Here is a 902,923-nt window from a genome sequence, read left to right as displayed (position 1 = left end):
GGAAGGCGCCGGTGCCTTCGCGCATGTCCTGGGTGGAGAACATCAACCCGAACTGCGCGCTTTCGTACTCCAGCCCTTCCTCGATGCCGCATTCGCCGCCGACGTTGACCGCATCGAGCATGCCGCGCAGGGCCAGCGGCGCGGCCTTGGCCAGGTGCGTGGCGATCTTCAGGGTTTCCGCTTCCAGGTCGGCCGCGGCGACCACCCGGTTGACGATGCCCAGCTGCTGGGCGCGGGCGGCGTCGATCGGCGTGCCGAGCAGGCACAGTTCCAGGGTGGCGGCGCGCCCGGCCAGGCGCAGCAGGCGCTGGGTGCCACCGAAGCCGGGAATCAGGCCGAGGTTGATCTCCGGCTGGCCGAGCCTGGCGCTGTCGGCGGCGATGCGCAGGTGGCAGGCCATGGCCAGTTCCAGGCCGCCGCCCAGGGCAAACCCGTTCACCATCGCGATCACCGGCTTGGGCAGGCGCTCGATGCGCCGCATCAGGCGCTGGCCGAGCAGGGAGAAGTCGCGCCCCTGCACCGCGCTCAGGCCGTTCATCTCGGCGATGTCGGCTCCGGCCACGAAGGCCTTGGCGCCGGCGCCGGTCAGGATCACGACCCGGACGTCGCCGGCCGCGGCGGCCGCGGCGAATGCCGCGTCCAGCGCTTCCAGGGTCTGGCGGTTGAGCGCATTGAGCTTTTCCGGGCGCTGCACGGTAATGGTGCGCACGCCGTCGCGGGTGCTGATCGAAACCGGTGCCTCGGACATGCTGACTCCAGGAAAAAGTTAAGAAAAAGTGATTGGGGAACTCCAGCCGCGACCGTTGGTCAGAAGCCGTTGTCGTCAGTGGCGGTCCGCCGTTGTGACGGCTATCCTAACCCGTCGCCTCTAGCGGCATGGTTGCCCTGAGACATCTTTCCTGGAGAACTGTTTGATGAAGTTGCGTTCTATCGCGGTCGCCGTGGCCGCTCTGGCCGTCACCGGCACTGCAATCGCCCAGGACGTCTCGTCCGAGAAGGGCAAGCTGAGCTACTACTTCGGATACGACTACGGCAACAACCTGGCCGAGCTCACCGCGCGCGGCGAACAGCTGGACATCGCTTCGGTGGTGAAGGGCCTGCAGGACGCCTACGCGAAGAAGCAGCCGGCGATCACCGCCGAGCAGCTGAAGCCGGCCGTCGAAGCGTTCCAGAAGCGCGAGCAGGGCCGTGCCCAGGCCGCCAAGGCCGAATACGAGAAGGTGGCTGCGGAAAACAAGACCCGCAGCGACCAGTTCATGGCTGCCAACAAGGCCAAGGCCGGCGTGCAGACCCTGCCCAGCGGTGTCCAGTACCGCGTGATCGAGACCGGCAATGGCGCCAAGCCGACCCAGGCCAGCACGGTGCAGCTGCAGGTCGCCGGTCCGTTCGCCTACGGCCAGCGTCCGGAGAACGTGCAGGCGCATGACGTGCCGGCGCTGAAGCTCAGCGACGTCGAAATGCAGGCCATGCGCGAAGCGTTGCTGCAGATGCCGGCCGGCTCGAAGTGGGAGATTTCCCTGTCGCCGGACAAGGCCTTTGGTGCGGATCCGCGTACCGGCTTCCCGCCGAACGTGGCCGTCCAGTACGAAGTCAAGCTGGTCAGCGTCAAGTAATCGCTGTCCAGTAGCGGGAAAGACGAGTGCGCCGGCGGCCAGTACGCCGGCGCATTTTTCGTTGGGGCTTCCCGCCGGCGCCATGTTCGCCCTGTGTCCGCGCGCTGGCCGGTAGCGACCGGCGACGGGCGCGCGCCGCGCATGACCTTCCGCGGGACGCCCCATGCCCGCGTTCGCGCTAGGCTTGCCGGATGTCGCACTCGATGGATGCCATACGCCGTGTCATTTCCAGTCCCTGCATCGGAATCTGCTCGCTGGACCGGGCCGGCCGCTGTCGCGGCTGCCTGCGCACGCGCGAGGAGATCGGCGGCTGGATGGGCATGAGCGAACACCAGCGCCGGCAGCTGATGCAGGACGTGCTGCCGGCGCGCGCGCGCGACGCCGGTTCGCTGGCCGCGGCGTTGCCCGGGCACGAACGCCTGCTGCGCGCGTTGAACCCGCTCGCTGCCGCACCGACCGACAAGGGCTGGAACTACGGCGAACTGGCCGACCTGCTGCCGCCGGGGCCGCCGGCCGAGGCGGCGGTGCTGGCCGGGCTGGTGCCGCGGCCGCAGGGCGTGCAGGTGCTGCTGACCCGCCGTACCGAGACGCTGCGCAACCATGGCGGCCAGGTCGGCTTCCCCGGCGGGCGCATCGAACCCGGCGACCGCAACCCGGTGGCGGCGGCGCTGCGCGAGAGCGGCGAGGAGATCGCGCTGCCGTACGAGCGGGTGCAGGCGCTGGGCTACCTGGATCCGTTCGTCACCATTTCCAGCTTCCGGGTCACGCCGGTGGTGGCGGTGATCGACCCGGCGTTCGTGCCGGTACCGCAGCCGGCCGAAGTGGCCGAGGTGTTCGAGGTGCCGCTGGATTTCCTGATGGACCCGGCCAACCTGCGCCAGGTCGAGATCGACCATCGCGGGCGGGTCCGCCACGTGCTCGAGTACACCTGGCCGGGCCAGCGCATCTGGGGCGCCACCGCGGCCATCCTCTACAACCTGCGTCGCCGACTGGAGCAGACCCCATGAATGCCATCGACCCGCCGTGGACCACGCTGGTGGACGCCGCGTCGCTTGCCGCCGCCCTTGCCGCGGCAGCCCCGCGCCTGCTCGACGCGCGCGCCACCGCCAGCATCGCGCCGCGGCTGGTGGACGCGCGTTTCGCGCTGGCCGACCCGCAGTCCGGCGCCGCGCAGTACGCGGCCGGGCATCTGCCGGGTGCGGTGTACGCCGATCTCAACCGTGACCTGTCCGACCTGTCGCGGCAGGGCCATGGCCGGCATCCGCTGCCGGACAGCGATGCCTTCGCCGCCACCCTGGGGCGCTGGGGCATCGGCCCGGACACCCAGGTGGTGGTCTACGACGCCGGCGACGGCAGCATGGCCGCGGCGCGGCTGTGGTGGCTGCTGCGGCTGATCGGCCACCGCCGGGTCGCGGTGCTCGATGGCGGGCTGGCGGCCTGGCAGGCCGCCGCGCAGCCGGTGGTGGCCGATCCACCGCAGGTACAGGCGCTGCCGCCGTATCCGGGGCGTTTCGACCTGGCCCAGGTGGCCGATGCCGATGAAATCGCCGCGCGCCTGGGGCAGGCGCCCGGCTGGCTGATCGACGCGCGCGCTGGCGAGCGTTACCGCGGCGACGTCGAGCCGCTGGACCGTGTCGCCGGGCATGTGCCCGGTGCGTTGAACCGCCCGTTCGCGCTCAATCTGCGCGAGGGCCGGTTCCGCCCGGCGGCGGAGCTGCGCGCCGAACTGCAGCCGCTGCTGGGCGCGCACGCGCCGGGCGAGGCCGTGGTGATGTGCGGTTCCGGGGTCACCGCCTGCCACCTGCTGTTGGCCTTCGAAGTCGCCGGCCTGGGTGGCGTGCGGGTGTTCGCCGACTCCTGGAGCGGCTGGTCGTCCGATCCGGCGCGCCCGGTCGAGCGCTCCTAGCGGCGCGCGACGGCGCTGCGGCGAACCCCAGTGCGCGCGCCTACATGCGCTGCAGGGGTACCGCCGCCAGCACCTCGTCCCACGGGAAGCGCGGGCCGGGGTCGCGCTTGCGCGGCACCCGCAGCGACGGATCGTCGCTGGCCGCCACCTGCTCAGTGTCCAGGTCCTCGTGGCCGGCGATCCAGCGCAGCGCCGGCAGGCGCTGCGGCAGCCAGCGCAGCAGCGCCACCAGGGCGTCGACCTGCGCCTGCGGATACGGCTCGCGCATCGCCTGGTGGCGCGAATCCAGCCAATGCGGATAGCGGCCGCTGTTGACCAGTTCGATGCCGAGCGCGCGCGGATTGATGCCACGCACGTGGTGGGCGCTGCGTTCCGGCGCGATGTACTGGTGGATGCTGCCGTCGCGGTCGATGTAGTAATGGCCGCTGTTGCCGGTGCCGCTGTCGTACAGCACGCGTTCGCCGTACTGGCGCGCCATGGCCAGGTCCGGCAGCTCGGTGCAGTGGATCACCACCAGGTCGACCGCCGCTGCTTCGCGCAGCGCCAGCAGCGGCTCGTAGGGCAGGGGATCGATGTGGATCGCGGGCATGGCGTGCATCGACCGATGCTAGCATTGCCGCCCCGTTCCGCTTCGTCCTACGGTGCCCCATGAGCCGCGGCCACTGCATTCTTTCCCACGGTTTCGAGAGCGGTCCCGACGCGACCAAGGTCACCGCGCTGGCCGAGGTGGCGCAGCGCCTGGGCTGGAGCCACGAGCGCCCCGACTACACCGATCTCGATGCCCGCCGCGAGGTCAGCGAAGTGGGCGATGTGCCCGCGCGCCTGCAGCGCCTGGTCCGCCTGGCCGCCGATGCCGCCCGCCGTGGCCCGGTGGTGCTGGCCGGGTCCAGCCTTGGCGCCTACGTCTCGGCCATCGCCTCGCTGCAGGTACCGGTGCGGGGGCTGTTCCTGATGGTGCCGCCGACCCGGATGGGGCCGATGCCGGCGCTGGATGCCGCGGCGGTACCGACCAGCGTGGTGCATGCCTGGGGCGATGAACTGATCCCGCCGGCCGCAGTGATCGCCTGGGCGCAGGCCCGCGCCGCGCGGCTGCTGCTGGTCGATGACGGGCACCGCCTGGAGAACCACGTGCAGGCGGCCGCGCACGAGTTCGAGGCCCTGCTGCAGCGGGTCTAGGCAGTGCCCGGGCGCGTGGCCGGGCCGGCCCGCCGGCGTCGGCCCGGCGCCTGTCCGGGGCAGGCGGGCAATGCCCCGTACAATACGCGCCCCGGCGCCGCCGCCGTTCCTGTGATCGTTCCCCCGTGAAATTCTTCGTTTCCTGCGCCAAGGGCCTGGAGTACCTCCTGGCCGATGAACTGCTGGCGCTCGGTCTGCCCAGGGCCACCGCCACCATCGCCGGGGTCAATGCCGAAGGGGAACAGCGCGACGCCCAGCGCGTAGTGCTGTGGTCGCGCCTGGCCAGCCGCGTGCTGTGGCCGCTGGCCGAGTTCGATTGCCCGGACGAGGCCGCGCTGTACCAGGGCGTGCTGGCGATGCCGTGGGAAGCGCATCTCGATGCCGAGCTGACCCTGGCGGTGGACGCGCATGTTTCCGGTACCGCCATCACCCACGCGCGCTTCGCCGCGCAGCGGATCAAGGACGCGGTGGTGGACCGCCTGCGCGGGGAAGGGCTTGAGCGGCCGTCGGTGAACGTCGAGCTGCCGGACGTGCGCATCAACCTGTCGCTGCGCAAGGGCCGCGCCACGATCTCCATCGACCTCGGCGGCGGTTCGCTGCACCGGCGCGGCTGGCGCCTGGCGCAGAACGATGCGCCGCTCAAGGAGAACCTCGCCGCGGCGGTGCTGCTGCGCGCCGGCTGGCCGAAGATCCATGCCGAAGGCGGCGGCCTGCTCGACCCGATGTGCGGTGGTGGCACGCTGCTGATCGAAGGCGCGCTGATGGCCGCCGACGTCGCGCCCGGGCTGCAGCGCCATGGCAGCCTGCCGCCGAGCCGCTGGCGCGGTTTCGACCAGGTGCAGTGGCGCGAGCTGATGGCCGAGGCGCGCGAGCGCGAACGCATCGGCCGCGCCGCGCTCAGGCAGGTCATCCATGGCAGCGACCTGGATCCGCAGGCGATCCGCGCGGCCAGGCAGAACGCCGAGGAAGCCGGTGTCGGCGAGGCGATCTGGTTCGGCGTGCGCGACGTGGCCGACCTGCAGGTGCCGCCGCAGGAGAACGGCTGCGTGGTCTGCAACCCGCCCTATGACGAACGCCTGGCCGCCGACGCCGCGCTGTACCGGCGCCTGGGCGATGCGCTCAAGCGCACGGTGCCGCAGTGGCGCGCCAGCCTGCTGTGCGGCAATGCCGAGCTGGCCTTCGCCACCGGCCTGCGCGCGCGCAGGACCTACCAGCTGTTCAACGGTGCCATCGAGTGCACGCTGATCGTCTGCGACCCCATCGCGGTGGCCGGGCGCGCGGACGACGGCCAGCCGCGCGAGCTCAGCGAGGGCGCGCAGATGGTGGCCAACCGCCTGCGCAAGAACCTGAAGAAGTTCAAGAGCTGGCGCGCGCGCGAGAACGTGAGCTGCTTCCGTGCCTACGACGCCGACCTGCCGGAGTACGCGGCGGCGATCGACGTCTACCAGGAGGACGGCGGCAAGCGCCGCACCTTCCTGCACGTGCAGGAGTACGCGGCACCGGCGGCGATTCCGGATGCCGATGTGCGCCGCCGCCGCAACGAGCTGCTGGCCGCCGCGCGCGAGGTGTTCGAGGTGCCGCCCGAGCAGGTGGCGTTGAAGTCGCGCGAGCGCGGCAAGGGCGGCAGCAAGTACGGCCGCTTCGAACAGCGCGGCGAGTTCATCCTGGTGCGCGAGAACGACGCGCTGCTGCGGGTGAATCTGTTCGACTACCTGGATACCGGCCTGTTCCTCGACCACCGCCCGCTGCGCCGGCACATGGCCGAGCAGGCGCGCGGCAAGCGTTTCCTCAACCTGTTCTGCTACACCGGCGTGGCGAGCGTGGAAGCGGCGGTGGCCGGTGCGGCCTCGACCACCAGCGTCGACCTGTCCGGTACCTACCTGCAGTGGTGCGCCGACAACCTGGCCCTGAACGGCATGGGCGGCAGCCGCCACCAGCTGGTGCAGGCCGATGCGGTCAAGTGGCTGGAGGCCGAGCAGGGCCGCTACGACGTGATCTTCTGCGACCCGCCGACCTTCTCCAACTCCGCGCGCGCCGAGGACTTCGACGTGCAGCGCGAACAGCTGCGCCTGCTGCGCGCGGCGGTGGCGCGGCTGGCGCCGGGCGGCGTGCTGTATTTCTCCAACAACTTCCGCCGCTTCAAGCTGGAAGAGAACGCGATCGCCGGGTTCGCGCGCTGCCGCGAGATCAGTGCCAGGACCATCGGCCCGGATTTCGAACGCAACGCGCGCATCCACCGCGCGTGGGAGCTGCAGCGGCTCGAGTAAACGCTCCGCGATGACGCGCGCGCAACGCACCCGCTGCGCGCGCCTGTCATCTACGGGAAACGCGGTGCGCCGATCATGCGCGTCCCGGGTCGGCGCCGCCGGCCCGTTTCCCGCATACCGGAGTGCCCCGTGAAGCGTTGCCTGCTGCCGATGGCCGTTGCCGCCATCCTGTTTCCCCTTGCCTGCGCCGATGCGCGCGCCGATACCGCCGACTCGGCCACTGCCGTTGCCGGCGAAGTCGCCGCGCCGACCACGCTGGACGCGATGATCGTCACCGGCACGCGCGGCTCCAACCGTACCCAGTTCGATACGCTGGCGCCGGTGGACGTGTTCTCGCGGGAGGAAATCCAGGCGATCGAATCGACCGACCTGTCCGACGTGCTGGCGCAGCTGGTGCCGTCGTTCGTGGTGCAGCGCCTGCCGATGGCAGACGGCCAGGTGTTCGTGCGGCCGGCCACCCTGCGCGGCCTGTCGCCGGACCAGACCCTGGTGCTGGTCAACGGCCGCCGCATGCATCGCTCGGCGCTGCTCGGCTCGCGCGGTGCGCAGGGGCCGGATCTTTCGCAGATCCCGACCAGCGCGATCAAGCGCATCGAGGTGCTGCGCGACGGCGCTTCGGCACAATACGGTTCCGATGCCATCGCCGGCGTCATCAACATCATCCTCGACGACAGCATCGGCAGCGAGTTCACGCTGGGCGTGTCCGAGTATGCCGAGGGCGACGGCAGCGGCCGCCGCTTCGGGGCCCGCACCGGCGTCGGCCTGGGGCAGGCCGGCGTGCTGTCGCTGTTCCTCGACTACGACAGCTCCGATGCCACCTCGCGCAGCCGCCAGCGCCCGGACGCGATCGCGTTCCAGAACGCGCATCCCGAGCTGAAGGTGCCCGATCCGGTGCAGCGCTGGGGCCAGCCCGACCTGGAGAACCGGCGGCTGGGCTTCAACCTGAAGCTGCCGTTCGGGCAGACCGCCGAGGCCTATGCCCATGGCCTGTACAACAGCGGCGAGGGCGTCAGCGATTTCAACTGGCGCAATCCCGACGGCACCACCTCGGTGTACAAGCCGACCGCGGTGTTCCCCGGCTGGGACGTGCGCAGCCTGTACCCGACCGGCTTTTCGCCCAAGTACGGCAGCGATTACGACGACCTGCAGCTGGTGGCCGGCGTGCGCGGCCAGTTCACCCCCGACCTGAGCTGGGACGTCAGCGGCGCCTATGGCCGCAACCGCATCGAGTACACCCTGGACGAGTCGATCAACGCCTCGCTGGGCCCGGCCAGCCCGACCTCGTTCTACCTGGGGCGGCTGTCGCAGGTGGAGAAGAACCTCAACGCCGATTTCGTCTACGGCCTGCCGCTGGCGGTGCTGGCGGCGCCGCTGAACATCGCCTTCGGTGCCGAGTTCCGCGAGGAAACCTACGGCGTGGATGCCGGCGATCCGGCGTCGTACGCGATCGGCCCGGGCGCGGCGGCCGGACTGGCCGGCAATTCCAACGGCGCGCCGGGCTTCGGCCCGGACAACGCCGGGCGCTGGAGCCAGCGCAGCCATGCCGCCTATGTGGACGTGGAGGCGCCGTTGAGCACGCGCTGGAACGTCGGTGCGGCCGCGCGCTACGAGCGCTTCTCCAGCTTCGGCGGCACCCTCGACGGCAAGCTCTCCACCCGTTTCGAGGTCACCCCGGCGCTGGCGCTGCGCGGCTCGGTGTCCACCGGCTTCCGCGCACCGACCCCGGGCCAGCTGTACACCACCAGCACCGTGCAGGGCCTGGACACGGTGACGCTGCAGGTGTTCACCTCCGGCCGCCTGTCGCCGAGCGATCCGCTGGCGCGGCAGCTGGGCGCCAGCGCGCTCAAGCCGGAGCAGTCGCGCACCACCTCGCTGGGCCTGGCCTGGCGCAACGATGCGGGCCTTTCCGGCTCGGTGGACCTGTACGACATCAAGGTCACCGACCGTTTCAGCCAGTCCGCGGCGTTCCAGATCCCGGCCGGCATCCCCAACCCGATGGGGTACACCTCGGTCAGCTACTTCACCAACGATTTCGACACCACCACGCGCGGCGTGGACCTGGTCGGCAGCTGGGTGGGCGACGCCGGCCCGGGCCGGCTCAACCTGACCCTGGGCTGGAACTACAACCGCACGCAGGTGGACAAGGGCGCGACCAGCGTCGCCACCAGCCAGACCCAGCGGGTGATCTTCGAGGAACGCCTGCCGCGGCAGAAGGGCACGTTCAGCGCCGACTACGCCATCGGCAACTGGAGCGTGCTGGCCAAGCTGCGCCACTACGGCGCCTGGACCGACTCCACCGGCAACGCCACCGGCGACATCTTCCAGCGCTTCGGTGACATGCAGTTCTTCGACCTGGCGCTGGCCTACCGCTTCAACGCCGGCAACAGCCTGCGCATCGGTGCCGACAACCTGTTCGACCGCTATCCGGACGAGGCGGTGTTCCAGGCCAGCCGCGGCCTGGTGTATTCGCGCAACGCGCCGTACGACACCGACGGGCGCAATGTCTATGCCGAATACCGGGTGAAGTTCTGAGCATGGACGGCGGGCGACGACGCTTGCTGCGCGGTGCCGCGCTGATGCCACTGGCTGTCGGCGCGGTGACGGCGGCCACCGCGGATGTGCCGGACCTGCCGGAGGCGCCGGCCGGCCGGTCGCCGGCGCAACTGGCCGGCGACGAGGACTATTGGGCGGCGGTGGCCGCCCAGTACGACCTCGGCGACGAGGTGGTCATGCTCGACAACGGCTACTGGGGCGCGATGGCGCGGCCGGTGCTGCAGGCGTACACGCAGGCAACGGCCGAAGTGAACCGGGGCAACGCCTGGTTCGGGCGGGTGGCGTTCCCGCAACGCATGCGCGAGGTGCAGCGCCAGCTGGCCGGCTTCCTGGGCGTGGGCGAGGACGAGGTGGTGCTCACCCGCGGCGCGACCGAAGCGCTGCAGGCGCTGATCGGCGGCTACAACCGGCTGCGGCCGGGCGACCAGGTGCTGTATGCGGACATCGACTACGACAGCACCATCACCGCGATGCGCTGGCTGCGCGCGCGGCGCGGGGTCGAGCCGGTGGCGATCGCCCTGCCCGAGCCCTGCGGCCATGCGCAGGTGCTGGAAACCTACGCGCAGGCGCTGCAGCGCAACCCGCGCCTGAAACTGATGCTGCTGACCCAGGTGAACCACCGCAACGGCATGCTGCTGCCGGTGGCGGAGATAGCGGCCATGGCCCGCGCCCGCGGCGTGGACGTGATCGTCGATGCCGCCCACGCCATCGGCCAGGTCGAGACCCGCATCGATGCGCTGGGCGCGGATTTCGCCGGCATCAACCTGCACAAGTGGATCGGCGCCCCGGTGGGCGTGGGGGCGATGTACGTGCGCCGCGGGCGGGTAGCCGACATCGACCCCTTCATGGGCGATCCGGATCGTGGCATTGCCAGCCGCGTGCACACCGGCACCGCCAACTTCGCCGCGTTCCTGGCGCTGCCGGCGGCGCTGGCGTTCCACCAGCGGATCGGGACCGCGGCCAAGCGGGCACGCCTGCTGCGCCTGCGCGACCACTGGCGCGACGCGGTGCGCGCGCTGCCGGGGCTGCAGCTGGTGGGCCCGGACGAGCCGCGGCTGAGCAGCGCGATCGCGTCGTTCCGGCTGTCGGGGCAGGTCACGCTGGAGCAGAACATCGGCGTGGCCAGGCGCCTGCTCGAGGAGCACGGGGTGTTCACCGTGCACCGCGACGGACTGGCGCATGGCGCCTGCGTGCGGGTCACGCCGGGCATCTTCACCTCGCCGGCGCAGATGGACCGGCTGGTGGCGGGCCTGCGCGGGCTTGCCGGCGCCGCCTGAAGGAACGCATGGGGACGCGGGACGGCCGTGGGGCGGGGATACAGCCCCACGGCCGTGGGGCGGTCACGCCGGCTGCAGCACGATGCAATCCACCGGGCAGGGCGGGATGCACAGTTCGCAGCCGGTGCACAGCTCGGCCAGCACGGTGTGCATGAACCTGGCGCCGCCGACGATGGCATCCACCGGACAGGCCTGGATGCACTTGGTGCAGCCGATGCAGTCGGCTTCGACGATCAGCGCGACCTGCGCCGGGGTGTGCGCGCCGCGGCTGCGGTCGTAGGGCCGCGCCGGCACGCCGAGGATGTGCGCCAGCGTGCGTGCGCCGGCGTCGCCGCCGGGCGGGCAGTGGTCGATGCCGGCTTCGCCGCGCGCCATCGCCTCGGCATACGGGCGGCAGCCGTCGTAGCCGCATTGCCCGCACTGGGTCTGCGGCAGCACCCGGTCCAGGCGTTCGATCAGGTTGTCCTGCGTATCGTGCATGCGTGTGGTCAGGAAACGGGTCTGCCGCGGTACCAGCGCTCGTGCGCCAGTGCCAGCATCGGCCTGTCCTCGCCGCTGTCGCCATAGGCGTGGATGCGCCGGAATGCGCCCAGGTCGAACCGCTGCCGGATATGCGCGACCTTGCGCGGCCCGCAGTCGCCGTCGGCGTAGCGCCCGGTCAGGCGGTTGTCCTGCACCTCCAGCCGGTTGCAGATCAGCTGCAGGCCCCATTGCCGGCACCACGACTGCAGATACAGGTCGATGGAGGCCGAGACCACGGCCACGGTGTGGCCCTGCGCCTTGTGCCACTGGATCTGCTCCAGCATCTCCGGGCGCACCATGCCGGGCAGGTGGTCGCGCGCATAGTCGGCGGCCATCTGCGCGATCTCGCCGGCATGGCGGCCGCGGAACACCTGTGCGGTGACGCGGCGGCGGATGCGGGTGGCGGAGACCAGCTTCAGCCGGTAGCCCAGCAGCCACGGGCCGAGGCGCCACCACGCCTGCGCGCGCTGCTCGGGCGTGGCCACGCGGCGCAGGAACCGGCTGTAGGTATCGCAGGCGGTGATGGTGTGGTCGAAATCGAACAGGGCCAGTTCCATGGTTCCAGTGCCGATGCGGGGCCTTCTCTGGCAAAGGGGACGCGAAGCAGCCGGGGAAATGGCAGGCGCGGAGCGCGGCCCCGGGCCCGCATGCGCAGGCCCGGGACCCACGGCCGTACCGCGGCCGGCGTCAGCGTACCGGCATGCCCGGCTGCGCGCCGGCATCGGCGTCAAGCAGCGCCAGCGCGCCGCCATCGAAGCCGGCCGACAGGATCATGCCCTCGCTCAGGCCGAAACGCATCTTGCGCGGCGCCAGGTTGGCGATGAACACCACGCTGCGGCCCACCAGCTTCTCCGGCTCGCCGTAGCTGCCGCGGATGCCCGAGAAGATCTGCCGCTGGCCGAGGTCGCCGGCATCGAGCAGGAAGCGCAGCAGTTTGTCCGAGCCCTCGACGAAACCGCATTCGAGCACCTTGCCGATGCGCAGGTCGAGCTTGGCGAAGTCGTCGATGCCGATGTACGCGGAGGCCTCACCCCTTGCTTCGACCTTCGCAGGCTTTTCGGCCTTGGCCGGCTTGGCGTCGGCGGCGGGTGCGGCGGCGAGGGTGTCCCTGGAGGCGTCGGTCATGGCGTCGATCATCTTGGGGTCGATACGGGTGAACAGCGCCACGTAGGTGGCGATGGTGTGGGCGGTGAGCGGGGCGTCGATGTCGGCCCAGCCGTGCATCGGTGCATTGAGGAAACCTTCGGCCTGCAGTGCGGTGGCCGGCAGCACCGGCTTGAGTGCGGCCACCAGCACGCGGAACAGGTTCAGGCCCTGGGTGCAGACCGCCTGCAGTTCGGCCTCGGCGCCTGACCGGCCGTTATCAAGCTCCTTGGCGATCACCCACGGCTTGGTGTCGTCGATGTACTTGTTGGCCTCGTCGGCCAGCGCCATGGTCAGGCGGATCGCGGCGGCCGGGTCGTTGCGCTCGTATGCCTCGCGTACCGGCGCCAGCGCGGCGACGAAGCGGTCGTACTGGGCCGGATCCGGCAGCGCGTCGGCCAGGCGGCTGTCGAAGCGCTTGCTGATGAACCCGGCGCAGCGGCTGGCGAGGTTGACGAACTTGCCGACCAGGTCGGCGTTCACCCGCGCGCTGAAGTCGGCCAGGTTCAGGTCCAGGTCGTCGACGCCGCCGGAGGACTTGGCCGCGAAGTAGTAGCGCAGCGCCTCCGGCGCCAGGCCCACGTCCAGGTAGGTGCGGGCCATGACGAAGGTGCCGCGCGACTTGCTCATCTTGGCGCCGTCCACGGTCAGGTAGCCGTTGACGTGCAGCTTCGTCGGCGCGCGCAGGCCGGCGCCGTGCAGTACCGACGGCCAGAACAGGCCGTGGAAATTGACGATGTCCTTGCCGATGAAGTGGTGCAGCTCGGTGTCGCTGCCGGCGGCCAGCACCGCGTCGAAATCGTCGCCGGTCTTCGCGCACAGGTTGCGGAAGCTGGACAGGTAGCCGATCGGCGCGTCCAGCCACACGTAGAAGTACTTGCCCGGCGCGCCGGGGATCTCGAAGCCGAAATAGGGCGCGTCGCGGGAGATGTCCCAGGCGCGCAGGCCGCCCTCGGCGTCCAGCCATTCGGCCAGCTTGGCCTTCACCCCGGGCAGGGCGACGTCGCCGGCCAGCCAGTCGCGCAGGAAGTCCTGGAAGCGGCCGACCTCGAAGAAGTAGTGCTCCGAATCGCGGATCTCGGGCGTCGCGCCGGACACCACCGACTTCGGGTCGATCAGGTCGGTCGGGCCATAGGTGGCGCCACAGACCTCGCAGTTGTCGCCGTACTGGTCCGGCGACTTGCACTTCGGGCAGGTGCCCTTGATGTAGCGGTCGGGCAGGAACATGCCCTTGGCCGGGTCGTAGAACTGGGCCACCGAGCGGCGGCTGATGTGGCCGGCGGCGTCGAGCCGGTTGTACAGCGCCTCGGTCAGCTCGCGGTTGGCGGCCGAATTGGTCGAGTCGTAATGGTCGAAATCCACACCGAAAGCGGCGAAATCGCGCTCGTGGCCGGCCTGGATGTTGGCGATGAAGGTTTCCGGGCTGACCCCGGCCTTTTCCGCGGCCAGCATGATCGGCGTGCCGTGGGTGTCGTCGGCGCAGACGTACCAGACCTTGCCGCCCATCAGCCGGCGCGCGCGTACCCAGATGTCGGCCTGGATGTAGCCGACCAGGTGGCCCAGGTGCAGCGGGCCGTTGGCATAGGGCAGGGCGTTGGTGACGAGCGCGGTACGGGTCATGGCCGTTGGGGAGAACAGGGGGACCGCCGATTATCGCATGCCGCGCCGTGGCGACCGGTAAACCCGCCCCGCAAGCGCGAAACCCGGCCTGGGCCGGGTTTCGCGGGGTGCGTCGAGGGGGCGGGTTACATCCGCTCCCACACCTGCGACTTGCAGATGAAGGCGATGCAGCCGGAGACCTGCAGCTTGCGGCCGCCTTCGATCAGCTCCATCTTGGATTTGTAGACCTTGCCTTCGTCGGGCTTGAGGATGCTGCCGCCGCTCCACTTGTTGGCGCCATCGGCGCGCATGCCGCGGATGATCTCCATGCCGGTGATCGGCTTGCCCTTGCGGTCGTCGCTGCACTTGTCGCAGGTCGGGTTGGGGCGGCTGGGGTTGAGCAGCTCGATGATCCGGCCGTGCAGCGCGCCGTTGCTGGTGCGGCTGATCTCGACGATCGACTTGGCCCGGTGGGTGTCCGGGTCGATCTGCCGCCAGCGGCCTTCGGCACTGGCGTTGTCGGCCTGCGCGGCGGTGATGCCGGCCATGGCCAGCGGCAGGGCCAGCAACAGGGTCTTGAAGGTCTTGCGCATGTGTCCCCTCCCAGGGCGGATGGCGTGGTCCGGTGCAACCGGATGCTGGCGAATGTATACCCATTCGCTGCGGTACGGAATCCGCACCGCAGCACGCCCGGTCAGGATCGGATCAGCACCGTCAGCGGTAGCCGACCCGCTTGCGGTTGTCGGCCGACACGCGGTCGATCAGCTTGTTGTAGGGGTCGAAGCCCACCTCGTCCGGGCGCCCGTCGACGGTCACGGTGAACTCCGGCGCGGCCGTGGTGACGTGGTGGCGCTGCAGGTACAGCACCTTCTCGTCGCGCTCCTTGCCCGAGGGGCCCTTCGCGAACACGCCGACCTCGATCCAGTCGTCCAGCGTCCCCGGCGTCTCCTTGCCCACGCCGTCGGCGTAGCGCTTGTCGGCATGCAGCTTCATGGTCACGTCGTAGCGGCCGTCGGCACGCCGGGTCGCGGTCGCCTCGACCACGCGGTTGTCGTAGAAGCCGATCTTCTCGAACAGGTCGGTGATCAGCGCCTGGTGCGCCGGGCCGGCCTCGGCGCGGATGAACTCCAGCAGCTCGACCGAGGTGGTGTAGGGCGGCTGCTGGAAGGCCTTGGCCTGGATGAAGCGCGACAGGGCGCGGTTCAGGGCCTGCTCGCCCATTTCCTCGCGCAGGCGGTAGAACACCAGCGAGCCCTTCTGGTAGTGGATGTACTGCTGGTTCTCCACCCGGTACAGGGGCAGCTCCTCGACGTCCTCGCCACCGCGGCCGGAGAGGTACTTGTCCAGTTCATCCTTGAGGAACTGGCGCATGTGGCCGCGCCCGTACTCCTTCTCCATCACCATCAGCGCCGAATACTGCGACAGCGATTCGGACAGCACGGTCGCGCCCTGCATGTTGGCGCCGATCACCTGGTGCGCCCACCACTGGTGTGCCACCTCGTGCGCGGTGACGTAGAACACGTAGTCCACGTCATCCTTGTCGCGCAGGTCGGCGATGAAGCCGATCGATTCGGAGTACGGGATGGTGTTGGCGAAACTCTGCGCGAACGAGCGGTAGCCCGGGAATTCGATGATGCGCACCTGCTTGTGCTGGTACGGGCTGAAGTTGGCCTCGTAGTAGGCCAGCGACTTCTGCACGCCTTCGATCATCCGGTCCACGTTGTACGGATGCTTGGCGTCGTAGTAGATCTCGATCGGGATGCCGTTGTAGGCGGCCTTCTTCACTTCCCAGCGTGCCGACAGGTAGGCGTAGAAATTCAGCATCGGCCGGTCCATGGCATAGCTGAAGCAGCGGCGGCCATCGCGTTCGAACTCCTTCTGCAGGTAGCCCGGCGCCAGCGCGATCTGGTCCGGCGCGGTGCAGATGGTGCTGCGGAAATCCAGCCAGTCCGCGTCGTTGGAGATGTAGTTGTTGGCGCGCGCGGCCTGGTCCTCCAGCCGCGGCATGCGGGTGGGTTCGCCGAGATCGCGCTTGCGGCGTTCGTTGCGGTCGCTGATCTCCACGCCGCTGTCGTAGCCGAACGCCGGCAGCACGCGGCTGTTGAAGAAACTGCCGTTGTCGACGATCTCGGTCTGCGCCTGGCCGGCGGTGATGCCGTCGGGGTGGATGTCCACGGTGAAGGTGATGTCGCGCTCCTCGCCGGGCTGCATCGGCGCATCCAGCGTGTAGATGCGGTAGCCCAGCTGCGCGTCGTGGGTGGTCAGCCGGGCGCCGCCCAGCTCGATGCCGGCAAGCGTGCGGTCGTCGGCCATCGCCACATGGATGGCCGGGATGGCCGTGGCATGGGTGTTGCGCACCCGGTAGCGGCCGTCGATGCGCACGCTCTGGGTTTCCGGGTGCAGGTCGACGCGGTTGTCCACGGCGACGATGCGCGGCTGCGGCAGGTCCTTGTACTTGCGGTACTCGCGCTCGTAGCGGGCCTGGCGGTCCAGCACCTGGTCCGGCGACACGAACTCGTTGCGGATGTTGGTGCTCCAGTACAGCCAGCCGCCGCAGGCGATGAAAGCCAGCGTCGCGGTTGCCAGGCCCGCGCCCAGCGGGCCGCGCAGGCGCTGCCGGGCCAGGCGCAGGCGCTGGCGCCAGGCCGAGTCGACGCCGCGCACCCACAGCGCCGCGCACAGCAGCAGCAGGATCAGCAGGAACAGCGCCCAGTAGCCCTGGAAGGCCAGCTGCCCGGTCACGAAATGGCCGTAACCGTTCATGTCCGAGTACGGCGCGTTCGGCCAGCTGCCGAAGTTGTACAGGTTCTGGGTGTAGTCGAGCATGCCCAGCACCGACTGCCCGATCAGCAGCAGGATCAGCAGGGCATAGCCGACGAACTTGTTGTTGCTCAGTACCTGCAGCACCAGCGCCATCCCGCCCATCAGGATGTAGACCACCGAGTTCAGCGCCAGCGTCTTGACGTACAGCAGCGGCTCGACCTGGGTGTAGCCCTTGCCCAGCTGGATGGCGATGGCGGTGAGCCCGCCAATGGCCTGGAACGCGGCGACCACGGCGACCAGGGTGAGGAACTTGCCCAGCAGCGGCACCCAGTTGGGCACCGGCATGGCGTCGCTGATGCCGGCGATGCGCGCGCCACGCTCGCGCCATACCAGCTCGCCCGCATAGAACAGCACGATGATGATCAACAGGAAGCTGTAGCTGCCCTGCAGCGCCTCCAGCATCTGCGAGGTCACCGGCCAGCTGGGCGTGCCGTACATCGTGCGGCGGTGCAGGGCGCTGGGGATGAAGTTGGCCATGCCCAGCACCAGCAGCACCAGGAACGGCGCGCTGCGGAACACGCCCAGGGCATCGAAGCCGACCTGGCGCAGCAGCTGCCGCCAGCCGGTGGCGGCGGTGAACGCCGGGGTGACCCGGGGGGCGACCGCCTGGCTGCGCTTGCCGTCGGTGGTGGCGACGCTGGCGGTCTTCCTGCCGCGCCTGCGGCCGGTGCCGCTGCGCTCGGTGCGGAACAGGGCGAAGGTGGCGGCGAACAGGGCGGCGGTGACCGCCAGCCACAGCAGGCGGTTTTCCAGCAGGTAGCCGGTGAAGGCGGGCAGGCCGGTGTTGCGCTCCTCGGCCGACCAGTAGCGCATCGCCTGGCCCATCGCACGCATGCCCAGCGGGTCAAGCAGCGAGACGATGCGCAGGTTGTCGATGTCGGCCAGCAGCGCGCGGCTGACGCCATACAGCACGAAGAACACGATGACGCCGATGTAGACCCACAGGATGTTGCGGGTGGTCACCGCCAGCAGCGACAGCAGGGCGGTGGTGAACAGTACGTTCGGCAGCACCATGAACGCGAACGACCACAGGTACGGGCGCAGCGACACCGGGCCGAGCCGCGCCGCGTCGATCCATGGCATGAACTGGGCGGCGAACAGGCCGATGCCGATGATGGCGTACATCAGCAGGCTGGCCAGCAGGGCGGCGCCGAGCCGGCCCAGCAGGTAGTCGCGGCGCCGGATCGGGCTGGAGAACACCAGTTCCGAGGTGCCCAGCTCGAAGTCGCGCAGCAGCGCATTGCTGACGAACAGGGTGACCACCAGCAGCCCGATCAGGGTGAAGGAGGTCATGAAGGTGGCGATCACCGACGGTGCATTGCGGTGCACGTTGCCGATGCCGCCGCCGATCTGGACGGCATCGCTGGAGGCGGCGCCGAAGGCGAGCAGGGCGAACAGCGCCGCCAGCAGCCACAGCAAGGGGGAACGCAGCTGCTCGCGCAGCTCGAAGCGCAGGAAGGCCAGGGTCATGGTCGTCTCCGTCAGGCGGCCTGCGCCTGCAGGCGCAGACGCTGGAAGTAGACGTCCTCGAGGCCCGGCGCCACCGGCTCGAAGCCGGCTTCCGGGCAGCTGTCGGCGAACACATGGATCACCGGGTGGCCGCCCACCAGTCGCGTCGACAGCACGGTGAAGCGGCTTTCATAGTCCGCCAGCGCGGCCTTGGCCACCTGTTTGCGCCAGACCTGCGCCTGCAGCGCGGCGATCGCATCGACCGGCTTGCCGGTCAGCAGTACCTGACCCTTGTTCATGATGGCCATGGCCGGGCACAGGTCGGTGACGTCCTCGACGATGTGGGTGGACAGGATCACCACCACGTTCTCGCCGATCTCGGCGAGCAGGTTGAGGAAGCGGTTGCGCTCTTCCGGGTCCAGGCCCGCGGTCGGCTCGTCGACGATCACCAGCTGCGGATCGCCGAGCAGCGCCTGGGCGATGCCGAAGCGCTGGCGCATGCCGCCGGAATAGGTGCCGAGCTTGCGCTTGCGCGCATCCCACAGGTTCACCTGCTGCAGCAGGCCCTCGACCACTTCCCGGCGCTGCGCGCGCGCGGTCAGGCCCTTGAGCACCGCGAAATGGTCGAGCAGGTCCAGTGCGCTGACTTTCGGATAGACGCCGAAATCCTGCGGCAGGTAGCCCAGCCGGCGCCGCAGCGCGTCCTTGTCCTTGAGTACGTCGATACCGGCGCCGTCGGCGGTGGTCAGCGTGGCGCTGCCGGCATCGGCTTCCTGCAGCGTCGCCAGGGTGCGCATCAGCGACGACTTGCCCGCGCCGTTGGGACCGAGCAGCCCGAACATGCCGCGCGGAATGTCCAGGTCGACATTCCTGAGCGCATGCACGCCGTTGGCGTAGGTTTTGGACAGACCGCGGATCTGCAACATGGACGGGCACCCCCTGGAAGATATGGACATCTTTCCGGTGCCGCTGTTGGCCACGCAATGCGCCGGAAGTCATTGGGAGCAATGACGTGCCGGGGGCGGCGATGTGACCGCACGCGGCTCAGCCGCTTTCGTACAGTTCCAGCGGCAGGTCGTCGGGGTCGGCGAAGAAGGTGAAGCGGTGGCCGGTGTACTCGTCCACGCGCACCGGTTCGCAGGCCACGCCCTGGGCCTGCAGGTGGGCGATGGCCGGGTCCAGCGCGGCGACCCGGAACGCGAGGTGGCGCAGGCCCCGCGCTTCCGGGCGGCTGGGGCGCGCGGGGGGCGCGGGGAAGGAGAACAGTTCCAGCCCGGTGCCGTCGGGCAGGCGCAGGTCCAGCTTCCACGACTGCCGCTCGACACGGAAATGCTCGGCGACCACCTCCAGCCCGAGGATGCGGGTGTAGAAGTCGCGCGAGCGCGCGTAGTCCGACGCGATCAGCGCGACATGGTGGATCCCCGCCAGCTTCACTGCCCGGGGGCCAGCCAGCGCCGGGCGATCTGCAGCGCCAGCGCATAGGGTTCCGGGTCGTTGCGGTTGCTCAGCACGACCACCGTCAGCTTCTGCTTCGGGTAGCGCACGATCACGTTGCGGAAGCCGATGCTCTCGCCGCTGTGCCACAGCGCGTCGCCGTTGATGCGCCAGCCGAAGCCGTAGTGCGGCACGTCGGGTTCCGGCGTCGCCGTGGCCGCGCTGAAGGCCTGCTGCAGCGAGGCGCGGCGCAGCAGGCGCTCGTCGTAGAGCGCGGCGTCCCACTTGGCCAGGTCGTCGATGGAGGAATAGATGCCGCCGTCGCCGAGCACCGCGCTGGTGGTGCTCTGGTCGGTGCGCTGCCAGTGGCCGTCGATCTGGCTGTAGCCGTAGGCGCGCTCGGGCACCTCGTCGACGCCGTCCTGGTGGGCGAAGGTGGCGGTCATGCCCAGCGGCAGGAAGATGCGCTGGCGCAGGAAGCTGGCGAAGTCGCTGCCGGAGGCCTTGCCGACCACCAGCGCGAGCAGGGCATAGCCGCTGTTGCTGTAGCGGTAGCTGCTGCCCGGCGCGAAGTAGGTGCGGTTCTCCTTCTGCAGAAGATGCAGTACGTCGATGTCGTGTACCTGGCGCGTGTCGACCGGGTCCATCAGGTCTTCGTAGTCGAGCAGGCCGCTGGTGTGGCTGAGCAGCTGGCGCAGGGTCATCGCGTCGGCCACCGCCGGCAGGCCGGGCAGCCATTTCTTCAGCGGGTCGTCGATGGACAGCCGGCCGTCCTCGGCCAGCAGCAGGATGGCGGCGGCGGTGAACTGCTTGCTCACCGACGCCAGCCGGAAGTTGGTGGCCGGCGACACCGGCGTGCCGTCCTCCACCACCGCCAGCCCGTAGCCGCGGCGGAACACCGGCTGCCCGTCCTTCAGCACCAGTACCGCGGCGCCGGGCACGCGGCCGTCATAGCGCTGCATCAGGCCGTCGATGCCGGCATCGGGTGGCGCCAGCGGCGCGGCGCCGGCGACCGTGGACAACGCGAACAGGCACAGCGGGGCGAGTCGGGACATCCACGGCAGCATGGCGGCTCCTTGCAGGGTCAGTTCTGTTTGCTGGCGATCCAGCGGTCGATCTTCGCTTCCAGAATATCCAACGGCATCGAGCCGTCCTTCAATACTTCGTTGTGGAACTCGCGCGGATCGAAGCGCTCGCCCAGCGCCGCCTGCGCTTTCTCGCGCAGACGGCGGATCTTGATCTCGCCCACCCGGTAGGCCAGCGTCTGCCCGGGCAGGGCCATGAAGCGCTCGACCTCCGCGGCGGCGTCGGCGGCGCTGATGTCGGCGTTCCTCACCATGTAGTCGATCGCCTGCTGGCGGCTCCAGCCGGCCGCGTGCAGGCCGGTGTCGGCGACCAGCCGCACGGTGCGCAGCAGGGTGGTCTGCAGGTAGCCGAGGCGGTCGTAGGGGTCGCGGTACAGGCCCATTTCATCGCCGAGCGATTCGGCGTACAGGCCCCAGCCCTCGATGAAGGCGACGTCGCCGCCGAGCCGGCGGAAGCGCGGCAGCGTGGACAGTTCCTGCTGCAGGCCCAACTGCAGGTGGTGGCCGGGGATGGCTTCGTGCAGGTACTGCATCGGCACCGCCCAGCGCTTGCGCGACGCCAGGTCGCGGGTGTTGACCTGCAGCACCCCGGGCTGGCTGCCGTCGGCCGGCGACGGCGGCTGGTAGCTGGCGGCGCTGGCGGTCAGCGCGTGCTCGGCCGCCACCGGCTGGACCTGCAGCGCCGCCCTGGGACGGGTGGCGAACAATGCCGGCAGCGCCGCATCGACCTGCTGGCCGACCTCGCGGTAGCGCGCCAGCAGCGCGGCCTCGTCGCGGAAGGTGAACTGGCGGTCGTTGCGCATGGCGTTGAACGCCTTCTGCATCGAGCCGCGGATCTTCGCTTCCTTCATCACCCGGGCGACGCGCTCCTGCAGGTCCTTGACCTCCTGCTCGCCGAGCGCGTGGATCTCGGCTGGCGTGCGCGAGGCGCTGGTCAACCCGGCGATGGTGTGCGCGTACCAGGCCTGGCCACCGGGCAGGGCGCCGAGGCCGTCGCTGGCGCGGGTGGCCGGCAGGTACTGGGTGGCGATGAAGCCGCGCAGGGCGCGGTAGGCCGGCAGCAGCCGGTACTCGATCATGCGCTTGTACTCGGCGCTCAGCCGCTCCCGGTCCGCGGCCGGGAAATCCTCCGGCATGTTGCGGATCGGCGCCCAGAAGATGCTTTCCTCGGCGGTCGGGGTGATCACCGCATCCAGCTGCGGCAGCACCTTCTCCATCAGCGCGCGCGGCTGCACCACGCCGGCGGCCATGCCTTCGCGCATGTTGGCGATGGCCTGGTCGAACAATGCCGGCACCCCGAGCGAGCGCCGCGACCAGTTCTCATAGTCCTTCACCGTGCGGAACGGCTGCGCGCCGGCCCCCGAGCCGAGCACCGCGATGATGCTGGCGAGGTTGTTGTAGGGATTGATCGGCAGCATCCACGACGGGTACTGCTCGGCGGCCAGCGAGATGTGCGCATCGCGCACGAAGATCTCGTAGCTGAGCAGGTCCTGGCCCTGCAGGCCTTCCCTGCCCAGCGCCTCGGCCTTGCCCTGCCATTCGACCATGAAGTCATGCGCCTGCCGGCGCGAGGCCGGCGACAGGAAGTTGGGCAGCTGGTCGTTGAAGCGCGGGTCGCCCTGGAACGTGGCCTGCAGCGGGTTCAGCCGCATCGACGCATCCCAGTATTCATCGTAGAGCCGGTTCAGGCGGGTGGCCTTGTCCTGGGTGACCGGCAGCGGCGCGCGCGCCGGGCGCGGCGCCGGACGCGCCGGGGGCCTGCTGCCGCGCGCCTTGGGCTTGGCGGTGCGCGATTGCGTCGCGGTCGGGCGCTGGCTCTTCTTCTTCGCCGCCTCGGCGGGCGCGGCGGCGGAGAACATCAGGACGGAGGCCATGGCAAGCGCGAGAAGGCGAAGCGGGCTGGAGGTCATCGGTGGTTCCGGAAACGCACAGGCCCGGGAGCTTGCCTCAGCAGCAGGCACTAGTGAAGAGCAACCGGCAACGGATAAAGGCGGCAGTCACCCCATTGCCTGCCCGGCGCACCCTGTTCCTGCCCTGGCGGGCGGCGTTTCAGCGCTCGCCGGCGCGGGTGAACGGCACGCTGTCCGGGGCCACCGCACCGCCGGAGATGATGAAGCTCATGGCCTGGTCCACGGTCCAGTCGGTCGGGGTCAGCAGCTCCACCGGCACGATTTCCAGATAGCCGGAGGTCGGGTTCGGCGTGGTCGGCACGTACACCGCGGCCAGTTCGCGGCCGGTACCGTGTTCGCGGATGACGCGGGTCACCAGGCCCACCGATTTCATTTCGCGGTGCGGGAAGTCGATCAGCACCACGCGCTGGGTGCTGCCCGGCTGGGTCTGCAGGATGTCCAGCAGCTTCTTGGCGCTGTCGTAGATGATGCTGGCCAGCGGGATGCGGCGGATCACCGCGCCGAACCAGCGCAGCAGGCGCTGGCCGATGACGCGGCGGCTGAGCACGCCCACCAGCAGGATCACCAGCAGCGTGGCGAGCAGGGCGAACACGTCCTGCATCCATTCCACCCGTACCCAGCCCAGGTAATGCGGGAAGGAGGCGGCGATGCGTTCGGACAGTGGCACCACCAGCGGGCTGCTGATGCCGGACAGCAGCACGAACACGAACTTGATCACCACCCAGGTCAGCCATATCGGCAGCAGGGTCAGCAATCCGGTCAGGAACAGGCGCTGCAGGGAGGGGCGGTGGGGGACGGCGGAAGCTTCGGGCGACATCCTCCAATTGTAGCGGTGCGGCGATGCGCCGGGCATGACGCTTGCGCGCCGCTGCGTTGCCGGATATATAACAGTGCTGGCGCCGCGTCCGCCCGCGGAAGGCGGCATGACACCAGGGAGAAACGCAATGGGCAGGACGCTGGGACGCGTGGTGGCGGGTGTGGTCGGACTGGTGCTGCTGGTGCTGGTGGCGCTGCTGGTCTCCTGGGTATGGCCGCCATCCGCGGCGCAGCAGCGCGCGCTGGCCGCGTTGCGGGCGCCGCACGACCTGCCCGGCAGCAACGCCTACGTCACCCTGGCGACGCTGGAGATGCAAGCTCCGCTGGTGCACAGGCAGGCGCAGGTGGATGAACACGCCCGCCGGTTCCAGGCATGGTACGACGACAGCTACGCGCCCGGTTTCATCCGCGGCGACGCCGAAAGCGAAGCGGGCGTGCCGCCGCCACTGCCGATGGACGGGGCGGCGCGGACGCCCGCCGCGGACCCGGCGCTGTGCAGTTTCCGCGATGCCGCCACCTGCCTGGAGCGGGTGCGCCGCGCGCCCGAGGCCGTGGCCGCCGCATTGGCGACGCGGGCCACGCTGCTGTCGCGCATGGACGAACTGGCGGCGCATGGGCACTACCACTCGCCGCTGGTACAGGTGCCGCCCAGTCCCTGGCCGGTGCTGGGTCCGCTGGCGGTTCCCCTGGGCGCGCATGCACTGGCCCACGTGCAAGGCGACAGTGCGCGTGCCCTGGCCGGGCTGTGCCGTGATGCCGGGAGCGGACGCATGCTGATGGCGCACGGCGACAACCTGCTGGCCACGATGATGGGCATCGCCATGCTGCGGGCCAACGCGGAGCTGTTCGCTGCGGTGCTGGCCGAGCTCCCGGCGGATGCGCCGTTGCCATCGGGGTGCGCCACGGCGTTCGCGCCGCTGTCGGCGGACGAGGCCGCCGTCTGCAACGGCATGCGCGGGGAATTCGCCATGCAGCAACGCTTCGCGCTGTTGATGGACCGCAAGATCGAGGCTGGCCCGCGCTCGGGCAGGCTGTTCTACAACGGTCGCAAAACCCTTGCGAGGCAGGCCGAGGCGCTTGCCTGGCCCTGCCTCCCGGCTGCGCGCCAGGCCGTGGCCGAGGATCGCAGGGCGCCGCTACCATCCCTGCCGGCCGTGGCGTGGTGGCAGCCGCAGTGCCTGACCAACGCCATCGGCTGCATCCTCAGCGACATCGCCGGCCCCGCCTACACGGGATACCTGTACCGGGAACAGGATGCCGCCGCGCAGCTGCGGCTGCTGCAGGCGGTACTGTGGATGCGCGGACAGGCATTGCAGGACACCGAAGCGGTGAGCGCGCGCCTGCGCGAGCTGCCCGCCGGGCTGCGCAGCGTACACCGCCTCATCACCCTGTCCGCCGACGGCACCGCGCTGGAAACGCCGGCCTATGCCAGGCAGGGGCAGGTGCTGCGGATGCCGTTGCCGCTGGCCGCCTCCAGCCCCTGAAGCGCGGCCGGCGGGCCTGCGCCGCGGCCGTGCAATGCCGGCCGCGCGTCTCCGCGGTCACTGCCGTGACTACCCGCGCGCTTGGCGCGCTTCCGGCTTGGGGCGGACGTAGACCTGCTTGCGGACGCGTGCGACCACCTCGCCCTGCGCATCGAGCACGTCGTTGCTGAACCAGCGCAGGTGCTTGGCGCCCTCGGCGGTGGCCGCGCGCACCTCCTCGAGCGTGGCCGCGTCGAGCCGGAACTCGGTGGTGACGGTGCCCTTGCCGGGCTTAATGAACTCGATCTCCCCGGCCTTGTCCCACACGTAGTAGTCGCGCCCCAGGTTGTGCAGCAGGCACAGCATCCAGAACGGATCGGTCATGGCGAACAGGCTGCCGCCGAAATGGGTACGTACGTAATTGAGGTTCCACGGGCGCTCGCGCAGTTCCACGCGCACATAGCGGTAGTCGGCGTGGAGCTCGGCGACGTGGATGCCGGTAAACAGGAACGGCGGCCACAGGTTGATGCCGAGGCGGAACGTGCTGGCTTTCATGGCGGAGTGGGGCGTACGGGGGGACGGGAAGTCTAGCATTCGCACCCGTATGGTGAGGCGACTGGCGCCTCAGTCGGCTACCCGGTAGCCGTCCCTGCCGGCGGCCTTGGCCTGGTACAGCGAGGCATCGGCATCGCGGAACAGCTGTGCCGGCAGGCCATCGACGTCGGGGACGATGCTCGCCAGGCCGACGGTGACGCTGATCCTGGCCTGGCGCCCCTTGCCGACCGCGACACCGGCCTGGCGGACCCGGGCGACGAGCGCCTCGACCAGTTGGACCGCGCCCTCGCTGCCGGTGTCCGGCAGGATCAGCGCGAACTCGTCGCCGCCGAAGCGCGCGGCCAGGTCGCGCGGCCGCCGCGCCAGTTCGCCGATCATCTCCGCGGTCTGCTGCAGCACCAGGTCGCCGATGTGGTGGCCGAAGGTGTCGTTGTAGTGCTTGAAGTTGTCCAGGTCGATCAGGGCCAGGCTCAGCGGCCGGCCACTGCGCCGGGCCGCCTCGTATTCCAGCTGCAGCGCTTCTTCGAAGCGCATGCGGTTGGCCAGGCCGGTGAGCGGGTCGCGGTTGGCCTGGCGGCGCCAGTAGCGCAACTGCCACAGGCCCCAGCCCAGCAGCGTGAGCAGCGCACCGCCGATGGCCGCGGCCGGCGCGAACCACAGGTTGAAACCGCGCAGCAGCATCGCGCTGAGCAGCAGCGGGAGGACCAGCGACAGCACCGCGACCAGCCACGGCGACAGCCGGCGCTGGGTCATGCCCAGCGCGCACAGCGCCACCAGCACGAACACCGCGGCCAACTGCACCGGCGGGCGCAACGGCAGGATCACGTGCCCGCCGAGCAGCATCGAGGCGACGTTGGCCTGGTATTCGGTACCGCTCATCCAGTACTCGCGCGAGGTGGGCGTGAGCAGGCGCGGGGCGATGCCGCTGGCGGTCATGCCGACGATCACCAGCCGGTCGCGCAGCAGCCCGGGCGGCAGGCGGCCTTCGAGCACGTCGATGTAGGACACCTGCGGGAAGGTTCCCGGCGGCCCGGCGTAGCGCAGCCGCACGTAGTTGTCGCGTCGCCATTGATAGGGCGAGACCGTCTCCGGTGCCGGATCGACCAGCCCCGGGATCGGGCCGCTGCCGCCGTTCAGCGCCAGCCCCAGCGCCGGCCAGTAGGCCGAGCCCACGCCGGCCTTCAGGTACAGGCCGCGGGCCACGCCGTCGCCATCGACCTCGATGTCGGTATGCGCCAGGCCGTCGGCCACCGCAGCCAGCACCGGCACCGGCAGCAGTTCCTCGGGCACGGCTTCGTCGCTGGCCGCGGCCGCCAGCACCGGCAGCACGACGTTGCCGCTGCGCTTGATCGCCGCGGCCAGCTGCGCGTCCTGGCTGCCATCCTTGCGGTCGGGCTCGGGGAACATCAGGTCCAGCGCGACCCGGCGCACGCCGGCTTCGCGCAGGCGGTCGAGCAGCCGCGCATGGGTGCCGCGCGGCCACGGCCACTGCCCCAGCTGCTGCAGGCTGCGCTCGTCGATGGCGACCAGCGCCAGGCGGTCGTCGGGCGGGTAATCCCAGCCCCCCACCAGCCGGTCATAGACGTGTTCGTCCTGCTGCCAGAACAGGTGCGCCTGGCTGGCCCAACCGGCCAGCGCGCCCAGGGCGACGGCCAGCAGCAGCCGCCACGGCCAGGGCATCAGGAACAGCTTCACAGGGCCAACAGCAGCAGCGCGCCGGCGCCGGCGCCATAGCAGAGCTTGCAGGGCAGCCGGATCTGCTGGGCGGTCGAGAACGGGGCTGCGTAGCCATCATCGTCGATGTACTGGACGCGCACATGCAGGGTACCGCCGCGCCACGGCTGTTTCATCACCACCTCGGGCGCGCTGGTTTCGCGGTCCAGCAGGGGGGCGCTGAAATCGCCGCGGCGGTCCACCTGCACGCGATAGCGCTGGCCTTCGGCGCCTGCCTGCCAGCGCAGGGTCAGCTGGCCCTTGCCGGCCTGCGCCGGCTGCAGGCCGGACTCCGGCGGGGCGTCGCTGATGCGCAGCGGCAGGGCCTGCCCAAAGCGACCGCTGCGGCCCTGCGCGTCCACCGACGCGACCCGCCAGTAGTAGTCGCCGGGGGCGAGCGCGACGGGCGAGCGCAGGCGGGTGGCATCGGTACGACGCTCGACCAGCGGCTGGCGGAAATCCGTGTCCTGCGCGATCTGCAGCACGCTGCCGCTGGCGCCAGGCACCTGCGCCCAGGCAAAACGCGGCTGCGCCTGGGCCAGGGTCTGGCCATGCACCGGGGCGGTGGTCAGCGGCGGCGGCAGGCCGTCGGGCACCTGGAAGTCATGGGCGCTGTCATGGCCCTCGACACCCTCGGCGGTGACCGCGCGCACCAGCAGCCGCAGCTGGCCGGGAGGCAGGTCGTCGATACGGATGCTGGAATCGGGGGTGTCGCGCGCGAACAGCAGGATCTCGGGCGCATCGGCACGCACCACCTCCACGCGGTAGCCGCGCGCCTCCGGCACCGGCTGCCAGGCGGCCAGCAGCGGCAGGGGGTCGAGCCGCAGCCGCGCCGCGTCGATCACCGGCGCGGCCGGCAGCGGCTGGGCCGGTGCCGGTGCCCGCGCGGCCGATGCGCTGAGGCTGGCCTGGCCCGGATCGACCAGCCGCTGGCCGTGGCGGTTGCCGACCTGCACCCGGCCTTCGACCACTTCGGTGACGGCCGGGTCGCCGTCCTGCCCGGCACTGACCCGGAACACGGTGCCACGCACGCTGCTGGTGGCGGTGGGGGCGGTGATCATGTAGCGCGACGCCGGCCCCTGTGCCGGGGTCACCCGGCTGCCGCTGCGGCCGCGCTGCAGGCGCAGCCGGGTATCGACCATGCCGGTGGCGCCATAGCTGCTGAGCTGGTCCAGGCGCAGTTCCGAGTTTTCGCGCAGCAACAGGCGCGAGTCGTCGGCGAAGGCCAGGGTGATGCTGGCGTCGGCGCCGGTGCGGATGTGGCTGCCGATCGGCAGGCGCATGCCCTCGCGGACCGCGGCGGCCGGCTCGCCACCGGCGCTGACGTCGACCTGGCCGCGCACGGCCACCACGCGTGCCGGCGCCGGCTCCACCCGCAGCCAGGCGATGGGGAAGCGCAGTACCTGGCCCGGCGGCAGCCGGTAGGGGTTGGCGACCGCGTTGTGGTTCTGCAGCTCTTCCCAGGACACGGTGGGCTTGAGATAGCGGGTGCCCAGGTCCCACAGGGTGTCGCCGGGGCGTACGCGGTAGCTCCAGTCCTGGGCGCTGGCCGCCGCCGAGCACGACAGCGGCAGCGTCGCCAGCGCGATCTGCAGCAGAACGGTCAGGCGCAGCGCCCCCCGGTTGAACAACATCATCGGCAATCGGTCCTTCCGTCGCGGGAACCGGCGCCCTGCATCGCGCGCCCCCACTCCCCATGTGGCACGGCAGGAACTGCCGCGCGTCATCACCACGATGAACGGCGCATTATCCGGCAGGGCTTACTTCACCTGCATGAACGAGTAATGACGGGTCAGAACAGGAGCGACGACATCCGCCGGCGGTAACGGCCGACGAGGTCGTCGTCCTCGACCACCCGGAATGCATCGATCAGCGCCTTGCGTGGCGTGCCTTCGGCATAGTTGCGGTCGATCCGCAGCATTTCCAGGAACTGCTCCAGCGCCGCCTCGTCGTTGCCGTCCAGCAACTGGCGGATGCCCAGCAGGTGGCGGGCCTCCAGGTCGTTGCCATCGGCCTGGACACGGGCGGCCAGGGCGTCGGCCGGCGGCGCGTCGGCCACCGCGGCATGGAAATCCAGGCGCGCGCGGGCGCGGATGGCGCGGTCATCGGTGGCCAGGTTGGCGGGCAGGGCGTCGAGCAGCTGCCCGGCCTCGGCGACGTCGCCGGTGCGGATCAGCGTCAGCGCCAGGTCGAGCTTGAGCTCGGCCTTGTCCGGCTCGGCGGCGACGGCCTCGCGCAGCGCCGCGACCTGCGACAGCGGGTCCAGCGGGGCGGGTGCGTCCTCGATGGCGGCCGGTGCCTCGGCCGGGGCGATGCCGTGCTGGGCCAGGAACTCGCGCAGCTGGCCTTCCGGCAGCGCGCCGGGGAAGCCGTCCACGATCTGCCCGTCCTTGACCAGGAACACGGTCGGCACCGAACGGATCTGGAACGCGGCGGCGATCTGCTGCTCCTTGTCCACGTCGACCTTGGCTAGCTCGAACGCGCCGTGGTACTCGCCGGCCAGCTTCTCCAGGATCGGGCCCAGCGTCTTGCACGGGCCGCACCAGGTCGCCCAGAAGTCCACCAGTACCGGAGTCTGCAGCGACTTCTGCAGGACGTCGGTCTCGAAGGTCTCGGTGGTGGCATCGAAAACGTGGGGCAGGTCGGACATCGCGGGACTCGCAGTGGGAGGTTTCGTCGGAGATGGTGGCAGAGCGCGTGGATGCAAGTCGATGTAAACAATATCTGACATGGTGGCGGGCGAATGCCAACGTCGCATTCCATCGCGCCGGTGCTGCCAATCCGGCGTGCGTACCGCCGCGGCAACCTTCACAATCGCCGCCATCGGCTGGCGCCGCCCGCGCCGGCGTGCAGGGGATCGGATGTCGATGGTGTGGAAACAGATGGCGCGCTGGGCCGGACCGGCGTCGGTGGCGATATGGCTGGTGGCGCTGGCGGTGTTCGGCGCGCGGCTGCCGTTCTATGACCAGATGCGCCATCCGGTTTCGCTGCTGGGGGCGACCGGGGTTCCCGGCGCCGGCTCCTTCAATGCGCTGGGCTTCGTGCTGCCGGGGCTGCTGGCGGCGCTGGCCGCGCTCGGGCTGGTGCTGCGCATGCCGGCCACGGCCTCGCGTCCGCTGCGGGTGGCCGGGCAGATGCTGCTGCTGGCCGGGCTGGCGTTCGCCGCCATGGGCGTGTTCCCGCTGGATGCGCAGGACATCGAGAACCGGGCCAGCCAGGCCCACGCCAGCGTGTGGCTGCTGTGGCTGGTGGCGTTTTCCGGCGGTGCGGCGATGCTGCGCGTGGGCGCGGCGCGGGACGCGGCGTGGCGTCCGCTGGCCACCCTGGCGGTGGCCTGCGCGGTATGGATGCTGTGCAGCGCGTTCGTGTTCGGCAGCGTGATGCCGGTGGCGATGGCGCAGCGGCTGGCCTTCCTGGGCTGGGCGCTGTGGCTGGCGCTGCTGGCACGGCTGGCGCCGCGCTGAGGACGCGCGGCGCTTCCCTGCGGCCAGGCGCCGTCGTCACTGCTTGTAGATCACCCCGTCCTTCATCACGAAGCGCACGTCCAGCACCGCGTTGATGTCCTCCAGCGGGTCGCCGGCCAGGGCGATCACGTCGGCCCGCTTGCCGGGCTCCAGCACGCCCTGGTCGTCCACGCCGAGCACCTGCGCGGCATGCACGGTGGCGGCCTGCAACGCGTACGCGGCGGGGATGCCGGCTTCGACCATGTAGACGAATTCGCGCGCGTTGTCGCCGTGCGGGCCCACGCCCTGGTCGGTGCCGAACGCGATCCTGACGCCGTTGCGGTAGGCCTTGGCCGCGGTCTGGCTGATCAGCGCGCCGATGCGCGCGGCCTTGGGCCGGACGACTTCGGGGAAGTAACCGTCGATGGCCGCCTTCTCGGTGACGAAGCGCCCGGCGTAGAAGGTGGGCACGTACCAGGTGCCGTGCTGCTTCATCAGCCGCATGACCTCGTCGTCCATGTAGGTGCCATGCTCGATGCTGGTGACCCCGGCCTGCACCGCGCGCTTCATGCCCTCGGTGCCGTGGGCATGCGCGGCCACGCGGAAACCGTAGTCGCGCGCGGTATCGACCACGGCCTTGATCTCGTCCACCGTGAACTGCGGTGCATCGCCGGAGCGCGCGTAGCTGAGCACGCCGCCGGTGGCGGTGATCTTGATCAGGTCGCTGCCTTCCTTGTAGCGCTGTCGCACGGCCTGCCGCGCCTCGTCCACCGAGTTGACCACGCCTTCGGTGGGGCCGGGCGCGCCGACCAGGTGCGCGAGCCGCTCGTTCCAGCCGTTGGTCGGGTCGGCGTGGCCGCCGGTGGTGGCGATGGACTTGCCCGCGGCGAAGATCCGCGGGCCCCTCACCAGCCCCTGGTTGATCGCATCGCGCAGGTGCGGGCTGACTTCGCCGCCGAGGTCGCGCACGCTGGTGAAGCCGGCCATGAGGGTTTTCTCGGCATAGCCGACCGCACGGAAGGCATGGTCCACCGGGTCCAGGCGGAAGTCCTCGGAATAGCTCTGCGGGCTCGACTGGCTGCCCAGGTGCACGTGCAGGTCGGTCCAGCCCGGCAGGCAGACCTTGTCGCCCAGGTCGACCACGCGCGTACCCGCGGCGTCGGCACCGGTGCCGGGCAGCACCTGGCGGATGCGGCCATCGGCCACCAGCAGCGTGTGCGGTCCCTTGAGCTGGCCGCTGCGCGCGTCGAACAGGCGCCCGCACTGCACGGCGACGGGCTCGGCCCAGGCCGGTGCGCAGGCCAGCAGCAGGAGGGAGGCGAGGCGGCGGCGGATCGGCATCGGTGTCTTTCCCCTGGGGTGGAAGCGGCAGCATAGCGGGCCGGCGCGGGAAACCGGCGCGGCGCCCGGGGCTGCCGCGGCCGGTGCCGGGCGGCGACATGCAAGCGATTGATATTGCAGGGAACGGGTTTTTCCCGGGGGAGGCGGGGTGGGCCGGATTGGAGCACTCTGGTGCACTGCGGTACGCTGTCCCGCTTTGCCGCAGCCCCAACGCTTTCATGTCCAGCGTCGAAACCAACATCTACGATCCCCAGCAGGTCGAAACCGCTGCCCAGAAGTACTGGGACACCACCCGCGCGTTCGAGGTCGACGAAACCTCGGACAAGCCCAAGTACTACTGCCTGTCGATGCTGCCGTATCCGTCCGGCGCGCTGCACATGGGCCACGTGCGCAACTACACCATCGGCGACGTCATCAGCCGCTACAAGCGCATGACCGGGCACAACGTGCTGCAGCCGATGGGCTGGGACGCCTTCGGCCTGCCGGCCGAGAACGCGGCGATCAAGAACAACACCGCGCCGGCCAAGTGGACCTACGCCAACATCGACCACATGCGCGGCCAGCTCAAGTCGCTGGGCTACGCCATCGACTGGTCGCGCGAGTTCGCCACCTGCACGCCGGATTACTACGTGCATGAGCAGCGCATGTTCACCCGGCTGATGCGCAAGGGCCTGGCCTATCGCCGCAACGCGGTGGTGAACTGGGACCCGGTGGACCAGACCGTGCTGGCCAACGAGCAGGTCATCGACGGCCGCGGCTGGCGCTCGGGCGCGCTGGTGGAAAAGCGCGAGATCCCGCAGTGGTTCCTGCGCATCACCGACTACGCCCAGGAGCTGCTGGACGGCCTGGACGAGCTGGACGGCTGGCCGGAATCGGTCAAGACCATGCAGCGCAACTGGATCGGCCGTTCCGAAGGCCTGGAGATCCAGTTCGACGTGCGCGACGTGGACGGCAGCGTGCTGGATCCGCTGCGCGTGTTCACCACCCGCCCGGACACTGTGATGGGCGTGAGCTTCGTTTCCATCGCCGGCGAACACCCGCTGGCGGTGCACGCGGCCAGGAACAACCCGGCGCTGGCGGCGATGCTGGCCGAGCTGAAGCAGGGCGGCGTCTCCGAGGCCGAGCTGGAAACCCAGGAAAAGCGCGGCATGGACACCGGCCTGAAGGCGGTGCACCCGGTCAGCGGCGAGCAGGTGCCGATCTGGGTCGCCAACTTCGTGCTGATGGGCTACGGCACCGGCGCGGTGATGGCCGTACCCGGCCATGACCAGCGCGATTTCGAGTTCGCCGGCAAGTACGGCCTGCCGAAGAAGCAGGTCATCGCGCTCAAGCACCCGAAGAACGACGACGAGCGCAGCTACGACCCGGAACGCTGGCAGGACTGGTACGGCGACAAGTCCCGCGAGACCGAACTGGTCAATTCGGCCGAGTTCGACGGGCTGGATTTCCAGGGTGCCTTCGAGGCGCTGGCCGAGCGCTTCGAACGCAAGGCCCAGGGCCAGCGCCGCGTGAACTACCGCCTGCGCGACTGGGGCGTGAGCCGCCAGCGCTACTGGGGCTGCCCGATCCCGGTGATCTACTGCGACACGTGCGGCGCGGTGCCGGTGCCGGAAGACCAGTTGCCGGTGGTGCTGCCGGAGAACGTGCAGTTCACCGGTACCGGCTCGCCGATCAAGGCCGACCCGGAATGGCGCAAGTGCACCTGCCCGGAATGCGGCGCGGCCGCCGAGCGCGAGACCGACACCTTCGACACCTTCATGGAGTCGAGCTGGTACTACGCCCGCTACACCTCGCCGGGTGCGCGCGAGGCGGTGGACAAGCGCGGCAATTACTGGCTGCCGGTCGACCAGTACATCGGCGGCATCGAGCACGCGATCCTGCACCTGATGTACTTCCGCTTCTTCCACAAGCTGCTGCGCGACGCGCGCATGGTCGACAGCAACGAGCCGGCACGCAACCTGCTGTGCCAGGGCATGGTGATCGCCGACACCTTCTACCGGCTCAACGCCGATGGCTCCAGGGACTGGTTCAATCCGGCCGACGTGGACGTGGTGCGCGACGAGCGCGGCCGCATCACCGGCGCCACCCTGCGCAGCGACGGCCAGCCGGTGGTGATCGGCGGCACCGAGAAGATGTCCAAGTCCAAGAACAACGGCGTCGACCCGCAGGCGATGGTGGCCAAGTACGGCGCCGACACCGTGCGCCTGTTCTCGATGTTCGCCGCGCCGCCCGAGCAGTCGCTGGAGTGGAACGAGGCCGGCGTTGACGGCATGGCGCGCTTCCTGCGCCGGCTGTGGGCCATGGTGCACCGGCATGCCGCCGACGGCAGCGCGCCGGCGCTGGACGTCGCCGCACTGGACGCCGGGCAGAAGGCCATCCGCCGCAAGACCCACGAGACCATCGGCAAGGTCGGCGACGACTATGGCCGCCGCCACGCCTTCAATACCGCCATCGCCGCGGTGATGGAGCTGCTGAACGTGCTGGCCAAGTTCGACGATGCCAGCGCCCAGGGCCGTGCGGTGCGCCAGGAAGCCCTGCAGGCGGCGGTGCTGCTGCTCAACCCGATCACCCCGCACGCCTGCCATGCCATGTGGCAGGCGCTGGGCCACGGCGAGACCCTGCTGGAGGACCAGCCCTTCCCGCAGGTCGATGCCGGCGCGCTGGTCAAGGATGCGCTGACCCTGGCGGTGCAGGTCAACGGCAAGCTGCGCGGCACCATCGACGTTGCCGCCGACGCCAGCCGCGAGCTGATCGAGGCCGCGGCGAAGGACGAGCCCAACGCGGCCAAGTTCCTGGAAGGCCTGGCCGTGCGCAAGGTCATCATCGTGCCGGGCAAGATCGTCAACATCGTGGCGGGGTGATCCGCCTGCGGCGCGTCCTGATGGTTCGCCATCCGGGCGCGCGGCGGCGCGTTCGTCATCGGGCGCGGCGTGCGCGCCATTGCGGCGCCCCCATCCGCGCTGCGCGCGGATGGCCCCCCGACCGGGGGCTTGGGAGGGAAGAGCAGCTTTTCCGCAAATGCTTTCCCGGCAGCGCGGGCGCATGCTCCGGTTCTGTCCTGCCTTCGCACGCACCGGTGTCCGCTCCGGAACAGCTGAACCGGCGATCCCCGGTTTCATCCGCGCTCACGCCCGATGGGCGATGATGCCGGCGGTTTTCTGTTGCCGCTCCCGGCCGGCTCCGCCAGACTGTGCCCATGATCCGATACCTGACCGCCCTCGTCCTTGCCGTGAGCCTGACCGGTTGCGGCTTCCACCTGCGCAACAAGCTCACCCTGCCGGACGACACCCCCGCGGTGAAGGTCGAGTCGACGGTGCGCTACAGCGAACTGGTCAAGCTGCTCGAGCGCGGTCTGCATGCGTCCGGCGCGATCGTCGTCGGCGAGGACGCACCCGGCAAGGGCGCGGCCCGGCTGCAGATCCGCTCCGAGCGCTGGGGTGACCTGCCCATCGCCATCGATGCGCAGGGCCGCACGCAGGAATACAGCATGCGTTACGCGGTGGTGTTCGTATTCCAGCATCCCGACGGCAGCGTGCTGGTGCCCGAGCAGGTGATCGAACTGTCGCGCGACTACGTGTCCGAGCCGACCGATGCCACCGGCACCACCACCGAACGCGAGATCCTTGCCGACGAGCTGCGCCGGGAAATGTCCGCCTCGATCCTGCGCCGGATCGACAGCGTGGTGCGCGCGCAGATGGAAAAGCAACGCAGCGCCGCTCCCGCCACCTCCGGCAAGGACGGCTGAGCGATGCCGATTCTGGCGGCCCCGGCGCGCGGGCGCTGAGCGATGGAACTGCGTCCCGAGCAGCTCGCCAGCCAGGCCGGTGCCCAGCCGCTGGCGCCGGTCTACCTGATCGCCGGGCCGGAACTGCTGCGCGTGCTGGAAGCGGCCGATGCGGTGCGCGCGAAGGCGCGCGCCGAGGGCATCGGCGAGCGTGAGGTATTCGATGCCGACGGGCGCGATTTCGACTGGGGGCAACTGGCGTCCAGTTTCAACGCGCCGAGCCTGTTCAGTGCGCGGCGGCTGGTGGAGCTGCGGCTGCCCGGCGGCAAGCCGGGCAAGGAGGGCGCGGAAGTGATCAGCGCGTTCTGCGCGCAGCCGCCGGCCGACGTGGTGCTGCTGATCACCGCCGGCGAGTGGAGCAAGTCGCACCATGGCAAATGGGCCGATGCGGTGGCGCGCACCGGCGTGCTGTCGGTGGCCTGGTCGATCAAGCCGCACGAACTGGGCGACTGGATCGAGCGTCGCCTGCGCTCCAGGGGGCTGCGTGCCGAACCGGCCGCGGTGCAACGCCTGAGCGAGCGCGTGGAGGGCAACCTGCTGGCCGCCGCGCAGGAAATCGACAAACTGGCGCTGCTGGCCGAAGGGCAGACGCTGGACGTGGCGAAGATGGAAACGCTGGTCGCCGATGCCGCGCGCTACGACGTGTTCCGGCTGGTCGAGGCCGCGTTCTCCGGGCAGCCGCAGGCAGTGGTGCGGATGCTCGCCGGGCTGCGCGCCGAGGGCGAGGCGGTGGCCGCGCTGACCCCGATCCTGATCCGCGAGCTGCTGCTCACCGCCGGACTGGCGCGGGTGCAGGCCGCTGGCGGCAACCTCGCCGGCGAAATGAAGGCGCGCGGCATCTGGGAGTCGCGGCAGGCGCCGTTCAAGCGCGCGCTGCAGCGACACCCGGCGGCGCAGCGCTGGGAACGTTTCGTGGCCGAGGCGGGCCAGGTCGACCGCATGGCCAAGGGCCGCGCCGACGGCGATCCGTGGCTGGCGCTGGAGCGCCTGCTGCTGGCGGTGGCCGAGGCGCAGGCGGTGCGCCTGCTGGCGCGCGGGACGCGCTGAGCGTGGCGCCCATGCCGGGGCCGCGCCCGGATCGGCCCGGTGGCGGCCTGGTGCTGCTCTACGGCGGCACCTTCGACCCGGTCCACAACGGCCACCTGGCCATTGCCCGCTGCGCCCGCGACGAGCTGCATGCCCCGGTCCGGCTGATGCCGGCCGCCGATCCGCCGCACCGGCCGCCGCCGGGCGCCGATGCCGCCCAGCGCACGCGCATGCTGGAACTGGCGGTCGCCGGCGAGGACGGCCTGCGGGTCGACACCCGCGAACTGCGTCGCGCCGCCCGCCAGCCCGGGGTACCGTCGTGGACCGTGGACACCCTGCGGGAACTGCGCGCCGAAACCGGCGCCACGGCTCCGGTGGCGCTGCTGATGGGCGCCGACAGCCTGCTCGGCCTGCCGACCTGGCATGAATGGGAACACCTGCTGGACCTGGCGCATATCGTCGTCGCCGAACGCCCCGGCAATGCGCTGGACGGGCAGCTGCCCGCCGCGCTGGCCGCACGGCTGCGCGATGCCTGGGCGGACGATGCCGCGCGCCTGCGCGAGCACCCGGCCGGCCGGGTCTGGCGCCTGCGCCAGCCGTTGCAGGCCGAGTCGGCAACCGCCGTGCGCCGGCTGATCGCCAGTGGCGGCCGCTGGCGCGAGCTGGTGCCCGACGCCGTTGCCGGCTACATCGGCGCCCATGGCCTGTATGGCTGCGCCACGGCGTGAATGCCGGGCGCGGCCGGGTTCTCTATAATCGTCGCTTCATTCATCGAGTTCTGCCGCTTTGACCACCGAAGCCCAAGTCATCAAGACCCAGTTGCCCAATCCGCCGCCGTCCGTTCCCGCCCTGCTGGCCTCCGTGCATGCGGCGCTGGAAGAACTCAAGGCCAAGGACGCCGTGGAGATCGACGTCCGTGGCAAGTCCAGCGTGGCGGATTACCTGGTCATCGCTTCGGGCACCTCGACGCGCCACGTCAAGTCGATCGGCGACGAAGTGGTGCGGTTCGCCAAGGACCTGGGGGTGATGCCGCTGGGCGTGGAAGGCGAGCGAGAGGCCGAATGGGTGCTGGTGGACCTGGGCGACGTGATCGTGCACGTGATGCTGCCGCGCGTGCGCGAGTTCTACGCGCTCGAGCGCCTGTGGACGGTGGGCGACCAGCCGCCATCGTCCGCCGACGGGGAGCAGCAGGAAGCCGGCTGATCTGCCCGGCGACATGCCACGCGACGGCGCCGCAGGGCGCCGTCTTCGTTTCGACGCCATGCCGGGAGCCGCGCCATGAAAGCCAGACTGATCGCCACCGGGGAACGCGCGCCGTCTTGGGTGGCGCAGGGATTCGCCGAATACCAGAAGCGCCTGTCGCACTGGTTGCCGCTGGAGCTGGTGGAGATCGAGCCGGGCCTGCGTGGCAAGGGGCGCGACCCGAAGCGCGCCATCGACGACGAGGGCCGGCGCGTGCTGGCGGCGCTGCCGAAGAATCCGTACGTGGTGGCGCTGGACGTGCCCGGGCGCCAGCTCAGTTCCGAGCAGCTCGCGCAGCGGCTCGAGCACTGGCGCGCGCAGGGGCGCGACCTGGCGTTCCTGATCGGTGGCCCGGAAGGGCATTCGCCGGAGGTGTCGGCGATCGCCGACGAGAAATGGTCGATCGGCCCGCTGACCCTGCCGCACATGCTGGTGCGGCTGGTCGTGGCCGAGCAGCTGTACCGTGCCGCGGCGATGCTGGCCAATCACCCCTACCATCGCGCCTGACATGCGTATAGAATGCGCGTCCCCGCCCGAATAGCTCAGCCGGTTAGAGCACTTGACTGTTAATCAGGGGGTCGTTGGTTCGAGTCCAACTTCGGGCGCCAGATTCGAAGGCCTGCATCGCGCGATGCAGGCCTTTTTCGTTGTGGGCCCGGCGCCGGCCGGCAATGCGCAGGCCCGGGGAGCCCGGGCCTGCGCGATCGGCGATCCGTGGCCGATCAGTTGAACGTGTACTTCGCGCCCAGCGTGTAGTAACGGCCGATGGCGCCGCTGTAATGCAGCGGGTTGTAGTTCACTGCGCCATAGGTCAGCGGGTCGAGCGGGGCGATGCGGTCGGTCAGGTTCTGCACCGAGCCGAACACCTCGAACGCATCGGTGACGCGCCAGCGCCCGGACAGGTCGATGCTGTAGAACGAAGGCAGCTTGCAGCCGTCCGGGGCATCGCTGCCATCGGTGAAGTGGTTGGCGCAGCTGTCGCCCTTGAACGCGACGTTGTCGAGGCTGCCGATGTAGTTGGCGATGGCGCTGACGCTGAAGCGGTCCATGTCCCAGGTCAGGCCCAGGTTGACGCGGTCCTTGGGCGTGCCGATGCAGTTGGTGACGTCGCAGTTGCCGTGGGTGCCGGCGTATTCGTACACGGCGCCGGCGCCATCGTCGCGCTTGAACGAGTTGATGCGGGTCCACTGCAGGTCCGCCACCAGCCTGCCGTAATTGCCCAGCTGCACGCGCTGGCGGATGTCGAAGTCGAAGCCGCGTACCGTGGTCTGCGCCGAGTTGATGTAGTCCACGCTCACGGCCAGCAGGCTGCCGCTGTTGGGAATGCCGGGCAGGTCGTTGTCCGAGCGCACGCCACGGCCGGCGGCCAGGGCCTGGTCGGTATCGCCCTGGTTGATCTCGTTGGTGCGCTTGATCTGCCAGGCATCGAAGGTCAGCGTGGTGGTCGAGGTCGGGTCCAGCACCAGGCCGGCGGTGTAGCTCTTGGATTTCTCCGGCTTCAGGTTGGGATTGGCCGAGGTGATGATGGCCAGGTTGACCGCGCAGTCGGCCGCGGTCGCGCCCGGCGCCGGGGTGCCGCCGGGGCAGCGGACCGGGTCGCGGGCGGTGCTGAACGCCGCCAGCCCGCCATCGCCGGCTTCGGCCGCGCCCGGGGCGCGGAAGCCCTCGGCGTAGGTCGCGCGCAGCGCGATCCACTCGGCGGGCGTCCACTTCACGCCGAGCTTGGGCGTGGTGGCGGTATCGCCGCCCTCGTACTTGTCCACGCGGAAGGCGCCGGACAGTTCCAGCGACGGCAGTACCGGCGCCACCATTTCCACGTAGGCGTCGGTCACCTTCTGGGTGCCCCTGTAGGCCGAATAGCCCAGGCCGATGATGTCGCCGATATCGGTATAGGTCTGCGGATCGAGCTGCGCCTTCTGCCGCCGGTACTCGGCGCCGAAGGCCAGCCCCAACGGGCCGCCGCGCAGGTCGGTGAGGGTGCGCGAGGCCTTGAAGTCGATCATGTCCAGGCTGGTGGTGGCGTTGGCGTGGATCGTGGGCGAAATGTAGTCGTACAGGGCCTGCGAATTGAGTCCGGCATTGGCCCCCAGGCGCCACCAGCCGACCGGGCTGTTCGGGTCGGACAGCGCGGTGCGCACGTGGCTGTAGCGCAGGAAACCGGTGCGCTCGTTGACCAGCTGCGTGGCCGAGTGCAGGTAGGCGGTGTCGATGTCCCACGCACCGAGGGTGCCCTTCATGCCGACCAGGAAGCGGGTGAACTCGTTGGTGTTGCGGGTGATGCGCGGGCCAACGTCGAAGGCGGCGTAGCGCAGGCGCGCGTTGGCGCCCAGCGGATTGTCCGGGTGGCCGGCGCCGAGCACGGTGGCGCCACTGCCGCTGCTGGCGTTGACCGGCCCGCCGGGATAGCCCCAGGAGCCGGACACGCCGCTGGGGGTGTTGTAGAACTCGGTCTTCTTCTTCGAGTAGCCGAACTCGCCGTACAGCTCGAAGCTGTCGGACAGCGCGAAGGTGCCGCGCGCGAACAGATTGCCGAACTCCTCGCTCGGGCTCAGGCTGCGGAAGTCCTGGGTCTCCCACAGGCAGCCGCCACCGGGGTCGGCCGGGGTGATGCGGGAAAACTGCGCGCATCCCGGCAGCGACTGGTAGAGCCCGGTCAACGGATCGCGGATGCTGCCCACCGGCGAATTGCCGGCCACCGTGCCGCCGGCGGTGATGGCGCCGTTGAGCGGGAAGTTCTGGCCACCGGCGACGCGGTCGTAGCCATAGGGGCTGAGGTCGCCGTTGCCGATCCACTTGCGGTTGCGCCGGTCGGAAATGCGGATGCCGTCGGTCTTGCTGACGTCCAGGCTGATGAAGGCATTGAAGCCATCCTCGGCCAGGCTGCCGATGCCGGCGGTCAACGAGCCGCGGCGCGCATTGCCGTCGCTGTCGCCGGACATGCCGTAGGACGCCTTGGCGATGGCGCCGGTGAAGTCCGAGCGCAGGATGATGTTGACCACGCCGGCGATGGCGTCAGAGCCATAGATGGCCGAGGCGCCATCCTTCAGCACCTCCACCCGCTCGACCGCGTCCATCGGGATCACGCTGAGGTCGGTGAACACCTTCTGGCCGTCGTCGGCCAGGCCGTAGGGCGCCATGCGGCGGCCATTGAGCAGGACCAGGGTCGAGGCCGCGCCGAGGCCGCGCAGGGAGATGCCGGAACCGCCGCCGGCGAAGCCGGTACCGAAACTCTTGGGGATGGAGCCGGCGCCATCGCTGGTCAGGGTCTGCAGGTACTCGGCGATGGTGGCCTTGCCGGTGCGGTCGATTTCCTGGCGGGTGATCACCTGCACCGGCGAAGCGGTTTCGGTGGTGACCCGCGGAATGTTGGAGCCGGTGACGGTGATGCGGTCCAGGGTGGTGGGCTTTTCGGCCGGGGCGCTCTGCGCGAGCGCGGCCGGGGCGGCAATGGCCAGCGTGGCCGGGACAAGCAGCAGGCGCGCGAGGCTGGTGGCAATGCCGGCACAGAGGCGGTTCTGGCGGCAGGCGGGCTGCCGATGGGTCGGATGTTTCACAGTCTTCTCTCCAGGGGAACTGCGGCAGGAGACCGCCGGACCGGCGGCCAGGGACATCGACGGCCGCGAATCTATGTTTTCCCCCGGTGAGACAACTGTGAAAAATCGATTAATTAAAATGCAGGCTGCCGCGCCATGCCCGGGGGAAGCGTTCAACCGCGCTTCCCCGCGGGCGGATGGGGCTCAGTTCAGCCTGAAATCGACCGGCACCAGGCCATAGGCCTGCACCGCGCGGCCGTTGTCGGTGGCCGGCTGGAACTTCCACTGGCGCAGTACCTGGTTGCGTGCGGCGTTGTCGAGGCTGCGGTTGCCGCTGCTGCGCTCCACCCGCACTTCCAGCGGCGAGCCGTCGACGTCGACCAGCACCCGCAGGGTCACCGTTCCCTGCGCGCCCACGCGCAGGGCGTCACGCGGGTAGGCCGGTGCCGGCGCATGCAGGTAGCGCAGCTGTACGCCCGCCAGTGGCATGGGGGGCGCCACCGAATCGGCAACCGCGCCGGTATCGGTGGGGGTGGCGGCCGCGGCCGGTGGTGCGATGACCGCCTCGGTCGCGAAGACCGGCATCGGCGCGTTCTCCACCGGTGCCGGCAGGGCGTGGTGCGTCGGCGGCGGGGTGTGGCTGACCACCGGCACATCCGCCGGTGGCGGCACCGGCGCAACGGGGACGATTTCCCGCAGCTGCCAGCGCGGCTCCTGGCGGACGGCGTCGCTGCGGATGGGGGCCTGCGACAGCGGAATCAGCAGCAGTCCTGCCGCCAGCGCATGCAGGGCGATGGCCGTGCTGTAGGCGAGGATGCGGGAGGTGTCGAAACGGATCGGGGAACTGCCGGAATGCGTGCGGACCATGTACCACCTCCATGCAAGGGGCGTGTGCCGGATACAACGCTCGGTGACGCGGGGCGGGGTTGCAGGGGGTGCACCGGTCCGGCCCGCGTGGACCCAGTGCGCCCGTAAATCCACGATCCGGCAAGCGGGGGCGGAGTTCCCGGTCAGCCGCCAGACAGGAAAACGGCGCCCGCAGGCGCCGTTTCAGGGACGCAGGTGTCCGGGATTCAGCGGCCCAGTTCGAACACCACGTCCAGGCTGACCGACAGCGTGGTCTCGCCCGGCGCCACCGCCGTGTCCATTTCGGCCTTGCCTGCGCGCGCCATCGCCATCATCGGCATCGGCGGGCGGAAGCCGCCACTGCTGCCTTCGGAGATGCTGACGATGCGGCGCACGCGCAGGCCCAGCGACTTGGCATAGGTCTCGGCGCGGGCCTGGGCCTTCTTCAGTGCGGCCAGGCGGGCTTCGTCGTAGACCGGTTCGGGCTGGTCGATCTCGAAGCTCGGGCCGTTGATCTGGTTGGCGCCCTGCGCGGCCAGGCTGTCGAGCACCTTGCCCAGCCTGGTGATGTCGCGCACCTTCAGGCTGACGGTGTTGCTGGCCTGGTAGCCGGTGATCTTCGGCGCTTCGTTGTCGGCGTAGCGGTACTGCGGGCTCAGGTTGATGCCGCTGGTCTGGATGTCGCGTTCGGCGATGCCGGCGGCCTTGATCGCGGCCATCACCTTGTCCATCTGCACCGCGTTCTCGCGCATGGCGGTATTGCCGTCGGCGGCCTGGGTGACCACGCCGGCCGACAGCGTGGCCACGTCCGGGACGCGTCGCGCTTCGGCCTGGGCGGAAATGTTCAGCAGGGTGGCGTCGCTGGCCACGACGGCCGGGGCGTTCTGGGCGTGGGCGGTCATCGGGGCTCCCGAGGCGAAGGACAGGGCGAGCAGCAGCGGGGCGAGGGTGGAATGGCGCATGTGGATCCTCCTTGGATGGATGCGAGGGTGGTGTGGTGGCGATGAACGGGTAGTGAGGCCGCGCGGGGTCGCGACGGTGGCGGGGGCTTTGCCGATCGTTCAGCATGCGACCGCCCAAGCGTAGGCGGGAAGGGGCCGGTATGGCGAGCACGGGCATGCGCCGTCGATGACAGGCGCGGCCGCAACGGGCGCAGGTTATGCTTCGCCGATGCTCTATCTCGCTTCCCGCTCTCCCCGTCGCAACGAACTGCTCGCGCGGCTGGACATCCCGTTCCGCGCGCTCGATCTGGATGTCCCGGAAATCCGTGGCGCCGACGAATCGCCGCTGGCCTACGTGCGCCGCGTCGCCCTGGACAAGGCGCGCGCCGGGCTGGCGCGGGTCGCCGCCGAACCCCGCCCGGTGGTGCTCGGTTCGGACACCGAGGTGGTGCTCGGCGACCGCGTCTACGGCAAGCCCGCCGATGCCGCCGACGCCGCGGCGATGCTGCGCTCGCTGGCCGGGCGCACCCACCTGGTCATCACCGCGGTGGCCCTGGCGGCGCCCGCCCGCGAGGAACAGGTGGTGGTCGAATCGGAGGTGACGTTCGCGGCGATGGGCGAGGATGAGATCGCCGCCTACGTCGCCAGCGGCGAGCCGATGGGCAAGGCCGGGGGCTATGCCATACAGGGAGGCGCCGAGCGCTGGATCAGCCGGCTCTCGGGCAGCTATTCGGGCGTGATGGGATTGCCGTTGCAGCAGACCGCCGCGCTGCTGCGCGGGTTCGGCGTGACCGGAAAGGATTGAACCGATGTCCGAAGAAATACTGGTGAACGTCACCCCGCGCGAAACCCGGGTGGCGGTGATCGAGAACGGCATGCTGCAGGAGCTGCACATCGAGCGCGGCTGGCGCCGCGGCGTGGTCGGCAACATCTACAAGGGCCGGGTGCAGCGGGTGATGCCGGGCATGCAGGCCGCCTTCGTCGAGGTCGGGCTGGAGCGCGCCGCGTTCCTGCACGCCAACGACGTGGTGCGGCCGGCGCCGGTGGCCGCCGACACCGAGGAAACCGCGCCGAGCCTGCCGCTGCCGTCGTCGGTGCCGATCGTCGAGCTGCTGCGCGACGGCCAGGACGTGGTGGTGCAGGTGGTCAAGGACCCGATCGGCAGCAAGGGCGCGCGGCTGACCACCCAGGTCAGCATCCCGTCGCGCTACCTGGTGCTGCTGCCGCAGTCGAAGATGGTCGGGGTGTCGGCGCGGATCGAGGACGAGGCCGAGCGCGCCCGGCTCAAGACGCTGGTCACCGAGATATCCGCCCAGCATGGCGGCTACGGCTACATCGTGCGCACCAACGCCGAAGGCCAGCCGGCCGAGGCGCTGGCCGAGGACATCTCCTACCTGTCGCGGGTATGGAACGTGGTCGAGCGGCGTGGCCGCGAGGCGCCGCCGCGCAGCATCATCTACGAGGACCTGAGCCTGCCGCTGCGTTCGGTGCGCGACCTGATCCGCAAGGACGTGGAGAAGGTGAAGGTTGACTCGAAGGAAACCTTCGGCCAGCTGCAGGCCTTCGTCGCCAAGTACATGCCGGTGCTGGCCGAGAAGCTGGAGCTGTACACCGGCGACCGCCCGATCTTCGACCTGTACGGCGTGGAGGACGAGATCGGCCGCGCGCTGGACAAGCAGGTGCCGCTCAAGTCGGGCGGCTACCTGGTCATCGACCAGACCGAGGCGATGACCACCATCGACGTCAACACCGGCTCCTTCCTCGGCCAGCGCAACCTGGAAGAGACGGTGTTCCGCACCAACCTGGAGGCGGCGCAGGCGGTGGCGCGGCAGCTGCGGCTGCGCAACCTCGGCGGCATCATCATCATCGACTTCATCGACATGATCGATCCCGAGCACCGCCGCCAGGTGCTGCGCACGCTGGAGAAGTCGCTGGCCCGCGACCATGCCAAGACCACGGTCTACGATTTTTCGCCGCTGGGCCTGGTGGAGATGACCCGCAAGCGCACGGTCGAGAGCCTGGAGCGGCAGCTGTCCGAGCCCTGCCCGGAATGCGGCGGGCGCGGCAGCATCAAGACCACCGAGACCGTCACCTACGAGATCTTCCGCGAGATCACCCGCGCCGTGCGCCAGTTCGATGCCGCGCGGCTGCTGGTGATCGCCTCGACCAAGGTGGTGGCGCGCATCACCGACGAGGAGTCGGCGGCGGTGGCCGAGCTGGAGGAATTCCTCGGCAAGAGCATCCGCTTCCAGGCAGACGACCAGTACCTGCAGGAGCAGTTCGACGTGGTCCTGCTGTGAGCCGCGGCGCGGACGGCCCCGGGGGCGCCGGCCCGCGGCGGCGCGGGCCGCGTTCATTGCCGGTGTGGCAAGGTGGCGTGCTGCCTGCCGCCTGCCCCTGATCCCCAGCCCCTGCGAACCCGATGTCCGTGCTGTCGCGCTACCGCCTCCGCCATCTGCGCCGCCATGCGATCTATGCGCTGGCCGTGGTGCTGGTGGTCGTGGCCGTGCTGGTGGGCAGCCTCAACCAGCTGTTGCCGCTGGTCGAGCGGCACCCGGACAAGGTGGCCGCCTGGCTGAGCGAGCGTGCCGGCCAGCCGGTGGCGTTCGACCACCTGGATACCGCCTGGACCCGGCGCGGCCCGCTGCTGCGGCTCGATGGCCTGCGCGTCGGCCAGGGCGAGGGCGTGCGCATCGGCCAGGCCGAGGTGCTGGTGTCGCTGTATTCGGGCCTGCTGCCGGGCGCGCCGCTGACCGAACTGCGCCTGCGCGGGCTGGTGCTGACCCTGCAACGGGCCGATGACGGCCGCTGGTCGGTGCGTGGTCTGCCTGCCGCCGCTGATGCCGGCGATCCGTTGGAGACCGTGCGCCGGCTGGGCGAGCTGCAGGTGATCGGTGGCCGCCTGCGGCTGGATGCGCCGTCGCTCGGGCTGGACGCGGAACTGCCGCGCATCGACCTGCGCCTGCGCGTGGACGGCGAGCGCGTGCGCGCCGGTGCCCGCGCCTGGATCGCCCACGATGCCGCACCGGTGACCGCGGTGCTCGATTTCCAGCGCCAGCGCGGCGACGGCACCGCCTGGATATCGGCCACCCCGGCCGACCTGGCGGCGTGGCGCGGGCTGCTGCATTTCGGTGGGATCGACGTGCGCAGGGGCACCGGCACGATCCGCACCTGGGTGGCGTTGAACGACCACCGCGTGGCGTCGGTCATCGCCGATGCCACGCTGGAAAAGCTGGAACTGGCGGGCGCCCCCTTCGCCACCGGCGGCAAGCCGCCGAGCGCAGGCTTCGACAGCCTGCGGCTGCGTGCGCGCTGGCGCCAGGATGGCGACCGCTGGCGGGTGGATGCGCCGCAGTTGCGGGTCGCCACCGGGAAGGGCGGCACGCAGGTACTCGACGGCCTGCACCTGGGCGGCGGGCGCGACTTCGCGCTGCGCGGCCGGCGCATCGATGCGACCCCGCTGCTGCGGGTGGCCGCGCTCAGCGACGCGGTCGAGCCGGGGCTGCGCCATTGGCTGTACCGCGCCGCGCCGGTCCTGCGCTTTGCCGACGTGGATATCGGCGGGCGGACGGGCGGGGCCATGCATGGTGCCGGGGAGCTGGAGGAAGCCGCGTTTTCGGCGGTCGATGGCAGCCCGGGACTGAGCGGCCTGCGCGGGCGCTTCGAGGGCGATGGCCAGGCGGTGGCGCTGCGGTTGCTGCCGGCCCATGCCATGCGCTTCGACTGGCCGACCGGATTCGGCGTTGCCCACACCCTGAAGCTGGATGGCCAGGCGGTGGCCTGGCGCGAAGGCGATGGCTGGCATGTGGCCACGCCGGCCATGCGCGTGCAGGGCAACGACTACGCGGCCAACGTGCGCGGCGGCCTGTGGTTCCAGGGCGACGGCACGCGGCCATGGATCAGCCTGGCGGCGGCGCTGGACGACGTGCCGATCACCGCGGCCAAGGGATTCTGGGTGCGCTCGCACATGAGCCAGGCTTCGGTGGACTGGCTGGACGGCGCGCTGGTGGACGGGCAACTGCGCGGCGGCGTCGGCCTGGCCGTGGGCGATCTCGACGACTGGCCGTTCGACGGCAACGACGGCCGCTTCGAGGCGGGCGGGCGCATCGACAACGGGACCCTGCGTTTCTCGCACGGCTGGCCGGCCATGAGCGGCGTGGATGCCGATATCACCTTCATCGCCAATGGCTTCGCGCTGCAGGGCAAGGGCAACCTCGGCGGGGCCAAGGTCGATGCCTTCCGGGCCGGCATCGCCGATTTCCACGAGTCGCGGCTGAAGGTGGACGCGCGCACGCTCGACGACAGCAGGCACCTTCTGGCGTTGCTGCGGCAGAGTCCGTTGCATGGCACGTACGGCGAAACGCTCGACGCGCTCAGCGCCAGCGGCCCGGCCGCGGTCAATTTCGGCCTGTCGTTGCCGCTGCATGAAGGCGAGGGCCAGGTCAGCGGCGACGTGGAGCTGCGCGGTGCGACCCTGGCCGACAGCCGCTGGGACCTGCGCTTCGACAATGTGCGCGGCAAGGCCGAGTACGGCAGTGGTGGCTTCCATGCGGCGGCACTGCAGGTCAGGCACCGCGAGCACGACGGCGTGCTGTCGCTCAGCGCGGGCACGCCGGTGAACGATCCGGGCAATGCGTTCGAGGCGGAACTGACGTCTTCGCTGGCCGCCAGCGATCTGCTGGAGCGTGCGCCGGAACTGAAATGGCTGCAGCCCTATGTGCACGGCACCTCGCGCTGGACCATCGGCGTGGCCCTGCCGAAGGCGCCCGATGGCAGCCGCAGCGCGCCGCCGACCACGCTCAGCCTGCGCTCGGACCTGCAGGGCACGCGGCTGCAGTTGCCGGCGCCGCTGGACAAGCCGGCCGCCGACACCCTGCCGACCCGGGTAACGGCCAGTCTGCCGCTGGGCAGCGGGACCACCGAAGTCGCCTTCGGCCGGCGCCTGGCGCTGGCCGCGCGTACGCACAACGGCCGCACCGGCGTGCAGGTGACCCTGGGCAGCGACCGGGTCAGCCGCGAGCCGCCGGGCGACGGGCTGGTGGTGGACGGGCGCACGCCATCGCTGGACGCGCTGGAATGGATCGGCCTGGCGCGCGGGGGCGGCGACGGCGGCGATGCCGATGGCGTCGCGCTGAAGCAGGTGGACGTGCTGGCCGACCAGTTGCTGCTGGTCGGCGGCCGCTTCGAACAGACCCGGCTGCGCCTGCGCCCGGGCAAGGACGCGGTGGCGGTGCAGCTGGAAGGGCCTGCGCTGGCCGGCGACCTGCTGTTTCCCGCCGCCGATGGCGGCACCGTCAGCGGCACCCTGGCGCGGGTGCACTGGCAGGCGGCCACGGCCGCGGCCGGCGAGGCGGGCGACCGTCCCGCGGACCCGCTGGATCCGGCGAAGGTGCCGCCGCTGGCGCTGGACATCGGCGACCTGTCCTTCGGCAAGGCCGAACTGGGACAGACCACGCTGCGCACCCGGCCGCTGGCCGACGGCCTGCAGGTGTCGCAACTGCAGTTCCGCTCGCCCAAGCAGGCCATCGACGTGACCGGGCAATGGCGCGGCACCGGCGCCCAGGCCCGGACCCGGTTCGAGGCGGCCGTGCGCAGCGAGAACCTGGGCGGGTTGCTGGACAACCTGGGCTATGGCGGGCAGTTGCGCGGCGGCCAGGGGCAGCTTCAGTTCAACGCCGGCTGGGACGGCGCGCCGGCGGCGTTCAATCTGGCCGGACTGGAAGGCACGCTGGACATCGATATCCGCAACGGCCAGATCCTGGAGGTGGAGCCGGGGGCGGGACGGGTGCTGGGCCTGCTCAGCATCGCCCAGCTGCCGCGCCGGCTGATGCTGGATTTCCGCGACTTCTTCTCCAAGGGCCTGGCGTTCAACCATGCCGAGGGCCGGGTCGCCTTCGGCGACGGCCTGGCCCGTACCGACCGCATCGGCATGCAGGGGCCGGCGGCGGACATCACCATCCGCGGCCAGGCCGACCTGCGCGCGCAGCAGTTCGACCAGACCGTCGAGGTCAACCCGCGCTCGGGCAACCTGCTCACCGTGGTCGGTGCCGTCGCCGGCGGCCCGGTGGGCGCGGCGGTGGGCGCGGCCGCCAATGCGGTGCTGGGCAAGCCACTGGGCGAGATCGGCGCCAAGACCTATCGTGTCACCGGCCCGTGGTCCGACCCGAAGGTGGAAGTGGTCGACCGCGATGCCCCGCGCCCGCCGCCGCCGGCGCTGGGCCCGGCCGGCGCCGGCCCCCCCTGACCGCTGCTGCCGCAGGCTTGCGAACCCAGCGCCTGCCCCCATCTGGAAAGCCATGACCGACAACGCCCTGATGCTCGCCGAATCCCGCCTGCTGCTGCCGGCCGGGCTGGATGCCACCCGCCTCGAACGCACCTTCGGCACGCTGCTGGGCCCGGGCGTGGATTTCGGTGACCTGTACTTCCAGCATTCGCGGCGCGAGAGCTGGAGCGTGGAGGACGGCATCGTCAAGGACGGCGCCCATTCCATCGAGCAGGGCGTGGGCGTGCGCGCCATTGCTGGCGAGAAGACCGGCTTCGCCTATTCCGACGACATCCAGCCGGCGGCGCTGCTGGCGGCCGCGCAGTCGGCACGGGCGATCTCGCGTGACGGCGGCACCTGCGACGCGCGCGCGCTGGCGCATGGCCAGGCCCGCGCACCGGCCACCCGGCAGCTGTATCCGGCGCTGGATCCGGTGGACAGCCTTGGCAACGAGGCCAAGGTGGAGGTGCTCAAGCGCCTGGACCGTTACCTGCGCGCGGCCGACCCGCGCGTGCAGCAGGTGATGGTGAGCCTGTCCGGCGGCGTCGACACGGTGCTGATCGCGCGCAGCGACGGCGTGCTCGGCGCCGACGTGCGCCCGCTGGTGCGCTTGAACGTGCAGGTGATCGTCGAGCAGGACGGCCGTCGCGAGTCCGGCTACGCCGGTGGCGGCGGCCGCCATGGTTACCAGGAACTGTTCGCCGATGGCCGCCCCGAGGCCTTCGCCCGCGAAGCGCTGCGGCAGGCGCTGGTGAACCTGGAGGCGATCCCGGCGCCGGCCGGGGTGATGCCTGTGGTGCTGGGGCCGGGCTGGCCCGGCGTGCTGCTGCACGAGGCGGTGGGCCACGGCCTGGAAGGCGACTTCAACCGCAAGGGCACCAGTGTCTATGCCGGCCGCATCGGCGAGCGTGTCGCCGCCCGTGGCGTGACCATCGTCGACGACGGCACCCTGGATGGCCGCCGCGGCTCGCTCACCATCGACGACGAAGGCACCCCGACCCAGTGCACGCCGCTGATCGAGGACGGCATCCTGGTCGGCTACATGCAGGACACGCTCAATGCGCGGCTGATGGGCGTGGCGCCCACCGGCAACGGCCGCCGCGAATCGTTCGCGCACCTGACCATGCCGCGCATGACCAACACCTACATGCGCGCCGGCAGCCACGACCCGCAGGAAATGATCCGCTCGGTGAAGAAAGGGCTGTATGCGGTCAACTTCGGTGGCGGCCAGGTCGACATCACCAGCGGCAAGTACGTGTTCTCCGCGACCGAGGCCTACCTGATCGAGGACGGCCGGATCACCGCCCCGGTCAAGGGCGCGACGTTGATCGGCAACGGCCCGGAAACCATGCAGAAGGTGCGCATGGTCGGCAACGACCTGGCGCTGGACGAAGGCGTGGGCATCTGCGGCAAGGACGGCCAGAGCGTGCCGGTCGGCGTCGGCCAGCCGTCGCTGCTGATCGACGGGCTCACCGTGGGCGGCACCCAGGCGTGAGCCGTGGCGCGCTGGCCAGGGCCACGGCCACGGCCACGGCCACGGCCACGGCCTAGCCGTTGTACATGTAGATCACGCGTTGCCGCGCCGGGTCGATGACGATCACCCCGCTGCGGCCGATGGCGTAGTAGCTGCCGGGCGTGGAAATGGCGTGCCGCACCGCGCTCCAGACCCGGGCATCGACCGCGATGCAGAACCCCCCGTCGCCATCCTCGCAATGATGGGTGACATGGCGGCGCGCGTTTTCGTCGAGCGGCGTCTCATGCCAGTGTTCATAGCGGCCGCGGGTACGCGGGTCGTCCAGCCGCAGCGGCATGTCCGGCAGCCCGCGCAGGTAGGCGATGCCGTGCTGCCGCAGCGCCTGCGCCGCACGCGGAGGCAGGGGGAAGACGCGGATGCCGGTCTCGTTGTCGCCCGGCAAGGCGAGCAGCGGCAGCCCCCAGCGTCGTTCCTTGCGGTACGCGATGTCATGTACGTCCAGTTGCCAGGGCACCACGGCCAGATAGGCGCTGCGCAGCTTGAGCTGGACGCCCGCGGCCAGCGCCAGCGGTGGCAGCAGCAGCGCGCAGGCCAGCGCCAGCGCGAAGGTGCGTCGCGAACACCGGCGGTGGATGGCCGACAGGCCGGCGATGGCGACCCAGGTGATGGCCAGCAGCGCGGCCGCCCCCAGGCACAGCCCGCCGAGCACGGCGCCGAAAAACCCCGCCAGGGCGAACCGCAGCGCCAGGCCGAGGCCGGCCAGCAGCATCGCCGCCAGCAGCACGGGCAGGGCCCACGCGCGGCGCATGTCAGGCGGCCGGTTCGTCCGCGTCGTCCGCCTCGTCCCCGGCCATGTCGGCATCGGCAGCGGCGGCCTGCGCCGGCAGCATCAGGTCGCGCAGCGCCTGGTAGATCTCGCGGAAGGCGCGCGGCGGCTTGTTCCTGGCCTTTTCCGCCAGCGCATTGCGGACCAGGGTGCGCAGGGCCTGGCGGTCGGCGTCCGGATACTCGTCCAGCAGCTCGGCCAGGGCGGCGTCGCCTTCGGCCAGCAGGCGCTCGCGCCAGCGCTCGATGCGGTGCATCAGCGCCACCGCGCGCTTGGAGGTCTCGCTGTTGGCTTCCATCGCGTCGCGGATGGCGTCCAGGGTGGCGTCGTCCTCGCGGCGCATCTGCTTGGCCAGGAACGCCAGCTGGCGCTTGCGCGCGCCGTGCGAGGTGATGCGCTTGCTGTACTCGATGTGCTCGAGCAGCTCCGCGGGGATCGGCAGGCGCGCCAGCTGCGCGGCCGTCAGTTCCACCAGCTTCTCGCCCAGCGCCAGTACTTCCAGCGCCTCGCGCCGGTTCTGGCTGCGGCTCTCGCTGAAAAATTCGCCGGTATCTTCGTCGCGTCCGCGCATTGCCTTGTTACTCGATTAAAGTTGATCCGTTGTACCCCTCTGCCGCCGGGGAGAGGGGGGAATGGGCGAAGTCCCGCGATGCCGGGTGGCATGGCCCGTACCCGCATCCGGCGCTTCACGCCAGCCTCCCCCGCCGGGGGAGGAAACGGCCGGCTCCGGCCTGATTCGTTGAAAGGATAAAGCATTGAACACCATCACCACCGGAACCTTCGCCGCCGACGACAGCCTGCAACGGCTGGAGCACCTGGCCGGCATCTCGCAGCGGTTGCTGGAAAAGGCCCGCGCGCTGGGTGCCAGCCAGGCCGAAGTCAGCTGCAGCGAGGACCGCGGCCTGGACGTGAACGTACGCCTGGGCGAAGTGGAAACGGTCGAATCCACCCACGACCGCGGCATCGCCGTCACCGTGTATTTCGGCCAGCGCAAGGGCAGCGCCAGCACCGCCGACCTGCAGGAGGGCAGCCTGGAGGCGACCGTGGCCCAGGCGTGCGCCATCGCCCGCCACACCGAGGACGATGCGGCCGCGGGCCTGGCCGACGCGGTGCTGATGGCGCGCGACTTCCCCGACCTGGATACCTGGCACCCGTGGTCGCTGGACGCGCATGACGCGGTGGAGCTGGCCCTGGCCTGCGAAGCGGCCGGGCGTGGCGCCGATCCGCGCATCGCCAATTCCGACGGCGCCTCGGTGGCCACCGCGCAGAGCCTGTCGGTCTACGCCAACTCGCATGGTTTCATCGGCCGCGAACGCAGCAGCCACCACTCCATCGGCTGCGCACTGATCGCCGGGCAGGGCGACGGCATGCAGCGCGACGGCTGGTACAGCAGCGCGATCGCCCGTGCCGACCTGCAGGACCCGGAGGCCATCGGCCGCCGCGCGGCCGAGCGCACGCTGGCGCGCCTGCAGCCGCGCTCGCTGGCGACCGGGCAGGTGCCGGTGCTGTTCGCCGCGGAAGTGGCGCGCTCGCTGGTCGGCCACCTGTTGTCGGCCGTTTCCGGCGGCGCGCTGTACCGGCGCGCCAGTTTCCTGCTCGACAGTGCCGGGACGCAGTTGTTCCCGGAGTGGTTCGCCATCGACGAGCGGCCGCTGCTGCGCCACGGCCTGCGCTCGAGCGCGTTCGACGGCGAGGGCGTGGCCACGCGCGATTCGGCGCTGGTAAGTGGCGGCGTGCTGCAGCGTTACATCCTGGGCAGCTACTCGGCGCGCCGGCTGGGCCTGCAGACCACCGCCAACGCCGGTGGCGTGCACAACCTGGCGGTGGCGGCCAATGCCGGCGACCTGCGCTCCATGCTCTCGGGTATGGGCAGCGGCCTGCTGGTCACCGAGCTGATGGGCCAGGGGGTCAACGGCGTGACCGGCGACTACTCGCGCGGCGCCAGCGGTTTCTGGGTGGAGAACGGGCAGATCGCCTGGCCGGTGGACGGCATCACCATCGCAGGCAATCTGAAACAGATGTTCGCCAGCATCGAGGCGGTGGGCAGCGACATCGACCCGCGTTCACATATCTCGACAGGATCGATCCTTGTCGGGACAATGACGGTCGCGGGCGACGAGTGACGTAATTCTTCGGCTGCCGCCGCTGCGGGCAATCCGGGGGACCGCGGATGACAGCACCCCACACATTCCACAGACCAAGGTAAAGGGAAACACCATGAGCGATTACGAGAACACCGCGGCCAACGGCGTCAGTGCCGAAGAAAAGCAATGGGGCATGTTTGCGCACCTGGCCGCACTGGCCGGCATCGTCATCCCCCTGGGCAATCTGCTGGGGCCGCTGATCGTGTGGCTGGTCAAGAAGGACACGATGCCGTTCGTGGCCGACCAGGGCAAGGAAGCGCTGAACTTCAACATCACCGTGTTCATCGCCGCGTTCGTCTCGGGCATCCTGACGCTGGTGCTGATCGGCTTCCTGCTGCTGATCGTCGTGGGTATCGCATGGCTGGTGCTGACCATCCTCGCAGCGCTCGCCGCGAACAAGGGCGAAACCTACCGCTACCCGTTCACCCTGCGCCTGATCAAGTAATCCGGCGGCAGCATGCAGCAACGAAAAGGCCCGGGATTCCCGGGCCTTTTCGTTTTCGTCGCGTGGTGTGTGGCGGCCGTGCGCGCGATGCGTGCCCGGCGGGGCATCAATGCGAGCGCCGGATCGCCAGCTCGGCCAGCGCCGACAGTGCATCGGCACGCGCACCGAACGGTGCCAGCGCGTCGCGCATGTCGACCGCCAGTGCTTCCAGTCGCGCCTTGGCGCCGTCCATGCCCAGCAGTGCCGGGAAGGTGGACTTGTCCTGCGCCGCATCCTTGCCGGCGGTCTTGCCCAGCTGCTCGGAGCTGGCCTCGACGTCGAGGATGTCGTCGCGCACCTGGAAGGCCACGCCGAGCGCGTCGGCGAAGCCGTCCAGCCGCGCCAGTTCGGCATCGCCAGCGCCACCGCACAGTGCGCCCATGCGCACCGCGGCGCGGATCAGCGCGCCGGTCTTGAGCGCGTGCATGCGTTCCAGGCCGGACAGCGGCTGCCGGCGGCCGGTAGCGTCGATGTCCAGCGCCTGGCCACCGCACATGCCGGCCGCGCCGGCCGCGGTGGCCAGGGTGCGCAGGCAGGCCACCGCCAGCACCGGTGGCAGCGGGGCGTCGGCAAGCAGCTCGAAGGCGCGGGTCTGCAGCGCATCGCCGGCCAGGATCGCGGTGGCCTCGTCGAACGCGACGTGGGTGGTGGGGCGGCCGCGGCGCAGGGCGTCGTCGTCCATCGCCGGCAGGTCGTCATGCACCAGCGAATAGGCGTGGATCAGTTCGACCGCGCTGGCCGGTGCGTCGAGCAGCGCCGGGTCGGCGGCGAACAGGTGGCCGGCGGCACGCACCAGCAGCGGCCGCATGCGCTTGCCGCCGCCCAGCGCGGCGTAGCGCATGGCCTGGTGCAGGCGCTGCGGCGCGGCGTCGGGATCGGGCAGGGCGGTGTGCAGGTGCTGCTCGGTGCGTGCGATCCAGCCGGCGAACAGGGCCTCAGTCGACATCGCCGGCCTGTTCGAACGGTTCGGATTTCTCCGGCTGCGCCGGATCGGTGAGCAGGCGCACGCGCAGTTCGGCCTGCTCCAGCGCCTGCTGGCACTGGCGGTACAGGCCGACACCGCGTTCGTAGGCGGCCAGCGACTGCTCCAGGCTCAGTTCGCCGGTTTCCATCTTCTGCACCAGCTGCTCCAGCTCTTCCAGCGATTGCTCGAAGTGGGCGACCGGCGAGGTCTCGTTGGGGGACTTCTTGGGCATGGGGGAAGTGTGAGCGGCGGGCGCTGACCGGTCAATTCGCGCTGCCCGGGGGCTGCCAGTGCAACTGCGCGCCGCGGGCCCGCAGCCAGTCCTGCAGGGGGGCGGCGACGATGCCGTCGCCGGCGGCGAGCACCTGCGCGCCGTCGCACAGCAGCGGCAGGTGCGGGCGCAGCCACGGCGGGATGTCCGACGCCTGCAGGCGGTGCTTGAGCAGGTGCGAGTGGGCGCGGCCGGGCAGTTGGATGCGCTCGCCACCCCGGCGCTGGCGGACCCGCAACGGCGCATCGAAGCCGGGCGTGCCGCGCAGCGCCAGCACGCCGCCGTCGGGCAGTGCCAGCGGCGTGCGGCCATCCCAGTCTGCCTGCCAGCCAGGCGGCCACGGCGGGGCGTCGGCGACCGCGTGCAGGCGGTCGCGCCAGCGCACGACGCGGGCCTGTCGCCAACGGAACTCCGCCTGCCGGTCATGGCCGGCGACGAGCAGGTCGTGGCGGATGCGGTCCACGCCATGCCCCGGCAACGGCGGCAGCCCGCGCTGCCGCGCCCACAGGCGCAGCACGCGCGCGCACGCCGGCGCCGGCAGCGCCGCCAGCGCGGCGACCGACAACGTACCGGCGTGGTCGCTGCAGCCGGGCAGCCACTGCCCGTCCTGTGCCTGCAGCAGTGTTGCGGCCTCGCCAGCGAGTGCGGCGCTGCGGGCGAACTGCGCGGCGGCGTCGGGCCAGCGCGTGGCCAGCAACGGCATCAGCGTGTTGCGCAGGAAGTTGCGGTCGAATGCGTCCTGGTCGTTGCTGGGGTCCTCGATCCAGTGCAGGTGGTGCTGGCGGGCATGGGCTTCCAGCGCCGCGCGCGGGACGTGCAGCAGCGGCCGCCACAGCTGGCCGGCGCCGAAATCGCGGTGTTCGCGCATGGCCGCCAGGCCCTCCACGCCGGAGCCGCGCAGGGCGCGCAGCAGGAAGGTCTCGGCCTGGTCGTCGCGGTGATGCGCCAGCGCCAGGCGTTCGCCCGGGCGCAGGACAGCGGCGAACGCCGCATGGCGGGCGCGGCGCGCGGCCGCCTCGGGGCCCTCGCCGGTGTCCGTGTCCACCTGCACCCGCACCACCTGCAGCGGCACCTGCCATTGCCCGCAGACGTGCTGGCAGTGCGCGGCCCAGGCGTCGGCGGCGGGCTGCAGCCCGTGGTGCACATGCACCGCGCGCAGGCCGCGTGCGCGCACCGCCGGGGCATGCGCGAGAAGGTGCAGCAGCACGGTCGAATCCAGGCCGCCGCTGAAGCCGACCAGCACTGGCGTGGTGGCGTCCGGCAGCGGTGGCAGGCGCGATTCCATCGACGCCATTGTAGGCGGGGCGTCAGCCACGCAGGGACCGGCGGGCGCGGTGCGTCATCGCTGGCGGGCGCACAGGGCAGGTAATGGCGATGACGTGCGGGGAGTGTCGCCATGGGCACCGGTGCAGGCTGCCCGGGAACCTGCCCGCTCTGCCTGCGCGTCCCCGGCAGACGGTATCCATCGCGGCGCCGGCAGGTCAGCCCCGAGGGACCGGGAAAGGCGGCAGCGGCGGCCGTGGTGGCGGCCGCCGCCGCGCCGGGTCACGGTGCCTTGCGTTCGAACTTCGCCGGCTGCGGCAGCGCCACCGGCACGCCCTGCGCGTCACAGGTGCCCTGCGCGCACAGGCGCTCGCGCAGGCGCGGGGTGGCCTGCACGATCAGGTGGTAGATGGTGTTCTGCTCCAGCGTGCCGCGTACCGCGGTGCTGCCCGGGCCGCGCGCCCAGATGCCGACGTCCTCGCCGCCGTGCGACTCGGCCTTGGCCGGGACCAGCGCTTCCTGCATGTAGTCCGGGTGCTCGGTGTCGACATGGGTCAGGTCGGGGCGGCCGCGGGCCGGCTCGTAGCTGCTGGGGGCGTGCGGGAAGGTCTTCGGGCCGGCCGGCTGGCGGTTGCTGGCGCCGGTGTAGCCGGGGCCGTTGGCGTAGCTGAGCGTGGTGTAGGGCAGGCCGGTGGCGTCGCGCGCCAGCTCCAGGCCGCCGGCGCCGTCTTCGCCGCCCTTGTCCTTGACCTTGCCCAGGATCGGGTTGCCGCGCGCCGGGTAGCCGACGAAGTTGAGCGTGTGCGAGTGGTCGGCGGTGACGATGATCAGGGTGTCCTCGGCCGAGGTCGCCTCGACCGCCGCACGCACCGCGTCGGACAGGGCGATGGTGTCGCCCAGTGCGCGCGCGGCGTTGCCGCTGTGGTTGGCGTGGTCGATGCGCGCGCCTTCCACCATCAGCACGTAGCCTTCCGGATGCCGCGACAGGTTGGCGATGGCGGCGCGGGTCAGCTCGGCCAGCGACGGTTCGCCGGCCGGATCCCGCGCGCGGTCGTGCTCGTACTGCATGTGGTCCGGCTCGAACAGGCCCAGCAGCGCCGGGGCGTCGGCCGCGGCCTTGAGCTGCGCGGCGTTCCACACGTAGGCGCCCTGCGGGTGCGCGGCCTGCCACTCGGCCACCAGGTTGCGGCCGTCCAGGCGCAGGCCGACCTTGTCGGCGTATTCCGGGTCCTGCTCGTTGACGGTGGTGTACTGGGCGCGGCCGCCCCCCAGGGCGACCAGCGGGCCGCGGCCGTAGCGCGAGGTCGCCAGCAACTGCTGGGCGATGTCCACGCAGCCGGCGGCGCGGGCCGCTTCCGGCACGTCGGTGTCGTTCTCCCAGTTGCGGTCCGGCGAATGCGCGTAGGTCGCCGCCGGGGTGGCATGGGTCAGGCGCGCGGTGGAGACCATGCCGGTGGCCATGCCCGCGCTGTCGGCCAGCTGCAGCCAGGTCAGGGCATGCTTGCCCAGGCTGTCGGCGCAGTCGCTGCGGTTGCCGGCGCTGACGCCGATCGCGCCCATGTGGGTCTTCACGCCGGTGGTGATGGCGGTCATGGTGCCGGCCGAGTCCGGCGTCTGCGAGTCGGTGTTGTAGGTCTTGCTGAAGGCGGTGGCCGGGAAGCGCTCCCAGGACAGCAGGTTCTCCTCGCCCGGGTTGCCATGGCGCTGGCCTTCGAGGATGCGCGCGGCGGCCACGGTGGTCAGGCTCATGCCGTCACCCAGGAACAGGATCACGTTCTTCGCCTTGCCGGCCATCGCGCCGTTGCCGGCGGCCTGTGCGGCACCAGCGCGGTACCACCATTGCGGCGTCTCGCCCTGCGGGTGGCTGGCGGCCGGCACGTCGACGGCGAAGGCCTGCGGCGCCCTGGGCGCGGCGGTGCTGGCGCAGGCGCCGAGCAGCAGGGTGGACAGGGCGGCGAGCAGGGGTGTGGCGTGGCGCATGCGATCGACCATGAATCCGGGACAGGCGGCCATTATGACAATCCTGAAAAGGCATGCCGATGACACGCAGCTTTTCCGCCCGGGGATCGTGCCGCCAACGGGCTTGCGCTATCGTGCCGGTCCCTGAGAATTTCCCGGAACACCCTTATGAAGCTGGTTTCTGCCTGGTTGCGGATTCCGTTCTGGCAGCGCGTGGCGGGCGGCTTCGTGCTCGGCGCGCTGGCCGGCTGGGTGCTGGGCCCGGCCGCCGAGGTCTGGTTCGGCCCGCTGGGCGAGCTGTACGTCACCCTGATCAAGATGATCGCCGTGCCGCTGGTGTTCTTCGCGGTGATCAGCGCCATCGGCTCGCTGCACGGGCAGAAGTCGGTGGTGGCGCTGGGCGGGCGCACCTTCCTGTGGTTCATCATCACCGCCGCGCTGGCGGTATGCGTCGGCCTGGGCGTGGGCACGGTGATGCAGCCGGGCACCGGCGGCCTGAGCCTGGCCATGGACAGCGCCTACACCCCGCGCGACGTGCCTTCGGTGGCCAAGGTGCTGATGGACGTGGTGCCGTCCAACGTGTTCTACGCCCTGTCCGGCATCGGCACCCGGATCAATGCCGCCGGCGACACCGTGCTGGCCGCCGGGCGCGGTTCGATCCTGCCGGTGATCTTCTTCGCCGGCCTGGTCGGCTTTGCCATGGTCAAGCTCGGCGACAAGGTGGGAGAGGCGCGCAGGCTCACCGGGCAGATGAGCGAGATCATGATCCAGGTCACGCGCTTCGTGCTGGAAATGACCCCGCTGGGCACCTTCGGCCTGATCGCCGGCCTGGTCGGCAGCTATGGCTTCGAGAAGCTGCTGCCGCTGGGTAATTTCGTGCTGGCGCTGTACGTGGCCTGCGCGCTGCACATCGTGGTGGTCTACAGCGGCCTGCTGCTGGCGCACGGGCTGAACCCGATCAAGTTCTTCCGCGGCGCCGCGCCGGGCATGCAGGTGGCGTTCGTGGCCTCGTCCAGCTTCGCGGCGATGCCGGCGGCGATCCGCTCGATCACCGCCAACCTGGGCGTCAACAAGGACTACGCGTCGTTCGCGGTGCCGCTGGGCGCCAGCATCAAGATGGATGGCTGCGGGGCGATCTATCCGGCGCTGTGCGCGGTGTTCATCGCCCAGTACACCGGCGTCCCGCTCACCCCGGAGCAGTACGTGGTGGTGCTGATCGCATCGGTGCTGGGCAGCTTCGGCACCGCCGGCGTGCCGGGCACGGCGGTGGTCATGGCCACCGTGGTGCTGAGCGCGGCCAACCTGCCGCTGGAGACCATCGGCTACCTGTATGCCATCGACCGCGTGCTGGACATGATGCGCACCATGACCAACGTCACCGGGCAGATGGTGGTGCCGGTGATCGTGGCCAAGGAGACCGGGCTGCTCGACCGCCAGGTCTACGACGCCCCGGTGCGTCCCGGCGTCGGCGTGGACTGACCGCCCGTCGCCGGCGCGGGATCGCCGGCGGATATCCGCGCGACGCGGGTGCATCATGGGGGGCGGCGGCCGTCCGGCCTGCCTGCCCATGACAACGAAAGGAGTCGCTCCATGATGCTGCAACGAATGCTCCTGCTGGCCGGCTGTGCGCTGGCCGGCACGGCGGCTGCCGCCACTGCCGACCAGTGGCGGGTACCGGTGGCGGTCGAGAAACTCGACAACGGCCTGACCGTGGTGGTGTCCGAGGACCACAGCGCGCCGGTGGTCGGGATCAGCGTGGTCTACCGCGTCGGCATGCGCCTGGAACCGCGCAACCGTACCGGCTTCGCGCACCTGTTCGAGCACCTGATGTTCCAGGGCACGCCGCAGGCGCGCAAGGGCGTGTTCGACAGCGTGATCACCGGCGGCGGCGGGCGCAACAACGGCTCCACCCGCGCCGACTTCACCAACTACATCGAAACCGCGCCGGTCTCGGCGCTGGAACCGATGTTGTGGCTGGAAGCGGACCGGATGCGCACGCTGGACTTCAACCCGGAAACGCTGAAGAACCAGCAGGACGTGGTCAAGGAGGAAATCCGCAACAACGTCCAGAACCAGCCCTATGGCGGCTTCATGTGGATCGACATCGGCCAGCATGCGTTCTCCAAATGGGAGAACAACCATGACGGCTACGGCAGCTTCCACGACCTGGAGAACGCCAGCCTCGACGATGTCCGCGCGTTCCATCGCGACTACTACGGTCCCAACAACGCGGTGCTGGCCATTGCCGGCGACGTCACCCCGGCGCAGGGCTTCGCCCTGGCCAGGCGCTACTTCGGCGACATCCCGGCGCGGCCGACGCCGCCGCGCCCGGATTACCGGGAAGGGCTGAACACCCGCGAGGTCCGCCTGCAGCAGTCCGACGCACTGGCGCAGGTGCCGGCGCTGGCGGTGGGCTGGAAGATGCCCGACCGCGGCAGCCGCGACCAGGCGCCGATGGCGGTGCTGGGCGCGCTGCTGGCCAACGGCGAGGCATCGCGCCTGCACCAGGGGCTGGTCAAGGAACGCCAGCTGGCGCTGAACGTCGATTCGCTCTACGGCCTGACCAGTGCCTGGGAGTACGACGGTCCCACCCTGTTCGTGGTGTTCGCGCTGTACAAGCCCGACCACGACGCCGATGCGGTGTTGTCCGGGATCGACGCCGAGATCGCCCGGGTCGCCAGCGAAGGCGTGGACGCGGCGACCCTGGCGCGGGTCAAGACCCAGTTGCTGGCGCAGTGGTACGACGGCCTGGAGATGTTCCTGGACCGCGCCGACGCGCTGGCCAAGCTGCAGGCGCTGTGGGGCGATGCCCAGGTGGTCAACCGGATCCCGGGATGGATCGAGGCGGTGGACGCCGCCGACGTACAGCGCGCCGCGCGCACCTACCTGACCACCGCCAACCGCACCGTCATCGACCGCAAGCCGGCGGCGATGCTGGCCCCCGCCGAGCAGAAGTGAGGACACCGCCATGATCAAGCCGATACCCTGCCTGCTCGCGATGGGCCTGGCCCTGTCGCTCGCCTCGACCGGCGCGGGCGCCACCCCCGCGGCGCTGCCCGCCGGCCTGCCGGACTATGCCGCCGACAAACCGCTGCCGGTGCCCGAGATTTCGCGCAGGACCCTGGCCAACGGCCTGGAAGTGTGGGTCGTGCCGCGCCAGGGGTTGCCACGCGTGGACTACGTGCTGGCCATGCGCGGTGCCGGGCTGGCCGCCGATGCCGCCGCCACGCCCGGCTTCGCCACCGTGCTGGCGCGGCTGCTGAGCGCCGGCACCCAGTCGCACGACGCACGCCAGATCGCCGAGCTGGCCCAGGGCATGGGCGGCAGCCTCAGTGCCGCCGCCAGCGTCGACGGCCTGCTGCTCAGCGGCTCGGCACTGGCCTCGCAGGCCAAGCCGATGCTGGCGCTGCTCGCCGAAGTCGCACGCACCCCGGCCTTCGCCGACAACGAAGTGGAACTGGCCCGGGCCAATGCCGCCCAGGAACTGAAGGCGGCCGAGGCGCAGCCGGGTTTCCGCGCCTCGCGCGCGCTGTTGCAGGCGGTCTACGGCGACCACCCGTATGCGCGCAGGCAGCTCGACCACGCCACCTTGCCGGCCCTGACCCCGGCGGCGCTCAAGCGCGAGCACGTGCGCCGCTTCCATCCCGGGCATGGCCTGCTGGTGATCACCGGCAGGATCGATGCCGCCACCGTGTTCGCCGAGGCCGAACGGGCGTTCGGCGACTGGCGGGGGCAGGGCGAGGCGGTCGCCGACACGACGCCGGCTCCGCGGCAGGTGCCGGCACAGCGCACGCTGTTGCCGCGCCCCGGCAGCGTGCAGTCGACATTCCGGATCGGCCGCCCGGCCATCGCCGCCACCGACCCGGACTACGTGCCGCTGCAACTGGCCAGCACCGTGCTGGGCAGTGGCATCAGCAGCCGCCTCAACCAGAACCTGCGCGAGGAAAAGGGCTATACCTACGGTGCCGGCGCGGGTCTGGCGGCGCTGCGCGCCGGCGGCAACCTGGTGGCGTCGGCCGACGTGCGCAACGAGGTCACCGGCGCGTCCCTGCACGAGTTCATGACGGAGTTCGACCGGCTGGGCAAGGAACCGGTGCCGGCCGCCGAACTGGAGTCGACCAAGCGCTATGTCGCCGGCGGCTACCTGATCAGCAACCAGCTGCAGGCCGCGGTGGCCGGCACCCTGGCCAGCAACTGGCTCGCGGGGCTGCCGCCGGAATTCCTGGGCCAGTACGTGGGCAGGATCCGTGCGGTCGACGCGGCTGCGCTGCAGGCGGTGGCCGCGCGCTACTACGCACCGGATACGCAATCGGTGATCGTGGTCGGTGACCGCGACGCGGTCGCACCGCAGCTGGAGCCGTTCGGCCCGTTCGGCGTCGAGCAACGCTGAGGCACCCCCATCCGGGCCGGGGCGACTCCGGCCCGGATGCACGGCAGCCAGGGGCCGGCATCGCCCGTGGACAGGCATGAAAAAAGCCGCGGCGGGGCCGCGGCTCTGCAGGAGGCAATGCGGGTGCTGGCTACAGGTCCAGGCGGCGCGCCTGCATGAACTTGTCGCCCCAGTAACCGCTGAGCAAAGTGTCGGTGCGCACGTCCTTGCCGGTGCTCGGCGCATGCAGGAAGCGGCCTTCGCCGACGTAGATGCCGACATGGTCGACGCGGCCCCTGCGGCCGAAGAACACCAGGTCGCCAGCGACCAGGGCCGAACGGTCCTTGATCAGCTCGTTGCTGGCCTGGCTGGCCATCTCGCGCGACACCCGCGGCAGCTCGATGCCCAGCGCGGTGCGGAACACGTATCCGACCAGGCCGCTGCAGTCGAAACCGGCGTCCGGCGAGGTGCCGCCCCAGCGGTACGGGGTGCCCAGCAGGGTCATGGCGCGGCGCAGGATCGACTGCACCTTGCCGTCGCTGTCGTTGGCCAGCGCCGAGTCGGTGGCGCCGGCCACGCTCTTGGACGCGTCATAGGCCGAGAGCAGGCGGCCGAGGTCGCCGGCGAACATGGCCGAGCGGTCCATCAGCGGAATGGTGTCGTTGGCGGCCAGGTGCGGGAGCAGGGCGGCCAGGGTGGCGGTAGCGGCGGCGTCGGCCTTGCTGCGCTGGGTGTCGGGCTTGGCCGCGGCCGGCCGGGCGGCGGGCTCGGCTTCGGTGGCGCTCTGGGCGAACGCCGGCACGGCGGTGATGGCCAGGGCCGCGGCGCACAGCAGCCGGCGGAAGGCGGGAATTCGGTGACCGGGTTGACCCGGATGGGACGGATTTTCGTTCGTCACGCGGCAGTCACGGAAAAAATCGATGGGCGATCATGCCCTGTGAAAGGAGGGCATAGGTATAAATTTCGTTAAATTTTCATTATTCCCTATGACTTTTTTCACACTTCAGCGCAGCACGCGCTTGGCGCCGGTGTAGTGGTCCCGCCAGTAGGGGCCTTCCAGGTGATCCAGCCGGACCGTGCCGCCGGTGCTCGGCGCATGCACGAAACGGCCCTCGCCGACATAGATGCCGACGTGCCAGACGTTGCCCTTGTCGCCGAAGAACACCAGGTCGCCGGTGGCCAACTGGCGCGGCGCGATGCGGGGCCCCTGCAGGGCGGCCAGCTCGCGCGAGGTGCGCGGCAGGTTCAGCGCCAGCATGTCGCGGTAGACGTAGTTGACCAGTCCGCTGCAGTCGAAACCGGACTCGGGCGTGTTGCCGCCGTAGCGGTAAGGGGTGCCCACCAGTCCCAGCGCCCGCATCAGGACCGAGGCGGCCGCCGCCGGATCGGCCGGGGCCACCTGTGGCCAGGCATGGGCGGCCGGAGGCGGGGCGGGGTGCCTGGCGGGCGCATGGCCGCAGGCGGCGAGGACCGCGGCCGCGGCGAACAGGGCCGGCAGCCGCCAGCGGCGGTACCGGAAAACTGGCGTGATGTGCATGGAGCCCGGATAATGCGCCACCTCAAGACGGCTGCCATGATGGCCGCCTCCCCGTCGGCCGGCAAGGCCGTCCCAACGTCTGCCAGCGGGCAGCCACTGAAGAGTTGCGCATGAAGATCGAAAAAGACCGCGTCGTCCGTTTCCACTACACCGTGTCCGAAGTCGGCCAGGAGCCGATCGAAAGCTCCCGCGAGCGTGGTGAGCCGCTGGCGATCCTGATCGGCCACGGCAACATCATCCCGGGCCTGGAGACGGCGATGATGGACAAGGAGGCCGGCGAGAGCTTCGGCGTGGACGTGAAGTCGGCCGACGCCTACGGCGAGCGCCGCGAGGGCCTGACCCAGCGCGTGCCGAAGAAGCACTTCAGCAACACCCGCCTGGTGCCGGGCCAGCAGGTGATCCTGCAGACCAACTTCGGCCCGCGCGCGGTCACCGTCGAAAAGGTCGGCATGACCGTGGTCGACGTCGACCTGAACCACCCGATGGCCGGCAAGGACCTGCACTTCGACGTGGAGATCGTGGAAGTCCGCGAGGCCAACGAAGAAGAAGTGCAGCACGGCCACGTGCATGGCGACGGTGGCCACCACCACTGATCGCCCGCCCGGCGATCTCGCAGCGAACGGCCCGCCCTGTGCGGGCCGTTTCGTTTCCGTCGCCGCGGACGGGGGGAGTGGCCGCATGCTCTAATCGCCGGTCCATCCACGGGGGAACCACGGACGTGTCCAACGCCACTTTCCAGCCCATCGCGCCGGACGAGCGCATCGCCACGCTCGATGTCCTGCGTGGACTGGCGCTGCTGGGCATCCTGCTGATGAACATGGAGGCCTTCGTCGGCCCGCTGGACCTGTCCACCGGTGGTATCGATCCGCACTGGCAGGGCGTGGACCGCTGGGCGGACGCTTTCGTCTACATCTTCGTGCAGGGCAAGTTCTTCACCCTGTTCTCGCTGCTGTTCGGCGCCGGCTTCGCGGTGATGGCGCAGCGCGCCGAGGTCGCTGGGCGCGATTTCACCCGCTTCTACCTGCGCCGCAGCCTCGGCCTGCTGGGCATCGGCCTGGTGCATGCGCTGCTGCTGTGGTCCGGCGACATCCTGGTCGCCTACGCGCTGCTGTCGTTCCTGTTGCTGGCCTTCCGCGAAGCACCGCGTGCCTGGCTGCCGGTGATGGGCGTACTGGCCTACCTGGCGGCGGTCGGGTTGATGCTGTTGCTGGGCGCGCTGATGCTGCTGGTGCCGGACGAGGTCACCGCCGCGCAGGCGACCCATGCGCAGGCGGCGATCGAGGCGCAGCGGCAGGCCTACGGACACGGCACCTATGGCCAGGCGGTGCTGCAGCGGCTGCGTGATTTCGGCGCGTCGCTGGGTGCGCTGCTGGTGGTGGGGCCGCAGGTGCTGGGCATGTTCCTGATCGGCAGCTGGTTCGCGCGCAGCGGCGCCATCGCACATCCCGATGCGCACCAGCGGTTGTTCACCTGGCTGCGCCGGGGCGCGCTGCCGCTGGGGCTGGCGTTGATGCTGGCCTGCGCCTGGTACCAGCCGTGGCTGGCGCCGGGGCGCTTCGACCTGCGTTCGGCCGCCGCCTACGGCGGTACCGCGGTCGCCGGCCTGCTGATGTGCCTGGGCTACCTGGCCTGGGGCGTGCGCTGGAGCCACGCGCTGCGCTGGCTGGCGCCGGCCGGGCGCATGGCATTGAGCAACTACCTGGCACAGTCGCTGGTGTGCACGCTGCTGTTCTACGGCTATGGCCTGGGATGGTTCGAGCAGATGGGGCGTGCGTGGCAACTGCTGTTCGCGGTGGCGTTGTTCGCCACGCAGGTGGCCCTGAGCCGGGCCTGGCTGCGCCATTTCCGCTTCGGGCCGATGGAGTGGCTGTGGCGGGCCATCACCTACTGGCGGTTGCCGCCCCTGCGCCGCGACGCAGCGGGCGCACCGCAACGGTAGCCGCCTGGCGCCGGCCTCGCCGGTCGGTCTGCTCGGGGCGTGCACAGGTCGGCGACGGCACGGCATGGCATGCTCGGGACCTGCATGGGCAACAGGAGTGGACGACCGATGGCCGATTTCATCAGCAGACATGCGCCGGTGACCGATCCCTTGTCCCGCCGCACGGGGGCGTTCGGATGAGCCCGCCGTCGTTCGACGTCATCGTGCTCGGCGGCGGCTCCGGCGGACTGGCGGCTGCGTTCCGTGCCGCGTCCCACGGCGCGAAGGTGGCGATGCTGGAACCGGCGCTGCTGGGCGGTACCTGCGTCAACGTCGGCTGCGTGCCGAAGAAGGCGATGTGGCTGGCGGCCGACCTCGCCGGGCGCATCGCGCTGGCCGCCGGGCTGGGGTTCGAGGTGCCGGCGGCGCCGCGCCTGTCGTGGCCGCGGCTGCTGCAGCGCCGGCAGCGCTACATCGACGGCATCCACGCCAGCTACCGCCAGCGGCTGCAGGACAGCGGCGTGGCGCATATCGCCCAGCGCGGGCGGCTGCTCGACGCGCGCACCGTGGAGTGCGGCGACGGCACCTTGCTGCATGCACGCCACATCGTCATCGCCACCGGTTCGCATGCGCTCAAGCCGCAGTTGCCCGGCGCTGCGCTGGGCGGGACCTCGGACGATTTCTTCGCCCTGAAGGCGCCACCGGCGCGCGTGGCCATCGTCGGTGGCGGCTATATCGCGGTCGAACTGGCCGGCGTGCTGCAGGCGCTGGGCAGCGACGTGACGCTGCTGGTGCGCGGGCAGCGCCTGTTGACCGGATTCGATGCCGGCATGACCGAGCAGCTGGCGCGGAACCTGGTCGCGCAGGGCGTTGCCGTGCACTTCGCCTGCCAGGTGCAGGCGCTGCAGCGGCACCGGGACGGCATCCAGCCGCACCTGCAGGGCGGCCCGGCCAATGCGGTGTTCGACACCGTGCTGTTCGCCACCGGCCGTGCCCCGAGCACGCATGGGCTGGGGCTGGAGGCGGCGGGCGTGGCGCTCGACGGCAAGGGCGCCATCGTGGTCGATGCGTTCCAGGACACCTCGGTACCGGGCATCAGCGCGGTCGGCGACGTGACCGCGCAGGCGATGCTGACGCCGGTGGCGATCGCCGCCGCACGCCGGCTGATGGATCGCCTGTACGGCGGCCAGCCGGAGGCGCGGCTGGACTACGACAACATCCCCAGCGTGGTGTTCTCGCACCCGCCGCTGGGCAGCGTCGGCCTGAGCGAGGCGCAGGCACGCGAGCGCTTCGACAGCGTGAGCACGTACCACAGCCGGTTCCGGCCGATGCTGCAGGCGCTCGGCGACGGCGAAATGCGCTCGCTGTTCAAGATGGTCTGCGCCGGCGCGGACGAAAAGGTCGTCGGCATCCACCTGCTTGGCGAGGGCGCCGACGAGATCCTGCAGGGCTTCGCGGTGGCGCTCAAGGCGGGGGTGACCCGCCGGCAGATGGAGGATACGGTCGCGATCCACCCGACCTCGGCCGAGGAAGTGGTGCTGATGCGCTGAGCGCGCCGCAGGCCGGATAATGCCGGGCTCATCTCCCCCGGATGCGGTCATCCCGTGAATGCTTCCCCCAGGGGCGCCGCTGCGGCGGCGCCGCCGGCGCCTGTCGCCTCGCCGCTGCCGACCACGTCGCGGCGCCTGCTCGCCAGCGGCCTGCTGCTGGCCGGCGTGGGCGCCATCGCCGCGTCCGGCAAGGCGGTGATCGTCAAGCTGGCCTACCGTCATGGCGCCGACGCGACCACGCTGCTGGCGCTGCGCATGCTGGTCGCGCTGCCGTTCTTCGTGGCCATGGGCGCATGGGCGTCGCGCCGGGTACCGGCGCTGTCGCGCGGCGACCTGGGGCGGGTGGCGCTGCTGGGCTTCAGCGGCTACTACCTGTCCAGCTACCTGGATTTCCTGGGGCTGCAGTACATCAGCGCCACGCTGGAGCGGCTGATCCTCTACCTGAGCCCGACCCTGGTGGTGTTGATCGCGCTGGTGGTGCTGCGGCAGCGGCCGACGCGGCTGCAGGTGCTGGCGTTGCTGGTCAGCTACCTGGGCGTGCTGCTGGCCTTCGGCCACGACATCCAGCTCGATGGCCGGCGCACGCTGCTCGGCTCGGCGCTGGTGTTCGCCAGCGCGCTCAGCTATGCGGTCTACCTGTTCGGCAGCGGCCAGGCGGTGGTGCGGATCGGCGCGGTGCGCCTGACCGCCTACGCCAGCACCGTGGCCTGCGTGCTGTGCATCGGCCAGTACCTGCTGCTGCAGCCACTGGCGGCGCTCGGCAGGCAGCCGGCGCCGGTGTACTGGCTGTCGCTGCTCAACGGCACCGTGTGCACGGTGCTGCCGGTGCTGGTGATCATGCTCGGGGTCAAGCGCATCGGTTCCTCGCTGGCCGCGCAGGTGAGTATGCTGGGCCCGGTCTCCACCATTGTGCTGAGCGTATGGCTGCTGGACGAACCGATGGGCCCGTGGCAGGGCGCGGGCACCGTGCTGGTGCTGCTGGGCGTGCTGCTGGTGGGCAGCGGCGTGGCCCGCAAGCGGTGAGCGCGGCGACCGATGCGGCGGCGGCCCAGGCACGCATCCTCGCGGTGATCCGCGCCATCCCGCGCGGGCAGGTGATGGGCTACGGCGAGGTCGCGGCCAGGGCCGGGCTGCCGGGCCGCGCGCGGCTGGTGGCGCGGCTGCTCGGCGGCAACGATGACCGGACCCTGCCGTGGCACCGGGTGCTGCGTTCGGATGGGCGCATCGCCCTGCCCGAGGGGTCGGCCGGCTGGCGCGAACAGACACAACGCCTGCGTGCCGAGGGGGTCCCGGTCGAGAACGGCCGGGTCCGCCGCGTGCGGCCACGACGCGACCTGGATGCGGAGATCTGGGCGCCGGGCTAGGGGGATGGGCTGGCGGCCCGGCATCGTTCCAGCGGCCTGCACGGAATCGTCCCCCGCAGCGCCAGCGGTGTGCCGCCGGCGCGAGGGCGATGGCGCATCCCCGGCTATCATGGCGGCAGTTCCCAAGGATGCCGCCATGTTCCCCCGATTGCCCACCGTCACCAAGGCGCTGCTGATCGCCAACGTCGTGCTGTTCGTCCTGCAGCAGCCGTTCCTGCTGGGAATGCAGACGTTCGAGCCGTTCATGCTGTGGCCGCTCAACGGCGGCGGCTTCGATCCGTTCTCGCCCGGACAGAACTTCCAGCCCTGGCAGCTGCTGACCTACGGCTTCCTGCATGGCGGTTTCACCCACCTGCTGTTCAACATGCTGGCCCTGTACATGTTCGGTGCGCCGCTGGAGCTGACCTGGGGCGAGAAGCGCTTCGCCACCTATTACCTGGTGTGCGTGGCCGGCGCCGGCCTGTGCCAGCTGCTGGTGGCGGCGCTGATCGGCGAGGGCGGCCCGGTGCTGGGCGCGTCCGGCGGCGTGTTTGGCCTGCTGCTGGCGTTCGGCATGCTGTTCCCGAACCAGCGGGTGATGCTGCTGTTCCCGCCGATCCCGATGAAGGCGCGCACCTTCGTCATCGTGTTCGGCGCCATCGAGCTGATGCTGGGGTTCACCGGCTGGCAGCCGGGCGTGGCGCATTTCGCGCACCTGGGCGGCATGCTGTTCGGCTGGCTGCTGATCCGTTACTGGCGCGGGCAGCCGCCGTTCAACCGCCGCGGCGGTGGCGGGCGCCCCAACCACCTGCGCCGGGTGAAGTGAGCCGGCGCCGGCTGCGGCAGGAATGCCCGCGCGTGCGCTGAACAGGTCACGCGCGGGACGCGAAAAGGAAAAAGGCGCGGAATTCCGCGCCTTTTTCGTGGGCCCAGGGGGGCGTCAGCGCCAGATCCGGATCTGCTCGGCCTCGGTGCGCTGCATCGGCTGGCCCGGCTTGCACTGGAACGCCGCGCCGAAGGCCGGCAGGTTGGCCAGCGGGCCGTTGGTACGCCAGCGGCCCGGTGCACGGGGCTCGGCGGTCAGGCGCTGCACCGCCTCGTTGGGCGAGAGCTGCTGCGGCCACAGCGATGCCCAGGCGCGGAAGAAGGCCTGGCGGTCGGCCGGCTTGGCATCGGGCTGCGCGGCGGTGAACGCCTCCCAGGCGATTTCCACACCGGAGATGTCGGCCATGTTCTCGTCGCGGGTCAGTTCGCCGTTGACCCTGGCATCCTTCACCCCCGGGAACGGATAGGCGCCGTACTGCGCGGCGACGCGGTTGCCGATCAGGGTCCAGGCGCTCTTGTCGGCCGGCGTCCACCAGCTGCGCAGTTCGCCCTTGGCATCGACCAGCGCGCCCTTGGCGTCGATGGCGCGGCTGATCTCGTGCGCGACCAGGCCGCCGTAGGCGCCGAACTTGCCGGGCAGGCCGTCGGCATCGGTGAAGATCGGCCCCTGCAGCGCGGCGGCGGTGACGATCAGGCGGTTCTGCGCCAGGTCGTAGGACAGCGCCGGCTGCTGCGGCAGCACGTCCCAGCGGCGGTCGGCGTTGCCCTTGCCGATGCGCTTCATTTCCTGCGCGTGGCGCCAGGTCGAGGCGATCAGGATGTTGCCGCCGAAGCTGCCGCGGCCCATCGGCTGCACGGTGTAGTCCAGGTCGCGCAGCGGCTTGCCGATCTCGATCTTCAACGCGGCCAGCTTGGCCTCGGCCTCGCTCCTGGCCTCGGCGCTCATCCAGGTGCTGCGCTTGACCGCGGCGATCTGCGCTTCGCGGATCTGGTCGACCATCAGCCCGGCCTGGCGCAGCGCGTCGCGGCTGACATGGGCCGCGGCGTACTCGTGGCCCAGCATCGGGCCGGCGGCGACGTTGATCGCATCGAGCACCTGTTCCCAGCGCGCCGGAGCGATGGCCTGGCCGCGCAGCACGCGGCCGCGGAACTCGAATTCCGCATCGCGGTAGGCCTTGGACAGGTACGGCGCCATCGCATCGCCCACGCGCCAGCGCAGGTAGGCCTTCCACTGCTCGGCCGGCAGGCGGGTGATCATGCCGTTGAGCTGCTGGAACAGCGCCGGATCGGACAGCGACACCAGGTCGTCGTTGACGCCCTGCGCCTTGAGGAACGCGTCCAGCTGCAGGTTGCGGTAGCGGCTGTTCAGGTCCTTGGTGGAGACCGGCGCGTAGTTGTTGAACGGGTTGTTGATGCCGGCCAGCGACTGCGCGTTGCGCGCCAGCTCGGTCTCCAGCTGGATCACCAGCGCCGACTCGGCGTCGAGCTTGTTGGCCGGGGTACCGGTCAGCGCCAGGATCTGCTTCACGTAGGCGCGGTAACGGCCCATCAGCGCCACGGTGTCGGCGTCGGTGCGGGTGTAGAACGCCGGGTCGGGCAGGCCCATGCCGCCCTGCATGAAGTAGCCGATGTGGCGGTCCAATGCCTTGAGGTCGACGTCCGGGGCGAAGTTGAACGCCACCGGGATGCCGACCTGGTGCAGCGCGGCGATCGAGGCGGGGATGTCCTTGGCCTTCTTGATCGCGTTGATGCGGCCCAGCAGCGGCGCGATCGGCCTGGAGCCGTCGGCTTCCACCGCGGCTTCGTCCAGGCCGCTGGCCCAGAAGTCGCCCAGCAGCTTCTGCACGTTGCCCTGCGGCGCGGTCATCGCGCGCTCCAGCAGCTGGCGCTGCTGGGTGCGGGCGTTGTCGGCCAGTTGCCCCAGCGCCGTCACCGCACCGACCTGAGGTACCGGGTTCGCCTTCAGCCAGGCCGCGTTGGCCTGGTCGTGGAAATCGGTGCAGGCCGGACTGACCGCCGGTGCGGGAGCCGCCTTCTTGCGGGCCGCGTCGGCGCCGGGCGCCGACAGCAGGGCTGCCAGGCCGAAGGACAGTGCCAGGGAAAGCGGGCGAACGTTGGGCATGTGGAGCGAATCCATCGAGGATTGGAAGTGGGCGGAGTTTAACAAGCCGGCACCGGCGCGGGTGTGGGCCCGCTCCCACCGCGGAAACGCGAAGGCCCGGATCGCTCCGGGCCTTCGCGGGCAGCGTGCCGTCAGCCGCGGCTTACCAGATCACCACCTGCTTGTCGCCGGTGCGGACCATCGGCGCGCCGGCCTTGCACTGGAACGCGGCGGCGAAGGTCGGCAGGTTCGACGGCGCACCCATGGCGCGGAACTGCGCCGGGGCGTGCGGGTCGGTGGCCAGGCGGACCTTGGCGTTCTCCGGGGTGTACTTGGTGCGCCACACGGTCGCCCAGTTGAAGAAGAAGCGCTGGTCGCGGGTGAAGCCGTCGATCTTCGGGTCTTCCTTGCCGGCGCTGGCCTTCTGCAGGGCATCGTAGGCGGTGGCCAGGCCGCCGAGGTCGGCGATGTTCTCGCCCAGGGTCAGCGAACCGTTGACGTTCTGGTCGCCCACCTTGTACTCGTCGAACTGCTTGACCAGCTTGCCGGTGAGACCGGAGAAGCCCTTGGCATCGGCCTCGGTCCACCAGTTCTCGAAGTTGCCGGTCGGCCCGAAGCGGCTGCCCTGGTCGTCGTAGCCGTGGGTCATCTCGTGGCCGATCACCGCGCCGATGCCGCCGTAGTTGAGCGCGTCGTCGGCCTTGGGATCGAAGAACGGCGGCTGCAGGATGGCGGCCGGGAACACGATCTCGTTCTGCAGCGGGTTGTAGTAGGCATTGACCGTCTGCGGGGTCATGCCCCACTCGGTCTTGTCCACCGGCTGGCCGATCTTGGACAGCGCGAACTTGTAGTTGAACGCGTTGGCGGCGCGGATGTTGCCCAGGTAGTCGTCGTGCTTGGTCTGCAGGCCGCTCCAGTCGCGCCACTTGTCCGGGTAGCCGATCTTCGGGGTGAAGGTCTCCCACTTGGCGATGGCCTTGGCCTTGGTCTCGGCGCTCATCCACGGCAGGTTCTGGATGCGGTCCTTCAGCGCGGCGGCCAGGTTCTTCACCAGTTCTTCCATCTTGGCCTTGGCTTCCGGCGAGAACGCGACCTTGACGTACATCTGGCCGAAGGCTTCGCCGGCGTCGTTCTCGATGGTGCCCAGCACGCGCTTCCAGCGCGGCTTGATTTCCTTCTGGCCGTTGAGCTCCTTGCCGTAGAACGCGTAGTTCTCCTGCACGAACGCATCGCTCAGGTACGGCGAGGCGCCGTCGACGGTGTGGAAGCGCAGGTAGGCGCGCCATGCGGCCGGGTCGGTGTCGCCCAGCATCTTGCTCACTTCCTGGTGGAAGCCGGGGATGGCCAGCGAGAACTTCTCCGGCGCGGCGATGCCCTGCGCCTCGAAGAACTTGCTCCAGCTGAAGTTCGGGGTCAGCGTGTCGGCATCGGCCACGGTGACCGGGTTGTAGTACAGCGAGACATCGCGCGACAGCTCGACGCTGGACTTGGAGGCCTTGGCCAGGCGGGTCTCGAACTTGACCACGTCGCCGGCCTGCTTGGCGGCATCGGCGGCGGCCACGCCCGACAGCTCCAGCACCTTGGCCACGTGCGCCTGGTAGGCCTTGAGCTTGTCGGCCTTCTTCGCGTCGGTGTAGTAGGTGGTGTCCGGCAGGCCCAGGCCGCCCTGGCTGGCGTAGGCCATGTTCATCGACGAATTCTTGAAGTCCGCTTCGGGGCCGAAGCCGAACAGCACGTTCTCGCCCTTGGCCGCGCTGGTGCGCAGGTAGTTGGCGATGGCGTCCTTGTCGGCCAGCGCGTCGATGGCGTCCAGGTCGGCCTTCAGCGGGCTGATGCCCAGCGCGTTGATCTTGGCTTCATCCATGCCCGAGGCCCAGAAGTCGCCGACGATCTTTTCCACGCCGGTGGCGTTCTTCATCGCCGCGGCCTGTTCGGCCAGCTGGTGCTGCACGGCGACCGAGCGCTCGTCCAGGATGGTGAAGGCGCCCCAGCTGGTGCGGTCGCCGGGGATCTCGTTGGCGTTGAGCCACTTGTCGTTGACGTAGCCGCCGAAGTCGGTGCAGGCGTCCTTGCTGGGATCCAGGTCGGCCGCGGTGAAGGCGTTGTAGGCCGGCAGCTTGGACTCGTCCAGCTTCAGTTCGGCGGCGGCCTCGGGCGCCGGCGCGGGGGCGGCCGCGGCCGGGGCTTCTTCTTTCTTGCAGCCGACCAGCGCGGCCGAGACGGCCAGGGTCAGCAGGAGAATCTGGGGTTTGCGAACGATCACAGGAGGCCTCCGGGCCGGATTCGGTGCATGGGTTGAGACCCCGATCACAGGGGCGTGCGCAGAAGATACGCCTGTAACCGTCGTGGAAAGGGTGTCGAAGGTCATGCCGGTCGCCGGCGCCGGCGGCCGGCGCGGAGTGCTATACAGGCGTGATGACAGACAACGCTTCGCGGCAGTGGGATGCGCTCCTGGTCGGCGGCGGCCACAACGGGCTGGTGTGCGCGGCCTACCTGGCCAGGGCCGGCAAACGGGTACTGGTGCTGGAGCGGCGCGAGGTGGTCGGCGGCGCCGCGGTCACCGAGGAGTTCCACCCGGGGTTCCGCAATTCGGTGGCGTCCTACACGGTGTCGCTGCTGCAGCCGCGGGTGATCGAGGACCTGCAGCTCGAACGCCACGGCCTGCGCGTGGTCCCACGGCGGATCAACAACTTCCTGCCACTGCCCGGCGGCCGCTACCTGCTGGCCGGCGGCGGGCGCACAGGCGAGGAGCTGGCGAAGTTCTCCGCCCGCGATGCCGAGCGCCTGCCGGCGTACGAGCAGCGCCTGGAGATCTTCGCCGACGTGCTGCGCGCGGTGGCGCTGCAGTCGCCGCCGAACGTGACCGGCGGCGGCTGGCTGCACGCGCTGCCGGAGCTGTGGAAGGCCGGCCAGCTGGGGCGGCGCCTGCAGGACCTGGATACCGCCTTGAAACAGGAACTGCTGGACCTGTTCACCCTGTCTGCGGCCGAGTACCTGGAGCGCTGGTTCGAAAGCGAGCCGATCAAGGCGCTGTTCGGCTTCGACGGCATCGTCGGCAATTACGCCAGCCCGTATGCGCCGGGCACCGCCTATGTGCTGCTGCACCACGTATTCGGGCAGAGCAACGGGGTCAAGGGTGCCTGGGGCCATGCCATCGGCGGCATGGGCGCCATCACCCAGGCGATGGCGCGTTCGGCGCGCGAGGCCGGCGCGGTGATCCGCACCGGGACCGGCGTGGAGCGGGTGCTGGTGGAGGGCGGGCGCGCCACCGGCGTGGTGACCACCGGCGGCGAGGTGATCCGCGCCCGCGCGGTGGTCGCCAACGTGAACCCGAAACTGCTGTACGAACGGTTGCTGGAACCGGCGGACGTGCCGGTGGCCACCCGCGAGCGGATGGCGAACTGGCGCTGCGGTTCGGGCACGTTCCGCATGAACGTGGCGCTGTCGCGGCTGCCCGATTTCAGCGTGCTGCCGGGGCAGGGCGACCATCTCACCGCCGGCATCATCATCGCCCCGAGCCTGGATTACATGGACCGTGCCTGGCAGGACGCGCGCCGCCACGGCTGGTCGCGCGAGCCGGTGGTGGAGATGCTGATTCCCAGCACGCTGGACGATTCGCTGGCGCCACCGGGCCAGCACGTGGCCAGCCTGTTCTGCCAGCATGTGGCGCCGCAGCTGCCTGACGGGCGCAACTGGGACGACTACCGCGAGGAGGTGGCCGACCTGATGATCGCCACCGTCGAGCGTCATGCGCCCGGCTTCGCCGCCTCGGTGCTGGGCCGGCAGATCCTCAGTCCGCTGGACCTGGAGCGCACCTTCGGCCTGGTGGGGGGCGACATCTTCCACGGCGCGCTGAGCCTCAACCAGCTGTTCAGCGCGAGGCCGATGCTGGGCCAGGCCAATTACCGCGGCGCGATCCCCGGGTTGTACCTGTGCGGCTCCGGTACCCATCCCGGCGGCGGCGTGACCGGGGCGCCGGGGCACAATGCGGCGCGGGAGATACTGAAAGACAACGGCCGCTGACGCGGCCGTTGGGGGATCAGGGCTTGTCGCCCATCCGGGGCATCGCGTCCTCTGTTTTCGGTTCCTCCGCATCGATGATCGGGGAAACCTCGGGAATGCGGCTTTCCGGCTTGGGCTGCTCGACCTGGGTCAGTTCGCCCACGTCGACCTTGGCGATACGCGGTTCCATCCAGATGTCGTCATGCCACTGCAGGTACTTGTCCGGATTCCAGTAGCGCTCGTCGTAGAACTTGGAGCCATCGATCGCTATGCCTTCGCCGTCTGGGCCGGGAACATAGATCTTGAGATTGCCGACGGTACCCAGCCGGCTGCCGGTCATGCGCATGCGCTCGCGCCGCAGCACGGTGGCCAGGCGAGGCTTGGCGGCCTCGTCGCCATAGGTTGCGTAGACGGTCCGCCCTTCTTCAACGGCGCGCGCGCGTTGCTGCTCGTCCAGCCTGGACCAGTAGCGCTCGCGCAACCCGGCGAATCCCTTGTAGCCCCGCTCGGCGGCCAGGTCCATCCAGGCATAGGCCAGGGCCGGATCGGCCTCGGTTCCCTGGCCGTTCCACAGCATCTCAGCGACCATGCCCTGCGCCGGCTTGTCTGCATAGTAGGCGGCGCGCTTGAAGAACTCGAAGGCTTCCTTGGCCTTGCCGTCGCGCATGCGCTCCAGGCCCAGCAAGCGGTAGCGCAGGTCAGGGTGGCTTGAGAGAAAGCCCGCGGTGGTCATCAGCGGATCGCGGGTAGGGTCCGGCGGCGCTTTGCCTGGTTGGGCGGCACTGGCGGTCGGTGCGGCCGCGATACAGGCCAGCAGCAGAGCCGCCGCCAGCGATGACTTCACTGTCATGTGTACTTGTTCCTGTGTGGGCGGCCGTGGGAGTGGTCGCAGTCCTGCTAGGTTTGCAGATCACCCGGGGCAGGACACCTGCCATCAGTTGGGGCCGATGGCAGGTGCGGCGACCTCAGCGCTTCCCGCCGATGTGCCGGTTGAAGAAGCCGAGCATCTCGCTATAGAGGTTGAGGCGTGCCTCGTCACCATAGAACCCGTGCATTTCGCCCGGCTGGATGATCATGCCTTCGGGCGGGTTGCCGGCCGCGGCCAGGGCTTTGCCCATCAGCTCGGTCTGTTCCGGCACCGCGCGCGCATCGCGGGCGCCGGCTGCCAGGTAGACCGGGATCTTGACTTCGGCGGCACGCTGCGCCGGCGAGGCGCGGGTCCAGTCGGCCTTGTCGCTGCCGTGGGTCCGGCGCAGGTAGCGCAGGCCCGAATCGCGTGCGGGGATGTCACCCTTGGTGAACAGCATCGGCACGTCGTAGACACCGACGTAGCCGAAAGCGCACTTGAACAATCCCGGCTCCCGGATCGGCGCCATCAGCGAGGAATAACCGCCGAAACTGCCACCGTAGATGCAGATCCGCTCCTTGTCGACGTAGCCACGGTCGATGGCCCAATGGGTGGCGTCGAGGATGTCGTTCTGGATGCCTTCGTCCCACTGGCGATGGCCCGCGTCCTGGAACTCCTTGCCGTAACCGCTCGAGCCGCGGAAGTTGACCTGCAGCGTGGCGTAACCGCGGCTGGCGAACAGCTGGGCTTCGGGGTTGAACGACCAGTCGTCGCGCGGGCCGATCGGGCCCCCGTGCGGATTGACGATCAGCGGCATGCGCTTGCCTTCCGATTCCTGCGGGAGGGTCAGGTAGGCATGGATCAGGCGCCCATCGCGTGCGGTGAAGGAGAACGGCATGGTGCGCGCCATCTTCTTCGGGTCGATCTGCGGCCTGCGTGCCAGCAGCGGACGGGCCGTGCCGGCGTCGCGGTCGAACAGGTACAGCTGGCCGGGGTTGTGGTCGCTGGTCACCGAAACGAGGATTTTCCTGCCGTCGTTGGTATAGCTGGCGAAATCCACCTTCTGTCCCTCGAACGCCGAGGCCAGGGACATGTACAACGCGGCGTCGGGGTGTTCCTCGTCCAGCAGCGTGACCTTCGGGGCGCCGGCCTCGGTCACCACGCCGAGCAGGGTGGTCTGGTCGGTGGACCAGATCCGTTGCGATACCTCCGCTACCGGGTCGCTGAACAGCTGCGTGTACTCGCCGCTGCTGGTATCCAGGGTTCCGATCGAAGCAGGCGATTTGTTGTCGCTCTGCATCGCGTAGACCGTTCCGTTCTCGGTGGTACGCAGGACGCTGAGGTGCTTGCCCGCGGTCTTGGAAGCATTGACCAGTGTCCACGACTGGTCGTCGCGGCGATACAGTTCGGTTCGTTCCTCGTACTCGCCGAACTCGTCGCGTGTCGAGGAACAGACGGCAAATCGCGGCTGCTTGGTGGCATCCAGCGTGACGCTGCAGTTTTCCTTGGGGGCCCGGCCCAGCGATGTCCGGCGGCCGTTGAGGACGTCCATCTTCACCAGTTCGGTACCGACGCCCTCGCTGGAGCGCGCGCTGGTCGCCTCCATGATGACGTACTGGTCGTCGTTGCGGAGCGTATCGACCAGCGAATAGCGCTCGTTGCCAACGGCCTTGCTTGCCTGGGTGGCGTCGCGGGTTCCATAGAACACCAGCGGCCGCGGTTGGCTGCCATCGGCGTTGACCGCAAACCACTCGCCAGTGCTGAACGGCTGGGCGTAGCCGCCCATCTTCTTGATGGCGGTGAACATCAACCGCTCGCCGCTGACCCAGTGGAAGTCGCCGATGCTCTTCTTGTCGGGCAACTGGTTGATCTTGATGGGGCCCATGTCGGCGGTGCGGAGTACCACCAGCACGTCCTGCTCGCCCTTGTCCACGGTCATGGCCAGATACCTGCCATCAGGCGAGATCTTGGCGGTTCCGTATGCGGGGCGGCCGACGAAGTCGGCGATCGGCTGTTGGGCGGTTGCCAGGGCCGGCGCGATGCAGGCCGCCAGGCACAGCAGTGCCTTGCTGCGAATTCTCATGTGTGCTCCTTGCAATCTTCTGTCTCGAAACAGAGACGGGGCTGGCGCGGCGTGCCGCCAATGCGGGCGTTGCTGAAGTCCCCGCGTGCGCATGAGAGAAAGCCCGGCGGGGGCCGGGCTTTCTCCTTGTTGCCAGGTACTCTCGTACGATCAGAACTTGTAGTTCAGCTCGGCCGAGATCTGGCGGCCCACTGCCGAGTAGGCGCGCCAGAAGTACGGGTACGAGTTGAAGGTGTCGTCGTTGCCGCCGGCCTTGTCGAACAGGTTGACGACCTGGATGCCCACCGAAGCCTTGTTGGTGATCTTCTTGTTCACCGTCAGGTTCCAGGTGAAGTACGGCGAGACGCGGCCGGTTTCGGCCCAGTTCGGCAGCGAGCCGGCACGGGTGCCGTACACCGAGGCGCTCCAGTCGTCCTTGCTCCACGCACTGTTCAGGGTGACCTTGCTGCGGTAGTTGAAGTACTGCAGGTCGTCACGGGCGTTGTGGAGTTCGCTGTCGGGCAGGTCACGCTCTTCCAGCTTCAGGACATGGGTGTACTTCATGCCGAAGGAGAAGCGGCCCCAACGATCGGTGTCGAACTTGTAGTCCAGCGAGGCGTCGATGCCCGAGGTGCGCATCATGGCCTGGTTGAACGGAACCGACAGCTTCTCGGTCACCTTGTTGGTGCCCAGGTCGGTGTTGTCGCGGGTGATCAGGCTGGTGAAGTACTTGCACGCCTGGGAGTTGCCGTCGACCGGATTGCCGTTGATGTCCTTGCCCAGGAGGCAGTCCGCTTCGTTGCGGAACAGGTAATCGGAGTCGATGTCGGAAACCGCGCCTTCCAGCTTGATGTTGTAGTAGTCGACGGTCATCGCCAGGTCATCGATGATGTCCCACACGAAGCCGACGGTGAACGACTTGCCGGTCTCTTCCTCAAGCGCGCGGCTGCCCTGGCGGGTGCTGAACACCTGGTAGTAGTAGTCGGTGTTGCCGGTGCAGGCGGTGGACTTGGGGTCCAGGTTCGCCTGGCGGCAGCGCAGCTGGTCGACGATGTAGGAATACGAGCCCGACGGACCGGCGAACACGTAGTGCATGTCCGGCGCGCGGAAGCTGGTGGAGTAGTTGCCGCGCAGCAGCAGGCTGTTGAACGGACGCCATTCCAGGCCGGCCGACCAGGTGCCAGCGCCGTCGACGTTGGTGACGTCGTCGTACTTGTCGAAGCGGCCGGCCACGCTTGCCTTCAGCGAATCGAAGATCGGGATGCTGAGTTCCAGGCCCATCGCGTAACGGTCGCGCTCGCCGCCGCCGCCGGTGGCGGTCAGGTTGTAGATCTTGTCGGCACCGGTGTAGGTGACGGTGGAGCGGATGTCCGGATCCAGGGTGTACTCCTGGGTCGCGGCTTCCACCACCAGCGCCGCACCCAGCGGGCCGGCCGGCAGGTCGAACAGGTCGCCGCTGATGGTGAAGCTACCCGTGGTGTTCTTCGACGAACCGCTGTTGCGCACGTTGGTGATCAGCGAGTTGTAGACGTCCGGGGTCAGCGGGCTGAACAGGCGATCCACGTTCATCTTGTAGATCGGGTAGCTGCCCTGCATGCCGTCCTGGGGGCCCAGGAAGTAGTCGTTGATCTTGTTGGTCAGGAAGCGCGGGCGGGTGGTGTCGTAGTCGAACCTGGAGTGCGAGATGCTGGCATCCCAGTCGAAACGGTCGGCGATGATGCCGCGCACGCCACCGACCACGTTGATCGAGGTTTCGTCATAGACGGTGGCCTGCGGGCCGCCGACTTCCTCCGGGGTGAAGATGCGCTGGGCCTGGACGTATCCCAGGGTCCGGTCGTAGACGTAACCCGGGGTCTGCCAGAACTGCGTGGAGCTGTAGCCCTTGTTGGTGCTGTCGGTGACCAGCGCCTGGGCGTATGCCTGCAGGCCATTGCTGAAGTCATAGGTGCCGGCGACGTAGCCCGAGAGCTTGTCGAACGAGTTCTGCACCGACTGGGTCGCCGGGTAGCCGAAGTAACCGCAGCGGTTCGGGGTGCTGTTGGAGACGCTGGCCGAGCTGTTGTACGGGGTGAATTCGGACGAGGTGGCCGCGCAGGCTTCACGCAGGTTCTTCACCGAATTGTTGATGCTGCCGTCGCTGCCCTTCCACACGTACTGCGCGCCGGTATTGCGGTACAGGTACACGCCGCTGGTGGCGGTGGCGAAGTCCGGGCGGCCCTTGAAATCCGGGTTGTCGTAGTACGAATCCATGAAGTCGCGCTGCGACGCCTGGATCTCTTCACGGTTCAGGTACTCGGCCGCGTAGGTCACGCTCCAGTTGTCGCCGCTCTTGCCGCCGGTGAACTGGAACAGGCCGGTGTCGCCACCGCCACGGGTGGAGGTGCCGGCGCGGATCTTGACCGCGTTGCCGTCGTAGTTGCTCTTGGTGATGATGTTCACCACGCCGGCCACGGCGTCGGAGCCGTAGATGGCCGAGGCGCCGCCGGTCAGCACTTCGATGCGCTCGACGGCCGCACCCGGGATGCTGCTCAGGCTGACCGCGTTCGAACGGCTGTTGTAAGGCTGCGGATAGTCCGCCATGCGCTTGCCGTTGATCAGGATCAGGGTATAGCCCGGACCCATGCCGCGCATGTTCAGGAACTGGGCGTTCGGGGTGAAGCCGCTCTGGGTCAGCTCGTTCTGCACGTCGCCGGTGATCTGGCTCAGGGTGGTGAGCGCCTCATAGACGGTGTTGAAGCCTTCCTTTTCGATGTCCGCAGCCGTCAGGACCACGACAGGAGTCGGGCCTTCGACGTCGGCACGCTTGATGCGGGAGCCGGTGACCGTGACCTTGTCGAGGTTCGTGGCGCGCTCGGCGGAGGCGTTGCCGGCCTGAGCGGTTGCGTCCTGCGCGAATGCGGCGGGGGCGCTCATTACGCCCAGCAGGGCGCTGGCCAGAACGGTACGCTTGAATGTGGTTTTGCGAATCACTTTAGTGAATCCCCTGAAGTTGGCTAGGATGACAGCACCGGGCCGGAAGCGTTCCGGAATCACGGGAGTAGCTGAACGGCAGCCGGCTGTAGGTTGAACGTAACATGACTTTAACGATATGTGCACGTTGTCGCGGCAAGTTATGCACATTTTTTTTATGTGAACAGGTATAAGAGCTGCGAATTCTGTTCCAGCGTCGAGCTCAAACGCCTGTAATGACAGGCGCCGGCATTGCCACAGGGGCTTCCGGCACCGACGTGATGATTTTTGTGCATATCAGGCCGCGGTTTTTCGCCGATGCGGTGCGCATTGGCGGCGTGCGCGGGCAACCCGCCTGGCACGGCGGGCATGGCTGCTACCATTTCCGGCCCCCCCAGTACGGTCCTTGATCATGTCCCAGCCAATGTCACGGGTTGCCGCCCATGCCGTCCAGAAGGGCCTTTCGCCCCATCCCCGCATCCGCAACGTCATTGCCGTGGGCTCCGGCAAGGGCGGGGTCGGCAAGTCGACGACGGCGGTGAACCTGGCCGTGGCGCTGCAGCAACTGGGCGCGCGGGTGGGGGTGCTGGATGCCGATATCTACGGGCCCAGCATGCCGGCGATGCTGGGGCTCAGCGGGCGCCCGGAGAGCCCGGACAACAAGTCGATCGAGCCGATGCGGGCGTTCGGGGTGGAGACCATGTCGATCGGGTTCCTGGTCGAGCAGGATTCGCCGATGATCTGGCGCGGGCCGATGGCGACGTCGGCGCTGACCCAACTGTTCAACGACACCCGCTGGGACGACCTGGACTACCTGCTGGTCGACCTGCCGCCGGGCACCGGCGACATCCAGCTGACCCTGGCGCAGAAGATCCCGGTGGCCGGCGCGGTGATCGTGACCACGCCGCAGGACATCGCCACCCTGGACGCGCGCAAGGCGCTGAAGATGTTCGAGAAGGTCGAAGTGCCGGTGCTGGGCATCATCGAGAACATGGCGGTGCATACCTGCTCCAGCTGCGGCCACGTCGAGCACCTGTTCGGCGAAGGCGGTGGCCAGCGCATGGCCGCCCAGTACGGCGTGCCGCTGCTGGGTTCGCTGCCGCTGGAGATCGGCATCCGCGAGCAGGGCGACGCCGGCACCCCGATCGTGGCGGCAGCGCCTGATTCGGCGGCCGCCAAAGCCTATGTGGCCGCGGCGCGGCGCATGGTCGAGGAGCTGGGCAAGCGTCCGCGGGCGGGCATTCCCATCGTTTCCTCGCTGGTCTGAACCGGCCGCCGCGACGACCCGGCCGCCATGCCGGGCGCCGGGCTTGGGCTAGAATCGCTGTCCCTCCGGCCTGCGGGCCGGGTTCCATCGCCACCAGGAACGTCGAATGAGCATCAAGAGTGACCGCTGGATCCGCCGCATGTCCGAGCAGCACGGCATGATCGAGCCGTACGAAGCCGGGCAGGTCAAGCAGCTTGATGGCCAGCGCATCGTCAGCTACGGCACTTCCAGCTACGGCTACGACGTGCGCTGTTCGCGCGAATTCAAGGTGTTCACCAACATCAACTCGACCATCGTCGACCCCAAGCACTTCGACCCGAAGAGCTTCGTCGACATCGAGGCCGACGAGTGCATCATCCCGCCGAACTCGTTCGCGCTGGCGCGCACGGTGGAGTACTTCCGCATCCCGCGCGACACGCTGGTGGTGTGCCTGGGCAAGAGCACCTATGCGCGCTGCGGGATCATCGTCAACGTCACCCCGCTGGAGCCGGAATGGGAAGGCCACGTGACCCTGGAGTTCTCCAACACCACGCCGCTGCCGGCGCGCATCTACGCCAACGAGGGCGTGGCGCAGATGCTGTTCTTCCAGGCCGACAAGGACGACGTCTGCGAAACGTCGTACCGCGATCGCGGCGGCAAGTACCAGGGCCAGACCGGGGTGACCCTGCCGCGTACCTGAGCGCGGGACCCTGCGGCACGCGAAAAGGGCGCGGAATTCCGCGCCCTTCGTGTTTCCATCGGTCGCCGGGGCCTACTTGCCGCGCCCGAACAGCATGCCGATGCCCACGGCCACCAGGATGGCCGGCCACCAGGTGGCCAGCATCGAGCCGATGTTGCCGTTGATCCAGCCCAGGTTCTTGGCCAGGAAGAACAGGCCGACGACGATCAGGATCAGGGCGGCGATCAGGTTGGAGCGCATCGACTTGCGGGTCCTTGGATGAAGTGGCGGCTATCGTAGCCGCTGGCGCCAGATTTCGACACGCTCGGCCAGCACCCCGGGGTCGAAGCGCTGCGCCGGGCCGCTGCCCCAGACCGGACCGGGCCAGGCGGCATCGCCTTCGTGGCGGCCGACCAGGTGGATGTGCAGCTGCGGCACGATGTTGCCCAGCGCGCCGATGTTGAGCTTGGTGACGTTGGGTTTCTGCTTCAGGTGGCGCGAGACCTGGTTGATCTCGGCCAGCAGCAGGCGCTGCTGGCTGCCGTCCAGGTCGATCCACTCGCTGGCGCCGGGGACGCGCGGGACCAGCACGACCCAGGGGAAGCGGTCGTCGTTCATCAGGCGGATCTGGGACAGCGGGCCGTCGGCGATCAGGACGCTGTCGGCGGCAAGGCGGGTGTCAAGCTCGAAATCGGACGTCACAACTTCGGTCATCGCAGGTTCTCGCTGAGGAAGGCCAAGGTGCGTTCGCGCGCCAGCGCGGCGCTCGGAGCGTGGTAATGCGCGCCGACCTCGCGGTTGAAGGCGTGGCCGGCCGGGTACACGTATACCTGCATCGACGGTTGCTTTTCACGGTGCGCTGCAACGGCAGCCGGTGGGATCGAGGGGTCCTGCGCGCCGAAATGGAAGATCGCCGGGGCCTTGAACGGCGCATCCAGGAACGGCACGTTGCGTGCGCCGTAATAGCTGGCCGAGGGCAGGCCAAGCCGCTGCGCGGCGAGCAGGGCGATGGTGCCGCCCCAGCAGTAACCCACGGTCCCGACCCTGCCGTGGCCGGCCAGGGCGCGCGCGGCGGCATCGACGATGTCCACGGCGCGGTCCACGCCCAGCGCGTCCGCCAGCGCCTTGCCCCGGGTGGTGCCGGCGGCGTCGTAGTCCAGTTCCAGCCCCGGTTCGAGCGGGTCGAAGAACGCGGGGGCCAGCACCGCGTAGCCCTCGCCTGCGTACTGGTCGGCGACGTGGCGGACATGGGCGTTGGCGCCGAATATCTCCTGGATCACCACCAGCCCGCCACGCGCGGGGCCGTCGGGCAGGGCCTGCCAGGCGCGTACCGGGCCATGGGCGGTTGCGAGGGTGATCCAGTGGTTCATGGGCGACTCCGTGGCGCGCGGGGAATGATCGATGCCCATGTTAAGGCCGCTGCCGGGTAGCGCCGGCACCCGGCCGGTATAATCGCCGCCCTCACGGCCCCGCGGCCATTCCGGCCCCGGCCCTACAGAACCGCCAGACCCCATGTCCCAGCTGAACCCAAAAGTCGGCTTCGTCAGCCTTGGCTGCCCGAAGGCCCTCGTCGATTCCGAGCGCATCCTCACCCAGTTGCGGGTGGAGGGCTACGACATCGTGCCGTCCTACGACTCGGCCGACGTCGTGGTGGTCAATACCTGCGGCTTCATCGACTCGGCCGTGGCCGAATCGCTGGACGCCATCGGCGAGGCGATGAACGAGAATGGCAAGGTCATCGTCACCGGCTGCCTGGGCAAGAAGTCGGAGATGATCCGCGAGCATTACCCGGACGTGCTGTCGGTGTCCGGGCCGCAGGACTACACCAGCGTGATGGACGCGGTGCATGCCGCGCTGCCGCCCAGGCACGACCCGTTCGTGGACCTGGTGCCGGATTACGGGATCAAGCTGACCCCGCGCCACTATGCGTACCTGAAGATTTCCGAGGGCTGCAACCACCGCTGCAGCTTCTGCATCATCCCGTCGATGCGCGGCGACCTGGTGTCGCGCCCGGTGGAGGACGTGCTGCGCGAGGCCGAGCGCCTGGTCAAGGGCGGCGTGCGCGAACTGCTGGTGGTGTCGCAGGACACCTCGGCCTACGGCGTGGACCGCAAGTACGCGCCGGGCACCTGGCGCGGCAGGGAGTACGCCACGCGCATGAAGGCGCTGTGCGAGGGGCTGTCCGAGCTGGACGCATGGACCCGCCTGCACTACGTCTACCCGTATCCGCACGTGGACGACATCGTGCCGCTGATGGCCGAGGGCAGGGTCCTGCCGTACCTGGACATCCCGTTCCAGCACGCCAGCCCGCGCATCCTCAAGCTGATGAAGCGCCCGGGCGCGGTCGACAAGACCCTGGAGCGGGTGCTGCGCTGGCGCGAAACCTGCCCGGACATCACCGTGCGCTCGACCTTCATCGTCGGCTTCCCGGGCGAGACCGAGGCCGAGTTCGAGCAGCTGCTCGAGTTCCTCGATGCCGCCCAGCTCGACCGCGTCGGCGCCTTCGCCTACTCGCCGGTGGAAGGGGCGACCGCCAACCAGCTGCCGGACCCGGTGCCTGAAGCAGTGAAGCAGGAGCGTCTGGCCCGTTTCATGGAAAAGCAGGCGGCCATTTCCGCGGCCAAGCTCGAGGCCAAGGTCGGCAGCGTGCAGCAATGCCTGGTGGACGCCATCGAGGACGGCATCGCAGTGGCGCGCTCCAAGGCCGATGCGCCGGAGATCGACGGCCTGGTGCATATCCAGAATGCCGACGCGGCGGGGCTGCGCGTGGGCGATTTCGTCGACGTGGACATTACCGACAGCGATGAGCACGACCTGTTCGGCGACGCGCGCGTCAGGCCGGCCGCCACGCCGTTCGACCTCAAGGTGCTGTGACCGGCCAGCCGCGTGGCGCGCGCGCGGCGCAGGACGATACCGGCGCCGGCATCGGTCCGGATCGACGGCGCTTCGTCGCGCCGCCGCGCGGGCAGGTCGATCCGGCGTGTTTCGGGCATCCGTTGCTGGAGTGCGATGCCGCTCACCGCGCGCTGCTGGCGGCGACGGAATGGCCGGATATCGATGCGCTCAACGCGGCGCTGCCGCTGCCTGGGCGGCGCTTCGTGGTGCAGGACAAGGCGCTGCTCGGCGATGGCCTGCACTATGAAACGCGCATCGCCGCGCAGGGGCGCATCGCCACCCGCCCGGAGAACTGGCACGACCTGTTCAACGCGCTGGTCTGGGCGCGTTTCCCGGCGATCAAGTCGGCGCTCAACGCGCGCCAGTGCCTGCATATCGACGCGATGGGTCCGCAGCGGCGCAACCGTGCGCAGCAGGCGCTGACCCAATTCGACGAATGCGGGGTGATCGTACGCATTGCCGACCCGGCCCTGCTGCCGCTGTGGGATGGCCATCGCTGGCACGCGCTGTTCGCCGCGCAGGCCGCACGCTGGCATGACGGCGGCATCGGCGTGGCCGCGGTGATCGGGCACGCGCTGATGGAGCAGGTGCTGGTGCCCGGGCGGCGCCTGGTCGGGCGCTGCGTGGCGGTACACGGCGCGGACGATGCGGCCTGCGTGGCGCGCGTGGCCGCGGCGATAGCCGCCGGCGAGATCCTCGGCGATCCGCTGCAGCTGCGTCCGCTGCCGCTGGCCGGGGTGCCGGGCTGGCAACCGCGGCAGGATGACGCCTTCTACGCCGAAGCCGGCTATTTCCGGCCGCTGCGCGAAGGGCGCACGTACCCCGCGCCGCTGCGCTGACGCATCCCGGGTTCGTCGGCCACGATCCGCTCGACCGCGCTCGCGGGGGATGCCGGACAGGCGTGCAGTCCCGGTGGCCTGGCCGGCGCGAAGCCGGGGGCGGGGCCCGGTCGCACGGCCGTTGCGGGCCGGCGCGCGGTGCCGTGGCGGGGCATCACCCGGCGTCGTAGTCGATGCCGATGATGGCGAACCCCTGCCGTCCGCCGGGCAGTTCCACCTCGAATTCGTCGTCGATGCGCTTTTTCAGCAGCGCGCGGGCCAGCGGCGAATCGATGCTGATCCAGCCAGCGGTCGCATCGGTTTCATCCGGGCCGACGATGCGGTAGACGTGGACCTGGCCGGACTGGACGTTCTCCAGTTCCACCGTGGCGCCGAAGAACACCGCCTGCGGGTCGCTGGGGCGGGTATCCACCACGCGCAGCGCTTCCAGGCGCTTGCTCAGGTAGCGCACGCGGCGGTCGATCTCGCCGAGCTGCTTCTTGCGGTAGGTGTACTCGGCGTTCTCCGAGCGGTCGCCTTCGGCCGCGGCGGCGGCCAGCGCCTTGACCACTTCGGGCCGGCGCTGGCGCCACAGCTCGTCCAGTTCGGCCTTCAGCCGCGCATGGCCCCGGGCGGTGATCAGGGCGGTACTTTTTTCTGCAGGGGGGCGCCAGCGGCTCATTGCGATGGAACATCGGGAAGACCGGGCGCATGGTAGCCGCGCACGCTTGCGCCAGGCCAATCGATGGCCGAAGCTGCGGCGCATCGACATGGATGCCGGACGATGCTGATCCTGCCGTTGCACAAGCCGTTCACGCTGGCGACGCTGCCACTGGTGACGCTGCTGCTGGTCGTGGCCAATGCACTGGTCTATTTCGGCTGGCAGCTGGGGGACGCGCGCCGGCTCGAGGCGGCCCAGGCCTGGTACCTGCAATCGGGGCTGGGCGGGTACGAAGTGCCGGCTTACGAAAAATACCTGCGGCAGGCCGCACGGCGCGATGCGCTGGCCGCGTTCGAGGCCCTGCCGGAAGCGCGGCGCGCCGGCTTCGTGGGCATGTCCACCCTGAGCGACGTGGCGTTCGTCACCGCGATGGAGGAGGGGCGGCTGCTCGAATCGGCACAACGGCATGCCGCCTGGCAGGCATTGCGTCGGCCGTACCAGGCTCGCCTGGACGAGGTGTTCACCCTGCGCCACGTCATGCGCAGCTCCGAGTGGTCGCCGGCGCGGATGTTGTCCTCGGCGTTCCTGCATGGCGGGTTCATGCACCTGCTCGGCAACATGCTGTTCCTGGTCGTCCTGGGGCTGTTGCTGGAAGGCGCGCTGGGTGGGTGGCGTTTTCTCGGTGTCTACCTGCTGGGCGCGTTCGGCGCCAGCCTCGCCAGCCTGTGGTGGCGCTGGGGGGAGAGTGGCAGCGGGCTGGGGGCGTCGGGCGCGGTTGCCGCGCTGATGGGGGCGTTCTGCGTGGTCTGGGGGCGGCGCCCGGTGCGCTTCTTCTACTGGTTCGCGGTGGTGTTCGACTACGTGCGGGCACCGGCGATCTGGCTGTTGCCGCTGTGGCTGGGCTGGGAGGTCTACAACCTGCTGGCCAACACGGACGCCGGCATCGGCTTCGATGCGCATGCCGGCGGACTGGTCTGCGGCGCCGCGCTGGGCGGCCTGCTGGTGGCCACGGGCCAGGTCCGCGAGGATTACATGGCCGACGATGCGCGCGCGGGAGCCATCGTCGACGGACGCTGGGAGCAGGCGCTGCAGCACATGGGGCGGTTGCAGAATGGCGCCGCCGAGCGGCTGCTGGGCGAGCTGGCCGGCGAGCAGCCGCAGCGCCTGGACGTGGCGGTCGCGCGCTACCGGGTGGCCTGCAACGCCGGCCGCCCCGCCGATATGCAGGCCCGCGCACTGGATGTGCTGCGGCTGGATGCCGGTGCGGACGCCGCAAGCCAGGCGGTGCAGCACCAGATCGCAAAGACGTGGCTGGCCGGGGCCATGCCGCTGAACGCCGAAGCCGGGCGGCTGCTGTTCGAGCGCTGCCTGGCGGCCGGGTGGCTGCGGGAGGCCGAAGCCGCGCTCGAACGCGATACGCCGCGCCCCGGCGGCGAGCCGGCGCAGGCATGGCTGCGGCTGGCATTGCGCCACGGCGAGCTGCACGCCCGCGAGCAACAGCGGCGCCTGCTGGCGCTGCTGGAACGGCGCTACCCGCAGGCGCCACAGGCGGCCAAGGCGCGGTTCCTGCTGGAGAACGACTAGCGCCGTACCCGGTGCCCGGGCACGCCGGTCGTCAGCGGGCGGGGCTCATGGCGGATCGCACACCGGTTCCCGGGGCGTCCGGGGCCGCAGGGCGTCGCGCGCGCTGGCGAGCCGGTGGCGCTGCGCGTCGTCGTCGCAGCGCGCAAGCGCATCGTCCAGCAGCTGCAGGGCTTCGGCGTCGCGGTTGTAGCGTTCGCCAAGCAGCATTGCGGCCTGCAGCGCCCACTGCGGCGCCTGGGCCGCACGTGGCCAGGCCCGCAGCATGGCGCGCAGCAGGTCCATCTGCAGGGCGAACTGGCCGCCCATGGCGGCGCGCGCGGCCAGCAGTTCGGCCTGCTCCGGCTCGGCGGGCGTGAAGTCCGGGTCGTGTTCCAGTATTTCCCGCAGCACGCTCATCGCCACCCGTTCCTGCTTTTCCATCAGCAGCCGGCTGATGTACTGGCGGCCATGCTCGCGCAGTTCGCCGGACGCGCCGTCGCGCACCAGTAGCCGCTGGTAGAGCGCATGTACGGGCAGGCCCACCGCGCGGCTGCGGATCGCGCCGCGCAGCGTCTCCAGCGCTGCCTGCCGGTGGCCTTCGCGGATGAAGTGTTCGGCCTCGTCCAGCAGCGCGCGATCCGGATCGTGGCGCGACAGCGGCTCGGCGGCGCCCTCCGGGTCGAAGCCGAGCACGCCGTGGTACTGGTAGACCAGGTAGCCCAGCAGATGGAACGCGGAGAACAGCCCCCAGATGGCGAACAAGTTCAACGCGAGCTCGCCGACGACCGGTGGCATCCACGCGTGCAGCCAGCGCCCGGCGGTCAGCGCGCTGGCCTGGATCACGAACAGCAGCAGGAAGGCCGCCAGATACGGCCAGCCGATGCGGGTGGCCAGGGCGATCGACGTGGCCGGGTTGGCGGCGGTGCGCAGGCTGCCATCCAGCGCCAGCGAAATCACGCAGCCGGGCTGCAGGAATACCACAACCGCCAGCGCCAGCAGGCCGGCGACCGGACCGAGGAACACCGTCATCGCGACCACGAAGATGCCCATCAGGATCATCAGCCCGAGCAGGCGCAGCACGGTGCCGTCGCTGCTGCCCAGGGTGTGCTCGGGCGAGCGCATGCGGCCATTGGCGGTCTCGCGCAGGATCTCGAACGCGTAGCGGTAGATCGCCACCCAGGTGATGAGGTTGAGGATCCAGCCGATGCCCGGCAGCAGCTCCAGCAGGGTGCACAGGGTCAGCGCGACCAGCGAGTACAGCGCCGGCCCGCGCAGCGGGTACAGGGTGATGGCGCGCAGCCGCTGCCAGAACGGCTGCGGTGCGTGTGCGGGTGCGCGGGTGCGCAGGCGGTCTTCCATGATGTCCCCTTGTGCGTGCGGTGGTGTCTGCCGGTATCGGTCAGCGCTTGCCGCCGAATATCCCGCCGAGGATGCCGCGCACGATCTGGTTGCCCAGTTTGGTGCCGACCGTGCGCGTGGTCTGCTTGGCCATGGTCTCGATCATGCCCTGGCGGCGCCTGGTGCCGAAGATGGCGTCCTTGATGGCCTGGCTGAAGCCGCCTTCCTGGCCATCGTCCTGTTCGCGGGTGCGGGCGGCCGGCGCCTTGGCCTGTTCGGCCGCCTGCTGTGTGCGCCGCGCCAGGATCTCGGCCGCCGATTCGCGGTTGACCGCATTGTCGTAGCGTCCCCCCACCGGGCTGCCGGCACGCACCTGGGCGCGTTCGGCGTCGGTGATCGCCCCCATGCGACAGCGTGGCGGGGCCACCAGGGTCTTCTGCACGGGCGAGGGCACCCCCTTGTCCTGCAGGGTAGAGACCAGTGCCTCGCCGGTGCCCAGCTGCGACAGCGTGGCGACCACGTCGAGCCGGGGGTTCGGGACGAAGGTCTCGGCCGCGGTCTTCACCGCCTTCTGGTCGCGCGGGGTGAAGGCGCGCAGCGCGTGTTGCACGCGGTTGCCGAGCTGGCCGAGGATGTTGGCCGGGACATCGTCGGGGAACTGCGAGCAGAAATACACGCCCACGCCCTTGGAGCGGATCAGCCGCACCACCTGCTCGATGCGCTGCACCAGTGCGGCCGGGGCGTCGTCGAACAGCAGGTGCGCCTCGTCGAAGATGAAGACCAGCTTCGGCTTCTCCAGGTCGCCCACTTCCGGCAGTTTCTCGAACAGCTCGGACAGCAGCCACAGCAGGAAGGTCGAGTACAGGCGCGGCTTGAGGATCAGCTGCGCGGCGGCGAGGATGCCGATCACCCCGCGGCCGTCGTGGTTGACGCGCATGATGTCGGCCAGTTCCAGCGCCGGTTCGCCGAAGAACTTCTCGCCGCCGTCCTGCGACAGGCGCAGCAGCGCACGCTGGATCGCCGCCACCGACTGCGCGCTGACCAGCCCGTACTCGGTGGACACGTCCTTGCGCTCCTCGGCCACCAGGTTGAGCAGGGCGCGCAGGTCGTCAAGATCGAGCAGCAGCAGGCCGCGGTCGTCGGCCAGCTTGAACACGATGTCGAGCACCCCGGCCTGGGTGTCGTTGAGTTCGAGGATGCGCGCCAGCAGGGTCGGCCCCATCTCGCTGACCGTGGTCCGCACCGGGTGGCCGAGCTGGCCGTACAGGTCCCAGAACACCACCGGGCTGGCGGCCGGGGCATAGCCGGCCACGCCGATGTCGGCGGCGCGCTGGGCCAGCTTCTCGCCGCCGTCGCCGGGCACGGCCAGGCCGGCCACGTCACCCTTCACGTCGGCCAGGAACACCGGCACGCCCAGCCGCGAGAAGCCCTCGGCCAGGGTCATCAGCGTCACCGTCTTGCCGGTGCCGGTGGCGCCGGCCACCAGGCCATGGCGGTTGCCGAAGCGCGGAAGCAGGGTGACGGCGATGTCGTCGGTGATGCCCTTGCCGATCAGGATGGGGTCCATGCAGTGCTCCCGGATGTTCGTGGGTGGATTCTAGCTGCCGACTGTATCGCCTGATCGTTCCGGTTGCCGGGCAACGAGGCCGGCGGCTACCCTGCCAGCCTTTCCGCCCGTAATGCCGCAGATGCCCGCTTCCGTTCCGTCCGCCCGTCGTTGCTCGCTGCTGGTCGCCGCCTCGCTGCTGATCGCCATTCCCACCGCGCATGCGCAGCGCGTGTCCGCCCGCGACAAGGGGCGGATCGAGGCGATCGAACAGCGCATGGCCGCGGCCGAGAAGCGTTATACCGACGCGCTGCTGCTGGTCGCCAACGCCGACCCCAAGGGCACCGCCGAGGGCAATGCGGCGCTGGAGGACATGGAGGACGTGATCGACGCCTGCATCGGCCAGAAGGGCTGCCAGGTGGGCAACCTGTTGTCCACTTACAAGCGGCTGCTGAAAAAGCAGGCCGATGACAGCGCCGGCGATGCCGCGGACGAGGCCGGCGACACGCTGGAGGCAGACCCCGACCATGTCGGCCCGCTGGTGGCCGATGTGCCGGAGGCCGCCCGCGCGGCGGCGCTGCTCAACGACCACCGCCATGCCTTCGACGAGATGGTCGAATACAACCCGGCCATCCAGGCCGGTATCCGCCGCTGGCTGACCGACATGCGCCCGGCGCTGCTGACCAGCTACGAGAACTACATGAACCTGCGTGCGGTGATGTGGCCGGAGTGGGAAAAACGCGGCCTGCCGGAGGCGATGCTGTTCGGCATCATGGCCAAGGAGTCCAACGGCCGCGTGCACGCCTCCTCGCGCGCGGGCGCGGCGGGGCTGATGCAGTTCATGCCGGCCACCGGCCGCCGCTTCGGCCTCGGCCCGGACGGCACCGGCTTCGATACCCGCTTCGACGCGCGCAGTGCCGCCGAGGCCAGCGCCTCCTACATGAACGAGCGCATGGGCCAGCTCAACCGCAACATCGAGCTGGCGCTGGCCGCCTACAACGGTGGCGAAGGCCGCGCGCAGCGGGTATTCAACCAGGGCGGCGGGCAGGGCTTCTGGACCGATTCGATCTACAACCAGTTCCCGGGCGAGACCAAGGACTACGTGCCGATGGTGATCGCCGCGGCGTGGATCTTCCTGCACCCGCAGCAGTATGGCGTCGAGTTCCCGAAGGTCAGCGCGCAGCCGGCGACGATCCGCCTGGCCAGGTCCACCACGATCTACGAACTGACGATCTGCCTGGGCAGCGCCGGTACCCGCGACGGCTACATGCGCGTGCTGCGCAACCTCAACCCGCGCTACGAGGCCGATGGCTGGATTCCCGCCGGCACCACCATCAATGCCACCACCCGCATCGCCGGGCTGTACAACCGGCATTGCGTGAACGGGCCGCGCGCGGACCTGGCGCGGGCATTGATCACCGCCGACGTGAATGCCGCGATCAAGCGGCCGCAGGCCGCCAGCTATACCGGCAACGTGGCGGTGGGCGACGTGCAGGCGATGCAGGCGGCCGCGCCTGCCGCCACCGCGCCGGTCGCGCCGGCACGCGCGGCGCGGCGCCCGGCCGCGCGCAGCTACAAGGTCGCCAAGGGCGACACCCTCGGTCGCATCGCGGCACGTTTCCAGTGCGAGGTGCCGGCCCTGGCGCGTGCCAATGGACTGCGTGCGCCGGCCTATGCGATCAAGCCCGGGCAGACACTGAAGCTGGAAGGCTGCGACCGCTGAGCGCGGCGGACGCGGCGGCGGTTTCGCCGCCGCGCGTTTTTCGTTACAACGGGACAACCGTTCACGCAGGCGACGACATGGCCACCACGCCCGACGATCTCGAACTGGAGCGACTCGCCACCCGCATCGGCGAGCGCCTGCGCGCTGCGCGCGACCGCGTGGTCACCGCCGAGAGCTGTACCGGCGGCTGGATCGCCAAGGCCATGACCGGCGTGGCCGGCTCCTCGGACTGGTTCGACAGCGGCATGGTCGCCTACAGCTACGAAGCCAAGCAGGCGCTGCTCGGGGTGCGCCCGCAGACGCTGGAAAGCCAGGGCGCGGTGAGCCGCGAGACGGTGATCGAGATGGTTTCCGGTGCGCTGGTGCATTCCGGCGCCAGCGTCGCGGTGGCCGTCACCGGCATCGCCGGGCCGGGCGGCGGCAGCGCCGACAAGCCGGTCGGCACGGTGTGGATCGGCTGGAAGCGGCGCGGCGGCTACACCCATGCCGAGCGCTTCCACTTCGATGGCGACCGCGATGCGGTGCGACGGCAGACCGTGGCCCGCGCGCTGGAGGGGTTGGAGGCCCTGCTGTGATGCGTGGCCAGCGGCCCCGCTGCGGAGGGCGCGCCTGATGTGGGAGGCGCTGGGTACGGTGCGCGACCTGGGGCGGCTGCAGGAAATCGCCGCCGTCCTGATCCGTTACGGCTTCGGCGACGTGGTCCGCCGCGTCGGCCTGGCCGATGTCCTGCAGCGCGCCGGGCGCCTGCTGCACTGGAATGATCCCGGCCAGATCCTGCAGATGTCCGCGCCGGTGCGGGTGCGGCGGGCGATGGAAGACCTCGGCCCGACCTTCGTCAAACTGGGGCAGGTGCTGGCCACGCGCGTGGACCTGTTCCCGCCGGAGTGGATCGCCGAGTTCAGCGAGCTGCAGAACGCGGTGCCGGCATTGCCCTACGAACAGGTGCGCGGGCAGCTGGAAGCCGACCTCGGGCAGCCGCCGGAACAGGCCTTCGCCCGGCTGGAGCAGCGGCCGATGGCCGCCGCCTCGCTGGCGCAGGCGCACCGGGCCTGGCTGCACGACGGCACGCCGGTGGTGCTGAAGGTGCGCCGGCCCGGCATCCGCGAGGTGATCGAGGCCGACCTGCGCCTGCTGGCGCGGCTGGCCGTGATCATCGAGGCGCGCTTGCCGGACCTGCGCCGCTACCGGCCAGCGGAAGTGGTGGAGCAGTTCACCCGGTCGCTGCGCCGCGAGCTGGATTTCGCCGCCGAATGCCGCAATGCCGAGCGCATCGCCGGCAACTTCGCCGGTCATCCGGAGGTGCTGATCCCGCGCGTGCACTGGCAGTGGACCTGCGAGAGCCTCAACGTGCAGGATTTCGTCGACGGCATTCCCGGGCGCGACCTGGACGCGGTCGATGCCGCCGGCCTGGACCGCGTGGCGCTGGCGCACACCGGTGCGTCGATCATCCTCAAGATGGTGCTCGACGACGGCTGTTTCCACGCCGATCCACACCCGGGCAACATTTTCTACATGCCCGATGGCCGCATCGGCATCATCGATTTCGGCATGGTCGGGCGATTGTCCGAGCAGCGCCGCTTCCAGGTCGCGCGGTTGCTGCACGGGCTGGTGACCCAGGACCCCGAAGCGGTGACCGACGTGCTGCTGGAGTGGGCCGGTGGCGTGGAGGTGGACGAATCGCGCCTGCAGCAGGACCTGGGCAGTTTCGTCGACCAGTACCGCGGGGTGCCGCTCAAGGACCTGCGCATCGGCCTGATGCTGGGCGAGGTGACCGCCCTGCTGCGCCAGTACGGGCTGACCCTGCCGGCCGACCTGGCGTTGATGATCAAGACCTTCCTGACCCTGGAGGGCATGGGCCGGCAGCTGGACCCGGACTTCGACATGGCCGGCGCCGCGCGTCCGTTCCTGGAGCGGATCATGCGCCGCCGTTATGCGCCGCGCGCGGTACTGCGGCGCAGTCGCCGCAGCCTGCTCGGCGCGCTGGACCTGGCCGGCGACCTGCCGCGCGACATGCGCCGCCTGCTGCAGGCCGCGCGGCGTGGGCGCATGCGCCTGATGGTCGACACGCCGGGACTGAAGGGCTTCGGCGACCAGGTCAACCGCGCCGCCAACCGCCTTACCGTCGGCATCGTCACCGCTGCCCTGATCATCGGCTCGTCCATCGTCATGAACAGCATCGGCAGCGGCAGCAACCGCTGGCTGCTGGCGCTGGGCGTGGCCGGTTTCCTCGGCGCCGGCCTGTGCGGGGTGTGGATCCTGTTCTCGATCTGGCGCAGCGGCAGGCGCCCCTAGGTGTGTAAACCCAGTATGTTGTTCAGCGGGATTCGGGAGATGGGCGGCTTGTAGCCTAGGCTGGCGTGGAGCCGGTGCCAGTTGTAGTGGTGCAGCCAGTCATGGAGGGCGCCGGCCCGCTGCACGGAGTTGTCGTAGGCGCGGGCATAGGCCCACTCGCGCAGGCTGGTCTGCACCAGGCGCTCGGCCTTGCCGTTGGTGCGCGGGGTGTAGGGGCGCGTGCGCAGGTGGCGCAGGCCGAGGCGACGGAGCAGGCGCTGGAAGCGGCGCGACCTGTAGCACGTGCCGTTGTCGGTCAACACCCGCTCGAAGCGCACGCCCAGGCTGCGGTAGTAACGCACCGTGCGGATCAGAGCCTTGCAGGCACTGGTTCCGCGCTCGTCCGGTGCGATGGAGGCGAAGGCCACGCGCGAGTGGTCGTCGATGGCCAGGTGGACGTATTCCCAGCCGATGCCCCGGTGCCGGCGCGAGCGGTCGCCGGTCACACGGTGGCCCGGGGAACCGATCCGCCCCAGCTTCTTGATGTCCAGATGCAGCAGTTGGCCGGGCCGGGCGTACTCGTAGCGGTTCTCCGGCAGCGCCGGTTCCAGTTCGGCCAGGCGATGCAGCCCGGCACGGCGCAGTAACCGGGCGATGGTGCTGGGCGCCACGGGCAGTCGCTGGGCGATCTGGCGATAGGTCCGGCGCGAGCGACGCTGCTCCAGCACCTGCGCCACGATGGCCGGCGGCGTGGCATGGGGGCAGGTCTGCGGCCGGGAGCTGCGGTCAACCAGACCCGCAGGGCCTTCCTCCCGGTATCGCTTGAGCCACTTGTAGGCCGTGCGCACGCTCACGCCGGCCGCGTGGGCGGCCTCTTCGATGCGCAGGCCCTGCACGAGGATGCGCTCCACAAGCAGGGCTCGACCGCGAGGCGTCAAACGGGCATGTTTATGCAGGTTCATCCGGGGCTCCTGGGGGCTGGGTTGGTGTCGTAACCCCCATCTTCCAGCGATGCCCCGGATGAACAACCTACTGAGAGATCACACCTAGGCCGGCCTGCCGGCGGCCCTTGAGCGGGTGGGAACCCGGCCGTCACGAGGTACTTGCGGTGGCGTTCGTTAGTAGTAATACTACTAACCATGGACCTGACCCAGACCCAGCAGGCGATCCTGCAGATGATCGCCGAGCGCATCGATGCGGAAGGCATGCCGCCGTCGCAGACCGAGATCGCCCGCGCCTTCGGCTTCAAGGGGGTGCGCTCGGCGCAATACCACCTGGATGCACTGGAAGCGGCCGGCGCCATCGAGCGGGTGCCGGGCCGGGCGCGGGGCATCCGCCTGGTACGCCCGGCCGGGGAGGCCGATGCTGCCGCGCAGCCGGCAGCGTCGGCGGCCGCCGAGCAGGTGCTGCGGCTGCCGGTACTGGGGCGCGTGGCCGCCGGCCTGCCGATCGGCGCGGACATCGGATCGGACGATTTCGTGGTGCTCGACAAGGTGTTCTTTTCACCGGCGCCGGACTACCTGCTGAAGGTGCAGGGCGATTCGATGATCGACGAAGGCATCTTCGACGGCGACCTGATCGGCGTGCACCGTACCCGCGACGCACGCTCCGGGCAGATCGTGGTGGCGCGCATCGACGACGAGATCACGGTCAAGCTGCTCAAGGTCGGCAAGGACCGCATCCGTCTGCTGCCGCGCAATCCGGACTACGCGCCCATCGAGGTCCTCCCGGACCAGGATTTCGCCATCGAAGGGCTGTATTGCGGGCTGCTGAGGCCGAACCGGTGACGGCATTTTCCCCATCGCAGGGGCGATGGTTTTCCTACGGGCGATGGGCGTCGGCGCGGCTGCCGGTATCCTTCCCGTCCCGATAATCTGGCCGCATCGCTAACAGTCTCAGCCTGTGCGATACGCCCCCGCTACAGTGGACCCATGACGAAATCCATGACATCAACGACGAGGAAGACCCCGATGGACGATAACAAGAAGCGTGCGCTCGCTGCCGCCCTGGGCCAGATCGAAAAGCAGTTCGGCAAGGGGTCGGTGATGCGCATGGGCGACCGCGTGGTCGAGCCCGTCGAGGCCATTCCCACCGGCTCGCTGATGCTGGACATCGCGCTGGGCATCGGCGGCCTGCCCAAGGGCCGCGTGGTCGAGATCTATGGTCCCGAATCCTCGGGCAAGACCACCCTGACCCTGCAGGCCATCGCCGAGTGCCAGAAGCAGGGCGGCACCGCGGCCTTCATCGACGCCGAGCATGCGCTGGACCCGATCTACGCCGCCAAGCTGGGCGTGAACGTGGACGACCTGCTGCTGTCGCAGCCGGACACCGGCGAGCAGGCGCTGGAAATCGCCGACATGCTGGTCCGTTCGGGCTCGGTGGACATCCTGGTGATCGACTCGGTCGCCGCGCTGACCCCCAAGGCTGAAATCGAAGGCGAGATGGGCGACCAGCTGCCCGGCCTGCAGGCGCGACTGATGAGCCAGGCGCTGCGCAAGCTGACCGGCAACATCAAGCGCTCCAACACCCTGGTGATCTTCATCAACCAGCTGCGCATGAAGATCGGCGTGATGATGCCCGGCCAGAGCCCGGAAACCACCACCGGCGGCAACGCGCTGAAGTTCTACGCTTCGGTGCGCCTGGACATCCGCCGCATCGGCGCGATCAAGAAGGGCGACGAGATCATCGGCAACCAGACCAAGATCAAGGTGGTCAAGAACAAGCTGGCGCCCCCGTTCAAGCAGGTGATCACCGAGATCCTGTACGGCGAAGGCATCAGCCGCGAAGGCGAACTGATCGACATGGGCGTGGATGCCAAGCTCGTGGAGAAGGCCGGCGCCTGGTACAGCTACGGCGACGAGCGCATCGGCCAGGGCAAGGACAACGCCCGCGGTTACCTGCGCGACAACCCGCAGGTGGCCGCCAGGCTCGAAGCCGAGCTGCGCGAGAAGTTCCAGCCCGCCGATGCCGCGCGTGAAGCCGGTGACGACGCGGACGAGGAGTGATTTTCCCGCGGGGACGGGCGGCGCATCGTCAGTGACGTCGCCCGGTCCCCGCGGTTTTCGCCGGTGCAGGGCGTGCCCGGCACCCATGCAGGGTGATGGCCGGCAATGAACGACAGCGAGGAACGGCCGGGGCGCCGCACCCGGCGGCCGCGTGAACAGACGCCGTTGCAGCGCGCGCTCGGGCTGCTGGTGCGGCGGGAACATTCGCGCAAGGAGCTGGGGCGCAAGCTCAAGGCCCGCGGGGTCGATTCCGACGCGGTGGACGCCGCGGTGGCGCGGCTGGCCGAGGACGGCTGGCAGGACGACACCCGGTTCGCCGAGGCCCTGGTGCGCAACCGCACCGGGGGCGGCTACGGCCCCCTGCACATCCGTGCCGAACTGGGTACGCATGGCCTGGACAGCGAGTCGATCGAGGCGGCGCTGGCTACCTTCGAGGGCGACTGGGCGGAGCTGGCCAGGGACCTGGTCCGCCGCCGTTTCGGCCCCGACGGGCCCCAGGACCTGGCGCAGCGCCGCAAGGCCGCGGACATGCTGGCCCGGCGCGGCTTCGACGGCGGCTGCATCCGCAAGGCCACCCGCTACGATCCTGAGGACTGAACGGACCGGGCCTGATACCCTTTCAGGGTTTCGGCCGTCCCGGGTCCACGCACCGCGTGGGGAGCCGGCTGCCGCCAGCCCGCCTATCGCCAGTCCTCATGAATACACCCGTAAAGTTCACCACCTCTCAGATCCGCGCCGACTTCCTCGAATTCTTCAAGGGGAAGGGCCACACCATCGTGCCTTCGGCGCCGCTGGTGCCGGGCAACGACCCGACCCTGCTGTTCACCAACTCCGGCATGGTGCAGTTCAAGGATGTGTTCCTGGGCGCGGAGAAGCGCAGCTACGTGCGCGCAGCCGATGTCCAGCGCTGCCTGCGTGCAGGCGGCAAGCACAACGACCTCGACTCGGTCGGCTACACCGCCCGCCACCACACCTTCTTCGAGATGCTGGGCAACTGGTCCTTCGGCGACTACTTCAAGAAGGACGCCATCGCCTGGGCATGGGAGCTGCTGACCCAGGTCTGGAAGCTGCCGGCCGAGCGCCTGCTGGTCACCGTCTACCACAACGACGACGAAGCCTATGCGCTGTGGCGCGACATGATCGGCGTGCCGGAAGCGCGCATCGTGCGCATCGGCGACAACAAGGGCGCGCCGTATGCCTCGGACAATTTCTGGCAGATGGCCGATACCGGCCCGTGCGGCCCGTGCACCGAGATCTTCTTCGACCATGGCGAGCACATCGCCGGTGGCCCGCCGGGCTCGCCGGATGAGGATGGCGACCGCTTCATCGAGATCTGGAACCTGGTGTTCATGCAGTTCGACCGCCAGCCCGACGGCACCCTGGTGCCGTTGCCGGCGCCGTGCGTCGACACCGGCATGGGCCTGGAGCGCCTGGCGGCGATCCTGCAGCACGTGCACACCAACTACGAGATCGACCTGTTCCAGGCGCTGATCCGCCAGGCGGCCGGGCTGACCGGCACCGCCGACCTGGAGAACAAGTCGCTGCGCGTGATCGCCGACCATATCCGCGCCTGTTCGTTCCTCATCGTCGATGGCGTGCTGCCGTCCAACGAAGGCCGCGGCTATGTGCTGCGCCGGATCATCCGCCGCGCCCTGCGCCATGGCTGGATGCTGGGCGTGCGCCAGCCGTTCTTCCACAAACTGGTGCCGACCCTGGTCGAGCAGATGGGCGAGGCCTATCCGGAGCTGCCGGCCGCCACCACCACGGTGCACAAGGCGCTGCTGGCCGAGGAAGAGCGTTTCGCCGAGACGCTGGATGCGGGCATGAAGATCTTCGACGACGTCGCGGCCAAGGTCGACGATGGCGTCATTCCGGGTGGTGATGCCTTCCGCCTGTACGACACCTATGGTTTCCCGGTCGACCTGACCGCCGACATCGCCCGCGAGCGCGGCATGACGGTGGACATGGCCGGCTTCGACAGCGCCATGGAGCACCAGCGCGAGATGGCGCGCGCCGCCGGCAAGTTCGGCGGTGGCGTGACGCTGCCCGCCGAACTGGTCGCGACCCTGTCGCCCACCGTCTTCCTCGGGTACGACCAGCAGCAGGCCGACGGCCTCAAGGTGGTTGCCCTGCTCAAGGGGGGCCGCCCGGTGGAGGGTGTGCAGGCCGGCGACGAGGTGATCGTGTTCACCGACAGGACGCCGTTCTATGCCGAATCCGGCGGCCAGGTTGGCGATACCGGCATGCTGTCCGGCAACGGCGTGGAGCTTTCGGTCTCTGATACGCAGAAGTTCGCCGGCCAGTTCCACGGCCACGTCGGTACCGTGAAGCAGGGCGTGATCAAGCTCGGCGACATGCTTGCCGGCGGAATCGACAGCGCCCGTCGCGGTGCCACCATCCTCAACCACTCGGCGACCCACCTGCTGCATGCCGCGCTGCGCGAAGTGCTGGGCAGCCATGTGCAGCAGAAGGGCTCGCTGGTGGCGCCGGACCGCCTGCGCTTCGATTTCTCGCATTTCCAGCCGATCAGCAGCGAGGAGCTGGCGCTCATCGAGCGCAAGGTCAACGAGCAGGTCCGTGCCAACAATGCCGCCGAAGTGCACCACATGGGCATGCAGGAGGCGCTGGATTTCGGGGCGATGGCGCTGTTCGGCGAAAAGTACGGCGAGAACGTGCGCGTGCTGAAGATGGGCGACTACTCGACCGAGTTGTGTGGTGGCACCCACGTGTCGCGCACCGGCGACATCGGCCTGTTCAAGATCACTGCCGAGGGGGGCGTCTCGTCCGGCGTGCGCCGCATCGAGGCGGTGACCGGGCAGGGGGCGCTGGACCATGTGGATGCCGAGGAAGCCCGCCTGGCCGAGGCCGCGAGCCTGCTGGGCGGGGCGGCGACCGACGTGGTGGAGAAGATCCGCCAGCTCGGCGAGCGGCAGAAGCGGCTTGAGCGCGAGCTGGAGGCACTCAAGGACAAGCTGGCCTCGGGCGCGACCGCCGACCTGGGCGCTTCGGCGGTCGAGATCGGCGGTGTGAAGGTGCTGGCCGCGCGCCTGGAGGGTTTCGACGCCAAGGCGCTGCGCGAGGCGATGGACCGGCTCAAGCAGCAGCTGGGCGACGCGGTGATCCTGTTGGCCGGTACCCAGGACGGCAAGGCCTCCCTGGTCGCAGGCGTGAATGGCTCGGCAATGGGCAGGGTCAAGGCCGGGGAACTGTTGTCCCATGTCGCCGGTCAGATCGGGGGCAAGGGCGGTGGTCGTCCCGATCTGGCACAGGGTGGCGGTGAAGACGGTCCCAGGCTGGTCGCCGCGCTCGACGGCGTGCTGGAATGGATCAAGCCACACTTGGCATGAACGTAGGCAGCCGCGCGCCTTGAAGGCGCCTGCTGCCTGCCATTAACATTGGGAGTCTTTTCCCTTTGTCGTGGGGCGCAGGTTCTTGGCGCGCCAATGCCGGTGGGAAACCCCCACCGGTTCCATGGAGACTCGCACAATGTTGATCCTGACTCGCCGTGTAGGCGAAACCCTGATGATTGGTGACTCGGTCAGCGTGACCGTGCTCGGCGTCAAGGGCAACCAGGTACGTATCGGTATCACCGCGCCCAAGGACGTGGCGGTGCACCGTGAGGAAATTTTCCAGCGTATCCAGCGCGGCGACGAGCCGGCTGCACAGGGAAGTGAAGAAACTTCCGAATAAGGGTTTACCTTTCACCCCGTTAAACGGTATTCTTCGCGCCCTGCCACGGAACACGCGGCAGGGCAAAGAGAAAACGGAGTGATGCCCGAGAGGCCGAAGGGGCTCCCCTGCTAAGGGAGTATAGGGTCAAAAGCTCTATCGAGGGTTCGAATCCCTCTCACTCCGCCAACCTCTAACTTATTGATATTGCATAAGTGTAGAGCGTTGCGTTGGACAATCGCATGGACACTTCCATGCGACTTCCCCAGTACATCATCCGCCAGCGTGGCGGCTTCTATTTCCGCCTTGTCGTTCCGGCTCGCCTGCGGCCGCGCGTCGGCTTGCGCGTCGTCAAGCGCTCGCTGTGCACGCGCGAACCCCTCATTGCCCAGGTGCGCGCACTGGCGCTGGCCAGTCGCTACCATCGGGCTTTCCGGGCAATGGAGAAGGCGATGACAAAATCGCTTGACGAACTGCTAGCAGGGGCTGAGGCCGCCTTTCAGGAGGGCCGGACCAGGGACCTGACCCTGACCCTGCCCAACGGTGCGCGACTGGAAACCTCGCCCAACGATCCGCCCGAGGTCCACGCCGAACTGTTGAACATGGCCCGCAACCTGGCCGCCGCAGGTCTTGCCCCCGCAACGGCCACACCCGCGCAGGCGCCGGCAGTACCGGCGACGAATGGCCCTGGGCCCACCCTGGGCCAGGCCATCGCCGACTTTATCCCCTACAAGCGCCAGTCAGTCACCGGCAAGACCGCCGACAGTTACGCCGAGCGGTTGGCCGCGTTCCGCGACCATGTGGGCGCGGATGTCCTTTTGCGCGACATCGGGCCGGATATCTGCGGCGCGTACTACTTGGCCCTGATTTCGCCGCCGACCTCCTACACCAAGAACTACGCGGGCAATATCTTGTCCGCGATTTCCGGGCTGTTTGCGTGGGCGATGACGCACCGGCATTACCCGAAGGGCGCCAACCCCACTCATGGGCACAAGGAACTTTCACGCGAGGAGTTGAACGCCAAGGCGAACGGTATGGGCTGGGAGCCGTTCGACGCGATCCAGTTGATCGACATTTTCAACCCCCTACGCTTCTCCATGCTGCCCACGCACCATCGCTGGTTGCCGGTGTGCCTGCTCTATACCGGGGCAAGGCCTGACGAACTGGCCGCGCTGGAACTGGCGAAGATCAAGCGGGCAGGTGATTGGGATTACATCGAAATCAACCGGGGCAAGACGGCCAGCGGTATGCGACTGGTGCCACTCCACCCGGAACTGGTTGAACTGGGTTTCATGGAGCACGTCGAACAGTTACGGGCGGCCGGTGAAGTGCGCCTGTTCCCGCAATACGAGCAGGCCGAAGGCTCGACCACCAGCACAAGCAACGCAGGCGGCAAGGCGTTCTCTACCTACCTGGCGCGCACGGGCGTGGTGAAGGAGAACGAGGGCGCGAAGATCGGGCTGCGTTCGTTCCGCACGACGGTGGCGGCCGTTATGGCCTTCTCCGGCACTGACCATGGGCTACAAGAGCGCTTCATGGGGCACCAGGAGACGACCGGCCCCCTGACGATTGACCCAGGGGCTGCGAAGAAGGGGGCCATCACCCAGTCCGTCCATCACGCGAACTACGCGGGCAAGGCCATGCTGAAAAAGCAGATGATCGGGCCGTGGCTGGACGCACTGGCGAAGGCGTGTCACCCGGCGCTGAACTGGGCGGACCAAGGGGTGGTTGATATCGAGCGCTTGCGGCACCTTCTCGGCCAGGTCGAGGAGCGCCGCGACGGCGTGGAGTGACTCCGCCGGGGCATAATGGCCACACCAGGGGACGCGAACGGTGGGGAGCCGATGACGCCACAGGATTTCATCGCCAAATGGCGTAACGGCGGCGACGAGCGCCGGGACTTCCAGTCCTTCTTTGATGACCTGTGCCGGCTCCTGGGCCACCCCACCCCCCGCGAGGCGGACCCGGAGCACACCTGGTTCACCTACGAGTACGGGGCCAGCAAGACCAGCGGCGGCGAAGGCTGGGCCGACGCCTGGAAGCGCGGATTTTTCGGGTTCGAGGCCAAGGGCACCGGCAAGGATCTGGGCAAGGCCTATGCGCAGTTGAAGATGTACGCGGACGCGCTGGAAAATCCGCCGCTGTTGATCGTCAGTGACCTCCAACGCTTCGAGATCCACACCAACTTCACCAACGCGGTGAAACAGGTCCACCGGTTCACGGTGGAGGACCTGGCCAACCACGACACGCGCCGCCTGCTGGCCGCCGCGTTCAACGATCCGCAGCAACTGCGCCCAGGGACGAGCCGCGCGGACATTACGAAAGAAGCGGCGGCGAAGTTCGCCACCCTGGCCGACGCCCTGCGCAAGCGCGGACACGAGCCGCACGCGGTGGCGCATTTCCTCAACCGCCTGCTGTTCTGTATGTTCGCCGAGGACATTGGCCTGCTGCCCGACCACATCTTTTCCAAGTTGGTGCGCAGCGTCCAGGACAAGCCCGACCAGTTCGAGGCCCGCGCCGCTGCGCTGTTCGCGGCGATGAAGGATGGCGGTGATTTTGCGCTGACCGAAATCGAACACTTCAACGGCGGCCTGTTCGAGGACGCCAGCACGTTGCGTCTGGAAGCGCCGGAACTGGCGACCTTGGACCAGGCGGCCCGCCTGGACTGGTCCGAGATCGATCCGAGCATTTTCGGCACGCTGTTCGAACGTGGCCTGGACCCGAGCAAGCGCAGCCAGTTGGGCGCGCACTACACAGACCCCGATACGATCATGAAGATCGTTGGGCCGGTGGTGGTGGACCCACTGCTGGCGGAGTGGGAGACGGAGAAGGCGGCCATCGCCGCCACCTTGGCCAAGGCCAAGACCAAGGGCATACCGAAGGCTGCCCAGCAGCGGTTCAATGCGTTCCTGGAGCGGCTGCGCGGGCTCCGTGTGCTTGATCCGGCTTGTGGCTCCGGTAACTTCCTGTTCCTGGCCCTGCGTGCATTGAAGGGGTTGGAGGCGCGCGTTCTGTGGGAGGGCGAAGCCCTGGGACTGGGCCGACAAGCGCCGAGCGTCGGCCCGGCCAACGTTCTGGGCATTGAGTTGAACGAGTACGCCGCCGACCTAGCACGGCTGACCGTCTGGATCGGTGAAATCCAGTGGATGATCCAGAACGGCTATGGCGTGCGACGTAATCCGATCCTTCAAGCCCTGGGCGGGATCGAGAACCGCGACGCGCTGATGAACCAGGATGGGAGCGAAGCCGCCTGGCCGGCGGCGGATGTGATCGTAGGCAACCCGCCTTTTCTGGGCACGAAGAAGCAATGGGGCGAGTTGGGCCGCGACTACACCGACCGCATGCGGGCGCTGTACAGCGGGCGTGTGCCTGGGTTTGCTGATTTGGTGTGCTACTGGTTCGAAAAGTCTACCGACGCAATCAAGGCAGGCCGGACGCAACGCGTTGGACTTGTTGCTACCAACAGCATTCGCGGCGGCGCTAATCGCGAGGTCTTGAAGCACGCTACGGAAGCCGCGCGCATTTTTGAAGCATGGAGCGATGAGCCGTGGACCAACGAGGGCGCAGCCGTTCGCGTGTCCTTGGTCTGCTACGGAAACAGCACCCAGGGCGCAGCACTTGACGGCCAGCCGGTGGCCGAGATATTCGCCGACCTGACGGCAAGCGATGGCGCAGGCGGTGGCGTTGACCTGACCAGCGCCGCCAAGTTGCCGGAGAACGCAGGGGCCGCATTCGTCGCCACTGTGAAGGCGGGGCCGTTCGACATTCCAGGCGCGACCGCGCGCGAGTGGCTGAAACTCCCGAACCCGAACGGACGCCCTAACGCCGACGTTGTGCGGCCCTGGGCCAACGGCATGGACATGACGCGGAGGCCGTCGGATACCTGGATCATCGATTACGGCGTAGACATGCCGGAGGCTGACGCCGCGCTGTATGAGGTTCCCTTTGAGCATGTTCAACACGCTGTCCACAGCAAGCGCGAAGCGAGCACCAAGGAGACGAAGTACAAGCGTTTTTGGCAGATGGCGCGGCCCATTCCCGCAATGCGTGCGGCGCTGGTGGGCCTCCCGCGCTATATCGCTACGCCAGTCCTGGCCAAACATCGCCTGTTTGTCTGGATGGACGCCGGAATACTGGCCGACCACCAACTAATCGCTATTGCCCGAGATGATGACACCGCCCTAGGCGTTCTTCATTCGCGGTTCCATGAACTGTGGGCGCTGCGCATGGGCACTAGCCTTGAAGATCGACCGCGCTATACGCCAACGACCACATTCGAAACCTTCCCGTTTCCGGAAGGCTTGACGCCGAACATTCCCGCTCAGGATTACGCGGAAAATCCGCACGCCCAGGCCATTGGCGATGCCGCGCGGGCGCTGGTGGAAGCCCGCGACCGCTGGCTAAACCCGCCGGAGTGGGTGGACTGGCAACGCACGCCAGAGGAAGAAGCCGCCGGTTTCCCCGCGCGTCCCGTTGCCAAGCCTGGGCACGAGACGGCGTTGAAAAAGCGCACGCTAACCAATCTCTATAACGAGCGCCCGGCCTGGCTGGACATGCTCCATCGCGTCCTGGATAAAGCCGTGGCCGCCGCCTACGGCTGGGAATGGCCGCTGACCGATGACAGAATCCTGCGCCGCCTGTTCGAGTTGAATCAGGCGCGCAGTGGCGCAGCCTCATAACGCCACACGGGCGCGCGATGACGCCGCGAGTTGTGCGGCGTCCAGGTGGCGCACATGCGCCGACTTGGACGCCTTAGCCTGGCTGTCGAGCAGTAGCACGCGCGTCGGTTCCTTGTGGAGCGTTAGCACGCCGTGGGCGATTTCGTAGCGGGTGAAGAACGAGGCCGAGGCCTGGACCTGATCCAGGGCGCGCCTCAGGCGTGGCTTGAAGTGATGGGCGGTCAGGCTGGACCCGCACAGTTCGCGCAGCGCTTCTAGTTCGATTTCATACGCCCGGCGATGGGTGGCGATGTAGTCATGTAACCAGGTTGCCAGCGGGTACGCGCCTAGGGCTGCGCGCCCGTCCAGGGGCAGATAAACGGCCTCATCTTCCAGCAGGTCACGCATGCCAGGCGGCCAGGTCATGGACACGCGCCCCCTGGGCAGTTTGCGATAGGCGAACAACGGCCCCTGGTAATCCTGGCGGCGCGTGTTGATCTCCACGCGACTGGTGGCCAGGTCATCGAACAGGGCAAGCAGGCGGCGCTTTGCGGAGGTCTGGACCGAGGTCAGGCCGAGCGCGCGGAGCGCGTCGATCAACCGCACTTCATCGCGCGGGGACTTGGCGGCCAGGGTGGTGGCGACTTGCCAGGCCGCGGCATGGGCCTGGGTCAGGCAAGGCCCGGAGTGGCGGAGCGTGATCCGGTAATCCTGGGCGGCGGGGATGACGCGAAGCGGAAGCACTGGCACCCCTGGGCGGTAGGGCTTGGGCGCGAACAACGCGGAACGCGCGAAGGCGAACGGGACATGGGTAATCAATGACATGGGGCAGGCCAGGCAGCGGAGGGACTGCGCTTGTAATCGCTCCCAGCGTGTTGTCCAGCCCGGACTGGTTGGCGCGTGCGATGGTCCGCATTGGCCCGTGCGAGAAATCGGATGGCGCGTGCGAGCGTGGACCGGTTAGGGCGTGCGAGCGAATGCGCCGCAACCCGTTGAGGCCTCGCGGAAAACGGCGCAGGAGGCTAATGCTCTTTCAGGCTTTGGAGTACTAAAAGCAAGGGGCCGCATACGCGGCCCGGGTCCCCACTGCGTGGGGTGTAAAAGCAAAAGCCCGTGAGCCAGGGCCGCCCTTTCGGCATGGCTACATCGTCTCCATTCACAGCGGGGGCCATGCCCCCGCGCCCCCGACTCTTGGGAAAAGCAACGACCTGGCAAGCGCTACGCGCTTGCGCCTCCGGCCTGATCTGCTAGGTAACGTCCTCCCGTCCCGAGTACGACCATGCCCGACAGCACGAAGGAAACCCGCGCCGCGTTGCGCTTGCTCCTGGACCAGATGGCCAAGGCCCTGGCGAAGCCGAAGCCGCAACCGACAGAAGGCGAGGAGTTCATCCCGCCGCCTGGCTACCGCACGCGCGTGAATGTGCGCGAGTTCCTGCGGGGCCAGAAAGGCGACGGCGAGGAAAGTTGGTGGGATAGCGGCAGCGACGGCGACCCGCTGATCGGCTTGCGCCCCCCGCGCAGGCGGCGCGGTCCGCGCCCGCGTCGCTGACTACCAGCCAGGCCTGGGCAGGCGTCGCCTGGGTGGCGATGCATTAGTTGCAGATTGCGAAGAAGTCCGCGCGGCCAGCCGTGTGGCCACCTGGGCGAAGCGTTCGGCCAGGGTGGGCGGCAGGGTCTTGGTCCGCCGTACCGGGCGCGAGGCGGTGGCGGCCTTGATCGCCACCGCGCCCCTGGCGCTGCGCGCGTGGCCATAGCCCTGCTGTGTCCTATCGTTCGCATGGCCGAGCCAGGCCGCCGCACCGGCCCGCCCCTGGGTGGCCTTGGCGTCGCTCGCTCGGGCGTGTCGGTACGCGTAGGGGCTTAGCCCCGGCTGGGCCTGGCGCATGGCCCGGCGGACGGCCACCACATCGGCAGGGCTGGCGTCCAGGTCGCCGCCTGTTTCGTCCACATAGGCCCGCAGGAAGGCCACCGCCAGGCCGGACTGGCCGCGCCGTGTCGGCTCCACTTCCAAGACCCGCAGCGGCTGGCCGCGCACGGCGTCCACCTTCGCCCCGGCCACCGCCAGCCGCAGGCCGGTGGCGGTCTTGTCCAGGACCAGGCCCCGCGTGGCCTCAGCGGGGCGAATGCCGAACAGGGCGAACACCATGGCCAAGGCCTCCACCCTGGCGCAGCGCCCAGGCTGTTGGGCCAGGGCCACCAGCAAGCGATCCGGGGACAGCGCACGCCGCCCCGCCTGGCGCTTGGACTTACACGCCGAGCGCAGCCCCTCCGCGCGTAACGCCGCCGCCTTCTGCGCCCAGGTGGGCCGATCCTGGGCCAGGTACAGCGCCCGGTAGACCGTCGCCCGCTCGAAGGCGGCCAGCGTGTAACCGCGCATGGCGTCCAGGTCCTTGGCCTTGCGTGCCGACTCGGCCAGGGACCGAAGCCGGGCGATTTCCTGCGCCTCTACCCACCGGCAGGCGCTGCGCAGCCGGTCGAAATGCGCCCGCGTGCTGGCCTGGTCCAGGGGCGTAGCCCCAGCGATCGACAGCCGCGCATGGTCGCGCCGGTACGCGGCCACCGTCGCGGGCGACGGGTTCGCCCCGCTGGCGTTGGCCAGGTCCAGGACCGCGCGGATAGCGCGATCCTGCGCCACCCCCACCGGCACCCGGTAGCGCAGCCCCTCGGCCTGGGCCAGGGCGTGTGCCTCGCCCAGGGTGTCGGCGTAGCGTGCCCGCAGCCCATCCGGCAGCCCATCGCCTGGGCTGGGGCGTGTCGTCTCGGCGGCTGGCGCGCTGTTGCTCCTCATCTCCTCCCCACCCCAAACACCCCGGGACGGCGAAGCCGTCCCGCGTCGTCGGGCGTCAGCCCGACGACAGGCCCCAGGCTCCCGCCTGGGGCCCAGCGGCCTGCGCTGGTGCGCAGGCCGTGGCCCGGTCGCTCCCGCTTTCCCCTTGGCCTGCTGGACGCAGCCCAAGGGCCGGGCCGCCTCCCTGCGTCCTAGTGCTACGCGCCAGGACTTCGAGAGGCCACATTGTCGGCCAGTGCCGACAATGTGAGGACCGTTCCCCAGTGTGTGGCGGTGATGGGTAAAGGCAAGACGAGCCGAGCCGGCCAGGAATAAGCCGCGCTTGTTTCGCAGGTCGGCGGAGTGTCAGACTGTTGGACACCTTGTTGGACACTCTCACTCGAGCGATTGTCTGGCGCAAACGATTGATAGGATTAGGATTTTCAATCGCGGGCGGGGTGGTGTTGGACACTTTCGGTCTGTCCCTCTCACTCCGCCAAGACCTGATCTAAGCCGCTGATTCCAGCGGCTTTTTTCATGCCGCGAGGTCTTGCCCCATGTTTTGCCCCATGTTCGGGGACCAGGGTTTGCCGGCCGCAACGGCGAGGATGAATTCCTCGATCTCCGGCGAGAACCACAGCGATTTCGTGCCGATCTTGCGCGGCTTCGGGAACAGGCCCTTGGCCATCATCCGGTAGATCGTGGCCGTGCTGAGGCCGACCCGGAGCTTGACCTCCTTCAGCGGCCACAGGGCGATCTCGTCAGCCATGTCGGCTACCTCCATTGCGTTGCAAGTTGGGGGTCATGCTGCAGCCCTCAGTGCTTCGATCACATCGCGCACAACCGGCGGGCAGACCGCGTTGCCGAGCATGTGCATGGCGTCCCGTTGGCGATCGGGCAGCTGGTAGGTCGCGCGGAAGCCCATGGCGCGGCGGGCCTCATCGACCGAGAGCATGCGCATCCTGCTGCCGTCCACCACTGCCCAGCGATCCCGGGTCGTGATCGTGCCGACCGGCCGCGACAGGCTCCGTCCGCCTCGCTCCTTGCCGTAGAACGCCGTCAGGAACCGGTCGCCGTGCTGGCGCCGACCGTTCTGCACGCGCCCCAGGGTCGCGGCGCTGCGGCCTGGTTTCTCGACTGCGGACCAGCGGCCCGCGTCGAAGTCGATGATGCTTGCAGCCGGCACATGCTCGCGCCTGGGCAGCGCCAACTGGATCGGGTGCTTGCTGCGGGTCAACGCGATCAGCACGCGCTCCCGGTTCTGGGGCACGCCGTGGTCCGCGGCATCGACCAGATGCGGCGAGATTGCGTAGCCGAGCGCGTTGATGGCCGAACACCACGCGGGGAACAGCTGCCACCGGGTGAACTCTGGAACGTTCTCGATCAGGCCGAGCGCCGGACGGTGGCATTCCAGCGCCGAGACAACAGCCCATGCCGTGGCTCGGGTGGCATCGTGGTGCGGGCGCTCCTTGCCGCGCGCGCGGGTGTGGCCTTGGCAGGCCGGCGACGCCAGCAGCAGATCGTGTGCTGGCACCAGTGTCCAGTCGGCCTGCTGCAGGTCCTGGCAGACGTGCGCCGTCGCCGGATGGTTGTTGGCGTGGACCTGGACGGCAGCCGGCCAGTGGTTCGCCGCCCACACGACCTGGCAGCCTGCCTGCTCGGCGCCCTCGCTGAAACCGCCCAGGCCGGCGAAGAGGTCAATTGCTCGCATCGCTCGCCTCCTGCGGGCGGGCCGCTTGAGCGCGCGGACGCATGGCAGAATGCCGCCCAATCCACAGGGGGATCAGGGAATGAGCATGCTGGATGGTGTGAGCCAGTGCTGGTTGTTGAGCAAGAGCTGTGTCGTGAACTGGGATGCTTGGGGCGTGGTTGTGGCGCTTGCTTCTGCTGTTGCCGTCGCTTTTCTTGGTTGGCAAACATATAGAGTCACTTCCGCTACAGCGAAGCTTGCAAAGGACGTAAAAGAGCGGGACGACGCAAAAGCTCGACGGGAGGAACAGATCCTTGCCGCGCATATCTTTCCTGAGATTGTCCGCGCCGCTGTCCACTACAGGGGGCTCGCAGAAGAGCTCAAGCAGCCTAGTAAGCTTGAAGATATTTATGAAATTGCTGAGGGCCGTGCAATTTTGTTGGCTGCAGTGGGGGACGTAGGCCTTGATGTGGTTTCGGAGTCTGTCCCGCGCCTCTCCTCGCTGTCTATTGGCATTGCGAGTGCAGTGACACAGGCTATTGGACACGTGACGGTGGCTAAGGACATAGCACAGCGCTTCCAAAGCTACCTTCCGAAAGATCATGATCGTGTTCGATTCAATATCATCGTCCGCTCGGTTGAGAATGCGGCTGAAGCCTTCGAGAGGGCTCAAATTGCAATCCGCGGGGATACGATTGGTGTTGCCTAAGAGCTCAATCATGCAGCTACTCCCAAGGCCTGAAGGTCGATGGTGTCCACGCGGTCGTGCAGCTGGCGCTTGGCGTGGCGCAGGACCTTGGCGATGTAGGTGGGAGCGGCGCTGGTGAAGAAGGTCCGGGCCTCGAAGTGCAGGCGGCCGGTGTGGTCGCGCCGGAACAGGCGGTAGGTCACCGCGGATCCGTCGTCGGTCGGGAACCGGCCCCAGCTGAGCCCTTCGTTGCGCTTCGGGGCGCGGCGGGTGAAGTGGCGGCTCATGCAGCCTTCCTCCGCTTGCTGGCCAGGGCGTCCCAGGTGAGGGGGAACGGTCCCCGCTTGGCCCGGCCCAGCGCCGCGTGTTCGGTGATGCCCAACCGGCGCGCGATCTGCGCGGTGGTGACGTTCTTGCCCTCGACCACGTGCGCATACAGCGCAGCCCGAGCAGCACTGCCGCGGCGCGATCCGGCGCGGCTCTCTTCGGGTTGGAAGGTGACGGTGCCCATCAGGCCGCCTCCGGCATCTGGCGCAGTTCGGCGACGATCTTCTCCACCTCCAGATCGGCCGCCTTGATCGCGGCGCGAAGCTCGGCGATGGCCGCCTCGTCGCGCTCCACGCGGGTGATGGCCAGCTGCAGACGGTCGGGGAAGCGCGGGTCGTAGCTCACCGCGTCCACCCAGGGCGCGCCGACGACCAGCATCTGGTGCTGCAGCTGCCAGCGGTACTCGACCGCATGCGCGCCGGTGCGCAGGGCCTCCAGGTGCTTCTGCATGCTGGCCGGGCACTTGATCTCCACCAGCCCGTCGCCCACCAGCCCATCGGGGCTGCAGCCGGTGTTCGGGAGCTCGCTGCACAGCACGAAGCCGGCTTCCTCGACAGCGCGCCCGGTGGTGAAGCTGTAGGCGTCACGCGCCTCGGCCTCCAGTTCGATGCCCCGGTCCATCGCCGAGTTGCGGTAGGTCTCCACCGGCTGGCCAGTCAGGCGCTCAACGGCCAGCAGTGCGAGCAGGTTGGCCCGGGACGCGCTCGGGCCAGACTTCGTTCGGGCCATCAGGTCGGCGGCGCGGGACGCGGTGAACATGCCGCAGCGGGCCAGCATCCAGTCCTGCGACTCCTGAGCCTCGTTCGCCTTCATGCCTTGACCTCCTTCGCCCGGGAGGCCCACAGGGCGCGGACCTGGCGCATGGCAGGAGCAGGGATGCCGGTCTTGGTGCGCAGGTCCGCGGCGATCCGGTCCAGGCCATCCTTGTCCAAGGCGTCCTTGATCGCGTCCGCCCAGCTGGTGATGTCGAAGCCGGTGGAGGCAGTGAAGGCGTCGTCGTCCTCGCCGTGGCTGGTGAGGTTGAGCAGCGCGCCTGCGGTGTACCGCTTGCCGTAGCTCACGCTGGAGGCCACTGCCTGCACAGCGTTCTTGTTGCCGCTCGCGTCGGCGGGCAGCTTGATCGTGGTTTCCTCCCGGTCAATTGGCCTGGCTTGCTAGCGGGCGTGTTTGCCGGTCGAACGGTAGGCCGCGCGTTGAATAATCCGCGCTTGGCGGACTTCATCGTCAGCAACGAGGCGCGGCCTGCAGTCGCCAATGCGCTGGCAACGGTCCCGTCACCCCTCAGTCTTGCCCTCGCCAGCGCCCTCCGCGGGGCTCCGGTCACCGTCGAAACCGATCCGAGGCGGCCCAACAACGGTCGCTGAGGTATAGCGCGGATCCTTGGCGGCCAGCTTGGCCGCCTTTTGTGCCGCCTTCTCGGCCTTCTTCCTGGCGACCTTCTCTTCGTGAGCAGCCATCCGTCGGTTGTCGTAGTCGTCAACCTTCTTCCACCACCGGGTGATGATGGGCGCGAGCATGAGTGCGAGAGCCACGCCCAGCCCAGCCGAGATGCCGTTCCAGTTCACTTCGCCGCCCTGATCCGTAGACCTGGCGATCCTACCACCGGGCCGGCGGGTCGCTAGAACGGACTCCCCGTTGATCAACAGGAAGTAGCCGGTAGCGTTGGCTCATCACAGCCGCCAGCGCAGGTGAAGCCCATGGAAGCCATAGTCCTAGCCCCGCGCGGGCTGTTCTTCGACGGCGTTCGCGCCGAAGAGGATGAGTTCGTCGTAAAGCTGAATGCGGAGAGCTACATCCGGTTTCGCCGGATGGCGTCTATCCCAACATGCTTTGAAGCAGTGGAAGTGCTTTCTGCCAGTTCTCCAGGCCAGCATCAACCATCTTCAGTACAAGGTGTTTGGTGGTCTCGGCAGGCAGCTCTCGCAGCCGATCGAGATATCGCTTCTTGTCGGGCGGGGCTAGGTCAGACGCGTTGATCTGCCTCGCAATCAGCTGCTTGATGGAGTCTTCGTGGAGCCGAATGGTAAGCACGCCAAGGATGGCGCCAAGGCCACCATCGTCAGCGAGAAAGTCCAGCCCCTTGGCCGTGATCTTGGCCGTCAGGAGTGGATTCCCCATATCCAGGCTCCCCATGAACGTCGCAACGACAAGCTCGTGTTCGCCTAGGTAGGCGATGTTCACCTCTAGTTCGGAGCCGGGCGCATGCTGACGAAGGAAGTCCGCATAGACCGGCTCGGGGTAAGAGGCGGCAAGTGCTTCCAATAGCGTCCGTTGCAGGTCGCGGTTGAGCTTATCCATAAGTCTGTCCGTGGTGGGCTGGCTGGGTCGTGCCTGCCAGCTTACTCCTTGGCGGCCTTGCGTCTTTCAACATCTGTTGGTGCTGGTATGAAATCGGTAGGTGCAGTGGTGCCGTGCACATCCAAGCGGGCTTTGGTCACCTGCAATCTGAGAAGCTCATCGTGAAGCGGCTGCTCCTTGATCCAGCGGTAGAAGCCGAATCCGAAGAGAGCGAGGCCCATACCGCCAGGGAGGGCGAGGACCTTCAGGTAAAAGCCCCTGTCCGACGCGGCGATCTCAGCGCGACGATCATGGATGGCCTGCATGGCCATGTCTTCCTCCTGAAGCGCTTTGGTGATCTGTTTGGAGTCAGCTTTGCGCGCAGCGAGATATACTGTCAGCCGGTACTTGGCTTCAGCAATGGCCAGCAGCTCGTCGTTCGTTGACTTGTGCACATACACCGTCGAGACCACGGTGGTAACAAGCAACATGAACCCGAAAAGGGTCATGAATTTGTAGATGCTATCGGTGGGAATCGGGACGTTCGGCTGCATCCTTGCCGCTCCTGGTTACTTGGCCTTCTTGGGCTTGCTGTTGGCACGCTCGGTGAGGTCTTGGGGCGGGGTGTAGTGGGCGGTCGCCTTGTCGGATAGCACGATGCCACTTTGGGATTTGAGCAGGACATCTGCTTCTTTGAACATGTCTATCAGCCGCTGCTGCTCATCGGCGTAGTGCCGTTCAGCTTGGGCTTTGGCTTGTACGATGGCAACAAGTTCTTCTGGAGTTTCTGGAGTGAACTTTTCACCTTTCCCCAATGCACCTCTGATGGATGAGACGACCTCACGGAGATTGGCGGCAATCTTCTCGTTCATGAGTGCTGAGAGTCGCTCTTGGAGCATTTCTTTCAGAAGGCGGTCTTCAATCGGCTGGGGGAAGGTGCGCTCCAAGCGGCCGATGATCTCAGCGTTCATCGACTTGGAGGTCCGCGCGGCCTCCTCGGTCAACTTGGCGTGGAGGTCATCAGGGATGCGCAGGGTGATCCGGGTGTAGCCGTCGTCGCTCATAACTTTGGTTGTAGTAAAGCACTCGGCCGGCATTCCACCATTTTCGTGTCGGAAAGTCTTGACACCGTTTCGGTGTCATTCGTCAATGTGATTGACACGGAAATGGTGTCACGTTGGCGCGGACAGCTATCAACTCGACTATCTCCGTTGACTGCGTTCGCCGCTATTTGATAGTGCGCGCACCAGGCCGCCGGCTTGGGCAAAAACCGAGGATTTCCGATGAAAGATGAGATCGTCCCCCTCGTTCTGAGGGTTCCCGAGTCGCTGCGTGACTGGCTTCGCAAGAAGGCCGAGGCCGACACCCGCAGCATGAACTTCCTCACCAATCGCCTGCTTCGCGAGGCGATGGAGGCAGACCAGGAGAAGGCCGCATGAACGAGATGATCCTGTCGCCCGGCGAGGCTGCCATCACCAGCCGGGAGATTGCCGAGCTGGTGGAGAAGCGCCACGACAACGTGAAGCGCACCATCGAGACCCTTGTAGAGCAGAGGGTAATTGCTTCTCCTCAAATTGAGGAAAAGCCCACCGCAGGTCGACCAGCAGCCGAATTCGTGTTCTCGGGCGAGCAGGGCAAGCGGGACAGCATCATCGTGGTGGCCCAGCTCTCGCCGGAGTTCACGGCCCGGCTGGTGGACCGCTGGCAGGAGCTGGAGGCCAGGGTCGCCAAGTTCGACCCGGTGGCGGTGCTGGCCGACCCGGCAGCGATGCGTGGGCTGCTGCTGACCTACACCGAAAAGGTGCTGGCGCTGGAGCAGGTGGTGCAGGTCCAGGCGCCGAAGGTCGAGGCCCATGACCGGATCGCGGCGGCGGAAGGCTCGCTCTGTATGCGAGACGCGGCGAAGGTACTCCAGATGCGCCCCATCGACCTGCGGAACTGGCTCATCGTGAATCGCTGGATTTACGGCCGGCCGGGCCATAGCGGCTGGCTGGCATACCAAGATCGCATCCAGCAGGGTGTGATGTGCCACAAGGTCACGACGGTGCAGCGCGAGGATGGCACCGAAAAGGTGGTCGAGCAGCCCCGGATTACCCCGAAGGGCTTGACCCGGATCGGCAACGAGCTGGCGAAAACGCCGGTTGCAGCATGAAGAAGCGGCCGAACCGGGAGCGACAACTCCCGGCCCGGCCTACCACAACCGTCTAATGGGAGACGATCATGGCAACGGCAAGTGTAAAGCAGCGGGTGATGGCGGGCGACGAGGTGGTGGCAGAGGTCGACGGCGACGTAGTGACCCTCCACCTGGGCGAGAGGCCACGCCTTTTCACGGAGAGCGAGAACCCGCGGCTCGCCCCATACGAGAACCAAAGCGTTCAGTACATCCGCGAGGCGATCGAAGGAGCCGATGCGGTGGCGGATTTACTGATGACGGACGCCATCCATGCCGCGCAGGTGGAGAGCGAGGATGGATATGCCTATCAGCCGCTGCCCAGCTTGGCGGCCGAAGGGCTGCACATCGCGCTGCGGTCGCTGCTCCGCGATGCTCGGGGGAGGCTGGAGCGCCTGGCCAGTAAGTGATCCAGCGGCCCGAAGCCCCAAACGAAGAACCCGCCTCTCGGCGGGTTTCTTATCTAAGGATGATACTGCGGCTGGTCTTTAGCTGTGATAGAAGGCCCCCAGCGGCAGCATGTCGCTGCCGGTACAGGGGGCAAGGATGAAGGTGTTTCCAGCAGTTGTGCTAGGCGTATGTGCGTTGGTATCAGGCTGCGGGGTTTACAAGATCACAAGGCAAGATGCGAAGGAAGCAGGCACTGAGACTACCCTTGGGGGCGTGCCATTTCTTACTCGAGTCCCTGCGACTTATCAGGTAACGAAGCTGGTCCAGACCCGTTGGAAGGTCCAGTACGTGATGAAAGTTGGTGGGGAGGAATACCGCGCGCCTGCGGCTCCATTCGACATGCTGCTTAGCGAAGATGGGACGGCTGCACTGTTAAAGATCAACCGTGATCTTGATAGCAAGGGGGCGCAATTAACCCCTAAGTCGTTCCATGAGGCGGTTGAAAAGCTTGTCAATGAGAACGCGCAAGCTTGGCACACGTGCGGGGTATCGAAAGCTTATGACAGGGTTTGTGCAGATGGCGCGGATGCTAACTCAACACTCATTTCAAATGCGCTGGTAATAAAGACGGAAATTTCCAGCCAGCAGCACTACATCAATGTGCGGCGGCCTTGGGTAGGAAAGGCCTCGGCCTCAGTAGAGCTTGCGTCTGATGGCACGCTGACCAAGTCCACGGGTGAAATAGAGAGCAAGACGGTCGAAACAATAGCGGGCATCATCCCGTTCGCTGACTACGCAAAAAAAGTGCTGAAGCTCGGGGATTATGCAGTTGGATTGGGTAATGCAAGCAATGCGTACTCGTTGTTCTCAGAGGGTACGGCCCCATTGGCGAGTAGGAAGATTTCTATCTCATACGAGATGACGCCGGAGCCTTGGCTGTACGTTCTTCAGAAGAAAGGCAAAACACTTGAGGGCTCGCTGTCTTACAGCCCTACTGGGCAGGTGGAACTAGTGGAGGCGAGCAAGGTAGCCGCGGCCCCTGCCAAGAAGGATGAAGAAGCCCCCAAGGGGTGGAGCATCAGCGGAACCGTGACGCCACCAGCGGCCAAAGGGAAGTAACAGAGACTAAGAAGCCCCGCACTCGCGGGGCTTTTCATTTCCCCGTTGAAGCCTTGCCAAGCCCTGCCAGCATGTCCGAAACGGAACGGGGCAGGGCATGAAAGATCAGGCGGCGGAAGCAACTATTGCGGCGGTGGCGCAGAAGGTCGCCTATGGCGGCGGCGTTGCGTTCTTCGGCGGGCTGACGGCGAACGAAATTGCTGCGTTCGGCGGCCTCTTCATCGCCTTCCTGGGCCTGCTGGTGCAGGTCTACTTCAAGGTCCTGGACAACCGCCGGAAGAGTGAGCTGCACAAGCTGATGCTCTCCGGCCGCCGGTTCGATCCGGTGCAGGGGGACTCCGATGACTGACGCCAAGACCAAGGCGGTTGGCGGAGGCGTCGCCGCGGTGGCGCTTGCGGGTGTCTTGGCCCTGGCTGCGCCGCTGATCCAGAAGTGGGAGGGCGTCCGCTACGAGCCCTACCGTGACAGCGTCGGGGTGCTGACGGTCTGCTACGGGCACACCAAGACCGTGCAGGCCGGCAAGCGATATACCCGTGCCGAGTGCGACGCGCTGCTGGCCCAGGACATGGCTGAGGCGAACGGGTACGTCCGCCGGTGCATGGGCGTGCCGATGCTGCGGCATGTCGAGGCGGCCCTGACGAGTGCGGCCTTCAACCTGGGCCCGAAGGTCGTCTGCGGCTCGACCCTTCAGCGCAAGGCCCAAGCCAACGACTGGCCAGGGGCGTGTGCGGAGCTCGACCGATGGAACAAGGCAGGCGGCCGCGAGCTCCGTGGGCTGACCCTGCGGCGGGGCGATGAGCGCGCGATGTGCGAGGGGCCGCAGTGAACCGGGTCTACGCCGCTGCCGCCGCCCTGCTCGTCGGGCTGTCCTTCTGGGCGGGCTGGGAATGGCGCGACCGCTCCGCCGACCTGGCCCAGAGCCGGCAGGCCACCAAGCAGGCCCAGGCCGAGACCAAGGCCGTAGAAACCGCTCGCAGCGCCGAGCACCAGCAGGCCGACACCCTGGCCACCATCGGAGAGACCCATGAGCAAGCCCGCGCCGCGGCCCCGGCCGTCGCTGATGCTGTTGTTGCTGACCTGCGTGCTGGCAATCTCCGGCTGCGCGACGGCTGGGCGAGCTGCGAAACCCAGCGTCTGTCCGACGCCAGTACCGCCGCCCGCGAACGTGATGCGGCCGCCGAGCGCCGAGCGGAATTTGCGGGGGCTGTTGTTCGAGCCGGCCGAGACGCCGACGACCAGCTCGCGGCCTGCCAGGCCGTAATCCGGGCCTACGTGGCGCAGTGATGGCCGGCACCAAGATCAAGCTGAAGGACCAGCTCGGGCGCGTCGTCCGGGTCGGGGGCGATGGCACCAACGGGGCGACCGTCGGCAAGGATCTGCGCTGGCCGGACGGCTCGCTGGTGCAGGAGTCGCAAGTCCGCAACTCCGGCGGCCAGGCCGGCGGGAGCTCGGGCAGCAGTACCGGTGGCTCCACGGGCGGCATCGCGTCGACCGTCTGGAGGCTTGTCCGCGAGGTGCCGGCGAACCTGCAGAAGCTGGCCGCTCTGGTGGGGGCGGGCCTGGCCGTGCGCGGGAGCGATGGGACCTGGCACCAGCGATCGATCGCTGCCGGCGAGGGCATCCAGGTCGAGAACGCCGACGGCGCCGCCGGTGATCCGGTCGTCTCGCTGGCACCTCTGGTTCGCCCTGCTGCGGCCACGGTATCGGCCCTGCGGCTGGTCTCGGAGGGCGCCGATGGCGTCCGCCACCTGGATCCCACTGACGCGGCGTCGGTCGCCGGGATGCTGGGCATCTCGATCACCGCGGGCGATGCAGGCGCCGCGATCAGCATCAAGGCCGGCGGATCGATCGATGACGCTGGCTGGTCCTGGTCCCCCGGATTCGTGTTCGCCGGGCCCAACGGCGCGCTCACCCAGGCCCCGCCGACCACCGGCTGGGAAATCGTGGTCGGGTACGCCCCTGCGCCGACCCGCCTGAACCTCACTTTCGATGAGCCAGTGAAGCTGGCATAGGAGCAAGCAAATGGTGGACAAGGTCCTCTATCGGAACGCCGGCGAGACCAAGCAGTACACGCCGATCACCGCGTCGGCTGGTGCTGGCGATGCCGGCAAGATCCCGGCCCTGGGCAGCGACGGCAAGCTGGATCCGTCGATGTACGACCCGGGCGCAGATCCCAGCGAGCCGATCACCGCCAGCGAGGCGATCGGCGCCGGCAAGTTCTACAACCGCTTCTCCGACGGCGGGGTTCTCAAGGCGCGCCTGGCTGACAACTCCAACGCGCGCCCGGCCCACGGCTTCGTGCGCGAGTCCATCGCCGCGGATGCGGAGGGGACGGGCTACCCGCTCGACTCGGTCAACGACGCACTCACCGGCCTGGCCGTGGGGACCAACTACTACCTGGGCACTGCCGGGGGCGTCATCGCAGTGCCCCTGGACGCGGCCGACGCCGGCAACACCGGCAAGATCGACCAGAAGCTGGGCATGGCCAAGAGCGCCACGGAGCTGGTCACGGACGACTACGACTACGTGGTGCTGTAAATGGCCGAGCGTCGCCCGTTGGTCCGCATCAACGGCCAGAGCGTGCAGCTCCCAATGGGTGACTTTCTGCCGCACCGGCCGCTGTACCCCAAGACGTACGTGGGCACGACCAGCGGCACGTTCACACTGCCGGCAACCGCGCTTCCGGCGGTAGATGCACTGGCCGTTGGGGGCGGTAGCGGCGGGCACACCAATGGCGGCACCGGTGGCAACACCACCATCTCGGATGCCCTCGGTAACGTGCTCCTGGAAGCCGAGGGTGGCGCGGCCAACCGGCCTGGCCGCGGCGGTGGAATCGGCGCATACCAAGGCACGGCCAATGCAACGTCAGGCGGCGCTCCTGCGCAGCGCGGCGTCATGGGCTACGGCAACGGTGGCGGCGTGGGCAACTGGACGGCTGCCGGCAGTGGGTTGAGCGCCACCAATGCCGCCGCTGGCACCGGTGACGGAGGTGGGGGAAACCCTGGCGCCACGTCACGAGGTGGATGCGGGGGCGGGGTGGCCAAAAAGACCCTCTCTCTTACCCCCGGAGCCACCTACACGCACGCCATCGGGAGTGGGGGAACTGCTGGAACATCGGCCGGCGCCGGCGGTTCCGGTCGAGTGGAGTATCAGTACTGGGACACTGTGCCATGAGTCGCATCGCGCTGATCCGTGGCGGATGGGTCGCCAACGTCATCGAGGCAGAGCTTGCGTTCGCGCAGGCGCTGCCGGGCTACGACCACGTGATGGAGGCCGGGAGCGCCGGCCCAGGCTGGCTTCTGGTCGATGGCGTGCTGGTGCACCCTGCGCAGGTCAGCACCGAGGACCTGGCGGAGGCGAAACGCCGGCTTCGCGAACGCGCCACCGCGCTGCGCTGGGAGCGAGAGACCGGCGGCATCACGGTCGGCGGGGTGCGGGTGCTGACCGGCATCGAGGACCAGAACCGGATCGCCACCGCCTTGATCGGTGCGCCGGCCACGCTTGATTTCAAGGCGGAGAGTGGTTGGGTGACACTCACCCTGGCCGATCTTCAGGGCATCGCCGACGCGATCACCACCCATGTGCAGGCGTGCTTCAGCGCTGAGCGTGCGCATCACGAAGCGATCGACGCCATCGCTTCGATCGAAGCCGCCGCGCAGTACGATCTGGATAGCGGATGGCCAACCCCGTCGGGCTCCCGCATGGACGCGGGGGCAGCTGACGCCTAGCGTCGGCTAGGTCCGACCGATAGCGGTTCGCCTACACTAGCTACCCATCCAATGGGGGGGAGGCGCATGGCCAGACCGGGCAAGGGAACTACGAGTATCGGGTTCACGAACGGGAACAAGCAGAAGAACATCCGTGCCACTGGCCTGCCTGGCACGGATCATGGTCAATCGGTCTATGTCATGCACTGCCAAGAGTGCGGCGAGATCTATGGTGCAAACGGCAGCGATATCCATCTTCGGAAGTGTCCTGTATGCCAAGGCGGCCGCCCTGGGCTGCCCTATGAAGTTGCATGACCATGCCTGACGGTTCGCCAGCGGCCCGCCAAGACTTCCCGTTGGACATATTCGGCATACGCCTTGGAGTCGGGTGGAACCGGAAGGCGGTGGCGTTGCTGATTGCAGTACCAACATGCTGCCGCGATGTTTCCTCTGGAATTCGAACCGCCATCGCACCTAGCCTGTAGGTGCTCAGCGGTGCACCGTCGCTCCTTAGCTTGGCGTTTACCGATGGAAGCAATTGCAGCGAATGCCTTGAGATGGGCGCCATTCCACATGGGCTGCTTGCAATAGTAGCAACTGCCATTCTGGCGATTGAACGCTAATACGCGGAGTGTCGATATTTTGGTCGGCATGGGTTCGGACTCTTGAGGTGAAGAGTCCTGGTAGCCCGTGCCGTGGCTCCGCAGGAGGCAGCCCGGGTATCCCGGGCAAGCGTTCGCAGACGCAAGGTCGCCTTGCTGGTGTCCGCGTTACTGCGCCACTCATTTCTGGCGCAAGCCCGATCATAGCGCTGCTTTTGCCGAAGCGCTACGCAGATGGTGTTGGCGCCAGTCAGCGGGGGGGCTTGCTTCTCGCTTGGTGCGATTGGCGCCTGCCAAACTGCAGGCCATGGACGCATCGACCAAGAAGCAGGCGTGGCATCCCGGCAAACTCATATGGGCAAGTGGGGGCTGTGGCGGCGACAATCGCTGATCGGATAGGATTCGTTTCGTGGCTCTGTCGTCAGTTTTGAGTCTGGTCGATGCCGTTTATTTCAACAGGGGGTTTCAATGTCTTCAGATAATTACCAATCAGCTTATTCAGATGCGAGCTTTTGGGATAAGGCGAAGAGCCATGCCAAGAGCGCAGGCAAGTCTGCGATGGAGCCCGCTTTGAAGATGTATTACGCCGCTCAAGATCCGGAAACTCCCGCTTGGGCCAAGGCCGTCATCTATTCTGCGCTGGGGTATTTCATCCTTCCTTTGGATGTGATCCCAGATGTTGCGCCTGTCGTCGGGTATAGCGACGATGTCGCTGTTCTGGCTGCCGCACTCGCCACCACCGCGGCCAACATCAAAGATGTGCATGTAACTAAGGCCAAGGAAACACTGGCAAGGTGGTTCTCGTAGCACAGTATCTAGGTCGCTGGGTGCACCGATTTCCTGCAGATGGTGCAGGAGCGGCACCGGCGTTAGTAGCCGCAGAACGTGGCCCGTGCTTCCATCAGGACGCGCCGCCGGTCTAGAAGTGCGCCGCGCCGATAGGCAGCCTCGGCCTTGTTCCGGATCGCATGGGCCAGAGCCATCTCGACCACTTCGTTCGGCGTCTCGGTCGTCTCGGCCGCCCAGTCGCGGAAGGTGGAACGGAAACCGTGGACGGTGAAGGGGAGCTCCAAGCCCTTCGGTGCCGGCTTTTGGACCAGGTACAGCATGGCGTTCTCCGACAGCCGGAAGGGCGGCTCCTTCCGGCTCAGTGGCTTCAGGATCGCCAACGCGGCCGATGTCAGCGGCACCGAGTGTTCCCGACCGCCCTTCATCCGGCCTGCAGGGATCGTCCAGACCGCGGAGTCCAGGTCGAACTCAGACCACTGCGCCCCGACCACTTCCTCAGTTCGGGCGGCGGTGAGGATCGTGAAGCGGAGCGCACGCCTGGATCTGGCGTCCCGCTCGGCGAGCGTGGCCATGAATGCCGGCACCTCGGTATAGGGCATGGCCGCGTGGTGCCGCCCCTTGGTGACCTTGGACGGCTTGGGCAGGAGGTTCTGCAGGTGCCCCCGCCATCTGGCCGGGTTCTCGCCTTCACGCATGCCATGGACCTTGGCCCAGTCCAGAACCCGCTCGATGCGGCCGCGAACGCGGGTGGCCGTGACCGTCTTCTTCTCCCAGATCGGGCGCAGGCAGGCCATCACCATCTGGGTGTCGACCTCGGCCACCGGCGTGGCTCGGGCCGGGCCGTAGTCCCTCAGGGACTGGATCCACTGTTCGGCCTGGGCGTCGTTCTTCCAGCCGGAACGGTGCGCGGCGATGTAGGCATCCGCCGCCTCACCAAACGTCGCGCCGGCGGACTTGGCGGCCCGCCGGGTAGCGATGGGGTCGTCTCCGGTCACCAGCAGCTTGCGCTGGGCCACGGTCGCCTGCCTGGCTTCTGCCAGCGACACGACGGCCGCTGATCCCAGCCCCATCTCGCGACGCCTGCCGGCGCGCTGGTAGCGCAACACCCAGGACTTTGCTCCGGTCGGGCCGATGAGCAGGTACAGGCCGCCGCCGTCCGCGTGGTAGCCTTGCTTGGTCAGGGTCTGAACCGCCCGGGCACTCAGGCGGTGGATCGGTCGAGCCATCGAATCTGCCCCATCATCTGCCCCATGTTTCGGGCCGGGATTGTATGAGAAGGCAGGATAAGGGTGCGGAGTCGCAGGCCTTGATACTGCTGGGTTTTGAGCCTCGCAGAGAATGCTAGGGAAGGCCGAATCGGCCTCTCACTCCGCCAGTTGAAAAACGTCTGCAAACCCAGGGTTTGCGGACGTTTTTCGTTTCAGGGGATCTGTTCGTGCCGCGCCCCTGGATTGGGCGGGCAGGGCGCATGACTGGAAGATGTCCGCCCGGTCGCGTGCAGGTGACGCATCACGCCGCATCGCGTACCATGGCTACTGTCGAGCATCGACCGGACCGCATCGTGGATCCGGGCGATCAGGACGGAAGAATTCTTGAAGAAATCGGGGGTGCACTGGTTTCGACGGGGGTTGTGAAGTCGCTTGGCGCATGCCGAGGGGGTAGCTTTCCTCGTAAATCCAGCTGCACAACTCATAGTTGCCAACGACGACAACTACGCTCTGGCCGCTTAAGGCCTAAGCCCCGAAACAGCTTGTGTCCGTGCTCGCTGCGTAGGGTCATCATCACGGAATCGCATGGGGTGGCTGCCCGTCAGCCCCAAGCTAGATAAAGCGGGCTGGTTCCGGGATGCGCTTTGCGCGCCGTGCTGTTCCGGGGCGAGATACAACGGCGAGCTAAGCATGTAGTGCCGGGGATGGAGTGCCTTCGGACGGCGGTTCAATTCCGCCCACCTCCACCATATTGAGATGCCGGGATTTCCCGGGAAGTCACGAAACCCCTGGGAAACCAGGGGTTTTTCTTTGCTCGTTGTTCGTCAGTGTACGTGGCGGTCGCCGGGGTGCCGGGGGCCGAGGAGTGGTGGTAGGCAGTGGGCAGGCGGCCTGGGAGGCGCGTGCCGCCCGGCCGGATCCCGGTGGTGACCGGGGCGTGCACAGCCCGCAGCCCGCATGGCGTGCGGGCGTCCTTGCCGATGCCCTGTCTCCTGGTTGGCGAGCCCATGCGGGTTGGCAGTGACCGCCGTCGACAGTGCCGGTGGTCGCCCGCTTCTGCCCGCCGCCGAAGCCGGGCGGGCGCGTCGGCATGTTTTCCGTGCGCCTTGTTGACCGGGGCGCCGGCAGCACCGCGTCGGGGCAGGTCCCGGGCCTGCGAACAGGGTGGCCCCGGCTTCCGCGGACGTATCCGTGGACACGGGGCGCCAGCCCGGTTTTGCCCGTGCCGGCCGCGTCCGCGACAGGGCAGAGCGGTCATGGTTCCTGGCGTGGCTGGCGGGCGTTGGGCAGGGTGGGGTTCCGCGCAGCGATTTCCGTTGCGATTCCACGTTCTGGCGCCGCGCCGGGCCACCGGGGCGGGGCGGCAATGCAAACAAACGCTATCGCGTGAATGTCCGGGGATACACATTTTTCAGCGTTCCGAATCGCGCAGACTGCCCCGCAGGATGAGGGGAAACCATGCGTAGCAAGCTGTTCGTGCCCGGCGCACGCCCGGAACTGTTCGACAAGGCGATGGCCGGCGCGGCCGATGTCCTGTCATTCGACCTGGAGGACTCGGTCCCCGAGGCGGGCAAGGCCGCCGCACGTGCGCAGGTCGCCGGCTTCCTCTCCCGGCCAGGGGTCGCGGACAGCGGCCGCCTGCTGATCGTGCGCAGCAACGGTACCGACACGCCCCATTTCGCTGCCGACGTTGCAGCGGTGGCGCTGCAGTCGGTGTGGCTGCTCAACCTCCCCAAGGTCGAAACGGTGGCGCAGGTGCACGCGGCGGTCGCGTCGCTGGAGCGCGCGGAGGCCGCCAACGGCGTCACCCGCCCCATCGGCCTGCTGCTCAATATCGAAACGCCATGCGGCCTGCGCATGGCCCCCGCGCTGGCCGCCGCGCATCCGCGCGTGGCCGGGCTGCAGCTCGGGTTGGGCGATCTGTTCGCGCCGCACGGCATCGCCCGCACCGCCGCCAATGTCCACGCCACCCTGTTCGCGCTGCGCATGGCGGCTGCCGAAGCGGGCGTGTTCGCCTGCGATGGCGCCTTCCCCGATGTCGGCGACGACGATGGCTTCCGCGCCGAGGCCAGGCTGGCCCACACGCTGGGCTTCATCGGCAAGAGCTGCATCCACCCGCGCCAGGTCGGACTGGCCAACGAGGTATTCGGCGCGTCCGATGCGGCGCTCGACGAGGCTTGCCGTATCGTCGCTGCCGCCGCGGATGCCGCTGCCCAGGGACGCGGCGCGTTCCTGTTCGAGGGACGCATGATCGACCTGCCTTTCCTGCGTCGCGCCGAAGCACTGCTGGCCGGCGCCGCCCGCCGCGCGCCCGCCGCGTCCTGATTCCCATGCCCTGCCGAGCCACATCGATGCCGATACCCGCAGTAGCGCACGCCTCCTCCCTGTCCCGACGCCTGCTGCGCGGGTTGCGCCTGTTCACTGCAGCGACGCTGCTGGCGCTGGGCGGAACCGCGGCGGCGGACAACCTGACCAGCGTCGCGTCCGGCACGCTGGCGCCATTGCCGGCGGAGGCCACCCAGCCACGGCTGCTGGTGGTCGATGGGCGTGACCTGGCGCTGTCCGTCGATGGAGCCTGGGCACTGGCCGGCGACGGCAAGACCTGGCAGCCGCTGGCGCTGGCGCCGGCCGGGGCCGGCGCCGACATCCGCATGGCGGTCAACGCCGGTGGCCAGGCCTGGTTGCTGCGCGGCGGCGACAGCGACAGCAGCGACCGCCTGCAGAGCGCCCGCCTGCAGGGCAATACGCTGTCGCTGGGGCGCACGCTGGCGCTGCCGGCGACGCTGCGCCAGGCGCAGGTCACCGCGCTCGGGGACGTGCTGTACGTGGCCGGTACCGGTGCCGACGGTTCGATGCACCTGTATCGGCACGCGCTGGCGGTCGAGGGGGGCGGCTGGCAGGCGCAGCCGGCGTGGCCTGCCGCCGGGCGCCTGGTGGCGCTGCAGGGCCAGAAGGGTGGCCTGTACGCGGTCGTCGGCGATGCCACCGGCGACGCGCTGTGGCGCTGGACCGCGGATAACGGCTGGCAGGAAGCGCCGGCGCCGGCGGGTCACATCCTGCCCGGCTCGCTGCGCGCGCTCGGCCAGGCGCACCTGCTGATGCTGGTGCGCGATGCCAACGGCATCGGCCTGCGCACCTTCCACACCATCACCAGTGCCTGGGCCACGCTCGACGCACCGGCCATGCCGGCCGACGCGGCGCCGCTGGCGATCGCCGCGCGCGGCAACGGCCTGGCCTGGGCCGGCGCCGACGGTGGCATGCACTACGCCGAGGTGCAGGGCGGCAAGCACCTGCTCGGGTGGCTGGACTGGAGCGTGATCGTCATCTACCTGGCCGGCATGATCGGCATCGGCGTGTACTTCTACCTGAAGGACCAGACCGCGTCGGAATCGGAGTTCTTCGTCGGCGGCCGCAGCATCCCGTTCTGGGCCGCCGGCATCAGCCTGTATGCCACCAACACCAGCTCGATCAGCTTCATCGCCATCCCGGCCAAGGCCTATGAGACCAACTGGCAGTACCTGACCAACAACCTGGTGGCGGTGCTGGGGCTGATGTTCGTGGCGGTGTGGATCGTGCCGCTGCTGCGGCGGCTGGACCTGATGAGCGTGTTCTCCTACCTGGAGACCCGCTTCCACCCGGCCATCCGCATGCTCGCCAGCGCCCTGGCCATCGCCATGCAGGTCGGCAGCCGGCTGAGCGTGATCCTGTTCCTGCCGGCGCTGGCGATTGCCACCATCACCGGCATCGACGTGGTCTGGAGCATCCTGATCATGGGCGTGTTCACCATCATCTACACGGTGATGGGCGGCATGCGCGCGGTGGTGTGGACCGATTTCGTGCAGGTGTTCGTGAAGATGGGCGGCGCGATCTTCGCCATCGGTTTCATCGTGTGGACCCTGGGCGCCGATTTCGACGGCATCCGCGAAGCGGCGATGGCCGAGCACAAGACCAAGCTGCTGGACTTCAGTTTCGACCTGACCAAGGCCACGGTGTGGGGCTTCATCTTCCTGGTGGTGTTCGACGTGGTGTTGACCTTCCCCAAGGACCAGGTGCTGATGCAGCGCACGCTGGCGACCAAGTCGGACAAGGAGGCCGGGCGTTCGATCTGGATCTTCGCCGCGATCATGATCCCCGGCGGCTTCATCTTCTACAGCATCGGCACCGCGCTGTGGATGTACTACAAGCACAACCCGGGCCGGCTGGACCCGCTGCTGCCGATCGACGCGACGTTCCCGCTGTTCATCGCCGCCGAACTGCCGCCGGGCGTCACCGGCCTGATCATCGCCGGCATCTTCGCCGCGGCCATGTCCACGCTGTCGAGCATCATCAACAGCGTGGCGACGCTGCTGTCGGTGGACTTCTACGACAAGCTGGCGAAGAACCCGACCGAACGCGGCAGCGTGCGCTTCGCCGAGATCATGACCGTGGTCGTCGGCCTGGCCGGCATGGGCCTGGCGCTGGTGCTCTCGCGCTATGACATCCACTCGCTGTTCGACGTCTCGATCGAACTGGCCGGCCTGCTCGGCGGCGGCTTCGCCGGTGCCTACACGCTGGGCATGTTCACCCGCCGCGCCAACTCGCCGGGCGTGGCCATCGGCATCGCCGGCAGCATCGCGCTGACCCTGGTGGCATGGTCGCTGGACCTGGTGCACCCGTACTTCTACCTGGGCATCTCGATCCTGCTGTGCATCGTGATCGGCTACCTCGCCAGCCTGTGCTTCCCGGCGCCGGCGCGCTCGCTCAAGGGCCTGACCATCTACCGCCAGGACGCCACGTGAACGGCCGGCGCGCGACCGTGACGTTGGTCGGATGCCGCGCGCCGTGGCCTGCTGTAGCGTTGCCCCGGATCCAGAGGGCATAGTCGTGGAAACCCAGTTCCTCAACACGTTCGTCACCGTGGTCGATCGCGGCTCGATGGCCGCGGCGGCGCGCATGCTGCACATCACCCCGGCGGCGGTGGCGCAGCAGATCCGCACGCTGGAACGCGAGCTCGGCGCGCCGCTGATCGCGCGCGCCGGGCGCACCGTCAGCGTCACCGCCGAGGGTGCGCGCATCCTGCAGCGTGCGCGCGACCTGCTGCGCGACGTGTCCGACCTGCGCAGCGTGGCCAACGAGAGCGGCATGGCCGGCGAACTGCGGCTGGGGGCCTGCCCGACCGCGCTGGCCGGGCTGGTGCCGGACATCCTGGCGCGGATGGTGGCCAAGTTTCCCGAGATCAACGTATTCATCCGTCCCGGCTATTCGGCCGACCTGTACGGCGCGGTGGAAGCCGGCGACCTGGACGCGGCGATGGTACTGCAGGCGCCGTTCTCGCTGCCCAAGACCTGCGACTGGCAGCTGCTGCGCGAAGAGCCGATGGTGGTGCTGGCACCGGCGCGGCTGGCCGCGCGCGACCCGCACGACCTGCTGCGCGACGAACCGCTGATCCGCTATGACCGCCATGAATGGGGCGGGCGCCAGGCCGACGAGTACCTGCGCCGCGTGGGCATCGTGCCGCGCGAGCGTTTCGAGCTCAACGCGCTCAACGCCATCGCGGTGATGGTGGACCGTGGCCTGGGAGTGTCGCTGGTGCCCGACTGGGCGCGGCCATGGCCCGAAGGGCTGGCGGTGGCGCGGCTGCCGCTGCCCGAGCCGTGCGAGCCGCGTCGCATCGGCATGGTCTGGTCGCGTTCGTCGGTACGCATCCGCCAGGTCAACGCGCTGCTGGAAGAAGGCCGCGCCGAACTGTTGCCCGGCAGGGCCTAGTCGCGCCTGCCGGCGCGGCCCGGGCGCCTTTGCCGCACGCCCGCGACCGGCACGATCCGCAACAAATCCTAGGCAGTGAACATACGATTGCGCGCTTCTATCGTCATGAAGTCGCACCTAGTCTTCGGCCAAGACCGGCCGGTGCGTGACCAGATCCCGTAGAGGATCGTCCTCCACCCCGGCCCGACGGGCGCGAGCCCGGACGCGATATCCGGCACGTGCGACTCCCCGGTCGTCGGTGCCGCAATCCACTTCGGGGGGAGAGAATCAATGATCAAGCCACTTACGGCCGCCATCGGCATGGCCCTGCTCGCCGGCATGAACGGTGCCGCCTGGGCGCAGGACGCCCAGGACAAGAACCAGGACAAGGCCGTCGACCTGGACCAGGTGATCGTCACCGGTACCCGCACCGCCACCGCCATCGACAAGATTCCCGGCGCCATCACCCTGGTGTCCAGGGAAGAAGTGCAGCGCACGCTGAGCCTGACCGAAGACGCGACCGCGGTGCTGGCCCGCACCGTCCCCGGCTACGCCGAGTCCTCGCAGGCCATGAGCAACACCGGCGAAACCCTGCGCGGCCGCATCGCGCTGCGCCTGTTCGACGGCATCCCGCAGGGCTCGCCGCTGCGCGAAGGCAACCGCAACGGCACCTTCACCGACATGGGCGTGGTGGGACGCATCGAGGTGATCAACGGCCCGTCCGCTTCCGAAGGCATCGGCGCGGCCGGCGGCATCATCAACTACATCTCCAAGGTGCCGACCGTCGAAGGCCACGAGACGGAAGTGATCTCGCGCTACTCCACCCAGTTCGGCGACGACAGCGCCGGCTGGAAGCTGGGCGTGAACCATGCCTACAAGGGCGATGACGTGGATGCGCTGCTGAGCGCCTCGTACATCGACCGCGGCATCTCCTACGACGGCAATGGCCGCCGCATCGGCATGAACACCAGCGGCTCGACCTCCGACTCGGAGGCCCGCAACCTGTTCCTGAAGGCCGGCTACAACTTCGGCGAATCCGGCGCGCAGCGCCTGCAGGCCAGCTACAGCCGCTTCAAGATCGACGGCAAGGCCAACTACCACCAGGTCGAAGGCTGCCGCTACGACCCGGTGTCGTGCCCGGTGCCGACCACCAATACCTCCGAGCGTGGCGCCATCGCCGGCTCGCTGGCCGAATTCAACGATTTCAAGCAGTTCGCGCTGAACTACAGCAACGGCGACCTGTTCGGCGGCACCCTGGTGGCCGACTACTACTGGGCCGACCAGGCCATGCGCTACCTGCCGGAGAACGGTGACGACAAGCAGCTGGTCAAGGTCGGCGCCGGCTTCGACGAAAGCCAGCGCATCTACGACCAGTCCGAGATCACCTCGAAGAAGCAGGGCCTGCGCAGCTCGTGGACCCGCGGCGACATATTCGGCCTGGAAGGGCTGCAGCTGCGTGCCGGCGTGGACCTGGTCAAGGACGAGGCCGCGCAGCGGCTGGCGCTGACCAACCGCCTGTGGGTGCCGCCGATGAAGTACACCAGCACCGCGCCGTATGCGCAGCTGACCTGGGACATCGGCCCGGTGACCGTCAGCGGCGGCCTGCGCCGCGAAGACGGCGAGCTCAAGGTCGACAGCTACACCACCACCGCCTACCGCAACGGCGTGTTCGTGCAGGGCGGGGGGCTCAAGTACGCCGAGAACATGAAGAACCTCGGTGCGATCTGGCGCGTGACCGACGAGCTGTCGGTGTTCGCGTCCTACGGCGAGGGCTTCGGCCTGCCCAACATCGGCATCCCGCTGCGCAACATCAACGTGCCGGGGCAGTCGGTGGACCGCATCTCCGACCTGCAGGCGATCATCGTCGACAACCGCGAGTACGGGTTCAACTGGCGCGGCGACCGCGGCGCGCTGGGCATGTCCTACTACGACAGCCGCTCCGAGTTCGGCACCTCGCTGGCCATCGATCCGCGCAGCAATGACTTCATCCTCAGCCGCGCACCGACCCGCATCAAGGGCTTCGAGGCCAACGGCGAGTGGCGCTTCAGCGATGCCTGGAAGGTGACGGCGCTGTATTCGCGCATCCGCGGCACCACCGAGTACTACCCGGGCTCGGGCCTGATCAAGAAGATGGGCGTGCTGGACATCAACCCGGACAAGATCGGCGCCTCGGTGGCCTGGAACTTCCTGCCCGAGGCCAATGTCACCCTCGGCGCGACCAAGCTGCTCGACCGCGACCTGCGCGCCACCCACACCCGCCCGAGCGATGGCGCGGTGTATACCAACGCGGAGAAGACCGAAGGCTACGTGCTGTTCGACCTGGTGGTGAACTACGACACCGGCCGCTACGGCAAGCTGTCGCTGGGCATCGAGAACCTGTTCGACAAGCAGTACATCCTGAGCTGGTCGCAGTTGCCCGGTTGGCAGAACTACTGGTCCGGCCGTGGTCGCATGGTCTCGCTGAGCCACAGCATCAAGTTCTGATCGTTTCACCCCCAGCGGCGTCCCGGTTCTCCGGGGCGCCGCTTTCGTTTGCAGGACCCGGCGCTGCCGCCATCACCCCGGGATCGGTGTGGCCTGAAGCAAGCGGAGTTCCCTTTGCACCGGCGCGCCCTGCGTCTAGGCTGGTCCCGGCAAAGCGCACCCGGCGCCAACGCACGCCCCGCTCCCTCCCGCGCCTGCACGGCCGGGCCATACGGAACCGCAGCATGCACTCCACGGCATCCACAACCGGCACCGCAGCATACCCGGCATGGCGATCGCCAGCGCGCTGGCTGCTTTGCTGGATGCTCGCGGCCGCCTGCATCGCCCCGGCCGGCGCCCGCGACGATGACCGCTGGCAGCGGCTGGACGGTTTCCTCCAGGACAGTACCGGCAGCGGTCGCTTCCCCGGCGCGGTGGCGCTGGTCGAGCACCGCGGCCGCATCGTTTTCCATGGCCACTGGGGCCATGCCGACAGCGCGGGCACCCGGCCGCTGCGCGAAGACGCCATTTTCCGCATCTACTCGATGACCAAGCCGGTGACCTCGGTCGCGGTGCTGATGCTGATGGAGGAGGGGCGGCTGGCGCTGGACGATCCGCTGTCGCGTTACCTGCCGGCATTCGCAGACCGCCAGGTCGTGGTCGGCGGTGACGCGCGGCATCCGCAACTGGCGCCTTCGCCGCGGGCGATCACCCTGCGCCACCTGCTGACCCATACCAGCGGGCTGGCGGCGGACTCGGCCGCGCACCCGGTCGCGACCGGGCTGCTGGATGCCGCCGGCATCGATGCGGCCACGTCGCTGGAGGACGTAGCCGCACGTCTGGCGACGCTGCCGCTGGCCGATGCGCCCGGTACCCATTTCCATTACGAAGGCAGCAACACCGAACTGCTGGCGCGGGTGGTGGAAGTCGTGAGCGGGCAGCCGTTCGCGCAGTTCCTGCAACACCGCATCTTCGATCCGCTGGCGATGCGCGATACCGGTTTCGTCGTGCCCGTCGCACAGCGCGGGCGCGTGGTGGAGCTGCCGACCGGCACCGACGATGGCCGCCTGCGCGTGGCCGGCACGCCCAGCGCGCTCAGCCCCGGCGTGCGCCTGAAGGGCTATGACAGCGGTGCCGGCGGCCTGTACTCCACGGCCGCCGACTACCTGGCATTCGCGCGCATGCTCCGCGACGATGGCCGTGCGGGCGGGCGCCGGCTGCTGGCGCGCAAGACCGTGGACCTGATGATGGCCGACCAGCTCGGCGGCTTCGTACCCGCCGTGCGTGGCCCGGCGCCCGGCGAAGGCTTCGGCCTCGGCGGCTACGTCGTCGTCGACCCGGCCGCGCGCGGCAAGCTGGGCAGTGCCGGGCAGTTCGGCTGGTCCGGCGCCGCCTCGACCTACTTCACCATCGACCGCCGGGAACGACTGGTGGCGATCCTGATGCTGCAGTACCTGCCCGCCGGCCCACGGCCGCTGGCGTCGCCTTCGACCCGCTTCTACAACCTCGTCTACCAGGCCATCCCATGAGCTCCACCGTCCTCGTCGCCGGCTCGGCCAATCTCGATTTCGTGGTGCGCGCCGCGCATGTGCCGGCGCCGGGAGAAACCGTGCTCGGTCGCCAGTTCCGTACCTTCCCCGGTGGCAAGGGCGCCAACCAGGCGGTGGCCTGCGCGCGCGCCGGCGGCGCCGATACCCGCATGCTGCTGGCCCTGGGCGAGGACGATTTCGCCAGACCGATCGAGGCCTCGCTGGGCGACGCCGGGGTGCGGCTGCATGTGGTGCGCGACGCGCAGCTGCCGACCGGCACCGCCTTCATCTGCCTGTCCGACGATGCCGAGAACGCCATCACCGTCGCGCCCGGCGCCAACATGGCCCTGCAGCCGATGCACCTGCCGCCGCTGGACGGCGTGCAGTGGCTGCTGCTGCAGCTGGAAACCCCGCTCGATGCCGTGCTGGCTTACGCACGCACCGCACGCGCGGCCGGGATCAAGGTGGCGCTCAACGCCGCACCGGCGCAGGTGCTGCCGGCCGCGCTGCTGGCGCAACTGGACATGCTGATCGTCAACGAGGGCGAACTGGACGTGGTCGCCGGCCACCCGCCGGACCTGGCCACCGGCCTGGCGCGACTGCAGGTGCCGTGCGTGATCGTCACCCTCGGCGCGCGCGGCTGCCTGGCGCGCAGCGAGGGCCACATCCTGCTGCAGCCGGCATTTTCCATCGAGCCGGTGGACACCACCGCTGCCGGCGATACCTTCTGCGGCACGCTGGTGGCATCGCTGGCGCGCGGCCAGACGCTGCAACAGGCGCTGCTCCGCGCCAGCGCCGCGTCCGCGCTGGCCTGCACCCGGCTGGGTGCGCAGTCCAGCATCCCCGACCATGCCGAGGTCGCCGCAATGCTGGCCGATACCGCACGCGTCCCCGGTGCCGCCGCCCATGCCGCGCTGGCGACCGCCTGCGCGCTCTGACCCTTTCCGCTTTCCGTTGGATGAATGCCATGACCACGCCGTACACCACGCCCGATTACGACAACGAAGCCGCCGACCACGGGCGTGAGGCGATCACCACCGAATACAAGTTCTCCCACGTCACCACCGGCCGCTACCTGCCCACCCCGGGCAAGGCGCCGGCGTGGCCGTTCGCCGACATCGGCAGCTGGATGATCGACGCCAATGCCAGCGCCGCCGACTGGCTGACCGAACTGAAGGACTGGCGCCGCGAGCACCTGGTGCGCATCGGCTACACCGACGCCAACTACCGGCGCCCGGAACTGCAATGGGCGCAGCGCAACTTCGTGCATGCGCAGATGATGGTCGAGGACCGCTACTTCTTCGACGTGGATACCGCGCAGTACACCGTGGACCGCTACCTGGACGACCTGGTCGCGCGCTTCGGCGGGCTGGACTCGGTGCTGATCTGGTACATCTATCCGAACATCGGCATCGACGACCGCAACCAGTTCGACCTGGCGCACACGCTGCCCGGTGGCATCGAGGGCCTGAAGGCCGCTGTGCAGGCTTTCCAGAAGCGCGGCGTGCGCGTCTTCCTGCCGGCCAAGCCTTGGGACCACGGCACCCGCGACCCGGGCGTGACGCACTGGGACGGCATGGCCGCGATCATCAAGGCCACCGGCGCCGACGGCATCAACGGCGATACCTTCAACGGCGTGCCGCGCGCGTTCTTCGATGCGTGCGACGCCAACGGCACCCCGGTGGTGGTGCAGCCGGAGTCGACCATCAGCTCCGAGGAGCAGCTGATCTGGAACGTGCAGAGCTGGGGCAAGAAGGCGCCGGACGGCCCGGTGCCGCCGGTGTCCAAGTGGAAGTGGCTGGAACCCCGGCACATGGTCAACTACGAGAACCGCTGGGGCCGCAACCGCAACCACGACCTGCAGTACTGCTTCTTCAACGGCATCGGCTACAACGCGTGGGAGAACATCTGGGGCATCTGGAATGCGTTCACCCCGCGCGACGGCGAGACCCTGCGGCGCATCGCGGCGATCTACCGCCAGTTCCCGCAGCTGGTGGTGTCGCTGGACTGGGAGCCATACCAGGTCTGCTTCCAGGGCGGCATCTTCGCCAGCAGGTTCCCGGTCCAGGGCCTGACCCTGCATACCCTGGTCAACCGCAACGAGTACCCGGTCGACGGCGAGCAGATCGGCCTGGCGCACGTGGAGGGCACCCGCTACTACGACGTGTGGCATGGCGTGGAGCTGTCGCCGGTGGTGCGTGACGGCGTGGCGGTGATCGAGCTGCCGATGGAGGCGCGCGGCTTCGGCGCGGTACTCAGCGTGCAGCCGGGCGTGGTGGTGGATGGTTTCGACGCCTTCATGGCCGCGGCCGCCACGCGCGCCCGGCAGCCGCTCAACAGCTACTCCGGCGCCTGGAAGGCGGCCCCGCAGCAGCTGCGCGAGATCCCGCCGACCGCGGCGCAGGCGGTCGCGCCGGACGGCATGGTCAGCATTCCCGCCGGCGAATTCGTGTTCGCCGTCGGCGGCGTCGAGATCGAGGGCTTCAACTGGGCCGGGCAGGACGTGCAGTTCCCCTGGGAAGACTGCCCACGCCGCCACCACCGCCGGCGCATGCAGATGGCGGCGTTCCACATCGACCGCCACCCGGTCACCAACGCGCAGTTCAAGGCGTTCATCGACGCCACCGGTTACCACCCGGCCGACGACATCAACTTCCTCGCCCACTGGGTGGACGCTGCGCCGCGCGCCGGCTGGGACAACAAGCCGGTGACCTGGGTATCGCTGGAAGACGCGCGCGCCTATGCCGCCTGGGCCGGCAAGCGCCTGCCGCACGAATGGGAATGGCAGTACGCCGCACAGGGCAGCGATGGCCGGCTGTATCCGTGGGGCAACGACTGGGACCCGGCCCGGGTGCCGCGGGTGAACCGCGGCCGCCGCATCCTGCCGCCGGACGACGTCGACGCGCACCCGGACGGCGCCAGCCCGTTCGGGGTGGAGGACCTGGTCGGCAACGTGTGGCAGTGGACCGACGAGTTCGTCGACGACCATACCCGCGCGGCGATCCTGCGCGGCGGTTCCAGCTACCAGCCGCAGACCTCGCACTGGTATTTCCCGCAGGCATACCGGCTTGACCAGCACGGCAAGTACCTGCTGATGGCGCCGGCCAAGGACCGCAGCGGCATGCTCGGCTTCCGCTGCGTGGTGGACGCGGCATGAGCGCGGCCATTGCCTGCGGCCAGCAGTGGGTGGGCCCGGCGGCGGTACGGCTCGACGGCCTGTTCGGGCAGATGCTGGCCGCCAACCGTGGCGGCCGGCTGAGCCACTTCATCGTCGATGAGGACAGCCCGTCGATCAGCATCTTCGGCCAGGCGCACAAGTGCCGGAACCAGGAAGGCGACTGGTACGGCGAGCATGCCGGCAAATGGCTCTCCGCCACCGCCCGGGCGGTGGCGCAGGGCGCGCAGCCGCAGCTGGAGGCCAACCTGCGCCGCGTGGCCGACTGGCTGGTCAGCCAGCAGGACGAGGACGGCTACCTCGGCAACTACGCCGCCGACCGCCGCTTCACCGTGCCGCAGCCGCCCAGGCCCGAAAGCTGGAACGGCGAACCGGCGCTGCGCACCTGGGACATCTGGACCCACAGCTACCTGGTCCTGGGTTTCCTGGAAACCTGGCGCGCGCTGGGCGAGGTGCGCTACCTGCAGGCCGCGTGCCGCATTGCCGACCTGTGCTGGCAGGCGCTGGAATCGGGCATCGACATCACCACGCTCGGCAACCACCATGGCATGTCCGCCACGGTGCTGCTGGACCCGGCCGCCGACCTGTACCTGGTCACCGGCGAGCCCCGCTATCTGGCGCTGGCCGAGAAGATCCTGCAGCAGGCCAACGCCAGCCCGCGCCTGGCCCTGCTCGACAAGGCACTGGCCGGCGAGGACGCGGCCTTCATCGCCACCGGCAAGGCCTACCAGCTGTGCTGGAACCTGGTCGGGCTGGCCAAGCTGTACAAGGCCACCGGCAAGGACGAATACCGCGTCGCCGTCGATGCGCTGTGGAACAGCATCCGCACCCACCATCTCACCCTGGGCGGCGGCCCGTGGGGCGGGGTGGCGCACCGGTCGCGCGAAGTGTTCAACGCGCCGCGCACGTTCTTCCCGCAGGCCTACGTGGAGACCTGCTCGGTGCTGGCATGGATGCAGTTGAACCGCGAACTGCTCGCGATCACCGGGCATGCGCGCCATGCCGACGAGCTCGAACGCACCGCCTACAACGACCTGCTGGCGGCGATGGCGCCCGATGGCGAGGACTGGTGCTACTACACCTTCCCCAACGGCAGGCGGGTGCACACCACCTACTGGCGCTGCTGCAAGTCCTCCGGTGCGATGGCGGTGGAGGAACTGCCGCAGGTCGCCTACGGCACCACCGCCGACGGCAGCCTGCGGGTCAACCTGTATGGCGCCGGGGAGGCGACCCTGCACCACGCCGAGGCCGGCGCGGTGACGCTGCAGCAGCAGACGCGCTATCCGTTCGACGGCCGGATCACGCTGCGGGTGACGCCGGAAAACCGCGCCACCTTCGGCATCGGCCTGCGCATCCCGGCCTGGGCCGGGGATGCGCGCATCCGGGTCAACGGCATCGAGGTGCCGGTGCAGGCAGGCGCCGATGGCTTCGTGCAGCTGCGGCGGCAATGGCAGGCCGGCGACAGCATCGCCGTGGTGCTGCCGATGCAGCCGCAGCTGCAGCGTGCGGCCAACCTCAACGTCCAGGAGTCGCGTGCCCCGGATGGCTCGCCGGTGGCGCAGGAAGTGCTGCGCTGGGAGTACGTCGGCCTGACCTACGGCCCGCTGGTCTACGCCACCACGCTGATCGACGGCTACAAGACCGACGAGACGGTGAAACTGCCGGCGGGCGACCCGTCGCAATGGTTGCAGGTCGGCGAGGACGCGGGCGAGGGCGCGCCGCTGACGATGCAGCTGGAATGCCGCGCACCGCTTCGGTTCGAGCCTTACTACCGCTGCGGTGGACGCGTGCACGGTGCCTGGCGGCTGACCTGGCTGTCGCTGGCGCCGGCGCCCTGACCGCGCCGCGCCACGGCCATTCGCCGCTTTAAGTCCTCGCTGAAAATACCCGCACGATATGTTTCTTCCCGGCCCCGCGGAGGAAACTGCAATCAAGGAATCGAGTGCGCCCCATGTCCGCAAGCCCCAGCCCGTCACCCTTCGACATCGCCCGCCGCGACGGCGCCAGTGGCCCGCTGAGCGGCGTGCGCGTGCTCGATCTCAGCGCGTACATCGCCGGCCCCTATGGCTGCACGCTGCTGGCCGACCAGGGGGCGGAAGTGATCAAGGTGGAGCCGCCGGCCGGCGACAACCTGCGCAAGTATCCATCCACGCTGGAAGCGGAAAGCCGCGCCTTCCTCGGCGTCAACCGATCCAAGCGCGGCGTGGTGCTCGACCTGAAGCAGCCCGACCAGCGCGCGGTGCTGATGCGGCTGGTGCGCGAGGCCGACGTGCTGGTGCACAACTTTCGCCCCGGCGTGCCGGCGCGGCTGGGCATCGACTTCGACAGCCTGCAGCGGCTCAACCCGCGGCTGGTGTACTGCGCGGTCACCGGCTACGGCGAGACCGGCCCGCTGCGCGACAAGGCCGGCTACGACCAGGTGCTGCAGACCATGACCGGCATGTGCGCGATGCAGGGCAAGCCCGGCGGCGCACCGGAAATCCTGTATGGCTCGGTGGTGGACTACTACGCCGCCGCGCTGGTGGCCGCGGGCGTGTCCTCGGCGCTGTACGAGCGCGAGCGCAGCGGCGAGGGCCAGTACGTGGGCGTGTCGCTGCTGCGCAGCGCGCTGACCATGCAGTCGGCACGGATGATCTGGGCCGAGGGCGAACCGGAAGCGGTCGGCCGCGACATGCGCTCGGGGGGTGTCACCGGCATCCATCCCACCGCCGATGGCTGGCTCTACATCTCGGCCAATACGCCGCATTTCTGGCAGGCGCTGTGCGAAAAGACCGGACTGCCGGAACTGGCCGCCGACCCGCGCTACGACACCGTGCGCAAGCGCGCCGCGCACTCGGACGAGCTGCTGGCGCGGTTGCACGCGGCGCTGGCCGCGCGCAGCGCGCTGGAATGGGAAGCGCTGTTCGGCGAGGACGTGCCGTGCGCGGCCGCGCGCAAGGTCGAGGACATGTTCGAGCACCCGCAGGTGCAGGCCGGCGAGATGATCGCATCGCTGCCGCACCCGGTGCTGGGCAGTTACCGCGGCATCACCCGTCCCATCGTGTTCGGCCGCACCCCGGGCCCGCACCCCTTCGCCGCGCCGGTATTCGACCAGGACACCGCCTCGGTCCTCGCCCGCGTCGCCGAAGACGGCGCCACGCCCTGACCTGGAACCTGCAATGACCCGATCCAAGCTCGCCCAGCTGCGCGGACTGTCCGTCGTGGTCGCCGATACCGGCGACTACGACGCCATCAAGCGCCTGCGCCCGGTCGACTGCACCACCAACCCGACGCTGGTGCGCAAGGCCCTGGACCTGCCGGTGTACGCCGGGCTGATCGAACGCGAGCTGCAATGGGGCCGCGCCCAGGCCGGCGACCGCGCCGAGGTCGCCAGGGCCGTGGTCGACCGCCTGACCATCGGCGTGGGCGCGATGCTGGCCGAGCTGGTGCCGGGCCGCGTCTCCACCGAGGTCGATGCCGACCAGGCCCACGACACCGCCGCGACCATCGCCAAGGCGCGCCAGTTCATCGCCATGTACGCAGCGGCCGGCGTGCCGCGCGACAAGGTGCTGATCAAGATCGCCGCCACCTGGGCCGGGGTGGAAGCCACCCGCGTGCTGCAGGCCGAGGGCATCGACTGCAACCTGACGCTGATCTTCAACCCGACCCAGGCGCTGGCCTGTTCGGAAGCCGGCGCGTTCCTGATCTCGCCGTTCGTCGGCCGCATCCTGGACTGGTACGTGGCCCACGGCCAGGCGCCGGCCAGCATCGACGAGGACCCGGGCGTGAGGTTCGTGCGCGGCGTGTACGCCGAGTTCAAGCGCCGCGGCTCGCCGACGGTGGTGATGGGCGCCTCGTTCCGCTCGACCGCGCAGATCGAGGCGCTGGCCGGCTGCGACCGCCTGACCATCTCGCCGGACCTGCTGGAAAAGCTCGACGCCGACCTGGGCGAGCTGCCGCGCAGGCTGGTGCCGGGCGCCGCCGAAGCGGTGGACGTCGCGCCGATCGACCAGGCGAAGTTCGACGCCGACATGGCCGCCGACCCGATGGCCACCGAGAAGCTGGCCACCGGCATCGACGCTTTCGCCAAGGACCTGCAGGCGCTGCGCCAGCGCATTGCCGACGAACTTGCCTGAGCCGGCCATGATGGCAATGCGCCCGCGGCTCCCGCGCCTGCTCGCCACCGGCCTGTGCCTGCTGGCCAGCGCCTGTGCCACGCCGGCCGCGCGCGAGCCGGTGGCCGAGCTCCGCCCCGGCATCGCCCGCGGTTACCTGGAGCCGGGACAACTGCCCGACAGCATCGCCCTGCTGCCACCGCCGCCGGCGCCCGGATCGGCGGCGTTCGCGCTGGACGAGCAGGTCAACCAGGCGCGCGCGCTGCGTGGCACGCCGCGCTGGCGGCAGGCCGCCGCCGACGCCAACCTGCGCTTTCCCGAGGCTGCCTCGGTCTTCGCCTGCGCGATCGGCAGCAGCGTCGACCAGGCCACCACACCCGGCCTGTACGGCCTGCTGCGACGTACCCTCACCGACGCGGCGGTGGCCAGCGATGCCGCCAAGCACCGCTATGACCGCCAGCGGCCATTCGTGGTCAACGGCGATCCGACCTGCACGCCGGACGAACAGGCCGGGCTGGCGCGCAATGGCTCGTATCCTTCCGGCCACGCCGCCATCGGCTGGGCCTGGGCGCTGATCCTGGCCGAGCTGGCCCCGGACCGGGGCGATGCCATCCTCGCCCGCGGCCGCCGCTACGGCGAGAGCCGGCTGGTGTGCAACGCGCATTGGCACAGCGATGTGCTGTCAGGGCGCTTCATGGGGTCGGCGGTGGTCGCGCGCCTGCATGCCGATCCGCAGTTCCGCCGCGACATGGACGCCGCACGCACGGAACTGGCCATGGCGCGTGCGCGCGGCGTCGCGGTACCCACTGACTGCGATGCCATCGCGGCGGCGTTGGCGCAGCCGTTGCCGGCCGCGGCCTACTGATTTCCACCAGGTTACGTTACCGGTTGCTCTCTCCCTCCCTCCGGTATCGCCACGACCGTGCCGGCATGGCACGGTCGTTTTTTTTGCCGGGGAAGAACCGGGGGCCGCGTCGGATTGCCCGAGGCCACCGGCGTCCGCGGGGGGAGTGGAAAATTCGACTCCACCCGCAGGTTTTGCCGCGCTCCCGGTTTTACCGGTTTCATGGCGGAGCCAGCGGCCGCCGCCTCACTCAGGCATTGCGGTTGTGGGCACGCAGCGCGCGCTGCTTCTCGCGGGCCCAGTCGCGGTCCTTGGCCGCATCGCGCTTGTCATGGGCCTGCTTGCCCTTGGCCAGTGCGATTTCCAGCTTGATCCGGTTCTTGCTCCAGTACATCGCGGTCGGTACCAGGGTGTAGCCGTCGCGCTCCACCCGCCCGATGAGCTTGTCGATCTCGCGCCGGTGCAGCAGCAGCTTGCGCTGGCGCCGGTCCTCCGGGATGGTATGGGTGGATGCCTGGATCAATGGCGTGATCTGCGCGCCGATCAGGAAGATCTCGCCGTCCTTCACGTAGGCGTAGGCGTCGGTCATGTTGCCGCGCCCGGCGCGGATGGCCTTGATCTCCCAGCCCTGCAGCACCAGCCCGGCCTCGAAACGCTCCTCCAGGTGGTATTCATGGCGCGCGCGCTTGTTCAGCGCGATGGTTTTGTCGGCCTGCGCGTTCTTTGCTTTATCCTTACCGGGTTTCTTGCTCATTTCCGTATTGTCTCCGATTCGGAGGCGTTCCGAACATCCGTCCGTATCCCGCATGCCTATCATCCGCCGCAGCGCCCTGGTCGAACAGTCGGCCGAGCGCATGTTCGACCTGGTCAACGACGTTGCCGCCTATCCGCGGCGTTTCCGCTGGTGCGAAGCGGCGCAGATCCTGGAATCGGGCCCGGAGCGCCTGGTGGCCCGCCTGGATCTGGGGCTGGGGTCGTTCCGCACCTGGTTCATGACCGAGAACACGCTGCAGCGCCCGGGCAGCATCGACATGCAGTTGAAGGACGGCCCGTTCAAGCGCCTGCATGGCCGCTGGCAGTTCCAGCCATTGTCCGACGCCGCCTGCAAGGTGAGCCTGGAGCTGGAGTTCGAGCCGACCTCGCGCCTGCTCGGGCCGGCGCTGGCACTGGGCTTCCAGGGGCTGGCCGACCGCATGGTCAATGACTTCGTGCGCGTGGCCGAGCAGGGGGACTGAGGCATGCGTGTGGAGGTGGTGCTGGCCTGGCCGGAGCGCTGCCTGCGGCGGGAGCTGGTGCTGCCGGAAGGGAGCACGGTCGCCGATGCGGTGGCGGCGGCGGCGCTGGATGCCACTGCTGAATCCGTGGCCATGGCGGTGCATGGCGTGTTGGCACGGCCGCAACAGGTGCTGCACGACGGCGACCGCGTCGAACTGCTCAGGCCACTGCTGGCCGACCCCAAAGAGAATCGCCGCCGGCGGGCACGCGGCGGCGATTGATGCGATGCGTGGCGCCTGGAATCAGCGGCCGCCGCGCTTCTTCTTGTCGCGGTTCAGGTTGGGGCCGAACTGGCGCACGCTGCGCTTCGCCAGTTCCCCGTCCTGATTGGGGAAGTAGTCGCCTTCCCAGCGGGTGACGCGGTCGTTCTCGAAGAACACGGTGAAGTTCTTCACCTCGGTCTTGCCCAGGCGGTTCACGCGCTGGCTGGAGGTGTAATCCCAGCGCTGCGCATGGAACGGGTCGGGGATGGACGGCGTTCCCAGCAGCGCATTGACCTGCTGCTTGCTCTGGCCCGCCTGCAGTTGCGCGACGGACTTTTCTTGAAGCAGGTTGCCCTGGTAGATGGGCTGCTTGTAGATGATGCCGCAGCCGGTGGTGGACAGGGCGACAACGGCGATCAGCAGGAGGTTGCGCATTGGGACGGGCGAATGAGGAAATCCCGGCGATGATACACTCCCCGGCACCCAGCGCGATCTGACCGGAGGCAACTGGCGTCAAACCGCCAATGAACACGATGGCCATGGAATCCAACGACCTGCGCAAAGTCGGCCTCAAGGTGACGCATCCGCGGATGCGCATCCTTGCGCTGCTCGAGCAGAATACCCCCCACCACCACCTGACCGCCGAGGACATCTACCGGCAGCTGCTCGACTGCGGCGACGAGATCGGCCTGGCGACGGTGTACCGCGTGCTGACCCAGTTCGAGGCGGCCGGCCTGGTACTCAAGCACAATTTCGAAGGTGGGCAGGCGGTCTACGAACTGGACCGTGGCGGTCACCACGACCACATGGTCGACGTGGACACCGGCAAGATCATCGAATTCGAGAGCCGCGAGATCGAGGAACTGCAGAAAAGGATCGCGGCCGAGCACGGCTACGAGCTGGAAGAGCACTCGCTGGTGCTGTACGTGCGCAAGAAGCGGCGCTGAGCCGCCCGCACCGCCTGCATGCGTGAAGACACCGGCCTTGCGCCGGTGTTGTCGTTTCCAGGGGGCTTCACGCCTTTCCGCCGCCAGGGCCGGGGGAAGGGCGCGGCGGGCGGGGCCCCGGCGGCATTCGCCGGCGCCGGGGCATGGCGCCCGGCTGGCCCCACGCGTGCGGCCAGCCCGCGCGAGGGGGCTCAGGCCTCGGCCAGCAGTTTGCGGGCCGCGGCGCGGGCTTCCCTGCTGACTTCGGCGCCGCCGAGCATGCGCGCCAGTTCTTCCTCGCGGCCCTTGGCGTCGAGCAGTTCCACCGCGCTCTGGGTCATGCCCTCCACCGGGGCCTTGCTGACCCGGTAATGGGCGTGGCCCTTGGAGGCGACCTGCGGCAGGTGGGTCACGCACAGCACCTGGCGGCGCTCGCCCAGGGCGCGCAGTTTCTTGCCGACGATGTCGGCCACGGCACCGCCGATGCCCGAGTCGACCTCGTCGAACACCATGGTCGGCACGGCATCCAGGCCCAGTGCCGCCACCTCGATGGCCAGCGATATGCGCGACAGCTCGCCGCCGGAGGCGACCTTGCGCAGCGCCCTGGGGGGCTGCCCGGCGTTGGCGGCGACCAGGAACTCGAGCCGTTCGGCGCCATTCGGGTCCGGGCGCAGCTGCGGCTGGGGCTCCAGTTCGATCAGGAACTGGCCGCCGCCCATGCCCAGTTCGCCGATCAGCGCGGTGGTGGTGTCCGACAGCGACCTGGCCGCGGTGGCGCGGCTGGCGGTAAGCAGGGCGGCCTGCGCCTGCCAGTGCGCGGCGGCCTTGTCGATCTCGCCCGCCAGCTGCGACAGCCGGGCGTCGGCGCCCCGCAGTTGTTCCAGTTCCCCGGCGATGCGCTCGCGGGTGGCCGCCAGCTCCTCCATCGACACCCGGTGCTTGCGCGCCAGGTCGTGCAGGCGGCCAAGCCGGCGCTCGATGTCCTCGAACGCTTCCGGGTCGCTGTCCAGGTCGTCCTGGACCCGGTCCAGCTGGGCCAGGGCTTCGTGCAGCTGGATGCCGGCGGCGTCGAGCATGCCGTCGATCTCGCCCAGCCGCGGGTCGTGCTGGCTGACCCGCGACAGCTCGTGCCGTACCTGCTGCAGCAGGCCGAGCAGGGATGGGCCGTCATCGCCGTTGAGCGCGGCGCCGGCGTACTGGCAGGCGTCGATCAGCGCGGTGGAATGCGCCTGGCGGCGGTGGCTGGCGGCCAGCGCGGCCACCGCCGCCGGCTCCAGTTCCTCGCGCTGCAGCTCGCCGAGCTGGTGTTCCAGGAAGGCGATGCGGTCGGAGACGTCGCCCTGCTGCGACAGCGCGTCGCGCTCGTCGATCAGCGCCTGCCAGCGGCTGCTGGCGGCGCGTACCGCGGCGCGCTCGGCGTCGTTGCGGGCATAGGCATCGAGCAGGGCCAGCTGGCTGGGGCGCGACAGCAGCGCCTGCTGCTCGTGCTGGCCATGGATCTCGACCAGGAAAGCGGCCAGCTCGGCCAACTGCGACACCGGCACCGGGCGGCCGTTGATGAAGGCGCGCGAGCCGCCATCGGCGCGGATCACCCGGCGCAGCTGGCACTGTTCCTCGTCGTCGAGCTCGTTGTCCCGCAGCCAGCGGCGGGCAGGGGCCTGGTCGTCGAGGTCGAACTCGGCCGAAAGCTCGGCCCGGCTGGCGCCGTGGCGGACCACGCCGCTGTCGGCGCGCAGCCCGGACAGGAAGCCCAGGGCATCGACCATCAGCGATTTGCCGGCGCCGGTTTCGCCGGAAACCACGGTCATGCCTGGCCCGAACTCCAGTTCGGTGGCGCGGACAACGGCGAAATCCTTGATCGAGAGATGTCTGAGCATGGTCGGCAGTGTGTGTGGCCGCGCAAAACTAGCATGTGCATGCTGCGGGTCAATCCGGAAAGGGCGTTCCGGGCGTCACATTAATGCGCGCCGGTCGCACCGGATGAGCCGCAGCCTTGAAACCCGGGGGGCAGCCCACATACGGGTGAGCAGGCAGGCGGCAGAACGACCGCCAGGGAACCGGAAATGAACCAAGACCACCCCGAATTCGAGACCGACAACAGCGCCGACGGCATGGCCGGGGCGCAGGACGCGCAGGTCCAGGCGCTGCGCGCCGAGATCGAGCAGCTCAAGGGCGAGTCGCTGCGCGAGCGCGCCGACCTGGAAAACCAGCGCAGGCGCGTGGCGCGTGATATCGAGCAGGCGCGCAAGTTCGCCAACGAGAAGCTGCTGGGCGAACTGCTGCCCGTGTTCGACAGCCTGGACGCCGGGCTGGCCGCCGCCGGCAGCGAACCCAGCCCGCTGCGCGAAGGGCTGGAGCTGACCTACAAGCAACTGCTCAAGGTCGCTGCCGACAACGGCCTGACCCTGCTCGACCCGGTGGGCCAGGCCTTCAATCCGGAGCACCACCAGGCCATCAGCCAGGTCGATGCCCCGGCCGGGACGGCCCCGGGCGCGGTGGTCACCGTGTTCCAGAAGGGCTACCTGCTCAACGAGCGCCTGCTGCGGCCGGCGCTGGTGGTGGTGGCCCGGGTCGACTGACCCCGGCTGGCTGGCCGCTGCCTTAACGCGGGCGGCCGGCGGCAAACAGCGTTCCGGGGGTGGCTTGAATGTCATCCGGCCATCCCCCACATCCCGTTCATACCCGGCGGCTGCCGGCACACGAATCCTCAGGAGTCCCCCATGGGCAAGATCATTGGTATCGACCTCGGCACCACCAACTCGTGCGTGGCGATCATGGACGGCGGCAAGGCCCGCGTCATCGAGAACTCGGAAGGCGACCGCACCACGCCTTCCATCGTCGCCTACACCAAGGACGGCGAAGTGCTGGTGGGTGCCTCGGCCAAGCGCCAGGCCGTCACCAATCCGAAGAACACCTTCTATGCGGTGAAGCGCCTGATCGGCCGCAAGTTCACCGACGGCGAGGTGCAGAAGGACATCGCCCACGTGCCGTACGGCATCCTGGCCCATGACAACGGCGACGCCTGGGTGCAGACCAGCGACGGCCGCAAGATGGCGCCGCAGGAAATCTCGGCCAAGGTGCTGGAGAAGATGAAGAAGACCGCCGAGGACTTCCTGGGCGAGAAGGTCACCGAGGCGGTCATCACCGTTCCGGCGTACTTCAACGACAGCCAGCGCCAGGCGACCAAGGACGCCGGCCGCATCGCCGGCCTGGACGTCAAGCGCATCATCAACGAGCCGACCGCCGCGGCCCTGGCCTATGGCCTGGACAAGGGCGACAACAAGGACCGCAAGATCGTCGTCTACGACCTGGGCGGCGGCACCTTCGACGTGTCGATCATCGAGATCGCCAACGTCGACGGCGAGAAGCAGTTCGAAGTGCTGGCCACCAACGGCGACACCTTCCTCGGCGGCGAGGACTTCGACAACCGCGTCATCGAGTACCTGGTGGACGAGTTCAACAAGGACCAGGGCATCGACCTGCGCAAGGACCCGCTGGCGCTGCAGCGCCTGAAGGACGCGGCCGAGCGCGCCAAGATCGAGCTGTCCAGCGCGCAGCAGACCGAGGTCAACCTGCCCTACGTCACCGCCGACGCGTCCGGTCCGAAGCACCTGAACATCAAGCTGACCCGCGCCAAGCTCGAAGCGCTGGTGGAAGACCTGATCAAGAAGTCGATCGAGCCGTGCCGCACCGCGCTGAACGATGCCGGCCTGCGTTCGAGCGACATCAACGAAGTGATCCTGGTCGGTGGCCAGACCCGCATGCCGAAGGTGCAGCAGGCGGTCAGCGAGTTCTTCGGCAAGGAGCCGCGCAAGGACGTCAACCCGGACGAGGCCGTGGCGCTGGGCGCCGCGATCCAGGGCGGCGTGCTGGGCGGCGACGTCAAGGACGTGCTGCTGCTGGACGTGACCCCGCTGTCGCTGGGCATCGAGACCCTGGGCGGCGTGTTCACCAAGATCATCGAGAAGAACACCACCATCCCGACCAAGGCCTCGCAGGTGTTCTCCACCGCCGAGGACAACCAGTCGGCGGTGACCGTGCACGTGCTGCAGGGCGAGCGCGAACAGGCCCGCTACAACAAGTCGCTGGCCAAGTTCGACCTGACCGGCATCGAGCCGGCGCCGCGCGGCCTGCCGCAGGTCGAGGTGTCCTTCGACATCGACGCCAACGGCATCCTGCACGTCTCGGCCAAGGACAAGAAGACCAACAAGGAGCAGAAGGTCGAGATCAAGGCCGGCTCGGGCCTGTCCGAGGACGAGATCAACCGCATGGTCGCCGACGCCGAGGCGCACCGCGAGGAAGACAAGAAGTTCCAGGAACTGGTGCAGGCGCGCAACCAGGCCGACGGCCTGATCCACGCCACCCGCAGCGCCATCACCGAGCACGGCAGCAAGGTCGGCGGCGATGTCATCGGCAAGGTGGAAGCGGCCCTGGCCGACCTGGAAACCGCGATGAAGGGCGACGACAAGGCGCAGATCGAGGCGCGTTCCAAGGCGCTGGAGGAAGCCGGCCAGTCGCTGTACGCCGCCGCTTCGGCCGGCGAGCAGGGCGCCCCGTCGCAGGGTGCCGGCGCCACGGGCACGCCGAACGACGACGTGGTCGATGCCGAGTTCACCGAGGTCAAGGACGACAAGAAGTCCTGACGTCCAGTGCCCCTCTCCGTGCGCGGAGAGGGGTTGGGGTGAGGGTTCGGGAACGCATCGCGGTCCCGGGCCCTTGTCGCATCAACGAACCCCCGCCGCAGCCCTCCCCTGGAGGGGGAGGGAGAGGTAAAGCATGAGCAAGCGCGATTACTACGAAGTACTGGGTGTCTCCCGCGACGCCGGCGACGAGGAGCTGAAGAAGGCCTACCGTCGCTGCGCGATGAAGCACCACCCGGACCGCAATCCGGGCGATGCCGCGGCCGAGGCCGCCTTCAAGGAGTGCAAGGAGGCCTACGAGGTCCTGTCCGACGGCAACAAGCGGCGCATGTACGACGCCCACGGCCACGCCGCGTTCGAACACGGCATGGGCGGCATGGGTGGCGGCCCCGGCGGCCCGGACATGGGCGACATCTTCGGCGACATCTTCGGCAACATCTTCGGGGGCGGCGGCGGCGCCCGCCAGGCCCGTCGCGGCGCCGACGTCGGCTACGTGATGGAACTGGACCTGGAAGAGGCGGTGGCCGGCGTGGAGCGCCGCATCGAGATCCCGACCCTGGTCGAATGCGGCGACTGCGATGGCAGCGGCTCCGAGGACGGCAAGGTCGAGACCTGCAACGTCTGCGGCGGCCGCGGCCAGGTCCGCATGCAGCGCGGGATATTCGCCATGCAGCAGGCCTGCCACAACTGCGGCGGCCGCGGCCAGATCGTCGCCCGCCCGTGCAGGACGTGCCATGGCAACGGCCGCGTCGAGGAAGACAAGGTGCTGTCGGTCAAGGTGCCTGCCGGCGTCGATACCGGCGACCGCATCCGCCTGCAGGGCGAGGGCGAGGCCGGCCCGGCCGGTACCCCGCCGGGCGACCTGTACGTGGAAGTGCGCGTGCGCGAGCATGCGATCTTCACCCGCGATGGCGACGACCTGCACTGCGAGGTGCCGATCCGCATTTCGCAGGCGGCGCTGGGCGACGCCGTGCGCGTGGCCACGCTGGGCGGCGAGGCGGAGATCCGCATTCCCGCCGAGACCCAGACCGGCAAGCTGTTCCGCCTGCGCGGCAAGGGCGTCCGCTCGGTGCGCAGCCGTACCGAGGGCGACCTGTACTGCCGCATCGTGGTGGAAACGCCGGTCAACCTGACCGCCGAGCAGCGCCGGCTGCTGGAGCAGTTCGAGGCCACCTTCGGCGGCGAGGAGGCGCGCAAGCATTCGCCCAAGTCGGCCACCTTCCTGGATGGCGTGAAGGGCTTCTGGGACCGCATGACCTCGTCCTGACCCGGCGCGATCGATGCAATGCGATCACGAAGCCGCAGTCCGCTGCGGCTTCGTCGTTTCCGGTATTTGGTTGCGTGCGCATCCATGCCGCCGGCCGCCGTTTGCGCAGGCGTAGAATGCGGCGATGAACGACGTCGACCACAGCCATCTCGTGCACGGTCGCCGGCAACGCCCGGACGGGCCCTCGCCGGTGGACGTGATTTCCGTACAGTCGCAGCTGGTCTACGGCCATGCCGGCAACAGCGCGGCAGTGCCGCCGCTGCGCGCGCTGGGCCTGCGCGTGGCGGAGATTCCCACCACCCTGCTCAGCAACGCGCCGTTCTATGCGACGCTGCGCGGCCGCGTGCTGCCGGCGGACTGGTTCGCCGAACTGCTGCAGGGGGCCAGCGAGCGCGGCCTGCCGCAGCGCGCCGGTGCGCTGGTGTCCGGTTATTTCGGCAGCGTGGCCAACGGCGCGGCGTTCGCCGACTGGCTGGACACGGTGCTGCCGTCCTGCCCGGGCCTGCGCTACTGCCTGGACCCGGTGATCGGCGATACCCACACCGGCCCCTATGTCGAGCCGGGGCTGGAGCGCATCTTCGCCGAGCGGCTGCTGCCGCACGCCTGGCTGGTCACGCCCAATGCCTTCGAGCTGGGGCGCCTGACCGGCATGCCGGCGCTGCAGCAGGACGATGCCATCGCCGCTTCGCGCGTGCTGCTCGAGCGCGGCCCGCAGTGGGTGATCGCGCATTCGGTGTCCGGGGTGCCGGGCGAACTGGTGACGCTGGCGATCGGCCGCGAGGAAGTCTGGCGCTGGGCATCGCCGCACCTGCCGGTGGACGTGGCCGGCACCGGTGACGTGCTGATGTCGCTGCTGGTGGCGTTCCTGCTCAAGGGCCATCGCTTCGAGGATGCGGTGGGGCGCGCGATCGCCGGCGTGCATGCCGCGCTGGAGGCGACGCTGGCGCATGGCGTGGAGGAGTTCGACGTATTGGCGGCGGCGCCGGCGGCGCTGGGCACGCCGCACCGCTTCCGCGCCGAGCGGCTGGCGTGAGCGCAGTGCAGGCGCCGGTCGTCGGCATCGTCGGCAGCGGTGGCGCCTATGGCCGCTGGCTGCGGGGGTTCTTCCAGTCGCGCATGGGGCTGGAGGTGATCGGCCATGATCCGGTCGACGCCGCTTCGCAGACGCCGGAACAACTGCTCGAGCGCGCCGACGTGCTGTTGTTCTCGGCGCCGATCCGGCATACGCCGGCCCTGATCGACGCGTACGCGCGGCGTTCGGATGGGCGCGAACGCGGCAGGCTGTGGCTGGACGTGACCTCGATCAAGAGCGCGCCGATGGCGGCGATGCTGCGGTCGCAGGCGTCCGTGGCCGGGTTGCATCCGATGACCGCGCCGCCCAAGGCGCCCACGCTCAAGGGCCGGGTGATGGTGGTCTGCGAGGCACGCGTGCAGCCGCACTGGCAACCGTGGCTGCAACGCCTGTATGCCGCGCTGGAGGCCGAATGCGTGCCGGCCACGCCCGAGCACCACGACCGGGTGATGGCGCTGGTGCAGGCGCTGGTGCATGCCAGCCACCTGGCCCAGGCCGGCGTACTGCGCGGTTACGCGCCGCTGCTTGGCGAACTGCAGGCACTGATGCCGTACCGCTCGACCGCCTTCGAGCTGGATGCGGCGGTGATCTCGCGCATCCTGTCGCTCAACCCGGCGATCTACGAGGACATCCAGTTCGGCAATCCGCACGCGGGAGAGGTGCTCGATCGCCTGCTGGAGCAGCTGCAGCAACTGCGCGCGCAGCTGGCCGATGGCAGCGACGCGGCGCGGGCGGCCTTCCGCAGGCAGTTCCTCGACGACAACCGCCAGGCGGTGGGCGAGCAGGCGCTGCGCGATGGCAACTACAGCTTCGAGCGCCTGGGCTACCTGCTGGCCGACCTGACCGACACGCGCGCGATGAGCGTGCACCTGCCCGAGGATCGAGCCGGTTCGCTGCGCGAGCTGCTGCATGTATTCGAACGGCATGGCATCAGCCTGTCCTCGATCCACTCCTCGCGTACGCCCGGCGGCGAAGTGCATTTCCGCATGGGCTTTGCCCAGCGCTATGCGCCGGAAGTGCTGGAAGCGGCCGCGCGCGAAATCGACCACAGCGGCATCGGCCGGGTACTGGATCGCTGAGCCGGCGTCATCCACAGCGGGTGTGGATGACCTGCGCACAAGCCTGTGGATGAACGCCGGCAGCCCTTGCGGCGCAAGGCTGTCAAGATGGATGGCGAAATATTGACCGGGCATCGCCCGCGTCGCGGCGATGGCATCGGATGTGGCCGCGCGGACCACGAATGCGCGCGCGCCGGCATGGCCGTCGTCGCCATGCGCATTCATCCACAGCGGGTGTGGATGACCTGCGCACAAGCCTGTGGATGAACGCCGGCAGCCGTTGCGGCACAAGGCTGTCAAGATGGCTGGTCAATTATTGGCCAGGCGGATGCGCGCAGCGGTGGCGATGCCAGCGGGTACGGCGGCAAGGCTGGCGTGCGGGCGGCAGTCGCGCGCGGGTCGCTGCCGCCGGCTGTTCAGATGTGCAGCCGCACCTGTCCGTCGAAGGTGACGAATTCGCGCGCGTTGCGCCGCAGGTGGCGGCCATCGTCCAGTTCATAACGCGGCGTGGTATCGCCGTTGCCGGCGCTTCCGGGCTCGGGAACGAACTCGATGATGATGCGGCTCTCGCCGTTGCTGTCGGTGGCGGGGAACTGGCGGAACGACATCGGCAACCTCCTGCGTGGCATGCAACCCGGTACGTCCGGGCCAGCCTGCATCGGCGCGCGTTAGCGCGGCGTCGTCAGTCGATGAACTGCAGCCGCGCCAGCTCGGCGTACAGGCCGCCCTCGCGCAGCAGCTGCTCGTGGGTGCCCTGCGCCACGATGCGGCCATGGTCCATCACCACGATGCGGTCGGCCTTGAGCACGGTGGCCAGGCGATGCGCGATCACCAGCGTGGTGCGGCCGGCCATCAGCCGTTCCAGCGCCTGCTGCACCGCGCGCTCGCTCTGCGCGTCCAGCGCGCTGGTGGCTTCGTCCAGCAGCAGGATCGGCGCGTCCTTGAGCAGCGCGCGGGCGATGGCGATGCGCTGCTGCTGGCCGCCGGACAGGCGCGCGCCGCGCTCGCCCAGTTCGCTGGCATAGCCCTCGGGCAGGGCACGGATGAAGTCGTCGGCCTCGGCGGCGCGGGCGGCGGCGTACACCTCCTCGTCGCTGGCCTGCAGGCGTCCGTAGCGGATGTTCTCGGCGGCACTGGAGGCGAACAGGGCCGGTTGCTGCGGCACCAGCGCGATGCGTTCGCGCAGCGCCGCCGGTTCGGCCTGGCGCAGGTCGATGCCGTCGATGCTGATGGTCCCCGCCTCGGGGTCGTGGAAGCGCAGCAGCAGCGACAGCACCGTGCTCTTGCCGGCGCCCGAGGGGCCGACCAGGGCCACGGTCTCGCCCGGCCGTACGTGCAGGGTGAAGCCATCCAGCGCCGGGTGCCCGGGGCGCTGCGGGTAGTGGAAGACCACGTCCTGGAAGCGGATGTCGCCGCGCAACGGCGTGGGCAGCGCCAGCGGCGCGGCCGGCGCGTGCACGCCGGGGCGTTCCTGCAGCAGCTCGGCGATGCGGCCCATGCCGCCGGCGGCGCGCTGCAGTTCGTTCCAGACCTCGGCGAGCGCGCCGACCGAGCCGCCGCCGATCAGCGCATAGAACACGAACTGGCCCAGTTCGCCCTTGCTGATGCGCCCGGCGATCACGTCGTGCGCGCCGGACCACAGCACCAGCACCACCGCGCCGAACACCAGGGTGATGACGATGGCGGTGACCAGCGACTGGGTGCGGATACGCCCGCGCGCGGTGGCCACCGCCACCGCCACCGCGTCGGCGAAGCGGCCGGTCTCGTAGCCTTCGCGCGCGTGCGCCTGCACGGTACGGACCGCGCCGAGGGTCTCGCTGGCGAGGTTGTTGGCATCGGCGACGCGGTCCTGGCTGGCGCGCGAGGCCTTCTCCAGCCGGCGCGCGCCGAAGATGATCGGCAGCACCGCCAGTGGAATGCCGACCAGGGTGAAGGCGGCCAGTCGCGGACTGGTGACGAACAGCATCGCCAGGCTGCCGACCACGGTGACGGTGCTGCGCAGCGCCACCGACATGCTGCTGCCGACCACGCTGCGCAGCAGTTCGCTGTCGGCCGACAACCGCGAGACCAGTTCGCCGCTGCGGTTGCGGTCGTGGAACTGCGCGTCCAGCGCGATCAGGTGCGCGTAGAGCTGGCGCCGCAGGTCGGCCACCACCTTCTCGCCCAGCAGCGATACGAAGAAAAAGCGCGCGGCGCTCGCCACGGCCAGCACCACCACCACCGCGAACACCAGCAGGAACACCTGGTCGATGTTGCTGCCGTTGCTGAAGCCGTCGTCGATCATGCGCCGGAACGCGACCGGGAAACTCAGCGTGGCCACCGAGGCCACCGCCAGTGCCACCAGCCAGGCGGTGAACAGCCCCATGTGGCGGCGCACGAACGGCCACAACGCCCGCAGCGTGCCCAGCCGTGCCTTGGCGGAAGAAGAGGGAGCGACGGCGGTATCGGTCATGGGCGTGGCAGTGGGAAGGGAAAGGGCGGTGCCGGCATCAGCCGCCGGCGTCGAGCCAGCGCACCCTGTCACGGGTGGCGTCGCGCAGGTGGGTTTTCAAGCCGTCCACGCGCTCGGCGGGCAGTTCGATGGCCAGTTGCGCGCCGTGCTCGTCGAATGCCTCGCCCAGCTTGTCCGCCGCGTGCGTGGCCAGTTGCGTGTACACGGTGCCGAGTTCGTCGAACGGGCAGGCCAGCCGCAACCGGCACATCGCCACCAGCGGCAGGCGCGGCGCCAGCCGCAGGCATTCGGCCGCGGTGCCACCGTAGGCGCGCACCAGGCCGCCGGCGCCGAGCTTGATGCCGCCGTACCAGCGGGTCACCACCACCGCGACGCGGTCATAGCCCTGGCCGTCGATCGCGGCCAGGATCGGGCGACCGGCGGTGCCGGCCGGCTCGCCGTCGTCGCTGGAGCGGTACTCGTTGCCGCAGCGGTATGCCCAGCAGTTGTGGGTGGCATCGGCCACCGAGACCGCGGCGACGAAGGACAGCGCATCGGCCGCGTTGCCGATCGGCGTGGCCTGGGCAAGAAAACGGCTGTGCTTGATCTCCAGCAGGTGGCTGGCGGGCGCGGCGAGGGTATCGGGCATCGTCCCCATTCTAGGCCGCTGGCCGATGGTTTGCCGCCCTGGCCAGGCGCGGTCGCCGCGGCCGCCGGCCCGGCGCCGCTCAGTTGCCCAGCAGCGGCCGCAGATCGCGCGGGATGCGGGCTTCCGGGTAGGTCTGCACGAAGCGCTCCAGGCTGGCACGTGCGCCGTCCAGGTCGCCCTCTGCACGACGCGCGCGGATGCGCTCCAGCCATTGCCGGCGCGGAAGCCGCGCGTCCGCGTCCGCGTCGACAGCGGCCGGTGCCGCCGGCACGACCGCGACCCGGGCCTGCTCGCGCAGCGCCGGGGCGGAGGTGCGCACCGGTGCATCGGCGGGTGCGGCCGCCGGGGCGGCGCGCAGACGCATCTCCGGCTGCGCCGCTGCCTTCTCCGCGGCAACCGGAGCCGGTTCCAGCGCGTAGGTGGATGCGGCCGGTTCCGGCGCGGTCGCCGCTGCCGGCGGAGGCGGCGCGGGTGCGACCGGCACGCGCACCGGTGAAGGTGCGGCCCGGGAGGGCGCTGCCGGTTTCCGTGCGGGGGTGTCGGCGGGGGGGCGCGCGGGTGCTGCCGCCACCCCGGGCGCGGGGATGAAGGGCGCTGGCGCGGGCATCGACGCCGCCGGTGCGGCCGCGTCGCGCGCATCCGCGGCGGCCGTTGGGGCTGGCAGCGTGGCCGCGGGCAGCGCTGGCGGCGCGGGCCGCAACTGCCAGGCCAGGCCGACAACCAGCACCAGCGAGGCGGCGACGGCCAGCGACGACACCAGTCCGCGGCGCCAGCCGCGCCGTGTCGGGCCGCCGGCGCTGAACATGGCCGGTGGCGCGGAGGGGCGCGGGGCCGGCGCGGATGCGGCGGGTTCGCGCGCGAGCGCGGCGATGGCCGCATCGATCCGCGCCGACGGCGCGATGCCTGCGGCGGGACGGCCCAGCAGCCGTGCCAGTTCGCGCTCTTCGGGAGTCAGGGGTTCGGACGTGTTCATTCGCTCAACCTCGCGCGCAGCTTGTCCATCGCATAGCGCAGCCGCGACTTGACGGTTTCCCGGCCCACGCCGGTGATCTGCCCGATCTCCTCCAGGCTCAGTTCCTGCTCCAGGCGCAGGATCAGGACTTCCTGCTGCTCCTGCGGCAATTCGGCCATGGCCTGGCGCAGCCGCAGCCGCTCGTCCTGCTCGTCGGCCAGCAGTTCCGGGGTGCAGGCGTCGGCCAGGCGCGCGGTGCGCTGGTCGGCATCGTCCGGGGCGGCGGGCCGGTGCCGCGCCGCGCGCCAGTGGTCGTTCAGGCGGTTGTGGGCGATGCGGAACAGCCAGGTGGCGAAGCTCGCCTCCGGCTTCCAGCGCGAGCGGGCCAGGATCATCCGCTGCCACACGTCCTGGAACAATTCCTCGGCCAGCGAGCGGTCGCGCAGCTGGCCCAGCAGGTAGTGGAACAGCCGCGCGCGATGGCGCGCATACAGCTCGGCGAAGGCTTCGCCGTCGCCTTCGGCGTAGGCCAGCATCAGCGCTTCGTCGGTCGGGGCTTGCAGGGCGGTATCCACGCGCCCCAGCCTAAGCGCTCGCCGCGCCACTGCCTAGTCGCCGCCGGGCAGGGGGCGGGGCGGGTTCAGCCAATCCCGATGCGGGCGCACCGGAGGCGGGGGTTGCGGCATTATGCTGCGACAGGGGAGTTCCGGAGTGCCGGAACCCGGAACACGCATGGAGATCATGTCCCACAGCCAACTCGACGTGCATGCCGGCAACGGCCGCGTGGACACCGATTCGCCCACCAACCGCGTGGTGGCGACGCTGCATGGCCTGCTGCCACAGGGCAGCGCCGTGGCGTTGGCCTGGGACGACGCGGTGCTCGGGCAGGGCGATTGCGTCAGCCCGGGAGCGGATGGATTGCGCGGGGCCGTGCGCGGGCTGCTGGCCGGCGCGCCGTTGCCGGGCGGCCTGCGGCAGCCGCTGGTGGAACGCTGGACCGACGGTGACGACGGTGCCCGCATCGTGGTGCTGGCCGAGATCGACGCCAGCTTCTCCGATGCGCAGCGACAGGCCTGGCTGGGTACCGCGCACGCCCTGGTCGCGGCGGTGCTGGTGTCGTTGCGGCAGGGCGTGCAGATCGAACAGCTCGAGCGCGCCAAGCGCCTGCAGCGGGCCCTGTTCGAGATCGCCGACCTGGCCGGCAGCGACCTGGAAATGCCGCAGATGCTGGCCCAGTTCCATCGCATCCTGTGCACGCTGATGTATGCGGACAACTGCTACATCGTCGAATGCGACGAGCACCAGAGCAGCCTGCGTTTCCTGTACTTCGCGGACAACCTGGACAACTTCGCGCCGCATCCGGAGCGGCGTTTCCGCTTCGAGGAAATGCAGGACAGCCTGACCTTCGCGGTGCTGCGCCTGGGCAAGACGATGCATGGCCCCTCGCGCGAGCTGCTGCAGGTGCTGGACCGGCAGCATTCGGTGCATAGCGGCCCGGACAGCGCCGACTGGCTGGGCGTGCCGATGTGGCGCGACGGTACCGTGTGCGGCGCGATCGTGGTGCAGAGCTACGAGAGCGGCGTGCAGTACGGCGACGAGGACCGGGCGGTGCTCAATTTCGTGGCCAAGCACATCCTGACCGCGATGGACCGGCGCCAGGCGCATGTGCAGTTGGAGCAGCACGTGCAGCGGCGCACGCTGGAACTGGAACGGGCCAATGCCAGCCTGCAGGAGGAGATCCAGGAGCGGCGGCGCGCCGAGGCGCTGCAGGCGGCGCTGTTCAATGTTTCCGAACTGGCGATGAGCGGTGGCAGCCAGGCGGTGTTCCATGCCGAAGTGCACCGGGTGATCGGCGGCCTGCTGGACGCGAGCAATTTCTACATCGCGCTGGTCAACGAGCAGGGCGACGGGCTGGATTTCGTCTATTCGGTGGACGAGTTCAACCGGGTGCGCGCCTCGCGCGCGTTCAGCGGCGGCCTGACCGAGTACACCATCCGCAGCGGCCAGCCGCTGCTGGCGACGCGGGCGGAGATCGACCAGCTGATCGCGCGCGGCGAGGTGCGCGAGTTCGGCGCCAAGTCGCAGTGCTGGCTGGGTGTTCCGCTGTTCAGCGACGACGAAGTGGTGGGCGTGATCGCGGTGCAGAGCTACAGCCCGCAGGTCAGCTTCACCGCGCACGACCAGCGGCTGCTGGCGTTCGTGGCGCGCAACATCGGCAACAGCCTGGCGCGGCAGCGCGACCGCAACCGCCTGCTGCAGGCGCATGCCGAACTGGAGCGGCGCGTGGCCGAGCGCACCCGCGAACTGGGCGAGGTCAACCAGAAGCTGCTGGCGCAGATCGGCGAACGCATGCGCGTGGAGCAGCGCCTGACCCACCTGGCGATGCACGACGTGCTGACCGGCCTGCCGAACCGCCTGCAGTTGCTGGAAAAGCTGGAAGAAGCCATCGAGCACGCGCAACTGGGCATGGGCCCGTTGTTCGCGCTGCTGTTCCTCGACCTGGACCGCTTCAAGTGGGTCAACGACAGCATTGGCCACGCCGCCGGCGACCGCATGCTGGTGGAGGTGGCGCAGCGCCTGGTCGGCATGCTGCGCAGCGACGACGTGGTGGCGCGCCTGGGTGGCGACGAGTTCGCGCTGCTGGTGCGCTGCGACGGCGCCAAGAGCGCGATGGAGGTGGGCCGCCGGCTGTTGCGCTCGCTGGAACATTCGATGTGGGTCGACGGGCGCGAACTGTTTCCTTCCGGCAGCATCGGCATTGCACTGTGGAGCCCGCGCTACACGTCCGGCGCCGAACTGCTGCGTGACGCCGATGCCGCGATGTACCGGGCCAAGGGCATGGGCCAGGACCGCTGCATGCTGTTCGACGAGGCCATGCGCGAGCAGTCGCTGCAGAGCCTGGAGCTGGAAGCGGACCTGCGCCGGGCCATCATCAACAACGATTTCCTGCCGTTCTACCAGCCCATCGTGTCGCTGGCCGACGGCAGCGTGGTCGGCCACGAGGCGCTGCTGCGCTGGCAGCACGAGGGCAGGGGGCTGCTGCTGCCGGGCGAGTTCATCTCGCTGGGCGAGGAAAGCGGCCTGATCGAACAGGTGGACTGGCTGATCTACGAGCAGGTGGTGCGCGACCTGGCCGGTACCGCCTCGGGCTACGTTTCGGTGAATGTCTCGCCGCGCCACTTCCGTTCGTCCGAGTTCGCCGCGCGCCTGCTCGGGCTGCTGGATGCGGCCGCCGCCGACCCGGGCCGGCTGCGGGTGGAAATCACCGAGATGGCGCTGCTGGAGGATGCCCCGCGCACGCTGCGCACGCTCTACCAGCTGCGCGAGCGCGGTATCGTGGTGCAGCTGGACGATTTCGGCACCGGCTATTCGGCGCTGTCCTACCTGCACCGGTTCCCGATCAGTGCGCTGAAGATCGACCGCAGCTTCGTGGCCGGGCTGCATGCCGACAACGGCAAGAGCACGCAGGCGCTGGTCGAGGGCGTGGTGTCGCTGGCGCGGACCCTCGGCATCGAGACCATCGGCGAGGGCGTGGAGGACGAGCGCCAGCTGCGCACCCTGTTCGAGATGGGCTGCAATTTCGGCCAGGGCTATCTGCTGGGCCACCCGATGCCGCGCGAGGTGACGCTGCACAAGACAGCGTGAGCCGCTGCGTCGTCGCGTGGCGGATGCCGCGCCACGGATGGAACCAGGCGCGGGCGAAGCCTGCCGCGTCGCTGCGCGCCAATGGGCTTGCCGCAACGCAGCGCGCAGTTTCTCGTCCAACCGCGCCCTGCTGGAAGCGAGGCGCCGTTGATGCCGGCCGCGTCGCCACGTGACAGTGGACTTACCGCAACGCTGCGCGCAGTCTTTCGTCGAACCGCGCCAGGCAGGGAAGGAGGCGCCAGCGAAGTCCACCGCGTCGCCACGCGCCAGTGGGCTTGCCGCAACGTCGTGCCAGTGGGCTTACCGCAACGCTGCGCGCAGTTTTTCGTCGAACCGCGCCAGGCAGGGAAGGAGGCGCCAGCGAAGTCCACCGCGTCGCCACGCGCCAGTGGGCTTACCGCAACGCTGCGCGCAGTTTTTCGTCGAACCGCGCCAGGCAGGGAAGGAGGCGCCAGCGAAGTCCACCGCGTCGCCACGCGCCAGTGGACCTGCCGCAACGTCGTGCCAGTGGGCTTACCGCAACGCTGCGCGCAGTTTTTCGTCGAACCACTTCTCCGCCTGCGCCGGCGAGTACGCGCGCATCCATGCCAGCATCTGCCCGGCATCCTCGCCGTACCACAGGTCCTGGCGCTGCTCGGGGTGCAGGAAGCGTTCTTCCACCATGTGGTCGATCATGCCGATCAGCTGCGCGTAGAAGCCGTCGACGTCGAGGAAGGCGCAGGGCTTCTTGCCGATGCCGAGCTGGCGCCAGGTCAGCATCTCGAAGATCTCTTCCGCGGTGCCGAAGCCGCCGGGCAGGGCGACGAAGGCATCGGACAGGTCGAACATGCGCGATTTGCGCTCGTGCATGGAGCCGACGATTTCCAGCGTGGTCACGCCCTGGTGCGCGACTTCCATGTCCACCAGGTGCTGCGGGATCACGCCGGTGACCTCGCCGCCGGCGGCCAGTACGCCATCGGCCACCGCGCCCATCAGCCCGGTGCGGCCGCCACCGTAGATCAGGCGCAGGCCTTCATGGGCGATGCGCGTGCCCAGTGCGGTGGCGCGCTCGATGTACAGGGGATTGGCGCCGGGGTTGGAGCCGCAGTAGACGCAGATGGATTTCATGGAGGTTCCTGCCGGGGAGGTGTGCGGATCGCGTAGATGGACAGGGCGCGATCTGGGGAATGCAAAAGCAAGAAGGCTCCGCCGGGGCGGAGCCTTCTCGGTCAGGCCGGTGTCGCTCAGTTGGCCTTGTGGATGGCGCGCTTGCTGACCGCCATCGCCGCGTCGTGGATCACTTCCGACAGCGACGGGTGGGCGTGGCAGATGCGGGCCAGGTCATCGGCCGAGCCGCTGAACTCCATGGTCAGCACGCCCTCGTGCACCAGTTCGGAGACATTGGCGCCGACCAGGTGCATGCCCAGCACGCGGTCGGTTTCGGCATGGGCCAGCACCTTGACGAAGCCGGCCGGCTCGATCATCGCCACGGCACGGCCGTTGGCGGCGAACGGGAAGCTGCCGGCCTTGTACGGGATGCCCTCGGCCTTGAGCTGGGCTTCGGTCTTGCCGACCCAGGCCAGTTCCGGCTCGGTGTAGATGACCCACGGGATGGTGTCGAAATTGACATGGCCCGGCAGGCCGGCGATCAGCTCGGCAACCGCGATGCCTTCCTCGAAGCCCTTGTGCGCCAGCATCGGGCCGCGCACGCAGTCGCCGACCGCCCAGACGCCGTCGACGCCGGTGTGGCAGTGCTCGTCGACCACGATCTGGCCGCGCTCGTTGACCTGCACGCCGGTGCCATCGGCCAGCAGGCCCTTGGTCGCGGCGCGGCGGCCCACGGCCACCAGCAGCTTGTCCACGGTCAGGGTCTTCTCGCCTTCACCGTCGGTGTAGGTGACCACCACTTCCTTCTTCTTGCCCTTGCCGGTCACGTCGGTCTTGCTGACCTTGGCGCCGAGCTTGATGTCCAGGCCCTGCTTCTTGAACTCGCGTGCGGCGACCTTGGCCACTTCGGCATCGGCGGCGGCCAGGAACTCCGGCAGCGCCTCGAGGATGGTCACTTCGGCGCCCAGGCGCTTCCACACGCTGCCCAGTTCCAGGCCGATCACGCCGGCGCCGATCACCGCCAGGCGGCCCGGCACTTCGGTGAAATCCAGCGCGCCGACGTTGTCGACGATGGTCTCGCCGTCGAACTTGGCGAACGGCAGTTCGATCGAGTCCGAGCCGGCGGCGATGATGACGTTGGTGCCCTTCAGCTCGACCTCGGTGCCGTCATGCTGCTTGACCTTGACGACGTTGCCGGCCTGCAGCTGGCCGAAGCCGTAGTAGGCGGCGACCTTGTTGGCCTTGAACAGCTGGGCGATGCCACCGGTGAACTGCTTCACGATGGCGTCCTTGCGGCCGACCATCTTCTCGACGTCCATCTTGGCGTCCTTGAAGCTGATGCCGTGGTCGCCAAAGATGTGGCCCATGTTCCAGTACTGGCGCGAGGAATCCAGCAGTGCCTTGGACGGGATGCAGCCCACGCGCAGGCAGGTGCCGCCCAGTGCCGGCTTGCCGTCCTTGCCCAGCGCCGCGTCGATGCAGGCGGTCTTCAGGCCCAGTTGGGCGGCGCGGATGGCGGCGTGGTAGCCGGCCGGGCCGGCACCGATGACGACGACGTCGAATTGTTCAGCCATTTGAGGTTCCTTGGTGCTTTCCTTCGGCCTCGGGGGCGAAGCCGGTGGCGCGGGGCGCCGGGGAAGGGGCGGGCGCTGGGCCGGCCCCGGAGCGACCGACCCCTCCGCCGGGGGAGGGGTCGGCGGGTCTTACAGACCGAACAGCATGCGGCCCGGGTTTTCCAGCTGGTTCTTGATGTCCACCAGGAACTGCACCGCGTCCTTGCCGTCGATGATGCGGTGGTCGTAGGACAGCGCGATGTACATCATCGGCGCGATCACGACCTGGCCGTTCTCGGCGATCGGGCGCTCCTTGATCGTGTGCATGCCGAGGATGGCGCTCTGCGGCGGGTTGACGATCGGGGTCGACATCAGCGAGCCGAAGGTGCCGCCGTTGGTGACGGTGAAGGTGCCGCCCTGCAGGTCGTCCAGGGCCAGCTTGCCGTCACGCGCCTTCTTGGCGTAGTCGGCGATGCCCTGCTCGATCTCGGCGAAGGACATGCGCTCGACGTTGCGCAGCACCGGGGTCACCAGGCCCTTGTCGGTGGACACGGCGATGGAGATGTCCGAATAGCCGTGGTAGATGATGTCGTCGCCGTCGACCGAGGCGTTGACCAGCGGGAAGCGCTGCAGCGCATTGGCAGCGGCCTTCACGAAGAAGCTCATGAAGCCCAGCTTGATGCCATGGGCCTTCTGGAACTCGTCCTGCAGTTCCTTGCGCGCGGCCGAGACCTTGGCCAGGTTGACTTCGTTGAACGAAGTCAGCATGGCGATGGATTCCTTGGACTGCATCAGGCGCTCGGCGATGCGCTTGCGCATGCGGGTCATCGGCACGCGTTCTTCCGGACGCGCGCCACCGGCCTTGCCGACGCCGCCGTTGCGGGCGAAGTTGACGATGTCTTCCTTGGTCACCGCGCCATGGCGGCCGGTGCCGGCGACATCGGCCGGGTTCACGCCTTCGGTGATGGCCGAGAAGCGGGCGCCCGGCGGCAGGCTGTCGGCGGCCGACTTGGCGGCCGGGGCCGGCGCGGCGGCGGCAGCAGCCGGGGCCGGGGCCGCAGCCGCAGCCTTCGGTGCCTCGGCGGCAGCCGGGGCCGGAGCGGCGGCAACCGCGCCTTCCTCGATGATCGCCACGACCTGGCTGCTGGTCACGGTGGCGCCTTCGGCGAACTTGATCTCCTTGATCACGCCATCGACCGGCGACGGGACCTCGAGTACGACCTTGTCGGTTTCCAGGTCAAGCAGGTTTTCGTCGCGCTTGACGGCGTCGCCGACCTTCTTGTGCCAGGTGGCGATGGTGCCGTCAGCGACGGATTCGGGCAGTACCGGGGCTTTGACTTCGGTGGCCATGCAGGGGCTTCCTGGTTCGTATTCTTGGTGAAAGGGGGAGAGTTATTCAGCGAACTGGTCGTTGAAGAGATTGACCAGCGCATCGGCAAGCAGCTGCTGCAGTTCGCGCAGGTGGTCGGCCATGTGGCCGACGGCCGGCGACGGCGAACGCGGGCGGCCAGCGTAGTGCAGGTTCTGGCCGTCGGCCAGGCAGGCCTGCAGGTGGTGGCGGATCTGGTACCAGGCGCCCTGGTTCATCGGCTCCTCCTGGCACCACACCACGTCCGCGGCCTTGCCGTACTTGTTCAGTTCGGCGGCCAGCAGCGTGCGCGGGAACGGGTACAGCTGCTCCACGCGGATGATGGCCACGTCGTCCTGGCCGCGCTTGGTCTGGTCTTCCAGCAGGTCGTAGTAGACCTTGCCCGAGCACAGCACCACGCGCTTGACCTTCTTGGCGTCGGCGTTGGCGTCGCCGATCAGGTGCTGGAATTCGCCATTGGCCAGCTCGTCCAGGGTCGAGACCGCCAGCTTGTGGCGCAGCAGCGACTTGGGCGACATCACCACCAGCGGCTTGCGGGTGGTCATGCACAGCTGGCGGCGCAGCATGTGGAACGCCTGAGCCGGGGTCGACGGCACGCAGACCAGCATGTTCTCCAGCGCGCACAGCTGCAGGAAGCGCTCCAGGCGCGCCGAGCTGTGTTCCGGGCCCTGGCCTTCGTAGCCGTGCGGCAGCAGCAGGGTCAGGCCGGAGATGCGGCCCCACTTGGCCTCGCCGGAGGCGATGAACTGGTCGATCACCACCTGGGCGCCGTTGGCGAAGTCGCCGAACTGGCCTTCCCAGATGCACAGCGTGTTCGGATCGGTGGTGGAGAAGCCGTATTCATAGGCCATCACCGCTTCCTCGCTGAGCAGCGAATCGATGATGGTGGCCTGCTCCGGCGACTGCACCAGCTGGCGCAGCGGCAGGTAATAGGCGTCGGTCTTCTGGTCGTGCAGGATCGCGTGGCGGTGGGTGAAGGTGCCACGGCCGACGTCCTGGCCGACCAGGCGCAGGCCATGGCCCTGGTCGAGCAGGGTGGCGTAGGCCAGGTTTTCGGCAAAGCCCCAGTCGCCCGGGATCTCGCCGGCGGCCATCCTGCGGCGGTCGTCATAGACCTTGGCCACGCGCGAGTGCAGTTCCACGCCCTCGGGGATGGTGTTGATCAGCTTGGCCAGGCGGGCCAGCTCGGCCATCGGCACCTGGGTGCTGACCGGGTCGGACAGCTTGCCGGCCAGCAGCTTCGGCCAGTCCACGTACAGCTTGCTGGTCGGCGGGGTCTTCTCGACCTGCGCCAGCTCGGTGGTGACTTCGCCCGAATCGAGCTTGTCGCGGTAGGCATCGACCAGCGCCTTGCCGCCGTTGGCGGGGATCACGCCGGCGGCCTCGAGCTTCTCGGCATACAGCTCGCGGGTGGTCTTGTGCTTGCGGATCACCTGGTACATCAGCGGCTGGGTGATCGCCGGCTCGTCGGCTTCGTTGTGGCCCCAGCGGCGGTAGCACACCAGGTCGATCACGACGTCCTTGTGGAACTGCTGGCGGAAGTCGTAGGCCAGCTGCGCGGCGAACACCACCGCTTCCGGGTCGTCGCCGTTCACGTGCAGGACCGGTGCGCCGACCATCTTGGCGATGTCGGTGCAGTACAGGGTCGAGCGCGAGTCGTCGCGGTTGGAGGTGGTGAAGCCGACCTGGTTGTTGATGACGATGTGCATGGTGCCGCCGACGGCGAAGCCGCGCGCCTGCGACATCTGGAACAGCTCCATCACCACGCCCTGGCCGGCGAACGCGGCGTCGCCGTGGATCAGGATCGGCATGACCTGCTTGCGCGCGGCGTCGCCGCGGCGTTCCTGGCGCGAACGCACCGAGCCGGCGACCACCGGGTCGACGATCTCCAGGTGCGACGGGTTGAATGCCAGTGCCAGGTGCACCGGGCCGCCGGCGGTGGCGACGTCGGCCGAGAAGCCCATGTGGTACTTCACGTCGCCGGCGACGGCACGGTCGTCGTGCTCGAAGCGGCCTTCGAATTCGTCGAACAGCTTGCGCGGGTTCTTGCCCAGGGTGTTGACCAGCACGTTCAGGCGGCCGCGGTGGGCCATGCCGATCACCACGTCCTTGACGCCGTCCTTGCCGGCGCCGCGGATCACCGTGTCCATCATCGGGATCAGCGAGTCGCCGCCTTCCAGCGAGAAGCGCTTCTGGCCGACGTACTTGGTGTGCAGGTAGCGTTCCAGGCCCTCGGCGGCGGTCAGGCGCTCGAGCGTGCGGCGCTGGGTGTCGGCATCGAGGTGGTAGTTGCCGCCGGCGTTTTCCAGGCGCTGGTACAGCCACTGGCGCTGGTCGACTTCGGCGATGTACATGAACTCGGCGCCGATGGAGCCGGTGTAGGTCGCCTTCAGGCGCGCCAGCAGGTCGCGCAGCTTCATGCGCGGCTGGCCGCCGACGCCGCCGGTGCTGAACTCGTCGTTGAGGTCGGCGTCGGACAGGTGGTGGAAGGCGAGGCCCAGGTCGGGCGGGTTGACCGGCGGGGTCAGGCCCAGCGGGTCGAGCTGCGCGCCGAGGTGGCCGCGCGAGCGGTAGGCGGTGATCAGGCGTCCGACGTTGCGCTCGCGCTCGTCGCCGCCGGCGCTGCCGGCCACGGCGCTGGAGGCGTTGCGGCCGGCTTCGGCGATGTGGGCGATGACGGCCGAATGCGGGACATCACCTGCCTCGCGGCCCTTGAAACCGTCGAAGTAGGACTTCCATTTGGGGTCCACACTGTCCGGGGAGACGAGGTACTGCTCGTACAGGTCCTCGATATAGGAGGCGTTGCCGCCGGCGAGTTGCGATGACTGCGCAAACTGCTTCAGGAGATTGTCCACGATGGAGGGTCGGATTCGCTTGTGGGGTATGGCTTCTGGAACCGGCGGGGACCTTGCAGCAGGGCGCCGCGCGGGCGTGTTGAAACCGCTGAATTATACCCTCGCGGGGACAGGAAGGGGCACACACGCTGTCCCCCGGGTTAATGTCGGGCCATGCGTTGACCGCACCCGACAGCGCTCAGATGCCGAGCGTCCGGAACCCTTCGCAGACCGTCGCCGCGTCCCATGCGCGCTGGAACAGCGCGTCCTGCTGGCGGGCCGGTGCGGGCATGTCCAGGCACAGCTCGCCCTCGAAGCGGTCGCCCATTGGACGAAAGTAGCAGTCGCCGTTGTCATTGATGACGCTGGCCGGCGCCAGCGACGGGTCGCCCGGGTCCGCCGGCAGGCGCAGCGCGAACACGCTGGGCAGTCGCTGCAACAGCGCCAGCAGCGCCGTGGGCATGGCCGCGGGCTCGCCATCGTGGAGCAGTACCAGGGCCTGCTTGTCGTGGCGGCGGGTGGCGAAGTGGCGCAGCGCCTGCAGCACCGCCGGTTGCGCGAGCAGCGCGGTATCGCCGCCGCGGCAGCCGAGCAGGAGCCTGCGGCGGGCGCGGTGGATCACCGTCGCCATGGCCGCCTCGGCCTGGTCGGCATCCTGCACGCGCATGGCGCCATCCATGCGGCGGCGCATGGTCTGGTGGACGATGCCGGCCTCGGTGAACGGCGCGCCCTCGGGCAGGAAGCCGTTGCGGGCATAGAAATCGCGGGCGTGGACCTGGGCATGCAGGGTCACCTCGCCCCAGCCACGGCGTGCCGCCTCGGCCACCAGGGCCTGCAGCAGCGCCTCGCCGACGCCCTTGCCGCGCCATCCGGCCAGCACCGCCATGCGGCCGATGCGATGCTGCGGCGTCAGCCGGCCGGTGCCGATGGCATGGCCATCGGCATCCAGCGCCAGGACGTGATGGCTGAGCGGGTCCAGGTCATCGCGTTCCAGCGTGGCCGGGACCTGCTGTTCGCCGACGAACACGGCGTGGCGCACGCCGTGCAGCAGCGCCTGCCGCGTGGCGTAGTCGGCCGCCTCGACATGGAACGCCGCCGGCGTCATGCCGCCGGGCCGTCCTCGTCGTCGCCGTCGTCGCAGATCACCACGACCTCGACGCCTTCCTCGTTCACCTGCACGGTGTCGATGGCGCCGCTGGCCGGCTCGCCTTCGCCGGCCTGGGCGTACTCGAACACCTCGATTTCCAGCTCGGGTGCGTCGGCTTCGTCGTCGAACGCGTCATCGAACGCTTCTTCCATGACGTCGAGCGCGTCCTGCTCGGCCTGCATCGCCGCCAGGGTCTCGGCGTCGAGCAACTGGTAGTGGCCGCCGGCAAGCAGTTCCATCACCGCGCTGCGGCCCTTGGCCGACAACTTGCGGAACAGCGGCGCATCGATCCGTTCGGCCGCGGCCAGGCCCTGCGCGTCCTTGACCGGCAACGGGAAGGCATGGCCGCTGCTGTACAGCACGGCACCGCGGGTGGCGCGACGCCAGGCCAGCCGCGCCCACGGATGGCGCTCGAGCAGGCCACCCTCGTCCAGCACCCCGTCCACGTCCGTGGGGGCGGGCGGGGCCTGCGAGGGCAGGATGTCGCCGGCGGCGCGGTAGGTGGTGATGAAGCGGCCGAACCAGTCGCCCAGGCGGTCGGGGTCGTTCATGCGCAGCGCATTGAGCGCGGTGACCACGCGCTTCATCGCTGCCGCGTCGATCTCGTTGGGGTCTTCCGGCAGCTTCAGGTCCGGGTCCTGGTAGCGGATGGCCTCGTCGGCGTCGGCCACCAGGTCATCCAGCCAGTCGCTGATCAGCTCGGCCGAGGACGGCGCGCGCATGCCGAAGGAGAACGTCAGGCAGGGATCTTCGGCGACGCCGTGGTGCGGCACGTTCGGCGGCAGGTACAGCATGTCGCCCGGTTCCAGCACCCAGTCGTGGGTCGGCTTGAACTTGCGCAGCAGCTTCAGTTCGACGTCGGGGCGGAAATCCAGCGGCGGGCGCTTGCCTTTGGTCGATTCACTGGCGTCGATCTGCCAGCGGCGGTGGCCGTGGGCCTGCAGCAGGAATACGTCGTACTGGTCGACATGGGCGCCGACCGAGCCGCCGGTGGCGGCGAAGCTGATCATCACGTCGTCCATGCGCCAGCGCGGCAGGAAGTTGAAGTGCTCGATCAGCGCGCGCACGTCCGGGTCCCATTTGTCCACGTCCTGCACCAGCAGGGTCCAGTCGTGGTCGGGCATGCCCGGGAAATCCTCTTCGCGGAACGGGCCGTTGCGCAGCGTCCAGCCGTCGGTGGCGCGGTCGTGGGTGACCAGGCGCGCCAGCGAGCCTTCTTCGCAGGCCAGCCCGGCCAGGTCTTCGGGCATCACCGGGGTCTGGAAATCCGGGAACGCGCCACGGATCAGCAGCGGGCGCTTCTGCCAGTAGTCGCGCAGGAAGCGCTCGGCGGGCATGCCCAGCGGATGGCGGGCGCTGGCCCTGATCTCGAGGGGCAGGGAGGAGGAGGTCTTTTTCATCGCGCGCAATACCATTGGAAAACGGGGGCGGCGGTGTCCGCCGACGGAAACCGCATTGTCACCCAGTCGCCGCCGACGCGCCTAGCGCCGCCGGATGCGGGGCCGCCAGCGGCGGTGACGCAGCACCGTCCTGGAGCAGGCGCTCCAGCACCGCGGCCGGGCAGGGCGGGCTGAAGCCGTAGCCCTGGGCCAGCGGGCAGCCCTCGGCGCGCAGGAACTCCAGGTGGCGGGCGTGCTCGACGCCCTCGGCCACCACCTCCAGGCCGAGGCTGTGGCCGAGGCCGATGATGGCGCGGCTGATCACCCCCAGCTCGGCGTCGCCGGGCAGGCCGGCGATGAAGCTCTTGTCGATCTTCAGCATGTGCAGCGGGAAGCGCTTGAGGTAACCCAGCGATGAATAGCCGGTGCCGAAGTCGTCCAGCGCCAGCCGCACGCCCAGCGCGGCCAGGCGCCGCAGCGCGCCCAGGGTGGCGTTGCTGTCCTGCATCAGGTGGGTCTCGGTGATTTCCAGCACCAGGCTGGCCGCGGGCAGGCCGGTGTCATCGAGGATGGCGACCACCCGCGCGACGAAATCGTCCTGCTGCAGCTGGCGCCGGGACAGGTTGACCGAACAGTACAGGTGGCGGTGCCCGGCCAGCTGCCAGGCCCGCGTCTGCCGGCAGGCCTCGCGCAGCACCCAGTCGCCGACCTGGACGATTTCCCCGGATTCCTCCAGCGAGGGGATGAACTCCAGCGGCGGAACCAGGCGCCCGTCGTGGCGCCAGCGCAGCAGCGCCTCGACCCCGACCATCGGCGGGTCGTGCGCGTCCAGGCGGTGGATCGGCTGGTAGTGCAGCACGAACTCGCTGCGTGCCAGCGCCTGGCCCAGCGCGCTCTCCAGTTCCAGCTGGCGCTGCGCGCTGGCCTGCAGCCCGGCGCTGTAGTGGGCGAACTGGGCCTTGCCGGCCTGCTTGGCCTGGTGCAGGGCGAGGTCGGCGGCCTGCAGGGCGTCGTTCAGGTCGGCGCTGGCCTGCAGGGTGGCGATGCCGATGCTGGCGTTGACCACCAGGGTGCGTTCGTCCACGCGCATCGGCTGGTGCAGGTGGCCGAGGATGCGCTGGGCGACCTGTTCGGCGCGCCCGGCGCTGCCGGGGTCGGCCAGCAGCACCACGAATTCGTCGCCGCCGAAACGGAACAGGTGGTCGTCGGCGCGCAGGCACTGCGCGAGCCGGCGGCCGACCTCGACCAGCACGCCGTCGCCGAACAGGTGGCCGAAGCTGTCGTTGATGAGCTTGAAGCGGTCCAGGTCGATGAACAGCACCGCGGCCTGGCCGTTGCCGGTTTCGTGCAGTTGGCGCTGGGTGTGCAGGAGCAGTTCGTCCAGGCGCAGGCGGTTGGCCAGCCCGGTCAGCGGATCGTGGCGGGCGGCGTGGTGCAACTGGTGCTCGACGGCCTTGCGCCGGCTGATGTCGCTCTGCGAGCCGGTGATGCGCAGCTGCCCGTCGCGTTCGGCCTCGGCCACGCCGCGGCTGAGCACCCACAGCCAGTCGCCATTGCGGCAGCGGATGCGGTACTCGTGGTGGATCCAGTGCGATTCGCCGTGCAGGTGCGCATTGATGGCCTGGTGCAGGCCCGGCAGGTCATCGGGATGGACGCGGGAAAACCAGGCGTCGCTGGTCTGGCCGAGGTTGCGCCGCTCCAGCCCGATCATTTCGGCCCAGCGTTCGGAGACGTAGAGCGTGTCCGCGCCCGGGTGCCAGTCCCAGATCCCGTCATGGGCGCCGCGCAGGGCGCGCGCGAAGCGGGCCTCGCTGTCCTCCAGCGCCTTGCGCTGGGCGGCGCTGTAGGTGTCGATGGCCAGGGTCATGTCGAAAAACACCGCCTTGAGCAGGCTGGAAAACAGCTGCGCGTCGGCGCCCTGGCCGCACAGCGGGGCCAGCATCTGTTCCAGGTACAGCCGGTAGGCGGCCAGGTACCACTTCAGTTCGACCCCGTTGATGTGGTGGATCAGGCCGATGCGCAGGCGGTTGTCGATGTAGTCGCGGTCGTAGGGGCCCTGCCACAGCCGCTGGTAGTACTCCAGCTGCCGTTGCTTGAGCCGGTGCACGGTGCCCGCGTCGCCGAGCAGCGCGGCCGGGGCGGGAAAGTCGTCGAGATGGCGGTAGAGCCGCTCGATGAAGGCGGCCTGCGCGTCGGCCATGCGCGCGGCGTTTTCGTTCAGGCGCTGCGCATCGTCCTGCCGCCATTCCAGCAGGCGGCCGCGTTCACTGATCTCTGCCTGCCCCAGGCCAATGCGCCGCATCAGCTCCTGCAGTGTGTCGACGGCACCCATGGTTTCCTCTTGCGTTGAAGACCAGCATGAAAAAAGCGCCGTGGCGGCCGTCCCGTCGGGAACGGCCGTCGCAGCGCTTCGTCTTGCAGGCCCGTGCGTCCTGCCCGGCAAAGCGGGTCCGCGCGCGGCGCGGCACCCGGGTCAAGCGGCGCCTGCCAGATCCTCCAGCAGGCGGGTAAGGCGTTGCCGCAGCTGCCCCATCTCGCGCGAGCGGAAGGCGTGCCGGCTGCGCTCCAGGGTTTCGATGGCCTCGTACAGCGTGGCCTGCACCTGCCCGCTGGGCCCCAGCGGATCGGGGTCGAGCCAACGGCACAGCGGTGCGCGGTCGCAGTCGCAGCTCTGCTGGATGACCTCGGCCTCGCCGGTCTCGGCCAGGAGCGTGCGCAGCCGCGTGGCCAGCCCCGGGTCAGTGCAGATGATCCGGGCCATGCCGCATTCCTGTGGTGGGGGGCGCGGGCGGTGCCGCGGGCGCGGCGTCCGGTTCCGGATCGGGCCGGCCGCGTCCGGCGCCGGTCGTGGGGTGGGGCATGCTCGACATCTGTTCCTGTTCCATGTTTGCGTGAAAAGCTTCCATCGTTTCCCGGCATGCGGGCATCCTTTCACCATGCCATCGCCGGTGCCGCGCGGGCGACCTCCGGCGCGGCGCCCGGCAACGGGGCAGCCAGCCGGAAGCGGGCCGCGGCGTGCGCCAGCCCGGCGGCCTCGTGCTCCATGTCATGGGTGGCGCGGCCGGTTTCCTGCACCAGCAGCGCATTCTGCTGCGTGCTCCTGTCCATCTGCGCGATGGTCTGGTTGAGCTGCGCGATGCCCGCGCTCTGTTCGCGCGAGGCGGTCGATATCTCGGCGGTGAGGGCGGTGACGTGCTGCACCGAGGACACGATGTCGACCATGGTGCGGCGCGCCCTCTCCACCAGCACCGAGCCGTCGGCGACCCTGTCCACCGAGTTGCCGATCAGGTCCTTGATCTCATGGGCGGCGATGGCCGAGCGCTGCGCCAGCGTGCGTACTTCGGCGGCGACCACGGCGAAGCCACGCCCGCTGTCGCCGGCGCGGGCGGCCTCGACCGCCGCGTTCAGGGCCAGGATGTTGGTCTGGAAGGCGATGCCGTCGATCACCCCGATGATCTCGCCGATCCTGCGCGAGGCGGTTTCGATGGCGCGCATGGTCAGCACCACCTCATCGACCACCTCGCCGCCCTGGCGGGCGACCGTCGCTGCGCCCTCGGCCAGTTGGCTGGCGTGGTGCGCCGCCCCGGCGTTGTCGCCGATGGTGGCGGTGAGCCGGTCCATCGAGGCGGCCGCCTCGCGCAGCGTGGCCGCCTGCCGCTCGGTGCGCGCCGACAGTTCGTCGTTGCCGGCGGCGATGCGGGTGGCGGCCGCCGAGATGTGGTCGGCCGATTGCTGGATGCCGGCGACGATGGCGGCCAGTTGTTCGGCGGTGGCATTGGCATCGGTCTTCATCTGCCCGAACACCCCCTCGAAATCGCGGGTGATGCGCCGGCCCAGGTCGCCGCGGGACAACGCCGACAGCAGCTGGCACATTTCGTCGGCGCTCTCGGCGGTGGCGTCGAGCAGGCGGTTCACGCCCAGCGACAGGCGTCCCATCAGGCCGGCCTCGCCGGTGGCGTGCAGGCGCTGGTCCAGCCGGCCCTGCGCGGCGCCATCGATGATGGTGGCGATGTCGTGCTCCATGCGGGTTTCGGCGGTGCGGTCGTGCCATTCGACGACGAAGCCATGGCGCTGGCCGTCGCCATCGACCATCGGCGTGACGTTCAGGCTGAAATGCGCCTCGCCGATCTGGATGCGCCCGGAATGGGGGCCGTCGAGCGTATCCAGCAGGGCGCGGATACGCGCAGGATCACGGTGGAAGCAGTGGATGCTGGCGCCGATCAGGCGCTCGGGATCGAAGTCGGGAAAGGCCTTGAGCAGTTCCCCGCGCTGGTTGCGCAGGATCGCGATGACGGCCTGGTTGGCGTAGACGATGTGATGCTCGCGGTCGGCGATCATCATGCCGGTGCGCAGCGCGCACAGCGCGGCCTCGACATGGAAGCCGGCGGGGGCGGCGCCCGCTGCGGCGGGTGCCGGCGCGGTCGCCGGCGGCTCCTCGTGGGCAGGCTGGCGCACCGCCGCACCGGAACGCCGCAGCCGCACGGCGACCATGCAGGCGAACCCCGCCATGGCTGCGGCCCAGGCGATATGCGGCCATGCCACCGTGGCGGCCGGCTGCAATGCCAACTGCGGCAGCAGCAGGCCCGTCGCCGCCAGTGCCAGCGGCACCCAGTCGCGATAGCACAGCAGCATGGCAACGACGGCCAGGCCGCCGGCATCGCCCAGGGCGGGCGGGGCGGCGGCCAGCGCCGCCGCCAGTGCCAGTGCGATCGCCAGGCGGCTGCGCCGGGTGCCGGGCGACCGCCAGGCCTGGAATCCGGCGAACCCGGCCGTGGGCAGGCACGCCACCACGAACAGGCTCCACCTGCCCGAATCCAGTGCATGGGCCAGCGCCGCCATCCCCAGAAGCGCCAGCATCAGCAGGAACAGCCGGTCCGCCTCGATAGCCTCCGCATCCCGCGTCCACGATGTGTCGACAGCACCCATGAATCCCCCCTGTTGAAAACCTGGGCATGAAAAAAGCGCCATGACAGCCACCCCGGGGGAGTGGCTGTCATGGCGCTTCGTCTTGCAGGCCCGTGCGTCCTGCCCGGCAAAGCCGGTCACCGCGGCTGGCGGTACCTCAACCGCGCTTTTCTACACGATTGGCGGCGATTGTTCCAGATGCCGGCTGCGTGCCGGTGGCAGGCCGGCGTGGGGGGGGGGGGCGCCGCCGGGTGGGGCCGGCAGTGGCGATGGCCCCGGCGGATACGACAACGGCCAGGCGCTGGCCTGGCCATTGTACGCGCGGCGAACCCCGATACCCGCGGGATATCGGCCGGGCCGCGGTCAGATCGCCCGGGCCAGCTGCGCGGCCAGGCCGGCGTAGCCGCCGGGGGTGAGCTCGCGCAGGCGCTGCTTGGCATCGGCCGGCAGGTCCAGCGATTCGATGAAGCCGCGCATCGATTCGGCGGTGATGCCCTGGCCGCGCGTCAGCGCCTTGAGCTGCTCGTACGGATTGGGCAGGCCGTGGCGGCGCATCACCGTCTGCACGGCTTCGGCCAGGACTTCCCAGGCCGCGTCCAGATCGGCGTCCAGGCGCTGCGGGTTCACTTCCAGCTTGCCCAGGCCCTTGGCCAGCGATTCCAGCGCCACCTGGGTGTGGCCGAACGCGGTGCCCAGCGCGCGCAGCACGGTGGAGTCGGTCAGGTCGCGCTGCCAGCGGCTGATCGGCAGCTTGGCGCTGAAGTGTTCGAACAGCGCGTTGGCCACGCCGAAGTTGCCCTCGGCGTTCTCGAAGTCGATCGGGTTGACCTTGTGCGGCATGGTCGAGGAGCCGACTTCGCCTTCCTTGAGCTTCTGCTTGAAATAGCCCAGCGAGACATAGCCCCAGATGTCGCGGGCCAGGTCGATCAGGATGGTATTGGCGCGGCGCGTGGCATCGCCGATCTCGGCGACGTTGTCATGCGGTTCGATCTGGGTGGTGTAGGGGTTGAACACCAGGCCCAGCGAGCTGACGAAGCGTTCGGCGAAGGCCGGCCAGTCCACGTCCGGGTACGACACGAGGTGGGCGTTGTAGTTGCCCACCGCGCCGTTGATCTTGCCGGTCAGCTCGACTGCGCCGATCTGGCGGATCTGCCGCTCCAGGCGCGCGACGACATTGGCCACTTCCTTGCCCAGCGTGGTCGGCGAGGCGGTCTGGCCGTGGGTGCGCGAGAGCATCGGCTGCGCGGCCTGGGCATGGGCCAGCTGGCGCAGCGAGGCGGCGATGCCCTGCAGGGTCGGCAGCAGCACCTGGCTGCGCGCCTCGGCCAGCATCAGGCCGTAGGACAGGTTGTTGATGTCCTCGCTGGTGCAGGCGAAATGCACGAACTCCAGCGCCGGCGCCAGTTCGGCGTCGTCCTTGAGCCGCTCCTTGATGAAGTACTCCACCGCCTTGACGTCGTGGTTGGTGGTGCGCTCGATGTCCTTGACGCGGGCGGCGTCGGTCACCGAGAAACCATCGGCCAGTGCGCGCAGGCGCGCCTTGGCGGCGTCGGAAAAGCCAGCCAGCTCGCCGATGCCGGGCTCGGCGGCCAGCGCCAGCAGCCACTCGATCTCCACTTTCACCCGCGCGCGGATCAGGCCGTACTCGGAGAAGATCGGGCGCAGCGCGTCGACCTTGGACGCATAGCGGCCGTCGAGCGGGGACAGGGCGAGCAGGGCGGCTTCCGGGCGGGACGTTTCGGTCATGTCGGCGGGCAGGGGCTGGGGCGGGGGCGCATATTCTACGGCCTGCGTGGACCGGCCGCCCGCGACGCCGGTCCAGGCGCAGCGCGCACCCCGGCGTGCGCGCGTGCGGCGTATCCTCGGGCCCTTCCTTGGGCAATGGCTGGGAGAATGCCGATGAGCGGGAAATACCGGATCGAACACGACAGCATGGGCGAGCTGCAGGTGCCGGCCGAGGCCTTGTGGGGCGCGCAGACCCAGCGCGCCGTGGAGAACTTCCCGGTATCGGGGCAGCGCATGCCGCGCGCCTTCATCCGCGCGCTGGGGCTGATCAAGGCCAGTGCCGCCGAGGTCAATACCGGGCTCGGGCTGCTGCCCAAGGGCGTGGGCCGGGCGATCCGCGCGGCGGCGCTGGACGTGGCCGCCGGTGGTCACGACGCGCATTTCCCGATCGATGTCTACCAGACCGGCTCGGGCACGTCCTCGAACATGAATGCCAACGAGGTGATCGCCACGCTGGCCAACCAGGGCGGCAAGGCCGGCAAGACCCGCGTGCACCCCAACGACCACGTCAACCTCGGCCAGAGTTCCAACGACGTGATTCCCACCGCCATCCGGGTCTCGGCGCAACTGCAGACGGTGGAGACGCTGCTGCCGGCGCTCCGGCACCTGCGCCGCACCATCGACCGGCGCGGGCGCGCGCTGGGCAAGGTGGTCAAGACCGGCCGCACCCACCTGATGGACGCGATGCCGCTGACCTTCGCGCAGGAGTTCGGCGCGTGGTCGGCGCAGCTGGAATCGGCGCAGGGACGCATCGAGGATGCCCTGAAACGGCTGCGCCGGCTGCCGCTGGGCGGCACCGCGATCGGCACCGGCATCAACGCCGATCCGCGCTTCGGCGGCAAGGTGGCGCGCGCGCTGTCGGCCGCGACCGGCACCCGCTTCGAGAGCGCCCAGAACAAGTTCGAAGGGCTGGCCGCGCAGGATGACGCGGTGGAACTGTCCGGCCAGTTCAACGCGCTGGCGGTGGCGCTGATCAAGATCGCCAACGACCTGCGCTGGATGAACTCGGGGCCGCTGGCCGGGCTGGGCGAGGTCGAGCTGCCGGCGCTGCAGCCGGGCAGTTCAATCATGCCGGGCAAGGTCAACCCGGTGATCCCGGAGGCGACGGTGATGGCCGCGGCGCAGGTGATCGGGCACCACACCGCGATCACCGTGGCCGGGCAGACCGGCAACTTCCAGTTGAACGTGGCGCTGCCGCTGATCGCGGCCAACCTGCTCGATTCGATCCAGCTGCTGTCCAGCGTGATGACCCTGCTGGCCGACAAGGTGTTCGCCGGGCTGGTGGTCAAGCAGGAGCGGGTGCGCGAAGCGCTGGCGCGCAACCCGATCCTGGTGACCGCACTCAACCCGATCATCGGTTACGAGAAGGCCGCGGCCATCGCCAAGCGCGCCTACCGGGAACAGCGTCCGGTACTGGAAATCGCCCGCGAGGACAGCGGCCTGCCGGAAGCGGAGCTCAGGCGCCTGCTGGACCCGGCGGCGTTGACCCGCGGCGGCATCCACGACCATTGATGCGCTGGCCGGTTTGCGCCGCCGTGCGGCGGCGCGGACCTGCGGGGCGGTATCGCGGGTATCCCGGGTGTGCTACATGGACAGCCGGTGGCCACCATGGAAGACAGGGGAATTCATGGCGTTCCTGGCATTCGCGCTGTATTCGGCACTCTGCTTCTGGGTGGTCTTCATGGACGGTGCCGACATCCTTGAAGGGGGGAAGTCCTTCTTCCTGTTCGGTGGGTTCGCCGCTTCGCTGACCGCCAGGGAGCTCAGGTTCTACGCCGGCATTTCATGGCTGGCCTCGCTGGCCATCCTGTTGTTCGCGAGCCTGGGCGGCGGGTGAGGCACTCGCGCAGGCCGGTCAGCGCAGCGCGCGCGGATTGGCCAGCGCTTCGCTGTACTGCTTGAACTCGGGAATGCGCTCGGCCAGGTCCGGCGGGAACGGGGTCTGCCCGGCGGGCACGTCCAGCGGGAGGGTGCGGCCGCTGGCATCGGCCGGCGCGCTCGATTCGGTCAACGTGTTCTGGCGCAGGATCTGCAGCTTGACGAAGCTGGTCCGCAGCATTTCGCGCTGCCCGTCGTCGAGCGGGATCTCGATGTCGTCCACGCGCAGCCTGCCATCGGGCAGGATGTCCAGGTTCGGGTACGGCGCACGCCGCACCGACACCATGTTGGCGCCCACTTCCATCTTCGGCTTGCTGCGCTCGGCGCGGTGGGCGGTGTACTGCTCGCGGTCGCCGCAACCGGCGACGGTGGCGATGCAGGCCAGCAGGAGGGACAGCAGCAGCTTGTTCATGGCGGGGTGCAACGGTACGGCGGGGGAGCGGCGATTCTACCGCTCCCCCGCCGCGGGCGGTCAGCGCGCGGTCACCCGGCCGTCGCGGCATTGATCGATGTCGCTCTGGTCCATCTTGGCGTAGGGCTTGAACTCGGGGATGGCCGCGGCCAGCCGCTGCTGGGTGGCGAGCATCGCCGGCAGCTGGTCGCAGATCCGGGTGGCGCTTTCCTCCAGCTTCCTGGCCTCGGCCTCGATCCGCTTCTCGATCTGGTCGGTGTCGCCGGACAGGACGCCCTTGAGCGCCTCGCCGGCGGCGCGCACGCCGAGGTTGGCGCCCTGCACGCCGATCTCGATGCCCGCCTCGGCCACCTGGACGACCTGCGCGCGGTATTCCAGCAGGAGCTTGCGCTGGCCCTCGTCGACTGCGATCGCGCGGCCGTCGATCAGCAGGTCGCCGGTGGGCGAGATCTCGACCTTGGCACCGCCGTCGCTGGAAATGCTGATGTTCTTCTCGGTGATTTCCTTGCGTGCGCGGTTGGTCGCTTCGCGTACTTTCTGACCGATGCCGGCTTCGGCCAGCGGGTCGTCGGCCTGGGGGCGTTCGCCGCAGGCGGCCAGCGGCAGGCACAGCAGCAGCGCGAACAGGGGGGCTTTGAGCGTTTTCATGTGGGTGCTTCCGTGGCGGACGGGAAAGGGAGTGGGATCAACGCTTTTTCGGCAGTTCCACGGCACCGCGGATGCCGGAGTGGTCGACCGAGCCGCTGCCGGTGTGCCGTACCCGCAGGCTGCCGGCATCGCGTACGCGCAGGTCGCCCGAGCCCAGGGTGCCCAGGGTGACCGTGCCGCGGACGGCACCGACGTCGGCGTCGCCCGAGCCGATGCTGGCGATGTCGACGTTGCCCTGCACGTCGCGCAGTTCCAGGTCGCCCGAGCCGATGCTGCCGATCCTGGCGTCGCCGCGCACGCCGCCGACGCGGACATCGCCCGAGCCGATCGAGACCACGTGCAGCGCGCCGACGTTGTCCAGCTCGATGTCGCCGGAGCCGACCGCGGCGGTGGCCAGCGCCTTGATGTCGCGCGCCTTCACGTCGCCGGAGCCGACGTCGGCGCTCATCGCCTGGGCGCCACTGAGCGAGGCATCGCCGGAGCCGACCTTGAGCTGCACCATCATCGTGTCGGGCAGGGTGCCGGCGATGTCCAGCCAGGCGTAGCTGGAGCCGAAGCTGATGTTCATCCCGCGGCTCTCGCGCTGCAGGCGGACCACGAGCTTGTCGCCGGCTTTTTCCTGGGTGAGCGACAGCTGGCCGAGCAGGTCCTGGCTGGAGGCGCAGGCGCGGCCGGACAGCGCGGCGCGGGCAGCGGGCGATGCCTGCAGCCTGAGGTCATGGCTGTTGACCTCGAACACCACCGCCTTGACGCCGGCCAGGTCCAGGTCAAGCGACTTGGGCTGGCTGAACTTGCAGTGGTCGTCGGCCAGGGCCACGCCCGGCAGCAGGGCCAGGGCGAGCAGCAGGGGCTTGATCGTCGTGTGCTTGATGTTCATCGGGGTTCCTCGGGATAGCGGCAGGCGGGAAAGGCGGCTCAGGTGTCGTCGCGGCGCTGGCGCAGCCAGATCGCCGCGACGATGAACACGGCGCCGACCACCACGCCGATCCACAGCTCGGGGTTGGCCAGGCCGGCCAGCTGCACGCTGGGCGAGAAGCCGTTGAGCATCGACTTGACCGACTCGCCGGTGGGCGTGGGGCTGCGGTAGGCCAGCTCGATGCCCGGGGTGGCGCTGAGCAGCAGGCGGCTGACCACGTGGCCCCAGAACCAGCCGCTGTTCAGGCCGAACAGCTTCATCACGTCGAACCAGCTGACGATGACGCCGGCGAACACCGGCAGCATCACCGCCCACAGGAACGGCTTGCTGCGGGCCCAGGCCGAGCACAGCAGCAGCCAGCCGGCGGTGGGCATCGCCCACAGGGCGTAGACCGGGATCCATGCCAGGTGGCTGGCGGCGATCGAGAACGGGTTGGACGAAGCCCAGATCAGGGTGACCGGGTTGCCGCCGTGGAACAGCACCACCAGGCTGATCATGATCATGAAGCCGAACATGGTGATGATGGCCGCGACCACCGCCAGCAGCGGGGCGATGACCAGCGCGCCGACCAGCTTGGACAGCACCGTCTGCGTATCGGAGATCGGCATCGATTTCCAGAACAGCACGCTGCGGTCGCGGCGGTCGTCGTACAGCGCACCCAGGCAGTAGAAGAACACCACGAACGCCAGGGTGATGAACGGCCACGCCGAGCTGAGCAGCAGGGTCATGTTCATGCCCTCGCCGAACTTGGCCATGTCCGCCGGGGTCATGTGCTGGGTCAGCATGCCCAGGTCCAGGCCGTTGACCTGGATGCCGTTGATGTGCAGGTCGCCCTTCTCGGCGGCACGGCGGGCGGCGATCAGGCCGGCGACGATCGCCATCAGCGACAGCAGCAGCGAGATGCCGCCGGCCACGAGCGGCGCGCGCAGGAAGCCGCCGCGGTTTTCCCAGTATTCGCGCTTGAGCAGCCACTTGAACCTGCCCAGCGGGGTGATGTGATGGACGGCGTTCATGCGTAGGTTCCCTTCATGATGGCCACGAACAGGTCGGCAAGGCCGGGGTTGCGGGTTTCGCCCAGGGCGTCGAGCTGGTTGCGGTCGGCGCCGTCGTAGAGCAGCACGGTCTTGCCGAACGGCAGCGAACGCTCGTCGATGGGCGCCAGCTCGCGCGCGGCCTGCAGGGTATCGGCCGACGCCAGCAGCTCGACGTAGCGCTCGGATACGCTCTCCATGTCGGCCGAGAGCACGATCCTGCCGTCGCGGATGAACAGCACGTCGGTGAGGATGTGCTCGATCTCCTCGACCTGGTGGGTGGTGACGATGATCGTCTTCTGCTCGTCGAAGTAGTCCTCCAGCAGGCGCTGGTAGAACTCCTTGCGGTAGAGGATGTCCAGGCCCAGGGTCGGCTCGTCCAGCACCAGCACGCGCGCGTCGATGGCCATCACCAGCGCCAGGTGCAGCTGCACCACCATGCCCTTGGACATCTCGCTCACCCGCTGCTTCGGCTGCAGCTTGGTGTTGGCGAGGAAGCGCTCGCAGCGGGCGCGGTCGAAGCGCGGATGCACGCCGGCGACGAAATCGATGGCTTCCTTGACCCGGATCCAGCGCGGCAGCACCGCCACGTCGGCGATGAAGCACACATCGTTCATCAATGCGTTGCGCTGGGTGCGCGGGTCCATGCCGAGCACGCGCAGGTCGCCCTCGACCGCGGTCAGCCCGAGCAGCGCCTTGAGCGCGGTGGTCTTGCCGGCGCCGTTGGGGCCGATCAGGCCGACGATGCGGCCCGGGGCGATGGTGAAACTGGTGTTGTCCAGTGCCGGCTTCTGCTTGTAGGCCTTGCGCAGGCCCTGGGCGGAAACGACGGCTTCGACGGCGGCATTCATGGTGTGGTCCCCGGTGGCAGCAGATCTTCCAAGGTCAGGCCCAGGCGCTGGATGCGTTCCAGCACGCCGGGCCACTCTTCATTGAGAAAACGGTCGCGCTCGCTGCCGCGCAGTTTGCGCGCGGCTTCCTCGGTCATGAACATGCCCAGGCCGCGGCGCTTCTCGACCAGGTTCTCGTCGGCCAGTTCCTGGTAGGCGCGCGAGACCGTGATCGGGTTCAACTGGTACTCGGCCGCCACCTGGCGTACCGAGGGCAGGGCGTCACCCGGCTTGATGACCCCGTCCAGCATCATCGCGATCACGCGATCCTTCAGCTGGCGGTAGATGGGAGCGCCATCGCTCCACTGGATATCGCTCATGGTCAGCTCCGTGGGTTCAGCGACTGTGCGAATGAGAAGTAGGGCAGGGAAAGGCTGGTCCGCATCCGCCGGATCGGGCGCTTCTTTTCCTGCGCGTTGGCCTCCTGCTCTTCGCCGGTGGTCCCGGCGGCATAATCCTGGACCTGGCCACGGCCGGCAGGCAGGGACAGCGTGCAACCGATCAGCAACAACGTGCCGGCAGCGGTCAGTGCCGGGAGAAGATGTCGGTGGTGCCTTCGGTTCATGGCGGTCCCCCTGTGTAGGGTGGCTGGTGTTGTATGCAACTATAACACCGACACGCCGGCATGCAACTCCCCTGTAACCCAACTGATGGCCTAGTCTGCGCACGCCGCTGCCACACCCCCCAGGAGAACTCCGATGTCCATCCGCAAGTGTCTGATTGGAATTATTTTTTTCCCTGTCCGTGGCAGGCGCGGCCGGCGCCGCCGATGGCGCGTTGCTGGATCGCGACTACCGGCCGCTGGCCGGAAAGGACCCGGTGAACCTGAACCGTGAGTACGGCGGCAAGGTGCTGCTGGTGGTGAACACCGCCTCCAAGTGCGGCTACACCCCGCAGTACGAGGGGCTGGAGGCCCTGCACCAGGCGCTTGCCGGGCGTGGGTTCTCGGTGCTGGGCTTTCCCTCCAACGACTTCAAGGGCCAGGAGCCGGGCAGCGAGGCGGAGATCCAGGAATTCTGCACGCTGACCTACGGGGTGAAGTTCCCGATGTTCCAGAAAGTGCACGTGACCGGCGCGGAGGCCACCCCGCTGTACCGCGACCTCGCCCGCCTGACCGGCGTGGCGCCGGGCTGGAACTTCCACAAGTACCTGATCGCGCGCGACGGCCGGGTGGTGGCGCAGTTCCCCAGCAAGGTGCGGCCGGACGACCCGGAACTGCGCGCGGCGATCGAGCGCGAACTCGCGCGGCCGGTGCCGGGCCGCCGCTGATGCGCGCGGCGGCGTACCGCCTCGACATCGCCGGTGTGCGTGCGACAATGACGCCCCCCACGCCGATGCCGGCGTCTGTTCACTTCCAGGAAAGCAGCGAATGAAGATGGGAAAGCGCGGCGCCGTGGCGTCGCTGATGATTCTGGCGATGGCGGTCCCCGCGGCCGTGATCGCGCAACAACCTGCCGCTCCGGCGGCCACCAAGGAGAAGTCCGTTTTGACCTCGGAACGTGAAAAGATCGGCTATGCCATCGGCGTGGACGTCGCCAGTTCGTTCGAACCCATCGCCTCGGAAGTCGACGTCGCCGCGCTGCGCCGTGCCGTGGAGAACGCCTTCGCCGGCGGCCAGCCGCTGCTGTCGCAGGAAGAAGCGCAGAAGACCGACCAGGCGCTGCGCATGGCGATGATGATCCGTTCCGGCCAGCAGGTGCCGGGCATGGCGCCGGGCAGCCAGCCGCCGGCGGTCGACCGCGAGAAGGTCGGCCTGATGCTGGGCAGCTACGCGGTCGGCCCGTCGCTGGCGCCGATCCGTGGCGACCTCGACCTGGACTCGGTGTTCCAGGCCATCGGCACGATCTTCGCCAAGGGCACGCCGCTGATGGACCGCCAGCAGGCGCAGGCCACGCTGCAGGCGTTCAGCACCGCCAAGCAGGCCGCCGCCGCCGGCAAGAACCGCGAGGAAGGCAATGCGTTCCTGGCCAAGAACAAGACCCAGCCGGGCGTGGTGACCACCGCCTCGGGTTTGCAGTACCAGGTGCTGCGCGCCGGCAGCGGCGAGCGCCCGGTGGCCACCAGCCGCGTGCGCGTGAACTATGAAGGCAAGCTGCTCGACGGCACCGTGTTCGACAGCAGCTACCAGCGCGGCCAGCCGGCCGATTTCGGCCTGAACCAGGTGATCAAGGGCTGGACCGAAGGCGTGTCGCTGATGCCGGTCGGCTCCAAGTACCGCTTCTGGGTCCCGTCGGAACTGGCCTATGGCAGCAACGGTACCCCGGGCGGCCCGATCGGGCCGGACGCGACGCTGACCTTCGACGTCGAGCTGCTGGGCGTCCTGCAGTAAATCCCACGGAGCCACTGCACCCATGCGCGTTGCGATTTTCGGTACCGGCTACGTCGGACTCGTCACCGGGACCTGCCTGGCCGAGGTAGGGCACGACGTGGTCTGCGTCGACATCGACCAGGCCAAGGTCGACGGCCTGAACCGGGGCGTCATCCCGATCTACGAACCGGGACTGGAACCGATGGTCAAGGCCAACCATGCCGCGTCGCGGCTGGCCTTCACCACCGACGCCGCCAGCGCGATCGCGCATGGGCAGGTGGTCTTCATCGCGGTCGGCACGCCGCCGGACGAGGACGGCAGCGCCGACCTGCAGTACGTGCTGGCCGTGGCCCGCACCATCGGCCGGCACCTGCAGGTGCCGACCGTGGTGGTCAACAAGTCGACGGTGCCGGTGGGCACCGCCGACAAGGTGCGCGCGGCGATCGCCGAAGAGCTGGCCGCGCGTGGCGTCGAGATCGCCTTCGACGTGGTTTCCAACCCCGAATTCCTCAAGGAGGGCGATGCCGTGGCCGACTGCATGCGCCCGGACCGCATCATCATCGGTGCGGCCAGCGACGCGCCGGTGGCGGTGATGCGCCGCCTGTACGCGCCGTTCAACCGCAACCACGACCGCGTGGTGGAAATGGACGTGCGTTCGGCCGAGCTGACCAAGTACGCGGCCAACGCGATGCTGGCGACCAAGATTTCGTTCATGAACGAAATCGCCAACATCGCCGAGCGCGTCGGCGCGGACATCGAGCATGTCCGCCAGGGCATCGGCTCGGACCCGCGCATCGGCTGGCATTTCATCTACCCCGGCGCCGGCTATGGCGGCTCGTGCTTCCCCAAGGACGTGCAGGCGCTGGCCCGCACCGCCGCGCAGTACGGCCATGCGCCCCTTCTGCTGCAGGCCGTGGAAGCGGTGAACGAGGCCCAGAAGGGACACCTGTTCGAACTGGTCCAGCGTCATTACGACCGTGGCGAGGACGAAGGCGTGCGCGGCAAGACCTTCGCGGTGTGGGGGCTGGCGTTCAAGCCCAACACCGACGACATGCGCGAAGCCTCCAGCCGGCGCCTGCTGGCGCAGCTGTGGGAGGCCGGCGCGCAGGTACGCGCCTACGACCCGGAGGCGATGCACGAGGCGCGCCGCGTCTTCGGCGAGCGCGACGACCTGGTGCTGTGCGACTCCGCGTTCGAAGCGCTGGAAGGCGCCGATGCGCTGATCGTGGTCACCGAATGGAAGCAGTTCCGCAGCCCGGACTTCGCCCGCATCCGCCAGGCACTGGGCGACGCGGTGGTGTTCGACGGGCGCAACCTGTACGACCCGCGCGAGATCGAAGCGGCGGGGCTGGCCTACTACGGCATCGGCAGGGGGCGCTCCCTGCATGTCTGACCTGCTGCCGAGCGCCCGCGAACAGGCACTGGAAGAGCGCCTGATCGAACTTGAAATGCGCGTGTCCTTCCAGGAACAGGCGCTGGCCGAACTGAGCGAAGCCCTGGCCGATGCGCGCATGCAGGGCAGCCGCAACGCCGACGTGCTGCGCGTGCTGCTCGAGGACCTGGGCAAGGTGCGCAACGCGCTGAACGCCTCCGATCCGGCGAGCGAACCGCCGCCCCCGCACTACTGATACGACGTACTCCACGCATGAGCGACACTCTCCGCGACCAGCTCCTGGGGCTGGGTTTCAAACCCGCGCCCGAACCCGAGCGCAAGTCCGAGCGCAAACCCGATACCCGCCGCGACGGCCGCCCGCAGGGCAGGCCGGCGCAGGCCCGTCCGCAGGCTGGCAACACGCCCGGCCATGCCGGCAGGCCGGCGCACGGCCCCAAGGCCGCGCACGGCGGCCCGCAGGGGCCGCGCAAGCCGCGCTCGCAGGAAGACATCGACCTGGCCAAGGCGTATGCGATCCGCGCGCAGCGCGAGAAGGACGAACGCATCGAGGCCGAGCGGCAGAAGCAGGAAGAAGCCCGCCTGCGCCGCGAAGCCAAGGCCCGGCTGGACGAACTGATCAAGGACAAGGGCCTCAACGACCCGGCTGCCGACATCGCCCGCCACTTCCCCTATGGCGGCAAGATCAAGCGCATCTATGTCACCGCCGACCAGCTCAAGGCGCTCAATGCCGGGCAGCTGGGCGTGCTGCAACAGAACGGCCGCTACCTGCTGGTGACCGCCGAACTGCTGGCCGAGGCCGAGCGCATCTTCGCCCCGGCCGTGGCGTTGAAGGTCGACCCCGACGCGCCGGCCGAGGACGACCCCTACGCCGACCCGATGTACCAGGTGCCCGACGACCTGGTCTGGTGAGTCCGCAGGTGCGGGGCGCGCCTGCGCACCCCGCCGATCGCGATGTGCGCAGGTGCGCTCCGGTCCCGATGGGGCGTTCCTGGCGCGGCCGGTCGCGGTAGAGGCCGCTGCTACTTGCGCCGTTCCGGCACGAAGCAGAACGCGATCACCGCACCGGCCAGCGCAAAGCAGCCGCCGGCGATGAAGGCCACCCTGCCATCGCCGAACGGCCACAGCTGGCCGGCGATCAGCGCGCCGAGCACGCCGCCCAGGCCCGACGAGAACCCGTAGAACAGCCCCTGGCCGTGGCCGTTGAGGTTGCCCGGGAAGTAGCGCGCCAGCAGCTGCATCGCCGAGGCGAAGAACGCGGCGAAGCCCAGGCAGTGGGTGGCCTGCGCCACCAGCATCACCGGCAGGTTCTCCGGCCACAGCGCGGTGGCCCACCAGCGCAGCGCGGCGCTGGCCATGGAGATGATCAGCAGCCAGCTGGCATCCCAGCGCCGGAAGAAGCGGGCGATCAGGAAGAACACCGCCACCTCGAACACCACGCCAACGGTCCACATCAGGCCCAGCAGCGAGGTGCTGTAGCCATGCTGGTCCATGTACAGCGAGAAGAACGTGTAGTACGGCCCGAACGAGAGCTGCTCGAGGAACGCGGCGATGAAGAACGCCAGCACCGGTGGCCGCCGCACGATCGACCAGAAGCCCTGCACGTGCGCGGCATGGGTGCCGACATGGCGGGCATAGCGGTTGACGAAGGACGCGCCGGTCATCAGCACGAACAGCGGCAGCATCAGCCATGGCAGCAGGCCGGCGCCGTGGCGTTCGATGACCCAGCCGAACAGCGTGACCACGGCGATGAAGCCCAGCGAGCCCCAGACCCGGATCATGCCGTAGCGATGGCTGTCGCTGCCCAGGTGGGTGAGGGTGATGGACTCGAACTGCGGCATCACCGCGTTGTAGAAAAAGCAGAACCCGACCATCACCGCGTACAGCGTCCATGTCGGCTGCGGCAGCAGGAAGCCGGTGAAGCTGAGCACGGTCAACACGCAGCCGATGCGCAGCCAATGGATCGGGTGCGGCGATACCGCCGCCAGCGAGGTCCAGGTGCTGGGCGCGACCACCCGGGTGGCGTACCACAGGCTCATCATCACGCTGATCGCGGTCACGCCCATGCCGCGCGACTGCAGGTACAGGCTCCAGTACGGGGTGAACGCGCCCAGTGCGGCGTAGTAGAAGAAATAGAAGCTGGACAGCCGGGCGACGGGAACCGCTGGCTGCAGCGTGGTCGGGGAGGTCATGAACGGGCGCGCGGGCGCGGAAAGCAGGGCGCCTATTGTGCGCCCTGCGCCGCGCTTCGTCCCGTCGAAGGCGTGCCGTCGCCTGCCGGCCGGGAACGGGTCCGGAGCGGCTGCGCCCGCATCGTGGGCGGCGGGGGATCAGCGGGCGGCTTCGGCGTTCCAGGCCGCGACCCGGGCGCGGACCCCGGCGAGCATGGCGTCCAGCGCGGCACGGTCGTACACGACGCCGCGCATCACCACCGTGTCGATGCCGCGGGTGGCACCGATGTCCTGCAGCGGGTTGCGTTCCAGCAGTACCAGGTCGGCGGCCCTGCCGGCGGCGATGGCACCGTAGCGGTCGAGCCTGCCGAACCAGGCCGGGCCGTTGCGGGTGGCCGTGGCCAGTGCCTGCGCGGGCGTCAGCCCGTGGCGGACATACAGCGCCAGCTCGTTGTGCAGGCCGATGCCGGGGTAGTTGTAGGAATTGAGGAAGCCGGCGTCGGTGCCGGCCATGATGCGTACGCCGGCCTCCTGCAGCAGCGGCAGCACCGCCGCGACCCGGGCATGGCGCGCATGGCGCGCCTGGATCTGTTCGGGCGTGGCGCTGGCGGCGCGCTCCACGCGCCAGGCGTAGGTCCTGCGCAGGCCGGGGCCGATGTAGGCCAGGTACGGGTCGTCGGCGTGCGTTTCGCTGTCGAGGAAGCTGAGGATCCGGCTGCCGTCGAGCGTGGGCGTGACCGCGACCCCGCGTTCGGCGAAACGGCGATAGGCGGCCATCGCGGTGGCGCGGTCGAAGCCTTCGTGCAGGCGGCGGCTGGCCTCGGCGCGGTCGATGCGGCCGGCGGCGAAATCGGCGGCGATCGCAGCCTCGTCCGGGATCCCGGCCTGGAACGCGTAGTCCAGGTGTTCGATGGAACTGATGCCGGCATCGACGGCCTGGCCGACGGTCAAGGCCATCGGGATATGGCCGGAGGTGCGCAGGCCGCGCTTCTTCGCTTCGGACAGCGCGTACAGGAACAGCTCCGGCTTGAGCGTGCTGTCGGTGATCTTGACGAAATCCACCCGGTCGCGCTGTTCGCGGTCCAGCGCGGCGTCCACGCCGGCCTCGTCGCCGGCTTCTAGGGTGCCCTTCCACACCGGTGCGATGCCCTCGATCTTGGCGCCGGAGGTGAACAGCTGCGGCCCGAACAACTGGCCGTTGGCGATCTGCGCGCGCCACGCCAGCACCTGCCCGGGCAGGTCGCCGGACGCGTCGCGCACGCTGGTGATGCCGTGGGCGACGTACAGCGGCAGCAACGCCTTGTTTTCTTCGACCAGCGCCGGGCCGCCGCCGAAGTGCACGTGCATGTCCCACAGCCCCGGAATCAGGTAGCGGCCGCGTGCGTCGACGGTCCTGCGCGCGCGCCACTGCGCGGCCAGCGTCGCGTCCTCGCCCACCGCGACGATGTCCGCGCCGCGGATCGCCACGGCCTGGCCGGGCAGGGCGCGGGCGTGCTCGACATCGACGAGGGTGGCGTGGCGGACCAGTACATCGGCGTCCTGGCGCGCCGCCAGGGCGGGTGACGCCAGCGCCAGCAGCGAGAAAAGGGCGAGGCAGAGCGTGGTTTTCATTGGGCAGGTTCCAGTGGCGCGCGGCGGGCCGCACGACGGGCAGGGGAGACCGGTGGATGCCGGCCGGTCACGTGGCGGGCATCGGCGCAGCCAGGTGGTAATGGCCGGGCATCGCCTGTCCCGGTCGGCATCGCGTGCGGGTGCGCCGTGAGGGGGGCGGGCCGGTGTTTGCGTGCGGTCCGGGTCGATGCTACAAGCCGTTGCCTCCATCCAGAAATGAAATGTGTCGATGGAAAACAGTCCGAAATCGAATAGGGTGCTGTTCGACCTCGACCTGCTGCGTGCCCTGTTGACGGTGGCCGACTGCGGCAGCTTCACCGCCGCCGCCGCGCGTCTGCATTCCACCCAGTCGACGATCAGCCAGAAGGTGCGGCGGCTGGAGGAGCTGGCCGGGCACCGCCTGCTCGACCGCGGCGTGCGCGACGTGCGTCCCACCGATACCGGCGAGACCGTGCTGGGCTATGCGCGGCGCCTGCTGGCACTGAACGAGGAACTGGGCGAGGCGCTGTCCGGCGCGCACGTGGCCACCACCCTGCGGCTGGGCGTACCGGAGGATTTCGCCGGCGGCCGGACCACGCACCTGCTGGCCGATTTCAGCCGGCGCCACCCGCGGGTGAAGCTGGAGGTGAGCAGTGGCCTGAGCCGTGCGCTGGCCGAGGGCTACGACCGTGGCGAACTGGACCTGGCGCTGGTCAAGCAGCGCCGCGGCAGCCGCGAGGCGCTTGCGCGCTGGCCCGAGCCGATGCGCTGGATCGACAGCGCGGCCAGCCCCGCGTTCGCGCTGGACCCGGTGCCGCTGGTGGCGTTCCCGCCACGCGGCCTGTACCGCGAGGACATGATCGACGCGATCGAGGCGCTGGGCCGGCGCTGGCGCATCAGCTTCACCAGCTCCAGTCTCGGCGGCATCCAGGCGGCGGTCGCCGATGGCCTCGGCATCAGCCTGCTGCCGGCGCGCACGGTGACGCCGGCGCACGTCGTGCTGGGAGCGGAAAGCGGCCTGCCGGAGATCGACAGCATCGAGCTGGCGATCCTGATGCGGCCCTCGGCCGACCCCGAGGTGCGGGTGTTGGCCGACATGCTGGTGGAGATGCTGGGCCAGTCGCGCGTCTGAGGCGCGGCCGGATCAGGACACGGTTGTGTCCACTGCCCATTGGCCGCGGCGGACGATGCGCCGGCGGCCTGGCACCCCGGCCACCGCGGCCGCGGCATTGGGTGCATCCAGCACCAGGAAGGTGGCCTCGTTGCCGACTGCCAGGCCATGGCCCTGCAGGCCGATCACGCGCGCGCCGGCGCCGCTGGCCATTTCCAGTGCCATGCACAGCTCCTCGTCGGCATGGAATCCGCAGCGGTAGCCGAGCAGCATGGCCCGTTGCAGCATGTCGCCGTTGCCATAGGGCCACCAGGCGTCGCGGATGTTGTCGTTGCCCAGGAACACCTCCACGCCGGCCGCGCGCAGATACCGCACCGGCGGGAACGGGCGGTCGCCCGGGGCGTTGGTCATGATCGCCACGCCGGCATCGGCAAGCGTCGTGGCGATGCGCTCCAGCTGTGCCTGGCCGACCTCACCCAGCGCATAGGCGTGGCTGACCGCAACCCGCCCCTGCATGCCCAGGGCGCGGCTGCGTTCGGCGATGCGCCGCAACTGTTCGATGCCGCCCAGGCCGGGTTCGTGCAGATGGATGTCGACCTTGGCGGCGTAGCGCCCGGCGATGCCGAAGACCACGTCGAGCTGGCCCGCGCTGTCGCCATCGAGCGTGTCCGGGTCGATACCGCCGACCACCTGCGCGCCTTCGCGCATCGCCGCATCCAGCACCTGTGCGGTGCCGGGGCAGGACAGCACCCCGGCCTGCGGGAACGCGACCAGCTCGATGTCGACGGTGCCGCGCCAGCGTTCGCGCACCGCGTTCACCGCGTGCAGGTTGTCCAGCCCGGTGGTGGCGTCGACGTCGACATGGCTGCGCATCGCCACCGTGCCGAACCCGGCCGCCTGCGCCACCAGCGCGTCGGCGCGTTCGACGATGGAGGGCGATACCGCCAGCTCCTGCTTTTCGATGGCCAGGCGCTCGCGCAGGGTGCGTGCGGGGCGATGCGGATGCCAGCGGTCGCCGACGAAACTCTTGTCCAGGTGGATATGGCCATCGACCAGGCCCGGCAGCACCAGCTGCCCGCCTAGGTCGATCTGTTGCACGCCATCAATACGTGGCAGGGCCGGACCGATGGCGGCGAAACGGCCGCTGGCGACGGCCAGCTCCAGCGGCGCACCGTCGGCACCGACGGCGTTGGTGAACAGGTGGTCGAACATGGCGGTGTCGTGGGCGAGGACTCGGGGCCGCCACCATAGGCCCGCGGCCGACGCACCGGAAATGAAGTATCGCGATGGGGGCCATTCGGCCCGGCACTGGCCGGCCGCCGGGGCCGCGGGTCCGGGCATGCCCGCCCATCGACGGCCATGCGCGCTGCCATCAGCGCCGCGCGGAGACACTCACTCCGGGGCGTGGTCGACGCCGTGGGAAAACCGGGGCGCCGAGCGCGCCGGGTGCGCCGCCACGTGCGCGGCGCCGACACCGGCTGCGAGCTGCCTGCTCATTCGGGGTCGTAGTCCAGGTTCGATGCCAGCCACCGCTCGGCCTGCGCGCGGTCCACGCCCTTGCGCCGCGCATAGTCGGCCACCTGCTCCCGCGACACCCGCCCGACCACGAAGTACTGGCTCTGCGGATGGCTGAAGTAATAGCCCGACACCGCCGCGGTGGGCAGCATGGCGAAGCTCTCGGTCAGCGACATGCCGATGTCTTCGGCGCCGAGCAGGGCGAACAGCGTGCGCTTCTCGCTGTGTTCCGGGCAGGCCGGGTAGCCGGGCGCGGGGCGGATGCCGACGTAGCGCTCGGCGATCAGCGCCTCGTTATCCAGCGCTTCGTCGGCCGCATAGCCCCAGTACCCGGTGCGCACGCGATGGTGCAGGCGCTCGGCCAGCGCCTCGGCCAGGCGGTCGGCCAGGGCCTTGAGCAGGATCGCGTTGTAGTCGTCGTGGTCGGCCTCGAAGCGCGCCACGTGCGGCTCGATGCCGATGCCGGCGGTGACCGCGAAGGCACCGATCCAGTCCTGCCTGCCGCTGTCTTCCGGGGCGATGAAGTCGGCCAGGCAGAAGTCCGGGCGCTCGGCCGGCTTGTCCACCTGCTGGCGCAGGAAGTGCAGGGTGGCCTGGCCATCGGGCAGCGATACCACCACGTCGTCGCCGCGGCTGTTCGCCGGCCACAGCCCGAACACGGCGCGCGCGGTCAGCCATTTTTCCTTGATGATCGTGTCCAGCATCGCGCGCGCGTCGCGGTACAGCGCGCTGGCCTGGGCGCCGACGATCTCGTCGTCGAGGATCGCCGGGAACTTGCCGGCCAGCTCCCAGGCGCTGAAGAACGGGCTCCAGTCCAGGAACGGCAGCAGGTCCTGCAGCGGCCAGTCCTCGAACACATGCAGGCCCGGCTGCGCCGGTACCGGTGGCGCGTACTGCGCCCAGTCGCAGCTGAAGCGCTGGCCGCGCGCATGTTCCAGCGAGACCAGGCGCTTGGCGTCGCCGCGGTTGCGGTGGCGCTGGCGGATGTCGGCGTAATCGGCATCGTTGGCCGCGACGAACGCGCCGCGCAGCTCCTGCGAGATCAGCGACTGCGCCACGCCCACCGCGCGCGAGGCGTCCTTCACCCACACCGTGGGCGCGCTGTAGTGCGGGTCGATCTTCAGCGCGGTATGCGCGCGCGAGGTGGTGGCGCCGCCGATCAGCAGTGGCGTGCTGAAGCCCTGGCGCTGCATCTCGCGGGCGACGTGGCTCATCTCCTCCAGCGAGGGCGTGATCAACCCGGACAGGCCGATCAGGTCGGCATTCTCGGCGCGCGCGGTGTCCAGGATCTTCTGCGCCGGGACCATCACGCCCAGGTCGATCACCTCGAAATTGTTGCAGGCCAGGACCACGCCGACGATGTTCTTGCCGATGTCGTGCACGTCGCCCTTGACCGTGGCCATGACGATCTTGCCGTTGCTCTTGCCGGCGTCGCCGGTGCGCAGCTTCTCGGCCTCGATGAAGGGCAGCAGGTAGGCCACCGCCTTCTTCATCACCCGCGCCGACTTGACCACCTGCGGCAGGAACATCTTGCCGGCGCCGAACAGGTCGCCGACCACGTTCATGCCGTCCATCAGCGGGCCTTCGATCACGTCCAGCGGCCGGCTGGCCTGCTGCCGCGCTTCCTCGGTGTCCTCTTCGACCCAGCTGTCCAGGCCATGTACCAGCGCATGCGCCAGCCGCTCGCGCACCGGCTTGCGGCGCCAGGCCAGGTCCTCGGCCTTCTTCTCGCCCTTCCTGCCCTTGTAGCGCTCGGCGATCTCCAGCAGGCGCTCGGTGCCGTCGCGGCGGCGGTTGAGGATCACGTCCTCCACGCGCTCGCGCAGTTCCGGTTCCAGTTCGTCGTAGATCGGCAGCGCACCGGCGTTGACGATGCCCATGTCCATGCCGGCGCGGATGGCGTGGTACAGGAACACCGCGTGGATCGCCTGGCGCACGGTCTCGTTGCCGCGGAAGGAGAACGAGACGTTGGACACACCGCCGGACACGTGGCAGTGCGGCAGCGTGCGCTTGATGATGCGGGTGGCTTCGATGAAGTCCACCGCATAGTTGTCGTGTTCCTCGATGCCGGTGGCGACGGCGAAGATGTTCGGGTCGAAGATGATGTCCTGCGGCGGGAAGCCGACCTGCTCGACCAGGATGCGGTAGGCGCGGGTGCAGATTTCCACCTTGCGCGCGCAGGTGTCGGCCTGGCCGTCCTCGTCGAAGGCCATCACCACCGCGGCCGCGCCATAGCGGCGCACCAGCCGGGCGTGCTCGATGAACGCCGCTTCGCCCTCCTTGAGCGAGATCGAGTTGACCACGCTCTTGCCCTGCAGGCACTTCAGCCCGGCCTCGATCACGCTCCACCTGGACGAATCGACCATCACCGGGATGCGCGCGATGTCCGGCTCGGACATGATCAGGTTGAGGAAGCGGGTCATCGCTTTCTCGGAGTCGATCAGGCCCTCGTCCATGTTGACGTCCAGGATCTGCGCGCCGCTGGCGACCTGCTGGCGCGCCACCTCCACCGCTTCCTCGTAGCGCTCTTCCTTGATCAGCTTGCGGAACTGCGCGCTGCCGGTGACGTTGGTGCGTTCGCCGACGTTGACGAACAGCAGGTCCGGGGTGACGACCAGCGGTTCCAGGCCGGACAGGCGGGTATATGGCAGGGTGTTCATGCGGTCTGCTCCCGGGCCTGCGGCAGCGCCCGCGGCGGCACCCCGGCCACGGCCTCGGCGATCGCCTTGATATGCGCAGGAGTAGTGCCGCAGCAGCCGCCGACCAGGTTCAGCAGCCCGGAGGTAGCGAACTCCTTCAGCGTGGCGGCCATTTCCTCCGGCGTCTCGTCGTACTCGCCGAAGGCGTTGGGCAGGCCGGCGTTGGGGTGGGCGCTGACGTAGCCGTCCGATACCTGCGCCAGCGTCTCCACGTGCGGACGCATGTCGCTGGCGCCCAGCGCGCAGTTGAAGCCGATCGACAGTGGCTGGCCGTGCGCGACCGAAGCGTGGAAGGCCTCGGCGGTCTGCCCGGACAGGGTGCGGCCGGAGGCGTCGGTGATGGTGCCGGAGATCATCACCGGCAGGCGCCCGCCCCGCGCGTCGAAGGCCTCCTCGATGGCGAACAGCGCGGCCTTGGCGTTGAGCGTGTCGAAAATGGTCTCCACCATCAGCGTGTCGGCACCGCCGTCGATCAGGCCGTCGATGGCCTCGCGGTAGGTCGCGCGCAGTTCGTCGAAGCTGGTGTTGCGGAAGCCCGGGTCGTTGACGTCGGGGCTGATCGAGGCGGTGCGGCTGGTCGGGCCGAGCACGCCGATCACGAAGCGCGGCTTGTCCGGGGTCTTCGCCTCGATGGCGTCGCAGCATTGCCGCGCCACCTGCGCGCCGGCCTTGTTCAGTTCGTACACCAGGTGCTGCAGGTGGTAGTCGGCCTGGCTCACCGAGGTGGCGTTGAAGGTATTGGTCTCCACCAGGTCGGCGCCGGCTTCCAGGTAAGCGGTGTGGATGCCGGCGATGATGTCCGGCCGGGTCAGCAGCAGCAGGTCGTTGTTGCCCTTCAGGTCATGGCCGCAGCCGGCGCCGTGCACGTGGGCGCTGTCGAAACCCTCCACGAAGCGCTGCCCGCGGTAGTCGTCCTCTTCCAGCCCATGGCGCTGGATCATCGTGCCCATGGCGCCGTCGATGACCAGGATGCGCCGGGCGAGGGCGTGCAGCAGCTTGGCGACGCGTTCGGGATGGAGCCAGGGGAGGGCGTGCATGGGCGGACCGTGGGGGGAATCAGGGAGAGGACGGGTACGCCCACTCAGGGGCGGTGGGCGATCAGCGAGATCACCTCGAAATGCGGCGGGCGCTTCTCGCGGGTGACGGTTTCCAGGCTGGACACCTCCAGCCCGGCCTTTTCGACGAACCTGCGCAGTTCCTTGCCGGTGAAGCCGAGGTTGACGTGGCCGTAGGCTTCCACCGCGGCCTTGTGCTCGTGGCGGGCCAGGCTGCACAGCATCAGCCGCCCGCCCGGGCGCAGCACCCGCGCGCCTTCGGCCACCGCCCTGGACGGGTGGCTGGCGTAGGTGAGGGCATGCATCAGCACCACCAGGTCGAAGCTGCCGTCGTCGAACGGCAGCTGGTGCATGTCGCCCTCGCGCACTTCCACGTTGGGCAGCCTGCGCAGGCGCTCGCTGGCCGCGGCGACCACGCGCGCGCTGGTGTCGATGCAGACATAGCGCTGCGCGTGCGGGGCCAGCAGTTCGGCCAGCACGCCGTCGCCGGAGGCGATGTCGAGCACGTCGCCGGTTTCCAGCAGCGGCAGCGCGCTGCGTGCCAGCGCTTCCCAGGTGCGTCCGGGCGAGTAGTGGCGTTCCATGTCGCCGGCCACGCTGTCGGCCCAGTTCTGGTCGGCCGCGCGCATCGCCAGCACCGACGGCACCCGCTCGGCGTCCTGGCGCAGCAGCGGGTCGTCGCTGCCGTTGCTCAGCGCATGCCACAATGCGCGCTGCGCCGGATCCAGCGCGGCGTCGTCGAAGCGGTAGTAGGCCGATACCCCGGCGCGGCGATCGCGCACCAGCCCGGCTTCCTTCAGGCGGGCCAGGTGGGTGGACACGCGCGGCTGCGCCAGCGTGGTGATGGCCGACAGCTCGGCCACGGTCAGCTCTTCCTGTTCCAGCAGCGTCAGCAGGCGCACGCGGGTGGCGTCGGCGAACACCTTCAGGCGGGTCGACCAGTCTTCCAGATCCATAAATATCTACCTATCGAGATAGAGAGATATTTTGCTGCTGCGGCGCGGCAGGGTCAAGGCGCGGCCTGCGTGGGCCGGGTGAACGGGCTCGCAGGTCGACGTGAATGGCGCTGCCCACCCAGCGCCGTCTGCCGCGGCCGGACCCCCTCTTTGCCGATCACGGCAACAGTTACAATCGCAACTTCGTAATGCCCTGGGAGGGGTGTAGTGGATTTCAGCTTTTCCGACGAACAACTGATGCTGCAGGATGTCGCCCGCCGCATCGCCCAAGAGAAGATCGGCCCCAGTGCCGAGCACCACGATGCCACCGGCGAATATCCGCTGGAGAACATCCGCCTGCTCGGCGAGAACGGCCTGATGGGCATCGAGGTACCCGTCGAGTACGGCGGTGCGGGCATGGACCCGGTGTCCAGCGTGCTGGCGATCATCGAGGTGTCCGCCGCCGATGCCGCGCACGCAACCATCATGTCGGTCAACAACTCGCTGTTCTGCAACGCCGTGCTCAGCCACGGCAGCGAGGAACAGAAGCAGCTGTACGTGCGCGCGATCGCCGAGGGCCGCGAGATCGGCGCCTTCGCCCTGACCGAATCGCAGTCCGGCTCCGACGCCACCGCCATGCGCTGCCGCGCGGTGAAGCAGGCCGACGGCTCGTATGTGATCAACGGCCAGAAGAGCTGGATCACCTCCGGCCCGGTGGCACGCTACATCGTGCTGTTCGCGATGACCGACCCGTCGCAGGGCGCGCGCGGCATCACCGCCTTCATGATCGACACCACCCGCCCGGGCTTCGGCCGCGGCAAGACCGAGCCCAAGCTCGGCGTGCGCGCCTCGGCCACCTGCGAGATCGAGTTCCAGGACTACGTGGCCCGCGCCGAGGACGTGATCGGTGCCGAGGGGCAGGGCTTCAAGATCGCCATGGGCCTGCTCGACTCCGGCCGCATCGGCATCGCCGCGCAGGCGGTGGGCATCGCCCGCGCCGCCTACGAGGCGTCGCTGGCCTACGTGCGCGAGCGCAAGTCCTTCGGCGCGCCGATCGGCAGCTTCCAGATGATCCAGGCCAAGATCGCCGACATGAAGTGCAAGCTGGACGCGGCGCTGCTGCTGACCCTGCGCGCGGCCTGGACCAAGGCCCAGGGCAAGCGCTTCTCCACCGAAGCCGCGGTCGCCAAGCTCACCGCCTCGGAAGCGGCGATGTGGATCGCCCACCAGGCCGTGCAGATCCATGGCGGCATGGGCTATTCCAGGGAAATGCCGCTGGAGCGCTACTTCCGCGACGCCAAGATCACCGAGATCTACGAAGGCACCAGCGAGATCCAGCGCCTGGTCATCGCCCGCAACGAAACCGGCGTGCGCTGAGCCGCCGGCGGATGCCGGGCGGGCCCCGGCGTAGCGGGAGTCGGCGGTCCAGCCGCCGGTTGAGGAACAAACAAGAAGCCCCGGCATTGCCGGGGCTTCGTCGTTTCAGGATCCAGGTCCGGTCAACGGTCCTGCTGCACCGTACGCACCTTGTGCTGCTCGATGAACTGCCTGGACGGCTCGTCCAGCTTGTCGCCGAGCACGCGGCGCACGGTGACGAAGAACAGCGGGATCAGCAGCACGCCGATGACGGTGGCGAACAGCATGCCGCCGATGACGCCGGTACCCAGCGAGTGGCGGGCGTTGGCGCCGGCGCCGGTGGAGATGGCCATCGGCAGCACGCCCAGGATGAACGCGAACGAGGTCATCAGGATCGGCCGGAAGCGCAGGTGCGCCGCTTCGATCGCGGCCTCGCGCAACGTCTTGCCGGCGGCGCGCTGTTCCACCGCGAACTCCACGATCAGGATCGCGTTCTTCGCGGCCAGGCCAATGACCGTCACCATGCCGATCTTGAAGTACAGGTCGTTGGGCAGGCCGCGCAGCAGCGAGAACACCACCGCGCCGAGGATGCCGACCGGCACCACCAGCAGCACCGAGACCGGGATCGACCAGCTTTCGTACAGCGCGGCCAGGCACAGGAACACCACCACCACCGACAGCACCATCAGCAGCGCCGCGGCGTTGCCGGCCAGGATTTCCTGGTAGGACATGCCGCTCCAGTCGTAGCCGAAGCCGTTGGGCAGGTCGTTGCGCACCAGGTTCTCCATGGTCGCCATCGCCTGTCCGGAGCTGCCGCCCGGGGCCGGCGAGCCGACGATGTTCACCGCCGAGTAGCCGTTGTAGCGGCTCAGCGCCGGCGGCGCGTAGATCCACTCGGACTTGACCACCGTGCTGAGCGGGATCATCGAGCGCTGGCCGTCGGCGTCCTTGCTCAGCGCGCTGGGCACGTAGTAGCTGCGCAGCGATTCGGGCCCGGTGCGGTAGGCGGCATCGGCCTGCATGTTCACGCGCTTGATGCGGCCGCCGTAGAAGAAGTCGTTGACGTACACCGGTGCCAGCATCATCTGGATCGCGGTGTAGACGTCGTTGACCGACACACCCATGGCCTGGGCCTGCACGCGGTCCACCTTCAGCTGCAGTTGCGGCGCGTTCTCCAGCGTGTTGGGGCGCACGCCGACCAGCGACTTGTCGGCCGATGCCGCGCCGATGAGGGTGTTGCGCGCCTCCATCAGGGCATCCTGGCCGGCGCCGGCGCGGTCCTGCAGCCACATGTCGAAACCGCCGAACTGGCCCAGGCCCTGCACGGTGGGCAGGTTGACGAAGAACACCTGCGCGTCCTTGATGCCGACGAACGCCTTGCCGTTCATCTTCTGGATGAACTCCGGCGCGGTCTCCTTGCGCGCGTCCCAGTCCTTGAGGCGGATGAAGGCCATGCCGACGTTCTCGCCGGAACCGACGAAGCTGAAGCCGGTGACCTGCATCATGCCCTCGAAGGACGGGTCGTCCTTCATCATCCCCAGCAACTGGTCGAACACCACCGAGGTGCGGGTCTTGGTCGCGCCCGGCGGCAACTGCACGATGGCCAGCGCATAGCCCTGGTCCTCTTCCGGCAGGAAGCTGCCGGGCAGGCGGGTGAACAGGAAGCCGCACAGCACCAGCAGCAGCGCGAACACCATCAGCCAGCGCGGGCTGTGGCGGATGACGCTGCCGACGCTGCCGACATAGCTTTTTTCCAGCTTGCCGTAATAGGTGTTGAAGGTGCGGTAGATCCAGTTCGGCCTGTCGTTGTGGGTCGGCTTGAGGAAGGCCGCGCACAGTGCCGGGGTGAAGCTCAGCGCCAGCAGCGCCGAGAAGCCCATCGACATGGCGATGGTCAGCGCGAACTGCTTGTAGATCTCGCCCGAGGCGCCGGGCTGCATGGCGCTGGGAATGAACACCGCGGCCAGCACCACGGTGATCGCCACCACCGCGCCGGTGATCTGGCCCATCGCCTTCTGCGTGGCCGGCTTGGGGTCGAGCTTGTCCTCGCTCATGATGCGTTCGACGTTCTCGATCACCACGATCGCGTCGTCGACCACGATGCCGATCGCCAGCACCATCGCGAACAGGGTCAGCTGGTTGATGGTGAAGCCGATCGCCAGCATGCCCATGAAGGTGCCGAGCAGGGCCACCGGGATGACCAGGGTGGGGATGATCGTCGCGCGGAAGTTCTGCAGGAAGATCAGCATCACCAGGAACACCAGCACGACGGCTTCCACCAGCGTGTTGACCACCTCCTTGATGGAGATGTTGACGAAGGTGGTGCTGTCGAACGGGGTGAACCAGCTCACCCCCGGCGGGAAGCTGGGGGCGAGGTCGTCCATCTTGGCGCGTACCGCCTTGGACACGTCCAGGGCATTGGCGCCGGGCAGCAGCTGCACCGCGAACGCGGCCACCGGCTTGCCGTTGTAGCGGGTGTCGAAGCCATAGTTGGAGGCGCCGAAGGCGACGCTGGCAACGTCCTTGAGGCGCACCACGCTGCCGTCGGCGTTCGCCCGCAGGATGGTGTTCTCGAACTCCTCCGGCGAGCTGTAGCGGCCCTCGGCGGCGACGGTGGCGGTGAACGCCTGGCCGTTCGGGGCGGGGTCGCCGCCCACCGAACCGGCGGCGAACTGCAGGTTCTGGGTGCCGATGGCGTTGTACACGTCGGTGGCCGACAGGTGGTAGCCCTGCAGCTTCTCCGGGTTGAGCCAGATGCGCATGGCGTACTCGGAACCGAACTGCTGGGTACTGCCGACGCCCGGCACGCGCGAGATCTGGTCGAGCACGCGCGAACCGACGATGTCGTTGAGCGCGTCGCGGTCCACCGAGCCGTCGTCCGAGCGCACGCCGATGGCCATCAGGAAGCCGGCGTTGGCCTTGGCCACCACCACGCCCTGCTTGGTCACTTCCGAGGGCAGCCGCGGGGTCGCCAGCGCGACCTTGTTCTGCACCTGCACCTGGGCGATGTCCGGGTCGGTGCCGCTGTCGAAGGTCAGGGTGATGGAGACGCGGCCGGTCGAGGACGAGGACGAGCTGAAGTAGACCAGGTTGTCGATGCCGGTCAGCTGCTGCTCGATCACCTGGGTGACCGATTTCTCCGCGGTGGCGGCACTGGCGCCGGGATAGGTGGCGCTGACGGTGACCTGCGGCGGGGCGACGCTGGGGTAGGACTCCACGCCCAGGTTGAGGATCGAGATCACGCCCGCCGAGCGAGATCAGGATGGCCACCACCCAGGCGAATACCGGGTGGTCGATGAAGAATTTAGGCATGGCGGGTTCCCGTTTCCCTTACTTGGCCGGAGCCGGCGCGGCGGCGGGCTTGGCGGCGGGCTTGGCCGCGGCCGGCTGCCACGGCGAGGGCTTGGCCGGCGCGCCTTCCTTGACCTTCTGCACGCCCGAGACGATGACCTTGTCGCCGCCGGCCAGGCCGGAGGAGACCAGCCAGCTGCCGTTCTGCTGGCCGTCCAGCACCACGTCCTTGCGGACCACGTTGCCGTCGCTGCCCACGACCAGCACGTAGCCACCGCGGGTGTCGCGCAGTACCGCCTGCTGCGGGATCAGGAAGGCGTTCTTGCGCTCGCCCAGGTTGGCCTTGAAGCTGACGAACGAGCCAGGCAGCAGGGTGCGTTCGGGGTTGGGCAGCTGCGCGCGCAGCGAGACCGCGCCGGTGGCCGGGTCGACCGTGGTGGCCGAGAAGTCCAGCGTGCCCTGGTGGGTGTACGGGGTACCGTCGGGCAGGTTCACCTGCACCGTGGTCCTGCCATCGCCGGCCAGGGCCACCGCGCCCTTGTCCTGGGCGGCACGCAGCGCGCTCAGTTCGTCGGCGGTCATCGAGAAGTTGACGTACAGCGGATCGACCTGGTCGACGGTGGTCAGCAGGGTCGCCTCGCCCTGTCCAACCAGTGCGCCCTCGGTCACCTGCTGCTTGCCGGCCACGCCGGCGATGGGCGAGGTGACGTTGGCATAGCCCAGGTTGATGCGGGCGGTGGCCACGGCGGCCTGCGCCTGCTGCACGGCCGCGGCGGTGGTGCGTTCGGCGGCCTCGGCGTTGTCCAGGTCGGACTTGGACACGTAGCTCTGCGGCGCCAGCGAGCGCGCGCGCTCGGCGGTGGTCCTGGCGTTGGCATGGCTGGCACGGGCCGCGGCCAGCGCCGCTTCGGCCGAGGCCAGCGAGGCGCGCAGCGGCGCCGGGTCGATCTGGAACAGCAACTGGCCTTCCTTCACCGCGCTGCCTTCTTCATAGGCGCGCTTGAGCAGCACCCCGGAAACCCGTGCGCGCACATCGGCCGAGCGGAACGGCGACAGCCGGCCGACCAGTTCCCGCTGCAGCGGCAGGGTCTGCGCCCTGGCTTCGATGACACCGACGTCCGGCGGCGGCGGGGCGGCCTGTTCCTGGGGCTTCTTGCAGGCGGTCAGGCCCAGGGCCAGGGCGCCGGTAAGGGCGAGGATGCGGAGCGGGGAGGTCATCGTGAAACTCCGGAGGTTGTTTAGCGAGTGCCGGGGATGCCGGCCGGCGGCGCCGGGAAGGCGCGCAGGAAGGCATCAACGGCGAATTCGGCCCACCGGCGGCGCAACTCTGGGGCGTCGCGGTAGGGAGCGTGGAACCGTTGTCGTTCGAAATCCTGGCCAGCGATCATGCTTATTAACATTTCAGCCATGAAATGCGCATCGTCATGGATGACGCGGCCGCGGGCCATCTCGGTTCGCATCCATTCAGCCAACTGGTCGCGGAGCACGTCGGCACTGTCGTGGTAGAGCGCGCGCGCCTCCTCGCGGAACTCCAGGGTGCCGCTGGCGATCACCTGCGCGGCCTGGCGGACGCGCGGCTGGTTGCGGTGTTCCAGATAGTGCACGGCGAAATCCAACAGTACCTCACGCAACGGGCGCGCGTCGCCGGCGGCCAGCGGGGCGGCGGCGACGCTGGCATGCCGCCGCATCGCCAGGCTGAGCAGTTCGCGCTTGCTGCCATAGCGGCTGTAGAGGGTCTGTTTGGAGCAGCCCACGTAGGCGGCCACCGCGTCCATGCTCAGGTGCATGCCCTGGGTCGCGAGCAGCTCGCGCACGGCGTCGAAAACGCGCTGGTCGCGCGCCTCGGCAGGCGTGGGTCGGGAGGGGGTGGAATGCACGATTTGGACTATACCGTCCAGTTTACAATTGGTAAAGCGGCGCGAAAACGGGTTTTTCCAGGCTGGGCGTGGTTCGTCGGACAAAGCGTAATGCGCGTCATTTTGTTGTTTAAAAACAATAATTTGCATTGATTTTCGGGGGTGTTTCGAGGGGCCGATTGCGGCCCTGCAACAATGCTCTTCGAATGGCGGGAGCTACAATCGCGCCTCCCCAGGAGCCCACTGAAAGCTCAACCATGAAATCGCAAAACAACGCTGCCAAGTCCGCAAAAACGAAATCCCAACCGGCTGCCAAGCAGAGTGTCTCCGAGGCCGGCCTGTCCCTGGAGCCGGTTTTTGCGGCTTTGCGCAAGCGTTACCCCGCCGCGGCCCAGGCCCAGGCGGTGGCCTTCGCCTCGGCGTTCTACAAGCGCATGGAGACTGATGAGTTCGGCGCGCATCGCGCCGAGGACTGGGCGGCGCTGGCCGCCGGCATGCTCGAGTTCGCCCGCGTGCGCAAGCCGGGCAAGGCCAATGTCCGCGTGTTCAATCCGGGCCTGAAGACCGACGGCTGGGAAACCGCCCACACCGTGCTGCAGATCGTCAATGACGACATGCCGTTCCTGGTGGATACGGTGTCGCTGGCGCTGGCCGACATGGGCGTTGGCGTGCACGTGCTGGGCCACCCGGTGATCGCGCTGGGTCGCGACAAGGCCGGCAAGCTCACCGCCGTGGGCGAGGGCGCGCTGGAGTCGGTGATGCTGCTGGAGATCGACCGGCAGCCGGCCGACGCCATGGAAGCAGTGGCCAGGCGCGTGAACGAGGCGCTGGAAGACGTGCGCGCCATCGTCAAGGACTGGGAGCCGATGCGCGACAAGGCGCTGGCCCTGGCCGACGACCTGGGCCAGCGCACCCTGCCGGTGAGCGATGAGTCGCGCCAGGAGGCGCAGGAGTTCCTGCGCTGGGCCGCGGACAACCATTTCACCTTCTTCGGCTACCGTGAATACAAGGTCGAGAAGCAGGGCCGCGAGGACGTGCTGGCGGCGCAGAACGGCACCGGCCTGGGCCTGATGCGCGGCAAGGACACCTCGGTGGCGCGCCCGGTCAAGGGGCTGGCGGCGCAGGGCCTGAACACCACCAGCGGCCTGACCGACGCGCTGATCCTGACCAAGACCAACGCCCGTTCGCGGATCCACCGCGGCGGCTACATGGATTACATCGGCGTGCTGGAATTCGACGCCAAGGGCCGCATCATCGGCGAGCAGCGCTTCCTCGGCCTGTTCACCTCCAGCGCCTACAACCGCCGCCCGTGGGAAATCCCGCTGGTGCGCCAGCGCTACGAGAACGTGATGAAGCGCTCGGGCCTGAGCCCGTCCAGCCACAGCGGCAAGGCGCTGCGCCACATCCTCGAATCGCTGCCGCGCGAGGAGCTGTTCCAGTCCAGCGAGGACGAACTGTTCCGCACCGCGATCGGCGTGCTGGGCCTGCAGGAGCGCGTGCGCAGCCGCCTGTTCCTGCGCCGCGACAAGTTCAGCCGCTTCATTTCCGCGCTGGTGTTCCTGCCGCGCGAACGCTTCAACACCGACGTGCGCCTGCGCATCGAGGGCCTGCTGCGCGATGCGCTGCAGGGTGAGTACGTGGATTCCAGCGTGGTGCTGGGCGACTCGCCGCTGGCGCAGGTGCACCTGATCGTGCGCCCGAAGGCCGGGCAGAGCCTGGACCTGGACACCGACGGCCTGGAGAAGCGCCTGGCCCACGTGCTGCGCAACTGGCAGGACGACCTGCGCGAGGCGCTGGTCGGCCGCCACGGCGAAAGCGAAGGCCTGCGCATCGCCTCGCGCATCGGCAAGGCGCTGCCGGCCGGTTACATCGAGGACTCCAGCGCCGAGATCGCCGCCGCCGACGTGGTCCAGCTCGACGCGCTGACCGGTCCGGACGACCTGCGCCTGAGCCTGCAGACCATCCACCGCGAAGGTGCCGATGGCCTGCGCATGAAGCTGTACCGCCAGCTCAAGGACATCCCGCTGTCCGACGTGCTGCCGATGATGGAGAACATGGGCCTGCGCGTGATCGCCGAACGTCCGTACCGCCTGATGGTGGACGACGCGCCGGTCTACGTGCAGGACTTCGAGGTCGAATCGACCGTCGGCGCCATCGATGCGACCGCCGCCAGCGCGGCCTTCGCCGACGCCTTCGCCCGGGTGTGGCACGGCGAGGCCGAGAACGACGGCTTCAACCGCCTGGTGCTGGCCACCGGCCTGGACTGGCGCCAGGTCTCGATGCTGCGCGGCTACTGCAAGTACCTGCTGCAGATCGGCGTGCCGTTCTCGCAGGCCTACGTCGAAGGCACCTTCAACCGCTACCCGCTGCTGGCGCGGCTGATCGTGGAGCTGTTCGAAGCCCGCTTCGACCCGGCACCGGCCACCGACAAGGCCACGGCCGATGCGCAGTTGGCGCAGTTCAAGGCGCTGGCCGGCGGCGATGCCGCCACCATCAAGCTGCTCGAGGGCGTGGTCAAGGCGCGCGGCGGCAGCCGCGACGCGCGCATGGCGCTGGTCCACGACACCCTGGTCAAGCTGCTGGACGGCGTGTCCAGCCTGGACGAGGACCGCATCCTGCGCAGCTTCATCGGCGTGATCCAGGCCACGCTGCGCACCAGCTACTACATGCCGCGCAAGGACGGTCTGCGCGCCGACGGCGGCCCGGCCGACTACATCAGCTTCAAGTTCGATGCGGCCAAGGTGCCGGACCTGCCCAAGCCGCGCCCGTACCGCGAGATCTTCGTGTGCGGCCCGCGCGTGGAAGGCACCCACCTGCGCTTCGGCCCGGTGGCCCGTGGCGGCCTGCGCTGGTCCGACCGCCGCGAGGATTTCCGCACCGAGGTGCTGGGCCTGGTCAAGGCGCAGATGGTGAAGAACACGGTGATCGTGCCGGTCGGCTCCAAGGGCGGTTTCTACGCCAAGCAGCTGCCGGATCCGGCGCTGGACCGCGATGCATGGTTCGCCGAGGGCGTGGCCTGCTACAAGCGCTTCATCAACGGCCTGCTGGACATCACCGACAACATCGTCGGCAACAAGATCGTGCCGCCGCAGGGCGTGGTGCGCCACGACCAGGACGATCCGTACCTGGTGGTCGCCGCCGACAAGGGCACCGCGACGTTCTCCGACACCGCCAACGGCATCGCCCGCGCGCATGGCTTCTGGCTGGACGACGCCTTCGCCTCGGGCGGCTCGGTGGGCTATGACCACAAGGGCATGGGCATCACCGCGCGCGGTGCGTGGGAGTCGGTCAAGCGCCACTTCCGTGCGCTGGGCCGCGACTGCCAGAAGCAGGACTTCACCGTGGTCGGCATCGGCGACATGTCCGGCGACGTGTTCGGCAACGGCATGCTGCTGTCCGAGCACATCCGCCTGGTGTGCGCGTTCGACCACCGCCACATCTTCCTCGATCCGAACCCGGTGGCGGCGTCGTCCTTCAAGGAACGCGCGCGCATGTTCAAGGTGCCGCGTTCGAGCTGGGCGGACTACGATGCCAAGCTGATCAGCAAGGGTGGCGGCGTGTACCCGCGCTCGCTCAAGTCGATCGAGATCACCCCGCAGGTGCGCGAGGCGCTGGGCATCGACGCCGGCATCAAGTCGATGACCCCGACCGATCTGATCAACGCCGCGCTCAAGGCGCCGGTGGACCTGGTGTGGAACGGCGGCATCGGCACCTACGTGAAGTCGGCCAGCGAGAGCAACGCCGACGTCGGCGACCGCGCCAACAATGGCCTGCGCGTCAATGGCGGCGAGCTGCGCTGCAAGATCGTGGGCGAGGGCGGCAACCTGGGCATGACCCAGCTCGGCCGCATCGAGGCCGCGCACAACGGCGTGCTGCTCAACACCGACTTCATCGACAACTCCGCCGGCGTTGATACCTCCGACCACGAGGTCAACATCAAGATCCTGCTCAACGACGTGGTGCGGGCCAAGAAGCTCACCGTCGAACAGCGCAACAAGCTGCTGGCGTCGATGACCGACGAGGTCGCCGGGCTGGTGCTGATGGACAATTACCGCCAGAACCAGGCCATCAGCCTGATGGAGCGGATGAGCGTCAAGCGCCTGGGCTCCAAGCAGCACTTCATCCGCACGCTGGAGCAGCAGGGCCTGCTCGATCGCCAGATCGAGTTCCTGCCCTCCGACGCCGAGCTGTCCGCGCGCAAGGTGCGTGGCCAGGGCCTGACCCGTCCGGAACTGGCGGTGCTGCTGTCCTATTCCAAGATCGTCGCCTTCCAGCAGCTGCTGGAATCGGACATCCCGGAAGATCCGTACCTGTCCAAGGAGCTGCTGCGCTACTTCCCGCAGCCGTTGCAGAAGAAGTACGCCGACGCGATGAACGGCCACCGCCTGAAGCGCGAGATCATCGCCACCGCGGTGACCAACCAGACCATCAACCGCATGGGCGCCACCTTCCTGATGCGCATGCAGGAAGACACCGGCCGCAGCGTGGCCGAGGTCGCCAAGGCCTACACCATCAGCCGCGAGACGCTGGATGCGCGCGCGCTGTGGACGCAGATCGACGCGCTCGACGGCACCCTGCCCGAGGCCGTGCAGGTCGATGCCCTGGAAGTGATCTGGAAGCTGCAGCGTTCGTTCGTGCGCTGGCTGCTGAACCGTCCGGGCGCGATGCCGGGCATCACCGCCGCGGTCGAGCGCTACCAGGGGCCGTTCAACGACATCCGCGTCGCTTCGGGCGTGCTGCCGGATTCGCAGCGCCCGGCCTACGAGGCCAGCGTCAAGCAGTGGAAGGAGAAGGGCCTGCCGGCGGCACTGGCGCAGCAGCTGTCCGAGCTGCAGTTCCTGGAGCCGGCGTTCGACATCATCGAGCTGGCCCGTACCCGCAAGCTCAAGCCGGTGGACGTGTCCAAGGTCCATTTCCGCCTGGGCGAAGCCCTGCAGATGCCGTGGCTGTTCGAGCAGATCGACGCGCTGGAGGTCAACGGCCGCTGGCACGCGGTCGCCCGTGGCGTGCTGCGCGACGAACTGGCCGCGCACCAGCGCAACCTGGCCGGCCAGGTGCTGTCGATGAAGGGCGGCAACGCCGAGGCCAAGGTGGCCGCGTGGCTGGGCCGCGACGACAGCAGCCTGCGCTTCACCCTGGCGATGCTGGCCGAACTGGCCGAGCAGAAGACGCTGGACTACCCGACCGTCTCGGTCGCGGTGCAGCGCCTGGGCCAGTTGGCCGCGCACGGGGTTTGACCCCGTGGTCGGGCCGGTTTTACCGGCCCGACCCAAAAATTCGCGCCGCGAACTGTTGGCACCGCCCTCGGTTTGCCTATCTCCGCGGCTGTCGCCGCACCCCCTTAACAAAGGGGGCTTTGCTCCAGAACGTTGACAGAGAGGTGCCGACCGTTGGTCGGCACCTGCCGGATGAAGCACTGCGGCCAGGGCCGCTTCTGTGCAGGCAACGGATGTTGCGGCAGGAGCGGCCCCGGCCGCGGTGCTTTCCGGCTCCCGGCTCCCGGCAAAGGCAGGGTTCGCGATTGCGGGTTATCCTCGGTAATCCTCACCGCAACCGACGATGGCCATGTCCCCCCGCATCGCCTTTCTCGCCAGCAGTACCGACGCCGCGCAGCAGGCGCGTGAACGCCTGGCCGCACGCTATGGCGACCACGCCCCGGATGCGGCCGACGTGCTCTGCCCGCTGGGCGGCGATGGCTTCATGCTGCAGACGCTGCACCGCTTCGGCAGCATGGGCAAGCCGGTGTTCGGCATGAAGCTGGGCACGGTCGGCTTCCTCATGAACCACCATCGCGACGACGACCTGCTGCATCGGCTGTCGCAGGCGGAGCCGGCGCACCTGCGCCCGCTGGAGATGATCGCGCGCACCGAATCCGGCACCACGGTCGGCTCGCTGGCCTATAACGACGTGTCGATGCTGCGGCAGACGCGGCAGGCGGCGCACATCGGCATCGACCTCAACGGCCAGCAGCGCGTGGAGGAGCTGATCTGCGACGGCGTGCTGGTCTCCACCCCGGCCGGCAGCACCGCCTACAATTACTCGGCGCACGGGCCGATCCTGCCGCTGGGTTCGAACACCATCGCCTTGACGCCGCTGGCACCGTACCGGCCGCGGCGCTGGCGCGGGGCCATCCTCAAGGCCGAGACCGAGGTGCGCTTCCGGGTGCTCGACCCCTACAAGCGGCCGGTCAGCGTCACCGCCGACTCGCACGAGACCCGCGACGTGGTGGAAGTCACCATCCGCGAGTCGCGCGAACGCCAGGTGACGCTGCTGTTCGACCCCGAACACAATCTGGAAGAACGCATCCTCAGCGAACAGTTCATGTTCTGAGCGGGTGCGCGGGCAACAACGCCGGCAACGGCAAGGCAATGGATCAGGAACATGGGTGACAACACTCCCAGGCTGTTGACGGTGGCAGTGACCTCGCGGGCGCTGTTCGACCTCGAGGAAGGGCATGCGCTGTTCGAGCGCGAGGGCGTGGAGGCCTACGCCGCATACCAGCGCGAACACGAGGACGACGTGCTCAAGCCGGGGGTGGCCTTCCCGGTGGTGCGCAAGCTGCTGGCGCTGAACGAGGGCGCTCCCATGGAGACGCCGCGGGTGGAGGTGATCCTGCTCTCGCGCAATTCGGCCGATACCGGGCTGCGCATCTTCAATTCGATCCAGCACTACGGGCTGGGCATCGTGCGCGCGACCTTCACCGCCGGCGAGCCGACCTGGCCGTACGTCAAACCGTTCGGTACCGACCTGTTCCTGTCCGCCAACCCTGAATCGGTGCGGCGCGCGCTGGTGCACGGCATCGCCGCGGCCACCATCCTGCCGCGCGGTCCCGGCGAGGTATCCGCGGCGGCGGCCACCGACACCGGCCGGCCGCCGGCGCAGCTGCGCATCGCCTTCGATGGCGATGCGGTGATCTTCGGCGACGAGGGCGAGCGCATCTCGCGCGAGCACGGCGTGGAAGCCTTCGGCCGCCACGAGCGCGAGAACGCGCACGCGCCGCTCAGCGGCGGGCCGTTCCGCAGCTTCCTGTCGGCCCTGCACGCGTTGCAGGCCGCGTTCCCGGCGGGCGAGGAGGCGCCGATCCGCACCGCGCTGGTCACCGCGCGCTCGGCGCCGGCGCATGAGCGGGTGATCCGCACCCTGCGCGAGTGGGGCGTGCGCCTGGACGAGGCGTTGTTCCTCGGCGGACGCCACAAGGGGCCGTTCCTGGAAGCCTTCGGCGCCGACATCTTCTTCGACGACTCCCAGCACAACATCGACAGCGCGCGCCAGCACCACAGCGTCGCCGCCGGTCACGTGCCGCACGGTATCGCCAACGCCGACCGCGCCGGATGAGCGGCGGCGGAGGCGCGCACGTGCACCGTACCTGGCGGCACGTGGAGCTGCAGTTCCAGGGCGACGTCACCCAGACCCGGATGTCGCGCTGGTTCCCGCAGCGCCTGCACGTCGGTTACACCCGCACCATGCTCGCCGCGCTGTGGCTGCATCCGGCACCGCAGCGCATCGGCATCATCGGGCTCGGTGGTGGTGCGCAGGCCAAGTTCTGCCATCGTCACCTGCCGCAGGCATGCATCGAGGTGGCCGAGAACAATGCCGGGGTGATCGCGCTGCGCGATGCGTTCCGCATCCCGGCCGACGACGCGCGGTTGCACGTGGCATGCGTCGATGGCGCGCGCTGGCTGCGTGGCCAGCGCGGCCGCTTCGACCTGCTGCTGCTCGATGCCTACGATGCGCACGGCATTCCCGCGGCGCTGTCCACCCAGGCGTTCTATGACGATTGTCGCGCCGCGCTGGGTGCCGACGGGGTCATGGCCAGCAACCTCTACGACACCGACACCCGCGCGCACCTGGCGCGGCTGCGGCGCAGTTTCGACGGCCGCGTGCTGAAGCTGGACGAGCCGGGCATGAGCAACAAGGTCGCGATTGCGTGGAACGGCACGCCGCATCCGGCGCCGGTCGATGCCGCGCTGGCGGCGTTGCCATGGGCGGCACGGGGGCAGCTGCGTGCCGGTTTCCGGCGGCTGTCGCAGGCCTGGGCACGGTCCGCGCCGCACTGAGTTCCGCGCCGGCGGATGCGCGGCCGGCAGCCGGCGCGCCGGTCACGATGTAGTGCGTGCCTGGCGCCCGAGGCTGAACCGCGGCCAGCACCAGATTTGCTTTGCGCGCGCCAAGCCTCTACCGTGGTCGCGCTGAATGACAAGGGTCACCTTGAATCGTGGCCCGATGCTGTAGAGGTTGCCTTCTACACTGTTGCACCCGCTTCTCAATTCTCCTTGGAATCAGCGTCCTGCCGCAGTCCGCGGCGCCCATCCGCAACAAGGAGTATTGAAATGTCCCAGTCCCAGACCGGTACCGTGAAGTGGTTCAACGACGCCAAGGGTTTTGGTTTCATCACCCAGGACGGCGGCGGTGAAGACCTGTTCGTCCACTTCCGTTCGATCGAATCGTCCGGCTTCAAGTCGCTGCAGGAAGGCCAGAAGGTCACCTACGTGGCGGTGAAGGGCCAGAAGGGCATGCAGGCCGACCAGGTCCGCGTGGTCTGAACTGACCGGCAATCGCCGTGATCGGAAAGCCCGGCCTCGCGCCGGGCTTTTTCGTTGCGGTCGCGCGTGGCGCGCAGGCGCCATCGGGCGAGGGCCGCCCGCATCCGGCAGGCGCAGGCGTGGGCGGCATGCATGCGGCCGCCGGTCTTTGCCCGTGCCCGCTGGCTGGCGGATGCCGCCAGGGCACCGGCGCGCCGGTGGCGCTTCCATGCCACGCCCGCGCGTCAGCGTGGCATGGCGTCCGTCGATCCCGCGCCGCGGCGCGGTGCGGAGCCCTGCACCGGCCGGGCGGGCGTGGCCATGGCCGTCAGGACGCGGATGCCGGCGGGTCGGCCGGATCGGTTGCCTGGGGACCGTTTGGGGCGCGCTTCCTGGCGAGCTTTTCGTCCTTCTGCTTCTTCTTGGCCAGCTCGCGCTGGCGCTTTTCGTATGAGTAGTTGATCTTGGCCAAGGTCGTCGTCCGTCGGGGGAGGGGAGGGTCAGGTCTTTTCCGGGGTGCGCTCGGCAGCCGGCGCCTTGCCGCCACGGCCGGGCGGTTTCGGGCTTTCGACCTTGCCGCGCAACGGGGTGTTGCCGAGCGTTTCTATCTTTCCGCCGGCGCGGTCGAACGCGGCCAGGTCCTCGGCAATGCGCTCACGGGTCAAAGGTCCGGATGCGGAGGGGCCGGCGAAGGCCGACGTCGTTTTCCTCGGTGCGATGGAGCCGGATTTGCGCGGTGTACTCATGTGCTCTCCTCATGCCAGTGTCGATTCGATGGTGCGGCTTCCGGAGCGCGCGTATGCCGCGCGCACCGAGCGGCAGCAGGGCCCGCCCATGGCGAAGGATCTGCAGACCGCCGGCCGGCTTGCATGGATCCGGCAGTTCATCCGCTGCCCGTCCACGGCCACGCACCAGCCCTCCGGATCGCGGGCCATGACCCGCAGCCCGTGGAGCCGGGTGGTCATGTGCGCGGGCACGTCGTCTTCGCTGTCCAGCACCACGGTCAGGCGGCAGCAGACCGCGTCGCAGGACGTGCAGTGGACGCTGGCAGCAGCCTGCCTGGATGACGGGTTCAGGCCCCGTCTCCACGCAGGTCGTGCGCTGCCTGCGCCCTTGCGGGCAGATGCCTGGCGACGCCGATGCCGGGCCGGCGCGATGCCGGTGTTTCGCGGATGGAATGTGCGGTCATGGAGACTCCCGTTGAGCGGCCGCCCGGACGCACCGGAGCGGATGACGCAGGAAAGGGAGCGGAGCGGGCAACTGCCTGGGCGGCTGCGCGGAACGCGCGGGGCAGGCATTGCCTGCCCGGCCATGCTAACACCTTGCGGCAAGGCCGGTTTCACGCACCGTGCCGTTTCCGGCATGCGCAGGATCGATCGCGCCCGCGATCGATGTGGAGCGATGGCGAACGCAGTGCTCAGGCAACGCCATCCTGGCCCTGTCTCGTGCGCCAAGGCCCGAGCCCCCGGGGCGGCGCGGCAGGGGGCTCAGTGCGGTGCGTCCAGGGGCAGGGTGATGTCGGTCAGGCGCCAGCGCAGCCCCTGGCGGGACAGCACGAAAACCACGCTGCCGCCATCGTCGAGCGGCCGGGTAGCGGTGAAGCGGGACAGCGATTCGTAGCGCCCGCGCGCGCCCTGCAGCGGGCGGGCCGGCGCGGGCGGCCCCCAGGTGTCGCCGTCGGCGGTATCGCCAGTGGCGCGCTTCCACACTCCATGCCCCTGCAGCAGGGCGGAGATGCCGGCGGGGGTGACCATCACGTCCACCGCCGCGCCGGTCAGGCGGCCGGCCACGCCCAGCGCCATGACGCCGAACAGGCTGGACTGCATGTCGCTGCCGGCGCGCCGCACCAACTGGTCGTCGAGTTGCGCCTTGAGGTTGATCCGCAACGCCGGGAAATCGACATGCCGGGCAAGTCGCGCGGCGTCGCGCTGTTCGATCGCCTCGGAGATGCCGCGGATCGCCAGCCAGGGGCCGGCGGCCACGTAGCCGGCGAGCAGCGCCAGCAGCAGGGCGATGGTCGGCAGCAGCCATTTCTTCATCGTCGCGCTCCCCGGCTCAGGCCGGCCGTCCGGGGTGGGATTCGGCCCAGCGCCGCAGCAGCACCAGGGTCTCGGCCCACGCCTGGCTGCAGAAGCCGAGGAACTCGCTGTCCGGGTCCCAGCCCAGGTGGCGGAACTCGAGCACCGTCATCGGTTCGCCCTCATGCGGCAGGCCGCGCCAGGCGCCGGGACTGGCGCGGCGCGACAGTTCGAAGCGGATCTCGGTGCCGGTCCACGCCGAGGCCGGGCTCTGTACCGGGTGCCGGCTGATCACCTCCCAGCGCACGCAGTGCGCGGAGGTTTCCAGCACCTTCATGGCAACCACGCCATGCGCCGGCCCCGGGTTGTGGCTGAGCACGGCGTCGCCGTCGATCACGCTGGCGGTGTGGGCGACCCACCAGCGCCCGAGTCCCTGCGCGGTGGCCAGGCCGGCGTGTACGGTGGCCAGCGGTGCGTCGATCCAGATCTGGTGATGGATGGCGGCCATGGCGGCGGCTCCGTCGGGCGTTGCCCGCTAGGGTGCCGCAAATCCACCGGCGTGGCGTGAATCCCTGCGTGCGCTCAGAACTCCAGGTCCAGCGCCGCGCACAGGTAGTCGACGAACGGCCCCAGCGCGGCGAGGTCGGCGGCCAGGCTCTGGCGCAGCCGCGGGCCGGTCATGAGCGTGTCGTCCAACGGGCGCCACAGCACCCAGTTGCGATGCTTGAGGTCGTCGATGAACTCGAAATCGGCCGGGAACCCGCGCGGTGCGCGTACCAGTTTCTCGCTGGTTTCGAACGCGTAGCGGCGGCGCGTGGCCGGCGCATGCGCGGCTGCCTTCCAGCTGCCGGGGTTGTCGAAGATGAACTGGCGGATGCGGCGTTGCGTATCCGGCTCCGGGTGCCAGATGCCGGCACCCACGAAGCTCTCGCCCGGTGCCAGGTGGATGTAATACGACGGCGCCGGCACCTGCTTGCGGCGCTCATGGAACAGGCGCGCGCCCTGCCAGGTCTTGTACGGCGTCTTGTCGTTGGAGAAGCGCGAGTCGCGGTAGATGCGGAACAACGAGCCGCCGACGGTGCGCGGGTCTGCGCGGAAATGCGCGCTGACCTGCGCCAGGTCCGGTTGCAGGTCGGCGATCAGGCGCAGGAACGGCTGCCGCACGTGTTCCTCGTACGCGTGCTTGTGCTCGGCGAACCACGGCTTCTCGTTGTGGCGGGCGAGTCCGCGCAGGAAGGTGAAACTGGCGTCGCTGAAGTATCGGCTCATAGCGATTGCTGCAGGTTCTGGCCCCACTGGTCCAGCGCATCGAGCAGGGCCAGCGCGGCGGGGTTGTCGTGGTGTTCGGTACGCAGGGCAAGAACCTGCGCGAAGTAATCGGGCAGGGTCTGCTCGCCGAGCCCGGGGCTCTCCAGCAGGCGCTGGCGGCGATAGCCGTCCCAGCGCGCGCGCTCGCCGGCGTCCAGGGTCTGCGGGTGGTTGCGTGCGCGATAGCGGAACAACAGCTCCGGCAGGCGCGGGTCGCGGAAGCTGCCGGCCATCTGCGCCAGCGCCTCGGGCGGGCAGGCGCGCACGCGCGCCAGCTGTGCCCGGTCACCCTCGGCCAGGAAGCCGTCGTACAGCGCGCCATCGGGATCGGGCGGACCCTCGGCCGGACGCTCGCGGGCGAACACCCGGCGCACCTTCTCGGCCAGCGCCGGGCCGTGTGCGCGCAACTGCGCGGCGCGTGACTCGGTCGCCACCGGGTCGATGCCCAGCCGCTCGAAGTCGGGCGCGCGCAGATGATTCCAGGCCACCAGCGCCGGCACCTTGTTCAGGTGCACTTCCTTGAGCGGAATGCGCTGCTGGCCCTCGGGCAGGTCGGCGGCGCGGGTGTACAGCCGCTGCGCGATCTCCTCCACGGACAGGTCGAGCAGCATCTGCGGATCGCCGTCCAGGTCGAACACGATCACCCGGTTGCCGATGTGCGGGTGGGTCGCCAACGGCAGCACCGGCGCCGCGCACAGGCGGCTGGCGGGGTAGCGCATCGAGATGTGCAGCGCCGGCTGCATCGCCACCACGTCCAGCAGGCTGGCGGTGAAGCGCTTGTCGCGCAGCTTCAGCGCGTAGTCCCACATGCGCGGCTGCGCCTGCCGGAACGCGCGGGCCATGCCGATGGTGGCGTGCACGTCGGACAGCGCCTCATGCGCATCGCCCTGGCGCACGCCGTTGGCCAGCGCCAGGTGCTCGAGCTTGAACGAGGTGGCGCCATCCTCGCGCCGTGGCCAGTGGATGCCCTCAGGGCGCAGCGCGTGCACCAGCCGCAGCATGTCCAGCAGGTCCCAGCGCGAATTGCCGCCGCGCCACTCGCGCTCGTACGGATCGAAGAAGTTGCGGAACAGGCCGTGGCGGACGAATTCGTCGTCGAAACGCAGCGTGTTGTAGCCCAGCGTGCAGGTCTGCGGACGCGCCATCAGTTCGTTGATGCGCGCGAACGCCTCGGCTTCGCCCAGGCCCTCGGTCAGCGCGTGCTGCGGGGTGATGCCGGTGATCAGGGTGGCGATGGGCGAGGGCAGCAGGTCGTCGGCCGGCCTGACGAAGAAGCTCACCGGCTCCTCCACCACCTGCAGTTGCGCATCGGTGCGCACCGCCGCGAACTGCGCGATGCGGGTGCGGCGCGGGTCCTGGCCGAAGGTCTCGAGGTCGTAGAACAGGAAGGTGTCGGGCATGGGAGGTTACCGTGGCCGCGATGCCGGTGCGATGGGGCGCTGGCCGATGCGTGCCATCAGTGCGCGCCCTCCAGGACCGGCAGCTGGGCGAAGATGGTGCGCTCCAGCGCGGGCCAGTCGATGCCGGCCAGGCTGGCATGGCCGGCGGTGGCCTCGGCCAGGATCCGCTGCTGCAGCCGGGTGCGTTCCAGCGCCAGCGCATACGGCGTGTGCAGGAAGGTCACCATGGTGTAGTGCGGCACGAAGCGCGTCGGCCAGCGCCGCTGCAACTCCTGCTCCAGTTCGCGCTGCAGCAGGAAGGCCGGGTCGGCGACGTGGTCGCGCATCTCCAGGTAGTTGTCCAGCGCCATCTGCTGGATCGCCGCGGCGTTGGGCTTGCGCTCGCTCTCGAACGCGGCGAATGCCTGCGCGGTGTCCGGGTGCGCCTCCAGCAGTTCCGCCAGTGCGACGCAGTCCTCGAAGGCGCAGTTCATGCCCTGGCCGTGGAACGGCACCATCGCGTGCGCGGCGTCGCCCAGCAGCACCGCCTTGCCGCCCAGGTGCCAGCGTTCCAGGTACAGGGTGCCCAGCAGCCCGGGCGGATGCTGCTCCCAATCCCGGCGCAGGTGCGGGATCAACGGCAGCGCATCGGCGAACTCGCGGGCGAACAGCGCCTCGGCCTCGGCGCCGCTGCGTACGCTGGAGAAACCCGGGTCGCCTTCGTTGGGCAGGAACAGGGTGACGGTGAAGGTGCCTTCGTCGTTGGGCAGGGCGATGCACATGTAGCGGCCGCGCGGCCAGATGTGCAGGGCGTTGGCCTCGATCTGGAAGCCGCCATCGGCGCCGGGCGGGATCTCCAGTTCCTTGTAGGAGTGGTCCAGGAACTCGGTGCGCTCGCCCAGCGGCGACTTGCGGTTCATCGCCGCGCGCAGCGCCGAACCGGCGCCGTCGGCGCCGACCAGCGGGGTGTCGAAGTGGATGTCGTGCGGGCTGTCGTCGCGGTCGTCGATGAAGCGCGCATAGCCGGCATCGAAATCCACCGTATGCAGGCGGCGGTGGAAATGGAAGCGTGCGCCGGCGTCCTCGGCCAGTTGCAGCAGGGTGACGTTGAGGTCCTTGCGGTGCACCGACCAGATCACTTCGCTGTCGTCGCGGCCGTAGCGCTGCAGTTGCGGCGGGCCGCCATCGCGCGGGTGCACCATGCGCCCGCGCATCATCACCGTGCGCGCCATCACCGCGTCCTCGACGCCGGCATGGCGCAGCGCGTTGCGCCCGCGCTCGGCCAGCGCCAGGTTGATCGAGCGGCCGCTTTCGTAGTCGGCCACCCGCGGATCGCCACGGCGCTCGTAGACGGTGACGCGCCAGCCGCGGCGGGAGAGCAGGATGGCGAGCAGCGAGCCGGCCAGGCCGGCGCCGATCAGGGTCAGGTGACGCGGGGGGGAAGGGTTCAATTCAGTGTTTCCGGTGGATCAGGGGCCGGCCCAGGCTTCCACTTCCTCGACGAAGCGCAGCACGTCGCGGTAGCGGTTGTACATCGGGGTCGGGGAAATGCGGATCACGTCGGGTTCGCGCCAGTCGCCGAGCACGCCGACCGACTGCAGGTACTCGAACAGCGAGCGTCCCTGTTCGCGCCCGCCGGCCACGCGCAGCGACAGCTGGCAGCCGCGCCGCTCCGGCTCGGCGGGGGTGATGATCTGCAGCACGCTGGACAGGCGCGCGCGTACCAGCGTTTCCAGGTAGCCGGTCAGCCGCAGCGACTTGGCCCGCAGCGCCTGCATGCCGGCCTGGTCGAACAGCTCCAGCGACGCGCGCAGCGGCGCCAGTCCCAGTACCGGCGGATTGCTCAGCTGCCACCCCTCGGCGCCGAGCTCGGGTACGAACTCCGGGGCCATGCGGAAGCGCGTGGCCTGCTCATGGCCCCACCAGCCGGCGAAGCGCGGCAGGGTGGTGTCACGGGCATGGCGCTCATGCACGAAGCAGCCGGCGACCGCGCCCGGGCCGCCGTTGAGATACTTGTAGTGGCACCACACCGCGAAGTCGGGGGCCACGTCATGCAGCGCCAGCGGCACGTTGCCGACCGAATGGGCGAGGTCGAAACCGATATTGGCGCCGTGCGCGCGCGCCAGCCGGGTGATCGCGTCCAGGTCGAACGCCTGGCCGGTGCGGTACTGCACGCCCGGCCACAGCACCAGCGCCACGCGCCGGCCGTGCTCGGCCCAATGCGCGCTCGACCGCGGCCATCGACAGCGTGCCGTTGGTCTGGTCCGGCTGCACTTCGATCAGGTCGGTGGCCGGGTCGAAACCGTGGAAGCGGATCTGCGCTTCGACCGCATGGCGGTCGGTGGGAAACGCGCCGGCTTCCATCAGGATCGCCGGGCGCTCGCGGGTCGGCCGGTAGAAACTGACCATCATCAGGTGCAGGTTCACGCTCAGCGTGTTCATCGCCACCACTTCCACGGGCTGCGCACCGACCACGCGGGCCAGCGCGTCGCGCACCAGGCGGTGGTAGTTCATCCAGTGGGTCGGGCCGGTGAAATGGCCTTCGACCGCGATGCGCGCCCACAGGTCCATCACCTCCTGCACCATCGCCTGCGCGCCGCGCGGCTGCAGGCCGAGCGAGTTGCCGACGAAGTAGGCCTGGTCGGCCCCCTGGTGTTGCGGGAACAGGAACTGGCCGCGCAGGTGGCGCAGGGGATCGGCGGCATCGAGCGCAGTGGCGTGGGCCGGGGACAGGAGTTCGTTCATCGGGGCGCGCGCATTGAAAACGTGCCCGCAGTGTACCGCCCGGCCGCGGGACACGGTTGCAACCCCGGCAGTGGCCGCGCTCGTCGTGCGCGCCGGCCGTTCAGTCCTGCGCGGCGGGCAGCGGATGCAGCGCGCCGCATGCCCCGCAGGTGCGGTGCGCCAGCGAGGAATGGAAGCGGTCGAACACCTTGGGCAGGTCGGTCTCGATGTTGCCCAGGTGGAAGAACTCCTCGTACAGCTTGTGGTTGCATTGCTCGCAATGCCAGGCCACGCCGTCGAGCTCGTGCGGCAGGCGCTTGCGCTCGACCACCAGGCCGATGCCGCCGGGCGGGCGCCGCGGCGAATGCGGCACCCGCGGCGGCAGCAGGAAGATCTCGCCGGCGCGGATCGGGATATCGCGTACCGCGCCGTCCTCCTGCACCTTGAGCACCATCTCGCCCTCGAGCTGGTAGAACCACTCCGGGCCTTCGTCGTAGTGGAAGTCGGTGCGCGCGTTGGGGCCGCCGACCACCATGACGATGAAGTCGCCGTTGTCGATCATCCTGTTGCCCACCGGCGGCTTGAGCAGGTGGCGGTTGTCCTCGATCCAGGCGTGCAGGTTGATGGGCGCGGCGAGCATGGTCGGTTCCGGTCGGTCAGTCGCGCCGGCCCTGGCGCGGTACGAAGGCCAGGGCGTTCTCGTAGGCCTGCTTCAGGTCTTCGGACGCGCCCACGTCGATCCCCATCTCGCTGACGCGGCCGTCCTTGAGGCTGTACACCCAGCCGTGCACCATCAGCTTCTGGCCGCGGGCCCAGGCGTCTTCGACGATGGTCGAGCGGCACAGGTTGGCGACCTGCTCGATCACGTTCAGTTCGCACAGGCGCGCATGCTTGAGCTCGTCGTCCTCGATCGCGTCGAGGATCGCCGCGTGCTTCTGCACCACGTCGCCGACATGGCGCAGCCAGTTGTCGGCCAGGCCGACGCGGGTGTTGTGCAGGCAGGCGTGGACGCCGCCGCAGCCATAGTGGCCGACGATCAGGATGTGCTTCACCTTGAGCTGGTCGACCGCGTACTGGACCACGCTAAGGCAGTTCAGGTCGCTGTGCGCCACCACGTTGGCGACGTTGCGGTGCACGAACACCTCGCCCGGCGCCATGCCGATGATCTGGTTGGCGGGCACGCGCGAATCGGAGCAGCCGATCCACAGGTATTCCGGGTGCTGCTGCTTGGCCAGGTGCTGGAAGAACTCGGGGTCTTCCCGGGCGATCCGGTCGGCCCATTCGCGGTTGTTCTGCAGCAGCTTGCGGATGTCTTTCATTTCGGGTGTCCCTGACGTTGATGGGAAGGAAGGCGCGGCCGCGGTGGCCGCGTCGTCGGGAATCGGGGCGCTCAGTCGCCGGTGGCGGCCTGTTCGCGGTGCCGGCGCATCCATTGCGCCAGCTCATGGGAAGCGGGGTCCGGCAGCCGTTCCAGTGCGGCGATCACCGCCTGCTGGTTGGCGTCTGGATGGTTCTGGCTCAGTTTCAGCTTGATCTGGACCTGTTCGACCTGAAAGCGGAAGCCGACGATGCCGCGCAGCTGGCGGCGCTGCTCGTCGCGCTCCGGTTCGAAGCGCCAGGCCTGGCCGACCCCGGCCTCGAACCGCGCGCTGAGCGTGCCGACCAGCGCGGCCAGCGCATCCTCGCCGTCGAAGGGTTCCAGGCGGCCGCGCAGTTCGGCGCTGGCGTAGTTCCAGGTCGGCACCCGCGCGGCGCTGTCCTTGTCCGGATACCAGCTGGCCGACACATAACCGTGCGGGCCATCGACCAGCACTTTGGCCGCGCCGGCATCGCGCGCCTGCGGATTCGCCCGGGCCCAGTGGCCGCGCAATTCGATGCGTTCGCCGTCGCGCCGGTACAGCACCGGCAGCCGGGTCAGTTCGGGCAGACCGTCGGCGCCGGTGGTCAGCAGCGTGACGAACGGATCGCGCTCCAGCAGGCGATCCAGCCAGACCAGATCATGCTCGGCGAAGGCGCGCGGGGTGAACATCGGCCGCTCAGGCGCGCCCACCCAGCGACTGCACCATGCGTCCGCGCAGTTCGGCGTCGCTGGCCGCCTGCGGCGGCTGCACCTCGTGCAGCGAGAAGCCGCGCGCAAGCGCATCTTCCTCGTCCAGCCCGTCCCAGGCGACGAATTCGGCGTCGAACAGCTGCGCGCGCGCGGTGTCTTCGCTGTCGTAGCTCAGGGTGTTGCCGTCGCTGTCCAGCACTTCGGCGGTACCCGCCGGGCGCACGCGCAGGCGCGCCCAGACCAGGGTGGTGCCGAGGCTGGCCAGCCACCATTGGTCGGCGCAGGTGTCGATGTCGTTCATTTCAGTACCAGGGAATAGAGCCAGAGCAGTCCGGCCATGCCCAGCCCCGCCCAGATCACCCACATGGCGATCCGCGCCGGGGTGGCCAGGCCGCTGAGCGCACGGTCGTCGAGCGCGCGGTAACCGCCGCCGACCAGCCAGCGCAGCGCGCTGCCGTCGAGGAAGGCGAAGTCGCCGAAGCCGGCGGCGACCGCCGGGTGGCGGTCGCGGACATGCACCAGGGTGAGTGGCCAGAAGATCAGGAATGCGCTGAACCCGGCGATGGCCACGCCGACGAAGCACAGGGCCAGGAACAGGGTCATGGCCGGCGCGGGAACGGGGAGGCGGACAACGAGGGAAGGGCGCGCCGCCGCGCCGGTCTGGCTGTTGTTCGTTCCGTGTTCCTCATCATTCCTTCCTCGTTGTCAGAATTCCGCCGAGCCCGGCGCGCGCGGGTAGGGGATGGCGTCGCGGATGTTGGACAGGCCGCAGACATATACCACCAGCCGCTCGAAGCCCAGCCCGAAGCCGGCGTGCGGCACCGAACCGTAGCGACGGAAGTCGCGGTACCACTGGTAGTGCTCCGGATCCAGGCCGAACTGCGCCATGCGCGCGTCGAGGATGTCCAGGCGCTCCTCGCGCTGGCTGCCGCCGATGATCTCGCCGATGCCCGGGGCCAGCACGTCCATCGCCGCGACGGTCTTGCCGTCGTCGTTCAGGCGCATGTAGAAGGCCTTGATGTGCTCGGGGTAGTTGGTCACCACCACCGGGCGGCCGACATGCTCCTCGGTCAGCCAGCGCTCGTGCTCGGTCTGCAGGTCCAGGCCCCACTCGACCGGGTAGTCGAACTTCCTGCCCGACTTCTGCAGCAGGCTGACCGCATCGGTGTACTCGATGCGCTCGAACGGCGCGTTGACGAAGGTCTCCAGGCGGGTGATGGCGTCCTTCTGCACGCGCTCGGCGATGAAGGCCATGTCGTCGGCGCGCTCGTCGAGCACGGCGCGGAACAGGTACTTCAGGAAGTCCTCGGCCACGCGCGCGTCCTCGGCCAGGTCGGCGAAGGCGATCTCCGGCTCCACCATCCAGAACTCGGCCAGGTGGCGGGTGGTGTGGCTGTTCTCGGCACGGAAGGTCGGGCCGAAGGTATAGACCTTGCTCAGCGCCAGGCAGTAGGCCTCGACGTTGAGCTGGCCGGACACGGTCAGGAAGGTTTCCTTGCCGAAGAAGTCGCGGCTGAAGTCGATGCCGCCGTTCTCGCCGCGCGGCAGGTTGGCCATGTCCAGGGTGGAGACGCGGAACATCTGCCCGGCGCCCTCGGCGTCGGACGTGGTGATGATCGGCGTGCTGATCCAGTAGTAGCCGTTCTCGTGGAAGTAGCGGTGCACGGCCTTGGCCAGGCAGTCGCGGATGCGGGTGACGGCGCCGAACAGGTTGGTGCGCGGGCGCAGGTGCGCCACTTCGCGCAGGAACTCGGGCGACATCGGCTTGGGCTGGATCGGATAGGTCAGCGGGTCCTCGACCCAGCCGACGATCTCCAGGCCCTGGCCCTGGATCTCGAAGCTCTGGCCCTTGCCCTGCGACTTGACCAGCTTGCCGGTGGCGATGACCGAGCAGCCCGGGGTCAGGCGCTTGATGTCGTCGAAATTGGCCAGCGCGTCGGTGGCCACGACCTGGATCGGGGCGAAGCCGGAGCCGTCGCTGACATTGACGAAGGCCAGCCCGTTGGAGGCACGGACCGTGCGAACCCAACCGCGAACCGTGACTTCTCCGCCTTCCGGGATCTTCCCGGCCAGGGCGTGCGCAACGCTGACCACCGTCATGACTTGAATCCTCTGCTGATCGACTCGATCTGTGAACACGGAATTCTAGCGGCTGCGCGGCCGGACAGGCGAGGGATCCGCCATCCGGGGCCGGTACAGCCGGGTTTTCCTATAATCGCCCCGCAATCCCCGGAGTCGCATGCCCATGGCCATCCATCTCACTCCCGTCGCCTTCGCCCGCGTCCAGCGCTTCGTCGAGCAGACCCCCGGCGCGCTGGGCCTGCGTTTCGGCGTGTCCCGCACCGGCTGCTCCGGCTGGGGCCATACCACCGACCTGGCGCGCGAACAGCGCGAGGACGACACCGTGTTCGAACAGGACGGCGTGCGCATCTTCGTCGACGCCGAGAGCCTGGCGCTGGTGGACGGCACCGAGATCGATTTCGGCAAGCAGGGCCTGAGCGAGACCTTTTTGTTCAGGAACCCGAACGCCACCGCCGAGTGCGGGTGCGGCGAGAGCTTCACCACCGACGAAACCCACCGCTGAGGCCATTGCCCGCCTGGCCGGTGCCTGGCGCCGGCCTACCGGCGGTGCGCGGTCGCGGCGTGCCGGGCGGCCGGCAGGTCCGGGTGGAAGGCTGTCCGGCACGGGGTGACTTGCCCGCAGGCCGGGGGCGGTGGATAATGCGCGGCTCCCTGCGCCTCCGGTGCGGGGGGTCCTTGCCCCACCGCGTCGCATGGCGGGGGGCTGTCCGGCCCAACAGGGCTACATCCGAAAGGTAGAAAAACATGAGTCGTCATTACGAAGTCGTGTTCCTGGTCCACCCGGACCAGAGCGAACAGGTCCCGGCCATGGTCGAGCGCTACAAGGCGCTGGTCGAGGGCGGCAACGGCAAGATCCACCGCCTGGAAGACTGGGGCCGCCGCCAGCTGGCGTACCCGATCCAGAACCTGGTCAAGGCCCACTATGTTCTGATGAACATCGAAGCCGACCAGTCGGTGCTGAACGAACTGACCGAAAGCTTCCGTTTCAACGACGCCGTGCTGCGCAACCTGGTCATCAAGCGTGACGAGGCCGAGACCGAGCAGTCGCTGATCATGAAGAGCAAGGACGAGAAGGGTGACAAGCCCGAGCGTGGCGAGCGCCGTCGTCGTGACGACGAAGAAGCTGCCAATTCCAACAATGAAGAAGCCGGCGACGACGCCGCCTCTGCCGAATAAGGAGTCAGCTCATGTCCAAGTTCTTCCGTCGCCGCAAGTTCTGCAAGTTCACGGCTGAAGGTGTGAAGGAGATCGACTACAAGGATCTCAACACCCTGCGCCAGTACCTGACCGAGAACGGCAAGATCGTGCCGAGCCGCGTCACCGGCACCAAGTCCAAGTACCAGCGCCAGCTGTCCACGGCGGTCAAGCGCGCCCGTTTCCTGGCGCTGATCCCGTACACGGACAACCACGACGTCTGATACGTCCAACCGTCCATTCGGACAGCAAGCGTTGCGGTGTCCCTCGCGGGACATCGCTAACGAATAACGGAGCAATAAAATGAAGCTGATTCTGCTGCAGAAGGTGACCAACCTGGGCAACCTGGGTGACCTGGTCGACGTGAAGCCGGGCTACGGCCGCAACTTCCTGGTGCCGCATGGCAAGGCCGTGCCGGCCACCGAAGCCAACGTCGCCGCCTTCGAAGCCAAGCGCGCCGAGTACGAGGCCAAGGCCAAGGCGTCGCATGACGATGCCGAAGCCCGCGCCGCCAAGTTCGCCGACGCCAGCGTCACCATCGGTGCCCACGCCTCGACCGAAGGCAAGCTGTACGGCTCGGTCGGCCCGCGCGACATCGCCGAAGCCTTCACCGCTGCCGGCCTGCCGCTGGAGAAGAGCGAAGTCATCCTCGGCGAAGGCGCTTTCCGTGCCGTCGGCGAGTACGACGTCCTGATCAAGCTGCATGCCGACGTGGAAGCCACCGTCAAGGTCATCGTCGAAGCCGACGCCTGATCCCTGCGGTTCAAGCTGTACCCGGAACGGGCGCCGCAAGGCGCCCGTTCTTTTTGCCCCTCCCCGGGCCCCGGCGGCCCGCCGCCGCGCCCCCCCGCGCCACGGCGGAAGAGGGGCTTATACTCCCCGCAGACTGCTGTTCCCAAGCCCTGATCCCCCGCAGAACCCACGGTGCCGCCCCCGGCCCGGCACTGGAACCTTGCCTGCCCCATGCGTCTATCCACGATCAAGCTCTCCGGTTTCAAGTCGTTCGTCGATCCCACGACGCTGCACCTGCCGACCAACATGACCGGCGTGGTCGGGCCCAACGGCTGCGGCAAGTCCAACATCATCGATGCGGTGCGCTGGGTGATGGGCGAGAGCTCGGCCAGCCGCCTGCGCGGCGACTCGCTGACCGACGTGATCTTCTCCGGTTCGGCCGGGCGCAAGCCGGTGTCGCAGGCCACGGTCGAGCTGATCTTCGACAACACCGACCACACCATTGCCGGCGAGTACGCCTCGTTCAACGAGATCTCGGTCAAGCGCACGGTCAGCCGCGACGGCAGCAGCAACTACTACCTCAACGGCACCAAGTGCCGGCGCCGCGACATCACCGACCTGTTCCTCGGCACCGGGCTGGGCCCGCGCAGCTACTCGATCATCGAGCAGGGCATGATCAGCCAGATCATCGAGGCGCGCCCGGAAGACCTGCGCGTCTACCTGGAAGAGGCCGCCGGCATCTCCAAGTACAAGGAACGCCGCAAGGAGACCGAAACCCGCATCCGCCACACCCGCGAGAACCTGGACCGCCTGAACGACCTGCGCGAGGAGATCGGCAAGCAGCTCGAACACCTGCGCCGGCAGGCGCGCCAGGCCGAGCAGTACCAGGCGCTGCAGGAAGAGCGCCGGGTCAAGGATGCCGAATGGAAGGCGCTGGAGTACCGCGGGCTGGACGCGCGCCTGGGCGGCCTGCGCGAAGCGCTGGCGCGCGAGGAAACCCGGCTGCAGCAGCTGGTGGCCGAGCAGCGCGACGCCGAGAGCCGCATCGAAACCGGGCGCGTGCGCCGCGAGGAGGCCGCCGAAACGCTGTCCCGCGCGCAGGCCGATGTCTACCAGGTCGGCAGCACCCTGGCGCGGCTTGAACAGCAGATCCAGCACCAGCGCGAGATGGCGCAGCGCCTGCACAAGGCGCGCGACGAGACCCGCCAGGCCCTGGCCGAGCTGGGCCAGCACATCAGTGGCGACGAAGCGCGGCTGATGGTGCTGCGCGAGGCGGTGGAGAACGCCGAACCGCAGCTGGAACAGCTGCAGGAAGAAAACGAATTCCGCCAGGAAGGGCTGCGCGAGGCCGAGGCCGCGCTGCACGACTGGCAGCAGCGCTGGGAAGCGCACAACCGCAACACCTCCGAAGCCACGCGCTCGGGCGAGGTGGAGCGCACCCGCGTCGATTATCTCGACCGGCAGATCCTGGAGGCCGACCGCCGCCGCGAGGCGCTGGCGGCCGAGCGCGCCGGGCTCGACGTCGAAGCCCTGGCCGAGGCGTTCGAGCAGCTGCAGCTGCAGCACGAATCGCAGGCCGCGGTGCTGGACGAGCTGAACGAGCAGGTGGAGCTGCGCAAGGAAGGCGCGGCGACGCTGCAGGAACGGCAGCGCGCCAGCCAGGCCGAACTGGCCGAGGTACGCAAGCAGGCACAGGCCGCGCGCGGCCGCCTGTCCTCGCTGGAAACCCTGCAGCAGGCCGCGCTGGGCCAGGAACAGGGCGCCGCGGTGGCCTGGCTGAAGGCGCACGGGCTCGACTCGGCCGCCCGCGTGGGCGAACGCATCAGCGTCGAAAGCGGCTGGGAAAACGCGGTGGAAAGCGCACTGGGCCAGCTGATCGAGGGCGTGCTGGTCGAGGCCCCCGAAGCGCTGGTCGATGCGCTGGGCGAACTGGGCGAAGGCCGCATCGCGCTGGTGTCCGGCGCCGAGGGCAGCGCCGACTTCGCACCGACCTCGCTGGCCGCGCGCGTGCAGGGCCCGCTGGCGATCCGCCGGCTGCTGGCGCGCCTGCATGGTGCGCCGGACCTGGCCGCCGCACGCGAGCTGCAGCAACGGCTGGACGACGGCGATTCGGTCATCACCCGCAACGGCGAGCGCCTGGGCGAGGGCTGGGTGCGGGTGTCGCGGCAGGGGGCGGCCAAGCAGGGCGCGCTGCTGCGCGAGCGCGAGATCGTCACCCTGCGCGGGCAGATCGAGGAACTGCAGGAGCGCGAGGGCGAGCTCGAACGCCAGCTCGGCGCGTTCCGCGAACAGTTGCTGGCGGCCGAGCAGCAGCGCGAGGAAGCGCAGCGGGCGCTGTACCAGGCGCATCGCAGCGTGTCCGAGCTGGCCGGGCAGGTGCAGAGCCAGCGTGGCCGGCTGGAATCGGCGCGTACGCGCATCGAGCGCATCGAGGCCGAGCTTGCGCAGTTACTGGAAGCGCTGGACGCCAGCCGCGAGCAGGCCGGCGAGGCCCGCGTGCGCCTGGAGGACGCCGTTTCCAGCATGGGCGACCTGGAGACCTCGCGGCAGGCGCTGGAGGGCGAGCGCCGCCAGCTGACCGAAGCCCGCGACCTGGCCCGCGACGCGGCGCGCAACGTGCGCGACAGCATGCATGCGCTGGCGCTCACACTGGAGTCGCAACGCGCGCAGATCGCCTCGCTGTCGCAGTCGCTGGAGCGCATGAGTACCCAGCGCGGGCAGCTGGATTCGCGCCTGGGCGAGCTGCATTCGCAGCTGGACCAGGGCGACACGCCGGTGCAGGCGCTGGAGGCCGAACACCAGAACGCCCTGGCCGAGCGCGTGCGCGTGGACCGGGTGCTGGCCGAGGCGCGCGCACACCTGGATGGCATCGATGCCGAACTGCGCACGCTGGAACAGACCCGCCACCAGCGCGACGAGCAGGCCCTGGCGCAGCGCGAGCGCATTTCCCAGCGCAGGCTCGACCAGCAGGCGCTGGTGCTCAGCGCCGAGCAGCTGCAGGCGGCCGTGGAGAAGGCCGGCTTCGTGCTGGAGGACGTGGTCAATACCCTGCCCGAGGACGCGCGCATCGGCGAATGGGAGCAGGCGGTGCAGCAGATCGACGCGCGCATGCGCCGGCTGGAGCCGGTCAACCTCGCCGCCATCCACGAGTACGGCGAGGCCTCGCAGCGCTCGGAATACCTGGAATCGCAGAACGTGGACCTGACCACCGCGCTGGAAACGCTGGAAGAGGCGATCCGCAAGATCGACCGCGAGACCCGCGGCCGCTTTAAGGACACCTTCGACCGGGTCAACGCCGGTGTCCAGGCGCTGTATCCGCGCCTGTTCGGTGGCGGCCATGCCTACCTGGAGCTGACCGGCGAGGACCTGCTCGATACCGGCGTGACCATCATGGCGCGCCCGCCCGGCAAGCGCGTATCGAGCATCTCGCTGCTGTCCGGCGGCGAGAAGGCGATGACCGCGGTGGCGCTGGTGTTCGCCATCTTCCAGCTCAACCCGGCGCCGTTCTGCCTGCTCGACGAGGTGGACGCGCCGCTGGACGAGGCCAACGTCGGCCGCCTGGCCAACATGGTCAAGGAAATGAGCGAAAAAGTGCAGTTCCTGTTCGTCAGCCACAACAAGGCGACGATGGAGGCCGCGCACCAGCTCTCCGGCGTCACCATGCGCGAGCCGGGCGTCAGCCGCCTGGTCAGCGTGGACCTGGAAGAGGCGGCGCGTTTGGCGGGCGCGGCCTGACGTGCCATTCTAGTTACCTGAACGAACCAGCCGGAGAACCTATCGAATGTCCGACACGGCACTGTTGCGTATCGGCATCCTTGCCGCCGGAGTGCTGCTGATCGCGGCGATCCTCCTGTTCGGACGGCCCCGGAAGCCGGCGCAGGGCAAGCGCCGCGAGCCGGCCGAGAGCGGCGAGCGGCCACGGCGCGAGCCGGTGCTGGGCGCGGGCGAGGAGACGGGCGAGGGCGTCGCCGGGGCCGAGGCGGGCGAGGTGGCAGCCCAGCAGGAACTGGGGTTGCCTGACGTGGAAGCGCCCGGCAGCGAACTGGGCAGGCGCGCCACCCAGGATTTCGACAAGATCGTCTCACTGTACGTGGCCGCGCGCGCCGGGTTGTCGCTGCGCGGCGAGGACATCGTGGTCGCCGCGGAGAAGACCGGGCTGGTGTTCGGCTACATGAACGTGTTCCACCGCATGGTTGAAGGCCATCCCGAGCGCGGGCCGATCTTCAGCATGGCCAGCATCATGAAGCCGGGCAGTTTCGACATGGCCCACATCCGCGAGATGGAAACCCCGGCCATCGCCTTCTTCCTGACCCTGCCGGCGCCGATGACCGCGCTCGATGCCTGGGAGAAGATGCTGCCCACCGTGCAGCGCATGGCCGAGCTGCTCGACGGCGTGGTCCTGGACGACAGCCGCAACGCGCTGGGGCGCCAGCGCATCGCCCACATCCGCGACGAACTGCGGGCCTACGACCGCCAGCACCAGGCGCCACCGCTGACCAAGCCGCCGCGCTGGTGAGCGCGGCGCGGTAGCCACGGCAAGGGGCGTCGCGTGCGGCGCCCCTTGCCGTTTGCGCGGGCGGCCACACGCGTTGCATGCACCCGTGCGCGGGTAAAATCCGGGGATGACTTCCGAAGCCACCGCCCGCCGCCGCATCGCCGAACTCCGCCAGCAGCTGGCCACGGCCGCGCAGGCCTACCACGAGCACGACGAGCAGCTGATTCCCGATGCCGATTACGACCGGCTGCTGCGCGAACTCGAAGCGCTGGAGGCCGCCCATCCGCAGCTGGACAGCGACGATTCCCCGACCCACCAGATCGGCGGCAGGCCGTCGTCGCGGTTTCCCGAGGTGGTGCACGCGATGCCGATGCTGTCGCTGGGCAATGCCTTCAGTGACGAGGAAGTGCGCGACTTCGTGCGCCGCATCGACGAGCGCCTGCAGCGCCGCACGCTGGTGTTTTCGGCCGAGCCCAAGCTCGACGGGCTGGCGATCAGCCTGCGCTACGAGGACGGCGTGTTCGTGCAGGGCGCGACCCGCGGCGACGGCAGCCGCGGCGAGGACGTCACCGGCAACCTGCGCCAGATCAAGGTGATCCCGGCCCGGCTCGAAGGCGCGGGCTGGCCGGCGGTGCTGGAAGTGCGCGGCGAGGTGTACATGCCGCGCGCCGATTTCGAGAAGTACAACGAGCAGGCGCGGCTGCACGGCGGCAAGGTGCTGGCCAACCCGCGCAACGGCGCCGCCGGCTCGCTGCGCCAGCTCGACCCGAAGGTCAGCGCGCAGCGTCCGCTGAGCTTCTACGCCTATGGCACCGGCGAGGTCGACGGCGGCCAGCTGCCGCCCACCCATTCGGCGACGCTGGCACGGCTGGCGCAGTGGGGGTTCCCGGTGAGCGAACTGTGCCGGGTGGTCGAGGGTGTCGATGGCCTGCTGGACTATTACCGCGACATCGGCGCGCGCCGCGACGGGCTGGCGTTCGACATCGACGGCGTGGTCTACAAGCTCGACGACCGCGACGGCCAGCGCGAGATGGGCTTCGTCGCCCGCGCGCCGCGCTGGGCCATCGCCCACAAGTTCCCGGCGCAGGAGCAGACCACCACGGTCGAGGCGATCGAGATCCAGATCGGCCGCACCGGCGCGGCCACGCCGGTGGCGCGCCTGCAGCCGGTGCAGGTGGCCGGGGTGACCGTCACCAACGCCACCCTGCACAACGCCGACCAGATCGCGCGCCTGGACGTGCGCGTGGGCGACAGCGTCATCGTGCGCCGCGCCGGCGACGTGATCCCCGAAGTGGTCAGCGTCATTCCCGGGCGCCGCCCGCCCGGCGCGCTGCCGTGGACGATGCCGCCGGCGTGCCCGGTATGCGGCGCCGAGATCGTGCGCGAGGAGGGGGCGGCGGTGTGGCGCTGCTCGGGCGAGCTGAGCTGCCCGGCGCAGCGCAAGGAGGCCATCGCGCATTTCGCCTCGCGCCGCGCGATGGACATCGACGGGCTCGGCGACAGGTACATCGAAATTCTGGTCGACGCCGGCATCGTGCGCGGCGTGGCCGATCTGTACCGGCTGCAGCGCGACACCCTGCTGCTGCTGAAGCTGGCGCTGGACGCGGCCGATCCCTCGGCGCTGGCCAACGGCATCGCCCCGCACCTGCCGGCCGAGGGCAGCGGCGACTGGCTCAAGGCGCTGCTGCGCCTGGACGGCAACGATCCGGGGTGGCGCGCGCAGGCGCTGGCGTTGCCGGCACGCTTCGAGTGGAACCCGAAGAAGATCGCCACCCGCTGGGCCGACAACCTGATCGCGGCCATCGACGCCAGCCGCACCACCACGCTGGAGCGGCTGCTGTTCGCGCTGGGCATCGAGCATGTCGGCGAGAGCACCGCCAAGGCGCTGGCGCAGTGGTTCGGCGACCTGGAACTGATCCGCCAACTGCCGTGGCCGCTGTTCAAGCGCGTGCCCGATATCGGCGGCGAGGTGGCGCGCTCGCTCGGCCATTTCTTCGAGCAGGAAGGCAACCAGCAGGCGATCGACGCGCTGCTGCAGGTCGGGCGGGTACGCATCGGCGACGTCCACCCGCCGTCGCCGCGGCTGCGCGAAGGGCTGGACCTGGCGCAACTGCTGGTCGAGGCCGAGATTCCGGGCATCACCCGGCTGCGCGCGGAGAAACTGGTGGCGGCGCTGCCGTCGGCGCAGCAGATCCTGGATGCCGAGCCGCAGCACCTGCTTGCCGCCGGCCTGCCAGAGGACACCGCGCACGGCCTGGCGCAGTGGCTGGACAGCGACAACCACGGGCAATTGCTGCTCAGGGGCGAGGCGCAGATGCAGCGCCTGCTGGAACTGGCCCCGGTGGCGGCCGCGCAGCCGGCCGGGCCGCTGGACGGCCAGACCGTGGTGCTGACCGGCACGCTGTCGGCGCTGACCCGCGACGCCGCCAAGGCGCGGCTGGAAGCGCTGGGCGCCAAGGTCGCCGGCAGCGTTTCGAAGAAGACCGCCTTCGTGGTTGCCGGCAGCGAAGCCGGCTCCAAGCTGGACAAGGCCACCGAACTGGGCGTGGAGGTGTGGGACGAACCGCGCCTGCTCGCCTTCCTCACCGAACACGGACACCACCCATGAACCTGCGTTTCCGCCTCGCCACGCCCGAGGATTTCCCGCGCCTGCTCGCCATGGTGCGCGCGTTCTATGCCGAGGACCAGATCGCCTACGACGCGGCGCTGGTCGAGCCCGGCCTGCGTACGCTGCTGGCCGAGCCGGCCTGCGGCGCGGCCCTGCTGCTGGAGGGCGGCGACGTGGCCGAGGCCGGCTACATCACCCTGGGCTGGTGCTTCAGCGTGGAGCAGGGCGGTCGCTTCGTGCTGCTGGACGAACTGTACCTGGCCCCTGCCGCGCGTGGCCGCGGCTGGGGGCGGCAGGCGCTGGCGCTGGCGCGCGACTGGGCGATTGTCGAGGGCGCCAGCGTGATGCGGCTGGAAGTGAACCACCACAATGCCAGGGCCAAGGCGCTGTACCTGTCGGCCGGCTACCGCGACGACGAGCGCGACATCCTGACCCTGCCGCTGGCGGTGTCGCCGGCGGGCCTGCATCCGTGATCGAGGCGCTGCGCCGGCGCGCGCGCCTGAACGCGCTGATCCGCGATTTCTTCGCGCGCCGCGAGGTGTTGGAAGTGGAAACGCCGATCCTGTCCGCGGCCGGCAACACCGAGCCCAACATCGAGGGTTTCCAGACCCGCTTCAGCGGCCATGTCGATGCGGGTTCGGCGGTGCGCTGGCTGCGCACCTCGCCGGAGTATCCGCTCAAGCGGCTGCTCGCCGCCGGCGTCGGCGACTGCTACGAGCTCGGCCGGGTGTTCCGCAACGGCGAGGCCGGCGGCCGCCATAACCCCGAGTTCACCATGCTCGAGTGGTACCGCGTCGGCTGGGATCACCATCGCCTGGTCGAGGAGACGGTGGAACTGGTGCGTGCGGCGCTGGCGATGGTCGGGCGCGAGGCGGCGCTGCAGGTAATGACCTACCGCGAGCTGTTCGTCGGCACGCTGGGCGTGGATCCATTCAGCGCCGACGAGGCGCAGCTGCGTGCACCGCTGGCCGGCGTCGGCATCACTGCCGACGGCCTCACCCGCGACGACTGGCTCGACCTGCTGATGACCCACCGCATCCAGCCGCACTTTCCCGTCGACCGCATCACCGTGATCCATGACTGGCCGGCCACGCAGGCCGCGCTGGCGCGCATCCGCCCGGGCCAGCCGCCACTGGCCGAGCGTTTCGAGCTCTATCTGGGCGCGGTGGAACTGGCCAACGGCTACCACGAGCTGAACGATGCGGTGGAGCAGCGCCAGCGCTTCCAGCGCGACCTGGCGGTACGTGCCGCGCGCGGCGACGTGCAGCCTCCGCTGGACGAGCCATTCCTGGCGGCATTGCCGACGTTGCCGCGCTGCGCCGGCGTGGCGGTGGGCGTGGACCGGCTGTTGATGGCGCTGGCCGGGACCGGCCGCATCGCCGACGTGCTGGCCTTCGATTTCGCCAACGCCTGAGCGCCGTTCCAGTGGCGGCGGGCCCGTGAAACGGGCGGCGATCGCTGCCCGTGCGTCGTTGTCCGCGCGGCATGCCGCGCACGCACGTATTGCCTGCGCACCGCCGATGATGCTCTGATCATGCCTGCGGACGCAGCGTCTGTGCCGGCGGCGTCCATCGGATTGCAGGGTGGGAAGGTCTGATGAAAGGTGTGTGCGGCCTGTTGCCAACGCTGTGGCTGTTGCCGATGCCGGCCCTGGCGGGGCAGGACGGCGCGACGCCGGCGGAGACCCCGGTGGTGCGTTGCGAATCGGACGAAGGTACGCGCCAGCGCTGCGCGATGGACGTCTCGCGCGGCGTGCAGCTCGTGCGCCAGCTTTCCACCCAGAGCTGCATCCGCGAGACCAGCTGGGGCATGGACGAGCAGGGTATCTGGGTCAGCCGTGGCTGCCGTGCCGAGTTCGCTCCCGAGCAGCCTGCGCCCGGGCAGCGCCTGGTGCGGCGCATGGTGCGCTGCGAATCCAAGGGCCGCACCGTGACCTGCCCGGTGCTGCTGCGCGGCGCGCCGGTACGCCTGATCCGCCAGCAGTCGCTGCTGCCCTGCCGCGAAGGGCGCACCTGGGGATACGGGCGCAACGAGATCTGGGTGAGCCGCGGCTGCCAGGGGCAGTTCGAAGTGGGCGCCGAGGACGGCTCCGGTTTCGTGGACGTCCCGCGCCAGGTCATCTGCGAATCCAAGAGCGAGCTGCGCCGGGAGTGCGGGGTCAGCGTCGAGCGCAAGGTCACGCTGGTCCGGCAGCTGTCCAATGCGCCCTGCGAGGAAGGGCGCAGCTGGGGCTGGGACCGTGCCGGCGTCTGGGTGGACAAGGGCTGCCGCGCCGAGTTTTCCGCCGACTGACGACGGCCCCGTACAATGGCGCGATGAACGACAACCACGCCATCGATTACGCCCGTTACGACCATATCCGCCCGATCCGCTGGACCGGCGACGCACTGGAACTGCTGGACCAGCGCAAGCTGCCGTTCGTCGTCGAGCACGTGCTGTGCAGCGACAGCGACGCGGTCGCCGCGGCCATCCATGCGCTCACCGTGCGCGGCGCGCCGGCGATCGGCATCGCCGCGGCCTGGGGCGTGGTGCTGGCCGCGCGGGGGCTCGATGCCGGCGCCGGCGCCGCCGCGCTGCAGGCGCTGGAACCGGCGATGGCGCGGCTCAATGCCGCGCGCCCGACCGCGGTCAACCTGGCCTGGGCGCTGGCGCGCATGCGCGGTGTTCTGGCCGCCGCCGGCAGCGACTGGAAGCAGGTGCTGGCGCTGGAAGCGCAGGCCATTGCCGACGAGGACCTCGCTGCCAACCGCCACATGGGCGAGCGGGGCGCGGGCCTGATCGCGCCGGGCAGCGGCGTGCTGACCCACTGCAACACCGGCTCGCTGGCCACCGCCGGCTTCGGCACCGCGCTGGGCGTGATCCGTGCCGGCGTCGCCCAGGGCCGCATCGCCCGGGTGTTCGCCGGCGAGACCCGGCCATGGCTGCAGGGCGCGCGCCTGACCGTGTGGGAACTGCAGCAGGATGGCATCGACGCGACCCTGGTCGCCGACTCGGCGGCATCGCACCTGATGAAGACCGATGCGGTGCAGTGGGTGGTGGTCGGCGCCGACCGCATCTGCGCCAACGGCGATACCGCCAACAAGATCGGCACCTACCAGCTGGCCATCGCCGCGCGCCACCACGGCGTGAAGTTCATGGTGGTGGCGCCGTCCTCGACCGTGGACATGGGCACCGCGCATGGTGACGCGATCGAGATCGAACAGCGCGATCCGGGCGAACTGTTCGGCGTCGGTGGCGTGCGCACCGTGGCCGAGGGCATCCAGGCCTGGAACCCGGTGTTCGACGTGACCCCGGGCAGCCTGATCGACGCCATCGTGACCGAAAAGGGCGTGATCCTGGACCCGGACGCCGCGGCCATGCGGGCGGCTTTCGGCGGCTGAACCCGGGCCCGGTCCCGGTACCGGCGGCGGTATCTGCGCGGCGGTTCGTGGAAACCGCCGCCCACCCCCGCGGACAGCGGCTAAGTCCCTGATTTGCTCAGTTAAAAGTACTGCTTCCCGAGGCGGCAGACGGCGCCGTGTGGTAAACTCGGCGACTTGAATCGGGCTTGTGCCGGGACCGCCCACAAAGGCCGTCGGCGCTGCTCCGGACCGCTACCAGAATACGGAATCCGAATGGCAGAAACCGCCAAGGAAATCATCCAGGTCAACCTGGAAGACGAGATGCGCAAGAGCTACCTCGATTACGCCATGAGCGTGATCGTGGGGCGCGCGCTCCCCGACGCCCGCGACGGCCTCAAGCCGGTCCATCGCCGCGTCCTCTACGCGATGCAGGAGCTTGGCGCGCACGCCAACAAGCCGTATTACAAGTCGGCGCGTATCGTCGGTGACGTCATCGGCAAGTACCACCCGCACGGCGACAGCGCGGTCTACGACACGCTGGTGCGCATGGCGCAGCCGTTCTCGCTGCGCTACATGCAGATCGACGGCCAGGGCAACTTCGGTTCGGTCGATGGCGACAGCCCGGCGGCGATGCGTTACACCGAATCGCGCCTGTCGCGGATCAGCCACGAGATGCTGGCCGACATCGACAAGGAAACCGTCGATTTCCAGCCCAACTACGACGAGAAGGAGCTGGAGCCGACGGTCCTGCCGACGCGCTTCCCGAACCTGCTGGTCAACGGCTCGGCCGGCATCGCGGTGGGCATGGCCACCAACATCCCGCCGCACAACCTGACCGAGAGCATCAATGCCTGCATCGCGCTGATCGACAACCCGTCGATCGACGTGGACGGGTTGATGGAGTACATCCCCGGCCCTGACTTCCCGACCGCCGGCATCATCAACGGTACCGCCGGCATCATCGCCGGCTACCGCACCGGCCGTGGCCGCGTCCGCATCCGCGCCAAGGCCGATATCGAAGTGGCCGACAACGGCCGCGAGTCGATCATCGTCACCGAGATTCCCTACCAGGTGAACAAGGCGCGGCTGATCGAGAAGATCGCCGAGCTGGTGAAGGAAAAGAAGCTCGAGGGCATCAGCGAGCTGCGCGACGAGTCCGACAAGGACGGCATGCGCATCTACATCGAGGTCAAGCGCGGCGAATCGGCCGAGGTCGTGCTGAACAACCTGTACCAGCAGACCCAGATGGAGTCGGTGTTCGGCATCAACATGGTGGCGCTGGTCGACGGCCGCCCGAAGCTGCTGAACCTCAAGGAGATGCTGGAGGCGTTCGTCCGCCATCGTCGCGAGGTCGTCACCCGCCGCACCATCTTCGAGCTGCGCAAGGCGCGCGCCCGTGCGCACGTGCTGGAAGGCCTGACCGTCGCGCTGGCCAACATCGACGAGATGATCGAACTGATCAAGACCTCGTCCAACCCCGCCGAGGCCAAGGAGCGGATGCTCGCCAAGGTGTGGGAGCCGGGCCTGGTCGGCGCGCTGCTGGGCGCCGCCGGGGCCGAGGCCTCGCGTCCGGAGGACCTGCCCCGCGGCATCGGCCTGGTCGATGGCCGCTACCAGCTGTCCGACGTGCAGGCCACCCAGATCCTGGAAATGCGCCTGCATCGCCTCACCGGGCTGGAGCAGGACAAGCTCACCGAGGAATACAGGCAGCTGCTGGACGTGATCGCCGGGCTGATCCACATCCTGGAGAACCCCGACCGGCTGCTGCAGGTGATCCGCGAGGAGCTGGAGAGCGTGCGCGCCGAGTACGGCGACGAACGCCGTACCGAGATCCGCCACAGCGAGGAAGACCTGGACATTCTCGACCTGATCGCGCCGGAGGACGTGGTGGTGACGCTGTCGCGCGCCGGTTACGTCAAGCGCCAGCCGGTATCGGCGTACCGCGCGCAGAAGCGCGGCGGCCGCGGCCGCAGCGCGGCGGCGACCAAGGACGAGGATTCGATCGAGCAGCTGTGGCTGGTCAACACCCATGACACGCTGCTGACGTTCACCAGTTCCGGCAAGGTGTTCTGGCTGCCGGTGTACCAGTTGCCGGAGGCCGGCTCCAACGCGCGCGGCCGCCCGATCATCAACTGGATCGCGCTGGAGAACGGCGAGCGCGTGCAGGCGGTGCTGCCGGTGCGCGAGTACGACGACAACCACTTCGTGTTCTTCGCCACCCGCAACGGCACGGTGAAGAAGACCCCGCTGAGCGAATTCGCGTTCCGCCTGGCGCGCGGCAAGATCGCCATCAACCTCGACGAGGGCGATGCGCTGGTCGGCGTCGGCCTGACCGATGGCGAGCGCGACATCCTGCTGTTCGCCTCCAACGGCAAGACCGTGCGCTTCGGCGAGGACCGCGTGCGGTCGATGGGCCGGACCGCCACCGGCGTGCGCGGCATCAAGATGGCCAAGGGCGAGGAAGTGGTCAGCCTGATCGTGGCCGAAAGCGCCGGTGGCGCCGAGGACGAGAACGAGGACGACACCGGTGCCGAGGACATGCCGTTCGACACCGGCGAGATCATCGAGTCGGCCGACGATGCGGGCGTGCAGTACATCCTCACCGCCACCGAGAATGGCTACGGCAAGCGCACGCCGCTGGCCGACTACCCGCGCAAGGGCCGTGGCACGCAGGGCGTGATCGGCATCCAGACCAGCGAGCGCAACGGCAAGCTGGTCAGCGCGGTGCTGCTGGGCACGGGCGACGAGGTGCTGCTGATCTCCGATGGCGGCACCCTGGTGCGTACCCGCGGTTCGGAAATCTCGCGCGTGGGCCGCAACACCCAGGGCGTGACCCTGATCCGCCTGTCCAAGGGTGAGAAACTGCAGGCGGTCGAACGCCTGGATGCCTCGCTGCAGTCGGGCGACGATGCCGACGAGGATGTGGCGTCCGGGGACGCGGAGCCGGCCGTGGCGCCGCCGCAAAGCTGAAAGGCAGCGGTTCGCGTTGAATGAAAGCGCCGGCGCAAGCCGGCGTTTTTTTTGGGCGCTCGTCCATGCGCGGCGTCCTCGGGGAATCGCCAGGCAGGGTTGTGGGCGCGGCGCTTTCTGCCGGCGATGCGCGCGGTGGGGCGAGGGCGGGCGGCGGGCGCGGCGGCAGGTCCATGGTCGCGGTCGTGGCCGTCTGCAAGCGCAAAAAAAAAACAGCAGGCAAGGCCTGCTGTTCGGTGTAATGGCGCGCCCGGAGAGATTCGAACTCCCGACCGCCTGGTTCGTAGCCAGGTACTCTATCCAACTGAGCTACGGGCGCGTTTTACCTTTATTGTTCTGACGGGGAACGCTGCTGGTGCAGTGTTCCAAACTGGCGCGCCCGGAGAGATTCGAACTCCCGACCGCCTGGTTCGTAGCCAGGTACTCTATCCAACTGAGCTACGGGCGCGTCGTCAGGAGCGGAATTATGCGGATATGACGCGCATGCGTCAACGCTTTTGTGAAATTTTCCTATAACGATGCCGATGCCAGCGCATCGGCGACGATGGCGGGCGATTTCATCCAGCTGAAGTGGTCGGCACGCGCGCCCAGTTCGTCGCCGGACAGGATCCGCAGCGTCGCCGGCGCGGCCGGCATCTTGGACAACAGGTGGCGCATGGAGCCGGCCGGGGCGAGCCAGTCGGCGTCGAACAGCAGCGCCTGCACCGGCAGCGCGAGGGCATGCATCGCCGCATCCAGGTCGACCGCCAGCCCTGCCGCGGCGTAGTGCCCGCTGAGGCCGACCCGGGCCCAGTCGTGGATCAGGCTGCGTGCCTCGGTGCCGCCGAAGCCGAGCCGGCGTCCGGGCAGCGCCCCGCGCCGTTGCGCCAGCCAGGGCAGGAAGCGATAGGCCGGTGGCAACAGCCAGCGCCGCGGCGCCGGAAAGCCCTGCCACCACGGGGTGCCGCTGGCGACCAGCCAGAGCGCGGCGAAGGCGTCCGGATGCAGGCCGGCATGGCAGCACGCCAGTTGCCCGCCGAGGCTGTGCCCGCCCAGCCGCAGCGCGAGGCCGGGCAGCGCCGAGCGGACCGCTGCCTCGGCGGCAGGCAGGTCGTGCTGCAGCAGTTCGCGGTAACCCCAGTCGCCGTTCCTGCCGGCGCGCAGGCTGCTGCTGCCGTTGCCACGCCATTCATGCACGAACACGGCGGTGCCGCGCCCCGCCAGGGCGTCGGCCAGCGGCAGGTAGTGGCGGGCGGCCACACCCAGTGCGGGCAGCCACAGCACCGCCGCACGGGGCTGCGATGGCAGGTGGGCGAGCAGCTGGAAGCGGTGTCCGTCCGCCGCCGCGACGTCGAGGACGGAGTGCGCGCTCATGCCGGGCCGGCCGCGCCGAAGTGATCCAGCACCATGACCTCGCCGCGCCCCGGGTGGTAGCCGTTGCGCAGGCCGCGCGCCACGTAGTCGATGGCGGCGCCGCAGGCATTGGGCAGCGACAGCCCGCGGCACAGCTGCGCGGCGACGGCCGCGGCCAGGGTGCAGCCGGTGCCGTGCGCCTCCACCGGCAGCCGGGCGTGGCTGAATTCCTCGCCGGTGACGCCATCGAAGTAGCGGTCGATCACGCGCGGGCCTTCATCCAGGTGCCCGCCCTTGAGCAGGACCGCCCCGGCGCCGAGCCCGAGCAGCGCGGCGGCGGCGTCTTCGGCCTCGGCGGCATTGCCGATGCGGCGCCCGAGCAGCAGCTCGGCCTCGGGGGTATTCGGGGTGAGCAGCGTGGCCAGGGGCAGCAGGCGCTCGCGCAGCGCGCGCAGCGCGCTGGCTTCCAGCAGGCGGGCGCCGCTGGTGGCGACCATCACCGGGTCCAGCACCACCTGCGGCGGGCGGTGCGCCTCCAGCACGTCGGCGACCAGGTGGATGACGTCGGCGTTGGCGAGCATGCCGAGCTTGACCGCGTGGATGTCGAAATCATCGAAGCAGGCGTCGAGCTGGGCCTGCAGGAATTCCAGCGGCGGTACGTGCACGGCGGTGACGCCGCGGGTGTTCTGTGCGGTCAGCGCGGCGATCGCGGACAGGCCATGCACGCGATGCGCGGCGAAAGCCTTGAGGTCGGCCTGGATGCCGGCGCCGCCGCCCGAATCGGAGCCGGCGATGGTCAGGGCGGAAACGGGTGTGGACGGCGTCATTGCACGATTGTGCCGTGTTTGGCCTGCTGCTGCCGTCAGGGTGCGGTGTACAGGCGCTGGGACAGCCGGTAGATGATGTAGGTGGCACCGGTGCAGCCGGTCAGCAGCGCCGGTGCGAGCAGGGCGTCGTAGCCGTAGCGCTGGAACAGCCAGGCGCCGATGACGCCGCCGGCCAGGAAGCCGCTGATGATCAGGCCGCTGAGCGTCAATCGCCGCATCTGCAGCGGCAGCCCGCGCAGCAGGTGGCCCAGGCCGATGCCCAGGTCGGTGAACATGCCGCTGAGATGGGTGGTGCGCACCACCGCGCCGCTGAAGGTGGTGACCATGGCGTTCTGCAGGCCGCAGGCCATGGCCGCGGCCAGCGCGCCCCAGATCTGCTGCTGCTTGAACAGCGGGATCGCCACCAGCAGCAACAGCGATTCGATGGTCAGCACCACGCCGTAGCGACGGCCCAGCCGCAACGTGCCGTCCTGCACGATGAGCCCGCTCAGCATCGCTCCCAGCGAGAACGCGATCAGCATGCCCCACAGGTGCGCGACGCTGCGCCAGTCGTGCTGCACCAGCGCCATGCCGAGCTGGCTGGTGGTGCCGGTGAGGTGGCTGACCGCCTGGTGCTCGAAGCCGAGGAAGCCGACCACGTTGACCATGCCGGCCACGCAGGACAGCGCGATCGCGCCGATCCATACCCAACGGGGGAGCTGTATGCCCATGGCGCTGACGGTACGGCCGGCCCGCTCAGAAACCGCCGTTGGTGGCGATCCCGGAGAAGCTGCCGGTCTGCGGGTCGTACACCGCGCCCCAGAAGGCGGCGCCGCCATCGCAGACGCGCACCGCTTCGCGCGCCGGGTTGGTCTTGTCGTGGTCGGGCAGGGTGAAGGCGTTGATGTAGATCAGCTGCCGGCCGCCGGCGATGAAGCCCACGTACTGGCGGCCCGAGCGGGTGGGCTCGGCGATGGTGGGCTGCAGTTGCTGCAGGCGGCTTTCCAGCGCGTCGATCTGCGCACGGCTGGGCGCCCAGTAGCCGCTGATGCCGTCGGGTTGCCTGGCCGGGCTGTCGCGCGAGCAGGTGTCGAGCACCTGCGCGGCGATGATCGGGCGCGTGACCACCCACGATTGCCCGGCCTTGATCGCCGTTGGTACGGACGCGCCGGGCTTCACGTTGGCCGGCGTGCAGGCGGCCAGCGCGAGCAGGCAGGTGGCGAGCAGGGGCAGGGAATGGGCGGCTTTCACGGCGACTCCGGGCGGTGCATGGCGGGCTTCAGGCGGCGGGGGTGGGGGCGTAGCTCTCAAGGTAACCACAGCCCGTGCAGCGGTAGGTGCGCGTGGCCAGTTTCTCACGCGGCGTCTTCAGGCCCATCCAGAACGATTTCTGCGGCTGGCCTTCGACCCAGGCCGTGATCGAGCGTTCGTTGGCATGGCCTTCCTCCAGCAGGTAGCCGGGGTGCATCGGGGCGTGGCATTTGCAGCATTCCAGTTCGGGAGCGGTCATGGGCATGGGCGGTCGGGAGGGATGGGCATCGCGTCGGCGAGGTCACAGTACTTCGGATGCGTAGTCGGCCAGCCGCGAGCGTTCGCCCCGGCGCAGGGTGATGTGCGCGCTGTGCGGCCAGTTCTTGAAGCGGTCCACGGCGTAGGTCAGGCCCGAGGTGGTCTCGGTCAGGTAGGGCGTATCGATCTGCTCGACGTTGCCAAGGCAGACGATCTTGGTGCCCGGGCCGGCGCGGGTGATCAGCGTCTTCATCTGCTTCGGGGTGAGGTTCTGCGCCTCGTCCAGGATCAGGTAGCGCGACAGGAAGGTGCGCCCGCGCATGAAGTTCAGCGAGCGGATCTTGATGCGCGAGGCGAGCAGGTCGTTGGTGGCCGCACGGCCCCAGGCGCCGCCTTCCTGGTTGTGGGTGAGCACTTCCAGGTTGTCGGTGAGCGCGCCCATCCACGGCGTCATCTTCTCTTCCTCGGTGCCGGGCAGGAAGCCGATGTCCTCGCCGACGCTGACCGTGGCGCGGGTCATGATGATTTCCCGGTAGCGCTGGGTATCCATGGTCTGCGCCAGGCCGGCGGCCAGCGCCAGCAGGGTCTTGCCGGTGCCGGCGGTGCCGAGCAGGGTGACGAAGTCGATCTCCGGGTCCATCAGCGCGTTGAGCGCGAAATTCTGCTCGCGGTTGCGTGCGGTGATGCCCCATACCGAATGCGCGCCGTGGCGGAAGTCATCCACCAGGGTCAGGGTGATGCGGCCGTCGGCCTCGACCCTGGCGACCTTGAGTTCGACCTCGTCATCGCCCGGCAGGTAGACGTATTGGTTGGGGAACCACTGTTCGTCGTCGGTGGCGCGGATCTCGTAGCTGGTGCGGCCCTTGTCGCTCCAGCTGCGCAGGTCGCCCGCATGCTTCTTCCAGAAATCCTCCGGCAGGGCCGAGGCGCCGGTGTACAGCAGGCTGAAGTCGTCCAGCGCGCGGTCGTTCTCGTAGTCCTCCGAGTCGATGCCGGCGATGGCCGCCTTGATCCGCAGGTTGATGTCCTTGGAGACGAACACCACCGGCACGTCCGGGGTCTGTTCCTTCAGCGCGAGGATCGCGCCGAGGATCGCGTTGTCCGGGATCACCGCGCCGAAACTCTTGCCGGCCTCGAAATGGCTGGTCTGGAAGTACAGGTGGCCGGCGCTGCGCGCGCCGCGCAGCTGCAGTCCCTGCGGCAGCACCAGCGGGACGCCCTTGGCGATGCCGCCGATGCCGGAAGCCTCGATCAGCTCGTTGAGGAAGCGGCTGACCTGGCGCGCGTTGCGGCTGGCCTCGGAGGTGCCCTTCTTGCCGTTGTCCAGTTCCTCGATCACCTGCATCGGCAGGTAGACGTCGTGCTCCTCGAATTTGAACAGCGCGGTCGGATCGTGCATCAGCACGTTGGTATCCAGCACGTAGATGCGCTTGCCTCGGGTCATCGTCGATTCCTGGTTACGGGCAGGGAAAAACCGCCACGACCTGCGGGGCAGGGGCGCGGCGGACGAGGTGGGCGATGGGACTCACTTGGACCGGGCGGCCTTCAGGGCGTCGAGCACGGCCTGGGCATGGCCGGCGACCTTGACCTTGCGCCAGGCCTGCACCAGGGTGCCGTCGGGCGAGACCAGGAAGGTGCTGCGTTCGATGCCGCGCACCTGCTTGCCGTACATGTTCTTCATGCGGATCACGTCGAAGGCCGTGCACAACGCCTCGTCGGCATCGCTGACCAGCGGGAACCCGAAGCCCTGCTTCGCGCAGAAGTTGTCGTGCGACCTGACCGAGTCGCGCGAGACCCCGAACACCACGGCGCCGGCCCGCTTGAGCTGCGGCAGCAGGGCGTTGAAGTCGATGCCCTCGGTGGTGCAGCCGGGGGTGCTGTCCTTCGGGTAGAAGTAGAGCACCAGCCAGTGGCCGGCCTGCGCGGCGAGGGTGGTGGTGGCGCCGCCGGACAAGGCCAGCGGCAGCTCGAGGGTGGTGCGGTCCAGGGTATCGCCGATGTTCATCAGATCCTTTCCGGAGCCTGGGGTACTTCCATTGCAGCTACATGAAACGCCGCCCGCGCGTGACGGACGCGCGAATGTTCAGAACTTCATCGGGTCCATGATGGCGTCCAGGTTGAGGTGGTCGCAGAACTCGAGGAAATCGTCGCGCAGGGCGGCGATGTGCATGTTGGCCGGCACGCCGATGGTGATCTGCGCGGAGAACATCTCCGCGCCGGTCTGCATGGCCTGGTAACGGGTGCTCTGCAGGTTTTCGATGGTGATGCCCTGGCGGTCGAAGAAGTCGGCCAGCTGGAACAGGATGCCGGGCTTGTCCGCGGCGATCACTTCCACGATGTAGGGCAGCAGGTTGGACTGGGCCTGCTTGGCGGCGGTGCGGTACCACACCAGCTTCAGGCCTTCCTCGCGCTCCAGCCGGGTCAGCATCGCCTCGAGCTTGGCCACCGCGTCCCACGAACCGGTGGCCAGCGTGGTGACCGAGACATCGCGCCCCACCGTGGACAGCCGTGCATCGACCAGGTTGCAGCCGCTGTCGGCGATGCGGCGGGTGACGGACAGCAGGGGAGACTCCGGATGCGTCGTATAGGCGTTGATCAGGAGGTGGTTTTCGGTCGGCTGCGGCCGCGGGGTGCTGTTGGTCAAGGTGGTTCCGGGATGCTCTGTGAGTCTGAACGGCGCCGGCGCGGGCACGTTCGCTGGCACCCAGCATACTTGCCCGTGCTTTCGACCGGCAAGTAACATGCCCCCGGTCACGAACCCGCCGCCAGGCGGGATTCCCAGCCCCCTCGAAGAACGGCGTTTCCCTTGTCCATTTCCGGCCTCATCACCGCCCTGGCGACGCCATTCCTTGCCGACGGCGCGCTCGATGGCGAGGGTTGGCGGCGCCTGCTGGCGCGGCAGGTGGCCGGCGGTGCGCAGGGCGTCGTGGTGGCCGGGTCCACCGGCGAGGCGGCGACTCTGTCCGATGCCGAATACGACACCCTGCTGCGCACCGCCGTGGAGGCCCTCGGCGGCCGCATGCCGGTGCTGGCCGGGACCGGCCATTCCGGTACCGCCCGGACCATCGAGGCGACCCGCCGCGCCGCGCGCAACGGCGCCACCCATGCGCTGGTGGTGACTCCGCCCTATGTGCGCCCGACCCAGGAAGGCCTGCGCCAGCATTACCTGGCCGTGGCCGAACAGGGCGGGCTGCCGGTGGTGCTGTACAACGTGCCCGGCCGCACCGGCTGCGACCTGTTGCCCGACACCGTGGCGCAGCTGGCGGCGCATCCGCGGATCGTCGGCATCAAGGAGGCGGTCAGCGACATGACCCGCATGAAGGCGCTGCTGGCGCTGCGCGGCGATGGCTTTGCCATCCTCGGTGGCGACGACGCCAGCGCCGCGCGCGCGCTCCTGGCCGGTGCCGACGGCCTGGTGTCGGTCGGTTCCAATGTCCTGCCGGGCGCTTTCCGTACCCTGTGCGACCTGGCGCGCGCCGGCAACCATGCCGCCGCCGAAGCCTGGGATGCGCGCTTGCAGCCCTACCACGATTTCTTCACCCTCGAGTCCAACCCGGTCCCGGTCAAGGCATTGCTGCAGCGCCTGGGCATCGGTCATGGACTGCGCCTGCCGCTGTTGCCCCTTTCCGCTCCGCACCACGCCGCCGCCGACCACCTGGCGGCCGACGTGGGCGCGCTGGAAGAACTATCCAGCCACTGAACCTGCAGTGGCCAGAACCTGGAGATCCACCATGCGTCATTCCCGTTCCGCTGTCCGCGCACTTTCGCTGGCCCTGCTGGCCATCGCCACCACCGTCACCGCGACCGGCTGCTTCAAGCGTGGCGCGCGCGGCGACTATGCGCTGGCGCCGGAAATGCGTCCGCTCGAAGTGCCGCCGGACCTGACCCTGCCCAACACCGCCGGTGCATCGCAGGTGCCGGCGCTGGCATCCGCCGCGCGTCCGGCCCAGCCCGCCGCGGCCCAGCCGGCGCAGGGCGGTTTCACCGTCAGCGGCAGCCGCGACGAGGTGTTCGGCAAGGTCGGCGACGCGCTGGCCACGGTCGACGGGGTCACCATCGCCAGCCGTGCGCAGCTGCTGGGCTCGTACGACGTGGCCTATGAGGGCAGCAACTTCCTGGTGCGCGTGGTCGGCGTCGATGCCGGTGCCTACGTGTCGGCGGTCGATCCGCGTGGCCTGCCGGCCACCGACCCGGCGGCGGTCAAGCTGCTCGGCGCGCTGAAGGCCAAGCTGGCGCCGTAAGCGCCGCCGCCGCGACCCATGGCGGCGTGCCGCCATGGGCAGTGCCGCTTCCCGGGCCGGGCATCACCGGCGACCGGGCGCGGGAAACGAAAAGGGCGCCTATGGCGCCCTTTTTCGCGTGGCCTGTTGCCGGGTCAGCGTTCCAGCAGCTTGAGCTTGTCCGGCTTGCCATCCCATTCGGCGGCATCGGCCGGCGGGTCCTTGCGCACCGTCAACACCGGCCAGACCTTGGCCAGTTCGGCATTCAGCGCGACAAAGCCCTCCTGGCCGCCGGGCACGTCGTCTTCCGGATAGATGGCGTTGACCGGGCATTCCGGCTCGCACAGGGTGCAGTCGATGCACTCGTCCGGGTCGATCACCAGGAAGTTGGGGCCTTCATGGAAGCAGTCCACGGGGCAGACTTCGACGCAATCGGTGTGTTTGCACTTGATGCAGTTTTCGGTGACGACAAAGGGCATGACGGGGTCCGGCGTTGAACCCGGTAATTCTAGAGCAGGATGCGGGTGCCGGGCGGGACCATTTTCATTCGCGATGCCTGCCGGCGCGCATGCAGGCAGGCCGCGGTGGCGGAGTCACTGCATGGCGCTGGCGCGGCGTCGCGGCCGAAGCCGGTGGCGGCCGTCCTTGCGGCCGGCCGTGGCGCGGGCAACAAAAAACCCCGCACAGGCGGGGCTTTTTGATTTCGCGGACGGAGTTGGCGCTCCCTAGGGGACTCGAACCCCTGTTTTAGCCTTGAGAGGGCCACGTCCTAACCACTAGACGAAGGGAGCGTTTGGTCGCGTCCGGCGAGCGCGCTAGTATATGCACCTGTTTGCCGTCAGGCAACCCTGCAACCCCAACCGGAATCGCCAACATCAATTCCACAGTTACAACGCCGTTCACCCTGCGCGTCATCCCGCGCGACCAGCACACCATTTCGCGCAAGGACGTCAGTCCCAACGCGCTGCGTGTGCTCTACCGCCTGCGCGAGGCCGGGTTCGGCGCCTACCTGGTCGGCGGCGCCGTCCGCGACCTGCTGGTGGGGGGGCGGCCCAAGGATTTCGACGTGGCCACCGACGCCACGCCGGAGCAGATCAAGCAGCTGTTCCGCAACTGCCGCCTGATCGGCCGCCGCTTCCGCCTGGCGCACGTGGTGTTCGGCCGCGAGATCATCGAGGTCGCCACCTTCCGCGCCAACAGCGACGACGGCAGCGGCGACCGCGAGGTCGAGAACGGCATGCTGGTGCGCGACAACGTCTATGGCAGCATCGAGGACGATGCGCTGCGCCGCGACTTCAGCTGCAACGCCCTGTATTACGCCATCGAGGATTTCTCGGTGCGCGACTACGTCGGCGGGTTCGAGGACGTGCTGGCGCGGCGCATGAAGCTGATCGGCGACCCCGAGCAGCGCTACCGCGAGGACCCGGTGCGCATGCTGCGCGCGGTACGCCTGGCGGCCAAGCTCGATTTCGGGATCGAGCCGGCCACCGCCGCGCCGATCCCGCGCCTGGCCGGGCTGCTGGAAGAGGCCGCCCCGGCACGCCTGTTCGAGGAGGTGCTCAAGCTGTTCCTGTCCGGGCATGGCGTGGCCAGCTTCGAGGGGCTGGAGCGCCATGGCCTGCTGCCGGCCCTGTTCCCGGAAAGCGCGGCCGCGCTGAAGAGCAACCGCAGTGGCGCATTGCGCCGCTTCGTGGTCGAGGGGCTGCGCAGCACCGACGAGCGGGTGGCCAACGACGAGCCGGTGTCGCCGGCTTTCCTGTTCGCGCTGCTGCTGTGGCCGGCGTTCTGCCGCACCCTGATCGCGCTGCAGCGGCAGGGTCTGGCACCGGAAGAGGCACAGCGTCGCGCCGCCGACCGGGTCACCCTGCACCAGCTGAACACCATCGCGCTGCCGCGCCGGTTCTCGCTGCCGATGCAGGAGATCTGGCTGCTGCAGTCGCGCTTCGCCACGCGCCAGCGCAAGCGCGTGTTCCGCACCCTGACCCATCCGCGCTTCCGCGCGGCGTTCGATTTCCTGGTGCTGCGCCAGGCCGCCTCCAGCGAACATGCCGCCGACATCGCCTTCTGGCGCGAGGCGCAGCAGCAGTCCGGGCGCGAACTGGAGTCGGCGCTGGACTCGCTGCATGCCGAGGGCGTTGCCGAAGAGGGCGCGGCGCCGCGCCGTCGCCGCCGTCGCCGCCGCAGCAGCGCCGCCGCGGGCGAGTAAGCCACATGGTCATGGCGTGCGTCGGGCTGGGCGCCAACCTCGGCGACGCGCCGGCGACGGTGCGTGCGGCGGTGCAGGCGCTGGCGGCGCTGCCGCAGTGCCGGCTGCTCGCTGCCTCGCGGCTGTACCGCACCCCGGCCTGGGGCAACCCGGACCAGCCGGACTTCATCAATGCCGCGGTGGCGCTGGAGACCACGCTGCCGGCGCCGGTCCTGCTGGAGCGCCTGCTGGCCACCGAGCAGGCGTTCGGCCGCGTGCGCATGGCCGGCGAGCGCTGGGGGCCGCGCACGCTCGACCTGGACCTGCTGCTGTACGGGGAGCAGGTGATCGACCTGCCACAGCTCAAGGTGCCGCACCCCCACCTGCACGTGCGCGCATTCGCCCTGCTGCCGCTGGCCGAGGTGGCGCCGGAGGCGGTGATTCCCGGCCATGGAACGGTGCGTGGCGCGCTGGCCGCCACCGAAACCTGCGGTATCGCGCCGATAGGGGGATAATGCGCGGCTCATCACCGATCGTTATCCCCACATGAGCACCCACGCAGACAGCAAGCCCTGGACCGTCCCGGCGCTGGCCGAGGCCAAGCGCAACGGCCAGAAGCTGGTGATGTTGACCGCCTACGACGCCGGTTTCGCCCGCGCCTTCGACGCCAACGGGGTCGACCTGATCCTGATCGGCGATTCGCTGGGCATGGTGGTGCAGGGGCACGACTCGACCCTGCCGGTCACCGTCGCCGACATCGCCTACCACACCACCGCGGTCGCGCGCGTGCTGCAGCGCGCGCTGCTGGTGGCCGACCTGCCGTTCGGCGCCGACGCCACCCCCGAGCGCGCGTTCGAGGCCTCGCTGCAGCTGCTGCGCGCTGGCGCGGAGATGGTCAAGATCGAGGGCGCCGGCTTCAAGCTGGACGTGATCCGTTACCTGGTCGAGCGCGAGATCCCGGTGTGTTCGCACCTGGGCCTGACCCCGCAGTCGGTGCTGACCCTGGGCGGCTTCAAGGTGCAGGGCCGCGGTGAAGCCGCCGAGCGGCTGCGTGCCGACGCCCGCGCCGTGGCTGCCGCAGGCGCCGCGCTGCTGGTGCTCGAATGCGTGCCGTCGCCGCTGGCCGCGCAGGTCACCGCCGACGTGGCGATCCCCACCATCGGCATCGGTGCCGGCCCCGGCTGCGACGGCCAGGTGCTGGTGATGCACGATTTCCTCGGCCTGGACAGCGGCCACCGCCGGCCCAAGTTCGTCAAGGATTTCCTTGCCGAAGGCGGTTCGGTGGCCGGTGCGGTCCGCGCCTACGCCGACGCGGTCCGCGCCGGTACCTTCCCCGACGCGGAGCATGCGTACGCATCATGATCGAAACCGTCACCGAACTTTCCCGGCTGCGCGCCATCGTTGGCGGCTGGAAGCGCGAAGGGCTGCGGGTGGGCTTCGTGCCGACCATGGGCAACCTGCACGCCGGCCACTATTCGCTGGTCACGCTGGCGCGCCGGCATGCCGACCGCGTGGTGTCCAGCGTGTTCGTCAACCCGACCCAGTTCGGCCCGAACGAGGATTTCACCCGTTACCCGCGCACTCCCGAGGCGGACACCAGCGGGCTTGAGCAGGCCGGCTGCGACGTGCTGTGGCTGCCCACGGTCGAGTCGATGTATCCATTTGGCGTGGAACTGGCGGTCAAGGTGCACGTGCCGGGGGTCAGTGCGCTGCTCGAGGGCGCCCACCGCCCGGGCCATTTCGACGGCGTATGCACCGTTGTCTCGCGCCTGTTCAACCAGGTGCAGCCGGACATGGCCGCATTCGGCCGCAAGGACTACCAGCAGCTGGCGGTGATCCGGCAGATGGTGGCCGACCTGGCGTTCCCGATCGAGATCGTCGGTGGCGACATCGTGCGCGAGGACGATGGCCTGGCGATGAGCTCGCGCAACCAGTACCTCACCGCCGACACCCGCCCGCAGGCCGCGTTGATCCGGCGCGTGCTGCTGGGCATGCGCGACGCCAGCCTGGCCGGCACCCCGCGGGCGCAGGTCGAGGCCGAGGGCGCGGCGCGGCTGCAGGCGGCCGGCTTCCAGGTCGACTACGCGGTGGTGCGCCAGCCGGACCTGGGCGAGCCGGGCGAGGGCGCCAGCGGCGCGCGCGTGGCGCTGGTCGCCGCCCGGCTGGGTAACACCCGCCTGATCGACAACATCGAGTTCTGACCCGGCCCCGGCCGGGACTCCCATTGTCCTGGCCGAGGCGGCCCGATGTCCTGCAATGGCGCCCTCGTGGCGCCATTTTCATGCCCGTGCGGCCGGGCGCGGCCGCTCATGTTGCAGTGCGGGCGCGGGCCCCCGCCGGTGCTAGACTGCGTGCTTTCTTTCGCAGTTTTCCGGCATCGCCATGCAACTTTCCCTGCTCAAGACCAAGATCCACCGCGCCACCGTCACCCATTCGGAGCTGAACTACGAAGGCTCCATCGCGATCGACGGCGACCTGCTGGAAGCCACCGGCATCCGCGAGTTCGAACAGGTGCACATCTGGGACGTGACCAACGGCGCGCGTTTCTCCACCTATGCCATCCGCGCCGAAGCCGGCAGCGGGGTGATCTCGCTCAACGGCGGCGCCGCGCGCCACGTGCAGGTGGGTGACGTCATCATCATCGCCGCCTTCGCCAGCATGAGCGAGGCCGAGGCCGACAGCTTCCAGCCCAAGCTGGTCTACGTCGACGGCAACAACCGCATCACCCACACCAACCACTCCATCCCCACACAGGCCGCATGACCACGCACAACGGATTGACCGCATTGCACGCCCACGCCCAGCGTCTGCAGGGCACGGGTATTCCTTCGCTGTTGGCTGCCGAGCCGGACCGGGTGAAAGCCCTGGCGCTCAAGGTCGGTCCGTTGTACGTGAACTTCGCGCGGCAGAAATACGACCGCGCCGCCCTGCAGGCGCTGCTGCAGCTGGCCGCCGAGCGCGATGTCGCCGGCGGCTTCGCGCGCCTGTTCGGCGGCGAGCGGATCAACCTCACCGAGGACCGCGCGGTATTGCACAGCGCGTTGCGCGGTACGGCCAGCGAAGCCCCGGCAGCGGTCGCCGCGCATGCCGAAGCCACTGCCGTGCAGGCGCGCATGGGTGCCCTGGTGCAGGCGCTGGAGGCCAGCAATGTCACCGATATCGTCAGCGTCGGCATCGGCGGTTCCGACCTGGGCCCGCGGCTGGTGGCCGATGCGCTGCGCCCGGCCAGCGGCGCGCGCTTCCGCGTGCATTTCGTCTCCAACGTGGACGGCGCGGCGATGCAGCGCACGCTGGCCGCGCTGGACCCGGCGACCACCGCCGGCATCCTGATCTCCAAGACCTTCGGCACCCAGGAAACCCTGCTCAACGGCGCGATCCTGCGCGATTGGCTGGGCGGCAGCGAGCGCCTGTACGCGGTCAGCGCCAATCCAGAGCGCGCCGCCCGTGCCTTCGACATCGATGCCGCGCGGGTGCTGCCGATGTGGGACTGGGTCGGCGGCCGCTATTCGCTGTGGTCGGCGGTGGGTTTCCCGATCGCGCTGGCGATCGGCTTCGAGCGCTTCGGCCAGTTGCTGGCCGGTGCGGCGGCAATGGACGCGCATGCGGCCAGCGCGCCGCTGGAGCGCAACCTGCCGGTGCTGCATGCGCTGACCGACATCTGGAACCGCAACGTGCTTGGCTGCGCGACCCACGCGGTGATGACCTACGACCAGCGCCTGGCGCTGCTGCCGGCCTACCTGCAGCAGTTGGTGATGGAAAGCCTGGGCAAGCGGGTCAGGCTCGACGGCAGCCCGGTCGAGACCGACACCGTGCCGGTGTGGTGGGGCGGGGCGGGTACCGACGTGCAGCACAGCTTCTTCCAGGCGCTGCACCAGGGCACCAGCATCGTGCCGGCCGATTTCATCGGCTGCGTGCGCGGCGACGACCCGTACACCGTCAACCACCAGGCGCTGCTGGCCAACCTGCTGGCGCAGACCGAGGCCCTGGCCAACGGCCAGGACAGCGACGATCCGCACCGCCAGTACCCGGGGGGACGCCCGAGCACGCTGATCCTGCTCGATGCGCTCACCCCGCATGCGCTGGGCGCGCTGGTCGCCATGTACGAGCACGCGGTCTACGTGCAGTCGCTGATGTGGGGCATCAACGCCTTCGACCAGTTCGGCGTCGAACTGGGCAAGCAGCTGGCCAACCAGCTGTTGCCGGCGCTGCAGGGCGAGGCGGTGGAGATCGCCGACCCGATGACGCGCGAGGCGCTGGCCCAGCTGCGCGGCTGAGCGGTCGCGCCCGGTGCCGGGCCATGGGGGCAGGACCGACGCCGCGCAGTGATGCGCGGCGTTGTCCGTCCTGCCGCCGGCATCCGTCACGGTGCGCCGCACCCGCGGCCCTGCGTGCCTTCAATCGCCGGAGCGTCGTGCCTGGCTCGGCGCGCGTCCGGTCCAGCGCTTGAACGCGCGGCGGAACTCGCGGGCGTCGTTGAAGCCGAGCCGGCCGCCGATGGCGACGATGGACAGGCTCGGGTCGCGCAGCAGTTCCATCGCCCGCTTGGTGCGCACGCGGTCGTGGATCGCGCTGAACGAGGTGCCTTCCTCGGCCAGCTGCCGGCGCAGGGTGCGTTCGCTCAGGTGCAGCGCCGCGGCCATCTCGGCCATCTGCGGGTTCTCGCGCAGGCGGGTGCGCAGGTGGCTCTCCAGCGCGGCGGTGGTCTCGCCGCATGCCGGGCGGGCGTCCATCTGCATGCGGCACAGGGTCATCACCTGGTTCGACGTCACCGGGTTGTAGCTGGTGAATGGCAGTTCCAGCCAGCGCCGGTCGATCACCAGCGCGTGCCGCGGCTGGTCGAAGCGCACCTCGCAGCCGAACACGTCGCGGTAGCGCTGCGCATGGTGCGGCGCCGCGTATCCAAGCTCCAGGCGCTGCGGGCAGAACCCGGGGCCGACCAGTTCGCGCACCAGCTGCAGCACGCTGGAAAACAGTTCCTCGCACAGGAATGGCTGCAGGTCGCGGGCCTCCTCCGGCGCGCTGGCGACCGCCGCCACGCAGCCGTCGCCCTGTTCGGCCAGGGTGATGTCCATCAGCGCGCCGCTGTTGCGCTGGTAGGCCAGGCCGACGCGTACCGCCTCGCCGAAATCGGGCGCGGTCTTCATCGCCAGCCCGAGCAGGCCGAAGTTGCCCAGGTTCTGGCGGCCACCCAGCACCAGGCCCAGGCCCTCGACCGCCAGCGCGGCCAGCGCACGCCGGATCACCGTGCTCGCCTGCCGGTAGGAGATGCGGGTGTCGGGGTTGCTGATTTCCTCGGGCTGCAGGCGGGTTCCGGCGAACCAGGCGTTGCAGTCGGTTCCCCTCTCGGCGGCGAACTGCATCAGCCCGCAGAGGATGTTGGTCGGCCGGTCGGCGGAGGACAGGTCGTCGCCGATTGCGGTGTTCAAACGCATCCGAAGTCCTTCCGATTGTCCGTTTTGCCCCCCTTTGTATGCCGCTTATGCCCTTCGCGCAATGTGCCCCGGCGCACCAGACTGCGGCGCAGACTTGGCGAGCACGTACGGGAGAGAATTCATGCAATGCAGCATTCTTGTCGGCACGATCGGCGCTGTTGCGCTCGTCCTCTCCGGGTGCCGGAAGGCGCCCGAGGCACCGGTTCCGGCGCCCGCTGACGCCGGCTTCGCCAGGGTGCTGCAGGAGAAGCTGCTCGACGCCAGGCCCGGCGACGTGATCGAGGTGCCGGAGGGTACCTTCCAGTTCGACCGCAGCCTCAGCCTGCGCGTGGACAACGTCACCCTGCGCGGCAAGGGCATGGACAAGTCGATCCTCAGCTTCAAGGGCCAGAAGGCCGGCGCCGAGGGCCTGCTGGTGAACGCCAACGGTTTCACCCTGGAGAACCTGGCGATCGAGGACAGCAAGGGCGACGGCTTCAAGATCAGCCAGTGCGAGAACGTCACCGTCCGCGGCGTGCGCGTGGAGTGGACCGGCGGGCCGAAGACCAGCAACGGCGGCTATGGCCTGTACCCGGTGCTGTGCAGGAACGTGCTGATCGAGGACTCGGTGGCCATCGGCGCCTCGGATTCGGGCATCTACGTGGGCCAGTCGCGCGATGTCATCGTCCGCAACAACCGTGCCGAGCGCAACGTGGCCGGCATCGAGATCGAGAACACCATCAACGCCGACGTCCACGACAACCTGGCCACCGGCAACACCGGCGGCATCCTGGTGTTCAACATGCCGGCGCTGACCCAGCAGGGCGATGCGATCCGGGTGTTCCGGAACAAGGTGGTGGAGAACAACCACGACAATTTCGGCGCCAAGGGCACCCCGGTGGCCAGCGTGCCGGCCGGCAGTGGCGTGGTGATCAACTCCAACGACAACATCGAGATCTTCGACAACGACATCGGCGGCAACCGCACCGCCAACATCATCGTTTCCAGCGTGTACTCCACCGGCTACAAGGACGACAAGGCCTCCGACGGGTTCGATCCGTACCCGGAACGCATCCACGTGCATGGCAACCGCCTGTCCGGCGGCGGCGATTCGCCCGACCGCATGGACTTCAAGGCCCTGAAGGTGGCGATGTACGGCTTGACCGGGCATTTTCCGGACGTTCTGTTCGACGGCTACGTCAATCCGCGGCGTGCCGAAGGCCCGCAGATCTGCCTGCGCGGCGTCTCCGGCGTGCTCAATGCCGACGGTCCCGGCGGCTACAAGAACCCGAGCAAGGACGCCTCGCGCTACGACTGCACATTGCCGTCGCTGCCGGCGGTCGACCTGAAGCGCGGTTGAGGTGGGGCGCATGTCGCTGCATCGGATCCTGCTGGGACTGGCCGGACTGCTCGCCCTGGGCGCCTGCGCGCGTGCCCCGGCGCCCGTGCATTTCTTTGCCGAGGGCCAGCCCGAACACCTGTCCGACTGGAACGTGGTGTACGTGGCCGACGGCCGCCTGCGGCTCAATGCGCAGGTGCTGCCGTACGACCTGGACAGTGCGCTGTTCACCGACTACGCGCACAAGCTGCGCACGGTGTGGATGCCGGCCGGAACGCCCGCGCGCTACCGGCAGGACGGGGCGATCGATTTCCCGGTCGGCACCATCATCAGCAAGACCTTCTATTACCCGCGTGGCGAAGGCGACACGGTGCTGCGCAGCGACGACACCGGCGCGGACGCGGACGGCGGGCTGACGCTGGGCAAGGTGCGGCTGGTGGAGACGCGGCTGCTGGTGCGTCGTGCCTCGGGCTGGATCGCGCTGCCCTATGTGTGGAATGCCGGGCAGACCGAGGCACGGCTGATGCGCACCGGCGAACTGGTGCCGCTGACCCTGGCCGGCGCGGACGGCAGGCGCCAGCCGCTGGAGTACATGGTGCCCGACGAGAACCAGTGCGCCGGCTGCCACGGCACCGACCTCACCTCCCGGCAGATCTTCCCGATCGGCCCCAGGGCACGGCATCTCAACCATGACTTCGCCTATGCCGGCGGCAAGGCCAACCAACTGCGGCACTGGCAGGACGTGGGCTACCTGGGCGACCTGCCTGCCGGCGAACTGCCGCGGAACGTAGCCTGGAACGACCGCGCCGCGCCGCTGGAGGCGCGCGCGCGTTCGTACCTGGACATCAACTGCGGGCATTGCCACAGCCCGCGCGGCGCGGCACGCACCTCCGGCATGTGGCTGGACGCCGACACCCGCGATCCGCTGCGGCTGGGCCGCTGCAAGCTGCCGATCGCCGCGGGGCAGGGAACCGGCAACCGCGCCTGGGACATCGTGCCCGGCGCGCCGGACGATTCGATCCTGACCTACCGCATGCAGAGCGTGGACCCGGGCGTGATGATGCCGGAGCTGGGGCGCGGCCTGGTCCACGAAGAGGGCGTGGAGCTGATACGGCAGTGGATCGCGGCGATGTCCGCGCAGGACTGCGGCGCCTAGCGCCGGAACCGCACGTACGACGGGAAGGGCGCGGCCCGGGTATCGCCGCGCGCCAACGGTGGCAAGGGGGACTCACATGGGAAAGGGGAACGCGAAGACATACAACCGATTGTCGCGCGGCGTCCGCAGGGCGCTGCTGGGCTCGCTGCTGGCCACGCCGGCACTGGCCGTGCAGGCGCAGGTGCAGCATCCGCCGCCAGCGCCACCGGAGGCGATCGAGCTGGACCGGATCGTGGTGACCGCGCAGAGCCGCGAGCAGGAACTCAAGGATGTCCCCATCGCCCTGCAGGTGGTCGGCCAGAGCGTCATCGAACAGACCATGGCCGAGAATCTGGGCGACCTGGACAGTTTCGTCCCGGGCCTGTCGATCAGCGACGACCAGCCCACCCAGGCCAGCTTCAAGCTGCGCGGCCTGAGTACCGGTGACTTCGGCATCGGTACCGACCCGACCGTCGGCGTCTATGTCGATGGCGTCTACGCCGGCCGCGGCGGCGGCACCGTGCTGCCGTTCCTGGACGTCGAGCGCATCGAAGTGCTGAAGGGCCCGCAGGGCACCCTGTTCGGGCGCAACACCGCCGCCGGTGCGGTGTCCATCGTGACCCGGCGGCCCGACGACCAGTTCGGCGGCCGCGCGCGGGTGCGCGTGGGCAACCATGGCAAGCAGTACTTCGATGGCATGCTCAACCTGCCGGCCGGCGAGACCGCGGCCTTCCGCTTCAATGCGATGAACAGCCAGACCGACGGCTGGGTCAGGGACGCGGCCACCGGCAGGCCGCTCGACGACGGCCGCAACTGGGCCACGCGCGCGGCGTTGCGCTGGGACATCGACGACAACACGCAGATGCTGCTGAGCTGGGACCACGAGGACCTGGACCAGCGTTCACGCCCGGCCATCGGCATCGTCGCGCTGCCGCCGGCGCCGGGGCTGCCGCCGGTGCCCGCCGATCCGGCGCACTACCAGGACCCGATCGGCCACGCCGCCTATACCGACGTGGTGGACAACAACGAGACGCGCACGTTCGATGGCGCGACCCTGATCCTCGACCACGCGTTCGAATGGGGCCACCTGGTGTCGACCAGCGCCTGGCGCAGCTTCGATACCTACAACCGCGCCGAGGAAGACGGCACCCCGCGCCGCGAGCTGTACCTGGACACCATCAACATCGAGGACAACACCACCTGGTACCAGGAGTTCAAGTTCAGCGGCAACACCGGGCGGCTGGACTGGGTGGCCGGTGCCAGCTGGTTCCAGGAAAAGGCGCGCCAATCCAGCGTGGTCGACCTGACCAGCGACAGCATCAATACCGCGGCGGCCGGCCTGTACGGGATGCCGCTGTTCGGCATGCTGCAGGATGCGGCCGACTTCTACGGCCTCCCGGTGCAGCTGTTCGGCCACCCGTGGCGCGAAGCCTATGACAACACCGTCGATTCCACCGCCTACGCGCTGTTCGGCGACGTGATCTGGCACGCCACCGACACGCTCAACCTGACCTTCGGCCTGCGCTATACGCGCGACCGCAAGGCGTTCACCTGGTTCAACGACCACCACCGCGCCGATGCCCTCAACCAGGCGCTGCAGGCGCTGGAGCAGTACGGCGTGCTGCCGCAGCCGGTGCCGTGCCAGGCGCTGGGCCTGTGCGCCATGGACACCGATGGCGACGGCCTGATTCCGATCGATGCCGCGTTCCTGGCCGGTTTCGACCTGGCCTTCAGCGACCCGGTCTCGATGGCCAACAAGGGCGTGACCAACCGCGCCAGCCACGCGTGGAGCGACTGGAGCCCGCGCCTGGTCATCGACTACCACCCGTCCGCCGACACCATGCTGTTCGCCTCGGTGGCCAAGGGCTACAAGGCCGGCGGCTACAACGCGTTCTCGCCGGGCGCCAGCTTCGCCAACGAAAGCGTCTGGAACTTCGAGGCCGGCATCAAGCGCGACCTGCGCGACCTGCGCATCCAGTACGAGGCGTCGGTGTTCCACTACGTCTACGACAACCGCCAGGCGATCCGGCTGGACACGACGTCCGACATCCCGCGCTATGTGGTCAGCACCAGCGACCTGGCCGCGCGCGGTGTCGATTTCAGCGCGCGCTGGCAGGCCAGCGAGCATCTGAGCATGGATGTCGCCGTCGAATGGATCGACTCCACCTACAAGAACTACGTCACCCCGGAAGGGGTCGACCTGGGGGGGCAGCCGACTGGCGAGCCGAGCCTGTCCTTCGCCGCCGGGGCCGCCTACACCGTGCCGCTGGGCGCACATGGCGAGCTGATGTTCTCGGCACGCCATTCCTATGGCGGCAGCGCGCGCTGCAACGCCGGTTCCCTGAGCCAGGGCAACTGCGGGCGCTATCCCGCGTTCACCATCGGCGAGGAACGCAACCGCACCGACCTGTACCTGCGCTGGCGCTCGCCGTCCACGCACTGGAGCGTGGCTGCCTACGCCAACAATGTCTTCGACAACCGCTACGTGAACGGGCTGTACACCTATGGCACCACGGTGGTCGGCACCACCGCTGCCGGCGTCAGCGAGCCGCGGTTCTACGGCATGGAACTGATGTACCGGTTCTGACCGCCCGGCCAGCGGGGCGCCGGTGCGCTGCCGGTACCCCGCTGGCCCGGGCAGCCCCTGCTTCTGGCCCGCCACCGGCGCCGCGTCGCGCGCATCGCGGTGCAGCCACTAGACTCGAGCCCATGGACACCACCACCACGCCCATTTCCGAACTGCGCCCGACGCTGGATCGCCTGCGCGCCGCCTGGCAGGCGCGCAAGCCGGACCGCGCGCAGCGCAGCGCCGACCTGCTGCGCCTGCGCCAGGCCCTGAAACGGCGGCTCGAGGCGATGGCGCAGACCATTGCCGCCGATTTCGGCCACCGTTCACTGCACGAATCGCGCATCGCCGACGGCATGGCCGTGCTCAACGAGATCGACCACCTGCGCCGGCACCTGCGCCGCTGGATGAAGCCGCGCCGGGTCGGCGTGGGCTGGCGCTTCCTGCCGGCACGCGCGGAGATCCGCGCCGAGCCGGTGGGCGTGGTCGGCGTCATCTCGCCTTGGAACTACCCGGTCAACCTGGCGCTGATCCCGCTGGCCACGGCCATCGCCGCGGGCAACCACGTCTACCTGAAGCCTTCCGAGCACACGCCGCGCACCAGTGCCTTCCTGCGCGAGCTGCTGGCCGAGGTGTTCCCTGACGGGCGCGTCGCCGTCGCCGAGGGAGGGGCCGAGGTCGCCGCCGCGTTCGCCGCGCTGCCGTTCGACCACCTGGTGTTCACCGGCTCCACCGCGGTCGGGCGCAGGGTGATGGCCGCGGCCGCGCCGAACCTGACCCCGCTGACGCTGGAGCTGGGCGGCAAGTCGCCGGCGATCGTCTGCGACGACTATCCGCTGGAACTGGCCGCGGCGCGGCTGGCCACCGGCAAATGGTTCAACGGCGGGCAGACCTGCATCGCCCCGGACTACGTGCTGGTGGGGGCGGCGCGCCGCGACGCACTGGTGCAGGCGCTGCGCACCCAGGTGCGCGCGCGCTACGGCCAGGCGCTGGCCGGCAACGAGGACTACAGCCGCATCATCAACGCCGGCCAGTACGCGCGCCTGCAGGGGTATGTGGACGACGCCCGCGCCCGCGGCCTGGAGGTGATCGAACTGGGCCAGGCCGACCCGGCGCAGCGGCTGTTCCCGCCGACCCTGGTGCTGGAGCCCGGCGACGACGCCACGGTGATGCAGGAGGAGATCTTCGGCCCGGTGTTCCCGATCCGCAGCGTGCACTCGCTGGACGAGGCCATCGACTACGTCAACGCGCACGACCGGCCGCTGGCGCTGTACCCGTTCAGCCACGACCGCGCGCAGGTGGAGCGGATCCTGCGCGGTACCCTGGCCGGCGGCGTCTGCGTCAACGACACGCTGTTCCATTTCGCCATCAACGACCTGCCGTTCGGCGGCATCGGCCCCAGCGGGATGGGGGCCTATCACGGCCGCGCCGGTTTCGATGCGATGAGCAAGCAGCTGCCGATCCTGTGGCAGGCGCGGCGCAGCGGCGGCGACCTGCTGAAGCCGCCGTACCGGCAGGCGCAGTGGCTGATCGACCTGATCGTGCGCTGAGTCGCTCCCGGTCCGGGCCAGGCGGTCCGTGCGCCCCGGCGCCGGGCCTGCCGCGGCGGTGGGGGGGCGGGGGCGCCGTTCCCCGGGCGACAGGCACAAAAAACCCGCCATCCGGTGCCGTGAGGGGAGGGAGACAAACGGCGCGGTACTGCTGGCGGGTGAGTGGATTCTTGCTCAGTTGATGTTGCTTTGCAACATCAGGATTCGTCGGGGGCGGGCCTGGCGCTGGCCTGCGCTTCGGTGCGGTTCAGCCGCGCATTGAGCGCGTCCAGGCGCGCGTTGAGCGCCTCGATGTCCGAACGGCTGGGAATGTCCATGCGCCGCAGCACCCGCTGCACCCGGTCCTCGAAGGATTTCTCGACCCGGTCCCAGGTGCCGGCCGCGCGGTCGCGGGCGTTGCCTAGGGTGGTCTCGACCGAATCGCGCAGGCTTTCGCCGCGCGGCGATTCCTCGCGGCTGCGGGCCTCCATCGATTCGCCTTCGCGGACCAGCGACTCGAACAACCGGCTGCCCTCGGCCTGGGCCCGCGACAGCGCGCCAAGCCCGGCCAGCCAGACCTGCTGCGCCGATCCGCCGAGCGTGCGGCCGGCGCGCGTATCGCGCTCGGCGCCGCCCGCGTCCGCGGCGCGGCCTGCATTGCCGTGTTCATGGGTACTCATGGGGACGTTCCTCCGTTCGGGCAGTCACCGCTACCGTAGCGGCAGCGATGCCTGCACCGCGTGATGGAGCCGCGGTGCCATGCGCAACCGTTCAGCCGAGCTTTTCGGACAGTACCCGCCGGATCTCCGCTTCCACCATGCCCTTCATGGCCGACAGCAGGAAGCCGAGTTCGGCCTTCACCCGCACCGCACCGGGCAACAGTTCGATCACCCCGTCGACCCCGGAACGGGTGAAGTGCAGGTGGGCGCCCTCCCAGCGCGTGCTCACTTCGAAGCGCTCCTGCAGCTTCCGTGCGACTTCGCCGATGGCCTCGCGGGCGCGCTCGTCGGTCAGCGGGTGGGCGTGGTGGATATCGATGGTGGACATGCAGGGCTCCTGGCAGTGGGGCGTGGAACGCGGGTGCGGCATTGTGCGGACCGGCGCGGCGCAGTCCAAGCCCCGCGCCTACCTTATGCACGCTCTGCCAACCTGCTAGGCTGCCGCCGGTGCGCACCCTGCAAGTCCATTTCAGCAATCGCCAGCAACCGGATCAGCGCCTAGCGCCGGGGGTGCAGCGCATCGTCCGCGATGCCAGCGGGCAGGTCCGCCTGGGCGACGACAGCGTCGGCCCGCTGCTGCTGGCCCGGTTCTGCACCGACGAGCGCGGGGTCTGGCTGCAGGTGGCCAGCGGCAGCCGCGGCATCCACGTCAACGGCCGCCCGGTGCGGCGCATGGCGCTGCTGCGCGCCGGCGACTCGGTCTACGCCGATGGCGTGGAGATGCTGTTGCGTGGCGAGTCCGAACCGGTCGTGCAGCCGCCGGCGGCGAACGGCGAACAGAGCGACGACCTGCGCGTGCTGCTGCGTGGCGTCGGCGGCCAGCACCACGGCCGCTGCTACCCGCTCGACCGGCCCCGCACCATCGGCCGCGACCGCGCGGTGGACGTGGTGATCGACGACCCGGCCTTTCCCGAGCGGCATGCCCGGTTCGAGCGCCATGGCGACCGCGTGCTGCTGCGCGACCTCGGCTCGCCCGACGGCTGCCAGGTCAACGGCATCGCGGTCCGGCACTGCTGGTTGCAGGGGGGCGACCAGGTGGTCTTCGAGGGCAACCAGCGCTTCGTGCTGGAAGTCCCGCTGGACGCCCGCGCGGCCATGTTCTCCGCGGTGGCCGATGCGCCGGGCATGGCGCCGGAAGCGCGTACGGACGACGACCCGCCGCCGCGTGCGCGGCGCTGGCCCTGGCTGCTGCTCAGCGCGCTGCTGCTGGGCGGCGCGATCAGCGCGCTGCTGCTGTTCGGCGCCCGCTGAAGCCGGGCGCCGTTTCCGTGCGCGGCCGCCTGGCCGGCGGCTGTCGAACCCCGGGCAATTGGCTGCAGATGCAACCTTTTCCGCGTCCCCAAAGCCTGTTGCGCTGCGGCATACTTGGGGTTCCCCTCGGACAGGTGTGACATGACGCGCGCGTTCAATTTCAGTGCCGGCCCAGCGACCCTGCCGGAATCGGTCCTGCGCCAGGCGCAGGCGGAAATGTTGGAATGGAACGGCGTGGGCGCGTCCATCGTCGAGATCAGCCACCGCAGCGCCGACTTCATGCAGGTGGCGGCGCAGGCCGAAGCCGACCTGCGCACCCTGGTCGGCATTCCCGACGACTACGCCGTGCTGTTCCTGAGCGGCGGCGCGACCACCCAGCAGGCGCTGCTGCCGTTGAACCTGGCCGCGCCCGGGCAGCGCGTGGACTACGTGGTCAGCGGCCACTGGGGCAAGACCGCGGTCAGGCAGGCGCGGCCCTACGTGGACGTGAACATCGCCGCCGACAGCGAGGCCGGTGGTTTCCGCGACATTCCGGCACGCGCGCAGTGGCGGCTGTCCGCCGATGCGGCCTACGTGCACATCACCGCCAACGAGACCATCCATGGCGTCGAGTTCCGCGATGCGCCGGACGTGGGTGCGGTGCCGCTGGTAGCCGATTTCAGTTCGTCGATCGCGTCCGAGCCGATCGATGTCACCCGCTATGGTGTCATCTACGCCGGCGCGCAGAAGAATCTCGGCCCGGTCGGCATCGCCGTGGTCATCATCCGCCGCGACCTGCTCGAACGTGCCGGCCAGCCGCGCGCGGACATCTTCGATTACCGCCTGCACGCCGCGCGCGATTCCATGCTCAACACCCCGCCGACGTGGAACTGGTATCTGCTCGGCCTGACCGTGAAGTGGATGCTGGCGCAGGGCGGCACCGCCGAGTTCGCCCGCCGCAACGCCGCCAAGGCGTCGCTGGTCTACGCCGCCATCGACGGTTCGGGCGGGTTCTACCGCAACCTGGTCGCGCCGGCGGTACGTTCGCGCATGAACATCCCGTTCTTCCTGCCCAGCGCCGAACTGGACGCGCGTTTCGTCGCCGACGCCAAGGCCGCCGGCCTGTTGGCGCTCAAGGGCCACAAGGCGGTCGGCGGCATCCGCGCCTCGCTGTACAACGCCATGCCGCTGCAGGGCGCGCAGGCGCTGGCGTCGTTCATGCACGACTTCCAGCAGCGCAACGGTTGAAACACATGCCGCTGCCTGCGGGCAGCGGAAAGCAGACGTCATCGAGGAAGGCAACGTGGCCGCAAAGCCGAAGAAGTCCACCGTAGACAAGCCGCCGGCCAGGGCCGCCGACGCAGCGGCCGCTCCGCCGGCGCTGGCCGACGTGCGCGCCAAGATCGACCAGATCGACCGCAGCATCCAGTCGCTGATCGCCGAACGCGCGCGCTTCGCCCACCAGGTCGGCAAGGCCAAGGGCAAGCTCGCCGCCGCCGTCGATTACTACCGCCCCGAGCGCGAGGCGCAGGTGCTGCGCATGGTGGTCGACCGCAACGAAGGCCCGCTGTCGGACGAACTGCTGGTGCACGTGTTCCGCGAGATCATGTCGGCCTGCCTGGCGCAGCAGGAGCCGCTGAAGATCGGCTACCTCGGCCCCGAAGGCACGTTCAGCCAGCAGGCCGTGCTCAAGCATTTCGGGCGCTCGGCGCTGGGCCTGCCGCTGGCCAGCATCGAGGAAGTGTTCCAGGAAGTGGAGGCGGGTAACGCCGACTTCGGCGTGGTGCCGGTGGAAAATTCGGGGCAGGGCACCATCCAGATCACCCTGGACATGTTCCTGACCTCCTCGCTCAAGATCTGCGGCGAAGTGGAGCTGCGCGTGCAGCAGTTCCTGATGTCGCGCAACGGCCGGCTGGAGGACATCGAGCGGGTCTACGCGCACCCGCAGTCGTTCATGCAGACCTCGGCATGGCTGCGCGCCAACCTGCCCAAGGCCGAGAAGGTGCCGGTGTCGAGCAACGCCGAAGGCGCGCGCCGGGCGCGCAACGCCGACGACGCGGCGGCCATCGGCGGCGAGAGCGCCGGCCACGTGTACGGGCTGAAGAAAGTGGTGACCAAGCCGATCCAGAACGACGCGGACAACACCACGCGCTTCCTGGTGATCGGCCGCCAGTTCTTTCCCTCCTCGGGCCACGACCGCACCTCGGTGCTGGTGTTCATCCACGACAAGCCCGGCGCCCTGTTCGACGTGCTCAGCCCGTTCGCGCGGCACGGAATCAGCATGAACCGCATCGAATCGCGCCCTTCGCACCAGGCCAAGTGGGAGTACGCGTTCTTCATCGACCTGGCCGGGCATATCGAGGACGCCTCGATGCAGGCGGCGCTGGCCGAGCTCGAGGCCCATTCGGCGCAGATCAAGGTGCTCGGTTCCTACCCGGTCGCCGTGCCCTGATCTGAAGCCGCTTTCTTCCCGGCGTGCGGCGGCGGTCGGCGAACCTCTTCCGCTCCGCCACCGCGCACACGGCATCGCGCCGGCGCATGGCGCGGCGGACGGGCACGGGCCTGATCCGCCCTGCATGGCAATCGAACAACCAGAGAGACCCGCATGACCTCCCAGCCCCACTGGATCGCAAGCAAAGGCCAGCCCCTGCAGGGCGCGCTCGACATCCCCGGCGACAAGTCGGTTTCGCACCGGGCGGTGATGTTCGCCGCGCTGGCGGACGGCGTGTCGCGCATCGACGGCTTCCTCGAGGGCGAGGACACCCGCGCCACCGCCGCGATCTTCGCCCGCATGGGCGTGCGTTTCGAAACCCCGTCGCCGTCCACGCGCATCGTCCACGGTGTCGGTGTCGATGGCCTCAAGGCACCCGACGGCGAACTGGACTGCGGCAATGCCGGTACCGGCATGCGCCTGCTGGCCGGGTTGCTGGCCGCGCAGCCGTTCGACAGCGTGCTGGTCGGCGACGCGTCGCTGTCGCGGCGGCCGATGCGTCGCGTCACCGGCCCGCTGGCGCAGATGGGGGCCCGCATCGACACCCGCGACGACGGCACGCCGCCGCTGCGCATCCATGGCGGCCAGCCGCTGCACGGCATCGACTATGCGTTGCCGGTGGCCAGCGCGCAGGTGAAGTCGGCGGTGCTGCTGGCCGGCCTGTACGCCCGTGGCGAGACCTCGGTGGTCGAACCGCATCCGACCCGCGACTACACCGAGCGCATGCTGCGCGCCTTCGGCGTGGAGATCGAGTTCGAACCCGGCAGGGCACGCCTGCGCGGTGGCCAGCGGCTGCGCGCCACCGACATCGCGGTGCCGGCGGATTTCTCCTCGGCCGCGTTCTTCATCGTTGCCGCCAGTGTCATTCCCGGTTCGCGGGTGCGGCTGCGCTCGGTGGGCCTGAATCCGCGCCGCACCGGCCTGCTGGCGGCGTTGCGGCTGATGGGCGCGGACATCGTGGAGGAGAACCCCGCCGAACACGGGGGCGAGCCGGTGGCCGACCTGGTCGTGCGCCACGCACCGCTCAGGGGAGCCCTGATTCCCGAGGAACTGGTGCCGGACATGATCGACGAGTTCCCCGCGCTGTTCATCGCCGCGGCCGCGGCCGACGGCCCGACCGTGGTGCGTGGTGCGGCCGAGTTGCGGGTGAAGGAATCGGACCGCCTGGCGGCGATGGCCACCGGCCTGCGCACGCTGGGCCTGCGCATCGACGAGACCGACGACGGCGCCACCATCCACCCCGGCGCGCTGGGCGGCGGCACCATCGAGAGCCATGGCGACCATCGCATCGCCATGGCCTTCTCCATCGCCGGCCAGCTGAGCAGCGGGCAGGTGCGGATCAACGATGTCGCCAACGTCGCCACCTCGTTCCCGGGCTACGACCGGCTGGCGCGCGGGGCCGGCTTCGCGTTGACGGCCGGCTGAGCACGGAAGATTGCATGACGGGCCGGCCGTGGCATGCGGCCGGCCCGTCGTCGTTGCAGCGGCCTGCGGTCAGCGGCCGGTGCGGAAATCCACCGGCACCCGGACCACGGTCGCCACCGCGCGGCCGTCGCGCAGTGCCGGCTCGAAGCGCCAGCCACGCAGGGTGTCCAACACGGCGCGATCAAGGTCGCGGCTGCGCTGGCCGTCATGCGACACGATGCTGGCATCGGTGACCTTGCCCTGCGCGTCGACCTGCAGGCTGGCCACGACGCTGCCCTCGATCCCGGCGCGGAGCGCGGCCGGCGGGTAGGCTGGGGCGGGATTGTCCGCCAACGGCCGCGCCTGGCGGTCGCGCACCACCGCCGGCTTGCGCTGGAGGGGAGCGGGTGCCGTTGCCGGGGGTGCCGCATCCGTCGCGGGCGATACCGTGGTGGGGGTGACCGGATCGCTGGCCGGCAGCGCCGGTGCCGGCGCGTCATGGCGCCGGATCAGGGTGAACACGCCGAGTAGGATCGCCAGCAGCAGTCCCATCCACAACACGGGCGAGACGGCATGGTTGCGCGATTGTCCGCGCTGTGCGGCGGCATCCAGTTCATGGGCATGGGTGGCACTCATCGTCGGCTCCTTATGCGTCCAGTGACGCCTGGAGTCTGGCCCGATGCGCGCGGCGCTGGTGTAAGCGGGGCGTCAATCCAGTGCCGCCGGGTCCGCCGCAGTTCAGCGTGCGGCGTACGTACGGTTCAGCTTACTGGGCGGGCTGGAAGTCGATCGGGATTTCCAGGCTGCCGGCCATCGGCTGGCCGTTGCTCTGCGCCGGCTGGAAGCGCCAGCCGCGCACCGCTTCCAGTGCCGCGCGGTCGAGGTCGCGCGAACCGCTGCGCTGGATGATGCGGGCGTCCAGCGGCATGCCGCCGGCATCGACGTCGACGCGTATCACGACGGTGCCGCTTTCGCCGCGCCGCAGTGCGGCCGGCGGATAGGACGGGGGCGGGCTCTGGCCCGGCAGCGGCACCGGCCGGTCGCTCGGCGCGGCGGCGACCGGCGGCGCGGCCGGGTTGGCCGGTGCGGCCGCGGGTGCTTCGGGCAGCGGCTGCGGCGCGGCGGGTGCGGTCTCCAGCACCTGCGGCGCATCGTCGGCGACCGCTTCCGGGCGCGCGTCGGGCATGTCGCTGGCGCCGGTAGCGGCCGGCAGCGGCTCGGGCAGCGGCATCGCCTCGTTGGCCTGGACCTGCGGCTGTGCCGGGTCGGCCCGGTAGAAATCGTTGTGCCGGCGTGCGTTCAACCACACCACCGCGAACAGCAGCAGCCCGCCGCAGAAGGCGATGCCGGCGATCTTCAGGGCGTTGCGGGGCAACTGGAAGGTGATGGTCTGGTCGGAGCGGGAGGCGGGCATGGGCGGCGCGGGCAGGGGCGTGGCCGGAAGGAACGCCCGGATTCTGGCACAGGAACATGGTGGCGCGCGGCAGAGCGGCGCGGTTCGGGCGATAATCGCGTTCCGTATCCGTTTACAGTGCCGCCCCATGCTCGATCCCGCCCTTCTCCGACAGCAGCCCGCCGAACTGGCGCAACGCCTGCGCGACACGCGCGGCTTCGAACTCGACGTGGCCGCGATCGAGTCCCTTGAAGCCGACCGCAAGCGCATCCAGGTGCGTACCCAGGAACTGCAGAACCTGCGCAACAGCCGCTCCAAGGCGATCGGCCAGGCCAAGGCCAGGGGCGAGGACGTGTCGGCGATCATGGCCGAGGTGGCCGCCTTCGCCGATGAGCTGAAGGCATCGGAAGTCCAGCTGGACGAGCTGCGCGCGCGGATCGAGGCGATCTCGATGGGCATCCCGAACCTCCCGGCCGATGACGTGCCGGCCGGGGCCGACGAGAACGACAACGTCGAGCAGTCGCGCTGGGGCACGCCGCGCACGTTCGACTTCGCGGTGCTCGACCACGTCGAGCTGGGCGCCCGCAACAAGTGGCTCGATGGCGAGACCGCGGCCAAGCTGTCCGGTTCGCGCTTCACCGTGCTGCGCGGTCCGCTCGCGCGCCTGCACCGCGCGCTGGCCCAGTTCATGCTCGACCTGCACAGCGGCGCGCACGAGTACCAGGAAACCAACGTGCCGGTGATCGTCAATGCCGACAGCCTGTACGGCACCGGTCAGCTGCCCAAGTTCGAGGAAGACATGTTCATCACCCAGCTGGGTGAGCAGAAGCGTTATCTGATCTCGACGTCGGAGATCTCGCTGACCAACATCGTGCGCGACGAGATCGTCGAGGCCGAGCGCCTGCCGCTGCGCATGACCGCGCACTCGCTGTGCTTCCGTTCCGAGGCCGGCAGCGGTGGCCGCGACGTGCGCGGCATGATCCGCCAGCACCAGTTCGAGAAGGTCGAGCTGGTCTCGATCTGCCGCCCGGAAGAAAGCGATGCCGAGCACCAGCGCATGACCCGCTGCGCCGAAACCGTGCTGGAGAAGCTGGGCCTGCCGTACCGCAAGGTGCTGCTGTGCACCGGCGACATGGGCTTCTCGGCGGTGAAGACCTACGATCTGGAAGTCTGGTTGCCGTCGCAGCAGACCTACCGCGAGATTTCCTCGTGCTCCAACTGCGGCGACTTCCAGGCGCGGCGCATGCAGGCGCGCTGGCGCAACCCCGCCACCGGCAAGCCGGAGCTGGTGCACACGCTCAACGGCTCCGGCGTGGCCGTGGGCCGGGCGATGATCGCGGTCATGGAGAACTACCAGAACGCCGACGGCTCGATCACCGTTCCCGAGGCGCTGCGCCCGTACATGGGCGGCGTGGAGCGGATCGGCTGAGCCCGGCCGTCGTTTCCGTCCATTCCGGAGGCCCGCAGCGATGCGGGCCTCTGCGTTGTGGGGAGCGGGAAGGGACGGCGGGTTCGTTCATACAGGACCGTTTGAGGCCTGATTTGTAAAATCAGGACAAAGGTGGTTGAATTTCACCATTCGTTCCAGTTGTGGGATCAATCCATGCAGGACCTCAACGACCTCTACTACTTCGCGATGGTGGTGGATCATGGCGGTTTCGCCGCCGCCGAGCGTGCGCTGGGCATCCCCAAATCGCGCCTGAGCCGGCGCATCAGCCAGCTGGAAACCGACCTGGGCGTGCGCCTGCTGCAGCGCTCGACGCGCCGCTTCGCGGTGACCGACGTGGGCATGAGCGTGCACCGCCATGCCCAGACCATGCTGGCCGAGGCGCAGGCCGCGCGCGAGGTGGTGGACCGGCTCAGTGCCGAGCCGCGCGGGCTGGTACGCGCCAGCGTGCCGGTGTCGCTGGCGCAGATGCAGCTGCCCAAGCTGCTGCCGAAGTTCCTCGAGCAGTATCCGAAGGTGCGGCTGCAGCTGAACATCAGCAACCGCCGGGTGGACATCATCAACGAGGGCTACGACGTGGCGCTGCGGGTACGCTCGCGGCTGGACGACGACGGCAGCCTGGTGATGCGCAGCTTCGGCCAGGTGCAGGAACTGCTGGTGGCCAGCCCGAAGTACCTGGACCGCGCCGGCCGCCCGAAGACGCCCGAGGACCTTGCCCAGCACGTCACCCTGAGCATCAGCGAGGACGAGGCGCGGCAGCGCTGGGAACTGCACGGCCCGGGCGGCGTGGTCAGCCGCGTGGACCTGCAGCCGCGCGTGGCCGGTTTCGATTTCCCGCTGCTGCAGAGCATGGTCAAGGACGGCTTCGGCATCACCATGCTGCCGGAAACGGTCTGCGCCGAAGCGGTGCGCAGCGGCGAGCTGGAAGTGGTGCTGCCGGACTGGTCGCTGCCGCAGGGCATCTGCCATGCGGTGTTCGCCTCGCGGCGCGGGCTGTTGCCGGCGGTACGGGTGTTCATCGATTTCCTCGCCGAGCACCTGCCGCCGCAGCTGGAAGCCTCGCGCCTGGACTGCGGCGGCGCCTGCGAGCGCGCCAAGGAGAAGATCCGCGCCTCGACCATGGGCGCGCTGGCGATCGAGGCCGGTTGAGCAAAAGCAATGGCAGCGTGCGAGAATGCGCGCCGCTGGCCGGTGCGCAGGCATCGGCGCCACAGACAAGGGCAGATGGCCGAGCGGTTTAAGGCACCGGTCTTGAAAACCGGCGAAGGGTCAAACCTTCCGTGGGTTCGAATCCCACTCTGCCCGCCATTCCCGCGGCCCGGGCACGCAATGTCCGGTACCCGTTGCGGGACTCTTCCGGATTTCCGAAGCATGCCGACACTGCGTCCATCGCGCCCGCAAGACGGCGCCCGGGTCATCGACATCTGGCGCCGCGCCGTCGCTGCCACGCACCACTTCCTGGCCGACGCCGACCGCCAGGCCCTCGACGCCGAGGTCAGCGCCCTGCTGCCGCAGGCGCCGCTGCTGCTGGCGGTGGACGCCGACGACGTGCCGCTGGCCTTCATGTGGGTCGTGGACGGCCACATGGAAGCGTTGTTCGTCGATCCCCTGCATCACGGCCGCGGGCTGGGACGCCGCCTGGTGCAGCAGGCGCTGCGCGAACACCCGCGCCTGGGCACCGACGTCAATGCGCAGAACCCGCCGGCCATGGCGTTCTACGCGCGGCTTGGCTTCATCGAGACCGGGCGCTCGGCGCTTGATGGCCAGGGGCGGCCGTATCCGCTGGTGCACCTGCGCCATGCCGGTGCGACGGCCATGCCGGAACAGGCGGCATGAGCGACCCCGTCGTCGTGTCCGATGCGCAGGCCGACGAGCGCTGGATGCGCCACGCGCTGGCGCTGGCCGAGCGCGCGCAGCGCGAGTTCGACGAGATTCCGGTGGGGGCGGTACTGGTCGGTGCCGATGGGCAATTGCTGGGCGAGGGCTGGAACCTCAACATCGCCCGCCACGACCCCAGCGCGCATGCCGAGATCGTGGCGATGCGCGAGGCCGGCGCGCGGCTCGGCAACCACCGCCTGGTCGGCTGCACGCTGTACGTGACGCTGGAGCCGTGCGCGATGTGCGCGATGGCGCTGGTGCACGCGCGGGTGGCGCGGGTGGTGTATGCCGCCACCGATCCGAAGACCGGTGCCTGCGGCAGCGTGTTCGACCTGCTGGGCGACCCGCGCCACAACCACCGCGTCGCGGTGGCCGGTGGCGTGCTGGCGCGCGAGGCCAGCCTGCGCCTGACCAACTATTTCCGGGCCAAGCGCGGCCGCCCGCTGCTGCCCGCGGACGGCGGCTGAGGCATGGCCGCCGCGCACGCGGCGTGGTGAACCCGCGGCGTATCATGTGCGCCCGATACCACGGCCGGCAGCGTCGCCGCCGGCCCCCTGCACGAGGCGCCACATGACGGACAACAGCACAGGCAACGACCGGTTGATCTGGATCGATCTGGAAATGACCGGGCTGGACACGGACAACGATTCGATCATCGAGATCGCCACCGTGGTCACCGATGCCCAGCTCAACGTGCTGGCCGAAGGCCCCGAGTTCGCCATCGCCCACCCGCTGGCGACGCTGGAGGCGATGGACGAATGGAACCGCAACCAGCACCGCCGTTCCGGCCTGTGGCAGCGCGTGCTCGACAGCGAGGTCAGCCTGGGCCAGGCCGAGGCGCGGACCATCGCCTTCCTGCAGGACTGGATCAAGGCCGGCGCGTCGCCGATGTGCGGCAACTCCATCTGCCAGGACCGCCGCTTCCTGCACCGGCAGATGCCGCGCCTGGAACGCTATTTCCATTACCGCAACCTGGACGTGTCCACGGTCAAGGAACTGGCCAGGCGCTGGGCACCGGCCATCGCCGCCGGGGTGGGCAAGAATTCCAGCCACACCGCGCTGAGCGACGTGCACGATTCGATCGCCGAACTGCGCCACTACCGCCAGTACATGGGCGCGCTGGCCGGGTTGCCGGGCGCGGTGGAACCGGCCTGAGCGATGGGCTCACTGGCGCCGACCCTGGCCGACAGCCCGCAGGACATGGCCGACCTGCGGCGTGCGGTGGCGCTGCTGGAAGCGCCGACGCTCAGCGCACGCATGGCCAACCTGGTCGGCTCGCCGCTGGAGTTCGCCGTGCGCCGCTTGCCCGCGGGCGTTTCCAGGCGCATCCAGGGGGTTGCCGAGGCCGCCCTGCACAAGGCCGCGCAGGCCGCTTTCTGGAGCATGGACCGTACCCGGCCGGGCAAGCCGGCGTCGCCGCGCCTGCACAAGCTGGCGGCGGCCGCTTCCGGTGCGCTGGGCGGTGCCGGCGGGCTGCCGGCTCTGGCGATCGAGCTGCCGCTGTCGACCACCATCATCATGCGCGCGGTGGCCGACATCGCCCGCAGCGAAGGTTTCGACCTGGATGACTTCGCTACCCGCCAGGCCTGCCTGGAGGTGTTCGCGCTGGGCGGCAACTCGGGCGGCGACGACGCCAGCGAAACCGGCTACTACCTGGCACGTGGCTTCACCACCGAACTGATGCGGCACCTGTCGGCCGAGCTGGCCGGCACCACCCTCGGCGGCAGCCACGGCCTGCTGCTGGGGCTGGGGCCGAAGGAAGCCGGCAAATGGCTGGCACGGATCGTGGAAAAGGTCGCCGCGCGCTTCGGCGTGGTGGTGTCGGAGAAGTTCGCCGCGCAGGCGGTGCCGGTGCTCGGCGCGGTGGCCGGCGCCACCTTGAACACCCTGTTCACCGGCTACTACCAGGACATGGCGCGGGGCCATTTCATTGTCCGCCGGCTGGAACGCAGGTACGGCTTCGAGACCGTGCGCCTGGCCTACGGGGCGGTCAGCGGGCGCATGATCGCCTGAGCGCGGCGCGGTGGTAGCGTGGCCTGCCGGATACATGGAGAGCCCGCGATGAGCATTTTCGACCTGCGCCTGGAGACCGGGCGGCTGCTGCTGCGGCCACCCTGCGCGGAGGATTTCGCTGCGTTCGCCGCGTTCTGCGCCGACCCGTTGCCGATGCGGCACCTTGGGGGCGTGCAGGCGCCGTCGGTGGCGTGGCGCAGCCTGGCCACCCTCACCGGCAGCTGGCACCTGCTCGGCTATTCGATGTTCTCGGTGATCGAGAAGGACAGTGGGCGCTGGGTGGGCCGGGTCGGTCCCTGGCAGCCGCATGGCTGGCCGGGGCCGGAGGTGGGCTGGAGCATCGTGGCGGACCGGTGGGGCCGCGGCTACGCGGCGGAAGCCGCGCGCGCGGCCATCGACTGGGCCTTCGACACGCTGGGCTGGGAGCAGGTGATCCACACCATCGCCCCGGACAACTCCAACTCGCAGGCGGTCGCGCGCAAGCTGGGTTCGCAGGTGCTGCATGCCACGCGCCTGCCGCCGCCGCACGAGGTCGATGTCGAGGTGTGGGGCCAGTCGCGGCAGGCGTGGCAGGCGCGCCGCTGAGACATCGTTTCGGTTGTATCCATCGTGCCGGGCGAGGGCATGGCACGCGTCCATGATGGTGCCGGATCCGTGGCATCGCGACCGGCGGCGGATTTTGCTGCGGTCGCAGCTTTACCAAAGGGCCCCGATTCCGGTCATATGGCAGGATCGCCTGCCAGTCGGCAGTGTGGGGAATCGTGTCGTTGAGCAATCCACGTGCTGCGTTGACGGTGTATGGCATGTCCACTTCGGGCAACTGCCACAAGGTCCGTTTGCTGCTGGCGCAGCTGGGCACGCGCTACCGCTGGGTGGAGGTGGACAGTGCCGCCGGCCAGACCCGCACCGCGGCCTTCCTGGCGCTCAATCCGAACGGCAAGGTGCCGCTGGTCGAGCGCGGCGACGGGCGCGTGCTCACCGAATCCAACGCGATCCTGTTCTGGCTGGCCGAGGGCACGCCGTTCCTGCCGGCCGATGGCTGGCAGCGTGCGCAGGCGCTGTCGTGGATGTTCTTCGAGCAGTACAGCCATGAGCCGTATATCGCGGTGGCGCGTTTCATCCGGGGCTGGACGCCGCCGGATTCGCCGCGGCGGCAGGAGCTGCCACGGCTGCGCGAGCGTGGCCATGCGGCGCTGGCGGTGATGGAGCGGCACCTGGCCGACCATGCCTGGTTCACCGGGCCGGAGTACGGCATCGCCGACATCGCCCTGTTCGCCTATACCGCGGTCGCCGCCGACGGCGGCATCGAACTGTCTTCCTATCCGGCCATCGGCCGCTGGCTGCAGGCGCTGCGCGCCCGGCCCGGCTTCGTGGCCATGCCCGATCCATCCCCGGAGGTGCTGCGCAACTTCGCCGCGTCACCCTGATCCTTCCTTTCCCAACCTGTCTGCACCGTGGAGTCCTGCCTGATGTTCGCCCGTGTACCCAACCCCATCCCGGCCCGCATGAAGGGCCTGAACCGTGCCGAGATCTGCGATACCAATTTCATCGAATTCGTGAAGGGGCTGGGGCAGGGGCCGGCCGGCGCGCCGCAGGAGGGAGCCCCGGTGCTCCCGGGCAGCGCGCTGGACGTGCGTGGATTCCGCGAACTGTTCGAATCGCAGCTGGTGAGCCGCCATCTCGACCTGATGGCGCGCGTGCTGCGCGTGCAGAACAAGGTCTTCTACACCATCGGCTCGTCCGGGCATGAAGGCAATGCCATGGTGGCGCGCGCCGCCCGGCATACCGATCCGGCGTTCCTGCACTACCGCTCCGGCGGGTTCATGGCCGAGCGCTTCCGCAAGTTGCCGGGCATGGACCCGATCATGGACTCGGCGCTGAGCTTCGCCGCCAGCGCCGAGGACCCGGCCAGCGGTGGCCGCCACAAGGTGTGGGGCAGCAAGCCGTTGTGGGTGTTGCCGCAGACCTCGACCATCGCTTCGCACCTGCCCAAGGCGCTGGGCACGGCCATGGCGATCGAGGCCGGCAAGCGCCTCGGCCTGGAACTGCCGGTACCCGCGGACAGCATCGCCATCTGCTCTTTCGGCGACGCCTCGGCCAACCATGCCACCGCGCAGACCGCGTTCAACGCGGCCTCGTGGACGGCCTACCAGAAGCTGCCGGCGCCGGTGCTGTACGTGTGCGAGGACAATGGCATCGGCATCTCGGTGAAGACGCCCAGCGGCTGGATCGCCGAGAGCTTCCGCAACCGCCCGGACCTGGATTATTTCTTCGCCGACGGCCTGGACCTGGCCGCCGGCTACGCCGACGTGCAGCGCGCGGTCGAGCATTGCCGGCGCACGCGGCGGCCGACCTTCCTGCACCTGCGCACCACCCGCATCATGGGCCACGCCGGTACCGACTTCGAGATCGAATGGCGCGCGCTGGAGGAACTGTGCGCGGTGGAGGCGGGCGACCCGCTGCTGCGCTCGGCGCAGATCGCGGTCGAGTCCGGGGCGATGAGCGCCGACGAGGTGCTGGCGCTGTACGAGCGCACCCGCGCGCGCTGCTTCGCTGCCGCCGAGGATGCGGACACGCGTCCGCGGCTGACCTCGCTCAAGGACGTGATGGTGCCGCTGGCGCCGTATACCCCGGAACGGGTGCGCGCCGAGGCGACCCGCGCCGACTACGCGCCGCGCCGCCTGCAGGTGTTCGGCAGCGAGGCGTCGTTGCCGGAGAACCTGCCGCCGCGTCACCTTGCCATCCAGATCAACCAGGGCCTGCACGACCTGTTCTGCAAGTACCCGGACACCCTGCTGTTCGGCGAGGACGTGGCGCAGAAGGGCGGCGTGTACACGGTGACCAAGGGCCTGCACAAGGCGTTCGGCCCGCGCCGCGTGTTCAATACCCTGCTCGACGAAACCATGATCCTGGGCATGGCCCAGGGGTTCGCCAACATGGGCATGCTGCCGGTGCCTGAGATCCAGTACCTGGCCTACCTGCACAACGCCATCGACCAGGTGCGCGGCGAAGCCTGTTCGCTGCAGTTCTTCTCCAACGACCAGTACCGCAACCCGATGCTGATCCGCATCGCCGGGCTGGGTTACCAGAAGGGCTTCGGCGGCCATTTCCACAACGACAACTCGATCACCGCCATCCGCGACATCCCGGGGCTGGTGGTCGGTTGCCCGTCGCGCGGCGACGACGCGGCGATGATGCTGCGCACGCTGGCGGCGCTGTCCAGGGTCGACGGGCGCGTATGCGTGTTCCTCGAGCCGATCGCGCTGTACATGACCAAGGACCTGTACGAGCCGGGCGACGGCCAGTGGCTGTTCCCGTACCCGGCGCCGGAGCAGGCACTGGAGCTTGGCCAGGGCCGCGTCTACGGCGAGGGCAACGACGACCTGGTGGTGTTCACCTACGGCAACGGCGTGCCGATGGCCCTGCGCGCGGCCAGGGCCATCGAGGCGGCACAGGGCTGGAAGGTGCGGGTGGTGGACCTGCGCTGGCTGGTGCCGCTCAACGCCGCCTATGTCGCCGAGCAGGCCCGCGGCGCCAGGCGGATCATCGTGCTGGACGAGGGCCGGCACAGCGCGGGCGTCGGCGAGGGCGTGATCACCGCGCTGGCCGAGGCCGGCTTCGGTGCCGTGCCGCTGCGCCGGGTCACCGGCGCCGACACCTACACGCCGCTGGCCGGCGCGGCATTGCTGGTGCTTCCGGGCGACAATGACGTGGTGAGCGCCGCAGCCGAGCTGGCGCGTGGATAACGATCTGTATGTGCGGACTGGCAGGAATCCTGCAATCGCAGGCGCGGTTGCAGGAAGCGGAGTTGACGGCCCTGGCCGGCGCGATGGGCGATGCGCTGGCCCATCGCGGTCCCGATGACCGCGGCGTCTGGATCGATGCCGCCGCCGGGGTGGCGCTGGCGCACCGGCGGCTGAGCATCCTCGACCTGTCGCCGCTGGGCCACCAGCCGATGCGGTCCAGCGACGGCCGTTACTGGCTGGCCTACAACGGCGAGATCTACAACTTCGCCGCGCTGCGCGCCGAGCTGGAGCCGCTCGGCCACCGCTTCGGCGGCCACTCCGATACCGAGGTGCTGCTGGCCGCGGTCGTGCAGTGGGGGCTGGAGGCGACGCTGCGGCGTTGCAATGGCATGTTCGCCATCGCCCTGTGGGACCGCCGCGAGCAGCGCCTGTCGCTGGCCCGCGACCGGGTCGGCAAGAAGCCGCTGTACTACGGCTGGGCCGGCGACGCGCTGGTGTTCGGTTCCGAGCTGAAGGCGCTGTGGCGGCACCCGGCCTTCGACAACGGCATCGACCGCGATGCGCTGACCCTGCTGCTGCGGCTGGACTACATCCCGGCGCCGCACTGCATCCACGAGCGTGCGTTCAAGCTGATGCCGGGCCGGGTGCTGCACCTGGACGCGGCGGCGGTGGCGGCCGGTGCCGCCGCGCACCGGCCGGCGCAGGCGCAGGTGGCCTACTGGGACGCACGCGAGCGCATGGCCGCCTGCCTGGCCGCACCGTTCGCCGGCAGCGAGGCCGAGGCGGCCGATGCGCTGGACGGGCAGCTGCGCCAGGCCGTGGCGCTGCGCATGGTGGCCGACGTGCCGGTGGGGGTGTTCCTGTCCGGCGGCACCGATTCGGCCCTCGTCGCGTCGCTGATGCAGGCGCAGAGCGCGGCCCCGGTGCACAGTTTCAGCATCGGCTTCGAGGATTCCGACCACGACGAGGCGCCGCTGGCCAGGGAGGTGGCCGCCCACCTGGGCTGCGACCACACCGAGCTGTACGTCAGCGGCGCCGATGCGCTGGCGGTGGTCCCGGAGCTGCCGGCAATGTTCGACGAACCGTTCGCCGATGCCTCGCAGGTGCCGACCGCGCTGGTCGCGCGGCTGGCGCGGCGCGGGGTCACCGTGGCGCTGTCCGGCGATGGCGGCGACGAGCTGTTCTTCGGCTACACCCGCTACCAGCGCGCGCTGCGCAACTGGCGCGCACTGCAGCGCGTGCCGGCGCCATTGCGGCGCTGGCTGGGGCGCCATGCCCGCGCGCAGGGCGAGGCATCGCGTGCCGGCGGCCTGGCCGCGCTGCTGGCCGAGGCCGGCGCCACCGGCGTCGGCGATGTCTACCGCAACCGCATCTCGCGGTGGCGCGATCCCGCCGCGGTGGTGCGCGGGGCGCACGAGCCGGCCACGTTCTACAGCCTGCCCGATCCGCTGCAGGGGCGGGGCGGGGCGGCCGATGCGATGATGCTGGCCGACTTCACCACCTACCTGGCAGACGACCTGCTGTGCAAGGTCGACCGCACCAGCATGGCGGCCAGCCTGGAGGCGCGCGCGCCGCTGCTGGACTGGCAGGTGGCCGAGTTCGCCTGGTCGCTGCCGCTGGACATGAAGCTGCGCGACGGCATCACCAAATACCTGCCCAAGCAGGTGCTGCGGCGCTACCTGCCCGACGCGATGGTGTTCCGCGGCAAGCGCGGCTTCGGCGCGCCGGTGACGCAGTGGCTGCGCAGCGACCTGCGCGACTGGGCCGGCGACCTGCTCGATCCGCGGCGGCTGCGCCAGGACGGGGTGTTCGAAGAGGCCGCGGTTTCGGCGCTGTGGCAGCGCTTCGGCCAGGGCGAGCGCAAGTGGCATACCCACCTGTGGAACGTGCTGATGTTCCAGGCCTGGCAGGCCCACTGGCAGGCGCAGCGGGCGCAGGCCGGCACCGGCTGACGGCCCGCCGGCCTTCACCGGCCGCGAAGGCGCGGCCGGCTAGGCTGGCCCTCCCTTTCCGGAGTGAGGTCGTCATGCAACCGCATCGCATCGCCGTACTTGTCGGCAGCCTGCGCAAGGAGTCCCACAACCGTCGCCTGGCGCTGGCCCTGGAAAAGCTGGCCGGCGAGCGCGCGCGGTTCGACTACCTGCGCATCGACGACATCCCGCTCTACAACCAGGACCACGACGGCGACTTCCCGGCGCAGGGCACGCGCCTGAAGAATGCGATCCGCCAGGCCGACGCGGTGCTGTTCGTCACCGCCGAGTACAACCGCTCCATTCCCGGCGTGCTCAAGAACGCCATCGACACCGCCTCGCGTCCCTACGGCGACGGCGCTTTCGACGGCAAGCCGGCGGCGGTGATCGGCACCTCGCCCGGCGCGGCCGGCACGGCGATGGCGCAGCAGCACCTGCGCAACGTGCTGGTGTTCGTGAACCTGTCGGTGATGGCCCAGCCCGAAGCCTTCCTGCAGTACAAGGACGGGCTGATCGAGGCCGACGGCAGCGTGACCAACGACGGTACCCGCCGCTTCCTGCAGGCCTATGTCGACCGCTTCCTGGACTGGGTCGGGACGCACGCGCCAGGCTGAACACCCCAAGCTGAACGCCCCGACGGGACGCGAACAGGCGATAATGCGGGCCCCGGTAGCGGCAAGCGGCCGGGGCGCCCGTGCCGGTGGCGCGGCGGCCCTTGAGAAGCGGGCCCGGCGGCCACATCCACGGGCTGCCGACAACTTGTCCACGGACTTATCCCCACATTGCCGGCCTGCATCGGCCTACCATGGCCGGGTCGTTTCCCGCTGCACAAAGGTTTTCATGTCTGCCCGTCCTGGCTTCCGTTCCGACCGCAACGACCGCGCAGAGCGCGGCGAACAGCGCATCGACACCCTGCGCGTGCCCCCGCATTCGGTCGAGGCCGAACAGGCGGTGCTCGGTGGCCTGATGCTGGCACCGGAGGCGTTCGACCGGGTCAACGAGGCATTGACCGAAAAGGACTTCTACCGCCGTGACCACCAGCTGATCTACCGCGCCATCCGCGAACTGTCCGAGCGCGACCGCCCGTTCGACGCGGTGACGCTGGGCGAGTGGTTCGAATCGCAGGGCAAGCTGGAGCAGGTCGGCGACGGCGCCTATCTGATCGAACTGGCCAGTACCACGCCGTCGGCGGCCAACATCGGTGCCTATGCCGAGATCGTGCGCGACAAGGCGGTGCTGCGGCAGCTGATCCAGGTGGGGACCGACATCGTCAACGACGGCTTCCAGCCCGAGGGCCGCGACAGCACCGAACTGCTGGCGTCGGCGGAAAAATCGGTGTTCGCCATTGCCGAGCAGGGCGCGCGCGGGCGCACCGACTTCGTCGCCATGCCCGGTGCCCTGAAGGATGCGTTCGAGGAACTGCGCAACCGTTTCGAGAACGGCGGCAACATCACCGGCCTGCCGACCGGTTACAACGAATTCGATGCGATGACCGCCGGCCTGCAGCCGACCGACCTGATCATCCTGGCCGCGCGCCCGGCGATGGGCAAGACCACCTTCGCGCTGAACATCGCCGAGTACGCGGCGATCAAGTCGAAGAAGGGCGTGGCGGTGTTCTCCATGGAAATGTCGGCCTCGCAGCTGGCCATGCGCCTGATTTCCTCCAACGGCCGCATCAATGCCACGCGCCTGCGCACCGGCCAGCTCGAGGACGAGGACTGGAGCCGCGTCACCAGCGCCATCCGCATGCTCAAGGAGACCAAGATCTTCATCGACGACACCCCGGGCGTGTCGCCGGAAGTGCTGCGCTCCAAGTGCCGCCGGCTCAAGCGCGAGCACGACCTGGGGCTGGTGGTGATCGACTACCTGCAGCTGATGAGCGTGCCGGGCAACAGCGAGAACCGCGCCACCGAGATTTCCGAGATCAGCCGCTCGCTCAAGGGCCTGGCCAAGGAGCTGAACGTGCCGGTGATCGCCCTGTCCCAGCTCAACCGCTCGCTGGAAACGCGTACCGACAAGCGCCCGGTGATGGCCGACCTGCGCGAATCCGGCGCCATCGAGCAGGACGCGGACATGATCGTGTTCATCTACCGCGACGAGTACTACAACAAGGAAAACTCGCCGGACAAGGGCCTGGCCGAGATCATCATCGGCAAGCACCGCGGTGGCCCCACCGGCTCGTGCAAGCTGAAGTTCTTCGGCGAGTACACCCGCTTCGACAACCTCAGCCACGACAGCGTCGGCGCGTTCGAGTAACGCGCCGCGGCGGCGTCAGCCGTCGCTCCAGATGTCGCCGAAGGCGCGGGCGAAGTTCGCGCCCAGCACCTTGTCCACCACGCGCGGCGCATGCCCGCGGCGGAGAAGGGCATCGGCCACCTGCAGCAGCTTGCGCGGAGTATTGGCGTCGGGCAGGTAGGGCGTGCGGTTCTCGCCCGGCGCGCCGGTGCCGGCCAGCCTGCGCTCGCGCATCTGCCGGTCCATTTCGCGGATGTCCTCCTCATCGACAGGGAAGAACAGCGCGTCGGTGCCGATCCCGACGTGGTCTTCGCCACATACGCGCAGCGCATGCTCCAGATGCGCGATGTAGTCGGCCAGCAGCGGCTGGCGGCTGTCCTCGGTGAGGAACGGCAGCATGTAGATGCCAACCACGCCGCCCTTGTCGGCCATCGCCCGCAACTCGGTGTCGCGCTTGTTGCGCGGATGGTCGAACACCGCGCTGCAGCCGGCATGGGTGATCAGCGGTGGCGCGCGGCTGGCGTCGATGCCTTCGCGGGTGGTCAGGGCGCTGGAGTGGCTCAGGTCCAGCGCCACGCCGCAGGCGTTCATGCGGGCGATGGCCTCGCGCCCGAGCGGGCTCAGGCCGCTGGGTGCAGGGTCCAGGCAACCGCCGCCGAATGGCGAGGCATGGTTGTAGGACAGCTGCATGACGCGCACGCCGAGTCCGCGGAACAGGTCGATGCGCTCGACCTTGTCCTCGAGCATCGTGGCGGCCTCGAACGAGAAGATCAGCGCCACCTTGCCTTCGCGCTTGGCACGCGCCAGGTCGCCGTGGTGGGTGACCTTCAGGAACATCGCCGGCTGCGACTCGACCAGTTGCTGCGCGCGGGCGATGTCGGCGACGGTTTCCTCGAATGAACCGGCCGCGCCGCCGAGGGTGGTCTTGATCACGCTGATGCCCGACTCGCGGATCTGGCGCAGGTGCAGGGCCTGCGCGTCGTCGTGCAACAGCGCGCCGACCGAGGCCAGCGCATTGGCATCCAGGACCAGCGCGCTGGCGTAAAGCGCCGTGCTGTCCGGACCGGCGGCGAGGGGGGGCGCTGTGGCGGCCGTCGCGACGGCCGGTGGCAAGGCCAACCCCGCCAGCAGGCCGCTCCCCCATCCCAGCACGCGGCGACGCGATGCATCGATACCCATCGAACTCCCTTCGTGGCGATGACAGAAGGCGATGATGGCCCAGGGGGGCGCCCGGCACAAACCCGGGCCCGGGCCTGCGCGTTTCAGCAGGCGGTCGCGCCGCTTTCTTCGCTGCCAGCTGGCGGAGTACGTACTGCGGCAGGCCGCCATTGCGGGTGAGGGCGGACCGTCCGCGCTGCACTGCCGCGCGGTCCAGGCGAACGCCCCGCGCGCTGCGCGGGGCGGGTCTGCGTGTTTCAGCAGGCGATCACGCCGCCTTCTTCGCTGCCAGCTGGCGGAGTACGTACTGCAGCAGGCCGCCATTGCGGAAGTACTCGACTTCCTTCGGGGTCAGCAGCAGCACATGCGCCTGGAAGGTGGCCGTGCGGCCGTCGGCATGGGTCGCGGTGACGGTGGCGCGCCTGGAGTGGCCGTCTTCCAGTCCGCTGATGTCGAACACCTCCGAGCCGTCCAGCCCCAGCGTCTGCGCGTTCTCGCCCGGCAGGAACTGCAGCGGCAGCACGCCCATGCCGACCAGGTTGGAGCGGTGGATGCGCTCGAAGCTCTCGGCGATCACCGCCTTGACCCCGAGCAGGTTGGTGCCCTTTGCCGCCCAGTCGCGCGAGGAGCCGGTGCCGTACTCCTTGCCGGCCACCACCACCAGCGGCGTGCCGGCGGCCTTGTACTTCATCGCCGCGTCGTAGATGGACATCTTTTCCGGCGGCTGTGCGCCGAAGTACAGGGTGTTGCCGCCTTCCTCGCCACCGAACATCAGGTTCTTGATGCGGATGTTGGCGAAGGTGCCGCGCACCATCACGTCATCGTTGCCGCGACGGCTGCCATAGCTGTTGAAGTCGGCCGGCTGCACGCCGCGCGACTGCAGGAAGCGGCCCGCGGGCGAATCCTTCTTGATGTTGCCGGCCGGGGAGATGTGGTCGGTGGTGATCGAGTCCCCGAACAGGCCGAGCACGCGCGCGCCGTGGATGTCGGCGATGCGGCCCACGGCCATGGTCATGCCGTCGAAATACGGCGGGTTCTTGATGTAGGTCGACTCGGCGTTCCAGCGGTAGGCCTGGCCTTCCGGCGACTCGATCTGCGCCCAGCGGCTGTCGCCCTTGAACACGTCGGCATAGTTCTGCTTGAACATCTCCGGGCCGACGGTGGCGGCGATGACGTCGCCGATCTCCTTGTTGCTCGGCCAGATGTCGCGCAGGTAGACGTCGTTGCCGTCGCGGTCCTTGCCCAGCGGTTCGCGGGTCAGGTCGATGTTGACCGTGCCGGCGATGGCGTAGGCCACCACCAGCGGCGGCGAGGCCAGGTAGTTGGCCTTGACCTCCGGGTGCACGCGGCCTTCGAAGTTGCGGTTGCCCGACAGCACCGAGGCCACCACCAGGTCGCCGGCGGCGATGCCGGCGCTGACCTCGGTGGGCAGCGGGCCGGAGTTGCCGATGCAGGTGGTGCAGCCGTAGCCGACCACGTAGAAGCCCAGCTTCTCCAGTTCCTTCAGCACGCCGGCCTTTTCCAGGTAGTCGGTGACCACCCGCGAGCCCGGCCCGAGCGAGGTCTTGACCCAGGGCTGGCGGGTCAGGCCGCGCGCGGCGGCGTTGCGCGCCAGCAGGCCGGCACCGATCATCACCGCCGGGTTGGAAGTGTTGGTGCACGAAGTAATGGCCGCGATCACCACCGCGCCGTCCTTCAGCCGCACCTTGCGGCCGTCGATCTCGACGTCGGCATGGCCCTTGGCCAGCTGCTCGTTGCCCACCGCGGCGCCGCCGCCCTCGTTGATGAAGTCGGCGACCTCGCCGTTGCGCCGGTCACGGTTGGCGGTCAGCCCACCCAGCGCGTCGGCGAAGTTGCCGCGCACGTCCTGCAGCAGCACGCGGTCCTGCGGGCGCTTGGGCCCGGCCAGCGACGGCTGCACCGTGGACATGTCCAGTTCCAGCGTGGCGCTGTAGTGCGCGTGCGGCGACCCGGGCGCGTGCCACAGGCCCTGGGCCCGGGCATAGGCTTCCACCAGCGCGATCTGCGCCTCGCTGCGCCCGGACAGGCGCAGGTAGTTCAGCGATTCGGCATCGATCGGGAAGATGCCGCAGGTGGCGCCGTATTCCGGGGCCATGTTGGCGATGGTGGCGCGGTCGGCCAGCGGCAGGTGCTGCAGGCCATCGCCGTAGAACTCGACGAACTTGCCGACCACGCCCAGCCTGCGCAGCATCTGGGTGACGGTCAGCACCAGGTCGGTGGCGGTGGCGCCCTCGGGCAGGCGGCCGCTGAGCTTGAAGCCGACCACCTGCGGGATCAGCATCGAGGACGGCTGGCCGAGCATGGCCGCCTCGGCCTCGATGCCGCCCACGCCCCAGCCGAGCACGCCGATGCCGTTGATCATGGTGGTGTGCGAATCGGTGCCGAACACGGTGTCCGGGAAGGCCCAGCGGGTGCCGTCGACCTCGCGCTCCATCACCACCCGGGCCAGGTTCTCCAGGTTCACCTGGTGCACGATGCCGGTATTGGGCGGCACCACCTTGAAGTTCTCGAACGCCTTCTGGCCCCAGCGCAGGAAGCTGTAGCGCTCGCGGTTGCGCTCGAACTCGATGCGGCCGTTGAGGTCCAGCGCGTCGGCGCGGCCGAACACGTCCACCTGCACCGAGTGGTCGATCACCAGTTCCGAGGGGATCAGCGGATTGATCTGCTCGGCGCGCCCGCCCAGCCGGGTGACCGCGTCGCGCATCGCCGCCAGGTCCACCACGCAGGGCACGCCGGTGAAGTCCTGCAGCACCACCCGTGCCGGCATGAAGGCGATCTCGGTGTCCGGTTCGGCCTTCGGGTCCCAGGTGGCCACGGCCTCGATGTGCTCCGGGCCGACCGTCTGCCCCCCATCCTCGTGGCGGAGCAGGTTCTCCAGCAGGATCTTCATCGAGTAGGGCAGGTGCGAGATGTCGAAGCGCTCGCCCAGCCGGGGCAGGCTGCAGTACGTATAGGTCTGGTCGCCGACGGTGAGTTGGCTGCGGGTGGAGAACGAATCGCTCATGGCTGACTCCTGTGTTGCGGATGGCGTGCGGCGGCGCGCGGGGCGCCTGCTGGCTGGGGGCGGACCCCGTTCAGTAACGGCTGCCCGAGTATGGACGATCTTCCCCGGGGCGGGGCCGCGCATGCCATCGAGCATACGCACCGGTTTGTTGCAGCCGTGTCACGAGGCCGTTGCCGGCCCTTGCGCGGCAAGGGCTGCGCCGTCGCCGGCGGTACTGGCAGGGTTTGGGTATGCCCGTGCAGGTATGTATAATTCGTACATACTCAGGAGGGCGCCCGATGGAAGCCACCGTTGCTGAACGTGGACAGATCACCCTGCCCAAGGCCGTGCGCGACGCACTGGGCCTGACCAAGGGCACGCTGCTGAAGGTCGAGCTCGAAGGCAGCCGCATCATCCTGCGCAAGAGCGTGGACGACGCCATTTCCCGTGCCCGCGGCAAGTTCGCGCTGGACGGCTTCCCGTCGGCCGAACAGGCCGTGCGCACCGTCCGCGACGAGGCCGGCGAGGCATGATCGCGGTCGACTCCCCGGTACTGATCGAACTGCTCAGCGACGGCCCCCGCGCCGACGCGGTGGAGGCCTGCCTGCGGCAGGCGCTGGTCGGTGGCCGGGTGGTGGTCTGCGGCACCACGCTGGCCGAACTATGCGCCTCGCTGCGCGGCGGCGCGCAGGTGCAGGAGGCGCTGGAGGAAATGGGCATACATTTCAGTCCGCTGGAGGCCAAGTCGGCGCTGCGCGCCGGCGAGATGCACCGCCGCCACCGCCAGCGCAATGCCGGCGACACCCGCCGCATCGACGATTTCATGGTCGGCGCCCACGCACTGCTGCAGTGCGACGGCCTGATCACCTGGAACGACACGTTTTACCGCGACTACTTCAAGGGCCTGAAGCTGATCGTGCCGCAAGCCTGAGCCCATACCCCATTCCTCATCCGTACCACCCGGGAGTTGTCATGTTGGAAGCCTACCGCCACCACGTAGCCGAGCGCGCCGCGCTTGGCATCCCGCCGCTGCCGCTGAGCGCACAGCAGACGGCCGACGTCATCGAACTGCTGAAGAACCCGCCGGCGGGCGAGGCCGAGTTCCTGCTCGACCTGATCACCCACCGCGTGCCGGCCGGCGTGGACGATGCGGCCAAGGTCAAGGCGTCCTACCTGGCCGCCATTGCCTTCGGCACCGAGAAAAGTGCCCTGATCAGCCGCGAGCGCGCCACCGAGCTGCTGGGCACCATGCTCGGCGGCTACAACGTCGCGCCGCTGATCCAGCTGCTGGACGACGCCCAGGTCGGCGCCATCGCCGCCGGCGCGCTGAAACACACCCTGCTGGTGTTCGATGCGTTCCACGACGTGCAGGAAAAGGCCAAGGCCGGCAACGCCAACGCGCAGTCCGTGCTGCAGAGCTGGGCCGACGCCGAGTGGTTCACCAGCAAGCCGGAAGTGCCGCAGAGCCTGACCATCACCGTGTTCAAGGTGCCGGGCGAGACCAACACCGACGACCTGTCGCCGGCGCCCGACGCGACCACCCGCCCGGACATCCCGATGCACGCCCTGGCGATGCTGAAGAACAAGCGCGACGACGCGCCGTTCACCCCGGAGGAAGACGGCAAGCGCGGCCCGATCCAGCAGATCCTGTCGCTCAAGGACAAGGGCCACCTGGTCGCCTACGTCGGCGACGTGGTCGGCACCGGTTCCTCGCGCAAGTCGGCCACCAACAGCGTGCTGTGGTGGACCGGCGACGACATCCCGTACATTCCCAACAAGCGCGCCGGCGGCGTGTGCCTGGGCGGCAAGATCGCGCCGATCTTCTACAACACCATGGAAGACGCCGGTGCGCTGCCGATCGAGCTGGACGTGTCGAAGATGGAGCATGGCGACGTCGTCGAACTGCGTCCGTACGACGGCAAGGCGCTGAAGAACGGCGAAGTGATCGCCGAGTTCGAAGTGAAGTCCGAAGTGCTGTTCGACGAAGTGCGCGCCGGTGGCCGCATTCCGCTGATCATCGGCCGTGGCCTGACCGCCAAGGCGCGTGAGGCGCTGGGCCTGCCGGCCACCGACCTGTTCCGCCTGCCGGTGCAGCCGGCCGATACCGGCAAGGGCTACTCGCTGGCGCAGAAGATGGTCGGCCGCGCCTGTGGCCTGCCGGAAGGCAAGGGCATGCGCCCGGGCACCTACTGCGAACCGAAGATGACCTCGGTGGGCTCGCAGGACACCACCGGGCCGATGACCCGCGACGAGCTCAAGGACCTGGCCTGCCTGGGCTTCTCGGCCGACCTGGTGATGCAGTCGTTCTGCCACACCGCCGCCTATCCGAAGCCGGTGGACGTGAAGACCCACCACACCCTGCCGGAGTTCATCTCCACCCGCGGCGGCGTGTCGCTGCGTCCGGGCGACGGCGTGATCCACAGCTGGCTCAACCGCATGCTGCTGCCCGACACCGTCGGCACCGGTGGCGACTCGCATACCCGTTTCCCGGTGGGCATCTCGTTCCCGGCCGGTTCGGGCCTGGTCGCCTTCGCCGCCGCCACCGGCGTCATGCCGCTGGACATGCCCGAGTCGGTGCTGGTGCGCTTCAAGGGCCAGATGCAGCCGGGCGTGACCCTGCGTGACCTGGTCAACGCGATTCCGCTGTACGCCATCAAGCAGGGCCTGCTGACCGTGGCCAAGGCCGGCAAGAAGAACATCTTCTCCGGCCGCATCCTGGAGATCGAGGGCCTGCCGGACCTCAAGGTGGAGCAGGCGTTCGAGCTGTCCGACGCCTCGGCTGAGCGTTCCGCCGCCGGTTGCAGCGTGCGCCTGAACAAGGCACCGATCATCGAGTACCTCAACAGCAACATCACGCTGCTGAAGTGGATGATCGCCGAGGGCTACCAGGATGCCCGCTCGCTGGCGCGCCGCGTCGAGAAGATGGAAGCGTGGCTGGCCGACCCGCAGCTGCTCGAGCCCGATGCCGACGCCGAGTACGCCGCGGTCATCGAGATCGACCTGGCCGACATCCACGAGCCGATCGTGGCGTGCCCGAACGACCCGGACGACGTCAAGACCCTGTCCGAGGTGGCCGGCGCCAAGATCGACGAGGTGTTCATCGGCTCGTGCATGACCAACATCGGCCACTTCCGCGCGGCCGCCAAGCTGCTGGAAGGCAAGCGTGACATCCCGACCCGCCTGTGGGTGGCCCCGCCGACCAAGATGGATGCCTCCGAGCTGACCAAGGAAGGCGTGTACGGCACCTTCGGCAGCGCCGGCGCGCGCATGGAAATGCCGGGCTGCTCGCTGTGCATGGGCAACCAGGCGCAGATCCGCGAAGGCTCCACCGCGATGTCGACCTCGACCCGCAACTTCCCCAACCGCCTGGGCCGCAACACCAACGTGTACCTGGGCTCGGCGGAACTGGCGGCGATCTGCTCGCGCCTGGGCCGGATCCCGACCAAGGAGGAGTACATGGCCGACATCGGCGTGATCAACGCCAACGGCGCGCAGATCTACCGCTACATGAACTTCGACCAGATCGCGGACTACAAGGACGTGGCCGACACCGTCGCGGCGTAAGCCACGACGAATGCAGCACGCGGAAAGCCCGGCACATGCCGGGCTTTCCGTTTTCATGCGTGCGCCAATGCCATGTCCGATAGCGGCGAGCGCCATGCGCCGCGCGCCTTCATCCTGCGCGCTCCATCCATCGGGAGCAGGACATGAAGGCATTGCACGACAAGACCGTATTGATCACCGGCGCCAGTTCCGGCATCGGCCGCGCCGCCGCGCTGCTGTTCGCCGCCGAAGGCGCACGGGTGGTGCTGGGCGCACGCCGCGGCGCCGAGCTGGAGGCGCTGGTCGCGCGCATCCAGGCCGGGGGCGGGGCCGCTACCTGGCTGGCCGGCGACGTGCGCGAAGAAGCCTATGCGCAGGAGCTGGTGCGCCATGCCGAGGACACCTTCGGCCCGCTGCATGCGGCGTTCAACAACGCCGGCGTACTGGGGCCGCTGCAGCCCACGCCCGAGGTCGCGCTGGCCGACTGGCGCCACGCGCTGGAGGTCAACCTGACCGCTGCCTTCCTCGGCGCCAAGTACCAGATCCCGGCGCTGCTGCGCGCCGGCAGCGGCAGCAGCCTGGTGTTCACCTCGACCTTCGTCGGCCACACCGCCGGTTTTCCATGCACGGCCGCATATGCGGCCAGCAAGGCCGGGGTCATCGGCCTGGTGCAGTCGCTGGCCGCCGAGCTCGGGCCGTCCGGGGTGCGCGTCAACGCGCTGCTGCCCGGGGGGACCGACACGCCGATGGCCCGCGAGATGAACCCCGACGAGGCGGCGCTGGGCGCGGTGGCGCGACTGCATGCGCTGCGGCGGCTGGCGCAGCCGGAGGAAATCGCGGCCGCGGCGCTGTTCCTGGTCTCGCCGGCATCCTCGTTCGTCACCGGCACCGCGATGCGGGTCGATGGCGGGGTGTCCATCCAGCGCGGGTGAGGCGCGCCGTTTCCGGGGCGGCGGTGCGCAGCGTCAACGGTGCGGGTCGCGCTCCGGGCTCGGCCGCTTGAGCAGCTTGCGCTGCAGCGAGCGGCGGTGCATGCCGAGCAGGCGTGCGGCGGCCGAGACGTTGCCGCCGGTTTCGTGCAGCGCCTGCTGGATGTGTTCCCACTGCAGGCGGCTGATCGGCGTCATCGCGTCGGGGGGCTCGATGTCCTCGTGCTCCTCGCCGTTCTCGTCGGCCTCGCCGAGCGCGCGCAGGATCATCGGCACCGTCGCCGGCTTGGGCAGGTAATCGTCGGCGCCAAGCTTGATCGCTTCCACCGCGGTGGCGATGGAGGCGTAGCCGGTGACCAGCAGGATGCGCATGTCCGCGCGCAGCGTGCGCAGCGGCTGGATCAGCGCCAGTCCGGATTCGCCGCCGAGCTTGAGGTCGATCAGCGCGAACGCCGGCGGCGACCGCGTGGCCTGCTCCAGCGCGCTGGCGATGTCGTGGGCGGTGACGGTCTCGATCTCGCGGCGGGCGAGGCTGCGCTGCAGGGTGCGCACGTACAGCGGGTCGTCGTCGACCAGCAGGCCGTGGGAAGAGGAGGTCATGGATTCGCTTCCATAGTGACAAGGGGCAGGCGGAAACCGACGCGGGTACCGCGGCCTTCGGCCGGGCGCATCCACAGTTCCCCGTGCAGGCGTTCTATCGTGGCGTGCGACAGCGCCAGGCCCACGCCCATGCCGCCGCTCTTGCCGCTGTTGAACAGGGTACCCGGCAGCGCCGCGTGGGCGGCGTCGTTGGCCTTGAAGCCGGGGCCATAGTCGCGGACTTCGCCGTACAGGTGGTCGTCGCGGATGCGGATGTCCAGGTCCACCTGGCCATGGCCGGTCTGTTCGCCGGCGTCGGCGGCGTTGTTCAACAGTACCTGCAGCAGGTGGCCGACGCCCGGGTCCAGCGCCAGCTGCAGCGGTGCGTCGGCATTGCGCCGCAGGTGCACGGTCGGGCGCACCAGGCGCCATTGCTCGAGCACGTTGCCGATCGACACGCGGGCGCGGCTGCGCGCGCCTTCCGCCGGCGCCGCCAGCGCCAGGACCCGCTCGCGGCATTGCACCAGCAGGCCGCGCAGGGTGTCCATGTCCTCCAGCATCGCCGGGTCGTCGGCGTACTGCTCGGCGATGTCGTCGGCCAGCAGGGTCATGGTCGCCAGCGGCGTGTTCAGTTCATGCGCCACCGAGGCCGCGTGGGTGGCCAGGGCGACGATGCCCTCGTTGCGCACGAAGCGCTCGCGCAGCAGCGCCAGCTGGTTCTCGCGCTCGCGCAGCGCCGCGGCCAGCCGCGTGGAAAACACCAGCACGACCACGCTGGAGAGCAGGAAGTTGGCTGCCGCGCCCCACAGGTGCAGGCTCATCGAATCGAAGTAGCCGCCGTGCAGCGGCAGCCCGAAGATCGCGCTTACCGCATAGCCGGCCACGCAGGCCGCGGCCACCGCATGGGTCCAGCGCAGGGGCAGGGCCAGCGCGGCCAGCGCGATCAGGATCAGGAACAGCGAGCCGAACGGATTGGCGATGCCGCCGCTCCAGCCGACCATCCAGGTCAGCACGGTGACGTCCACCAGGATGTGGCCGAAGGCGGTGACCGGGGCAGGGTCGCTGTCGTGCACGCGCAGCTGCACGTAGAGGTTGAACAGCGCCAGCACGCACACGCCGCTCCACAGCGGCAGCTGCGGCAGGTCGAGCCCCAGCAGCCCGGTGGCGACCAGGATCGCGCTGGCCTGGCCGGCGGTGGCCAGCCAGCGCAGGCTGCACAGGGTGCGGAGGAACGAGGTATCCGGGGAATCCATGCGTGCATCGTAATGCGTCCCGGCCCGCCGGCGCTCGCCGTGGTTCATCCCGGGACGGCGGCCGGCGCGCTAAAATGCGCGCCATGCACGACGCCGTCACCCGCCCGACTCCTCCCGCCGACGCCACCGCCTGGCCCCGCCGCATCACCCATGCCGTCGATATCGGCGGAGTGAAGGTCGGTGGCGGCCACCCGGTGGTCGTCCAGTCGATGACCAATACCGACACCGCCGATGTCGCCGCCAGCGTCCGCCAGGTGGCCGAGCTGTGGCGCGCCGGTTCGGAAATGGTGCGGCTGACCGTCAACAACGCCGAATCGGCGGCGGCCATTCCGCGCATCGTCGACAAGCTGCGGATGATGGGCATCGACGTGCCGCTGATCGGCGACTTCCATTACAACGGCCACCAGCTGCTGGCACAGGAGCCGGCCTGCGCCGAGGCGCTGGCCAAGTACCGCATCAACCCGGGCAACGTGGGCTTCGGCAAGAAGAAGGACACCCAGTTCGCGCAGCTGATCGAGTTCGCCGTCCGCTACGACAAGCCGGTGCGCATCGGCGCCAACTGGGGCTCACTGGACCAGAGCCTGGCGGCCCGGCTGATGGACGAGAACAGCCAGCGCGAACAGCCGTGGGACGCCGGCCGGGTGCTGCGCGAGGCACTGATCCGCTCGGCGCTGGATTCGGCGCAGACCGCGGTGGAACTGGGCCTGCCGCGCGAGCGCATCGTGCTGTCGGCCAAGGTCAGCGGCGTGCAGGAGCTGATCGCGGTGTACCGCGACCTGGCCAACCGTTCCGATTTCGCCCTGCACCTGGGGCTGACCGAGGCCGGCATCGGCAGCAAGGGCATCGTCGCCTCGTCGGCGGCGCTGGCGGTGCTGCTGCAGGAAGGCATCGGCGACACCATTCGCATCTCGCTCACGCCCGAGCCGGGGCAGCCGCGCACGCAGGAAGTCATCGTCGCCCAGGAACTGCTGCAGACCACCGGGCAGCGTGCGTTCACGCCCATGGTCACGGCCTGCCCGGGCTGCGGCCGCACCACCTCCGAGTTCTTCCAGGAGCTGGCCAAGGTGGTGCAGAACCACGTGCGCGAGAAGATGCCGGTGTGGCGCGTCAGCCACCCGGGCGCGGAGAACATGACCCTGGCGGTCATGGGCTGCATCGTCAACGGCCCGGGCGAGTCGCGCCATGCCAACATCGGCATCTCGCTGCCGGGCACCGGCGAGGCGCCGGCCGCGCCGGTGTTCGTCGACGGCGAGAAGAAGGTGACGCTGCGGGGCGAGAACATCGCGCAGGAGTTCGTGGCGCTGATCGACGAGTATGTCGAGAACCGCTATGCGCGCGACGCAGGCTGAATCCCGCCGCGAAGCCGCCGGCGTGCGCGACTGGCTCGCGCACAACGCCTGGCGTCTGCTCGTGCTGTTCGTCTGCCTGCTGCTGCCGCTGGCCGGGTTCGTGGCCCTGGCCGAGGAAATCCACGAGGCCGAGTCGCTGTACTTCGACCAGGCGCTGCTGTGGCGCATGCATGGGCTTGCCTCACCCGCGCTGGATGCGTTCTTCCTGCTGATGTCGCGGCTGGGCTACCAGTGGGGCGTGATTCCGCTGGACCTGCTGCTGGTGGCCGTGCTCGCATTCCGGCGGCGCTGGCGCAACACGCTGTTCGCCGCCACCGCCTTCGCCGGCTCGGCGCTGTTGAACATCGGCAGCAAGCAGTTGTTCCAGCGCGAGCGCCCGGGCCTGTGGGAATCGATCGCGCCGGAAAGCACCTTCAGTTTTCCCAGCGGGCACGCGATGGGGTCGATGACGCTGGCCGCCACCGCGCTGTTCCTGGCATGGAACACGCGCTGGCGCTGGCCGGTGGCGATCACCGGCGGCATCTTCGTGTTCTGCGTCGGGTTGTCGCGCGTCCATCTGGGCGTGCATTACCCCTCCGATATCCTGGGCGGCTGGTGCGCTGCGCTGGCGTGGGTGACCGGCGTGCATGTACTGCTGTTCCGTCGCCGCTGGTCGCCATCGGCTGCGGCGAAACCCTAATTGCCTGCGAGGGATGCACTGATGGCCGCACAACGCTGCGGCGCACAGCATGTCATGGCCGGTCACCCGGCGCCGATCACGGCCGGGTCATGCGTGGACAGGGGAGTTGTCCAAGTGTGCCGTCCCCATGGGGCGGGACCGGCTTCTTGACTGATAATGGGCGCGGCCTGCGCGATGGCGGATCCACCGCCCGGCTCCGGATGGCGGAGCTGCATGGCCGGCTGCGACTGTCACTGGGTGTCGGGGGGAGGAAGCGGGTAGTGACGATAACGGTATTTCTCATTGACGACCACGCGCTGGTGCGCACCGGTCTGCAGATGATCCTTGCCGGTGAAACCGGTATCGAGGTGGTTGGCGCCGCGGACAGCGGCGAAGCGGCCCTGCCGCAGATCCGCCGGCTGAAACCGGACGTGGTGCTCTGCGACCTGAACCTGCCGGGGCTGAGCGGGCTGGAGATCACCGAGCGCATCGTCAAGGGCGACCACGGCACCCGCGTGATCATCGTGTCGGTACTGGAAGACGGGCCGATGCCCAAGCGGCTGCTGGAAGCCGGTGCCTCCGGTTATGTCGGCAAGGGCGGTGACGCCCGCGAACTGGTGCGCGCCATCCATGACGTGGCGCTGGGTCGACGCTATCTGGCCAGCAACATCGCCCAGAACCTGGCCCTGTCCAACATAGGCGGCGACGAATCGCCGTTCGATGGTCTCTCGCCGCGCGAACTGGAAGTGGCCCTGCTGCTGGTGCAGGGGCACCGCCAGGAGGAGATCGCCCGCCGCCTCAGCCTGAGCGCCAAGACCATCAACACGCACAAGTCGCGCCTGTTCCAGAAGACCGGCGTGCACGACAACATCGCACTGGCGCGCCTGGCTGCCCAGTACGGCGTGGGCGATCCATCGAAGGCGATATGACAGCCTCCGCCGGCGCCGGAGGCACATGAAAAAAGCGGCCCGTGGGCCGCTTTTTTCATTCCGGGACGCGCTGCCTTCAGGCGTTGCGGTGCGGCTCGTCCGGGTTCGCTGCGCTGACGCCGGCCTCTGCCTCTGCCTCGACTTCGGCGGTGGCGATCGTGTCAGCTGCGGATTCCACATCTGTGGCCAGCGGCGCCTGGTCGCCGGACGCGTGCTGCTCGCCGGTTGCCGGCGCCGTCACCGGTGCCTCGGCGAACAGCTGTCCGTTCTCCGGCAGGGCCGGTTCCGGCGTGGCAGCCGGGACCGGCATCGGCTCTACCGCAACCGCAACCGGTTCGACGGCCACCACCACTGCCTCGACCGGCGCCGCAGGCTCGGCGACGACCGCTGGCTCCGGGGCATCCTGCTGCACGGCTTCTTCCGCCACCGGTGCGGCGACCGGTGCGGCTTCCACTGCCGGTACGACGACGGGCGTGGCTTCCGCCGTTGCCACCACGGTCTCCAGCACGGGTTCCGGCTGCGCGATGGCCGTGGTTTCCGGTTCGGCGGCGATGCTCACCGCCGCGATCGCGGCGGCAGGCGCTGCAGCGGGCTCGGCCTGCGGCGCGACCGGCGCTTCGGCGCGCGCAGGGCGCGGTGCACGTGCGGGCGCATGGGCGATCGCCGGCTCGTCGTCGAAATCGAACTCCGGCTGGGCCGCGGCCGGTACGGCGTCCGTTCCGGTGGACTCGCTGCCGGCGTCCTCGCCCTCGTCGGCGATGTCGTCATCGTTGCCCAGCACGTCGGTATCGGCGTTGCCGGTGCCTTCGGCATTGCCGCGGCGGCGGCGGCGGCCGCCACGGCGACCACGGCGGCGGCGGCTGGCGCCGTCGCCAGTGCCATCGTCGGTGGCCGGAGCGATGGTCTCATCGGTCGCAACAATGGCCTGCTCGGCGGTGGTGGTCACCGCTGCGGTGTCCTCCACGACCGGCAGCTGCACCTTGGCCGGGGCTTCGGTGGCGTCCGTATCCACGGTGGCGACCACGGTTGCCGCGGCCATGGCCGGGGCGGCTGCCACGACCGGGCGCGGGGCCTCGGCCTGCGGCTGCCGTGCCGGCTTTTCGCTGGCCGGCTGCACGGCCTTGTCCGCGTCCTGCTGCGGCTTGGGCTGCTTGGGCTGCTTCTGCGGCTTGGGCTGCTGCTGTTCGTTGTTGCGCTGCTGCTTGCCCTGCGGGGCCTGCTGTTCGCCGCGCTGCTTGGGCTGCTGGCCGGCATTCTGCTGCTGCGGGTTGCCGCCGCCGCCCTGGCGACGGTCATCGCGACGCTCGTCGCGGCGCTGCTCGTCGCGACGGTTGCCGTTGCCGTTGCCATTGCCGCCGTTGCGTGCCGGCTGGCCGTTGGCGCCATTGTTGCCATTACGGCCGTCGCGGCGCGGATTGTTGCGGTCGTTGCGGTCGTTGCGGTTGCCGCGGCCGCTGTCCTGGCGCGGCTGCGGCTGGGCCGGTGCCGCCGGGGCGGTCTCGCCACCGAAGACCCGCTTGAGCCATCCCATCACACCGCCGCTCGCCGGCGCGGCGGGCGCGGGTGCGGCGACCGGGGCCGGTACCGGCGCCGGTTCCGGGACCTCGCGTACCGGGGCCGGCTGGCTGTGCTTGACGTGGGTCACCGCCGGGGCCGGCGGGATGTTCAGCTGCGCCTTGGTCAGGGCGTGCACCGGCAGCTTGCGCGGGGTGCCGCGCTGGTAGCTCGGCCTGCCCGACTCCTCGCCCAGCTCGTTCTCGCGCAGGCGGGTGACTTCGTAATGCGGGGTGTGCAGCTGCTCGTCGGCGACGATGATGATCGGCGCGTCGTGGCGGCGCTCGATCTCGCGCAGCGCGCTACGCTTCTCGTTGAGCAGGAAGTTGGCGATCTCGACCGGGGCCTGGACCAGCACCTGCCCGGTGTTTTCCTTCATCGCATGCTCTTCGGCGACGCGGATGATCGACAGCGACAGCGACTCGACGCTGCGCATGCGGCCCTGGCCGTCGCAGCGTGGGCACACGATCTGGCTGGACTCGCCCAGGCTCGGGCGCAGCCGCTGGCGGCTCATTTCCATCAGCCCGAAGCGCGAGATGCGGCCCAGCTGCACGCGCGCGCGGTCGTACTTGAGCGCGTTCTGCAGGCGGTTCTCGACTTCGCGCTGGTGCTTGTTGGAGGACATGTCGATGAAGTCGATCACCACCAGGCCACCCAGGTCGCGCAGGCGCAGCTGGCGGGCCACTTCCTCGGCGGCTTCCAGGTTGGTCTGGAACGCGGTGTCCTCGATGTCGCTGCCCTTGGTGGCGCGGGCCGAGTTCACGTCGATGGCGGTCAGCGCTTCGGTCTGGTCGACCACGATCGAGCCGCCGGACGGCAGGCGCACGTTGCGCTCGTAGATCGCCTCGATCTGCGATTCGATCTGGAAGCGGTTGAACAGCGGGATGTCGTCCTTGTAGTGCTTGAGCTTGCGCAGGGTCTGCGGCATCACCTGCTGCATGAACTCGCGCGCGGTCTCGTACAGCTCCTCGGTGTCCACCAGGATCTCGCCGATGTCGGCGCGCAGGTAGTCGCGCAGGGCGCGCACGATCAGGCGCGACTCCTGGTAGATAAGGAACGGCGCGGGCTTGGCCAGCGCGGCCTCGGCGATGGAGCGCCAGACCTGCAGCAGGTAGTCCAGGTCCCACTGCAGTTCCTCGGCATCGCGGCCGACGCCGGCGGTGCGGATGATCACGCCCATGTCGTCGGGGATGTTCAGCTTGTCGAGCGCGTCCTTGAGCGCGGCGCGATCCTCGCCCTCGATGCGGCGCGAGACGCCGCCGGCCGACGGCGAGTTCGGCATCAGCACCATGTAGCGGCCGGCCAGGGAGATGAACGTGGTCAGGGCGGCGCCCTTGTTGCCGCGCTCCTCCTTGTCGACCTGGACCACGACTTCCTGGCCCTCGCGCAACAGCTCGCGGATGCCGGCCTTGTTGTGGTCGACACCGGCCTGGAAGTAATCGCGGGAGATTTCCTTCAGCGGCAGGAAGCCATGCTTGTCACCGCCGTATTCGACGAAAGCCGCTTCGAGGGAGGGTTCGAGCCGGGTGATGCGGCCCTTGTAGATGTTGGACTTCTTCTGTTCCTTGGACGGCTGTTCGATGTCGATGTCGTACAGGGTCTGGCCGTCCACGATGGCCACGCGCAGCTCTTCGGCCTGCGTGGCATTGATCAGCATTCGCTTCATTGTGCGTTCCTCGCGCGCTGCTACCGCGCGGAACGCCATGGCGTTTCGCCTCTGGACACGGGTCGCCGCCCCTCGCGCAGGCGCGGGCAGGGGCGGCTTGGGTTTCCAGCGCTACGACACCACGGCAGGCCGCGGGAGCGCTTGTGTTCTTGGTTTCAGGTGTTTCGGGGCCGGCGGCCGCTCCGGCCGTGGCCGGGGCGTCGCACGGGACATGTTTTTTCGTCCAGCACGGATGCTTTTGGCATCCGGCGATGGCCGGGAGCGCCGACGAGCCGCTAACATGGCCGCCCCGGGGGCGGTGGCCGCGCACTGTGCCGGACCCGTCGGAAGCCGGGCTTCTGGCCCTGATCAACTTCCAACGAAATCAAACCCTTATATCGCTCCCCGAGTGTAACAGAATAAACAGGCAGATGACTGACTCCGAAGACCGCCGCATACCGCCTGCGGGCAAATCCAGCGTGCGCCTGATCAAGGTTCCGGAAGACCGGGCCGGGCAGCGGCTGGACAACTTCCTGCTCGGCCAGCTCAAGGGCGCCCCGCGCAGCCTGGTCTACAAACTGGTGCGCAGCGGCCAGGTGCGGGTCAATGGCGGCCGAGCCAAGGCCGAGCGCAAGCTGGAGGCGGGCGAGGAGGTGCGCGTGCCGCCGGTCAATCTCGCCGAGGTCGGAGACAAGGCGCCACCGCCGGCCGGCTTCCTGCAGCGCATGGAGCAGGCCATCGTGTTCGAGGACGCGCGGCTGCTGGTCATCAACAAGCCTTCCGGGGTGGCCAGCCATGGCGGCAGCGGCATCAGCCATGGCGCGATCGAAACCATGCGCGCCCTGCGTCCGAACCAGGGGCTGGAGCTGGTCCACCGTCTGGATCGCGACACCTCGGGGCTGCTGGTCATGGCCAAGAAGCGCTCGGCGCTGTCCGAGCTGCAGGCGCTGCTGCGCGAGGACCACGACGGCACCGGGCCCGGCGGCATCCGCAAGCGCTACCTGACCCTGCTGGTCGGGCGCATGCCCGATGGGGTGATGAGCGTGGATGCGCCGCTGCACGTGGGCCTGCGCCAGGGGGGCGAACGCCATGTGCAGGTGAATGCGGCCGGCAAGCCGTCACTGAGCCATTTCAGGGTGCTGGAGCGGCGCGGCGGTCATTCGTACTGCGAGGTGAAGATCGATACCGGGCGTACCCACCAGATCCGCGTGCATGCCCAGCACATCGGTCATCCGGTCGCCGGTGACGACAAGTACGGCGATCCTGCGGTCAACAAGCGGTTTCGCGAGCAGATCGGGCTGAAGCGGCTGTTCCTTCACGCCGCCTCGCTGGAGTTTGCGCTCGATGGCGGCAAGGTGCCCTATGTGCTCAACGCACCGCTGGCGCCGGAACTGGCCGAGGCGCTGGACCGGTTGCGCTGATCCGGCGCGCATGCGCTGACGCCGCTTGGGCGGCATCGGGTCTGGTGCCCGTGCCGCCGCGCCGCATCGATGCGGGGGCGGTCAGCCGCCGCGGCGCATGCGCTCCTCGATGGCGAAGCAGCTGTCCGGCTTCGGCTGCGGCGGGTTGAAGCTCACCGGAACCTGGATGGTGGTCGGCACCGCCTGGCCATTGCGGGTGGCGGCCTTGAACTTCCATTCGCGCACGCGCTGGATCGCCGCATCGTCGAGCTGGCTGTTGCCGCTGCTGGTGAGCAGCGTGACTTCGGTCGGGGTGCCCTGCGGCCCGACCACGACCTTGAGCACGCTCTGTCCGCCGACGCCGCTGCAGGCCAGTTCGACCGGGTAGTCCGGCGGTGGCGTCTGTACCGCGGCCACCTCGGTGGGGGCGATCACCGGCGCGGCCGGTTCGGAAGGGCCGCAGGCGCTGAGCGCGATGGCGGTGGCGAGGGAGCCCAGCAGGAGATGCGCTTTCATGTCATTGCTCCACAAGTGCGGATGCCTTGGCGGCACAGATGAAATCGTTCTCGCTCAGCCCGCCCACGTCGTGGGTGGAAAAGCGGACGATCGCGCGGTCGTAGTGCACCCCCAGGTCGGGGTGGTGGTCCTCGCGGTGCGCGACCCACGCCAGGGCATTCACGAACGCCATGGTGCCGTGGTAATTGTCGAAGCTGAACGTGCGCACCAGGGCGTGGCCGTCCTCGGCCAGCTCCCAGCCCGGGACCTGCGGCAGCAGTTCGGCCAGCCGCGCCGCCCCGAGCCGGTGCTCGCTGCCCCTGCGCGGAATGCAGTGCGCCTGCGCGAGTGGAATCAGATCGGCCATGGGAATCTCCATCGACAAGGGGCTGAACGGCGCTGCGCGTGGAATCAGTGTCCCATCAGCAGTTGCCAAGACACGGCTAGAATACCCCGCATGATCCAGATTTCAGATACCGCACAGAGCCATTTCCGCAAGTTGATCGAACGCGAGGCCGTGCCCGGCATGGGCGTGCGCCTGAGCGCGGTCGAACCGGGGACGCCACGCGCCGACGCGCGCCTTGAGTTCGCCGAGCCGGCCGATCTGCTGGGCGACGAATGGGCGGTGGACTGCGACGGCTTCACGCTCTACGTGGCGGCCACCAGCGTGGCCTGGCTGGACGGCGCCGAGATCGACTACGTCACCCAGGCGGCGGGTACCCAGCAGCTGACCATCAAGGCGCCGAAGATCAAGGGCGAAGCGCCCGGCGAGGCGGCGTCGATGGTCGAGCGCGTGCATTGGGTCATCGAGAACGAGGTCAACCCGCAGCTGGCTTCGCACGGCGGCCGCGTCGCGGTGCAAGAAGTGTCCGCCGACGGCGTGGTGCTGCTGCGCTTCGGCGGCGGCTGCCATGGGTGCGGCATGGCCGACGTGACCTTGAAGCAGGGCATCGAGAAGACCTTGATGGCCCGCGTGCCTGGCGTCACCGCGGTGCGCGACGCGACCGACCACGCCAGTGGCCAGGCCCCCTACATTCCGCGCGGCAGCGCGGGCTGAGCCTTTCCGCACGTGCCGGTGACGACGGTTGCCGACCTGATCGACCTGCTGGCCGCCCGGCGCAAGGGCAGCCTCCTGCATGACCGCCGCACCGGTTTCCCATACAGCTGGAGTGCCTGGCTGCGCGGTGGGTCGCCGGCGAAGGCGCTGGCATTCGCCGGCGCGGATGCGGCCGCCGCGGCGCCTGCATGGAATGGTCCGCGTTCCCGTGGAAGCGGACGGGCGACGTCGTTTCCGCATGCGCTGCTGCAGGTGCTGCGCTGGGCAGGCGACGATCCGCCTGCCGGCGACCAGCGTCGCCTCCGCTGGTTTTCCGCCGTGTGCAGCGTGGCCCTGCATCTGCTGTTCGCAGTGCTGCTGGTGTGGGTGGCGCTGGTCCGCAGCAACGTGCCCGAAGCGGGGACGGACGCGGGCGAGCGCGTCCGGATCGAGTACATGGGCCGCGGCACGCCGGAGGACCCGGGCGGCGGCGCGCCGCAGGCCGCAGGCGCGCCGGCCACCACGGTGCCGGGGGCGGCGGCCAGTGCCGTAGCCGCTGCCGCGTCGCCGCAATCCCGATCACGGCCGCAATCCGCAGCGCAGGACAGCAGCGCCGGCAGTGCGTCGGACGCAGCGCCGGCGGACGTGCCGCAGCCCGCGTCGGCCACGGAGGCGCCGCAGCCGCTGCAGGTCACCGAGGTGCCGCGGCCGACCGGCGATTTCGTGTTGCCGCCGGCCACGGTGGCCGCGCCGGCGCTACGGGTGCAGGCGCCGCAGGTACGCGAGCGCACCGTCGAGACCCTCCTGGAACGGCCGACTCAGGTGCGGGAGTTGCCGGTGCCCGATGTCGCCACGCGGGCCCCGGCGATGCCGCAGGTGCAGGTGCGCGAGCGCCCGGTCGAGACCGGGCCCGTGCAGCCGGTGGCGATGGCGCAGGTGCGCCCGCGCGAGGCCGAAGTGCGCCTGACGGGGGCGCCGGCGGTACGCGAGCGGCAGATCGAAGCCGCGCCGCGGCAGCAGGTGACGATGGCCACGGTGCCGGCGCGCGACAGCGGCGTGCAGGTGACGACGGCAGACCTGGCGGTGCGTGAGCGGCAGATACCCGGTGTGGCCGATGCCGTTGCCGTGCCTGCGGCCGGTTCCGGTGCGGCGGCGCCGATCAACCAGGGCGCCGCGGCGCAGGCGTCGCAGGGCGCGGCGGCGGGCGGGCAGGGGACGAAGAGCGCACCGCAACCAGGCACCAGCACGGGGGCCGGCCCGCGGTCGCAGGACCGCAGCGGTGGCTGGGCCGCACCGGTCCGTTCGGACGACTGGGGGGCTTCGCAGCGGCAGGCATCGGGTGGCAGCGGCGCCGCGTCCGACGCTGGCCGCGGCCTGTACAACAGCGACGGCAGCGTGCGCCTGGCGGGCGATGCCGGAAAGGATGCGGCGCCCGCCGGCCGCGGTGCGCCGGGCGGCGGGTCGGACAGCTGGAGCCGCGAGCAGATCGATCGTGCCGGCACCTGGCTCAAGCGTCCGCCCTATGACCACACGCCGACTTCATTCGACAAGTACTGGGTGCCCAACGAATCGCTGCTGGCCGAGTGGGTGCGCAAGGGCGTCAAGAGCATCGAGATCCCGATCCCGGGGACCGGCACCCGCATCTCCTGCGTGGTGTCCATCCTGCAGTTCGGCGGCGGCTGTGGCCTGAGCAACCCGAACATGCAGGAGCAGCCGGCCAGCGCGCGGCCGCCGCCGGACGTGCCGTTCAAGCAGGAACTGCAGGAAGACAACGGCAGCCGTTGAGCGCGCGAAGGCGTGCCTGTGCCGCTGTGCTGCGGGGCGTTGGCCGTTGCCGATCCCCGCCGCGCCGCAGGCTGCGCGCCACGGTATGCATCGGATGGGCATCAGACGGGCATCGGCAGCATGCCGCAGACGGGCAGCGCGACGCGTCCGGTCACTGCCGCCGGGCCGGCCCATGCCGGATCGGTGGCGGGCAGTGCCGGGTACATGGACGCCGGCGGATCCCGCCAGTGCCGCCCGCAGGGAAACCCGGGCGAAGGCAAGGCTGCCGTCCACGGGAGGGCTGCATCGGCGGTTCATGCGCGGCTGGGCGGTTCTCATGCCCAGCCAGCCCATGCCGCCTGGATCAGTGGCGCCGGCACCCGCACGGGCCGGCGCGCTGCGGCTACTTGAGGCCGTGCAGATCGCGCAGCTGGCTCGGGCGCGAGCCGAAGTAGGCCGCCAGGTCGGAGATGTCCTGGTCGCTCAGGCCGGCCGCCTGCGGCGACATCAGCATGTGCTCGCGGTCGCCGCTGCGATACGCCTGCAGGGCATGGGCGAGATAATCGCCATACTGGCCGCCGAGCCGCGGATAGCCCGGATCGATCGGGGCGTTGCCATCGGCGCCGTGGCAGTCGATGCAACTCTGGCCGGTGGCCTTGCCCTTGCTGTTGGCCAGCTGCTCGCCGGCGGCGATGCGCCCCTGCGGCAGGCCGGCCGAAGAACTGGAACCGTGTTCGCCGCTGGCATGGCCGGGGTCGGCGGCGGACTTGCCACTGGACTCCACCTCCGACTGGGTACAGGCGGCCACGGCGCAGGCAGCGAACAGTGCGATGGCGAGACGCGAAGCGTGCTTGGCTTTCGACATGAGCGGTGCTTACTTGAGAGTGGACAGGTAGGCGGCGAGATCAGCGATTTCCTGCGTGCTGAAGCTCATCGATTGCGCCTGCATAGTCGGATGCTTGCGCTTGCCTTCGCGGTATTCGGTCAACGCCTGGGTCAGGTACTGCGCCGACTGCCCGCCGATCTTGGGCACGCGGTAGCTCGGGTAGGCGTTCTTGTAGCCGGTGATGCCATGGCACCCCTGGCAGGTGTAGGCCAGGGTACGCCCGGTTTCGGCATCGCCCACGGCCGACGGCGCCGCGGCGGCAGGCGCAGCAGCGGGGGCCGGAGCAGGCGCGGGAGCGGAAGGTTCAGACTGCTGCGGGTCGGCTTGTGCGGCCCCGAAGGGCAGGGCCAGAGCCAGGGCGAGACATACGGCAAACGGCTGCGAGCGCATGGTTTCCTTGTCCGGTATGCGGGTCTGTTCGTTCCGCCGTGGGGACACGGAACGGGCCGAGTATAGCCCGCGTATTCACCGGTTCGGAACCATTCATGAATGCTGCGGTGCGGTATGCATGCATGACCTTTGGGGCATGGTGTCGTCGTGGGGTGGTGCAATACTTTGCTACAACACCAGCCACTGCATCTCCAGGGACCCCACGATGTCGCCACTCCTTACCCCGTACGGCCGCACCGGACGCTGCGCCGCCGCTCTCCTCGTCACCACGGTGCTGCTGCTGGGCGGCTGCAAGGCCGATGGCGAGGGCGCCAAGGACACGCCCAAGGAAGCGCAGAAGGCCAGCGATGCGGTCCCGGTCGAAGTGGCCAAGGTGGCACGCCGCGCCATCGCCGCCAGCTATACCGGTACCGCCTCGCTGGAGCCGCGCGCCGAGTCGCAGGTGGTCGCCAAGACCTCGGGCGTGGCGCTGGCGGTGATGGTCGAGGAAGGCCAGCGCGTCAGCGCCGGGCAGCCGCTGGTGCGGCTGGATCCGGACCGCGCGCGCCTGGCCGTGGCGCAGAGCGAAGCGCAGATGCGCAAGCTGGAAAACAGCTACCAGCGCGCACAGAAGCTGGTCCAGCAGCAGCTGGTCAGCGCCGCCGACGTCGACCAGCTGCGCTTCGACCTGGAAAACGCGCGCGCGCAGTACCGCATGACGGCACTGGAGCTGTCCTACACCACGGTGGTGGCGCCGATTTCCGGCGTGATCGCTTCGCGCGACATCAAGCCGGGCAACTTCGTGCAGATCAACTCGCCGATCATCCGCATCGTCGATGCCGGCAAGCTGGAAGCCACGCTCAACGTGCCCGAGCGCGAGATCGCCAAGCTCAAGCCGGGACAGGCGGTTGAACTGGTCGCCGACGCGTTGCCGGGACGCAGGTTCGGGGGTGTCGTGGACCGCGTGTCGCCGGTGGTGGACACCGGCACCGGCACGTTCCGCGTGGTGGCTTCGTTCTCGGGCGAGAGTGACCTGCAGGCGGGCATGTTCAGCCGCCTGAGCATCAATTACGACCAGCGCGCCGATGCGCTGGTGGTACCGCGCACCGCACTGCTCGAGGACGGCGGCGAGCCCGCCGTGTACGTGGTGCGCGACGGCAAGGCGATGCGCACCCGGCTCAAGCTGGGCTACGACGATGCCGGTTGGATCGAAGTGCGCGAAGGCCTGCAGCCCGGCGAGGAAGTGGTCGTGGCCGGCAAGGCGGCACTGCGCGAGGGCAGCGCGGTTCAGGTGATCGGCAAGGAAAAGGCGGTCGCCGCCGCCGTTCCCGCCAAGGCGCCGGCCGCACAGGCGGCCAAGCAATGAGTGCGCGTGATCCGTCGGTTCCCGGCGGTGGCGGCTTCGACCTGATCGAGTTCGCCACCCGCCGTCGCGTCACCATCGCGATGATGACGCTGACCCTGGTGTTGTTCGGCCTGATCTCGCTGTCGAGCCTGAAGGTCGAGCTGCTGCCCGACCTGAGCTATCCCACGCTCACCGTGCGCACCGACTACGAAGGAGCGGCGCCAGCAGAGGTGGAGACGCTGATCTCGCAGCCGGCCGAAGAAGCGCTGGGCATCGTCAAGGGGCTGCGCAAGCTCAAGTCGATCTCGCGCACCGGCCAGAGCGACGTGGTCCTGGAGTTCGCCTGGGGCACGGACATGCAGCAGGCCGGGCTGGACGTGCGCGACAAGATGGAGACGCTGCAGCTGCCGCTGGAGGCCAAGCCGCCGGTGCTGCTGCGCTTCAATCCGTCGACCCAGCCGATCATGCGCCTGGCGCTGTCTTCCAAGCAGGAGGGCGGCAGCGACGCCGACGCCGTGCGCCGGTTGATGGAGCTGCGCCGTTATGCCGACGACGACCTCAAGCGCAAGCTCGAGCCGGTCAGCGGCGTGGCCGCGGTCAAGGTCGGCGGTGGCCTGGAGGACGAGATCCAGGTGGACATCGACCAGCGCAAGCTGGCGCAGCTGGGGCTGTCGCTGGACAGCGTGATCCAGCGCCTGCAGCAGGAGAACGTCAATCTGTCCGGCGGCCGCCTGGAAGAGGGCTCGCAGCGCTACCTGGTGCGCACCGTCAACCAATTCGCCACGGTCGAGCAGATGCGCGAGATGCTGCTCAATACCGCCGCCGGCTCGGGGGCCTCCTCGGCCGGTGAGAACCGCCAGCTGATGACCGCCATCCTCGGCAGCCGCGATCCGAACGTGATCGCCGCGCTGCGCAGCGATGGCAGTGGCGGCGGCAGCTCGCCGGTACGCCTGAAGGACGTGGCCGACGTGCGCCAGGGCTACAAGGAGCGCGAGGCGGTGATCCGCGCCGGCGGCCACGAGGCCGTCGAGCTGGCCATCTACAAGGAAGGCGACGCCAACACCGTTTCCACCGCCGATGCGCTGGAAAAGAAGCTCGAGGCGATCCGCAAGCAGATGCCCAAGGACATCGAGATGACCACGGTGGAGGACCAGTCGGTCTTCATCCGCCATGCGATCAAGGACGTCAAGATCGATGCGGTGATCGGCGGCCTGCTGTCGGTGCTGATCATCTTCCTGTTCCTGCGCGATGGCTGGAGCACGTTCGTCATCTCGCTGTCGCTGCCGATCTCGATCATCGCCACGTTCTTCTTCATGGGCCAGCTCGGCCTGAGCCTGAACGTGATGTCGCTCGGCGGCCTGGCGCTGGCCACCGGCCTGGTGGTGGACGACTCGATCGTGGTGCTCGAATCGATCGCCAAGGCGCGCGAACGCGGCATGGGCATCCTCGAGGCCGCGATCAAGGGCACCCGCGAGGTGTTCATGGCGGTGGTCGCCTCGACCCTGACCACGATCGCGGTGTTCCTGCCGCTGGTGTTCGTCGAGGGCATCGCCGGGCAGCTGTTCCGCGACCAGGCGCTGACCGTGTCGATCGCCATCGCGGTGTCGCTGGTGGTGTCGATGACGCTGATCCCGATGCTCAGCGCACTGAAGGGCCGCCCGCCGCTGGAGTTCCCTGCCGAGGATCCGCGCCAGCCGTGGCGCCCGGAGCGCCGCTGGCAGAAGCCGGCCGCGTTCGCCGGCCGCGGCATCGGCGCGCTGGTCCGCTATGGCTTCTACGCCGCGGCATGGCTGGTGGTGCGGATCTTCCGTGGCATCGCCGCGGTGGTCGGCCCGGTCATGCGCAAGGCCAGCGACATCGCCATGGCGCCGTACGGGCGTGCCGAACGCACCTACCTGCGCCTGTTGCCCGCGGCGCTGGCGCGGCCCTGGCCGGTACTGGGCGGCGCGGCGCTGGCGTTCGCGCTGACCCTGGCGGCGTTGCCGATGCTGGGCGTGGACCTGATCCCGCAGCTGGCGCAGGACCGCTTCGAGATGACCGCCAAGCTGCCACCCGGCACGCCGCTGGCGCAGACCGACGCACTGGTGCGCGAAGTGCAGCGCAAGCATGCCGGCGAGGACGGCGTGCGCCTGTTGTACGGCGTGTCCGGCACCGGCACTCGGCTTGACGCCAGCCCGACCGAGAGCGGCGAGAACATCGGCAAGCTGTCGGTGGTGATGAGCGACACTTCGCGCGAGCCGGAGCTGACCGAGAAGCTGCGCCAGACCATGAAGGCATGGCCGGCCGCGCAGGTGGATTTCGCGCGCCCGGAGCTGTTCGCGCTGTCGCCGCCGCTGGAGATCGAGATCGAGGGCAACACGCTGGACGCGATCCGGGTGGCCGGCAACCGCCTGGCCGGCATGCTGCGGCAGAATCCGCACTACGCCGACGTCAAGTCGACGGTCGAGCAGGGCTTCCCGGAAATCCAGGTGGTGTTCGACCAGGACCGCGCCGCGGCGCTGGGCCTGACCACGCGCCAGATCGCCGATGCGGTGGTCAACAAGGTGCGCGGCAACGTCGCCACCCGCTACAGCTTCCGCGACCGCAAGATCGACGTGCTGGTGCGCGTGCAGGAGTCCGAGCGTTCCTCGGTCGAGGACATCCGCCGCCTGATCGTGCACCCGACCGGTGGCAAGCCGGTTGAGCTGTCGTCCGTGGCCGACGTGGTGGCGACCACCGGGCCCAGCGAGATCCACCGTGCCGACCTGCGCCGGGTGGCGATCGTCTCGGCCAACCTGCGCGGCATCGACCTGGGCACGGCGATCACCGAAGTGCAGAAGATGGTGGCCGACAACCCGCTGGGCACCGATGTCGGCATGCACATCGGCGGGCAGGGCCAGGAGCTGGGCGAATCGATCCGCTCGCTGCTGTTCGCCTTCGCCCTGGCGGTGTTCCTGGTGTACCTGGTGATGGCGTCGCAGTTCGAGTCGCTGCTGCACCCGTTCGTCATCCTGTTCACCATCCCGCTGGCGCTGGTCGGCGCGGTCGCGGCGCTGCTGCTGTCGCGTTCGCCGGTATCGGTGGTGGTGTTCATCGGCCTGATCCTGCTGGTCGGGCTGGTGGTGAAGAACGCCATCATCCTGATCGACAAGGTCAACCAGCTGCGCGAGGAAGGCCTGGGCAAGCGCCAGGCGCTGGTGGAGGGCGCACGCTCGCGCCTGCGCCCGATCATGATGACCACGCTGTGCGCGGTGTTCGGCTTCCTGCCGCTGGCGCTGGCCTTCGGCGAGGGCGCGGAAGTGCGCTCGCCGATGGCGATCACCGTGATCGGCGGCCTGCTGGTCTCGACCCTGTTGACGCTGCTGGTGATCCCGGTGGTGTACGACCTGCTGGACCGCAAGGCCGATGCGTTCTATGCCGAGCGTGGCCGCCGCGCGCGGCAGCAGGCGCAGCAGGTCGAGCAGGTGCTGGCGCACGAGCATGACGCGCTGGGCGAAGGCACTGCCGGCGGCGACGGGCTGAAGGGCTGATACGGATGAACATCACCGAGCTGTCCATCCGCCGCCCCGTCACCACCATCATGCTGTTCGTGTCGATGGTGGCGATCGGCCTGATCGCCGCTTTCCGGCTGCCGCTGGAAGCCGAGCCTGAAGCCACCATCCCCTTCTTCTTCGTGTCGCTGCCGTACCCGGGGTCGACGCCGGAGGAAGTGGAGCGCAACCTGCTGCGGCCGGTCGAGGAAGCCATCGCCACGATGCCGGGCATCAAGTCGATGAACGCCCGCGCCAATGCCGAGGGCGGGCAGATCCAGGTCGAATTCAGCGACTGGAACCGCGATATCGCCATGGCCGCGTCCGAGGCGCGCGAGCGCATCGATGCGGTGCGCGACCAGTTGCCGGACGATTTCCGCCGCTACTACGTGCAGCGCTGGAGCACCAGCGACCGCGAGGCGATGAGCCTGCGCCTGACCAGCGACGAGGACCTGACCGCGCGCGCGGACCTGATCGAGCGCAGCATCAAGCAGCGCCTGGAACGCCTGCCCGGGGTGGCCCGGGTCGAGGTCGAGGGCGTCGCCAAGCAGGAAGTGCTGGTGGCGCTGGACAAGGACCGGCTGAGCGCGCACGGGGTGGCGCTCAACGAACTGGTGCAGAAGCTGCAGGCGGCCAACTTCTCGGTGTCGGCCGGGCAGATCACCGAGGCCGGCCGGCGCCTGCGCGTGCAGCCGCGCGGCGAGCTGCTGGAACTGCAGGCGCTGCGCAACCTGCCGGTCGACAAGCGCGGTACCCGGCTGTCGGATATCGCCGAAGTCAGCCTGCAGCCGCAGCGCATGAACTACGTGCGGCAGATGGAGGGCAGGCCCAGCGTCGGCGTCGACGTGTACAAGGAGCGCTCGGCCAACCTGGTGGATCTCTCGCGCGCGGTGCGCGCCGAGATCGAGCGGCTGCAGGAAGACCCGGCGATGCGCGGCGTCGGCATCGAAGTCACCGACGACCAGGGGCAGGCGGTGACCAGTTCGTTGCTGGCGCTGGCCGAGGCCGGCGCGATCGGCCTGCTGCTGTCGGTAATCGTGCTGTACGCCTTCCTGCGCCACTGGCCGTCGACGCTGATGGTGTCGCTGGCCATCCCGATCTGCTTCATCATGACCCTGGGGTTCATGTACTTCGCCGGCATCACCATGAACATCATTTCGATGATGGGCCTGCTGCTGGCGGTGGGCATGCTGGTGGACAACGCGGTGGTGGTGGTGGAGAGCATCTACCAGGAGCGCGAGAAGTACCCCGACCAACCCTCGCTGGCCTCCATCATCGGTACCCGCCACGTGGCCATCGCGCTGTCGGCCGGCACCCTGTGCCACTGCGTGGTGTTCCTGCCGATGATGTTCGGCGAGAAGAACATCATCACCATCTACCTGTCGCAGCTGGCGGTGACGATCTCGGTCTCGCTGCTGGCCTCGTGGCTGGTGGCGGTGAGCCTGATCCCGATGCTTTCTGCGCGGATGAAGACCCCGCCGGCGCTGAAGTCGCCGCTGATCAACCGGATGCAGGAACGTTATGCGCGCGCGCTGCGCTGGACGCTGCAGCACCGCGGCTGGGCGGTGGGCGGCATCCTCGCCATCTCCCTGGCCAGCGTGTATCCGATGACGCATACCACCGGTGGCGGCGACGACGGCGATCCGAGCGAGATCAACATCTTCTACCAGTGGCGCGGCGCCTACTCCAAGGAGGAGATGGGCCGGGAAGTGGCGCGGGTGGAGGCGTTCGTCAATGCGCGCCGCAAGGAATTCCACGTCGAACGCGTGTTCAGCCGCTACAGCGAGCAGGGCTGGGCGCAGACGCGCCTGTTCCTGGACACCGAGGACCCGGCGCTGAGCGAGAAGATCAAGGAGGAGGTGCGCAAGGGGCTGCCGCAGTCGGCGCGCGCCAAGATCGGCATCGGCTGGCCCGGCGGCATGGGCAGCGACGGCCAGGGCATCCGCTTCAGCCTGGTGGGCGACTCGACCCAGACGCTGAAGGAGCTGGCCGAAGACATCGTGCCGATACTCGCACGCGATCCGAAGCTGCGCGACGTGCGCGTGGACACCGGCGACGCCAACACCGAACTGGCGGTGCGGGTGGATCGCGAGCGTGCCGCCGCCTATGGTTTCAGCGCGCAGCAGGTGGCGCAGTTCGTCGGCATGGCGCTGCGTGGCTCCTCGCTGCGCGACTTCCACCGCGACGACGTCGAGATCCCGGTCAACGTGCGCTTCGCCGGCTCGGAGAACTATGGCATCGAGGACCTGTCGTCGTTCATGGTGCGCACTGCCGGCGGCAAGGAAGTGCCGCTGCTGGCGATGGTGGACGTGAGCGTCACGCCGGCGGCCAGTTCGATCCAGCGCCTGAACCGGCAGACCATGCTGCGGGTCGAGGCGGGGCTGGCCAAGGACGTGCCGATGGACCAGGCGCGCAAGGCGATCGAGACCACGCTGGAAGGCGTGCAGTTCCCGCCCGGCTACGGCTACACCTTCGCCGGGGCCGGCTTCAACATCAACTTCGATGGCATGCAGCAGATGGTGAACAGCATCTTCATCGCGCTGATCCTGATGGTGGTGATCATGGCCGCGGTGTTCGAGTCGCTGCTGTTCCCGGCGGCGATCATGTCCTGCGTGCTGTTCTCGATCTTCGGCGTGTACTGGCTGTTCTGGCTGACCGGCACCGAGATGAACATCATGGCGGTGATCGGCATCCTGGTGCTGATGGGCGTGGTGGTCAACAACGGCATCGTGATGATCGAGCACATCAACAACCTGCGCCGGCGCGGCATGGCGCGTACCGATGCGCTGGTGGAAGGCAGCCGCGAGCGCCTGCGCCCGATCATGATGACGATGGGCACGGCGATCCTGGCGATGATCCCGATCGCGCTGAATACCAAGACCGCCGACGGCATGCCGCCGTACTACCCGATGGCACGCGCCATTGCCGGCGGCCTGGCGTTCTCGACCGTGGTCAGCCTGCTGTTCCTGCCGACCATCTACGCCATCCTCGACGACCTGCGCACGGGAACCGCGCGCCTGGTGCGGCGCGCGCGCGGTCTGGCGCCGCTGCCGGCGGCCGGGGCGGCGCCCGTGCAGGAGTAAGGCTGTCGCGCTCCCGCCACTCCGGCGGGAGCACTTTCCAGGGAGACCGCGGATGCCACATGCACTTCCCCCGGGCGGCCGGCTTGCCGGTGTCCTGTACCTGATCGTGGTCGTCACCGGCATCTTCTGCCTGGCTTACGTGCCGGCGCAGCTGGCCGGCGCCGACGCCGGCGCGATGCTGGACAACGTGGTCGCCAGGCAGGCGCTGTTCAAGCAGGGCGTGGCGGCTTTCGTCGTCGAGCAGGTGGCCTATCTGCTGCTGGCACTGGTGCTGTACCGCAGCTTCCAGGATGTCAGCCGCAGCGCGGCGACGCTGATGCTGGCGTTCGTGGCGATGGCGGTTCCGTTGGCGCTGGCGGCGTTGTCGCACCGGCTGCAGGCGCTGTCGCTGCTGACCGATGCCGACAGCGCGCAGCTGCTGTCGCCGGAGCAGCGCCAGCAGCTCGCGCACGCGGCGTTGAAGGCCTACCGCGGCGGCATGCAGCTGGTGCGCGTGTTCTGGGGGCTGTGGCTGTTGCCGCTGGGCTGGCTGGTGCTGCGCTCGCGGCGCCTGCCGCGCCTGCTGGGCGCGCTGCTGGTGCTGGGCGGGCTGGGCTATGTGCTGGATGTGCTGGCGGAACTGCTGGTACCCGGCTACGCGGATTGGTGGATATCGGCCCACCTGACGCTGCCGGCCTCCGTCGGCGAGATCGGCACCTGCCTGTGGCTGCTGCTGTTCGGCCTGCGCGCGGCGTGCCCCGCCGCATCCCATTCCCGTGCCCAGTGAGGTCATCATGCAGACCCGATCTTCCCGGACCGTGCTGTCCGATCCGCCGCTTCCCCTGCGCCTGAAGCTGTCCGCGCTGTGGGCCAGCCTGACCTTCTGCTACCTGTATGGCGATTACTTCGGCCTGTACCGGCCCGGCAAGCTGAAGTACATGCTCGATGGCGGCGGTCCGATGGGGCCGAGCAGCCAGGGCTCGCTGCTGTTCGTGGCCCTGCTGCTGGTCGTGCCCGGACTGATGGTGTTCCTGTCGCTGGCCCTGCCGGCGCGGGTGACGCGCTGGCTCGGCATCGGGCTGGCCCTGTTCTACGCCGCCTTCGTCGCGCTCACCATGCCGGGCGCATGGTGGTTCTACCTGGCCTACAGCAGCATCGAGATCGTGCTGTGCCTGCTGATCGTGGGCCTGTCCTGGCGCTGGCCGCGGGCCTGATGGCCGCGGTGGCGCCGTGGCCGGTCACACCAGCTTGCCGTAGACGGTAAAGCCGGTCAGCCACAGGCCGAGCATGCTGCCGAGGTTGGTGAGCATGAAGGTCAGCACGATGCGGGTGACCCGGTTGCGGTACCAGCCCTTGAGCGACTGTGCGTCGTCGCGCAGCCGCAGGAAGTCGGCATAGGCCGGCCGGCGCAGCCGCGTTTCCACCAGCGCGGAGAAAGCGCCGGTGGGGATGCTCAGGCGGAACGGCTTGAACGGCGCCACCACCACCGCGGTCAGGATGCTCAATGGATGGCTGCCGGCCAGCAGTGCGCCGAGGCCGGCCAGGCCGCCGGTGTAGAGCGCCCAGGTCGCGAGCATGTCAGCGCCCATGCCCATGCCGCCCTTCCAGAAGCCGACGCCGATGCCGGCCAGGATCACGGCCAGGATGGTCAGCGTGATCCACGGGACGTTGCGCTTCTTCGGTACCGCTTCCAGCGCCTGGCGCAGCGGGCCGGGGGCCACGGTGTCGGTTTCCAGGTAGCGCGCCAGCCCGGCCAGGTGGCCGGCGCCGACCACCGCGAGCACGTTGCGCTGGCTGTCGCTGCGCTCCTCGCGCAGGCGCGTGGCCATGTAGCGGTCGCGCTCGCCGATGATGCTCTCGTACAGCGCCGGGCTCTCGCTGGCGAATTCGCCGAAGCTGGATTCGAGCATGTCGCCCTGCTTGAGCTTCTCGATCTCGTCCTCGCCCACGTCCTCGGACGAGAACAGGCCGGCGCCGAGCCCGGCGACGAGCTTGAGCTTGCCGATGAAGCCCAGGCGCTGCGAGGCGCGGCGGAAGGTCAGGCCGACATCGCGGTCGATCAGGTGCACCGGCAGGCCGCGTTCCTGCGCCAGCGTCACCGCGCGCTTGAGCTCGGCGCCCGGTTCGATGCCCAGTTGTTCGGCGAGCCGGCGCTGGTAGGCGGCCAGGGCCAGGTTGGCGGCGAACAGGGCGACCCGGTTCTTGCGGATCACCTCGATCAGGTCCAGCTGCGCCAGCGCGTCCGGATTGGTCAGGGCCTGCAGCCGCTGCGGATCGAGCTCGACCGCGACGGCGTCGTACTGGCCGCTGCCGATGGCCTGTTCCACCGCCTGCACGCTGGCGGCGGAAACGTGGGCGGTGCCCAGCAGGGTGTAGCGCACGCCATCGCGTTCGACGATGCGCAGCGGCTGGCCGGCGAGCAGTTCGCTGCCGCTTTCGGAGTGGGTGTCGGTCATTGCGTCATTCATTGGAGGGGGCGCGCCCGCAGCCATCGCCGAGCGCGCGTTGCATCTGCACCGTGTCGAGCCAGCGGCCGTGTTTGCGGCCCAGGCCGCGGAACACGCCCACGAGCTGGAACCCGAAACGCTCGTGCAGCCTGATCGACGCGGTATTGGTCGGTTCGCCTATCACCGCGACCATCTGCCGGTAGCCGCGTGCGGTGCAGGCGTCGATCAGCGCCTGCAGCAGCGCGCTGCCCACGCCGCGGCCCTGGGAGCGCGCATCGACGTAGACCGAGTTCTCCACCGTCCACTGGTAGGCGATGCGGCTGCGGTAGGTGTTGGCGTAGGCATAACCGGCGACCTGGCCGTCGATCTCGGCGACCAGGTAGGGAAAGCCGCGGGCGAGGATGTCCTGCATGCGCCGCAGCATCTCGGCCTCGTCCGGCACCTCGTATTCGTAGGTGTTGACGAAGTCGGTCACTTCGACCGCGTAGATCGCGGTGATGGCGGCGATGTCGGCCGCGCCGGCATCACGGATGTGCACGGCCATGCGCAGGCGTCCCGGTCAGTCGATGTAGCGCTTGAGCAGGTCGCCGTAGGCGTCGATGCGGCGGTCGCGCAGGAACGGCCAGATGCGGCGCACGTGTTCGCTGCGCTGCAGGTCCACTTCGCAGACCATCACGGTCGGCTCGGCGCCGGCCTCGGCCAGGAACTCGCCCTGCGGGCCGAGCACGTGGCTGTTGCCCCAGAACTGGATGCCCGACGCGCCCAGCGGCGAAGGCTCGTGGCCGACGCGGTTGCACGACAGCACCGGCACGCCGTTGGCCACGGCATGGCCACGGTGGCTCAGTACCCAGGCGTCGCGCTGGCGGTTCTTCTCGTCCTGTACGTCGTCCGGATCCCAGCCGATGGCGGTGGGGTAGAGCAGCAGCTCGGCGCCGGCCAGCGCCATCAGGCGCGCGGCTTCCGGATACCACTGGTCCCAGCACACCAGCACGCCGAGGCGGCCCACCGAGGTGTCGATCGGCTTGAAGCCGATGTCGCCCGGGGTGAAGTAGAACTTCTCGTAGAAGCCCGGGTCGTCGGGGATGTGCATCTTGCGGTACTTGCCGAGCAGGGTGCCGTCCTTCTCGAACACCACCGCGGTGTTGTGGTACAGGCCGGCGGCGCGGCGCTCGAACAGCGAGCCGACGAGGACCACGCCGTGCCGCCTGGCCAGCGCGCCCAGGCGCTCGGTGCTCGGGCCGGGGATCGACTCGGCCAGGTCGAACTCGTCCACCGATTCGTGCTGGCAGAAATACGGGCCGTTGTGCAGTTCCTGCAGCAGCACCAGCTTGGCGCCCTGCGCCGCGGCTTCGGCGACGCGGGACTCGATCACGGCCAGATTGGCGGCGGCATCGCCGTGGTTGCGCTCCTGGATCAGGGCGACGGTCAGGGAATGGGTCTTCATGCGGGCATTGTAAACCGGGAGGAGCAACCGCCCCTGCACAGGGGGGCGGTTGGCGGCAAGGGCGTGAATGGGGGTGCGGCAAGCCGGGACCCCGGGCCTGCCAGGCAGGCCGGGGAAACAGGCGAGGGTGCCGGGTTTCAGTCGATCAGGCCGCTCGGCAACTGCATGGTGATGCAGTGCAGGCTGCCGTTCTGCCAGATCAGCGGGCGGCATGGCACCTGCACGATCTCGCGGTCCGGGAAGGCACGCGCCAGCACGTCGCGCGCGGTGTCGTCGGCGGGGTCGCCATAGGCCGGCATCAGCACCGCGCCGTTGATGATCAGGAAGTTCGCGTAGGACGCGGCCAGGCGGCGCCCCTCGTCGATCACCGGTTGCGCCCACGGCAGCGGGAACAGGCGGTAGGGCTGGCCATCGCGGGTGCGCAGCGCGGCCAGTTCGGCCCCCATCGCCTTGAGCTCTGCATGGTGCGAGTCCTGCGGGTCATCGCAGTCCTGGTAGACGATGCTGTCGGCCGAGGCGAAGCGGGCGAGGGTGTCGACGTGGGCGTCGGTGTCGTCGCCTTCCAGATAGCCGTGGTCCAGCCACAGCACGCGTTCCTGGTGCATCCACTGCGCCATGTCGGCGCCGAGCGATGCGCGGTCGCGCTCCGGGTGGCGCTCGTGCAGGCACTTCCAGGTGGTCAGCAGGGTGCCGTCGCCGTCGGTGTCGATGGCGCCGCCTTCCAGCGCGAAGGCGATGCTGCGTACCTGGGCGTTGTTGAAGGCGCCGGCCTCGTGCAGCGCGCCGACCAGCTGGTCGTCCAGGCTCGCCTCGAACTTGCCGCCCCAGCCGGTGAAGCGGAAATCCAGCAACTGGAAACCGCCGTCGGCCCGCCGGAGGGTGATCGGGCCGGAGTCGCGCAGCCAGGTGTCGTCGTACGGCGCGGTGATGAAGCGCACGCGCTGCATGTCGATGCGGTTGGAGCGCAGGCGCATTTCCGCATAGGTCTCGATGTCGTCGTCGGCCACGCAGATCAGCACCGGCTGGAAGCGGGTGATGGCGGCGACCAGCGCGATATAGGTCTCCTCGACCTCGGCCAGGCGTTCGGCCCAGTCGGTGTCGACGTGCGGCCAGGCGATCAGGACGCCGGACTGGGCCTCCCATTCGGCGGGAAAACGAAGTGCATCGGTCATTGCGGGTGGGTGCTCGGATCGTGCCCGGAGTGGCGTCCGGTGCGTTGGCGCACCTCCCGGTGCCGGGAGGTGCAGGGAGTAATGGCGTGCCGGCCGCCGACGTGGCGACGGGCGTGGATCAGCGGACCGGCGGTTTGGGGCCGATCTCGTCGGGGCCCGCCTGGTTGGCGACCACGTCGATCACCCGCTGCTTCTCGAAGTAGACGGTGAAGGCGGGATAGACCCAGCGGTTGATCGTCGGCCACTGGCGCTTCTGGCCGCCGCGCGGCTCGAGCCGCTCCTGCGGGGCGCCGAAGCGCGCCTGGACCTGCCCCATCGACTCGCCGCGCGCCGGGAGCGCGCCCGCCGGCTTTTCCTGCGCCCGCTCGATCAGCAGGGTGTCGGCCATCGCCGTGGTGGGTACCGCGATGATCGCGGCGGTCAGGGCCAGGGCCCGGATGGTCTGCTTCATGGTCGCTTCTCCCCGGAGGACAAGTGGCGATTACAGCAAAAAAACGGCGTCGATAAAGCGGCACGCAACCCTGTTCCGCGCTGCCGGGCGCGGCATGCGCGCGGCGGACACGGCGGGTGCAGGATACGCGGCCGGCCGTGAGCGGGGGACGAAGATGCAAAAAGCCGCCCGGGGGCGGCTTTCTGCGAATACCGGAATCCTCGCGGATTCCGCTGGCGGCGGGCGCCAGTCGGCTCAGCGCTGGCGAGCCTTGAAGCGCGGATTCGACTTGCAGATCACGAAGATCTTGCCGCGACGGCGAACCACCTTGCAGTCACGGTGACGGGCCTTCGCCGACTTCAGGGAGGACAGGACTTTCATGGCATACCTCGGCGGATACGTTGGAGTTCTACAGGGAGCGTAGCCGCGGATATGCAGGTTGACGCTCGTTCAAGCCCGCCATTCTACCGGGCAATTCCATGTGGGTTCAAGTGGTTGCGCGCAATCGGCGTCAGCCGGGCCGGAGCGGGCGCTAGAATGGCCCGATTCCCGTTCCCGTGCAGGCCGCAGATGAGTCCACTTCCCCCCGTTCTTACCATCGACGGCCCGTCCGGGGCCGGCAAGGGTACCGTCAGCCGCATCGTCGCGCACCGGCTGGGCTGGCATTACCTGGATTCGGGGGCGCTGTACCGGGCGGTGGGCGTGGCTGCCAGCTGGGCCGACATCGATACCTCCGACGCCTCGGCGCTGGTGCGCTGCACGTTCGACACCCGGATCCGCTTCGTCGAGCGCGGCGAGAGCCTGCGGGTGCTGGTCAACGATACCGACGCCACCGACGAGCTGCGCCTGGAGACCACCGGCGCCCTGGCCTCGGCGATCGCCGCCATCCCGGAGGTGCGGGCCGCGCTGAAGGAGCGCCAGCGCGCATTCAGGATGGCGCCGGGGCTGGTGGCCGACGGCCGCGACATGGGGACGGTGATCTTCCCGGACGCCCCGTTCAAGGTGTTCCTGACCGCCAGTGCCGAGGAGCGGGCGCACAGGCGGCATAAACAGTTGAAAGAAAAAGGGGTTTCGGTTAACTTTGATGACCTCCTGCGCGAGATCATGGCCCGCGACGCCCGTGATGCACAGCGCGCAGTGGCGCCCCTGAGGCCGGCCGATGACGCCGTTCTCATCGACACCAGCGGTATCGGCATCGACGACGTCGTTGCCAAGGTGCTGGGCCTGCTTCCTTCGCCGGAAGCGTGACCCGCGGTTCCGTGAGAGCGGCCGGTGACGGCCGCCGTCGCGCAAATCGAAGTCGTACAAGGCTCCGTCGTGCAGGGTGCACGGCGGTTTTACCACTCCACACACGGCCGCCGGCACGGGGTCGACCAACAGGCGGGCGGCACGCATTCCCCGAAGGGAGCGGCCTGCCCATGTGTTCAACTGAGTAAATCCAATGACCGAATCATTTGCAGAACTGTTTGAAGCCAGCCAGGCCAATCTGGCCAAGCTGAAGCCGGGCGCCATCGTCGTCGGCACCGTCGTCGACGTCCGCGGCGACGTGGTGGTGATCAACGCCGGTCTGAAGTCCGAAGGCATCGTGCCGATCGAACAGTTCCGTAACGACGCTGGCGAAATCGACGTGGGCGTGGGCGACCAGGTGAAGGTCGCGCTCGACTCGATCGAGAACGGCTTCGGCGAAACCGTCCTGTCGCGCGAGAAGGCCAAGCGCGCCATGGTGTGGGACGAGCTGGAAGAAGCGTTGGAGAAGAACGAGACCATCACCGGCCGCATCAGCGGCAAGGTCAAGGGTGGTTTCACCGTCGACATCAAGGATGTCCGCGCGTTCCTGCCGGGTTCGCTGGTCGATGTGCGCCCGGTGCGTGACCCGGCCTACCTGGAAGGCAAGGAGCTGGAGTTCAAGCTCATCAAGCTCGACCGCAAGCGCAACAACGTGGTCGTTTCCCGCCGTGCGGTCGTCGAGAGCGAGCACTCGGAAGAGCGCGAGCAGCTGATGGACAAGCTGCAGGAAGGCGCGATCCTGAAGGGTGTCGTCAAGAACCTGACCGACTACGGCGCGTTCGTGGACCTGGGTGGCATCGACGGCCTGCTGCACATCACCGACATGGCGTGGAAGCGCGTGCGCCATCCGTCCGAAGTCGTGAACGTCGGCGACGAGCTGGACGTGCGCGTGCTGAAGTTCGACCGCGAGCGCAACCGCGTTTCGCTGGGCCTGAAGCAGCTGGGCGAGGATCCGTGGGACAACATCTCGCGTCGTTACCCGGCCAACAGCCGCGTGTTCGGCAAGGTCTCCAACGTCACCGATTACGGCGCGTTCGTCGAGATCGAGCCGGGCGTGGAAGGCCTGGTGCACGTGTCCGAGATGGACTGGACCAACAAGAACGTCAACCCGTCCAAGGTCGTGCAGGTCGGTGACGAAGTCGAAGTGATGGTGCTGGACGTCGATGAAGAGCGTCGCCGCATCTCGCTGGGCATGAAGCAGGTTGCCGCCAATCCGTGGGAAACCTTCGCCGCCACCCACAAGAAGGGTGACAAGGTCTCCGGCCAGATCAAGTCGATCACCGACTTCGGCATCTTCATCGGCCTGGACGGCGGCATCGACGGCCTGGTCCACCTGTCCGACATCAGCTGGAACACCACCGGCGAAGACGTCGTTCGCAACTTCAAGAAGGGCGACACCCTGGACGCCGTCGTCCTGGCCGTCGATCCGGAGCGCGAGCGCATCTCCCTGGGCGTGAAGCAGCTGGAGCAGGATCCGTTCGGCCAGTACATGGCGGCCAATCCGAAGGGCTCCAAGGTCGAAGGCGTGGTGAAGGAAGTCGACGCCAAGGGCGCCGTGATCGAGCTGGCCGATGGCATCGAAGGCTACGTCTCGGCCCGCGACATCAGCCACGACCGCGTCGACGACGCTTCGCAGCACCTGAAGGTGGGCGACAAGGTCGAAGCCAAGTTCGTGGGCATGGACCGCAAGGGCCGTACCATGCAGCTGTCGATCAAGGCCAAGGACGAAGCCGAGACCGCCGAAGCGCTGGCCGAGTACAACAAGTCCTCGACCGAAGCCGCTGCCGGCACCACCAGCCTGGGTGCGCTGCTGCGCGCGCAGCTGGGTGGCAACAAGTCCGAGTAATCGGCCTTGAGCTTGTCGTAGATGCAACCTGGGCGGCCCGGACGAAAGTCCGGGCCGCTCCGGGGTTTACCTTCGTGACGAGTCCGCAATGACCAAATCCGAGCTGATCGAAATCCTTGCGCGCCACCAGGCGCACTTGAAGGCCGATGATGTCGATCTGGCCGTGAAGTCGTTGCTGGAGATGATGGGCGGCGCGCTGGCTTCCGGCGACCGCATCGAGATCCGTGGCTTCGGCAGCTTCTCGCTGCACTACCGGCCGCCGCGCATGGGACGCAACCCGAAGACCGGCGAATCGGTCGCCCTGCCGGGCAAGCACGTCCCCCATTTCAAGCCGGGCAAGGAGCTGCGCGAGCGCGTGAGCGACGTCGTGCCGCTGGAAAGCGACCCGGCCTGAGTTTCTTTGATCCGCCTGCTGCGGATCGACGCCACGGCCGTTAAGCTAGTGGCTCCGTGGACATGGAGCAGGCTGCCGCATGAAGGCTGTCCGTCTGTTGATTCTGCTGGCCGTACTGGTCGGCGGCTTGGTGATAGGCTCGCTCAATTCGCAGCCTGTCGATATCCGGCTGGCGTTCTGGGCGCTCCACACCACCTCCGGGCTCGCGATCATCGTGTCGCTGCTGCTGGGGGCGCTGGTGGGCGGAGGGCTGGTGCTGGCGGGCGTGGTCATTCCCCTTTATTCCAGGCTCCGGCGAGCCAACAAGGCCGCTGCAGCCCCTGCCGCCACGCCCGCGCCGCAGGCGCCTTCTCCCTTCGACGGACGCTGATCGACGATGGCCTTCATCAGTGAGTGGTTCTGGTTCTTCCTGTTCCTGCCGATCGCCGCGCTCTGCGGCTGGGTGATTGGCCGGCGTGGCGGGCAGCGCCACAGCGAGAACCAGGTCAGTCGGCTGTCGAGCACCTATTTCCGTGGCCTGAACTACCTGCTCAACGAGCAGCCGGACAAGGCCATCGAACTGTTCCTGCATATCGCCGAACTGGACAGGGAGACCTTCGAGACCCAGCTCGCGCTCGGCCACCTGTTCCGGCGCCGCGGCGAGGTGGACCGCGCCATCCGCCTGCACCAGGGGCTGGCCAACCGCCAGGACCTGTCGGACCACCAGCGTGTCCAGGCCCTGCTCGCGCTGGGCGAGGACTACATGAAATCCGGCCTGCTGGACCGTGCCGAGACCGTGTTCACCGATCTTGCGCGCATCGACCAGCGCGCGCCGCAGGCATTGAAGCACCTGATCGGCATCTACCAGGCGGAGCGCGACTGGGAAAAGGCGATAGAAAACGCGACCCGCTACGAGCAGGTCACCGACGAACCGATGGGCAAGCTGATCGGGCAGTTCGAGTGCGAGCTGGCCGAGCGCCATCGTGCCGCCGGCCGCCTGGACCAGGCGCGTGCGGCGATCGAGCGCGCCAACGCCGCCGACGCGATGAGCGTGCGTGCCGGCATCATCGAGGGTCGCCTGGAAAGCGATTTCGGCAACGATGAAGCGGCCGTGCGCGCATTCGAGCGGGCCGCGCGCAACGATCCCGACTACCTGCCCGAGATCCTGCCGCAACTGCTCAAGAACTACCGCAACGTCGGCGACCTGGCCGGTGCGCGCGCGTTCCTGGCGGAGATGACCGAGCATTACCGCGGCATCGCCCCGGTGCTGGCGCTGTCGCGGCTGATGGAGGAGCAGGAGGGCGTTGGTCCGGCGCGTGCCTACCTGGGGCGCCAGCTGAAGGACCGTCCGTCGGTACGCGGCGAATCGGCGCTCATCGACCTGACCCTGGCCGAGGGCGCCGACCCGGTGGCGACGCTGCAGGACCTGAAGCACATCACCGACCAGCTGCTGGTGCGCAATCCCGCCTATCGCTGCACCCGCTGCGGTTTCGGCGCGCGTACCCACCATTGGCAGTGCCCGAGCTGCAAGGAGTGGGGGACGGTCAAGCCGCTGCTGAACTACGCGGTGCTCTGATCCATGCAGCCGGCATGGATGGTCCCGGGGCTGCTTGCGGTCGTGCTGGTCGCGGCATGGCTGACGGCGATGGCGCGCGGCTATGCGCTGCGCCGGCAACTGCTGGACCAGCCCGGGGAGCGCAGGAGCCATGCGGTCGCGACGCCGCGCGGGGGGGGCATCGCCATCGTCGCTTCGCAGCTGCTCGCCTGCGCGTGCATCGGCCTCCTGTTCCCCGCGGCAGCGGCGACGCTTGCGGTATTTTCCGCCGGCCTGCTGCTGGTTGCGGGAATCGGCTGGTGGGACGATCACAGGCCCTTGCCGGCACTTCCGCGGTTGGCCGTGCATGTCCTGGCCGGCCTGCTGCTGGCGGGCCTGGTGTGGCATTGGACCGGCGATGCGTTCCGCGCCGTTTCCAGCGCAGTACTGGCCATCGGTCTGATCAACGTCTGGAACTTCATGGACGGGATCGATGGCCTGGCCGCCACGCAGGCGCTGCTGGCAGCGCTGGCCTACGCCCTGCTGCTGCCCACCCCGGTTGCCGGGCTGGCGCTGGTCCTGGCGGCGGGCGTAGCGGGGTTCCTCCCATTCAACTTCCCCAGGGCGCGGATCTTCATGGGCGACGTCGGCAGCGGCGCCCTCGGCTATCTGCTGGCCGGACTGGTCGCATTGGGGCTGGCGACGGACAGTGCGCCCCTGGCCGTGCTGCTGATCCCGCTGTCCGCGTTCCTCATCGATGCCGGGCTGACGCTGGCAGGGCGCATTCTCGCGGGGGAGCGCTGGATGCAGCCGCACACCCGGCATCTCTACCAGCGCTGGGTGAAATCCGGCCACAGTCACGTCACAGTCACGTTGTGCTACGCATTGTTCGGCGTTGCCGGAATCGGACTGACACTGGTGTCCCTCCGGCTTCCTTCGCCGTGGAACCAGCTGGCGGCCATCGCGTGGGGGGCGGCGGCAGCGGGTCTCTGGTTCGTTCTACGGAAAAAAGCTCATCGATAGGGAAGGGTGACCAATGGCGGTCTGGCGACAGCTGGCAGGAAATTTTCCGCGCATCGCGGTGATGCTGCATGACCTGGTCATGGTATGGGCGTGCTGGCAACTGCTGCACATTGCCCGCTATGCGATGCTGGAGGGCGCCCCGGCCATTCAGCCGCTCAGCTTCGATATTGCCATCGTGATGCTGCTGCAGGCCATGGCGTTCCATTACGTGGGCCTGTACCGCGGGCTTTGGCGCTTCGCCAGCGTCACCGACCTGGTCAACATCTTCAAGGCCTGCTTCATCGGCGTGGGCGCGATCGTCCTGGTGTTCAGCTACCGGCGCCTGAATGGCATTCCCATGTCCGTGCTCGCGATCTATCCGTTCGCGCTGGCGGCCCTGCTCGGCGGGCCACGCCTTCTGTACCGTGCATGGAAGGACCACCAGTCGATCCATTCCGATGCCCGGGCGCGGCGGGTGCTGGTGCTGGGGGCCGGGCATGCCGCCGAAGCGCTGGTCAAGGACCTGCGCCGATCGGGCGACTACGAACCCGTGGGCCTGCTTGACGACTCGCCGCACCTGAAAGGGGCCAAGCTGCAGGGCATCCCGATCCTGGGGACCATCGCCGACGTGGCGTCCGTTGCCAAGGAAACGGCGGCGAAACTGCTGGTGATCGCCATTCCCACCCTGGATGCGGCGGGTATGCAGCGGATCGTGGCGCTGTGCGAGAGCACCGGCCTGCCGTTCCGGACCGTGCCAAGGCTGAGCGATGTCCTGGAAGGAAACTCGCTGCCCGGGCAGCTCAAGGAAGTGGCGATCGAGGACCTGCTGGGTCGCAAGCCCATACAGCCGGACTGGGCGCTGATCCGGGGTTGGCTGCGCGGGCGCACGGTGATGGTGACCGGTGCCGGTGGATCCATCGGCTCCGAGCTCTGCCGCCAGTGCGCGCGCCATGGCGCGGGCAGGATCGTGCTGCTGGAAATCAGCGAGATTCTCATGCTGAACATCCAGAGCGAACTCTGCCGCAACTTCCCGCACCTGGAAATCGAGTGCGTGCTGGGCGACTGCGGCGATCCGGCGGTCGCCCGCCGTGCGCTGGGCCTGTACCGGCCGGATACCGTATTCCACGCCGCGGCCTACAAGCAGGTCCCGCTGCTCGAGGGGCAGATGCGGGAAGCCATCCGCAACAATACGTTGGCGACGGAGTGCATGGCCCGGGCCTGCCAGGAACACGGCGTGGACAATTTCGTGTTCATTTCCACCGACAAGGCGGTCGACCCGGCCAATGCGCTGGGTGCGACCAAGCGTTATGCGGAAATGATCTGCCAGAGCCTCAACGAGAAGAAGGGAACCCGCTTCGTCACCGTGCGCTTCGGCAATGTGCTGGGTTCGGTGGGCAGCGTGGTTCCGCTGTTCCGCGAACAGATCCGCAAGGGCGGGCCGGTGACCGTGACCCATCCCGAGGTCAGCCGCTATTTCATGACGATCCCCGAAGCCTGCCTGCTGATCCTGCAGGCGGCGGCCTCCTCGTCGCGTGGTGCGATCTACATGCTGGACATGGGCGAGCCGGTGCTGATCCGGGTGCTGGCCGAGCAGATGATCCGGCTGGCCGGGCACCAGCCGGGTACCGATATCGCCATCGTCTATACCGGGCTGCGTGCGGGCGAGAAACTGCATGAAAGCCTGTTCTATTCGGATGAGAACAGCCGGCCGACCGCCCACCCCAAGGTGCTCGAGGCCGGCGTCCGCGAATTTTCCGTCGAACGCGTGCTGGGCAGCCTGCCGCGCCTGCGCGAGGCGGTAGCCAGTTATGATGCCGAGGCCATGCAGGCCATTCTGTCCGCCGTCATTCCCGAGTATTCGCCAATGCGCGAAACGAAGGGCGCGAGCACGAAAACCAATATTGTCCCGTTTCCCAAAGAGGCTGGTAGGAACTGATGTCCCGACGCATTCGCAAGGCGGTTTTTCCTGTCGCAGGTCTCGGTACGCGCTTCCTGCCGGCCACCAAGACCGTTCCCAAGGAGATGCTGCCGATCATCGATCGCCCGTTGATCCAGTACGCCGTCGATGAGGCGATCGAGGCCGGGTGCGACACCCTGGTGTTCATCACCAACCGCTACAAGCACGCGGTCGCGGACTATTTCGACAAGGCTTACGAGCTGGAGCAGAAGCTCGAGCGCGCCGGCAAGCAGGAACAGCTGGAAATGATCCGCCACGTGCTGCCCGAGGGCGTGCGTGCGGTGTTCGTGACCCAGGCCGAAGCGCTGGGCCTGGGCCATGCGGTGCTGTGCGCCAGGGCAGTGGTCGGCGACGAGCCGTTCGCCGTGCTGCTGCCGGATGACCTGATCTGGAACCGTGGCGAGGGCGCGTTGAAGCAGATGGCCGATCTCAACGAGGCCAGCGGTGCGAGCGTGATCGCGGTCGAGGACGTGCCGCACGACAAGACTGCCAGCTACGGCATTGTCGCCACCGAGGCGTTCGACGGCCGCAAGGGCCGCATTTCGCAGATCGTGGAGAAGCCGAAGCCGGAGGATGCCCCCAGTGATCTGGCGGTGGTTGGTCGCTACGTGTTGAGCCCGAAGATCTTCGACCTGCTGGAGCAGACCGGCAGCGGCGCCGGCGGTGAGATCCAGCTGACCGATGCCATCGCACAGCTGCTGAAGACCGAAGAGGTCGATGCCTACCGCTTCGAGGGCACCCGCTTCGACTGCGGCACGCACCTGGGGCTGGTGGAGGCGACGATCCGCTTCGCGCTGGACAACCCCAAGCTGGCGGGCCCTGCCCGGGAGAAGCTGGCGGCGATGCTGGCGGAATAAGGGGGTTTCTGGCGCCCCGTCGGCGCCGTCCCGCCGGATGGGGGAGGCGTGCAGGCAGGCCCTGCAGGACATGCCATGACCCCATCGTCGGGGATTCGTTGGCGCCATCCATGGCGCCAATGGTCCTGCGGCGACCAGCGCACGCCTCTGGACAGTTGCCTGTGGGTGCTGAAGGGAAGGGCGGAATGAGGCGCAGCGCAGAAGCACGAAAGGCAGCCATTGGCTGCCTTTCATGTTTCCGGGGCGAGCGTTGAATCAGGGACGCATCCCTTCGCGTGGCAAAGGCCGCCGTCCCGGCGCCTGATCCTGCCTTTGCCCAGCCCGCCACCGCGTGGAATGTGGGGCGGCACGGGGGGGACGAGGCTGACCGGGGCTGTCAGCGGCAGGCGCGGGGCGGGTTGCGGCAGGAGCCCAACCCGGTTTTGCCGTGTATGGGGCGATGGCGCACGCGGGGAGGCCGCTGGCGAACCCCGATGGACGGGTTCGCGGCGTGTCCCGGGCGGTCTCGCCGCCCCGGGCTCCACCGCAGACCAGCACGCCCTTGAACGTCACAGCGCCTCGAAAATACCTGCTGCGCCCATGCCGGTACCGATGCACATGGTCACCATGCCGTACTTCTGCTGGCGACGGCGCAGGCCGTGCAGCAGGGTTGCGGTACGGATCGCGCCGGTGGCGCCGAGGGGATGTCCCAGCGCGATCGCGCCGCCCAGCGGGTTGACCTTGGCCGGGTCCAGGCCGCAATCGCGGATCACCGCCAGCGACTGCGCGGCGAAGGCTTCGTTGAGCTCGATCCAGTCCAGCTGGTCCTGGCTCAGGCCGGCCTGCTTCAGTGCCTTCGGGATCGCGGCGATCGGGCCGATGCCCATCACTTCCGGGCGCACGCCGGCCACCGAGAAGCTGACGAAGCGCGCCAGCGGAGTGAGGCCGTAGTCCTTGATCGCCTGCTCCGAGGCCAGCAGCACGGCACCGGCGCCATCGCTCATCTGCGACGAGTTGCCGGCGGTGACGGTGCCGCCGAACTGGCCGTTGCGGAACACCGGGCGCAGCTTGGCCAGGCCTTCGGCCGAGGAATCCGGGCGCGGGCCTTCGTCGGTGTCGGCGATCCTGTTGCGGGTGATGATGCGTTGGCCGTCGGCCAGGTCCGGCAGGTGCGAGACGATCTCGTACGGGCTGATCTCATCCTTGAATTCGCCGGCCTGGATCGCGGCCATGGCCTTCTGGTGCGAGGCCAGGGCGAACGCGTCCTGGTCTTCGCGCGAGACCTTCCACTCTTCGGCCACCTTCTCGGCGGTGATGCCCATGCCGTAGGCGATGGCCACGTGGTCGTTGTCGAACACGCTCGGCGCCATCGCGATCTTGTTGCCCATCATCGGCACCATCGACATCGATTCGGTGCCGCCGGCCAGCATCAGGTCGGCGTTGCCCAGGCGGATCGCGTCGGCGGCCTGGGCCACGGCCTGCAGGCCGGAGGAGCAGAAGCGGTTCACGGTCTGCGCGGCGATGGTGTTCGGCAGGCCGGCCAGCAGCACGCCGATGCGCGCCACGTTCATGCCCTGCTCGGCTTCCGGCATGGCGCAGCCGATGATCGCGTCATCGATGCGGTTGACGTCCACGCCCGGCGCCTGGGCCACGACGCTGCGCAGGACGTGCGCCAGCATATCGTCGGGGCGGGTATTGCGGAACATGCCCTTGGGCGCCTTGCCGACCGGGGTGCGGGTGGCGGCGACGATGTAGGCGTCCTGGATTTGCTTGGTCATTGCGGTGATCTCTCGAATAGGGGTTGGAAGAGGGGCCGGCCCGTGGCCGGCACTGCCGTTGTCTTCCGTCAGTTCCGCAGCGGCTTGCCGGTCTTGAGCATGTGCGCGATGCGGGCCTGGGTCTTTTCCTGCTGGGCCAGCTCGACGAAGTGCCTGCGCTCCAGGGCCAGCAGCCACTCTTCGTCCACCAGGGTGCCGCGGTCGACCTTGCCGCCGCACAGCACGGTGGCGATACGCTCGGCGATCTCGTAGTCGTACGGGCTGATGAAACGGCCTTCGAGCATGTTGACCAGCATCATCTTGAAGGTCGCGATGCCGACGTCGCCGGCGACCTGGATGCGGCGCGCCGGCAGCGGCGGACGGTAGCCGGCTTCGGCCAGCGCACGTGCTTCGGCCTTGGCGATGTACAGCGCCTCGTAGCTGTTGAACACCACCTTGTCGGTGCCGCGCAACAGGCCCAGCTCCTTGGCGTTGACCGCCGAGTTGGACACCTTGGCCATCGCCACGGTCTCGAAGGTCTTCTTCAGTTCGGCGAACACGTCGCCGCCCGGGCTCGCGGCCTGCGAGGCGCGCACGGCCAGTTCCTTCAGGCCGCCACCGGCCGGCAGCAGGCCAACGCCGGCCTCGACCAGGCCGATGTAGCTTTCCAGGAAGGCTACGGTCTTGGCGCTGTGCATCTGGAATTCGCAGCCGCCGCCCAGGGCCAGGCCGCGCACCGCCGCAACCACTGGCACCAGCGAGTACTTGATGCGCTGGCTGGTGCGCTGGAAGTTGGCGACCATCTGTTCGAACTGGTCGACCTTGCCGGCCTGCAGCAGGCCCAGCGCGCCGGCCAGGTCGGCGCCGGCGGAGAACGGCTCCTTCTGCTGCCAGATCACCAGGCCCTGGAAGTCCTTCTCGGCGCGGCTGACGCATTCCTGCAGGCCGTCCAGCACCTGGTCGGAGACGGTGTTCATCTTGGTCTTGAAGCTGACCACGGCGATGCCGTCGCCGTCGTGCCACATGCGCAGGCCGTCGTTCTCGAACACGGTCTCGCCCGGGGCGAACTTCTCGCCCAGCAGCGGGTCCGGGAAGCGCTGGCGCTGGTAAACCGGCAGCGACGAGCGCGGCAGCTTGGCGTTGCGCGATGGGCTGTAGCTGCCCTCGGCGGCATGCACGCCGTTGCGGCCGTCGAACACCCAGTCAGGCAGCGGCGCGCTGCTCATGCTCTTGCCGGCGACGATGTCATCGGCGATCCACTGCGCCACCTGCTTCCAGCCGGCGGCCTGCCAGGTTTCGAACGGGCCCAGCGACCAGCCGTAGCCCCAGCGGATGGCCAGGTCCACGTCGCGCGCGGTCTCGGCGATGTCGGCCAGGTGATAGGCGCTGTAGTGGAACAGGTCGCGGAAGGTCGCCCACAGGAACTGCGCCTGCGGGTGCTGGCTCTCGCGCAGCCTGGCGAATTTCTCGGCCGGGTTCCTGATCTTCAGGATCTCGACCACCTCCGGCGCGGCGGTGCGGTCGGCCGGGCGGTAGTCCTGCTTTTCCAGGTCCAGCACGACGATGTCCTTGCCGACCTTGCGGAAGATGCCGGCACCGGTCTTCTGGCCCAGCGCGCCCTTGGCGATCAGCGCCTCCAGCCACTTCGGCGACTTGAAGAACGCATGCCACGGGTCGTCCGGCAGGGTGTCGCCCATGGTCTTGATGACGTGGGCCATGGTGTCCAGGCCGACCACGTCGGAGGTGCGGTAGGTGGCCGACTTCGGGCGGCCGACCAGCGGGCCGGTCAGGCCGTCCACTTCATCGAAGCCCAGGCCGAACTGCTGGGTGTGGTGGATGGTGGACAGGATCGAGAACACGCCGATGCGGTTGCCGATGAAGTTCGGGGTGTCCTTGGCGTACACCACGCCCTTGCCCAGGGTGGTGACCAGGAATTCCTCCAGGCCTTCGAGCACGGCGGCGTCGGTGGTGGTGGCCGGGATCAGCTCGGCCAGGTGCATGTAGCGCGGCGGGTTGAAGAAGTGCACGCCGCAGAAGCGGTGGCGCAGCTGCTCGGGCAGCACGTCGGCCAGCTTGTTGATGCCCAGGCCCGAGGTGTTGGAGGCCAGCACCGCGTGGTCGGCCACGAACGGCGCGATCTTCCTGTACAGGTCCTGCTTCCAGTCCATGCGCTCGGCGATGGCCTCGATGATCAGGTCGCAGTCCTTCAGCTGCTCCAGCCCGGACTCATAGTTGGCCGGGGTGATGGCTTCGGCCAGCGAGGTGCTGGCCAGCGGCGCCGGGCTGAGCTTGCCCAGGTTGGCGATCGCCTTGAGCACGATGCCGTCGGCCGGGCCTTCCTTTGCAGGCAGGTCGAACAGCACGGTGTCGACGCCAGCATTGGTGAGGTGGGCGGCGATCTGGGCACCCATGACGCCGGCACCCAGCACGGCGGCGCGGCGGATCAGCAGGGAATTGGACATGGTGTAGGGCCTTTGTTGGTACCGGGTGGAATCAGGGGGAGGCGGGCGGGATGGCGCCATGCGCGCTGGCGCGGAACCCGGCCTCGGCGAAATGGATCAGTTCGTTGGCGGCCTTGCTGCGATGCGCGGCCTCGCTGATGCCGTGCGGGCGCTTGATCAGGCCGAAGTCGGCCATCGCATAGGTCAGCGCGCCGGCGAGGAAGTCGAGCCGCCAGTACAGTTCTTCCTTGCTCAGGCCGGGCACGCAGGCGCCGATGGCCTTGCCGAACTCGCGCAGGACATGGCCGTAGTGGTCGGACAGGAACTTGCGCAGGTTGTCGTTCTTCTCGGCATAGGCGCGGGCGATCACCCGTACGAACGCGCCGCCACTCTGCCGGTCCTGGGCCATCGCCAGCGCCGGCTCGACGAAGGCGGCCAGCACCGCGCGCAGGTCGCCCGGGCGGGTGGAGCGGGCCTGCTCCAGCTGCGCCAGGCGGGCGGCGGTCATCTCGTCCATGCGCCGGCGGAACACCTCGTTGACCAGGTTTTCCTTGGAGCCGAAGTGGTAGTTGACCGCGGCGATGTTGACGTCGGCGTGACTGGTCACCTGGCGCAGCGAGGTGCCGGAGAAGCCGTATTGCGCGAACAACTCCTCGGCGGCGCCGAGGATGCGGTCCTTGGTGGAGAAGCTGGCGGGTTTGCCCATGGCGATGGAATCAATCAAACGATTGTTTGGATGCTACGCCCGGTGGGTGCCCGGGTCATGCTGCTATGCAGCATCATTCATCTGGCGCTGTGCAAAGCCCCGGGCCACCCGTTAGAATTGGCGACCGCAATTCAGGCTAAGCCCGCGTCCGCACGCGGGTTTTTTTTCATGTACCCTCGGGCCGACCGGCCCCAAATCCGGAGAATTCCCATGGCGCTGGAGCGCACCCTTTCCATCATCAAGCCCGATGCCGTCGCCAAGAACGTGATCGGCGAGATCTACGCCCGCTTCGAGAAGGCCGGCCTGAAGGTCGTGGCCGCCAAGTACAAGCAGCTGTCGCGCCGCGAGGCCGAGGGCTTCTACGCCGTGCACCGCGAGCGTCCGTTCTTCAACGCGCTGGTCGAGTTCATGATCTCCGGCCCGGTGATGATCCAGGCCCTGGAAGGCGAGAACGCCGTGCTGGCCCACCGCGACCTGCTGGGCGCCACCAATCCGAAGGAAGCCGCGCCGGGCACCATCCGCGCCGACTTCGCCGAATCCATCGACGCCAATGCCGCCCACGGCTCGGACTCGGTCGAGAATGCCGCGATCGAGATCGCCTACTTCTTCGCCGCCACCGACGTGGTTTCGCGCTGAGCGGCAGGTAAAAGGTTGAATCCGTGAACGAGGTCGTACAGTCCCCCGCCATCCAGCCGCTGCCGAAAACCACGCCGGCGGCTGGCAAGCAGAACCTGCTCGACCTCGATCGCGCGGGCCTGGAGACGTTCTTCGTCGAGACCCTCGGCGAGCAGAAGTTCCGTGCCCACCAGGTGATGAAGTGGATCCATCATCGCTACGTCACCGATTTCGACCAGATGACCGACCTCGGCAAGTCGCTGCGCGCCAAGCTGCAGCAGCATGCCGAGGTCGTCGTCCCCAATGTCGTGTTCGACAAGCCTTCCGCCGACGGCACCCACAAGTGGCTGCTGGCGATGGGCGTGGATGGCAGGAATGCCATCGAGACCGTGTACATCCCCGACAAGACCCGCGGCACGCTGTGCGTGTCCTCGCAGGTCGGCTGCGGCCTGAACTGCACGTTCTGTTCGACCGCCACCCAGGGCTTCAACCGCAACCTGACCACCGCCGAGATCATCGGCCAGGTGTGGGTCGCGGCCCGCCACCTGGGCAACGTGCCGCACCAGATGCGCCGCCTCACCAACGTGGTGATGATGGGCATGGGCGAGCCGCTGATGAATTTCGACAACGTCGTGCGCGCCATGAGCATCATGCGCGACGACCTGGGTTACGGCCTGGCCAACAAGCGCGTGACCCTGTCCACCTCCGGGCTGGTGCCGCAGATCGACCGCCTCTCGGTCGAGAGCGACGTGTCGCTGGCGGTGTCGCTGCATGCGCCCAATGACGAGCTGCGCGAGACACTGGTGCCGCTCAACAAGAAGTATCCGATCGCCGAACTGATGGCGTCCTGCGCGCGCTACCTGCGCGGCAACAAGCGGCGCGATTCGGTGACCTTCGAATACACCCTGATGAAGGGCATCAATGACCAGCCCGAGCATGCCCGCCAGCTGGCGCGGCTGATGCGCCAGTTCGACAACGCCGTGCAGGCCCGGGACTCGGGCAAGGTCAACCTGATTCCGTTCAACCCGTTCCCCGGCACCCGCTACGAGCGTTCCGACGAAGAGCAGATCCGTGCCTTCCAGAAGATCCTGCTCGATGCGCAGGTGCTGACCATGGTGCGGCGGACCCGCGGCGACGACATCGATGCGGCCTGCGGCCAGCTCAAGGGGCAGGTGATGGACCGCACCCGCCGCCAGGCCGAGTTCAACCGCCTGCTGCAGGCCCAGGACGCGCTCCCGGCGCAGCGGGACGCGCTTGGCTGAGCGCCTGCTCGCGGCGGTGCTGGTCCTGCTGCTGCTTGCCGGCTGCGGGCATGGCACCAAGGCGACCCGGGTCCGCTGGGGCCAGGAGATGGCGCAGCCGGTCGAGGTGCATGACGACCGCCAGGTGCGCGCGCGTCTGCGCTACCAGGAGCTGTTGCGGTTGGTCGGCGACCGGCTGGGCCGCGGCGATCTGGATGGCGCCTTCAAGCACGCCCGCTCGGCGCAGAAACTGGCGCCGGACGATCCGGCGGCCTACACCCTGCAGGCGGTGATCGAAGGGCGGCGTGGCCACGTGGAGGCAGCCGGCAAGCTGTACCGGCGCGCCGCCGAGCTTGCGCCGGCCCAGGGCGACGTGCTCAACAACTATGGCGCCTGGCTGTGCGCCAACGGGCATCCGGCCGAAGCGCTGGTCTGGTTCGACCGCGCCGTGGCCGATCCCCGCTACCAGCAGCGTGCCGACGCGCTGGCAAATGCCGGCGGCTGCGCACTGGAGGCAGGGCAGGGCGAACGCGCCGGGCAGGACCTGCGGCAGGCGCTCGAGCTTGACCCGGACAATGCCTACGCGCTGGAGGCGATGGCGCGCAACGAGGTCCGGCTGGGGCGGTATTTCGAGGCGCGGGCCTTCTACCAGCGGCGGCTGGCGGCTGCGCCAGCAACGGTTTCCGTGTTACAACTTGCCATTCAGATAGAAGAACGGCTGGGCGACAGCAGTGCCGTCAGCCGATACCAGCAGCGGTTGCGTGAGGAATTTCCTGCCGGCGCAACCCCGAATTCCCAGGGCTGATGCATTGTGAGCAATGATCCGGGTATGAACGCTTTTGAGGGGGCGGTGGGCTGCGGGGAGCAGCTTCGCCAGGCGCGTCAAGCCGCCGGCCTGTCGCTGGAGGAGGTAGCAGGGCGGCTGCACATGCCGCTGCAGGTGGTTGCCGCGCTGGAGGAAGAGCGTTGGGAGCGGCTGGGGGCGCCGGTGTTCGTGCGCGGCCAGCTGCGCAGCTACGCGCGCCTGCTGGGCGTCAACCTGGACGGGCTGCTGCAGCAGGCACGGATCGCGCCGGTCGAGCCGCCCAGGCTGGTCAGTCATACGCATACCCCGCGCGTCCGCCGCGTGGCCGAAAGCCTTGGTCGCCGGGCGGTATACGTGGTGATCACCGCGGTGCTCGCGGTACCGGTCTGGTATGCCTTCCAGAGCAAGTTCGGCGATGCCGCGCCCAGTACCGCGTCGCTGGACGTGGTGCCGGATGCGGCCTCGGTGGCTGCCGCCAGCGCTGCCGATGGTACCGGCACCGATGAAGCGGCGGTGCGCCCGGCATCCGAGCGCGCGCCCTATATCGCATCGATGGCGCCGCTGGCGCGGCAGGCGGCCGAGCCGCAGCTGGTGGCGGCCTCGCCGGGCATGAGCCTGGAGTTCCGTGGCGACAGCTGGGTTGAGGTCTCCGCGCCGGACGGTTCCATCGTCGAGAAGGCGCTGATCCGCGCTGGCGAGAAGCGCAGTTACACCCCCGGCCAGGTCGGCCGGATGAAGGTAGGCAACGCCTCGGAAGTGGACTTCCGGCAGGGCGCTGGCAGCGTCGACCTGGCGCCGTATACAAGCGGTAATAATGTTGCCCGCTTTACGGTATCCTCTGACGGCTCCGTGGCGCCGGTTTCACACTGAAACAAGCGCAGATCAAAACACCAAGGCTCCCCCGGCAGGATTGGAGCGAGAGTTACGCATGGCGATTGACGACCTGCTCGACGAGCATGAACAAGGCGAACGTGTCCGCACCTGGCTGCGCCAGAACGGCGCTGGAATCATTGGCGGGGTGCTGCTTGCGCTGGCCTTGATCATGGGCTGGAAGTGGTGGCAGAACGAGCAGGTGAGCAAGCTGGCCCAGGCCAACAGCCGCTACGATGCCGTTTCCCGCAGCCTGCAGTCCAGGAACCTGGACGAGGCGGCCAAGGAAGTGGCGGCGCTGGAAGGCAGCAAGGCCGGCATCTATGCCGACCTGGCGGCGCTGGAACTGGCCAAGGCGCAGGTCGAGGCCGGCAAGAACGACGACGCGATCAAGACCCTGCGCGGGTTGAAGGTCGAGGGCGAGTTCAAGATGCTGATCGACCAGCGCATCGCGCGCCTGCTGATCGAGACCGGCAAGCCGGCCGAAGCGCAGGCCCTGCTCGGCAACGCCGACGACAGCGCCGGCCTCGAGATCCGCGCTGACGCACTGGTGGCGCAGGACAAGCGCGAGCAGGCACGCGAGCTGTACGCGCAGTCGCTGGCCAAGCTCGACGTCGCCGCGCCGCAGCGTCGCCTGCTCGAAATCAAGCTGATGGACGCCGGCGGTACCGTCGCCGACCCTGCGGCGGAGAAGAACTGATGAAACTCAAGCATGTGGCGGGCATCGCGCTGGTCGCGGTGGCGCTGAGCGGTTGCTCGACGGTGAAGGGCTGGTTCGCGGGCAAGGATGCCGAGGCCAAGAAGGCGCTGGAGCCGGCCGAACTGGTCAAGTTCGAGCCCACCCTCAAGGTCAACCGCATCTGGTCGGCCAACGTCGGCAAGGGCGAAGGCCGGATCGGCGTGCGCCAGGCGCCGGCCGTGGCCGATGGCCGGGTCTACGCCGCGGCGGTCGAAGGCGGCGTGCATGCGCTGGACCTGCAGACCGGCAAGCAGGTGTGGGAATACACCCCTGCCAAGGAAAAGAAGAAGGCCAGGCTGCGCCTGTCCGGTGGCCCGGGCGTGGGCGAGGGGCTGGTCGTCATCGGCACCCTGGACGGGCAGGTGATCGCGCTGGACGCGGCCAACGGCAGCGAAAAGTGGCGCGCGCGCGTGCCCGGCGAGATCATCGCCGCCCCGGCGGTTGCGCAGGGCCTGGTGTTCGTGCGCAGCAACGACGGCCGCACCACCGCGCTGGATGCCGGCAGCGGCGAGCGGCGCTGGTTCAATTCGCAGGAGCTGCCTTCGCTGACCGTGCGCGGCAACGCGCCGGTGGTGGCGGGGCCGGGCGTACTGTTCATCGGCAACGACGATGGCACCCTGGCGGCGCTGGCGATGCAGGATGGTCGTCCGCTGTGGGAGCAGACCATCGGCACGCCGGAAGGCCGCACCGAGCTGGAGCGCATGGCCGACGTGGACGGTGCCCCGGTGCTGGAAGGCAACAACCTGTACGTGACCAGCTTCAAGAACGAGACCATGGCGATCGAGGGCCCGAGCGGCCGTCCGCTGTGGTCGCGCGACCACGGCGGCGGTGGCGGCCTGGCCGTGTCCTCCGGCCACGTGCTGGTGACCGACGGCAAGGGCATCGTCTACGGCCTGGACAAGACCTCGGGCGCGGCGATGTGGTCGCAGCAGGCGCTGGCGCGGCGCTCGGTGACCGGCCCGGCGATCCAGGGCGACTACGTCGTGGTCGCCGATTACAAGGGATACCTGCACTGGCTGCAGATGGGCGATGGCGCCCTGGCAGCCCGCGAGAAGAGCGGGGGCGACCCGGTGGTCGCGCAACCCATCGTCGCCGAAGGCGTACTGCTGGTGCAGAACGTGGACGGCAAGCTGACCGCCTGGCGGTTGGCGAACTAAGGAGTCCAAGCGATGCTGCCTTTGGTCGCCCTGGTTGGACGGCCGAATGTCGGCAAGTCGACCATCTTCAATGCCTTGACGCGTACGCGCGACGCCCTGGTCCATGACCAGCCGGGCGTCACCCGCGACCGCAACTACGGCGTGTGCCGGCTCGACGAGGACAACCCGTTCCTGATCGTCGACACCGGTGGCATCGCCGAGCAGGAGGAGGGCCTTGCCGGCGCCACCGCGCGCCAGGCCCGTGCCGCCGCCGCCGAGGCGGACCTGATCCTGTTCGTGGTCGATGCCCGCGACGGTACCTCGGCGCTGGACGACGAGATCCTGGCCTGGCTGCGCAAGCTGTCGCGCCCGACGCTGCTGTTGATCAACAAGATCGACGGCACCGACGAGCAGGAAGTGCGTTCGGAATTCGCGCGCTATGGCTTCGGCGAGATGCTCACGGTCTCGGCCGCGCACCGCCAGGGCCTGGACGACCTGCTGGCGGAAGTCGTCGAGCGGCTGCCGGAAGAGGGCACGACCGAGACCCTGGACAACGATCCGGCACGGATCCGCATCGCGTTCGTCGGCCGTCCCAATGTCGGCAAGTCCACGCTGGTGAACCGCCTGCTCGGCGAGGAGCGCATGATCGCTTCCGACGTGCCCGGCACCACCCGCGATTCGATTTCCGTGGACCTCGAGCGCGACGGGCGGTTGTACCGGCTGATCGATACCGCCGGCCTGCGCCGCAAGTCGCGCGTGGACGAGGTGGTCGAGAAGTTCTCGGTGGTCAAGACCCTGCGCTCGATCGAGGAGTGCCAGGTCGCGGTGCTGATGCTCGATGCCAGCGAGGGCGTCACCGACCAGGACGCCAGCGTGCTGGGTGCGGTGCTCGATGCCGGCCGCGCACTGGTGATCGCGATCAACAAGTGGGACGGGCTGACCGACTACCAGCGCGAACAGGCCGAAACCCTGCTGTCGCTCAAGCTCGGCTTCGTGCCCTGGGCCGAGGTGGTGCGGATCTCCGCCAAGCACGGTTCGGGCCTGCGCGAACTGTTCCGCGCGGTGCACCGCGCGCATGCTTCGGCCACCCACGAATTCAGCACCAGCGAAGTGAACAAGGCGCTGGAAATCGCCTACGAGAGCAACCCGCCGCCGAGCATCCGCGGCCATGTCTCCAAGCTGCGCTACGTGCACCCGGGCGGCACCAATCCGCCGACCTTCATCGTGCACGGCACGCGCCTGAAGGAGCTGCCGGATTCGTACAAGCGCTACCTGGAGAACTTCTTCCGCAAGCGCTTCAAGCTGGTGGGCACGCCGGTGACCTTCCTGTTCCGCGAGGGCGCCAACCCCTACGAGGGCAAGAAGAACGTGCTGACCGAGCGCCAGGTCAAGGCCAAACGGCGCCTGATGAAGCACGTCAAGGGCAGGAAGTGAGCATCCCGGGGCGGCCGCAAGGCCGCCCTTTGCGGTAGTGGCCAGCGCTTGAAGGCCGCCGCTTCCGCCCACGGCGGGCGCATGACCGATAATCCCGGCATGAGCATTCGCGAGCTGACCCCGGAACAGGCCCGCGCCCGGCAACAGGCCGGCGCGGCGATGATCGACGTGCGCGCGGCGCACGAGCGCGCCGCCGGCATGGCCGAAGGCGCGCACGGGGTTGCCGGCGACGCGCTGCTGGCGGCGCCCGGCAGCGTCCTGCCATCGCCGGAACAGGAAATCATCCTGATCTGCCAGAGCGGCAGGCGCTCGCTGGAGGCGGCCGTGGCCTTGCAGGCGGTTGGCTACACGCAGCTGGCGTCGGTCGCTGGCGGAACGGTCGCGTGGCGGGCGGCGGGACTGCCGCTGGTGCAGCCCGGGCTCGATGCCGGCGAGCGCGACTTCCACGACCGCTATTCGCGGCACCTGCTGCTGCCGCAGGTGGGCGAGGCCGGGCAGCGGCGCCTGCAGCGCTCGTGCGTGCTGGTGGTCGGTGCCGGCGGGCTGGGCGCGCCGGCGGCGTTCTACCTGGCCGCGGCCGGGGTGGGGCGTCTGCGCATCGTCGACGACGACGTGGTGGAACGCAGCAACCTGCAGCGCCAGATCATCCACACCGATGCCGCGATCGGCAGCGCCAAGGTCGAATCGGCGCGCGGGCGACTGCTGGCGCTGAATCCGCACATCCAGGTGGAGGCAGTCGCGCAGCGGCTGACATCGGCCAACGTCGACGCGTTGATGCAGGGCGTGGACGTGGTGCTGGACGGCTCGGACAACTTCCCGCTGCGCTACCTGCTCAACGACGCCTGCATCAAGCACGCGCGGCCGCTGGTGTACGCCGCGATCGAGCGGTTCGACGGGCAGGTCGGCGTGTTCGATGCCGGCCGCCGGCGTGGCCACGCGCCATGCTACCGGTGCCTGTTCCCCGAGCCGCCGCCGCCTGAGTTCGCGCCCAACTGCGCCGAGGCCGGGGTGCTCGGCGTGCTGCCGGGGCTGGCCGGCGTGATCCAGGCCACCGAAGTGCTCAAGCTGCTGCTGGAGATCGGCCAGCCGCTGGCCGGGCGACTGCTGCGCTTCGATGCGCTGGGCATGCGCTTTGCCGAGACCCGCGTGCCTGCCGACCCCGGTTGCGCGGTGTGCGCGCCGGGCCGCGCGTTCCCCGGCTACATCGACTACGCCGCGTTCTGCGCCCATCGCGGCTGATCGCGGCCGTCGGCCACCCGCCGCGGCGCGGGATGTCGTGCCGCGCCGAATCGGGGACAATAGCCGGCCCGTTCCCGCCCCCACGCCCATGACCCTGCCTGCCGAAGCCTCCGCGGCCACCTCCCGCATTCTCGATGGCCGCCGCATCGCCGAAGAACTGCTCGACGACCTGAAGCTGCGCGTCGATGCGCGGATCGCGGCCGGGCGTTCGCGGCCGGGGCTGGCGGTGGTGCTGGTCGGCGGCGACCCGGCCTCGGCGGTGTACGTGCGCAACAAGCGCCGTGCCGCGCAGAAGGTCGGGATCGAAGCCTTCGACCATGACCTGCCCGAGGGCACCACCGAGGCGCAGCTGCTGGACCTGATCGACCGGCTCAACGCCGACCCGAAGATCCACGGCATCCTGATCCAGCTGCCGCTGCCGGGCATCGCCGACGCCAACCGGCTGATCCAGCGCATCGATCCGCGCAAGGACGTGGACGGCTTCCACCCGCAGAACGTGGGGCACCTGGCGCTGCGCGAATTCGGCCTGCGCCCGTGCACGCCGCGCGGGATCATCACCCTGCTGGCGCATACCGACCAGCCGGTGCGTGGCCGCAACGCCACCATCGTCGGGGTCAGCAACCACGTCGGCCGGCCGATGGGGCTGGAACTGCTGATCGCCGGCTGCACCGTCACCAGCTGCCACAAGTTCACCCCGCGCGAGGAACTGGAGCGGGCCGTGCGCAACGCCGACATCCTGGTGGTGGCGGTGGGCATCCCGCAGCTGGTGCCGGGCGAGTGGGTCAAGCCGGGTGCGGTGGTGATCGATGTCGGCATCAACCGCATGGACGACGGCCGCCTGGTCGGCGACGTGGGGTTCGAGGCGGCGTCGCGTCGCGCCAGCTGGATCACCCCGGTGCCGGGCGGCGTCGGCCCGATGACCGTGGCCACGCTGATGCAGAACACCATCGAGGCGGCCGACGCGGCGGGCTGAACCGCCGCCGTGGCGGCGGCCATCCACCGGCAATCGAGGTGATCCCCACGCCGGGCCGGATCGCCGGACGGCGGCGGGCCGGTCCCGCGGCCCTGAACCGCGGGACCGGCGCGACACTGCGTCGCACCGGCCCCCTGCCATCGGCGCCCGAACAAGGGTAAAATGACGCGCTTCCCCACATCTCGGGTATGCCGATGCTGCGCATCCAGGCTGAAGCACTGACCTACGACGACGTCTCGCTCGTCCCCGCCCACTCCACGATCCTGCCCAAGGATGTCGACCTCGGCACGCGCCTGACCCGCGACCTGCGGCTGAAGCTGCCGATCGTCTCGGCGGCCATGGATACGGTCACCGAAGCGCGCCTGGCCATCGCCATGGCCCAGCTCGGCGGCATCGGCATCATCCACAAGAACCTGCCGCTGGAGCAGCAGGCCGCCGAAGTGGCCAAGGTCAAGAAATTCGAATCCGGCGTGATCCGCGACCCGATCACGGTCGGTCCGGAAACCAGCATCCGCGAGGTGCTGGCGCTGACCCAGGCGCACAACATCTCCGGCGTGCCGGTGGTGGGCAGCGACGGCCAGCTGGCCGGCATCGTCACCCACCGCGACATGCGCTTCGAGACCGAGCTGGACGACCCGGTCCGCCACATCATGACCAAGAAGGACCGCCTGGTCACGGTCAAGGAAGGCGCGGCCTCGGACGAAGTGCTGTCGCTGCTGCACCGGAACCGCATCGAGAAGGTGCTGGTGGTCAACGACGCGTTCGAACTGCGCGGCCTGATCACCGTCAAGGACATCCAGAAGAAGAGCGACAACCCGAACGCGGCCAAGGACGCGGCGACGCGCCTGCTGGTCGGTGCCGCGGTGGGCGTCGGCGGCGACACCGACCGCCGTGTCGAGGCGCTGGTCGCCGCCGGCGTGGACGTGCTGGTGGTGGACACCGCCCACGGCCACTCGCAGGGCGTGCTGGACCGCGTGCGCTGGGTGAAGAAGCACTTCCCGCAGGTACAGGTCGTCGGCGGCAACATCTGCACCGGCGAAGCGGCGCTGGCGCTGCTGGACTGCGGCGCGGACGCGGTCAAGGTCGGCATCGGCCCGGGCTCGATCTGCACCACGCGCGTGGTCGCCGGCGTCGGCGTGCCGCAGGTCACCGCGATCGACCTGGTCGCCGAGGCGCTGCAGGACCGCATCCCGCTGATCGCCGACGGCGGCATCCGCTACTCCGGCGACATCGGCAAGGCGCTGGCCGCCGGTGCGTCGACGGTGATGATCGGCGGCCTGCTGGCCGGTACCGAGGAATCGCCGGGCGAGACCGAACTGTTCCAGGGCCGCTCGTACAAGAGCTACCGCGGCATGGGGTCGCTGGCGGCGATGGAAAAGGGCTCCAAGGACCGCTATTTCCAGGACGCGGCCACCGCCGACAAGCTGGTGCCGGAAGGCATCGAGGGCCGCGTGCCGTACCGTGGCCCGGTCGGCGGCATCATCCACCAGCTGGTCGGCGGCCTGCGCGCGACCATGGGCTACGTGGGCTGCGGCACCATCGAGGACATGCGCAGCAAGCCGAAGTTCGTGAAGATCAGCGGCGCCGGCCAGCGCGAGAGCCACGTCCACGACGTGCAGATCACCAAGGAACCGCCGAACTACCGCGCCTGACGCGGAACGAGCGAAGAGGAACGCGGACCCGGTCCCGTTCCTCTTTCTCTATACGCCGCCGGCACCCGCATCGCCCCGCAACCCGACTCATCGATCCGTTCCAGGCCCCATGACCAACATCCACAACGACAAGATCCTCATCCTCGATTTCGGCGCCCAGTACACGCAGCTGATCGCGCGCCGCATCCGCGAGTTCGGCGTGTATTGCGAAATCTGGGCCTGGGACCATGATCCGGCCGAGATCGCCGCTTTCGGCGCCAAGGGCATCATCCTGTCCGGTGGCCCGGAATCGACCACGCAGGCCGGTGCGCCGGCCGCGCCGCAGGAGGTGTTCGACAGCGGGCTGCCGCTGCTGGGCATCTGCTACGGCCTGCAGACCATGGCCAAGCAACTGGGCGGTGGCACCGAAGCCGCCGACCAGCGCGAATTCGGTCACGCCGAAGTGCGGCTGCTGGGCCACGACGGCCTGCTGGGCGGGCTGTCCGACCACAATGGCGAGCCGCGCCTGGACGTGTGGATGAGCCATGGCGACCACGTCACCCACGTGCCGCCGGGCTTCGTCATCACCGCGGTGACCGATCGCATCCCGGTGGCGGCGATGGCCAACGAGGAAAAGCGCTGGTACGGCGTGCAGTTCCATCCGGAAGTGACCCACACCCGGCAGGGCTCGGCGCTGCTCAAGCGTTTCGTCACCGAAATCTGCGGCTGCGCCACGCTGTGGACCGCGGCCAACATCATCGACGACCAGATCGCCCGCGTGCGCGAGCAGGTCGGCAGCGACGAGGTGATCCTGGGCCTGTCCGGTGGCGTCGATTCGTCGGTGGTCGCCGCGCTGCTGCACAAGGCCATCGGCCCGCAGCTGACCTGCGTGTTCGTCGACACCGGCCTGCTGCGCTTCCAGGAAGGCGACCAGGTCATGAAGATGATGGCCGAGAACATGGGCGTGAAGGTGGTGCGGGTCAATGCCGCAGACCGCTATTTCAAGGCGCTCGAAGGCGTGTCCGACCCGGAAGCCAAGCGCAAGATCATCGGCAACCTGTTCGTGGAGATCTTCGACGAGGAGTCGAACAAGCTCAGCAACGCCAAGTGGCTTGCGCAGGGCACGATCTACCCGGACGTGATCGAATCGGCCGGCAGCAAGACCGGCAAGGCGCACGTGATCAAGAGCCACCACAACGTGGGCGGCCTGCCGGAGGACATGAAGCTCAAGCTGGTCGAGCCGCTGCGCGAACTGTTCAAGGACGAGGTGCGCCGCCTTGGCGTCGAACTCGGCCTGCCGCGCGCCATGGTCTACCGCCACCCGTTCCCGGGCCCGGGCCTGGGCGTGCGCATCCTCGGCGAAGTGAAGCGCGAGTACGCCGAGCTGCTGGCCAGGGCCGATGCGATCTTCATCGAGGAGCTGCGTGCGGCCGACCTGTACGACAAGACCTCGCAGGCGTTCGCGGTGTTCCTGCCGGTGAAGTCGGTGGGCGTGGTCGGCGACGCGCGCGCCTACGAATGGGTGATCGCGCTGCGCGCGGTGGAGACCATCGACTTCATGACCGCGCACTGGGCGCACCTGCCGTACGATTTCCTCGGCCGCGTGTCCAACCGCATCATCAACGAACTGCGCGGCGTCTCGCGCGTGGTCTACGACATCTCCGGCAAGCCGCCGGCGACGATCGAGTGGGAGTGAATCCGGGCTGAGGGCCTGGCCCGGGCTGCACGGGGCAGGCCAGCCAGGGCCGCCTGCTGGCCCTGGCGTCCGCCACCCTCGTGGCCACGCGTACCTGTGGGGTGCCGCCGCCGGTCCGGCCCTCAGGGCGCCTGGGTCCGCCGACGGCGCGCCAGTACCGCCTCGCGGTGGGCGATGTAGGCGTTGGCGGCGAGGATGATGGCCGCGCCCAGCAGGGTCCAGCGGTCCAGGGTTTCACCGAACAGCAGCCAGCCCAGCAGCACCACCAGCGGCAGCTGGGTGAAGCTGATCGGGGTCAGTGCCGAGACTTCGCCCAGCCGCAGCGCGCGCGTCCACAGCAGTTGGCCCACGGTCCCGAGGATGCCGGTGGCGAGCAGCCACAGCCAGGCGATGCCGGTTGGCCAGGTCCACACGAACAGCGCCGGCAGCAGCGACAGCGGCACCCAGAACACATAGGTGTAGAACACCACCGTATCCGGGCCGTCGACGCGGGTGAGCTGCTTGATCTGGATCGATACCAGGGCGCTGAGCATGGCCGCCGACACCGCGATCAGGCTGCCGGCCTGGAAGCCGTGCGCGCCGGGCCGCACGATCACCAGCACGCCGATGAAGCCGGCGATCACCGCCGCCCAGCGGCGTACGCGCACGGTTTCGCCCAGCCACAGTACCGCGGCGATGGTCACGAACAACGGCGTCGAATAGGACAGCGAGACCGCCTGCGACAGCGGCAGGTGGCCCAGCGCCCAGAAGCCGCACAGCATCGAGGCCAGGCCGATCGCGCTGCGCAGCAGGTAGCGCGGCAGCTGCTGCGTGCGCAGCGGCGCGTGGCCCGGGCGCAGCAGCACCGGCAGCAGCGCGAGCAGGCCGAAGGCGTTGCGGAAGAACGCCACTTCCTGGGTTGGCACGTAGGCCGTTGCCAGGCGGATGGCGATGGCCATCAGGCCGAAAGCCATGGCACTGCCGAACATGAGCAGCGCCGCACGCAGCGGGGCAGGGCCGGGCGCGGCCGCGACGGCGTTCACCAGCGCGCGCCGACCAGCCGCGGTTCGGGTTCGATGGGGACGCCGAAGGTCTCCAGCACCGAGGCGGAGATGCGGCGGGCCAAGGCCAGCAGCTCGGCGCCGCTGGCGTTGCCATGGTTGACCAGCACCAGCGCATGGTCGGGCGAGACGCCGGCATCGCCCTCGCGCCGCCCCTTCCAGCCGCAGGCCTGGATCATCCACGCCGCCGACAGCTTGCGGTTGCCGTCGTCGTCGCCCGGGAACACCGGCAGCGCCGGATGCTGGCGGGACAGCAGCTCGGCCTGTTCGCGCGGCAGCATCGGGTTCTTGAAGAAGCTGCCGGCATTGCCGAGCACGTCCGGGTCGGGCAGTTTGCGGCGGCGGATGGCGATGACCGCGTTGGCGACGTCGGCGGCCACCGGCAGCTCCACTCCCATCGCCTGCAGCTCCTCGCGGATGCCGGCGTAATCCAGGCGCAGCTCGTGCAGCAGCGGCAGGCGGAACTGCACGGCGGTGATCAGGTAGCGGTCGGGCTCGTGCTTGAACAGGCTGTCGCGATAGCCGAAGCGGCAGGCCGCATGGTCCAGTTGCACCCACTGCGCGTGCAGCGTGTCCCAGGCCTCCACCGACTGGATGAACTCGCCGACCTGGGCACCGTAGGCGCCGATGTTCTGGATCGGCGCGGCGCCGACGGTGCCGGGAATCAGCGCCAGGTTTTCCAGCCCGGACAGGCCTTCGGCCAGCGACCACATCACCAGTTCGTGCCAGACCACGCCGGCACCGGCGCGGACCACGGCATGGTCGGCACGGTGCTCGAGGATCGCGATCTCGCGGTTGTCGAAGCACAGCACGGTGCCTTCCGGATCGGCGGCGAGCAGCACGTTGCTGCCGCTGCCCAGCACCAGCAGCGGCGACGGCGCCACCGCGGCCAGGGCCTCGGGCAGCGCGGCCGCGTCGCGCACGCGCAGCAGCCGTGGCGCGCGGGCGGCGACGTGGAAGGTATTGAGGGAATGCAGCGGGGCGTCTGTGGTCAGCGACCAGGGTGCAGCGTTTGTCATAGCGGGGCGACGGCGCCTCGGGACGGGGCCTCGCGGCGGCGGCGGATGGCATCGACGCATTCGCCGATCAGCGCCGGGCCGCGGAAGATCAGGCCGCTGTAGCACTGCACCAGGGTCGCGCCGGCGGACATCTTGGCCACCGCGTCGGCACCGGACTGGATGCCGCCCACGCCGATCAGCGGGATGCGCTCGGGCAGGCGCGCGCGCAGCCGGCGCAGCACCAGGGTGGACTGCCCCAGCAGCGGCGCACCGGACAGGCCGCCGCTCTCGGCCGCGCGGCGGTCGTGCTCAACGCCTTCGCGGCCGATGGTGGTGTTGGTGGCGATCACGCCGTCCACTTCCAGTTCGCTCAGCACCCGGGCGGCCGCTTCGATGTCGCGGTCGCTCAGGTCGGGCGCGACCTTGACCAGCATCGGCACGCGCCGGCCGTGCTGGGAGGCCAGGCGTTCCTGCGCCTCGCGCAGGCCGCCGACCAGCCGTCGCAGCGCCTGTTCCTCCTGCAGTTCGCGCAGGCCGGCGGTGTTGGGCGAGGAGATGTTGACGGTGACGTAGTCGGCCAGCGGGTACACCTTCTCCAGGCACGCCAGGTAGTCGGACAGCGCGTCCTCGTTGGGCGTGTCCTTGTTCTTGCCGATGTTGATGCCCAGCGGGCCGGTGCGCTGGCTGCTGCGCTCGACGTTGCGTACCAGCGCGTCGACGCCGGCATTGTTGAAGCCCATGCGGTTGATGATGGCCGCGTGCTGCGGCAGCCGGAACAGGCGCGGCTTCGGGTTGCCTGCCTGCGGCCGCGGGGTGACGGTGCCGATCTCGACGAAACCGAAGCCCAGGCCGAACAGCGCGTCGATATGCTCGCCGTTCTTGTCCAGTCCCGCGGCCAGCCCCACCGGGTTGGGAAAGTCCAGGCCGAACACCGACGTCGGCATCGGCGCCGGCCGCGCCGCCAGCAGCGGCGTGGTGCCGGTGCGCCACGCCAGCTCCAGCGCGGACAGCGCCAGGCCATGGGCGCGCTCGGCGTCGAAGGCGAACAGGAAGGGGCGTACAAGCGGATACATGGGGTTCAGTCCAGCGTGCCGACGAAGGCACGGGTTTGGTATTCGAAGGCGACCCGTCCGTCCACCGCATGGGTGTCGAACAGGCCGCGCAGGACGTCCAGCATCGGCGCATGCCGGGGATGGCCGGCCGGCGGTGCATAGGAGGAGGACAGCAGCCGGCCGCGCAGGCCGTCGAAGTCCAGATACTGCGTGTTGGGCAACCGCACCTGGCCGCGCAGGCCGTCGCCGAACCATGCGCGCATGGTGGCGTCGTCCTGGTAGCGTTCGGCCACCGCGCCGTAGTCGGTGCCGTAGTCGAGCAGCAACTGCTCATAGGCGGACAGGAAGGGCGAGCTGTCGAGCAGGCGCGAGTTCCAGTACACCAGCGCCATGCCGCCCGGGCGCAGGATGCGGCGCCATTCCGGCCGCAGCGCTTCGGTGTCGAACCAGTGGAAGGCCTGGGCAGCGCTGACCAGGCCGACGCTGGCGTCGCCCAGCGTGGTCGCTTCGGCGGTGCCGGCGACGAAGGCCAGCTGCGGATGACCGGCTGCCAGCCAGTGCTCGGCGGCCGCGCGCATCGCGACGTTGGGTTCGACCGCGATCACCGGGTGGCCGGCGTCGAGGAACAGGCGGGTGGAGATGCCGGTGCCGGCACCGATGTCGGCGACCGGCGTGGTGGCCGGGATGCCGATGTCGCGATGCAGCCAGTCCAGCAGCGCCGGCGGATAGCCGGGCCGGTAGCGGACGTAATCCGCCACCCGGTTGCTGAAACGCTCGGTCGGACTGGGGGGCTGCACGCCAGCCTCAGGAATTCAGCGCGGCCAGCCAGGCCAGACCGCCGAAGAACAGGATGAAGGCGAGGATGCCGATGACCCACAGCGCTACCGACACCCAGCCCAGCACCAGCCCGGTGATGGCCAGGCCGTCGCCATCGAGCTGGCCGTTGCTGCGGCGGATCTCGCCGCGTGCCATGTGGCCGAAGATGATGCCGCCGAGGCTGCCCAGGAACGGCAGCAGGGTCCAGCCGAGGATGCCGGCCACCAGGGCGATCACGGCATAGCTGCTGGTCTGGCGTGGTGCGGGAATGCTCATGGTTGCGACTCCGTTGCTGGGGATGGAGCCCCTCTCCGGGTGGGAGAGGGAAGGGGAAGGGGGCGGGTTTGCCCGCCCCCTCATCCAGTGCCTGGCGCCGCCATCGTGCGGCATGGTCCCGGCCACGCCTTGGACCATGCCCTGCCGGTGGCTTCGCCGTGCGACGCGGCCGCGTGGCCGCGTCGTCCTTTCAATCGGCGAAGGCCGACGCCATCACAGGTCGAACTTGATGCCCTGGGCCAGCGGCAGCGAGTCGGAGTAGTTGATGGTGTTGGTCTGGCGACGCATGTAGACCTTCCACGCGTCCGAGCCGGACTCGCGGCCACCGCCGGTTTCCTTCTCGCCGCCGAACGCGCCGCCGATCTCGGCGCCGGAGGTGCCGATGTTGACGTTGGCGATGCCGCAGTCGCTGCCGGCCGCGGACAGGAACTTCTCCGCCGACTTCAGGTTGGTGGTGAAGATCGACGAGGACAGGCCCTGCGGCACGCCGTTCTGCATGTCGATGGCTTCGTCCAGGGTCGTGTACTTCATCACGTACAGGATCGGGGCGAAGGTCTCGTGCTGGACGATCTCGTCGGTGTTCTTCAGGCCGGTGACGATGGCCGGCAGCACGAAGTTGCCCGGGCGGTCGATGGCGGTGCCGCCGGTCTCGACGGTGCCGCCGGCGGCCTTGGCCTTTTCGATCGAGGCCAGGAACTGCTGCACGGCCTCGGGGCTGTTCAGCGGGCCCATCAGGTTGGCCGGGTCGGTCGGGTCGCCGATCTTGCCTTCGACCTGCTTGTAGGCCTTGACCAGGGTGGCCAGCACGTTGTCATAGATCGATTCGTGCACGATCAGGCGGCGGGTGGTGGTGCAGCGCTGGCCGGCGGTGCCGACGGCGCCGAACACGATGCCCGGCACGGCCAGCTTCTGGTCGGCGGTCTCGTCCAGGATGATGGCGTTGTTGCCACCCAGCTCCAGCAGGCAGCGGCCCAGGCGGCGGGCGACGCGCTCATTGACGATGCGGCCGATCTGGGTCGAGCCGGTGAAGGAGATCAGCGGCACGCGCTTGTCGCCTACCAGCTTCTCCGACAGCGCGGTGCCGGCGTCGTTGATCAGGAAGAAGATGTCCGGGAAGCCGCCTTCCTTGAGCGCCTCGTTGCAGATCTTCATCGTGGCGATGGCGGTCAGCGGGGTCTTGTTGGACGGCTTCCAGATGCACACGTCACCGCAGATCGCGGCCAGGAACGCGTTCCAGGCCCACACCGCGACCGGGAAATTGAAGGCCGAGATGATGCCGACCAGGCCCAGCGGGTGGTACTGCTCGTACATGCGGTGGCCGGGGCGCTCGGAATGCATGGTGTAGCCATACAGCATGCGGCTCTGGCCCAGCGCGAAGTCGGCGATGTCGATCATCTCCTGTACTTCGCCGTCGCCTTCGGGCTTGGACTTGCCCATTTCCAGGGCGACCAGCGAACCCAGCGCGTCCTTGTGCTTGCGCAGCGCCTCGCCGCACAGGCGCACCGCCTCGCCGCGGCGCGGGGCCGGGGTGGTGCGCCACGCCTTGAAGGCTTCCTGCGCGCGGGCGACAACGGTCTCGTAATCGGCTTCGGTGGTGGCCTGCACCTGCGCGATGACCTCGCCGGTGGTCGGGTTGCGCGGCGAGAGCACGCCCGCGTCGGTGGCCGCTGACCACTGGCCATTGCCGAGGTAGGTGCCAGCGTTGGAAGCGTCGAGGCCGAGCGCCTTGAGCATTTCGAAGGACATGAAATCTCCTGATTGCTTTGCGTTGGGGGGCGCAGCCGCTGGCAACGGTGGGGTGCGGCATGCAGAACGTCGATTTTAGCAGAGCCGCGCACCCTTCTTGGGCCCGGGTGGATGCCGGATGTGGTGGCGGCATGCCACAATACGCGTCCGCAGGCCCCGTAGCTCAGCTGGATAGAGCGGTCCCCTCCTAAGGGACAGGTCGCACGTTCGAATCGTGTCGGGGCCGCCATCGTTCCGCCTGCCGCGCGATGCCCCGCGGCGGCGCCCCTGCGCAGACCGCCCGCATGTCCGCCAGCGCCAGCATCCCCCATCTGCGTCGCTACCTCCGGCCCACCGGGCTGGAGTGCCACGACCATGCGCAGTGGGTGCTGCCGGTGCACGGCGAGCTGCCATTCGAGGTGGGCGGTGCCGGCGCCCACCTGGACCGGTTGCTGGGCGCCTTCGTCGCCCCCGGCCAGAGCCATGACCTGGAGGTGCTGGGCGACAATTGCTGCCTGATCGTTGATTGCGCGGCCGGGGTGCTGGACGACGATACGCTCGAGCACCTGCGCCGCCGGCCCTGGCTGGCGGTGCCGGCGGACATGCGCCAGCGCCTGCAGGGATTGCCCGGCAGCCGGGCCATGGGCGACCCGCTGCCGCACCTGCTGCGGCATTTTGCCCCGGCCGGCAGCGGCGCGCGGCTGCACGGCGTGTGCATGGCCGTGGTCGCGGCGCCGGGCCTGGACTGGTCGGTGGCGCGCATGGCGGCCATGGCCGGGGTCAGCGGCAGCCGCCTGCATGCGCTGTTCGTCCGCGAGTTCGGGCTGCCGCCGCTGGCCTGGGTCAGTGCCGCGCGGCTGCGCTGGGCCAGGCAGCAACTGCTGGGCAGCGATGCCAGCATCAGCGACATCGCCCTGCGCGCCGGCTACTCCGAACACAGCGCGTTCGCCCGTGCGCTGCGGCGCGAGAGCGGACGCACGCCGCGGCAATGGCGCGCCCGGCAGTAGCCCGGGTCAAGACGCGGGCCGCCGGGGTGCCTACACTGCGCGCCGTTCTCCATGGCAATGGTGCGGCAGGCGTGAGTCGTTCGATGAGTGTCGGGATCGCCAACGGCGTGGCTTCCGGGGCGCTGTGGGGCGTGGTGTTCCTGGCCCCGGCGGTGCTGTCCGGGTTCGCGCCGCTGCAGCTGGCGGCTGCGCGCTACCTGGTCTACGGCGCCCTGGCGCTGGTGCTGCTGGTGCCGCGCTGGCCGGCCCTGCGTTCGCGCATCGGCCGTACCGAATGGACCGCGCTGGCCTGGCTCAGCCTGCTGGGCAACCTTTTGTATTACGTGCTGCTGTCGGTTTCGGTGCAGTGGAGCGGCGGGGCGGCGGCATCGCTGATCGTCGGCATGGTGCCGGTGCTGGTGGCGGTCACCGCCGCGCGCGAGCCGGGCGCGGTGCCGTTGTCGAAGCTGGCCCCGGCGCTGGCGCTGTGCGTGGCCGGGGTGGTGCTGATGGGCTGGGCGGCGATGGCATCCTCGCATGTGCATGCCAGTACCGGGCGGCGCCTGGTCGGCCTGCTGTGCGCGGTGGGCGCGCTGCTGTCATGGACGGTGTATTCGGTGGGCAATGCGCGCTGGCTGGCACGGTGCCCGGACGTGTCCGGGCATGACTGGTCGTTGTTGACCGGAGTGGCGACGGGCGGGCTGGCGCTGCTGGTGGCGCCGATCGCGTTCGCCGCCGGAGGGCAGGGCCGGCCTGGTGCCGAATGGGTGCAGTTCTGGCTGGTCGCCGCGGCGGTGGCGGTGCTGGCCTCGATCCTCGGCAACGCCTGCTGGAACCGTGCCAGCCGTGCCTTGCCGCTCAGCCTGGGCGGGCAGATGATCGTGTTCGAGACGCTGTTCGGCCTGCTCTATGGCTTCCTCTGGCAGCAGCGCTGGCCGTTGCCGCTGGAGCTGCTGGCGGCCGGCTGCCTCCTGGCCGGCGTGGTGCTGGCCGCCGCCGCGCACCGGCCCGCGCCCGCGGCGCTGGCACAGCACTGACGGCGCCACGACCCGGGCGGATGCGCGTGTTCCGCGCAGATCCGTGTGGAACACGCGGCCCGGGCCTGTCGGTCCGGTGTGCATGCGCCGCCGTGGGGCGGTGGGGCCTGGCGCACCGTTGCCACGTTCGTACCGGGCTTTTGTCGATGCTTGCGGTATAGATGGCCGATGATCGGCGTTGATGACATTTGCAACCGATAAGTGCGTGTTCGCCGACGATGGGCGCAAGTGCTCTTTTGCGTTGCAGCACTTGACAGCGCATTCACCCGTGTTGTCCTCTTGACCGCATGCACATGCCGTCGTCCCTCCTCGCCATCGACCCGCCGCCCGCAGGCGCGCTGCCGGGCGATTGCGGCGGCCTGTCCATTACCACCACCACCATTACCGTCACCACTCGCCCGGTGCGGCCCGTCGTCTTCGCGTAATTTCCGAAAACCACGGCCCCGCACCCGGATCAGGATGCGGGGGCTCCCATCCTGATGCGTGTCGGGGCCTCCAGCCGAGGTTCATCCGATGTCGCCAGTTGCCGCTCCCTCCCTCGCTCCCGCCACGGACGCCGTCGTCCGCCGCGTGGTCCACAAGTTCGGTGGTACCTCGGTGGCCGACGCCGACCGCTATCGCCACGTGGCGCGGCTGCTGCTGGCACGCGACGAGGACCTGCAGGTCACCGTGGTGTCGGCGATGAAGGGGGTGACCGACGCATTGATCGACCTGGCGCGGCTGGCGGCCGCCGCCGATGCCGGCTGGGACGAGCGCTGGCATGAGTTGCGCGCCCGCCACCGCGCGGCGGCGGTGGCGCTGCTGGCCGAGAACGCCGGGCCGAGCATCGAGTGGCTGGATGCACGCTTCAATCGCCTGCGCGAGATCCTCGCCGCGTTGGCGGTGATCGGCGAGTTGCCGCAGGAGGTGCTGGACCGCGTGCAGGGCCTGGGCGAGGTGTTCTCGGCGCACCTGCTCGGCCATCACCTGCAGGCGCTGGGCGAAGACGCCGACGTGCTCGACGCGCGCGAGGTGCTGGTGGTCGACCATGGCGAACTCGGCGTCGACGTGGACTGGAAGGCCAGCGCCGCCAAGCTGGCGCTGTGGCGCGACGCGCACCCGGCGCGGCGGCTGGTGGTGACCGGTTTCGTCGCCCGCGACCGCAAGGGCAACATCACCACGCTTGGCCGCAACGGCAGCGATTTCTCCGGCGCGATCTTCGCCGCGCTGTTCGCCGCCGACGAACTGCACATCTGGACCGATGTGGACGGGGTGCTCTCGGCCGATCCGCGGGTGGTGCCCGAGGCCGTGCAACTGGAAGCCCTGAGCTACGACGAAGCCTGCGAACTGGCCTATTTCGGGGCCAAGGTGGTACACCCGCAGACCATGTCCCCGGCGATCGAGCGCGGCCTGCCGATCATCATCCGCAACACCTTCCACCCCGAGCATCCGGGCACCCGCATCACCGCGGTCAGTGCCGGCAGGGGGCCGATCAAGGGGCTGACGCTCAGCCCCGACCTGGCGGTGCTGAACGTCGAGGGCACCGGCCTGATCGGCGTGCCGGGTACCGCCGAGCGTGTGTTCGCGGCGCTGCGCAACGCGCATGTGTCGGTGGTGATGATCTCGCAGGGCTCGTCCGAGCACTCGATCTGCTGCGTGGTGCGCCAGGCCGAAGCGGCGCGCGCGCGCGATGCGCTGGTGCAGGCGTTCTCGCATGAACTGGCTGCCGGCCAGGTGCAGCGCGTGCAGCTGACCGGGGACGTGAGCGTGCTGGCCGCGGTCGGCGACGGCATGGCCGGCCAGCCGGGCGTGGCCGCGCGCCTGTTCGAGGCGCTGGGGCGGGCGCAGGTCAATATCCTGGCCATCGCGCAGGGGTCGTCGGAACGCAACATTTCCGTGGCCATCGACGCCCGCGACGCGACCAAGGCGCTGCGTGCCGCGCATGCCGGGTTCTGGCTGTCGCCGCAGACCTTCTCGGTCGGGGTGATCGGGCCGGGCAACGTCGGCGCCGCGCTGCTGGAGCAGCTGCACCTGGCCCAGCCGCAGTTGCTGGCGCGGGCGAAGCTGGACCTGCGCCTGCGCGCGGTGTTGTCGCGCAACCGCATGCTGCTGGACGCACGCGGCGTGCAGGGCGACTGGAAGGCTGCGTTCGAGGCCGGCGCCGAGCCGGCCGACCTGGACCGTTTCACCGAGCACCTGCTGTCCGCGCGCCTGCCGCACGCCCTGGTCATCGACTGCAGCGGCAGCGCGGACGTGGCCGACCGCTATGCCGGCTGGCTCGCCGCCGGCATCCACGTGGTCACGCCCAACAAACAGGCCGGTTCCGGGCCGCTGGCGCGCTACCAGGCGATCCGCGAGGCGGCCACCGCCACCGGCGCGCGCTTCCGTTACGAGGCGACGGTAGGGGCCGGGTTGCCGGTCATCACCACCCTGCGCGACCTGGTCGATACCGGCGACGAGGTCACCGCGGTCGCCGGCATCTTCTCCGGCACGCTGGCCTGGCTGTTCAACAAATACGACGGCAGCGTGCCGTTCTCGCAGCTGGTCGCGCAGGCGCGGGCGATGGGCTACACCGAGCCGGACCCGCGCGACGACCTGTCCGGGGTGGACGTGGCGCGCAAGCTGGTGATCCTGGCGCGCGAGGCCGGGCACGCGCTCAGCCTGGAGGACGTGGCGGTGGAAGGCCTGGTGCCCGCGGACCTGCAGCAGGGCGGCGTGGAGGACTTCATGGCCCGCCTGCACGAGGTCGATGCCGGCTTCGGCCAGCGCCTGGCCGACGCCCGCGGGCGCGGCAACGTGCTGCGCTATGTCGCGCGCTTCGAGCCGGGGCAGCGGCCCACGGTCGGCCTGGTCGAGCTGCCCGCTGACCATGCCTTCGCCAACCTGCGCCTGACCGACAACGTGGTGCAGTTCCGCACCCGCCGCTACTGCGACAATCCGCTGGTGGTGCAGGGGCCGGGCGCCGGCCCGGAAGTGACGGCCGCCGGGGTGTTCGCCGACGTGCTGCGGGTGGCTGCGGGGGAGGGCGCGCGACTGTGAGCAGGCAAGCAATGCAGGCGGTGGCCGGCCGGGACCAGACGCGCGCCTTCGCGCCGGCCTCGGTGGCGAACGTGGCGGTCGGATTCGACCTGCTTGGCTATGCCGTGGCGGGTGTCGGCGACACGGTGACGGTACGCCGCATCGACGCCCCGGAGGTCCGCATCGCGGCGATCCGCGGCGCCGCCGTGGACCTGCCCAGGCAGGCGGCCGCCAACACCGCCGGCGCGGCGCTGATCGCGCTGAGGCAGGCATTGGCCGTGCCGTTCGGCTTCGAGATCGAGATCGACAAGGGTATTCCGCTCAGTTCCGGCATGGGCGGCTCGGCGGCCTCATGCGTGGCCGCGCTGGTCGCGGCCAATGCGCTGCTGGATACGCCGTTGGGCCGGGAGCAGCTGTACCTGCATGCGCTCGACGGCGAGGCCGTGGCCAGTGGCAGCCGCCATGGCGACAACCTCGGGCCGATGTTCCTGGGCGGACTGGTGCTTTCCACCCTGGAGCGGCTGGTGCCGGTGCCGGTGCCGCCAAACTGGCACAGCCTGCTGGTGCATCCGGATGCGCAGCTGGAAACCCGTCGCGCGCGCGCGGCGCTGCAGGGAAGCTATGCGCTCGGGGAATTCGTCGCGCAGAGCACCAACCTGGCGCTGGTGCTGGCCGGTTGCCATGCAGGCGACGCCGGGCTGGTCCGCGCAGGCCTGCGCGATGTGCTGGTCGAGCCGCGCCGCGCACCGCTGATCGCCGGCTTCGCCGCCGCCCAGCAGGCGGCACTGGCGGCCGGCGCCATGGGCGCCAGCATTTCCGGCGCCGGCCCCAGTGTGTTCGCATGGTTCGAGACCGCCGAAGCCGCGCAGGCCGCCGCAGCGGAGGTGCGGGCCGCTTTCGCCGCTGCCGGCTTCGACAGCCAGAGCTGGGTGACGCCGCTGGACAGCCCGGGCGCGCGCCTGCTTTGAATCCCCGCCCTCCCGCGGGGCGCTTTCACGGAATCCTCTCCCAATGCACTTCATCTCCACCCGCAACAACGCACCTGCCGCCACGCTCAGCCAGGCCATCGCCGCCGGCCTTGCGCCCGATGGCGGTCTCTACGTGCCGCAGCAGATGCCGGCGCCCCGGACCCTGCAGGCGGGCGCTTCGCTGGCCGATACCGCATCCACGCTGCTGCAGCCATTCTTCGCCGGCGACGGGCTGGAGCCGGAGCTGCCGCGGATCTGTGCCGAGGCGTTCGATTTCCCGGCGCCATTGCGCCGCCTGGCCACCCGCAACGATCACGTGCTCGAGCTGTTCCATGGCCCTACGGCCGCGTTCAAGGATTTCGGCGCGCGTTTCCTTGCCGCCAGCCTGTCGCGGCTGCGGGCCGACCAGACGCGGCCGCTGACCATCGTGGTCGCGACCTCCGGCGACACCGGCGCGGCCGTCGCCGCGGCATTCCACGGCCAGCCCGGGCTGGAGGTGGTGGTGCTGTACCCGGATGGGCGGGTGTCGCCGCGGCAGGCGCACCAGCTGGGCTGCCTGGGCGGCAACATCCGCACGCTGCGCGTGGCCGGCTCGTTCGATGATTGCCAGGCCATGGTCAAGCAGGCATTGAACGACGCGGACCTGCAGGCGCGGGTGCCGTTGAGTTCGGCCAACAGCATCAGCCTCGGCCGCCTGCTGCCGCAGATGGCCTACTACGCGCACGCGGCACTGGCCCACCAGGCCGCGCAGGACGCACTGCTGAACGTCGTGGTTCCCACCGGCAACCTTGGCAACGCGATGGCGGCGGTCATGGCGCGCGCACTGGGCGTGCCGCTGGGCCGGATCGTGCTGGCCACCAATGCCAACCGGGTGTTGCCGGACTACTTCGGTGGCGGCCCGTACCAGGCCCGTGCCAGCGTGGCCACCCTGGCCAATGCGATGGACGTCGGCGCACCCAGCAACTTCGAGCGGCTGCGCTGGCTGTATGCCGGCGACGACGCCGTGCTGCGCGGCCAGTTCGTCGCGCGCGCGGTCGATGACGAGGCCATCGCCGACACCATCGCCGCGCGCTATCGGCGGCACGGCGAAGTGCTGTGCCCGCATACCGCTACCGCGGTGCGGGTGCTGGAGCAGCTGCGCGCCAGCGGCGAGGCGGCGGCGCGCGAGCACTGGGCGGTGGTGGCAACGGCGCATCCGGCCAAGTTCGAGGCGGTGGTCGAGCCCCTGGTCGGCTGCGAGGTGCCGGTGCCGCCGGCACTGGCCGAGCTGCTGCGGCGCCCGGCCCATGCCGAGCCCTGCGCCCCGGAATACGCCGCGCTGCGCGACACGCTGCTGCGCTGACGCCGGCACCCGCCGCGTTGTCCACAGCGGATGTGGAGCGTGCCGAGGAAAGCCTGTGGACAAGTGCCCGCCGCGCCAGCAGCGGCGGGCGTTCGCGCCGGTCTGGCGAAAATGGCGCCAGACCGGCCTGCGGACTCAGGCCGCGCGTGGCCTGGGCAGGGGGCCGGAGGGCTGGTGCCGGTTGCCGCGCCCGCGCAGGCCCAGCAGCCAGGTCGCCAGCGGCAGTGCGGCCAGCATCAGCAGCCAGCCGGCAACGATGAAGCCGCCGGCGGAGAACACCGGCAGGCCGGCCGCGACCGTGAACGCGGTGGCGAAGGTCAGCGTCGCCAGCGCGCAGTGGAAGCGCAGCCGGTCGCGGCCCAGCCGCCGCAGCAGCCACGCCGCGGGCAGGGCGAGCAGCAGGTTGATCGCGAAGTCCTGCACGGTCAGCGCGCCGTACCAGGCGGTGCCGGACAACCCGGCCTGCGCCAGCCAGGCGGGGAGCGCGTTGTAGGCGGCGATGGCCGGCCAGGCGTAGAGGACCAGCAGCATGAAACCGATGCCGATGGCGATGGAGAGCAGTGTGGCGATCAGGCGCGACATGAGGCCTCCCGGGTCAGCCGCCGGCGGTGGCGCGGCGGTCGCACCCAGCTTGCAGGGCCGGGCGGGGGGGCGTCAAACGCGGGCCGGGGCTCAGCCGAGGTCGTCGTTGGCCAGCCGCTGCAGGCCGGTGAAGTCGAGGATCTCGACCACGTTCAGGTGCGGCAGGGCGATCAGCCCCTGCTGGCGCAGCTTGGTGAAGGTGCGGCTCACCGTTTCCATGGTCAGGCCAAGGTGGTCGGCGATGTCGCCACGGCCCATCGGCAGCGCCACGCGGTTGCCGACCTGGCCCAGCATCGCCTCGCGCGCGGCCAGGCGCAGCAGGAAATCGGCCAGCCGTTCCGGCGGCTGCAGCCGCGCCAGCGCCATGGCGTTGTCCTGGGCGGCATCCAGTTCCTGGCAGGCGCGTTGCAGCAGCTTGCGCTCCAGGTGCGGGTAACGCTGGCGCAGGTCGCGCATCTGCGAGGTCGCCACCCGGCACACCCGGCTGTCGGCGATGGCCTCGATATCGTAGCGGTGCAGGTCGCTGCCGCTCAGGCCCACGTAGTCGCCGGGCAGCACGAAACCGTTGACCTGGCGGCGGCCGTCGGCCAGCGTGCGGACCAGCCGCAGCGCGCCTTCGGTGACCGTGAACACATGCGCGCGGGGCTCGCCGCTGCGCGCCAGCGTGGTGCCCATCGGCACCGGCATGGACAGGGTGATCTGTTCCAGCGCCCGCACCTCGTCGCAGGAAAGCGCCGAGCACACCGACAGGTGCCGCACCGAACAGTGCAGGCACTCGCGCGCGCCGCTTCCTTCGGAAACGGGGGGCGGTACGGAGTTTGGCTCGGAACCGGGGACGGACCGGGTCATGGCGTCGCGGCGGGGGGTGTGCGCCCATGATACTTCATGCGGTCGGCGTGGGCGGGGTGGCGCTAGAATTGGCGTCCGCTCATCCCCACTGTTTGCAGGAGTTTCGCCCGTGATCAAGCCCCGTACCCCGCCCGGCATCATGGAATTGCTGCCGCGCGAGCAGATTGCGTTCCAGCGCATGCTGGACGTCATCCGCCGCAACTACGAGCGCTTCGGGTTCCTGCCGGTGGAGACCCCGGTGTTCGAGCTGTCCGACGTCCTGCTGACCAAGTCCGGCGGCGAGACCGAGCGCCAGGTCTATTTCGTGCAGTCCACCGGGGCCCTGGCCAATGCCGCCGGGTCCGCCGAGAAGGGGCTGCCGGAGATGGCGCTGCGCTTCGACCTGACCGTGCCGCTGGCGCGCTACGTGGCCGAGCACGAGCACGCGCTGACCTTCCCGTTCCGCCGCTACCAGATGCAGCGGGTGTACCGCGGCGAGCGCGCCCAGCGCGGCCGTTTCCGCGAGTTCTACCAATGCGACGTGGACGTGATCGGCAAGGATGCGCTGAGCATCCGCTACGACGCCGAGGTGCTGGCGGTGATCCACGCGGTGTTCTCGGAACTGCGCATCGGCAGCTTCGCGGTACAGCTGAACAACCGCAAGCTGATGCGCGGCTTCTTCGAGGCCCAGGGCGTGTCCGATCCGCAGCTGCAGGCACTGGTGCTGCGCGAGGTCGACAAGCTCGACAAGCGCGGTGCCGACTATGTGCGCGAGACCCTGGTCGGCGCGGATTTCGGCCTGCCAACCACCGCGGTGGAGCGCATCCTGGCCTTCGTCGAGGTGCGCTCGCAGTCGCATGCCGACGCGCTGGCCAGGATCGACGCGGTACTGGCCGATGCCGGTGCCGCCGCCAGCGAATCGCTGCGTGCCGGCGCCGCCGAGCTGCGCGAGGTGCTGGAACTGGTCAAGGCGCTGGGAGTGCCGGAAAGCGCCTATTGCCTGAATTTCTCCATCGCCCGCGGGCTGGACTACTACACCGGTACCGTCTACGAGACCACCCTGCTGGACCACCCGCAGATCGGTTCGATCTGTTCCGGCGGGCGCTACGAGGACCTGGCCAGCCACTACACCAAGAGCCGGCTGCCGGGCGTGGGCATTTCCATCGGCCTGACCCGGCTGTTCTGGCAGCTGCGCGAGGCCGGCCTGATCGAGGGCATCGCCGAGAGCAGCGTGCAGGCCATAGTGGCATTGATGGACGAGGCGGCGATGCCGCAGTCGCTGGACATCGCCCGCCGCCTGCGTGCCGGCGGCATCAACACCGAAGTGCAGATGGAGCCGAAGAAGATCGGCAAGCAGTTCCAGTACGCGGCCAAGGCCGGCATCCGCTTTGTGGTACTGGCCGGCGACGACGAGCTGGCGCGCGGCGTGGTCGCGGTCAAGGACCTGTTGCGCGAGCAGCAGTTCGAGGTCGCCCGCGACGAGCTGGCATCCACCCTGCAGGTGGAACTGGAACAGGCCCGCGCCATGGCGCGCTGAGCGCCCGCGCCGCGCCCGCACCCCAGGCCCCGCATCGCGGGGCCTTTTTCATGCCCGGAAGCCGGGCGCCGCGCCGGTTTGACCGGGCGCATGGTTTGGACTAATGTATTAGCACGCTATTACATTGGTACGTATGAAACCGCGCCCAGACCCCGACCGCGAAAAGGCCTCCGACGCTTCCCTCAAGGCGCTGGCGCGTGCGTTCGCCGCGCTGGAGCGGCCGCAGGACGTGCAGGCGTTCCTGCGCGACCTGTGCACGCCGGCGGAGCTGGAGGCGATGGCCGACCGCTGGCGGGTGGTTCCGTTGCTGCGCAAGGGCGTGCCGTATCGCGAAATCTACGACCTGACCGGGGTGAGCGTGACCACCATCGGCCGGGTTGCGCGCTCGCTCGAGCATGGCGCCGGCGGATATGCCGTCGCCATCGAGCGCCTGTCCGCGCGCAAAGCCGAATCCAACTGAGACAAGACCCATGAGTGCTTCCTCCTCCGCGCCGGCCCGCGACCGGCTGCGTATCGCCATCCAGAAGAGCGGGCGCCTGGCCGACCCGGCGCGCAGCCTGCTGGCCGCCTGCGGGCTGAGCTGGCGGCAGAGCCGCGACAAGCTGTTCTGCTTCGGCGAGTCGCTGCCGGTGGACCTGCTGCTGGTGCGCGACGACGATATTCCCGGGCTGATCGCCGATGGCGTCTGCGACCTCGGCGTGGTCGGCCTGAATGAACTGGACGAGCAGGCCAAGGCGCGCCGCCAGCTGGGCCTGCCCGATGCCTACCAGCCGCTGCGCGGGCTTGGCTTCGGCCAGTGCCGGCTGATGATCGCCGTGCCCGAGGACTGGGACTGGCAGGGCGTGGCGCAGCTGTCGGGCAAGCGCATCGCCACCAGCTATCCGGCCATCCTCGCCGCATGGCTGCGCGACAAGGGCGTGGACGCACAGGTGGTGGAACTGTCCGGTTCGGTGGAGATCGCGCCGAAGCTGGGTACCGCCGACCTGATCTGCGACCTGGTGTCCAGCGGCGCCACGCTCGCGGCCAACCAGCTCAGGCCGGTGGAAACGCTGCTGGACAGCGAGGCGGTACTGGCCGGCCCGGTGCACGAACTGGACGACGCCCGTGCCGGGCTGATGGCGATGCTGCTGCGCCGCCTGGATGGCCTGAGCAGGGTGCAGGACCGCAAGCTGCTGATGTTCTCGGCCGCCGAAGAACGCGTGGATGCGCTGGCGCGGCTGCTGCCCGACGCCGAGCCGCTGCTGCGGCTGCCGGGCGATGGCACGTCGGTGCGCCTGCAGACCATGTGCAACGGCGCGCTGAGCTGGCAGCGGCTGGAAGAACTCGAGCGCGCCGGCGCCCAGGGGCTGATGGTGCTGGCCGTGGAGAAGTCGCTGGCATGAACATCATCGACTGGAACGCACTGGATGCCGACGCGCAGGCACGCGCGCTGACCCGGCCGGCACAGGCGGTGGCCGCGCAGACCCGCGCCGCGGTGGAGGCACTGATCGGGCAGGTCCGCGACGGCGGCGACGCCGCGCTGCGCGACATCACCGCGCGCCTGGACGGGGTGGCGCTGGAATGCTTCGAGGTGAGCGAAGCCGAGTTCGCCGCCGCCGAGCAGGCGGTGCCGGCGGAACTGCGCATCGCCATGCAGCAGGCGGCCGAACGCATCGACACCTATCACCGCGCCGGCATGGCCCAGCCGTACTCGGTGGAGACCGCGCCGGGCGTGGTCTGCGGCAAGGTCGTCCGCGCCATCGCCCGCGTCGGCCTGTACGTACCGGCCGGCAGCGCGCCACTGCCGTCGACCGCGCTGATGCTGGGCGTGCCGGCGAAACTGGCCGGTTGCCGCCAGGTGGTGCTGTGCACGCCGCCGCGCCGCGATGGTACCGCCGACCCGGCGGTGCTGGTGGCCGCCCGGCTGACCGGCGTGCACCAGGTCTACAAGATCGGCGGCGCGCAGGCGATCGCGGCGATGGCCTGGGGCACCGCAACCGTTCCGTCCTGCGACAAGCTGTTCGGGCCGGGTAATGCCTACGTCACCGAGGCCAAGCAGCAGGTGGCGCAGGCCGGTGCCGCGGCCATCGACATGCCGGCGGGGCCGTCGGAGGTGCTGGTGATCGCCGATGCCGGTGCCAACCCGGCCTTCGTCGCCGCCGACCTGCTGTCGCAGGCCGAACACGGCCCCGACTCGCAGGTGCTGCTGCTCAGCGACGACGCCGCGTTGATCGCCGCGGTGCGCGACGAAGTGGAGCGCCAGGTGGCGCGGCTGCCGCGCGAAACCATCGCCCGGCAGGCGCTGGCGGCCTCGTTGCTGGTCCAGGTCGCGTCGATCGAGCAGGCATTCTCCATCTCCAACCGCTACGCGCCCGAGCACCTGATCCTGGCGCTGCGGCAGCCGCGCGACTGGCTGGAGCGGGTCGAGGCGGCCGGTTCGGTGTTCCTGGGCGACTACACGCCCGAAGCGCTCGGCGACTACTGCTCCGGCACCAACCACGTGCTGCCCACCGCCGGTGCCGCGCGCGCCTACAGCGGGGTCAGCGTGGCCAGCTTCCAGAACCAGATAAGCGTGCAGGCCGCCAGCGCGCAGGGCATTGCCGGGATCGGGCCGTGCGCGCTGGTGATGGCCCGCGCCGAAGGGCTGGACGCGCACGCCAACGCGGTCGCGCTGCGGCTGGAGGTGGCGCAATGAGCGGCGTGCTCGACCTGGTGCGCGAGGACCTGCGCGGCTTCGCCGGGTATGCGTCCGCGCGCAGCACCCGGCTGGAAGGCGAGATCTGGCTCAATGCCAATGAATCGGCGTGGCCCAACCCGGGCGATGCGGCGGCGCTGTGCCGGCGCTATCCCGAGCCGCAGCCGCAGGCGCTGCGCGAACGCCTGGCCGCGCTTTACGGGTGCAGGTCCGAGCAGTTGCTGATCGGGCGCGGCAGCGACGAAGCCATCGACCTGCTGGTGCGCGCGCTGTGCGCGCCCGGCCGCGATGGCGTGCTGTACACGCCGCCGGTGTTCGGCATGTATGCGGTCAGCGCGCGGCTGCAGAACGCGCCCGCGCTGGAGGTGCCGCTGCGCGATGACGATGCCGGGCTGGTGCCGGACATCGAGGCCATCATCGCCACCGCGAAACAGGGCAATGCACGCCTGGTGTTCCTGTGCTCGCCCTCCAACCCGGGCGGGTCGAGCATCGGCCTGGCGCAGGTCGAGCGGGTGGCCGCGGCGCTGCGCGGGCAGGCGCTGGTGGTGGTCGACGAGGCCTATGCCGAATTCGCCGACGAGCCTTCGGCGGCAAGCCTGCTGCCGCGGCATGACAACATCGCCGTGCTGCGCACGCTGTCCAAGGCGCATGCGCTGGCGGCGGCGCGCATCGGCTGCGTGATCGCCGATGCCGGGCTGATCGCGGTGCTGCGCAACTGCCAGGCACCGTACCCGATCCCGGCGCCGTGTTCGGCGCTGGCGCTGGCCGGGCTGGACGACGCGGCGCTGGCGCGCACGCGCGAACGCATCGCCCTGGTACGCGCCGAGCGCGAGCGCCTGCGCGCCGCGCTGGCGCAGTTGCCCGGCGTGCGCCGGGTGTACCCGTCCGACGCCAATTTCCTGCTGGTGCGCCTGGTCGACGCCGAGGCCGCGTTCCAGCGGCTGCTGGTCGCCGGGGTGGTGGTGCGCGACCAGCGCGGCGCGCCGCAGCTGCACGACGCGCTGCGCATCACCCTCGGTACCCCTGAACAGAACGCGCGCGTACTGGGCGTGCTCGCCACGCTGGAGCCTGCAGCATGACCCCCATCCTGTTCGTCGACCGCGACGGCACCCTGATCGAGGAGCCGGCTGATTTCCAGATCGACGCCTACGAGAAGATCCGCTTCGTCAGGAACGTGATCCCGGCGATGCTGCGCCTGCGCGACGCCGGCTACCAGTTCGTCATCGTCTCCAATCAGGACGGGCTGGGCAGCGACAGCTACCCGCAGGCCAGCTTCGACGGCCCCAACGACCTGATGCTGCAGATCTTCGCCAGCCAGGGCATCGTGTTCCGCGAGGTGCTCATCGACCCGAGTTGGCCGGCCGACAACAGCCCCAACCGCAAGCCGGGTATCGGCATGATGCTGCCCTACCTGCAGGACCGCTCGATCGACTGGGCGCGCTCGGCGGTGGTCGGCGACCGGCCCACCGACATCCAGTTCGCCGAGAACCTGCGGATCCGCGGCTTCCAGCTGCGCACCGCGCAGTTCGGCGGGCAATGGGACTGGGACGGCATCGCCCACGAGCTGGCCGATGCGCCGCGCCGCGCCGTCGTGCAGCGCGATACCCGGGAAACGCAGATCCGCGTCGCCGTCGACCTGGACCGGGCCGCGGCGTCGCAGGTGGACACCGGCCTGCCGTTCTTCGACCACATGCTCGACCAGATCGGCCGCCATGGCGGCTTCGCGCTGGAAGTGCAGGCCAGGGGCGACCTGCACATCGACGAACACCACACCATCGAGGACACCGGCCTGGCGCTGGGCCAGGCGCTGCGCGAGGCGCTGGGCGACAAGCGCGGCATCGGCCGCTACGGTTTCACCCTGCCGATGGACGAAACCCTGGCCAGCGCCGCGCTGGATTTCAGCGGCCGCCCGTACTTCGTGTTCGAGGGCGTGTTCAAGCGCGAGCGGGTCGGCGACATGCCCACCGAACTGGTGCCGCATTTCTTCCGCTCGCTGTGCGATGCGGCCGGGTTGAACCTGAACCTCAAGGTCGAGGGCGACAACGACCACCACAAGATCGAGGCCTGCTTCAAGGCGCTGGCCCGCGCCCTGCGCCAGGCGATCCGTCGCGAGGGCACCGAGCTGCCATCGACCAAGGGGGCGTTGTGACCACGGTCGGCCTGATTGATGCCGGCGGCGCCAACCTCGGCTCGGTGCGCTATGCGCTGGAGCGGCTGGGCGTGGCGGTGCGCATGGTGCGCGAGCCCGCCGGCCTGGAAGGCGCCTCGCGGGTGATCCTGCCCGGCGTCGGCGCCGCCGCCGAAGGCATGCGCCGGCTGCACGCGCAGGGGCTGGTGCAGCCGCTGCGCGAACTGCAGGTGCCGCTGCTGGGCATCTGCCTGGGCATGCAGCTGCTGTTCGAGGGGTCCGAGGAAGGCGGGGTGGAGTGCCTGGGGCTGCTGCCGGGGGTGGTGCGGCGCCTGCATCCGGCGGTGGGCGTGCGGGTGCCGCACATGGGCTGGAACAAGCTGCTGGCGCTGCGCGAGTCGCCGCTGCTGGACGGCGTGACGCCCGGCTCCAGCGCCTATTTCGTGCACAGCTACGCCGCACCGGTCACTTCCGATACCGTGGCCGCGTGCCACCACGGCGGCCTGTTCACCGCGGTGGTGCAGCGTGGCCGCCTGTGCGGTGCGCAGTTCCATCCCGAACGTTCGGCCGGCCCCGGCGCGCGCATCCTGCGCAATTTCATCGAGAGCGATCTTTCATGAGCTTTACCGTCTATCCCGCGCTCGATATCCGCGATGGGCAGGTGGTGCGCCTGTTGCAGGGCGACTATGCGCAGCAGACCACCTACGGCGACGATCCGTTGCCGCGCGCACAGGCCTTCGCCGCCGCCGGCGCGCAGTGGATGCACCTGGTCGACCTGGACGCGGCCAGGGCCGGTGGCTACACCCTGGCGCCCCTGCTGGCACGGATCGCCGCGGACACCCGGCTGCAGGTACAGACCGGTGGCGGCGTGCGTTGCCGCGACGACGTGGCCCGCATCCTCGATGCCGGCGCGAGCCGCGTGGTGGTCGGTTCGCTGGCGGTACGCGAGCCCGCGCAGGTGCTGGCGTGGCTGCACGAGTTCGGCGCCGCGCGGCTGACCATCGCGCTGGACACGCGGCAAGGCGACGATGGCGTGTGGCGGTTGCCGGTGCACGGCTGGACCGAGACCGCCGATGTCACCCTGGACGAACTCGCCGTGCGCTATGCGCAGGCGGGCATGCAGCACCTGCTGTGCACGGACATCGCCCGCGACGGCATGCTGTCCGGTCCCAACCTGGACCTGTACGCGCACCTGTCGCGGCTGTTGCCCGGGGTGGCGGTACAGGCTTCCGGTGGCGTGCGCGATGTCGCCGACGTGGCCGCGGCGCGCGCGGCCGGCTGCGCCGGCGCGGTACTGGGCAAGGCGCTGCTGGAAGGCCGGCTGCAGCTGCAGGAGGCGCTGGCATGTTGAGCCGCCGCATCATTCCCTGCCTGGACGTGCGCGATGGCCGCGTGGTCAAGGGCGTGCGCTTCCGCGACCATGTCGACATGGGCGGGATCACCGAGCTGGCGCTGCGCTACCGCGACCAGGGCGCCGACGAACTGGTGTTCTACGACATCTCGGCCAGCCCGGAGGGGCGCTCGGTGGACCGGGGCTGGATCGAGCGTGTCGCACGCCTGATCGACATCCCGTTCTGCGTGGCTGGCGGCATCCGCGACGTGGACACCGCGCGTGCGATCCTCAATGCCGGCGCCGACAAGATCTCGATCAACACCCCGGCGCTGGAGCGGCCGGCGCTGATCGGCGAGCTGGCCGCGGCATTCGGCCAGCAATGCGTGGTCGTCGGCATCGACTCGATCCGCGAACCCGACGGGCAGTGGCGCGTGCGCTCCTACACCGGCGACCCGGCGCGCACCCGCGACGAGGCACGGCTGACCCTGGACTGGCTGCGCGAGGCGCAGCAGCGCGGTGCCGGCGAGATCGTGCTCAACTGCATGGACAGCGACGGCGTGCGCAACGGCTACGACATCGCCCAGCTGCGCCAGGCCCGCGCCCTGTGCAGCGTGCCGCTGATCGCCTCAGGCGGCGCCGGCACGCCCGGGCATTTCGCCGACGTATTCGAACAGGCCGACGTCGACGGCGCGTTGGCGGCCAGTGTGTTCCACTCCGGGGCCATCGCCATTCCTGAACTCAAGCGGTTCCTGCGCGAACAACAGATCGAGGTACGCGATGTCTACTGAAACAACCTTCGACACGACCGCGCTGGACTGGGACAAGGTCGGCGGGCTGATGCCGGTCATCGTGCAGGACGCGGCGACATTGCGCGTGCTGATGCTCGGCTACATGGACCGCGCCGCGCTGGACCGGACCCTGCGCGACGGCCGGGTGACCTTCTTCAGCCGCAGCAAGCAGCGCCTGTGGACCAAGGGCGAGACCTCGGGCCACCACCTGGAGCTGGTGGCCATCCGTGCCGACTGCGACGGCGATACCCTGCTGGTCAGCGCGCACCCGCACGGGCCGACCTGCCACACCGGCAGCAACAGCTGTTTCGGCGACGCGCCGGGGCAGTTCCTGGGCGCGCTGGACGCACTGGTCCGGCAGCGCGAACACGACCGCCCGCTCAACAGCTACACCACCAAGCTGTTCGAGAAAGGCACCCGCCACATCGCCCAGAAAGTGGGCGAGGAGGGCGTGGAGACGGCGCTGGCCGGCGTGGTCCAGCGCGATGACGAGCTGCTGGGCGAGTCGGCCGACCTGCTGTTCCACCTGATCGTACTGCTGCGCGCGCGCGGGCTGTCGCTGGACGATGCGGTGGCGGTGCTGGAACAGCGCCACGCCAGGGCCGCGGAGAAGGCGGCACGCTGAACGCAGGTGTGGCGCGGGCGCCTGCCGTCCCTGGCCGGCCCGGCGCCATGCGCGCGTGGCATGACGGCGCGATAATGGCGGCCTGTCCGTTCGCCTGACGAGGCTCGCATGCGCCATTCCCTGTTCGCCGGCCTGTTGCTGGCCTGCGTACCGCTGACCGCGGCCGCGTCCTGCGTGGAGGGCGCGGTGTTCGACGATGCCAACGGCAATGGCGTGCGCGACCCGGGGGAACAGCCGCTGCCGGGCATCCGCGTGTCCGACGGCGAGCACATCGCCGTCACCGGCCGCGAGGGCCGCTACCGGCTGCCGGATTCGCCGCAGCCCGTCGTGTTCGTCATCAAGCCCGCGGGCCGTCGTGCCGCCGCGCGTGCCGATGGCCTGCCCGATATCTGGCGCCCGCGCGCGGGCGAGGTGGCGGGTACCCAATGCCGCCCGTTCGCGCTGGTGCCGCAGGCGGATGCGGCGGACAGTTTCCAGGCCCTGGTGATGGCCGACAGCCAGACCTCCAGCACGCTGGACGTGGACTACTTCGAGCGCGACATCGTCGCGCCGCTGCGTGGCCGCCACCAAGCGCGGCTGGGCATGACCCTGGGCGACATCAGCAACGACGACCCGGCGCTGTATCCGCTGCTGGTCAAGGCGGTGACCTCGCTGGGGGTGCCGTGGCTGCACGTGCCCGGCAACCACGACATGGACCTGGGCGCGCGCAGCGATGCCGACGCGCTGGACAGCTTCCACCGCCAGCTCGGCCCGGACACCTATGCCTGGGAAGAACCGTCGATGGTGTTCATCGGCCTGGACGACGTCATCGCCCTGCCGGGGCAGAAGCCGGCGTATGTCGGCGGCCTGCGCGAAGACCAGTTCGCCTTCCTCGAGCGCTACCTGCCGACCCTGCCCAGGGACCGGCTGGTGGTGCTGGGCCTGCACATCCCGCTGTTCGACCGCGGCTTCCGCGCCGAGGATCGCGCGCGCCTGTTCGCGCTGCTCGAGAAGCTGCCGCACCCGCTGGTGCTCAGCGGCCATACCCACAACCAGAGCCAGGTGTTCTGGAGCGCGGCGCAGGGCTGGAAGGGCGCACGGCCGCTGCACGAATACAACGTCGGTGCGGCCTGCGGTGCGTTCTGGTCCGGAGTGAAGGATGCGCAGGGCATTCCCGACACCACCATGTCCGATGGCACGCCCAACGGCTACGGCCTGCTCAACGTGCAGCCGCAGGGCCGCTACAGCGTGGAGTACCGCGTCGCCCGTGCGCCGGAGGACATGCAGATCGCGCTGCATGCGCCCCGGGTGCTGCGGCATGGCGCGTACCCGGCGTGGGGGGTGTACGCCAACGTGTTCATGGGCCATGACGGCCTGCCGGTGGAGTTCCGCGTCGACGGCGGCGACTGGCAGCCGATGAAGCGGGTCGAGCAGCCCGATCCGCGCCTGCTGGCCGAGAACGTGGCCGACGACCAGGCCGACCTGCTGCGCGGCTACGACCGTTCGCCCGAAGCCACGCCGTCCTCGCACCTGTGGCGCGCGGCGTTGCCGACCCGGCTGGAGGTGGGCGAACACACGGTCGAGGTGCGCACCACGCTCAACGGCAGGGAGTACCGCAGCCACACCACCTACCGGCTGCAGGACGCGCAACCCTGATGCAACTGGCGGGAGCGCAGGTCGGTCCGCGATATGGCTTTTCCATTTGCCCCACGCAAAGAATGTGCGGACTGTTGCAGAGGGAGTCGCGGCTCATCGCGCGCCAGCCTGTGCTTCTACGGGGATTCGTGCTTGCTGTTGCTTGCCAGCGGGGCATGCACACGAAGAGATAGCGCAGCGGCGCGCCCGCCGGTAGTCCGCCCTGTCAGCGCGCCAAATACGAGCGCAGGCAGGGAGCCATCACCAATGCAATCAAATATCTGCTGATGCCACGATGGATAATGGAAATTATGGATTTTTTTTCGCGCTGCGCCTGATCCAACCCGGCAAGCCGAACCGCACGCCTATGTCGAATCTTCTAAAGGCCGCCTGCGCGACGAGTGCCTCGACGAACACTGGTTCCTCCATCTGTTGCACGCCCGGGTCGCATTGAAACCTGGCATCGGGAATACAACGAGGAGCGGGTGAAGAAGGCACTCGACGGGCTGATGCCATCCGCCTACATTACCCCGGACTCTGAATCGTCCTGCTACTGAAGGCGGGGGCGTCGGCGCTGCGTCAGGTCAATTGGTGGGCTTGGGCTTCGTTTCCTTGTGCATCTGCCAACATCCAAAGGAAGAGTTGCGTTCCAAAACTGAACTTGCCGGGCGAAATCTCTTTTCTTGACAGTTGGGGGTAAATTGCATGGGGGATATGGGGTTGATAAATGGGATGTTGGATATTGCGGGGTGGTAGGTAAAATGAAATCTATGGAAATGGGTGGGGTGAGATTGCTGATTTATTATGTTTTGGCAGTGGCTTTTCTAACAACCCCGTATTTTCTGTCGAAAAGTTATGTGGAAAATTTAATAGCGGCCATGCAGGAGGGTGGGGTGCCGCTGGTAAGTTATTATGCAAATTTATTTGTAGGGCATGGATACGGGGATTGGAGGGAGCGATTGATATGCGCCTATTTGGCATTTCTGCTGTCTCCATTTCTTGTTTATCGGGCATTTAATTATTCTCGTTATGTTGTTTACCCCTTTGTTTCCGAGATTGAGGGGCGAAAGCAAAGGCGAAGCTGGATTGTTGTCGTGTGCTTTGTTCTTGTCGCGATGTGCCTGTTTGCGATAATTCGGCTACCTGGGGTCGATATAGTAATTACCCGGAGATATGAAAATATTTTCGGAATCAAGAGCGCGCTTATCCTTGTTTCCGAGATTATGGCTGTCGGTGTTGTTTTGGGTAGAGGTGTCTTTGAAGCCACATTGGTCAAGGAATGATGCAGAATGGGGGCGCCATCTATCTGCTCGCTGACGACTTGGACGCAGCAGGCCATTTCTGCTGGTTCCACGGCAAAGGGCGTGCAGCCAGAAGCTCAGGGCACCATGCCGATAGCAGGCATGCCCTAATGGACAGTCGACCACGGGGCGTCATGGCAGGAAAGTGACTTCTTGAGAACACGAAATCACCGAATCGACTGGTGGCGTGAGCACAAGCCTGACCGCCTCCAGCGGCCATACTTTGTAGACACGCTAGAAGTGCGCGAAATGCCTGCAATCGATTGGCTCTAAGGCATGGGGGTGAAATTCCCCTTGTCGACGCCAGTGGCTATGCAGCTGGCCGAGGATTTTTTCGGTTACGGTTTAAGCCTCGAATCGGATCAGATTGCGCTGGACTATGTTTACGATCTGAAGGGCGCCAAGGGTCTGTTCTATCCGTCGCGGGAGCAATTCGAAGTCGAAACGACGCAGGCAGCCGTGGCGGATTGCCAGTATCTCATTGGTGTTATGGCTCTTCAGGCGGAACGCCTCGCGCCGCTTGAAGGGCGTCAGCTTGCTAAGCAGCAGTATCCAGAACTCGCTACGATGTTCTGATCCCATCCTGTGTGCAGTAACGGTATGCATGAAGCCCGGGAAACCGGGCTTCATGCACAGGCTCTGCACCCGAATACGGTCCATGGACAGGGCTTGACCGCACGGGCTCAAGCGGGTTTATTCATGAAGGGTTATCCAGAATTTCTGGAGGCGGGTGGACTTCATGCCCTCTTCCCGATTTGCTATGGAAAGCGGCTTGCAGAGAGATCATTTCCAGCCTGGCGCCATACCGGGCCGACGGCGCATGCACGAACGGATAGGGTACCGGCGCACTTGCCGGCAGCCCGGCGCGCCAGTGCGCCAGCACCGGCGCGATCGCCTTGCCGGCGGCGAATTGGGGATGCGATGGCAACTCGCCTTCCTGCTTCTCGCGCCGGCGAACGCTGTCGCGGGCCATGGCGAAGGCGGCGGCGAAGTCGTCGGTGGCGTTCAGCGCCTCGACCAGGAACGCGCGGCCGAACCAGGTGGCGCTGTCGGTATTGCCGCAGCCGAAGGAGGGGCGGTCGCTGCGCGCAGCGGTGATGACCATGCGGTTGGCGGCCTTCAGCACCGGCACGAAGCCCCCCGAATAGCAGGCCGAGACCACGATCACCGCATTGCCGATGCCGGCCTCTTCGAGCAGCTGCGCCAGGTCCTCCGGCGTCAGGTAGTCCTCCTGGTCCGGCCCGGTGTGCAGGTAGAGGCTGCTGTCGTCCAGGCCATGGCTGCTCAGGTACACGAACAGCACGTCCTCGCGAGGGTCGAGCACCTGCCCCAGCCCGTCCAGCGCGCGGCCGATGCTTTCGTAGGTCGCCGGCGGCAGCGGCGCCTCATCCGGCAGCGTGTCCGGCTGGTTGACCAGCGCCAGCATGCGCCCGGGCGCATCCCAGCGCCGTGCCGACAGCTGCCGCAGGTAGGCGACCTCGTTGCGGAACACGTCCTCGTCGGCATCGCCGGCCACGCCCAGCACGTACACGTCGGCCACGCCCGGGCGCTGCGGCGGCAGCCGCGCAAGCATGTCCTCGAGCAGGGCCTGCTGGCGGTCGTCCAGCGCCGGCGTGGTCGGTTCCCAGGGCGGGGTGTCCGGGGTCTGTGCCAGCGCCGGCCAGATCGCGCAGGCCAGCGCGCAGGCCAAGGCGATGGCGCGCGGCTGCCGGGTGCGGCGGATCGAGGCGGTGAGGGCTGCGGGCATGGGCGCTGGGTCGGCGGAACCGGATGATCGTATGCATTATCAACCCGCCGCGGGAACCGCCGGTGCCTGGTCCAGCGCGTCGCGCCAGTTCAACCACCACGCCTTGGGGGGGCGCGGGATCTGTTCCCACCATAGGTTCATGGCCTGCACGTCGCCGTGCAGCCACGCCGCGCGGTGCCCTGGCGGAGGCGCGCTGTCGAACATTGTCGCCAGCCGGGTGTAGAGCGGCCCGGAGGCCAGCGCCGGATAGCGGGTAAGCAGGGTGAGCAGGCTGAACCGGTCCGCGGCCGTCGCCTCGCGTGCGACCCGGGCCTCGGCATCGGGGGGGCGCTGGCCGGCGGCCATCGCCTGGTCGAAGCGGATGACGGCCGTGCGGAAGCCGGCGCCCGCGTCGCTGGCCAGTGGAATGCCGCTGCGTTCGGCGCTGAAGTCGAGGGTCGAACCGGCCGGCACCAGGGTTTCCTGGCCTTCCACGCGGTGCATGACCCAGCCGCTGGTGACGCGCAGGGTGCCGTCGCCCTGTGGCGAGCGGCTCATCTCGAACGCGCATCCCAGGTCGACGGTTTCGCTGCTGCCGGTGGCGATGCCGAAATGCCCGGGTGGCGCCCAGATGCGCGCACGGATGCGACCTTCCAGCAGTTCGAGGCGGTGGTGGCCGGTGCGGGTGTCCGTAAGCCGGACCCGGGTCCCTGGCAGCACCTGCATCCGGCCGATGCGCGCCACCTGCAAAGTGGCCGACTGCGTTGCCGCCGTCGCCAGCGTCTGTCCGACCGCCAGCGTCGCCGGCAGGGTGCGGGCATCGGCTTCGACCTCGACCGCCCACTGCCGGTGCTCGCTCCACTGCAGGCGCCATGGCAGCCACGCGGCGACGATGGCAATGCCGGCAACCAGTGCGGCGGCCGCGGCCATCGGCAGGACCCGCCTGCTGCGCCTGCGGCGCAGCGTCGGTGCGGTGGGCAGCGGCCCGGGGACATGGCGGTAGCGGCCCAACAGTGTGGTCAGCCGCTCGAGTTCGTGGTCGCCCGGCAGGTCCGGGTCCCACAGCGGATCGGGTGTCTCAACCATCGCTCGTTTGCTCCTGCCGGGCGATGCCCAGCGCATCGCGCAGCCGCTGCATGCCGCGGTGAAGGTTCACCCGGACCGATTGCGGGGTCAGTCCGGTGAGGCTGGCGATCTCCGGTCCGCTGAGGCCTTCGACCAGGCGCAGGATCAGGGTCTCGCGGTAGGCCTCGGGCAGGGTGCGGATCGCGTGCAGTGCCTGGCCGGCCTGCGCCATCGCGTCCGGGCCCGCCCCAGGCCAGACCGGTTCGTCGGCGTCGGCCAGCGCATGTTCGTCGAGGGCGGTTGGGGGCCGGTTGCGGCGCGCGATCATCGCGATCCATGGCCCGAAGCGCGCCGGCTCGCGCAACTGCTCCAGCCTGCCGAAGGCGATGACGAAGGTTTCCTGGGTCAGCTCCTCCGCCCGCGCGCGCGGCGCCATGCCCAGGTGGATGGCATGCACCAGCGGGGCGAAGGTGCGGTAAAGCCAGGCGAACGCCGCCTGCGACCCGCGGCGGGCTTCCTGTACGTGCCGGGCGATGTCCAACGGGAGGGTCGCGGCCTTCATGTCCTGGAGGGTCGGGGGGACACGGGGAAAGAGGGAGCGGCGGTGTGGAGTGTTAACACGGCGACGCGGTTAACGCCGAGGCGGTGGCGGCGCTCTTCATCACAGCCCCCTGCCTGGAGCATCCGCATGCAACGATCCACCGGACTGTCGATCCCGTACCCTGCATCCCCCGCCGCACCGGCCGTGCGGGTGCCGCTGCTGTTTGTCCTGCTGGCCGCCTGCAGCGCTGCCGGCGCCGCTACCACGCCGGTCGTCGGTCGGCCCTGCGAGGACTGCGAGGTGGCGCTGATCGGGTTGCCGGCCGCGCCGGCGGCCAGCGCCCGGTTGGCGCCGGTCGACGAGCCCGGCCAGCGGCTGCGCCTGCATGGGCGCGTTACCGATGCGCACGGGCGGCCGCGCCCGGGTGTGGTCGTCTATGCGCACCAGACCAACCAGCAGGGCCTCTACCCGGGCGAGAAGACCGACCGCACACCGGGTGTCCGCCAGCACGGACGACTGCGCGGCTGGGCCGCCACCGATGCCGACGGGCGCTATGCGTTCCTCACCGTGCGCCCGGGCAGCTACCCGGGAACCCGCTTGCCCCGGCACATCCACCTGTACGTGATCGAGCGTGGCTGCGCGCTGTACTACATCGACGACGTGTTGTTCCGCGACGACCCGCACCTGACGCCCGCGGTCGCGCGCAAGGCGTCGCCGGGCCGTGGTGGCCCGGGCATCGTCACGCCGGTGCGGGTCGGCGATGGCTGGGAGGCGCAGCGCGACATCGTGCTGGGCCGGAACATCCCCGGATACCCGCAGTGCGCGCCGTGAGCGGCCGCCGCGTGCAGCGTTATCCGCTCGCCCTGCGCCTGCTGCACTGGCTGCTCGCGCTGCTGCTGACGCTGCAGATCGCGCTCGGGTTCGCGGCCGAACATGCGCCCACGCCGGCGCTGTCCGAGGCGCTGTTCCCGCTGCATTTCCGGCTGGGCATGCTGATCCTGTGCCTGACATTGCTGCGCCTGGCCCTGCGCCTGTGGCTGCCGGTGCCGGGAGCCGACGATGCCACGCCCTGGAGGGGATGGATCCGCAGCGGGGTCCATGGCCTGCTGTACGCGCTGGCGCTGCTGCTGCCGGTGAGCGGCCACGTGATCTGGGTCTGGATGGGCGCGGACCGGACCCTGTTCGCGGGCGTGCAGGTGCCGGCGCTGTTCGTCCCGCCGGCCGACGAAACAGGACGGGCGCTCGCCTGGTACGTGCATGTGTACGGCGCCTGGGCGCTGTCGGCCCTGGCCGGCCTGCATGTGGCGGCCGCGGTGTCGCGCCAGATCCGGCATGGTGACGGTTTCATCGTCCGGCGCATGGGGTTCGGTGCGTTGCCCGGAAAGGCCGCAGACGGCGGGCCGGCACGATGCACCGGCGCCGGCGCGGCGTCGCAGGTCGGGGAATGAAGTCGGCATCCGACGGAGGGCAGATGCCCGCCGCCTGCCGGCGGCGCATCAACCCCGTCGCAGCCAGAAATAGATCGGCAGCCCGGCCACGACCAGGCCGGCGCCCCACAGCAGCGCTTCGGCGCCGATGCCGCCCAGCGCGTAGAGGCTGAAGGCCAGCGCGCCGGCGGCGGCCAGCCGCGAGCCCCGGCCATCGCCGCGCCACAGCCAGGCGGCTGCGCCGGCAAGGTAGGGCAGCAGGGTGGCGGCGGTGGACAGCAGCACCGAGAACTTGAACAGGTCCACCAGCGAGCGGTTGTAGTTGCTGATCACCAGCACGCTGGCCAGCAGGCAGCTGACGATGACGCCGAAGGCCGGGGCGCCGCGCGCGTTCTCGCGGGCGAAGGCGCGCGGCAGCACGCCGTCGCGGGCCGCGGCCATCGGCAACTGCGCCGCCAGCAGGGTCCAGCCGTTGAGCGCGCCGACGCAGGACACCGCCATCACCACCGCCAGCAGCACGCCGGCCGCCGGGCCCCACAATGCCGCCGCAGCGTCGGCCATCGGGGCGCTGGAACGGGCCAGCACCTCCGCCGGCAGCAGGCCGAGCACGGTGGTGCAGGCCAGCACCGTGGCGATGCCGGCGATCGCGGTGCCGGCCACGGTGGCGCGGGCCACGGTCCGCGGGGCATCGTCCACCGATCCGGCCGGCACGGTCGCCGCTTCCAGCCCGATCATCGCCCACAGCGTCAGCGCCACGGTGGCGGCGGCCACGCTGCCCAGCGATTCACCGCTGGGATTGAACGGCACGTAGTGGCGGGTGTCGACGAACCACAGCGCCACCAGCCCGAACAGCAGCAGCGGCACCACTTTCAACACGGTGGTCAGCAGTTGCACGCGGCCGGCCTCGCGCAGCCCGGCCAGGTTCACGCCGGCGCACAGCCACAATGCGACCAGGCTGCAGCCGGCCGCGCGCACCGGGGTGGCGGTCAGGGACGGGAAGATGGCGCCGATGCTGCCGGCGAACGCCACCGCGATGGCGGCGATCGCGCACCACATCGAGATCCAGTAGCTCCACGCCACCACGAAGCCGGGCAGTTCGCCGAACGCGTTGCGCGCGAACACATACGGGCCACCGGTCTGCGGCCAGCGCCGCGCCAGGCGGGCGAAAGTGACCGCCAGCAGCAGTGCGCCGCACAGGGTGATGGCCCAGCCGACCAGGGTGGCGGCGCCGTAGGGGGCCAGCGTGGCCGGCAGCAGGAAGGTGCCCGAGCCGATCATGCTGCCCACGACCAGGGCGGTGGCGGACCAGAAGCCCAGCGGGCGGTGGGGGGTAGTCATCAGGAGCTAAGGAGCAGGGCGCGGCCGCGGGTACCGGGGCACCGGGTCGGGCGGAAGGGGGGAGGCGCCCGCCGCAACGGGCGCGGGAACGGGCGCGGATTATGACGCGTTGCCGGCGCGGCGGCGATGGTCGCCGCGGCAATGACCTTTGGCCCTTTCCCCGGCGGGAGCGCTGCGTGGACGCTGGTGGCTTCCTGCATCCGATGGATTCCCGATGACGCTGCGTCCCCTGGCCCTGTCCGTTTCGCTGTCCCTGGCCACCGTGCTGGCCGCCTGTTCCCCGTCCACGCAGCCGGCCGCGGGCGATGCCGCCAGCCAGGCGCCGCAGGCCGACAAGGCCGCCCGGCTCAACCAGCTCTATGCCGACTACTGGGAGGGCGTGCTGAAGCTGAACCCGTTGCAGGCGACCTTCCAGGGCGACAACCGCTACAACGACCAGCTGCCGGATTTCGGCTCGGCGCAGTTCCGCAAGCAGAGCCACGACTTCACCCGCGAATGGCTGGACAAGGCGGAGAAGATCGGCGATGCCGGGCTGGCCGGGCAGGACCTGCTCAGCTACCGCATCTTCGTCCAGGAGCAGAAGCAGTCGCTGGAAGGCGAGAAGTTCCCCGGCTGGATGATGCCGGTCAACCAGATGGGCTCGACCGTGAGCTACGCGGTGATGCTGGGCTCGGGCCAGGTCGCGCAGCCGTTCAAGACGGTGAAGGACTACGACAACTGGCTGGCGCGCGCCGCGCGCATCCCGGTGCTGCTGGATACCGAGATCGCCAACATGCGCGAAGGCATGAAGGCCGGAGTGGTGCAGCCGCGCGTGCTGATGGAAAAGGTGGTGCCGCAGTTCGATGAGATCCTGGCGGCCAAGGGCGCCGAGGACAGCCAGTTCTGGGGGCCGATCAAGGCGATGCCGGCCGATTTCGCGCAGGCCGACAAGGAACGCCTGGCCGCGGCCTACCGCACGCTGATCGAACAGCAGCTGCTGCCGGCGATCAGGAAGCAGCGTGACTTCATCGCCAACGAGTACCTGCCGGCGACCCGCGACACGGTGGGCCTGGACGCGTTGCCCGACGGCAAGGCGTGGTATGCCTTCAACGCCAAGGAGAGCACCACCACCGCGCAGACCCCGGAGCAGATCCACGAGATCGGCCTGAAGGAAGTGGAGCGCATCCACGGCGAGATCCGCACGGTGATGCAGCAGGTCGGCTTCAAGGGCTCGCTGCAGGACTTCTTCAAGTTCATGCAGCACGACAAGCAGTTCGAATTCGGCTCGGAGGCGGCGCTGCTGGAGCACTACCGTGGGCTGGAGGCGAAGATCAACGCCAACGTGCCCAAGCTGTTCTCGCTGACGCCGAAGGCCGGTTTCGAGATCCGCCCGATCGAGGCGTTCCGCGCCAAGTCGGCGGCCGGCGGCGAGTACATGCAGCCCAGCGAGGACGGCAGCCGCCCGGGCATCTTCTACGTCAACACCTACGATCTACCGACCCGCAAGACGTGGGACGCGGAGGACCTGTTCCTGCACGAGGCGATTCCGGGCCACCACTTCCAGCTGGCGCTGCAGCAGGAACTGCAGGGCGTGCCGGCGTTCCGCCGCTTCGGCGGCGAGACCGCCTTCATCGAAGGCTGGGGCCTGTACGCCGAAAGCTTGGGCAAGGACCTGGGCGTTTACACCGATCCGTACAGCTATTTTGGCCGCCTGCAGGGCGAGCTGTGGCGCGCGGTGCGGCTGGTGGTGGATACCGGGCTGCACGCCAAGGGCTGGAGCCGGCAGCAGGTGCTGGACTACATGTTCGCCAATTCCTCGGTGAGCGAGCCCGATGCGGTGGCCGAGGCCGAGCGCTACATTGCATGGCCGGGCCAGGCGCTGGCCTACAAGACCGGCGAGCTGAAGATCCAGGAGCTGCGGCGGCGCGCGGAACAGAAGCTGGGCGGCAAGTTCGACATCCGACAGTTCCATGCCGAGGTGCTGAAGGACGGTTCGGTGCCGCTGGACGTGCTGGAAGAAAAGGTCGACGGCTGGATCGCCACCCAGGGCGGCTGAGCAGCGCCGGGCGTGGACGGGGGCGGCCGTGTTGCCGCCTCCGTTGCCCGGTGATGCCGGCGGCGTCGCCAGCGTCAGCTGCCGCCGACGTCCGTCTGTCGCCACGCTGCAGCAACGCACTGGTGCAGCCGCCGCTCTCGCCGCCGGTGCGGCCGTGCCGCATGATTCCTGCTTCCTCTTGAACGACTCCATGGCGGCCGGACGGCAACGTCCGCGCCGGCCCGCCCGCTCTCCCCGCAGATGACCCTGATCGTATCGTTGCTCCTGCCGCTGCTTGCCCTGTGGTTGTGGTGGCCCGTGCAGTTTCCCGGAAGGCGGCAGCGCCGCTGGCACCTTGGCACCAGCGTGGCGCTGGCCCTGGTCGGAGTGGGCCTGGCCGCGCTGTGGCGGATGGACGTGCTGGCGTACGCGGCCGAAGCGTGGATCCAGTTGGTGCTCGGCTGGGTGCTGGCGATGTTCGTGATGCTGCTGGCCTGGCTGGCGCTGCGCGAGCTTGGCTGGCTGCTGTCGCGGCTGGCGCCCCGCACCTCCGCCCTGGCCACGTCGTGGCATGGCGCACGCGCCAACCAGGCCGCCGCCGCGCTGATCGTGCTGCTGGCCACGCTGGGCATCGTCAATGGCCTGAAGCCGCCAGCGGTGCATGAGCGTGCGCTGGTGGTGCCGGGCCTGCCGCAGGAACTGGACGGCCTGCGCATGGCGGTGATCGCCGACCTGCACGCCAGCCCGGTCAAGCGCACCTGGCGCACGCGCCGCGTCGTCGATGCGGTGATGGCCACGCACCCGGACCTGATCGTGCTGCCGGGCGACATGGTCGACGGCGAGGTCGAGGACACGGCGGCGTTCGTCGCCCCGCTGGCCGAACTGGCCGCGCCGCACGGCGTATGGGTGGCGCCGGGCAACCACGAGTACTACCACGGCTACCGGCGCTGGATGGCGCACTTCCGTGGCATGGGCCTGGGCGTGCTGGAGAACCAGACCGCCCGGCTCCACATCGGCGGCCGCACGCTGGCGGTGTCGGGCGTGGGCGACCTGGCCGCGCTGCGCCCCAGCGCCTACATGCGTGGCGGGCTTGCCCCCGACCTGCCGGCAGTGATCGCGGCGGGCAAGGGCAGCGACGCCCATATCCTGCTTGCCCACCAGCCGAAGCAGGCGCGCGCGGCGGCAGCCACCGGCGCGTTCGACCTGCAGGTATCCGGCCACACCCATGGCGGGCACATGCTCGGGTTCGACCGCTGGGTGGTGGCGCCAGCCAACCACGGTTACGTGCGCGGCGACTACCGGGTCGGGGCCATGACCCTGTTCGTCAGCAGCGGTGCCGGGCAGTGGGATGGCTTCAGCGTGCGCCTGGGCGTCCCGTCCAGTATCGATGTGCTGGTGTTGAAGGCCGGGCAGGCGCGCGCCCGTTGAGACGCCCGCGGTCCTAGTCCCCTGCGGCCATGCCGGCGGCCGCGGCCTTCCTGTCCGGCATCAGCCGCGGCAGCGCGCTGACCACCGCCAGCGCGGCCACGGTGGTGGCCAGCGCCACCATCTGCATGCCCATGCCGGCGGCCATGCCGATCGCCGCGGTCATCCAGATGCCGGCGGCGGTGGTCAGGCCCTGCACGCGTTCCTTGCGGTCCTGCTTGAGGATGGCACCGGCGCCAAGGAAACCGATGCCCGAGACGATGCCCTGCATGACCCGGGTGACATCGGCGCCGCTGATGCCCATCTGCAGCGGCGCCAGCACGAACAGCGCCGAGCCCACCGATACCAGGATATGGGTCTTCAGCCCTGCCGCGCGGCCCTTGCTCTCGCGTTCCAGCCCCAGCGCGCCGCCGAGCACGATGGCGGTGAGCAGGCGGGTGGCGACGACGGTCAGGGTGGCGACGTCGGGGATGGCGAATTCGGCGGCCAGCGCCTGGCCGACCTGCGCGGTGATGCTCATCGGATGCCTCCGGCACGGTTGCGGTGCGTGTCGACGCACGGGATGTCGGCGCACGCTAGCATCGCGCCGATGCGACCCGGGTGATGACCGCGCCGGTGCCGGCGCCAGCGGCCGGCCGGGAGCAAGCGCACCGGCAGCGGCCCGCAGACGGCAACGGCCCCGTGAGGGGCCGTCATGGTCCTGCGTGGAGAGCCGCCGGCTGCGCTCAGGGCGTGATCTGTTCGAAGTTCTCCACCCGGACGTGGCCATGCGTGGCGTTGCCGGTGCGTGGCATCGGGTAGTCGTCGCGGCGGTCCAGCAGCACCGTGCGCAGCCCGGCCTCGCGCGCCGCGTCCAGCTCCTCGACGATGTCGGACAGGAACAGGATGTCGTGCGCCGCGATGCCGATGGCACCGGCGATGCGCGCATAGCTGCCGGCCTCGCGCTTGCCGCCGACCTCGGTATCGAAATGGCCGGAGAACAGGCCGCTGAGGTCCCCGGCGTCGCTGTAGCCGAAGAACAGCTTCTGCGCCGGCACCGAGCCGGAGGAGTACACGTACAGCGGGATGCCGGCGGCATGCCAGCCACGCAGCACCGCGGCGACCTCCGGGTACAGGTGCGCGGTGTAGTCGCCGTTGCGGTAGCCGGCGTCCCAGATCATGCCCTGCAGCGCCTTGAGCGCGGTGTGCTTGCGGTCCTGGTCGATCCAGCCCTGCAGGGCCTCGACGACGACCTCGTCCTGGCAGGCGCTGGCGGCGATCTCGGTGGCGACCGCATCGAGCCAGCGGCGCACCTCCGGTTCCTGCCCGTGCGCGCGGACGAAGCCGGGCAGGGCGGCGCGTGCATAGGGGAACAGCACTTCCTTGACGAAGGAGATGCTGGAGGTGGTGCCTTCGATGTCGGTGAGGATGGCGCGGACGGTCATGACGGTGGTTCCGGTTCCTTCCCCTGCCGGGGGAAGCTGCCGCGTGGGGCAGTCAGGGCGATGGCAGCGCGCGGCGGCGGTGCGGGTGCGGGGTGGGGCAGGTGCGGCGCAGCACGCTGGCAGGCGTGAACCCGCCCCGCGCACGGCACCGCGCGGGCGTCCACGCTCAGGCCGGTTCCGGCGTGTAGCGCGGGAACTTGCGTGCGATGTCGGTGCCGGTGAAGTGGCCGACCCAGCCATCGGGCTCGGTGAAGAAGCGGATCGCGACGAAGCTCGGCTCCGGGCCCATGTCGAACCAGTGGGTGGCGCCATCGGGCACCGCGATCAGGTCGTCCTTGACGCACTCCACCTCGTAGACCTTGTCGCCCACGTGCAGGGTGAACAGGCCCGAGCCGGCGACGAAGAAACGCACTTCGTCCTCCTTGTGATAGTGCTCGTCGAGGAACTTGAGGCGGATCTGCTCGCGGGCGGGGTTGTCCGGCGCGATAGACGCCACGTCCACGCTCTTGAAACCATGCGCGGCGACCAGGCGGTCGATGTCCTCGCGGTAGGCGGCGAACACGTCCTCCTGGCTGGCGCCCGGCGCGACCGGATGCCGGGCCTGCCAGCGCTCGAAGGTGACGCCGATCTTCTCCAGTTCGGCGCGGATGACCGCGCCATCGCGGCTGTCCAGCAGCACGGTGTCGGGGTCGGTGTCGTTGAAGATGCGCAGTCGGCTCATGGCGGCGGCTCGAGGCGTGGGGAACGGGAAGGGTAGCAGGGCAGCCGGCCCCACCGGCGCGCGGATGCCCGCGGGAAACGGACTCAGACGGCGGCGCGCAGCCGGCGCAGCTCCAGTTCGCAGTGGAGCAGGAACTCGAACGCTTCCAGGTGGCGGCGCGCCTCGGCCATGTCGCGGCCCCAGGCGTACAGGCCGTGGCCATCGATCAGGTAGCCCCACATCGGGCCCTTGTCGAGTTCGGCTTCCACCTGCGCGGCGAGCACATCCATGTCCTGGGTGTTGGCGAACACCTTCAGGTCCACCGCGGTCTCGTGGGTGGCGTTGCCGTGCAGCGCCTTGAGCAGCTCGTAGCCCTCCAGGCGCACGTGGCCGTCGCCGCCATACAGGCGCGAGGCGATGGTCTGCACCGGCGAATGCGTGTGCAGCACGCAGTTCACCTCGGGAAAGCGCGCGTAGAGCTGGGTATGCAGCAGGGTCTCGGCCGACGGGCGCAGCGGCCTGCCCACGGCCTTGCCGTCGAAGTCCACGACCATGATGTCGGCCTCGACCAGCCGCCCCTTGTCCTTGCCGGACACGGTGATCGCCGCATGGCGGTCGTCCAGGCGGTGCGAGAAGTTGCTGCTGGTGGCCGGCGTCCAGCCGGCCCGGGCCAGTTCGCGGACGTTGTCGATCAGCAGCTGCGCCAGTTCGCTCAGCCGCTGGGCGTCATAGGGGACAGTGGGGGCATTCATGCCGCGCATTCTACCCAGCCGGGGACGTTCTTAGGGGCCGCGGGGCGCCAGGCCCGTGGCCCGGCATGCCATGCACGCGGCACCGTCCATGCCGCGGAGGCCATCGCGCCCCGCGCGCGGGATGTGCGGCGACGCGCATCGCCTGGGCAGAGAAGAAAAGCCCGGGTGTCTCCACCCGGGCTTCGAAGGGGCCGGCGCTGTGACCTGCTCAGCCGTTGCGGCCGCCCAGCTTGCTGTGGCGCATGCCGTAGGCGAAGTAGATGATGAAGCCGGTGGCGGTCCACAGGCCCATCAGCATCCAGTTGTGCAGGGTCATGGCGGTCAGCAGGGCGATGCAGCTGAGCACGCCGAGGCTGCAGATCAACCAGGCCATCGGGATGCGGAACGGGCGCGGCAGGTCCGGCTGGGTGCGGCGCAGGACCAGCACGCCGGCGCAGACCGCGGCGAAGGCGATCAGGGTGCCCATCGAGGTCAGTTCGCCGAGGATGTCCAGCGGGAACAGCGCGGCGAGCAGGGCGATGCCGATGCCGGTGATCACCGTGTTGATGTGCGGCGTGCGGTACTTGGGGTGGATCCTGGTGAACACCGGCGGCAGCAGGCCGTCGCGGCCCATGATCATGAAGATGCGCGGCTGGCCGATCACCATCACCAGCACCACCGAGGACAGGCCGATCAAGGCGCCGACCTCGACGATGATGCGCAGCCAGTCCAGCTGCGGATGCGCGGCGACCGCGGTCACCACCGGCTCGGCGGTGCCCAGCAGCTTGTACGGGACAAGGCCGGTCATCACCGCGGCCATGGCGATGTACAGCACGGTGCAGATCACCAGCGACAGCAGCATGCCGATCGGCAGGTCGCGCTGCGGGCGGTGCGATTCCTGGGCGGCTACCGAGACCGCTTCGAAGCCGATGTAGGCGAAGAACACCATCGCCGCACCACGCAGCACGCCATCGAAGCCGTACTTGCCCGGGCCTTCGTTGGCGGGAATGAACGGGGTCCAGTTGGCCGGGTCCACGTACTTCCAGCCAGCGATGATGACCAGCAGGATCAGGCCGGTCTTGAGGATGACCATGGCCATGTTCATCGCCGAGGACTTGCTGATGCCCACGTAGCACAGCCAGGTCAGCAGCAGCACCAGCACGGCGGCGGGGATGTTGGCGATGGCGCCGGTCGGGCGCAGCTGGGCGTCCAGTGGCGCGTTGACCAGCGCCGCCGGCAGGTAGATGTCGAAATGGCTGAGCAGGCTGAGGAAGTAGCCGGTCCAGCTCACCGCCACCGCCGAGGCGGAGACGCCGTACTCGAGTACCAGCATCCAGCCGATGAACCAGGCCGAAAGCTCGCCGAAGGTGGCGTAGGTGTAGGTGTAGGCGCTGCCGGAGACCGGCACCATCGAGGCGAATTCGGCGTAGGCCATCGCGCAGAACGCGCAGCACACTGCCGCCAGCACGAAGGACAGCATGATTGCCGGGCCGGCGTGGTTGGCCGCGGCCTGCCCGGTGATGACGAAGATGCCGCCGCCGATGACCGCGCCGATGCCCAGTGCGGTGAGGCCCCAGGGCCCCAGAGTGCGGCGCAGGCTCAGGCCATTGGCCTCTTCATGGGCGGCATGCGGATGTTTGGTGGCCCACAGTTGCTTGAACATGGTGCGTGTTCGCTCGTCGTGCGTACGGGAACGGCCGGCGCGGGGCCGGCCGGAAGGAATGGAATCAGGCGTTCCGGTTCAGTTTGCTGTGGCGCATGCCGTAGCCCAGGTAGATGGCCACGCCCAGTACGTTCCACAGCACGAACACCAGCCAGTGCGCGGCGAAGGCCATCGCGAACAGGCTCAGGCAGATCAGCGCGCCCAGCGGCGCGACCAGCCACACCGCGGGCACCCGGAACGCGCGCGGCATTTCCGGGCGGGTGCGACGCAGGATCAGCACGCCGATGCAGACCGTGGCGAACGCCAGCAGGGTGCCCATCGCGACCAGTTCGCCCAGTACGTTCAACGGCACCAGCCCGGCCAGCGTGGCAGCCAGCGCACCGACGATCACGGTGCTCAGGTGCGGCGTGCGGAACTTCGGATGCACCCGGCCGAACACCTGCGGCAGCAGGCCGTCGCGGGAAATGGTGTAGGCGATGCGGGTCTGGCCCATCATCATCACCAGCACCACCGAGGACAGGCCGGCGATGGCGCCGATCTCGACCCATGTCTTGAGCCACGCCAGGTTGGCATAGGCCTCCAGCGCGGTGGCCACCGGCTTGTCGGTGCCCAGCTTGGTGTAGTGCATGAGGCCGGTCATCACCGCGCAGACCACGATGTAGATGATCGTGCACACGGCCAGCGAGCCGAGCAGGCCGATCGGCATGTTCCGCTGCGGGTCCTTGGTCTCGCCGGCGGCGGTGGAGACCGCGTCGAAACCGATGTAGGCGAAGAAGACGATGGAGGCGGCGCGGAACACCCCGCTCCAGCCGAACTCACCGAACACGCCGGTGGTGTTGTCGGGGATGAAGGGCGTCCAGTTCTCCGGATTGACGTACATCGCGCCGAAGCCGACGAACAGGCAGATCACCGCCACCTTGATCGCGACGATCACCGCATTGACGAAGGTGGACTGGGTCACGCCGACGTACAGCAGCCCCGAGATCACCGCGATGATCAGCACCGCCGGCAGGTTGAGCAGTTTGCCGGAAGCGACGAACTGGCCGTTCTCCCACGCGATCGGCGCGGCGGTCAGCGCCTCGGGGAAGGGCAGGTGCAGGGTGCTGGTGAGGAAGCTGAGTAGATAGGCCGACCAGCCCACCGCCACCGACGAGGACGCGAACAGGTACTCCAGCACCAGGCACCAGCCGATGAACCAGGCCATGCCTTCGCCGAGGGTGGCGTACGAGTAGGAATAGGCGCTGCCGGAGACCGGCATCATCGCCGCGAACTCGGCGTAGCACAGGCCGGCGAAGGCGCAGGCCAGCCCGGCGAGCACGAACGACAGCATGATCGCGGGGCCGGCGTGGTGGGCCGCCGCCTGCCCGGTGATGACGAAGATGCCGGCGCCGATCACCGCGCCCATGCCCAACAGGATCAGGTGCCTGGCTGTGAGGGTGCGCTTGAGCGTGGCTTCGCCCTGCAGGCTGCCTTCGACCGGCTCGCCGGCGTCCACGTGTGCGGCCGGCTCGACCGGTTTGACCCTCAACAGTGTTTTGAGCATTCGCTGTTTTTCCAGACCTGATGGTGTTTCCGCGCATCCACCGGGGATGCGCATGGGTGTGGCAAGCTGAACCGCCGGCAACGGCCTACCTTGCCAAAGCGCGGCCAAACCGACAAGCGCAGGTGCAGCATGGGCGGTGATAATGGCCGCCTGGTCGGACCGATGGGATGTGCCTGCAGTCATGTACGAACACGATGGGAGCCTGCGCGATGCGTTGCAGGACTATGCGCGACGGGTGCCCGAGCATGCGGAGGTGGCCGCGGGATTCCTGGGCCTGCTGGACGGGCAGGGCGCGGATCCGTTCCAGCGCTCGCGCCTGGACGGGCACTTCACCGGTAGCGCCTGGCTGGTCAGTGCCGATGGCCGGCGCGCGCTGCTGACCCATCACCGCAAGCTGGGGCGCTGGCTGCAGTTGGGCGGGCATGCCGACGGCGAGCGCGACCTGGCGGCGGTGGCGCTGCGCGAGGCTCAGGAAGAATCGGGCCTGTCCGGGTTGTCGCTGCAGGCGCAGGCGCCGTTCGATCTTGACCGGCACTGGATTCCCGAGCGTGGCGACGTGCCGGGCCACTGGCACTACGACGTGCGCTATGTGGTGCGTGCCGGTGCGGACGAGCGCTTCCTGGTCAGCGAGGAGTCGCTGGACCTGGCATGGCGCGAGATCGATGCCATCGCCGCCGATGCGCAGGCCGACGCCTCGCTGCGGCGCATGGCGCTGCGCTGGCTGGCGCACGCGCGCTGAGGCCAGGCGCCGCGATCCCGGCGGCGCCGGACCGGGCCCGTGGCGGGATGGCGCCCGGTGGCGGGCGCCGTGCTCAGTACAGGATGCGGGTGCGCAGCGTGCCGTCGATCGCGGCCAGTTCGTCGCGGATCGCGTTGGCCTGTTCCACGGTGGCGGTGATGTCCACCACCACGTAGCCCAGCTTGGGGTTGGTGCGCAGGAACTGGCCGTCGATGTTGAGGTTGTGGCGCGAGAACACTTCGTTGAGCCGCGACAGCACGCCCGGTACGTTGCGGTGGATGTGCAGCAGGCGCAGGCTGCGCTCGTGCTCGGGCAGGGTCACTTCGGGGAAGTTGACCGCCGACAGGGTGCTGCCGTTGTCGCTGTAGCGCACCAGCTTGGCCGCCACCTCGACGCCGATGTTGTCCTGCGCCTCCAGCGTGCTGCCGCCCACGTGCGGGGTCAGGATCACGTTGTCGTGGGCGGCCAGCGGCGATTCGAAACGGTCGCCGTTGCCCTTCGGCTCGACCGGGAACACGTCCACCGCCGCGCCGCCGATGTGTCCCGAGCGCAACGCCGCGTCGAGCGCGTCGATCACCACCACGGTGCCGCGCGCGGCGTTGATCAGGTGCGCGCCGCGCTTCATCTTCGCCAGTTGCGGCGCACCGATCATCCATTGCGTGGCCGCGGTTTCAGGCACGTGCAGGGTGACGATGTCGGCGCGGGCGAGCAGGTCGTCCAGGCTGGCGGCCGGCTGTGCGTTGCCCAGCGACAGCTTGGTCTCGATGTCGTGGAAGATCACCTGCATGCCCAGCGCCTCGGCCAGCACGCCGACCTGGGTGCCGATGTGGCCATAGCCGATGATGCCCAGGGTCTTGCCGCGCACCTCGTGGCTGCCGTCGGCCGACTTGGACCAGCCGCCGCGGTGGCATTCGGCGTTCTTCTGCGGCACCCCGCGGGTGAGCATGATGGTCTCGGCGATCACCAGTTCGGCCACCGAGCGGGTGTTGGAATACGGGGCGTTGAACACCGGGATGCCGGCCAGTTCGGCCGCCTCCAGGTCCACCTGGTTGGTGCCGATGCAGAAGCACCCCACCGCGATCAGCCGCTTGGCATGGGCCAGGACGTCGGCGTCCAGCTGCGTGCGCGAGCGGATGCCGATGATGTGGGCCTCGGCGATGCGCGCCTTCAGCTCATCGTCGGGCAGCGACTTGGTGTGGTACTCGATCTGCGAATAGCCGGCCGCCTTGAAGGTATCCACGGCGGTCTGGCTGACCCCCTCCAGCAACAAAACGCGGATGTCCTGCTTCGGGAACGAGGTCTTCTTGGGCGACATGGCGGCCACGGCGGGTTGGAGGGGGATGGACTGTTCACTATGCCAGAACCGCACCGGATTTTGGTGCGCTGCGCCATATGGCAACGCCTTGAACACAAAAGGTTTCATCTGAATTTACCGCGGCCATCTCGGGCCCTGTCGCGGTGACTGGACGGGCCGCTGCCGGGCTGGCACGCTTGCCGGCTTTCACGCCTTCGAAGCAACGCCATGACCGACCCGCGCCTGGACACCCTGCTGCACGCCTGCCCGGGGCTGCGCCTGAAGACCGACCCGGCCGACCTGGAGCATTACGGGCGCGACTGGACCCGGCGCTGGGCGCCGGCACCGCTGGCCATCGCGCTGCCGGGCAGCGTCGAGGAGGTGCAGGCGGTGGTGCGCTGGGCCAACCAGAACACCGTGGCGGTGGTGCCCTCGGGAGGGCGTACCGGCCTGTCCGGCGGCGCGGTGGCGGCCAATGGCGAACTGGTGCTGAGCCTGGAACGCCTGAACAAGGCGCTGGATTTCAACGCGGTGGACCGTACCCTCACCGTGCAGGCCGGCATGCCGCTGGAGGCCGTGCACAACGCCGCCCGCGAGCACGGCCTGCAGTACCCGGTGGATTTCGCCGCGCGCGGGTCCTGCTCTATCGGCGGCAACATCGCCACCAACGCCGGCGGCATCCGCGTGATCCGCTACGGCAATACCCGCGAGTGGGTGGCCGGCCTCAAGGTCGTGGCCGGCAACGGCGAGCTGCTCGAGTTCAACAAGGGCCTGATCAAGAATTCCAGCGGCTATGACTTCCGCCAGCTGATGATCGGCTCGGAGGGCACGCTCGGCATCGTGGTCGAGGCGACGCTGAAGCTGGTCGATCCGCCGCCGGCGACCAACGTGATGCTGCTGGCGCTGCCTTCGTTCGAGGTGCTGATGCAGGTGTTCTCGGCGTTCCGCGAGCGCATGCAGCTGGAGGCGTTCGAATTCTTCACCGATCGCGCGGTGCACCACGTCAGCGCGCATGGCGCGCAGTATCCGTTCGCCGAGACCTACCCGTACTACGTGGTGACCGAGTACGCCGCGGCCGACGAGGCGGGCGAGGCCGCGGCGCTGGCCGCGTTCGAGCACTGCATGGAACAGGGCTGGGTGCTGGACGGGGTCATCAGCGCCAGCGAGGCCCAGGCGCAGCAGCTGTGGCGCCTGCGCGAGGGCATCACCGAGGCGCTGGCGCGCTACCGGCCGTACAAGAACGACGTGTCGGTGCGCATCTCGGCGATGCCGGCCTTCCTGGCCGAGGCGCAGGCGCTGATCGGTGGCGCGTACCCGCATTTCGACGTGGTCTGGTTCGGCCATATCGGTGACGGCAACCTGCACATCAACGTGCTCAAGCCCGAGGACAGCAGCGATGCCGAGTTCCTGGGCCAGTGCGAGCACGTGACCAAGCTGCTGGCGCAGGTGCTGCACCGTTTCCATGGCAGCATCTCGGCCGAACATGGCATCGGCCTGGTCAAGAAGCCCTATCTGTCCAGCACCCGCGATGCGGCGGAAATCGCGTTGATGCGCGGGGTGAAGCAGGCATTCGACCCGTTGGGTTTGATGAATCCGGGCAAGCTGTTCGACCTGTAGCCGGCGCCCGGTTACGCTCGCCTCCTGTCCCCCAGCGTTGCCTCCGCCGATGATCCGTCCGTTCCTGTCCTGCATCCTGCTCCTCGCCTCCGCGCCGCTGCTGGCCTCCAGTTTTGCCGGCAGCACCGCCGGCACCTCCGCGGGCGCCTCGTCCAAGGGGTCGAGCAGTTCCTCGGGCGATGACAAGGTGATCCAGGCCGCGCGCGAGGAAGCCGCCGGCTTCGTCGCCAGCGACGGCCGCCTGCGCGGCGCGCGCCTGCAGGCCGCGCTGCTGCACCTGCGCCAGCGCGATGCCGGCGCTGCCCAGGCCAGCGACATGCAACTGGCGCGGGCCATCCTCGCCCGCTGATGCGCCTGGCTGCGGGCCTGGCCGTCGCGCTGCTGCTGGCCAGCGGCAGTGGCCGGGCGCTGGAACTGGCGCTGGACCCGACCGGGCTGGACCCGGCGGCGCAGCAGCGCGCACGCGACCTGTTCGCCCGGGTCCGCGAACGCCTGCCCGAACGCTGGCAGGCCGACCCGCGGCGGCTGACGCTGCGCTTCGATCCGCGCCTGCCGGCCGACATTGCCGGACGCCACCGGCGTGGCCAGCTGCGGCTGTCGCCGGAACTGCTGGAGGTGGCGGCTACGGCCGCCGCGCACGACCTGGCCCGGGCCACCGTGCTGCATGAGATCGCCCACGCCTTCGACCGGGGCGAAGGCGGCGGCTGGTCGCGGCAAGCGGCGTTCCGTCGGCTTGCCGGATGGGACCGGCGGGGGTGCCAACCCGTACACGCTGCGCAGCCCGGATGGCTACGAGCGGCACAGCCCGGCCGAGGCATTCGCGGTCAACCTGGAGTGGTACCTGCTCGACCCGCAGTACCGCTGCCGGCGGCCGGCGCTGGCGGCGTGGTACCGGCAGCAGCTGGGGCCGGCGCCGGGGCCGGCGACGGCCTGCGGCACTGAACTGCCGCTGCTGGTGGCTGGCGCCGCGCCGGCGCAGCTGGAGCTGGAAACGCTGGATCCGGCGCGCGTCTACGCGGTGGATTACCTGCTGGCCGGCGCTGGCGACGCGGCGATGAGCCGTTTCGGCCATTCCATGCTGCGGCTGGTGGTCTGCGCGCCGGGCCGCGAGCCGGGCCCGCGCTGCCGGATGGACCTGGCCTACCACCGGGTGCTGTCCTTCCGCGCCTTCGTCAACGACGTGCAGATCTCCAACTGGCGCGGGCTGACCGGGGCCTACCCGGCACGGCTGTTCGTGCTGCCGCTGGACCAGGTGATCGACGAATACACCCGGATCGAACTGCGCGACCTGCAGGCCTGGCCGCTGTCGCTGTCGCCGGTGCAGATCGACGCGCTGCTGCAACTGGCCGCCCGCGCGCACTGGAGCTACGACGGGCGCTATCGCTTCATCGGCAACAACTGCGCGGTGGAGAGCGGGCGCCTGCTCGACCTGGCGTTGACCCCGCCGCGACGGCGGCTGCAGGCCACCACGCCGCGCGGCGTGCTGCGGCGCCTGCAGGACGCCGGCCTGGCCGCGCGCCTGGCGCCGTCACCGGACAGCGGCCAGGGCCTGTACTTCGCCTCGGCCCGGCAGGATTACGCGCAACTGCTGCATGGCCTGCAGCAGGCGGGCAGGGTGCCGCCGCTGCCGCTCGAACGCTGGCTGGAGAGCCCGCCACGACAACGCGGCGAGCCCGCGCCGGACCTGCCGCTGCAGGCCACCGCGGCCTGGTGGGTGCTGGAGACGGCGGCGCTGCGCCGTGCCGAACTGCGCGCGCTCGCCCAGCTCAAGCGGCACCTGGATGCCGCCCCGCCCGAACTGCAGGCGCAGGTGGCCGACTGGCAGCAGTTCAGCGGCCTGCTCGATGCGCCGGCAGTACTGCTGCCGGCCGGGGGCTACGGCATCGCCCAACCCGATGACCTGGGCGCGCTGGAGCAGACACTCGCGCGGCTTGGCGAAGACGGGCAGGCGCGCTGGCAGGCGCTGCATGAAAGCGCCGAACGGGCCCTGCCACCCGCACGGCGCCAGGAACTGGAGCAGACCCGGCAGCGGGTGCGCTGGCTGGCCGAACGCATGCGCGCGTTGGCGGCCGTGCCGGACTGAGCCGGGGCATCGGCGCCGTTCTTGACCCCGGTCAGGGCGACGGCGGCGGCGCGGCCTAGCATGGGCCGGGTTTCCCACGATGGAGTTCCCGCAATGCCTGTTTCCCTCGATCCGGCCCCGCACGTGCACGTCTTCGATGCGCGCGGCGTGGCGCGGCGGTTCCGCCACTCGGCGATCTTCGGTGCGCTGGGCGCGCTGCGCAACGGCGAGACCATGCGTTTCATCAACGACCACGACCCGATCCCGCTGCTGGACCAGCTTGGCCAGCGCTTCGGCGCGCACCTGTCGATCAGCTACCTGCAGCGCGGACCGGATGCGGTGGTGATCGATTTCGGCGTCCAGGGGCTGCCCGAGGCGTGATCTGCAGCGGGGGGCGCGGGCGCCAGTGGCGTGCCGCGGCTTCCGGCGCAGGCATCGGCGGGACCTGCTGACAGCGCCGGGTCGCGTACCGCCGCCGATGACCATGAACGACGACGGCGCCCGCGGGCGCCGTCGCATGGTGGCCAGCCGTGGATCAGTCGGCGCGGCCGCCGAACTCGCCGGTGGTGGTGTTGACCAGGATGCGCTCGCCGTTGGCGATGTACTCCGGGACCATGATCTCGATGCCGGTGTTGAGCTTGGCCGGCTTCGGGCGCTTGGTGGCGGTGCCGCCCTTGAGTTCCGGCGGGGTCTCGACCACTTCCAGGGTCACGTGCTGCGGCAACTGGATCGCCACCGGCTGCTCGTCGATCACCTGCACGTAGATGCCGGTCAGGCCCTCGGTGATGTAGCCGGCGTCGTCGCCGATCACGTCCGCGTCCAGCGTGTACGGGGTGTAGTCCTCGTCGTCCAGGAACACGAACGCATCGCCATCCATGTACGAGTAGGTGGACTGGCGGCGCAGCAGCTCGACCTCGCTCAGGTTGTCGTCGGCGTCGAAGCTGGCGTCGAGCTTGTTGCCGCCCGGCACGCTGTACATGATGAAACGGAAGCGGACGTTGCCGCCGCGGCCCTGCGGCGAGCTGCGCTCGATGTCGCGGATCTGGTAGACGCCGTTGTTGTATTCGACGACGTTGCCTTTCTTGATATCGCTGGCTTTCATGCTTGGAAAGTCGGTTGGGGTAAGGGTGGAATCGAAGCGGGCGCCTTGTGGGCGCCCGCGGGGTGGATCACTTGGGTGCCAGGCGCACGGCGCCATCCAGGCGGATGGTCTCGCCGTTGAGGTAGGTGTTGCCGATGATGTGGCCGACGAGCGCGGCGAAATCGTCCGGCTGGCCCAGGCGCGAGGGGAACGGGATCGAGGCGGCCAGCGACTCCTGCACGTTGGCCGGCATGCCGTCGACCATCGGCGTCCAGAACACGCCCGGGGCGATCGTCATCACGCGGATGCCGAAACGCGACAGCTCGCGCGCCATCGGCAGGGTCATGCCGACCACGCCGCCCTTGGAGGCGGAATAGGCGGCCTGGCCGATCTGGCCCTCGTAGGCGGCGACCGAGGCGGTGTTGATGATCACGCCGCGCTCGCCGTCGACGCCGGCCTCGTTGTGCTGCATCAGGTCGGCGGCGGCCTTGGCCACGTTGAAGCTGCCGACCAGGTTGACCATCACCGTGGCCTGGAAGTTGGACAGCGGCATCGGCGCCTCGCGGCCGAGCACGCGGCCGGCGCCGAGGATGCCGGCGCAGTTCATCACCACGTTCAGCCCGCCCAGGAACTCGCGCGCGGCGGCCAGGTTGGCGGCCACGCCGGCCTCGTCGGTGACGTTGGTGGTGAAGTAGCGGGCATTGTCCGTGCCCAGCTCGGCGACGGCGGCGGCGCCTTTTTCCTCGTTGAGGTCGAACAGGGCGACCTTGCCGCCGTTGGCGACCAGGTGCCGGGCCACGGCCAGGCCGAGGCCGGAAACGCCGCCGGTGACGACGGCGCGGACGGAGGACAGCTGCATCGGGACGCTACCTGCAATGGGTTGGTCGCTGATTCTAGCCGATGCGGCCGTCCCTACAGCAGGACGGCGGCCGCTCAGTACGGGCGGGGCGCGGGGACGGGCATCAGCGGGTGCGCAGGCAGGCGGAGGGTGGCGGGTACCGGCCGTTCCCGCCACAGGAACTCGATCTGGCAGTCGTCCGCCGCGCGCCGGCACATGGCCAGGGCCTTGTCGATCGCGGCGCGCTCGTCGCGCTCGCCCAGCGCATGGCCGAACGCGGCGCTGCCGCTGGCGATGGCCGAGTATCCGCTGTCGGCCGACGTGCTGGCCACTTCGGTGCAGTTGCCCGAGCGCCGCGCGCAGTGGCCGATGGCGGTCTGCAGGGCAACGCTTGCCGACGGCTGGTTGTAGCCGAAGCCGTAGGCGCCGGTATCGGAGAAGGCAACGGCCGAGGCGGCCATGACGCTGCCTGCGGGCAGCAGGGCGGCGATGAGCAGGGGGGTGCGGAGCATGCGGGAGCGTCCTTTCGTTGCGTTCATCAGGGGGGCGTCATGGCCTGGCCGGCCTTGCTGCCGTTGCCGCGGCCGAGCACGCCGGCCAGCCAGCGCCCGGTGTCGGCCAGTGCCGGCAGGTCGATGCCGGTGTCCATGCCCATGCCGTGCAGCATGTAGACCACGTCCTCGCTGGCGACGTTGCCGCTGGCGCCGCGCGCGTAGGGGCAGCCGCCGGTGCCGGCCACCGCCGAATCGACCACGCGCACGCCGTCCTCCAGGCAGGCGGCGATGTTGGCCAGGGCCTGCCCGTAGGTGTCGTGGAAGTGCACCGCCAGCGCCGCCATCGGCACTTCCGCGGCCACCGCGCGCAGCATCGCGCGCGCCTTGCGCGGGGTGCCGACGCCGATGGTGTCGCCCAGCGAGATTTCGTGGCAGCCCATCGCGTGCAGCGCGCGCGCCACGCGCACCACGTCGGCCAGCGGCACCTCGCCCTGGTAAGGGCAGCCCAGCACGGTGGATACGTAACCGCGTACCGCGATGCCGTCGGCCCTGGCCCGTTCCAGTACCGGTGCGAAGCGCTGCAGCGATTCGTCGATGCCGGCATTGGTGTTGGTGCGGTTGAACTGCTCGGAGGCGGCGGTGAACACCGCCACTTCGCTGGCCCCGGCCGCCAGCGCGCGCACGTAGCCCTGTTCGTTCGGCACCAGCACCGGATAGGCGATGCCGGGGCGGCGGGCGATGCCGGCCATGACCTCGGCGGCGTCGGCCAGTTGCGGCACCCATTTGGGGCTGACGAAGCTGGTGGCCTCGATGGTGCGCAGGCCGGTGGCCGACAGCCGGTCGATCAGCGCGATCTTGTCGGCGGTGGCGACCTGCTGCTTCTCGTTCTGCAGGCCATCGCGCGGGCCGACCTCGACGATGCGGACGAAATCGCTCATCGCCGATCCTCCGCGGCCCAGCGCGGCGGACGCTTCTCGAGGAACGCCGACAGGCCCTCGCGGCCCTCGTCCGAAGCCCGCAGCGCGGCGATCAGGCCGGCATTGGCGCGGTCGAGCGCATCGCGGTCGGCCGGGGCGGCGTGCACCTCGCGCACCAGCACCTTGGCCGACGCCGCGGCGACCGGGCCGGCCTTGCCGATCAGCTCCAGCTGCCGCTGCACCGCGGCGTCGAGCGCGTCGGCGGCGACCACCTGGTGCACCAGCCCCATGCGCAATGCGTCGGCGGCGTCGAAGTGTTCGCCGGTGGCGAACCAGCGCCGCGCCTGGCGCGGGCCGATGGCGGCCAGGACATACGGCGAGATCACCGCCGGCAGCAGGCCCAGGCGGCTTTCGGTCAGGCCGAAGCGGGCGCCCTCGGCGGCGATGGCGATATCGCAGCAGGCCACCAGCCCGACGCCCCCGCCGAAGCTGGCGCCGTGGACGCGGGCGATGGTCGGCTTGGGCAGTTCGTCCAGGGTGCGCATCAACCGCGCCAGCGCCAGTGCGTCCTGGCGGTTTTCCTCCTGCGAGGCGCCGGCCATGGTGCGCATCCACTGCAGGTCGGCGCCGGCCGAGAACGAGGGGCCATGCCCGGCCAGGACCACCGCGCGTACCGCCGGGTCGGCGGCGGCCGCTTCCAGTGCCGCGGTCAGGCTGAAAATCAAGCCGGCGTCGAACGCGTTGTGCAGCTCCGGACGGTTCAGGTAGAGCGTTGCCACGGCCGTGTCGTGGCGAACGAGCAGTGCCTCGCTCATCGGATTCCATGCATGTCTTGGGTGCACGGATCATAGCCGAGCGCCCAGGGCAGCAAGACGCCGTGCGACGGTGCTACAATTGATAACCATTCTTATCAACCTACTCAAAGGCGCCATTCAGTGACGTTGTCAGATTTGCCGCTGCATGCACCCGCGCAGGTGGAGGCGGTGCAGGACCTGCATCCCAACGATGCGATTGCGCGGCGGTTGAGGGAGCTGGGATTCGTCGATGGCGAGGACGTGCGGGTGGTCGCGCGCGGGCCGGTGGGCGGCGAGCCGCTGCTGGTGCAGATCGGCTTCACCCGCTTCGCGCTGCGGCGCAGCGAGGCCGCCCGCATCCGCATCAGGCAGGAGGACGTGGCATGAACGCAGCGACGACCGTGTCGCGGCTGGCGCTGGTGGGCAACCCGAACAGCGGCAAGACCGCGTTGTTCAACCAGCTCACCGGCAGCCGGCAGAAGGTGGCCAACTACGCCGGCGTCACCGTCGAGCGCAAGGAAGGGCGCATGCGCGCCCCGTCCGGGCGCGAATACGCGGTGCTGGACCTGCCCGGAGCCTACAGCCTGCAACCGGCGAGCCTGGACGAGGCCATCACCCGTGACCTGTGCCGCGGCTTCTATCCGGGCGAGCCGGCGCCCGATGCGCTGGTGTGCGTGGTCGACGCCACCAACCTGCGCCTGCACCTGCGCTTCGCGCTGGAAGTGCGCGAGCTGGGCAAGCCGATGATCGTGGCGCTGAACATGGTCGACGCGGCGCGCCGGCGCGGCATCGCCATCGACGTGGCGGCGCTGGAACGGGCGCTGGGCGTGCCGGTGGTGGAAACCGTCGCGGTGCGCCGCAACGGCGCCAGCGAACTGGTCGCGCGGATCGACGCGATGATGCCGCAGGTGGCGTCGATGGCGCCGCCGCAGGTGGTGCCGGCCGCCGACCACCACGCCCAGGTGCGCGACATCCTCGCCGCCGCGGTGAGCATGCCCACGCGCACGGCGAAGATCGACGACGCGCTGGACCGCTGGCTGCTGCACCCGGTGGTCGGGCTGCTGACCCTGGCGGTGGTGATGTTCCTGATCTTCCAGGCGGTCTATGCCTGGGCCACGCCGTTGATGGACGGCATCGAGGCCGGCTTCGCCTGGCTCGGCGCCCTGGTCGGCTCGACCCTGCCGGAAGGGCCGCTGAGCAGCCTGCTGGTGGACGGCATCATCGCCGGCGTCGGCGGCGTGCTGGTGTTCCTGCCACAGATCCTGATCCTGTTCTTCTTCATCCTCGCGCTCGAGGAATCCGGCTACCTGCCGCGCGCGGCGTTCCTGCTGGACCGGATGATGGCGGCGGCCGGCCTGTCCGGGCGCTCGTTCATCCCGCTGCTGTCCAGCTTCGCCTGCGCGGTGCCGGGCATCATGTCCACGCGCAGCATCCAGGACCCCCGCGACCGGCTGGCGACGATCCTGGTCGCGCCGCTGATGACCTGTTCGGCGCGGTTGCCGGTGTATGCGCTGCTGATCGGCGCCTTCATCCCGCAGAAGACCGTGTGGGGCGTGTTCAACCAGCAGGGGCTGGTGCTGTTCGGCCTGTACGCGGCCGGTATCTTCAGCGCGCTGGCGATGTCGTGGACGATGAAGAAGTTCCGCCGCGACAAGGCCGAGCACCCGCTGTTGCTGGAACTGCCGTCCTACCGCCTGCCGCACCTGCGCGACCTGGCGGTCGGGCTGTACGAGCGCGGCATGATCTTCCTCAAGCGGGTCGGCGGCATCATCCTGGCGCTGACCATCCTGCTGTGGTTCCTGTTGTCGTTCCCGGCGGCGCCGGCCGACGCCACCCTGCCGGCCATCGACTACAGCTTCGCCGGGCGCATCGGCCACGCGATGGCGGTGTTCTTCGCGCCGCTGGGCTTCAACTGGCAGATCTGCATCGCCTTGATTCCCGGACTGGCGGCGCGCGAAGTGGCGGTGGCCTCGCTGGCTACGGTGTACGCGCTGTCGGCGGCCGACGACGATGCCGCGGCGCAGGCGCTGACCCCGCTGATCAGCGATGGCTGGTCGCTGGCCACCGCGCTGTCGCTGCTGGTCTGGTACATCTACGCGCCGATGTGCATCTCCACGCTGGCCACGATCAAGCGCGAGACCAACTCGTGGAAGCAGATGGCGTTCGCCGCCGGCTACCTGTTCGCGGCGGCGTGGCTGGCCTCGCTGGTCACCTACCAGGTCGCCGTGGCGCTGGGGGCGGGCTGATGGACCGGGGCCTGCTGCTGCAGTACGCCATCATCGCCCTGGCCGTGCTGGCCAGCGCGTGGGTGGTGCTGAAGAAGCAGTTCCCCGGTACCGTGCGCCGGCTGCGCGGGGCATTGGTGCTGTGGCTGGTGAAGCCGCAGCGCTCGCCGCGGCTGCAGGCACTGGGGCGCCGGCTGGCGCCGCCGGCGGCCGGCGGCGATGATGGTTGTGGTGGCTGCGGCGGCTGCGGGCCGAATCCACCGCGGCAACACTGAATCGCGCGCCGGTGGCGATGGGTCCGGCCGGGCACGGCCCGGGCAGCGCCGCGGAGTCCGCGCTCGCGCCGCTCAGCCTGCGCGTGACCCGAGTTCGGACGCCAGCGCCAGCCACCGTTCGCGCTGCGCCGGGGTGCTGTTGCGCACCACGCCCAGCCGGCTGACCCGCACCGGGCGGATGCCACAGAATTCCAGGATGGTGGCGCGGACCTGGGCGATGCCCGGGTCGCGGTAGATCCAGCGGTAGTACCACGGCGGCGTGTCCAGGGTGGTGATCACCCGTGCGCTGCGACCGGCCAGCAGGCGATCCCACCAGGGCGAATCGCGCCGGTAGCGGAACGCGAAGCCCGGCAGCAGCACGCGATCGAAGAAGCCCTTCAGCAACGCCGGCATCCCGCCCCACCAGGTCGGGTAGACCAGTACCAGGTGGTCGCAGGCGCGGATCGCTTCGGCCGCATCCTCCAGGCCCGGTTCCAGCGGCTGGACCTGGTGGTAGCCATGGTGCAGCACCGGATCGAAGGCCAGCTCGCCCAGCGCGATCAGGCGCACCCGGTGGCCGGCAGCCCCGGCGGCGGTGGCGTAGTTGTGGGCGACGGCGCCGCACAGGCTGTCGCGGTCGGGATGGCCCAGCAGGATCAGGATGGAGCGGGACACGGCAACCTCCGGCAAGGGAAAGGACGCAATACAGGGCACTGCCCGCGGGGCAGGGCCACGCCGGGCGGGTGCGGCTGCCCGGGTGCGGTGTGCGGTGACTGCCTCGGCGACCGTGTGCAGGGCGAAGCCGACCCGGCGCGGTTGCGCATGTCCGGCCGCAGCATGTGTGTGCCCGGGTGCATGAATGGCCGGCCCTGCCGGCGTTGCGTGCCGGCCATGACGACCAGGCCGATGTCCCCGCGCCGGGGCCGGGCGGGTCGGCCGGCGCCATGCGGCATCCCGCGCAGTGCAGTCGCGGTACGTGTTCAGGCGCGGCACCGCGGTATCGGCGGGCCGTCATGCGCTGTGTCCACGCTGGCGCCGCGTGGTCCTGTGTCGCCGCTTGGCATCGGGCGATGGCCATCCGCTGCATGAAGGGATGTTCAGCGTAGCAGCGCCGGCGCTTGCCCGGGCGGGCATGCTGCCGCTAGCCTGCGGGCATGAACCAGACTCCGCTGCGATTGCTCATTCACGGCGCTTCCGGGCGCATGGGCCAGGCCCTGCTGCGGCTGGCCGCAGACGACCCTTCGCTGCAGGTGGTGGCCGCGGTGCTGCGCAAGGCGCCGGCACAGCGCGTGATCGACGGCGTGCCGCATTTCGCCGCCAGTGAAATGCCGGGCGCGCCCGAGTTCGACGTGGCCATCGATTTCAGCCTTCCGGCCGGGTTCGATCCGGTGCTGGCGCTGTGCGTGGACCGTGGCACGGCGTTCGTTTCCGGTACCACCGGCATCGATGCGGCGCAGCAGGCGGCGCTGGCGGCCGCGGCGCAGCGCATCCCGCTGACCTGGGCGACCAATTTCAGCCTGGGCGTGGCGGTGCTGGCCGAGCTGGTGGAACGGGCCGCGGCGAGCCTGCCGGGCTGGGACTGCGACATCGTCGAGTCGCACCACGTGCACAAGAAGGACGCGCCGTCCGGGACCGCGCTCACGCTCGGGGAGTCGGCACGGCATGGCGGCGCCGAGCCGCGCTACGCCAGCCTGCGCGCCGGCGACATCATCGGCGAGCACCTGGTCCAGTTCACCGGGCTGGGCGAGCGGGTGGAACTGGTGCATCGCGCCACCAACCGCGACATTTTCGCGCGCGGCGCCCTGCACGTGGCGCGGCAACTGCACGGGCGCGCCGCCGGACGCTATTCGGTGCGTGACCTGGTGGCGCCCGGCGCAAGCTGAACAGGCGCCGGGGCGGGGCGCGGGAGGACGACGCGGCGACGTACGCGGCGCTGGCGCCGATGGCACCCATGCCTTTACAATTCCCGCTCGCCGAATCACGTCAGCCGGACCGGTTTAACACCGCCGTCCGCGCTTTTTTGCAACCGGTTTTTGCCGTGAGCGCAGGCGTGGCTTCGGAGCCCCCTCGGTAGCCAAAGTGAGATTCCCGTGACCCAAGCCGCAATCCTCGTGCTCGAAGACGGCACCGTATTCGAGGGCGAATCCGTAGGCGCGCCCGGCCTGTCCGTGGGTGAGGTGGTGTTCAACACCGCCATGACCGGTTACCAGGAAATGCTGACCGATCCGTCCTACGCCCGGCAGATGATCACCCTGACGTACCCGCACATCGGCAATACCGGCACCACCGAACAGGACAACGAGGCGTCGCAGGTCTGGGCCGCGGGCCTGATCGTGCGCGACGTGCCGCGCCGTCCGAGCAGCTGGCGCAACCAGCGCTCGCTCCCGGACTGGCTGCAGCAGCGCGGCGTGGTCGCCATCGCCGGCATCGATACCCGCAAGCTCACCCGTATCCTGCGCGAGCGCGGCGCCCAGAACGGCGCGCTGATGGCCGGCCCCGGCCTTGACGTGGACAAGGCGCTGGAAGCGGCGCGCAAGTTCCCCGGGCTGAAGGGCATGGACCTGGCCAAGGTGGTCAGCACCGACAAGCCCTATGCCTGGCGCGAAGGCCAGCTGGACCTGGACCAGGGCCAGTTCGTCCAGGCCGAGCCGAAGTTCAAGGTCGTCGCCTACGATTTCGGGGTCAAGACCAACATCCTGCGCATGCTTGCCGAGCGCGGCTGCGACCTCACCGTGGTGCCGGCACAGACCCCGGCCGCCGAGGTGCTGGCGATGAATCCCGATGGCGTGTTCCTGTCCAACGGCCCGGGTGATCCGGAACCGTGCGACTACGCGATCGAGGCGATCAGGACCTTCCTCGAGAAGAAGATCCCGACCTTCGGCATCTGCCTGGGGCACCAGTTGCTGGGCCTGGCCTCGGGCGCCAACACCATGAAGATGGGCCACGGCCACCACGGCGCCAACCATCCGGTGCAGGACATCGACAGCGGCCGGGTGATGATCACGTCGCAGAACCACGGCTTCGCCATCGACGAGGCCACGCTGCCGCCCGGCCTGCGGGTCACCCATCGCTCGCTGTTCGACCAGACCATCCAGGGCGTGGAGCGCACCGACGCGCCGGCGTTCTCCTTCCAGGGCCATCCGGAAGCCTCGCCTGGCCCGCACGACGTCGCACCGCTGTTCGATCGCTTCATCGCGATGATGGCCCAGGCCAGTTAATCCAGCCGCCGGACCGGCCTCCCGTTCCGGCAAGGCCGCGACGGATGCGGCCATCCAGCGCACGTCTTCACTCACTGCGGCCCGCCGCAGCCCCCATGCGAGTACTGAAATGCCAAAGCGCACCGATCTAAAAACCATCCTGATCATCGGCGCCGGCCCGATCGTCATCGGCCAGGCCTGCGAGTTCGACTACTCCGGCGCGCAGGCGTGCAAGGCGCTGCGCGACGAGGGTTACCGCGTGGTGCTGGTCAACTCCAACCCGGCCACGATCATGACCGATCCGGAGATGGCCGACGCCGTCTACATCGAGCCGATCAACTGGCAGACCGTCGAGAAGATCATCGACAAGGAGCGCCCGGACGCGCTGCTGCCGACCATGGGCGGGCAGACCGCGCTGAACTGCGCGCTGGACCTGGCCGACCACGGCGTGCTGGAGAAGTACAACGTCGAGCTGATCGGCGCCAAGCGCGAGGCCATCCGCATGGCCGAGGACCGCGAGCTGTTCCGCGTGGCGATGCAGGAGATCGGGCTGGAGTGCCCGAAGGCCGCCGTCGCCCATACGCTGGAAGAGGCGCTGGAGATCCAGACCCGGGTCGGCTACCCGACCATCATCCGCCCGTCCTTCACCCTGGGCGGCAGCGGCGGCGGCATCGCCTACAACCGCGAAGAGCTGATCGAGATCGTCAACCGCGGCCTGGAACTGTCGCCGACCACCGAAGTGCTGGTCGAGGAGTCGGTGCTGGGCTGGAAGGAGTTCGAGATGGAAGTGGTCCGCGACACCGCGGACAACTGCATCATCGTCTGCTCGATCGAGAACCTCGACCCGATGGGCGTGCACACCGGTGATTCGATCACCGTGGCCCCGGCGCAGACCCTGACCGACAAGGAATACCAGCGCCTGCGCGACGCCTCGATCGCCGTGCTGCGCAAGATCGGGGTGGACACCGGCGGTTCCAACGTGCAGTTCGGCATCAGCCCGACCACCGGCCGGGTGGTGGTGATCGAGATGAACCCGCGCGTGTCGCGGTCCTCGGCGCTGGCCTCCAAGGCCACCGGTTTCCCGATCGCCAAGGTCGCGGCCAAGCTGGCCGTGGGCTACACCCTGGACGAGCTGAAGAACGAGATCACCGGCGGCCTGACCCCGGCCTCGTTCGAGCCGTCGATCGACTACGTGGTCACCAAGATCCCGCGCTTCGCCTTCGAGAAGTTCCCGGCCGCCGACGCGCGCCTGACCACGCAGATGAAGTCGGTGGGCGAGGTGATGGCGATGGGCCGCACCTTCAAGGAATCGCTGCAGAAGGCGCTGCGCGGCCTGGAGACCGGCAAGATCGGCCTGGACCCGACCGGCCTGGACCTGGGCAGCGAGGACGACATCGCCACGCTCAAGCGCGAGCTGAAGGCGCCGGGGCCCGAGCGCCTGTTCTACGTGGGCGACGCCTTCCGCGCCGGCATGGGCGTTGACGATGTCTACGGCCTGTCCTGGATCGACCCGTGGTTCCTGGACCAGATCGAGGACATCATCGCCGACGAGAAGCAGGTGCGCGCCGAGGGCATCGACGCGCTGGACGGCAAGCGCCTGCGCGCGCTCAAGCGCGCCGGCTTCTCCGACGCGCGGCTGGCGCAGCTGACCGGCACCAACGAAGCGGCGATCCGCGCCCTGCGCCGCGCGCACAAGGTGCGCCCGGTGTACAAGCGGGTGGATTCGTGCGCCGCCGAGTTCGCCACCAGCACCGCCTACCTGTATTCGACCTACGAGGACGAGTGCGAGGCCAACCCGAGCGACCGCGACAAGATCATGATCCTCGGCGGCGGCCCCAACCGCATCGGCCAGGGCATCGAGTTCGACTACTGCTGCGTGCATGCCGCGCTCGCCCTGCGCGAGGACGGCTATGAAACCATCATGGTCAACTGCAACCCGGAGACCGTCTCCACCGACTACGACACCTCCGACCGCCTGTACTTCGAGCCGCTGACGCTGGAAGACGTGCTGGAGATCGTCGAGCTGGAGCAGCCCAAGGGTGTGATCGTGCAGTACGGCGGGCAGACCCCGCTCAAGCTGGCGCGTGCGCTGGAAGCCAACGGCGTGCCGGTGATCGGCACCTCGCCGGACTCCATCGACCTGGCCGAGGACCGCGAGCGGTTCCAGAAGCTGGTGCAGGAACTGGGCCTGAAGCAGCCGCCGAACCGTACCGCGCGCACCGCCGACGAGGCGCTGGTGCTGGCCCGCGAGATCGGCTACCCGCTGGTGGTGCGCCCGAGCTACGTGCTCGGTGGCCGCGCCATGGAGATCGTCTACGGTGAATCCGACCTGGCGCGCTACGTGCGCGATGCGGTCAAGGTTTCCAACGACTCGCCGGTGCTGCTGGACCACTTCCTCGACGCGGCGGTGGAAGCGGACGTGGACATCATCTGCGACAAGGACGGCAACGTCCTGATCGGCGGGGTGATGGAGCACATCGAGGAAGCCGGCGTGCATTCGGGCGACTCTTCCTGCTCGCTGCCGCCGTACTCGCTGTCGCCGGCCACCCAGGACGAGCTGCGCCGCCAGGTGCGCGAGCTGGCCAAGGCACTGAACGTGATCGGGCTGATGAACACCCAGTTCGCGATCCAGCCCGACGCCGACGGCAACGACGTGATCTTCCTGCTGGAAGTGAACCCGCGCGCCTCGCGCACCGTGCCCTTCGTGTCCAAGGCCACCGGTGTGCCGCTGGCCAAGATCGCCGCCCGCTGCATGGCCGGCATGAGCCTGGCCGAGCAGGGCGCGACCGGCGAAGTGGTGCCGGACTACTACTCGGTGAAGGAAGCCATCTTCCCGTTCGCCAAGTTCCAGGGCGTGGACCCGATCCTGGGGCCGGAGATGCGCTCCACCGGCGAGGTGATGGGCGTGGGCCGCAGCTTCAGCGCCGCGTTCGCGCGCGCGCAGGAGGCCGGCGGCATCAAGACCCCGCCGCTGGGCAAGGCCTTCATCTCGGTGCGCGATGCCGACAAGCCGCGCGTGCTGCCGGCGGTGCAGGGCCTGGTCGAGCGCGGTTATTCGGTGGTAGCCACCCGTGGCACCGCGGCCTGGCTGCAGCAGCAGGGCATTGCCTGCGAGGTGGTCAACAAGGTGGTCGAAGGCCGCCCGCACATCGTCGACAGCATCAAGAACGGCGAGATCGTCTACATCGTCAACACGACCGAGGGCCGTGCCGCGATCAACGACTCGTTCTCGATCCGTCGTGAGGCGCTGCAGCAGCGCGTCACCTATTCGACCACGGTGGCCGGCGCCAAGGCGCTGGTGCAATCGCTGGAATTCCGCGGCACCGGCCCGGTCTGGTCGCTGCAGGAACTGCACAAGGAGTTGAACGCATGAGAGCCCCCATTACCCTGAAGGGCGCGCAGCGCCTGCGCGACGAGCTGGAGCACCTGAAGAGCGACAAGCGCCCGAAGGTGATCGCGGCCATCGCCGAGGCGCGCGAGCACGGCGACCTCAAGGAGAACGCCGAGTACCATGCCGCGCGCGAGGAGCAGGGCTTCATCGAGGGCCGCATCAAGCAGCTGGAAGGCGAACTGTCGCATGCCGAGATCATCGACATCAGCAAGCTCAATGCCGGCAGCCGCGTGGTGTTCGGCGCGACGGTGACGCTGGCCGACGTGGAGAGCGACGAGGAGAAGCGCTACCAGATCGTCGGCGACCTGGAAGCGGACATCAAACTGGGCCTGATCGCCATCTCCTCGCCGGTGGCGCGTGCACTGATCGGCAAGAACGAGGGCGACACCGTCGCCATCGCCGCGCCTGCCGGCCAGCGCGAGTACGAGATCGTCAGCGTCGAGTACCTCGATTGAGCGCAGCGGCGTGGGGCCTGCCCCGCGCCGCGCGTACAGGCTGACGCCACCTGCATGACCGCCGCCGCTCCGGCAAGGAGCGGTGGCCAGGGCGCCCGCCATCGGGCCATGGCCCCGGGGAACCGGGCGCGGTGCGGGGGGCGGCGGTGTTTGGCGGCCGATGGTTTCGCCCGTACCCTCGTCCATGCCCGCCGGGTCGGCTGCGTCGCGCACCCCGGCATCCTGCCAGGGCGTTTGTTGCAGGCAACAGGACCGCAGAGCCTTCCATGACCCACGCCAAAGCCACCTTGCTGCTCCCCGCCCGCAGCCGCTTCCCGGGCGGTTCCCTGCCGGCACGGGTGGCCAGCGCGCTTGGCCGCGCCGACCGCAGCACCGGCGACGCCGGCGAATCGGCGCAGCTGCGCCGGCATTTCCAGGCGCTGCCGGAGGACTGGTCGGCCGCCGCGTTGACCCGCCAGGTCGACGCCGGCGATGCCGCCGGCAGCCTGTGGCTGCGCGCCGACCCGGCCAACGTGATGCCGGACATGCAGGGCGCGCGGTTGATGGCGTCGGCCGAGAGCCTGCGCCTGGAGCCGGCCGATGCCGCCGCATTGCTGCCTGCGCTGCAGCCGCTGTTCGCCGGGTTCGGCTTCCAGCTCGACGCGCCTTCGCCATCGCGCTGGTACCTGCGCCTGCCCGACGACACGCCGCTGCCGGCCTTCACCGCGCCCGATGCCGCGCTCGGCGACGACCTGTTCGAACACCTGCCCGAGGGCGACAACGGCCGCCAGTGGCGGGCGCTGCTGACCGAAGCCCAGGTGGTCCTGCACCAGCATCCGTGGAACCAGCAACGCGTCGCCCAGGGCCGGCGCGCGGTCAATTCGCTGTGGTTCTGGGGCGCCGGCCGCCTGCCGCAGTCGGTGCGGACCGGGCATGCCCAGGTCCGCAGCCGCGACGCCCTGCTGCAGGGGCTGGCGGCCATGGCCGGCGTGCGCATCGACGGCGACCAGACGGTCGATGTGCTGGTGGACCTGCGCCAGCTGCGGTCGCTGGAGCAGCTCACCCGCGATGCCATCGCGCCGCTGCTCGATGCCATCGGCCGTGGCGAACTGCGCGAACTGCAGCTCGATTTCGAAGACGGTACCTGCTACCGCATCCACCGAGGCCAGCGCTGGTACTTCTGGAAGAAGCCGCTGGCGGCCCTGCACGATGCGTGATGCATTGAAGATCGTCCGCCGGCCCGCCGGCCCGGCCGGGCAGTGGGATGCGGCCACGCTGCCGCTGCTGCGTCGCATCTACGCCGCACGCGGCGTGTGCTGCATCGAGCAGGCGCAGCCGAAGCTGGCGCAGCTGCATGCGCCGGACCTGCTCGGCGGCATGCAGGCCGCGGTGCAGTTGCTGGCCGCGGCGATCGCTTCCGGCCGGCGCATCCTGGTCGTCGGCGATTTCGATTGCGACGGCGCCACCGCATGCGCGGTCGGCGTGCGCGGGTTGCGCCTGCTGGGCGCGCGCGACGTGGTGCATGCGGTGCCCAACCGCATGGTGCACGGCTACGGCCTGTCGCCGTCGCTGGTGGCCGAACTGGCCGTGCTGCAGCCGGACCTGCTGGTGACGGTGGACCATGGCATCGCCTGCCACGCCGGCGTGGCCGCGGCCAAGGCACTGGGCTGGCAGGTGCTGGTGACCGACCACCACCTGCCCGGCGAGCAGCTGCCGGCGGCCGATGCCATCGTCGATCCGAACCTGGACGGCGACGCGTTCCCGAGCAAGGCGCTGGCCGGTGTCGGGGTGATCTTCTACGTGCTGATGGCGTTGCGCCGGCACCTGCGCGAGGCCGGCGCGTTCGCCGATGGCAAGGGTCCGGACCTGACCCCGCTGCTGGACCTGGTGGCGGTGGGTACCGTTGCCGATCTGGTGGCGCTGGACGACAACAACCGTGCCCTGGTCGCGGCCGGCCTGCGCCGGCTGCGCGCCGGCCAGGGCTGCGTCGGCCTGCGGGCGCTGATCGAGGCCAGCGGCCGTGATCCACGGCGGCTGACCGCCAGCGATATCGGCTTCGCCTTGGGGCCGCGCCTGAACGCCGCCGGCCGGCTCGAGGACATGGCCCTGGGCATCGAACTGCTGCTGACCGAGGACCCGGCGCAGGCGCGCGAAATCGCCGCGTTGCTGGAAGAGATCAACGCCGAGCGCCGGGCGGTACAGCAGACGATGACCGACGACGCCGAGCTGGCGGTGTCACGGGCACTGCTGGACGGCAATGGCGGGCATCCGGTCGCGGCATGCCTGTTCGATGCGCAGTGGCATCCCGGCGTGGTCGGGCTGGTGGCCTCGAAGATGAAGGACCGCCTGCATCGCCCGGTGATCGCCTTCGCCCCGGCCGAACCGGGGGCACAGGCGCTGCGCGGGTCGGCGCGCTCGATTCCCGGCTTCCACATCCGCGATGCCCTGGCCGCGGTGGATGCGCGGCACCCCGGGCTGATCGACCGTTTCGGTGGCCATGCCATGGCCGCCGGCCTGAGCCTGCCGCTGGCACGGCTGGAGGCGTTCCGCGCCGCGTTCGAACAGCAGGTGCTGGCGACGCTGGACCCGGCGTTGCTGCAGCAGCAACTGCTCAGCGACGGCGAACTGTCCGTGGCCGAACTGGACTTCCACCACGCCGAGGCGCTGCGGCTGGCCGGGCCATGGGGGCAGGGGTTCCCGGAGCCGCTGTTCGATGGGTACTTCGAGGTGGCGCAATGGCGGGTGCTCAAGGAACGCCACCTGAAACTGGAACTGCGCCTGCCCGGCATGGCCGGTACCCTCAATGCCATCCACTTCGGCGGCTGGAGCGGCGCCGCCCCGGGCCGCCAGGTGCACCTGGCCTACCGCCTGGTCGGTGACGATTACCGCGGTGGCGGCGCGATCCAGTTGATCGTGGAGCACTGCCAGGCGGCCTAGCGGTGGCCGCCATCCGCAGCGCGGGTAGCGGCCGAAGCCGCGCTCAGCGGCGGCCATCGGCCAGCGCCGGCACCGGCGGGGCTGGCGCCACGGGCCTGAGCCCGAACAGCGGCCGCAGCCAATCGACGCGCCGGATCACCGCATAGGCGCCCAGGCACAGCGCGAAGGTCGCCACCACCAGCAGCACCGCCTCGGCTGCGGCGGGGATGTGCAGGGGCTTGAGCGCATGGGCCAGCACCACGATCACCGTCTGGTGGAGGATGTACAGCGGGAACACCGCCAGGCTCAGGTAGCGCAGCAGCGGACTGTCGACGTCGCGCCAGCGGTAGGCGAAGCCGAGCAGGGCGGCGATGGCGCACCACTGGTCCAGCGCCCAGGCCGCGCGCAGCCATTGGCGCAACGCTTCGGATACCGGATGGGTCTCGTCATGGCCGGCGAAGTACCAGGTATGGATCAGCAGCGCATAACTGGCGGCCGCCAGCAGCAGCGCCGGCCAGCGCAGGCGCTGCAGGGACAGCCAGAAGCCCTCGTTGAAGGCCACCAGGAAGCCGATCAGGAACACGCTCGCGTACTGCGCGTGGTTGTACCAGTCGTCCACCAGGGCGTGGGTCTGCTCGAAGCGCGCGGCCAGCAGCAGGCGTGCCGCCGCCAGCAGCAGCACCGGCAGCAGCAGCGCGCCCCAGCCCTGCAGCAGGCGGGCGGTGCCGTCGCGCAGCGCCGCCAGGGCCGGTGCCGGCAGCAGCCACAGCAGCCAGGCCAGCAGCGTGTAGCACCACAGGTAGGGCAGGAACCACAGGTGGTTCCAGGTCGGCAAGATCAGGCACTTGCCGTCGCTGCCGCAGAAGCCCTGGTAGGCGCTCAGGTATTTTCCATAGAAATCCAGCCCGCCGCCGGAATAGCCGCCGGGCAGCTGTTCGACCACCTGCAGGTAGGCCTGCGGCGGCACGATCACCAGCATGCCGAACAGCAGCGGCAGCAGCAGCTGGCGCGAGCGCCGGCGCACGAATCCCGCGGCGCTGCCGCGCAGCATGAAGGCGGTGGCCACGCCGGAGATCAGGAACAGCAGTGACATCCGCCAGGGGCTGGTGAGCAGCATGAACGGTTCCGGCATGGTGCTGGCCGCGGGGCTTTTCACATGCCAGCCCCAGCTTACGTAGTACATGCCCACGTGGTAGAGCACCAGCAGGCAGAAGGCGAAGACGCGGACCCGGTCCAGGTCGTGGCGGCGTTGCATCGTGGTTGCATCCGGTCGTGTCGGGAGGGGCGCCAGCCTTGCCGTGCCGGGCCCGCCGGGCCAGTGCGAGGGGACGGCCGGGGGGCGCGCAGGGACGAATGGTGCGCGCACGGGGACCGGCGGGACGGTGCCAGCGGCTAGAATGCGGCCGATGCGCGATGCCGAACCGATTCCATACGAACGTTATCTGCCATGGAAGCGCTGGGTCGAGATCGGCTTCTGGTTGGTGATGATCGGCGGCAACTGCCTCGGCAACAGCGTGGTCGCGCTGATGGACCTGCGTCGCCGCGGGTCGGATATCCCGGCATGGGAGCCCGCGCTGTGGGAAGCGAGCAGCGCGCTGATGTGGCTGCTGCTGATCCTGCCGGGCATGGCGTGGTTCACCCGCCGCCATCCGTTCCAGTGGGGCGGGTGGGCGCGCCAGGGGCTGCGCTATTTCGCCGCCAGCCTGGTGGTCTGCGCGGTGCACGTGCTGGGCATGGTCGCGCTGCGCGCATCCGTGTACGCCAGCGTGGGCATGGACTACGACTTCGGCCCCTGGGCGCGCGGGCTGTTCTACGAGTACCTGAAGGACATCCGCAGCTTCGCCTACATCGTGTTGACCATGGATGCCTATCGCGCCCTGTTGCGGCGCTGGCAGGGCGAGGCCAGCCTGCTGTCCGAGCCGGACGAAGGCCCGGCGCTGGAGCCGGTCGAGCGCCCGGAGCGTTTCCTGGTGCGCAAGCTCGGCCGCGAATTCCTGGTCGCCGCCGGCGACATCGAATGGCTGCAGGCCGCCGGCAACTACGTCAACCTGCGGGTACGCGGCCATGACTACCCGCTGCGCAGCACCATCGCCGGGATCGAGGCCCGGCTGGATCCGGACCGCTTCGTGCGCATCCACCGCAGCTACATGGTCCACCTGGCGCAGGTGGTGTCGATCGAACCGCTGGACAGCGGCGATGCACGCGTGCACCTGCGCGACGGCACGGTGCTGCCGTGCAGCCGCCGCTACCGCGCCGCGCTGCGCGCGCGCGGCGGCACGGAGTAGGCCGCCCGCGTGCGGCGGCCGGCCGGGTTCCGGGCGGCGATGACGACGCGGGCCGGCGGTCGCCCGCCGGCCCGCGCGGACCTGCCGCCGGTGGCTTACCTGCGGCGGACCAGCAGCCGGTAGGCGCCCGCCGCATACGGGTCGAAGCTGTGCGCCATCAGTACGTACCGGCCGGCGTCCAGCTCGATCTCCAGCTGCGGATCCAGGCTGGTGTCGCTGTCGTCCTGCGAGGCGACTTCCTCGCCGTCGCGCATCAGGGTGATCATGCCGTCCAGGCCGTTGCTGCCGGTCATGCTGATGACGTAGTGGCCCTTGCGCGGGACCTCGAGCGTGTACAGGCTGCGCGAGCCGGCGATCAGCTGGCCGCTGGTCTCGCGGCCGGGGACGAGCACCGGGCGGGTCGGGCCGTCCGGTGCCGGCGCGGTGCTGGTGGCCAGCTGGAAGATGCCGCCGCGGCCGTTCACCGAGCGCACCGAGACGTTGTACTCGCCCGGGTCCAGCACCTGCGACAGGCGCGCGTTGACCGCGCCGCCGCCATCATCGTCGGTGAGCGTGAAGTCGGCGCCCTGCAGGGTCAGGAACGGATCGATGTCGCGGCTGCTGGCATCGAACTGCACGCGGCGGCGCTCCGGCAGGGAGAACACGAAGCTGCGGGTCTGGTCGGCGCCGACGAAGCTGCTGGCCAGGCCTTCCAGCGGCAGCGCGCTGCCGTCCTCGAACACCAGGCCTTCCGGGAAATCGGCCCGTTCCACGCCCAGGTAGAACGCACCGCCGTTGCGCGAGAAGGCGTTGGCGGTGAGCGTGTAGCGTCCCGGCTGCAGCGGCGCCACCAGCCGCGAGTCGGTGCCGTTGCCGCCATCGTCGTCTTCCAGCGTCACGCCGTTGCCGCTGAGTTCCAGGCGGGTATCGAACGCGTCCGATTCCAGCGAGACGGTGTACAGGCCGGGCGCGTCGACCTGCAGGGTGTAGGTCTGGCGCTCGCCGACCAGCCAGTCGGTGATGCGCTGGCCGGCCGCCAGCGGCTTGCCGTCATAGGCGACGATCGGCGTGGCGGTGAGGTGGAACGGGCCGAACGCGCGGGCATCGGCGCCGCTGACAGCGATCAGGTACGGGCCGGCCTTGTCGGCGCGCACGCTGAGCTGGGCGCCTTCGCCGCAGCCGCATTCGGTGCGGCCGACCAGCATGTCGCGGTGGAACACCGCCAGCGTGCCGTTGAGCGGGCCGTCCAGCTTCAGCGATACCGCCTGGCCGGCCGCCAGTTGCAGGCTGAACAACTGGCTGCGGCTGCCGTCGCTGTAGTTGAGCGCGGTGGCCGAGGTGATTTCACCCGCGGCTTCGCCGTTGCCGGGGAGCGGGCGGATGGGGGGGGCGGCCTGGACGGGGGCGTTCAGGCCGGCGGCGATGGCGAGGGTCAGCAATCCAGCTGCGAGTCGCTTCACGGTGGTTTTCCTTGGTCTGTTGCAGGGGGACGGCCACTGCCGGACGCGACGTGCGCGAACCGACGGTACGTGTGGCCGGTGGGAAGCGTCCCGGTGGCGGTCGCGTGCGCGCCACCGGGGCGCGCTTCAGTTCGCGGCCGCCTCGGCCGCCGCGTCGGCAGCGTCCTTGCGGTTGCTGTTGGCCGGCGTGGCGGGGTCGCCGCCCAGGTCGATGGTCTCCAGCTCGAACACGCCCTGCTGGCTGCCGAAGCTGGAGACGGTCACGCTGTAGCGGCCCGGGCCCAGGCGCAGTCCCAGCCGCGCGTTGGTGCCGTTGCCGCCATCGTCGTCCTCGGCATCGATGCCGGGGCCGCTGATGCGCAGTACCGAATCGAAGTTGTCGGCGATGGCATCGAACTGCAGGTGGCGCGCGGCGTCCAGGTCGAGGACGAAGCTGCGGCGCCCGCGCGAATCGACCATGCCCTGCGCGGTCTGGCCGATCACCAGCGCACTGCCGTCGCGGATGATCAGGTCCTTGTCGACCGGGGTCAGGGCGACCTTCAGCTTGAACGCGCCGGTGCTGCCGTTCAGCGACGAGGTGCCGATGGTGTAGTCGCCCGGCTCCAGGTAGGCGCGGATCCGGGCATCGAGGTTGCCGCCGCCGTCGTCGTCCTCGATATCGACGCCGCGGCCGCTCAGGCGCAGGTAGGCATCGAGCGCCCCCGATTCCATGGTGACGGTGTAGATGCCGGCCTTGTCGACCTTGAGCGCGTAGTCCTGCTTGTCGCCCACGAGCCAGTCGATGGCTTCGCCGCCGGCGCCCAGTGGCTTGCCGTCGTAGGGAGTGACCTGGCTGCTCTTGAGCTTGAATGGCCCGAATGCGTCCGCGCTGGCGCTGTTCACCGCCACCAGGTAGGTGCCGTCCTTCGGTGCCCTGAACGCCAGGCTGACCTCGCCGGTGCCGGCCTCGCCCTCGTAGCCGCGCGAGGACGCGCTGGCCAGCAGGCTCTGGCCGTCGAACACCGACAGCTGGCCGTCGAGCGCGCCGCCGAGCTCCAGGGCCACGGCCTGGCCGCTCTTCAGGGTCACCCGGTAGCCCTGGTGGCGGCTGCCGTCGTTGTAGTTCAGGCGGCTGGAGGAGGTGATTTCACCGGAGACGCTGTCGCCGACGGCCAGGCTGGGATCGGTGTCGCCGCCGCTGCCGCCACCGCCGCCGGGCTTCTGGCAGGCGGCCAGGGCCAGGGTGAGGGAAAGGGCTGCGAACAGGCGGGTGGGGCGTGTATTCAAGCGAGAGTCCTTGATCGGTTGAAAGGGCCGCGCCGCGACGCGGCTGGCCTGAATTCTACCGGCAAGCGCGCGGGCTTCCCCGCGGATCGGTCCCGCTTCCGGCATCGCCGACGGCACCGGTGCGCGATGCTAGAATCGCCGGCTTGTCCGCACCTGCATGGACCGACCATGATCGAACTGAATCCGATCCGCCAGCGAATCACCGATCTGACCGATCGCGTGGTCTCGCTCAGGGGGTATCTTTGACTACGACGCGAAGAAAGAGCGTCTTGAGGAAGTAACCCGGGAGCTGGAAAGCCCCGATGTCTGGAACAACGCCGAATACGCGCAGAACCTGGGCCGCGAACGCGCCAGCCTGGAGAAGACCGTGCTCGGCATCGCCAGCGTGCTCGACGGCATGGCCGAGTGCGGCGAACTGCTGGACCTGGCCGAGAGCGAGCAGGACGAGGACACCGCGTTGGCGGTGGTCGCGGACCTGGACAAGTACCAGGCGCAGATCGAGAAGCTGGAGTTCCAGCGCATGTTCTCCGGCCAGATGGACTCGGCCAACGCCTTCGTCGACATCCAGGCCGGCGCCGGCGGCACCGAGGCCCAGGACTGGGCCGAGATCCTGCTGCGCATGTACCTGCGCTGGGCCGAGAGCCGCGGCTGGAAGACCGAACTGCTGGAAGTCTCCGGCGGCGAAGTGGCCGGCATCAAGTCGGCGACGTTCCGCGTGGAGGGCGATTTCGCCTACGGCTGGCTGAAGACCGAGATCGGCGTGCACCGCCTGGTGCGCAAGAGCCCGTTCGATTCGGACAACCGCCGTCACACCAGCTTCACCTCGGTGTTCGTGTCGCCGGAAGTGGATGACAACATCGACATCCAGATCAATCCGGCCGACCTGAAGACCGACGTGTACCGCTCCTCGGGCGCCGGTGGCCAGCACGTCAACAAGACCGAGTCGGCCGTGCGCATCACCCACGTCCCCAGCGGCGTGGTGGTCGCCTGCCAGACCGAGCGCAGCCAGCACGCCAACCGCGACCGCGCGATGAAGATGCTGGCCGCCAAGCTGTACGAGCTGGAGATCCAGAAGCGCAACGCCGAGAAGGACGCGGTGGAGGCCACCAAGTCCGACATCGGCTGGGGCAGCCAGATCCGCAACTACGTGCTGGACCAGAGCCGCATCAAGGACCTGCGCACCGGCATCGAGCGCAGCGACACCCAGAAGGTGCTCGACGGCGACCTGGACGAGTTCGTCGAGGCCAGCCTCAAGTCCGGCCTGGAAGCCGGCTCCAAGCGCATCGACGCGTAACCCGCGCGGCCGCGATGGCGGCCGCGCATTCGCCTTGCCGCCCGTCCATCGGCATGATGGCCGGGCCTGTTTTCTCCCCCGCAACCACCAAGCCAACGCCATGAACGACCAGACCCCCGCGCCGCAGCCCCCCGTCGACGAGAACAGCCTCATCGCCGAGCGCCGCGCGAAACTCACGGCGCTGCGCGGGCAGGGGATCGCCTACCCGAACGACTTCCGCCGCGAACACTTCGCCGGCGCGCTGCAGGCCGAGTTCGCCGATGCCGGCACCTGGACCGCCGAGGCGCTGGAAGCCTCCGGCCGTACCGTGAAGATGGCCGGCCGGCTGATGGCCAAGCGGATCATGGGCAAGGCCAGCTTCGCCCAGATCCAGGACGAATCCGGCCGCATCCAGCTGTTCCTGCAGGCCACCGCGCTGGACGAGGCCTATGCCGCGTTCAAGGGCTGGGACGTGGGCGACATCATCGCGGTCGAGGGCGGCCTGACCCGTACCAAGACCGGCGAGCTGTCGGTCAAGGCGACCGCGCTGCGGCTGCTGACCAAGTCGCTGCGCCCGCTGCCGGACAAGTGGCATGGCCTGGCCGACGTCGAGCAGCGCTACCGCCAGCGCTACGTGGACCTGATCGTGACCCCGGAGTCGCGCGAGGTGTTCATCAAGCGCTCCAGGATCATCCGCGCCATGCGCGCCTGGCTGGACGCGCGCGACTTCCTCGAAGTCGAGACGCCGATGATGCATTACATCCCCGGTGGCGCCACCGCCAAGCCGTTCACCACCCACCACAACGCGCTGGACCTGGACCTGTACCTGCGCGTGGCCCCGGAGCTGTACCTCAAGCGCCTGGTGGTCGGTGGCCTGGAGCGGGTGTACGAGATCAACCGCAACTTCCGCAACGAGGGCGTGAGCACCCGCCACAACCCGGAATTCACCATGATGGAGCTGTACGAGGCCTACGCCACGTACAACGAGGTGATGGACCTGACCGAGGGCGTGATCCGCGACGTGGCCCGGCAGGTGCTGGGCACCACCACGGTGGAGTGGGATGGCGCCAGCATCGACCTGGCCCCGGCCTTCCGCCGCTGGCGCATGGATGAGGCGGTCCGCCACCACAATCCGGAAATCAGCGTCGCCGACTGCACCGACCGCGACGCCCTGCTGCGCCATTGCGAGCGGCTGAAGATCAAGGTCAAGCCGTCCTGGGGCTGGGGCAAGCTGCTGCTGGAGATCTTCGAAGCCACGGTCGAGTCCACCCTGGTGCAGCCGACCTTCATCACCGACCACCCGGTGGAGGTGTCGCCGCTGGCCCGCGCCAGCGACACCGAGCCCGGCTATACCGACCGCTTCGAACTGTTCATCAACGGCAAGGAGATCGCCAACGGCTTCTCCGAGCTGAACGACCCCGAGGACCAGGCCGCGCGCTTCCAGGCGCAGGTGGAGGCCAAGCAGGGGGGGGACGACGAGGCCATGCACTACGACTCGGACTACATCCGCGCGCTGGAATACGGCATGGCACCGACCGGCGGGCTGGGCATCGGCATCGACCGCCTGGTGATGATGCTGACCGGCCGCGCCTCGATCCGCGACGTGCTGCTGTTCCCCTACATGCGCCCCGAGAACTGAGGGCAGGGCAGGCCCGCCCGGTGCCGTGCGCCGGCGTCCGGGCACCCCCCGGGCGTGGGTGTATTGCAGGGCCGGCGCATGCAGTTGATGATGCGATGTCGGCCGGACCGCGCCCGCTGGGGGCGGTGAGGAGGCGCGGCGTGCCGGGAGCCTATCTTCCCGGCAACAGCGGTTTCATCGGACAGACAGTCACATGCGCTTGGAAATCGTCATCGTCGACGACCAGACATCGGCCCGCAGCATGGTGCGGCATGTGCTGGAAGACATCTCGCCGGAACTGGGCGTGTACGACTTCGCCGATCCGCTGGAGGCGCTGGTCTGGTGCCAGTCGCACGATACCGACCTGCTGCTGCTCGACTACCGCATGCCGAACATGGACGGGCTGGAGTTCGCCCAGCGCTTCCGGCGCCTGCCCGGCAACCGCGACGTCCCCATCGTGCTGATCACCGTGGTCGGCGACGAACCGCTGCGGCAGAGCGCGCTGGAGGCCGGGGTCATCGATTTCCTGGTCAAGCCGATCCGCCCGCGCGAACTGCGCGCGCGCTGCAACAACCTGCTGCAGCTGCGGCGCCACAGCCAGAGCGTGCGCCAGCGGGCGTTGTCGCTGGAACAGCGGCTGCTGGCGAGCATGCACGAGGTCGAGGAGCGCGAGCGCGAGACCCTGTCGCGGCTGGCGCGCGCCATCGAGTACCGCGACGCCGGCACCAGCGCCTTCCTCGAGCGCATGGCCCACGTCGCCGGGCTGATCGCCGACGAACTGGGCCTGCCCAGCGAAGACGTGCGCACCATCGAGATGGCCGCGCCGCTGCACGACATGGGCAAGATCGCCATTCCCGACTCCATCCTGCTCAAGTCCGGCAAGCTGGACGAGGACGAGCTGGCGATCATGCGCCGCCATCCGCGCATCGGCCACGAGCTGCTCAGCGGCAGCAACAACCGCTTCATCCAGGTGGGCGCGACCATCGCCCTGCGTCATCACGAGCGCTACGACGGCAGCGGCTATCCTGATGGCCTGGAGGGCGAGGACATCCCGCTGGAAGCACGCATCGTGGCGGTGGCCGACGTGTTCGACGCACTGCTGTCGCCGCGCCCCTACAAGGAAGCCTGGTCGATGGACGCCGCACTTGCCTACCTCTATGCCCAGCGCGGGCGCCTGTTCTGCCCGCGCTGCGTCGATGCCCTGCTGCAGGCGCGCGAGCGCCTGGAGCAGGTCTGCGCCCGCTACTCGGCTGCGTTCCCGAGACCGGAAGCCTGACATGACAAGCGCGTTCGCCTGGCTCCGCCAGCGCCTGCGGCAACGCGGGGACAGCGAGCACGCGCAGGCGCTGGTGCGCATCGTGATGATCGCGCTGATCCTGTGTTACGTACTGTTGTCGGCCAACCGCTGGAGCCTGCCGCCGGGGCAGCTGCGGCTGGTGATCACCCTGATCCTGATCGCGCAGGGGCTGTCGCTGGTGCTCATGGGCTGGCTGCTGTGGAAGCCCGGGCGTTCGGACCTGCGCCGCATCCTCGGCATGGTCGACGACTACGCGCTGATGTGCACGGCGATGAGCGCCATCGGCGAGCCGATGGCCTGCATCTACGTGGTGGTGATGTGGGTGACCGTGGGCAACGGCATGCGGTTCGGCAACCGCTACCTGATGCTGGCCGTGGTGATGGCCACCGCCAGTTTCGGCATCACCCTGGCGCTGAGCGACTACTGGCAGCGCAATCTGGCGCTGGGCATCGGCCTGCTGGTCGGGCTGGCGGCCATCCCGCTGTACTTTTCCAGCCTGCTGCGGCAGTTGACCCGGGCCATGGCCGAGGCGCGCCGCGCCAGCGATGCCAAGAGCCGCTTCCTGGCCAACATGAGCCACGAGTTCCGCACCCCGCTCAATGGCCTGTCCGGCATGACCGAACTGCTCGCCACCACCCGCCTGGACGAGGAGCAGCGCGAGTGCCTGGGGACGATCCAGGCCTCGGCGCGGACCCTGCTGGCGCTGGTGGAGGAGGTGCTCGACATCTCCGCGATCGAGGCCGGCAAGCTGCGCATCAACGCCCGCGACTTCTCGCTGGCCGAGCTGGTGCACTCGATCGGCCTGATCCTGGCGCCGCAGGCGCGCGCCAAGCGCCTGGACTACCGGGTGTTCGTCGAATCCGGGGTGCCCGACGGGCTGCATGGCGACGTCGGCCACCTGCGCCAGATCCTGCTCAACCTGGCCGGCAATGCGGTCAAGTTCACCGACCATGGCCAGGTGGAAATCCGGGTATCGGTGAGCCAGTCGGGCGAGGGGCTGCCGCTGCGGCTGCGCTTCGAGATCCTCGATACCGGCATCGGCGTGCCGCCTTCGCTGCGGCCGCGGCTGTTCGACGCCTTCGAACAGGCCGACGTGTCCATGGCCCGGCGCCATGAGGGGACCGGGCTGGGCACGGCCATCGCCAAGGGCCTGGCCCAGGCCATGGGCGGCGACATCGGCTACCGCGAGAACCTGCCGGCCGGCAGCTGCTTCTGGGTGGAACTGCCGCTGGGACGTGCCCTGGCGCCGGTCGTGGCCGACGGCGGCCCGGCCGCGGGCGCCGAACCGGTGGCCGCCGAAGACCCCGGCAACGTCATTGCCTTCACCGATCCGTTCCGGCGTCACCGCGCGCGCGTGCGCAGCCTGGACATCCTGGTCGCCGACGACCACGAGGCCAACCGCATGGTGCTGCAGCGGCTGCTGCAGAAGGCCGGCCACCGCGTCACCTGCGTGCATGGCGCCGAGGAGGCGCTCGACGCGATGGCCGCGCGCGAGTTCGACGTGGCCATCACCGACCTGCACATGCCGGGCATGAGCGGCCTGGACCTGCTCAGGCAGCTGCGGGTGATGCAGGCCGGCGGCGGCCCGCGCACGCCGGTGGTGATCCTCAGCGCCGACGTCACGCCCGAGGCCATCCAGCGCTGCAACCAGGCCGGCGCGCATGCGTTCATGGCCAAGCCGGTGGTCGCGGCCAGGCTGCTGGAAACGATGGCCGACATCGCCAGCGGCGCGGCGGCGGGTACCCGCGACATGGCCGCGGTGATCCCCACCTTCGCCGATGGCGACGCCGTGCTCGATACCGGCGTGCTCGACGAGCTGACCGCGCTGGGCATGGGCAAGGGTTTCGAACGCGAGTTCGTGCGCCAGTGCCTGGAAGACCTGGAGAGCGGCATCGGCGCCTTGCCCGGCGACGCGCAGGGCGAGGACTGGGCGCGCCTGCGCGAACACGCCCATGCGATCAAGGGCGTGGCCGCCAACCTGGGGTTGCTGAAAGTCGCCCGGCAGGGGGGAGAGTTGATGCGCATGGCCGACTGGCAACTCAAGGGCGAATGGAAACCGCTGCACGCACGCATCGGTGCCGCGCTGCTGGAGGGGCGCCAGGCGCTGGATGCGCGCGCCCAGGGGCGCGCGCAATCGCACGACGACGTGACCGGCTGAGCTCCATCGCCGTCCCGCTGCCGTTCAACTCCGCACCTGGCCGCTGCGGCGGGTCTGCGCCTTGACCAGCCGGTCCATGGTGCGCAGCGACTTCTCGTCCAGCGCCAGCGCCGCATCCACCCAGACCCGGGTGATGTCCATCAGCTCCTGGTAGTCGACCCGGTTGGAAATGCCGCGTACCGCGTTCATCGCCAGGTACGACTGCGGGATGCGCTGCTGCTGGCGGATCAGGTCGTTGACCGCCTGTTCGCCCTGGCCGCGCGGCACCAGGATGTCGACCACGCCCATGGCGTGCATTTCCTCGGCGCTGTACACCCGGCCCTCCAGGATGATGCGCTCGGCCAGCTGCGGCGACACGCGCCGGCTCAGGAAGTTGTAGGCACCCATGCCCGGGAACAGGCCGAACAGCACCTCCGGCAGGCCCATGCCGACGCCTTCCTCGGCGACGATGGTGTGGCAGGACAGGGCCATTTCCAGGCCGCCGCCGAGCGCGTCGCCCTGCAGCAGGGCGATGGTGCGGAAGCTGCCGTCCAGGCCGGCATGGAAGCGGTACACGCCATCGACGCAGCTGCGCGCGTAGCGCAGCAGGCCGTCGCCGTCGCGCGCACGGATCAGGGCGGAGAACACGTCCAGGTCGCCGCCGAGGTTGAACGCGTCGGCCGCCGACGCCAGGACCAGGTGGCGCAGGCGCTCGGGCCTGGCCTGCGGGTCGCCGGTGATGCCGTCCAGATAGGCGTGCATCTCGGTCATCAGCGGTTTGCGGAAGCAGGGGCGCACGCCGGGGCCGGCGTCGGCGTGCATGTGCAGCCAATGCACGTCGCCGGCGGCGTCGTCGTGCACGCGGATGGTGGAGTAGGGGGTGGCGTAGGAGGTGGCGGGGGTGCCGACAGGCAACAGTTCGATCGCGTTCATGGGCTGGGTCCTTGCAGGAGGCCCGCAGAATCGGAAGCGTGGGCGGCGGGCCGGACGCTGGCACTCCGCGATCCTACACGCGGCGGGCGCCACGAATGCGCAAAGGCCCCGCCGGAGCCGGCGGGGCCTTCATGGAAACGGCGGGGGCGGCGGGCTTCAGCCGGCCGGCGGGGCGTCGCGCAGTTCGCGGCGCAGGATCTTGCCGACGTTGGTCTTGGGCAGCTCCTTGCGGAACTCGACGATGCGCGGATGCTTGTAGCCGGTCAGGTTGGCGCGGGCGAACTCCTTGACCTGCTCCTCGGTCAGGTTCGGGTCCTTCTTGACGATGACCACCTTGACCACCTCGCCGGACTTCTCGTTCGGCACGCCGACCGCGGCCACTTCCAGGACCCCCGGCATCATCGCGATCACGTCCTCGACCTCGTTCGGGTACACGTTGAAGCCGGACACCAGGATCATGTCCTTCTTGCGGTCGACGATGTAGAAGAAGCCCTTCTCGTCCATGCGCGCCATGTCGCCGGTATGCAGCCAGCCGCCGGCGTCCATCGCCTTGGCGGTCTCGTCGGGGCGGTGCCAGTAGCCCTTCATCACCTGCGGGCCGCGGATGCACAGCTCGCCGACTTCGCCGACGGCGAGCATGTTGCCGTCGTCGTCCTTCACGCAGGCGTCGGTGGAGGGGATGGGCAGGCCGATGGCGCCGTTGTACTCGGCCAGGTCCAGCGGGTTGATGCAGGCCGCCGGCGAGGTTTCGGTCAGGCCGTAGGCTTCCACCAGGGTGGTGCCGGTAATCTTCTTCCAGCGCTCGGCCACCGCCCGCTGCACCGCCATGCCGCCGCCCAGGGTGACCTTGAGCGAGGAGAAATCCACGTCCTCGAAGCCCGGCGTGTTGAGCAGGCCGTTGAACAGCGTGTTGACGCCGGTGATGGCGGTGAAGCGGTTGTTGCGCAGCTCCTTGACGAAGCCCTTCATGTCGCGCGGATTGGTGATCAGGTGGTTCAGGCCGCCCAGCTTCATGAAGACCAGGCCGTTGGCCGTCAGCGCGAAGATGTGGTACAGCGGCAGCGCGGTGATGATCACTTCCTCGCCGGGCTTGACCCCCGAGGCCGAGATCCACGCCGAGGCCTGCTGCATGTTCGCCACCAGGTTGCGGTGGGTGAGCATGGCGCCCTTGGCCACGCCGGTGGTGCCGCCGGTGTACTGCAGGAAGGCGATGTCGTCGTGGTTGATCTCCACCGGCGGCAGGGCATGGCGCGCGCCCAGGCGCAGCGCTTCGCGGAAGCGGATCGTGCCCTTGATGCGGTAGTCCGGCACCATCTTCTTGACGTACTTGAGCACGAAATTGACGATCGCGCCCTTGGGGAAGCCGAGCATGTCGCCCAGCCCGGTGGTGATCACCTGCTTGACCGGGGTCTCGGCGATGACCTGCTGCACGGTGTCGCCGAAGTTGTCCACCACCACCAGCGCCGAGGCGCCGCAATCGACCAGTTGGTGCTTCAGCTCGCGCGGGGTATAGAGCGGGTTGACGTTCACCACGGTCAGGCCGGCGCGCAGGATGCCGAAGGTGGCGATCGGGTACTGCAGGCAGTTGGGCATCATCACCGCCACGCGGTCGCCCTTCTTCAGCTGCAGCTCGCCCAGCAGGTAGGCGGCGAACTGGGTCACCAGGGCGTCGGCCTGGCCGTAGGTCAGCACCTTGCCGAAATTGGAGTAGGCGGGACGATCGCGGAACTTGGCCACGGAAGCATCGAACACCGCGGCCACGGAGCGGAATTCATCGACGTCGATCTCGGCAGGCACGCCAGCGGGGTAACTCTGCAGCCAGGGACGTTCCAGATTCATTTTCCCCTCCAGGAAATGGTTGTGGTCTAGTGGGCATGGCGGCCGTGCACCATGGGGGCCATTGCCGCAGCATACCGTCCAGAATGGAAAAGGCGAAGGGAGCGATGATCCGAACGGTCTTCAACTGCGCGCGTATTGCGCTGATCGTGCTGGCCGTCGGCGCCTGCGCGCGGCAGGCACCGGAGCAGCGCCTGCGCGACACGGTGGCGCGGATGCAGGCTGCGGTGGAGCAGGGCAGTCCGCGGGACTTCATGGCGGACGTGGCTGCCGACTTCATCGGCAACGACAGCCTGGACCATGCCGGCCTCGAGCGCCTGCTGCGCGGGCAGTTGCTGCTCAACGCCCGGGTCGGCGCACGCACCGGCCCGCTGCAGGTGGCGATGGGACAGGGCGGTACCGCCACGGTCCGCTTCAGCGTGCTGCTCACCGGCGGCGATGGCCGCTTCCTGCCCGAGCGCGGGCAGCTGCAGCAGGTCACCAGCCACTGGCGGGACAAGGACGGGCAGTGGCAGCTCTACAGCGCGACGTGGTCGCCGGCCGGTGGGTAGAACCGCCGCGGACGTGGGCGGGCACGGGGGCGAGTGCGGATCCGGTGACCCGAGGGTGCGCCGCGGCGGCACGTAGTGACGATTAGTGGCGATACGCGGCATGCCGCGACGCCAGCCGGCCAGATGCGGCGCGACGGGGTGCCAGCGTCGCGATTCCGTCCTTGGACAGCTACCTGAATGGAGCCCCGGCCGCGGGCGGCGTCGTCATGCGCCAATCGCACCGGGCTGTTTATCCTGCCTGCGCAATCCACGCTGGCACGGCCGGCCCTAGACGGAGATTCCCCCGATGAGCACCCGCACCGCTATCCGCAACCTTTCCATCGGCCTGGTGAGCGCCGCCGTGCTGTCGGCCTGCGCCACCGGCGGCTCCTATGTGCAGAGTGATCCGTACGGCAACCCCACCCAGCAGCAGAACCGCACCGGCAAGGGGGCCCTGATCGGTACCGCCATCGGCGTGGCCGCCGGCCTGCTCAGCGGCGACAACGCCACCGAGCGCCGCCAGCGGGCCATGGTCGGCGCCGGCATCGGCGCGCTGTCCGGCGCGGCCATCGGCAACTACCAGGACCGCCAGGAGCGCGCCCTGCGCGAGCGCACCGCCAACACCGGCATCGACGTGCAGCGCCAGGGCGACAACATCACCCTGAACCTGCCCGACGGCATCACCTTCGATTTCAACAAGACCGCGCTCAAGCCGCAGTTCTACGGCGCCCTCAATGGCGTGGCCGCGACCCTGGCCGAGTACAACCAGACCATGATCGAAGTGGTCGGCCACACCGACAGCATCGGTACCGACGCTGTCAACAACCGCATCTCCAAGGAACGCGCCGATGCCGTGGCCGCCTATCTCGCCGCACAGGGCGTGCAGCGCGAGCGCATCGAGACCCTGGGCGCCGGCAAGAACTACCCGATCGCCAGCAACGACACCGATGCCGGCCGCGCGCAGAACCGCCGCGTCGAGATCCGCGTCATCCCGCTGCGTTCGTGACCGTCGCGTAGTCCGTACCCCGGAAGAGCCGCGCATGCGGCTCTTTCCTTCTCCGCCGGGGGCGCTTGCGTTCAGCCCAGGTCGTCGGCGATCACCACGCTGTTGCGGCCGTTGCCCTTGGCCAGGTACAGCGCCGCGTCGGCGCGCGAGAACCAGTCCTGCCAGTACTGCTCGCCGGCGTACATGGCCGCGCCCAGCGAGATGGTGATGCCGCCGCCGGGGCCGTGCAGCGATTGCTGGACCGATTCGCGCACCCGCTCGGTGAAGCTGGCCAGTGCGTCGCGGTTGCCGGCCTCGGCCAGGATCACGAACTCCTCGCCACCGAAGCGGAAGACCCTGTCCTGCTCGCGCAGCTCCAGCCGCAGGATCGCCGCCAGCTCGACCAGCGCATTGTCGCCGGCGGTATGCCCGTAGTGGTCGTTGACGTCCTTGAAGTGGTCGATGTCCAGGATCACCAGCGCACTCCGGAAACGCCCGTTGCGGGCGCTGCCGATCTGCTGCATCAGGGTCTTTTCCAGCGCGCGGCGGTTGGGCAGGCCGGTCAGCTCGTCGAGCGAGGCCAGTAGTTCGAGCCGCGTGCGGTCGCCCTGCAGGCGCCGCGAGAAGTGGAAGCCGAAAGCCATGATCAGGCCCATCACCACCAGCGCCTGGATATCGAGCGCGGGGGCGCGCAGCACCCCCGGTATCGCCAGCAGGCCGGCCACCAGCAGCAGGTTCGCCGGCGTGGCGATGCGATTGTGGACCAGGAAGAAATTGGCCATCAGCGCCAGCAGCGACCAGGGCAGGGCGCGCTGGCCCAGCTCGCCGGCAGCGAGCAGGCACCCGGCCACGTTCACCAGGCACAGCAGCAGGCCGGCGCTGGACAGTTGCACGGCATGCTTGTGCACCAGCCAGGTGGCGACCGCGGCCGGCGTCGCGCAGGCCAGCGCCGCCAGTGACTGCAACGGCAGCCGCTGCCATGCCAGCCAGCCGGCGAACACCATCAAAGCCAGCGTGGCGACCGGGGCGATGGTACGCAGCGGTATGCTGCGCAGTTCGCGTGGCAGCGAGGGGGTCGTCGGCGTTCCGGCGGCAGGTTTCATGGCGTTGGCAACATAGCAAGTAAGAGGGCGTTGTTCTTTCACCCAGTGCGCATCTTCAGCAGGCATTCGGCAGGCCGCCCGCCATGCGGCCCCGGTTGCCGGCCGCGGCAGGCCCCCATCAGGCGATACCCCTTGCTTCTGGCCCATCCGTCGGCCACCCGCGCGGTGCTAGATTCGGCTGCCACCGGCCTGCGGCCGGCGTCTTTCCAGCGCATGAGGGAAACCATGAGCATCCGTTGCACCGCCTGGTCCGCGGCACTGGCCGCGACCGCCACCACCTTGTTGCTCAGCATGCCTGCGCATGCCGAATACGCCAAGCCGCCGGCCGAACTGTTGAAGGTACTGACGGCGCCGCCACCGCCGATGCCCAGCGTCGACCCCACCGGCAAGCGCCTGCTGCTGACCACCAGCCAGACCTATCCGTCGATCAGCCGCGTCGCGCGGCCCTACCTGAAACTGGCTGGCCTGCGCCTGGAGCCGGGCAACCGCAGCCGCCACGATACCCCGGGCGGCTACGGTATACCCGCCTGCGTCGCCGACTTCACCCTGGTGGACATCGCCAGTGGCGGGCAGGTCCGCGTGCCGCTGCCCGCCGATGCCTGCGCCGGCGGTGCGCTGTGGTCGCCGGACGGCCGGCGCTTCGCCTTCCAGAACGTGGCCGCCGATTCGGTGCAGCTGTGGGTGGGCGATGCCGCCAGCGGCCAGGTCCGGCAGATCCCCGGCGCACGCCTGAACCCCATGTTCGGCAGCACCGTGCAATGGCTGGACGGCGGCAACCGCCTGCTGGTCAAGCTGGTGCCGGCCAACCAGGGCCCGGCGCCGGCTGGCGACGATGTCTATGGCCCGGACGTGCAGGAATCGCTCGGTGCCAAGGGCCAGAGCAGCACCTACGAAACCCGCGACACCCTGGCTAGTGCCCATGACGAACGCCTGTTCGCCTACTACGGCCAGTCGCAGCTGGCGGTGGTCGATGCCGGCTCCGGCAAGCTCCGCCCGGTGGGCGCACCGCAGCTGTACAACGGGGTCAACGGCGCGCCAGATGGCGTGCACGTGCTTACCCAGACGCTCAAGCCGCCGTTCTCGCATGCGGTCACCTACCAGCGCTTCGCCTACGACGTGGATGTGCTGGACGTGGCCACCGGCAGCCACGTGCGCATCGCCTCGCTGCCGCTGGCCGAGCGCGTGCCGGTACACGGCGTGCCCGAAGGCCCGCGCGATTTCGACTGGCGCGCCACCGACCCGGCCACCCTGGTATGGGCCGAGGCGCTGGACAAGGGCGACTGGAACGTCAGCGTGCCGCAGCGCGACCGGCTGATGCTGCAGTCGGCGCCGTTCACCGCCGCACCGCGCGAAATCGCCCGCACCACCCAGCGCTACGCCGGCTTCGACTGGACCGCGCAGCCGCAGCGCAGCTTCCTCAGCGAGTACGACGAGAACCGTCACTGGCGGCAGACCCGCATCGTCGACATCGACGACCCGAAGCAGGCCGCGCGCCTGCTGTGGGACCTGTCCAGCGACGAGCTGTATGGCGACCCCGGCAACTTCGTCTACCAGCGCCTGGCCAATGGCGCGATGGTGGTGCGCGAGGAAGACGGCAAGGTGTTCCTGCGCGGGCAGGGCAGTTCGCCGCAGGGCGATCGCCCGTTCCTCGACCGCCTGGACCTGGCCACGCTCAGGAGCGAACGCCTGTTCCGCAGCGCGGCCGATGCCTACGACCAGTTCCTCGGCTTCACCGCCGAACCGGGCCGCTACCTCACCTGGCACCAGTCGGTGATCGACCCGCCCAATGCCTGGCTGCGCGAGCTGGGCGCGCGCGATGCCGCGGCCCGGGAAGGCGAGGCGCAGTACGCCGCCGAAGGCCGCCAGCTGACCCGCGTGGCCGACCCCACCCCGGAGGTGCGGCAGATCCAGAAGCGGCTGGTCACCTACAAGCGCGCCGACGGCATCGACCTGTCCTTCACCCTGTACACCCCGCCGGGCTACACGGAAGGCCAGCGCCTGCCGGCCATCCTCTATGCCTACCCGGCCGACTTCGCCAACAGCGCGCAGGCCGGGCAGGTGTCCGGATCGCAGCAGACGTTCACCCGCCTGGCGCCGTACCGGCTGATGCTGCTGGCCGGCTACGCGATCATCGACAACGCCTCGTTCCCGATCGTCGGCGACCCGAAGACGGCCTACGACACTTACCTGGAACAGCTCACCGCCGATGCCAGGGCCGCGGTGGACAAGGCCGTCGAACTGGGCGTGGTGGACCGCAACCGCATCGGCGTCACCGGCCACAGCCACGGTGGCCTGATGACCGCCAACCTGATCGCCCACACCGACCTGTTCAAGGCCGGCGTGGCCACCAGCGGCTCGTACAACAAGACCTTCACCCCGTTCGGCTTCCAGAACGAGCGCCGCTCGGTGTGGCAGGCGCAGGATGTGTACCTGAAGGCCTCGCCGTACTTCCATGCCGACAGGATCAAGCTGCCGCTGCTGCTGGTGCACGGCGAGGACGATGCCAACCCCGGCACCGAACCGTTCCAGTCGCGCAAGCTCTACCAGGCGATCCGCGGCAATGGCGGCACCACCCGGCTGGTGATGTTGCCGCACGAACCGCACTGGTACACCGCGCTGGAATCCAACTCGCAGCTGGTGGCCGAGATGCTGGCCTGGTTCGACCGCTACGTGAAGAACGCACCGGCGCAGGCGGCACCGACCCGGTGATCGTGTCGCGCTGATCGTGCATCACCAGGAAGCCCGCGTATGCGGGCTTCTTTATTGCGCGCGGGGCGGTCGGTGCCTGCCGCACGCAGCCGCACCCCTGAAGCGCCACTTCCGTGGCTTCACCTGTCTCACGCGCGTATCGGCATGCAGATGGCGCGGATCGTCAGTACCAGGAAGCTGCCGCGGGGCACCGCCCCGCCAGCGCAGGGCGTCGTCCTGGCGGTGGCCCGCAGAAAGTGCGGGCTCCTTCGTCAGCCATCCTTGGCGACGTGTCGGTCTGCACGCCGGCGCAGTGGCGTACCCCCTTGCTGCATGGCCGGGAACGCAGCCGTCGCGGTTGCGTCGATGGGGCCTTCATGCCGGGTAGCGGAACCCGTTGTCATGGTCATTGATGGCTCGCCAAGCGCACCGTGGATACCAGCGTTTGATCCCGATCAGTTCGATTGAGCCACAAGCGGTCATACTCATCGCGTACATTGAAAACGACTGGGGTTCGTCATGCGGCTGGGGTCGCGTTCACTGATCATTCCCGTGGTGATGGTCGGCTTCCTGCTGCCGGCATTGGCGGTTCCCCGCGGCACCTGGCCGACAACGGCCATGCTCAGCCTGGGCTCGGGCGTCACCGCGGTTTCGCTGATGGCGCTGGCCGCGGTGCTCGGTGCGCGCTGGAAGGCCGTCGAGTCGCTGTTCGATGGCCTGGACCGCGTCTACGAGACGCACAAGTGGCTGGGTGTGTGGGCGCTTGTGTTCGCCTCGATACACCTGGTCTTCAAGGCCGGTGTGCAGGAGTGGGAGGTGGCGCCGATCCTGGCCCTGCCCGGGCCAGTGACGCGCCTCGTTCGCCAGCTCAGCTTCGTGGCGATAATGCTGATCGTGCTGCTGGCACTGAACCGCAAGATTCCTTATCGCAATTGGCGCTGGTGGCACAGGTTGTCGGGGCCGCTGTTCCTGATCGTGATAGCGCACTGGCTCAGCTTCAAGTCGCCCATCGTGCTGGGCAGCCCGGCCGGCGTGTGGTTGGCACTGCTGTCGCTGCTCGGCGTGGCGGCGGCGTTCTACAAACTGTTGTTGTATCCGCTGTGGTCGCGGCATGCGCGCTACCGGCTGGATGCGGTGTCCTCGACCGGCAACGCGGTCTATCTGCAACTGCGGCCGGAGGGGAAGGCAATACCGTTCCAGCCCGGCCAGTTCGCCTTCCTGTCGTTCGAGCAGGATGGCCTGCGTGAGCCGCACCCCTTCACCATTGCCAGCGCGGGACGCACCGATGGAGGCATCGCCTTCATGGTACGTGCCCTGGGCGACTACACCGAGCGGTTGGTGCGCGAGGCAAGGCCAGGCCTGCTGGCGGAGGTATATGCGCCGTTCGGCCGTTTCCTGCGGGAGCCGGGTGATGGCCCGGAAATCTGGATTGCCGGCGGCGTCGGCGTGACGCCGTTCATTTCCTGGCTGCAGGATGCCGATGCGGTCGGGCTGGAGCGGGTCACCTTCTTCCATTTCTACACGCCGGGACGTGAGCTTCCGGAAGTGCTGGACCTGCAGGGGCTGGCCGCGCGGCGCGGGGTCGAGCTGGTCGAGATCGCCAGCGGCCCGGGCGATGCCGGGTTCCGCAAACGCTTTGCCCGGTCGGTCGAAGGCCGCGACGCATTGGCGCCGACGATCCATTTCTGTGGTCCCGCCGGACTGCTCAGGCAGGTACGCCAGTTGATGCGCGAAACCGGCGTGGCGGAAGAGTGCCTGCACCGCGAACTGTTCGAGTTCCGTTGATGCCGGGTGCAGCCCGGACAGGACATGCGCGGGGATGGCATGGCGGTAGCGAGGCGTTGGTTCTCTGAACGGAGCGCCGATGAGGCGCAATGACGGAACAACTGATCCCGTGCTGGGCTGCCCTGCGCAAGCAGGTGTTGGTCCGCGGGGAACATCCCGCGAAGGATGAAAGTGGTTGCGGGCAGTCGTCCGTTCGCCTGGATGCGCGCCGGGATCGTACGTCGTGTCGCGGGACGCAACAATCCGGAAAGGATGCGATGTGCGTGTTGGACATCGCGTCCCGGGAAACGTGCTGACGACGACCTCTGCCGGTGCACTGCCGGCACCTGGAACAGCGGGAGCGATCGATGCTGAATACCGGTCTTCAATTACCCGCAATCACCTCAGACAGGTTCGTGATGGCGTGTCGGGATGCTGCGCATTGCACGGTGAATTGCCGGATTGGAAGCGTGATTCCAGCATGTTTCCGCATCTTCACGGTCCATCCACGTGCAGCAACATCAGCTGAAGGCATGGTCATTGCTTCTTCGAAAAGGCCGCTATATTCCAAGCTCCCCGACGAAGCAGGAGTGGAATGTTCATGACCCGACAACATCTCAAGAGCGCAGGCATGCTGGGTGTCGCACTCGTCGCCACCCTCGGCCTTGGCGCCTGCGCGACCTACAAGAACGAGTTCGCCAACATCAACAGCCGCCTCGATCAGCTCGACGCGAAGGTGCAGGGCGCGGCGCAGAGCGCTGAATCGGCCAACCAGTCCGCACAGCGCGCCAACCAGCGCCTGGACCAGATCGAGGGCCGCGTCCAGCAGCTCGAATCCGCACCGCGCCGCGCGGCACGCGGTTGATCGTTTCCGCACCCTTCGTGGTGCGTCGATGAAGCCGGGATCCGGTGGCCGTCACCGGCCACTGGATTCCTTCCGCCAGTCAATTGCCGTACCCAGGGAGTCCCCCATACGCATGTACAAACACCCTGCGATCCGTACCGTCCAAGGCAGCGTGCTGGCGATGATGCTGGCCTGCGCGGGCATCGGCGTCACCCACGCCCAGGACGATGCAGGCGCGCAGCCGGCGGCCGCCGTCGATCAGCTGCCGCAGGGGCAGGAAGTGTCCGAGACGGTGATCGAACTGGCGGGCTGGGTGGTCGCCAGCCGCGACACCGAAGGCTATCCCTTCGCGATCATGGACAAGGCCGCGGCGCAGATCCTGGTGTTCGGTGGTGATGGCCGCCTGCGTGGCGCCGCGCCTGCGCTGTTCGGCTCGGCGGTCGGCGACCACATCGCCCCCGGCATCGCCGGCCTGGCGCTCCGCGAGATTCCCGGCCGCGACCGCACGACCCCCGCCGGTCGCTTCGTGGGGGGCTACGGCCCCTCGCTCGATGCCGGGCGCGTGTTGTGGGTGGACTACGAGTCCGCGGTGTCGATCCATCCGACCGCAACCGGTGTTCCCGCCGAGCGGCGCCCGGAACGGCTCGCCTCGCCGACGCCGGACGACAACCGCGTCACCCATGGTTGCATCAACGTCTCGCCGGAGTTCTACGAGCAGGTCGTGCGCCAGACGTTCGAGCGTGGCGGCGTTTTCTATATCCTGCCGGACAAGGAACCGCTGGCCGAGGTGTTCCCGGAGTTTGCGCAGAGCCGTCTGGCCACGCAGGGCAAAGGGGCAAAGGACGCCGGGCGCGCCCGCCATTGAGGGCCGCGCCGCCACGGTGGCGCCGGCGTGGCGGCTTCAACGCGGTGCATCGGCCTGTGTGGTGTGAGGGCTCATCTGCGTGCGGCGGCTGACGGTCCGCCGCGGCATCGTGACCCTGTCAGCTGCCCACGGCGAATGCCGCGTGATAGCCGACTTCGGCGGCCGGCAGTGCGCCGGCCAGCGGCAACGCCTGGAAGTACTCTGCTGGAACCCCGGGCAACACCAGTCGCGCGCAGGCGCTGAAGCCAAAGCGCGCGTAATAGCGTGGATCGCCCAGCAGCACGCAGCCGGCAGCGTGGCTGGCCTTGAGACGCTCGATGGCTTCGACCATCAGTGCCGAGCCGATGCCGTGGCCTTGCCGGTCCGGACGTACCGAGATCGGGCCCAATCCGTACCAGCCGCAGTCGCCGGAGGACAACGTCACCGGCGACAGTGCGACATGGCCGACGAGTTCATCGCCTTCCAGCGCCACCAGCGAAACGCTCAGCTGCCCGGCTTCGCGCAGCGCATCGACGATGCGGTGTTCGGTGCGGCTGGCATGCGGCGCGTTGGCAAACGCGGCCTCGGTGATGCGGGCGATGGCGTCCACGTCGCCCGGGGTTTCATCGCGGATGCTCAGATTCATGGAGGCTCCGGTGAATGCGTCGCCCTGGCCGTGGTTCCGGTTGCGCTGGGCGTTGCAGGCATGCGCGCAGGTACCGTCGGCGAGGGCTTTGCGTCGCGGCAGGGTGCCGTGGAGGTGGCTCCCTGTCCACACCCGGCTGGCGTTCAGCGTGACGCGGTTGCCGACAGTGCCCAGGCCGCCACCAGCCAGGCGATGCCCATCGCCATGAGCCACATGCCGATTCCGGCAGCCGAGAGCTGGCCCGCGAGCCAGTCCTGCCAGCCGATGCGGAGCAGGGGCGTGCGCGCAAGCGCCAGCCCGGCGGCGCTTGCGCCCACGGACAGCCCCAGCCACAGCGGCCAGCGCTGGTTGCGGCGGGGTGGCAACTGCCGCAGCACCCGGTCGCTGAAGCCATCGTCGGCAACCGGGCCTTCGAATTCGCGGCGCAGGAGCGTGTCCAGGTCGCGCTGTCGTGGATCACTCATGGGTGTGTTTCCTCACTGTCGTCATCGCGCCACGCCGCCAGGCATGCCTTGAGTTTGGCCTTGCCGCGCAAGGCATGGGTCTTGACCGTGCCCAGTGGCATGGCCAGCACATAGGCTGCCTGGTCATGGCTCAGGCCCAGCTGCACGCAATGCAGCAGTACGGCCTGTTCGGCGGCGGACAGGCGCCCCATGCAACGCTGCAGGTCCAGCTGCAGGTCGATGCCATGTGCCGGCGCCTGCAGCAGGTCCAGGCGTTCCGGTTCCGTGCGCTCGCGCTGCGCGGGCTGGCGGCGCGCCTGCAGGAAGCAGGTGTAGGCGATGCGGTACAGCCATGTCGAGAACTGCGCATCGCCGCGGAACTGCGCCAGCTTGCGCCAGGCCAGCAGAAAGGTCTCCTGGGCCAGGTCGTCGGCCAGGCTGTGGTCGCCGTGCAGCAGGCGCCGCAACTGCGCGCGCACCAGGCCCTGGTGCCGCCGCACCAGGTGCTCGAATGCCTGCCGGTCGCCGTGCCGGGCGCGTGCGGCCAGGGCCTGGTCGACGCGCGCGGCCGCGGCATCGTCAGCCACGCAAGCCGTCCCGGCGATCCAGGCAGGCGCTGGCCAGGTACCCCAGGCCGGTGGCCAGGGGCAGCAGGCCGATGCCCCACAGCCGGCTGACCGCCAGGCCGCTGTCGAAGCTGCCGGGCAGGGCCAGGAACATCGCCATCAGCCCGAGACCGCCACCGACCAGGACCAGCCCGTGGCGCCGCTGGACGTCGGCCGCGGGCGGCTCCAGCAGTTGTGCGCCCAGGTCCACGCCCTTGTCGGCCAGTGCCAGCAGGGCGGTGTAGCGGGCCTGGGCCTGCAGGTAACGGTAGCGCAGCACGATCAGCACGATCAGCACCGGCGCAAGCATGACGACAACGGGAATAAACAGAAAATCCATGGTTATGGCTCCGTGCAACGGTCGGGAGTAGGGGAAGGACGGGAACGGCAGGAAAGCGCGGGGCAGGGGGTCAGGGCCCGGGTGCGCTGGCGGCGAGCAGGTCCGCGATGCGCTCGGCCAGCATCCAGTTCTGGCTCTCCCCCTGGTTGCTGGTCAATGCCACGGTCGCCCCGGTTTCCCAGACCATGGCCAGGTTGGCCGTGGTGCCCTCGATGCCGCCGGCGTGCCCGCGGATGTGCCGGCCATGCGACAGCCGCTGGCCGAACCCGGCGGCATAGCCGCCGGGGCCCGCGGGCACCGGGTCGGCGAACATCCGCTCCAGGGTGGCCGGCGTGACCAGTTTGCCCGTGCGCAACGCCTGTGCGAACCGCAGCAGGTCGGCGTTGCTGGAGTAGCCCCCGCCGGCCGGGCCGCCCTTGTAGCCCAGCTTGAGCCAGGCCGCTTTCCAGGTGCTGGAGAAAAGCCCGTCGCGGTAATAGCCGACCGCCAGCCGCGGCACCACCTGGTCGAGCGTGTCGAAACCGCTGTCGTGCATCTGCGCGGGGGCGAAGACGTGGCGCTGCAGGTAGTGGTCATAGGGCTCGGCAGAGGCTTTTTCGACGATGCGGCCGAGCAGCATGTAGCCGGCGTTGCTGTAGTTCCATTGCGTACCGGGTTCGGCGACGCGCGGTTGCCGCGCGATCAGGTCCAGGTAGTCGCCCGGATCGACGAAGCGCTGCGAGTCTGCGAAGTACTCCGGCACCAGGAAATCCCCGAGCCCGGCGGTGTGGTGCAGCAGTTGCCACAGGGTGATCCTGCGCGCACCGGCCTGGTCGGGGTACTCGGGAAGGTGCCGTGCCAGGGTGTCGTCCCACGACAGCTTGCCGGCCTCCACCAGCTGCGCGATGGCCACGGCGGTGAACATCTTGTTGATCGAGCCGATATGGAAGCGGGTGCGGTGATCGGCCGGCACGCCGAAGTTGCGTTCGGCAAGGCCGCGGCATTCGTCGAACACCACGCTGCCGGCCTGCTGCACGGTCAGGCAGCCGGAGAAGTCCTCGTGCTGCGCGAGGCGGTCGAGCGCGCCCTGCAGCAGGCGGGTCAGCCCGGCCCCGGTGGCGCCGCCCTGCGCCGGCCAGCCGGCATACAGCGCCGGATCGTCCATCGGCAATGCCATCGCCTCGGACAACCGTCCCGGGGTGTCCGGATCAGCGGTCAACCACAGCAATGCCGGCCGACCGTCGCGGCGCGCCTTGACGGCGACGCCAAGCACGCCGGGGTGCCGCTTGTCGGCGCGCACATCGAACACCTCCAGCCCGCCGCCGTCGCGTGCCGCCGAGACCAGCCCGGCCACGAACGCGGCCTTGTCCTGGTTGCCGATGGTGTCGGACAGGATGCTGGGCAGCCACTGCTCGAGCTGTGCCGGCGCGGCGCTGTCCACCTGCTGGAGCAGTTGCCGGGCGACGCGGCCCGTGGGGTCGTCCGGCAGCGCCGGGGCGGTATCGGCGGCGGCCAGGGCGGGGCCGGCGAGCGCCAGCAGGGCCGCGGCGCGGCAACCGGCGGCGAGTCGCCGGCCGATCGGGCCCGCACGGTGGGAAGGGGGGCGGTGGGTGTGCATGCGTCCTCGCTGTCATGCCGCCATCGGGCGGGTTCATGGCTTGGATGCAGCGGGTGCGCGGTTTGGATTCAAGCGCTCCCGGGAAATGGCGGGACGCGGGCGGGCACCGGTCGGGTGGCGCCGCCGGTGCGCGGCCGGTCCCGGCTCCGCGCCCGGACCGCCGGCGGCCTGCCACGGGTGCGCCCCGCCAACGGGGCGCGCCGGTGGCAGGGGAGGATCAGCCGAGGATGCCCGGCAGGTCCAGCCCCTTTTCCCTCGCGCAGTCGATGGCGATGTCGTAGCCGGCATCGGCGTGGCGCATGACGCCGGTGCCGGGGTCGTTCCACAACACGCGGGCGATGCGCTGGTCGGCGGCTTCGCTGCCGTCGCAGACGATGACCACGCCGGAGTGCTGGCTGTAGCCCATGCCGACGCCGCCGCCGTGGTGCAGGCTGACCCAGGTGGCGCCGCCGGCGACGTTGAGCATGGCGTTGAGCAGCGGCCAGTCGGACACGGCATCGCTGCCGTCCTTCATCGCTTCGGTCTCGCGGTTGGGCGAGGCGACGCTGCCGCTGTCCAGGTGATCGCGGCCGATCACCACCGGCGCCTTCAGTTCGCCGTTGCGCACCATTTCGTTGAAGGCCAGGCCGAGCTTGTGGCGCAGGCCCAGGCCGACCCAGCAGATGCGCGCGGGCAGGCCCTGGAAGCTGATGCGCTCGCGCGCCATGTCCAGCCAGCGGTGCAGGTGCGGGTCGTCGGCGATGATTTCCTTGACCTTGGCATCGGTCCTGTAGATGTCCTCGGGGTCGCCGCTCAGCGCCACCCAGCGGAACGGGCCGACGCCGCGGCAGAACAGCGGGCGCACGTAGGCCGGCACGAAGCCGGGGAAATCGAAGGCATTCTTCAGGCCTTCGTCGAAGGCCATCTGGCGGATGTTGTTGCCGTAATCGACGGTCGGGATGCCGGCCGCATGGAACGCCAGCATGGCCTCCACGTGCACGCGCATGGCCGCCTTGGCGGCGTCGCGCACCTTCTCCGGGTCGGCCTTCTGTCCGGCCAGCCACTGTTCCACCGTCCAGCCGATCGGCAGGTAGCCGTGCACCGGGTCGTGGGCGCTGGTCTGGTCGGTGACGCAGTCCGGGCGCACGCCGCGGCGCACCAGCTCCGGCAGGATCTCGGCGGCGTTGCCGAGCAGGGCGATCGACCTGGCTTCGCCGGCGGCGGTGTACCTGGCGATGCGCGCCAGCGCGTCGTCGATGTCGCTGGCCTGTTCGTCCACGTAGCGGGTGCGCAGGCGGAAGTCGATGCTGCTCTGGCGGCATTCGATGGTCAGGCTGCTGGCGCCGGCCAGCGACGCGGCCAGCGGCTGCGCGCCGCCCATGCCGCCCAGGCCGGCGGTGAGGATCCACTTGCCGGCCAGGCTGCCGCCGTAATGCTGCCGGCCCATCTCCACGAAGGTCTCGTAGGTGCCCTGCACGATGCCCTGCGAGCCGATGTAGATCCACGAGCCGGCCGTCATCTGCCCGTACATCATCAGGCCCTTTTTATCGAGCTCGTTGAAGTGCTCCCAGTTGGCCCAGTGCGGCACCAGGTTGGAGTTGGCGATCAGCACGCGCGGCGCATCGGGATGGGTGGGGAACACACCCACCGGCTTGCCGGACTGCACCAGCAGGGTCTGGTTGTCGTCCAGGCGCTTGAGCGTTTCCAGGATCGTGTCGTAGCTCTCCCAGTCGCGCGCGGCGCGGCCGATGCCGCCGTAGACCACCAGCGAGGCGGGGTCCTCGGCCACTTCGGCGTCGAGGTTGTTCTGCAGCATGCGGAACGGCGCCTCGGTCTGCCAGGACTTGCAGTTGAGCGTATTGCCGCGCGGCGCGCGCGGGCTGCGGGAAGGATCGTGACGGGTCATGGGTTTCTCCGGGTAGCGAATTCCAGACAGGCGCTGAGTACCTGCTGCAGGGTGTTGCGTACGGGCGCGGCGTGTCCGGGGTCGTACGGCGTGGGCCAGCCGTGCTCGTCCATATCGGCCGGTTCGTGCATGTAGCCGCGGCAGCCCAGCTCCATCTGCAGGGTGTGCACGCCGCCGGGGATGTCGCTGTAGTGGCGGGTGATCCAGCCGCCCTTGAAGCGGCCGTTGCGCACATGGCCCAGGCCACTGAGCGCGCACAGGTTCTCGACCACGTCGGTCAGTGCGTTGTCGCAGGACGTGTCCGGCTCGCCGCCGGGGCCGGCGCTGCCGATGTTGAACTGCGGCAGCTCGCCGTCGAACAGGTGCGGGATGCGCGAGCGGATCGAATGCGCGTCATAGACCACCACGGTGGGGTGGCGGCGGCGCAGGCGCGCGATCTGCGCGGCCAGCGCGGCGTGGTAGGGCATGAAGTAGGCATCGCGGCGGCGCGCGATCTCGGCGGCGTCGGGCGCATGGCCGTCGCGGTACAGCGGCTGGTTGTCGAAGGTGGTCAGCGGGCACAGGCCGGTGGTGTTCTGGCCGGGGTACAGCGACACCCCGGACGGATCGCGGTTGACGTCGATCACCGAGCGCGAGACCGCGGTGCGCACGGTGGTGGCGCCCAGTCCGCGGGCGAACGCATACAGCTCGTGCACCCACCAGTCGGCATCGCGCCGCGCCAGCCACGGCGACACGAAATGCCCGGCCAGCGCGTCGGGCAGCTCGGTGCCGGTGTGCGGGAAGCTGACGATCAGCGGCGCATCGCCTTCGTGGATCTGCAGCCAGTCGGGGAGAGTGTTCATCGTGAAACCTTCGGGTTCGCGTGGATGCATGCGTCCGCCATCGGCACAGGGGCGGCGGAGGGTGGGCGAGGGTATGCAGGGCGCCGTGTGCAGGCAGGCAATGCCGCGCCTCGGTCCTTGCCTGGGTTCTTGCCCTCGCCGCAATCGCCGCGGCGGGGGAGAGGCGGCCCTAGGCCTCGACGCGTGGCAGCACCTCGTGCAGGCCGGTGGCCAGGGCGCCGCTGCGTACCAGTGCGGTGGCGGCCACCATGTCCGGGTGGAAGTAACGGTCGTCCTGCAGCGTCGGCACCTGCGCGCGCACGCTGGCGCGCACCCGCTCGAGCGCGTCGCTGGAGCGCAGCGGGGCATGGAAGTCGCAGCCCTGCGCGGCGGCCAGCAGTTCGATGCCGACGACGTGGGCGGCGTTGCCGGCCATCGCCAGCAGGCGCCGCGCTCCGTGCGCGGCCATCGACACGTGGTCTTCCTGGTTGGCCGAGGTCGGGATCGAGTCGACGCTGGCCGGGTAGGCGCGCTGCTTGTTCTCCGATACCAGCGCCGCGGCGGTCACCTGCGGGATCATGAAGCCGGAGTTCAGCCCCGGCTTCGGGGTCAGGAACGCCGGCAGGCCGCTCAGCGCCGGATCCACCAGCATGGCGGTGCGGCGTTCGCTGATCGAACCGATCTCGCACACGGCCATCGCCAGCATGTCGGCGGCGAAGGCCACCGGCTCGGCGTGGAAGTTGCCGCCGCTCAGTGCTTCGCCGGTATCGGTGAACACCAGCGGGTTGTCGGACACGCCGTTGGCCTCGATTTCCAGCGTGGTCGCGGCCTGGCGGATCACGTCCAGGGCCGCGCCCATCACCTGCGGCTGGCAGCGCAGGCAGTACGGGTCCTGCACGCGCACGTCGTTGTCGCGGTGCGATTCGCGGATGGCCGAACCGGCCATCAACGCGCGCAGCGCAGCGGCGGTGGCGATCTGCCCGCGCTGGCCACGGATCTGGTGGATGCGCGGGTCGAACGGCGTGTCCGAGCCCTTGGCCGCTTCCACCGACAGCGCGCCGGTGACCAGCGCGGCCTGGAACACGGTCTCGATCTCGAACAACCCGGCCAGCGCGTAGGCGGTCGAATACTGGGTGCCGTTGAGCAGGGCCAGGCCTTCCTTGGCGCCGAGTACCAGCGGCGCGTGGCCGATCCGTGCAAGCGCATCGACGGCCGGCATCCGCACGCCATCGACGATGGCTTCGCCGACGCCGATCATCACTGCCGCCAGGTGCGACAGCGGCGCCAGGTCGCCGGAGGCGCCGACCGAACCCTGGCACGGTATCACCGGCACGAAATCGTGCTGCAGCAGTGCTTCCAGCAGCGCCAGGGTCTGCGGGCGGATGCCCGAGGCGCCCTGCGCGAGGCTGGTGAGCTTGAGCGCCATCATCAGCCGCACCACGTCGCCGGGCATCGGCTCGCCGACGCCTGCGGCGTGCGACAACACGATGTTGCGCTGCAGGGTTTCCAGGTCCTCGCGCTCGATGCGCACGCTGGCCAGCTTGCCGAAGCCGGTGTTGATGCCATACACCGGCTCGCCCCTGGCGACGATGGCCTCCACCACCTGCGCGCTGCGCTGCACCGCGGCCTGCGCCGCTGCGTCCAGGCGCACCCGGGCGCCGCGGTGGATCTGGCGCCACTGGGCCAGCGGAACATGGCCGGGACGAAGCGTGAGGGGCGAATTCATCGGGTTACTCCAGGTTCTCAAGGTCAGGTGCGCGGCTTGCCGCGCACGGGTGTCTGCGATGTGCGGGACGGGCCCGCGCTAGGTGGTTGGTTCGCCGCGGAACACGCGCGCGTGCAGCGGGTTGAAGCCCATGCGGTAGACCAGGTCGGCCGGTGCGTCGATGTCCCACAGGGCAAGGTCGCAGTCCAAGCCGGCGGCGAGCCGGCCGATGCGGTCGAAGCGGCCGAGCGCGCGCGCCGCTTCGCGGGTGAAGCCGGCGATGCACTCGGCCACGGTCATGCGGAACAGGGTCGCGCCCATGTTCATCGCCAGCAGCGGGCTGGTCAGCGGCGAGGTCCCGGGGTTGCTGTCGGTGGCCAGCGCCAGCGGCACGCCGGCGGCGCGCAGTTTCCCGATCGGCGGCACGCGCGTGTCGCGGGTGAAATAGAACGCGGCCGGCAGCAGCACGGCGACGGTGCCGGCGGCGCGCATCGCGGCGATGCCGGCATCGTCCAGGTGTTCGATGTGGTCGGCGGACAGCGCGCCATGCCGCGCCGCCAGCTCGGCGCCGTGCTGGTTGCTCAGCTGTTCGGCATGGATCTTCAGCGCCAGCCCGTGGCGGTGCGCGGCTTCGAATACCTGCGCGGCCTGTTCGCGCGAGAAGGCGATGTTCTCGCAGAACACGTCCACCGCCTCGGCCAGGCCTTCGCCGGCGATGGCCGGGATCATGGCGTCGCAGATCTCGTCGATGTATTCCTGTGCCTGCCGGCCCGGCGGCACCGCGTGTGCGCCGAGGAAGGTGGGCACCACCTCGACCCGGCGCAGCCGTTCCAGCTGCCGGGCCACGCGCAGCTGCTTGCGCTCGTCGTCCAGCGTCAGGCCGTAGCCGGACTTGATCTCCAGCGTGGTCACGCCTTCGGCGAGCATCGCGTCCAGCCGCGGCAGGGTCGCCGCGAGCAGCGCGGCGTCGTCGGCATCGCGGGTGGCGCGCACGGTGGCGACGATGCCGCCGCCGGCACGCGCGATGTCCGCATAGCTCGCGCCCTGCAGGCGCTGTTCGAACTCGTTGGCGCGGTTGCCGGCGTAGACCAGGTGGGTGTGGCAGTCGACCAGCCCGGGGCCGATCCAGCGGCCGCCGCAATCGATGCGCCGGACGGCGTCGAAGGCCGGTGCGGACGCGGCCGGACCGGCATGCACGATGCGCCCGTCGCGGGCGGCGACGACGCCGTCGCGGACGATGCCCAGGCCGCCCGTGGCATCGTCGAGGGTCATCAGGTGGGCGTTGTGCCAGACCGTATCGCAGTGCATGTGCACCCTTCCGCGTTTATTTGTATATACAATAATCACCACCCACGCAGAGTGTCCAGTGATGGCGAACGAAGTTTCCAGCCCGCACCGTTTCCATGCCGCGCAGGCGTTGCTGCCGCAGGGCTGGGCGGACAACGTGCGCATCGATTGCCAGGATGGGCGCATCGTGTCGGTGACGGCCGCGGCGCCGGCCGCCCCCGGTGCGCAGCCGCTGGGCGTGGTGGTGCCGGGGCTGGGCAACCTGCACAGCCATGCCTTCCAGCGCGCCATGGCCGGCCTGACCGAAGTCGGCGGGCGTTCGGGCGACAGCTTCTGGAGCTGGCGCGAACTGATGTACCGCTTCCTGGACCGGCTCGGTCCGGCCGAGTGCCAGGCGGTGGCGGAACAGGCCTACATGGAAATGCTGGAATCGGGGTTCACCCGGGTCGGCGAATTCCACTACCTGCACCACGCGCCCGATGGCCAGCGCTACGCCGGGCACGCGGAGATGGCCGCGCGCATTGCCGCCGCCGCATCGGCCACCGGGCTGGGCCTGACCCTGCTGCCGGTGTTCTACGCGCACAGCGATTTCGGCGGCGCCGCGCCGCTGCCTGCGCAGCGCCGGTTCCTGCACGATATCGACGGTTTCGCCGCGCTGCTGGACGGCTGCCGGCAGGCGCTGCGCGAGGTGCCGGGCGCGGTGCTCGGGCTGGCGCCGCACAGCCTGCGCGCGTGCACCCCGCAGGAACTGCAGGCGCTGGTGGAGCTGGCGCCGGGCCCGATCCATATCCATATCGCCGAGCAGGTGCGCGAGGTCGAGGCCTGCCTGGCCTGGAGCGGCCAGCGTCCGGTGCGCTGGTTGCTGGAGCATGCGCCGGTGGACCCGCGCTGGTGCCTGGTGCACGCCACCCACCTGGAGCAGGACGAGGTGCGTGGCATCGCCGCCAGTGGCGCGGTCGCCGGGCTGTGCCCGGTCACCGAGGCCAACCTCGGCGACGGCCTGTTCCCGATGCGCGATTTCGTACACCACGGCGGGCGTTTCGGCGTCGGCTCGGACTCCAACGTGCTGATCGACGCGGCCGAGGAACTGCGCCTGCTCGAGTACGGCCAGCGGCTGGCGCTGCGCGGCCGCAACGTGGTTTCGCCGGGCCCGCTGTCCAGCGGCCGCTGGCTGTACCAGCAGGCCCACGCAGGCGCCGCGCAGGCGCTGGGCGTGGCTGCCGGCCTGGCCGTCGGTGCACCGGCGGACCTGGTCGAGCTGGACCCCGGGCATCCGTCGCTGCATGGCCGCAGCGGCGACGCGCTGCTGGACAGCTGGGTGTTCGCCGCGCGCGGCGGGGCGGTGCGTTCGGTGTGGCGCGACGGCCGGCAGTGGGTGCGCGACGGCCGCCATGTGCGCCGCGACGAGATCGCCGGGCGCTATCGGATGGCGTTGCAGCGGATACTGGGCTGACTCCAGGCAGGAATCACGTGTGAAGAACAGGAAGGCGCCGAGCCTCAACCAGCGCATCCGCGGCGATATCGAAGGCCGCATCCTCAGTGGCGAGTGGGCGCCGGGCTTCCGTATTCCCTACGAACACGAGCTGATGGCGCAGTACGGCTGTTCGCGGATGACGGTGAACAAGGTGCTCACCGCGCTGGCCGAGAGCGGCATGATCGAGCGCCGCCGCCGCGCCGGCTCCTTCGTCGCGCGGCAGCCGCCGCACCTGGAGCAGGTGGCACTGGAGATTCCCGACATCGCGCTGGCGGTGAACGAGCGTGGCCACCGCTACGGTTTCAGGCTGCTGGAGCGGCAGCTGCGCCGAGCCGACGCGGCGGCGCCGGAGGAGGCGCGGCTGGTCGGCGCGGGCGAGCTGCTGGCCATGCGCTGCCTGCACCTGGCCGACGACCGCCCGCTGGCGCTGGAGCGGCGCCTGATCAACCCCGAGGCCGTGCCGGAAACGCTGGCGGTGGATTTTTCCACCCACGCCCCCGGCAGCTGGCTGCTGCAGAACGTGTCGTGGACGCGCGGCCAGCACCGCATCAGCGCGGTGGCGGCGACCGCCGCCGAGGCCGCGTTGCTGGAGGTGCCGGTGGGCACCGCCTGCCTGGTGATCGACCGCCAGACCTGGCGCGGCGAGATGCCCATCACCTGGGTGCGGCAGAAATTCCTGGGCGATGCCTACGACCTGGTGGCGCGCTTCGCGCCCGGCAGCAAGCTCTAGGAGCCGGCGCCGCGGACGCGCTCAGAACGTGCGGCACTGGCGCCAGCGCACCGGCTCGCCGGTGCCGGGGCGCGGGTTGAGCTGGATGCGCACGGTGCGCAGTGCCGGGTAATGCTCGACTTCGCGGCAGATCAGCGGCCACACCGTGGCGTCGTCGGCGCTGCGTTCGATCGACAGCGTGGAGCGGGTCAGCCAGACCCCGCTGATGACCCCGGGCGTGGCGGCCAGTTTCTTGGAAACGGCCTGCTGGTAGCGCAGCAGGGTGTCCGGGTCGGGATCTTCCTGCAGGTCGGCCGCTGCGGCTTTGTCGACGCGGGCCGCGGCCGGGGTGGCGGCCGCTGCAGGTGCGCTCGCGGCGGGAGCGGGGGCGGCGAGCGTGGCCGTTGCAGCGGGTTCGCTCTTCGCTGGCGCCTGCGCGGGGGCCGCGGTGGCGGGGGCCGGGCGTGGCGCGGGGGCGGGCGAGGCTGCCGCGACGGAGGCATCCGCGGCGCGCGTGGTCAGGTTCTGGTCGACCTGCAGGGTCATGTAGCCCAGGCCGGCCAGCAGGCCCACCGCCAACGCGCCGAGGGCGGCGATGCCGGTCTGCCGCACGGCCTCGCGGCGGGCGATGCCTTCCACCATCGTGCGCATGTCCGCCGGAACGCAGGGAGCAAGCACCTGCCACAGCACGCGCCCGTCCAGCACCTCGATGGATTCCTTCTCGGCCGCGGCCAGGCCGTCGCGTTCGACCCGGCCCTCGGTGATGAGGATGCCGGCGGTCGCGCCGGTCAGGTGCAGGGCCGCACCCAGTTCGGTGATCGCCGGCGCGCCGATGCGGTAGGCGCGGCCATGCTTGCACGACAGCAGCCAGCGCTGGCCATCGCGCTCCATCAGGAAATCGCTGCTGGTGCCGCGGTCGCTGCTGTCCTCGCCGGACAGGTCGCGCAGGCCGCGCTGTTCGCCCATGGCGCGCCGCACGATCTGCGAGAACTCGCGCCAGCGCATCCCCGCCAGCGCGGCCAGGCCGTGCTGGGTTTCGGTCTTCCGGCGCTTGATCATCCACAGCCAGGCGGAGGTCAGGCCAAAGACGAACAATGCCAGCAGCAGGGCCAGGATCCAGGAAAACATCGTCGCGTCCGGTGAGCAAGCGTGAGTGAAGGCGCGCAGTTTATAGCGCTTCGTGCGAAGCCGACGCGACGCCGGCGATCCCTGTTCAGCCGGTGCCACCCGGCCAGTAGTGGCTGTCCGGCACCGCACGCGCGCCGAAGATGGCCTGGCCGACGCGCACCACGGTGGCGCCCTCCTCGATGGCGATCTCGAAATCGCCGGACATGCCCATCGACAGCGCGTCCAGGCCGATGCCGTCCGGCGCCTGCTGGCGCAGGCGGTCGCGCAGTTCGCGCAGGCGCACGAAGCAGGCGCGCACCCGCGCGGCATCGTCGGAGAACAGCGCCAGGGTCATCAGCCCGCGTACCCGCAGGCACTGAAACCGCGGCAGTCCGGCGATGAAACCGGGCACGTCGGCCGGCGCCAGCCCGTACTTGCTGTCCTCGCCGGAGGTGTTGACCTGCACGAACACGTCCAGCTGGCGGCCTTCCAGCTGCAGGCGGCGGTCCAGGGTCTCGGCCAGGCGCAGGCTGTCCAGCGCCTGGAACTCGCTGGCGAAGCGCGCCACCAGCTTGGCCTTGTTGGTCTGCAGGTGGCCGATCACCGACCAGTGCAGGTCGGTCAGGTCCTGCATCGCCTCCCACTTGTGGTGCGCTTCCTGCACCTTGTTTTCGCCGAGGAAGCGGCAGCCGGCGGCATAGGCCTGGCGGATGCGGGCCTCGTCGATGGTCTTGCTGACCGGCAGCAGGCGTACGTCGGCCGGGTCGCGGCCGGCGCGGTGGCAGGCCGCGGCGATGCGCGCCTGCACCGCCGCCAGGTTGTGGCGGAAATCGTCGGCGGTCTCGGCGCGGGGATAGCGACCATGCTGGTCGTGGCGGGTGGGGGTGTCCGTCATGGGGCGTTCCTGGGGCAACGGCAGTGCAGGCGCATTATCGGCCTTCCGCGCCGCGTGTGGAGCAGTGCATACGGTCTTGCCCCGGCAACGCCGGCGGCCGCGATCAGTACCGGGGCGACGGTGTGTACGCGCGCTCGCCCAGCCATTGTTCGAGGGCGCCCGGGGAAAGCGCCGGCGAGAACAGGTAGCCCTGCAGCACCGGTGAACCGTTATCGATCAGGAACCGGCGCTGGGCATCGGTTTCCACGCCCTCGGCGACGACATGCTTGCCCAGGCTCTCGCCGATGCGCAGCACCGACAGGATCAGGGCGCTGGCGGCCGGGTCGTGCCCGATCTCGCTGATGAAGCTGCGGTCCAGCTTCATTTCGCTGATCGGCAGGCGGTGCAGGTGGCTGAGGCTGGAATAGCCGGTGCCGAAATCATCCAGCGACAGGCGTACGCCCAGCGCGTGCAGCGCGTGCAGGTTGGCCGATACCTGCGGCTGTGCGGAGAGCATGACGCTCTCGGTGATCTCCAGCACCAGCGCGCCGGGCGCCATGCCATGGCGCTCGAGCAGCTGGCGCACCTGCTCGACCAGCGAGGGCAGTTCGAAGGCGCTGGCCGACAGGTTGACCGCGACCCGCGGGATGGCCAGGCCGCGCCGGCGCCAGTCGGCATGCTGGTGGCAGGCCTCTTCCATCACCCAGTGGCTGAGCTCGGCCATCAGCCCGCATTCTTCGGCCAGCGGCACGAAACGGTTGGGCGGAATGTCGCCCAGGTGGGGGTGGCGCCAGCGCAGCAGCGCTTCCACGCTGTACAGGCCGCGGCCGTCACCGCGCACCTGCGGCTGGTAGTGCAGGCGCAGCCCGCCCTGGCGCAGCGACTCGCGCAGGGTGGCTTCCAGCAGCAGCCGTTCCTGCGCCAGTTGGTTCATGTCCGCGCTGAAGAAACGGAAGCGCCCGCCGCCCTCGTCCTTGGCCCGGCGCATGGCCAGGTCGGCGTGGCGCAGCAGGGTCTCCATGGCGCGCCCGTCTTCCGGGAACATCGCCACGCCGATGCTGGCGCTGGCGTGCAGGGTCATGCTGCCGACCACGATGGGCGTGGCGATCATCGCCAGCAGCTGCTCGCACAGCGCCGCGGCCTGGTGTTGCGCACAGCACGGGACCAGCACGGTGAACTCGTCGGCGACCTGGCGGGCCACCACCGACTCGGGGCCGACGATGTCGTGCAGGCGCCGCGCCAGGTCGCGCAGCAGGCCGTCGGCGGCGGCATGGCCCTGGCTTTCGTTGATGCGCTTGAAGCGGTCCAGGGTCACGAACAGCAGCGCCATCGGCGTCCCCTGTTGTTCGGCCTGGATCAGCGGCTGTTCGCTGAGCGCGTTGAACATCAGTCGGTTGGGCAGCCCGGTGAGCACGTCGTAGAACGCCAGGCGATGCATGCGCGAACGCGCCTGTTCGCGTTCCAGCGCCAGCGCGCACAGGTGCAGGCACAGGTCGGCAAGGCGGCGGTGCCAGGCGGTGGGCGGGCCCGGGCGGTGGCAGTGGAAGGCCAGCGTGCCCAGGACCTGGCCGGCGGTGGAGCGGATCGGGTTGGACCAGCAGGCGCGCAGGCCCAGCGCCAGCAGCGCGTCGCGCTGGCTGTCGAACAGCGGGGCGCTGGCGATGTCCTCGATGACCACCGCGCGCCCGCGGCGCAGCGCCTGCATGCAGGCCGGGTGCTCCCAGCCGGAGGCGCCGGCCGTCATCAGTGGTGCGGGTGCGGCGAGGGTACACAGCTGCCCGTCGGCCTCGCCGCGGGTCACCACCACGCGCAGGTCGGGGGCGACCCGCTCGACCTCCTGGCACATCAGCGCCATGGTCATCGCCAGCGGTTCCTCGCGCACCAGTGCGTCCAGCACCTTGCCGTTGAGGACCTCGTGGGTCTTGGCCTCGGTGATGTCGGTGAAGACGTTGACCAGGCTGCCGCTGGCATCGGCCAGGGGCGTGGCGACCACCGACAGCCACAGCGGGCTGCCGTCCTTGCAGTAGCCGAGCAGGTGGTCGCGGTGAGCGCGACCGGCATGGTGCTGCTCGCCCAGCCGGTCCAGCGTCGCCATGTCGGTATGCGGGCCGCGGATCAACTCGCGCGGCTGCTTGCCCAGGGCTTCTTCCGGGGCATAGCCGAGCATGCGCACGAACCCGGCGTTGACGTAGCGGATGCGCGACTGGCTGTCGCACAGGAAGATCGCGTTGTCGCTGCTGTCCAGCGCCTGCGACAGCAGGTGGATGTGCGCCTGTTCGTACATGCGCGCGTCGGCCGGGCGCAGCACCGCCATGCCCTGCAGGCAGCCTTCGCCGGCGCACAGCCACAGGTCGCCGGGGCGGCCCGGGCGCGCCTGCGCCGCCAGCAGCAGCGGTGCAGGGGGCGATTCGAGCCAGCGCTCGCGCTCCTCGGGCGTCAGCAGTTCAGGCAGCGCGAGCGGTGCCGCGCTCTCGCCGATGCCGAGCAGTTCGCAGGCCTTGCCGTTGCCGAATACCACGCGCCCGTCGCGGTCGAGCAGCACGATGCCATCCGGCGCATTCTGCAGGCATTGCCGCAACGCCGTTTCGGCAGCCGCGGCGGCCGGCTCTGGGGGCGCTGCCTGTGGCCCGGGCGGGTCGGCGGGCGACATGCGTTACCCCTGTTGCGCCCAGGCCAGCAGGCGCGCGGCGACCTGGTCCAGTGGCACCACCTCGTCGGCGGCGCCCAGCTTGAACGCCGCGCCGGGCATGCCCCAGACCACGCTGCTGGCCTCGTCCTGCACCAGGGTGCGGGCGCCGGCCTGCTTCATTTCCAGCAGCCCGCGGGCGCCGTCGTCGCCCATGCCGGTGAGGATGGCGCCGATGGCGTTGGCGCCGGCATTCTGCGCGACCGAACGGAACAGCACGTCCACCGCCGGCTTGTGCAGGTTGACCGGCGGGGTGTCGTCGATGCGGCAACGCCAGCGCGCACCGTCGCGGATGATGCGCAGGTGGCGGCCGCCCACCGGCAGGTAGGCATGGCCGGGCAGGATCGCCTCGCCATCACTGGCCTCGCGCACCGACATCGCCGAATGGCGGTCCAGGCGCTCGGCGAAGGCGGTGCTGAAACTGGCCGGCAGGTGCTGGGTGAGGACGATGGCAGGGGCGTCGGCGGGCATCATTTCCAGCACCACGCGCAGGGCTTCGGTGCCGCCGGCCGAGGCGCCGATGGCGATCAGGCGGTCGGTGGTGCGGAATTTGAGCGACGAAGCGCCGGTGGCGGCCGGGGCGATCGTGTCCAGCGTGCGCCTGGCCTGTGCCGGCACCGCCAGTGCGCGGACCCGCGAGCGGGCGGCCATCTTGACCTTGGCGCAGATCTCGGCAGCGTAGCTTTCCAGCCCGCGGGCCACGTCGAGCTTGGGCTTGGCGACGAAATCCACCGCGCCCAGCGCCAGCGCCTGCAGCGTGGTGTCGGCGCCGCGTTCGGTCAGCGACGAGACCATCACCACCGGCAGCGGATGCAGGCGCATCAGGTTTTCGAGGAATGCCAGCCCGTCCATGCGTGGCATTTCCACGTCCAGGGTCAGCACGTCCGGGTTCAGGCGCTTGATCTTCTCGCGCGCGATCAGCGGGTCGGAGGCGGTGCCGACGACTTCGATGCCGGGGTCGCGGGCCAGCAGATCGGAGAGGATCTGCCGGACCAGCGCCGAATCGTCCACCACCAGGACCCGGCAGGGGGCTTGCAGGCTCATTCGAACAACTCCACGCCACCGGTGACCGGGGCCTTGGCCAGGCGGGCGCGCACGGCCGATTCGGCGGCGGCGACTTCGGCTTCGTGGGCGTGCGGCAGGCGCTGCACCACCACCCGGCCGGTCTGCGGGAAGAACCAGACCTTGCGCGGATGGATGCCGAGCAGGTCCTCGGCGATCACCGGGATATGTTCGGCGCGCAGGTACTGGCGCACGAACTCGGCATTGCGGGTGCCGACCGGGTTGCTGGTGAAGCCCTTGAGCACGTTGGCGCCGCCGAACACCTTGGCTTCCAGGCGCTTGCGGTGGGCGCCGCGCTTGAGCAGGTCGTTGATCAGCAGTTCCATCGCATAGCTGCCATAGCGCGCGGGGGCGCCGTCGCCGACGTTGCCGTCGGGCAGCAGGAAGTGGTTCATGCCGCCGATCTTGAGTACCGGGTCGCGGATGCAGGCGGCCACGCACGAGCCCAGGGTGGTGGTCAGCGCGGTGTCGTCGTCCACCACCAGGTACTGGGTGGGCAGCAGCTTGGCGGCGATGGTCTGGAAGCGCGTGTCGCGGTAGCGCATCACCTCGTCGGCGTGGGCGGCCATGCTCATGCGCCGGCCCCGCGCACGCGGCGGTACAGGGTGCGGCCGCATGGCTGGATCAGGTCGGCCGCGTGCAGGTAGTTCTCGGAATGGCCGGTGTAGAGCAGGCCGTCATCGCCCATGTGCTGCACCAGCCGCGACAGGATGGCGCGCTGGGTCGGCTTGTCGAAATAGATCATCACGTTGCGGCAGAACAGGGCGTCGTAGGGCCCGCCGACGTCGTAGCGCGGGGCCAGCAGGTTGAGCTGGCGGAACTCGATCAGCTTGCGCAGCGCCGGCACTACCCGGCACTTGCCTTCATTGGGTCCGGTGCCGCGCTGGAAATAGCGGCGCTTGAGCGCCGGATCGAGGCCGGCGATGCGCTCGACCGGGTACACGCCCTGGGCGCCGGTGGCCAGCACCTGGGTGTCGACGTCGGTGGCCAGGATGCGTACCGGCGGGGTGAGGCTGCCGAACGTTTCGCAGGCGGTGATCGCCAGCGAGTAGGGCTCCTCGCCGGTGGATGCCGCGCACGACCAGATCTGCAGCGGCGCGCGGTGGGCGCGCGCCAGCAGTTCCTCGCGCAGTTTTTCGAAATGATGCGGTTCGCGGAAGAACGAGGTCAGGTTGGTGGTCAGGGCGTTGGTGAATGCCTGCCACTCGTCGCCGCCGTCGCGCTCGAGCTGGTCCAGGTAGTCCTGGAACGAATGCATGCCCAGCGCACGCAGCCGGCGCGACAGGCGTCCGTACACCATGTCGCGCTTGGCCGGTACCAGCGCGATGCCGGCGCGCTTGTGGATCAGTTCGCAGACGCGGCGGAAATCGCGGTCATTGAACTCGAAGTCGCGGGAGGCGGGAGCGGGCAGGGACACCGTGGGACCTCAGCTGGCCAGTGCCAGGTCGCGGGGGGCGCGGGACGATGCCTGCAGGCGGAAGGCCGACACCGCATCGGTCAGCAGCATGGCCTGTTCCTCCATGGCACGCGCGGCGGCGGTGGCTTCCTCCACCAGCGCGGCGTTCTGCTGGGTGGTCTCGTCCATCTGGGTGACGGTCTGGTTGACCTGTTCGATGCCGGCGCTCTGTTCCTGCGAGGCGGCGGAGATCTCGGCCATGATGTCGGTCACCCGCTGCACCGAGGTCACGATCTCGCCCATGGTGCTGCCGGCCTGGTGCACCAGCGCCGAGCCTTCGGCGACCTTGTCCACTGAGTTCCCGATCAGTTCCTTGATCTCCTTGGCGGCCCCGGCCGAACGCTGCGCCAGGGTGCGTACTTCCGAGGCGACCACGGCGAAGCCGCGGCCCTGTTCGCCGGCGCGGGCGGCTTCCACCGCGGCGTTGAGCGCCAGGATGTTGGTCTGGAAGGCGATGCCGTCGATGACGCTGATGATGTCGGCGATCTTCTTCGACGAGGCCTCGATGTCGGCCATGGTGGTGACCACCTGGCCGACCACCTGGCCGCCCTGCGAGGCGACCCCGGCCGCGCCCTGCGCCAGCTGGTTGGCCTGGCGGGCGTGCTCGGCGTTCTGGCGCACGGTGGAGGTCAGTTCCTCCATCGAGGCGGCGGTTTCCTCCAGGTTGGCGGCCTGCTGCTCGGTGCGGCGCGAGAGGTCGTTGTTGCCGGTGGCGATCTCCGAGGCGGCCAGGTTGATGCTGGAGGCGGCCTGCTGGATGCGGCCGACGATCGAGGTCAGCTGCGCGACGGTGGCGTTGGCGTCGTCGCGCATCCTGGCGAACACGCCCTGGAAATCACCCTGCATGCGCGCGGTCAGGTCGCCGCGGGCGATGGCCTGCAGCAGGCTGGAGGTCTGCGCCAGGCTGTGGTCGGTGGCCTCCATCATCGCGTTGAGGTTGTGCACCATCTGCCGGAAATCATGCTCGAAGCGCTGCTCGTCACCGCGCTGGCTGAAATCGCCCTCGGCCGCGGCGCCGCTCAGGCGGCGGATCTCGCTGCTGATGGCGGTGAGGTTGCGCTTGATGGTGGCCATGGTCTCGGTGATCTCGGCCTTCTCGCCGGGCAGCGGCGGCATGTCGCGGCTCAGGTCGCCCACGGCATAGCGCTGGGCCAGCTCGATCACCTGCATCTTCACGCCGATGTGGTTGCCGACCAGCTGGTTGGTGCCGGCGACCATCACCCCGTAGTCGCCGGGGAAGGCGGCCTGGTCCATGCGGTAGCTGATGATGCCGGCGTCATGCTGGCGCCCCATTTCCTGCTGCGCCGCGATCACCGCCTGCAGCTGCGCCTGCATGCGCTGCATGCTGCCCAGCAGCTGGCCCGGCTCGTCACGCGAGGTCTGGGCGATGGCGTTGTCCAGGCGTCCGCCGGCGATGGCATCGGCGACGGCCGTGGCCTTGCGCAGCGGCAGCACGATGCGGCTGCCGATCACCCAGCTCAGCGCGAACACCAGCAGCACCAGCACGCCGCCGGCGACCGTCATGATGCCGGTGAAGCGCAGCGCCTGGGACTGCACGTCGTCCATGTAGACGCCGGTGGAGACCACCCAGTTCCAGGGCTTGTACATGCCGGCATAGGCGAGCTTGGGTATCGGCTTGCTCTGGCCGGGCTTGGGCCATGCGTAGCCGACGTAGCCGCCGCCGCTCTTGGCCGCCTCGACCTGGTCGTGGTACATGCGCACGCCATCCTCGCTGCGGAAATCGGCCATGTCCTTGCCGACCAGGTCCTTGCGGAACGGATGCATCAGCACCACGTAGTCGGCGCTGTAGATATTGAAGTAGCTGGAGTCGCCCTTGGTGCGCATGGCCTCCAGCGCGGCCATGGCCTCGGACTGCGCGCGCTCCAGCGGCAGGGTGCCGTCCTTGGCGCGGGCCGCGTAGTGGTCCAGCACGCCATAGGCCAGTTCCACGTCGCTCTGCAGCGCGACCTTGCGGGTCTCGTAGAGATCCACGTACTGCATGCGCGCCGCGACCACCGCCAGCGTGACCACGCCGACGGCGATGATGACCGTGAGCAGATTGAGCTTGGCGCGCACGGTGATGTTGGAGATGAAGCTCGACCAGGTACGGAGAATGTTCATGCGCGATAGGGAATGTGGGGGAATGGCGGCCGCGACGTGGAGCGCGGCGTCGGGGCTTCACTTGTGGATATCGGCCAGGTGCCGCGCAAGTTGAGCGATGCCGGTGTGGGGGCGCGGCGCTGGCCTGCGCCGCCGGCCAGCGTGGGCGACGGCCGACAGCAGAACCCCGGCATGCGCCGGGGTTCTGTGGGGTGGATCAGAATTCCTGCCAGTCCGAATCAACGGCCTCGGCGACGGCCACGCGGGCCGTGGCGCGTGGCCTCGGCTGCGGCGTGTTGGCCACCGCTGCTGCCGGCGCTGCGCTGGCGACCGCCACCGGCGCCACCTTGGCCGCGGCGGCCGGTGCGTCGTTCGCATCGAGGCGGAACAGCGACACCGCTTCGGCCAGGTGCGCGGCCTGTTCTTCCATGGAACGCGCGGCGGCGGTGGCTTCCTCCACCAGCGCGGCGTTCTGCTGGGTGGTCTCGTCCATCTGGGTGACGGTCTGGTTGACCTGCTCGATGCCGGCGCTCTGTTCCTGCGAGGCCGCGGAGATCTCGGCCATGATGTCGGTCACGCGCTGCACGGAGCTGACGATCTCGCCCATGGTGCTGCCGGCGCGACGCACCAGCTGCGAACCTTCGCCGACCTTGCCGACCGAATCCTGGATGAGCTCCTTGATCTCCTTGGCGGCCCCGGCCGAACGCTGCGCCAGGGTGCGCACTTCCGAGGCGACCACGGCGAAGCCGCGGCCCTGTTCGCCGGCGCGGGCGGCTTCCACCGCGGCGTTGAGCGCCAGGATGTTGGTCTGGAAGGCGATGCCGTCGATGACGCTGATGATGTCGGCGATCTTCTTCGACGAGGCTTCGATGGCCGACATCGTGGTGACCACCTGGCCGACCACTTCGCCGCCCTGCGATGCGACCCCGGCTGCACCCTGGGCCAGCTGGTTGGCCTGGCGGGCGTGTTCGGCGTTCTGGCGCACGGTGGAGGTCAGTTCCTCCATCGAGGCGGCGGTTTCCTCCAGGTTGGCGGCCTGCTGCTCGGTGCGGCGCGACAGGTCGTTGTTGCCCGACGCGATCTCGCCGGCCGCGGAATTGATCGCGGCGGTGGACTGCTTGATGCGGCCGACAATGGCGGTCAGCTGCTCGGTGGTGGCGTTGGCGTCGTCGCGCATTCTGGCGAACACGCCCTGGAAATCGCCCTGCATGCGCACGGTCAGGTCGCCCTGCGACAGTGCCGACAGCAGGCCGGAGATCTGCGCCAGGCTGGTGGCGTTGGCATCGAGCAGGCTGTTGAGCTGGCGCGCCAGTTCCAGGAAGAAGCCGTCCTTGCCCTCGGTGCCGATGCGGCCGCTGAGGTCGCCCGCGGCGGCGGCGTCGATCACCTGCGCCACCTCGCGTTCCACCATGGCTTCGGTGGTGCGGTCGCGCCATTCGACGACATGGCCGACCACGCTGCCGGCGTCGTCGCGGATGGCCGAGATGGTCTGCGCGAACTGGGCATCGCCGTAACGCATCTCGCGCGAGGCCACGCCGGTGCGCTGCAGCGCGTCGAGCACGCCGTGGTCCATCTCGCCGCGGAACTCCAGTGCGGTCACGTGCTGGCCGACCAGCGGACGCGAGGCATCGTAATGGTCCAGTGCGGTCCTGACGTCGTCGGCGTAACGCTCCAGCGTATGCGCCAGCGCCCGGTTGGCATAGACGATCTGCAGGTCGTTGTTGGTCAGGTAGACGCCGGTGGAGGAGTAATCCAGCGCGGTACGGATGCGCAGGTTCTCGGCGGCCACGGCCTGGTCGCGCTCGATGCGCTCGCGCAGGTCGCGCTGCATGCGCTGCATGGCGCGCAGCAGCTCGCCGACTTCATCGGCGCGGCGGGTGTCGATGGTGCCGTCGAGCTTGCCGCTGGCGATCTCGGTGGCCACGTCCACCGCACCGCGCATCGAACCGACCAGCGAGCGCGCGAACAGCCAGGCCAGCAGCAGGCCGGCGCCGACGCCGACCAGCACCGCGATCACGGTGACGATGACGGAGGCGGAGTAGGTGTCGGCGGCACGGTCGCTGGCGGCCAGGGCGCGGGCGTTCTCGTCGGCCGACAGCGCTTCGAGCGAGGCATAGGCCTTGCGATGCAGGTCGCGGGTTTCGCCAACGAAGGTGTCGATGGCGTCGTCGGGCAGGTCGAGCTCCAGCAGCTCGGCCACCGAATCGTAGGATTTCTTGGCGGCTTCCCAGTCGGCGACGAAGGTGTCGAGCAGCTTGCGCTGCTGCGGATTGTCCACCAGCTCCGAATACTTCGCGATGGATTCGTCGATGTGCTTGCGCAGCTCGGTGGCGCGGGTCCTGGCCTCGGCCTTCACCTCGGTGCTGGCGCGGATCAGGCTCTGGTAGGAGGCGTTGCGGTACTCGCTGACCATGCCGGCCAGCTCGCCGCCGGTGCGCAGGCCCGCCATGCGCTTGTCCGCGATCTCGGTGGTGACGCCATCCAGCGAGTGCAGGCCGCGGTACGCCACGATGCCCTGGATCAGCATCACGAGCAGGACGACGCCGAAGGTGAGCATCAGCTTCGGCATCAGGTTGAGGTTCTTGATCCACTGCATGGGTGCACGGTCTCCTGCTGCGTTCCCCGGCATGGATGCACCGGGACCGCGCCGGCCGGGCCAGCGCGGCATCGACGGGATGGATTACTTGATGTTGGCCAGCTTCAGGCTCGACGGCGAGGTGACTTCGATCTCGGCGCGCGAGGAATCGCGCTGGATCTTGCCGATCGCGCACACGGTCTTGCCCTCAAGCGTCATCAGGTCGAAGCCGAAGTTGCCGCGCGCCGAGCCCGGGATGCGCGCCGAGAAGGTATGGCGCGGGAACGCGCCGCCCATGTGCAGGAACGTCGGCTGGCCTTCGGAGCCTTCGGCGTAGCGGGCCTTCTCGACTTTGCCGCAGACCATGCCGTCCTTGCCGGCGAAGCGGGACGCGCTCTCCGGCGGGATCATCTCGTCGGCGGCGGCGACCAGGGAGACGCTTGCCAGCAGGGCCGCGGACATCAGCGAAATGAAGGGCTTGGACATCTTTTTCTCCGGATTGGGTTGCACCGGCAAACAGCCGGCCATGCGCTGGGTATCGGCCGGCGCTGGCGATGATTGATAGGCCGTGCCTGGAAGTGTGATGCGTGCCACGCTTTGTCAGGCGGCGACTTCTTCAGTGGCCGCGGCCTGGCCGAGGTCGGCGGTGTCGAGCAGGGTCTCGATGTCCAGCAGGATCAGCATGCGCTCGTCCTGGGTGCCGATGCCCGAGATGAAGCGGGTGTCCACCGCGGCACCGAACTCCGGCTTGGGGCGGATCTGCTCGGCGCTCAGCGGGATCACGTCCGAGACGCTGTCCACGACGATGCCGACCACGCGGTCTTCGACGTTGAGCACGATCATCACGGTGAAGGCGTCGTAGCGGGCTTCGTCCAGGCGCAGCTTCAGGCGCAGGTCGATGACCGGCACGATGGTGCCGCGCAGGTTGATCACGCCCTTGATGTAATCCGGGGCGTCGGGCACGCGGGTGACCGCGTCGTAGCCGCGGATTTCCTGCACTTTGAGGATGTCCACCCCGTAGTGCTCGTTGCCGAGCGTGAAGCTGAGGTACTCGCCGCCGGAAGTGGCAGCGTGGGCGCTGGTGTCGTTCATCTGGGGTCCTGATCCTGGCGGCATGCGGCTGCGGAGATGCGTCCCCCGGTGTATCGGCAATGGCCGCCGGAACTTTAGGCGTCCCCTAGGCGCCGCCGTTCTTGCGCGCCTTGCGCTCGCGGTCGACCCGGAAGATGTAGCGCTGGATGGCGGCATCGGCGCCGCGTGGCAGGTCCTCGAAGCGCAGGCCCACGCGCTGCTGCTCCATGCCGTTGGCCTGCTTGCGCACCAGCTGGCTGCAGACCACCAGGCTGACCGCGATCGGGGCCGAGTCGGGCAGCTGCAGTTCGCAGCCGGCCAGCCGCTGCTGCAGGCGCAGCAGGTTCAGGTCGGGCGGCAGCAGCACGGCGATGCCGCCGGCGCTGATGTCGACCACGCGCCAGCGCAGCGGGTCCGCGCCCTGCGGGTCGGGGAACACGCACCAGGGCGAATCGCCGACCGGGGTCTCCAGCCGGTACAGCTCGCGGCGCTGCAGGTGGTAGGCATCTTCCGGCAATGCGAGGCGGAACGCGGTGCGCCCATCCTCGACCAGCACCTGCGGGTGTTCCAGGCGGAACCGCACCATGACCCGGTCCACCTGCGCGAAGCACAGCAGGTGGGAGGCTTCGCCGACGCTGCGGTTGACCGCCGGCAGCGGGCTGCCGTCGAGCAGCAGGGTGTCCTCGTCCACCTCCAGCACCGCGCTGGGATAGGACTGCTCGTGGCCATCGGGATGGACCGCGATCGTGGCGCGCTGGTCGATCATCGCCTGCAGCAGCAGGCGGATCTGGCGCGGATTGCGAACCATGTACTTCTCGTCGGCATACAGGCTGCCGTCGAAGGAGGAAGGGGCGGATTCCGTCGGTTCGCGCTCTGACATGATCTCTGGAACAGGGAGGGCGGTGGCCTGGAGGCAACAGCATACCGGCAGGGTACCTCCGTGTATCGGCCCCCATCGCGTGGCTCTTTAGCGCCGGGGCGATGGCGCCGGCGCGATCGGCCGGTGCCGGCGGCTCAGAATTCCTGCCAGTTGCCGCCGTCGGCGGGGGCGGGACGTGGACGCGCCGATGGTTGCGATTTCACCGCCGTCACCCCCTTGAGTGCCGGGCGCGCCGGAGGCGTGGCACGGGCCGTCGTGGTGCGGAACATCGATACCGCCGTGGCCAGGGCGTTGGCCTGGTTCTCCATGGTGCGCGCGGCGGCGGTGGCTTCCTCCACCAGCGCGGCGTTCTGCTGGGTGGTCTCGTCCATCTGGGTGACGGTCTGGTTGACCTGTTCGATGCCGGCGCTCTGCTCCTGCGAGGCGGCGGAGATCTCGGCCATGATGTCGGTCACCCGCTGCACCGAACTGACGATCTCGCCCATGGTGCTGCCGGCCTGGTGCACCAGCGCCGAGCCTTCGGTGACCTTGTCCACCGAGTTTTCGATCAGTTCCTTGATCTCCTTGGCGGCCCCGGCCGAACGCTGCGCCAGGGTGCGTACTTCCGAGGCGACCACGGCGAAGCCGCGGCCCTGCTCGCCGGCGCGGGCGGCTTCCACCGCGGCGTTGAGCGCCAGGATGTTGGTCTGGAAGGCGATGCCGTCGATGACGCTGATGATGTCGGCGATCTTCTTCGACGAGGCTTCGATGGCCGACATGGTGGTGACCACCTGGCCGACCACTTCGCCGCCCTGCGAGGCGACCCCGGCCGCACCCTGCGCCAGCTGGTTGGCCTGGCGGGCGTGCTCGGCGTTCTGGCGCACGGTGGAGGTCAGCTCTTCCATCGAGGCGGCGGTTTCCTCGAGGTTGGCGGCCTGCTGTTCGGTGCGGCGCGACAGGTCGTTGTTGCCGACGGAGATCTCCGCCGCGGCGCGGTGGATGCTGGATGCCGCGGTCTGGATGCGGTCGATGATGCCGGTGAGCTGGATGACCGTGGCGTTGGCGTCGTCGCGCATGTCGGCGAAGGTGCCGCGGTAGTCGCCCTCCATCTGCACGGTGAGATCCCCCTGCGAGAGTGCGCGCAGCACGCCGGATACCTGTTCGACGCTGCTGCCGATGGCCGCCAGCAGGCCATTGAGCTGTCCGGAAATCTGCAGCAGGAAGCCGCTCTTGTCCTCCAGTCGGATGCGGCCGGAGAGGTCCCCGTGCGACGCGGCCACGATGATGTCGCTGACTTCCTTCTCGATCTGTACTTCGAGGGTACGGTCGTCCCATTCCACCACGTAGCCGATGCGCCGCCCCTCGGCGTCGGTCACCGGGTTGATGATCTGGCGCATGACATGCCCGCCGACCGTGATCTGCGCGCGATGGGTGCCATTCAACCCGCCGAGCAGCTTGCGCTGGTGCGGCGGGTGCCTGTGGAAGATGTCGATGTTGCTGCCGATCAGCGTCTGCATGTCGAAGTGGGGCAGGTCGCGGCGCATGTCCTGTTCGGCCCTGCCCAGCATCTCCATCAGCGGCCGGTTGGCATAGATGATGGTGAGGTCGGCGTCGGCGATCATCACACTGGTGGTGACATCGTCCAGCGCGGTGCGGATGCGCAGGTCCTCGGCGGCACGGGCGCGGTCCTGCCCGGCACGGGTCTTGAGCTGCACGATCATCTCGCCGATCGCGGCGTACATCTGCCCGATCTCGTCGCGCGAACGGTAGTCCACGCGCACGTCCAGCTCGCCGTGCGAAACTGCCTTGATCGCACCGAGCGCACCGGACAGCGGGCGCAGAATCGAGCGGGCGATCAGCCAGCACGCCAACAGCGCCGACAACAGCACCAGCACGCCGGCCAGGATCAGTACCCTGCCGAAGCTCCAGGCGCGCGCGGCGATGTCGTCGGTATATTCGCCGCTGCCGATGATCCAGCCCCAGCGCTTGTGCAGGCCGACGTAGGAAATCTTCTGCACCGGGCGATCGACGCCGGGCTTGGGCCAGGTGTAGTCGAGAAAGCCGCCGCCGTTGCGCTGGGCAAGCCTGACCATCTCGACGAAGATCTTCTTGCCGTCGGCACTGGTGGCGTCGCTGAGGTCCTTGCCGTTCAGCGCGGTCTGGTACGGGTGCATCAGCATCGTGGGGTGTTCGTCGTTCACCCACAGGTAGTCGCTGCCGTCGGCGCTGCGCAGGGACTCGATGGCCGCCAGCGCCTGGCGGCGGGCCGCGTCCTCGTCCAGTTCGCCGGTGGCGGCGCGGTCGGCATAGCGGTTGGCCAGCGCCAGCGCCGCTTCCACGCGGGTGTGCAGGGCGTTGCGCTCGTTGCGCAGCAGTTCGTCGTGGTTGCGCTGGGCCGTGACCAGGCACAGGGCGATGATCCCGGCTGCCAGGATCGCGAGCATCAGTACGAATTTCCGACGCAGCGGCAGGTCGCTGAAGATGCGCAGGGCGGGATGGGTGTTCATGCGTCTGTTTCCTTTTCCGTCACCGTGCATGGAAGAACAGGCCCTGCGCCCCGTGCCATGACATGGCCGCCTGCCTTCCCGTGGTATCGGCGCCACGTCCCGCGGCTGCAGCGCGGGTGACGGGAGCGTTGCATTTCCATGACCGCATGCGGGATTGCAGTGCGATCAGGATCACGGAACAGGTGGTGCGCGGGATGACGCGCCGCCGGCGGTACGCCCCGTCCCCCTGCGGGGCAGGCGCCGACGGGCCCCGCCGGTCAGGGCCCGTCGGCGTTGGATCAGAACTCCTGCCAGTCGTCGCCGTCGGCCAGTGCCGCCTCGGCCCTGCGTGCGCCCGCGGGCGCCGGGCGCCGCGGCGTCGCCGCGGGACGGGTGTCGTCGCGCCGGGGAGCCGGAGGCGTGCCGGCGGAGGCACGGGCCGGCGGCGCGGCGGCATCGTCGAGCTGGAACAGGGCGACCGCTGCCGCCAGCTGGTTGGCCTGTTCCTCCATCGAGCGCGCGGCGGCGGTGGCTTCCTCCACCAGCGCGGCGTTCTGCTGGGTGGTCTCGTCCATCTGCATCACGGTCTGGTTGACCTGCTCGATGCCGGCGCTCTGTTCCTGCGAGGCGGCGGAGATCTCGGCCATGATGTCGGTCACCCGCTGCACCGAGGTCACGATCTCGCCCATGGTGCTGCCGGCCTGGTGCACCAGCGCCGAGCCTTCGGCGACCTTGTCCACCGAGTTCTCGATCAGTTCCTTGATCTCCTTGGCGGCCCCGGCCGAACGCTGCGCCAGGGTGCGTACTTCCGAGGCGACCACGGCGAAGCCGCGGCCCTGTTCGCCGGCGCGGGCGGCTTCCACCGCGGCGTTGAGCGCCAGGATGTTGGTCTGGAAGGCGATGCCGTCGATGACGCTGATGATGTCGGCGATCTTCTTCGACGAGGCCTCGATGTCGGCCATGGTGGTGACCACCTGGCCGACCACCTGGCCGCCCTGCGAGGCGACGCCGGCCGCGCCCTGCGCCAGCTGGTTGGCCTGGCGGGCGTGCTCGGCGTTCTGGCGCACGGTGGAGGTCAGTTCCTCCATCGAGGCGGCGGTTTCCTCCAGGTTGGCGGCCTGCTGTTCGGTGCGGCGCGACAGGTCGTTGTTGCCGGTGGCGATCTCCGAGGCGGCCAGGTTGATGCTGGAGGCGGCCTGCTGGATGCGGCCGACGATCGAGGTCAGCTGCGCGACGGTGGCGTTGGCATCGTCGCGCATCCTGGCGAACACGCCCTGGAAATCACCCTGCATGCGCGCGGTCAGGTCGCCGCGGGCGATGGCCTGCAGCAGGGCGGAAACGTCGGACAGGTTGCCGTCGGTGGTTTCCATCAGGCGGTTGAGCCCGGCCACCATCTCGCGGAAGTCGTGCTCGAAGCGGGCGGTGTCGCCGCGCACGCTGAAATCACCTGCGGCGGCGGCACCGGCCAAGCGCCTGATCTCGGCGTTGATCGCCGACAGGCTGGCCTTGGTTTCGTCCATGGCGCGGGTGATGGCGGCCTTTTCGCCGGGCAGGCGGTCCATGTCCACCGACAGGTCGCCATGCGCGTAGCGCTGCATCACTTCCACGATCCGCCCGGTCACGTCCAGGTGGCTGGACACCAGCTGGTTGGTGCCGGCGACCATCACCCCGTAGTCGCCGGGGAAGCGGGAGGCGTCGATGCGGTGGCTCACGCTGCCGGCGTCATGGCGCGCGGCCATCTCGCCCTGGGCATGGATCACCGCCCGGATCTGGTCGCGCATGTGCGACTGCGCCCGCAGCAGCTGGCCGAGTTCGTCGTTGCGGCGCGCGGGGATGGTGGTGTCGAGCTTGCCTTGGGCGACGTCGGCGGACACGCGCACGGCCTCGGCCAGCGGGCGCAGCACCATCGCCCGCAGCAGCAGCCACAGGCCGGCACAGAGCGAGGCGGCGGCGAGCAGCCCGACCAGGGCCACCAGCTCCAGCAGCGAGCGCGCCTGCGCGGTGAGCAGGTCGCGCGGCACCATCACCCCCAGCGCGAAGCGACGGTCGCTCTTGCCGATGCGCAGCGGCGCATAGACCTGCACCATCCCGTTCCCGTCGGCCTGGAAGTTGCTGTAGAGCTTGTCCTCGGCGACGGCCGCCAGGATCGCCCGGGTGGTGTCGTCGTCGCGGGTCTTGCCGACGTTGGCCGCATCGGGCGAGGCCACCACCATGCCCATCGGCGACAGCAGTTCGGTACGGCCCTGGCCCATCGGCCGGAGCTGGGCGATGCGCTCCTGCAGGGCGGAAAGCTCGAAGTCGGAGGTGACCACGCCCAGCACCTTGTCGCCGTCCATGATCGGGATGGCGATGGTGGTCAGCATCAGCGTCTTGCCGCCGACCTCGTAGGGATACGGCTCGATGATGACCGGCTTCTTCAGCGTCCGCGGGGTCACGTACCAGGCGCCGAGCCTGGGGTCCTCGTAATCGCGCAGCGGCTCGCTGACCAGCTCGCCGCCGACCCGCGCCCAATAGCTCATGAAGCGGCCGGTGGCGTCGTGTTCCGGGGCATCGACGAACTGCGCGTCGTTGCCGTCGAACGCATCCGGCTCCCACAGGACGCACATGCCGGCACGCTCGGGATGCAGTTCCATCTGCTGCCTGAAGGTCTGCGAGATGGCGGCGCGGCTGATCTGCCCGCGCTGGGTCCCCAGGTTCTCGGCCAGCGTCTGCACCGCGTCGTAGGTCTGGCTCATCTCGGTGGAAAGATGCTGGGCCTCGTAGCGGGCCAGGTTCTCCAGGGTGGCCTGCGAGGAGGCCAGCAGTGCGCGGCTGCTCTTCCAGTAGCTGATGGCGGCGGTGAGGCCGAAGGCCGCCAGGGCGATCAGGGCGATGCCCAGCATCAGGCGGGTGGCGACGCTGCTCTTGCGTTCGCTGGAGATGGAACGGGGGGGCGTGGCGGACATGGATGGACCGATGAGGACGGAATCCCCAGCTTCATCGGTCGGTGACGGCGGTTCTTGAGGGCCTGCGCTGCCGTCCGTCGGAAAATCCGCGCCAGGCCGCCGGCTTCATTCGAAGCCGGCGGCGGCTTGTTGCGTGGATCCGCTCAGAACTCCTGCCAGTCGCCGGCATCGGCGATGATCGTCGAATCGATCGCGCGGGGGGCGGGCGCCAGCTTCGGCACCGGGGCCTTGGGCGCGGCGGCAGCGCGCCGGGGCGCCGGCTGTGCACTGGCCGGCGTCGCCGCGGCATCGTCGAGGTGGAACAGGGCGACCGCCTCGGACAGGTGCGCGGCCTGTTCTTCCATCGAGCGCGCGGCGGCGGTGGCTTCCTCCACCAGCGCGGCGTTCTGCTGGGTGGTTTCGTCCATCTGCATCACGGTCTGGTTGACCTGCTCGATGCCGGCCGTCTGTTCCTGCGAGGCGGCGGAGATCTCGGCCATGATGTCGGTCACGCGCTGCACCGAACTGACGATCTCGCCCATGGTGCTGCCGGCCTGGTGCACCAGCGCCGAGCCTTCGGCGACCTTGTCCACCGAGTTTTCGATCAGCTCCTTGATCTCCTTGGCGGCCCCGGCCGAACGCTGCGCCAGGGTGCGTACTTCCGAGGCGACCACGGCGAAGCCGCGGCCCTGCTCGCCGGCGCGGGCGGCTTCCACCGCGGCGTTGAGCGCCAGGATGTTGGTCTGGAAGGCGATGCCGTCGATGACGCTGATGATGTCGGCGATCTTCTTCGACGAGGCCTCGATGTCGGTCATGGTGGTGACCACCTGGCTGACCACCTGGCCGCCCTGCGAGGCGACCCCGGCCGCACCCTGGGCCAGCTGGTTGGCCTGGCGGGCGTGTTCGGCGTTCTGGCGCACGGTGGAGGTCAGTTCCTCCATCGAGGCGGCGGTTTCCTCCAGGTTGGCGGCCTGCTGTTCGGTGCGGCGCGACAGGTCGTTGTTGCCGGTGGCGATTTCCGAGGCGGCCAGGTTGATGCTCGATGCCGACTGCTGGATGCGGCCGACGATCGAGGTCAGCTGCGCGACGGTGGCGTTGGCGTCGTCGCGGATGCGCGCGAATACGCCCTGGTAGCTGCCCTCCATGCGCGCCGTCAGGTCGCCGCGCGACAGCGCGCCGAGCAGGGTGGAGACCTGGCCGACGCTGCTCGCGAAGCTGTCCAGCAGGTCGTTCAACTGTTCCGACAACTGCAGCAGGAAGCCGCTCTTGCCTTCCAGCATGATCCGCCCGGAAAGCTCGCCGTTGGCGGCGGCGGCGACGATGCCGCTGACCTCGCGCTCGACCTGCACTTCGGCGGTGCGGTCGTCCCACTCCACCACGTAGCCCAGGCGGCGGCCGTCGCCGTCGGTCACCGGATTGATGATCTGGCGCATGATGTGGTTGCCGACGGTGATCTGCGCGCGATGGGTGCCGTGCAGCTCGCCGAGCAGCTTGCGCTGGTGCGGCGGATGCTTGTGGAACACATCGATGTTGCTGCCGATCAGCGTCTTCATGTCGAAGTTCGGCAGGTCGCGGCGCATGTCCTGCTCGGCCTTGCCGAGCATCTGGAACAGCGGCCGGTTGGCGTAGATGATGGTGAGGTCGGCATCGGCGATCATCACGCTGGTGGTGACGTCGTCGAGCGCGGAACGGATGCGCAGGTTCTCGGCGGCGAGGGCGGCATCGCGCTCGATGCGCTCGCGCAGGTTGCCCTGCATGGTCTGCATGGAGCGCATCAGGGTGCCGATCTCGTCCTGGCGCGTGGTATCGATGCGGCCGTCGAGCTTGCCGTGGGCGATGTCGTTGGCGACGCCGGCGGCGGCGGCCAGCGGCAGCACCACCTGGCGACGCAGCAGCACGAACAGCGCCGTGCACAGCGCCAGCGCCGCCAGCAGGCCCACCGCGGCGACGATGTACAGCAGCACGTCCGCCTGCCGGGTCAGCAGCGACTGCGGGACGATCACGCCGAGGGCGAAGTGCTGGGCGGCATCGCCCACCTTGATCGGCACGTACACCGCGACATTGCCGTCGGCGTCGGGCTCGAATGCCTCGGCGACCTCGCCCTTGGCGATGCGCGCGAGCAGGGTGCCGGTGGCCGCATCCTGGCGCTGGGTGCCGATCCCGGCGGGGTCGCGACTGGCCAGTACGCGGCCTGCCGGCGACAGCAGTTCGACGTGGCCTTCGCCCATCGGCGACAGCCGCGACAGGTGCTCCTGCAGCGAAGACAGGGCGAAGTCCACCGTCACCACGCCGAGGAAGCGCTCCTGTTCGACGATCGGGATCGACAGGGTCGTCATCAGCACCTGCTTGCCGTTGATCGTGTAGCTGTACGGCTCGACCAGCGTGGGCTGGCGGCTTTCGCGTGGCTTGAGATACCAGTCGCCATCGCCCGCCACGTCATAGCCGCGCAGGGCCTCGGTGACGGGTTTTCCGTCGGCCCAGGCCCAGTAGCTCATGAAGCGGCCGCTCGAATCGTGTCCCTCGTCGTCCGCATGCGCGGCATCGGCGCCATCGAACGCGTCCGGCTCCCACAGCGTGCTGACCCCGACCCACTCCGGGTGCGCGAGCAGCTGCTGCTTGAGCAGCGCCGATACCGCCTGGCGGGTCAGGATGCCTTGTTGCTGCTGCAGGCGCAGGGTGCCGGCCAGGGTAGTGGCGGTGTCGTAGGCCTCGCCCAGCCCGGCCGAGACCCGCTGCGCCTCGAGGCCGGCCAGGTTGCGCATTGCATCCTGCGACGACGAGAGCAGGGCGCGGCTGCTCTTCCAGTAGCTGATCGCGGCGGTGACACCGAAGGAAATCAACGCGATCAGCGCCACGCCCAGCATCAGGCGGGTGACGATGCTGGAACCGGAACGGGGATGGGACACAGCTCTCTCCTGCGGCCATGCGCCCCTGGATATCGGGACACCGGCTCATGACTTTGGTAAGAAGGGGCGGCGCGGATGTTGGATCACCGCCCCTGTAATGCCGGCGCGCAGCCCATAGGGGGCTACGCGACGGATGCCTCAGAACGCCTGCACGCCGCCGGCCGCCAGGCCGATGCCGCGCCCGGCAGCCACGGCCGGGGCGTGGGCGTGGGCGGCGACCCGAGTGGCTGCCGGTGCGATGGCCGCCAGCCGGAACTGCGAGACGGCCTCGCTCAGCTGCTGCGCCTGTTCCTCCATGGCACGCGCGGCGGCGGTGGCTTCCTCCACCAGCGCGGCGTTCTGCTGGGTGGTCTCGTCCATCTGGGTGACGGTCTGGTTGACCTGTTCGATGCCGGCGCTCTGTTCCTGCGAGGCGGCGGAGATCTCGGCCATGATGTCGGTCACCCGCTGCACCGAGGTCACGATCTCGCCCATGGTGCTGCCGGCCTGGTGCACCAGCGCCGAGCCTTCGGCGACCTTGTCCACCGAGTTCCCGATCAGTTCCTTGATCTCCTTGGCGGCCCCGGCCGAACGCTGCGCCAGGGTGCGTACTTCCGAGGCGACCACGGCGAAGCCGCGGCCCTGCTCACCGGCGCGGGCGGCTTCCACCGCGGCGTTGAGCGCCAGGATGTTGGTCTGGAAGGCGATGCCGTCGATGACGCTGATGATGTCGGCGATCTTCTTCGACGAGGCCTCGATGTCGGCCATGGTGGTGACCACCTGGCCGACCACCTGGCCGCCCTGCGAGGCGACGCCGGCCGCGCCCTGCGCCAGCTGGTTGGCCTGGCGGGCGTGCTCGGCGTTCTGGCGCACGGTGGAGGTCAGTTCCTCCATCGAGGCGGCGGTTTCCTCCAGGTTGGCGGCCTGCTGTTCGGTGCGGCGCGAGAGGTCGTTGTTGCCGGTGGCGATCTCCGAGGCGGCCAGGTTGATGCTGGAGGCGGCCTGCTGGATGCGGCCGACGATCGAGGTCAGCTGCGCGACGGTGGCGTTGGCGTCGTCGCGCATCCTGGCGAACACGCCCTGGAAATCACCCTGCATGCGCGCGGTCAGGTCGCCGCGGGCGATGGCCTGCAGCAGGCTGGAGGTCTGCGCCAGGCTGTGGTCGGTGGCCTCCATCATCGCGTTGAGGTTGTGCACCATCTGCCGGAAATCATGCTCGAAGCGCTGCTCGTCACCGCGCTGGCTGAAATCACCCTCGGCCGCGGCGCCGCTCAGGCGGCGGATCTCGCTGCTGATGGCGGTGAGGTTGCGCTTGATGGTGGCCATGGTCTCGGTGATCTCGGCCTTCTCGCCGGGCAGCGGCGGCATGTCGCGGCTCAGGTCGCCCACGGCATAGCGCTGGGCCAGCTCGATCACCTGCATCTTCACGCCGATGTGGTTGCCGACCAACTGGTTGGTGCCGGCGACCATCACCCCGTAGTCGCCGGGGAAGGCGGCCTGGTCCATGCGGTAGCTGATGATGCCGGCGTCATGCTGGCGCCCCATTTCCTGCTGCGCCGCGATCACCGCCTGCAGCTGCGCCTGCATGCGCTGCATCGAGGACAGCAGTTTGCCGACTTCGTCGCGGCGCGAGGCGTCGATGCGGCGGTCGAGCTTGCCCGCGGCGACATCGTCGGCCACGCGCACCGCCTCGCCCAGCGGCTGTACGATCGAGCGGATGATGGCCCAGCCCAGCAGGGCGGCAAGTACCAGCGACAGCGCCATGCCGGCGGCCACCGCCATCAACGAACGCTGGTAGGCCTGCCTGGACGCGGCCACATCCCTGGCCAGCTGCTCCTGGTTGTACTGCGACATCAGCTTGAGCTGGTCGAACAGCAGGCGGCGCAGCTTGCGCGATTCGTCCGAGGAGATGTTCCGGGCGGTGTCGAAATCGTCGGCGGCAATGGCCGCGGCAATGCGCTCGTGCGCGGTGAAGTACGCCGCACGGTGCTCCTTGAGTTTCTCGTACATCGCCTGTTCTTCCGGCGTGTAGTCGGTATCGATGTCGTCGTAGGCCTTCTCGGCGGCCTCGATCAGGCCGCGCGTGTCGGCCAGGCGCTTGTCGTAGTCGGCCAGCTGCTCGGGGTTGCCCTGGTAGTTCAGCTGCGCCTGCTCATAGGTGCGGAACTCGCCGAGCTGCGCGCGCATCTCGCCCAGTTGCTGGACCGCCGGCATCCAGTTGTTGTTGATCTGCTCGATCTGGGTGTTGGCGAGCATCATCCGCCACAGCGAGAAGCCCCCCATCAGCAGGGTGATCATGCAGGTGATGCAGAAAGCGAGGACAAGCTTCCGCGTGATCGAAAGGTTCTGGAACCATTTCATCGCAGATATCTCCAGTGACAGGCTCAGCGACAGGCAGGCCCGGCGCACCTGCGCGACGTCATCAATTTGGAATGGCCGCGGCGGGAGGCCCGCACCCTGGGGTGCACATTTGCGGTATCGGCGCCGGCGTCCGCTTCTTGACGCCTGTGCGGTCGCCCGGCAGCGGAATCCCGACAGGCGGCGGACCGGTACCTGCCGGTGCCGTCAGAAATGCAGCTGCGCGCGCAGCTGCACCCCCTCGGGCTGCCAGTGCCGGGGCCCGCGCCGCGCATCGGCGTGGACGTAGTTGGCCTGGAACTTCAGGTGGTTGCCGAGGTACCAGTTGGCGCCCACGGTCCAGTTGTGTTCGCGGCCGCCACGGATCAGGCCGTCGTCCAGGTCGATGCGGCTGTAGCGTGCCAGCAGCTCGATGGCGCCGCGCTTGCCGGCCGGGCGCGGATTGGCGACGTTGCCGCCGCTGTAGGTGCGCGATTCGCCGGTAAGCAGCCAGCTGCCGGCCAGGTACCAGCCGTCGCCACGGTAGTGCGGCAGGGCGTGGCGGCGGGTGGTCTGCTGCAGGTATTCGCCCTGCAGCGACCACGGGCCTTCGATCCACAGCGCCTCCAGGCCGCGGCGGTCGATGCGTTCGACCTCGCGCAGGGTGCCCGAGTCGACCAGCCGCAGCGAAGTCAGCGACGCTTCCGGCCTGGCGCGCCAGCGCACGCTCGGCGCGAGCTCCACGCCGAGGCCATTGGTTTCGGCGTCGGGACGTTCGCGGGTGCTGGATACGCCCAGGTGCAGCACGTGCGAGGGCTGTTTGCGCGGGGTCCACGCCAGCCGCGCGGCCACGCTGTCGCCGCGGTTGTTGCCCTGCAGGTCGTGGCTGTAGGCGCCGGCGTTGAACAGCCAGCGCGGCCGCTCCAGGGCCCAGTCCACACCGATGCGGCGGCCCTCGTAGAACGCCTGTGTCGGCAGCGCGTTCTCCATGAAGGCGCCGCTGCGGGTGGCGGTATTGCCCTCGAAGCCCAGCGGCAGCTTCATCTGGCCGATGCGCCATTTGCCGAGGTCGTGGCCGGTCAGGCCCTTGCTCTCCAGGCGCAGCGCCACGTCCATCCAGGTGTCGGATTGGAAGTCGTAGGACGCGGTGAAGTCGTACAGGCCCTTGCGCTTGATGGCGAGGCCGAATTCCTTGCGGCGCCAGTCCTGGTCATCGTCCAGGGCAGCGCCGTCGGCGTCGAAGCGGTTGATGTCCCAGGCGAAGTTGCCGGTGAGGGTGGCTTCGGTGCCATCGGCCAGCGCCAGTCGCGGGGGCCATGCGTCGGCCTGCGTGCCGGCCAGGGCCGGAGCGGCGAGGGTGAGCAGGGCGAGCGGGGCTAGGCGGTGCATGCGGATGTCCTGGAGCGAGGGGGCGGCACGCCGGGGCGTGGGCCGGGTTCGGTGTGGCGCCCCCGGTCCTGCGGCAGGAGGGCGCGCGTAGTGGTTGCACGGGGGAACGGGCGACAGCGGGGTCGCCCGGGCATGCCGGCGGCAGGCGCCGGTGCGGCGTGCCTGCCGTGGGCACGGCCTGTGCGGGATGAAACGGTGGTGGCCCCCGCCGCGAATGGCGAGGGCGCCGGGTCAGGCGGCCTGCGGCAGGCGCAGCGAGCGCACCAGGCCGCCGACATCGACGATCAGCGCGACCCGGCCATCGCCGAGGATGGTGGCCCCGGAAACGCCGCCGATGCGGCGGTAGTTGTTCTCGATGTTCTTGACCACGACCTGCTGCTGGCCGAGCAGTTCGTCCACTTCCAGGGCGATCTTCTGGCCGTCGCCCTCGACCACCACCACCAACGGGTCGGCATGGCTGTCCCGGCGGTAGCCGTAGTACTGGCCCAGCGACAGGATCGGCAGGTACTCGCCGCGCACGCGCAGCACGCGGCCTTCGCCGGCCATGGTGCGGATGTCTTCGGCCTTGGGCTGCAGCGCCTCGAGCACGTAGGCCAGCGGCAGGATCAGGGTCTCGCCGGCGACCGACACGGTCATGCCGTCGAGGATGGCCAGGGTCAGCGGCAGGCGGATCAGCACCCGGGTCCCGGCGCCGGTCTGGCTTTCCAGCTGCACTTCGCCGCCGAGCGCCTGGATGTTGCGGCGGACCACGTCCATGCCCACGCCGCGGCCGGACAGGTCGGTGACCGCATCGGCGGTGGAGAAGCCGGGCTGGAAGATCAGGTCCCAGACCTGGGTATCGGTCGGGTTGTCGGGAATCGCCAGGCCGCGTTCGTGGGCCTTGGCCAGGATCTTGTCGCGGTTCAGGCCGCGCCCGTCGTCGCTGACCTCGATGACGATGTGCCCGCCCTGGTGCGAGGCGGCCAGGGTGATGGTGCCCATCTCGTCCTTGCCGGCCTGGCGGCGTACGTCGGGCATTTCCAGGCCGTGGTCGATCGAGTTGCGCACCAGGTGTACCAGCGGGTCGGCGATCTTCTCGATCAGGCCCTTGTCCAGTTCGGTGCCTTCGCCGATGGTGCGCAGCCGGACCTGCTTGCCCAGGCGCGAGGACAGGTCGCGCACCAGCCGCGGGAAGCGGCGGAACACCGCGTCCACCGGCAGCATGCGCACGCCGATCACCGCTTCCTGCAGGTCGCGGGTATTGCGTTCGAGCAGGTCCAGGCCGGCCAGCAGGCGTTCGGCGTGCGACGGGTCCAGGCCGCCGGAGACCTGCTTGAGCATGGCCTGGGTGATGACCAGCTCGCCGACCAGGTTGATCAGCGCATCGACCTTGTCGACGCTGACGCGGATCGAGCTTTCAGCCTCGTGCGTGGCGCCCGCCGCGGTGGCCGCGGCGGCGGCCGGGCGTGCGCCCGTGGCGACCTCGGCGGCCACTTCCTGTGCCGCGGTCGGGGCGTGGGTGGCCAGGCTCGGCGGGGCGATGATCGGCTGGATGTCCAGCTCGCAGTCGTCCACGACCCAGGCGAAGGTATCTTCGATCTTGCTGCGCGGGATGCGTCCGGTCAGGCCCAGGTCCCAGGCGATGTAGGCTTCCAGCGGGTCCATCTGCTCGAATCCGGGCAGGCGCTGCATGCGCGCCTCGACCTGCAGCGGGCCGAGGGTTTCCAGCTCGCGGATGATGCGCAGCGGATCGTTGCCGCTCATGAACAGCGAGGGCGCCGGGACGAAGCCGATCTGCCAGCCTTCCGGTTCGGCCGCGGGGTGTTCCTGGCGGGCCGCGACCGGCGCGGCGGCGGTGCCGGAGAGCACCGCTTCCAGCCGCGCCTTGACCGCGGCGACCGCGGCCGGGTCGGCGGCCTGGCCGTGTTCGGCCTCGCGCAGCAGTGCGCGCAGCACGTCCACCGAGGACAGCATGGCATCGACCGCGGCGCTTTCCAGCACCCGCTTGCCGGCACGCAGCTCGTCCAGCAGCGTCTCCAGCACGTGGGTCAGGCCGGCGATGGCCTCGAAGCCGAAGGTGCCGGCGCCGCCCTTGATCGAATGCGCGGCGCGGAACACCGAGTTGATGATTTCCGGATCCTGCTGCCCGTCCTCCAGTGCCAGCAGCCCGGCCTCCATGGCGTCCAGCCCTTCGCGGCTTTCCTCGAAGAAGGTGGCGTGGAAACGTTGCAGGTCCATGCTCATCGGCGCGCTATCCGGTCGGGGTTCGGGGCGGTGGGAGGGCGATCAGCCCAGGACTTTCTGGACGGTGGCGACCAGCTGTTCCGGGTTGAACGGCTTGACCAGCCAGCCGGTCGCGCCGGCGGCCTTGCCCTCGGACTTCTTGTCGGCGGCCGACTCGGTGGTCAGCATCAGCATCGGGGTGAACTTGTAGTCCGGCAGCTGGCGCAGTTCGCGGATGAGCGCGATGCCGTCCATGTTGGGCATGTTCACGTCGGTGACCACCGCATTGAACTTGGCGCCCTTGGCGCGGCCCAGGGCAATGGCGCCGTCTTCGGCCTCCTCCACGGAAAAGCCGGCCGAGGTGAGGGCGAAGGCCACCATCTGGCGCATCGACGCCGAGTCGTCCACCACCAGGATTCGAGCGCTCATGCAACGTTCTCCACAGAATTCGATTTGTCAGGGGTTGCGTCCAGACCCAGGGTCTGGAGGACGCCGAGCAGGCGCGCGGCGTCGCGGAAGGTGTCGGTAGCGTCGTCGAAGACGGTGGCATGGCCGGCCTGGCGGCGGGCCAGGACGAAGGCACACAGCACCTGGATGGCGGCCGTATGCACCCGGCCCACCTGGCTGGCATCCACGCGCAACGCGCCGCTCTGGCCCAGGTGCGGGGTCAGGTGTTGCTTCAGGTCGCTGGTGGACTCGATGCCCAGGTCCTGCGCCAGTGCCACAGTGCTCATCGTTGCTCCGGAGAGACGGTACTGGACCAGTTAACGGCAGTGCCTGGGCGATCTTTAAGGGGCGGGATCAAATGCGCGTGAATCCGTGAACTGGCGCACGGAACGCGGCCTGCGCCGGGCACGGGCTCAGCGCCGGGCGGCATGCCGTTTCAGCGCTCGCACTGCAGCAGTTCGGACGCATCGAGCAGGATCATCGGCTGCTGGCCGATGCGGGCCACGCCGCGGAACAGGGTGTTGGAGATCTGGCAGATGCGCGCGGTATCGGGCGGCTCGATCTGCGACTCGGTCAGGTTGGCCACGTCCTCCACCGCGGACACCCGCAGGCCCAGCACCTCGCCCTTTTCCTCGAGCACCACGATGCGGGTCTGGCTGCCTTCGCCCACCGCGGCGAAGCCCAGGTGCAGGCCCAGGTCGATCACCGGTACCACCTGGCCGCGCAGGTTCATGATGCCGAGCATCGAGGCGGCGGTGCCGCGCAGGCCCAGCAGCGGTACCGGCAGCACCACTTCCTGCACCTTGAGCAGCTCCAGCGCATAGGCCTGGGTGCCGCAGCGCAGGCGCAGCCAGCGCGAGGTGCGTTCGCTGGCCCGGCGCTGCGGCCGTTGTGGCTCGCGTGCCTGCGCCTGCAGTGCGGCCCAGACATTGTCGCCGTCGGCCACTGCCGGCGGCGCGGCTTCGTCGACCGCCGGTGCGGCGGCGCTGCGTGCAGGGGCCGGCGCAGGGGCAGGCGCGGGGGCCGGCACCGGCGCTGCCACAGCGGGCACGACAACCGGCGTCACCGGGCTGGCCGCCGTGGCCGCAGGCGCTGCCGGGGCGGGGGTGGCTGGGAGGGGCGGCGGCGGGACGGCATCTGGCGCGACCGGCGCGACCGGCGCCGTCGCAGCCGCGCGGGCGGGCGCTGCCGGCACCTGTATCGGTGCCGGCGCGGGCATCGCGTCGAGCAATAGTTCGCCCAGATAGTCGTCCAGCACGTCGGTGCCGTTCATGCCGCGCGCTCCAGTTGCGCGGCGTCTTCGGCACGCAGCCATTCGAGTGCGCGGCGGTAGGCCGACAGGCCGCGCCCCGGGTAGGCGTCGTCATGCGCCGGGGCGGTGAGGGTGGCCGGCGTGCTGATCCGGGTATCGATCGGAATCGCGTCTTCCCAGACGCGCTCGCCATGCCGGTCCTGCATCTGCCTGAGGGTTTCGTTGCCGGTCCGGGTACGGCGGTCGAACAGGGTCGGCAGGATCGACACCGGCAGCGGCCGGCCGCGCGAGCGCTCGACCATCTGCCCGGTGCGCACCATGCCTTCCAGCCCGTGCAGCGCCAGCGGTTCGGCCTGGGTGGGAATGATCAGGCGGTCGGCGGCGGCCAGCGCGTTGATCATCAGCAGGCCCAGGGTCGGCGCGCAGTCGAGCAGGATGTAGTCGTGGCGCTGCCCGTGCTGGGCCAGCGCGTGCTGCAGGGCCAGGCCCAGGCCCGGCTGGTTGGCGCTGCGCCGTTCCAGGGTGGCCAGCGCGGCCTGCGCGCACAGGTAGTCCAGTCCGGGGATGGCGCTGTCGCGGGCCAGCGCGGCGATCTCGCCGGGCGGGGTGGCGAACAGTTCCAGCACACCCGGCGGCGGCGGATCCAGCGGCACGCCGAAGGCCCGGGTCAGCGAGGCATGCGGGTCGAGGTCGATCAGCAGCACGCGCTGGCCGAGCGCGGCCAGGCCGCGGCCCAGCGCCAGTGTCGTGGTGGTCTTGCCGACGCCGCCCTTCTGGTTGGCAATGGCCCAGATACGCATCAGTGCACTCCTTCTATTGCTGCCGGCAATGCCGGTCCGGACGTGCGCGCGGGCGCCTCGGCGCCGGCGGCATCGCGGGTGGGTTGTGCGGCGCCGACCGTGGTCGCGCCGTCGGCCAGCGCGTCGGCGCTGGCGGCCGAATCGGCCAGGATGATGACCATGACCCGGCGGTTGCGGTTGCGGCCCTCGGCCTGCGCGTTGCTCTCGCGCGGGCGGAACTCGCCGTAGCCCATCATCGCCAGCCGCTGCGGCTGCACGCCGTGGTCGGCGAACAGGTGAACCACGCTGGCCGCACGTGCCGCCGACAGTTCCCAGTTGGACGGGTACTGCGCGGTGGCGATCGGCATGGTGTCGGTATGGCCTTCCACGCGCACGCCGTTGGGCACGTCCTGCAGCACGTCGGCCAGCTTGCCCAGGGTCTGCCGCGCCTGCGCGTCCAGTGCCGCCGAACCGGTGGCGAACAGGATGTCGCTGTTGATCTCGACCTCGATCCACAGTTCGGTGCGGCGCACGGTGATCACGCCCTGGTCGACCAGCGGCGCCAGCGCCCGGGTCAGCTTCTCGGCGATCTGCCCGAGCTGGCGTTCGGCGCGCTGCAGCTGCTCGCGGTCGCGCAGCGATACCGGGCGCGTCATCTGCGACGCCATCGACGGCAGCCGGGTCGGGTCGGAGACCGCGCCGCCGGTCATGCTGGGGGCGCGGATCACCGCCGGCGTGTCGTGGCCGCCGCCCTGCAGCTGCTGGTGGCCGACCTGGACCTGGGTGATGGTGCGCGGCGCGCCGCCGAAGGCGGTGGTCAGGGCATCGGCCATTACCCGGTACTTGCCTTCGTTGAGCGAGGAAATGGCGTACATCACCACGAAGAAAGCCAGCAGCAGCGTCATCAGGTCGGCATAGGGGATGGCCCATGCCTCGTGGTTGGCGTGCTCTTCGTGGGACCTGCGGCGTGCCATGGTTCAGCCCACGAAGCCGGCCAGGCTGGTTTCGATGTTGCGCGGATTCTCGCCATGGGCGATGGCGATCAGTCCTTCGATGATCATCTCGCGCTCGCGGCTGTTGTGCGCGATCACGCTCTTGAGCTTGGCCGCGACCGGCAGGAACAGCAGGTTGGCCGAGGCGATGCCGTAGATGGTGGCGGTGAACGCGGCGGCGATGCCGTGGCCGAGCTTGCTCGGGTCGGCCAGGTTCTTCATCACCGCGATCAGGCCCAGCACCGCGCCGATGATGCCCAGGGTCGGGGCATAGATGCCCATGCCCTCGAACACCTTGGCCGCGGCCAGGTCGCGGTGTTCCTGGCCGCTGAGTTCGATTTCCAGCATGTGCCGGATCGCGTCGGGCTCCACGCCGTCCACCACCAGCTGCAGGCCCTTGCGCAGGAACGGGTCGTCCTGCATTTCCACCTGCGGCTCCAGCCCGAGCAGGCCCTGGCGGCGGGCGATGTTGCTCCACTCCACGATCTGCCGGATCAGTGCCTGGCGGTCGCTGGCCGGCGGCTGCACCACCCAGCGCACGATCCTGAAGGCGTGGCGGAAGATCGCCGGCGAAGTGTGCAGCAGGATCGCCGCCACGGTGCCGACGATGACGATGACGAATGCCGCCGGCGACCACAGCGAGGACAGGCCGGCTCCCTTGAGTATGCTGCCACCCACCAGCGAGGCCAGTGCGAGGAAGAGTCCGATGATGCTGAGTCTGTCCATTTAACGAATATCGGCGCGTGCGCGGGGTACTTGAACGGGTGGGGGGGCGGCCGCGGGCGCGGCGGGCGGGTGTGGCCGCGGGCTGCGGCGGTCATGCGCCGCTACCGGCGCGACCGGCGGGCTTACTCCTGGCTGCGCAGCCCGTCCACGTCCAGGATCAGCGCCATGCGGCCGTCGCCGATCAGGGTGGCGCCGGCATAGCCCTTCAGCCCGCGCAGCGCCTTGGGCAGCGGCTTGATCACCACTTCCTCGCGGCCGCGCACCTGGTCCACGACCAGGCCGAAGCGGGCCTCGCCGATCTGCAGCACCACGATGGTGAGCAGGGTCGACTGCGCCGGTTCCACGTCCAGCCACTGGCGCAGGTCCACCAGCGCCAGCGTGTGCGACTTGCGATCAAGCACGGCGCGGCCGTCGAACCAGCCCAGCGAGGTGCGCGGTGCGTGCAGCACTTCCATCACCCGTGCCAGCGGCAGCGCGTAGATGTCCTCGCCGGCCTGCACCAGCAGGGTCGGCAGGATCGCCAGGGTCAGCGGCACGCGGATCAGGAAGCGGCTGCCGCGGCCCAGTTCCGACTGGATCTGGATCTGCCCGCTCAGTTCGCGGATGCGCGACTGCACCACGTCCATGCCGACGCCGCGGCCGGAAATATCGGTGACCTGCTGCTTGGTCGAGAAGCCGGGCAGGAACACCAGGTGCAGGCATTCCTCGCTGCTCAGCCGTGCCGCCGCCTCCGGGTCCAGCAGGCCCTTCTCGCGGGCCTTGGCGCGCAGCCGCTCGGGATCGATGCCGGCGCCGTCGTCCTGCACCTCGATGCTGACGTAGTCGCCTTCCTGCTGCGCCGACAGCCGCACCCGGCCCATGCGCGGCTTGCCCTGCGCTTCGCGCAGGTCGGGCATTTCCACGCCATGGTCGATGGCGTTGCGGACCAGGTGCACCAGCGGATCGGCCAGCGCCTCGACCAGGTTGCGGTCGAGTTCGGTCTCGGCGCCGATCAGTTCCAGGTCCACTTCCTTCTTCAGGCTGCGGGCGACGTCGCGGGCGACCTTGGGAAAGCGCGAGAACACCTTGCCGACCGGCTGCATGCGGGTGCGCATCACCGCCGACTGCAGGCGCGCGGTGGCGATGTCCAGGGTGGACACGGCCCGGTCGAGTTCTTCGTCCTTCAGCCGTGCGCGCAGGGTCTTGAGCCGGTTGCGCGAGAGCACCAGTTCGCCGATCAGGTTGACGATGGCATCCAGGCGCTTGGTGTCCACGCGCACGGTCTGTTCCGGCTCGACCGCAGCCTTGGCCGCGGCCGGTACCGGGGGGGCCGCGCGTGCCGGGGCGGCCGGAGCCGGTGCCGGGGGCACGGCGGCTGCGGCGGCCGGCAGTGTACGGGCGCCGGGAGCGGCGCCGGCATGCAGGGTGTCGAGCAGGGCCTCGAATTCGTCCTCGCTGATCAGGTCGTCGCCGCCCCGGGCCGGTGCGGCCGGGCGGGCGGTGGCCGCGACGGGGCGGGTGCCGGGGGCGGCGCCGCCATGCAGCTGGTCGAGCAGGCTCTCGAACTCGTCCTCGGTGATCAGGTCGCCGCCCGTGCGGCTGGCGGCTGGCGCGGTGCTGGCCGCTGCCGGGCGGGTGCCGGGAGCGGCGCCGCCGTGCAGCTGGTCGAGCAGGTTCTCGAATTCGTCTTCGGTGATCAGGTCGCCGGCCGGCGCCGCGACCGGCGCGGCCGCCGCGACCGGCGCCGCGGGGGCCGGGGTCGCATCGACGTCGAACAGCGCGATCAGCGACGGCGGCGCGTGCTGCGGATCGGTGCCGGCCGACACCGCGTCGAGCATCGCCTGCAGCCAGTCCAGCGACTGCTGCGCGGCGTCGAAGTGGTGCGCCTGCAGTACCGCCTTGCCCGAGCGCGCCATGCCCAGGGTTTCCTCGGCGGCGTGGCACAGCTCGACCATGGCGTTGATGCCGAGGAAGCCGGCGCCGCCCTTGAGCGTGTGGAAGCCGCGGAACACCGCGTTGAGCTGGTCGTTGTCCTGGGGCGACTGCTCCAGGGCGACCAGCTGTTCGCCGAGGCGATCCAGGATTTCCTGGGCCTCGATGATGAAATCGGCGGCGATGTCGTCGGCGAAGGCGCTCATGGCATCACAGCCCCAGGTTGGAGAGCAGGTCGTCGGCGTCGTTCTGGCTGACGGCGTGGCGGTCGATGCCTTCCAGCGCCGGGCCGGCGAGGCCGCGACCGCGCGCCTCGTCTTCCGGTGGCGGCAGGCCGAGCGCGCCGAAACCCTCGTGCACGCGGCGCACGATGCCGACCACGCGGCGGATGATCTGGCCGGTCAGGTCCTGGTAGCTCTGGGTCAGGGCGATCTCGGTGAGGTTGTGGCGGATGCGCTCCAGCGCCTGCTCGTGTTCGATCGCCGGCACGCTGCCCTCGCGCAGCCCGCTGACCAGCTCGCGGCACTGCTCGGCCAGGTCCAGGGTGCGGTGGGTCGCTTTTTCGGTCATCTCCACCACGTGGTCCAGGCGCGCGCAGGCATCGTCCAGCTCGCCGGCCTCGGTGGGGACCGTCGGCAGCTCGCCCAGGGCCTGGCCCAGCTCGCGCGCAAGGCGCCCCAGCCCGGCCATCATCGGCTGCGTGCGCAGCGCGGCCAGCGCGTCGATTTCACGGCGCCAGCCGTTCTCGTCGCCGCCTTCCAGCGCTGCCAGCGCGTCCTGCAGGTGCTGCACCAGGACCGATTTCTCGCTCGGAGTTCCGCTGGACATGGTCATCAGGCGCTCGCTGCCAGCCGCTCGAAGATCTTGCCCAGCTTCTCTTCCAGGGTCTGCGCGGTGAACGGCTTGATGATGTAGCCGTTCACGCCGCACTGCGCGGCCTCGATGATCTGCTCGCGCTTGGCCTCGGCGGTGACCATCAGCACCGGCAGGGTCTTGAGCCTGGCATCGGCGCGGATCGCCTTGAGCAGTTCGATGCCGGTCATCACCGGCATGTTCCAGTCGGTGATCACGAAATCGAACGGCTGGCTGTTCAACAGCGCCAGCGCGGCATGCCCGTCCTCGGCTTCGGCGGTGTTGGTGAAGCCCAGGTCGCCCAGCAGGTTCTTGACGATGCGCCGCATGGTCGAGAAGTCGTCGACGATCAGGATCCGCATGTTCTTGTTCAAAAGGTGTTCCTCTTCATGGTTCGACGAGGCCGGCGTCGGCCGCCTCGAAAATCTTCAGCCGGCCACGCAGCCGCAGCATGGCCTGGCCGTGGATCTGGCACACGCGCGACTCGCTGACCCCGAGCACCGCGCCGATCTCCTTCAGGTTCAGCTCCTGCTCGTAGTACAGCGACAGCACCAGCTGTTCGCGCTCGGGCAGCTGGCCGATGGCCTTGCCCAGTTCCTCGCCGAACTGGCTGCGCTCGAGCACCTGCTGCGGGGTCGGGCCGCCGGTGGCCGGCGTGTCCAGCTCGCCCTGGTCCTCGATCCGCGATTCCAGGCTCAGCACCTGGCCGCGCGCGGCGTCCTCGATCAGCCGCATGTACTCGGGCAGCGGCATGTCCATGGCCTGCGCCACCTCGGTCGCGCTGGCGGCGCGGCCGGTGCTCTGTTCGATGCGGCGGATGGTGGCGGCGGCATCGCGGGCGCGGCGATGCACCGAGCGCGGCACCCAGTCGCCACGGCGGATCTCGTCGATCATCGAGCCGCGGATGCGGATCGAGGCGTAGGTCTCGAACGAGGCGCCCTGTTCGGCGTCGTAGCTGCGCGAGGCTTCGATCAGGCCCATCATGCCGGCCTGGATCAGGTCGTCGATCTCGACGCTGGCCGGCAGGCGCGCCGCCAGGTGGTGGGCGATGCGCCGCACCAGGTCCGAATGGCGGGCGATGCAGTCGTTGGCGCTGGCGCGCTGGACTTCGCGGTAATGGGCGGCCGGGTTCATGTCGCCACCCCGCGCTGGATGATGCGCTCCAGGAAGAACTCGACGCCGCCGCGCGGCTCGGTCGGCGCCTGCCAGCGGGCGGTGCGGCGGGCGATCTCCTGCAGCGCCAGCGCCGCCGGCGCCGACGGGTACAGCTTGACCACCGGCTGCTGGCGCTGCACCGACAGGCGCAGCCAGTCGTCCTGCGGCACGCAGCCCAGGTAGTTGAGCGAGACGTCGGTCAGGAACTTCTCGCACACCCGCACCAGCTTCTCGTACAGCATGCGGCCTTCGTTGGGGTCGCGGGCCATGTTGGCCACGACCTGGATCCGGTCGACCCCGCGCTCGCGCGAGAGCACCTTGATCAGCGCGTAGGCGTCGGTGATCGAGGCCGGCTCGTCGCAGACCACCACCACGGTGTCCTGCGCGGCCTGGCAGAAGGTCAACACGCTGTCGGTGATGCCGGCGGCGGTGTCGATGATCATCACGTCCAGGTCGCGTTCCAGCTCGGAGAACACGTTGACCAGGCCGACGTGCTCGGCCGGCTGCAGTTCGGCCATGTGCCGGCGGCCGGACGCGGCCGGCACCACCAGCAGGCCGTCGGGGCCTTCGATGATGACGTCCTCCAGCGTGCAGCGCCCGGCGACCAGGTCGGCCAGGGTGTGCTTGGGCTGCAGGCCGAGGATGACGTCGATGTTGGCCAGGCCGAGGTCGGCGTCCAGCAGCAGCGTGCGCTTGCCCATGCCGGCCAGCGCCACGGCCAGGTTGGCCGAGACGTTGGTCTTGCCCACGCCGCCCTTGCCGCCGGTCACCGCGATGGTGCGCACGGGGCCCGCGGGCTGGCGGCGGGTGGCCGACAGCGGGAAGGCATTGGTCAGCTTGGCGTACTCACGCGACGGCATGGTTCAACTCCGGGTTGCAGGGCATATCGGCCGCGCGGCGCAAATCTTCAAGGCGAAGCACCAGATTGGCCGCCGAGGCGCGGTGCAGGTCTTCCGGCACGTCCTGTCCGTCGGTCACCCAGGTGATCGGCAGGCGATGGTCCACGGCCACCGAAAGGGCCGAGCCGAAGCGGCCGGTCTCGTCCAGCTTGGTCAGTACCAGGCCCTGCGGGTTGGCCGCGCCGAAGCGGCGCACCACCTCGTCCATGTCCTGGAAGCTGGTGTTGGCCGGCAGCACCAGCAGGGTGCGGATCTGGCCGGCGGCGCGCAGCCACTGCAGCTGCGCGGTCAGGGCGCGGTCGCGCTGGCCCAGTCCGGCGGTGTCGATCAGCACCAGCTTGTAGTCGGCCAGGCGCTCCAGCAGCTGGTTGAGGTTGGTGCCGCTGCTGGCTTCGTGCACGGCGATGCCGAGCTGGCGGCCGAAGCCGTACAGCTGCTCGCGGGCGCCGATGCGCTGGGTGTCGGTGGTGACCAGGGCCACGTCGCGGGCGGCGTGGGCTTCGGCGAAGCGCGAGGCCAGCTTTGCGATGGTGGTGGTCTTGCCGGCGCCGGTCGGGCCGACCAGGGCGATGACCCCGCCGGCCTCGATCGGGTCGACCGGGGCGATCGGCAGTTTCTTGGAGATCAGCCCCAGCATCAGCCCGCGGGCGCGTGCCGGGTCGATATCGGCCGGCATCTGTACCGCCACGTCGCGGGCCAGGCCGGCGTCGAAGCCGTACTCGTCCATCAGGTCCAGGGCGTTGGCGCGCACCGGGCTGCCGCGCAGGCGTTCGTCGGTGAAGCGGTTCATTTCGCGCTCGATCAGCTGGCGCATGCCGGCCACTTCCTGGCGCAGCTCGGCCAGCTGGCGGTCGTCGCGCGGCGCCGCGGCCACCACGCTCAGCACGGGCGCGGCGACGGCGGTGTCCACGGCCGGCGCCGGAACATTGACGGTGGCTGCGGCCGGGGAGGCGACGGGCGCTGCCGGTTCGGCCGGCAGTGCCGGTGCGACGGCATCCGGCATGGCGGGCGGGACGATGGCCGCCTCGATCCGTGTGGCCGCCGCGGCCACCTGCCGGGCCGGTGCCTCCGGTGGCGGATCGATCGCGAAGTGGGCGCGGTTGCCGGCGGCGGGCGCCACTGCCGGTGCGGCGACGGCGAAGCCCTCCGGGCGGAATGCCGGCACTACCGGCGTATCGTCCGGCACCGCCGGGAAGGTCGCGAAGATCTGTTCCGGCAGCGCGGGCTGGCGTGCGACGGCGGGGGCAGGGGCGTGGGCGGGCTGCGGCTTGAGCAGCGAGGAAAAGCGGCTGCCCGGGGCCAGCTCGACGCTGCTGTCGATGGAGCGGCCGGTGGCGCCGACCGCCGAGCGGGCGAGGGCGGCAACGGCCGAGGCGGTGGCCACCACCGGTTCCGGTTCCGGGGTCTTGCGGCGGGTCACCGCGGCGATGATCGCCTCGGCGGCGCTGCGCGGCTTGGGCGCCGGCGGCGGTGCCGGGCGGGCGGCTTCCAGGGCGCGCTGCACGACGCTTTCGTCGTAGTGGGCGGCCGCCACGATCTCGACGCCTTCCTCGATCCGGCGATTGGACAGGATGACGGCGTCGGGGCCATGTTCCTTGCGCACCAGGTTCATGGCGGTGCGCATGTCGGCGGCGACGAAACGTTTGATCTTCATGCTGGAGTACCGGGAATTCGTGTGCGGGTGCGACGCGGGAGCAGTGGCGTTGGCGGTGTCGTGCATGGCGGTGCGTGCTCCTCGTCCTTCGTGTGTGGCGGTGGCCGGCTAGGTGTCCGTTCTTTGACGTCGTCCTGCGCCGCCGCCGGTTTCCAGGCTGTCCTCAGCTGATCGTGCCGACCAGCTTCAGGCGCTTGTCTTCCGGTACCTCGCTGTAGGCCAGCACCGACAGCGAGGGGACGCTGTGGCGGACCATCCGCGCGAGGGCGGCGCGGACCGGGCCCGGTACCAGCACCACGGCCGGCTCGTTCCGCGCCTCCTGCTTGCCGACACATTCGGCAAGACTCTGGTGGAGGCGCTCGGCGAGACCGGGTTCCAGCGCGGCACCGTTGCCCTGCGTGGATTCCTGCAAGACCCGTTCCAGTTGCGGGTTCAGGGTGAACACCGGCAGTTCCGGCGACATGCCGGCGATCTCCTGCACGATGAACCGGCCCAGCGCGTTGCGCACCGCCACGGTCAGCGCGGTCGGGTCCTGGCTGAGCGGGGCGTTCTCGACCAGCGCCTCGGCGATCTTGCGCAGCTGCCGGATCGGAATGCGCTCGATCAGCAGGTTCTGCAGCACCCGCGCCACCACCGAGATCGGCAGCGCCTTGGGGGTCAGGTCCTCGACCAGCTTGGGCGCGCTCTTGGCCAGGGTCGCCAGCAGCTGCTGCACTTCCTCGTGGCCCAGCAGTTCCGGCGCGTGCTCGCGGATCAGGTGCGACAGGTGGGTGGCGACCACCGTGGCCGGGTCGACCACGGTGTAGCCCAGCGACTCGGCATGGGCGCGCTGGTGCGGCTGGATCCAGGTGGCGTCCAGGCCGAAGGCCGGGTCCTTGCCGGGAATGCCGTCCAACTGGCCCATCGCGCTGCCGGGGTCCAGTGCCAGCTCGCGGTCGGGATGGATCTCGGCGCTGGCGACCGGCACGCCGTGGATCAGCACCCGGTAGGTGGTGGGCGCCAGCTCGAGGTTGTCGCGGATGTGCACCGACGGGATCAGGAAGCCCACGTCCTGGGTGAGCTTGCGGCGCACGCCCTTGATGCGTGCCATCAGTTCGCCGCCCTGGGCCTTGTCCACCAGCGGGATCAGCCGGTAACCGACCTCCAGCCCCAGCGGGTCGACCGGGCGCAGTTCGTCCCAGCTCAGTTCGGCGGTCGGCGCCGGCTGCGCGCCGAGCAGGCCGGGGATCTCGCCGGCGGCGGCCGCGCCGGCCTCGGCGCTGGCGGCCGCTGCGGCAGCCGTGTCGCGCTTCCACAGTTTCCAGGCCAGGAAGCCGAGGATCGACGCCAGCACCAGGAACGCCAGGTTGGGCATGCCCGGGACCAGCCCGACCAGGCCGATGATGGCCGCGGCGATGGCCAGCGCCCGGTACTGGCCGAATACCTGGCCCATCATGGCCTGGCTCATGTCCTGGGCGCGCGAGGCGCGCGTCACCAGCATCGCCACCGCGCTGGACACCAGCAGCGCCGGCAGCTGCGCCACCAGGCCGTCGCCGATGGACAGCAGGGTGTAGGTGGAGGCTGCGTCGGCGAACGGCATGCCGTGCTGGAGCACGCCCACCGCCAGGCCGCCGAGCAGGTTGATGAACAGGATCAGGATGCCGGCGATGGCGTCGCCGCGGATGAACTTGCTGGCGCCGTCCATCGCACCGTAGAAGTCGGCTTCCTCGCGCACTTCCTCGCGCCGCGCCTTGGCTTCCTCGCGGGTCAGCAGGCCGGCGTTGAGGTCGGCGTCGATCGCCATCTGCTTGCCGGGCATGGCGTCGAGGATGAAGCGCGCGGTCACTTCCGACACGCGTCCGGCGCCCTTGGTGATGACCACGAAGTTGATGATGGTCAGGATCGCGAACACCACGATGCCGACCGCGTAGTTGCCGCCGATCACGAACTCGCCGAACGAGGCGATGACCTTGCCCGCGGCCTCGTGGCCATTCTGGCCGTTGAGCAGGATGACGCGGGTGGAGGCCACGTTCAGCGCCAGCCGCAGCATGGTGGTGACCAGCAGCACGATCGGGAAGATGGTGAAGTCCAGCGGCCGCTTCACGTACACCACCGCCAGCAGCACCATCAGCGAAATGGCGATGTTGAAGGTGAACAGCGCGTCCAGCACCGGTGCGGCCAGCGGCACCACCACCATCGCCAGCAGCGCCAGCACGATCAGCGGCGCGCCGAACCCCTGGCGGATCGCATCGAGCAGGCGGCGCGCGGTGGCGGGCATGGGCTGGGCGCTCATGGGCGGGCCCCCTTGCCGAACTCGTCGATGTCGATGGCCGGCTGCTGCGGCATCGGCCCGCCGCGCCAGGTGCGCAGCTGGTAGACGTAGGACAGGATCTGGGCGACGGCCGAATACAGTCTCACGGGGATTTCCTTGCCGAGTTGGCTTTCCCTATACAAGGCGCGTGCCAACGGCGGTGCCGAGACGATGGCCACGCGGTTGCCGTCGGCGACCTGGCGGATCCGCAGGGCCAGCTCGTCCACGCCGCGGGCCACCACGGTCGGCGCGTTCATGCGCCCGGCCTCGTACTTGAGCGCCACCGCATAGTGGGTCGGGTTGACCACGACCACGTCGGCACCGGGAACGGCCTCCATCATCCGCCGCTGCGAGAGCTGCATCTGCATCTGGCGGATGCGGCCCTTGACCTCGGGGCTGCCCTCGCTTTCCTTCATCTCGCGGCGGACCTCGTCGCGGGTCATCTTCAGCTTGCGCAGCCAGTTCCAGTGCTGGTACGGCGCATCGATCGCGGCCAGCAGCAGCAGCGCCCCGGCCGTGGCCAGCAGCAGCCGCAGGGTGAAGCCCAGGCCGTCGAGCACCGCCCGTTCCAGCGGCATCTGCGGCAGCGTGCGCAGGGCGTCGAAGCCGTGCCAGATGCACAGCCCGGCGGCGCTGCCGACGAACAGCATGCGCAGCAGCGACTTGGCCAGTTCCGCCAGCGACTGCATGCCATAGATGCGCTTGAGCCCGGACATCGGGTTCATGCGGTTCAGGTCGGGCATGAGCGCCTTGGACGACACCCGCAGCCCGCCCATGATCAGCGGCGAGACGAAACTGGCGAGCAGGCACGCCAGCAGCAGCGGCCAGGTCGCCAGCAGCAGCCGCAGCAACAGCATCCCGGCATGGCCGAACAGCGCGTCGGGGGTCTGCAACAGGCCCGGCTCGGGGGCCAGCGCCGTGCGCATCCAGGCACGCGCATTGCCGCCGATCACCCCGGACAGGGTGGCGACGGCGATCACGCCGGCACCGAACACCGCGGCGGTGGCCAGTTCGCGCGAACGCGGTATGTCGCCCTTCTCGCGGGCATCGCGCAGGCGTTTGCCGGTAGGTTGTTCGGTTTTTTCGGTGCCGTCTTCGTTTTCAGCCATGGCCTGGCGCGGGTACTGGATCCGGCCTGGGGCGTGCAAGAACCGGGCCAGCGCACCGGGGCCGGCGGTGGGCCGGCGGGGGGCGCGTGCCGGGCCCGGTCAGGCGCCGGGGGTCAGAGCCCGCCGCCGGCGTACAGGCACATGAAGCTCTCCGGGCCGACCGGCCGCCCCAACTGGTAGCCCTGCAGGTGGTCGCAGCCCAGGCGTTCGGCATAGGTGCGCTGGCCCGGGGTCTCGATGCCCTTGGCCACCACCTCCATGTTCAGGGCGTGGCCCAGCGCCACGATCGCCGCGACCACCACCACGTCCTCGTCGCTGTCTTCCAGCGCCATCACGAAGGCGCTGTCGATCTTGATCTCGGTGGCGGGCAGCCGGCGCAGCTGCAGCAGGCTGGAGAAGCCGGTGCCGAAGTCGTCTATGGAAATGCCCACGCCCAGGGCGGCGATGGCGCGCAGCACGGCAACCGCGGCGTCGGCGTCGCGGGTCACCGCGTTCTCGCTGACTTCCAGCACCAGCCGCGACGGCTCCAGTTCATGGCGCTGCAGGACCTGGCGCACGTCCTGGACCAGGCGCTGCGAACCGAGCTGCAGCCCCGACAGGTTCACCGACACCTGCCAGCTGGAATGGCCGGCATCGTGCCAGCAGCGCATCTGCCGGCACGCCTCGTCCAGTACCCACTGGCCGATTCCCTCCATCAGCCCGTTCTGTTCGGCCAGGCGGATGATGCGCCCGCTGGGTACCGGCCCGTGCGCGGGATGGCGCCAGCGCAGCAGCGCCTCGGCGCCGGTGACCAGGCCGCTGTCGGCGTGCACCCGCGGCTGGTAATGCAGGCTCAGCTGCGGCGTGCCGACGGCCTGGCGTAGGTCCTGCAGCAGGCGCCGGTCCTGCTCGGCGTCGGCGCTCATCCATTCGGCGAACCGGGCATGGGTGTTGCGGCCGGCCAGCTTGGCGTGGCCGGTGGCGATCTCGGCATGCGCCACCAGCGGCGCGGCCGTGGCGCCATGCGCCGGGTACAGCGCCAGCCCCAGGCTGGCGGTGACGCGCATGTCGCGCCCGCCCACGCGCACCGCGCCGAGCGCGACGAGGATGCGCTCGGCCAGTGGCGCGGCGCCGGCATCGTCGGCCAGCGGCAGCGCGATGACGTACTTGTCGCCGCCCAGGCGGCCGACCAGGCCGCCGTCCGGCAACAGCCGGCGCAGCTGTTCGGCCACGTCGACCATCACCGTGTCGCCGGCCTGCGCGCCGAATGCGCTGTTGATATGGCGGAACTCATCCAGGTCCAGGGCCATCACCGCGCATGCGAGCCGGGCCGCGTGGCAGTGCTGCAGCAGCTGGTCGATGCGCTCGTGCGAGAGCTGGCGGTTGGGCAGGCCGGTCAGCGAGTCGTGGCGGCTGGCATGGAACAGCTCCTTGCGGGCATCGTCCAGCGAGGCCGACAACGTCGAGTTGCGCCGCCGCAGCAGGCGTGCCTGCATGCGCTGCTCGAACAGCGAGATGACCAGCACCACCGCCATCATCGTCACGGTCAGCAGCACCACGCAGGCCGCCAGCCATTCCACGCCGATCCCGCCGCTGCTCGCCGCGGCGCACACCGAGCCAGCCGGGAACCGTGCCGCGGCCATGCCGGTGTAGTGCATGCCGACGATGGCCAGGCCCATCACCACGGCGGCAGCCACGCGCTGCGGCAACGCGCCTTGCCGCGCGCGCATGCGCAAGGCGATGTGCAGCGCCGCCCACGAGGCAAGCACCGCGATCGCGATGGAAAGCGCGACCCGCGATGGCACGTAGTCGATGGCCGGGTGCATGCGCAGCGCGGCCATGCCCACGTAATGCATCCAGGCGATGCCCAGGCCCATGAGCAGCGCGCCCAGCGCCAGCCGCGGGTGCGGCAGGGTGGGGCGGGATACCAGCCACAGCGCGAACAGCGAGGTGGCGATGGCGACCAGCAGCGATTCGATGGTCGGCCAGAGGGCATAGCCGAGCGGAATCGGCAGGCGGAAGGCGAGCATGCCGACGAAGTGCATCGACCAGATGCCGGTGCCCATGGCGACGGCGCCCGCGAGCAGCCAGCCGGTGGCCGCGCCGCGATGACGCGAGGCCGATACCCGCGACGCCATGTCCAGCGCGGTGAACGAAGCGAGCACCGCGACCAGGACCGACAGCACGACCAGCAACGGGTTGTAGCTTCCTGCAAGCATGGCATCCTCCCTCTGCGCCCGATGGCACGCAGGGCGTGCCACGCTTCCGTGGATGCCGGCCGAATCCATGCCGGCACGGGTTCCAGACTATCCCGGGCCGGCGTGCGACAGGCAAGCGGGCGGGTGCTGAATGCGCCCGCCGGCACGCTGCCGGCTCAGCCCGCCACTTGCCGTGCCGCGTCGAACGCGCTGTCGAACAGGCGCTGCACCGGCGTGGCCATTTCCCCGGCCAGCAGCGCCAGCAGGAACAACCCCAGCAGCAGCGATACCGGCAGGCCCAGCTGCATCGGGTGCAGGGCCGGCGCGGCCCGGGCCAGCACGCCGAAGGCCAGGTTCACCGCCAGCATCGCCACTACCAGCGGCAGCGCCAGGGTCAGCGCGCCGCGGAACACCTGCAGGAACAGGGTCGGGGCCAGTGCGGCCATCGCGTGCGGGTCGGGCAGCGCGGTGCCGATCGGCAATGTCCTGTAGCTGTCCACCAGCAGCGAGATCAGCGCCAGGTGGCCGTTGCTGGTGAAGAACAGCAGCCCGAACAGCAGGTAGAACCATTGCCCGACCACGCCGGAACTGCCGCCGCGCAGCGGGTCGCTCATCTGCGCGAACGCCAGGCCGGTGCCCTGTGCGACCAGCTCGCCGGCCATCGCGCCGGCCTCGAAGATCAGCCGCAGCAGGAAGCCGATGCTCACCCCGACCGCCAGCTCGCGGGCGATGCCCAGCACCGTGGCCGCATCGAAGCCGCTCCATGCCGGTACCGCCGGCAGCACCGGTGCCAGCGCCACCGACAACGCCACGGCGAGCAGCGCCCGCACCCGCGCCGGGACCGCGCGCGAGCCCACCATCGGCATGGCCATCAGCATCGCGCCGATGCGCAGCATGACCCACAGCGTGGTGCCGATGATGGCGAAGGCCTGCTGGCCGTCGATCATCATCCGGGTGATCGGATCCATGGCGCCGCCTAGCCGATCAGGTGCGGAATGCGCTGGAACAGCAGGGTGGTGAATTCCACCAGGTGGCCAAGCAGCAGGCTGCCCAGCGCGAACAGCGCCGCGGTCAGCGCCGCGGCCTTGGCGATGAAGGCGATGGTCGGCTCGTTGAGCTGGGTGGCAGCCTGGATGATGCCGATGACCACGCCGACCACCAGTACCACGACCAGCAGCGGTCCGGCGATCCAGAGGGTGGCGACCAGGCCGCCGCGCAGTTCGGTAAGGGCAAGTTCGGGGGACATGGAAAGCCGGAGATCAGGAGGGAGCGGGGCCGCGGCGCGGACGTGTGGACGACAGGGACGGGCGCGCGGTGCTTCAGACCGCGTTGAAACTGGCCGCCAGCGTGCCCACCACCAGCACCCAGCCATCGACCAGTACGAACAGCAGGATCTTGAACGGCGCCGAGATCAGCATCGGCGAGAGCATCATCATGCCCATCGACATCAGCACGCTGGACACCACCAGGTCGATGATCACGAACGGGATGAAGATCAGGAAGCCGATCTCGAACGCGGTCTTCAGCTCGCTGGTGACGAACGAGGCCACCAGCACCGGGAACGGGATCGCGTCCGGGCCCGCGTAGGGCCCCTGGCCGGCCAGCCCGGCGAAGGTCATCAGGTCGGTCTCGCGCACCTGCGCCAGCATGAACGCACGCAGCGGCTGGGTGGTCAGCGTCCACGCGGTCTGGAAGTCGATCTTGCCGTCCAGATACGGGGCCATGCCGGTGGACCACGCCTTGTCCCAGACCGGCATCATGATCATCGCGGTCAGGAACAGCGCCAGCCCGAGCAATACCTGGTTGGAAGGCGTCTGCCCGGTGCCCATCGCCTGCCGCAGCAGGCCCAGCACGATGATGATGCGGGTGAAGGCGGTCAGTACCAGCAGCAGCGACGGCAGCAGGGTGATCGCCGTCATCAGCAGCAGCGTCTGCAGCGGCAGGCTGACCGGGGCGCCGCCGATCCTGCCGACGTTCACGTCGGGCAGGGTCGGCATCTGCGGCGCGGCGGGGGTCGCCCAGGCCAGCAGCGGCAGGGCCAGCAGCGCGAACACGATCGCCAGCTGGCAGCAGAAACGGGAATTGAAGCGTTGCGGCAGCATGCTCAGGCGTCCTTGCGCAGCTTCTGTTGCAGCAGCTGCGCGAAATTCGGTAGGTGTTTCAGGTTGGGCAGGGTGGCCGGCGCCAGCGGGGGCAGCGGCTCGGGCAGGGTATGCAGGGCGCTGATGCCGCCGCCGGTCACGCCCAGCAGCAGTTGCTGGCCGTTGACCTCGACCACCACCACGCGTTCCTTGGCGCCGACGTTGAGGCTGGCCACCAGCTTCAGCCCTTCGGCGGGACGGAACCCGCTGCCGGGCATGCGCTTGAGCAGCCAGCCCAGACCGACGATCAGCGCCAGCACCGCCAGCAGCGCCATCACCGCGCCGAACAGGCCCGGCGCGGTGGCCGCGTGCTGGCCGACCGGCGCCGCCTGCGGATGGCCCTGGGCCATCGCGGCGACGGCCAGGGCGGCGGCCGGCAGCAGGCTCAACGCAGTCTCCGGATGCGCTCGCTGGGGCTGACCACGTCGGTCAGGCGCACGCCGAAGCGGTCGTTGATGACCACCACCTCGCCGTGTGCGATCAGGGTGCCATTGACGAACACGTCCAGCGATTCGCCGGCGCCGCGCTCCAGTTCCACCACCGAGCCCTGGTTGAGCTGCAGCAGGTTGCGGATCGGCACCCGCGCGCGCCCGACTTCCAGCGACAGCGTCACCGGCACGTCCAGGATCACGTCCAGGTTGAGGTCGGTGTTGCCGTCGCCCTCGGCCTGCAGGTTGGCGAACTGCGCCGGCTCGGCGGCGGGCGCGGCGGGTGCGGTGGTCTCGGAGGGATCGTGCTCAGTCATGGGAGTTTTCCTGGGACGCGGACGGGCGCGGCGGCCTGCCCGGCGGATGGGTAGCGGTGATCTTGATGGCGTTGCGGTCGCCGGCGATGCCGAACTCGCCGGTGAACACCGGGATGCCCTCGACGCACAACGGCACTTCCTTGAGCATCTCGATGGGCAGGATGTCGCCGACCTTCAGCCGGCTGAGCTCGCGCAGGCTCATGCGCCGGCGCGCGATCACGCTGGACAGCTCCACCTCGGCGGTGTCCAGCTGCTCGCGCAGCATGATCGCCCAGCTCTCGTCGCGGTCGTTGCGGTCGCTCTGGATGCCGGCGTCGAGCAGTTCGCGGATCGGTTCCAGCATCGAGTACGGCAGGGTGATGTGGATGTCGCCGCCACCGCTTTCCAGCTCGACGTGGAAGCGGCACACCACCACGTACTCGCGCGGGCTGACGATGTTGGCGAAGTGCGGGTTGATCTCGGAATTGATGTAGTCGAAATCGACGTTCATCACCGGGCTCCAGGCCTCGCGCAGGTCGACGAAGGCCTGCTTGAGCATCAACTGGATCACGCGCATCTCGGTGGCGGTGAACTCGCGGCCCTCGATGCGGGTGTGGTAACGCCCGTCGCCGCCGAAGAAGTTGTCCACCACCGCGAACACCAGGGTCGGCTCGAACACGATCAGGCCGGTGCCGCGCAGCGGCTTGAAGCGGACCAGGTTGAGGTTGGTGGGCACGTACAGCGAATGCAGGTAATCGCCGAACTTGATCAGCTCGATGCCGCGCACCGAGATTTCGGCCGAGCGCCGGATCAGGTTGAACAGGCCGATGCGCCACAGGCGCACGAAGCGTTCGTTGACCATCTCCAGCGTGGGCATGCGCCCGCGGATGATGCGGTCCTGGCTGGCGAAATCGTAGGGCCGCGCCTCGCCCGGGGGCGGTTCGGGTTCCACGGTGTCCACCGTACCGGAATCGACACCATGCAGCAGGGCGTCGATTTCATCCTGGGACAGCAGGTCGTTGATGCTCATCGGCGTCGCCTTACTGGGTGACGAAGCTGGTGAACAGCAGGTCGTCGGCGGTCTTCTTGCCGGTCTCGGCCTTCATCAGCTTCTGCACTTCGGCCAGCGCGGCGGCCTGCAGGCGCTCCTTGCCGGCGCGGTCGGCGATCTGCTCGGGCTCGACCTGGGAGAACAGCATCAGCAGCTTGGCGCGGATCGCCGGCGCGTGCGTCTGCAGCGCGGGCAGCGCTTCCGGATCGCGGGTCATCAGCTGCACTTCGACCTGCAGGTAGCGCGGTCCGTCCACGCGTCCGTTGAGGTTGACCACGAACGCCGGGTCGAGCGCGAAGTACTGTGCCGGCGCCGGCGTGGCCGGGGCTGCGGCCTTGGCCTTGGACGGCGCCGCGTCGGCGCGGCCCTGGGTGAAATACCAGACGGCACCACCGGCGCCACCGGCGGCGATCACGGCGATCAGGATGGTCGCCAGCAGCGAGCGGCGCGGCTTGCCGGTGGTGTCCTTGTCCTTGTCCTTGGAAGTGTCTGGCTTGCGGGATTTGTCGGCGGCGGCTGCCACGTTGTGCTCCTCAGGGTTGCTGTCCCTGAACATGCAATACGCGTGCCGCAGCGCAGGCCGGTGGCAATGACGGAAAGTTGACGGGCCAGCGCCGGGGGCGGGCGCCCCGGCGCGCAGGGCCCACGTCCCCGGGGGCCCTGCCTACGACTCAGGCATAGGCGTCGAGCAGGCCGCGCAGACGCAGGGGGCGGGCAGTGTGCTCGGGCAGGGAGCCGGCATCGCCGGGCTCGCCGTCGTGGCCCGTGCCGGCGCCGCCGGCGTTGGGCGAACCGGACTCGGACTGACGGTGGCCGACATCGGCCTGGGCCAGCTGCAGGCCCTGTTCGCCGAGCATTTCACGCAACCGCGGCAGGCCGCTTTCCAGCGCCTGGCGGACCTCGGCATGGGCGCTGGAGAAGGTGGCGTGGACGCGATCGCCCTCCAGCTGCAGCTTCACTTCCACCGGCCCCAGATCGTTCGGGGTGACGCGGATGTGGGCGTGGCCGATCTTCTGGTCGGCCAGCCAGCCGACGCGCGCGCCGATGGCCTCGTCGAAATCCGCGCCCTGCATGTCCACCGGCGCGGACAGCGCCGGCGGGAAGGCCGGCGCCGGGCGGGCGTCGGCCACGGCCGCCAGGTTCTGCAGCAGCGGGCCGAACAAGGCCGCGCCGGCGCCGGGATCCATCGGCGCTGGCGCATTCCCGGCGCCACCGCGTGGCAGCTCCGGCGCGGCATCCAGGCTGGCCAGCTGCGCCAGGACCTCGACGTCGGTCGCGGCCGCGGGGGCGGCGGTGGCGGCGGCCTGCGGGAGGGGGGCTGCCGGCGGTGGCGCGGCTGCCGGTGGCAGCGGGGTGGCCGGCACGGATGTCCCTGGCGCCGGCGTGGCGGCGAACCGCGGCAGGTCGGTGCCGTCGTCGGCGACCGCCGGGGCGGGGGCCGTCGCCGTGGCGGCCGTGGACGCGGCCGGCAGCAGTCCGGCAAGACCGGGCGGCGGCCATTGCGGCGCGTCGGCGTCGCTGTCGTCCTGGCCGCGACCGTCGCCGCTGGCTGCCGGTTTCCCGGCGTCGCCGGCCGCGGGGGCCTCGCTGCCCGGCGGCGTGTCCGCAGGCGCGGCCGGCGCGGCGGCCGGATCGCTGCCGTCACGGCCCTGCGTGTCCGCGGCCGGCTTGGCCGCGGCCTTCGCGCGCGGCGCCGGCTGCGGCGTGGCCTGCAGCAGCGCATCGAAGCCACTGGCCTGCTTGTCGCTGCCGGCGGTGGCCCGCGCGGGGGTGCCCGCCGCGGGCGGCGCGGCGGCCGCGGTGGCGCCCAGGGACAATGGCGTCATGGGGTGTCGTCCTCGCCCGACAGCTGGGCCTGGCGGGCGCGGCGCGCACCCAGGTCGTCCATCTCGCGCTGGTCGCGGCGCTCCTCCACCTGCTTTTCGCGGGCGCGGTAGCTGGCCGCCAGCTGTTCCAGTACCTGCTTGTCGCGGCTGGCCAGCAGCAGCCGTGCGCGCTCGGCATCGACGCGTTCGCGGTTGCGGTCCACGGTCTGGCTCTGTTGCTGCACGGCACTGTCCAGGCGGTCGAGGAACGCGCGCCGGTTCATCAGCTGCGACGGACTGGTGGCGGCCATCTGCGCGCCGGCGTATTCGTCGGCGTAGCGGCGCAGTTCCTCCAGGCGCGACAGGTGCATGTCCAGCGCCTGCTGGCGTTCGGCCAGGGCGCGGGCGACCTCGTCTTCGTGATCCTGCGCACGGCGCAGCAGGGGGTCCAGGCGACGGGATTGCTTCATGGGACGTTCTCGCTTTCGACCAGGCGTTTCAAGGCGGCAAGGCTATGGGGTAGGTCGGCGGCCAGGCTCACGTCCTGGCCGAGGAATTCGAGGATTTCCGGCCAGCGTTCGAGCGCTTCGTCGGTGGCCGCATCGTTGCCGCGCTGGTAGGCGCCGATGGCGATCAGGTCGCGGTTGGCCGAGTAGGCCGCCACCAGCCGCTTGAGCTTGCGGATGCGCAGGCGCCAGGCGTCGTCGGCGATATCCTGGACCACGCGGCTGACCGACGATTCGACGTCGATGGCCGGGTACAGGCCGGAATCGGCGACCCGGCGCGAGAGCAGGATGTGGCCGTCGAGGATGGCGCGGGCCGCATCGGCGATCGGGTCCTGCGGGTCGTCGCCCTCGGTGAGCACGGTGTAGAAGGCGGTGATCGAGCCGCGCCCCTTGGCGCCGTTGCCGGCGCGTTCCACCAGCGCCGGCAGTTTGGCGAACACGCTGGGCGGGTAGCCGCGGGTGGTCGGCGGTTCGCCGACGGACAGGCCGATCTCGCGCTGCGCCTGGGCAAAGCGGGTCAGCGAATCCATCAGCAGCAGCACGTTCAGGCCCTGGTCGCGGAACCACTCGGCGATCGCGGTGGCGCGGTAGGCACCATGCAGGCGCGCCAGCGGCGGGCGGTCGGCCGGCGCGGCCACGACCACGGCGCGGCGCAGGCCTTCCTCGCCCAGGGTGGTCTCGACGAAGTCGCGCACTTCGCGGCCGCGTTCGCCGATCAGCCCGACCACGATCACGTCGGCCGAGGTGAAGCGGGTCATCATTCCCAGCAGCGTCGATTTGCCGACGCCGGAACCGGCGAACAGGCCCACGCGCTGGCCGCGGCCGATCGGCAGCAGCGCGTTGATCGCGCGCACGCCCACGTCCAGCGGCTGGGTGATGGGTTCGCGCGCCAACGGGTTGATCGACACGCCGGCCATGCTGGCGCTGCCTTCGGCACGGATCGGGCCCTTGCCGTCCAGCGGCACGCCGTCGCTGTCGATGACGCGGCCGAGCAGGCCTTCGCCGACCTCCACGCCGCCGTGCCGGTAGGACGGCACCACGCGCGCGTTCGGCAGCAGCCCGTGCAGTTCGGCGCTGGGCATCAGGTAGGTGCGTTCGCTGGCGAAGCCGACCACCTCGGCGTCGACCCAGCCGCCGTCGACCTCGACCTTGCAGGTGGCGCCCATCGGCGCCTCGCAGCCGACCGCTTCCAGGGTCAGGCCCACCGCGCGGCGCAGCACGCCTTCGCGGATCAGGCCGCGCCCGTGGCCCGGTTCGATGTCGATGGCGTCCAGCCGTGCCGCCAGCCGCAGGTTGCGCGCGGCCGACCAGGCCGCGGGTGCCGGCGGCGGCCGGTCGGTCGGCGGGGTATCGGTGAAGGCGGGGCTCATTGGCTGGCTCCGGCCTTGCGCATCACCGTGGACAGGGCCGCGCGCAGGCGTGCCTCCAGGGTGCCGTCGATGCGCACGCTCTCGGCGTGCACGCGCAGGTCGCCGCGGCTCAGGCCGGGGTCGGGGCTCAGGCGCTGGCCGGGTGCCAGCTTCAGCAGCGGCGCCAGCGCGGCGATGTCGTCCGGGTGCAGGCGTACCTCGACCTCGCGGCTGCTGCCGCCCACCGCTTCGAGGGCCTCGTTGACCAGCTCCTGCAGCAGCGCCGGCTCGGCCTGGTAGGCGCGACCCAGCAGTTGCCCGGCCACGCGCACGGACAACTCGCCCAGCGCGGCCACCACCTCGCCTTCCAGGCGCAGCAGCGGGCGGCTGAAGTTGTCCAGGATGCCTTCGATCTGCGCCACCAGCCGGCGTACCTCGGCCTGGCCCTGGGCGAGGCCTTCGGCATGGCCCTCGGCGTGTCCCTGCTCCAGCCCTTCCTGGCGGGCGGCGTCCTGGATGGCCTGTATTTCCTCCAGCGTCGGCGGCTGCAGCAACGGTTCCGGCGGCATGTCCGGCGCATCGGCCGGGTAGCCGTCGGCCAGGTTCTGCGCCGAGGCCTGCGCGGCGGTGAGGTCGGGGGCCATCCAGCGCACGACGGGACTCACAGCATGGTCTCCGCATTGCCACCGATGGTGACCGTGCCTTCATCGGCCATGCGCTTGACGATGGCCAGAATCTCGCGCTGCGCGGCTTCCACGTCGGACAGCTTGACCGGGCCGCGGGCCTCCATGTCCTCGAGCAGGATCTCGGCGGCGCGCTGGGACATGTTGCGGGTGATCTTGTCGCGCACCTTGATGTCGGCGCCGCGCAGGGCCAGGCCCAGGCGTTCGCCGCTGACTTCGCGCAGCACCAGCTGCATCTCGCGGTCGTCCAGGTCCACCAGGTCGTCGAACACGAACATCAGGTCCTGGATGCGGCTGCCCAGCGGCGCATCGACCTGCGCGATCGAGCTGAGGATCGCTTGGTCCTGGCCGCCGTCCATGAAGTTGAGGATGTTGGCCGCGCACTGCACGCCGCCGATGTTGGACGACTTCAGGTTCTGGTTGCCGGCGAACTGGCGCTCCATGATCTCGTTGAGTTCGTTCAGCGCGTTGGGCGGGATGCCGTCGAGCGTGGCGATGCGCAGCAGCACGTCGACGCGGGTGCGCTCGGGCAGCAGCTTCAGCGCTTCGGCGGCCTGGTCGTTCTCCAGGTGCGACATGACGATGGCGATGATCTGCGGATGCTCGTTGCGCACCAGGTCGGCGACCGCGCGCGGGTCCATCCACTTCAGCGTGTCCAGGCCGGTGGTGTTGCGGCCCAGCAGGATGCGGTCGATCAGGTTGTTGGCCTTCTCGTTGCCCAGTGCCTGCACCAGCATGTTGCGGATGTAGTCGTCCGAGCCGACGCTGAGCGAGGTCTTGTTGCCGAGTTCGTTGCTGAACTCGTCCATGACCTGCTGCACCTGCTCGCGGCTGACGTCGGTCAGGGTGGCCATGGCGATGCCGATCTTCTGCACCTCCTTGGGCTCCATATGGCGCAGCACTTCGGCCGCGTCGGCTTCGCCCAGCGACAGCAGCAGCACGGCGGCGCGCTGCACGCCGTTCATGGGCACGATGGACTCAGTCATTGGCCACCCATCCCTTCACCACCTGGGCCACGCGCTTGGAGTCCGAGCGCACCGCCTCGCGCGCCATGCGCAGGCGTTCCTCGTAGGCATCCAGCGGCAACGCCAGCGGCGCCGCGCCGCCCAGCTGCAGGTGGTCGTTGGCCAGCCCGGGCAGTCCGTCGCCGTTGTCGACCAGGTGTACGTCGGCGCGCAGCGGATCTTCGTCCGGCGCGGACAGGGCCTTCGGCGGGCCGGCGATCTGGCGCAGCGCCGGGCGCAGCACGCCGAACAGCAGCGCCAGCACCACGATCGCGCCCAGCACCAGGCGCAGGCCGTCGCGGACCTGCGGCATTTCCCACCACTTGACCGGCTCGACCGGGGTGGCGTCGCGCACGAACGGCGCGTTCATCACCGACACCGTGTCGCCGCGTGCGGCATCGAAGCCGACCGCCTGCTTGACCAGCGCCTCGACCCGGGTGAGTTCGGCGGCGCTGAGCGCCTGGTCGCTGATCTTGCCGTTGCTGCCGGGGCGCGGCACGTGGTCGACCAGCACCGCCACCGACACGCGCTTGACCCGCCCGGCCGGCTGCCGGGTGTGCTGCAGGGTGCGGTCCAGCTCGTAGTTGCGGGTGGCGTTCTTGCTGCTCTCGCTCGGCGTGGCGGCCGTGGCTGGCGCGGCTTCGGCGCCGGGCGGGGTGTTGCTGGCCGCGCCGGGAACGCCCTGCGGCCCCTGGGTGCTGGTGGTGTTCTCGCTGATCTGCTCGCTGCGCACCTTCTGCGGCTCGCCGTTGTACAGCTCGCGTGCTTCCTCGGTGACCGAGAAATCCATGTCCACGCTGACTTCCGGATTGACCCGGCCGGGGCCGGTCATCGGCTCCAGCAGCTCGCGGATGCGCTGGTTGTAGGAGGTCTCCAGGCGCCGCACCTGGTCGAACTGCGCGGCGTTCATGGCCGCATCGCTGTTGGGGTCGGCGATGGTCAGCATGCGCCCGCTCTGGTCGACCACGGTGACCCGTTCCGGCGCCAGGTCCGGAATGCTGGAGGCGACCATGTGCACGATCGCGTCGACCTGGTTGCGCTCCAGCTGCTGGCCGGGGCGCAGTTCCAGCACCACCGAGGCGCTGGCGACATCGCGCTGGCGGGTGAAGGCACTGGGCTTGGGAATGGCCAGGTGCACGCGCGCGTCGCGCACCGGGCGCAGGGTGGTGATGGTGCGCACCAGCTCGGTTTCCAGCGCGTGCTGGTAACGGGCGGTTTCCATGAACTGGCTGACGCCGAAACCGGGGTCGCGCTCCATCAGCTCGAAACCGAGCCGGCCGCTGTCGGTCAGGCCGGAGCCGGCCAGCTTGAGGCGGGCGTCGTGGATGTTCTTCTCCGGCACGCTGATCGCGCCGGTGGACGCATCCAGCTCGAACGGGATCTGCGCGGCGCGCAGCAGGTCGGTCGCCTCGGCGGTCGCCTTCTGGTCAAGGCCGGTGTACAGCGGCGCCATCGGCGACTTCTGCGCCCAGAAGAACACGAACAGGCCGGCGGCCACGGCGATGCTGATCATCGCCATCAACCCCAGCCGCCGGGTGATCTGCAGACTCTGCAGCCGGTCGAACCAGGCGCCGGCCTTTTCCGAATTGAGTGAATCCTTGGACAGCGCGAGTGCCATGGCGACCGGTTCCTTACAGCGGCATGTTCATCACGTCCTGGTAAGCCTGGACGAGACGGTTGCGGACTTCCACGGTGGCGCGGAACGCCAGCTGGGACTGCTGCGACGCGACCATGACCTTGGCCAGGTCGGCGCCGGGCTCGCCGCGCTCGAAGGCGGCGGCCAGTGCGCCGGAGACCTGCTGGGCGCGGTTGACGTCGGCCAGTGCGCCCTGCAGCGTGTCGGTGAAGCTGGCCACCGGCGCGCTGGCGGGGCGGACTCCGGCCAATCCTTCGATGGCATTGCTGCGCGCGACGTCGGCGGCCGGCAACGGCTGGCTGGCCTGGGTCTGGTAGCTGCGGATCTGGGACAGGATGGAATTGACGGAGTGGGACATCGACAAGGTTCCGGAACAGGGGAGTGCTGCCTGTTCATGTGCAAGTCGCGTGCCGGAACCCACAGGCTGGGAAAACCGCGGGATGACGCCTGCGGACGCGCGCGGCGGCGGCCCGGGCGACGGTTTTCCGTCGGCGGAGCCGGAGAACCGTGGTGCCAGCGATACGGAGGAAAAACGAGAGCCGGATCGAAGTCATCGGCGACGGGAAGCCGGCACCGGGGCCGGCGGGCGCGCACAGGGCGCCGGTGCTGCCGGCGCCGCCGCGCGTATTCATCCGCGCATTCAGGGCAGCCAGGCAGCCTGCCACTGCGCCAGCCCGGCGTCGGCCAGCATCCAGTCGCGGTGTACCGCCGCACGCAGCGCGTCGCCGGCGTCGGCACGGGCGCCGGCGTCGGCCAGGTGCGCGCGGATCGCCGCGATCCAGTCGCGGTGGCGGTTGCGCACCCGGGTCACCGGCAGGCTTTCGTCGCGGTAGGGGCCGACGTCGCTGCAGACCACCGGAACCGCGCAGGCGCCGTACTCCAGCAGGCGCAGGTTGCTCTTGCACTCGTTGAAGCGGTTCTGCTCGAGCGGCGCGATCGCCAGGTCCAGGTCGAGGCGGGCCAGGTAGCGCGGATACGCTTCGATGTCGACACCGGGATGGAACTCGGCCACGTGCGGGCGCAGCCGTTCCGGGCACATGCCGAAGAACACCCAGTCCACTTCCCCGGCCAGTTCCGCCACCACGTCGGCCACCATCTCCAGGTCGCCGGTATGGCCCACGCCGCCGGCCCAGCCCACCCGCGGCCGCGTACCGGTGCCGCGGCGCGGTGCCGGCAGGCCCTTCCACCAGCCCGGCGGCAGGCGGTTGTGGGCGATGCGGATGTCCGGGTGCAGGCCGGCAAGGGCCTCGGCCAGCGCCGGGGTGGAGACCACGACCCGGTCGACCCGTGCGAACGCCTGCCGCAGGGTGCGCAGAATGTCGCGCGGCATGTGTTCGCGATGCGCGCTCTTGGCCGGCAGGTTCGGCAGGTAGTCGTCCAGCTCGTAGATCTTCAGCGCACGCGAGAAGCGCGGCATGCGCCGCATGCGTTCCAGGTCCTCGTCGGAAATCCGGCGCTGCAGCACCACCACGTCGGGATCGATGCGTGCCTGTTCGACCGGGTCCAGCAGCGTGGCGTAGAGCGCGCCCTCGGCATGGCCGGCGCCGCGCAGCGCCTCGAACGGCTGGATCACCCGGTACTGGCCGCTGCCCCACGGGTCGGCCGGATGCGCGAGCACGCGCGGGATCGGCCGCCACGGCAGCGGCTGCCAGGAAAAGTCCGATTCGCCCAGGCTGAAGCCGCCGGTCACGTCCAGCCGCAGGCTCGGGTTGTAGGCCGGGTCGTGGGCGAGCGCCGGCAGCCAGCGCCCCAGCAAGGCGTCGCTGGCGGCGTCCGGCAGCGGTGCCGCCTGCACCGAATGCAGCAGCAGCGCGTGCGGGGTCCACACCGTGAGGCAGCCACGCTGGCGTGCGCGCAGGCACAGGTCGACGTCGGCGCCGGCGTCGGCGAAGGCGGCATGGTCGAAGCCGTCCAGTTCGGCGAACAGCGCCTTGCCGACCAGCAGGCAGCTGTCGGCCACGGCCGAATAGTTCTGCGCCACCTGCAGCCGGTGCAGGTAGCCCGGGGCGTCCATCCGCGCGCCGGCGAAGGCGCGGCCGCCGCAGTCCCGCAGGCCGGGCACCAGCCCGGCGTGGGTGATCGCGCCATCGGCGGAGATGGTCTTGCCGCCGACGATCCCCACTTCCGGACGCAGCCCGTGGTTGAGCAGTTCGTGCAGCCACTGTGGCTGCAGCGCCGCCACCTCCGGGCGCAGGAACAGCAGGAACTCGCCGGCGGCCTGGGTGGCGGCCACGTTGCAGGCGGCGGCGTGGGCCAGCGGCGGGTCGAAGGCGAACGCGCGCACCCGGCCGGCGGCCAGCGCCTCCACCTGCTGCATCCACTGGCGGACGTCGGCGCTGGCGCCGTTGTCGACCAGCAGCAGCTCGTAGTTCGGATAGGCGGTTTTTTCCAGCAGCGACACCACGCAGCGTTCCAGCGTGGCCAGCGTGGTGTCCGCCGCGACCACCAGCAGCATCGAAACCGCCGGCTGCCGGTCGTGGCCGTAGTCGATCCGGTGCAGGCCGTCGCCGGCGCTTTCCAGCGTCGCCGCGGCATAGCCGCGGGCGTGCAGATGGCGCAGGATGACGCGCCGCTGCGCCTGCGCGTCCAGGCGCGGCGGCGCGCAGGCCAGCAGCGGCTCGGGCAGGTGCACGATGCCGTCGAAGCCGTGCTTCTGGATCAGGCGCAGGATCAGGTCCAGTTCCGCGGCGTCGCCGGCGTCCGCATCGAACCCGCCGGCCGCGCGCACCGCATCGCGGCGGAACACCCAGTGCCCGGCCAGCATCGCCGGGTTGCCGAGCAGCAGGTCGAGGTTGAGGTCGGGGCGCAGCGCCGGCGCCAGGTCGGCCGGGCTCGCGCGGTGCCATTCGTCGGCGAAGACCGCGCGCAGCCCGTCGTCGGCCACCGCCAGCTGCAGCAACAGGCGGATCATGCCGCCGGGGGTGAACGTCGCCTCGGCATCGACATGCAGCAGCCAGTCCACGTCCCAGTCCGCACACAGCGCTTGCAGCGGCGCTGCGGACGCGGCATCGCCCAGCCACTGGATCGCATGCACGGTGGCCGGCGGCGCGTAGCGGGGCGGCGGCGCGCCGGTCGCCCTGACACTGATCCGCGCGGCCAGTTCCGCCGGCAGGAACGCCAGGCTGGACAGGATGCGGCGCATCGCGGCGGGGTCGCCGCCGGCGCGGATCGCCACCCCCAGGCGGCCGGGCCGCCCATGGCCGGCTACGAACTCGCGCGCGATCCGCAGCTGCGCGGCATTGGGACGCCGGCGGCCATGCCATGCCCGCAACGGGTGCGTGGCGTGCGCGATGGCCAGGGCCTGTTCCAGGGCCTGGCCCAGGTCGATCCGCGCCGCCGGCCGCGTGCCGTCCAGCGGGGCGACCGCGACCTGGCGGGTGTCCCCGCCGCGGTACCAGCCCAGGGCGCGGATCGCCTGGCGGAACGCGTCGTGGTGGTCCTGGCCGATGCCGGGGGTGTCGCGCCCGTGCTGGCTGAACTGGTGCCGGGAGATGCGGAAGCCCAGCAGCGGGCGGCAGCTCATCGCCACCGGGCCGCTGCGCATCAGCTTGACGTACATCGCCAGGTCGGCAACCCAGGCGATGCGGGTGTCGCCGAGGAACGGCAGCCGGTCGCCCAGCGCCAGCACCTGCGCGCGCCGGCACATCGCCGCACTCGGTTCGCCGAGGAAGTTGAGCGTGTGGTCGGCGAGGAAATCGACCAGGTCGTGGCCGTCGATCAGCACGTCCTCGGTCGCCGGGAAGGCGGTCGCCAGTTCGTCGCGGATCAGCCCGGAGCGCTCGTCGATCAGGTGGCGACGGGCGAAGGCCAGGGCCAGCCCAGGAACACGCGCGAAAGCGTCGACCAGGGTGGCGATGCAGTCGTCGTACAGCACGTCGTCGTCGTGCAGGAACTTGATGAACTCGCCGCTGGCCAGGGCGATGCCGCGCGCGGTACTGCCGGTTTCGCCCAGGTGCGAAGGGTTGCGCGCATAATGCACCGGGAAATCGACCCGCGCGGCGAATGCCTGGACGATGTCCCTGACGCGATCGCCCCTGGAGTCATCGCAGACCACCAGCTCCAGCGGGCGATGGGTCTGCCGGCGCACGCTCTCCAGCGCATGCGGCAGCCATGCCGCCTTGTAGGCGGGCATCACCACGCTGACCAGGGCGTTGGCGGGGGAAGCATTCATCGGGCGTGGGTTCCGGCAAGGGTGGCGTGTATCCGCTCCACCAGCCGCTGCGCATTGCGGGCGTCGTCGTGGCGGAAGAACAGGCGGCGGGCGGTGCGGTAGCGCTCGTCGGGCGCGAAGCCAGGCGCCGACAGGCGCGCTTCCAGCGCATCCAGCAGGGCGTCGAAGGTGGTCGTCACCGGCCCCGGGAACGCCAGGTCCAGGTCGTACAGCAGGCCGTTCTGGCGCTCGCGGTAGTCGTCCAGGTCGTGGGCAAAGCCGATCACCGGCAGGTCCAGGCACAGCGCGTCGATGTAGACCGAGGAGTAGTCGGTCAGTACCAGGCTGCTCTCGCGCAGCAGCGGCGCGATCTCCTGGAAGTCGGCGTGGCCAAGGTCGACGATGGCATCGCCGTCGGCGTGGCGCGCCAGGCCCGGCTCCGCCCTGGCGGCCGTCACGTAGTGGCCGCGGAATCCCAGTACCGCATCGTGGCGCCGCAGCAGGCGCTTCAGCTGCGCCACTTCGGCGTCGCTGAAGGCATAGTCGCGCTCGCCTGCGGCGCTGGCGTCGCGGTAAGTGGGCGCATAGAGCAGCAGCCGGCGGCCGCGGCGCAGGGCGCGCACCCGCGCCAGCTCGGTGCGCAGCGTGGGCGGCAGCTCGGCCTCGGGCATGCGCAGGAAATCGGTGCGCGGCAGTCCGGTGACCCAGACGTTGGCCGGCGGAATCGGATGGAAGATCGCCGCCATCGCATTGGCATCCACTTCCGATGACGCCACCAGCCCGGCGTAGAAGCGGCGCTCGCGGCGGCGGAAACGGTCGCGGTCGCCGTGCCGGCGCTGGCCGGGGTTGGCCAGCGCGAACAGCCGTTTGAGCGGAATGCCGTGCCAGAGGTTGACCACCAGCCTGCGGCGCAGTGCCGGCCGCGGCGCGCCATGGCCGCCGTCGCGCCAGGCCAGCGACATGTCCAGCGCGGTCGAGTTGGTCAGCAGCAGGACCCCGCAGCGGGCCAGTTCCAGCAGCCCGGCCAGGGTGTCCAGCGCCACGATCCGCACGCGCGCCGATTCCTCGATGCCGCGGGGGCGATGGCCGCCGCGCACGAATATGCGGATCTGCACGCGCGGGTCGTCGCGTACCTGTTCGTACACCGCACGGGCGTTCTCGATGAACTGCCCGCGCTTGAGCGGGTGATCGAAAAACGCCCAGCGTTCACTGCGCTTGGGCAGCACCCAGTCCAGCACCCGCCACAGCACCAGCAGGGGTACGCCCAGCCGGGCATCCACGATCCGGCGGTGGCGCAGCGATGGGCGTGTCCCGGGCCGGGTCATGCCGCATGCATGCGCAGCTGCGCAACGATCAGGTCGCAGACCCGGTCGACCTCGGCGGAGGCGAGGTCCGGGTGGATCGGCAGGCACAGCACGCGGCGTGCGGCGGCGTGCGCGACCGGCAGGTTGCCCGGGGTTGCCGAGGGCAGGCCCCGGTACATCGGGAACTCGCTGATCAGCGGGTGGAAATAGCGCCTTACCAGGATGTTCTGCGCGCGCATGAGCTGGTAGAGCGCATCGCGGCTGATCGGGAAATCCTCGTCGATCATCACCGGGAAGTAGGCATGGTTGCCCATGTCCCGGCTGACTTTGGGCAGGCAGTGCAGGCCGCGGATCGCGGACAGGCGCTGGCGGTACTGCGCATCGATCTCGGCACGCCGCGCCAGGGCACGGTCGATGTGCCGGAGCTGCAGCAGCCCGAAGGCGGCGCTGACCTCGTGCATCTTGCCGTTGATGCCGGGGGCGACCACGGTGGTCTCGTTGACGAAGCCGAAGTTCTTGAGATGGTCGATGCGCTGCTTGGTACGCGCGTCCGGGCACACGATGGCGCCGCCTTCGAAGGTGTTGAACACCTTGGTGGCGTGGAAGCTGAGGATCGACAGGTCGCCGTGGCGCAGCACGCTGCCGCGCGTGTCGCGCACGGCAAAGGCGTGCGCCGCATCGTAGATGACCTTCAGGTTGTAGGTGTCGGCGATGCCGGCGATGGCCGATACGTCGCAGGGCGTGCCGTAGCAGTGCACCGGCATGATCGCCGTGGTCTGCGGGGTGATCGCCGCCTCGATCTTGGCCGGATCCAGGTTGAGTGTCTCCGGGTCGATGTCCACGAACACCGGCTTGACGCCGTTCCACAGCAGCGAGTGCGCGGTGGCCACGAAGGAATAGGGGGTGGTGATGACCTCGCCGGTGATGCGCAGCGCCTGCAGCGCGGTGACCAGGGCCAGCGTGCCGTTGGCGAACAGGGCGATGTGCTTGACCCCGAGATAGCTGCACAACGCCTTCTCCAGAGCCTGGTGCATGCTGCCGGCATTGGTCAGGATGCGGCTTTCCCAGATCCGCTCCAGGTACGGGATGAACTCCTCCAGCGGTGGCAGGAGGGGGCTGGTGACGTGGACGGGCTTGGTTTTCATCCAGGGCTCGGGTTCGGCATGCCTGCGCGGCGCCTGGTTGCGATGCAAGACCCGTTCCAGCAGCCCCGCACGTGCGCGCCGGGCCGGGGCGCTGTCAGCCGCGGGTGTCCAGCAGCTGCTCGACGGCATCCAGGTCGAAGACCGGGATGCCGGTGGCCTCCCGCACCTGGCGGCGTTCGCTGAAGGCGTCGTCGATGAAGATCGCCGGCAGGTCGCTGGCGATGGCGGCACTTTTCGCCGAGCCGTCGCGCAGGTGCACGATCCGCGCGAACAGCGCCGGGCACAGCCGGTGCTGTTCCAGGGTCTGGCGCGGGCAGCCGCGGTGGCGGGTCAGCAGCACCACCTCGATGTCCGCCGCGCTCCACTGGTAGAGCAGGGCGGCGATGAGCGGGTTGACCCTGCCGTCGAGGATCAGGGTGTCGTCCAGGTCCAGGTAGACCCGGCGGTAATGCAGCCCGGTGCGGTAGCGGTTGCCGAGCGCGCGGTCGAGCTGGACCGCATGGTCCAGCGGCAGCACCGAGAACGGGCGGTCCAGGTACGCATAGACATGGAGCAGGGCGAAGTTGACGCCGCGCATCCGCGACAGCGCCATGGAACCGGCGATCCGCGGCGCGACCTCGAGCAGCCTGGGCACGCCGTGGACGTCGCGGCGCGCCTGGAAGAACCAGGCCCCGCGCAGCCGCAGCTCTCCGGCGATCGCCGCGGCCATCGCGACCAGGGCCGGCTCGGCGGCCGGTTCGGTGCGCACGCTGATGCCGTTGCGGGTGCGGGCCCGGCGCCGCGGCGCGGCATGCAGCAGGCGGCCGTCGGCGGCCGACAGGCAGTCCACGGTGTATTCCTCGCCGGGCAGGTATTCGCTGAACACGTAGGGTTCGCCGGCCTCCAGCAGCTGGCGGTGGCGGTGCGCGTCGTCGACGCGTTCGGCGCCGCGGCTGCCCTGGCCGATGGCCGGCTTGGCGAACAGCGGATAGTCGCCGCCCACCGTGCCTGCGTCCGCCGGCACGATGCCCAGTGGGCGCAGGCGTGCGTAGGTCGCGCGTTTGTCCCGGCACAGCATCGCCAGGGCGGCGTCCGGCACCGCGGCGGCAGCGCGCAGCCGCCCGCGCTGCGCGGCCAGCAGCGGAATCACGCCGTCGTGCGCCGGCACCACCAGGTCGATGTCCCACGCGTCGATCAGGGCGTTGAGTTCGGCGACGAGATCGCCGGAACCGGTATCGGCCGCGATGCGCCGGTAGCGTCGGTAGACGAACTCGCCGTGATCGTCCACCGACGATGCCCCGTGCAGGACGATGTCCTTGGCCTGGCGCAGGGCGGCATGGATCTCCAGCCCGATCTCCGAACCGCAGGGGAACACCAGCACATGGATGCGTGCGGCCATCTCAGCCGATGCCCGCCACGGCACGCTCGAACTGGGCCAGTGCGCGTTGCGAGTAGGCATCGGCGTCCCACGCCGCGGCCACGTGCGGGTGCTCCAGCCAGGCGCCCATGCCCTCGGCCAGTCCTTCGGTCGAGTCGGGTACCAGTGCGCCGCAGCCCCCGCCCAGTACGCTGCGCGGGCCGGGAATGTCGGTGGACAGCACCGGGCGGCCGAGCGTCAGTGCCTCGAGCAGGACGATGCCCTGGCCTTCGTAGTGCGAGGACAGCACGAACAGGTCGAGCGCGCGCATTACCGGGTAGGGGTTGGCCAGCGCACCGGTGAGCAGCACGTCGTGCTCCAGTCCCAACTCGGCGATGCGCTGCTGCAGCAGCGGCCGTTCCGGGCCCTCGCCGACGATCACCAGGCGCACCCGCGGGTGGCGGCGGCGCACCTGCGCGAATGCGTCCAGCAACCGGCGATGGCCTTTCTCCGGTGACAGCCGGCCCACCGTGCCGAGCAGCACATGGCCGTCACGCCAGTCGGCGAACCCGGCCGGGAGCGGCTCGCGCGCATGGCGCCGGATGAAACCGGGATCGATGCAGTTGTCGACGCTGTGGAAGCGCTCGGCCTGCTGGCCCGGCACCGGGCCAAAGCGGCGCCGGTTGACCGCATCCAGGCTGTCGGACACCGATATCAGCGCGTCGCACAGCGGGTACTGCTCGAACACCTTGGCCAGCTGCGGGTGACGGCTGCGGTATTCCTGTTCCATGTCGTTGTGCAGGTACGCCACGCAGCGGGTTCCCGGCGGCCGGCCACGCGCGAACAAGGCGGTCCAGAACGCGGCATAGCCGGAAAAATCCACCACCACGTCGAAATCGGCGTTGCCGAACTGGCGCGCGTACTCGCGGACGTAGTAGGTCTGCAGCAATGCCATCTGCCGCGGGTTGAGCACTTCGCGGCTGCCCTGGCGGGCACTGAGCCACGCCTGCTCGCGGTTGGCCACCGGGAAGCTGATGCGCCCCCAGCGCGCCACGTGCGCGGGCAGCTCGGCGAAGCGTTCCATGCGCTGCGGGTAGCTTTCCAGCGTCCAGGGGTCGACGATCACCGTCAACGCCATCTTCGACGGATCGATCGCCCCGGCCAGGCGGTTGAACGAGGCGGTCACCCCGTTGGGGCTGAAGTTGCCGACCTGGAACAACAGGGTGCGCTTGCTCCGTGGCGGCCTGGCGATCTCATGGCGGGTATCGCCGTCGAAGAAGAAGCGGACGGTCCGCGCCGCCGATCCACCGTCCTCCAGCGGCCAGTAGGCCTGGCGCGCGGCCTCGCGCCGGGCCGCTTCGCCCTGTCCGGGCGTGCGCGTGGCCAGCGCCTGCGACAGCGCCTGCTCGAGCGCGTCGGCGGTGTGGCAGGCCTGCACCGGCAGGGTGTCGATGTCGAAGTACAGCCCGCGCTCGCGGCGGTATTGCTCCAGGTCCGGAACGTACAGCACCACCGGGCGGCCGCTGGGCAGGAAATCGAACAGGATCGAGGAGTAGTCGGTGACCAGGACGTCCACTACCGCCATCAGTTCGGTGATGTCGGTTCCGGCCGGCACCGGCATCGCGCCTTGCGGCAACGGCCCGAGCCTGCGGGCCACCATGTGGTGGCCACTGAACAGCACGGTGGCGCCATGCCCGGCCAGGCGTGCGATCGCGCCGGACACCAGCTCCGCATCCAGCGACGCGCCGTCCAGGCTGCCGCGCCAGGTAGGGGCGTACAGGACGATGCGCGCGTCCGCATCCAGGCCCAGGCGCTGCCTGATCCGGGCACGGGCGTGGGCGTCCGCGCCGAGCATCAGGTCGATCCGCGGCTGGCCGGTGTCGGCGATGCGGCCGCCGATCACCTCGGCGACCTGCATCGACTCGAGCAGTACCTGCCGGGTGAAGGCGTTGGGCATCGCCAGGTGCGTGGCCTGCAGCAGGTTGCGCACGGCGTTCTTGTGGTCGAACAGCGCACCGGGAATATCGGCGCCCAGCTTCTTCAGCGGCGTGCCGTGCCAGGTGTTGAGATAGCGCTGCTGCGGGCGCCGCACGAAGTACGGCATGAAGGTGTTGTTGTTCACCAGCCAGCCGGCGGTGGCCAGGTAACGCGCGTACAGGGGGCTGCCATGGCGGACGAAGACCACGTCCGGCGCAGCGGCCAGGTCCGGCGGAATGACCGCGTGCGGCTTGACCGCCCAGACATGCAGCATGCCGCGCCCGGCCAGGTGCGCGCGCGCCGCGCGGAACACCGCCAGCGGGTTGCAGCTCACCGAATCGCCGTGGAAGCTCTCGTACAGCACCACCTCGTCGCGGACCGGCAGGGTCTCGATGAACTCGGCGTACTCGAGCTTGATGTCGCGCGCGGCCTGGGCCGGGTTGGCGGCGTCCTCGGGAATCAGGTCGAAGTCGCGCCGGAACAGGCGGGTGTCGAGGAACGCCAGGCAGGCTTCGGCATCGCGCCCGGCGCGGTGCAGGACCACGCCCAGGCGGTAGTGCAGGCGCGGGCAGTGGGTGTCATGGCGGGCAGCGGCGGCGTGGTAGGCCGCGGCGGCCTCGGCGTCCAGGCCCAGGCGCTCGCAGGCCTGGCCGAGCTCGACGTGCGCGTGCGCGTCGACCCTGTCGATGCACAGCCGCTCGCTCCACGCCTGGCGCTGCCGTGCCGTATCCGGGTCCGCTGCGGGCAGGGCCCGCGGCTCCTGCGGCAGGCATTGCAGCCATGCCGCGATCGCCGCGCCGGTGTCGCCGCTGGCATGCAGGCATACGCCCTGCCGGTAGCGCCAGTCGCCATCCTCGCGCAGCGCCAGGGCGCGTGCGTAGGCCGCGGCTGCGTCGGCCGGACGCTGCAGGCGCTCCAGCATCCAGCCGTGGCGGTAGTGCCATTCCGGTTGCGATGGCTGCAGCGCGAGCGCGGCGCCGTAGGCCTCCACGGCCGCTTCCCAGCGGTGCAGCATCTCCAGCAGGCGGCCGTGGGCGAAACGCAGTGGCGCATTGTCGGCTTGGCCCGGCTGCTGCAGGCGCTGGCGGTAGGCACACTCGGCGCCGGCCCAGTCCTTCTCCCGCTCATGCCACAGGCCGATGCCCAGTACCGCCGCATCTGCATCCGCAGCGATGGCGCGGGCGTAGCAGGCCTCGGCGGCCTGGGGGTGCCCGCGCCGTTCTTCCACGCGGCCGAGCCGGTAATGGGTATCGGTGTTACGTTGGTCCAGCGCCAGTGCCCGGGCATAGGCGCTGGCGGCATCGTCCAGCCAGCCCAGGCGCTCGCAGGCCACGCCCAGCTCATGGAACCAGTCGGCGCGGTCGTCCTGCAGGGTGGTGGCGGTGCGCAGCGCGGTCACCACCCGCCGCCAGCCATTGCGCCGGGCCACGATCGAGCCGAGCAGCGCGTGGTGCGCGGCGACCCCGGGCTGCAGGTCGCAGGCGCGCACCGCGAACATGTCGGCCACGTCCCACAACTGCATCCGCGCCAGGTTGGCGGCGATGCGGGCGAACACCGTGCCCGGTGCGTCCAGTGCCTCGAGCAGCGCCAGCGTGCGCAGGTTGAAACGGGTCTTGGCGGCCACCTCCAGGCGTTCGCCGGGGGCCAGGCAGGTCTGCAGGCCCTGCGCGCGCCCGACGCGGGCGTAGTGCGCCACCGGGTCGCGGCGATGGTCGCCCTCCAGGTGCATGGCCTGGTACCACCACAGGTCGAACGTGGCCGACGGGTTGCGGTACTCGCGCCAGCCGTGGTCGCGGAAATGGTTCCACGCGCCGTCGTCGGCACCGGCAACATCCGGGTTGCCGGCGCGGTAGAAGTCCGCGTCGAACCATGCCGGCACGGCCGGCTGCTGGGCAGCGCCGGCCCCGGCGGCGGCCAGGACCGGGGACGGGATGGCGGTGGTGTCGTTCATCGGGATGCGGCCACTCACTGCATCGAGCGGATGCTGGCCTTGAGGGCGGAGCTGGAGATGTTCTCGGTACGCGGCAGGTAGCGGACCTGGCAGTAGCGCGACAGCTCGTCGAAATGGCCGCGCCAGTCCGAGCCCATCACCAGGACGTCGGCGCCGAGCCGGCGGATGTCGCCGGCCTTCTGCTCCCAGCTGTCCTCCGGAAACACGTCGTCGACGTAGCGGATGGCGCGCAGCACCGCCTCGCGGTCGGAATAGCTCTGCGTCGCGCGCTTGTCCTTGATCGCATTGAAGCTGTCCGAGGACAGGCCCACGACCAGCGAACTGCCCAGTGCCCGCGCGCGCCGCAGCAGGTTGACATGACCGATATGCAGCAGGTCGAAGGTGCCGTAGGTCAGGACGATGGTCATGCCGGATTCCGTGCGAACGTTGATGGGCCGGGGCATGCAAGGCGCATGCCGGCGTCCGCCGCAGGGGGTCAGCGGGTGATCCGGACCGCCACCTGGACCCATTCCGATTTCCACAGGTATTCGAAGTCGCGGTCGTACCGCTGGCACCAGTCGAGCAGGGCGCGGTGCTCGTCGTCGCGGAAGTCGTCCCCGGCCTGCATGAAGTACTCGTCGAACAGGATCACCGTGCCCGGCGCGATCCGCGCGTCCAGGCCGGCCAGCGCTTCCAGCGTGGAGCTGTACAGGTCGGCATCGGCATGGATCAGCGCCAGCGGGGCGTCCAGCCGTGCGGCCACGCCGTCGACGGTGTCGCTGAACCAGCCCGGCACCACCTCGACATTGGCGGCCTCGAACACCGGGATGTCCTCCGGCGCCAGCGCGAAGGCGCCTTTGCGCCACGCGCCCATCCAGTCCTCGGGCAGCCCCTCGAAGCTGTCCAGCAGGTACAGCGTGCGCCCGGGCGGCATGCGCGCATGCAGGAAGCGCGCGCATTGGCCCTTGAACACGCCCAGTTGCAGGAAATCGCCCGGCAGGCGCACGTCGCGTATCGCCTCGTCCAGCGCGGTGAACTTGTAGCTGTACCAGCGGTCCTCGTCCGGACCGAAGCAGCGGGTGGGCAGCTCGGGCACGCCGGGCAGGCGCGTGCGCACGCGCAGGAAGCGCTCGGCCAGGCGGGGATCGACGGTCATCGGCGGCTCCACTCAGGACCGGTTCGAGGCGCGCAGCGCGTCGAGCTGGGCGGGGTCGACGTCCACCCCGCACAGCAGCTGGTTGAGCAGGGTCACCTGCAGCCCCAGCGACGCCGGCGCGACGTCCGGGTGGTCGCTGATGGCCGGGTTCTGCACGTCGATGAAGGCGATGTTCCGGCCTTCCGCCGAGGCCATGGCGATATCGCGGATGTAGGGCAGCTGCGGCGACTGGCTGGAGTAGATCAGCAGCCGGCGGGCAGGCGGGCAGGCCGTGGCCAGGGCGGCGCTGAACAGCTCGCGCTTGTCGCGCGGGAACACGCCGCAGGTGAAATGCGAGTCGCGATAGCGGCGCACGTAGTAATCGTCGGACAGGATCGGCTCCACGCAGACCGCGTTCAACCCCGTGCGCAGCGAATGCAGCAGGGCGCCGGAGCCGCCCTTGGAGGCGCCGTACAGGACCGTGTGCCGCGGCTCGATGTCCAGCTCGGCCATCACCCGGGTGATCAGTGCGGACACGCGGGCCTCGTTGTCCGGCTGCGCCAGCGTATCGGTGTAGAACGCGCCGACCACGCCGCCCAGGTCGGCGATGCGCAGGATCGCCGTATCCCACGGCATGTACTTCGGCGCCTGGCTCAGGTTCCGTGCGAGGTAGCGCGCCGAGAACCCGGCTTCGTACATCTGGTCGACCGGCGGGATGCTGGAAAAGACCACCAGCAGGCGCCGTGCCGGGGCATGCGCCGGTTTCTCCAGCAGGTAGCAGACGCCGTCGTGCTCGCGCAGGCCGAAATGGGTATGCCGGGCCCAGAACCGGGGCGCCGCCTTGGCCTGCACGAACGAGGTCACCGCGCCGTCGTCGTTGCGGAACTTGTAGACCAGGAAGCCCTGGCCGACCAGGTGCAGCAGCAGCGCCTTCAGTTGCGGGTCCCTGCGCGACAGGTGGATCAGGTTGCTGTCGCCGGGGTGCCGCAGGTGCACGAACCGGGTCTCGGCCAGGTCGGCATGGGCCGCGTCGTCGGCATCAAGGTCCATGGCAAGCGCCATTGTTCGGTATCTCCTGCGATCGTATGGGGCGTACGCCTCCCGCCCTTGTCCGGTACGGGCCAAGGGCGCCGATCGATGTCCTGCAAGCGGCGTGCCCGGCGGCGGGAGGCGGCTCCCGCGGCGCGGGGGTCACGGGGTTTCGTTCTGCTCGCGGTCGATCCCGTACTTGCGCAGCTTCTCCACCAGGGTGGTGCGGCGCAGGCCGAGCAGCTGCGCGGCGTGGGCGACCACGCCCTGGGTGCGTTCGAGTGCCTCGTTGATCAGCTTCAGCTCGATGCCGGCCATGTGGTCGCGCAGGTCCAGGCCGTCGTCGGGCAACCGCGCCGGCGCCGGGGCGCCCGCGGCGGCGGCCGGGGCGGGCGCCGCCGCGCTGGCCGACAGGCTGGCCAGCGGCCGCTCGTCATCCAGCGCCACCGGCGGCGGTGCCGCCTCGCTGCGGTAGCGCGCGGGCAGGTCCTGCACCCGCACCAGCCCGCCCGGGTGCAGCACCGCCAGGCGTTCGACCAGGTTGGTCAGTTCGCGCACGTTGCCCGGCCAGCGATAGGCGGCCAGCGCCTGCAGCGCTTCGGCGGCGAAGCGGACCTCGCCACGGCCGGTACGCGCCAGCTGCGCGGCGATGGTCTCCACCAGCGCCGGGATGTCGCTGATGCGTTCGCGCAGCGCCGGCACGTCGATCGGGAACACATTGAGGCGGTAGAACAGGTCCTCGCGGAACTTGCCCTCGGCGATGCGGGTTTCCAGGTTGCGGTGGGTGGCGGCGATCACCCGCACGTTGCAGCGGATGGTCTGGTTGCCGCCGACGCGCTCGAAGCTGCGTTCCTGCAGCACGCGCAGCAGCTTGACCTGCATCGGCAGGCTCATGTCGCCGATCTCGTCCAGCAGCAGGGTGCCGCCCTCGGCCATCTCGAAACGGCCCTTGCGCGCGCTCAACGCACCGGTGAAGGCGCCCTTCTCGTGGCCGAACAGCTCGCTCTCCAGCAGGTCCGGCGGGATCGCGCCGCAGTTGATGGCCACGAACGGGCCGTCGCGGCGCGGCGAGCGCTGGTGGATGGCGCGCGAGACCACTTCCTTGCCGGTGCCCGATTCGCCCAGCACCAGCACCGTGGTGTCGAACCCGGCGACCTGTTCGATCAACTGGCGCAGCTCGGTCACCGCCGGGCTGGTGCCGGTGGGGCCGGTGTCCTCGCCGCCGCCGGAATGGTGCTCGGCGTCCAGCCGCTTGAGGCTGGCGCGGCGCAGCAGTGCTTCCATCTGCGCGTGGCGCATGGGCTGTTCCAGCGGCCAGACATTGGCCTCGTGCAGGCCGTAATGGCGTGCGAACGCCAGCGGGTCGCTCTCGGCCAGCAGCACCGGTGGCATGCCGGTGCCGGCCAGCCAGTTGAAGAACGGTGCGGCCCGCGCCGGATCCTCGATGGTGCCCACCACCAGCGCCATCCAGTCGTTGACCCGGTGGCGGCTGGTGTCGATGTCGCCCACGTCGGTGACCCAGCGCGGGTTGAGGTCCATGAACTCCAGCAGCGCCACCGTGCGCTCGGCACGGACGCCCTCGCTGTCGATCACGAGGATGCGCGATTCACTCATGGCCCTGTTCCTGCCTGACGCGTTCCAGGATCGGCATGACCTCCTGGATGTAGGACAGCTTGCTGACGAAATTGTCGGCGCCGGCGCGCTGGGCGTGCTCGCGGTGCTCGGCGTCGTCGAAATGGCTGGCGATCACGATGTAGGGCGGCTCGTCCTGGGTCTTGATCAGGCGCGTGGCCTGCAGCCCGCCCATCTCCGGCATCGCCAGGTCCATCAGCACTACCTGCGGGCGCAACGCCTCGGAGCGCTCGATGGCCTCCAGCCCGTTGGCGGCGCTGCCGACGACCTGCAGCCAGTCGACCTTCCGGAAATGGCGCATGGCCGCGTTGATGAAGCCTTCATGGTCGTCGACCAGCAGAACGGTGAGCTTGCTCATGGAATTCCTCGGATCAGCCTGCGCGGGCCAGCAACGGACGCGCATTGTGCCGCTTCCGCTCGCGCGCCGGGGCGATGTCCAGCTGTTCGCGGTACTTGGCCACGGTGCGGCGGGCGATGTTGACCCCCTGCCGCGACAGCAGCTCGGCGATGGCCTCGTCGGCAAGCGGGCGCGCCGGCGGCTCGGATTCGATCAGCCGCCGCACCATCGCCTTGACCGCCTGCCCGGAGATGCTGGCGCCGTCCAGGCGCACGGCGAAGAAGTGCTTCAGCTCGAAGGTGCCGCGCGGGGTCTGCATGAACTTGCCGGAGGTGATGCGCGAGACGGTGGACTCGTGCATGCCGATGGCATCGGCCACTTCCTTCAGGGTCAGCGGCGCCATGGCTTCCTCGCCCTCGGCCAGGAACGCGGCCTGGCGTTCGACGATGACCCGCGCGGTGCGCAGCAGGGTGTCGTAGCGCATGGACAGGCCGCGGGTGAACCAGCGCGCCTCCTGCAGCATCTCGCGCATCGGCTGGGTGGCGCTGCCTTCGCTGGCGCCCAGGGCGCGCTCGTAGGCCGGGTTGAGGCTCACGCGCGGCGTGGTGGCCGGGTTCAGCGCCACCCGCCACTGGCCGTCGGCGCGCCAGGCCACCACTTCCGGGATGACCGCCGCGTCGGCCTGCGCCTGCAGCGTGTCGCCGGGGCGCGGCTGCAGCGACAGGACCAGCCGGAACGCCTCGAGCACGTCGGCCTGTTCGGCATCGAGCTGGCCGGCGATGGCGGCGTAGTCGTGGCTGGCGAGCAGTTGCAGGTCCTCGCCCAGCAGCCGTGCCGCCAGGTGCCGGGCGGGCACCGTGCCGGGCAGGGCGGCCAGCTGCGCCTGCAGGCATTCGCGCAGGTCGCGCGCGGCCATGCCGGCCGGCTCGCCCTGCTGCAGGCGCTGGCGGATGCGCTCCACGTGCGCGCCGTCGCGGTCGAAGCGGGCGCTGGCCAGCAGGGTCAGCTGCGGCAGCGGCGCCTGCAGGTAGCCGGCGTCGTCGCAATGCTCCAGCCAGAACGCGGCGATCGCCAGGTCGCCCTCGTCCAGGTCCAGCGACAGCGCCTGCAGGATGCGCAGGTGCGGGTCGCTGGACTCGCCCATCGCCAGGCGCGCGGTACGGTCCTCGTCGGCGTCGTTCCAGCTGGCGCCGGCCACGTCCCACATCGAGCTCTCCGGCAGTTCGTCGAACGCCGCGGTCTCCAGCTGCGGGTCGCCGTCGGCGGCGGCTTCGGCCACGCCGGGGGCGGCGTCCTCCTCGATCTCCAGCAGCGGGTTGTTCTCCAGCACCTGGCGGATCTCCTGCTCCAGCTGCAGGCCATTGAGCTGCAGCAGGCGGATGGACTGCAGCAGGGCGGGCGTGAGGTGGAGCTGCTGCCCGAGCTGGGTGGCGAGCGTGGCTTTCATGTCGTCTGATCCCCGTGGCCGCCATGTGAAGCGACCGTGATGGAACACATCTTGCGTAGGGGGTGTCAGGGAATGAATAGGAGAAAACCCGGTGCTTCCAGGGACTTTCCCTACGGGGTGTAGGGGATTCCCTTACTTTCCGTCATGAAACCGTCGCGACTGCAGGGCCTGGGATTTGCTTATCAAGGACTTACGGATTTCTGACGCGGCACGCGACGGATTCCCGAATCTGTGACGCGATTCCAACGCTGACCCGGCGGCAACGGCTCAGGCGAGTTCCTGCTGGTGGCGTACCGCCAGCAGCAGCAGGTCGTTTGCGCGACGGCAGCCCAGGGCCTCCATCATGCGCGCGCGGTGGGTCTCGACCGTCTTCACGCTGATCCCGAGCTCGGCGGCGATTTCCTTGGTGGTGCGGCCATTGCCAAGCTGGCGCAGGATCTGCCGCTGGCGTGGCGACAGTGCGGCGATGCCGGTGGGGCGTTCGCGCCCGAGCATCGGTGCGAGCATCCGCGTGGAAATCTGCGGGCTCAGGAACACCTGCCCGGAATGAGCCGCGCGCAGGGCGACCTCCAGCTCCTGCGGGGCGGCGTCCTTGACCACGAACCCGACCGCGCCGCGGTCCAGCGCATCGCGCACGTGCGCGGTGTCGTCGTGCATCGACATCATCACCACGCGCGCCTGCGGCACCCGGCGGCGGATGTCGGACAGGGCTTCGAGGCCGCTGCGGCCGGGCAGGGAAAGGTCCATCAGCACCACCTCGGGGTGATGCTGCACGGCCAGTTCCAGCGCCTGGTCGGCGTTGCTGGCTTCGCCGACCACGAGCACCCCGCCGAACGTCTGCAGCAGGCGGCACAGGCCGGCACGCACCAGCGTATGGTCATCGACGATCAGGACACGCACGGGCACGGGCATCGCTTGGGGATGGCCGCACCTTAGCCGAGCGCGCGCGCGCGCGCCAAGCGGCAAAGGTCATGAACGGGCGGATTCAACGCGTGCGCCGGCTGTCGGCGATCTGGCGCCGGTGCAGGCGGAACAGGTGGCGTTCCAGCGCGGTGTCCAGCGCGTCGCCGGTACTCTGCAGGCGCAGCCACAGGTACAGGCCGCCGTTGCCCGAGGCGGCTTCGCCCAGCACCTGTACCGGCAGCTCGATATGGTCGGGCAGCCAGTCGGCCGGCTGCAGGCGCACGATGCCGGCGCTGCCCTGGACCGCGCCGGTGCGCTGGCCCAGTTCGAGCCGCAGGCCCCGGCGCGACCAGCGCACCGGGCGCAGCGGCAGCGCCTGGGTGGATTGCCGCAGCAGGCGCCCCAGCAGCACCAGGGCCAGGTCCATGCGCGCTTCCAGCCGCGCCAGCTGCTGGCTGCCTTCGGCACCGCGCTCGTCGGAGTCGTCGGTGCCGCGCGAGTCCTCCACCAGCGCCACGCTGCGCAACAGCATCTCCGCCGCGCCGGCGCGGATCGCACCGCTGCCGGGTTCGAACACCGCCGGCAGCGAGACATCGCAGGTCAGCGTGTCCTCGAACAGCTCGACCTCGGCCGGGTGGTGCACGATGCTGGCGCCGGGCGCGTTCATGCCAGCGATTCGGCCTGCTGGTAGGCGTGCGCGGCGCGTACCGACTGGCGTCCGGCGCGCAGCCGCGCGGCGGCGATGTCGCGGCGGACCAGCATGTCGGCCATCAGCGACTGCTGCAGCGCCAGCAGGTTGCGCAGGCCGTTGGCCGCGGACTGGGCGCCGCAGGCCTCCACGAACTCGCGCAGGCGGCGGTCATGGCCGGTGACGATGCGCTCGGCCTGGGCGTGGTCTTCCTGCTCCACCGCCACGCGCAGCGCTTCCAGGTCGTCGTGCAGGGCCTTCAGGGTGTGATCGGGGTCCATCATGGTCCTCAGGCTCCGGTGGCGGCGGGACGCTGGCGCTGGTCGGGCGGGATCGCGTTCCAGGCCGATTCGATCTCGCCCATGAGCGACAGCGACTCCTGCAGCGCCACCACGTCGTTGTTGAGGTTGGCTTCGGTCAGGCGCTGGATGACGTAGTCGTACAGCGCCGAGAGGTTGCCGGCGATCTCGCCGCCCGCCTCGTGGTCGAGCGAGCCGTTGAGGTGGCCGATGATGGCGCAGGCTTCGCCGATGGCCTTGCCCTTCATCGCCTGGTCGCCCTGGGCAAGAAACGCCTCGGCGCGACGGATGCGTTCGCCGGCCCCTTCGAACAGCAGGGCCACCAGCTTGTGCGGATCGGCATCCACAACCTTGGTGGACACGCCGACCTTGCGGTACTGCTCGGCGTAGTTGCGGCTGGAACCGTACATGGTGAGAGTCTCCTGGGACCTGTCCGGCGCGCGGTCCGGGCGGCGTCGGCAATGATGGGGTGGTATCCGTGTATCGGCCGTCATGGCCGTTTACTTGAATGACGGACGATTATTTCTGCAGCGCAGCAAGCTGCTGGGCCAGGTAGTTGCTGGTGCCCTGCATCTGCGCCACCAGCGAGTCCATGGCGGTGAACTGCCGGGTGTAGCGCGCCGACACCTTCTCCATGCGTGCGTCGAGGTCGTCCAGGTCCTTTTCCAGCTTCTTGATCTGCTTGTTGAGCGCGTCGGTACGCAGGGTCAAGGTGCCGCTGCCGGTGTCCAGGTTGCTCTTGAGCAGCTTGGACAGGCCATCGGACAGGGTGCCGTCCTTGCCCAGCAGGCGCGTGGCCGCGTTCGGGTTCTCGGCCAGGGTCTTGTCGAAGGTGCTGGCATTCAGCGCCAGGGTGCCGTCGGTGTTGATGGTCAGCCCCAGCGCCTTCATGTCCACGACGTTGGCGCTGAGCTGGCCGCGCAGCTGCTGCTGCAGGCCGCGCACCAGCGAGTCGCCGGTCAGGGTCGATGCGCGCTTGTTGGTGGCGTCGTAGGCGCTGGAGTTCTTGAGCAGGTTGACCGAGGCGTTGTAGGCGCTGACGAAGGCCTGCAGGTTGATCTTCAGCGGTGCGTTGTCCTGGCTGACGGTCAGGGTCTTGGTGGTGCCTTCCTCGGCCTTGTTCAGGTTGAGGGTGATGCCGGGGATCAGGTCGCTGATGCTGTTGCTGCTGGACTCGCGTTCGAAGCCGTCCACCCGTACCCGGGCATTGGTGGCGGCCACGGTCTGGGCGAGGCCGCCGCTGGTGCCGTTCCAGGTCAGGGCGGAAAGCCCGCCGTTGCCGCCGCTGGTCGAGACGGTCAAGGCGCCCTTGGTGCCTGCGTCCACGGCATTGAGCACCAGGTGCTGGCCGTCGCTGGCGGTGATGACGGTGGCGTTGACGCCCTTGCCGTTGGCGCTCTTGTTGATGGCCGCGGCGATGTCGGCCAGGGTGCTGTCGGGCTTGATCTCGACATCGATCGATTTGTCGTCCCAGGCGATCTTCAGGGTCCCGTCACCGACCGCCGCATCGGCGGCGAACGCCCCGGAACTGAGCTTCTGCGGTTGCGCCAGGCTCAGCACTTCGACGTTGTAGGTGCCGGCCACCGCCAGGGTCTTGCCGGTGGTGGCATCGGTCACCACGGTCGCGCCGAAGCCGCTGCCCTCCGGCACCGAAGTCTTGTAGGCCTGGTTGCTGGCGCCCTTGATCAGCGCGTCCAACGCCGACTGCATGCTGCTCAGCGAGCTCTTGATGCTGCCCAGCGCCGAAAGTTTGGCGGTGACCGTCGATCCCTGGGTATTGATGCGGTCGGCGGCCGGCTTGCGCTCGTTGGCGACCAGCTGCGAGACGAGGGTGGGGATGTCCAGGCCGGAGCCGACGACGGAGAGGGAAGACGAGGCCATCTGGATTCCTTTTGCGCAAATGGACACCCTTGCAGGCATCCCGGATATCGGCACGTCCCGGGGCTTCTTTAGCCCCCGGACGGCTTTGGGTCCCGCCTTGGCTGCAAGTCCCGTGCCGGGAGCGCGCCGGTGGCCCACCGGCGGACCGGGCGGCGGCGCTCGCGGCCGCAAATGGATGAAGCCCCCGCCATTGCTGGCGGGGGCTTCGGGTCATGGCCTGGTCGGGCTGACCCCGACGGATCAGCGCAGCAGGCTGAGCACGTTCTGGGTCGAGCTGTTGGCCTGGCTCAGCATCGCGGTACCGGCCTGCTGCAGGATCTGCGTGCGGGTCATCTCGGCCGTTTCCTTGGCGTAGTCGGCGTCGCGGATGCGGCTGCGCGAAGCGGACAGGTTTTCCGAGGTGGTGGCCAGGTTGGCGATGGTGGAGCTGAAACGGTTCTGGATCGCACCCATGTCGGCGCGCGAGCTGTTGACCGCGGTCAGCGCCTTGTCCACCACTTCCAGGGCGCGCTGGGCGCCGACGAAGGAGGAGATGTCCATCTTGCCGGCGACCGTTTCCTGGGCCGGGGCGGTCACCGCGGCGGCGGTCTGGGCGGTGAAGGCGGTCGCACCCGCGGTCATGCCGGTGGCCTGGCCGGTGACGGCGTCGGTGATGGTGCCGAAGGTGAAGCCGGTGGTGTACTGGTTGCCCTTGACCGCCTGCAGCTTGACCGCGCCGGCGCTGTCCAGGGTGGCGTAGACGCCGGTCTGGTCCATCTTGTCGTTGATGGCGGTGGCGACCTTCTGGTTGATGGTCTTCACGCTGTCGCCGGCGTTGAACTTGACGTCGTCGATGTTGATCGTCTGCGCCGAGGTCGCGCCGACCTGCTGCACGCTGATCTTGACGCCCGAGATCTTGCCGGCGGCGGCGGCCACGCCCGAGGCGGTCGCGGCAACCACGTTGACGGCGGTGGTGTCGGAGGCAAAGTTCATCTTGCCCAGGTTGGCGGTGCGCGAATCGACGATGTTGTTGATGCCGATGGTCTGGCCGGCGTCGGCGCCGACCTGGAACAGCGCGCCGGTGAAGCTGCCGTCCAGCAGCTTGGTGCCGTTGAAGCTGGTCTGGTTGGCGACGCGGTCGATTTCCTTCAGCAGCTGGTTGACTTCGGCGTTCAGCGCGTCGCGGTCGGTGCCGGAGTTGGTGGCGTTGGCCGACTGCACGGCCAGTTCGCGGATACGCTGCAGGTTGTTGCCGATCTCGACCATCGCGCCTTCGGCGGTCTGCGCCAGCGAGATGCCGTCGTTGGCGTTGCGGGTGGCAACGTCCAGGCCGCGGATCTGGGTGGTGAAGCGCTCGGAAATCGCCAGGCCGGCGGCGTCATCCTTGGCGCTGTTGATGCGCATGCCCGAGGACAGGCGCTGGATGCTGGTCGCCAGGCTGGTGGCGCTGGTGTTCAGGTTGCGCTGGGCGTTCAGCGACATGATGTTGGTGTTGATGACTTGTGCCATGATTCGGATTCCTTTTTGGCGTTTGATCCGGCAGCTCAACCTGACCGGTACTGAGTGCAGTGGAGTGGCGTAGGGCGCCGCAGTACCGCTGCTGATACCAATAACGGCAGCATCCCCGGCAGCTTTAGGGCTTGCCAGAAAACGGATCGCACGATCCGGGGGTGCTTCCGGATGCGGGCGTCATACGGAAACGGCGCTGGAACCCTGGGTTCCAGCGCCGTTGTTTTTTCCATAGCCGGTCCGGGCGGCCACCCCGGCAGGGACGCGCGCCCCCGGAACGACAGAGCCCCGGACATGCCGGGGCTCTGGTTCCTGCCGGTGCCGGTACCCGCTTACTTGAGCAGGTTGAGCACGTTCTGCGGGACCTGGTTGGCCTGGGCCAGCATCGCGGTGCCGGCCTGCTGCAGGATCTGCGTGCGGGTCATCTCGGCCGTTTCCTTGGCGTAGTCGGCATCGCGGATGCGGCTGCGCGAAGCGGACAGGTTTTCCGAGGTGGTGGACAGGTTGGCGATGGTGGAGGTGAAGCGGTTCTGGATGGCGCCCATCTCGGCGCGCGAGCCGCTCACCGCGGTCAGCGACTTGTCCACGATTTCGAGAGCGCGCTGGGCGCCGGCGAAATTGGAGATGTCCAGGTTCTCCAGGTGGTTGATGCCGCCGCCGGCGGCAGCGGTGCCGGCCGCGGCCAGCGAGGCCGGCAGGTCGGCGGCCAGCGACAGGGTGATGCCGGTGCCGCCGCTGAGGGTGCCGTTGCTCACGCCCTCGAAGTCCTGCCCGGCCTTGAGCGAGGTCAGCTTGATGTTGCCGCCGCTGACTTCGGCATACAGGCCGGTCTGGTCGAGCTTGTTGTTGAACGCCTGGGCGATCTTCTTCTGCACGGCCGCGGCATCGTCGCCCACTTCGATCTTGACGTCGTCCAGGGTGATGGTGGTCAGGCCCGCGGCGCCGGCCGGCGCGCCGGCGGCGCGGATCGACACGGCAATGCCCTTGATCGCGCCCGAAGCGGTGGCCGCGGTGCCGCCGACGCCGGCGCCGCTGACGGTGTCGGCGAAGCCGGCACGGCCCAGCTGGTCGATATTGGCATCGACGATGCTGTTCACGGCGATGGTCTGGCCGGCGTCGGCGCCGACCTGGAACAGCGCGCCGGTGAAGCTGCCGTCCAGCAGCTTGGTGCCGTTGAAGCTGGTCTGGTTGGCGACGCGGTCGATCTCGCTCAGCAACTGCTGCACTTCGGCGTTGAGCGCGTCGCGGTCGCTGCTGGAATTGGTGGCGTTGGCCGACTGCACCGCCAGTTCGCGGATGCGCTGCAGGTTGCTGCTGATCTCGACCATCGCGCCTTCGGCGGTCTGCGCCAGCGAGATGCCGTCGTTGGCGTTGCGGGTGGCAACGTCCAGGCCGCGGATCTGGGTGGTGAAGCGCTCGGAAATCGCCAGGCCGGCGGCGTCGTCCTTGGCGCTGTTGATGCGCAGGCCCGAGGACAGACGCTGGATGCTGGTCGCCAGGCTGCTGCCGCTGGTGTTCAGGTTGCGCTGGGCGTTCAGCGACATGATATTGGTGTTGATGACTTGTGCCATGGGACTTCTCCGTTGTGCTCGGGTCTTGCGTGATATGGGAAGGCGGTTTGCGTTTGTCTGGATCAGCGGATCATGTTGAACAGCGACATGGACTGCATTTGCGTGAAGACGGTCTGTGCGGCCTGCAGGGCGGCGCCTTCGAGCTTGTACTGGCCGATGGCCTCGGCGTAGTCGAGGTCACGCAGCTGCGAAAGCGAATCCTTCAGGGTGATGGCATTGGCCTCGCGCAGCGAGGCGGCGTTGTCGATGGCGCTGAGCTGGGCACCACCGGATGCGCGCGAATCGATCATCTTTTCCGAAGCGCGGGCCACGTCGCGCAGGCTCGACTGCAGCAGGTTCTGCTGCGCGGTGCGGCCGGCGAGGGTGGAGGTGTCCATCTGCAGCGCCTGCGACAGGCGGTCGATGGTGGAGAACACATCGCGGTTGCCGGCCTGGCCGACCGTGAACTCGTCGCCGGCGGCCGGCACGCCGCTCATGCGTACGCGCAGGCCCTGGAAGACGATGTCGTCGCCCTCGGCATAGGTGCCGCTGCCGCTCGTGGCGCCGCCGCTGTCGAGGATGTCGTAGGCGCCGGGGCCGGTGAAGCGCACCGTGTAGCTGTCGCCGGTCCATGTCGCGCTGCCGTCGCGGCTGGCGCCGGTCAGCACCGCCTGGCCGGTGTTGCCGGCCGCGGCACTGCCGTCGACGGTGCCGTCGCCGGTACGGATGCGCATGAAGATCTCGCTGCCCGGAAGGGCGTCCTGCACGAAGCTGCCGGGCGCGACCTCGACCTGGCGCTGGGTCTGGTCGCCGTTGTAGAGGATGCTGCCGTTGCTGGCCGAGAACGGGGCGACGCCGTCGGCGGTACCGCCGAACAGGAAGCGGCCGTTGCCGTCGGTGCTGTTGGCCAGCGACAGCAGCGACTCGCGGATCGAGCGCAGCTCGGCCGACACGCTCTTGCGGTCCTCGGCCGACAACGCGGCGTTGTTGGACTGGATGGCCAGGTCGGAGACCCGCTGCAGCAGTTCGCCGGCCTGCGCCAGCGCGTTCTCCTGCAGGCCCAGGCGGTTCTGCACGTTCGCCGCGTTCGAACCCAGCTGGTCCAGTTCGGCCAGGATGCGGTCCATGCCCACGGCGGTGCCGGAGGCGACCGGGTCGTCCTTGGCGGAGACCAGTTTCTGGCCGGTGGCCAGCTGGCGTTCCAGGTGGTTGAGCTTGCTCTGCTTGGAGAGCATCAGGAACACCGACTGGTCGTACATCATGCTGCTGGAGATGCGGTTGTTCATCAGCCCACCGCCCGCAGGATCGACTGGAACATGGTGTCCGCCGTGGAGATCAGCTGCGAGGCGGCCTGGTAGGCCTGCTGCAGGCGGAGCATGTCCGCCGCTTCCTCGTCCAGGTTCACCCCGGAGATCGAATCGCGCGTAGCCTGCGCGTTCTCGTTGATGGCCTGCTGCGCCTGCAGCGAGTAATCGGCCGCACGCGCGGCCGCGCCGATCTGCGTGGTCAGCCCGCCCAGCGCGCCGTTGAGCGTGACGGTACCGCCATTGAACGCCTTGGCATCCTCGACGCCGGCCATGCGCGTGGCGTTGCCGTTGTCGCTGGAGCCGGCCGGGGTGCGCGACACGGTGAAGGTATCGCCGGCGGCGGGCTTGCCGTCGAGGACCAGGCTCCAGCCGTTGGCGGCGATGGTCTGGCCGGGCGTGTAGGGCAGCGGCGGGCCGCCGTTGATGGTGTAGTTGTTGGCATCGATGAAGTCGATGCTGACCGGGTCGAGGAGGGCGCCATTGGCGGCATCGGTGATGTCGAGCTTGCCGGCCACGCCGGTGCCGACGTTGCCGAGGTCGGCCTGGGCACGCACCGGATTGGCGGCGGCGATGCGCGACGGATCGGTGATCGCCACCGCCAGTCCGCCGGGGGCGGCCGCGGTGGGCTGCACCAGGAAGCGGTCGTTCAGCGCCGGGGTGCCGCCGACCACCAGTTCGATGCCGTTGACCACGAACGGGTCGGCGGCGCTGCCGCTGCCGCTCATCGGTACCTGGGCGCCGGTGTCGGTGCGGGTGGCCACCCAGGCGCTGCCATTGAAACGCAGCTGCAGGTTCTGGCCGTCGAGCGCGGCGACGTCGCCATAGCTGGCACTGACGGTGGCGGTGCTGGTGCTGCTGTTGCCGCTGTGCGCGGCGACCTTCGGCGGGGCGAGGCTGAAGAAGTCCACGCCCATGTCGCCGTACAGGTCCATGCCTTCGCGGTGGCTCTCGTTGAACGCCTGCGCCAGGCCCACGGCGATGCGGCCGAGTTCGGCCTGTGCCGGAGTCAGCACGGTGTCGCGGAACTCCAGCAGGCCGCCGATGCTGCCGCCCAGCGCCTTGCCGTCCAGGACGATGGTCTGGCCCTGGGTCTTGAGCGCCAGCTGCAGGCGCTCGGGCTGGTACGGATCGGCCACGGTGGTGACCTGCGAAGCGGTGCCGCCGACCACCAGCGCATGGCCGCCGGCCGAGTACACGTTCATGATGCCGCCATCCTGGATGACGGCGGTGCCACCGGTGTAGCCCACCAGCTGGGTGATCAGCTGGTCGCGGCGATCGAGCAGGTCCGGCGCGACGCCGGTGATGTCGGCACCGATGGCGCTGTTGATCTGTGCGACCTCGCGGGCCAGGCGGTTGATCTCGCCGGTGCCGGCGATCAGGCCGTTGTTGACCTCGTTGCCGAGGGTGTCCAGGTTGCCGTTCAACTGCTTGAAGCGGTTGACCAGGTCGTTGGCGTTGTCGAGCATGCTGCGGCGGTCGGCGGTGCCGGCGGCGTTGGCCGACAGGCCGCTGACCGAATCGAAGAAATTGGACCAGATGCCGTTGAGGTTGGTCGCGCTGTCCGAGAACAGCCCATCCACCCGGTCGGCCAGCCCGGAAAGCTGCTTCAGCCGGGCCAGCTCGCCGCTGCTGTCGAGCAGGCGCGAGATCGCCAGCTGGTCGGCCACGCGGCGGATGTCGGTGATGCGGGTGCCGTTGCCGACGTCGCCATAGCCCATGTCGGTGGGGTTGCGCGTGGCGAAGTCGACCTTCTGCCGGCTGTAGCCGTCGGTCTTGATGTTGGCCACGTTGTGGCTGACGGTCGCCAGCGCCCGCTGGAAGGCGATGAGGGCGCTGCTACCGGTGGAGAGGACGCTGGACATCGGGTTCTATCTCAACGGCGGGTGATGCCGGCCAGGCCGGCGGCTTGGGCGAAGGTCTGGCCGAGGCGGGTGCCGGCCTGGCCGATGGCGGCCACCGCACGGTCGATGGTCGGACCGGCGGCGATGGCGGCGATCTTGGCGGCGTAGCCCGGATCGGTGGCATACCCGGCACGTTGCAGGCCCTGTGCAAAACCGCGCACGTCGCTGCCGGCCTGGAGCGCGGCCTGGTAGCGCGGGCTGTTCTTGAGCATGCGCACGTAGTCGCCGAAGCTCTCGGCCGGCGAGCCGTAGGCGCGGAAGCGCGCGGTCTGGCTCTGGCGCTGGCCATCGACGTATTCGTGGGTCGCGGCGCTGGCGCTTTCGCCCTTCCAGCCGCTGGCCTTGATGCCGAACAGGTTGTGGCTGCTGCTGCCGTTGTCGCGCTTGATGTGGCGGCGGCCCCAGCCGGTCTCCAGCGCGGCCTGCGCGACCAGCGCACGCGGATCGACGCCGAGTTCGCGCGCGGCCTTCTCGGCATGCGGCCAGATGCTGGCGACGAAGCCTTCCGGGGTGTGCTTGCCGAGCTGGTCGGCGGCGGCGTTGGCGGTAGCCACGTCCACCCCGTCGCTGTGGGGGGCCGCCGGACCGACGCCGCTCCAGCGGTCGTTGGCCAGGGCCCAGTCGGCCGTTGCCGGCGCGGCTTCCGGCGCTGTGCCACGGCCGCCGATGGCCGCGTGCAGGCTGCCGCTGTCGCGGCCGGCGATCAGGTCCAGCATCTGTTCCTGCGGCATGGCCGGGGCGCTGGCGGCCACGGCCTGCAGCGGGTCGGCCTGCAGCGCGGCCTGGGGCGCAGGCAGCGCCATCGGCGCCGTCGTTGCGGGGGCGGGGGCCAGCAGCCGGTAGGCCTGCGCGGCCTTCGCCGCCGGCACCAGCGAGGTGTCCAGCGGCTGGGCCGCCTTGTCGGCGCCGCCGAGCTGGCGCGCGATCATCGACGACAGGCCCAGGCCGCGGCCCTTGGTCATGGCCTCGGCAATGCGCTGGTCGTACATCTCGCGGAACATCTGGTTCTCGCCGGGGAACAGCGAGTCGCCGAAGCTGGCCGCGCGCATGCTCTTGATCAGCATCTGCGCGAACTGGCCTTCGAGCTGGCGCGAGACCTTGTCGATCTTCGCCGGGTCGTTGCCGGTGACCGCGTTGAGCTCCAGTGACGGGGCAGCGATGCGCATGCTCAGATCACCTCCAGCTCGGCGCTGAGCGCACCGGCCTGCTTGAGGGCCTCCAGGATCGCGATCAGGTCGCCGGGCGCGGCGCCGACCTCGTTCACCGCACGCACGATCTCGTCCAGCGTGGTGCCGCCATCGAAGCGGAACATGCGGCTGCCTTCGTTGCTGGCGGTGATCGTGGACTGCGGCGCGGTCACGGTCTGGCCGCCACCGAAGGCATTGGGCTGGCTGACCTGGGTGGCCTCGTTGATCGTCACCGTCAACGAGCCGTGCGCGATCGCCGCCGGGCTGACCCGTACCTGCGAACCGATCACCACGGTGCCGGTACGCGAATTGACCACCACCCGCGCCGGCGCGGCGCCGGGCGAGAGTTCGATGTTCTCGATGCGCGCCAGCAGGCCGATGCGCGCGCCCTGGTCGCTCGGCGCCTGCACCGCGACGGTGACGCCGTCGACCGCGCGCGCGGCGCCCTCGCCGAACGCGTTGTTGAGCGCGGCCACCATGCGCGCGACGGTGGTGAAGTCGTTCTGGTGCAGGTTCAGGGTGATCTCGCCGCTGGCGCCGAACACGTCGGGCAGGGCGCGCTCGACGGTCGCGCCGCCGGGGACGCGGCCGACGCTGGGCACGTTCACCGATACCCGCGAACCGTCCTTGCCCTGTGCACCGAAGCCGCCCACCACCAGGTTGCCCTGGGCGATGGCGTAGACCTGCCCGTCGGCGCCCTTGAGCGGCGCCATCAGCAGCGAGCCGCCGCGCAGCGAGATCGCGTTGCCGATGGACGACACGGTGATGTCGATGGTCTGTCCGGGCTTGGCGAACGGCGGCAGCTCGGCGTGGATCGCCACCGCGGCCACGTTCTTGAGCTGCGGGTTGACGTTCGGCGGAACATTGACGCCCAGCTCGCCGAGCATGTTCTTCAGGCTCTGCACGGTGAACGGCGCCTGGCTGGTACGGTCGCCGCTGCCATCCAGGCCAACCACCAGGCCGTAGCCGACCAGCGCGTTGCCACGTACGCCGCCGACCTGGGCCAGGTCCTTGATGCGTTCGGCATGCGCCGGCAGCGCCAGCGCCAGCAGCAGCGCGGCCAGGCCCAGGGGAGTGCAGGTGCCGCGGAGGCCGTGCACGAAGCGCCGCAGGCGCCCGTGCCGGTCAGGTGCCGGTGGCCGGCCCGCGGCCAATGTCCGGGAGGTATCCGTCATCATCCGATCCGCCTCAGTACGGCGCCAGGCGCGAGTTGAAGAACCGCCCCAGCCAGCCCATCGCGTTGGACTGCGCCACCGCGCCGCGGCCGCCATAGGCGATGCGCGCGTCGGCGACCTTGCTGGAAGGAATGGTGTTGTCGGTGGCGATGTCGGCCGCGCGCACGATGCCCTGGATCTGCACCAGCTCGTCGCCCTGGTTCAGACGCAGGTTCTTCTGGCCATGCACCACCAGGTTGCCGTTGGGCAGGCGCTGGATCACGGTCACGGTCACGCTGCCCTGCAGGCGGTTGCTCTGCGCGCTGCTGCCCTTGCCGTTGAAGTCGCGTTCGCCCTTGGCGCTGGCGGCGAGCACGTCCTTGCCGCCCAGGGTGACCGGTGCGCCGAACAGGCTCGGCGAGCCGATGTCCATGCTCGACTTCTTGCCGATGGCGGTATTGGCGCTGGTGGTGGCCGAGGTGCTTTCGACCAGGGTGATGGTCAGCAGGTCGCCGACGTCGCGGGCACGACGGTCGCCGTAGAGGTTCAGGCCCGGGCCGGCGGCGTAGATCGCGCCGGCCGTGGCCTCGGCCGCGGGTGCGACCACCGGCACCACCGGCGCCATGGCCGGGTAGGGGCGGATGTCGCCGGCGACCACGCAGCCGCCCAGCAGTACCAGGCTGGCGGCGGCGCAGGAAAGGCGGATGACGTTGGACAGGCGGGCCATGGCAGGTTCCGTAAGCGGCACGATCAGACGTTGTTGTTGAGGTAGCCGAGCATCGAATCGGTGGTGGAGATGGCCTTGGCGTTCATTTCGTAGGCGCGCTGGGTTTCGATCATCGCCACCAGTTCCTCGACCACGTTGACGTTGCTGCCTTCCAGCGCGCCCTGGACGATGCCGCCGAGGCCGTTGAGGCCGGGGGTGCCGTTCTGCGCGGGGCCGGAAGCCGTGGTTTCCAGGTACAGGTTCTCGCCCTTGGCCTGCAGGCCGGCGGGATTGATGAAGTCGGTCAGGGTCAGCGAGCCGATCTCGACCGATGCCGCATCGCCGGCCATCTTCACGCTGACGGTGCCGTCCGCGCCGATGGTCAGCGACTGCGCGCCTTCCGGGATCTGGATGCCCGGCTGCACCGGATAGCCGCTGCTGGTGACCAGTTCGCCCTGCGGACTCATCTGGAAGCTGCCGTCGCGGGTGTAGGCCGAGCTGCCGTCGGGCAGCATCACTTCGAAGAAACCGCGGCCGTTGACCATCACGTCCAGGGCGCGGCCGGTCTGCTGCTGGCCACCCTGCTGGAAGTTCTTGGACGTGGCCACCACGCGCACGCCGGTGCCCAGCTGCAGGCCGGTCGGCAACTGCGTCTGCGCCGAGGACGAGCCGCCGGGCTGGCGCACCTGCTGGTACAGCAGGTCCTCGAAACTGGCGCGGTCCTGCTTGAAGCCGGTGGTGTTGGTGTTGGCGAGGTTGTTGGAGACAACGGACATGCGCGTCTGCTGCGCATCCAGGCCGGTCTTGGCGACCCACAGTGCCTGATTCATGAGCGGTTCCTCTGCTGCTGGTGCCGGCCCTCAGGGCCGTTGCAGGATGTAATGCATGGCCTGTGCCAGAACCGCGCGCCAATCGGCCGGCGCAGCGGCATCAGCCGTTCAGGCGCAGCAGCGTGTTGGCGCTGCGCGCGTTCTCGTCGCCGTGCTTGATGACCTTGACCTGCATCTCGAACTGGCGCTGCAGCTGGATCATCTGCACCAGCGCGCCGGCCGCGTCGACGTTGCTCGATTCGAGCATGCCGCTGTCCAGCGCCTTGCCCTGGACCTGCGCGAACGGCTGTTGCGGGTCGGTGTTGCGCATCAGCCCGTCGAGGCCGCGCTGCAGCCGTGCGTCGGGCGCCTGCACCACGCGCAACCGCCCGACCATGGCCATGGTCTGCGGCCCTTCGCCCAGCGGGATGACCGACAGCGTGCCGTCGTGGCCGATCTCGATGGCCTGGTGCGGGGGCACCGCCACCGGGTTGCCGTTCTCGTCGAGCACGGCATTGCCGTCGGCGGTGACCAGCTGGCCGTTGGGGGTGAGCGTCAACGCACCGGCGCGGGTATAGGCCTCGCTGCCGTCGCGCGACTGCACCGCCAGCCAGTTACCCGGCTGCAACGACAGGTCCAGCGCGCTGCCGGTGATCTGCTGCGCGCCGATGCGGCGGTTGAACCCGGCATCGACATGCAGGGCATCGATGCGCGAGGCATAGCCCTGGCCCTGGATCGGGAACGCCTCGGTATTGGCCAGCGCTTCCTTGAAACCGGGCGTATCGGAGTTGGCCAGGTTGTGGGACACGGTGGCCTGCGCCTGCAGCGAGGCGCGGGCACCGGTCATGGCGACGTAGAGGGCTTTGTCCATCGGGGGCGGGGACCTGGAAGCGGGGAGCGGGAGGTGGCGCGGCGGCGGAGGCGGAAGACCCGGGAGCGGGGCGCGGCGCGCGGATCACGCGCGCACGCACCGCCGCTCCCGGCGGGGCCGGCTTAGCGGATGTTGATCACCGTCTGGGTGATCTGGTCCTGGGTCGAGAGCATCTGCGCATTGGCCTGGAAGTTGCGCTGCGCGGTGATCATGTTCACCAGCTGCTGGGTCAGGTCGACGGTGGAGGCCTCCAGCGAACCGGCCTGGATCTGGCCCAGGTCGGAGCTGTCCGGCGCGCCGGTACGCGGCGTGCCCGAGGCATAGGTCTCCGACCACAGGTTGTTGCCTTCGCCCAGCAGGCCCTGCGGGTTGTTGAAGTTGGTCAGCGCGACCTGGCCGAGCGCGACGTCCACGCCGTTGGAGTAGCGCGCATACACCACGCCCTTCTCCGAGATGTTGATCTCGTTGAGCTTGCCCGAGGCATAGCCGTCCTGGCCGGTGTTGTGCTGGTTGAACTTCTCGCCGTACTGGGTGGAGCCGGACACATCCAGGCTCATCGCCAGCTGGCCGGCGCCGGTGCTCGGGGTGAACGAGCCCAGGGTGATCTTGCCGTCGGCCGGCGTGATCAGCGCGCCGCTGTCGGAGAACTGCAGCAGGGTCGGGGTGCCGATGACCGCCGGGACCGGCGGGGTGGCGGTGGGATCGCCCGGCACGCTGCCGTTGTTGACCGGCACGCCGTCGACGAAGTTGTAGACCGCCCACTCGTTGGGGTTGGCGGTCTTGACGAAGTACGAGGTCTGGATGTGGCTGACGCCCAGCGAGTCGAACACGGTGATGCCGCCACTGGAGTGGCTGTAGCTGTTGCTGACGGCCGGGTCGAACGGCGTGATCGTCGGTTCCTTGGCGTTGGCCGGCAGGGTGAAGGCCAGCTCGAGCTGGCTGGTCGGGCGCGGCGCGCTGTCGCCGGACAGCAGGCGCAGGTCGGTCAGGGCGCCATCGAAGCGGGTGCCGTCGGCACTGGGGGCGTAGACCTGCAGGCGTGCGCCCTGCGGATTGACCACGTAGCCGTTCTTGTCGGCCTGGAAGTTGCCGGCGCGCGAGTACACCCGCGAGCCGTTCATGTTCAGGGTGAAGAAGCCTTCGCCGGCGATCGCCAGGTCCAGGCTGCGGCCGGTCTGGTCGATGTTGCCCTGCGAGAACTGCTGGGCCACGTTGGTCAGGCGCGCACCCGAACCCATGGCGTTGTTCTGCAGGCCATAGCCGGTCGCGGTCAGGACGTTGGCGAACTCGGCGCGCGATTCCTTGAAGCCGACGGTGTTGACGTTGGCGATGTTGTTGGCGGTGACGCTCAGGTCGGCGTTGGCGGTGCTGATGCCGGACAGGGAGGCGTTGAAGCCCATGGCGATACTCCTGGGAATCCGTGGAAGAGGGGGCTCAGCTGACGCGGAGCACGTAGTCGAGCGGGGCCGCGCCGAGCCCCTTGAGGTTCAGGTAGAGGCCGTCGGATCCGACCGTCACGCTCTCCACCTCGGCCTCGACGTAGGTGCTGAGCTTGGTCTGCTTGCCGCTGGCATCGGTGTAGGTGGCGGCGATGGTGTAGGCGCCGGCCGGCATGCGCTTGCCGTTGGCGTCGGTGCCGTCCCACTCGAACGGCACTTCGCCCGAGGCATCGGCCGCAACGCTGATCTGGTCGACCTTGTTGCCGTTGGCATCGGTGATGTCGACGACGATCGTGCCGGCGCCCGGCGCGGCCAGGGTGCCGCCGGTGGTGCCGTCGTCGCCGAGCATGAACTTGGTCGAGGGCACCAGCACGTCGTGGCCGACCATGGCCGCGCCGCGCAGGATCTGGTCGCCGGCCATCGATTCCTGGAAGCCGGTGACGCTCTTGTTCAGGTCGCTGATGCCCTGCACCGTGGACAGCTGCGCCATCTGCGCGACCATCTGGCTGTTGTCCATCGGCTTGAGCGGATCCTGGTGCTGCAGCTGGGTGGTCATCAGCCGCAGGAAGTCGGCCTGGTCCAGCGCGTCCTTCTTCTTGGTGCTCTTCGCGGCCGGGGCGTTGAGCCCGAGCGCGCCGAACAGGTCGGTATTGGTGTTGATGCTGCTCATGACGGAATCCTGTGGCGGCCGGCTCAGCGGCCCATGGTCAGGGTGGCCAGGGTCAGTTCCTTGGCCGTGTTGAGCATCTCCACGCCGGCCTGGTAGTTGCGCGAGGTGGAGATGAGATTGACCATCTGCGCCACCGGGTCGATGTCCGGCGAATACACGTAGCCGTCGCCGTCGGCCAGCGGATGGTGGGGTTCGTAGCGCTTGAGCGGCGGGGCTTCGCTCTGCGTGACCTGCTTGACCTCCACCCGGGTCAGGCGCGGGTCCTCGCGGCTGGTGACCGCCTGGAAGATCGGTTCCAGCGGCTTGTAGGCGGCGTCGGCCGAACCGGCCACGGTGTCGGCGTTGGACAGGTTGGAGGCGATGGTGCTCATGCGCACCGACTGCGCCTGCAGCGCCGAGCCGGCGATGTCGAAGATGGGCAGGTTGCTCATGGCGCTCCCCTTACTGGCCGGTGATGGCGGTGGTCAGGGTGCGTACCTTCGACTCGACGAAGCTCAGCGAGGCGCGGTACTCCAGCGCGGCGCGGCCGTAGGCGGCGCGCTCGGCATCCGGATCCACGGTGTTGCCGTCCAGGCTCGGCTGCACGCCGGGGCGCAGCACCTGGAAGGGATTGAGGCCGTCACCGCCGATGCGGTAGTGCTGTTCGGCGGTGGTGGTCAGCAGGCCGTTGCCATCGGCGCCGCTGGCGCTGCGCAGGGCGGCATCGAAATCCAGGTCGCGGGCCTTGTAGCCCGGGGTGTCGGCGTTGGCCAGGTTGCCGGCGATCAGCTTCATGCGCTGCTCGCGCAACGGCATGGCCTGGGCATGGATGCCCAGGTAGTTGGAAATCAGGTTGGGCATGGCGCGCCTCCCGGGGGAACGATGCCCGGGAGGCTGCAAGCGGCGTGCCAGAAGACGGCCGCGGGGGGCAGGCAGGCGCGGGCATGCCCCGCGGCCGGTTCACCCCGGCGGCCGCCCCGGTGGCCGCGGTGGAGGGGCCAGGCCGCGCCGCGGCGCCGGGGCCGGCGGCGGCATCACGCCGCCGCGGCTACCTGGCGCAGGCGCTGCAGGACGAAGTCGGCCAGTTCGTGGGCGCTGTACTTGGGCACGAAGGCATTGGCGCCGACCCGCTCGACCATGGCGTTGTTGAACACGCCCGACAGCGAGGTGTGCAGCAGCACGAACAGCCCGGCCAGCCCCGGATGGCGGCGGATTTCCGTCGTCAGGGTGTAGCCGTCCATGGCCGGCATCTCGATGTCCGAGATGACCATGGCATAGCGTTCGGCGGGGTTTTCGCCCGCGGCGTGGATCTGCAGCAGATGCTCCAGGGCCTGCTTGCCGTCGGACAGCAGGGTGGCGGTGACCCCCAGCTGGTCGAGCACGCTGCGGATCTGCTGGCGGGCGACGCGCGAGTCGTCCACCACCAGCACCTGCATCGGCGGTGCGCCGGCGGGCAGGACCATCGACGGATCGAGCACCGCATCCTTGCTGATCTGGGCGATGTCGGCCAGCACGCTTTCCACGTCGATCACCTGGATCAGTTCGCCCTGGAAGCGGGTGACCGCGGTCAGGTAGCTGGCCTCGGCGCCCAGTTCCGGCGGCGGCTGGATGTCCTCCACCGCGATGTTGACGATCCGTTCCACGCCGCTGACCAGGAAGCCCTGTACCGAGCGGTTGAACTCGGTGACCACCAGATAGCCCGGCGAGGTGTCCGCGTCGGGCTCGCGCTCGGGGTGGCCGATCGCCAGCCCCAGGTCCAGCACCGGCACCGAGCGGCCGCGCACGTCGGCCACCCCGGAGAACTGCGACGGCAGGCCGGGCACCTGGAACAGGGACGGGCGCCGCAGCACTTCCTGCACCTTGAAGACGTTGACGCCAAAAAGCTGACGGCCACCGAGGCGGAACAGCAGCAGGGCCAGTCGGTTGTGGCCGGCCAGCCGGGTGCGCTGGTCGATGCGGTTGAGCAGGTCATGTGACATGCAGCCGGTATCGGCAGGGCGGGGGCGGGACTTGAGGGCAGGCGCGAACGATCGCGCGGGTGCCGGGCCGACAGCCGTCCCCGGCCACGGCGCGGTACCCGCAGCCATTCCGCGCGGCGCCGGCCCGGGCAACGCGGCAGCGGCCCTGTCGCCGGGCGCGGGCGCGTTCCGGCACGCCACTTGCAGGGCAGTGGCCATTGTTTCCGTGGCGGAGTTTCCCCATGCGCCTGCCGGTCCTGTTATGCCTGCTGCTGGCCCTGCCGGTCCAGGCCGCCGATTTCCAGTCGGTGGCCTCGATCCGCGCGGCCGCGCTGTCCACGCTCGACCCGGCCACCGAAGCCGAGGCCAGTGTCGATGCCGGGCTGCGCCTGCCGGCCTGTCCGGCGCCCCTGCAGGCCCGCGCCACCGGCAACCGGACCGTGGAAGTGGCCTGTCCCCAGGCCGGCGGCTGGAAGCTGTTCGTACCGGTGACGGTGCGGCGCGAGCAGGACGTGCTGGTGCTGGCCCGCGGCGTCGCCGCTGGAGAAGTGCTGTCCGCCGCCGATATCGGCAGTGTGCGTCGTGACACCGCGCGCATCGCCGGGGCGGTACTGTCCGATCCGCAGGCGGCCATCGGCCGGGTGGCCCGGCGCGCAATGGGCGCCGGCAGCCTGCTGTCGGCCGGCGATCTGGTCTCCCCGCGTATCATCCGGCGTGGAGACAGCGTCGCGCTGGTATCCCGGCGCGGCGGGGTCGAGGTGCGGGTGGCGGGCAAGGCGCTCGCCGATGCGGGCGAGGCCGACCGGGTGCCGGTCGAGAACCTGTCCTCGCGGCGGGTGGTGCAGGGCGTGGCCACGGCCAGCGGCGATGTTCTGGTTTCCCGTTAGATTCCACTAAAGATCAGTGCCCCGTTGCCGTTAACCCTTGTGTACCGAATCAGGACTTCCATCACATGAGCCAGAAAATCGACGGCGGGATCACGGCAAGCGCCCAGTTGCGCCCGGTCGCCACGCCCGCCAAGGCCACCCCCGCCGGCAGCGGCGAGGCGCGTCCGGTCGAGGCCGCCGACAGCGTGCGCCTGACCGGCGAAGCCACCAGCCTGCAGGCCATGCAGCGCGAACTGTCCGCCGCCCCGGCGATCGACACCGCGCGCGTGCAGGCCGTCCGCGAAGCGCTGGAAAACGGCAGCTACCGGATCAACCCGGACGCCATTGCCAAGCGCATGCTGGATCTGGACGGACAGCTGCAGGCATGAAGCTGGGCGTGGCCGATCCACTGCAGCAGTTGAGCGACGCGCTCGATGGCGAGCGCCAGGCGCTGGTCGAGCACGACGTGCAGGCGCTGGTGGCGGCCACGAGCCTGAAACTGGAGGCGCTGCGCGTCCTCGAGGCGCGGCCGCCGCTGGAACACGCCGAACGCCTGCGCGAGCTGGCCGAGCGCAACCGCGCCAACGGCGTACTGCTGGCCCGGCGCCGCCGCGAGGTCAGCTGGGCACTGCGCCAGCTGGGCCGCAGCGAGGCCTCGTCGGCCTACGACGCCAAGGGCCAGGCGCACCTGCTGCACACCCGCAAGCCGCTCGCCGTCGCCTGACGGAAGCCCCCGCCAGGCCTCTCGTGCCTGCGCCTGCGCGGTTATAGTGGGCGACCGTCCCGCCGACCCGTCGCCCCGTGGCCGATACCGCATCCCCTCCGTTCGCGCCCTTTCCGTCTCCCGTCGTGCTGCGTGCGCTGAGCGACCGCATGCGTGACGGCATGCTGCTGTTCAACGACAGGGGCGAGGTCGCCCTGGCCAACGGCGTGGTGCGCGACCTGTTCGGCGCGCAGCCCGGCGAAGTGGCCGAGCTGGCCCGGCGCCTGATGGACCTGCTGCCGGCGGTGGCGCTGGGCCAGGCCCGCGAATCGGGGTGCTGGAGCGGCAGCCTGCCGTTGGGCGCGCGCGCGGTGATCGTCCACCTGTACCACCACGAACACCAGGGCGAACAGGCCTTCCTGGCGCTGTTCCGCCACATCGACGGCCAGGAAGACTACGAGAACGAGCTGCAGCGCCGCCATGCCGAACTGCGCCAGGCCTACCTGCGGCTCAATGGTGCCCAGGAGAAGCTGCTGCAGTCGGAAAAAATGGCGTCGATCGGCCAGCTTGCGGCCGGCGTGGCCCACGAGATCAACAACCCGATCGGCTATGTCCACTCCAACCTGGGCAGCCTGCAGGAATACCTGCGCAGCCTGTTCACCGTCATCGAGGCCTACGAGCGCGCCCTGCGCGCGCCGGATCCGAAGGCGTTGATCCCGGAGATCGACGACATCCGCGACCGCCTGGACATCGACTTCATCAGCCGCGACCTGCCGCAGCTGATGGCCGAGTCGCGCGAGGGCATCGAGCGGGTGACGCGCATCGTGCGCGACCTGAAGGATTTCTCGTACTCCGGGCGCGACGAGTCGTGGAAGCTGGCCGACCTGCACGCGGGGCTGGAATCGACGATCAACATCATCTGGAACGAGCTCAAGTACAAGGTCACCCTGGAGCGCCACTACGGCGAGCTGCCGATGGTCGAGTGCCTGCCGTCGGAGTTGAACCAGGTGTACATGAACATGCTGCTCAACGCCGGCCATGCCATCGCCGACCGCGGGCATATCGTGGTCAGCACCGGCGTGGACGGCGACGAGGTGTGGATCGAGTTCCAGGACAACGGCTCGGGCATTTCCCCGGAGCTGCGCCAGCGCATCTTCGACCCGTTCTTCACCACCAAGCCGGTGGGCAGCGGTACCGGGCTGGGCCTGTCGATCTCCTACGGCATCGTCAACAAGCACCACGGCCGCATCGACCTGGACAGCACGGTGGGCGAGGGCTCGCGCTTCCGCATCGTGCTGCCGATCCGCCAGCCGAAGGGCTGAGCGCCAGCGGCGCCCGGGCCGGTCGGCGCGCGCGCCTCATTCCACGCCGTTGATCGACCGGCCCTGGCGGCCGCCGCGCTTCTCGTCGTGGGTGCGGAACGCCTGGCGTATGTGCTCGCGCAGTTCGTCGTCGTTCCAGGGCTTGGTCAGGAAACGGTAGATCGCGCCGCGGTTGATCGCGTCGGTGACGGTATTGAGGTCGGTATAGCCGGACAGCACCAGCCGGATCGTGTCCGGGTAGAGCATCTTCACCCGGCCCAGGAACTCGGTGCCGCTCATGTCGCTCATGCGCTGGTCGGACAGGATCACCTGCACGTCGTTGATCGCCAGCAGGTCGAAGGCGTCGCGCACGTTGCCGGCGGCGAGGATGCGGTACCCGTCGCGGCGGAACAGGCGCACCAGCGAGCGCAGCACGTTCTCCTCGTCGTCCAGCAGCAGCAGGGTGCGGTCCGGGCGGGTCTCGGCGAATGCCTCCGGGCGCAGGTAGCGGCGGCGCAGGGTCATGCCGGCGGCTTCGACCGACATCGGCTCGCCGAACAGATAGCCCTGGAACACATCGCAGTCGTTGCGGCGCAGGAAACCCAGCTGCGCCTGCGACTCGACCCCGTTGGCGATCACCGTCATGCCCAGCTGGTGGCCCATGGCGATGATCGCGCGCGAGATGGCCGCCTCGCGATTGGCCGCCGGCGCGCTCTTGATGAAGCTGCGGTCGATCTTCAGCTTGTCCACCGGGTAGCGCACCAGCGCGCTGAGGCTGGAATCGCCGGTGCCGAAATTGTCCAGGCTCAGGCTGATGCCCTCGTTGCGCAGGTTGGCCAGGGTCTCGTAGACGAAGTTGACGTTGTTGGTCAGCGCGCTCTCGTTGATTTCCAGGGTCAGCATGCGCGCCGGCACCCCGGTGGACTGCAGCATCGCCATGGTCTCGGCGAAGAAGCTCGGCCGCAGCAGCTGCAGGGTGGACACGTTGACCGCGATGTTGAAGTCGTCGAAGCCCTGGTCGCGCCAGATGCGCGCCTGGCGCAGGGTCATTTCCAGCACCCAGGCGCCGATCTGGACGATGATGCCCAGCCGTTCGGCGGTGCGCATGAAGCGTTCCGGCACCAGCATGCCCAGCGTCGGCGACTGCCAGCGCAGCAGCGCCTCCATGCCTACGACGTGGCCGTCGCGGGCGCTGACCAGCGGCTGGTAGCGCAGGCGCAGTTCGCCGTTGTCGATGGCGTCCACCAGCTGCCGGGAAATGATGCTCTCGCTGTGCGCGCTGAGCGGCTTGTGCAGCATGTGCACCTGCACCACGTTGCCGCCCTCGCGGCCGGCCTGGTGCAGCGCATCCTCGGCCAGGTCGAGCAGGCGGCTCGGGTCGGTGGCATGTTCCGGGCTGAGCGACACGCCGATCTTGGCGGTCAGGAACAGGGTGTAGGGCAGCACCGAAAGCGGCAGCTCCATCTGCTGGCGCAGCTGTTCGGCCATTTCCTCGGGCAACGGCACCCCGTCCGCGCGCGGGATCGCCAGCACGAACTCATCGCTGCCGTGCCGCCACAGCCGGCCGCGGCCGCGCAGGTGGTCGCCCAGCCGCTGCGCGATCAGGACCAGCGCCTGGTCGCCGACATCGGCGCTCATGTTCTCGTTGACCGAGGCGAAGTGGTCGATGTCCAGGTGCAGCAGCATCAGCGGCGTGCCGCCGGCGGCCGCATCGGCGACCATGGCCGCCAGCTCCGGGTTGCCGGCACCCAGGCGGGGCGGGGCGGGCATCCCGGCGGCCGGCAGCGGGGCAGGGTTCCACATCTTCAGGCTCCCTGGCAGGCGGCCGCCTGCGGCATGCGGTAGGGCAGGTGCAGTTCGACCTGGGTGCCTTCGCCCGGCGCGGTGTGGATGCGCAGCCAGCCGCCGACGCTCTGCGCGCGTTCGCGCATCACCACCAGCCCCAGTCCGCGCGGGCCGTGGGGATCGAAACCTTCGCCGTCGTCGGTCACGCGCAGCCGCAGGCGGCCGCCGCCATCGTCCTCGAGGCACAGCCGCACCTGGCTGGCCAGCGCATGCCGCAGGGCATTGGTCAGGCTCTCCTGGGCAATCCGGAAACAGGCCTGCTCGACCTCGTTGTCGGGGCGTTGCGGCAGGTCTTCCACATCCATCTGCAGTTCCACCGGCGAGGAGCGGAACAGCTGCCCGGCCTGCCAGCGCAGTGCCGCCTCCAGCCCGAGCGCATCGAGCTGCGGCGGGCGCAGCAGCATCGACAGGTTGCGCAGCCGCACCACCGTGCTGTCGACCAGTTCCACGATCTGTCCCAGGTCCTCGCGACGGCGCTGGGCGTCGTCCTCGTCCATCGCCGCGTGCGCCGCCAGCTTGATCGCGGTGACCGCCTGGCCGATATCGTCGTGCAGGTCGCGGGAAATCGCCCGGCGCTCGTCTTCCTGCACCGAGAACAGGCGCCCGGCCATGGCCTGCAGCTCCCGGTTTCCCGTCTCCAGCGCCTTGCGACTGGTCTCGAGCTCGCTGACGTCGCGCGCCGCCAGCACCCGCACCCGGGCCAGCCGCGGCAGGAGCAGGAGCAGCGCCAGGGCCATGTAGGCGGCCACAAGGATGACGGAGGTCACACTCCAGGCCAGCGGATGGGCCGGGATCGCCTGCCAGGTCCAGGGCAACAGGCCGCATAGCAGGATCAGTACGCCGCCTGTCGCCACCACACCATATGTAGTGCGTTGCAGGCCGGCCATTGCCGACTCCGTGGGGGCCGGATGCCGCGAAGGGAGGGAGCCGTTGTGCATGTGCCGTGGCAGGGTGCCGTGTTCGATCCGGAGACATCTTAACGGGCCATCGCAAACCGCGATGACGCAGTACTCAATTTCCATGCACGGCTGCCGTTATCCATAGAGTTCCCGGACCTCGGGTGTTTGACTGGAGCGGTAGCGCGTGGATCAGGGCGTGATTGCTAGCATGATGAGCCATCCGCTGGAGGGGGCGATCGTGCTGCTCGATCCGGAGGGTCATCCGCTGGCCGCCAATGCCACGGCCCGCACCCTGGACCTGCCGCGCGGCCTGCAGGCGCACCGCCAGGCCCTGCTGGGCCTGCGCGACCGGGTCGCCGGCCAGGGGCTGCTGCCCTGTTCGGTGCCCGCCGGTGAGCAGCGCGTGGATGGCTTCCTGAGCGCCGCGCGCGCGCAGGACGGCACGGTCTGCGCCTATATCTTCACTGCCGCCCCGGCCGCCGCGCTGGCCGACGGGCGCTGGCCGCAGCTGCTGCATGACGCCGGCCACGGCGTCTGGGAGTGGGACGTGCCGGCGCACCTGCTGGCTTCCCTGGAGCGGCAGGCCGGAGCCGGCCCTGTCGCCGGCTCCGTGCACGAATGGCTGGAACGCACCCATCCCGATGACCGCGCCGTGCAGCGCGCCGCCCTGCGGGCGCACCTGCACGATGCTGCCGTGGCGTATGCCTGCCGGCTGCGCGTGCGCCGCGCCGATGGCGGATGGCAACGGGTGCAGGATCGTGGCCAGGTGGTGGCGCGGACGGCCGACGGCCAGCCACTGCGCATGGCCGGCATCCGCATCGGGATCGCCGCGGCGGATGCGCTGGGCGCCGACGTCGACGAACAGCAGGTGCAACTGCGCCACCTGCAGCGCATCGCGGGCCTGGGAACCTGGTCGTGGGAGCGCGACGGTGGCTTTTCCTGGTCGGACGAGATGCTCGCCGCCATCGGCCGTCCCCCGGGCAGCATGCCGCCGGGCCGACGCTGGCTGGACATGCTCGACGCCGATGCCCGCGCCCAGGTGCTGGCAGCGTGGCGGCGCCTGCAGCGCGAAGGCCAGCCGCATGCATTCGAGCTGGTACTGCCGGCAGCACCGATGGAAGTCCCCGGCATCCACCTGCGGATCTGGATGCACCCCCAGCACGATGCCGGCGGGCGCGTGCGGCGCGTGGCCGGGCAGCTGCAGAACGTGACCGAGCAGCGCCAGACCGACGCCCTGATCCGCTGGCGCACCGAACTGCTCAACCGCGTTTCGGCGCTGGGCCGCATCGGCGGCTGCGAGATCGAGGTGACCACCCGCGGCATGCTCTGGACCGATGAGTGCTACCGCATCCACGGCCTGCGCAAGGAGCCGGTGACGCTGGAGCAGACGCTGGCGCTGTACACGCCCGATTCGCGCGACAGCTTCGAAGCCGCGCTTACCCGTATCGCCGAAGGTGGCCTGCCCGAACAGCTGGACCTGTGCTTTTACCGGCATTCCGGACAGCGGGTGTGGGTGCAGGTGCAGATCGAGCTGGACCGGCGCGAAGGCCTGCCGGAGCGCTTCGTGGTGCTGTTCCGCGACATCACCCGCGAACGCGAGGCCAACGAGCGCATCGAGCTGCTGGCCCATTACGACCTCCTGACCGGGCTGCCCAACCGCATCCTGCTGCGCGAGCAGACCGAGGAAGCGATCGCCGAGTCGCGCCGCAACGGCAAGATCCTGGCGATGCTGTTCGTCGATCTGGACGGCTTCAAGTCGATCAACGACACCTTCGGCCACGCCACCGGCGACATGCTGCTCAAGGCGGCCGCGGCGCGGCTGCACCAGAACCTGCGCAACGCCGACCTGTTCGGGCGCTTCAATGGCGACGAGTTCGTCGTGGTGCTGCGCCACCTCGCCGACCCGGCCGATGCCGGCCATGTCGCGCGCAAGCTGATCGCCTCGCTGGCCTCGCCGCTGCACCGTGGCGACACCACGCTGAAGGTGGGGGCCAGCGTCGGCATCGCGCTCGCCGACGACAGCCATCGCGATTTCGACACCCTGCTGCGCGCGGCCGACGCCGCCATGCACGCGGCCAAGGAAGCCGGTCGCAACACCTACCAGTACTACAGCCAGGACGTGCTGGCCGGCATCCAGCGCCGCCTGCAGATCGAGCACGCGCTGCACGGCGCGCTCGAGCGCGAGGAGTTCCAGCTGGTCTACCAGCCCCTGGTCAACGTCGACGGCACGCGGCCGCCGGCGATCGAGGCGCTGCTGCGCTGGGCCTGCCCGGAACTGGGGCCGTGCAGCCCGGCCGAGTTCATCCCGGTGGCGGAGAAGTGCGGCGAGATCGCGCGCATCGGCGAGTGGGTGCTCAACGAGGCCTGCCGCCAGGCGTCCGCCTGGCATGCCGCGGGGCTGATGTTCGAACGCGTCGCGGTCAATGTATCGGCCATGCAGCTGCGCGAGCGCGGCTTCGCCGAGCAGGTGATCGCCCTCTGCGAACGCCACCGCTGGCCACCGCACCGGCTGGAACTGGAACTGACCGAGTCGGCCCTGATCCGCGACAGCGATGCGCTGCGGCAGTGCTTCGACACCTTCGAACGCAACGGCGTGCTGCTGGCCGTGGACGATTTCGGTACCGGCTTCTCCAACCTGCACTACCTCAACCGATTCCCGGTGCAGCGCCTCAAGATCGACCGCAGCTTCGTCCAGCGCATGCTGCACGATGCCGGCACCGCCGAGGTCACCCAGGCCATCGTCCACCTCGGCCACGCGCTGGGCATGCAGGTGGTGGCCGAGGGCGTGGAAACGCGCCAGGAAGAGGCGATGCTGCTGCGCCAGGGCTGCGACGAGATCCAGGGCTACCTGTACTCGCGCCCGCTGCCTTCGCGGGACATGGCGCAGTGGCTGCGCCGCTGCGACGAGGGCGACGGCCCGGGCCCGCAGGCGCCCACGCAGGCGGACGTCCCGGCCGCCGTCAGCTGAGCAACGGCCCGGCCCCCACACGCCGCTTCCTGCTGCGTCCTGCCACGTCCGGTGGAGCGGGCCGCCACGCCCGTGCCCGGCGCCGGGCACGGCGCTTCCATCCTCCAGGCCGCAGCCGTGGCCGAAGAGCGCCCGTCGGGCGCACCCGGTGAACCGCCCGCGCCCCGTCCCGGGGCGCAACAGGCCGTGCCGGCCACGCGCGGCCGGCTGCGGGCACTGCGCTGATGCCGCCGGCAACACGCGTGCATGACACCTGCCGGCCAAGGGCGATCACGGCGCCGGCGGGTCCATGCAAGGAGAGCGCACTGGCCGGCGCCGCGTCCGCCAGGCCGTGGGCAGGCGGCAGCGCGGTGAAGGTCGGCCAGCCCGGGCTGCAAAGTGTCCGGGTGGCCGGCCACGCCAGCATGCACCGGGGAAGGCAGGCGGCGCGGCGCGGGTACGGCCGCTGCAGATGGCAGATGCGGGTGCGGGTGCGGCTCGCCGCGATGCGGCAGTCACGCCGTGGCGCGGTCACTCGATCGCAGGGGGGGGCGCACGCCTGCAGAACGCCAGGTCCCAGGCTACCAGGGTCGCTGGCGGATCATCCTGCCCGGGAGCTTCGCCCGTGGGCAGCCGCGGGGTGCATACCAGTTCCTGCTGCAGCATGGCTTCCAGCGCCGCCAGGCGGCTGCGCGCAACAGCGCTGCCGGGCACGGCTTCGGTCGTCTGCGGGTTCGCCGCCGCTGCCGCTGCCGCCCAGCCGGCCGGCAACGACAAAACCCCGGCCGGGGCCGGGGTCGTTGTCGCATCGTAGCGGGAATCAGAACAGCTCAACCGTTCCCGCGCCCATGCTCTGCTGCGCCACCGGCTTGTGCGGCGGGCGTTCCCACTCGCTGCGCATTTCGCGCAGGCGGCTGCCGGTGCGCTGCAGCGCAAGCACCAGTTCGCCGTCGAGCGCGCCGCCACTGCGATGCAGCAGCTCCTGCAGCGCCACGGCTTCGCGGTTGATTGCGGTCAGGCGGTCCAGGTGGGTGTGCACGCCGCCCAGCGCCTGGGTGGCGATGTCCTCGAACTGCAGGGCGCGCACCGCGTCGGCGACGCTGCTGTCGATGGCGCGGCCGCATTCGGAGATCTCGCGCATGCCATCGCCCAGCGAGCTGTTGATCGCCGCCACGTTCTCCAGCATGGCCGCAGCCTCGTGGCGCGCCTCGCGGGAGCGGTCCATGTCGCGCGAGGCCATGTGCGAGACGGTCTCGCGGACCTTGGCGATGGCGTCCTTGGAGCTGTGCGCGAGCTTGCGGATCTGCTCGTTGAAGGTGGTCGAGCGCTCGGACAGGTTGCGCACCTCGTCGGCGACCACCGCAAACCCGCGCCCGGCTTCGCCGGCACGTGCGGCCTCGATGGCGGCGTTCAGCGCCAGCAGGTTGGTCTGGTCGGCGATCGACTTCACGTCTTCCAGCAGGGCGAAGATGCCGTCCAGGTGCTGCGCCATCTGGTCGATGTGCTGCACGGTGTTGCTGCTCTGGCCGCTGACCTGTTCCAGCGCCTCGACCAGCTGCTCCATCTGGTGGCTGGCGTGCTGGGCGAAACGCGCCACGTCCACGCCGCCACCGCCATCCTCGCCGGCGCGGTCGACGATGCGGGCCAGCGCCTGGCTCTGCTGGCGCGACTTGCGGTTCATCGCATCGAAGCTGCTGCCCAGCCCGGCGACCGCCTGGCGGATCAGTTCGCGGGCGCGTTCGATCTCGCCGCGCGAACCATCGATCTCGTTGCTGACGAAGCTGCGCAGCTCGTTGAGCAGCTGGTCCTGCTCCTTGAGCACGCGGGCGTGCTCGGGCGAACGCTGCGACTGGCTGTAGGCGCTCCAGTAGGCGAACACCAGCCAGCTCAGCGCCATGGTGGTCAGGACCGCCCACACCACGGCCGCGGGCCAGGCGAAGGCCAGCGCCAATGCCAGCAGGAAGGTAAGGGCCAGCGGGGCGGCCAGGCGGATTGCAATGCGTGAATACATGGACGTTCTCGGGAGAGTCACGATTGCAGTATCGGCCGTGCCGGTCGGGTCTTTAGCCGCCGCCGCGTAACCGTCGCGAGATCGCTTCGAGCATGGCCTTGCGCGAGAACAGGAAGTCCCAGTAGCTGCCGCCGAGCTGGCGCCACAGCACCGCCGAGCGCACCGCCGCCAGCAGCAGGGCACGGATCTCGGCGACCACGCCCGCCTGGCCCAGGTAGTGCGGATTGCCCTGCACCATGATCCGCGGCTTGAGCTGGCTGATGGTGTCCGCGTACAGGCCGCCCATGGCGCCGAGCACCTCGGGGTGGGCCGGGTCGCCCAGCTCGCGGGCCTGCGCGGCGGCACGCTCGATGCCGGCCTGGACCTTGTCCACGGTGGCGCGCTCGCGCACGAAGCGGCGTTCGAGCTGCATCACCGACAGCGCCAGGCGCGGCAGCAGCGCGTCCTTGCCCTGGTTGCCGAAGTAGTCGCGCAGCAGGCGCAGCCCCGGTTCGAGCTGGTGGCTGTCGCCGTATACCGCGGCAGGGGACGGTGCGTTGATGCGCATCACGCTGTCCATCGCGGTGCGGACCACCGCGTTGTCGGAATGGCCGGTTTCGGCGATGCGCCGCACCTGCTGCAGGGCCTGGGCGATGCCGGCCAGTGCCAGGACACGGTCGTCGAAGGAAGAACTCATGCTTGCCTCTCAAGGGAAACGGGGCAGGGCGCACGCTGCTCCAGCGGTGCGTCGGTGGCGGCGATGACCGCGCCGCCCAGGCATTCGGGGCCGTCATACAGCACCAGCGACTGGCCGGGCGTGACTGCCCGCTGCGGCCGCTCGAACTGCACCTGCACGGTGCCGTCGTCGCCGACGCTCACGCGGCAGGGTTCGTCCGGCTGCCGGTAGCGGGTCTGCGCGGTACAGGTGAAGGTGGCGGCAGGCGCGCTGCCGGCGATCCAGTGCATGGCTTCGGTGCGCAGCCGGCTGGACTGCAGCCAGGGGCTGTCGTGGCCCTGGTCGACATACAGGATGTTGGCCGCCACGTCCTTGCCGACCACATACCAGGGGGCCGCCGGCCGCCCGCGCACGCCGCCGATATTCAGGCCCTCGCGCTGGCCCAGGGTGAAATAGAAAACGCCCGGGTGGCGGCCGATGGGCTGTCCGTGCGGATCGCGGATCTCGCCTTCGCGGGCGGGCAGGTACTGGCCCAGGAACTGGCGGAAATCGCGCTCGCCGATGAAACAGATACCGGTCGAGTCCTTCTTGGCGTGGGTCGGCAGCCCGCTTTCCCGGGCGATCCGGCGCAATTGGCTCTTTTCCAGGTGGCCGATCGGGAACACGGTGGCGGCCAGCTGCGCCTGGCCCAGCTGGTGCAGGAAGTAGCTCTGGTCCTTGCCGCGGTCGGCGCCGCGCAACAACCGCCAGCGCCCGCCCGCCTGTTCCACCCGGGCATAGTGGCCGGTGGCGATGCGTCCGGCGCCCAGTTCGCGGGCGGCGTCCAGGAAGTGCTTGAACTTGACCTCGCGGTTGCACAGCACGTCCGGGTTCGGCGTGCGCCCGGCCGCGTACTCGGCCAGGAAATGCTCGAACACGCCCTGCCAGTACTCGGCCGAGAAATCGCGGAAATGGAACGGGATGCCCAGCCGCCCGCACACGGCCACCGCGTCGCGGCGGTCGTCCTCGGCGCGGCAATGCCCGCTGCCATCGTCCGCCCAGTTCTGCATGAACAGGCCGGCGACATCCAGCCCCTGCTGCACCAGCAGCAGGGCGGCGACGGAGGAATCGACCCCGCCGGAGACCCCCACCACCACATCCGGGCGGCTCATCGCAGCTGCCTCACGAGGGAAAGCGGATGACGCTGCCCGGCCAGCCAGTCCGAAACGGTCTGCCACACCAGCGGGCTGCGCAGCCGCGCCATGTCCGCCTGCAACGCGGCCGGGGTCAGCCACAGCGCCTGCACGATACCGCTGTCCAGCGGCTGCTCCGGATGCTGCCGCAGCGGTTCGGCGGCAAAGGCGAAGCGCAGGAACGGCGTGCCGTCGGGCGCGTTCCATTGGTAGGCGCCGATGAACGCGGTGGGCCGCACCTCCCAGCCGGTTTCCTCGCGGGTTTCGCGCACGGCCGCCTCGACCAGGCTCTCGCCGGCATCGAGGTGTCCGGCCGGCTGGTTCAACACCCGCCGCCCGTCCTTTTCCTCTTCCACCAGCAGCAGTTGCCCGGCGCGGCACACCACGGTGGCCACGGTGACGTGCGGCGCCCAGCGCTGGGAGCTCAACGCATTCACCCTCAGTACTCGTCCTTCGCCGTCAGTTCCAGTTCCATCGCATCGGCGCTCTTGATCGCCGCGTCGATCGCGTCGCTGAGCACGTCGGCCTTGGCGTCGGCATCGATCTTGACCACGAACATGGCCAGGTCGCCCTGCTTTACCCAGCCGCCGAGCTTGGAGTCGTTGGCATCCTCCAGCAGGCGGTTGGCGACCAGTGCCGGAAACTGCGGGCCGGGGGCCTTGTAGCCCGGCGACCAGATCTCGCGCACGCGATGGGCGCCATAGGTCTCGACCGACGAGCGCACGAACACCAGCTGGGTGCGTTCGTCCTCCATGTCGAACACCAGGCGGTAATCGCCATCCTCGTCGACCTCATACTTGTATTCCAGCGAGTCGAGCAGCCGGCCGACGGCGGCATCGGGCTCGCCGGCGAGGGCGTTCCCGGCCATGCCGGCGCACATGCCCGCCACCATCATTGCTGCCACGTACTTCTTCATGCGTTCCCTGCGGGATTGGTTGATCAGGCGCAAATTGTGCGGCGGCCGGGGTGTTCACGTCCAATTTGGCGCAGCTGCGCCGGGCCAGCCGCTATAATTCCGGGCATGCCCCGCAAGCTCCAACACGAGAACGACCATGGCCTGCTGGTGGAACCCGGCAAGCCCGAGGTCGCGCCGCCGCCGCTGTACCAGGTGATGCTGCTGAACGACGACTACACCCCGATGGATTTCGTGGTGGCCGTACTGCAGAACTTCTTCGCCATGGACCTGGACAAGGCCACCCAGGTGATGCTGCACGTCCACACCCGCGGCCGCGGCATCTGCGGGGTCTACAGCCGCGAAGTCGCCGAAACCAAGGTCGCGCAGGTCAACGAGTTCTCGCGCATGAACCAGCATCCGCTGCTGTGCACGATGGAGAAGGCCTGAGCGTCCGCCGCGCCGGCGCGTCCGGCACCGCGCGCCAGTCGCGCCGCCAGCGGTCCGCACTGTTCCGGGCATGGCGATGGCGGCCGTATTGGCTGTCGCCCGCCGCGCATCCATTGTTCGACAGGTCGCCCCGGCGGCTGGCATCGGCCTCGGTGGAAGCCGCTTTCCGCTGTGGGAACCGGCCGCCGCCGACCCCGTCCGGCCACTGCTAACGCCGTCTGAACACCGGCATCCGGTAGGGTGATGGAAAACGTGCAGTCAGGCCGCATATTGTCTCCAACCGCAGTCGGAGTCCCCCATGTTCAGCAAAGACCTCGAACAGACGATTGGCCAGTGCTACAAGCGCGCCCGCGAGGCACGTCATGAGTTCATGACGGTCGAACACCTGCTGCTCGCCCTGCTCGAAAACCCCTCCGCCCAGGCCGTGCTCAAGGCCTGCGGCGCCGACCTGGACCGCCTGCGCCGGGACCTGGAACAGGCCGTGGAGACCTCGGTCTCGCGCCTGGCCGACGATGATGGCCGCGATACCCAGCCCACGCTCGGTTTCCAGCGCGTGCTGCAGCGCGCTGTCTACCACGTGCAGTCCTCGGGCAAGAAGGAGGTCACCGGTGCCAACGTGCTGGTGGCGATCTTCGGCGAGAAGGATTCGCACGCGGTCTACTACCTCAACCAGCAGGACGTGACCCGGCTGGACATCGTCAACTACCTGTCCCATGGCATCGCCAAGTCCGGCGACGAGGGCGACGCCTCGCCCTCCATCGAGGGCGAGGGCCGCGCCGAGGGCGGGGAGGGCGAGGCCAAGGGCGATGCCCTGGCCGAATACGCCAGCAACCTCAACGAGCAGGCCCGTGCCGGTCGCATCGACCCGCTGGTCGGCCGCCGCGACGAGATCGAGCGCACCATCCAGGTACTGTGCCGCCGCCGCAAGAACAACCCGCTGTACGTGGGCGAAGCCGGTGTCGGCAAGACCGCCATCGCCGAGGGCCTGGCCAAGCGCATCGTCGACGGCGAGGTGCCGGAGGTGCTGGCCGATGCGGTCATCTACTCGCTCGACCTGGGCGCGCTGGTGGCCGGCACCAAGTACCGCGGCGATTTCGAGAAGCGGCTGAAGGGCGTGATCGGCGCCTTGAAGAAGCTGCCCAACGCGGTGCTGTTCATCGACGAGATCCACACCATCATCGGTGCCGGGTCGGCGTCCGGCGGCACCATGGACGCCAGCAACCTGATCAAGCCGGCGCTGGCCTCCGGCGACCTGCGCTGCATCGGCTCGACCACGTTCCAGGAGTACCGCGGCATCTTCGAGAAGGACCGGGCGCTGGCGCGCCGCTTCCAGAAGATCGACATCGTCGAGCCCACCGTGGGCGAGGCCTACGAGATCCTCAAGGGCCTGCGCCCGAAGTACGAGGCGCACCACAGCGTCACCTACGCCGATGACGCGCTGCAGGCGGCGGTGGACCTGTCGGTGAAGCACATCGGCGACCGCCTGTTGCCGGACAAGGCCATCGATGTCATCGACGAGGCCGGCGCGCGCCAGCGCCTGCTGCCGGTGGCCGAGCGCAAGGCGACCATCGACGTCGAGGAAGTCGAGGCCATCGTCGCCAAGATGGCGCGCATCCCCGCCAAGCAGGTCACCGCCACCGACAAGGACGTGCTGCGGCACCTGGAGCGCAACCTGAAGATGGTGATCTTCGGCCAGGACCCGGCGATCGAATCGCTGGCCTCGGCGATCAAGCTCTCGCGCTCGGGGCTGGGCAACCCGGAAAAGCCGATCGGCAACTTCCTGTTCGCCGGCCCCACCGGCGTGGGCAAGACCGAGGTCACCCGCCAGCTCGCGCTGCAGCTGGGCATCGAACTGGTGCGCTTCGACATGAGCGAGTACATGGAGCCGCACTCGGTCAGCCGCCTGATCGGTGCGCCCCCGGGCTATGTCGGCTTCGACCAGGGCGGGCTGCTGACCGAGAAGATCGTCAAGACGCCGCACTGCGTGCTGCTGCTGGATGAGGTCGAGAAGGCGCACCCGGACATCTTCAACATCCTGCTGCAGGTCATGGACCGGGGCATCCTCACCGACACCAATGGCCGCGAAGCCAACTTCAAGAACGTGATCCTGGTGATGACCACCAATGCCGGCGCGGCGCAGGCCTCGCGGCGTTCGATCGGCTTCACCCGCCAGGACCATGCCACCGATGCGATGGAAGTGATCCGCAAGAGCTTCACCCCGGAGTTCCGCAACCGCCTCGATGCGGTGGTGCAGTTCCAGGCGCTGGGGCTGGACCACATCCTGCGGGTGGTGGACAAGTTCCTGATCGAGCTGGAGATGCTGCTGCAGGACAAGCACGTCTCGCTGTCGGCGACCGCGGCCGCGCGCGACTGGCTGGCCCGCCACGGCTTCGATCCGCAGATGGGTGCGCGGCCGATGGCCCGCGTCATCCAGGACCAGATCAAGCGCCCGCTGGCCGACGAACTGCTGTTCGGCAAGCTGGTGGGCGGCGGCAAGGTCAGCATCGACGTGCGCGACGGCGAACTGGTGGTCGAGACCGAGGCCGAGCCGGAGCATCTGCTGCCGGCCACGGTCTGAGGCGGGCAGGGCCCTGCCTGGCGACGGCGGCCGCGGTGCCGTCGTCGTTTCCGGCCGGGTTCACGCGGATCGCAGGCACGCAAAAAAGCCAGCCCAGGGCTGGCTTCGGGGATGCACGGCTACCGCGCTTACTTCATGCGGTAGGTGATGCGGCCCTTGGTCAGGTCGTACGGCGTCATTTCAACCTTGACGCGGTCGCCGGTAAGGATGCGGATGTAGTTCTTGCGCATGCGGCCGGAAATGTGGGCGATGATCTCATGCCCGTTTTCCAGTCGAACGCGGAAAGTGGTGTTCGGCAGCGTCTCGCTGACGGTGCCCTCGAACTCGATGGAGTCGTCTTTCGACATGTAATCCTGTGCGGTTCTGCGGATGGCCTTTTCAGGCCCGGAAGCCGCGCATTTTACCCCGCGCCGCGCCATCATGCAAAGTTTGCGTTAAACCGCGTTCCCGCCCGCCAGAACCGCGGCCGGCCAGCGGCCGAAACGCCGGGTCCAGCGCCCGGCCGGCGCGCTCTGCGCCTCCCGGACCAGCGCCCGTACCCGGGCCAGGAACGCATCGCGTGGCAGGTGCACGGCCCCCATGCGCAGCAGGTGCGGGTTTTCCACCTGGGCGTCGATCAACGGCCAGCCCCAGCCATGCAGCCCATGCGCCAGCGCCGCCAGGGCGACCTTGGAGCCCCCGCTGCGGCCACTGAACATGCTTTCGCCGAAGAACATGCGGCCGATGGCCACGCCATAGATGCCGCCGACCAGTTGCGGGCCGTCGAACACCTCCACCGAATGCGCATGCCCGAGCCGGTGCAGTTCCACGTAGGCGCGATGCATGCCGGCGGTGATCCAAGTGCCGTCCTGGCCCGGCCGCGGCGCCTGGGCGCAGGCCTGCATCACCTCGGCGAACGCGGTGTCCGCGGTCACCGTCCAGGGACTGGAGCGCAGCGCCCGGCGGAAGCGCGAGGACAGGTGTACGCCATCGGTGCGGAACACCATGCGCGGGTCCGGCGACCACCACAGGATCGGCTGGCCCTCGGAAAACCACGGAAAGATGCCGCCTGCATAGGCGTTGAGCAGGCGCACCGGCGTCAGATCGCCGCCGACGGCCAGCAGGCCATCGGGCTCGGCCAGTGCAAGCTCCGCCGGCGGGAACGCCGCGTCGGGCTGCGCGGCAAGCAGAAACGGATGCGCGGCGCGGCTCATGCGCCGTGGCCGTCGCGGAAGGGGGAATGCTGCCGCGGCACCCGCGGGCAGCGCCTGGACGGCACCGCCATCGGCGGGTACGGCGGCACCGCTGCGCAGGAGAACTCTGCGGCCAGCAGAGCGCGGTTCACGGGGTGATCGCCGCATGCTCGAGAGCACCATGCCCGGCCCGGCGGGCGGGAAGAAGCCGCCGGGCGGGACGCTGGAGGTCCCGGCGAAGCTGTTGCCTCGGCGGCGGACGCCGGACGCGAAGTAAGGGGAGTGCGCATCCTGGGGTTGGTTGACCTGTGCCTGTTCGCGCGATCCCGGGCACGCAGTCGCCCCGATGCGGATCGGCATCATAAATGGCTTTCCAGCGCGTTGCGGAATGCCGATGCCCTGATTGAACGGGTTGGCGCGGGCAGACGGTCACGGACACGGCGTTTCGAGCCGGGAGTCGATTGGCCCGGAACGCGCCCGCGCATGCCTTGCCCGGCCATCCTCCGTCCGGGAGCCGGGCGTGCCTGGGCCTGCCGGGCCCGGCTTGCCGAGTCCGGCCTGCGTTCCATCGATGCCAGGGAATCATCGAACAGCGCGAGTGCTTCGGGCGGAGGCGGAGACGCGCCGCGGGTTCCCTGCGCGCCGCGAAGGCCGGCCGTGTACCGGGATGGAGCAGGATTCTCGTGGCCTCGCCGCCGCCCCCCGGGCCGCATCCGCGGACCCGCCGGCCCCGAGGCTGCCAGGAAAGCGCGCCTCCGCGGCATTCTTCCGTTCCAGCCCCGGGTCCGGCGTCCGCGTTCAATGCGGGGGCGATGCGCCCGATGCGGACAACCAGGCCGTGGGTGACGTGCCCGCATGTCGTGCCGCGAAAGCGCGTGCGAATGCCGATGCGCTCGCATAGCCGACGTCGAGCGCCACGTTCTTCAGCGGATGCCCGCGCTTGAGCAGCGTCTTGGCGACGCTGATGCGCCAGTCGGCGAGATAGTCGCCGGGCGGCGTGCCGACGACATGGTGGAAGTGCGCCGCGAAGCGGGCGCGCGACATGCCGCTGACCCGCGCCAGGCCGTCCAGGGTCCAGGCGTCGCCCGGGGCGCCGTGCATGGCGTTCAGCGCTTTCGCCAGGCGCGGATCGGCGAGGCCGGCGAGCACGCCCTGCGCGACCACGCCAGCGGTCATGCAGTGGCGCAGCAACTGCAGGATCATCAGTTCGCTCAGCCGGTCCAGCGCCGCCTGCCGTCCGCAGTGCCGGGCAAAGGCCTCCTCGAACAGCAGCTCAAGCGTGCCGCGCAGCAGCGCGTTGTCGCGCAGCGGCAGCACCAGCCGCGCGGGCAGGCTGCGGGTCAGCGGGTTGCCGGCATCGGCCCCCAGCTCGATGGACGAGCACACCAGGTCCGCGCCCTGCGCACCTTCGCCGCGAATCCAGTGCGGGGCCGGTCGCGGATAGAAGATCAGGCTCGGCGCGTCGATCGTGGTCTCGCCGGCAACGGCGTCGCCGATCCGCAGCGTGCCGCCGCGCAGCACGTGAAGGTGGCCGACGCCGTCGCGGGCGTCGAAGTCGGCGGTGTCGCACAGGCTTCCGGTATGGAAGACCCGCGCGCGCAGGCGGAAGCAGTCGAGTAGTGCGCTGAGTCGGTCGTGCATGTCGAGACGATCTGTGATCTTTACTGGACGCAATGATACCTGGGGTATCGCAAGGGCAGGCACAGTGACGCCTCCTTCCCACGGCTTCCAAGGAGCCCGCCATGACTGCCGCATCCCCCCGCATCGCCCCGCTCGACCCGGCCTCGGCCGATCCCGCTGTCGCCGCCACCCTCGCTTCGGTCAAGGCCAAGCTCGGTGTGGTGCCCAATCTGTTCCGCACGTTTGCCCGCTCGCCGGCGGCGCTCGACGGTTACCTCGCCCTGTCGGACGCCCTGGCGGGCGGTCGCCTGAGCGCCGGCCAACGCGAGATCGTCGCGCTCTCGGTCGGGCAGGCCAACCGCTGCGGCTATTGCCTGGCCGCGCATACGCTCATCGGCAAGGGCACCGGCCTGTCCGAGGCGGACATCCATGCGGCGCGCACCGGTACCGGCGCCGATCCGCACGACACCGCGCTGGCAGCATTCGCACGGCGCCTGACCGAACAGCGGGGCGTCGTCAGCGACGACGAACTGGCGGCGTTCCGGCGCGCCGGTTTCGATGACGCCGTCGCGCTGGAAGTGGTGGCGCTGGTCGCGCTCAATACGCTGACCAACTACACCAACCACCTCGCCGGGACGGCAGTGGACTTCCCGCCGGTGCCGCTGGAAATCGCGGGCTGAGCGACGCCCGCCACGACGATGCGGGACGCGCTTGCCGGCGCGTCCCGCGTCACGGCGTCTAGCGGCCGTCCGGCTTGGCCGGGCGCAAGCCGAAGGCCAAGCCCGTCGCCGCGCGCATCGGCACAGGTAACGTCATGGCCGTTGCGCACGAGTACGTGCTGGGCTGCGCGGCTCGAGGCGTTGGCACCGTGCGCTGCGGATGCCGGTCGCAGGTGGCCGGCAGTGCCGTAGCCGCCAACGCAACGGCATGCAGTGCCCGTGCGCCTGCGGCGCGCGCGCCGACAGGTTGCCGCCAACGGCGGCCCGGCAAGCGCCCGTTACGCCTGCGCGAACGCCGCGTCGGGCAGCGCGGGACGCACAGTCGGATGCGCTGCCCGGCTCAAGTGCCGTCCTCGTCGCCTTCGCGGAACGGGGAATGCTCCCGCAGCGCCTGCATGTAGCGCGCGACATCACGCTCCTCGCGTGCGCACCACCCGCGCAGTGCCTGGCGGAACTGCGGGTCGGCGATCCAGTGCCGGCTGCGCACCGGTACCGGCAGGAACCCGCGTGCCAGCTTGTGTTCGCCCTGCGCACCCGGCTCGAAGCGCTGCAGCCCTTCGCGCAGGCAGTACTCGATGCCCTGGTAATAGCAGGTCTCGAAGTGCAGGCCGGGCAGGGCGGCGCCTCCCCAGTAGCGGCCGAACAGCGTGTCGCCGCCGCGCAGGCACAGCGCACCGGCGATCGGTCGTTGGTCCTGGAGGGCGAGGAACAGCACCAGCTGGCGTGGCATGGTGCTGGCCAGGTGCTGCAGGAACGGCAGGGTCAACGCCGGTGCGTTGCCATACCCGGCGAAGGTCTGCAGGTAGAAGCCGTGCATCGCCTCCAGGTCGCCGGCCGTCGCCTCGTCGCCATGGACCACGCGGAAATCGATGCCGCTGCGCGCCACCCGGGCGCGCTCCTGGCGGATGTTCTTGCGGCGCTTGTGGTCCATCGCACCGAGGAAATCATCGAAGCTCCGCCAGCCCGGCCGGCGCTGCCACTGGAACTGCACGTCCACGCGCCGCAGCCACTCCGCGTCGAACAGCGCATCCTCGGGGCCGGAATGGAAATTGACATGGGCCGAGGACAGCCCGGTCTCCTGTACGTGGCCGGCGATGGCCTGCAGCAACTGCCGGCGCCGCGTGTCGTCGCCGGCCAGCAGGCGCGGGCCGGTGACCGGCGAATAGGGAACCGCGCCCAGCCACTTCGGGAAATAATCCAGCCCCTGCCGCGCGTAGGCATTGGCCCAGGCATGGTCGAACACGAACTCGCCATGCGAGTTGTCCTTCAGGTAGCCCGGCACCGCCGCCACCAGCGCATCGTCGTGCCACAGGGTGAGGTGCCGGGGTTGCCAGCCCCACTCCGGGCGCAGGCAGCCGTGCTGCTCCAGCCCGGCAAGGAAGGCATGGCTGACGAAGGGATTGCGCCGGTCGTGCAGGGCATCCCATTGCGCCGCTTCCACCTGTGCCAGGGACGGGAGTACGCGCAGTCGCGGGGGCAGGGTCATGGCCGCAGCTGCAGCACGTCGATGGTGGGCGGGTTGAACAGGCGCAGCGGCAGGCCGACTTCGCCCACGCCGCGGGTGGTGAACACACGCACCGGGCCGGCCGCCGCCGGCGCCACCTGTTCGCCGCGGTCGAACCCGTGGGCGCTCGGGATGACCTTGCGGTACAGCCACGGGATGCGGATCTGCCCGCCATGGGTGTGGCCGGCCAGGACGATGGCCGCATCGCCCGGCAGCAGGTCCATGGCACTGTCGGGATTGTGCGCGACGACGATCGCCGGCAGGTGCCCGGGTACCTCGCGCAGGAAGCGCGGGTCGTCCTTGCCGGCCCAGCGGTCGCCCAGGCCGGCCCAGCGGATGCCGCCGGCATCGGTGAAGCGCATGCCTTCGATGATGCGCACGCCATTGGCGCGCAATGCAGTGCGCAGGGCGGCATCGATGTCCGGGCCCGGCGCCTGCTGGTCGTGGTTGCCGAGCACCGCGTAGACCGGCACCCGCAGCGCCGACAGCGGCGAGAACGCCTCGGACAGCGTCAGCCGCTGCGGTTCATAGGTCAGGTCGCCGGCGATGACCACCGCGTCCACCGGCAACGCATCGAGCCGCGCCACCAGCCGCTGGAGGAAGCGGCGGTCCTTGTAGACCCCCAGGTGGATGTCGCTGACCAGGGCGATGCGGACCTGCATGCCGGTACCAGGCAGCTCGGTATGGGCCACCCGGATCCACTGCGGCTCGATGAACCGCGCCCACGCGAACAGGCCGCAGCCGAGCAGCAGGACCCCGAGCACGGGGCGGTACCGGCGCTCGCGGCGCCAGCGCCACAGCAGCCAGGCGATGGCGGGGAGCACCAGCCAGCTGCCGTGGAACAGCAGTTGCTTGGCGAGCACCTTGTCCATGCCCGACTGCCGGAACGGCGGGGGCTCAGTTGCCCTGGGCGTCGAGGAAACGCTCGGCGTCGAGTGCGGCCATGCAGCCGAAGCCGGCCGAAGTGATGGCCTGGCGGTAATGCTGGTCGGCGACGTCGCCGGCCGCGAACACGCCCTCCACCGAGGTCTGGGTGGCGTTGCCGCCCAGACCCGAGCGGATTTCCAGGTAGCCGTTGTTCATGGCCAGCTGGCCCTTGAACAGGTCAGTGTTGGGCTGGTGGCCGATGGCGACGAAGAAGCCGTGCGCGGCGATGTCGCGGGTGCTGCCGTCCTGGGTGGACTTCACCCGTACCCCGGTCACGCCCATCTCGTTGCCCAGCACTTCGTCGACCTGGTGGTGCCACACGGTTTCGATCTTGCCGGCGGCGACCTTGGCGAACAGCTTGTCCTGCATGATCTTTTCCGCCTTGAGCGTGTCGCGGCGATGCACCAGGTAGACCTTGCGGGCGATGTTGGACAGGTACAGCGCCTCTTCCACGGCGGTGTTGCCGCCACCGACCACGACCACGTCCTGGTCCTTGTAGAAGAAGCCATCGCAGGTGGCGCAGGCCGACACGCCGCGGCCCTTGAACGCGTCCTCGGACGGGATGCCCAGGTACTTGGCGGTGGCGCCGGTGGCGATGATCAGCGCATCGCAGGTGTACCGGGCGCTGTCGCCGGTGAGCGTGAACGGCCGCTGCGACAGGTCGGCGGTATGGATGTGGTCGAACACCACCTCGGTGTCGAAGCGCTCGGCGTGGGCCTGCATGCGCGCCATCAGGTCCGGCCCCATCAGGCCGTGGGCATCGCCCGGCCAGTTGTCCACCTCGGTGGTGGTCATCAGCTGCCCACCCTGCTGCAGGCCGGTGATCACCACCGGCTTGAGGTTGGCGCGCGCGGCATAGACCGCGGCGGTCCAGCCGGCGGGGCCGGAGCCCAGGATGACGAGCTTCTGGTGGCGGGTGGGCAGGGACGGGGCGCTGGAAGTGCTCATGTATACTCGCGGGAAGTCGGGATTGGCGGCGCGATCGCGGTACATGGCGACCGTCCGGGCTGGTAATAGAGTGGAGACCGGGCTCCGGTGAATCAAGGCGCAGGGATGGAACTGCGCGGCCCGCCCGGCCACTCCCGTCGCCGCCCGCAGCCCGTTCCCCGTGCTCCGCCCGCGCTCCGATGTCCTTGCGCCCCCCGTCCCGTCGCCCGCCGGAACAGGCGGATGAAACGGCGCCGCCTGTCGTTTAATATCAATCACTAACCATGCATTTCTAAGGTCTGGTCCAAGGTGGCGAAACAGGTCCCGGAACGTGACAAGGGCGCTGGCCCGAGCGGCAACGCGCGCAAGCAGGCGGCCGCCGCGGACAATCCACGCCGCAACAAGCTGTGGCGCGATCTGGCGCTGATCGCGATCGCGCCGGCACTGCTGTACCTGCTGGCCAGCCTGTTCACCTATTCGCCGGCCGACCCGGGCTGGTCGCAGGCCGGGTCGGTGGTCGCCCCGATCCACAACATGGGCGGCCGGGTGGGGGCGTGGATCGCCGACGTACTGCGCCAGCTGTTCGGCTACGTCGCCTATCTCATCCCGCTGATGCTGGCGGCGGTCGCCTGGATCGCCATGTTCGGGCTCAACCGCGAGAACCGCGGCAACGATGACCTCGGCCCGGCGTTGCGCCTGGTCGGTATCGTCGGCTTCCTGATCGGCGCCACCGGTTTCCTCTATCTGCGCCTGCCGCCGGGCGATGTCGCCCGCGCCGGCGGCGGCCTTGGCGTGCTGGTGGGCAAATCGCTGCAGAGCGGCTTCGGCCCGGTCGGCAGCAACCTGTTCCTGCTGGTGCTGCTGCTGACCTCGATCACCCTGGCCACGGGGCTGTCGTGGTTCTGGGTGATGGAGAAGATCGGCAAGTGGGTGCTGGCGCTGGGCCCGCTGCTGGACCGCAAGAAGGAGCAGGCCAGCGCCTGGCAACAGACCCGTGCGCTGCGCGAGGAGCGCGAGGAAGTGCGCAAGGTCGATGCCGAGGTACGCGCCAGGCGCGAGCCGGTGAAGATCGAGCCGCGCCCGGTGCCCGTGATCGAGAAGAGCGAACGCGCCAAGCGCGAGACCCAGATCCCGATGTTCCAGGGCGTCAACGGCGACGGTTCGGACGTGCCGCCGCTGGCCCTGCTGGACGACCCCAAGCCGCAACCCAAGGGCTACGACGAGCAGACCCTGGAAACGCTGTCGCGGCAGATCGAGTTCAAGCTCAAGGATTTCCGCATCGATGCGCTGGTGGTCGGCGCCTATCCGGGCCCGGTCATCACCCGTTTCGAGATCGAGCCGGCGCCGGGCATCAAGGTCAGCCAGATCAGCTCGCTGGACAAGGACATCGCCCGCGGCCTGTCGGTGAAATCGGTGCGCGTGGTCGACGTGATCCCGGGCAAGTCGGTGATCGGCCTGGAAATCCCCAACGTCACCCGCGAGATGATCTTCCTGTCCGAGCTGCTGCGCTCGAAGGAATACGACAAGTCGGCCAGCGTGCTGACCCTGGCGCTGGGCAAGGACATCGCCGGCCGCCCGACCGTGGCCGACCTGGCGCGCATGCCGCACCTGCTGGTGGCCGGCACCACCGGCTCGGGCAAGTCGGTGGCGGTCAACGCCATGGTGCTGAGCCTGCTGTACAAGGCCAGCCCGAAAGACCTGCGCATGCTCATGATCGACCCGAAGATGCTGGAGCTCAGCGTCTACCAGGGCATCCCGCACCTGCTCGCGCCGGTGGTCACCGACATGAAGGAGGCCGCCAACGGCCTGCGCTGGTGCGTGGCGGAAATGGAGCGCCGCTACAAGCTGATGAGCGCGGTGGGCGTGCGCAACCTGGCCGGCTTCAACAAGAAGATCAAGGACGCCATCGACGCCGGCCAGCCGCTGATGGACCCGCTGTTCAAGCCCAACCCGGAAATGGGCGAGGCGCCGCGCCAGCTCGAGCCGCTGCCGTTCATCGTCATCTTCATCGACGAATTCGCCGACATGATGATGATCGTCGGCAAGAAGGTCGAGGAACTGATCGCGCGCCTGGCGCAGAAGGCGCGCGCCGCCGGCATCCACCTGATCCTGGCCACCCAGCGCCCGTCGGTGGACGTGATCACCGGCCTGATCAAGGCCAACATCCCGACCCGCATCGCGTTCCAGGTCAGCTCCAAGATCGACTCGCGCACCATCCTCGACCAGTCCGGCGCCGAGGCGCTGCTGGGCAACGGCGACATGCTGTACCTGCCGCCGGGCACGGCGATGCCGGACCGCGTGCACGGCGCGTTCGTCTCCGACGAGGAAGTGCACCGGGTGGTCGAGCACCTCAAGGCGAGCGGCCCGGCCGATTACATCGAGGGCGTGCTGGACGAGGTCCAGACCATGGGCGACGGGGTGGTGGTCGGCGCCACCGGCCTGCCGGAATCCAGCGGCGGTGGCGACGAATCCGACCCGCTCTACGACGAGGCGCTGCGCATCGTCACCGAGACCCCGGCGCGCCTCGATCTCCGGCGTCCAGCGGCGGCTGAAGATCGGCTACAACCGCGCCGCGCGCCTGATCGAGGCGATGGAAGCGGCCGGCGTGGTCAGCGCGCCGGAGCACAACGGCGACCGCAGCGTGCTGGCACCGCCGCCGCCCCGCTGATTCCTGCTCACCCTGGTGCGGAAGGACGCTGCATGAAGCAATGGATGATGTCGTTCGCGCTGCTGGCCTTGCTGCCGGCGGCCCATGCCGATGACACGGTCCCCGCCGCGCAGGCCATGGAGGCCGCGACAGCGATACGCAACAACTATGCCTTCCTCGACTACCACGCCGACTACCGGGTGAACGCCGATGCCACCCATGTCGAGACCGATACGGTGGAAGTACTGATCCACAACAAGGGCGGGGGCGACCAGTGGAGCCAGGTGCGGCAGAGCTACAGCGAAAAAATGGAGACGCTGGAGATCCTCTCGGCATATACGGTGACGCCCGACGGCAAGCGCCGTGACGTTCCGGCAGACAACATCTACACGCAGGAAGGCTATTCCAGCGCATCGGCGGCGATGTATGCGGACCAGAAGGTCAAGGTCATCGTGTTTCCCGACCTGTCGCCGGGCACGCGCCTGGCGTACTCGATCCGGCGCAGCCGCAATACACCAAGTTTCCCCGGCTATTTTGGCCTGTGGGAGACGTTCAGCCGCTTGAACGAATACCGGAACGCACGCGTTACGCTGAGCGTTCCTGCCAGCCTGCCCATGTACGTGCACACCGGGAATGGCGTTGAGGGTGGAAGCGAGCCGCTGGTAGAAGACGGTATCGCCCGCTGGGAGTGGCGGGTGCGTGACGCGAAGCCGCTGCCATCGCAGAACTGGAGCGCACCGGCGTGGGAATTCAGTCCCACGATAATGGCCAGCAGTTACCCCGACTACTCCATGCTTGGCCGCGCCTACCACCTCAAGGCTGGCGCGGCGGCAAGAGTCACCCCGGCAATACAGGCCATGGCCGACGATATCGTCCGGAACATCGAAGGCCGTCGCGCGCAGGCCGACGCGCTCTACCAGTGGGTGGCCAGGAACATCCGTTATGTCGCCGTATACCTGGGCAATGGCGGGCTGGAACCGAACATGGCCGACAGCATCCTCGCCAACCGCTATGGCGACTGCAAGGACCATGTAGTCATTCTGGAAGCCTTGCTGGCTGCCAGGGGCATCGGCAGTACGCCAGCGCTGATCGGTGCCGACAGCGGCCCGACGTTGCCGCCGGTGGCGCTGACCGGACGCTTCAATCACGTCATCACGTACGTTCCAGAGTTCGACCTCTACCTGGACTCAACCAACCAGCATGCACGTTTCGGGCAGTTGCCAAGCGGCGACCTCAGCATGCCTGTGGTGCACAGTGCAGACGGCAGGATCGCGCGCACGCCAGCCCTGTCCGGCGGACGTCTTCCAGCGGTCGCCACCGAGATGGAGATGACGTTCGCCGCCGATGGAAACGCGCAGGGCCTGTTATGGATAAAGCCCCGCACCAGCAGTGAGATCAGCTGGCGCAGTGCTCTTGCCCATCTGAACGGGCAGAACCGGCGCAGCTTCGAGGCCTCCATGCTGGCAGCGGCCAGCATGGAGGGCAGCGGTGAGCTCGGATTCGCCGGCGCCCTTGCTGATTTGTCCACGCCCTTCGCCGTGGCCTATCGATTCACCGCGCTGGACCAGGCCGATTTCGCCAACGCCGGTGGCTTGCCGTTGCCGGACATGCCGGGCATCGTTTCCATCCGCGACTACTACAAGCGAACCAGGGCCGAGCACAATGACGTGCCGTTCACGTGCCCGGTTTTCAGCCAGGAGGAAACCTACCGTCTGCATTTCCCCGCGGATGTGGCGATCACCGCCTTGCCGCGCGATATCTATTTCACCAATGCCGCGGGCACCTACCGCTCGAACTGGCGACGCCAGGGGCAGACCATCGTGGCCGTCCACCGTCTTCGGCAGAATGCGGTGAACGGCGATGACAGGCTCTGCCAGGCCCAGGATTACCTCCACTTCCGCGAGTTGTACCGTCAGGCGCGGCGCGGCTTTCGCGCGCAGGTCGTATATCGCGGACCATCGGCCACGCCCTGAATCCCGGGCGTCCAGCAGGCAGGGCGGAGATGATCTTCGCCTGCCCATTCAGCATCGACTTGGCACACTGCACTCACATCATCCACCGCTTACGGAACCGCTCATGCACGTCCTTCTCCGCACCGGCCTCATCGTCAGCATGGTCGCCACCGGCCTTCTTGCCGCCGACGCCCATGCTGGCGCACGCGACGACCTGAAGTCCTTCACCAACGGCCTGCGCGGCCTGGACGGGCAGTTCAGCCAGCAGGTGTTCGATGCCCGCGGCAAGCTCAAGGAGTCGTCCAGCGGCCGCGTCGCGCTGTCGGCGCCGCGGCTGTTCCGCTGGGAATACACCCGCCCGCATCCGCAGCTGATCGTCGCCGACGGCAGCAAGGTCTGGGTCTATGAGCCCGACCTGGAGCAGGCCACCGTGCGCAGCCAGGGCGAGGAGGAGCAGAACAGCCCGCTGACCGCGCTGATCAACCCGGCGCAGCTCGAGCGCCAGTACGACGTCAGCGAGGAGGCCGCCCCGCGCGATGGCCTGCAGTGGCTGTCGCTGAGCCCCAAGCGCGAAACCGATGCCAGCTTCCAGTACGCCGCGCTCGGCTTCGGCCAGGGCGGGCTGAGCCGCATGGAAGTGGTCGATGCGGTCGGCCAGCGCACCGTGATCGACTTCAGCGGCTGGAAGAAGAACCCGGGCTTTGCCGCCGGCACCTTCCGCTTCACCCCGGCCAGGAACGTGGACGTCATCGGCGAGCGCTGAGCGAAGAAGGCCAGCCCCGGCTGCCGCCGTGCGATGACCGTCGCCGGCGCGGACGGCCACGCTAGAATGCCGGCGTGGCCAGATCCAGAAACACGTTCTCCGACCCTCCTGCCGACCTGTTGAGCGCGGACCGGGAGGGCATGCGCCCGCTCGCCGAACGCATGCGCCCGCGCACGCTCGACGAGATGGTCGGGCAGAAGCGCCTGCTGGCGCCCAACACCGCGCTACGCCGCGCGATCGAGTCCGGCCGCGTGCACTCCATGGTGCTGTGGGGACCGCCCGGTTGCGGCAAAACCACCCTGGCGCTGCTGCTGGCGCGCTATGCCGATGCCGAGTTCCGCGCGATCTCGGCCGTGTTGTCGGGCCTGCCCGAGGTGCGGCAGGTGCTGGCCGAGGCGGCGCAGCGGTTTGCCGAAGGCCGGCGCACGGTGCTGTTCGTCGACGAGGTGCACCGCTTCAACAAGTCGCAGCAGGACGCCTTCCTGCCGCATATCGAACGCGGCACGATCATCTTCGTCGGTGCCACCACCGAGAACCCGTCCTTCGAGCTCAACTCCGCCTTGCTGTCGCGCTGCCGGGTGCACGTGCTGGAGGCGGTGTCGCCCGAGGACGTGGCCGAAGCCCTGCAGCGCGCCCTGGACGATGGCGAGCGCGGGCTCGGTGGCGAGGACATCCGCGTTTCCGGCGATTCGCTGCTGGAGATCGCACGCGCCGCCGACGGCGACGTGCGCCGCGCCCTGACCCTGCTGGAGATCGCCGCGGAGCTGGCGGCGGGCGAGGGCGGGCAGATCACGCCGGAAACCCTGCTGCAGGTGCTGGCCGACCGCACCCGTCGCTTCGACAAGGGCGGCGAGCAGTTCTACGACCAGATCTCGGCGCTGCACAAATCGGTGCGCAGCTCCAATCCCGACGGCGCGATCTACTGGCTGGCGCGCATGCTCGACGGCGGCTGCGACCCGTCCTACCTGCTGCGGCGCCTGACCATCATGGCGGTGGAGGACGTCGGGCTGGCCGACCCGCGCGCCCTGGAAATGGCGATCAACGTCTGGAACGCCTACGACCGCATCGGCGCGCCGGAGGGCGACATCGCGCTGTCCAATCTGGTGGTCTATCTGGCCAGCACCGCCAAGTCCAACGCCGCCTATGCGGCGCTGAACGCCGCCCGTGCCGACGTCGGCGAACTGGGTTCGCTGCCGGTTCCGCTGCACCTGCGCAACGCGCCGACGCGGCTGATGAAGAACCTCGGCTACGGCAAGGGCTACCAGTACGACCACGACGTCGCAGGCGGCATCGCCCTGGACCAGACCGCGTTCCCCGACGAGATGGGCGAGCGCGTGTACTACCGGCCGGTCGAACGCGGGCTGGAAATCAAGCTCAAGGAAAAACTCGACCGCCTGCGCGCGGCACGCGAACAGGCCAGGGGCGGCGACTCGACGAAGGACTGAGCGACGCCTCGTGCCGCGCCCGGCAACCTTCCGCGGCATCCCATGACAGCAGCAGGAGACATCAGCCGATGTGGCTTTCCTTTGTGGCGATAGGCGTCGGAGCGGCCATCGGGGCATGGCTGCGGTATGGCCTGAGCGTGTGGCTCAACCCGCTCCATTCCACCGTTCCGCTGGGCACGCTGGCCGCCAATCTGCTCGGTGGCTACGCCATCGGCCTGGCGCTGGCGTGGTTCGCGGTACGCCCGGACATCGCGCCACAGTGGCGCCTGTTCGTGGTCACCGGCCTGCTCGGCGGTCTGACCACTTTTTCCACCTTCTCCGCCGAGGTGGTGCAGCTGTTCCTGCGCCAGCAACTGGGCTGGGCACTGGCGACGATGGGCCTGCACTTGGCCGGCTCGCTGTCGATGACCGCATTGGGCTGGACCACCTGGCGACTGTTGCGCCCCTTGGCGTGAACCGGCTTTCCAACGCATGATCCGCTTTCCCCACGTAGCGATCGAAACAAGACATGCCGGTAGAGCAGGGTAGAGTGAGCGAGCCGGTACCGGCAACGACCATCATCGGCGCCGATGTCGGCGGAACCTACGCCCGGCTGGGCTGGGCCATCCTGCGACCGGGCGAGCCGATCAAGATCAACGATTTCCGCCGCTATGCGTGCGCCGAGCACCCCAGCCTGGCGGCGATCCTGCACGACTATGCCGCCGGCCTGCGCGCCAATCCGGTACTGCCGCCGCTCGGCGGCGCAGTGGTGGCCATCGCCGGGTTGCTGGATGGCGACCGCCTGCTCAACACCAACCTGGCGTGGCCGGTTTCGCTGGCCGCGACCCGCCGTGAGTCGGGACTGGGCGAACTGGAACTGATCAACGACTTCGTGGCCGTGGCCCAGGCCATTCCACACGTCGCGCGCACGGCGCTGCACCCGCTGTCCGCCACCCCTGGCCATCACGCCGCCGGCCCGGCACTGGTGCTCGGCCCCGGCACCGGCCTGGGCGTGGCGCTGCGCCTTGAGAACAGCCAGCCGCCCGTGCTGGCCAGCGAAGGAGGGCACGCCGCACTGAGTGCCGGCAACGCGCTGGAACTGGACGTGCTGCGCATGCTGCTGCAGCGCCATGGGCATGTGGACAGCGAGCGCATCCTGTCCGGCCCCGGGCTGATGACGCTCTACGCCTGCCTGTGCGAACGCGAAGGCGTGGTCCCCGCGCTGGCAGACGCCTGCCGAACTGGTGCAGGCCGCGCGTTCTGCCGATGACCCGCTCGCGCTGGCCAGCATCCGCGCGTTCTGCGGCTGGCTGGGCAGCGTTACCGGCGATCTCGCGCTCACCTTCGGCGCCCACTCGGTCTACCTCACCGGCGGCATCACCGGCCATCTCGCCCAGTGGCTGCACGAGGGCGGCTTCCAGCAACGCTTCCTCGCCAAAGGCGCGCTGTCGTCCGCCCTGCAGCGGGTACCGGTGTGGCGCATCGACGACGGCGAACTCGGCGTGCTCGGCGCGCTGGCCTGGCATGCGGAGACCGGCCGCCACGCCGCCACTACCGGAGACAGGCATTGAACACACGCAGAAGTTTCCTGCAGGCCAGCGCGCTGCTGGCCGCCGCCGGCGCCGCGCCGCGCATGCTGGCATCGCCCATGGCCGCCAACGGCGCGCGCGTGGTGTCGACCTGGGATTTCGGCGTCGGCGCCAACCAGGCCGCCTGGAAGGTGCTGGCGGCCGGCGGCAGCGCCCTGGATGCGGTGGAGGCCGGCGCCCGCTGGGCCGAAAGCGACCTGTGCAACCCGACCGTGGGCCGCTGCGGCAACCCCGACCGCGATGGCGTGCTTACGCTGGATGCCAGCATCATGGCCGGCGATGGCCGTTGCGGATCGGTCGCGGCGCTGAGCGACATCCTGCACCCGGTATCGGTCGCACGCCGGGTGATGGAACAGACCCCGCACGTGATGCTGGTGGGCGAGGGCGCGCAGCAGTTCGCCGTGCAGCAGGGCTTCGAGCGGCGCAGGCTGCTGACCGAAGACGCGGAACGGGCCTGGCGCGAATGGCTCAAGACCGAGCACTATGCGCCGCAGATCAACGCCGAGCGTCGTGGACGCCCGGGCGACAAGGACAACCACGACACCCTCGGCATCCTCGCCATCGATGGCAACGGCCGGATGGCCGGCGCCTGCACCACCAGTGGCATGGCATTCAAGATGCACGGCCGGGTCGGCGACAGTCCCATCATCGGTGCCGGGCTGTACGTCGACAACGAAGTGGGCGCGGCCACGGCGTCGGGCATGGGCGAGGAAATGATCCGCAACGCGGCCTCCTTCCTGGTGGTGGAACTGATGCGCCAGGGACGCTCGCCGGCCGACGCCTGCCGCGAAGCCATCGAGCGGGTCGTGCGCAAGCGCCCCGAAGCCAGCCGTACCCTGCAGGTGTGCTTCCTTGCCATGGACAGGAACGGCGAGGTCGGCGCCTACGCCCTGCATCGCGGCTTCGTGTACGCGGTCTGCGATTCGCGCAGGCAGGACACGCTGCTGGATTCCCGTTCGGTCTACACCAGCGAGCAGACATGAGCGGGCGCCGTCTGCTGGAGATCGCCAGCAATTCGGTCGCCTCGGCGCTGGCCGCACAGGCCGGCGGCGCCGACCGCGTCGAACTGTTCGACAACCTGGCCCAGGGCGGTACGACGCCATCGCGCGGCAGCGTCGCCGTAGCCCGCGACCGCCTGCGGATTCCGCTGTTCGTACTGATCCGGCCACGACCGGGCGATTTCCATTACGACGCCCAGGAAACCGAAATCATGCTGCGCGACATCGAAAGCTGCCGGCAACTGGGCTGCGACGGCGTGGTGATCGGCGCGCTGACTGTCGATGGCGATGTCGACGTCGCACTGTGCCGGGAGCTCGTTGCCGCCGCGGGCCCACTGGGCACCACGTTCCACCGTGCCTTCGACGCCGCCCGCGATCTGCCGGCGGCCATGGAGCAGGTCATCGACCTGGGCTGCCAGCGCATCCTCAGCTCCGGTGGTGCCGCCAGCGCACTGGCCGGCAGGCAAGCGCTGCGGCAACTGGTCACCCAGGCCGCCGACCGCATCCGGATCATGGCCGGCGCGGGCCTGGATGCAACCAACATTCTCGCTGTGGCCAACGAGAGCGGCTGCACCGAACTGCATGCATCCGCCAAGACACCACGCACGTCGGCCATGCGCCACCACAACCCGGCACTGGTCGGCCTGGAAAACGACTGGGTGCAATCGGACACGGCGCAGGTGAACGCGCTGCGGCGTGCGTTGGATCAGACGGGGTGAGTGGACCGAGCGGTCACTAGCACTGCCCGGATTTTACATAATATACATTATGCGAAATTGACTGCCGAGCTCGCGGCGACGGCCACCTGCTTGGTGCTGCCCGAACAGCTGGCCCAGCAGGCCGCCGATGCGATGCGCGAGCTGCTGGCCGAAGCGGCTGCGGCGAACACCACCCGCAGCTATGCCACCGCCCTGCGCTACTGGGCCGGCTGGCATCAGGGACGCTATGGCATCGAGCCGGCGCTGCCGGTCAGCGAGGCCGTGGTGATCCAGTTCCTTGTTGACCACATCCAGCGCAAGAGCAAGACCGGTCTGGTCAGCGAGCTGCCGCCGGCGCTGGACCAAGCTCTTGTGGCAGCCGGACTCAAGGCCAAGGTCGGGCCGCTGAAGCTGTCGACCGTTGTCCAGCGCGTTGCCGTGCTATCCACGGCGCACAAGCTCAAGCGCCTGACTAATCCATGTGAGCTGCCTAGCGTCAGGACGCTGCTGAGTCGCGCCCGTCGAGCATCAGTCAAACGCGGTGAGCGCCCCACCAAGAAAACCGCCATCACGAGGCCAGAGCTTGAGGCCATGCTGGCGACTTGTGATGACAGTTTGGAAGGACTGCGTGACCGCGCCCTACTCTGCTTTGGGTTCGCCAGTGGAGGACGTCGGCGCAGCGAGATCGCTGCCGCGGACACGCGGGATCTGCGCAAGGTTGGCGAGGACGGCTACATTTACCGGTTGGAGTACTCGAAGACGCAGCAGGCGGGGGTGACGGTGGATTCGACCCCGAACAAGCCCATTCTCGGTCGCAGCGCTGAAGCGCTCTCTGCTTGGCTAGAGGCTGCGGATATTCACGAGGGGCAATTTTTCGACGGATCTGGAAGGATCGAGTGGGCCCTGCGCTCCTCTCGGGATCGGTGGCCACGATAGCAAAGCGCAGGGCGCGGATGGCTAAGTTGGAGGGCGACTTTGGCGCGCACAGCTTGCGCTCGGGGTTTGTTACCGAGGCAGGAAAACAGGGTATCCCGCTACCGGCGGTCATGGCGATGACCGAGCATCGATCGGTGGCGAGCGTGATAGGGTATTTTCAAGCAGGCGCTGCTGAGGACAACCCGGCTGCACGCTTACTTAAGTAGTAACCAGGTTGCCAGCTCCGGTCCTGACAGGTCTCATACGCGCTAAGGCGCAGCAAAGGCTTCGATCTTACGCGGCCTCCACGGATCGGACTCACTGTTGATTCTGCAATTAAGATCGCCGAGCAGCCGTACGGGATGTGGCGGAGTATGATGAGCCCTCGTTCACATTTTGGGGGAAGTGTGGGTTACGGTGAGATGCAGGAAGCAAGCGCGGTCGACACAGACGGAGCGACCGGTTCCGAGGACCTGAAACCGACGCCAGATGAGCAGACGGCCGCCTTGGTCCTCCCACTCTTTGGCTATCATCAAGGTCCTCAACCAAGAGCTGGTTGCCACGTTCGGCTGCGCCGGTCACTGCGGACGGCTGTCGCACTGGGCACTCTTGCCGACCACACGTTGCTGGTGGCTGACGACGAAGACAGCCGCGTGTATCACACGTCGTCCCCTAGCCTTGCCACCAATCGACAGGCTGGCCGGTTGACACTCAACCAGTATCTGGAGCTAGCAAAGAGTCTCGCTCTAGCCGGCAATCGGCATGGGTTGTCGATACTAGCCGCTCACTTCCGCGGCATCAACGGCAATTCGTACGCCTGTTTCTCTGCCTATGCTTGGTGCATTCGCGCGATGTGCGCGGGCCATTTTTTTAGAAGTCGAACCGCTGAGGTTGAGGCTTGGCTGCGGGCGCAGATCGATTCATTGTTAGAGCCGGGCGTGGAACTTCCTCCGGCTGCTCTGCCGGAGGAGATGGGCTTATGGGCCAGCAAACGAACAGAGACGGATTCGAATGCAATGCCGGAAAGCTCGCTTGTCGCGTTGGACAAGGCGCTGGAACTCGGAGCAGATTCGCTCATCAGCACGGTCGGCGACATTGAGCTCCAGCGAAACTATGGTGAAAGCCAAGGCAACAGGTTGGCTATCGATATCCGGTCCGGCCTACAAGTGGTGGTGTTGGGTTCAAGTAATAGCGAGACAGCTGAAGGTTTTGTTGACGTCCTTTTCCTAGATAACCTCGATGCAGACGCCCGTCATGTAAGTGGCCTAAGTGCTGGAAAAGAGTCGATTGATCCGGGCTGGCTGTGGGAAGTCGTTACCGATGCTGCTCGGCACGGAAACTCTCCGCTTTGCATCGCGCTATGGCTGGCGGGGTCGGACGTTGGCCCATCTGGTCAATCCGAACCAAGCGTAGAAAGATCGCTAACTAGAGTTCTTGGTGCAGCTTACGGCGCTAGGCACTTTGCTAACGAGCGCCCGGCGCAGTCCATGAAATGGTTGCGTCTTGCCAAAGAGAACTGGCGAGCTCTGCCAAAAGCAGAGCGATCACGCGTGGCTGCACTAGTGCCGGAGATCGTATCTTCAGGTGGCAAGCGGCGTCTGTCGAGGCAGGATGCCTCACTTCGAGCCGCCTTCCGTACGACGATCGAGGCGCTGGTTGCGCGACATCCAGTTCCTCTGATCGAGCGCAATGCGCTTTTTCCGGCCCGCTCGACAGTAGAAATCGGCGACGTTGATGCCGTTGATCTTGTGGAAGGCGGAGTTCCTCCAACACAGTTGACCGCAATCCCGCGAGCTAGCAATGCTCAGGTGCGGCAGCGTGCAGGTGCCGTTAGGTTCGGCAGATCGCAGCGCGCTCTCAGATTTGATCTATCCGACTACCCTCTTTTGTCGTCCGAGTGGGCTTTGGTGGAAAAAGACTCGGCCTATTTGGAGGCTGTGACATCAGCACTGGCCTGGCTCGAGGGACGAATGGGCTTGAGCCTGCCCAAAACATGGCGGGAGGGTGCCCACGAGATCGAGAGGCAGGGCGTGTCGCTCCAATTGGAATCGGGAGAGGGAATCTTTGCCTTTAGGTTGGATCATCCGGACACGACTCACCCTACTCGTTGGTGGCGGATGGAAGGCACTGTCCTGGCCGGAATTGGTGCAGTTGGCGGGATGGTCGGAGTACGACTGAGTGCCCGTGATCTTGTAGATCTGCCGCCTCCCCCCAACTCGGTTCCCACCATTGTCCGGGAATGGGCTCGCTCGCCAGGATTGGTCATTGCCGGAGCTGCGGCTGGTGCTCCCACATTCGTACGTGATGAGGCCAGCCTCTCTAGGCTGGTCGGCGCAGTTCAAGATCTCAGCCGAGATGCGCCGTTGTGGGTATCAGGTGCGCGCTTTGAGTTAACTAAGCCGCTGCAGGGTTTGGCAAGACTGTACGTCATTGACGAAGTGATGCGACCGCAGTACGCGATTCATGTCGGCGCTTTGCTGCCGAATACGGTCCACGTGTACGGCAAGCCTGGCACCCCCTGCGTGCAAGTTGACTTGGGTCTCCAACAGGGGTTGGAGCGACTCCGGCAGATTACGGTCGACGCTCGGCAGCGGCCCGGGGTGCCAGCGTTCCGCGACATTCGCAACGCGGTCGCTGAGGCTCGGCTGCGTGGAATAGCTCTACGTACGGACTCTGAAGCAGCGGAGATCGATCCCCCCTTAGCTGCCCCAACTGCAGAAGACATTCGAGCCCTAGTCTCGAGAGAAGTTCGGGATTATGAAGAACTGCTGCAAGTTGCAGAAGAAGAGCGGAATACGGCGCTGCTAGACCGGGACTCGGCACTGCACGATCTGGAGGCCACATCCAACGAAAATGTTGAGCTGAAGCGCCGATTGTACAGTGCACAAATGCGGCTTGGTGCGGCGGGGTTCAACGACGAGCCCTCGACGGAACGCATACCTCCGCCAGCAACGCTCGCGGACATCGCGGCATGGGCTGGAACACTAAGACCACGAGTAGAGTTCCCTGACAAGACGCTGCGCTACGCTAGCCGCGTGACGCACAATGAGTCTGCCCTGATATTTGCCTGCCTGGAACAACTATCTGACAGCTATTGGCGATCCCGCTGGGCTGATGACGAGTCGGCTCGCCGCGAGGCACGCGAGGAGTGGGAAGATTTCTTGAAGTCCCATAGGCTCCGCTGGTCCGGAGTCGGGGTTGTAGCCGCGCGACACCAAAGCGAGTACAGAGGCATTGTGGGTGGTGCGACCTATACGATGGATATGCACATTGCTGGAAGCAACGCCCACGATCCGCTGCGCTGTTTCCGGATATATTGCTTCGCCGATGAACCGAATCAGAGAGTGATTGTCGGGCATTTGCCCACTCATCTAACCAATGGCTTGACCTAGATCAACCAGCAGTGGCGCAACCCTGACGGTCCTCGAGTATCCACTGCGCAACCTCGTGATGGTTTTCCACGACGACGTGTTGGCGCGCAGCATCAGATTGAATCTCCAGTGATTCCAAATTCAGATGGCGCAGCGTGTAAAAAAGCATAGCCTTCCGGCAGCGTAGAACGAGCACACCATCTTGCATGGCGTAGTCCTTGACCACAGCTAGCCGTTGGCTGGCGGTCAATCCAGGATGAGGAACCAAGCGAACGCCGACTTCCGTAATCCAGCCAACGTCGCTAGTCGCATCAATCAATGCTGAGCCTGGCTCCGTCTTCCGGATTTCAAATCGTCCAATCGCGAAATCTCTAAACAACGAGCGAGTGTGGCAGTAGGCTCGAATATGCCACCTGAGGCCGTCATATCCAAGTGCATGGGGGGAAACGCGCACCTCCCGCGGCGTGTCTGCATCCATGGATTGGTAACAGCCCTCCACGACGTCGCCGTCGCGAATTGCGCGAACCCATTCGGCCATCTCGGTCGCCACCAGGGGGCGTGCAGGAGTGGCGACAATTCCCGTTAGGGGTACATAGCCTATAAAGCTCTCGTCTCGAGCCAACAGTTCGCGAGCCAGTCCGTACAACTCAAACAAGTAATGGCTCGAGGTCGCTCGACCGCTCACGGGCGTGAATCCAGGCCGGGCTATGTAAGCGCGGGCGCTGGCATCGTACTCCATATTGTCTGGGGCGATTTTGGCGTACTCGGCCAGATCAGAAGACGCCTGAGGAACTGAAATTCCAAAAAAATCAATAAGATCCTTCCGGTTCAGGCGGCCGTCGTACTGCAGTCGGAGGTCAATGAACGCTATGCGACGCGCTTGGCCCCAGCGAAGTGAATGGGTTCCGGAAGTCATGTGCACCTCGATTCTGGGCGATCGAGCATAGCACCAGTAAAGAAACTTGACGAGAATAGAAACTAGGCGCATAGTAACTATGCTGGCGAAGGGCGACGCCTTGCTTGCATGCTTTCCACCAACGACAAGTTGCTCTCGCACAAGGCTGGATGAGAGCAGCGCCAACTTAAGAAGAGGAAGTTATCTATGCGTATTGAGGTTTACCAAGACCGCGCTGGAGAGTGGCGCTGGACGTTCTACGCCACCAACGGCCGCAAGATTGCGGACTCTGGCGAAGGCTACGCCACTGAGTACAACGTGGTGCGTGCTGCCCGGCGCCTGAAGGAACTTGCGCCTGCTGCGCCGATCAAGCGTCGGGACGGAACGGTGCTGAATGAGAGCGCCCGCGCTGGCATGGGCTCTGATCCGTTCTAGCCGCCATACCTCGTAAGGCCAGTGATGCTGCTGGCCTCACGAGTTTCAGTTCGCATAGGTTGTCCTCTCCCCACAGAAATGAGCGCGCAATCACAGCATGTGCCAGCTGACTATCCCCCTATTTCATTGGCAGAGATCTATTCATGCAGCATGAGATGGCTGACATCCCGACCTACCACGTGCTCGCACTCTCAGGAGGCGGCTATCGTGGCCTGTACACGGCCACGATACTTGCTGAGCTGGAAGCGGTTCTGGGGCGACCCATTGCCGCGCATTTTGACCTGATCTGCGGAACGTCGGCAGGCGGGATGTTGGCGTTGGGCTTGGCTAACGAGATTCCTGCCTCAGAGCTCAAAGGCCTGTTCGAGGATCAGGGCAACCGCATCTTCGGTCGACGTAACCTGGCCCGTCGTCTGTTTGGGTTCTGGCTAGCAGCCAAGCACGATTCGGCAGGCCTTCAGGGTGTGCTGCAGGATCGATTTGGAGCGACGACCATCGGCGATCTAAAGCATCGTGTGCTAATTCCGGCGGTGAACTACACCACGGGGCGGGGCCAGTTCTTCAAGACGCCCCACCACCCCAGCTTTGAGCTTGATCATCGCATGCAGGTGACGGACGTAGCCATGGCGACGGCCGCCGCACCGGTCTACTTCCCGCTGTCCAGAAACGATCGGGGTGTCTTCGCAGATGGCGGCTTGGTGGGCAATGCCCCGGGATTGTTCGGGCTGCATGAGGTTAGGACCTTCCTGGCACCGGGCGGCCAAGCTGAGATCCGGGTTCTCTCCATCGGAACCATGACTATCGGTGCCACCCTGCGCGGCGATGCAAATCTGGACCGGGGGTTCGGTAAGTGGCGCGGCGGGCTCTTCGACCTAGTCATTTCTGCCCAGGAGTCCTCAGTGGATTACATGCTGCGGCAATCACTTGGAGACAGGTACCTGCAGATTGACGATCAGGCTACGCCGGACCAATGCCGCGATATCAAGGCATTGGATCGCGTGTCCGTGGGTGCCACCAACACCCTGAAGGATCGGGGCAAGCATGCCGCCCAACGCGTACTGGGCAATCCTCTGTTCAAGCCGTTCCGTGACCACATCGCCGCCTCGCCCGTGTTCTACCACGGCCCTCTTAAAAACGCATAGGAGCCGATATGCTCAACCTCAGCCCGCTGTTGTTCACCACGGTCGCCGATGAGGCATGCCTGCATTCCAACCTGGACTTGAGCGACAGCGAGCGTGCGCTGATTGCGCTCGCCCGGGCCGAGGTTCGCGACTGCCTGCGTATGGGCATTCCTCACGTTTTGGCCGAACGTGGCTACACCGATACGGTGCCGCAGCCGCGATTCTTCACGCAAGGCTCCTGGGCGTACAAGACGCTCAACGCACCGGCCAAAAAGCCGCAGCAGGCCGACGTTGATGACGGCTGCTACTTGCCGATGAGCTTCGTCTCCCAAGGTACGCGACCGAGCGTGGCTTCCACCATTTTTTTCGAGGCCGCCGAGAAAGCACTTGCTCCGTTGATCGAGCGGAAGAAGTGGAAGCTTGTGGACAATAAGGACACCTGTATCCGGATCGTGATCTGTGGCTTTGCCCACATCGACATTCCGCTTTACGCCATCCCGGACAGCGAGTTCACCGCATTGACCAAGGCGTCCATGGAGCAATATGGGTTCGACTCAATTGCCGAGGCAGCCATCTTCGCCGAACGCGACGCGTGGACCGCCCTGCCCCGTGACAAGGTGCTTCTGGCCCACCGCAAATGCAATTGGATGGCCTCAGATCCCCGTCCCGTCAAAGAGTGGTTCCTGCAGGAAGTTGACGAGAAGGGCGAGCAGTTCCGCCGGGTCATCCGCTATCTGAAGGCCTATCGGGACTGGCGCTGGGAGAACGGTGGCCCCTCCTCCATCCTCCTGATGGCGGCTGCAGCGCCCATCTTTGAAAAACGTGACCGGCGCGATGACCTCGCGCTGCTGGATGTCGTCGCCGGGCTACCGGCGCGCCTGCGGGCGGGGGTGGTAAATCCGGTGGAAAGTAGCGAATCGTTGACCGATCGTCTTGGCAAGCGTGGGGTGGAAGACGCCGCACAAGCCTTTGAGGCCCTTGAGGTTACGCTTCGCGGCTGCGTGAATGCCTCTAGTCCTTCCCAGGCTTGCGTGTGGATGCGCAAAGAGTTCGGCGATCGATTCCCCGTCGATGAGGAGCGCATCAAGGTGGTCTCGGTTGTCTCGACAATCGGTGCCACTTCGCCGCAGCCTGGACCCAGTGAACTCGTCGGCCGGAGCAAAGCGGGTTGAGCCGCGCCACGCCCAGCCAAGTGATTGAGGCGTTTGGGCGCGAAGGCTTCGACTTCGCAGGTAAGGCCGACAACGGCTGGTTCCGGGTTACTGGGCGCTTGTTCTCGGAGGTCACACCGGAGGGTGTGCCATGTGAAATTGAACTGGATCCCAACTTCTTCGAACTCCCGCGCGTTCGGCTGCTCGAGATTCCGCCCCATCTGCCTGCTGCGGTCCCCCACCTCAACGCCAATGGCGGGCTTTGCTACATCGCCAATGGCACGGTGACTTTGGACATCTTTGACCCGATCAGCCAGTCGCTGGCTTGCCTACGGCAGGCGCAGCATGTGTTTGATCGGATCATGCGGGGCGAGATGGTGGAGGATCTTGCGGAGGAGTTCTATGCGTACTGGAATGGTGCGTATTGCCTTTCCGACTTGGACGGAAGTGCTCAGGGACGCCAAGAATGCTTCATCGTGGATGGTAACGAACGCCCAATCTGGTTTGTCACAAACAACCTTGCGCGAACCAAAAAGAAGGCCGAGTTATTAGGATTCACCCCAACCGACAGAACCACCCCGACCTACAGAATCAAGACCACTGCCCAACCACGCCCTGTCCCAGGCGTGTGGCCGCCCACCACCGTCAGCTCGCTGTTGACATGGCAAAGCCAACTGGACCGTCGCTGCAGGCGTAGCATCCATCGTCGTATCCTGCAGGGTGAGCGGGATCGCCTCAATGCACTTCTTATTCTGATCGACTCCCCAAAGATGACGTATGCCTTTGGCGTCATCTATGAGCGAGATATACGGGTACCGAAGGTGAAGTTTGCGGACCGGCGAGATCGGACGCCGGGATTGGCAGTACTTCCATTTTCCGTATTCAGAATTGATGAGCGCTATATCGCCGAGCGCAATATTCCAGGGCGCTCCACGCTTGCCGGGAGGGCAATTGCCTTGATTGGCTGCGGGACAATAGGCGGCTTCCTGGCCGAAATGCTGGTTAAGGCCGGCGCAGGAACTCAGGGGGGTAAGCTGAAACTAGTCGATTTCGACACTCTGGTTCCACAGAATCTGGGGCGGCACCGGTTAGGGTTCCCCTCCCTGCTTCAGAGAAAATCCGTGGCCATGGCTGATGAACTTCGGCGCTTGGCACCTGGCGTATCGATTGAAGCAGTCACCCTGGATGCCCGCGAAGTCGATCTTTCCGACCAACACCTTCTCATTGATGCAACCGGCGAAGAGTCCTTAGGCCATTGGCTGGCAAACTACTACCCACGGCCGACCCAGGTGCTTTCCGTCTGGATTGAAGGCCCGGGAGTTGCCGTGCGGACGTTGCTTAGAACAGCGCAGGGCGGCTGCTATCGGTGTCTTTGGGAATTCACCAGGCGCGGAGAGATGTGCTCGACCACGGAGCCCTTGCCCAACATCCTGGCAGGGCACGGGTGCGAGGGATTGTATGTGCCCTTTGGCGCCTCGGTTTCCATTCAAGCATCTAGCTTGGGGGTAGATGCGGCGCTCGATTGGGCCAATGGCATCGTCTCCCCCGCTCTGCGCACCCGAGTACTGGACCGTGACTTCACACAAGCTACGCTGGACGGCGATCTGCCCATTGAACGCGGATGCCCAGCATGCCAATGACGAATGACTGGTCCAGCCTTGATCAGCGCAAGCTCATCCATCTCTCGCCGGCCACTGTGGATGTGTTTGCCCGCTATGTGCAAGACGGCGATGACGCTCCTGAGTCAGGCGGACTACTTCTTGGTACAGTGCATGGCGAGCATCTGATAATTGAACAGGCCACTGTTCCGACTGTCTGGGATCTCAGGCTACGCACGTTTTTCCACCGCTCCGCCATCGGTCACGCCAAGCTTGCCTTTGATCGATGGCGCGCCTCCTGTGGCACCATGCGGTATCTGGGCGAATGGCACACTCACCCGGAGGACTACCCTACCCCGTCTGGGTTAGATCGCTCGGAATGGCGCCGACTGGCCGCGGGGAGAAGAGACAAGCGATCGCAGCTTTCGATCATCGTCGGTCGACAGGGCCTCCACGTCGAGCTGGTCAACAGTGACGGCATTGGTGTCCTCTTTCAGCCCCATCTGTAGTGGCATTGGCTGCTGAAGATCTATTCGCGCCTTTGGGCTCGCTTGGGCTTGGAGGGCGCGACAGGTTCGACCTTGAACTCGGTCCATGCCACCAATATTATGGTGGGCGCTTCCTTGGCAGCGTGGCAGCAACGAGTACACCAACGGCTTGCTGCGGCAGGAATTCCGCGAAGACATCAGCCTTGCCAATATCTCCCAAGCCAAGCTTGATGCGGTAGCTCGGGAACTGAATTAGCGACCACGGAAGACACAAGGTTACGCAACACTTGGCGAGCGATACCGACAAACTGTTGCGTCGATCAGTTGAATCCATGGTCGGAGGCTGCCCTTCCCCTACCCCCGATAAATCTTCCTAATCCTCTGCCCCGCCGATGTCCGCTTTGAGTCGCGGATTCACATGATCGATACAACACACGGATAGCTGTATAGGCAGCAGGAGTGTTGCGGATGAAGTGCAGGAAGAGGATCTACTACAAGGATACTCAGAAGGCGCTGATGTGGGATGTTGGCAGCAGGGCGAGTCCTTGCATCAAATTGCGGCCCTGTTTGAGTAGCACACTCCACCATAGGGAGCGGATGCTCAACCTTCGTGTGCACGCTGATGAAGAACACGTCACAGATGTACACATTGTTCGTGCTGTCGAACCCGTGTCAAGGCCGGGCTTGGGGTCTAATGCGTGGTGTTAGTCCGGCGCCGGCACGTCCGATTCAGAGCCAGTCAGCCCCTGCACGATCAGGGCGGCCTCGGTGATGAACGGGTCAGTGCCTGCTTGCGAGCCGCTGGTATACCGCGATTTCACTGGCTGTTTGACTGCATCGGAGCTCTGCGGCGCCTGCTCGAAGCCGTCCACCGCAGCGATCGCCTTTGAAACTGCAATGTGTGAGTTCCGGGTCTTTCTCACCGTACCCAGCGCCAGCACTGTGTCAGGGGTAACGCCCACACCATCTAACGGCTGGCCATTAAGCCGGAACACCTCAGCGATCGTGAGGGACAATACTCCGTAACGACGCTGCGCGGCAGATGCAAAATCCAGCGACACCGGATTTTGGATGGTGCCGCGGCCGAAGGTTCGTTCGCCGAGCACGATCCCACGGCCCCGGTCCTGCAGCGCAGCCGCGAGCATCTCTGCGCCCGCAGCTGTGCCACCGTCGACAAGCATGCCCAGCCGACCATTCCACTGGCGCGCTGCCTTCGCACGTTCGACGCTGATTCGCCCGCCCACTTCGCGGATCTGCATCACCGGCCCGCGTCCTAGCAACAGTTCCGCCAACTCCATAACTTCGCGCAGTGGGCCGCCGCCATTGCCACGCAGATCCAATACCAGCGCACGGACACCGTCTTGGTTGAACTGCGCAATGGCATTCGCAACTTCAGCACCTACAGGCTGCTGGCTGGTCGAGTACAAATGCGGAACGCTGATGACGCCGACACGCTCACCGCCGGCATCGACCATTCTGGCGCTGATCAGCATTCGCGACTCGCGGGGTTTGGCTGCCTCTTTGACGAATGGGCTCTTGTAGGAACCGTCGCCATCGCTGACACGCGCATAGGCGTTGAGGAACAGCTCGAATATCTCGTCCCGGCTCTGCTGCTCCCCGTCCGGATTCGCACGGGCGTTCGCAATCTCGTAGATCGGCTCAAGTGCACCACGCCTGATGGAGTCATCAAGCTTGTTTCGGTACTTTTCTAGCGCCTGCCGGTCCACCGGATCAAAGCGCAGCCTTTCGGGATCAAGCGCCTCTATGTACGCATCGAAGATTCGGCTCGACAGTGCATCGTCGAGCTGATGCGCCCGATAGGAGTAGCGCATATCAGACATCATGCCGTAGACAAGCTTGGCGGCGGTTTCACGGTCCTTATCAGAAGAATTCTGTGCGTGCACCGGCGGTGACGCCGCACCGAGAAAAATTACAATCGCTAGTCCAAGGACCATGCCACTGATCTTCACTTTCAGCCCCCATATTGGTACTGCCACTATAGCAACGCAGGTTTCGTTGCCGCCCCCCCACTCTTACCGGAGGGTCTGAGCAAGACCCCTTGGCAATATTGCGATGTGTTTGGATCATGACAGATCCAAGTGATGCTTTGCGATACTGAAGCCTTGGGCAAGCGCACGCGCCAGGAAGTCGTTCTGACCAAGATGGAACAGGTAGTACCTTGAAAGGTGCTACTGGTATTGATGAGCCACACTGCCTAACGACGCGATGTATAACCGGGGGGCACAGCGGACTGACTGACCGGCCATTCAAGGGAACTTTGGATGGAGGTGACCGAGGTCCGCTATGGGTCGGGAGCTGCCGTACCCTACCCCCGATAAACATCCCTAATCCACCCCACGATTCGAAAAATCGTCACGACTCGTGCTTGTCCACTGTGTCATGCGGACGAAGCATAGGCGGCAAGAGAGAGCCCACGACTGTGCGGCGACACGTGCAGAAAAAGCGTGCATGGGCACGCTTTGAGTCAAAAATATAAATCAGCTACTGAACGCACTCGAATCTGTGCCCGCCCTGAGCGCCTGAAAACTCCGCTTGTCCGCTTGCCAGCAGGATCGGCCCACGTATCACTCCTTCCGAAAGGTCAATCCCAGGTAAGTCATGACCTCCCCCCCCGCATCCGTACCGAACGACACCGCATCGCCCGTCATGCTCGGGCCCAGCCCGCCGGTCCGTGCCTCGTCCGCGGCGACCGGCACCAACGGATAGGTGAACATGCCCGTGTTGTAGCGGACCTGCAGCACCGGCAGGCCATCGTCCTGCAGGCGTACATCGGCCTCGGCGATCTTCTCGAACCCCGGCATCGTGTAGCCGAACGGCCGGTAGCGGCCCAGCCGCTTCGTCCACAGGGTGCCGGGCGCTTCGCCCGCGATACGGTAGCCCAGCTGCCGCTCACCCTGCCCCCGGCGCCAGAACAGCACGTGATACGGCCCGATATCGCGGAAGTAGTAGAGATCGCCGTCCGCCTCGCCGGCGCCCTGCACGGCGAACACACCAGGCGATGTCTCGGTCGCCGGGTAGGTCTCGGCGTCACGCCGGATGGACAGGCCGGTCCTGGTCTCCTCCACTTTCGCGTAGCCGTTCTTCTGCGCGTAGTAACCCACATGCCGCGAACGGGGAATGTGGGGAGATACGGGCAGCGGCGCAGGTTGCGGGACAATATCCTTCACCGAAAGGCCATGGCCTTCCAGCCAGCGGAACGCGAACTGCTCGCAGACCGCATCGCTCCCCACCGTGTTGGCCAGGATGACTGCGGCCGTCTTCTGTTCCGGAATCAACAGCACCGCGGCATTGGAATAGAACGTGCTGCCGGCATGGTAGGCGGCGAAGCGGCTGTCGTTGCGGAACAGGAACCACCCCAGTCCCTTCTTGTTGGTATCGATCGGGATATCGGTCCGCAGGGTGAACATCGACTGGATCGTGGCCTGTTTGAGCAGAGGGGATGGCTTGCCGTGATACGCGTCCATCAAGGCCACCGCATAGGCGGCCAGGTCTTCGGCCGTGGAATAGATGCCGCCGGAGGCGATATCGCGCAGTTCGAAGGCCGCCGCCTCGGCACCGTCCGGCCCGTAGGCCTTGCTGCGGCCGGCCGCGTGCGGGTCGTCGGCGAATCCGGTGTTCTTCATGCCCAATGGCACGAAGATCTGCTGTTTCAGGTAATCCGGGTAATCGACGCCGCTGGCCTTGGCCAGCGCGTGCCCCAACAGGTTGTAGCCAGCGTTCGAATACAGGCCCACGGTGCCCGCCGTATGCGCCAGTGCGGTCCGGTTGAGCAGCGTGACCACATCGGTATAGCGGGCCTGATCGCTCCGCATGTCACGGAAAACATCGGTCGGCACGCCGGAACTGTGGGTGATCAGGCGCCTGAGCGTGACCTGGCTGCGATCTTCGCCATGCGTGCGTATTCGGAACTCGGGCAGGTAGCGGGACAACGGCTGGTCGATATCGACCACGCCCTGCTCCTGCAGCTGCATGGCCGCCAACGCGGTGAACGTCTTGGTCACCGAGCCGATACCGACCCGGGTACCCGGGGTCATGGCAATGCCGGCGTTCTTGTCCGCATAGCCGAACCCCTGTTTCCACACGACCTTCCCGTCCACGACCAACGCGGCCGACACGCCGACCACGCCGCTGTCCTGCTGCCGCTGCGCCAGCCATCGGCTGAGCTCCGCGATGTCGGCGGATGTCCGCGGCCCGGCGCACCACGCCATCGCCGGCAGGATCGACCACAGCACGGCCAGGAAGATGCCGATGTTCTTTGCTTTCATGGCGTGGCTTGGACTCCGTCAACAGGGCGTGGGGCCCGATGGAAAGCGCAGTTGGGGCCTGCTTTCATCCCGAAGCACGAGCGTACCCATCTCGTGTTGTCGCCTCCAGGCCAGAAGTCACTGTTGACCCCACGGCGCGCCCCCGTGAGCAGACAGGGCCTCCCACCGCCCTGCCCAAGCCCATGGGAGGCCAACACGCCCCCATTCTCACCGCCTCTGCGTCGACCACCGAGAGTGACGGCCCAAGGGACAGCCTGGCCAAACGCCTCCCTCTTGATCCAAGTCATACAACATGTAGTATCGATAGGCGACCATTTCCACAACATATTGTTTACGGAGGTGATCCATGGAACCCGGATGCGTGGCGGCAACCGCCCCCTTGATCGACCCGGTGCGATCGATGGAGGAATACCTGACCCGCTCCGACTGGCGAGTCAACGCCAATGCCAACCAGGGCTTCTCACTGGGCGGGCTGATCCTGAACGTATCCGGCAAGGTCACCGCCAACTACTGGCTCTCGCACCTGTATCCGGCCGAGATCGGTCGCGCCCATCGCGAGGCCGACCTGCATATCCACGACCTGGACATGTTGTCCGGCTACTGTGCCGGCTGGTCGCTGCGCACACTGCTGTACGAAGGGCTCAACGGCGTGCCCAACAAGGTCGAGGCCGGCCCGCCCAGGCACCTGTCCTCGGCGGTGGGGCAGATCGTCAACTTCCTGGGCACCCTGCAGAACGAATGGGCCGGCGCACAGGCATTTTCCTCGTTCGACACCTACATGGCGCCATTCGTGCGCAAGGACGCAATGGCCTACGAGGAGGTTCGCCAGTGCATCCAGGAACTGATCTTCAACCTCAACGTGCCCTCGCGCTGGGGGACGCAGACGCCGTTCACCAATCTCACCTTCGACTGGGTATGCCCGCAGGACCTGAAGCACCAGACGCCGTTCATCGGCGGTGAGGAGATGCCGTTCACCTACGGTGAGCTGCAGGCCGAGATGGATCTGATCAACCGTGCCTACATCGAGGTGATGAGCGGGGGCGACGCACGCGGCCGGGTGTTCACCTTTCCGATTCCTACCTACAACATCACCGCGGACTTCCCATGGGAGTCGGAGAACGCGCAGCGACTGTTCGAGATGACCGCCAAGTACGGCCTTCCGTACTTCCAGAACTTCATCAACTCCGAGCTGGATCCGGGGATGATCCGCTCGATGTGCTGCCGTCTGCAGTTGGACCTGCGCGAGCTGCTCAAGCGTGGCAACGGCCTGTTCGGCAGTGCCGAGCAGACCGGCAGCCTGGGTGTGGTGACGATCAACTGCGCGCGGCTGGGCCACCTGCATCGCGGCGACGAAGCGGCCCTGTTCGCGCGGCTGGACGAGTTGCTGGAACTGGGTCGGCGCAGCCTTGAGATCAAGCGCGAGGTGGTGCAGAAGCTCATCGACGACGGTCTGTACCCCTACACAAAGCGCTATCTCGGCACCCTGCGCAACCATTTCTCGACACTGGGCGTGAATGGCATCAACGAGATGGTCCGCAATTTCACGGGCGATGCCCACGACATCACCAGCCAGTGGGGCCATGCATTCGCCCTGCGCCTGCTCGATCACGTGCGCGCACGGATGGTCGAGTTCCAGGAGCAGACCGGCCATCTCTACAACCTCGAAGCCACCCCCGCCGAAGGCACTACCTACCGCTTTGCCAAGGAAGACCGCCGGCGCTGGCCGGACATCCTTCAGGCCGGCAGCACCGACAGGCCGTACTACACCAATTCATCCCAGCTGCCCGTGGGTTTCACTGACGATCCATTCGAGGCGCTGGAACGGCAGGAGGCGCTGCAGGCGCGCTACACCGGCGGCACCGTACTGCACCTCTACATGGGCGAACGCCTGTCCAGTGGTGAAGCCTGCGGTGAACTGGTGCGGCGCGCATTGACCCGCTTCCGCCTGCCCTACATCACGATCACGCCCACCTTCTCGATCTGCCCGGTGCACGGCTACCTGGCAGGGGAGCACGAATTCTGCCCGCGCTGCGACGAGCGGTTGCTGGCCGAACAGCAGGCGACCACCGTGTCGCCGATCACCGTCGATGCCCTGACATCCAAGGAGACATACGCATGAACAACAATCCACTCTCTGTCGCCACCGCGTCGCTGTGCGCCGGGGATCGCCAGCGCTGCGAAGTCTGGACGCGGGTGATGGGCTATCACCGCCCGGTGTCCAGCTTCAACATCGGCAAGCAGGGTGAGCACGCCGAGCGGCGCTTCTTCGCCGAGCGCACCGACGCCATCGCGGTGGCCGACGCCGCATGATCCGCGTGGCCGGAATGACACCGCTGACCACCATCGACTTTCCCGGTCGGCTGGCGGCGGTGTTGTTCCTGCAAGGTTGCCCGTGGCGCTGCAGCTACTGCCACAACCCCGAGCTGCTGCCTGCACGCGGTGCAGGCGGCCTCGAATGGAATGCAGTACTGGACTTCCTGCGACGCCGTCGCGGCCTGCTTGACGGCGTCGTGTTCTCCGGCGGCGAACCCACTTCCCAGGCGAGGTTGCCTGATACCATGGCGCGGGTGAAAGCGATGGGTTTCCAGGTCGGCCTGCACACCGGCGGCATGTACCCGGCGCGGCTGCAACGGCTGTTGCCGTTGCTGGATTGGGTGGGGCTCGACATCAAGGGGCCGGCGGCGCACCACGACGCCATCACCGGCCGGCGCGGCAGCGCGGTACCGGTCGAACTGTCGCTGGGGCACCTGCTGGAAAGCGGCATTGCCTTCGAGTGCCGCACTACCTGGCACTCGGAACTGTTCCCGATGCAGGCACTATATCGACTGGCCGAACAATTGGCCGCACGCGGCGTCAGGCGCTGGGTGTTGCAGGAATGTCATGAGCCGGGCCGTAGTCGGCATCAGGGTGACCCGGCGGATCTGGCGCGCCTTGGCAGCCACTTCCAGTACTTCACCTTCCGCGGCGGATGAAACCATCCCACATGGGAGGAAACACACATGCCCATGCGATTGGGTCGGGCCGGACAGCCAAGCAGATCCTCCTGAAAGCGCAACTAGACCCCGGATCGGAATCATCGCATCTGGAATCCCGCTGAGCGGAAGCCTGGTCGAGTACATGATCGCCGTAACGATCATCCCACTCCTGAACTGGCGGTAGTCGGCACTCCTGACTACTTCATGTGCCAGGCTCGCCTAGGAAGCCGGCTGGTCTCGTGCGACGCCCCCCGATTTTGAGTGGCGCAGCGATTTGGAGGCCAATTCCCCAGAAGGAGATCGGATGTGAAGAGGCGCGTTGCGAAGAACAGATCGTCGGCTCCCAAGGTGAGGCCGAGGCCGGGCTGTCTATCAAGGAGCTATGCCGCAAGCACGGCGTTGGCGAGCGTCCTGCTACCTGTCGCGCAGCAGGTACGGCGGCATGAGCGTACCCGATGCCAAGCGGCTGAGGGAGTTGGAGACCGAGAACACGCCGTTGAGGAAGCTGCCGGCCGAGCAGGTGCTGGAGAACGATGTCATCAAGAGACGCTCTCTGAGAGAAGTAATGAGCGCACCGGCTCGATGCGTACAGGTACGCCACATGATCGGCAAGGACTAAGTGAGCGCCGGGCGTTGGCGGTGGTGCAATGAGCACCAGCGCACTTCGCTACGATCTCCAGCCAGACCGTAACGTCGGCTGCGGGAGCGCATCCCGGCTCTGGCACAGCAGCACAGGCGCTACAGCGCCGGGATGTACAGATGGCTGCATGCCGTACCTGCCAGAACAAGCGATATGACAATGCCGAGATATTGAATCCTCACACAACACCGCCCCATCGCGATGCAGTCCCTTCCATATGAATGCAAGCGGCTGCAGACTGCGTCACGGCAACTGCGTCTTGGCAAAACGGTCTCCTGGAATGGCAGGCGCATCCTCTCGATGCAATGCGAGCGCGCAGTCCAACAGTGGCAGTACCTCATTCCATGGCAGCTTCCTGTCACGTGCTGCCAGCAGCGCCCTTCCTACTTCCACCACGTCACCAGGTTCCTGGACGCGAAGCAAAAAAGCCGCGCGTGTGTCTGCCTGTGCATGCGCGGAGTGATCCTGGTGATTGTATGCATGGAACTCCTGGATGGCACCGGGAGCTTCGACCGAAATTCCGGCAGCCGCACACTTGCGAGTACCGCTTGATTCCTCGCGGTTCACATGGCCCTCGGCATAGCTATCCTGAAGCGTATGCAGAAGCGATCCGAATGCAACATCATCGACACTGCGTCGCAGACCGCCACTGGCACCCTGAGTAAAAAGGTCAAGCACCCGCCATTCGGTATGTCCAAACGCAGCCTGGATGGTCGGGTTGTCGATCTCCTTCAGACGCGTGTCAAGGTTGTATTCCCCTTGCGCCGTCCGCCAGGTGAACTCGAACCACCCCATCACCCGGGCCTTGGTGTCGCGCGCCAGTTCGCCGTCTCGAGTTGCCATCGCATGCAGGAACTGCAGGTCACCGAAGTGGGTTCGATACAGCATCGCGTCGCCCGGGCCGTACTGCTTGCCCCGGGAAGCCCCCTTGCTCGCATCCATGAAGAGCGTTGCCCAGCACGTCGGCTGGGTCTCAAAACGGATGGTTTCCGAAACCTTGCACTTTGTTCCGCTCGCCTGGCTGGCAGTCATGCGGAACGGCGGATCATCGTTCCAACGGACACCGGCGAGCACGGGTACTGGGGCAGTCAGCGCGGCCGCGCCAGCACAGACTTTGCGATCTCCATCACACCCGTATATGCGATTGGTGATCTCCTCATGGACGGGTTCTGTGAAGGCGTACAGCGACCATTGCGCGATGAGTCGCTCCATGTCGATCATGAAACTCGACGAGATACCTGCCAGACGCCGCTCTCCCTGCGTCGACTGCGTAGCCAATTTATGCGCGGCAGCGGGAAGTGTCGTCAGCACCGCAGCCAGGGAAGCACTCAATGCAAGAAAGGCCAGCTTTTTCATCAGAATCTCCCCTTATCCAAACTTCTGATTGGCAGGCCGCATGCCTGCGACATGACGACAAGTAGCTGAGCCAGCGCCGACCCGGCAACCACTCCAAGCGTAAGGAAAGCTGAATTTAGATTTCCCCCTGGACGCAAGGCGCCAGAAACTGGCCATGGCCCTTACCGACTTTCTGGAAAGAGGCCAGAATCATCCTCACGGATTGCCCGCATTTTCATTACTCATCGGCGCACCTGCTCAACATGGGGCAGCGATCACAGCCATGCCCATGTCAGCCTGGGATTGCCGGCTGCTTTATCCCTCCGATCATAATAAACCAAAATCATAATGATGATTATAGAGCCCCCCCCCAGCATGTTCGGGCCAGGTATCAGCACTTCTTGTCTGGGGGAATAGAAAAAGCATAGACGCAGCAGGTCCGGCACGCTGGGCACGGCACGACGCGGCCCGGGATGCAGCCGTCTGAACCGCATCCCGGGGACATTTCTCAGAATGCGGTGGACAGGCGCGTCATCCAGTCCGGCAGGTGGTCCAGGGCGAAGGCCTCGATCCGACGGTCCCAGCCGCTGAGGATCAGGCCGCCGACCAATAACAGGAGGATGCCCAGCAGCTGTTTGCCGCGGCTGCCGGCGCCCATCAGCCGGCCACGCCAGCGGTCCAGGGCGCCGCGTGCGGCGAAGGCGATGACCAGCAGCACGCTGGCGATGCCCAGGCCGAACGCCGCCATCACCAGCAAGGCCGCGCCCAGGCTCTGGCCTGCCGCCGCCAGCGCGATGGCCGCCCCCAGCGTCGGGCCGACGCAGGGAGCCCACACCACGCCCAGCAGCATCCCGACCAGGGCCTGGCCCCACAGCCCTCCCCGCGCATCGAATGCAAGCTGGGTTCGGCCCGCCCAGTTCGCCAACGGCGTGGCGGCGCGGGTCAGCAGGCGCTGCAACGGCGGCAGCAGCAACACCAGTCCGGCCAGGCACAGGATCACCGCGCCCGCAGCGCGTACGGCCAGGGTGTCGATGCCCAGCGACTGCCCGAAGACCGCCACCACGAAGCCGGTGCCGGTGAACGCCAGCACCAGGCCGGCCGACAGCGCCAGCGGTGCCAGGCGGTGCCGCTGCGCCGCCGACGACAGCACGATCGGCACCAGCGGCAACACGCAGGGGGAAAGGATGGTCAAGGCACCGGCCACATAGGCCAGTACCGGATTCAAACCCAGGCTCATGCGGTGGCGGCCTCAGGCACCGGGTAGGGTCGAGCGCAGCACCGGCGCGACCCGGGCCACGTCGCTCTCGTGCGCCACGCGGCCGGTTTCACGCTTGCCATGGAATCCGATCAGGGTCGACTGCATGGTCGCGCCGAACTTCTGCCACAGCGGCTTCTGGGTATCGAAATCGATGCGCAGCACCAGCAGGTCGCGATACGCCGGATCGGCGGTGATCTGCTTGATCGCCTTCTCCTGCTCGCGGCACACCGGGCACCACGGCGCGTGCACCCAGACGAGGATCGGCTGGTTGGCCGCCTGCGCCTGGTCGAATGTCATCTGGTCATAGGCCCGGATCGCCACGCTGGGCGTCATCGCCATGGCCATGGCCGGGGATGCGGCCGGCGGGTCGGCCGCCAGTGCGCTGGCGGCGGGAACGCCGGCAGCGGCGAGGACGACGACGGCAAGCAGGGAACGGAAGCAATGCATTGGAATCTCCAGTGGGTAGGTGGATATCCATTCGCGCGATGCGTGCCGCTGGTTACACGCCACCGCAACTGCGCGCTCCTGCGTTCATGCCGTGCGCGCCGGCGGCCGGCGCCCCTCCAGCATCGGGCCGTTCCGGTCTGGCGATGGGCGGAACCAGCGAGCGCCGCGGCATCCGCCGGGCCAATGCCCTGCCGCCATCGAGGTGGGTCCGGCGCCGCCCCGGGCGCGGCTCACCAGCGCAGCAGGCGCGGCCCCAGCAGTGCGCCGGCGGCGGTGGGCAGCGACAGTCCCAGCACGTACCACACCGCCCAGAACGGCGCGTCCATCTCCGGGCAGTGCAGGCAGTAGACGAGGGTTGCCGCGGCCCCCGCCAGCAACCCCGCTGAGGCGCCGGCAAGCCGCAGCCGCGTCGGCGCCAGTCCACGCACCGCCCAGAACGTCGTGCCCATCAGCGGCAGCGAGAGCAAGGCGATGCTGAAGGCGCAACTGCGCCAACTGCGCCCCATGAGCATCGCCAGGCGCTCGTCGCCCGAGGCCAGCCACAGCACCGCCGCCGCCCCACCCCACAGCAGCAGCAGCGGAACCCCCAGCCCCGACCATGCCGCCGCGACCGCCTGCCCCGGGCGTGACAGCCGCAGCGTCACACACAGCGCACCGCAGAACATCGCCAATGCAAATACCGCTTTGGCCCAGAACATGGGCTGGATGGACGCCTCCGCGAGGTCGGGGCGCAGCCCAAAGCCCACCAGCAGCAGGCCCAGCGACATCAACAGGCCCAATGGCAGGGCCAGGCCGAACCGGCGCGCGGCCGCATGCCGTTGCACCGGCATGGGATCACTGGCCAGCAGGTCGATCAGCTCATGGGTTTTCATGCTGCACTCCGTATTTTCAAGGCCAGCGCCTTCAGGCCGCGGTGGATGCCTACTTTCACCGCCGACTCGGACATGCCGGTCAGGCGTGCGGTTTCGCTGACCGACAGGCCGCCGAGCTTGACGTGCAGGATCGGCAGGCGATGCCGGTCGGGCAGCGCCTCCAGCAGCTGGCCGATATCGTGCCGCGCCTGGGTCGATTCGGTGTCGGCGGCCGCGAACACGTCCTGCGCCGCCTCCAGCGGCAGGTTCAGCGCTTCGCGCCGGTGGTGACTGCGATGGAAGTCCATGAGTTTGTAGCGGGCGATGGCATAGACCCACGCAGTCAGCGGCTGGCCGCTGCGGTAGGTGTGGCGGCTGTTGTGGATGGCCAGCAGGGTCTCCTGCAGGATGTCCTCGACGTCATCCGGCGACCCACCCAGCCGGCGCCGCAGGAAGGCACGCAGGCGTGCGCTCAGTTCATCCAGGAAGCACCGATAGGCGTCGGGATCGCCTCCCAGGCCGGCTTCGAACAGCACGCGCAGCGCAGACTCGACCGGATCGGCCATGGCTGCAGATCCGGCCCCCGTGGCGGAGATGGCGGCGGTCATCGTGTGCACTCCCCTGCGGCCGATCACGCGCAGGCGCGCAGCGAGGATGCCATGGCGTCGCATCGCCCGGGGCAGGCGCATGCACACGGCATGGCAGCAAGGGTGTTGTATGGCAAAGCGTCGGTCATCTTCATGATTTCGCTGCGCAGGCCATCCCGGTTACAACCATTGTGTTGCTGTTGGCCGCGGTTCATCCCTGCATCACGCACGACGAGCCGGGAACCCGCCCCTGCCATCTATCGCATGGGGCCGTACTTCCAGGCCGGCTGATGCCCACGCCCAAGCCATGCATTGACGGCGACCGAGGCTGCATTGGCGGCCGTGGTACCGACGCCCCCTGTACGCGCTCTTCCCCCTTCCCGCCTTGATGGAATTGCCGCCCGTGGCACTCGCCGGACCAAGGCGCCATAGGTCCGCGGCATCGCCCGTACCTGCCGGCATGGGCGAAATGAGGGTTGCCAGCGCCAACACCATGGGCCAGCCGGTCCGTCTGCTGGAACAGCGTGCCGCTGGCGACCGTACCACCGCAGCGGCTCGCCAGCATGCCGCTACCGTCAACGGCGGACACCCAGGCCCGGGGGGCAGGGGCAAAGCCGACCCCGCCCCCGGTTTTCACTTCGCCCGGCGACGCGCGGGCGTACGTTGGCCGCAGCACCCCGAGAGGCTGGATCATGAACCCGCTGACTGCCGCACTGGAGTCCGTCTTCGCGCAATGCGCACCCCGGCTTGTGGACATCTACGAGGACCTGCACCGACATCCGGAATTGTCGATGCAGGAGCATCGCACCGCCGGCATCGCCGCCGACCACCTCGAACGCCTCGGCTATGCCGTCACCCGCGGCGTGGGCGTCACCGGCGTGGTGGGCGTGCTGCGCAATGGCGACGGCCCCACGGTGATGCTGCGTGCCGACATGGACGCGCTGCCCATGGCCGAGCAGACCGGCCTGCCCTACGCCAGCACCGCCACGGCTATCGATGGCGACGGGCAGACCGTCAACGTGGCGCACTCCTGCGGCCATGACCTGCATGTGACCTGGTTGATGGGGGCCGCACAGGTGCTTGCCGGGGCGCGTGACGCATGGCGCGGCACGGTGATGGCCGTGTTCCAGCCTGGCGAGGAGACCGCGCAGGGGGCCAGTGCGATGGTCGGCGACTGGGAGCGCCTCGGCCTGCCGCATGCCGACGTGGTGCTGGGCCAGCATGTGATGGTGGGCATGGCCGGTACGGTGCGCTATCGGCCCGGGGTCATCCTGTCTGCAGCCGACAGCCTGAAGGTGAAGCTGTTCGGGCGCGGTTCGCACGGCTCGCAGCCGCAGACCGCGGTGGATCCGGTGGTGATGGCCGCGGCCACGGTGATGCGCCTGCAGACCATCGTCTCGCGCGAGGTGTCGCCACTGGACAGCGCGGTGCTCACCATCGGTTCGCTGCAGGCCGGCACCAAGGAGAACATCATTCCGGACGATGCCACCCTCAAGCTCAACATGCGTACCTATGACGAGGCGGTGCGCTCGCACCTGCTGCAGGCGGTCAGGCGCATCTGCTGCGCCGAGTGCGATGCCTCCGGCGCGCCGCGGCCGCCGGAATTCACCACGCTCAGCAGCTACCCGATGACCGACAACGACCGCGATGCCACCGCGCGCGTGGCCGCGGCGTTCCATGCCCAGTTCGGCGAGGACGCGCGCGAAGGAAAGCCGATGTCCGCCAGCGAGGATTTCAGCGTGTTCGGCCGCACCTGGGGCGTGCCCTATGTGTTCTGGTTCGTTGGCGGCACCGACCCTTCGGCCTATGCCAGGGCGCAGGCCGAAGGCGCCCTCAACACGCTGCCAAGCAACCATTCGCCGCGCTTCGCGCCGGTGCTCGAGCCGACCCTGAAGGTCGGGCTGCAGGCCATGCTCAGCGCGGCGGCGGCATGGCTGTGCGTGGCCGCCAGCACCCCACGGGATGCGGCCGCCTGACAGCCGGAAGTACCTGGGCCGGCGTCACCGGAGATGACGCCGGGCGAGCGGATGGGCGTGGATCAGCAGACGCCATTGGATGCGGCCGCGCCGGGCGATCCACAACGTGGCGACGCCGGCACCGGGGCGAACCCGTTCGACGCCGCGCGGCACGATGGCTTCCACCGCGCCGACGATCTCCACAAAGGTGGCAGCGGATGCAAAGCGACGGATCCCCCCGCTTCCAGCAGACCACGCAAGGTACGCACCGCCCCCCCTGGCGGCCAGGCATTAGCGTCGAACCGCGCACCTGCGCCGGGTTGAGAGAGACCGCCCGGGCGCGCGACGGCCCGGCGGCATGCGCATCGGCCGGGCAAGGGGGGCACGGCTGTCGTGCCCCGGCCCACCCCGGCGACCGGGCCGGGCGGTGTCAGCCGGCCAGGGTGGCGTTGTCGATCACGAAGCGGTACTTCACGTCGCCGGCCAGCATGCGCTCGTAGGCGGCGTTGATGCCGTCGGCGGCGATCAGTTCGATGTCGGCGACGATGCCGTGCTCGGCGCAGAAATCGAGCATCTCCTGGGTCTCGGGGATGCCGCCGATCATCGACCCGGCCAGGGTACGGCGCTGGGTGATCAGGTTGAATACGTTCGGCGAGGGATGCGGGGTGGCCGGCGCGCCGACCAGCACCATGGCACCGTCACGACGCAGCAGTGCCAGGAAGGCATCGAGGTCATGCGGTGCGGCTACCGTATTGACGATCAGGTCGAAACTGCCGGCGTGGGCCGCCATCGCATCGCGGTCGCGCGAAACCACCACCTCGTCGGCGCCCAGCGCCAGCGCCGCCTCGCGCTTGGACTCGGACGTGGTGAAGGCGACCACGCGCGCACCCAGCGCATGGGCCAGCTTGATGCCCATGTGGCCCAGGCCGCCGATGCCGACGACGCCGACCTTGCGCCCGGGGCCGGCGTGCCAGTGGCGCAGCGGCGACCAGGTGGTGATGCCGGCGCACAGCAGCGGTGCCACCGCGGCCAGCTGTGCCTCCGGGTGGCGGATGCGCAGCACGTAGCGCTGGTGGACAACGATGCGCTGCGAGTAGCCACCCAGCGTCCAGCCCGGGGCGTCGGCGGTCTTGCCGTTGTAGGTGCCGACCATGCCGTGGCAGTAGTTCTCCAGGCCGTCGGCACAGTCATCGCAATGGCGGCAGCTGTCGACGATGCAGCCCACGCCGACCAGGTCGCCCGGCGCGAAGCCGGTTACCTCGGCGCCGACGGCCGAGACGCGGCCGACGATTTCATGGCCGGGTACGCAGGGGAAGTGGGTGCCATGCCATTCGGCGCGCACCTGGTGCAGGTCGGAGTGGCAGATGCCGCAGTAGGCGATCTCGATCTGGACATCGTGCGCGCCCGGCGCACGCCGGGTGATGTCCAGCGGCTCCAGGGGGCGGTCGCCGGCGTGGGCGCCATAGGCTTTGACGGTCTGGGTCATGTCGACTGTATCCGGGTGGGAGGTGATGCATTCTGCACCGTCTGGACCGCAATGATCGGCCGCTGGGTGCTTCTGCCGCCATCGGCTTTTCCAACTGATCAGGCTGGCCTCAATGACGCCCCGGCAGGCCTGGACGCCATGACCTGCCGCGGTTCTGCAGCGCGGCGCGCGAACACGGCCTCCGCCTGCCCGCCGCACGGTCCTGTGCGTGCCGCGGTCCGCGTCCGGGCAGGCGAAGAAGGCTTGCGCTCAGCCCACCATCAACGACCACGGGATTTCCGAACCCTTGAAGGTGTAGCGGAACCCTTCGCGGTCGATCTGCCTCGCCAGGTTGCCTTCATCATCGGCCAGGGTACTGATCTCCATCAGCGTGCCGGCCGCCACAGGCGCGTTCCTGGCGGGAACGCCCATGGTCCTGATGTCGGCCAACTCCGTGGCGATGCGCCTGACCGGACGGCACTCTTGTCCCGGCCCCATCAAATAGAGTTGAACACCTTTCACGGCTGGATTTCCTCATGATCGCTTTCACCCAGGAATGCACCATTTTGCCTGCGTGGAGTGAAGCCGTTGCCTGCATGGCGCCATCACCGCGTGAAACCCGGAAGCCGGTCGCGAAGATACGCACCGCTCTACACCTCCCTTCGTCAATGCCAGCGGCAACGTAGCCGCTGCTGGCCTGCATGCTGCCCGATGCCAACCGCCGCTCTCGCGAGCGCGCACCTTGGCGGCGTACTCCCTTGTGCAGAACCGCACCCGTGCCGTGCACAGGTCCATCACAGGCCTGCTGCACGGTGTTGACTCCCCGGCAGCCACGATGGTGCCCGGAGCACTTCCGCTCCGCGTGGAGAATCGACATGGATACCCGCAAGATGAAGCACCTCCTGCTCATGGGCATCGTTGCCGCCGCCAGCGCGGGTGCCATCGCCACCGTCCATGCCCACCCCCCTGCGCACGGCATGCAGGAGCACGCATCGGCGCAGCCCGGCAGCGACACCTGGATCACCACCAAGGTCAAGGCCGATCTGCTTGCCACCAAGGACATCCCCGGCATGGCGATCAAGGTCGAGACCGTCAATGGCGTCGTCTCGCTGAGCGGCGACGTGGACAGCAGGGCCGAAGCGGACCGGGCCGTCGCCATCGCCAAGGGGATCAAGGGCGTCAGCCACGTGAACAACCGGCTGATGGTCCGCGCCGGCAAGTAATCCCGTCGGGCCGCGCGTGGACGCGCGCGGCCTGGTGTGCCGGCACGGCATGTCGGCCACCGGTGCCGGATCCTGGCGTGGCCGCGTCGCGTCCATTGCGCGTACCGACCCCGCTTTGGCAGCAGGCAGCGTCCCCGCCATTGAAACAGCGGCAGGTGTTCGTCAACCGCGGGCCGCCCCGGGGCCGTGCACCCGGCGGGCCGACCAGGCCGGCCACCGCTCGCGGGGGGCCTAGAGTCACACTGCGGTCCGGATCCGCGGCACGCATGACGCCTCGTCACGCCTCCCGCTTCGGCGGCTTGCGCCCGCCCCGGCAGGCTGCGACATGGGCCAGATCCTGGTGGATCCGGTCGACGTCGCCCCAGGGATGGCGCCTCATCCGCGTCATGCGTCGCGGTGCCGAGATGATGTCGTAGGCGTCGCCCCGCCGTACCCTGGCCAGCTCTTCCCAGCGCAGCGGCATCGCCACCGGCGCGCCCGGCCGGGCACGCAACGAGAACGACGCCACGCTGGTAGCGCCGCGGCCATTGCGCAGGTAGTCGATGAAGATGCGCCCGGTGCGCAGGCGCTTGCTCGCGGTGGCCACGTACGCCAGTGGATCGGCCGCCGCCATGGATTCGGCCAACGTGCGCGCGAATGCCTTCACCTGCGGCCACGGACATGCCGGTCGCAGCGGCACCACCACGTGCAGGCCCTTGCCACCGGACGTGCGCACGAAGGACGTGAGGCCGACTCCGCGCAGGCGCCTGCGCACCTGTCGCGCCGCCGCGATCACCCGTGCCCAGGGCACGCCAGCGCCAGGATCGAGATCGAACACCATGCGGTCGGCCTGGTCGGGCGTATCGGCGCGTGCGCCCCAGGGATGGAACTCAAGCGCGTTGAACTGCACCAGTTCGAACAGCCCCGCCGCATCGCGCACCACGATGTAGTCGGCGTTGGCACCGTTCTGCTCCTCTATCGGGACCGCGGCTACATGTTGCATGCCGGCCGGCAGGTGCTTCTGGAAGAAACATGGCCGCCCGGCCCCCTGCGGGCAACGCACGATGGACAGCGGCCGGCCCGCGATCTCCGGCAGCAGCCACGGCAGCATGGTGCGGTAGTAGGCGAACACATCCTGCTTGCGAATGCCGGCGTCCGGATACACCACGCGGCCGGGGCTGGTCAGCGCCGTGGGCCCGGCCTTGGCGGCGGACGACGCGTTTTGTCGTGTACCTGGCATGCCTCTATCCCCGGTTGGATCCGGCTCCGTCGCACCCAGCACGGCCACGCTCATGCCGGCCCACAGGGTCCTGAACCACACCTGCCGCATCAGGCCGGGATCGCCGGCGCCAATGAGGGAACGCCTCAATCTGCAGCTGGTTTCACCCCTGCATCCCGTCCTGCAGGGCGTCCGAGGAACCGGAGCCAGCGTGCGCCTTTCGCGAGTCCGCAGTTCCAGGCGCTGCACCAATGCTCCCCACATCTACGGACTGAAACCGGTGCGCACTTCGGCAGCATAGCGCCAGTCCCCTGCGGTCCGCCGGCGCGGCCTGCGACAAGGCAGGCAACCGCCGGCTTCCGATCACCTGTTCGGGCCACGGCTACCAGCAGGCCTCGTGGACCCGATTGTCCCAGTGGCTGGAAAGTGCGAACCCCCGCTTCAGCCCTGCTTTGCGGTAGGCCATCGCGCGCCCTTTGCGCGCCGTGGCACAGGCGTCGTCCACGGGGCGGACATTGCGCCTGGCCGGCGCCGTGCGGCGGGACCGCGGCTCGGCACGCATGGCCGTCCGTGGCACCCTGGAAGGACCTGCCGCCAGCGGCAGGCGCGGCACGGTCCAGGCCTTGGCGGGCGGCCCGGCGCATGGCAGCGACTGGTAGGCCACCTGGCCGCCATCGACGCACTTGAACACCTGCCGGGGTGCCACGTGCGGCGTCCCGGCCATCGCCAGCAGAAGCAGGAATCCAACTGTCGCCATCATCGACTCCGTTCAGCCTGTCCCGGCCCCATCATCCATGGACGCCAGCGGCGGGAAACATCAGTGGCAAGCCCCGTCCGCGGGTGATCTCGATGCCCGGCTCAATGTCGGACAAGCACCACGTGCGCACGTGAAGATTTTTTTTTACAAATGGCTTGCTCGGCCCGAAAAGCCGGGCTATCATTTCTTTCTCGGCAACAACGCAACAACGGGGCCATAGCTCAGCTGGGAGAGCGCCTGCATGGCATGCAGGAGGTCAGCGGTTCGATCCCGCTTGGCTCCACCAAATCCGGACATTAGGCCGTCCGGAAAGCCGAATAAAACTTGATGAAGTTTACGCGTCCCCATCGTCTAGAGGCCTAGGACATCACCCTTTCACGGTGGCGACCGGGGTTCGAATCCCCGTGGGGACGCCATTCATCGAAAACAAAGACCCCGGTTTCACAAGGGTCTTTTTTGTTGGAGACATTGCCCTGCCCAACAGGCAATGAGGAAGAGAAAAAGCTTCCACTCCGACGAAGAGTCCGGTAATATTCCGCGCTCGAAAATTTGGATACGGGGCCATAGCTCAGCTGGGAGAGCGCCTGCATGGCATGCAGGAGGTCAGCGGTTCGATCCCGCTTGGCTCCACCAAATCCGGACATTAGGCCGTTCGGATTGAATGACAACGAAGCATACGCGTCCCCATCGTCTAGAGGCCTAGGACATCACCCTTTCACGGTGGCGACCGGGGTTCGAATCCCCGTGGGGACGCCAATTCAAGGAAGCTCTGCCCAGGCAGGGCTTTTTTGTTGCCCGGCAAAAGGCAGCCCGCGCCTGACCCGGCACGCAGCCTGGCTCACTGCGGCCTCAGGGCCTTGGCCAGGGCCTGACGCAGGTCGCTTCCGGTATAGGGTTTGGTCAGCTTCACGCCGGCATCGAATATCCCGGGCAGCCGCGAAGCGTCCATCCCGGTCGCGACCAGGAACGGGATGCCGCGCCCGGCGAGCACCTCGGCAACCGGCGTACTGTCTTCGTCATCGGCGAGGCAGAAATCGAGGAACGCCAGCTGCGGATACAGCGCATCGATCATGCCCAGCGCGGACCGCACGGTTTCGGCCACGCCCACGACGTGCAGTCCCTCGCGCTCGAGCTGCAACTGCAGCAGCGTCGCATTCAAGTCGTCGTTCTCCACGATCATCACACGCATGGAGTGCAGCACATCCATCGCCATCCCTTGCTCACGGATCACAGGAGTATAGCCACACGGGCCCCGGGGTACTTCGCGAAAAACCACCGCCAAGGCCTGCCCAACCCCCAGCCCCTCCGTTATACTTGCGCCCCTGCCAGCCGAAGTGGCGGAATCGGTAGACGCAGCGGACTCAAAATCCGCCGCCCTTAAAAGCGTGTGGGTTCGAGTCCCACCTTCGGCACCAGCACAGCAAAGGCCAGGCAGCGATGCCTGGCCTTTTTGCGTTGGCCGGTCATTCCCGCTGGACGAGCGTCGCAGACGAAGGCCCCGGGCAACGGGGCCTCCTCGCTGCGATCTTCGTGGCGGTCAGCACCTGATCAATTGCGGCGTGCGCGAGCGAATGCCTCGGCCAGCGCGTTGTTGGCCGGCGGTGCGGAACTGCCCGGACGCGCGCCCCGCGACGGTTCGCCACGCCCACCATCGCGGCGCCCCGTCGTGCCCCGCCCCGCACCCTGCTCCACGCCCTTGTCGGCGCGCCTGGCCGGTGCCGGGCTGTCGTCCAGGCGTCGGGTCAACGCGATGCGCTTGCGCGCGACATCGACCTCCAGCACCTTCACCTTGACGATATCGCCGGCCTTGACCACGTCGCGCGGGTCCTTGACGAAGGTGTCCGACAGCGCGGAGATGTGGATCAGGCCGTCCTGGTGCACGCCGATGTCGACGAACGCACCGAAGGCGGCCACGTTGCTGACCACCCCTTCCAGCACCATGCCCTCGCGCAGGTCCTTGATGTCTTCCACGCCGTCGGCGAAACGCGCCGCCTTGAACTCGGGACGCGGATCGCGGCCGGGCTTTTCGAGTTCCTTCAGGATGTCGCGCACGGTCGGCACGCCGAAGGTCTCGTCGGTGAACTGCTCGGCCTTGAGCCCGCGCAGGAAGCTGCCGTCGCCCAGCAGTGTCTTGATCGGCCGCTGCGCCGCGGCCACGATGCGCTCGACCACCGGATAGGCTTCCGGGTGCACGGCCGAGGCATCCAGCGGCTCGTCGCCATCGGCGATGCGCAGGAAGCCGGCGCATTGTTCGAAGGTCTTGTCGCCCAGGCGCGGCACCTTGAGCAGGTCGCGGCGGCGCCGGAACGGGCCGTTCTCGTCGCGATGGCGGACGATGTTCTCGGCCACCGTCGACGACAGGCCCGACACCCGCGACAACAGCGCGGCCGAAGCGGTGTTGACGAACACGCCCACCGCGTTGACGCAGTCCTCCACGCGCGCGTCCAGCGCCTTGGCCAGGCGGAACTGGTCGACGTCGTGCTGGTACTGGCCAACGCCGATCGCCTTGGGTTCGATCTTGACCAGCTCGGCCAGCGGATCCTGCAGGCGCCGCGCGATCGATACCGCCCCACGCAGCGACACGTCGAGGCCCGGGAATTCACGGGCCGCGAGTTCCGACGCCGAGTACACCGAGGCGCCGGCCTCGCTGACCACGACCTTCTGCAGCTTCGGGTTGTCGCAGGCCTTGATGACCTCGCCGGCGAGCTTGTCGGTTTCGCGGCTGGCGGTGCCGTTGCCGATGGCGATCAGTTCGACGTTGTGCCGGGCGCACAGCAGCCTGAGCGTCTGCAGCGATTGTTCCCACTGGCGCCTGGGCTCGTGCGGATAGATCGTCTCGGTCGCGAGCAGCTTGCCGGTGGCATCGACCACGGCGACCTTGCAGCCGGTGCGGATGCCCGGGTCCAGCCCGAGCACGGTCCTGGGACCGGCCGGCGCGGCCAGCAGCAGGTCCTTGAGGTTGTCGCCGAACACCGCGATGGCTTCGGCCTCGGCCTTCTCGCGGGCCTGGTTGAACAGGTCCAGCAGCAGGTGCATGTGCAGCTTCGCACGCCAGGTCAGGCGACAGGCGTCCAGCAGCCAGCGGTCCGCGGCGCGGCCCTGGTCGGCGACACCGGCACTGCGCGCTACCCGTCCCTCGGCGTACTGGTGGCCGGCGTCGGCATCGCTGCCGGGGTCCAGTTCAAGGAACAGGATTTCCTCGCGGCGCGCGCGGAACAGCGCCAGCAGGCGGTGCGAGGGAATCTTCGCCAGCGACTCGGCATGCTCGAAGTAATCGCGGTACTTGGCGCCTTCGGTTTCCTTGCCTTCGGCGACGCGGGCACGGATCAGCCCGACCTCGCCCAGCCACTGGCGCAGCTCGCCGACCAGCGCCGCGTCCTCGCCCCAGCGCTCCATCAGGATAGCGCGCGCGCCTTCCAGCGCGGCCTTGGCATCGGCCACGCCCTTGTCGGCATCGACGAAACCGGCGGCGAAGGCCTGCGGATCCCGGGTCGGGTCGCCGAGCAGGCCGTCGGCCAGCGGTTCCAGCCCGGCTTCGCGGGCGATCTGCGCGCGGGTGCGGCGCTTGGGCTTGTACGGCAGGTACAGGTCCTCCAGCCGCGACTTGGTGTCGGCAGCCAGGATCTCGTTGCGCAGTTCGTCGCTCAGCTTGCCCTGTTCCCCGATGCTGGCGAGCACCGCCGCACGGCGGTCTTCCAGTTCGCGCAGATAGGTCAGGCGCACTTCCAGGTTGCGCAGCTGGGTGTCGTCCAGGCCGCCGGTGACTTCCTTGCGGTAGCGGGCGATGAACGGAACGCTGGCGCCTTCATCGAGCAGCGCGATGGCGGCCTTGGCCTGTGCGGGCTGGGCGCCGATCTCGTCGGCGATGGTCTGCGCGATCTGCTGCGCGAGCTTGCTGTCTTGCATGGATTCCAGGGGCTACCGCTACTCGGGAAGCCCGCATTCTGGCAGCGCGTCCCGGGAGGGGAAAGCCATTGACAGCCCGGCCCGGGGTTGCTCGCACCACTGCCGGGAGACGGCCGGCGCAGCTGCCGGCGCGCCTAGCCGAGGTGCCGGCTGAGGCGCTGGAAGGCGATGTCGTCGCGCAGGCTTTCCAGCACCATCACCCGCATCCTGCCCTTGCCGCTGACGTCCATCACCCGCTCCACGTAGATTTCCGGGCCAGCGTCGGTGTCCCTGCGGGTCTTGCTGAAGCCATAGGGCACCACGCCCTTTTCGCCATCCTTGCTGCCACCGATATAAAGAACGACTGCCATGGTGACCAGTACTCCTGTTGCGTCTGTAACGGGACCACTCTAGGTGGGCGGGCGTTACCAGGATGTACAAAAAAGGTTGATGCTCCATGACCGGCCGGTTGCGCGCCGGAGACAGCAGCGGCGACCGCTTCAGTAAACGCCCGGCCACCAGCCGCGCCCCTGCAATGCATAGCGGTCGGCCGCGCGCTCGAAGGGATTGCGGACGTTGACCCCACCGCATGCCAGGTAGACCGGCAGGAACAAGGGCCCCAGCACCATGTACTGGAACACGTGCGCACGCTCATGGTCGCCGAGGCGGACCTGCGGATGGCGGCAGCGGCCGGCGCGGTGTTCGTAGGTCGTGCAGGGCACGTCGAGGGTGTCGCCGGTATGCAGGATTACCATGCCCAGGGTGATCGCACCGCCCGGCCCCCACGGCCAACGATGGAACACCAGCGCGCAGTCGCGCCGGTTCCAGCGCGGCCTGGCCCCCGCCGGGACGCCCGCCAGCCCCGCGGCCAGGCCAAGCAGGGTGTTGGGCGCCGTCCACAGCGCGCCCAGCAGGCGCGCCAGGCGCAGGCCCCATGCCGCAACGCGGCCACGTGGGCCCGCGGTTGCGGTGGACGGGCGGTGCATTCGAACCGTCAACCGCCACGCAGCCGCAGCAGCTGCTGGCGGAACCACGGCGCGGCGTCCTGCTCGGCACGGCCCGGGCACGCCACCCGGTAGGGCTTGCCGCTGATGCTGCTGCGGCTGGCGGCACGCTCGATGAACTGTTCGGCGCTGTCGGCCAGGCCGCGCTTGAGCAGGTAGTCGTACTTGCGCTGCAGGTGGCTGCGCGCTTCGGCCGCATCGTGCCAGCTGCCGTTGCGCTGGAAGCGGCAGCCCGAATCCTCCAGTGCCTGCATCAATCCACCGATCTCGGCGCGGGCGGCGGCGCCGGGCGCGGCGTGCAGCGCGGCCGGGACCATCGCCAGCCCCAGGAGCGCCGCCAGGCGGATGCCGCGGGTCATGTGCGCTCGCTCAGCCAGCCATGGATGGCGCTGGGCACTTCGCGCTGCGCCCGTGCCGAGACATAGATGCCGATATGGCCGCCGCGGAAACCCAGTTCCGTGTAGTCGTCGCTGCCGGTACGTCCGCGCAGTGCCCTGGACGCCGCCGGCGGCACCAGGTGGTCCTGCTCGGCGTAGATGTTGAGCACCGGCATCCGCAGGTTGTCCAGGTCCACCGCCTCGGCACCGATGCGGATGCCGCCATGCATCAGCCCATTGGCCTGGTAGAACTGCTTGACGAACTCGCGGAACGCTTCGCCGGCCAGGTCGGGCGAGTCGAAGATCCACTTCTCCATGCGCAGGAAATCCTCCAGCGCCTGCCGGTCGTCCAGGATGTCCACCAGCCCCACGTACTTCTGCACATTGAGCCGGAACGGCTTGAGCATCAGGTAACTGGCGTTCATCAGGTCGGCCGGGACATTGCCCAGCGTATCGACGAACAGATCCACGTCGACGTGCCGCGCCCAGTGCGAGAGCATGTTGTCCGGGGTGTGGAAATCCACCGGCGTGACCATGGTCACCAGGTTGCGCACCTTGTGCGGGCGCAGCGCGGCGTAGCACAGCGAGAACACCCCGCCCTGGCAGATGCCCAGCAGGCTGGGCGCCCCGCCATGCAGCACATGCAGGTGGTCGACGGCGCCGTCGAGGTAGCGCAGCAGGTAGTCCTCCAGGGTCAGGAAACGCTCGGAGCGATCCGGGTAGCCCCAGTCCAGCACGTACACGTCCTGGCCGGCGGCGAGCAGTTTCTGCACCAGCGAGCGGCCGTCCTGCAGGTCCACCATGTACGGCCGGTTGACCAGCGCGTAGACGATCAGCAGCGGCGGCTGCCCGGACGGCGCCCCGGTACCGACGAAGCGGTACAGCGTGACCTTGCCGTCGCTCCACACCGGCTGGCGTTCGGTGACGCCATAGTCGACGTCCTCCATGCCCGGCAGCAGCTTCAGTCCATCGGCCAGCTTGCGCTGCAGCTGCAGAGTCTCCTGCAGCAGGTCGTCCATGCCGAACCCGAGCGGCCCCTTCATGGCTTGCCCCCGCGCCGCGACGCGGCCGGGCGGGACGCGGCCCTGGGCGCGCGGGTGCGGCCGGGCGCGGCCGCCTTTTTCGCCTTCGTTGCCGCTGCGGGCCGGTTCTTCGGCGCGCTGTCGCCGCCGTGCGCGGCCTTCGCCTTCGTCTTCGCCTTGGCCTTCGCTGGTGCCGGGGCGGGCGCGGCGCTGGCGGCGGCCATGCGCCGCATCCAGCGCTCCAGTTCGGCGATGCGGCGATGGGCGGCATCCATCTCGGTGCGCGTCGGCACCCCCATCAGCTCGCAGGCGCGCTCGAGTTCATGCTGGGTCGCGGCACGCAGGCGCATCTGGGTGTTGGCCAGATCGGCGTAGATGCGCTGGAAATCCTCGGACATGGCCACCGTGGCATAGGCCTCTTCTGCGGCATCGATCCACAGGTCGAACATCGCGCGGGCACTGGTGAGCTGGCTGCCGGGTGCCTCGTGCTCGGCCAGCTTGGCCTCGAAGCGATGGAAGGCGTCATCCAGCACGCCGCGGATGGAGCCGACATAGGCCTCCATGCGTGCCTGGTGCTCCTGCTGCGCACGCAGCAAGGCCTGCCAGCGCGCCTGGTGCTCGCGGGCCGGGCCGAAGGTCGGCGCGTTCAGCCAGCCGCCCTCGCCATGGCCGGACTGCAACGCATGGACGAAATCGCGTATCCAGGGCTGGTCGCCGAGCGCGTTGCCACCGCGGGCCGCGTCGAGCATCCAGCGCACCATGGCGTCGCCCTGCCCCTCCACGGCGTCGCGCCAGGCGCCGGCGACTTCGGCGGCACTGCTGTCGCGGCCGGCGAAACGGGCCGCGACCTGCTGCATCGTGCCCAGCCAGTCACCGGCCTGCTGCTGGAAGCGGGCGCCGAGTTCGTGCACCTGCGGCGCGGCACCGGTGCTGACCAGCCGCGTCCACTGCGCGATGCCCTCCTGCCAGGGGAAGGCGTCAGGCGCGCCCGCGCCGCCCTGGCCCACGGCCTGCTGCCATGCCTCCCAGGCGCGCTTCAGGCCGGCGTCGAAACCCGTGCTGTCGTTGTCGTCGGCCACTGCCGCTGCCCTGCTCCGCCGTTGTCGCGACGATGATAGCAACGCGGCCGCGCCGCGGCGGTCAGGGCTTGGGAATATGCAGGGTCTTGCTGATCATCAGCGAACCGGACAACGCGAACAGCAGCACCAGCGGATGCAGCTGCCACGGCCCCAGTTGCCAGACGCCGCCCCACAGGTTGGCGCCGATCGCGCCGAAATGGGCCGCCACCGCCAGCACGACCACCAGCGCCAGGCTGGTGGGGATCGGGGTTCCCTCGAAGTACGGGACCTTGTCCGAGTCGCCGGCGATTTCCTCGGCGGTGACGTTGTAGCGCGCCAGCCGGCTGACGCCGCAGCAGACGAAGTAGCTCAGCACCAGCCAGTCCCAGCCGCCCTGCATGCCGCAGGCGTAGGCCAGCGCGGCGGGCGCGACGCCGAAGGAGATCACGTCGGCCAGCGAATCCAGTTCGCGCCCCAGGGTGGAGGACGACTGCCGCCAGCGGGCGATGCGGCCATCGAGCGCATCGAACACGAACGCCAGCGGGATCAGCGCCATGCCGAACAGCAGGAAGCCGCGCTGGCCGTCCTGCAGGAAGCGCATCGCCGCGAACACCGCGCCGGTGCCGCAGAAGGCGTTGCCAAGCGTGAACCAGTCCGCGAGCCGGAACTCGCGCAGCATCGAGAAGTGACGTTTCATGGGGACTCGCCGGACATGTACCGGGACAGGTTACCGCGAGCGCCCTCTACCGCGACAGCGCCGCGGGCACCGCCGCCCCGCTTGCGCTGGCACAACGGCGATCGCCATCATCGGCCCTGGACCCGCCGCCGCCACGTCCGCCCACGCCTGAACGGACGACGACGATGCTGGACATCCCCACCCTGGCCGCACAGTTGCGGCATCCCCATGGCGCCGCCGCAGTGGCCGTGGCCGAATCGATGAACCGCAGCAATGGCGCGCTGAACCGCGCCGCGATCGCATTGCTGGCAGTCCAGGCCAACGCGCACATCCTGGAAATCGGCCCCGGCAACGCGGCCTTTGTCCCGCTGCTGCTCGCCGCACCCGGCAGCCGCTACCTCGGCATCGAACTGTCCAGCGAGATGGTCCGCGCCGGCAACGCGCTCCTGCGCCGGAACGGGCTCGCCGGGCGCGCACGGCTGCAGGCCGGCGATGCGCAGGCGCTTGCCGTGGGCAACGCCCGCTTCGATGCCGCACTGGCCGTGAACACCCTGTACTTCTGGCCGGACCTGCCCGGCGTCCTGGCGCGGCTGGCCGCGGCGCTGCGCCCCGGGGGCCGGCTGTGCCTGGCCTTCGGCGATGCCGCGTTCATGCGCGGCCTGCCCTTCACCGCCCACGGCTTCCACCTGTACGAACGGGCCCAGGTCGAGCACGCGCTGCGCGCCAGCGGCTTCCCGGCCTGGATCCACCAGGCCCACGCCGAGACCGGCACCAGCAACGACGGCCGCCGGGTCGACAAGCAGTTCCACCTGCTGCTGGCCCGGCGCGGCTGATGCTTACAGGCGGCTGTAGCTCCAGGACTGCATGCGGCCGTCGCGGTACGGCATCACCCCGTGGAACGGCCGCGGATCGGCATCGAACACCAGCGGCAGGAAATGGCGGTCGCCCTCCCACAGCGGCAGCGATTCGAGCCGGTCCACCGGCACCCATTCCAGCGTGCCCTCGGGGTTGGACTGCAGCGGCGTGCCGGTCCAGTCGTCGATCACGAACACGAAGGCGAACCAGTCTTCGCCGTGCTTGCCGAAGCCCGGCCAGCTCAGGGTGCCGCGCAGGCGGGTGGTGCCGCATTCGATCCCGGCTTCCTCGCGGATCTCGCGGTGCATGCATGCCAGCGCGTCTTCCTCCGGCTCCATCTTGCCGCCCAACCCGTTGTACTTGCCCAGGTGCATGTCGCCGGGACGGGTATTGCGATGGATCATCAGGGCCTGGGTGCCGTCCCTGGACATCACGTATCCCAGGGTGGCGAGAATCGGGGTATAGGGCATCGGAATCGGGGCGCGCTGCGAAAACGCGCAGTATGACCGATCGCCCCGCCACGCGAATGCGGCGCCGGGAACGGGACGGCCGGCACCGGCATCGCCCGCGCGTGCGCCGGGCTCACATCAGCACACCGGCCTCGTCGAGCCGGCGCAGGGTGGCCACGCCATGCCCGCGCTCGGCCAGGTATTCCAGCCATTTGCCGAGGAAGGTATTCATGCGCAGGCGGTGGCTGACCAGTTCGTCCGCGGGGGGATACATGCCGATCACGTCCTGCCAGCGCCGGCCGACATAGCAGTGGGTGGTCTCCACCTGCCTCGCATCGCGGTACAGGCGCACGTAGGCCGACGGATCGGGCTCGCCGGTCAGGGGGTCGAGGATGCCATAGGTCATGCGCAGCTCGACCGTGTAGCGGTGGCACTCGATCACGTCCAGGTACAGGTCCAGGCCGTCGCCGATCGATGAGGCATAGCGCCCCTCATGCAGGTGGTCCGGCGCGAACAGCCGCATCAGGTGCTGGTAGTTTTCCGCGTACAGCCCCATCAGCCAGCCAAGGCGGCCAAGCCGGGGAATGCGATCGACGCGGGAAAGAGCCTGGTTCATGGAGTGATCGTACACGCCCCCCCTGGCCGCGGCATGCCGCGCGGCCTCAGAACATCTCCCGCTGCAGCCCCAGCGTGCCGAGCACCTTGCTGGAGATCTCCTCGATCGAGGTATGCGTCGTGCTCAGGGTCGGGATGCGCTCCATCCTGAACATGGTTTCGGCCGCGGCCACCTCGCGGCGGCAGACCTCGGCGCTGGCATAGCGCGAGTTGGGCCGCCGTTCCTGGCGGATCTGCTGCAGCCGCTCGGGGTCGATGGTCAGCCCGAACAGCTTGTGCCGGTACGGGCGCAGCCGCGGCGGCAGGCGGTCGCTTTCCAGGTCCTCCTCGGTCAACGGGTAGTTGGCCGCGCGGATGCCGTAGTGCAGCGCCAGGTAGATGCAGGTCGGGGTCTTGCCGGCGCGCGACACGGCCACCAGCACCACGTCGGCCTCGTCGTAGTTCACCGCGATGCCGTCGTCGTGGCTCAGGGCGAAGTTCATGGCGTTGATGCGGCGGTGGTAGGTATCGAAGTCGACCATGCCGTGGGCCTGGCCGATCTTGGAATGGCGGGTCGCATCGAGCTCCTGTTCCAGCGGGCCGATGAACGGCACGAACACGTCCAGTACCAGTGCCCCGCTCTCCTCCAGGATCCGTCCCAGCGCCGAGTCGACGCAGGAGCTGACCACGATCGGCCGGACCTGGTAGCGCTCGCCCGCGGCGCGGATGCGGCGTGCGGCTTCATGCGCCTTGTTCGCATCGTCGACGAACGACATGCGATCGGTCACGAAACTGAAGCCGGAGAACTGGGTCAACAGGCTGTGGCCCACGGTCTCGGCAGTGATGCCGGTACCGTCCGAGACATAGAACACCGGCCGGATCGCCGTCATGCAGGACTCCTTTGGAGGGGGAATGGCACGGGGGGCGGCGGATGACCCGCCGCTGTCCAGGGAAAGACAAGCACAAGACAAAGTAATGTCACAAGCTTGTGCCGCTTAGGTGTGCACTGCATCATATTGGCTTCTTCCTACGGACGTGGCCATACCAGCCCGCCTCGGGCGATGGCCTCAACGGAGCATCGCGCTTGAACGAGAACATCCTGTGGTTGCATGAACTGCGCCTGGCCGACCTGGCCCGCGTGGGGGGCAAGAATTCCTCGCTCGGCGAGATGATCGGCAACCTTGCCGGCCTGGGAGTCTCGGTACCGGGCGGCTATGCCACCACGGCCGAGGCGTTCAAGGATTTCATCGCCCACAACGACCTGTCCAAGCGCATCTTCGACCGCCTGGCCACGCTGGACGTGGAAGACGTCAACGCGCTGACCGCGGCCGGCGGCGAGATCCGCGGCTGGGTGATCGACGCGCCGCTGCAGCCGGCGCTGGACAAGGACATCCGCGACGCCTACGCCCGCCTGTGCGCCGACAACGGCGGCGGCGAGGTGGCCGTGGCGGTACGTTCCTCGGCCACCGCCGAGGACCTGCCGGATGCCTCCTTCGCCGGCCAGCAGGAGACCTTCCTCAACGTCACCGGCGCCGACGACGTCGTGCGCAAGGTCAAGGAAGTGTTCGCCTCGCTGTACAACGACCGCGCCATTGCCTACCGCGTGCACCATGGCTTCAAGCACGAGGACGTGTTCCTGTCCGCCGGCGTGCAGCTGATGGTGCGCTCGGGCGTGGGTTCGTCGGGCGTGCTGTTCACCCTGGACACCGAATCGGGCTTCCGCGACGTGGTGTTCGTCACTGCCTCGTTCGGCCTGGGCGAGATGGTCGTGCAGGGTGCGGTCAACCCGGACGAATTCTACGTCTACAAGCCCACCCTGCAGGCCGGCAAGCCGGCGATCCTGCGCCGCGCGCTCGGCAGCAAGGCGATCCGCATGGTGTATTCGGATGTCCCCGGCGAGCGGGTCAAGGTCGAGGACACCCCGGCCGAACTGCGCAGCACCTTCTCGATCAGCGACGAAGACGTGCACGAGCTGTCCCGGCAGGCGCTGACGATCGAGAAGCACTACGGCCGCCCGATGGACATCGAGTGGGCCAAGGACGGGGTCAGCGGCAAGCTGTTCATCGTGCAGGCGCGCCCGGAAACGGTGAAGTCGCGCAGCCATGCCACCCAGATCGAGCGCTTCGCGCTGACCGAAAAGGGCGGCACGGTACTGGCCGAAGGCCGTGCGGTCGGCGCCAAGATCGGTGCCGGCGTGGCCCGCGTGGTCAAGACCCTGGACGACATGAACCGCGTGCAGCCCGGCGACGTGCTGATCGCCGACATGACCGACCCCGACTGGGAGCCGGTGATGAAGCGCGCCTCGGCCATCGTCACCAACCGCGGTGGCCGTACCTGCCACGCGGCGATCATCGCCCGCGAGCTGGGCGTGCCGGCCGTGGTCGGCTCGGGCAACGCGACCCAGGTCATCGAGGACGGCCAGCTGGTCACCGTCAGTTGCGCCGAGGGCGATACCGGCTTCATCTATGAAGGCAAGCTGGGCTTCGAGCGCGCGACCACCGACCTGGGCAACATGCCGCCGGCGCCGCTGAAGATCATGATGAACGTGGCCAACCCCGAGCGCGCCTTCGATTTCGGCCAGCTGCCGAACGCCGGCATCGGCCTGGCCCGCCTGGAAATGATCATCGCCAGCCACATCGGCGTGCACCCGAACGCGCTGCTGCAGTACGACCGCCAGGATGCGGCCACGAAAAAGAAGATCGACGAGAAGATCGCCGGCTACAAGGACCCGGTGAGCTTCTACGTGGACCGCCTGGCCGAAGGCATCGCCACCCTCACCGCCTCGGTCGCGCCGAACCCGGTGATCGTGCGCCTGTCGGACTTCAAGTCCAACGAGTACGCCAACCTGATCGGCGGCAGCAATTACGAGCCGCATGAAGAGAACCCGATGATCGGCTTCCGCGGCGCCAGCCGTTACGTCGACCCGAGCTTCTCGGCCGCGTTCGCCCTGGAGTGCCAGGCCGTGCTGCGCGTGCGCAACGAGATGGGCCTGGACAACCTGTGGGTGATGATCCCGTTCGTGCGCACCCTGGAGGAAGGCCGCAAGGTGGTCGAGGTGCTGGCGCAGAACGGGCTCAAGCAGGGCGAGAACGGCCTGAAGATCATCATGATGTGCGAGGTGCCGTCCAACGCGCTGCTCGCCGACGAGTTCCTGGATATCTTCGATGGCTTCTCGATCGGCTCCAACGACCTGACCCAGCTCACGCTCGGCCTGGACCGCGACTCCTCCATCGTCGCCCACCTGTTCGACGAGCGGAATCCGGCGGTCAAGAAGCTGCTGTCGATGGCGATCAAGGCCGCCCGCGCCAAGGGCAAGTACGTCGGCATCTGCGGCCAGGGCCCGTCCGACCATCCGGATCTGGCCGAATGGCTGATGCAGGAAGGCATCGAATCGGTGTCGCTGAACCCGGATACGGTGGTCGACACCTGGCTGCGCCTGGCCAAGAGCAAGGCCGCGTCCTGATCCCGGCACGCGGCACGCCCCCCTGATCCAGACCAGGCCCCGGGACACCGGGGCCTTGTTTCATGCGCTCCCGGCGGCGCCGGCCGGCACGCCTGTCCGGCCCGGGGAACCCCGGAAAAGGCAACGCCCCGCGAGGGGGCGTTGTCTCCTGGCGAACTTCGGGATGGCCGCGCCATCCACCGGGCTCAACGCCGGGTGGACGCCGCATCCACCGCTGCCGTCTGCGTCACCACCTGGCCGTCGATGACCGGCAGGCGATCGCTGGCCGGCTTGTCATCCATGCGGACCTTCTTTTCCTGCCCGTTGAAACGGTAGGTGACGTTGTAGCCGACCGTGCGGCTGGCATTGCCGAGGGCGACGCGGCTGCCCGGCTGCTTGTCCATGCGCATGCTGCCGGTGCTGCCGTCGGCCTTGCGATAGGTGACGTTGTAGCCGGTGACCCGCGACGATTCCGACGCGGTCTGCTCGGTATGGCACTGGCGCTCGGTACGCTGCACCACGCGGCCGCCGACATGGCGCTTGTCGATCTGGTTGCCGATCACCCCGCCGGCGACCGCACCGGCCGCGGTCGCCGCCTTGCGGCCGTCGCCCTTGCCCACCTGGTTGCCCAGCAGGCCACCGATGACCGCGCCGGCAACCGTGCCGCCGACATTGCCGTCGCGCTCGGGCAGGCGCTCCTGCACCACCACGTCCTCGCATACCTCGCGCGGCACCGTGGTGGTGGAGGTTTCGCGGACCGGCTCGCTGCCGATCACGGTGGCATAGGCCGCTTCGCTGCGGGTGACCGGCTCGACCTTGAGCACGTCGGCGTACTCCAGCGTGCCCTGGCTCGGGGCGAGGGCATTGCCGGCCGCAGCGTCATCGGCGAGCGGCGTGCTGTCCAGCACCGGCGTTCCACCCTGCGCCAGCGGCGCGGCCTTGTCGCGGCTGCTCATGAACGCGGCGGTGGCGATGCCTCCCACCAGCAAGGCACCGGCAGCCACCAGAACAGTAGTCGTGTTGCTCTTCATCGTCTGCTCCCAGCGGGTCGCCCGCCTGTTGACCTGCGCGCAATTCCAGCACGATAAACCTGAACGAAGGCATCCACCGGACCCGCCCCTGGGTGAAAAGCCGGCCGGCTGTCGCAATATTGCACCTGCGCCCCTCCCTCTCCAAGGATTCCGCCATGTCCAGCCCGATGCTGCTGCCCTTCATGGAATGGGCGCGCAAGCTGCGCTACCCGACGCTGTTCAAGATCACCGCCGCACTATTCGTGCTGAGCGCGCTGCTGCCCGATCCGGTTCCCTTCGTCGACGAGATCCTGTTCGGCCTTGGCACGCTGCTGCTGGCCAACTGGAAGCGGCGCAAGGATCCGGTTGCCGCCACCGAGCAGCCCGCCCTCCCGCGCAAGCGTTGACCGGTGCGCCTGGTAGACAGCCACTGCCACCTGGACGCGCCGGCATTCGATGGCGACCGTGGCGCGGTACTGGCCCGCGCCCGGGCCGCCGGCGTGGCGGCGATGGTGGTTCCGGCGATCACCGCGGCGGGCTGGCCGGCAGTGCGCCAGGCCTGTGCCGCCGACCCCGCACTGCATCCGGCCTACGGCCTGCACCCGATGTTCCTGGCCGAGCATCGCCCGCAGCATCTGGATGCGCTGCGCGACTGGGTGGAGCGCGAGACGCCCTGCGCCATCGGCGAGTGCGGGCTGGATTTCTTCGTTGAAGGCCTGGACGCCAGCAGCCAGCGCCACTACTTCCAGGCGCAGCTGCAGCTGGCGCGGGAGGCCGGGCTGCCGGTGATCGTGCATGCCCGCCGCGCCACCGAAGAGGTGATCCAGGCGCTGCGCCGCATCGGCGGCCTGCGCGGGGTGGTCCACAGCTTTTCCGGCAGCCCGGAACAGGCCCGGCAGCTATGGGACATGGGCTTCCTGATCGGGCTTGGCGGGCCGCTCACCTACCCGCGCGCCAACCGCCTGCGCACGCTGGCGGCAACGATGCCGCTGGAGTTCCTGCTGCTGGAAACCGACGCGCCCGACCAGCCCGATGCGGCCATCCGCGGCCAGCGCAACGAACCGGCGCGCCTGCCCGGCATCGCCGCGACCGTCGCCGGGCTGCGCGGCCAGGCGGTGGAGGAGATCGCCGCGCGCACCACCGACAACGCGCGGCGCCTGTTCAACCTGCCGCTGGCCTGAACGACCGCGGCGACGGGCAATCCCCACGCCGCGCCGCCGCGCTCACCGCGCCTTGGGCTTGAGCAGCATCTCCAGGGCCTTGCCGACCGCGGCGAAGGCGAATGCGCCGGTGATGTGGGTGGCCGCGCCGAGGCCGGCACCGCAATCGAGCTTCAGCGCCGCATCGGCACCCAGGCTGGGCCGCAGCCCGCAGACGCTGCCATCGGCCTGCGGGTACTTCACGTTCTCCAGCGAATACACCGCCGGCACGCCGAAGTAGCGTTGCGGGTTCTTGGGGAAGTTGAACTCGCCGCGCAGCTTCTTGCGGATCAGCGCAAGCATCGCGTCGTGTTCGGTCCGTGACACGTCGCGCACCCGCACCAGGGTGGGATCGGTGCGCCCTCCCGCCGCGCCGACGGTGATCAGCGGCAGCTTGCGACGGCGGCACCAGGCGATGGCCTCCACCTTCACCCGGAAGCTGTCACAGGCGTCGATGACCAGATCGAATCCACGATCGAGCAGCTCGGCCATGTTGGCTGCGGTCAGGAACGCCTCCACCGCCTCGATGCTGGCATCGGGATTGATCGCGCGGCAGCGCTCGGCCATCGCCACGGCCTTGTTGCGCCCGTACTGGCCCGCCATCGCCGGCAACTGCCGGTTGGTATTGGACACGCAGATGTCGTCGGCATCGATCAGGACCAGGTGGCCCACCGCCGAACGCACCAGCGCCTCGACCACCCAGGACCCGACGCCGCCCATGCCGACCACCGCCACCCGGCAGGCCGACAGGCGCTCGATCGAGCCGGCGCCATACAACCGGTCGATGCCGGCAAAACGTTCGCGCAGTTGTGCTTTCATGCGCGCATTCTAGCCGTGGCCGCAAACCTGCCGTGCGTCGTACCATCGGTGCATTCCCAAGGAGCCCGGCCATGACCGAACCCAGCCGTACCCAGTCCAACGCATCCCGCTACCTGTTCGTGCTGATCGCCGGCCTGCTGGTCGGCATCGTCGCCACCGTGATGGCGATGCGGGCCATCCAGGCCCGGCAGGATCCGTTCCCGAACAGCCTGATGAACGTCATGGCGCGCCAGTCCCAGCTGCTCGGCGACAGCCGCAAGCAGAACCGCTGCAGCATCAACGACTCGACCCCGCGCCTGCAGACGCTGCGCCTGCTCAGCAACGACATGGACCTGGCCTTCCCCGGCCTGCGCGACGACACCCGCTTCCAGCAGCACGCCAGCCGCTTCCGCGCCACCTTGAACGATGCCCTGGCCTCGCCGCCGGCCGACTGCACCGCGCTGGCCGCCGTCACTGAACAGCTTGGAAACGACTGCAAGGCGTGCCACCAGGATTTCCGGTGATTCGACCTGGGTTTCACGCGTGGTTGGCTCGCCATTCACGCGTGAAACGGGAGGATTCACCGTGCCGGGTATGGTCATACCCGCTACCCATCTGGCAAGGAGAATCACCATGAAGATCCAGTTGATCGCTGCGGGCGCCATCGCCAGCCTGGCCCTGGCCGGCTGCGCCACCTCCCCGGGCTACGGCGGCAGCAGCTATGGCGGCGGCTACAACAACGGCGGTTACAACAGCGGCGGCTACAACAACAACCGTTGCGCCGACTGCGGCATCGTCACCCGCATCGACACGGTGGCTTCCGGCCGTACCGCGCCGTCGGCCACCGGCGCCATCCTCGGCGGCATCGTCGGTGCCGTGGCCGGCCATGAAATCTCCAGCCACACCGGCGGCAGCAAGGGCAACCAGAACGTCGCCGCCGCCGCGGGCGCCGCTGCCGGCGCGCTGGCTGGCAACAAGATCCAGCAGAACGTCACCGGCGACTCCTACGACATCCAGGTGCGGATGGACGACGGCCGCGTGATCGTGGTCAACCAGAAGGACCTGGGCGGGATCCGCGAGAACACCTACGTGCGCGTGGTCAACGGCCGCGTGGTGCTGCGCTGAGGCAGGCCTGCCGCGGATGCGGCGCGCATGGAAAAGGCCCGCGTTCGCGGGCCTTTTCCTTTCTGCTGTTCCGCGGGCTGTATCAGACCGGCTGCACGGCGTCAGCCTGCAGGCCCTTCTGCCCCTGCACCACGGTGAAGGTGACCTTCTGGCCTTCCTTCAGGCTCTTGAAGCCCTGGGTCTGGATGGCGCGGAAGTGCACAAACACATCTTCGCCATTCTCGCGGCTGATGAAGCCGAAGCCCTTGGCGTCATTGAACCACTTGACAATGCCGGTTTCGCGATCGGACATCTCGACTGACTCCCTGTTGCTCTCACGTTTGATGGATACGCCCCGGAAGGCGGCTGACTGCAAGGAGGAAGCGAGGTGCAACGATGCAGCAAATCATGCGATCTACCCATCAGGCCACGATTCACGGTGACCTTGCCAAGCTCAGCGGCTGAAACTTAACCCGACCATAACCAAAAATCAATCGGGGAAAGACAATCTTGTCAACCCCTTTTGGTCCTCCCCCGGAACCCGCATGGACTATTCATTCATACTGTATCTGCTAGCGGCCCTGCTGGTGATCGTCGGCATCGCCGGCGTGATCCTGCCGGCCCTGCCCGGGCTGCCGCTGGTCTTCGCCGGCCTGCTGGTGGCGGCCTGGGCAGATGGTTTCACCCACGTCGGCTGGCTGCCGCTGCTGGTACTGGGGGTATTGACCGCACTGTCCATCGTGGTCGACGTGCTCGCCACCACCCTGGGCGCGCAACGGCTCGGCGCCAGCCGGCTGGCGCTGGCCGGGTCGGTGCTGGGAACCGTGGCCGGGCTGTTCTTCATGCCCATCGGCCTGTTCGTGGGCCCGTTCCTGGGCGCCCTGCTCGGCGAATACCTGCACGGTCGGCGGCTGGGCCAGGCCACCCGGGTCGGCTTCGGCACCTCGCTGGGCATCGTGCTGGGCGTGGCGCTCAAGCTCGGACTGGCGATGGCGATGCTCGGCGTGTTCGCCATCGCCTGGTTCGTCTGAACCCGGGCCGCATCGGCCATGACTCCCGCTGCACAGGGCGATGACCGACAATCGCTCGCCCGGATCACGCCCTGGATCGCAGGGCGCCTCCCCCCTTGTACCGATGGACCGCTTCCGCATGCATACATCCCGCGCCCGCCCCGTCCTGCTGCTGGCCCTGACAGGCTGTTCCGCCACCGCCCTGGCGCAGGAGTCGATCACCACGCCGGCCTCGCCGCAGGCCTGCTTCGCCCTGGATTCGGACGCCGCCCGCCTGAGCTGCTATGACAGTGCGCTCGGCCGCACCCCGGCCGACACCCGCGCCGCGGACGCGGCGGCCAGCGCCGCGCAGCAGACGCTCAAGGAAGCCAAGGCCGGCGCCAAGGCGCTGGAGCAGCCGTCGTCGCCGCGCAATGAGCTCTTCGCCCACGACGACCTCGCCTCGGCCGTGGCCAACGCCGGCCGCGGCTCGATGCTGGACAGCCGCTGGGAGCTGGCCAAGGACTCCAAGCTCGGCCTGTTCCAGCTGCGCGCCTACAAACCCGTGTACCTGCTGCCCGCGTTCTGGAGCAGCAAGCCGAACCGGCTGCCGCACTCCCCCAATCCGGCCAACACCGCGACCGAGGCCGAGGACCTGGATGCCACCGAACTGAAGTTCCAGCTCAGCTTCAAGACCAAGGTCGCCGAGAACCTGTTCGGCGACAACGGCGACATCTGGGTCGGCTATACCCAGAGTTCGCGCTGGCAGGCCTACAACAGCGAGATCTCGCGCCCGTTCCGCGAGACCAACTACGAGCCCGAAGCCATGCTGGTGTTCCGCAACGGCTACTCGCTGTTCGGCTGGAACGGGCGCATGACCGGCATCAGCCTCAACCACCAGTCCAATGGCCGCAGCGACCCGCTGTCGCGCAGTTGGAACCGGGTGATCCTGAATGTCGGCCTGGACCGCGACAACTGGGCGATCATGCTGCGGCCGTGGTATCGCATCCCGGAAAACGGCCGCGACGACAACAACCCGGACATCGAGGACTACATCGGCCGCGGCGACGCAACCGTGGTCTACAACCGCAACGGCCACGAGTTCTCGGTGACCGCGCGCCATTCGCTGCGCGGCGGCGACCGCTCGCACGGCTCGGTGCAGCTGGACTATGGCTTCCCGCTCAGCCGGCTGCTGCGCGGCCACGTACAGGTGTTCGACGGCTATGGCGAAAGCATGATCGACTACAACCACCGCGCCACCTATGTCGGCGTCGGCATCTCGCTGTTGGAATGGTTCTGAAGGCAATGAAAGCAACGATCTGGCACAACAACCGCTGTTCGAACTCCCGCGGCGCCCTGGCCCTGCTGCAGCAGGCCGGCGCCGACATCGAGGTCATCGACTACCTGGCCACGCCGCCCGACCCGGCCACCCTGCGCCAGCTGCTCGACGAGATGGGCATCCCCGCGCGCGACCTGCTGCGCAGCAAGGAGCCCGCCTACGCCGAACTGGGGCTGGCCGACCGGCTCGACGACGAGGCGGCGCTGGTCGAGGCGATGGCGATGCACCCGGCGCTGATCAACCGGCCGATCGTGCGCACGTCCAAGGGCACCGCGCTGTGCCGCCCGCCGGAAACGGTGCGCACGCTGCTGTAGTCCGCACGGGTCCATGCCGGCAACGGCGCAGGCCTTGGCGGCGGCGGGCAATGCCACCGCCGCGGGCCGCCACCGCCACTGCGCCCCCTGCGCCCGGCAGGGCCGGGCTTGTCGCCCTTCACCGGGTACAGGCAGAATCCGGCGGCCCCTCGACAGGAAGTCCGCGCATGGCCCGACCGCACCGTTCCTTCTTCGCCCATGCCTCCGCGCTGCTGGGGCTGTTGAGCCTGATGGCGGTGGCCTGTTTCCATTTCCCGGAACTGCTGACCAGCCGCGAATTCCGCGCCGTCTACAACGAACAGTTCGCCCGTCACCTGCTGCTGGTCGGCCTGGCCGCCGCATTCGTGCTGGGTACGCTGGCCATCCTGCGCGACCGCAACAAGCGCATCGCCACGATCGGCGTCGGCAGCGCGACCTTCGCGGTGCTGCTGGGCGGCACCAACGTGCAGTTCGACGCGATCGGACAGACGCCCTACTCGCTGGGACTGGACTGGTTCGTGCTGTCGCTGTTCTTCTCGGCGCTGGTGTTCGTGCCGCTGGAGCGCTACCTCGGCAAGCGCACGCTGTCGCCGCTGCGCCCGGGCTGGCGCACCGACGTGGCCTACTTCTTCATGAGCCACGTGCTGGTGCAGTTCATCCTGATCCTGGTCACCGCCTCCACCTCCACCATCGCCGGTCTGGCCGCGTTCCCGTCACTGAAGGCGGCGATCCAGTCGCTGCCGGTCTGGGCGCAGTTCCTGATCGCGGTGTTCGTGGCCGACATGGCGCAGGCGCTGCTGCACCGCGCGTACCACAACATCCCATGGCTGTGGCGCTTCCACGCCGTGCACCATTCCAGCCGGCACATGGACTGGCTGGCCGGCTCGCGCATCCATTTCCTCGAGATCGTGATGACCCGCAGCGCGGTGCTGCTGCCGCTGCTGGTGCTGGGCTTCTCGACCCCTGCGGTGAATGCCTACGTGATCCTGGTCGGGCTGCAGGCGGTGCTGGCCCACGCCAACCTCGGGCTCCGCTTCGGCTGGCTGGAATACCTGGTGGTGCTGCCGCGCTACCACCACTGGCACCACGCCCGGCAGAAGGAATACGTGGACGTGAACTACGCCATCCACCTGCCGCTGGTGGACATGCTGATGGGCACCTTCAAACTGCCGCGCGACCCGGCGCAGTGGCCGCAGGAATACGGCGTGATGAAACTGGAGACGGTGCCCAGGGGCATCGTGCGCCAGCACCTGATGCCGTTCCAGGGCGGCCGCAGATTCGACGACTACGTGGATTGAGCCATGCCCGGCCGGCCCGTGCCCGGCAGTGCCCCGCACGCGCAGGCAAGGGCCCGGGGCGCGGGCTCAGGTCCAGTCGCTGATGCCCTCGCGGCGGTAGACCTCGGCCAGCGCGGGGCGGTCCTTCATCCGCCGCGCATGCGCGGCCAGCACCGGCCAGGCGTCGCTCGGGCATGGCATGTTGCGCGACCAGCGCATCAGCATGGTCATCATGAAGTCCACCACCGAAACCTGCGCGCCGAGCAGGTACGGCCCTTCGTCCTGCAGGTGATCGGCTACCTGCTGCCAGGCCGCCTCCAACTGCACCCGGGCACGCCCCTTCACCGCGTCGATGTTGCCCTCGCCGGCCGGTTCATGCGGATAGAACCACGCCCGGTAGGCCGGCATCAGGGTGTAGACGCAGAAGCACATCCAGCGGTAATAGGCGCCACGCGCCGGGGTGCCTGGCGCCGGCGCCAGGCCCGCCTGCGGGTGCAGGTCGGCCAGATGCATGGCGATGGCGGCCGATTCGGTGAGCACCTGGCCGTCGATCAACAGCGTCGGTACCCGTCCGGCCGGATTGATCGCCAGGTAACCCGGCGACTTCTGCTCGTTCCGCCCGAAATCGAGCTGGTGCAGCTCGTGTTCGATGCCCAGCTCGATCAACAGCCAGTGCACCACCAGCGATGCGGTGCTTTGCGATCCATACAGGACGACGGACATGCGGCTCTCCCTGGCAGTGGTGCGCCATCTTAGCGTCGCCGCGGCCGCCGCGCGGCACCGCGCCCCCTGCCGTGGCCCCCCCCCGCCCCCGGACAGGCCTGCGGCGGCGGGGCCGCTCAGTTGCAGCCGGCCATGCAGCTGTTCATGCGCTCGCCGCAGACCGCGGCCGCCGAGCGGTTCTGGCAGAACGCCTGTGCCGTCTGGCAGGCGCCGCGCAGTTCGGGGTTGGTGATCGTGTCGCACTGGTTGTCGCGGCTGGCTTGGCCGCAATCGCCGTAGCCGCGCGGATTGGCGTTGCAGCGCTGATAGGCGTTCTGGCAATGGTTCACGCAGGCAGCCGGGTCGTCGCGCGGCGGGTCGCGCCACCCGCCGTCGCTGGAACACCCTGCCACCAGCAGCGTCATGCCCATCCACATCGCCCACCGCCCTGCACGCATGTCCGCAGCTCCCAGAGAGAAACGGCCCGAGCATACGCCCGGGCCGTTTCAAAAACACCGCAGGGGGGGGAGCACCTTACTCCACGACCACCGGGATCTTGCCGATGCGGGCCTGCCATTCGCGCGGGCCGGTGCTGTGCACCGACTCGCCGGTGGAATCGACCGCAACCGTCACCGGCATGTCCTGCACGGTGAACTCGTAGATCGCCTCCATGCCCAGGTCGGCGAACCCGACCACCTTCGAGGCCTTGATCGCCTTGGACACCAGGTAGGCCGAGCCGCCGACCGCCATCAGGTAGGCCGACTTGTTGTCGCGGATCGCCTCGATTGCCGCCGGGCCGCGCTCGGCCTTGCCGACCATGCCCAGCAGGCCGGTCTGCTCCAGGATCTGGCGGGTGAACTTGTCCATGCGGGTCGCCGTGGTCGGGCCGGCCGGCCCCACCACCTCGTCGCGCACCGGATCGACCGGGCCGACGTAATAGATGAAGCGGCCCTTCAGGTCGACCGGCAACGGCTCGCCCTTGTTGAGCATGTCGACCATGCGCTTGTGCGCGGCGTCGCGCCCGGTCAGCAGCTTGCCGTTGAGCAGCAGGGTCTGGCCCGGCTTCCAGCTGGCCACTTCCTCCGGGGTGACGGTGTCCAGGTCGACACGGGTGCCCTTGGAAGCGTCGTAGGTGATCTGCGGCCAGTCTTCCAGCGACGGCGGATCCAGCATCACCGGGCCACTGCCGTCCAGGGTGAAGTGCGCATGGCGGGTGGCGGCGCAGTTCGGGATCATCGCCACCGGCAGGTTGGCGGCATGGGTCGGGTAGTCCTTGACCTTGATGTCCAGCACCGTGGTCAGGCCGCCCAGGCCCTGCGCGCCGATGCCCAGCGCATTGACCTTGTCGTACAGCTCCAGGCGCAGTTCCTCGGCGCGGTTGGACGGGCCGCGGGCCTTGAGCTCGTTGATGTCGATCGGCTCCATCAGCGCCTCCTTGGCCAGCAGCATCGCCTTCTCGGCGGTGCCGCCGATACCGATGCCCAGCATGCCCGGCGGACACCAGCCGGCGCCCATGGTCGGCACGGTCTTGAGCACCCAGTCGACGATGGAGTCGGACGGGTTGAGCATGGCGAACTTGCTCTTGGCCTCCGAACCGCCGCCCTTGGCGGCGACGATCACCTCGACGGTATCGCCCGGCACGACCTTGACGTTGACCACGCCCGGGGTGTTGTCGCGGGTATTGGTGCGCTTGCCGGCCGGGTCGGCCAGCACCGAGGCGCGCAGCTTGTTGTCCGGGTAGGCGTAGGCGCGGCGGATACCCTCGTTGGCCATGTCCTCCACGCCCATGGTGGCGTCGTCCCAGCGCACGTTCATGCCGATCTCGAGGAACACGGTGACGATGCCGGTGTCCTGGCAGATCGGGCGGTGGCCCTCGGCGCACATGCGCGAGTTGATCAGGATCTGCGCCATCGCCTCCTTCGCCGCCGGCGACTCCTCGCGCTCATAGGCCGCGGCCAGGTTCTTGATGTAGTCGACCGGGTGGTAGTACGAGATGTACTGCAGCGCGTCGGCGATGGACTGGATGAGGTCTTCCTGCTTGATCGATGTCACGGCTTGCTCGAGGCTGGCGGGGGTTGAGCTGCGTATTTTACGCCCTGCCGTCCATGGCGGGCGCCCTGCGGGCCAGCGCTGCGCGCTGTTGGAAACCGCTCCCGGCGGTTTCCTGTCCGCCCTGCCGTTCATGGCGGGCGCCCTGCGGGCCAGCGCTGCGCGCTGTTGGAAACCGCTCCCGGCGGTTTCCTGTCCACCCTGCCGTCCATGGCGGGCGCCCAGGGGGACCGCCACAGCAGCCGAACCGCTTCCCGCCGGCACGTCCGCTGGCCGCAATGGCCTCCACCGGCGGCAGGCCGCACAATACGGCCGCATGGGAACCTTGGTCCTGATCCTCGACCTCATCGGCACCTTCGTCTTCGCCCTGTCCGGGGCGACGATGGGGGTGCGCCGGCGGCTGGACATCTTCGGCGTGCTGGTCCTGTCCTTCGCCGCCGCATTGGCCGGCGGCATCACCCGCGACCTGCTGATCGGCGCCACCCCGGTGGCGGCGATCAGCGACTGGCGCTACCCGGCAATCACCCTGGCCGCGGGCATCGTCACCTTCTTCCGGGCGCCACTGATCGAACGCATGCAGTACCCGGTGCGCATGTTCGATGCGATGGGCCTGGCGCTGTTCGCGGTGGCCGGCACGCAGAAGGCGCTGGCGTTCGGCATCGCCCCGCCGATGGCCGCGGCGCTGGGCATGCTCACCGGCATCGGCGGCGGCATCGCCCGCGACGTGCTGCTGGCGCAGGTGCCGCTGGTGCTGCAGGCCGAGCTGTACGCCGTGGCCGCCCTGGCCGGCGCGGCGGTGGTGGCGCTCGGCTACTGGCTCGGGCTGCCGCCGCTGCCATGCGCGCTGGCCGGCGCCGGGCTGTGCTTCGGGCTGCGGATGATGGCCATGCACTACGGCTGGCACCTGCCGGTGGCGTTGCAGTCCTCCGACCCGCCGCCCCCCGAGGGGCCGCGCCGCTGAGGTGACGGGGCGCTCACGGCGACCGCGCCATGCTGGAGGCCCCCTTCCGGCAGGAGACGGCCATGGCCGCGCAACGTTCCGATACGCTGATCGGTGACGAGGTGGTACGCACGCTGGGGGCGCAGGGCCGCCTCTCGCAGGTGCTGGCACAGGTCAGCGAGGGCCAGGTCACGCTCTCCGGCGACGTGCCCGACGCGGCGGCGAAGCGACAGGCGGAGGCCGCGGTGGCCGCGATCGAAGGCGTGCGCGGCGTGCGCAGCCACCTCAACATCGACGGCGGCAGCCACTCCTTCGGCCCGCGTGGCCGTGCGGTGCGCGACAACCCGGACGGCAGCGATGCGACGCGCAGGGCCGGCATCGACCTGGACGAAAACGACTGACCGCGGCGGGCAACGGTTAATCTGAACCGGCCCCGCCGCCCGAGTCCCGCATGCCGCACGCGCCGTCCGCTCCCGTTTCCGCTCCCGGCAAGCGCCCCAGTTTCCGCGAGCGCATGAACGCCATGCGCAACCTGCCGCCATTCCTGCGGCAGGTATGGCAGACCAGTCCGGCGCTGACCCTGGCCAGCCTGTGCCTGCGCCTGCTGCGCGCGCTGCTGCCGGTGGCGATGCTGTACGTGGGCAAGCTGATCATCGACGAGGCGGTGCGCCTGGCCGGCACCGGCGCCATGCCGCCGCTGGGCGAGGCGCTGGCCAGCGGCCACCTCGACACGCTGCTGGAACTGCTGGCGCTGGAACTGGGCATCGCCATCGGCTCGGACCTGCTGGGGCGGGTGGTCAACTACGCCGATGCGCTGCTGTCCGAACTGTTCACCAACGCCACCAGCGTGCGGCTGATGGAGCACGCCGCCGAACTGGACCTGGAGGACTTCGAGGACCCCGAGCTGCAGGACAAGCTCGACCGCGCCCGGCGCCAGACCATGGGCCGCATGAACCTGATGAGCCAGCTGCTCGGGCAGGCGCAGGACATGGTCACCGTGATCAGCTTCGCCGCCGGCCTGGTCGCCTATGCGCCGTGGTTGATCGCCCTGCTGGCGCTGGCGCTGGTGCCGGCGTTCCTGGGCGAGTCGCACTTCAACACGCTGGGCTATTCGCTCAACTACAGCTGGACTCCGGAGCGGCGCCAGCTCGACTACCTGCGCCAGGTCGGCGCCAGCGTGGAAACCGCCAAGGAGGTGAAGATCTTCAACCTCCACCGGTTCCTGATCGACCGCTACAAACTGCTGGCCGGGCGCTTCTACCAGGCCAACCGCAAACTGGCCCGCAAGCGTGCGCTCTGGGGCACGGTGCTGGCGGCGCTGGGCACGCTGGGCTACTACGCCGCCTATGCCTACATCGCCTGGCGCACGATCCGCGGCGACTTCAGCATCGGCGACCTGACCTTCCTGTCCGGCAGCTTCCTGCGCCTGCGGCAGCTGCTGGAAGGGCTGTTGACCGGGTTTTCGCAGGTCGCCGGGCAGGCGCTGTACCTGGACGACCTGTTCTCGTTCTTCGCCATCGAGCCGGAAATCCGCTCGCGCCCGGATGCGCTGCCGGTACCGCGCCCGATCCGCGAGGGGTTCGTGTTCGAGGATGTGGGTTTCCGCTACCCCGATGCCGAGCGGTGGGCGGTGCGCCACCTCGACTTCCGGCTGGGTGCCGGCGAGGTGATCGCCCTGGTCGGCGAGAACGGCGCCGGCAAGACCACCCTGGTCAAGCTGCTGGCACGGCTCTACGACCCGGACGAGGGCCGCATCCTGCTTGATGGGCGCGACCTGCGCGACTACGACCTGGACGACCTGCGCGCCAACATGGGCGTGATCTTCCAGGATTTCGTGCGCTACCACCTGTCGGCCGGCGAGAACATCGGCGTCGGCCAGGTCGATGCGATGTCCGACACGGCGCGCATCCGCGACGCCGCGCGGCGCGCGCTGGCCGACGAGGTGATCGATGCCCTGCCCGGCGGCTACGGGCAGTTGATCGGCCGCCGCTTCAAGAACGGCGTGGACCTGTCCGGCGGCCAGTGGCAGAAGATCGCCATCGCCCGCGCCTACATGCGCGATGCGCAGGTGATGATCCTGGACGAGCCCACCGCCGCGCTGGACGCACGCGCCGAGTTCGAGGTGTTCCAGCGCTTCAAGGAACTGTCCGCGCAGCGCACCGCGGTACTGATCTCGCACCGCTTTTCCTCCGTGCGCATGGCCGACCGCATCCTGGTGCTGGCCGATGGCCGCATCGAGGCCAGCGGCACCCATGCCGAGCTGATGGCGCAGGGCGGGCGCTACGCCGAACTGTTCGAGCTGCAGGCCGCCGGCTACCGCTGACCGGCCTGGCCCGGGGCGATGGCCGGCCCTCCCTTCCGGCCGCGGCCGCGCCTGCGACTCCCCTCATCGCCGGGCCGGCCGGCAGCAGCGACAAACGGTCGCATTACGGCCGCATCGGGACCGTTTGCTAGAATGGGCAGGTTTACATCCCCCCGAAGAATCCCGGCATGTCTTCCGCTTACGGCACCGAAACGGTGCTTGAAGTCCGTCACTGGACGGACGCCTACTTCAGCTTCTCCACCACCCGTGACAACGGCTTCCGCTTCGAGAACGGCCAGTTCGTGATGATCGGCCTGGAAAACGAAGGCGGCCGCCCGTTGATGCGCGCGTACTCCATCGCCAGCGCCAACTGGGAAGAGCAGCTGCACTTCTTCAGCATCAAGGTGCAGGACGGCCCGCTGACCTCGCGCCTGCAGCATCTCAAGCCCGGCGACACCATCCTGGTCGGCAGGAAGCCCACCGGCACCCTGCTGATCTCCGACCTGCATCCGGGCAAGCACCTGTACCTGCTGGGTACCGGCACCGGCCTGGCGCCGTGGCTGAGCATCGTCAAGGACCCGGAAACCTACGAGCGCTTCGAGAAAGTCATCGTCTGCCACGGCGTGCGCTACGAGCGCGACCTGGCCTACCGCGACTACTTCGAGAAGGAACTGTTCGAGGACGAGATCCTCGGCGACATCGTCCGCGACAAGCTGCTGTACTACCCGGCTGTCACCCGCGAGCCGTTCCGCAACCAGGGCCGCCTGACCACGCTGATCGAAACCGGCGAGATGCCGCGCACCCTGGGCCTGCCGGCGTTCGACCCGGCCAACGACCGTTTCATGATCTGCGGCAGCCCGCAGATGCTGGCCGACCTGCGCGTCGTGCTGGACGCGCGCGGCTTCGAGGTCTCGCCGCGCATCGGTTCGCCCGGCCACTACGTGTTCGAGCGCGCCTTCGTCGAAAAATAGGCCTGTAGGGAATTCACCTACAGGTAGCGCCTTTGAAGCGCCATGTCGATCGTTTAACGTACCGGCCGGATCACGAAGATCCGGCCGTTTTCTTTACAGGACACAGTTCATGGATCCAGTCGCTTCACGCAGCAGCTTCATCGACAGACAGCGCACCGTGCTGCTTGAAGAACTGGCCCAGTGCCGGCAACGACTCGACAGCGCCAAACAGGCGCTCGGCACCGCCTACCCCACTGCCTGCCAGGCCGCCCAGGCCATGCGCCCGGCGTTCGAACAGGGCCTGGAACAGGCCCGCCGCGACGCGCTGCAGGCCGCACGCAAGGGCACCCTGGGCCAGGCGCTGAGCCTGAAGGCGGCGCTGGGCACCGGTGGCTTCCGGCTATTGGTCTGGCTGGGCATGCTCGGCAGCCTGGTGCTGTACTTCCAGCTCAGCCAGGTATTCAGCTTCTACAGCTATCGCTTCCCGTTCCCGGTGAGCCTGCTGTTCGGCCTGTGCGCCGTGGTACCGCCGGCGCTGCCGCTGTACGCGGCACTGGTCTGGCTGGGCCGGCGCCGGCTGGTACGACGCAACGCCGCCCCGGTGCTGGCCTCGATCGACGAACTGGGCAAGCGCCAGCTGCAGCTCAACGCCTTCGGCAGGAAGCACGAGGACGGCCGCACGCATCCCTACCCGGTGGTGCGCGCGCCGGCACCGTCGGCGGACAAGCTCGGCATCAGCTGGCAGCTGGCCGACAAGCACGACAATTCCCACGCGGTGATGGTCGGCCTGGGTACCGACATCGCCGCCGACAAGGACCCGGACATCTTCATCCGGTTGCCGCTCAACGGCCATCCGGGCGGTTTCGTGCGGGTCCGCGCCGAGGTCGATGGCCACCGCGCCACCTGGGAGCCGCTGGCTGCCAGGCTGGCGCCGCTGCTGGCGCCGTTCGCGCCGGCCATCATCGAGCTGCAGCAGCTCAGTGCGCCGCATGGGCGCGAACAGCAGGTGCTGCAGTCGCTGCTCACCCGGCTGGGCTCGCTGGACAAGATGGAGGCCAACTGGCAGGACGTGGCCATTCCCGAGGCGACCCTGGAGCAGGTGGTCAAGCTGGTCGACCGGTTCGCCGCCGGCCAGCCGCCGCTGCCCAAGGGCATGCTGCTGTGGGGCCCGCCGGGTACCGGCAAGACCCTGATCGCGCGCAAGCTGGCCCAGCACGTGGACTGCAACTTCGTCGCCGTCACCATCGCCGACCTGAAGGGCGAGCACATCGGCCACACCGGCCCCAAGGTCAAGAAGCTGTGGGAGCAGGCGCGCGGCAAGGGCCCGACCATCCTGTTCGTGGACGAATGCGAAAGCGCGTTCGCGCGCCGCGGCAGCCGCGACACCGACAATTTCGGCAACGAGCTGGTGCAGACCTTCATCGCCGAATGGGACGGCTTCAACCAGGGCGGCGGCAACGTGCTGGTGATCGGCGCCACCAACCGCCGCGAACTGATCGACGATGCGGTGCTGTCGCGCTTCACCGTGTCCATCGAGCTGCCGGCCCCGGACGCGGCCGCGCGCGAACGCATCCTGCAGGCGGAGTTCGGCAAGGCGCAGCTGGCCCTGCCGGTGACCGAGGCACTGGTGCGCGAGACCAGCGGCATGTCCGGGCGCGACCTGTCCACGCTGGTGACCAGCGTGGTCTCCACCCACCCGGCCGGCCGCCCGGCGGCGGAGGATTTCAGCGCCGCCATCGCCCGCCTGCGCGGCAAGAATTCGACCTCGGTGCAGGCGCTGGGCTGGGACGACGTGATCCTGCCCGCCTCCACCCGCGCCGAGTTCGAAAGCCTGGGCAAGGAGCTGCTGCACGCCGAGGAACTGGCGCGGATGAACATCCCGGTGCCACGCGGCATCCTGCTCTATGGCCCGCCGGGCACCGGCAAGACCCAGATCGCGCGCGTGCTGGCCAGCCAGTCCGGGCTGTCGTTCATCGCCGCGTCCTCCACCGAGGTCAAGGGGCAGTTCCTCGGCGACGGCGGCGCGCGGGTCAAGCAGCTGTTCGAGAAGGCGCGTGCGCAGGCACCGTGCATCGTGTTCCTCGACGAGATCGACACCATCGCCCCGCCGCGCGGCGGCGATGGCTCGGACAAGCTCAATGCCGAGATCGTCGCCCAGTTGCTGCAGGAACTGGACGGCGTGGGCACCCGCCAGGGCCAGGTGTTCCTGCTGGCCGCCAGCAACCACCCCGACGCCATCGACAGCGCCCTGCTCTCGCGCCTGGAACGCAAGATCCGGATCGGCCTGCCCGACGCCGATGCGCGTGCCGCCATCCTGCGCCTGCAGCTGGCCGGCAAGCCGCTGGACTTCGCCATCGAGGACGTACTGGAGACGCTGGCCGCAGCCACCGAAGGCAGGTCCGGGCGCGACCTGCAATCGCTGGTCACCGCCGCCACCCGGCGTGCCCTGCAGCGGGCGATGGCCCAGGACGGCGACCCGACCCGCACCCGCCTGCAGCACCAGGACCTGCTGGAAGCGGCCGCCGACGCGACGCCGGCCTGAGCGGCCGGCGGCTCAGCCCAGCGCCGCCCGGATATCGCCTTCCAGCGATTCCGGGCGTGCGGTCGGCGCGTAGCGGGCGATCACCCGGCCGTCGCGCCCGACCAGGAATTTGCTGAAATTCCACTTGATCGCGGCGATTCCCAGCGCGCCGCGCTTCTCGCGCTGCAACCAGCGCCACAACGGGTGGGCGCCGGCGCCGTTGACCTGCAGCTTGGCCGACATCGGGAAGCTGACCCCGTAGTCGAGGCGGCAGAACGCCTGGATCGCGGCCGCGTCGCCCGGTTCCTGGTGGCCGAACTGGTCGCAGGGACAGCCCAGCACCACCAGCCCCTGCGCCGCATACTGGCGCCACAACCGCTCCAGCCCCGCGTACTGCGGGGTGAAGCCGCAGCGCGATGCGGTGTTGACCACCAGCAGCACCTTGCCGGCATAGGCCGACAATGGCAGCGGCGTGCCATCCAGCGCTGTCAGTTCGAAGTCGGTGGCGAGGGTCACGGCAGGCTCCAGGCGGAGCTCCAGCGTACGCCATCGCCGGCGCGGGTTTGCAACAGCAGGCGTTCCGCCGCAACCCTGCCATTCGACACACCCGCCGGCCGGGTCGCCGGGTTACCCTGAAGGTTCAGTATTTTCCGGAGTTTCCGACCTTGAACACCCGTCTTGCTCTCGCCCTGGCCGTGTCCCTGGGCGTCGCCCTGCCGGCCTACAGCCTGACCGCGATCGCCGCCACCGGGCAGACCGCCCAGCAGGCCAACCCGTTCTTCGCCGAGAGTCCGCTGCCGTTGCATTACCCGCAGTTCGACAAGATCAAGGACGCCGATTTCGCGCCGGCCTTCGACGCCGGCATGAAGCAGCAGCTCGATGAAGTCGAGGCCATCGCCAACAATCCGGCACCGCCGACCTTCGACAACACCCTGATCGCGCTGGAAAAGAGCGGCGCCATCCTCGACCGCGCCACCACCGTGTTCTTCTCGCTGATCGGCGCCGACACCAACGACGCGCGCAAGCAGCTGCAGGCCGACTACTCGGCCCGCTTCGCCGCCCACAGCGACGCCATCAACCTCAACGGCAAGCTGTTCGCGCGCATCCAGACCCTCTACAACAACCGCGCCAAGCTCGGCCTGGACGCCGAAGGCCTGCGCCTGGTCGAGAAGTACCACGACAACTTCGTGCGGGCCGGCGCCAAGCTGTCCGACGCGGACAAGGCCAAGCTCAAGGACATGAACGCCGAGCTGGCGCGGCTGGGCACCAAGTTCAGCCAGAACGTGCTGGCCGAGGTCAACGCCTCGTACATCGTGGTCGACGACGCCAGGCAGCTCGACGGGCTGTCGGCCGAGCAGATCGCCGCCGCCGCGGAGGCCGCCAAGGCGCGCAAGCTGGACGGCAAGTACGTCATCGCCCTGCTCAACACCACCGGCCAGCCGGCGCTGACCAACCTGACCAACCGCGACCTGCGCCGCCGCATCTACGAGGCCTCGGTGTCGCGCGGCAGCAAGGGCGGCGAGTACGACAACACCGCGCTGGTCTCGCGCATCATGACCCTGCGCGCGCAGAAGGCCGCGCTGATGGGCTTCGCCAACTACGCCGCCTATGGCCTGGGCAACCAGACCGCCAAGACCCCGGAAGCGGTCAACGCCATGCTCGGCCAGCTGGCCCCGGCCGCCGTGGCCAACGCCAAGCGCGAAGCCGCCGACCTGCAGGCGATGATCGACGCCGAGCAGAAGGCCGCCGGCAAGCCGGGCTTCGAGCTGCAGCCGTGGGACTGGGCCTTCTACAGCGAGAAGGTGCGCCAGGCCAAGTACAACTTCGACGAATCCCAGCTCAAGCCCTATTTCGAGCTGAAGAACGTGCTGGAGAATGGCGTGTTCTTCGCCGCCGGCAAGGAGTTCGGGCTGAGCTTCAAGCAGCGCACCGACCTGCCGGTGTACCACGACGACGTCACCGTCTATGACGTGTTCGACGCCGACGGCAGCCAGCTGGCGATCTTCATCTTCGACCCGTATGCGCGCGAGTCCAAGCGCGGCGGTGCGTGGATGAACGCCTACGTGTCGCAGTCGGGCCTGACCGGCGACAAGCCGGTGGTGGCCAACCACCTGAACATCCCCAAGCCGCCGGCCGGCAAGCCGACGCTGCTGACCTGGGACGAAGTGACCACCACCTTCCACGAGTTCGGCCACGCCCTGCATGGCATGTTCTCGAACGTGAAGTACCCCTACTTCTCCGGCACCGCGGTGCCGCGCGACTTCGTCGAGTTCCCCTCGCAGGTGAACGAGATGTGGGCCGACGAACCGACCATCCTGGCCAACTACGCCAAGCACTACCAGAACGGCTCGGCGATGCCGCAGGCACTGCTGGACAAGGTGATCGCCGCGTCCAAGTTCAACCAGGGCTTCGCCACCACCGAGTACCTGGGTGCGGCGATGCTGGACCAGAGCTGGCACCAGATCGGCGTCGACCAGGTGCCGGCGGCGCAGGACGTGGTCAAGTTCGAGCATGAGGCGCTGGTCAAGGACGGCATCTACTACGCGCCGGTGCCGCCGCGCTACCGCACCACCTACTTCAGCCACATCATGGGCGGCTATTCGGCCGGCTACTACGCCTACATCTGGTCCGAGGTGCTCGACGCCAACACCCAGAAGTGGTTCCGCGACAACGGCGGCCTGTCGCGCGCCAACGGCGACCATTTCCGCAAGACCCTGCTGTCGCGCGGTGGCAGCGTCGATGCGATGGAGCTGTTCCGCAACTTCGCCGGCCACGAGCCGCAGATCGAGCCGCTGCTGGAGAAGCGTGGCCTGACCGGCGCCGAAAGCAAGTAAGCCGGCGACTGGCCCTCCGCATGAAGCCGCCCGGTTCGCCGGGCGGCTTTTTTGTTGCCGCCAGGGCGGTCAGCGCGGCGCGACGTACCCGCCCGGCACCCCGCGCGGCGACAGCACCAGTTGCCACAGCTGCGCGTGACGGGTGCGGAAGCTGGCCATCGAAGCGGCCAGGTAGAAGCGCCACATGCGCCGGAAACGTTCGTCGTAGCGCGGGTCGAGCCGCTCCCAGGCCGCTTCCACGTTGTCCCGCCACGCCTGCAGCGTGCGGTCGTAGTCGGTGCCGAAGTTGTGCCAGTCCTCGAGTACGAACAGGCCTTCCATCGCCGCGGTGATCTGCGCGGCGGAGGGCAGCATCGAATTGGGGAAAATGTAGCGCGCGATCCACGGATCGGTGCGGTCGCGGCTGACGTTGCTGCCGATGCTGTGCAGCAGGAACAGCCCTTCCCCGCGCAGGCAGCGCCGCGCCACCTCGAAATAGCCGCGGTAGTTCTTGACCCCGACGTGCTCGAACATGCCCACCGACAGGATCGCGTCGAACGGTTCGTCCAGTTCGTGGTAGTCCTGCAGGCGGATCTCCACCGGCAGGCCGGCGCACAGTCCGCGGGCGAACCCGGCCTGTTCCTGCGAGATGGTGATGCCCACGCCTTCCACGCCATGGCGCTGCGCCGCGTACTGCAACGCCTCGCCCCAGCCGCAGCCGATATCCAGCACGCGCATGCCCGGGCGCAGGCCGAGCTTGCGGCAGATCAGATCGAGCTTGGCCTCCTGCGCGTCATCCAGGTCGCCGGCCTCGCGCCAGTAGCCGCAGCTGTAGACCAGCCGCTTGCCCAGCATCGCCCGGTACAGGTCGTTGCCGAGGTCGTAGTGGCGCTTGCCGACCTCATAGCTGCCCTGCCCGGCCTGCAGGTTGAACAGCCTGGCCTTGAGCGCGTCCCAGACCTCGCCGCCGCCATGCACGCGCTCGTCCAGCCGCGCCTCCAGCAGGTGGGCAAGGAACGCGTCGAGCGAACGCGCCCGCCACCAGCCATCCATGTAACTCTCGCCCAGGCCCAGCGAGCCATCGGCCAGCACCCGCGCGTGGAAGCGCGGGTCGAGGATGTCGATGTCCTGCGGGCGTCCCCCGCCGGGGGTGATGCCCGCCTCGTGCAGCAGTGCTTCGACACGTCGTTGCAGCCCTGCATCCATCGCTGGCCTCCACGGTTCAGGGGTGTGCGAACAGCTCCCGGTAGCCTGCGGCCACGTGCGGCAACAGCACGGACGCCGGAACGTCCACCGTCTGCGTGCCATCGGAATACGGGCCGACCTGGTAGGGCGGGAATACGAAACGCAAAGCGGCAATGCGGCCGCCGGCATCCATCACCGGTTCGAACTGCGCGAAATTGGCTGCGTCCGGGGTAGTACCCTGGTCGATCATCTTCGACAGATTGCGCACCTGGGCCTGCTGCTCCTCCGGCGTCATGTCCTCGCCCTGGGCGCGCAGCATCGCCTGCTCCAGCAGCTTGTCGCGGGTGTAATCGCTGACCGCCTGCCAGCCCTTGGGCGAATCGACCAGGGCCTGCGCGGTCAGCAGTTCCTGCCGTTCCGGCAACCACACGAAGCGCGCCACCAGCGGCTGCCCATGCGCGCCCCCGGTATAGCTGCTGCCCTCGGCCGACACCGCCACCAGCTTGGGCGTGTCCACCGCCATGTCGAAGGCCAGCGACAACTCGTACGGCGCGGTGGGGGTGTCGTTGCCGAGCTCGCCCACCGCCTTGAGCAGCTCGGACCGGGCATGTTCGGCATAGTCGGACAGAGCCCTGGCAAGGCCGGGGTACGCATTGGCCGCGGGCGGGTAGCTGATGCCCAGCACGTAGCGGGCATTGGTGTCGATCACGTCATGCAGCTCCACCGCCGCCGGCGCTGCATCGGCCGGTGCCTGCACCGCCGGCGCCACCTCCGGCGCGGCGGCAGGCGCCTGCGCATCGTCTTTCCCGCATCCTGCCATCGCCAGTACGATCAATGCCGCCGCACAGGCTCCCTGTCCCGACCTTTTCATGTCCTTTCCCTTGTGGATGGATCGTGCGGTTCCGCCCGGAACCGCTTCCGCCGCGGATTATCCCAGCAGGTCCGCGTATTCTCCATGGCGCCGCATGAAAGCAACGGCATAGCTGCATTCGGGCACCACCTTGAGGCCGCTTGCACGCGCATGCGCCAGCGCCGCCCGGGTCAACAGCGCGGCGATGCCGCGGCCGCCGATGGCGTCGGGGACGCCGGTGTGGGTGATCACCATCGCGTCGTCGCGCCGCAGGTAGTCCAGTACCGCCTGGTGGCCGTCCACGGCCAGGGTGAAGCGATGCGCGGCGGCGTCGTGCGCCACCGCTGGAAGCGCGGAGTCATCATGGCTCATGGTTGGGCTCGCCGGACCGGGTACGCCATTGTGCCGCGGCCGCACGCCGGTGTGACGTGAAAGGCGCGCGCGCGCCGCCGCGATACGTCACTTTCCGACACGCCGGCCCCTGCCTGCCCGTCCCCCGCCCTTGCCGCACCGGGAGCGGACGCACTGGCACGCGGCTTGCATCATGGCGCGCACGTTTACCGCTCGCCGCACCATGTCCGTACCGTTCGACGCCTCGCTCCCGCTGCCCCCCGACGACCCCGACGCGCTCCTGCTGGAAGGCCTGTTCCAGCTGGCCTTCAGCGGCGATACCGATGGCTGGGAGTTCCGGAAGATCGACGAGGAAGTCCACGCCCGGCTGCTGGCGGCCTACGCCGCCTAGACGCGACAGGCCCGCGACCGGTCACGGCCGCGGGCCTGCTTCTGCCCTGCCCCCATCGCGAACCGCCCCGGCCCGGCGCCGGTAGCGGCGCGCCTCAGCGCCCGAAGCGCGGGTTCATCAGCTGCTCCAGGAACACCTGCATCACCTGCGGCTCCATGAACAGCATGAACATCACCCCGAACGCGGCCCCGGCCAGGTGCGCGCTGTGGTTGATGTTGTCGTTGCCGCGCTTGTCCATCCAGATGCTGTAGCCGACGTAGAACACGCCGTAGAGGATCGCCGGGGCCGGGATGAAGAACACGAAGATCAGCGACCATGGCGAGATCAGGATGAAGGCGAACAACACCGCCGACACCGCGCCGGACGCGCCCAGGCTCAGGTAGTTCGGGTTCTTCTGGTTCTTCAGGTAGCTGGGCAGGATCGAGACCACCAGCGCGGCCACGTAGAACAGCGGGTAGGTCCACCAGTTGCCGGTGACGCGCAGCATGATCTGCTCGATCAGCCGCCCGAAGAAGAACAGCGTGACCATGTTGAACAGCAGGTGGGCGAAATCGGCGTGGATGAAGCCGTAGGTCACCAGCCGGTCGTACTGGCGATGGCGGTCCACCGCCGGTGGCCACAGGATCAGCCGGTCGGCAAGCTTGCGGTTGCTGAACGCCAGCCACGAGACCAGGCTGGTGACGGCGATCAGGAACAGGGTTATCGGTCCTTGCATGGTCAGGCTGCCCGGTAGTTGTCGACCATCCTGTAGCGGCGCGCGTACAGGCCGAATGCCAGTGCCGCCACGAATGCGAAGCCGGCGAAGAAGAACATCAGGAACGCCGCCTCGCTCAACCCGGTGCCGGCGATGCGCGCGGTCACCGTGTCGTTGCGTACCGCCGCGTTGGACAGCAGCACCCACAGGTTGCCGATGGTGGTGGTCAGGTTCCAGAAACTCATGACCACGCCCTTCATCGAGGCCGGGGCCTGGCTGTAGGCGAATTCGAGGCCGGTGGCCGACACCAGCACCTCGCCGAAGGTCAGCAGCGCATACGGCAGGATCTGCCAGAAGATGGACAGGGCGTCGCCGCCGTCCATCGCCACCTGCAGGCTGCCCACCACCACCCAGGCCAGGCCGCTGAAGGCGATGCCGGCGGTCATGCGCCGCAGCGCGGTCGGCTCGAAGCCGAAGCGGCGCAGCATCGGGTACAGCACCAGGTTGTTGAACGGGATCAGGATCATCACCAGCAGCGGGTTGATCGCCTGCATCTGCGAGGCGGTGAACCATGCCGGCATGGTCATCTGCTGGCCCTGCAGCACCCAGGTGGAGGCCTTCTGGTCGAACAGCGAGAAGAACGGCGTGGTCAGGGCGAAGATCACCAGCACCTTGAGTACCGCGCGCACGCCTTCCACCGCGCTGTCCGGGTGCGCGCCGCGGGCGCGGTCCAGCTGCAGCATGGTGCCGCCACCGATACCGGCCAGCAGCGCCACCAGCGCCAGGCACAGGTAGATCACCACGCCCAGCCCGCCTTCATGCAGGCCGCCCAGGCTCATCGCCGCCAGCACCAGCGCCCACAGCGCCAGCGCGATGCCGGCCAGCGCCACCAGCAACCCGGCATTGCCCTGCCCCGGCGCCCGCGCCAGCAGCGCGGTGCGCACCACGTTGGCGAACGAATGCGGGTCCTTCGGCGGCAGCGGCACCAGCACGTAGCGCCGGCGTCCCAGCCAGAACACGAACGTGGCCACGAACATCAGGATGCCGGGAATGCCGAACGCCCATTGCGGGCCCAGGTTCTTCAGCGCCAGCGGGATCAGCAGCGAGGCGAACAGCGAGCCGAAGTTGATGATCCAGTAGAAGGCGTCGAACACCAGCTTGGCCAGGTGCTTGTTCGACTGGTCGAACTGGTCGCCCATGAACGAGGCCACCAGCGGCTTGATGCCGCCGGCTCCCAGCGCGATCAGGCCCAGGCCCAGGAAGAAGCCCTGGCGGCTGTTCTCGAACAGCGCCAGGCACAGGTGGCCGGCGCAGTACACCAGGCTGAACCACAGGATGGTGCGGTACTTGCCGAAGAAGCGGTCGGCCAGCCAGCCGCCGAGCAGCGGGAAGAAATACACGCCGATCATGAAGCTGTGCATGATGTCCTTGGCCTCGCCGGCGCGGCCGTCGGCGGTCAACTCCTGCAGCAGCAGCGAGGTGATCAGGAACTGCACCAGGATGTTGCGCATCCCGTAGAAACTGAAGCGCTCGCAGGCTTCGTTGCCGATGATGTAGGGAATCTGGCGGGGCATGCCGGCCTTGCCGGCGGGGGCTGCTGCCACGTCGTTGCTCGTCATCTGTAAGGCGATCCTGCGAATGCAAAGGGGGCAAGGGTAACGCAAGCGGCCACCCGCGCGCCCGCGGCAGCGCACGAGGCCGCGCCTGCACGGCCCCTAGACAGCGCCGCACGCTAGCATGGCCGCAGTTCCGTACGGGTTGTCGCAATGAAGCACTGGGGCTGTCTGGCGCTGCTCGCCTTGTCCTTCGCCGTGGCCGCCGAGCCCGCCACGCCGGTGCTGCGGATCGCCAGCCTGCGCCTGCCGCAGGACAGCGCCCAGTGGGACCGGCAGCGCGGGCGGATCCTGGCCCTGCTGGCCGAGCTGCGCGCCGACGTGATCGCGGTACAGGACGTGCGGCAGTCGCCGGGCGCGCCCAACGCCGCCTGCTGGCTGGCCACCCGGCTCAGATACAGCTGCGACTTCATCACCGCCGACCCGCCCAGCCACGCGCAGCGCCGCGGCAGCGCCATGCTGGCCGGCCTGGACGTGATGGAGGACGGCCTGACCCTGCTGCACGGCCGGGGCCAGCTGACCGCCGCCGGCATGCAGCGCGCACGGCTGGAGCGCAGGGCGGTCAACATCTACATCGCGCGCATCGCCCCGGACGGCAATGATCCGCAGGTGCGCGCACAGCAGGCGGCGGACCTGCTCGCCTGGATCGGCGCGACCGACGAGGACGCGCCATCGCTGGTCGTGGGCGAGTTCTCCGCGCCCACCGAAGAACTGGTCCGGCAGCTGCCCGGCTTCCAGCCGGCGCGGCGGAACCCGTCGGTACGGCACCCGGCCACGGGCGCCGCACTGGGCAGCCGCGCGCATGGCCTGGACGTGCTCTACCAGGTGCGCAGCTTCGCCGATGTCGCCCAGCAGGCGGTGGAACTGGCGCCCGATGACGGGGAACCGGCGCCGCTGGCGCTCGGGGTGATGACCACCCTGCGCCTGATCGCGGGCGAAGCGACCGCGCCGACCGCGCCCTGAACGACGAAGCCGGACGTTTCCGCCCGGCTTCGCCTGGTCATCCGTGCGCGGGCGGGGCCATGCCCCGCGCGCACTGGTTGCCGTCGCCGATCAGGCCACGGCCTCCTCGTAACGGCGTTCCACTTCCTTCCAGTTGATCAGGCTGTAGAAGGTCTCGATGAACTCGGCGCGGCGGTTCTGGAACTTCAGGTAGTAGGCGTGTTCCCACACGTCGATGGTCAGCACCGGGGTACGGCCCTCCATCAGCGGGCTTTCCTGGTTGCCGGTCTTCTCGACCACCAGCTTCTTGTCGGCGGTCACGCTCAGCCACGCCCAGCCCGAACCGAACTGGGTCAGCGCAGCCTTGGTGAAGGCTTCCTTGAACTTGTCGAAACCGCCGAGCTGCTCGTCGATGGCCTTGCCCAGCGCGCCGCCCGGGGTGCCACCGGCGTTGGGGCCGATCACGTCCCAGAACAGCGAGTGGTTGCCATGGCCGCCGCCTTGGTTGCGCACGCCCTGCTGCAGGCTTTCCGGCAGGGTCTTGACCTTGCGCAGCAGCTCGTCGATCGGCAGGTCGGCATATTCGGTGCCCTCGACCAGCGCATTGAGGTTGTTGACGTAGGTCTGGTGGTGCTTGGAGTAATGGATCTCCACGGTGGCCGCATCCATGTACGGTTCCAGCGCGTCGTAGGCGTAGGGCAGCTTGGGCAGGGTGTAGGCCATGAGGGATCTCCTTGGGTTCGATGCCTGGGTTCGTGTGTCCGGCGCATGCCGGACGGTGCACCGGCAATGGTAGGCAGGAAGCGGCAACTTACCAAGGCCGATGTAAAGGAAACTTCGTCCTGTGGCGGGCACAAACGCCACCCCGGCCGCGCGGACGTCGGCTGCGATGGCCCGCGTTCAAGAAAAATCCCGCGCAGACGCGATAATCGGTCTTTCCATGCCACACGGGCTCCTGCTCCATGCGCAAACCGTTGCTCCTGCTCACCGCCGCGATCGTGCTGGTGGCCGGCCTGTGGGCCATGCGCGCGCTGCAGCAGCCGCCGCCCCCGCAGTTCGCCCCCTCGCTGGACGGGCCCGCGGCGCCGGCCGTCAGCGAGGAACCGCGCCAGCCCGGCACGGGCGGCACGCTGCCGGCCTTCCTGCCGCCGGAAGCGCACGACACCATCGCGCTGATCCAGCGCAACGGGCGCTTCCCGCACCGCCAGGATGGCAGCGTGTTCGGCAACCGCGAGCAGCGCCTGCCGCAGCGTCCGCGCGGCTATTACCGTGAATACACGGTGCGCACGCCGGACCTGGGCCACCGCGGCGCGCGCCGGATCGTCACCGGCGGCGACCCGCCGGAAGTCTGGTACTACACCGACGATCATTACGAGACCTTCCGCGGTTTCGAAGTACCGGCCAACGGAGGCACGCGATGAGCGACAGCGGATTCGACATGGGCCTGGAGGATGTCGGCCAGGCCGGCGTATACGGCGTGGCCCACGGCGACCTCGGCGGGCTGGCCGCGGCCGCGCGCGATGCCGGGCTCAAGGTGCTGCGGGTGGACCTGGAATCGTGCACCGACAAGCGCACCCTGCTGCTGCGCATCGGCACCCAGCTGGATTTCCCGGCGGGTTGGGGCCGCAACTGGGATGCGCTGTCCGATGCGCTGCGCGACCTGTCCTGGCTGCCGGCCAACGGCTACGCGCTGCTGTTCGGCGATGCCGGCGACCTGCGCCAGGCCAGCCCCGCCGATTTCGACACGCTGCTGGACATCCTCGCCGAAGCGGCGGCCAGCTGGGCCGGCGACAACGTGCCGTTCTGGGCGTTCTTCGAGCTGCCCGGCGGCGGCGGGGCCGGCGACCCGGGCGACGCCTGAACCGGCATCACGTCAGGCCGGCGGGCATGCCGGCCCTTTCAGTTCGATCAGGTTGCCGTCGGGATCGGCGAAGTAGAGCGAAAGCCCGTCGCCCTCGGCGCCGAAATTGAGCTCCGCCGCCGACGGCGCCAGCCCATGGCGGCGCAGGTGCGCGGTGATGGCAGCTGCATCGAACGGCTCGATGCGCAGACACAGGTGGTCGACGTTGCGCGCGCCCTCGCCCGCGGCATCGCCGCCACGGGCGCCCAGGGGGCCGGCCACGCTCACCAGATCGATCATCGACGTGCCGGCCCGCAGGTGGACCAGGCCGAGCGGCTCGCGCCGCCTGACCACCTCGCAACCGAGCACGCTCCGGTAGAACGCGATGCTGCGCGGCAGCTCGCGGACGCGGAAGACCACGTGGTCGATGCGCTGCACCGGAAAAGGCATTGCCATCGCGCGCTCCATGGGGGAAACCGGGGAAGCGCGCCATCCGGCCGCGGCGCCTCCCGCGGCGATTGTCACATGGGCCACGGGCGCCGCCACGCGGCGTGCCCGGGCCTGCCCGCTCAGCCGTCCAGCTCTTCCCAGCGCGCGTAGGCCGCGTCCAGTTCGGCCTGCACCCTGGCCAGCTGCTGCGTGTGCGCGGTGACCTCGGCGCTGGAGCGGGTGTAGAACGCCGGATCGTTCATCGCGCCGGTCAGGCCTTCCACGTCGCGCTCCAGCTGCTCGATCTTCGCCGGCAGCTGCTCCAGCTCGCGGGCATCCTTGAAGCTGAGCTTGCGCCTGGCCGGCGCCGCCTCGGCCACCGCTGCGGCCGCCACCGGTTTCGCGGCCGGCACTGCCGTGGCCGAGGCCCTGGCCACGGCCATGCCGTTCTGCGCCGGCGGCGGGCGCTGGCGCAGCGAATCGGTATAGCCGCCGACGTAGTCGCCGACCCGGCCCTCGCCTTCCAGCACCAGGGTGGAGGTGACCACGTTGTCGAGGAAATCGCGGTCGTGGCTGACCAGCAGCAGGGTGCCGGTGTAGTCGCCCAGCAGCTCTTCCAGCAGCTCCAGGGTTTCCACGTCCAGGTCGTTGGTCGGTTCGTCCATCACCAGCAGGTTGGACGGCTGCGCGAACAGCTTGGCCAGCAGCAGGCGGTTGCGCTCGCCGCCGGACAGCCGGGTGATCGGGGCGCGCGCCCGTTCCGGGGTGAACAGGAAATCCTGCAGGTAGGCATGCACGTGCTTGCGCTTGCCGTTGAGATCGATGAAGTCGGCACCTTCGGCCACGTTCTCGATCGCGCTCCAGTCCTCGCGCAGGGTGGCGCGGTACTGGTCGAAGTAGGCGATCTGCAGGTTGGTGCCCTGGCGCACCTCGCCGCGGTCCGGCTGCAGCTCGCCCAGCAGCAGCTTGAGCAGGGTGGTCTTGCCGCTGCCGTTGGGGCCGATCAGGCCGATGCGGTCGCCGCGCATGATCGTGGTGGAGAAGTCCCTGATCATCACCCGCTCGCCGAAGGCGAAGCTGACGTCCTTGACGTCGATGACCTTCTTGCCGGAGTTCTCGCCCGCGGCCGCTTCCAGGCGCACGTTGCCGCCCAGCTCGCGGCGCTGGCCACGCTCCATGCGCATGGCCTTGAGCCGGCGCACGCGGCCTTCGTCGCGGGTGCGGCGGGCCTTGATGCCCTGCCGGATCCACACTTCCTCCTGCGCCAGCAGCTTGTCGAAGCGCGCATTCTCCTGCGCCTGGGCGTTGAGGCGTTCCTCGCGGCGGCGCTCGTAGTTGTCCCAGTCGCCCGGCCAGCTGGTCACCTGTCCGCGGTCGATCTCGACGATGCGGGTGGCCAGCGCGCGCAGGAAGCGGCGGTCATGGGTGACGAACACCACGCAGCCGTTCCAGCCCTTGAGGAAGCCCTCGAGCCAGTCGATGGCCTCGATGTCCAGGTGGTTGGTCGGCTCGTCCAGCAGCAGCACGTCCGGCCCGGCCACCAGCGCACGCGCCAGCAGCACGCGGCGCTTCATGCCGCCGGACAGGCGCCCGAACTCGGCATCGCCGTCCAGCTCCAGCTTGGTCAGGGTTTCGGACACGCGCTGGTCCAGCGCCCAGCCATCGGCTGCGTCGATCCTGGCCTGCACCTTGCCCATGGCGTCGCCGTCGAAGGTTTCGGCATGGCTCAGGCGGTGGAACTCGGCCAGCCAGTGGCCAAGCTCGCCGAGGCCATCGGCGACGACGTCGAACACGCTGCCGGACGCGCCATGCGGCACCTCCTGCTCCAGGCGGGTGACGCGCACGCCCTGCTGGACGCGCACCTCGCCGTCGTCCGGCTTCAGTTCGCCGGCCATCAGTTTCATCAGGGTGGATTTGCCGGCGCCGTTGCGGCCGATCAGGGCGATGCGCTCGCCACTTTCGATCGACAGCTCGGCTTTTTCCAGCAACAACGGGCCGCCGACGCTGTAGTCGACGTTCTGCAGGGTGATCAAAGGCATGCGCGCATTGTACGGGAGCCGCGCTCAGGCGTCGGCGAACGTACCTTCATCCAGCGCCAGCAGGCGCCGCAGGCTGGCCGCTACCCGCTTGCCCGGGTGCCGCACCAGCCACAGCTGGCGGCGCAGCGGCGGCAGCGGCGTGGCCAGTTCGTGCAGCCGCCCCAGCGCGACCAGGTCGGCCACCGCATGCCGCGACAGGCACGCCAGCCCAAGCCCGGCCACCGCGCCCTGTTTGATCGCCTCGGTACCACCGAGCTGGAGCACTTCGGAAAAACCATGCAGGTGCGGCAGCAGCGCCTGCTCGGCCGCCTCGCGGGTGCCGGAACCGGGCTCGCGCAGCAGCCAGCAGGCGCCGCGCAGCTGCGCCATGTCGGCACCGGCGCGCAGCGCGGCCGCCTGCCGGTGGCGATCGCCGAACACGATGACCAGCTCGTCCTCGTGCCAGGCCGCCACGTCCAGCCCCGGTTCGTGGCATGGGCCCTCGATCAGGCCGATGTCCACCTCCAGCCGCTGCACCGCACTGGCGACTTCGCGGGTATTGCCGATCACCAGGTCGACCCGTGCATGGTCGTTGCCATCGCGCAGGTCGGCGATGCGCGCCGGCATCAGGTAGTTGCCGATGGTGGTGCTGGCCCCCACCCGCCAGCGCACCGGGGCGGCGGTCTCGCCGCCCCCGCGGTAGCGGCGTTCGATGTCCTCCGCGGCCGCCAGCAGGGCGCGCGCCTCGGGCAGCAGCGCGCGGCCGTGGCCGTTGAGCACCAGCCGTCGGCCGACGCGGTCGAACACGGCAAGCCCGAGCAGGTGCTCCAGCTCGCCCAGCGCCGCGCTCACCGCCGATTGCGACAGCCCGATGGTGTCCCCGGCGGCAGTGGTGGTTCCCGTCCTGGCGATGGCGGAGAAGATCTGCAGCTGGCGCAGGGAAAGACGCATGAATTACCCATAAAATAGGTTGTCCATACGAATATAATCCGTTTTACAGGTGATTGGCACGGAATCAGGATGAGCCATCCCCTGATGATCCACCGTCATGAACACCGTCACACACAGGCAGGCCAGCGCCCGCCCGCCGCGCCTCCCCGGCCTGCTGCTCACCGCCGCCATCGCCGCCCTCGCCCTCTGGCTGGGCACCGTGCCGTGGCTCCAGGCCCATGGCATCAGCGCGCTGACGCTGGCCATCGTGATCGGCATCGCCGTCGGCAATACCACCTACCCCGCCCTCGCGCCGCGGGTGGCAGCCGGCGTCGGCGTCTCCAAGGCCACCGTGCTGCGCGCGGGCATCGTCCTCTACGGCCTGCGGCTGACCGTGCAGGACATCGGCCAGGTCGGCGTAGCCGGGGTGCTGATCGACGCGCTGGTGCTGTGCTCCACCTTCGCCCTGGCGTGGTGGCTGGGGACCCGCGTGCTCGGGCTGGAGCGCAACACCGCGCTGCTGATCGGCGCCGGCAGTTCCATCTGCGGCGCCGCGGCGGTGATGGCCGCCGAGCCGGTGGTCAAGGGCCGGGCCGAACAGGTCGCCATCGCCGTGGCCACGGTGGTCGTGTTCGGCACCCTGGCGATGTTCCTGTACCCGCTGCTGTACCGGTGGGGCGTGCATGCCGGCTGGATGCCGCTGGACGACACCGGCTACGGCGTGTTCACCGGCTCCACCGTGCACGAAGTGGCGCAGGTGGTGGCCGCCGGCCGCGCCGTCAGCCAGCCGGCCGCCGATGCCGCGGTCATCGCCAAGATGGTGCGGGTGATGATGCTGGCGCCGTTCCTGGTCGGCCTGTCGGCACTGCTGGGGCGCGGCGGCAACCGCGGCACCGGCCAGCGCTCGACGATCGCGGTGCCCTGGTTCGCCTTCGGCTTCATCGCCATGGTCGGCTTCAACTCGCTGCAGTTGCTGCCCCCCGGGCTGGTCACCACCCTGGTCGAGTTGGATACCGCGCTGCTGGCGATGGCGATGGCCGCGCTGGGCCTGACCACCCATGTCTCGGCCCTGCGCCAGGCCGGCGCCCGGCCGATGCTGCTGGCCGCGCTGCTGGCCGCCTGGCTGGTGGGCGGCGGCCTGCTGGTCAATCTCGCGGTACGCGCCCTGTGCTGAACCCGCCGCGCCGCGACGGCGGCCGGAGCGGCACGGCCTGCCGGCATCTGCGAAAATACGGCATGACCGATTTCTCCTCGTTGCCGCTGATCCCGGCCCTCGCACCCGGCATCGACGCGCTGGGCTACACCACCATGACGCCGGTGCAGGCGCTGGGCCTGCCGCCGATCCTGGAGGGACGCGACGTGATCGCCCAGGCCCCCACCGGCAGCGGCAAGACCGCCGCCTTCGGCCTGGGCCTGCTGAACCGGCTCGACCCGGCCACCATCCGTACCCAGGCGCTGGTGCTGTGCCCTACCCGCGAACTGGCCGACCAGGTCGGCAGGCAGCTGCGCAAACTGGCCACCGGCATCCCCAACCTCAAGCTGCTGGTACTGACCGGCGGCGTGCCGCTGGGCCCGCAGCTGGCCTCGCTGGAGGCGCACGACCCGCAGGTGGTGGTGGGCACGCCCGGCCGCGTGCAGGAACTGGCGCGCAAGCGCGCGCTCAACCTCGGCCAGGTGCGCAGCTTCGTCCTCGACGAGGCCGACCGCATGCTCGACATGGGCTTCGAGGAGCCCATCCGCGAGATCGCCGGGCGCACCCACAAGGAGCGGCAGAGCCTGCTGTTCTCGGCCACGTTCCCCGATGCCATCCGCGAACTGGCGCGCGCCCTGCTCAATGACCCGGTGGAAGTCACCATCGATGGCCAGCAGGAAGCCCCGGCGATCCAGCACCTGTTCTTCGAGGTCGAGCCGGCGCACCGGCAGAAGGCGCTCGCCGGGCTGCTGCTCAGGTACACGCCCGAATCGGCCGTGGTGTTCTGCAACACCCGCAAGGACGTGGACGAGGTGGCCAATTCGCTGCGCCAGTTCGGCTTCTCGGCGCTGGCCCTGCATGGCGACATGGAACAGCGCGACCGCGACGAGGTCCTGCTGCAGTTCGCCAACCGCAGCTGCAACGTACTGGTCGCCAGCGACGTGGCCGCGCGCGGCCTGGACGTGGAAGACCTGGCCGCGGTGGTCAACTACGAGATGCCCAGCGACCTGGACACCTACCGCCACCGCGTCGGCCGCACCGCCCGCGCCGGCCGCCGCGGCCTGGCGCTGAGCCTGGTCGCCAGCCGCGAGCGCCACCGCGCCGATGCGCTGGAAACCGACCAGGGCACCGCCCTGGACTGGCAGAAGACCCCGCTGGCCACCGCGCGTCCGGCACAGCTGCCGCAGGCGGCGATGACCACGCTGCGGATCGATGGCGGCAAGACCGACAAGCTGCGCGCCGGCGACATCCTCGGCGCGCTCACCGGTGACGCCGGGCTGTCGGCCAAGGCCATCGGCAAGATCGACATCTTCCCCACCCGTTCCTACGTGGCCATCGCCCGCGAGCAGGCCGGCAAGGCGATCGCGCGGCTGGAAGCGGGCAGGATCAAGGGCAAGCGCTTCCGCGTGCGCATCCTCTGATTCCAGCAGCCGGGCCATGGCGGCAGCGAACGTACGCAACCGAATCCACTGGTGGCCGATCGCTGCCGGTTGGTTGCTGGTCGCAGTGGTGACTCTGCCTGCGGTGCAGCTCACCGGCCAGGGAAGCGACGCGCCCTCATGGCTGTCGCCCATCCGGAACTTCATGTTCCTGCTCGGTATTTACCTGCCCTGGGCATTGCTGACGCCGGTCCTGTGGCAGCTGTGCCGCCGCTGGCCCTTGGGCATGGACAATGACGCCGTCGTCATCGCCAGGTTGTTGCTGCTCGGCCTGCCATTGATCCCCGCCCTGTCGCTCTGCGGTTGGGCGTTGGGATTCACGCTGTCGCACCTGCCCCGGCCAATCCCGCTGCCACCCGACTGGCCGCGCGCGGTGCTCGCCACCAGCCTGTTCGCCCTGCCCTCCTGGTTCGCCGTCATCGGCATCGGCCAGACACTGGCCTACATCCAGCGATATCGCCGGCGCGGCGAACTGCTCGCCCAAGCCAGGGAGCAGGCACTGGCCGCCCGCCTGAACCACCACTTCCTGTTCAATGCGCTCAATGCCATCGGCAGCCTGGGGTATCGCGATGCCGGGCGTGCCGATGCGGCACTGGCCCAACTGGGTGAGTTGCTGCGCAACCTGCTGGACAGCGCACCGGCCATCGCGCTGCGCGAGGAAATCGCCAATACCATGGCGTTCGTCGAGCTGCAGCAGTTGCTGCACGAACGGCCGCTGCGGTTGGACCTTCATACCGACGCCGACGCCTGGCAGGCAAGCGTCCCCACGTTCCTGCTGCAGCCGTTCGTGGAGAACGCGCTGCGCTTCGCCTGCGCACCGGGCGCACCAGAAGGGGCCATTTCCCTGTCGATGGGCGTCAGTGGCGACATGCTGGAGATCGTGCTCGACAATCCATGCGGCGACGCGCCGGCAGGCCTGGGCATCGGCCTGGAAGCCAGCCGCCAACGGCTGCAGGCGCTGCACGGTGAGCGCGGCCTGGTGGACATCGCATGCGACGGCAGACACTGCCGCACCCGCATCCGCTTGCCGATGCAGCCACTGGCACAGCACGCATGATCCGCGTACTGGTCATCGACGACGTCCCTCTGGCCAGGGAGAAGCTGCGTCACCTGCTTGCCGCCCACGCCGACATCGACATCCGGGGCGAAGCCGGAGACCTTGAGCAGGCACGGCGGCTCCTGCGGCAGGAAGTCGTGGACCTGCTGTTGCTGGACATCCAGATGCCCGGCGATGACGGCATGCAACTGGCACGCGGGCTGACCGCACCCGCGCCCCGGGTGATCTTCACCACCGCGCATGCCCAGCACGCGGTCGACTCCTACGCGCTGGGCGCGGTCGATTACCTGCTGAAGCCACTGGACGCCACGCGCCTGGCATTGGCACTTGAGCGCGCGCGCCGGCAGCTGGCGCATGCCGATGCACCTGCACCGGCTCCGCACCCGTTGCGCATCCGCAATGGTGCCAGCAGCGTGTACGTCGCCCCGCGCGACATCGACTACATCGACAACGCAGGGCACTATGCCTGCGTCCACGTCGGGCGGCAGGTTCACCTGCTACGCGAGAGCATCGGGCGCCTTGCCGAGCAGCTGACGCCGGCCGGCTTCATCCAGGTCCAGCGGGCGGTGATCGTCAACCTGTCGCGTATCCGCGCGCTGGAGCCGCGCCGCAATGGCGATGCAACGCTGGTGCTGCTGGATGGCACGCGGCTGCCATTGAGCCGCTCCCATCGCGATGCCTTCGACAACGCCATGCGCGCTCACGGCTGACCCGCGCACGGTTCATGCCGCGCCCCCACCGGGCTGTGCCATGCATGCCCCGGACTACTGTGAAGCGCCGGCCGGCAGAGGCACCATCGCGGCCTGTTCCCCGCTTTTCCACGTCATGCGCCGCATTCTTCTCAGCACAGTCCTGCTCGCCTGCAGCGCCTCCGCCGCTGCGTCACGCCTTGTCGTCTCCCCGCTCGATGGCCCCGCCGACCAGCCCGTCAGCATGCGGATGGATGGCCTGCTGCCGACGCAGGCGGTGCAGCTCCGTCTTTCAATGCACGACAGCGGTGGCAACGAATGGGTGTCGCAAGCGAGTTTCCGCGCCGATATCGAAGGTCGGGTGGACACGGCCAGCGCGGGTGCCGAATCGGGCAGCTACACCGGGGTCGATGCGATGGGGTTGTTCTGGTCCATGCGACCGGGGCCCGGGGCTGGCCAACCGTCACCGCTGCCGTTCCGCGCGACCGATGGCGGCCTGCTATTCGAGCCCGTGCCGTTTCGCCTGCAGGCCTTCGTGGACGGCAAGCCCGTGGGTGAACAGACTCTGCTCCGCCGCATCAACCGCGCCGACGTGCAGGCACGCCCGCTGGCCGTCCCCGGCATCGTCGGCAACCTCTATTTCCCTGCTGGCGCCGAGCATGATGGTCGGCGACATCCGGTGGTCATCACTCTTGGTGGTGCAGAGGGCGGCATCAGCACCGCCAACCAGTACGCGGCATGGCTGGCTTCCAACGGCTTCATCGCGGTGGCCGTGGCCTACTACCGCATGCCGGGGCTGCCGAAGGATCTGGTCCGCGTGCCCATCGACCCGGTCGGGCGCACGGTCGATTGGCTGCGCAAGCAGCCGTTCGCCGGCCGCATCGGGGTGATGGGGGGGTCCTGGGGCGGCACCGTCGCGATGGCGGCCGCCTCGTTCGACCCACGACTGAATGCCGTGGTGTCCTGGGTTGGCAGCCCGGCGCCGTTCCGCGGCATCCGCCGCGATGTCCCGCCTGCCGACTTCCGTGCCATCGACCTGCCTGCGCTGCGTCATCGTGGCCGCGACCTGCCCTTCCTGCCGTACTCGGAGAACATCAACTGGAACCAGCCCGGCGAACATGCCGCGGCGCTGGAGAACGCCATGCTGCCGATCGAACGCATCAACGGCCCGTTACTGCTGGTCGCCGGTGGTGATGACCGGCTGGGCGCATCCGGCGAAATGGCCGCGGTGGCCATGCGCCGCCTGCAGCGCCGCAAGGTGTGGCAACCCGACGTGCTGCTGTATTACTCCGACGCCGGCCACCTGATCACCCAGTCATACCAGCCCACCACGTTCCGTCATGACACCGGCCCCTACATCCCGGTCGGCGGCACCCCGGCAGGCTATGCGCGCGCGGACCGTGAGAGCGCTCCGGCGGTGCTGGCCTTCCTGCGCAGGGCACTCGTACCCTGACGGGGGACACGGCTCACGGGTATTGGAACAGCAGTACTCCCGAGGGGCACGACCAGCGCCCCTCACGCCTTGGCTGCAACCGGCCGGGTACGCAGCACCAGGCCCAGGGTTCCAACACCGGCGATGACCAGCACCAGCAGCGCGATACCTTCGGCCACGCCGCGGTGAATCAACAGCAGGTACAAGCCATTGCAGGCCGCCTGCGCACACAGCGCCCACCCCCGGCGGGCCTGCCTGCCCCCCCGCCACGCGAACACCCAGCCAAACAGGGCCAGCAGCCAGCCGGACAACAGTGCCAGGGGATCCAGCGCCGGTGCGAACTCGTAGACATTGCAGATCACGAACCAGGTGCTCCAGCCCAGCATCACCACCAACAGCACCAATCCGCCGAAGATCCGCATGTGTCGCTCCCGATGGTCAGCCGCCGATGATTGCCCGCACGCCGCCGTCCGGCAAACGCGCATGGCGCCACCGATCCGCATCCGTCAGGCAAACACCGCCACGCTCTGGCGGCCACGCATCAGCAGCCGTCCCCGTGCATTCCATACCTGCATGTCCTGCGAAGAGTAGCCGTCGCGGGCGTGCTGACTGAAGGACCGCAGCAGGAACCACTCCCCGACCGGTGCCGGCTCCAGCAGGTCGAAGCTCCAGTTGATCGAGCTGATCGGCGCCGCGCCGGTGAAACTGGTGAACGCCGCCGGGGGCAGTGCATCGCCCATGGCCACCAGTGCCACTGCCGGGTCCACGCCGGCCGCATCCACATGTTTCACCCAGATCAGCAATTCCGGCCGCGTCGCACCGGAAAGCGGCAGCGCGCCTCCCGCCGGGCGCATCTGGAAATTGCGGGTGAACGCTGGCGCGAACGGCATGTCCGCCATCGGGAACTCACCGCAGGCGTCGGGCCCGGCAACCGGTGGCAATTCCCCGAACGCATGCACGACCGCACTGTCGCGTGCACGTCCGAACACCAGCATCTGCCGCGCTGCCAGTGCGCCATCGGCCAGCACGTCCACGCCGACATTCACCACCGACGAGCCTTCGCGCAGCAGCTGCGGGCGGAACTGCAGTTGCCCGACCGCCGGGCCGATGAAGGCTACCTGCACCGAGCGCAATGGTGGCATCGGCCCATCGTGGGAGCGGATGGCCGCAACCACCCCCAATGCCGTGACGATGCCACCGTACGCGGTACGTCCCTGGCGCCAGCCGTCAGGAAGCTCAAGACCCTTTTCGGGATCGAAGGACGACAGCAACGCACTCAGGCTGGGCATGCGGACTCCAGGAAATCGAAAAGCCGTGGCTCAATAGACCAGCGCGGCCTGCAGCGGCAGCCCTGCCGGCCAGCGCGGGCGGCCGCCCAGGCCGTCCAGTTCCACCAGCACCGCCGCGCCGAGCACCTCGGCCTCGAGCCGGCGCGCCAGCAGCAGCGCCGCGGCCAGCGTACCGCCGGTGGCCAGCACATCGTCGATCAGCAGCACCCGGGTTCCCGGGGCGATGGCGCCGGCACACACCTCGATGCGGTCGCTGCCGTATTCCAGCGCGTATTCCTGCGCCAGGGTGGCGCCGGGCAGCTTGCCCGGCTTGCGCACCGGCACGAAGCCGGCGCCCAGTTCCAGGGCCAGCGCGGCACCAAGGATGAAGCCGCGCGCTTCCACGCCCAGCACGGCCTGCACGCCGGCAGCGCGCCACGGGTCGGCCATCGCCGCAACCGCGGCGCGGAAGCCATCGGCATCGGCCAGCAGCGGGGTGATGTCCTTGAAACGGATACCGGGCCGCGGGAAGTCGGCCACGTCGCGGATCGCGCCGGCCCAATGGGGATAGGGGTTGGTCATGGGGTCACTGGAAGTGGAAGGAATCAGGAACTGCACGACAGCATGGAGCAGCCGGCGCGCGCACGCGCCCAGTCCGGGCGCCGGCAGGCGAACGCCTCGCGGCCGGGCTGTTCGTCGCAGGGATGCCGCATCACCTCCAGCAGGTCGGTGATGCCGCCGGTGTCGCCTTGTGCGGCGCGGTCGATGGCCTGCTGCACCAGCCAGTTGCGCAGCACGTACTTGGGGTTGGCCGCCTGCATGACCCGGCGCCGCGCGGCGGCATCCAGGCCGGCCTCGCGGACGCGCGCGGCGTGGCACTGCAGCCAGTCCAGCAGGTCCGGCATCACCCGCTCGCGGCGCGCGGGCGAATAGAACGCACCCTGCAGCGCCGCCACGTCCGGCCGCTGCGGGTCGACGTCGGGCAGCGCCCGGAACGCCAGGGTCATGTCCATCTCGCCCGCGTGCAGCAGTTCCCGGAACCGCGCCATGAGCGCATCGTCGCCCTGGCGGTATTCGCCCAGTCCGAGCTTGGCGACCAGATGGGCGCGTTCGTCGGCCGCGTAACGCGCCTGGAACGCATCCAGCCCGGCCTGCAGCGGCGCCGCGTCCGCGAACAGCGGCGACAGCGCCTGCGCCAGCCGGACCAGGTTCCAGTACGCCACCTGCATCTGCGTGCCGAACCGGTAGCGGCGGCCCTGCGCATCGGTGGTGTTCGGCGTCCAGTCCGGGTCGTAGTCCTCGATCCAGCCATACGGGCCGTAATCCAGGGTCAGGCCGAGCACGGACATGTTGTCGGTGTTCATCACCCCATGCACGAAGCCCACCCGCATCCAGTGCGCGACCATCGTCGCGGTGCGGGTGCAGACCTCGGCGAACCAGTCCGCCTGGCGCGAAGCGCCGGGCGCCAGATGCGGGAAATCGCGGTCGATGCAGAAATCCACCCAGCGCCGCAGCAGCGCCACGTCACCGCGTGCGGACGGCAGTTCGAAGCTGCCGAAGCGGATGAACGAGGGCGCCACCCGGCACACCACCGCCCCCGGTTCGTCGCCCGGATGACCGTCGTAGAACATGTCGCGCACCACCGCCTCGCCGGTGGCGACCAGGCTCAGGGCCCGCGTGGTCGGGACCCCGAGGTGGTGCATGGCCTCCGAACACAGGAATTCGCGGATCGACGAGCGCAGCACCGCACGGCCATCGGCCCCGCGCGAGTACGGCGTCGGTCCCGCGCCCTTGAGCTGCAGCTCCCAGCGCCGGCCATCGGCCAGCAGCTCGCCGAGCGAGATGGCGCGGCCGTCGCCCAGCTGCCCGGCCCAGTGCCCGAACTGGTGCCCGCCGTAGTTCGCCGCCCATGGCTGCATGCCGTCGTACAACGCGTTGCCGGCGAACACCGCGGCGAAGTCCGGCGCCTGTACGGCCGCGCCGTCGAAACCCAGCATCGCCGCCACGTCCGGCGCATGCGCCAGCAACCGCGGCGCCGCCACCGGGCCAGGCATGACCTGCGACCAGGCCGCGCCCGGCACCTCGCGCCGGCGCGATCCGGTTTCGGCATCGCCGGGCAGTTCGCGCAGGAAACGGTTGTCGAATTTCAGCCGCGGGGTCATTGCCAGGATGTGGGGACGTCGGGCGATGTCACAAGCTACGGTATCCCGGCCCCAGCGCGGCACACTGGCATGCAAGGCGCCGGCGCGGCGGGCGGACACGAATAAATGGGTGGACACAAACAAAAACGCCGGAAGCTTTCGCTTCCGGCGTCGTGGCGACCTTGCGGTTGCTGGGGCTGGATTACAGCGCCTGCACCTGGTCAGCCTGCATGCCCTTCTGGCCCTGCACGGCGACGAAGGTCACCTTCTGGCCTTCCTGCAGCGACTTGAAGCCGGTGCCCTGGATGGCACGGAAGTGCACGAACAGGTCGGGGCCGCTTTCCGGGGTGATGAAACCAAAACCCTTGGCATCGTTGAACCACTTCACCGTGCCGGTCTGACGCTCAGACATTACAAACTCCTGGAACTATTGATTGGAAATCGCAGCCACCGGGGATCGGGGCCGAGACTGAGTTGCAGGCGTTGGTAAAACGGAACGATGAGCGGATCGGTGAGATCAGCTGCATCAGGCCACGATTCACGGTGACCCTTGCAAGCACAGTGGGGCGAAAGATACGCGGCTTTCCAGCAAAAAGCGACAAATACCGCATTCATCCGTACCGAAAGCCCGCTTCCCGGCAACAATCCCGTTAAATTCATTGGCTTGGCGCACCACACGGGTACGCATGCAGCCGCCGCATGGCCGCGCAGCGGCTAGACTGCGCGGCATGGAATCCACCCTTGCCGCCCCCTCCCCCCGCATCTGGGTGGACGCCGACGCCTGCCCGGCGGTCATCCGCGACATCCTGTACCGCGCCGCCGAACGTACCCGGATCGAAGTGATCCTGGTCGCCAACCGCTGGCTGCAGACGCCCTCCTCGCGCTTCATCCGTGCCATGCAGGTCGCCGGTGGCCCGGACGTGGCCGACGATGCCATCGCCGAACGCGTCGCCGCCGGCGACCTGGTGGTCACCCAGGACATTCCGCTGGCCGCGCGGGTGCTGGCCAGGGGTGCCGCGGCGCTGGACCCGCGCGGCGTGCCGTTCAGCCCCGACAGCATCGCCCAGCGCCTGTCGATACGCGACTTCATGGCCGAACTGCGCGGCGCGGGCGTGCAGACCGGCGGCCCGCCCAGCCTGCACGCGCGCGACCGCCAGGCGTTCGCCGCGCGCCTGGACCAGTGGCTGGCACGGCAACGCTGACGCGCGGCCCGCCGCGGCTGCGCCCGCGCAGTAGAATGGCGGTCTTTGCCCCGTGATCCCATGGCCCTTACCGCCACTATCCGCAAGGCCGAGCTGCAGATCAGCGACATGGACCGCGGCTACTACGCGACCCACCACCTGACCCTGGCCCAGCATCCCTCCGAAACCGACGAGCGCCTGATGGTGCGCCTGCTCGCCTTCGCATTGAACGCCGACGATCGCCTGGAGTTCGGCCGCGGCCTGAGCACCGACGACGAACCGGACCTGTGGCAGCACGACTACACCGGCGACATCCTGCAGTGGATCGACCTGGGCCACCCCGACGAATCGCGGGTGCGCAAGGCGTGCAACCGCAGCCGCCAGGTGCAGGTGATCAACTACGGCGGCAACGCCTCGGACATCTGGTGGCACAAGCAGGGCAAGGGCCTGGCCCGGTTCGGCAATCTCTCGGTGGTGGACCTGGACGCCGGCTTCGTCGAGCGCTGGGGGCAGCAGATCCAGCGGGCGATGCGCTGGAGCGTGCTGATCCAGGACGGCGAGCTGCAGATCCTCAACGACCAGGTCCAGCTCGACGTCACCCCCGCCTGGCGCAAGCGCGCGACGGCTTGAGCGCGCGGTGGCGATGAATCCGGGCGTGACGCCCCAGCACTGCGACGTCCTGGTGATCGGCGCCGGTGCCGCCGGGTTGATGTGCGCGCTCACCGCCGGCCGCCGCGGTCGCGTCGTGCAGGTGATCGACCATGCCAACAAGCCGGGCAAGAAGATCCTGATGTCCGGCGGCGGGCGCTGCAATTTCACCAATACCGGCACCAGCGCCGCCAACTTCATTTCCGCCAACCCGCATTTCTGCAAATCGGCGCTGGCGCGCTACACCCCGGCCGATTTCATCGAAATGGTGGAACGGCACCGCATCGCCTGGCACGAGAAAGAGCTGGGGCAGCTGTTCTGCGACATCTCCTCCAAGCTGATCGTGCGCATGCTGCTGGACGAATGCCAGCAGGCGGCGGTGCGCATCCGCACCGACTGCGCGGTGGAGGGCATCGAGCGCGGCGCCGACGGCTTCCGCGTGCGCACCGGCCACGGCCTGTTCCACTGCGCTTCGCTGGTGATCGCCAGCGGCGGCCTGTCCATTCCCAGCATGGGCGCCAGCGGCTTCGGCTACGAGGTCGCGCGCCAGTTCGGCCACGCGGTGCTGCCCACCCGCGCCGGACTGGTCCCGCTCACCCTCAGCGGCAGGCACCAGGAACGGCTGGCCGACCTCAGCGGCGTGGCGCTGCCGGTCGAGGCGCGCTGCAACGGGCAGGCGTTCCGCAACTTCATGCTGCTCACCCACCGCGGGGTCAGCGGCCCGGCGATCCTGCAGATCTCCTCGTACTGGCAGCCCGGCGACGACCTGCGCCTGGACCTGCTGCCGGGCCACGACCCACTGCAGTGGCTGCGCGACATGAAGCGCGAGCGCGGCGCATCGGAGCTGCGCACGGTACTGGCCGAGGTCATGCCCAAGCGGATGGCGCAGCGCCTGTGCGAGCACTGGCTGCCGGACCGGCCGGTGCGCCAGCTCGACGAGCCGCAGCTGAAGCAGGCCGCGGCGCTGCTGGCCGATTTCCCGCTGGTGGCCAGCGGCACCGAGGGCTACCGCACCGCGGAAGTGACCCTGGGCGGGGTGGATACGCGCCAGGTGTCGTCCTCGACCCTGGAGTCGCGGCAGGTACCGGGGCTGTATTTCGTCGGCGAGGTGCTGGACGTGACCGGCTGGCTGGGCGGCTACAACTTCCAGTGGGCCTGGGCCTCCGGGCACGCGGCCGGACAGGCGGCCTGAAGCCGGCGCAGGAACCGCGTCACAGGCAAGCGATCAACGCATGGACGGCACCGCGGCCATGTTGTATTAAACCCGGTCAGAGGGGAGTCCTGAATGCAGAACGGCAAAGAATCAACCCTGCGCCTGCTGATCGTCGACGACAGCGCCGAGAACGCCGAGGCGATCGTCAGCACCTTGCGCAACAGCGGCATCGCCGTCCGCCCATTCCGGCCGCAGGCGCCGGCGGAACTGGTGGAGATCCTGTCCAGCCAGAGCATCGACCTGGTGCTGTGCGCGCCCTCGCAGGTGATCCCGCAGCTGCTGCTCAGCCAGCAGATCGCCGCCAGCGGCAAGGACATCCCGATGATCGGGCTGGCCGACCAGGTCGACGAACGGATGCTGGTGGAATCGGGCGCCAATGGCATCCGCGCCATTGCCCTGCGCCACCGCCCCGAGCACCTGCTGGCGGTCGTGCGCAACGAATGGACCGACCTGCAGGCGCGCCGCGGCCTGCGCCGGATCGAGGCGCAGATGCGCGAGACCGAGCGCCGCTGCGACGCGCTGATCGCCTCTTCGCGCGACCCGATCGCCTACATCCACGAAGGCATGCACATCCGCGCCAACGAGGCCTACCTGGAGATGTTCGGCTACGACACGTTCGAGGACGTGGAAGGCATCTCGCTGCTGGACATGGTCGCGCCGCAGCACGTGGAGGATTTCAAGCAGCTGCTCAAGGCGCTGGGCAAGGGCGAGCCGCCGCCGCCGCAGTACGAAGTGCACGCGCGCAACCAGGACGGCGACAGCTTCCCGGCGACGATGGAGTTCACCGCCGCCACCTACGAGGGCGAATCCTGCTTCCAGGTGGTGTTCCGCCGCCGCGAGGAGTTCGATCCCGAGCTGGCGCGCGAGGTCGAGGAGCTGCGCCAGCGCGACCAGGTCACCGGCCTGCTCAACCGCCCCACCTTCATGGTGCACCTGGAAAACGCCGTGGCCCAGGTCAGCCGCAGCGATGGCCAGTACGGCTTCCTGCTGGTGGAACCGGATCACTACGCGCGGCTGCTGCCCGACATCGGCCTGGACTCGGCCGACGCGCTGGTCGCCGCGCTGGGCCAGCACCTTGCCGCCACGCTCGGCGACGGCCTGTCGGTCGCCCGCTTCGGAGAGCACAGCTTCGCGATCCTCGCCCAGGGCGACTACGCGCACACCATGGGGCTGGCCGAGCGCGTGCGCGGCGCCTTCGCTTCGCACGTGTTCAGCATCGGCGCGCGCTCGGCGACGGTCACCGTCAGCATCGGCGGCGTGCAGGTCGGCGAGAAGATCGCCAGCGTCGGCCAGGTGCTGGCGCGCGCCAGCGACTGCATCCGCACCGCGACCGAACTGGGCGGCAACACGGTCAAGGTCTTCGACCCGGGCGCTGCCGACCGCGTCGAGGAAGAGCGCATCCAGCGCTGGGTGGAGCTGATGCGCGGCGCGCTGGAAGGCGACGGCTTCCAGCTGCGCTTCCGCCCGGTCATCAACCTCATGGGCGAGGCGATCCAGCTGTACGACACCTCGCTGCAGCTGCGCAACAACAACGAGATGGTCGGGCCCGCGACCTTCCTGCCGATCGCCGAGGACCAGGGCCTGCTGGCACCGATCAACCGCTGGGTGGTCGGGCATGCGATCCAGGCGCTGGGCGAACGCCGCCGTGCCGGCCATCGCACCCACATGATGGTGCGGATCACGCCCGAATCGTTCTCCGATCCGCAGCTGCTGGCGGTGATCCGCGACGGCCTGCAGGCCGAGGGCGTGTCCGGCGACCAGTTGTGGCTGCAGGTCCCCGAGGCCAAGGTGTTCACCCACCTGCGCAACGCCCAGCAGTTCCTGGCCGCGGCCGCGGCGCTGGGCTGCAAGGTCGGGCTGGAGCAGTTCGGTTCCGGGCTGGATTCGTTCCAGTTGCTGGCCCACTTCCACCCGGGCTTCCTCAAGCTGGACAGCAGCTTCACCGCCGACCCGGCACTGGCCCGCGAGCAGCTGCCCAAGATCCAGGAAATCACCGCGCGCGCGCAGTCGCAGGACATCCGCACCATCGCCGAGTTCGTCTCGGATGCGGCGACGATGAGCCTGTTGTTCAGTTCCGGGGTGGACTACGTGCAGGGCGATTTCGTCGGCCCGGCCGGCCCGGAGATGAATTTCGATTTCGGCTGACGCCGGGCCGGGCGCGCATGCCCGGCATCGAGTAGCGAGCGCGCGGGGGCACGCCCGCCACAGACGCAAAGGCCGGCGTGGACGCCGGCCTTTGCGCGTATCAGGTCAGATCGACCAGGTTCTCGATCTTCACGTCCGGGTTGACGTCGGCGTCGTAATCCACGCCGTCGATGCCGAAGCCGAACAGGCGCAGGAAATCGGCCTTGTAACCGGCCAGGTCGCTGATCTCGTACAGGTTCTCGTTGCTGACCTGCGGCCACAGCGCGACCACCCTGCCCTGCACCTCCGGCGCCATCTCCTTGTAGTCGGCGCGCAGGCGGCCTTCGTCGTCGACCAGGGCGATGCTGCGCCCCTTGCCGTCGACCAGCGCGGCACGGATATGGTCGGCCGCATTGGCGCCGCCCTGCGGGCCGTTGTAGAGGATGTCGTACAGGGTATCGAGCTGCTCGATGCAGCCTTCGTGGGTGCCTTCTTCCTTCATCACCTTGAACAGCAGCGACAGGTACAGCGGCATGGTCGGGATCGCCGAACTGGCCTGGGTGACCACCGCCTTGAGCACCGACACGCGGGCATCGCCGCCAATGCCCTGCAGGCTGGCGCGGATGTCCTTGACCTTGGCGTCCAGGTCCTTCTTGGCGGCGCCGATGGAGCCGTTCCAGTAGATCGCCTGGGTGATTTCCTCGCCGACATAGGTGAACGCGGTGGTGGTCGCCCCCGGCGCCAGCACCCCGGCCTCCAGCAGCGCATCGATCCACATCTGCCAGTCCTCGCCGCCCATCACCTGCACGGTGCCGGCGATTTCCTCGGCGCTGGCCGGCTGCAGGGTGGTCTCGGTGAGCACTTCCTTGTCGGTATCCAGGCCGCGCAGGGTGATCGGCTCGCCGATCGGCTTGAGCGTGGAGCTGATGACCTCGCCGGTCTTCGGGTGCCTGCGGCGCGGCGACGCCAGGCTGTAGACCACCTGGTCCACCTGGCCCAGGTCGGCCTTGATGATCTCGATCACCTTGGCCTTGACCTCGTCGGAGAACGCATCGCCGTTGACGCTGCGCGCGTACAGGCCGGCCTGGTGCGCGTACTTCTCGAACGCGGCCGAGTTGTACCAGCCGGCCGTGCCCGGCTTGCTCTCGCTGCCCGGGCGCTCGAAGAACACGCCCAGCGTGGCGGCGTCGCTGCCGAACGCGGCCTTGATGCGCGCGGCCAGGCCATAGCCGGTGGAAGCGCCGATCACCAGCACCTTCTTCGGGCCGTGGGCGAGCCGGGGCTGCGCCTTGATGTAGTCGATCTGTTCCTTGACCGCCGCGTCGCAGCCGGCCGGATGGGTGGTGACGCAGATGAAGCCGCGCACACGCGGTTTGATGACCATGGAAACCTCGGTTGGATGCGGGAAAACAGCGCCGCGGCACACGCCGGGCAGGCGCCGAACCGCGAGGATCGTAGTGTGCGCCCGCAGTGAAAACAACCGACGCCACCGCATGGATCGGCCGCGGCGGCGGGGCCGCGGCGCCGATGGCGCAAAAGAAAAGAGCCGCGCGGTGCGCGGCTCTTTCCAGGGACAGGCGCGGCCGGGCCTTACGGGCGGCGCGCCAGTTCCTCGACGTCCTTGGCCTTGGGCAGCAGGTCCTGCTTGGAGACCTTGAACGGCCCGATGCTCAGCAGCGGGACGGCCACGATGATCGACGACACCACCACGATCACCGCACCCACCATGTGGGTTTCGGCCAGGCCTTCCATCGACTCGCCGCCATACAGGTACAGCGCCAGCGCCGACAGGAAGAACAGCACCGCGGTGATCACCGTGCGCGACAGCGTCTGGTTGATCGAGCGGTTCAGCACCTCCAGCGGTTCCACGCGCAGGCTGCGGAAGTTCTCGCGCACGCGGTCGAACACCACGATGATGTCGTTGATCGCGAAACCCATCACCGACAGCATGCCGGCCAGCACGGTCAGGTCGAACTCGCGGCCCAGCAGCGACATGTAGGCCACGGTCAGGATCAGGTCGAAGAACGCGGTCAGGCTCGCCACCATCGCGAACTTCCACTCGAAGCGCGCGGCGATGTAGATCAGGAAGCCGATCACCATGAACAGCGTCGCGTAGATGCCGTTCATGACCAGGTCCTTGCCGACCTGCGGGCCGACGAACTCGCCCGGCTGCGTGGTGGCCGCGTTGTCGGCCGTGCTGATCGCGGCACCGACCTTCTCGGCGACCTTCTGCGCGGCATCGGCGGCGTTGTTGTGCTCGCCTTCGGGCGGCAGGCGGATCATCAGGTCGTTGCCGCCGCCCACGCTCTGCACCTGGGCGTTCTCGAAGCCGGCCGCGGCCAGGCGTTCGCGCACCGCCTCGGCATCGACGCTCTTCTCGAAGTGGGTGCGCACCACGGTGCCGCCGGTGAACTCCAGCGCGTAGTTGAAGCCCTTGAAGCCGATGATGGCCAGCGACACCAGCAGCAACGCCACCATCAACGCAAGCACCGGCTTGCGATGGCGCATGAAGTCGATGTTGGTGTCGTTCGGGACGATGTGGAGCGGAAATAGTTTCATGCAGGGATTTTCCTTTAAAAACCCGCGCACGCATGCGCGGGCTTTCGCGAAGGGATTCGCGTCAGATCGCCACGGACTGGAGCTTGTTGCGACGGCCGTAGATCAGCACCGCCAGCGCGCGCGACACGGTGATCGCGGTGAACATCGAGGCGAAGATGCCGATGATCATGGTCAGCGCGAAGCCCTTCAGCGGGCCGGTACCGAACGCATACAGCGCCACGCCCACGATCAGGCCGGTGAGGTTGGCGTCGAGGATGGTGCCCGAGGCCTTCTCGTAACCGGCGGCGATGGCGGCCTTGCCCGGCATGCCCAGCCGCAGTTCCTCGCGGATGCGCTCGTTGATCAGCACGTTGGCGTCCACCGACAGGCCGACCGACAGCGCCAGGCCGGCGAAGCCCGGCAGGGTCATGGTCGCGCCGAACAGCGACATCACCGCCACCACGATCAGCAGGTTGAACAGCAGCGCCACCGAGGTGATCGCGCCGAACATGCGGTAGTAGACGGTGAAGAACACCAGGGTGAACACGAACGAGAACACCACCGCCTTGACGCCGCGGGCCACGTTCTCCGCACCCAGGCTGGGACCGATCACGTATTCCTCGACGAAGTCCATCGGCGCGGCCAGCGAACCGGCGCGCAGCAGCTTGGCCAGGTTGTCGGCCTCGGTCTTCTCCAGGCCGGTGGTGATGAAGTTCTTGCCCAGCGGGCTGTTGATGTTGGCCACGGAGATGACTTCTTCCTTGACCCGGAAGCTGCGCACTTCCTTGCCGTCGACCGTGGTCACCTGCGGGATGCGCTCGGTGTAGACCACGGCCATCGGCTTGTTCACGTTGACGCTGGTGACGTCGAACATGCGCTGGCCGCCGACGCTGTTGAGCGTGACAGCGACCGCCGGCAGGCCGTTCTGGTCGGTGGACACCTCGGCCTTGACCATCTGGTCGCCGGTGACGATGGTGCGCTTGTTCAGCAGCACCGGCATGCCGCGACGGTCGCGATACAGGCGCGCTTCCGGCGGGATGCGGCCGCTGGTCATGGCGTCCTGCGCGTTGCCGTCCACCACCAGGCGGTACTCCAGGGTGGCGGTGGCGCCGATCATGCGCTTGGCTTCGGCGGTGTCCTGCACGCCCGGCAGTTCGACCACGATGCGGTCGTCGCCCTGGCGCTGGATGATCGGCTCGGCCACGCCCAGCTCGTTGACGCGGTTGCGCAGGGTGGTCAGGTTCTGCTCGATGGCGCCGGAGGCGATCTGCAGCATCTCGGCCTGCGGCACGCTCACGGTGATGCGCTCGCCGCTGCCCGAGTAGCTCAGGGTCGGCTGCGTCTTGACCAGCGCGGCACGGGCCTTGTCGGCGTCGGCGGCATTGGCCAGCGTCACCTGGATGTCGTTCTCGCCGCGGCGCTCGACCGAGCGGTAGCCCACGCGGTTGTCGCGCAGCGTGGTGCGGATGTCCTCGGCGAACGCGTCGAAGCGCTTGTCCACGGCGGCCTTCTTGTCCACCTGCAGTGCGAAGTGCACGCCACCGACCAGGTCCAGGCCCAGCACCATCGGCTTGCCGCCAAGCCCGGCCAGCCAGTCCGGCACGGTCGAGGCCAGGTTCAGGGCGACGGTGTAGTTCTCGCCCGCCGTTTCGCGCAGCACGTCGTTGGCGCGGGTCTGGGCGTCGAGCGAACCGAGGCGGACGATCAGGCTCTCGCCTTCCTTCTCCACCGACTTGGGCGTGACCCCGGCCTCGCCCAGCGCCGCGCTCACGCGCTGCTTGAGGGCATCGTCGATCTGCCCGCCGCGGTTGGCGGTGATCTGCACGGACGGGTCCTTCTGGTACACGTTGGGCAGCGCGTACAGTGCGCTGACCGCCAGGACGACCAGGATCAGGAAGTACTTCCAGCGTGGGAATTCAAGCATTGCAGGTTCCTGCGCGACGCCGGTCCCGGCGCCGCGTCATGACGGAAGGGAAACTCGGGCTCAGGCCGCGGACTTCAGCGTACCCTTGGGCAGCACGTTGCCGATGGCGCCCTTCTGCACGCGGATGCGGACGTTGTCGGCCACTTCGACGGTGATGAAGTTGTCGCCGATGTCGGTCACCACGCCGGCGATGCCGCCGTTGGTCAGCACCTCGTCGCCCTTGGAGATCTTCTCCAGCATCGCCTTGTGTTCCTTCTGGCGCTTCATCTGCGGGCGGATCATCAGGAAGTACATGACCGCGATCAGGGCGATCGGCAGCAGGAAAGTGCCCATGCCCGGGGCGGCCGGAGCGGCCTGGGCGACGGGAAGCAGGATAGCCATCGGGTTCATCGTGTGTCCTTAACTGTCGGGCGGTGCCTGCCGGGGCCGGCGCCGCGGAACGGATTCAAGCGTGGAAGTATGCCATAGAGGCGGGCCGGTCCAATTGCAAGGCAGCGCCTGCCGATGACCATCGAGCAGCGCCCCTGCCCGGCGGCAGGCGCGCCCGGCCCGCGGGGCGCCGCAGCGTGCACGACCACCGCCCCCCACCCTTGCCGATGGCCTTGCCGTGCAGGCCAGCCAGGCGGCCGGCTCGCCCCTTGGGCGGGGAAAGGCGCTACAGCGCCGGCGCAACCGCCCCGCGCGCCGCATAGAAGGACTCGCGGAAGGCCAGGAAGGTTCCCGCCTCGATGGCCGCGCGCATGTCGGCCATCAGCTTCTCGTAGTAATAGAGGTTGTGCAGAGTGCCCAGCATCGGCGCCAGCATCTCGTTGCAGCGGTCCAGGTGGCGCAGGTAGGCGCGGGTGTAGCCGCTGCTGCAGGCATGGCAGCCGCAGCCCGGCTCGATGGTGTCCATGTCGCGCTCGTAGCGGGCGTTGCGGATGCGCACCGTGCCGGTGGAGGTGAAGTAATGGCCGTTGCGCGCGTTGCGGGTCGGCATCACGCAGTCGAACATGTCCACGCCGCGGGCCACGCCCTCGACCAGGTCCTCCGGGCGGCCCACGCCCATCAGGTAGCGCGGGCGGTCGGCCGGCAGGATCGGGTGCATGTGCTCGAGCATGGCGTTGCGCTCGTGCTCGGGCTCGCCCACCGCCAGCCCGCCGATGGCGTAGCCGTCGAAGCCGATCTGCTGCAGGCCCTCGGCCGAGCGGCTGCGCAGGTCGGTGTGCACGCCGCCCTGGACGATGCCGAACAGCGCCGCGTCGTTGCCCAGCGCGTCATGGGCATCGCGCGAGCGTCGCGCCCAGCGCAGGCTCAGCTCCATCGAGCGCCGCGCCACGTCCTCGGTGGCCGGGTACGGGGTGCATTCGTCGAAGATCATCACGACGTCCGAATCGAGCACCTTCTGGATCTTCATGCTCTCCTCCGGGCCCAGGAACACGCGGGCGCCATCGGTCGGCGAGGCGAAGGTGACGCCCTGCTCGGTGATCTTGCGGCGGTGCGCCAGCGAGAACACCTGGAAGCCGCCGGAGTCGGTCAGGATCGGCCCGTTCCAGCGGCAGAAGCCATGCAGGCCACCGTGGTCGCCGATCACCTCCAGGCCCGGGCGCAGATACAGGTGGAAGGTGTTGCCGAGGATGATCTCGGCGCCGAGCGCGCGGATCTGCTCGGGCAGTACGCCCTTCACCGAGCCGTAGGTGCCCACCGGCATGAACGCCGGGGTCTGCACGGTGCCGCGCGGGAACGAGAGCTGGCCGCGGCGCGCGTTGCCGTCGGTGGCCTGGAGCGTGAACTGCAGTCTGGACATGGGTGTGCTTCGGTCGGTCTGCCGTGCATTGTCGCGGATCGGCGACGACGGCGCAGGAAAGGCGGGGTCAGGCGTCGGGCTGCGGGAACAGCAGCATCGCGTCGCCGTAGCTGAAGAACCGGTAGCGGCCGGCGATGGCATGGGCGTAGGCGTCGAACACCCGCTGCTTGCCGGCGAAGGCCGAGATCATCATCAGCAGGGTGCTTTCCGGCAGGTGGAAATTGGTGACCATCGCATCGACGCTGCGGATGCGGTAGCCCGGGGTGATGAAGATCTGCGTCTCGCCGGCGAACGGGTGCAGTTTGCCCTCGCGCATCGCGCTCTCCAGGGCCCGCACCACGGTGGTGCCGACACCGATCACGCGGCCGCCGGCGGCACGGGTCTGCCGCACCTGCTGCACCAGTTCGGCGCCGACATTGAGCCATTCGCGGTGCATCACGTGCCGGGACAGGTCGTCCACCCGCACCGGCTGGAAGGTGCCCGCCCCCACGTGCAGGGTAATGTGGCCGAAGCCGACGCCGCGCGCGCGCAGCCGTTCCAGCAGCGCCTCGTCGAAATGCAGGCCCGCGGTCGGCGCCGCCACCGCGCCCACCTGGCGCGCGAACACCGTCTGGTAGCGCTCGCGGTCGTCGGCCCCGGGCTCGCGGTGGATGTACGGCGGCAGCGGCAGCCGGCCCGCATGCACCAGCCAGGACTCCAGCGACTCGGGCACCTCGAACCGCAGCAGGTAGAACTCGCCGTCGCGGCCGAGCACCTCGACCTCGCCACCGGCGTCGAGCTGGATGCGGCTGCCGGGCTTGGGCGACTTGCTGGCGCCGACCTGGGCACGGGCCTGCTGGCCGCCGAGCAGGCGCTCGATCAGGATCTCGACCCGGCCACCGCTGGCCTTGTGCCCGAACAGCCGCGCCGGGATCACCCGGGTATCGTTGAACACCAGCAGGTCGCCGGGCTGCAGCAGTTCCGGCAGATCGCGGACATGGCGGTCCTCAAGGTCGGCCAGTGCCGGCGGCACCACCAGCAGGCGACTGGCGGAACGCTCGGCCAGCGGCGCCTGGGCGATCAGTTCCTCGGGCAGGTCGTAGTGGAAATCGGACTTCTTCAAGGCCGGGGCATCGGACGGGGGGGAGCCGGCCATTGTACCGGCACCGGCATACCGGTCCCCTGCCCGGTTGCCGGTTCAGCGCTCGAACTTGGTCGACAGGATGATGGCGCTGGTGGTGCGCTCGACCCCGTCGATCACGCCGATGGCATCGGTGACCACGTCCATCTCGCCGACCCCGCCGACCACCACCATCGCCACCAGGTCGTGGGCGCCGCTGACCGAATGCAGGCTGCGGACCTCGGCGATCTCGCGCAGCGCCTTGACCACGGCCGGCATCTTGCGCGGCGACACGGTGATCAGCACGTGCGCGCGCACCTGGCCCTGCTCGTAGTCCTCGTGGGTACGCACGGTATAACCGGCGATCACCCCCTGCTGTTCGAGCCGGTCGATGCGGCTCTGCACGGTGGTGCGCGACAGCCCGAGCCGGCGCGCGATCTGCGCGGTGGAGGCCCGCGCGTCCTCGCGCAGCACGGACAGCAGGCGTTCGTCGGCGGGGGAAATCTTCACATCGCGGGCCGGTTTCGTCGATCAGACGAAATTAACCCGATTTTCGACGGAATGACAGCTGCCATATGACCAGAATCTCCAGATAATGACCATACAAGACCTTTCTGGAGATGAGCATGACCGTACTCGGCCCACTCGCCGCGCTCCGCGCGCACGCCGGCACCCGCCTGACAACGGGGCTGGACGATGCCGCCATCGAACGCCTGGCCGCCGCCCATCCCGACCTGGTTGCCGCCATCGCCGCGGCCGCCAGTGAATATGCCCGCATCAAGGACGAGGCCGCCGACCTGCTGGACCTGGACGAGAAGGACCAGATCGCCGCGATGCAGGCCGGTTTCGTCAATTTCTACGCCGACGACGCGGTGGTGCCGTACATCGCCCTGGCCGCCTGCGGCCCATGGGTGGTCTCGCTCAAGGGTGCGGTGCTGTACGACGCCGGCGGCTACGGCATGCTCGGTTTCGGCCACACCCCGCCGGAGGTGCTGGCCGCCGCGGCCAAGCCGCAGGTGATGGCCAACATCATGACCCCGAGCCTGTCCCAGCGCCGCTTCGTGCAGGCGCTGCGCAAGGAGATCGGCCACACCCGCGGCGGCTGCCCGTTCTCGCACTTCATGTGCCTGAACTCCGGTTCCGAGGCGGTCGGCCTGGCCGCGCGCATCGCCGACATCAACGCCAAGCTGCAGACCGACCCGGGTGCGCCGCACGCCGGCGCCACGGTCAAGCGGGTGGTCATCAAGGGCAGCTTCCACGGCCGCACCGACCGCCCGGCGCTGTACTCGGATTCGACCCGCAAGACCTATGACCGCTTCCTGGCCAGCTACCGCGGCGAAGACAGCGTGATCGCGATCGCCCCGTACGACGAGGCGGCGCTGCGCAAGGTGTTCGACGACGCCAAGGCCCACAACTGGTTCATCGAGGCGGTGTTCCTGGAGCCGGTGATGGGCGAAGGCGACCCGGGCCGCGCGGTGCCGGTGAGCTTCTACAAGCTGGCGCGCGAACTGACCCGCGCCCACGGCAGCCTGCTGCTGATCGACTCGATCCAGGCCGCGCTGCGCGCGCACGGCACCCTGTCCTTCGTCGACTACCCCGGCTACGAGACCCTGGACCCGCCGGACATGGAGACCTACTCCAAGGCCCTGAACGGCGCCCAGTTCCCGCTGTCGGTGCTGGCCGTCACCGAACACGCCGCGCACCTGTACCGCAAGGGCGTGTACGGCAACACCATGACCACCAACCCGCGCGCGCTGGACGTGGCCTGCGCCACCCTGGCCCGGCTGACCCCGGACGTGCGCCGCAACATCCGCGAACGCGGCGAGCAGGCGGTGCGCAAGCTCGAGGCGCTCAAGGCCCGGCTGGGTGGGCTGATCACCAAGGTCCAGGGCACCGGCCTGCTGTTCTCCTGCGAACTGGCCCCGCAGTTCAAGTGTTATGGCGCCAACTCCACCGAGGAATGGCTGCGCATGCACGGCGTCAACGTGATCCATGGCGGCGAGAACTCGCTGCGCTTCACCCCGCATTTCGGCATGGACGAGGCCGAGCTGGACCTGCTGGTGGACATGGTCGGCCGCGCCCTGGCCGAAGGCCCGCGCCGCGAGCAGGCCGACGCGGCCTGATCCACGCCGCAGCGCGACCGGCAAACTGAAGAGGCGGCCATTGGCCGCCTCTTCGTTTCCATGGCCCGGCCAGCGGGCCAGGCCACGGACGCCGCACTCACCGCACCTCGACCACCGCCACCGACGGTGCCGACGGCGATGCCTGCCCCCATCCGCCCAGCGCCTTGTAGACAGCGACCACGCTGACGTTGACCCCGGCCTCGGCGGCGGCCAGCGCGTCGTCGGCCGCCAGCTGGCTGCGCTGCGCATCGAGCAGCGCGAGGAAGTCCTCCGAGCCCTCGCGGTAGCGGACCCGGGCCAGCGCCTCGGCGCGACGCGCGGCCTGCGCCTGTTCGGCGACGATCGCCAGCCGTGCCTGCTGCCTGGCGTAGCGGGCCAGCGCATTCTCGGCATCCTCCAGCGCCAGCAGCACCGTCTTCTCGTACCCGGTCGCCGCGCCGTCGGCCTGGGCGCGGCTGGCGCGCAGCCGCGCGCGCACGCTGCCGACGTCGAACGCGCTCCAGCTCAGCGACGGCGCCAGCGACCAGGCCTTGTTGCCGCCGTTGACCAGGCTGCCGGCATCGCCGCCGAGAAAGCCGACGAAGCCGGTCAACGACAACCGCGGGAACAGGTCGGCGGTTGCCACGCCGACCCGCGCGGTGGCCGCGGCCAGGCGGCGCTCGGCCGCGCGCACGTCGGCGCGTCGCTGCAGCAGCATGCTGGTATCGCCCAGCGGCAGGGCCTTGGCGAACGCCGGCATCGGGCGCGGTTGCAGCAGCGCGTCCAGCGAACCCGGGCGCTGTCCCAGCAGCACCGCCAGCCGGTGCCGCGACTGCGACTGCGCCAGTTCCAGCAGCGGGATGTCGGCCTCGATCGCCTTCAGCCGCGCACGGCTGCTCTGCACGTCGAGTTCGCTGCCCGCGCCCAGCTTCCAGCGGGTCTCGGTCAGCGCCTGGGTGTCGCGCAGGTTGAGCAGGGTCTGCTCGGCCACGGCGATGCGCTTCTGCGTGCCGCGCAGCTCGAAGTAGTTGCGCGCGACCTCGGCGGCCGCCAGCACCTGCGCATCGACCAGGTTGGCCCACTCCGCGTCCAGGTCGGCGCGTGCCGCCTCCGCCGCCCGCCGCTGGCGCCCGAACAGGTCCAGCTCCCAGCCGGCATCGAAGCCGAGCTGGTAGCGCTCGCCGGACACGCGCGCCCCGTCCTGCGCCGGGTCCGGCTGCCGGTAGCGCTCCTGGCTGGCGGCCGCGGTGACGTGCGGCGCCTGGTCGAGCCGGCGCTCGACGAACACCGCGCGCGCCTGCTGCACGCGCGTCAGCGTCAGCGCGAGGTCGAGGTTGTCGGACAACGCCGCATGCACCAGCTGGCCGAGCACCGGATCATCGAACTGCGCCCACCAGCCGGCCACCGGCGACTGCGCGCTGTACACCGGCGCGGCGGCGCCGTGCAGCACCACCGGCGGCTGCGCCGGGGCGTGGTAATCCGGGCCGACACTGACGCAGCCGGCCAGCAGCAGGCCGGACAGCGCCGCGGCCAGTGCCGCCCTCACCATGGCAGCACCTGCCCGAGATGGGTGAAGCTGCCGCTCGGTCCGTCCGCGCCGAGCAGCGCCATCTGCACGCTGGAGCGCGCGCCGTCGGCGACGTCGATCTCGCCCTCGCCCGCGTTCATGTCGGTCCTCACATAGCCCGGGTGCACGGTGTTGACCTTGATCGGCGTGGCGCGCAGTTCATAGGCCAGCGACAGGGTCCAGTTGTTCACCGCCGCCTTGGACGCGTTGTAGGCAGGCACCTTGAAGTCATAGATGGGCGAGGCCGGATCGGCATGCAGCGCCTGCGAGCCGAGGATGCTCGACACGTTGACGATGCGCCCGGCCGCCGAGCGCCGCAGCAGCGGCAGGAACGCCTGGGTGACGGCCACCAGCGCATGCACGTTGGTGTCGAAGGTCCGCCGCCAGGTATCGAGCGGCTGTGCCGACGGCGGCAGCGACGGATCCTCCAGCAGCACGCCGGCGTTGTTGACCAGGATGTCGAGCCGGCCGTGGCGCTGCCCGACATCGCGCACCGCCGCGTCGATGCTGCCGGCATCGGTGACGTCCAGTTGCAGCGCCTCCACCGGCAGCCCTTCGGCCTGCAGTTCCTGTGCCAGCGCCAGCGCCGTTTCGTACCTGCGGCCGGCGAGCAGCGTATGCACGCCGGCGCGGGCCAGCTGGCGTACCGTCTCCAGGCCGATGCCACGGGTGGCGCCGGTGACCAGCGCGATCTTGTTCTGTTGGGTATTCATGGATGCATGCCTCGGTTGGATGGGCCGGCGCCCGAGGGTGTCGGGCGACGGCGGAAGGTCGGGTCAGTGGTGCAGGGTCGGTTCGCCATGCTGCACCAGCTGGCCGCCGCCGTTGCGGGTGACGAAAGTGCGCAGCGCGACGTAGAACACCGGCGTCAGGAACAGGCCGAACAGGGTCACGCCCAGCATGCCGGCGAACACGGTGATGCCGGTGACCGAGCGCACTTCGGCGCCGGCACCATGCGACAACACCAGCGGCACGGTGCCGGCGATGAAGGCGATGGAGGTCATCACGATCGGGCGCAGGCGCAGGCGGCAGGCCTCCAGCGCGGCGTCGACGATGCCCTTGCCGCCCATCTCCAGTTCGCGGGCGAACTCGACGATCAGGATCGCGTTCTTGCACGCCAGGCCCATCAACACCACCAGCCCGACCTGCACGAACACGTTGTTGTCGCCGCCGGTCAGCCATACCCCGAACAGCGCCGACAGCAGCGTCATCGGCACGATCAGGATCACCGCCAGCGGCAGCGACCAGCTCTCGTACAGCGCCGCCAGCACCAGGAACGCGAGCAGGATGGCCACCGGGAACACGATGAAGGCGGCCTTGCCCTGGGTGGCCTGCTGGTAGCTCAGGTCGGTCCATTCGGTGGTCATGCCCACCGGCAGCACCCTGGCGGCGATGGCGGTCAGCCGGTTCATCGCCTCGGCCGAGGACAGTATGCGCGGATCGGCCTCGCCGGCCAGGTCCGCGGCCGGGTAGCCGTTGAAGCGCAGCACCGGGTCCGGGCCATAGGTTTCCCGCAGGGTCACCATCGATCCGATCGGCACCATCTCGCCGCGGTCGTTGCGGGTGCGCAGCCGGGCGATGTCCTCCACGTTTTCGCGGAACGGGCCGTCGGCCTGCGCGATCACCTGCCAGGTGCGGCCGAACTGGTTGAAGTCGTTGACGTAGGCCGACCCCAGGTAGGTCTGCAGGGTGTCGAACAGCTCGGTGAGCTGCACGCCCTGCGCCTTGGCCTTGACCCGGTCCACCTCCGCGTCCAGCTGCGGCACGTTGGCCTGGTAGCTGGTGATCGGGAACGCCATGCCCGGGGTCTGCGCCACCGCGCCCTGCATCGCCTGCACCGCGTTCTGCAGCGCGCCGTAGCCGAGGTTGCCGCGGTCCTCGATGAACAACTGGTAGCCGTTGCCATTGCCCAGCCCCAGGATCGGCGGCGGCATCATCGAAAACGCGAAGCCTTCCTGCAGGCCGGCGATCTTCTGGTTGATCTCGGCGTTGATCTGCGCCGCGCTGCGGCCATTGCGCTCGTTGAACGGCTTGAGCGGAATGAACGCCACCCCGGTGTTGGGGGTATTGGTGAACTGCAGCGCGTTCAGGCCCGGGAACGAGATCGTGTGGGCCACGCCGTCGGTTTCCTGGGCGATCCGGGCGACCTTGCGCAGCATGGCGTCGGTGCGCGCGATCGACGCGCCTTCCGGCAGCTTCACCCCGGCGATCAGGTACAGCTTGTCCTGGGTCGGGATGAAGCCCGGCGGCACCAGCTTGAAGATCACTCCGGTACCGGCCAGCAGGATCGCGTAGACCACGAATACCGCGCCGCGACGGCCGAGGATCCTGGCCACGCCCCGCTCGTAGCGTTCCGAGCTGGACCTGAAGAACCGGTTGAACGGGCGGAACACCCACCCGAACAGGCGCTCGATCAGGCGGCTGGGGCCGTCCTTGGGCGCACCGTGGGGCTTGAGCAGGCGCGCGGCCAGCGCCGGCGACAGGGTCAGCGAATTGATCGCCGAGATCACCGTGGAGATGGCGATGGTGACCGCGAACTGCTTGTAGAACTGCCCGGTGACGCCGGACAGGAAGGCCATCGGCACGAACACCGCGCACAGCACCAGGGCGATGGCGATGATCGGCCCGGAGACTTCCTTCATCGCCTGGTGCGCGGCGGCGGTGGGCGACAGGCCTTCCTCGATGTTGCGCTCGACGTTCTCCACCACCACGATCGCGTCGTCGACCACGATGCCGATCGCCAGCACCAGGCCGAACAGGCTCAGTGTATTGATCGAGAAGCCCAGCAGGTACAGCGCGGCGAAGGTACCGACCACCGACACCGGCACCGCGATCAGCGGAATGATCGAAGCCCGCCAGGTCTGCAGGAACAGGATCACCACCAGCACCACCAGGGCGATGGCTTCCAGCAGCGTGGAGACCACCGCCTTGATCGAATCGCGCACGAAGATGGTGGTGTCGTACACCGCCTCGTACTTGACGTCGGCGGGGAAGGTCTTCTGCATGCCGTCCATGGTGGCGATGACCTTGTCGCGGATCTCCAGCGCATTGGCGCCGGGCGCCTGGAAGATGCCGATGCCGACCGCGTTCTTGCCGTCCAGCTGCGAGCGCAGGGTGTAGTCGCCGGCACCCAGTTCCAGCCGGGCGACATCGGACAGGCGCACGATCTCGCCGTCGGTGCCGCTCTTGAGCACGATGTCGCCGAATTCCTGCTCGCTCTTCAAGCGGCCCTGGGCGTTGATCAGGGTCAGGAAGCGGCTGTCGGGCAAGGGTTCGGCCCCCAGCTGGCCGGCCGAGACCTGCACGTTCTGTTCGCGCATGGCGCGCACCACGTCGCTGGCGGTCAGGCCGCGCGCGGCCACCTTGCCCGGGTCGAGCCAGGCACGCATGGCGTAATCGCCGCCGCCGAAGATCTGCGCGTCGCCGACCCCGGGGATGCGCGCCAGCGCATCCTTGACGTGCAGGCGCGCGTAGTTGCGCAGGTACAGGGTGTCGTACTTGCCGCCCGGCGAGGTCAGGTGCACCACCATCAGGAACGTCGGCGACTGCTTCTGCGTGGTCACCCCCTGCCGGCGCACGTCCTCGGGCAGGCGCGCCAGCGCCTGCGCCACCCGGTTCTGCACCTTCACCGCCGCCGCGTCCGGGTCGGTGCCCGGGCGGAAGGTGACGGTCATCTGCAGCACGCCGTCGGAGCCGGCCACCGACTTGAGGTACATCATGCCCTCGACGCCGTTGATCGCCTCCTCCAGCGGGGTGGCGACGGTCTCGGCGATGACCTTGGGGTTGGCGCCCGGGTACACCGTGCGCACCACCACCGACGGCGGCACCACTTCCGGGTACTCGCCGACCGGAAGGATCGGGATCGCGATCAGTCCCGCGGCGAAGATCATGATCGACAGCACCGCCGCGAAGATCGGCCTGTCGATGAAGAAACGCGAAAAATCCATCTGCTTGAGTCCTTGCAGTGGCCGGCGCCGGCATGCAGCCACCCTGCCCTCGCCCATGCAGGCGAAGGCCAGGCACCCGGCCGGCGGCCGGCATCAGGTTGAAACGGGGGTCAGTTCAGGGCGGTGGCGTCGCGGCCGGCGCCGGCCGCGGTGGCAGGCTGCATCGCCACCGCCCGCGCCTGCACCGGCATGCCCGGCATTAACACCTTCTGCACGCCATCGACGATCACCCGGTCGCCCGGCGCCAGCCCGGCCTCGACGATGCGCAGGCCCTCGGCGCTGCGCCCCAGCTCGACATCGCGACGCTGCGCCTTGCCGTCCTTGTCGACCACGTACACGTACTTGCGGTCCTGGTCGGTCAGCACCGCCCTGTCGTCGATCAGCAGGGCGTCGAACGCACCGCTGCCGAGCAGCCGCACGCGGGCGAACAGGCCCGGGGTGAACTGGCGGTCGCGGTTGTCCAGCAGCGCGCGCACGCCGATGGTGCCGGTGCTGCGCGCGACCTGGTTGTCCAGGAAGTCGACCTTGCCCTCGTGCGGGAAGCCCTCCTCGCCGCTCAGCGCCACCTTCACCGGCAGCGCGGCCTCGCGCTCGCTGGGGCGCTCGCCGGCACGCGCCATCCGCGCATAACGCAGGAAGGTGCCCTCGTCGGCATCGAAGTACACATGCACGGTGTCCAGCGACACCAGGGTGGTCAGCACGCTGGCGCTGTCGCCGGCGGTGACCAGGTTGCCGGCGGTGACCATCGCGCGGCCGGCGCGGCCATCGATCGGCGCGCGCACCCGGGTGAATTCCAGGTTCAGGCGGGCCGCATCCACCGCGGCCTGCGCCGCCTGCACCGCGGCACCGGCCTGCTCGGCGGCGGCACGGCGCTGCTCGGCGGTCTCCGCGGCGATGGCCTGCTGCTCGGCCAGGCGGCGCGCGCGTTCGGATTCGCTGCGTGCCAGCGCGGCCTGGGTACGGGCGCGCGCCAGCTCGGCGCGGGCGCGGTCGTACTCGGCCTGGTAGCTGCGCGCATCGATGGTGAACAGCACCTCGCCCTTCTTCACTTCCTGGCCTTCGGTGTAGTTGACCTTGTCGATGTAGCCGGACACCCGCGGGCGCAGCTCCACGCTCTGCACCGCCTCGACGCGGCCACTGAACTCGTCCCATTGGCTGACCTGCCTGACCAGCACCGGCGCGGCGCTGACCTCCGGCGCCGGCAGTGCCGCGGCATCCTGCGCGTGGCCGCCGCTGCACGCGGTCAGAACGGCGATGGTCAGCGCCGACATGCCGGCCAGGGCAAGGCGTCGTGCGCGGCGTGGAGTGTTGGAGATACCTTTCATGTCATGCATCCATCAGGGGAAAGAGGGGCGCCGGGGTGGGCATGGAACGGGCCGGTGCCGGGTGCGTCGCGCAGTGTGCGCGGGGGCTGCTGACAGCCACTGTCAGCAGCCGGGAACGGCGGCACGGGAATCCGTGCATGGCGCGCGCCTTCCGCGCAAACCCCGCGCTGTCCCGCAGGCCGGAGGTAGGCGCCGGCATTTTCACTGTCCCGCTCACGGAAATTTTTCTCCCACAGGCGGGACAAACACCGTCGCCATGCGCACGGCCAGTCGTCGCAGCACCGGCCGCGGCGGGGCCACGGTCGTCGCCTCACGCATTGCGCGCAGCGCGGCGAAGTGCAGTGGATTCAAACCGTTGTCCCGCCTGGAGCGGCGGTCGGCGGCGGCAAACGCCGGCGCACGGCGCGTCGGCAGGAAAGCGGGAAGGTGGCGCAGGCGCATGGCTGCAGGTCCGTTCGGTGCGGAGGCGGCAAAGTTACGCCCCTAATCCATACTTGATTAGTACGGATTGAGGGGAATAATCGTCCCGTCGCCGGCACAATCCCGCTGCCGCAGGAACCGTCTCCCATGGCCCACGATCTCAACGACACCCTGATCTTCGTCAAGGTGGTCGAACAGGGCAGCTTCACCGCCGCCGCACGCCTGCTCGGGCACCCCAAGACCACGGTCAGCCGCAAGGTGCAGGAACTGGAGGAACTGCTCGGCGCGCGCCTGCTGCACCGGACCACGCGCCGGCTGGGGCTGACCGAAGCCGGCACCGTCTATTACGAACACTGCCAGCGCATCGCCCGCGAGCTCGAACAGGCGCAGAGCGCGGTCAGCCAGCTGCAGTCCGGTCCGCGCGGCTGGCTGCGCTTCACCGTGCCGTACGCGGTCGGCGTCAACTGGATCGCCCCCCTGCTCGGCCAGTTCCAGGCGCAGTACCCGGAAATCCGCGTGGACATGCACCTGGGCAACGAGATGCTCGACCTGATCTCCGGCGAGACCGACCTAGCACTGCGCGTCGGCCCGCTGCCCGACTCCAACCTGATCGCGCGCAAGCTCGGCAGCCTGCGTACCCAGGTATTCGCCAGCCCTGCCTACCTCCAGCGCCACGGCGAACCGCGGCATCCGGACGAACTGCAGCATCACCGTACGCTGGCGCTGCGCAAGCACCAGCAGGGCCAGAACAACCGATTCGCCTGGTCGCTGGCCGAAGACGGCGGGCAGATGCGCGAGTTCCCGGTCAATCCGCTGATGGTGGCCAACGACACCGCCGCGCTGAACTCGATGCTGGTCGGTGGCGAGGGGCTGATGCTCAGCAGCGACGTGATGGCCAAGCCGTTCGTCGAGTCGGGCATGCTGCGCCGGGTGCTGGCCGGCTGGACCGGCCCGGACTACGACTTCAGCGCGGTGTTCGCCGGCGGCGGCATGGTCTCGCCCAAGGTGCGCGCCTTCGTCGACTTCCTGGTGGAAAAGCTCAACCTGGACGCCAACTACATGCTGCTGCAGTGCCCCAACGCCAAGCATCTGATCGAGCGCGAACCCAGCTACTGCCAGCGCGGCCTGGAGGTCGCCGAACTGCGGGTGCTCGAGACGCTCAGCGCCTGATGGGCACGGCGCCGGTGATGGCGGCCGTGGCCGCCGTCGCCCGGGGTTGCGTCGTCGGGTTCAATAGCCGCGGCCGTACGGCCACAGCGGTACCAGCTGTACTTCCTTGCAGCCGTCGTAGCGGCTGCAGCTGCCGAAGTAGCCCGGTCCGGAATAGCGCTGGCGGGCATCGCGGTTGTACGGGCTGTTGTAGAAATCCGGGCGGAAGAAGTGGCCCGCGCCGTGGTAGCGCATCGGCGTGCCCGGCGCCGCGAACGGCTGCGCCGGGGCCGTCGCCACCGCTTCGCTGCCGGTGTCGGCGCCGGTGACATAGCCGTCCTGCGGATCGTAACGGACCATGCGGTAGTAAATGGTCTGGCCGCCCTGCCGGCGCGTGCGCAGCGCCTGCAGCGCGCCGTCGGCGTGCACGTATGGCCGGCCGTTCTCGAACACCACCTCGGAAGGATTGACCTGCTCCTCCTCCAGCGGCGGCAGCGCCAGCGCGCTCCCCGCCAACCCGGCCAGCAGCAGCGCTGTCCCTGCCACGATCCCTATCCTGCCTGCGCGCATGACGTTCCTCCCTGGGGTTGTCCGGCGTCACCCGCGACGCCGGCCTGCGACCGCCGCCCATCGACGGCGCGTGCCGACGAAGTCCTTGGGCGACAGGCCGCGCGCGCCTGGCGGCACGCGATCGCAGCGAGTATAGGCGGCGCTGTCAGCCCTGGCATCCCTCGCGGCGCGGAAGCTTGATGGCCGTCGCTGCCTGCCCCGGTCCGCCACCTACTCCCAGCAGCGGTCGCCGCGGCCCTTGGGCGAGCGCGGGCGCTGGCAGTCGCGCGGGCGGATGCGGCCTTCATGCACTTCGCGCAGTTGCGTTCCGTCGCCGCCGCGCACCAGCTCGAACGCGTCGTACAGGCGCCCGGTGGCGGTGCGCGCCTCGTAGCGCAGGCGCTGCCCATCGATGCGCAGCACCTGGAACAACTGCGTGTCCTCGGCTACCGGCGCCATGCTGGCGCGTGCCTGCGTCGACAGCCGGTACTGTTTGGCGCCGGCCACCGACACCAGGTACTGCGGCGTGGCCTGCCCCGCCACCCGGCCGCCGCGGCGACCATAGACATGGTCGTGGCCCTGCAGCACCAGATCGACGCGGTGCCGCTCCAGCACCGGCAGCACATGCTCGCGCAGCAGGCGGTTCTCGCGGTCCTGGCGCGGCGAGAACATCGGCTGGTGGACCATCACCAGGTTCCAGGGGGCGTGGCTGCCGGCCAGCACCTGGTCGAGCCAGCGCGCCTGCGCCTGCGCCGTGCCCAGGTCCAGCGCCGAGGTGCCGTCGAGCACCACCACGCGCGCGTCCTGGTAGTCGAACCAGTAGCTGGTGCCCTGCACGCCCGGCGCGCCGTTGCCCGGCAGGGCGAAGGCCAGCGGCCAGTGCGCACCGAGCACCCGGCGTTCCCGGGGCGTGTCCTCGAACTCCTCGAAGTACTCGTGGTTACCTGCCGCCGGCGCCACCACCATCGAGGTCGGCAATGCGCCGGCCGCCTCGAACCACTCGCCCCATTCGTTATCGTCCTCGCCGTCGCCGCCGCTGACCAGGTCGCCCGCGTACAGCGCCAGGCGCGCATCCGGCGCATGCCGCATCGCCTCGCGCACCACCCGCGTGGTCAGGCTGACGTTCTTGTTCTGGGTATCGCCGAAATACAGCAGGGTCAGCGGCTGGCCCGGCGCCGGCGCGGTCCGGGTGTGGTGCCAGGCGCTCCAGGTGCGGTCGCCCTGCACCCGCCAGGCGTAAAGCGTGTCCGCCTGCAGGCCATCGACGCGCACATGGTGCTGGTGCGCCCGGCCATTCTCCGTGGCCTGCGCCTGGCTGGCGGCCGCCAGCCGCCGCGGTGCGCCCATATCGGGGGAATCGCCGGCGACGACGATTTCCAGGATCGGCGCGGAGACCGACGCATCGGTCCGCCACGACACCGCCAAACCGCTGGCGCCGTCCTGCAGCGGCGAGGCCACGATGCGGTCGGGAAAGCCGCTGGGCGCGTAGCGCATCACCGCGGCCGGCACCCGTGTATTGGGCTCGACCGCGGTGTTTGCCTGCACGCCGCCTGCCAGCGCGAGCAGCAGCAGCAGCAGCACGCCCCGGCGCAGCGCGTCGCGGCGCGCGCTCATTGCGCGCACGCCGGCAGCGACAGCGCGCTGGCGATGTCGCGCCAGTCGAACGCGGTCACGCCCTGGTCCAGGTGCGAGGCGTAGAACACGCCCTGCGGGAAGCGCGCATCGCCACGCGGGTCCAGCCACACGCCATCGGTCAGGCCGGTGACCTGACCGGCGAACGAGCCGACGTGCGCCAGCCCACGGCGCTCGAACAGATGGAACACCGTGCGGTCGGCGAACTGGTCGCTGGCCACCCACCAGCCGCTGCCATCGGCGCAGGCCATCAACGCGATGCCCTCGGCCTGCGCCCGGTACAGCCCGGCGCCGACATCGCGGCCCAGGTAGCGCCCCTGCAGGTCGTACTCGCGCAGGCGGGTGCCGGTGGGCACGTCTTCCTCGGCCACCAGCAGGCGGTCGTGGGCCGGGTCGCCGAACAGCGACTCGGGCACACGGATCGCGCCCGCGGCGCTGGTATCGCCGAAGGCACCGGCCGCGCGTGCGCTCCAGCCATCGCCATCGCGCGCCACCTGGTAGCGACGGAAGCGCCGGTCCAGCTGGTCCAGGGGCGGCACGATGTCGTCGCCGTTGGCATCCTCGCCGGCCATGTAGGCATCGCTGACCAGTACCTCGTAGCCGTCGCCGCTGGCACGCACCCACAGGCCATAGGGCTGCTGCAGTTCGGCCGCGCCGAACACCAGCAGCGGGGTGAACTCCGGCAACTGGAACATCTGCACGCGCCGGTTGTCGCGCTCGACCACGAACAGATAGCGGTCGTCGATGGTCGCCACGCCGTTGGGGCGCTGCAGCCGTCCCGGTGCCGTACCCGGGCCGCCCACCGTGCGCAGGCGCTGGCCGGTGTCGCCGTCGTACACCACCAGCGCATCGGTGGCCTTGGCCGTGGCCACCAGCATGCGCCGGCCGTCCTGCAGCCAGCTGGCCGGCGAATCGATGTTCTCCTCCGGCGTGGCCGCGGTCACGAACGCCTCGCGCACGACCACGTGCGGCACCGGGTGGTCGCGCAGCAACACATCGTCGGCGTCGTACTGGTCCGGTTCGCGGTCGGCCACGACCGGGGCGACGGAACACGCCGCGAGCGGCAACAGCAGCAACAACGGCAACAGGCGGAGCGGGCGGCGCGACGTCATGGAATCCTCGATGCGGCAGGGGTGGCCGCGCATCGTATGACCCCAATGTGACAGCGCGGAGAAGCGACATGCGGCTGTCATCATGCAGCATCGCTGTCACGCCGCTGCCATACCGCGAGGTGAAAGTTCCGTTCATTTTCAACCCACGGACCTTCCACCCGATGAAACGCAACACCTTGGCCCTGCGCCTGTCGCACGCCCTCGTCTGCGCCACCCTGCTGCCGGCAGGCGCGACGTTCGCCCAGGCCAGTCCGGATGGCGCCACGGACGGCACGGGCGAACCGAAGCAACTGGACACCGTCGTGGTCCAGGGCGAGATCGCCTACCGCAACCGCACCGCCGACATCGAGCCGGTGCTGTCCTACGACCTGGAGTACTTCCAGCGCTTCGAGCCCAATACCGTCGGCGACATGCTCAAGCGCGTGCCGGGCATGACCTTCGTCGGCTCGGACATCATGGAGTTCGACGGCGCGATGATGCGCGGCATGGCCGCCGGCTATACCCAGGTGCTGATCAACGGCAAGAAGGTGCCCGGCGCCGGCGACGACCGCTCGTTCTGGGTGGACCGCATCCCGGCCGAAATGGTGGACCACATCGAGATCCTGCGCAGCGCCAGCGCCAACCGCAGCGGCGATGCGATGGCCGGCACCATCAACATCGTGCTGCGCGACGCCTACCAGTTCGACGGCAGCTACCTGCGCGTGGGCGTCAACCGCTGGTTCGACGGCGAGCTCAACCCCACCTTCGGCGCGGTGACCAGCGGCAAGGCGCTGGGCGGGCGCCTGCTGGCCGGCGTCAACGTGCAGGACCGCTACCGCGGCAAGATCAAGCGCTCGGACCGCTACACCGACCCCGGCCGCGGCGAGCTGCTCAGCTGGGAGGACCAGAACGAGGTGAAGGACGGCCGCGACTACTCGGCCAACGTCTCCTACAGCGCCGACATCGGCGACAGCGGCCGGCTGAGCGTGGACGGTTTCTTCGTGAAGACCGACCGCGACGTCACCGAGGTCTCGCACGAAGTCGAGTACGACGATGGCGACGTCATCGAGTCGCGGGTGCCGGGGCTGAACCCGGTGGACCAGCAGAACTGGGGCATCGGCGCCGGTTACCGCTTCGACATGGCCGGCGGCAGCACCCGGCTGGACCTGGATTTCGCCCGTTTCCAGGACGGCAGCGCCGAGCGCGAGGAGAAGCACGAGTACCTCAACGGCAGTTGGGACGCCTCCGAGGCCGAGGCCGAAGCGGTGGACGCGCGCGATACCGAAGTCGGCGCCAAGCTCGCCCATGTGCGTCCGCTCGGTACCGCCGAGCTGGAGTTCGGCATCGATTACCGGCGCAAGAAGCGCGATGTGTCCTACACCCGCTACGCGTGGGAGGCCGCGCGCGAAGGTGACGCGGTGGACTATGCGCTGGACGGCGTCATCGGCTCGCTGATCGAGGAAACCCGGCTCGACCCGTATGCGATGCTGTCCGGCCATGCCGGCGCGTTGTCCTGGGAAACCGGCCTGCGCTACGAGACCACCCGTTCGGACGTACGCCACCACGAAGATGGCGATGCCGGCGGCCAGGTCCGTCGCGACTATAACGAACTGCTGCCGTCGCTGCACCTGAAGTGGGACGTGAGCGAACAGACCCGCATCAACCTGTCGCTGGCCCGTACCGTCAAGCGCCCGAACTTCAACGAACTCATCCCCGCACTGCTCGACGGCGAGTACGGCGACAACGACTACGTCGGCAACCCGCGGCTGTCGCCGGAAACCGCCAACGGCATCGACCTGGGCTTCGAGCGCCGGCTCGGCAAGCACGGCGTGGTCGGCGTGAACCTGTTCTACCGCGACGTCAGCGACCTGATCGAACTGGTCAACACCGGGCAGTGGAGCGAGGACGCGCAGGACAGCTATGCCAAGGACCTGAAGAAATTCCTGGCCAAGAACCCGGGCGCCAGCGAAAAGGACTTCACCTTCGCCCCGGAAAGCTGGCTGTTCACCTCGGCCAACGTCGGCGACGGCACGGTCCGTGGCGTGGAATTCGACCTGTCCACCCCGCTGACCGCACTGGGCCTGCCCAATACCGGGCTGTTCCTCAACTACTCCTGGCTGGACAGCAAGGTCAGCGACTTCCGTGGCGAACGTCGCTTCAACGACCAGGCGCGCAGCGTCTACAACATCGGCTTCATCCACGACATCCCGTCGCTGGCGGCCAGCTTCGGCGCCACCTTCCGCAGCCAGGGCGATGCCTACAGCCGCATCCTGGCCGAGGAAGTGACGGTGAAGTACGGCGACGACCTGGAGATGTTCGTGGAGAAGCGTTTTGGCCGGAACCTGTCCGTGCGCCTGAGCGCGGCCAACCTGCTGGATGCATCCAAGGACGAGTTCTTCCACAAGTTCGACAACCTGGACGACCAGCTCGGCCGCAAGTACGACGAGTACGAGCTGGAGACCGAACAGGCCGGCCCCAGCTACCAGTTGGTGATGCGCTGGGCGTTCTGAGCGTCGCGGACACGGGGAAAAGCCGGCCTTGCGCCGGCTTTTCTTTGTGGAAACGCCGGCTTGTAGTGCAGACTTCCCGCACTTCCCCCTGCCCGGCCCGCCATGAAGATCGTCGAAGTCCGCCACCCCCTCGTCCAGCACAAGATCGGCCTGATGCGCCAGGCCTCGCTCAGCACCAAGGAATTCCGCGAGCTGACCGACGAACTGGGCAGCCTGCTCGCCTACGAGGCCACCACCGACCTGGAAACCGAGCCGTGCACGATGCAGGGCTGGGCCGGCCCGGTCACCGTGCAGCGCATCGCCGGCGCCAAGATCACCCTGGTGCCGATCCTGCGCGCCGGGCTGGGCATGCTCAACGGCGTGCTGTCGCTGATCCCGGCCGCACGCGTCAGCGTGGTCGGCCTGCAGCGCGACGAGGAGACCCTGCAGCCGGTCCCCTACTTCGAGCGCCTGACCGGCCGCCTGGAAGAGCGCGACGCGCTGATCCTGGACCCGATGCTGGCCACCGGCGGCACCCTGATCGCCACCATCGACATGCTCAAGCGTGCCGGCGCACGCCGCATCAAGGGCATCTTCCTGGTTGCCGCCCCCGAGGGCCTGCGCGCGGTCGAGGCGGCGCACCCGGACGTGGAGATCTACACCGCGGCCATCGACGAGCGCCTGAACGAAAAGGGCTACATCCTGCCCGGGCTGGGCGATGCCGGCGACCGCATCTTCGGCACCCGCCTGCATTAAAAAAACTACATCGCGGCTTCACGGCGGCTTGCACCCGCGCAGGCGGATGCTTGCGCCCGTCATCCACCCCGGAGCCGCGCCATGTACCGTCCCGTCCTGCTTGCCTGCCTGCTGTTGGCCGCCACCGCGTCGTTGTCGGCCACTGCCGGCACGCCCACCCCGCAACAACAGCGCATGGCCGAATGCTCGGCCAGGAACAAGGGCCTCAAGGGCGATGCCTACAAGGACGCCCAGCGCACCTGCCTCAGCGGCCATCCCGCCGCCACGGCCGCGACCACCCCGCAGCAGCGCATGACCCGATGCAACGCCGACGCCGCGACCCGGCACCTGAGCGGCGATGCCCGCAAGACGTTCATGAGCAACTGCCTGCGCAGCCACTGATGGCCGCCGGGCCACGCAGCGGAGCGCACGCGACCCGCGCCATGGCGACAACCGGCCGGGTCAGCGGCGCAGCCCGCGTTCGCCCGCCGGCGGCGCTGCATCCAGCCACTGCCGCGCCGGCTCATCGCCCAGCAGCCGCGATTGCAGGAATGCGGTCCCCAGCTGCCGGGCACGCTCGAACAGCGCTTCCGGCTCCCCGCCGATCAGGTTGTGGCCACCGCCGGGGAGCACCACCGCACGCCGGTCGCCGGCCGGCGCGGTCTGCACCGGATACAGATGGTCGGCCGGGTCGGTAACGAAGCCCGGCACCCGGTCCTCGTCGCCGGTCACCAGCAACAGCGGCACCGCCAGCGATGCATAGGAATCCGGCCCGATCAGTCCGGCGATGCGGCCGGGCGAGGAATAGCCCAGCACCGCCACCACCGTGGGATCGCGCAGCGGCCCGAGCTCGGCCAGGGCACCCCCCAATACCGCCGAGATCAGCGTGCCCAGGCTGTGCCCGGCCGCGGCCACCGGCACATCCGGCCAATGCGCCCTGGCATAGGCGCTGGTCGCACGCATGTCGGCCAGGCGCTCGCCGAACCCCTGCTGCAGCGAGAACGCTTCGCGCCCCGGGTACCTGAGCGAGTCCACGTGCAGCGGCGCCAGCACCACGAAACCGGCGTCGGCCCAGGACTGCAGCAGGCGCTCGTAGCGCTCCGGCCAGGCACCATGCCCGCTGGAGAACAACACCACGCCGCGTACCTGCGCTGGCTCCCAGATCGCCAGCGTAGTGGCACGCCCGGGCGATACCTGCAGCGGCCGCGTGGCACTGGGGGCGGCGACGGCGTGCTGGGCCACGCCCAGCATGGCCAGCACCAGCGCGAGCACGCCACCAAAGACATGGCGCGTGCCCATGGCGCGCACCCGCCCGTGCCGGCCGTCGGCCGGCCGCCGTGGAAGACGACTGTCCTGCTGCTGTTTCATGCTCGATCCCGCGTTGGAAGACGGGACCAGTCTGGGCAACGCGGCCGCACGCGGCACGGGCCGGCGGTCACCCGTGCGCGGTGCCGGAAGTCACTTTTTCAGGCCGCCAGCGAACGCGCGCGCAGTTCGGCGACCTCATGGGCGACGCCGAAGCGGCCCTTGTCGTCGCGGGTCACCCGGGCCATCGCGCACTGCGGGTCGTGGGTGAAGAACAGGTGCACGTTGCGGGCCAGCTTGTCCTCGAGGAAGGCGCGCTTCTCGTCGATCAGCAGTTCCGCGTTGCGGTCGTAGCCCATGGTGATCGGCACGTGCACCCACGAGCGGCCCGGGATCAGGTCGGCGCAGAACACCAGGCCGCCATGCGGCTGGCCGCCGATACGCTCCGGGCCGACGATCTCGGCCAGCATCAGGCCCGGCGTATGCCCGTCGCTGAAGCTGAAACGCACCGACTCGCCCAGCGCCTGCGAACGCGCGCCGGAGACGATTTCCAGGCGTCCGCTGGCCTCCAGCAGCCCCGGCAGTTCCGGGATGAAACTGGCGCGGTCGCGCGGATGCGGATGCCGCGCCCGCTCCCAGTGCGTGGCGCCGACCACGAAGGTCGCGTTGGGAAACAGCAGTTCCGGCCCGCGCCCTTCCGACCAGGGCGCCAGCAGTCCACCGGCGTGATCGAAGTGCAGGTGGCTGAGCACCACCACGTCGATGTCCTCGTGCTCGAAGCCGGCTTCGCGCAGCGAATCGATCAGGACATGGCGCGACTCCTGCACGCCGTAGCGTTCGCGCAGCTTCGGCTCGAAGAACGCACCGATGCCGGTCTCGAACAGCACCGTCTTGCCGCCCAGCGGGCTGGCCAGCAACGCGCGGCAGGCCAGCTCGATGCGGTTCAGGTCATCGGCCGGCGACCATTTTTCCCACACGGCCTTGGGCGCGTTGCCGAACATCGCCCCACCGTCCAGCTTCTGGCTGTTGCCACGGATCGACCATAGTTTCATATGAAAAATTCTACCGCCGTTGCGTTAAATATTCGCAAGCCGGCAACGGTCCTGGCATCGCCCCCGGGGGCGCCTCCGGGGGACCATCGCCGCGGCTGCCGCGACGGCGCTCAGCGATACACCGGATGCGCCCGGCACAGCGCCACGACCTGCCCGCGGATGCGCGCGGCGACCTGCGCATGCGCGCCCTCGCCCAGCGCATCGAGCACGTCGCACAGCCAACCGGCCAGCTGCGTGCACTCGGCCACGCCAAAGCCGCGGGTGGTCACCGCCGGGGTACCGATGCGCAGGCCCGAGGTCACCCACGGCGGGCGCGCATCGCCCGGAACCGAGTTCTTGTTGGTGGTGATGCCGGCATCGTCCAGCGCCGCATCGGCCTGGGTTCCGGTATACGGGCGGTCGCGCAGGTCGATCAGCATCAGGTGGTTGTCGGTACCGCCGGACACGATCCGGTAGCCGCGCCGCTGGATCGCCGCCGCCATCGCCCGCGCATTGGCCAGTACCTGTCGCTGGTAGGCCCTGAACTCCGGCCGCAGAGCCTCCTTGAAGGCCACCGCCTTGGCCGCGATCACATGCATCAGCGGGCCGCCCTGCACCCCGGGGAACACCGCCGAGTCGAGCTTCCTGTAGAAATCGGCGCCCTGCCCGCTGGCCAGGATCAGGCCGCCACGCGGGCCGCGCAGGGTCTTGTGCGTGGTGCTGGTGACCACGTGCGCATGGGACAGCGGGTCCGGGTACTCCCCGGCCGCGACCAGCCCGGCCACGTGCGCCATGTCCACCCAGAACAACGCGCCGACACGGTCGGCGATGGCCCGCATGCGCGCCCAGTCCTTGTGCCGCGAGTAGGCCGAAAAGCCGCCGATCAGCAGCCGCGGCCGTGTCTCCAGCGCGATGCGCTCCATCGCGTCGTAGTCGACCAGCCCGGTTTCCGGATCGAGCCCATAGGGCACGATGCGGTAGTGCCGGCCGGAGAAGTTGGACGGGTTGCCGTGGGTCAGGTGTCCGCCCTGGGCCAGGTTCATGCCCATCACCGTGTCGCCCGGATCGGCCAGGGCCAGGAACACCGCGGCATTGGCCTGGGCGCCGGCATGCGGCTGCACGTTGGCGTAGTCGCAGCCGAACAGCTGCCGGGCACGTTCGATCGCCAGGCGCTCGGCCACGTCCACGTTGCCGCAGCCGCTGTAGTAGCGGCGACCGGGATAGCCCTCGGCGTACTTGTTGGTGAACACCGAATCCTGCACCGCGCGCACCCGTGGGCTGGCGTAGTTCTCCGATGCGATCAGTTCGACATGGTCCTCCTGACGGCACTCCTCGGCGTGGATGGCCGCGGCCAGTTCGGGATCGAAATCGGCAAGGCGCGACGATGGGTCATGCATGGGGGCGGCTCCTGGGCTTGGATCGGGGCCGGACCGGCCGGTCCGGCGTGGCGTGGGAAAGGGGCCGGCTCATGGACCGGCGGCCGGCCAGTAATGGCTGTCGGGGGTGTCGCGCGCGCCGAAGATGGCCTGGCCGACGCGCACTACGGTGGCGCCCTCCTCGATGGCGATCTCGAAATCGCCGGACATGCCCATCGACAGCGCGTCCAGGCCGATGCCGTCCGGCGCCTGCTGGCGCAGGCGGTCGCGCAGTTCGCGCAGGCGCACGAAGCAGGCGCGCACCCGCGCGGCATCGTCGGAGAACAGCGCCAGGGTCATCAGCCCGCGTACCCGCAGGCACTGAAACCGCGGCAGTCCGGCGATGAAACCGGGCACGTCGGCCGGCGCCAGCCCGTACTTGCTGTCCTCGCCGGAGGTGTTGACCTGCACGAACACGTCCAGCTGGCGGCCTTCCAGCTGCAGGCGGCGGTCCAGGGTCTCGGCCAGGCGCAGGCTGTCCAGCGCCTGGAACTCGCTGGCGAAGCGCGCCACCAGCTTGGCCTTGTTGGTCTGCAGGTGGCCGATCACCGACCAGTGCAGGTCGGTCAGGTCCTGCATCGCCTCCCACTTGTGGTGCGCTTCCTGCACCTTGTTTTCGCCGAGGAAGCGGCAGCCGGCGGCATAGGCCTGGCGGATGCGGGCCTCGTCGATGGTCTTGCTGACCGGCAGCAGGCGTACCCCGGCCGGGTCGCGGCCGGCGCGGTGGCAGGCCGCGGCGATGCGCGCCTGCACCGCCGCCAGGTTGCGGCGGAAATCGTCGACCGCAAGCGCCTGCGGGTAGCGGCCGTGGCGTTCGTGCGCGGTAAGGGTGGCCGCGATCATGGACGGCCAGCTCCCGTATCGGCCACCGCCGGCTGCGGGCCAGCCGGCAGCCGGCCGTTGAGCAGCAGGTGCGCCAGCAACCCGATCACCAGCCCCCAGAATGCGCCGCCGATGCCGAACAGGGTGATGTTGGCGGCCGCGGCCAGGAAGGTGATCAGCGCCGCCTCGCGGGTGCGCGCATCGGCCACCGCCGTGGCCAGGCTGCCGCCCAGGGTGCCCAGCAGGGCCAGCCCCGCCAGCGTGGTGATGAAGGTCGCCGGCAATGCCATGAACAGCGCCGCCAGCGTCACCCCGAACAGGCCCACGAGCAGGTAGAACACACCGGCGGCGACGCCGGCGATCCAGCGCCTGGATGGATCCTCGTGCGCCTCGCGCCCGGTGCATATCGCTGCCGTGATCGCGGCGATGTTGAAGGCATGCGAACCGAACGGCGCCATCAGCAGCGAACCGAGCCCGGTCGTGGTGATGATGGGATCGGCGCGGGTCCGGAAGCCATCGTTGCGCAGCACCAGCATGCCCGGCATGTACTGCCCGGTCAGGGTGATCAGGAACAGTGGCAACGCGACGCCCAGCAGCGCATCGAAAGTGAACACCGGCATGGTGAACACCGGCATGGCCAGGCGCAGCTCCACTCCATCCAGGTCGATGCGTCCCTGCGCCAGCAGCAGGCCCAGCCCCGCCAGCAGGATGCCGACCACCGCATAGCGCGCGCTCACGCGCTTGAGCACCACGTAGGCCAGGATCAGCCCCCCGGCCAGCAGCGGGTCGACGTCCAGCCCCGCGAACGCCTTGATCCCGAACTGCAGCAGGATGCCCGCCAGCAGGCCGGCGGCAACCCCCGGCGGCACCCGCCGGATCACCCGTTCGAACCGGCCCGACAGGCCCAGCATGACGAAGCCCGCGGCCGAGAGCAGGAAGGCCCCCACCGCTTCGGCCCAGGGCGTGGTCGCCAGCGCGGTGACCAGGAACGCGGCGGCCGGCGTCGACCAGGCGGTGATGATCGGCTCACGGTAGCGCCAGCTCAGCAGCAGCCCGGTCAGGCCCACGCCGATGGAGACCGACCCTACCCACGAAGCGGTCAGCTGCGGCCCGAGGCCGGCGACCTTGGCGGCCTGGAACACCAGGATGAAGGTGCCGCCGTAGTTGACGATGACCGAGACCAGTCCGGCCATGACCGGGTGCGGCAGGTCGCGCAGGCAAAGCGCGGGAACGGCGGGCGATGGCATGGGTGGACGCTGGCTCCAGGCGGTTGACGGGGCGGACCCGGGGCTGTTTTATAGCCGCGCAATGGACTGATTTACCCATCCACTTTTACCGTTGGATACCGACCAATTGTTCCGCCACGCCCAGCTTGAATCGGTGAAGGCCTGGGTCGCCGACCCGGCGCATGCCGCGCTGCCGCTGCACGCACGCGTCCAGCGCGCCCTGCGCCAGTTGATCCTCGACGGCGCGATCGACGTGGGCCGGCCCTTGCCGGCATCGCGTGCGCTGGCCCGCTCGCTGGCGGTCTCCCGCGACACCGTCGAGGCCGCCTACGGCCAGTTGCACGCCGAAGGCTTCATCGAGCGGCGCGTGGGCAGTGGCAGCTTCGTGTCGGAGCGCGTGCGGCGGCGCCGCACCGCGGCGCGCCGGGCCGGCCCGGCACCGCTGGCCGCCGCCCTGAGCCGGCGCGGCGCGGCATTGTTCCGGGACGGTGGCGTGCGCGACTTCCTGGCCCCGCGCGCCTTCGCCCCCGGCCTGCCCGAGACCCGCCAGTTCCCGCTGCAGACCTGGGAACGCCTGCAACGGCAGGTGCTCAGGGAGCATGGCAGCGCCGCCCTGCTGCACAGCCCGCCACAGGGCATGGAGGCGTTGCGCCAGGCCATCGCCGACTACGTCAACCTCGAACGCGGTGCCCGCGCCACGCCCGGGCGCGTGCTGGTGCTGACCAGTTCGCAACAGGCGCTGGCCCTGTGCGCCAGCGTGCTGCTCGATGCCGGCGACCGCATCTTCATCGAGGACCCGGCCTACCACGGCGCGCGGCGCGCATTCGAGGCCGCCGGCCTGGAATGCGTGCCGGTGCCGGTGGACGCCGACGGCATGCGCGTGCAGCAGCTGCACGAGGCGGCACCGGCGCGCGCGGTGTTCCTGACCCCGTCGCACCAGTTCCCGACCGGCGCCACGCTGGCGCTGGACCGGCGCCTGGCCGTCATCGAATGGGCGCGGCGGCACGGCGCCTGGATCATCGAGGACGACTACGACAGCGAGTTCCACTACGCCGGCAAACCCACCGCCTGCGTGCAGGGCCTGGACCCCCACGAGCGCACGGTCTACATCGGCACGTTCACCAAATCGCTGTTTCCCGGCCTGCGCATCGGCTACATGCTGCTGCCGCCGGCACTGGTGGAACCGATGACCGTGGCGCGCACGCTGCTGGACGGGCACAGCGCGCCGGTTCCGCAGCTGACCCTGGCCCGCTTCATCGAAGGCGGCCATTTCGGTGCGCACGTGCGCGCCATGCGCCAGCTCTATGGCGAACGCCGCGACCTGCTGGCGCGGCTGGTCGGCCGCCATCTCGGCGGCTACCTGCAGCCGCGCGTGCCGGCCGGGGGCATGCAGATGCCCTGCCTCCTCACCCGTGCCATCCCCGAAGCCAGGGCGGTGGATGCGGCCCGCCGCGCCGGCATCGACCTGCTGGGGCTGGGCGGGCTTTACGCGGGGAAAGCGGACCAGAGCGGCTTCCTGATGGGCTTCGCCGCGCACGCGCCGGATGAACTGGAGGCCGCGGTACGCACGCTGGCCGGCGTGTTGCGCGGCCTCGAACGCTGAGCGCGGGCGGCGGGCCTGGAACGCGAAACCCCGCCTCTCGGCGGGGTCTCGTGCCAGCTTCGGCGTGCGTTGGGGGACTCAGTCGCCCTTGCCCGTCCTGCGCACTTCGGCGCTGCCGACCGGGTTGCGCGGATCGCTGCCGCCGCTGAGGGTGTTGCTGCGCCGGTTCCATTCCACCGTCTGCAGGTTGCCCCACACGTGGCTGGAGCCGCGCCCGCCGTCGGCGCTGTCGCCGGGCAGGTCGACCTTGTGGCCCATGGCCTGCAGCTGGCGCGCCACTTCCGGGGTGAACGCGCCGCTCTCGGCCGAGATCTCGTCCGGCAGCCACTGGTGGTGGTAGCGCGGCAGCGCCGCGACCTGCTGCGCATCCAGCCCGGCGTCGTAGCCGAGGATGCCCAGCAGCACCATGGTGATGATGCGGCTGCCGCCCGGGGTGCCGATCACGATCACCTTCTCGTCGTTCTCCATGAAGGTCGGCGTCATCGAGCTGAGCATGCGCTTGCCCGGCTTCGGTGCGTTGGCCTCGTAGCCCATCACGCCGAAGGCGTTGGGCGTACCCGGCTTGAGCGCGAAGTCGTCCATCTCGTTGTTGAGCAGCACGCCGGTGCCGGCCGGGATGAAGCCCGAGCCGTACAGCAGGTTCACCGTCTGGGTGCCGCCGACGCGGTTGCCTTCGCCGTCGATGATCGAGAAATGGGTGGTCTCGTCGTCCTCCAGCGGCGTCGGGTTGCCCGACAGCAGGTCGCTCGGGGTGGCCTTGTCCGGGTGGATCGTCGCGCGCAGCCCCTGCGCGTAGTCGCGGCTGGTCAGCACCTTCTGCGGGATCTGCACGAAGTCCGGATCGCCGAGGAAGAAGGTGCGGTCGCGGTAGGCCCGGCGCATCGCCTCCACCACCAGGTGGGTGCGGTGCGCATCGTCCAGCCTGGCCAGGTCCCAGCCCTCCAGGATCTGCAGCATCGACGCCAGCGCGATGCCGCCGGAGGACGGCGGCGGCGCGGTGGTGATCTTCCAGCCGCGGTAGTCGAACACGATCGGCTCGCGCGCCTTCACCGTGTAGCCGGCCAGCTCGGCGGCGGTCCACTGGCCGCCGGCCTTCTTCACCCCGGCCAGCAGCTTCTGCGCGGTCTGCCCGCGGTAGAAGCCGTCGAAGCCCTTGTCCGCCAGCAGCCGCAGGGTATGGGCCAGTTCCGGCTGCTTGAAGATGTCGCCCTCGGCGATGGGACGGCCGTTGCGCAGGTACACCTCACGGGTGCCGGGATAGCGCTCCATCACCTCGCGCCGCGCGGCATAGCCGCGTGCCATGCGCGCATACACCGGGAAGCCGTCGGTGGCCACGCGGATGGCCGGCGCCAGCGACTCGGACAACGGCAGCCGGCCGTGTTCGCGTGCGACCTGCACCAGCAGCGCCGGCAGCCCGGGGATGCCGGCCGACCACGGCCCGTTGACCGAGCGGTCGCGGTCCAGGTCGCCGTTGCCATCCAGGAAACGCTCCGGCGTGGCCGACGCCGGCGAGGTCTCGCGCGCGTCGAGCATCACGTCCTTGCCGGTGCGCGCGTCGTGCAGCATGAACAACCCGCCGCCGCCCAGGCCGGAACTGATCGGCTCGACCACCGCCAGCGTCGACGACACCGCCACCGCGGCATCGAACGCGTTGCCGCCCTTGGCCAGGATCTCCATGCCGGCCTTGGTCGCCAGTTCGTGGCCACTGGCGATCGCCGCGCCGTCGGGGTGCGTGGCCAGCGCCTGCGGCGCTGTCTGCGCCGCCCATGCCGCCGGTGCCAGCACCAGCGCGAACAACAGGAAGGAGCGCGCGAAACGTTTCATGCCGAGGGAGTCTCCGGTTCGTACAGTTCGGGGTGGTCGCGCTGCAGCGCGTACAGCTTGGCCAGCAACTGGTCGTGGGTCTCGGGAATGTCCGGATCCGGGTCGATGCACTCGACCGGGCACACCACCACGCACTGCGGCTCGTCGAAATGGCCGACGCATTCGGTGCAACGGGCCGGATCGATCACGTAGATCGTCTCGCCCATCGAGATGGCCTTGTTCGGGCAGGCAGGCTCGCAGACGTCGCAGTTGACGCAGAGCTCATTGATTTTCAGAGACATGGAACGGCTCCATGCCCGCGCCTGCCGACGCCAGGCCGGGGGCGCGTGGCGCCACCGGCTCCATGTGGCCCGTTGCCGGGCCGGCAGTGGCCGGGCATGCGCGAGGCACGCCCGGCCGGACACGGGTCACTTGGCTTCAACGAAGATGTAGTCGGCGCCGGTCGGCTGCACGATGGTCTGCACGCGGGCGTTGTCGGCGGCATCGCCGATGTACACCACGCGCACGCCCTTCATGGAATCGGCCTGCACGCCCTTGAACGCGGTCTCGATCAGGTCGGCCATCTTCGACGAGGCCGACGAACCGAAGGCCAGCATGTTGCCCGGCGACACGCCACGGCCGATGGCGGCGGTGGCGCTTTCGACCTGGCGCTCGTACTTGGCGGCGAACTCCGGGTCCGACTCCGGCACCAGGTAGTACAGGAACGGGTTGTTGGTGATGTTGCCCATGTTCTGCACGGCCACGGCCTGCAGGTACTTGCGCCAGCCGGCGTCGTCGTCCTTGGCCGGGGCCACCAGCGCCTGCTGCGCCTCGGCGGCCGGAGCGGCCTCTTCCTTCTTGCAGGCGGTGAAGCCCAGCACCAGCGAAGCGGCCAGCATCACGCGCATCGTGTTCTTCATGGATCGTCTCCCTCTATTGGATTCGTTGCAGCTGTTGGGATGGGTCAGGCGCCCACGCGGGATTCGCGTGCCTTGCGCAGCGCTTCCAGCACCGTGGCCGGCACGAAGCCGGACACATCGCCTCCGAGCCGGGCGATTTCGCGCACCAGCGAGGAAGAAATGAAGCTGTGCTGTTCGGATGGGGTCAGGAACAGGGTCTCGACCTCCGGGATCAGGTGGCGGTTCATGCTCGCCATCTGGAACTCGTACTCGAAATCGGACACCGCGCGCAGGCCGCGCAGCAGTACCCCGGCATGCATCGAGCGCACGAAATGCGCCAGCAGGGTGTCGAAACCCACCACCTCGACGTTGTCATGCCGGGCCAGCGCCTCGCGCGCCAGTTCCACGCGCAGCGCCAGCGGCAGCGTCGGCCCCTTGGACGGACTCTGCGCCACGCCGACCACGATCTTCTCGAACAGCGGCGCGGCCCGGTGCACCAGGTCGATGTGACCGTTGGTGATCGGGTCGAACGTGCCTGGATAGACGGCGATGCGCGGGTTGGACGGGGTCATGCGGACGGAGTCGCGTTCAGGTCGTCGTGAAGTGTAGCAGCGGCGCGAACGTACAGGGCATAACCGACGTCGCGGGTGCCGCCCTCGCGGTGCAGGCGCCAGCCTGCAGGCACCTGCGGCACGGCGTCCGCGGGCGCCTCCACGTACAGCCACGCGTCCGCGGCCAGGTGCCGCGGCAGCCGCTCGAACACCTGCGGCCACAGGCCGGCGGCGAACGGCGGGTCGATGAACACGATGTCGGCCTGCGCCGGCGCGGCGGTTTCCAGCCAGCGCAGCGCATCGCCGGCGGCGACCTGCACCTGGCCGGCGGCACCGAGCCGCTCGACCACGCCGCGCAACCCCGCGACCAGCGCCGGATCGCGTTCGACCAGCAGCGCCGAGGCAGCGCCGCGCGACACCGCCTCCAGCCCCAGCGCGCCGCTGCCGGCGAACAGATCCAGCACCCGCGCACCAGGCAGCCTGGGCATCAGCCAGTTGAACAGGGTCTCGCGCACGCGGTCGCTGGTCGGGCGCAGGCCCTCCAGCGGCGGCACCTGCAGCCGCGTATTGCGCCAGCGGCCGCCGATGATGCGCACCTGCCCTTCCCCGCCATGCGCGGGACGCCGGGATGCCGGGGCGGGGGATCGTGGTGAACGGGGCATGCGGCAGGCGACGGGAACGGGCCCGCATGATAAGCCGAATCGGCCGCCTGGCCCGGTCGCGCACGCGCCCGGAGCGCCCATCGATCTTGAAATCCGCCATCCGGCCCACATCCGTGAGGCCATCGGCCGCCAACGTGCGGCCAGGCAACCATGGAGCGAACCCGACGATGACCGCCGAAGCCCACAAGGAAACCCGCGGTTTCCAGACCGAGGTGAAGCAGCTGCTGCACCTGATGATCCACTCGCTGTACTCGAACAAGGAAATCTTCCTGCGCGAGCTGGTCTCCAACGCCGCCGATGCCGCCGACAAGCTGCGTTTCGAGGCATTGACCCGGCCGGAACTGCTGGAAGGCGACGGCGCGCTGCGCATCCGCATCGAGGCCGACCCGGCCGCGCGCACGCTGACCATCGACGACAACGGCATCGGCCTGAGCCGCGACGAGGCCGTCGCGCACCTGGGCACCATCGCCAAGTCGGGCACCGCCGACTTCCTGAAGAACCTGTCCGGCGACCAGAAGAAGGACGCCAACCTGATCGGCCAGTTCGGCGTGGGCTTCTATTCGGCCTTCATCGTCGCCGACCAGGTCGACGTCTACAGCCGCCGCGCCGGGCTGCCGGCCAGCGAGGGCGTGCACTGGTCCTCGCGCGGCGAAGGCGAGTTCGAGGTCGCCACCATCGACAAGCGCGAACGCGGCACCCGCATCGTGCTGCACCTCAAGGATGGCGAGGAAGGCTTCGCCGATGGCTGGAAGCTGCGCAGCCTGGTCAAGAAATACTCCGACCACATCGGCCTGCCGATCGAAATGCGCCGGGAGGCGCAGGACGAGGAGCAGCCGGCGGCGCCGGAGTGGGAGCCGGTCAACAAGGCCAATGCGCTGTGGACCCGGCCGCGGTCGGAGATCAGCGATGCCGAGTACCAGGAGTTCTACAAGCACATCGCCCACGATTTCACCGACCCGCTGGCGTGGAGCCACAACAAGGTCGAGGGCAAGCTGGAGTACACCTCGCTGCTGTACACGCCCGGCCGCGCGCCGTTCGACCTGTACCACCGCGACGCCGCCAAGGGCCTGAAGCTCTACGTGCAGCGCGTTTTCATCATGGACCAGGCCGAGCAGTTCCTGCCGCTGTACCTGCGCTTCATCAAGGGCGTGGTCGACTCCAGCGACCTGCCGCTGAACGTCTCCCGCGAGATCCTGCAGTCCGGGCCGGTGATCGACTCGATGAAGTCGGCGCTGACCAGGCGCGCGCTGGACATGCTGGAAAAGCTGGCCAAGGACGCGCCCGCCGACTACCAGCGCTTCTGGAAGGAATTCGGCCAGGTGCTCAAGGAAGGCCCCGCCGAGGACTTCAACAACCGCGAGAAGATCGCCGGGCTGCTGCGCTTCGCCTCCACCCACGGCGGCGACGGCGCGCAGGACGTGGCGCTGGCCGACTATGTGGGCCGCATGGTCCAGGGCCAGGACAAGATCTACTACCTCACCGGCGAGAGCTACCTGCAGGTCAAGGACAGCCCGCACCTGGAGGTGTTCCGCAAGAAGGGCATCGAAGTGCTGCTGATGACCGACCGCGTCGACGAGTGGCTGATGAACTACCTGCACGAGTTCGACGGCAAGTCGTTCGTGGACGTGGCCCGCGGCGACCTCGACCTGGGCACGCTGGATTCGGAGGAAGAGAAGAAGGCGCAGGAAGAAACCGCCAAGGCCAAGGAAGGGCTGGCCGCGCGGATCAAGACCGCGCTGGGCGAGGACGTGGCCGAAGTGCGCGTCTCCCACCGCCTGACCGATTCGCCGGCGATCCTGGCCATCGGCGAACAGGACCTGGGCCTGCAGATGCGGCAGATCCTGGAGGCCAGCGGGCAGAAGGTGCCGGAGAGCAGGCCGGTGTTCGAGTTCAATCCGGCGCATCCGCTGATCGAGAAGCTCGACGCCGAGCCCGACATGGACCGCTTCAACGATCTGGCGCGGGTCCTGTTCGACCAGGCGGCGCTGGCCGCCGGCGACGGCCTCAAGGATCCGGCAGGCTACGTGCGCCGGCTCAACAAGCTGTTGCTGGAACTGTCGGCCTGAGTCCAGAGCCCCCCCTTGCGCGCGAGGGGGGCAGCCGCCCCGCGTTGGCCCGGCGCTGCGCCGGGCCTGCCCGGGTGCGGGAGTCAGGCGAATGCGTCGAACAGCGTCCCCAGCATCTCGCTGTTGCGCCGGATCACCACCGCGTTGGCGGTAAAGGCCACCTCGTAGGTCCGCGCCGCCAACAGGTCGGCGACCATGTCCGGCGCGCCCTCGCCGGTGGTCACCTGCGCGCTGGCGCCGCCAGCGGCGATGGTCTGCACCGCCAGCACCTGCCGCGGCCCGACCGGCTGCACCGGCTGCACGGCGATGTTCTGCGCGGCCACGCGCACGCCCATCACGGCCACGCGCATGCCGGAGGCGGCAATCGAGGGAATCGCGTTCATGCCTTGTCATCGGCCTGCCAGGCGCCGACTTTAGCCCGTTTCACGCCCCTGCGGACCGGCCGGCGCCAGCGCCGGTGGTAGCATGTCCATCTGCCCCGGTTTTTCTCATCCATGCTCAGTTTTTTCCGTCGCAAGAAACCCCAGGACGCCCCCGCGGCCGGCAAGCCCCCGCAATTCAGCGCCGAGGAACTGGCCTCCGTCATCCCAGCGCCCGCTGAACAGCCAGCCCCGGCGGTGGACATCGCCGATGCGACCCCCGCCAGCGACGCGGGAGCGGCGCCCGGATCCGTTTCGCCAGCGCCTGCTGCCGTGGTACCCGCGCCAGCGGCGGACATCGCCGCACCGGTCCAGGCAACGGCGTCGATGGATACCGCCGACGCCGCCCTGATCCCCGCCAATGCCGCCCCGGCCACCGCGGCGGGCAAATCCGGCTGGCGTGACCGCCTGCGCAACAGCGCCTTCGCCCGCAGTTTCGGTGGCCTGTTCTCGCGCAACCCGCGGCTGGACGACGACCTGCTGGACGAGATCGAGACCGCGCTGCTGACCGCCGACGTCGGCGTCCCGGCCACCACCGCGCTGGTCGAGGACCTGCGCAAGCGCATGAAGTCACGCGAATTCGCCGACGCCAATGCCCTGCTCGCCGCGCTTCGCGCCGACCTGATCGCGCTGCTGCAGCCCGTGGCCCGGCCGCTGGTCATCGACCGCGACGCCAGGCCGTTCGTGATCCTTACCGTCGGCGTCAACGGTGTCGGCAAGACCACCACCATCGGCAAGCTGGCCAAGCGTTTCAAGGACGAGGGCCACAGCCTGATGCTGGCCGCCGGCGACACCTTCCGCGCCGCCGCAGTGGCGCAGCTGCAGGTGTGGGGCGAGCGCAACGGCGTGGCGGTGATCGCCCAGGGCCAGAACGCCGACGCGGCCTCGGTGGCATTCGACGCGCTGCAGGCCGGCAAGGCCCGCGGCACCAGCGTGCTGATCGCCGATACCGCCGGCCGCCTGCACACCCAGGCCGGGCTGATGAACGAGCTGAGCAAGATCCGCCGCGTACTGGGCAAGATCGACGCCACCGCGCCGCACGAAGTGCTGATGGTAATCGACGGCACCACCGGTCAGAACGCGCTGAACCAGCTGCGCCAGTTCCACGCAGCCGCCGGCGTCACCGGCCTGGTGGTGACCAAGCTCGACGGCACCGCCAAGGGCGGCGTGGTGTTCGCGCTGGCGCGTGAGTTCGGCATTCCGATCCGCTTCGCCGGCATCGGCGAGCGCCCGGAAGACCTGCGCGTATTCGACCCGGAAGCCTTCGTCGATGCGCTGCTGCCGGAAGCGCTGGGCAGCTGATGGCCCACGCAGGCGCGGCGTCCGGCATCGTGGCGGGCGCCACTGATGCCACTCCCGGCGCGGGTACAGGAGCGCGCATGAACCGGTCCAGCGACGCTTTTTCCTCGCGCCTGCTCGACTGGTTCGACCGCCATGGCCGCCATGACCTGCCCTGGCAGCATCCGCGCACGCCCTACCGGGTGTGGCTGTCGGAAATCATGCTGCAGCAGACCCAGGTGGCCACCGTCATCCCGTACTTCCAGCGCTTCGTGCGATCGTTCCCGGCCCTGCCCGACCTCGCGGCAGCCGACGACGACGCGGTGATGGCGCACTGGGCCGGGCTGGGCTACTACGCCCGCGCCCGCAACCTGCATGCCGCGGCCAGGCGCTGCGTGGAGCTGCATGGCGGCGACCTGCCGCGCGATCCGGACGCACTGCTGGCGCTGCCCGGCATCGGCCGCAGCACCGCCGGCGCCATCCTCGGCCAGGCCTGGAACGACCCGTTCCCGATCCTCGATGGCAACGTCAAGCGCGTGCTGACCCGCTACCACGGCATCGCCGGCTACCCGGGACTGCCCGCCATCGAAAAGCAGTTGTGGGCGCTGGCACAGGACCATGTCGAACACGTGCCGGCCGGCCGCATGGCCGACTACACCCAGGCGCAGATGGACTTCGGCGCCACCCTGTGCACCCGCGCCAACCCGGCCTGCATCCTGTGCCCGCTGCGCGACAGCTGCGCGGCGCACGCGCAGGCCAGGGTGGATTCGCTGCCCACGCCCAGGCCCGGCAAGGTGTTGCCCGAGCGCGAGGCGCGCGCCCTGCTGCTCGAGGACCACCAGGGCCGCATCCTGCTGCGCAAGCGGCCGCCCACCGGCATCTGGGCCTCGTTGTGGACACTGCCGCAGGCCGATACCGATGCCGAGCTGCGCGCCTGGTTCGACGGCAACATCGACGGCGACTACGACGCCGCGGGGGAACTGCCGCTGATCGTCCACACCTTCAGCCACTACCGGCTGCACCTGCAGCCGCTGCACCTGCGCAAGGTCGCCCTGCGCGCACGGGTGGGCGACAATGGCGACCTGCGCTGGGTCGCCCGCGCCGACCTGCCCGCACTGGGCCTGCCGGCACCGATCCGCAAGCTGCTCGACCGCCACTGAGGCGGCCCGCTCCACCGACAGGAACACCGCATGCCACGCTCCGTCTTCTGCCAGTACGAACAACGCGAAACCGAAGGCCTGGACTTCGTGCCCTACCCCGGCGAACTGGGCCAGCGCATCTTCGCCGGCGTCGGCAAGCAGGCCTGGGCGGCGTGGCTGGCGCACCAGACCATGCTGATCAACGAGAACCGGCTGTCGCCGCGCGACCCGAAGCACCGCGCGTTCCTGGAGCAGGAACTGGTCAAGTTCCTGTTCGGCGGCGGCGCGGAAAAGCCGGCCGGCTTCGTCGCGCCCGACGCCCCCTGAGACCCCGGCTGGGGGCCGTTTCCAGCCCCCTTGCCCGCTTTCTGGCCCGGTCAGTTGCCGCCCTGGTCCTCGGCGCGCGCCTCGATCCTGGCCTCGCGCAGTTCCTTCTCGGACGCGCGCAGCGCCTTCACGTCCAGCGGCTGGATGGTGTCGATCCGGCATGGCACCCGCATCATGTTGGGGCCGCCACCGCGCACGATCACGCGGTCGAACTTGGCCGATACCCGGCCCATCATGTTGGTCACGCTGATCGCCGGGGCATAGGACAGGTCCATGCATGGGCCGCTCAGGTTCAACAGCCAGGCTTCATTGGGCTTGGTCCATACCGCCAGCGCGCTGTCGCCGAGTTCGGTCCAGCCGTTGAGGGACCCGAAGTACTGGAAATCCTTGACCGGTGCGCCGGCATGGGCGCGATACAGCTGCAGCCGTTCGCTGCTGGACAGCTTGCCGGTGGTGGCGCAGCCAGCCAGCGCCGCGACGGCGAATAGGGCGATTGCCAGACGTTTCATGACACACCTCCTGCTCGGGAATACTCCCGCCATCTTGCACCGCGCCATGTGACGCGCAAGCAATGGGCGCCGCCCTGTTCAGCCGGCGTCCGGATGGGGCCGCCCGGGACCCGGGCGGACGCTCAGACCTCGCTGGATGCCAGCGGGTGCAGCCGCGCCTGGCGCAGCTCCAGCACCCGGTCCAGGCGCCGGGCCAGGCCACGGTCATGGGTGACCAGGACCAGGCTGGTGCGCTGCGCGCGGTTCAATTCCAGCATCAGCTCGAACACGGTGGCCGCGGTCTTGTCGTCGAGGTTGCCGGTGGGCTCGTCGCCGAGCACGCAGCCGGGACGGTTCACCAGGGCCCGCGCCACCGCCGCGCGCTGGCGCTCGCCCCCGGACAGTTCGCCCGGCTTGTGCTCGAGCCGATGGCCCAGCCCGACCGACTCCAGCAGCGCCCGTGCCCGCTGCTCGGCATCGGCCACGCCGCTGCCGCCCAGCATCACCGGCATCATCACGTTCTCCAGCGCGGTGAACTCCGGCAACAGGTGGTGGAACTGGTAGACGAAGCCCAGCGACGTGTTGCGCAGGCGCCCACGCTGCGCATCGGACAGTGCCGACATGCGCTGGCCGGCTACGTACACCTCGCCGGCGGTCGGCACGTCGAGCCCGCCCAGCAGGTGCAACAGGGTGCTCTTGCCGGCGCCGGACGCACCGACGATGGCCACCGTTTCGCCCGGTGCCACGTCCAGCTCGAGCCCGTCGAACACCGGCGTGCGCATGCGCCCTTCGGCGTAGGTCTTGGCCAGCCCTTCGGCGCGGATCACCGATTCCATGCTCGCGTTCTCACTCATAGCGCAGCGCCTCCGCCGGCTGGGTGCGCGCCGCGCGCCACGCCGGGTACAGCGTTGCCAGGAAACTCATCAGCAGCGCCACCGCGGTGATCACCACGATGTCGCCGGTCTGCATGTCGGTCGGCAGGCCGGTGATGTAGTACACGTCTTCCGGCAGCAGCTTGATGTCGAAGGTCGATTCGATCAGGCCGAGGATGCGCTCCAGGTTGAGCGTCAGGGTGATGCCGCCGATCACGCCCGCCACCGTGCCCATCAGCCCGATCAGGCTGCCCTGCACCATGAACACCTGCATCACCCCGCGCGGGGTCAGCCCCAGCGTGCGCAGGATGGCGATGTCGGCCTGCTTGTCGGTGACCAGCATCACCTGCGAGGACACCAGGTTGAATGCGCCCATGGCCACGATCAGCGACAGCAGGATGCCCATCACCGTCTTTTCCATGCGCAGCGAGTGGTAGAGGTTGGCGTTCTCCTGGGTCCAGTCGCTGACCCGGTAAACGCCCTCCAGGTTGAGCGCCAGGTCGCGCGCCACGGTGTAGGCCTGGTCCATGTCGTGCAGCTTCAGGCGCACGCCGGTCACCCCGTCCACCCGCAGTACCCGCTCCAGGTCCTGCATGTTGACGAAGGCCACGCCGCGGTCGACCTCGTTGGAGCCGGCCTCGAAGATGCCGCTGACCTTGAAGCGCTTGGTCCGCGCCATCGCACCGACCGGGGTGCCCTGGATCTCGGCCAGCGTCGCCACCACGCTGTCGCCCACGTCCACGCCCAGCCACAACGCCAGTTCCTTGCCGAGCAGGATGTTGAACTCGCCCGGCTGCAGGCTGTCCAGCGAGCCCTTCTGCATTTTTTCGCCCAGCACCGACACCTTCGGCTCAAGCGCCGGATCGACGCCCTGCACGATCGCGCCCTGCACCCGCGGGCCGGCCAGCATGCCCTGGATCTCGATGTAGGGCGCGGCACCGGCCACGCGCGCATCGCGCATCGCCACGTCCACCGCATGCTGCCAGTCGCGCATCGGCGCGCCATCGGCGCTGACCGTGGCGTGCGCGGACATCTGCAGCAGGCGGTCGCGGATTTCCTTCTGGAAACCGCTCATCACCGCCAGCGTGGTGATCAGCACCGTGACCCCGAGCGCGATGCCGAGGATCGAGGCCATGGAGATGAAGGAGATGAAGCCGTTGCGGCGCTTGGCCCGCAGGTAGCGCAATCCGATTGCGACGGGTAAGGGTCTGAACATGCGCGTGTGCCGGTGGAGTGGCGCCATGTTGCCATCCCCGCCGGCTAACGGGAAACGGCGTGGGCACGCACGGCCAGTCGCAGTTCACGTCGCCGCGCGCGCGGCAGCGTATCGGGCCAGAACAGCAGGTGCCCGCGCCGCCCGTCACCGCGCCAGCGCAGCACCAGCAGCGGGCCACGCTCCAGCAGTTCCAGCGCCTGGATCGCGCTGCCGTCCACATCGGCCGCGGCCGGTGGCGGCGGCACCCGCAGCCGCCGCGCCGGCTGGCGCAGTCCGCGCCGCGCCTGGGCCAGCCCCCGGCCCGCAGCCAGCACCGCCGCGGGCCATGCGACGGAGCGCGGCAACCCGCAGTTCACCAGCGCGACGGCGGCCAGCACGCCCAGCAGGCACATCGCACCGGCCTGCCAGCGCGAGGGCCGCCACTCACAGCGGAAGGGTGCGGATGTACTCCAGCAGGGTCGCCTGCTGCGCATCGGGACAAGCCTCGTAGCCCATGGACCAGCGCCACAGCTTGTCGTCTTCGGTTTCCAGCAGCTGCAGGAAAACAGCGCGTTCGGCTGTCGGTGCCTGCCCCCATCGCTGGTCGAGATAGCGTCCGAACAGCTGGTCCAGCTCGCGCATGCCGCGCCGGCAGCGCCAGCGCAGCTTCTTCAGTTCGATGTCGTCTTCAGGGCTCATCGCTCACCTGCCGATGCCACGGCCGGGCCGTGGCGTAAACGAAGACGGCACCGGCCCGAGGGACCGGTGCCGCCATGGCCGCGATGCGCGGGGCATCGCGCGGGCCGGCGCATCAGGCGCGGCGCGCCATCATCAACTTCTTGATCTCGGCGATCGCCAGCGCCGGGTTCAGCCCCTTCGGGCAGGTCCGGGCGCAGTTCATGATGGTGTGGCAGCGGTACAGCTTGAACGGATCCTCCAGATCATCCAGGCGCGCACCGGTGTCCTCGTCGCGCGAGTCGATGATCCAGCGGTAGGCCTGCAGCAGGATCGCCGGGCCCAGGTAGCGTTCGCCGTTCCACCAGTAGCTCGGGCAGCTGGTCGAGCAGCAGGCGCACAGGATGCACTCGTACAGGCCGTCGAGCTTCTTGCGGTCTTCCGGCGACTGCAGGCGTTCGCGGTCCGACGGCGCCGGGGTCTGGGTGCGGATCCACGGCTTGATCGACGCGTACTGCGCGTAGAAGTGGGTCAGGTCCGGCACCAGGTCCTTGACCACGTCCATGTGCGGCAGCGGGTAGATCGGCACCTCGGCCTTGGTGCAGTCGGAGATGGCGCGGGTGCAGGCCAGCGTGTTGGTGCCGTCGATGTTCATCGCGCACGAACCGCAGATGCCCTCGCGGCAGGACCGGCGGAAGGTCAGGGTCGGGTCGATCTCGTTCTTGATCTTGATCAGCGCGTCCAGGACCATCGGGCCGCACGCGTCGAGGTCGACCTCGTAGGTGTCGGTACGCGGGTTCTGGTCGTCGTCCGGACTCCAGCGGTAGATCTTGAAGGTACGCACGTTCTTGCCGCCGCTCTTGGCGGGGAAGTGCTTGCCCTGGGTGATCCGGGAGTTCTTCGGGAGTGCAAATTCAGCCATGTTCGTAGGTTCCCCGGATCAGTAGACGCGCGGCTTCGGCGGCACGACGGCGACGTCGTCGGTGAGCGTGTACATGTGCACCGGACGGTAGTCGAAGCTGCACTTGCCCTTCTCGTCGACGCTGACCAGCGTGTGCTTCATCCAGTTGGCGTCGTCGCGCTCCGGATAGTCCTCGTGCGCGTGGGCGCCGCGGCTTTCCTTGCGCTGCTCGGCCGAGTTGATGGTGGCCACGGCGTTGAGCAGAAGGTTGTTGAGCTCGTAGGTCTCGATCAGGTCCGAGTTCCAGACCAGCGAACGGTCGGAGACCTTGACGTCCTGGAACGAATCGAACACCTCGGCCATCTTCGCGCAGCCCTCGGCCAGCGTCTTGCTGGTGCGGAACACCGCGGCGTCTGCCTGCATCGTGCGCTGCATGCGGTCGCGGATCACGGCGGTCGGGGTGTCGCCATTGGCATGGCGCAGCTTGTCCAGCAGGCCCAGCGCCTTGTCGCAGGCGTCCGAACCCAGGGTCTTGTGCGGCGCGCCCGGCTTGATCGTCTCGGCGCAGCGGTTGGCCACCGCGCGGCCGAACACCACCAGGTCGAGCAGCGAGTTGGAGCCCAGGCGGTTGGCGCCATGCACCGACACGCAGGCCGCCTCGCCGATGGCGTACAGGCCCGGCACCACCGCATCGGGGTTGTCGCCGACCTTGCGCACCACTTCGCCGTGGTAGTTGGTCGGGATGCCACCCATGTTGTAGTGCACGGTCGGGATCACCGGGATCGGCTGCTTGTGCACGTCGACGCCGGCGAAGATGCGCGCGCTCTCGGCGATGCCCGGCAGCTTCTCGTCGATCACGCCCGGGCCCAGGTGGGTCAGGTCGAGCAGGATGTGGTCCTTGTGCTCGCCGACGCCGCGGCCTTCGCGGATCTCGATGGTCATCGAACGGCTGACCACGTCGCGCGAGGCCAGGTCCTTGTAATGCGGTGCGTAGCGCTCCATGAAGCGCTCGCCGCTGCTGTTGCGCAGGATGCCGCCTTCGCCACGCACGCCTTCGGTGATCAGGCAGCCGGCGCCATAGATGCCGGTCGGGTGGAACTGCACGAATTCCATGTCCTGCAGCGGCAGCCCGGCACGGGCCACGAGGCCGCCGCCGTCACCGGTACAGGTGTGCGCCGAGGTGGCGCTGAAATAGGCACGGCCGTAGCCGCCGGTGGCCAGCACCACGCCATGGGCGCGGAACAGGTGCAGGGTGCCCTCGGCCATGTCCAGGGCCAGCACGCCGCGGCACACGCCCTCTTCGTCGAAGATCAGGTCGAGCGCGAAGTACTCGATCATGAAGCGCGCGTTGTGCGCCAGCGACTGCTGGTACAGGGTGTGCAGCATGGCGTGGCCGGTACGGTCGGCGGCGGCGCAGGTGCGCTGCGCGGACGGGCCTTCGCCGTACTTGGTGGTCATGCCGCCGAACGGACGCTGGTAGATCTTGCCGTCCTCGGTGCGGCTGAACGGAACGCCGTAGTGCTCCAGTTCGATGATCGCCGGGATCGCCTCGCGCACCATGTACTCGATGGCGTCCTGGTCGCCCAGCCAGTCCGAACCCTTGATGGTGTCGTAGAAGTGGTAACGCCAGTCGTCCTCGCCCATGTTGCCCAGCGCGGCGGAAATGCCGCCCTGCGCCGCCACGGTGTGCGAGCGGGTCGGGAAGACCTTGGTGATGCACACGGTCTGCAGGCCCTTCTGGGCCAGGCCGAAGGTCGCGCGCAGGCCGGCGCCGCCGGCGCCGACGACCACCATGTCGACCTTGTGTTCAGTGATGTTGTAAGCGGACATGTATCAGTTCCCAAGCGCGACGCGGGCGACCGCGAAGATGCTGACGATCGCGCCGAGCACGGCGACGAACTTGACCGAGGTCTGCAGGGCCAGGGCCAGCAGCGAGTTGTGGATGTAGTCTTCGAGCACGACCTGCAGGCCGAGCTGCGCGTGCCAGAACATGGCCACCAGAAAGCCGACCAGGGCGATCGCGTTCCACGGCTTGGCCACGGCGGTGACGGCGGTGACGTAGTCGGCGCCGATCAGGCTCAGCACGAAGCACAGGAACCACAGGGTCAGCGCCACCAGCGCGGTGGCGGTCAGGCGCTGGTGGATGAAGTGCACGGTGCCGGACTTGGCGCTGCCGAGGCCACGCGCATTCTTCAGCGGGGTGCGGAAATTGTTCATGCGGCGCCTCCGAAGCAGACATAGGCCCAGACCAGCGCGGTGATGACCAGCGAGCCGATCACCGACAGCCAGCTGCTGCGGATGAAGGTCGGCTTGCTGTAGCCGATGGCGAAGTCCTGGACGATGTGGCGGATGCCATTGCACAGGTGATAGGCGAAGCACCAGGTCCAGCCGAACAGGATCACCTTCCCGTACCAGGCGCTGGCATGGGTGGTGAAGCAGTTCCAGGACTCGGGGCCCATCATCAGGGCGAGCAGGCCGCCGGCAATGATCAGGGCTCCGACGGACAGAACGATGCCGGTGGCTCGATGCAGGATCGAGGTGGCCATCTGGATCTGCCAGCGATACACCTGCAGGTGCGGAGAAAGGGGGCGGGGTCTGTTCGCCATTCGCTGACTCGTTATCTCGGCTGGGCGGCGGTTGCCGCGTTGGCTGACGCTGCTCAGAAATCGATGCAGCGACCGTTTTTCTCCCAATCGCCGTAGCGCACCGGATCAAGTCCGCCGCGTCCGCCGATTTCCTGCGGTACCACTCCGGCATCGGGAAGCGGCTGCTTCTCCGGTTCCGGCGGGGCTGGGGTTCCGTCCTCGGGAGTGGGGGTTGTTTGGCCTATCATGGTCGGTCTCGCAACGCACAAATTTTAGTCCCCGTTCACGTGTCTGACAACCTCGCCCCTTTCTTCAGCGGTTTGCGCGCACTGCGCCAGCCCCAGGTACTGGCCCTTTCCGGCCCGGATGCGGTCGCCTTCGCCCAGGCCCAGTTCGCCAACGACGTGCCGTCGCTGGCCGACGGCCACTGGCAGTGGAACGCCTGGCTGACCGCCAAGGGCCGCGTGCTGGCGGTGTTCCAGCTGCTGCGGCTGGATGCCGGGCAACTGCTGCTGGTCTGCCATGACGGCGGCGCCGGGGCGATGGCCGACCAGCTGCGGCGCTTCGTATTCAGGCGCAAGGTCGGCATCGCCCACGCCGACACCCTGGCCATCGAAGCGGCGTTGCAGCCGCCGCGGCGCGCCCAGGGCGCCGCGCTGGCCCACCTCGAAGGGGGGGCCATCGAGCTGGACGTCGGCACCGCCACCTGCCCGCGCACCCTGTACCTGGCCACGGCCGGCAGCGCCCCGCACGAAGCCGCCGCGGAGCTGGCCTGGCGCCAGTGGGACCTACGCTTCGGGCTGCCGCGGCTGGAGGCCTCGCAGCAGGAACAGTGGACGCCGCAGCAGCTGGGGCTGGACCGGCTTGCCGCCTACAGCGTGAAGAAGGGCTGCTACCCCGGCCAGGAAATCGTGGCGCGCACCCATTTCCTGGGCAAGGCCAAGCGTTCGCTGGTGCTGCTGCATGGCGACGTCGCCTGCAGTCCCGGCGACACGGTGACGCAGGCCGGCGCCAGCGTCGGCACCGTCGCCAGCAGTGCCGGCGCGCTGGCACTGGCGGTGCTGCCGCTGGACCTGCCCGCAGGCGCGCTGGAAGTGGCGGGCGGAACGATCGAGCGCCTCGACCTGCTCGACGGTCTGGCGCGCTGATCAGGCCGCCTGCGCCGCATCCAGGCGCAGGCCGCTGGCCACATCGAAGAAGTGCAGCGCCGCGGGAACGACGGCCACGTCGATGCCCTCGCCCGCCGCCGGCAGCGCCTGCGGCGGCACCCGCATCACCAGCGCCCGGCCGGCATGGCGCAGGTTCACGAACATCTCGTTGCCGACCGGCTCGATACTGTCGATCAGCACCCCGAACGCGGCCTCGCCGGTACCCGGCTGCAGGTGCTCGGGACGCACGCCGACCACCACCTCGCGCCCCGACCAGGCGCCCGGCAGCGGCGCACGACCGAGCGGAACCCGTCCTTCCTGGTCCATGTCCAGTTCGAAGTGCCCATCTGCCAGCGCCTGCAGCCGCCCCTTCAGCGTGTTCATCGCCGGGCTGCCGAGGAAACCGGCGACGAACAGGTTGGCCGGCCGCTGGTACAGCGCCATCGGCGTATCGATCTGCTGCACCATGCCGTCGTTGAGCACCACGATGCGCTGCCCCAGGGTCATCGCCTCGACCTGGTCATGGGTGACGTAGATCATCGTCGTGCCCAGCTTGCGGTGCAGGTGCGCGATCTCGGTGCGCACCGAGTGCCGCAGCTTGGCATCGAGATTGGACAGCGGCTCGTCCAGCAGGAACACCGCCGGCTCGCGCACCAGCGCCCGCCCCAGCGCCACGCGCTGGCGCTGCCCGCCGGACATCGCCCGCGGCAGCGTGCCGAGCATCCCGCCCAGGCCCAGCATGTCGGCGGCGCCCTGCACCCGCCGCGCGATCTCGGCCTTGTCGTGACCGCGCAGCTTCAGTCCGAAGGCCAGGTTTTCGGCGACGGTCATGTGCGGGTACAGCGCGTAGTTCTGGAACACCATGGCGATGTCGCGGTCCTTCGGCGCCACGTCGTTGACCACGCGCCCGCCGATGGACAGCGTGCCGGCGCTTGTTTCCTCCAGCCCCGCCACCATCCGCAGCAGTGTGGACTTGCCGCAGCCCGACGGCCCCACCAGCACCATCAGCTCGCCGTCGGCGATGTCGAAACTGGCCCCGTGCACGGCAACCCGGCCGTTGTCGTAGACCTTGCGCACCCCGTCGAACCGCACGTCCGCCATCGCCTGCCTCATTCAATCCGGCCATGCCCACGGCGGCCGGCGAAGTGGATGGCGACGCGCGTCGCCAATGCGGTCGGGACGACCGCTTCCGAATACGAATACAGTGGAAACATTCTGCCACGCAAGCGTGGTCCCATGGCACCATCCATGGTTCGCGGCAGCGCCCGTGGACGCCCGCGCCGGCGTATCCGACACGCCCGGACCGCTCCCCCTCCAAGGCCCGCCCGCCGCTCCCTCCCGGGTATGGCGCAGGCGCGGCCCGGAGCCGCGGGACCCCCACCGGAACAGCAACCAGAACATAGCGAAGGGCGATTGACAACGATGTCACCAGAACACGAAACTCGAGCCATGCACGACACCCTCCTCCTGTTCGGTGCCACAGGCGACCTGGCCCAGCGCTACCTGTTCCCGTCCCTGCTGCGCCTGCTCGGCGACGGCCTGCTCCCCGAGGATTTCCGGGTGCGCGCGATGGCGCTGTCGCCGCACGACACCGACAAGTTCCGCGACATCCTGCGGCCACGCCTGGAACAGGCCCTGCCCCAGGCCAGCCAGGACGACATCAACAACCTGCTGCGACGCATCGACTACCGCTCGGTGGACCTGCGCGACCCCGGCTCGATCGCCGAGGCGGTGCGCGAGTTGAACGGCCGCCATTGCGTCAGCTACCTGTCGATCCCGCCGGGCCTGTACATCTCCACCTGCGAGGGCCTGGCGCTGGGCGGCGCGCTGTCCGCACCGCACCGGCTGATGCTGGAGAAGCCGATCGGCTCGGACAGCGACAGCGCCGCGCAGATCCTGCACTCGATCGGCGCGCTGATCGACGAGGACCGGGTATTCCGCATCGACCACTACCTGGGCAAGGCGGCGGTGCAGAACCTGATGGCGCTGCGCTTCGGCAACACCCTGCTGGAAGCGGTGTGGAACCGCAACTACATCGAATCGGTGCACATCATGGTGGCCGAGAGCGACGGCGTCGACGGCCGCGACTCGTACTACTCGCGCTCCGGCGCGATGCGCGACATGGTGCAGAGCCACATCCTGCAGCTGCTGTGCCTGGTGGCCATGGAACCGCCGGCCTCGCTGGAAGCCGACCGCATCCGCGACGAGAAGGTCAAGGTGCTGCGCGCACTGCGCCCGCTCGACGCCCGCCACGCCGCCAAGGACAGCGTGCGCGGCCGCTACACCGCCGGCACCATCAATGGCCAGCCGGCGCAGGCGTACCAGCCGCCGGAAGGCAGCGAGGCCGAGACCTTCGTCGGCGTCACCGCGCACATCGACAACTGGCGCTGGGCCGGGGTGCCGTTCCACCTGGTCACCGGCAAGCGCCTGCCCGAGCGCACCACCCGCATCGAGGTCAACCTCAAGCCGGTCACGCACTGGTTGTTCGAGCGCCCCGACCGCCGCCACGCCCAGCCCAACCGGCTGACCTTCCAGCTGCAGCCGCAGGAGAACATCCAGCTGGGGCTGATGAGCTCGCTGGCAGGCCCGGAATGGGGCGCGCTGGAACTGCAGCCGCTGGAACTGGAACTGTCGGTGCCCACCGGCCTGCACCGCCGCATCGCCTACGAGCGCCTGTTCCTGGATGCCTTCAACGGCAACCATGCGCTGTTCGTGCGCGACGACGAGGTGCGCGCGGCCTGGGCCTGGATCGACAGCGTCACCGACGCCTGGAAGGCCGCCGACCTGCCGATGCAGCCGTATCCGGCCGGCAGCTGGGGCCCGGACCAGGCGCATCTGTTCCTGCCCGCGGCGATCGTCGCCGACGAACGCTCGGACGACGCGCTGTGAACGGTCCCGCCGGACACGTGCTGGTCGCCGATATCGGCGGTACCAACGCGCGCTTCGCGCTGGCCGATACCAGCAGCGCCACGCCGCTGGACGCCGGCAGCATCGGCGAGTACCCGGTGGCACAGTTCGCCTCGCTGGCCGACGCCGCCGCCTGCTACCTGCGCGAGCGCGGCGCCCGTGCCCGCGGCGGGGTGTTCGCGGTGGCCGGGCGCGTGGATGGCGACGAGGCGCGCATCACCAACCATCCGTGGGTGATCTCGCGCTCGCGTACCGCCACGCAGCTGGGCCTGTCGCAGCTGCACCTGATCAACGACTTCGTCGCCCAGGCGATGTCGGTCGCGCTGCTGCAGCCGGCCGACGTGGTGCAGACCGGCGGCGCCGCCTGGCAGCCGGCCGCGCCTTCGCTGCCGCGCAACTACTGCGTGATCGGCCCGGGCACCGGGTTGGGCGTGGGCGGGCTGGTGGTCCGCGACGGCCGCTATTACCCGTTGGCGACCGAGGGCGGCCATGCCAGTTTCGCGCCGACCACCCCGGAACAGATCCGCATCCTGCAGATTCTGGGCCAGCAGTTCGGCCGCGTTTCCAACGAGCGGCTGATCTGCGGCCCCGGCCTGGTCAACCTGCACCGGGCGCTGAGCGAGATCGCAGGCCAGGACCCGGGGCAGCTGCAGCCCGCGCAGGTCAGCGAACGCGCCGCCGCCGGCGACCCGGTCGCCATGCGCGCGATCGAGGTGTTCATGGACATCTTCGGCGCCGTCGCCGGCGATGCCGTACTGGTCCAGGGCGCCTGGGACGGCGTGTTCCTGACCGGCGGGCTGGTGCCGCGGCTGCTCGGGCCGTTGCGCCATTCCGGGTTCCGCAGCCATTTCGAGAACAAGGGCCGCTTCAGCGCGACCCTGTCGCAGGTGCCGTCGCTGGCCATCGTCCATCCCTCCCCGGGCCTGCTCGGTGCGGCCGCATACGCGCTGGACCTGGAGCAGGCCCCGTCCGGAGCAACCGCATGAGCGCCCTCGGCGAACGCCTCACCCTCGTCCGCCACTCCGGCGAGGAAGCCTGGACCGAGAACGTCGCCCGTGAGATGGCGACGATCCTGGGCCATGAAATCGCCCAGCGCGGCCGCGCGCGCATGCTGCTGTCCGGCGGCACCACGCCGGCCCCGGTCTACGAACTGCTGGCCGAGCAGCCGCTGGAATGGGCGCGCGTGGAAGTCGGCCTGGCCGACGAGCGCTGGCTGTCGCCGCAGGACCGCGACAGCAATGCCTGGCTGGTGCGCCACAGCTTCCTCAACCTTGCCGAGGGCGCGCATTTCGACCCCCTGGTGCGCGTGGGCAAATCGCTGGCCGAATGCGTCCACGACGCCAACCTGCAGGCGGAATACTCGCAGCCGGCCTGCCTGGTCGTGCTGGGCATGGGCAACGATGGCCACACCGCCTCGCTGTTCCCCGGCTCGCGCGACCTCGAACGCGCCCTGCACGGCAGCAAGCCGTATGCGGCGCTGGATGCCAGCGGCTGCCCGGTCGCCCGGGACTGGCACCTGCGCATCACCCTGACCCCACGCGGGCTGGCGTCCATCGGCAACCGCCTGCTGCTGCTGCGCGGCCGGCAGAAGCTCGAGGTCCTCGAGGCCGCGCTCGCCTCGGGCGACGTGCACCGCTACCCGGTGCTGGCCGCCATCGACGCCCCCGGCACCAGGCTGCGCGTGCATTGGTGCGCCTGATCACGGCGAACGCCAGCCGCGCGCCGCGGCGCCTCGACCCGCGGCAGCGGGTTGTCGTCGATCCCCCGCCGCCACGCCGCGCCCGCCCACCGTTCCGCAGCGCCCCGCTCCCCCTTCTCCGCCGGTAAACGTCCATGAGCCTGCATCCGAAAATCCACGCCATCACCGAACGCATCCGCCTGCGCAGCGCCCCGTCGCGCGCGGCCTACCTGGCGGGCATCGATGCCGCGCTGCGCTCCGGTCCGTTCCGTTCGCGCCTGAGCTGCGGCAACCTCGCCCATGCCTTCGCCGCCTGCGGCCCGACCGACAAGGGCCGGCTGCGCGGTGACGTGACGCCCAACCTGGGGATCATCACCGCCTACAACGACATGCTCTCGGCGCACCAGCCGTTCGAGCACTACCCGCAGCTGATCCGCGATGCCGCGCGCGAACTCGGCGCCACCGCGCAGGTCGCCGGCGGCGTGCCGGCGATGTGCGACGGCGTCACCCAGGGCCGCGGCGGCATGGAGCTGTCGCTGTTCTCGCGCGACATCATCGCCCAGGCCACCGCCATCGGCCTGAGCCACGACATGTTCGACGCCACCATCCACCTGGGCGTATGCGACAAGATCGTGCCGGGCCTGCTGATCGGCGCGCTGGCCTTCGGCCACCTGCCGGCGGTGTTCGTGCCGGCCGGGCCGATGACCCCGGGCATACCCAACAAGAAGAAGGCCGAGGTGCGCGAGCGCTACGCCGCCGGCGAAGCGACCCGCGAGGAACTGCTGCAGGCCGAGGCCGACTCCTACCACGCGCCGGGCACGTGCACCTTCTACGGCACCGCCAACTCCAACCAGGTGCTGCTCGAAGCGATGGGCGTGCAGTTGCCGGGGGCGTCCTTCGTCAACCCGGAACTGCCGCTGCGCGATGCGCTGACCCGCGCCGCCACCGCGCGCGCGCTGGAGATCTGCGCGCTCGGCAGCGACTTCCGCCCGCTGGGGCGGTTGATCGACGAGCGCGCCATCGTCAACGCCGTCGTCGCGCTGATGGCCACCGGCGGCTCCACCAACCACACCATCCACTGGATCGCGGTGGCGCGTGCGGCCGGCATCGTGCTGACCTGGGACGACATGGACCAGCTCTCGCAGATCGTGCCGCTGCTCGCCCGCGTCTACCCCAACGGCGACGCCGACGTGAACCGTTTCGCCGCCGCCGGCGGGCCGGGCTTCGTGTTCCGCGAACTGATGGACGCCGGCCTGATGCATGACGACCTGGCGACCATCGCCGAGGGTGGCATGCGCGCCTATGCGCAGGAGCCGCGGCTGATCGACGGCAAGGTCGTCTACGCGCCGGCCGTCGCGCACAGCGCCGATACCGATGTGGTGCGCGCGGCCGCCGAGCCATTCGAGGCACAGGGTGGGCTGCGCCTGCTGCGCGGCAACGTCGGCCGTTCGTTGATCAAGCTGTCGGCGGTGAAGCCGCAGTACCGCACGATCGAGGCGCCGGCGGTGGTGGTGGACGCGCCGCAGGCACTGAACAAGCTGCATGCCGCCGGCGCCCTGCCGCGGGATTTCGTGGCCGTGGTGCGCTACCAGGGACCGCGCGCCAACGGCATGCCGGAACTGCATTCGCTGGCACCGCTGCTGGGGCTGCTGCAGAACCAGGGCCGGCGCGTGGCACTGGTCACCGACGGGCGCCTGTCCGGCGCGTCGGGCAAGATCCCGGCCGCCATCCATGTCACCCCCGAAGCCGCCCGTGGCGGCCCGATCGCCCGTATCCGCGAGGGCGACATCATCCGCCTGGACGGCGAGGCCGGCACCCTGGAAGTGCTGGTGGACGCCACCGAGTGGGCCACCCGCGCCATCGCCGCCAATACCGCGCCAGCGGGCCACGACCTGGGCCGCAATCTGTTCGCGATGAACCGCCGCGTCGTCGGCCCTGCCGACCAGGGCGCCATTTCGATCTCCTGCGGCCCGGCGCGGGCCGATGGCAGCGTATGGGCGTACGACGCCGAGTACGAACTCGGCCACGACGCCGCCGCTGCCGCGGCCCCGCACGAAGCCAAGGACGCCTGACCTCCACGGCCCGCACCACGCCCCGCCCCACCGGAACCCCGCCATGACCATCGCCCAGCACCAGGACCGCGCAGAACACCTGCTCACCGCCGCCGGCATCCTGCCCGTCGTCACCGTCCACACCCTCGACCAGGCCCGCGCGGTCAGCGCCGCGTTGCTCGAAGGCGGCCTGCCGGCCATCGAACTGACCCTGCGCACGCCGGTGGCGATGGACGCCTTGTCCATGCTCAAGCGCGAGCTTCCCGACGTGGTGGTGGGCGCCGGTACGGTGCTGAGCGTCGAGCAGATGCGCCAGGCCATCGACGTCGGCGCCGACTTCCTGGTGACCCCGGGCACCCCGGCGCACATGGCCGAGGCGCTGGCAAAGGCGCCGCTGCCGGTGGTGCCCGGCGCCGCCTCGCCCACCGAACTGCTGGCGCTGCTGGCGCGCGGCTTCCGCGTCTGCAAGCTGTTCCCGGCCACCGCCGTGGGCGGACTGGCGATGATCAAGGGCGTGGCCGGGCCGATCCCCGAACTGAAACTGTGCCCCACCGGCGGCATCACCGAGGACACCGCCGCCGATTACCTGAAGCAGAAGAACGTGCTCTGCATCGGCGGCTCGTGGATGGTGCAGGATGCCTGGATCCGCAACGGCCAGTGGGACCAGGTCAGGCAGTCGGCCGCCGCGGCCGCCGCCATCGTGCGCGCGGTCCGCGCCGGCTGAGCCCCAGGCCGGGGCTTTGCGCGGTCTGGCGCGCACACCGCGAACGACCGAACGACCGAACGACCGAACGCAGCATGCGTGTTTGCCCGCGCAGGACCAGCCCCGGCACGCGCATGCGCAACCTCTTCCTCCCGCCCGGCCTGGGCGCCGATGCCCCTGCCATCGTGCGCATCATCCGCGGCCACCGGCTGCCGCTGGAAACCGGTATCGGGCAGACGCCGTTCTGGAGCAGGCGGCAACGCCGGTTCCAGAACGGGAAGATCCACGGCGGCGGCACCTGGGCCAGCCTCGCCGCTCGGTCGGCCGCGCCCTTGCATGCGCACAGCCGCCGCGCCCGCACTACCGGCGGGGCCTACGGCGGCATCGCCGGCTGCGGGCCGCCTCAGCGCCGGCCGCGTTCGCTGCGGCGCAGGTCGACGGGGATCTCGATCTCGACCTTCGCCGGCAGCGTGGTGATCCGCAGTTCGGTGCCCGACCACGCCGCCGGTTCGCCGTTGATGCGGGCCTGCCCAGGCTCGCCCGCGTAGGGCCATGGCAGCACCAGCCCGCCGCTGGGCAGGCGCAGGCCGTCGGCGACCTTCAGGGTCAGCTCGCGTTCGTCGCGCACCAGCGAGTAACGCAGCGGGCCGTGCGCGGTGCGCAGGCCCTCGATGGCGATGCCCTTGCCCGCCAGCCATGCCGCCGGCACCCCGGCGGCAAGCACGACGGCGTCGTCGATCTCGCGTTCGTAGGCGAACATGTCCAGCGCCGAGCGCACGAAATCCGAAGCCACCCAGGCATGCGGCAGGTCGCCGACGAAGAACGGCGTGCGCGGTGTGGAGGACACCACCTCGGCCCACTGGTTCCAGGCCTGCGGCGCACGGTCGCGGAAGAAGAACTCGCTGGCCTCCCAGGCGCGCTCGCGCCAGCCCAGGCGCACGAAGGCACCGACGTTGCGCCACTCGTACGGGGTGTAATCCTTCCACTGGCGCTTGCCGTCGCGGCGCTCGACGAACTGCTGCCAGTAGCGCTCGAAGGTGATGTCCAGCGCCGGTTGCGGCAGCCGCCCCTGCTCGCCCCCCGGCGCCAGCGCGATGGTGGTCGAGGTCGCGTCGAAATCGCCCAGCTCGACCGAGCCCGGCAGGTAGTCGATGCGGTGCGCGGCCATGCTCGCGCGCAGCGAGGCGTCCAGGTCCTGGCGGAACTGGTCGCGCGAAGCGGCCATCGCTTCGGCCTCGGTGGCCAGGCCCAGCGCCACGGCCATGTCGGCCGCGTCCTTGTAGCCACGCAGCGCCCAGAAATCGTCCCAGTACGAATGCACCGGCTTGGCCGAATAGCCCTCGTGGCTGATCGACGCCGGCATCATCCCGTAGAAGCCCCGGTTGCGCGCGCGGTTGTCCTCGCTGCGCTCGCTCAGCCGCAGGTCCTCCATGTAGCCCCACGCGGCCAGTACGTGCGGCCACATGCGCTGCAGGAACTCCAGGTCGCCGGTGTGGCGCCAGTACCCGGCGATGGCATGGATCAGCTCGCCGTGGCTGTCGTTTTCCGGCACCGGGTCGCTGCCGCGCGCGTCCACGCAGCACGGCACCATGCCACTGTCGAACTGGTAGGGCGCATACCATTCCAGGTACTGCCGCACCGCGTCCTCGCGGCCCAGCCGCAGCAGCCCTTCGGAGATCATCGCGCCGTCGCGGATCCAGCTGCGCGCATACGAGCGCGTGCCCGGCTGCAGGCTCGGCCCCACCCGCGAGATCAGCATGTGCGCCAGCGCGGTGCGCAGCGTATCGGCCAGCGGCTGGCCGGCCTCGGGCAACTGCAGCCGTACCTGGTCCAGCTTCTGCCGCCACATCGCCGCGACCTGCTGCTGCGCCTTGTCCGCATCGAAACGGCCGGGCATCGACCAGCTGCCGGTCTGCGGCAACACCAGCGCGACCTCGCGGCTCTGCCCCGGCTCCAGTTTCCAGGTGTAGAGCATCGCGCCGGACGCCAGCCCGGTCGGGTCGCTGACCTCGCGCGTGCCCGGCAGGGTCCTGTCGGCCAGGTGGGTGACGTCGAACTTGCTGTCGAACGCACTGGCGAAACCGGCATCGGGCGGCGTCGCGGCGAACACCCGCGGCTGGCCGTTGACCGCCACCTGGGCGCGCTGGACCGCCAGCCGCTCGATCCGGCTCACGCCGCCGACGGTATTGAGGAACTGGCTCGGCGGGTTGACCTGGAACGGCCGCACCGCCAGCGCCAGCCGGTACTCGTGCGCCACCTTGTCCGGGTTGTGCAGCCGGTAACGGGCCACCAGCTGCGCCTGCTCGGGGCGACCCTGCACGAAACCGGTGACCTGCAGGCCGAATCGGTCGTGCTTCCATTCGACCGAGGGAATCGGCAGGTAGCCGTCCTGCAGGCGCTGGCTGGCGCTCACGTCGGCCCAGCCCAGCACCTTGCCGTCGAGCACCACGAACGGCTCGATGCTGAAGCCGGCGCGCGCGGCCTCGAGGGTGCCGTCCTCGCCCATCAGCGCCTGCTCGCGGCCGCCGTCCAGGCCCAGCAGGGTCCAGTACGGCTGCTCGCCGGAGAAGCCCCGCGGCAGCGACCCGCGCGGCAGGTCGCGCGCGACCGAGCGCACGAAATCATTGGGCGTGGCGGCGAACTCCAGCGGCTTCAGGCTGATGTCGCGGATGCCATAGCGCCAGTTGGGACCGTCGACCAGGTCGAACCGCAGGTAGCGCGCCTCGGTCTCGGGCAGGGCCAGCCAATCGCGGCCGCCGCCACCGGCGGTCACCTCGCGCAGCCGGTGCCAGTCGCGGCCGTCGACCGAGGCCTGCACGACGTAGCGCGAGGCTTCCAGCCCCGGCACCCACTGGATCACCGCGCCGCCGAACTCGCGCACCTTGCCCAGGTCCAGGCTGACTGTCTGCTGCTTGACCCCGCCGCTGATCCACACCGTGTCCGGCTTGCCGTCGGCGATGCGCTGCTGCAGCGCGGTCGCGGTGTCGGCGATCACCGTGGTGGTCAGTGCCGAGGTGTCCTCCTTCGGCAGCGGCTGCAGGGTGAGCTGGTCGAAGCACACCGTGCCCTTGCCCCCCACCTTGCTGTAGATGGTGAACTCCACTGCGGCGCTGCGCCGCAGGACCCGGTCCTGGCCAGGACCCCAGGCCTTTTCGATGTGGCGCTTGCGGTAGCTCACCCGGGTCCAGTCCTTCGGGAAGCTGTAACCGCTGCGGTTGACCCACCACACGTTGTCGCCGCTGGCATCGATCAGCTTGAACTGCAGGTCGTTGGCCGGTGAATCGCCGCGCAGGCCGAAGCTCACCTGGTAGTTGTCCGGCCAGGTGACGTCCAGCCGGCGGCGGATGCCGGCATAGCCGGACACCTCGTGGAAGTCGTAGTCCAGGCACAACGCGCGGCCGCCGTTGCCGGTCACCGGCCGCAGCGAGCCGCTGACCTGCGGCGAGGTGATCAGCTGCCAGGCGCCGATGTCGTCGAACTTCGCCAGCACCCGGCTTCCCGTCTCGGCGGCCAGGCCGTTGCCGGCCAGCGTCGCGGCGGAAAGCAGCACGACGGCAAGGAACATTCTCATCGCGGTGGATCTCGGTGCGGGGGCAGCGGCCATGGTGGGATTTTCGCAGAACTGAAGGTGGGTGCAGACGGGGATCCGGCAGTTTTTCGCCGCCCTCCCCGGCGCGACGCCAGCGGCGCCGGGAAACCCTGCCCGGCCCTCCTTGCCCGGGCGGCCGCGGCTGCGCGAGGCGATGCCTCGCAAACGCGCCGGCTCACCCCTTCACGCTGCCCAGCAGCAGCCCCTGGATGTAATAACGCTGCAGCAGCAGGAACAGCGCCAGCACCGGCACCACGGTGATCACCGCGCCGGCCATCATCATTTCCACGTCCATGATGTGCTCGCGCGAAAGCGAGGCCAGCGCCACCGGCAGGGTGTAATGCTCCTGGTCGGTCAGCACGATCAACGGCCACATGAAGTCGTTCCATGCGCCCATGAAGGTGAAGATCGCCAGCGTCACCAGCACCGGCTTGAGCATGGGCAGCACGATCTGGAAGAAGATCCGCGCCTCGCTGGCGCCGTCGATGCGCGCGGCCTCCAGCAGCTCGTCGGGGATCGAGCGCGCATACTGCCGCACCAGGAAGATGCCGAACACGCTGGCCAGCGCCGGCACCACCACCCCGCCCCAGGTGTTGACCAGCCCCAGCTGCTTCATCAGCAGGAACAGCGGCAGCATCGCCACCTGCGCCGGGATCACCAATGCCGCCAGCAGCGCCTGGAACACCCGCTCGCGGCCGGCGAAGCGCAGCTTGGCGAAGGCGTAGCCGGCCAGGGTGTTGAACAGCAGCGAGCCCAGGGTGATGCCCACCGACATGCCCAGGCTGTTGAGGAAATTGCCGGCCATGCCGGTGCGCGCGAACAGTTCGCGGTAGTTGTCCAGGGTGGGCTGCGCCGGCAGCAGGGGGGGCGGGAACTGCGAGGCCTGTCCGCTGGGCATGAACGACACCGACAGCATCCATGCCAGCGGCGCCAGGCTCACCAGCGCCAGGACCAGCAGGGCGCCGTTGATCCAGCCGCCCCAGGCGCGCGATTGACCGATCTCGCGGCTCATACCAGCTCCCTGCGCCGGCCGAAGCGCAACATCAACGTGGTCACGCCCAGGATGATCAGGAACAGCAGGAACGCCACCGCCGAGGCGCGCCCCAGGTTCCACCACTTGAAGCCTTCCTCGAACATGTAATACAGCACGCTGACCGTGCTCTGCAGGGGGTCGCCGCGGGTCATCACGTAGGGCTCGGCAAACAGCTGGAAGTAGCCGGACACGGTGATCACCCCGACCACCAGCAGCACCGGCCCGAGCATCGGCAGGGTGATGTGCAGGAACTGCTTCCAGCGCGAGGCGCCGTCGATCCGCGCGGCCTCGTACAGGTCGCGCGGGATGGCCTGCAGCCCAGCCAGGAAGATCACCATGTTGTAGCCGAAGTTCTTCCACACCGCGAACAGGATGATGGTCGGCATCGCCCAGTGCGGGTCGCCGAGCCAGTCCACCGGGTCGATGCCGACATGCCCCAGCGTCCAGTTCACCAGCCCGTAGCGGGTATGGAACAGGTAGCGCCAGATCACCGCCACCGCCACCAGCGTGGTCACCACCGGGGCGAACAGCGCGGTACGGAACACGGGCTTGAAGCGCGCCACCGGCGCATTGAGCAGCATCGCCGCGCCCAGCGACAGGGCGATGGACAGCGGCACTCCGAGCACCACGAAATACGCGGTGTTGCCCAGCGACTTCCAGAACATGGGCGTGCGCAGCAGGTCCAGGTAGTTGTGCAGGCCGACGAAGCGCAGGTTGTGCGGGTCGGCCAGCGCGTACAGGTCGAAGTCGGTCAGGCTCAACGCCAATGCCGACAGCACCGGCAGCCCGAAGAACACCCCGATCACGATCAGTGCAGGCGCGGCGAACACCCAGCCGGCGAGCATGCCCCGCTTCATCGTGCGGCCTCCCGCGCTGCCTGCTGTTCGACGATCCAGCGCCGCTTGGCGAGGATGTCGTCCACGCGCGCATCCAGCCGCCTGACCGCGGTGTCCTGGTCCAGGCCGCCGCGTACCACCTGTTCGCTGACGATGCGCATCTCCTGGGCGATGCGCTCCCACTCCAGCACCTTCGGCGTGGGCCTGACCCGCTCCAGCTGCTCGCCGAACGCGGCGGCCAGCGGGTCCTCGCCCAGCGCCGCGCGCTTCCACACGCTGCGGCGCGGCGGCAGGTCGCCGATGATGGCGTGGAAACGCTGCTGTACCGCAGGCCGCGACAGGAACTCGACCAGCTTCCATGCCGCCTGCTTGTGCGGCGACGACTGGAAGATCACCAGGCTGGTGCCGCCGGCGATGCCGCCCCCCGGGCCGTGCGGGCCCGGCAGCGGCGCGGTGCCCCACTCGCCGTCCAGCGACGCCGGCTGGCGCTGCCGGAATTCGCGGATGTTCCACGGCCCGGACAGGTAGAACACGGTGAAGCCGCGGAAGAACTCGTCCCAGACATTGGATATCTGGGTCTCGGACATCTTCGGCGCCCAGCCCTGCTCGAACATGTTGGCGTAGAAGCCCAGCGCGCGGCGGAACCCGGGGCTGGCGAAATTGCCGCGGGTGTCGTGGTCGCGCAGCAGCGGATCGTCCTGCTGCAGCGCCAGCGACAACTGCGGCTCGAACTCGTTGAGCGGCATCAGCACCGGGTAGCGGCCAGGTCCGAGCACCTGCTTCAGCGCCTGGTTCATCCGCTCCCACTCGGCCCAGTCGCGCGGCGGGTGGTCGTAACCGGCCTTGCGCAGCAGGTCCCTGCGGTAGAACAGCAGCCGGGTATCGACGTACCAGGGAATGCCGACCAGCTGCCCCTGGACCACGTTGGTATCCCAGATTCCCGGGAAGTAGTCGGCGGGCACGACCTCGCGCGACGCGTCCACGTAGGGCTGCAGCGGGGTCAGCGCACCCAGGGTGGCGAACTCGGGTATCCAGGTATTGCCGAGCTGGCAGATGTCCGGCAGGCCATCGGCGGCATAGGCCGTCAGCAGCTTCTCGTGCGCCGCCGTCCACGGGATGTTCTGCACCTCGACGCGGATGCCGGGGTTCTCCGCCTCGAACTCGCGCACCAGTTCGCCGACCACCTCGGCTTCGCGCCCCATCGCCCAGAAGCGCAGGGTGGTGCCCTCCTGCGGCCGCGCGCAGGCGGCCAGCAGGACAAGGCACAACAGAACGGGCAGGCGCAGTGTCACCGGTCCGCCCTACTTCGGCCGCGCGGCGGGCTTGTCCGCCGCCTTCTGCTCCTGCGCGGCGGCGGCCCGCGACTCGGCGATGCCCACCGCCCGTGCAGCCGCGGCCTTGTCGTCCTTCTGCAGCGGCTGCCACTCCTCCCCTTCCGGCAGCAGCCAGCCACCGGCGAAGCCGGCGCGCTCCAGGCCCTTGCGGATGTACGGGTTCTTCTTCATCACGTTCCAGACGAACTCGTCGCGGTAGTTGGCGATGCCCGCCAGTATCGGCCCCTGGTCGATGGCGATGTAGTCGCTGGCCACCCAGCCGCGGTCAGGGATCAGGCGCCCGGTCTTGAGCGGGATGTCGTAGTCGAAACTGGGGTTGAACGAGTCCAGGAAGCCATAGCTGGAGTACAGGTAGTCGCCATAGCGCCGGTGCATTTCCTGGGTGGCGGGAATCACCACCTCCGGCGCGAACGGCAGCGAGGAGATCGCCGCCGACGGCACGATGGTGCCGTCGTCGAAATTCTCGCGCAGGCCGGCGCCGCGCGCCGAGTAATGGCGGAACTGGCGCTGCTCGCCTTTGTATTCCTGGGTGGTGTTCTGCGGGCCGTCGCCGGCGGTCAGCCCCCAGACGTTCTCGCCATACTCCCTCCACTGCATCGGGTTGGCGATGGCGTACTCGCGCTGGGCCAGCGTGGCGCGGCGGCTGTTGAGGAAGTAGTCGATGCCGCGCTCGCGCATGTAGGCATCCTGGATGTCGCGGAAGTCGATCCAGACGTGGCTGTACTGGTGGCCGAACAACGGCCCGAACGACAGGTACTCCTGCCCCTGGAACACGCCCCAGTCGTTGTCGTAGGTACGCGTCCACACCGTCCACGCATCGGGCTCGACAGGATGCGTCGGCGAGCCCAGCGCCAGCACGTAGAGCATCATCGCCTCGTTGTAGCCCATCCAGTCGTGCTGGATGAAGCCGCTCTCGGGGAACCAGCCCATCGACACCAGCGGCTTGTTGCGCTGCAGCCACTGCCAGTCCACGCGCCGGTAGAGCGTGTCGGCGATCCTGCGGATCTCCTTCTCGCGCGCGTCGTCGCCATCGTAGTAGGACTGCGCGAACAGCACGCCCATCAACAACAGCGCGGTATCCACGCTGGACAGCTCCACCCAGCTGTCGTAGCGGCGGCCGTCGTGCATGTCCAGGAAGTGGTAGTAGAAGCCCTTGTAGCCGGCCTTGCCGGTACGCTGCGGGCCGGTCGGCACGTCGCGAAGGAAGCGCAGCGTGGTCAGGGTGCGGTCCACCGCCTGGGTGCGGCTGACCCAACCGTTCTCGATGCCGATCGGATAGGCGGTCAGGGCGAAACCGACCGAGGCGATGCTGGCGAACGGACGCGACGGATAACGGTCCGGGGTGAGCCCGTTGCGCTCGTTGGTGGTGTCCCAGAAGAACTGGAACGTACGCCGCTCGATGTCGTCGAACAGCGGCGGGAGTTCGGGTTTCATCGGCCGCGGCGGCAGGTCCGGCTCGATCAGGATCACCTGGGGCACCACTTTCGGGGTCGGCTCGGGCGCCTTGCCGCACCCGCCCAGGAGGCCCAGTGCGAGCCCGGCGGCGGTGCACAGCAACAGCTTGGTGGTACGCGGGATGCTCAAGACACTTTCCGTTGGTGGAACCGTGGGATGGAGGCTGGCGCAGCGCTGGCCCGGCCGCCATTGCCGGCGGCCGGGCGCGTGGCCTTACCAGTCCAGGCCGAAGGACAGCTTGAAGGTGCGGGTCGGCAATGCGATCGACGTCGGCTTGCCCCAGGCCGGGTTCTGCGGCTCGGCGGCCCCACCCCTCCAGTCCTCGTAGCCGTCGTAGTTCGACCAGTTGAACACGTTCAACACGTCACCCCGGATGCGCAGGCGGATGTCGCTGCCGGTATCCCACACCTTCTCCATCGCCAGGTCGATCTGCTTGAAATTCTCGCGCGGCGTGTAGCTCTCGAAGTGGCAGAAAGCCCAGGCTGAGACGTTGCAGTTCTGGTAGTAGCGCGGGGTCGCGTCCGCCCAGGTTCCCTTGCCGGAGAACGTGGTGCCCCAGGGGCCGTCCCAGATGCCCGTCATCACCACCCTGTTCTCGGGCACCTTGCCGGGGAACCAGCCGTAGTCCCGGATGGTCTCGGCATTGAACCCACCCGGCCACCCGTCGATCGGGCTGTTCTGTTCGGAGTCGGTGTACGTGTAGGCCAGGGTGACGCCCCAGCGCGATGCGCTCGTGTACGGCTTCTCCAGCTTCACATAGACCGACTTGCTCTTCGTCTCCAGCGCATTCTGGGCCAGGATCAGGTTCGAGAACGGCGCGAAGCCGATACCCCACGGCGGCGGATCGGTCGCTCCCGCAGGATCGGCCGGGAAGAAGCTGCCGTCGGCACGGCGATTGCCCAGCAGGAAGGCGATGCCGTCATGGCTGCGCACGTACGAATAGGCCACTTCCGTATTCCAGTCGTTGCCCAGCACCTCGACGGTGTTGCGCATGCCCAGGCTGAACTGATCCGAATAGGGCACCACGAGCTTGTTGTTGTTCAGGAACACCTCGCGCGAGCCCGCCACCGACGAGGCCCGCAGGAATTCCGGATCCAGGTAGCGCGGGTCCCAGTCCCGGCAGGTCGCCGAGTTGGTGGGATCGCACGGATGCAGCGGCGTGTTGAAGTTGTAGGTGTACGTGCCCCAACTGGCCTTGGATACCTCGTTCTGCAGGTAGTCGAACAGATTACGGTCATAGGACCGCCCCGCGCCGCCGAACACCACGTGCCGCTGGTCACCCTGGATGTCGTAGGAGAAGCCGAATCGCGGCGCCCAGTTGTTCTTGTCCGACGAGCGGTTGCGGCCGGTGCTGATGTAGTCGTTGATGTTCAACCCGGAGTTGGGCAGGTTCGCGTTGGACGCCTGCAACGCGGACACGACCTGGGCAGGCGTGACGTAGTCGTCGTAGCTCGGGGTCTGTTCGTAATCCCAGCGCACGCCCAGATTCAAGGTCAGGTGTTCATTGACCTCCCAGTCGTCCTGGATGTAGATGCCGAACTGCTTGTTGTTCGACTTCACCGTGCCATTGCCGAACCCGGACACCGGCGCACCGAACTCCACGTGGGTCGGTATCGCCAGGCTTTCATTGATGTCGTAGTAGAACTGCGGGTTGTACTTGTTCTGCTCCAGGGTCTGCAGGTCCACCTGCTTGTACTTGACCCCCATTTTCACCGTATGGCCGTCCCAGCCATTGAAGGTCAGGTCGTCCTGTACGGACCAGCCCTTCTGCCCCTTGTCCTGGTAGTTGTCACCGCCGCCACTGCGCACGATGGTGTCCCACCAGTTGCCGTCGCTGAGGTAATAGCCGGGGATGAAATTGGCGGGCCGGGGACTCCAGAACGCGTCCTCGTAGGTGATGTGCGCATCGTTGAGCCAGTTGTAGCTGCTGAACTGGTAGCGCAGATCGACGCGCTTCTCCTTGTTCTCGTTGAGCGTGGCCGCCAACGGCAGGCGTTGGTCCTGCACCTGGATCGTCTCGCTCTCGTCCCGGTACTTCGCCGTCAGCTCGAAATAGTGATTCTCGCCGAACAGCCAGTCGAGCTTGCCGAAATACAGGTCCTCCTTGAACGGCGAGGTATACGTGCCGTTGCCGTACTGCGCCTGCAGGTCGGCCGGCAGCTCGGAGGGACTGTAGCCACGGCCGAGCAGGAAGGTTTTCGGAGTCAGGTATTCCTTTGCTTCGTAGGTAACGAAGAAATGGGCCACGTCCTTGATGATGGGCCCGCCGAAGGAAACGCCGTACTGCTCCTGCTTGCTCTGCGCCTTGGTCGCGCCATCACGCTTCTCAAAGCGGCTGCGCGAGCGCCAGTCGGTGCTGGTGTTGTCCCAGAAGAAGCTGCCTTCGAACTCGTTGCTTCCAGAGCGCGTGGCCGCCACGATCGCCGCGCTGCTCAGCTGGTCGTACTCGGCCTTGTAGTTCTGGGTGATGACCTTGTACTCGCCGATCGCCGACTGCGGAAACGGATTTCCGCGGCTGGTGTCCTGCCCGCTGATGCCACCGGTGGTGACGTAGTTCTTCTGGCCGACGCCATCGATGAACACGTTGACCGCATTGGCGCTCTGCGCCCCCGAGCGCACGCGCGTGTTGCCGCTGGCATCGGTGATGAACTGCACGCCGGGCGCCGTATCGGCGAAAGCCAGGAAGTTGCGGGTGTTCTGCGGCAATGCGTCGATCTGCTTGGACGTCACATAGGTGGCGATTTCCGAGGTCCTGGTCTCGACCGGCGCCTGCGCCGTCACCTGTACCGCGTCCAGCGTGGTGGCGCTGCCGCCGGCGGTTTCGGGCATGCCGCCGACGCCGAGGTTGACGGTCGCGGTCTGCCCGACCTGCACGGTGATGTTCTGGCTGCTGGTCTTGCCACCGGCGGCGACGTCCACCCGGTAGGTGCCCGGCGGCAGGCCGGCCAGCGAGTAACTGCCGGTGGCGCTGCTCTGCACGCTGCGGGCCAGGCCGGTGGCGAGGTTGGTCGCGGTCACCTGCGCCTGCGCGGCCGGGGCCGAATCGGCCATCACCTGGCCACGGATGGTGGCGCCGGTGCTCTGCGCGAACGCCGGCGCGGCGCCCAGCAGGAGGCAACTGGCCAGCGCACAGCTGAGCAGCCTGCGGGCGGGGTACGTCTTGCGGGTAGCGGGATGGTTCATGTTGCTCTCCGGGTGCGGCAGCGCGGCTGCCATTCGGTTTGTTCGGGCGCCTTGCCGCCGGGGACTCCGGCGCATCGGCGGTGGATCAGGAAACCTCTCGTCGGGACGTCGAGTCGCGCACGATCAAGCGGGGTACCAGTGTCGTTCCAGCGCCCCCATCGGATCCGTCGTCGCGGTCGATCAGGTGCAGCAGGTGCGATGTCGCCCGCCCGCCGAGGTCGGCGATGCTGACCTGCATCGTGGTCAAGGAGGGGTGAACGAAACGTGCCAGCGGGATATCGTCGAACCCCGCCAGCGCAACCTGGTGCGGCACGCGGACGCCCGCCTGGCTGAAGGCGTACAGGCAGCCCAGCGCCATCATGTCGTTCGCCGCGAACACCGCATCGGGCAGGCGCGGTTCGCGCAGCAGCGCCTGTCCGGCCGCGTACCCGGATGCCTCGTCGAAGCCGCCGGCCAGGACCCTGCCCTCGGCGGCGGCACCGGATGCGGCCATGGCGTCCTCGAAGCCGCGCAGGCGCTCGCGGGCGTCATGGTTGCCGTCGGGGCCGGCGATGAAGGCGATGCGGCGATGCCCGGCCTCCAGCAGGTAGCGGGTCATGGCCAGGGCGCCGGCATGGTCATCGATGCCGAACGCCGGGTACTGGCCATCCGCCACCGGCGTATTGATCAGCACGGTAGGCAGTGCCGGCGGCAGGTTGTCCATCAGGAAACCAGCGTCCGCCGTATAGGGCGACATCACCAGCAGGCCATCGACGCGGCCACGCATGGCCTGCAGGGCGACGCCCTGCTGCTCCTGGTCGCCGTGGTAGCTCGAGACCAGCAGGTGCCAGCGGTGCATGCGCGCGACACCGTCGATCCCGCGCATCAATTCGGAAAAAAACTCGCCGTGCAGGTCGGGCAGCACCAGGCCGATGGTCTGCGTACTGCGGCTGCTCAGGCTGCGCGCGGCCGCGTGCGGGGCGTAGCGGAGCCGGCGGGCGACTTCCAGCACCTGCTGGCGTACCGCTTCGGCGACGTTCTCGTGGCCGTTGAGGGCACGCGATACGGTGGCGACGGAGACCTTCGCCTCACGGGCAACATCCTTGATGGTGATTGCCGGCTTCGCCACCGCCATACCCTCCGTAGACAGGGGTCGCGGCGACTGTAAGCGTTTCCATGTCGATTTGTAAACAATTTGTTACAGGCGATTCCCTCGCCCGACAGGCCTGCCCCGGCGCGCCCGCGATCCGTCCCGGGACGGGGCCCATGGCCCCGTCCGCCCCGCCCCGGTTCAGGCGCCGGCTTCGGCCGGCGTACGCGCCTCGATCGACAGCGCGTGGATATCGGTCTGCATCATCGCGCCCAGTGCGGCGTACACCGCACGATGGCGCGCCAGCGGCGCCTTGCCGGCAAACGCCGTGCTGACGATGAGCACATTGAAATGCCCCCGCCCGTCGCGCGCGCCGGCATGGCCGGCATGCCGGTGGCTGTCGTCCTCCACCTCCAGCCGGGTGGGCGCGAACGCGGCCTCCAAGGCCGCCCGGATCCGCTCGACCCGGCTCATGGCAACACCTTGCGGAACGGCCGCACGTCGACCCGCTGGTAGACGCCGGCCGCCACGTAGGGGTCCGCGCCGGCCCAGGCGCGGGCCGCGTCCAGGTCGTCGAAGCTGGCGATCACCACGCTGCCGCTGAAGCCGGCCGCGCCCGGGTCCTCGGCGTCGATCGCCGGACAGGGGCCGGCCAGCAGCAGCCGCCCCTGCTCCTGCAGCGCCTGCAGCCGCGCCAGGTGCGCCGCCCGCGCGGCCAGGCGCGCCGCCAGTACGTCCTGCCCGTCGTAGCCTTCGATCACATACCACACCGCTCGCCGCTCCTTGTCCGCTGAATGATGGCCGGCAAGTCTAGCGCCTGGACGCTGGACACCGCCCGGCCGGGGCGATTACTCTTTACGCCATTGCACGCAGCCGGCCTGTAACGGCCCGGAGCGGCGGCAGGCAAGGCCACCGCCGTCCGACCGATCCGCGATTCCGTCCCGGACTGTGTAGACGACCTCCTCGCGATGACGTTGCCGCATGACAGCGCGGCATGTCGCGTTGTTGATGTGCACGCACGCCGGACAGGCGCGCATGGCTTTCAATCCAGAAGGCTGGACCCTGTCCCGGGCGGGAACCCGGAACGTAAAGGCTCGCAACACCCGATGTCGCCCTGATGACTTCAGAACTCGCGCCCGCCGCGAACCCGCCAGCGCCGCCCACCATTCCGCAGCAGCAGGAAATGCCGCTGGCGGTGGTGCATGGGCAACCGGTCCTGCAGATCCCGCAGGACCTGTACATCCCGCCGGATGCGCTGGAAGTCATCCTCGACGCCTTCGAAGGCCCGCTGGACCTGCTGCTGTACCTGATCCGCCGGCAGAACCTGGACATCCTGGACATCCCGGTCGCCGAGATCACCCGCCAGTACGTCGAGTACATCAACGTCATGCAGGAGCTGCGCTTCGAGCTGGCGGCCGAGTACCTGGTGATGGCCGCGATGCTGGCCGAGATCAAGTCGCGCATGCTGCTGCCGCGCCCGCCCAGCCAGGATGGCGAGGAAGCCGACCCGCGCGCCGAGCTGGTGCGCCGGCTGCAGGAGTACGAACGCTTCAAGCAGGCTGCCGAGGACATCGACGCCCTGCCCCGCCAGGACCGCGATACCACCCCGGCCCACGCCTTCGTGCCGGACCGGACCACGGTCAAGGTGCCGCCGCCGGTGGACCTGAAGGAAATGCTGCTGGCCCTGCACGACGTGCTCAAGCGCGCCGAGCTGTTCAGCGGCCACGCCATCAAGCGCGAGGCGCTGAGCGTGCGCCAGCGCATGGGGGACGTGCTGGAACAGCTCGAGGACGGCAAGTTCTACCGCTTCGAGACGCTGTTCACCGCCGAGGAAGGCAAGCTCGGCGTGCTGGTCACCTTCCTGGCGCTGCTGGAACTGGCCAAGGAACAACTGCTGGACATCGTCCAGGAAGCGCCGCTGGCGCCGATCTACGTGAAATCGCTGGCCGCCGGCAACACCAACGCGCCGCTGCAGTTTTCGAGCGAATTCGACGACGCCGACACCACCGACCCCGCCTGAGCGACATTCCCGACACATGGATCAACCGCTGATCAACCGCATCGTCGAAGGCGCACTGCTGGCCTCCAGCCAGCCGCTGACCCTGGCGCAGCTGCAGGAGCTGTTCCCGGAGGAGCAGCCGGCGCCGCCGGGCAGCGTCGAACGCGCGCTGGAGCTGCTGCGCGAAGGCTGCCAGGGGCGCGGCGTGGAGCTGGTCGAGGTCGCCTCCGGCTTCCGCTACCAGATCACCCGCGAGGTGCACGGCTGGGTCTCGCGGCTGTGGACCGAACGCAAGACCCGCTACACCCGCGCCACCCTGGAGACGCTGGCCCTGATCGCCTACCGCCAGCCGATCACCCGCGGCGAGATCGAGCAGGTGCGTGGCGTGGCGGTCAGCAGCAACATCATCCAGGCGCTGGAAGAGCGCGAATGGATCCGCGTGGTCGGCCACCGCGACGTGCCCGGCAAGCCGGCGCTGTTCGGCACCACCCGCGCGTTCCTGGACTACTTCGGCCTCAAGCGCCTGGACGAACTGCCGCCGCTGTCCGAACTGCGCGACATCGGCGAACTGGAGCCGCAGCTGCCGCTGGGCGACGACGGCCAGCTGGCCGCCCCGCTCGCCGCCGCCGCGGCCACCCCCGAAGCCGCCGCAGCGGACGATGATGCCGGCCGCGGCGACACCGACACCGCGGCAGCCCCGGACGACGGGGATGCCGCACCCGACACCGCCCCCACGGGCGAACCCGACGCCGCGCCGGGAGAGCGCGCGGCGGAAGTGGAAGACACCGGAAACAACGCCGTCGCGACGACGACCGTGGCTGTTGACGAAGCCGATCCCGAACCTGAGGCCGACGAAGAAAACGCCGGCCGGAGCCAAACAGAATGAGTGACACCCCCCGCAAGCCGTCGTTGAACAAGCTCTCGCTCAAGCGCGAAGCCGCTGTCGAGCAGCCCCGGCTGGAAGAACGCCTGCACAAGGTCCTGGCCCAGGCCGGCCTGGGCTCGCGCCGCGCGCTGGAGCAGCGCATCGCCGACGGCCTGGTCAAGGTCAACGGCGAGACCGCGCAGACCGGCATGTCGGTCAAGAGCGGCGACAAGATCGACCTCGACGGCCGCAGCTTCGTCGCCAGCGCGCTGACCGACCCGTCGCGCGTACTGGTCTACAACAAGCCCGAAGGCGAAGTGACCACCCGCGAGGACCCCGAAGGCCGCCCGACCGTGTTCGAGTCGCTGCCGCCGCTCAAGGGCGCGCGCTGGATCGCCATCGGCCGCCTGGACATCAACACCACCGGCCTGCTGCTGCTCACCACCGACGGCGAACTGGCCAACGCCATGATGCACCCGTCGTTCGAGGTCGAGCGCGAGTACGTGGTGCGCGTGCGTGCCCCGGAAGGCCAGGAAAAGGTGCCGGACAACGTCGTCGACCGCCTCGCCCGCGGCGTCGCGCTGGAAGACGGCCCGGCCAAGTTCGACGAGATCGAACGCATCGGCGGCACCGACTCGCATGACTGGTTCCGGGTGGTGGTCAAGGAAGGCCGCAACCGCGAAGTGCGCCGCCTGTGGGAATCGCAGGGCTGCCAGGTCAGCCGCCTCAAGCGCACCCGTTACGGCAAGGTCGAACTGCCGCGCGAATTGCTGCGCGGGCAGTCGGTGGAACTGCCCAATGCCCAGGTCGAGGCGCTGCGCGCCGAGCTGAAGCTGGAAGAAGGCGCGCCGTCGGCGCTGACCCTGCAGCCGGTGATCGGCCAGCGCAAGGCGGCCAAGACCACCGTGCGCGTGCGCGAAGGCGGCCGCGGCAATGCCTACGTCAACGGCCACAACACCGCCGACGAAGGCCGCGAACTGCGCCGCTTCGACACCCTGCGCGAAGACCGCGGCCGTGGCCGCGGTGGCAAGGGCGGCGGCTTCAAGGGCGGCCTGACCGTCAGCGGCGAAGCGGCGGCCAAGCAGTCGCAGAAGCCGTTCAAGCAGCGCAAGCCCAAGGGTGACCGCAGCCTGCCGGAAGGCAATCCCGCCGCATTCCGCACCTGGTACGTACCCGAAGGCGTGAGCACCGGGCCCAGCGGCCACCGCAACGCCGGTCCGTCCGGCAACCGCGGCCCCGGCCGTGGCCCGGCCGGCGAAGGCCAGGGCCGCCCGTACGGCAAGCCGCGCCCGGGTGGCGGCGGCGCCGGGCGCTCCGCCAGTGGCCAGGGGCGTCCGCAGGGCGGCGGCCAGTCCGCCGGTCAGGGTCAGGGGCAGGGTCAAGGCCAGGGTCAGCGCAAGCATCCCTATGGCCATCCGGGCAATGCCCCGAGCTTCCCGTCCGACCACGCCAACCCGGGCTTCAGCCCGTACGGCGCGCGTCCGGCCGGCAACCGTCCTTCCGGCGCACCGCGCGGCGGCAACCGTCCCGGCGGCAGCGGCCGTCCGGCGGGCCGCCCGGGCGGCGGCCGTCCCGGCGGTGGTGGTCGTCCCGGCGGCGGCGGTCGCGGGCCGCGCGGCGGCTGATGCGCAGGCCGGCCGCCACGGCCCGCCTGCCCGCGCATGACTGCGAACGCCCGGCCCAGTGCCGGGCGTTCGCGTAGGGGCGCTACACGCCCGCTGCAGCCGTCGCTGTCACCCGGCGTGACCGGGACGCGGGCGATGTTGGGCGCGTTGCCCGCGGCGGACGGACGCTCAGGCCGCCACGCCGGTCACGCGCACGCCGGCTCAGCGCCGTTCGATCACGAACTTGCCGAAACCCACGCCCAGGTCCCAGCCACGGCCGGTACCGGCCAGGGCCAGCGAGATGTCGCCCTTGGTCACCACCTGGGCGTTGCTGGAACGGGATGCGCCGGCATGGACCTCGGCCCCACCGTAGGTGCCGATCAGGTCGTTGACGCTGTAGGCGCCGGTGAACTTGCCGCGGCCATCGCTGACCGTGGACTTGCCGACCGTCAGGCCGCCGCCCTTGGCACGGATCTTCACCGGGATGCTGGCGCCGTTGTCGCAGGTGATGGTGCCGTTGCCGGTGGCGGTCTTGTAGAAGATCGACCAGCCGGACAGGTTGAAACGCAGTTCGCAGTCGATGTTGCCGGCCGCGTGCGCGGACGGCGCAACGACACCAGCCGCCAGCAGCAGGGCTCCCGCCAGGATCTTCATGGTTCGTTCTCCACTCGCAAGGGGACGCGGCGAGCCTAGCAGCGCGCCCGCGTCCGCAGACAGGTACCGGCCGCGCCATCCGGCCGGCGTTCAGCGTCGCCCCGGATCAGCCCAGGGTGAAGGCATCGGCGTCCAGCATCGCCGGGAAGCGCTCGCGGTGCTCGGCCAGCGCCTGCGCCGAGACCACGGTGGTCACCACCTGCTCGCGCTCGCGGATTTCCACCTGCGGCTGGCCGAGGAAGTCGATCACCGCACTGTCGCCGGCGTAGTGCAGGCCATTGCCGTCCACGCCGACGCGGTTGACCACCGCCACGTAGCACAGGTTTTCGATCGCCCGCGCGCGCGCCAGCGTGCGCCAGGCATGGGCGCGCGCCGACGGCCAGTTGGCGACGAAGATCTGCAGATCGAAATCCATCTGCCCGGGGCGCTCGACGTCGAAGCGGTTGCGGCAGAACACCGGGAAACGCAGGTCGTAGCAGATCTGCGGATTGATCCGCCATCCCTTCAGTTCCACGCACAGGCGCTCGCGCCCGGCGGCATAGCGCTTGTGCTCGCCGGCATAGCGGAACAGGTGGCGCTTGTCGTAGTGCCGCAGCCCGCCATCGGGCGTGGCCCACAGCAGCCGGTTGAAGACCCCGCCGTCGACGCGCAACTGCACGCTGCCGGTGACCGCCGCACCCAGCGCGCGCGCCTGTTCGCGGATCCAGGCCACAGTCGGGCCGTCCATGTCCTCGGCCTTGTCGATGGCGTCGTTGGAGAAGCCGCTGGTGAAGGTTTCCGGCAGGATCACCAGGTCGGTGCAGCCTGCCAGCGGCGCCAGCAGCGCGCCATAATGCTCGCGATTGCCCGCCGGGTCGTGCCAGCGGGTGTCGCCCTGCACGAGGGAAATGCGCAGGTCATTCATCGGTATCACCCTCACCGTCACAAGGCACGAACGAGATGTCGTAGCCGAAAGGATTTCCGCGCGGCGGCTGGTCCGGCGGCGTCTCGTGGATTACAACCCGCCCGGTCATCCCGAAGCCGATCCCGTCGCTGGTGAAACGGAGCATGTCCGCGGCCTCGTCGGCATCCGTTGCCCATCCCTTCATCGCCCTCACCGCCGGCCCAGGACGGCATTCGAAGCCGTCCGCGAGCGCGCCGGCAACGCCGTCGGCGATGAGCGGGTAATGCTGGAATGGGGTGGTGGCGCGCCCGTAGCGCAACATCAGTTTCCAGTCGTTGCCGAGCGGCTCGTCCGTCACAGTTTCACCAGGCGCTCGATCGCCGCGTCCAGCGTGGCATCGTTCTTGGCGAAGCACAGCCGCACCAGGCGCTGCCCAGCCGGCGCGGTTTCGTAGAACGGCGACAGCGGGATCGCGGTGACGCCCTTGTCGATGGTCAGCCACTTCACGAACTCATGGTCCGGCAGGTCGCTGATGGCCGAATAGTCCACCAGCTGGAAGTAACCGCCCGGCACCGGCAGCGGCTGCAGCCGCGTGGTCAGCAGCTGCTCGCGGAACCGGTCGCGCTTGGCCTGGTAGAACGCACCCAGTTCCAGGTGGTGCGCCGGCTCGTCGCGGATCATCGCCGCGAAACCATACTGGGCCGGGCCGTAGGTGGTGAAGGTGTTGTACTGGTGCACCTTGCGGAATTCGGCGCTCAGCGCCGGCGGGGCGATGGCGTAGCCGATCTTCCAGCCGGTGCAGTGGTAGGTCTTGCCGAAGCTGGAGATCACGAAGGCGCGCTCGCGCAGCTCCGGGTAGCGCAGCGCCGATTCGTGGCGGGCGCCGTCGTAGACGATGTGCTCGTAGACCTCGTCGGAGATGAGGTAGATGCCGGTGCCGCGCAGCACGTCGGCCAGCGCCTGCATGTCGGCGGCCGAGAGCATCGCGCCGGACGGGTTGTGCGGGGTGTTGACCATCAGCATCCGCGTCCGTGGCGTGATCGCCGCGCGCACCTTGTCCCAGTCGACGGCGAAGGTCCGCGGGTCCAGCGCCACATGCACCGCGCGTGCGCCCGCCAGGTCGATGGCCGGCTCGTAGCAGTCGTAGGCCGGGTCGAGCACGATGACCTCGTCGCCGGCCCGCACCACCGCATGGATGGCGTTGAAGATCGCCTCGGTGCCGCCGGACGTCACCGTGATCTCGGTGTCCGGGTCGACCTGCGCGCCGTAGCAGTCCAGTGCCTTCTGCGCGATGGCCTGGCGCAGCGGCGCCACGCCGGTCATCGGCGCGTACTGGTTCAGGCCCTCGCGCATGGCCCTGGCGGTCTCGTCGATCAGGCGCTGCGGCGCCGGGAAATCCGGGAAGCCCTGGCCCAGGTTGACCGCGCCGTGCTCGGCGGCCAGCTGCGACATCACGGTGAAGATGGTGGTGCCCACCTTGGGCAGCTTGGTCTGCGGTTGCATCGATGCGTCGGCGTCGGGGGAAGGGAAACGACGAGTTTACGCAATGCCGGCGGCAACGGCCGCCCAGCCCGCGCTGCGGCACCGGCGGCAATGCCTATAATGTCGCGCCCGATGCGCCAGCCTGCCTGCGCTCCCACCCAAGGACGGAAGCGCCCGATCCGATGACCGCGACCCTGAACACCCCGCCGCTGCTAGACGCGCGCGGACTGCGCTTCACCCGCAACGACGACCCGGTGTTCGGGCCCCTGGACCTGCACGTGGACGCCGGCGAGGCGCTGCTGGTACAGGGCGGCAACGGCGCCGGCAAGACCACCCTGCTGCGCGTGCTCGCCGGGCTGCTGCGCGCCGACGAAGGCACGATCCAGATCGACGGTCGCACCGCCGGCGCCGGCGACCGCTCGCGCTACATCGCCTACCTGGGCCACCTGCCCGCGCTCAAGCAGGACCTGGGCACGCTGGAGAACCTGCACGTGCTGTGCGGCCTGCAGGGCCGCCGGGTGCGGCAGATGCCCGGCAACGCGCTGGCCATCGTCGGCCTGGCCGGCTACGAGGACACCCTGGTGCGGCAGTTGTCGGCCGGCCAGAAGAAGCGCCTGTCGCTGGCCCGGCTGTGGCTGTCGCCGGCACCGGTGTGGCTGCTGGACGAGCCCTACGCCAACCTCGACCTGGACGGCATCAACCTGGTCAACCGCATGATTTCAGCACACCTGCGCAGCGGCGGCGCCGCCCTGGTCACCACCCATGGCGCCTACGCCGCGCCACCGGTGCGCAACCGCACGTTCACCCTCGGCTCCGCCGCGGTGGAGACCGCCGCATGAGCCTGCCCGGCCCGCAGCCCTCGCTGCTCGACGCTGCCCGGGCGCTGCTCGCGCGCGACCTGAAGCTGCTGTGGCGGCGCCGCGGCGACGCCGCGCAGCCGATCCTGTTCGCGCTGCTGGTCGTGGCCCTGTTCGCCCTGGCGCTGGGCGGCAATCCGGACCTGCTGCAGCGGGTGGCCGCGGCGGTGCTGTGGCTGTCGGTGCTGCTGGCCGGGCTGCTGTCGCTGGATACCCTGTTCCGCGGCGATGCCGAGGACGGCTCGCTGGAGCAGTGGCTGCTGTCGCCGGTGCCGTTGCCGTGGCTGGTCGCGGTGCGGGTGTTCTCGCACTGGCTGACCACCGCCTTTCCACTGGTGCTGGTCAGTCCGCTGCTGGCCGAACTGATGCAGCTGCCACGCGCGCAGCTGCCGGTGCTGGTGGCGTCGCTGGCGCTGGGCACGCCGCTGCTGAGCCTGCTCGGCGCGGTGGTTGCCGCGCTCACCGTGGGCATGCGCCGCTCCGGCATCCTGCTGGCGCTGCTGGTGCTGCCGCTGTACGTGCCGGTACTGGTGTTCGGTGCCGGCGCGGTGGCCGCGGCAGCGCAGGGCTTCGACGCCAGCGGCGCGCTGCTGCTGCTCGGCGCCGGGCTGGTGGTCAGCCTGCTGCTGGCGCCGCTGACCGCCGCGGCCGCGATCCGCATCGCCAATTCCTGACCCTCCCGGCGGCTTCCGCGACCGCGGGTTACGGGCGCCGCCGGCGGCCGTCGCGGGCGGCTGCGCCGGCGCCGTCCTGCCGCCACGCCGGCCCGGCGTCCCCGGCCGTGTGAAGACCGGGCATGCAGCGTCCGGCGCATGCTCCGGACCTGCGACATTGCGTCGCTTGCCAACCCCGAACGCCGGCGACAGCATGGCCGGCCATTCGCCCGCAGCCGCATGCCCATCCCCGCAGACAGGAGCTTTGAAGATGTTCCGCAAACTGATCGTCGCTTCCACCCTGGCCCTCGGCGCCGCCGGTGCCGCCCATGCCGCCGGCAGCTGCTCGGTGAACCTGGAGGGCAACGACGCCATGCGCTACAACATGGCCAACATCGACGTACCCAAGAGCTGCGCCAGCTTCACCATCAACCTCAAGCACACCGGCAAGATGGCCAAGAACGTGATGGGCCACAACGTGGTCGTCGCCAAGGCCGCCGACATGAGCGGGATCGACACCGACGGCATCAAGGCCGGGCTGGCGGCCGACTACGTCAAGGCCGGGGACACCCGCGTGATCGCCCACAGCAAGGTGGTCGGCGGCGGCGAAAGCACCTCGTTCAGCATCCCGGTGGCCAAGCTCACCGCCGCCGGCGCGCCGCTGTCCTTCTTCTGCAGCTTCCCCGGCCACGCGGCGCTGATGAAGGGCACGCTCACCCTGAAGTGACCGCCACGGCGCGGGCTGGCCGTGCCAACCGCGCCGTCTTCGGCTAATCTTCACGAGCCGCCGGGCGCACGTGCTTCGCGGTGCCCGGCAACGGGGTGGGAGGGGTCCACCCCGCCATCGTTTTCCTCGACGAGCGAGCGGATGTTCAAAGGTTTGCCAGGTTGGTTCCATCGGCTGGGGTCCCCTGCCTATTTCGACGCTTTCGCCGCCCGTTGGTCGCCCTGGTGCTACGTGGCCTCGCTGCCGCTGTTCGCCTTCGGCCTGTGGCAGGCGCTGGCGGTGGTGCCGGCCGACTACCAGCAGGGCGACAGCTTCCGCATCCTCTACATCCACGTGCCCTCGGCCTGGATGAGCCTGTTCGTGTTCGGGCTGATGGCGTTCTACAGCACCATCGCCCTGGTCTGGCGGGTCAAGCTGTGCGAGATCCTGGCCATGGCCTGCGCGCCGATCGGCGCCGCCTTCACCCTGATCACCCTGCTTACCGGCAGCATCTGGGGCAAGCCGATGTGGGGCACGTGGTGGGACTGGGACCCGCGCCTGACCACCGAGCTGATCCTGCTGTTCCTGTACCTGGGGGTGATGGGCCTGTATGGCGCCATCGACGACCGCCGCGCCGCCGCCCGCGCCGCCGGGCTGCTGTCCATCGTCGGCGTGGTGCTGCTGCCGGTCATCCGCTATTCGGTGGTGTGGTGGAACTCGCTGCACCAGGGCCAGACCATCCGCATGTTCGGCGAGTCCAGCATGGACGGCAGCATGATCCTGCCGCTGTGGCTGATGGTGCTGGCCACCAAGTTCTGGTTCGCCGGCTCGCTGCTGGCCCGCGCCCGCGCCGACAACCTGCGCCGCGAGGCCGGCAAGGCCTGGGTACGCGAGCGCGTGGAGAAACTGACATGACCTACTTCCAGTACGTGGCCCTGGCCTATGCGGTGTTCTTCGTGGTCCTGGCCTGGGACTTCGCCATCCCGCGCCTGCAGGTGCGGCGACAGCTGCGCGAGGTACGCAACCGCCTGGCGCGCGCCAGCCGCAATGCCCAGGCCGCTGCGCCCGGCGACGAGGAACTGAGCCGATGAGTCCTGTGCAACGCCGCCGCCTGCTGCTGGTGCTGCTGGTGCTTGCCGTGGCCGGCATCGCCGCCGCGCTGGTGGCCACCGCCCTGCAGCGCAACATCGCCTATCTGTACACCCCGGCCGAGGTGAAGGCCGGCAAGGTCGCGCCCGACGCGCGCTTCCGCCTCGGCGGCATGGTCGCCAAGGGCTCGTTCCAGCGCGCCCCCGGCGCGCTGCTGGCGCGCTTCGAGGTGACCGATGGCGACGCGCGGTTGCCGGTGACCTACGACAAGATCCTGCCGGACCTGTTCCGCGAGGGCCAGGCGGTGGTCGCCACCGGGCGCATGGCCGGCGGCGTGTTCGTGGCCGAGGACGTCCTGGCCAAGCACGACGAGACCTACATGCCCAAGGAACTGGCCGACAAAATGGGCGTGGCCCATGACAAGCACCAGGTCCCGGCCACGGCCACGCCGGCGGAGTCGCGCTGAGTGCTCGCCGAGATCGGACAGGTCCTGCTGATCCTCGCGCTGCTGGCGGCACTGCTGCAGAGCGTCCTGCCGCTGGTCGGCGCGCAGCGCGGCATCGCCCCGTTCATCGCCATCGCCCGCCCGGCCGCGGCGCTGCAGCTGGCCATGGTGCTGGGCGCGTTCGTGGTGCTGACCGCGGCCTTCGTGCGCCAGGATTTCTCGCTGCGCTACGTGGCCGAGAACTCCAATTCGCTGCTGCCGATGATCTACCGCTATTCGGCGGTATGGGGCGCGCACGAGGGCTCGCTGCTGTTGTGGACGCTGGTGCTGGCGCTGTGGACCGCGGCGGTGGCCGGGTTCTCGCGGCGCCTGCCGCCGCCGGTGATGGCGCGCGTGCTGGCGGTGATGGGCCTGATCAGCGTGGGCTTCCTGGCCTTCCTGCTGTTCACCTCCAATCCGTTCGAGCGGCTGCTGCCGGCACCGGTCGAGGGCCGCGACCTGAACCCGCTGCTGCAGGACCCGGGCCTGATCATCCACCCGCCGATGCTCTACCTGGGCTATGTCGGATTCGCGGTGCCGTTCGCCTTTGCCGTCGCCGCCCTGCTCGATGGCCACATCGACGTGCGCTGGCTGCGCTGGACCCGGCCGTGGACCAACGTGGCCTGGGCCTTCCTCACCCTGGGCATCGCGCTGGGCAGCTGGTGGGCCTACTACGAACTGGGCTGGGGTGGCTGGTGGTTCTGGGACCCGGTGGAGAACGCCAGCTTCATGCCGTGGCTGGCCGGCGCGGCGCTGCTGCATTCGCAGGCCGCCACGGAAAAGCGCGGCGTGTTCATCGGCTGGACCCTGCTGCTGGCCATCACCGCGTTCGCGCTGTCGCTGCTGGGCACCTTCCTGGTGCGTTCGGGCGTGCTGACCAGCGTGCACTCGTTCGCCGCCGACCCGGCGCGCGGCCTGTTCATCCTGGTGTTCCTGGCGCTGGTGATCGGTGGCGCGCTGCTGCTCTACGCGCTGCGGGCCCCGGCGATGGGCGGCCCGGCCGATCCGCGCCGCGCCTACGCGCTCAATTCGCGCGAAAGCCTGCTGCTGGCCAACAACCTGCTGCTCAGCTGCGCCTGCGCCATGGTGCTGCTGGGCACGCTGTACCCGCTGCTGGCCGATGCGCTGGACCTGGGCAAGGTCTCGGTGGGGCCGCCCTACTTCGGCACGCTGTTCCTGCTGTTGATGGCGCCGCTGGTGCTGCTGCTGCCGTTCGGCCCGCTGACCCGCTGGCAGCGCGAACAGGGCCTGCGCCCGCTCGCCCTGCTGGCGCCATGGGCGGTGCTGGCCCTGCTGCTGGGCGTGGTCGCCTGGTTCATGGCGCCGCAGGGCAAGCTCAAGACCGCCGTCGGCATCGCCGCCGCGGCATGGGTGGGCGCCGGCACCGCGTACGTGCTGTGGCAGCGCCTGCGCGGCGGTGGCCGTCCCAACGCCGAGACCTGGGGCATGCTGATCGCCCATGCCGGCATCGCCGTGTTCCTGGTCGGCGCGCTGCTGGTGGAATCGCTGAGCATCCAGCATGAAGTGGCGCTGACGCCGGGCAGCGCGGTCGAGGCCGGCGGCTACCGTCTGGCGTTCGAGGGCGTGGACGCCAGCGACGGCCCCAACTACCACTCCGACCGCGGCCACGTGCGCGTGTTCCGCGGCGACCGCGAGGTCGCCCTGCTGCACCCGGAAAAGCGCATGTACGCCAGCGGCGGTATGCCGATGACCGAGGCCGGCATCCATCCGGCACTGGGCGGCGATGTGTATGTTGCGCTCGGCGAATCGCTGGGCGATGGTGCCTGGGCGGTCCGCGTGCAGGTCAAGCCCTTCGTCCGCTGGATCTGGCTGGGCGCGCTGCTGATGGCCCTGGGCGGCTTCGTCACCGCCGTCGACCGCCGCTTCCGCCGGCTGCCCGAGAAATCCTGATGTCCGACACGTCGCCCACTCCGAATCCTCCCCATCGCCTGCCGCCGGTCGCGCTGATCATCGGCGCGCTGTTCTTCCTGGGCCTGGTCGGCCTGATGCTCTATGGCGTCAGCCGTTCCGACCGGCCCGACCGTGACAGCCTGCCTTCGGCGCTGATCGGCAAGCCCGCGCCGGACTTCTCGCTGCCGGTGCTGCACGACCCCACGGTCAAGGTCAGCGGCCACGACCTGCGCGGCGCGCCCTACCTGCTCAACGTGTGGGGCAGCTGGTGCCCGACCTGCCGCGACGAGCACCCGATCCTCACCCGGTTCGCCGAGACCAAGCGCGTGCGCGTGATCGGCTACAACTGGAAGGACGAGCGCGCCGACGCCCTGCGCTGGCTGGAACAGCTGGGCAATCCCTACATGGTGGTGGTGGCCGACGAAGAAGGCCGCACCGCGCTGGACTGGGGTATCGCCGCCGCGCCGGAGACCTTCCTGGTGGACGGCAGCGGCATCGTGCGCTGGAAGTACAGCGGCGCCATCACCCAGGACGTGCTCGACCGGCAGCTGATCCCGGCGCTGGAGAAGATCGAGGCCGGCGCCGGCGGGAAGACCGCGCGATGACGCGGCTGGCGGCCATGCTGCTCGCGCTGTGCCTGCCCTGGCTGGCGATGGCGCAGCCGATGGGCGACCCGGCCCCGTTGCAGTACCGCGACCGTGCCGAGGAAGCGCGCTTCCACGCGCTGGCCGCCGAACTGCGCTGCGTGCAATGCCAGAACCAGTCGCTGGCCGACTCCAACGCGCAGATCGCCCACGACCTGCGCCGCGAGGTCCTCAACCTGATGCGCGAAGGCCGCAGCGATGCGCAGATCAAGCAGTTCCTGGTCGAGCGCTACGGCGAATTCGTGCTCTACCGCCCGCGCATGGAAGGCAGCACCCTGCTGCTGTGGCTGGGCCCCGGCGTCCTGCTGCTGGCCGGCGCGGCGCTGCTGTTCGTGCACGTGAGCCGGCGTGGGCGCGTCGCCCCCGCCCCGGCCGCCGCGGATGCCAACCAGGATGAACGCGAATGGTGAAGGCGGTATTCCTGTCGCTGGCCGCACTGCTGGCCATCATTGCCGGCGGTGCCATGCTGTGGCCGCTGCTGCGCGCCGGCAAGCGCGCCATCTGGGGCACCCTGGTCGGCTCGATCGCGGTCGCCACCGTGGGCCTGTACCTGTGGCTCGGCACGCCGGCGGCACTGCAGGCGCCGGACGAGGCGCCGCCGCAGAGCCTGGAGCAGGCGGTCGAACAGCTGCGCGCGGTGCTCGACGAGCATCCCGAGCGCACCGAAGGCTGGGTCCTGCTGGCCCGCTCGCAGCTCGAACTCGGGCGTGTGGCCGATGCCGCCGCCTCGTTCGAGCGCGCGTTGAAGCTCGACCCCGACCAGCCCGAGCTGTTGATCGAAGCGGCGCAGGCGCGCGCCCGCGCACATCCGAAAATGCTGTTCGACGACACCGGCGTGGAATGGCTGCAACGCGCCCGCAAGGTGGCGCCGGACAACCAGCGCGCGATCTGGCTGATCGGCATCGTGCAGCGCCAGCGCGGCCAGGACGAAGCCGCCGTGCGCACCTGGGAAAGCCTGCTGCCGCGGCTGGAACCCAATGCCGCCGCGGCGCTGCGCGAACAGATCGACGCCGCCCGTGCCGACGCCGGGATGCCGCCCGCCACGCCCGCCCCGGCTCCCCCCGCGGCCGGCAGCGCCGGCGCCCATGCCATCACCGTGCAGGTCACCCTGGCACCGTCGCTGCAGGCGCGCGTCGCCGCCGGCAGGGACACCCTGTTCGTCATCGCCCGCGTTCCCGGTGGCCCGCCGATGCCGGTCGCGGTCGAACGCCACCCGGCGCAGGCCGGACCGCTCACGGTCACGCTCGACGACGGCGACAGCCCGATGCCGACTCAGAAGCTGTCCGCCCTGGGCGAGGTGGAAGTATTCGCGCGACTGTCCGCCAGCGGCACCGCGATGCGCCAGGACGGCGACGTGGAGTCGGTACCGGTGAAGGTCGCCCTGCCCGCCCGTGAGCCGCTGCGGATCACGCTCGGCCAACCGTGACCCACACGTCGGAGCGGATGCGGTGGACCAGGACCAGATCAAACTGCTGTTCGACCAACAGGCCGCCGGCTACGACGCACAGTGGGCCAAAACCCACCCGATCCGCGATTGCCTGCACCTGCTGCTGGATTCGGCCTTCGCCACGCTGCCGCCGGATGCGCGCATCCTCTGCGTGGGGCTCGGAACCGGCGCGGAGCTGATGCATCTCGCGCGGCAGCATCCCGGCTGGCGGTTCACCGCGGTGGAACCGTCCGGCGCGATGCTCGCCCTGTGCCGCCAGGCGGCCGAACGGGAGGGTATTTCGGCGCGTTGCCATTTCCATGAAGGCTACCTGGAGTCGCTCCCGGACACGGCCAGCTTCGACGCGGCCACCTGCTTCCTGGTATCCCAGTTCATTCTCGATCCGGTAGCCCGCTCCGGGTTCTTCCAGGGCATCGCGCGCCGGCTCGCACCGGGCGCGATGCTCGCAAGCTCCGACCTGGCCTCGGACGTGCAGTCGCCCGCCTACGAGGTGCTGCTGCGCGCATGGATGAGCCTGATGGCCGCAGCCGACGTTCCGGCCGACGCCCTGGAGCGCATGCGTGCCGCCTATGCCCGGGATGTCGGGATACTGCCCCCGGAGCAGATCGCTTCGATCATCGCCGCGGGCGGTTTCCAGCCCCCCGTGCCGTTCTTCCAGGCCGGGCTGATCCACGGCTGGTTGTCCGTGCGCGACGATCAGGCCCGCTGAGCCCCGGCAACCGGCGCACCGCGGCGCCCGCCCCGCCCGTTCCGGCAGCCGGCGCCACCACGTGGCGGTCGCAGCGGCAGCATTCCCCGCGGCCCTGGTAACCCCGGCTCATGCCCTGATGACGCCGGGGCATCGCGGGTCATCCCCGTATCGGCGCATGGCCGGTAGAATCGGCCGATGACCGAGTTCATCCCCGAAGGCAGCCGCTTCCACGCACTGGCCTCGCCGTTCCCGATGAAGCGCGGCGGCCAACTGCACGGCGCGCGCATCGCCTACGAAACCTGGGGCACGCTGGCCGCCGACGCCGGCAATGCCATCCTGATCGTCACCGGGCTGTCGCCCGACGCCCATGCCGCCAGCCATCCCGGCAACCCCGCACCCGGCTGGTGGGAGCCGATGCTCGGCCCCGGCAAGCCGATCGATACCGACCGCTGGTTCGTGGTCTGCGTCAACTCGCTGGGCAGCTGCAAGGGCTCCACCGGCCCGGCCTCGCTGGATCCGGCCACCGGCAGGCCGTACCGGCTGTCGTTCCCCGAACTGTCGGTGGAGGACATCGCCAACGCGGCCGCCGGGGTGGTGCGCGCGCTCGGCATTCGGCAGCTGGCGTGCCTGATCGGCAACTCGATGGGCGGCATGACCGCGCTGGCCCTGCTGTTGCAGCACCCGGGCATCGCCCGCACCCACATCAACATTTCCGGCAGCGCGCAGGCCCTGCCCTTCTCCATCGCCATCCGCTCGCTGCAGCGCGAGGCCATCCGCCTTGACCCGGCCTGGAACGGCGGCGACTACGACGACGCCCACTACCCGGAATCGGGCATGCGCATGGCGCGCAAGCTGGGGGTCATCACCTATCGTTCGGCACTGGAGTGGGACGGCCGTTTCGGCCGCGTACGGCTGGATTCCGAGCAGGGCGACGACGATCCGTTCGGGCTCGAGTTCCAGGTGGAAAGCTACCTGGAAGGCCACGCACGCCGCTTCGTGCGCCGCTTCGACCCCAACTGCTACCTGTACCTGGGGCGTGCGATGGACTGGTTCGACCTGGCCGAATACGGCAACGGCGACGTCATGGCCGGGCTGGCGAAGATCCACGTGCCGCGGGTGCTGGCCATCGGCGCCAACACCGACATCCTGTTCCCGGTCGAACAGCAGCAGCAGATCGCCGACGGCCTGCGCGCGGGCGGTGCCGACGCGCACTTCATCGGCATGGACTCGCCGCAGGGCCATGACGCCTTCCTGGTGGACTACGACCGTTTCGGCCCGGCGGTACGCGGCTTCCTCGACACGCTTACCGGCCCTTGACCGACGGTGCGGCGTGGCATCGGCCCACGCCGCACGCCGCCTGCGCCCGATCCCGGCGCCCCTGCCCGGCCGCCATGCTGTCCCTCCGCCACCACCTGGAGGGCACATGCGACGCCTGCCGACCGTGCTGCTGTACCTGTTGCTTCTGCCATGGAGCGCTGCCGCGGCCGCGCCTTCGCCGATGCTGGCCAGCCAATGGCGCGACGGGCCGGACGTCTCCCGGTATTGGGTGAGCGAAAAGCTCGACGGCGTCCGCGCACGCTGGGACGGGCATGCACTGTGGACCCGCGCCGGCCACCGCATCGACGCCCCGGACGGCTTCACCCGCGGCTGGCCGCGGCAGCCCCTGGACGGCGAACTGTGGGCGGGGCGCGGCCGCTTCGAACACGCCAGCAGCACCGTGCGCCGCTACCCACCCGATGCGGCCGCCTGGCGGACCCTGCGCCTGATGGTCTTCGACCTGCCCGGACACCCCGGCACCTTCGACCAGCGCCTGGCAGCCCTGCGCGTCCTGTTCGAACGCACCGCCTCGCCGACGCTGGAGCTCATCCCGCAACAACGCATCGCCGACACCCGCGCACTGCGTCGCCAGCTGGAGGCCACCGTGGCCGCCGGTGGCGAAGGGCTGATGCTGCACCACCAGGACAACCGCTACATTGCCGGCCGCAGCGCCGGCCTGCTCAAGCTCAAGCCCTGGAACGATGCCGACGCGCGGGTAGTCGCGCACCTGCCCGGCAAGGGCCGGTACGCCGGCATGCTGGGGGCACTGCTGGTGGAGCGCGCCGATGGCGTCCGCTTCCGCATCGGCAGCGGCTTCAAGGACGCGCAGCGCGTGGTCCCCCCGGCGATCGGCAGCCTGGTCACCTATCGCTACACCGGCTTGACCGCCAACGGCCTGCCACGCTTCGCCCGCTTCCTGCGCGTACGCGAGGAAGCGCCGGCACAGGCGGACAAACGCGACCGGCGCGTCCCGGCCCCCTCACCACCAGGCCGCGGCACCCGCTATCGATGACCGCGTGCAGCACGGCCTGCGGCGGGCAGGCGTCAGGTGCACGCCCGCCGGTTGCCCGGCATCGCCGCGCCCGGCACGGCCCGCACGGGGGAAACGCCGCCTTCGACCGGGATGCATCGAGGGTGCCGGACGCGGCCGGCACCCGGTTCCAGCCGGCCTCAGCCCCGCGCCTCGGCGTCCACGGGCCGCAGGCGCCCCCGCTGCAACCGGTACTGGCGGTGCACCACCCCGTCGGGCAGGTGGCCGTGGGTGATCATCAGCAGGCTGCGCGGGCCCAGGGCCGCGGCCATGTCGACCAGCAGCGCGTCGGCGGTATCCACGTCCAGGCCTTCGGTCGGTTCGTCCAGCACCATCAGCGGGGCGTCGCGCAGCAACGCGCGTGCCATCGCCAGGCGGCGCGCCTGGCCTGCGGACATGGTGGCGCCGTTCTCGCCGACCCAGGCCGACAACCCGCCCTGCCGGCGCGCCCAGTCGCCCAGCCTTACCTGTTCGAGCACCGCCCACAACCGCGCCTCGTCGGCCTGCGGCTGGCCCAGGCGCAGGTTGTCGGCGATGCTGCCGGCGAACACCGGCGCGCCCTGCGGCAACCAGGCGACATGGCGATGCCAATCGTCCTGCGCGACCTCGCGCAGGTCCACCCCGCCCCAGCGCACCGCCCCCGCCTGCGGGTCCCACAGCCGCAGCAGCAGGGCCGACAGCGTGGTCTTGCCGCAGCCGCTGTCACCGCCGATGGCGATGCGCTCGCCGGGCCGTAACTGCAGGTCGATGCCGTCGAGCACGCGCCGGCTCTCGCCGGGCCAGGCGAACACCACCTGCTCGAACGAAAGCGTGGCCGGCGGCGCCGGTACCGGACGCGGATGCGCGGGGTCGGATACCGAGGGCGGCTGCTCGACGATGGCCTGCAGGCGCCCGGCCGATATGCGTGCCGACTGCAGCGCCTGCCAGGCCAGCCCGCACCCGGCCGCGACTTCCAGCAACGCCACGGTCAGGAACACCAGTGCGGCGGCCAGCGGCGCCGTCACCCGGCCCTCCTGGAAGGCGGAAAGCGCCAGCCACAGCATTGCCAGCAGGCCGAGTCCGGCGCAGGCCGAATGCAGCATGTTGCCGGCGATCAGGCGGCCGCGGCGGCGGTGGTCGTCGGCGGCGAGCTGGCGTGCCGCGCCGTCCACGCGCGCGCGCCAGGCATCGCGCGCGTCCAGCGCGGCAAGGTCGGCGGCGCCTTCCAGGCCTTCGTAGGCCAGCGTGCGCAGCCGGGTACGATGCCGCGCGCGCTCGGCTTCGCCCGCGTCGCCGTGGCGCACCGCCAGCAACGGCACGCCGATGCCGACCAGCAGCGACAGCAGCAGCAACGCCACCGCCGCCGGCCAATGGATGGCGGCGGCCACGGCGATGCTGGCCAGGGCGATGCCGGCCAGCGCCAGCAGCGGCCCCAGCGCGCGCACCAGCAGGCCATCGACCTCGCCGATATCGGACATCAGCCGCGCGAGCAGTTCGCCGGTACGCGTGCCGCCCAGGCGTGCCGGCGCCAGCGGCAACGCCCGCCGGAAGAACCACACCCGCAGGTCGCGGGCGATGCGCAGGGTGGCGTCATGGCCGACCAGCTTCTCGAAGTAGCGCGAAACGATGCGCACGAAGGTCAGGGCGCGGATCCCCGCCGAGGGCGAGAAGAAGTTGAAGGTGGTTCCCGCGCCCAGCGCCCCGGCCAGCGCGGCGGCGGTCAGGAAGCCGCCGGACAGCCCCAGCAGGCCGACCCCGGCCAGCATCGTCAGCAACAGCAAGACCACCGCCAGCAGCAGCCGTACGCGATGCCGGGCGAACACCGCGCGCAGGGAATCGTCGCCGCTCATGCGCGCACCTCCTCATGCAGCCGCACCACGCGATCGGCCCACTGCATCGCCGTCGCGCTGTGGGTGGCCATCAGCACCGCGCGGCCACGGGTGAAACAGGCCAGCGACTGCAGCAGGTCGGCCTCGGTCCGCGGATCCAGGAAGGCGGTGGGCTCGTCCAGCAGCAGCAGGTCCGGATCGCGCAGCAGCAGCCGCGCCAGCCCGATGCGCCGGGCCTCGCCACCGGACAGGCCGAACCCCCGTTCGCCGATCACCGTGTCCAGTCCCTGCGGCAACTGCGCGGCGAAGCGCATCACCTGCGCGGCCTCGGCCACCGCGCGCAGCCGTGCGTCGCTGGCGCCGGGATCGGCCAGGCGCAGGTTGTCGGCGATGGAGCCGTGGAACAGGTACGGACGCTGCCCGGCGTAGCCCACGCGCGCGCCGTCGCGCAGCACGATGCGCCCGCCGCGCGGCGGCAACCAGCCTGCCAGCGCCTCCAGCACGGTGCTTTTGCCGCTGCCACTTGGCCCGACCAGGGCCAGGCGCTGTCCCGCATCGATGTCCAGGGAGAAATCCGTCACCACGTCATGGCCGGCGCCGATGGGGCGCAGCACCAGCGCCGCCGCCGCCAGCAGCGGCGTCCGTGCCTGCGCCGGTTCCGGTACCCGCGTGGGGGACACGGGCACGGCGGCGTCCGCCACCGGGTCGCCGCCGTCGAGCAGGCGCTCGACTTCGGTGGCGGCGGCCAGCGCGTTGGCACGATCGTGATAGTGCGTGGCCAGCCGCCGCAGCGGCGCATAGAACTCCGGCGCCAGCAGCAGGCAGAACACGCCCGCGCCCAGCGTCGGCACCGTGGCATGCAGCGCCAGCATGCCCAGGTAGCTCAGGCCCAGGTACAGGGCCACCATCGCCACGCTCACCGAGGCGAAGAACTCGAGCACGGTGGAGGACAGGAAGGCGATGCGCAGCACCTTCATCGTGCGCATGCGCACGCCCTCGGCGGCGGCGGCGATACCGGCCAGTTCGTCCTCGCCGCGCCCGTACAGGCGCAACAGGCCCAGGCCCTTGATGCGGTCGGCGAAATGCCCGCCCATGCGCGCCAGTTCCTGCAGCTGCTCGCGACCGGCCGCTTCCGCGCCCAGCCCCACCAGCATCATGAACACCGGCACCAGCGGCCCGGTGCACAGCAGGATCAGCGCCACCGTCCAGTCGACCCAGGCCACCGCTGCCACGATCAGCAGCGGCACCACCATCACCTCGACGCGGACCGGCTGGAACCCGGCGTAGTAGCCCTCGATGGCGTCGCCATGGGCGAGCAGCAGCTCGCCCAGTTCACCGCTGCGCTGGCGCCGCAGCCACAGCGGCCCACGCTCCAGCAGGCGCCGGTAGACCTGCTCGCGCAGCGCCAGCCGCGCGGCATCGGCGACCTCGCCGGCCGCCTTCTGCGCCAACCCGCCCAGCGCGCTGCGCGACAGCAGGACCAGCGCCAGCGCACCGAATACCGGGGCAAGCTGCGCCAGCGGGCGGTGCTCGACGAGCACGGCCTGGACCAGCCAGGCGATCGCAGCGGCCTGCGCCACCAGCAGCGCGCCGGACAGGCAGGCCGCCAGCGCCGCGATCCGCTGCTGCCCGCGGGCGGTGACGGCCAGCGCGGACAGCCAGTGCTGGTGCCGGCGACGCTGCTGGCGCGCGGCGTCGGCCGGGGGGGAAACTTCACTCAAGACGGGCAACCTGCAGGGAGGGATCGATTCGCCGGGACGCGCATGATGGCATCCATGCGCGCGGCACGTTTACCGCTGCGACGCCATGTCGCATTGATCCAGGTCAAGGGCGGGATCACCATTCATTATTGAAAATTCACGACACCTCCCCCCTTCACTCCCCCATGATGCACGCAATCCGCAAGGTAGCCAGGCCATGATCGATCCGACCGTCGTAGAACTGTCGCGGCTGCAGTTCGCGCTCACCGCGATGTACCACTTCCTCTTCGTCCCGCTCACGCTGGGGCTCTCGTTCCTGATCGCGATCATGGAAAGCGTCTATGTCATGACCGGCAAGGACGTCTGGCGCCGGATGACGCTGTTCTGGGGCGTGCTGTTCGGCATCAACTTCGCCATGGGCGTGGGCACCGGCATCGTGATGGAGTTCCAGTTCGGCATGAACTGGTCCTACTACAGCCATTACGTCGGCGACATCTTCGGTGCGCCGCTGGCCATCGAGGGCCTGATGGCGTTCTTCCTGGAAGCCACCTTCATCGGCCTGTTCTTCTTCGGCTGGGGCCGGCTGAGCAGGGTCCAGCACCTGACCGTGACCTGGCTGATGGCGCTGGGCACCAACCTGTCGGCGCTGTGGATCCTGATCGCCAACGGCTGGATGCAGAACCCGGTGGGCGCGGTGTTCAATCCGGAAACCATGCGCATGGAAGTCGTGGACTTCGTGGCGGTGCTGTTCAATCCGGTGGCGCAGGCCAAGTTCGTGCACACGGTGTCGGCCGGCTATGTCACCGGCGCGGTGTTCGTGATGTCGATCAGCGCCTTCTACCTGCTGCGCAACCGCCACCATGACGTCGCCCGCCGCTCGTTCGCAGTGGCCGCCGCGTTCGGCCTGCTGTCCTCGCTGTCGGTGGTGGTGCTCGGCGACGAGAGCGGCTACGCCGCCAACGAGCACCAGAAGATGAAGCTGGCCGCGATCGAGGCGATGTGGGAGACCGAGCGTGCCCCGGCGGACTTCACCGCCTTCGGCATCCCCAACCAGCAGACCCACCAGAACGACTACGCGGTCAAGATCCCGTACCTGATGGGCCTGATCGCAACCCGCTCGCTGGACCAGCCGATCCCCGGCATCCTGGAGCTGGTCGAGCGCGCCGAACACCGCATCCGCGGCGGCCAGCTGGCCTACGGCGCGCTCGAACGCATCCGTGCCAACAAGAACGACCTCGAAGCACGGGAAATGTTCGACCGGCACTGGCAGGACCTGGGCCATGGCCTGCTGCTCAAGCGCTACCGCGACGACATCCTCAACGCCACCCCGCAGGAGATCTCGCAGGCAGCCATGGACACGGTGCCGCGGGTACTGCCGCTGTTCTGGACGTTCCGGGTGATGGCCGGCCTGGGCTTCTACCTGATCGCCTTCTTCGCGGTGGCGTTCTACTACTCCTGCCGCCACAACTTCCAGGACAAGCGCACGTTCCTGAAGATCGCGCTGTGGACGCTGCCGGCGCCGTGGATCGCGATCGAGTGCGGCTGGTTCATCGCCGAGTACGGGCGGCAGCCGTGGGCGGTGGAAGGCGTGCTGCCCACCTTCTACGCCGCGTCCGGCCTGGCCCTGCACCAGATCGTGCTGACCCTGGCCGGGTTCGTGGCCCTGTACACGGTGCTGATGATCATCGAGATCAAGCTGATGCTGAAGGCCATCCGCAAGGGCCCGGGCGACGCCCTGGCCGTGCCGCAGCCGTCCGTTTCCCACCATGCCGCCGGCCAGGCCTGAGGCAGGAGCACACTCATGGATTTCATTTTTCTGGACTACACCACGCTGCGCGTGATCTGGTGGCTGCTGCTGGGCGTGCTGCTGGTCGGTTTCGCGGTGATGGACGGTTTCGACCTGGGCGTGGGCACGCTGCTGCCGTTCGTGGCCAGGACCGACGAGGAACGCCGCCTGGTGATCAACACCGTCGGCCCGGTATGGGAAGGCAACCAGGTATGGCTGGTCCTGGGCGGCGGCGCGATCTTCGCCGCGTGGCCGCCGCTGTACGCGGTCAGCTTCTCCGGCTTCTACCTGGCGATGTTCGTGATCCTGTTCGCGCTGATCCTGCGCCCGGTCGGGTTCAAGTACCGTGGCAAGCTGCAGAGCCAGGCCTGGCGTGACAACTGGGACCGCGCGCTGTTCGTCGGCGGCTTCGTGCCGGCGCTGATCATGGGCGTGGCCGTGGGCAACGTGCTGCTCGGCGTGCCGTTCCACTTCGACGACAGCCAGCGCGTGTTCTACACCGGCAGCTTCTTCGGCCTGCTCACGCCGTTCGCGCTGCTGGCCGGCCTGCTCAGCGTGGCCATGCTGGTCGCCCATGGCGCGTCCATGCTGGTGCTCAAGACCGACGGCCCGGTGGCCGAGCGCTCGGCACGCCTGGGCAGCATCGCCGCGCTGATCAGCTTCGTGCTGTTCGCCGCCGGCGGCGCGTGGGTGGCGCTGGGCCTGCCCGGCTATGCAATCACCTCGCAGGTGGTGACCGACGGCGCCAGCAACCCGCTGCTCAAGAGCGTGGCGATCACCGCCGCCGGTGGCTGGCTGCACAACTACTCCACCATGCCGGCCACGCTGCTCGCGCCGGCGACCGGCCTGCTCGGCGCGCTCGCCGCGGCGGTGCTGCTGCGCAGGCGTCGCGGTGGACTTGCGTTCATCGCATCGGGCGCATCGATCGCCGGCATCATCCTCACCGTGGGCTTCGCGGCCTTCCCGTTCCTGCTGCCGTCCTCCAGCCAGCCCGGCTCCAGCCTGGTCGCCTGGGACGCCTCGTCCAGCCACCTGACCCTGTGGATCATGCTGCTGGCCACGGCGCTGCTGCTGCCCATCGTCATCGCCTACACCATCTGGGTGTACCGCGTGCTCAAGGGCAAGACCACGCTGCAGGAAATGGACGAAAACCCCAACGCCTACTGACAACGACACACCAAGGAGTTTCCCCATGTGGTATTTCGCCTGGATTCTCGGCGTCGGCCTGGCTTCCACCGCCGCCATCCTCAACGGCATGTGGTTCGAAGCGCGCGAGCAGCGCAGGAGCGAAGCAAAACGATAGGAAAACGCGCCCGCGGTATTGCAAGAATGCGTGCCGGGGAGTATCTTTCCGCCTCCTTCGCGGGGTGTAGCTCAGTCTGGTAGAGCGCTACGTTCGGGACGTAGAGGTCGCAGGTTCGAATCCTGTCTCCCCGACCAAGGGTCGAAACACGCAAGCCCGGCCGACGGCAACGTCGGCCGGGCTTTTTCGTACTGCACTCGCCGGTGCCGGCGGCCGCGCGCGATGGCCCGGAGGGGCGCTGAAAACAGTTGCACGGCCCGCCCCTCGCCGTTATCATAGGCGGCTCCTTCGGGGTGTAGCTCAGTCTGGTAGAGCGCTACGTTCGGGACGTAGAGGTCGCAGGTTCGAATCCTGTCTCCCCGACCAGTTCGACAAAAGCCGGCCTTGTGCCGGCTTTTGTTTTTTTCGCCACCATGTCGAACCCGCCGGGCCATCGACGGGCGATGCCAGGAACCGCTCCCGGCGGTTCCTTTCGTTATTCCGCGGACTGCGCGGTCGCGCGTCGTCCGCGCCGGAGCCACGCAATGTCCAATTCCGCGTCCACGGCACCACGGGCTTCGCTGCTCAAGGGCCGCCTGCTGGCCTTCGCCGCCATCATCCTGGTCTCGGCCAACCTGCGCAGCGCGGTCACTTCGCTGACACCGCTGCTGGACCGGCTCGGCCACCTGTTCGACTTCGGCAGCACCATGACCGGCGTGCTCGGCATGATGCCTACCGCCGCGTTCGCCGTGTTCGCGCTGGGCACCCCGCGCCTGATCCGCTGGATCGGGCTGGAACGCACCGCGGTACTGACCATGCTGCTCGCCACCGCCGGCCTGCTGCTGCGCGCCAGCGCCGGCAGCGTCGGCATGTTGCTGGCGGGCTCGGCGGTGGCGCTGGCCGGCATGGGCATCGGCAACGTGGTGGTGCCGCCGCTGGTCAAGCGCTACTTCGCCGACCGCGTCGGCACGCTGAGCACGCTCTACATCACCGTGCTGCAGGCCGGCACGATGGTCCCGGCGCTGCTGGCGGTGCCGGTGGCCGACCGTTTCGACTGGCGCGTCTCGCTGGGCATGTGGTCGCTGCTGTCGCTGGCCGCGCTGCTGCCGTGGGTGCTGCTGGCCCGGCGCACGCCGCGGCCCCGGCACGCCGCGGACACCGCCGTGGCGCACGCGCCCGGGCGGGTGTGGAAGACCTCGCTGGGCTGGGGCATGGCGCTGATGTTCGGCATGACCTCGCTGGGCACCTATTCGCTGTTCACCTGGCTGCCCAAGGTGATGGTCGAGGCTGGCGCGAGCGAAGCCTTCGGCGGTGTCATGGTCGCGCTGTACTCGGCCATCGGCCTGCTGCCGTCGCTGCTGGTGCCGGCATTGGCGGTCCGCATGCGCAACCCGTTTCCGATCGCTATGCTGGTGGTCGGGCTCAATGCCGTCGCTTTCGCCGGCCTGCTGTGGGCGCCGATGCAGGCGCCGTGGCTGTGGGTGGTGATCGCCGGCCTGGGACCGTCGACGTTCCCGCTGGGGCTGACCCTGATCAACCTGCGCACCCGCACCCCGGCCGGCTCGGCCGCACTGTCCGGTTTCATGCAGGGCGTGGGCTACAGCCTGGCCAGCCTCGGCCCGCTGCTGTTCGGCTGGCTGCATGGCCTCAGCGGCGGCTGGGCAGGATCGTTCGCCTTCCTGATGCTGTGCTCGCTGGTGCTGCTGGTCGCGGCATGGTTCGCCTGCAAGCCACAGCAGCTCGAAGACCACTGGGCTTGAGCACGCCGCGCCCGGGTGCGCACTGCGCGGCGGCCAACGCCGGTCCGCGCGGTTACGCGCGGACCTGGCCTTCGCCGCGCACCACGAAGCGCTCCACGGTAAGTGCTTCCAGCCCCATCGGGCCGTAGGCATGCAGGCGTGTGGTGGAGATGCCGATCTCCGCGCCCAGGCCCAGTTCGCCACCATCGGAGAAGCGCGAGGAGGCGTTGACCATCACCACCGCCGAGCGCAGCGCGTGCACGAAGGCGTCGGCATGGGCCGGATCGCCGGTGGCGATGACTTCGGTGTGGTCGGAGGTATGGCGGCGGATATGGGCGATCGCCGCATCCAGCGAATCGACCACCCGCACCGCCAGGATCAGGTCCAGGTATTCGGCGGCGTAGTCGGCCTCGTCCGCCGGCACCACGCCGGCGACCAGCGCCCGGGTGGCGGCATCGCCGCGCAGCTCGACCCCGCGTGCGCGCAGCGCGTCGGCCGCCAGCGGCAGGAAGCGCGGCGCGATGTCGGCATGCACCAGCAGGGTCTCCAGCGAATTGCAGGCCGCAGGACGCGACACCTTGCCGTCCAGCAGCAGTCCCAGCGCCAGTTGCAGGTCGGCGCTGTCGTCCACGTACAGGTGGCACACGCCCTTGTAGTGCTTGATCACCGGTACCCGCGCATGCTCGGCGACGAAGCGGATCAGGCCCTCGCCACCGCGCGGGATCGCCAGGTCGACGATGTCGTTGAGCTGCAGCAGTTCCAGCATGGTCTCGCGGCGCAGGTCCTCCACCAGGGTCAGCGCGGCATCAGGTATGCCAGCCTGGCGCAGGGCGCGCTTGAGCGCGGCGGCGATCGCGGTATTGGAATGGATCGCCTCCGAGCCGCCACGCAGGATCACGCCGTTGCCGGCCTTGATGCACAGCGCCGCGGCGTCGGCGGTGACGTTCGGGCGCGCCTCGTAGATCATCGCGATCACCCCCAGCGGCACGCGCACCTTCTGCACGCGGATGCCATTGGGCCGCGTGTCGTCGCGGGTCACCTGGCCGACCGGGTCCGGCAGCGCGGCAACCTCGCGCAGGGCGCTGGCCACGCCGGCCAGGCGCTGCCGGTCCAGGGCAAGGCGATCGAGCATCGCCGCGCCCACGCCCTTGTCGCGCGCGGCCTGCAGGTCGCGATCGTTGGCGGCCAGGATGGCGCCGGCATCGGCGTCGAGCGCATCGGCCATCGACGCCAGCAGTCCGCGCCGTGCATCGCTGGAAAGACGCGCCAGCACCTGCGAGGCGTCGCGGCACTGCTCGGCGAGGGTCTTGATGTCGGTCATGCGTACAGCTCCCGGGGGGATGCGGACCGGTCGTGGCTGTCGTGCGCCGGGGCGGTCACGGCAGCAGCACCAGGTCGTCGCGGTGGATCACGTTGTCGCCATAGGTATAGCCGAGGATGGCCTGGATCTCGCGGGTGTGGCGGCGGCCGATGCGGCGCACGTCCACCGCCGAGTACTGGCTGATGCCGCGCGCCACGCAGGCTTGCCCGCCCTCGCCGTCCACCCGTACCTCGATCATGTCGCCGCGGCGGAACTCGCCCAGCGCATCGACCACGCCACCGGGCAGCAGCGAGGCGCCCTTCTCGCGCAGCGCCCGCGCAGCGCCCGCGTCGACCAGGATCGCCCCCGGCTCGACCGGCGCATGCCGCAGCCAGTACTTGCGCGCGGCGATGCGCGAACGCCCGGCGTGCAGCCGGGTACCGCGCAGGCGCCCCTGCGCCAGCCCGCGCACCACGTCGCCACCGCGTCCATTGAACAGGAAGGTATCGATGCCGGCGGCACCGGCCTTGGCCGCGGCCTGCAGCTTGGTATGCATGCCGCCGGTGCCGGCCGCGCTGCCACTGCCGCCGGCCATCGCCATCACCGCGGCGGTCAGCTCGACCACTTCGTCGACCGGCCGTGCCTGCGGGTCGCGGCGCGGATCGGCGGTGTACAGCCCGTCGATGTCGGTGGCGATGAACAGCGCGTCGGCATCGACCAGCGCGGCGACGATGGCCGCCAGGTTGTCGTTGTCGCCCAGCTTCAGCTCGTCCACCGAAACGGTGTCGTTCTCGTTGACCACCGGCAAGGCGCCCAGTGCCAGCAGCTCGTTGAGCGTGGCGCGCGCGTTGAGGTAGCGGCGGCGGTTGCGCAGGTCGTCGTGGGTGAGCAGCACCTGCGCCACCGGGCGCTCGAAGAAACGTTGCCACAGGGCGATCAGCTGCGCCTGGCCGAGCGCGGCAAGCGCCTGCCGCGCGGCCATCGTCGCGCTGGCCTCGGCCGCCTTCGGCACGATGGCGCGCCCGGCGGCCACCGCGCCAGAGGAGACGATCACCACCTCGCGGCCGGCCAGCAGGTTGGCCGAGACGAACTGCGCCAGCCCCAGCGCGAAGCGCGGGGTCAGGCCGCCGCCATCGGCGGCCAGCAGGCTGCTGCCGACCTTGAGCACCGCCCGCCGCCACGGCGGCAGCGCCTGCTCGGCGAAGGGCGAAGGCGCGGTGTCGTTCATGGGCTCAACGCGTGTTCCATTCGTGGACGGTCAGGTCCGAACAGTCCTGCAGGACCAGCGGATCGGTGGCGACGATGGCGCGTGCCTGCGCCAGGTCGTCGACGTTGCACAGCACGTAGGCGCCGCCACTGCCGTCGCCGAAGCCGCCGGTCAGGTGCAGCCGCCCCTGCGCGCGCAGCGCATCGAGGAAAGCCTTGTGCGGTTCGATCACGCTCGCGTCGAACGCCGGCCTGCGCATGGCCATCACCAGGTACAGCTTCACGTTGTGCTCCAGGGCAGGAAGTGCCGCCACGCATGTTGCACTGCCGCGCGGCGGATGTGGACGATGCTTTCGTTTCCAACCAACCGGCGTCCTGCGCGCGGCGCGTGCGCCGCATGGACCTACAGCGCGGCCCAGCGGGCCCGCAGTTCGTCCAGCCGCAGGTCGGCCGCCGCACCCGGCGACACGCGCGCGGCGAGGCTGCCTTCCGGCGTGCGCCCCTGCCCGGCCGTGTCCGCCGCCGCGGCGGCCGCCTTGTAGGCTTCGCGGAACGGTACGCCGGCTACCGCCGCCTCGACCGCCACGTCGGTGGCGTACATGCCCGAATCGATGGCGGCGCGGATGTTGTCGTCGCGCCAGTCCAGGTTGGACAGCAGCGCCGGCAACAGTTCCAGCGCCGACAGGCCGCGGCCGAAGCCATGGAAGATCGCGCCCTTGGACGCCTGCAGGTCGCGGTGGTAGCCCGACGGCAGCGACAGCAGCTGCTCGATCTCGGTACGCGCGGCGGCCACGCTGGCATGGGTGGCGCGCATCAGTTCGATCACGTCCGGGTTGCGCTTGTTGGGCATGATCGAGCTGCCGGTGGTGTACTGCGCCGGCAGCGCCACGAAGGCGAACTCGCCGGTGGTGAACAGCGACAGGTCCCAGGCGATGCGGCGCAGGTCCAGCGTGGCCCCGCCCAGCGCCTCCAGCGCGGCCAGTTCGAACTTGCCGCGCGAGAGCTGGGCGTAGAGCGGGCTGATCTGCATGCGCGCGAACTCCAGCGCACGCGTGGTGTGTTCGCGGTCCAGCGGCAGGTTGACACCGTAGCCGGCGGCCGTGCCCAGCGGATTGCAGTCGATCAGCCGGCGCGTATCGGCGGCGCGTACCGCGTTGTCGATGAAGGCCTCGGCCCAGCCGGCCCACCACATCCCGGCCGAGGACACCACGGCGCGCTGGATATGGGTGTAACCGGGCAGCGGCTGCCGCTGTTCGGCGACGGCGCGGTCCAGCGCCACCTTCGCCACCTCGCGGCTGAGCGCGGCCAGGCGTGCCAGCTTCTCCTTCAGCCACAGGCGGGTGGCGACCAGGATCTGGTCGTTGCGGCTGCGGCCGGTATGGATCTTGCGGCCGGCATCGCCCAGGCGCTCGGTCAGGCGCGCCTCGATCGCCGAATGGCAATCCTCGTACTGCTCGTCCAGCACGAACGCACCGCTGCGGAAATCATCGGCCAGCAGCGCCAGTTCGCGCTTGAGCGCGGCCAGCTCTCCGGCCGACAGGATGCCGATGTGCTGCAGACCCTCGGCATGCGCGGTACTGGCCTGGATGTCGTGCAGGAAGAACTCGCGGTCCAGGATCACGTCGTCGCCGGCGAGGAAGGCCTGGATCTTCGCGTCCACCGCGACGCCGGGTTTCTGCCACAACAGGTTGGTCATCGGAAGTCTCTCGGAATGGGCTTGGGGCGGGTCAATGCGGGATCGCGGTCAGCTCGGGCAGGCCCAGCGCGAGGTTGAGGTTCTGCAGTGCCTGCGTCGCCGCGCCCTTGAGCAGGTTGTCCAGGGTCGCCACCACCACCACGCGCTTGTTGCCCGGGGCCAGGGTGAAGCCGCCGATCTGCACGCCATGGCGGCCGGCGATGCGGCTGACCCACGGCGCATCGTCCACCACCTCCACCAGCGCCTCGCCGGCGTAGCGCTGCGTGTACAGCGCCACCACCTGCTCGCGGGTGAGCGGCTGCTGCAGCCACAGGTTGACGGTCATGGTGATGCCGCGGAAGTGCGGGGCGACGTGCGGCATGAACTCCACCGGCACGCCGAGCCGGGTGGACACCTCGCGCTCGTGCACGTGGTTGGCCAGCGCGTACGGCATCAGGTTGTCGCGCAGCAGCTCGGTGTTGTTCTTGTCCGACGGCGCGGTACCGGCGCCGGAATAGCCCGACACGCCGAAACAGGCCGGCGGCCCGGCCAGCTGCGACAGCAGCGGCGTGATCGCCAGCTGCATGGCGGTGGCGTAGCACCCCGGGTTGCTGATGCGCTTCTGCCCGGCGTAATCGTTGCGGGTGAGTTCCGGCAGGCCGTAGTACCAGCCGTTGTCGAAGCGGTAGTCGGCGGACAGGTCGACGATCACGGTCTCGGGCCGGCTGGCGTCCAGCGCGGCCACGAAGGGCCCGGCCTTGCCGTTGGGCAGGGCCAGGATCACCGCGTCGGCGCCCTTGGCAGCCACCGCCTGCGGATCGAGGCTCTCATAGCGCAGCGGACCGCTGTAGCCGGCGTTGTGGTCGGCCACCGGCTGCCCGTCCAGTTCGCGCGAGGACACGAAGGCCAGCTCGATCCGCGGGTGCGCGGCGATCAGCCGGATCAGCTCGGCGCCGGTATGGCCGCGGGCACCGACGATGCCCAGCGAGAATTTCCTGTCGGTCATGAATGCGAATCCAGTAGTGACTGCAGATGCCGGCGCACCGCCGGCCATTCGCTGTCGATGATGGAAAAAACCACGGTATCGCGCGGGGTGCCGTCGGCGTGGCGCCGGTGGTTGCGCAGCACCCCGTCCTGCCTGGCGCCGAGCCGGGCGATGGCCGCGCGCGAAGCCTGGTTGAACCAGCTGGTCTCGAAGCCGACGCCGATGCAGCCCATCGTCTCGAAGGCGTGGCGCAGCAACAGCAGCTTGGCTTCGGTGTTGAGGCCGGTGCGCTGCACCCGCCGCTGGTACCAGGTGTAGCCGATGTTCAGCCGCGGCACGCCGGCATCCAGCGCGTAGTAGCGGGTGCAGCCGACGACCTCGCCGGCGCTGTCGGCAACCACGAACGGCAGCGCGCCGCCCTGCGCCTGCGCCTCCAGCGCCGCCACCACGTAGCGCTCCACCGCATCCGGCGCCGGCACGTTGGCGTACCACAGGCGCGACAGCTCGCCCTCGCCCAGCGCCTGCCGCAACGCCGGCACATGCGCCATGGACAGCGGCTCGAGCGCGACATGCGTGCCGCGCAGCGGCGGCACGCGGTGCCAGTGGGCGTTGGCCGGGGGCGCGTTCAAGGCGTCATCCCTGCAGGCTGGGCTTGCGCCGGGCGCAATGCTCGACGAAACCGCGGATGCGGTCGAAGTCGCTGGCGCCGAACCAGAACACCTTCCAGTGGTCGAGCTTGTAGCAGCCGTCGGACTCGGCGTAATAGAAATGATTGACCGGGTTGCCGTTGCGCGAGCGCCAGAACAGCTGCGGGGTTTCCTCCAGCATCACGTTCCACACCGCGCGCCCCAGGCCTTCGCCCTGCGCGTCGTCGAGCACCGCGAACTTGTCCAGGTACACGCCCTCGGCCTCGTCGGTGAGGATCACCGCGGTGCGGTAATGCTCGCTGACGTAGGCGCGCAGCAGCTTCGTCTTCTCGAAATAGTCCGGCACCAGCCGGCGGCCGAAACTGGATTCGATCAACGCCTTCAGCCGCGCGGTGTCCAGCTGCTCCCACGACGTCGCCCTGAGCACCTTCTCGCCGCGGCGGACCAGGGTGCCCGAGCCCTTGTGGGTGAACAGCTCCTTGGCCAGGTCGGCCGGGCGCGTGATCGATACCGAGGATTCCTCGGGCAGCTTGTCCAGCAGGTCCTTGATCTGTTCGATCTTGACCTTCATGCCACCGTGCAGCCACGGCTGCTGGATCAGGTGTTCGTACTCGGTGGACAGGTTGATCGAATCGATCAGCCTGCCATCGGCATCGAGCAGGCCGCCGGTACCGGTGAGGAAGATGATCTTGTACGGCTGCAGCTCCTGCACCAGCTCGTTGGCGGCGAAGTCGGCGTTGACGTTGAGGATCTGCCCGCTCGGGGTCTCGCCCAGCGAGGTGATGACCGGGATCGAACCGGCGCGCAGGCTGGCCTCGATCGGCGCCAGGTTGACCCGCTTCACTTCACCGACCAGCCCGTAGGTGTCGCGGTCCAGGTACTCGGCCTCGAACACGCCGCCGGTGATGGAGGTGGCGCGGGCGCCGTTCTGCTGCAGCGCCTCGACCAGCTGCAGGTTGGACTGCTGGAACACCTTGCGCACGATCGCCAGCGCTTCGGGGGTGGTTACCCGCAGCCCGTTGACGGTGCGCTTCTCGATGCCGGCGGCCGACAGCTCGGCATCCAGCTGCGGGCCGGCGCCGTGCAGCACGATCGGGGTCAGCCCGACTTCCTGCAGGAACGACAGCGACGACGTCAGCGCCTCCAGGTCGTCGCGCAGCACCGCGCCGCCGACCTTGACCACGGCGAAGCGCTTGGCGTCCAGCTGCGAGAAGCGCTTGAGGTACTGGCTGATTTCCTTCGCGCTGGCCATGCTCGAAAGCAGGCGCACGATGGTCTGGCGGGTCTGGCGGTGGGGTTGCATGGTGGGCAGTTCGTCTGTCGTGGGGATGGAACGCGGCGATCAGGCGCCGCGCTGCAGGATCGTGAGAACCGAACCGGCGTAGCGCTGCAGCTGCTCCAGCGTCACGAACTCGTCGGCGGTATGGGCCTGGGCGATGTCGCCGGGACCGTAGACCATGGTGGTGTAGCCGGCGGCCGAGAACAGCGAGGCCTCGGTCCAGAAGTCGACCGCATTGCCGATCGGCAGGCCCAGTTCCTCGGCGATGTCGCGTGCGGCCAGGCGGCGTTCCTCGGCGCGGGCGATGTCGCCGGACGGCAGGCTCGGGCCGCGGAAGGTCTCCTCGAAATGCGCGGCCGCCGGCTCGGCGAAACCGGCGAAGGTCGCCAGCAGCTGGTCGATGTCCATCGACGGCAGCGGGCGGAAGCCGAAACGCAGCTCGGCCTCGGGCGCGATCATGTTGGCCTTGATGCCGCCTTCGACGCGGCCGATGTTGAAGCGCAGCCCGGTCAGGCCGCCGAAGCGCGCATGCGCCAGCGACTGCACGTGGTCCAGCGCGCGGCCGCCCCAGCGCATGGCCTGGTGCAGCGCGCTGGCCGCCGCGTCCTGCTGGCCGGAGGCATGGCCGGCGCGGCCGCTAAATCTCATCAGCACCGAGCTGATGCCGCGGTGCGCCAGCACCGCCTCGCCCAGGGTCGGCTCGGCCACCAGCACCGCTTCATACGGGATGCCGCGGGCCAGGAAGGCGGCGATGCAGCGTGGGTCGTTGGCTTCCTCGTCCGAGGAAAACAGGAACGCCGCATCGCCGTCGGTGCGGTTGGCGGCGGCCACCAGCGCGGCAGCGGCGCCCTTGATGTCGCATACCCCGAGCCCGACCACGCGATCGTCCAGGCGCCGCATCACGTGTGGATCGGCACTCCAGTGCGGCGAATCCGGCACCGTGTCCAGGTGCACGTTGAACAGGTACTTCGGCGCGCCACGCACCGCGTACAGGCTCACCGCGCCGGCGCCATGGTCGATCACCTCGACCTGGAACCCGGGCAGGTTCGCGCGCAGGTAATCGAAGATGCCGCCGGTGGTGATCGCGCGCGGCGGGTTGCGGGTGTCGAAGGACACCAGCTTTTCCAGGTGCGAGAGCGTGGATTCGAGCAGGTCGGTCATGGTCTGTCGGGAGCTGTCAGTGGCAGGCGGCTGGCGCGTACGGGAAACGGGGATGGCGGGAGTGCCCGGCCGCATGCGGGCGCCCATCGAAGGCGTTGACCGCAACAGCCGGACCGGCACGGACCGGCGCCACAGGGCTTCACTCCCTGCACCGCACCGCGCTGTGCCCTGCTTCGCGCCCCGGAACCCGGGGCGCGGGTGGGCCGGAATCTGCAGGCGCCCTTCCCGCCCCGTGGCGGGAAGGACGCGCGCATCAACCGTGGTTGACCTGCGCGTACAGCGTGGAGCTCATGCCGAACAGCTTGATGAAACCCTCGGCCTCTTCCACGCCCCAGTCGGCCGACTGTGCGTAGGTCGCCCCCTTGGCGTTGAGCAGGTGCGGCGAACGTACCGCCACCGCGTCGACGCGGGCGCCACGGGTCTCCAGCACCACCTCGCCGTTGACCTTGCCCTGCGACGACTGCAGGAACGCTTCCAGGTCGGTCTTCAGCGGGTCGTGATAGAAGCCTTCGTAGACCAGTTCCACCCACTTGCGCGCCACGTCCGGCTTGAAGCGGTTCTGCGGCTTGGTCAGCACCGCGTCCTCCAGCGCGCGGTGCGCGGCCAGCAGCGCGGTCAGGCCCGGCGCCTCGAACACGATGCGGCCCTTGAGGCCGATCACAGTATCGCCGGTGTACACGCCGCGGCCGACGCCGTACGGGGCGAACAGCTTGTTGAGCCTTGCCAGGATCTGCTCGCCCGGCAGCGCCTTGCCGTCCAGTTCCACCGCCTCGCCCTCGACGAACTTCAAGGTCACCGTCAGCGGTTCGATCGGCCACGCGCTGCGCGGCGCGCACCAGCCGCGCGCACCCTCGCCCGGGGCTTCCCACCTGTCGATCTCGCCACCGGACATGGTCACGCCCAGCAGGTTCTCGTTGATGGTGTAGGCCTTCTGCTTGGCGCGCACGCCGAAGCCGCGCTCTTCCAGGTACGCCTGCTCGTAGGCGCGGGTCTGGGTGTGCTCCTTCTGGATCTCGCGGATCGGGGCGAGGATGCGGTAATCGCCCTGCGCCTTCACCGCCAGGTCGAAGCGCACCTGGTCGTTGCCCATGCCGGTGCAGCCGTGGGCGATGGCATTGGTCCCCAGCTCGGCGGCGCGCTTGAGGGCGGCATCGACGATCAGGTAGCGATCGGACACCAGCAGCGGATACTGGCCCTGGTAGCCCTCGCCGGCCCACACGAACGGCTTGACGAAGCCTTCCCAGATCGCCGGGCCGCCATCGACGGTGACGTGGCTGGCCACGCCCAGCTCGGCGGCGCGCTTCTCGATGGTCTCGCGCTCCTCGGCGTCCACGCCGCCGGTGTCGGCGAACACGGTGTGCACGTTCCAGCCGCGCTCCTTCAGGTAGGGCACGCAGAAGCTGGTGTCCAGGCCGCCGGAGAAGGCCAGGACGATGTCGCGGGAATCGTTGGGAGTGGTCATGTGGGGGATCTCGTTGAGCGACGCGCGGGCCGCCGTTGTTGAATCGGGAAAAGGGAAAGCGGCGGGATGGATCAGCGGACCAGTGCGGCCATGATCGCCTTCTGCACGTGCAGGCGGTTCTCGGCCTCGTCGATGGCGATGCACTGCGGCGAATCCATCACCGCGTCGGTGGCCTTGACGTTGCGCCGCAGCGGCAGGCAATGACTGAACACGCCGTTGTTGGTGAGCGCCATCTTGGCCTCGTCGACGATGAAGTGCTTGTACTGGTCGCGGATCGGCTTCTCCGGCGCCCAGTTGCCGAAGTACGGCAGTGCGCCCCAGCTCTTGGCGTAGACCACGTCGGCGCCGCGGTAGGCGCTTTCGATGTCGTGGCTGACCGTCAGCGACCCGCCGCTCTCGGCCACGTTCTGCGCGGCCCAGCCCATGTAGCGCTCGTCGAGGATGTACTGCTCGTCCGGGCACAGCAGGGTCACGTCCATGCCCATGCGGGTGGCGATGGTCAGCGCCGAGTTGGCCACCGCGGTGTTCAGCGGCTTGGGGTGGTAGGTCCAGGTCAGCACGTACTTCTTGCCGCGCAGGTCGCTGCTGCCGAAGTGCTCCTGCAGCGCCAGCGCATGCGCCAGCTCCTGGCACGGATGGGTGATGGTCTCCATGTTGATGACCGGCACCGGCGAATACCTGGCGAACGCCTTGAGCACGATGTCCTGGCGGTCGTACTGCCAGTCGACGAACTTCGGGAAGGCGCGCACGCCGATGAGGTCGACGTAGCGGCCCAGCACCTTCGCCACTTCGGCGATGTGCTCCTCGGTGTCGCCGTCCATCACCGTGCCCAGGTCGAACTCGATCGGCCACGCGTCCTTGCCCGGCTGCAGCACGATGGCGTGGCCGCCGAGCTGGAACGCGCCCAGCTCGAAGCTGGTGCGGGTGCGCATGGACGGGTTGAAGAACACCAGCGCGATGGACCTGCCCTTCAGGTCGTCGCCCAGCTTGTTGCGCTTGAACAGCGCCGCCTGGGTCAACAGCGCGTCGAGCTCGGCGCGGCTCCAGTCCTGGGTGTTCAAGAAGTGCTTCACAGACATCGATCCATCCTTTGCTGGTGCGGGGGACCACCGTTGCCGGCGGCAGGATGCGCGGACGCGCGGCTCATTGCAGTTGAAACTTTCGTGGAACAGAAACGAAAAAACCCAGCCGGGGGCTGGGTTTTCCGAACAGACAGCACGCGGCTCCGGTTTACCCAGCGAATATGTGGGATTCCGGTCGGCGGGCACGCGAGGTCATGCCGGAGGCCATCCGGGCGGTGCTGGTTTCGTGCTGGAAGCTGTTCGCCTTCATCGTCGCGCATGGTCGCACGCGCCCCGGCACCACGCAAGTGCCGCGGCGCAGCAATCAGGGGTTGGCCGGTCCCTGCTCCAGGCCTTCGCCCAGCTCGGGGGTGATCGACACCCGCAGCTTGAGGCGGTTGCCGGGGTCTTCGGGCAACCGCGAGCGGAACTTGACGCCCTTGTAGACGTAATCCACGTCGTAGGCGATGGGCCGGCGGAACTCGCGCCCCACCTCGATGATGCGGCACTCGGGGGTGAGCAGCGCGCCGTTGTTGCCGGCCCCCGCCGCACGCACCTCCGCACCGGCCTCGTCCTCGCCGTCCTGGTGGCTGAAGATGCCCTTGACCGAATCCCAGAAGCGGCGGAAGCCGCCCTTCTGCTCCTCGCCCTTGACCTCCACCGGCGCCAGGGTGAGCGTGGAGACGGGCTCGCAATGCTCCTCGGTACGGGTGGCGCGCAGGGTCTGGAACACCGGCTCGACGTTGAGCACCTGCGCATAGTCGTAGCGCACGTTCTCGACGATCACCACCCGGTTGCGCAGGTCGGTGTTCTGCGCCCCGGCCGGCATGGCGGAGACGGCCAGCAGGCAGGCCATGGACAGCGACACGGGAGCGCGCTTCATCGACACTTCAACGGAGATGGATGAGGGATGACCACCGATATAGTGTAGGCGCGACAAGGGATGGAGGCTGAACATTACCCGTCCATCGCGCCGCTGCCCAGCCCGGGCGTGCCCACCCGGCCCCGGCCCGCTAGAATTGCCGGCTCTGTTTTCGCTCCCACGGCACGCCCATGGCCCTGCACCTGTACAACACCCTGACCCGGCAGCTGGAGCCGTTCGCCCCGCTGGATCCGGCCGCCCCGACCATGTACGTGTGCGGCCCGACCGTCTACAACTACGTGCATATCGGCAACGCCCGCGGCCCGGTGGTGTTCGGGGTGCTCGCGAGCCTGCTGCGGCGCCGCTTCGGCGGCCTGCGCTACGCCCGCAACATCACCGACGTCGATGACAAGATCAACGCCGCGGCCCGCGAACAGGGGGTGCGGATCGCGGCCATCACCGACCGCTTCGCCGCCGCCTACCGCGACGACATGGCCGCGCTGGGCGTGGCGCCGCCGGACATCGAGCCCGAGGCCACCGCCCACATCCCGCAGATCATCGCCATGATCGAGCGGCTGATCGAGGCCGGGCACGCCTATGCCGCCGAAGGCCACGTGCTGTTCGCGGTCGCCACCTTCGACGGCTACGGCAAGCTGTCGCGGCGCGACCCGGACGAAATGCTGGCCGGCGCCCGCGTCGAGGTGGCCCCGTACAAGCGCGACGCGGGCGATTTCGTGCTGTGGAAGCCATCCAGCGACGACCTGCCCGGCTGGGAATCGCCCTGGGGCCGCGGCCGCCCGGGCTGGCACATCGAATGCTCGGCGATGGCCGCCGCCCACCTGGGCGACACCATCGACATCCATGCCGGCGGCGTTGACCTGCAGTTCCCGCACCATGAGAACGAGATCGCACAGAGCGAATGCGCCCACGGCGGGCGTACCTTCGCCCGCTTCTGGCTGCACAACGGCATGCTCAACTTCGGCGGCGCCAAGATGAGCAAGTCGCTGGGCAACATCGAGCGCGTGCATGACCTGGTGCGCCAGCACCCGCCCGAAGCGCTGCGCTACGCGCTGCTGTCCGCGCACTACCGGCAGCCGCTGGACTGGTCGGACGCCCTGATCGAGCAGTCCGTGCGCACCCTGGACCGGCTGTACGGCACGCTGCGCGACCTGGACGAGGTCGACGCCGGTGCCGCGATCCCGGCCGCGGTCGAGGCCGCACTGGACGACGACCTCAACACGCCGCTGGCGCTGGCCGAGGTGGCGCGCATCGCCAGCGAGGCACGCAAGGCCGGAAGCGCCGGCGAAAAGGCGCGCCTGAAGGGCGAACTGCTCGGTGCCGGGCTGGCCCTGGGGCTGTTGCAGCAGGCACCGTCGGCGTGGTTCGGCCGCGGCGCCGGCAGCGACGACGATGCCCGCATCCAGGCCCTGATCGACGAACGCATCGCCGCCAAGCAGGCCCGCGACTTCGCCCGTGCCGACGCCATCCGCGAGCAGCTGGCGGCGGAGAACATCGTGCTGGAGGACACCCCGCAGGGCGTGCGCTGGGTGCGCAAGCGCGCCTAGCCGATGCCCGGCCGGCACATCCGGTGCCGCTCCCGCCATGCCGCGGACGGCAAGGCCCTCCCCTGACGGAACCAAGATGACCGACTCCCCCTTCCCGCTCGAAGCCACCGCCGCCGAAGCCCAGGCCGCGATCGCCGACGAATTCTCCTTCTTCGGCGACTGGTCCGAGCGCTACCAGTACCTGATCGACCTCGGCCGCAAGCTGCCGCCCTTCCCGGATGCGTGGAAGACCGAGGCGCACCGCCTGCACGGCTGCCAGTCGATGGTATGGATCGTGCCGGAAGGCAATGCCGACCGGCTCGTGTTCCACGCGGTCAGCGACTCGGCCATCGTTTCCGGGCTGATCTATCTGGCGCTGCGCGTCTACTCCGGCCGACCCGCCGCCGAGATCCTGGCCACCGAGCCGGAGTACGTGGCCTCCATCGGCCTGGCCCGGCACCTGTCGCCGACCCGCAGCAACGGGCTGGCGGCAATGCTGTCGTTCATCCGCGACACCGCGCGGTCGCAACCGCAGTGACCGCCGGCAGCGGCGATGCCGGCGTGGGCGCGCTGCTGCGCCAGCCCGGCTTCGCGCACCTGCTGGCCTACCGCATCACCGCGATGCTGTCCTACCAGATCGTCGCGGTCACGGTGGGCTGGCACATCTACGAGATCACCCGCAATCCGTTCTCGCTGGGCCTGGTCGGCCTGGCCGAAGTGCTGCCCTATTTCTGCGTGGCGCCATTCGCCGGCTACCTGGTGGACCACCTGCCACGCCGCCGCCTGGGCATGGCGGCCAGCCTCGGGCTGGTAGCCACCGCCGCCATCCTGTGCGCGGTCGCGCTGGGCGCGTTGCCGTTCCAGGGCACGTGGCCGATCTACCTGGCGATCGCCCTGACCGGCATGGTCCGCGCCTTCCTGTCGCCGGTCTACAACGCATTGTTCGCGCGGGTGCTGGCGCGCGGGCAGTACGCGCGCGGCGCCGGCTTCGGCAGCGTGGTGTTCCAGGCCGGCATGGTGCTCGGGCCGGCACTGGGCGGCGTCCTGGTCGGCTGGGGCGGCAAGGCCCTGGCCTATGCCGTGGCCGCGGCGATGGCGGTACTGGCCATGGCCGCGCTGGCCCTGCTGCGCGTGCACGAAGCGCCACCGCCGCAGACCCGCGCGCCGATCTTCGCCAGCATCGCCGAGGGCGCGCGTTTCGTGCTGTCCACGCCGGTGATGCTCGGTGCGATGGCGCTGGACATGTTCTCGGTGCTGCTGGGCGGCGTGGTGGCGATGCTGCCGGCCTTCATCCAGGAAATCCTGCACTACGGGCCGGAAGGCCTGGGCATCCTGCGCGCGGCACCGGCGCTGGGATCGGTATGCGTGGGCCTGTGGCTGGCCCGGCACCCGCTGCACCGCAACGCCGGACGCGTGCTGCTGTACGCGGTGGCCGGCTTCGGGCTGTGCGTGATCGGCTTCGGCCTGTCGCGCAGCTTCTGGCTGTCGGCGGCGATCCTGCTGTTCTACGGCGCGTTCGACGGCGTGTCGGTGGTGGTGCGCTCGACCATCCTGCAGCTGGCCACGCCCGACGAGATGCGAGGCCGGGTGTCGTCGATCAACGGCATCTTCATCAGTTCGTCCAATGAACTGGGCGCGTTCTACGCGGGCACCATGGCGCGGCTGCTGGGACTGGTGCCGGCGGTGGTGGTCGGCGGCTGCGCGGTGCTGGGCGTGGCGGGCCTCACCGCGTGGAAGAACCCGACGCTGAGGCGCCTGAACCTGCGCGACCTGCAGTAGCCCGGGGCGATGGCGGCCGCACGACCGGGCCGCAGCCGCGATGCCGGCGCGAACGCTGCAAACAAAAAGCCCCGCGCAAGGCGGGGCTTTTTGTTCACAGGGGATCGGAATCAATCGCCCTGCTGCTTCTGCATGTGTTCCCAGCGTTCCTGCGCATCGATGGTGCGCTCGGCGGTGAGGCGCGCTTCCAGGCGCTCCAGGCCGATTTCCTCGCCGGTGTCCACGCAGTAGCCGTAGTCGCCCGACTCCAGGCGCTTGAGCGTGCTGTCGATCTTGCCGATCAGCTTGCGGTAACGGTCACGGGTGCGCAGTTCCAGCGAATTCTCGGTCTCGCGGGTGGCGCGTTCGGCCTCATCGCCGATGTCGCGTACTTCCTCGCGCAGGTTCTCGATGGTCTGCTTGGATTCCTCCACCAGATCGGCGCGCCAGTCCTGCAGGCGCTGGCGGAAGTACTCCTGCTGCAGCGGGCTCATGTATTCCTCGTCCGCCGCGGGCTTGTAGCCGGCCGGGAGGATCGGGCGACCGGTCGCCTCGTCGGTCTTGTACTCGACCACTTTGTGCTTGCTGCGCGGGGCCGGGGCGGCCGAGCGTGCGGTTACGGCAACGGCAACCTTGCCGACCGGACGGACGGCGGCGGGAGCGGCGGACTTGACGACGGTCTTTGCGGGGGATTTCGAAACAGGCACGGGATTCTTGGATTGCGGGGCCTTGGCTGCCGGAGCCGGTGCCTTGGCCGCCGGCACGGGGGCCGGGGCGGGTACCGTCTTGGCGACTGTGGCCGGGACAGGCTTGGCCGGCACCGGCTTGGGAGCCGGCTTCGGTACGGACTTGACGACGGGTTTGCTGACCGGGGACGTGGACGCCTTGGCCGCGGTCTTGGCGACGGCCTTCTTGACCACCGGCTTGGCAGGCTTGGCGGCCTTGGCCACCTTGGCCGCCGGGGCGGCCACCTTCTTCACCGGGGCCTTGCTGGCAGCCACCTTCTTGACTGGGGCTTTCTTGACCGCGGCCTTCTTGGCCACCGTCTTCTTGGCGGGCGCTGCCTGCTTGGCCGGGGCCTTCTTGGCCACCACCTTCTTGGCAGGCGCCTTCTTCGCAGCTGGCCTGGCGGGCTTGGCGGCCGGTTTCTTGACTACCGGCTTCGGCGCCGCCTTCTTGACTGCAGGTTTGGCGGTTTTCTTGGCGACCTTGACGGCCTTTTTTGCAGGTTTTTTTAGCAGCCACGAAACGCTCTTCCTTGTTTCCCCCGGGGCCCGGGAAAGCGGGCCTTTATAGCCTACCCGACCAGCAGCGGCAACCGCGCCGACCGCCCCGACATGAACGGATGCCCGAGCTGCCCCGGAGCGGCCCGGCGGCATCGCCGGACCCTCCCGCGCGGTTCGGAACGTGACCGGGCACGAGCGGCGTACCCCGGTGGGCGACCGGCGTACCAAGTCCGCCTGCCACCTGTCTGGCATCGTGCGACAAATCCTTGGGCAATGCCAGCTGGCTTATCATCCCGGGGTGATAAGCCGACTCCTCATCGCCCTGCTGCGCTTCTACAAGCGCTTCATCAGCCCCCTGCTGGGGCCGCGCTGCCGCTTTGTCCCCAGCTGCTCCGAGTACTCGATGGACGCGATCCGCCTGCACGGCCCGTTGCGGGGCAGCTGGCTTACGCTGCGCCGGCTGGGCCGCTGCCATCCGCTCCATCCCGGCGGCTTCGACCCGGTCCCGGACAAGGCGCACTCCCCCACTTGCCGCTGCACAGGAAAACACTGACATGTCCTCCACGCTCATCACCAATGCCCGCATGGTCAACGAGGGCCGCACCTTCGACGGCGACCTGCGCATCGAGGACGGCCGCATCGCCCGGATAGGCAGCGGGCTGGCGCCGCGCGCCGGCGAGGAAGTGGTCGATGCCACCGGCCGCTGGCTGCTGCCGGGCATGATCGACGACCAGGTGCATTTCCGCGAGCCCGGCCTGACCCACAAGGGCGACATCGCCAGCGAGTCGGCGGCGGCGGTGGCCGGTGGCCTCACCAGCTTCATGGACATGCCCAACACCAACCCGCCGACCCTGGATTCGACCATCCTGGAGGCAAAGTACGCGCTCGCGCGCGGCCGCGCCTGGGCCAACTACGGCTTCTATCACGGCGCCAGCAACGACAACCTGGACGCCATCCGCATGCTCGACCCGAAGAAGGCGCCGGGCGTAAAGGTGTTCATGGGCGCCTCCACCGGCAACATGCTGGTCGACGACCCGGACACGCTGGACGCGATTTTCCGCGACTGCCCCACGCCGATCATCACGCACTGCGAAGACACGCCGATGATCGACGCCAACATGAAGGCGTTCCAGGAAAAGTACGGCGATGCGCTGACCGCGGAGATGCACCCGGACATCCGTTCGCGCGAAGCCTGCATCAAGTCGACCCGGCTGGCGATGTCGCTGGCGCGCAGGCACGGCACCCGCCTGCACGTGCTGCACATCTCCACCGCCGACGAACTGGCGCTGTTCGAGAAGGGCCCGCTGGTGCGTGCCGATGGCAGCCGCAAGCAGATCACCGCCGAGACCTGCGTGCACTTCCTGCATTTCGCCCGCCCGGACTACGCCACCAAGGGCAACCTGATCAAGTGCAACCCGGCGATCAAGGACGTGGCCGATCGCGAGGCGATCATCGCCGCGCTGGCCGACGACGTATTGGACGTGCTGGCCACCGACCATGCCCCGCACACCTGGGAAGAAAAGCAGAAGCCCTACGCGCAGGCGCCGTCCGGCCTGCCGCTGGTGCAGTACGCGCTGGTCGCCGCGCTGGAACGCGTGCACGAGGGCAAGCTCACCCGCGAACAGGTGGTGCAGAAGTTCGCCCACGCCCCGGCGCAGCTGTTCGACGTGGAGGAACGCGGTTTCCTGCGCGAAGGCTATTTCGCCGACCTGGTGCTGGTGGAGGACGTGCCGTTCACGGTCAGGCGCGAGGACGTGCTGTCCAAGTGCGGCTGGTCGCCGTTCGAAGGCACCACCTTCCGCTCGCGCATCGCCTCGACCTGGGTCAACGGCCAGCGGGTGTGGGACGGCAGCCGGCTGGTCGGCAGCCCGGCCGGCCAGCGCATGACCTACGCCCGCTGATGCGTTCGATGCTCCTGTCGGGGGTGCTGCTGGCCGCCGCCCCCCTGCTTGCGGCCCAGGGCGTGCTGGCGCAGGACGGCATCGCCGACCTGATCGACAACCGCGTGCTGTTCCCGGCCAGCGCCTCGCAGGGCGCGATGGTGATCGGCAAGGTGCCTGCCGGCAGCCGCGTGCGCCATGCCGGCCGCGACCTGCGGGTCAGCGGCTACGGCAGCGTGGTGTTCGGCATCGGCCGCGACGAGACCGGCCCGCTGCAGGTGCAGGTGCGCCGCCCGGACGGTTCCGAGGAGACCGCGGTGATCGCGGTGGCCGCGCGCGACTGGCCGCTGGAACGGGTCAACGGCGTGCCGCCGAAGACGGTGAACCCGCCGCCGGCCATCGCCGAGCGCATCGCCCGCGAACAGGCCCGGGTCACCGAGGCGCGGCAACGCGACGACAACCGCACCGACTTCGCCCAGACCTTCCTGTGGCCGGTCCAGGGCCGCATCAGCGGCCGCTTCGGCAATGCCCGGGTCTACAACGGACAACCCGGCGCCGGCCATTCGGGCATGGACATCGCCGCGCCGACCGGCACCCCGGTGAAGGCGCCGGCCGCGGGCATCGTCACCTTCGCCGACCCGGGCCTTTACCTGACCGGCGGCACCCTGGTGCTCGACCACGGGTTCGGCATCAGCTCCAACTTCCTGCACCTGTCGCGGATCGACGTGAAGGTCGGCGAACGCATCGCGCAGGGACAGGTGATCGCCGCGGTCGGTGCCACCGGGCGCGCGACCGGGCCGCACCTGCACTGGGGCATGAACTGGTTCGACACCCGCATCGACCCGCTGCTGGTACTCGAGCGCGGCAGGTAGCCCGCCCGCGTCCGCGCCCGGCACGGACGCGGGCCGCCGGGTGCTCATCCGCTGCCGCCCCCGCGTCGCCCGAGGGGCCCGAGCGGCGGCGAACGGCCAGGGCGCCGCCGCGAGGCCGCGCCGCCGGGGCCGTGTCGGGTCCATGTCGGGGGCATGTCCTCACCACTGGCGGGCATCCGGCAGGATGATGGCGGCAACCCGAGCCCACTGCCCCGAGGAATCCCCATGCATGTCAACGGCACCCGACTTCGCGAACTGCGCCTCGCCCGCCAGTGGTCGCAGGAGCAACTGGCCGCATTGAGTGGCCTGAACCTGCGGACCATCCAGCGCCTGGAATCGGGCGCGAAGATCTCCACCGAATCCCTGCGGGCCCTGGCCGCCGTCTTCGAAGTACCGGCCGGCAGCCTGCTGCTGGGCGAGCCGGCGCCCAGCCAGCCGGCGCTGCAGGCCATGCGCGAAGGCGTACTGCGTGGACTGGAGTTCAAAGGCACCACGCCACGCGCGGATTTCTGGTGGTTCGCACTGGCCGTGGCCATGCTGCTGGCCCTGGCCCAACTGCTTGCCGAGGCTGTCGGCCCACTGCCGCTGCAGCTGGCTTCGCTGCTGGTGCTGTTGCCGTGGCTCGCGGCCTGCACGCGGCGCCTGCGCGACGCGGGCTTCAACCCCTGGTGGCAGTTGATCAGCCTGGCGCCGGTAGGCGGCATCCTGGTGCTGCTCTACCTGCTCACCTATCCGACCAGGGCAAGCGAGCCGCTCGCCGCTCCACCGGCGTGATCGCCCCCTTCCACGGCGGCCGCCCGCCACCGGCCAGGGCCCCTGCCGTCGACGGTCGCCCGCACCCGCAGGCCCGGGGCGATCAGCCCCGCGCCGCCCACCACCCACGCCACAGCAACGCCGCCGGAGCGGGCTGGTAGTCGCCGCCACGGATGCGGGCCTGCAGGCGGGCACGGGCCAGCGCCGCATACAGCCGGCGCGGCCGGGGCCCCGCGACCCGCGCCGGCCAGCGCGCCAACAGAAACTGCTGCCAGGGGCCTTCGCCACCGGCGGCGGTGGGCACCGCGGCGGCACCCAGGTCCTGCACCCGCTGCGCCAGCAGCTGGGTCAGCACCGCATCAGCGGCGGCGGGCTGCAGCGGCGCATCGAACAGGGCCGCCTCCACCGCCGCCACCGCATCGGCGAACCGTTGCAGTGCGCTACGCGCCTGCGCCGGATCGGCCACGGCATCGCGGGCCTCGGCCAGGTCCGGCAGGGCTTGGGCCAGCTGTGCCCAGGGCGCCCGCACCGGCTCCAGCACGCGCCCGAGCGGATGCCGCGAGCGCTGCCCGGCCCAGCTGCGCAGTTCCTCACCCCACCAGCCGAGCTTGGCATTGGCCGGCAACGGATCGCCGGCGATGTTGAGCATGTCGTCGAATTCCTGCAGCAGCGCGAACCACGCCACGCTGCGGCGATGCAGTTCCGGTGCGACGAAACGGTCGACCAGCGACCACTCGGGCCAGCGCTCGCGCCATTTGTCCAGGAAACCGTCCAGCGAATCAGATCCAGTCATGCGCCCATTGTAAGAATCCGCCCGCTCGCCGTCTGCCGTCCTGCGCGGCTGGCGGCCACCGGGCAGGCCCCCACAGGCGCATCAGGCGCCGTCGGACCGGCGCGTCGCCGTCCTGCAATCGGTGCCACGCGCCCGCGCCGCGGGCCGGGCGCTGGTGCCGCGCACGAAGGCGGCCGCCAGCCGCAGCGCATCGTCGCCGTGCCGGTCGCCGCGCAGCGCACGCACCAGCCGGGCCGGGGTGGTGCCGGTCCAGCTGAGCAGGTCGTGCGTGGCGTGGGCCTGGTCGCTGTAGCCATGGCGTGCGGCGGCATCGGCGATGTCCGTGTCTTCGGCATCCAGCGTACGCAGCAGCGCCTGCAGGCGGCGCACGCGGGCGTACTCCTTCGGGGTCATGCCCACCGCCGCGAGGAAGCGCGGCTGCAGGGTGCGCAGTCCGGTGCCGAGCCGCTGCGCCAGTGCGGTGATGCGCAGGTCGCCATCTGCCGCGTCGAGCATGGCCACCGCGCGCTCGATGAGCGTATCGGGGGTGAAACCGGCGCACTGCCCGCGCAACAGGCGCCACAGGGGCTCCGGCGACTGCGAGGCGGCGCACGCCTGCGCGGCCTCGCCGAAGCGCGCGGCGAATCCCGGGTCCAGCGTGTGCAGGTCGGGGGCATGGTCGCGCAGCGCCGGCAACCGCGCGCCGGCAACCAGCGCGCTGCTCGCCGGCGTCAACCGCACGCCGATGCAGAACACCGCACCGGTCGCCTGCAGCCGGATCGGGCCGCGCTGCTGGGCGGCGAAGCAGAACGGCTGGTCGGCGCGGACCTGCCCGTCGGCGCCGTGGAAGCGCAGCGGTACGCCCAGTTCGGCCAGCAGTTCGCAGCAACCATCCGGATAGATCACCTGCGGCTCGCCATCGGGGGCAGCGTCGCGCAGCACCCACAGGCAACGCACGTGGCGCTGCAGTCCCGGCGGCGGCGGATGCTCGATGTAGTCCATGCGCCATCGAACCCCGCGCTGCGCGTTTTTACAAGCGCCGCCGCAGGGACGCCGCTAGCCTGCCCGCATCCATCGAGGAGGCGGAAACATGGCAAAGGCGGCAATGGTGCTGGGGGTGGGCATGGCATTGGCGGGCGGGACCGCCGTGGCCGGCGAATTCGACTGGCTCGCGGGCCAATGGTGCGGTGGCAGCGCGGAACGGAAGATCGAGGAGGCCTGGTTGCCGGAAGCCGGCGGTGCGCTGCTGGGCATGTCGCGCACGCTACGCGGCGGCGGCACCGAGTCGTTCGAATTCATGCGCCTGGTGCCTGCCGGCAGCGACGCGGGTTTCCATGTGCAGCCCAACGGCGCGGCGCCGACCGTGTTCGCCATCGCCGGACGCGGCGACGGCTGGGTGATGTTCGCGAACCCCGGACACGATTTCCCCCAGCGCATCGAATACCGGCGCGACGGCACGCGATTGCGCGCCGCCATCTCCGGGACCGGAGCGGACGGCACGCCGCTGGAGATCCGGTTCGACTACCGCCGCTGCGCCGACTGAACCGCCGGCGCGCGGTCCGCGCGCAGGCCACGCGGCCACGGCCAGGCCGCCGGCTCCAGCAGCGCGGCCGGGGTCGCCGCCATCGCGTCGGCCTGCCACAGCGCCGGGTCGTCGCCGTCCGGGCGGTAACCCCACAGCGCCGCCACCGACGGCATGGCGGCCGCGGATGCGGCCTGGATGTCGCGCTCGTCGTCGCCGACGTAGACACAATGCTGCGGCGCCAGCCCGATCCGCTGCGCGGCCACCTGCAGCGGCAGCGGGTGCGGCTTGCGCTCGGCCAGGGTGTCGCCGCCGATGAGTACCGCGTAGCGCTGCTCCCAGCCCAGCTGCGGCAGGATCAGCCGCGCCAGGTATTCGGGTTTGTTGGTGACGATGCCCCAGCGGCTGCCTGCCTGCTCCAGCGCATGCAACATGCTGGCGATGCCATCGAACAGTCGCGCATGGCGGCCGATCAGCGACTGGTAGACATCCAGGAACTCGGGCACCAGCGCATGCCGCTCGCTTTCGGCCATCTGCGGGAAGGCCACCGCCAGCATCGCCCGCGAGCCCTTGGACACCACCGGGCGCAAGCGCTCGGCGGCCAGCGCCTGCATGCCGCGCGCCTGGCGCATGGCGTTGGCGGTGACCACGAAGTCCGGCGCGGTGTCGAGCAGGGTGCCATCCAGGTCGAACAGCACCACCGGCGGGAACGCGGCCATGGTCAGGCCTGGTCCGGCTTGACCGCGAAGGCCAGGTAGTTGATGTCGGTGCGCCGGCTCAGGCGCGCGCGGTTGCGCCACGGCTCGTAGGCCATGCCGCTGACGTCCTGCAGCTGCAGCCCGGACTGGCGCAGCCATGCGCCCAGCTCGGCCGGCTTGATGAACTCCTGGTAGTGGTGCGTGCCCCTGGGCAGCAGCCGGGCGATGTACTCGGCGCCGACCACCGCCACCGCGAACGCGGCCGGAGTGCGGTTGATCGTGGACAGGAACAGCTTGCCGCCGGGACGCAGCAGGCGCTGGCAGGCGGCGATGATCGCGCCCGGGTCCGGCACGTGCTCCAGCATCTCCATGCAGGTCACCACGTCGAACGTGCCGGCCTGCTCGGCGGCCAGATCCTCGGCTGCCTGCACCCGGTAATCGACCTGTACCCCGGATTCCAGCCCGTGCAGGCGCGCGACCTTGACCAGTTCCGGCGCCAGGTCGATGGCGGTCACCTGCGCGCCCTGCTTCGCCAGCGCTTCGCTGAGCAGGCCGCCGCCGCAGCCGATGTCGAGCACCCGGGCGCCGCGCAGCGCGGCGCGTTCGGCCACGTACTGCAGCCGCACCGGGTTGAGCGCGTGCAGCGGCTTCTGCGGGCCGTCGGCGTCCCACCAGCGGTTGGCCAGCGCGGCGAACTTGTCCAGTTCGGCCTGATCGAAGTTGTTGGACGTCGGTGCTGCGGTCATTTCAGGGTCCTCGTGAAACCGCCGCGCTCAGGCGCGGATGGAACGGATGCGGTCGCGCCACTGGCGGGCATTGGCGGTGATCGCCGCCACGTCCATGCCGACCAGTTCGCGCTGCACCAGCTTGGGCTGGCCGGCGATCCACACGTCGCTGACCTGGTGGCGGCCGGCGGCGTAGACCAGCTGCGACAGGACATGGTGCAGCGGCTGGGTCTCCAGCGCCGACAGGTCCACGCACGCCAGGTCGGCCTGCTTGCCGACCTCGATCGAGCCGATCTTCTCACCGAAACCCAGCGCGCGCGCGCCGCCCAGGGTCGCCGCACGCAGCGTGGTGGCCGCGTCCAGCGCGGTGGCGTCGTTGGCCACGGCCTTGGCCAGGATCGCCGCGGTGCGGTTCTCGCTGAACATGTCCAGGTCGTTGTTGCTGGCGCAGCCGTCGGTGCCGATGGCCAGGTTCACGCCCGCGCGCACCAGCGCGCAGGCCGGGCAGAAGCCCGAGGCGAGCTTCAGGTTCGACTCCGGGCAATGCACCACGTGCACGCCGCGCTCGGCGCACAGGTGGATCTCGGCGTCGGTGAGCTGGGTCATGTGCACCGCGATCAGGCGGTCGTTGACCAGGCCCAGGCGGTCCAGCCGCGCCAGCGGGCGCTGGCCGTGCAGCCTGATCGAGTCGCTGATTTCCTGCGCGGTCTCGTGGGTATGCAGGTGCACCGGGATGTCGAGCTGGTCGGACAGCATCCGCACCCGCTCGAAATTGGCGTCGTTCACCGTGTAGGGCGCGTGCGGGGCGAACGCGGTGCCGATCAGCGGGTCGCCGCGCCACTGGTCGTGCAGCTCGCCGGCGCGGGCGAAGTACTCGTCGTCGCTGCGGGCCCAGGCGCTGGGGAAATCGATGATCACCGAACCGACCAGCGCGCGGAAGCCATGCTTCTTGTACACGGCGGCCTGCACGTCGGCAAAGAAGTAGTTCTCGTTGGCGCAGGTGGTACCGCCACGCAGCATCTCGGCGATCGCCAGGGTGGTGCCGTCGGCGACGAACTCGGGGCCGATCACCGCCGCCTCGACCGGCCAGATGTGCTCGCGCAGCCAGGTCATCAGCGGCAGGTCGTCGGCGATCCCGCGCAGCAGGGTCATCGGGTTGTGGGTGTGGGCGTTGACCAGCCCCGGGATCAGCGCCGCCTGCGGGCGCGACACCACGTCGGCGGCCTGGAAGCGCGCACGCGCCTCGGCGCGCGGCAGCACCGCCACGATCCGGCCGCCACTGACCGCCACCGCGTGGTCTTCCAGCACTACCGCATGCGGCTCGACCGGCACCACGTAGCCGGCTTCGATCAGGAGGTCGCAGCGGGACGCCGCGGTTTCAGGGGTTGTCATTGCAGAGCTTCCTTCCGGGACCGGGCCTGTGGCGCGCACTCACTCGCCGCGGGCGAGGATGCGCCGCCGGGCGAGCATGGACAGCGGGAAAATCAACGCGAACACCAGTGCCGCCCATTTCCCCGGGACGAACAGGCCAAGCGGGATGGCGCAGGAGAACACCAGCAGCGGGATCAGCCCGCGCACCAGCAGCAGCCGGGCCTGCGCCGCGCCGAGCCGGGCGCGCAGGTCCTCCTGTGCCACCACCGTGCGCCGGAGCAGCCAGGAAAACAGCGAAATGCCGGTGAGCACCAGCGCATAGACCACGAAATGCTCGGACACCTGGCGGGTCGCGAACGGCATCAGCACGACGAAGAACAACTGCAGCAGGGCCAGCCACACCAGCTTGGCGTTGACCCGTCGCACGTGTTTCCAGGTGAGCATGTGCCCGACCCAGAACAGCCCGGTCACGAAGAAGCTGATGACGTACGCCAGCAGCACGCTGGAGGTCTCGCCCCAGGCCTGGTCGGCGCCCACCCGTTCGATCAGTTCGCTGCCCGGCAGGCGCAGCTCGATGGCCAGCAGGGTGATGACGATGGCGAACACTGCGTCGCAGAAGTTCACCACCCGCTCATGCGGAAACCGGTCCTCGCGGACCGGTTCCTCGACAGCCTGCTCGACGCCGGCGGGTTCGCGCATGGGCTTACTTGACGCGCGCGGAGTATTCGCCGGAGCGGGTATCGACGCGGATCACCTCGTCCTGGCCGACGAACAGCGGCACGCGTACCACCGCACCGGTTTCCAGGGTGGCCGGCTTGCCGCCGCCGCCGGAGGTATCGCCGCGCACGCCCGGGTCGGTCTCGGTGATCTTCAGTTCGACGAAGTTCGGCGGCTGCACGGCGATCGGCTCGCCGTTCCACAGGGTCACCACGCAGGACTCCTCGCCCTTGAGCCACTTCTCGGCGCCGCCCATGCCGGCCTTGGTCGCCTGCACCTGCTCGAAGGTCTCCGGGTCCATGAAGTGCCAGTACTCGCCATCGCTGTACATGTAGTTCATGTCGGTGTCGACGACGTCCGCGGCATCCAGCGAATCGGTCGACTTCATGGTGATTTCCTGGGTACGGCCGTCCTTGATCAGGCGGTACTTCACCCGGGTGAACGCCTGGCCCTTGCCCGGCTTGACGTACTCGGTGTCGATGATGACAGCCGGTTGGTTGTTGACCAGGATTTTCATCCCGTTCTTCACGTCGTTCATGCCGTAGCTGGCCATGCTGGAACTCCTGATAAGTGGCAAAACCGGCGCGCGCGTGGCGGCCGGATTAGAATGGAACGCCCGCCGTCGAAGGCGGGCATCTGTTTTTCTGGTCGCCCATGATAACCGCAGCCCTCGCCCCCGCTCCACAGGAATCCCCCGCCCCCCTGCCCGCCGGCCGCTGGCAGGCGCATTGGCGGCAGGCGATCCGTGACCCGGCCGAGCTGCTGGCCGGGCTGGGACTGGAAGCCGCCGACCTGGGCGTGTCGGCGCAGGCGCTGGCGCAGTTCCCGCTGCGGGTGCCGCGCGGCTTCGCCGCGCGCATGCGCCCGGGCGACCCGGCCGACCCGCTGCTGCGGCAGGTGCTGCCGGTCGATGCCGAGATGCGGGTGGTTCCGGGGTTCAGCTTCGACGCGGTCGGCGACGGCGCGGCGAAGAAGGCCACCGGCGTGATCCAGAAGTACCGCGGGCGCGCCCTGCTGGTGGCCACCGGCAGCTGCGCGATCAACTGCCGCTATTGTTTCCGCCGCCATTTCGACTATGCCGGGGGAAAACGCCGCCCGCGGCGCCTGGGAAGAGGCGCTGGCGGCCATTGCCGCCGACCCGTCTATCGACGAGGTGATCCTGTCCGGCGGCGACCCGCTGGCGCTGGCCACCGCCAAGCTGGCGGAGCTGACCACCGCGCTGGCCGCGATCCCCCACGTGCGCCGCCTGCGCATCCACAGCCGGCTGCCGGTGGTGCTGCCCGAACGCGTGGACGACGAACTCGTGCACTGGCTGGCCGGCCTGCCCTGGCCGCTGGCCTTCGTGATCCATGCCAACCACGCCAACGAGTTCGACGCCAGCGTCGATGCCGCGCTGGCGCGCCTGCGCGGCGCCGGCGCGCAGTTGCTCAACCAGGCAGTGCTGCTGCGCGGGGTCAACGACGACATCGACGTACTGGCCGCGCTGAGCGAGCGCAGCTTCGCCGCCGGCGTGCTGCCCTACTACCTGCACCAGCTGGACCGGGTGCAGGGCGTGGCCCATTTCGAGGTCGACGACGCGCGCGCGCTGGAACTGCACGCCGCGCTGCGGGCGCGCCTGTCCGGCTACCTGGTGCCGAAACTGGTGCGCGAGATCGCCGGCGACACCGGCAAGCGCCCGCTCTGACCGGCACCCGGCGGCGCACCGGCGGCCGTGCCGCCGGCGGCCTTCAGGCCGGGCTCGGCGCGGCGTCCAGCAGCCGCACCAGGTCGTCCGAATCCAGCGGGCGCGCCAGCCAGTAGCCCTGCACCAGGTCGCACCCGCGCTCGTTGAGCAGGTCGAACTGGGCCTGGTGCTCGATGCCCTCGGCGACCACGGTGATCCCCAGCGCATGGGCCATCGCGATGATCGCGCTGGTCAGGGCCAGGTCGTCCGGGTCGCGCTGCAGGTCGGCGACGAAGCTCTTGTCGATCTTGACCCCGTCCACCGGCACCTGGCGCAGGTGGCTCAGCCCGGAGAAGCCGGTGCCGAAGTCGTCCAGCCAGACCTTGACCCCGGTGCGATGCAGCTTCTCCAGCAGCGAGGCGGCCAGCATCTCGTCGCCGATCACCGCCGTCTCGGTCAGCTCCAGGTGCAGGCGCGAGGCAGCCAGCCCGGAGACATGCAGGCACTGCTCCACCGCCGCGGCCAGGTCGCCGCTGCGCAGTTGCCGCGGCGACACGTTGACCGAAACGAACAGCTCCTCCCCGGCACCGTTGCACGGCCACTGCCGCGCCCGCTGGCAGGCGGCATGCAGCACCTTCGGGCCCAGGGTCTGGATCAGCCCGCTCTGTTCGGCGATGTCGATGAACATCGACGGCGGGATCGCGCCCAGCACCGGGTGCTGCCAGCGCAGCAGCGCCTCGACGCCGATCAGCATGCGGTCGAGGGTACGGAAGATCGGCTGGTAGACCAGGTGCAGCTCGCCGCGCTCCCAGGCGCCGCGCAGTTCCTGTTCGAGGTGCAGGCGCCGCTCGACCGCATGGTCCAGCGCACGGCTGTAGTAGCGGAAGCAGCTCTTGCCGGCCAGCTTGGCCTGGTACATGGCGATGTCGCCGTTCTTGAGCAGCCCGGTGGCGTCGGTGGCATCTTCCGGGAACAGGGTGATGCCGATGGAGCTGCCCAGGAAGATCTCGCGCTCCTGTACCTGCAGCGGCGAGCCGAGGTCGGCCACCAGGCGCTTGGCCAGGGCGGTGGCCATGTTCTCCACCCGGCCCGCGTCGTTGCCGATCAGGATCACGAATTCGTCGCCGCCGAAGCGGGCCAGCAGGGCGTCGTCGCCGCCATCCTGCTCCACCGCCGCGGCGATGCGCTGGGCGAACTGCAGCAGCGCGTCGTCGCCGGCCTCGTGGCCGAGGGTGTCGTTGACCCGCTTGAACTCATCGATGTCGATGAACAGCAGCGCCAATCCCTGGCCGGAGGCGCGGGCACCGAGCAGGCGGTGGTCCAGCGCCTCGCGGAACGCCAGGCGGTTGGTCAGGCCGGTGAGCGAGTCGGTGTAGGCCATCTGCCGCACTTCGCGGTCGTGGCGGGCGATGCTCTGGCCCATCCGCCCGAACGTGCGCAGCAGTTCGCCGATCTCGTCGCCACGACGGGTGTCCTGCTGCTCGACCTGGTAGTCGCCGGCCTCGATGCGGCGCGCGGTCGCGCCGAGCCAGCGGACCGGCTGCACCAGGGTGCGCTGCACGTACAGCGCCACCAGGCACGCCAGCCCGACCAGCGCCACCATCATCAATATCACCCAGGCCAGCTGGCGGCGGTTGGCCAGCCCCATGCGCTGCTCCAGCGCGGCCTTGGCCTCGGCCTCCTGGGCGCGTACCGGTGCCAGGTCCATGCCCAGCCGCAGCCCGCCGATGCGCTGCTCGCCGATGCGCAGCGGAAGGTCCACCTCCAGCACCATCGGCGACTCCTGCATCCGCAGCTGCTCGGCGTTGATCGCGCCCTGCGCCAGCGGGTCCTGCATCTGCCGGCCATAGCCGGCGACCTCGACCGAGCCGTCGTGGATCAGCCGGCCCTCGGCGTCGTGCACCAGCACGTAGCTGACCGACTTCTGGCTGGCGGTACTGCGCACCAGCGCGCCGATCGCGTCCAGGTCGGAGAAGTACAGCGGGTTGACCAGCGCGTCGGCCAGCGACGTCGCCAGCGACGTCCCCTGTTCGCGCACGCTGTCGTCGAACACCTGGCTGACCACGCTGCTGCTGGCCTGCAGCAGTTCGCGCTGGGCCGCCGCCTGCCGCGCCAGCAGCACCGCGACGATCGCGATCACCACCAGCACCGCGCCGGCGGCCACGCACAGGAAGCGGGCCTGCAGCCCGAAGCGCGGCCGCTTCATTCGACCTCCATGCGCACCCGGGCCAGGCCGGCGCGCAGCCGGTCGAGCGCGCGCTGGCTGGCCGGGTCCAGGCGGTGGAACGCCGAGGTACCGAAGAACTTGCGCAGCGCCGGGCCGGCCGCCGGGTCGTTGCTGGCTTCCAGCAGCACCTCCTGCAGCCGCCTGCGCACCGCCGGATCCATGCCCGGACGCACCATTTCCACCGCGCGCGGCACGTCCTCGGTCTCGTAGAGCACGCGCATGTCGCGCCGGAACACCGCCGGCACCCGGCGCTCGTCGAGCCAGTCGATACTGCTGACCACGCCGGCGTCGACCACGCGCTTGTGCACGAAGGTGGAGATGTTCAGCTCCGAGCGCGCGAACACGTAGCCCACGGTGTCGGCGGTGGGCGTGTCCTGCGGTGTCAGCAGGATTTCCGGGCGCACACCATGGGCCAGCAGTTCCATCACCGGCACCAGGTAGGAGCTGGTGGACCAGACGCTCTGCATCGCCAGCGAGCGCCCCTTCAGCTCCTCCAGGGTGTTGATCGGGCTGTCGCGGCGGACGAAGAACACACTATGGTAGGCCGCCACGCCCCCGCGCTCGGTCAGCAGCAGCGGCTCGGCGCCGCTGCGCTGGCGCAGCGCCATGGCGGTACCGGACGTCTCCGTCACCCAGTCCACCCGCCCCCGCCGCAGGTAGCTGGCCATCTGCTGCATGTCCTTGGCCATCAGGATGCGGCCTTCGACGATCCCCACGTCGCGCATCCTTGGAATCACATAGTCCAGCAGCGGCTTGAGTTGTTCGTAGTGCGACTTCGGGTCGTCACTCAGGCGCCCCAGCACCAGTACCGAACGCTCGGCCGCCGCCGCCACGGCGGGCAACGCCACGGACAACACCAGCGCGGCCCCCCAGAGCCATCTTGAAACACGCAAACCGGCGCTCCCCCAAGAGTGTCCGCACAGACTATCCGAAAAAAACCCGAATGACGGATGTCTCAGTTCTGCCGTTCGTTCGCCAGCCTGGCCATGCGCTGCGCGTCGGACAATATGCCGCGCAGCAGGCGCACCTCCTGCTCGGACAGCTCGGCCTTCATGAACAGGCGGCGCAGCTTGCGCATGGCCGATTCCGGGGCGCGGCCCTTGTGGAAATCGATCTGGTCCAGGGTGTCGCCGAACTGCCCGAACAGCCCTTCCAGCTGCGCGTGGCTGGCCGGTGCCTCGCCATACCCCGGCTCCGGCGGCGGCGCGGCCTGCCCTTCCAGCTGCGCCATGCGCACCTCGTAGGCCAGCACCTGGACCGCCGCGGCCAGGTTCAAGGAGCTGAACTCCGGATCCGAAGGAATGTGCACGGCGGCATGGCACAACTGCAGCTCGTCGTTGCTCAGGCCGGTGCGCTCGCGGCCGAACACGAAGGCCACCTCCGCCGGCTCGGCCGCCCGCGCCACCGCGCGCTGGCCGGCCACCTCCGGCAGCAGCTCCTCCAGCTGGACCCGGCGCGCGCGCGCGGTGCAGCCCAGTACCAGCCGGCAATCGGCCACCGCCTCGGCCAGGGTGGCGAACACCGGGGCATCGCCCAGCACGTCCTCGGCGCCCGCCGAACGGCGGAAGGCGACCTCGTCCAGCGGCTGCTCCGGGGCCACCAGCACCAGCCTCGACAGCCCCATGGTCTTCATCGCCCGCGCCGCCGCGCCGATGTTGCCGGGATGCTGGGTGCCGACGAGGACGAAACGGATGCGGGTGGAAGCGGACATGGCGAAAAAAGTCAGGAGCGGGACAGCCGCAGATGGTAAACTGCGCGGCCGGCCCGTGCGCCGGGACCGCTCTTTTCCTCCGCCAGTCCGACCCATTCGCCTTCACGGGAGCCCTTCGCCATGCAGAAACCCGCCGTCACCGTCATGGTCAAGGCCGCACGCCTCGCCGGCAACGTCCTGTTGCGCAACATCAACAAGCTCGAAGCGCTGAACGTGGTGCAGAAGGGCCGGATGGACTACGCCAGCGAAGTCGATGGCGACGCCGAGAAGGTGATCGTCAAGGAACTCAAGCGCGCCTACCCGGACTACGGCATCTACGGCGAGGAAGGCGGCCTGCAGGGCAATGGCCGGCAGATGTGGGTCATCGACCCCCTGGACGGCACCAGCAACTACCTGCGCGGCTTCCCGCACTACTGCGTGTCGATCGCCCTGGTCGAGAATGGCGAACCCACCGACGCGGTGATCTTCGACCCGCTGCGCAACGAACTGTTCACCGCCTCCAAGGGCGCCGGCGCGGTGCTCAACGACCGCCGCATCCGCGTGGCCGAGCGCAAGGACCTGGAAGGCACGATGATCCACACCGGCTTCGCCCCGCGCGAGCGCGCCCGTGCCGGCAGCCAGCTCAAGACCGTGGATACCCTGCTGGTGCAGGCCGAGGACATCCGCCGTACCGGTTCGGCGGCGCTGGACCTGGCCTACGTGGCCTGCGGCCGCGCCGATGCCTACTTCGAGGCCGGGGTGAAGGCATGGGACATCGCCGCCGGCGTGCTGCTGGTGCGCGAGGCCGGCGGCAAGGTCTGCAATTACCGCGGCGCCACCCTGGCGCGCATGGACGACAAGGGCCCGGAGACCCAGCAGGTCGTGGCCGGCAACCTGAAGGTGTGCGAGGCGCTGCAGAAGGTGATCGTCAACACCGGCCACGCCGCCGAGTTCGATCCGAAGTTCTGATCCGGCCTTTCCCGCGATCCCGGACGGCGCCCGCGAGGGCGCCGTTTCTGTTTCTGGCATGACGTCCGTTGCGGGAGCCGCGAACCGGCGGCCCGCGGCTGCTCCCCCATTCAATGTCACCAGATGAAGGCCTTGGCCTTGGCCTTGGCCTTGGCCTTGGTCTTGGCCTTGGCCTTGGTCTTGGCCTTGGTCTTGGCCTTGGTCTTGGCCTTGGTCTTGGCCTTGGCCTTGGTCTTGGCCTTGGTCTTGGCCTTGGCCTTGGTCTTGGCCTTGGTCTTGGCCTTGGTCTTGGTCTTGGTCTTGGTCTTGGCCTTGGCCTTGGCCTTGGCCTTGGCTTTGGCTTTGGCTGTTGCTGGTGCTGTTGCTTTTGACTTCCGGCTCCCCTTCCGCAGCGACGGAGCCGACGGGAATCACCCGAAGGGCGGCGTGCAGGGACGCGCGTCGTTTTTCGACGAGACATGGATGTCTCGTCGAAAAATCCCGCCGGCGGAGTGGACCCAGCCCGCTGCGCGGGCTGGGCGCGGAGGCAGGGGCGTGTTTCTCTTGGTTACTTCTCTTTGCACGATCAAAGAGAAGTAACTCGCTCCTGCGAAGCAGGGGCGAAAGCTCTGCTTTCAATCTTCCGCTTTCATGCTTGGCCTCTGGCTTGGCCCTTTGACTATCGCGTTGGTACAGACGTCCAGGGAAAGCCAGAGCAAGGGCGGGAACAGGATCAAAGGCTTTCGCTCCCCTTCGGGGCGCGAGCCACCTTTCTTTGCTCGTGCAAAGAAACGTGGCCCAAAGAAAGCACGCCCTGCCTACGCGCCCGACGCGCTGCGCGCGTCGGGTCCACTCCGCCGCCGGGATTTTTCTACGCGACATCCCTGTCGCGTAGAAAAACGGCGTGCGTCCCTGCACGCCGCCCTTCGGGTGATTCCCGTCGGCTCCGTCGCTGCGGAAGGGGATGCATAGTCAAAAGCGCAGGAGCCAAGGCACAAACAAGAACGAGAGCGAGAGCGAGAGCGAGAGCGGAAACGCTGCTCCAATGAAAAACGCCCGGCATCTGCCGGGCGTCCTTGGGGTACCGCGGGTTGTCGAACCGGTTACGCCACCGTCGAAGAACGCAGCGCGGCGATGCGCTCCTCCAGCGGCGGATGGCTCAGGAACAGCTTCTTCGCCGTCGACCCGGCGATGCCGAACGCCGCGATCTGCGTCGGCAGCGTGCTCTGCCCGTGGTTGAGCTTCAACCGCTCCAGCGCGGCGATCATCTTCTGACGGCCGGCCAGGCTGGCGCCACCGGCGTCGGCGCGGAACTCGCGGCGACGCGAGAACCACATCGCGATCATCGTCGCGAACAGGCCGAACACCATCTCCAGCACGAACACGATGATGTAGTAGGCAAAGCCACGGCCGCTGTCGCGGTTGCCCGACAGCGCGCTGTCGATGATGCCGCCGACCACGCGCGCCAGCACGATCACGAAGGTGTTGAGCACGCCCTGCAGCAGCGCCATGGTGATCATGTCGCCGTTGGCGACGTGCGAGATCTCATGGCCCAGCACCGCCTCGGCCTCTTCCTCGCTCATGTTGTGCAGCAGGCCGGTGGACACCGCCACCAGCGCGTTGTTGCGGTTGGCGCCGGTGGCGAAGGCATTGATCTCGGGGCCGTCGTACACCGCCACTTCCGGCATGCCGATGCCGGCCGCCTTGGCCTGGCGCGCCACGGTGTCCAGCAGCCAGCGCTCGGTCGGGTTGCGCGGCTCGGTGATCACCACCGCGCCGGTGCCTCGCTTGGCCATGAACTTGGACAGCAGCAGGGAAATGATGGAGCCGCCGAAGCCGAAGATCGCGGCCATGACCAGCAGGCCGCTCATCTGCGAAGGGTTGACGCCCAGCACCGACATCACGATGCCCGCCAGGATCAGCACGGCAAGGTTGGTCAACAGGAACAGGCCGATACGGGTAAACATGCGGAAAGGTCCGGTAAGGGTTGGATGAACACGCTAAATCTGCGGTGCGGACAGGTTGAATTCAAGCGCGATTCTGACCGACGATTCAGCTTCGATGTCCTCCTCCCCCTACCGCGGCCGCTTCGCCCCCTCGCCCACAGGCCCCCTGCACCTGGGGTCGATGCTGGCCGCCTTCGGCAGCTGGCTGCTGGCCCGGCATGCCGGCGGCCAGTGGCTGGTGCGCATCGAGGACGTGGACCCGCCGCGCGAAGTGGCGGGTGCCGCCGCGTCGCAGCTGGCAACGCTGGCCGCGTTCGGCCTGCAGCCGGATGAACCGGTGCAGTACCAGAGCCGCCGCCATGGCCTCTACCGCGCCGCCCTCGAACGCCTGCTGGCCGACGGCAAGGCCTTCGCCTGCCATTGCAGCCGCACCGACCTGGCCAGCCAGCACGGCATCCACCGCCACTGCGTCGGCGGTCGCCAGCGGCCGCACCCGGCGATCCGCCTGCGCGTGGCCGACGACACTCATGTCGCCTTCGACGATGGCCTGCAGGGCCACTTCGGGCAGTGGGTGGACCGCGCGGTCGGCGACGTGGTGCTGCTGCGCGCCGACGGCTGCTGGGCCTACCAGCTGGCGGTGGTGGTGGACGATGCCGCGCAGGGCATCAGCGACGTGGTGCGCGGCGCAGACCTGCTCGATTCCACGCCGCGGCAGATCCTGCTGCAGCGCGCGCTGGGGCTGCCGCAACCGCGCTACCTGCACCTGCCGCTGCTGCTCGACGCGCAGGGCGCAAAGCTCTCCAAGTCGCTGGCGGCACGGCCGGTGGACGCCGCCGATCCCTTGCCGACGCTGCGCTGGCTGTGGGCCGCGCTCGGCCAGGAAGCCGCCGAACTGGAGGGCATCGACGCGCTGCCGGCGCTGCTGCAGCGCGCCGCGGCCGCCTTCCAGCCGGGCCGGCTGCGCCGCGCCGCCATCCCCGCCGCGCAGCCGTTGCCGTGAGGGCGCCCGGTTCACATAGAATCCATGGTTCCCCAGCGCCTGCGCCTGGAGCGCACCCCATGACGACATCCCGTATTGCACTGGTCACCGGCGGCACCGGCGGTATCGGTACCGCGATCTGCCAGCGCCTGGCCGACCAGGGCCATCGTGTCGCCACCAATTTCCGCAATGCCGAAAAGGCCAACCTCTGGCAGCAGCAGATGCGCGCCCGGGGCTACGACATCGCGTTGTTCCCGGGCGACGTGTCCACTCCGGAAGGCGGACAGCAACTGGTGCAGGCGGTGGAATCGGCGGTGGGCCCGGTGGAGATCCTGGTCAACAATGCCGGCATCACCCGCGACACCACGTTCCACCGCATGAGCCCGGAACAGTGGCACGAGGTGATCAACACCAATCTCAATTCGGTGTTCAACGTCACCCGCCCGGTCATCGAGGGCATGCGCCGGCGCGGCTGGGGCCGGGTGATCCAGATCAGCTCGATCAACGGCCTCAAGGGCCAGTACGGCCAGGCCAACTACGCCGCCGCCAAGGCCGGCATGCACGGTTTCACCATCTCCCTGGCGCGCGAGAACGCCGGCTTCGGCATCACCGTCAACACCATTTCGCCCGGCTACGTGGCAACCGACATGGTGATGGCGGTACCCGAGGAAGTGCGCGCCAAGATCATCGCCGACATCCCCACCGGGCGCCTCGGCAAACCGGAGGAGATCGCCTACGCGGTGGCCTTCCTGGTCGCCGAGGAAGCCGCCTGGATCACCGGTTCCAACCTGGACATCAACGGCGGCCACCACATGGGCTGGTAAGCCCCGGCATCGCCCGCCGCGGCCCGTCGGGCGACCCATGCTGCGCAGCATGGCATCGATGCTGCACGCCGCCGCGGACACCCTCCCCGGGGCATCCCCCCCTGTACTTATGGCGGTTGCAAGGCCTGCTGCACTGCGCCATGCTGCGCCCCTACCGTGAAGGAAGAGTGACTGCTTAATGGCTGCGACCCGCATCATCAAGAAGTATCCCAACCGGCGGCTCTACGACACCGAGATCTCCAGCTACATCACCATCGAGGACGTCCGCCAGCTGATCCTGGATGGCGAGGACTTCGAGGTCCGCGATGCCAAGAGCGGCGAGGACCTGACCCGCTCGGTGCTGCTGCAGATCATCGCCGACAAGGAGCAGGACGGCGAACCGATGCTGTCCACCCAGCTGTTGAGCCAGTTGATCCGCTTCTACGGCGATTCGCTGCAGGGCTTCATGGGCAACTACCTGGAGCGCAGCATGCAGGTGTTCCTGGACCAGCAGCAGCAGTTCCGCCAGCAGATGGGCAACCTGCTCGGGCAGACGCCGTGGGCGATGATGAACCAGCTCACCGAGCGCAACCTGGAGCTGTGGCAGGAATTCCAGCGCAGCATGGGCGCAGGCTTCGGCCGCCCGCCGGCTGCCGGCGGCAAGACGCCCGAGCCGCCGCCGGCGCCACCACCGGCCGGCAAGACCCGCGGCAACCGCTGAAAGCATGAAGGCCGACGCAAGCGTCGGCCTTCGCATTTATGTGGCCGCGGCCGCAGCCCCGGCCTGGCACCGCACGCTTCAGTTGCGGCTGCGGGCCGCTGGCGCCGGAGCACGCCGCGCGGGGTGCGCTGGCGAGGTGCAGGCCGAACAGATCCGCTCGACCCTGTAGCCACGCGCGCGCAGCTTCTCGACCACGCCGTCGCTGCCGAGCAGGTGCAGCGCGCCGACCACCACCAGGGTCGTGCCCTGCCCGGCCTGCAGGCGCTCCTGCAACGGCACCAGCCAGGCATCGTTGCGCTCGGTGTTGATGCGCCGGTACAGCGCCGGGTAATCGCGCTTCATCTGCGCGGCCATGTCGCGCCACAGGGTCACGTCGTCGCCGCGCCGCCAGGCATCGTGCAGGCGCCGGCTCTGTTCGTCGCCCTTGTCCACCTGCTCCAGCGCCTCGCGCAGCAGTTGCCTTTGCTCGTCGCCGCTCATGCCATCGAGCATCGCGATCTGCGCCGCCGCGCTCTCCAGCCCCTGCGCCGGCTTGCCGGTGGCGGCGGCGCGCGCCATCAGGTGCCGGTCCAGCCCGGCCTGGGCGTCCAGCCCCTGCCGCGCCATCTGTCCCAGGCTGATGGTCAGCCCGACGAACCAGGGCTTGAGCCCGGCCAGGCGATCGATCGGCAGCCCGTTGGCGGCGGCATAGTCCTGCAGTCGCCGCCAGGTATCCGCATCCAGTTCGTCCTTGAGCAGGCGGCCATCGCGGCGCAGTGCGGCCTGCGCCATCTGCGTGGCCAGCGCGGGCGAGTTCATTTCCTCCGGCGCCAGCTCGAACAGCAGTTGTCCCGAGGCGTCGAAGGCCGCATCCACGTCCGCCGACAGCGGGTAATCATCCGCCCTGAGCAGGTGGAACGACCCCAGCAGGTAGAGCTCGGCGCCCTTGGGACCGCTCGCCTTCCACAGCAGCGGCACCGGCGGCGCCTTGGCCGGGGTGGCGGCCGCTGGCGCCTGCCGCGCCAGCAACGGCGCCGGCGTGCCCAGCAGCATCACCGACCCCAGCAGCAGCGCCGCGGCGCGAAGCATCCATTTCATGTCGCGTCTTCCTGTGCGGGTTTGACGTAGGTCTTCTCGCCGGCTTCGACCGGCAGGTCCAGCCGGTTCTCCGGTGGCGGCAACGGGCAGGTGGCGAACGGGGTGAACGCACACGGCGGGTTGTAGGCGCGGTTGAAATCGATCACCACCTGGCTCTTGCCGTCGGGCGTCTCCAGGTCGATATAGCGGCCGGCGGCATAGCTGCCGTGGCCGCTGGTGCGGTCGGCGAAGATCACGAACAGCGGCCGGCCCGGCTCGCCCAGCGCTTCCAGCCGCCAGGTGCGGCCATCGCGCTCGAATTCGATGGTGCCGGCGTTGGCCTGTTCGGTGGTCAGGCCGGTGATATCGACCACCGGCAGGGTCTTGCCGGCGTCGTGCGGCACGAAACGCGCGGTGATGCGCCAGGACGCATCGGCCGGCCAATACTCCAGGTGGCCGAAATGGGTGCGTGCCGGGGCATCGGCGTGCCGCACCCGCAGCGCGTGGCGCGGACCACGATGGATCAGGCTCAACGTGCCCTTGCCCCCGTCGAAGGTGATCAACGTGGGGTTGGGCTCGTCATCGGCATGGAACGGGATGCGGCCTTTCACCGGCTTGCCGTCGACCTGCACCGCGACGCCCCGCTCGGGCGTGAACCAGTAGCGCCCCGCCTCGTGCACCACCATGCCCAGCCGCGGCGGGCCCATCGCCAGGCGGATGCCGCTGGTGCTGCCGCTGCCGATGTAGTGGGCCTTCAGTTCCAGCCAGTGCAGGCCGATCAGGCTGGTCCAGCCATCGGGCTGCAGCAATTCGGCCTGGCGCTGTTCGCGCCAGATGTCGTTGTTCATCAGGAACGCCGGATCGAAGCGCGGCGCGTCGGGAGCCGGTGCCGGCCGGTCGCCGCCACCGCAACCGGCCGTCGCCATCGCCGCCAGCAGCAGCGCCATGCCTGCCCATCGTTTCATCGTCAACGCCCCCGCAGGAACCAGCGGTCGATCTCCGCCAGCGAAAAGCGCGCCCAGGTCGGGCGGCCGTGGTTGCATTGCCCGGAGCGCTCGGTGGCTTCCATGTCGCGCAGCAGGGCATTCATTTCCGGAACCGTCAGCCGCCGGTTGGCGCGCACCGCGCCATGGCAGGCCATGGTCGAAAGCAGTTCATCGCGTGCGCTGGCCACGCGCCGGCTCTGGCCGTGTTCGCGCAGGTCGGTGAGCACGTCGCGCAGCAGCCCCTCCGGTTCGGCATTGGCCAGCAGCGCAGGAATGCTGCGCACGTGCAGCGAACCGGGGCCGGAGCGGGTCACCTCGAAGCCGAGTTCGGCCAGCGTCGCCGCCTCGCGCTCGGCGGTGTCGGCATCGCGTTCGCCCACCGCCAGGGTGATCGGCACCAGCAGCGGCTGCGCATGCAGGCCGATGCCATCGTGCGCGGTCTTGAGGCGCTCGTAGCCGATGCGCTCGTGCGCGGCATGCATGTCCACCACGATCAGGCCTTCGGCGTTCTCGGCCAGGATGTAGATGCCGTGCAGTTGCGCGATGGCATAGCCCAGCGGTGGCACGCCGCTGTCGGCGGTCGTCGCCGGCAGGCCCGGGCTGCCGCCGGCAAGCGCGGCCGGCATCGCGGCGTCGGCCGGCGGCGCATACAGCGCGGCATAGGCCGCCGGCGCCTCGGACACCTGCAGCCCCAGCGGCGACTGCCGCGGTGCCCAGCCACCACCGCCACCGGCGCTGCCCGGCGGCCGCGACACCAGGTAGGCACCGGCCTGCCCGCCCGCGGACAGGGACGGCGCGGCGACCGCACCCGGCAGGCCGGCCGCCGGCTCCAGGCCCGCGCGGGTCTCGGCCAGCGCATCCTTGAGCGTGCGATAGACGAAGTCATGGATCAGCCGCGCATCGCGGAAACGCACCTCGTGCTTGGCCGGATGCACGTTGACGTCCACCCGCGCCGGGTCCAGTTCCAGGAACAGCACGTAGGCCGGCTGGCGGCCGTGGTAGAGCACGTCGCCATAGGCCATCTTCACCGCGTGCGCCACGCTGCGGTCGCGTACCGAACGGCCATTGACGTACAGGTACTGCTGGTCGGCGCTGGCGCGCGAATACTGCGGCTGCGCGATCCAGCCATGCAGGCGCAGGCCGGCCGCGCTGTGGTCAACGCGCAGCGATTGCCGCGCGAAATCCTCGCCCAGGGTTTCGCCCAGGCGCGCATCCGAGTACAGGTCGCCGGGCTTGTAGCGGCGCGACGGCTTGCCGTTGTGCGATACCCGCAGCTCCACGTCCGGACGCGCCAGCGCCAGCGAGCGCAGCCATTCCTCGATGTGCCCCAGTTCGGTGCGCTCGGCGCGCAGGAACTTGCGCCGCGCCGGCACGTTGTAGAACAGCTCGCGCACTTCCACGGTGGTGCCCGGGGCATGCGCGCGCGGGGTCACTTCGCCGATCTTGCCGCCCTCGATCTGCAGCGCCGCGCCGTGCTCGTCCTGCGGCTGCCGCGAGGCCAGGGTGAAACGGCTGACCGACGCGATCGACGGCAGCGCCTCGCCACGGAAGCCGAGCGTGGCGACCGACTCCAGGTCGTCGAGCGAGGCGATCTTGCTGGTGGCATGGCGCGACACCGCCAGCGGCAACTGCGCGGCGGCGATGCCACCGCCATTGTCGCGGATGCGGATCAGGCGCACGCCGCCTTCCTCGAGGTCGATGTCGACACGGGTAGCGCCGGCATCGAGCGCGTTCTCGACCAGTTCCTTGACCACCGACGCAGGGCGTTCGACCACCTCGCCGGCGGCAATCTGGTTGATCAGGATCTCGGGCAACGGACGGATGGTGCTCATGCCGCGCATTCCAGCAGACCGGCGGGGAGCAGCAGGGGGATGAAGTCGCTATCACGCATTGGCAGATGATAGCCGCCTGCCGCCGGGTGTAGCAGCCAACCATCCCTCACACCGCCAGCGACAGGCATGCACCGCGGGCACCGCGCGGATGCCGGCCGATGACGGGCACGATCCGGATGATTGCCGCCGCGCGCCTGGACAGGACGCGCGGCGCTGGCGCGCGTCGCGCTTACTTGCTGCCGCCGGCCACGGTACCGGCAGCGGCTTCCATCTCGGCCTGCGCGCGCGCGGCGAACAACGTGCCCGGCGGCGGCTGCCTGCTGAAATAGGTGTGCACGCCATCGAGCACGGCACCGGCGACGCGGCGCTGGTAGGCCGGATCGGTGAGGCGGCGTTCCTCGTCCGGATTGGAGATGAAGGCGGTTTCCACCAGCATTGCCGGCATGTCCGAGGTGCGCAGCACCGCGAAGTTCGCCCGCTCCAGGTTCGGCTTGTGGTTGTTGCCGATCCGCTTCAGCCCACCCAGCACGTGGCTGGCGGCGTCTTCGGAGGCCTTCATGTTGCCACTCTGGGCCAGGTCCAGCAGCACGTTGGCCAGGGTGCCCTCGGTCCGCTGCAGGCTGACGCCACCGATCAGGTCGGCCGCGTTCTCCTTGTCCGCCAGCCAGCGCGCACGCTGCGAGGACGCGCCCTTGGTGGAGAGCACGTACACCGACGAGCCGGTCGCGGCGCGGTTCTCGGCGGCATCGGCATGGATCGAGATGAAAATATCGGCCTTGGCCGCACGCGCACGCTGGGCGCGCTGCGGCAGCGGGATGAACACGTCGGTGTCGCGGGTCAGGTAGGCGCGCAGGCCGGGGGTGGCGTTGACCTGCCGCGCCAGTTCGCGCGCCACCGCCAGGGTGACGTCCTTCTCGCGCTTGCCGGTCGGGCCGATCGCACCCGGGTCCTGGCCGCCGTGGCCGGGATCGATCGCCACCACCAGGGTGCGCATCCCCGCCTGCATGCGGATGCGCGAGGCATCGCTGGGCATGACCGGACGCGGCGCCGGCTGTTCATCGGCCGGCACCGGCGCAGGCGCGGGTACCGGGGTCGGCGCGGGCGCGGAGGCGACCACGGCCGGCACGGTCGCCTGTCCATTGAGGATGGCGGCCGGCGAAGGCGTGTTCGTGGCAGCCACCGCCGTCGTGGTGGGGGCAGGCGTACTGGTGACGGGAGCCGGGGCAGGCGCGGCAGACGCCTGCTGGACCACCGCCGCGGTCAGTGCCGCCGTGGCACGGGCCGCCTCGCGACGCGCCTCGGCACTGCCGGGCTGTGGCGTCGGGCCGGCCGCCACAGGCACGGCAGCGGGCGTCGGTTGCACGCTGGCGACTTTGGCTTCGCCGGGCCACTCGATCAGCAGCCGCGATTCGGCGCCCTGCCCCTGCAGTTGCGGCTTGAACGCCGCCACCGACTCGGCCAGGTCGAACACCACCCGGAACGTGCCGGGCGCCGGCATGCCGGTGCGCACCGCGGTGACCACCCCCGCGGAGGCAGGCAGCTTGAGCCCGCGCACGGCGGTCGAATCCGGGAAATCCACGACCAGCCGGTTGGGCCCGGCCAGCGACAGGGTCTTGTAGCTGCCGCCGCCGGCCAGCTGGATCTCGGCACGGGTGCCGGTGCTCCCGGCCTGCACGGCGACACTGCGGATCTCGCCCGCCCACGCAGAAGCGCCGGCCAGACAGAGTCCGGCGACACAGGCAGACAAGGCGATCAGGCGGCTTCCCTTGGGCATGGGCGGATTCAATCACCGGAATTGCGGAATTGCAACACCTTTTCCCTTAATAATCCGCAACCTGCCACACTTTCCTTCCGTCAGGCAGCAGGAAACCCCTGCAAGTGGCCCGATTGCTCCAGCCGCGACAGCCATGCCTGCCCGGCCGCCGAGCTGGCCTGCAGCCGCGCCCGGCGGCCCTGGCCCTGCATGTCCAGCGCCACCCGCAGGTCCAGCGGCGGCAGGGCGCTGCCGCCCCGCTCCGGCCACTCGACCAGCCACAGGTCGGCGTCCGCCTCGTCCAGGCCCAGGAAATCCAGTTCGCCGGCATCGCCGATCCGGTACAGGTCCAGATGCCACGCTTCGCCGCCCGGCAACGGGTAGCGCTCGACCAGGGTGTAGGTGGGGCTGCGGATCGCCCCCTGCACGCCCAGCGCCCGCAACAGGGCGCGCGCCAGGGTCGATTTGCCGGCACCCAGGTCGCCGTGCAGGTGGACCACCGCGTGCGCCGGCCGGGTCGCGGCCAGGGCCGCTCCCAGCTGGTCGGTAGCCGCAGCATCGGCAAGGAACAGTTCGATCATGGCCGTCATTATGGATTGGCGCGCACGCGCAGGTGCGGCAGCAGGTCGCGCGGCAGCATTCCGCGCTGCCCGTCCGCGGCCGCCGCATCGCCCGCCAGGCCATGCAGCAGCGCGCCGGTACTGGCTGCATCGAAGGGCGACAGTCGCTGTGCCAGCAAGGCGGCGATCACCCCGGTCAGCAGGTCGCCCATGCCGCCCACCGCCATGCCCGGATTGCCCGCCGCGATCACCCGCGGCCGCTGCCCCGGCGCGGCGACCACGGTGCCGGCGCCCTTGAGCACGACCACCGCCGAAAAACGCTCCACCAATGCCTGGGCGGCGGCGAAACGGTCGCGCTGGATGGCCGCGGCATCGACGCCGAGCAGGCGTGCCGCTTCGCCCGGATGCGGCGTCAGCACCGCCGCGGCGAGCGGCTGCGGCTGCTGCGCCAGGAGGTTCAGCGCGTCGGCATCCACCACCAGCGGCCTGCCGCCGTCCAGCGCTGCCGCCCACAGCCGTCGCGCCCAGTCGTCCTGGCCGAGCCCGGGCCCCAGCGCGACGACGCCGGCGCGCGCCAGCAGCGGCGCCAGGTCGAAGGCATCCTCCACCGCATGCGCCATCGCCTCGGGGCAGCGCGCCAGCAGTGGCGCCACGTGCGCCGGGCGGGTGGCCGCGCTGGCCAGGCCCGCACCGCTGCGCAGCGCGGCCTCCGCGCACAGCATCAGCGCACCGCCGCTGCCATGGTTGCCACCCAGGCACAGGACATGGCCGGACTCACCCTTGTGGGTATCGATGCGCCGCGGCGGCAACTGCGCCGGCAGCAGCGCCTCGCTCCAGCGCGATGCGGCCGGCGCGATGCCGTCGAATGCCTGCGCGGGGACATCCAGCGTGGCCAGCAGCCGCTGCCCGGCGTGCTCCAGTGCGGCGCCGGTGTGCAGGCCGCGGTGCGGCACGATGAACTGCAGCACGCGCGCGGCATGGATCGCCGCACCCGGCACCGCGCCGCTGTCGGCGTCGACGCCGCTGGGCACGTCCAGCGCCAGCACCGGCGCGGCCGCGGCGTTGACCGCGGCGATCAACTGCGCCGCCTCCGCATCGGGCGCGCGGTCCAGGCCGATCCCGAACAGCGCATCGACGACCAGGTCGGCCTCGTGCAGGCAATCGGGAGCAAGCTCGACCTGGCCGCCGATGGCCAGGTAGTCGGTACAGGCACGCTGCGCCAGTGGCGTGCGCGGCGCGTGCCCTGGCAGGTGCAGCACGCACACCGCGCGCCCGGACTGGCGCGCCAGCCGCGCCAGCACATAGCCGTCGCCGCCGTTGTTGCCCGGGCCGCAGACCACGACGACGCGCCGCGCCTGCGGCCAGTACTGCAGCGCGCACTGCCAGGCGGCCTGACCGGCGCGCTGCATCAGCAGGTAACCATCACCGCCCAGCGCGGCGGTGGCCTGCGCGTCGATGCGGCGCGCGGCAGCGGTATCGAACAATCCGTCAGGCTGGCTCATGCCCACGATTCTATACTTGCGCCATGCCAGGAGCCGTTGCCACCGCCGACATGGCGCAGCTGTCGCTGCGCATCCGCCAGCTCGCGCGCGAGTCCGGCTTCCAGCGCTGCGGCATCAGCGGCATCGAACTGCGCGAGGACGAGGCGCACCTGGCCGACTGGCTGGGCAAGGGCCTGTACGGGACCATGGAATGGATGGCCCGGCATGGCGCGATGCGCGCGCGGCCGCAGGAACTGCTGCCGGGCACGGTGCGGGTGATCTCGGTGGGGCTGGACTACGGCCACAAGGACGATGCCGGGGCCTGGGCCACGCTGGACGACGCCGAACGCGCCTACGTCGCGCGTTATGCGCTGGGCCGCGATTACCACAAGCTCATGCGCAACCGCCTGCAGAAGCTGGCCGAGCGCGTCGCCGCCGAGATCGGGCCGTTCGGGCACCGCGTGTTCGTCGATTCGGCGCCGGTGCTGGAACGCGCGCTGGCGCGCAACGCCGGCCTGGGCTGGATCGGCAAGCACACCTGCCTGATCGACAAGGACGGCGGCTCGTGGTTCTTCCTCGGCGAGATCTACGTTGACCTGCCGCTGCCGGTGGATGCGCCGGCCAGCGCGCACTGCGGCAGCTGCACGCGCTGCATCGACATCTGCCCGACCGCGGCGATCATCGCCCCGCACCGGCTCGATGCGCGCCGTTGCATTTCCTACCTGACCATCGAGCACGACGGCGCCATCCCGCTGGAAATGCGCCCGCTGATGGGCAACCGCATCTACGGCTGCGACGACTGCCAGCTGGTGTGTCCCTGGAACAAGTTCGCGCGGCGCACCGACGAGCCGGATTTCCGCGCCCGCAACGACCTGGACACGGCCACCCTGCCGGAGCTGTTCGCGTGGGACGAGGACGAGTTCCTGCGCCGTACCGAAGGCAGCCCGATCCGCCGCAGCGGCCACGAGCGCTGGCTGCGCAACATCGCCGTGGCACTGGGCAACGCGGCCCCCTCGGCTGCGGCACGGCAGGCGCTGCTCAGCCGCCTCGACCATCCATCCGGGCTGGTGCGCGAGCACGTGGCCTGGGCGCTGCAACGCCACGACCCGCCGCACGATTCCCGATAGCGGCGGCGTGAGCGGCAGCCCGGGCATTGGCTTTGGCGCCCGCGCGCGGGAACAATAGCGTCCCGTTCCCCCGCGCCGACCATGGACAACGTCCTCAGCCCCAGCCAGCTCAACACCCTCGCCCGCGACCTGCTCGAGGGCGCGTTCCCGCTGGTGTGGGTGGAAGGCGAGCTCGGCAATGTCAGCCGCCCTGCGTCGGGGCACCTGTACTTCACCCTGAAGGACGCGCGCGCGCAGGTGCGCGCGGCGATGTTCAGGCCCAAGAGCCAGTGGCTGAAGTTCGTCCCGCGCGAAGGCGTGCGCGTGCTGGCGCGCGGCCGCCTGACCCTGTACGAGGCGCGCGGCGAGTACCAGTTGGTGCTGGACCACATGGAGGAGGCCGGCGAAGGCGCGCTGCGCCGCGCCTTCGAGGCGCTCAGGGCGCAGCTGCAGGCCGAAGGCCTGTTCGACCCGGCGCGCAAACGACCGCTGCCGGCCCATGTACGCCGGCTGGCGGTGATCACCTCGCCCAGCGGCGCGGCGGTGCGCGACGTGCTCAGCGTGCTGGCGCGGCGCTTCCCGCTGCTCGAGGTGGAACTGCTGCCGACCCTGGTGCAGGGCGACGCCGCGGCCGCGCAGATCACCGCACTGCTGCGCCGCGCCGACGCCAGCGGCCGCTACGACGCGATCCTGCTGACCCGCGGCGGCGGCTCGCTGGAAGACCTGTGGGCGTTCAACGACGAACAACTGGCGCGGGCCATCGCCGCAAGCGCCACGCCGGTCGTCTCCGCGGTCGGCCACGAGACCGATTTCAGCCTGTCAGATTTCGCCGCCGACCTGCGCGCGCCCACGCCGTCGGTGGCCGCCGAGCTGCTGGTGCCGGACCGGCGCGATCTCGACGCGCGCCTGCACGGCCTGCAGCGGCGGCTGGCGCAGTTGCAGGCGCACGCACTGGGCCAGGCGATGCAGCGCGCCGACCGTGCCGCGCTGCGGCTGCAGGCGCAGGGCCCGCAGGCGCGGCTGGCGCTGTTGCGGCAACGCCAGGAGGCGGCGTACGCGCGCCTGCACAGCGCGTGGCAGCGGCAACTGGAACAGCGCCGCGCGCGCCTGGCGCATGGCCATTCGGTACTGCGCGCGGTGCAGCCGGCGCAGCGGCTGGCGCTGCTGCGCCGGCGCCTGGACGCACTGGCGCCGCGCGCGCAGGCGGCCATGGCGCGCCAGTTGCAGCGCGACGCCCTGCACCTGCGCGGCATCGCCCGTTCGCTGGAAGCGGTGAGCCCGCTGGCCACGGTCGCGCGCGGCTATGCGATCGTCACCCGCAGCGCCGATGGCGCGCTGGTGCGTTCGACCGCGCAGGTCCGGGCCGGCGACGCGCTGCAGGCGCGGGTGGGCGATGGCGTGCTGGACGTGCAGGTCATCGCGACCAGCGACGCCTCCTAGCAACGGCCCCCCATCGCCCTGCCGCCAGGCGTGCCGAGGGCGGGCCTGCTTCGCCACCGGGCCTGATTCGCCACGAGGCCACGCAACGCACCCGGCCTCGCCGGCCGGGAACAGCGGCCGCTACCGCCGCTCAGTGTGCCTGTGCGGTCTCGCAGAACCGCTGCCGGTACTCCATCGCTTTGGGCATCAATGCCTGCAGGTTCTGGATACGGGTGCCGGGATTGGGATGGGTCGAAGCGAACTCCGGCGGCGCCTGGCCGCCGCTGGCCGCCCCCATGCGCTCCCACAGCGGCACCGCCTCCTCCGGGTTGAAGCAGGCCGCGGCGGCCAGCATCAGCCCGACTTCGTCGGCCTGGGTTTCGTGGCTGCGCGCATACGGCAGCAGGTAGCCGTAGCCGAAGGCCGACATCAGCATCTGTTGCTGCTGCGCGTCCATGCCGCCGGCGGCACCGGCCATCTGCCCGATCTCGGTCAGCTTCTGCTGGGCCATGCGCTGCGCGCCATGGCGCAGCAGCGCGTGGGCGATCTCATGCCCCATCACCACCGCCATCGCGTCGGCATTGCGCGCCACCGGCACCAGCCCGGTGTAGACGGCCATCTTTCCGCCCGGCAGGCAGAACGCGTTGGCCTGGTCGGACTGCAGCACGTTCACCTCCCAGTCGAAGGTGCGCGAGAAATGGTTGGGCGGCTGGCCGTGCTCGGTGGCCAGGGCGGTCTCCACCATGTCGACCTTGGCGATCAGGCGCTGGGCGATCGCGCGGATCTGCCGCGCCACCTGGGCATCGGGATCGACCGGCCGCTCCTGCGCCATGATCTGCTGGTAGGCCTGCAGACCCAGCGCCTTCTCGCCCTCGGCATCGAGCGTCTTGTCGATCAGCACCTTCTCGCCGGTATACGGGTCCACGGCGCGGTTGCCGAAGTAGTAGCAGCCGCCGTAGACCGCGAAGCCGATCAGGATGAGCCAGCGCAGGCCGCCGCCGAGACCGCGGCGCCGGTTGCCAGGCGGGTTGCCGAGAGGATCTTGTCGCATGGTGGACTCCGCCGGGAACGGTTGGACCGGACGATGGTAGCGCGCCGCCTCAGATGCCGCGCACCAGCCGGAAGCCGATGCGCGCGCTGGTCACGTCCGAGTCCTGCGACAGCCGCCAGGCGGCACGGGTCTGCTCCGGCGCGTTGGCCCAGTTGCCGCCGCGGACCACGCGCTGCCGGCACCCCGGGTTGTACCAGGCCGCGCCATCGGGCGGCGCGCGCCGGTAGCTGGCATGCCAGCAGTCGGCCACCCACTCGCTGAGGTTGCCGGCCATGTCGTGCAGGCCCCAGGCGTTGGCGCGGAAGCTGGCCGCCGGTGCCGCGCCCCAGTAACCGTCGCCGTACCCGAGGAACGCGTTCTTCCAGTGGCGGCCGCTGGGCGAGACATCGAGGCTGCCGGTGAAGTTGCCGCTGCCTTCCGGCGGCACCCCGGCATCGCCCCAGGGATAGCGGCCGGTGGTGCCGGCGCGCAGCGCATACTCGAACTCCGCCTCGCTCGGCAGCCGGTAATGGCGGCCGGTCTGCGCCGACAGCCAGGCCGCGTAGGCTTCGGCGTCGCGCACGCTGACATGCATGACCGGGTTGTCCGGCGGCGCCTTGGCGCCGTTGTAGCCGGCCTGCCAGTCGGCGCCGTTGCGGCGTACGAAATTGCCGCTGCGCTCGTCGTAGACGATCGAATGCCCGCGCCGGGTCGCGCGCGGCCGCGCATTGGTCGCCGCCACGAAGCGGCCGAACTCGGCCACCGTCACTTCGGTGATGGAGATCGCGAAACCGCGGTCGAAGCGCACATAGTGCTGCGGGCGCTCGGCGTCGCTGGCGCCCGGCTCGGCGTAGCCGGCGCCCATCTGGAAGCCGCCATGCGGCACCACGATCATCTGCGGGCCGCGCCCGCCGTCCTGCAGCGCGTCGCTGAACACCTGGCCGGGGCGGAAGCTGCCGTAATGGGCGACCAGGTCGATGCGCTGCCGCAGCACCGCCACCGCCGCGTCGCCGGGCGCGGCGATGCGCAGCGCCTGCTCCAGCTTCTCGCGCGCCGCCTTGAGCCCCTTGGGCGAGGTGAGATCGCGCAGGCCGCCGTCGCGCAGGGCGGCGAGCTGCGCCATGCGCATCGCCTCGATCCGCACCCGCGCATCGGCTACCGTCGGCGCGTCCTCGCGGATGCGCGAGGCGCGCTGCAGCCACTCCAGCGCCGCGTTGAAATCGGCATGCGCCGCGGCGTCCTCCGCCTGCCGGATCAGGCCGCTCTCGACCGCGGCCAGGCCCTGCCGGGCGCGGCTGTTGCCCGGCTCCAGCTCCAGCACCTGGGCGAATGCGCCGGCGGCCAGGGCCAGGCTGCCGCTGCGCAGCGCCTCCTCGCCCGAGCGGTTCAGCGCCAGCAGGCGCCGCGCCGCCTGTACGCGCTGCTGCAGCTCCAGCTCTGCCCTGCCCTCCGGCGCCAGGTACACGAGTACCGCGGCCTGGGTGGCCGCTTCGGCCAGCGCCTTGCGCTGTTCTTCCGGTTGTTGCAGCAGGGCGCGGACCGAGGCCAGCAGGCGCGCGCGGGCCTTTTCCAGGCCGCGCCGGGCCTCGCGCTGCTGCGGCTGCAGGTCCAGCACCGCCAGGTACAGCGGGATCGCGTCATCCGCCGCCGGGTACAGGCGGTCTTCGGCCAGCGCCACGCCCGCCCGCTTCAACGCGTCGCGTATCTGTTCCGGCTGCAGCGCGACCGGCGGCGGCGTCCAGGCCGGCAGCGGCACCGCGGCCGGGTCGGGTGCGGCGACCACCTGCGGTTCCTGCGCCGCGACCGGCGCCACCGGCTCGGCCACGATCGGCTGCGGCGCGCTGGCCGCAGGCGGCTCCTGCCTGCAGGCGGCGCATGCCAGCGCGACGGACAGGGCCAGGCAGGCCAACGGGCCGGTTGTACGCAAACTTCCTCCCATACAGGCTCTGCGCGCTCGGGTGCGCTGCGACGTTAGGCTATTCTCGCCTGCCTGGGCAAACCCTGCAGTTGATGGAATAGACGTGGCTCACTGGATCAAACACCCGGCGGAACTGGAAGAACGCTACCGCCAGCGTCCCGACCGCATCGGCCTGGATACCGAGTTCATCCGCGAACGCACCTACTGGCCGCAACTGGCGCTGGTGCAGATGGCGGTGGGCGACGAGATCCTGCTGATCGACCCGCTGGTACCGGGCATGGCCGATGCCCTGCGCCCATGGCTGGAGGATGCGTCGATCCTCAAGATCATGCACAGCGCCAGCGAGGACCTGGTCGCGTTCAAGTGCGCCTGCGGCGTCCTGCCACGGCCGCTGTTCGACACCCAGATCGGCGCCGCGCTGGCCGGCATCGGCGGCGGCATGGGCTACCAGAAGCTGGTCGCGCAGGTCACCGGCGTGGTCCTGCCCAAGGGCGAGACCCGTTCGGACTGGATGCGCCGGCCGCTGTCCGACGCGCAGCTCGAGTATGCCGCCGACGACGTGGAGTACCTGTTCGCGCTGCACGACGCGATCGACGCGCGCCTGCGCGAACTCGGCCGCCGCGACTGGCTGCAGGACGACGCGCAGCGCCTGCTGGCGTCGGTCGAGAACGATGAGGGAGAGCGCTGGCCGCACCTGTCGATGCGCGCGGCGCAGTTCCTCGAACCGGACGCGCAGCGCCGCCTGCTGCGCCTGTTGCGCTGGCGCGACCAGCAGGCCCGGCACAGCGACCGGCCGCGCAGCTGGGTCCTGGACAACGAACTGGCCACGCTGCTGGCACGCACGCCGCCGGCCGACTACGACGCGCTGCTGCGGCTGTTCGAACGTTTCCCGAAGGCACCGCGCAAGCTGGCCCAGGCCGTATGGCAGGCGCTGCAGACACCGCTGGCCGACGAGGACCAGGCACCGCAGGCGCTGGCCGCCACCGATGGCAACAAGGCCGCGCTCAAGCGCCTGCAGGACGCGGTGGCCCGGCGTAGCGCCGACCTCGGCCTGCCCGACGGCCTGCTGGCCTCGCGCCGGCACCTGGAAGCGCTGCTGGAGGGCGGCGACTGGCCGGCCGCGCTCGGCGGCTGGCGCCGCGACCAGTTGCAGGCGCTGCTGCAGCCCCTCTTGGCGACGGCGCCGGCATCGCGTTAGAATTCGCTGGCGATGTGAGGCAGTCACACGGCTGACGGGGTCCCGCCCCCACCCAGCGCACTGCATTCACCAAGGAAGTACGGGGCCATAGCTCAGCTGGGAGAGCGCGTCGTTCGCAATGACGAGGTCGGGAGTTCGATCCTCCCTGGCTCCACCAAACAAAAACCCCGGGTATCCCCCGGGGTTTTTTCTTGCCCGGCGCCACGCCGGACGCGCGCATGCCGAGCCGTTCAGGCCGGCGGCGTGTAGACCTCCACCCGGTTGCGTCCGCCGCGCTTGGCCACGTAGAGCATCTCATCGGCGGTCTTGAACACGGTGGCGATATCCTGGCTGCTTTCCGGCCAGGCGGACACGCCCAGCGAAACCGTCACCCGGTCGACCGGTGCCATGTTGGCGCGCTCGATCTGCAGGCGCAGGCGTTCGGCGACCTGCGCGGCGCTGGCCACCGAAGCGCCGGGCAACAGCAGCACGAACTCCTCGCCGCCCACCCGGCAGGGCGCGTCGTCCACCCGCGAGATGTCCTGCATGTGCATGGCCAGCTGCTTGAGCACCAGGTCGCCGACGTCGTGACCCCAGGTATCGTTGACCCGCTTGAAATGGTCGATGTCCAGCGACACCACCGCGAACGGCGTGGCCCGCTCCTGCAGCTCCTGCACCCGCGCCTGCAGATGGCGGCGGTTGCCCAGCCCGGTCAATGGATCGGTGTTCACGTCCTCGCGCAGCTTGCTGATGCTCTTCTGGAACAGGCTGATGCCGAGCAGCATCGCCTTCTTCAGTTCGCGCGATTCGAAGTACCAGGAGCGCACCGAGCGGATGCGCTGCGATGTGCCCGGCTGGTCCATGTTGCGCGCACCGTAGGCCAGCATCCGCAGCGGGTGGGCGATGATGCGCGCGCACCACCACAGCAGCAGCACGGTGACCAGGGCCAGCGGCAGCGTCTTGACGAACACCGTGCGCATCAGCGAGGTCAGCGGCGCCAGGGTGACATCGCGCGGACGCTGCGCGATCACGCCCCAGCCGGTGGCCGCGACCGGGGCGTACCCGGCCAACATGACCTTGCCCTTGCTGTTGACGATGGAGGCCGTGCCGCTGCCGCCACGGGTCACGTCGTCGACCGCCTGGTTGCCGGCCACCACCTTGCCGATGCGGCTCAGGTCGGGGTGGTAGATGATCCGCCGCTCGCTGTCGACCACGTACAGGTAGGAACCATCGTGGTAGAAGTGCTGGCCAAGCAGCCGGTCAAGGATGTTTTCCTTCTGCAGGTGGATGGCACCGCCGATCGCGCCGAGGAACCCGCCGCGCGGGTCGCGGATCGGGCTGACCATGAGCACGATGAAATTACCGGCCGCCGACAGGTAGGGCCGGCTGATCAGCGGCTGGCGCGAGCGGATCGACTCCCTGACCGCGGCACTGGCGAGTACCTTGCCCTGCAGCTGCAGCGTTTCCGGCGAGGTCGCCAGCACCTTGCCGGCATCGTCGAAGATGACGATGGAATTGAAGCTCTTGCTGGTCAGCCGCAGGCGGGCGGCTTCCTTGTCGAGCTTGGCCGGATCGTCCATCTGCCCGACCAGGAGCTGGGCGGTGTAGTCCAGCTGCAACTGCGCCGACTGCACGAAATCGTCGGTGCTCTTGGCCAGCTTGGTCGCATACGCCAGGTTGCTTTCCAGGGTGCTGTCCAGCAGCTGCTGCCGTTGCACCTGGTAGCTGGCGTGCAGCGTCTTGGCGAACGGAATGAAAGCACCCAGCAGGGCCAGTGCCAGTATCAGCTTGCGCAGGTCCATCGCCGTCGTTGCCCTCCCGCGCCGGGATGCACGACCGACCGGACCAGCCCCTGCGGGCGGAGGTTCCGGCGCCGCATGCCGGCACCTTCGCACAACCGGCGGCCATGCGTGCAGAAAAAAAGGCCTGCACTACTGCAGGCCTTTTGTATTCGTGGTGGCCGGGGAGGGAATCGAACCCCCGACACGGGGATTTTCAATCCCCTGCTCTACCAACTGAGCTACCCGGCCACTTTGTCTTCGCGACGTTCCCGTCGGCGAGGACGCGCATGATACGGAGGTCTTCCAGTTTCGGCAAGCGTTATCCGCAAGTTTTTTTCTGCCACCTGCGATCAGCCTGCGGCCGCGCGCCGATCGCGGCACGTGCGGATCGCCGCAGGCGATGGCGGACGGTGCGCGGCGATGCCGCGCAGGGCTGCGCACCAACAAAAACTTTACTTCCCCGCACCCGGCTTTGCTTAGCCTGCATCCCGATCATGGAGGCCACAGACCATGCACCATCGCCTGCTCCTGTTCCTGCCCCTGTCGTTGCTGCTCGCCTCCGCCGCACAGGCGGCGGCGGCGGTCGAATCGGTCGGGCGCTTCGAGCTGGACCGCTATGCCGGCCAGTGGCACGAGATCGCCCACCTGCCGGTGTCGTTCCAGAAGAAATGCGTGGCCGACATCACCGCCAGCTACCGGCTGCGGGCCGATGGCCGCATCAGCGTGCTCAACCGCTGCCGCACCACCGACGGCGACATGATCGAAGCCGAGGGCGTCGCGCGCCCGGTCAGCGGCCACCCGGGGCGCCTGCAGGTCCGCTTCGCGCCGGACTGGCTGTCCTGGCTGCCCTGGGCGTGGGCCGACTACTGGGTGATCGCGCTGGATCCGGACTACCAGTGGGCGATGGTCGGCGAGCCGGGGCGCAGATACCTGTGGATCCTGTCGCGCACGCCGTCGATGGACGACGCCCTGCTCGAGCGGCTCAAGCGCCAGGCCACCGACATGGGCTACGACCTGGCGCCGCTGAAGGTGATGGCAGCGGTCGATTGAGCGGTCGCGTTCATTGCGCCGAAGGCCTGCGCCGGTAATCCAGCGGCGGCGCGTCGCGCTGCAGCAGCGGCACGTAGCGGAAGTCCGCGCCGCGCCGCTGGCCGAACTCGTCCCTGGCCTTGCCGACGATATCCGGCGACTGGAACAAGCGCACCGCCGCCAAGGCCAGTGCCTTGGCCGCGTTGAGCGCGCCCCTGGCGCCCACCGAGGCACCCGATGCGGCCACCGCCTGCCAACTGTGCGCCGGCGTGCCCGGCACCCAGGTGGCGGTACCCAGGCCGGCGGTCGGCACGTTCCAGCTGACGTCGCCGACATCGGTCGACGCGCTGCCGGCCACGTCCGCGCGGTACGGCTGCAGCTGCATCGCCGCGTCCAGTGGCGGGCGCCGTTCCAGGCTCTGCTGCAGCGTCTGCGCGAAGGCCTGCTCCCGCGTGTCGTAGCGCACGCCGCCGACCTGCTCCAGCGCCGCCTGCATCACCTGTCCCAGGGTGTCGTTGGGCAGCAGCGAGAACACCCCGCCGGTCTGCTCGAACTCGACCGTGGTGCCGGTGCCCAGCGCCGCGCCGTCGGCGGCCCTGCGCAGGCGCGCGAACACCTCGCGCACCACCGCCGGATCGACATGGCGCACGTAGTAGTAGGCCTCGGCGAAATCCGGCACCACGTTCGGCGCGCTGCCGCCGTTGCTGATCACGTAGTGGATGCGGGTCCCGTCGGGCACGTGTTCGCGCATCAGGTTGGCCATGTGGTTGAACGCCTCCACCGCATCGAGCGCGGAACGGCCACGCTCCGGCGCGATGGCCGCGTGCGCGGCGAGGCCGTGAAAACGGAACTTGCCGCTGATGTTGGCCAGGCTGGTGCCCTGCGCCGCCGAGTTCTCCGCGGCCGGGTGCCAATGCAGCACCACGTCCACGTCGTCGAACAGCCCGGCCCGGGCCAGGTAGACCTTGCCCGAACCGCCCTCCTCGGCCGGCGTGCCGTACAGGCGCACCTCACCCGGCGTGCCGGTGGCCTGGAGCCACTGTGCGACGGCACGCGCGGCACCGACCGACGCGGCGCCGAACAGGTTGTGGCCGCAGGCCTGGCCGGCATCCTGCCCATCGATCGGCAAGCGCACCGGCTCGGCCGCCTGCGCCATGCCCGGCAGCGCGTCCATCTCGGCCAGCAGCGCGATCACCGGACCGCTGCCACGCGTGCCGGAGGACGCGACGAACGCGGTCGGCATGCCAGCCACCCCGGTCTCGATGCGGAAGCCCGCCTCGCGCAGCTCCTGCTGCAACAGGCGCGAGGAGCGCTCCTCCAGATAGCCCAGTTCGGGTTGCCGCCACAATGCCTGCGCCACCTGCGCCTGGCGCGGCGCATAGGCATCCAGCACCTGCAGCACGTCGGGCCCGGCGGCCCAGGCCACCCCGGTGCCGCAGGCCAACAACCCGGCGCCCAGCCGGATACGGAACCACGCCCGCCTCGCGCCCATCGCCCGCACCCTCAGTAGAAGCCCACGTTGTCGATCTCGAACCACACCTTGCCGCCGGCCTCGCCGCCGGCGGAGAACACCAGTTGCTGCACGTCGTCGCCTTTCCATTCGGCCACCGGCCCCTTGCCGCGATAGGGCGGTTGGCCCTGCAGCGCGGAGAACGGGATTTCGACGGTGCGCCATTGCGGCGCGGCATCGACCGCGGCGATGAAACGGCGGTCGCCCAGCGCCCTGGCCTCCAGCCGCAGCACCGGCGCGCCGCCGCGTACGTCGAAGCGGATGCCGCGGTACGCGCGCAGGTCCGCCGGGGCGACCGAGCCGCGGCTCAGCGGCAGGATCGCCGCGGCATAGGCCGTGGGCTTGGTGGACAGCCGGGCCTGGACCGACAGCGCCTTGCCGCCGGTCTCGCGGGCGACGGTTTCGCTGACCTGCACGGTGCGGTCGTTGCCGCCATCGGCCTCGTCGATGCGCAGCGTATCCAGCGCGGTGCGCCCGTCGGCGCGCTCGAAGTCGTCGACCAGCGGCGCCACCGGCTGTGCCGGCAGCGACAGCGCGCGGTTGCCGGCCGGCAGTACCGTGCCCTGGCCGTGCACCTGGCGGCCGGCGACGTAGACCCGCTGGGTGTTGCGGATGTCGGCGATGCGCTCCCATGGCCGTCCCTTCACCAGCAGCAGGTCGGCACGCTTGCCGACCTCGAGGGTGCCGCGGTCGTCCACGCCCAGCGCGCGGGCGCTGTTGGCGGTGCCGGCGACCAGCGCTTCGGCCGGGGTCAGCCCCGCGTCGACCAGCAGCTCCAGCTCGCGCAGGGTCGATGCGCCGTGCGGCGTGCCGGTCATGCCGGCGTCGGTGCCGACCACCACCGGGACGCCGGCATCGTGCAGGGTCTTCACGTTGCGCAGGGCATCGGCGAAGTTGCGCTCGCGTTGCCGCAGCACCTCCGGGCGGGTACCCGCGGCGCCGCTGCCATCCACGCGCGCGGGCAGGTACACCGCCAGCGACGGCGCATAGGCGGTGCCATGCTCGCGCATCAGCTGCACCAGTTCGCCGTCCACCGGCATGTCCTGCACGCTGTGCGCGATCACGTCCACGCCGGCGCGCGCGGCGACCTTGCCACGCTTGACCATCACCGTGTGCGAGAACACCTTCAGCCCGTGCCTGTGCGCCTCGTCCACCAGCGCGGCCAGGGTCTCCTCGTCCATGCTGCTGTTGTCGGCGGCGTTGGAATAGCGCCAGCCGTCGGTGAAGGCCTTGATGAAGTCCGGCTTGTAGGCGGCCACGGCACGCACGCCGGCGCGCGCGGCCTCCGGCGAATTCACCCAGCGGGTGGTGTTCTCGTCGCCCCAGTCGGCACCGTGGCCGAGCGGCGTGCTCATGCGCGCGGCGAACTTCACGTCCGGTGCGGCGATGTCGGCCAGCCACGCGCGGCGCGGCGCATACGCTTCCGGCGGCTCGTGGAAATCGCTGACCGTGGTGACGCCGGCGGCCATGTACAGGTTGGCGATCTGCGGCAGCTCGGCCGGGCGCGCATTGGGCGTCCAGTGCGTGTGCAGGTCGAACAGCCCCGGCAGCAGCGCCTGGCCGTGGGCGTCGACCACGCGCGCGCCCTTCGGCGCGGCCAGCGCCTGCCCGGCACCGGCGATGGCCGCGATGCGGCCGTCCCGTACCAGCACGCTGCCCGGATACGCCGGGCGACCGGTGCCGTCGAACACCATGGCACCGCGGATCAGCAGCGCGCTGTCGGCGGAAGTGGCGGCCACGCTGGCCTGCCCGGTGGACAGCAGGAGCGCGGTGAGCAAGGCGAGCGCGCGGGTGCGGCGGGGATTCATGTTCATGGGTTCAATCCAGAGTCATTGCATGGAATGCGCCGCGTGCGGCGCGCTCTCCGGGGTGCGCAGGCGCACGACCTTGCCCTGCTGCTCGACCACCAGCCCCAGGCTCAGGGCGACGCTGCAGGCGAAGCCCAGCGGGTCGCTGGCCGAATACAGGCCGACGATGCGGCGGCTGCCGACCACCGGGTCGTCGATGACGATGCGGGTATCGCTGTAGCGCAGGAACTGCGCGGCCGCCACCGACAGCGTGTCGCCATTGAAGGACAACATGCCCTCGCGCCAGGCCAGCTGCTGTTCCAGGTCCTCGGCGGGCACGGCCTCGATGCGGATGCCGTGGCTGCGGTTTGCCAGCGCGCGGTAGTTGGCCAGCAGCCGCGCCGGCGCCACCGCGCCCTGGGTATCGGCCACGTCCACCACGCCTTCGCGCACCAGCACCTCGACACCGCCGCTGCGGCGCTCGTTGAGGCTGACCGCGAAACTGGTACCCACCGCGGTGACGTCGGTCTCCTGCGCGCGCACCACGAACGGGCGGCCGGGATTCTTGGCCACGTCGAACAGCGCTTCGCCCTGCAGCAGGGTGATGCTGCGCCGCGCTCCGGTGTAGTGCACGCGCACCTGCGAGTCGGAATCCAGGGTGATCGCCGAGCCATCCTCCAGCGGCACCCGCAGGATCTCGCCCCGGCGCGTGGCGTAGTACTCGGCGTCGTCGTGCTGGCGGTGCACGCCGATCGCCAGCAGGCTCAGCACCGCGGCCATGCCGGCCGCCCAGCGCAGCACCCGCCGCGAACGCCGGAAGCGCGGCGGCGCAGGATCCGCGGCGAGCGCGGCCGTGCCATTGGACAGCGCACGCGCACGCGCGGTGCGCGCCAGCACGGCGTGGGCCCGCGCATAGGCACCGAAGTGGCGCACATCGGCCTGCAGCCAGGCATCGCGCGCCACCGCGTCCCCGGCGGGCAGCGGCGCCCGGTCCTCGCGCGCGACCCAGGCCGCGGCGATATCGTCGATGCTGCGTTCATCGTGTGCGCGCATGGCGTGTTCCTCCTGCTGCGAGCCGTTCCCTGCCCTCTTCCGCGTCCTTCCCGTCGCGCTTCATCGAATCCATCAATACCCGGATTCCCTTGCAGATGTGTTTCTCCACGGTGTTCTCGCTGATCTGCATCCGCTGGGCGATCTCGCGCTGCGAGTAGCCTTCGACCCGGCGCAGGACGAAAGCCTGCCGGCACTTGTCCGGCAGGCTGTCGATCAATGCGCCGATCCGCGCCAGCTCCTGCCGCGAGGACGCGGTCCGTTCCGGACACGCCTCTTCGCCACCGATGGCCACCCGCTCGATCTCGGCCACGGCCTCGATCGACACCACCTGCGCGCGCCGCAGCTGCTGCAGCACCACCGACTGCGCCACCGAATACACGTAGGCGCGCGGCTGGCGCACGTGCGATACGTCCGCCATCGCCGCCAGGATGGCGTAGGTCTCCTGGATCACGTCATCCACGTCCTGGCGCACCGGCAGGCGCCGCTGCAGCCAGTCGCGCAGCGCCGGCTCGCACGGCAGCACGTGCTCGGCGAGCCACAACGAACGCTCCGCCGCAAGTGCCGCGCTCATCGCGGCACCCCCGTGGTGCCCGGCACGTGCCGGGCGTTTTCACGGACAACGACCGGGGTCATCAGAACGCCTTGGTCACATTGACGTACCAGTACCGCGGATAGGCCTGGTACACCGCCGAGGAATAGCCGAACGCGTCGCTGGACACCGGCGGCCGCTTGTTGGCCAGGTTGTTGGCGCCCACCTTCAGCGACAACCCGTCCACCCAGCCATCGCCCTTGAGGTCGTACTTGACGAAGGCATTGGCCAGGGTCTGCGACTTCACCGTCCACGGCGTGCCGTCGGCCAGCACCAGGCCGTTCTCGACGAACGAGCTGCTGTAGCGCGCGCTGGCGCCGACCGACACCTGCTGGTAGCGCCAGGTGAGCGTGCCGGACCACTTCCACTGCGGGTTGCCGCCGTTGCCGATCAGGTTGCCGCCGCCGGTGACCCGGATCGACGGATCGACCAGGCCGCTGCCCTTGGCGTCTTCCAGTGCCTGCAGTGCCGGCGAGCGCTGGCGGTAGAACTCGATCAGGCGGGTGCCGTTGAGCGACACGTCGAAACGCCCGGCGCGGGTTTCCGGCGAGGCCCAGCTGAAGCTGTAGTCCACGCCGCGCACGGTCTGCGGCTCGAGGTTGACGTACTGGTCCTTGACGTAGAGCACCTTGCCCGCGGCCTCCAGGCCGGTACCGGCGTAGCGCGCGATGTCGTCGGCGGTGGGGTCGGCGCGCACCACGTCGGCGTTGCTGCTGCCCTGCTGGCGCAGTACGTAGTCCAGGATCAGCGCGTTGCCCTCGCCGAACAGGCCGATGATGCCTTCCTGCGCGTACTTGTAGTAATCCACCGCGAAGGTGAAGCGGCCGAAGTTCTCGGGGATGAACTGCGGCTGGAACACGATGCCGGCGCTGGTGTTGGTCGAGGTTTCCGGCTTCAGATCCGGGTTGCCCGAACGGCGCGCGGTGGTCGAGGCGGTGTAGCCCTTGCAGGCCGCCATCGAAGCCTGCGCGCCGCTGCGCACGTCGGCCAGGCACTGGACCCAGTCGGTGCGGCTGTTGGAACGGCTGACCATGGTGGCGTTGACCTGCTCCAGGTTCGGCGCGCGGAAGCCCTTGGCCCAGGACGAGCGCACGGTCAGGCCGTCGATGATCTGCCAGCCCAGCGCCAGCTTCGGCTTGGCCACGCTGCCGAAGTCGTTGTAGCGCTCGGCGCGGCCGGCCACCTGCAGGTCCAGCGAGCGCACCAGCGGGATGTCCATCCCCGGCGAGACCAGCGGTACCGAGAACTCGGCGAACACGCCGGCGACGGTACGCGAACCATAGGTATCCGGGGTCGGGCTGACGCCGTACATGTCGCTCGGGTACTGGATGCCGGTGATCGCATCGGTGAAGGTCAGCGAACCGTCGACGTGGGCATCGCGGTCGTCGCGCTGGGTCTCATGGCGCACTTCCACGCCGGTCGCCATGCCGACATCGCCCGCCCAGGTGCGGAACAGGTCCGGACGCGATGCCTTGACGTCCCACAGGTACAACTCGGTCTCGCTCTGGCGCCTGGCCTTGTAGAAGAACCGGTCCAGCTTGCTCCAGTCGTTGCAGCCGCCGCAGAACGGGTTGTAGGCCGCCGACGTCGAATCGGCCAGCGCCTGCTGGAACAGGGTCATGCTCACCGCGTCCTGGGTATCCTCGACCTTGGCCTTGGAGTACAGCGCCGCGCTTTCCCAGTCGAAACCGAAGTGGTAGCCGCGCAGGCCGGCCAGTGCGCGCACCTGGGTGTTCTTGACCTCGATCCGGGTCGGGCGCTCGAAGCGATAGCTGGTGATCGTCACCGGCAGGCCATTGGGGCCGATGTTCAGGCCCTGCAGGCGGTTCGGGTTGAGCGTGCCGTCGGGCAGGTACACCGCGCCGAACGGGTTCCAGTAATTGCTGGCCGCCACCGTCATCGGCAGCGAGGAAATGGTGTTCACGCCGTTCTGCAGGCTGTAGGCGCGCGAGTCGTACAGGCCGGCCTCGCTGAACAGCGAGATGCCGTTCTCGAAATCGTGCTTGCCGGTGGCGAACACGTTGATGCGGCGTACGTCCGGCGCGATCGACACCGGGTACAGCGACTGGTGGTTGTCGCGCAGGTTGGCGTCGGCACCCGAGGTGGCCTTGCTGCCGGACTGCATGCACAGGCCGTCGCCGAGGGTCGCGCCGCAGTTGCCGTTGCTGGTCGGCTTGACGTGGAACGCGCCGGCGGCGGTGGTCAGCCACTTGCCGTTCTGCGACACGCGCGCACCGTTGGCGGTGAAGTTGCCCCACGGGCTGTTGGTATTGCGGTTGTCCACCCCGGCCAGGCCTGCGTACGGGGTACCGGCGAAGTCGTCGATGCGGTTGCCGCTGCGGGTCCAGTCCTGGTCCAGCGAGTTCAGGCCGGTGGTGTTGTAGTAGTTGAAGGCGATGGTGACGTTGGAGCGCAGGTCCCGGGAGTTCCTGCCCCACATGCCGTTGACCGACACGTCGCTCAGGTGGGTGCCCTCGCCCACGCCCTTCTGCACGCTCAGGGTGCCGCCGTCCATGTCGTCGCGCAGCACGTTGTTGACCACGCCGGCCACCGCGTCGGTGCCGTAGATCGCGGCAGCGCCATCGAGCAGCACCTCGACCCGGCGCAGGTTGGCCACCGGCACGGTATTGGCGTTGTAGGTCAGCACCGGCACCAGGTTGCCGTCGGCCTGGCTGGTCGGGTGCACCACGGTGCGGCGGCCGTTGATCAGCAGCAGCGTGTTGCCCACGCCCAGCCCGCGCAGGTTGACGGAGGCGATGTCGCCGCGCGCGTAGTTGGAGCTGTTGCCGCCATTGGTGCCGCTGAAGGACACATTGCCCATCTGCGGGATGGAGCGGTACAGGTCGTCGCCGGAAACCGCGCCGGTGGCCTCGATCTGCTCGGCCTGCAGGGTCGCCACCGGCAGGATCGCCGCCGACTTGCTGCCCTTGATCTGGCTGCCGACCACGGTGATCTGGTCCAGCGTGTTGACCGGCCCGCTGGCCGGCGTCTCCTGCGGCGCCGCGGCCACCGGCTCGGGCTCGGCGGCCTGCGCCACGGCCAGCCCGCCCAGCCCGCCCAGCGAGGCCAGCATCGGCGTGGCGGCGCGCAGGGTGATGGTACGGCCGTCGTCCGAGGCGACGGCCAGCCCGGTACCGCTGAGCAGGCGGTTCAACGCCTGCCGCGGGTCCATCTGCCCCTTCAGCTGCCCGACCTCGATCCGCCCCTCGTCGCCCATGGCGGCCGGCGCGATGATCTGCAGGCCTGCCTGGCGGGCGAATTCAGGCAGCACCTCCTCGATGCGGCCCCCTTCGATATCGAACTGCGGCGGTGCGGCGAGCGCCGGCATGGCCACGCACAGCGCGGCGGCGGCAAGGCCGCCACGGATCGCGCTTGCCAGCGGCAACAACTTGAATGAACGCATTGATCAACCCCTCTCCGGTATATGCGAATGCGGCGACGCTGTCGGTCTCCTCACATGCCTAGATGAGCCTGCGCGGAAGTTCCGCCATCGGCCGCACCATCGCCCCCCCGGCCCTGCCCGCCATACGGCGTAGTATCCTTTGGTCAACCCCTCCGGATCCCGAGGACCGAGCAGTATGCGTTTTCGCCCACAGTACGTCCTGACCGCAGTTCTCAGCCTCGCCCTCGCCGCATGCGGCGGCGGCATGGTGAAGCGGGTTTCCGAGCCCGCCGCCGGCATCCAGCAGCTCACCGTCGCCAACGACGGCAGCTGGGACGTGGAGCTGCGCCTGCGCAACTACAGTTCGATGCCGATGCGCTTCGACGACGTGTCCCTGCGGATCAAGGTCGGCGACGAGGCCGCCGGCACCCTGAACGCCGCCCCGGGGCTGTCCATCGGCCCCGAATCGGCCGACGTGATCAAGGTCCGCCTGCAGCCGGCCTCGCCGGCCCGCATCGTCGTGGCCGACGCCCTGGCCGGCGGCCGCTCGCTGTTCTACGAACTGGAAGGCACGGTCAAGGCCACGCCCGAAGAAAAGAAGCAGCGCAGCTTCGAGGTGAAGGCGCGCAACACCCTGAACCAGGCGCCGGGCCTGCCTGGCGTGCTGCGCTGATCCGCCTCCCCTTTCCGTTTCAGCAGAGATCGCACCGATGAGCAATTACAAGGCACCCGTTACCGACCTCCGTTTCGCCCTGCACGACGTGCTCAAGGCCGAGTCGCTGTTTGCCGCGATGGGCCACGCCGACGCCAGCGCGGACGTCATCGACGCCGTGCTCGAGGAAGCCGGCCGCTTCAGCGCCAGCGTGCTGGCACCACTGAACGCGGCAGGCGACCAGCATGGCTGCACGCTGGACAAGGCGACCGGCGAGGTCACCACCACCCCGGGCTTCCGCGAGGCCTATGCGCAGTTCGTCGAAGGCGGTTGGACCGGCCTGACCGCCGCGCCGGAGTTCGGCGGCCAGGGCATGCCGGAGACGCTGGGCATGGCGCTGAGCGAGATGGTGTCGTCGGCCAACCTGGCCTGGAGCCTGTTCCCGATGCTGTCGCACGGCGCGGTCGAAGCGCTCAGGCACTATGGCGAGGACTGGCAGAAGGAAGCCTTCCTCAAGCCGCTGGTGGCCGGCACCTGGACCGGCACCATGTGCCTGACCGAGCCGCATGCCGGCACCGACCTGGGCCTGCTCAAGACCCGCGCCGAGCCCAACGCCGATGGCAGCCATGCCATCACCGGCACCAAGATCTTCATCACCGCCGGCGAGCACGACCTGAGCGAGAACATCGTCCACCTGGTGCTGGCCAAGCTGCCCGACGCCCCGCCCGGGCCGAAGGGCATCTCGCTGTTCGTCACCCCCAAGTACAAGGTCGGCCGCGACGGCGCGATGGGCGAGCGCAATGCCCTGCGCTGCGGTGCGCTGGAACACAAGATGGGCATCCACGGCTCGTCCACCTGCGTGATGAACTTCGACGGCGCCCAGGGCTACCTCGTCGGCCAGCCGCACAAGGGCCTGCAGGCGATGTTCGTGATGATGAACTCCGCCCGCCTCGGCGTCGGCATCCAGGGCCTGGCGCAGTCCGAGCGCGCCTACCAGGGCGCCCTGGCCTATGCCCGCGAGCGCCTGCAGTCGCGCGCGCCCAAGGGGCCGCAGTTGGCCGACAAGCCGGCCGATCCGATCATCGCCCAGCCCGACGTACGCCGCATGCTGCTGTCGATCAAGGCGCTGACCGAGGGCGGCCGGCTGCTCGCCGCGCACGCCTACACCCAGCTCGACGCCGCGCAGAGCGCCGGTGACGCGCAGGTGCGCGCCGATGCCGAGACCCTGGTCAGCTTCCTCACGCCCATCGTCAAGGCGTGCCTGACCGAATGGAGCATCGAGTCCACCTACAACGCGCAGCAGTGCTTCGGCGGCCACGGCTATATCGCCGAACACGGCATGGAGCAGTTGGCCCGCGACGCCCGCATCACCACCCTGTACGAAGGCACCACCGGCATCCAGGCGCTGGACCTGATCGGCCGCAAGACGGCCATGTCGCAGGGGGCGGGACTGAAGCTGTTCCTGGCCGAGATCGAGGCATTCATCGCCGCCAATGCCGGCAACGCCGCCGTCGCCGAATTCCTGCCGGTACTCGGCGCCAGGGCGCGCGAATGGGGCCAGCTCACCAGCGCCGTCCTGCAGCGCGCGGCCGCCAACCCGGAAGAACTGGGCGCGGCCAGCTGGGACTATCTGTTCTACAGCGGCTACGTCGCCCTGGCCTACTGGTGGGCGCGCGCAGTGGCCGCGGCGCAGGAATCCTCCCACCCGCAGGCCTTCAGGCAGGCCAAGCTGGAAACCGCGCGCTTCTACTACGCACGCATCCTGCCGCGCACCCTGGCCCATGCCGCCAGCATGGAAAGCGGCGCCGAGCCGCTGATGGCCATGGACGCCGCGCGCTTCGGCGAGTGAGCCCGGCCCGGCCGCCATCGACGATGGCGGCCGGGTTTACACAAACTGTCACGCTTCGTGTATAAGCTGTTTTCCCGATGGAGACAGACACTACACCGCGTGGTCTGATCGATACCGGAGTCGCCGCATCCGCTCCGGACGTGGAGTTTTCGCTCCCGCCCTCCCTGCACCGCCTCGGTTCCGTGCGACTGCTGTCGCTGGATGCACATGGCCGCGTGCTCGACTGGATCAACTGGCAGGAGGCCTCCTGCCTCTATGCCCGCGGCGCGGTGGCATGGACCCTGGGCGATCCCTGCCTGCACGTGCATGGCGCCATCAACCGCGCCAGCGGCCTGCGCAGCGGCCTGGACCTGCACCCGATCATCGCCTCGCGCGGCCATGCCCGCTCGCGCGCCATCGACCCGACCCCCAACCTCACCAATACCGCGCTGTTCGCCCGCGACGCCCAGTTGTGCCTGTACTGCGGCCAGCAGTTCAGCCGCCCGCACCTGACCCGCGACCACGTGATGCCGCTGTCCAAGGGCGGCCGCGACATCTGGGAAAACGTGGTCAGCGCCTGCTTCCAGTGCAATTCGCGCAAGAGCAACCGCACCCCGCAGCAGGCCAACATGCCGCTGCTGGCGGTCCCGTACCGGCCGAGCTGGATCGAGCACCTGATCCTGTCCAACCGCAACATCCTGGCCGACCAGATGGCGTTCCTGAAGGCGCAGTTGCCGAAGAAGGCGTTGCGACGCAGCGCCTGACCCCGCGCAACAGCGGCCGTCCCCTGTCCGGTCCGCGCGGCACGCCTCCATTCACCCGGCCCGACCCGCCGGCCGCCATGCCGGCATCGCCGCCCGCTGCCAGCGCAACCGCCGGCCCGCGCGCCGTCGCGCGGCAGCGGTGAGCCGCCGGCACGGATGCCCGGGCGCGGAAAAGCGCGCACGCCGCCAGAACGCCCCCGGCACAAGCTGAACCACGCCCGCATCCACGCCCCGGAAGTCCCCATCGGCGGCCGGCGCCACCGGCGGTTTGCTTGCCCCACCCCGGAATGGGGGCGAAAATACCGGTCCGGCTGAAACGCGAAGAAAATGATCGACTCCGTCCGCTATCCGCGCCTGTCGCGCATCCAGACCCCGCACGACCTGCGCGCGTTCGATGAAACCGAACTGACCGCGGTCGCCGGCGAGCTGCGCGATTACCTGATCGAATCCGTGGGCCGCAGCGGCGGCCACTTCGCCGCCGGGCTGGGCGTGATCGAACTCACCGTCGCCCTGCACTACCTCTACGACACCCCGGTCGACCAGCTGGTGTGGGACGTGGGCCACCAGACCTACCCGCACAAGATCCTCACCGGCCGCCGCGACACCATCCACACGGTCAAGCAGAAGGATGGCGTGGCGCCGTTCCCCAAGCGCGAGGAAAGCGAGTACGACACGTTCGGCGTCGGCCATTCCTCGACCTCGATTTCCGCCGCGCTCGGCATGGCCATCGCCCGCCAGCGCCAGGGCGACGAGCGCCGGATGGTGGCGGTGATCGGCGACGGCGCGATGACCGCCGGCATGGCGTTCGAGGCGCTGGCGCACGCCGGCGGCATGGACGAGGAGCCGAACGTGCTGGTCATCCTCAACGACAACAACATGTCCATCTCCGAGGCGGTGGGCGGGCTGACCAAGATGCTCGGCCGCGCCACCGCCAGCCGCACCCTCAATGCGTTGCGCGAGGGCGGCAAGAAGATCCTCGGCGACAAGCGCCACAGCCCGCCGGCGCGCTTCGTCAAGCGCTGGGAGGAGCAGTGGAAGGGCATGTTCGTGCCCTCCACGGCGTTCGAGCAGATGGGCTTCCACTACACCGGCCCGATCGACGGCCACGACCTGCCGCTGCTGCTGTCCACGCTCAAGACCCTCAGGGGCAAGAAGGGGCCGCACCTGCTGCACATCATGACCACCAAGGGCAAGGGCTACGAGCCGGCCGAAGGCGACCAGATCGGCTACCACGCCGTCGGCCCGTTCGACCCGAGCAAGGGCCTGCCGGCCAAGAGCGCGCCGAAGAAGCCGACCTACACCGACGTGTTCGGCGACTGGCTGTGCGATGCCGCCGCCGCCGAACCGCAGCTGATGGGCATCACCCCGGCGATGCGCGAGGGCTCGGGCCTGGTGCGTTTCAGCCGCGAGTACCCGCAGCGCTATTTCGACGTGGCCATCGCCGAGCAGCACGCGGTGACCCTGGCCGCGGGCATGGCCACCCAGGGCGCCAAGCCGGTGGTGGCGATCTATTCCACCTTCCTGCAGCGCGCCTACGACCAGCTCGTGCACGACGTCGCCATCCAGGACCTGGACGTGCTGTTCGCCATCGACCGTGCCGGCGTGGTCGGCCCGGACGGCGCCACCCATGCCGGCAACCTCGACCTGAGCTTCCTGCGCTGCGTGCCGAACATGCTGGTGATGGCCCCGGCCGACGAAGCCGAATGCCGGCAGATGCTCAGCACCGGCCTGCAGTACACGGGCCCGGCGGCGGTGCGCTACCCGCGTGGCACCGGCCCGGGGGTCGCGCCCGGCGTGGATCTGTCCACCCTGCCGGTCGGCAAGGCGCAGCTGCGCGCACAGGGCCAGCGCCTGGCCATCCTCGCGTTCGGCTCGACCGTTGCGGCCGCCGAGCAGGTCGGCCGCGAACTCGGCCTGACCGTGGTGAACATGCGTTTCATCAAGCCGCTGGACCGTGCCCTGCTGCTCGAACTGGCCCGCACCCACGAGGGGTTCGTCACGGTCGAGGACAACGTGGTCGCCGGCGGTGCCGGCTCGGGCGTATCCGAGCTGCTCAATGCCGAAGCCATCGTCATGCCGGTGCTGCACCTGGGCCTGCCGGACAGCTTCCAGCACCATGCCAGCCGCGAGGACCTGCTGGCCGAAGCCGGCATCGACGCGGCCGGCATCCGCGACGCCATCCTCCGGCGCTGGCCGGACGCGCGCACCCCGGCCACGGCGATGAGCGTGGCCGGCTGACAGGCGGCGGCGTGCCCGCGCCGGGCACGCATCGGCCACCCCGTTTCGGCGCTTCCGGACAGGCGCTGCCCGGCATGTCCGTCGCGGCGCTCGACCCGGCGGCAACGGCAGGGCGCCGGCACGCAGTCCCGGGCCCCTGCACGGCAGGCACACGCCAGCACCGGCAGCGACGGCGGCCAGGTCGCCACCCTCCCCCGATCACGGGCTCACAGGAAACGCATTGAAGGCCGCCCGCCGACAGGCGGCCTTCGCTGCGTCCGGGGGTGCCGCGCGGCTCCACCATGCCGTTACCATGCCGGTCGCGCTTTCACATCCATTCCGTTGCCAGAGGATCTTCCATGACCGTCCGCGTCCGTCGTTCCCCGCACCCGCGCCTGCAGGCGTCCCTGCTGGCCTCGGCCCTGCTGCTGGGCAGCCTGTGGGCCACGCCTGCACCGGTCCTGGCGCGGCCGGCGCCAGCGCAGACGGCCGCGCTGCAGGCCGAGGCCGAGCGCCTTGCGGCGCAGCTGCCGGGCGACGTCGGCGCAGCGCTGGTGCACCTGGAAAGCGGCCGCGCGGTCTACCTCAACGCCGACCAGCCGCTGCCGATGGCCAGCACCATGAAGGTGCCGGTGGCGGTGCACATCCTCAAGCTGGTCGACGAAGGCAAGCTGGGCCTGCAGCAGCAGGTGCTGCTGGGGCCGGAGGACATCTACCCCGACATGGGCGGGCCGATGGACACCCACCTCAGCGCCGGCTCGGCCATCACCATCCGCGACCTGCTGCACATGATGATCACGGTCAGCGACAACAACGCCACCGACATCCTGGTCCGCACCGGCGGCGGCCCCGAAGCGGTGCAGCAGCGCATGCGCGCGCTGGGCGTCGATGGCCTGCGCGTGGACCGCTACATCTGGGAACTGCTGGCCAACTATTACGGTGATGCCGCCTCGCACGCGCGGCCGCTGGGGCCGGCCGCCTACGGCGAGCTGTCGCGCAGCGAACGCAGCGAAGCACAGCGGCGCATCAACATGGACGCCTGGAACGCCGATCCGCGCGACACCAGCAGCGCCCGCGCCATGGCGCAACTGCTGCAGCGCACCTGGAAGGGCGAGATCCTGTCGCCGGCCTCGACCGGCGTGCTGCAGCAGATCATGCTCGACACCCGCACCGGCAGCGCGCGGCTGCGCGGCATGCTGCCCAGCGGCACGCCGGTGGCGCACAAGACCGGCACCGTCGGCGACGTGATCAACGACGTCGGCGTGATCGAACTGCCCAACGGTCGCGGCCACGTGGTGGCAACGGTATTCATCCGCTCGCGCGCCTCCAGTGAAGCGCGCGATGCCGCCATTGCCCAGCTGGCACGCGCCGCGCACGACTACTACCTGTTCGTGCCGTGATCGTACGGGCGCACCGACCTGGCGCGCCCGTCCCCTTGCCCGTCAGCCCCGGTGGTCGGCAGGCGCCACCGCCGTGCCCGTCGTCATCCGCACCGCCACCTGCCGACCACACTCCGCCGGCGCGCAGGTGACCGCCGGCGCGGTGCCGTTCCCACCGGCGTGGCGGCATCCATTCGCGATTACCTGTATCCGCGGCACTGCCGCTGCCGGCACCGGTGCAGTCGCCGCGGAGGCGTCACGCCCGGCGTACCTGGTCTTCATGGCGGGCCGGGCGTGCGCCGGAAAACCCTCACCGCCCCTGCCCCGGACCACCGTCGTCTGCCAGCGGAGCCGCCCGCGGCACGCCCCCGGCCATGCCGGCCCCTTGCCCGGGACCATGCCCGCTACCCGGCGCCGATTCCACTTCCCGCAGCCCGCCCAGGACTGCTAGATTCACCGCGCCTGCGCGAGCGGGCGCGTAGGACACCGACGTTGCGACAGGGCCCGCCAGGGGCGTGATCGGATCCGGCCGCTTTCTACGGTAGGGGATATTGAAGGGTTCATTCACGTGGGCGGGCCGCCATCGGGGGGTCCGCCCCTTTGCCTATGCTGTCCAGGGGAAACGCATGTCGACCATCATCCACGATGTCACTCCAGCCACCCGCCCGCGGGCATGGCTGCGGCGGGGGGCTGCCCTGCTGGGGAAAGCCGCGCCGGCCGTGGCGCTTCTGGTCGGATTGCTGGCCAGCCCGCTGGCCGTGGCCGCCACCCCGGCCAACGGAACCACGACCTTCGGCTCCGGTGGCAACGATATACCGCTGGCAACGGGACCCGGCATGGCCGGCCCGCGTGTCGACAACATCGTCAGCTCGGGGTGGGACGTGAGCGTGTATACGAACACGCCCGCCCAGATCCATATCGCGGCGGGTGACCTGTTCTACAACACCGGCGATGGCATCTACTACAGCGACGCGATATACGACGGCGAACCGCTGAACTCGTTCCGGGTCGCCTCCAACGACAACAGCGTCTTCGACCTCGGCGGTTTCCAGTACTCGGCGACATCCAACAACGCCAGCGACACCGTCGTATTTGTCGTGACCGGCTACCTCAATGGCATGCCGGTACCCGGCGCCAGCCAGACGTTCTCCATCGAGGGCTTCAACGGCAACTGGCCCTTGAACACGGTGGACACATCGGGCGTTGCGGCATTCGCCGGCATCGATGAATTCCGCATCACCGTGACGGGCCCGGTGCCGGCCTACTTCTTCGCCATCGACAACCTCAATGTGAGCAACGTACGGCTGCCCGACACCACGCCGCCCACCGTCTCCAGCATCAACTCCAGCACGGCCAACGGTACCTACAAGGCCGGCGACGTCATTTCCGTGCAGGTCAATTTCAGCGAGAACGTGTTCGTCACCGGTACGCCGCAGCTGACCCTGGAAACCGGCGCGACCGACCGCACCGTCAACTACGCCAGCGGCAGCGGCACCAGCACGCTGACCTTCAACTACACCGTGCAGGCCGGCGACACCAGCGCCGACCTGGACTACGTGGCCACCAGCGCGCTGGCCCTCAACAGCGGCACCATCAAGGACCTGTCCGGCAACGCCGCGGTGCTGACGCTGCCAGCGCCTGGCGCGGCCAATTCGCTGGGCGCGAACAAGAACATCGTCATCGACGGCGTGGCGCCCACGGTCAGTTCGGTCACGGCCAGCAACGCCAACGGGACCTACAAGATCGGCGACGTGCTTTCGGTGCAGGTCGATTTCAGCAAGACGGTGACAGTCACCGGCATACCGCAGCTGACCCTGGAAACCGGCGCGACCGACCGCACCATCAACTACGCAAGCGGCAGCGGCACCAGCACGCTGACCTTCAGCTACACGGTGGTTTCCGGCAACACCAGTGCCGACCTGGACTACGTGGCAACCAATTCGCTGTCGCTCAACGGCGGCACCATCAGGGACACGGCCGGCAACGCTGCCACCCTGACCCTGCCCGTACCGGGCGCGGCCAATTCGCTGGGCGCGAACAAGAACATCGTCATCGACGGCGTGGCGCCCAGTGTCAGCAGCATCGTGGTCAGCGGTTCACCCGCCAGCACCGACACCTCGATCGCCTTCACGGTGACCTTCAGCGAGCCGGTGAACAACATCTCCACCGACGACTTCACCCTGGTGGGCACCGGCGGCGCGACCGGCAGCATCGCCAGCGTGTCGGCGTCCAGCGGCAGCGCGGTCGACGTCACCATCGCCTCGATCAGCGGCACCGGCACGCTCAGGATCAACCTCAACGGCTCGACCAACGTCATCGACAACGCCGGCAACAGCATCGCGTCCTACAGCAGCGGCAGCACCCACACCGTCGCCATCCCGACAGCCCCATCGGTACCCACCATCGGTGCGGCCGCGGCCGGCGACGGCCAGGCCACGGTGACCTTCACCGCGCCGTCCAGCAATGGCGGCTCGCCCATCTCGATCTACACCGCCACCGCCAACCCCGGCGGCGCCACCGGCAGTTGCCCCGGCCCGGCGGCATGCACCATCACGGTCGGTTCGTTGAGCAACGGCACGGCCTATACCTTCACGGTGACGGCAACCAACGGGATCGGCACCAGCTCCGCCTCGGGGGCCTCCAACAGCGTCACCCCCAAGGCCGACCAGGTCATCACCTTCACCCAGCCGGGCAACTACAACTTCGGCACCACGCCGACCCTGGGGGCCACCTCCGACTCCGGGCTGGCGGTGAGCTTCAGCTCGTCCACCACCAGCGTGTGTACCGTCACCTCCGCGGGCGCGCTGACCTTCGTCAGCGCCGGCACCTGCACCATCGATGCCGACCAGGCCGGCAACGCATCCACCAACGCCGCCCCCACGGTGACCCGCAGCTTCACCGTCAACGCTGTCGCCCCCGATGCGCCGACCATCGGCTCGGCCACCGCCGGCAACCAGCAGGCCTCGGTCAGCTTCACCGCGCCGGGCAGTAACGGCGGCAGCAGCATCAACAGCTATACGGTGACCGCCAACCCCGGCGGCAATACCGGTACCGGTTCGGGCTCGCCGATCATCGTCACCGGCCTGACCAACGGGGTGAGCTATAGCTTCACCGTCACCGCGACCAATGGCGCGATGCTTACCGGCGCGGCGTCGGCTGCCTCCAACGCGATCACCCCGGCCGCACCGCAGACCATCACGTTCGCCAATCCAGGGGCGCAGAATTTCGGCACCACGCCGACACTCACCGCGACCTCCGATTCGGGCCTCACCCCGACCTTCAGTTCGTCCACGACCGGGGTGTGCACGATCACCAGCGGCGGCGCGCTGACCTTCGTCACCGCCGGCACCTGCACCATCCTGGCCGACCAGCCCGGCGATTCGAGCTACCTGGCCGCATCCCAGGTCAGCCAGTCGTTCACCGTCAATGCGGTGGTGCCCGGTGCACCGACCTCGATCACGGCCACCGCGGGCGACACCCAGGCCAGCGTCGCCTTCGTCGCACCGGGCAACACCGGCGGCAGCAGCATCCTCGGCTACACGGTCACCGTGAGCCCGGCGGACGTGGCGCCGATCAACGGTGCCGGCTCGCCGATCGTGGTGACCGGCCTGACCAACGGCCAGCCGTATACGTTCACCGTCAGCGCCGAAAACATCGCCGGCACGGGTCCTGCGTCGAGCGCCTCCAACAGCATCACCCTGGCAGCGGTCCAGACCATCACCTTCAACAATCCGGGTTCGCAGAATTTCGGTACCACGCCGACACTGACCGCGACCTCCGATTCGGGGCTGACCCCGACCTTCAGTTCGTCCACGACCGCGGTGTGCACGATCACCAGCGGCGGCGCACTGACCTTCATCAGCGCCGGCACCTGCACCATCAATGCCGACCAGGCCGGCAACGGCAGCTATCTGGCCGCGACCCAGGTCAGCCGTTCGTTCACCGTCAACGCGGTGGCCCCGGGCGCGCCGACCATCGGCACCGCCACGGTGACCGGTCCGGGGCGCGTATCGGTGGCCTTCAGCGCACCGGCGTCCAATGGCGGCACCGCGATCACCGGCTATGCGGTGACACCGAGCCCGACGGTCCCGGGCGCGCCGTTCGTGGGCACCGCTTCACCGATCACGATCAACGGCCTGGACACCGGCACCCGCTACACCTTCACGGTGAACGCCACCAACAGCGCGGGCACCGGCCCGGCGTCGGCGGCCTCCAACGAAGTGACCACGGCGGTGACCCAGGTGATCACCTTCGCCAACCCCGGGGCGCAGGCGTTCGGCACCACGCCGACGCTGGTGGCCTCGGTCGACTCCGGCCTGCCGCTGCGCTTCGCGTCGTCCACCCCGGCGGTGTGCACGGTCACGGCCGCCGGGGTGCTGGGCTTTGCCAGCGCCGGCACCTGCACGGTGACGGTGCACCAGGACGGCGATGCCAGCCACCTGGCAGCGTCGCTGACGCAGTCGTTCAGCGTGACCGCGCTGGTGCCGCAGGCGCCGGTGCTGGGCGAGGTGACCGTGCTCGGCTCGGGCGAGGTGGAAGTGGCGTTCACGCCGTCGGCGGCCACCGGCCAGCCGGTGACCTACACGGTCACCGCGCAGCCCGGCGGCATCACCGCCAGCGGCAGCGGCTCGCCGATCACGGTGCGCGGACTCACCGACGGGGTGAGCTACACCTTCACCGTCACCGCCTCGGCCGCGGCCGGCAACAGCGCACCGTCGGCACCGTCGGCACCGGTGGTGCCGCAGGTGCTGCAGACGGTGATCTTCGAGGACGTGGGCACGCAGCGCTTCGACCAGGTGCCGGTGCTGTCCGCACGCGCCGACTCCGGGCTGCCGGTGACCTTCGCCTCGCAGACCCAGGACGTGTGCACGGTCACGACCGACGGCCAGCTGGCCTTCGTGCAGGCCGGCAGCTGCACCGTGGTGGTCACCCAGGCCGGCGATGCCACCCATCGCGCGGCTTCGGCCACGCGTACGTTCCGGATCGACCCGGTGCCGCCGGGCGTGCCGCAGATCCAGACGCTGACGCCCGTCGGCCCCGGACAGGTGAGCGTGGCGTTCACCCCCCCGGCGTTTACCGGTGGTGCGGCCATCCAGGGGTACCGGGTGACCGCCACCCCGCAGGGCACCGCCCTGCGCACGGCGGGCCTGCGCGCGGCCGCCACCGCGGGCGTGGTCAGCGCCAGCGGCAGCGGTTCGCCGATCCTGGTGCAGGGGCTGGCCGACGGGGTGGACTACGTGTTCACCGTGGCCGCCTACAACCTGGCCGGCGAAGGCGAGGCGGACAGCGCCACCGAACTGGTGGCCGCCCCGGACCTGGGCTGGATCGGCGACCTGCAGAAGATGTACGGCCAGGCCGATTTCGAGCTGCCGCTCCCGCGGAGCAACAGCCCCGGCGCATTCACCTTCACCAGCAGCAACCCCGCCGTGGCCACGCTCAACGGCCGTACCGTGACCCTGGTGGGCGAAGGCACGACCACGCTGACCGCCACCCAGACGGCGACCAGCCACTACCTCACCGGCGTGATAACGATCACGCTGATGGTCAACGCGCGCCCGGACCCGACGCTGGATGCGCAGGTCAGCGGCAGCCTGCAGGCCCAGATCGACGCCAGCGTGCGCTTTGCCCAGGTACAGGGCGACAACATCCGCAACCGCCTGCGGCAGGTGCGCTCGGGCCGCAACGCCAACAACGTCAACCTCGCCCTGGCCTACGCCGGCAGCCCGGGCGTGCCGGGGCTGTCGATGCCGGTCGGGCGCGTGGCCGAAGCGGCCCTGCCGGCGCTGCCGCAGGGCTGGGGCCTGTGGCTGGCCGGTACCGCGACCTTCGGCACGACCGGCCGCAACGGCCGCGCCGGCGGTGGCTTCGACTTCAACACCGGCGGCCTGACCCTGGGCGCGGACCGCGCGGTGGGCGAGCACGTGCTGCTGGGCCTGGCAGGCAGCTGGGGCCGGCAGGGTACGGACTTCGACGACAGCCCCTCCAAGGTCGACGCCGACCAGCGCTCGCTCGCGGTCTACGGCCTGTGGCGGCTGGGCGAGCACCTGTTCGTGGACGGCCTGCTGGCCAACGGCCGGCTGGACTTCGACCTGACCCGCTGGAGCGAACTGGCCAACGCCAGCGCCCAGGCCACGCGCAGTGGCGACCAGTGGTTCGGGGCGCTGACCTTCGGCTACGAACACCGCAGCGCGTCGGGGCTGAGCCTGACCGGCTATGGCCGCTACGACGGGCACCGGGCGACGCTGGACGGTTACCGCGAGAACGGGCTGGGCGCCTATGGGCTGGGCTATGGCCGGCAGCAGGTGGACAACAGCGCGCTGGCATTGGGGCTGGAAGGCAGCATGATGTTCCAGCGCGAGCGGCTGAGCTGGCGCCCGCACTGGCGCATCGAGTACCGCGGCGCGCTGGAGAACCGCGGCGACGTGGCGGTGAACTACCTGCAGCGCCCGCGTGATGCCGACTACCTGCTGGCCATGCGCAGCTACAACGACGACACCCTGGCACTGGGCGCGGGCATGGACCTGCAACTGGACAGCGGCTGGCTGTTCTCGCTGCTGCTGGGCCGCGAGCAGGGCCGCAACGCGATGCGCAGCACCAGCATCGGCCTGCAGGTGCGTTACGGGCAACCGGCTGCCGGCACGTCGATGTACGCCGAGGATGGCGATGTGTTCAAAACGGACATGACCGGCGATACGCGCCAGCGTTGCCGTGGTCCGGCACCGCGCTGTGCGGCCGCCGCCGCAGCCACCAACGCGGCCACCACCCGGCCCTGAGCCATACGACCGCGCCGGCACCACCGGCGCGGCTTCCTGAATCCGAAAACCGGGGTCAGATTCGAATTCTCCACGTACGCCCCGAGTCGGCAGGCACCCGGGAGGAGAATTCGAATCTGGCCCCGGTTTCGCTGTTTCCGGGCTTGTCGAGTCGCTCCGCTGCCCTGCCCTGCCCCGGCGAACGACGGGCAAAGAAAAACCCCTGATTTCTCAGGGGTCGAATATCAAATCTGGAGGCCTGGGTCGGAATCGAACCGGCGTACGCGGATTTGCAATCCGCTGCATAACCACTCTGCTACCAGGCCAGAATAATCTGATTGTACAGGAGGAAAAACTTCCTCCCGATATGAAAAAACCCCGCTTGCGGGGCCTTTTCGTAATCTGGAGCGGGAAACGAGACTCGAACTCGCGACCTCAACCTTGGCAAGGTTGCGCTCTACCAACTGAGCTATTCCCGCTTGGGAGCCGTGCATTCTACAGACTTCGTAGGTGTTGCGCCAGCCTTTTTAACAACTTTCTTCACGCTCCCGGGAAGCTCTAGGCTTCCCTGTGCATCCCGCATGCAGTCGCTTGACTGCTCGATATACACGAGGTGAATCTCTTGATGACGCTCCGCTGAAAACCCGGAAACTTCATCGAACTGGAGCGGGAAACGAGACTCGAACTCGCGACCTCAACCTTGGCAAGGTTGCGCTCTACCAACTGAGCTATTCCCGCTTGGGAGGCGAAATTCTACATGCAATCGCCCACCTGTCAACAGCCCTGTTTCATCTTTTTTTTGCCTGCGAGCGCGCGGCGATTTCGTCCTCGCGCAGGCTCGGCCAGGCGGCGCGCAGGTACTGCACCGCCGACACCAGCGTCAGCAACGCGGCGATCGCCAGCATCCAGTCGCCGATGTGGAATATCGGCCCGCCCATCCAGATGTCGGTCACCGGCGTGTTGGGCGATACCGAGTACAGCAGGCACAGCAGCGCGATCATCTGCGCGGTGGTCTTGATCTTGCCGATCATCGCCACGCGCACCTTGGCGCGCTGGCCGATCTCGGCCATCCATTCGCGCAACGCGGACACCGCGATCTCGCGGCCGACGATCACCGCGGCCCAGAACGCCATCCATGCGGTCGGATGGCCCTGCACGATCAGGAACAGCGCCACCGCGACCATCAGCTTGTCCGCCACCGGATCGAGGAAGGCGCCGAACGCCGAGTGCATCTGGTAACGGCGCGCGACCCAGCCATCGAGCCAGTCGGTGATCGCCGCCAGCCCGAACACCGCGGCGGAGGCGAAGTTCGTCCACGTGTACGGGAGGTAGAACACCAGCACCAGCACCGGGATCATCACGATCCGCAGCAACGTCAGCCAGGTGGGTACGGTCAGGGTCATTACAGCTTTACTCCGCTGCCGGATCCGGGATCGACAGTCCGTGAAGGTTAGCGTAGATGCGCGTTGCAAGGGCGGCATTGATGCCTTCCACGCGCGCGATCTCGGCTTCGCCGGCCGCTTTCAGGCCAGCCAGCCCACCGAAATGCTTGAGCAGGCTGGCACGACGCCGCGGGCCGATGCCGGGGATATCCTCCAGCCGGCTGGTCATGCGCGCCTTCTGCCGGCGTCCACGGTGCCCGGTGATCGCGAAACGGTGCGCTTCGTCACGCACCTGCTGGATGAACTGCAGCGCCGGCGACGCCGCGCCCGGGCGGATCTCGCGCCCATCGGGCAACACCAGCGCCTCGTGGCCGGCGCGGCGCTCGACGCCCTTGGCGACCCCCACCAGCAGCACGCCCTCGACGCCAAGGTCGGCCAGCGCGGCCTGCGCCTGCGCGAGCTGCCCGGCGCCGCCATCGATCAGCAGCACGTCCGGCAATGCCGGCAGGTCGCCGCTGCGCGGCGTGGCGCGGGGTCGCCTGCCGTCGCCGGCGTCGGCATCTGGCGCCGGCATCTGCTCCATCTCCAGCGCGCGCCGGAACCTGCGGTCGATGGCCTGGCGCATCGCCGCATAATCGTCGCCGGGCTCGATGCCGCTGATGTTGTAGCGCCGATACTGCGCGCGCACCGGGCCGGCCGCGTCGAACACCACGCAGGACGCCACCGTGGCCTCGCCCATGGTGTGGCTGATATCGAAACACTCCACGCGCCGGACCGGTTCGGCCAAGCCCAGCATCTGCCGCACCGCCTCGCTGCGCGCATGCTGCGCGCCGCGGCTGTCCAGTTCGCCGGCCAGGCTGATCTGCGCGTTGCGGCTGGCGAGTTCGATGTAACCGGCACGCTCGCCGCGCACGTTCCATTTCAGCACGACCTTGCGCTCGGCGGCCGTGGCCAGCGCCGCCTCGATCATCTCGGCATCGGGAATCTCGCGGTCCAGCAGCACTTCCGGTGGCGGCGCATGCTCGGCGTAGTACTGCGACACGAACGCGGCCAGCACTTCCTCGGCGCTGTCCTCGCCGTTGGTACGCGGGAAGAAGGCGCGCGTGCCGAGGTTGCGGCCATCGCGGAAGGCCAGCAGCAGCACGCAGGCGCTTGCGCCCTGCATGGCGCAGGCCAGCACGTCCAGATCGGCGGCGCGGCCGTCCACGTACTGCCGGTTCTGCATGCTGCGCAGCGACGCGACCAGGTCGCGCAGGCGCGCGGCGCGCTCGAACTCCAGGGCGTCGCTGGCCTGCTGCATCGCCTGCATCAGTTCGTCGGCCAGCTGGTCGCTGCGGCCTTCGAGGAACAACGCCGCGCGCCGCACCGATTCGTCGTACTCGGCCTGCGCCACGAGTTCCACGCAGGGCGCGCTGCAGCGGCCGATCTGGTACTGCAGGCACGGCCGCGAACGGTTGCGGAACACGCTGTCCTCGCAGCTGCGCAGCCTGAACAGCTTGTGCATCAGGTTCAGGGTCTCGCGCACGGCGCCCACGCCCGGATACGGGCCGTAGTAGCGTCCGGGCACCGAGCGCGGGCCGCGATGCAGCGCGATGCGCGGCCATTGCTCGCGGGTGAGCAGCACCTGCGGATAGGTCTTGTCGTCGCGCAGGGAGACGTTGTAGCGCGGCGCCAGCGATTTGATCAGCTGGTTCTCCAGCAGCAGCGCCTCGGCCTCGGTGCGGGTGACGGTCACGTCCATCCGCGCCACCTGCGAGAGCATCATCATGATGCGCCGGCTCTTCGGCGAGCCGTTGAAGTAGCTGCCCACGCGCTTGCGCAGCGCGCCGGCCTTGCCGACGTACAACAGGGTGTCGTCGGCCGCGTACATGCGGTAGACGCCCGGCGCCGTGCTCAGCGCCGCCGCATACGCCTTGCCGTCGAACCCGCTTGTCGCCGTGCCGCTCATTCCTCGATCGGCACGTGGCCCAGTTCGCCGCTGACCGGGTCGAAACGCAGGATCGCATGGGCATCGGTCTCGGCGATCCATACCGCGCCCGCGGCCACCGCCAGCGCGGCCGGGCCGTGCAGGCGCCGCGGCAGGTTGACCGTGGTCAGGTCGCCACCGCCCAGGCGCAGCATGCGCAGGCACCCGTTGCCGGCGTCGGCGATCCACAGCAGCGGCGACTCGCTGCCCATCGCGATGGCCTGGGGATACTGCAGGTGCGCGCGGGCGCGCGAGCCGTCGGCATTGCCGAACTCCCACGGCCCCTGCCCCACCAGCGTCTGCACCACGTCGCCACGCAGCTGCACCGAACGGATCGCCGAACCCAGCGCGTCGCAGACGTACAGCACCTGCTGCACCGCCACCACGCTGCAGGGCTGGGCAAATGCCGCCAGGTGGCCACCGCCGTCGCGCACTTCCACCGGGCCCGCGCCCGCGCGCCAGCGCAGCGAGCGGATGCCCAGGTCATAACTCCAGACATGGTTGTCGCCGGCCATGGCGATGTGCAGCTGGTTGTCGGCGATGGCGATGTCCAGCGGGTGGTTCAGCGGGCTGTCCCAGGGCTGCGAGAGCACGCCGGCCACCGGATCGCCGGCGCGCCCGGTACCGCACAGGGTGTCGACCTGACCGCTCGGCAGGTGGATGCGACGCACGGCGTGGTTGCCGGTGTCCGCGACGTAGAGCATCTCGCGCTCGAGCGCCAGCCCATGCGGCCGGTTGAATGCACAATCGGCCGCCGGCCCGTTGACCAGGTCCGCACTGCCGACGCCGAACTGGCGCAGCACGCGACCGCCGTGGGTGCATTCGAGGATGCGGTGATGGCCGGTATCGGCGACATACAGCCGGTCGGCGCTGGCCGCCAGGCCTGCGGGGAAGCGCAGCGGCAGGCGCGGTTCCACGTTGGTTTCCGCAACCGGGCGCAGGTCCTCGTCGCGTGGCTGCGCCAGTCCTTCGCACAGGGCAGCGAGGCTGCGCTCCAGGTCGCCTGCCGCGCCCACCAGGCGCTCGCGCTCCTGGCCCTGGGCATCGAGCAGCAGCAGGGTCGGCCATGCCTCGATGCCGAAACGGCGCCATGCCTCCCATTGCGCGTCCAGCAGGATCGGCGCGGTGACGCCGTGCCGGCGCAGCAGCTTCAGCGCCGGTTGCGGTTCACGCTCGAAATCGAAGCGCGGCACCTGCACCACCAGCAACTGCAGGCGCCCCGGGTTGCGCGCCTGCCACTGCAGCACCTCGAGCAGCCGTTGCACGCACCAGGCCGAGGCGGCATTGACGAAGGCCAGCACCAGCGGACGGCCGGCATGGTCCTGCAACGTGGACGGCACCGCATTGAGCCAGATGCCGGACTTGGGAAGATCCATCGCAGGCTGAGCGTTCATGGGCCGATTATGCCGGAGTCGGGCCCGGCCGACAGGCGCCTGACCACCGCCTCGGCCGCCGCCTCCAGCAGCGCCCAGCTGTGCTCGAAATCCGCATCGCCGCCGTAATAGGGGTCCGGCACCGCGCGGGCGTGGGTGATGCCGGCCCAGGGCAGCAGCAACGCGGCCTTGCCGCGCGCCTGCGGGGGCGCCAGCGCCAGGGCCGCGTCCAGGTTGTCCGGGTCCGCGCACAGGATGTGGTCGAACCGCAGGAAGTCGTCGGACTGCAGCTGGCGCGCACGCAGCCCGGAAATATCCACGCCGTGGCGCCGGGCGCAGGCCACCGCCCGTGGGTCCGGCGCCTTGCCACGGTGCCAGCCGGCGGTGCCGGCCGAGTCCACTTCCACCCGCCCGGCCAGCGGCGAGCGCTCGATCCGCGCGCGCAGGGCGCCCTCGCCCATCGGCGAACGGCAGATGTTGCCCAGGCACACCACCAGCAGCTTCAACGCACGGTCTCCAGCAGCGCGGCCGCGCGCGCGAGGTCTTCCGGGGTGTCGATGCCCGGCGGGAACGGCTCGGGCGACAGCGCCACGGCAATGCGGAAGCCGGCCTCCAGCACGCGCAGCTGCTCCAGCGATTCGATCTGCTCCAGCGTGCCCGGCGCCATCGCCGCGAACTGCTGCAGGAAACCGGCGCGGTAGCCGTAGATGCCGATATGGCGCAGCCATTGCGCCTGCGGCAGCTGCGCCGTGGAACGGGCGAAGGCATCGCGGTGCCAGGGGATCGGCGCGCGGCTGAAGTACAGCGCGTCGCCCTGGGCGTTCCGCACCAGCTTGACCACGTTGGGATCGAACAGGGTCGCGGCGTCCTCCACCGGGGTGGCCAGGGTCGCCATCGGCGCACCGCTGGCCGCCAGCGTCGCGGCCACGGCGCGGATGCCCGCCGCCGGCGCGAACGGCTCGTCGCCCTGCAGGTTGACCACGATGGCCTGCGCATCCCAGCCGGCGTGGCGCGCGCATTCGGCCAGCCGGTCCGTGCCCGAGGCATGGTCATCGCGGGTCATCGCCACGCGTATGCCGTCCAGGCCGTCGAGCGCATCGGCGATCCGCCGGTCATCGGTCGCCACCCACACCTCGCGCGCGCCGGCCGCCAGGGCGCGCCGCGCCACGTGCACCACCATCGGCTGCCCGGCCAGCAAGGCCAGCGGCTTGCCCGGCAGGCGGGTGGACGCGTATCGCGCCGGGATCGCCACCACGAACTCGGGAACCACGTTCATCTGTACTCCTTGCCCACTGCGGGCAGCACTTGACGGCCCCTCCCCGCGCGATGGCCGCATGGCCGCGCGGGGAAGGAAATCCGCGGTGAGGATAAAGGCTGGGACCATCGCGACGCACGGCCGCATGGCCAGGTTTCGACCGGGTTCGCATTTGCCCAGCACGCTGGGCCCGCGGCAGCCGCCCACGCGCCGCCGGCCGGCACGCCCGCGGCGCGGGGATCACGCCCGCGCCAGTTTGCCCAGCCGGTCCAGCAGCGCGACCCAGAATGCCGCGGGCAACTCGGCCTGCAACGGCACCGCGTAGTGCCAGTCGGTGGCGAACGCCCTGCACTTCACCGCGTCCTTCTCGGTCATCAACACCGGCAGCTCGCTGCCGAAGGACAGGTCCGATGCCTGGTAGCGATGGTGGTCGGGGAACGCATGCGGGACCACGCCGATGCCCCGCGCACGCAGCATCTGGAAGAAGCGCTGCGGATGCGCGATGCCGGCAACGGCGTGCACCCGTTGCCCGGAAAATCCATGCAGCGGGCGTTCGCGCCCCCCCCGCAGCGGGCGGGCGCTGTCGATGCGCAGGCGCATCGTCCATTCGCCGAACCCCGACCCCGGCGGCACCTGCCCGGCATCGCTGGCCTGGCCCAGGTTGACCACCCGGAAATCGCAGTCGCGCGCCCGCGCCGCCGGCTCGCGCAGGGGGCCGGCCGGCATCAGCAGGCCGTTGCCGTAGCGCCGTTGCGCGTCGACCACTTCGATCTCGATGTCGCGCGCCAGCCGGTAATGCTGCAGGCCGTCGTCGCAGACCACCACGTCGCAGCCAGCCGCGAGCAGTGCCCTGGCCGCGGCGACGCGGTCGCGGTCCACGCGTACCGGCACGCCGGTCTTCCAGGCGATCAGCACCGGCTCGTCGCCCCCCAGGCCGGGCGCCAGGTCCGGAGTGACCCAGCGGGCGGTGCCGGCCTCGTCGCGGCCGTAGCCGCGACTGGCCACGCCCGGCTTCCAGCCGGCCTCGCGCAGGCGCTCCACCAGCGCGATGGTCAACGGCGTCTTGCCGGTGCCGCCGGCGGTGATGTTGCCGACCACGATCACCGGCACCGGGACCTGCCGGCTGCGCAGCCAGCCGCGGCGATAGAGCCCGCGGCGCAGGCCGGCGACGGCGCCGTACAGCGGCGCCAGCAGGCGCGCCGTCCACGGCACCGGGGCGCCGTCATACCACCATGGCGGCGTCTGCGTTCCCTTGCCGGCCATCAGACCTGCCTTTCCCGGAACTGCATCCGGTAGAGGTGCTCGTATAGCCCACCCAGCGCCAACAGCTCCTGGTGGGTACCGCGTTCGACGATCCGCCCCTGGTCCATCACCAGCACCTGGTCGGCGTGTTCGATGGTGGACAGGCGGTGCGCGATCACCAGCGTGGTGCGGTCGGGCATCAGCCGCTGCAGGGCATCCTGCACCAGCCGTTCGGACTCGTTGTCCAGCGCCGCGGTGGCTTCGTCCAGGATCAGGATCGGCGCATCCTTGAGCATGGCGCGGGCGATCGCCAGGCGCTGGCGCTGGCCGCCGGACAGGCGCCCGCCCTTGGCTCCGACCTGGGCATCCACGCCCTGCGGCAGCTGCTCGACGAACTCGCGCGCGTTGGCACCGACGATGGCCTGCTGCAGCCGCTCGGCATTGCTGTCCTGCAGTTCGCCGTAGGCGATGTTCTGGGCGATGCTGCCATCGAACAGCACCACCTGCTGGCCGACCAGCGCGATCTGCCGGCGCAGGTCGGCCAGGCGGTACTCCTGTACCGGGTGGCCGTCGAGCAGGATCTGCCCGGACTCGGGTTCGTAGAAGCGCGGAATCAGCTTGATCAGGGTGGACTTGCCGCTGCCCGAACGCCCGACGATCGCGGTCACCGTGCCCGGGCGCGCGACGAAACTGACGCCCTCCATCGCCGGCCGCGCCTGCCCCGGGTAGCGCGCGGTGACGTCGCGGAACTCCAGCAGCCCTTCGGCCCGCTGCAGGCCCCGCGTGCCGGTGTCCGGCTCGTCCGCGGCATCGAGCACCACGAACAGGCGCTGCGCCGAGGCGATCCCGCGCTGGGTCATGTTCTGCACGTTGGTCAGCTGTTTGAGCGCGGGGATGATCGTCATCATCGCCAGCATCATCGAGACGAAGTCGCCCACCGACAGGCGCCCGGCGGCGGCCTCGTGCCCGGCGATCAACAACAGCGCCGCCAGGCCCACCGCACCGATCAGCTGCACCATGGCCGAGGAGATGCTGCGCGTGGCTTCCACCTTCATCGCCAGCTTCAGGTTGGTATCGGCCAGCGCGCCGTAGCGGTCCAGCTCGCTGCGCTGCGCACCGTAGATCTTCACTTCCTGGTGGCTGGACAGGGTCTGGTCCGCGGCCTGCAGCAGCTCCGCCCCGCTCTCCTGGATGCGGTGGCTGATGCGCCGGTAGCGCTTGGCCACCTTGTTCATCACCCATGCCAGCGGCGGCGCCAGCACGAAGATCGCCAGCGTCACCTGCCAGCTGTACCACAGCATCGCCGCCAGCGAGACCAGCACCTGCAGGGACTGCTGCAGGACCACCTTCATCGCATCGACCGCGGCCTGCGCCACCTGGTCGCTGTCCGAGCCCAGCCGCACCAGCATCGACGGCACCGGCTCGTTGTCGAACTGCAACCCGGGCAGGCGCAGGTACTTGCCCAGCACGCGCACGCGCAGGTCGCGGGCGATGCTGCGCGCGGCCTTGCCCATGCCGATGTCGGTCAGGTATCCGGCGACGCCGCGCAGCAGGAACAGGCCGATGATGGCCAGCGGCATCCACCAGTTGATGTCCTTGGGATTCACCAGGTTGTTGGTGATCGGACTCATGAGCATCAGGAAGCCGCCACCGGCGGCCGCTTCGATCAGCATGCCCAGCGCGGCCATCATCAGCAGCCCGCGATAGGGCTGTGCGAAAACCAGCAGGCGCCGGTAGGTCTGCCAGGGCGTCTCGTTCGGGCTCATCGCTGCACCTCCGGCGCGGTCGCGATGGCGATGCGGCGGAAGCCGAGCTGCCCCAGCGCATCCTGCACGGTCACCACGGCCTGGTACGGCGTGCGCGCGTCGGCGCGCAGCAGCACGGTCTGCCCGCGGTCATCGCCGGCGACCTGGACGATGGTCCGCTTCACCGATTCCACGTCGGTGCGCAGCACCTCGCGGTCGTTGATGAAATAGCGGCCATCGGCGTTGACCAGCACGCTGAGCGAGCGCGGCGGCTCGGCATTGCGCTGGTCGCTGGCGGTGGGCAGCTGCACCTGCAGGGTGGAGCGCGCGTCGAAGGTGGTGGTGACCACGAAGAAGATGATCAGCACCAGGATCACATCGATCAGCGGCACCAGATCGATATGCGGCTCTTCCTGGGCCCGGTCGTTGCGGATGCGCATGCGGGGTCAGGCCTTGGCCACTGCCGCTGCCTGCGGGGCCGGCTTGGCGGCGGCCATCACCGCCGGGCGGCCGTCGAGGGTATCCAGCAGCGCGCCGGCCTCGTGCTCCATCTCGATCACGTAACCATCGACGCGCGCGCGGAAATAGCGGTGGAACATCAGCGCCGGGATCGCCACGATCATGCCGGTGGCGGTGCACACCAGCGCCTTGCCGATGCCGCCGGCCAGCTGGTTCACGTCGCCCACGCCATGGTCGAGGATGCCCAGGAACATCTGGATCATGCCGATCACCGTGCCCAGCAGGCCGAGCAGCGGGCCGGCCGAGGCGATGGTGCCCAGCGCGTTGAGATAGCGCCCCATCCGGTGCACCAGGTGGCGACCGGTGTCCTCGATGCGCTCGCGGATCTGGTCGCGCGGACGGTTGCGGGCTTCCAGCGCCGCGGCCAGCAGCGCGCCGAGCGGCGAGTTTGCGCGCAGCGATTCGATGTGGGAAGCATCCAGCTTGCCGCGCGCCGCCCAGTTGCGGACCTCCTGCCCCAGCCCCGGCGGCAGCACCTCGTTACGCCGCAGGCTCCAGAAGCGCTCCAGGACAATCGCCAAAGCCAGTACGCCCAACAGCAGCAGCGGCACCATCGGCCAACCGCCGGCCTTGACCAGTTCCCACACGTTTCAACCCTCCGGCACGACGGCCGTGTTTTCATCCTCCGATAGGATAACAGCCGCCCGCGCCCGCCCAGCAGCATCCCACAGGCGACGCCGCCATTGCCGGCGCTCGCGCAACTGCAGGCCCTGCGCCCCCAGCCAGACCCTGACTGCGCCACTGGCCGGCGTCGCCAGAACCTCGGCTCCCGCCCCGCGCCAGCGCTCGACCACCTCCGGCCGGGGATGACCAAAACGGTTGCCATGGCCGGCCGACACCAGCACCAGGCGTGCCTGCGTGGCCGACACGAATCCCGGCAGCGACGAACCGGCACTGCCATGGTGAGGGGCCACCACCACCTCGGCCCGCAGCGACGGCCGCTGCCGCCGCACCAGTGCGTTCTCGATGACCTCGCCGATGTCGCCCACCAGCAGCACCGCGCCATGTACCGATCCGATCCTGAGCACGCAGCTGGATTCGTTGCCCAGGTAGGGAAAGCCGGCATGCGGATGCAGGTACTCGAACTGCACGCCGTCCCACTGCCAGCGCAGACCCTTGCCGCAGTGGCGGGCCGCCAGCGCCGGGCGCATGCCCGGGGGGCATGCCAGTCCATGACCGGCACCGCCCTGCGCACGGCCCCAGCGCCACCGGCATGGTCGTTGTCGCCATGGCTGACCACCATGGCATCGAGCCGGTTCACCCCCAGCGCACGCAGCGCCGGCACCACCACCCGCTCGCCGGCATCGAAGCCATCGCGCACCGCCGGCCCGGCGTCATAGAGCAGGCGGTGGTCGCGGGTGCGTACCAGCACCGACAGCCCCTGCCCCACGTCAAGCAGCACCAGTTCCACCTCGCCATGCCGTGGAAGCTCGCGTACCGGCCACAGCAATGGCAACCACAGCAGCAGCGCCAGTGCCTTGCCCGGGACCGCGCGCGGGAGCAGCAGCCACACCGCGCCGGCCAGGGCGAGGGGCAGCGCCATGCCGGCGGCCTCGGGCAGCCACCACAACGCGAAGCGGCTGCCGCCCAGCCACGACAGCGCTGACCAGCTCAGCTCGAAGCACCCGGCCGACGCCCGCCACGGCCAGTTGCCGGCACCCGGCACCACCGCCTCCAGTCCTGTTCCAAGCAGGGCCAGTGGCACCACCACCAGGCTCCACCACGGGCTCGCCAGCAGATTCGCCAGCGGCCCGGCGAGCGATGCCTGGTCGAACAGCACCGCGGTGAGCGGCAGCAGCCCCACGGTGGCCACCGCCTGGGCGGACAGGAAGCCACGCAGCCAGTGCAGGCGTTCGGGGAGGCACCCGGCCAGCCATGCCACGCCGGCGAAGCTCAACCAGAACCCGGCCGTCAGCATCGCCAGCGGGTCCGCACCCAGCACCAGCAGGGCGGCCAGCGCCAGCGCACCGGTCACGCTGGCCGGGCGACGCCCCAGCCTGGCCAGCGCGATCACCGCCACCATCAGCACCGTGCGCACCGTTGGCAGGGCGAAACCGGCCACCGCCGCATAGCCCGCGGCCCCGGCCACCGCAGCGACGGCCGCGGCATGGGAGCGGGGGCAGCACCGTCCCAGCCATGGCAACAGCCACCACACCGCGGACGCGGCCAGGGCGATGAAGCCCGCGACCATGCCGACGTGAAAGCCGGAAATCGCGATCAGGTGGGTCAGGCCGGTGGCACGGAGCATGTGCCAGTCGCCATCGTCCAGCGCCCGGGTATCGCCGACCGCAAGGGCCCGCACATAGCGCGAGGCGGGGGTACCGATGGCCACGTCGATCCGCCCGGCGATGCGTTCGCGCCAGGCATCGATTCCGGCCGGGGGCGCCAGTTGCCGCGCACCGCGCCTCAGCACCCGTCCGGTGGCGACGATCCGTCGCGCCAGCGCGTTGCGCCCGGCATCGACGCCCCCGGGGTTGGCGAGCCCACGCGGGGCGCGCACCCGCACCTGGAACCGCCAGCGCGAGCCGGCACGCAGGGCCAGCCGCGGCCCGGGCCGCACGCTGCCGAAATCGTCGTACCAGGCCAGTTGCAGCCGCCGCCCGCGCACCGCGTCAGGCTGGGCGGCATCGCCGTCGACCCGGAAGCGGAAACGTGTCCGCCGGGGCTCCACCTCGGGCAGCGACACCACGGTGCCGGCGATGGCAACCACGCCGCGCTCCAGCGCCGGTGGCAACTGCGCCTGCAGCGCCCAGCCGGCATGCAGCGCGGCCCAGCCGGCACCGGCCAGCAACGCACCGCTCCAGGGCACACGGCTGCCCACCCAGAGCGCCAACCCGGCCAGCAGCGCGGCCCAGCGCAACCAGGGAAGCGGCAGCACCGGCATCCACAGCACCATGCCGATACCGGCCAGGAAGCTGGCCGCGGCGGCCTTGCCCAGCAGCGGGCACGCCACCGGCCCGCCGGTCCATCGCCACATCGTGGCCAGGCCGAAGCCGGGTCGTTCCCGCATCGCCCGCTCCTTTCCGCCAACCCGCCTCCATGCTGCCCGGGCGCCGGCGGCATCGCTGTAGGCAGGTCACGCACCCGCGGCGCGGGAAATGCCGCGCCGATGGCCAGCGTCTCCTTCCAGCCACTCCGCGGCAGCCGGTGCAGGGAAATGCCAGCGCCGGCGATCGCGCAAAAGAAAAGCGGGCCAAAGGCCCGCTTTCCGGATGCAGCACAGGTACCCGGGCTTATTCGGCCGGGGTGCCCTCGCCTTCCTCGACAGCCTTCATCGACAGGCGGATGCGGCCCTGCTTGTCCACTTCCAGCACCTTGACCTTGACCACGTCGCCTTCCTTCAGCTTGTCGCCGACCTTCTCGACGCGCTCGCTGGAGATCTGCGAGACGTGCACCAGGCCGTCCTTGCCCGGCAGGATGGTGACGAACGCGCCGAAGTCCATGATCTTGGCGACCTTGCCTTCGTAGATGCGGCCCGGCTCGACGTCGGAGGTGATCTGCTCGATGCGGCGCTTGGCTTCCTGCGCGGCGGCGTTGTTCACCGAGGCGATGGTGATGGTGCCGTCGTCCTGGATGTCGATCTGGGTGCCGGTTTCCTTGGTGATCGCCTGGATCACCGAACCGCCCTTGCCGATCACTTCGCGGATCTTGTCCGGGTGGATCTTGATGGTCAGCAGGCGCGGCGCGTAATCGCTCAGCTCTTCGCGCGGCGCGGTCAGCGCCTTGGCCATCTCGCCGAGGATGTGCAGACGGCCGGCCTTGGCCTGCTCCAGCGCCTGCTTCATGATCTCTTCGGTGATGCCTTCGATCTTGATGTCCATCTGCAGCGCGGACACGCCTTCGGAGGTACCGGCGACCTTGAAGTCCATGTCGCCCAGGTGGTCTTCGTCACCCAGGATGTCGCTCAGCACGACGAAACGGTCGTCTTCCTTCACCAGGCCCATGGCGATGCCCGCCACCGGTGCCTTGACCGGCACGCCGGCATCCATCAGCGCCAGCGAGGAGCCGCACACCGAGGCCATCGACGAGGAGCCGTTGGACTCGGTGATTTCCGACACCACGCGGATGGTGTACGGGAATTCCTCGATGGTCGGCATCACCGCCAGCACGCCGCGCTTGGCGAGGCGGCCGTGGCCGATCTCGCGACGCTTCGGCGCGCCGAAACGGCCGCACTCGCCCACCGAGTACGGCGGGAAGTTGTAATGGAACAGGAAGTTTTCCTTGTACTCGCCGGAGACGGCATCGATGATCTGGCCGTCGCGGGCGGTGCCCAGGGTGGTGACCACGATCGCCTGGGTCTCGCCGCGGGTGAACAGCGACGAACCATGGGTGCGCGGCAGCACGCCGGCCTTCACGCTGATCGGACGCACGGTGTCCAGGGCGCGGCCGTCGATGCGGACCTTGGTGTCCAGCACCGAATCACGCATGGTGCGGTATTCGAGTTCGCCGAACTCCTTGGACAGCTCGGCCGGGTTCCAGCCCTCGGCGGCGACGCGGCCGGCCAGCTGCTCGGTCACGTCCTTCTTGATCGCGGCGATGGCGTCGCGGCGCTGCAGCTTGTCGCGCACCTGGAAGGCTTCGGCCAGCTTGCTGCCGATGGCTTCCTTCAGCGCCGAGATCAGCGCTTCGTTCTTGGCCGGGGCGACCCAGTCGCTCGGCTTGGTGCCGGCTTCGACGGTCAGCTCGTTGATCGCGTTGATGACCTTCTGCATCTCGCGGTGACCGAAGGTCACGGCGCCCAGCATCACGTCCTCGGACAGCAGCGCGGCCTCGGACTCGACCATCAGCACGGCATTGGCGGTACCGGCCACGACCAGCTCCAGCTGCGATTCCTTCAGCTCCGACACGGTCGGGTTGAGGATGTACTCGCCGTTCTTGTAGCCGACCTTGGCGGCGCCGATCGGGCCCTTGAACGGAGTGCCGGCCAGCGCCAGCGCCGCCGAGGCACCGATCAGGGCCGGGATGTCGCCGTCCACTTCCGGGTTCAGCGACATCACCGTGGCGATGATCTGCACTTCGTTCTTGTAGTCTTCCGGGAACAGCGGACGGATCGGACGGTCGATCAGGCGCGAGATCAGCGTTTCCTTCTCCGTGGCACGGCCTTCGCGCTTGAAGAAGCCACCCGGGATGCGGCCACCGGCGTAGAACTTTTCCTGGTAATCAACGGTCAGCGGGAAGAAGTCCTGGCCTTCGCGCGCGCTCTTGGCGGCGACGGCAGTGACCAGCAGCACGGTGTCGTCCATCTTGACGATGACGGCGCCGCTGGCCTGGCGGGCGATCTCGCCGGTCTCAAGCGTGACGGTGTGCTTGCCGTACTGGAAGGTTTTGGTGATTTTTGCCACGGAGGGTGTCCTTGGGGATGCTGTCTGCGAATGGACCGTCGGCGACCCTTGTCACCGGCGGGCGGCCGGTTGTTCCGGCCCTGGAAATGCTACTGAACTGCAAAAACAAAACCGCGGCGCATCGCTGCGCCGCGGGGGGATTGTTGCTTAGCGACGCAGGCCAAGCTTTTCGATCAGGCCCTTGTAGCGCTCGACGTCCTTCTTCTTCAGGTAGTCGAGCAGGCTGCGGCGGCGGTTGACCAGTTGCAGCAGGCCGCGGCGGCTGTGGTGATCCTTCTTGTGCTGCTTGAAGTGCTCGGTCAGCTGCTCGATGCGGGCGGTCAGCAGGGCCACCTGGACTTCCGGCGAACCGGTGTCGTTGGCGCCGCGCTTGTTGTCTTCAATAACTTTCTGGGTGTCGATCGACATGATGTTTTCTCTGGATGCGTGGCCGGCAGGAACGTGCTGTTGACGCACCGCGCAGCTCGCCGTTTAAGGAAGTCGGCCCGCCGACGGCGGACCGGTGCCCGGCAAAGGGCCGCAGAATTGTAACGATCCGCGCCTGCGGCCACAAGGCGCAACCTGTATCCGACCCCGCCGGGGCCGCCCGGTCAGAGATTGAAACGGCGCTGCGGCGCCAGCATGCCGGCCGCGTCCACCTGCCCCAGTCCCAGGGCCTTGCCGTCATCGGCGAATACCGCCACCAGCCCGCCCGGCCACGCCGGATCGCGCAGGCGCTGGCCCATGCAGAAGCGCTGCGCGCGCGGGGCATCCAGTTCGACCCGGCCGAAATGGCTCAATCCCGCCTCAAGCGGCAGCAGCCATTGCAGCAGGGCCGCGTCGTCCCCGGCTTCGGCCAGCCCGCGCAGCGCGTCCAGGCCGATCATCCGCGGCGCCAGGAACGGCTCCACCCACAACCGGCGCAGTGCGGTGATGTGGGCGCCGCAGCCCAGCGCTTCGCCCAGGTCGCGGGCGATGCTGCGGATATAGGTGCCCGAGCCGCAGGTGACGCGCAGCCGCAGCCATTCAGGTTGCTGTTCCAGGATCTCGATCGCCTGCACGTGGACGTCCCGCTCCGGTGCCTCGATGGCGTCGCCGCGGCGCGCCTTCACGTACAGCGGCTCGCCGCCCTGCTTCAGCGCCGAGTAGATCGGGGCGCGCTGGCGGATGTGCCCGGTCAGCGGCTCCAGTGCCTGGCGCAGCGCCTGCGCGTCGATGGCCGGCACCGGACGCTGCCGCAACACCGTGCCGTCGGCATCGTCGGTGTCGGTGGTCGTGCCCAGCGCGATCTCCGCGTCATAGGCCTTGGCCGAGCCCAGCAGCAGGCCGGCGATCTTGGTCGCCTCGCCGAAGCACAACGGCAGCAGCCCGGTGGCCAGCGGGTCGAGACTGCCCGTATGCCCGCCCTTCTCCGCACGGAACAGCCGCCGTGCCACCTGCAGCGCGGTGTTGGAGCTCATGCCGGCGGGCTTGTCGAGCAGGACGATGCCGTCCAGGCGGCGGAATTGGATACGGGGGCGCATTGGGATGCCTTGCTCTGCCTTGTTGCTGCGGTTGCAGTTGCCTTTCGGCCTTTGATCTTAGGGCTTCCTTCCGCGGCGACTGAGCCAGCGGGGAAAGCCGCGGGCCGGCACGCAGGGATGGCGCCGGTTTTCGAAGAGACACGGACGTCTCGGCGGAAACTCCCATCAACGGAGTGGACCCGTGGCGCGCAGCGTGTCGGGCACGCTGGCAGGGCGTGTCTGCCAGCCATCGGCAATTGCGAAGCGCCGCTCTGGATTACTTTTCCTTGCACGGGCAAAGAAAAACAGCCCGCCCCTGGCCGGGGAGTGGAATCAGCCGCTTTCGCCTCGCGCTACCCCGGCCGGGAAGCCCCGCGGGGTTCGACCCCGCCCGCCGCGCTCGCGCCCACCCTCCGGGGAACATTTCCCGCCGGGAGAAGACACATGCCCGAACGCTCAGGCTTTCTCGCCTTCCTCGCCGCCAGCGCCAGACTGCGCCGACTGCACATCCGGCAGGTCGCGCAGCAGGTTGTCGATGCGCTCGCCGCGGTCCACCGAATCATCGTAGTGGAAGTGCAGTTCCGGCACGTGGCGCAGCTTCATCGCCCGGGCCAGGCCCATGCGCAGCTCGCCGGCCAGCTCGCGCAGGCCCTTGACCGCCTCGAGCGAACGCTCGGGCATCAACGCGGTGACGAACACCTTGGCATGGGCCATGTCGCGGGTGACCTCCACGTCCGAAACACTGACCGACGGCAGCCCATGCTCGCGCACGGCGGCATGCACCAGCGTGCCCAGATCACGGCGGATCTGCGCGGAAACTCGGTCGGTACGGTGGAAAGTCTTGGGCACGGAATCTCGCTCGTCTGGTTGTTGCGGGGGAAACGCGGCCGGCCCGCGTCGCGCGGGCCGGCCGGTACTGCGTCGTTACAGGGTGCGCGGCACTTCGATGCGCTCGAAGCACTCGATCTGGTCGCCTGCCTTGACGTCGTTGTAGGCCTTCACGCCAATACCGCACTCGGTACCGTTGCGGACCTCGTCCACGTTCTCCTTGAAGCGGCGCAGCGATTCCAGTTCGCCCTCGAACACCACCACGCTGTCGCGCAGCACGCGGATCGGCTTGTTCCGCTTGACCACGCCCTCGACCACCATGCAGCCGGCGACCGCGCCGAACTTGGAGCTGCGGAAAACGTCGCGGACCTCGGCGATACCGATGATCTCCTCGCGGATCTCCACGCCCAGCAGGCCCGAAGCCACCTGCTTCACCTGGTCGATCACGTCATAGATGATCGAGAAGTAGCGCAGGTCGACGCCGTTGGATTCGATGATGCGACGGGCAGAAGCGTCCGCACGCACGTTGAAGCCGATGACCGTGGCCTTGGAGGCCACCGCCGAGTTGGCGTCGGATTCGGTGATGCCGCCCACGCCGGAGTGGATCACGTTGATCCGGATCTCGTCGTTGGACAGGCCCACCAGCGACTGGCTCAGCGCCTGCACCGAGCCCTGGACGTCGGCCTTGATCAGCAGGTTCAGCACCTGCTGGCCTTCGCCCTTGCCCATCTGCGCCATGATGTCTTCCATGCGGCTGCCGGCACTGGCGACCAGGCGCGACTCGCGGCGCTTGGTCTCGCGCTGCTGCGCCACATCCTTGGCCAGGCGCTCGTCGTCGACGACCACGAAGTCGTCGCCGGCATCCGGCACGCCGGACAGGCCCAGCACCTGCACCGGGATCGACGGGCCGGCCTCGGCCACCTGGCGGCCGGTTTCGTCGAACAGCGCACGCACGCGGCCGTACTGGATGCCGCACACCAGGTAGTCGCCCTTCTTGAGCTGACCCTGCTGCACCAGCACCGTCGCGACCGGGCCGCGGCCCTTGTCCAGCGAGGATTCGATGACCACGCCGCTGGCGCGGCCTTCGGCCACCGCCTTCAGCTCCAGCACTTCGGCCTGCAGCGAGATCGCATCCAGCAGGTCGTCGATGCCCTGGCCGGTCTTGGCCGAGATCTCGACCATCTGCGTGTCGCCGCCGAAGTCCTCGGCCACGACCTGCTCGGCGAGCAGCTCGTTCTTGACCCGCATCGGATCGGCCGACGACTTGTCGATCTTGTTGATCGCCACCACGATCGGCGCATTGGCCGCACGGGCGTGCTGGATGGCTTCGCGGGTCTGCGGCATGACGCCGTCATCGGCCGCCACCACCACCACCACCACGTCGGTCAGCTGCGCGCCACGGGCACGCATCGAGGTGAACGCGGCGTGGCCGGGGGTATCGAGGAAGCTGATCACGCCCTTGGGCGTTTCCACGTGGTAGGCGCCGATGTGCTGGGTGATGCCGCCGGCTTCGCCGTTGGCGACCTTGGTGCGGCGGATGTAGTCCAGCAGCGAGGTCTTGCCGTGGTCGACGTGGCCCATGATGGTGACCACCGGCGGACGCGGCACGGCGTCGCCCTGGTCGGCATCGGTGATGGCCAGCAGCGCGTCCTCTGCATCATTGTTGCCGGCACGCACGACCTTGTGGCCGAGCTCTTCGGTCACCAGCGCCGCGGTGTCGTGATCGATGGACTGGGTGATGGTCGCCATGACGCCCATCTTGAACAGCGCCTTGACCACTTCGCCGCCCTTCAGCGCCAGCTTCTGCGCCAGATCGGCCACGGTGATGGTGTCGCCGATGGCGACCTCGCGCACCACCGGTGCGGTCGGACGTTCGAAGCCGTGGCTGCCGCCACCGCCGCGCGACTGCTCGGCGCCACGACGGCCCTGCGGCGCGCGTGCGCCCGGACGGCCACGGGAATTGCTGTTGTTGCCGCCGCGGCGGGCGCGGTCGGACGGCGACAGGTGCAGCTGGCCGCCGAAGCGGTTGCCGCCGTTGTCGTCGGACGACTGCGGGCCGCGCGACTTGCTGCCCGGCTTGGCATGCGCGGCACGATCGTCGCGCACGGCGTGCGGACGGCTCGGCGACGGCGCATGGCGCACGTTCTTCACCACCGGCTCCTCGTCCTCGTCCTCGGCGGCGCGGGCCGGCGCCTTGGGGGCCTGCGCGGCCTCCTCGGCAGCCTTGCGCTCGGCCTCGGCACGCAGCCGCTCGGCCTCCTCGGCCGCCTTCTGCCTGGCGATTTCCTCGTCGCGCGCGCGGTCCTTCTCGGCCAGCATGCGCTGCTCGTCGAGGTTGCGCTGGCGCGACTCCTCGAGCTTGCGCAGGATCTCGGCGCGCTCGGCATCCGCATCCATCGGCGCACCGGCGGCCGGCTTGACGTAGGTGCGCTTCTGGCGCACCTCGACGTTGACCGTGGTCTTGCTGCGGCCGGCGTTGACCGTCACTTCCTGCTGCGTGCGGCGGCTCAGGGTGATCTTCTTCGGCGCGGCGTCAGCCTCGTCGGCGACCTGCTCGTCCTTGCCGTGGGAACGGCGAAGGAAACCGAGCAGCTTCACTTTCTCGGCACTGGTCACGACCTGGTCGGGACCGCTGAACTTCATGCCGGCCTTGGCCAGCTGTTCCAGCAGTTTCTCCACCGGCGTGTTGACCAGTTGGGCGAGCTTGCGGATGGTGGTTTGCTGCGACATTCGGATCCTATGATCTTGTTGGCGCCCCCTCGATACGGACGAAGGCAGCGCGGAGTCTACGCCCTGAGCGGCTCAGGGCCCTGTTCATCGCTGGCTCATTCGCCGCGCTCCAGACGGGCGATCTCCTCGGCGCGGGCTGCCAGGACCAGCGCCGCGGCGCGCTCCAGGTCCATGCCCTCGATGCCGAACTCCAGGACTTCGTCGGCCGCCAGGTCCGACAGGTCCTCGCTGGTGCGCACGCCGTTTCCGGCCAGCGCGTAGGCCGTGGCCTCGTCCATGCCCGGCAGCGCCAGCAGGTCGGCGGTCGGCACGCCTTCCTCGGCGCCCTCCTCCACGGCCAGCGCCTCGTTGAGCAGCGCGTCGCGGGCACGGGCGCGCAGTTCCTCGACGATGTCCTCGTCGAAGCCCTCCACGGCCAGCAGCTCGCCGATCGGCACGTAGGCGATTTCCTCGACGGTACTGAAACCCTCGCTGACCAGGATGCCGGCGATTTCCTCGTCCACTTCCAGCTTGTCCATGAACAGCTGGCGGGCGACGGTCTGCTCGGCTTCCGACTTGGCGGTGACCTGGTCCTGGGTCATCACGTTGAGCTGCCAGCCGGTCAGGCGGCTGGCCAGGCGCACGTTCTGGCCGCCCTTGCCGATGGCCTGGGCCAGGCGCTCTTCGGCCACGGCCAGGTCCATCGAGTGCTTTTCCTCATCGACGATGATGGACTGCACTTCGGCCGGCGCCATCGCGTTGATGACGAAGTTGGCCGGGTTCTCGTTCCACAGCACGATGTCCACGCGCTCGCCGTTGAGCTCGTTGCTGACGGCCTGCACGCGCGAACCGCGCATGCCGATGCAGGCGCCGATCGGATCGGTGCGGCTGTCGTGGGCGATGACCGCGATCTTGGCGCGGTCACCCGGGTCGCGGGCGCAGGCCTTGATCTCGACCAGGCCCTGGCCGACTTCCGGCACTTCCAGCTTGAACAGCTCGATCATGAACTCGGGCGCGGCGCGGCTGATGAACAGCTGCGGGCCACGCGGCTCCGAGCGCACTTCGGCCAGGTAGCCACGCACGCGGTCGCCGGCGCGCAGCACGTCGCGCGGGATGCCCTTGTCCTTCGGGATGAAGGCCTCGGCGTTGCCGCCCAGGTCGACGTAGATGTTGCCGCGCTCGGCGCGCTTGACCACGCCGGTCACCAGCTCGCCGACGCGATCCTTCCACGCGTCCACGACCTGCTGGCGCTCGGCTTCGCGCACGCGCTGCACGATCACCTGCTTGGCGGCCTGCGCGGCGATGCGACCAAAATCCGGGTTCTCGATCTGTTCCTCGATGTAGTCGCCGACCTCGACGCCATCGGCCTCGTCGATCGCGTCCATCAGGCGGATCTGGCGGTCCGGCGATTCCATCACCACGTCGTCGGCCACGACTTCCCAGCGACGGAAAGTCTCGTAGCTGCCGTCCTTGTGGTCGATCGAAACGCGCGCGAGCACGTCCTGGTCCACATAGCGCTTCTTGGCCGCGGAGGCGAGCGCCGCCTCGATCGCATCGAAGATCACTTCGCGCGGCACGCCTTTCTCATTGGCGACCGCGTCGACTACCAGCAGAAGTTCCTTGCTCATCGGCTTACTCCGCGCGCGGCTTTCGGGCCGCGGTTTCGTTATTGGATTTGTTCCTGGCCGCGCTCCCCTGCCTGGGGGCCGGACCGGTCGGTTTGGTCGGAGCCAGGCCAAGCGCGGCCCAGTCCGGAATGATGCGCGCCTTGTCGATGTTGTCGAAGGCCGCCACGAACGGCTTGCCATCGACCACGAAGGTCACGGTGCCGGCATCGGCGTCCACCGCGGCGATCTCGCCCTGCAGGCGGCGCCGGTTCTCCTGCGGCAGCTTCAGGCCGACCTTGGCGGACTCGCCCAGGTGGCGCTCGAACTGCTCCAGCGTGAACAGCGGCCGGTCCACGCCCGGGGAGGACACTTCCAGCGTGTAGTTGCCGCTGATCGGATCCTCGACATCCAGCTGCGCGGAGACCTCGCGGCTCACCCGCTCGCAGTCGTCGATGTTGACCACGCGCTCGGGCTGCTCGGCCAGCGGCACGTCGATGTACAGACGCAGCGTGGCGCCGCCCGGCGCCGGCAGATACTCGGCGCCCAGCAGATCCAGGCCCAACGCCTGCACGGTGGGGCCCAGCAGATTCGCGATTTCAGTAGCCTTGTCGCTCACAGCCTGCCTTGATTTGGTAATGGGGAAACGGGAAAAACCGGCCGGACTTTTCGTTTTGCGGAAACAACAAAGGGCCCGACTGGGCCCTTTGTCCGGTATGAATCCGGTGACTGGATTCCGGTTGCAGGAACGGAAGCAATCGTTCCTGCGAGCCCAGATTCAGCCTTCGACAACAGATGTTGAAGAAGGCCGGAACTGGTAGCGGGGGCAGGATTTGAACCTGCGACCTTCGGGTTATGAGCCCGACGAGCTGCCAGACTGCTCCACCCCGCAGCAGAAGCGGAATTATGAAGTAATTGGACCGTTACCGCAAGTCTTTTTTACTTCATTGTTTCAGGAAATCCGGGGATTCCGCTGAAACCCGGAACGTTCCACGCTCCGGTTGACCATCCCTGGATGGTCTGGCGATACCGGCTTGCCGGCACCGCCATCAACTCAGTGCGCGCATATTACATGAATCGCGCCGTTTTGTATCGCTTTTTATGACAAATGAGCAAATGCGTTGCGCATCCAGGCCAGCAGCGGCCCCAGGGCAACCGGCAGCACCAGCAGGGCCACGCAGTTCACGCCCAGCACGATGCCCAGGAGACGGTCATTGTTGCGCGGCAGCGGCTCGCCCACCGGCTCGTCGAAGTACATGACCTTGACCACGCGCAGGTAGTAGAAGCAGCCCACCACCGCACTCATCACGCCCAGGATCACCAGCCACAGCAGGCCGCCGTTGACCGCGGCGCCCAGTACCGCCAGCTTGGCCCAGAAGCCCAGGAACGGCGGGATGCCGGCCAGCGAGAACATGGCGCACAGCATGAGCCCGGCCATCCACGGATTGCGTGCATTCAGGCCCTTGAAGTCGTCGATGCTCTCGGCCTCGAAGCCGGAGCGCGACAGCGCGACGATCACGCCGAAAGCGGCGGTGGACATGATCGCGTAGGCCACGGCGTAGAACATCGCCGAGGAGTACCCGGCGGCGCCGCCGCCGGCCACGCCCATCAGCAGGAAGCCGATGTGCGAGACGGTCGAATAGGCCAGCATGCGCTTGAGGTTGACCTGGGCGATGGCCATCAGGTTGCCCACCACCAGCGACAGCGCGGCAAGGCCGGCGAGCACGTACTGCAGCTCGGCCGACAGCGGGCCGACACCGGCTTCGAGCAGGCGGTAGGCCATGCCGAACGCAGCCAGCTTCGGCGCCGAGCTGATGAACAGCGCGATCGGCGCCGGCGCGCCCTGGTAGACGTCCGGCAGCCACATGTGGAACGGTGCGGCGCCGAGCTTGAAGGCGACGCCGGCGACCATGAACACCGCGCCGGTCAGCAGCAGCACGCGCTCGTCCGAATGCGCGGCGGCGGCGTGGATCACGTCAAGATGCAGCGAACCGGTGGCGCCGTAGACCAGCGACATGCCGTACAGCAGCAGGCCCGAGGCCAGCGAGCCGAGCACGATGTACTTCATGCCCGCTTCGGCGGCCAGCTTGTTGTCGCGGTTGCTGGCCACCAGCGCATACGAGCACAACGCCAGCAGTTCCAGCCCCAGGTAGACCATCAGCAGGCTGCCGGCGGAGACCAGCAGCATCATGCCCGCGGTGGCGAACAGGACCAGCACCGCGATCTCGCCCTGGTACAGATTGCGCTCGCGCAGGTAGCTCCACCCATAGATCAGGGTCAGGCCGCTGACCAGCACCACCACCGTCTTCATGACGTCGGCGGCGTTGTCGCGGATGAACATGCCATGGAACACCTCGCCCTGCCCGCCCACGCCGCCAAGCAGCATGGCGAAAGCAACGGCAAGGATCGCGACCGACAGGAAGTGGGTCCAGACCTTGTGGCGGTTGCTGATGAACAGATCGAGGATCAGCAGGGCGAAGGCCCCGCCGATCACCACCAGTTCTGGCAGCAACGGCGGGAGGTCGGCGGCGGTCAACGGCAGTAGCGTCGGCGTTGTCATCATCAAATCCTGGAATCAATACTCTCGACGGGGCCGCTTACAGCAGCTTGCTCGATGCGATCTGCATCGCCAGCTTGGCGATGGAGGGCTCCATCAGTTCGGTCAGCGGCCGCGGGTACAGGCCCAGTGCCAGCGTACCGATGGCGAACACGCCCAGCACCAGCCATTCGCGCCCGTTGATGTCCTTCATCTCGGCCACATGGGCGTTGCCCACCTCGCCGAAGAACACGCGCTTGTACAGCCACAGCGAATACGCCGCGCCGATGATCAGCGTGGTGGCCGCGCCCAGCGCCACCAGCGGCTCCCACTGGAAGCTGGCCAGCACCACCATGAACTCGCCCACGAAACCGCTGGTGCCCGGCAGGCCCGAGTTGGCCATGAAGAACAGCAGCGCGAACGCGGCGAACCAGGGCATCACGTTGGCCACGCCGCCGTAGTCGGCGATGCGGCGGGTATGCAGCCGGTCGTAGAGCACGCCGATGCAGGAGAACATCGCGCCCGACACGAAGCCGTGCGAGACCATCTGCACCATCGCGCCCTGCAGGCCCAGGCGGGCGGCGTCGGCGTTGCCCGCCTCGCGCACCAGCCACAGCGCGGTGAACGTACCCAGGGTCACGAAGCCCATGTGCGCGATCGACGAATAGGCCACCAGCTTCTTCATGTCGTCCTGCACCAGCGCCACCAGGCCGACGTAGATCACCGCCACCAGCGACAGCGCGATCACCAGCCAGGCCCACTCGTGGCTGGCATCGGGCACGATCGGCAGGTTGAAGCGCAGGAAGCCGTAGCCACCGATCTTCAGCGCGATCGCGGCCAGGATCACCGAGCCGGCGGTCGGCGCTTCCACGTGGGCGTCCGGCAGCCAGGTATGCACCGGGAACATCGGCACCTTGACCGCGAAGGCGATCAGGAACGCGAAGAACACCCAGGTCTGCTCCCTGGCCGACAGCTGCAGCTGGTACAGGTCGGCCAGCTGGAAGCTGCCGCCCTTGATGTACAGGTAGATCAGCGCCACCAGCATCAGCACCGAGCCGAGGAAGGTGTACAGGAAGAACTTCAGCGCGGCATAGATGCGGCGCGGACCGCCCCAGACACCGATGATCAGGAACATCGGGATCAGCATGGCTTCGAAGAACACGTAGAACAGCATCGCGTCGGTGGCGGCGAAGATGCCCACCGTCACGCCTTCCAGGATCAGGAAGGCGGCCACGTACTGGTTCACGCGCTTGTCGACCACGCCCCAGGCGCCGATCAGCGCCAGCACGCCCACCAGGGTGGTCAGCAGCACCAGCGCGATGGCGATGCCGTCCACCGCCAGGTTGTAACCGATGCCGTAGGCGGGGATCCACGGATGCTGCTCGACGAACTGCATCACGTCGGCCGCGGCGCGGTCATAGCCGCTGAGCAGGCCGAGGCTCAACAGGAAGGTGAGCAGTGCCACCGCCAGGGATGCCCAACGGGCAGCCTGGGCGTTGCGCACGGCAAGAATCAACGCACCGCCGAGGATCGGCAGCCAGATGAGGATACTGAGTAGGGGCCAGTTCGACACGTCTTCTTATTCCGTACAGGTCAACGCGAGAAATGCATCAGCAGGCCCAGCAGGGCGATCAGGCCGATGATCATCACGAAGGCGTAGTGGTAGAGGAAACCGGATTGGGTGCGGCGCAGCAGGTTGGCGGCAAGCTCGACCACGCGGGCCGCACCGTTCACCACCCCATCCACAACGTTGCTGTCCACGGCACGGGCGGCCTTGCCAAGCTTGACGCTGCCACCGGCGAAACCATCGATCCACAGCTTGTCGAAACCGTACTTGTTCTCCAGCACCGATACGACCGGCGCCAGGGCCTTGCGGGACTTGCCTGCCAGCTCGGGCTTCCAGATGTAGAACACCCAGGCCAGGATGAAGCCGGCGACGGTCAGCCAGAACGCCGGCATCATCATGCCGTGCACTGCGTAGGCCACCGAGCCGTGCCAGAACTCCCTGCCGACGGCGGCGATGGTGTCGCGGGCCGGATCGTAGAAGTCGACGATGCCGGTGAAGAACGACAGGGTCTGGCCCGGCACGCCGGTTGCCGCGGCATGGCCGTCCCAGCCGGTGCCGAACAGCATCGGGCCGATGGTGAAGAAACCGATCAGGATCGACGGGATGGCCAGCAGGATCAGCGGCAGGGTCACCACCCACGGCGACTCGTGCGGCTCGTGCGCGCCATGGCCATGATGGTCGTCATGGTGGTGGGCGTCGTGGCCGTGGTCATCGTGCGCGTCGCGGAAGCGTTCCTTGCCGAAGAAGGTCAGGAACAGCAGCCGGAAGCTGTAGAAACTGGTGACGATCACGCCGCCCAGCACCGCCCAGTAGCCGTAGGTCGCCACCCAGCCGCTGTTGGCGGCATGGGCATGCAGCGCGGCGGCCTCGATGATGGTGTCCTTCGAATAGAAGCCGGCGAAGAACGGGGTGCCGACCAGCGCCAGGGTGCCGATCCACATGGTGATGTGGGTGATCGGCATGTACTTGCGCAGGCCGCCCATCTTCATCATGTTCTGCTCGTGGTGCATGCCGATGATGACCGAGCCGGCGCCCAGGAACAGCAGCGCCTTGAAGAAGGCGTGGGTCATCAGGTGGAACACCGCACCCGAGTAGGCCGACACGCCCAGGGCCACGGTCATGTAGCCCAGCTGCGACAGCGTCGAGTAGGCGACCACGCGCTTGATGTCGTTCTGCACGATGCCGATCAGGCCGGTGAAGAAGGCCGTGGTGGCACCGATGAACAGCACGAAGTTCAGCGCGGTCTGCGACAGCTCGAACAGCGGCGACATGCGGGTCACCATGAAGATGCCGGCGGTGACCATGGTCGCGGCGTGGATCAGCGCCGAGATCGGGGTCGGACCTTCCATCGAATCAGGCAGCCACACGTGCAGCGGCACCTGCGCCGACTTGCCCATCGCACCGATGAACAGGCAGATGCAGATCAGGGTGGCGATCGACCAGATCACCGGCTCGCTCAGCACCTGCAGCGGATGGCCGAACAGGTTGATCGAGCCCGACCACACCTGGACCAGCGCGTTGGGGTCGTTCAGCAGCGGCGCGTTGGCGAACACCGTCGCGTAGTCCAGGGTGCCGAACACCCACAGCACGGCGGCGATGCCCAGCAGGAAGCCGAAGTCGCCCACGCGGTTGACCAGGAACGCCTTCATGTTGGCGAAGATCGCGCTGGGCTTCTTGAAGTAGAAGCCGATCAGCAGGTACGACACCAGGCCCACCGCTTCCCAGCCGAAGAACAGCTGCAGGAAGTTGTTGCTCATCACCAGGGTGAGCATCGAGAAGGTGAACAGCGAGATGTAGCTGAAGAAGCGCTGGTAGCCGTCGTCATCGGCCATGTAGCCGATCGAGTAGACGTGCACCAGCAGCGACACAAACGTCACCACCACCATCATCATCGCGGTCAGGCGGTCGACCATGAAACCGACGTGCGCGGCGTACTGGCCGACTTCGAAGAAGGTGTAGATGTTCTGGTTGAACGGCTGCGCCCCGCCCCACAGCAACTGGTAGAGGGTGTGCATCGACAGCGCGCAGCTGACCGCGACGCCGAGGATGGTGGCGTACTGGGCACCCTTGCGCCCGACCTGGCGACCGAACAGGCCGGCGATGATGCTGCCGAGCAGCGGTGCCAGCACCACTGCGATCAACAGACTCTTGGAGAGAGTGATTTCCATCTGTGGGTCAGCCCTTCAACGAATCGACTTCGCCAACGTTGATGGTGTGGCGGGTACGGAACAGGGTCACCAGGATCGCGAGGCCGATGGCGGCTTCCGCCGCGGCCACGGTCAGGATGAAGAACACGAACAGCTGGCCGGCGGTATCGCCGAGCTGCCGCGAGAAGGCGACGAAATTGATGTTCACCGACAGCAGCATCAACTCGATCGACATCAGCAGCACGATGATGTTCTTGCGGTTGAGGAAGATGCCGGCGACGGAGATGCAGAACATCACCGCGCCCAGCGCGAGCATGTGGCCCAGGGAAATCATGGCTTGGCCTCCTCGCCGCCTTCGTTGTGCGTGGTGTCGGTCAGCGGCACCGGCTTCTCGGCCGCCATCTTCACGATGCGCAGGCGGTCGCTGGCGCGGACGCGGGTCTGCTCCGACGGGTTCTGCGACTTCACGCCGGTGCGGCGGCGCAGGGTCAGCATCACCGCGGCGATCACCGCCACGGTCAGGATCACCGCGGCGAACTCGAACGGCAGCAGGTATTCGGTGAACAGGCTGCGCGCCAGCCAGGTGATGTTGGAGCTGTCGGCGGCGACCGCGGCGGCATTGTCCGCCGGGAACGGCGCGGCCATGCGGGCCTTGATGCCGATCAGGGTCAGCATCTGCAGCAGCATCACCACCGCGACCACCAGCCCGACCGGCAGGTAGCGCACCCAGCCTTCGCGCAGGCTGTCGGTCTCGACGTCCAGCATCATCACCACGAACAGGAACAGCACCATCACCGCGCCCACGTACACCAGCACCAGGGTGACACCCAGGAACTCGGCGCCGACCAGCAGCCAGACGCAGGCGATGGAGAAGAAGGTCAGGATCAGGCACAGCACGGCATACACCGGGTTGCGCACGCTGATCACCGACAGGGCCGAGAGCCCCGCCACGATCGAGAAGAACCAGAAAGCGATATTTACCCAATCCATCTTTCGGTCCTCAACGGAAGGCGGCGTCGGCGGCGCGGCGCTCGGCGATCTCGGCTTCCAGCCGATCACCGATGGCCAGCAGCTGCGGCTTGGTGACGATGTTCTCGCCACGGTTCTCGAAGTGGTACTCCAGGATATGGGTTTCCACGATCGAGTCCACCGGGCAGCTCTCCTCGCAGAAACCGCAGAAGATGCACTTGAACAGGTCGATCTCGTAGCGCGTGGTGCGGCGGGTGCCGTCCTCGCGCTTGGCCGAGTCGATGGTGATGGCCAGCGCCGGGCACACCGCCTCGCACAGCTTGCAGGCGATGCAGCGTTCCTCACCGTTCGGATAACGGCGCAGCGCGTGCAGGCCGCGGAAGCGCGGCGACTGCGGGAACTTCTCCATCGGGTACAGCACGGTGTACTTGGGCTTGAACGCGTACTTCAGCGTCAGCCACATGCCGGAGACGAGCTCCAGCAGCAGCAGGCTCTTGAAATAGTGGGTGATCTTCTTCATGAATCAAACGCCTCTCTGGATCACGCCGTAGAACACGAGCAGTGCGGTCACCGCGATCCACGCGATGGTCAGCGGGATGAATACCTTCCAGCCCAGACGCATGATCTGGTCGTAGCGGAAGCGCGGGAACGTGGCACGGAACCAGATGTAGGAACTGGCGAAGAAGAACACCTTGGCCAGCAGCCACGGCCAACCGCCGTTCCAGATCCAGTCGACCCAGGGCGACACGTCCGCCGTGACCCAGCCCTGGATCGGGCTCAGCCAGCCGCCCATGAAGAAGATCGAGATCAGGAAGCTGATCAGGATCATGTTGGCGTACTCGGCCAGGAAGAACAGCGCGAACGCACCGCCGGAGTACTCGACCATGTGGCCGGCGACGATTTCGGACTCGCCTTCGACCACGTCGAACGGAGCGCGGTTGGTCTCGGCCACGCCGGACACCCAGTACACGACGAACAGCGGCAGCAGCGGCAGCAGGAACCAGTCGAACAGGCCGGAACTGCCCTGCTGCGCCAGCACGATCTCGCTCAGGTTGAGGCTGCCGGCGGCGATCATCACGCCGACCAGCGCGAAGCCCATCGCGATCTCGTAGCTGACCATCTGCGCGGCCGAACGCATCGCGCCGAGGAAGGCGTACTTGGAGTTCGACGCCCAGCCGGCCAGGATCACGCCGTAGATGCCCAGCGAGGTCATCGCCAGCAGGTACAGCAGGCCGACGTTGGCGTTGGACAGCACCAGCTTGTAGTCGAACGGGACCACCGACCAGGCCGCGAACGACGGTGCCAGCACGATCAGCGGCGCCAGCACGTACATCGCCTTGTGCGCGTTGGCCGGGCGCACGATTTCCTTGAACAGCAGCTTGGTGACGTCGGCGAAGGCCTGCAGCAGGCCGCCGAGGCCGACGTACATCGGCCCGTGGCGCACGTGCATCCAGCCGATCAGCTTGCGCTCCCACAGCACGTAGAACGCCACCGATATGATGATCGGCATGGCGATGACCAGGATCTTCAGCACCGTCCACAGCACGATGCCGATGTCGCCCAGCGCCAGCAACCACTGGTGCAGCGGATCGACCGCGTTCAACAGCAACTCGTTCATGCAGCCACCACCGTTACCCGAGCGGCGCCCAGCGGCGCGGTGGCGCCGTGGCCCGATTCAATCCAGACCGTACCGGCGGCGACGCGCGCGTCGACCACGACCGGCAGGGTCGCCTTGCCGGCATCGGTGCCGACCTTGGCCATCTGCCCTTCCACCAGCTGCAGGCGCGCGGCGTCATCGGCGTTGAGCACGATGCGCGGCGCGTTGTTCAGCGGATGCGCCTGCAGCGCCTCGGCACGGCGGACCACCGCATCGGTGCGGTAGATCGCGGTGGTCGAAGCCACTTCCAGGCCCTCGCCCGCCGCCTGCGGCTGCGCCGAGGCGGCCACCTCGACCTGCACCGGCTGCAGGCCGGCACGCAGGCCTGCCAGGTCGGTGAAGCCGAAACCGGCCAGCTGCAGGTCGCCGCCCAGGGCGCGCAGCACGCGCCAGCCCTCGCGGGCCTCGCCCGGCAGCTTGCCGCCGGCGCGGGCCTGCTGCTCGCGGCCGTCGAGGTTGGTCAGGGTCGCGTCGATTTCCGGCAGCGCGCCGATCGGCAGGATCACGTCGGCCACGTCGCGGGTCGAGGCGCAGGCGAACTGGCTGAACGCCACTACCCTGGCGCCGGCCAGCGCCTTGCGCGCGGCGGCGCTGTCGGCGAAGTCCAGGCCCGGCTCGATGCCGTACAGCACGTAGGCCTTGCGCGGCTGCGCCAGCATCGTGGCGACGTCCTTGCCGGCCGGCAACACGCCGGCGCGGGACAGGCCGACGGCATTGGCGCCCTGCGGGATGCGGCACAGCCTGGCGCCGGTGGCGGCGGCGAAATCGCGCGCGGCGGCGCGGATCGCGGCGGCCTGCGGATGGTTCTCGGCGATGCCACCGACGATCAGCACGGTGTTGCCACCGCCCTGCACCGCCGAACGCAGCTCGGCGCTGGCCAGGGCTTCGGCGAACCGGGACGGGGCGACGATCTGCTTGCCGGCCAGGCTGAACGCGAAGTCGAAATCGACCGGGTTGACCGCGAAGATCCGCGCGCCGTTCTTGGTCTGCGCCTTGCGCAGGCGGGCGTGCAGCAGCGGCAGCTCGTGGCGGACGTTGCTGCCCAGCAGCACGATGCGGTCGGCCGCTTCGATCTCGGCCAGCGGGGCCGCGAACACTTCGGCCGTCGCCGCGTCCGAGAAATCGCGGTTGTCGATGCGGTGGTCGATGTTGCCGCTGCCCAGGCCGGTGGCCAGGCGGGCCAGCAGCGCGCCCTCCTCGTTGGAGGTGGACGGGTGCACCAGCACGCCGAGGTCGTCGCCGCGGCTGCCGTCCAGGATCTCGCGGGCGGCGGCCAGGCCTTCGGCCCAGCTCACTTCCTTCCACTCGCCGTTGACCTTCTGCAGCGGCTTGACCGCGCGGTCGGCGGCATACAGGCCCTGGTGCGAATAACGGTCGCGGTCGGACAGCCAGCACTCGTTGACCAGTTCGTTGTCGCGCGGCACCGCGCGCAGCACTTCGCCGCGGCGCACGTGCAGGAACAGGTTCGAGCCCATCGCGTCGTGGTAGCCGAGCGATTCACGCGCGGTGAGCTCCCACGGGCGCGCCTTGAACTGGAACACCTTGTTGGTCAGCGCGCCGACCGGGCACACGTCGATCACGTTGCCGGACAGCTCGGTGGTCAGCGGCTTGCCGTCGTAGGTGCCGATCTGCAGGTTCTCGCCGCGGTACATGCCGCCCAGCTCGTAGGTGCCGGCGATCTCGGCGGTGAAGCGCACGCAGCGGGTGCACTGGATGCAGCGAGTCATCTCGGTGGCGACCAGCGGCCCCATGTCCTCGTCGGCCACCACGCGCTTGCGCTCGTTGAAGCGGCTGACCGAACGGCCGTAGCCCAGCGACACGTCCTGCAGCTCGCACTCGCCGCCCTGGTCGCAGATCGGGCAGTCCAGCGGGTGGTTGATCAGCAGGAACTCCATGACCGAGCGCTGGTACTTCAGCGCCTTCTCGTTGCGGGTCTGGATCTTCATGCCGTCCATGACCGGCGTGGCGCACGCCGGCGACGGCTTGGGCGACTTCTCGACGTCGACCAGGCACATGCGGCAGTTGGCCGCGATCGGCAGCTTCTCGTGGTAGCAGAAGCGCGGGATCGAAATGCCGGCCTTGTCGGCGGCCTGGATGATCATCGACCCCTTGGGCGCGAACAGCGTCTGCCCATCGATCTCGATGGTGACGTGTCCTTCCGGCACCACGGGTGCCTCGCTCGGGTTTCCGCTCGGATTTACAGGTTGCGCGCTCATGCGGCAGCAGCCTCCACCTTCTTGCCGTCAACCATCGAATGACCGTTGACGATGTAGTACTCGAATTCGTCCCAGAACTGGCGCAGGAACCCCTGGATCGGCCAGGCCGCCGCTTCGCCGAAGGCGCAGATGGTGTGGCCTTCGATCTGACCGGCGACGGTGCGCAGCTGGTGCAGGTCTTCCATCGTGGCCTTGCCGGCGACGATGCGCTCCAGCACGCGGTGCATCCAGCCGGTGCCCTCGCGGCACGGGGTGCACTGGCCGCAGGATTCCTTGTGGAAGAACTGGCTGATGCGGCACGCGAACTTGACGCAGCACACGCTGTCGTCCAGCACCACGATGGCCCCGGAGCCCAGGCCCGAGCCCAGCGCGCGGATGGTGTCGTAGTCCATCGGCAGCCCCTTGAGCTGCTCGGCGGTCAGCACCGGCATCGACACGCCGCCCGGGATCGCCGCCTTCAGCTTGCGGCCCGGCCGCAGGCCGCCGGCCATTTCCAGCAGTTCGTCGAAGGTGGTGCCCAGCGGCACCTCGAAGTTGCCGCCCTTCTGCACGCAGCCGGAGACCGAGAAGCACTTCGGGCCGCCGTTGGCGGTCTTGCTCAGGCCCTTGAACCACTCCGGGCCGTTGCGGATGATCGCCGGCACCGAGCCGTAGGTTTCGGTGTTGTTGATCGTCGACGGCTTGCCGTACAGGCCGAAATTGGCCGGGAACGGCGGCTTGTAGCGCGGCTGGCCCTTCTTGCCTTCCAGCGACTCCATCAGCGCGGTCTCTTCGCCGCAGATGTAGGCACCGGCGCCCAGCGCCCCGTAGATATCGATGTCCACGCCGCTGCCCAGCACGTTCTTGCCCAGCCAGCCATGCTTGTAGGCATCGGCCAGGGCCTGTTCGAAGTGCTCGAACGGCTCGTGGTGAAACTCGCCGCGCAGGTAGTTGTAGCCCACGGTCGAGCCGGTGGCGTAGCAGGCGATGGCCATGCCCTCCACCACCGAATGCGGGTTGTAGCGCAGGATGTCGCGGTCCTTGCAGGTACCCGGCTCGGACTCGTCCGAGTTGCACAGGATGTACTTCTGCGGCGCGTCCTTGGGCATGAACGACCACTTCAGGCCGGTCGGGAAGCCCGCGCCGCCGCGGCCGCGCAGGCCGGACTGCTTGACCATCTCGATCACGTCGGCCGGCGCGATCTTCTCCTCGAGGATCTTGCGCAGCGCGGCGTAGCCACCGGTCTTGAGGTAGTTCTCGTACGACCACGGGGTGTCGTAGTGCAGCGTGGTGTAGACCACGTTGTGCGGAAGCGGCGCCGGACCGACCGGGCCCCTGGATTCGTGGTGTGCCATGCCTTACTCCAGCCCGTCCAGCAGCGCGTCGACCTGGTCCAGCGTCAGGCGCTCATGGTAGTGACCGTTGATGACCATCATCGGCGCGCCCGCGCAGCCGGCCAGGCATTCTTCCTCGCGCTTGAGGTAGACGCGGCCGTCCGGGGTCGATTCGCCGTGCTTGATGCCCAGCTTCTTCTCGCAATGGCGCACGATGTCCTCGGCGCCATTGAGCCAGCAGCTGATGTTGGTGCAGATGGCGACGTTGTTGCGGCCGACCTTCTCGGTCTCGAACATCGAGTAGAAGCTGGCGACCTCGTAGGCCCACACGAACGGCAGGTCCAGGTACTTGGCCACCGCGGCGATCAACTCGTCGCTCAGCCAGCCCTGGTTCTGCTCCTGCGCGGCATGCAGGCCCTGCAGCACCGCCGAGCGCTTGCGTTCCGGCGGGAACTTCGTCAGCCAGTGATCGATGTGAGCACGGGTCTTGTCGCTCAACACCACCATCGGGTCGACGTCACGCGCCGCCTCGAAATTACCTGTCGCCTTCATCGGCCGACCTCAACCAATAGCAGATCCTGGGAAACCGGTGCCTGCAGCAGCATGGCCGCGCTGGCACCGGGCGTTGTACGCATGCCCGGCATTACCGGTCGACCTCGCCGAACACGAGGTCGTAGGTGCCGATCATCGCCACCACGTCGGCCAGCATGTGGCCGCGCACGATCGAATCGATCGAGGACAGGTGGGCGAAGCCCGGCGCACGCAGGTGCACGCGGAACGGCTTGTTGGCGCCGTCCGACACCAGGTAGCAGCCGAATTCGCCCTTCGGCGCCTCGACCGCGGCGTAGGTCTCGCCGGCCGGCACGCAGTAGCCTTCGCTGAACAGCTTGAAGTGGTGGATCAGCGCTTCCATGTCGTCCTTCATCTCCGCACGCTTGGGAGGGGCGACCTTGAAGTTGCGGACCATGACCGGGCCGGGGTTGGCCTTCAGCCAGCGCACGCACTGCTGGATGATGCGGTTGGACTGGCGCATTTCGGCGACGCGGACCAGGTAACGGTCGTAGCAGTCGCCATTGGTGCCCAGCGGGATGTCGAAGTCGACCGTGTCGTACTTGGCGTACGGCTGCTTCTTGCGCAGGTCCCAGGCGATGCCCGAGCCACGCAGCATGGCGCCGGTCATGCCCCACGCCAGGGCGTGCTCCGGGGTGACCACGCCGATGCCGACGGTACGCTGCTTCCAGATGCGGTTGTCGGTGAGCAGGGTTTCGTACTCGTCGACGCGCTTGGGGAATTCGCTGGTGAAGTTCTCCAGGAAGTCCAGCAGCGAGCCCTCGCGGGCCGCGTTCAGGCGCTTGAGCGCATTGCCCTTGTGCCAGCGCGATTCCTTGTACTTCGGCATCGTGTCCGGCAGGTCGCGGTAGACGCCGCCCGGACGGTAATAGGCCGCATGCATGCGCGCGCCGGAGACCGCCTCGTAGCAGTCCATCAGCTCCTCGCGCTCGCGGAACGCATACAGCATCACCGCCATCGCGCCGAGGTCGAGCCCGTTCGAACCCAGCCACATCAGGTGGTTGAGGATGCGGGTGATCTCGTCGAACATCGTGCGGATGTACTGCGCGCGCTCCGGCACCTCGATGCCCGCCAGGGTCTCGATGGCGCGGACGTAGGCGTGCTCGTTGCACATCATCGAGCAGTAGTCCAGGCGATCCATGTAGCCGATCGACTGGTTGAACGGCTTGGACTCGGCCAGCTTCTCGGTGGCGCGATGCAGCAGGCCCACGTGCGGGTCGGCGCGCATGATGGTCTCGCCGTCCATCTCCAGGATCAGGCGCAGCACGCCATGCGCGGCCGGATGCTGCGGGCCGAAGTTCATGGTGTAGTTGCGGATCTCCTGCCGGGCTTCGGCGGGATTGCTGGCGAAGGCCCCGGTGGCCTGGTGGAACTCGCTCACTTGCTTGCCTCCCTCTGCGCGCGCTCGCCTTCGGCGGTCTCGAAGCGGGCGTCGTCGCGGATCACGCGCGGCACGCCCACGCGCGGCTCGACCGAAGTCACCGGCTCGTAGACCACGCGCTTCTTTTCTTCGTCGTAACGCACTTCGACGTTGCCGATCAGCGGGAAATCCTTGCGGAACGGATGGCCGACGAAACCGTAGTCGGTCAGGATGCGGCGCAGGTCCGGGTGGCCTTCGAAGATCACGCCGTACAGGTCGAACGCCTCGCGCTCGAACCAGTTCAGGCCCGGCCAGACGCTGGTCAGCGATGCCACCACCGGCAGCGACTCGCTCGGGGCGAAGCAGCGCATGCGCAGCAGCTGGTTGTGCTGGTAGGAACGCAGCTGCACGACGACCGCGAAACGCTGCCTGGGCAGCGCGTCGGGCTGCGCGCCATCGGCGGTTTCATGGCTGGGGAACTCGCCCCAGGCGAAGCGGCCGGCGCCCTTGCCTTCCACGCCACGGCTGAAGCCCTGCGAGGAAACGTCGGAGGTGTCCCACTCGTCGCTGCCGTAGCCGAGGTAATCGACACCGCACAGGTCGGTGGCGTGCTCGAAGCCGAACTCGTCGCGCAGTGCGACGGCGACGGCATGCCAGTCGGCCGACGGAACCTCCAGCGTCACTTCGCCGCGCGGTTCGACCACGGAGACCTGCGCACCGGCGAAACGCGCGCGAAGTCGGTCGATGAGTGAAGGTGCTTGCTGGGCCATGGGGGCTGGCGTGCTCTTGACTTGAAAGGGAATCAGCGGGCGATGGTCTGGGTGCGCCAGATCTTCTTCTGCAGCTGCAGGATGCCGTACACCAGCGCCTCGGCGGTCGGCGGGCAGCCCGGGACGTACACGTCCACCGGCACCACGCGGTCGCAGCCGCGCACCACCGCGTACGAATAGTGGTAATAGCCGCCACCGTTGGCGCAGCTGCCCATCGAGATGACCCACTTGGGGTCGGGCATCTGGTCGTAGACCTTGCGCAGCGCCGGTGCCATCTTGTTGACCAGGGTGCCGGCGACGATCATCACGTCGGACTGGCGCGGCGACGGGCGGAACACCACGCCGTAGCGGTCCAGGTCCAGGCGCGAGGCGCCGGCGTGCATCATTTCCACCGCGCAGCAGGCCAGGCCGAAGGTCATCGGCCACATCGAGCCGGTGCGCGCCCAGTTCAGCAGGGCGTCGACGCTGGTGGTGACGTAGCCCTTCTCGAGCAGCGGGTTGTCGCCTTCGGGCCGCAGGATGTCGTCAACCCGCCCTTCCGGGATGGGGTTGTTCATCAGGCCATCGAGAGTCTGAATCACTCCCATTCCAGCGCTCCCTTCTTCCACACGTAGATAAAGCCGAGGAACAGCATGCCCACGAACAGGCCCATGGTGACGAGCGAGCGGGCGCCCAGCTCCATGAACACCTGGGTCCAGGGCACGATGAAGATGATTTCCAGGTCAAAGACGATGAACTGGATGGCGATGAGGTAATAGCGCACGTCGAACTTCATGCGCGCGTTCTCGAACGCCTCGAAGCCGCACTCGTACGGCGACAGTTTCTGTTCGTCGGGGCTGCGGGGGCCAAGGAAACGACCGATCAGCATCAGGGCGACGCCGATGCCGGTGGCGACGATCAGAAACAGCAGGGACGGCAAATATTCGGCCAGCACAGCGATTCTCTCTTGCCTCTGCCCGGACACCTGCAGGCGCCCGCGCATGGGGATTGACGGGACTTGCCTCGGCGGGAGCTGCCGCATCCCGCATACCCGTATAACAAACTCATGGTGCCCAAGAGGGGACTCGAACCCCTACGACTTGCGTCGCTACCACCTCAAGGTAGTGCGTCTACCAATTCCGCCACCTGGGCTTACTTACGTCAGCGCACCGGCTCTGCAGTGCGGCGCGTATTGTAACCGTCTTCAGTCTTTATGCGAGCCCTCGGCGGGCTTTTCTTCGCTCTGCACCGGATTATTTGCCGCAGGCGCCGCCTGCGGCACTTCGCCCGCGGCCGCGGCCTGCGGAACGGACTGCAGCTCGCCCGCCGGGGCGGCCGGGGCCGGGGCCTGCGCCTGGGACATCACGCCCAGCCCCTGCTCGGTCGGGCGCGCGCCATGGCTGGCGTACCAGGCCATGAACAGGCTGATGCCGAAGAACACCACGGCCAGCCACTTGGTGGACTTGGACAGGAAGTTGGAGGCGCCACGGGCGCCGAACACCGTACCCGAAGCGCCGGCACCGAAGCCCGAGCCCGCCGCCGCGCCGGAGCCGCGCTGCATCAGGATCAGCGCGATCATCGCGACCGCCACCAGCACATAGACCACATTGAGGATCAACATCAGCATTTGAAATCCGTCCCGGACAATTCCACCGTTAGCGACCGGCTGCCGCCCTCGCGATGGCCAGGAAATCTGCCGCCACCAGCGAAGCGCCGCCTACCAGCCCGCCATCGACGTCAGGCTGTGAAAACAGCTCTGCAGCATTGTCGGGCTTGACGCTGCCGCCATACAGGATCGGCAACGAATCGGCGATTCTAGCATCGCGCCCGGCGACTTCGCCACGGATGAAGGCATGCACGGCCTGCGCCTGCTCCGGACTGGCCGTGCGGCCGGTGCCGATGGCCCAGACCGGCTCATACGCCACCACCGCCCCGGCGAAGGCATCGACCCCGGCCAGCTCCAGCACCGGTGCCAGCTGCGCGGCGATGACCTGTTCGGTCTGCCCGGCCTCGCGCTGCTCCAGCGTCTCACCGACGCACAAGACCGGGACCAGGCCGGCATGCACCGCGGCCACGAACTTGCGGGCCACCAGCTCGCTGCTTTCGTGGTGGTACTGGCGGCGCTCGGAATGGCCGACCAGGCCGTACCTCGCCCCCACGTCCACCAGCATGGCGGCCGAGACCTCGCCGGTGTAGGCCCCCTTCTCGTTGCTGCTGACGTCCTGCGAGCCGAAGGCCAGCGCGGTGCCCTCGAAGTCCTCGACCAGGTCGCCCAGGTAGGGCAGCGGCGGCAGGATCACCAGCTCGACCCCCTGCAGCGGCAGGCCGGCGGCCACCTGCCCCACCAGTTCGGTGGCGAATTGACGGCTGCCATGCAGCTTCCAGTTACCGGCGACGATCGTGCGGCGCATTCAGGAACGACTCCCAGTGAAAAGTGGGCGAAGGATAGCCCACTCCGGACAGCCACAGGACAATCGACAGACAACGCGGGACAGCATCGACGCATCCGTCACGCCGGCGGCCATGACGGCGAAGGCCGCCTCGCGGCGGCCTTCGTTGCTTACTTCAGCTTGATCTCGCGCAGGCGTTCCTCGAGGAAGCCGTGGGCGGTGATCGGCTCCGGATACCGGCTCGGGTTGTCCGGGGTGATGCACGACGGCAGCACGTCGATCAGGAAGTCCGGGTTCGGATGCAGGAAGAACGGCACCGAGTAGCGCGGCTGGCGGGCCAGCTCGCCCGGGGGGTTGACCACGCGATGGATGGTCGACGGGTACACATGGTTGGTCAGGCGCTGCAGCATGTCGCCGATGTTGACCACGATGGTGTCCGCATCGGACGTGAACGGCACCCACTCGCCATCGTGCGACTGCACTTCCAGCCCCGCGGCGCTGGCGCCGACCAGCAGGGTGATGAAATTGATGTCGCCATGCGCGCCGGCGCGCACGTTGGGAATGTCGTCGGTGGTGATCGGCGGGTAGTGGATCGGGCGCAGGATCGAGTTGCCGTTGTTGGTCTTGTCGGCAAAGAAATCCTGCGGCAGCCCGATGTGCAGGGCCAGCGCCGACAGCACCCGCGATCCCAGGTTGTCCAGCGCCTGGTACAGGCCATAGCCGCGCTCGCGGAACCCGGGCACTTCGCTCGGCCACAGGTTCGGCGGCATCACCTCGCGGTACTTCGAGTCATCCGCGATTTCCCGGCCGATGTGCCAGAACTCCTTCAGGTCGAAGTGCTTGGAGCCCTTGGCGGTCTCCACGCCGAACGGGGTGTAGCCGCGGGCGCCACCGCCACCGGCCACGTGGTACTTGCGCTTGACCTCCTCGGGCAGGGCGAAGAAGGCCTTGAAGGCATCATAGGCCGCGTCGATGTCGGCCTGCGGGATGCCGTGGTTGCGGATGCCCGCGAACCCCCACTGGCGATAGGCCGCGCCCAGCTCGGCCACGAAGGCCTCGCGGTCGCTGTCGAAGCGGGTGATGTCGAGGGTTGGGATCTTGCTCACAGCGGTTCCTGGCTTGTCGTGGATATCCGGGCCGGCAGCACCCTGTCGCCCGTCTGAACATTGTGACAGATCGCCTTTGCGCCCGGTCGCTGACACATTGATACAAAAGGATACAATCCGGATGCCCGCGGGGGCGCCGGACCGGCGCCCTGCCCCGGTCCCTCCCCACCACGTGCCCCCGCATGCAACCCGCCCCGCTGACGGACCGACCGCTGAAGATCCTGCACACCGAAGCCGCCCGCGGCATGGGTGGGCAGGAGATCTACCTGCTCCGCCACCTGCTGGCCATGCGCGCACGCGGGCACGACATGTCCCTGCTGTGCCAGCCCGGCGCCCGCCTGGCCGAGGCGGCGCGCGACCACGGCTTCGTCGTGCACACGCTGGAGATGGGCGGGCTGGGCCGGCTGCTGCGGGGCATTCCCGCGGTACGCCACCTGGTACGCGCGCACCGCTATGACGTGGTCAACGTCACCAGCCGCCGCGACGCGCTGATCGCCGCCGCCGGCGCGCGCCTGGCCGGCGCCCCGCTGGTGGTGCGCTCGCGCCACCTGATGAGCCCGGTGCACTCGCTGCTGACCTACACCTGGCTGCCGCACCGGGTGATCACCGTCAGCCGGTTCGTGATGCGCCTGCTGCAGGAACGGGGCATCGCCCCGGGGCGGATCGGCGTGGTTCCGCCGATGGCACAGTCGCCGCTGGACAGCGGCGAGGAACCGGCCGCGCGCACCTGGCCGGAACTGCAGCAGCTACGCGCCGAAATACGCGGCGACCTGGGCTTCGGCGACGACGATGTCGTCGTCGGCTGCGTGGCCGTGCTGCGCGAGCCCAAGGGCCATCTCGACCTGCTCGAGGCGATCGCGCCGCTGTGCCGGGAGAACCCGAAACTGCACCTGCTGATCGTCGGCGACGGCGAGCCGGTCATGTCGCGGCTGAAAGCGGCGAGCGCGCAGTACGGGATCGAGCGCCAGGTCCACCTGCCCGGCTATCGCGCCGACGCCGCGCGGCTGATGGCAGGGTTCGACGTGTTCGCCCTGCCCAGCCACAAGGAGGCTGCCGGAACGGTGTTCCTGGAGGCCGCCCAGGCCGGCGTGCCGATCATCGCCACGCGCGTGGGCGGCATTCCGGAAATGGTGGCCGAACAGGCCAATGCTATCCTCGTCGCGCCCGCGGACCGGGCCGCGCTGACTGCCGCCCTGCGCACGCTGGCAGCGTGCGGCGGACTCCGCCAGGCGATGGGCCGCATCGGCCTGGACTGGATCCGCAGCGAACACCGCTTCACGGCGGCGGGGCATTGCGAAGCCACCGAACATCTCTACCACCAGTGGCTCGAGGAATTGGGACATGGCCCACGCCAAGTCGGTACCGGTGCTGATGCACCACCACGTCAGCCCGTCGCCGGGCATGATCACGGTCTCCCCGGAGAACTTTGAAAGCCAGATCGCCTGGCTGGCCGCCGATGGCTGGACCGCGCTGACGATGCAGGAGTACGCCGGCTTCCTCGCCGGCGTGCCGGTACCACGCAAATCGATCCTGATCACCTTCGACGACGGCTACCTGGACAACTGGGTCTACGCCCACCCCATCCTGCAGAAGTACGGCATGCGCGCGGTGGTGTTCCTGGTCACCGGCTGGATGGGCCAGGGCGAGGTGCGCCCGCACGCCGGCCAGCAGGGCGCGGCATTGCCGCCCACGCCGGACCACCGCGGCTGCGAGGATGCGATCTTCCGCCTGGACCGCGCCGACGAGGTGATGATGCGCTGGAGCGAGGCGCGCGCGGCCATCGCCGCCGGCACCTTCGAAATGCACTGCCATACCCATACGCATACCCGCTGGCTGCGCAGGCCGGTCAGCCGCGAGGAGAAATGCGCCGGCATCCGCAACGACCTGGTGCGGGCGCGCGAGCAGCTGCTCGGCGAGCTGGGCGAAGCCTCCGACACCCTGTGCTGGCCCTATGGCGATTTCGACGAGGACTACGTGCGGATCGCGCGCGAACTCGGCTTCCGCTACCTGCACACCACCCATCCGTTCGGCCGCAACCTGGTGGGCGGCGATCCGGAGCACATCTACCGTTTCGCGATCCGCAACCGCCCCGCGAAGTGGCTGCGCAAGCGCATCGCCAGCAGCTACAACCCGGTGATCGCGCCGCTGTTCAACCGGTTCAAGGCGCACCGCCGGGGCATGGTCGCCGGGCCGTGACAGGCGCCGGGCGCCGGGCACCGCCGCGGGGCTGCGCATGCCGCCGGCACGCCAGGCAGCCTTCAAGGATGGCGGAAAGACAAAGCGAAACGCCCCGGGATCCGGGGCGTTTCGTCATGCGGCGGCGGCCTTGACCGCGTCGGCCAGGCGCTCGAGCGTGGTCTGCATCAACCCGGCGTCGTCGGCCTCCACCGTCACCCGCACCACCGGCTCGGTGCCGGACGGACGCAGGAAGGCGCGCCCGCGCCCGACGATCGCGACCTGCGCGCCGGCCAGCGCCGTGGCCACTCCGGATGAGCGGACGATGTCCTTGGCGGACATGCCCTGCCCGACCCGGACGTTGATGGTCTGCTGCGGCACCCGGCTGAGCCCGGCCAGCGCGTCCTGCAGGGTGATGCCGCGGCGCCTGAGCACCTCCAGCACCTGCAGCGCGCTGATGATGCCGTCGCCGGTGGTGGCACGGTCCAGGCACAGCAGGTGGCCCGACGCTTCGCCGCCGAGCACGCCGTGGTGTTCCAGCAGCGCCTTGTGCACGTAACGGTCGCCGACGTCGGCGCGCAGGAAGCCGATGCCGGCCTGCGCCAGCGCCTGCTCGAACCCGTAGTTGGTCATCAGCGTGCCCACCACCGGCCCGTGCAGGCGGCCACTGGCCTTCCAGTCCATCGCCAGCAGGTACAGCAGGTCGTCGCCATCGTGCACCACGCCGTCGCTGTCCACGAACAGCAGGCGGTCGCCGTCGCCGTCGAAGGCAATGCCCAGGTGGGCCCCGCTGGCGCGCACCCGGGCGGCCAGCGCCTGCGGGTACATCGAGCCGACGCCGTCATTGATGTTCACGCCATTGGGCTCGACGCCCATCGCCTCGACGCTGGCACCCAGTTCGCGCAGCACCAGCGGTGCCACCTGGTAGGTCGCGCCATTGGCGCAATCGACCACGATGCGCATGCCCTGCAGATCGAAGTCGCGCGGCACTGAATTCTTGCAGGCCTCGACATAGCGGCCGATCGCATCGCGCGTGCGCACCGCCTTGCCCAGCTGCTCGGAGGCCACGGTCGCGAACGGCTGCTCGAGCGCGGCCTCGATCGACAGTTCGGTCGCGTCGTCGAGCTTCTCGCCCTGCGCGGAGAAGAACTTGATGCCGTTGTCGTGGTGCGGGTTGTGCGAGGCGGAGATGACGATGCCGCCATCGGCGCGCAGCGAGCGGGTCAGGTGCGCCACTGCCGGCGTCGGCATCGGCCCCATCAGCTGCACGTGCACCCCGGCCGCCACCAGCCCGGCCTCCAGCGCAGCCTCGAACATGTAGTTGGAGATGCGGGTGTCCTTGCCGATCACCACCAGCGGCTTGCGGCCGCTGCCGCGCGCCTGGGTCGCGCGCACCAGTGCCTGGCCGTAGGCATTGCCCAGGCGCAGCACGAAATCGGCGGAAATCGCGCCTTCACCGACCCGGCCGCGGATGCCGTCGGTGCCGAAATACCTGCGGGCCACCATCAGGCGGCGGCCACGTCGTCGGCCGGGCGCTCCCGGCGCATCAGCATCGCCAGCAGCTCGGCCAGGCGCTGGCGCATCTCGCGGCGGTCGCAGATCTGGTCGATGGCGCCGTGCTCGAGCAGGAACTCTGCACGCTGGAAGCCTTCGGGCAGCTTCTCGCGCACGGTCTGCTCGATCACCCGCGGGCCGGCGAAGCCGATCAGCGCCTGCGGCTCGGCGATGTTGATGTCGCCCAGCATCGCGAACGAAGCGGACACGCCACCGGTGGTGGGATGGGTCAGCACCGAGATGTACGGCAGGCCGGCGTCGCGCAGCTTGCCCAGCGCAGCCGAGGTCTTGGCCATCTGCATCAGCGAGAACAGGCCTTCCTGCATGCGCGCGCCGCCGCTGGCAGAGAAGCACACGAAGGGCGCGCCGATTTCCAGCGCGGTCTCGGCCGCCAGCGCGAAGCGCTCGCCGACCACCGAGCCCATCGAGCCGCCCATGAAGGCGAAGTCGAACGAGGCCGCGACCAGCGGATGCCCCTTCACGGTGCCACGCATCGCCACCAGCGCGTCGTACTCGCCGGTGTTCTTCTGCGAGGCCTTGATGCGCTCGGCGTACTTTTTCTGGTCCTTGAACTTGAGCAGGTCGGTCGGCCCCAGGCGCGCGGCGATCTCGGTGGTGCTGTCGGCATCGAACAGCGACGCCAGGCGGGCCCGGGCGCGGATCGCCATGTGGTGGCCGCACTTGGGGCAGACCTCCAGGTTCTCCTCCAGCTCCGGCCGGTACAGGGCGGCACCGCAACTGCTGCACTTTTCCCAAAGCCCCTCGGGGACGCTGCGTTTCCGGTTGGGCGTGTTGTCGGTGCGGATGCCCGAAGGCATCAATTTGCTGAGCCAGCTCATGCGGGATGACGGTTCCGTTCTAGGCGGCCCGGGGGCCGCGACAGGGCCGACAGTCTAGCGCGCGGGGGCAAACCGACGGTAGCGTACAGAGCCGGGCCCGCAGCATCGCCCGGAAACGCGATGACACCCCCCGCCCCGCCCGATCGGCCTCCCTCCCGGGCCGTCCCGCGGGTCAAGCACGGGCCGGGCGCCTGCCGCGGACAGGCCGGCGCGGCACTAGGGGCGAGCACCGTCCAGGGGCGCCGGCGCCACGCCCGGCAGGCCGCTGGCCGGCGCGTCGTGCTCGCCCAGCCAGCGGCGCCGCACCGCACGGTCGCAGGGGTCGGAATAGAACCGCGCCAGCAGCGCCCCGAGCGCCCAGCACAGGCCCAGCAACGGCAGGTACCACCAGAACCCGGAACGGATATCGCTGCCACCGTGCCGGTACAGCGCCACCAGCCCGAACACGACGAACATGTGGGTCAGGTAGATCTCGTAGCTCAGCCGGCCGAAAGCACGCAGCCAGCCCAGTCCGCGCATCGGCGCGCCTGCGCCGCGCACAGGCTGAAGGCCGGCGATCAGCATCGCCGCCGACCCGGTCAGCACCAGCATGTAGCCGTTGCCGAGCGACGCCCACAGCTCGCGCCCATAGAGCGGCACCGCCAACAGGCCCAGCACGCCCGCCCCGCGCAGCAGCCGCGCGGTCCGCGGCGGCGCCGGCCAGCGCTCGACCAGCAACGCGGCCAGCACGCCGGTGGCGATGGCCGCCATTCCCGGCAGATAGGCCTTCTCCTGCCATATCTCGTTGCCCGCCAGGGCGGCGCGGGTGAACGGCAACGACAGCGCCGCCAGCGCCAGCAGTACGAGCAGCGGCGTGCGCCGGCGCAGCAGCAGGCACAGCAGCGGGAACCCCAGGTAGAACACTTCCTCGATCGACAGCGACCACAGCACGTCCCAGCCGCCGGGCAACCAGCCGGTGCGGCCCTCGTACCAGTTCAGGTGCAGGCCCAGTGCCGAGAACAGCGCGCCGCCCAGCGACTGGCCTTCGCCGTCGATCACGTAGAACGGCACGCCGGCCAGGTGCAGCGCGCTCAACACCGCAAGCATCAGCAACAGGCATGGCAGGATGCGCGCGGCCCGGCGCACGTAGAAGGCGCGCAGGTCGATGGACGACAGCGCGCCCCAGCGCCGCAGCGAATGCGAGGCGATCAGGAAGCCGGACACGACGAAGAACACGAAGACCGCCTCGTAGCCGTTGTAGCTCAGCGCGTTGAGCAGGCGCCGCGGCAGCACGTCGCCCAGCGCGGTATCGCGCAGCGGGATGCGCAGCGCCAGGTGGTGCAGCACCACCATCACGATCGAGACACCACGCAACGCGTCGATGCCGGGGTTGCGGCCCCCGGCCTGCATCATTGAACCGTTCAAGCGCCATCCAGGGGAACCGGGCCGGTCCGTATTATCCATGCCCGGCACCGGCGCGCGGCGGTTCCGCCACTCAGGCGTCCAGCGCCTGCCGCAGCGGCGCAAGGAAAGCGCCAGCGCTGTGCACCGCCGCTTCCACGGCGTCGGCCGCGGCCATCGCCGCGACCAGCGCGCTGCCCACCACCACGCCATCGGCATCGGCCGCCATCGCCGCCGCGCTGGCGGCGTCCTTGATCCCGAACCCCGCCACCACCGGCACCTTCGAGCGGCTGCGCAGCAGGCGCAGGCGCGCCCCGGCGGCGGCACTGTCCAACCGCTCCGAAGCGCCGGTGACCCCGGCGAAACTGACGTAGTACAGGTAGCCCTGCGCGGCGTCGCACAGCCCATCGAGGCGCGCCTGGCTGCTGGTCGGCGAGGCCAGCAGGATCAGGGCCAGCCCGGCGGCGCTGAACGCGGCGCGGATCTCGCCGGCCTCTTCCGGCGGCAGGTCGACCAGCAGCACGCCGTCGACCCCGGCCTCCACCGCCTCGGCGGCAAACCGGGCGGCACCGCGGATCTCCACCGGGTTGAGATAGCCCATCAGCACCACCGGGGTGAGCGCATCGCGTGCGCGGAACCGGGCAACGCTGTCCAGCACGTAGCGGCGGCCGGCGCCGCGCGCCAGCGCGCGCTCGGAACTGCGCTGGATCGTCGGGCCGTCGGCCATCGGATCGGAAAACGGCACGCCCAGCTCGATCACGTCGGCACCGGCGGCGACCAGCGCGTGCATCACCGGCACGGTGGCGTCCAGCGCCGGATCGCCGGCGGTGATGAACGGGATCAGCGCCTTGCGCCCGGAGGCGCGCAGGCGGGCGAAGCATTCGTCGATACGGTTCACGGTCATCTCAGGCACATCCTTCAATCAGTTCCACCGCATCCGGCCGGCCCCAGTAGATCGAGGTCACCACGCCGTCGAGGGTTTCCAGGCGCAAGGCCAGCTTGGCCTGCGCGTCGGTCCAGGTCAGGTAGTCGCCGTTGGGCGATACATAGGCATGCGGGCTGACCACCACGCCGGCCGGCAGGCGCTTCCGGGCCTCGGCCACGTCCATGCCCACCCACAGCCCGAACGGCGCGACGGGCGCGGTGGCCGGCCGCGTGTCCACGCGTACCCCCGGGTCGCCTTCGCCATCCACGTCGAAACGCGCGATGTGGTCGGCGATCACCATCATCGACATGCCCTGCGGCAGCGTGCCGCGGTCGTAGTACTCGCAGTCGCCCTCCATCGCCTCGCGCATGCCGGCCGCTACGAAGGCCGCATCGCCCGGCGCCTTGCCGAACGCGGCGCCGATCCGCAGGTCGCCGACGGCGCCCAGCTGTGCCGCGGCATCCCCCGCTTCCGTCGCGGCTGCGGGTGCGGGAGCGGCGGGCGGCGTCGGGGTCGGAGTCGGCGCGGCAACCGGTGCCGGCGTGGCCGCGGGCTGCTCCGGCGTGCACGCCGCCAGCGCCAGCGCGATGCAGGCCAGCGCGATGCCGCGCAAGGTCGGCGCGCGCAGGACCTGCCTGCCGGCGCAGGACCTGCCTGCCGGCCGTGGCGGATCGGATCAGGCGCGGCGTACAGGCGATGCGCGGGCTTTCCGCGCAGCACGTGGCGGACGCACGGTGAGCGCAACGCGGGCGGCTGCAGGCACTCACAGCGACAGCCCTTCGCGCGCGGCGATGGTATGCACGTCCTTGTCGCCGCGACCGGACAGGTTGCACAGCACCAGCGCATCCCGGGGCAGCTCGCGCGCCAGCTTGATCGCCTGCGCCACCGCGTGGCTGGATTCCAGTGCCGGCAGGATGCCCTCGGTACGGGTCAGGCGATGGAATGCCGCCAGTGCCTCCTCGTCGGTGATGCCGACGTAGTGCGCGCGGCCGCTGTCGGCCAGGAAGGCATGTTCCGGGCCGACGCCCGGGTAATCCAGGCCGGCGGAGATGGAGTGGGTCTCGGTGATCTGGCCGTCGTCGTCGCACAGGACATACGTGCGGTTGCCATGCAGCACGCCGGGGCGACCGGCCGAGATGGAGGCCGCATGGCGCCCGCTGGCGATGCCGTCGCCGGCCGCTTCGGCGCCGTAGATCTTCACTTCGCGGTCGTTGAGGAAAGCATGGAACAGGCCGATCGCGTTGGAACCGCCGCCGACGCAGGCGGTGATCGCATCGGGCAGGCGGCCGTAGTCCTCCAGCATCTGCGCGCGCGCCTCGCGCCCGACGATGGCGTTGAAGTCGCGCACCATGCGTGGATACGGGTCCGGGCCGGCGACAGTGCCGATGATGTAGAAGGTGTCGCGCACGTTGGTCACCCAGTCGCGCATCGCCTCGTTGAGCGCGTCCTTGAGCGTGGCCGAGCCGCTGCTCACCGGCACCACCGTGGCGCCCAGCAGCTTCATCCGGTAGACGTTGATCTTCTGCCGCTCGATGTCGGTAGCGCCCATGTAGACCACGCACTCCAGGCCCAGGCGCGCGGCCACGGTGGCGCTGGCCACGCCATGCTGGCCGGCACCGGTTTCGGCGATGATGCGGGTCTTGCCCATGCGCGCGGCCAGCAGCGCCTGGCCGATGGTGTTGTTCACCTTGTGCGCGCCGGTGTGGTTGAGATCCTCGCGCTTGAGCAGGATCTGCGCGCCGCCGACGTCGCGGCTCAGGCGTTCGGCGTGGTAGATCGGGCTGGGCCGGCCGACGTAGTGCTTCAGGTCCTTGTCATAGGCGGCGATGAACGCCGGATCGACCCGCGCCTGGTCGTAGGCGGCAGCCAGTTCCTGCAGCGGCCCGACCAGGGTCTCGGCGACGAAGCTGCCGCCATAGCGGCCGAAATGCCCGTGGGCGTCGGGGAAAGCATGGAAATCGGGGATCGGTGCGGCGGTCATGGCATCACGCGGGGCAGGACAGGCCTGCACCGTAGCGCACGCGCGCGTCGGTGAAAATCGATATATGCGCCCTTTTGTGTTAGAAAAACTCACATGAAAGAACGACAGGACAGAGGCTGTCCACGGCGGAGCCGCCCGCAGGGTGGCGCAGGGCTGGCTTTTACTCCTGCAAAACCAGCATTCCCGCCTTCCATGGTGGTCAGACGTGCGCCATGAAAGACGATCACGCCCTGCCCTCGCTCAACGCCCTGCGTGCCTTCGAGGCCGCCGCCCGCCTGCGCAGTGTCAGCCTTGCCGCTGCGGAGCTGCACGTGACCCATGGCGCGGTCAGCCGCCAGGTGCGGGCCCTGGAGGAGGAACTGGGAGTCCCCCTGATCGAACGCGACGGCCGCGGCATCCGCCCCACCGCCGCCGGCAGGCGCCTGCAGGAAGCGGCCTCGGGGGCGTTCTCGCAGCTGCGCGACTGCGTGGCCGCCCTGCGCCGGGGCAAACGCAACGATGCCTTCGTGCTCGGCTGCCCGGGCAGCGTGCTGGCGCGCTGGATGATCCCGCGCCTGCAGCAGCTGCAACAGGACCTGCCGGGCCTGACCCTGCACCTGGCCGCGCAGGATGGCGATTTCGCGCCACGACTGGCCGGACTCGATGCCGCCCTGCTGCTCGGCCAGGCGCCGTGGCCGACCGGCTGGACCGTGCACGGCCTGGGCAGCGAGCGCATCGGCCCGGTGTTCAGCCCGTCCATGCATGGCGCGCAGCGGCTCGTGCACCAGCCGCCGGAGGCGCTGCTCGAGCACGCGCTGCTGCACACCCGTTCGCGCCCCCAGGCCTGGCCCACCTGGGCCACGCTCAACGACCTGGACCCGGCGGCGCTGCGCCAGGGCACTGGCTTCGAACACCTGTACTACCTGCTCGAAGCGGCGGTCGCCGGACTCGGCATCGCCATCGCCCCCGAGCCACTGGTGGCCGATGACCTGGTCAACGGCCGCCTGGTCGCGCCGTGGGGGTTCGTCGACACCGAAGGGCAATGGGCGCTGTGTACCGCCGGCGGCGACCGGCATCCGCGGATCGAGGCGCTGGCGGACTGGCTGCGGCGGCAGTTGGCCGCATAGCAGCCCCGCCGCCGCGGCGGATGCCTACGCGGACACCTCGTGCATGTCGGCGCGGCGCACTTCCTCGACGAAGCGGCGCATCCGCTCGCCATCCTTGATGCCCGGTGCCGACTCGATGCCGCTGGAGACATCCACGCCCCACGGCTGCACCCGGGTGATCGCATCGAACACGGTGTCCGGGCGGATGCCGCCGGCGAGCAGGAACGGACGGTGCAGGCCGGCCGGCACCTGCGACCAGTCGAAGGCCACGCCGCTGCCGCCGCTGCCGCCCGGCGCGTGGCTGTCCAGCAGGAAGCCGGCCGCATGCGGGTGGGTCTGCTGCAGGCCGCGCGCGGTCACCGCTTCGGCCCCGCCCATCGCCACCGCCTTCAGGTACGGCATGTTGAAGGCGCGGCAGAAGGTGTCGTCCTCGTCGCCGTGGAACTGCAGCAGGCTGGGCCGCACCGTGCGCATCACCTCGCGCACCTCTTCGCGGCTGTTGTCGCGGAACAGCGCGACCACGTCGACCATCGGCGAGATCGCCTGGCGCATGGCGCGGGCTTCGGCCGGCGCCACCCGGCGCGTACTGCCGCGGGCGAACACGAAGCCGATGGCGTCCACGCCCAACTCGCTGGCCAGGCGGATGTCGCCGGCGCGGGTCATGCCGCAGAACTTGATGCGGGTGCGGAACAGCATGCGGGTCATAGCGTCACCTCGGCCGGCAGTTGCCACTGGTCAGGATACAGCGGGCCGACGAATACCAGCCCCTGCGGCGGCGCGGTCGGCCCGGCCTGCGTGCGGTCGCGCAGCGCCAGCAGCTGCCCGATCCACGCCTCGGGCTTTTCGCCGGCGCCGACCAGCAGCAGCGAGCCGACGATGTTGCGCACCATGTGGTGCAGGAAGGCGTTGGCCTGCACCTGCACCTCGACCACCTCGCCGTGGCGCGCGACCGAGATCGCCTGCAGTTCGCGGCGGGCATGCAGTGCCTGGCACTGCACGCTGCGGAACGAACTGAAGTCGTTCTCGCCCAGCAATGCCTGCGCCGCGCGGTGCATCGCACCGGCATCCAGCGGACGACGTTCCCAGCTCAGCGTCTGCCGGTACAGCGCCGGCCGCACCTGGCGATTGAGCAGGCGATAGCGGTAGCGCCGCGCCCGCGCCGAAAAACGCGCATGGAAATCGTCGGCCACCGGCACGCACCAGCGCACGCACACCGACGGCGGCAGGCGCGTGGTCGTACCGAGCACCCAGCCGCGCGGCTCGCGCACGACGTCGCTGTCGAAATGCACCACCTGGCATTCGCCATGCACGCCGGCATCGGTGCGCCCGGCGCAGACCACGCTCACCGGGGCATCGGCCACCGAGGACAGGGCCTCCTGCAAGGTGGCCTGCACGCTGGCACAGCCGTTCTCACCCAACTGTTGCCAGCCCTTGAAATCGCTGCCGTCGTATTCCACGCCCAGCGCATAGCGCATCGTCAAACCTCTCATGTCGCCGGCCGCGACCGGGGCAGGAATCCCCCGGCGGGTGCCTGTTCAATCCGCGTCGCGCTGGGACCATACCGCCAGCTCGTTGCCGCCGGGCTCGATGAACTGGAAACGGCGGCCACCGGGGAAGGTGAATTCGGGCTTGCTCAGCAGCCCGCCATGCGCCAGTACCGCAGCCTGCAATGGCGCCAGCCGGGTAGCATGCAGCACCACCAGCGGTGCACCGGCCGCACTGGTCGCCGGCTCGCCGCGGAAAAACCCGCCCTGCAGGCCGCCGTCGTCGAACGCGGTGTAGTCCGGGCCGTAATCCTCGAAACTCCAGCCGAACACCTCTTCGAAGAAGCGCCGGCTCGCCGCGGGATCGCGCGAGGCGAACTCCACGTAATCGATGCGCCGCTCATGCTTCACCGCCGCCTGTTGTCCGCTCATCGCAGTCGCCCCAGTAGTTCCATCGCTTCGGCGCGCGCCTGCGCATCTTCACCTGCCGCCACCTCGTTCAGCAGCGTGCGCGCGGTTTCCGCATCGCCCAGGTCCAGATAGGCGATCGCCAGTTCGAGCCGCTCGCGGCCGGCCGGAGCCGGATTGAGCGGTGCCAGGCTGGCCATGTCGGCGGCCGGCCAGGCGTCCGTCTCCTGTGCGGCCGGCTCCGCTGGCGCGTCGTCATCGGCCGGCACCGGTGCCGTTTCGGGCGACAGCACCGGTTCCTGTCGCGCCGGACGCGATGCGGGGGCACCGGCGGACGGCCTCGACCAGAACGGCGCAGCCTCCGCCTCGACCTCGACCTCGACCTCGGGTTCGTCGCCGACAGGCGCATGTCCCTGCTGGCCAGGCACATCCCGGGCAGCGGTTTCCGCCTCCACCGCCGGCATCGCCGCGGCCAGCGCGGACAGCTCCACGCCGGCAGCGGTGCCCACGGCCGGCGACGACGGAAGCGGCGACGGCCGGCGCCGGCGCGACAGCCACCAGCCCGCCGCGGCCACCACCAGCAGCAGCACGCCCAGCCAGGCCCACGGCGCGGTACCTGCAGGCTCCTTCTTCGCGACCTCGGCCAGGCGCTGCTGCGCCGCGGCCAGGTTGCCGTCCTTCATTTCGATCAGCGACTGCTGCTGCGCCTGCAGCTTTTCCAGCTCGGCCACGCGCTCGCGCAGCTCCTGCAGTTCCGCATCGCGCGTGGCGAGGTCTTCCCTGGCCTGCCGCAGTTGTTCGTTCGCCGCCATGTCACCCTCGCCACCGGCCTCGAGCCCGGTCGTCGTTCCTGCCGCCTGTTGCGCGCCGGCCACCGCCGGCGCGATTTCCAGCCGCGCATCGTTTGCCGCCGCCGGTGCCGTCACCGGCCTGGCGGTGGCGGTCGCCGCGCCGGCCACCGCCGGCTGCGGAATCGGCGCGCGCGCCTGGCGCCACTGCGCGACATGCTCGCGTACCAGCACGCGCGCCGCGGCGCTGTCGATGCGTTCCAGCTCGCCACTTCCGGGCACGCGCAGCACCGCGCCCTGGCGGAGCAGGTTGACGTTGCCGCGGATGAAGGCCTCGGGATTGGCGCGCAGCAGCGCCACCATCGCCTGGTCCAGGGAAACCCCATTGTCGCGGGCCAGGTCGCGGGCGATCCCCGACAGGGTCTGGCCGCTCTGCACCGGCGCCAGCGTGCCGGCGGCCAGCGCCGCAGCCGCCGGACGGGGGGCGGCAGGCACCGGCGCGGGAGCGGCGACCGGGGCCGTGGCCTTGGCCGGCGCGGGTTTCGGCGCTGGCGCTGGTGCTGGTGCTGGTACCGGTGCCGGCTCGCGCACGATCAGGTTGGACGGGGCCGCCGCCGGCGCCTCGATCACCGGCTCGGCCACCGCGGTGGCGGTCTCGGGCGCGGCGACCAGCGCGGAGTATTCGCGCACCAGCCGCCCCTGCCCCCAGTCGACCTCGATCAGGAAGCTCAGCGCCGGCACCTGTACCGGTGTCGCGCTGGTCACCCGGACCACGGCGCGCCCCTTCGCATCCTGGGCGAACTGGAACTGCAGCTCGCCGACCAGTCCCTCCGGGCGCGACAGGCCGACGCGCTCGAACGTCGCCGCCGATGCCAGCCCCACCGTGGCGCGCTCCAGCTCGCCCGGGTCGCTGGAGATCACCGGGATCTCGGCCACCAGCGGCTGCCCCGGCTTGGACAGGACGCGGATATTGCCCAGGCCGAGGGCAAGCGCGGCGCTGCTGTACAGCCCCAGCGCGAGCACCAGTACGCCTTGTATCGAGCGCATCGCTCCCCTGCCCCTTGGTTTCATGCCGGCAAATATACCGGCAGAGCCGGGTTCCGAATACCGCACCGGAAACGCGGACGCCGGCATCGCGCCGGCGTCCAGTCTGCTCCCGCCGCCAGGATGGCCTCAGCCGCCGCTGGCGACCAGCTCGGCCAGCTGCACCGCATTGAGCGCGGCACCCTTGCGGATGTTGTCGGCCACCACCCACATGTTCAGCCCACGCGGATGCGAAAGATCCTCGCGGATACGGCCCACGTAGACCGGGTCGGTGCCCGAGGCATGGGTGACCGGGGTCGGGTAACCACCGGCCCTGCGCTCGTCGACCACCTTCACGCCGGGCGCGGCGGCCAGCAGTTCGCGCGCCTGCTCGACGCTGATCTTCTTGCGGGTTTCGATGTTCACCGCCTCGGAGTGGCCATAGAACACCGGCACCCGCACCGCCGTGGGGTTCACCTGGATGCTGTCGTCGCCGAGGATCTTGCGGGTCTCCCAGACCAGCTTCATTTCTTCCTTGGTGAAGCCGTTGTCCAGGAACTCGTCGATATGCGGGATCAGGTTGAAGGCGATCTGCACCGGGAACTTGGCCGGCTCGATCTCCTGGAACCCGAGCAGCTGCGCGGTCTGCTTGCCCAGCTCCTCCATGCCGGTCTGGCCAGCGCCGGACACGGACTGATAGGTGGCCACGTTGATGCGCTCGATGCCGTACTCGCGGTGGATCGGGGCCAGTACCGGCATCAACTGCATGGTCGAGCAGTTGGGGTTGGCGATGATGCCGCGCGGGCGGTTGCGGGCCGCCTCCGGGTTGACCTCGGACACCACCAGCGGCACGTCGTCGTCGTAACGGAACGAGGACGAATTGTCGATGACGACCGCGCCGGCGGCGGCGAACTTCGGCGCGTACTCCCTGGAAATGCCGCCACCGGCGGAGAACAGGGCGATCTCGACGCCGGCGGGATCGAACGTGGCCAGGTCCTGGATGGTGACCTTTTCGCCGTTGAACTCGACCTGCTGGCCGGCCGAGCGCTCGGACGCCAGCAGGCTCAGCTTGCCCACCGGGAACTCGCGCTCGGCGAGGATCGACAGCATGGTCTGGCCGACCGCGCCGGTGGCGCCGACGACGGCTACGTGGAAACGACGGACTTCATTGCTCATGGGGCGTACTCGAAGGAAAGAGATGGGGGGACACGCGTCGAGCCAGGTTCGGGGAACCTCCGGCGACAGCCACGGAGGCTCCCTATCGTTTGTTGATGTCGATCCTGCGGCCGGCGTCGCCCAGGCCGGTGCCGCCATCGGCCAGCACGCCGGCGTTGAGCACATTGGCCGGGCGGCCGGCATCCGGGCCGATGCCCAGGCCCGCCAGCAGGTTGTCCACCGCCAGCTGCGCCATCGCCCGGCGCGTGGCCAGCGACGCACTGCCGACATGCGGGGTCAGCACGATGTTGCGCAGGGCCCGCAGTTCCGGGCGCACCTGCGGCTCGTTCTCGTAGACATCCAGCGCGGCCGCGGCCAGGCGGCCATGGGCCAGCGCGTCGGCCAGCGCGAGCTCGTCGACCAGGCCGCCGCGGGCGATGTTCACCAGGGTGGCGCCGGGTTTCATCTTCGCCAGCGCGACGGCATCGATGACATGGTGGTTCGACGCGGTGTACGGCAGCGCCAGCAGCAGGTGATCGACGCTGCCCAGCAGTTCATCGAACCCCGCGTAGCGCGCGCCGACCGCCTGCTCCACCTCCGCCGGCAGCCGCGAGCGGTTGTGGTACAGCACCGTCATGCCGAAGCCATGATGGCCACGGCGGGCGATGGCCTGGCCGATGCGGCCCATGCCCAGGATGCCCAGGGTGCTGCCATGCAGGTCGGCGCCGAGCATGGTGGTGAACGACCATTGCCCCCAGTGGCCCTCGCGCAGCCAGCGGTCGGACTCGACGATGCGCCGCGCCGCGGCCATCAGCAGCGCGAAACCGAGGTCGGCGGTGGTCTCGGTGAGCACGTCCGGGGTGTTGGTGGCGACGATGCCCGCCGCGCTCAGCGCCGGGATGTCGAGGTTGTTGTAGCCGACGCCGACGTTGGCGACGACCCTCAGCGACCGGGCGCCGGCGATCTCGTCCGCGCCGATGCGCTCGTTGAGCGTGACCAGGGCGCCATCGACCCCGGCCAGGTGCGCCGCCAGCGCGGCACTGTCGTGCGCGCTGACAGCCGGCGTGGCCACCACGTCGCAGTACGCGGCCAGCTGCGCGACGGTATCGTCGAACAACGGCTGCGCCACCCAGACGCGGGGCCGCCGCTCAGCCATCGAGGCTGCCGGGGATGCGCGGCGCCATCGCGCCCACGTCGCCGCACTGCGCGCGGTGGCGCAGCGCCTGGTCCATCAGCACCAGCGCCAGCATCGCCTCGGCGATTGGGGTGGCGCGGATGCCGACGCACGGGTCGTGGCGGCCGGTGGTGACCACGTCGACCGCATTGCCGTGCACGTCCACCGTGGCGCCCGGCAGGCGCAGGCTGGAGGTCGGCTTGAGCACCATCGAGGCGACGATCTGCTGGCCGGTGGCGATGCCACCAAGGATGCCGCCGGCATGGTTGGACTGGAAGCCGTCCGGCGTGATCAGGTCGCGGTGTTCGGTGCCCTTCTGCGCGGCGCTGGCGAAACCGTCGCCGATCTCCACGCCCTTGACCGCGTTGATGCTCATCAGCGCCGCGGCGATCTCGCCGTCGAGCTTGCCGTAGATCGGCTCGCCCCAGCCCGGCGGCACGCCGTCGGCGACCACGTTCACCCGCGCGCCGACCGAATCGCCGGACTTGCGCAGCGCGTCCATGTACGCCTCCAGCTCCGGCACCTGCGCGGCGTCGGGCCAGAAGAACGGGTTGTCCTCGACCGCGCTCCAGTCGAATCCACGCGGGGTGATCCCGCCCAGCTGCGACAGCCAGCCGCGCACGGTCACGCCGTGGCGCTGCAGCAGCCACTTCTTGGCGATCACCCCGGCGGCCACGCGCATGGTGGTCTCGCGCGCCGAGGAGCGGCCACCGCCGCGCGGGTCGCGGATGCCGTACTTCTGCCAGTAGCTGTAGTCGGCGTGGCCCGGGCGGAACTGCGCGGCGATGTCGCTGTAGTCCTTGCTGCGCTGGTCGGTGTTGCGGATCAGCAACGCGATCGGGGTGCCGGTGGTGCGGCCTTCGTACACCCCGGACAGGATTTCCACCTCGTCGGCCTCGCGCCGCGCCGAGGTGTGCCGGCTCTTGCCGGTGGCGCGGCGCTGCAGGTCGTGGGCGAACTCCTCCGGCGCGATCTCCAGCCCCGGCGGGCACCCATCGATCACGCAGCCGATCGCCGGCCCGTGCGACTCGCCGAAGGTGGTGACCGTCAACAGCTTGCCGAAGGCGTTGGAGCTCATCGCTGCGCCGCCAGCTCGGCGATGCGCGCGTGGTGCGCGCGCAGCTCGGCGGCCTCGACCGCGAAGATGCCCATCTGCCCGACCTTGAACTCGATCCAGGACATGAACACTTCCGGCAGCAGCTTGACCAGGTGCTGCTCGGAATCCCCCACTTCGCAGATCAGCAGGCCATCCTCGCTCAGGTGGTCCGGCGCGTCGCGCAGGATCTTCAGCACCAGGTCCAGGCCGTCGTCGCCGGCGCGCAGCGCCAGTTCCGGTTCGTGCGCGTACTCGCGCGGCAGCGCGTCGGTCTCGTCGTTGGTGACGTACGGCGGATTGGTGACGATCAGGTCGTAGACGCGGCCCTGCAGGCCGGCGAACAGATCGCTGCGGACCAGCTCGACGTTGTGCGCTAGCAGGCGCTCCTTGTTCTCGGCCGCCAGCGACAGCGCGGCTTCGTTGATGTCGCTGCCGTCCACCTGCCAGTTCGGGTAGTAATGGCCCATGGCGATGGCGATGCAGCCCGAACCGGTGCACAGGTCCAGCGCGCGGGTGACGTCACGCCCGGCCAGCCACGGTTCGAAGCCGTTGAGGATGAGTTCGGCGATCGGCGAACGCGGCACCAGCGCGCGTGCGTCGCTCTTGAAGCTCAGGCCGGCGAACCAGGCCTCGCCGGTCAGGTAGGCGGCTGGCACGCGCTCGGCGATGCGGCGCTCGAACAGCGCCAGCACCTGCTGCTTTTCCTCTGCCAGCAGTCGCGCCTGGCCATAGGCCGGGCCCAGGTCCGGCGGCAGGTGCAGGGTATGCAGCACCAGGCTGGTGGCTTCGTCCAGCGCATTGTCGTAGCTGTGTCCGAAGGTCAGGCCCGCGGCATTGAAACGGCTGGCGCCGTAGCGGATCAGGTCGATGATCGTGTGGAGTTCGGCGGCCGCCTGGGCTGTCATGGCAATACGGGGGACAAGGGTGGTCTGCGATTATAGGCGTGCACCCGGTATATTGAGCGCCCGGTTGCAGCCGAAACTGCGGCGATGTCCCGGCATCGGCCCGCAACGCCCCGGCAAGCGGCCGCCGGCGCGCACTGCCACCGCCCCCGCAGACCCGCGCCCCGCCCTGGCGGGGCCGCCACCACCCCTACGGAGAAACGGTCCATGTTCAACCGCAATACCGGCATCGTCCTGGCCATCGCGCTGGCGGCTGGGCTGGGCCTGTTGCTGGCGCAGAAGGTATTCGGCCCGGCCGGCAATGGCGGCCACCAGGCCGGTTCGATCATTTTCTACCCCACGCCGCGGCCGCTGCCCGATTTCAGCCTCAGCCAGTCCGACGGCACCCGCCTGATTCCCGGCGAGCTGCGCGGGCACTGGACGCTGGTGTTCCTGGGCTTCACCTCCTGCCCGGACGTGTGCCCGACCACCCTGTCCGAACTGGCCCTGGCGCAGAAGCAGTGGGAGCGCATCCCCGAAAGCCTGCGCCCGCGGGTGGTGTTCGTGTCGGTCGATCCCGAGCGCGATACGCCGGCGCGGCTGGGCGAATACGCCCACGCCTTCCACAAGGACACCCTGGCAGCGACCGCCGACGTGCCGTCGCTGGAGCGCTTCGCCACGCCGCTGGGCCTGGTGTTCCAGAAGGCGCCGGGAAAGAACTACAAGACCAACCCGAACGACTACAGCATGGACCACTCGGCCAGCATCGCGGTGCTCGACCCCGAGGGCCGGCTGGCCGGGCTGATGCGCCCGCCGTTCGACCCGAAGCTGATCGCCAGCGACCTGACCAAGCTCACCGGAACCACCGCACCATGAGTCTGTTGACCACGCTCACCCATGCCCTGCCCCATCGCCTGTTGTCGTCGATGGCGCGCTCGCTGGCCTATTCGCGCAGCCCGCGCGTGTCGCGCTGGCTGATCGACACGGTGACGCGCAAGTTCGACGTCAACCTGGCCGAGGCGGCCAACCCGGACCCACGCAGCTACCCCAGCTTCAATGCCTTCTTCACCCGCGCACTGGCCCCCGGCGCGCGCGTGGCCGATGCCGACCCGCGTACGCTGCTGATGCCGGCCGACGGGCGCATCAGCCAGCTCGGCCCGATCGAGGACGGTCGCATCTTCCAGGCCAAGGGCCAGTCGTTCACCGCCGCCGAACTGCTCGGCGACGCCGCCGCTGCCGAACCCTTCGCCAACGGCCTGTTCGCCACCGTGTACCTGTCGCCACGCGACTACCACCGCGTGCACATGCCCTGGAGCGGCACCCTGCGCGAAACCGTGCACGTGCCCGGGCGCCTGTTCAGCGTCGGCCCGGCCGCGGTGGCCCACGTGCCGCGCCTGTTCGCCCGCAACGAGCGGCTGGTGTGCCACTTCGACACCGACTTCGGCCCGATGGTGCAGGTGATGGTCGGCGCGCTGCTGGTCAGCGGCGTGGAAACGGTCTGGAGCGGCGAGGAAATCCCCGCCTACGGCGACCGCATCACCCGCAAGGACTGGCGTGGCAAGGGGGTTACGCTGGAACGGTTCGCGGAGATGGCCCGCTTCAACTACGGCTCCACCGTGATCGTGCTGCTGCCGCCGGGGGTGGCGCAGTTCGATCCCACGCTGAAGGCCGAAAGCCCGGTGCGGCTGGGGCAGGCACTGGCGCGATTGACGTAATGGCCTGTTCCGACGCGGGCACATCACGACGCGTGGCGACGCGCCCACTTCCCTGACGCCCTGGTGTCATCGAGGCGCGGCCCGCTTCAACTACGGCTCCACCGTAATCGTGCTGCTGCCGCCGGGCGTGGCGCAGTTCGATCCCGTGCTGAAAGCCGAAAGCCCCGTACGGCTGGGGCAGGCACTGGCGCGGTTGACGTAATGGCCTGTTCCGACGCGGCCACATCACGACGCGTGGCGACGCGGCCACTTCCCTGACGCCCTGGTCTCAATGAGGCGCGGCCCGCTTCAACTACGGCTCCACCGTAATCGTGCTGCTGCCGCCGGGCGTGGCGCAGTTCGATCCCGTGCTGAAAGCCGAAAGCCCGGTGCGGCTGGGACAGGCACTGGCGCGATTGACGTAATGGCCTGTTCCGACGCGGGCACATCACGACGCGTGGCGACGCGCCCACTTCCCTGACGCCCTGGTGTCATCGAGGCGCGGCCCGTTTCAACTACGGCTCCACCGTGATCGTGCTGCTGCCGCCGGGCGTGGCGCAGTTCGATCCGGCGCTGAAGGCCGAACGCCCCGTACGGCTGGGACAGGCACTGGCGCGATTGACCTGACCCCATGCCGGCCTTGAGGCGTGTCCCTCATGGCCACGCACACCGGATGCTCCACCGCTGACGCGGCCATCCGACCATCGCCGCCACGTCATCGCCCCCATCAGTTTCTGGATCCACCGGATTCGACGCCTGCGCCCAACTGCCTGGCGACCGTAACCAGTGCCGACGGCCCCGGTCTACATGCCGGGTTTGATGTCCGCGTTAACGCTCACCACTCCGGCTCGCGCTCCGGCAGCAGCGCACGGATCACCTGGCCATCGGCACCGGCAGCCAGCTTCTCGGCCTCGGCGATGGGAATGTCCACCTCGATCAGCCAGCCTTCCTCGTCGGCCTGTTCGCTGCGGATGACCTCCAGCTGGTGCAGGCGCGAGCGCAGCCGGCCGGCGCTGGGCGGCAGGCGCACGCGGCCGGTGACGTGCTGCAACCCCAGACGCTTGCCCAGCACCGACTGCAGCAGGTCCAGACCGCGGCCGTCGCGCGCGGAGATCCACACCCGCTCGCGGCGCGCCTCGTCCGGCACGCCGTCCTGCGCGTCGTGGCGCACCTCGGCACCTTCGATGCGGTCGATCTTGTTGAACACCAGCAGTTGCGGAAGCTCGCCCGCGCCCACCGCCTCCAGCACTTCGTCGACCTGGGCGATGCGTTCCTCGCGCAGCGGATCGGCGGCATCCACCAGGTGCAGCAGGAAATCGGCCTCGCGCGCCTCGCTCAGGGTCGAGCGGAACGCCGCCACCAGTTCGTGCGGCAGGTCGCGGACGAACCCAACGGTGTCGGCCAGCATGGCGTTGCCGCCGGGCAGCGCGATGCGGCGCACGGTCGGGTCGAGGGTGGCGAACAGCTGGTCGGCTGCATAGGCGCCGGCACCGGTCAGGGCATTGAACAGGGTCGACTTGCCGGCGTTGGTATAGCCCACCAGGGCCACCCGCGGCATCTCGCTGCGCACGCGCGCGCGGCGCATCTGGGTGCGCTGTACCTCGACCTTTTCCAGCCGCTTCTGCAGCTGCTCCACCCGCTTCTGCAGCAGGCGGCGGTCGGTTTCCAGCTGGGTTTCGCCGGGGCCGCGCAGGCCGATGGAACCGCCGCGCTGGCGCTCCAGGTGGGTCCAGCCGCGTACCAGGCGCGTGGCCAGGTGGCGCAGCTGCGCCAGCTCCACCTGCAGTTTGCCTTCGTGGCTGTGCGCACGCTGGGCGAAGATGTCCAGGATCAGCCCGGTGCGGTCGATCACGCGCCGCTCCAGGAACCGCTCCAGGTTGCGTTCCTGCACCGGGGTCAGGGCATGGTTGACCAGCACCAGGTCGGCGCCGGTGGCGTCGGCCATGGCCTTGACCTCGTCCAGCTTGCCGCTGCCGATCAGGGTGGAGGGATTGGGGCGGTCGATGCGCGCGGTCACGGTGGCCGCGATGCTGGCGCCGGCCGAGCGGGCCAGGTCGGTGAACTCTTCCAGCACATCCTCTTCCAGCCGCCCCGGGTGCGGCTGGATCAACAGCGCGTGTTCGCCTCGTTTGGAGCGGTCAAACACGCGCCACGTCCTGCTTATTCGTTGTCGTCATCGCCTGCCTGATTGCTGTCGGCCGATTGCACGTAGCCGCCGCCCGGCCCCACGCGTACGTTGCGCGCCGGCACCACGGTGGAAATGGCGTGCTTGTAGACCATCTGGCTGACCGTATTGCGCAGCAGCACCACGAACTGGTCGAACGACTCGATCGTGCCCTGCAGCTTGATGCCATTGACCAGGTACACCGAAACCGGCACGCGCTCGCGGCGCAGTGCGTTCAGGAACGGGTCCTGCAAAGATTGCCCCTTGGACATCTTCAACTCCTCTTTATTGTTCTTATCGACCCGGGCCATGCGGCTTCCCCTGCCTGCCCGGAACGGGGATGTTACACCGCCCGGCGCGCTTCATCGCCCCAGGAACAGGGAAACCGCGTCCTGCAGGCGGCCGGCATCGGTGGCCGGATCGAACCAGCGCGCATCCAGCTCGCCGCGCAGCCAGGTCAGTTGGCGCTTGGCCAACTGGCGGGTGGCGAAGATCGCCTTGTCGCGGAAACCCGCGGCGCTGTCGTACCCGTCCAGGAACTGCCAGGCCTGGCGATAACCCACCGCGCGGATCGCCGGCAGGTCGAGCGGCGCCGGCACCCCGGCCATCGGCGGCAGCGCGCGCAGGCGCCGTACCTCGTCGAGAAAGCCGGCCTCCAGCATCAGGTCGAAGCGGCGTTCGATGCGGGCATGCAGCACCGCGCGGTCGGCCGGCGCCAGCACCAGCTTGAGCACGCGCGCCGGCAGCCGGGCGACGCCGGGCAACGCCTGCCAATGGCTGATCGGCTTGCCGGTGAGCCGGTACACCTCCAGCGCGCGCTGGATGCGCTGCGGGTCGGTGGCATGGATGCGCCGGGCCGCGGCCGGATCGATCCGGGCCAGCTGCGCATGCAGCGCCGGCCAGCCCGCCACGTCGGCTTCGGCCGCGATTTCCGCGCGGAGGGCCGGGTCGGCTTCCGGCATCGGCGACAGCCCCTGCAGCAGCGCCCGGAAATACAACCCGGTACCGCCGGCGAGGATCGGCAGCCGGCCACGCGCGACGATGTCGCGCACCGCCGCGGCGGCGTCGACCGCGAACTCGGCGGCCGAATAGCTCTGCCAGGGGTCGCGCAGGTCCAGCAGGTGATGCGCAATGCCGGCGCGTTCGGCCAGGTCGGGCTTGGCCGCGCCGATCTCCAGGCCGCGGTACACCAGCGCCGAGTCGACGCTGACGATCTCGCCGCCGTGGCGCCGGGCCAGTTCGATCGCCGCGGCGGTCTTGCCCGACGCGGTGGGGCCCATCAGCGCGATCGCCAGCGGCCGCGTGTCGGCCGCCATCAGTCCTCGTCCGGCCAGCGCGGCGGCGCCACGCGGTCGGCACGGGGGGCCGGTACCGCGTCGAGCGCGGCCAGCACCTTCAACGCATCGACCGTGGCGGCGACGTCGTGCACGCGCACGATGCCGGCGCCGCGCTGCACCGCCAGCAGGTGCGCGGCGACCGAGCCGGCCACGCGCTCGGCGGCAACGGTGCGGCCGGTGACCTCGCCGATGCAGCGCTTGCGCGACAGCCCCGCCAGCACCGGCACGCCCAGCGCCAGCAGTTTTTCCTGCGCGGCCAGCAGTGCGAAATTCTGCGCGGTGTCCTTGTTGAAGCCGTACCCGGGATCGACCACCAGCCGGTTGCGGGCGATGCCGGCCATCTCCGCGGCGAACAGGCGCTCGGCGAGGAAACGCTGCACGTCGCCGGCGACATCGTCGCTGTCCCAGGCCACGCCGGCGTCATGCGGGCCACCGACCGCATGCATCAGCACCACGGCCACGCCGGAACCGGCCACGACCTCCAGCGCGCCGGGCTGACGCAGCGCCTGCACGTCATTGACCATGCCGGCACCGGCCGCCACTGCGGCGCGCATCACCTCCGGCTTGAAGGTATCCACGCTGAGCGGCACCGGCACCCGCGCCGCCAGCGCCTCGATCACCGGCGCCACACGCTCGATTTCCTGCTGCGCCGACACCTGCCCGGCACCGGGCCGGGTCGACTCGCCGCCGATGTCGAGAATGTCCGCGCCCTGTTCGACCAGCGCCAGCGCATGGGCGATGGCCGCATCGGTACTGAAATGCCGCCCGCCATCGGAGAACGAATCCGGGGTGACGTTGACGATGCCCATCACCCGCGGGCGGTCCAGCCGCAACGGCCGGCCGGCGCAATCCACGACCGGCGAGGTATCGAACATCAGCGCCGGCTCCTGGCACGCACCACGGTGCCCAGCACGCTGAGCGCCACGCCCAGCACGATGCCGATGAAAATGCCCGTCAGGTAGTGGCCGGTCTTCACCCCGAAGGCGACGCCGGCCACGGTGGCGATCACCATCTCGGGGATGTGGGTGGAAGTGCTGGGAGAAGGTTCGTTCATGCTGCGAAGGGTAGCCGAGGACGGGGGGAAAAGCCTGCCGTCATGGTGATGGGCAGACGCGGCCGGGCGCATCGGCGGTCGCGGCGCCGCGGCCGGAGGTGCCACGGACATGAGCGTGCCAGGCCGGGCACAAAAGCAACGGGCCGGGGAAAACCCGGCCCGTCGTGCGTGCATGGCGACGCCGCTGGCTCAGTGCTGGCCGGCCGGGTCGGTGATCGGCGCCACCGGGCGTTCGTCGCCGCCCTTGTCGCCGTCGGACGGGTCGCTCTTGCCCTTGTCGACCCAGCCGGCCGGCGGCGAGGGCTTGCGGCCTTCCATGATCGCCTTGACCTGCTCGGCGTCGATGGTTTCCCAGTCCAGCAGCGCAGCGGTCATCGCTTCGACGATGTCGCGCTTTTCTTCCAGGATGCGGCGCGCCACGTTGTACTGCTCGTCGAGGATGCGGCGGATCTCCGCGTCCACCTTCTGCTGGGTGGCCTCGGAAATGGTCTTGCTGTGCATGCCGTAGCCGGCTTCCTCGTCGGCATAGACCATGGTGCCCAGCACGTCGGACATGCCGTACTTGGTGACCATGCCGCGGGCCAGCTTGGTGGCGCGCTCGAAGTCGTTGGAGGCGCCGGTGGACATCTCGCCGACGAAGATCTCCTCGGCGATGCGGCCACCGAACAGGATCGCCAGCTCTTCCAGCATGCGGTCCTTGTACTTGCTGATGTGGTCGTGCTCGGGCAGCTGCCAGGTCACGCCCAGCGCCCAGCCGCGCGGCATGATGGTGACCTTGTGCACCGGGTCGGCCTTGGGCAGCGACATGGCGACCACCGCGTGGCCCGACTCGTGGTAGGCCGTGTTGCGGCGCTCGTCCTCGCGCATGACCATGCTGCGGCGCTCCGGACCCATGTAGATCTTGTCCTTGGCGTCCTCGAAGTCCTGCATGCTCACTTCCTGCTTGCCGCGGCGCGCGGCGAACAGGGCGCCCTCGTTGACCAGGTTGGCCAGGTCGGCGCCGGAGAACCCCGGGGTGCCGCGCGCCAGCACTTCCGGCCTGACGTCGTCGGCGGCCGGCACCTTGCGCAGGTGCACGCGCAGGATCTGCTCGCGGCCCTTGATGTCGGGCAGGCCGACCATGACCTGGCGGTCGAAGCGGCCCGGGCGCAGCAGCGCCTTGTCGAGCACGTCCGGCCGGTTGGTGGCGGCGATCACGATCACGCCCTCACCGCCCTCGAAGCCGTCCATCTCGACCAGCATCTGGTTCAGGGTCTGCTCGCGCTCGTCGTGGCCACCGCCCATGCCGGAACCGCGGTGGCGGCCGACCGCATCGATCTCGTCGATGAAGATGATGCACGGTGCGTGCTTCTTGGCCTGCTCGAACATGTCGCGCACGCGGCTGGCGCCGACGCCGACGAACATCTCCACGAAGTCCGAGCCGGAGATGCTGAAGAACGGCACCTTGGCCTCGCCGGCGATGGCGCGCGCCAGCAGGGTCTTGCCGGTGCCGGGCGGGCCGACCATCAGCACGCCGCGCGGGATCTTGCCGCCGAGCTTGGTGAACTTGGACGGGTCGCGCAGGAAATCGACCAGTTCGCCGACCTCCTCCTTGGCCTCGTCGCAACCGGCCACGTCGGCGAAGGTCACCTTGATCTGGTCCTCGCCCTGCAGCTTGGCGCGCGACTTGCCGAAGGACATCGCGCCCTTGGCGCCGCCGCCACCGCCCTGCATCTGCCGCATCATGAAGATCCAGAAGCCGATCAGCAGCAGCACCGGCAGGAACTGCAGCAGGATCGACCAGAAGCTCGGCCCGGTGGCCGGCTTCATGCGCACGATGTCGACCTTCTTGGTGTAGAGCTGGTCGATCAGCTTCTCGTCGCGCGGCGCGTACAGCGAACCCTCGCTGCCGTCGCTGCGCTTGAAGCGGATGGCGTTGGTGGTCAGGGTGGTGTCGTCGGTGAACTCCACCGACTTGATCCGGCCCGCGTCCACTTCCTGCAGGAACTGGGTGTAGTTGCTGGCGTCGCCGACCGTCGGCGTGCCGCCGCGCGGGGCGAAGCTCTGGAACACCACCATCAGCACGACGGCGACAACCACCCATAGCAGGAGGTTCTTGGTCAGGTCGTTCATCCTCATCGGCTCCGGTGTTCCTCTAATTTCTGTCGCGATTCGTATGGTGTCGAGCTTACTTGATCTGCGTGCGCTTGCCCTGCCCGAGCGCATAGACCTCGGGCGAGCGCTTGCGCGAGGCTTCCGGCTTGCGGATCACGACCTTGTCGTAACGGCGGCGCATTTCCCGCACGTAGTCGTCAAAGCCGACGCCCTGGAACAGCTTGATCAGGAACGCCCCACCCGGCTTGAGATGGTGATCGGCGAAATCCATCGCCAGCTCCGCCAGGTGCATCATCCGCGGCTGGTCCACCGCATCCATGCCACTCTTATTGGGGGCCATATCCGACAGGACAAGGTCTACCGGCTGGCCGCCGAGCATGGCCTCGAACTGGGATAGGACCGTTTCTTCCCTGAAGTCACCATGAAGGAACTCCACGCCGGCCAGCGGCGGCATTTCCAGGATGTCCAGCGCCAGCACCCGGCCACTGTCGCCCAGCTGTCTCCGCACCTGCTGCGACCAACCGCCCGGCGCTGCGCCGAGGTCTACCACCACCATGTTCGGCTTCAGCAGCCGGTCGCGCTGGAGCAGCTCCTCCAGTTTGTAGGCAGCGCGCGAGCGCATGCCCTCGGCCTGCGCCTTCTTCACGAAGGGGTCGGAGAAATGCTCCTTCAACCAGCGTTGACTGCTCTTGCTGCGGGACATCGGAATGCGGCCTGTAGGGGTGGTCATGATACCCTGAACCCCCTTGATAACCCGTAATCACTGCATGTCCATCGTCCTCACCCCGGCCCAGAACCGATTCCTGCGCGGCATGGCCCACGATCTGAAAGCACTGCTGCAGATCGGCGGCAAGGGGGTCACCCCCGCCTTCCTGGCGGAACTGGACGAGGTGCTGGAACGCCATGAACTGATCAAGGTGAAGATCGCCGCCGAGGACCGCGAGGCGCGCGAAGCGATGGTCGCCGAGCTGGTCCAGGCCAGTGGCGGCGCGCTGGTCCAGCGCATCGGCCATGTCGCCGTCCTGTACCGCCCGGCCCGGGAAAAGCGCCAGATCGTGCTGCCCCGCGGCTGATCCGCCGAGACGCGAACGATGCAACTGAGCCGCGAACTGCCCGACTACATCTATGCCCTGCGCTCGGCCGACGGCCATCAGGCCCGGGTCAACGACCGGACGCTGGCGCGCAGCTTCATCCTCGCCCCCGACCAGTTGATCGAGGACTGGGCAGTGGCCGCGGCCGGCCAGCTCAGCGTGGCCGACCTGGCGCCGGCACTGGAGCAGAACCCGGCGGTGTTCATCCTCGGCACGGGCGAGCGCCAGGTGTTTCCGCCGGTGGAAGTCATGGCCGCCTGCCTGACCCGCGGCGTCGGCATCGAAGTGATGAACAACGCGTCGGCGGCGCGCACCTTCAACGTGCTGGCCGGCGAAAACCGCCGCGTGGTCGCAGCCTTCATCCTGGACGCCCCGGGCAGCTGACGCTGCACCGTCGACAGCCGGAGGCCGCGGCGGGCACGACCGGCGGCAGCGCGCCCTCACCCGTGTCCAACGCCCTGGCTCCGGGTCAGCGCAGGGGCTCGCCCTTGAGCCAGCACGCCAGCAGCAGCGCCACGGCCACGCCCGCATTGCAGGCGACGAAGCGGAGCGGAGCGGCCGCCGGCGGGAAGACCACGAAGCTGGCAACCAGCAGCGCGGCCGCGCTGGCGTAGGCGAGCCACCCCTGCCACGCAAGCGGCCAGCCCCAGCCCCACCCCAGCTCCTTGGCGGCGAACCAGTAACGGGGTCTGTCCATGCTGTTGCTCCTTGGTCGATGACGGGCGCGCATGCATGCCCCGTCGCTGTCACGCCACGGCCTCCGGTGCGGCACACCCGTCAGTCAGGCGGATACCCGACGATCCGGCCGCGACCCGCATTCCATCCCGCCAGGGCTCGGCAGGCGGGCCGCCCGCCTGCGGCCCGGACGCCATGGCTTACCTCTGCGGCAGGTATTGCAGCGGATCCACCGGCTTGCCGTTGTAGCGGATCTCGAAGTGCAGCATGTCGCGCGAGGTGCCGGTGCGGCCCATTTCCGCGATCTGGTCGCCGGCCTTGACGTTCTGCCCCTCGTTGACCAGGCGCTTGCGGTTGTGGCCGTAGGCCGACAGCCACTGTTCGTTGTGCTTGATGATGATCAGTTCGCCGTAGCCGACCAGGCCGGCACCGGAATAGACCACCACCCCCGGGCCAGCCGCGCGCACCGCCTGCCCGCTGCTGCCGGCGATGTCGATGCCCTGCTTGGTGGTCTCGCCGGCGACGAAGCGGCCGACCAGCGCGCCGTCGGCCGGCCAGCGCCAGCCGATGCCGCTGTTGGCCGGCGCCGGCGTCGCCACGGGCGGCGGTGCCGATGGCCGCGCGGCCGACCCGCTGCTGCCCGTGGCCGGGCGCGACGCGCCCGTGCCCCCCGGATACAGGCGCAGCGTCTGCCCCGGATAGATCGCGTTCGGGTTGGACAGGCCATTCCACGCCGCCAGGTCGCCGGGGGTGATGTTGTGGATGCGGGCCAGCGCGTACAGCGTGTCGCCCCGGCGCACCACCGCGGTCTGCCCCGGCTTGGGCACCGACGTGCGCGGCGCGGCCGCGGCCCTGGACGAACTACCGCCGGAAGGCTTGACCACCGTGGCGGTGCCGCAACCGGCCGTCATCGCCACCAACAGCAGCGCCGCCATGCCGGCGACCGCCCTGGAAGCGCCCTTGATCCCTACCTCTGCATTCATGCGAATTTCGCCCTCCATACCAGCCAGCCCACCAGGCCGACGACCAGCGCGGTCGCGATCCAGCCCAGCGGTTCGATCCAGCGTCGCAGCGCATCGGCCGCACGCGCACCGCCGAAGCGGATCACCGCCGCCAGCACGTACACGCGCTTCCCGCGCCCGACCAGCATGCTCAGCACGTACTGTGGCAGCGGCACGCCGACGATACCGGAAGCCCAGGTGAACACCTTCATCGGAATGGGCATGAAGCCACCCAGCACCAGGAAGGTGAACACCGCCCACGGCGATTCGACCATCTTCGCCTGCAGCGTGGCGATGCCCGCCTCGATGCCCGACAGCATGCCCAGCGCGGCGAACAGCGGCTTTATCGCCTCGAACGCATAGTGGCCCAACGCATAGCCGACCATCGCGCCGACCATCGAACCGGCCAGGCTCAGGGTGGCGAAGCGCCAGCCCTTGCGCGGCTGCGCCACGCACATCGGCATCAACATCACTTCCGGCATCACCGGGAAAATGATGGCCTCGATGAAGCTCAGCACCGTCAGGTAGGTGGGCGCACGCTTGTGGCTGGCCCAGTACAGCGCGCGGTCGTACAGCGGCCCGAATATCTTCATCGTCGCGAGGTTCCCGTGTGTCAGTCCAGCATGCCCGACAGCAACGGCACGAAACTGACCGGCGCCAGTTCCTCCTGCACGATGCCGTCGGCCTGCCGGGTAAGTTGCAGCAGCACCTGCCCGCCGGGGCCGCCGACCGGCGCCACCAGGCGGCCACCAACGGCCAGCTGTTCGATCAGTGCATCCACCAGCGCCGGTGCCGCGGCGGTGACGACGATGGCGTCGTAGGGGCCATGCTCGGGCCAGCCGATGCGCCCGTCGTCGTGTTTGCTGCGTACGTTCATCCCCAGCTGCCGCAGGCGCTTGCGGGCCTGCCGCAGCAGGTCGCCGATCCGCTCGACGGTGAACACCTCCAGGCCGACCGCGGCCAGGATCGCCGCCTGGTAGCCCGAGCCGGTGCCCACTTCCAGCACCGTCCTGGGCGCCACCTGCAGCACCGCCTCGGTCATGCGCGCCACCACCCACGGCTGGGAGATGGTCTGGCCATGGCCGATCGGCAGCGCGGTGTCCTCATAGGCGCGCGAGGCCAGCGCCTCGTCGATGAACAGGTGCCGCGGCACCACCCGCACCGCGTTGAGCACGCGTTCGTCGCCGATGCCCACCTCGCGCAGGCGATCGACCAGGCGGTCGCGCACCCGCTGCGAGGTCATGCCGCTGCCGACTGCTTCCGGGGAAAGGCGCAGCCGCGGGGTCATGCCCGCGGCCCCAGCGTGGCGGACAACCCGCCCACCCAGCTGGCCACCTTTTCCAGCGCCTCGTAGCGGGTGAGGTCGACCTGGATCGGGGTGATCGAGATATGCCCGGTACGCACCGCGTGGAAATCGGTACCGGGGCCGGCATCCTGCTCGGAACCGGCCGGACCGATCCAGTACACGGCATTGCCGCGCGGGTCGGTGGCCGGGATGCAGGCCTCGGCGCGGTGGCGGTTGCCCAGCCGGGTGACCTCGAACCCGCGGATCTGCTCCCATGGCAGGTCCGGCACGTTGACGTTGAGGATGGTGTCGGCGGGCAACGGGTCGGCCTTCAGCCGCGCCACGATCTCGATGGCCGCACGCGCCGCGCTGAGGAAGTTGCGGGCCTCATGGCGCTGGGTGACCAGCGACACCGCCACCGACGGCAGGCCGAGGAAGCGCCCTTCCATCGCCGCGGACACGGTCCCGGAATAGATCACGTCGTCGCCGAGGTTGGCGGCATTGTTGATGCCCGAGACCACGATGTCCGGCTCGTGCTCCAGCATGCCGGTCAGCGCCAGGTGCACGCAGTCGGTGGGCGTTCCGCTTACCGCGCAGGTGTAGTGGTCGATCCGGCGCAGCCGCACCGGCTGGTCCAGGGTGAGGGAATTGCTGGCACCGGAACGGTCGCGGTCCGGCGCCACCACGGTGACCTCGTGGCCGGCATTGCGCAGCTCCTCGGCGAGCATCTTGATGCCGGGGGCGTCCACGCCGTCGTCGTTGCTTACAAGTACGCGCATTGAAGACCTGAATCGCTGAATCCATGACGGCGCCACTGCAGCCGCGCCGTCCACCGCCATCCCGGCGGCGTGCTGCACGCCGGCCGGCATGGCCCGATCCGGCATGATACCGGAATGCGCCCACCGCCTTCCCGTGACGCCCTCCCCATTGCCGCAGCCGTTACGCTATGCGCATGTCGCACCCAGAAGACGAAGACGACGGCGCCCTGTTCCGCTCGGCCATCGGCGAGGTAACGCCGCTGCGCAAGGTGGAGGTGCCCGCCATCACCCGCCCGCGGCCCAGGCCGCGCGCGCGCATGGCCGAACAGGACGAGGCCCAGGCGCTTGGCGAGTTCGCCCGGCTGCTGCATTCCAGCACGCCGCTGGAAGCCGGCGACGTGGCCAGCTACCGCCGCGACACCCTGCCCGCACGCATGTTCCAGCGGCTCAAGCGCGGCCAGTACTCGGTGCAGGACGAACTGGACCTGCATGGCGCCGGCGTCGCCCAGGCCGAGCAGCTGCTGCGCGAGTTCCTGCTCGAGGCCCATGCGCACGACCACGGCTGCGTGCGCATCATCCACGGCAAGGGCCTGCAGTCCGATGGCGGCGCGCCGGTACTCAAGAACCTGGTGGACCGTCTGCTGCGCCAGCGCAACGACGTGCTCGCGTTCCACTCCGCGCCGCCGGCGCAGGGCGGTACCGGCGCGGTGCTGGTGCTGCTGGCGCGACGCTGAGCGCGGCCAGGCGGGTGCAGCCCGCCTGCGCACCGCGAAGACAGCCGCGGGCTTACTCCGCCGCCGGCGCCGCGGCGCGGCTGGCGTCGGCCACGGGCCCCAGTTCATGCAGCACCGCGGTGGCGTAGCACCCTGGCGGCAACGCGAAGGCGAGCTCCAGTACGTCGTCCTGCAGCCAGGCATGCCGCATCAACGCCGGGCGCAGCCGCAGCGCGCGGCGCTCCTGCTTGAGGCCGGCCTGCTCCAGTCCGGCACGCAGCGCCAGCGCCTGCTCATCGGCCAGCGCCGCCTGTTCCAGTGCCAGCGCCGCGCCGGCAGCGCGCAGTTCGCCCGCGCCCCACAACGGCCCGCTGGGGTGGATGTCGAACCGCGCCAGGCGTTCGGCCAGCGCCTCGCTCATCGGCTCTGGACCGAACACCGAACGGCTGCCGTCGAGCATCCACACCTCGCCCTCCAGCGCACCGTCCCAGTTGCCCTGCTCCACCCGCGCGGCGAGCACCCGGTTGAACAACGCCGAGCGCGCCGCCGACAGCAGCATGGAGCGCTGGTCCTTGCGCACCCTGCGGCCGCCGAACATCGCCAGCGCCGCCGGCACGTTGCCACCGTCGCGACCGAAGCGCTGCTCGCCGAACCAGTTGGGCAGGCCGCGCGTGGCGATGGCCTGCAGTCGCGCCTCGATCGCCGCCCGCTCGCCCTGCACGCCGCGCAGCACCAGCGTGAAGCGGTTGCCGGCCAGCGCACCGCGCTGCAGCTTGCGGTTGTGCCAGGTGGAGGCCAGGACATGCACCTCGTCCGATTCCAGCAGCGCCAGGTCCGGCGCAATCCGCTTGGGCAGGTGCACGCTGAAACGCTGCGTGGTCACCGCGTGCCGGTCCTTCTGCCCGGCATAGCTGACCCCCATTTCCGGCACGCCGGCCCACTGCGCCAGCTGCCTGGCCACGGCCACGGTGTTGGCGCCGCGCTTGCGGATGTCCAGCAGCAGGTGCTCGCCCTCGCCGCTCGCCTCGAAGGCGGGCAGTTCGTCGACCTGGAAGTCCTCCGGCACGCTGCGCATCGACGCGCTCAACACCGGGGCGCCATAGGCAAGGGGAAGATCCATCATGTCGGTCCTGAACAATGGCCCGGCTCGCCTGCAGCGGCCGCGCCGGTGACGGCGGGCCCGCCGGGCACGCCGTGCGGGGGGAGGCGATGCTGCCGGCGGAGCGCCGGGCAGCGCCCGGTCGCGACCGATGACACGCCTGCGGAATGGGAATTATGCGGGAAGCAGCAGCACCACCGCCTGCGCGGCGATGCCTTCCTCGCGGCCGGTGAAGCCCAGTCTCTCGCTGGTGGTGGCCTTGATGCTGACCCGGTCCAGCGCAACGCCCAGCAGCTGCGCCAGCGTTTCGCGCATCGCAGGCGCGTGCGGGCCGACCTTGGGCCGCTCGCAGATCACGGTGATGTCGGTGTTGCCCACCTGCCACCCGCGCTCGCGCAGCAGGCCGTTGCAGTGGCGCACGAAATCGCTGCTGTCCGCGCCCTTCCAGCGGTCGTCGCTGGGCGGGAAATGCTGGCCGATGTCGCCCAGCGCCAGCGCCCCCAGCATCGCGTCGCACAGGGCGTGCAGGATCACGTCGCCGTCGCTGTGCGCGAGCACCCCGCAACGGTGCGGCACGCGCACGCCGCCGAGCATGACGTGGTCGCCTTCGCCGAAGGCGTGCACGTCGTAGCCCTGGCCGATGCGGATGGGAGGAAAGGCGGGAGGATTCATGGCGTCGGATCAGGTTGTCGTTTCGGGCCCGGCGCGGGATTCGCCGGACGGGATTCAGCCACGCCGCGACAGCTCGAACTCGAAGCGGGCCAGGTCGGCCGGCGTGGTGACCTTGAAGTTGCACTCGTCGCCTTCGACCAGCAACGGCCGCGCGCCCTGGCGCTCCATGGCCATGGCCTCGTCGGTCACCTCGACACCGGCGCCGGTCGCTTCCAGCAGGGCACGGGTCAACTGGTGGCGCCGGAACAGCTGCGGCGTGAGTGCGCGCCACAGCCGCTCGCGCGGCTCGGTGCGGTCGATGCCGCCGTCGTCGCCGGCGCGCTTGAGGGTGTCGCGTACCGGCGCGGCGAGGATGGCGCCGACCGGGTCGGCACGCCCCACCTCCAGCAGCCGGCCCAGGTCGGCGGCCGGCAGGTTCGGGCGCGCGGCGTCGTGCACCAGCACGAAATCGTCGGCGCGCACGCTTTCCGGCAATGCCTGCAAACCGGCCAGCACCGAGGCGGCGCGGCTGTCGCCGCCGGTGCAGGTCAGTACCGGCTTGCCGGCGAAGTCATTCCAGCCCGGCCAGTCGGCATCGTTCTCGGCAATGGCCACCATCACCCCGGCCACGCCCGGGTGCGACAGCAGCGCCTCCAGCGCATGCGCCAGCAACGGTTCGCCCGCAGCCAGCAGGTATTGCTTGGGCACGGGCCCGCCGAAACGGGTGCCGCGGCCGGCGGCCGGCACCACGGCCCAGACCTGGGTGGTCATGGCACGACCTCCTGCGTCGCGGCATCGTGCGTGCCGGGCTGGGCCACGCCCGGCCGCGCGGCCGGCGCGTCCTCGACCACGCGATAGAACTTCTCGCCGGGCTTGATCATGCCCAGTTCGCTGCGCGCGCGCTCCTCGATGGCGGCCTCGCCTTCCTTGAGGTCCTTGACCTCGGCGGCGAGCGCGTCGTTGCGCTGCTGCAGGCCTTCGTTGTCCCGCTTCTGGTTGCTGACCTGGGCCTCGAGCATCATCACCTCGCCCGAATTGCCCGGCCCGAACCAGAAGCGGTACTGCAGCAGCGCCAGCAGTACCGCGAGCACCAGCAGCAGCCAGCGCCAGTCACGCATCGGCGTCAGCGCTTGAGCGAGACGAACGCGTCACGCCCGGCGTAGCGCGCGTTGCCACCGAGGGCTTCCTCGATGCGCAGCAGCTGGTTGTACTTGGCCACGCGGTCGCTGCGGCACAGCGAGCCGGTCTTGATCTGGGTGGCGGTGGTGGCCACGGCGATGTCGGCGATGGTGGTGTCCTCGGTTTCGCCGGAGCGGTGCGAGACGATCGCCGCGTAATGCGCCTTGTCGGCCATGGCGATCGCTTCCAGGG

Annotated in this window: 799 protein-coding genes, 21 tRNA genes, 1 other RNA gene and 14 pseudogenes (2 of these 835 running past the window's edge); 364 read left to right on the top strand and 471 right to left on the bottom strand. The window is 69.3% G+C overall.

The features are described 5' to 3' along the window. Window positions 1-748, bottom strand: partial view of an enoyl-CoA hydratase/isomerase family protein gene (locus tag F0P95_RS14395; RefSeq protein ID WP_182334803.1) — the 5' portion only. 35 nt of this gene lie to the left of the window's left edge; only the first 748 of its 783 coding nucleotides appear in the window; it begins with the start codon at window positions 746-748; its stop codon lies off the left edge, out of view. Between the two features lie 166 nt (window positions 749-914). On the opposite strand from F0P95_RS14395, the gene F0P95_RS14390 reads away from it, so the two are divergent. From F0P95_RS14390 to F0P95_RS14380, 3 genes are all read left to right on the top strand, one after another. Then, window positions 915-1,613, top strand: coding sequence for an FKBP-type peptidyl-prolyl cis-trans isomerase N-terminal domain-containing protein (locus F0P95_RS14390; protein WP_182334802.1), 699 nt, complete (start codon window positions 915-917; stop codon window positions 1,611-1,613). A 203-nt stretch (window positions 1,614-1,816) separates the two neighbouring features. Continuing rightward, window positions 1,817-2,620: a CoA pyrophosphatase gene (locus tag F0P95_RS14385; RefSeq protein WP_182334801.1), complete on the top strand. Its 804-nt coding sequence runs from the start codon at window positions 1,817-1,819 to the stop codon at window positions 2,618-2,620. Then, complete coding sequence (locus F0P95_RS14380) at window positions 2,617-3,519, top strand: sulfurtransferase (protein WP_182334800.1); 903 nt, start codon at window positions 2,617-2,619, stop codon at window positions 3,517-3,519. Before F0P95_RS14385 ends, F0P95_RS14380 begins: the two co-directional genes overlap by 4 nt. Before the next feature lie 40 nt (window positions 3,520-3,559). On the opposite strand, the gene F0P95_RS14375 is transcribed toward F0P95_RS14380, so the two are convergent. Beyond that, the gene (locus F0P95_RS14375) at window positions 3,560-4,117 is read right to left on the bottom strand and encodes an N-acetylmuramoyl-L-alanine amidase (RefSeq protein WP_182334799.1); all 558 of its coding nucleotides are present in this window, start codon (window positions 4,115-4,117) and stop codon (window positions 3,560-3,562) included. Between the two features lie 50 nt (window positions 4,118-4,167). On the opposite strand from F0P95_RS14375, the gene F0P95_RS14370 reads away from it, so the two are divergent. The 4 genes from F0P95_RS14370 (at window position 4,168) to F0P95_RS14355 (ending at window position 10,792) form a co-directional block, all read left to right on the top strand. Then, window positions 4,168-4,695, top strand: coding sequence for a hypothetical protein (locus F0P95_RS14370; protein ID WP_182334798.1), 528 nt, complete (start codon window positions 4,168-4,170; stop codon window positions 4,693-4,695). Window positions 4,696-4,820: 125 nt separating this feature from the next. Next, window positions 4,821-6,962, top strand: a complete 2,142-nt coding sequence (gene rlmKL / locus F0P95_RS14365) for a bifunctional 23S rRNA (guanine(2069)-N(7))-methyltransferase RlmK/23S rRNA (guanine(2445)-N(2))-methyltransferase RlmL (protein WP_182334797.1) — start codon at window positions 4,821-4,823, stop codon at window positions 6,960-6,962. A 150-nt stretch (window positions 6,963-7,112) separates the two neighbouring features. Continuing rightward, window positions 7,113-9,494 carry a TonB-dependent receptor plug domain-containing protein gene (locus F0P95_RS14360; RefSeq protein ID WP_182337018.1) on the top strand — a complete coding sequence of 794 codons (2,382 nt, stop codon included), beginning with the start codon at window positions 7,113-7,115 and terminating at the stop codon, window positions 9,492-9,494. Window positions 9,495-9,496: 2 nt separating this feature from the next. Then, window positions 9,497-10,792: an aminotransferase class V-fold PLP-dependent enzyme gene (locus F0P95_RS14355; RefSeq protein ID WP_182334796.1), complete on the top strand. Its 1,296-nt coding sequence runs from the start codon at window positions 9,497-9,499 to the stop codon at window positions 10,790-10,792. A 63-nt stretch (window positions 10,793-10,855) separates the two neighbouring features. Here F0P95_RS14355 and rnfB read toward each other — a convergent pair whose 3' ends face one another. From rnfB to F0P95_RS14310, 10 genes are all read right to left on the bottom strand, one after another. Continuing rightward, on the bottom strand, window positions 10,856-11,272 hold the full coding sequence (rnfB, locus tag F0P95_RS14350; protein WP_182334795.1) for an Rnf electron transport complex subunit RnfB: 417 nt from the start codon (window positions 11,270-11,272) through the stop codon (window positions 10,856-10,858). Window positions 11,273-11,280: 8 nt separating this feature from the next. Further along, on the bottom strand, window positions 11,281-11,871 hold the full coding sequence (locus tag F0P95_RS14345) for an HAD family hydrolase (protein ID WP_182334794.1): 591 nt from the start codon (window positions 11,869-11,871) through the stop codon (window positions 11,281-11,283). 130 nt (window positions 11,872-12,001) lie between these two features. Then, window positions 12,002-14,077, bottom strand: a complete 2,076-nt coding sequence (metG, locus tag F0P95_RS14340; protein ID WP_182334793.1) for a methionine--tRNA ligase — start codon at window positions 14,075-14,077, stop codon at window positions 12,002-12,004. A gap of 125 nt (window positions 14,078-14,202) precedes the next feature. Then, entirely contained in the window at window positions 14,203-14,649 is a 447-nt protein-coding gene (locus F0P95_RS14335; protein ID WP_056931491.1) for a DUF2147 domain-containing protein, read from the bottom strand. Window positions 14,650-14,770: 121 nt separating this feature from the next. Next, on the bottom strand, window positions 14,771-18,349 hold the full coding sequence (locus F0P95_RS14330; protein WP_182334792.1) for an ABC transporter permease/M1 family aminopeptidase: 3,579 nt from the start codon (window positions 18,347-18,349) through the stop codon (window positions 14,771-14,773). 11 nt (window positions 18,350-18,360) lie between these two features. Next, window positions 18,361-19,254, bottom strand: coding sequence for an ABC transporter ATP-binding protein (locus F0P95_RS14325; protein ID WP_182334791.1), 894 nt, complete (start codon window positions 19,252-19,254; stop codon window positions 18,361-18,363). 118 nt (window positions 19,255-19,372) lie between these two features. Beyond that, window positions 19,373-19,762, bottom strand: coding sequence for an SMU1112c/YaeR family gloxylase I-like metalloprotein (gloA2, locus tag F0P95_RS17585; RefSeq protein WP_232528697.1), 390 nt, complete (start codon window positions 19,760-19,762; stop codon window positions 19,373-19,375). After that, window positions 19,759-20,817, bottom strand: coding sequence for a serine hydrolase domain-containing protein (locus tag F0P95_RS17580; RefSeq protein ID WP_232528696.1), 1,059 nt, complete (start codon window positions 20,815-20,817; stop codon window positions 19,759-19,761). Before F0P95_RS17580 ends, gloA2 begins: the two co-directional genes overlap by 4 nt. A gap of 29 nt (window positions 20,818-20,846) precedes the next feature. Then, the gene (locus F0P95_RS14315) at window positions 20,847-22,757 is read right to left on the bottom strand and encodes a DUF885 domain-containing protein (protein WP_182334790.1); all 1,911 of its coding nucleotides are present in this window, start codon (window positions 22,755-22,757) and stop codon (window positions 20,847-20,849) included. Between the two features lie 139 nt (window positions 22,758-22,896). After that, window positions 22,897-23,574: a DUF502 domain-containing protein gene (locus tag F0P95_RS14310; RefSeq protein WP_054666732.1), complete on the bottom strand. Its 678-nt coding sequence runs from the start codon at window positions 23,572-23,574 to the stop codon at window positions 22,897-22,899. Between the two features lie 127 nt (window positions 23,575-23,701). Here F0P95_RS14310 and F0P95_RS14305 point away from each other — a divergent pair, with 127 nt between their 5' ends. Further along, a complete protein-coding gene (locus F0P95_RS14305; RefSeq protein WP_182334789.1) occupies window positions 23,702-25,057 on the top strand; it encodes a hypothetical protein in 1,356 nt (451 codons plus the stop codon). A 69-nt stretch (window positions 25,058-25,126) separates the two neighbouring features. On the opposite strand, the gene F0P95_RS14300 is transcribed toward F0P95_RS14305, so the two are convergent. From F0P95_RS14300 to trxA, 4 genes are all read right to left on the bottom strand, one after another. Next, on the bottom strand, window positions 25,127-25,591 hold the full coding sequence (locus F0P95_RS14300) for a DUF4442 domain-containing protein (protein ID WP_182334788.1): 465 nt from the start codon (window positions 25,589-25,591) through the stop codon (window positions 25,127-25,129). A gap of 69 nt (window positions 25,592-25,660) precedes the next feature. Continuing rightward, complete coding sequence (locus F0P95_RS14295) at window positions 25,661-27,286, bottom strand: CHASE2 domain-containing protein (RefSeq protein ID WP_182334787.1); 1,626 nt, start codon at window positions 27,284-27,286, stop codon at window positions 25,661-25,663. Continuing rightward, window positions 27,283-28,941 carry a FecR family protein gene (locus F0P95_RS14290; RefSeq protein WP_232528695.1) on the bottom strand — a complete coding sequence of 553 codons (1,659 nt, stop codon included), beginning with the start codon at window positions 28,939-28,941 and terminating at the stop codon, window positions 27,283-27,285. Before F0P95_RS14290 ends, F0P95_RS14295 begins: the two co-directional genes overlap by 4 nt. Window positions 28,942-29,096: 155 nt before the next feature. Continuing rightward, window positions 29,097-29,954, bottom strand: coding sequence for a thioredoxin (gene trxA / locus F0P95_RS14285; RefSeq protein ID WP_182334786.1), 858 nt, complete (start codon window positions 29,952-29,954; stop codon window positions 29,097-29,099). Between the two features lie 217 nt (window positions 29,955-30,171). Here trxA and F0P95_RS14280 point away from each other — a divergent pair, with 217 nt between their 5' ends. Further along, window positions 30,172-30,768 carry a DUF998 domain-containing protein gene (locus F0P95_RS14280; protein ID WP_331252893.1) on the top strand — a complete coding sequence of 199 codons (597 nt, stop codon included), beginning with the start codon at window positions 30,172-30,174 and terminating at the stop codon, window positions 30,766-30,768. A gap of 36 nt (window positions 30,769-30,804) precedes the next feature. Here F0P95_RS14280 and F0P95_RS14275 read toward each other — a convergent pair whose 3' ends face one another. After that, a complete protein-coding gene (locus tag F0P95_RS14275; RefSeq protein ID WP_182334784.1) occupies window positions 30,805-32,088 on the bottom strand; it encodes a metal-dependent hydrolase family protein in 1,284 nt (427 codons plus the stop codon). Between the two features lie 218 nt (window positions 32,089-32,306). Here F0P95_RS14275 and leuS point away from each other — a divergent pair, with 218 nt between their 5' ends. The 7 genes from leuS to F0P95_RS14240 all read left to right on the top strand — a co-directional run bounded on the left by leuS (window position 32,307) and on the right by F0P95_RS14240 (window position 38,748). After that, entirely contained in the window at window positions 32,307-34,949 is a 2,643-nt protein-coding gene (leuS, locus tag F0P95_RS14270) for a leucine--tRNA ligase (RefSeq protein WP_182334783.1), read from the top strand. Window positions 34,950-35,284: 335 nt separating this feature from the next. Next, complete coding sequence (locus F0P95_RS14265) at window positions 35,285-35,833, top strand: LPS-assembly lipoprotein LptE (protein ID WP_182334782.1); 549 nt, start codon at window positions 35,285-35,287, stop codon at window positions 35,831-35,833. A gap of 42 nt (window positions 35,834-35,875) precedes the next feature. After that, on the top strand, window positions 35,876-36,919 hold the full coding sequence (gene holA / locus F0P95_RS14260) for a DNA polymerase III subunit delta (RefSeq protein WP_182334781.1): 1,044 nt from the start codon (window positions 35,876-35,878) through the stop codon (window positions 36,917-36,919). A gap of 11 nt (window positions 36,920-36,930) precedes the next feature. Continuing rightward, window positions 36,931-37,626: a nicotinate-nucleotide adenylyltransferase gene (nadD, locus tag F0P95_RS14255; protein ID WP_182334780.1), complete on the top strand. Its 696-nt coding sequence runs from the start codon at window positions 36,931-36,933 to the stop codon at window positions 37,624-37,626. Between the two features lie 58 nt (window positions 37,627-37,684). Continuing rightward, a complete protein-coding gene (gene rsfS / locus F0P95_RS14250; protein WP_054666711.1) occupies window positions 37,685-38,101 on the top strand; it encodes a ribosome silencing factor in 417 nt (138 codons plus the stop codon). Window positions 38,102-38,176: 75 nt separating this feature from the next. Beyond that, window positions 38,177-38,647: a 23S rRNA (pseudouridine(1915)-N(3))-methyltransferase RlmH gene (rlmH, locus tag F0P95_RS14245; protein ID WP_182334779.1), complete on the top strand. Its 471-nt coding sequence runs from the start codon at window positions 38,177-38,179 to the stop codon at window positions 38,645-38,647. A 24-nt stretch (window positions 38,648-38,671) separates the two neighbouring features. Continuing rightward, window positions 38,672-38,748 (top strand) — tRNA-Asn (locus tag F0P95_RS14240). A gap of 114 nt (window positions 38,749-38,862) precedes the next feature. Here the strand turns inward: F0P95_RS14240 and F0P95_RS14235 are convergent. From F0P95_RS14235 to F0P95_RS14225, 3 genes are all read right to left on the bottom strand, one after another. After that, entirely contained in the window at window positions 38,863-41,694 is a 2,832-nt protein-coding gene (locus F0P95_RS14235) for a TonB-dependent receptor (protein ID WP_182334778.1), read from the bottom strand. A 183-nt stretch (window positions 41,695-41,877) separates the two neighbouring features. Beyond that, window positions 41,878-42,540, bottom strand: a complete 663-nt coding sequence (locus tag F0P95_RS14230) for an energy transducer TonB (protein WP_182334777.1) — start codon at window positions 42,538-42,540, stop codon at window positions 41,878-41,880. 206 nt (window positions 42,541-42,746) lie between these two features. Then, window positions 42,747-43,481, bottom strand: a complete 735-nt coding sequence (locus F0P95_RS14225; protein ID WP_054666704.1) for an SIMPL domain-containing protein — start codon at window positions 43,479-43,481, stop codon at window positions 42,747-42,749. A 208-nt stretch (window positions 43,482-43,689) separates the two neighbouring features. Between F0P95_RS14225 and F0P95_RS14220 the strand changes: the two genes are divergently transcribed. From F0P95_RS14220 to tldD, 4 genes are all read left to right on the top strand, one after another. Further along, window positions 43,690-44,265, top strand: a complete 576-nt coding sequence (locus tag F0P95_RS14220) for a Maf family nucleotide pyrophosphatase (protein WP_182334776.1) — start codon at window positions 43,690-43,692, stop codon at window positions 44,263-44,265. A gap of 4 nt (window positions 44,266-44,269) precedes the next feature. Next, on the top strand, window positions 44,270-45,760 hold the full coding sequence (gene rng / locus F0P95_RS14215) for a ribonuclease G (protein WP_182334775.1): 1,491 nt from the start codon (window positions 44,270-44,272) through the stop codon (window positions 45,758-45,760). Between the two features lie 122 nt (window positions 45,761-45,882). After that, entirely contained in the window at window positions 45,883-49,704 is a 3,822-nt protein-coding gene (locus F0P95_RS14210; RefSeq protein ID WP_182334774.1) for a YhdP family protein, read from the top strand. 52 nt (window positions 49,705-49,756) lie between these two features. Then, complete coding sequence (gene tldD / locus F0P95_RS14205) at window positions 49,757-51,217, top strand: metalloprotease TldD (RefSeq protein WP_182334773.1); 1,461 nt, start codon at window positions 49,757-49,759, stop codon at window positions 51,215-51,217. A gap of 52 nt (window positions 51,218-51,269) precedes the next feature. Here tldD and F0P95_RS14200 read toward each other — a convergent pair whose 3' ends face one another. Next, on the bottom strand, window positions 51,270-52,004 hold the full coding sequence (locus tag F0P95_RS14200) for a hypothetical protein (RefSeq protein WP_182334772.1): 735 nt from the start codon (window positions 52,002-52,004) through the stop codon (window positions 51,270-51,272). Window position 52,005: 1 nt separating this feature from the next. Then, window positions 52,006-52,593 (bottom strand): ribosome biogenesis factor YjgA, encoded by a 588-nt coding sequence (yjgA, locus tag F0P95_RS14195; protein ID WP_182334771.1) that lies wholly within the window; start codon window positions 52,591-52,593, stop codon window positions 52,006-52,008. Between the two features lie 184 nt (window positions 52,594-52,777). Between yjgA and pmbA the strand changes: the two genes are divergently transcribed. Together pmbA and F0P95_RS14185 are read left to right on the top strand one after the other, a co-directional pair. Then, window positions 52,778-54,145, top strand: coding sequence for a metalloprotease PmbA (pmbA, locus tag F0P95_RS14190; RefSeq protein WP_182334770.1), 1,368 nt, complete (start codon window positions 52,778-52,780; stop codon window positions 54,143-54,145). A gap of 94 nt (window positions 54,146-54,239) precedes the next feature. Then, window positions 54,240-54,611, top strand: coding sequence for a DUF4870 domain-containing protein (locus F0P95_RS14185; protein WP_232528694.1), 372 nt, complete (start codon window positions 54,240-54,242; stop codon window positions 54,609-54,611). 106 nt (window positions 54,612-54,717) lie between these two features. On the opposite strand, the gene F0P95_RS14180 is transcribed toward F0P95_RS14185, so the two are convergent. From F0P95_RS14180 to F0P95_RS14165, 4 genes are all read right to left on the bottom strand, one after another. Continuing rightward, the gene (locus tag F0P95_RS14180) at window positions 54,718-55,596 is read right to left on the bottom strand and encodes a polyprenyl synthetase family protein (protein WP_182334769.1); all 879 of its coding nucleotides are present in this window, start codon (window positions 55,594-55,596) and stop codon (window positions 54,718-54,720) included. Next, window positions 55,586-55,846, bottom strand: coding sequence for an exodeoxyribonuclease VII small subunit (locus F0P95_RS14175; RefSeq protein ID WP_182334768.1), 261 nt, complete (start codon window positions 55,844-55,846; stop codon window positions 55,586-55,588). The genes F0P95_RS14180 and F0P95_RS14175 overlap by 11 nt, the downstream gene beginning before the upstream one ends. A gap of 31 nt (window positions 55,847-55,877) precedes the next feature. After that, window positions 55,878-57,170: a tRNA lysidine(34) synthetase TilS gene (gene tilS, locus F0P95_RS14170; RefSeq protein WP_425515879.1), complete on the bottom strand. Its 1,293-nt coding sequence runs from the start codon at window positions 57,168-57,170 to the stop codon at window positions 55,878-55,880. A 260-nt stretch (window positions 57,171-57,430) separates the two neighbouring features. Further along, entirely contained in the window at window positions 57,431-59,128 is a 1,698-nt protein-coding gene (locus F0P95_RS14165) for an alkaline phosphatase (RefSeq protein WP_182337009.1), read from the bottom strand. Between the two features lie 147 nt (window positions 59,129-59,275). On the opposite strand from F0P95_RS14165, the gene F0P95_RS14160 reads away from it, so the two are divergent. The 3 genes from F0P95_RS14160 to F0P95_RS14150 all read left to right on the top strand — a co-directional run bounded on the left by F0P95_RS14160 (window position 59,276) and on the right by F0P95_RS14150 (window position 63,497). Next, complete coding sequence (locus F0P95_RS14160) at window positions 59,276-60,586, top strand: dicarboxylate/amino acid:cation symporter (RefSeq protein WP_182334766.1); 1,311 nt, start codon at window positions 59,276-59,278, stop codon at window positions 60,584-60,586. 111 nt (window positions 60,587-60,697) lie between these two features. Next, a complete protein-coding gene (locus tag F0P95_RS14155) occupies window positions 60,698-62,065 on the top strand; it encodes a M16 family metallopeptidase (RefSeq protein ID WP_182334765.1) in 1,368 nt (455 codons plus the stop codon). 10 nt (window positions 62,066-62,075) lie between these two features. Then, window positions 62,076-63,497 (top strand): M16 family metallopeptidase, encoded by a 1,422-nt coding sequence (locus F0P95_RS14150; protein WP_182334764.1) that lies wholly within the window; start codon window positions 62,076-62,078, stop codon window positions 63,495-63,497. A 130-nt stretch (window positions 63,498-63,627) separates the two neighbouring features. Here the strand turns inward: F0P95_RS14150 and F0P95_RS14145 are convergent, their stop codons facing one another. Together F0P95_RS14145 and F0P95_RS14140 are read right to left on the bottom strand one after the other, a co-directional pair. Then, window positions 63,628-64,374 (bottom strand): C40 family peptidase, encoded by a 747-nt coding sequence (locus F0P95_RS14145; RefSeq protein WP_082394065.1) that lies wholly within the window; start codon window positions 64,372-64,374, stop codon window positions 63,628-63,630. A gap of 105 nt (window positions 64,375-64,479) precedes the next feature. Then, window positions 64,480-65,013, bottom strand: coding sequence for a C40 family peptidase (locus tag F0P95_RS14140; protein ID WP_182334763.1), 534 nt, complete (start codon window positions 65,011-65,013; stop codon window positions 64,480-64,482). A gap of 110 nt (window positions 65,014-65,123) precedes the next feature. Between F0P95_RS14140 and F0P95_RS14135 the strand changes: the two genes are divergently transcribed. The 6 genes from F0P95_RS14135 to F0P95_RS14110 all read left to right on the top strand — a co-directional run bounded on the left by F0P95_RS14135 (window position 65,124) and on the right by F0P95_RS14110 (window position 70,650). Beyond that, window positions 65,124-65,606, top strand: a complete 483-nt coding sequence (locus F0P95_RS14135) for an FKBP-type peptidyl-prolyl cis-trans isomerase (protein ID WP_182334762.1) — start codon at window positions 65,124-65,126, stop codon at window positions 65,604-65,606. A 125-nt stretch (window positions 65,607-65,731) separates the two neighbouring features. After that, the gene (locus F0P95_RS14130) at window positions 65,732-66,952 is read left to right on the top strand and encodes a DUF418 domain-containing protein (protein WP_232528693.1); all 1,221 of its coding nucleotides are present in this window, start codon (window positions 65,732-65,734) and stop codon (window positions 66,950-66,952) included. A 176-nt stretch (window positions 66,953-67,128) separates the two neighbouring features. Further along, a complete protein-coding gene (gorA, locus tag F0P95_RS14125) occupies window positions 67,129-68,481 on the top strand; it encodes a glutathione-disulfide reductase (RefSeq protein ID WP_182334761.1) in 1,353 nt (450 codons plus the stop codon). A gap of 54 nt (window positions 68,482-68,535) precedes the next feature. Next, window positions 68,536-69,504 (top strand): DMT family transporter, encoded by a 969-nt coding sequence (locus F0P95_RS14120; RefSeq protein WP_182334760.1) that lies wholly within the window; start codon window positions 68,536-68,538, stop codon window positions 69,502-69,504. Beyond that, window positions 69,402-69,845: an MGMT family protein gene (locus F0P95_RS14115; protein WP_182334759.1), complete on the top strand. Its 444-nt coding sequence runs from the start codon at window positions 69,402-69,404 to the stop codon at window positions 69,843-69,845. The genes F0P95_RS14120 and F0P95_RS14115 overlap by 103 nt, the downstream gene beginning before the upstream one ends. A gap of 136 nt (window positions 69,846-69,981) precedes the next feature. Continuing rightward, a complete protein-coding gene (locus tag F0P95_RS14110; RefSeq protein ID WP_054668716.1) occupies window positions 69,982-70,650 on the top strand; it encodes a rhomboid family intramembrane serine protease in 669 nt (222 codons plus the stop codon). Between the two features lie 114 nt (window positions 70,651-70,764). Here F0P95_RS14110 and F0P95_RS14105 read toward each other — a convergent pair whose 3' ends face one another. After that, window positions 70,765-72,771 (bottom strand): M13 family metallopeptidase, encoded by a 2,007-nt coding sequence (locus F0P95_RS14105; protein WP_182334758.1) that lies wholly within the window; start codon window positions 72,769-72,771, stop codon window positions 70,765-70,767. A 142-nt stretch (window positions 72,772-72,913) separates the two neighbouring features. Beyond that, entirely contained in the window at window positions 72,914-75,010 is a 2,097-nt protein-coding gene (locus F0P95_RS14100) for a M13 family metallopeptidase (RefSeq protein ID WP_232529119.1), read from the bottom strand. A 155-nt stretch (window positions 75,011-75,165) separates the two neighbouring features. Here F0P95_RS14100 and F0P95_RS14095 point away from each other — a divergent pair, with 155 nt between their 5' ends. Beyond that, the gene (locus F0P95_RS14095; RefSeq protein ID WP_182334756.1) at window positions 75,166-76,773 is read left to right on the top strand and encodes a phytoene desaturase family protein; all 1,608 of its coding nucleotides are present in this window, start codon (window positions 75,166-75,168) and stop codon (window positions 76,771-76,773) included. Window positions 76,774-76,789: 16 nt separating this feature from the next. Here F0P95_RS14095 and F0P95_RS14090 read toward each other — a convergent pair whose 3' ends face one another. The 3 genes from F0P95_RS14090 to F0P95_RS14080 form a co-directional block, all read right to left on the bottom strand. Continuing rightward, a complete protein-coding gene (locus tag F0P95_RS14090) occupies window positions 76,790-77,602 on the bottom strand; it encodes an SEL1-like repeat protein (RefSeq protein ID WP_182334755.1) in 813 nt (270 codons plus the stop codon). A 115-nt stretch (window positions 77,603-77,717) separates the two neighbouring features. Further along, the gene (locus F0P95_RS14085; RefSeq protein ID WP_182334754.1) at window positions 77,718-79,682 is read right to left on the bottom strand and encodes an alpha/beta hydrolase family protein; all 1,965 of its coding nucleotides are present in this window, start codon (window positions 79,680-79,682) and stop codon (window positions 77,718-77,720) included. 150 nt (window positions 79,683-79,832) lie between these two features. Next, a complete protein-coding gene (locus F0P95_RS14080; RefSeq protein WP_182334753.1) occupies window positions 79,833-82,574 on the bottom strand; it encodes a TonB-dependent receptor plug domain-containing protein in 2,742 nt (913 codons plus the stop codon). 448 nt (window positions 82,575-83,022) lie between these two features. Between F0P95_RS14080 and apbC the strand changes: the two genes are divergently transcribed. Then, the gene (apbC, locus tag F0P95_RS14075) at window positions 83,023-83,877 is read left to right on the top strand and encodes an iron-sulfur cluster carrier protein ApbC (protein WP_425515877.1); all 855 of its coding nucleotides are present in this window, start codon (window positions 83,023-83,025) and stop codon (window positions 83,875-83,877) included. A 106-nt stretch (window positions 83,878-83,983) separates the two neighbouring features. Further along, window positions 83,984-84,556, top strand: coding sequence for a dCTP deaminase (dcd, locus tag F0P95_RS14070; RefSeq protein WP_054666666.1), 573 nt, complete (start codon window positions 83,984-83,986; stop codon window positions 84,554-84,556). Window positions 84,557-84,628: 72 nt separating this feature from the next. Here dcd and F0P95_RS14065 read toward each other — a convergent pair whose 3' ends face one another. Genes F0P95_RS14065 through F0P95_RS14055 form a run of 3 tightly spaced genes read right to left on the bottom strand, consistent with a single transcriptional unit; the run spans window position 84,629 to window position 85,905 of the window. Beyond that, window positions 84,629-84,796, bottom strand: coding sequence for a LiaI-LiaF-like domain-containing protein (locus F0P95_RS14065; protein ID WP_162838910.1), 168 nt, complete (start codon window positions 84,794-84,796; stop codon window positions 84,629-84,631). A 30-nt stretch (window positions 84,797-84,826) separates the two neighbouring features. Next, window positions 84,827-85,249, bottom strand: coding sequence for an HIT domain-containing protein (locus F0P95_RS14060; protein WP_054666665.1), 423 nt, complete (start codon window positions 85,247-85,249; stop codon window positions 84,827-84,829). Further along, entirely contained in the window at window positions 85,246-85,905 is a 660-nt protein-coding gene (locus F0P95_RS14055) for a dienelactone hydrolase family protein (RefSeq protein ID WP_182334752.1), read from the bottom strand. Before F0P95_RS14055 ends, F0P95_RS14060 begins: the two co-directional genes overlap by 4 nt. 142 nt (window positions 85,906-86,047) lie before the next feature. Here F0P95_RS14055 and rimO point away from each other — a divergent pair, with 142 nt between their 5' ends. After that, on the top strand, window positions 86,048-87,409 hold the full coding sequence (gene rimO, locus F0P95_RS14050) for a 30S ribosomal protein S12 methylthiotransferase RimO (RefSeq protein ID WP_182334751.1): 1,362 nt from the start codon (window positions 86,048-86,050) through the stop codon (window positions 87,407-87,409). After that, window positions 87,406-88,269, top strand: coding sequence for a DUF3025 domain-containing protein (locus F0P95_RS14045; RefSeq protein ID WP_425515876.1), 864 nt, complete (start codon window positions 87,406-87,408; stop codon window positions 88,267-88,269). Before rimO ends, F0P95_RS14045 begins: the two co-directional genes overlap by 4 nt. 154 nt (window positions 88,270-88,423) lie before the next feature. Here the strand turns inward: F0P95_RS14045 and greB are convergent, their stop codons facing one another. Then, window positions 88,424-88,930 (bottom strand): transcription elongation factor GreB, encoded by a 507-nt coding sequence (gene greB, locus F0P95_RS14040; protein ID WP_182334750.1) that lies wholly within the window; start codon window positions 88,928-88,930, stop codon window positions 88,424-88,426. A gap of 102 nt (window positions 88,931-89,032) precedes the next feature. On the opposite strand from greB, the gene F0P95_RS14035 reads away from it, so the two are divergent. After that, window positions 89,033-90,493 carry a rhomboid family intramembrane serine protease gene (locus F0P95_RS14035; protein ID WP_182334749.1) on the top strand — a complete coding sequence of 487 codons (1,461 nt, stop codon included), beginning with the start codon at window positions 89,033-89,035 and terminating at the stop codon, window positions 90,491-90,493. Window positions 90,494-90,538: 45 nt separating this feature from the next. On the opposite strand, the gene F0P95_RS14030 is transcribed toward F0P95_RS14035, so the two are convergent. Together F0P95_RS14030 and F0P95_RS14025 are read right to left on the bottom strand one after the other, a co-directional pair. Then, on the bottom strand, window positions 90,539-91,831 hold the full coding sequence (locus F0P95_RS14030; RefSeq protein WP_182334748.1) for a DUF4013 domain-containing protein: 1,293 nt from the start codon (window positions 91,829-91,831) through the stop codon (window positions 90,539-90,541). Window positions 91,832-91,871: 40 nt separating this feature from the next. Then, the gene (locus F0P95_RS14025; RefSeq protein WP_182334747.1) at window positions 91,872-93,377 is read right to left on the bottom strand and encodes a helicase HerA-like domain-containing protein; all 1,506 of its coding nucleotides are present in this window, start codon (window positions 93,375-93,377) and stop codon (window positions 91,872-91,874) included. Window positions 93,378-93,498: 121 nt separating this feature from the next. Here F0P95_RS14025 and F0P95_RS14020 point away from each other — a divergent pair, with 121 nt between their 5' ends. From F0P95_RS14020 to ubiB, 3 genes are all read left to right on the top strand, one after another. After that, entirely contained in the window at window positions 93,499-95,079 is a 1,581-nt protein-coding gene (locus F0P95_RS14020; RefSeq protein ID WP_425515875.1) for a transglycosylase SLT domain-containing protein, read from the top strand. A gap of 77 nt (window positions 95,080-95,156) precedes the next feature. After that, on the top strand, window positions 95,157-95,654 hold the full coding sequence (locus tag F0P95_RS14015) for a CinA family protein (RefSeq protein WP_054666655.1): 498 nt from the start codon (window positions 95,157-95,159) through the stop codon (window positions 95,652-95,654). Window positions 95,655-95,691: 37 nt separating this feature from the next. Next, entirely contained in the window at window positions 95,692-97,371 is a 1,680-nt protein-coding gene (gene ubiB / locus F0P95_RS14010; RefSeq protein ID WP_182334745.1) for a 2-polyprenylphenol 6-hydroxylase, read from the top strand. Here the strand turns inward: ubiB and F0P95_RS14005 are convergent. Continuing rightward, entirely contained in the window at window positions 97,368-98,312 is a 945-nt protein-coding gene (locus F0P95_RS14005; protein WP_182334744.1) for an IS481 family transposase, read from the bottom strand. The genes ubiB and F0P95_RS14005 overlap by 4 nt on opposite strands. A gap of 177 nt (window positions 98,313-98,489) precedes the next feature. On the opposite strand from F0P95_RS14005, the gene lexA reads away from it, so the two are divergent. The 8 genes from lexA to F0P95_RS13965 all read left to right on the top strand — a co-directional run bounded on the left by lexA (window position 98,490) and on the right by F0P95_RS13965 (window position 108,703). Continuing rightward, a complete protein-coding gene (gene lexA / locus F0P95_RS14000; RefSeq protein ID WP_182334743.1) occupies window positions 98,490-99,137 on the top strand; it encodes a transcriptional repressor LexA in 648 nt (215 codons plus the stop codon). Between the two features lie 183 nt (window positions 99,138-99,320). Further along, window positions 99,321-100,355 (top strand): recombinase RecA, encoded by a 1,035-nt coding sequence (gene recA, locus F0P95_RS13995; protein ID WP_182334742.1) that lies wholly within the window; start codon window positions 99,321-99,323, stop codon window positions 100,353-100,355. A gap of 105 nt (window positions 100,356-100,460) precedes the next feature. Beyond that, window positions 100,461-100,952: a recombination regulator RecX gene (gene recX, locus F0P95_RS13990; RefSeq protein WP_182334741.1), complete on the top strand. Its 492-nt coding sequence runs from the start codon at window positions 100,461-100,463 to the stop codon at window positions 100,950-100,952. Window positions 100,953-101,050: 98 nt separating this feature from the next. Further along, window positions 101,051-103,702, top strand: a complete 2,652-nt coding sequence (gene alaS, locus F0P95_RS13985) for an alanine--tRNA ligase (protein ID WP_182334740.1) — start codon at window positions 101,051-101,053, stop codon at window positions 103,700-103,702. A 139-nt stretch (window positions 103,703-103,841) separates the two neighbouring features. Next, window positions 103,842-104,045: a carbon storage regulator CsrA gene (gene csrA, locus F0P95_RS13980; protein WP_054668711.1), complete on the top strand. Its 204-nt coding sequence runs from the start codon at window positions 103,842-103,844 to the stop codon at window positions 104,043-104,045. 75 nt (window positions 104,046-104,120) lie between these two features. Beyond that, window positions 104,121-104,213 (top strand) — tRNA-Ser (locus F0P95_RS13975). A 53-nt stretch (window positions 104,214-104,266) separates the two neighbouring features. After that, on the top strand, window positions 104,267-105,817 hold the full coding sequence (locus F0P95_RS13970; protein WP_182334739.1) for a DUF6538 domain-containing protein: 1,551 nt from the start codon (window positions 104,267-104,269) through the stop codon (window positions 105,815-105,817). Window positions 105,818-105,868: 51 nt separating this feature from the next. Next, window positions 105,869-108,703: a class I SAM-dependent DNA methyltransferase gene (locus tag F0P95_RS13965; RefSeq protein ID WP_182334738.1), complete on the top strand. Its 2,835-nt coding sequence runs from the start codon at window positions 105,869-105,871 to the stop codon at window positions 108,701-108,703. On the opposite strand, the gene F0P95_RS13960 is transcribed toward F0P95_RS13965, so the two are convergent. After that, window positions 108,698-109,507: a hypothetical protein gene (locus F0P95_RS13960; RefSeq protein ID WP_182334737.1), complete on the bottom strand. Its 810-nt coding sequence runs from the start codon at window positions 109,505-109,507 to the stop codon at window positions 108,698-108,700. The genes F0P95_RS13965 and F0P95_RS13960 overlap by 6 nt on opposite strands. 454 nt (window positions 109,508-109,961) lie before the next feature. Here F0P95_RS13960 and F0P95_RS13955 point away from each other — a divergent pair, with 454 nt between their 5' ends. Continuing rightward, the gene (locus F0P95_RS13955) at window positions 109,962-110,231 is read left to right on the top strand and encodes a hypothetical protein (protein WP_182334736.1); all 270 of its coding nucleotides are present in this window, start codon (window positions 109,962-109,964) and stop codon (window positions 110,229-110,231) included. Here F0P95_RS13955 and F0P95_RS13950 read toward each other — a convergent pair whose 3' ends face one another. The 3 genes from F0P95_RS13950 to F0P95_RS13940 form a co-directional block, all read right to left on the bottom strand. After that, a complete protein-coding gene (locus F0P95_RS13950; protein WP_182334735.1) occupies window positions 110,232-111,470 on the bottom strand; it encodes a hypothetical protein in 1,239 nt (412 codons plus the stop codon). A gap of 514 nt (window positions 111,471-111,984) precedes the next feature. Then, entirely contained in the window at window positions 111,985-112,218 is a 234-nt protein-coding gene (locus tag F0P95_RS13945; RefSeq protein WP_182334734.1) for a helix-turn-helix transcriptional regulator, read from the bottom strand. A gap of 33 nt (window positions 112,219-112,251) precedes the next feature. Beyond that, window positions 112,252-113,160, bottom strand: coding sequence for a DNA cytosine methyltransferase (locus F0P95_RS13940; RefSeq protein ID WP_182334733.1), 909 nt, complete (start codon window positions 113,158-113,160; stop codon window positions 112,252-112,254). 79 nt (window positions 113,161-113,239) lie between these two features. Between F0P95_RS13940 and F0P95_RS13935 the strand changes: the two genes are divergently transcribed. After that, the gene (locus F0P95_RS13935; RefSeq protein WP_182334732.1) at window positions 113,240-113,848 is read left to right on the top strand and encodes a hypothetical protein; all 609 of its coding nucleotides are present in this window, start codon (window positions 113,240-113,242) and stop codon (window positions 113,846-113,848) included. A gap of 8 nt (window positions 113,849-113,856) precedes the next feature. Here the strand turns inward: F0P95_RS13935 and F0P95_RS13930 are convergent, their stop codons facing one another. The 8 genes from F0P95_RS13930 to F0P95_RS13895 form a co-directional block, all read right to left on the bottom strand. Then, entirely contained in the window at window positions 113,857-114,114 is a 258-nt protein-coding gene (locus F0P95_RS13930; RefSeq protein WP_182334731.1) for a hypothetical protein, read from the bottom strand. Next, window positions 114,111-114,338: a hypothetical protein gene (locus F0P95_RS13925; RefSeq protein WP_182334730.1), complete on the bottom strand. Its 228-nt coding sequence runs from the start codon at window positions 114,336-114,338 to the stop codon at window positions 114,111-114,113. Before F0P95_RS13925 ends, F0P95_RS13930 begins: the two co-directional genes overlap by 4 nt. Then, window positions 114,338-114,967, bottom strand: a complete 630-nt coding sequence (locus F0P95_RS13920) for a lambda exonuclease family protein (RefSeq protein ID WP_198422006.1) — start codon at window positions 114,965-114,967, stop codon at window positions 114,338-114,340. Before F0P95_RS13920 ends, F0P95_RS13925 begins: the two co-directional genes overlap by 1 nt. Then, entirely contained in the window at window positions 114,964-115,236 is a 273-nt protein-coding gene (locus tag F0P95_RS17375; protein ID WP_232528691.1) for an ERF family protein, read from the bottom strand. Before F0P95_RS17375 ends, F0P95_RS13920 begins: the two co-directional genes overlap by 4 nt. Window positions 115,237-115,428: 192 nt before the next feature. After that, complete coding sequence (locus F0P95_RS13910; protein WP_182334729.1) at window positions 115,429-115,719, bottom strand: hypothetical protein; 291 nt, start codon at window positions 115,717-115,719, stop codon at window positions 115,429-115,431. A gap of 250 nt (window positions 115,720-115,969) precedes the next feature. Next, the gene (locus tag F0P95_RS13905) at window positions 115,970-116,452 is read right to left on the bottom strand and encodes a hypothetical protein (protein WP_182334728.1); all 483 of its coding nucleotides are present in this window, start codon (window positions 116,450-116,452) and stop codon (window positions 115,970-115,972) included. 41 nt (window positions 116,453-116,493) lie between these two features. Then, window positions 116,494-116,985 (bottom strand): hypothetical protein, encoded by a 492-nt coding sequence (locus F0P95_RS13900; protein WP_182334727.1) that lies wholly within the window; start codon window positions 116,983-116,985, stop codon window positions 116,494-116,496. Window positions 116,986-117,000: 15 nt separating this feature from the next. Further along, on the bottom strand, window positions 117,001-117,495 hold the full coding sequence (locus F0P95_RS13895; protein WP_182334726.1) for a toxin-antitoxin system HicB family antitoxin: 495 nt from the start codon (window positions 117,493-117,495) through the stop codon (window positions 117,001-117,003). Window positions 117,496-117,714: 219 nt separating this feature from the next. On the opposite strand from F0P95_RS13895, the gene F0P95_RS13890 reads away from it, so the two are divergent. From F0P95_RS13890 to F0P95_RS13845, 10 genes are all read left to right on the top strand, one after another. After that, window positions 117,715-117,870, top strand: coding sequence for an Arc family DNA-binding protein (locus F0P95_RS13890; RefSeq protein ID WP_182334725.1), 156 nt, complete (start codon window positions 117,715-117,717; stop codon window positions 117,868-117,870). Continuing rightward, window positions 117,867-118,583, top strand: a complete 717-nt coding sequence (locus F0P95_RS13885; RefSeq protein ID WP_182334724.1) for a phage antirepressor KilAC domain-containing protein — start codon at window positions 117,867-117,869, stop codon at window positions 118,581-118,583. Before F0P95_RS13890 ends, F0P95_RS13885 begins: the two co-directional genes overlap by 4 nt. Window positions 118,584-118,651: 68 nt before the next feature. Further along, entirely contained in the window at window positions 118,652-119,011 is a 360-nt protein-coding gene (locus F0P95_RS13880; protein ID WP_182334723.1) for a hypothetical protein, read from the top strand. Between the two features lie 109 nt (window positions 119,012-119,120). After that, on the top strand, window positions 119,121-120,110 hold the full coding sequence (locus tag F0P95_RS13875) for a hypothetical protein (RefSeq protein WP_182334722.1): 990 nt from the start codon (window positions 119,121-119,123) through the stop codon (window positions 120,108-120,110). Between the two features lie 97 nt (window positions 120,111-120,207). Next, entirely contained in the window at window positions 120,208-120,459 is a 252-nt protein-coding gene (locus F0P95_RS13870; RefSeq protein WP_182334721.1) for a holin, read from the top strand. Further along, complete coding sequence (locus F0P95_RS13865; protein ID WP_182334720.1) at window positions 120,452-120,937, top strand: lysozyme; 486 nt, start codon at window positions 120,452-120,454, stop codon at window positions 120,935-120,937. Before F0P95_RS13870 ends, F0P95_RS13865 begins: the two co-directional genes overlap by 8 nt. Next, complete coding sequence (locus F0P95_RS13860) at window positions 120,934-121,395, top strand: hypothetical protein (RefSeq protein WP_182334719.1); 462 nt, start codon at window positions 120,934-120,936, stop codon at window positions 121,393-121,395. Before F0P95_RS13865 ends, F0P95_RS13860 begins: the two co-directional genes overlap by 4 nt. Beyond that, window positions 121,395-122,123 (top strand): hypothetical protein, encoded by a 729-nt coding sequence (locus F0P95_RS13855; RefSeq protein ID WP_182334718.1) that lies wholly within the window; start codon window positions 121,395-121,397, stop codon window positions 122,121-122,123. Before F0P95_RS13860 ends, F0P95_RS13855 begins: the two co-directional genes overlap by 1 nt. A gap of 10 nt (window positions 122,124-122,133) precedes the next feature. Next, window positions 122,134-122,649 (top strand): hypothetical protein, encoded by a 516-nt coding sequence (locus F0P95_RS13850; protein WP_182334717.1) that lies wholly within the window; start codon window positions 122,134-122,136, stop codon window positions 122,647-122,649. A 632-nt stretch (window positions 122,650-123,281) separates the two neighbouring features. Further along, entirely contained in the window at window positions 123,282-123,839 is a 558-nt protein-coding gene (locus tag F0P95_RS13845; protein ID WP_182334716.1) for a DUF4376 domain-containing protein, read from the top strand. Between the two features lie 278 nt (window positions 123,840-124,117). On the opposite strand, the gene F0P95_RS17835 is transcribed toward F0P95_RS13845, so the two are convergent. Next, on the bottom strand, window positions 124,118-124,393 hold the full coding sequence (locus tag F0P95_RS17835; protein WP_425515938.1) for an HNH endonuclease: 276 nt from the start codon (window positions 124,391-124,393) through the stop codon (window positions 124,118-124,120). Between the two features lie 495 nt (window positions 124,394-124,888). Here F0P95_RS17835 and F0P95_RS13835 point away from each other — a divergent pair, with 495 nt between their 5' ends. Beyond that, entirely contained in the window at window positions 124,889-125,227 is a 339-nt protein-coding gene (locus F0P95_RS13835) for a YkvA family protein (RefSeq protein ID WP_182334714.1), read from the top strand. Between the two features lie 62 nt (window positions 125,228-125,289). Here the strand turns inward: F0P95_RS13835 and F0P95_RS13830 are convergent, their stop codons facing one another. Then, window positions 125,290-126,435, bottom strand: a complete 1,146-nt coding sequence (locus F0P95_RS13830) for a tyrosine-type recombinase/integrase (RefSeq protein WP_182334713.1) — start codon at window positions 126,433-126,435, stop codon at window positions 125,290-125,292. 377 nt (window positions 126,436-126,812) lie between these two features. On the opposite strand from F0P95_RS13830, the gene ssrA reads away from it, so the two are divergent. From ssrA to F0P95_RS13770, 12 genes are all read left to right on the top strand, one after another. After that, window positions 126,813-127,166: a transfer-messenger RNA gene (ssrA, locus tag F0P95_RS13825) on the top strand. Between the two features lie 709 nt (window positions 127,167-127,875). Beyond that, complete coding sequence (locus F0P95_RS13820; protein ID WP_182334712.1) at window positions 127,876-128,742, top strand: HpcH/HpaI aldolase/citrate lyase family protein; 867 nt, start codon at window positions 127,876-127,878, stop codon at window positions 128,740-128,742. A gap of 26 nt (window positions 128,743-128,768) precedes the next feature. After that, a complete protein-coding gene (locus F0P95_RS13815; protein WP_182334711.1) occupies window positions 128,769-131,195 on the top strand; it encodes a sodium:solute symporter family protein in 2,427 nt (808 codons plus the stop codon). 85 nt (window positions 131,196-131,280) lie between these two features. After that, complete coding sequence (locus tag F0P95_RS13810; RefSeq protein ID WP_152984982.1) at window positions 131,281-132,162, top strand: LysR family transcriptional regulator; 882 nt, start codon at window positions 131,281-131,283, stop codon at window positions 132,160-132,162. A 270-nt stretch (window positions 132,163-132,432) separates the two neighbouring features. Further along, entirely contained in the window at window positions 132,433-134,625 is a 2,193-nt protein-coding gene (locus tag F0P95_RS13805; RefSeq protein ID WP_182334710.1) for a TonB-dependent receptor, read from the top strand. Window positions 134,626-134,927: 302 nt separating this feature from the next. Further along, window positions 134,928-136,133: a serine hydrolase domain-containing protein gene (locus F0P95_RS13800; protein WP_182334709.1), complete on the top strand. Its 1,206-nt coding sequence runs from the start codon at window positions 134,928-134,930 to the stop codon at window positions 136,131-136,133. Continuing rightward, window positions 136,130-137,071: a ribokinase gene (locus F0P95_RS13795; RefSeq protein ID WP_182334708.1), complete on the top strand. Its 942-nt coding sequence runs from the start codon at window positions 136,130-136,132 to the stop codon at window positions 137,069-137,071. The genes F0P95_RS13800 and F0P95_RS13795 overlap by 4 nt, the downstream gene beginning before the upstream one ends. 29 nt (window positions 137,072-137,100) lie before the next feature. After that, window positions 137,101-139,290 (top strand): formylglycine-generating enzyme family protein, encoded by a 2,190-nt coding sequence (locus F0P95_RS13790; protein WP_182334707.1) that lies wholly within the window; start codon window positions 137,101-137,103, stop codon window positions 139,288-139,290. After that, the gene (locus F0P95_RS13785; RefSeq protein WP_182334706.1) at window positions 139,287-141,146 is read left to right on the top strand and encodes a glycoside hydrolase family 127 protein; all 1,860 of its coding nucleotides are present in this window, start codon (window positions 139,287-139,289) and stop codon (window positions 141,144-141,146) included. The genes F0P95_RS13790 and F0P95_RS13785 overlap by 4 nt, the downstream gene beginning before the upstream one ends. Window positions 141,147-141,259: 113 nt before the next feature. After that, the gene (locus F0P95_RS13780; RefSeq protein ID WP_182334705.1) at window positions 141,260-142,453 is read left to right on the top strand and encodes a CaiB/BaiF CoA transferase family protein; all 1,194 of its coding nucleotides are present in this window, start codon (window positions 141,260-141,262) and stop codon (window positions 142,451-142,453) included. A gap of 13 nt (window positions 142,454-142,466) precedes the next feature. Next, complete coding sequence (locus F0P95_RS13775; protein WP_182334704.1) at window positions 142,467-143,423, top strand: transaldolase; 957 nt, start codon at window positions 142,467-142,469, stop codon at window positions 143,421-143,423. A 7-nt stretch (window positions 143,424-143,430) separates the two neighbouring features. Then, on the top strand, window positions 143,431-144,267 hold the full coding sequence (locus tag F0P95_RS13770; RefSeq protein ID WP_182334703.1) for an acid phosphatase: 837 nt from the start codon (window positions 143,431-143,433) through the stop codon (window positions 144,265-144,267). 229 nt (window positions 144,268-144,496) lie between these two features. Here the strand turns inward: F0P95_RS13770 and smpB are convergent, their stop codons facing one another. Beyond that, window positions 144,497-145,000 carry an SsrA-binding protein SmpB gene (smpB, locus tag F0P95_RS13765; RefSeq protein ID WP_182334702.1) on the bottom strand — a complete coding sequence of 168 codons (504 nt, stop codon included), beginning with the start codon at window positions 144,998-145,000 and terminating at the stop codon, window positions 144,497-144,499. Window positions 145,001-145,052: 52 nt separating this feature from the next. On the opposite strand from smpB, the gene F0P95_RS13760 reads away from it, so the two are divergent. Next, the gene (locus tag F0P95_RS13760; protein ID WP_182334701.1) at window positions 145,053-145,481 is read left to right on the top strand and encodes a type II toxin-antitoxin system RatA family toxin; all 429 of its coding nucleotides are present in this window, start codon (window positions 145,053-145,055) and stop codon (window positions 145,479-145,481) included. Window positions 145,482-145,484: 3 nt separating this feature from the next. Next, the gene (locus F0P95_RS13755; RefSeq protein WP_182334700.1) at window positions 145,485-145,742 is read left to right on the top strand and encodes an RnfH family protein; all 258 of its coding nucleotides are present in this window, start codon (window positions 145,485-145,487) and stop codon (window positions 145,740-145,742) included. Between the two features lie 21 nt (window positions 145,743-145,763). On the opposite strand, the gene F0P95_RS13750 is transcribed toward F0P95_RS13755, so the two are convergent. Further along, the gene (locus F0P95_RS13750) at window positions 145,764-146,159 is read right to left on the bottom strand and encodes an outer membrane protein assembly factor BamE (RefSeq protein ID WP_182334699.1); all 396 of its coding nucleotides are present in this window, start codon (window positions 146,157-146,159) and stop codon (window positions 145,764-145,766) included. 104 nt (window positions 146,160-146,263) lie between these two features. Here F0P95_RS13750 and fur point away from each other — a divergent pair, with 104 nt between their 5' ends. Then, complete coding sequence (gene fur, locus F0P95_RS13745) at window positions 146,264-146,671, top strand: ferric iron uptake transcriptional regulator (RefSeq protein ID WP_054668708.1); 408 nt, start codon at window positions 146,264-146,266, stop codon at window positions 146,669-146,671. 191 nt (window positions 146,672-146,862) lie between these two features. On the opposite strand, the gene recN is transcribed toward fur, so the two are convergent. Beyond that, on the bottom strand, window positions 146,863-148,527 hold the full coding sequence (recN, locus tag F0P95_RS13740; RefSeq protein ID WP_182334698.1) for a DNA repair protein RecN: 1,665 nt from the start codon (window positions 148,525-148,527) through the stop codon (window positions 146,863-146,865). A 186-nt stretch (window positions 148,528-148,713) separates the two neighbouring features. Here recN and grpE point away from each other — a divergent pair, with 186 nt between their 5' ends. The 5 genes from grpE (at window position 148,714) to F0P95_RS13715 (ending at window position 154,708) form a co-directional block, all read left to right on the top strand. After that, window positions 148,714-149,229 carry a nucleotide exchange factor GrpE gene (gene grpE / locus F0P95_RS13735; protein WP_182334697.1) on the top strand — a complete coding sequence of 172 codons (516 nt, stop codon included), beginning with the start codon at window positions 148,714-148,716 and terminating at the stop codon, window positions 149,227-149,229. 141 nt (window positions 149,230-149,370) lie between these two features. Next, on the top strand, window positions 149,371-151,293 hold the full coding sequence (dnaK, locus tag F0P95_RS13730; RefSeq protein WP_054666617.1) for a molecular chaperone DnaK: 1,923 nt from the start codon (window positions 149,371-149,373) through the stop codon (window positions 151,291-151,293). A gap of 133 nt (window positions 151,294-151,426) precedes the next feature. Continuing rightward, entirely contained in the window at window positions 151,427-152,557 is a 1,131-nt protein-coding gene (gene dnaJ, locus F0P95_RS13725) for a molecular chaperone DnaJ (protein ID WP_182334696.1), read from the top strand. Window positions 152,558-152,681: 124 nt separating this feature from the next. Next, window positions 152,682-153,590 (top strand): pyridoxal kinase, encoded by a 909-nt coding sequence (gene pdxY / locus F0P95_RS13720; RefSeq protein WP_182334695.1) that lies wholly within the window; start codon window positions 152,682-152,684, stop codon window positions 153,588-153,590. Further along, window positions 153,587-154,708 (top strand): prephenate dehydrogenase, encoded by a 1,122-nt coding sequence (locus F0P95_RS13715; protein ID WP_182334694.1) that lies wholly within the window; start codon window positions 153,587-153,589, stop codon window positions 154,706-154,708. The genes pdxY and F0P95_RS13715 overlap by 4 nt, the downstream gene beginning before the upstream one ends. Before the next feature lie 395 nt (window positions 154,709-155,103). Here F0P95_RS13715 and F0P95_RS13710 read toward each other — a convergent pair whose 3' ends face one another. The 5 genes from F0P95_RS13710 to F0P95_RS13690 all read right to left on the bottom strand — a co-directional run bounded on the left by F0P95_RS13710 (window position 155,104) and on the right by F0P95_RS13690 (window position 159,255). Further along, window positions 155,104-155,295, bottom strand: a complete 192-nt coding sequence (locus F0P95_RS13710; protein ID WP_182334693.1) for a hypothetical protein — start codon at window positions 155,293-155,295, stop codon at window positions 155,104-155,106. Window positions 155,296-155,369: 74 nt separating this feature from the next. Beyond that, a complete protein-coding gene (locus F0P95_RS13705) occupies window positions 155,370-157,139 on the bottom strand; it encodes an ABC transporter transmembrane domain-containing protein (RefSeq protein ID WP_182334692.1) in 1,770 nt (589 codons plus the stop codon). A gap of 37 nt (window positions 157,140-157,176) precedes the next feature. Next, complete coding sequence (locus F0P95_RS13700; RefSeq protein WP_182334691.1) at window positions 157,177-157,767, bottom strand: IMPACT family protein; 591 nt, start codon at window positions 157,765-157,767, stop codon at window positions 157,177-157,179. Window positions 157,768-157,846: 79 nt separating this feature from the next. Further along, complete coding sequence (locus F0P95_RS13695) at window positions 157,847-158,740, bottom strand: hypothetical protein (protein ID WP_182334690.1); 894 nt, start codon at window positions 158,738-158,740, stop codon at window positions 157,847-157,849. Then, a complete protein-coding gene (locus tag F0P95_RS13690; RefSeq protein ID WP_232529117.1) occupies window positions 158,737-159,255 on the bottom strand; it encodes an RNA polymerase sigma factor in 519 nt (172 codons plus the stop codon). Before F0P95_RS13690 ends, F0P95_RS13695 begins: the two co-directional genes overlap by 4 nt. Window positions 159,256-159,460: 205 nt before the next feature. Between F0P95_RS13690 and F0P95_RS13685 the strand changes: the two genes are divergently transcribed. Then, on the top strand, window positions 159,461-162,364 hold the full coding sequence (locus F0P95_RS13685; protein ID WP_182334688.1) for an EAL domain-containing protein: 2,904 nt from the start codon (window positions 159,461-159,463) through the stop codon (window positions 162,362-162,364). A gap of 513 nt (window positions 162,365-162,877) precedes the next feature. Here F0P95_RS13685 and F0P95_RS13680 read toward each other — a convergent pair. From F0P95_RS13680 to purB, 10 genes are all read right to left on the bottom strand, one after another. Then, a complete protein-coding gene (locus tag F0P95_RS13680) occupies window positions 162,878-163,471 on the bottom strand; it encodes an LOG family protein (RefSeq protein WP_182334687.1) in 594 nt (197 codons plus the stop codon). A 116-nt stretch (window positions 163,472-163,587) separates the two neighbouring features. Beyond that, entirely contained in the window at window positions 163,588-165,024 is a 1,437-nt protein-coding gene (gene lpdA, locus F0P95_RS13675) for a dihydrolipoyl dehydrogenase (protein ID WP_182334686.1), read from the bottom strand. A gap of 129 nt (window positions 165,025-165,153) precedes the next feature. Beyond that, a complete protein-coding gene (gene sucB / locus F0P95_RS13670; RefSeq protein WP_182334685.1) occupies window positions 165,154-166,353 on the bottom strand; it encodes a dihydrolipoyllysine-residue succinyltransferase in 1,200 nt (399 codons plus the stop codon). 42 nt (window positions 166,354-166,395) lie between these two features. Next, a complete protein-coding gene (locus F0P95_RS13665) occupies window positions 166,396-169,227 on the bottom strand; it encodes a 2-oxoglutarate dehydrogenase E1 component (protein ID WP_182334684.1) in 2,832 nt (943 codons plus the stop codon). 178 nt (window positions 169,228-169,405) lie between these two features. Further along, window positions 169,406-170,311, bottom strand: coding sequence for a GNAT family N-acetyltransferase (locus tag F0P95_RS13660; RefSeq protein WP_182334683.1), 906 nt, complete (start codon window positions 170,309-170,311; stop codon window positions 169,406-169,408). Next, entirely contained in the window at window positions 170,308-171,753 is a 1,446-nt protein-coding gene (locus F0P95_RS13655) for a ribosomal protein uL16 3-hydroxylase (protein WP_232528690.1), read from the bottom strand. The genes F0P95_RS13660 and F0P95_RS13655 overlap by 4 nt, the downstream gene beginning before the upstream one ends. Before the next feature lie 58 nt (window positions 171,754-171,811). Next, window positions 171,812-174,064 carry a putative bifunctional diguanylate cyclase/phosphodiesterase gene (locus tag F0P95_RS13650; RefSeq protein ID WP_182334681.1) on the bottom strand — a complete coding sequence of 751 codons (2,253 nt, stop codon included), beginning with the start codon at window positions 174,062-174,064 and terminating at the stop codon, window positions 171,812-171,814. Between the two features lie 141 nt (window positions 174,065-174,205). Further along, entirely contained in the window at window positions 174,206-174,493 is a 288-nt protein-coding gene (locus tag F0P95_RS13645; RefSeq protein ID WP_054666595.1) for a hypothetical protein, read from the bottom strand. 170 nt (window positions 174,494-174,663) lie between these two features. Continuing rightward, window positions 174,664-176,658 (bottom strand): methyl-accepting chemotaxis protein, encoded by a 1,995-nt coding sequence (locus tag F0P95_RS17690; RefSeq protein ID WP_182334680.1) that lies wholly within the window; start codon window positions 176,656-176,658, stop codon window positions 174,664-174,666. 342 nt (window positions 176,659-177,000) lie between these two features. After that, the gene (purB, locus tag F0P95_RS13635) at window positions 177,001-178,383 is read right to left on the bottom strand and encodes an adenylosuccinate lyase (RefSeq protein WP_182334679.1); all 1,383 of its coding nucleotides are present in this window, start codon (window positions 178,381-178,383) and stop codon (window positions 177,001-177,003) included. A 153-nt stretch (window positions 178,384-178,536) separates the two neighbouring features. Here purB and F0P95_RS13630 point away from each other — a divergent pair, with 153 nt between their 5' ends. After that, entirely contained in the window at window positions 178,537-179,934 is a 1,398-nt protein-coding gene (locus F0P95_RS13630; RefSeq protein ID WP_182334678.1) for a class II fumarate hydratase, read from the top strand. A 115-nt stretch (window positions 179,935-180,049) separates the two neighbouring features. Continuing rightward, the gene (locus tag F0P95_RS13625) at window positions 180,050-180,259 is read left to right on the top strand and encodes a hypothetical protein (protein WP_182334677.1); all 210 of its coding nucleotides are present in this window, start codon (window positions 180,050-180,052) and stop codon (window positions 180,257-180,259) included. An 18-nt stretch (window positions 180,260-180,277) separates the two neighbouring features. On the opposite strand, the gene F0P95_RS13620 is transcribed toward F0P95_RS13625, so the two are convergent. The 7 genes from F0P95_RS13620 to F0P95_RS13590 are packed head-to-tail and all read right to left on the bottom strand — an operon-like array spanning window position 180,278 to window position 184,762. Then, complete coding sequence (locus F0P95_RS13620; RefSeq protein ID WP_182334676.1) at window positions 180,278-180,712, bottom strand: hypothetical protein; 435 nt, start codon at window positions 180,710-180,712, stop codon at window positions 180,278-180,280. A gap of 60 nt (window positions 180,713-180,772) precedes the next feature. Then, entirely contained in the window at window positions 180,773-181,360 is a 588-nt protein-coding gene (locus F0P95_RS13615) for a DUF2884 family protein (protein WP_182334675.1), read from the bottom strand. A 37-nt stretch (window positions 181,361-181,397) separates the two neighbouring features. Continuing rightward, a complete protein-coding gene (locus tag F0P95_RS13610; protein WP_182334674.1) occupies window positions 181,398-182,237 on the bottom strand; it encodes a DUF4097 family beta strand repeat-containing protein in 840 nt (279 codons plus the stop codon). A 38-nt stretch (window positions 182,238-182,275) separates the two neighbouring features. Further along, on the bottom strand, window positions 182,276-183,289 hold the full coding sequence (locus F0P95_RS13605) for a hypothetical protein (protein WP_182334673.1): 1,014 nt from the start codon (window positions 183,287-183,289) through the stop codon (window positions 182,276-182,278). Next, the gene (locus F0P95_RS13600) at window positions 183,286-184,158 is read right to left on the bottom strand and encodes an ABC transporter ATP-binding protein (RefSeq protein ID WP_054666582.1); all 873 of its coding nucleotides are present in this window, start codon (window positions 184,156-184,158) and stop codon (window positions 183,286-183,288) included. The genes F0P95_RS13605 and F0P95_RS13600 overlap by 4 nt, the downstream gene beginning before the upstream one ends. After that, complete coding sequence (locus F0P95_RS13595) at window positions 184,155-184,517, bottom strand: GntR family transcriptional regulator (protein ID WP_054666580.1); 363 nt, start codon at window positions 184,515-184,517, stop codon at window positions 184,155-184,157. Before F0P95_RS13595 ends, F0P95_RS13600 begins: the two co-directional genes overlap by 4 nt. 2 nt (window positions 184,518-184,519) lie before the next feature. Next, window positions 184,520-184,762 (bottom strand): hypothetical protein, encoded by a 243-nt coding sequence (locus F0P95_RS13590; protein WP_232528689.1) that lies wholly within the window; start codon window positions 184,760-184,762, stop codon window positions 184,520-184,522. A 155-nt stretch (window positions 184,763-184,917) separates the two neighbouring features. Here F0P95_RS13590 and F0P95_RS13585 point away from each other — a divergent pair, with 155 nt between their 5' ends. The 5 genes from F0P95_RS13585 to F0P95_RS13565 all read left to right on the top strand — a co-directional run bounded on the left by F0P95_RS13585 (window position 184,918) and on the right by F0P95_RS13565 (window position 188,807). Beyond that, the gene (locus F0P95_RS13585) at window positions 184,918-185,466 is read left to right on the top strand and encodes a glutathione peroxidase (protein WP_182334672.1); all 549 of its coding nucleotides are present in this window, start codon (window positions 184,918-184,920) and stop codon (window positions 185,464-185,466) included. 100 nt (window positions 185,467-185,566) lie between these two features. After that, window positions 185,567-186,526 carry an FKBP-type peptidyl-prolyl cis-trans isomerase N-terminal domain-containing protein gene (locus F0P95_RS13580; protein ID WP_182334671.1) on the top strand — a complete coding sequence of 320 codons (960 nt, stop codon included), beginning with the start codon at window positions 185,567-185,569 and terminating at the stop codon, window positions 186,524-186,526. A gap of 22 nt (window positions 186,527-186,548) precedes the next feature. Further along, window positions 186,549-187,898: a UDP-glucose dehydrogenase family protein gene (locus F0P95_RS13575; RefSeq protein ID WP_182334670.1), complete on the top strand. Its 1,350-nt coding sequence runs from the start codon at window positions 186,549-186,551 to the stop codon at window positions 187,896-187,898. After that, a complete protein-coding gene (locus F0P95_RS13570; protein ID WP_054666557.1) occupies window positions 187,891-188,133 on the top strand; it encodes a SlyX family protein in 243 nt (80 codons plus the stop codon). Before F0P95_RS13575 ends, F0P95_RS13570 begins: the two co-directional genes overlap by 8 nt. Before the next feature lie 17 nt (window positions 188,134-188,150). Beyond that, window positions 188,151-188,807: a DUF2058 domain-containing protein gene (locus F0P95_RS13565; protein ID WP_182334669.1), complete on the top strand. Its 657-nt coding sequence runs from the start codon at window positions 188,151-188,153 to the stop codon at window positions 188,805-188,807. 110 nt (window positions 188,808-188,917) lie between these two features. Here the strand turns inward: F0P95_RS13565 and F0P95_RS13560 are convergent, their stop codons facing one another. Beyond that, complete coding sequence (locus F0P95_RS13560) at window positions 188,918-190,087, bottom strand: MFS transporter (RefSeq protein ID WP_182334668.1); 1,170 nt, start codon at window positions 190,085-190,087, stop codon at window positions 188,918-188,920. Window positions 190,088-190,225: 138 nt separating this feature from the next. Further along, the gene (locus F0P95_RS13555) at window positions 190,226-191,677 is read right to left on the bottom strand and encodes an amidohydrolase family protein (protein WP_182334667.1); all 1,452 of its coding nucleotides are present in this window, start codon (window positions 191,675-191,677) and stop codon (window positions 190,226-190,228) included. A gap of 229 nt (window positions 191,678-191,906) precedes the next feature. On the opposite strand from F0P95_RS13555, the gene F0P95_RS13550 reads away from it, so the two are divergent. Then, window positions 191,907-192,788: a LysR substrate-binding domain-containing protein gene (locus F0P95_RS13550; protein ID WP_182334666.1), complete on the top strand. Its 882-nt coding sequence runs from the start codon at window positions 191,907-191,909 to the stop codon at window positions 192,786-192,788. Window positions 192,789-192,800: 12 nt separating this feature from the next. On the opposite strand, the gene F0P95_RS13545 is transcribed toward F0P95_RS13550, so the two are convergent. The 4 genes from F0P95_RS13545 to F0P95_RS13530 form a co-directional block, all read right to left on the bottom strand. After that, complete coding sequence (locus F0P95_RS13545; protein WP_182334665.1) at window positions 192,801-193,979, bottom strand: amidohydrolase family protein; 1,179 nt, start codon at window positions 193,977-193,979, stop codon at window positions 192,801-192,803. Between the two features lie 281 nt (window positions 193,980-194,260). Next, complete coding sequence (gene metH / locus F0P95_RS13540; RefSeq protein WP_182334664.1) at window positions 194,261-196,942, bottom strand: methionine synthase; 2,682 nt, start codon at window positions 196,940-196,942, stop codon at window positions 194,261-194,263. Beyond that, the gene (locus tag F0P95_RS13535; protein ID WP_182334663.1) at window positions 196,939-198,018 is read right to left on the bottom strand and encodes a homocysteine S-methyltransferase family protein; all 1,080 of its coding nucleotides are present in this window, start codon (window positions 198,016-198,018) and stop codon (window positions 196,939-196,941) included. Before F0P95_RS13535 ends, metH begins: the two co-directional genes overlap by 4 nt. A gap of 44 nt (window positions 198,019-198,062) precedes the next feature. Continuing rightward, window positions 198,063-198,992 carry an ArsR/SmtB family transcription factor gene (locus F0P95_RS13530; RefSeq protein ID WP_182334662.1) on the bottom strand — a complete coding sequence of 310 codons (930 nt, stop codon included), beginning with the start codon at window positions 198,990-198,992 and terminating at the stop codon, window positions 198,063-198,065. Between the two features lie 207 nt (window positions 198,993-199,199). Between F0P95_RS13530 and F0P95_RS13525 the strand changes: the two genes are divergently transcribed. Continuing rightward, the gene (locus F0P95_RS13525) at window positions 199,200-200,348 is read left to right on the top strand and encodes an acyl-CoA dehydrogenase family protein (RefSeq protein ID WP_182334661.1); all 1,149 of its coding nucleotides are present in this window, start codon (window positions 199,200-199,202) and stop codon (window positions 200,346-200,348) included. Between the two features lie 122 nt (window positions 200,349-200,470). On the opposite strand, the pseudogene F0P95_RS13520 reads toward F0P95_RS13525, so the two are convergent. The 3 genes and pseudogenes from F0P95_RS13520 to F0P95_RS13510 all read right to left on the bottom strand — a co-directional run bounded on the left by F0P95_RS13520 (window position 200,471) and on the right by F0P95_RS13510 (window position 205,624). Next, window positions 200,471-203,639: pseudogene (locus F0P95_RS13520) on the bottom strand (multidrug efflux RND transporter permease subunit). Window positions 203,640-203,657: 18 nt separating this feature from the next. Next, entirely contained in the window at window positions 203,658-204,836 is a 1,179-nt protein-coding gene (locus F0P95_RS13515; protein ID WP_182334660.1) for an efflux RND transporter periplasmic adaptor subunit, read from the bottom strand. Between the two features lie 20 nt (window positions 204,837-204,856). Then, window positions 204,857-205,624, bottom strand: coding sequence for a TetR/AcrR family transcriptional regulator (locus F0P95_RS13510; protein WP_182334659.1), 768 nt, complete (start codon window positions 205,622-205,624; stop codon window positions 204,857-204,859). A gap of 107 nt (window positions 205,625-205,731) precedes the next feature. Between F0P95_RS13510 and F0P95_RS13505 the strand changes: the two genes are divergently transcribed. The 5 genes from F0P95_RS13505 (at window position 205,732) to F0P95_RS13485 (ending at window position 214,017) form a co-directional block, all read left to right on the top strand. Further along, window positions 205,732-210,711: an NAD-glutamate dehydrogenase gene (locus tag F0P95_RS13505; protein WP_182334658.1), complete on the top strand. Its 4,980-nt coding sequence runs from the start codon at window positions 205,732-205,734 to the stop codon at window positions 210,709-210,711. A gap of 322 nt (window positions 210,712-211,033) precedes the next feature. Then, window positions 211,034-211,804, top strand: coding sequence for an NAD kinase (locus tag F0P95_RS13500; protein WP_182334657.1), 771 nt, complete (start codon window positions 211,034-211,036; stop codon window positions 211,802-211,804). Window positions 211,805-211,855: 51 nt separating this feature from the next. After that, on the top strand, window positions 211,856-212,809 hold the full coding sequence (locus tag F0P95_RS13495) for a 5'-nucleotidase (protein ID WP_054666515.1): 954 nt from the start codon (window positions 211,856-211,858) through the stop codon (window positions 212,807-212,809). Window positions 212,810-212,829: 20 nt separating this feature from the next. Further along, window positions 212,830-213,531 (top strand): class I SAM-dependent methyltransferase, encoded by a 702-nt coding sequence (locus F0P95_RS13490; protein ID WP_232528688.1) that lies wholly within the window; start codon window positions 212,830-212,832, stop codon window positions 213,529-213,531. Window positions 213,532-213,804: 273 nt separating this feature from the next. Further along, window positions 213,805-214,017 (top strand): cold-shock protein, encoded by a 213-nt coding sequence (locus tag F0P95_RS13485; RefSeq protein WP_054666511.1) that lies wholly within the window; start codon window positions 213,805-213,807, stop codon window positions 214,015-214,017. Between the two features lie 307 nt (window positions 214,018-214,324). On the opposite strand, the gene F0P95_RS13480 is transcribed toward F0P95_RS13485, so the two are convergent. The 15 genes and pseudogenes from F0P95_RS13480 to asnS all read right to left on the bottom strand — a co-directional run bounded on the left by F0P95_RS13480 (window position 214,325) and on the right by asnS (window position 225,575). Beyond that, the gene (locus tag F0P95_RS13480) at window positions 214,325-214,468 is read right to left on the bottom strand and encodes a hypothetical protein (RefSeq protein WP_182334655.1); all 144 of its coding nucleotides are present in this window, start codon (window positions 214,466-214,468) and stop codon (window positions 214,325-214,327) included. A gap of 28 nt (window positions 214,469-214,496) precedes the next feature. Continuing rightward, window positions 214,497-214,742, bottom strand: a complete 246-nt coding sequence (locus F0P95_RS13475) for a hypothetical protein (RefSeq protein ID WP_182337075.1) — start codon at window positions 214,740-214,742, stop codon at window positions 214,497-214,499. A gap of 9 nt (window positions 214,743-214,751) precedes the next feature. Then, entirely contained in the window at window positions 214,752-215,153 is a 402-nt protein-coding gene (locus F0P95_RS17565) for a YkgJ family cysteine cluster protein (protein ID WP_425515937.1), read from the bottom strand. Window positions 215,154-215,483: 330 nt separating this feature from the next. Next, entirely contained in the window at window positions 215,484-216,035 is a 552-nt protein-coding gene (locus tag F0P95_RS13465) for a DUF2939 domain-containing protein (protein ID WP_182334654.1), read from the bottom strand. A gap of 16 nt (window positions 216,036-216,051) precedes the next feature. Next, window positions 216,052-216,522 carry an SRPBCC family protein gene (locus F0P95_RS13460; protein WP_182334653.1) on the bottom strand — a complete coding sequence of 157 codons (471 nt, stop codon included), beginning with the start codon at window positions 216,520-216,522 and terminating at the stop codon, window positions 216,052-216,054. 74 nt (window positions 216,523-216,596) lie between these two features. Further along, window positions 216,597-217,283: a DUF2461 domain-containing protein gene (locus tag F0P95_RS13455; RefSeq protein ID WP_182334652.1), complete on the bottom strand. Its 687-nt coding sequence runs from the start codon at window positions 217,281-217,283 to the stop codon at window positions 216,597-216,599. Further along, window positions 217,280-218,722: an exodeoxyribonuclease I gene (gene sbcB, locus F0P95_RS13450; RefSeq protein WP_182334651.1), complete on the bottom strand. Its 1,443-nt coding sequence runs from the start codon at window positions 218,720-218,722 to the stop codon at window positions 217,280-217,282. Before sbcB ends, F0P95_RS13455 begins: the two co-directional genes overlap by 4 nt. Window positions 218,723-218,778: 56 nt before the next feature. Then, window positions 218,779-220,152: an FAD-dependent oxidoreductase gene (locus tag F0P95_RS13445; protein WP_182334650.1), complete on the bottom strand. Its 1,374-nt coding sequence runs from the start codon at window positions 220,150-220,152 to the stop codon at window positions 218,779-218,781. An 18-nt stretch (window positions 220,153-220,170) separates the two neighbouring features. Beyond that, window positions 220,171-221,446, bottom strand: a pseudogene (gene kynU, locus F0P95_RS13440) (kynureninase). A 100-nt stretch (window positions 221,447-221,546) separates the two neighbouring features. Continuing rightward, window positions 221,547-222,065 carry a 3-hydroxyanthranilate 3,4-dioxygenase gene (locus F0P95_RS13435; RefSeq protein WP_182334649.1) on the bottom strand — a complete coding sequence of 173 codons (519 nt, stop codon included), beginning with the start codon at window positions 222,063-222,065 and terminating at the stop codon, window positions 221,547-221,549. A 16-nt stretch (window positions 222,066-222,081) separates the two neighbouring features. Then, on the bottom strand, window positions 222,082-222,744 hold the full coding sequence (can, locus tag F0P95_RS13430; protein ID WP_182334648.1) for a carbonate dehydratase: 663 nt from the start codon (window positions 222,742-222,744) through the stop codon (window positions 222,082-222,084). 71 nt (window positions 222,745-222,815) lie between these two features. Then, on the bottom strand, window positions 222,816-223,454 hold the full coding sequence (locus F0P95_RS13425) for an FMN-binding negative transcriptional regulator (RefSeq protein ID WP_182334647.1): 639 nt from the start codon (window positions 223,452-223,454) through the stop codon (window positions 222,816-222,818). A gap of 7 nt (window positions 223,455-223,461) precedes the next feature. Then, window positions 223,462-223,776: a hypothetical protein gene (locus tag F0P95_RS13420; RefSeq protein ID WP_182334646.1), complete on the bottom strand. Its 315-nt coding sequence runs from the start codon at window positions 223,774-223,776 to the stop codon at window positions 223,462-223,464. Continuing rightward, window positions 223,773-224,078, bottom strand: coding sequence for a hypothetical protein (locus F0P95_RS13415; protein ID WP_054666482.1), 306 nt, complete (start codon window positions 224,076-224,078; stop codon window positions 223,773-223,775). Before F0P95_RS13415 ends, F0P95_RS13420 begins: the two co-directional genes overlap by 4 nt. Window positions 224,079-224,180: 102 nt before the next feature. Then, window positions 224,181-225,575: an asparagine--tRNA ligase gene (gene asnS, locus F0P95_RS13410; protein WP_182334645.1), complete on the bottom strand. Its 1,395-nt coding sequence runs from the start codon at window positions 225,573-225,575 to the stop codon at window positions 224,181-224,183. Between the two features lie 145 nt (window positions 225,576-225,720). Here asnS and F0P95_RS13405 point away from each other — a divergent pair, with 145 nt between their 5' ends. From F0P95_RS13405 to gyrA, 12 genes are all read left to right on the top strand, one after another. Next, window positions 225,721-226,059: a HesB/IscA family protein gene (locus F0P95_RS13405; protein WP_182334644.1), complete on the top strand. Its 339-nt coding sequence runs from the start codon at window positions 225,721-225,723 to the stop codon at window positions 226,057-226,059. Between the two features lie 242 nt (window positions 226,060-226,301). Continuing rightward, window positions 226,302-226,733 (top strand): 30S ribosomal protein S6, encoded by a 432-nt coding sequence (rpsF, locus tag F0P95_RS13400; RefSeq protein ID WP_054666476.1) that lies wholly within the window; start codon window positions 226,302-226,304, stop codon window positions 226,731-226,733. Between the two features lie 11 nt (window positions 226,734-226,744). Further along, a complete protein-coding gene (gene rpsR / locus F0P95_RS13395) occupies window positions 226,745-226,975 on the top strand; it encodes a 30S ribosomal protein S18 (RefSeq protein ID WP_054666474.1) in 231 nt (76 codons plus the stop codon). Window positions 226,976-227,054: 79 nt separating this feature from the next. Next, on the top strand, window positions 227,055-227,504 hold the full coding sequence (gene rplI, locus F0P95_RS13390) for a 50S ribosomal protein L9 (protein WP_182334643.1): 450 nt from the start codon (window positions 227,055-227,057) through the stop codon (window positions 227,502-227,504). A gap of 210 nt (window positions 227,505-227,714) precedes the next feature. Further along, complete coding sequence (gene smc, locus F0P95_RS13385; RefSeq protein WP_182334642.1) at window positions 227,715-231,218, top strand: chromosome segregation protein SMC; 3,504 nt, start codon at window positions 227,715-227,717, stop codon at window positions 231,216-231,218. Between the two features lie 46 nt (window positions 231,219-231,264). Beyond that, entirely contained in the window at window positions 231,265-231,999 is a 735-nt protein-coding gene (gene zipA / locus F0P95_RS13380) for a cell division protein ZipA (RefSeq protein WP_182334641.1), read from the top strand. Window positions 232,000-232,105: 106 nt separating this feature from the next. Continuing rightward, window positions 232,106-234,586: an NAD-dependent DNA ligase LigA gene (gene ligA / locus F0P95_RS13375; RefSeq protein WP_182334640.1), complete on the top strand. Its 2,481-nt coding sequence runs from the start codon at window positions 232,106-232,108 to the stop codon at window positions 234,584-234,586. Continuing rightward, window positions 234,583-235,059, top strand: a complete 477-nt coding sequence (locus F0P95_RS13370) for a GNAT family N-acetyltransferase (protein ID WP_182334639.1) — start codon at window positions 234,583-234,585, stop codon at window positions 235,057-235,059. Before ligA ends, F0P95_RS13370 begins: the two co-directional genes overlap by 4 nt. Beyond that, window positions 235,056-236,000, top strand: a complete 945-nt coding sequence (gene epmA / locus F0P95_RS13365; protein WP_182334638.1) for an EF-P lysine aminoacylase EpmA — start codon at window positions 235,056-235,058, stop codon at window positions 235,998-236,000. The genes F0P95_RS13370 and epmA overlap by 4 nt, the downstream gene beginning before the upstream one ends. Before the next feature lie 182 nt (window positions 236,001-236,182). Beyond that, window positions 236,183-236,878 carry a DUF3011 domain-containing protein gene (locus F0P95_RS13360; protein ID WP_182334637.1) on the top strand — a complete coding sequence of 232 codons (696 nt, stop codon included), beginning with the start codon at window positions 236,183-236,185 and terminating at the stop codon, window positions 236,876-236,878. A 23-nt stretch (window positions 236,879-236,901) separates the two neighbouring features. Then, window positions 236,902-237,966: an S-methyl-5-thioribose-1-phosphate isomerase gene (gene mtnA / locus F0P95_RS13355; RefSeq protein ID WP_182334636.1), complete on the top strand. Its 1,065-nt coding sequence runs from the start codon at window positions 236,902-236,904 to the stop codon at window positions 237,964-237,966. A gap of 234 nt (window positions 237,967-238,200) precedes the next feature. Beyond that, window positions 238,201-240,897, top strand: a complete 2,697-nt coding sequence (gyrA, locus tag F0P95_RS13350) for a DNA gyrase subunit A (RefSeq protein ID WP_182334635.1) — start codon at window positions 238,201-238,203, stop codon at window positions 240,895-240,897. Between the two features lie 242 nt (window positions 240,898-241,139). Here the strand turns inward: gyrA and F0P95_RS13345 are convergent. From F0P95_RS13345 to F0P95_RS13300, 10 genes are all read right to left on the bottom strand, one after another. Then, window positions 241,140-241,216, bottom strand: a tRNA-Arg gene (locus tag F0P95_RS13345). Between the two features lie 52 nt (window positions 241,217-241,268). Further along, a tRNA-Arg gene (locus tag F0P95_RS13340) sits at window positions 241,269-241,345 on the bottom strand. A gap of 62 nt (window positions 241,346-241,407) precedes the next feature. Further along, window positions 241,408-242,250 carry an alpha/beta hydrolase family protein gene (locus tag F0P95_RS13335; protein WP_182334634.1) on the bottom strand — a complete coding sequence of 281 codons (843 nt, stop codon included), beginning with the start codon at window positions 242,248-242,250 and terminating at the stop codon, window positions 241,408-241,410. Continuing rightward, complete coding sequence (gene thiD, locus F0P95_RS13330; protein ID WP_182334633.1) at window positions 242,247-243,056, bottom strand: bifunctional hydroxymethylpyrimidine kinase/phosphomethylpyrimidine kinase; 810 nt, start codon at window positions 243,054-243,056, stop codon at window positions 242,247-242,249. Before thiD ends, F0P95_RS13335 begins: the two co-directional genes overlap by 4 nt. Before the next feature lie 35 nt (window positions 243,057-243,091). Next, on the bottom strand, window positions 243,092-243,766 hold the full coding sequence (locus tag F0P95_RS13325) for a YoaK family protein (protein WP_054666444.1): 675 nt from the start codon (window positions 243,764-243,766) through the stop codon (window positions 243,092-243,094). Window positions 243,767-243,791: 25 nt separating this feature from the next. Next, window positions 243,792-244,286, bottom strand: coding sequence for a hypothetical protein (locus F0P95_RS13320; protein WP_054666441.1), 495 nt, complete (start codon window positions 244,284-244,286; stop codon window positions 243,792-243,794). 28 nt (window positions 244,287-244,314) lie between these two features. Next, window positions 244,315-244,545: a hypothetical protein gene (locus F0P95_RS13315; RefSeq protein WP_182334632.1), complete on the bottom strand. Its 231-nt coding sequence runs from the start codon at window positions 244,543-244,545 to the stop codon at window positions 244,315-244,317. A 42-nt stretch (window positions 244,546-244,587) separates the two neighbouring features. Next, entirely contained in the window at window positions 244,588-245,988 is a 1,401-nt protein-coding gene (locus tag F0P95_RS13310; RefSeq protein WP_182334631.1) for a PhoH family protein, read from the bottom strand. Window positions 245,989-246,069: 81 nt separating this feature from the next. Next, window positions 246,070-246,549: a peroxiredoxin gene (locus F0P95_RS13305; RefSeq protein ID WP_182334630.1), complete on the bottom strand. Its 480-nt coding sequence runs from the start codon at window positions 246,547-246,549 to the stop codon at window positions 246,070-246,072. Between the two features lie 78 nt (window positions 246,550-246,627). Continuing rightward, window positions 246,628-247,287: a glycine cleavage system transcriptional repressor gene (locus F0P95_RS13300; RefSeq protein ID WP_380610844.1), complete on the bottom strand. Its 660-nt coding sequence runs from the start codon at window positions 247,285-247,287 to the stop codon at window positions 246,628-246,630. Between the two features lie 63 nt (window positions 247,288-247,350). Here F0P95_RS13300 and dapA point away from each other — a divergent pair, with 63 nt between their 5' ends. Beyond that, on the top strand, window positions 247,351-248,244 hold the full coding sequence (gene dapA / locus F0P95_RS13295; RefSeq protein ID WP_182334629.1) for a 4-hydroxy-tetrahydrodipicolinate synthase: 894 nt from the start codon (window positions 247,351-247,353) through the stop codon (window positions 248,242-248,244). Between the two features lie 31 nt (window positions 248,245-248,275). Further along, the gene (locus F0P95_RS13290; RefSeq protein WP_182334628.1) at window positions 248,276-248,785 is read left to right on the top strand and encodes a hypothetical protein; all 510 of its coding nucleotides are present in this window, start codon (window positions 248,276-248,278) and stop codon (window positions 248,783-248,785) included. 134 nt (window positions 248,786-248,919) lie between these two features. On the opposite strand, the gene fdxA is transcribed toward F0P95_RS13290, so the two are convergent. Together fdxA and F0P95_RS13280 are read right to left on the bottom strand one after the other, a co-directional pair. Further along, window positions 248,920-249,243 (bottom strand): ferredoxin FdxA, encoded by a 324-nt coding sequence (gene fdxA / locus F0P95_RS13285; RefSeq protein ID WP_182334627.1) that lies wholly within the window; start codon window positions 249,241-249,243, stop codon window positions 248,920-248,922. 237 nt (window positions 249,244-249,480) lie between these two features. Continuing rightward, a tRNA-Glu gene (locus F0P95_RS13280) sits at window positions 249,481-249,555 on the bottom strand. A gap of 41 nt (window positions 249,556-249,596) precedes the next feature. Between F0P95_RS13280 and pcnB the strand changes: the two genes are divergently transcribed. The 6 genes from pcnB (at window position 249,597) to pgi (ending at window position 255,223) form a co-directional block, all read left to right on the top strand. Beyond that, on the top strand, window positions 249,597-250,970 hold the full coding sequence (pcnB, locus tag F0P95_RS13275; protein ID WP_182334626.1) for a polynucleotide adenylyltransferase PcnB: 1,374 nt from the start codon (window positions 249,597-249,599) through the stop codon (window positions 250,968-250,970). 5 nt (window positions 250,971-250,975) lie between these two features. Further along, window positions 250,976-251,464, top strand: coding sequence for a 2-amino-4-hydroxy-6-hydroxymethyldihydropteridine diphosphokinase (folK, locus tag F0P95_RS13270; protein ID WP_182334625.1), 489 nt, complete (start codon window positions 250,976-250,978; stop codon window positions 251,462-251,464). A gap of 31 nt (window positions 251,465-251,495) precedes the next feature. Continuing rightward, on the top strand, window positions 251,496-252,311 hold the full coding sequence (gene panB / locus F0P95_RS13265) for a 3-methyl-2-oxobutanoate hydroxymethyltransferase (protein ID WP_182334624.1): 816 nt from the start codon (window positions 251,496-251,498) through the stop codon (window positions 252,309-252,311). Next, on the top strand, window positions 252,308-253,150 hold the full coding sequence (panC, locus tag F0P95_RS13260; protein WP_182334623.1) for a pantoate--beta-alanine ligase: 843 nt from the start codon (window positions 252,308-252,310) through the stop codon (window positions 253,148-253,150). The genes panB and panC overlap by 4 nt, the downstream gene beginning before the upstream one ends. A 181-nt stretch (window positions 253,151-253,331) precedes the next feature. Continuing rightward, a complete protein-coding gene (gene panD / locus F0P95_RS13255; protein WP_182334622.1) occupies window positions 253,332-253,712 on the top strand; it encodes an aspartate 1-decarboxylase in 381 nt (126 codons plus the stop codon). After that, a complete protein-coding gene (gene pgi, locus F0P95_RS13250) occupies window positions 253,709-255,223 on the top strand; it encodes a glucose-6-phosphate isomerase (RefSeq protein ID WP_182334621.1) in 1,515 nt (504 codons plus the stop codon). Before panD ends, pgi begins: the two co-directional genes overlap by 4 nt. A 120-nt stretch (window positions 255,224-255,343) precedes the next feature. Here pgi and F0P95_RS13245 read toward each other — a convergent pair whose 3' ends face one another. Beyond that, window positions 255,344-256,381 carry an AraC family transcriptional regulator gene (locus F0P95_RS13245; protein WP_182334620.1) on the bottom strand — a complete coding sequence of 346 codons (1,038 nt, stop codon included), beginning with the start codon at window positions 256,379-256,381 and terminating at the stop codon, window positions 255,344-255,346. A 121-nt stretch (window positions 256,382-256,502) separates the two neighbouring features. Between F0P95_RS13245 and F0P95_RS13240 the strand changes: the two genes are divergently transcribed. From F0P95_RS13240 to F0P95_RS13225, 4 genes are all read left to right on the top strand, one after another. Continuing rightward, window positions 256,503-257,720 (top strand): parallel beta-helix domain-containing protein, encoded by a 1,218-nt coding sequence (locus F0P95_RS13240; protein ID WP_182334619.1) that lies wholly within the window; start codon window positions 256,503-256,505, stop codon window positions 257,718-257,720. A 10-nt stretch (window positions 257,721-257,730) separates the two neighbouring features. Continuing rightward, window positions 257,731-258,855, top strand: coding sequence for an SO2930 family diheme c-type cytochrome (locus F0P95_RS13235; protein WP_182334618.1), 1,125 nt, complete (start codon window positions 257,731-257,733; stop codon window positions 258,853-258,855). 76 nt (window positions 258,856-258,931) lie between these two features. Further along, the gene (locus F0P95_RS13230) at window positions 258,932-261,421 is read left to right on the top strand and encodes a TonB-dependent receptor (RefSeq protein ID WP_182334617.1); all 2,490 of its coding nucleotides are present in this window, start codon (window positions 258,932-258,934) and stop codon (window positions 261,419-261,421) included. 122 nt (window positions 261,422-261,543) lie between these two features. Continuing rightward, the gene (locus F0P95_RS13225) at window positions 261,544-262,950 is read left to right on the top strand and encodes a coniferyl aldehyde dehydrogenase (protein ID WP_182334616.1); all 1,407 of its coding nucleotides are present in this window, start codon (window positions 261,544-261,546) and stop codon (window positions 262,948-262,950) included. A gap of 197 nt (window positions 262,951-263,147) precedes the next feature. Here the strand turns inward: F0P95_RS13225 and F0P95_RS13220 are convergent, their stop codons facing one another. Both F0P95_RS13220 and F0P95_RS13215 read right to left on the bottom strand, forming a co-directional pair. Then, entirely contained in the window at window positions 263,148-263,609 is a 462-nt protein-coding gene (locus F0P95_RS13220; protein ID WP_182334615.1) for a phasin family protein, read from the bottom strand. A gap of 91 nt (window positions 263,610-263,700) precedes the next feature. Next, window positions 263,701-263,976, bottom strand: a complete 276-nt coding sequence (locus F0P95_RS13215; RefSeq protein WP_182334614.1) for a polyhydroxyalkanoic acid system family protein — start codon at window positions 263,974-263,976, stop codon at window positions 263,701-263,703. Window positions 263,977-264,095: 119 nt separating this feature from the next. Between F0P95_RS13215 and F0P95_RS13210 the strand changes: the two genes are divergently transcribed. The 4 genes from F0P95_RS13210 (at window position 264,096) to aroA (ending at window position 268,794) form a co-directional block, all read left to right on the top strand. Then, window positions 264,096-264,899, top strand: a complete 804-nt coding sequence (locus F0P95_RS13210) for an FHA domain-containing protein (protein ID WP_182334613.1) — start codon at window positions 264,096-264,098, stop codon at window positions 264,897-264,899. A 141-nt stretch (window positions 264,900-265,040) separates the two neighbouring features. Continuing rightward, a complete protein-coding gene (gene serC / locus F0P95_RS13205; RefSeq protein ID WP_182334612.1) occupies window positions 265,041-266,126 on the top strand; it encodes a phosphoserine transaminase in 1,086 nt (361 codons plus the stop codon). A 55-nt stretch (window positions 266,127-266,181) separates the two neighbouring features. Further along, window positions 266,182-267,330 (top strand): prephenate dehydratase, encoded by a 1,149-nt coding sequence (gene pheA, locus F0P95_RS13200; RefSeq protein WP_054666395.1) that lies wholly within the window; start codon window positions 266,182-266,184, stop codon window positions 267,328-267,330. A gap of 153 nt (window positions 267,331-267,483) precedes the next feature. Continuing rightward, on the top strand, window positions 267,484-268,794 hold the full coding sequence (gene aroA, locus F0P95_RS13195) for a 3-phosphoshikimate 1-carboxyvinyltransferase (protein WP_182334611.1): 1,311 nt from the start codon (window positions 267,484-267,486) through the stop codon (window positions 268,792-268,794). A 69-nt stretch (window positions 268,795-268,863) separates the two neighbouring features. Here aroA and F0P95_RS13190 read toward each other — a convergent pair whose 3' ends face one another. Beyond that, window positions 268,864-269,409 (bottom strand): energy transducer TonB, encoded by a 546-nt coding sequence (locus F0P95_RS13190; RefSeq protein ID WP_182334610.1) that lies wholly within the window; start codon window positions 269,407-269,409, stop codon window positions 268,864-268,866. Between the two features lie 130 nt (window positions 269,410-269,539). Then, window positions 269,540-270,187 carry an energy transducer TonB gene (locus F0P95_RS13185; protein ID WP_182334609.1) on the bottom strand — a complete coding sequence of 216 codons (648 nt, stop codon included), beginning with the start codon at window positions 270,185-270,187 and terminating at the stop codon, window positions 269,540-269,542. Between the two features lie 127 nt (window positions 270,188-270,314). On the opposite strand from F0P95_RS13185, the gene serS reads away from it, so the two are divergent. The 13 genes from serS (at window position 270,315) to F0P95_RS13120 (ending at window position 283,476) form a co-directional block, all read left to right on the top strand. Beyond that, window positions 270,315-271,595 (top strand): serine--tRNA ligase, encoded by a 1,281-nt coding sequence (gene serS / locus F0P95_RS13180; protein ID WP_182334608.1) that lies wholly within the window; start codon window positions 270,315-270,317, stop codon window positions 271,593-271,595. A 174-nt stretch (window positions 271,596-271,769) separates the two neighbouring features. Beyond that, on the top strand, window positions 271,770-272,762 hold the full coding sequence (locus tag F0P95_RS13175) for a LysR family transcriptional regulator (protein WP_054666384.1): 993 nt from the start codon (window positions 271,770-271,772) through the stop codon (window positions 272,760-272,762). A gap of 69 nt (window positions 272,763-272,831) precedes the next feature. Beyond that, window positions 272,832-272,921, top strand: a tRNA-Ser gene (locus tag F0P95_RS13170). A 63-nt stretch (window positions 272,922-272,984) separates the two neighbouring features. Further along, window positions 272,985-273,449, top strand: coding sequence for an acetyltransferase (locus tag F0P95_RS13165; protein ID WP_182334607.1), 465 nt, complete (start codon window positions 272,985-272,987; stop codon window positions 273,447-273,449). Further along, complete coding sequence (gene tadA / locus F0P95_RS13160) at window positions 273,446-273,958, top strand: tRNA adenosine(34) deaminase TadA (protein WP_182334606.1); 513 nt, start codon at window positions 273,446-273,448, stop codon at window positions 273,956-273,958. The genes F0P95_RS13165 and tadA overlap by 4 nt, the downstream gene beginning before the upstream one ends. 103 nt (window positions 273,959-274,061) lie before the next feature. Next, window positions 274,062-274,646, top strand: coding sequence for an oligoribonuclease (gene orn / locus F0P95_RS13155; protein ID WP_182334605.1), 585 nt, complete (start codon window positions 274,062-274,064; stop codon window positions 274,644-274,646). A 3-nt stretch (window positions 274,647-274,649) separates the two neighbouring features. Next, the gene (locus F0P95_RS13150) at window positions 274,650-275,504 is read left to right on the top strand and encodes an EcsC family protein (RefSeq protein WP_182334604.1); all 855 of its coding nucleotides are present in this window, start codon (window positions 274,650-274,652) and stop codon (window positions 275,502-275,504) included. Between the two features lie 48 nt (window positions 275,505-275,552). Continuing rightward, the gene (locus F0P95_RS13145) at window positions 275,553-276,089 is read left to right on the top strand and encodes a GNAT family N-acetyltransferase (RefSeq protein WP_182334603.1); all 537 of its coding nucleotides are present in this window, start codon (window positions 275,553-275,555) and stop codon (window positions 276,087-276,089) included. Window positions 276,090-276,271: 182 nt separating this feature from the next. Continuing rightward, window positions 276,272-276,931: a glutathione S-transferase family protein gene (locus tag F0P95_RS13140; protein ID WP_182334602.1), complete on the top strand. Its 660-nt coding sequence runs from the start codon at window positions 276,272-276,274 to the stop codon at window positions 276,929-276,931. A gap of 42 nt (window positions 276,932-276,973) precedes the next feature. After that, entirely contained in the window at window positions 276,974-279,250 is a 2,277-nt protein-coding gene (locus tag F0P95_RS13135; RefSeq protein ID WP_182334601.1) for a thiamine pyrophosphate-dependent enzyme, read from the top strand. A gap of 8 nt (window positions 279,251-279,258) precedes the next feature. Continuing rightward, window positions 279,259-281,202 (top strand): asparagine synthase (glutamine-hydrolyzing), encoded by a 1,944-nt coding sequence (gene asnB, locus F0P95_RS13130; RefSeq protein ID WP_182334600.1) that lies wholly within the window; start codon window positions 279,259-279,261, stop codon window positions 281,200-281,202. 74 nt (window positions 281,203-281,276) lie between these two features. Then, window positions 281,277-281,834: an NADPH-dependent FMN reductase gene (locus F0P95_RS13125; protein WP_182334599.1), complete on the top strand. Its 558-nt coding sequence runs from the start codon at window positions 281,277-281,279 to the stop codon at window positions 281,832-281,834. A 226-nt stretch (window positions 281,835-282,060) separates the two neighbouring features. Next, window positions 282,061-283,476 carry a replicative DNA helicase gene (locus F0P95_RS13120; protein WP_054666361.1) on the top strand — a complete coding sequence of 472 codons (1,416 nt, stop codon included), beginning with the start codon at window positions 282,061-282,063 and terminating at the stop codon, window positions 283,474-283,476. Between the two features lie 15 nt (window positions 283,477-283,491). Here F0P95_RS13120 and F0P95_RS13115 read toward each other — a convergent pair whose 3' ends face one another. Together F0P95_RS13115 and acnA are read right to left on the bottom strand one after the other, a co-directional pair. Beyond that, on the bottom strand, window positions 283,492-284,634 hold the full coding sequence (locus F0P95_RS13115; protein WP_182334598.1) for a dipeptidase: 1,143 nt from the start codon (window positions 284,632-284,634) through the stop codon (window positions 283,492-283,494). Between the two features lie 247 nt (window positions 284,635-284,881). Next, a complete protein-coding gene (gene acnA, locus F0P95_RS13110) occupies window positions 284,882-287,638 on the bottom strand; it encodes an aconitate hydratase AcnA (RefSeq protein WP_182334597.1) in 2,757 nt (918 codons plus the stop codon). A 278-nt stretch (window positions 287,639-287,916) separates the two neighbouring features. On the opposite strand from acnA, the gene F0P95_RS13105 reads away from it, so the two are divergent. From F0P95_RS13105 to F0P95_RS13090, 4 genes are all read left to right on the top strand, one after another. Further along, on the top strand, window positions 287,917-288,150 hold the full coding sequence (locus F0P95_RS13105; protein ID WP_182334596.1) for an AbrB/MazE/SpoVT family DNA-binding domain-containing protein: 234 nt from the start codon (window positions 287,917-287,919) through the stop codon (window positions 288,148-288,150). Further along, complete coding sequence (locus F0P95_RS13100) at window positions 288,147-288,548, top strand: type II toxin-antitoxin system VapC family toxin (protein ID WP_054666354.1); 402 nt, start codon at window positions 288,147-288,149, stop codon at window positions 288,546-288,548. The genes F0P95_RS13105 and F0P95_RS13100 overlap by 4 nt, the downstream gene beginning before the upstream one ends. 41 nt (window positions 288,549-288,589) lie before the next feature. Continuing rightward, window positions 288,590-291,181 (top strand): bifunctional aconitate hydratase 2/2-methylisocitrate dehydratase, encoded by a 2,592-nt coding sequence (gene acnB, locus F0P95_RS13095; RefSeq protein WP_182334595.1) that lies wholly within the window; start codon window positions 288,590-288,592, stop codon window positions 291,179-291,181. A gap of 143 nt (window positions 291,182-291,324) precedes the next feature. Beyond that, window positions 291,325-292,092, top strand: coding sequence for an SDR family oxidoreductase (locus F0P95_RS13090; RefSeq protein WP_182334594.1), 768 nt, complete (start codon window positions 291,325-291,327; stop codon window positions 292,090-292,092). A gap of 33 nt (window positions 292,093-292,125) precedes the next feature. Here F0P95_RS13090 and F0P95_RS13085 read toward each other — a convergent pair whose 3' ends face one another. Both F0P95_RS13085 and F0P95_RS13080 read right to left on the bottom strand, forming a co-directional pair. Then, entirely contained in the window at window positions 292,126-292,689 is a 564-nt protein-coding gene (locus F0P95_RS13085; protein WP_054666338.1) for a response regulator transcription factor, read from the bottom strand. Further along, window positions 292,686-293,921, bottom strand: a complete 1,236-nt coding sequence (locus tag F0P95_RS13080; RefSeq protein WP_182334593.1) for an ATP-binding protein — start codon at window positions 293,919-293,921, stop codon at window positions 292,686-292,688. Before F0P95_RS13080 ends, F0P95_RS13085 begins: the two co-directional genes overlap by 4 nt. 83 nt (window positions 293,922-294,004) lie before the next feature. Here F0P95_RS13080 and ispG point away from each other — a divergent pair, with 83 nt between their 5' ends. The 3 genes from ispG (at window position 294,005) to F0P95_RS13065 (ending at window position 296,857) form a co-directional block, all read left to right on the top strand. Continuing rightward, window positions 294,005-295,270 (top strand): flavodoxin-dependent (E)-4-hydroxy-3-methylbut-2-enyl-diphosphate synthase, encoded by a 1,266-nt coding sequence (gene ispG, locus F0P95_RS13075; protein ID WP_182334592.1) that lies wholly within the window; start codon window positions 294,005-294,007, stop codon window positions 295,268-295,270. Continuing rightward, window positions 295,236-295,949, top strand: coding sequence for a phosphatase PAP2 family protein (locus F0P95_RS13070; protein ID WP_413974949.1), 714 nt, complete (start codon window positions 295,236-295,238; stop codon window positions 295,947-295,949). The genes ispG and F0P95_RS13070 overlap by 35 nt, the downstream gene beginning before the upstream one ends. Window positions 295,950-296,209: 260 nt before the next feature. Beyond that, window positions 296,210-296,857 (top strand): response regulator, encoded by a 648-nt coding sequence (locus tag F0P95_RS13065; protein WP_182334590.1) that lies wholly within the window; start codon window positions 296,210-296,212, stop codon window positions 296,855-296,857. Window positions 296,858-296,933: 76 nt separating this feature from the next. Here the strand turns inward: F0P95_RS13065 and F0P95_RS13060 are convergent, their stop codons facing one another. Further along, window positions 296,934-300,077 (bottom strand): Rne/Rng family ribonuclease, encoded by a 3,144-nt coding sequence (locus tag F0P95_RS13060; RefSeq protein ID WP_182334589.1) that lies wholly within the window; start codon window positions 300,075-300,077, stop codon window positions 296,934-296,936. A gap of 410 nt (window positions 300,078-300,487) precedes the next feature. On the opposite strand from F0P95_RS13060, the gene F0P95_RS13055 reads away from it, so the two are divergent. Then, the gene (locus tag F0P95_RS13055; protein WP_182334588.1) at window positions 300,488-301,477 is read left to right on the top strand and encodes an RluA family pseudouridine synthase; all 990 of its coding nucleotides are present in this window, start codon (window positions 300,488-300,490) and stop codon (window positions 301,475-301,477) included. Window positions 301,478-301,558: 81 nt separating this feature from the next. Here F0P95_RS13055 and F0P95_RS13050 read toward each other — a convergent pair whose 3' ends face one another. Together F0P95_RS13050 and F0P95_RS13045 are read right to left on the bottom strand one after the other, a co-directional pair. Next, a complete protein-coding gene (locus tag F0P95_RS13050) occupies window positions 301,559-301,972 on the bottom strand; it encodes an energy transducer TonB (RefSeq protein WP_056931738.1) in 414 nt (137 codons plus the stop codon). 1 nt (window position 301,973) lies between these two features. After that, window positions 301,974-302,318 carry a 4a-hydroxytetrahydrobiopterin dehydratase gene (locus tag F0P95_RS13045; protein ID WP_054668699.1) on the bottom strand — a complete coding sequence of 115 codons (345 nt, stop codon included), beginning with the start codon at window positions 302,316-302,318 and terminating at the stop codon, window positions 301,974-301,976. 90 nt (window positions 302,319-302,408) lie between these two features. Here F0P95_RS13045 and F0P95_RS13040 point away from each other — a divergent pair, with 90 nt between their 5' ends. After that, window positions 302,409-303,008: an NfuA family Fe-S biogenesis protein gene (locus tag F0P95_RS13040; protein ID WP_054666326.1), complete on the top strand. Its 600-nt coding sequence runs from the start codon at window positions 302,409-302,411 to the stop codon at window positions 303,006-303,008. Between the two features lie 18 nt (window positions 303,009-303,026). Beyond that, entirely contained in the window at window positions 303,027-304,772 is a 1,746-nt protein-coding gene (locus tag F0P95_RS13035) for a hypothetical protein (protein WP_182334587.1), read from the top strand. Window positions 304,773-305,154: 382 nt separating this feature from the next. On the opposite strand, the gene F0P95_RS13030 is transcribed toward F0P95_RS13035, so the two are convergent. After that, on the bottom strand, window positions 305,155-305,616 hold the full coding sequence (locus F0P95_RS13030) for a c-type cytochrome (protein WP_054666321.1): 462 nt from the start codon (window positions 305,614-305,616) through the stop codon (window positions 305,155-305,157). 9 nt (window positions 305,617-305,625) lie between these two features. Then, on the bottom strand, window positions 305,626-306,027 hold the full coding sequence (locus F0P95_RS13025; protein WP_182334586.1) for a c-type cytochrome: 402 nt from the start codon (window positions 306,025-306,027) through the stop codon (window positions 305,626-305,628). A gap of 205 nt (window positions 306,028-306,232) precedes the next feature. On the opposite strand from F0P95_RS13025, the gene F0P95_RS13020 reads away from it, so the two are divergent. From F0P95_RS13020 to F0P95_RS13000, 5 genes are read left to right on the top strand one after another with little or no spacing between them, the layout of a single operon-like run. Continuing rightward, on the top strand, window positions 306,233-307,372 hold the full coding sequence (locus tag F0P95_RS13020; RefSeq protein ID WP_182334585.1) for an efflux RND transporter periplasmic adaptor subunit: 1,140 nt from the start codon (window positions 306,233-306,235) through the stop codon (window positions 307,370-307,372). Further along, window positions 307,369-310,860 (top strand): efflux RND transporter permease subunit, encoded by a 3,492-nt coding sequence (locus tag F0P95_RS13015; protein WP_182334584.1) that lies wholly within the window; start codon window positions 307,369-307,371, stop codon window positions 310,858-310,860. The genes F0P95_RS13020 and F0P95_RS13015 overlap by 4 nt, the downstream gene beginning before the upstream one ends. A gap of 5 nt (window positions 310,861-310,865) precedes the next feature. Next, the gene (locus F0P95_RS13010; RefSeq protein WP_182334583.1) at window positions 310,866-313,943 is read left to right on the top strand and encodes an efflux RND transporter permease subunit; all 3,078 of its coding nucleotides are present in this window, start codon (window positions 310,866-310,868) and stop codon (window positions 313,941-313,943) included. 52 nt (window positions 313,944-313,995) lie between these two features. Next, the gene (locus tag F0P95_RS13005) at window positions 313,996-314,709 is read left to right on the top strand and encodes a DUF4386 family protein (RefSeq protein ID WP_182334582.1); all 714 of its coding nucleotides are present in this window, start codon (window positions 313,996-313,998) and stop codon (window positions 314,707-314,709) included. Between the two features lie 7 nt (window positions 314,710-314,716). Further along, complete coding sequence (locus F0P95_RS13000) at window positions 314,717-315,136, top strand: DUF6326 family protein (protein WP_182334581.1); 420 nt, start codon at window positions 314,717-314,719, stop codon at window positions 315,134-315,136. Between the two features lie 24 nt (window positions 315,137-315,160). Here the strand turns inward: F0P95_RS13000 and F0P95_RS12995 are convergent, their stop codons facing one another. The 6 genes from F0P95_RS12995 to ykgO all read right to left on the bottom strand — a co-directional run bounded on the left by F0P95_RS12995 (window position 315,161) and on the right by ykgO (window position 319,796). Beyond that, window positions 315,161-316,390 carry a TraB/GumN family protein gene (locus F0P95_RS12995; protein WP_425515871.1) on the bottom strand — a complete coding sequence of 410 codons (1,230 nt, stop codon included), beginning with the start codon at window positions 316,388-316,390 and terminating at the stop codon, window positions 315,161-315,163. Further along, window positions 316,383-316,913: a GNAT family N-acetyltransferase gene (locus tag F0P95_RS12990; RefSeq protein WP_182334579.1), complete on the bottom strand. Its 531-nt coding sequence runs from the start codon at window positions 316,911-316,913 to the stop codon at window positions 316,383-316,385. Before F0P95_RS12990 ends, F0P95_RS12995 begins: the two co-directional genes overlap by 8 nt. 15 nt (window positions 316,914-316,928) lie before the next feature. Further along, entirely contained in the window at window positions 316,929-317,813 is an 885-nt protein-coding gene (locus F0P95_RS12985) for a carbon-nitrogen hydrolase (protein WP_182334578.1), read from the bottom strand. A 137-nt stretch (window positions 317,814-317,950) separates the two neighbouring features. Continuing rightward, window positions 317,951-318,985, bottom strand: a complete 1,035-nt coding sequence (locus F0P95_RS12980; RefSeq protein WP_182334577.1) for an agmatine deiminase family protein — start codon at window positions 318,983-318,985, stop codon at window positions 317,951-317,953. Window positions 318,986-319,103: 118 nt separating this feature from the next. Further along, a complete protein-coding gene (locus F0P95_RS12975; protein WP_182334576.1) occupies window positions 319,104-319,436 on the bottom strand; it encodes a hypothetical protein in 333 nt (110 codons plus the stop codon). A 234-nt stretch (window positions 319,437-319,670) separates the two neighbouring features. Continuing rightward, complete coding sequence (gene ykgO, locus F0P95_RS12970) at window positions 319,671-319,796, bottom strand: type B 50S ribosomal protein L36 (protein WP_005409283.1); 126 nt, start codon at window positions 319,794-319,796, stop codon at window positions 319,671-319,673. A 189-nt stretch (window positions 319,797-319,985) separates the two neighbouring features. On the opposite strand from ykgO, the gene cmk reads away from it, so the two are divergent. The 8 genes from cmk (at window position 319,986) to galU (ending at window position 328,271) form a co-directional block, all read left to right on the top strand. Next, window positions 319,986-320,663 carry a (d)CMP kinase gene (gene cmk / locus F0P95_RS12965; protein ID WP_054666292.1) on the top strand — a complete coding sequence of 226 codons (678 nt, stop codon included), beginning with the start codon at window positions 319,986-319,988 and terminating at the stop codon, window positions 320,661-320,663. Window positions 320,664-320,856: 193 nt separating this feature from the next. Continuing rightward, window positions 320,857-322,548: a 30S ribosomal protein S1 gene (gene rpsA, locus F0P95_RS12960; RefSeq protein WP_054666289.1), complete on the top strand. Its 1,692-nt coding sequence runs from the start codon at window positions 320,857-320,859 to the stop codon at window positions 322,546-322,548. Window positions 322,549-322,636: 88 nt separating this feature from the next. Continuing rightward, complete coding sequence (locus F0P95_RS12955) at window positions 322,637-322,942, top strand: integration host factor subunit beta (RefSeq protein ID WP_054666286.1); 306 nt, start codon at window positions 322,637-322,639, stop codon at window positions 322,940-322,942. 79 nt (window positions 322,943-323,021) lie between these two features. Next, window positions 323,022-323,312 (top strand): lipopolysaccharide assembly protein LapA domain-containing protein, encoded by a 291-nt coding sequence (locus F0P95_RS12950; protein WP_182334575.1) that lies wholly within the window; start codon window positions 323,022-323,024, stop codon window positions 323,310-323,312. A 6-nt stretch (window positions 323,313-323,318) separates the two neighbouring features. After that, a complete protein-coding gene (gene lapB, locus F0P95_RS12945; protein ID WP_182334574.1) occupies window positions 323,319-324,497 on the top strand; it encodes a lipopolysaccharide assembly protein LapB in 1,179 nt (392 codons plus the stop codon). Between the two features lie 3 nt (window positions 324,498-324,500). Next, window positions 324,501-325,478, top strand: a complete 978-nt coding sequence (locus F0P95_RS12940) for an MraY family glycosyltransferase (RefSeq protein ID WP_182334573.1) — start codon at window positions 324,501-324,503, stop codon at window positions 325,476-325,478. 13 nt (window positions 325,479-325,491) lie between these two features. Next, window positions 325,492-327,393, top strand: a complete 1,902-nt coding sequence (locus F0P95_RS12935) for a polysaccharide biosynthesis protein (RefSeq protein ID WP_182334572.1) — start codon at window positions 325,492-325,494, stop codon at window positions 327,391-327,393. Beyond that, window positions 327,393-328,271: a UTP--glucose-1-phosphate uridylyltransferase GalU gene (galU, locus tag F0P95_RS12930; protein ID WP_182334571.1), complete on the top strand. Its 879-nt coding sequence runs from the start codon at window positions 327,393-327,395 to the stop codon at window positions 328,269-328,271. The genes F0P95_RS12935 and galU overlap by 1 nt, the downstream gene beginning before the upstream one ends. A gap of 548 nt (window positions 328,272-328,819) precedes the next feature. Here galU and F0P95_RS12925 read toward each other — a convergent pair. The 3 genes from F0P95_RS12925 to F0P95_RS12915 form a co-directional block, all read right to left on the bottom strand. Continuing rightward, window positions 328,820-330,028 (bottom strand): acetyl-CoA C-acyltransferase, encoded by a 1,209-nt coding sequence (locus tag F0P95_RS12925; protein ID WP_182334570.1) that lies wholly within the window; start codon window positions 330,026-330,028, stop codon window positions 328,820-328,822. A 68-nt stretch (window positions 330,029-330,096) separates the two neighbouring features. Continuing rightward, window positions 330,097-332,469 (bottom strand): 3-hydroxyacyl-CoA dehydrogenase/enoyl-CoA hydratase family protein, encoded by a 2,373-nt coding sequence (locus F0P95_RS12920; protein ID WP_182334569.1) that lies wholly within the window; start codon window positions 332,467-332,469, stop codon window positions 330,097-330,099. A 31-nt stretch (window positions 332,470-332,500) separates the two neighbouring features. After that, window positions 332,501-333,154 carry a TetR/AcrR family transcriptional regulator gene (locus F0P95_RS12915; RefSeq protein WP_182334568.1) on the bottom strand — a complete coding sequence of 218 codons (654 nt, stop codon included), beginning with the start codon at window positions 333,152-333,154 and terminating at the stop codon, window positions 332,501-332,503. 210 nt (window positions 333,155-333,364) lie between these two features. On the opposite strand from F0P95_RS12915, the gene ndk reads away from it, so the two are divergent. The 11 genes from ndk (at window position 333,365) to guaA (ending at window position 345,533) form a co-directional block, all read left to right on the top strand. After that, on the top strand, window positions 333,365-333,790 hold the full coding sequence (gene ndk, locus F0P95_RS12910; protein WP_182334567.1) for a nucleoside-diphosphate kinase: 426 nt from the start codon (window positions 333,365-333,367) through the stop codon (window positions 333,788-333,790). Between the two features lie 23 nt (window positions 333,791-333,813). After that, window positions 333,814-335,031 (top strand): dual-specificity RNA methyltransferase RlmN, encoded by a 1,218-nt coding sequence (gene rlmN, locus F0P95_RS12905; RefSeq protein ID WP_182334566.1) that lies wholly within the window; start codon window positions 333,814-333,816, stop codon window positions 335,029-335,031. Then, the gene (gene pilW, locus F0P95_RS12900; RefSeq protein WP_232528687.1) at window positions 335,024-335,815 is read left to right on the top strand and encodes a type IV pilus biogenesis/stability protein PilW; all 792 of its coding nucleotides are present in this window, start codon (window positions 335,024-335,026) and stop codon (window positions 335,813-335,815) included. Before rlmN ends, pilW begins: the two co-directional genes overlap by 8 nt. 6 nt (window positions 335,816-335,821) lie before the next feature. Continuing rightward, window positions 335,822-336,685 (top strand): RodZ domain-containing protein, encoded by an 864-nt coding sequence (locus tag F0P95_RS12895; protein ID WP_425515869.1) that lies wholly within the window; start codon window positions 335,822-335,824, stop codon window positions 336,683-336,685. A gap of 58 nt (window positions 336,686-336,743) precedes the next feature. Continuing rightward, complete coding sequence (locus tag F0P95_RS12890) at window positions 336,744-337,385, top strand: YfgM family protein (protein ID WP_182334564.1); 642 nt, start codon at window positions 336,744-336,746, stop codon at window positions 337,383-337,385. Beyond that, window positions 337,385-338,581 carry an outer membrane protein assembly factor BamB gene (bamB, locus tag F0P95_RS12885; protein WP_182334563.1) on the top strand — a complete coding sequence of 399 codons (1,197 nt, stop codon included), beginning with the start codon at window positions 337,385-337,387 and terminating at the stop codon, window positions 338,579-338,581. The genes F0P95_RS12890 and bamB overlap by 1 nt, the downstream gene beginning before the upstream one ends. Window positions 338,582-338,593: 12 nt before the next feature. Next, complete coding sequence (gene der / locus F0P95_RS12880) at window positions 338,594-339,994, top strand: ribosome biogenesis GTPase Der (protein WP_054666251.1); 1,401 nt, start codon at window positions 338,594-338,596, stop codon at window positions 339,992-339,994. A 99-nt stretch (window positions 339,995-340,093) separates the two neighbouring features. Then, on the top strand, window positions 340,094-341,233 hold the full coding sequence (moeB, locus tag F0P95_RS12875) for a molybdopterin-synthase adenylyltransferase MoeB (protein ID WP_182336994.1): 1,140 nt from the start codon (window positions 340,094-340,096) through the stop codon (window positions 341,231-341,233). Window positions 341,234-341,321: 88 nt separating this feature from the next. Beyond that, window positions 341,322-342,206 (top strand): bifunctional methylenetetrahydrofolate dehydrogenase/methenyltetrahydrofolate cyclohydrolase FolD, encoded by an 885-nt coding sequence (gene folD / locus F0P95_RS12870; protein ID WP_182334562.1) that lies wholly within the window; start codon window positions 341,322-341,324, stop codon window positions 342,204-342,206. Between the two features lie 194 nt (window positions 342,207-342,400). Next, window positions 342,401-343,858: an IMP dehydrogenase gene (gene guaB, locus F0P95_RS12865; RefSeq protein WP_182334561.1), complete on the top strand. Its 1,458-nt coding sequence runs from the start codon at window positions 342,401-342,403 to the stop codon at window positions 343,856-343,858. Between the two features lie 109 nt (window positions 343,859-343,967). Continuing rightward, on the top strand, window positions 343,968-345,533 hold the full coding sequence (guaA, locus tag F0P95_RS12860) for a glutamine-hydrolyzing GMP synthase (protein WP_182334560.1): 1,566 nt from the start codon (window positions 343,968-343,970) through the stop codon (window positions 345,531-345,533). A gap of 122 nt (window positions 345,534-345,655) precedes the next feature. Here guaA and F0P95_RS12855 read toward each other — a convergent pair whose 3' ends face one another. The 6 genes from F0P95_RS12855 to amaB all read right to left on the bottom strand — a co-directional run bounded on the left by F0P95_RS12855 (window position 345,656) and on the right by amaB (window position 351,461). Beyond that, complete coding sequence (locus F0P95_RS12855; protein ID WP_269150867.1) at window positions 345,656-346,519, bottom strand: DMT family transporter; 864 nt, start codon at window positions 346,517-346,519, stop codon at window positions 345,656-345,658. Window positions 346,520-346,551: 32 nt separating this feature from the next. Continuing rightward, window positions 346,552-347,592 carry a UDP-N-acetylmuramate dehydrogenase gene (murB, locus tag F0P95_RS12850; protein ID WP_182334559.1) on the bottom strand — a complete coding sequence of 347 codons (1,041 nt, stop codon included), beginning with the start codon at window positions 347,590-347,592 and terminating at the stop codon, window positions 346,552-346,554. Beyond that, window positions 347,589-348,644 (bottom strand): quinone-dependent dihydroorotate dehydrogenase, encoded by a 1,056-nt coding sequence (locus F0P95_RS12845; RefSeq protein ID WP_054666119.1) that lies wholly within the window; start codon window positions 348,642-348,644, stop codon window positions 347,589-347,591. Before F0P95_RS12845 ends, murB begins: the two co-directional genes overlap by 4 nt. Before the next feature lie 5 nt (window positions 348,645-348,649). Beyond that, window positions 348,650-349,420 (bottom strand): class I SAM-dependent methyltransferase, encoded by a 771-nt coding sequence (locus F0P95_RS12840; protein ID WP_182334558.1) that lies wholly within the window; start codon window positions 349,418-349,420, stop codon window positions 348,650-348,652. Between the two features lie 7 nt (window positions 349,421-349,427). Next, window positions 349,428-349,715 carry a DUF4190 domain-containing protein gene (locus tag F0P95_RS12835; RefSeq protein ID WP_182334557.1) on the bottom strand — a complete coding sequence of 96 codons (288 nt, stop codon included), beginning with the start codon at window positions 349,713-349,715 and terminating at the stop codon, window positions 349,428-349,430. Window positions 349,716-349,928: 213 nt separating this feature from the next. Beyond that, window positions 349,929-351,461, bottom strand: a complete 1,533-nt coding sequence (gene amaB / locus F0P95_RS12830) for an L-piperidine-6-carboxylate dehydrogenase (protein ID WP_182334556.1) — start codon at window positions 351,459-351,461, stop codon at window positions 349,929-349,931. Between the two features lie 152 nt (window positions 351,462-351,613). On the opposite strand from amaB, the gene F0P95_RS12825 reads away from it, so the two are divergent. From F0P95_RS12825 to thrC, 7 genes are all read left to right on the top strand, one after another. After that, window positions 351,614-351,690: transfer RNA gene (locus F0P95_RS12825), tRNA-Arg, on the top strand. 55 nt (window positions 351,691-351,745) lie between these two features. Further along, window positions 351,746-352,447: a helix-turn-helix transcriptional regulator gene (locus F0P95_RS12820; RefSeq protein ID WP_182334555.1), complete on the top strand. Its 702-nt coding sequence runs from the start codon at window positions 351,746-351,748 to the stop codon at window positions 352,445-352,447. 83 nt (window positions 352,448-352,530) lie between these two features. Beyond that, window positions 352,531-353,463, top strand: coding sequence for a DMT family transporter (locus tag F0P95_RS12815; protein ID WP_056932791.1), 933 nt, complete (start codon window positions 352,531-352,533; stop codon window positions 353,461-353,463). Between the two features lie 293 nt (window positions 353,464-353,756). Continuing rightward, complete coding sequence (locus F0P95_RS17685; RefSeq protein WP_269150855.1) at window positions 353,757-353,888, top strand: hypothetical protein; 132 nt, start codon at window positions 353,757-353,759, stop codon at window positions 353,886-353,888. A gap of 88 nt (window positions 353,889-353,976) precedes the next feature. Beyond that, entirely contained in the window at window positions 353,977-356,481 is a 2,505-nt protein-coding gene (gene thrA, locus F0P95_RS12810) for a bifunctional aspartate kinase/homoserine dehydrogenase I (protein ID WP_182334554.1), read from the top strand. An 11-nt stretch (window positions 356,482-356,492) separates the two neighbouring features. Next, window positions 356,493-357,428, top strand: a complete 936-nt coding sequence (locus tag F0P95_RS12805) for a homoserine kinase (protein WP_182336990.1) — start codon at window positions 356,493-356,495, stop codon at window positions 357,426-357,428. Between the two features lie 43 nt (window positions 357,429-357,471). Further along, window positions 357,472-358,770: a threonine synthase gene (gene thrC, locus F0P95_RS12800; protein WP_182334553.1), complete on the top strand. Its 1,299-nt coding sequence runs from the start codon at window positions 357,472-357,474 to the stop codon at window positions 358,768-358,770. A gap of 135 nt (window positions 358,771-358,905) precedes the next feature. Here thrC and F0P95_RS12795 read toward each other — a convergent pair whose 3' ends face one another. After that, window positions 358,906-359,352 (bottom strand): hypothetical protein, encoded by a 447-nt coding sequence (locus F0P95_RS12795; protein WP_182334552.1) that lies wholly within the window; start codon window positions 359,350-359,352, stop codon window positions 358,906-358,908. A 90-nt stretch (window positions 359,353-359,442) separates the two neighbouring features. Continuing rightward, window positions 359,443-360,201, bottom strand: a complete 759-nt coding sequence (locus tag F0P95_RS12790) for a Crp/Fnr family transcriptional regulator (protein WP_182334551.1) — start codon at window positions 360,199-360,201, stop codon at window positions 359,443-359,445. A 109-nt stretch (window positions 360,202-360,310) separates the two neighbouring features. On the opposite strand from F0P95_RS12790, the gene hisS reads away from it, so the two are divergent. The 14 genes and pseudogenes from hisS to F0P95_RS12720 all read left to right on the top strand — a co-directional run bounded on the left by hisS (window position 360,311) and on the right by F0P95_RS12720 (window position 372,756). Continuing rightward, complete coding sequence (hisS, locus tag F0P95_RS12785) at window positions 360,311-361,717, top strand: histidine--tRNA ligase (RefSeq protein WP_182334550.1); 1,407 nt, start codon at window positions 360,311-360,313, stop codon at window positions 361,715-361,717. A gap of 133 nt (window positions 361,718-361,850) precedes the next feature. Further along, window positions 361,851-362,177 (top strand): YerC/YecD family TrpR-related protein, encoded by a 327-nt coding sequence (locus tag F0P95_RS12780; protein WP_182334549.1) that lies wholly within the window; start codon window positions 361,851-361,853, stop codon window positions 362,175-362,177. Between the two features lie 10 nt (window positions 362,178-362,187). Then, complete coding sequence (gene hisG, locus F0P95_RS12775) at window positions 362,188-363,099, top strand: ATP phosphoribosyltransferase (RefSeq protein WP_182334548.1); 912 nt, start codon at window positions 362,188-362,190, stop codon at window positions 363,097-363,099. Continuing rightward, complete coding sequence (gene hisD / locus F0P95_RS12770; protein WP_182334547.1) at window positions 363,096-364,391, top strand: histidinol dehydrogenase; 1,296 nt, start codon at window positions 363,096-363,098, stop codon at window positions 364,389-364,391. The genes hisG and hisD overlap by 4 nt, the downstream gene beginning before the upstream one ends. Further along, window positions 364,388-365,470: a histidinol-phosphate transaminase gene (hisC, locus tag F0P95_RS12765; protein ID WP_182334546.1), complete on the top strand. Its 1,083-nt coding sequence runs from the start codon at window positions 364,388-364,390 to the stop codon at window positions 365,468-365,470. Before hisD ends, hisC begins: the two co-directional genes overlap by 4 nt. Next, window positions 365,467-366,540, top strand: a complete 1,074-nt coding sequence (gene hisB, locus F0P95_RS12760; RefSeq protein ID WP_182334545.1) for a bifunctional histidinol-phosphatase/imidazoleglycerol-phosphate dehydratase HisB — start codon at window positions 365,467-365,469, stop codon at window positions 366,538-366,540. The genes hisC and hisB overlap by 4 nt, the downstream gene beginning before the upstream one ends. Further along, entirely contained in the window at window positions 366,537-367,139 is a 603-nt protein-coding gene (hisH, locus tag F0P95_RS12755) for an imidazole glycerol phosphate synthase subunit HisH (RefSeq protein ID WP_182334544.1), read from the top strand. The genes hisB and hisH overlap by 4 nt, the downstream gene beginning before the upstream one ends. Beyond that, window positions 367,136-367,870 carry a 1-(5-phosphoribosyl)-5-[(5-phosphoribosylamino)methylideneamino]imidazole-4-carboxamide isomerase gene (hisA, locus tag F0P95_RS12750; protein WP_182334543.1) on the top strand — a complete coding sequence of 245 codons (735 nt, stop codon included), beginning with the start codon at window positions 367,136-367,138 and terminating at the stop codon, window positions 367,868-367,870. Before hisH ends, hisA begins: the two co-directional genes overlap by 4 nt. Then, a complete protein-coding gene (gene hisF / locus F0P95_RS12745) occupies window positions 367,864-368,640 on the top strand; it encodes an imidazole glycerol phosphate synthase subunit HisF (RefSeq protein ID WP_182334542.1) in 777 nt (258 codons plus the stop codon). Before hisA ends, hisF begins: the two co-directional genes overlap by 7 nt. Continuing rightward, the gene (hisIE, locus tag F0P95_RS12740) at window positions 368,630-369,265 is read left to right on the top strand and encodes a bifunctional phosphoribosyl-AMP cyclohydrolase/phosphoribosyl-ATP diphosphatase HisIE (protein ID WP_182334541.1); all 636 of its coding nucleotides are present in this window, start codon (window positions 368,630-368,632) and stop codon (window positions 369,263-369,265) included. The genes hisF and hisIE overlap by 11 nt, the downstream gene beginning before the upstream one ends. Window positions 369,266-369,373: 108 nt before the next feature. Continuing rightward, window positions 369,374-370,900, top strand: a complete 1,527-nt coding sequence (locus F0P95_RS12735) for a calcineurin-like phosphoesterase C-terminal domain-containing protein (protein WP_182334540.1) — start codon at window positions 369,374-369,376, stop codon at window positions 370,898-370,900. A 307-nt stretch (window positions 370,901-371,207) separates the two neighbouring features. Beyond that, window positions 371,208-371,436: pseudogene (locus F0P95_RS12730) on the top strand (integrase core domain-containing protein); the annotation flags it as partial. A 204-nt stretch (window positions 371,437-371,640) separates the two neighbouring features. Continuing rightward, window positions 371,641-372,162, top strand: a complete 522-nt coding sequence (locus tag F0P95_RS12725; RefSeq protein ID WP_182334539.1) for a hypothetical protein — start codon at window positions 371,641-371,643, stop codon at window positions 372,160-372,162. A 300-nt stretch (window positions 372,163-372,462) separates the two neighbouring features. After that, window positions 372,463-372,756, top strand: coding sequence for a hypothetical protein (locus F0P95_RS12720; protein ID WP_182334538.1), 294 nt, complete (start codon window positions 372,463-372,465; stop codon window positions 372,754-372,756). A gap of 121 nt (window positions 372,757-372,877) precedes the next feature. Here F0P95_RS12720 and F0P95_RS12715 read toward each other — a convergent pair whose 3' ends face one another. From F0P95_RS12715 to F0P95_RS12705, 3 genes are read right to left on the bottom strand one after another with little or no spacing between them, the layout of a single operon-like run. Beyond that, on the bottom strand, window positions 372,878-373,927 hold the full coding sequence (locus F0P95_RS12715) for a C13 family peptidase (protein WP_182334537.1): 1,050 nt from the start codon (window positions 373,925-373,927) through the stop codon (window positions 372,878-372,880). Between the two features lie 39 nt (window positions 373,928-373,966). Further along, window positions 373,967-374,992 (bottom strand): hypothetical protein, encoded by a 1,026-nt coding sequence (locus tag F0P95_RS12710; RefSeq protein ID WP_182334536.1) that lies wholly within the window; start codon window positions 374,990-374,992, stop codon window positions 373,967-373,969. Then, window positions 374,985-375,533, bottom strand: a complete 549-nt coding sequence (locus F0P95_RS12705; RefSeq protein WP_182334535.1) for an RNA polymerase sigma factor — start codon at window positions 375,531-375,533, stop codon at window positions 374,985-374,987. The genes F0P95_RS12710 and F0P95_RS12705 overlap by 8 nt, the downstream gene beginning before the upstream one ends. A gap of 126 nt (window positions 375,534-375,659) precedes the next feature. Between F0P95_RS12705 and F0P95_RS12700 the strand changes: the two genes are divergently transcribed. Together F0P95_RS12700 and F0P95_RS12695 are read left to right on the top strand one after the other, a co-directional pair. After that, window positions 375,660-376,343, top strand: a complete 684-nt coding sequence (locus F0P95_RS12700; protein ID WP_182334534.1) for a dioxygenase family protein — start codon at window positions 375,660-375,662, stop codon at window positions 376,341-376,343. Continuing rightward, window positions 376,331-376,960 (top strand): cytochrome b/b6 domain-containing protein, encoded by a 630-nt coding sequence (locus tag F0P95_RS12695; protein WP_182334533.1) that lies wholly within the window; start codon window positions 376,331-376,333, stop codon window positions 376,958-376,960. The genes F0P95_RS12700 and F0P95_RS12695 overlap by 13 nt, the downstream gene beginning before the upstream one ends. Window positions 376,961-377,008: 48 nt before the next feature. Here F0P95_RS12695 and F0P95_RS12690 read toward each other — a convergent pair whose 3' ends face one another. Further along, window positions 377,009-378,277, bottom strand: coding sequence for an amino acid permease (locus F0P95_RS12690; protein WP_182334532.1), 1,269 nt, complete (start codon window positions 378,275-378,277; stop codon window positions 377,009-377,011). 214 nt (window positions 378,278-378,491) lie between these two features. Here F0P95_RS12690 and F0P95_RS12685 point away from each other — a divergent pair, with 214 nt between their 5' ends. Beyond that, a complete protein-coding gene (locus F0P95_RS12685) occupies window positions 378,492-380,312 on the top strand; it encodes a DUF885 domain-containing protein (RefSeq protein WP_182334531.1) in 1,821 nt (606 codons plus the stop codon). 240 nt (window positions 380,313-380,552) lie between these two features. Further along, window positions 380,553-381,719, top strand: a complete 1,167-nt coding sequence (locus F0P95_RS12680; RefSeq protein WP_182334530.1) for a metallophosphoesterase — start codon at window positions 380,553-380,555, stop codon at window positions 381,717-381,719. Between the two features lie 13 nt (window positions 381,720-381,732). Here F0P95_RS12680 and F0P95_RS12675 read toward each other — a convergent pair whose 3' ends face one another. The 6 genes from F0P95_RS12675 to F0P95_RS12650 all read right to left on the bottom strand — a co-directional run bounded on the left by F0P95_RS12675 (window position 381,733) and on the right by F0P95_RS12650 (window position 387,777). Next, window positions 381,733-382,236: an MgtC/SapB family protein gene (locus F0P95_RS12675; RefSeq protein ID WP_182334529.1), complete on the bottom strand. Its 504-nt coding sequence runs from the start codon at window positions 382,234-382,236 to the stop codon at window positions 381,733-381,735. 205 nt (window positions 382,237-382,441) lie between these two features. Next, entirely contained in the window at window positions 382,442-383,140 is a 699-nt protein-coding gene (mtnC, locus tag F0P95_RS12670) for an acireductone synthase (RefSeq protein ID WP_182334528.1), read from the bottom strand. Window positions 383,141-383,306: 166 nt separating this feature from the next. Continuing rightward, window positions 383,307-383,861, bottom strand: coding sequence for a 1,2-dihydroxy-3-keto-5-methylthiopentene dioxygenase (locus F0P95_RS12665; RefSeq protein ID WP_182334527.1), 555 nt, complete (start codon window positions 383,859-383,861; stop codon window positions 383,307-383,309). A gap of 83 nt (window positions 383,862-383,944) precedes the next feature. After that, window positions 383,945-384,592, bottom strand: a complete 648-nt coding sequence (locus tag F0P95_RS12660) for a methylthioribulose 1-phosphate dehydratase (protein WP_054666043.1) — start codon at window positions 384,590-384,592, stop codon at window positions 383,945-383,947. Between the two features lie 208 nt (window positions 384,593-384,800). Continuing rightward, window positions 384,801-386,234, bottom strand: a complete 1,434-nt coding sequence (locus F0P95_RS12655) for an amino acid permease (protein ID WP_182334526.1) — start codon at window positions 386,232-386,234, stop codon at window positions 384,801-384,803. Window positions 386,235-386,298: 64 nt separating this feature from the next. Beyond that, window positions 386,299-387,777 carry an amino acid permease gene (locus F0P95_RS12650; RefSeq protein WP_182334525.1) on the bottom strand — a complete coding sequence of 493 codons (1,479 nt, stop codon included), beginning with the start codon at window positions 387,775-387,777 and terminating at the stop codon, window positions 386,299-386,301. A gap of 181 nt (window positions 387,778-387,958) precedes the next feature. On the opposite strand from F0P95_RS12650, the gene F0P95_RS12645 reads away from it, so the two are divergent. Continuing rightward, window positions 387,959-388,516: an NUDIX hydrolase gene (locus F0P95_RS12645; RefSeq protein ID WP_056930837.1), complete on the top strand. Its 558-nt coding sequence runs from the start codon at window positions 387,959-387,961 to the stop codon at window positions 388,514-388,516. A 73-nt stretch (window positions 388,517-388,589) separates the two neighbouring features. Here F0P95_RS12645 and serA read toward each other — a convergent pair whose 3' ends face one another. Next, on the bottom strand, window positions 388,590-389,831 hold the full coding sequence (gene serA / locus F0P95_RS12640; protein ID WP_182334524.1) for a phosphoglycerate dehydrogenase: 1,242 nt from the start codon (window positions 389,829-389,831) through the stop codon (window positions 388,590-388,592). A 207-nt stretch (window positions 389,832-390,038) separates the two neighbouring features. On the opposite strand from serA, the gene F0P95_RS12635 reads away from it, so the two are divergent. The 5 genes and pseudogenes from F0P95_RS12635 (at window position 390,039) to F0P95_RS12620 (ending at window position 393,870) form a co-directional block, all read left to right on the top strand. Continuing rightward, window positions 390,039-391,427 carry an FAD-binding oxidoreductase gene (locus tag F0P95_RS12635; RefSeq protein ID WP_182334523.1) on the top strand — a complete coding sequence of 463 codons (1,389 nt, stop codon included), beginning with the start codon at window positions 390,039-390,041 and terminating at the stop codon, window positions 391,425-391,427. A 49-nt stretch (window positions 391,428-391,476) separates the two neighbouring features. Then, a complete protein-coding gene (locus tag F0P95_RS12630; RefSeq protein WP_182334522.1) occupies window positions 391,477-391,776 on the top strand; it encodes a DUF2388 domain-containing protein in 300 nt (99 codons plus the stop codon). After that, window positions 391,776-392,111, top strand: a pseudogene (locus F0P95_RS17850) (DUF4105 domain-containing protein); the annotation flags it as partial. The gene F0P95_RS12630 and the pseudogene F0P95_RS17850, both read left to right, overlap by 1 nt. 49 nt (window positions 392,112-392,160) lie before the next feature. Further along, window positions 392,161-393,510 carry a lipoprotein N-acyltransferase Lnb domain-containing protein gene (locus tag F0P95_RS12625; RefSeq protein WP_182334521.1) on the top strand — a complete coding sequence of 450 codons (1,350 nt, stop codon included), beginning with the start codon at window positions 392,161-392,163 and terminating at the stop codon, window positions 393,508-393,510. A gap of 93 nt (window positions 393,511-393,603) precedes the next feature. After that, window positions 393,604-393,870 carry a DUF2249 domain-containing protein gene (locus F0P95_RS12620; RefSeq protein WP_182334520.1) on the top strand — a complete coding sequence of 89 codons (267 nt, stop codon included), beginning with the start codon at window positions 393,604-393,606 and terminating at the stop codon, window positions 393,868-393,870. 154 nt (window positions 393,871-394,024) lie between these two features. Here the strand turns inward: F0P95_RS12620 and yeiP are convergent, their stop codons facing one another. From yeiP to F0P95_RS12595, 5 genes are all read right to left on the bottom strand, one after another. After that, window positions 394,025-394,591, bottom strand: a complete 567-nt coding sequence (gene yeiP / locus F0P95_RS12615) for an elongation factor P-like protein YeiP (protein WP_054666021.1) — start codon at window positions 394,589-394,591, stop codon at window positions 394,025-394,027. A gap of 67 nt (window positions 394,592-394,658) precedes the next feature. Continuing rightward, window positions 394,659-395,429, bottom strand: coding sequence for an SDR family NAD(P)-dependent oxidoreductase (locus tag F0P95_RS12610; RefSeq protein WP_182334519.1), 771 nt, complete (start codon window positions 395,427-395,429; stop codon window positions 394,659-394,661). 74 nt (window positions 395,430-395,503) lie between these two features. Then, window positions 395,504-395,920, bottom strand: coding sequence for a DUF4189 domain-containing protein (locus F0P95_RS12605; protein ID WP_182334518.1), 417 nt, complete (start codon window positions 395,918-395,920; stop codon window positions 395,504-395,506). 26 nt (window positions 395,921-395,946) lie between these two features. After that, the gene (locus tag F0P95_RS12600; protein WP_182334517.1) at window positions 395,947-396,840 is read right to left on the bottom strand and encodes a hydroxymethylglutaryl-CoA lyase; all 894 of its coding nucleotides are present in this window, start codon (window positions 396,838-396,840) and stop codon (window positions 395,947-395,949) included. After that, a complete protein-coding gene (locus F0P95_RS12595) occupies window positions 396,837-397,634 on the bottom strand; it encodes an enoyl-CoA hydratase-related protein (protein ID WP_182334516.1) in 798 nt (265 codons plus the stop codon). The genes F0P95_RS12600 and F0P95_RS12595 overlap by 4 nt, the downstream gene beginning before the upstream one ends. A 120-nt stretch (window positions 397,635-397,754) precedes the next feature. Here F0P95_RS12595 and F0P95_RS12590 point away from each other — a divergent pair, with 120 nt between their 5' ends. The 3 genes from F0P95_RS12590 to F0P95_RS12580 are packed head-to-tail and all read left to right on the top strand — an operon-like array spanning window position 397,755 to window position 400,113. After that, on the top strand, window positions 397,755-398,000 hold the full coding sequence (locus F0P95_RS12590) for a FeoA family protein (protein ID WP_182334515.1): 246 nt from the start codon (window positions 397,755-397,757) through the stop codon (window positions 397,998-398,000). Further along, a complete protein-coding gene (gene feoB / locus F0P95_RS12585; RefSeq protein WP_182334514.1) occupies window positions 397,997-399,859 on the top strand; it encodes a ferrous iron transporter B in 1,863 nt (620 codons plus the stop codon). Before F0P95_RS12590 ends, feoB begins: the two co-directional genes overlap by 4 nt. Continuing rightward, entirely contained in the window at window positions 399,859-400,113 is a 255-nt protein-coding gene (locus tag F0P95_RS12580) for a DUF6587 family protein (RefSeq protein ID WP_182334513.1), read from the top strand. Before feoB ends, F0P95_RS12580 begins: the two co-directional genes overlap by 1 nt. A gap of 72 nt (window positions 400,114-400,185) precedes the next feature. On the opposite strand, the gene F0P95_RS12575 is transcribed toward F0P95_RS12580, so the two are convergent. Next, on the bottom strand, window positions 400,186-400,767 hold the full coding sequence (locus F0P95_RS12575; protein WP_182334512.1) for an NAD(P)H-dependent oxidoreductase: 582 nt from the start codon (window positions 400,765-400,767) through the stop codon (window positions 400,186-400,188). Between the two features lie 479 nt (window positions 400,768-401,246). Here F0P95_RS12575 and dapB point away from each other — a divergent pair, with 479 nt between their 5' ends. The 6 genes from dapB (at window position 401,247) to recJ (ending at window position 410,051) form a co-directional block, all read left to right on the top strand. Next, window positions 401,247-401,975, top strand: coding sequence for a 4-hydroxy-tetrahydrodipicolinate reductase (gene dapB, locus F0P95_RS12570; RefSeq protein WP_182334511.1), 729 nt, complete (start codon window positions 401,247-401,249; stop codon window positions 401,973-401,975). 207 nt (window positions 401,976-402,182) lie between these two features. Continuing rightward, window positions 402,183-403,310, top strand: a complete 1,128-nt coding sequence (gene carA / locus F0P95_RS12565) for a glutamine-hydrolyzing carbamoyl-phosphate synthase small subunit (RefSeq protein ID WP_182334510.1) — start codon at window positions 402,183-402,185, stop codon at window positions 403,308-403,310. A 109-nt stretch (window positions 403,311-403,419) separates the two neighbouring features. Then, complete coding sequence (gene carB / locus F0P95_RS12560) at window positions 403,420-406,662, top strand: carbamoyl-phosphate synthase large subunit (RefSeq protein ID WP_054665992.1); 3,243 nt, start codon at window positions 403,420-403,422, stop codon at window positions 406,660-406,662. After that, window positions 406,659-407,135: a transcription elongation factor GreA gene (gene greA, locus F0P95_RS12555; protein WP_182334509.1), complete on the top strand. Its 477-nt coding sequence runs from the start codon at window positions 406,659-406,661 to the stop codon at window positions 407,133-407,135. The genes carB and greA overlap by 4 nt, the downstream gene beginning before the upstream one ends. Window positions 407,136-407,401: 266 nt before the next feature. Then, window positions 407,402-408,331: a phosphoglycerate mutase gene (locus tag F0P95_RS12550; RefSeq protein ID WP_182334508.1), complete on the top strand. Its 930-nt coding sequence runs from the start codon at window positions 407,402-407,404 to the stop codon at window positions 408,329-408,331. Beyond that, on the top strand, window positions 408,324-410,051 hold the full coding sequence (recJ, locus tag F0P95_RS12545; RefSeq protein WP_182334507.1) for a single-stranded-DNA-specific exonuclease RecJ: 1,728 nt from the start codon (window positions 408,324-408,326) through the stop codon (window positions 410,049-410,051). Before F0P95_RS12550 ends, recJ begins: the two co-directional genes overlap by 8 nt. Window positions 410,052-410,094: 43 nt before the next feature. Here recJ and F0P95_RS12540 read toward each other — a convergent pair whose 3' ends face one another. Next, window positions 410,095-411,285, bottom strand: a complete 1,191-nt coding sequence (locus F0P95_RS12540; protein WP_182334506.1) for an acyltransferase family protein — start codon at window positions 411,283-411,285, stop codon at window positions 410,095-410,097. Window positions 411,286-411,436: 151 nt separating this feature from the next. Here F0P95_RS12540 and F0P95_RS12535 point away from each other — a divergent pair, with 151 nt between their 5' ends. After that, complete coding sequence (locus F0P95_RS12535; RefSeq protein WP_182334505.1) at window positions 411,437-412,315, top strand: LytTR family DNA-binding domain-containing protein; 879 nt, start codon at window positions 411,437-411,439, stop codon at window positions 412,313-412,315. 95 nt (window positions 412,316-412,410) lie between these two features. Here the strand turns inward: F0P95_RS12535 and F0P95_RS12530 are convergent, their stop codons facing one another. Together F0P95_RS12530 and F0P95_RS12525 are read right to left on the bottom strand one after the other, a co-directional pair. After that, window positions 412,411-413,754, bottom strand: coding sequence for an ABC transporter substrate-binding protein (locus F0P95_RS12530; protein WP_182334504.1), 1,344 nt, complete (start codon window positions 413,752-413,754; stop codon window positions 412,411-412,413). A gap of 126 nt (window positions 413,755-413,880) precedes the next feature. Beyond that, entirely contained in the window at window positions 413,881-415,020 is a 1,140-nt protein-coding gene (locus tag F0P95_RS12525; protein WP_182334503.1) for a PPC domain-containing protein, read from the bottom strand. A gap of 168 nt (window positions 415,021-415,188) precedes the next feature. Here F0P95_RS12525 and prfB point away from each other — a divergent pair. From prfB to F0P95_RS12505, 4 genes are all read left to right on the top strand, one after another. Next, window positions 415,189-416,314 (top strand): peptide chain release factor 2 gene (prfB, locus tag F0P95_RS12520; RefSeq protein WP_182334502.1). Its coding sequence is split into 2 segments (ribosomal slippage): window positions 415,189-415,263 and window positions 415,265-416,314, totalling 1,125 coding nucleotides; the frame shifts between segments, so codons are not numbered across the junction. Window positions 416,315-416,414: 100 nt separating this feature from the next. After that, window positions 416,415-417,932 carry a lysine--tRNA ligase gene (gene lysS / locus F0P95_RS12515; protein WP_182334501.1) on the top strand — a complete coding sequence of 506 codons (1,518 nt, stop codon included), beginning with the start codon at window positions 416,415-416,417 and terminating at the stop codon, window positions 417,930-417,932. 193 nt (window positions 417,933-418,125) lie between these two features. Continuing rightward, on the top strand, window positions 418,126-419,187 hold the full coding sequence (gene rpfG, locus F0P95_RS12510; RefSeq protein ID WP_182334500.1) for a cyclic di-GMP phosphodiesterase response regulator RpfG: 1,062 nt from the start codon (window positions 418,126-418,128) through the stop codon (window positions 419,185-419,187). Window position 419,188: 1 nt separating this feature from the next. Next, complete coding sequence (locus F0P95_RS12505; protein ID WP_182334499.1) at window positions 419,189-421,366, top strand: response regulator; 2,178 nt, start codon at window positions 419,189-419,191, stop codon at window positions 421,364-421,366. Between the two features lie 24 nt (window positions 421,367-421,390). On the opposite strand, the gene F0P95_RS12500 is transcribed toward F0P95_RS12505, so the two are convergent. Then, on the bottom strand, window positions 421,391-422,278 hold the full coding sequence (locus tag F0P95_RS12500; protein WP_182334498.1) for a crotonase/enoyl-CoA hydratase family protein: 888 nt from the start codon (window positions 422,276-422,278) through the stop codon (window positions 421,391-421,393). A gap of 156 nt (window positions 422,279-422,434) precedes the next feature. Next, complete coding sequence (rpfB, locus tag F0P95_RS12495; RefSeq protein ID WP_182334497.1) at window positions 422,435-424,117, bottom strand: fatty acyl-CoA ligase RpfB; 1,683 nt, start codon at window positions 424,115-424,117, stop codon at window positions 422,435-422,437. Between the two features lie 104 nt (window positions 424,118-424,221). Between rpfB and F0P95_RS12490 the strand changes: the two genes are divergently transcribed. Further along, a complete protein-coding gene (locus F0P95_RS12490) occupies window positions 424,222-424,665 on the top strand; it encodes a nuclear transport factor 2 family protein (RefSeq protein ID WP_182334496.1) in 444 nt (147 codons plus the stop codon). Between the two features lie 286 nt (window positions 424,666-424,951). After that, window positions 424,952-425,650, top strand: a complete 699-nt coding sequence (locus tag F0P95_RS12485) for a YiaD family glycine zipper/OmpA-like lipoprotein (RefSeq protein ID WP_182334495.1) — start codon at window positions 424,952-424,954, stop codon at window positions 425,648-425,650. A 71-nt stretch (window positions 425,651-425,721) separates the two neighbouring features. On the opposite strand, the gene F0P95_RS12480 is transcribed toward F0P95_RS12485, so the two are convergent. Further along, on the bottom strand, window positions 425,722-426,732 hold the full coding sequence (locus tag F0P95_RS12480; RefSeq protein ID WP_232528685.1) for a GGDEF domain-containing protein: 1,011 nt from the start codon (window positions 426,730-426,732) through the stop codon (window positions 425,722-425,724). Window positions 426,733-426,957: 225 nt separating this feature from the next. On the opposite strand from F0P95_RS12480, the gene F0P95_RS12475 reads away from it, so the two are divergent. The 4 genes from F0P95_RS12475 (at window position 426,958) to F0P95_RS12460 (ending at window position 432,893) form a co-directional block, all read left to right on the top strand. Beyond that, complete coding sequence (locus F0P95_RS12475; RefSeq protein ID WP_182334494.1) at window positions 426,958-429,441, top strand: S9 family peptidase; 2,484 nt, start codon at window positions 426,958-426,960, stop codon at window positions 429,439-429,441. A 498-nt stretch (window positions 429,442-429,939) separates the two neighbouring features. Beyond that, on the top strand, window positions 429,940-431,205 hold the full coding sequence (locus F0P95_RS12470; RefSeq protein ID WP_182334493.1) for a ferredoxin reductase family protein: 1,266 nt from the start codon (window positions 429,940-429,942) through the stop codon (window positions 431,203-431,205). A gap of 574 nt (window positions 431,206-431,779) precedes the next feature. Beyond that, entirely contained in the window at window positions 431,780-432,049 is a 270-nt protein-coding gene (locus tag F0P95_RS12465; protein ID WP_054665946.1) for a hypothetical protein, read from the top strand. A gap of 154 nt (window positions 432,050-432,203) precedes the next feature. After that, window positions 432,204-432,893: a hypothetical protein gene (locus F0P95_RS12460; RefSeq protein WP_331252912.1), complete on the top strand. Its 690-nt coding sequence runs from the start codon at window positions 432,204-432,206 to the stop codon at window positions 432,891-432,893. A gap of 118 nt (window positions 432,894-433,011) precedes the next feature. Here the strand turns inward: F0P95_RS12460 and F0P95_RS12455 are convergent, their stop codons facing one another. From F0P95_RS12455 to hutI, 9 genes are all read right to left on the bottom strand, one after another. Continuing rightward, complete coding sequence (locus tag F0P95_RS12455; RefSeq protein WP_182334492.1) at window positions 433,012-433,518, bottom strand: GNAT family N-acetyltransferase; 507 nt, start codon at window positions 433,516-433,518, stop codon at window positions 433,012-433,014. Window positions 433,519-433,661: 143 nt separating this feature from the next. Continuing rightward, window positions 433,662-433,982: a hypothetical protein gene (locus F0P95_RS12450; RefSeq protein ID WP_182334491.1), complete on the bottom strand. Its 321-nt coding sequence runs from the start codon at window positions 433,980-433,982 to the stop codon at window positions 433,662-433,664. Beyond that, the gene (locus F0P95_RS12445) at window positions 433,979-434,548 is read right to left on the bottom strand and encodes an RNA polymerase sigma factor (protein ID WP_182334490.1); all 570 of its coding nucleotides are present in this window, start codon (window positions 434,546-434,548) and stop codon (window positions 433,979-433,981) included. Before F0P95_RS12445 ends, F0P95_RS12450 begins: the two co-directional genes overlap by 4 nt. After that, the gene (locus tag F0P95_RS12440) at window positions 434,541-434,906 is read right to left on the bottom strand and encodes a DUF6249 domain-containing protein (RefSeq protein WP_182334489.1); all 366 of its coding nucleotides are present in this window, start codon (window positions 434,904-434,906) and stop codon (window positions 434,541-434,543) included. Before F0P95_RS12440 ends, F0P95_RS12445 begins: the two co-directional genes overlap by 8 nt. Before the next feature lie 70 nt (window positions 434,907-434,976). Continuing rightward, window positions 434,977-436,503 carry a serine hydrolase domain-containing protein gene (locus tag F0P95_RS12435; RefSeq protein WP_182334488.1) on the bottom strand — a complete coding sequence of 509 codons (1,527 nt, stop codon included), beginning with the start codon at window positions 436,501-436,503 and terminating at the stop codon, window positions 434,977-434,979. Between the two features lie 217 nt (window positions 436,504-436,720). Then, window positions 436,721-438,388, bottom strand: coding sequence for a urocanate hydratase (gene hutU / locus F0P95_RS12430; protein ID WP_182334487.1), 1,668 nt, complete (start codon window positions 438,386-438,388; stop codon window positions 436,721-436,723). Then, entirely contained in the window at window positions 438,385-439,230 is an 846-nt protein-coding gene (gene hutG / locus F0P95_RS12425) for an N-formylglutamate deformylase (protein WP_182334486.1), read from the bottom strand. The genes hutU and hutG overlap by 4 nt, the downstream gene beginning before the upstream one ends. A gap of 169 nt (window positions 439,231-439,399) precedes the next feature. Next, a complete protein-coding gene (gene hutH / locus F0P95_RS12420) occupies window positions 439,400-440,935 on the bottom strand; it encodes a histidine ammonia-lyase (RefSeq protein WP_182334485.1) in 1,536 nt (511 codons plus the stop codon). A 78-nt stretch (window positions 440,936-441,013) separates the two neighbouring features. Further along, on the bottom strand, window positions 441,014-442,222 hold the full coding sequence (gene hutI / locus F0P95_RS12415; RefSeq protein WP_182334484.1) for an imidazolonepropionase: 1,209 nt from the start codon (window positions 442,220-442,222) through the stop codon (window positions 441,014-441,016). 61 nt (window positions 442,223-442,283) lie between these two features. On the opposite strand from hutI, the gene F0P95_RS12410 reads away from it, so the two are divergent. Then, window positions 442,284-443,654, top strand: a complete 1,371-nt coding sequence (locus tag F0P95_RS12410; RefSeq protein ID WP_182334483.1) for a formimidoylglutamate deiminase — start codon at window positions 442,284-442,286, stop codon at window positions 443,652-443,654. Window positions 443,655-443,673: 19 nt separating this feature from the next. Continuing rightward, window positions 443,674-444,405: a histidine utilization transcriptional repressor HutC gene (hutC, locus tag F0P95_RS12405; protein ID WP_182334482.1), complete on the top strand. Its 732-nt coding sequence runs from the start codon at window positions 443,674-443,676 to the stop codon at window positions 444,403-444,405. Window positions 444,406-444,426: 21 nt separating this feature from the next. Here hutC and F0P95_RS12400 read toward each other — a convergent pair whose 3' ends face one another. The 76 genes from F0P95_RS12400 to F0P95_RS12025 form a co-directional block, all read right to left on the bottom strand. After that, complete coding sequence (locus F0P95_RS12400) at window positions 444,427-445,512, bottom strand: restriction endonuclease (RefSeq protein ID WP_182334481.1); 1,086 nt, start codon at window positions 445,510-445,512, stop codon at window positions 444,427-444,429. A gap of 85 nt (window positions 445,513-445,597) precedes the next feature. Further along, window positions 445,598-446,386 carry a YggS family pyridoxal phosphate-dependent enzyme gene (locus F0P95_RS12395; RefSeq protein ID WP_182334480.1) on the bottom strand — a complete coding sequence of 263 codons (789 nt, stop codon included), beginning with the start codon at window positions 446,384-446,386 and terminating at the stop codon, window positions 445,598-445,600. A gap of 103 nt (window positions 446,387-446,489) precedes the next feature. Then, the gene (locus tag F0P95_RS12390; RefSeq protein WP_182334479.1) at window positions 446,490-449,015 is read right to left on the bottom strand and encodes a sensor domain-containing protein; all 2,526 of its coding nucleotides are present in this window, start codon (window positions 449,013-449,015) and stop codon (window positions 446,490-446,492) included. Between the two features lie 3 nt (window positions 449,016-449,018). Further along, on the bottom strand, window positions 449,019-450,095 hold the full coding sequence (locus F0P95_RS12385) for a protein-glutamate methylesterase/protein-glutamine glutaminase (protein ID WP_182334478.1): 1,077 nt from the start codon (window positions 450,093-450,095) through the stop codon (window positions 449,019-449,021). After that, window positions 450,092-450,688 carry a chemoreceptor glutamine deamidase CheD gene (cheD, locus tag F0P95_RS12380; protein ID WP_182334477.1) on the bottom strand — a complete coding sequence of 199 codons (597 nt, stop codon included), beginning with the start codon at window positions 450,686-450,688 and terminating at the stop codon, window positions 450,092-450,094. The genes F0P95_RS12385 and cheD overlap by 4 nt, the downstream gene beginning before the upstream one ends. Beyond that, window positions 450,685-451,530, bottom strand: coding sequence for a CheR family methyltransferase (locus tag F0P95_RS12375; protein ID WP_182334476.1), 846 nt, complete (start codon window positions 451,528-451,530; stop codon window positions 450,685-450,687). Before F0P95_RS12375 ends, cheD begins: the two co-directional genes overlap by 4 nt. Window positions 451,531-451,539: 9 nt before the next feature. Then, window positions 451,540-453,690 carry a methyl-accepting chemotaxis protein gene (locus F0P95_RS17680; protein ID WP_182334475.1) on the bottom strand — a complete coding sequence of 717 codons (2,151 nt, stop codon included), beginning with the start codon at window positions 453,688-453,690 and terminating at the stop codon, window positions 451,540-451,542. Window positions 453,691-453,886: 196 nt separating this feature from the next. Next, window positions 453,887-456,265: a methyl-accepting chemotaxis protein gene (locus F0P95_RS12365; protein WP_182334474.1), complete on the bottom strand. Its 2,379-nt coding sequence runs from the start codon at window positions 456,263-456,265 to the stop codon at window positions 453,887-453,889. Between the two features lie 84 nt (window positions 456,266-456,349). After that, window positions 456,350-456,730, bottom strand: coding sequence for a hypothetical protein (locus F0P95_RS12360; protein ID WP_182334473.1), 381 nt, complete (start codon window positions 456,728-456,730; stop codon window positions 456,350-456,352). Between the two features lie 114 nt (window positions 456,731-456,844). Further along, window positions 456,845-457,336, bottom strand: coding sequence for a chemotaxis protein CheW (locus F0P95_RS12355; RefSeq protein WP_182334472.1), 492 nt, complete (start codon window positions 457,334-457,336; stop codon window positions 456,845-456,847). 85 nt (window positions 457,337-457,421) lie between these two features. Further along, the gene (locus tag F0P95_RS12350; RefSeq protein WP_182334471.1) at window positions 457,422-458,195 is read right to left on the bottom strand and encodes a flagellar brake protein; all 774 of its coding nucleotides are present in this window, start codon (window positions 458,193-458,195) and stop codon (window positions 457,422-457,424) included. Window positions 458,196-458,329: 134 nt separating this feature from the next. Further along, entirely contained in the window at window positions 458,330-460,681 is a 2,352-nt protein-coding gene (locus F0P95_RS12345) for a methyl-accepting chemotaxis protein (protein ID WP_232528684.1), read from the bottom strand. Between the two features lie 278 nt (window positions 460,682-460,959). Beyond that, window positions 460,960-463,605: a methyl-accepting chemotaxis protein gene (locus tag F0P95_RS12340; RefSeq protein ID WP_182334470.1), complete on the bottom strand. Its 2,646-nt coding sequence runs from the start codon at window positions 463,603-463,605 to the stop codon at window positions 460,960-460,962. 143 nt (window positions 463,606-463,748) lie between these two features. Next, the gene (locus tag F0P95_RS17675; RefSeq protein ID WP_182336982.1) at window positions 463,749-466,448 is read right to left on the bottom strand and encodes a methyl-accepting chemotaxis protein; all 2,700 of its coding nucleotides are present in this window, start codon (window positions 466,446-466,448) and stop codon (window positions 463,749-463,751) included. A 180-nt stretch (window positions 466,449-466,628) separates the two neighbouring features. After that, complete coding sequence (locus F0P95_RS12330) at window positions 466,629-468,830, bottom strand: methyl-accepting chemotaxis protein (RefSeq protein WP_182334469.1); 2,202 nt, start codon at window positions 468,828-468,830, stop codon at window positions 466,629-466,631. Between the two features lie 204 nt (window positions 468,831-469,034). Next, the gene (locus F0P95_RS12325; protein WP_182334468.1) at window positions 469,035-470,195 is read right to left on the bottom strand and encodes an OprO/OprP family phosphate-selective porin; all 1,161 of its coding nucleotides are present in this window, start codon (window positions 470,193-470,195) and stop codon (window positions 469,035-469,037) included. Window positions 470,196-470,426: 231 nt separating this feature from the next. After that, window positions 470,427-472,418, bottom strand: coding sequence for a chemotaxis protein CheA (locus F0P95_RS12320; protein WP_182334467.1), 1,992 nt, complete (start codon window positions 472,416-472,418; stop codon window positions 470,427-470,429). Window positions 472,419-472,460: 42 nt separating this feature from the next. Then, window positions 472,461-472,826 (bottom strand): response regulator, encoded by a 366-nt coding sequence (locus F0P95_RS12315; protein WP_182334466.1) that lies wholly within the window; start codon window positions 472,824-472,826, stop codon window positions 472,461-472,463. Continuing rightward, a complete protein-coding gene (locus tag F0P95_RS12310) occupies window positions 472,823-473,131 on the bottom strand; it encodes an STAS domain-containing protein (protein WP_182334465.1) in 309 nt (102 codons plus the stop codon). The genes F0P95_RS12315 and F0P95_RS12310 overlap by 4 nt, the downstream gene beginning before the upstream one ends. 149 nt (window positions 473,132-473,280) lie before the next feature. Continuing rightward, the gene (locus F0P95_RS17830) at window positions 473,281-473,634 is read right to left on the bottom strand and encodes a chemotaxis protein CheW (protein WP_425515936.1); all 354 of its coding nucleotides are present in this window, start codon (window positions 473,632-473,634) and stop codon (window positions 473,281-473,283) included. Between the two features lie 479 nt (window positions 473,635-474,113). After that, complete coding sequence (locus F0P95_RS12300) at window positions 474,114-474,896, bottom strand: ParA family protein (protein ID WP_182334464.1); 783 nt, start codon at window positions 474,894-474,896, stop codon at window positions 474,114-474,116. Next, complete coding sequence (motD, locus tag F0P95_RS12295; protein ID WP_182334463.1) at window positions 474,896-475,849, bottom strand: flagellar motor protein MotD; 954 nt, start codon at window positions 475,847-475,849, stop codon at window positions 474,896-474,898. Before motD ends, F0P95_RS12300 begins: the two co-directional genes overlap by 1 nt. Before the next feature lie 3 nt (window positions 475,850-475,852). Next, window positions 475,853-476,593, bottom strand: coding sequence for a flagellar motor protein (locus F0P95_RS12290; protein ID WP_104938864.1), 741 nt, complete (start codon window positions 476,591-476,593; stop codon window positions 475,853-475,855). A 122-nt stretch (window positions 476,594-476,715) separates the two neighbouring features. Further along, window positions 476,716-478,710: a chemotaxis protein CheA gene (locus tag F0P95_RS12285; RefSeq protein WP_182334462.1), complete on the bottom strand. Its 1,995-nt coding sequence runs from the start codon at window positions 478,708-478,710 to the stop codon at window positions 476,716-476,718. A 4-nt stretch (window positions 478,711-478,714) separates the two neighbouring features. After that, window positions 478,715-479,338, bottom strand: a complete 624-nt coding sequence (locus tag F0P95_RS12280) for a protein phosphatase CheZ (protein ID WP_425515868.1) — start codon at window positions 479,336-479,338, stop codon at window positions 478,715-478,717. After that, a complete protein-coding gene (cheY, locus tag F0P95_RS12275) occupies window positions 479,338-479,730 on the bottom strand; it encodes a chemotaxis response regulator CheY (protein ID WP_182334461.1) in 393 nt (130 codons plus the stop codon). Before cheY ends, F0P95_RS12280 begins: the two co-directional genes overlap by 1 nt. A 13-nt stretch (window positions 479,731-479,743) precedes the next feature. After that, complete coding sequence (locus F0P95_RS12270; RefSeq protein ID WP_182334460.1) at window positions 479,744-480,490, bottom strand: RNA polymerase sigma factor FliA; 747 nt, start codon at window positions 480,488-480,490, stop codon at window positions 479,744-479,746. Next, a complete protein-coding gene (locus F0P95_RS12265; protein WP_182334459.1) occupies window positions 480,487-481,371 on the bottom strand; it encodes a MinD/ParA family protein in 885 nt (294 codons plus the stop codon). Before F0P95_RS12265 ends, F0P95_RS12270 begins: the two co-directional genes overlap by 4 nt. Next, window positions 481,358-483,064 carry a flagellar biosynthesis GTPase FlhF gene (gene flhF, locus F0P95_RS12260; protein WP_182334458.1) on the bottom strand — a complete coding sequence of 569 codons (1,707 nt, stop codon included), beginning with the start codon at window positions 483,062-483,064 and terminating at the stop codon, window positions 481,358-481,360. Before flhF ends, F0P95_RS12265 begins: the two co-directional genes overlap by 14 nt. Before the next feature lie 163 nt (window positions 483,065-483,227). Beyond that, a complete protein-coding gene (gene flhA / locus F0P95_RS12255; RefSeq protein ID WP_182334457.1) occupies window positions 483,228-485,336 on the bottom strand; it encodes a flagellar biosynthesis protein FlhA in 2,109 nt (702 codons plus the stop codon). Beyond that, window positions 485,333-486,463, bottom strand: coding sequence for a flagellar biosynthesis protein FlhB (flhB, locus tag F0P95_RS12250; RefSeq protein ID WP_182334456.1), 1,131 nt, complete (start codon window positions 486,461-486,463; stop codon window positions 485,333-485,335). The genes flhA and flhB overlap by 4 nt, the downstream gene beginning before the upstream one ends. Before the next feature lie 113 nt (window positions 486,464-486,576). Beyond that, window positions 486,577-488,661: a putative bifunctional diguanylate cyclase/phosphodiesterase gene (locus F0P95_RS12245; protein WP_182334455.1), complete on the bottom strand. Its 2,085-nt coding sequence runs from the start codon at window positions 488,659-488,661 to the stop codon at window positions 486,577-486,579. 155 nt (window positions 488,662-488,816) lie between these two features. Beyond that, window positions 488,817-489,608 (bottom strand): flagellar biosynthetic protein FliR, encoded by a 792-nt coding sequence (gene fliR, locus F0P95_RS12240; protein WP_182334454.1) that lies wholly within the window; start codon window positions 489,606-489,608, stop codon window positions 488,817-488,819. An 8-nt stretch (window positions 489,609-489,616) separates the two neighbouring features. After that, on the bottom strand, window positions 489,617-489,886 hold the full coding sequence (locus F0P95_RS12235) for a flagellar biosynthetic protein FliQ (protein ID WP_054665837.1): 270 nt from the start codon (window positions 489,884-489,886) through the stop codon (window positions 489,617-489,619). 73 nt (window positions 489,887-489,959) lie between these two features. Next, entirely contained in the window at window positions 489,960-490,742 is a 783-nt protein-coding gene (fliP, locus tag F0P95_RS12230) for a flagellar type III secretion system pore protein FliP (RefSeq protein ID WP_182334453.1), read from the bottom strand. A 2-nt stretch (window positions 490,743-490,744) separates the two neighbouring features. After that, window positions 490,745-491,170 (bottom strand): flagellar biosynthetic protein FliO, encoded by a 426-nt coding sequence (gene fliO, locus F0P95_RS12225; protein ID WP_425515867.1) that lies wholly within the window; start codon window positions 491,168-491,170, stop codon window positions 490,745-490,747. Beyond that, entirely contained in the window at window positions 491,167-491,526 is a 360-nt protein-coding gene (gene fliN, locus F0P95_RS12220) for a flagellar motor switch protein FliN (RefSeq protein ID WP_182334452.1), read from the bottom strand. Before fliN ends, fliO begins: the two co-directional genes overlap by 4 nt. Beyond that, window positions 491,519-492,535 carry a flagellar motor switch protein FliM gene (gene fliM / locus F0P95_RS12215; protein ID WP_182334451.1) on the bottom strand — a complete coding sequence of 339 codons (1,017 nt, stop codon included), beginning with the start codon at window positions 492,533-492,535 and terminating at the stop codon, window positions 491,519-491,521. The genes fliN and fliM overlap by 8 nt, the downstream gene beginning before the upstream one ends. Before the next feature lie 10 nt (window positions 492,536-492,545). Next, window positions 492,546-493,079 carry a flagellar basal body-associated FliL family protein gene (locus F0P95_RS12210; RefSeq protein WP_232528683.1) on the bottom strand — a complete coding sequence of 178 codons (534 nt, stop codon included), beginning with the start codon at window positions 493,077-493,079 and terminating at the stop codon, window positions 492,546-492,548. Between the two features lie 148 nt (window positions 493,080-493,227). Next, window positions 493,228-494,382: a flagellar hook-length control protein FliK gene (locus F0P95_RS12205; protein WP_182334449.1), complete on the bottom strand. Its 1,155-nt coding sequence runs from the start codon at window positions 494,380-494,382 to the stop codon at window positions 493,228-493,230. Then, complete coding sequence (gene fliJ, locus F0P95_RS12200) at window positions 494,379-494,831, bottom strand: flagellar export protein FliJ (RefSeq protein ID WP_182334448.1); 453 nt, start codon at window positions 494,829-494,831, stop codon at window positions 494,379-494,381. The genes F0P95_RS12205 and fliJ overlap by 4 nt, the downstream gene beginning before the upstream one ends. Continuing rightward, complete coding sequence (locus F0P95_RS12195; protein ID WP_182334447.1) at window positions 494,828-496,237, bottom strand: FliI/YscN family ATPase; 1,410 nt, start codon at window positions 496,235-496,237, stop codon at window positions 494,828-494,830. The genes fliJ and F0P95_RS12195 overlap by 4 nt, the downstream gene beginning before the upstream one ends. Beyond that, window positions 496,234-496,881 carry a FliH/SctL family protein gene (locus F0P95_RS12190; RefSeq protein WP_182334446.1) on the bottom strand — a complete coding sequence of 216 codons (648 nt, stop codon included), beginning with the start codon at window positions 496,879-496,881 and terminating at the stop codon, window positions 496,234-496,236. The genes F0P95_RS12195 and F0P95_RS12190 overlap by 4 nt, the downstream gene beginning before the upstream one ends. Further along, on the bottom strand, window positions 496,878-497,864 hold the full coding sequence (fliG, locus tag F0P95_RS12185) for a flagellar motor switch protein FliG (RefSeq protein ID WP_054665809.1): 987 nt from the start codon (window positions 497,862-497,864) through the stop codon (window positions 496,878-496,880). Before fliG ends, F0P95_RS12190 begins: the two co-directional genes overlap by 4 nt. A 13-nt stretch (window positions 497,865-497,877) precedes the next feature. Then, complete coding sequence (gene fliF / locus F0P95_RS12180; protein ID WP_182334445.1) at window positions 497,878-499,521, bottom strand: flagellar basal-body MS-ring/collar protein FliF; 1,644 nt, start codon at window positions 499,519-499,521, stop codon at window positions 497,878-497,880. Between the two features lie 13 nt (window positions 499,522-499,534). Next, window positions 499,535-499,897 carry a flagellar hook-basal body complex protein FliE gene (fliE, locus tag F0P95_RS12175; protein WP_182334444.1) on the bottom strand — a complete coding sequence of 121 codons (363 nt, stop codon included), beginning with the start codon at window positions 499,895-499,897 and terminating at the stop codon, window positions 499,535-499,537. A gap of 282 nt (window positions 499,898-500,179) precedes the next feature. Beyond that, on the bottom strand, window positions 500,180-503,710 hold the full coding sequence (locus F0P95_RS12170) for a glycosyltransferase (protein ID WP_425515866.1): 3,531 nt from the start codon (window positions 503,708-503,710) through the stop codon (window positions 500,180-500,182). Then, entirely contained in the window at window positions 503,707-505,014 is a 1,308-nt protein-coding gene (locus F0P95_RS12165) for a CDP-glycerol glycerophosphotransferase family protein (protein ID WP_182334443.1), read from the bottom strand. The genes F0P95_RS12170 and F0P95_RS12165 overlap by 4 nt, the downstream gene beginning before the upstream one ends. Beyond that, complete coding sequence (locus tag F0P95_RS12160; RefSeq protein ID WP_182334442.1) at window positions 505,011-506,138, bottom strand: DegT/DnrJ/EryC1/StrS family aminotransferase; 1,128 nt, start codon at window positions 506,136-506,138, stop codon at window positions 505,011-505,013. Before F0P95_RS12160 ends, F0P95_RS12165 begins: the two co-directional genes overlap by 4 nt. A gap of 94 nt (window positions 506,139-506,232) precedes the next feature. After that, window positions 506,233-507,516, bottom strand: a complete 1,284-nt coding sequence (locus F0P95_RS12155) for an ATP-grasp domain-containing protein (protein ID WP_182334441.1) — start codon at window positions 507,514-507,516, stop codon at window positions 506,233-506,235. Window position 507,517: 1 nt separating this feature from the next. Continuing rightward, a complete protein-coding gene (locus F0P95_RS12150; protein WP_182334440.1) occupies window positions 507,518-511,402 on the bottom strand; it encodes a glycosyltransferase in 3,885 nt (1,294 codons plus the stop codon). Window positions 511,403-511,416: 14 nt separating this feature from the next. After that, window positions 511,417-511,809, bottom strand: coding sequence for an FAD synthase family protein (locus tag F0P95_RS12145; RefSeq protein WP_182334439.1), 393 nt, complete (start codon window positions 511,807-511,809; stop codon window positions 511,417-511,419). A gap of 68 nt (window positions 511,810-511,877) precedes the next feature. Continuing rightward, window positions 511,878-512,537 carry a TylF/MycF/NovP-related O-methyltransferase gene (locus tag F0P95_RS12140; protein ID WP_182334438.1) on the bottom strand — a complete coding sequence of 220 codons (660 nt, stop codon included), beginning with the start codon at window positions 512,535-512,537 and terminating at the stop codon, window positions 511,878-511,880. A gap of 12 nt (window positions 512,538-512,549) precedes the next feature. Next, window positions 512,550-513,566 (bottom strand): XcbB/CpsF family capsular polysaccharide biosynthesis protein, encoded by a 1,017-nt coding sequence (locus F0P95_RS12135; RefSeq protein ID WP_182334437.1) that lies wholly within the window; start codon window positions 513,564-513,566, stop codon window positions 512,550-512,552. Window positions 513,567-513,707: 141 nt separating this feature from the next. Continuing rightward, on the bottom strand, window positions 513,708-515,159 hold the full coding sequence (locus tag F0P95_RS12130; protein WP_182334436.1) for a sigma-54 dependent transcriptional regulator: 1,452 nt from the start codon (window positions 515,157-515,159) through the stop codon (window positions 513,708-513,710). Further along, window positions 515,152-515,535 carry a response regulator gene (locus tag F0P95_RS12125; RefSeq protein WP_182334435.1) on the bottom strand — a complete coding sequence of 128 codons (384 nt, stop codon included), beginning with the start codon at window positions 515,533-515,535 and terminating at the stop codon, window positions 515,152-515,154. Before F0P95_RS12125 ends, F0P95_RS12130 begins: the two co-directional genes overlap by 8 nt. Before the next feature lie 13 nt (window positions 515,536-515,548). Continuing rightward, window positions 515,549-516,961: an RNA polymerase factor sigma-54 gene (gene rpoN, locus F0P95_RS12120; protein WP_182334434.1), complete on the bottom strand. Its 1,413-nt coding sequence runs from the start codon at window positions 516,959-516,961 to the stop codon at window positions 515,549-515,551. Between the two features lie 267 nt (window positions 516,962-517,228). Continuing rightward, the gene (locus F0P95_RS12115; RefSeq protein WP_054668677.1) at window positions 517,229-517,861 is read right to left on the bottom strand and encodes a response regulator; all 633 of its coding nucleotides are present in this window, start codon (window positions 517,859-517,861) and stop codon (window positions 517,229-517,231) included. A gap of 85 nt (window positions 517,862-517,946) precedes the next feature. Beyond that, window positions 517,947-518,531 carry a PilZ domain-containing protein gene (locus F0P95_RS12110; protein ID WP_182334433.1) on the bottom strand — a complete coding sequence of 195 codons (585 nt, stop codon included), beginning with the start codon at window positions 518,529-518,531 and terminating at the stop codon, window positions 517,947-517,949. Continuing rightward, the gene (locus F0P95_RS12105) at window positions 518,528-518,836 is read right to left on the bottom strand and encodes a hypothetical protein (protein ID WP_182334432.1); all 309 of its coding nucleotides are present in this window, start codon (window positions 518,834-518,836) and stop codon (window positions 518,528-518,530) included. Before F0P95_RS12105 ends, F0P95_RS12110 begins: the two co-directional genes overlap by 4 nt. 5 nt (window positions 518,837-518,841) lie before the next feature. After that, window positions 518,842-519,261 carry a flagellar export chaperone FliS gene (gene fliS, locus F0P95_RS12100; RefSeq protein WP_182334431.1) on the bottom strand — a complete coding sequence of 140 codons (420 nt, stop codon included), beginning with the start codon at window positions 519,259-519,261 and terminating at the stop codon, window positions 518,842-518,844. Between the two features lie 109 nt (window positions 519,262-519,370). After that, the gene (gene fliD / locus F0P95_RS12095; RefSeq protein WP_182334430.1) at window positions 519,371-520,732 is read right to left on the bottom strand and encodes a flagellar filament capping protein FliD; all 1,362 of its coding nucleotides are present in this window, start codon (window positions 520,730-520,732) and stop codon (window positions 519,371-519,373) included. A 240-nt stretch (window positions 520,733-520,972) separates the two neighbouring features. Further along, window positions 520,973-522,220, bottom strand: a complete 1,248-nt coding sequence (locus tag F0P95_RS12090) for a flagellin (protein WP_182334429.1) — start codon at window positions 522,218-522,220, stop codon at window positions 520,973-520,975. 332 nt (window positions 522,221-522,552) lie between these two features. Then, a complete protein-coding gene (locus F0P95_RS12085; protein WP_182334428.1) occupies window positions 522,553-523,791 on the bottom strand; it encodes a flagellin in 1,239 nt (412 codons plus the stop codon). Window positions 523,792-523,853: 62 nt separating this feature from the next. Further along, a complete protein-coding gene (gene flgL / locus F0P95_RS12080; protein WP_182334427.1) occupies window positions 523,854-525,056 on the bottom strand; it encodes a flagellar hook-associated protein FlgL in 1,203 nt (400 codons plus the stop codon). Further along, complete coding sequence (flgK, locus tag F0P95_RS12075; protein WP_182334426.1) at window positions 525,056-526,939, bottom strand: flagellar hook-associated protein FlgK; 1,884 nt, start codon at window positions 526,937-526,939, stop codon at window positions 525,056-525,058. The genes flgL and flgK overlap by 1 nt, the downstream gene beginning before the upstream one ends. An 11-nt stretch (window positions 526,940-526,950) precedes the next feature. After that, entirely contained in the window at window positions 526,951-528,144 is a 1,194-nt protein-coding gene (gene flgJ, locus F0P95_RS12070) for a flagellar assembly peptidoglycan hydrolase FlgJ (protein WP_182334425.1), read from the bottom strand. Between the two features lie 2 nt (window positions 528,145-528,146). Then, window positions 528,147-529,340: a flagellar basal body P-ring protein FlgI gene (locus F0P95_RS12065; RefSeq protein WP_425515865.1), complete on the bottom strand. Its 1,194-nt coding sequence runs from the start codon at window positions 529,338-529,340 to the stop codon at window positions 528,147-528,149. Between the two features lie 13 nt (window positions 529,341-529,353). Next, entirely contained in the window at window positions 529,354-530,046 is a 693-nt protein-coding gene (gene flgH, locus F0P95_RS12060; RefSeq protein WP_182334423.1) for a flagellar basal body L-ring protein FlgH, read from the bottom strand. A 23-nt stretch (window positions 530,047-530,069) separates the two neighbouring features. Then, window positions 530,070-530,855 carry a flagellar basal-body rod protein FlgG gene (gene flgG, locus F0P95_RS12055; protein ID WP_054665751.1) on the bottom strand — a complete coding sequence of 262 codons (786 nt, stop codon included), beginning with the start codon at window positions 530,853-530,855 and terminating at the stop codon, window positions 530,070-530,072. A 100-nt stretch (window positions 530,856-530,955) separates the two neighbouring features. Further along, window positions 530,956-531,705: a flagellar basal body rod protein FlgF gene (locus F0P95_RS12050; RefSeq protein ID WP_182334422.1), complete on the bottom strand. Its 750-nt coding sequence runs from the start codon at window positions 531,703-531,705 to the stop codon at window positions 530,956-530,958. A 122-nt stretch (window positions 531,706-531,827) separates the two neighbouring features. Further along, window positions 531,828-533,105, bottom strand: coding sequence for a flagellar hook protein FlgE (gene flgE, locus F0P95_RS12045; RefSeq protein WP_182334421.1), 1,278 nt, complete (start codon window positions 533,103-533,105; stop codon window positions 531,828-531,830). Between the two features lie 34 nt (window positions 533,106-533,139). Then, window positions 533,140-533,814, bottom strand: a complete 675-nt coding sequence (locus F0P95_RS12040; protein WP_182334420.1) for a flagellar hook capping FlgD N-terminal domain-containing protein — start codon at window positions 533,812-533,814, stop codon at window positions 533,140-533,142. A 23-nt stretch (window positions 533,815-533,837) separates the two neighbouring features. Continuing rightward, window positions 533,838-534,245 carry a flagellar basal body rod protein FlgC gene (flgC, locus tag F0P95_RS12035; RefSeq protein ID WP_182334419.1) on the bottom strand — a complete coding sequence of 136 codons (408 nt, stop codon included), beginning with the start codon at window positions 534,243-534,245 and terminating at the stop codon, window positions 533,838-533,840. A gap of 10 nt (window positions 534,246-534,255) precedes the next feature. After that, window positions 534,256-534,654 (bottom strand): flagellar basal body rod protein FlgB, encoded by a 399-nt coding sequence (flgB, locus tag F0P95_RS12030; protein ID WP_182334418.1) that lies wholly within the window; start codon window positions 534,652-534,654, stop codon window positions 534,256-534,258. 173 nt (window positions 534,655-534,827) lie between these two features. Beyond that, a complete protein-coding gene (locus tag F0P95_RS12025; protein WP_182334417.1) occupies window positions 534,828-535,772 on the bottom strand; it encodes a chemotaxis protein in 945 nt (314 codons plus the stop codon). A gap of 221 nt (window positions 535,773-535,993) precedes the next feature. Here F0P95_RS12025 and flgA point away from each other — a divergent pair, with 221 nt between their 5' ends. The 4 genes from flgA (at window position 535,994) to F0P95_RS12005 (ending at window position 538,642) form a co-directional block, all read left to right on the top strand. Beyond that, window positions 535,994-536,638, top strand: coding sequence for a flagellar basal body P-ring formation chaperone FlgA (gene flgA / locus F0P95_RS12020; RefSeq protein ID WP_182334416.1), 645 nt, complete (start codon window positions 535,994-535,996; stop codon window positions 536,636-536,638). A 65-nt stretch (window positions 536,639-536,703) separates the two neighbouring features. Further along, window positions 536,704-537,006, top strand: coding sequence for a flagellar biosynthesis anti-sigma factor FlgM (gene flgM, locus F0P95_RS12015; protein WP_182334415.1), 303 nt, complete (start codon window positions 536,704-536,706; stop codon window positions 537,004-537,006). A 2-nt stretch (window positions 537,007-537,008) separates the two neighbouring features. Further along, window positions 537,009-537,341, top strand: coding sequence for a flagellar protein FlgN (locus F0P95_RS12010; protein ID WP_182336974.1), 333 nt, complete (start codon window positions 537,009-537,011; stop codon window positions 537,339-537,341). Between the two features lie 149 nt (window positions 537,342-537,490). Beyond that, window positions 537,491-538,642 (top strand): ATP-binding protein, encoded by a 1,152-nt coding sequence (locus tag F0P95_RS12005; RefSeq protein ID WP_182334414.1) that lies wholly within the window; start codon window positions 537,491-537,493, stop codon window positions 538,640-538,642. A gap of 36 nt (window positions 538,643-538,678) precedes the next feature. On the opposite strand, the gene F0P95_RS12000 is transcribed toward F0P95_RS12005, so the two are convergent. Continuing rightward, window positions 538,679-540,424 carry an EAL domain-containing protein gene (locus F0P95_RS12000; RefSeq protein ID WP_182334413.1) on the bottom strand — a complete coding sequence of 582 codons (1,746 nt, stop codon included), beginning with the start codon at window positions 540,422-540,424 and terminating at the stop codon, window positions 538,679-538,681. A 2-nt stretch (window positions 540,425-540,426) separates the two neighbouring features. Next, window positions 540,427-541,158 (bottom strand): annotated as a pseudogene (locus tag F0P95_RS11995) (sensor histidine kinase); the annotation flags it as partial. A 391-nt stretch (window positions 541,159-541,549) separates the two neighbouring features. On the opposite strand from F0P95_RS11995, the gene F0P95_RS11990 reads away from it, so the two are divergent. Next, on the top strand, window positions 541,550-544,333 hold the full coding sequence (locus tag F0P95_RS11990; protein WP_182334411.1) for a bifunctional diguanylate cyclase/phosphodiesterase: 2,784 nt from the start codon (window positions 541,550-541,552) through the stop codon (window positions 544,331-544,333). Window positions 544,334-545,132: 799 nt separating this feature from the next. Here the strand turns inward: F0P95_RS11990 and F0P95_RS11985 are convergent. From F0P95_RS11985 to F0P95_RS11965, 5 genes are read right to left on the bottom strand one after another with little or no spacing between them, the layout of a single operon-like run. After that, window positions 545,133-546,323, bottom strand: coding sequence for a methyl-accepting chemotaxis protein (locus tag F0P95_RS11985; RefSeq protein WP_182334410.1), 1,191 nt, complete (start codon window positions 546,321-546,323; stop codon window positions 545,133-545,135). Between the two features lie 52 nt (window positions 546,324-546,375). After that, the gene (hflD, locus tag F0P95_RS11980; RefSeq protein ID WP_182334409.1) at window positions 546,376-546,999 is read right to left on the bottom strand and encodes a high frequency lysogenization protein HflD; all 624 of its coding nucleotides are present in this window, start codon (window positions 546,997-546,999) and stop codon (window positions 546,376-546,378) included. Beyond that, entirely contained in the window at window positions 546,996-548,129 is a 1,134-nt protein-coding gene (mnmA, locus tag F0P95_RS11975; RefSeq protein WP_182334408.1) for a tRNA 2-thiouridine(34) synthase MnmA, read from the bottom strand. Before mnmA ends, hflD begins: the two co-directional genes overlap by 4 nt. Further along, entirely contained in the window at window positions 548,126-548,587 is a 462-nt protein-coding gene (locus tag F0P95_RS11970) for an NUDIX hydrolase (RefSeq protein WP_056932913.1), read from the bottom strand. The genes mnmA and F0P95_RS11970 overlap by 4 nt, the downstream gene beginning before the upstream one ends. A 2-nt stretch (window positions 548,588-548,589) precedes the next feature. After that, the gene (locus F0P95_RS11965; protein ID WP_413976038.1) at window positions 548,590-549,042 is read right to left on the bottom strand and encodes a type III secretion system chaperone family protein; all 453 of its coding nucleotides are present in this window, start codon (window positions 549,040-549,042) and stop codon (window positions 548,590-548,592) included. 129 nt (window positions 549,043-549,171) lie between these two features. On the opposite strand from F0P95_RS11965, the gene clpS reads away from it, so the two are divergent. Next, complete coding sequence (clpS, locus tag F0P95_RS11960) at window positions 549,172-549,492, top strand: ATP-dependent Clp protease adapter ClpS (protein ID WP_182334407.1); 321 nt, start codon at window positions 549,172-549,174, stop codon at window positions 549,490-549,492. Between the two features lie 298 nt (window positions 549,493-549,790). After that, entirely contained in the window at window positions 549,791-552,070 is a 2,280-nt protein-coding gene (clpA, locus tag F0P95_RS11955) for an ATP-dependent Clp protease ATP-binding subunit ClpA (RefSeq protein WP_182334406.1), read from the top strand. A 128-nt stretch (window positions 552,071-552,198) separates the two neighbouring features. On the opposite strand, the gene infA is transcribed toward clpA, so the two are convergent. The 3 genes from infA to F0P95_RS11940 all read right to left on the bottom strand — a co-directional run bounded on the left by infA (window position 552,199) and on the right by F0P95_RS11940 (window position 554,883). Next, a complete protein-coding gene (gene infA / locus F0P95_RS11950; RefSeq protein WP_005409596.1) occupies window positions 552,199-552,417 on the bottom strand; it encodes a translation initiation factor IF-1 in 219 nt (72 codons plus the stop codon). An 87-nt stretch (window positions 552,418-552,504) separates the two neighbouring features. Continuing rightward, window positions 552,505-553,263, bottom strand: a complete 759-nt coding sequence (gene aat / locus F0P95_RS11945) for a leucyl/phenylalanyl-tRNA--protein transferase (RefSeq protein WP_182336972.1) — start codon at window positions 553,261-553,263, stop codon at window positions 552,505-552,507. A gap of 777 nt (window positions 553,264-554,040) precedes the next feature. Beyond that, window positions 554,041-554,883, bottom strand: coding sequence for an AraC family transcriptional regulator (locus F0P95_RS11940; RefSeq protein ID WP_182334405.1), 843 nt, complete (start codon window positions 554,881-554,883; stop codon window positions 554,041-554,043). Window positions 554,884-554,984: 101 nt separating this feature from the next. Between F0P95_RS11940 and F0P95_RS11935 the strand changes: the two genes are divergently transcribed. Beyond that, window positions 554,985-555,542 carry a carboxymuconolactone decarboxylase family protein gene (locus tag F0P95_RS11935; RefSeq protein ID WP_182334404.1) on the top strand — a complete coding sequence of 186 codons (558 nt, stop codon included), beginning with the start codon at window positions 554,985-554,987 and terminating at the stop codon, window positions 555,540-555,542. A gap of 379 nt (window positions 555,543-555,921) precedes the next feature. Here the strand turns inward: F0P95_RS11935 and F0P95_RS11930 are convergent, their stop codons facing one another. Genes F0P95_RS11930 through trxB form a run of 3 tightly spaced genes read right to left on the bottom strand, consistent with a single transcriptional unit; the run spans window position 555,922 to window position 558,960 of the window. Then, the gene (locus F0P95_RS11930) at window positions 555,922-557,067 is read right to left on the bottom strand and encodes a GNAT family N-acetyltransferase (RefSeq protein ID WP_182334403.1); all 1,146 of its coding nucleotides are present in this window, start codon (window positions 557,065-557,067) and stop codon (window positions 555,922-555,924) included. After that, window positions 557,064-557,957: a metallophosphoesterase gene (locus F0P95_RS11925; protein WP_182334402.1), complete on the bottom strand. Its 894-nt coding sequence runs from the start codon at window positions 557,955-557,957 to the stop codon at window positions 557,064-557,066. Before F0P95_RS11925 ends, F0P95_RS11930 begins: the two co-directional genes overlap by 4 nt. A gap of 25 nt (window positions 557,958-557,982) precedes the next feature. Further along, window positions 557,983-558,960: a thioredoxin-disulfide reductase gene (trxB, locus tag F0P95_RS11920; RefSeq protein WP_056932920.1), complete on the bottom strand. Its 978-nt coding sequence runs from the start codon at window positions 558,958-558,960 to the stop codon at window positions 557,983-557,985. 288 nt (window positions 558,961-559,248) lie between these two features. Between trxB and F0P95_RS11915 the strand changes: the two are divergent. From F0P95_RS11915 to F0P95_RS11870, 11 genes and pseudogenes are all read left to right on the top strand, one after another. Next, window positions 559,249-561,607: pseudogene (locus F0P95_RS11915) on the top strand (DNA translocase FtsK). 47 nt (window positions 561,608-561,654) lie between these two features. Next, a complete protein-coding gene (locus F0P95_RS11910) occupies window positions 561,655-563,559 on the top strand; it encodes a DUF3857 domain-containing transglutaminase family protein (RefSeq protein WP_425515935.1) in 1,905 nt (634 codons plus the stop codon). A 103-nt stretch (window positions 563,560-563,662) separates the two neighbouring features. Beyond that, entirely contained in the window at window positions 563,663-564,301 is a 639-nt protein-coding gene (gene lolA, locus F0P95_RS11905) for an outer membrane lipoprotein periplasmic chaperone LolA (RefSeq protein ID WP_182334400.1), read from the top strand. A 140-nt stretch (window positions 564,302-564,441) separates the two neighbouring features. Then, window positions 564,442-565,746, top strand: a complete 1,305-nt coding sequence (locus F0P95_RS11900; protein WP_267913898.1) for a replication-associated recombination protein A — start codon at window positions 564,442-564,444, stop codon at window positions 565,744-565,746. Window positions 565,747-565,814: 68 nt separating this feature from the next. Then, on the top strand, window positions 565,815-566,201 hold the full coding sequence (crcB, locus tag F0P95_RS11895) for a fluoride efflux transporter CrcB (RefSeq protein ID WP_182334399.1): 387 nt from the start codon (window positions 565,815-565,817) through the stop codon (window positions 566,199-566,201). A gap of 53 nt (window positions 566,202-566,254) precedes the next feature. Then, window positions 566,255-566,995 carry a glucokinase gene (locus F0P95_RS11890; RefSeq protein WP_232528682.1) on the top strand — a complete coding sequence of 247 codons (741 nt, stop codon included), beginning with the start codon at window positions 566,255-566,257 and terminating at the stop codon, window positions 566,993-566,995. Further along, window positions 566,970-567,296, top strand: a complete 327-nt coding sequence (locus F0P95_RS17535) for a glucokinase (RefSeq protein WP_232528681.1) — start codon at window positions 566,970-566,972, stop codon at window positions 567,294-567,296. Before F0P95_RS11890 ends, F0P95_RS17535 begins: the two co-directional genes overlap by 26 nt. Next, window positions 567,293-568,297 (top strand): glycosylasparaginase, encoded by a 1,005-nt coding sequence (locus F0P95_RS11885; RefSeq protein ID WP_425515863.1) that lies wholly within the window; start codon window positions 567,293-567,295, stop codon window positions 568,295-568,297. Before F0P95_RS17535 ends, F0P95_RS11885 begins: the two co-directional genes overlap by 4 nt. Next, complete coding sequence (locus F0P95_RS11880) at window positions 568,294-569,031, top strand: copper homeostasis protein CutC (RefSeq protein ID WP_182334398.1); 738 nt, start codon at window positions 568,294-568,296, stop codon at window positions 569,029-569,031. Before F0P95_RS11885 ends, F0P95_RS11880 begins: the two co-directional genes overlap by 4 nt. Before the next feature lie 132 nt (window positions 569,032-569,163). Beyond that, window positions 569,164-570,152, top strand: a pseudogene (locus F0P95_RS11875) (site-specific integrase). A gap of 195 nt (window positions 570,153-570,347) precedes the next feature. Beyond that, on the top strand, window positions 570,348-573,317 hold the full coding sequence (locus F0P95_RS11870) for a hypothetical protein (protein ID WP_182334397.1): 2,970 nt from the start codon (window positions 570,348-570,350) through the stop codon (window positions 573,315-573,317). Window position 573,318: 1 nt separating this feature from the next. Here F0P95_RS11870 and F0P95_RS11865 read toward each other — a convergent pair whose 3' ends face one another. Further along, window positions 573,319-574,212 (bottom strand): BrxR family transcriptional regulator, encoded by an 894-nt coding sequence (locus F0P95_RS11865; RefSeq protein WP_232528680.1) that lies wholly within the window; start codon window positions 574,210-574,212, stop codon window positions 573,319-573,321. Between the two features lie 186 nt (window positions 574,213-574,398). Between F0P95_RS11865 and F0P95_RS11860 the strand changes: the two genes are divergently transcribed. The 6 genes and pseudogenes from F0P95_RS11860 to F0P95_RS17530 form a co-directional block, all read left to right on the top strand. Then, a complete protein-coding gene (locus F0P95_RS11860) occupies window positions 574,399-574,626 on the top strand; it encodes a YegP family protein (RefSeq protein ID WP_182334396.1) in 228 nt (75 codons plus the stop codon). 155 nt (window positions 574,627-574,781) lie between these two features. Beyond that, window positions 574,782-575,768: a CBASS cGAMP-activated phospholipase gene (locus F0P95_RS11855; protein ID WP_182334395.1), complete on the top strand. Its 987-nt coding sequence runs from the start codon at window positions 574,782-574,784 to the stop codon at window positions 575,766-575,768. 8 nt (window positions 575,769-575,776) lie between these two features. Further along, on the top strand, window positions 575,777-576,919 hold the full coding sequence (locus tag F0P95_RS11850; RefSeq protein ID WP_182334394.1) for a CBASS cGAMP synthase: 1,143 nt from the start codon (window positions 575,777-575,779) through the stop codon (window positions 576,917-576,919). Continuing rightward, window positions 576,916-578,538 (top strand): ThiF family adenylyltransferase, encoded by a 1,623-nt coding sequence (locus F0P95_RS11845; RefSeq protein ID WP_182334393.1) that lies wholly within the window; start codon window positions 576,916-576,918, stop codon window positions 578,536-578,538. Before F0P95_RS11850 ends, F0P95_RS11845 begins: the two co-directional genes overlap by 4 nt. Continuing rightward, window positions 578,529-579,005 (top strand): Mov34/MPN/PAD-1 family protein, encoded by a 477-nt coding sequence (locus tag F0P95_RS11840; RefSeq protein WP_232528679.1) that lies wholly within the window; start codon window positions 578,529-578,531, stop codon window positions 579,003-579,005. Before F0P95_RS11845 ends, F0P95_RS11840 begins: the two co-directional genes overlap by 10 nt. Window positions 579,006-579,117: 112 nt before the next feature. Next, window positions 579,118-579,312, top strand: a pseudogene (locus tag F0P95_RS17530) (IS30 family transposase); the annotation flags it as partial. A gap of 376 nt (window positions 579,313-579,688) precedes the next feature. Here the strand turns inward: F0P95_RS17530 and F0P95_RS11835 are convergent. Both F0P95_RS11835 and F0P95_RS11830 read right to left on the bottom strand, forming a co-directional pair. Next, window positions 579,689-580,954 carry a S41 family peptidase gene (locus F0P95_RS11835; RefSeq protein WP_182334391.1) on the bottom strand — a complete coding sequence of 422 codons (1,266 nt, stop codon included), beginning with the start codon at window positions 580,952-580,954 and terminating at the stop codon, window positions 579,689-579,691. A 615-nt stretch (window positions 580,955-581,569) separates the two neighbouring features. Further along, window positions 581,570-583,270 carry a serine hydrolase domain-containing protein gene (locus F0P95_RS11830; protein WP_182334390.1) on the bottom strand — a complete coding sequence of 567 codons (1,701 nt, stop codon included), beginning with the start codon at window positions 583,268-583,270 and terminating at the stop codon, window positions 581,570-581,572. Window positions 583,271-583,616: 346 nt separating this feature from the next. Between F0P95_RS11830 and F0P95_RS11825 the strand changes: the two genes are divergently transcribed. The 4 genes and pseudogenes from F0P95_RS11825 to F0P95_RS17525 all read left to right on the top strand — a co-directional run. Further along, window positions 583,617-585,389: a ribonucleoside triphosphate reductase gene (locus tag F0P95_RS11825; protein WP_182334389.1), complete on the top strand. Its 1,773-nt coding sequence runs from the start codon at window positions 583,617-583,619 to the stop codon at window positions 585,387-585,389. Next, window positions 585,386-585,580 (top strand): anaerobic ribonucleoside-triphosphate reductase, encoded by a 195-nt coding sequence (nrdD, locus tag F0P95_RS11820; protein ID WP_182334388.1) that lies wholly within the window; start codon window positions 585,386-585,388, stop codon window positions 585,578-585,580. The genes F0P95_RS11825 and nrdD overlap by 4 nt, the downstream gene beginning before the upstream one ends. After that, window positions 585,577-586,242 (top strand): anaerobic ribonucleoside-triphosphate reductase activating protein, encoded by a 666-nt coding sequence (locus F0P95_RS11815; RefSeq protein WP_198422005.1) that lies wholly within the window; start codon window positions 585,577-585,579, stop codon window positions 586,240-586,242. Before nrdD ends, F0P95_RS11815 begins: the two co-directional genes overlap by 4 nt. A 302-nt stretch (window positions 586,243-586,544) precedes the next feature. Beyond that, window positions 586,545-586,999: pseudogene (locus tag F0P95_RS17525) on the top strand (transposase); the annotation flags it as partial. Window positions 587,000-587,128: 129 nt separating this feature from the next. On the opposite strand, the gene F0P95_RS11810 reads toward F0P95_RS17525, so the two are convergent. The 5 genes from F0P95_RS11810 to F0P95_RS11790 form a co-directional block, all read right to left on the bottom strand. Beyond that, complete coding sequence (locus F0P95_RS11810) at window positions 587,129-588,241, bottom strand: hypothetical protein (protein ID WP_182334387.1); 1,113 nt, start codon at window positions 588,239-588,241, stop codon at window positions 587,129-587,131. A gap of 487 nt (window positions 588,242-588,728) precedes the next feature. Continuing rightward, entirely contained in the window at window positions 588,729-589,457 is a 729-nt protein-coding gene (locus F0P95_RS11805) for a cytochrome c biogenesis CcdA family protein (RefSeq protein WP_182334386.1), read from the bottom strand. 12 nt (window positions 589,458-589,469) lie between these two features. Then, entirely contained in the window at window positions 589,470-589,925 is a 456-nt protein-coding gene (locus tag F0P95_RS11800; protein WP_182334385.1) for a thioredoxin family protein, read from the bottom strand. A 230-nt stretch (window positions 589,926-590,155) separates the two neighbouring features. Next, on the bottom strand, window positions 590,156-590,797 hold the full coding sequence (locus F0P95_RS11795) for a DUF1109 domain-containing protein (RefSeq protein WP_182334384.1): 642 nt from the start codon (window positions 590,795-590,797) through the stop codon (window positions 590,156-590,158). Beyond that, window positions 590,794-591,342 (bottom strand): sigma-70 family RNA polymerase sigma factor, encoded by a 549-nt coding sequence (locus F0P95_RS11790; protein WP_198422004.1) that lies wholly within the window; start codon window positions 591,340-591,342, stop codon window positions 590,794-590,796. Before F0P95_RS11790 ends, F0P95_RS11795 begins: the two co-directional genes overlap by 4 nt. Window positions 591,343-592,055: 713 nt before the next feature. Here F0P95_RS11790 and F0P95_RS11785 point away from each other — a divergent pair. Further along, the gene (locus tag F0P95_RS11785) at window positions 592,056-593,339 is read left to right on the top strand and encodes an amidohydrolase (RefSeq protein WP_182334382.1); all 1,284 of its coding nucleotides are present in this window, start codon (window positions 592,056-592,058) and stop codon (window positions 593,337-593,339) included. 24 nt (window positions 593,340-593,363) lie between these two features. Here F0P95_RS11785 and F0P95_RS11780 read toward each other — a convergent pair whose 3' ends face one another. The 3 genes from F0P95_RS11780 to F0P95_RS11770 form a co-directional block, all read right to left on the bottom strand. Then, window positions 593,364-593,522: a hypothetical protein gene (locus F0P95_RS11780; protein ID WP_182334381.1), complete on the bottom strand. Its 159-nt coding sequence runs from the start codon at window positions 593,520-593,522 to the stop codon at window positions 593,364-593,366. Between the two features lie 226 nt (window positions 593,523-593,748). After that, entirely contained in the window at window positions 593,749-594,804 is a 1,056-nt protein-coding gene (locus F0P95_RS11775) for an NAD(P)-dependent alcohol dehydrogenase (RefSeq protein WP_182334380.1), read from the bottom strand. A 249-nt stretch (window positions 594,805-595,053) separates the two neighbouring features. Beyond that, on the bottom strand, window positions 595,054-595,305 hold the full coding sequence (locus F0P95_RS11770; protein ID WP_182334379.1) for a hypothetical protein: 252 nt from the start codon (window positions 595,303-595,305) through the stop codon (window positions 595,054-595,056). 386 nt (window positions 595,306-595,691) lie between these two features. On the opposite strand from F0P95_RS11770, the gene F0P95_RS11765 reads away from it, so the two are divergent. Next, window positions 595,692-596,006, top strand: a complete 315-nt coding sequence (locus F0P95_RS11765; RefSeq protein WP_425515934.1) for a BON domain-containing protein — start codon at window positions 595,692-595,694, stop codon at window positions 596,004-596,006. 277 nt (window positions 596,007-596,283) lie between these two features. Here F0P95_RS11765 and ligD read toward each other — a convergent pair whose 3' ends face one another. Beyond that, window positions 596,284-597,279, bottom strand: coding sequence for a non-homologous end-joining DNA ligase (ligD, locus tag F0P95_RS11760; RefSeq protein WP_182334377.1), 996 nt, complete (start codon window positions 597,277-597,279; stop codon window positions 596,284-596,286). 892 nt (window positions 597,280-598,171) lie between these two features. On the opposite strand from ligD, the gene F0P95_RS11755 reads away from it, so the two are divergent. The 4 genes from F0P95_RS11755 (at window position 598,172) to F0P95_RS11740 (ending at window position 598,717) form a co-directional block, all read left to right on the top strand. Then, window positions 598,172-598,247, top strand: a tRNA-Ala gene (locus F0P95_RS11755). 54 nt (window positions 598,248-598,301) lie between these two features. Continuing rightward, window positions 598,302-598,377 (top strand) — tRNA-Glu (locus F0P95_RS11750). Between the two features lie 141 nt (window positions 598,378-598,518). Beyond that, window positions 598,519-598,594 (top strand) — tRNA-Ala (locus F0P95_RS11745). Between the two features lie 47 nt (window positions 598,595-598,641). After that, window positions 598,642-598,717, top strand: a tRNA-Glu gene (locus tag F0P95_RS11740). An 82-nt stretch (window positions 598,718-598,799) separates the two neighbouring features. On the opposite strand, the gene F0P95_RS11735 is transcribed toward F0P95_RS11740, so the two are convergent. Continuing rightward, the gene (locus F0P95_RS11735; RefSeq protein ID WP_182334376.1) at window positions 598,800-599,168 is read right to left on the bottom strand and encodes a response regulator; all 369 of its coding nucleotides are present in this window, start codon (window positions 599,166-599,168) and stop codon (window positions 598,800-598,802) included. Between the two features lie 121 nt (window positions 599,169-599,289). Between F0P95_RS11735 and F0P95_RS11730 the strand changes: the two genes are divergently transcribed. Next, window positions 599,290-599,376, top strand: a tRNA-Leu gene (locus F0P95_RS11730). Window positions 599,377-599,509: 133 nt separating this feature from the next. Here F0P95_RS11730 and F0P95_RS11725 read toward each other — a convergent pair. The 7 genes from F0P95_RS11725 to F0P95_RS11695 form a co-directional block, all read right to left on the bottom strand. Further along, window positions 599,510-601,867 (bottom strand): Tex family protein, encoded by a 2,358-nt coding sequence (locus F0P95_RS11725; RefSeq protein ID WP_182334375.1) that lies wholly within the window; start codon window positions 601,865-601,867, stop codon window positions 599,510-599,512. A gap of 134 nt (window positions 601,868-602,001) precedes the next feature. Next, complete coding sequence (locus F0P95_RS11720) at window positions 602,002-602,217, bottom strand: hypothetical protein (RefSeq protein WP_182334374.1); 216 nt, start codon at window positions 602,215-602,217, stop codon at window positions 602,002-602,004. A gap of 129 nt (window positions 602,218-602,346) precedes the next feature. Further along, window positions 602,347-602,832 (bottom strand): hypothetical protein, encoded by a 486-nt coding sequence (locus tag F0P95_RS11715; protein WP_232528678.1) that lies wholly within the window; start codon window positions 602,830-602,832, stop codon window positions 602,347-602,349. A gap of 8 nt (window positions 602,833-602,840) precedes the next feature. Then, entirely contained in the window at window positions 602,841-603,209 is a 369-nt protein-coding gene (locus F0P95_RS11710) for a YfeK family protein (protein WP_425515862.1), read from the bottom strand. After that, a complete protein-coding gene (locus F0P95_RS11705) occupies window positions 603,206-604,270 on the bottom strand; it encodes a class III poly(R)-hydroxyalkanoic acid synthase subunit PhaC (RefSeq protein ID WP_182334373.1) in 1,065 nt (354 codons plus the stop codon). The genes F0P95_RS11710 and F0P95_RS11705 overlap by 4 nt, the downstream gene beginning before the upstream one ends. Then, window positions 604,267-605,328, bottom strand: a complete 1,062-nt coding sequence (gene phaE, locus F0P95_RS11700; RefSeq protein ID WP_182334372.1) for a class III poly(R)-hydroxyalkanoic acid synthase subunit PhaE — start codon at window positions 605,326-605,328, stop codon at window positions 604,267-604,269. The genes F0P95_RS11705 and phaE overlap by 4 nt, the downstream gene beginning before the upstream one ends. Window positions 605,329-605,389: 61 nt before the next feature. Further along, a complete protein-coding gene (locus F0P95_RS11695) occupies window positions 605,390-606,004 on the bottom strand; it encodes a CDP-alcohol phosphatidyltransferase family protein (RefSeq protein ID WP_182334371.1) in 615 nt (204 codons plus the stop codon). 164 nt (window positions 606,005-606,168) lie between these two features. Here F0P95_RS11695 and F0P95_RS11690 point away from each other — a divergent pair, with 164 nt between their 5' ends. After that, complete coding sequence (locus tag F0P95_RS11690; protein WP_182334370.1) at window positions 606,169-606,816, top strand: class I SAM-dependent methyltransferase; 648 nt, start codon at window positions 606,169-606,171, stop codon at window positions 606,814-606,816. A gap of 3 nt (window positions 606,817-606,819) precedes the next feature. Here the strand turns inward: F0P95_RS11690 and F0P95_RS11685 are convergent, their stop codons facing one another. The 3 genes from F0P95_RS11685 to ppsR form a co-directional block, all read right to left on the bottom strand. After that, the gene (locus F0P95_RS11685) at window positions 606,820-607,308 is read right to left on the bottom strand and encodes an NUDIX hydrolase (RefSeq protein ID WP_054665390.1); all 489 of its coding nucleotides are present in this window, start codon (window positions 607,306-607,308) and stop codon (window positions 606,820-606,822) included. A gap of 112 nt (window positions 607,309-607,420) precedes the next feature. Continuing rightward, complete coding sequence (locus F0P95_RS11680) at window positions 607,421-607,903, bottom strand: DUF1249 domain-containing protein (protein ID WP_182334369.1); 483 nt, start codon at window positions 607,901-607,903, stop codon at window positions 607,421-607,423. A gap of 46 nt (window positions 607,904-607,949) precedes the next feature. Then, window positions 607,950-608,771 carry a posphoenolpyruvate synthetase regulatory kinase/phosphorylase PpsR gene (gene ppsR, locus F0P95_RS11675; RefSeq protein ID WP_182334368.1) on the bottom strand — a complete coding sequence of 274 codons (822 nt, stop codon included), beginning with the start codon at window positions 608,769-608,771 and terminating at the stop codon, window positions 607,950-607,952. A gap of 194 nt (window positions 608,772-608,965) precedes the next feature. Here ppsR and ppsA point away from each other — a divergent pair, with 194 nt between their 5' ends. Next, on the top strand, window positions 608,966-611,344 hold the full coding sequence (gene ppsA, locus F0P95_RS11670) for a phosphoenolpyruvate synthase (protein ID WP_182334367.1): 2,379 nt from the start codon (window positions 608,966-608,968) through the stop codon (window positions 611,342-611,344). Between the two features lie 185 nt (window positions 611,345-611,529). Here ppsA and F0P95_RS11665 read toward each other — a convergent pair whose 3' ends face one another. After that, the gene (locus F0P95_RS11665) at window positions 611,530-612,354 is read right to left on the bottom strand and encodes a glycine zipper 2TM domain-containing protein (protein ID WP_182334366.1); all 825 of its coding nucleotides are present in this window, start codon (window positions 612,352-612,354) and stop codon (window positions 611,530-611,532) included. A gap of 155 nt (window positions 612,355-612,509) precedes the next feature. On the opposite strand from F0P95_RS11665, the gene F0P95_RS11660 reads away from it, so the two are divergent. Both F0P95_RS11660 and F0P95_RS11655 read left to right on the top strand, forming a co-directional pair. Continuing rightward, a complete protein-coding gene (locus F0P95_RS11660) occupies window positions 612,510-612,740 on the top strand; it encodes a DUF6116 family protein (RefSeq protein WP_182334365.1) in 231 nt (76 codons plus the stop codon). 3 nt (window positions 612,741-612,743) lie between these two features. Next, entirely contained in the window at window positions 612,744-613,514 is a 771-nt protein-coding gene (locus tag F0P95_RS11655; RefSeq protein WP_182334364.1) for a TatD family hydrolase, read from the top strand. A gap of 42 nt (window positions 613,515-613,556) precedes the next feature. Here F0P95_RS11655 and F0P95_RS11650 read toward each other — a convergent pair whose 3' ends face one another. Continuing rightward, window positions 613,557-614,351 (bottom strand): tRNA threonylcarbamoyladenosine dehydratase, encoded by a 795-nt coding sequence (locus F0P95_RS11650; protein WP_182334363.1) that lies wholly within the window; start codon window positions 614,349-614,351, stop codon window positions 613,557-613,559. A 71-nt stretch (window positions 614,352-614,422) separates the two neighbouring features. Here F0P95_RS11650 and F0P95_RS11645 point away from each other — a divergent pair, with 71 nt between their 5' ends. Both F0P95_RS11645 and F0P95_RS11640 read left to right on the top strand, forming a co-directional pair. Further along, a complete protein-coding gene (locus F0P95_RS11645) occupies window positions 614,423-614,854 on the top strand; it encodes a cytochrome c (RefSeq protein WP_056932120.1) in 432 nt (143 codons plus the stop codon). Between the two features lie 109 nt (window positions 614,855-614,963). Next, window positions 614,964-615,455 carry a glycine zipper 2TM domain-containing protein gene (locus F0P95_RS11640; protein WP_054665366.1) on the top strand — a complete coding sequence of 164 codons (492 nt, stop codon included), beginning with the start codon at window positions 614,964-614,966 and terminating at the stop codon, window positions 615,453-615,455. Window positions 615,456-615,537: 82 nt separating this feature from the next. Here the strand turns inward: F0P95_RS11640 and F0P95_RS11635 are convergent, their stop codons facing one another. Then, entirely contained in the window at window positions 615,538-615,747 is a 210-nt protein-coding gene (locus tag F0P95_RS11635; RefSeq protein ID WP_054665365.1) for a cold-shock protein, read from the bottom strand. A 232-nt stretch (window positions 615,748-615,979) separates the two neighbouring features. Between F0P95_RS11635 and F0P95_RS11630 the strand changes: the two genes are divergently transcribed. The 4 genes from F0P95_RS11630 (at window position 615,980) to F0P95_RS11615 (ending at window position 619,353) form a co-directional block, all read left to right on the top strand. Beyond that, complete coding sequence (locus F0P95_RS11630; protein WP_182334362.1) at window positions 615,980-616,465, top strand: DUF456 domain-containing protein; 486 nt, start codon at window positions 615,980-615,982, stop codon at window positions 616,463-616,465. 118 nt (window positions 616,466-616,583) lie between these two features. Then, window positions 616,584-617,723, top strand: a complete 1,140-nt coding sequence (locus tag F0P95_RS11625) for a phospholipase A (RefSeq protein ID WP_182334361.1) — start codon at window positions 616,584-616,586, stop codon at window positions 617,721-617,723. A gap of 5 nt (window positions 617,724-617,728) precedes the next feature. Further along, window positions 617,729-618,076, top strand: coding sequence for an arsenate reductase (glutaredoxin) (gene arsC / locus F0P95_RS11620; RefSeq protein WP_182334360.1), 348 nt, complete (start codon window positions 617,729-617,731; stop codon window positions 618,074-618,076). A gap of 167 nt (window positions 618,077-618,243) precedes the next feature. Then, window positions 618,244-619,353: a sterol desaturase family protein gene (locus F0P95_RS11615; protein ID WP_182334359.1), complete on the top strand. Its 1,110-nt coding sequence runs from the start codon at window positions 618,244-618,246 to the stop codon at window positions 619,351-619,353. Between the two features lie 66 nt (window positions 619,354-619,419). Here the strand turns inward: F0P95_RS11615 and F0P95_RS11610 are convergent, their stop codons facing one another. The 3 genes from F0P95_RS11610 to F0P95_RS11600 all read right to left on the bottom strand — a co-directional run bounded on the left by F0P95_RS11610 (window position 619,420) and on the right by F0P95_RS11600 (window position 622,086). After that, the gene (locus F0P95_RS11610) at window positions 619,420-620,055 is read right to left on the bottom strand and encodes a glutathione S-transferase family protein (protein WP_182334358.1); all 636 of its coding nucleotides are present in this window, start codon (window positions 620,053-620,055) and stop codon (window positions 619,420-619,422) included. 116 nt (window positions 620,056-620,171) lie between these two features. Next, window positions 620,172-620,492 carry a hypothetical protein gene (locus F0P95_RS11605; protein ID WP_182334357.1) on the bottom strand — a complete coding sequence of 107 codons (321 nt, stop codon included), beginning with the start codon at window positions 620,490-620,492 and terminating at the stop codon, window positions 620,172-620,174. 76 nt (window positions 620,493-620,568) lie between these two features. After that, window positions 620,569-622,086, bottom strand: coding sequence for a fumarate hydratase (locus F0P95_RS11600; protein ID WP_182334356.1), 1,518 nt, complete (start codon window positions 622,084-622,086; stop codon window positions 620,569-620,571). A gap of 313 nt (window positions 622,087-622,399) precedes the next feature. On the opposite strand from F0P95_RS11600, the gene F0P95_RS11595 reads away from it, so the two are divergent. From F0P95_RS11595 to F0P95_RS11575, 5 genes are all read left to right on the top strand, one after another. Continuing rightward, entirely contained in the window at window positions 622,400-623,044 is a 645-nt protein-coding gene (locus F0P95_RS11595; RefSeq protein WP_054665348.1) for a trimeric intracellular cation channel family protein, read from the top strand. Window positions 623,045-623,106: 62 nt separating this feature from the next. Then, window positions 623,107-623,424 (top strand): BON domain-containing protein, encoded by a 318-nt coding sequence (locus tag F0P95_RS11590; protein WP_182334355.1) that lies wholly within the window; start codon window positions 623,107-623,109, stop codon window positions 623,422-623,424. A 50-nt stretch (window positions 623,425-623,474) separates the two neighbouring features. Next, the gene (locus F0P95_RS11585; RefSeq protein ID WP_182334354.1) at window positions 623,475-625,346 is read left to right on the top strand and encodes an ABC transporter ATP-binding protein; all 1,872 of its coding nucleotides are present in this window, start codon (window positions 623,475-623,477) and stop codon (window positions 625,344-625,346) included. A 167-nt stretch (window positions 625,347-625,513) separates the two neighbouring features. Then, window positions 625,514-626,296 (top strand): ferredoxin--NADP reductase, encoded by a 783-nt coding sequence (locus F0P95_RS11580; RefSeq protein ID WP_056932070.1) that lies wholly within the window; start codon window positions 625,514-625,516, stop codon window positions 626,294-626,296. Between the two features lie 109 nt (window positions 626,297-626,405). Next, window positions 626,406-628,817 carry an AAA family ATPase gene (locus tag F0P95_RS11575; RefSeq protein WP_182334353.1) on the top strand — a complete coding sequence of 804 codons (2,412 nt, stop codon included), beginning with the start codon at window positions 626,406-626,408 and terminating at the stop codon, window positions 628,815-628,817. A 12-nt stretch (window positions 628,818-628,829) separates the two neighbouring features. Here the strand turns inward: F0P95_RS11575 and F0P95_RS11570 are convergent, their stop codons facing one another. Beyond that, the gene (locus F0P95_RS11570; RefSeq protein ID WP_182334352.1) at window positions 628,830-629,312 is read right to left on the bottom strand and encodes a glutathione peroxidase; all 483 of its coding nucleotides are present in this window, start codon (window positions 629,310-629,312) and stop codon (window positions 628,830-628,832) included. Between the two features lie 149 nt (window positions 629,313-629,461). Here F0P95_RS11570 and F0P95_RS11565 point away from each other — a divergent pair, with 149 nt between their 5' ends. Then, window positions 629,462-631,630 (top strand): M3 family metallopeptidase, encoded by a 2,169-nt coding sequence (locus F0P95_RS11565; RefSeq protein WP_182334351.1) that lies wholly within the window; start codon window positions 629,462-629,464, stop codon window positions 631,628-631,630. Between the two features lie 69 nt (window positions 631,631-631,699). Here the strand turns inward: F0P95_RS11565 and cfa are convergent, their stop codons facing one another. The 3 genes from cfa to F0P95_RS11550 are packed head-to-tail and all read right to left on the bottom strand — an operon-like array spanning window position 631,700 to window position 634,016. Then, complete coding sequence (gene cfa / locus F0P95_RS11560) at window positions 631,700-632,815, bottom strand: cyclopropane fatty acyl phospholipid synthase (protein WP_182334350.1); 1,116 nt, start codon at window positions 632,813-632,815, stop codon at window positions 631,700-631,702. 16 nt (window positions 632,816-632,831) lie between these two features. Then, window positions 632,832-633,665, bottom strand: coding sequence for a DUF3298 and DUF4163 domain-containing protein (locus F0P95_RS11555; protein WP_182334349.1), 834 nt, complete (start codon window positions 633,663-633,665; stop codon window positions 632,832-632,834). A gap of 57 nt (window positions 633,666-633,722) precedes the next feature. Next, window positions 633,723-634,016 carry a GNAT family N-acetyltransferase gene (locus F0P95_RS11550; RefSeq protein ID WP_182334348.1) on the bottom strand — a complete coding sequence of 98 codons (294 nt, stop codon included), beginning with the start codon at window positions 634,014-634,016 and terminating at the stop codon, window positions 633,723-633,725. A 202-nt stretch (window positions 634,017-634,218) separates the two neighbouring features. On the opposite strand from F0P95_RS11550, the gene F0P95_RS11545 reads away from it, so the two are divergent. Further along, entirely contained in the window at window positions 634,219-634,386 is a 168-nt protein-coding gene (locus F0P95_RS11545) for a hypothetical protein (protein ID WP_182334347.1), read from the top strand. A gap of 94 nt (window positions 634,387-634,480) precedes the next feature. Here F0P95_RS11545 and F0P95_RS11540 read toward each other — a convergent pair whose 3' ends face one another. Then, on the bottom strand, window positions 634,481-635,101 hold the full coding sequence (locus tag F0P95_RS11540; RefSeq protein WP_054665322.1) for a rhomboid family intramembrane serine protease: 621 nt from the start codon (window positions 635,099-635,101) through the stop codon (window positions 634,481-634,483). A 2-nt stretch (window positions 635,102-635,103) separates the two neighbouring features. Next, window positions 635,104-636,699, bottom strand: a complete 1,596-nt coding sequence (locus F0P95_RS11535; protein WP_182334346.1) for a POT-type proton-dependent oligopeptide transporter — start codon at window positions 636,697-636,699, stop codon at window positions 635,104-635,106. Between the two features lie 147 nt (window positions 636,700-636,846). Between F0P95_RS11535 and F0P95_RS11530 the strand changes: the two genes are divergently transcribed. Then, on the top strand, window positions 636,847-637,656 hold the full coding sequence (locus tag F0P95_RS11530; RefSeq protein WP_182334345.1) for an endonuclease/exonuclease/phosphatase family protein: 810 nt from the start codon (window positions 636,847-636,849) through the stop codon (window positions 637,654-637,656). A 90-nt stretch (window positions 637,657-637,746) separates the two neighbouring features. Here the strand turns inward: F0P95_RS11530 and F0P95_RS11525 are convergent, their stop codons facing one another. Then, window positions 637,747-638,358 carry a superoxide dismutase gene (locus F0P95_RS11525; protein WP_054665316.1) on the bottom strand — a complete coding sequence of 204 codons (612 nt, stop codon included), beginning with the start codon at window positions 638,356-638,358 and terminating at the stop codon, window positions 637,747-637,749. A gap of 239 nt (window positions 638,359-638,597) precedes the next feature. On the opposite strand from F0P95_RS11525, the gene F0P95_RS11520 reads away from it, so the two are divergent. Together F0P95_RS11520 and F0P95_RS11515 are read left to right on the top strand one after the other, a co-directional pair. Next, window positions 638,598-639,056 (top strand): guanyl-specific ribonuclease, encoded by a 459-nt coding sequence (locus tag F0P95_RS11520; protein WP_182334344.1) that lies wholly within the window; start codon window positions 638,598-638,600, stop codon window positions 639,054-639,056. Continuing rightward, entirely contained in the window at window positions 639,053-639,496 is a 444-nt protein-coding gene (locus tag F0P95_RS11515; RefSeq protein ID WP_182334343.1) for a barstar family protein, read from the top strand. Before F0P95_RS11520 ends, F0P95_RS11515 begins: the two co-directional genes overlap by 4 nt. Window positions 639,497-639,508: 12 nt before the next feature. Here F0P95_RS11515 and F0P95_RS11510 read toward each other — a convergent pair whose 3' ends face one another. The 3 genes from F0P95_RS11510 to F0P95_RS11500 all read right to left on the bottom strand — a co-directional run bounded on the left by F0P95_RS11510 (window position 639,509) and on the right by F0P95_RS11500 (window position 642,873). After that, window positions 639,509-639,943, bottom strand: a complete 435-nt coding sequence (locus tag F0P95_RS11510) for a VOC family protein (protein ID WP_232528677.1) — start codon at window positions 639,941-639,943, stop codon at window positions 639,509-639,511. Between the two features lie 101 nt (window positions 639,944-640,044). Then, window positions 640,045-641,943 carry an ATP-binding cassette domain-containing protein gene (locus F0P95_RS11505; RefSeq protein ID WP_182334342.1) on the bottom strand — a complete coding sequence of 633 codons (1,899 nt, stop codon included), beginning with the start codon at window positions 641,941-641,943 and terminating at the stop codon, window positions 640,045-640,047. A 24-nt stretch (window positions 641,944-641,967) separates the two neighbouring features. Further along, entirely contained in the window at window positions 641,968-642,873 is a 906-nt protein-coding gene (locus F0P95_RS11500) for a LysR family transcriptional regulator (protein ID WP_182334341.1), read from the bottom strand. Between the two features lie 97 nt (window positions 642,874-642,970). Between F0P95_RS11500 and F0P95_RS11495 the strand changes: the two genes are divergently transcribed. The 5 genes from F0P95_RS11495 to F0P95_RS11475 all read left to right on the top strand — a co-directional run bounded on the left by F0P95_RS11495 (window position 642,971) and on the right by F0P95_RS11475 (window position 648,682). After that, on the top strand, window positions 642,971-644,026 hold the full coding sequence (locus F0P95_RS11495; protein WP_182334340.1) for a YeiH family protein: 1,056 nt from the start codon (window positions 642,971-642,973) through the stop codon (window positions 644,024-644,026). 62 nt (window positions 644,027-644,088) lie between these two features. Then, window positions 644,089-645,465: an ATP-dependent RNA helicase DbpA gene (gene dbpA, locus F0P95_RS11490; RefSeq protein WP_182334339.1), complete on the top strand. Its 1,377-nt coding sequence runs from the start codon at window positions 644,089-644,091 to the stop codon at window positions 645,463-645,465. A 16-nt stretch (window positions 645,466-645,481) separates the two neighbouring features. Continuing rightward, entirely contained in the window at window positions 645,482-646,540 is a 1,059-nt protein-coding gene (locus F0P95_RS11485) for a sensor histidine kinase (RefSeq protein WP_182334338.1), read from the top strand. Next, window positions 646,537-647,250: a LytR/AlgR family response regulator transcription factor gene (locus F0P95_RS11480; RefSeq protein WP_182334337.1), complete on the top strand. Its 714-nt coding sequence runs from the start codon at window positions 646,537-646,539 to the stop codon at window positions 647,248-647,250. Before F0P95_RS11485 ends, F0P95_RS11480 begins: the two co-directional genes overlap by 4 nt. Before the next feature lie 40 nt (window positions 647,251-647,290). Next, a complete protein-coding gene (locus F0P95_RS11475) occupies window positions 647,291-648,682 on the top strand; it encodes an acyl-CoA thioesterase/bile acid-CoA:amino acid N-acyltransferase family protein (RefSeq protein WP_182334336.1) in 1,392 nt (463 codons plus the stop codon). Window positions 648,683-648,744: 62 nt separating this feature from the next. On the opposite strand, the gene F0P95_RS11470 is transcribed toward F0P95_RS11475, so the two are convergent. The 5 genes from F0P95_RS11470 to F0P95_RS11450 form a co-directional block, all read right to left on the bottom strand. Next, entirely contained in the window at window positions 648,745-649,083 is a 339-nt protein-coding gene (locus tag F0P95_RS11470) for a hypothetical protein (protein ID WP_182334335.1), read from the bottom strand. 84 nt (window positions 649,084-649,167) lie between these two features. Further along, entirely contained in the window at window positions 649,168-649,950 is a 783-nt protein-coding gene (locus tag F0P95_RS11465; protein ID WP_182334334.1) for a thioesterase family protein, read from the bottom strand. A 30-nt stretch (window positions 649,951-649,980) separates the two neighbouring features. Continuing rightward, on the bottom strand, window positions 649,981-650,511 hold the full coding sequence (locus tag F0P95_RS11460) for an adenine phosphoribosyltransferase (RefSeq protein ID WP_182334333.1): 531 nt from the start codon (window positions 650,509-650,511) through the stop codon (window positions 649,981-649,983). Between the two features lie 23 nt (window positions 650,512-650,534). Next, entirely contained in the window at window positions 650,535-652,091 is a 1,557-nt protein-coding gene (locus tag F0P95_RS11455) for a protein adenylyltransferase SelO (RefSeq protein ID WP_182334332.1), read from the bottom strand. A gap of 181 nt (window positions 652,092-652,272) precedes the next feature. Next, a complete protein-coding gene (locus F0P95_RS11450) occupies window positions 652,273-652,482 on the bottom strand; it encodes a cold-shock protein (RefSeq protein ID WP_054665293.1) in 210 nt (69 codons plus the stop codon). Between the two features lie 316 nt (window positions 652,483-652,798). On the opposite strand from F0P95_RS11450, the gene F0P95_RS11445 reads away from it, so the two are divergent. From F0P95_RS11445 to F0P95_RS11430, 4 genes are all read left to right on the top strand, one after another. Continuing rightward, a complete protein-coding gene (locus tag F0P95_RS11445) occupies window positions 652,799-653,272 on the top strand; it encodes a YaiI/YqxD family protein (RefSeq protein ID WP_182334331.1) in 474 nt (157 codons plus the stop codon). 60 nt (window positions 653,273-653,332) lie between these two features. Further along, complete coding sequence (locus F0P95_RS11440; RefSeq protein WP_054665288.1) at window positions 653,333-653,881, top strand: YaeQ family protein; 549 nt, start codon at window positions 653,333-653,335, stop codon at window positions 653,879-653,881. A 25-nt stretch (window positions 653,882-653,906) separates the two neighbouring features. After that, complete coding sequence (locus tag F0P95_RS11435) at window positions 653,907-655,091, top strand: BaiN/RdsA family NAD(P)/FAD-dependent oxidoreductase (RefSeq protein WP_182334330.1); 1,185 nt, start codon at window positions 653,907-653,909, stop codon at window positions 655,089-655,091. A gap of 93 nt (window positions 655,092-655,184) precedes the next feature. Beyond that, window positions 655,185-657,257, top strand: a complete 2,073-nt coding sequence (locus tag F0P95_RS11430) for an EAL domain-containing response regulator (RefSeq protein WP_182334329.1) — start codon at window positions 655,185-655,187, stop codon at window positions 657,255-657,257. 100 nt (window positions 657,258-657,357) lie between these two features. On the opposite strand, the gene fabV is transcribed toward F0P95_RS11430, so the two are convergent. From fabV to F0P95_RS11395, 7 genes are all read right to left on the bottom strand, one after another. Next, window positions 657,358-658,620 carry an enoyl-ACP reductase FabV gene (gene fabV / locus F0P95_RS11425; RefSeq protein ID WP_182334328.1) on the bottom strand — a complete coding sequence of 421 codons (1,263 nt, stop codon included), beginning with the start codon at window positions 658,618-658,620 and terminating at the stop codon, window positions 657,358-657,360. A gap of 206 nt (window positions 658,621-658,826) precedes the next feature. Continuing rightward, the gene (gene secF / locus F0P95_RS11420) at window positions 658,827-659,795 is read right to left on the bottom strand and encodes a protein translocase subunit SecF (protein ID WP_182334327.1); all 969 of its coding nucleotides are present in this window, start codon (window positions 659,793-659,795) and stop codon (window positions 658,827-658,829) included. A 61-nt stretch (window positions 659,796-659,856) separates the two neighbouring features. Further along, window positions 659,857-661,698 (bottom strand): protein translocase subunit SecD, encoded by a 1,842-nt coding sequence (gene secD, locus F0P95_RS11415; RefSeq protein ID WP_182334326.1) that lies wholly within the window; start codon window positions 661,696-661,698, stop codon window positions 659,857-659,859. 60 nt (window positions 661,699-661,758) lie between these two features. After that, window positions 661,759-662,088, bottom strand: a complete 330-nt coding sequence (gene yajC, locus F0P95_RS11410) for a preprotein translocase subunit YajC (protein WP_054665275.1) — start codon at window positions 662,086-662,088, stop codon at window positions 661,759-661,761. A 265-nt stretch (window positions 662,089-662,353) separates the two neighbouring features. Beyond that, complete coding sequence (tgt, locus tag F0P95_RS11405; RefSeq protein WP_054665273.1) at window positions 662,354-663,484, bottom strand: tRNA guanosine(34) transglycosylase Tgt; 1,131 nt, start codon at window positions 663,482-663,484, stop codon at window positions 662,354-662,356. Between the two features lie 67 nt (window positions 663,485-663,551). After that, on the bottom strand, window positions 663,552-664,619 hold the full coding sequence (gene queA, locus F0P95_RS11400) for a tRNA preQ1(34) S-adenosylmethionine ribosyltransferase-isomerase QueA (RefSeq protein ID WP_182334325.1): 1,068 nt from the start codon (window positions 664,617-664,619) through the stop codon (window positions 663,552-663,554). A 42-nt stretch (window positions 664,620-664,661) separates the two neighbouring features. After that, window positions 664,662-665,093, bottom strand: a complete 432-nt coding sequence (locus F0P95_RS11395; protein WP_054665268.1) for an Lrp/AsnC family transcriptional regulator — start codon at window positions 665,091-665,093, stop codon at window positions 664,662-664,664. A gap of 116 nt (window positions 665,094-665,209) precedes the next feature. Here F0P95_RS11395 and F0P95_RS11390 point away from each other — a divergent pair, with 116 nt between their 5' ends. Further along, window positions 665,210-666,706, top strand: coding sequence for an aminotransferase class III-fold pyridoxal phosphate-dependent enzyme (locus F0P95_RS11390; protein ID WP_182334324.1), 1,497 nt, complete (start codon window positions 665,210-665,212; stop codon window positions 666,704-666,706). A 97-nt stretch (window positions 666,707-666,803) separates the two neighbouring features. Here the strand turns inward: F0P95_RS11390 and F0P95_RS11385 are convergent, their stop codons facing one another. From F0P95_RS11385 to F0P95_RS11365, 5 genes are all read right to left on the bottom strand, one after another. Then, window positions 666,804-668,234, bottom strand: coding sequence for an efflux transporter outer membrane subunit (locus tag F0P95_RS11385; RefSeq protein ID WP_182334323.1), 1,431 nt, complete (start codon window positions 668,232-668,234; stop codon window positions 666,804-666,806). Then, on the bottom strand, window positions 668,228-668,965 hold the full coding sequence (locus F0P95_RS11380) for an SDR family oxidoreductase (RefSeq protein ID WP_182334322.1): 738 nt from the start codon (window positions 668,963-668,965) through the stop codon (window positions 668,228-668,230). The genes F0P95_RS11385 and F0P95_RS11380 overlap by 7 nt, the downstream gene beginning before the upstream one ends. 63 nt (window positions 668,966-669,028) lie before the next feature. Then, window positions 669,029-672,199 (bottom strand): efflux RND transporter permease subunit, encoded by a 3,171-nt coding sequence (locus F0P95_RS11375; protein ID WP_182334321.1) that lies wholly within the window; start codon window positions 672,197-672,199, stop codon window positions 669,029-669,031. 110 nt (window positions 672,200-672,309) lie between these two features. Continuing rightward, a complete protein-coding gene (locus tag F0P95_RS11370) occupies window positions 672,310-673,524 on the bottom strand; it encodes an efflux RND transporter periplasmic adaptor subunit (RefSeq protein ID WP_182334320.1) in 1,215 nt (404 codons plus the stop codon). Between the two features lie 213 nt (window positions 673,525-673,737). Next, the gene (locus F0P95_RS11365; RefSeq protein ID WP_182334319.1) at window positions 673,738-673,965 is read right to left on the bottom strand and encodes a hypothetical protein; all 228 of its coding nucleotides are present in this window, start codon (window positions 673,963-673,965) and stop codon (window positions 673,738-673,740) included. 126 nt (window positions 673,966-674,091) lie between these two features. Here F0P95_RS11365 and F0P95_RS11360 point away from each other — a divergent pair, with 126 nt between their 5' ends. Beyond that, the gene (locus tag F0P95_RS11360) at window positions 674,092-675,114 is read left to right on the top strand and encodes a LysR family transcriptional regulator (protein ID WP_182334318.1); all 1,023 of its coding nucleotides are present in this window, start codon (window positions 674,092-674,094) and stop codon (window positions 675,112-675,114) included. A gap of 60 nt (window positions 675,115-675,174) precedes the next feature. Here F0P95_RS11360 and F0P95_RS11355 read toward each other — a convergent pair whose 3' ends face one another. The 3 genes from F0P95_RS11355 to F0P95_RS11345 all read right to left on the bottom strand — a co-directional run bounded on the left by F0P95_RS11355 (window position 675,175) and on the right by F0P95_RS11345 (window position 678,386). Next, complete coding sequence (locus F0P95_RS11355; RefSeq protein WP_425515861.1) at window positions 675,175-675,639, bottom strand: hypothetical protein; 465 nt, start codon at window positions 675,637-675,639, stop codon at window positions 675,175-675,177. A gap of 234 nt (window positions 675,640-675,873) precedes the next feature. Next, window positions 675,874-677,256, bottom strand: coding sequence for a purple acid phosphatase family protein (locus F0P95_RS11350; protein ID WP_182334316.1), 1,383 nt, complete (start codon window positions 677,254-677,256; stop codon window positions 675,874-675,876). Then, entirely contained in the window at window positions 677,253-678,386 is a 1,134-nt protein-coding gene (locus F0P95_RS11345) for an NHL repeat-containing protein (RefSeq protein WP_182334315.1), read from the bottom strand. The genes F0P95_RS11350 and F0P95_RS11345 overlap by 4 nt, the downstream gene beginning before the upstream one ends. Window positions 678,387-678,547: 161 nt before the next feature. Between F0P95_RS11345 and F0P95_RS11340 the strand changes: the two genes are divergently transcribed. The 3 genes from F0P95_RS11340 to F0P95_RS11330 all read left to right on the top strand — a co-directional run bounded on the left by F0P95_RS11340 (window position 678,548) and on the right by F0P95_RS11330 (window position 681,991). Further along, entirely contained in the window at window positions 678,548-680,875 is a 2,328-nt protein-coding gene (locus F0P95_RS11340) for a TonB-dependent receptor plug domain-containing protein (protein ID WP_182334314.1), read from the top strand. A 102-nt stretch (window positions 680,876-680,977) separates the two neighbouring features. Beyond that, complete coding sequence (upp, locus tag F0P95_RS11335) at window positions 680,978-681,610, top strand: uracil phosphoribosyltransferase (protein ID WP_056932041.1); 633 nt, start codon at window positions 680,978-680,980, stop codon at window positions 681,608-681,610. 96 nt (window positions 681,611-681,706) lie between these two features. Beyond that, window positions 681,707-681,991 carry a PsiF family protein gene (locus F0P95_RS11330; RefSeq protein ID WP_380610400.1) on the top strand — a complete coding sequence of 95 codons (285 nt, stop codon included), beginning with the start codon at window positions 681,707-681,709 and terminating at the stop codon, window positions 681,989-681,991. Window positions 681,992-682,051: 60 nt separating this feature from the next. Here F0P95_RS11330 and F0P95_RS11325 read toward each other — a convergent pair whose 3' ends face one another. The 5 genes from F0P95_RS11325 to F0P95_RS11305 all read right to left on the bottom strand — a co-directional run bounded on the left by F0P95_RS11325 (window position 682,052) and on the right by F0P95_RS11305 (window position 687,409). Then, window positions 682,052-682,957, bottom strand: coding sequence for an alpha/beta hydrolase family protein (locus F0P95_RS11325; protein WP_182334313.1), 906 nt, complete (start codon window positions 682,955-682,957; stop codon window positions 682,052-682,054). A gap of 98 nt (window positions 682,958-683,055) precedes the next feature. After that, entirely contained in the window at window positions 683,056-683,946 is an 891-nt protein-coding gene (locus tag F0P95_RS11320; RefSeq protein WP_182334312.1) for an MBL fold metallo-hydrolase, read from the bottom strand. 110 nt (window positions 683,947-684,056) lie between these two features. Next, window positions 684,057-685,322 (bottom strand): serine hydroxymethyltransferase, encoded by a 1,266-nt coding sequence (gene glyA / locus F0P95_RS11315; protein WP_182334311.1) that lies wholly within the window; start codon window positions 685,320-685,322, stop codon window positions 684,057-684,059. A 69-nt stretch (window positions 685,323-685,391) separates the two neighbouring features. Next, window positions 685,392-686,183 carry a YggS family pyridoxal phosphate-dependent enzyme gene (locus F0P95_RS11310; protein ID WP_182334310.1) on the bottom strand — a complete coding sequence of 264 codons (792 nt, stop codon included), beginning with the start codon at window positions 686,181-686,183 and terminating at the stop codon, window positions 685,392-685,394. Next, window positions 686,180-687,409 (bottom strand): benzoate/H(+) symporter BenE family transporter, encoded by a 1,230-nt coding sequence (locus tag F0P95_RS11305; protein WP_182334309.1) that lies wholly within the window; start codon window positions 687,407-687,409, stop codon window positions 686,180-686,182. The genes F0P95_RS11310 and F0P95_RS11305 overlap by 4 nt, the downstream gene beginning before the upstream one ends. A gap of 106 nt (window positions 687,410-687,515) precedes the next feature. Between F0P95_RS11305 and pdxR the strand changes: the two genes are divergently transcribed. Beyond that, on the top strand, window positions 687,516-688,991 hold the full coding sequence (gene pdxR, locus F0P95_RS11300; protein WP_182334308.1) for a MocR-like pyridoxine biosynthesis transcription factor PdxR: 1,476 nt from the start codon (window positions 687,516-687,518) through the stop codon (window positions 688,989-688,991). Between the two features lie 78 nt (window positions 688,992-689,069). Here the strand turns inward: pdxR and ggt are convergent, their stop codons facing one another. From ggt to rsmD, 5 genes are all read right to left on the bottom strand, one after another. Then, the gene (gene ggt, locus F0P95_RS11295; RefSeq protein ID WP_182334307.1) at window positions 689,070-690,815 is read right to left on the bottom strand and encodes a gamma-glutamyltransferase; all 1,746 of its coding nucleotides are present in this window, start codon (window positions 690,813-690,815) and stop codon (window positions 689,070-689,072) included. Beyond that, window positions 690,812-691,096, bottom strand: a complete 285-nt coding sequence (locus F0P95_RS11290) for a YfhL family 4Fe-4S dicluster ferredoxin (RefSeq protein WP_054665222.1) — start codon at window positions 691,094-691,096, stop codon at window positions 690,812-690,814. The genes ggt and F0P95_RS11290 overlap by 4 nt, the downstream gene beginning before the upstream one ends. 126 nt (window positions 691,097-691,222) lie before the next feature. Next, complete coding sequence (locus tag F0P95_RS11285) at window positions 691,223-691,714, bottom strand: hypothetical protein (protein ID WP_054665221.1); 492 nt, start codon at window positions 691,712-691,714, stop codon at window positions 691,223-691,225. 44 nt (window positions 691,715-691,758) lie between these two features. Continuing rightward, a complete protein-coding gene (gene coaD / locus F0P95_RS11280; protein WP_182334306.1) occupies window positions 691,759-692,265 on the bottom strand; it encodes a pantetheine-phosphate adenylyltransferase in 507 nt (168 codons plus the stop codon). Next, window positions 692,262-692,906 carry a 16S rRNA (guanine(966)-N(2))-methyltransferase RsmD gene (rsmD, locus tag F0P95_RS11275; RefSeq protein ID WP_182334305.1) on the bottom strand — a complete coding sequence of 215 codons (645 nt, stop codon included), beginning with the start codon at window positions 692,904-692,906 and terminating at the stop codon, window positions 692,262-692,264. Before rsmD ends, coaD begins: the two co-directional genes overlap by 4 nt. Window positions 692,907-693,073: 167 nt before the next feature. Here rsmD and htpG point away from each other — a divergent pair, with 167 nt between their 5' ends. After that, a complete protein-coding gene (gene htpG / locus F0P95_RS11270) occupies window positions 693,074-694,972 on the top strand; it encodes a molecular chaperone HtpG (RefSeq protein ID WP_182334304.1) in 1,899 nt (632 codons plus the stop codon). 83 nt (window positions 694,973-695,055) lie between these two features. Here htpG and F0P95_RS11265 read toward each other — a convergent pair whose 3' ends face one another. Next, a complete protein-coding gene (locus tag F0P95_RS11265; protein ID WP_182334303.1) occupies window positions 695,056-695,355 on the bottom strand; it encodes a hypothetical protein in 300 nt (99 codons plus the stop codon). A 111-nt stretch (window positions 695,356-695,466) separates the two neighbouring features. Between F0P95_RS11265 and ftsY the strand changes: the two genes are divergently transcribed. From ftsY to F0P95_RS11250, 3 genes are all read left to right on the top strand, one after another. Next, window positions 695,467-696,693 carry a signal recognition particle-docking protein FtsY gene (gene ftsY, locus F0P95_RS11260; RefSeq protein WP_182334302.1) on the top strand — a complete coding sequence of 409 codons (1,227 nt, stop codon included), beginning with the start codon at window positions 695,467-695,469 and terminating at the stop codon, window positions 696,691-696,693. Between the two features lie 77 nt (window positions 696,694-696,770). After that, complete coding sequence (mutY, locus tag F0P95_RS11255) at window positions 696,771-697,829, top strand: A/G-specific adenine glycosylase (protein WP_182334301.1); 1,059 nt, start codon at window positions 696,771-696,773, stop codon at window positions 697,827-697,829. Between the two features lie 30 nt (window positions 697,830-697,859). Then, a complete protein-coding gene (locus F0P95_RS11250; protein ID WP_182334300.1) occupies window positions 697,860-698,135 on the top strand; it encodes an oxidative damage protection protein in 276 nt (91 codons plus the stop codon). A gap of 50 nt (window positions 698,136-698,185) precedes the next feature. Here the strand turns inward: F0P95_RS11250 and F0P95_RS11245 are convergent, their stop codons facing one another. The 10 genes from F0P95_RS11245 to F0P95_RS11200 form a co-directional block, all read right to left on the bottom strand. Further along, window positions 698,186-698,644 carry a DUF6491 family protein gene (locus tag F0P95_RS11245; RefSeq protein ID WP_182334299.1) on the bottom strand — a complete coding sequence of 153 codons (459 nt, stop codon included), beginning with the start codon at window positions 698,642-698,644 and terminating at the stop codon, window positions 698,186-698,188. A 122-nt stretch (window positions 698,645-698,766) separates the two neighbouring features. Then, complete coding sequence (gene lolD, locus F0P95_RS11240; RefSeq protein WP_182334298.1) at window positions 698,767-699,477, bottom strand: lipoprotein-releasing ABC transporter ATP-binding protein LolD; 711 nt, start codon at window positions 699,475-699,477, stop codon at window positions 698,767-698,769. Next, the gene (locus tag F0P95_RS11235) at window positions 699,470-700,711 is read right to left on the bottom strand and encodes a lipoprotein-releasing ABC transporter permease subunit (RefSeq protein WP_182334297.1); all 1,242 of its coding nucleotides are present in this window, start codon (window positions 700,709-700,711) and stop codon (window positions 699,470-699,472) included. Before F0P95_RS11235 ends, lolD begins: the two co-directional genes overlap by 8 nt. Before the next feature lie 44 nt (window positions 700,712-700,755). Continuing rightward, window positions 700,756-701,184 (bottom strand): hypothetical protein, encoded by a 429-nt coding sequence (locus F0P95_RS11230; RefSeq protein WP_182334296.1) that lies wholly within the window; start codon window positions 701,182-701,184, stop codon window positions 700,756-700,758. Next, window positions 701,135-701,389: an FAD assembly factor SdhE gene (locus F0P95_RS11225; protein ID WP_054665195.1), complete on the bottom strand. Its 255-nt coding sequence runs from the start codon at window positions 701,387-701,389 to the stop codon at window positions 701,135-701,137. Before F0P95_RS11225 ends, F0P95_RS11230 begins: the two co-directional genes overlap by 50 nt. Window positions 701,390-701,501: 112 nt before the next feature. Continuing rightward, window positions 701,502-702,287, bottom strand: a complete 786-nt coding sequence (locus F0P95_RS11220) for a succinate dehydrogenase iron-sulfur subunit (protein ID WP_182334295.1) — start codon at window positions 702,285-702,287, stop codon at window positions 701,502-701,504. Between the two features lie 18 nt (window positions 702,288-702,305). Beyond that, window positions 702,306-704,096: a succinate dehydrogenase flavoprotein subunit gene (gene sdhA / locus F0P95_RS11215; RefSeq protein WP_182334294.1), complete on the bottom strand. Its 1,791-nt coding sequence runs from the start codon at window positions 704,094-704,096 to the stop codon at window positions 702,306-702,308. Between the two features lie 3 nt (window positions 704,097-704,099). Next, the gene (sdhD, locus tag F0P95_RS11210) at window positions 704,100-704,483 is read right to left on the bottom strand and encodes a succinate dehydrogenase, hydrophobic membrane anchor protein (RefSeq protein ID WP_054665186.1); all 384 of its coding nucleotides are present in this window, start codon (window positions 704,481-704,483) and stop codon (window positions 704,100-704,102) included. Further along, entirely contained in the window at window positions 704,480-704,872 is a 393-nt protein-coding gene (sdhC, locus tag F0P95_RS11205; protein ID WP_054665183.1) for a succinate dehydrogenase, cytochrome b556 subunit, read from the bottom strand. The genes sdhD and sdhC overlap by 4 nt, the downstream gene beginning before the upstream one ends. A 53-nt stretch (window positions 704,873-704,925) precedes the next feature. After that, window positions 704,926-705,099: a DUF1674 domain-containing protein gene (locus tag F0P95_RS11200; protein WP_182334293.1), complete on the bottom strand. Its 174-nt coding sequence runs from the start codon at window positions 705,097-705,099 to the stop codon at window positions 704,926-704,928. Between the two features lie 39 nt (window positions 705,100-705,138). Between F0P95_RS11200 and ygfZ the strand changes: the two genes are divergently transcribed. After that, the gene (gene ygfZ, locus F0P95_RS11195; RefSeq protein ID WP_182334292.1) at window positions 705,139-705,999 is read left to right on the top strand and encodes a CAF17-like 4Fe-4S cluster assembly/insertion protein YgfZ; all 861 of its coding nucleotides are present in this window, start codon (window positions 705,139-705,141) and stop codon (window positions 705,997-705,999) included. Here the strand turns inward: ygfZ and F0P95_RS11190 are convergent, their stop codons facing one another. Continuing rightward, window positions 706,000-707,100: an ABC transporter ATP-binding protein gene (locus F0P95_RS11190; RefSeq protein WP_182334291.1), complete on the bottom strand. Its 1,101-nt coding sequence runs from the start codon at window positions 707,098-707,100 to the stop codon at window positions 706,000-706,002. A gap of 348 nt (window positions 707,101-707,448) precedes the next feature. On the opposite strand from F0P95_RS11190, the gene zwf reads away from it, so the two are divergent. The 6 genes and pseudogenes from zwf to F0P95_RS17825 all read left to right on the top strand — a co-directional run. Next, window positions 707,449-708,888, top strand: a complete 1,440-nt coding sequence (zwf, locus tag F0P95_RS11185) for a glucose-6-phosphate dehydrogenase (protein WP_331252891.1) — start codon at window positions 707,449-707,451, stop codon at window positions 708,886-708,888. Beyond that, window positions 708,885-709,892 carry a glucokinase gene (glk, locus tag F0P95_RS11180; RefSeq protein WP_182334289.1) on the top strand — a complete coding sequence of 336 codons (1,008 nt, stop codon included), beginning with the start codon at window positions 708,885-708,887 and terminating at the stop codon, window positions 709,890-709,892. Before zwf ends, glk begins: the two co-directional genes overlap by 4 nt. Next, complete coding sequence (locus tag F0P95_RS11175) at window positions 709,889-710,605, top strand: 6-phosphogluconolactonase (RefSeq protein WP_182334288.1); 717 nt, start codon at window positions 709,889-709,891, stop codon at window positions 710,603-710,605. The genes glk and F0P95_RS11175 overlap by 4 nt, the downstream gene beginning before the upstream one ends. 134 nt (window positions 710,606-710,739) lie before the next feature. Beyond that, window positions 710,740-712,656, top strand: a complete 1,917-nt coding sequence (gene edd / locus F0P95_RS11170; protein ID WP_182334287.1) for a phosphogluconate dehydratase — start codon at window positions 710,740-710,742, stop codon at window positions 712,654-712,656. A 43-nt stretch (window positions 712,657-712,699) separates the two neighbouring features. Then, complete coding sequence (gene eda / locus F0P95_RS11165; RefSeq protein ID WP_182334286.1) at window positions 712,700-713,359, top strand: bifunctional 4-hydroxy-2-oxoglutarate aldolase/2-dehydro-3-deoxy-phosphogluconate aldolase; 660 nt, start codon at window positions 712,700-712,702, stop codon at window positions 713,357-713,359. Window positions 713,360-713,433: 74 nt separating this feature from the next. Further along, window positions 713,434-713,637, top strand: a pseudogene (locus tag F0P95_RS17825) (DUF2789 family protein); the annotation flags it as partial. A gap of 104 nt (window positions 713,638-713,741) precedes the next feature. On the opposite strand, the gene F0P95_RS11160 reads toward F0P95_RS17825, so the two are convergent. From F0P95_RS11160 to F0P95_RS11120, 9 genes are all read right to left on the bottom strand, one after another. After that, the gene (locus tag F0P95_RS11160) at window positions 713,742-716,909 is read right to left on the bottom strand and encodes a discoidin domain-containing protein (RefSeq protein WP_182334285.1); all 3,168 of its coding nucleotides are present in this window, start codon (window positions 716,907-716,909) and stop codon (window positions 713,742-713,744) included. A gap of 193 nt (window positions 716,910-717,102) precedes the next feature. Further along, complete coding sequence (locus tag F0P95_RS11155) at window positions 717,103-717,939, bottom strand: carbohydrate ABC transporter permease (protein WP_054665165.1); 837 nt, start codon at window positions 717,937-717,939, stop codon at window positions 717,103-717,105. Then, window positions 717,936-718,817, bottom strand: coding sequence for a carbohydrate ABC transporter permease (locus F0P95_RS11150; RefSeq protein WP_182334284.1), 882 nt, complete (start codon window positions 718,815-718,817; stop codon window positions 717,936-717,938). The genes F0P95_RS11155 and F0P95_RS11150 overlap by 4 nt, the downstream gene beginning before the upstream one ends. Next, on the bottom strand, window positions 718,814-720,082 hold the full coding sequence (locus F0P95_RS11145; protein WP_232529106.1) for a sugar ABC transporter substrate-binding protein: 1,269 nt from the start codon (window positions 720,080-720,082) through the stop codon (window positions 718,814-718,816). Before F0P95_RS11145 ends, F0P95_RS11150 begins: the two co-directional genes overlap by 4 nt. Before the next feature lie 15 nt (window positions 720,083-720,097). Continuing rightward, window positions 720,098-721,714: a glucoamylase family protein gene (locus tag F0P95_RS11140; RefSeq protein ID WP_182334283.1), complete on the bottom strand. Its 1,617-nt coding sequence runs from the start codon at window positions 721,712-721,714 to the stop codon at window positions 720,098-720,100. An 84-nt stretch (window positions 721,715-721,798) separates the two neighbouring features. After that, window positions 721,799-724,768, bottom strand: coding sequence for a TonB-dependent receptor domain-containing protein (locus tag F0P95_RS11135; RefSeq protein WP_182334282.1), 2,970 nt, complete (start codon window positions 724,766-724,768; stop codon window positions 721,799-721,801). Window positions 724,769-724,853: 85 nt separating this feature from the next. Next, window positions 724,854-725,882: a LacI family DNA-binding transcriptional regulator gene (locus F0P95_RS11130; RefSeq protein ID WP_182334281.1), complete on the bottom strand. Its 1,029-nt coding sequence runs from the start codon at window positions 725,880-725,882 to the stop codon at window positions 724,854-724,856. A 156-nt stretch (window positions 725,883-726,038) separates the two neighbouring features. Further along, window positions 726,039-726,311, bottom strand: coding sequence for a BolA family protein (locus F0P95_RS11125; RefSeq protein ID WP_182334280.1), 273 nt, complete (start codon window positions 726,309-726,311; stop codon window positions 726,039-726,041). Continuing rightward, complete coding sequence (locus F0P95_RS11120) at window positions 726,308-726,607, bottom strand: YciI family protein (protein WP_054665152.1); 300 nt, start codon at window positions 726,605-726,607, stop codon at window positions 726,308-726,310. Before F0P95_RS11120 ends, F0P95_RS11125 begins: the two co-directional genes overlap by 4 nt. A 347-nt stretch (window positions 726,608-726,954) precedes the next feature. On the opposite strand from F0P95_RS11120, the gene F0P95_RS11115 reads away from it, so the two are divergent. Genes F0P95_RS11115 through F0P95_RS11105 form a run of 3 tightly spaced genes read left to right on the top strand, consistent with a single transcriptional unit; the run spans window position 726,955 to window position 730,326 of the window. Next, on the top strand, window positions 726,955-727,857 hold the full coding sequence (locus tag F0P95_RS11115; protein ID WP_182334279.1) for a segregation and condensation protein A: 903 nt from the start codon (window positions 726,955-726,957) through the stop codon (window positions 727,855-727,857). A 16-nt stretch (window positions 727,858-727,873) separates the two neighbouring features. After that, on the top strand, window positions 727,874-728,722 hold the full coding sequence (gene scpB, locus F0P95_RS11110) for an SMC-Scp complex subunit ScpB (protein WP_182334278.1): 849 nt from the start codon (window positions 727,874-727,876) through the stop codon (window positions 728,720-728,722). Then, the gene (locus F0P95_RS11105; protein WP_182334277.1) at window positions 728,719-730,326 is read left to right on the top strand and encodes a pseudouridine synthase; all 1,608 of its coding nucleotides are present in this window, start codon (window positions 728,719-728,721) and stop codon (window positions 730,324-730,326) included. The genes scpB and F0P95_RS11105 overlap by 4 nt, the downstream gene beginning before the upstream one ends. A 201-nt stretch (window positions 730,327-730,527) precedes the next feature. Here the strand turns inward: F0P95_RS11105 and F0P95_RS11100 are convergent, their stop codons facing one another. From F0P95_RS11100 to F0P95_RS11085, 4 genes are all read right to left on the bottom strand, one after another. Continuing rightward, window positions 730,528-730,959 (bottom strand): hypothetical protein, encoded by a 432-nt coding sequence (locus F0P95_RS11100; protein ID WP_054665142.1) that lies wholly within the window; start codon window positions 730,957-730,959, stop codon window positions 730,528-730,530. A 106-nt stretch (window positions 730,960-731,065) separates the two neighbouring features. Then, on the bottom strand, window positions 731,066-731,863 hold the full coding sequence (locus F0P95_RS11095; protein WP_182334276.1) for an amidohydrolase: 798 nt from the start codon (window positions 731,861-731,863) through the stop codon (window positions 731,066-731,068). Then, entirely contained in the window at window positions 731,856-732,200 is a 345-nt protein-coding gene (locus F0P95_RS11090) for a hypothetical protein (protein ID WP_198422003.1), read from the bottom strand. Before F0P95_RS11090 ends, F0P95_RS11095 begins: the two co-directional genes overlap by 8 nt. Further along, window positions 732,197-733,345 carry a pyridoxal phosphate-dependent aminotransferase gene (locus F0P95_RS11085; RefSeq protein WP_182334275.1) on the bottom strand — a complete coding sequence of 383 codons (1,149 nt, stop codon included), beginning with the start codon at window positions 733,343-733,345 and terminating at the stop codon, window positions 732,197-732,199. Before F0P95_RS11085 ends, F0P95_RS11090 begins: the two co-directional genes overlap by 4 nt. A 161-nt stretch (window positions 733,346-733,506) precedes the next feature. On the opposite strand from F0P95_RS11085, the gene ccmA reads away from it, so the two are divergent. From ccmA to F0P95_RS11020, 13 genes are all read left to right on the top strand, one after another. Next, on the top strand, window positions 733,507-734,163 hold the full coding sequence (gene ccmA, locus F0P95_RS11080; protein WP_182334274.1) for a heme ABC exporter ATP-binding protein CcmA: 657 nt from the start codon (window positions 733,507-733,509) through the stop codon (window positions 734,161-734,163). Next, window positions 734,160-734,855 carry a heme exporter protein CcmB gene (ccmB, locus tag F0P95_RS11075; protein WP_054665129.1) on the top strand — a complete coding sequence of 232 codons (696 nt, stop codon included), beginning with the start codon at window positions 734,160-734,162 and terminating at the stop codon, window positions 734,853-734,855. The genes ccmA and ccmB overlap by 4 nt, the downstream gene beginning before the upstream one ends. A 250-nt stretch (window positions 734,856-735,105) precedes the next feature. Continuing rightward, window positions 735,106-735,561 carry an azurin gene (azu, locus tag F0P95_RS11070; RefSeq protein ID WP_182334273.1) on the top strand — a complete coding sequence of 152 codons (456 nt, stop codon included), beginning with the start codon at window positions 735,106-735,108 and terminating at the stop codon, window positions 735,559-735,561. 141 nt (window positions 735,562-735,702) lie between these two features. Next, the gene (ccmC, locus tag F0P95_RS11065; RefSeq protein ID WP_182334272.1) at window positions 735,703-736,455 is read left to right on the top strand and encodes a heme ABC transporter permease CcmC; all 753 of its coding nucleotides are present in this window, start codon (window positions 735,703-735,705) and stop codon (window positions 736,453-736,455) included. Next, window positions 736,452-736,631, top strand: coding sequence for a heme exporter protein CcmD (ccmD, locus tag F0P95_RS11060; protein ID WP_182334271.1), 180 nt, complete (start codon window positions 736,452-736,454; stop codon window positions 736,629-736,631). Before ccmC ends, ccmD begins: the two co-directional genes overlap by 4 nt. After that, on the top strand, window positions 736,628-737,095 hold the full coding sequence (gene ccmE / locus F0P95_RS11055; protein ID WP_054665118.1) for a cytochrome c maturation protein CcmE: 468 nt from the start codon (window positions 736,628-736,630) through the stop codon (window positions 737,093-737,095). Before ccmD ends, ccmE begins: the two co-directional genes overlap by 4 nt. Beyond that, window positions 737,096-739,024 carry a heme lyase CcmF/NrfE family subunit gene (locus F0P95_RS11050; RefSeq protein ID WP_182334270.1) on the top strand — a complete coding sequence of 643 codons (1,929 nt, stop codon included), beginning with the start codon at window positions 737,096-737,098 and terminating at the stop codon, window positions 739,022-739,024. Further along, complete coding sequence (locus F0P95_RS11045) at window positions 739,024-739,629, top strand: DsbE family thiol:disulfide interchange protein (protein WP_182334269.1); 606 nt, start codon at window positions 739,024-739,026, stop codon at window positions 739,627-739,629. The genes F0P95_RS11050 and F0P95_RS11045 overlap by 1 nt, the downstream gene beginning before the upstream one ends. Next, window positions 739,626-740,078: a cytochrome c-type biogenesis protein gene (locus F0P95_RS11040; protein WP_182334268.1), complete on the top strand. Its 453-nt coding sequence runs from the start codon at window positions 739,626-739,628 to the stop codon at window positions 740,076-740,078. Before F0P95_RS11045 ends, F0P95_RS11040 begins: the two co-directional genes overlap by 4 nt. Further along, window positions 740,072-741,094, top strand: coding sequence for a tetratricopeptide repeat protein (locus F0P95_RS11035; RefSeq protein WP_182334267.1), 1,023 nt, complete (start codon window positions 740,072-740,074; stop codon window positions 741,092-741,094). Before F0P95_RS11040 ends, F0P95_RS11035 begins: the two co-directional genes overlap by 7 nt. Window positions 741,095-741,116: 22 nt before the next feature. Next, complete coding sequence (locus F0P95_RS11030; RefSeq protein WP_182334266.1) at window positions 741,117-741,824, top strand: class I SAM-dependent methyltransferase; 708 nt, start codon at window positions 741,117-741,119, stop codon at window positions 741,822-741,824. A 177-nt stretch (window positions 741,825-742,001) separates the two neighbouring features. After that, window positions 742,002-743,123 carry a homoserine O-acetyltransferase MetX gene (metX, locus tag F0P95_RS11025; RefSeq protein WP_182334265.1) on the top strand — a complete coding sequence of 374 codons (1,122 nt, stop codon included), beginning with the start codon at window positions 742,002-742,004 and terminating at the stop codon, window positions 743,121-743,123. A gap of 106 nt (window positions 743,124-743,229) precedes the next feature. Further along, on the top strand, window positions 743,230-744,135 hold the full coding sequence (locus F0P95_RS11020) for a DNA ligase (RefSeq protein WP_182334264.1): 906 nt from the start codon (window positions 743,230-743,232) through the stop codon (window positions 744,133-744,135). 158 nt (window positions 744,136-744,293) lie between these two features. On the opposite strand, the gene cydC is transcribed toward F0P95_RS11020, so the two are convergent. Together cydC and cydD are read right to left on the bottom strand one after the other, a co-directional pair. After that, the gene (gene cydC / locus F0P95_RS11015; protein WP_182334263.1) at window positions 744,294-745,982 is read right to left on the bottom strand and encodes a thiol reductant ABC exporter subunit CydC; all 1,689 of its coding nucleotides are present in this window, start codon (window positions 745,980-745,982) and stop codon (window positions 744,294-744,296) included. Next, window positions 745,979-747,691, bottom strand: coding sequence for a thiol reductant ABC exporter subunit CydD (cydD, locus tag F0P95_RS11010; protein ID WP_182334262.1), 1,713 nt, complete (start codon window positions 747,689-747,691; stop codon window positions 745,979-745,981). Before cydD ends, cydC begins: the two co-directional genes overlap by 4 nt. Before the next feature lie 187 nt (window positions 747,692-747,878). On the opposite strand from cydD, the gene F0P95_RS11005 reads away from it, so the two are divergent. From F0P95_RS11005 to F0P95_RS10980, 6 genes are all read left to right on the top strand, one after another. Then, complete coding sequence (locus F0P95_RS11005) at window positions 747,879-749,447, top strand: cytochrome ubiquinol oxidase subunit I (protein WP_182334261.1); 1,569 nt, start codon at window positions 747,879-747,881, stop codon at window positions 749,445-749,447. Window positions 749,448-749,462: 15 nt separating this feature from the next. After that, window positions 749,463-750,614, top strand: a complete 1,152-nt coding sequence (gene cydB, locus F0P95_RS11000; RefSeq protein ID WP_182334260.1) for a cytochrome d ubiquinol oxidase subunit II — start codon at window positions 749,463-749,465, stop codon at window positions 750,612-750,614. A 25-nt stretch (window positions 750,615-750,639) separates the two neighbouring features. After that, complete coding sequence (gene cydX, locus F0P95_RS10995) at window positions 750,640-750,750, top strand: cytochrome bd-I oxidase subunit CydX (protein ID WP_182334259.1); 111 nt, start codon at window positions 750,640-750,642, stop codon at window positions 750,748-750,750. 60 nt (window positions 750,751-750,810) lie between these two features. After that, window positions 750,811-750,887: transfer RNA gene (locus tag F0P95_RS10990), tRNA-Pro, on the top strand. 152 nt (window positions 750,888-751,039) lie between these two features. Next, window positions 751,040-751,116, top strand: a tRNA-Pro gene (locus F0P95_RS10985). Between the two features lie 158 nt (window positions 751,117-751,274). After that, on the top strand, window positions 751,275-752,489 hold the full coding sequence (locus F0P95_RS10980) for a CynX/NimT family MFS transporter (RefSeq protein WP_182334258.1): 1,215 nt from the start codon (window positions 751,275-751,277) through the stop codon (window positions 752,487-752,489). 52 nt (window positions 752,490-752,541) lie between these two features. On the opposite strand, the gene F0P95_RS10975 is transcribed toward F0P95_RS10980, so the two are convergent. From F0P95_RS10975 to F0P95_RS10925, 11 genes are all read right to left on the bottom strand, one after another. Then, a complete protein-coding gene (locus F0P95_RS10975; RefSeq protein WP_182334257.1) occupies window positions 752,542-753,789 on the bottom strand; it encodes a glutamate-5-semialdehyde dehydrogenase in 1,248 nt (415 codons plus the stop codon). A 55-nt stretch (window positions 753,790-753,844) separates the two neighbouring features. After that, entirely contained in the window at window positions 753,845-754,996 is a 1,152-nt protein-coding gene (gene proB, locus F0P95_RS10970; RefSeq protein WP_182334256.1) for a glutamate 5-kinase, read from the bottom strand. Window positions 754,997-755,000: 4 nt separating this feature from the next. Then, complete coding sequence (locus F0P95_RS10965) at window positions 755,001-755,240, bottom strand: YciI family protein (RefSeq protein ID WP_182336954.1); 240 nt, start codon at window positions 755,238-755,240, stop codon at window positions 755,001-755,003. Window positions 755,241-755,377: 137 nt separating this feature from the next. Then, complete coding sequence (gene argH / locus F0P95_RS10960) at window positions 755,378-756,670, bottom strand: argininosuccinate lyase (RefSeq protein WP_182334255.1); 1,293 nt, start codon at window positions 756,668-756,670, stop codon at window positions 755,378-755,380. 31 nt (window positions 756,671-756,701) lie between these two features. After that, window positions 756,702-757,655: an N-acetyl-gamma-glutamyl-phosphate reductase gene (gene argC, locus F0P95_RS10955; RefSeq protein ID WP_182334254.1), complete on the bottom strand. Its 954-nt coding sequence runs from the start codon at window positions 757,653-757,655 to the stop codon at window positions 756,702-756,704. Beyond that, window positions 757,652-758,182: a GNAT family N-acetyltransferase gene (locus F0P95_RS10950; protein WP_232529095.1), complete on the bottom strand. Its 531-nt coding sequence runs from the start codon at window positions 758,180-758,182 to the stop codon at window positions 757,652-757,654. Before F0P95_RS10950 ends, argC begins: the two co-directional genes overlap by 4 nt. Before the next feature lie 85 nt (window positions 758,183-758,267). After that, window positions 758,268-759,584, bottom strand: a complete 1,317-nt coding sequence (locus F0P95_RS10945; protein WP_182334253.1) for an acetylglutamate kinase — start codon at window positions 759,582-759,584, stop codon at window positions 758,268-758,270. A 39-nt stretch (window positions 759,585-759,623) separates the two neighbouring features. Beyond that, the gene (locus F0P95_RS10940; protein WP_182334252.1) at window positions 759,624-760,721 is read right to left on the bottom strand and encodes an acetylornithine deacetylase; all 1,098 of its coding nucleotides are present in this window, start codon (window positions 760,719-760,721) and stop codon (window positions 759,624-759,626) included. A gap of 253 nt (window positions 760,722-760,974) precedes the next feature. Next, window positions 760,975-762,183: an argininosuccinate synthase gene (locus F0P95_RS10935; protein ID WP_182334251.1), complete on the bottom strand. Its 1,209-nt coding sequence runs from the start codon at window positions 762,181-762,183 to the stop codon at window positions 760,975-760,977. A gap of 71 nt (window positions 762,184-762,254) precedes the next feature. Further along, complete coding sequence (locus F0P95_RS10930) at window positions 762,255-763,262, bottom strand: N-acetylornithine carbamoyltransferase (RefSeq protein WP_182334250.1); 1,008 nt, start codon at window positions 763,260-763,262, stop codon at window positions 762,255-762,257. Window positions 763,263-763,569: 307 nt separating this feature from the next. Then, window positions 763,570-764,127: a hypothetical protein gene (locus tag F0P95_RS10925; protein ID WP_182334249.1), complete on the bottom strand. Its 558-nt coding sequence runs from the start codon at window positions 764,125-764,127 to the stop codon at window positions 763,570-763,572. Window positions 764,128-764,297: 170 nt separating this feature from the next. Here F0P95_RS10925 and cysS point away from each other — a divergent pair, with 170 nt between their 5' ends. The 3 genes from cysS to F0P95_RS10910 all read left to right on the top strand — a co-directional run bounded on the left by cysS (window position 764,298) and on the right by F0P95_RS10910 (window position 767,429). Next, window positions 764,298-765,671: a cysteine--tRNA ligase gene (gene cysS, locus F0P95_RS10920; protein ID WP_182334248.1), complete on the top strand. Its 1,374-nt coding sequence runs from the start codon at window positions 764,298-764,300 to the stop codon at window positions 765,669-765,671. Window positions 765,672-765,747: 76 nt separating this feature from the next. Next, complete coding sequence (locus tag F0P95_RS10915; protein ID WP_054665055.1) at window positions 765,748-766,188, top strand: SufE family protein; 441 nt, start codon at window positions 765,748-765,750, stop codon at window positions 766,186-766,188. Further along, entirely contained in the window at window positions 766,185-767,429 is a 1,245-nt protein-coding gene (locus F0P95_RS10910; RefSeq protein ID WP_182334247.1) for an MFS transporter, read from the top strand. Before F0P95_RS10915 ends, F0P95_RS10910 begins: the two co-directional genes overlap by 4 nt. Window positions 767,430-767,539: 110 nt before the next feature. Here the strand turns inward: F0P95_RS10910 and dksA are convergent, their stop codons facing one another. Beyond that, window positions 767,540-768,787: an RNA polymerase-binding protein DksA gene (gene dksA, locus F0P95_RS10905; RefSeq protein ID WP_182334246.1), complete on the bottom strand. Its 1,248-nt coding sequence runs from the start codon at window positions 768,785-768,787 to the stop codon at window positions 767,540-767,542. 127 nt (window positions 768,788-768,914) lie between these two features. On the opposite strand from dksA, the gene yidD reads away from it, so the two are divergent. The 4 genes from yidD (at window position 768,915) to F0P95_RS10885 (ending at window position 772,160) form a co-directional block, all read left to right on the top strand. Continuing rightward, window positions 768,915-769,187 carry a membrane protein insertion efficiency factor YidD gene (gene yidD, locus F0P95_RS10900; protein ID WP_182336950.1) on the top strand — a complete coding sequence of 91 codons (273 nt, stop codon included), beginning with the start codon at window positions 768,915-768,917 and terminating at the stop codon, window positions 769,185-769,187. Between the two features lies 1 nt (window position 769,188). Further along, window positions 769,189-770,535 carry a dihydroorotase gene (locus F0P95_RS10895; RefSeq protein ID WP_182334245.1) on the top strand — a complete coding sequence of 449 codons (1,347 nt, stop codon included), beginning with the start codon at window positions 769,189-769,191 and terminating at the stop codon, window positions 770,533-770,535. Continuing rightward, window positions 770,535-771,386, top strand: coding sequence for a M23 family metallopeptidase (locus F0P95_RS10890; RefSeq protein ID WP_182334244.1), 852 nt, complete (start codon window positions 770,535-770,537; stop codon window positions 771,384-771,386). The genes F0P95_RS10895 and F0P95_RS10890 overlap by 1 nt, the downstream gene beginning before the upstream one ends. A gap of 225 nt (window positions 771,387-771,611) precedes the next feature. Beyond that, window positions 771,612-772,160, top strand: a complete 549-nt coding sequence (locus tag F0P95_RS10885) for a DUF805 domain-containing protein (protein WP_182334243.1) — start codon at window positions 771,612-771,614, stop codon at window positions 772,158-772,160. An 82-nt stretch (window positions 772,161-772,242) separates the two neighbouring features. Here F0P95_RS10885 and F0P95_RS10880 read toward each other — a convergent pair whose 3' ends face one another. Beyond that, window positions 772,243-772,932 (bottom strand): isoprenoid biosynthesis enzyme family protein, encoded by a 690-nt coding sequence (locus tag F0P95_RS10880; protein WP_182334242.1) that lies wholly within the window; start codon window positions 772,930-772,932, stop codon window positions 772,243-772,245. A gap of 81 nt (window positions 772,933-773,013) precedes the next feature. After that, window positions 773,014-773,913, bottom strand: coding sequence for a helix-turn-helix domain-containing protein (locus F0P95_RS10875; protein ID WP_182334241.1), 900 nt, complete (start codon window positions 773,911-773,913; stop codon window positions 773,014-773,016). A gap of 88 nt (window positions 773,914-774,001) precedes the next feature. Here F0P95_RS10875 and F0P95_RS10870 point away from each other — a divergent pair, with 88 nt between their 5' ends. Further along, window positions 774,002-774,454, top strand: a complete 453-nt coding sequence (locus tag F0P95_RS10870) for a DUF6265 family protein (RefSeq protein WP_182334240.1) — start codon at window positions 774,002-774,004, stop codon at window positions 774,452-774,454. On the opposite strand, the gene F0P95_RS10865 is transcribed toward F0P95_RS10870, so the two are convergent. Genes F0P95_RS10865 through efp form a run of 5 tightly spaced genes read right to left on the bottom strand, consistent with a single transcriptional unit; the run spans window position 774,433 to window position 778,497 of the window. Next, the gene (locus tag F0P95_RS10865) at window positions 774,433-775,152 is read right to left on the bottom strand and encodes a phosphoglycolate phosphatase (protein ID WP_182334239.1); all 720 of its coding nucleotides are present in this window, start codon (window positions 775,150-775,152) and stop codon (window positions 774,433-774,435) included. The genes F0P95_RS10870 and F0P95_RS10865 overlap by 22 nt on opposite strands. A 2-nt stretch (window positions 775,153-775,154) precedes the next feature. Continuing rightward, window positions 775,155-775,877, bottom strand: coding sequence for a bifunctional 2-polyprenyl-6-hydroxyphenol methylase/3-demethylubiquinol 3-O-methyltransferase UbiG (gene ubiG, locus F0P95_RS10860; RefSeq protein WP_056932611.1), 723 nt, complete (start codon window positions 775,875-775,877; stop codon window positions 775,155-775,157). A gap of 27 nt (window positions 775,878-775,904) precedes the next feature. After that, on the bottom strand, window positions 775,905-777,248 hold the full coding sequence (locus F0P95_RS10855; protein ID WP_056932612.1) for a TRZ/ATZ family hydrolase: 1,344 nt from the start codon (window positions 777,246-777,248) through the stop codon (window positions 775,905-775,907). Window positions 777,249-777,287: 39 nt separating this feature from the next. After that, on the bottom strand, window positions 777,288-777,926 hold the full coding sequence (locus F0P95_RS10850; protein ID WP_182334238.1) for a TMEM175 family protein: 639 nt from the start codon (window positions 777,924-777,926) through the stop codon (window positions 777,288-777,290). 4 nt (window positions 777,927-777,930) lie between these two features. Next, window positions 777,931-778,497 (bottom strand): elongation factor P, encoded by a 567-nt coding sequence (gene efp / locus F0P95_RS10845; RefSeq protein WP_054665025.1) that lies wholly within the window; start codon window positions 778,495-778,497, stop codon window positions 777,931-777,933. Window positions 778,498-778,598: 101 nt separating this feature from the next. On the opposite strand from efp, the pseudogene epmB reads away from it, so the two are divergent. After that, a pseudogene (epmB, locus tag F0P95_RS10840) lies at window positions 778,599-779,628 on the top strand (EF-P beta-lysylation protein EpmB). A 43-nt stretch (window positions 779,629-779,671) separates the two neighbouring features. Here the strand turns inward: epmB and F0P95_RS10835 are convergent. The 3 genes from F0P95_RS10835 to F0P95_RS10825 form a co-directional block, all read right to left on the bottom strand. Continuing rightward, window positions 779,672-781,813, bottom strand: a complete 2,142-nt coding sequence (locus F0P95_RS10835; protein WP_182334237.1) for a putative bifunctional diguanylate cyclase/phosphodiesterase — start codon at window positions 781,811-781,813, stop codon at window positions 779,672-779,674. Beyond that, window positions 781,810-782,727, bottom strand: a complete 918-nt coding sequence (locus F0P95_RS10830) for a phosphate/phosphite/phosphonate ABC transporter substrate-binding protein (protein ID WP_182334236.1) — start codon at window positions 782,725-782,727, stop codon at window positions 781,810-781,812. Before F0P95_RS10830 ends, F0P95_RS10835 begins: the two co-directional genes overlap by 4 nt. A gap of 62 nt (window positions 782,728-782,789) precedes the next feature. Continuing rightward, entirely contained in the window at window positions 782,790-783,545 is a 756-nt protein-coding gene (locus F0P95_RS10825) for an RNA methyltransferase (protein WP_182334235.1), read from the bottom strand. Window positions 783,546-783,665: 120 nt separating this feature from the next. On the opposite strand from F0P95_RS10825, the gene F0P95_RS10820 reads away from it, so the two are divergent. Both F0P95_RS10820 and F0P95_RS10815 read left to right on the top strand, forming a co-directional pair. Further along, window positions 783,666-784,493, top strand: a complete 828-nt coding sequence (locus F0P95_RS10820; protein ID WP_054665011.1) for an inositol monophosphatase family protein — start codon at window positions 783,666-783,668, stop codon at window positions 784,491-784,493. 123 nt (window positions 784,494-784,616) lie between these two features. Further along, entirely contained in the window at window positions 784,617-785,072 is a 456-nt protein-coding gene (locus tag F0P95_RS10815; RefSeq protein WP_182334234.1) for a hypothetical protein, read from the top strand. A gap of 503 nt (window positions 785,073-785,575) precedes the next feature. On the opposite strand, the gene htpX is transcribed toward F0P95_RS10815, so the two are convergent. Continuing rightward, window positions 785,576-786,439, bottom strand: coding sequence for a protease HtpX (gene htpX, locus F0P95_RS10810; RefSeq protein WP_182334233.1), 864 nt, complete (start codon window positions 786,437-786,439; stop codon window positions 785,576-785,578). A gap of 94 nt (window positions 786,440-786,533) precedes the next feature. Here htpX and gluQRS point away from each other — a divergent pair, with 94 nt between their 5' ends. From gluQRS to phaR, 3 genes are all read left to right on the top strand, one after another. Continuing rightward, on the top strand, window positions 786,534-787,418 hold the full coding sequence (gene gluQRS, locus F0P95_RS10805; RefSeq protein WP_182334232.1) for a tRNA glutamyl-Q(34) synthetase GluQRS: 885 nt from the start codon (window positions 786,534-786,536) through the stop codon (window positions 787,416-787,418). A gap of 59 nt (window positions 787,419-787,477) precedes the next feature. Then, on the top strand, window positions 787,478-788,221 hold the full coding sequence (gene phbB / locus F0P95_RS10800; protein ID WP_182334231.1) for a beta-ketoacyl-ACP reductase: 744 nt from the start codon (window positions 787,478-787,480) through the stop codon (window positions 788,219-788,221). Window positions 788,222-788,399: 178 nt separating this feature from the next. Continuing rightward, window positions 788,400-788,921: a polyhydroxyalkanoate synthesis repressor PhaR gene (gene phaR, locus F0P95_RS10795; protein WP_054664996.1), complete on the top strand. Its 522-nt coding sequence runs from the start codon at window positions 788,400-788,402 to the stop codon at window positions 788,919-788,921. A 78-nt stretch (window positions 788,922-788,999) separates the two neighbouring features. Here phaR and F0P95_RS10790 read toward each other — a convergent pair whose 3' ends face one another. The 6 genes from F0P95_RS10790 to F0P95_RS10765 all read right to left on the bottom strand — a co-directional run bounded on the left by F0P95_RS10790 (window position 789,000) and on the right by F0P95_RS10765 (window position 796,610). Beyond that, window positions 789,000-789,998 (bottom strand): TraB/GumN family protein, encoded by a 999-nt coding sequence (locus F0P95_RS10790; protein WP_182334230.1) that lies wholly within the window; start codon window positions 789,996-789,998, stop codon window positions 789,000-789,002. Next, on the bottom strand, window positions 789,995-790,942 hold the full coding sequence (locus tag F0P95_RS10785; protein WP_182334229.1) for a DUF1684 domain-containing protein: 948 nt from the start codon (window positions 790,940-790,942) through the stop codon (window positions 789,995-789,997). Before F0P95_RS10785 ends, F0P95_RS10790 begins: the two co-directional genes overlap by 4 nt. A gap of 2 nt (window positions 790,943-790,944) precedes the next feature. Further along, entirely contained in the window at window positions 790,945-792,804 is a 1,860-nt protein-coding gene (gene mutL / locus F0P95_RS10780) for a DNA mismatch repair endonuclease MutL (protein WP_425515858.1), read from the bottom strand. Between the two features lie 220 nt (window positions 792,805-793,024). Next, window positions 793,025-794,569 carry an N-acetylmuramoyl-L-alanine amidase gene (locus tag F0P95_RS10775; RefSeq protein WP_182334227.1) on the bottom strand — a complete coding sequence of 515 codons (1,545 nt, stop codon included), beginning with the start codon at window positions 794,567-794,569 and terminating at the stop codon, window positions 793,025-793,027. An 80-nt stretch (window positions 794,570-794,649) separates the two neighbouring features. Further along, window positions 794,650-795,129: a tRNA (adenosine(37)-N6)-threonylcarbamoyltransferase complex ATPase subunit type 1 TsaE gene (gene tsaE, locus F0P95_RS10770; RefSeq protein WP_182334226.1), complete on the bottom strand. Its 480-nt coding sequence runs from the start codon at window positions 795,127-795,129 to the stop codon at window positions 794,650-794,652. Window positions 795,130-795,137: 8 nt separating this feature from the next. Then, window positions 795,138-796,610 (bottom strand): NAD(P)H-hydrate dehydratase, encoded by a 1,473-nt coding sequence (locus F0P95_RS10765; protein ID WP_182334225.1) that lies wholly within the window; start codon window positions 796,608-796,610, stop codon window positions 795,138-795,140. Between the two features lie 23 nt (window positions 796,611-796,633). On the opposite strand from F0P95_RS10765, the gene queG reads away from it, so the two are divergent. Then, window positions 796,634-797,716 (top strand): tRNA epoxyqueuosine(34) reductase QueG, encoded by a 1,083-nt coding sequence (queG, locus tag F0P95_RS10760; RefSeq protein WP_182334224.1) that lies wholly within the window; start codon window positions 796,634-796,636, stop codon window positions 797,714-797,716. Between the two features lie 81 nt (window positions 797,717-797,797). Then, window positions 797,798-799,135, top strand: coding sequence for an exodeoxyribonuclease VII large subunit (gene xseA / locus F0P95_RS10755; protein ID WP_182334223.1), 1,338 nt, complete (start codon window positions 797,798-797,800; stop codon window positions 799,133-799,135). A 130-nt stretch (window positions 799,136-799,265) separates the two neighbouring features. On the opposite strand, the gene F0P95_RS10750 is transcribed toward xseA, so the two are convergent. Both F0P95_RS10750 and F0P95_RS10745 read right to left on the bottom strand, forming a co-directional pair. Next, window positions 799,266-800,165: a M48 family metallopeptidase gene (locus tag F0P95_RS10750; RefSeq protein ID WP_182334222.1), complete on the bottom strand. Its 900-nt coding sequence runs from the start codon at window positions 800,163-800,165 to the stop codon at window positions 799,266-799,268. 49 nt (window positions 800,166-800,214) lie between these two features. Beyond that, entirely contained in the window at window positions 800,215-802,071 is a 1,857-nt protein-coding gene (locus F0P95_RS10745) for an SUMF1/EgtB/PvdO family nonheme iron enzyme (protein WP_277434859.1), read from the bottom strand. Window positions 802,072-802,165: 94 nt separating this feature from the next. On the opposite strand from F0P95_RS10745, the gene rnd reads away from it, so the two are divergent. After that, window positions 802,166-803,260: a ribonuclease D gene (gene rnd / locus F0P95_RS10740; RefSeq protein WP_182334220.1), complete on the top strand. Its 1,095-nt coding sequence runs from the start codon at window positions 802,166-802,168 to the stop codon at window positions 803,258-803,260. Window positions 803,261-803,341: 81 nt separating this feature from the next. Beyond that, window positions 803,342-803,417 (top strand) — tRNA-Ala (locus F0P95_RS10735). Window positions 803,418-803,490: 73 nt separating this feature from the next. Here the strand turns inward: F0P95_RS10735 and F0P95_RS10730 are convergent. Both F0P95_RS10730 and F0P95_RS10725 read right to left on the bottom strand, forming a co-directional pair. Beyond that, on the bottom strand, window positions 803,491-805,041 hold the full coding sequence (locus tag F0P95_RS10730) for a sensor domain-containing diguanylate cyclase (RefSeq protein ID WP_182334219.1): 1,551 nt from the start codon (window positions 805,039-805,041) through the stop codon (window positions 803,491-803,493). A 152-nt stretch (window positions 805,042-805,193) separates the two neighbouring features. Then, a tRNA-Phe gene (locus F0P95_RS10725) sits at window positions 805,194-805,269 on the bottom strand. A 261-nt stretch (window positions 805,270-805,530) separates the two neighbouring features. Between F0P95_RS10725 and F0P95_RS10720 the strand changes: the two genes are divergently transcribed. Then, window positions 805,531-806,070, top strand: coding sequence for a lipocalin family protein (locus F0P95_RS10720; protein ID WP_182334218.1), 540 nt, complete (start codon window positions 805,531-805,533; stop codon window positions 806,068-806,070). Between the two features lie 10 nt (window positions 806,071-806,080). Here F0P95_RS10720 and F0P95_RS10715 read toward each other — a convergent pair whose 3' ends face one another. The 5 genes from F0P95_RS10715 to F0P95_RS10695 all read right to left on the bottom strand — a co-directional run bounded on the left by F0P95_RS10715 (window position 806,081) and on the right by F0P95_RS10695 (window position 814,391). Then, a complete protein-coding gene (locus F0P95_RS10715; RefSeq protein WP_182334217.1) occupies window positions 806,081-807,541 on the bottom strand; it encodes an amidohydrolase in 1,461 nt (486 codons plus the stop codon). 11 nt (window positions 807,542-807,552) lie between these two features. Next, on the bottom strand, window positions 807,553-809,373 hold the full coding sequence (locus F0P95_RS10710; RefSeq protein ID WP_182334216.1) for an amidohydrolase family protein: 1,821 nt from the start codon (window positions 809,371-809,373) through the stop codon (window positions 807,553-807,555). Between the two features lie 15 nt (window positions 809,374-809,388). Continuing rightward, entirely contained in the window at window positions 809,389-810,399 is a 1,011-nt protein-coding gene (locus F0P95_RS10705; protein ID WP_182334215.1) for a FecR family protein, read from the bottom strand. Next, entirely contained in the window at window positions 810,383-810,970 is a 588-nt protein-coding gene (locus tag F0P95_RS10700) for an RNA polymerase sigma factor (protein WP_182334214.1), read from the bottom strand. Before F0P95_RS10700 ends, F0P95_RS10705 begins: the two co-directional genes overlap by 17 nt. Window positions 810,971-811,031: 61 nt before the next feature. Next, complete coding sequence (locus tag F0P95_RS10695; RefSeq protein WP_198422002.1) at window positions 811,032-814,391, bottom strand: TonB-dependent receptor; 3,360 nt, start codon at window positions 814,389-814,391, stop codon at window positions 811,032-811,034. A gap of 175 nt (window positions 814,392-814,566) precedes the next feature. Here F0P95_RS10695 and F0P95_RS10690 point away from each other — a divergent pair, with 175 nt between their 5' ends. The 6 genes from F0P95_RS10690 (at window position 814,567) to F0P95_RS10665 (ending at window position 827,983) form a co-directional block, all read left to right on the top strand. Further along, entirely contained in the window at window positions 814,567-815,043 is a 477-nt protein-coding gene (locus tag F0P95_RS10690) for an LEA/WHy family protein (RefSeq protein WP_182334213.1), read from the top strand. Window positions 815,044-815,080: 37 nt separating this feature from the next. After that, window positions 815,081-816,871, top strand: a complete 1,791-nt coding sequence (locus F0P95_RS10685) for an acyl-CoA dehydrogenase C-terminal domain-containing protein (protein WP_182334212.1) — start codon at window positions 815,081-815,083, stop codon at window positions 816,869-816,871. 77 nt (window positions 816,872-816,948) lie between these two features. Next, on the top strand, window positions 816,949-817,614 hold the full coding sequence (locus F0P95_RS10680; protein ID WP_054664943.1) for an HNH endonuclease: 666 nt from the start codon (window positions 816,949-816,951) through the stop codon (window positions 817,612-817,614). A 327-nt stretch (window positions 817,615-817,941) separates the two neighbouring features. Further along, window positions 817,942-819,852, top strand: a complete 1,911-nt coding sequence (dxs, locus tag F0P95_RS10675) for a 1-deoxy-D-xylulose-5-phosphate synthase (RefSeq protein WP_182334211.1) — start codon at window positions 817,942-817,944, stop codon at window positions 819,850-819,852. 338 nt (window positions 819,853-820,190) lie between these two features. Further along, complete coding sequence (gene bla, locus F0P95_RS10670) at window positions 820,191-821,231, top strand: class A beta-lactamase (RefSeq protein WP_182334210.1); 1,041 nt, start codon at window positions 820,191-820,193, stop codon at window positions 821,229-821,231. 605 nt (window positions 821,232-821,836) lie between these two features. Then, entirely contained in the window at window positions 821,837-827,983 is a 6,147-nt protein-coding gene (locus F0P95_RS10665; RefSeq protein ID WP_182334209.1) for a fibronectin type III domain-containing protein, read from the top strand. A 231-nt stretch (window positions 827,984-828,214) separates the two neighbouring features. On the opposite strand, the gene F0P95_RS10660 is transcribed toward F0P95_RS10665, so the two are convergent. From F0P95_RS10660 to F0P95_RS10470, 39 genes and pseudogenes are all read right to left on the bottom strand, one after another. Then, window positions 828,215-828,288, bottom strand: a tRNA-Cys gene (locus F0P95_RS10660). A 77-nt stretch (window positions 828,289-828,365) separates the two neighbouring features. After that, window positions 828,366-828,441: transfer RNA gene (locus F0P95_RS10655), tRNA-Gly, on the bottom strand. A gap of 183 nt (window positions 828,442-828,624) precedes the next feature. Further along, window positions 828,625-828,700: transfer RNA gene (locus tag F0P95_RS10650), tRNA-Gly, on the bottom strand. Window positions 828,701-828,750: 50 nt separating this feature from the next. Further along, the gene (gene pgsA / locus F0P95_RS10645) at window positions 828,751-829,365 is read right to left on the bottom strand and encodes a CDP-diacylglycerol--glycerol-3-phosphate 3-phosphatidyltransferase (protein WP_182334208.1); all 615 of its coding nucleotides are present in this window, start codon (window positions 829,363-829,365) and stop codon (window positions 828,751-828,753) included. 7 nt (window positions 829,366-829,372) lie between these two features. After that, the gene (uvrC, locus tag F0P95_RS10640; protein ID WP_182334207.1) at window positions 829,373-831,292 is read right to left on the bottom strand and encodes an excinuclease ABC subunit UvrC; all 1,920 of its coding nucleotides are present in this window, start codon (window positions 831,290-831,292) and stop codon (window positions 829,373-829,375) included. Beyond that, complete coding sequence (locus tag F0P95_RS10635) at window positions 831,289-832,704, bottom strand: hypothetical protein (RefSeq protein ID WP_182334206.1); 1,416 nt, start codon at window positions 832,702-832,704, stop codon at window positions 831,289-831,291. The genes uvrC and F0P95_RS10635 overlap by 4 nt, the downstream gene beginning before the upstream one ends. After that, window positions 832,701-833,189, bottom strand: a complete 489-nt coding sequence (locus F0P95_RS10630; protein ID WP_182334205.1) for a low molecular weight protein-tyrosine-phosphatase — start codon at window positions 833,187-833,189, stop codon at window positions 832,701-832,703. Before F0P95_RS10630 ends, F0P95_RS10635 begins: the two co-directional genes overlap by 4 nt. Next, window positions 833,186-833,959, bottom strand: coding sequence for a 3-deoxy-manno-octulosonate cytidylyltransferase (kdsB, locus tag F0P95_RS10625; RefSeq protein WP_182334204.1), 774 nt, complete (start codon window positions 833,957-833,959; stop codon window positions 833,186-833,188). Before kdsB ends, F0P95_RS10630 begins: the two co-directional genes overlap by 4 nt. 219 nt (window positions 833,960-834,178) lie before the next feature. Next, window positions 834,179-835,201 carry a tetraacyldisaccharide 4'-kinase gene (gene lpxK, locus F0P95_RS10620; RefSeq protein WP_182334203.1) on the bottom strand — a complete coding sequence of 341 codons (1,023 nt, stop codon included), beginning with the start codon at window positions 835,199-835,201 and terminating at the stop codon, window positions 834,179-834,181. After that, window positions 835,201-836,946, bottom strand: coding sequence for a lipid A export permease/ATP-binding protein MsbA (msbA, locus tag F0P95_RS10615; protein ID WP_182334202.1), 1,746 nt, complete (start codon window positions 836,944-836,946; stop codon window positions 835,201-835,203). The genes lpxK and msbA overlap by 1 nt, the downstream gene beginning before the upstream one ends. After that, window positions 836,943-837,365, bottom strand: coding sequence for an ExbD/TolR family protein (locus F0P95_RS10610; protein ID WP_054664904.1), 423 nt, complete (start codon window positions 837,363-837,365; stop codon window positions 836,943-836,945). Before F0P95_RS10610 ends, msbA begins: the two co-directional genes overlap by 4 nt. Before the next feature lie 6 nt (window positions 837,366-837,371). Further along, window positions 837,372-838,031, bottom strand: coding sequence for a MotA/TolQ/ExbB proton channel family protein (locus tag F0P95_RS10605; RefSeq protein WP_056930785.1), 660 nt, complete (start codon window positions 838,029-838,031; stop codon window positions 837,372-837,374). Beyond that, window positions 837,925-840,421: pseudogene (locus F0P95_RS10600) on the bottom strand (DNA internalization-related competence protein ComEC/Rec2). The gene F0P95_RS10605 and the pseudogene F0P95_RS10600 overlap by 107 nt, the downstream one beginning before the upstream one ends. 256 nt (window positions 840,422-840,677) lie before the next feature. Further along, on the bottom strand, window positions 840,678-842,786 hold the full coding sequence (gene pnp / locus F0P95_RS10595) for a polyribonucleotide nucleotidyltransferase (RefSeq protein ID WP_182334201.1): 2,109 nt from the start codon (window positions 842,784-842,786) through the stop codon (window positions 840,678-840,680). Between the two features lie 147 nt (window positions 842,787-842,933). Continuing rightward, entirely contained in the window at window positions 842,934-843,194 is a 261-nt protein-coding gene (gene rpsO, locus F0P95_RS10590; protein ID WP_054664895.1) for a 30S ribosomal protein S15, read from the bottom strand. Between the two features lie 182 nt (window positions 843,195-843,376). Next, window positions 843,377-844,288, bottom strand: a complete 912-nt coding sequence (gene truB, locus F0P95_RS10585; protein WP_182334200.1) for a tRNA pseudouridine(55) synthase TruB — start codon at window positions 844,286-844,288, stop codon at window positions 843,377-843,379. Between the two features lie 435 nt (window positions 844,289-844,723). Further along, window positions 844,724-845,116 carry a 30S ribosome-binding factor RbfA gene (gene rbfA / locus F0P95_RS10580; RefSeq protein ID WP_182334199.1) on the bottom strand — a complete coding sequence of 131 codons (393 nt, stop codon included), beginning with the start codon at window positions 845,114-845,116 and terminating at the stop codon, window positions 844,724-844,726. Window positions 845,117-845,191: 75 nt separating this feature from the next. Next, on the bottom strand, window positions 845,192-847,825 hold the full coding sequence (gene infB / locus F0P95_RS10575) for a translation initiation factor IF-2 (protein ID WP_182334198.1): 2,634 nt from the start codon (window positions 847,823-847,825) through the stop codon (window positions 845,192-845,194). A 95-nt stretch (window positions 847,826-847,920) separates the two neighbouring features. After that, entirely contained in the window at window positions 847,921-849,432 is a 1,512-nt protein-coding gene (nusA, locus tag F0P95_RS10570) for a transcription termination factor NusA (RefSeq protein ID WP_182334197.1), read from the bottom strand. 4 nt (window positions 849,433-849,436) lie between these two features. Then, window positions 849,437-850,027 carry a ribosome maturation factor RimP gene (rimP, locus tag F0P95_RS10565; protein ID WP_054664883.1) on the bottom strand — a complete coding sequence of 197 codons (591 nt, stop codon included), beginning with the start codon at window positions 850,025-850,027 and terminating at the stop codon, window positions 849,437-849,439. A gap of 196 nt (window positions 850,028-850,223) precedes the next feature. Further along, a tRNA-Met gene (locus F0P95_RS10560) sits at window positions 850,224-850,300 on the bottom strand. A gap of 207 nt (window positions 850,301-850,507) precedes the next feature. Further along, entirely contained in the window at window positions 850,508-851,968 is a 1,461-nt protein-coding gene (nuoN, locus tag F0P95_RS10555) for an NADH-quinone oxidoreductase subunit NuoN (RefSeq protein ID WP_054668646.1), read from the bottom strand. A gap of 37 nt (window positions 851,969-852,005) precedes the next feature. Further along, window positions 852,006-853,517 carry an NADH-quinone oxidoreductase subunit M gene (locus F0P95_RS10550; RefSeq protein ID WP_182334196.1) on the bottom strand — a complete coding sequence of 504 codons (1,512 nt, stop codon included), beginning with the start codon at window positions 853,515-853,517 and terminating at the stop codon, window positions 852,006-852,008. Between the two features lie 20 nt (window positions 853,518-853,537). After that, complete coding sequence (gene nuoL, locus F0P95_RS10545) at window positions 853,538-855,679, bottom strand: NADH-quinone oxidoreductase subunit L (RefSeq protein WP_182334195.1); 2,142 nt, start codon at window positions 855,677-855,679, stop codon at window positions 853,538-853,540. A gap of 7 nt (window positions 855,680-855,686) precedes the next feature. After that, on the bottom strand, window positions 855,687-855,992 hold the full coding sequence (gene nuoK / locus F0P95_RS10540) for an NADH-quinone oxidoreductase subunit NuoK (RefSeq protein WP_054664875.1): 306 nt from the start codon (window positions 855,990-855,992) through the stop codon (window positions 855,687-855,689). Then, window positions 855,989-856,648, bottom strand: a complete 660-nt coding sequence (locus F0P95_RS10535) for an NADH-quinone oxidoreductase subunit J (RefSeq protein WP_056930790.1) — start codon at window positions 856,646-856,648, stop codon at window positions 855,989-855,991. The genes nuoK and F0P95_RS10535 overlap by 4 nt, the downstream gene beginning before the upstream one ends. 10 nt (window positions 856,649-856,658) lie before the next feature. Then, complete coding sequence (gene nuoI, locus F0P95_RS10530) at window positions 856,659-857,147, bottom strand: NADH-quinone oxidoreductase subunit NuoI (RefSeq protein ID WP_054664867.1); 489 nt, start codon at window positions 857,145-857,147, stop codon at window positions 856,659-856,661. 3 nt (window positions 857,148-857,150) lie between these two features. Further along, window positions 857,151-858,245, bottom strand: a complete 1,095-nt coding sequence (gene nuoH / locus F0P95_RS10525) for an NADH-quinone oxidoreductase subunit NuoH (RefSeq protein ID WP_182334194.1) — start codon at window positions 858,243-858,245, stop codon at window positions 857,151-857,153. Beyond that, window positions 858,242-860,500, bottom strand: a complete 2,259-nt coding sequence (nuoG, locus tag F0P95_RS10520; RefSeq protein WP_182334193.1) for an NADH-quinone oxidoreductase subunit NuoG — start codon at window positions 860,498-860,500, stop codon at window positions 858,242-858,244. The genes nuoH and nuoG overlap by 4 nt, the downstream gene beginning before the upstream one ends. Further along, window positions 860,497-861,834, bottom strand: coding sequence for an NADH-quinone oxidoreductase subunit NuoF (gene nuoF, locus F0P95_RS10515; protein WP_182334192.1), 1,338 nt, complete (start codon window positions 861,832-861,834; stop codon window positions 860,497-860,499). Before nuoF ends, nuoG begins: the two co-directional genes overlap by 4 nt. 3 nt (window positions 861,835-861,837) lie before the next feature. After that, window positions 861,838-862,365 (bottom strand): NADH-quinone oxidoreductase subunit NuoE, encoded by a 528-nt coding sequence (nuoE, locus tag F0P95_RS10510; protein WP_054664857.1) that lies wholly within the window; start codon window positions 862,363-862,365, stop codon window positions 861,838-861,840. Between the two features lie 91 nt (window positions 862,366-862,456). Continuing rightward, a complete protein-coding gene (locus F0P95_RS10505) occupies window positions 862,457-863,764 on the bottom strand; it encodes an NADH-quinone oxidoreductase subunit D (RefSeq protein WP_182334191.1) in 1,308 nt (435 codons plus the stop codon). Further along, a complete protein-coding gene (locus F0P95_RS10500; protein ID WP_054664853.1) occupies window positions 863,761-864,513 on the bottom strand; it encodes an NADH-quinone oxidoreductase subunit C in 753 nt (250 codons plus the stop codon). The genes F0P95_RS10505 and F0P95_RS10500 overlap by 4 nt, the downstream gene beginning before the upstream one ends. Window positions 864,514-864,545: 32 nt before the next feature. Further along, window positions 864,546-865,100 carry a NuoB/complex I 20 kDa subunit family protein gene (locus tag F0P95_RS10495; RefSeq protein ID WP_054664850.1) on the bottom strand — a complete coding sequence of 185 codons (555 nt, stop codon included), beginning with the start codon at window positions 865,098-865,100 and terminating at the stop codon, window positions 864,546-864,548. Beyond that, window positions 865,091-865,447, bottom strand: a complete 357-nt coding sequence (locus F0P95_RS10490) for an NADH-quinone oxidoreductase subunit A (protein WP_054664847.1) — start codon at window positions 865,445-865,447, stop codon at window positions 865,091-865,093. The genes F0P95_RS10495 and F0P95_RS10490 overlap by 10 nt, the downstream gene beginning before the upstream one ends. A 112-nt stretch (window positions 865,448-865,559) precedes the next feature. After that, a tRNA-Leu gene (locus F0P95_RS10485) sits at window positions 865,560-865,644 on the bottom strand. A gap of 52 nt (window positions 865,645-865,696) precedes the next feature. Continuing rightward, window positions 865,697-866,119: a preprotein translocase subunit SecG gene (gene secG, locus F0P95_RS10480; RefSeq protein ID WP_182334190.1), complete on the bottom strand. Its 423-nt coding sequence runs from the start codon at window positions 866,117-866,119 to the stop codon at window positions 865,697-865,699. Window positions 866,120-866,147: 28 nt separating this feature from the next. Then, window positions 866,148-866,903: a triose-phosphate isomerase gene (gene tpiA / locus F0P95_RS10475; RefSeq protein WP_056930795.1), complete on the bottom strand. Its 756-nt coding sequence runs from the start codon at window positions 866,901-866,903 to the stop codon at window positions 866,148-866,150. 149 nt (window positions 866,904-867,052) lie between these two features. Then, window positions 867,053-867,988: an isopenicillin N synthase family dioxygenase gene (locus F0P95_RS10470; RefSeq protein ID WP_054664840.1), complete on the bottom strand. Its 936-nt coding sequence runs from the start codon at window positions 867,986-867,988 to the stop codon at window positions 867,053-867,055. Window positions 867,989-868,170: 182 nt separating this feature from the next. Here F0P95_RS10470 and F0P95_RS10465 point away from each other — a divergent pair, with 182 nt between their 5' ends. Then, window positions 868,171-869,418, top strand: a complete 1,248-nt coding sequence (locus tag F0P95_RS10465; protein WP_182334189.1) for a glycosyltransferase family 4 protein — start codon at window positions 868,171-868,173, stop codon at window positions 869,416-869,418. Beyond that, window positions 869,330-870,184 (top strand): polysaccharide deacetylase family protein, encoded by an 855-nt coding sequence (locus F0P95_RS10460; RefSeq protein WP_182334188.1) that lies wholly within the window; start codon window positions 869,330-869,332, stop codon window positions 870,182-870,184. The genes F0P95_RS10465 and F0P95_RS10460 overlap by 89 nt, the downstream gene beginning before the upstream one ends. Window positions 870,185-870,298: 114 nt before the next feature. Here the strand turns inward: F0P95_RS10460 and glmM are convergent, their stop codons facing one another. From glmM to trpB, 6 genes are all read right to left on the bottom strand, one after another. Next, window positions 870,299-871,669: a phosphoglucosamine mutase gene (gene glmM / locus F0P95_RS10455; protein ID WP_182334187.1), complete on the bottom strand. Its 1,371-nt coding sequence runs from the start codon at window positions 871,667-871,669 to the stop codon at window positions 870,299-870,301. Further along, window positions 871,669-872,556, bottom strand: a complete 888-nt coding sequence (accD, locus tag F0P95_RS10450) for an acetyl-CoA carboxylase, carboxyltransferase subunit beta (RefSeq protein ID WP_182334185.1) — start codon at window positions 872,554-872,556, stop codon at window positions 871,669-871,671. The genes glmM and accD overlap by 1 nt, the downstream gene beginning before the upstream one ends. 216 nt (window positions 872,557-872,772) lie before the next feature. Then, window positions 872,773-873,960: an acyltransferase family protein gene (locus tag F0P95_RS10445; protein ID WP_232528675.1), complete on the bottom strand. Its 1,188-nt coding sequence runs from the start codon at window positions 873,958-873,960 to the stop codon at window positions 872,773-872,775. Between the two features lie 70 nt (window positions 873,961-874,030). Continuing rightward, complete coding sequence (trpA, locus tag F0P95_RS10440) at window positions 874,031-874,834, bottom strand: tryptophan synthase subunit alpha (protein ID WP_182336944.1); 804 nt, start codon at window positions 874,832-874,834, stop codon at window positions 874,031-874,033. Between the two features lie 7 nt (window positions 874,835-874,841). After that, window positions 874,842-875,474 (bottom strand): hypothetical protein, encoded by a 633-nt coding sequence (locus F0P95_RS10435; RefSeq protein WP_182334183.1) that lies wholly within the window; start codon window positions 875,472-875,474, stop codon window positions 874,842-874,844. A gap of 150 nt (window positions 875,475-875,624) precedes the next feature. Continuing rightward, window positions 875,625-876,842: a tryptophan synthase subunit beta gene (gene trpB / locus F0P95_RS10430; protein ID WP_182212459.1), complete on the bottom strand. Its 1,218-nt coding sequence runs from the start codon at window positions 876,840-876,842 to the stop codon at window positions 875,625-875,627. A 212-nt stretch (window positions 876,843-877,054) separates the two neighbouring features. Between trpB and F0P95_RS10425 the strand changes: the two genes are divergently transcribed. Further along, window positions 877,055-877,948, top strand: a complete 894-nt coding sequence (locus F0P95_RS10425; protein WP_182334181.1) for a LysR family transcriptional regulator — start codon at window positions 877,055-877,057, stop codon at window positions 877,946-877,948. Between the two features lie 24 nt (window positions 877,949-877,972). On the opposite strand, the gene F0P95_RS10420 is transcribed toward F0P95_RS10425, so the two are convergent. From F0P95_RS10420 to prmB, 8 genes are all read right to left on the bottom strand, one after another. Then, a complete protein-coding gene (locus F0P95_RS10420; protein WP_182334179.1) occupies window positions 877,973-878,632 on the bottom strand; it encodes a phosphoribosylanthranilate isomerase in 660 nt (219 codons plus the stop codon). After that, window positions 878,629-879,402, bottom strand: coding sequence for a tRNA pseudouridine(38-40) synthase TruA (truA, locus tag F0P95_RS10415; RefSeq protein WP_182336942.1), 774 nt, complete (start codon window positions 879,400-879,402; stop codon window positions 878,629-878,631). The genes F0P95_RS10420 and truA overlap by 4 nt, the downstream gene beginning before the upstream one ends. 60 nt (window positions 879,403-879,462) lie before the next feature. Continuing rightward, window positions 879,463-879,843, bottom strand: coding sequence for a VOC family protein (locus F0P95_RS10410; protein ID WP_182334177.1), 381 nt, complete (start codon window positions 879,841-879,843; stop codon window positions 879,463-879,465). Beyond that, window positions 879,840-881,654, bottom strand: a complete 1,815-nt coding sequence (locus F0P95_RS10405) for a type IV pilus assembly protein FimV (protein ID WP_182334175.1) — start codon at window positions 881,652-881,654, stop codon at window positions 879,840-879,842. The genes F0P95_RS10410 and F0P95_RS10405 overlap by 4 nt, the downstream gene beginning before the upstream one ends. 126 nt (window positions 881,655-881,780) lie before the next feature. Then, on the bottom strand, window positions 881,781-882,806 hold the full coding sequence (locus tag F0P95_RS10400) for an aspartate-semialdehyde dehydrogenase (protein WP_054664807.1): 1,026 nt from the start codon (window positions 882,804-882,806) through the stop codon (window positions 881,781-881,783). Window positions 882,807-882,888: 82 nt separating this feature from the next. Then, window positions 882,889-883,941, bottom strand: coding sequence for a 2-hydroxyacid dehydrogenase (locus tag F0P95_RS10395; protein WP_182334173.1), 1,053 nt, complete (start codon window positions 883,939-883,941; stop codon window positions 882,889-882,891). After that, on the bottom strand, window positions 883,934-885,037 hold the full coding sequence (gene aroC / locus F0P95_RS10390) for a chorismate synthase (protein WP_182334171.1): 1,104 nt from the start codon (window positions 885,035-885,037) through the stop codon (window positions 883,934-883,936). Before aroC ends, F0P95_RS10395 begins: the two co-directional genes overlap by 8 nt. After that, entirely contained in the window at window positions 885,034-885,960 is a 927-nt protein-coding gene (gene prmB / locus F0P95_RS10385; RefSeq protein WP_054664802.1) for a 50S ribosomal protein L3 N(5)-glutamine methyltransferase, read from the bottom strand. The genes aroC and prmB overlap by 4 nt, the downstream gene beginning before the upstream one ends. Before the next feature lie 204 nt (window positions 885,961-886,164). Between prmB and F0P95_RS10380 the strand changes: the two genes are divergently transcribed. The 5 genes and pseudogenes from F0P95_RS10380 to F0P95_RS17820 all read left to right on the top strand — a co-directional run bounded on the left by F0P95_RS10380 (window position 886,165) and on the right by F0P95_RS17820 (window position 888,257). Beyond that, complete coding sequence (locus F0P95_RS10380) at window positions 886,165-886,812, top strand: SCO family protein (protein WP_054664799.1); 648 nt, start codon at window positions 886,165-886,167, stop codon at window positions 886,810-886,812. Then, the gene (gene asd / locus F0P95_RS10375) at window positions 886,809-887,651 is read left to right on the top strand and encodes an archaetidylserine decarboxylase (protein ID WP_182334168.1); all 843 of its coding nucleotides are present in this window, start codon (window positions 886,809-886,811) and stop codon (window positions 887,649-887,651) included. Before F0P95_RS10380 ends, asd begins: the two co-directional genes overlap by 4 nt. 79 nt (window positions 887,652-887,730) lie before the next feature. Then, window positions 887,731-887,853 (top strand): annotated as a pseudogene (locus F0P95_RS10370) (phosphatidylserine decarboxylase); the annotation flags it as partial. Between the two features lie 79 nt (window positions 887,854-887,932). Further along, a pseudogene (locus F0P95_RS17730) lies at window positions 887,933-888,055 on the top strand (phosphatidylserine decarboxylase); the annotation flags it as partial. A gap of 4 nt (window positions 888,056-888,059) precedes the next feature. Then, window positions 888,060-888,257 carry a phosphatidylserine decarboxylase gene (locus tag F0P95_RS17820; protein ID WP_425515932.1) on the top strand — a complete coding sequence of 66 codons (198 nt, stop codon included), beginning with the start codon at window positions 888,060-888,062 and terminating at the stop codon, window positions 888,255-888,257. A gap of 208 nt (window positions 888,258-888,465) precedes the next feature. Here the strand turns inward: F0P95_RS17820 and hflX are convergent, their stop codons facing one another. From hflX to rlmE, 7 genes are all read right to left on the bottom strand, one after another. Further along, window positions 888,466-889,776, bottom strand: coding sequence for a ribosome rescue GTPase HflX (gene hflX / locus F0P95_RS10360; RefSeq protein WP_182334166.1), 1,311 nt, complete (start codon window positions 889,774-889,776; stop codon window positions 888,466-888,468). A gap of 14 nt (window positions 889,777-889,790) precedes the next feature. Continuing rightward, window positions 889,791-890,066, bottom strand: coding sequence for an RNA chaperone Hfq (gene hfq / locus F0P95_RS10355; RefSeq protein ID WP_054668644.1), 276 nt, complete (start codon window positions 890,064-890,066; stop codon window positions 889,791-889,793). A gap of 90 nt (window positions 890,067-890,156) precedes the next feature. Then, complete coding sequence (gene miaA, locus F0P95_RS10350) at window positions 890,157-891,110, bottom strand: tRNA (adenosine(37)-N6)-dimethylallyltransferase MiaA (RefSeq protein WP_182334164.1); 954 nt, start codon at window positions 891,108-891,110, stop codon at window positions 890,157-890,159. After that, the gene (folP, locus tag F0P95_RS10345; protein WP_182334163.1) at window positions 891,110-892,006 is read right to left on the bottom strand and encodes a dihydropteroate synthase; all 897 of its coding nucleotides are present in this window, start codon (window positions 892,004-892,006) and stop codon (window positions 891,110-891,112) included. The genes miaA and folP overlap by 1 nt, the downstream gene beginning before the upstream one ends. Further along, window positions 892,006-892,185, bottom strand: coding sequence for a hypothetical protein (locus F0P95_RS10340; protein WP_152985084.1), 180 nt, complete (start codon window positions 892,183-892,185; stop codon window positions 892,006-892,008). The genes folP and F0P95_RS10340 overlap by 1 nt, the downstream gene beginning before the upstream one ends. 189 nt (window positions 892,186-892,374) lie before the next feature. Next, entirely contained in the window at window positions 892,375-894,297 is a 1,923-nt protein-coding gene (gene ftsH / locus F0P95_RS10335; protein ID WP_182334161.1) for an ATP-dependent zinc metalloprotease FtsH, read from the bottom strand. A 55-nt stretch (window positions 894,298-894,352) separates the two neighbouring features. Further along, the gene (gene rlmE / locus F0P95_RS10330; protein ID WP_380609894.1) at window positions 894,353-894,982 is read right to left on the bottom strand and encodes a 23S rRNA (uridine(2552)-2'-O)-methyltransferase RlmE; all 630 of its coding nucleotides are present in this window, start codon (window positions 894,980-894,982) and stop codon (window positions 894,353-894,355) included. A 64-nt stretch (window positions 894,983-895,046) separates the two neighbouring features. On the opposite strand from rlmE, the gene yhbY reads away from it, so the two are divergent. Further along, window positions 895,047-895,352 carry a ribosome assembly RNA-binding protein YhbY gene (yhbY, locus tag F0P95_RS10325; protein WP_056932407.1) on the top strand — a complete coding sequence of 102 codons (306 nt, stop codon included), beginning with the start codon at window positions 895,047-895,049 and terminating at the stop codon, window positions 895,350-895,352. Window positions 895,353-895,370: 18 nt separating this feature from the next. After that, window positions 895,371-895,754, top strand: coding sequence for an Mth938-like domain-containing protein (locus F0P95_RS10320; protein WP_054664774.1), 384 nt, complete (start codon window positions 895,371-895,373; stop codon window positions 895,752-895,754). An 85-nt stretch (window positions 895,755-895,839) separates the two neighbouring features. Here the strand turns inward: F0P95_RS10320 and F0P95_RS10315 are convergent, their stop codons facing one another. From F0P95_RS10315 to surE, 5 genes are all read right to left on the bottom strand, one after another. Beyond that, window positions 895,840-896,067 (bottom strand): hypothetical protein, encoded by a 228-nt coding sequence (locus tag F0P95_RS10315; RefSeq protein ID WP_182334159.1) that lies wholly within the window; start codon window positions 896,065-896,067, stop codon window positions 895,840-895,842. Window positions 896,068-896,245: 178 nt separating this feature from the next. Beyond that, the gene (locus tag F0P95_RS10310) at window positions 896,246-897,046 is read right to left on the bottom strand and encodes a peptidoglycan DD-metalloendopeptidase family protein (protein ID WP_182334157.1); all 801 of its coding nucleotides are present in this window, start codon (window positions 897,044-897,046) and stop codon (window positions 896,246-896,248) included. Next, complete coding sequence (locus tag F0P95_RS10305; protein WP_182334155.1) at window positions 897,025-897,639, bottom strand: YqaA family protein; 615 nt, start codon at window positions 897,637-897,639, stop codon at window positions 897,025-897,027. Before F0P95_RS10305 ends, F0P95_RS10310 begins: the two co-directional genes overlap by 22 nt. Before the next feature lie 20 nt (window positions 897,640-897,659). Beyond that, window positions 897,660-898,334: a protein-L-isoaspartate(D-aspartate) O-methyltransferase gene (locus F0P95_RS10300; RefSeq protein ID WP_056932410.1), complete on the bottom strand. Its 675-nt coding sequence runs from the start codon at window positions 898,332-898,334 to the stop codon at window positions 897,660-897,662. After that, window positions 898,331-899,110, bottom strand: a complete 780-nt coding sequence (surE, locus tag F0P95_RS10295; RefSeq protein WP_182334152.1) for a 5'/3'-nucleotidase SurE — start codon at window positions 899,108-899,110, stop codon at window positions 898,331-898,333. The genes F0P95_RS10300 and surE overlap by 4 nt, the downstream gene beginning before the upstream one ends. Before the next feature lie 173 nt (window positions 899,111-899,283). Here surE and F0P95_RS10290 point away from each other — a divergent pair, with 173 nt between their 5' ends. Beyond that, complete coding sequence (locus F0P95_RS10290) at window positions 899,284-899,823, top strand: Smr/MutS family protein (RefSeq protein ID WP_182334151.1); 540 nt, start codon at window positions 899,284-899,286, stop codon at window positions 899,821-899,823. A gap of 52 nt (window positions 899,824-899,875) precedes the next feature. Here F0P95_RS10290 and truD read toward each other — a convergent pair whose 3' ends face one another. From truD to eno, 5 genes are all read right to left on the bottom strand, one after another. Further along, window positions 899,876-900,925: a tRNA pseudouridine(13) synthase TruD gene (gene truD / locus F0P95_RS10285; protein WP_182334149.1), complete on the bottom strand. Its 1,050-nt coding sequence runs from the start codon at window positions 900,923-900,925 to the stop codon at window positions 899,876-899,878. A gap of 150 nt (window positions 900,926-901,075) precedes the next feature. Further along, window positions 901,076-901,573, bottom strand: coding sequence for a 2-C-methyl-D-erythritol 2,4-cyclodiphosphate synthase (ispF, locus tag F0P95_RS10280; protein ID WP_182334148.1), 498 nt, complete (start codon window positions 901,571-901,573; stop codon window positions 901,076-901,078). Window positions 901,574-901,627: 54 nt separating this feature from the next. Then, window positions 901,628-902,323 (bottom strand): 2-C-methyl-D-erythritol 4-phosphate cytidylyltransferase, encoded by a 696-nt coding sequence (gene ispD / locus F0P95_RS10275; protein ID WP_054664755.1) that lies wholly within the window; start codon window positions 902,321-902,323, stop codon window positions 901,628-901,630. Beyond that, window positions 902,320-902,670, bottom strand: coding sequence for a cell division protein FtsB (gene ftsB, locus F0P95_RS10270; protein WP_182334146.1), 351 nt, complete (start codon window positions 902,668-902,670; stop codon window positions 902,320-902,322). The genes ispD and ftsB overlap by 4 nt, the downstream gene beginning before the upstream one ends. Before the next feature lie 5 nt (window positions 902,671-902,675). Then, window positions 902,676-902,923, bottom strand: partial view of a phosphopyruvate hydratase gene (eno, locus tag F0P95_RS10265; RefSeq protein WP_182334144.1) — the 3' end only. The gene runs 1,045 nt beyond the window's last position; the window shows 248 of its 1,293 coding nt (coding positions 1,046-1,293); its start codon lies off the right edge, out of view; its stop codon occupies window positions 902,676-902,678.

It is taken from the genome of Stenotrophomonas acidaminiphila (assembly GCF_014109845.1).
Taxonomy (GTDB): Bacteria; Pseudomonadota; Gammaproteobacteria; order Xanthomonadales; family Xanthomonadaceae; genus Stenotrophomonas; species Stenotrophomonas acidaminiphila.
This window is presented reverse-complemented; position numbering and strand designations above follow the sequence as displayed.

What these genes read in the sequence shown, in the direction of transcription:
- F0P95_RS13550 (WP_182334666.1), top strand. Translation starts at nt 191,907, where the DNA reads ATGGAAAACAGTCCGAAATCGAATAGGGTGCTGTTCGACCTCGACCTG.
- F0P95_RS14210 (WP_182334774.1), top strand. Translation starts at nt 45,883, where the DNA reads ATGTCCGTGCTGTCGCGCTACCGCCTCCGCCATCTGCGCCGCCATGCG.
- ndk (WP_182334567.1), top strand. Translation starts at nt 333,365, where the DNA reads ATGGCGCTGGAGCGCACCCTTTCCATCATCAAGCCCGATGCCGTCGCC.
- F0P95_RS10680 (WP_054664943.1), top strand. Translation starts at nt 816,949, where the DNA reads ATGGAGACAGACACTACACCGCGTGGTCTGATCGATACCGGAGTCGCC.
- F0P95_RS11725 (WP_182334375.1), bottom strand. Translation starts at nt 601,867, where the DNA reads ATGCAAGACAGCAAGCTCGCGCAGCAGATCGCGCAGACCATCGCCGAC.
- F0P95_RS13515 (WP_182334660.1), bottom strand. Translation starts at nt 204,836, where the DNA reads ATGACCTCCCCGCTCCGCATCCTCGCCCTTACCGGCGCCCTGGCCCTG.
- F0P95_RS11665 (WP_182334366.1), bottom strand. Translation starts at nt 612,354, where the DNA reads ATGAAGAGCAACACGACTACTGTTCTGGTGGCTGCCGGTGCCTTGCTG.
- F0P95_RS11805 (WP_182334386.1), bottom strand. Translation starts at nt 589,457, where the DNA reads ATGAGCCTGGGTTTGAATCCGGTACTGGCCTATGTGGCCGGTGCCTTG.
- F0P95_RS13060 (WP_182334589.1), bottom strand. Translation starts at nt 300,077, where the DNA reads ATGAAGCGAATGCTGATCAATGCCACGCAGGCCGAAGAGCTGCGCGTG.
- F0P95_RS10885 (WP_182334243.1), top strand. Translation starts at nt 771,612, where the DNA reads ATGCATGTCAACGGCACCCGACTTCGCGAACTGCGCCTCGCCCGCCAG.
- F0P95_RS11340 (WP_182334314.1), top strand. Translation starts at nt 678,548, where the DNA reads ATGAAACGCAACACCTTGGCCCTGCGCCTGTCGCACGCCCTCGTCTGC.
- nuoH (WP_182334194.1), bottom strand. Translation starts at nt 858,245, where the DNA reads ATGAACGAGTTGCTGTTGAACGCGGTCGATCCGCTGCACCAGTGGTTG.
- secG (WP_182334190.1), bottom strand. Translation starts at nt 866,119, where the DNA reads ATGCTGATGTTGATCCTCAATGTGGTCTATGTGCTGGTGGCGGTCGCG.
- F0P95_RS13310 (WP_182334631.1), bottom strand. Translation starts at nt 245,988, where the DNA reads ATGACCCGAGGCAAGCGCATCTACGTGCTGGATACCAACGTGCTGATG.
- F0P95_RS10395 (WP_182334173.1), bottom strand. Translation starts at nt 883,941, where the DNA reads ATGGCTGAGCGGCGGCCCCGCGTCTGGGTGGCGCAGCCGTTGTTCGAC.
- F0P95_RS11310 (WP_182334310.1), bottom strand. Translation starts at nt 686,183, where the DNA reads ATGATCGCGGCCACCCTTACCGCGCACGAACGCCACGGCCGCTACCCG.
- F0P95_RS12280 (WP_425515868.1), bottom strand. Translation starts at nt 479,338, where the DNA reads ATGACCATGTCCAGCGGAACTCCGAGCGAGAAATCGGTCCTGGTGCAG.
- F0P95_RS14110 (WP_054668716.1), top strand. Translation starts at nt 69,982, where the DNA reads ATGTTCCCCCGATTGCCCACCGTCACCAAGGCGCTGCTGATCGCCAAC.
- F0P95_RS10290 (WP_182334151.1), top strand. Translation starts at nt 899,284, where the DNA reads ATGTCGCACCCAGAAGACGAAGACGACGGCGCCCTGTTCCGCTCGGCC.
- F0P95_RS14105 (WP_182334758.1), bottom strand. Translation starts at nt 72,771, where the DNA reads ATGCCCAACGTTCGCCCGCTTTCCCTGGCACTGTCCTTCGGCCTGGCA.
- F0P95_RS14160 (WP_182334766.1), top strand. Translation starts at nt 59,276, where the DNA reads ATGAAGCTGGTTTCTGCCTGGTTGCGGATTCCGTTCTGGCAGCGCGTG.
- nuoE (WP_054664857.1), bottom strand. Translation starts at nt 862,365, where the DNA reads ATGAAGGCGACAGGTAATTTCGAGGCGGCGCGTGACGTCGACCCGATG.
- rpfB (WP_182334497.1), bottom strand. Translation starts at nt 424,117, where the DNA reads ATGAATCTGGAACGTCCCTGGCTGCAGAGTTACCCCGCTGGCGTGCCT.
- F0P95_RS11830 (WP_182334390.1), bottom strand. Translation starts at nt 583,270, where the DNA reads ATGAAAGCAAAGAACATCGGCATCTTCCTGGCCGTGCTGTGGTCGATC.
- F0P95_RS13875 (WP_182334722.1), top strand. Translation starts at nt 119,121, where the DNA reads ATGTCGCTGCCGGTACAGGGGGCAAGGATGAAGGTGTTTCCAGCAGTT.
- hisA (WP_182334543.1), top strand. Translation starts at nt 367,136, where the DNA reads ATGAGCTTTACCGTCTATCCCGCGCTCGATATCCGCGATGGGCAGGTG.
- F0P95_RS13475 (WP_182337075.1), bottom strand. Translation starts at nt 214,742, where the DNA reads ATGAGTACACCGCGCAAATCCGGCTCCATCGCACCGAGGAAAACGACG.
- aroC (WP_182334171.1), bottom strand. Translation starts at nt 885,037, where the DNA reads ATGAGCTCCAACGCCTTCGGCAAGCTGTTGACGGTCACCACCTTCGGC.
- recN (WP_182334698.1), bottom strand. Translation starts at nt 148,527, where the DNA reads ATGCTCAGACATCTCTCGATCAAGGATTTCGCCGTTGTCCGCGCCACC.
- F0P95_RS12705 (WP_182334535.1), bottom strand. Translation starts at nt 375,533, where the DNA reads ATGAAGGCCGCGACCCTCCCGTTGGACATCGCCCGGCACGTACAGGAA.
- F0P95_RS10765 (WP_182334225.1), bottom strand. Translation starts at nt 796,610, where the DNA reads ATGAGCCAGCCTGACGGATTGTTCGATACCGCTGCCGCGCGCCGCATC.
- flgG (WP_054665751.1), bottom strand. Translation starts at nt 530,855, where the DNA reads ATGAATCAGGCACTGTGGGTCGCCAAGACCGGCCTGGATGCGCAGCAG.
- F0P95_RS11125 (WP_182334280.1), bottom strand. Translation starts at nt 726,311, where the DNA reads ATGAGCCGGGTCGAGCGGATCCGGGCGGCCTTGGAGGCCGCGTTCGCG.
- F0P95_RS11735 (WP_182334376.1), bottom strand. Translation starts at nt 599,168, where the DNA reads ATGGATGTGCTGCACTCCATGCGTGTGATGATCGTGGAGAACGACGAC.
- F0P95_RS11635 (WP_054665365.1), bottom strand. Translation starts at nt 615,747, where the DNA reads ATGTCCGATCGCGAAACCGGCATTGTCAAGTGGTTCAATGACGCCAAG.
- fliG (WP_054665809.1), bottom strand. Translation starts at nt 497,864, where the DNA reads ATGAACGGCGTGCAGCGCGCCGCCGTGCTGCTGCTGTCGCTGGGCGAA.
- rng (WP_182334775.1), top strand. Translation starts at nt 44,270, where the DNA reads ATGTCCGAAGAAATACTGGTGAACGTCACCCCGCGCGAAACCCGGGTG.
- mtnC (WP_182334528.1), bottom strand. Translation starts at nt 383,140, where the DNA reads ATGACCGTCCGCGCCATCCTCACCGACATCGAAGGCACCACCTCCAGC.
- thrA (WP_182334554.1), top strand. Translation starts at nt 353,977, where the DNA reads ATGTCGCCAGTTGCCGCTCCCTCCCTCGCTCCCGCCACGGACGCCGTC.
- F0P95_RS12845 (WP_054666119.1), bottom strand. Translation starts at nt 348,644, where the DNA reads ATGTATCCGCTTGTACGCCCCTTCCTGTTCGCCTTCGACGCCGAGCGC.
- F0P95_RS10310 (WP_182334157.1), bottom strand. Translation starts at nt 897,046, where the DNA reads ATGGAGGGCGAAATTCGCATGAATGCAGAGGTAGGGATCAAGGGCGCT.
- F0P95_RS11900 (WP_267913898.1), top strand. Translation starts at nt 564,442, where the DNA reads ATGCGCCCGCTCGCCGAACGCATGCGCCCGCGCACGCTCGACGAGATG.
- yjgA (WP_182334771.1), bottom strand. Translation starts at nt 52,593, where the DNA reads ATGCGCGGACGCGACGAAGATACCGGCGAATTTTTCAGCGAGAGCCGC.
- F0P95_RS17685 (WP_269150855.1), top strand. Translation starts at nt 353,757, where the DNA reads ATGCCGTCGTCCCTCCTCGCCATCGACCCGCCGCCCGCAGGCGCGCTG.
- nrdD (WP_182334388.1), top strand. Translation starts at nt 585,386, where the DNA reads ATGAACAACAATCCACTCTCTGTCGCCACCGCGTCGCTGTGCGCCGGG.
- F0P95_RS13055 (WP_182334588.1), top strand. Translation starts at nt 300,488, where the DNA reads ATGACTGACTCCGAAGACCGCCGCATACCGCCTGCGGGCAAATCCAGC.
- F0P95_RS10315 (WP_182334159.1), bottom strand. Translation starts at nt 896,067, where the DNA reads ATGGACAGACCCCGTTACTGGTTCGCCGCCAAGGAGCTGGGGTGGGGC.
- clpS (WP_182334407.1), top strand. Translation starts at nt 549,172, where the DNA reads ATGCCCCGCAAGCTCCAACACGAGAACGACCATGGCCTGCTGGTGGAA.
- ftsB (WP_182334146.1), bottom strand. Translation starts at nt 902,670, where the DNA reads ATGCGTGACTGGCGCTGGCTGCTGCTGGTGCTCGCGGTACTGCTGGCG.
- F0P95_RS14025 (WP_182334747.1), bottom strand. Translation starts at nt 93,377, where the DNA reads ATGGACCCCATCCTGATCGGCAAGGGCATCACCGACGACATCGCCGTC.
- F0P95_RS10300 (WP_056932410.1), bottom strand. Translation starts at nt 898,334, where the DNA reads ATGACCCCGCGGCTGCGCCTTTCCCCGGAAGCAGTCGGCAGCGGCATG.
- F0P95_RS10705 (WP_182334215.1), bottom strand. Translation starts at nt 810,399, where the DNA reads ATGCGCGCACACGATGAACGCAGCATCGACGATATCGCCGCGGCCTGG.
- F0P95_RS12470 (WP_182334493.1), top strand. Translation starts at nt 429,940, where the DNA reads ATGCGGCTGGGGTCGCGTTCACTGATCATTCCCGTGGTGATGGTCGGC.
- F0P95_RS14155 (WP_182334765.1), top strand. Translation starts at nt 60,698, where the DNA reads ATGATGCTGCAACGAATGCTCCTGCTGGCCGGCTGTGCGCTGGCCGGC.
- F0P95_RS13805 (WP_182334710.1), top strand. Translation starts at nt 132,433, where the DNA reads ATGATCAAGCCACTTACGGCCGCCATCGGCATGGCCCTGCTCGCCGGC.
- feoB (WP_182334514.1), top strand. Translation starts at nt 397,997, where the DNA reads ATGAACGCAGCGACGACCGTGTCGCGGCTGGCGCTGGTGGGCAACCCG.
- hutG (WP_182334486.1), bottom strand. Translation starts at nt 439,230, where the DNA reads ATGAACACTCTCCCCGACTGGCTGCAGATCCACGAAGGCGATGCGCCG.
- ggt (WP_182334307.1), bottom strand. Translation starts at nt 690,815, where the DNA reads ATGAAACGTTTCGCGCGCTCCTTCCTGTTGTTCGCGCTGGTGCTGGCA.
- F0P95_RS13360 (WP_182334637.1), top strand. Translation starts at nt 236,183, where the DNA reads ATGAAAGGTGTGTGCGGCCTGTTGCCAACGCTGTGGCTGTTGCCGATG.
- F0P95_RS14315 (WP_182334790.1), bottom strand. Translation starts at nt 22,757, where the DNA reads ATGACCTCCAGCCCGCTTCGCCTTCTCGCGCTTGCCATGGCCTCCGTC.
- F0P95_RS12675 (WP_182334529.1), bottom strand. Translation starts at nt 382,236, where the DNA reads ATGAGCATCACCGCGCAGGTCGGCCAGGCGCTGGCCGCCGAATTCGCC.
- F0P95_RS11695 (WP_182334371.1), bottom strand. Translation starts at nt 606,004, where the DNA reads ATGAAACGTCACTTCTCGATGCTGCGCGAGTTCCGGCTCGCGGACTGG.
- sdhC (WP_054665183.1), bottom strand. Translation starts at nt 704,872, where the DNA reads ATGGCGAACAGACCCCGCCCCCTTTCTCCGCACCTGCAGGTGTATCGC.
- F0P95_RS13630 (WP_182334678.1), top strand. Translation starts at nt 178,537, where the DNA reads ATGAGCGGGAAATACCGGATCGAACACGACAGCATGGGCGAGCTGCAG.
- gluQRS (WP_182334232.1), top strand. Translation starts at nt 786,534, where the DNA reads ATGTCCTCCTCCCCCTACCGCGGCCGCTTCGCCCCCTCGCCCACAGGC.
- aat (WP_182336972.1), bottom strand. Translation starts at nt 553,263, where the DNA reads ATGAGCCGCGCCGCGCATCCGTTTCTGCTTGCCGCGCAGCCCGACGCG.
- F0P95_RS12090 (WP_182334429.1), bottom strand. Translation starts at nt 522,220, where the DNA reads ATGGCACAAGTCATCAACACCAACATCATGTCGCTGAACGCCCAGCGC.
- pgi (WP_182334621.1), top strand. Translation starts at nt 253,709, where the DNA reads ATGACCACGCACAACGGATTGACCGCATTGCACGCCCACGCCCAGCGT.
- F0P95_RS11390 (WP_182334324.1), top strand. Translation starts at nt 665,210, where the DNA reads ATGACCGTACTCGGCCCACTCGCCGCGCTCCGCGCGCACGCCGGCACC.
- can (WP_182334648.1), bottom strand. Translation starts at nt 222,744, where the DNA reads ATGAAAGACATCCGCAAGCTGCTGCAGAACAACCGCGAATGGGCCGAC.
- F0P95_RS11320 (WP_182334312.1), bottom strand. Translation starts at nt 683,946, where the DNA reads ATGAAACTATGGTCGATCCGTGGCAACAGCCAGAAGCTGGACGGTGGG.
- F0P95_RS13815 (WP_182334711.1), top strand. Translation starts at nt 128,769, where the DNA reads ATGCCGATACCCGCAGTAGCGCACGCCTCCTCCCTGTCCCGACGCCTG.
- F0P95_RS10930 (WP_182334250.1), bottom strand. Translation starts at nt 763,262, where the DNA reads ATGTCTGTGAAGCACTTCTTGAACACCCAGGACTGGAGCCGCGCCGAG.
- F0P95_RS11810 (WP_182334387.1), bottom strand. Translation starts at nt 588,241, where the DNA reads ATGAAAAAGCTGGCCTTTCTTGCATTGAGTGCTTCCCTGGCTGCGGTG.
- F0P95_RS14180 (WP_182334769.1), bottom strand. Translation starts at nt 55,596, where the DNA reads ATGTCGACTGAGGCCCTGTTCGCCGGCTGGATCGCACGCACCGAGCAG.
- F0P95_RS11690 (WP_182334370.1), top strand. Translation starts at nt 606,169, where the DNA reads ATGCTGGACATCCCCACCCTGGCCGCACAGTTGCGGCATCCCCATGGC.
- F0P95_RS12465 (WP_054665946.1), top strand. Translation starts at nt 431,780, where the DNA reads ATGTTCATGACCCGACAACATCTCAAGAGCGCAGGCATGCTGGGTGTC.
- F0P95_RS12665 (WP_182334527.1), bottom strand. Translation starts at nt 383,861, where the DNA reads ATGAGCCGACTGCGCATCTTCAACGACACCGACCCCGACACCGTGCTG.
- F0P95_RS12130 (WP_182334436.1), bottom strand. Translation starts at nt 515,159, where the DNA reads ATGAGTGAATCGCGCATCCTCGTGATCGACAGCGAGGGCGTCCGTGCC.
- F0P95_RS10940 (WP_182334252.1), bottom strand. Translation starts at nt 760,721, where the DNA reads ATGACCGACCTGCTCGAATCCACGCTCTCGCACCTGGAAAAGCTGGTG.
- asnS (WP_182334645.1), bottom strand. Translation starts at nt 225,575, where the DNA reads ATGACGGTGGTCAGCGTTGCGCACGCCCTGGCCGGGAAGATCCCGGAA.
- F0P95_RS13435 (WP_182334649.1), bottom strand. Translation starts at nt 222,065, where the DNA reads ATGCTCGCCGCGCCCATCAACCTGCACGCCTGGATCGAGGACAACCGC.
- F0P95_RS11710 (WP_425515862.1), bottom strand. Translation starts at nt 603,209, where the DNA reads ATGACCCGCGGCATCCGCCTGGCGGCGCTCCTGGGGCTGGCGATGGTC.
- F0P95_RS11020 (WP_182334264.1), top strand. Translation starts at nt 743,230, where the DNA reads ATGCGACGCCTGCCGACCGTGCTGCTGTACCTGTTGCTTCTGCCATGG.
- F0P95_RS12650 (WP_182334525.1), bottom strand. Translation starts at nt 387,777, where the DNA reads ATGCTCAAAACACTGTTGAGGGTCAAACCGGTCGAGCCGGCCGCACAC.
- aroA (WP_182334611.1), top strand. Translation starts at nt 267,484, where the DNA reads ATGACCTCCCAGCCCCACTGGATCGCAAGCAAAGGCCAGCCCCTGCAG.
- cydB (WP_182334260.1), top strand. Translation starts at nt 749,463, where the DNA reads ATGGATTTCATTTTTCTGGACTACACCACGCTGCGCGTGATCTGGTGG.
- rpsR (WP_054666474.1), top strand. Translation starts at nt 226,745, where the DNA reads ATGTCCAAGTTCTTCCGTCGCCGCAAGTTCTGCAAGTTCACGGCTGAA.
- F0P95_RS12805 (WP_182336990.1), top strand. Translation starts at nt 356,493, where the DNA reads ATGCAGGCGGTGGCCGGCCGGGACCAGACGCGCGCCTTCGCGCCGGCC.
- F0P95_RS11115 (WP_182334279.1), top strand. Translation starts at nt 726,955, where the DNA reads ATGACTTCAGAACTCGCGCCCGCCGCGAACCCGCCAGCGCCGCCCACC.
- F0P95_RS13215 (WP_182334614.1), bottom strand. Translation starts at nt 263,976, where the DNA reads ATGTCCACCATCGATATCCACCACGCCCACCCGCTGACCGACGAGCGC.
- F0P95_RS10340 (WP_152985084.1), bottom strand. Translation starts at nt 892,185, where the DNA reads ATGAACGAACCTTCTCCCAGCACTTCCACCCACATCCCCGAGATGGTG.
- F0P95_RS12620 (WP_182334520.1), top strand. Translation starts at nt 393,604, where the DNA reads ATGCCTGTTTCCCTCGATCCGGCCCCGCACGTGCACGTCTTCGATGCG.
- F0P95_RS10775 (WP_182334227.1), bottom strand. Translation starts at nt 794,569, where the DNA reads ATGCCCAAGGGAAGCCGCCTGATCGCCTTGTCTGCCTGTGTCGCCGGA.
- yhbY (WP_056932407.1), top strand. Translation starts at nt 895,047, where the DNA reads ATGTCCATCGTCCTCACCCCGGCCCAGAACCGATTCCTGCGCGGCATG.
- F0P95_RS11870 (WP_182334397.1), top strand. Translation starts at nt 570,348, where the DNA reads ATGCAGGAAGCAAGCGCGGTCGACACAGACGGAGCGACCGGTTCCGAG.
- fliP (WP_182334453.1), bottom strand. Translation starts at nt 490,742, where the DNA reads ATGCTGCCGCAACGCTTCAATTCCCGTTTCTGCTGCCAGCTGGCGATC.
- F0P95_RS12985 (WP_182334578.1), bottom strand. Translation starts at nt 317,813, where the DNA reads ATGAAGACCCATTCCCTGACCGTCGCCCTGATCCAGGAGCGCAACCAC.
- recX (WP_182334741.1), top strand. Translation starts at nt 100,461, where the DNA reads ATGAACGACAGCGAGGAACGGCCGGGGCGCCGCACCCGGCGGCCGCGT.
- F0P95_RS11860 (WP_182334396.1), top strand. Translation starts at nt 574,399, where the DNA reads ATGCGTATTGAGGTTTACCAAGACCGCGCTGGAGAGTGGCGCTGGACG.
- F0P95_RS12490 (WP_182334496.1), top strand. Translation starts at nt 424,222, where the DNA reads ATGATCCGAACGGTCTTCAACTGCGCGCGTATTGCGCTGATCGTGCTG.
- pgsA (WP_182334208.1), bottom strand. Translation starts at nt 829,365, where the DNA reads ATGACCCTGACCGTACCCACCTGGCTGACGTTGCTGCGGATCGTGATG.
- F0P95_RS12310 (WP_182334465.1), bottom strand. Translation starts at nt 473,131, where the DNA reads ATGAGCACTGTGGCACTGGCGCAGGACCTGGGCATCGAGTCCACCAGC.
- F0P95_RS12710 (WP_182334536.1), bottom strand. Translation starts at nt 374,992, where the DNA reads ATGGTTGAGACACCCGATCCGCTGTGGGACCCGGACCTGCCGGGCGAC.
- F0P95_RS12645 (WP_056930837.1), top strand. Translation starts at nt 387,959, where the DNA reads ATGTACGAACACGATGGGAGCCTGCGCGATGCGTTGCAGGACTATGCG.
- F0P95_RS11935 (WP_182334404.1), top strand. Translation starts at nt 554,985, where the DNA reads ATGACTGCCGCATCCCCCCGCATCGCCCCGCTCGACCCGGCCTCGGCC.
- F0P95_RS12995 (WP_425515871.1), bottom strand. Translation starts at nt 316,390, where the DNA reads ATGAATGACGCAATGACCGACACCCACTCCGAAAGCGGCAGCGAACTG.
- F0P95_RS14095 (WP_182334756.1), top strand. Translation starts at nt 75,166, where the DNA reads ATGACAGACAACGCTTCGCGGCAGTGGGATGCGCTCCTGGTCGGCGGC.
- F0P95_RS12600 (WP_182334517.1), bottom strand. Translation starts at nt 396,840, where the DNA reads ATGAGCGATTTCGTCCGCATCGTCGAGGTCGGCCCGCGCGATGGCCTG.
- ykgO (WP_005409283.1), bottom strand. Translation starts at nt 319,796, where the DNA reads ATGAAAGTCCTGTCCTCCCTGAAGTCGGCGAAGGCCCGTCACCGTGAC.
- F0P95_RS13710 (WP_182334693.1), bottom strand. Translation starts at nt 155,295, where the DNA reads ATGTCGTTCCGCCAGTTCCCCGCCACCGACAGCAACGGCGAGAGCCGC.
- F0P95_RS11130 (WP_182334281.1), bottom strand. Translation starts at nt 725,882, where the DNA reads ATGGCGGTGGCGAAGCCGGCAATCACCATCAAGGATGTTGCCCGTGAG.
- cheD (WP_182334477.1), bottom strand. Translation starts at nt 450,688, where the DNA reads ATGAGCATGGCCGCCCACGCCGACGAGGTGATGCGCTACCGCGACACG.
- F0P95_RS13225 (WP_182334616.1), top strand. Translation starts at nt 261,544, where the DNA reads ATGGACACCACCACCACGCCCATTTCCGAACTGCGCCCGACGCTGGAT.
- folK (WP_182334625.1), top strand. Translation starts at nt 250,976, where the DNA reads ATGGTCATGGCGTGCGTCGGGCTGGGCGCCAACCTCGGCGACGCGCCG.
- thiD (WP_182334633.1), bottom strand. Translation starts at nt 243,056, where the DNA reads ATGACGCCGTCCACACCCGTTTCCGCCCTGACCATCGCCGGCTCCGAT.
- F0P95_RS11245 (WP_182334299.1), bottom strand. Translation starts at nt 698,644, where the DNA reads ATGAAACGTCTGGCAATCGCCCTATTCGCCGTCGCGGCGCTGGCTGGC.
- tilS (WP_425515879.1), bottom strand. Translation starts at nt 57,170, where the DNA reads ATGGAATCGCGCCTGCCACCGCTGCCGGACGCCACCACGCCAGTGCTG.
- nusA (WP_182334197.1), bottom strand. Translation starts at nt 849,432, where the DNA reads ATGAGCAAGGAACTTCTGCTGGTAGTCGACGCGGTCGCCAATGAGAAA.
- der (WP_054666251.1), top strand. Translation starts at nt 338,594, where the DNA reads ATGCTGCCTTTGGTCGCCCTGGTTGGACGGCCGAATGTCGGCAAGTCG.
- F0P95_RS13050 (WP_056931738.1), bottom strand. Translation starts at nt 301,972, where the DNA reads ATGAAAGCGCATCTCCTGCTGGGCTCCCTCGCCACCGCCATCGCGCTC.
- F0P95_RS13245 (WP_182334620.1), bottom strand. Translation starts at nt 256,381, where the DNA reads ATGCGTTTGAACACCGCAATCGGCGACGACCTGTCCTCCGCCGACCGG.
- F0P95_RS10635 (WP_182334206.1), bottom strand. Translation starts at nt 832,704, where the DNA reads ATGAACGCTCAGCCTGCGATGGATCTTCCCAAGTCCGGCATCTGGCTC.
- F0P95_RS13625 (WP_182334677.1), top strand. Translation starts at nt 180,050, where the DNA reads ATGGCGTTCCTGGCATTCGCGCTGTATTCGGCACTCTGCTTCTGGGTG.
- holA (WP_182334781.1), top strand. Translation starts at nt 35,876, where the DNA reads ATGGAACTGCGTCCCGAGCAGCTCGCCAGCCAGGCCGGTGCCCAGCCG.
- flgH (WP_182334423.1), bottom strand. Translation starts at nt 530,046, where the DNA reads ATGGCCCGCCTGTCCAACGTCATCCGCCTTTCCTGCGCCGCCGCCAGC.
- F0P95_RS13010 (WP_182334583.1), top strand. Translation starts at nt 310,866, where the DNA reads ATGAACATCACCGAGCTGTCCATCCGCCGCCCCGTCACCACCATCATG.
- F0P95_RS13145 (WP_182334603.1), top strand. Translation starts at nt 275,553, where the DNA reads ATGAGCATTTTCGACCTGCGCCTGGAGACCGGGCGGCTGCTGCTGCGG.
- queA (WP_182334325.1), bottom strand. Translation starts at nt 664,619, where the DNA reads ATGGCCGGCTCCCCCCCGTCCGATGCCCCGGCCTTGAAGAAGTCCGAT.
- F0P95_RS12990 (WP_182334579.1), bottom strand. Translation starts at nt 316,913, where the DNA reads ATGGCCGTGCACATCCGTGATGCCGGCGCGGCCGACATCGCCGCCATC.
- F0P95_RS10405 (WP_182334175.1), bottom strand. Translation starts at nt 881,654, where the DNA reads ATGCGCTCGATACAAGGCGTACTGGTGCTCGCGCTGGGGCTGTACAGC.
- guaA (WP_182334560.1), top strand. Translation starts at nt 343,968, where the DNA reads ATGACCAACATCCACAACGACAAGATCCTCATCCTCGATTTCGGCGCC.
- F0P95_RS11720 (WP_182334374.1), bottom strand. Translation starts at nt 602,217, where the DNA reads ATGGCAGTCGTTCTTTATATCGGTGGCAGCAAGGATGGCGAAAAGGGC.
- F0P95_RS12325 (WP_182334468.1), bottom strand. Translation starts at nt 470,195, where the DNA reads ATGCACCGCCTAGCCCCGCTCGCCCTGCTCACCCTCGCCGCTCCGGCC.
- ligD (WP_182334377.1), bottom strand. Translation starts at nt 597,279, where the DNA reads ATGAGCGTGGCCGTGCTGGGTGCGACGGAGCCGGATCCAACCGGGGAT.
- fdxA (WP_182334627.1), bottom strand. Translation starts at nt 249,243, where the DNA reads ATGCCCTTTGTCGTCACCGAAAACTGCATCAAGTGCAAACACACCGAT.
- F0P95_RS11825 (WP_182334389.1), top strand. Translation starts at nt 583,617, where the DNA reads ATGGAACCCGGATGCGTGGCGGCAACCGCCCCCTTGATCGACCCGGTG.
- trxA (WP_182334786.1), bottom strand. Translation starts at nt 29,954, where the DNA reads ATGTCCGACCTGCCCCACGTTTTCGATGCCACCACCGAGACCTTCGAG.
- F0P95_RS10380 (WP_054664799.1), top strand. Translation starts at nt 886,165, where the DNA reads ATGTTCAACCGCAATACCGGCATCGTCCTGGCCATCGCGCTGGCGGCT.
- ccmA (WP_182334274.1), top strand. Translation starts at nt 733,507, where the DNA reads ATGACCGCGACCCTGAACACCCCGCCGCTGCTAGACGCGCGCGGACTG.
- F0P95_RS13800 (WP_182334709.1), top strand. Translation starts at nt 134,928, where the DNA reads ATGCTCGCGGCCGCCTGCATCGCCCCGGCCGGCGCCCGCGACGATGAC.
- secD (WP_182334326.1), bottom strand. Translation starts at nt 661,698, where the DNA reads ATGCTTGAATTCCCACGCTGGAAGTACTTCCTGATCCTGGTCGTCCTG.
- F0P95_RS13185 (WP_182334609.1), bottom strand. Translation starts at nt 270,187, where the DNA reads ATGCCCGCCTCCCGCTCCGACCAGACCATCACCTTCCAGTTGCCCCGC.
- F0P95_RS11230 (WP_182334296.1), bottom strand. Translation starts at nt 701,184, where the DNA reads ATGCGCAGCAGGCGACCCTGCTGGAGTACATCCGCACCCTTCCGCTGT.
- F0P95_RS17680 (WP_182334475.1), bottom strand. Translation starts at nt 453,690, where the DNA reads ATGAACATTCTCCGTACCTGGTCGAGCTTCATCTCCAACATCACCGTG.
- F0P95_RS13870 (WP_182334721.1), top strand. Translation starts at nt 120,208, where the DNA reads ATGAAAGATCAGGCGGCGGAAGCAACTATTGCGGCGGTGGCGCAGAAG.
- F0P95_RS10690 (WP_182334213.1), top strand. Translation starts at nt 814,567, where the DNA reads ATGCGTTTTCGCCCACAGTACGTCCTGACCGCAGTTCTCAGCCTCGCC.
- hutU (WP_182334487.1), bottom strand. Translation starts at nt 438,388, where the DNA reads ATGACCCGTCACGATCCTTCCCGCAGCCCGCGCGCGCCGCGCGGCAAT.
- smc (WP_182334642.1), top strand. Translation starts at nt 227,715, where the DNA reads ATGCGTCTATCCACGATCAAGCTCTCCGGTTTCAAGTCGTTCGTCGAT.
- miaA (WP_182334164.1), bottom strand. Translation starts at nt 891,110, where the DNA reads ATGGCGGCCGACACGCGGCCGCTGGCGATCGCGCTGATGGGCCCCACC.
- F0P95_RS11605 (WP_182334357.1), bottom strand. Translation starts at nt 620,492, where the DNA reads ATGCGTGCAGGGCGGTGGGCGATGTGGATGGGCATGACGCTGCTGGTG.
- F0P95_RS11940 (WP_182334405.1), bottom strand. Translation starts at nt 554,883, where the DNA reads ATGCACGACCGACTCAGCGCACTACTCGACTGCTTCCGCCTGCGCGCG.
- F0P95_RS13420 (WP_182334646.1), bottom strand. Translation starts at nt 223,776, where the DNA reads ATGAACGACATCGACACCTGCGCCGACCAATGGTGGCTGGCCAGCCTC.
- acnA (WP_182334597.1), bottom strand. Translation starts at nt 287,638, where the DNA reads ATGAGCGATTCGTTCTCCACCCGCAGCCAACTCACCGTCGGCGACCAG.
- greA (WP_182334509.1), top strand. Translation starts at nt 406,659, where the DNA reads ATGAGAGCCCCCATTACCCTGAAGGGCGCGCAGCGCCTGCGCGACGAG.
- lpdA (WP_182334686.1), bottom strand. Translation starts at nt 165,024, where the DNA reads ATGGCTGAACAATTCGACGTCGTCGTCATCGGTGCCGGCCCGGCCGGC.
- F0P95_RS12935 (WP_182334572.1), top strand. Translation starts at nt 325,492, where the DNA reads ATGGCGGTCTGGCGACAGCTGGCAGGAAATTTTCCGCGCATCGCGGTG.
- F0P95_RS12165 (WP_182334443.1), bottom strand. Translation starts at nt 505,014, where the DNA reads ATGACCCGGCCCGGGACACGCCCATCGCTGCGCCACCGCCGGATCGTG.
- F0P95_RS12320 (WP_182334467.1), bottom strand. Translation starts at nt 472,418, where the DNA reads ATGAGCATGGACCTGCAACGTTTCCACGCCACCTTCTTCGAGGAAAGC.
- F0P95_RS13120 (WP_054666361.1), top strand. Translation starts at nt 282,061, where the DNA reads ATGTCTGCCCGTCCTGGCTTCCGTTCCGACCGCAACGACCGCGCAGAG.
- phaR (WP_054664996.1), top strand. Translation starts at nt 788,400, where the DNA reads ATGGCTGCGACCCGCATCATCAAGAAGTATCCCAACCGGCGGCTCTAC.
- F0P95_RS10685 (WP_182334212.1), top strand. Translation starts at nt 815,081, where the DNA reads ATGAGCAATTACAAGGCACCCGTTACCGACCTCCGTTTCGCCCTGCAC.
- F0P95_RS11595 (WP_054665348.1), top strand. Translation starts at nt 622,400, where the DNA reads ATGGGAACCTTGGTCCTGATCCTCGACCTCATCGGCACCTTCGTCTTC.
- lexA (WP_182334743.1), top strand. Translation starts at nt 98,490, where the DNA reads ATGGACCTGACCCAGACCCAGCAGGCGATCCTGCAGATGATCGCCGAG.
- F0P95_RS12345 (WP_232528684.1), bottom strand. Translation starts at nt 460,681, where the DNA reads ATGAACACCCATCCCGCCCTGCGCATCTTCAGCGACCTGCCGCTGCGT.
- F0P95_RS13695 (WP_182334690.1), bottom strand. Translation starts at nt 158,740, where the DNA reads ATGAACACGTCCGAACCCCTGACTCCCGAAGAGCGCGAACTGGCACGG.
- flgE (WP_182334421.1), bottom strand. Translation starts at nt 533,105, where the DNA reads ATGGGCTTCAACGCCTCCCTGTCCGGCATCAGCACCGCCAACGCCGAC.
- pdxY (WP_182334695.1), top strand. Translation starts at nt 152,682, where the DNA reads ATGAACGACGTCGACCACAGCCATCTCGTGCACGGTCGCCGGCAACGC.
- F0P95_RS13650 (WP_182334681.1), bottom strand. Translation starts at nt 174,064, where the DNA reads ATGGGTGCCGTCGACACACTGCAGGAGCTGATGCGGCGCATTGGCCTG.
- F0P95_RS12580 (WP_182334513.1), top strand. Translation starts at nt 399,859, where the DNA reads ATGGACCGGGGCCTGCTGCTGCAGTACGCCATCATCGCCCTGGCCGTG.
- F0P95_RS10875 (WP_182334241.1), bottom strand. Translation starts at nt 773,913, where the DNA reads ATGGACTACATCGAGCATCCGCCGCCGCCGGGACTGCAGCGCCACGTG.
- panB (WP_182334624.1), top strand. Translation starts at nt 251,496, where the DNA reads ATGAGCACCCACGCAGACAGCAAGCCCTGGACCGTCCCGGCGCTGGCC.
- F0P95_RS13150 (WP_182334604.1), top strand. Translation starts at nt 274,650, where the DNA reads ATGGGCTCACTGGCGCCGACCCTGGCCGACAGCCCGCAGGACATGGCC.
- F0P95_RS11640 (WP_054665366.1), top strand. Translation starts at nt 614,964, where the DNA reads ATGAAGATCCAGTTGATCGCTGCGGGCGCCATCGCCAGCCTGGCCCTG.
- F0P95_RS13780 (WP_182334705.1), top strand. Translation starts at nt 141,260, where the DNA reads ATGTCCGCAAGCCCCAGCCCGTCACCCTTCGACATCGCCCGCCGCGAC.
- fliD (WP_182334430.1), bottom strand. Translation starts at nt 520,732, where the DNA reads ATGGCCTCGTCTTCCCTCTCCGTCGTCGGCTCCGGCCTGGACATCCCC.
- F0P95_RS17835 (WP_425515938.1), bottom strand. Translation starts at nt 124,393, where the DNA reads ATGTGGAATGGCGCCCATCTCAAGGCATTCGCTGCAATTGCTTCCATC.
- F0P95_RS12790 (WP_182334551.1), bottom strand. Translation starts at nt 360,201, where the DNA reads ATGACCCGGTCCGTCCCCGGTTCCGAGCCAAACTCCGTACCGCCCCCC.
- panC (WP_182334623.1), top strand. Translation starts at nt 252,308, where the DNA reads ATGATCGAAACCGTCACCGAACTTTCCCGGCTGCGCGCCATCGTTGGC.
- fur (WP_054668708.1), top strand. Translation starts at nt 146,264, where the DNA reads ATGGAATCCAACGACCTGCGCAAAGTCGGCCTCAAGGTGACGCATCCG.
- F0P95_RS12360 (WP_182334473.1), bottom strand. Translation starts at nt 456,730, where the DNA reads ATGTCCAAGCCCTTCATTTCGCTGATGTCCGCGGCCCTGCTGGCAAGC.
- acnB (WP_182334595.1), top strand. Translation starts at nt 288,590, where the DNA reads ATGTTGGAAGCCTACCGCCACCACGTAGCCGAGCGCGCCGCGCTTGGC.
- F0P95_RS13900 (WP_182334727.1), bottom strand. Translation starts at nt 116,985, where the DNA reads ATGCAGCCGAACGTCCCGATTCCCACCGATAGCATCTACAAATTCATG.
- F0P95_RS11545 (WP_182334347.1), top strand. Translation starts at nt 634,219, where the DNA reads ATGTCCGTACCGTTCGACGCCTCGCTCCCGCTGCCCCCCGACGACCCC.
- F0P95_RS11840 (WP_232528679.1), top strand. Translation starts at nt 578,529, where the DNA reads ATGCCAATGACGAATGACTGGTCCAGCCTTGATCAGCGCAAGCTCATC.
- bamB (WP_182334563.1), top strand. Translation starts at nt 337,385, where the DNA reads ATGAAACTCAAGCATGTGGCGGGCATCGCGCTGGTCGCGGTGGCGCTG.
- F0P95_RS12245 (WP_182334455.1), bottom strand. Translation starts at nt 488,661, where the DNA reads ATGCTTGCAGGAAGCTACAACCCGTTGCTGGTCGTGCTGTCGGTCCTG.
- F0P95_RS14150 (WP_182334764.1), top strand. Translation starts at nt 62,076, where the DNA reads ATGATCAAGCCGATACCCTGCCTGCTCGCGATGGGCCTGGCCCTGTCG.
- F0P95_RS13655 (WP_232528690.1), bottom strand. Translation starts at nt 171,753, where the DNA reads ATGAAAAAGACCTCCTCCTCCCTGCCCCTCGAGATCAGGGCCAGCGCC.
- F0P95_RS12485 (WP_182334495.1), top strand. Translation starts at nt 424,952, where the DNA reads ATGAGCACCCGCACCGCTATCCGCAACCTTTCCATCGGCCTGGTGAGC.
- F0P95_RS13545 (WP_182334665.1), bottom strand. Translation starts at nt 193,979, where the DNA reads ATGTTCGACCACCTGTTCACCAACGCCGTCGGTGCCGACGGTGCGCCG.
- F0P95_RS10410 (WP_182334177.1), bottom strand. Translation starts at nt 879,843, where the DNA reads ATGAGCGGACAACAGGCGGCGGTGAAGCATGAGCGGCGCATCGATTAC.
- F0P95_RS13960 (WP_182334737.1), bottom strand. Translation starts at nt 109,507, where the DNA reads ATGTCATTGATTACCCATGTCCCGTTCGCCTTCGCGCGTTCCGCGTTG.
- F0P95_RS12505 (WP_182334499.1), top strand. Translation starts at nt 419,189, where the DNA reads ATGACAAGCGCGTTCGCCTGGCTCCGCCAGCGCCTGCGGCAACGCGGG.
- leuS (WP_182334783.1), top strand. Translation starts at nt 32,307, where the DNA reads ATGTCCAGCGTCGAAACCAACATCTACGATCCCCAGCAGGTCGAAACC.
- F0P95_RS11160 (WP_182334285.1), bottom strand. Translation starts at nt 716,909, where the DNA reads ATGAGAATGTTCCTTGCCGTCGTGCTGCTTTCCGCCGCGACGCTGGCC.
- F0P95_RS13015 (WP_182334584.1), top strand. Translation starts at nt 307,369, where the DNA reads ATGAGTGCGCGTGATCCGTCGGTTCCCGGCGGTGGCGGCTTCGACCTG.
- sdhD (WP_054665186.1), bottom strand. Translation starts at nt 704,483, where the DNA reads ATGAACAATTTCCGCACCCCGCTGAAGAATGCGCGTGGCCTCGGCAGC.
- F0P95_RS11175 (WP_182334288.1), top strand. Translation starts at nt 709,889, where the DNA reads ATGAGCGCCCTCGGCGAACGCCTCACCCTCGTCCGCCACTCCGGCGAG.
- F0P95_RS14020 (WP_425515875.1), top strand. Translation starts at nt 93,499, where the DNA reads ATGCCCGCTTCCGTTCCGTCCGCCCGTCGTTGCTCGCTGCTGGTCGCC.
- sucB (WP_182334685.1), bottom strand. Translation starts at nt 166,353, where the DNA reads ATGGCCACCGAAGTCAAAGCCCCGGTACTGCCCGAATCCGTCGCTGAC.
- folD (WP_182334562.1), top strand. Translation starts at nt 341,322, where the DNA reads ATGACCCTGCCTGCCGAAGCCTCCGCGGCCACCTCCCGCATTCTCGAT.
- F0P95_RS17690 (WP_182334680.1), bottom strand. Translation starts at nt 176,658, where the DNA reads ATGGGTGCTGTCGACACATCGTGGACGCGGGATGCGGAGGCTATCGAG.
- F0P95_RS14290 (WP_232528695.1), bottom strand. Translation starts at nt 28,941, where the DNA reads ATGATGTTGTTCAACCGGGGGGCGCTGCGCCTGACCGTTCTGCTGCAG.
- F0P95_RS13415 (WP_054666482.1), bottom strand. Translation starts at nt 224,078, where the DNA reads ATGACCCTGTTCCTGGCCCTGTGCTTCGTCGGCGTGGCCATCGCCGGG.
- hutI (WP_182334484.1), bottom strand. Translation starts at nt 442,222, where the DNA reads ATGCACTGCGATACGGTCTGGCACAACGCCCACCTGATGACCCTCGAC.
- F0P95_RS11965 (WP_413976038.1), bottom strand. Translation starts at nt 549,042, where the DNA reads ATGGTGGCGGGCATGTGCGCCGGCATGGCCGGGAACGCCCTCGCCGGC.
- F0P95_RS10665 (WP_182334209.1), top strand. Translation starts at nt 821,837, where the DNA reads ATGTCGACCATCATCCACGATGTCACTCCAGCCACCCGCCCGCGGGCA.
- F0P95_RS11040 (WP_182334268.1), top strand. Translation starts at nt 739,626, where the DNA reads ATGACGCGGCTGGCGGCCATGCTGCTCGCGCTGTGCCTGCCCTGGCTG.
- F0P95_RS14370 (WP_182334798.1), top strand. Translation starts at nt 4,168, where the DNA reads ATGAGCCGCGGCCACTGCATTCTTTCCCACGGTTTCGAGAGCGGTCCC.
- F0P95_RS13175 (WP_054666384.1), top strand. Translation starts at nt 271,770, where the DNA reads ATGCAGGACCTCAACGACCTCTACTACTTCGCGATGGTGGTGGATCAT.
- F0P95_RS11440 (WP_054665288.1), top strand. Translation starts at nt 653,333, where the DNA reads ATGGCCCTTACCGCCACTATCCGCAAGGCCGAGCTGCAGATCAGCGAC.
- tgt (WP_054665273.1), bottom strand. Translation starts at nt 663,484, where the DNA reads ATGTCCAGACTGCAGTTCACGCTCCAGGCCACCGACGGCAACGCGCGC.
- cmk (WP_054666292.1), top strand. Translation starts at nt 319,986, where the DNA reads ATGAGTCCACTTCCCCCCGTTCTTACCATCGACGGCCCGTCCGGGGCC.
- F0P95_RS11630 (WP_182334362.1), top strand. Translation starts at nt 615,980, where the DNA reads ATGGACTATTCATTCATACTGTATCTGCTAGCGGCCCTGCTGGTGATC.
- truD (WP_182334149.1), bottom strand. Translation starts at nt 900,925, where the DNA reads ATGATGGATCTTCCCCTTGCCTATGGCGCCCCGGTGTTGAGCGCGTCG.
- F0P95_RS10460 (WP_182334188.1), top strand. Translation starts at nt 869,330, where the DNA reads ATGGCCCACGCCAAGTCGGTACCGGTGCTGATGCACCACCACGTCAGC.
- eda (WP_182334286.1), top strand. Translation starts at nt 712,700, where the DNA reads ATGACCATCGCCCAGCACCAGGACCGCGCAGAACACCTGCTCACCGCC.
- F0P95_RS11685 (WP_054665390.1), bottom strand. Translation starts at nt 607,308, where the DNA reads ATGCCCTATACCCCGATTCTCGCCACCCTGGGATACGTGATGTCCAGG.
- F0P95_RS12610 (WP_182334519.1), bottom strand. Translation starts at nt 395,429, where the DNA reads ATGCAGCTGTCCTCCGTCCGCGCCGTCGTCACCGGCGGCGTTTCCGGC.
- F0P95_RS12140 (WP_182334438.1), bottom strand. Translation starts at nt 512,537, where the DNA reads ATGACCGTCGATCCCCGCCTGGCCGAGCGCTTCCTGCGCGTGCGCACG.
- F0P95_RS13080 (WP_182334593.1), bottom strand. Translation starts at nt 293,921, where the DNA reads ATGGATTCCCCGGATACCTCGTTCCTCCGCACCCTGTGCAGCCTGCGC.
- F0P95_RS12440 (WP_182334489.1), bottom strand. Translation starts at nt 434,906, where the DNA reads ATGGATTTTCTGTTTATTCCCGTTGTCGTCATGCTTGCGCCGGTGCTG.
- rplI (WP_182334643.1), top strand. Translation starts at nt 227,055, where the DNA reads ATGAAGCTGATTCTGCTGCAGAAGGTGACCAACCTGGGCAACCTGGGT.
- thrC (WP_182334553.1), top strand. Translation starts at nt 357,472, where the DNA reads ATGCACTTCATCTCCACCCGCAACAACGCACCTGCCGCCACGCTCAGC.
- rpoN (WP_182334434.1), bottom strand. Translation starts at nt 516,961, where the DNA reads ATGAAAGCCACGCTCGCCACCCAGCTCGGGCAGCAGCTCCACCTCACG.
- rsmD (WP_182334305.1), bottom strand. Translation starts at nt 692,906, where the DNA reads ATGCCCCGTTCACCACGATCCCCCGCCCCGGCATCCCGGCGTCCCGCG.
- F0P95_RS13880 (WP_182334723.1), top strand. Translation starts at nt 118,652, where the DNA reads ATGGCAACGGCAAGTGTAAAGCAGCGGGTGATGGCGGGCGACGAGGTG.
- F0P95_RS13925 (WP_182334730.1), bottom strand. Translation starts at nt 114,338, where the DNA reads ATGGGCACCGTCACCTTCCAACCCGAAGAGAGCCGCGCCGGATCGCGC.
- F0P95_RS10495 (WP_054664850.1), bottom strand. Translation starts at nt 865,100, where the DNA reads ATGGGAGTGATTCAGACTCTCGATGGCCTGATGAACAACCCCATCCCG.
- proB (WP_182334256.1), bottom strand. Translation starts at nt 754,996, where the DNA reads ATGAACGACACCGCGCCTTCGCCCTTCGCCGAGCAGGCGCTGCCGCCG.
- F0P95_RS11650 (WP_182334363.1), bottom strand. Translation starts at nt 614,351, where the DNA reads ATGAAAGCACAACTGCGCGAACGTTTTGCCGGCATCGACCGGTTGTAT.
- F0P95_RS11345 (WP_182334315.1), bottom strand. Translation starts at nt 678,386, where the DNA reads ATGACGTCGCGCCGCCCGCTCCGCCTGTTGCCGTTGTTGCTGCTGTTG.
- mutY (WP_182334301.1), top strand. Translation starts at nt 696,771, where the DNA reads ATGAACCGGTCCAGCGACGCTTTTTCCTCGCGCCTGCTCGACTGGTTC.
- F0P95_RS12315 (WP_182334466.1), bottom strand. Translation starts at nt 472,826, where the DNA reads ATGAGCGCTCGAATCCTGGTGGTGGACGACTCGGCGTCGATGCGCCAG.
- F0P95_RS13885 (WP_182334724.1), top strand. Translation starts at nt 117,867, where the DNA reads ATGAACGAGATGATCCTGTCGCCCGGCGAGGCTGCCATCACCAGCCGG.
- F0P95_RS12125 (WP_182334435.1), bottom strand. Translation starts at nt 515,535, where the DNA reads ATGAGCAAGCTCACCGTTCTGCTGGTCGACGACCATGAAGGCTTCATC.
- tadA (WP_182334606.1), top strand. Translation starts at nt 273,446, where the DNA reads ATGAGCGACCCCGTCGTCGTGTCCGATGCGCAGGCCGACGAGCGCTGG.
- ispD (WP_054664755.1), bottom strand. Translation starts at nt 902,323, where the DNA reads ATGACCACCCAGGTCTGGGCCGTGGTGCCGGCCGCCGGCCGCGGCACC.
- F0P95_RS13135 (WP_182334601.1), top strand. Translation starts at nt 276,974, where the DNA reads ATGTTCGCCCGTGTACCCAACCCCATCCCGGCCCGCATGAAGGGCCTG.
- F0P95_RS11590 (WP_182334355.1), top strand. Translation starts at nt 623,107, where the DNA reads ATGGCCGCGCAACGTTCCGATACGCTGATCGGTGACGAGGTGGTACGC.
- F0P95_RS13820 (WP_182334712.1), top strand. Translation starts at nt 127,876, where the DNA reads ATGCGTAGCAAGCTGTTCGTGCCCGGCGCACGCCCGGAACTGTTCGAC.
- flgC (WP_182334419.1), bottom strand. Translation starts at nt 534,245, where the DNA reads ATGAGCAACCTGCCCATCTTCGACATCGCCGGCTCGGCGCTGCAGGCG.
- F0P95_RS12700 (WP_182334534.1), top strand. Translation starts at nt 375,660, where the DNA reads ATGCAACGATCCACCGGACTGTCGATCCCGTACCCTGCATCCCCCGCC.
- F0P95_RS12050 (WP_182334422.1), bottom strand. Translation starts at nt 531,705, where the DNA reads ATGGACAAAGCCCTCTACGTCGCCATGACCGGTGCCCGCGCCTCGCTG.
- gorA (WP_182334761.1), top strand. Translation starts at nt 67,129, where the DNA reads ATGAGCCCGCCGTCGTTCGACGTCATCGTGCTCGGCGGCGGCTCCGGC.
- F0P95_RS17580 (WP_232528696.1), bottom strand. Translation starts at nt 20,817, where the DNA reads ATGTCCCGACTCGCCCCGCTGTGCCTGTTCGCGTTGTCCACGGTCGCC.
- F0P95_RS13000 (WP_182334581.1), top strand. Translation starts at nt 314,717, where the DNA reads ATGCAGACCCGATCTTCCCGGACCGTGCTGTCCGATCCGCCGCTTCCC.
- truB (WP_182334200.1), bottom strand. Translation starts at nt 844,288, where the DNA reads ATGCGCCCCCGTATCCAATTCCGCCGCCTGGACGGCATCGTCCTGCTC.
- F0P95_RS11575 (WP_182334353.1), top strand. Translation starts at nt 626,406, where the DNA reads ATGGATCCAGTCGCTTCACGCAGCAGCTTCATCGACAGACAGCGCACC.
- F0P95_RS11445 (WP_182334331.1), top strand. Translation starts at nt 652,799, where the DNA reads ATGGAATCCACCCTTGCCGCCCCCTCCCCCCGCATCTGGGTGGACGCC.
- metH (WP_182334664.1), bottom strand. Translation starts at nt 196,942, where the DNA reads ATGAACACCCTGCCATATACCCGCCTGTCCGGCCTGGAACCGCTGGTC.
- F0P95_RS13895 (WP_182334726.1), bottom strand. Translation starts at nt 117,495, where the DNA reads ATGAGCGACGACGGCTACACCCGGATCACCCTGCGCATCCCTGATGAC.
- F0P95_RS13785 (WP_182334706.1), top strand. Translation starts at nt 139,287, where the DNA reads ATGAGCGCGGCCATTGCCTGCGGCCAGCAGTGGGTGGGCCCGGCGGCG.
- F0P95_RS13085 (WP_054666338.1), bottom strand. Translation starts at nt 292,689, where the DNA reads ATGACCTCCTCTTCCCACGGCCTGCTGGTCGACGACGACCCGCTGTAC.
- F0P95_RS12350 (WP_182334471.1), bottom strand. Translation starts at nt 458,195, where the DNA reads ATGTCAGAGCGCGAACCGACGGAATCCGCCCCTTCCTCCTTCGACGGC.
- F0P95_RS13230 (WP_182334617.1), top strand. Translation starts at nt 258,932, where the DNA reads ATGGGAAAGGGGAACGCGAAGACATACAACCGATTGTCGCGCGGCGTC.
- F0P95_RS12155 (WP_182334441.1), bottom strand. Translation starts at nt 507,516, where the DNA reads ATGGCCGCACGCATCCATGTGCTGGTGTTCCCCTGCGGTTCGGAGATC.
- panD (WP_182334622.1), top strand. Translation starts at nt 253,332, where the DNA reads ATGCAACTTTCCCTGCTCAAGACCAAGATCCACCGCGCCACCGTCACC.
- F0P95_RS12890 (WP_182334564.1), top strand. Translation starts at nt 336,744, where the DNA reads ATGGCGATTGACGACCTGCTCGACGAGCATGAACAAGGCGAACGTGTC.
- F0P95_RS14090 (WP_182334755.1), bottom strand. Translation starts at nt 77,602, where the DNA reads ATGACAGTGAAGTCATCGCTGGCGGCGGCTCTGCTGCTGGCCTGTATC.
- asd (WP_182334168.1), top strand. Translation starts at nt 886,809, where the DNA reads ATGAGTCTGTTGACCACGCTCACCCATGCCCTGCCCCATCGCCTGTTG.
- glmM (WP_182334187.1), bottom strand. Translation starts at nt 871,669, where the DNA reads ATGGTGGCCCGCAGGTATTTCGGCACCGACGGCATCCGCGGCCGGGTC.
- flhA (WP_182334457.1), bottom strand. Translation starts at nt 485,336, where the DNA reads ATGAGCGCCCAGCCCATGCCCGCCACCGCGCGCCGCCTGCTCGATGCG.
- hflD (WP_182334409.1), bottom strand. Translation starts at nt 546,999, where the DNA reads ATGAGTTCTTCCTTCGACGACCGTGTCCTGGCACTGGCCGGCATCGCC.
- hisB (WP_182334545.1), top strand. Translation starts at nt 365,467, where the DNA reads ATGACCCCCATCCTGTTCGTCGACCGCGACGGCACCCTGATCGAGGAG.
- truA (WP_182336942.1), bottom strand. Translation starts at nt 879,402, where the DNA reads ATGCGCTATGCGCTGGGCGTGGAATACGACGGCAGCGATTTCAAGGGC.
- asnB (WP_182334600.1), top strand. Translation starts at nt 279,259, where the DNA reads ATGTGCGGACTGGCAGGAATCCTGCAATCGCAGGCGCGGTTGCAGGAA.
- F0P95_RS11500 (WP_182334341.1), bottom strand. Translation starts at nt 642,873, where the DNA reads ATGCGTCTTTCCCTGCGCCAGCTGCAGATCTTCTCCGCCATCGCCAGG.
- F0P95_RS13425 (WP_182334647.1), bottom strand. Translation starts at nt 223,454, where the DNA reads ATGTTCACCCCGCGCGCCTTCGCCGAGCATGATCTGGTCTGGCTGGAT.
- F0P95_RS12195 (WP_182334447.1), bottom strand. Translation starts at nt 496,237, where the DNA reads ATGAGCCCCGCCTTCACCGATACCCCGCCGACCGACCGGCCGCCGCCG.
- flhB (WP_182334456.1), bottom strand. Translation starts at nt 486,463, where the DNA reads ATGGCTGAAAACGAAGACGGCACCGAAAAAACCGAACAACCTACCGGC.
- zwf (WP_331252891.1), top strand. Translation starts at nt 707,449, where the DNA reads ATGCACGACACCCTCCTCCTGTTCGGTGCCACAGGCGACCTGGCCCAG.
- F0P95_RS12290 (WP_104938864.1), bottom strand. Translation starts at nt 476,593, where the DNA reads ATGGACAGACTCAGCATCATCGGACTCTTCCTCGCACTGGCCTCGCTG.
- prmB (WP_054664802.1), bottom strand. Translation starts at nt 885,960, where the DNA reads ATGACAGCCCAGGCGGCCGCCGAACTCCACACGATCATCGACCTGATC.
- F0P95_RS13830 (WP_182334713.1), bottom strand. Translation starts at nt 126,435, where the DNA reads ATGGCTCGACCGATCCACCGCCTGAGTGCCCGGGCGGTTCAGACCCTG.
- F0P95_RS12085 (WP_182334428.1), bottom strand. Translation starts at nt 523,791, where the DNA reads ATGGCACAAGTCATCAACACCAATATCATGTCGCTGAACGCCCAGCGC.
- F0P95_RS14005 (WP_182334744.1), bottom strand. Translation starts at nt 98,312, where the DNA reads ATGAACCTGCATAAACATGCCCGTTTGACGCCTCGCGGTCGAGCCCTG.
- F0P95_RS12205 (WP_182334449.1), bottom strand. Translation starts at nt 494,382, where the DNA reads ATGACGCCATTGTCCCTGGGCGCCACCGCGGCCGCCGCGCCGCCCGCG.
- F0P95_RS11785 (WP_182334382.1), top strand. Translation starts at nt 592,056, where the DNA reads ATGAACCCGCTGACTGCCGCACTGGAGTCCGTCTTCGCGCAATGCGCA.
- F0P95_RS12285 (WP_182334462.1), bottom strand. Translation starts at nt 478,710, where the DNA reads ATGAGCGCCTTCGCCGACGACATCGCCGCCGATTTCATCATCGAGGCC.
- F0P95_RS14275 (WP_182334784.1), bottom strand. Translation starts at nt 32,088, where the DNA reads ATGCCGATCCGCCGCCGCCTCGCCTCCCTCCTGCTGCTGGCCTGCGCA.
- F0P95_RS11660 (WP_182334365.1), top strand. Translation starts at nt 612,510, where the DNA reads ATGTCCAGCCCGATGCTGCTGCCCTTCATGGAATGGGCGCGCAAGCTG.
- F0P95_RS12385 (WP_182334478.1), bottom strand. Translation starts at nt 450,095, where the DNA reads ATGAGCCTGCAAGCCCCCTGCCGGGTCCTGGTGGTGGACGATTCGGCG.
- dbpA (WP_182334339.1), top strand. Translation starts at nt 644,089, where the DNA reads ATGACCGATTTCTCCTCGTTGCCGCTGATCCCGGCCCTCGCACCCGGC.
- F0P95_RS12410 (WP_182334483.1), top strand. Translation starts at nt 442,284, where the DNA reads ATGGCGAACGAAGTTTCCAGCCCGCACCGTTTCCATGCCGCGCAGGCG.
- F0P95_RS11480 (WP_182334337.1), top strand. Translation starts at nt 646,537, where the DNA reads ATGATCCGCGTACTGGTCATCGACGACGTCCCTCTGGCCAGGGAGAAG.
- F0P95_RS13775 (WP_182334704.1), top strand. Translation starts at nt 142,467, where the DNA reads ATGACCCGATCCAAGCTCGCCCAGCTGCGCGGACTGTCCGTCGTGGTC.
- sdhA (WP_182334294.1), bottom strand. Translation starts at nt 704,096, where the DNA reads ATGTCCGCTTACAACATCACTGAACACAAGGTCGACATGGTGGTCGTC.
- xseA (WP_182334223.1), top strand. Translation starts at nt 797,798, where the DNA reads ATGGACAACGTCCTCAGCCCCAGCCAGCTCAACACCCTCGCCCGCGAC.
- F0P95_RS12535 (WP_182334505.1), top strand. Translation starts at nt 411,437, where the DNA reads ATGCGCGATGCCGAACCGATTCCATACGAACGTTATCTGCCATGGAAG.
- flgL (WP_182334427.1), bottom strand. Translation starts at nt 525,056, where the DNA reads ATGAACAACCGCATCTCCAGCAGCATGATGTACGACCAGTCGGTGTTC.
- F0P95_RS11765 (WP_425515934.1), top strand. Translation starts at nt 595,692, where the DNA reads ATGGGCATCGTTGCCGCCGCCAGCGCGGGTGCCATCGCCACCGTCCAT.
- F0P95_RS10710 (WP_182334216.1), bottom strand. Translation starts at nt 809,373, where the DNA reads ATGAACATGAATCCCCGCCGCACCCGCGCGCTCGCCTTGCTCACCGCG.
- F0P95_RS10925 (WP_182334249.1), bottom strand. Translation starts at nt 764,127, where the DNA reads ATGAAGCGCGCTCCCGTGTCGCTGTCCATGGCCTGCCTGCTGGCCGTC.
- F0P95_RS14305 (WP_182334789.1), top strand. Translation starts at nt 23,702, where the DNA reads ATGGGCAGGACGCTGGGACGCGTGGTGGCGGGTGTGGTCGGACTGGTG.
- F0P95_RS12715 (WP_182334537.1), bottom strand. Translation starts at nt 373,927, where the DNA reads ATGCCCGCAGCCCTCACCGCCTCGATCCGCCGCACCCGGCAGCCGCGC.
- flgB (WP_182334418.1), bottom strand. Translation starts at nt 534,654, where the DNA reads ATGCCCAACCTGATTTCCAACTACCTGGGCATCCATGCCCAGGCCATG.
- F0P95_RS11455 (WP_182334332.1), bottom strand. Translation starts at nt 652,091, where the DNA reads ATGACCCCGCGGCTGAAATTCGACAACCGTTTCCTGCGCGAACTGCCC.
- grpE (WP_182334697.1), top strand. Translation starts at nt 148,714, where the DNA reads ATGAACCAAGACCACCCCGAATTCGAGACCGACAACAGCGCCGACGGC.
- F0P95_RS11380 (WP_182334322.1), bottom strand. Translation starts at nt 668,965, where the DNA reads ATGAATACCCAACAGAACAAGATCGCGCTGGTCACCGGCGCCACCCGT.
- F0P95_RS13165 (WP_182334607.1), top strand. Translation starts at nt 272,985, where the DNA reads ATGCCGACACTGCGTCCATCGCGCCCGCAAGACGGCGCCCGGGTCATC.
- arsC (WP_182334360.1), top strand. Translation starts at nt 617,729, where the DNA reads ATGAAAGCAACGATCTGGCACAACAACCGCTGTTCGAACTCCCGCGGC.
- F0P95_RS11290 (WP_054665222.1), bottom strand. Translation starts at nt 691,096, where the DNA reads ATGTCTCTGAAAATCAATGAGCTCTGCGTCAACTGCGACGTCTGCGAG.
- mtnA (WP_182334636.1), top strand. Translation starts at nt 236,902, where the DNA reads ATGAACGACAACCACGCCATCGATTACGCCCGTTACGACCATATCCGC.
- F0P95_RS12300 (WP_182334464.1), bottom strand. Translation starts at nt 474,896, where the DNA reads ATGCGTATCTGGGCCATTGCCAACCAGAAGGGCGGCGTCGGCAAGACC.
- F0P95_RS13025 (WP_182334586.1), bottom strand. Translation starts at nt 306,027, where the DNA reads ATGCGCTCGCAGCCGTTTGCCGTATGTCTCGCCCTGGCTCTGGCCCTG.
- fliN (WP_182334452.1), bottom strand. Translation starts at nt 491,526, where the DNA reads ATGACTGAGCACGATCCCTCCGAGACCACCGCACCCGCCGCGCCCGCC.
- F0P95_RS13505 (WP_182334658.1), top strand. Translation starts at nt 205,732, where the DNA reads ATGAAATCGCAAAACAACGCTGCCAAGTCCGCAAAAACGAAATCCCAA.
- F0P95_RS13930 (WP_182334731.1), bottom strand. Translation starts at nt 114,114, where the DNA reads ATGAGCCGCCACTTCACCCGCCGCGCCCCGAAGCGCAACGAAGGGCTC.
- rnfB (WP_182334795.1), bottom strand. Translation starts at nt 11,272, where the DNA reads ATGCACGATACGCAGGACAACCTGATCGAACGCCTGGACCGGGTGCTG.
- secF (WP_182334327.1), bottom strand. Translation starts at nt 659,795, where the DNA reads ATGAAACTATTTCCGCTCCACATCGTCCCGAACGACACCAACATCGAC.
- F0P95_RS11930 (WP_182334403.1), bottom strand. Translation starts at nt 557,067, where the DNA reads ATGACCCTGCCCCCGCGACTGCGCGTACTCCCGTCCCTGGCACAGGTG.
- serC (WP_182334612.1), top strand. Translation starts at nt 265,041, where the DNA reads ATGACGCGCGCGTTCAATTTCAGTGCCGGCCCAGCGACCCTGCCGGAA.
- F0P95_RS14140 (WP_182334763.1), bottom strand. Translation starts at nt 65,013, where the DNA reads ATGCACATCACGCCAGTTTTCCGGTACCGCCGCTGGCGGCTGCCGGCC.
- F0P95_RS13530 (WP_182334662.1), bottom strand. Translation starts at nt 198,992, where the DNA reads ATGGATCTGGAAGACTGGTCGACCCGCCTGAAGGTGTTCGCCGACGCC.
- F0P95_RS12400 (WP_182334481.1), bottom strand. Translation starts at nt 445,512, where the DNA reads ATGTTTTCCTGGATCCTGGCCCTGCTGCTGGCATTGTTCGTCTTTGGC.
- F0P95_RS11985 (WP_182334410.1), bottom strand. Translation starts at nt 546,323, where the DNA reads ATGTATTCACGCATTGCAATCCGCCTGGCCGCCCCGCTGGCCCTTACC.
- recJ (WP_182334507.1), top strand. Translation starts at nt 408,324, where the DNA reads ATGCGTGATGCATTGAAGATCGTCCGCCGGCCCGCCGGCCCGGCCGGG.
- F0P95_RS13750 (WP_182334699.1), bottom strand. Translation starts at nt 146,159, where the DNA reads ATGCGCAACCTCCTGCTGATCGCCGTTGTCGCCCTGTCCACCACCGGC.
- F0P95_RS11450 (WP_054665293.1), bottom strand. Translation starts at nt 652,482, where the DNA reads ATGTCTGAGCGTCAGACCGGCACGGTGAAGTGGTTCAACGATGCCAAG.
- F0P95_RS13605 (WP_182334673.1), bottom strand. Translation starts at nt 183,289, where the DNA reads ATGAACGCCGTCCATCACATCACCCCGCTGGGCAGGTTCAAGTGGCTG.
- gyrA (WP_182334635.1), top strand. Translation starts at nt 238,201, where the DNA reads ATGGCAGAAACCGCCAAGGAAATCATCCAGGTCAACCTGGAAGACGAG.
- ccmD (WP_182334271.1), top strand. Translation starts at nt 736,452, where the DNA reads ATGACCTACTTCCAGTACGTGGCCCTGGCCTATGCGGTGTTCTTCGTG.
- F0P95_RS13020 (WP_182334585.1), top strand. Translation starts at nt 306,233, where the DNA reads ATGTCGCCACTCCTTACCCCGTACGGCCGCACCGGACGCTGCGCCGCC.
- surE (WP_182334152.1), bottom strand. Translation starts at nt 899,110, where the DNA reads ATGCGCGTACTTGTAAGCAACGACGACGGCGTGGACGCCCCCGGCATC.
- F0P95_RS14310 (WP_054666732.1), bottom strand. Translation starts at nt 23,574, where the DNA reads ATGTCGCCCGAAGCTTCCGCCGTCCCCCACCGCCCCTCCCTGCAGCGC.
- F0P95_RS11305 (WP_182334309.1), bottom strand. Translation starts at nt 687,409, where the DNA reads ATGCCATCGCCCGCCGTTCCCGCGCTTTGCCTGCGCGACCTGCCGCAC.
- F0P95_RS11100 (WP_054665142.1), bottom strand. Translation starts at nt 730,959, where the DNA reads ATGAAGATCCTGGCGGGAGCCCTGCTGCTGGCGGCTGGTGTCGTTGCG.
- argC (WP_182334254.1), bottom strand. Translation starts at nt 757,655, where the DNA reads ATGACCGACAGGAAATTCTCGCTGGGCATCGTCGGTGCCCGCGGCCAT.
- F0P95_RS11910 (WP_425515935.1), top strand. Translation starts at nt 561,655, where the DNA reads ATGTCGTTCGCGCTGCTGGCCTTGCTGCCGGCGGCCCATGCCGATGAC.
- F0P95_RS12435 (WP_182334488.1), bottom strand. Translation starts at nt 436,503, where the DNA reads ATGCACACCCACCGCCCCCCTTCCCACCGTGCGGGCCCGATCGGCCGG.
- rpfG (WP_182334500.1), top strand. Translation starts at nt 418,126, where the DNA reads ATGCGCTTGGAAATCGTCATCGTCGACGACCAGACATCGGCCCGCAGC.
- F0P95_RS13300 (WP_380610844.1), bottom strand. Translation starts at nt 247,287, where the DNA reads ATGTTACTTGCCGGTCGAAAGCACGGGCAAGTATGCTGGGTGCCAGCG.
- F0P95_RS14175 (WP_182334768.1), bottom strand. Translation starts at nt 55,846, where the DNA reads ATGCCCAAGAAGTCCCCCAACGAGACCTCGCCGGTCGCCCACTTCGAG.
- F0P95_RS10425 (WP_182334181.1), top strand. Translation starts at nt 877,055, where the DNA reads ATGAAAGACGATCACGCCCTGCCCTCGCTCAACGCCCTGCGTGCCTTC.
- fliS (WP_182334431.1), bottom strand. Translation starts at nt 519,261, where the DNA reads ATGTACGGTTCCAGCCGCAACTACGCCGAGCAGTACCGCAAGGTCGGC.
- lapB (WP_182334574.1), top strand. Translation starts at nt 323,319, where the DNA reads ATGGCCTTCATCAGTGAGTGGTTCTGGTTCTTCCTGTTCCTGCCGATC.
- F0P95_RS12025 (WP_182334417.1), bottom strand. Translation starts at nt 535,772, where the DNA reads ATGTCACATGACCTGCTCAACCGCATCGACCAGCGCACCCGGCTGGCC.
- hisIE (WP_182334541.1), top strand. Translation starts at nt 368,630, where the DNA reads ATGTCTACTGAAACAACCTTCGACACGACCGCGCTGGACTGGGACAAG.
- clpA (WP_182334406.1), top strand. Translation starts at nt 549,791, where the DNA reads ATGTTCAGCAAAGACCTCGAACAGACGATTGGCCAGTGCTACAAGCGC.
- F0P95_RS11095 (WP_182334276.1), bottom strand. Translation starts at nt 731,863, where the DNA reads ATGAATGACCTGCGCATTTCCCTCGTGCAGGGCGACACCCGCTGGCAC.
- rlmH (WP_182334779.1), top strand. Translation starts at nt 38,177, where the DNA reads ATGAAAGCCAGACTGATCGCCACCGGGGAACGCGCGCCGTCTTGGGTG.
- guaB (WP_182334561.1), top strand. Translation starts at nt 342,401, where the DNA reads ATGCTGCGCATCCAGGCTGAAGCACTGACCTACGACGACGTCTCGCTC.
- F0P95_RS10980 (WP_182334258.1), top strand. Translation starts at nt 751,275, where the DNA reads ATGTCCAATTCCGCGTCCACGGCACCACGGGCTTCGCTGCTCAAGGGC.
- alaS (WP_182334740.1), top strand. Translation starts at nt 101,051, where the DNA reads ATGAATACACCCGTAAAGTTCACCACCTCTCAGATCCGCGCCGACTTC.
- F0P95_RS14230 (WP_182334777.1), bottom strand. Translation starts at nt 42,540, where the DNA reads ATGGTCCGCACGCATTCCGGCAGTTCCCCGATCCGTTTCGACACCTCC.
- F0P95_RS13315 (WP_182334632.1), bottom strand. Translation starts at nt 244,545, where the DNA reads ATGACCGCTCCCGAACTGGAATGCTGCAAATGCCACGCCCCGATGCAC.
- F0P95_RS12150 (WP_182334440.1), bottom strand. Translation starts at nt 511,402, where the DNA reads ATGAACGACACCACCGCCATCCCGTCCCCGGTCCTGGCCGCCGCCGGG.
- F0P95_RS11715 (WP_232528678.1), bottom strand. Translation starts at nt 602,832, where the DNA reads ATGCACCGCCCGTCCACCGCAACCGCGGGCCCACGTGGCCGCGTTGCG.
- F0P95_RS13610 (WP_182334674.1), bottom strand. Translation starts at nt 182,237, where the DNA reads ATGAACATCAAGCACACGACGATCAAGCCCCTGCTGCTCGCCCTGGCC.
- F0P95_RS13510 (WP_182334659.1), bottom strand. Translation starts at nt 205,624, where the DNA reads ATGCAAATTATTGTTTTTAAACAACAAAATGACGCGCATTACGCTTTG.
- crcB (WP_182334399.1), top strand. Translation starts at nt 565,815, where the DNA reads ATGTGGCTTTCCTTTGTGGCGATAGGCGTCGGAGCGGCCATCGGGGCA.
- F0P95_RS14065 (WP_162838910.1), bottom strand. Translation starts at nt 84,796, where the DNA reads ATGCGCTCCAACCTGATCGCCGCCCTGATCCTGATCGTCGTCGGCCTG.
- F0P95_RS13905 (WP_182334728.1), bottom strand. Translation starts at nt 116,452, where the DNA reads ATGGATAAGCTCAACCGCGACCTGCAACGGACGCTATTGGAAGCACTT.
- F0P95_RS11135 (WP_182334282.1), bottom strand. Translation starts at nt 724,768, where the DNA reads ATGAACCATCCCGCTACCCGCAAGACGTACCCCGCCCGCAGGCTGCTC.
- F0P95_RS13770 (WP_182334703.1), top strand. Translation starts at nt 143,431, where the DNA reads ATGATGGCAATGCGCCCGCGGCTCCCGCGCCTGCTCGCCACCGGCCTG.
- F0P95_RS14135 (WP_182334762.1), top strand. Translation starts at nt 65,124, where the DNA reads ATGAAGATCGAAAAAGACCGCGTCGTCCGTTTCCACTACACCGTGTCC.
- F0P95_RS13955 (WP_182334736.1), top strand. Translation starts at nt 109,962, where the DNA reads ATGCCCGACAGCACGAAGGAAACCCGCGCCGCGTTGCGCTTGCTCCTG.
- F0P95_RS13500 (WP_182334657.1), top strand. Translation starts at nt 211,034, where the DNA reads ATGGCCATGTCCCCCCGCATCGCCTTTCTCGCCAGCAGTACCGACGCC.
- F0P95_RS17675 (WP_182336982.1), bottom strand. Translation starts at nt 466,448, where the DNA reads ATGCTGGGCGTGGCGCTGATCGCGTTGATTTCCTTCGGTGTCACCGCC.
- F0P95_RS13850 (WP_182334717.1), top strand. Translation starts at nt 122,134, where the DNA reads ATGGTGGACAAGGTCCTCTATCGGAACGCCGGCGAGACCAAGCAGTAC.
- F0P95_RS11470 (WP_182334335.1), bottom strand. Translation starts at nt 649,083, where the DNA reads ATGCGGATCTTCGGCGGATTGGTGCTGTTGGTGGTGATGCTGGGCTGG.
- nuoI (WP_054664867.1), bottom strand. Translation starts at nt 857,147, where the DNA reads ATGAAGAAGATCACCCACTATTTCAAGAGCCTGCTGCTGCTGGAGCTC.
- glyA (WP_182334311.1), bottom strand. Translation starts at nt 685,322, where the DNA reads ATGCATGACCCATCGTCGCGCCTTGCCGATTTCGATCCCGAACTGGCC.
- trpB (WP_182212459.1), bottom strand. Translation starts at nt 876,842, where the DNA reads ATGACCGCCGCACCGATCCCCGATTTCCATGCTTTCCCCGACGCCCAC.
- F0P95_RS11285 (WP_054665221.1), bottom strand. Translation starts at nt 691,714, where the DNA reads ATGAAGAACACGATGCGCGTGATGCTGGCCGCTTCGCTGGTGCTGGGC.
- ppsR (WP_182334368.1), bottom strand. Translation starts at nt 608,771, where the DNA reads ATGACGGCGATCCGGCCGGTGTTCTATGTCTCGGACGGTACCGGCATC.
- recA (WP_182334742.1), top strand. Translation starts at nt 99,321, where the DNA reads ATGGACGATAACAAGAAGCGTGCGCTCGCTGCCGCCCTGGGCCAGATC.
- yajC (WP_054665275.1), bottom strand. Translation starts at nt 662,088, where the DNA reads ATGAACCCGATGGCTATCCTGCTTCCCGTCGCCCAGGCCGCTCCGGCC.
- ccmC (WP_182334272.1), top strand. Translation starts at nt 735,703, where the DNA reads ATGTTCAAAGGTTTGCCAGGTTGGTTCCATCGGCTGGGGTCCCCTGCC.
- hutH (WP_182334485.1), bottom strand. Translation starts at nt 440,935, where the DNA reads ATGAATTCGCCCCTCACGCTTCGTCCCGGCCATGTTCCGCTGGCCCAG.
- yeiP (WP_054666021.1), bottom strand. Translation starts at nt 394,591, where the DNA reads ATGAAAGCCAGCGATATCAAGAAAGGCAACGTCGTCGAATACAACAAC.
- F0P95_RS14115 (WP_182334759.1), top strand. Translation starts at nt 69,402, where the DNA reads ATGGCTGCTGGACGAACCGATGGGCCCGTGGCAGGGCGCGGGCACCGT.
- fabV (WP_182334328.1), bottom strand. Translation starts at nt 658,620, where the DNA reads ATGGTCATCAAACCGCGTGTGCGCGGCTTCATCTGCGTCACCACCCAT.
- F0P95_RS11625 (WP_182334361.1), top strand. Translation starts at nt 616,584, where the DNA reads ATGCATACATCCCGCGCCCGCCCCGTCCTGCTGCTGGCCCTGACAGGC.
- F0P95_RS12365 (WP_182334474.1), bottom strand. Translation starts at nt 456,265, where the DNA reads ATGCAGTGGATCAAGAACCTCAACCTGATGCCGAAGCTGATGCTCACC.
- F0P95_RS11505 (WP_182334342.1), bottom strand. Translation starts at nt 641,943, where the DNA reads ATGCCTTTGATCACCCTGCAGAACGTCGACTACAGCGTCGGCGGCCCG.
- F0P95_RS12660 (WP_054666043.1), bottom strand. Translation starts at nt 384,592, where the DNA reads ATGAATGCCCCCACTGTCCCCTATGACGCCCAGCGGCTGAGCGAACTG.
- F0P95_RS13495 (WP_054666515.1), top strand. Translation starts at nt 211,856, where the DNA reads ATGGGTGACAACACTCCCAGGCTGTTGACGGTGGCAGTGACCTCGCGG.
- F0P95_RS13115 (WP_182334598.1), bottom strand. Translation starts at nt 284,634, where the DNA reads ATGGGTATCGATGCATCGCGTCGCCGCGTGCTGGGATGGGGGAGCGGC.
- queG (WP_182334224.1), top strand. Translation starts at nt 796,634, where the DNA reads ATGCCAGGAGCCGTTGCCACCGCCGACATGGCGCAGCTGTCGCTGCGC.
- F0P95_RS11800 (WP_182334385.1), bottom strand. Translation starts at nt 589,925, where the DNA reads ATGCATTGCTTCCGTTCCCTGCTTGCCGTCGTCGTCCTCGCCGCTGCC.
- F0P95_RS10835 (WP_182334237.1), bottom strand. Translation starts at nt 781,813, where the DNA reads ATGAAGCGGCCGCGCTTCGGGCTGCAGGCCCGCTTCCTGTGCGTGGCC.
- F0P95_RS13565 (WP_182334669.1), top strand. Translation starts at nt 188,151, where the DNA reads ATGAGCGACACTCTCCGCGACCAGCTCCTGGGGCTGGGTTTCAAACCC.
- F0P95_RS10915 (WP_054665055.1), top strand. Translation starts at nt 765,748, where the DNA reads ATGACCGACTCCCCCTTCCCGCTCGAAGCCACCGCCGCCGAAGCCCAG.
- F0P95_RS11610 (WP_182334358.1), bottom strand. Translation starts at nt 620,055, where the DNA reads ATGTCCGTCGTCCTGTATGGATCGCAAAGCACCGCATCGCTGGTGGTG.
- mnmA (WP_182334408.1), bottom strand. Translation starts at nt 548,129, where the DNA reads ATGAGCCGCCCGGATGTGGTGGTGGGGGTCTCCGGCGGGGTCGATTCC.
- F0P95_RS12475 (WP_182334494.1), top strand. Translation starts at nt 426,958, where the DNA reads ATGAGCATCCGTTGCACCGCCTGGTCCGCGGCACTGGCCGCGACCGCC.
- F0P95_RS13945 (WP_182334734.1), bottom strand. Translation starts at nt 112,218, where the DNA reads ATGGCTGACGAGATCGCCCTGTGGCCGCTGAAGGAGGTCAAGCTCCGG.
- F0P95_RS11850 (WP_182334394.1), top strand. Translation starts at nt 575,777, where the DNA reads ATGCTCAACCTCAGCCCGCTGTTGTTCACCACGGTCGCCGATGAGGCA.
- F0P95_RS11465 (WP_182334334.1), bottom strand. Translation starts at nt 649,950, where the DNA reads ATGCCCAGCCTGAGTGCGTTGCTGTCGTCCTTCGATCCCGAAAAGGGT.
- F0P95_RS12005 (WP_182334414.1), top strand. Translation starts at nt 537,491, where the DNA reads ATGCGTGACGGCATGCTGCTGTTCAACGACAGGGGCGAGGTCGCCCTG.
- F0P95_RS11705 (WP_182334373.1), bottom strand. Translation starts at nt 604,270, where the DNA reads ATGAAGGGGCCGCTCGGGTTCGGCATGGACGACCTGCTGCAGGAGACT.
- F0P95_RS11495 (WP_182334340.1), top strand. Translation starts at nt 642,971, where the DNA reads ATGAACACCGTCACACACAGGCAGGCCAGCGCCCGCCCGCCGCGCCTC.
- dcd (WP_054666666.1), top strand. Translation starts at nt 83,984, where the DNA reads ATGAGCATCAAGAGTGACCGCTGGATCCGCCGCATGTCCGAGCAGCAC.
- F0P95_RS11540 (WP_054665322.1), bottom strand. Translation starts at nt 635,101, where the DNA reads ATGCAAGGACCGATAACCCTGTTCCTGATCGCCGTCACCAGCCTGGTC.
- cfa (WP_182334350.1), bottom strand. Translation starts at nt 632,815, where the DNA reads ATGGATGCAGGGCTGCAACGACGTGTCGAAGCACTGCTGCACGAGGCG.
- carB (WP_054665992.1), top strand. Translation starts at nt 403,420, where the DNA reads ATGCCAAAGCGCACCGATCTAAAAACCATCCTGATCATCGGCGCCGGC.
- F0P95_RS12735 (WP_182334540.1), top strand. Translation starts at nt 369,374, where the DNA reads ATGCGCCATTCCCTGTTCGCCGGCCTGTTGCTGGCCTGCGTACCGCTG.
- F0P95_RS13595 (WP_054666580.1), bottom strand. Translation starts at nt 184,517, where the DNA reads ATGAGCGATATCCAGTGGAGCGATGGCGCTCCCATCTACCGCCAGCTG.
- F0P95_RS14325 (WP_182334791.1), bottom strand. Translation starts at nt 19,254, where the DNA reads ATGTTGCAGATCCGCGGTCTGTCCAAAACCTACGCCAACGGCGTGCAT.
- F0P95_RS14185 (WP_232528694.1), top strand. Translation starts at nt 54,240, where the DNA reads ATGAGCGATTACGAGAACACCGCGGCCAACGGCGTCAGTGCCGAAGAA.
- F0P95_RS13220 (WP_182334615.1), bottom strand. Translation starts at nt 263,609, where the DNA reads ATGAGTACCCATGAACACGGCAATGCAGGCCGCGCCGCGGACGCGGGC.
- F0P95_RS10820 (WP_054665011.1), top strand. Translation starts at nt 783,666, where the DNA reads ATGCAGAAACCCGCCGTCACCGTCATGGTCAAGGCCGCACGCCTCGCC.
- F0P95_RS11555 (WP_182334349.1), bottom strand. Translation starts at nt 633,665, where the DNA reads ATGAAAAGGTCGGGACAGGGAGCCTGTGCGGCGGCATTGATCGTACTG.
- F0P95_RS12595 (WP_182334516.1), bottom strand. Translation starts at nt 397,634, where the DNA reads ATGAGCGAGGCACTGCTCGTTCGCCACGACACGGCCGTGGCAACGCTC.
- F0P95_RS12390 (WP_182334479.1), bottom strand. Translation starts at nt 449,015, where the DNA reads ATGTCGCCCGCCGACCCGCCCGGGCCACAGGCAGCGCCCCCAGAGCCG.
- F0P95_RS12040 (WP_182334420.1), bottom strand. Translation starts at nt 533,814, where the DNA reads ATGAGCAGCATCAACACCAATACCGACCTGTTCGGCGCGCTCGGGCTC.
- F0P95_RS12685 (WP_182334531.1), top strand. Translation starts at nt 378,492, where the DNA reads ATGACGCTGCGTCCCCTGGCCCTGTCCGTTTCGCTGTCCCTGGCCACC.
- hisF (WP_182334542.1), top strand. Translation starts at nt 367,864, where the DNA reads ATGTTGAGCCGCCGCATCATTCCCTGCCTGGACGTGCGCGATGGCCGC.
- F0P95_RS12630 (WP_182334522.1), top strand. Translation starts at nt 391,477, where the DNA reads ATGATCCGTCCGTTCCTGTCCTGCATCCTGCTCCTCGCCTCCGCGCCG.
- nuoL (WP_182334195.1), bottom strand. Translation starts at nt 855,679, where the DNA reads ATGGAAATCACTCTCTCCAAGAGTCTGTTGATCGCAGTGGTGCTGGCA.
- sbcB (WP_182334651.1), bottom strand. Translation starts at nt 218,722, where the DNA reads ATGCCCGACACCTTCCTGTTCTACGACCTCGAGACCTTCGGCCAGGAC.
- F0P95_RS12270 (WP_182334460.1), bottom strand. Translation starts at nt 480,490, where the DNA reads ATGAACCCGGCCGCCCATTACCGCGAAGTCCAGCGCGCCAGCGCCAAC.
- hisG (WP_182334548.1), top strand. Translation starts at nt 362,188, where the DNA reads ATGAGTGCTTCCTCCTCCGCGCCGGCCCGCGACCGGCTGCGTATCGCC.
- F0P95_RS11045 (WP_182334269.1), top strand. Translation starts at nt 739,024, where the DNA reads ATGTCCGACACGTCGCCCACTCCGAATCCTCCCCATCGCCTGCCGCCG.
- cysS (WP_182334248.1), top strand. Translation starts at nt 764,298, where the DNA reads ATGGCCCTGCACCTGTACAACACCCTGACCCGGCAGCTGGAGCCGTTC.
- F0P95_RS13660 (WP_182334683.1), bottom strand. Translation starts at nt 170,311, where the DNA reads ATGACGCCGGCGGCGTTCCATGTCGAGGCGGCCGACTACGCCACGCGG.
- F0P95_RS12795 (WP_182334552.1), bottom strand. Translation starts at nt 359,352, where the DNA reads ATGTCGCGCCTGATCGCCACACTGCTCTCCATCGCCATCGGCATCGGT.
- F0P95_RS10305 (WP_182334155.1), bottom strand. Translation starts at nt 897,639, where the DNA reads ATGAAGATATTCGGGCCGCTGTACGACCGCGCGCTGTACTGGGCCAGC.
- nuoG (WP_182334193.1), bottom strand. Translation starts at nt 860,500, where the DNA reads ATGAGCGCGCAACCTGTAAATCCGAGCGGAAACCCGAGCGAGGCACCC.
- F0P95_RS12450 (WP_182334491.1), bottom strand. Translation starts at nt 433,982, where the DNA reads ATGAGTGATCCACGACAGCGCGACCTGGACACGCTCCTGCGCCGCGAA.
- coaD (WP_182334306.1), bottom strand. Translation starts at nt 692,265, where the DNA reads ATGACCCCGTCCAACCCGCGCATCGCCGTCTATCCAGGCACGTTCGAC.
- F0P95_RS11235 (WP_182334297.1), bottom strand. Translation starts at nt 700,711, where the DNA reads ATGTTCAGACCCTTACCCGTCGCAATCGGATTGCGCTACCTGCGGGCC.
- F0P95_RS10700 (WP_182334214.1), bottom strand. Translation starts at nt 810,970, where the DNA reads ATGAGCGCGGCACTTGCGGCGGAGCGTTCGTTGTGGCTCGCCGAGCAC.
- F0P95_RS14375 (WP_182334799.1), bottom strand. Translation starts at nt 4,117, where the DNA reads ATGCACGCCATGCCCGCGATCCACATCGATCCCCTGCCCTACGAGCCG.
- F0P95_RS11250 (WP_182334300.1), top strand. Translation starts at nt 697,860, where the DNA reads ATGCCACGCTCCGTCTTCTGCCAGTACGAACAACGCGAAACCGAAGGC.
- F0P95_RS14335 (WP_056931491.1), bottom strand. Translation starts at nt 14,649, where the DNA reads ATGCGCAAGACCTTCAAGACCCTGTTGCTGGCCCTGCCGCTGGCCATG.
- motD (WP_182334463.1), bottom strand. Translation starts at nt 475,849, where the DNA reads ATGGCACGCCGCAGGTCCCACGAAGAGCACGCCAACCACGAGGCATGG.
- F0P95_RS10935 (WP_182334251.1), bottom strand. Translation starts at nt 762,183, where the DNA reads ATGACCACTCCCAACGATTCCCGCGACATCGTCCTGGCCTTCTCCGGC.
- F0P95_RS13845 (WP_182334716.1), top strand. Translation starts at nt 123,282, where the DNA reads ATGAGTCGCATCGCGCTGATCCGTGGCGGATGGGTCGCCAACGTCATC.
- F0P95_RS13040 (WP_054666326.1), top strand. Translation starts at nt 302,409, where the DNA reads ATGATCCAGATTTCAGATACCGCACAGAGCCATTTCCGCAAGTTGATC.
- dapB (WP_182334511.1), top strand. Translation starts at nt 401,247, where the DNA reads ATGAACCAGACTCCGCTGCGATTGCTCATTCACGGCGCTTCCGGGCGC.
- F0P95_RS11645 (WP_056932120.1), top strand. Translation starts at nt 614,423, where the DNA reads ATGACCGAACCCAGCCGTACCCAGTCCAACGCATCCCGCTACCTGTTC.
- F0P95_RS12105 (WP_182334432.1), bottom strand. Translation starts at nt 518,836, where the DNA reads ATGATGGACCCCGATCACACCCTGAAGGCCCTGCACGACGACCTGGAA.
- nadD (WP_182334780.1), top strand. Translation starts at nt 36,931, where the DNA reads ATGCCGGGGCCGCGCCCGGATCGGCCCGGTGGCGGCCTGGTGCTGCTC.
- F0P95_RS13965 (WP_182334738.1), top strand. Translation starts at nt 105,869, where the DNA reads ATGACGCCACAGGATTTCATCGCCAAATGGCGTAACGGCGGCGACGAG.
- bla (WP_182334210.1), top strand. Translation starts at nt 820,191, where the DNA reads ATGACCGTCCGCGTCCGTCGTTCCCCGCACCCGCGCCTGCAGGCGTCC.
- F0P95_RS11925 (WP_182334402.1), bottom strand. Translation starts at nt 557,957, where the DNA reads ATGGACAAGGTGCTCGCCAAGCAACTGCTGTTCCACGGCAGCTGGCTG.
- F0P95_RS12170 (WP_425515866.1), bottom strand. Translation starts at nt 503,710, where the DNA reads ATGAATGCTTCCCCCGCCAACGCCCTGGTCAGCGTGGTGATGCCCGCC.
- F0P95_RS12340 (WP_182334470.1), bottom strand. Translation starts at nt 463,605, where the DNA reads ATGTCCGCCACGCCCCCCCGTTCCATCTCCAGCGAACGCAAGAGCAGC.
- F0P95_RS13305 (WP_182334630.1), bottom strand. Translation starts at nt 246,549, where the DNA reads ATGAACATCGGCGATACCCTGGACCGCACCACCCTCGAGCTGCCGCTG.
- F0P95_RS13795 (WP_182334708.1), top strand. Translation starts at nt 136,130, where the DNA reads ATGAGCTCCACCGTCCTCGTCGCCGGCTCGGCCAATCTCGATTTCGTG.
- F0P95_RS13370 (WP_182334639.1), top strand. Translation starts at nt 234,583, where the DNA reads ATGAACCTGCGTTTCCGCCTCGCCACGCCCGAGGATTTCCCGCGCCTG.
- F0P95_RS11515 (WP_182334343.1), top strand. Translation starts at nt 639,053, where the DNA reads ATGAGCGACAGCGGATTCGACATGGGCCTGGAGGATGTCGGCCAGGCC.
- F0P95_RS11325 (WP_182334313.1), bottom strand. Translation starts at nt 682,957, where the DNA reads ATGAAACAGCAGCAGGACAGTCGTCTTCCACGGCGGCCGGCCGACGGC.
- F0P95_RS11890 (WP_232528682.1), top strand. Translation starts at nt 566,255, where the DNA reads ATGCCGGTAGAGCAGGGTAGAGTGAGCGAGCCGGTACCGGCAACGACC.
- csrA (WP_054668711.1), top strand. Translation starts at nt 103,842, where the DNA reads ATGTTGATCCTGACTCGCCGTGTAGGCGAAACCCTGATGATTGGTGAC.
- mutL (WP_425515858.1), bottom strand. Translation starts at nt 792,804, where the DNA reads ATGCGCGGCATGAGCACCATCCGTCCGTTGCCCGAGATCCTGATCAAC.
- F0P95_RS10850 (WP_182334238.1), bottom strand. Translation starts at nt 777,926, where the DNA reads ATGCGCGAACCCGCCGGCGTCGAGCAGGCTGTCGAGGAACCGGTCCGC.
- rpsF (WP_054666476.1), top strand. Translation starts at nt 226,302, where the DNA reads ATGAGTCGTCATTACGAAGTCGTGTTCCTGGTCCACCCGGACCAGAGC.
- F0P95_RS11385 (WP_182334323.1), bottom strand. Translation starts at nt 668,234, where the DNA reads ATGGTGAGGGCGGCACTGGCCGCGGCGCTGTCCGGCCTGCTGCTGGCC.
- F0P95_RS13865 (WP_182334720.1), top strand. Translation starts at nt 120,452, where the DNA reads ATGACTGACGCCAAGACCAAGGCGGTTGGCGGAGGCGTCGCCGCGGTG.
- F0P95_RS14085 (WP_182334754.1), bottom strand. Translation starts at nt 79,682, where the DNA reads ATGAGAATTCGCAGCAAGGCACTGCTGTGCCTGGCGGCCTGCATCGCG.
- F0P95_RS13100 (WP_054666354.1), top strand. Translation starts at nt 288,147, where the DNA reads ATGATCGCGGTCGACTCCCCGGTACTGATCGAACTGCTCAGCGACGGC.
- F0P95_RS10750 (WP_182334222.1), bottom strand. Translation starts at nt 800,165, where the DNA reads ATGCGACAAGATCCTCTCGGCAACCCGCCTGGCAACCGGCGCCGCGGT.
- F0P95_RS11200 (WP_182334293.1), bottom strand. Translation starts at nt 705,099, where the DNA reads ATGATAGGCCAAACAACCCCCACTCCCGAGGACGGAACCCCAGCCCCG.
- F0P95_RS13125 (WP_182334599.1), top strand. Translation starts at nt 281,277, where the DNA reads ATGCAACCGCATCGCATCGCCGTACTTGTCGGCAGCCTGCGCAAGGAG.
- fliF (WP_182334445.1), bottom strand. Translation starts at nt 499,521, where the DNA reads ATGGCACTCGCGCTGTCCAAGGATTCACTCAATTCGGAAAAGGCCGGC.
- F0P95_RS13855 (WP_182334718.1), top strand. Translation starts at nt 121,395, where the DNA reads ATGGCCGGCACCAAGATCAAGCTGAAGGACCAGCTCGGGCGCGTCGTC.
- F0P95_RS11880 (WP_182334398.1), top strand. Translation starts at nt 568,294, where the DNA reads ATGAGCGGGCGCCGTCTGCTGGAGATCGCCAGCAATTCGGTCGCCTCG.
- flhF (WP_182334458.1), bottom strand. Translation starts at nt 483,064, where the DNA reads ATGAAGATCAAACGTTTCGTCGCCGCCGACATGCGCACCGCCATGAAC.
- F0P95_RS12395 (WP_182334480.1), bottom strand. Translation starts at nt 446,386, where the DNA reads ATGACGGACACCCCCACCCGCCACGACCAGCATGGTCGCTATCCCCGC.
- F0P95_RS14220 (WP_182334776.1), top strand. Translation starts at nt 43,690, where the DNA reads ATGCTCTATCTCGCTTCCCGCTCTCCCCGTCGCAACGAACTGCTCGCG.
- rlmE (WP_380609894.1), bottom strand. Translation starts at nt 894,982, where the DNA reads ATGTCCCGCAGCAAGAGCAGTCAACGCTGGTTGAAGGAGCATTTCTCC.
- ligA (WP_182334640.1), top strand. Translation starts at nt 232,106, where the DNA reads ATGACTTCCGAAGCCACCGCCCGCCGCCGCATCGCCGAACTCCGCCAG.
- F0P95_RS12915 (WP_182334568.1), bottom strand. Translation starts at nt 333,154, where the DNA reads ATGGGCAAACCCGCCAGCTTCTCCACCAAGGACCGCATCCTCGGCGCC.
- F0P95_RS13070 (WP_413974949.1), top strand. Translation starts at nt 295,236, where the DNA reads ATGTCGAGAACCGCTATGCGCGCGACGCAGGCTGAATCCCGCCGCGAA.
- F0P95_RS12265 (WP_182334459.1), bottom strand. Translation starts at nt 481,371, where the DNA reads ATGCCGTCGCGTGAGTACGCCAAGCTGACCAATGCCTTCCCGCTGTCG.
- F0P95_RS13240 (WP_182334619.1), top strand. Translation starts at nt 256,503, where the DNA reads ATGCAATGCAGCATTCTTGTCGGCACGATCGGCGCTGTTGCGCTCGTC.
- F0P95_RS14055 (WP_182334752.1), bottom strand. Translation starts at nt 85,905, where the DNA reads ATGAACCACTGGATCACCCTCGCAACCGCCCATGGCCCGGTACGCGCC.
- F0P95_RS11155 (WP_054665165.1), bottom strand. Translation starts at nt 717,939, where the DNA reads ATGAGCCGCGAGATCGGTCAATCGCGCGCCTGGGGCGGCTGGATCAAC.
- F0P95_RS11485 (WP_182334338.1), top strand. Translation starts at nt 645,482, where the DNA reads ATGGCGGCAGCGAACGTACGCAACCGAATCCACTGGTGGCCGATCGCT.
- smpB (WP_182334702.1), bottom strand. Translation starts at nt 145,000, where the DNA reads ATGAGCAAGAAACCCGGTAAGGATAAAGCAAAGAACGCGCAGGCCGAC.
- F0P95_RS10715 (WP_182334217.1), bottom strand. Translation starts at nt 807,541, where the DNA reads ATGGGCGCGAGGCGGGCGTGGTTCCGTATCCGGCTGGGCGCCGGGTTG.
- F0P95_RS14080 (WP_182334753.1), bottom strand. Translation starts at nt 82,574, where the DNA reads ATGAGCGCCCCCGCCGCATTCGCGCAGGACGCAACCGCTCAGGCCGGC.
- F0P95_RS11585 (WP_182334354.1), top strand. Translation starts at nt 623,475, where the DNA reads ATGCCGCACGCGCCGTCCGCTCCCGTTTCCGCTCCCGGCAAGCGCCCC.
- serA (WP_182334524.1), bottom strand. Translation starts at nt 389,831, where the DNA reads ATGTCGCCCAAGAAGACCTCGTTCCCGAAGCAGGACATCCGCGTTTTG.
- F0P95_RS10890 (WP_182334244.1), top strand. Translation starts at nt 770,535, where the DNA reads ATGCGTTCGATGCTCCTGTCGGGGGTGCTGCTGGCCGCCGCCCCCCTG.
- edd (WP_182334287.1), top strand. Translation starts at nt 710,740, where the DNA reads ATGAGCCTGCATCCGAAAATCCACGCCATCACCGAACGCATCCGCCTG.
- F0P95_RS14165 (WP_182337009.1), bottom strand. Translation starts at nt 59,128, where the DNA reads ATGCGCCACGCCACACCCCTGCTCGCCGCCCTGTCCACCCTGCTGCTC.
- folP (WP_182334163.1), bottom strand. Translation starts at nt 892,006, where the DNA reads ATGTTCGATACCTCGCCGGTCGTGGATTGCGCCGGCCGGCCGTTGCGG.
- F0P95_RS12160 (WP_182334442.1), bottom strand. Translation starts at nt 506,138, where the DNA reads ATGAAAACCAAGCCCGTCCACGTCACCAGCCCCCTCCTGCCACCGCTG.
- F0P95_RS12355 (WP_182334472.1), bottom strand. Translation starts at nt 457,336, where the DNA reads ATGAACGACACCAGCGCCCACGCTGCCACTTCCGGCGGCGAGTACCTC.
- F0P95_RS14060 (WP_054666665.1), bottom strand. Translation starts at nt 85,249, where the DNA reads ATGACCGAAGTTGTGACGTCCGATTTCGAGCTTGACACCCGCCTTGCC.
- F0P95_RS13290 (WP_182334628.1), top strand. Translation starts at nt 248,276, where the DNA reads ATGCGTCATTCCCGTTCCGCTGTCCGCGCACTTTCGCTGGCCCTGCTG.
- F0P95_RS11085 (WP_182334275.1), bottom strand. Translation starts at nt 733,345, where the DNA reads ATGCAACCGCAGACCAAGCTGCCCAAGGTGGGCACCACCATCTTCACC.
- F0P95_RS10880 (WP_182334242.1), bottom strand. Translation starts at nt 772,932, where the DNA reads ATGACTGGATCTGATTCGCTGGACGGTTTCCTGGACAAATGGCGCGAG.
- F0P95_RS10785 (WP_182334229.1), bottom strand. Translation starts at nt 790,942, where the DNA reads ATGAAACGATGGGCAGGCATGGCGCTGCTGCTGGCGGCGATGGCGACG.
- ubiG (WP_056932611.1), bottom strand. Translation starts at nt 775,877, where the DNA reads ATGACCGCAGCACCGACGTCCAACAACTTCGATCAGGCCGAACTGGAC.
- F0P95_RS11525 (WP_054665316.1), bottom strand. Translation starts at nt 638,358, where the DNA reads ATGGCCTACACCCTGCCCAAGCTGCCCTACGCCTACGACGCGCTGGAA.
- htpX (WP_182334233.1), bottom strand. Translation starts at nt 786,439, where the DNA reads ATGTTTACCCGTATCGGCCTGTTCCTGTTGACCAACCTTGCCGTGCTG.
- argH (WP_182334255.1), bottom strand. Translation starts at nt 756,670, where the DNA reads ATGACCAACCTGTTGTGGCAGAAACCCGGCGTCGCGGTGGACGCGAAG.
- nuoK (WP_054664875.1), bottom strand. Translation starts at nt 855,992, where the DNA reads ATGATTTCCCTGGGCCACATGCTCGCGCTGGGCGCGGTGATGTTCTGC.
- F0P95_RS10720 (WP_182334218.1), top strand. Translation starts at nt 805,531, where the DNA reads ATGCACCATCGCCTGCTCCTGTTCCTGCCCCTGTCGTTGCTGCTCGCC.
- fliR (WP_182334454.1), bottom strand. Translation starts at nt 489,608, where the DNA reads ATGGATCCGATCACCCGGATGATGATCGACGGCCAGCAGGCCTTCGCC.
- F0P95_RS14280 (WP_331252893.1), top strand. Translation starts at nt 30,172, where the DNA reads ATGGTGTGGAAACAGATGGCGCGCTGGGCCGGACCGGCGTCGGTGGCG.
- F0P95_RS14015 (WP_054666655.1), top strand. Translation starts at nt 95,157, where the DNA reads ATGGCCACCACGCCCGACGATCTCGAACTGGAGCGACTCGCCACCCGC.
- rimO (WP_182334751.1), top strand. Translation starts at nt 86,048, where the DNA reads ATGTCCCAGCTGAACCCAAAAGTCGGCTTCGTCAGCCTTGGCTGCCCG.
- F0P95_RS11360 (WP_182334318.1), top strand. Translation starts at nt 674,092, where the DNA reads ATGGCCCACGATCTCAACGACACCCTGATCTTCGTCAAGGTGGTCGAA.
- F0P95_RS13575 (WP_182334670.1), top strand. Translation starts at nt 186,549, where the DNA reads ATGCGCGTTGCGATTTTCGGTACCGGCTACGTCGGACTCGTCACCGGG.
- F0P95_RS13090 (WP_182334594.1), top strand. Translation starts at nt 291,325, where the DNA reads ATGAAGGCATTGCACGACAAGACCGTATTGATCACCGGCGCCAGTTCC.
- flgM (WP_182334415.1), top strand. Translation starts at nt 536,704, where the DNA reads ATGAGCCAGAAAATCGACGGCGGGATCACGGCAAGCGCCCAGTTGCGC.
- F0P95_RS13560 (WP_182334668.1), bottom strand. Translation starts at nt 190,087, where the DNA reads ATGACCTCCCCGACCACGCTGCAGCCAGCGGTTCCCGTCGCCCGGCTG.
- zipA (WP_182334641.1), top strand. Translation starts at nt 231,265, where the DNA reads ATGTCCGACACGGCACTGTTGCGTATCGGCATCCTTGCCGCCGGAGTG.
- F0P95_RS14390 (WP_182334802.1), top strand. Translation starts at nt 915, where the DNA reads ATGAAGTTGCGTTCTATCGCGGTCGCCGTGGCCGCTCTGGCCGTCACC.
- F0P95_RS11815 (WP_198422005.1), top strand. Translation starts at nt 585,577, where the DNA reads ATGATCCGCGTGGCCGGAATGACACCGCTGACCACCATCGACTTTCCC.
- F0P95_RS13580 (WP_182334671.1), top strand. Translation starts at nt 185,567, where the DNA reads ATGAAGATGGGAAAGCGCGGCGCCGTGGCGTCGCTGATGATTCTGGCG.
- hisD (WP_182334547.1), top strand. Translation starts at nt 363,096, where the DNA reads ATGAACATCATCGACTGGAACGCACTGGATGCCGACGCGCAGGCACGC.
- F0P95_RS13105 (WP_182334596.1), top strand. Translation starts at nt 287,917, where the DNA reads ATGGAAGCCACCGTTGCTGAACGTGGACAGATCACCCTGCCCAAGGCC.
- hfq (WP_054668644.1), bottom strand. Translation starts at nt 890,066, where the DNA reads ATGTCCAAGGGGCAATCTTTGCAGGACCCGTTCCTGAACGCACTGCGC.
- F0P95_RS10945 (WP_182334253.1), bottom strand. Translation starts at nt 759,584, where the DNA reads ATGCAACCCCACCGCCAGACCCGCCAGACCATCGTGCGCCTGCTTTCG.
- F0P95_RS11365 (WP_182334319.1), bottom strand. Translation starts at nt 673,965, where the DNA reads ATGCGCCTGCGCCACCTTCCCGCTTTCCTGCCGACGCGCCGTGCGCCG.
- F0P95_RS11105 (WP_182334277.1), top strand. Translation starts at nt 728,719, where the DNA reads ATGAGTGACACCCCCCGCAAGCCGTCGTTGAACAAGCTCTCGCTCAAG.
- flgK (WP_182334426.1), bottom strand. Translation starts at nt 526,939, where the DNA reads ATGTCCAGCGTCCTCTCCACCGGTAGCAGCGCCCTCATCGCCTTCCAG.
- F0P95_RS11350 (WP_182334316.1), bottom strand. Translation starts at nt 677,256, where the DNA reads ATGAGCGCGCGCCGCGACGCGCTGCGCCGGGGCGTGCTGCTGCTGCTG.
- lolA (WP_182334400.1), top strand. Translation starts at nt 563,663, where the DNA reads ATGCACGTCCTTCTCCGCACCGGCCTCATCGTCAGCATGGTCGCCACC.
- nuoN (WP_054668646.1), bottom strand. Translation starts at nt 851,968, where the DNA reads ATGACAACGCCGACGCTACTGCCGTTGACCGCCGCCGACCTCCCGCCG.
- F0P95_RS10610 (WP_054664904.1), bottom strand. Translation starts at nt 837,365, where the DNA reads ATGCGCATCCGCAACGACCGGGCCCAGGAAGAGCCGCATATCGATCTG.
- upp (WP_056932041.1), top strand. Translation starts at nt 680,978, where the DNA reads ATGAAGATCGTCGAAGTCCGCCACCCCCTCGTCCAGCACAAGATCGGC.
- F0P95_RS12135 (WP_182334437.1), bottom strand. Translation starts at nt 513,566, where the DNA reads ATGGACCTTGATGCCGACGACGCGGCCCATGCCGACCTGGCCGAGACC.
- F0P95_RS11370 (WP_182334320.1), bottom strand. Translation starts at nt 673,524, where the DNA reads ATGAAAGGTATCTCCAACACTCCACGCCGCGCACGACGCCTTGCCCTG.
- F0P95_RS13690 (WP_232529117.1), bottom strand. Translation starts at nt 159,255, where the DNA reads ATGCTGGCCTACGCCGAAGGCGACGGCGAAGCCTTCGCCGAGCTGTAT.
- F0P95_RS14385 (WP_182334801.1), top strand. Translation starts at nt 1,817, where the DNA reads ATGGATGCCATACGCCGTGTCATTTCCAGTCCCTGCATCGGAATCTGC.
- F0P95_RS13555 (WP_182334667.1), bottom strand. Translation starts at nt 191,677, where the DNA reads ATGAAAACCACGCTCTGCCTCGCCCTTTTCTCGCTGCTGGCGCTGGCG.
- F0P95_RS12940 (WP_182334573.1), top strand. Translation starts at nt 324,501, where the DNA reads ATGCAGCCGGCATGGATGGTCCCGGGGCTGCTTGCGGTCGTGCTGGTC.
- murB (WP_182334559.1), bottom strand. Translation starts at nt 347,592, where the DNA reads ATGACAAACGCTGCACCCTGGTCGCTGACCACAGACGCCCCGCTGCAT.
- dxs (WP_182334211.1), top strand. Translation starts at nt 817,942, where the DNA reads ATGATCGACTCCGTCCGCTATCCGCGCCTGTCGCGCATCCAGACCCCG.
- F0P95_RS11005 (WP_182334261.1), top strand. Translation starts at nt 747,879, where the DNA reads ATGATCGATCCGACCGTCGTAGAACTGTCGCGGCTGCAGTTCGCGCTC.
- F0P95_RS12815 (WP_056932791.1), top strand. Translation starts at nt 352,531, where the DNA reads ATGAGTGTCGGGATCGCCAACGGCGTGGCTTCCGGGGCGCTGTGGGGC.
- F0P95_RS13590 (WP_232528689.1), bottom strand. Translation starts at nt 184,762, where the DNA reads ATGAACCGAAGGCACCACCGACATCTTCTCCCGGCACTGACCGCTGCC.
- F0P95_RS12330 (WP_182334469.1), bottom strand. Translation starts at nt 468,830, where the DNA reads ATGAAATGGTTCCAGAACCTTTCGATCACGCGGAAGCTTGTCCTCGCT.
- fliM (WP_182334451.1), bottom strand. Translation starts at nt 492,535, where the DNA reads ATGAGCATCAACGACCTGCTGTCCCAGGATGAAATCGACGCCCTGCTG.
- F0P95_RS12235 (WP_054665837.1), bottom strand. Translation starts at nt 489,886, where the DNA reads ATGTCCCCCGAACTTGCCCTTACCGAACTGCGCGGCGGCCTGGTCGCC.
- F0P95_RS12065 (WP_425515865.1), bottom strand. Translation starts at nt 529,340, where the DNA reads ATGACGGATACCTCCCGGACATTGGCCGCGGGCCGGCCACCGGCACCT.
- F0P95_RS11510 (WP_232528677.1), bottom strand. Translation starts at nt 639,943, where the DNA reads ATGGAGCGCGCGATGGCAATGCCTTTTCCGGTGCAGCGCATCGACCAC.
- F0P95_RS13685 (WP_182334688.1), top strand. Translation starts at nt 159,461, where the DNA reads ATGTCCCACAGCCAACTCGACGTGCATGCCGGCAACGGCCGCGTGGAC.
- F0P95_RS11265 (WP_182334303.1), bottom strand. Translation starts at nt 695,355, where the DNA reads ATGAACGCGATTCCCTCGATTGCCGCCTCCGGCATGCGCGTGGCCGTG.
- F0P95_RS12605 (WP_182334518.1), bottom strand. Translation starts at nt 395,920, where the DNA reads ATGCTCCGCACCCCCCTGCTCATCGCCGCCCTGCTGCCCGCAGGCAGC.
- F0P95_RS13615 (WP_182334675.1), bottom strand. Translation starts at nt 181,360, where the DNA reads ATGAAAACGCTCAAAGCCCCCCTGTTCGCGCTGCTGCTGTGCCTGCCG.
- F0P95_RS12500 (WP_182334498.1), bottom strand. Translation starts at nt 422,278, where the DNA reads ATGAACGCGATCGAACTGTTGCCTGTCGGCACCCCCGCCACCTCCTAC.
- amaB (WP_182334556.1), bottom strand. Translation starts at nt 351,461, where the DNA reads ATGTCCTTCGAAATGCTCAAGGCGCTCGGCCTCGACGCTTCCAACGCT.
- serS (WP_182334608.1), top strand. Translation starts at nt 270,315, where the DNA reads ATGCTCGATCCCGCCCTTCTCCGACAGCAGCCCGCCGAACTGGCGCAA.
- F0P95_RS10965 (WP_182336954.1), bottom strand. Translation starts at nt 755,240, where the DNA reads ATGGCCATGCGCAGGCCGGCGTTCGACGCGAGCGTGATCGAACCGCAC.
- F0P95_RS14355 (WP_182334796.1), top strand. Translation starts at nt 9,497, where the DNA reads ATGGACGGCGGGCGACGACGCTTGCTGCGCGGTGCCGCGCTGATGCCA.
- F0P95_RS13600 (WP_054666582.1), bottom strand. Translation starts at nt 184,158, where the DNA reads ATGAATGCCGCCGTCGAAGCCGTCGTTTCCGCCCAGGGCCTGCGCAAG.
- F0P95_RS11475 (WP_182334336.1), top strand. Translation starts at nt 647,291, where the DNA reads ATGCATGCCCCGGACTACTGTGAAGCGCCGGCCGGCAGAGGCACCATC.
- F0P95_RS12480 (WP_232528685.1), bottom strand. Translation starts at nt 426,732, where the DNA reads ATGAAACCTGCCGCCGGAACGCCGACGACCCCCTCGCTGCCACGCGAA.
- msbA (WP_182334202.1), bottom strand. Translation starts at nt 836,946, where the DNA reads ATGAGCCCGAACGAGACGCCCTGGCAGACCTACCGGCGCCTGCTGGTT.
- F0P95_RS11790 (WP_198422004.1), bottom strand. Translation starts at nt 591,342, where the DNA reads ATGGCCGATCCGGTCGAGTCTGCGCTGCGCGTGCTGTTCGAAGCCGGC.
- F0P95_RS13760 (WP_182334701.1), top strand. Translation starts at nt 145,053, where the DNA reads ATGCCTATCATCCGCCGCAGCGCCCTGGTCGAACAGTCGGCCGAGCGC.
- F0P95_RS13005 (WP_182334582.1), top strand. Translation starts at nt 313,996, where the DNA reads ATGCCACATGCACTTCCCCCGGGCGGCCGGCTTGCCGGTGTCCTGTAC.
- F0P95_RS11795 (WP_182334384.1), bottom strand. Translation starts at nt 590,797, where the DNA reads ATGAAAACCCATGAGCTGATCGACCTGCTGGCCAGTGATCCCATGCCG.
- F0P95_RS14225 (WP_054666704.1), bottom strand. Translation starts at nt 43,481, where the DNA reads ATGCGCCATTCCACCCTCGCCCCGCTGCTGCTCGCCCTGTCCTTCGCC.
- F0P95_RS13535 (WP_182334663.1), bottom strand. Translation starts at nt 198,018, where the DNA reads ATGCACGCCCTCCCCTGGCTCCATCCCGAACGCGTCGCCAAGCTGCTG.
- F0P95_RS13645 (WP_054666595.1), bottom strand. Translation starts at nt 174,493, where the DNA reads ATGGCCCGGATCATCTGCACTGACCCGGGGCTGGCCACGCGGCTGCGC.
- F0P95_RS11680 (WP_182334369.1), bottom strand. Translation starts at nt 607,903, where the DNA reads ATGAACCAGGCTCTTTCCCGCGTCGATCGCATTCCCCGGCTTGGCCGC.
- F0P95_RS10975 (WP_182334257.1), bottom strand. Translation starts at nt 753,789, where the DNA reads ATGACCGACATCAAGACCCTCGCCGAGCAGTGCCGCGACGCCTCGCAG.
- F0P95_RS12145 (WP_182334439.1), bottom strand. Translation starts at nt 511,809, where the DNA reads ATGACCATCGTCCTGACCTACGGCACCTTCGACCTGCTGCATATCGGT.
- F0P95_RS14035 (WP_182334749.1), top strand. Translation starts at nt 89,033, where the DNA reads ATGCTGATCCTGCCGTTGCACAAGCCGTTCACGCTGGCGACGCTGCCA.
- F0P95_RS13485 (WP_054666511.1), top strand. Translation starts at nt 213,805, where the DNA reads ATGTCCCAGTCCCAGACCGGTACCGTGAAGTGGTTCAACGACGCCAAG.
- fliJ (WP_182334448.1), bottom strand. Translation starts at nt 494,831, where the DNA reads ATGAAGCAATCCCGTCGCCTGGACCCCCTGCTGCGCCGTGCGCAGGAT.
- F0P95_RS11865 (WP_232528680.1), bottom strand. Translation starts at nt 574,212, where the DNA reads ATGACTTCCGGAACCCATTCACTTCGCTGGGGCCAAGCGCGTCGCATA.
- scpB (WP_182334278.1), top strand. Translation starts at nt 727,874, where the DNA reads ATGGATCAACCGCTGATCAACCGCATCGTCGAAGGCGCACTGCTGGCC.
- F0P95_RS12975 (WP_182334576.1), bottom strand. Translation starts at nt 319,436, where the DNA reads ATGAAGCAGACCATCCGGGCCCTGGCCCTGACCGCCGCGATCATCGCG.
- F0P95_RS13570 (WP_054666557.1), top strand. Translation starts at nt 187,891, where the DNA reads ATGTCTGACCTGCTGCCGAGCGCCCGCGAACAGGCACTGGAAGAGCGC.
- F0P95_RS11150 (WP_182334284.1), bottom strand. Translation starts at nt 718,817, where the DNA reads ATGAAGCGGGGCATGCTCGCCGGCTGGGTGTTCGCCGCGCCTGCACTG.
- F0P95_RS10865 (WP_182334239.1), bottom strand. Translation starts at nt 775,152, where the DNA reads ATGGCCGCGTTCCCGCCGGTGGTGCTGTTCGACCTGGATGGCACCCTG.
- infA (WP_005409596.1), bottom strand. Translation starts at nt 552,417, where the DNA reads ATGTCGAAAGACGACTCCATCGAGTTCGAGGGCACCGTCAGCGAGACG.
- F0P95_RS10695 (WP_198422002.1), bottom strand. Translation starts at nt 814,391, where the DNA reads ATGCGTTCATTCAAGTTGTTGCCGCTGGCAAGCGCGATCCGTGGCGGC.
- F0P95_RS13940 (WP_182334733.1), bottom strand. Translation starts at nt 113,160, where the DNA reads ATGCGAGCAATTGACCTCTTCGCCGGCCTGGGCGGTTTCAGCGAGGGC.
- ftsH (WP_182334161.1), bottom strand. Translation starts at nt 894,297, where the DNA reads ATGAACGACCTGACCAAGAACCTCCTGCTATGGGTGGTTGTCGCCGTC.
- F0P95_RS11225 (WP_054665195.1), bottom strand. Translation starts at nt 701,389, where the DNA reads ATGAGCCCTGAAGACGACATCGAACTGAAGAAGCTGCGCTGGCGCTGC.
- F0P95_RS12820 (WP_182334555.1), top strand. Translation starts at nt 351,746, where the DNA reads ATGTCCGCCAGCGCCAGCATCCCCCATCTGCGTCGCTACCTCCGGCCC.
- F0P95_RS10950 (WP_232529095.1), bottom strand. Translation starts at nt 758,182, where the DNA reads ATGGCGCATGTGCCGGCGTTGCGGCAGGCGCTGGGCGAGGGCGAGCTG.
- ispG (WP_182334592.1), top strand. Translation starts at nt 294,005, where the DNA reads ATGCACGACGCCGTCACCCGCCCGACTCCTCCCGCCGACGCCACCGCC.
- F0P95_RS10815 (WP_182334234.1), top strand. Translation starts at nt 784,617, where the DNA reads ATGAAGGCCTTGGCCTTGGCCTTGGCCTTGGCCTTGGTCTTGGCCTTG.
- F0P95_RS13680 (WP_182334687.1), bottom strand. Translation starts at nt 163,471, where the DNA reads ATGAAATCCATCTGCGTCTACTGCGGCTCCAACCCCGGCGCCAATCCC.
- F0P95_RS10320 (WP_054664774.1), top strand. Translation starts at nt 895,371, where the DNA reads ATGCAACTGAGCCGCGAACTGCCCGACTACATCTATGCCCTGCGCTCG.
- ubiB (WP_182334745.1), top strand. Translation starts at nt 95,692, where the DNA reads ATGTGGGAGGCGCTGGGTACGGTGCGCGACCTGGGGCGGCTGCAGGAA.
- F0P95_RS11520 (WP_182334344.1), top strand. Translation starts at nt 638,598, where the DNA reads ATGCGCAAACCGTTGCTCCTGCTCACCGCCGCGATCGTGCTGGTGGCC.
- F0P95_RS10500 (WP_054664853.1), bottom strand. Translation starts at nt 864,513, where the DNA reads ATGGCCCAGCAAGCACCTTCACTCATCGACCGACTTCGCGCGCGTTTC.
- F0P95_RS12680 (WP_182334530.1), top strand. Translation starts at nt 380,553, where the DNA reads ATGACCCTGATCGTATCGTTGCTCCTGCCGCTGCTTGCCCTGTGGTTG.
- F0P95_RS12955 (WP_054666286.1), top strand. Translation starts at nt 322,637, where the DNA reads ATGACCAAATCCGAGCTGATCGAAATCCTTGCGCGCCACCAGGCGCAC.
- F0P95_RS10730 (WP_182334219.1), bottom strand. Translation starts at nt 805,041, where the DNA reads ATGGACCTGCGCAAGCTGATACTGGCACTGGCCCTGCTGGGTGCTTTC.
- F0P95_RS12550 (WP_182334508.1), top strand. Translation starts at nt 407,402, where the DNA reads ATGACCCACGCCAAAGCCACCTTGCTGCTCCCCGCCCGCAGCCGCTTC.
- F0P95_RS10420 (WP_182334179.1), bottom strand. Translation starts at nt 878,632, where the DNA reads ATGACCCGCATGCTGTTCCGCACCCGCATCAAGTTCTGCGGCATGACC.
- F0P95_RS12110 (WP_182334433.1), bottom strand. Translation starts at nt 518,531, where the DNA reads ATGAACGCGCCCGGCGCCAGCATCGTGCACCACCCGGCCGAGGTCGAG.
- F0P95_RS10535 (WP_056930790.1), bottom strand. Translation starts at nt 856,648, where the DNA reads ATGGATTGGGTAAATATCGCTTTCTGGTTCTTCTCGATCGTGGCGGGG.
- ccmE (WP_054665118.1), top strand. Translation starts at nt 736,628, where the DNA reads ATGAGTCCTGTGCAACGCCGCCGCCTGCTGCTGGTGCTGCTGGTGCTT.
- F0P95_RS10400 (WP_054664807.1), bottom strand. Translation starts at nt 882,806, where the DNA reads ATGAGCAATGAAGTCCGTCGTTTCCACGTAGCCGTCGTCGGCGCCACC.
- cydX (WP_182334259.1), top strand. Translation starts at nt 750,640, where the DNA reads ATGTGGTATTTCGCCTGGATTCTCGGCGTCGGCCTGGCTTCCACCGCC.
- lysS (WP_182334501.1), top strand. Translation starts at nt 416,415, where the DNA reads ATGAACGACCAGACCCCCGCGCCGCAGCCCCCCGTCGACGAGAACAGC.
- ftsY (WP_182334302.1), top strand. Translation starts at nt 695,467, where the DNA reads ATGCTCAGTTTTTTCCGTCGCAAGAAACCCCAGGACGCCCCCGCGGCC.
- rpsO (WP_054664895.1), bottom strand. Translation starts at nt 843,194, where the DNA reads ATGTCGATCGACACCCAGAAAGTTATTGAAGACAACAAGCGCGGCGCC.
- orn (WP_182334605.1), top strand. Translation starts at nt 274,062, where the DNA reads ATGACGGACAACAGCACAGGCAACGACCGGTTGATCTGGATCGATCTG.
- F0P95_RS12925 (WP_182334570.1), bottom strand. Translation starts at nt 330,028, where the DNA reads ATGACCAAGCAAATCCAGGACGCCTACATCGTCGCCGCCACCCGCACC.
- hisC (WP_182334546.1), top strand. Translation starts at nt 364,388, where the DNA reads ATGAGCGGCGTGCTCGACCTGGTGCGCGAGGACCTGCGCGGCTTCGCC.
- F0P95_RS13755 (WP_182334700.1), top strand. Translation starts at nt 145,485, where the DNA reads ATGCGTGTGGAGGTGGTGCTGGCCTGGCCGGAGCGCTGCCTGCGGCGG.
- F0P95_RS13325 (WP_054666444.1), bottom strand. Translation starts at nt 243,766, where the DNA reads ATGGGCATACAGCTCCCCCGTTGGGTATGGATCGGCGCGATCGCGCTG.
- F0P95_RS13700 (WP_182334691.1), bottom strand. Translation starts at nt 157,767, where the DNA reads ATGCCCGATACCCTCGCCGCGCCCGCCAGCCACCTGCTGGAGATCAAG.
- F0P95_RS11430 (WP_182334329.1), top strand. Translation starts at nt 655,185, where the DNA reads ATGCAGAACGGCAAAGAATCAACCCTGCGCCTGCTGATCGTCGACGAC.
- metX (WP_182334265.1), top strand. Translation starts at nt 742,002, where the DNA reads ATGACCGAGTTCATCCCCGAAGGCAGCCGCTTCCACGCACTGGCCTCG.
- F0P95_RS13235 (WP_182334618.1), top strand. Translation starts at nt 257,731, where the DNA reads ATGTCGCTGCATCGGATCCTGCTGGGACTGGCCGGACTGCTCGCCCTG.
- F0P95_RS13620 (WP_182334676.1), bottom strand. Translation starts at nt 180,712, where the DNA reads ATGAACAAGCTGCTGCTGTCCCTCCTGCTGGCCTGCATCGCCACCGTC.
- lpxK (WP_182334203.1), bottom strand. Translation starts at nt 835,201, where the DNA reads ATGGCCGGCAAGGGAACGCAGACGCCGCCATGGTGGTATGACGGCGCC.
- dnaK (WP_054666617.1), top strand. Translation starts at nt 149,371, where the DNA reads ATGGGCAAGATCATTGGTATCGACCTCGGCACCACCAACTCGTGCGTG.
- dksA (WP_182334246.1), bottom strand. Translation starts at nt 768,787, where the DNA reads ATGCCGCCGGGCCGCTCCGGGGCAGCTCGGGCATCCGTTCATGTCGGG.
- F0P95_RS11550 (WP_182334348.1), bottom strand. Translation starts at nt 634,016, where the DNA reads ATGAGCCATGATGACTCCGCGCTTCCAGCGGTGGCGCACGACGCCGCC.
- F0P95_RS12690 (WP_182334532.1), bottom strand. Translation starts at nt 378,277, where the DNA reads ATGACTACCCCCCACCGCCCGCTGGGCTTCTGGTCCGCCACCGCCCTG.
- F0P95_RS11855 (WP_182334395.1), top strand. Translation starts at nt 574,782, where the DNA reads ATGGCTGACATCCCGACCTACCACGTGCTCGCACTCTCAGGAGGCGGC.
- F0P95_RS11035 (WP_182334267.1), top strand. Translation starts at nt 740,072, where the DNA reads ATGGTGAAGGCGGTATTCCTGTCGCTGGCCGCACTGCTGGCCATCATT.
- F0P95_RS11775 (WP_182334380.1), bottom strand. Translation starts at nt 594,804, where the DNA reads ATGACCCAGACCGTCAAAGCCTATGGCGCCCACGCCGGCGACCGCCCC.
- F0P95_RS13045 (WP_054668699.1), bottom strand. Translation starts at nt 302,318, where the DNA reads ATGGCCGATCTGATTCCACTCGCGCAGGCGCACTGCATTCCGCGCAGG.
- F0P95_RS13335 (WP_182334634.1), bottom strand. Translation starts at nt 242,250, where the DNA reads ATGAGCGCGCACTCCGTCCTCGACGTCGCGGCGGCGGACGGACACCGC.
- greB (WP_182334750.1), bottom strand. Translation starts at nt 88,930, where the DNA reads ATGAGCCGCTGGCGCCCCCCTGCAGAAAAAAGTACCGCCCTGATCACC.
- ispF (WP_182334148.1), bottom strand. Translation starts at nt 901,573, where the DNA reads ATGAATCCTCCCGCCTTTCCTCCCATCCGCATCGGCCAGGGCTACGAC.
- moeB (WP_182336994.1), top strand. Translation starts at nt 340,094, where the DNA reads ATGAGCATTCGCGAGCTGACCCCGGAACAGGCCCGCGCCCGGCAACAG.
- trxB (WP_056932920.1), bottom strand. Translation starts at nt 558,960, where the DNA reads ATGAGCACTTCCAGCGCCCCGTCCCTGCCCACCCGCCACCAGAAGCTC.
- F0P95_RS11460 (WP_182334333.1), bottom strand. Translation starts at nt 650,511, where the DNA reads ATGACCAACCCCTATCCCCATTGGGCCGGCGCGATCCGCGACGTGGCC.
- F0P95_RS11220 (WP_182334295.1), bottom strand. Translation starts at nt 702,287, where the DNA reads ATGGCTGAATTTGCACTCCCGAAGAACTCCCGGATCACCCAGGGCAAG.
- F0P95_RS13460 (WP_182334653.1), bottom strand. Translation starts at nt 216,522, where the DNA reads ATGGCCGCCATCCATCACCAGATCTGGATCGACGCACCGCTGGCCACC.
- F0P95_RS12950 (WP_182334575.1), top strand. Translation starts at nt 323,022, where the DNA reads ATGAAGGCTGTCCGTCTGTTGATTCTGCTGGCCGTACTGGTCGGCGGC.
- cydC (WP_182334263.1), bottom strand. Translation starts at nt 745,982, where the DNA reads ATGAGCGGCGACGATTCCCTGCGCGCGGTGTTCGCCCGGCATCGCGTA.
- F0P95_RS13935 (WP_182334732.1), top strand. Translation starts at nt 113,240, where the DNA reads ATGAGCATGCTGGATGGTGTGAGCCAGTGCTGGTTGTTGAGCAAGAGC.
- F0P95_RS11535 (WP_182334346.1), bottom strand. Translation starts at nt 636,699, where the DNA reads ATGACGAGCAACGACGTGGCAGCAGCCCCCGCCGGCAAGGCCGGCATG.
- accD (WP_182334185.1), bottom strand. Translation starts at nt 872,556, where the DNA reads ATGAGCTGGCTCAGCAAATTGATGCCTTCGGGCATCCGCACCGACAAC.
- purB (WP_182334679.1), bottom strand. Translation starts at nt 178,383, where the DNA reads ATGACCGAAACGTCCCGCCCGGAAGCCGCCCTGCTCGCCCTGTCCCCG.
- infB (WP_182334198.1), bottom strand. Translation starts at nt 847,825, where the DNA reads ATGTCGCAGCAAACCACCATCCGCAAGCTCGCCCAACTGGTCAACACG.
- F0P95_RS14360 (WP_182337018.1), top strand. Translation starts at nt 7,113, where the DNA reads ATGGCCGTTGCCGCCATCCTGTTTCCCCTTGCCTGCGCCGATGCGCGC.
- F0P95_RS11375 (WP_182334321.1), bottom strand. Translation starts at nt 672,199, where the DNA reads ATGGATTTTTCGCGTTTCTTCATCGACAGGCCGATCTTCGCGGCGGTG.
- kdsB (WP_182334204.1), bottom strand. Translation starts at nt 833,959, where the DNA reads ATGAACGTGGTTCCCGAGTTCGTGGTGGCGATCCCGGCGCGATACGCG.
- F0P95_RS12980 (WP_182334577.1), bottom strand. Translation starts at nt 318,985, where the DNA reads ATGACCGATGCACTTCGTTTTCCCGCCGAATGGGAGGCCCAGTCCGGC.
- F0P95_RS13465 (WP_182334654.1), bottom strand. Translation starts at nt 216,035, where the DNA reads ATGAAGAAATGGCTGCTGCCGACCATCGCCCTGCTGCTGGCGCTGCTC.
- lolD (WP_182334298.1), bottom strand. Translation starts at nt 699,477, where the DNA reads ATGAGTGAGAACGCGAGCATGGAATCGGTGATCCGCGCCGAAGGGCTG.
- ccmB (WP_054665129.1), top strand. Translation starts at nt 734,160, where the DNA reads ATGAGCCTGCCCGGCCCGCAGCCCTCGCTGCTCGACGCTGCCCGGGCG.
- F0P95_RS14345 (WP_182334794.1), bottom strand. Translation starts at nt 11,871, where the DNA reads ATGGAACTGGCCCTGTTCGATTTCGACCACACCATCACCGCCTGCGAT.
- F0P95_RS13835 (WP_182334714.1), top strand. Translation starts at nt 124,889, where the DNA reads ATGTCTTCAGATAATTACCAATCAGCTTATTCAGATGCGAGCTTTTGG.
- phbB (WP_182334231.1), top strand. Translation starts at nt 787,478, where the DNA reads ATGACGACATCCCGTATTGCACTGGTCACCGGCGGCACCGGCGGTATC.
- F0P95_RS12000 (WP_182334413.1), bottom strand. Translation starts at nt 540,424, where the DNA reads ATGTGGAACCCTGCCCCGCTGCCGGCCGCCGGGATGCCCGCCCCGCCC.
- F0P95_RS11615 (WP_182334359.1), top strand. Translation starts at nt 618,244, where the DNA reads ATGGCCCGACCGCACCGTTCCTTCTTCGCCCATGCCTCCGCGCTGCTG.
- F0P95_RS12540 (WP_182334506.1), bottom strand. Translation starts at nt 411,285, where the DNA reads ATGCAACGCCGCCACGACCTGGACCGGGTCCGCGTCTTCGCCTTCTGC.
- F0P95_RS12635 (WP_182334523.1), top strand. Translation starts at nt 390,039, where the DNA reads ATGACCGACCCGCGCCTGGACACCCTGCTGCACGCCTGCCCGGGGCTG.
- F0P95_RS11190 (WP_182334291.1), bottom strand. Translation starts at nt 707,100, where the DNA reads ATGGCGGACGTGCGGTTCGACGGGGTGCGCAAGGTCTACGACAACGGC.
- F0P95_RS13705 (WP_182334692.1), bottom strand. Translation starts at nt 157,139, where the DNA reads ATGACCGATACCGCCGTCGCTCCCTCTTCTTCCGCCAAGGCACGGCTG.
- azu (WP_182334273.1), top strand. Translation starts at nt 735,106, where the DNA reads ATGTTCCGCAAACTGATCGTCGCTTCCACCCTGGCCCTCGGCGCCGCC.
- F0P95_RS11530 (WP_182334345.1), top strand. Translation starts at nt 636,847, where the DNA reads ATGAAGCACTGGGGCTGTCTGGCGCTGCTCGCCTTGTCCTTCGCCGTG.
- F0P95_RS14030 (WP_182334748.1), bottom strand. Translation starts at nt 91,831, where the DNA reads ATGGAAGACCGCCTGCGCACCCGCGCACCCGCACACGCACCGCAGCCG.
- galU (WP_182334571.1), top strand. Translation starts at nt 327,393, where the DNA reads ATGTCCCGACGCATTCGCAAGGCGGTTTTTCCTGTCGCAGGTCTCGGT.
- rpsA (WP_054666289.1), top strand. Translation starts at nt 320,857, where the DNA reads ATGACCGAATCATTTGCAGAACTGTTTGAAGCCAGCCAGGCCAATCTG.
- dnaJ (WP_182334696.1), top strand. Translation starts at nt 151,427, where the DNA reads ATGAGCAAGCGCGATTACTACGAAGTACTGGGTGTCTCCCGCGACGCC.
- F0P95_RS13190 (WP_182334610.1), bottom strand. Translation starts at nt 269,409, where the DNA reads ATGAGTGCCACCCATGCCCATGAACTGGATGCCGCCGCACAGCGCGGA.
- F0P95_RS12655 (WP_182334526.1), bottom strand. Translation starts at nt 386,234, where the DNA reads ATGTTCAAGCAACTGTGGGCCACCAAACATCCGCATGCCGCCCATGAA.
- F0P95_RS13455 (WP_182334652.1), bottom strand. Translation starts at nt 217,283, where the DNA reads ATGAGCCGATACTTCAGCGACGCCAGTTTCACCTTCCTGCGCGGACTC.
- F0P95_RS13790 (WP_182334707.1), top strand. Translation starts at nt 137,101, where the DNA reads ATGACCACGCCGTACACCACGCCCGATTACGACAACGAAGCCGCCGAC.
- tpiA (WP_056930795.1), bottom strand. Translation starts at nt 866,903, where the DNA reads ATGCGCCGCACGATCGTCGCCGGTAACTGGAAGCTGCATGGCAGCCGT.
- nuoF (WP_182334192.1), bottom strand. Translation starts at nt 861,834, where the DNA reads ATGGCACACCACGAATCCAGGGGCCCGGTCGGTCCGGCGCCGCTTCCG.
- F0P95_RS10790 (WP_182334230.1), bottom strand. Translation starts at nt 789,998, where the DNA reads ATGAAATGGATGCTTCGCGCCGCGGCGCTGCTGCTGGGGTCGGTGATG.
- F0P95_RS12455 (WP_182334492.1), bottom strand. Translation starts at nt 433,518, where the DNA reads ATGAATCTGAGCATCCGCGATGAAACCCCGGGCGACGTGGACGCCATC.
- fliE (WP_182334444.1), bottom strand. Translation starts at nt 499,897, where the DNA reads ATGTCCCACTCCGTCAATTCCATCCTGTCCCAGATCCGCAGCTACCAG.
- F0P95_RS13920 (WP_198422006.1), bottom strand. Translation starts at nt 114,967, where the DNA reads ATGAAGGCGAACGAGGCTCAGGAGTCGCAGGACTGGATGCTGGCCCGC.
- F0P95_RS12725 (WP_182334539.1), top strand. Translation starts at nt 371,641, where the DNA reads ATGAAATCTATGGAAATGGGTGGGGTGAGATTGCTGATTTATTATGTT.
- F0P95_RS11580 (WP_056932070.1), top strand. Translation starts at nt 625,514, where the DNA reads ATGTCTTCCGCTTACGGCACCGAAACGGTGCTTGAAGTCCGTCACTGG.
- F0P95_RS14330 (WP_182334792.1), bottom strand. Translation starts at nt 18,349, where the DNA reads ATGACCCTGGCCTTCCTGCGCTTCGAGCTGCGCGAGCAGCTGCGTTCC.
- metG (WP_182334793.1), bottom strand. Translation starts at nt 14,077, where the DNA reads ATGACCCGTACCGCGCTCGTCACCAACGCCCTGCCCTATGCCAACGGC.
- F0P95_RS10855 (WP_056932612.1), bottom strand. Translation starts at nt 777,248, where the DNA reads ATGACAACCCCTGAAACCGCGGCGTCCCGCTGCGACCTCCTGATCGAA.
- F0P95_RS12780 (WP_182334549.1), top strand. Translation starts at nt 361,851, where the DNA reads ATGAAACCGCGCCCAGACCCCGACCGCGAAAAGGCCTCCGACGCTTCC.
- flgJ (WP_182334425.1), bottom strand. Translation starts at nt 528,144, where the DNA reads ATGCGCATCGCTGCCCCGTCACTGGAGCTCAACGCGGTCACCGGCAAC.
- F0P95_RS14380 (WP_182334800.1), top strand. Translation starts at nt 2,617, where the DNA reads ATGAATGCCATCGACCCGCCGTGGACCACGCTGGTGGACGCCGCGTCG.
- tsaE (WP_182334226.1), bottom strand. Translation starts at nt 795,129, where the DNA reads ATGATCGAACTGTTCCTTGCCGATGCTGCGGCTACCGACCAGCTGGGA.
- F0P95_RS10825 (WP_182334235.1), bottom strand. Translation starts at nt 783,545, where the DNA reads ATGTCCGCTTCCACCCGCATCCGTTTCGTCCTCGTCGGCACCCAGCAT.
- F0P95_RS12920 (WP_182334569.1), bottom strand. Translation starts at nt 332,469, where the DNA reads ATGTCCAATTCCCTGCTGATCCGCCGCGCCGCCGTGCTGGGTGCCGGC.
- F0P95_RS13030 (WP_054666321.1), bottom strand. Translation starts at nt 305,616, where the DNA reads ATGTCGAAAGCCAAGCACGCTTCGCGTCTCGCCATCGCACTGTTCGCT.
- flgA (WP_182334416.1), top strand. Translation starts at nt 535,994, where the DNA reads ATGCGCCTGCCGGTCCTGTTATGCCTGCTGCTGGCCCTGCCGGTCCAG.
- F0P95_RS12835 (WP_182334557.1), bottom strand. Translation starts at nt 349,715, where the DNA reads ATGAGCATTCCCGCACCACGCCAGACCAGCAGCTATGCCGTGATCGCC.
- efp (WP_054665025.1), bottom strand. Translation starts at nt 778,497, where the DNA reads ATGGCCAGCTACGGCATGAACGACGTGAAGAACGGGATGAAAATCCTG.
- htpG (WP_182334304.1), top strand. Translation starts at nt 693,074, where the DNA reads ATGACCGCCGAAGCCCACAAGGAAACCCGCGGTTTCCAGACCGAGGTG.
- F0P95_RS14265 (WP_182334782.1), top strand. Translation starts at nt 35,285, where the DNA reads ATGATCCGATACCTGACCGCCCTCGTCCTTGCCGTGAGCCTGACCGGT.
- F0P95_RS13405 (WP_182334644.1), top strand. Translation starts at nt 225,721, where the DNA reads ATGGCCATCCATCTCACTCCCGTCGCCTTCGCCCGCGTCCAGCGCTTC.
- F0P95_RS10465 (WP_182334189.1), top strand. Translation starts at nt 868,171, where the DNA reads ATGCAACCCGCCCCGCTGACGGACCGACCGCTGAAGATCCTGCACACC.
- F0P95_RS13970 (WP_182334739.1), top strand. Translation starts at nt 104,267, where the DNA reads ATGGACACTTCCATGCGACTTCCCCAGTACATCATCCGCCAGCGTGGC.
- uvrC (WP_182334207.1), bottom strand. Translation starts at nt 831,292, where the DNA reads ATGAGCGGCACGGCGACAAGCGGGTTCGACGGCAAGGCGTATGCGGCG.
- F0P95_RS14200 (WP_182334772.1), bottom strand. Translation starts at nt 52,004, where the DNA reads ATGCGCCGCGCGTGGGCCCTGCCCGTGCTGCTGGCGGCGATGCTGCTG.
- F0P95_RS13890 (WP_182334725.1), top strand. Translation starts at nt 117,715, where the DNA reads ATGAAAGATGAGATCGTCCCCCTCGTTCTGAGGGTTCCCGAGTCGCTG.
- tldD (WP_182334773.1), top strand. Translation starts at nt 49,757, where the DNA reads ATGACCGACAACGCCCTGATGCTCGCCGAATCCCGCCTGCTGCTGCCG.
- F0P95_RS13950 (WP_182334735.1), bottom strand. Translation starts at nt 111,470, where the DNA reads ATGAGGAGCAACAGCGCGCCAGCCGCCGAGACGACACGCCCCAGCCCA.
- F0P95_RS10895 (WP_182334245.1), top strand. Translation starts at nt 769,189, where the DNA reads ATGTCCTCCACGCTCATCACCAATGCCCGCATGGTCAACGAGGGCCGC.
- apbC (WP_425515877.1), top strand. Translation starts at nt 83,023, where the DNA reads ATGTCCCAGCCAATGTCACGGGTTGCCGCCCATGCCGTCCAGAAGGGC.
- F0P95_RS10870 (WP_182334240.1), top strand. Translation starts at nt 774,002, where the DNA reads ATGGCAAAGGCGGCAATGGTGCTGGGGGTGGGCATGGCATTGGCGGGC.
- F0P95_RS14300 (WP_182334788.1), bottom strand. Translation starts at nt 25,591, where the DNA reads ATGAAAGCCAGCACGTTCCGCCTCGGCATCAACCTGTGGCCGCCGTTC.